Annotated in this window: 786 protein-coding genes, 90 pseudogenes and 3 other annotated features (2 of these 879 cut by a window edge); of the genes and pseudogenes, 604 read left to right on the top strand and 272 right to left on the bottom strand. The window is 47.2% G+C overall.

Features of this window, described 5'->3' with window-relative positions:
• The 4 genes from panD to L0M14_RS14455 all read left to right on the top strand — a co-directional run.
• Nucleotides 1-129, top strand: the final stretch of a protein-coding gene (gene panD / locus L0M14_RS14470; protein ID WP_235122711.1) for an aspartate 1-decarboxylase. The gene continues 255 nt to the left of window position 1, outside the view; the window shows 129 of its 384 coding nt (coding positions 256-384); the start codon falls outside the window, past its left edge; its stop codon occupies nucleotides 127-129.
• A 92-nt stretch (nucleotides 130-221) separates the two neighbouring features.
• The gene (locus L0M14_RS14465) at nucleotides 222-830 is read left to right on the top strand and encodes a tetratricopeptide repeat protein (protein ID WP_235122710.1); all 609 of its coding nucleotides are present in this window, start codon (nucleotides 222-224) and stop codon (nucleotides 828-830) included.
• An 81-nt stretch (nucleotides 831-911) separates the two neighbouring features.
• Complete coding sequence (dinG, locus tag L0M14_RS14460; RefSeq protein WP_235122709.1) at nucleotides 912-3,776, top strand: ATP-dependent DNA helicase DinG; 2,865 nt, start codon at nucleotides 912-914, stop codon at nucleotides 3,774-3,776.
• Nucleotides 3,773-4,393 carry a redox-sensing transcriptional repressor Rex gene (locus L0M14_RS14455; RefSeq protein WP_235122708.1) on the top strand — a complete coding sequence of 207 codons (621 nt, stop codon included), beginning with the start codon at nucleotides 3,773-3,775 and terminating at the stop codon, nucleotides 4,391-4,393. The genes dinG and L0M14_RS14455 overlap by 4 nt, the downstream gene beginning before the upstream one ends.
• A gap of 110 nt (nucleotides 4,394-4,503) precedes the next feature.
• On the opposite strand, the gene L0M14_RS14450 is transcribed toward L0M14_RS14455, so the two are convergent.
• Together L0M14_RS14450 and L0M14_RS14445 are read right to left on the bottom strand one after the other, a co-directional pair.
• Nucleotides 4,504-5,502 carry an inorganic phosphate transporter gene (locus L0M14_RS14450; RefSeq protein WP_235122707.1) on the bottom strand — a complete coding sequence of 333 codons (999 nt, stop codon included), beginning with the start codon at nucleotides 5,500-5,502 and terminating at the stop codon, nucleotides 4,504-4,506.
• A gap of 22 nt (nucleotides 5,503-5,524) precedes the next feature.
• Nucleotides 5,525-6,148, bottom strand: a complete 624-nt coding sequence (locus L0M14_RS14445; protein ID WP_235122706.1) for a DUF47 domain-containing protein — start codon at nucleotides 6,146-6,148, stop codon at nucleotides 5,525-5,527.
• A 231-nt stretch (nucleotides 6,149-6,379) separates the two neighbouring features.
• Between L0M14_RS14445 and L0M14_RS14440 the strand changes: the two genes are divergently transcribed.
• The 8 genes and pseudogenes from L0M14_RS14440 to L0M14_RS14400 all read left to right on the top strand — a co-directional run bounded on the left by L0M14_RS14440 (nucleotide 6,380) and on the right by L0M14_RS14400 (nucleotide 14,775).
• The gene (locus tag L0M14_RS14440; RefSeq protein ID WP_235122705.1) at nucleotides 6,380-7,678 is read left to right on the top strand and encodes an amidohydrolase; all 1,299 of its coding nucleotides are present in this window, start codon (nucleotides 6,380-6,382) and stop codon (nucleotides 7,676-7,678) included.
• 47 nt (nucleotides 7,679-7,725) lie between these two features.
• A complete protein-coding gene (locus L0M14_RS14435) occupies nucleotides 7,726-8,214 on the top strand; it encodes a cell wall elongation regulator TseB-like domain-containing protein (protein ID WP_235122704.1) in 489 nt (162 codons plus the stop codon).
• Nucleotides 8,215-8,335: 121 nt separating this feature from the next.
• Nucleotides 8,336-8,869: a hypothetical protein gene (locus L0M14_RS14430; RefSeq protein ID WP_235122703.1), complete on the top strand. Its 534-nt coding sequence runs from the start codon at nucleotides 8,336-8,338 to the stop codon at nucleotides 8,867-8,869.
• Entirely contained in the window at nucleotides 8,862-10,361 is a 1,500-nt protein-coding gene (locus L0M14_RS14425; protein ID WP_235122702.1) for an AAA family ATPase, read from the top strand. The genes L0M14_RS14430 and L0M14_RS14425 overlap by 8 nt, the downstream gene beginning before the upstream one ends.
• Nucleotides 10,362-10,594: 233 nt before the next feature.
• Nucleotides 10,595-11,467 carry a 3-hydroxyacyl-CoA dehydrogenase family protein gene (locus tag L0M14_RS14420; RefSeq protein WP_235122701.1) on the top strand — a complete coding sequence of 291 codons (873 nt, stop codon included), beginning with the start codon at nucleotides 10,595-10,597 and terminating at the stop codon, nucleotides 11,465-11,467.
• Nucleotides 11,464-12,666: an acetate kinase gene (locus L0M14_RS14415; protein WP_235122700.1), complete on the top strand. Its 1,203-nt coding sequence runs from the start codon at nucleotides 11,464-11,466 to the stop codon at nucleotides 12,664-12,666. Before L0M14_RS14420 ends, L0M14_RS14415 begins: the two co-directional genes overlap by 4 nt.
• Nucleotides 12,667-12,763: 97 nt before the next feature.
• Nucleotides 12,764-14,054 (top strand): annotated as a pseudogene (gene asnS, locus L0M14_RS14410) (asparagine--tRNA ligase).
• Between the two features lie 40 nt (nucleotides 14,055-14,094).
• The gene (locus L0M14_RS14400; RefSeq protein ID WP_235122697.1) at nucleotides 14,095-14,775 is read left to right on the top strand and encodes a DnaD domain protein; all 681 of its coding nucleotides are present in this window, start codon (nucleotides 14,095-14,097) and stop codon (nucleotides 14,773-14,775) included.
• A gap of 64 nt (nucleotides 14,776-14,839) precedes the next feature.
• On the opposite strand, the gene mtnB is transcribed toward L0M14_RS14400, so the two are convergent.
• The 7 genes and pseudogenes from mtnB to L0M14_RS14365 form a co-directional block, all read right to left on the bottom strand.
• A complete protein-coding gene (gene mtnB, locus L0M14_RS14395; protein ID WP_235122696.1) occupies nucleotides 14,840-15,475 on the bottom strand; it encodes a methylthioribulose 1-phosphate dehydratase in 636 nt (211 codons plus the stop codon).
• The gene (locus L0M14_RS14390; protein WP_235122695.1) at nucleotides 15,472-16,140 is read right to left on the bottom strand and encodes a 2-hydroxy-3-keto-5-methylthiopentenyl-1-phosphate phosphatase; all 669 of its coding nucleotides are present in this window, start codon (nucleotides 16,138-16,140) and stop codon (nucleotides 15,472-15,474) included. The genes mtnB and L0M14_RS14390 overlap by 4 nt, the downstream gene beginning before the upstream one ends.
• Nucleotides 16,137-17,402 carry a 2,3-diketo-5-methylthiopentyl-1-phosphate enolase gene (locus L0M14_RS14385; RefSeq protein WP_235122694.1) on the bottom strand — a complete coding sequence of 422 codons (1,266 nt, stop codon included), beginning with the start codon at nucleotides 17,400-17,402 and terminating at the stop codon, nucleotides 16,137-16,139. Before L0M14_RS14385 ends, L0M14_RS14390 begins: the two co-directional genes overlap by 4 nt.
• Before the next feature lie 39 nt (nucleotides 17,403-17,441).
• Nucleotides 17,442-18,305, bottom strand: a complete 864-nt coding sequence (gene proC, locus L0M14_RS14380) for a pyrroline-5-carboxylate reductase (protein ID WP_235122693.1) — start codon at nucleotides 18,303-18,305, stop codon at nucleotides 17,442-17,444.
• Nucleotides 18,306-18,439: 134 nt separating this feature from the next.
• A complete protein-coding gene (locus L0M14_RS14375; RefSeq protein ID WP_235122692.1) occupies nucleotides 18,440-19,687 on the bottom strand; it encodes a glutamate-5-semialdehyde dehydrogenase in 1,248 nt (415 codons plus the stop codon).
• 29 nt (nucleotides 19,688-19,716) lie between these two features.
• Nucleotides 19,717-20,817: a glutamate 5-kinase gene (gene proB, locus L0M14_RS14370; protein ID WP_235122691.1), complete on the bottom strand. Its 1,101-nt coding sequence runs from the start codon at nucleotides 20,815-20,817 to the stop codon at nucleotides 19,717-19,719.
• A 438-nt stretch (nucleotides 20,818-21,255) separates the two neighbouring features.
• Nucleotides 21,256-22,439 (bottom strand): annotated as a pseudogene (locus tag L0M14_RS14365) (aminotransferase class I/II-fold pyridoxal phosphate-dependent enzyme).
• Between the two features lie 188 nt (nucleotides 22,440-22,627).
• Here L0M14_RS14365 and L0M14_RS14360 point away from each other — a divergent pair.
• The 3 genes and pseudogenes from L0M14_RS14360 to L0M14_RS14350 all read left to right on the top strand — a co-directional run bounded on the left by L0M14_RS14360 (nucleotide 22,628) and on the right by L0M14_RS14350 (nucleotide 25,782).
• Nucleotides 22,628-23,155 carry a DUF1572 family protein gene (locus tag L0M14_RS14360; RefSeq protein WP_235122690.1) on the top strand — a complete coding sequence of 176 codons (528 nt, stop codon included), beginning with the start codon at nucleotides 22,628-22,630 and terminating at the stop codon, nucleotides 23,153-23,155.
• Between the two features lie 56 nt (nucleotides 23,156-23,211).
• Nucleotides 23,212-24,015: a carbon-nitrogen family hydrolase gene (locus L0M14_RS14355; RefSeq protein ID WP_235122689.1), complete on the top strand. Its 804-nt coding sequence runs from the start codon at nucleotides 23,212-23,214 to the stop codon at nucleotides 24,013-24,015.
• Nucleotides 24,016-24,400: 385 nt separating this feature from the next.
• Nucleotides 24,401-25,782, top strand: a pseudogene (locus tag L0M14_RS14350) (glycine--tRNA ligase).
• 108 nt (nucleotides 25,783-25,890) lie between these two features.
• Here L0M14_RS14350 and L0M14_RS14345 read toward each other — a convergent pair.
• Both L0M14_RS14345 and L0M14_RS31540 read right to left on the bottom strand, forming a co-directional pair.
• Nucleotides 25,891-26,382, bottom strand: a complete 492-nt coding sequence (locus tag L0M14_RS14345) for a cysteine dioxygenase (protein WP_235122688.1) — start codon at nucleotides 26,380-26,382, stop codon at nucleotides 25,891-25,893.
• A gap of 116 nt (nucleotides 26,383-26,498) precedes the next feature.
• Nucleotides 26,499-26,720, bottom strand: a complete 222-nt coding sequence (locus L0M14_RS31540; RefSeq protein ID WP_311198881.1) for a putative sulfate exporter family transporter — start codon at nucleotides 26,718-26,720, stop codon at nucleotides 26,499-26,501.
• A gap of 302 nt (nucleotides 26,721-27,022) precedes the next feature.
• On the opposite strand from L0M14_RS31540, the gene L0M14_RS14335 reads away from it, so the two are divergent.
• Both L0M14_RS14335 and L0M14_RS14330 read left to right on the top strand, forming a co-directional pair.
• Nucleotides 27,023-27,553 (top strand): MobA/MobL family protein, encoded by a 531-nt coding sequence (locus L0M14_RS14335; protein ID WP_235122687.1) that lies wholly within the window; start codon nucleotides 27,023-27,025, stop codon nucleotides 27,551-27,553.
• 6 nt (nucleotides 27,554-27,559) lie between these two features.
• Nucleotides 27,560-27,841: a hypothetical protein gene (locus tag L0M14_RS14330; protein WP_235122686.1), complete on the top strand. Its 282-nt coding sequence runs from the start codon at nucleotides 27,560-27,562 to the stop codon at nucleotides 27,839-27,841.
• A 220-nt stretch (nucleotides 27,842-28,061) separates the two neighbouring features.
• On the opposite strand, the gene L0M14_RS14325 is transcribed toward L0M14_RS14330, so the two are convergent.
• Both L0M14_RS14325 and L0M14_RS14320 read right to left on the bottom strand, forming a co-directional pair.
• The gene (locus L0M14_RS14325) at nucleotides 28,062-28,529 is read right to left on the bottom strand and encodes a hypothetical protein (protein ID WP_235122685.1); all 468 of its coding nucleotides are present in this window, start codon (nucleotides 28,527-28,529) and stop codon (nucleotides 28,062-28,064) included.
• Nucleotides 28,530-28,832: 303 nt separating this feature from the next.
• A complete protein-coding gene (locus L0M14_RS14320; RefSeq protein ID WP_235122684.1) occupies nucleotides 28,833-29,300 on the bottom strand; it encodes an amidase domain-containing protein in 468 nt (155 codons plus the stop codon).
• 747 nt (nucleotides 29,301-30,047) lie between these two features.
• Between L0M14_RS14320 and L0M14_RS14315 the strand changes: the two are divergent.
• Nucleotides 30,048-31,200 (top strand): annotated as a pseudogene (locus L0M14_RS14315) (IS110 family transposase).
• A 143-nt stretch (nucleotides 31,201-31,343) separates the two neighbouring features.
• Here the strand turns inward: L0M14_RS14315 and L0M14_RS14310 are convergent.
• Nucleotides 31,344-32,540, bottom strand: coding sequence for a C39 family peptidase (locus L0M14_RS14310; protein ID WP_235122683.1), 1,197 nt, complete (start codon nucleotides 32,538-32,540; stop codon nucleotides 31,344-31,346).
• Nucleotides 32,541-32,718: 178 nt separating this feature from the next.
• On the opposite strand from L0M14_RS14310, the gene L0M14_RS14305 reads away from it, so the two are divergent.
• On the top strand, nucleotides 32,719-33,204 hold the full coding sequence (locus tag L0M14_RS14305) for a hypothetical protein (RefSeq protein WP_235122682.1): 486 nt from the start codon (nucleotides 32,719-32,721) through the stop codon (nucleotides 33,202-33,204).
• Nucleotides 33,205-33,448: 244 nt separating this feature from the next.
• Here L0M14_RS14305 and L0M14_RS14300 read toward each other — a convergent pair.
• A pseudogene (locus tag L0M14_RS14300) lies at nucleotides 33,449-33,939 on the bottom strand (YeiH family protein); the annotation flags it as partial.
• A 223-nt stretch (nucleotides 33,940-34,162) separates the two neighbouring features.
• Between L0M14_RS14300 and L0M14_RS31900 the strand changes: the two are divergent.
• Nucleotides 34,163-35,025: pseudogene (locus L0M14_RS31900) on the top strand (LysR family transcriptional regulator).
• 185 nt (nucleotides 35,026-35,210) lie between these two features.
• Here L0M14_RS31900 and L0M14_RS14280 read toward each other — a convergent pair.
• The 4 genes from L0M14_RS14280 to L0M14_RS14265 form a co-directional block, all read right to left on the bottom strand.
• A complete protein-coding gene (locus tag L0M14_RS14280; RefSeq protein ID WP_235122680.1) occupies nucleotides 35,211-35,600 on the bottom strand; it encodes a carboxymuconolactone decarboxylase family protein in 390 nt (129 codons plus the stop codon).
• A gap of 132 nt (nucleotides 35,601-35,732) precedes the next feature.
• Nucleotides 35,733-36,611, bottom strand: coding sequence for an SDR family NAD(P)-dependent oxidoreductase (locus L0M14_RS14275; protein WP_235122679.1), 879 nt, complete (start codon nucleotides 36,609-36,611; stop codon nucleotides 35,733-35,735).
• Between the two features lie 84 nt (nucleotides 36,612-36,695).
• A complete protein-coding gene (locus L0M14_RS14270) occupies nucleotides 36,696-37,676 on the bottom strand; it encodes a helix-turn-helix transcriptional regulator (protein WP_235122678.1) in 981 nt (326 codons plus the stop codon).
• 16 nt (nucleotides 37,677-37,692) lie between these two features.
• On the bottom strand, nucleotides 37,693-38,592 hold the full coding sequence (locus L0M14_RS14265; RefSeq protein WP_235122677.1) for a LysR family transcriptional regulator: 900 nt from the start codon (nucleotides 38,590-38,592) through the stop codon (nucleotides 37,693-37,695).
• Between the two features lie 154 nt (nucleotides 38,593-38,746).
• Here L0M14_RS14265 and leuC point away from each other — a divergent pair, with 154 nt between their 5' ends.
• The 31 genes and pseudogenes from leuC to gyrA all read left to right on the top strand — a co-directional run bounded on the left by leuC (nucleotide 38,747) and on the right by gyrA (nucleotide 73,187).
• Entirely contained in the window at nucleotides 38,747-40,168 is a 1,422-nt protein-coding gene (gene leuC, locus L0M14_RS14260; protein ID WP_235122676.1) for a 3-isopropylmalate dehydratase large subunit, read from the top strand.
• Nucleotides 40,169-40,197: 29 nt separating this feature from the next.
• Entirely contained in the window at nucleotides 40,198-40,803 is a 606-nt protein-coding gene (gene leuD / locus L0M14_RS14255) for a 3-isopropylmalate dehydratase small subunit (protein WP_235122675.1), read from the top strand.
• A gap of 214 nt (nucleotides 40,804-41,017) precedes the next feature.
• A complete protein-coding gene (locus L0M14_RS14250) occupies nucleotides 41,018-42,712 on the top strand; it encodes an N-acetylmuramoyl-L-alanine amidase family protein (RefSeq protein ID WP_235122674.1) in 1,695 nt (564 codons plus the stop codon).
• 12 nt (nucleotides 42,713-42,724) lie between these two features.
• Nucleotides 42,725-42,817: a lipoprotein gene (locus L0M14_RS14245; RefSeq protein ID WP_235122673.1), complete on the top strand. Its 93-nt coding sequence runs from the start codon at nucleotides 42,725-42,727 to the stop codon at nucleotides 42,815-42,817.
• A complete protein-coding gene (locus tag L0M14_RS14240; protein ID WP_235122672.1) occupies nucleotides 42,811-43,308 on the top strand; it encodes a GerMN domain-containing protein in 498 nt (165 codons plus the stop codon). The genes L0M14_RS14245 and L0M14_RS14240 overlap by 7 nt, the downstream gene beginning before the upstream one ends.
• Nucleotides 43,309-43,328: 20 nt before the next feature.
• The gene (locus L0M14_RS14235; RefSeq protein ID WP_235122671.1) at nucleotides 43,329-46,064 is read left to right on the top strand and encodes an S-layer homology domain-containing protein; all 2,736 of its coding nucleotides are present in this window, start codon (nucleotides 43,329-43,331) and stop codon (nucleotides 46,062-46,064) included.
• Between the two features lie 192 nt (nucleotides 46,065-46,256).
• Nucleotides 46,257-46,930, top strand: a pseudogene (nth, locus tag L0M14_RS14230) (endonuclease III).
• Between the two features lie 21 nt (nucleotides 46,931-46,951).
• Nucleotides 46,952-47,227, top strand: coding sequence for an NAD/NADP transhydrogenase alpha subunit (locus L0M14_RS14225; protein ID WP_235122670.1), 276 nt, complete (start codon nucleotides 46,952-46,954; stop codon nucleotides 47,225-47,227).
• A gap of 140 nt (nucleotides 47,228-47,367) precedes the next feature.
• Nucleotides 47,368-48,645 (top strand): dynamin family protein, encoded by a 1,278-nt coding sequence (locus L0M14_RS14220; protein WP_235122669.1) that lies wholly within the window; start codon nucleotides 47,368-47,370, stop codon nucleotides 48,643-48,645.
• Nucleotides 48,646-48,746: 101 nt separating this feature from the next.
• Nucleotides 48,747-51,059, top strand: a complete 2,313-nt coding sequence (locus L0M14_RS14215) for a dynamin family protein (RefSeq protein ID WP_311198904.1) — start codon at nucleotides 48,747-48,749, stop codon at nucleotides 51,057-51,059.
• 190 nt (nucleotides 51,060-51,249) lie between these two features.
• A complete protein-coding gene (locus L0M14_RS14210; RefSeq protein ID WP_235122668.1) occupies nucleotides 51,250-51,807 on the top strand; it encodes an ABC transporter substrate-binding protein in 558 nt (185 codons plus the stop codon).
• Nucleotides 51,767-52,600, top strand: a complete 834-nt coding sequence (locus L0M14_RS14205) for an extracellular solute-binding protein (protein WP_235122667.1) — start codon at nucleotides 51,767-51,769, stop codon at nucleotides 52,598-52,600. Before L0M14_RS14210 ends, L0M14_RS14205 begins: the two co-directional genes overlap by 41 nt.
• A gap of 232 nt (nucleotides 52,601-52,832) precedes the next feature.
• Nucleotides 52,833-54,614, top strand: coding sequence for a cache domain-containing sensor histidine kinase (locus L0M14_RS14200; RefSeq protein ID WP_235122666.1), 1,782 nt, complete (start codon nucleotides 52,833-52,835; stop codon nucleotides 54,612-54,614).
• A gap of 6 nt (nucleotides 54,615-54,620) precedes the next feature.
• Nucleotides 54,621-56,237, top strand: a complete 1,617-nt coding sequence (locus L0M14_RS14195) for a response regulator transcription factor (RefSeq protein WP_235122665.1) — start codon at nucleotides 54,621-54,623, stop codon at nucleotides 56,235-56,237.
• A gap of 222 nt (nucleotides 56,238-56,459) precedes the next feature.
• Nucleotides 56,460-57,788: pseudogene (locus tag L0M14_RS14190) on the top strand (glycoside hydrolase family 32 protein); the annotation flags it as partial.
• Nucleotides 57,787-57,978: pseudogene (locus L0M14_RS31535) on the top strand (GH32 C-terminal domain-containing protein); the annotation flags it as partial. The pseudogenes L0M14_RS14190 and L0M14_RS31535, both read left to right, overlap by 2 nt.
• Before the next feature lie 135 nt (nucleotides 57,979-58,113).
• Entirely contained in the window at nucleotides 58,114-58,350 is a 237-nt protein-coding gene (locus L0M14_RS14185) for an Ig-like domain-containing protein (RefSeq protein WP_235123082.1), read from the top strand.
• Between the two features lie 2 nt (nucleotides 58,351-58,352).
• Entirely contained in the window at nucleotides 58,353-58,622 is a 270-nt protein-coding gene (locus L0M14_RS14180) for a hypothetical protein (RefSeq protein WP_235122664.1), read from the top strand.
• On the top strand, nucleotides 58,619-58,939 hold the full coding sequence (locus L0M14_RS14175; RefSeq protein ID WP_235122663.1) for a carbohydrate ABC transporter permease: 321 nt from the start codon (nucleotides 58,619-58,621) through the stop codon (nucleotides 58,937-58,939). The genes L0M14_RS14180 and L0M14_RS14175 overlap by 4 nt, the downstream gene beginning before the upstream one ends.
• Nucleotides 58,920-59,264, top strand: a complete 345-nt coding sequence (locus tag L0M14_RS14170; RefSeq protein ID WP_311198903.1) for a carbohydrate ABC transporter permease — start codon at nucleotides 58,920-58,922, stop codon at nucleotides 59,262-59,264. Before L0M14_RS14175 ends, L0M14_RS14170 begins: the two co-directional genes overlap by 20 nt.
• A gap of 13 nt (nucleotides 59,265-59,277) precedes the next feature.
• Nucleotides 59,278-60,114, top strand: a complete 837-nt coding sequence (locus L0M14_RS14165) for a carbohydrate ABC transporter permease (RefSeq protein WP_235122662.1) — start codon at nucleotides 59,278-59,280, stop codon at nucleotides 60,112-60,114.
• Nucleotides 60,115-60,205: 91 nt separating this feature from the next.
• A pseudogene (locus L0M14_RS32240) lies at nucleotides 60,206-61,140 on the top strand (glycoside hydrolase family 32 protein); the annotation flags it as partial.
• Nucleotides 61,120-61,698, top strand: coding sequence for a GH32 C-terminal domain-containing protein (locus L0M14_RS32235; RefSeq protein WP_405031078.1), 579 nt, complete (start codon nucleotides 61,120-61,122; stop codon nucleotides 61,696-61,698). The pseudogene L0M14_RS32240 and the gene L0M14_RS32235, both read left to right, overlap by 21 nt.
• Nucleotides 61,699-62,044: 346 nt before the next feature.
• A pseudogene (locus L0M14_RS14150) lies at nucleotides 62,045-63,845 on the top strand (ABC transporter ATP-binding protein).
• Nucleotides 63,842-65,686 carry an ABC transporter ATP-binding protein gene (locus L0M14_RS14145; RefSeq protein WP_235122661.1) on the top strand — a complete coding sequence of 615 codons (1,845 nt, stop codon included), beginning with the start codon at nucleotides 63,842-63,844 and terminating at the stop codon, nucleotides 65,684-65,686. Before L0M14_RS14150 ends, L0M14_RS14145 begins: the two are co-directional and overlap by 4 nt.
• A gap of 275 nt (nucleotides 65,687-65,961) precedes the next feature.
• Nucleotides 65,962-66,561, top strand: a complete 600-nt coding sequence (locus L0M14_RS14140) for a GDSL-type esterase/lipase family protein (RefSeq protein ID WP_235122660.1) — start codon at nucleotides 65,962-65,964, stop codon at nucleotides 66,559-66,561.
• 32 nt (nucleotides 66,562-66,593) lie between these two features.
• Nucleotides 66,594-66,776 carry an SGNH/GDSL hydrolase family protein gene (locus L0M14_RS14135; protein WP_235122659.1) on the top strand — a complete coding sequence of 61 codons (183 nt, stop codon included), beginning with the start codon at nucleotides 66,594-66,596 and terminating at the stop codon, nucleotides 66,774-66,776.
• A 15-nt stretch (nucleotides 66,777-66,791) separates the two neighbouring features.
• Entirely contained in the window at nucleotides 66,792-67,748 is a 957-nt protein-coding gene (locus L0M14_RS14130) for an ABC transporter ATP-binding protein (protein ID WP_235122658.1), read from the top strand.
• Nucleotides 67,741-68,732: pseudogene (locus tag L0M14_RS14125) on the top strand (ABC transporter permease subunit). Before L0M14_RS14130 ends, L0M14_RS14125 begins: the two are co-directional and overlap by 8 nt.
• 18 nt (nucleotides 68,733-68,750) lie before the next feature.
• Nucleotides 68,751-70,724: pseudogene (parE, locus tag L0M14_RS14120) on the top strand (DNA topoisomerase IV subunit B).
• A 24-nt stretch (nucleotides 70,725-70,748) separates the two neighbouring features.
• Complete coding sequence (gene gyrA, locus L0M14_RS14115; protein WP_235122657.1) at nucleotides 70,749-73,187, top strand: DNA gyrase subunit A; 2,439 nt, start codon at nucleotides 70,749-70,751, stop codon at nucleotides 73,185-73,187.
• Between the two features lie 27 nt (nucleotides 73,188-73,214).
• On the opposite strand, the gene L0M14_RS14110 is transcribed toward gyrA, so the two are convergent.
• On the bottom strand, nucleotides 73,215-73,382 hold the full coding sequence (locus tag L0M14_RS14110) for a hypothetical protein (RefSeq protein WP_235122656.1): 168 nt from the start codon (nucleotides 73,380-73,382) through the stop codon (nucleotides 73,215-73,217).
• Nucleotides 73,383-73,682: 300 nt separating this feature from the next.
• Here L0M14_RS14110 and L0M14_RS14105 point away from each other — a divergent pair, with 300 nt between their 5' ends.
• Nucleotides 73,683-74,087: a MarR family winged helix-turn-helix transcriptional regulator gene (locus L0M14_RS14105; protein WP_235122655.1), complete on the top strand. Its 405-nt coding sequence runs from the start codon at nucleotides 73,683-73,685 to the stop codon at nucleotides 74,085-74,087.
• Here L0M14_RS14105 and L0M14_RS14100 read toward each other — a convergent pair.
• Genes L0M14_RS14100 through L0M14_RS14090 form a run of 3 tightly spaced genes read right to left on the bottom strand, consistent with a single transcriptional unit; the run spans nucleotide 74,067 to nucleotide 76,832 of the window.
• Nucleotides 74,067-74,789 (bottom strand): RluA family pseudouridine synthase, encoded by a 723-nt coding sequence (locus L0M14_RS14100; RefSeq protein WP_235122654.1) that lies wholly within the window; start codon nucleotides 74,787-74,789, stop codon nucleotides 74,067-74,069. The two genes, L0M14_RS14105 and L0M14_RS14100, sit on opposite strands and share 21 nt — an antisense overlap.
• Before the next feature lie 4 nt (nucleotides 74,790-74,793).
• Nucleotides 74,794-75,660, bottom strand: coding sequence for a class I SAM-dependent methyltransferase (locus L0M14_RS14095; protein ID WP_235122653.1), 867 nt, complete (start codon nucleotides 75,658-75,660; stop codon nucleotides 74,794-74,796).
• A 53-nt stretch (nucleotides 75,661-75,713) separates the two neighbouring features.
• Nucleotides 75,714-76,832, bottom strand: a complete 1,119-nt coding sequence (locus tag L0M14_RS14090; RefSeq protein WP_235122652.1) for a peptidylprolyl isomerase — start codon at nucleotides 76,830-76,832, stop codon at nucleotides 75,714-75,716.
• 155 nt (nucleotides 76,833-76,987) lie between these two features.
• On the opposite strand from L0M14_RS14090, the gene glgB reads away from it, so the two are divergent.
• The 35 genes and pseudogenes from glgB to L0M14_RS13925 all read left to right on the top strand — a co-directional run bounded on the left by glgB (nucleotide 76,988) and on the right by L0M14_RS13925 (nucleotide 118,671).
• Nucleotides 76,988-78,985 carry a 1,4-alpha-glucan branching protein GlgB gene (glgB, locus tag L0M14_RS14085; protein WP_235122651.1) on the top strand — a complete coding sequence of 666 codons (1,998 nt, stop codon included), beginning with the start codon at nucleotides 76,988-76,990 and terminating at the stop codon, nucleotides 78,983-78,985.
• Nucleotides 78,928-80,057: pseudogene (locus tag L0M14_RS14080) on the top strand (glucose-1-phosphate adenylyltransferase). The gene glgB and the pseudogene L0M14_RS14080 overlap by 58 nt, the downstream one beginning before the upstream one ends.
• A 26-nt stretch (nucleotides 80,058-80,083) precedes the next feature.
• Nucleotides 80,084-81,193 (top strand): glucose-1-phosphate adenylyltransferase subunit GlgD, encoded by a 1,110-nt coding sequence (gene glgD / locus L0M14_RS14075; RefSeq protein WP_235122650.1) that lies wholly within the window; start codon nucleotides 80,084-80,086, stop codon nucleotides 81,191-81,193.
• A 39-nt stretch (nucleotides 81,194-81,232) separates the two neighbouring features.
• Nucleotides 81,233-82,666 (top strand): glycogen synthase GlgA, encoded by a 1,434-nt coding sequence (glgA, locus tag L0M14_RS14070; RefSeq protein WP_235122649.1) that lies wholly within the window; start codon nucleotides 81,233-81,235, stop codon nucleotides 82,664-82,666.
• A gap of 127 nt (nucleotides 82,667-82,793) precedes the next feature.
• The gene (locus L0M14_RS14065; RefSeq protein WP_235122648.1) at nucleotides 82,794-82,982 is read left to right on the top strand and encodes a hypothetical protein; all 189 of its coding nucleotides are present in this window, start codon (nucleotides 82,794-82,796) and stop codon (nucleotides 82,980-82,982) included.
• A 364-nt stretch (nucleotides 82,983-83,346) separates the two neighbouring features.
• A complete protein-coding gene (locus tag L0M14_RS14060; protein WP_235122647.1) occupies nucleotides 83,347-84,435 on the top strand; it encodes a hydroxysqualene dehydroxylase in 1,089 nt (362 codons plus the stop codon).
• Nucleotides 84,432-84,983 carry an FAD-dependent oxidoreductase gene (locus tag L0M14_RS14055; RefSeq protein ID WP_235122646.1) on the top strand — a complete coding sequence of 184 codons (552 nt, stop codon included), beginning with the start codon at nucleotides 84,432-84,434 and terminating at the stop codon, nucleotides 84,981-84,983. Before L0M14_RS14060 ends, L0M14_RS14055 begins: the two co-directional genes overlap by 4 nt.
• Nucleotides 84,984-85,197: 214 nt before the next feature.
• Nucleotides 85,198-86,651, top strand: a pseudogene (gene cls, locus L0M14_RS14050) (cardiolipin synthase).
• Nucleotides 86,652-86,882: 231 nt separating this feature from the next.
• Nucleotides 86,883-87,674, top strand: coding sequence for a hypothetical protein (locus L0M14_RS14045; protein WP_235122645.1), 792 nt, complete (start codon nucleotides 86,883-86,885; stop codon nucleotides 87,672-87,674).
• A complete protein-coding gene (locus L0M14_RS14040; RefSeq protein WP_235122644.1) occupies nucleotides 87,659-87,976 on the top strand; it encodes a hypothetical protein in 318 nt (105 codons plus the stop codon). Before L0M14_RS14045 ends, L0M14_RS14040 begins: the two co-directional genes overlap by 16 nt.
• A gap of 48 nt (nucleotides 87,977-88,024) precedes the next feature.
• Entirely contained in the window at nucleotides 88,025-89,551 is a 1,527-nt protein-coding gene (gene wsfD, locus L0M14_RS14035) for a glycan biosynthesis hexose transferase WsfD (RefSeq protein ID WP_235122643.1), read from the top strand.
• Nucleotides 89,529-91,115: a hypothetical protein gene (locus L0M14_RS14030; RefSeq protein ID WP_235122642.1), complete on the top strand. Its 1,587-nt coding sequence runs from the start codon at nucleotides 89,529-89,531 to the stop codon at nucleotides 91,113-91,115. The genes wsfD and L0M14_RS14030 overlap by 23 nt, the downstream gene beginning before the upstream one ends.
• Nucleotides 91,112-92,362 carry a glycosyltransferase family 2 protein gene (locus tag L0M14_RS14025; protein ID WP_235122641.1) on the top strand — a complete coding sequence of 417 codons (1,251 nt, stop codon included), beginning with the start codon at nucleotides 91,112-91,114 and terminating at the stop codon, nucleotides 92,360-92,362. The genes L0M14_RS14030 and L0M14_RS14025 overlap by 4 nt, the downstream gene beginning before the upstream one ends.
• A 39-nt stretch (nucleotides 92,363-92,401) precedes the next feature.
• Nucleotides 92,402-94,489 carry a cellulose biosynthesis cyclic di-GMP-binding regulatory protein BcsB gene (locus L0M14_RS14020; RefSeq protein ID WP_235122640.1) on the top strand — a complete coding sequence of 696 codons (2,088 nt, stop codon included), beginning with the start codon at nucleotides 92,402-92,404 and terminating at the stop codon, nucleotides 94,487-94,489.
• A complete protein-coding gene (locus L0M14_RS14015; protein WP_235122639.1) occupies nucleotides 94,486-95,340 on the top strand; it encodes a diguanylate cyclase domain-containing protein in 855 nt (284 codons plus the stop codon). The genes L0M14_RS14020 and L0M14_RS14015 overlap by 4 nt, the downstream gene beginning before the upstream one ends.
• 162 nt (nucleotides 95,341-95,502) lie before the next feature.
• Nucleotides 95,503-97,287, top strand: coding sequence for an AraC family transcriptional regulator (locus L0M14_RS14010; RefSeq protein ID WP_235122638.1), 1,785 nt, complete (start codon nucleotides 95,503-95,505; stop codon nucleotides 97,285-97,287).
• Between the two features lie 57 nt (nucleotides 97,288-97,344).
• Complete coding sequence (locus L0M14_RS14005) at nucleotides 97,345-97,770, top strand: response regulator transcription factor (protein ID WP_235122637.1); 426 nt, start codon at nucleotides 97,345-97,347, stop codon at nucleotides 97,768-97,770.
• Nucleotides 97,771-97,927: 157 nt separating this feature from the next.
• A complete protein-coding gene (locus L0M14_RS14000; RefSeq protein WP_235122636.1) occupies nucleotides 97,928-99,313 on the top strand; it encodes an aspartate aminotransferase family protein in 1,386 nt (461 codons plus the stop codon).
• 70 nt (nucleotides 99,314-99,383) lie between these two features.
• The gene (locus tag L0M14_RS13995) at nucleotides 99,384-101,252 is read left to right on the top strand and encodes an IucA/IucC family protein (protein WP_235122635.1); all 1,869 of its coding nucleotides are present in this window, start codon (nucleotides 99,384-99,386) and stop codon (nucleotides 101,250-101,252) included.
• Nucleotides 101,249-102,034 carry an IucA/IucC family C-terminal-domain containing protein gene (locus tag L0M14_RS13990; RefSeq protein WP_235122634.1) on the top strand — a complete coding sequence of 262 codons (786 nt, stop codon included), beginning with the start codon at nucleotides 101,249-101,251 and terminating at the stop codon, nucleotides 102,032-102,034. The genes L0M14_RS13995 and L0M14_RS13990 overlap by 4 nt, the downstream gene beginning before the upstream one ends.
• Nucleotides 102,031-102,639 (top strand): MFS transporter, encoded by a 609-nt coding sequence (locus L0M14_RS31040; RefSeq protein WP_260115472.1) that lies wholly within the window; start codon nucleotides 102,031-102,033, stop codon nucleotides 102,637-102,639. Before L0M14_RS13990 ends, L0M14_RS31040 begins: the two co-directional genes overlap by 4 nt.
• Nucleotides 102,640-102,665: 26 nt before the next feature.
• A complete protein-coding gene (locus L0M14_RS31035) occupies nucleotides 102,666-103,268 on the top strand; it encodes an MFS transporter (RefSeq protein ID WP_350340502.1) in 603 nt (200 codons plus the stop codon).
• Nucleotides 103,269-103,292: 24 nt separating this feature from the next.
• Complete coding sequence (locus tag L0M14_RS13980) at nucleotides 103,293-105,107, top strand: IucA/IucC family protein (protein ID WP_235122904.1); 1,815 nt, start codon at nucleotides 103,293-103,295, stop codon at nucleotides 105,105-105,107.
• A complete protein-coding gene (locus tag L0M14_RS13975) occupies nucleotides 105,104-107,077 on the top strand; it encodes an IucA/IucC family protein (protein ID WP_235122633.1) in 1,974 nt (657 codons plus the stop codon). Before L0M14_RS13980 ends, L0M14_RS13975 begins: the two co-directional genes overlap by 4 nt.
• A 3-nt stretch (nucleotides 107,078-107,080) precedes the next feature.
• Complete coding sequence (locus L0M14_RS13970; protein ID WP_260115470.1) at nucleotides 107,081-107,527, top strand: RraA family protein; 447 nt, start codon at nucleotides 107,081-107,083, stop codon at nucleotides 107,525-107,527.
• Complete coding sequence (locus L0M14_RS31030; protein ID WP_260115469.1) at nucleotides 107,518-107,694, top strand: RraA family protein; 177 nt, start codon at nucleotides 107,518-107,520, stop codon at nucleotides 107,692-107,694. Before L0M14_RS13970 ends, L0M14_RS31030 begins: the two co-directional genes overlap by 10 nt.
• A gap of 68 nt (nucleotides 107,695-107,762) precedes the next feature.
• Nucleotides 107,763-109,088 carry an LLM class flavin-dependent oxidoreductase gene (locus L0M14_RS13965; protein ID WP_235122632.1) on the top strand — a complete coding sequence of 442 codons (1,326 nt, stop codon included), beginning with the start codon at nucleotides 107,763-107,765 and terminating at the stop codon, nucleotides 109,086-109,088.
• Between the two features lie 129 nt (nucleotides 109,089-109,217).
• The gene (locus L0M14_RS13960) at nucleotides 109,218-110,240 is read left to right on the top strand and encodes an ABC transporter substrate-binding protein (protein ID WP_235122631.1); all 1,023 of its coding nucleotides are present in this window, start codon (nucleotides 109,218-109,220) and stop codon (nucleotides 110,238-110,240) included.
• Between the two features lie 79 nt (nucleotides 110,241-110,319).
• Nucleotides 110,320-111,348 (top strand): FecCD family ABC transporter permease, encoded by a 1,029-nt coding sequence (locus L0M14_RS13955; RefSeq protein WP_235122630.1) that lies wholly within the window; start codon nucleotides 110,320-110,322, stop codon nucleotides 111,346-111,348.
• Nucleotides 111,345-112,326: pseudogene (locus L0M14_RS13950) on the top strand (FecCD family ABC transporter permease). Before L0M14_RS13955 ends, L0M14_RS13950 begins: the two are co-directional and overlap by 4 nt.
• 341 nt (nucleotides 112,327-112,667) lie before the next feature.
• Nucleotides 112,668-114,488, top strand: coding sequence for an assimilatory sulfite reductase (NADPH) flavoprotein subunit (locus L0M14_RS13945; protein ID WP_235122629.1), 1,821 nt, complete (start codon nucleotides 112,668-112,670; stop codon nucleotides 114,486-114,488).
• Between the two features lie 39 nt (nucleotides 114,489-114,527).
• The gene (gene cysI / locus L0M14_RS13940) at nucleotides 114,528-116,246 is read left to right on the top strand and encodes an assimilatory sulfite reductase (NADPH) hemoprotein subunit (protein WP_235122628.1); all 1,719 of its coding nucleotides are present in this window, start codon (nucleotides 114,528-114,530) and stop codon (nucleotides 116,244-116,246) included.
• Between the two features lie 273 nt (nucleotides 116,247-116,519).
• Nucleotides 116,520-117,326, top strand: coding sequence for a cupin domain-containing protein (locus L0M14_RS13935; RefSeq protein WP_235122627.1), 807 nt, complete (start codon nucleotides 116,520-116,522; stop codon nucleotides 117,324-117,326).
• Nucleotides 117,327-117,467: 141 nt separating this feature from the next.
• Nucleotides 117,468-118,484 carry a hypothetical protein gene (locus L0M14_RS13930; protein WP_235122626.1) on the top strand — a complete coding sequence of 339 codons (1,017 nt, stop codon included), beginning with the start codon at nucleotides 117,468-117,470 and terminating at the stop codon, nucleotides 118,482-118,484.
• A gap of 34 nt (nucleotides 118,485-118,518) precedes the next feature.
• Nucleotides 118,519-118,671, top strand: coding sequence for a hypothetical protein (locus L0M14_RS13925; protein WP_235122625.1), 153 nt, complete (start codon nucleotides 118,519-118,521; stop codon nucleotides 118,669-118,671).
• Nucleotides 118,672-118,772: 101 nt separating this feature from the next.
• On the opposite strand, the gene L0M14_RS13920 is transcribed toward L0M14_RS13925, so the two are convergent.
• The gene (locus L0M14_RS13920) at nucleotides 118,773-119,822 is read right to left on the bottom strand and encodes an NAD(P)/FAD-dependent oxidoreductase (protein WP_235122903.1); all 1,050 of its coding nucleotides are present in this window, start codon (nucleotides 119,820-119,822) and stop codon (nucleotides 118,773-118,775) included.
• 186 nt (nucleotides 119,823-120,008) lie between these two features.
• Between L0M14_RS13920 and L0M14_RS13915 the strand changes: the two genes are divergently transcribed.
• The 3 genes from L0M14_RS13915 to L0M14_RS13905 are packed head-to-tail and all read left to right on the top strand — an operon-like array spanning nucleotide 120,009 to nucleotide 122,293.
• On the top strand, nucleotides 120,009-121,016 hold the full coding sequence (locus tag L0M14_RS13915) for a FecCD family ABC transporter permease (RefSeq protein ID WP_235122624.1): 1,008 nt from the start codon (nucleotides 120,009-120,011) through the stop codon (nucleotides 121,014-121,016).
• Entirely contained in the window at nucleotides 121,013-122,020 is a 1,008-nt protein-coding gene (locus L0M14_RS13910; RefSeq protein ID WP_235122623.1) for a FecCD family ABC transporter permease, read from the top strand. Before L0M14_RS13915 ends, L0M14_RS13910 begins: the two co-directional genes overlap by 4 nt.
• Before the next feature lie 60 nt (nucleotides 122,021-122,080).
• Nucleotides 122,081-122,293, top strand: coding sequence for a YgjV family protein (locus tag L0M14_RS13905; RefSeq protein WP_235122622.1), 213 nt, complete (start codon nucleotides 122,081-122,083; stop codon nucleotides 122,291-122,293).
• 26 nt (nucleotides 122,294-122,319) lie between these two features.
• Here the strand turns inward: L0M14_RS13905 and L0M14_RS13900 are convergent, their stop codons facing one another.
• Nucleotides 122,320-122,784 carry an AraC family transcriptional regulator gene (locus L0M14_RS13900; RefSeq protein WP_235122621.1) on the bottom strand — a complete coding sequence of 155 codons (465 nt, stop codon included), beginning with the start codon at nucleotides 122,782-122,784 and terminating at the stop codon, nucleotides 122,320-122,322.
• Between the two features lie 228 nt (nucleotides 122,785-123,012).
• Between L0M14_RS13900 and L0M14_RS13895 the strand changes: the two genes are divergently transcribed.
• The 14 genes from L0M14_RS13895 (at nucleotide 123,013) to L0M14_RS13835 (ending at nucleotide 141,231) form a co-directional block, all read left to right on the top strand.
• Entirely contained in the window at nucleotides 123,013-123,738 is a 726-nt protein-coding gene (locus L0M14_RS13895; protein ID WP_235122620.1) for a hypothetical protein, read from the top strand.
• Complete coding sequence (locus L0M14_RS13890; RefSeq protein WP_235122619.1) at nucleotides 123,678-124,160, top strand: hypothetical protein; 483 nt, start codon at nucleotides 123,678-123,680, stop codon at nucleotides 124,158-124,160. The genes L0M14_RS13895 and L0M14_RS13890 overlap by 61 nt, the downstream gene beginning before the upstream one ends.
• A 177-nt stretch (nucleotides 124,161-124,337) precedes the next feature.
• Nucleotides 124,338-125,321: a substrate-binding domain-containing protein gene (locus L0M14_RS13885; protein ID WP_235122618.1), complete on the top strand. Its 984-nt coding sequence runs from the start codon at nucleotides 124,338-124,340 to the stop codon at nucleotides 125,319-125,321.
• Nucleotides 125,318-126,379, top strand: coding sequence for a sensor histidine kinase (locus L0M14_RS13880; RefSeq protein WP_235122617.1), 1,062 nt, complete (start codon nucleotides 125,318-125,320; stop codon nucleotides 126,377-126,379). The genes L0M14_RS13885 and L0M14_RS13880 overlap by 4 nt, the downstream gene beginning before the upstream one ends.
• The gene (locus L0M14_RS32230) at nucleotides 126,376-126,492 is read left to right on the top strand and encodes a sensor histidine kinase (protein ID WP_405030966.1); all 117 of its coding nucleotides are present in this window, start codon (nucleotides 126,376-126,378) and stop codon (nucleotides 126,490-126,492) included. The genes L0M14_RS13880 and L0M14_RS32230 overlap by 4 nt, the downstream gene beginning before the upstream one ends.
• A gap of 41 nt (nucleotides 126,493-126,533) precedes the next feature.
• The gene (locus L0M14_RS13875; protein WP_235122616.1) at nucleotides 126,534-126,764 is read left to right on the top strand and encodes a sensor histidine kinase; all 231 of its coding nucleotides are present in this window, start codon (nucleotides 126,534-126,536) and stop codon (nucleotides 126,762-126,764) included.
• On the top strand, nucleotides 126,761-128,347 hold the full coding sequence (locus L0M14_RS13870; protein WP_235122615.1) for a response regulator: 1,587 nt from the start codon (nucleotides 126,761-126,763) through the stop codon (nucleotides 128,345-128,347). The genes L0M14_RS13875 and L0M14_RS13870 overlap by 4 nt, the downstream gene beginning before the upstream one ends.
• A gap of 34 nt (nucleotides 128,348-128,381) precedes the next feature.
• A complete protein-coding gene (gene xylF, locus L0M14_RS13865) occupies nucleotides 128,382-129,509 on the top strand; it encodes a D-xylose ABC transporter substrate-binding protein (RefSeq protein ID WP_235122614.1) in 1,128 nt (375 codons plus the stop codon).
• A 112-nt stretch (nucleotides 129,510-129,621) separates the two neighbouring features.
• Nucleotides 129,622-130,719 (top strand): sugar ABC transporter substrate-binding protein, encoded by a 1,098-nt coding sequence (locus L0M14_RS13860; protein ID WP_235122613.1) that lies wholly within the window; start codon nucleotides 129,622-129,624, stop codon nucleotides 130,717-130,719.
• A gap of 95 nt (nucleotides 130,720-130,814) precedes the next feature.
• A complete protein-coding gene (locus L0M14_RS13855) occupies nucleotides 130,815-132,335 on the top strand; it encodes a sugar ABC transporter ATP-binding protein (protein WP_235122612.1) in 1,521 nt (506 codons plus the stop codon).
• An 11-nt stretch (nucleotides 132,336-132,346) separates the two neighbouring features.
• Complete coding sequence (locus L0M14_RS13850) at nucleotides 132,347-133,522, top strand: sugar ABC transporter permease (protein ID WP_235122611.1); 1,176 nt, start codon at nucleotides 132,347-132,349, stop codon at nucleotides 133,520-133,522.
• 200 nt (nucleotides 133,523-133,722) lie between these two features.
• On the top strand, nucleotides 133,723-134,259 hold the full coding sequence (locus L0M14_RS13845) for a DinB family protein (protein WP_235122610.1): 537 nt from the start codon (nucleotides 133,723-133,725) through the stop codon (nucleotides 134,257-134,259).
• A gap of 159 nt (nucleotides 134,260-134,418) precedes the next feature.
• Complete coding sequence (speD, locus tag L0M14_RS13840) at nucleotides 134,419-135,231, top strand: adenosylmethionine decarboxylase (protein ID WP_235122609.1); 813 nt, start codon at nucleotides 134,419-134,421, stop codon at nucleotides 135,229-135,231.
• Nucleotides 135,232-135,597: 366 nt separating this feature from the next.
• Nucleotides 135,598-141,231: a glycoside hydrolase family 2 TIM barrel-domain containing protein gene (locus L0M14_RS13835; protein ID WP_235122608.1), complete on the top strand. Its 5,634-nt coding sequence runs from the start codon at nucleotides 135,598-135,600 to the stop codon at nucleotides 141,229-141,231.
• 154 nt (nucleotides 141,232-141,385) lie between these two features.
• On the opposite strand, the gene L0M14_RS13830 is transcribed toward L0M14_RS13835, so the two are convergent.
• Nucleotides 141,386-142,063 carry a peroxiredoxin-like family protein gene (locus L0M14_RS13830; protein WP_235122607.1) on the bottom strand — a complete coding sequence of 226 codons (678 nt, stop codon included), beginning with the start codon at nucleotides 142,061-142,063 and terminating at the stop codon, nucleotides 141,386-141,388.
• The gene (locus L0M14_RS13825; RefSeq protein ID WP_235122606.1) at nucleotides 142,053-143,288 is read right to left on the bottom strand and encodes an MFS transporter; all 1,236 of its coding nucleotides are present in this window, start codon (nucleotides 143,286-143,288) and stop codon (nucleotides 142,053-142,055) included. The genes L0M14_RS13830 and L0M14_RS13825 overlap by 11 nt, the downstream gene beginning before the upstream one ends.
• Nucleotides 143,289-143,478: 190 nt before the next feature.
• Here L0M14_RS13825 and L0M14_RS13820 point away from each other — a divergent pair, with 190 nt between their 5' ends.
• The gene (locus tag L0M14_RS13820; RefSeq protein WP_235122902.1) at nucleotides 143,479-144,057 is read left to right on the top strand and encodes a TetR/AcrR family transcriptional regulator; all 579 of its coding nucleotides are present in this window, start codon (nucleotides 143,479-143,481) and stop codon (nucleotides 144,055-144,057) included.
• 90 nt (nucleotides 144,058-144,147) lie between these two features.
• Nucleotides 144,148-144,306: a hypothetical protein gene (locus tag L0M14_RS13815; RefSeq protein WP_235122605.1), complete on the top strand. Its 159-nt coding sequence runs from the start codon at nucleotides 144,148-144,150 to the stop codon at nucleotides 144,304-144,306.
• 76 nt (nucleotides 144,307-144,382) lie between these two features.
• Here the strand turns inward: L0M14_RS13815 and L0M14_RS13810 are convergent, their stop codons facing one another.
• The 3 genes from L0M14_RS13810 to L0M14_RS13800 are packed head-to-tail and all read right to left on the bottom strand — an operon-like array spanning nucleotide 144,383 to nucleotide 147,229.
• A complete protein-coding gene (locus L0M14_RS13810; RefSeq protein WP_235122604.1) occupies nucleotides 144,383-145,090 on the bottom strand; it encodes a response regulator transcription factor in 708 nt (235 codons plus the stop codon).
• A complete protein-coding gene (locus L0M14_RS13805) occupies nucleotides 145,080-146,390 on the bottom strand; it encodes a sensor histidine kinase (RefSeq protein WP_235122603.1) in 1,311 nt (436 codons plus the stop codon). The genes L0M14_RS13810 and L0M14_RS13805 overlap by 11 nt, the downstream gene beginning before the upstream one ends.
• Before the next feature lie 23 nt (nucleotides 146,391-146,413).
• Entirely contained in the window at nucleotides 146,414-147,229 is an 816-nt protein-coding gene (locus L0M14_RS13800) for a 7TM diverse intracellular signaling domain-containing protein (protein ID WP_235122901.1), read from the bottom strand.
• Nucleotides 147,230-147,425: 196 nt separating this feature from the next.
• Between L0M14_RS13800 and L0M14_RS13795 the strand changes: the two genes are divergently transcribed.
• The 4 genes from L0M14_RS13795 to L0M14_RS13780 all read left to right on the top strand — a co-directional run bounded on the left by L0M14_RS13795 (nucleotide 147,426) and on the right by L0M14_RS13780 (nucleotide 150,326).
• Complete coding sequence (locus tag L0M14_RS13795; RefSeq protein WP_235122602.1) at nucleotides 147,426-147,746, top strand: hypothetical protein; 321 nt, start codon at nucleotides 147,426-147,428, stop codon at nucleotides 147,744-147,746.
• A gap of 126 nt (nucleotides 147,747-147,872) precedes the next feature.
• Nucleotides 147,873-148,094 (top strand): helix-turn-helix transcriptional regulator, encoded by a 222-nt coding sequence (locus tag L0M14_RS13790; protein ID WP_235122601.1) that lies wholly within the window; start codon nucleotides 147,873-147,875, stop codon nucleotides 148,092-148,094.
• Nucleotides 148,095-148,119: 25 nt separating this feature from the next.
• Nucleotides 148,120-148,824, top strand: coding sequence for a DUF4386 domain-containing protein (locus tag L0M14_RS13785; protein WP_235122600.1), 705 nt, complete (start codon nucleotides 148,120-148,122; stop codon nucleotides 148,822-148,824).
• A 236-nt stretch (nucleotides 148,825-149,060) separates the two neighbouring features.
• The gene (locus L0M14_RS13780; protein ID WP_235122599.1) at nucleotides 149,061-150,326 is read left to right on the top strand and encodes a mechanosensitive ion channel family protein; all 1,266 of its coding nucleotides are present in this window, start codon (nucleotides 149,061-149,063) and stop codon (nucleotides 150,324-150,326) included.
• Between the two features lie 105 nt (nucleotides 150,327-150,431).
• Here L0M14_RS13780 and L0M14_RS13775 read toward each other — a convergent pair whose 3' ends face one another.
• Nucleotides 150,432-152,237, bottom strand: coding sequence for a carboxypeptidase-like regulatory domain-containing protein (locus tag L0M14_RS13775; protein WP_235122598.1), 1,806 nt, complete (start codon nucleotides 152,235-152,237; stop codon nucleotides 150,432-150,434).
• Between the two features lie 224 nt (nucleotides 152,238-152,461).
• Between L0M14_RS13775 and L0M14_RS13770 the strand changes: the two genes are divergently transcribed.
• Complete coding sequence (locus L0M14_RS13770; protein WP_235122597.1) at nucleotides 152,462-152,677, top strand: zinc ribbon domain-containing protein; 216 nt, start codon at nucleotides 152,462-152,464, stop codon at nucleotides 152,675-152,677.
• A 169-nt stretch (nucleotides 152,678-152,846) separates the two neighbouring features.
• Here L0M14_RS13770 and L0M14_RS13765 read toward each other — a convergent pair whose 3' ends face one another.
• Nucleotides 152,847-153,851 (bottom strand): glycosyl hydrolase family 18 protein, encoded by a 1,005-nt coding sequence (locus L0M14_RS13765; protein WP_235122596.1) that lies wholly within the window; start codon nucleotides 153,849-153,851, stop codon nucleotides 152,847-152,849.
• Between the two features lie 139 nt (nucleotides 153,852-153,990).
• Nucleotides 153,991-154,758, bottom strand: coding sequence for a hypothetical protein (locus tag L0M14_RS13760; protein ID WP_235122595.1), 768 nt, complete (start codon nucleotides 154,756-154,758; stop codon nucleotides 153,991-153,993).
• Nucleotides 154,759-154,912: 154 nt separating this feature from the next.
• Here L0M14_RS13760 and L0M14_RS13755 point away from each other — a divergent pair, with 154 nt between their 5' ends.
• The 7 genes from L0M14_RS13755 (at nucleotide 154,913) to L0M14_RS13725 (ending at nucleotide 164,380) form a co-directional block, all read left to right on the top strand.
• Nucleotides 154,913-156,181 (top strand): DUF309 domain-containing protein, encoded by a 1,269-nt coding sequence (locus L0M14_RS13755; RefSeq protein ID WP_235122594.1) that lies wholly within the window; start codon nucleotides 154,913-154,915, stop codon nucleotides 156,179-156,181.
• Complete coding sequence (locus L0M14_RS13750; RefSeq protein ID WP_235122593.1) at nucleotides 156,174-157,634, top strand: sensor histidine kinase; 1,461 nt, start codon at nucleotides 156,174-156,176, stop codon at nucleotides 157,632-157,634. Before L0M14_RS13755 ends, L0M14_RS13750 begins: the two co-directional genes overlap by 8 nt.
• A gap of 311 nt (nucleotides 157,635-157,945) precedes the next feature.
• Nucleotides 157,946-158,521 (top strand): hypothetical protein, encoded by a 576-nt coding sequence (locus L0M14_RS13745; RefSeq protein WP_235122592.1) that lies wholly within the window; start codon nucleotides 157,946-157,948, stop codon nucleotides 158,519-158,521.
• A gap of 16 nt (nucleotides 158,522-158,537) precedes the next feature.
• Nucleotides 158,538-160,205, top strand: coding sequence for an efflux RND transporter periplasmic adaptor subunit (locus L0M14_RS13740; RefSeq protein WP_235122591.1), 1,668 nt, complete (start codon nucleotides 158,538-158,540; stop codon nucleotides 160,203-160,205).
• A gap of 27 nt (nucleotides 160,206-160,232) precedes the next feature.
• Nucleotides 160,233-160,949 carry an ABC transporter ATP-binding protein gene (locus L0M14_RS13735; protein WP_311198879.1) on the top strand — a complete coding sequence of 239 codons (717 nt, stop codon included), beginning with the start codon at nucleotides 160,233-160,235 and terminating at the stop codon, nucleotides 160,947-160,949.
• Entirely contained in the window at nucleotides 160,946-162,124 is a 1,179-nt protein-coding gene (locus tag L0M14_RS13730; protein WP_235122590.1) for an ABC transporter permease, read from the top strand. Before L0M14_RS13735 ends, L0M14_RS13730 begins: the two co-directional genes overlap by 4 nt.
• 129 nt (nucleotides 162,125-162,253) lie before the next feature.
• Nucleotides 162,254-164,380 carry a hypothetical protein gene (locus L0M14_RS13725; RefSeq protein WP_235122589.1) on the top strand — a complete coding sequence of 709 codons (2,127 nt, stop codon included), beginning with the start codon at nucleotides 162,254-162,256 and terminating at the stop codon, nucleotides 164,378-164,380.
• Nucleotides 164,381-164,470: 90 nt separating this feature from the next.
• Here the strand turns inward: L0M14_RS13725 and L0M14_RS13720 are convergent, their stop codons facing one another.
• A complete protein-coding gene (locus tag L0M14_RS13720) occupies nucleotides 164,471-165,076 on the bottom strand; it encodes a copper amine oxidase N-terminal domain-containing protein (RefSeq protein WP_235122588.1) in 606 nt (201 codons plus the stop codon).
• A gap of 159 nt (nucleotides 165,077-165,235) precedes the next feature.
• Here L0M14_RS13720 and L0M14_RS13715 point away from each other — a divergent pair, with 159 nt between their 5' ends.
• The 3 genes from L0M14_RS13715 (at nucleotide 165,236) to L0M14_RS31895 (ending at nucleotide 166,800) form a co-directional block, all read left to right on the top strand.
• A complete protein-coding gene (locus L0M14_RS13715; protein ID WP_235122587.1) occupies nucleotides 165,236-165,754 on the top strand; it encodes a hypothetical protein in 519 nt (172 codons plus the stop codon).
• Nucleotides 165,755-165,975: 221 nt separating this feature from the next.
• Complete coding sequence (locus L0M14_RS13710; RefSeq protein ID WP_235122586.1) at nucleotides 165,976-166,491, top strand: helix-turn-helix domain-containing protein; 516 nt, start codon at nucleotides 165,976-165,978, stop codon at nucleotides 166,489-166,491.
• A gap of 99 nt (nucleotides 166,492-166,590) precedes the next feature.
• Nucleotides 166,591-166,800: an Imm53 family immunity protein gene (locus L0M14_RS31895; RefSeq protein ID WP_350340501.1), complete on the top strand. Its 210-nt coding sequence runs from the start codon at nucleotides 166,591-166,593 to the stop codon at nucleotides 166,798-166,800.
• Nucleotides 166,801-166,991: 191 nt separating this feature from the next.
• Here L0M14_RS31895 and L0M14_RS13705 read toward each other — a convergent pair whose 3' ends face one another.
• Both L0M14_RS13705 and L0M14_RS13700 read right to left on the bottom strand, forming a co-directional pair.
• The gene (locus L0M14_RS13705) at nucleotides 166,992-167,567 is read right to left on the bottom strand and encodes a beta-class carbonic anhydrase (protein WP_235122585.1); all 576 of its coding nucleotides are present in this window, start codon (nucleotides 167,565-167,567) and stop codon (nucleotides 166,992-166,994) included.
• Between the two features lie 115 nt (nucleotides 167,568-167,682).
• Nucleotides 167,683-167,949, bottom strand: a complete 267-nt coding sequence (locus L0M14_RS13700) for an iron-sulfur cluster biosynthesis family protein (RefSeq protein ID WP_235122584.1) — start codon at nucleotides 167,947-167,949, stop codon at nucleotides 167,683-167,685.
• A 108-nt stretch (nucleotides 167,950-168,057) separates the two neighbouring features.
• Between L0M14_RS13700 and L0M14_RS13695 the strand changes: the two genes are divergently transcribed.
• The 18 genes and pseudogenes from L0M14_RS13695 to L0M14_RS13605 all read left to right on the top strand — a co-directional run bounded on the left by L0M14_RS13695 (nucleotide 168,058) and on the right by L0M14_RS13605 (nucleotide 189,539).
• Nucleotides 168,058-169,578: a carboxypeptidase M32 gene (locus L0M14_RS13695; RefSeq protein ID WP_311198878.1), complete on the top strand. Its 1,521-nt coding sequence runs from the start codon at nucleotides 168,058-168,060 to the stop codon at nucleotides 169,576-169,578.
• Nucleotides 169,579-169,725: 147 nt separating this feature from the next.
• Nucleotides 169,726-170,735: pseudogene (locus tag L0M14_RS13690) on the top strand (ABC transporter substrate-binding protein).
• A gap of 72 nt (nucleotides 170,736-170,807) precedes the next feature.
• Entirely contained in the window at nucleotides 170,808-171,599 is a 792-nt protein-coding gene (locus L0M14_RS13685) for an ABC transporter ATP-binding protein (RefSeq protein WP_235122583.1), read from the top strand.
• A complete protein-coding gene (locus tag L0M14_RS13680) occupies nucleotides 171,589-172,434 on the top strand; it encodes an ABC transporter permease (protein WP_405030954.1) in 846 nt (281 codons plus the stop codon). The genes L0M14_RS13685 and L0M14_RS13680 overlap by 11 nt, the downstream gene beginning before the upstream one ends.
• Before the next feature lie 67 nt (nucleotides 172,435-172,501).
• Nucleotides 172,502-173,464, top strand: a complete 963-nt coding sequence (locus L0M14_RS13675) for an aromatic acid exporter family protein (RefSeq protein ID WP_235122582.1) — start codon at nucleotides 172,502-172,504, stop codon at nucleotides 173,462-173,464.
• A 284-nt stretch (nucleotides 173,465-173,748) separates the two neighbouring features.
• Entirely contained in the window at nucleotides 173,749-174,315 is a 567-nt protein-coding gene (locus L0M14_RS13670; RefSeq protein WP_235122581.1) for an outer spore coat protein CotE, read from the top strand.
• A gap of 225 nt (nucleotides 174,316-174,540) precedes the next feature.
• Nucleotides 174,541-175,997 (top strand): annotated as a pseudogene (locus L0M14_RS13665) (putative amidoligase domain-containing protein).
• Nucleotides 175,998-176,130: 133 nt separating this feature from the next.
• A complete protein-coding gene (gene mutS, locus L0M14_RS13655) occupies nucleotides 176,131-178,941 on the top strand; it encodes a DNA mismatch repair protein MutS (protein ID WP_235122578.1) in 2,811 nt (936 codons plus the stop codon).
• 146 nt (nucleotides 178,942-179,087) lie between these two features.
• On the top strand, nucleotides 179,088-180,521 hold the full coding sequence (locus L0M14_RS13650) for a S41 family peptidase (RefSeq protein ID WP_235122577.1): 1,434 nt from the start codon (nucleotides 179,088-179,090) through the stop codon (nucleotides 180,519-180,521).
• Nucleotides 180,522-180,526: 5 nt separating this feature from the next.
• Nucleotides 180,527-182,600: pseudogene (gene mutL, locus L0M14_RS13645) on the top strand (DNA mismatch repair endonuclease MutL).
• Between the two features lie 144 nt (nucleotides 182,601-182,744).
• The gene (locus L0M14_RS13640; RefSeq protein ID WP_235122576.1) at nucleotides 182,745-183,365 is read left to right on the top strand and encodes a class I SAM-dependent methyltransferase; all 621 of its coding nucleotides are present in this window, start codon (nucleotides 182,745-182,747) and stop codon (nucleotides 183,363-183,365) included.
• Nucleotides 183,366-183,381: 16 nt separating this feature from the next.
• Nucleotides 183,382-184,362 carry a tRNA (adenosine(37)-N6)-dimethylallyltransferase MiaA gene (gene miaA, locus L0M14_RS13635; RefSeq protein WP_405031075.1) on the top strand — a complete coding sequence of 327 codons (981 nt, stop codon included), beginning with the start codon at nucleotides 183,382-183,384 and terminating at the stop codon, nucleotides 184,360-184,362.
• A gap of 44 nt (nucleotides 184,363-184,406) precedes the next feature.
• Entirely contained in the window at nucleotides 184,407-184,646 is a 240-nt protein-coding gene (gene hfq, locus L0M14_RS13630; protein ID WP_147946297.1) for an RNA chaperone Hfq, read from the top strand.
• 139 nt (nucleotides 184,647-184,785) lie between these two features.
• Nucleotides 184,786-185,049 carry a hypothetical protein gene (locus L0M14_RS13625; protein ID WP_235122574.1) on the top strand — a complete coding sequence of 88 codons (264 nt, stop codon included), beginning with the start codon at nucleotides 184,786-184,788 and terminating at the stop codon, nucleotides 185,047-185,049.
• Nucleotides 185,024-187,360, top strand: a complete 2,337-nt coding sequence (locus L0M14_RS13620) for a transglycosylase domain-containing protein (RefSeq protein ID WP_235122573.1) — start codon at nucleotides 185,024-185,026, stop codon at nucleotides 187,358-187,360. Before L0M14_RS13625 ends, L0M14_RS13620 begins: the two co-directional genes overlap by 26 nt.
• 72 nt (nucleotides 187,361-187,432) lie before the next feature.
• Nucleotides 187,433-188,155, top strand: coding sequence for a peptidylprolyl isomerase (locus L0M14_RS13615; RefSeq protein WP_235122572.1), 723 nt, complete (start codon nucleotides 187,433-187,435; stop codon nucleotides 188,153-188,155).
• A 26-nt stretch (nucleotides 188,156-188,181) separates the two neighbouring features.
• Entirely contained in the window at nucleotides 188,182-188,841 is a 660-nt protein-coding gene (locus L0M14_RS13610) for an alpha/beta hydrolase (protein ID WP_235122571.1), read from the top strand.
• 11 nt (nucleotides 188,842-188,852) lie between these two features.
• A complete protein-coding gene (locus L0M14_RS13605; protein ID WP_235122570.1) occupies nucleotides 188,853-189,539 on the top strand; it encodes a YdcF family protein in 687 nt (228 codons plus the stop codon).
• Nucleotides 189,540-189,627: 88 nt separating this feature from the next.
• On the opposite strand, the gene L0M14_RS13600 is transcribed toward L0M14_RS13605, so the two are convergent.
• Both L0M14_RS13600 and L0M14_RS13595 read right to left on the bottom strand, forming a co-directional pair.
• A complete protein-coding gene (locus tag L0M14_RS13600; RefSeq protein ID WP_235122569.1) occupies nucleotides 189,628-190,515 on the bottom strand; it encodes an SDR family oxidoreductase in 888 nt (295 codons plus the stop codon).
• A 33-nt stretch (nucleotides 190,516-190,548) separates the two neighbouring features.
• Nucleotides 190,549-191,331, bottom strand: coding sequence for a GNAT family N-acetyltransferase (locus L0M14_RS13595; protein ID WP_235122568.1), 783 nt, complete (start codon nucleotides 191,329-191,331; stop codon nucleotides 190,549-190,551).
• A gap of 135 nt (nucleotides 191,332-191,466) precedes the next feature.
• Here L0M14_RS13595 and L0M14_RS13590 point away from each other — a divergent pair, with 135 nt between their 5' ends.
• Both L0M14_RS13590 and L0M14_RS13585 read left to right on the top strand, forming a co-directional pair.
• Nucleotides 191,467-191,961: a GNAT family N-acetyltransferase gene (locus L0M14_RS13590; protein WP_235122567.1), complete on the top strand. Its 495-nt coding sequence runs from the start codon at nucleotides 191,467-191,469 to the stop codon at nucleotides 191,959-191,961.
• A 7-nt stretch (nucleotides 191,962-191,968) separates the two neighbouring features.
• Nucleotides 191,969-192,976: a lipoate--protein ligase gene (locus L0M14_RS13585; protein WP_235122566.1), complete on the top strand. Its 1,008-nt coding sequence runs from the start codon at nucleotides 191,969-191,971 to the stop codon at nucleotides 192,974-192,976.
• Nucleotides 192,977-193,128: 152 nt separating this feature from the next.
• Here L0M14_RS13585 and L0M14_RS13580 read toward each other — a convergent pair whose 3' ends face one another.
• The gene (locus L0M14_RS13580) at nucleotides 193,129-193,377 is read right to left on the bottom strand and encodes a hypothetical protein (RefSeq protein WP_235122565.1); all 249 of its coding nucleotides are present in this window, start codon (nucleotides 193,375-193,377) and stop codon (nucleotides 193,129-193,131) included.
• Nucleotides 193,378-193,630: 253 nt separating this feature from the next.
• On the opposite strand from L0M14_RS13580, the gene L0M14_RS13575 reads away from it, so the two are divergent.
• The 20 genes and pseudogenes from L0M14_RS13575 to glnA all read left to right on the top strand — a co-directional run bounded on the left by L0M14_RS13575 (nucleotide 193,631) and on the right by glnA (nucleotide 215,851).
• Nucleotides 193,631-194,587 (top strand): AAA family ATPase, encoded by a 957-nt coding sequence (locus L0M14_RS13575; RefSeq protein WP_235122564.1) that lies wholly within the window; start codon nucleotides 193,631-193,633, stop codon nucleotides 194,585-194,587.
• Between the two features lie 129 nt (nucleotides 194,588-194,716).
• On the top strand, nucleotides 194,717-195,484 hold the full coding sequence (locus tag L0M14_RS13570; protein WP_235122563.1) for a transglutaminase domain-containing protein: 768 nt from the start codon (nucleotides 194,717-194,719) through the stop codon (nucleotides 195,482-195,484).
• Entirely contained in the window at nucleotides 195,460-195,873 is a 414-nt protein-coding gene (locus L0M14_RS13565; RefSeq protein WP_235122562.1) for a hypothetical protein, read from the top strand. Before L0M14_RS13570 ends, L0M14_RS13565 begins: the two co-directional genes overlap by 25 nt.
• A 150-nt stretch (nucleotides 195,874-196,023) precedes the next feature.
• On the top strand, nucleotides 196,024-198,093 hold the full coding sequence (locus L0M14_RS13560) for a bifunctional aldolase/short-chain dehydrogenase (protein WP_235122561.1): 2,070 nt from the start codon (nucleotides 196,024-196,026) through the stop codon (nucleotides 198,091-198,093).
• A 19-nt stretch (nucleotides 198,094-198,112) separates the two neighbouring features.
• Entirely contained in the window at nucleotides 198,113-198,484 is a 372-nt protein-coding gene (locus tag L0M14_RS13555) for a sensory rhodopsin transducer (RefSeq protein WP_235122560.1), read from the top strand.
• A 30-nt stretch (nucleotides 198,485-198,514) separates the two neighbouring features.
• Nucleotides 198,515-199,734, top strand: a pseudogene (gene rhaI / locus L0M14_RS13550) (L-rhamnose isomerase).
• Nucleotides 199,731-201,209 carry a rhamnulokinase gene (locus L0M14_RS13545; RefSeq protein WP_235122559.1) on the top strand — a complete coding sequence of 493 codons (1,479 nt, stop codon included), beginning with the start codon at nucleotides 199,731-199,733 and terminating at the stop codon, nucleotides 201,207-201,209. The pseudogene rhaI and the gene L0M14_RS13545 overlap by 4 nt, the downstream one beginning before the upstream one ends.
• A 15-nt stretch (nucleotides 201,210-201,224) precedes the next feature.
• Nucleotides 201,225-201,991 (top strand): annotated as a pseudogene (locus L0M14_RS13540) (DeoR/GlpR family DNA-binding transcription regulator).
• A gap of 320 nt (nucleotides 201,992-202,311) precedes the next feature.
• Nucleotides 202,312-203,040: a (Fe-S)-binding protein gene (locus L0M14_RS13535; protein WP_235122558.1), complete on the top strand. Its 729-nt coding sequence runs from the start codon at nucleotides 202,312-202,314 to the stop codon at nucleotides 203,038-203,040.
• Nucleotides 203,037-204,547 (top strand): annotated as a pseudogene (locus L0M14_RS13530) (LutB/LldF family L-lactate oxidation iron-sulfur protein); the annotation flags it as partial. The gene L0M14_RS13535 and the pseudogene L0M14_RS13530, both read left to right, overlap by 4 nt.
• Nucleotides 204,542-205,267, top strand: coding sequence for a LutC/YkgG family protein (locus tag L0M14_RS13525; RefSeq protein WP_235122897.1), 726 nt, complete (start codon nucleotides 204,542-204,544; stop codon nucleotides 205,265-205,267). The pseudogene L0M14_RS13530 and the gene L0M14_RS13525, both read left to right, overlap by 6 nt.
• 17 nt (nucleotides 205,268-205,284) lie before the next feature.
• On the top strand, nucleotides 205,285-205,992 hold the full coding sequence (locus L0M14_RS13520; protein WP_235122557.1) for a FadR/GntR family transcriptional regulator: 708 nt from the start codon (nucleotides 205,285-205,287) through the stop codon (nucleotides 205,990-205,992).
• Between the two features lie 32 nt (nucleotides 205,993-206,024).
• Nucleotides 206,025-206,991, top strand: a pseudogene (gene glpX, locus L0M14_RS13515) (class II fructose-bisphosphatase).
• Between the two features lie 178 nt (nucleotides 206,992-207,169).
• Nucleotides 207,170-208,642, top strand: a complete 1,473-nt coding sequence (locus L0M14_RS13510; protein ID WP_235122556.1) for an FTR1 family iron permease — start codon at nucleotides 207,170-207,172, stop codon at nucleotides 208,640-208,642.
• Between the two features lie 54 nt (nucleotides 208,643-208,696).
• Entirely contained in the window at nucleotides 208,697-209,905 is a 1,209-nt protein-coding gene (locus tag L0M14_RS13505; protein ID WP_235122555.1) for an EfeM/EfeO family lipoprotein, read from the top strand.
• Nucleotides 209,906-210,018: 113 nt separating this feature from the next.
• Nucleotides 210,019-211,242: an iron uptake transporter deferrochelatase/peroxidase subunit gene (gene efeB, locus L0M14_RS13500; protein ID WP_311198902.1), complete on the top strand. Its 1,224-nt coding sequence runs from the start codon at nucleotides 210,019-210,021 to the stop codon at nucleotides 211,240-211,242.
• Between the two features lie 162 nt (nucleotides 211,243-211,404).
• Nucleotides 211,405-212,724 (top strand): annotated as a pseudogene (gene hflX, locus L0M14_RS13495) (GTPase HflX).
• Between the two features lie 31 nt (nucleotides 212,725-212,755).
• On the top strand, nucleotides 212,756-213,976 hold the full coding sequence (locus L0M14_RS13490; RefSeq protein WP_235122895.1) for a methionine gamma-lyase family protein: 1,221 nt from the start codon (nucleotides 212,756-212,758) through the stop codon (nucleotides 213,974-213,976).
• Nucleotides 213,977-214,071: 95 nt separating this feature from the next.
• Nucleotides 214,072-214,483: pseudogene (locus L0M14_RS13485) on the top strand (MerR family transcriptional regulator).
• A gap of 30 nt (nucleotides 214,484-214,513) precedes the next feature.
• On the top strand, nucleotides 214,514-215,851 hold the full coding sequence (glnA, locus tag L0M14_RS13480) for a type I glutamate--ammonia ligase (RefSeq protein WP_405030944.1): 1,338 nt from the start codon (nucleotides 214,514-214,516) through the stop codon (nucleotides 215,849-215,851).
• Between the two features lie 143 nt (nucleotides 215,852-215,994).
• Here glnA and L0M14_RS13475 read toward each other — a convergent pair whose 3' ends face one another.
• Nucleotides 215,995-216,555 carry a 2'-5' RNA ligase family protein gene (locus tag L0M14_RS13475; protein ID WP_235122553.1) on the bottom strand — a complete coding sequence of 187 codons (561 nt, stop codon included), beginning with the start codon at nucleotides 216,553-216,555 and terminating at the stop codon, nucleotides 215,995-215,997.
• Nucleotides 216,556-216,877: 322 nt separating this feature from the next.
• Nucleotides 216,878-217,495 (bottom strand): transcriptional repressor LexA, encoded by a 618-nt coding sequence (gene lexA / locus L0M14_RS13470; protein WP_235122552.1) that lies wholly within the window; start codon nucleotides 217,493-217,495, stop codon nucleotides 216,878-216,880.
• Between the two features lie 910 nt (nucleotides 217,496-218,405).
• On the opposite strand from lexA, the gene L0M14_RS13465 reads away from it, so the two are divergent.
• Together L0M14_RS13465 and L0M14_RS13460 are read left to right on the top strand one after the other, a co-directional pair.
• The gene (locus tag L0M14_RS13465; protein WP_235122551.1) at nucleotides 218,406-218,597 is read left to right on the top strand and encodes a DUF896 domain-containing protein; all 192 of its coding nucleotides are present in this window, start codon (nucleotides 218,406-218,408) and stop codon (nucleotides 218,595-218,597) included.
• Nucleotides 218,598-218,636: 39 nt separating this feature from the next.
• Nucleotides 218,637-219,429 (top strand): annotated as a pseudogene (locus tag L0M14_RS13460) (HAD family hydrolase).
• Nucleotides 219,430-219,607: 178 nt separating this feature from the next.
• On the opposite strand, the gene L0M14_RS13455 reads toward L0M14_RS13460, so the two are convergent.
• The gene (locus L0M14_RS13455) at nucleotides 219,608-220,150 is read right to left on the bottom strand and encodes a 1,2-dihydroxy-3-keto-5-methylthiopentene dioxygenase (protein ID WP_235122550.1); all 543 of its coding nucleotides are present in this window, start codon (nucleotides 220,148-220,150) and stop codon (nucleotides 219,608-219,610) included.
• Between the two features lie 221 nt (nucleotides 220,151-220,371).
• Here L0M14_RS13455 and metH point away from each other — a divergent pair.
• A pseudogene (gene metH / locus L0M14_RS13450) lies at nucleotides 220,372-223,814 on the top strand (methionine synthase).
• Nucleotides 223,815-223,909: 95 nt separating this feature from the next.
• Here the strand turns inward: metH and L0M14_RS13445 are convergent.
• A complete protein-coding gene (locus tag L0M14_RS13445; RefSeq protein ID WP_235122549.1) occupies nucleotides 223,910-225,046 on the bottom strand; it encodes a zinc-dependent alcohol dehydrogenase in 1,137 nt (378 codons plus the stop codon).
• 156 nt (nucleotides 225,047-225,202) lie between these two features.
• Here L0M14_RS13445 and rnz point away from each other — a divergent pair, with 156 nt between their 5' ends.
• Complete coding sequence (gene rnz, locus L0M14_RS13440; RefSeq protein WP_235122548.1) at nucleotides 225,203-226,150, top strand: ribonuclease Z; 948 nt, start codon at nucleotides 225,203-225,205, stop codon at nucleotides 226,148-226,150.
• Between the two features lie 96 nt (nucleotides 226,151-226,246).
• Here the strand turns inward: rnz and tlp are convergent, their stop codons facing one another.
• On the bottom strand, nucleotides 226,247-226,462 hold the full coding sequence (gene tlp, locus L0M14_RS13435) for a small acid-soluble spore protein Tlp (RefSeq protein WP_235122547.1): 216 nt from the start codon (nucleotides 226,460-226,462) through the stop codon (nucleotides 226,247-226,249).
• Between the two features lie 283 nt (nucleotides 226,463-226,745).
• Here tlp and L0M14_RS13430 point away from each other — a divergent pair, with 283 nt between their 5' ends.
• The 11 genes from L0M14_RS13430 to L0M14_RS13380 all read left to right on the top strand — a co-directional run bounded on the left by L0M14_RS13430 (nucleotide 226,746) and on the right by L0M14_RS13380 (nucleotide 235,991).
• Nucleotides 226,746-227,102: a CidA/LrgA family protein gene (locus L0M14_RS13430; protein WP_235122546.1), complete on the top strand. Its 357-nt coding sequence runs from the start codon at nucleotides 226,746-226,748 to the stop codon at nucleotides 227,100-227,102.
• Nucleotides 227,092-227,781 carry an LrgB family protein gene (locus L0M14_RS13425; protein ID WP_235122545.1) on the top strand — a complete coding sequence of 230 codons (690 nt, stop codon included), beginning with the start codon at nucleotides 227,092-227,094 and terminating at the stop codon, nucleotides 227,779-227,781. Before L0M14_RS13430 ends, L0M14_RS13425 begins: the two co-directional genes overlap by 11 nt.
• Before the next feature lie 888 nt (nucleotides 227,782-228,669).
• Complete coding sequence (locus L0M14_RS13420; RefSeq protein ID WP_235122544.1) at nucleotides 228,670-228,912, top strand: hypothetical protein; 243 nt, start codon at nucleotides 228,670-228,672, stop codon at nucleotides 228,910-228,912.
• A gap of 11 nt (nucleotides 228,913-228,923) precedes the next feature.
• Nucleotides 228,924-229,835 (top strand): group II intron reverse transcriptase/maturase, encoded by a 912-nt coding sequence (gene ltrA / locus L0M14_RS13415; RefSeq protein WP_311198901.1) that lies wholly within the window; start codon nucleotides 228,924-228,926, stop codon nucleotides 229,833-229,835.
• Nucleotides 229,836-230,092: 257 nt separating this feature from the next.
• Nucleotides 230,093-230,863, top strand: coding sequence for a GNAT family N-acetyltransferase (locus tag L0M14_RS13410; RefSeq protein ID WP_235122543.1), 771 nt, complete (start codon nucleotides 230,093-230,095; stop codon nucleotides 230,861-230,863).
• Nucleotides 230,864-230,899: 36 nt separating this feature from the next.
• Nucleotides 230,900-231,892 carry a lysophospholipid acyltransferase family protein gene (locus tag L0M14_RS13405; RefSeq protein WP_235122542.1) on the top strand — a complete coding sequence of 331 codons (993 nt, stop codon included), beginning with the start codon at nucleotides 230,900-230,902 and terminating at the stop codon, nucleotides 231,890-231,892.
• A 31-nt stretch (nucleotides 231,893-231,923) separates the two neighbouring features.
• Complete coding sequence (locus tag L0M14_RS13400; RefSeq protein ID WP_235122541.1) at nucleotides 231,924-232,103, top strand: metal-dependent hydrolase; 180 nt, start codon at nucleotides 231,924-231,926, stop codon at nucleotides 232,101-232,103.
• Nucleotides 232,104-232,117: 14 nt separating this feature from the next.
• Nucleotides 232,118-232,912 (top strand): metal-dependent hydrolase, encoded by a 795-nt coding sequence (locus tag L0M14_RS13395; RefSeq protein WP_235122540.1) that lies wholly within the window; start codon nucleotides 232,118-232,120, stop codon nucleotides 232,910-232,912.
• A gap of 219 nt (nucleotides 232,913-233,131) precedes the next feature.
• Complete coding sequence (locus L0M14_RS13390; protein WP_235122539.1) at nucleotides 233,132-233,680, top strand: type IV pilus modification PilV family protein; 549 nt, start codon at nucleotides 233,132-233,134, stop codon at nucleotides 233,678-233,680.
• Nucleotides 233,664-234,200 (top strand): PilW family protein, encoded by a 537-nt coding sequence (locus L0M14_RS13385; RefSeq protein WP_235122538.1) that lies wholly within the window; start codon nucleotides 233,664-233,666, stop codon nucleotides 234,198-234,200. Before L0M14_RS13390 ends, L0M14_RS13385 begins: the two co-directional genes overlap by 17 nt.
• Before the next feature lie 12 nt (nucleotides 234,201-234,212).
• Nucleotides 234,213-235,991, top strand: a complete 1,779-nt coding sequence (locus L0M14_RS13380) for a hypothetical protein (RefSeq protein ID WP_235122537.1) — start codon at nucleotides 234,213-234,215, stop codon at nucleotides 235,989-235,991.
• Nucleotides 235,992-236,089: 98 nt separating this feature from the next.
• Here L0M14_RS13380 and L0M14_RS13375 read toward each other — a convergent pair whose 3' ends face one another.
• From L0M14_RS13375 to L0M14_RS13365, 3 genes are read right to left on the bottom strand one after another with little or no spacing between them, the layout of a single operon-like run.
• Nucleotides 236,090-239,386, bottom strand: a complete 3,297-nt coding sequence (locus L0M14_RS13375) for an Ig-like domain-containing protein (RefSeq protein WP_235122536.1) — start codon at nucleotides 239,384-239,386, stop codon at nucleotides 236,090-236,092.
• Nucleotides 239,383-242,799, bottom strand: a complete 3,417-nt coding sequence (locus L0M14_RS13370) for an Ig-like domain-containing protein (RefSeq protein ID WP_235122535.1) — start codon at nucleotides 242,797-242,799, stop codon at nucleotides 239,383-239,385. The genes L0M14_RS13375 and L0M14_RS13370 overlap by 4 nt, the downstream gene beginning before the upstream one ends.
• A complete protein-coding gene (locus L0M14_RS13365; protein ID WP_235122534.1) occupies nucleotides 242,777-243,037 on the bottom strand; it encodes a fascin domain-containing protein in 261 nt (86 codons plus the stop codon). Before L0M14_RS13365 ends, L0M14_RS13370 begins: the two co-directional genes overlap by 23 nt.
• A 664-nt stretch (nucleotides 243,038-243,701) precedes the next feature.
• Here L0M14_RS13365 and L0M14_RS13360 point away from each other — a divergent pair.
• From L0M14_RS13360 to pilO, 7 genes and pseudogenes are all read left to right on the top strand, one after another.
• A complete protein-coding gene (locus tag L0M14_RS13360; protein ID WP_235122533.1) occupies nucleotides 243,702-245,366 on the top strand; it encodes a GspE/PulE family protein in 1,665 nt (554 codons plus the stop codon).
• 18 nt (nucleotides 245,367-245,384) lie between these two features.
• Nucleotides 245,385-246,438, top strand: a pseudogene (locus L0M14_RS13355) (type IV pilus twitching motility protein PilT).
• Entirely contained in the window at nucleotides 246,438-247,646 is a 1,209-nt protein-coding gene (locus L0M14_RS13350; protein WP_235122532.1) for a type II secretion system F family protein, read from the top strand. The pseudogene L0M14_RS13355 and the gene L0M14_RS13350 overlap by 1 nt, the downstream one beginning before the upstream one ends.
• A 43-nt stretch (nucleotides 247,647-247,689) precedes the next feature.
• Nucleotides 247,690-248,223 (top strand): prepilin-type N-terminal cleavage/methylation domain-containing protein, encoded by a 534-nt coding sequence (locus L0M14_RS13345; protein ID WP_235122531.1) that lies wholly within the window; start codon nucleotides 247,690-247,692, stop codon nucleotides 248,221-248,223.
• Nucleotides 248,224-248,295: 72 nt separating this feature from the next.
• Nucleotides 248,296-249,048: a prepilin peptidase gene (locus L0M14_RS13340; RefSeq protein WP_235122530.1), complete on the top strand. Its 753-nt coding sequence runs from the start codon at nucleotides 248,296-248,298 to the stop codon at nucleotides 249,046-249,048.
• A gap of 21 nt (nucleotides 249,049-249,069) precedes the next feature.
• Nucleotides 249,070-250,395 carry a pilus assembly protein PilM gene (pilM, locus tag L0M14_RS13335; RefSeq protein WP_235122529.1) on the top strand — a complete coding sequence of 442 codons (1,326 nt, stop codon included), beginning with the start codon at nucleotides 249,070-249,072 and terminating at the stop codon, nucleotides 250,393-250,395.
• Nucleotides 250,396-250,447: 52 nt separating this feature from the next.
• Entirely contained in the window at nucleotides 250,448-251,233 is a 786-nt protein-coding gene (gene pilO, locus L0M14_RS13330; RefSeq protein WP_235122528.1) for a type 4a pilus biogenesis protein PilO, read from the top strand.
• A 146-nt stretch (nucleotides 251,234-251,379) separates the two neighbouring features.
• On the opposite strand, the gene L0M14_RS13325 is transcribed toward pilO, so the two are convergent.
• Nucleotides 251,380-251,979 (bottom strand): nitroreductase family protein, encoded by a 600-nt coding sequence (locus L0M14_RS13325; protein WP_235122527.1) that lies wholly within the window; start codon nucleotides 251,977-251,979, stop codon nucleotides 251,380-251,382.
• Between the two features lie 135 nt (nucleotides 251,980-252,114).
• Here L0M14_RS13325 and L0M14_RS13320 point away from each other — a divergent pair, with 135 nt between their 5' ends.
• The 11 genes from L0M14_RS13320 to L0M14_RS13270 all read left to right on the top strand — a co-directional run bounded on the left by L0M14_RS13320 (nucleotide 252,115) and on the right by L0M14_RS13270 (nucleotide 262,990).
• Nucleotides 252,115-252,372 carry a hypothetical protein gene (locus L0M14_RS13320; RefSeq protein ID WP_235122526.1) on the top strand — a complete coding sequence of 86 codons (258 nt, stop codon included), beginning with the start codon at nucleotides 252,115-252,117 and terminating at the stop codon, nucleotides 252,370-252,372.
• A gap of 147 nt (nucleotides 252,373-252,519) precedes the next feature.
• On the top strand, nucleotides 252,520-254,769 hold the full coding sequence (locus tag L0M14_RS13315) for a DEAD/DEAH box helicase (protein ID WP_235122525.1): 2,250 nt from the start codon (nucleotides 252,520-252,522) through the stop codon (nucleotides 254,767-254,769).
• Between the two features lie 371 nt (nucleotides 254,770-255,140).
• Nucleotides 255,141-255,803: a ribonuclease H-like domain-containing protein gene (locus L0M14_RS13310; RefSeq protein WP_235122524.1), complete on the top strand. Its 663-nt coding sequence runs from the start codon at nucleotides 255,141-255,143 to the stop codon at nucleotides 255,801-255,803.
• A 57-nt stretch (nucleotides 255,804-255,860) separates the two neighbouring features.
• Complete coding sequence (locus tag L0M14_RS13305; RefSeq protein WP_235122523.1) at nucleotides 255,861-256,460, top strand: hypothetical protein; 600 nt, start codon at nucleotides 255,861-255,863, stop codon at nucleotides 256,458-256,460.
• Between the two features lie 36 nt (nucleotides 256,461-256,496).
• A complete protein-coding gene (locus tag L0M14_RS13300; protein WP_235122522.1) occupies nucleotides 256,497-256,955 on the top strand; it encodes an SRPBCC family protein in 459 nt (152 codons plus the stop codon).
• 373 nt (nucleotides 256,956-257,328) lie between these two features.
• Nucleotides 257,329-258,144, top strand: coding sequence for a DNA-formamidopyrimidine glycosylase (mutM, locus tag L0M14_RS13295; RefSeq protein ID WP_235122521.1), 816 nt, complete (start codon nucleotides 257,329-257,331; stop codon nucleotides 258,142-258,144).
• A gap of 12 nt (nucleotides 258,145-258,156) precedes the next feature.
• A complete protein-coding gene (locus L0M14_RS13290; protein WP_235122520.1) occupies nucleotides 258,157-258,999 on the top strand; it encodes a deoxyribonuclease IV in 843 nt (280 codons plus the stop codon).
• A gap of 59 nt (nucleotides 259,000-259,058) precedes the next feature.
• Nucleotides 259,059-259,412: a cyclic-phosphate processing receiver domain-containing protein gene (locus L0M14_RS13285; RefSeq protein ID WP_235122519.1), complete on the top strand. Its 354-nt coding sequence runs from the start codon at nucleotides 259,059-259,061 to the stop codon at nucleotides 259,410-259,412.
• Nucleotides 259,413-259,460: 48 nt separating this feature from the next.
• Complete coding sequence (locus L0M14_RS13280; RefSeq protein WP_235122518.1) at nucleotides 259,461-260,228, top strand: ABC transporter ATP-binding protein; 768 nt, start codon at nucleotides 259,461-259,463, stop codon at nucleotides 260,226-260,228.
• A 15-nt stretch (nucleotides 260,229-260,243) separates the two neighbouring features.
• Entirely contained in the window at nucleotides 260,244-261,281 is a 1,038-nt protein-coding gene (locus L0M14_RS13275) for an SAM-dependent methyltransferase (RefSeq protein WP_235122517.1), read from the top strand.
• A 53-nt stretch (nucleotides 261,282-261,334) separates the two neighbouring features.
• On the top strand, nucleotides 261,335-262,990 hold the full coding sequence (locus tag L0M14_RS13270; protein WP_235122516.1) for a protein kinase domain-containing protein: 1,656 nt from the start codon (nucleotides 261,335-261,337) through the stop codon (nucleotides 262,988-262,990).
• Here L0M14_RS13270 and L0M14_RS13265 read toward each other — a convergent pair.
• Complete coding sequence (locus tag L0M14_RS13265; protein ID WP_235122515.1) at nucleotides 262,974-263,456, bottom strand: TspO/MBR family protein; 483 nt, start codon at nucleotides 263,454-263,456, stop codon at nucleotides 262,974-262,976. The two genes, L0M14_RS13270 and L0M14_RS13265, sit on opposite strands and share 17 nt — an antisense overlap.
• 125 nt (nucleotides 263,457-263,581) lie before the next feature.
• Between L0M14_RS13265 and L0M14_RS13260 the strand changes: the two genes are divergently transcribed.
• The 16 genes and pseudogenes from L0M14_RS13260 (at nucleotide 263,582) to L0M14_RS13185 (ending at nucleotide 280,718) form a co-directional block, all read left to right on the top strand.
• Complete coding sequence (locus L0M14_RS13260; protein ID WP_235122514.1) at nucleotides 263,582-264,094, top strand: acyl-CoA thioesterase; 513 nt, start codon at nucleotides 263,582-263,584, stop codon at nucleotides 264,092-264,094.
• A gap of 256 nt (nucleotides 264,095-264,350) precedes the next feature.
• Nucleotides 264,351-264,491: a hypothetical protein gene (locus L0M14_RS13255; protein WP_235122513.1), complete on the top strand. Its 141-nt coding sequence runs from the start codon at nucleotides 264,351-264,353 to the stop codon at nucleotides 264,489-264,491.
• 26 nt (nucleotides 264,492-264,517) lie between these two features.
• Nucleotides 264,518-265,456 (top strand): nucleotide-binding protein, encoded by a 939-nt coding sequence (locus tag L0M14_RS13250; RefSeq protein WP_235122512.1) that lies wholly within the window; start codon nucleotides 264,518-264,520, stop codon nucleotides 265,454-265,456.
• Nucleotides 265,453-266,705, top strand: a pseudogene (locus L0M14_RS13245) (CpaF family protein). Before L0M14_RS13250 ends, L0M14_RS13245 begins: the two are co-directional and overlap by 4 nt.
• The gene (locus tag L0M14_RS13240; RefSeq protein ID WP_235122511.1) at nucleotides 266,705-267,643 is read left to right on the top strand and encodes a type II secretion system F family protein; all 939 of its coding nucleotides are present in this window, start codon (nucleotides 266,705-266,707) and stop codon (nucleotides 267,641-267,643) included. Before L0M14_RS13245 ends, L0M14_RS13240 begins: the two are co-directional and overlap by 1 nt.
• A 13-nt stretch (nucleotides 267,644-267,656) precedes the next feature.
• The gene (locus L0M14_RS13235; RefSeq protein ID WP_235122510.1) at nucleotides 267,657-268,526 is read left to right on the top strand and encodes a type II secretion system F family protein; all 870 of its coding nucleotides are present in this window, start codon (nucleotides 267,657-267,659) and stop codon (nucleotides 268,524-268,526) included.
• 45 nt (nucleotides 268,527-268,571) lie between these two features.
• A complete protein-coding gene (locus tag L0M14_RS13230) occupies nucleotides 268,572-268,799 on the top strand; it encodes a Flp1 family type IVb pilin (RefSeq protein WP_235122509.1) in 228 nt (75 codons plus the stop codon).
• A gap of 64 nt (nucleotides 268,800-268,863) precedes the next feature.
• Nucleotides 268,864-269,802, top strand: a complete 939-nt coding sequence (locus L0M14_RS13225) for a hypothetical protein (RefSeq protein WP_235122893.1) — start codon at nucleotides 268,864-268,866, stop codon at nucleotides 269,800-269,802.
• Nucleotides 269,803-269,880: 78 nt separating this feature from the next.
• Nucleotides 269,881-272,115: a hypothetical protein gene (locus L0M14_RS13220; RefSeq protein WP_235122508.1), complete on the top strand. Its 2,235-nt coding sequence runs from the start codon at nucleotides 269,881-269,883 to the stop codon at nucleotides 272,113-272,115.
• A gap of 37 nt (nucleotides 272,116-272,152) precedes the next feature.
• Nucleotides 272,153-272,818 carry a TadE/TadG family type IV pilus assembly protein gene (locus L0M14_RS13215; protein ID WP_235122507.1) on the top strand — a complete coding sequence of 222 codons (666 nt, stop codon included), beginning with the start codon at nucleotides 272,153-272,155 and terminating at the stop codon, nucleotides 272,816-272,818.
• A 16-nt stretch (nucleotides 272,819-272,834) separates the two neighbouring features.
• Nucleotides 272,835-273,347 (top strand): prepilin peptidase, encoded by a 513-nt coding sequence (locus L0M14_RS13210; RefSeq protein WP_235122506.1) that lies wholly within the window; start codon nucleotides 272,835-272,837, stop codon nucleotides 273,345-273,347.
• An 18-nt stretch (nucleotides 273,348-273,365) separates the two neighbouring features.
• Complete coding sequence (locus tag L0M14_RS13205; RefSeq protein WP_235122505.1) at nucleotides 273,366-275,381, top strand: DUF6382 and FHA domain-containing protein; 2,016 nt, start codon at nucleotides 273,366-273,368, stop codon at nucleotides 275,379-275,381.
• Between the two features lie 92 nt (nucleotides 275,382-275,473).
• Nucleotides 275,474-275,764, top strand: coding sequence for a Dabb family protein (locus L0M14_RS13200; protein ID WP_235122504.1), 291 nt, complete (start codon nucleotides 275,474-275,476; stop codon nucleotides 275,762-275,764).
• Nucleotides 275,765-275,891: 127 nt separating this feature from the next.
• The gene (locus L0M14_RS13195; protein WP_235122503.1) at nucleotides 275,892-276,938 is read left to right on the top strand and encodes a M42 family metallopeptidase; all 1,047 of its coding nucleotides are present in this window, start codon (nucleotides 275,892-275,894) and stop codon (nucleotides 276,936-276,938) included.
• 147 nt (nucleotides 276,939-277,085) lie between these two features.
• Nucleotides 277,086-279,056 (top strand): ABC-F family ATP-binding cassette domain-containing protein, encoded by a 1,971-nt coding sequence (locus L0M14_RS13190; RefSeq protein ID WP_235122502.1) that lies wholly within the window; start codon nucleotides 277,086-277,088, stop codon nucleotides 279,054-279,056.
• 48 nt (nucleotides 279,057-279,104) lie between these two features.
• Nucleotides 279,105-280,718 (top strand): ABC-F family ATP-binding cassette domain-containing protein, encoded by a 1,614-nt coding sequence (locus tag L0M14_RS13185; RefSeq protein WP_235122501.1) that lies wholly within the window; start codon nucleotides 279,105-279,107, stop codon nucleotides 280,716-280,718.
• Nucleotides 280,719-280,867: 149 nt separating this feature from the next.
• On the opposite strand, the gene L0M14_RS13180 is transcribed toward L0M14_RS13185, so the two are convergent.
• On the bottom strand, nucleotides 280,868-281,080 hold the full coding sequence (locus L0M14_RS13180; protein WP_235122500.1) for a hypothetical protein: 213 nt from the start codon (nucleotides 281,078-281,080) through the stop codon (nucleotides 280,868-280,870).
• 76 nt (nucleotides 281,081-281,156) lie between these two features.
• Between L0M14_RS13180 and L0M14_RS13175 the strand changes: the two genes are divergently transcribed.
• From L0M14_RS13175 to kapB, 3 genes are all read left to right on the top strand, one after another.
• Entirely contained in the window at nucleotides 281,157-281,675 is a 519-nt protein-coding gene (locus tag L0M14_RS13175; protein WP_235122499.1) for a hypothetical protein, read from the top strand.
• Between the two features lies 1 nt (nucleotide 281,676).
• Nucleotides 281,677-281,991, top strand: coding sequence for a thioredoxin family protein (locus L0M14_RS13170; RefSeq protein WP_235122498.1), 315 nt, complete (start codon nucleotides 281,677-281,679; stop codon nucleotides 281,989-281,991).
• 340 nt (nucleotides 281,992-282,331) lie between these two features.
• On the top strand, nucleotides 282,332-282,721 hold the full coding sequence (kapB, locus tag L0M14_RS13165) for a kinase-associated lipoprotein KapB (protein ID WP_235122497.1): 390 nt from the start codon (nucleotides 282,332-282,334) through the stop codon (nucleotides 282,719-282,721).
• Between the two features lie 2 nt (nucleotides 282,722-282,723).
• Here kapB and L0M14_RS13160 read toward each other — a convergent pair whose 3' ends face one another.
• Nucleotides 282,724-282,945 (bottom strand): hypothetical protein, encoded by a 222-nt coding sequence (locus L0M14_RS13160; RefSeq protein WP_235122496.1) that lies wholly within the window; start codon nucleotides 282,943-282,945, stop codon nucleotides 282,724-282,726.
• Between the two features lie 278 nt (nucleotides 282,946-283,223).
• Here L0M14_RS13160 and L0M14_RS13155 point away from each other — a divergent pair, with 278 nt between their 5' ends.
• The 16 genes from L0M14_RS13155 (at nucleotide 283,224) to L0M14_RS13080 (ending at nucleotide 295,296) form a co-directional block, all read left to right on the top strand.
• Nucleotides 283,224-284,297, top strand: a complete 1,074-nt coding sequence (locus L0M14_RS13155) for a Gfo/Idh/MocA family protein (protein WP_235122495.1) — start codon at nucleotides 283,224-283,226, stop codon at nucleotides 284,295-284,297.
• 102 nt (nucleotides 284,298-284,399) lie between these two features.
• Nucleotides 284,400-284,960, top strand: coding sequence for a trimeric intracellular cation channel family protein (locus L0M14_RS13150; protein ID WP_405031071.1), 561 nt, complete (start codon nucleotides 284,400-284,402; stop codon nucleotides 284,958-284,960).
• 23 nt (nucleotides 284,961-284,983) lie between these two features.
• Nucleotides 284,984-285,448: a hypothetical protein gene (locus tag L0M14_RS13145; RefSeq protein ID WP_235122493.1), complete on the top strand. Its 465-nt coding sequence runs from the start codon at nucleotides 284,984-284,986 to the stop codon at nucleotides 285,446-285,448.
• Nucleotides 285,449-285,619: 171 nt separating this feature from the next.
• A complete protein-coding gene (locus L0M14_RS13140) occupies nucleotides 285,620-285,802 on the top strand; it encodes a hypothetical protein (protein WP_235122492.1) in 183 nt (60 codons plus the stop codon).
• On the top strand, nucleotides 285,799-286,527 hold the full coding sequence (locus tag L0M14_RS13135) for a YhcN/YlaJ family sporulation lipoprotein (RefSeq protein WP_235122491.1): 729 nt from the start codon (nucleotides 285,799-285,801) through the stop codon (nucleotides 286,525-286,527). Before L0M14_RS13140 ends, L0M14_RS13135 begins: the two co-directional genes overlap by 4 nt.
• A gap of 82 nt (nucleotides 286,528-286,609) precedes the next feature.
• On the top strand, nucleotides 286,610-286,939 hold the full coding sequence (locus tag L0M14_RS13130; RefSeq protein ID WP_235122490.1) for a hypothetical protein: 330 nt from the start codon (nucleotides 286,610-286,612) through the stop codon (nucleotides 286,937-286,939).
• Nucleotides 286,940-287,004: 65 nt separating this feature from the next.
• Nucleotides 287,005-287,202 (top strand): hypothetical protein, encoded by a 198-nt coding sequence (locus L0M14_RS13125; RefSeq protein ID WP_235122489.1) that lies wholly within the window; start codon nucleotides 287,005-287,007, stop codon nucleotides 287,200-287,202.
• Nucleotides 287,199-287,411 (top strand): hypothetical protein, encoded by a 213-nt coding sequence (locus L0M14_RS13120; protein ID WP_235122488.1) that lies wholly within the window; start codon nucleotides 287,199-287,201, stop codon nucleotides 287,409-287,411. Before L0M14_RS13125 ends, L0M14_RS13120 begins: the two co-directional genes overlap by 4 nt.
• An 89-nt stretch (nucleotides 287,412-287,500) precedes the next feature.
• The gene (locus L0M14_RS13115) at nucleotides 287,501-288,385 is read left to right on the top strand and encodes an ATP-binding protein (protein WP_235122487.1); all 885 of its coding nucleotides are present in this window, start codon (nucleotides 287,501-287,503) and stop codon (nucleotides 288,383-288,385) included.
• 3 nt (nucleotides 288,386-288,388) lie between these two features.
• Nucleotides 288,389-289,561, top strand: coding sequence for a hypothetical protein (locus L0M14_RS13110; protein WP_235122486.1), 1,173 nt, complete (start codon nucleotides 288,389-288,391; stop codon nucleotides 289,559-289,561).
• Complete coding sequence (locus tag L0M14_RS13105; RefSeq protein WP_235122485.1) at nucleotides 289,519-290,337, top strand: vWA domain-containing protein; 819 nt, start codon at nucleotides 289,519-289,521, stop codon at nucleotides 290,335-290,337. Before L0M14_RS13110 ends, L0M14_RS13105 begins: the two co-directional genes overlap by 43 nt.
• Before the next feature lie 79 nt (nucleotides 290,338-290,416).
• Entirely contained in the window at nucleotides 290,417-291,595 is a 1,179-nt protein-coding gene (purT, locus tag L0M14_RS13100; protein WP_235122484.1) for a formate-dependent phosphoribosylglycinamide formyltransferase, read from the top strand.
• Between the two features lie 43 nt (nucleotides 291,596-291,638).
• The gene (locus L0M14_RS13095) at nucleotides 291,639-292,118 is read left to right on the top strand and encodes an acyl-CoA thioesterase (protein WP_235122483.1); all 480 of its coding nucleotides are present in this window, start codon (nucleotides 291,639-291,641) and stop codon (nucleotides 292,116-292,118) included.
• Nucleotides 292,119-292,223: 105 nt separating this feature from the next.
• Nucleotides 292,224-293,018 (top strand): TIGR00266 family protein, encoded by a 795-nt coding sequence (locus tag L0M14_RS13090; protein ID WP_235122482.1) that lies wholly within the window; start codon nucleotides 292,224-292,226, stop codon nucleotides 293,016-293,018.
• A 389-nt stretch (nucleotides 293,019-293,407) separates the two neighbouring features.
• Nucleotides 293,408-294,238, top strand: a complete 831-nt coding sequence (locus L0M14_RS13085) for an alpha/beta hydrolase family protein (protein WP_235122481.1) — start codon at nucleotides 293,408-293,410, stop codon at nucleotides 294,236-294,238.
• 113 nt (nucleotides 294,239-294,351) lie between these two features.
• Nucleotides 294,352-295,296, top strand: a complete 945-nt coding sequence (locus tag L0M14_RS13080) for an alpha/beta fold hydrolase (protein WP_235122480.1) — start codon at nucleotides 294,352-294,354, stop codon at nucleotides 295,294-295,296.
• Nucleotides 295,297-295,707: 411 nt separating this feature from the next.
• Here L0M14_RS13080 and L0M14_RS13075 read toward each other — a convergent pair whose 3' ends face one another.
• The 3 genes and pseudogenes from L0M14_RS13075 to L0M14_RS13065 form a co-directional block, all read right to left on the bottom strand.
• A complete protein-coding gene (locus tag L0M14_RS13075) occupies nucleotides 295,708-296,691 on the bottom strand; it encodes an electron transfer flavoprotein subunit alpha/FixB family protein (protein ID WP_235122479.1) in 984 nt (327 codons plus the stop codon).
• A 14-nt stretch (nucleotides 296,692-296,705) separates the two neighbouring features.
• Nucleotides 296,706-297,466, bottom strand: a pseudogene (locus L0M14_RS13070) (electron transfer flavoprotein subunit beta/FixA family protein).
• A gap of 36 nt (nucleotides 297,467-297,502) precedes the next feature.
• Complete coding sequence (locus L0M14_RS13065; RefSeq protein ID WP_235122478.1) at nucleotides 297,503-298,090, bottom strand: fatty acid metabolism transcriptional regulator FadR; 588 nt, start codon at nucleotides 298,088-298,090, stop codon at nucleotides 297,503-297,505.
• 306 nt (nucleotides 298,091-298,396) lie between these two features.
• Here L0M14_RS13065 and L0M14_RS13060 point away from each other — a divergent pair.
• The 8 genes and pseudogenes from L0M14_RS13060 to L0M14_RS13025 all read left to right on the top strand — a co-directional run bounded on the left by L0M14_RS13060 (nucleotide 298,397) and on the right by L0M14_RS13025 (nucleotide 311,550).
• A pseudogene (locus tag L0M14_RS13060) lies at nucleotides 298,397-300,426 on the top strand ((Fe-S)-binding protein).
• Between the two features lie 978 nt (nucleotides 300,427-301,404).
• Nucleotides 301,405-303,800: pseudogene (locus L0M14_RS13055) on the top strand (3-hydroxyacyl-CoA dehydrogenase NAD-binding domain-containing protein).
• A 24-nt stretch (nucleotides 303,801-303,824) separates the two neighbouring features.
• A pseudogene (locus L0M14_RS13050) lies at nucleotides 303,825-305,023 on the top strand (acetyl-CoA C-acyltransferase).
• 84 nt (nucleotides 305,024-305,107) lie between these two features.
• Complete coding sequence (locus L0M14_RS13045; RefSeq protein WP_235122477.1) at nucleotides 305,108-306,880, top strand: acyl-CoA dehydrogenase family protein; 1,773 nt, start codon at nucleotides 305,108-305,110, stop codon at nucleotides 306,878-306,880.
• A gap of 36 nt (nucleotides 306,881-306,916) precedes the next feature.
• Entirely contained in the window at nucleotides 306,917-308,602 is a 1,686-nt protein-coding gene (locus L0M14_RS13040) for a long-chain-fatty-acid--CoA ligase (protein ID WP_235122476.1), read from the top strand.
• A gap of 41 nt (nucleotides 308,603-308,643) precedes the next feature.
• Nucleotides 308,644-309,057, top strand: a complete 414-nt coding sequence (locus tag L0M14_RS13035) for a PaaI family thioesterase (RefSeq protein ID WP_235122475.1) — start codon at nucleotides 308,644-308,646, stop codon at nucleotides 309,055-309,057.
• 271 nt (nucleotides 309,058-309,328) lie between these two features.
• A complete protein-coding gene (locus L0M14_RS13030) occupies nucleotides 309,329-310,939 on the top strand; it encodes a PucR family transcriptional regulator (protein WP_235122474.1) in 1,611 nt (536 codons plus the stop codon).
• A gap of 65 nt (nucleotides 310,940-311,004) precedes the next feature.
• On the top strand, nucleotides 311,005-311,550 hold the full coding sequence (locus tag L0M14_RS13025) for a chromate transporter (protein ID WP_235122473.1): 546 nt from the start codon (nucleotides 311,005-311,007) through the stop codon (nucleotides 311,548-311,550).
• A 50-nt stretch (nucleotides 311,551-311,600) separates the two neighbouring features.
• Here the strand turns inward: L0M14_RS13025 and L0M14_RS13020 are convergent, their stop codons facing one another.
• The 3 genes and pseudogenes from L0M14_RS13020 to L0M14_RS13015 form a co-directional block, all read right to left on the bottom strand.
• Nucleotides 311,601-312,074: a metallophosphoesterase gene (locus tag L0M14_RS13020; protein ID WP_235122472.1), complete on the bottom strand. Its 474-nt coding sequence runs from the start codon at nucleotides 312,072-312,074 to the stop codon at nucleotides 311,601-311,603.
• Between the two features lie 19 nt (nucleotides 312,075-312,093).
• A pseudogene (locus L0M14_RS31885) lies at nucleotides 312,094-312,156 on the bottom strand (hypothetical protein); the annotation flags it as partial.
• Between the two features lie 32 nt (nucleotides 312,157-312,188).
• Complete coding sequence (locus tag L0M14_RS13015) at nucleotides 312,189-312,467, bottom strand: twin-arginine translocation signal domain-containing protein (RefSeq protein ID WP_235122471.1); 279 nt, start codon at nucleotides 312,465-312,467, stop codon at nucleotides 312,189-312,191.
• A 114-nt stretch (nucleotides 312,468-312,581) separates the two neighbouring features.
• Here L0M14_RS13015 and L0M14_RS13010 point away from each other — a divergent pair, with 114 nt between their 5' ends.
• The gene (locus tag L0M14_RS13010; protein ID WP_235122470.1) at nucleotides 312,582-313,919 is read left to right on the top strand and encodes a 5'-deoxyadenosine deaminase; all 1,338 of its coding nucleotides are present in this window, start codon (nucleotides 312,582-312,584) and stop codon (nucleotides 313,917-313,919) included.
• Between the two features lie 103 nt (nucleotides 313,920-314,022).
• Nucleotides 314,023-314,364: a bacillithiol system redox-active protein YtxJ gene (gene ytxJ / locus L0M14_RS13005; protein WP_235122469.1), complete on the top strand. Its 342-nt coding sequence runs from the start codon at nucleotides 314,023-314,025 to the stop codon at nucleotides 314,362-314,364.
• A 74-nt stretch (nucleotides 314,365-314,438) separates the two neighbouring features.
• Here the strand turns inward: ytxJ and L0M14_RS13000 are convergent, their stop codons facing one another.
• Nucleotides 314,439-316,523: a sensor domain-containing protein gene (locus L0M14_RS13000; RefSeq protein WP_235122468.1), complete on the bottom strand. Its 2,085-nt coding sequence runs from the start codon at nucleotides 316,521-316,523 to the stop codon at nucleotides 314,439-314,441.
• Nucleotides 316,524-316,721: 198 nt separating this feature from the next.
• On the opposite strand from L0M14_RS13000, the gene L0M14_RS12995 reads away from it, so the two are divergent.
• Nucleotides 316,722-317,609 (top strand): DMT family transporter, encoded by an 888-nt coding sequence (locus L0M14_RS12995; protein WP_235122467.1) that lies wholly within the window; start codon nucleotides 316,722-316,724, stop codon nucleotides 317,607-317,609.
• An 86-nt stretch (nucleotides 317,610-317,695) separates the two neighbouring features.
• Nucleotides 317,696-319,006 (top strand): MDR family MFS transporter, encoded by a 1,311-nt coding sequence (locus L0M14_RS12990; RefSeq protein WP_235122466.1) that lies wholly within the window; start codon nucleotides 317,696-317,698, stop codon nucleotides 319,004-319,006.
• 69 nt (nucleotides 319,007-319,075) lie between these two features.
• Here the strand turns inward: L0M14_RS12990 and L0M14_RS12985 are convergent, their stop codons facing one another.
• Nucleotides 319,076-320,245, bottom strand: a complete 1,170-nt coding sequence (locus tag L0M14_RS12985) for a M20 family metallopeptidase (RefSeq protein WP_235122465.1) — start codon at nucleotides 320,243-320,245, stop codon at nucleotides 319,076-319,078.
• A gap of 122 nt (nucleotides 320,246-320,367) precedes the next feature.
• Between L0M14_RS12985 and L0M14_RS12980 the strand changes: the two genes are divergently transcribed.
• Nucleotides 320,368-320,673: a hypothetical protein gene (locus tag L0M14_RS12980; protein WP_235122464.1), complete on the top strand. Its 306-nt coding sequence runs from the start codon at nucleotides 320,368-320,370 to the stop codon at nucleotides 320,671-320,673.
• Nucleotides 320,674-320,760: 87 nt separating this feature from the next.
• On the top strand, nucleotides 320,761-321,414 hold the full coding sequence (locus L0M14_RS12975; RefSeq protein ID WP_235122463.1) for a GDSL-type esterase/lipase family protein: 654 nt from the start codon (nucleotides 320,761-320,763) through the stop codon (nucleotides 321,412-321,414).
• A 5-nt stretch (nucleotides 321,415-321,419) separates the two neighbouring features.
• Here L0M14_RS12975 and trhA read toward each other — a convergent pair.
• Nucleotides 321,420-322,042, bottom strand: a pseudogene (gene trhA, locus L0M14_RS12970) (PAQR family membrane homeostasis protein TrhA).
• A 54-nt stretch (nucleotides 322,043-322,096) separates the two neighbouring features.
• Here trhA and L0M14_RS12965 point away from each other — a divergent pair.
• From L0M14_RS12965 to L0M14_RS12940, 6 genes are all read left to right on the top strand, one after another.
• A complete protein-coding gene (locus tag L0M14_RS12965) occupies nucleotides 322,097-322,867 on the top strand; it encodes an SDR family NAD(P)-dependent oxidoreductase (RefSeq protein WP_235122892.1) in 771 nt (256 codons plus the stop codon).
• Nucleotides 322,868-323,137: 270 nt separating this feature from the next.
• Nucleotides 323,138-323,986 (top strand): DegV family protein, encoded by an 849-nt coding sequence (locus L0M14_RS12960; RefSeq protein WP_235122462.1) that lies wholly within the window; start codon nucleotides 323,138-323,140, stop codon nucleotides 323,984-323,986.
• Nucleotides 323,987-324,047: 61 nt separating this feature from the next.
• On the top strand, nucleotides 324,048-324,692 hold the full coding sequence (locus L0M14_RS12955) for a pyridoxamine 5'-phosphate oxidase family protein (RefSeq protein WP_235122461.1): 645 nt from the start codon (nucleotides 324,048-324,050) through the stop codon (nucleotides 324,690-324,692).
• 187 nt (nucleotides 324,693-324,879) lie between these two features.
• Entirely contained in the window at nucleotides 324,880-325,209 is a 330-nt protein-coding gene (locus L0M14_RS12950; protein WP_235122460.1) for a DUF4259 domain-containing protein, read from the top strand.
• Nucleotides 325,210-325,243: 34 nt separating this feature from the next.
• Nucleotides 325,244-326,014 (top strand): DUF817 domain-containing protein, encoded by a 771-nt coding sequence (locus L0M14_RS12945; protein WP_405031069.1) that lies wholly within the window; start codon nucleotides 325,244-325,246, stop codon nucleotides 326,012-326,014.
• 48 nt (nucleotides 326,015-326,062) lie between these two features.
• Nucleotides 326,063-327,106, top strand: coding sequence for a leucine-rich repeat domain-containing protein (locus L0M14_RS12940; RefSeq protein ID WP_235122458.1), 1,044 nt, complete (start codon nucleotides 326,063-326,065; stop codon nucleotides 327,104-327,106).
• A 457-nt stretch (nucleotides 327,107-327,563) separates the two neighbouring features.
• Here L0M14_RS12940 and L0M14_RS12935 read toward each other — a convergent pair whose 3' ends face one another.
• Nucleotides 327,564-328,970, bottom strand: a complete 1,407-nt coding sequence (locus L0M14_RS12935; RefSeq protein WP_235122457.1) for a DUF5050 domain-containing protein — start codon at nucleotides 328,968-328,970, stop codon at nucleotides 327,564-327,566.
• Between the two features lie 186 nt (nucleotides 328,971-329,156).
• On the opposite strand from L0M14_RS12935, the gene L0M14_RS12930 reads away from it, so the two are divergent.
• The 5 genes from L0M14_RS12930 (at nucleotide 329,157) to L0M14_RS12910 (ending at nucleotide 333,742) form a co-directional block, all read left to right on the top strand.
• Nucleotides 329,157-330,200, top strand: a complete 1,044-nt coding sequence (locus L0M14_RS12930; RefSeq protein WP_235122456.1) for an IS4 family transposase — start codon at nucleotides 329,157-329,159, stop codon at nucleotides 330,198-330,200.
• A 505-nt stretch (nucleotides 330,201-330,705) separates the two neighbouring features.
• Nucleotides 330,706-332,013 (top strand): group II intron reverse transcriptase/maturase, encoded by a 1,308-nt coding sequence (gene ltrA / locus L0M14_RS12925; RefSeq protein WP_235117585.1) that lies wholly within the window; start codon nucleotides 330,706-330,708, stop codon nucleotides 332,011-332,013.
• Nucleotides 332,014-332,171: 158 nt separating this feature from the next.
• Nucleotides 332,172-332,510 (top strand): hypothetical protein, encoded by a 339-nt coding sequence (locus L0M14_RS12920; protein WP_235122455.1) that lies wholly within the window; start codon nucleotides 332,172-332,174, stop codon nucleotides 332,508-332,510.
• Nucleotides 332,511-332,739: 229 nt separating this feature from the next.
• Nucleotides 332,740-333,249, top strand: a complete 510-nt coding sequence (locus L0M14_RS12915) for a hypothetical protein (RefSeq protein WP_235122454.1) — start codon at nucleotides 332,740-332,742, stop codon at nucleotides 333,247-333,249.
• A gap of 40 nt (nucleotides 333,250-333,289) precedes the next feature.
• Entirely contained in the window at nucleotides 333,290-333,742 is a 453-nt protein-coding gene (locus tag L0M14_RS12910) for a VOC family protein (RefSeq protein WP_235122453.1), read from the top strand.
• A gap of 254 nt (nucleotides 333,743-333,996) precedes the next feature.
• On the opposite strand, the gene L0M14_RS12905 is transcribed toward L0M14_RS12910, so the two are convergent.
• A complete protein-coding gene (locus tag L0M14_RS12905) occupies nucleotides 333,997-336,159 on the bottom strand; it encodes a HelD family protein (protein ID WP_235122452.1) in 2,163 nt (720 codons plus the stop codon).
• A 148-nt stretch (nucleotides 336,160-336,307) separates the two neighbouring features.
• Here L0M14_RS12905 and L0M14_RS12900 point away from each other — a divergent pair, with 148 nt between their 5' ends.
• The 5 genes from L0M14_RS12900 to L0M14_RS12880 all read left to right on the top strand — a co-directional run bounded on the left by L0M14_RS12900 (nucleotide 336,308) and on the right by L0M14_RS12880 (nucleotide 340,511).
• On the top strand, nucleotides 336,308-336,787 hold the full coding sequence (locus L0M14_RS12900; protein WP_235122451.1) for a glutathione peroxidase: 480 nt from the start codon (nucleotides 336,308-336,310) through the stop codon (nucleotides 336,785-336,787).
• Nucleotides 336,788-337,183: 396 nt separating this feature from the next.
• On the top strand, nucleotides 337,184-337,978 hold the full coding sequence (locus L0M14_RS12895) for a prohibitin family protein (protein ID WP_235122450.1): 795 nt from the start codon (nucleotides 337,184-337,186) through the stop codon (nucleotides 337,976-337,978).
• Between the two features lie 75 nt (nucleotides 337,979-338,053).
• A complete protein-coding gene (locus L0M14_RS12890; protein ID WP_235122449.1) occupies nucleotides 338,054-338,587 on the top strand; it encodes an MOSC domain-containing protein in 534 nt (177 codons plus the stop codon).
• Nucleotides 338,588-339,019: 432 nt separating this feature from the next.
• Nucleotides 339,020-339,394, top strand: coding sequence for a hypothetical protein (locus tag L0M14_RS12885; RefSeq protein WP_235122448.1), 375 nt, complete (start codon nucleotides 339,020-339,022; stop codon nucleotides 339,392-339,394).
• Nucleotides 339,395-339,500: 106 nt separating this feature from the next.
• The gene (locus L0M14_RS12880) at nucleotides 339,501-340,511 is read left to right on the top strand and encodes a methyl-accepting chemotaxis protein (RefSeq protein WP_235122447.1); all 1,011 of its coding nucleotides are present in this window, start codon (nucleotides 339,501-339,503) and stop codon (nucleotides 340,509-340,511) included.
• Between the two features lie 78 nt (nucleotides 340,512-340,589).
• Here the strand turns inward: L0M14_RS12880 and L0M14_RS12875 are convergent, their stop codons facing one another.
• Both L0M14_RS12875 and L0M14_RS12870 read right to left on the bottom strand, forming a co-directional pair.
• On the bottom strand, nucleotides 340,590-342,332 hold the full coding sequence (locus tag L0M14_RS12875) for a hypothetical protein (protein ID WP_235122446.1): 1,743 nt from the start codon (nucleotides 342,330-342,332) through the stop codon (nucleotides 340,590-340,592).
• A gap of 15 nt (nucleotides 342,333-342,347) precedes the next feature.
• Entirely contained in the window at nucleotides 342,348-343,649 is a 1,302-nt protein-coding gene (locus L0M14_RS12870; RefSeq protein ID WP_235122445.1) for an AAA family ATPase, read from the bottom strand.
• Between the two features lie 235 nt (nucleotides 343,650-343,884).
• Between L0M14_RS12870 and L0M14_RS12865 the strand changes: the two genes are divergently transcribed.
• The 3 genes from L0M14_RS12865 (at nucleotide 343,885) to L0M14_RS12855 (ending at nucleotide 347,464) form a co-directional block, all read left to right on the top strand.
• A complete protein-coding gene (locus L0M14_RS12865) occupies nucleotides 343,885-344,382 on the top strand; it encodes a metallophosphoesterase family protein (RefSeq protein WP_235122444.1) in 498 nt (165 codons plus the stop codon).
• Nucleotides 344,383-344,462: 80 nt separating this feature from the next.
• Nucleotides 344,463-346,751 carry a type IA DNA topoisomerase gene (locus L0M14_RS12860; RefSeq protein WP_235122443.1) on the top strand — a complete coding sequence of 763 codons (2,289 nt, stop codon included), beginning with the start codon at nucleotides 344,463-344,465 and terminating at the stop codon, nucleotides 346,749-346,751.
• 29 nt (nucleotides 346,752-346,780) lie between these two features.
• Entirely contained in the window at nucleotides 346,781-347,464 is a 684-nt protein-coding gene (locus L0M14_RS12855; RefSeq protein ID WP_235122442.1) for a uracil-DNA glycosylase, read from the top strand.
• 139 nt (nucleotides 347,465-347,603) lie between these two features.
• On the opposite strand, the gene L0M14_RS12850 is transcribed toward L0M14_RS12855, so the two are convergent.
• Complete coding sequence (locus L0M14_RS12850) at nucleotides 347,604-348,536, bottom strand: zinc dependent phospholipase C family protein (RefSeq protein WP_235122441.1); 933 nt, start codon at nucleotides 348,534-348,536, stop codon at nucleotides 347,604-347,606.
• 197 nt (nucleotides 348,537-348,733) lie between these two features.
• Here L0M14_RS12850 and L0M14_RS12845 point away from each other — a divergent pair, with 197 nt between their 5' ends.
• Nucleotides 348,734-350,971, top strand: a complete 2,238-nt coding sequence (locus L0M14_RS12845) for a PAS domain S-box protein (protein WP_235122440.1) — start codon at nucleotides 348,734-348,736, stop codon at nucleotides 350,969-350,971.
• Between the two features lie 69 nt (nucleotides 350,972-351,040).
• Here L0M14_RS12845 and L0M14_RS12840 read toward each other — a convergent pair whose 3' ends face one another.
• The gene (locus L0M14_RS12840; RefSeq protein WP_235122439.1) at nucleotides 351,041-351,271 is read right to left on the bottom strand and encodes a hypothetical protein; all 231 of its coding nucleotides are present in this window, start codon (nucleotides 351,269-351,271) and stop codon (nucleotides 351,041-351,043) included.
• A 293-nt stretch (nucleotides 351,272-351,564) separates the two neighbouring features.
• Between L0M14_RS12840 and L0M14_RS12835 the strand changes: the two genes are divergently transcribed.
• The 11 genes and pseudogenes from L0M14_RS12835 (at nucleotide 351,565) to L0M14_RS12785 (ending at nucleotide 359,083) form a co-directional block, all read left to right on the top strand.
• Nucleotides 351,565-352,221, top strand: a complete 657-nt coding sequence (locus L0M14_RS12835) for a deoxynucleoside kinase (protein WP_235122438.1) — start codon at nucleotides 351,565-351,567, stop codon at nucleotides 352,219-352,221.
• Between the two features lie 442 nt (nucleotides 352,222-352,663).
• The gene (locus tag L0M14_RS12830; RefSeq protein WP_235122437.1) at nucleotides 352,664-352,819 is read left to right on the top strand and encodes a hypothetical protein; all 156 of its coding nucleotides are present in this window, start codon (nucleotides 352,664-352,666) and stop codon (nucleotides 352,817-352,819) included.
• A gap of 149 nt (nucleotides 352,820-352,968) precedes the next feature.
• The gene (locus L0M14_RS12825) at nucleotides 352,969-353,205 is read left to right on the top strand and encodes a helix-turn-helix domain-containing protein (protein ID WP_235122436.1); all 237 of its coding nucleotides are present in this window, start codon (nucleotides 352,969-352,971) and stop codon (nucleotides 353,203-353,205) included.
• A gap of 197 nt (nucleotides 353,206-353,402) precedes the next feature.
• Nucleotides 353,403-353,693, top strand: a complete 291-nt coding sequence (locus tag L0M14_RS12820; protein WP_235122435.1) for a hypothetical protein — start codon at nucleotides 353,403-353,405, stop codon at nucleotides 353,691-353,693.
• A 99-nt stretch (nucleotides 353,694-353,792) separates the two neighbouring features.
• Nucleotides 353,793-354,101 (top strand): DUF4870 domain-containing protein, encoded by a 309-nt coding sequence (locus tag L0M14_RS12815; protein ID WP_235122434.1) that lies wholly within the window; start codon nucleotides 353,793-353,795, stop codon nucleotides 354,099-354,101.
• A gap of 203 nt (nucleotides 354,102-354,304) precedes the next feature.
• On the top strand, nucleotides 354,305-354,568 hold the full coding sequence (locus tag L0M14_RS12810) for a hypothetical protein (RefSeq protein WP_235122433.1): 264 nt from the start codon (nucleotides 354,305-354,307) through the stop codon (nucleotides 354,566-354,568).
• A 209-nt stretch (nucleotides 354,569-354,777) separates the two neighbouring features.
• Nucleotides 354,778-355,788, top strand: a complete 1,011-nt coding sequence (cyoA, locus tag L0M14_RS12805) for a ubiquinol oxidase subunit II (RefSeq protein WP_235122432.1) — start codon at nucleotides 354,778-354,780, stop codon at nucleotides 355,786-355,788.
• A gap of 24 nt (nucleotides 355,789-355,812) precedes the next feature.
• Nucleotides 355,813-357,785, top strand: a pseudogene (locus L0M14_RS12800) (cbb3-type cytochrome c oxidase subunit I).
• Nucleotides 357,785-358,402, top strand: coding sequence for a cytochrome o ubiquinol oxidase subunit III (gene cyoC, locus L0M14_RS12795; RefSeq protein WP_235122431.1), 618 nt, complete (start codon nucleotides 357,785-357,787; stop codon nucleotides 358,400-358,402). The pseudogene L0M14_RS12800 and the gene cyoC overlap by 1 nt, the downstream one beginning before the upstream one ends.
• 1 nt (nucleotide 358,403) lies before the next feature.
• Nucleotides 358,404-358,730, top strand: a complete 327-nt coding sequence (cyoD, locus tag L0M14_RS12790) for a cytochrome o ubiquinol oxidase subunit IV (protein WP_235122430.1) — start codon at nucleotides 358,404-358,406, stop codon at nucleotides 358,728-358,730.
• A gap of 134 nt (nucleotides 358,731-358,864) precedes the next feature.
• Entirely contained in the window at nucleotides 358,865-359,083 is a 219-nt protein-coding gene (locus L0M14_RS12785; RefSeq protein WP_235122429.1) for an alpha/beta-type small acid-soluble spore protein, read from the top strand.
• Nucleotides 359,084-359,120: 37 nt separating this feature from the next.
• On the opposite strand, the gene L0M14_RS12780 is transcribed toward L0M14_RS12785, so the two are convergent.
• Nucleotides 359,121-360,020 (bottom strand): ATP-dependent DNA ligase, encoded by a 900-nt coding sequence (locus tag L0M14_RS12780; protein WP_235122428.1) that lies wholly within the window; start codon nucleotides 360,018-360,020, stop codon nucleotides 359,121-359,123.
• 138 nt (nucleotides 360,021-360,158) lie between these two features.
• Between L0M14_RS12780 and L0M14_RS12775 the strand changes: the two genes are divergently transcribed.
• The 8 genes from L0M14_RS12775 to L0M14_RS12745 all read left to right on the top strand — a co-directional run bounded on the left by L0M14_RS12775 (nucleotide 360,159) and on the right by L0M14_RS12745 (nucleotide 367,255).
• The gene (locus L0M14_RS12775) at nucleotides 360,159-361,388 is read left to right on the top strand and encodes an ornithine--oxo-acid transaminase (protein WP_235122427.1); all 1,230 of its coding nucleotides are present in this window, start codon (nucleotides 360,159-360,161) and stop codon (nucleotides 361,386-361,388) included.
• Nucleotides 361,385-362,935: an L-glutamate gamma-semialdehyde dehydrogenase gene (gene pruA, locus L0M14_RS12770; protein WP_235122426.1), complete on the top strand. Its 1,551-nt coding sequence runs from the start codon at nucleotides 361,385-361,387 to the stop codon at nucleotides 362,933-362,935. The genes L0M14_RS12775 and pruA overlap by 4 nt, the downstream gene beginning before the upstream one ends.
• A gap of 25 nt (nucleotides 362,936-362,960) precedes the next feature.
• Nucleotides 362,961-363,086, top strand: a complete 126-nt coding sequence (locus tag L0M14_RS31020) for a hypothetical protein (RefSeq protein WP_260115466.1) — start codon at nucleotides 362,961-362,963, stop codon at nucleotides 363,084-363,086.
• 47 nt (nucleotides 363,087-363,133) lie between these two features.
• On the top strand, nucleotides 363,134-363,889 hold the full coding sequence (locus tag L0M14_RS12765) for a proline dehydrogenase family protein (protein ID WP_235122425.1): 756 nt from the start codon (nucleotides 363,134-363,136) through the stop codon (nucleotides 363,887-363,889).
• 16 nt (nucleotides 363,890-363,905) lie between these two features.
• Nucleotides 363,906-364,832, top strand: coding sequence for an arginase (gene rocF, locus L0M14_RS12760; RefSeq protein ID WP_235122424.1), 927 nt, complete (start codon nucleotides 363,906-363,908; stop codon nucleotides 364,830-364,832).
• A gap of 407 nt (nucleotides 364,833-365,239) precedes the next feature.
• Complete coding sequence (locus tag L0M14_RS12755; RefSeq protein ID WP_235122423.1) at nucleotides 365,240-366,223, top strand: tetratricopeptide repeat protein; 984 nt, start codon at nucleotides 365,240-365,242, stop codon at nucleotides 366,221-366,223.
• Complete coding sequence (locus L0M14_RS12750; protein ID WP_235122422.1) at nucleotides 366,217-366,723, top strand: L,D-transpeptidase; 507 nt, start codon at nucleotides 366,217-366,219, stop codon at nucleotides 366,721-366,723. The genes L0M14_RS12755 and L0M14_RS12750 overlap by 7 nt, the downstream gene beginning before the upstream one ends.
• A 94-nt stretch (nucleotides 366,724-366,817) precedes the next feature.
• Complete coding sequence (locus L0M14_RS12745; protein ID WP_235122421.1) at nucleotides 366,818-367,255, top strand: carboxymuconolactone decarboxylase family protein; 438 nt, start codon at nucleotides 366,818-366,820, stop codon at nucleotides 367,253-367,255.
• Between the two features lie 161 nt (nucleotides 367,256-367,416).
• On the opposite strand, the gene L0M14_RS12740 is transcribed toward L0M14_RS12745, so the two are convergent.
• Entirely contained in the window at nucleotides 367,417-368,535 is a 1,119-nt protein-coding gene (locus tag L0M14_RS12740; RefSeq protein ID WP_235122420.1) for an aminopeptidase, read from the bottom strand.
• Nucleotides 368,536-368,658: 123 nt separating this feature from the next.
• Here L0M14_RS12740 and L0M14_RS12735 point away from each other — a divergent pair, with 123 nt between their 5' ends.
• Nucleotides 368,659-369,240: a hypothetical protein gene (locus L0M14_RS12735; RefSeq protein ID WP_235122419.1), complete on the top strand. Its 582-nt coding sequence runs from the start codon at nucleotides 368,659-368,661 to the stop codon at nucleotides 369,238-369,240.
• 147 nt (nucleotides 369,241-369,387) lie between these two features.
• Here L0M14_RS12735 and udk read toward each other — a convergent pair.
• Nucleotides 369,388-370,013, bottom strand: a pseudogene (gene udk / locus L0M14_RS12730) (uridine kinase).
• A 161-nt stretch (nucleotides 370,014-370,174) separates the two neighbouring features.
• Complete coding sequence (locus tag L0M14_RS12725; protein WP_235122418.1) at nucleotides 370,175-370,492, bottom strand: hypothetical protein; 318 nt, start codon at nucleotides 370,490-370,492, stop codon at nucleotides 370,175-370,177.
• A gap of 340 nt (nucleotides 370,493-370,832) precedes the next feature.
• Between L0M14_RS12725 and L0M14_RS12720 the strand changes: the two genes are divergently transcribed.
• The 5 genes from L0M14_RS12720 to L0M14_RS12700 all read left to right on the top strand — a co-directional run bounded on the left by L0M14_RS12720 (nucleotide 370,833) and on the right by L0M14_RS12700 (nucleotide 376,151).
• Nucleotides 370,833-371,213, top strand: a complete 381-nt coding sequence (locus L0M14_RS12720; RefSeq protein ID WP_235122417.1) for a hypothetical protein — start codon at nucleotides 370,833-370,835, stop codon at nucleotides 371,211-371,213.
• A gap of 12 nt (nucleotides 371,214-371,225) precedes the next feature.
• Nucleotides 371,226-372,758, top strand: a complete 1,533-nt coding sequence (locus tag L0M14_RS12715; RefSeq protein WP_235122416.1) for a sensor histidine kinase — start codon at nucleotides 371,226-371,228, stop codon at nucleotides 372,756-372,758.
• Nucleotides 372,755-374,359, top strand: coding sequence for a DUF3369 domain-containing protein (locus L0M14_RS12710; protein WP_235122415.1), 1,605 nt, complete (start codon nucleotides 372,755-372,757; stop codon nucleotides 374,357-374,359). The genes L0M14_RS12715 and L0M14_RS12710 overlap by 4 nt, the downstream gene beginning before the upstream one ends.
• 182 nt (nucleotides 374,360-374,541) lie before the next feature.
• Nucleotides 374,542-375,387: a patatin-like phospholipase family protein gene (locus L0M14_RS12705; protein ID WP_235122414.1), complete on the top strand. Its 846-nt coding sequence runs from the start codon at nucleotides 374,542-374,544 to the stop codon at nucleotides 375,385-375,387.
• A gap of 209 nt (nucleotides 375,388-375,596) precedes the next feature.
• Nucleotides 375,597-376,151, top strand: a complete 555-nt coding sequence (locus L0M14_RS12700; protein ID WP_235122413.1) for a DNA-3-methyladenine glycosylase I — start codon at nucleotides 375,597-375,599, stop codon at nucleotides 376,149-376,151.
• Between the two features lie 71 nt (nucleotides 376,152-376,222).
• Here L0M14_RS12700 and L0M14_RS12695 read toward each other — a convergent pair whose 3' ends face one another.
• From L0M14_RS12695 to L0M14_RS12685, 3 genes are all read right to left on the bottom strand, one after another.
• Nucleotides 376,223-376,525: a hypothetical protein gene (locus tag L0M14_RS12695; RefSeq protein WP_235122412.1), complete on the bottom strand. Its 303-nt coding sequence runs from the start codon at nucleotides 376,523-376,525 to the stop codon at nucleotides 376,223-376,225.
• Between the two features lie 326 nt (nucleotides 376,526-376,851).
• Complete coding sequence (locus L0M14_RS12690; protein ID WP_235122411.1) at nucleotides 376,852-377,826, bottom strand: YpdA family putative bacillithiol disulfide reductase; 975 nt, start codon at nucleotides 377,824-377,826, stop codon at nucleotides 376,852-376,854.
• Between the two features lie 174 nt (nucleotides 377,827-378,000).
• A complete protein-coding gene (locus tag L0M14_RS12685; RefSeq protein WP_235122410.1) occupies nucleotides 378,001-378,177 on the bottom strand; it encodes a hypothetical protein in 177 nt (58 codons plus the stop codon).
• Nucleotides 378,178-378,317: 140 nt separating this feature from the next.
• On the opposite strand from L0M14_RS12685, the gene L0M14_RS12680 reads away from it, so the two are divergent.
• The 3 genes from L0M14_RS12680 (at nucleotide 378,318) to L0M14_RS12670 (ending at nucleotide 380,491) form a co-directional block, all read left to right on the top strand.
• Entirely contained in the window at nucleotides 378,318-379,262 is a 945-nt protein-coding gene (locus tag L0M14_RS12680; RefSeq protein WP_235122409.1) for an AAA family ATPase, read from the top strand.
• Between the two features lie 153 nt (nucleotides 379,263-379,415).
• A complete protein-coding gene (locus L0M14_RS12675; protein ID WP_235122408.1) occupies nucleotides 379,416-379,736 on the top strand; it encodes a Dabb family protein in 321 nt (106 codons plus the stop codon).
• A gap of 122 nt (nucleotides 379,737-379,858) precedes the next feature.
• A complete protein-coding gene (locus L0M14_RS12670) occupies nucleotides 379,859-380,491 on the top strand; it encodes an NUDIX hydrolase (RefSeq protein ID WP_235122407.1) in 633 nt (210 codons plus the stop codon).
• Between the two features lie 87 nt (nucleotides 380,492-380,578).
• Here the strand turns inward: L0M14_RS12670 and L0M14_RS12665 are convergent, their stop codons facing one another.
• The gene (locus tag L0M14_RS12665; protein ID WP_235122406.1) at nucleotides 380,579-380,743 is read right to left on the bottom strand and encodes a hypothetical protein; all 165 of its coding nucleotides are present in this window, start codon (nucleotides 380,741-380,743) and stop codon (nucleotides 380,579-380,581) included.
• A gap of 14 nt (nucleotides 380,744-380,757) precedes the next feature.
• On the bottom strand, nucleotides 380,758-381,012 hold the full coding sequence (locus tag L0M14_RS12660; protein WP_235122405.1) for a YpbS family protein: 255 nt from the start codon (nucleotides 381,010-381,012) through the stop codon (nucleotides 380,758-380,760).
• 372 nt (nucleotides 381,013-381,384) lie between these two features.
• On the opposite strand from L0M14_RS12660, the pseudogene hrpB reads away from it, so the two are divergent.
• The 10 genes and pseudogenes from hrpB to L0M14_RS12610 all read left to right on the top strand — a co-directional run bounded on the left by hrpB (nucleotide 381,385) and on the right by L0M14_RS12610 (nucleotide 391,418).
• A pseudogene (gene hrpB, locus L0M14_RS12655) lies at nucleotides 381,385-383,915 on the top strand (ATP-dependent helicase HrpB).
• Nucleotides 383,916-383,931: 16 nt separating this feature from the next.
• Nucleotides 383,932-384,654 (top strand): thioesterase domain-containing protein, encoded by a 723-nt coding sequence (locus L0M14_RS12650; RefSeq protein ID WP_235122404.1) that lies wholly within the window; start codon nucleotides 383,932-383,934, stop codon nucleotides 384,652-384,654.
• A gap of 24 nt (nucleotides 384,655-384,678) precedes the next feature.
• Nucleotides 384,679-384,939 (top strand): hypothetical protein, encoded by a 261-nt coding sequence (locus tag L0M14_RS12645; RefSeq protein ID WP_235122403.1) that lies wholly within the window; start codon nucleotides 384,679-384,681, stop codon nucleotides 384,937-384,939.
• 95 nt (nucleotides 384,940-385,034) lie between these two features.
• A complete protein-coding gene (locus L0M14_RS12640; RefSeq protein WP_235122402.1) occupies nucleotides 385,035-385,667 on the top strand; it encodes a class I SAM-dependent methyltransferase in 633 nt (210 codons plus the stop codon).
• Between the two features lie 188 nt (nucleotides 385,668-385,855).
• Nucleotides 385,856-386,950, top strand: coding sequence for a GntR family transcriptional regulator (locus L0M14_RS12635; RefSeq protein WP_235122401.1), 1,095 nt, complete (start codon nucleotides 385,856-385,858; stop codon nucleotides 386,948-386,950).
• 464 nt (nucleotides 386,951-387,414) lie between these two features.
• The gene (araA, locus tag L0M14_RS12630; RefSeq protein ID WP_235122400.1) at nucleotides 387,415-388,905 is read left to right on the top strand and encodes an L-arabinose isomerase; all 1,491 of its coding nucleotides are present in this window, start codon (nucleotides 387,415-387,417) and stop codon (nucleotides 388,903-388,905) included.
• Between the two features lie 161 nt (nucleotides 388,906-389,066).
• Complete coding sequence (locus L0M14_RS12625; RefSeq protein ID WP_235122399.1) at nucleotides 389,067-390,068, top strand: aldose 1-epimerase; 1,002 nt, start codon at nucleotides 389,067-389,069, stop codon at nucleotides 390,066-390,068.
• Nucleotides 390,069-390,192: 124 nt separating this feature from the next.
• Nucleotides 390,193-390,441 (top strand): hypothetical protein, encoded by a 249-nt coding sequence (locus L0M14_RS12620; RefSeq protein ID WP_235122398.1) that lies wholly within the window; start codon nucleotides 390,193-390,195, stop codon nucleotides 390,439-390,441.
• A gap of 63 nt (nucleotides 390,442-390,504) precedes the next feature.
• Entirely contained in the window at nucleotides 390,505-390,837 is a 333-nt protein-coding gene (locus L0M14_RS12615) for an ASCH domain-containing protein (protein ID WP_235122397.1), read from the top strand.
• A gap of 143 nt (nucleotides 390,838-390,980) precedes the next feature.
• The gene (locus L0M14_RS12610) at nucleotides 390,981-391,418 is read left to right on the top strand and encodes a hypothetical protein (RefSeq protein WP_235122396.1); all 438 of its coding nucleotides are present in this window, start codon (nucleotides 390,981-390,983) and stop codon (nucleotides 391,416-391,418) included.
• Nucleotides 391,419-391,561: 143 nt separating this feature from the next.
• Here L0M14_RS12610 and L0M14_RS12605 read toward each other — a convergent pair whose 3' ends face one another.
• Nucleotides 391,562-392,065: an HPP family protein gene (locus L0M14_RS12605; RefSeq protein ID WP_235122395.1), complete on the bottom strand. Its 504-nt coding sequence runs from the start codon at nucleotides 392,063-392,065 to the stop codon at nucleotides 391,562-391,564.
• A gap of 158 nt (nucleotides 392,066-392,223) precedes the next feature.
• On the opposite strand from L0M14_RS12605, the gene L0M14_RS12600 reads away from it, so the two are divergent.
• From L0M14_RS12600 to L0M14_RS12560, 9 genes and pseudogenes are all read left to right on the top strand, one after another.
• Nucleotides 392,224-393,048: a metallophosphoesterase family protein gene (locus tag L0M14_RS12600; protein ID WP_235122394.1), complete on the top strand. Its 825-nt coding sequence runs from the start codon at nucleotides 392,224-392,226 to the stop codon at nucleotides 393,046-393,048.
• A gap of 20 nt (nucleotides 393,049-393,068) precedes the next feature.
• Nucleotides 393,069-393,524: a GNAT family N-acetyltransferase gene (locus L0M14_RS12595; protein ID WP_235122393.1), complete on the top strand. Its 456-nt coding sequence runs from the start codon at nucleotides 393,069-393,071 to the stop codon at nucleotides 393,522-393,524.
• 137 nt (nucleotides 393,525-393,661) lie between these two features.
• Nucleotides 393,662-393,856: a hypothetical protein gene (locus tag L0M14_RS12590; RefSeq protein WP_235122392.1), complete on the top strand. Its 195-nt coding sequence runs from the start codon at nucleotides 393,662-393,664 to the stop codon at nucleotides 393,854-393,856.
• 91 nt (nucleotides 393,857-393,947) lie between these two features.
• Complete coding sequence (locus L0M14_RS12585) at nucleotides 393,948-394,787, top strand: sugar phosphate isomerase/epimerase family protein (RefSeq protein ID WP_235122391.1); 840 nt, start codon at nucleotides 393,948-393,950, stop codon at nucleotides 394,785-394,787.
• Nucleotides 394,788-395,226: 439 nt separating this feature from the next.
• On the top strand, nucleotides 395,227-395,652 hold the full coding sequence (locus tag L0M14_RS12580; protein WP_235122390.1) for a DUF6157 family protein: 426 nt from the start codon (nucleotides 395,227-395,229) through the stop codon (nucleotides 395,650-395,652).
• A 104-nt stretch (nucleotides 395,653-395,756) separates the two neighbouring features.
• Complete coding sequence (locus L0M14_RS12575; RefSeq protein ID WP_235122389.1) at nucleotides 395,757-396,512, top strand: DUF2087 domain-containing protein; 756 nt, start codon at nucleotides 395,757-395,759, stop codon at nucleotides 396,510-396,512.
• 19 nt (nucleotides 396,513-396,531) lie between these two features.
• Nucleotides 396,532-396,879 (top strand): GIY-YIG nuclease family protein, encoded by a 348-nt coding sequence (locus tag L0M14_RS12570; protein ID WP_235122388.1) that lies wholly within the window; start codon nucleotides 396,532-396,534, stop codon nucleotides 396,877-396,879.
• 157 nt (nucleotides 396,880-397,036) lie between these two features.
• Nucleotides 397,037-397,968: pseudogene (locus L0M14_RS12565) on the top strand (manganese-dependent inorganic pyrophosphatase).
• Nucleotides 397,969-398,130: 162 nt separating this feature from the next.
• Entirely contained in the window at nucleotides 398,131-398,619 is a 489-nt protein-coding gene (locus L0M14_RS12560; RefSeq protein WP_235122387.1) for a L,D-transpeptidase, read from the top strand.
• A gap of 36 nt (nucleotides 398,620-398,655) precedes the next feature.
• Here the strand turns inward: L0M14_RS12560 and L0M14_RS12555 are convergent, their stop codons facing one another.
• The 4 genes from L0M14_RS12555 to L0M14_RS12545 all read right to left on the bottom strand — a co-directional run bounded on the left by L0M14_RS12555 (nucleotide 398,656) and on the right by L0M14_RS12545 (nucleotide 401,664).
• Nucleotides 398,656-399,618 carry a TIGR03943 family putative permease subunit gene (locus tag L0M14_RS12555; protein WP_235122386.1) on the bottom strand — a complete coding sequence of 321 codons (963 nt, stop codon included), beginning with the start codon at nucleotides 399,616-399,618 and terminating at the stop codon, nucleotides 398,656-398,658.
• Between the two features lie 71 nt (nucleotides 399,619-399,689).
• The gene (locus L0M14_RS32340) at nucleotides 399,690-399,935 is read right to left on the bottom strand and encodes a permease (protein WP_260115479.1); all 246 of its coding nucleotides are present in this window, start codon (nucleotides 399,933-399,935) and stop codon (nucleotides 399,690-399,692) included.
• A complete protein-coding gene (locus L0M14_RS12550; RefSeq protein WP_260115465.1) occupies nucleotides 399,856-400,623 on the bottom strand; it encodes a permease in 768 nt (255 codons plus the stop codon). Before L0M14_RS12550 ends, L0M14_RS32340 begins: the two co-directional genes overlap by 80 nt.
• Nucleotides 400,624-400,665: 42 nt before the next feature.
• Complete coding sequence (locus L0M14_RS12545; RefSeq protein WP_235122385.1) at nucleotides 400,666-401,664, bottom strand: CobW family GTP-binding protein; 999 nt, start codon at nucleotides 401,662-401,664, stop codon at nucleotides 400,666-400,668.
• Nucleotides 401,665-401,951: 287 nt separating this feature from the next.
• Here L0M14_RS12545 and L0M14_RS12540 point away from each other — a divergent pair.
• The 3 genes and pseudogenes from L0M14_RS12540 to L0M14_RS12530 all read left to right on the top strand — a co-directional run bounded on the left by L0M14_RS12540 (nucleotide 401,952) and on the right by L0M14_RS12530 (nucleotide 404,146).
• Nucleotides 401,952-402,600, top strand: a pseudogene (locus L0M14_RS12540) (serine/threonine protein kinase).
• Nucleotides 402,601-402,625: 25 nt separating this feature from the next.
• On the top strand, nucleotides 402,626-403,285 hold the full coding sequence (locus tag L0M14_RS12535) for a futalosine hydrolase (RefSeq protein ID WP_235122384.1): 660 nt from the start codon (nucleotides 402,626-402,628) through the stop codon (nucleotides 403,283-403,285).
• Nucleotides 403,285-404,146 (top strand): annotated as a pseudogene (locus L0M14_RS12530) (1,4-dihydroxy-6-naphthoate synthase). The gene L0M14_RS12535 and the pseudogene L0M14_RS12530 overlap by 1 nt, the downstream one beginning before the upstream one ends.
• A gap of 230 nt (nucleotides 404,147-404,376) precedes the next feature.
• On the opposite strand, the gene L0M14_RS12525 reads toward L0M14_RS12530, so the two are convergent.
• Complete coding sequence (locus L0M14_RS12525) at nucleotides 404,377-405,432, bottom strand: hypothetical protein (RefSeq protein WP_235122383.1); 1,056 nt, start codon at nucleotides 405,430-405,432, stop codon at nucleotides 404,377-404,379.
• Nucleotides 405,433-405,626: 194 nt separating this feature from the next.
• Here L0M14_RS12525 and L0M14_RS12520 point away from each other — a divergent pair.
• Together L0M14_RS12520 and L0M14_RS12515 are read left to right on the top strand one after the other, a co-directional pair.
• Nucleotides 405,627-407,107, top strand: a pseudogene (locus L0M14_RS12520) (alpha-N-arabinofuranosidase).
• Nucleotides 407,108-407,110: 3 nt separating this feature from the next.
• Nucleotides 407,111-407,389: a DUF6171 family protein gene (locus tag L0M14_RS12515; RefSeq protein ID WP_235122382.1), complete on the top strand. Its 279-nt coding sequence runs from the start codon at nucleotides 407,111-407,113 to the stop codon at nucleotides 407,387-407,389.
• 145 nt (nucleotides 407,390-407,534) lie between these two features.
• Here L0M14_RS12515 and pdaA read toward each other — a convergent pair.
• Nucleotides 407,535-408,289 (bottom strand): annotated as a pseudogene (gene pdaA, locus L0M14_RS12510) (delta-lactam-biosynthetic de-N-acetylase).
• Between the two features lie 159 nt (nucleotides 408,290-408,448).
• Between pdaA and L0M14_RS12505 the strand changes: the two are divergent.
• A complete protein-coding gene (locus tag L0M14_RS12505) occupies nucleotides 408,449-408,709 on the top strand; it encodes an HPr family phosphocarrier protein (RefSeq protein ID WP_235122381.1) in 261 nt (86 codons plus the stop codon).
• A 7-nt stretch (nucleotides 408,710-408,716) separates the two neighbouring features.
• Here L0M14_RS12505 and L0M14_RS12500 read toward each other — a convergent pair whose 3' ends face one another.
• The gene (locus L0M14_RS12500) at nucleotides 408,717-408,971 is read right to left on the bottom strand and encodes a cold-inducible protein YdjO-related protein (RefSeq protein ID WP_235122380.1); all 255 of its coding nucleotides are present in this window, start codon (nucleotides 408,969-408,971) and stop codon (nucleotides 408,717-408,719) included.
• A gap of 121 nt (nucleotides 408,972-409,092) precedes the next feature.
• On the opposite strand from L0M14_RS12500, the pseudogene L0M14_RS31880 reads away from it, so the two are divergent.
• From L0M14_RS31880 to L0M14_RS12480, 3 genes and pseudogenes are all read left to right on the top strand, one after another.
• Nucleotides 409,093-410,102: pseudogene (locus tag L0M14_RS31880) on the top strand (YheC/YheD family protein).
• Nucleotides 410,103-410,250: 148 nt separating this feature from the next.
• Nucleotides 410,251-410,727, top strand: coding sequence for a signal peptidase II (gene lspA / locus L0M14_RS12485; RefSeq protein WP_235122377.1), 477 nt, complete (start codon nucleotides 410,251-410,253; stop codon nucleotides 410,725-410,727).
• Nucleotides 410,728-410,792: 65 nt separating this feature from the next.
• A complete protein-coding gene (locus L0M14_RS12480; protein ID WP_235122376.1) occupies nucleotides 410,793-411,668 on the top strand; it encodes a YitT family protein in 876 nt (291 codons plus the stop codon).
• Nucleotides 411,669-411,792: 124 nt separating this feature from the next.
• On the opposite strand, the gene L0M14_RS12475 is transcribed toward L0M14_RS12480, so the two are convergent.
• A complete protein-coding gene (locus L0M14_RS12475) occupies nucleotides 411,793-412,518 on the bottom strand; it encodes a polysaccharide deacetylase family protein (RefSeq protein WP_235122375.1) in 726 nt (241 codons plus the stop codon).
• A 211-nt stretch (nucleotides 412,519-412,729) separates the two neighbouring features.
• Between L0M14_RS12475 and L0M14_RS12470 the strand changes: the two are divergent.
• The 6 genes and pseudogenes from L0M14_RS12470 to L0M14_RS12445 all read left to right on the top strand — a co-directional run bounded on the left by L0M14_RS12470 (nucleotide 412,730) and on the right by L0M14_RS12445 (nucleotide 418,226).
• A pseudogene (locus tag L0M14_RS12470) lies at nucleotides 412,730-414,162 on the top strand (DHA2 family efflux MFS transporter permease subunit).
• A gap of 118 nt (nucleotides 414,163-414,280) precedes the next feature.
• Complete coding sequence (locus L0M14_RS12465) at nucleotides 414,281-414,721, top strand: Rrf2 family transcriptional regulator (RefSeq protein ID WP_405030893.1); 441 nt, start codon at nucleotides 414,281-414,283, stop codon at nucleotides 414,719-414,721.
• 100 nt (nucleotides 414,722-414,821) lie between these two features.
• Entirely contained in the window at nucleotides 414,822-415,691 is an 870-nt protein-coding gene (locus tag L0M14_RS12460) for an SDR family oxidoreductase (RefSeq protein WP_235122374.1), read from the top strand.
• A 228-nt stretch (nucleotides 415,692-415,919) separates the two neighbouring features.
• The gene (locus L0M14_RS12455) at nucleotides 415,920-416,189 is read left to right on the top strand and encodes a hypothetical protein (RefSeq protein ID WP_235122373.1); all 270 of its coding nucleotides are present in this window, start codon (nucleotides 415,920-415,922) and stop codon (nucleotides 416,187-416,189) included.
• Nucleotides 416,190-416,303: 114 nt separating this feature from the next.
• Complete coding sequence (locus L0M14_RS12450) at nucleotides 416,304-417,191, top strand: PhzF family phenazine biosynthesis protein (protein ID WP_235122372.1); 888 nt, start codon at nucleotides 416,304-416,306, stop codon at nucleotides 417,189-417,191.
• Nucleotides 417,192-417,263: 72 nt separating this feature from the next.
• Entirely contained in the window at nucleotides 417,264-418,226 is a 963-nt protein-coding gene (locus tag L0M14_RS12445; RefSeq protein WP_235122371.1) for a D-2-hydroxyacid dehydrogenase family protein, read from the top strand.
• Between the two features lie 79 nt (nucleotides 418,227-418,305).
• Here the strand turns inward: L0M14_RS12445 and L0M14_RS12440 are convergent, their stop codons facing one another.
• Nucleotides 418,306-418,461 carry a hypothetical protein gene (locus L0M14_RS12440; protein WP_235122370.1) on the bottom strand — a complete coding sequence of 52 codons (156 nt, stop codon included), beginning with the start codon at nucleotides 418,459-418,461 and terminating at the stop codon, nucleotides 418,306-418,308.
• A gap of 187 nt (nucleotides 418,462-418,648) precedes the next feature.
• On the opposite strand from L0M14_RS12440, the gene L0M14_RS12435 reads away from it, so the two are divergent.
• The 3 genes from L0M14_RS12435 to L0M14_RS12425 all read left to right on the top strand — a co-directional run bounded on the left by L0M14_RS12435 (nucleotide 418,649) and on the right by L0M14_RS12425 (nucleotide 425,052).
• Nucleotides 418,649-419,872, top strand: coding sequence for a helix-turn-helix domain-containing protein (locus tag L0M14_RS12435; protein ID WP_235122369.1), 1,224 nt, complete (start codon nucleotides 418,649-418,651; stop codon nucleotides 419,870-419,872).
• A gap of 132 nt (nucleotides 419,873-420,004) precedes the next feature.
• Nucleotides 420,005-420,601, top strand: coding sequence for a TlpA family protein disulfide reductase (locus tag L0M14_RS12430; protein ID WP_235122368.1), 597 nt, complete (start codon nucleotides 420,005-420,007; stop codon nucleotides 420,599-420,601).
• A 209-nt stretch (nucleotides 420,602-420,810) separates the two neighbouring features.
• Nucleotides 420,811-425,052, top strand: a complete 4,242-nt coding sequence (locus L0M14_RS12425) for a 3-keto-alpha-glucoside-1,2-lyase-like domain-containing protein (protein WP_235122367.1) — start codon at nucleotides 420,811-420,813, stop codon at nucleotides 425,050-425,052.
• Nucleotides 425,053-425,246: 194 nt separating this feature from the next.
• Here L0M14_RS12425 and L0M14_RS12420 read toward each other — a convergent pair whose 3' ends face one another.
• A complete protein-coding gene (locus L0M14_RS12420) occupies nucleotides 425,247-426,128 on the bottom strand; it encodes a LysR family transcriptional regulator (protein ID WP_235122366.1) in 882 nt (293 codons plus the stop codon).
• A 126-nt stretch (nucleotides 426,129-426,254) separates the two neighbouring features.
• Here L0M14_RS12420 and L0M14_RS12415 point away from each other — a divergent pair, with 126 nt between their 5' ends.
• The 7 genes and pseudogenes from L0M14_RS12415 to L0M14_RS12385 all read left to right on the top strand — a co-directional run bounded on the left by L0M14_RS12415 (nucleotide 426,255) and on the right by L0M14_RS12385 (nucleotide 433,593).
• On the top strand, nucleotides 426,255-427,148 hold the full coding sequence (locus tag L0M14_RS12415) for a DMT family transporter (RefSeq protein ID WP_235122365.1): 894 nt from the start codon (nucleotides 426,255-426,257) through the stop codon (nucleotides 427,146-427,148).
• Between the two features lie 90 nt (nucleotides 427,149-427,238).
• The gene (locus tag L0M14_RS12410) at nucleotides 427,239-430,556 is read left to right on the top strand and encodes a DEAD/DEAH box helicase (protein ID WP_311198877.1); all 3,318 of its coding nucleotides are present in this window, start codon (nucleotides 427,239-427,241) and stop codon (nucleotides 430,554-430,556) included.
• Between the two features lie 240 nt (nucleotides 430,557-430,796).
• A complete protein-coding gene (locus L0M14_RS12405; protein ID WP_235122890.1) occupies nucleotides 430,797-431,252 on the top strand; it encodes a GNAT family N-acetyltransferase in 456 nt (151 codons plus the stop codon).
• Between the two features lie 13 nt (nucleotides 431,253-431,265).
• Nucleotides 431,266-432,003: a tRNA(His) guanylyltransferase Thg1 family protein gene (locus L0M14_RS12400; protein ID WP_235122363.1), complete on the top strand. Its 738-nt coding sequence runs from the start codon at nucleotides 431,266-431,268 to the stop codon at nucleotides 432,001-432,003.
• Nucleotides 432,004-432,006: 3 nt separating this feature from the next.
• Nucleotides 432,007-432,411: pseudogene (locus tag L0M14_RS12395) on the top strand (AAA family ATPase); the annotation flags it as partial.
• Nucleotides 432,412-432,489: 78 nt separating this feature from the next.
• Nucleotides 432,490-432,762: a DUF1811 family protein gene (locus tag L0M14_RS12390; RefSeq protein ID WP_235122889.1), complete on the top strand. Its 273-nt coding sequence runs from the start codon at nucleotides 432,490-432,492 to the stop codon at nucleotides 432,760-432,762.
• A gap of 27 nt (nucleotides 432,763-432,789) precedes the next feature.
• The gene (locus tag L0M14_RS12385; protein WP_235122362.1) at nucleotides 432,790-433,593 is read left to right on the top strand and encodes an aminoglycoside phosphotransferase family protein; all 804 of its coding nucleotides are present in this window, start codon (nucleotides 432,790-432,792) and stop codon (nucleotides 433,591-433,593) included.
• 170 nt (nucleotides 433,594-433,763) lie between these two features.
• Here L0M14_RS12385 and L0M14_RS12380 read toward each other — a convergent pair whose 3' ends face one another.
• On the bottom strand, nucleotides 433,764-434,534 hold the full coding sequence (locus tag L0M14_RS12380) for an SDR family NAD(P)-dependent oxidoreductase (protein WP_235122361.1): 771 nt from the start codon (nucleotides 434,532-434,534) through the stop codon (nucleotides 433,764-433,766).
• Nucleotides 434,535-434,679: 145 nt separating this feature from the next.
• Between L0M14_RS12380 and L0M14_RS12375 the strand changes: the two genes are divergently transcribed.
• On the top strand, nucleotides 434,680-435,027 hold the full coding sequence (locus L0M14_RS12375) for a winged helix-turn-helix transcriptional regulator (RefSeq protein ID WP_235122360.1): 348 nt from the start codon (nucleotides 434,680-434,682) through the stop codon (nucleotides 435,025-435,027).
• A 178-nt stretch (nucleotides 435,028-435,205) separates the two neighbouring features.
• Here L0M14_RS12375 and L0M14_RS12370 read toward each other — a convergent pair whose 3' ends face one another.
• Together L0M14_RS12370 and L0M14_RS12365 are read right to left on the bottom strand one after the other, a co-directional pair.
• Entirely contained in the window at nucleotides 435,206-435,931 is a 726-nt protein-coding gene (locus L0M14_RS12370) for a YebC/PmpR family DNA-binding transcriptional regulator (RefSeq protein WP_235122359.1), read from the bottom strand.
• A 198-nt stretch (nucleotides 435,932-436,129) separates the two neighbouring features.
• Nucleotides 436,130-436,894, bottom strand: coding sequence for an AAA family ATPase (locus L0M14_RS12365; RefSeq protein ID WP_235122358.1), 765 nt, complete (start codon nucleotides 436,892-436,894; stop codon nucleotides 436,130-436,132).
• Nucleotides 436,895-437,271: 377 nt separating this feature from the next.
• On the opposite strand from L0M14_RS12365, the gene L0M14_RS31010 reads away from it, so the two are divergent.
• From L0M14_RS31010 to L0M14_RS12355, 3 genes and pseudogenes are all read left to right on the top strand, one after another.
• Nucleotides 437,272-437,964, top strand: coding sequence for an AAA family ATPase (locus L0M14_RS31010; RefSeq protein WP_260115464.1), 693 nt, complete (start codon nucleotides 437,272-437,274; stop codon nucleotides 437,962-437,964).
• Nucleotides 437,952-438,038: pseudogene (locus tag L0M14_RS31530) on the top strand (hypothetical protein); the annotation flags it as partial. The gene L0M14_RS31010 and the pseudogene L0M14_RS31530, both read left to right, overlap by 13 nt.
• A 6-nt stretch (nucleotides 438,039-438,044) precedes the next feature.
• Nucleotides 438,045-438,998: an ATP-dependent metallopeptidase FtsH/Yme1/Tma family protein gene (locus L0M14_RS12355; protein ID WP_235122888.1), complete on the top strand. Its 954-nt coding sequence runs from the start codon at nucleotides 438,045-438,047 to the stop codon at nucleotides 438,996-438,998.
• A 135-nt stretch (nucleotides 438,999-439,133) separates the two neighbouring features.
• Here L0M14_RS12355 and L0M14_RS12350 read toward each other — a convergent pair whose 3' ends face one another.
• The 13 genes from L0M14_RS12350 to L0M14_RS12290 form a co-directional block, all read right to left on the bottom strand.
• Nucleotides 439,134-440,840 carry a COG1361 family protein gene (locus tag L0M14_RS12350; RefSeq protein WP_235122357.1) on the bottom strand — a complete coding sequence of 569 codons (1,707 nt, stop codon included), beginning with the start codon at nucleotides 440,838-440,840 and terminating at the stop codon, nucleotides 439,134-439,136.
• Entirely contained in the window at nucleotides 440,837-443,068 is a 2,232-nt protein-coding gene (locus L0M14_RS12345; RefSeq protein ID WP_235122356.1) for a DUF7507 domain-containing protein, read from the bottom strand. Before L0M14_RS12345 ends, L0M14_RS12350 begins: the two co-directional genes overlap by 4 nt.
• 14 nt (nucleotides 443,069-443,082) lie before the next feature.
• On the bottom strand, nucleotides 443,083-445,821 hold the full coding sequence (locus tag L0M14_RS12340) for a beta strand repeat-containing protein (RefSeq protein ID WP_235122355.1): 2,739 nt from the start codon (nucleotides 445,819-445,821) through the stop codon (nucleotides 443,083-443,085).
• Nucleotides 445,781-446,233, bottom strand: a complete 453-nt coding sequence (locus L0M14_RS12335; RefSeq protein ID WP_235122354.1) for a DUF11 domain-containing protein — start codon at nucleotides 446,231-446,233, stop codon at nucleotides 445,781-445,783. The genes L0M14_RS12340 and L0M14_RS12335 overlap by 41 nt, the downstream gene beginning before the upstream one ends.
• A gap of 74 nt (nucleotides 446,234-446,307) precedes the next feature.
• Nucleotides 446,308-447,549 (bottom strand): DUF11 domain-containing protein, encoded by a 1,242-nt coding sequence (locus tag L0M14_RS12330; RefSeq protein WP_235122353.1) that lies wholly within the window; start codon nucleotides 447,547-447,549, stop codon nucleotides 446,308-446,310.
• Between the two features lie 74 nt (nucleotides 447,550-447,623).
• Complete coding sequence (locus tag L0M14_RS12325) at nucleotides 447,624-447,947, bottom strand: hypothetical protein (RefSeq protein WP_235122352.1); 324 nt, start codon at nucleotides 447,945-447,947, stop codon at nucleotides 447,624-447,626.
• A 119-nt stretch (nucleotides 447,948-448,066) separates the two neighbouring features.
• Nucleotides 448,067-448,417 (bottom strand): methyltransferase domain-containing protein, encoded by a 351-nt coding sequence (locus tag L0M14_RS12320; protein ID WP_235122351.1) that lies wholly within the window; start codon nucleotides 448,415-448,417, stop codon nucleotides 448,067-448,069.
• 185 nt (nucleotides 448,418-448,602) lie between these two features.
• Nucleotides 448,603-449,451, bottom strand: coding sequence for a dTDP-4-dehydrorhamnose reductase family protein (locus tag L0M14_RS12315; RefSeq protein WP_235122350.1), 849 nt, complete (start codon nucleotides 449,449-449,451; stop codon nucleotides 448,603-448,605).
• Entirely contained in the window at nucleotides 449,448-450,437 is a 990-nt protein-coding gene (locus L0M14_RS12310; protein ID WP_235122349.1) for a polysaccharide biosynthesis protein, read from the bottom strand. Before L0M14_RS12310 ends, L0M14_RS12315 begins: the two co-directional genes overlap by 4 nt.
• Entirely contained in the window at nucleotides 450,427-451,521 is a 1,095-nt protein-coding gene (gene wecB / locus L0M14_RS12305) for a non-hydrolyzing UDP-N-acetylglucosamine 2-epimerase (RefSeq protein ID WP_235122348.1), read from the bottom strand. The genes L0M14_RS12310 and wecB overlap by 11 nt, the downstream gene beginning before the upstream one ends.
• A gap of 18 nt (nucleotides 451,522-451,539) precedes the next feature.
• Complete coding sequence (locus L0M14_RS12300; RefSeq protein WP_235122347.1) at nucleotides 451,540-452,493, bottom strand: GDP-mannose 4,6-dehydratase; 954 nt, start codon at nucleotides 452,491-452,493, stop codon at nucleotides 451,540-451,542.
• Nucleotides 452,490-453,203 carry a sugar phosphate nucleotidyltransferase gene (locus L0M14_RS12295; protein WP_235122346.1) on the bottom strand — a complete coding sequence of 238 codons (714 nt, stop codon included), beginning with the start codon at nucleotides 453,201-453,203 and terminating at the stop codon, nucleotides 452,490-452,492. Before L0M14_RS12295 ends, L0M14_RS12300 begins: the two co-directional genes overlap by 4 nt.
• Before the next feature lie 12 nt (nucleotides 453,204-453,215).
• Complete coding sequence (locus L0M14_RS12290) at nucleotides 453,216-454,202, bottom strand: SDR family NAD(P)-dependent oxidoreductase (protein ID WP_235122345.1); 987 nt, start codon at nucleotides 454,200-454,202, stop codon at nucleotides 453,216-453,218.
• Nucleotides 454,203-454,410: 208 nt separating this feature from the next.
• Between L0M14_RS12290 and L0M14_RS12285 the strand changes: the two genes are divergently transcribed.
• The 6 genes from L0M14_RS12285 to L0M14_RS12260 all read left to right on the top strand — a co-directional run bounded on the left by L0M14_RS12285 (nucleotide 454,411) and on the right by L0M14_RS12260 (nucleotide 459,456).
• A complete protein-coding gene (locus L0M14_RS12285; RefSeq protein ID WP_235122344.1) occupies nucleotides 454,411-455,160 on the top strand; it encodes a sulfotransferase domain-containing protein in 750 nt (249 codons plus the stop codon).
• A gap of 32 nt (nucleotides 455,161-455,192) precedes the next feature.
• Nucleotides 455,193-456,218, top strand: a complete 1,026-nt coding sequence (locus tag L0M14_RS12280; RefSeq protein WP_235122343.1) for a glycosyltransferase family 4 protein — start codon at nucleotides 455,193-455,195, stop codon at nucleotides 456,216-456,218.
• 27 nt (nucleotides 456,219-456,245) lie between these two features.
• The gene (locus L0M14_RS12275; RefSeq protein ID WP_235122342.1) at nucleotides 456,246-458,000 is read left to right on the top strand and encodes a glycosyltransferase; all 1,755 of its coding nucleotides are present in this window, start codon (nucleotides 456,246-456,248) and stop codon (nucleotides 457,998-458,000) included.
• A gap of 131 nt (nucleotides 458,001-458,131) precedes the next feature.
• Nucleotides 458,132-458,788 carry a hypothetical protein gene (locus L0M14_RS12270; RefSeq protein WP_235122341.1) on the top strand — a complete coding sequence of 219 codons (657 nt, stop codon included), beginning with the start codon at nucleotides 458,132-458,134 and terminating at the stop codon, nucleotides 458,786-458,788.
• 41 nt (nucleotides 458,789-458,829) lie between these two features.
• Nucleotides 458,830-459,228 (top strand): hypothetical protein, encoded by a 399-nt coding sequence (locus L0M14_RS12265; protein WP_235122340.1) that lies wholly within the window; start codon nucleotides 458,830-458,832, stop codon nucleotides 459,226-459,228.
• A 15-nt stretch (nucleotides 459,229-459,243) separates the two neighbouring features.
• Nucleotides 459,244-459,456, top strand: a complete 213-nt coding sequence (locus L0M14_RS12260) for a hypothetical protein (RefSeq protein ID WP_235122339.1) — start codon at nucleotides 459,244-459,246, stop codon at nucleotides 459,454-459,456.
• Nucleotides 459,457-459,495: 39 nt separating this feature from the next.
• On the opposite strand, the gene L0M14_RS12255 is transcribed toward L0M14_RS12260, so the two are convergent.
• The 4 genes from L0M14_RS12255 to L0M14_RS12240 all read right to left on the bottom strand — a co-directional run bounded on the left by L0M14_RS12255 (nucleotide 459,496) and on the right by L0M14_RS12240 (nucleotide 463,161).
• Nucleotides 459,496-460,452 carry a glycosyltransferase family 2 protein gene (locus L0M14_RS12255; protein ID WP_235122887.1) on the bottom strand — a complete coding sequence of 319 codons (957 nt, stop codon included), beginning with the start codon at nucleotides 460,450-460,452 and terminating at the stop codon, nucleotides 459,496-459,498.
• Nucleotides 460,453-460,520: 68 nt separating this feature from the next.
• Nucleotides 460,521-460,772 carry a hypothetical protein gene (locus tag L0M14_RS12250; protein WP_235122338.1) on the bottom strand — a complete coding sequence of 84 codons (252 nt, stop codon included), beginning with the start codon at nucleotides 460,770-460,772 and terminating at the stop codon, nucleotides 460,521-460,523.
• 66 nt (nucleotides 460,773-460,838) lie between these two features.
• Complete coding sequence (gene cysC, locus L0M14_RS12245; protein ID WP_235122337.1) at nucleotides 460,839-461,441, bottom strand: adenylyl-sulfate kinase; 603 nt, start codon at nucleotides 461,439-461,441, stop codon at nucleotides 460,839-460,841.
• 295 nt (nucleotides 461,442-461,736) lie between these two features.
• A complete protein-coding gene (locus tag L0M14_RS12240; RefSeq protein ID WP_235122336.1) occupies nucleotides 461,737-463,161 on the bottom strand; it encodes a carotenoid oxygenase family protein in 1,425 nt (474 codons plus the stop codon).
• A 380-nt stretch (nucleotides 463,162-463,541) separates the two neighbouring features.
• Between L0M14_RS12240 and comI (L0M14_RS31525) the strand changes: the two genes are divergently transcribed.
• Entirely contained in the window at nucleotides 463,542-463,637 is a 96-nt protein-coding gene (comI, locus tag L0M14_RS31525; protein WP_311198876.1) for a competence inhibitor ComI, read from the top strand.
• Nucleotides 463,638-463,866: 229 nt separating this feature from the next.
• Here the strand turns inward: comI (L0M14_RS31525) and L0M14_RS12230 are convergent, their stop codons facing one another.
• From L0M14_RS12230 to L0M14_RS12220, 3 genes are all read right to left on the bottom strand, one after another.
• Nucleotides 463,867-464,805: an L-lactate dehydrogenase gene (locus tag L0M14_RS12230; protein ID WP_235122335.1), complete on the bottom strand. Its 939-nt coding sequence runs from the start codon at nucleotides 464,803-464,805 to the stop codon at nucleotides 463,867-463,869.
• Nucleotides 464,806-465,065: 260 nt separating this feature from the next.
• A complete protein-coding gene (locus L0M14_RS12225; protein WP_235122334.1) occupies nucleotides 465,066-465,431 on the bottom strand; it encodes a hypothetical protein in 366 nt (121 codons plus the stop codon).
• The gene (locus tag L0M14_RS12220) at nucleotides 465,380-467,815 is read right to left on the bottom strand and encodes a glycoside hydrolase family 2 protein (protein ID WP_235122333.1); all 2,436 of its coding nucleotides are present in this window, start codon (nucleotides 467,813-467,815) and stop codon (nucleotides 465,380-465,382) included. Before L0M14_RS12220 ends, L0M14_RS12225 begins: the two co-directional genes overlap by 52 nt.
• A gap of 145 nt (nucleotides 467,816-467,960) precedes the next feature.
• Between L0M14_RS12220 and L0M14_RS12215 the strand changes: the two genes are divergently transcribed.
• The 6 genes and pseudogenes from L0M14_RS12215 (at nucleotide 467,961) to L0M14_RS12190 (ending at nucleotide 472,967) form a co-directional block, all read left to right on the top strand.
• Nucleotides 467,961-468,638, top strand: a complete 678-nt coding sequence (locus L0M14_RS12215; RefSeq protein WP_235122332.1) for an ArsR/SmtB family transcription factor — start codon at nucleotides 467,961-467,963, stop codon at nucleotides 468,636-468,638.
• A complete protein-coding gene (locus L0M14_RS12210; RefSeq protein WP_235123081.1) occupies nucleotides 468,601-468,900 on the top strand; it encodes a hypothetical protein in 300 nt (99 codons plus the stop codon). Before L0M14_RS12215 ends, L0M14_RS12210 begins: the two co-directional genes overlap by 38 nt.
• A gap of 55 nt (nucleotides 468,901-468,955) precedes the next feature.
• Complete coding sequence (locus L0M14_RS12205; protein WP_235122331.1) at nucleotides 468,956-469,258, top strand: hypothetical protein; 303 nt, start codon at nucleotides 468,956-468,958, stop codon at nucleotides 469,256-469,258.
• 26 nt (nucleotides 469,259-469,284) lie between these two features.
• Nucleotides 469,285-469,749, top strand: coding sequence for an HAD family hydrolase (locus L0M14_RS12200; protein WP_235122330.1), 465 nt, complete (start codon nucleotides 469,285-469,287; stop codon nucleotides 469,747-469,749).
• A gap of 94 nt (nucleotides 469,750-469,843) precedes the next feature.
• Nucleotides 469,844-470,108, top strand: a binding site (T-box leader).
• A 154-nt stretch (nucleotides 470,109-470,262) separates the two neighbouring features.
• Nucleotides 470,263-471,347: pseudogene (gene asd, locus L0M14_RS12195) on the top strand (aspartate-semialdehyde dehydrogenase).
• A 150-nt stretch (nucleotides 471,348-471,497) separates the two neighbouring features.
• Nucleotides 471,498-472,967, top strand: a pseudogene (locus tag L0M14_RS12190) (protein adenylyltransferase SelO).
• A 108-nt stretch (nucleotides 472,968-473,075) separates the two neighbouring features.
• On the opposite strand, the pseudogene L0M14_RS12185 reads toward L0M14_RS12190, so the two are convergent.
• A pseudogene (locus L0M14_RS12185) lies at nucleotides 473,076-473,494 on the bottom strand (C40 family peptidase).
• A gap of 332 nt (nucleotides 473,495-473,826) precedes the next feature.
• On the opposite strand from L0M14_RS12185, the gene L0M14_RS12180 reads away from it, so the two are divergent.
• The 8 genes from L0M14_RS12180 to L0M14_RS12150 all read left to right on the top strand — a co-directional run bounded on the left by L0M14_RS12180 (nucleotide 473,827) and on the right by L0M14_RS12150 (nucleotide 481,956).
• Nucleotides 473,827-474,228 (top strand): hypothetical protein, encoded by a 402-nt coding sequence (locus L0M14_RS12180; protein WP_235122329.1) that lies wholly within the window; start codon nucleotides 473,827-473,829, stop codon nucleotides 474,226-474,228.
• Nucleotides 474,229-474,346: 118 nt separating this feature from the next.
• Entirely contained in the window at nucleotides 474,347-474,805 is a 459-nt protein-coding gene (locus tag L0M14_RS12175; RefSeq protein ID WP_235122328.1) for a DUF1992 domain-containing protein, read from the top strand.
• Nucleotides 474,806-474,925: 120 nt separating this feature from the next.
• Nucleotides 474,926-475,315, top strand: a complete 390-nt coding sequence (locus tag L0M14_RS12170) for a hypothetical protein (RefSeq protein ID WP_235122327.1) — start codon at nucleotides 474,926-474,928, stop codon at nucleotides 475,313-475,315.
• Between the two features lie 231 nt (nucleotides 475,316-475,546).
• The gene (locus tag L0M14_RS12165; protein ID WP_235122326.1) at nucleotides 475,547-476,692 is read left to right on the top strand and encodes a methyl-accepting chemotaxis protein; all 1,146 of its coding nucleotides are present in this window, start codon (nucleotides 475,547-475,549) and stop codon (nucleotides 476,690-476,692) included.
• A gap of 1,013 nt (nucleotides 476,693-477,705) precedes the next feature.
• A complete protein-coding gene (locus tag L0M14_RS12160) occupies nucleotides 477,706-478,419 on the top strand; it encodes a reverse transcriptase domain-containing protein (RefSeq protein WP_235122325.1) in 714 nt (237 codons plus the stop codon).
• Nucleotides 478,301-478,720: a reverse transcriptase domain-containing protein gene (locus L0M14_RS31875; protein WP_350340499.1), complete on the top strand. Its 420-nt coding sequence runs from the start codon at nucleotides 478,301-478,303 to the stop codon at nucleotides 478,718-478,720. Before L0M14_RS12160 ends, L0M14_RS31875 begins: the two co-directional genes overlap by 119 nt.
• Nucleotides 478,721-479,155: 435 nt before the next feature.
• Entirely contained in the window at nucleotides 479,156-479,728 is a 573-nt protein-coding gene (locus L0M14_RS12155) for a PA14 domain-containing protein (protein WP_235122324.1), read from the top strand.
• Nucleotides 479,641-481,956 (top strand): family 43 glycosylhydrolase, encoded by a 2,316-nt coding sequence (locus L0M14_RS12150; RefSeq protein ID WP_235122323.1) that lies wholly within the window; start codon nucleotides 479,641-479,643, stop codon nucleotides 481,954-481,956. Before L0M14_RS12155 ends, L0M14_RS12150 begins: the two co-directional genes overlap by 88 nt.
• Nucleotides 481,957-482,267: 311 nt before the next feature.
• On the opposite strand, the gene L0M14_RS12145 is transcribed toward L0M14_RS12150, so the two are convergent.
• A complete protein-coding gene (locus L0M14_RS12145) occupies nucleotides 482,268-483,047 on the bottom strand; it encodes a hypothetical protein (protein ID WP_235122322.1) in 780 nt (259 codons plus the stop codon).
• Nucleotides 483,048-483,571: 524 nt separating this feature from the next.
• Nucleotides 483,572-483,817, bottom strand: a complete 246-nt coding sequence (locus L0M14_RS12140) for a hypothetical protein (protein WP_235122321.1) — start codon at nucleotides 483,815-483,817, stop codon at nucleotides 483,572-483,574.
• 537 nt (nucleotides 483,818-484,354) lie between these two features.
• Here L0M14_RS12140 and L0M14_RS12135 point away from each other — a divergent pair.
• From L0M14_RS12135 to L0M14_RS12125, 3 genes and pseudogenes are all read left to right on the top strand, one after another.
• Nucleotides 484,355-485,209 (top strand): tyrosine-type recombinase/integrase, encoded by an 855-nt coding sequence (locus L0M14_RS12135; protein ID WP_235122320.1) that lies wholly within the window; start codon nucleotides 484,355-484,357, stop codon nucleotides 485,207-485,209.
• A gap of 16 nt (nucleotides 485,210-485,225) precedes the next feature.
• Nucleotides 485,226-488,187 (top strand): annotated as a pseudogene (locus L0M14_RS12130) (Tn3 family transposase).
• Between the two features lie 34 nt (nucleotides 488,188-488,221).
• Nucleotides 488,222-488,635, top strand: a complete 414-nt coding sequence (locus tag L0M14_RS12125) for a hypothetical protein (RefSeq protein WP_235122319.1) — start codon at nucleotides 488,222-488,224, stop codon at nucleotides 488,633-488,635.
• A 339-nt stretch (nucleotides 488,636-488,974) separates the two neighbouring features.
• On the opposite strand, the gene L0M14_RS12120 is transcribed toward L0M14_RS12125, so the two are convergent.
• Together L0M14_RS12120 and L0M14_RS12115 are read right to left on the bottom strand one after the other, a co-directional pair.
• Entirely contained in the window at nucleotides 488,975-489,793 is an 819-nt protein-coding gene (locus L0M14_RS12120; RefSeq protein WP_235122318.1) for a transposase, read from the bottom strand.
• A complete protein-coding gene (locus L0M14_RS12115; protein WP_235122317.1) occupies nucleotides 489,760-490,479 on the bottom strand; it encodes a hypothetical protein in 720 nt (239 codons plus the stop codon). The genes L0M14_RS12120 and L0M14_RS12115 overlap by 34 nt, the downstream gene beginning before the upstream one ends.
• A gap of 152 nt (nucleotides 490,480-490,631) precedes the next feature.
• On the opposite strand from L0M14_RS12115, the gene L0M14_RS12110 reads away from it, so the two are divergent.
• The 5 genes from L0M14_RS12110 to L0M14_RS12090 all read left to right on the top strand — a co-directional run bounded on the left by L0M14_RS12110 (nucleotide 490,632) and on the right by L0M14_RS12090 (nucleotide 494,785).
• Complete coding sequence (locus L0M14_RS12110; RefSeq protein WP_235122316.1) at nucleotides 490,632-491,381, top strand: WD40/YVTN/BNR-like repeat-containing protein; 750 nt, start codon at nucleotides 490,632-490,634, stop codon at nucleotides 491,379-491,381.
• Between the two features lie 169 nt (nucleotides 491,382-491,550).
• Nucleotides 491,551-492,033 (top strand): MarR family winged helix-turn-helix transcriptional regulator, encoded by a 483-nt coding sequence (locus L0M14_RS12105; protein WP_235122315.1) that lies wholly within the window; start codon nucleotides 491,551-491,553, stop codon nucleotides 492,031-492,033.
• Nucleotides 492,034-492,132: 99 nt separating this feature from the next.
• Nucleotides 492,133-493,569, top strand: coding sequence for an MDR family MFS transporter (locus L0M14_RS12100; RefSeq protein WP_235122314.1), 1,437 nt, complete (start codon nucleotides 492,133-492,135; stop codon nucleotides 493,567-493,569).
• Nucleotides 493,570-493,756: 187 nt separating this feature from the next.
• The gene (locus L0M14_RS12095; RefSeq protein ID WP_235122313.1) at nucleotides 493,757-493,960 is read left to right on the top strand and encodes a hypothetical protein; all 204 of its coding nucleotides are present in this window, start codon (nucleotides 493,757-493,759) and stop codon (nucleotides 493,958-493,960) included.
• Nucleotides 493,961-494,101: 141 nt separating this feature from the next.
• On the top strand, nucleotides 494,102-494,785 hold the full coding sequence (locus tag L0M14_RS12090) for an HD-GYP domain-containing protein (protein WP_235122312.1): 684 nt from the start codon (nucleotides 494,102-494,104) through the stop codon (nucleotides 494,783-494,785).
• A gap of 53 nt (nucleotides 494,786-494,838) precedes the next feature.
• Here the strand turns inward: L0M14_RS12090 and L0M14_RS12085 are convergent, their stop codons facing one another.
• Nucleotides 494,839-495,786 carry an iron-hydroxamate ABC transporter substrate-binding protein gene (locus L0M14_RS12085; protein WP_235122311.1) on the bottom strand — a complete coding sequence of 316 codons (948 nt, stop codon included), beginning with the start codon at nucleotides 495,784-495,786 and terminating at the stop codon, nucleotides 494,839-494,841.
• 198 nt (nucleotides 495,787-495,984) lie between these two features.
• Between L0M14_RS12085 and L0M14_RS12080 the strand changes: the two genes are divergently transcribed.
• Together L0M14_RS12080 and metE are read left to right on the top strand one after the other, a co-directional pair.
• A complete protein-coding gene (locus tag L0M14_RS12080) occupies nucleotides 495,985-496,950 on the top strand; it encodes a LysR family transcriptional regulator (protein WP_235122310.1) in 966 nt (321 codons plus the stop codon).
• Between the two features lie 200 nt (nucleotides 496,951-497,150).
• Nucleotides 497,151-499,487 (top strand): 5-methyltetrahydropteroyltriglutamate--homocysteine S-methyltransferase, encoded by a 2,337-nt coding sequence (gene metE, locus L0M14_RS12075; protein WP_235122309.1) that lies wholly within the window; start codon nucleotides 497,151-497,153, stop codon nucleotides 499,485-499,487.
• Between the two features lie 185 nt (nucleotides 499,488-499,672).
• On the opposite strand, the gene L0M14_RS12070 is transcribed toward metE, so the two are convergent.
• Complete coding sequence (locus L0M14_RS12070; protein WP_235122885.1) at nucleotides 499,673-499,729, bottom strand: putative holin-like toxin; 57 nt, start codon at nucleotides 499,727-499,729, stop codon at nucleotides 499,673-499,675.
• 286 nt (nucleotides 499,730-500,015) lie between these two features.
• Between L0M14_RS12070 and L0M14_RS12065 the strand changes: the two genes are divergently transcribed.
• On the top strand, nucleotides 500,016-501,143 hold the full coding sequence (locus L0M14_RS12065; protein WP_235122308.1) for an SGNH/GDSL hydrolase family protein: 1,128 nt from the start codon (nucleotides 500,016-500,018) through the stop codon (nucleotides 501,141-501,143).
• Nucleotides 501,144-501,352: 209 nt separating this feature from the next.
• On the top strand, nucleotides 501,353-503,191 hold the full coding sequence (locus L0M14_RS12060; protein WP_405030871.1) for a family 43 glycosylhydrolase: 1,839 nt from the start codon (nucleotides 501,353-501,355) through the stop codon (nucleotides 503,189-503,191).
• 85 nt (nucleotides 503,192-503,276) lie between these two features.
• On the opposite strand, the gene L0M14_RS12050 is transcribed toward L0M14_RS12060, so the two are convergent.
• Nucleotides 503,277-504,449, bottom strand: a complete 1,173-nt coding sequence (locus tag L0M14_RS12050) for a murein hydrolase activator EnvC family protein (RefSeq protein WP_235122307.1) — start codon at nucleotides 504,447-504,449, stop codon at nucleotides 503,277-503,279.
• Between the two features lie 192 nt (nucleotides 504,450-504,641).
• Here L0M14_RS12050 and L0M14_RS12045 point away from each other — a divergent pair.
• The 4 genes and pseudogenes from L0M14_RS12045 to L0M14_RS12030 all read left to right on the top strand — a co-directional run bounded on the left by L0M14_RS12045 (nucleotide 504,642) and on the right by L0M14_RS12030 (nucleotide 510,388).
• Nucleotides 504,642-507,840: pseudogene (locus tag L0M14_RS12045) on the top strand (bifunctional cytochrome P450/NADPH--P450 reductase).
• A 115-nt stretch (nucleotides 507,841-507,955) separates the two neighbouring features.
• Nucleotides 507,956-508,183, top strand: a complete 228-nt coding sequence (locus tag L0M14_RS12040; RefSeq protein WP_235122306.1) for a FeoA family protein — start codon at nucleotides 507,956-507,958, stop codon at nucleotides 508,181-508,183.
• A pseudogene (gene feoB / locus L0M14_RS12035) lies at nucleotides 508,180-510,182 on the top strand (ferrous iron transport protein B). The gene L0M14_RS12040 and the pseudogene feoB overlap by 4 nt, the downstream one beginning before the upstream one ends.
• Nucleotides 510,183-510,208: 26 nt before the next feature.
• The gene (locus L0M14_RS12030; protein WP_235122305.1) at nucleotides 510,209-510,388 is read left to right on the top strand and encodes a FeoB-associated Cys-rich membrane protein; all 180 of its coding nucleotides are present in this window, start codon (nucleotides 510,209-510,211) and stop codon (nucleotides 510,386-510,388) included.
• Nucleotides 510,389-510,442: 54 nt separating this feature from the next.
• Here L0M14_RS12030 and L0M14_RS12025 read toward each other — a convergent pair whose 3' ends face one another.
• The 5 genes from L0M14_RS12025 to tnpA (L0M14_RS12005) all read right to left on the bottom strand — a co-directional run bounded on the left by L0M14_RS12025 (nucleotide 510,443) and on the right by tnpA (L0M14_RS12005) (nucleotide 513,908).
• Entirely contained in the window at nucleotides 510,443-510,868 is a 426-nt protein-coding gene (locus L0M14_RS12025) for a VOC family protein (RefSeq protein ID WP_235122304.1), read from the bottom strand.
• Nucleotides 510,869-511,033: 165 nt separating this feature from the next.
• Nucleotides 511,034-511,222: a hypothetical protein gene (locus tag L0M14_RS12020; protein ID WP_235122303.1), complete on the bottom strand. Its 189-nt coding sequence runs from the start codon at nucleotides 511,220-511,222 to the stop codon at nucleotides 511,034-511,036.
• A 336-nt stretch (nucleotides 511,223-511,558) separates the two neighbouring features.
• Nucleotides 511,559-513,094: an IS66 family transposase gene (gene tnpC / locus L0M14_RS12015; RefSeq protein WP_235119386.1), complete on the bottom strand. Its 1,536-nt coding sequence runs from the start codon at nucleotides 513,092-513,094 to the stop codon at nucleotides 511,559-511,561.
• 96 nt (nucleotides 513,095-513,190) lie between these two features.
• On the bottom strand, nucleotides 513,191-513,490 hold the full coding sequence (tnpB, locus tag L0M14_RS12010) for an IS66 family insertion sequence element accessory protein TnpB (protein WP_235119387.1): 300 nt from the start codon (nucleotides 513,488-513,490) through the stop codon (nucleotides 513,191-513,193).
• A 46-nt stretch (nucleotides 513,491-513,536) separates the two neighbouring features.
• Nucleotides 513,537-513,908 carry an IS66 family insertion sequence element accessory protein TnpA gene (tnpA, locus tag L0M14_RS12005; protein ID WP_235119388.1) on the bottom strand — a complete coding sequence of 124 codons (372 nt, stop codon included), beginning with the start codon at nucleotides 513,906-513,908 and terminating at the stop codon, nucleotides 513,537-513,539.
• Between the two features lie 354 nt (nucleotides 513,909-514,262).
• Between tnpA (L0M14_RS12005) and L0M14_RS12000 the strand changes: the two genes are divergently transcribed.
• On the top strand, nucleotides 514,263-514,778 hold the full coding sequence (locus tag L0M14_RS12000; RefSeq protein WP_235122302.1) for a hypothetical protein: 516 nt from the start codon (nucleotides 514,263-514,265) through the stop codon (nucleotides 514,776-514,778).
• A gap of 700 nt (nucleotides 514,779-515,478) precedes the next feature.
• Nucleotides 515,479-516,629 (top strand): annotated as a pseudogene (locus tag L0M14_RS11995) (IS3 family transposase).
• On the opposite strand, the gene L0M14_RS31005 reads toward L0M14_RS11995, so the two are convergent.
• Nucleotides 516,566-516,697, bottom strand: a complete 132-nt coding sequence (locus L0M14_RS31005) for a hypothetical protein (protein WP_260115484.1) — start codon at nucleotides 516,695-516,697, stop codon at nucleotides 516,566-516,568. The pseudogene L0M14_RS11995 and the gene L0M14_RS31005 sit on opposite strands and share 64 nt — an antisense overlap.
• A 158-nt stretch (nucleotides 516,698-516,855) precedes the next feature.
• Here L0M14_RS31005 and L0M14_RS11990 point away from each other — a divergent pair, with 158 nt between their 5' ends.
• The 6 genes from L0M14_RS11990 (at nucleotide 516,856) to L0M14_RS11965 (ending at nucleotide 523,372) form a co-directional block, all read left to right on the top strand.
• Nucleotides 516,856-517,221, top strand: coding sequence for a hypothetical protein (locus L0M14_RS11990; RefSeq protein ID WP_235122301.1), 366 nt, complete (start codon nucleotides 516,856-516,858; stop codon nucleotides 517,219-517,221).
• A gap of 906 nt (nucleotides 517,222-518,127) precedes the next feature.
• Nucleotides 518,128-519,294: a group II intron reverse transcriptase/maturase gene (gene ltrA / locus L0M14_RS11985; RefSeq protein WP_235118299.1), complete on the top strand. Its 1,167-nt coding sequence runs from the start codon at nucleotides 518,128-518,130 to the stop codon at nucleotides 519,292-519,294.
• A gap of 394 nt (nucleotides 519,295-519,688) precedes the next feature.
• On the top strand, nucleotides 519,689-521,203 hold the full coding sequence (locus L0M14_RS11980; RefSeq protein WP_235122300.1) for a leucine-rich repeat domain-containing protein: 1,515 nt from the start codon (nucleotides 519,689-519,691) through the stop codon (nucleotides 521,201-521,203).
• A gap of 279 nt (nucleotides 521,204-521,482) precedes the next feature.
• The gene (locus L0M14_RS11975; RefSeq protein ID WP_235122299.1) at nucleotides 521,483-522,409 is read left to right on the top strand and encodes a polysaccharide deacetylase family protein; all 927 of its coding nucleotides are present in this window, start codon (nucleotides 521,483-521,485) and stop codon (nucleotides 522,407-522,409) included.
• A gap of 151 nt (nucleotides 522,410-522,560) precedes the next feature.
• Nucleotides 522,561-522,848 carry an immunity 8 family protein gene (locus L0M14_RS11970; RefSeq protein ID WP_235122298.1) on the top strand — a complete coding sequence of 96 codons (288 nt, stop codon included), beginning with the start codon at nucleotides 522,561-522,563 and terminating at the stop codon, nucleotides 522,846-522,848.
• Between the two features lie 125 nt (nucleotides 522,849-522,973).
• Nucleotides 522,974-523,372: an SMI1/KNR4 family protein gene (locus L0M14_RS11965; protein WP_235122297.1), complete on the top strand. Its 399-nt coding sequence runs from the start codon at nucleotides 522,974-522,976 to the stop codon at nucleotides 523,370-523,372.
• Nucleotides 523,373-523,542: 170 nt separating this feature from the next.
• Here the strand turns inward: L0M14_RS11965 and L0M14_RS11960 are convergent, their stop codons facing one another.
• Entirely contained in the window at nucleotides 523,543-524,562 is a 1,020-nt protein-coding gene (locus L0M14_RS11960; RefSeq protein WP_235122296.1) for an alpha/beta fold hydrolase, read from the bottom strand.
• Nucleotides 524,563-524,704: 142 nt separating this feature from the next.
• Here L0M14_RS11960 and L0M14_RS11955 point away from each other — a divergent pair.
• From L0M14_RS11955 to L0M14_RS11940, 4 genes and pseudogenes are all read left to right on the top strand, one after another.
• Nucleotides 524,705-525,618: pseudogene (locus tag L0M14_RS11955) on the top strand (LysR family transcriptional regulator).
• A gap of 136 nt (nucleotides 525,619-525,754) precedes the next feature.
• Nucleotides 525,755-526,063, top strand: a complete 309-nt coding sequence (locus L0M14_RS11950) for a VOC family protein (protein ID WP_235122295.1) — start codon at nucleotides 525,755-525,757, stop codon at nucleotides 526,061-526,063.
• 64 nt (nucleotides 526,064-526,127) lie between these two features.
• Nucleotides 526,128-526,382, top strand: coding sequence for a DUF3977 family protein (locus L0M14_RS11945; RefSeq protein WP_235122294.1), 255 nt, complete (start codon nucleotides 526,128-526,130; stop codon nucleotides 526,380-526,382).
• Between the two features lie 41 nt (nucleotides 526,383-526,423).
• Nucleotides 526,424-526,708 carry a hypothetical protein gene (locus L0M14_RS11940; RefSeq protein ID WP_235122293.1) on the top strand — a complete coding sequence of 95 codons (285 nt, stop codon included), beginning with the start codon at nucleotides 526,424-526,426 and terminating at the stop codon, nucleotides 526,706-526,708.
• A 137-nt stretch (nucleotides 526,709-526,845) separates the two neighbouring features.
• Here the strand turns inward: L0M14_RS11940 and L0M14_RS11935 are convergent, their stop codons facing one another.
• Genes L0M14_RS11935 through L0M14_RS30995 form a run of 5 tightly spaced genes read right to left on the bottom strand, consistent with a single transcriptional unit; the run spans nucleotide 526,846 to nucleotide 530,024 of the window.
• Entirely contained in the window at nucleotides 526,846-527,691 is an 846-nt protein-coding gene (locus L0M14_RS11935; RefSeq protein WP_235122292.1) for a carbohydrate ABC transporter permease, read from the bottom strand.
• A complete protein-coding gene (locus tag L0M14_RS11930; protein WP_235122291.1) occupies nucleotides 527,688-528,305 on the bottom strand; it encodes a carbohydrate ABC transporter permease in 618 nt (205 codons plus the stop codon). Before L0M14_RS11930 ends, L0M14_RS11935 begins: the two co-directional genes overlap by 4 nt.
• The gene (locus L0M14_RS11925) at nucleotides 528,298-528,654 is read right to left on the bottom strand and encodes a hypothetical protein (RefSeq protein WP_235122290.1); all 357 of its coding nucleotides are present in this window, start codon (nucleotides 528,652-528,654) and stop codon (nucleotides 528,298-528,300) included. The genes L0M14_RS11930 and L0M14_RS11925 overlap by 8 nt, the downstream gene beginning before the upstream one ends.
• Nucleotides 528,655-528,691: 37 nt before the next feature.
• Nucleotides 528,692-529,240 (bottom strand): extracellular solute-binding protein, encoded by a 549-nt coding sequence (locus L0M14_RS31000; RefSeq protein WP_260115463.1) that lies wholly within the window; start codon nucleotides 529,238-529,240, stop codon nucleotides 528,692-528,694.
• On the bottom strand, nucleotides 529,212-530,024 hold the full coding sequence (locus L0M14_RS30995) for an ABC transporter substrate-binding protein (protein WP_260115462.1): 813 nt from the start codon (nucleotides 530,022-530,024) through the stop codon (nucleotides 529,212-529,214). The genes L0M14_RS31000 and L0M14_RS30995 overlap by 29 nt, the downstream gene beginning before the upstream one ends.
• Nucleotides 530,025-530,347: 323 nt before the next feature.
• On the opposite strand from L0M14_RS30995, the gene L0M14_RS11915 reads away from it, so the two are divergent.
• From L0M14_RS11915 to L0M14_RS11905, 3 genes are all read left to right on the top strand, one after another.
• The gene (locus tag L0M14_RS11915) at nucleotides 530,348-530,887 is read left to right on the top strand and encodes a hypothetical protein (protein ID WP_235122289.1); all 540 of its coding nucleotides are present in this window, start codon (nucleotides 530,348-530,350) and stop codon (nucleotides 530,885-530,887) included.
• A gap of 46 nt (nucleotides 530,888-530,933) precedes the next feature.
• On the top strand, nucleotides 530,934-532,547 hold the full coding sequence (locus tag L0M14_RS11910; protein ID WP_235122288.1) for a helix-turn-helix transcriptional regulator: 1,614 nt from the start codon (nucleotides 530,934-530,936) through the stop codon (nucleotides 532,545-532,547).
• Between the two features lie 243 nt (nucleotides 532,548-532,790).
• On the top strand, nucleotides 532,791-533,960 hold the full coding sequence (locus L0M14_RS11905; RefSeq protein WP_235122287.1) for a serine hydrolase domain-containing protein: 1,170 nt from the start codon (nucleotides 532,791-532,793) through the stop codon (nucleotides 533,958-533,960).
• A 149-nt stretch (nucleotides 533,961-534,109) separates the two neighbouring features.
• On the opposite strand, the gene L0M14_RS11900 is transcribed toward L0M14_RS11905, so the two are convergent.
• The gene (locus L0M14_RS11900; protein WP_235122286.1) at nucleotides 534,110-534,682 is read right to left on the bottom strand and encodes a hypothetical protein; all 573 of its coding nucleotides are present in this window, start codon (nucleotides 534,680-534,682) and stop codon (nucleotides 534,110-534,112) included.
• 231 nt (nucleotides 534,683-534,913) lie between these two features.
• On the opposite strand from L0M14_RS11900, the gene L0M14_RS11895 reads away from it, so the two are divergent.
• The 4 genes from L0M14_RS11895 (at nucleotide 534,914) to L0M14_RS11880 (ending at nucleotide 540,504) form a co-directional block, all read left to right on the top strand.
• On the top strand, nucleotides 534,914-537,085 hold the full coding sequence (locus L0M14_RS11895; RefSeq protein ID WP_235122285.1) for a histidine kinase: 2,172 nt from the start codon (nucleotides 534,914-534,916) through the stop codon (nucleotides 537,083-537,085).
• An 18-nt stretch (nucleotides 537,086-537,103) separates the two neighbouring features.
• Nucleotides 537,104-537,745, top strand: a complete 642-nt coding sequence (locus tag L0M14_RS11890) for a response regulator transcription factor (protein ID WP_235122284.1) — start codon at nucleotides 537,104-537,106, stop codon at nucleotides 537,743-537,745.
• A 217-nt stretch (nucleotides 537,746-537,962) separates the two neighbouring features.
• Nucleotides 537,963-539,915, top strand: a complete 1,953-nt coding sequence (locus L0M14_RS11885) for a copper amine oxidase N-terminal domain-containing protein (RefSeq protein WP_235122283.1) — start codon at nucleotides 537,963-537,965, stop codon at nucleotides 539,913-539,915.
• Between the two features lie 145 nt (nucleotides 539,916-540,060).
• Nucleotides 540,061-540,504, top strand: a complete 444-nt coding sequence (locus L0M14_RS11880) for a cell wall hydrolase (RefSeq protein ID WP_235122282.1) — start codon at nucleotides 540,061-540,063, stop codon at nucleotides 540,502-540,504.
• 144 nt (nucleotides 540,505-540,648) lie between these two features.
• Here L0M14_RS11880 and L0M14_RS11875 read toward each other — a convergent pair whose 3' ends face one another.
• Entirely contained in the window at nucleotides 540,649-541,530 is an 882-nt protein-coding gene (locus L0M14_RS11875) for an NmrA family NAD(P)-binding protein (RefSeq protein WP_235122281.1), read from the bottom strand.
• 178 nt (nucleotides 541,531-541,708) lie between these two features.
• On the opposite strand from L0M14_RS11875, the gene L0M14_RS11870 reads away from it, so the two are divergent.
• The 6 genes from L0M14_RS11870 to L0M14_RS11845 all read left to right on the top strand — a co-directional run bounded on the left by L0M14_RS11870 (nucleotide 541,709) and on the right by L0M14_RS11845 (nucleotide 546,257).
• Entirely contained in the window at nucleotides 541,709-542,290 is a 582-nt protein-coding gene (locus tag L0M14_RS11870; protein WP_235122280.1) for a TetR/AcrR family transcriptional regulator, read from the top strand.
• 455 nt (nucleotides 542,291-542,745) lie between these two features.
• Nucleotides 542,746-543,723, top strand: coding sequence for a quinone oxidoreductase family protein (locus L0M14_RS11865; RefSeq protein ID WP_235122279.1), 978 nt, complete (start codon nucleotides 542,746-542,748; stop codon nucleotides 543,721-543,723).
• Nucleotides 543,713-544,147, top strand: a complete 435-nt coding sequence (locus L0M14_RS11860; RefSeq protein ID WP_235122278.1) for a MarR family winged helix-turn-helix transcriptional regulator — start codon at nucleotides 543,713-543,715, stop codon at nucleotides 544,145-544,147. Before L0M14_RS11865 ends, L0M14_RS11860 begins: the two co-directional genes overlap by 11 nt.
• 158 nt (nucleotides 544,148-544,305) lie before the next feature.
• Nucleotides 544,306-544,581: an AbrB/MazE/SpoVT family DNA-binding domain-containing protein gene (locus L0M14_RS11855; protein ID WP_235122277.1), complete on the top strand. Its 276-nt coding sequence runs from the start codon at nucleotides 544,306-544,308 to the stop codon at nucleotides 544,579-544,581.
• Nucleotides 544,582-544,905 carry a type II toxin-antitoxin system PemK/MazF family toxin gene (locus L0M14_RS11850; protein WP_235122276.1) on the top strand — a complete coding sequence of 108 codons (324 nt, stop codon included), beginning with the start codon at nucleotides 544,582-544,584 and terminating at the stop codon, nucleotides 544,903-544,905. It begins immediately after the preceding gene.
• A gap of 248 nt (nucleotides 544,906-545,153) precedes the next feature.
• Nucleotides 545,154-546,257 carry a hypothetical protein gene (locus L0M14_RS11845; protein WP_235122275.1) on the top strand — a complete coding sequence of 368 codons (1,104 nt, stop codon included), beginning with the start codon at nucleotides 545,154-545,156 and terminating at the stop codon, nucleotides 546,255-546,257.
• A gap of 98 nt (nucleotides 546,258-546,355) precedes the next feature.
• Here the strand turns inward: L0M14_RS11845 and L0M14_RS11840 are convergent, their stop codons facing one another.
• Entirely contained in the window at nucleotides 546,356-546,523 is a 168-nt protein-coding gene (locus tag L0M14_RS11840) for a hypothetical protein (RefSeq protein ID WP_235122274.1), read from the bottom strand.
• Between the two features lie 246 nt (nucleotides 546,524-546,769).
• On the opposite strand from L0M14_RS11840, the gene L0M14_RS11835 reads away from it, so the two are divergent.
• The gene (locus L0M14_RS11835; protein ID WP_235122273.1) at nucleotides 546,770-548,113 is read left to right on the top strand and encodes an MDR family MFS transporter; all 1,344 of its coding nucleotides are present in this window, start codon (nucleotides 546,770-546,772) and stop codon (nucleotides 548,111-548,113) included.
• An 85-nt stretch (nucleotides 548,114-548,198) separates the two neighbouring features.
• Here the strand turns inward: L0M14_RS11835 and L0M14_RS11830 are convergent, their stop codons facing one another.
• The gene (locus L0M14_RS11830; RefSeq protein ID WP_235122272.1) at nucleotides 548,199-549,371 is read right to left on the bottom strand and encodes a MalY/PatB family protein; all 1,173 of its coding nucleotides are present in this window, start codon (nucleotides 549,369-549,371) and stop codon (nucleotides 548,199-548,201) included.
• Between the two features lie 213 nt (nucleotides 549,372-549,584).
• Here L0M14_RS11830 and L0M14_RS11825 point away from each other — a divergent pair, with 213 nt between their 5' ends.
• The 5 genes from L0M14_RS11825 to L0M14_RS11805 all read left to right on the top strand — a co-directional run bounded on the left by L0M14_RS11825 (nucleotide 549,585) and on the right by L0M14_RS11805 (nucleotide 556,475).
• Nucleotides 549,585-550,604 carry a homoserine dehydrogenase gene (locus tag L0M14_RS11825; RefSeq protein WP_235122271.1) on the top strand — a complete coding sequence of 340 codons (1,020 nt, stop codon included), beginning with the start codon at nucleotides 549,585-549,587 and terminating at the stop codon, nucleotides 550,602-550,604.
• Between the two features lie 48 nt (nucleotides 550,605-550,652).
• Nucleotides 550,653-551,402 carry a spermidine synthase gene (locus tag L0M14_RS11820; RefSeq protein ID WP_235122270.1) on the top strand — a complete coding sequence of 250 codons (750 nt, stop codon included), beginning with the start codon at nucleotides 550,653-550,655 and terminating at the stop codon, nucleotides 551,400-551,402.
• Nucleotides 551,403-551,665: 263 nt separating this feature from the next.
• The gene (locus L0M14_RS11815; RefSeq protein WP_235122269.1) at nucleotides 551,666-555,079 is read left to right on the top strand and encodes a family 43 glycosylhydrolase; all 3,414 of its coding nucleotides are present in this window, start codon (nucleotides 551,666-551,668) and stop codon (nucleotides 555,077-555,079) included.
• Nucleotides 555,076-555,618, top strand: coding sequence for a dockerin type I domain-containing protein (locus tag L0M14_RS11810; protein WP_235122268.1), 543 nt, complete (start codon nucleotides 555,076-555,078; stop codon nucleotides 555,616-555,618). Before L0M14_RS11815 ends, L0M14_RS11810 begins: the two co-directional genes overlap by 4 nt.
• 257 nt (nucleotides 555,619-555,875) lie before the next feature.
• Nucleotides 555,876-556,475, top strand: a complete 600-nt coding sequence (locus L0M14_RS11805) for a glycosyltransferase (RefSeq protein ID WP_405031066.1) — start codon at nucleotides 555,876-555,878, stop codon at nucleotides 556,473-556,475.
• A gap of 73 nt (nucleotides 556,476-556,548) precedes the next feature.
• On the opposite strand, the gene L0M14_RS11800 is transcribed toward L0M14_RS11805, so the two are convergent.
• Nucleotides 556,549-557,124 carry a TMEM175 family protein gene (locus L0M14_RS11800; RefSeq protein ID WP_235122266.1) on the bottom strand — a complete coding sequence of 192 codons (576 nt, stop codon included), beginning with the start codon at nucleotides 557,122-557,124 and terminating at the stop codon, nucleotides 556,549-556,551.
• A 256-nt stretch (nucleotides 557,125-557,380) separates the two neighbouring features.
• Here L0M14_RS11800 and L0M14_RS11795 point away from each other — a divergent pair, with 256 nt between their 5' ends.
• The 5 genes from L0M14_RS11795 to L0M14_RS11775 all read left to right on the top strand — a co-directional run bounded on the left by L0M14_RS11795 (nucleotide 557,381) and on the right by L0M14_RS11775 (nucleotide 563,655).
• On the top strand, nucleotides 557,381-558,511 hold the full coding sequence (locus tag L0M14_RS11795; protein ID WP_235122265.1) for a glycoside hydrolase family 88/105 protein: 1,131 nt from the start codon (nucleotides 557,381-557,383) through the stop codon (nucleotides 558,509-558,511).
• Nucleotides 558,489-559,988 carry a response regulator transcription factor gene (locus tag L0M14_RS11790; RefSeq protein WP_235122264.1) on the top strand — a complete coding sequence of 500 codons (1,500 nt, stop codon included), beginning with the start codon at nucleotides 558,489-558,491 and terminating at the stop codon, nucleotides 559,986-559,988. Before L0M14_RS11795 ends, L0M14_RS11790 begins: the two co-directional genes overlap by 23 nt.
• Nucleotide 559,989: 1 nt before the next feature.
• Nucleotides 559,990-561,726, top strand: coding sequence for a sensor histidine kinase (locus tag L0M14_RS11785; protein ID WP_235122263.1), 1,737 nt, complete (start codon nucleotides 559,990-559,992; stop codon nucleotides 561,724-561,726).
• A 71-nt stretch (nucleotides 561,727-561,797) separates the two neighbouring features.
• Complete coding sequence (locus L0M14_RS11780; RefSeq protein WP_235122262.1) at nucleotides 561,798-562,271, top strand: MarR family transcriptional regulator; 474 nt, start codon at nucleotides 561,798-561,800, stop codon at nucleotides 562,269-562,271.
• Between the two features lie 157 nt (nucleotides 562,272-562,428).
• Nucleotides 562,429-563,655 carry an MFS transporter gene (locus L0M14_RS11775; protein ID WP_235122261.1) on the top strand — a complete coding sequence of 409 codons (1,227 nt, stop codon included), beginning with the start codon at nucleotides 562,429-562,431 and terminating at the stop codon, nucleotides 563,653-563,655.
• Between the two features lie 22 nt (nucleotides 563,656-563,677).
• Here the strand turns inward: L0M14_RS11775 and L0M14_RS11770 are convergent, their stop codons facing one another.
• The 3 genes from L0M14_RS11770 to L0M14_RS11765 all read right to left on the bottom strand — a co-directional run bounded on the left by L0M14_RS11770 (nucleotide 563,678) and on the right by L0M14_RS11765 (nucleotide 565,047).
• Entirely contained in the window at nucleotides 563,678-563,905 is a 228-nt protein-coding gene (locus L0M14_RS11770; RefSeq protein WP_235122260.1) for a hypothetical protein, read from the bottom strand.
• Nucleotides 563,906-563,989: 84 nt separating this feature from the next.
• Nucleotides 563,990-564,454, bottom strand: coding sequence for a CBO0543 family protein (locus L0M14_RS31870; protein ID WP_350340511.1), 465 nt, complete (start codon nucleotides 564,452-564,454; stop codon nucleotides 563,990-563,992).
• A gap of 14 nt (nucleotides 564,455-564,468) precedes the next feature.
• Complete coding sequence (locus L0M14_RS11765; RefSeq protein WP_235122259.1) at nucleotides 564,469-565,047, bottom strand: CBO0543 family protein; 579 nt, start codon at nucleotides 565,045-565,047, stop codon at nucleotides 564,469-564,471.
• A gap of 242 nt (nucleotides 565,048-565,289) precedes the next feature.
• Between L0M14_RS11765 and L0M14_RS11760 the strand changes: the two genes are divergently transcribed.
• The 5 genes from L0M14_RS11760 to L0M14_RS11740 all read left to right on the top strand — a co-directional run bounded on the left by L0M14_RS11760 (nucleotide 565,290) and on the right by L0M14_RS11740 (nucleotide 571,430).
• Nucleotides 565,290-566,207 (top strand): ABC transporter permease, encoded by a 918-nt coding sequence (locus L0M14_RS11760; protein WP_235122258.1) that lies wholly within the window; start codon nucleotides 565,290-565,292, stop codon nucleotides 566,205-566,207.
• A gap of 25 nt (nucleotides 566,208-566,232) precedes the next feature.
• Nucleotides 566,233-567,114, top strand: a complete 882-nt coding sequence (locus L0M14_RS11755) for a carbohydrate ABC transporter permease (RefSeq protein WP_235122257.1) — start codon at nucleotides 566,233-566,235, stop codon at nucleotides 567,112-567,114.
• 56 nt (nucleotides 567,115-567,170) lie between these two features.
• Nucleotides 567,171-568,802, top strand: coding sequence for an extracellular solute-binding protein (locus tag L0M14_RS11750; protein ID WP_235122256.1), 1,632 nt, complete (start codon nucleotides 567,171-567,173; stop codon nucleotides 568,800-568,802).
• Nucleotides 568,803-568,908: 106 nt separating this feature from the next.
• Nucleotides 568,909-570,456: an ABC transporter substrate-binding protein gene (locus tag L0M14_RS11745; protein WP_235122255.1), complete on the top strand. Its 1,548-nt coding sequence runs from the start codon at nucleotides 568,909-568,911 to the stop codon at nucleotides 570,454-570,456.
• A complete protein-coding gene (locus tag L0M14_RS11740; protein WP_235122254.1) occupies nucleotides 570,453-571,430 on the top strand; it encodes a pectinesterase family protein in 978 nt (325 codons plus the stop codon). Before L0M14_RS11745 ends, L0M14_RS11740 begins: the two co-directional genes overlap by 4 nt.
• A 27-nt stretch (nucleotides 571,431-571,457) precedes the next feature.
• Here L0M14_RS11740 and L0M14_RS11735 read toward each other — a convergent pair whose 3' ends face one another.
• The 3 genes from L0M14_RS11735 to L0M14_RS11725 are packed head-to-tail and all read right to left on the bottom strand — an operon-like array spanning nucleotide 571,458 to nucleotide 573,432.
• On the bottom strand, nucleotides 571,458-572,360 hold the full coding sequence (locus L0M14_RS11735) for a DMT family transporter (protein ID WP_235122253.1): 903 nt from the start codon (nucleotides 572,358-572,360) through the stop codon (nucleotides 571,458-571,460).
• A 23-nt stretch (nucleotides 572,361-572,383) separates the two neighbouring features.
• On the bottom strand, nucleotides 572,384-573,064 hold the full coding sequence (locus L0M14_RS11730) for an LrgB family protein (protein ID WP_235122252.1): 681 nt from the start codon (nucleotides 573,062-573,064) through the stop codon (nucleotides 572,384-572,386).
• A complete protein-coding gene (locus tag L0M14_RS11725) occupies nucleotides 573,061-573,432 on the bottom strand; it encodes a CidA/LrgA family protein (RefSeq protein ID WP_235122251.1) in 372 nt (123 codons plus the stop codon). Before L0M14_RS11725 ends, L0M14_RS11730 begins: the two co-directional genes overlap by 4 nt.
• A gap of 119 nt (nucleotides 573,433-573,551) precedes the next feature.
• On the opposite strand from L0M14_RS11725, the pseudogene cidR reads away from it, so the two are divergent.
• A pseudogene (gene cidR, locus L0M14_RS11720) lies at nucleotides 573,552-574,437 on the top strand (cidABC operon transcriptional activator CidR).
• 411 nt (nucleotides 574,438-574,848) lie between these two features.
• Here the strand turns inward: cidR and L0M14_RS11715 are convergent.
• Together L0M14_RS11715 and L0M14_RS11710 are read right to left on the bottom strand one after the other, a co-directional pair.
• Nucleotides 574,849-575,619, bottom strand: a complete 771-nt coding sequence (locus L0M14_RS11715) for a hypothetical protein (protein WP_235122250.1) — start codon at nucleotides 575,617-575,619, stop codon at nucleotides 574,849-574,851.
• Nucleotides 575,616-575,993: a hypothetical protein gene (locus L0M14_RS11710; protein WP_235122249.1), complete on the bottom strand. Its 378-nt coding sequence runs from the start codon at nucleotides 575,991-575,993 to the stop codon at nucleotides 575,616-575,618. Before L0M14_RS11710 ends, L0M14_RS11715 begins: the two co-directional genes overlap by 4 nt.
• A gap of 200 nt (nucleotides 575,994-576,193) precedes the next feature.
• Between L0M14_RS11710 and L0M14_RS11705 the strand changes: the two genes are divergently transcribed.
• On the top strand, nucleotides 576,194-577,444 hold the full coding sequence (locus L0M14_RS11705; protein ID WP_235122248.1) for a hypothetical protein: 1,251 nt from the start codon (nucleotides 576,194-576,196) through the stop codon (nucleotides 577,442-577,444).
• A gap of 124 nt (nucleotides 577,445-577,568) precedes the next feature.
• Here L0M14_RS11705 and L0M14_RS31520 read toward each other — a convergent pair whose 3' ends face one another.
• Nucleotides 577,569-577,997, bottom strand: coding sequence for a CBO0543 family protein (locus tag L0M14_RS31520; RefSeq protein WP_311198900.1), 429 nt, complete (start codon nucleotides 577,995-577,997; stop codon nucleotides 577,569-577,571).
• Between the two features lie 177 nt (nucleotides 577,998-578,174).
• Between L0M14_RS31520 and L0M14_RS11700 the strand changes: the two genes are divergently transcribed.
• The 4 genes from L0M14_RS11700 (at nucleotide 578,175) to L0M14_RS11685 (ending at nucleotide 580,117) form a co-directional block, all read left to right on the top strand.
• Complete coding sequence (locus L0M14_RS11700; RefSeq protein ID WP_235122247.1) at nucleotides 578,175-578,378, top strand: hypothetical protein; 204 nt, start codon at nucleotides 578,175-578,177, stop codon at nucleotides 578,376-578,378.
• 324 nt (nucleotides 578,379-578,702) lie between these two features.
• Entirely contained in the window at nucleotides 578,703-579,236 is a 534-nt protein-coding gene (locus tag L0M14_RS11695; RefSeq protein ID WP_235122246.1) for a hypothetical protein, read from the top strand.
• Between the two features lie 106 nt (nucleotides 579,237-579,342).
• Nucleotides 579,343-579,819 carry a GNAT family N-acetyltransferase gene (locus L0M14_RS11690; RefSeq protein ID WP_235122245.1) on the top strand — a complete coding sequence of 159 codons (477 nt, stop codon included), beginning with the start codon at nucleotides 579,343-579,345 and terminating at the stop codon, nucleotides 579,817-579,819.
• A gap of 133 nt (nucleotides 579,820-579,952) precedes the next feature.
• Nucleotides 579,953-580,117, top strand: a complete 165-nt coding sequence (locus L0M14_RS11685; RefSeq protein ID WP_235122244.1) for a hypothetical protein — start codon at nucleotides 579,953-579,955, stop codon at nucleotides 580,115-580,117.
• A gap of 136 nt (nucleotides 580,118-580,253) precedes the next feature.
• On the opposite strand, the pseudogene L0M14_RS11680 reads toward L0M14_RS11685, so the two are convergent.
• Nucleotides 580,254-581,686: pseudogene (locus L0M14_RS11680) on the bottom strand (SulP family inorganic anion transporter).
• Nucleotides 581,687-581,911: 225 nt separating this feature from the next.
• Here L0M14_RS11680 and L0M14_RS11675 point away from each other — a divergent pair.
• Nucleotides 581,912-582,283, top strand: a complete 372-nt coding sequence (locus L0M14_RS11675) for a YidH family protein (RefSeq protein ID WP_235122243.1) — start codon at nucleotides 581,912-581,914, stop codon at nucleotides 582,281-582,283.
• A gap of 128 nt (nucleotides 582,284-582,411) precedes the next feature.
• Here the strand turns inward: L0M14_RS11675 and L0M14_RS11670 are convergent, their stop codons facing one another.
• Nucleotides 582,412-583,065 (bottom strand): phosphatase PAP2 family protein, encoded by a 654-nt coding sequence (locus L0M14_RS11670; RefSeq protein WP_235122242.1) that lies wholly within the window; start codon nucleotides 583,063-583,065, stop codon nucleotides 582,412-582,414.
• Between the two features lie 301 nt (nucleotides 583,066-583,366).
• Here L0M14_RS11670 and ppsA point away from each other — a divergent pair.
• The 3 genes and pseudogenes from ppsA (at nucleotide 583,367) to L0M14_RS31510 (ending at nucleotide 586,917) form a co-directional block, all read left to right on the top strand.
• Nucleotides 583,367-585,960: pseudogene (gene ppsA / locus L0M14_RS11665) on the top strand (phosphoenolpyruvate synthase).
• 172 nt (nucleotides 585,961-586,132) lie between these two features.
• The gene (locus tag L0M14_RS31515) at nucleotides 586,133-586,627 is read left to right on the top strand and encodes a hypothetical protein (protein WP_311198875.1); all 495 of its coding nucleotides are present in this window, start codon (nucleotides 586,133-586,135) and stop codon (nucleotides 586,625-586,627) included.
• Between the two features lie 14 nt (nucleotides 586,628-586,641).
• Entirely contained in the window at nucleotides 586,642-586,917 is a 276-nt protein-coding gene (locus tag L0M14_RS31510) for a hypothetical protein (protein ID WP_311198874.1), read from the top strand.
• A 2-nt stretch (nucleotides 586,918-586,919) separates the two neighbouring features.
• On the opposite strand, the gene L0M14_RS11655 is transcribed toward L0M14_RS31510, so the two are convergent.
• Together L0M14_RS11655 and L0M14_RS11650 are read right to left on the bottom strand one after the other, a co-directional pair.
• Nucleotides 586,920-587,126 (bottom strand): YwbE family protein, encoded by a 207-nt coding sequence (locus L0M14_RS11655; RefSeq protein ID WP_235122241.1) that lies wholly within the window; start codon nucleotides 587,124-587,126, stop codon nucleotides 586,920-586,922.
• A 17-nt stretch (nucleotides 587,127-587,143) separates the two neighbouring features.
• A pseudogene (locus L0M14_RS11650) lies at nucleotides 587,144-588,483 on the bottom strand (aminotransferase-like domain-containing protein).
• Between the two features lie 179 nt (nucleotides 588,484-588,662).
• On the opposite strand from L0M14_RS11650, the gene L0M14_RS11645 reads away from it, so the two are divergent.
• The 18 genes and pseudogenes from L0M14_RS11645 to L0M14_RS11565 all read left to right on the top strand — a co-directional run bounded on the left by L0M14_RS11645 (nucleotide 588,663) and on the right by L0M14_RS11565 (nucleotide 602,626).
• On the top strand, nucleotides 588,663-589,604 hold the full coding sequence (locus tag L0M14_RS11645; protein WP_235122239.1) for a DMT family transporter: 942 nt from the start codon (nucleotides 588,663-588,665) through the stop codon (nucleotides 589,602-589,604).
• Between the two features lie 95 nt (nucleotides 589,605-589,699).
• Complete coding sequence (locus tag L0M14_RS11640; RefSeq protein WP_235122238.1) at nucleotides 589,700-590,152, top strand: GNAT family N-acetyltransferase; 453 nt, start codon at nucleotides 589,700-589,702, stop codon at nucleotides 590,150-590,152.
• A gap of 76 nt (nucleotides 590,153-590,228) precedes the next feature.
• Nucleotides 590,229-590,480: a binding site (T-box leader), on the top strand.
• A 77-nt stretch (nucleotides 590,481-590,557) separates the two neighbouring features.
• Nucleotides 590,558-592,228, top strand: coding sequence for a 2-isopropylmalate synthase (leuA, locus tag L0M14_RS11635; RefSeq protein ID WP_235122237.1), 1,671 nt, complete (start codon nucleotides 590,558-590,560; stop codon nucleotides 592,226-592,228).
• A 181-nt stretch (nucleotides 592,229-592,409) separates the two neighbouring features.
• Complete coding sequence (locus L0M14_RS11630; RefSeq protein WP_235122236.1) at nucleotides 592,410-594,170, top strand: ABC transporter ATP-binding protein; 1,761 nt, start codon at nucleotides 592,410-592,412, stop codon at nucleotides 594,168-594,170.
• A gap of 52 nt (nucleotides 594,171-594,222) precedes the next feature.
• Entirely contained in the window at nucleotides 594,223-594,513 is a 291-nt protein-coding gene (locus L0M14_RS11625) for a manganese efflux pump (RefSeq protein WP_235122235.1), read from the top strand.
• A gap of 47 nt (nucleotides 594,514-594,560) precedes the next feature.
• Nucleotides 594,561-594,779, top strand: coding sequence for a manganese efflux pump (locus L0M14_RS31865; protein ID WP_350340498.1), 219 nt, complete (start codon nucleotides 594,561-594,563; stop codon nucleotides 594,777-594,779).
• 568 nt (nucleotides 594,780-595,347) lie between these two features.
• Nucleotides 595,348-596,106: a DUF421 domain-containing protein gene (locus L0M14_RS11620; RefSeq protein ID WP_235122234.1), complete on the top strand. Its 759-nt coding sequence runs from the start codon at nucleotides 595,348-595,350 to the stop codon at nucleotides 596,104-596,106.
• A gap of 98 nt (nucleotides 596,107-596,204) precedes the next feature.
• The gene (locus tag L0M14_RS11615; RefSeq protein WP_235122233.1) at nucleotides 596,205-596,633 is read left to right on the top strand and encodes a rhodanese-like domain-containing protein; all 429 of its coding nucleotides are present in this window, start codon (nucleotides 596,205-596,207) and stop codon (nucleotides 596,631-596,633) included.
• A gap of 127 nt (nucleotides 596,634-596,760) precedes the next feature.
• Nucleotides 596,761-597,159, top strand: coding sequence for a DUF302 domain-containing protein (locus L0M14_RS11610; protein ID WP_235122232.1), 399 nt, complete (start codon nucleotides 596,761-596,763; stop codon nucleotides 597,157-597,159).
• Between the two features lie 327 nt (nucleotides 597,160-597,486).
• Nucleotides 597,487-598,266, top strand: a complete 780-nt coding sequence (locus L0M14_RS11605; RefSeq protein WP_235122231.1) for a sulfite exporter TauE/SafE family protein — start codon at nucleotides 597,487-597,489, stop codon at nucleotides 598,264-598,266.
• A gap of 13 nt (nucleotides 598,267-598,279) precedes the next feature.
• Nucleotides 598,280-599,425: pseudogene (locus L0M14_RS11600) on the top strand (MBL fold metallo-hydrolase).
• A gap of 33 nt (nucleotides 599,426-599,458) precedes the next feature.
• Nucleotides 599,459-599,767: a rhodanese-like domain-containing protein gene (locus L0M14_RS11595; RefSeq protein ID WP_235122230.1), complete on the top strand. Its 309-nt coding sequence runs from the start codon at nucleotides 599,459-599,461 to the stop codon at nucleotides 599,765-599,767.
• 29 nt (nucleotides 599,768-599,796) lie between these two features.
• Nucleotides 599,797-600,369 carry a sulfurtransferase TusA family protein gene (locus L0M14_RS11590; RefSeq protein ID WP_235122229.1) on the top strand — a complete coding sequence of 191 codons (573 nt, stop codon included), beginning with the start codon at nucleotides 599,797-599,799 and terminating at the stop codon, nucleotides 600,367-600,369.
• A 42-nt stretch (nucleotides 600,370-600,411) separates the two neighbouring features.
• Complete coding sequence (locus tag L0M14_RS11585) at nucleotides 600,412-600,810, top strand: DsrE/DsrF/DrsH-like family protein (RefSeq protein WP_235122228.1); 399 nt, start codon at nucleotides 600,412-600,414, stop codon at nucleotides 600,808-600,810.
• Between the two features lie 141 nt (nucleotides 600,811-600,951).
• Nucleotides 600,952-601,179 carry a sulfurtransferase TusA family protein gene (locus L0M14_RS11580; protein WP_235122227.1) on the top strand — a complete coding sequence of 76 codons (228 nt, stop codon included), beginning with the start codon at nucleotides 600,952-600,954 and terminating at the stop codon, nucleotides 601,177-601,179.
• A 241-nt stretch (nucleotides 601,180-601,420) separates the two neighbouring features.
• A complete protein-coding gene (locus tag L0M14_RS11575; RefSeq protein ID WP_235122226.1) occupies nucleotides 601,421-601,903 on the top strand; it encodes a DsrE/DsrF/DrsH-like family protein in 483 nt (160 codons plus the stop codon).
• A gap of 50 nt (nucleotides 601,904-601,953) precedes the next feature.
• Nucleotides 601,954-602,214: a metal-sensitive transcriptional regulator gene (locus L0M14_RS11570; protein WP_235122225.1), complete on the top strand. Its 261-nt coding sequence runs from the start codon at nucleotides 601,954-601,956 to the stop codon at nucleotides 602,212-602,214.
• 22 nt (nucleotides 602,215-602,236) lie between these two features.
• A complete protein-coding gene (locus L0M14_RS11565; RefSeq protein ID WP_311198873.1) occupies nucleotides 602,237-602,626 on the top strand; it encodes a rhodanese-like domain-containing protein in 390 nt (129 codons plus the stop codon).
• Nucleotides 602,627-603,103: 477 nt separating this feature from the next.
• Here the strand turns inward: L0M14_RS11565 and L0M14_RS11560 are convergent, their stop codons facing one another.
• The 3 genes from L0M14_RS11560 to L0M14_RS11550 all read right to left on the bottom strand — a co-directional run bounded on the left by L0M14_RS11560 (nucleotide 603,104) and on the right by L0M14_RS11550 (nucleotide 604,999).
• Nucleotides 603,104-603,550, bottom strand: a complete 447-nt coding sequence (locus L0M14_RS11560; RefSeq protein ID WP_235122224.1) for a peptidase inhibitor family I36 protein — start codon at nucleotides 603,548-603,550, stop codon at nucleotides 603,104-603,106.
• Between the two features lie 138 nt (nucleotides 603,551-603,688).
• Nucleotides 603,689-604,516: an alpha/beta fold hydrolase gene (locus L0M14_RS11555; protein ID WP_235122223.1), complete on the bottom strand. Its 828-nt coding sequence runs from the start codon at nucleotides 604,514-604,516 to the stop codon at nucleotides 603,689-603,691.
• Nucleotides 604,517-604,534: 18 nt separating this feature from the next.
• Nucleotides 604,535-604,999 (bottom strand): DinB family protein, encoded by a 465-nt coding sequence (locus L0M14_RS11550; RefSeq protein ID WP_235122222.1) that lies wholly within the window; start codon nucleotides 604,997-604,999, stop codon nucleotides 604,535-604,537.
• 207 nt (nucleotides 605,000-605,206) lie between these two features.
• On the opposite strand from L0M14_RS11550, the gene L0M14_RS11545 reads away from it, so the two are divergent.
• From L0M14_RS11545 to L0M14_RS11460, 18 genes and pseudogenes are all read left to right on the top strand, one after another.
• A complete protein-coding gene (locus L0M14_RS11545; protein ID WP_235122221.1) occupies nucleotides 605,207-606,115 on the top strand; it encodes a LysR family transcriptional regulator in 909 nt (302 codons plus the stop codon).
• A 218-nt stretch (nucleotides 606,116-606,333) separates the two neighbouring features.
• A complete protein-coding gene (locus tag L0M14_RS11540) occupies nucleotides 606,334-607,464 on the top strand; it encodes an NADH:flavin oxidoreductase (protein WP_235122220.1) in 1,131 nt (376 codons plus the stop codon).
• A gap of 262 nt (nucleotides 607,465-607,726) precedes the next feature.
• Nucleotides 607,727-608,296: a YdhK family protein gene (locus tag L0M14_RS11535; protein WP_235122219.1), complete on the top strand. Its 570-nt coding sequence runs from the start codon at nucleotides 607,727-607,729 to the stop codon at nucleotides 608,294-608,296.
• A gap of 205 nt (nucleotides 608,297-608,501) precedes the next feature.
• The gene (locus L0M14_RS11530) at nucleotides 608,502-609,107 is read left to right on the top strand and encodes an undecaprenyl-diphosphatase (RefSeq protein ID WP_235122218.1); all 606 of its coding nucleotides are present in this window, start codon (nucleotides 608,502-608,504) and stop codon (nucleotides 609,105-609,107) included.
• A gap of 176 nt (nucleotides 609,108-609,283) precedes the next feature.
• Complete coding sequence (locus L0M14_RS11525) at nucleotides 609,284-609,706, top strand: phosphatase PAP2 family protein (protein WP_235122217.1); 423 nt, start codon at nucleotides 609,284-609,286, stop codon at nucleotides 609,704-609,706.
• Nucleotides 609,707-609,744: 38 nt separating this feature from the next.
• Entirely contained in the window at nucleotides 609,745-610,275 is a 531-nt protein-coding gene (locus tag L0M14_RS11520) for an RNA polymerase sigma factor (protein WP_235122216.1), read from the top strand.
• Nucleotides 610,276-610,277: 2 nt separating this feature from the next.
• Complete coding sequence (locus L0M14_RS11515) at nucleotides 610,278-610,784, top strand: anti-sigma factor family protein (protein ID WP_235122215.1); 507 nt, start codon at nucleotides 610,278-610,280, stop codon at nucleotides 610,782-610,784.
• The gene (locus tag L0M14_RS11510; RefSeq protein WP_235122214.1) at nucleotides 610,781-611,614 is read left to right on the top strand and encodes a hypothetical protein; all 834 of its coding nucleotides are present in this window, start codon (nucleotides 610,781-610,783) and stop codon (nucleotides 611,612-611,614) included. Before L0M14_RS11515 ends, L0M14_RS11510 begins: the two co-directional genes overlap by 4 nt.
• A 70-nt stretch (nucleotides 611,615-611,684) precedes the next feature.
• Complete coding sequence (locus tag L0M14_RS11505) at nucleotides 611,685-612,692, top strand: alkaline phosphatase family protein (RefSeq protein ID WP_235122213.1); 1,008 nt, start codon at nucleotides 611,685-611,687, stop codon at nucleotides 612,690-612,692.
• A 95-nt stretch (nucleotides 612,693-612,787) separates the two neighbouring features.
• Nucleotides 612,788-613,963: a stalk domain-containing protein gene (locus tag L0M14_RS11500; RefSeq protein ID WP_235122212.1), complete on the top strand. Its 1,176-nt coding sequence runs from the start codon at nucleotides 612,788-612,790 to the stop codon at nucleotides 613,961-613,963.
• Between the two features lie 35 nt (nucleotides 613,964-613,998).
• The gene (locus L0M14_RS11495) at nucleotides 613,999-614,736 is read left to right on the top strand and encodes a response regulator transcription factor (protein WP_235122211.1); all 738 of its coding nucleotides are present in this window, start codon (nucleotides 613,999-614,001) and stop codon (nucleotides 614,734-614,736) included.
• Nucleotides 614,684-615,977, top strand: a pseudogene (locus L0M14_RS11490) (sensor histidine kinase). The gene L0M14_RS11495 and the pseudogene L0M14_RS11490 overlap by 53 nt, the downstream one beginning before the upstream one ends.
• 95 nt (nucleotides 615,978-616,072) lie before the next feature.
• Nucleotides 616,073-616,498, top strand: a complete 426-nt coding sequence (locus tag L0M14_RS11485) for an FMN-binding protein (protein WP_235122209.1) — start codon at nucleotides 616,073-616,075, stop codon at nucleotides 616,496-616,498.
• On the top strand, nucleotides 616,498-617,391 hold the full coding sequence (locus tag L0M14_RS11480; RefSeq protein ID WP_235122208.1) for an FAD:protein FMN transferase: 894 nt from the start codon (nucleotides 616,498-616,500) through the stop codon (nucleotides 617,389-617,391). The genes L0M14_RS11485 and L0M14_RS11480 overlap by 1 nt, the downstream gene beginning before the upstream one ends.
• Entirely contained in the window at nucleotides 617,392-618,210 is an 819-nt protein-coding gene (locus tag L0M14_RS11475) for an RnfABCDGE type electron transport complex subunit D (RefSeq protein WP_235122207.1), read from the top strand.
• A 720-nt stretch (nucleotides 618,211-618,930) separates the two neighbouring features.
• Nucleotides 618,931-619,197: a hypothetical protein gene (locus L0M14_RS11470; protein WP_235122206.1), complete on the top strand. Its 267-nt coding sequence runs from the start codon at nucleotides 618,931-618,933 to the stop codon at nucleotides 619,195-619,197.
• A 40-nt stretch (nucleotides 619,198-619,237) separates the two neighbouring features.
• The gene (locus L0M14_RS11465) at nucleotides 619,238-619,951 is read left to right on the top strand and encodes a response regulator transcription factor (protein ID WP_235122205.1); all 714 of its coding nucleotides are present in this window, start codon (nucleotides 619,238-619,240) and stop codon (nucleotides 619,949-619,951) included.
• On the top strand, nucleotides 619,948-620,991 hold the full coding sequence (locus tag L0M14_RS11460; protein ID WP_235122204.1) for a sensor histidine kinase: 1,044 nt from the start codon (nucleotides 619,948-619,950) through the stop codon (nucleotides 620,989-620,991). The genes L0M14_RS11465 and L0M14_RS11460 overlap by 4 nt, the downstream gene beginning before the upstream one ends.
• Before the next feature lie 300 nt (nucleotides 620,992-621,291).
• On the opposite strand, the gene L0M14_RS11455 is transcribed toward L0M14_RS11460, so the two are convergent.
• From L0M14_RS11455 to L0M14_RS11430, 6 genes are all read right to left on the bottom strand, one after another.
• Complete coding sequence (locus L0M14_RS11455; RefSeq protein WP_235122203.1) at nucleotides 621,292-621,735, bottom strand: winged helix-turn-helix domain-containing protein; 444 nt, start codon at nucleotides 621,733-621,735, stop codon at nucleotides 621,292-621,294.
• A gap of 228 nt (nucleotides 621,736-621,963) precedes the next feature.
• A complete protein-coding gene (locus L0M14_RS11450; RefSeq protein ID WP_235122202.1) occupies nucleotides 621,964-622,728 on the bottom strand; it encodes a YheC/YheD family protein in 765 nt (254 codons plus the stop codon).
• A 13-nt stretch (nucleotides 622,729-622,741) separates the two neighbouring features.
• On the bottom strand, nucleotides 622,742-623,845 hold the full coding sequence (locus L0M14_RS11445; RefSeq protein WP_235122201.1) for a glycosyltransferase family 4 protein: 1,104 nt from the start codon (nucleotides 623,843-623,845) through the stop codon (nucleotides 622,742-622,744).
• Between the two features lie 155 nt (nucleotides 623,846-624,000).
• A complete protein-coding gene (locus tag L0M14_RS11440; RefSeq protein WP_235122200.1) occupies nucleotides 624,001-624,444 on the bottom strand; it encodes a peptidase inhibitor family I36 protein in 444 nt (147 codons plus the stop codon).
• Between the two features lie 205 nt (nucleotides 624,445-624,649).
• Nucleotides 624,650-625,237 carry a TetR/AcrR family transcriptional regulator gene (locus tag L0M14_RS11435; RefSeq protein ID WP_235122199.1) on the bottom strand — a complete coding sequence of 196 codons (588 nt, stop codon included), beginning with the start codon at nucleotides 625,235-625,237 and terminating at the stop codon, nucleotides 624,650-624,652.
• Between the two features lie 23 nt (nucleotides 625,238-625,260).
• Nucleotides 625,261-625,944 (bottom strand): alpha/beta fold hydrolase, encoded by a 684-nt coding sequence (locus tag L0M14_RS11430; protein ID WP_235122198.1) that lies wholly within the window; start codon nucleotides 625,942-625,944, stop codon nucleotides 625,261-625,263.
• A gap of 275 nt (nucleotides 625,945-626,219) precedes the next feature.
• Between L0M14_RS11430 and L0M14_RS11425 the strand changes: the two genes are divergently transcribed.
• The 3 genes from L0M14_RS11425 to L0M14_RS11415 are packed head-to-tail and all read left to right on the top strand — an operon-like array spanning nucleotide 626,220 to nucleotide 628,860.
• On the top strand, nucleotides 626,220-627,737 hold the full coding sequence (locus tag L0M14_RS11425; RefSeq protein ID WP_235122197.1) for a DUF6891 domain-containing protein: 1,518 nt from the start codon (nucleotides 626,220-626,222) through the stop codon (nucleotides 627,735-627,737).
• Complete coding sequence (locus tag L0M14_RS11420) at nucleotides 627,688-628,395, top strand: hypothetical protein (RefSeq protein ID WP_235122196.1); 708 nt, start codon at nucleotides 627,688-627,690, stop codon at nucleotides 628,393-628,395. Before L0M14_RS11425 ends, L0M14_RS11420 begins: the two co-directional genes overlap by 50 nt.
• Nucleotides 628,396-628,443: 48 nt before the next feature.
• On the top strand, nucleotides 628,444-628,860 hold the full coding sequence (locus L0M14_RS11415; RefSeq protein WP_311198872.1) for a tetratricopeptide repeat protein: 417 nt from the start codon (nucleotides 628,444-628,446) through the stop codon (nucleotides 628,858-628,860).
• Nucleotides 628,861-629,082: 222 nt separating this feature from the next.
• On the opposite strand, the pseudogene L0M14_RS11410 reads toward L0M14_RS11415, so the two are convergent.
• Nucleotides 629,083-630,116: pseudogene (locus L0M14_RS11410) on the bottom strand (LacI family DNA-binding transcriptional regulator).
• A 270-nt stretch (nucleotides 630,117-630,386) separates the two neighbouring features.
• Between L0M14_RS11410 and L0M14_RS11405 the strand changes: the two are divergent.
• The 4 genes and pseudogenes from L0M14_RS11405 (at nucleotide 630,387) to glpK (ending at nucleotide 635,167) form a co-directional block, all read left to right on the top strand.
• On the top strand, nucleotides 630,387-631,820 hold the full coding sequence (locus L0M14_RS11405; RefSeq protein WP_235122194.1) for an L-fucose/L-arabinose isomerase family protein: 1,434 nt from the start codon (nucleotides 630,387-630,389) through the stop codon (nucleotides 631,818-631,820).
• Between the two features lie 12 nt (nucleotides 631,821-631,832).
• Entirely contained in the window at nucleotides 631,833-632,678 is an 846-nt protein-coding gene (locus L0M14_RS11400; protein WP_235122193.1) for a transketolase, read from the top strand.
• Nucleotide 632,679: 1 nt separating this feature from the next.
• Nucleotides 632,680-633,627: a transketolase family protein gene (locus L0M14_RS11395; RefSeq protein ID WP_235122192.1), complete on the top strand. Its 948-nt coding sequence runs from the start codon at nucleotides 632,680-632,682 to the stop codon at nucleotides 633,625-633,627.
• A pseudogene (gene glpK / locus L0M14_RS11390) lies at nucleotides 633,627-635,167 on the top strand (glycerol kinase GlpK). The gene L0M14_RS11395 and the pseudogene glpK overlap by 1 nt, the downstream one beginning before the upstream one ends.
• A gap of 213 nt (nucleotides 635,168-635,380) precedes the next feature.
• On the opposite strand, the gene L0M14_RS11385 reads toward glpK, so the two are convergent.
• Genes L0M14_RS11385 through L0M14_RS11375 form a run of 3 tightly spaced genes read right to left on the bottom strand, consistent with a single transcriptional unit; the run spans nucleotide 635,381 to nucleotide 641,185 of the window.
• On the bottom strand, nucleotides 635,381-637,450 hold the full coding sequence (locus L0M14_RS11385; protein ID WP_235122191.1) for a glycoside hydrolase family 65: 2,070 nt from the start codon (nucleotides 637,448-637,450) through the stop codon (nucleotides 635,381-635,383).
• A gap of 21 nt (nucleotides 637,451-637,471) precedes the next feature.
• The gene (locus tag L0M14_RS11380) at nucleotides 637,472-640,150 is read right to left on the bottom strand and encodes a family 78 glycoside hydrolase catalytic domain (protein WP_235122190.1); all 2,679 of its coding nucleotides are present in this window, start codon (nucleotides 640,148-640,150) and stop codon (nucleotides 637,472-637,474) included.
• A gap of 18 nt (nucleotides 640,151-640,168) precedes the next feature.
• Nucleotides 640,169-641,185 (bottom strand): glycoside hydrolase family protein, encoded by a 1,017-nt coding sequence (locus tag L0M14_RS11375; protein WP_235122189.1) that lies wholly within the window; start codon nucleotides 641,183-641,185, stop codon nucleotides 640,169-640,171.
• Between the two features lie 203 nt (nucleotides 641,186-641,388).
• On the opposite strand from L0M14_RS11375, the gene L0M14_RS11370 reads away from it, so the two are divergent.
• The 96 genes and pseudogenes from L0M14_RS11370 to ileS all read left to right on the top strand — a co-directional run bounded on the left by L0M14_RS11370 (nucleotide 641,389) and on the right by ileS (nucleotide 763,464).
• Nucleotides 641,389-642,567, top strand: coding sequence for an iron-containing alcohol dehydrogenase (locus L0M14_RS11370; RefSeq protein WP_405030834.1), 1,179 nt, complete (start codon nucleotides 641,389-641,391; stop codon nucleotides 642,565-642,567).
• Nucleotides 642,568-642,592: 25 nt separating this feature from the next.
• Nucleotides 642,593-643,921: a four-carbon acid sugar kinase family protein gene (locus L0M14_RS11365; RefSeq protein ID WP_235122188.1), complete on the top strand. Its 1,329-nt coding sequence runs from the start codon at nucleotides 642,593-642,595 to the stop codon at nucleotides 643,919-643,921.
• Nucleotides 643,918-644,930: pseudogene (gene pdxA, locus L0M14_RS11360) on the top strand (4-hydroxythreonine-4-phosphate dehydrogenase PdxA). The gene L0M14_RS11365 and the pseudogene pdxA overlap by 4 nt, the downstream one beginning before the upstream one ends.
• 88 nt (nucleotides 644,931-645,018) lie before the next feature.
• Nucleotides 645,019-645,939: pseudogene (gene dapA, locus L0M14_RS11350) on the top strand (4-hydroxy-tetrahydrodipicolinate synthase).
• 386 nt (nucleotides 645,940-646,325) lie between these two features.
• Nucleotides 646,326-646,562: pseudogene (locus L0M14_RS30990) on the top strand (dihydrodipicolinate synthase family protein); the annotation flags it as partial.
• A 121-nt stretch (nucleotides 646,563-646,683) separates the two neighbouring features.
• The gene (locus tag L0M14_RS30985; protein WP_311198899.1) at nucleotides 646,684-647,211 is read left to right on the top strand and encodes a dihydrodipicolinate synthase family protein; all 528 of its coding nucleotides are present in this window, start codon (nucleotides 646,684-646,686) and stop codon (nucleotides 647,209-647,211) included.
• Between the two features lie 29 nt (nucleotides 647,212-647,240).
• Nucleotides 647,241-647,884: pseudogene (locus tag L0M14_RS11340) on the top strand (SGNH/GDSL hydrolase family protein).
• Nucleotides 647,885-648,996: 1,112 nt separating this feature from the next.
• Complete coding sequence (locus L0M14_RS11335; RefSeq protein WP_235122185.1) at nucleotides 648,997-649,767, top strand: SDR family NAD(P)-dependent oxidoreductase; 771 nt, start codon at nucleotides 648,997-648,999, stop codon at nucleotides 649,765-649,767.
• A gap of 32 nt (nucleotides 649,768-649,799) precedes the next feature.
• The gene (locus L0M14_RS11330; protein ID WP_235122184.1) at nucleotides 649,800-651,122 is read left to right on the top strand and encodes an alpha-L-fucosidase; all 1,323 of its coding nucleotides are present in this window, start codon (nucleotides 649,800-649,802) and stop codon (nucleotides 651,120-651,122) included.
• Nucleotides 651,119-653,836 (top strand): hypothetical protein, encoded by a 2,718-nt coding sequence (locus L0M14_RS11325; protein ID WP_235122183.1) that lies wholly within the window; start codon nucleotides 651,119-651,121, stop codon nucleotides 653,834-653,836. The genes L0M14_RS11330 and L0M14_RS11325 overlap by 4 nt, the downstream gene beginning before the upstream one ends.
• Nucleotides 653,784-654,548, top strand: a pseudogene (locus L0M14_RS31860) (glycoside hydrolase family 95 protein); the annotation flags it as partial. The gene L0M14_RS11325 and the pseudogene L0M14_RS31860, both read left to right, overlap by 53 nt.
• Before the next feature lie 117 nt (nucleotides 654,549-654,665).
• Nucleotides 654,666-656,027 (top strand): glycosyl hydrolase family 95 catalytic domain-containing protein, encoded by a 1,362-nt coding sequence (locus L0M14_RS31855; RefSeq protein WP_350340510.1) that lies wholly within the window; start codon nucleotides 654,666-654,668, stop codon nucleotides 656,025-656,027.
• A 52-nt stretch (nucleotides 656,028-656,079) separates the two neighbouring features.
• Nucleotides 656,080-656,232: a hypothetical protein gene (locus L0M14_RS31850; protein ID WP_350340497.1), complete on the top strand. Its 153-nt coding sequence runs from the start codon at nucleotides 656,080-656,082 to the stop codon at nucleotides 656,230-656,232.
• 2 nt (nucleotides 656,233-656,234) lie between these two features.
• A pseudogene (locus L0M14_RS11315) lies at nucleotides 656,235-657,211 on the top strand (sialidase family protein).
• Nucleotides 657,212-657,291: 80 nt separating this feature from the next.
• The gene (locus L0M14_RS11305) at nucleotides 657,292-659,475 is read left to right on the top strand and encodes an MGH1-like glycoside hydrolase domain-containing protein (protein ID WP_235122181.1); all 2,184 of its coding nucleotides are present in this window, start codon (nucleotides 657,292-657,294) and stop codon (nucleotides 659,473-659,475) included.
• Nucleotides 659,476-659,512: 37 nt separating this feature from the next.
• Nucleotides 659,513-660,580: a sialidase family protein gene (locus L0M14_RS11300; RefSeq protein WP_235122180.1), complete on the top strand. Its 1,068-nt coding sequence runs from the start codon at nucleotides 659,513-659,515 to the stop codon at nucleotides 660,578-660,580.
• Between the two features lie 123 nt (nucleotides 660,581-660,703).
• The gene (locus tag L0M14_RS11295; RefSeq protein WP_235122179.1) at nucleotides 660,704-661,177 is read left to right on the top strand and encodes a cupin domain-containing protein; all 474 of its coding nucleotides are present in this window, start codon (nucleotides 660,704-660,706) and stop codon (nucleotides 661,175-661,177) included.
• Between the two features lie 202 nt (nucleotides 661,178-661,379).
• The gene (locus tag L0M14_RS11290) at nucleotides 661,380-661,592 is read left to right on the top strand and encodes a helix-turn-helix domain-containing protein (protein WP_235122178.1); all 213 of its coding nucleotides are present in this window, start codon (nucleotides 661,380-661,382) and stop codon (nucleotides 661,590-661,592) included.
• 84 nt (nucleotides 661,593-661,676) lie between these two features.
• Nucleotides 661,677-662,717, top strand: coding sequence for a dienelactone hydrolase family protein (locus L0M14_RS11285; RefSeq protein ID WP_235122177.1), 1,041 nt, complete (start codon nucleotides 661,677-661,679; stop codon nucleotides 662,715-662,717).
• A 111-nt stretch (nucleotides 662,718-662,828) separates the two neighbouring features.
• A pseudogene (locus L0M14_RS11280) lies at nucleotides 662,829-663,949 on the top strand (ABC transporter ATP-binding protein).
• A 23-nt stretch (nucleotides 663,950-663,972) separates the two neighbouring features.
• Nucleotides 663,973-664,704: a carbohydrate-binding protein gene (locus L0M14_RS11275; protein ID WP_235122176.1), complete on the top strand. Its 732-nt coding sequence runs from the start codon at nucleotides 663,973-663,975 to the stop codon at nucleotides 664,702-664,704.
• The gene (locus L0M14_RS11270; protein ID WP_235122175.1) at nucleotides 664,662-665,201 is read left to right on the top strand and encodes a carbohydrate-binding protein; all 540 of its coding nucleotides are present in this window, start codon (nucleotides 664,662-664,664) and stop codon (nucleotides 665,199-665,201) included. The genes L0M14_RS11275 and L0M14_RS11270 overlap by 43 nt, the downstream gene beginning before the upstream one ends.
• Complete coding sequence (locus tag L0M14_RS11265) at nucleotides 665,156-666,940, top strand: ABC transporter substrate-binding protein (protein ID WP_235122174.1); 1,785 nt, start codon at nucleotides 665,156-665,158, stop codon at nucleotides 666,938-666,940. Before L0M14_RS11270 ends, L0M14_RS11265 begins: the two co-directional genes overlap by 46 nt.
• Nucleotides 666,941-666,959: 19 nt before the next feature.
• Nucleotides 666,960-667,901, top strand: a complete 942-nt coding sequence (locus L0M14_RS11260) for a carbohydrate ABC transporter permease (RefSeq protein WP_235122880.1) — start codon at nucleotides 666,960-666,962, stop codon at nucleotides 667,899-667,901.
• The gene (locus tag L0M14_RS11255; RefSeq protein ID WP_405030833.1) at nucleotides 667,902-668,801 is read left to right on the top strand and encodes a carbohydrate ABC transporter permease; all 900 of its coding nucleotides are present in this window, start codon (nucleotides 667,902-667,904) and stop codon (nucleotides 668,799-668,801) included.
• Nucleotides 668,802-668,841: 40 nt separating this feature from the next.
• Nucleotides 668,842-670,287 (top strand): DUF5605 domain-containing protein, encoded by a 1,446-nt coding sequence (locus tag L0M14_RS11250; RefSeq protein ID WP_235122173.1) that lies wholly within the window; start codon nucleotides 668,842-668,844, stop codon nucleotides 670,285-670,287.
• Nucleotides 670,288-670,296: 9 nt separating this feature from the next.
• The gene (locus L0M14_RS11245; protein ID WP_235122172.1) at nucleotides 670,297-671,745 is read left to right on the top strand and encodes a DUF5605 domain-containing protein; all 1,449 of its coding nucleotides are present in this window, start codon (nucleotides 670,297-670,299) and stop codon (nucleotides 671,743-671,745) included.
• Nucleotides 671,746-671,750: 5 nt separating this feature from the next.
• Nucleotides 671,751-674,108, top strand: coding sequence for a glycoside hydrolase family 95 protein (locus tag L0M14_RS11240; RefSeq protein WP_235122171.1), 2,358 nt, complete (start codon nucleotides 671,751-671,753; stop codon nucleotides 674,106-674,108).
• Nucleotides 674,105-674,401 (top strand): hypothetical protein, encoded by a 297-nt coding sequence (locus L0M14_RS11235; RefSeq protein WP_235122170.1) that lies wholly within the window; start codon nucleotides 674,105-674,107, stop codon nucleotides 674,399-674,401. The genes L0M14_RS11240 and L0M14_RS11235 overlap by 4 nt, the downstream gene beginning before the upstream one ends.
• Before the next feature lie 3,320 nt (nucleotides 674,402-677,721).
• Nucleotides 677,722-678,411 (top strand): Gfo/Idh/MocA family protein, encoded by a 690-nt coding sequence (locus tag L0M14_RS11230; protein ID WP_235122169.1) that lies wholly within the window; start codon nucleotides 677,722-677,724, stop codon nucleotides 678,409-678,411.
• Between the two features lie 50 nt (nucleotides 678,412-678,461).
• A complete protein-coding gene (locus L0M14_RS11225; protein WP_235122168.1) occupies nucleotides 678,462-678,815 on the top strand; it encodes a hypothetical protein in 354 nt (117 codons plus the stop codon).
• Nucleotides 678,812-679,687 carry a sugar phosphate isomerase/epimerase family protein gene (locus L0M14_RS11220; protein ID WP_235122167.1) on the top strand — a complete coding sequence of 292 codons (876 nt, stop codon included), beginning with the start codon at nucleotides 678,812-678,814 and terminating at the stop codon, nucleotides 679,685-679,687. Before L0M14_RS11225 ends, L0M14_RS11220 begins: the two co-directional genes overlap by 4 nt.
• 146 nt (nucleotides 679,688-679,833) lie before the next feature.
• Nucleotides 679,834-680,871 (top strand): hypothetical protein, encoded by a 1,038-nt coding sequence (locus L0M14_RS11215; protein WP_235122166.1) that lies wholly within the window; start codon nucleotides 679,834-679,836, stop codon nucleotides 680,869-680,871.
• Between the two features lie 8 nt (nucleotides 680,872-680,879).
• Nucleotides 680,880-681,338: a hypothetical protein gene (locus L0M14_RS11210; protein ID WP_235122165.1), complete on the top strand. Its 459-nt coding sequence runs from the start codon at nucleotides 680,880-680,882 to the stop codon at nucleotides 681,336-681,338.
• Between the two features lie 23 nt (nucleotides 681,339-681,361).
• Nucleotides 681,362-684,439: a glycoside hydrolase family 2 protein gene (locus tag L0M14_RS11205; protein WP_235122164.1), complete on the top strand. Its 3,078-nt coding sequence runs from the start codon at nucleotides 681,362-681,364 to the stop codon at nucleotides 684,437-684,439.
• 79 nt (nucleotides 684,440-684,518) lie between these two features.
• Complete coding sequence (locus L0M14_RS11200) at nucleotides 684,519-684,845, top strand: hypothetical protein (protein ID WP_235122163.1); 327 nt, start codon at nucleotides 684,519-684,521, stop codon at nucleotides 684,843-684,845.
• 35 nt (nucleotides 684,846-684,880) lie between these two features.
• Nucleotides 684,881-685,486 (top strand): hypothetical protein, encoded by a 606-nt coding sequence (locus L0M14_RS11195; RefSeq protein WP_235122162.1) that lies wholly within the window; start codon nucleotides 684,881-684,883, stop codon nucleotides 685,484-685,486.
• Entirely contained in the window at nucleotides 685,386-686,507 is a 1,122-nt protein-coding gene (locus L0M14_RS11190) for a hypothetical protein (RefSeq protein ID WP_235122161.1), read from the top strand. The genes L0M14_RS11195 and L0M14_RS11190 overlap by 101 nt, the downstream gene beginning before the upstream one ends.
• A pseudogene (locus L0M14_RS11185) lies at nucleotides 686,482-687,987 on the top strand (glycoside hydrolase family 2 TIM barrel-domain containing protein); the annotation flags it as partial. The gene L0M14_RS11190 and the pseudogene L0M14_RS11185, both read left to right, overlap by 26 nt.
• A gap of 88 nt (nucleotides 687,988-688,075) precedes the next feature.
• Entirely contained in the window at nucleotides 688,076-689,695 is a 1,620-nt protein-coding gene (locus L0M14_RS30980) for a beta-galactosidase small subunit-related protein (RefSeq protein ID WP_311198871.1), read from the top strand.
• Nucleotides 689,692-691,466 (top strand): annotated as a pseudogene (locus L0M14_RS11175) (beta-galactosidase); the annotation flags it as partial. The gene L0M14_RS30980 and the pseudogene L0M14_RS11175, both read left to right, overlap by 4 nt.
• Nucleotides 691,467-691,484: 18 nt before the next feature.
• Entirely contained in the window at nucleotides 691,485-691,796 is a 312-nt protein-coding gene (locus tag L0M14_RS32225) for a Beta-galactosidase C-terminal domain (protein WP_405031062.1), read from the top strand.
• A gap of 74 nt (nucleotides 691,797-691,870) precedes the next feature.
• A complete protein-coding gene (locus L0M14_RS31505; RefSeq protein WP_311198870.1) occupies nucleotides 691,871-692,908 on the top strand; it encodes a hypothetical protein in 1,038 nt (345 codons plus the stop codon).
• Nucleotides 692,909-692,939: 31 nt separating this feature from the next.
• The gene (locus L0M14_RS11165; RefSeq protein ID WP_235122160.1) at nucleotides 692,940-694,883 is read left to right on the top strand and encodes a hypothetical protein; all 1,944 of its coding nucleotides are present in this window, start codon (nucleotides 692,940-692,942) and stop codon (nucleotides 694,881-694,883) included.
• Between the two features lie 3 nt (nucleotides 694,884-694,886).
• On the top strand, nucleotides 694,887-697,001 hold the full coding sequence (locus tag L0M14_RS11160; RefSeq protein WP_235122159.1) for a YIP1 family protein: 2,115 nt from the start codon (nucleotides 694,887-694,889) through the stop codon (nucleotides 696,999-697,001).
• Nucleotides 696,998-698,464, top strand: a complete 1,467-nt coding sequence (locus L0M14_RS30975; RefSeq protein WP_260115460.1) for a DUF5696 domain-containing protein — start codon at nucleotides 696,998-697,000, stop codon at nucleotides 698,462-698,464. The genes L0M14_RS11160 and L0M14_RS30975 overlap by 4 nt, the downstream gene beginning before the upstream one ends.
• 16 nt (nucleotides 698,465-698,480) lie before the next feature.
• Nucleotides 698,481-699,269, top strand: coding sequence for a DUF5696 domain-containing protein (locus L0M14_RS30970; RefSeq protein WP_260115459.1), 789 nt, complete (start codon nucleotides 698,481-698,483; stop codon nucleotides 699,267-699,269).
• A complete protein-coding gene (locus tag L0M14_RS11150) occupies nucleotides 699,266-700,126 on the top strand; it encodes a carbohydrate ABC transporter permease (protein WP_235122158.1) in 861 nt (286 codons plus the stop codon). Before L0M14_RS30970 ends, L0M14_RS11150 begins: the two co-directional genes overlap by 4 nt.
• Nucleotides 700,127-700,153: 27 nt before the next feature.
• Nucleotides 700,154-700,576, top strand: coding sequence for an ABC transporter permease family protein (locus L0M14_RS11145; protein ID WP_235122157.1), 423 nt, complete (start codon nucleotides 700,154-700,156; stop codon nucleotides 700,574-700,576).
• 14 nt (nucleotides 700,577-700,590) lie between these two features.
• Nucleotides 700,591-701,109, top strand: a complete 519-nt coding sequence (locus L0M14_RS11140; RefSeq protein ID WP_235122877.1) for a carbohydrate ABC transporter permease — start codon at nucleotides 700,591-700,593, stop codon at nucleotides 701,107-701,109.
• A gap of 38 nt (nucleotides 701,110-701,147) precedes the next feature.
• Nucleotides 701,148-701,861, top strand: a complete 714-nt coding sequence (locus tag L0M14_RS11135) for a hypothetical protein (protein WP_235122156.1) — start codon at nucleotides 701,148-701,150, stop codon at nucleotides 701,859-701,861.
• 40 nt (nucleotides 701,862-701,901) lie between these two features.
• Nucleotides 701,902-702,645 carry a hypothetical protein gene (locus L0M14_RS11130; RefSeq protein ID WP_235122155.1) on the top strand — a complete coding sequence of 248 codons (744 nt, stop codon included), beginning with the start codon at nucleotides 701,902-701,904 and terminating at the stop codon, nucleotides 702,643-702,645.
• Nucleotides 702,646-702,677: 32 nt separating this feature from the next.
• Nucleotides 702,678-703,400 carry a hypothetical protein gene (locus tag L0M14_RS11125; RefSeq protein ID WP_235122154.1) on the top strand — a complete coding sequence of 241 codons (723 nt, stop codon included), beginning with the start codon at nucleotides 702,678-702,680 and terminating at the stop codon, nucleotides 703,398-703,400.
• 134 nt (nucleotides 703,401-703,534) lie between these two features.
• Complete coding sequence (locus tag L0M14_RS11120) at nucleotides 703,535-704,845, top strand: ABC transporter substrate-binding protein (RefSeq protein WP_235122153.1); 1,311 nt, start codon at nucleotides 703,535-703,537, stop codon at nucleotides 704,843-704,845.
• Nucleotides 704,846-705,017: 172 nt separating this feature from the next.
• Nucleotides 705,018-706,082: a hypothetical protein gene (locus L0M14_RS11115; RefSeq protein ID WP_235122152.1), complete on the top strand. Its 1,065-nt coding sequence runs from the start codon at nucleotides 705,018-705,020 to the stop codon at nucleotides 706,080-706,082.
• A gap of 42 nt (nucleotides 706,083-706,124) precedes the next feature.
• Nucleotides 706,125-707,489: an ABC transporter substrate-binding protein gene (locus L0M14_RS11110; protein ID WP_235122151.1), complete on the top strand. Its 1,365-nt coding sequence runs from the start codon at nucleotides 706,125-706,127 to the stop codon at nucleotides 707,487-707,489.
• Nucleotides 707,490-707,710: 221 nt separating this feature from the next.
• Entirely contained in the window at nucleotides 707,711-709,114 is a 1,404-nt protein-coding gene (locus L0M14_RS11105; protein WP_235122150.1) for an S-layer homology domain-containing protein, read from the top strand.
• A 91-nt stretch (nucleotides 709,115-709,205) separates the two neighbouring features.
• Nucleotides 709,206-709,908 (top strand): annotated as a pseudogene (locus L0M14_RS11100) (ABC transporter ATP-binding protein).
• Between the two features lie 64 nt (nucleotides 709,909-709,972).
• The gene (locus tag L0M14_RS11095) at nucleotides 709,973-710,485 is read left to right on the top strand and encodes a biotin/lipoyl-containing protein (RefSeq protein WP_235122149.1); all 513 of its coding nucleotides are present in this window, start codon (nucleotides 709,973-709,975) and stop codon (nucleotides 710,483-710,485) included.
• A complete protein-coding gene (locus tag L0M14_RS11090) occupies nucleotides 710,469-710,927 on the top strand; it encodes a permuted SH3 domain-containing protein (protein WP_235122148.1) in 459 nt (152 codons plus the stop codon). Before L0M14_RS11095 ends, L0M14_RS11090 begins: the two co-directional genes overlap by 17 nt.
• A 32-nt stretch (nucleotides 710,928-710,959) precedes the next feature.
• Nucleotides 710,960-713,869, top strand: a complete 2,910-nt coding sequence (locus L0M14_RS11085) for an ABC transporter permease (RefSeq protein ID WP_235122147.1) — start codon at nucleotides 710,960-710,962, stop codon at nucleotides 713,867-713,869.
• A gap of 1 nt (nucleotide 713,870) precedes the next feature.
• Complete coding sequence (locus tag L0M14_RS11080; protein WP_235122146.1) at nucleotides 713,871-714,791, top strand: ABC transporter ATP-binding protein; 921 nt, start codon at nucleotides 713,871-713,873, stop codon at nucleotides 714,789-714,791.
• A gap of 15 nt (nucleotides 714,792-714,806) precedes the next feature.
• A complete protein-coding gene (locus L0M14_RS11075; protein WP_235122145.1) occupies nucleotides 714,807-716,543 on the top strand; it encodes a glycoside hydrolase family 127 protein in 1,737 nt (578 codons plus the stop codon).
• A gap of 263 nt (nucleotides 716,544-716,806) precedes the next feature.
• Nucleotides 716,807-719,830, top strand: coding sequence for an S-layer homology domain-containing protein (locus L0M14_RS11070; RefSeq protein WP_235122144.1), 3,024 nt, complete (start codon nucleotides 716,807-716,809; stop codon nucleotides 719,828-719,830).
• Nucleotides 719,831-719,859: 29 nt separating this feature from the next.
• The gene (locus L0M14_RS11065) at nucleotides 719,860-720,180 is read left to right on the top strand and encodes a hypothetical protein (RefSeq protein ID WP_235122143.1); all 321 of its coding nucleotides are present in this window, start codon (nucleotides 719,860-719,862) and stop codon (nucleotides 720,178-720,180) included.
• Between the two features lie 109 nt (nucleotides 720,181-720,289).
• Entirely contained in the window at nucleotides 720,290-720,490 is a 201-nt protein-coding gene (locus L0M14_RS11060) for a hypothetical protein (protein WP_235122142.1), read from the top strand.
• A 1,299-nt stretch (nucleotides 720,491-721,789) separates the two neighbouring features.
• The gene (locus L0M14_RS11055) at nucleotides 721,790-723,115 is read left to right on the top strand and encodes a Gfo/Idh/MocA family protein (protein WP_235122141.1); all 1,326 of its coding nucleotides are present in this window, start codon (nucleotides 721,790-721,792) and stop codon (nucleotides 723,113-723,115) included.
• On the top strand, nucleotides 723,108-725,099 hold the full coding sequence (locus tag L0M14_RS11050; RefSeq protein ID WP_235122140.1) for an alpha/beta hydrolase family protein: 1,992 nt from the start codon (nucleotides 723,108-723,110) through the stop codon (nucleotides 725,097-725,099). The genes L0M14_RS11055 and L0M14_RS11050 overlap by 8 nt, the downstream gene beginning before the upstream one ends.
• 13 nt (nucleotides 725,100-725,112) lie before the next feature.
• A complete protein-coding gene (locus L0M14_RS11045) occupies nucleotides 725,113-725,790 on the top strand; it encodes an aspartate/glutamate racemase family protein (RefSeq protein WP_235122139.1) in 678 nt (225 codons plus the stop codon).
• The gene (locus L0M14_RS11040) at nucleotides 725,781-727,046 is read left to right on the top strand and encodes a ribulose-bisphosphate carboxylase large subunit family protein (protein WP_235122138.1); all 1,266 of its coding nucleotides are present in this window, start codon (nucleotides 725,781-725,783) and stop codon (nucleotides 727,044-727,046) included. Before L0M14_RS11045 ends, L0M14_RS11040 begins: the two co-directional genes overlap by 10 nt.
• Nucleotides 727,047-727,077: 31 nt before the next feature.
• Nucleotides 727,078-727,545: a four-carbon acid sugar kinase family protein gene (locus tag L0M14_RS11035; protein WP_260115458.1), complete on the top strand. Its 468-nt coding sequence runs from the start codon at nucleotides 727,078-727,080 to the stop codon at nucleotides 727,543-727,545.
• Complete coding sequence (locus L0M14_RS11030) at nucleotides 727,527-728,483, top strand: four-carbon acid sugar kinase family protein (RefSeq protein ID WP_260115457.1); 957 nt, start codon at nucleotides 727,527-727,529, stop codon at nucleotides 728,481-728,483. Before L0M14_RS11035 ends, L0M14_RS11030 begins: the two co-directional genes overlap by 19 nt.
• Before the next feature lie 162 nt (nucleotides 728,484-728,645).
• Complete coding sequence (locus L0M14_RS11025; protein ID WP_235122137.1) at nucleotides 728,646-730,214, top strand: hypothetical protein; 1,569 nt, start codon at nucleotides 728,646-728,648, stop codon at nucleotides 730,212-730,214.
• Between the two features lie 11 nt (nucleotides 730,215-730,225).
• The gene (locus tag L0M14_RS11020; protein WP_235122136.1) at nucleotides 730,226-730,798 is read left to right on the top strand and encodes a hypothetical protein; all 573 of its coding nucleotides are present in this window, start codon (nucleotides 730,226-730,228) and stop codon (nucleotides 730,796-730,798) included.
• A 335-nt stretch (nucleotides 730,799-731,133) separates the two neighbouring features.
• The gene (locus L0M14_RS11015; RefSeq protein ID WP_235122135.1) at nucleotides 731,134-733,635 is read left to right on the top strand and encodes a hypothetical protein; all 2,502 of its coding nucleotides are present in this window, start codon (nucleotides 731,134-731,136) and stop codon (nucleotides 733,633-733,635) included.
• Between the two features lie 22 nt (nucleotides 733,636-733,657).
• Nucleotides 733,658-738,439, top strand: a complete 4,782-nt coding sequence (locus L0M14_RS11010) for a pectinesterase family protein (RefSeq protein WP_235122134.1) — start codon at nucleotides 733,658-733,660, stop codon at nucleotides 738,437-738,439.
• 87 nt (nucleotides 738,440-738,526) lie between these two features.
• Nucleotides 738,527-740,149: an S-layer homology domain-containing protein gene (locus tag L0M14_RS11005; RefSeq protein ID WP_235122133.1), complete on the top strand. Its 1,623-nt coding sequence runs from the start codon at nucleotides 738,527-738,529 to the stop codon at nucleotides 740,147-740,149.
• A gap of 166 nt (nucleotides 740,150-740,315) precedes the next feature.
• Nucleotides 740,316-743,024 carry a glycoside hydrolase family 78 protein gene (locus L0M14_RS11000; protein WP_235122132.1) on the top strand — a complete coding sequence of 903 codons (2,709 nt, stop codon included), beginning with the start codon at nucleotides 740,316-740,318 and terminating at the stop codon, nucleotides 743,022-743,024.
• Nucleotides 743,025-743,079: 55 nt separating this feature from the next.
• A complete protein-coding gene (locus L0M14_RS10995; RefSeq protein WP_235122875.1) occupies nucleotides 743,080-744,357 on the top strand; it encodes a Gfo/Idh/MocA family protein in 1,278 nt (425 codons plus the stop codon).
• 177 nt (nucleotides 744,358-744,534) lie between these two features.
• A complete protein-coding gene (locus L0M14_RS10990) occupies nucleotides 744,535-745,011 on the top strand; it encodes a MarR family winged helix-turn-helix transcriptional regulator (protein WP_235122874.1) in 477 nt (158 codons plus the stop codon).
• A gap of 66 nt (nucleotides 745,012-745,077) precedes the next feature.
• Nucleotides 745,078-746,268, top strand: a complete 1,191-nt coding sequence (locus L0M14_RS10985) for an ArsA family ATPase (protein WP_235122131.1) — start codon at nucleotides 745,078-745,080, stop codon at nucleotides 746,266-746,268.
• A gap of 6 nt (nucleotides 746,269-746,274) precedes the next feature.
• Nucleotides 746,275-746,517, top strand: a complete 243-nt coding sequence (locus tag L0M14_RS10980) for a hypothetical protein (protein WP_235122130.1) — start codon at nucleotides 746,275-746,277, stop codon at nucleotides 746,515-746,517.
• Between the two features lie 6 nt (nucleotides 746,518-746,523).
• Nucleotides 746,524-746,883, top strand: a complete 360-nt coding sequence (locus L0M14_RS10975) for a DUF6463 family protein (protein WP_235122129.1) — start codon at nucleotides 746,524-746,526, stop codon at nucleotides 746,881-746,883.
• Between the two features lie 292 nt (nucleotides 746,884-747,175).
• The gene (locus tag L0M14_RS10970) at nucleotides 747,176-748,168 is read left to right on the top strand and encodes an aldose 1-epimerase (protein WP_235122128.1); all 993 of its coding nucleotides are present in this window, start codon (nucleotides 747,176-747,178) and stop codon (nucleotides 748,166-748,168) included.
• 77 nt (nucleotides 748,169-748,245) lie between these two features.
• Entirely contained in the window at nucleotides 748,246-749,388 is a 1,143-nt protein-coding gene (locus L0M14_RS10965) for a Gfo/Idh/MocA family protein (RefSeq protein WP_235122127.1), read from the top strand.
• Nucleotides 749,385-750,152 (top strand): sugar phosphate isomerase/epimerase family protein, encoded by a 768-nt coding sequence (locus L0M14_RS10960; protein ID WP_235122126.1) that lies wholly within the window; start codon nucleotides 749,385-749,387, stop codon nucleotides 750,150-750,152. The genes L0M14_RS10965 and L0M14_RS10960 overlap by 4 nt, the downstream gene beginning before the upstream one ends.
• A complete protein-coding gene (locus L0M14_RS10955; RefSeq protein ID WP_235122125.1) occupies nucleotides 750,119-750,286 on the top strand; it encodes a hypothetical protein in 168 nt (55 codons plus the stop codon). Before L0M14_RS10960 ends, L0M14_RS10955 begins: the two co-directional genes overlap by 34 nt.
• Nucleotides 750,287-750,324: 38 nt before the next feature.
• Complete coding sequence (locus L0M14_RS10950) at nucleotides 750,325-751,440, top strand: fatty acid desaturase family protein (protein ID WP_235122124.1); 1,116 nt, start codon at nucleotides 750,325-750,327, stop codon at nucleotides 751,438-751,440.
• Between the two features lie 37 nt (nucleotides 751,441-751,477).
• The gene (locus L0M14_RS10945) at nucleotides 751,478-751,813 is read left to right on the top strand and encodes a MocE family 2Fe-2S type ferredoxin (RefSeq protein WP_235122123.1); all 336 of its coding nucleotides are present in this window, start codon (nucleotides 751,478-751,480) and stop codon (nucleotides 751,811-751,813) included.
• Nucleotides 751,813-752,799, top strand: a complete 987-nt coding sequence (locus tag L0M14_RS10940; protein WP_235122122.1) for an aldo/keto reductase — start codon at nucleotides 751,813-751,815, stop codon at nucleotides 752,797-752,799. The genes L0M14_RS10945 and L0M14_RS10940 overlap by 1 nt, the downstream gene beginning before the upstream one ends.
• Entirely contained in the window at nucleotides 752,777-753,676 is a 900-nt protein-coding gene (locus L0M14_RS10935) for a creatininase family protein (RefSeq protein ID WP_235122121.1), read from the top strand. Before L0M14_RS10940 ends, L0M14_RS10935 begins: the two co-directional genes overlap by 23 nt.
• Before the next feature lie 112 nt (nucleotides 753,677-753,788).
• Nucleotides 753,789-755,204, top strand: coding sequence for an FAD-linked oxidase C-terminal domain-containing protein (locus L0M14_RS10930; protein ID WP_235122120.1), 1,416 nt, complete (start codon nucleotides 753,789-753,791; stop codon nucleotides 755,202-755,204).
• Between the two features lie 55 nt (nucleotides 755,205-755,259).
• Nucleotides 755,260-756,594, top strand: coding sequence for a (Fe-S)-binding protein (locus tag L0M14_RS10925; RefSeq protein ID WP_235122873.1), 1,335 nt, complete (start codon nucleotides 755,260-755,262; stop codon nucleotides 756,592-756,594).
• Nucleotides 756,595-756,720: 126 nt separating this feature from the next.
• Nucleotides 756,721-758,457 carry a pectate lyase family protein gene (locus L0M14_RS10920; protein WP_235122119.1) on the top strand — a complete coding sequence of 579 codons (1,737 nt, stop codon included), beginning with the start codon at nucleotides 756,721-756,723 and terminating at the stop codon, nucleotides 758,455-758,457.
• A gap of 315 nt (nucleotides 758,458-758,772) precedes the next feature.
• Complete coding sequence (locus tag L0M14_RS10915; RefSeq protein WP_235122118.1) at nucleotides 758,773-759,987, top strand: hypothetical protein; 1,215 nt, start codon at nucleotides 758,773-758,775, stop codon at nucleotides 759,985-759,987.
• An 88-nt stretch (nucleotides 759,988-760,075) separates the two neighbouring features.
• Nucleotides 760,076-760,334: a binding site (T-box leader), on the top strand.
• A gap of 50 nt (nucleotides 760,335-760,384) precedes the next feature.
• Nucleotides 760,385-763,464 (top strand): annotated as a pseudogene (gene ileS / locus L0M14_RS10910) (isoleucine--tRNA ligase).
• A gap of 96 nt (nucleotides 763,465-763,560) precedes the next feature.
• On the opposite strand, the gene L0M14_RS10905 reads toward ileS, so the two are convergent.
• The gene (locus L0M14_RS10905) at nucleotides 763,561-766,590 is read right to left on the bottom strand and encodes an efflux RND transporter permease subunit (protein WP_235122117.1); all 3,030 of its coding nucleotides are present in this window, start codon (nucleotides 766,588-766,590) and stop codon (nucleotides 763,561-763,563) included.
• A gap of 470 nt (nucleotides 766,591-767,060) precedes the next feature.
• On the opposite strand from L0M14_RS10905, the gene L0M14_RS10900 reads away from it, so the two are divergent.
• The 7 genes and pseudogenes from L0M14_RS10900 to L0M14_RS10870 all read left to right on the top strand — a co-directional run bounded on the left by L0M14_RS10900 (nucleotide 767,061) and on the right by L0M14_RS10870 (nucleotide 772,049).
• The gene (locus tag L0M14_RS10900) at nucleotides 767,061-767,429 is read left to right on the top strand and encodes an NAD(P)-binding domain-containing protein (protein ID WP_235122116.1); all 369 of its coding nucleotides are present in this window, start codon (nucleotides 767,061-767,063) and stop codon (nucleotides 767,427-767,429) included.
• Complete coding sequence (locus L0M14_RS10895) at nucleotides 767,426-767,713, top strand: hypothetical protein (RefSeq protein WP_235122115.1); 288 nt, start codon at nucleotides 767,426-767,428, stop codon at nucleotides 767,711-767,713. The genes L0M14_RS10900 and L0M14_RS10895 overlap by 4 nt, the downstream gene beginning before the upstream one ends.
• A 65-nt stretch (nucleotides 767,714-767,778) precedes the next feature.
• Nucleotides 767,779-768,582, top strand: a complete 804-nt coding sequence (locus L0M14_RS10890; protein ID WP_235122114.1) for an alpha/beta fold hydrolase — start codon at nucleotides 767,779-767,781, stop codon at nucleotides 768,580-768,582.
• Between the two features lie 339 nt (nucleotides 768,583-768,921).
• Nucleotides 768,922-769,305, top strand: a pseudogene (locus L0M14_RS10885) (Mu transposase C-terminal domain-containing protein); the annotation flags it as partial.
• On the top strand, nucleotides 769,298-769,612 hold the full coding sequence (locus L0M14_RS10880; protein ID WP_235122112.1) for an AAA family ATPase: 315 nt from the start codon (nucleotides 769,298-769,300) through the stop codon (nucleotides 769,610-769,612). The pseudogene L0M14_RS10885 and the gene L0M14_RS10880, both read left to right, overlap by 8 nt.
• A gap of 248 nt (nucleotides 769,613-769,860) precedes the next feature.
• The gene (locus L0M14_RS10875; RefSeq protein ID WP_235122111.1) at nucleotides 769,861-771,348 is read left to right on the top strand and encodes an NAD(P)/FAD-dependent oxidoreductase; all 1,488 of its coding nucleotides are present in this window, start codon (nucleotides 769,861-769,863) and stop codon (nucleotides 771,346-771,348) included.
• Nucleotides 771,349-771,545: 197 nt separating this feature from the next.
• Nucleotides 771,546-772,049, top strand: a complete 504-nt coding sequence (locus L0M14_RS10870; RefSeq protein ID WP_235122110.1) for a TetR/AcrR family transcriptional regulator — start codon at nucleotides 771,546-771,548, stop codon at nucleotides 772,047-772,049.
• A 421-nt stretch (nucleotides 772,050-772,470) separates the two neighbouring features.
• On the opposite strand, the gene L0M14_RS10865 is transcribed toward L0M14_RS10870, so the two are convergent.
• The 5 genes from L0M14_RS10865 to L0M14_RS10845 all read right to left on the bottom strand — a co-directional run bounded on the left by L0M14_RS10865 (nucleotide 772,471) and on the right by L0M14_RS10845 (nucleotide 782,567).
• Entirely contained in the window at nucleotides 772,471-777,885 is a 5,415-nt protein-coding gene (locus L0M14_RS10865) for a PA14 domain-containing protein (RefSeq protein ID WP_235122109.1), read from the bottom strand.
• 242 nt (nucleotides 777,886-778,127) lie between these two features.
• The gene (locus L0M14_RS10860) at nucleotides 778,128-778,574 is read right to left on the bottom strand and encodes a hypothetical protein (protein ID WP_235122108.1); all 447 of its coding nucleotides are present in this window, start codon (nucleotides 778,572-778,574) and stop codon (nucleotides 778,128-778,130) included.
• A gap of 13 nt (nucleotides 778,575-778,587) precedes the next feature.
• Nucleotides 778,588-778,863, bottom strand: a complete 276-nt coding sequence (locus L0M14_RS10855; protein WP_235122107.1) for a hypothetical protein — start codon at nucleotides 778,861-778,863, stop codon at nucleotides 778,588-778,590.
• A gap of 15 nt (nucleotides 778,864-778,878) precedes the next feature.
• Nucleotides 778,879-779,586: a tyrosine-type recombinase/integrase gene (locus L0M14_RS10850; RefSeq protein ID WP_235122106.1), complete on the bottom strand. Its 708-nt coding sequence runs from the start codon at nucleotides 779,584-779,586 to the stop codon at nucleotides 778,879-778,881.
• Complete coding sequence (locus tag L0M14_RS10845) at nucleotides 779,583-782,567, bottom strand: Tn3 family transposase (protein ID WP_235122105.1); 2,985 nt, start codon at nucleotides 782,565-782,567, stop codon at nucleotides 779,583-779,585. The genes L0M14_RS10850 and L0M14_RS10845 overlap by 4 nt, the downstream gene beginning before the upstream one ends.
• 298 nt (nucleotides 782,568-782,865) lie before the next feature.
• On the opposite strand from L0M14_RS10845, the gene L0M14_RS10840 reads away from it, so the two are divergent.
• From L0M14_RS10840 to L0M14_RS10830, 3 genes are all read left to right on the top strand, one after another.
• A complete protein-coding gene (locus L0M14_RS10840) occupies nucleotides 782,866-783,399 on the top strand; it encodes a hypothetical protein (protein ID WP_235122104.1) in 534 nt (177 codons plus the stop codon).
• An 80-nt stretch (nucleotides 783,400-783,479) separates the two neighbouring features.
• The gene (locus tag L0M14_RS10835; RefSeq protein WP_235122103.1) at nucleotides 783,480-784,100 is read left to right on the top strand and encodes a hypothetical protein; all 621 of its coding nucleotides are present in this window, start codon (nucleotides 783,480-783,482) and stop codon (nucleotides 784,098-784,100) included.
• A 386-nt stretch (nucleotides 784,101-784,486) separates the two neighbouring features.
• Nucleotides 784,487-784,798, top strand: a complete 312-nt coding sequence (locus L0M14_RS10830; protein ID WP_235122102.1) for a type II toxin-antitoxin system HicB family antitoxin — start codon at nucleotides 784,487-784,489, stop codon at nucleotides 784,796-784,798.
• A 518-nt stretch (nucleotides 784,799-785,316) separates the two neighbouring features.
• Here the strand turns inward: L0M14_RS10830 and L0M14_RS10825 are convergent.
• The gene (locus tag L0M14_RS10825) at nucleotides 785,317-785,367 is read right to left on the bottom strand and encodes a hypothetical protein (RefSeq protein WP_235122872.1); all 51 of its coding nucleotides are present in this window, start codon (nucleotides 785,365-785,367) and stop codon (nucleotides 785,317-785,319) included.
• 165 nt (nucleotides 785,368-785,532) lie between these two features.
• Between L0M14_RS10825 and istA the strand changes: the two genes are divergently transcribed.
• Nucleotides 785,533-787,020 carry an IS21 family transposase gene (gene istA, locus L0M14_RS10820; protein ID WP_235122101.1) on the top strand — a complete coding sequence of 496 codons (1,488 nt, stop codon included), beginning with the start codon at nucleotides 785,533-785,535 and terminating at the stop codon, nucleotides 787,018-787,020.
• A gap of 1 nt (nucleotide 787,021) precedes the next feature.
• Nucleotides 787,022-787,738 (top strand): annotated as a pseudogene (istB, locus tag L0M14_RS10815) (IS21-like element helper ATPase IstB); the annotation flags it as partial.
• 78 nt (nucleotides 787,739-787,816) lie between these two features.
• Here the strand turns inward: istB (L0M14_RS10815) and L0M14_RS10810 are convergent.
• The 20 genes and pseudogenes from L0M14_RS10810 to L0M14_RS10720 all read right to left on the bottom strand — a co-directional run.
• Nucleotides 787,817-788,078 (bottom strand): annotated as a pseudogene (locus L0M14_RS10810) (transposase); the annotation flags it as partial.
• A 139-nt stretch (nucleotides 788,079-788,217) separates the two neighbouring features.
• A pseudogene (locus tag L0M14_RS32335) lies at nucleotides 788,218-788,760 on the bottom strand (IS110 family transposase); the annotation flags it as partial.
• 110 nt (nucleotides 788,761-788,870) lie between these two features.
• Nucleotides 788,871-790,147, bottom strand: a pseudogene (locus L0M14_RS10795) (nucleotide sugar dehydrogenase).
• Between the two features lie 3 nt (nucleotides 790,148-790,150).
• Nucleotides 790,151-791,134 carry an NAD-dependent epimerase gene (locus tag L0M14_RS10790; protein WP_235122097.1) on the bottom strand — a complete coding sequence of 328 codons (984 nt, stop codon included), beginning with the start codon at nucleotides 791,132-791,134 and terminating at the stop codon, nucleotides 790,151-790,153.
• 2 nt (nucleotides 791,135-791,136) lie between these two features.
• Nucleotides 791,137-792,312 carry a Gfo/Idh/MocA family protein gene (locus tag L0M14_RS10785; protein ID WP_235122096.1) on the bottom strand — a complete coding sequence of 392 codons (1,176 nt, stop codon included), beginning with the start codon at nucleotides 792,310-792,312 and terminating at the stop codon, nucleotides 791,137-791,139.
• Between the two features lie 79 nt (nucleotides 792,313-792,391).
• Nucleotides 792,392-793,510, bottom strand: a complete 1,119-nt coding sequence (locus L0M14_RS10780; protein WP_235122095.1) for a M20 family metallopeptidase — start codon at nucleotides 793,508-793,510, stop codon at nucleotides 792,392-792,394.
• Nucleotides 793,511-793,635: 125 nt separating this feature from the next.
• Nucleotides 793,636-794,379, bottom strand: coding sequence for an ATP-grasp domain-containing protein (locus L0M14_RS10775; protein ID WP_235122094.1), 744 nt, complete (start codon nucleotides 794,377-794,379; stop codon nucleotides 793,636-793,638).
• Nucleotides 794,376-794,873, bottom strand: coding sequence for an ATP-grasp domain-containing protein (locus tag L0M14_RS10770; RefSeq protein WP_235122093.1), 498 nt, complete (start codon nucleotides 794,871-794,873; stop codon nucleotides 794,376-794,378). Before L0M14_RS10770 ends, L0M14_RS10775 begins: the two co-directional genes overlap by 4 nt.
• Before the next feature lie 23 nt (nucleotides 794,874-794,896).
• Nucleotides 794,897-796,359 (bottom strand): annotated as a pseudogene (locus L0M14_RS10765) (phenylalanine aminomutase (D-beta-phenylalanine forming)).
• Between the two features lie 157 nt (nucleotides 796,360-796,516).
• The gene (locus L0M14_RS10760; protein WP_235122092.1) at nucleotides 796,517-796,678 is read right to left on the bottom strand and encodes a hypothetical protein; all 162 of its coding nucleotides are present in this window, start codon (nucleotides 796,676-796,678) and stop codon (nucleotides 796,517-796,519) included.
• Nucleotides 796,675-797,211, bottom strand: coding sequence for an NAD(P)-dependent oxidoreductase (locus L0M14_RS10755; protein ID WP_235122091.1), 537 nt, complete (start codon nucleotides 797,209-797,211; stop codon nucleotides 796,675-796,677). Before L0M14_RS10755 ends, L0M14_RS10760 begins: the two co-directional genes overlap by 4 nt.
• A gap of 222 nt (nucleotides 797,212-797,433) precedes the next feature.
• Nucleotides 797,434-798,915 carry an amino acid adenylation domain-containing protein gene (locus tag L0M14_RS10750; RefSeq protein ID WP_235122090.1) on the bottom strand — a complete coding sequence of 494 codons (1,482 nt, stop codon included), beginning with the start codon at nucleotides 798,913-798,915 and terminating at the stop codon, nucleotides 797,434-797,436.
• 49 nt (nucleotides 798,916-798,964) lie between these two features.
• Nucleotides 798,965-799,192 carry an acyl carrier protein gene (locus L0M14_RS10745; protein ID WP_235122089.1) on the bottom strand — a complete coding sequence of 76 codons (228 nt, stop codon included), beginning with the start codon at nucleotides 799,190-799,192 and terminating at the stop codon, nucleotides 798,965-798,967.
• A 160-nt stretch (nucleotides 799,193-799,352) separates the two neighbouring features.
• Nucleotides 799,353-799,532, bottom strand: a complete 180-nt coding sequence (locus L0M14_RS31845; protein WP_350340496.1) for a hypothetical protein — start codon at nucleotides 799,530-799,532, stop codon at nucleotides 799,353-799,355.
• A gap of 441 nt (nucleotides 799,533-799,973) precedes the next feature.
• The gene (locus L0M14_RS10740) at nucleotides 799,974-800,786 is read right to left on the bottom strand and encodes an ABC transporter permease (RefSeq protein ID WP_405030832.1); all 813 of its coding nucleotides are present in this window, start codon (nucleotides 800,784-800,786) and stop codon (nucleotides 799,974-799,976) included.
• Nucleotides 800,787-801,593, bottom strand: a complete 807-nt coding sequence (locus L0M14_RS10735) for an ABC transporter permease (protein ID WP_235122087.1) — start codon at nucleotides 801,591-801,593, stop codon at nucleotides 800,787-800,789.
• Nucleotides 801,594-801,596: 3 nt separating this feature from the next.
• On the bottom strand, nucleotides 801,597-802,574 hold the full coding sequence (locus tag L0M14_RS10730; protein ID WP_235122086.1) for an ABC transporter ATP-binding protein: 978 nt from the start codon (nucleotides 802,572-802,574) through the stop codon (nucleotides 801,597-801,599).
• Nucleotides 802,575-802,651: 77 nt separating this feature from the next.
• Nucleotides 802,652-802,756, bottom strand: a complete 105-nt coding sequence (locus tag L0M14_RS31840; protein WP_350340495.1) for a DUF6431 domain-containing protein — start codon at nucleotides 802,754-802,756, stop codon at nucleotides 802,652-802,654.
• A 295-nt stretch (nucleotides 802,757-803,051) separates the two neighbouring features.
• Nucleotides 803,052-803,354 (bottom strand): hypothetical protein, encoded by a 303-nt coding sequence (locus tag L0M14_RS10725; protein WP_235122085.1) that lies wholly within the window; start codon nucleotides 803,352-803,354, stop codon nucleotides 803,052-803,054.
• 92 nt (nucleotides 803,355-803,446) lie between these two features.
• Nucleotides 803,447-804,076 carry a hypothetical protein gene (locus tag L0M14_RS10720; protein WP_235122084.1) on the bottom strand — a complete coding sequence of 210 codons (630 nt, stop codon included), beginning with the start codon at nucleotides 804,074-804,076 and terminating at the stop codon, nucleotides 803,447-803,449.
• Nucleotides 804,077-804,268: 192 nt separating this feature from the next.
• Here L0M14_RS10720 and L0M14_RS31500 point away from each other — a divergent pair.
• Nucleotides 804,269-804,724: pseudogene (locus tag L0M14_RS31500) on the top strand (transposase); the annotation flags it as partial.
• 581 nt (nucleotides 804,725-805,305) lie between these two features.
• Here the strand turns inward: L0M14_RS31500 and L0M14_RS10715 are convergent.
• Nucleotides 805,306-805,449: pseudogene (locus L0M14_RS10715) on the bottom strand (transposase); the annotation flags it as partial.
• A 331-nt stretch (nucleotides 805,450-805,780) separates the two neighbouring features.
• On the opposite strand from L0M14_RS10715, the pseudogene L0M14_RS10710 reads away from it, so the two are divergent.
• The 3 genes and pseudogenes from L0M14_RS10710 (at nucleotide 805,781) to L0M14_RS10705 (ending at nucleotide 807,877) form a co-directional block, all read left to right on the top strand.
• Nucleotides 805,781-806,755: pseudogene (locus L0M14_RS10710) on the top strand (transposase).
• A 307-nt stretch (nucleotides 806,756-807,062) separates the two neighbouring features.
• Entirely contained in the window at nucleotides 807,063-807,317 is a 255-nt protein-coding gene (locus L0M14_RS31835) for a DUF4372 domain-containing protein (RefSeq protein WP_350340494.1), read from the top strand.
• A gap of 29 nt (nucleotides 807,318-807,346) precedes the next feature.
• On the top strand, nucleotides 807,347-807,877 hold the full coding sequence (locus tag L0M14_RS10705) for a hypothetical protein (protein WP_235122083.1): 531 nt from the start codon (nucleotides 807,347-807,349) through the stop codon (nucleotides 807,875-807,877).
• 203 nt (nucleotides 807,878-808,080) lie between these two features.
• Here the strand turns inward: L0M14_RS10705 and L0M14_RS31830 are convergent, their stop codons facing one another.
• Both L0M14_RS31830 and L0M14_RS10700 read right to left on the bottom strand, forming a co-directional pair.
• Nucleotides 808,081-808,320: a hypothetical protein gene (locus tag L0M14_RS31830; protein ID WP_350340493.1), complete on the bottom strand. Its 240-nt coding sequence runs from the start codon at nucleotides 808,318-808,320 to the stop codon at nucleotides 808,081-808,083.
• A gap of 711 nt (nucleotides 808,321-809,031) precedes the next feature.
• Nucleotides 809,032-809,565 (bottom strand): DUF2716 domain-containing protein, encoded by a 534-nt coding sequence (locus L0M14_RS10700; RefSeq protein ID WP_235122082.1) that lies wholly within the window; start codon nucleotides 809,563-809,565, stop codon nucleotides 809,032-809,034.
• A 487-nt stretch (nucleotides 809,566-810,052) separates the two neighbouring features.
• Here L0M14_RS10700 and L0M14_RS10695 point away from each other — a divergent pair, with 487 nt between their 5' ends.
• The 3 genes from L0M14_RS10695 to istB (L0M14_RS10685) are packed head-to-tail and all read left to right on the top strand — an operon-like array spanning nucleotide 810,053 to nucleotide 812,336.
• Nucleotides 810,053-810,781 carry a helix-turn-helix domain-containing protein gene (locus L0M14_RS10695; RefSeq protein ID WP_235122081.1) on the top strand — a complete coding sequence of 243 codons (729 nt, stop codon included), beginning with the start codon at nucleotides 810,053-810,055 and terminating at the stop codon, nucleotides 810,779-810,781.
• A complete protein-coding gene (locus L0M14_RS32220) occupies nucleotides 810,733-811,590 on the top strand; it encodes a Mu transposase domain-containing protein (protein ID WP_405030831.1) in 858 nt (285 codons plus the stop codon). Before L0M14_RS10695 ends, L0M14_RS32220 begins: the two co-directional genes overlap by 49 nt.
• The gene (istB, locus tag L0M14_RS10685; protein WP_235117588.1) at nucleotides 811,587-812,336 is read left to right on the top strand and encodes an IS21-like element helper ATPase IstB; all 750 of its coding nucleotides are present in this window, start codon (nucleotides 811,587-811,589) and stop codon (nucleotides 812,334-812,336) included. Before L0M14_RS32220 ends, istB (L0M14_RS10685) begins: the two co-directional genes overlap by 4 nt.
• A 30-nt stretch (nucleotides 812,337-812,366) precedes the next feature.
• Here istB (L0M14_RS10685) and L0M14_RS10680 read toward each other — a convergent pair whose 3' ends face one another.
• From L0M14_RS10680 to L0M14_RS10645, 8 genes are all read right to left on the bottom strand, one after another.
• On the bottom strand, nucleotides 812,367-812,750 hold the full coding sequence (locus tag L0M14_RS10680) for a GNAT family N-acetyltransferase (protein ID WP_235122080.1): 384 nt from the start codon (nucleotides 812,748-812,750) through the stop codon (nucleotides 812,367-812,369).
• Nucleotides 812,751-812,842: 92 nt separating this feature from the next.
• Entirely contained in the window at nucleotides 812,843-813,331 is a 489-nt protein-coding gene (locus tag L0M14_RS10675; RefSeq protein ID WP_235122079.1) for a hypothetical protein, read from the bottom strand.
• Between the two features lie 439 nt (nucleotides 813,332-813,770).
• On the bottom strand, nucleotides 813,771-813,866 hold the full coding sequence (comI, locus tag L0M14_RS31495; protein ID WP_311198869.1) for a competence inhibitor ComI: 96 nt from the start codon (nucleotides 813,864-813,866) through the stop codon (nucleotides 813,771-813,773).
• A 699-nt stretch (nucleotides 813,867-814,565) separates the two neighbouring features.
• A complete protein-coding gene (gene ltrA, locus L0M14_RS10665; RefSeq protein ID WP_235122078.1) occupies nucleotides 814,566-815,333 on the bottom strand; it encodes a group II intron reverse transcriptase/maturase in 768 nt (255 codons plus the stop codon).
• Between the two features lie 975 nt (nucleotides 815,334-816,308).
• Entirely contained in the window at nucleotides 816,309-816,362 is a 54-nt protein-coding gene (locus L0M14_RS10660; protein WP_235122871.1) for a hypothetical protein, read from the bottom strand.
• A gap of 493 nt (nucleotides 816,363-816,855) precedes the next feature.
• Complete coding sequence (locus L0M14_RS10655) at nucleotides 816,856-817,368, bottom strand: hypothetical protein (protein ID WP_235122077.1); 513 nt, start codon at nucleotides 817,366-817,368, stop codon at nucleotides 816,856-816,858.
• A 266-nt stretch (nucleotides 817,369-817,634) separates the two neighbouring features.
• Nucleotides 817,635-818,042, bottom strand: coding sequence for an NUDIX hydrolase (locus tag L0M14_RS10650; RefSeq protein ID WP_235122076.1), 408 nt, complete (start codon nucleotides 818,040-818,042; stop codon nucleotides 817,635-817,637).
• Nucleotides 818,043-818,308: 266 nt separating this feature from the next.
• Nucleotides 818,309-818,758, bottom strand: coding sequence for a hypothetical protein (locus tag L0M14_RS10645; RefSeq protein WP_235122075.1), 450 nt, complete (start codon nucleotides 818,756-818,758; stop codon nucleotides 818,309-818,311).
• A 324-nt stretch (nucleotides 818,759-819,082) separates the two neighbouring features.
• On the opposite strand from L0M14_RS10645, the gene tnpA (L0M14_RS10640) reads away from it, so the two are divergent.
• From tnpA (L0M14_RS10640) to tnpC (L0M14_RS10630), 3 genes and pseudogenes are all read left to right on the top strand, one after another.
• Nucleotides 819,083-819,454 carry an IS66 family insertion sequence element accessory protein TnpA gene (gene tnpA / locus L0M14_RS10640; protein ID WP_235118522.1) on the top strand — a complete coding sequence of 124 codons (372 nt, stop codon included), beginning with the start codon at nucleotides 819,083-819,085 and terminating at the stop codon, nucleotides 819,452-819,454.
• 46 nt (nucleotides 819,455-819,500) lie between these two features.
• Nucleotides 819,501-819,800, top strand: coding sequence for an IS66 family insertion sequence element accessory protein TnpB (gene tnpB, locus L0M14_RS10635; protein ID WP_235118521.1), 300 nt, complete (start codon nucleotides 819,501-819,503; stop codon nucleotides 819,798-819,800).
• A gap of 96 nt (nucleotides 819,801-819,896) precedes the next feature.
• Nucleotides 819,897-821,431: pseudogene (gene tnpC, locus L0M14_RS10630) on the top strand (IS66 family transposase).
• 169 nt (nucleotides 821,432-821,600) lie between these two features.
• Here tnpC (L0M14_RS10630) and L0M14_RS10625 read toward each other — a convergent pair.
• The 5 genes from L0M14_RS10625 to L0M14_RS10605 all read right to left on the bottom strand — a co-directional run bounded on the left by L0M14_RS10625 (nucleotide 821,601) and on the right by L0M14_RS10605 (nucleotide 826,534).
• The gene (locus L0M14_RS10625; protein WP_235122074.1) at nucleotides 821,601-822,533 is read right to left on the bottom strand and encodes a hypothetical protein; all 933 of its coding nucleotides are present in this window, start codon (nucleotides 822,531-822,533) and stop codon (nucleotides 821,601-821,603) included.
• A 509-nt stretch (nucleotides 822,534-823,042) separates the two neighbouring features.
• Nucleotides 823,043-823,138: a competence inhibitor ComI gene (gene comI, locus L0M14_RS31490; RefSeq protein WP_311198868.1), complete on the bottom strand. Its 96-nt coding sequence runs from the start codon at nucleotides 823,136-823,138 to the stop codon at nucleotides 823,043-823,045.
• 308 nt (nucleotides 823,139-823,446) lie between these two features.
• On the bottom strand, nucleotides 823,447-823,962 hold the full coding sequence (locus tag L0M14_RS10615; protein WP_235122073.1) for a GNAT family N-acetyltransferase: 516 nt from the start codon (nucleotides 823,960-823,962) through the stop codon (nucleotides 823,447-823,449).
• A gap of 291 nt (nucleotides 823,963-824,253) precedes the next feature.
• Complete coding sequence (locus tag L0M14_RS10610; protein WP_235122072.1) at nucleotides 824,254-825,408, bottom strand: DUF4062 domain-containing protein; 1,155 nt, start codon at nucleotides 825,406-825,408, stop codon at nucleotides 824,254-824,256.
• Nucleotides 825,409-825,604: 196 nt separating this feature from the next.
• Entirely contained in the window at nucleotides 825,605-826,534 is a 930-nt protein-coding gene (locus tag L0M14_RS10605; protein WP_235122071.1) for a tyrosine-type recombinase/integrase, read from the bottom strand.
• A 298-nt stretch (nucleotides 826,535-826,832) separates the two neighbouring features.
• Here L0M14_RS10605 and L0M14_RS10600 point away from each other — a divergent pair, with 298 nt between their 5' ends.
• The gene (locus tag L0M14_RS10600) at nucleotides 826,833-828,341 is read left to right on the top strand and encodes a transposase (RefSeq protein ID WP_235117998.1); all 1,509 of its coding nucleotides are present in this window, start codon (nucleotides 826,833-826,835) and stop codon (nucleotides 828,339-828,341) included.
• 270 nt (nucleotides 828,342-828,611) lie between these two features.
• Here the strand turns inward: L0M14_RS10600 and L0M14_RS10595 are convergent, their stop codons facing one another.
• On the bottom strand, nucleotides 828,612-829,067 hold the full coding sequence (locus L0M14_RS10595) for a DinB family protein (RefSeq protein WP_235122070.1): 456 nt from the start codon (nucleotides 829,065-829,067) through the stop codon (nucleotides 828,612-828,614).
• 530 nt (nucleotides 829,068-829,597) lie between these two features.
• On the opposite strand from L0M14_RS10595, the gene rfbF reads away from it, so the two are divergent.
• Together rfbF and L0M14_RS10585 are read left to right on the top strand one after the other, a co-directional pair.
• Entirely contained in the window at nucleotides 829,598-830,368 is a 771-nt protein-coding gene (rfbF, locus tag L0M14_RS10590; RefSeq protein ID WP_235122069.1) for a glucose-1-phosphate cytidylyltransferase, read from the top strand.
• Between the two features lie 40 nt (nucleotides 830,369-830,408).
• Nucleotides 830,409-831,407 (top strand): glycosyltransferase family 2 protein, encoded by a 999-nt coding sequence (locus L0M14_RS10585; RefSeq protein ID WP_235122068.1) that lies wholly within the window; start codon nucleotides 830,409-830,411, stop codon nucleotides 831,405-831,407.
• 64 nt (nucleotides 831,408-831,471) lie between these two features.
• Here L0M14_RS10585 and L0M14_RS10580 read toward each other — a convergent pair whose 3' ends face one another.
• The 5 genes from L0M14_RS10580 to rfbG all read right to left on the bottom strand — a co-directional run bounded on the left by L0M14_RS10580 (nucleotide 831,472) and on the right by rfbG (nucleotide 835,751).
• The gene (locus L0M14_RS10580; RefSeq protein ID WP_235122067.1) at nucleotides 831,472-832,602 is read right to left on the bottom strand and encodes a DegT/DnrJ/EryC1/StrS family aminotransferase; all 1,131 of its coding nucleotides are present in this window, start codon (nucleotides 832,600-832,602) and stop codon (nucleotides 831,472-831,474) included.
• 64 nt (nucleotides 832,603-832,666) lie between these two features.
• A complete protein-coding gene (locus tag L0M14_RS10575) occupies nucleotides 832,667-833,278 on the bottom strand; it encodes a GNAT family N-acetyltransferase (protein WP_235122066.1) in 612 nt (203 codons plus the stop codon).
• Between the two features lie 19 nt (nucleotides 833,279-833,297).
• Nucleotides 833,298-834,074 carry a glycosyltransferase family 2 protein gene (locus L0M14_RS10570; protein ID WP_235122065.1) on the bottom strand — a complete coding sequence of 259 codons (777 nt, stop codon included), beginning with the start codon at nucleotides 834,072-834,074 and terminating at the stop codon, nucleotides 833,298-833,300.
• Nucleotides 834,071-834,646 (bottom strand): dTDP-4-dehydrorhamnose 3,5-epimerase, encoded by a 576-nt coding sequence (gene rfbC, locus L0M14_RS10565; protein WP_235122064.1) that lies wholly within the window; start codon nucleotides 834,644-834,646, stop codon nucleotides 834,071-834,073. Before rfbC ends, L0M14_RS10570 begins: the two co-directional genes overlap by 4 nt.
• A 4-nt stretch (nucleotides 834,647-834,650) precedes the next feature.
• Nucleotides 834,651-835,751: a CDP-glucose 4,6-dehydratase gene (gene rfbG / locus L0M14_RS10560; RefSeq protein WP_235122063.1), complete on the bottom strand. Its 1,101-nt coding sequence runs from the start codon at nucleotides 835,749-835,751 to the stop codon at nucleotides 834,651-834,653.
• Between the two features lie 169 nt (nucleotides 835,752-835,920).
• On the opposite strand from rfbG, the gene L0M14_RS10555 reads away from it, so the two are divergent.
• Complete coding sequence (locus tag L0M14_RS10555; protein WP_235122062.1) at nucleotides 835,921-836,397, top strand: hypothetical protein; 477 nt, start codon at nucleotides 835,921-835,923, stop codon at nucleotides 836,395-836,397.
• Between the two features lie 86 nt (nucleotides 836,398-836,483).
• Here L0M14_RS10555 and L0M14_RS10550 read toward each other — a convergent pair whose 3' ends face one another.
• Nucleotides 836,484-837,734 (bottom strand): extracellular solute-binding protein, encoded by a 1,251-nt coding sequence (locus L0M14_RS10550; protein ID WP_235122061.1) that lies wholly within the window; start codon nucleotides 837,732-837,734, stop codon nucleotides 836,484-836,486.
• Nucleotide 837,735: 1 nt separating this feature from the next.
• Nucleotides 837,736-839,082 (bottom strand): diguanylate cyclase domain-containing protein, encoded by a 1,347-nt coding sequence (locus tag L0M14_RS10545; protein ID WP_235122060.1) that lies wholly within the window; start codon nucleotides 839,080-839,082, stop codon nucleotides 837,736-837,738.
• 194 nt (nucleotides 839,083-839,276) lie between these two features.
• Between L0M14_RS10545 and L0M14_RS10540 the strand changes: the two genes are divergently transcribed.
• On the top strand, nucleotides 839,277-839,747 hold the full coding sequence (locus tag L0M14_RS10540; protein ID WP_235122059.1) for a hypothetical protein: 471 nt from the start codon (nucleotides 839,277-839,279) through the stop codon (nucleotides 839,745-839,747).
• On the opposite strand, the gene L0M14_RS10535 is transcribed toward L0M14_RS10540, so the two are convergent.
• The 3 genes from L0M14_RS10535 to L0M14_RS10525 form a co-directional block, all read right to left on the bottom strand.
• On the bottom strand, nucleotides 839,738-840,583 hold the full coding sequence (locus L0M14_RS10535; protein ID WP_235122058.1) for an RMD1 family protein: 846 nt from the start codon (nucleotides 840,581-840,583) through the stop codon (nucleotides 839,738-839,740). The genes L0M14_RS10540 and L0M14_RS10535 overlap by 10 nt on opposite strands.
• A gap of 100 nt (nucleotides 840,584-840,683) precedes the next feature.
• Nucleotides 840,684-841,094: a hypothetical protein gene (locus L0M14_RS10530; RefSeq protein ID WP_235122057.1), complete on the bottom strand. Its 411-nt coding sequence runs from the start codon at nucleotides 841,092-841,094 to the stop codon at nucleotides 840,684-840,686.
• 159 nt (nucleotides 841,095-841,253) lie between these two features.
• Nucleotides 841,254-841,889, bottom strand: a complete 636-nt coding sequence (locus tag L0M14_RS10525) for a pentapeptide repeat-containing protein (protein ID WP_235122056.1) — start codon at nucleotides 841,887-841,889, stop codon at nucleotides 841,254-841,256.
• Nucleotides 841,890-842,044: 155 nt separating this feature from the next.
• On the opposite strand from L0M14_RS10525, the gene L0M14_RS10520 reads away from it, so the two are divergent.
• On the top strand, nucleotides 842,045-842,272 hold the full coding sequence (locus tag L0M14_RS10520) for a hypothetical protein (RefSeq protein WP_235122055.1): 228 nt from the start codon (nucleotides 842,045-842,047) through the stop codon (nucleotides 842,270-842,272).
• 113 nt (nucleotides 842,273-842,385) lie between these two features.
• Here the strand turns inward: L0M14_RS10520 and L0M14_RS10515 are convergent, their stop codons facing one another.
• From L0M14_RS10515 to L0M14_RS10490, 5 genes are all read right to left on the bottom strand, one after another.
• Nucleotides 842,386-842,781 (bottom strand): cupin domain-containing protein, encoded by a 396-nt coding sequence (locus tag L0M14_RS10515; RefSeq protein WP_235122054.1) that lies wholly within the window; start codon nucleotides 842,779-842,781, stop codon nucleotides 842,386-842,388.
• Nucleotides 842,782-842,861: 80 nt separating this feature from the next.
• Complete coding sequence (locus L0M14_RS10510; RefSeq protein WP_235122053.1) at nucleotides 842,862-843,911, bottom strand: NAD(P)-dependent alcohol dehydrogenase; 1,050 nt, start codon at nucleotides 843,909-843,911, stop codon at nucleotides 842,862-842,864.
• Nucleotides 843,912-844,271: 360 nt separating this feature from the next.
• Entirely contained in the window at nucleotides 844,272-845,813 is a 1,542-nt protein-coding gene (locus tag L0M14_RS10500; RefSeq protein ID WP_235122052.1) for a helix-turn-helix domain-containing protein, read from the bottom strand.
• Between the two features lie 285 nt (nucleotides 845,814-846,098).
• Nucleotides 846,099-847,304, bottom strand: a complete 1,206-nt coding sequence (locus L0M14_RS10495; RefSeq protein WP_235122051.1) for a cohesin domain-containing protein — start codon at nucleotides 847,302-847,304, stop codon at nucleotides 846,099-846,101.
• 16 nt (nucleotides 847,305-847,320) lie between these two features.
• On the bottom strand, nucleotides 847,321-851,169 hold the full coding sequence (locus L0M14_RS10490) for a beta-L-arabinofuranosidase domain-containing protein (protein ID WP_235122050.1): 3,849 nt from the start codon (nucleotides 851,167-851,169) through the stop codon (nucleotides 847,321-847,323).
• 308 nt (nucleotides 851,170-851,477) lie between these two features.
• Here L0M14_RS10490 and L0M14_RS10485 point away from each other — a divergent pair, with 308 nt between their 5' ends.
• Nucleotides 851,478-852,410: a peptidylprolyl isomerase gene (locus tag L0M14_RS10485; RefSeq protein WP_235122049.1), complete on the top strand. Its 933-nt coding sequence runs from the start codon at nucleotides 851,478-851,480 to the stop codon at nucleotides 852,408-852,410.
• Nucleotides 852,411-852,438: 28 nt separating this feature from the next.
• The gene (locus L0M14_RS10480) at nucleotides 852,439-852,867 is read left to right on the top strand and encodes an LptM family lipoprotein (protein ID WP_235122048.1); all 429 of its coding nucleotides are present in this window, start codon (nucleotides 852,439-852,441) and stop codon (nucleotides 852,865-852,867) included.
• Between the two features lie 160 nt (nucleotides 852,868-853,027).
• On the opposite strand, the pseudogene L0M14_RS10475 reads toward L0M14_RS10480, so the two are convergent.
• The 23 genes and pseudogenes from L0M14_RS10475 to L0M14_RS10365 all read right to left on the bottom strand — a co-directional run bounded on the left by L0M14_RS10475 (nucleotide 853,028) and on the right by L0M14_RS10365 (nucleotide 880,810).
• Nucleotides 853,028-853,380: pseudogene (locus L0M14_RS10475) on the bottom strand (globin domain-containing protein).
• Nucleotides 853,381-853,559: 179 nt separating this feature from the next.
• Complete coding sequence (locus L0M14_RS10470) at nucleotides 853,560-854,177, bottom strand: sensor histidine kinase (RefSeq protein WP_235122047.1); 618 nt, start codon at nucleotides 854,175-854,177, stop codon at nucleotides 853,560-853,562.
• 46 nt (nucleotides 854,178-854,223) lie between these two features.
• Nucleotides 854,224-855,414, bottom strand: coding sequence for a PDC sensor domain-containing protein (locus tag L0M14_RS10465; RefSeq protein ID WP_235122046.1), 1,191 nt, complete (start codon nucleotides 855,412-855,414; stop codon nucleotides 854,224-854,226).
• Nucleotides 855,415-855,423: 9 nt separating this feature from the next.
• Nucleotides 855,424-857,034, bottom strand: coding sequence for a response regulator (locus L0M14_RS10460; protein WP_235122045.1), 1,611 nt, complete (start codon nucleotides 857,032-857,034; stop codon nucleotides 855,424-855,426).
• Nucleotides 857,035-857,294: 260 nt separating this feature from the next.
• Nucleotides 857,295-859,544 (bottom strand): Ig-like domain-containing protein, encoded by a 2,250-nt coding sequence (locus L0M14_RS10455; RefSeq protein WP_235122044.1) that lies wholly within the window; start codon nucleotides 859,542-859,544, stop codon nucleotides 857,295-857,297.
• Between the two features lie 80 nt (nucleotides 859,545-859,624).
• Complete coding sequence (locus L0M14_RS10450) at nucleotides 859,625-860,980, bottom strand: family 43 glycosylhydrolase (RefSeq protein ID WP_235122043.1); 1,356 nt, start codon at nucleotides 860,978-860,980, stop codon at nucleotides 859,625-859,627.
• Entirely contained in the window at nucleotides 860,970-862,826 is a 1,857-nt protein-coding gene (locus L0M14_RS10445; protein WP_235122042.1) for an Ig-like domain-containing protein, read from the bottom strand. Before L0M14_RS10445 ends, L0M14_RS10450 begins: the two co-directional genes overlap by 11 nt.
• A gap of 78 nt (nucleotides 862,827-862,904) precedes the next feature.
• Complete coding sequence (locus L0M14_RS10440) at nucleotides 862,905-867,944, bottom strand: Ig-like domain-containing protein (RefSeq protein WP_235122041.1); 5,040 nt, start codon at nucleotides 867,942-867,944, stop codon at nucleotides 862,905-862,907.
• A 13-nt stretch (nucleotides 867,945-867,957) separates the two neighbouring features.
• Entirely contained in the window at nucleotides 867,958-868,194 is a 237-nt protein-coding gene (locus tag L0M14_RS10435; RefSeq protein WP_235122040.1) for a hypothetical protein, read from the bottom strand.
• Nucleotides 868,195-868,375: 181 nt separating this feature from the next.
• A complete protein-coding gene (locus tag L0M14_RS10430) occupies nucleotides 868,376-869,209 on the bottom strand; it encodes a carbohydrate ABC transporter permease (RefSeq protein ID WP_235122039.1) in 834 nt (277 codons plus the stop codon).
• Nucleotides 869,206-870,159 (bottom strand): carbohydrate ABC transporter permease, encoded by a 954-nt coding sequence (locus tag L0M14_RS10425; RefSeq protein WP_235122038.1) that lies wholly within the window; start codon nucleotides 870,157-870,159, stop codon nucleotides 869,206-869,208. Before L0M14_RS10425 ends, L0M14_RS10430 begins: the two co-directional genes overlap by 4 nt.
• An 88-nt stretch (nucleotides 870,160-870,247) precedes the next feature.
• On the bottom strand, nucleotides 870,248-870,526 hold the full coding sequence (locus L0M14_RS10420; RefSeq protein WP_235122037.1) for a hypothetical protein: 279 nt from the start codon (nucleotides 870,524-870,526) through the stop codon (nucleotides 870,248-870,250).
• A complete protein-coding gene (locus L0M14_RS10415; RefSeq protein ID WP_235122036.1) occupies nucleotides 870,523-871,695 on the bottom strand; it encodes an ABC transporter substrate-binding protein in 1,173 nt (390 codons plus the stop codon). Before L0M14_RS10415 ends, L0M14_RS10420 begins: the two co-directional genes overlap by 4 nt.
• A 361-nt stretch (nucleotides 871,696-872,056) precedes the next feature.
• Nucleotides 872,057-873,997 (bottom strand): glycoside hydrolase family 127 protein, encoded by a 1,941-nt coding sequence (locus L0M14_RS10410; RefSeq protein ID WP_235122035.1) that lies wholly within the window; start codon nucleotides 873,995-873,997, stop codon nucleotides 872,057-872,059.
• A 155-nt stretch (nucleotides 873,998-874,152) separates the two neighbouring features.
• The gene (gene rpiA, locus L0M14_RS10405) at nucleotides 874,153-874,815 is read right to left on the bottom strand and encodes a ribose-5-phosphate isomerase RpiA (RefSeq protein WP_235122034.1); all 663 of its coding nucleotides are present in this window, start codon (nucleotides 874,813-874,815) and stop codon (nucleotides 874,153-874,155) included.
• A gap of 66 nt (nucleotides 874,816-874,881) precedes the next feature.
• The gene (locus tag L0M14_RS10400) at nucleotides 874,882-875,811 is read right to left on the bottom strand and encodes a tyrosine-type recombinase/integrase (RefSeq protein WP_235122033.1); all 930 of its coding nucleotides are present in this window, start codon (nucleotides 875,809-875,811) and stop codon (nucleotides 874,882-874,884) included.
• Between the two features lie 209 nt (nucleotides 875,812-876,020).
• Entirely contained in the window at nucleotides 876,021-876,518 is a 498-nt protein-coding gene (locus tag L0M14_RS10395) for a hypothetical protein (RefSeq protein ID WP_235122032.1), read from the bottom strand.
• A 113-nt stretch (nucleotides 876,519-876,631) separates the two neighbouring features.
• Complete coding sequence (locus L0M14_RS10390; protein ID WP_235122031.1) at nucleotides 876,632-877,198, bottom strand: O-methyltransferase; 567 nt, start codon at nucleotides 877,196-877,198, stop codon at nucleotides 876,632-876,634.
• A gap of 99 nt (nucleotides 877,199-877,297) precedes the next feature.
• Entirely contained in the window at nucleotides 877,298-877,519 is a 222-nt protein-coding gene (locus L0M14_RS10385) for a hypothetical protein (RefSeq protein ID WP_235122030.1), read from the bottom strand.
• Between the two features lie 295 nt (nucleotides 877,520-877,814).
• Nucleotides 877,815-877,910, bottom strand: coding sequence for a competence inhibitor ComI (gene comI / locus L0M14_RS10380; RefSeq protein ID WP_235122029.1), 96 nt, complete (start codon nucleotides 877,908-877,910; stop codon nucleotides 877,815-877,817).
• Nucleotides 877,911-878,203: 293 nt separating this feature from the next.
• Entirely contained in the window at nucleotides 878,204-879,202 is a 999-nt protein-coding gene (locus tag L0M14_RS10375; protein ID WP_235122028.1) for a metal ABC transporter substrate-binding protein, read from the bottom strand.
• Between the two features lie 69 nt (nucleotides 879,203-879,271).
• Nucleotides 879,272-880,157 (bottom strand): annotated as a pseudogene (locus L0M14_RS10370) (metal ABC transporter permease).
• Nucleotides 880,103-880,810 (bottom strand): metal ABC transporter ATP-binding protein, encoded by a 708-nt coding sequence (locus L0M14_RS10365; RefSeq protein ID WP_235122870.1) that lies wholly within the window; start codon nucleotides 880,808-880,810, stop codon nucleotides 880,103-880,105. The pseudogene L0M14_RS10370 and the gene L0M14_RS10365 overlap by 55 nt, the downstream one beginning before the upstream one ends.
• Before the next feature lie 312 nt (nucleotides 880,811-881,122).
• On the opposite strand from L0M14_RS10365, the gene L0M14_RS10360 reads away from it, so the two are divergent.
• Nucleotides 881,123-881,293 (top strand): hypothetical protein, encoded by a 171-nt coding sequence (locus L0M14_RS10360; protein WP_235122027.1) that lies wholly within the window; start codon nucleotides 881,123-881,125, stop codon nucleotides 881,291-881,293.
• A gap of 87 nt (nucleotides 881,294-881,380) precedes the next feature.
• Here the strand turns inward: L0M14_RS10360 and L0M14_RS10355 are convergent, their stop codons facing one another.
• Together L0M14_RS10355 and L0M14_RS10350 are read right to left on the bottom strand one after the other, a co-directional pair.
• On the bottom strand, nucleotides 881,381-882,142 hold the full coding sequence (locus tag L0M14_RS10355) for an S-layer homology domain-containing protein (RefSeq protein ID WP_235122026.1): 762 nt from the start codon (nucleotides 882,140-882,142) through the stop codon (nucleotides 881,381-881,383).
• Nucleotides 882,139-882,771 carry a hypothetical protein gene (locus tag L0M14_RS10350; RefSeq protein WP_235122025.1) on the bottom strand — a complete coding sequence of 211 codons (633 nt, stop codon included), beginning with the start codon at nucleotides 882,769-882,771 and terminating at the stop codon, nucleotides 882,139-882,141. Before L0M14_RS10350 ends, L0M14_RS10355 begins: the two co-directional genes overlap by 4 nt.
• Nucleotides 882,772-882,924: 153 nt before the next feature.
• Here L0M14_RS10350 and L0M14_RS10345 point away from each other — a divergent pair, with 153 nt between their 5' ends.
• Nucleotides 882,925-883,593, top strand: a complete 669-nt coding sequence (locus L0M14_RS10345) for an MBL fold metallo-hydrolase (RefSeq protein WP_235122024.1) — start codon at nucleotides 882,925-882,927, stop codon at nucleotides 883,591-883,593.
• Nucleotides 883,594-883,715: 122 nt separating this feature from the next.
• On the opposite strand, the gene L0M14_RS10340 is transcribed toward L0M14_RS10345, so the two are convergent.
• On the bottom strand, nucleotides 883,716-884,327 hold the full coding sequence (locus tag L0M14_RS10340; RefSeq protein WP_235122023.1) for a hypothetical protein: 612 nt from the start codon (nucleotides 884,325-884,327) through the stop codon (nucleotides 883,716-883,718).
• Between the two features lie 138 nt (nucleotides 884,328-884,465).
• Here L0M14_RS10340 and L0M14_RS10335 point away from each other — a divergent pair, with 138 nt between their 5' ends.
• On the top strand, nucleotides 884,466-885,368 hold the full coding sequence (locus L0M14_RS10335; RefSeq protein ID WP_235122022.1) for an AraC family transcriptional regulator: 903 nt from the start codon (nucleotides 884,466-884,468) through the stop codon (nucleotides 885,366-885,368).
• A gap of 142 nt (nucleotides 885,369-885,510) precedes the next feature.
• On the opposite strand, the gene L0M14_RS10330 is transcribed toward L0M14_RS10335, so the two are convergent.
• A complete protein-coding gene (locus tag L0M14_RS10330) occupies nucleotides 885,511-886,584 on the bottom strand; it encodes a lactonase family protein (RefSeq protein ID WP_235122021.1) in 1,074 nt (357 codons plus the stop codon).
• A gap of 191 nt (nucleotides 886,585-886,775) precedes the next feature.
• Entirely contained in the window at nucleotides 886,776-887,693 is a 918-nt protein-coding gene (locus tag L0M14_RS10325; RefSeq protein ID WP_235122020.1) for a methyl-accepting chemotaxis protein, read from the bottom strand.
• Nucleotides 887,694-887,880: 187 nt separating this feature from the next.
• Here L0M14_RS10325 and L0M14_RS10320 point away from each other — a divergent pair, with 187 nt between their 5' ends.
• Nucleotides 887,881-888,573 carry a metal-dependent hydrolase gene (locus L0M14_RS10320; RefSeq protein ID WP_235122019.1) on the top strand — a complete coding sequence of 231 codons (693 nt, stop codon included), beginning with the start codon at nucleotides 887,881-887,883 and terminating at the stop codon, nucleotides 888,571-888,573.
• 77 nt (nucleotides 888,574-888,650) lie between these two features.
• Here L0M14_RS10320 and L0M14_RS10315 read toward each other — a convergent pair whose 3' ends face one another.
• Nucleotides 888,651-888,938 carry a YciI family protein gene (locus L0M14_RS10315; protein WP_235122018.1) on the bottom strand — a complete coding sequence of 96 codons (288 nt, stop codon included), beginning with the start codon at nucleotides 888,936-888,938 and terminating at the stop codon, nucleotides 888,651-888,653.
• 192 nt (nucleotides 888,939-889,130) lie between these two features.
• Between L0M14_RS10315 and uraA the strand changes: the two are divergent.
• Nucleotides 889,131-890,389, top strand: a pseudogene (uraA, locus tag L0M14_RS10310) (uracil permease).
• An 81-nt stretch (nucleotides 890,390-890,470) separates the two neighbouring features.
• On the top strand, nucleotides 890,471-891,370 hold the full coding sequence (locus L0M14_RS10305) for a hypothetical protein (RefSeq protein WP_235122017.1): 900 nt from the start codon (nucleotides 890,471-890,473) through the stop codon (nucleotides 891,368-891,370).
• Nucleotides 891,371-891,565: 195 nt separating this feature from the next.
• Here the strand turns inward: L0M14_RS10305 and L0M14_RS10300 are convergent, their stop codons facing one another.
• The 3 genes and pseudogenes from L0M14_RS10300 to msrA all read right to left on the bottom strand — a co-directional run bounded on the left by L0M14_RS10300 (nucleotide 891,566) and on the right by msrA (nucleotide 895,596).
• Complete coding sequence (locus L0M14_RS10300) at nucleotides 891,566-893,605, bottom strand: transglycosylase domain-containing protein (RefSeq protein ID WP_235122016.1); 2,040 nt, start codon at nucleotides 893,603-893,605, stop codon at nucleotides 891,566-891,568.
• A gap of 79 nt (nucleotides 893,606-893,684) precedes the next feature.
• On the bottom strand, nucleotides 893,685-894,500 hold the full coding sequence (locus L0M14_RS10295) for an SDR family oxidoreductase (protein WP_235122015.1): 816 nt from the start codon (nucleotides 894,498-894,500) through the stop codon (nucleotides 893,685-893,687).
• 117 nt (nucleotides 894,501-894,617) lie between these two features.
• Nucleotides 894,618-895,596: pseudogene (msrA, locus tag L0M14_RS10290) on the bottom strand (peptide-methionine (S)-S-oxide reductase MsrA).
• A gap of 225 nt (nucleotides 895,597-895,821) precedes the next feature.
• On the opposite strand from msrA, the gene L0M14_RS10285 reads away from it, so the two are divergent.
• Nucleotides 895,822-896,301 carry a GAF domain-containing protein gene (locus L0M14_RS10285; protein ID WP_235122014.1) on the top strand — a complete coding sequence of 160 codons (480 nt, stop codon included), beginning with the start codon at nucleotides 895,822-895,824 and terminating at the stop codon, nucleotides 896,299-896,301.
• Nucleotides 896,302-896,497: 196 nt separating this feature from the next.
• Here the strand turns inward: L0M14_RS10285 and L0M14_RS10280 are convergent, their stop codons facing one another.
• The 21 genes and pseudogenes from L0M14_RS10280 to L0M14_RS10180 all read right to left on the bottom strand — a co-directional run bounded on the left by L0M14_RS10280 (nucleotide 896,498) and on the right by L0M14_RS10180 (nucleotide 921,743).
• The gene (locus L0M14_RS10280; protein ID WP_405030830.1) at nucleotides 896,498-896,866 is read right to left on the bottom strand and encodes a hypothetical protein; all 369 of its coding nucleotides are present in this window, start codon (nucleotides 896,864-896,866) and stop codon (nucleotides 896,498-896,500) included.
• 83 nt (nucleotides 896,867-896,949) lie between these two features.
• A complete protein-coding gene (locus tag L0M14_RS10275) occupies nucleotides 896,950-897,858 on the bottom strand; it encodes an RNA polymerase sigma-70 factor (protein WP_235122012.1) in 909 nt (302 codons plus the stop codon).
• Nucleotides 897,859-897,886: 28 nt separating this feature from the next.
• Complete coding sequence (locus L0M14_RS10270) at nucleotides 897,887-899,167, bottom strand: phytoene desaturase family protein (RefSeq protein ID WP_235122011.1); 1,281 nt, start codon at nucleotides 899,165-899,167, stop codon at nucleotides 897,887-897,889.
• Nucleotides 899,168-899,258: 91 nt separating this feature from the next.
• Nucleotides 899,259-900,443 (bottom strand): MFS transporter, encoded by a 1,185-nt coding sequence (locus L0M14_RS10265; RefSeq protein WP_235122010.1) that lies wholly within the window; start codon nucleotides 900,441-900,443, stop codon nucleotides 899,259-899,261.
• A 60-nt stretch (nucleotides 900,444-900,503) separates the two neighbouring features.
• On the bottom strand, nucleotides 900,504-901,079 hold the full coding sequence (locus L0M14_RS10260) for a TetR/AcrR family transcriptional regulator (protein ID WP_235122009.1): 576 nt from the start codon (nucleotides 901,077-901,079) through the stop codon (nucleotides 900,504-900,506).
• Nucleotides 901,080-901,391: 312 nt separating this feature from the next.
• Nucleotides 901,392-901,820: an SRPBCC family protein gene (locus tag L0M14_RS10255; RefSeq protein WP_235122008.1), complete on the bottom strand. Its 429-nt coding sequence runs from the start codon at nucleotides 901,818-901,820 to the stop codon at nucleotides 901,392-901,394.
• Nucleotides 901,821-901,837: 17 nt separating this feature from the next.
• Nucleotides 901,838-903,508: an ATP-binding cassette domain-containing protein gene (locus L0M14_RS10250; protein WP_235122007.1), complete on the bottom strand. Its 1,671-nt coding sequence runs from the start codon at nucleotides 903,506-903,508 to the stop codon at nucleotides 901,838-901,840.
• A gap of 2 nt (nucleotides 903,509-903,510) precedes the next feature.
• Nucleotides 903,511-905,280 (bottom strand): ABC transporter ATP-binding protein, encoded by a 1,770-nt coding sequence (locus L0M14_RS10245; RefSeq protein WP_235122006.1) that lies wholly within the window; start codon nucleotides 905,278-905,280, stop codon nucleotides 903,511-903,513.
• Between the two features lie 38 nt (nucleotides 905,281-905,318).
• On the bottom strand, nucleotides 905,319-906,323 hold the full coding sequence (locus L0M14_RS10240) for an SDR family oxidoreductase (RefSeq protein WP_235122005.1): 1,005 nt from the start codon (nucleotides 906,321-906,323) through the stop codon (nucleotides 905,319-905,321).
• A gap of 299 nt (nucleotides 906,324-906,622) precedes the next feature.
• Nucleotides 906,623-907,648 carry a Gfo/Idh/MocA family protein gene (locus tag L0M14_RS10235; RefSeq protein WP_235122004.1) on the bottom strand — a complete coding sequence of 342 codons (1,026 nt, stop codon included), beginning with the start codon at nucleotides 907,646-907,648 and terminating at the stop codon, nucleotides 906,623-906,625.
• Nucleotides 907,638-908,493, bottom strand: a pseudogene (locus tag L0M14_RS10230) (sugar phosphate isomerase/epimerase family protein). The gene L0M14_RS10235 and the pseudogene L0M14_RS10230 overlap by 11 nt, the downstream one beginning before the upstream one ends.
• Before the next feature lie 57 nt (nucleotides 908,494-908,550).
• A complete protein-coding gene (locus L0M14_RS10225; protein ID WP_235122003.1) occupies nucleotides 908,551-911,448 on the bottom strand; it encodes an endo alpha-1,4 polygalactosaminidase in 2,898 nt (965 codons plus the stop codon).
• 16 nt (nucleotides 911,449-911,464) lie between these two features.
• The gene (locus L0M14_RS10220) at nucleotides 911,465-912,868 is read right to left on the bottom strand and encodes an ABC transporter substrate-binding protein (RefSeq protein WP_235122002.1); all 1,404 of its coding nucleotides are present in this window, start codon (nucleotides 912,866-912,868) and stop codon (nucleotides 911,465-911,467) included.
• A 158-nt stretch (nucleotides 912,869-913,026) separates the two neighbouring features.
• Nucleotides 913,027-913,857 carry a carbohydrate ABC transporter permease gene (locus tag L0M14_RS10215; RefSeq protein ID WP_235122001.1) on the bottom strand — a complete coding sequence of 277 codons (831 nt, stop codon included), beginning with the start codon at nucleotides 913,855-913,857 and terminating at the stop codon, nucleotides 913,027-913,029.
• Nucleotides 913,858-913,859: 2 nt separating this feature from the next.
• Nucleotides 913,860-914,537 (bottom strand): carbohydrate ABC transporter permease, encoded by a 678-nt coding sequence (locus L0M14_RS10210; protein WP_235122000.1) that lies wholly within the window; start codon nucleotides 914,535-914,537, stop codon nucleotides 913,860-913,862.
• 17 nt (nucleotides 914,538-914,554) lie between these two features.
• Nucleotides 914,555-914,749: a hypothetical protein gene (locus L0M14_RS10205; protein WP_235121999.1), complete on the bottom strand. Its 195-nt coding sequence runs from the start codon at nucleotides 914,747-914,749 to the stop codon at nucleotides 914,555-914,557.
• Nucleotides 914,733-915,869: a Gfo/Idh/MocA family protein gene (locus tag L0M14_RS10200; protein ID WP_235121998.1), complete on the bottom strand. Its 1,137-nt coding sequence runs from the start codon at nucleotides 915,867-915,869 to the stop codon at nucleotides 914,733-914,735. The genes L0M14_RS10205 and L0M14_RS10200 overlap by 17 nt, the downstream gene beginning before the upstream one ends.
• Before the next feature lie 272 nt (nucleotides 915,870-916,141).
• Nucleotides 916,142-917,170 carry a LacI family DNA-binding transcriptional regulator gene (locus L0M14_RS10195; RefSeq protein ID WP_235121997.1) on the bottom strand — a complete coding sequence of 343 codons (1,029 nt, stop codon included), beginning with the start codon at nucleotides 917,168-917,170 and terminating at the stop codon, nucleotides 916,142-916,144.
• 524 nt (nucleotides 917,171-917,694) lie between these two features.
• Nucleotides 917,695-919,611, bottom strand: a complete 1,917-nt coding sequence (gene thrS / locus L0M14_RS10190; protein WP_235121996.1) for a threonine--tRNA ligase — start codon at nucleotides 919,609-919,611, stop codon at nucleotides 917,695-917,697.
• Nucleotides 919,612-920,196: 585 nt separating this feature from the next.
• The gene (locus tag L0M14_RS10185) at nucleotides 920,197-920,865 is read right to left on the bottom strand and encodes a hypothetical protein (RefSeq protein ID WP_235121995.1); all 669 of its coding nucleotides are present in this window, start codon (nucleotides 920,863-920,865) and stop codon (nucleotides 920,197-920,199) included.
• A gap of 71 nt (nucleotides 920,866-920,936) precedes the next feature.
• On the bottom strand, nucleotides 920,937-921,743 hold the full coding sequence (locus tag L0M14_RS10180) for an ABC transporter ATP-binding protein (protein ID WP_235121994.1): 807 nt from the start codon (nucleotides 921,741-921,743) through the stop codon (nucleotides 920,937-920,939).
• A gap of 294 nt (nucleotides 921,744-922,037) precedes the next feature.
• On the opposite strand from L0M14_RS10180, the pseudogene xerS reads away from it, so the two are divergent.
• A pseudogene (gene xerS, locus L0M14_RS10175) lies at nucleotides 922,038-922,746 on the top strand (tyrosine recombinase XerS) (it continues 382 nt past the right edge of the window).

Here is a 922,746-nt window from a genome sequence, read left to right as displayed (position 1 = left end):
ATTATCGTTTCCTATGCCATGATGACAGATGAAGAAGCAAAGAAACACCACCCTAAGATTGCCATTATGGGAGAGAACAATAAAATCGTTCAACTGCTCAAAGAAGAAGAGCATGCTACCATCCTCTAAGCCTAGAGGATTTTTCCCTTTTTCCTCATGCATGAAATCGCTGCTACTGACAAAGAATGAGGTTAAGCTTTGAGGCAAAGGTGGGATGGCAAATGTTTAAGCATTTATTTTCCACGATGAATGAGGTACTGGAAGAAATCGAAAAAGAATATCCGGAAGCTGCAGAAGGTAAGAGAGCAGAGCTGGACGAGCAGCTACAGGTTTTAAAGACGATGAGCGATGAGTTTATTGAGTCATGGCTGCTTTTCGAGGAAAAGCTGGGAAAGTTTTATGGAGGCGCGCCGATCAGTACGCAGACCCTGCACCAGGAACTCATGGACTTGGAGGCCTCCGATGTATCGGGAAAGAAGACAGAAGAATTTTTGCGGGGACAAGGGTATTATAAGCTGGCCATGTATGACCAGGCGATCCAGGAGTTTGAGGTTCTAATGGCTCGCAAGCCTGATTTTCTGCTCGCCCGAGTTTATTTGGCTATGGGATACTTGCGCAAAGGTGATTTCAAAGAAGCACATCGGCACTTTCAATTCCTTCTTCCGCTTACATCCGATACCAAGGTGAAGGCGATTTCGTATAACGCAATGGGCTGCATTCAAGCGCAGAATCAAAATATGGAAAAGGCTTTCGAATATTTTGAAAAGGCGCTGCACACGGACCCTTCTCTCATTGAGCCCCTCCATCATCCTGATGAATTTCATGGATAGGAAGCAAGTGGGTATTCCCTTTTCCTGAATAGATTTGGTATGCTAGAGAGAGTGCAGGACGAAGGGATTGAAGGTTACGCCATGAAATTTGCAGTATTGGATTTTGAAACGACTGGTAGCCAATCGACGGATGAGATTATTCAGGTTGGGCTCGTCATTATAGATCAATTTCAAATCGTTGACAGGTATACTTCCTTGGTAAATCCAGGGATCGGTATACCTTCTTCGATTACAACGTTAACGGGAATCACCGATGATATGGTGAAGGATGCTCCGGCTCTTGAGCAGGTCATGACCGATATGTTTCCTTTGCTGTTTGACTGTGTGCTAGTCGGTCATCATGTGCAGTTTGATTTATCCTTCTTGCAGAGAGGTTTGACAACAACCGGTTTTCCTCCCTTTTCGGGGCGTGTCCTGGATACGATGGATTTTCTTCGCATGCTTTTTCCCTCGATATCCAGTCTACAGCTCAGTATGGTGGCCGGTTTATTCGGGTTGGACCATGAGAGACCGCATCAAGCGGACAGCGACGCTGAGGTTACTGCGCTTATTTGGATCATTTGTCTAGAGAGGCTGCTAGGTTTGCCGCTGCTTACCGTGCAGCGTTTAAGTCAAATTTTTGAGAGCGGAGCCAGCGATTCAGGTTGGTTCCTAGATGAAATCTGCGCTTTTAAAGAATCTGAGACCAGTGTCGATATGAACACCCATCGCTATTTCCGTCAGTTCACGATGAATGTGAATGACTGGGGAGAGGACGACGACGAAGAGGAAGATCGAAGTGTAGCAAAGCTGGGTGCGACGTTTACTGACTTTCAACTGCAAATCAAGAACGCCTTGCGGCAAAAGTTTGAAAGGTTTGAGGATCGTAAATCGCAGGACATCATGATTGAGGAAGTGGAGCATTCTTTTGAAGCGGACCAGCATCTGATGATCGAAGCGGGGACGGGGACCGGGAAGTCGCTCGGATATTTGATCCCTGCCCTTTACTATGGCCTGAAGCATGATAAAAAGGTGATTGTCAGCACCCACACCATCAATTTGCAGGAACAGCTCAGAGAACGGGATCTGCCGCTTCTGAATGATATTGTCCCTGTTCCGTTTCGAGCAGCCGTGTTGAAAGGGCGTAGTCATTATCTTTGTTTGAGAAAATTTGAGAATAAGCTCATAGCTCGTGATTATGAATATGCCAAGGACGATTCCATCACAGCTGCGCAAATGCTCGTATGGTTGAGTGAGACTAAATATGGCGACGAGGAAGAGCTTCATTTTGGCAATAAAGGTGCACAGTTCTGGTATAGTGTTGCCAGTGACACGGATTCTTGTCTGAACCGAATGTGTCCTTGGTTTAAGAAATGCTTTTATCATAGAGCCAGACATGAAGCCAATCAAGCCGATGTCGTGATTACGAATCATTCCATGCTATTCACGGATATGAAAGCGGAGAATCGTCTGCTTCCAAGCTATAAGCATCTCGTTATTGATGAGGCCCATCACTTTGAGGAAGTGGCGAGTAAGCATCTTGGCATCGAGCTGCACTCTTCGGCTTTGTATCATTCCCTGCAGTGGTTGTACAAAGATAATCGCAGCGGCCAGCTGCCGATGCTTCGATTCCGCCTGCAGAAAGCTTCCGACGAGCATGAGAAGGCGTCTGCTTGGTGCGATACGATTGATACCTTGTATCCCAAGCTTGTGCAAATCAAGGAGGATTGGGATCGGCTGAGTGAACAACTGTACGAGCACTTGGTCAGGAGGAGTGATCCCTCTCAGTCGGAGAACTCGCAGTACGTGCTGCGAATGAAGCCGGACTCGCTTCCTAGTCACTGGAACGAGCTTCAAATGCTTGAAGACAACATTCATCTGAGTATGAACGATATACTTCGGACTTTAGATCGAACCCTTGCAGATATGAAAGAGATGCAGGAAGTGCTTGAAGTTCAGAGTTTAGTAACGGATCTCGGCGGTACCTTGAAGGAACTTTATGAGCATAGGGACGCTCTGCGTTTTTTCATGAAGATGGAGGACGAGAGCTACGTGTATTGGATGGAAGCGGGGACATATGCCAAGAGCAAATCGCTGCAGCTGATTAGTGTCCCGACCGATGTTAGCCATTTGCTGCAGGAGCATTTCTTTGAGAATAAAGACAGTATCATTCTTACATCTGCCACCTTGTCAGTAAATAAATCGTTTCAATATGCCGCAGACCAGCTAGGTCTCCAGATCCCCGAGGGCGGGAACGAGGGCAAACTGAAAACGGTCCAGCTGCCTTCTCCGTTTAATTATAGAGAGCAAGCGTTGGTTTGTATTCCCAGAGACTTTCCGACGATTAAGGGACCATCAGGCGACGCTGTATTCACGCAAGCGTTGATTGATTCCCTGTGCCAGGTTGCCCTGGTCACCAAGGGCCGTATGCTGGTGCTTTTTACTTCAAATAGGATGCTTAAACAGATTCACGCAGGCATGAAGGAACGCTTGAAGCCGCATGGCATTACCGTACTTGGTCAAGGAGTTGACAGCGGCAACCGCAGTAAGCTGACCCGAATGTTTCAAGAAGACCCTTCTTGCGTGCTGCTGGGCACTAGCTCATTCTGGGAAGGCGTCGATATACCGGGAGATGCGTTAAGCTGCTTAGCAATCATTCGTCTGCCGTTTCAGCCGCCCAATCATCCGCTGGTTGAAGCGAAAAGTGAGAATTTGAAAAAACGGAATGAAAATCCTTTTATGAAATTATCCGTCCCGCAAGCCGTGATTCGCTTCAAGCAAGGTTTTGGCAGGTTGGTTAGACGTGCAACGGACAAGGGAATTGTTATTATTTATGATACCCGCGTTATCGATACTTATTATGGGAAGTATTTCCTATATTCACTGCCGGGGCCTAAGATCGAACATATGACAACGGAACAGATGCTTCCAAGAATTAAGGAATGGATGGGGGAGGAGCAGCGATGAAGTCGCAAAAAATTTCCGAGGCTGTCGTTCGTCGTCTGCCGATTTATTTACGATTTCTTAATGAACTCGCGATGAAAAATATTATGACCGTTTCCTCGCAGGATTTGGGACACAAATTGGATCTCAATCCAGCTCAAATTCGTAAGGATTTGGCGTATTTCGGGGAATTCGGCAAAAAGGGCATCGGCTATGATGTTGCTTATTTGATCGAAAAAATCCGCCAGATTCTAAAGTTGGATCGCCAGCTTCAGGTTGCTCTTGTCGGAGCTGGCAATTTAGGTCGAGCCCTTTGCAATTATAATACGTATCTCAGAAACGATATGAAGATTGTAGCTGTTTTTGACGCGATGCCGCAGAAGACCGGTGAAACCATTAATAATCTTACGGTGCAGCCCATGAGTGAAATGAAAGAAACGTTGGCCCGATTAGGGGTTAGAATTGGCATTATCACGGTACCGGCTGCAGAAGCGCAAAATGTAGCGAATCAATTCGTAGAGGCTGGCATTGAAGCGATCTTAAATTTTGCCCCTGTTATTATTAAAGTTCCTGGTGAGGTTCGCGTGCACCATGCGGATTTTACAACAGAGCTGCAGAGCTTGGCCTACTACCTGGATTAATTACCGAGCAATCGGAATCTTAGGCTCATAAAACATGAAGACCTCCATCGATGCCTTTTCAGGCGACGAAGGAGGTCTTTTTTCAGATGTTAGGAAAGTTATTCCTTATGTTAAAACAATTTGAAGAGTAAAAAGTAGATGATGTACGATAACGCGATACTAATCGGAATCGTAATAACCCAAGTAATTACCATACGACCGACAGTTGCCCACTGGACTTCATGGAACCTCATCACACTTCCTGTTCCGATAATTGCGGAAGAAATGACGTGGGTTGTGGACAAAGGCATACCTAAGTGCGTGGATACCTGAATGACAATCGACGAAGTCAGGTCGGAAGCGAAGCCGTTGATTGGCTCGATTTTAATGATTTTACGACTGATTGTTTTAATGATTCGCCATCCACCGATGGAAGTTCCAAGACCCATGGCGATTGCAGCAGCAAGTTTTACCCACAGGGGTACATCCAATGTGCTTTGGAAATTTCCAGCTACGAGAGCGAAAACGATAATACCCATTGCTTTTTGCGCATCGTTACCACCATGGGAGTAAGAAAGAAGTGCAGCCGTGATAACTTGTAATGTACGAAAAGTCCTGTTGTATTTTGATCTCGATTTATTGCCTGTCCATAAAACCAGATATTTCAAGAAAAACATGACTAGCAAGCCGACGCCGAATGCTACGATAGGTGACAGCACCAAAATGATGATAATTTCGGTGAAACCGCTCCAATTCACGGAATGATAGCCGGCACCAGCGATGACCGCACCTGCTAGTGCGCCAATTAAAGTATGGGACGAAGAAGATGGAATGCCGAAGTACCAGGTTAATAGGTTCCAAATAATCGCAGCCAACAGGGCGGCGATGACAATCTCGATGCCATGATCAATCGTGGCGGGGTTGGCAATTTTACCCCCTACCGTCTTGGCAACCTCCGAGGAGACAACCGCACCTAGAAAGTTCAGAGAGGCTGCCATGATGACAGCGACTCTGGGGCTGAGAGCCCGAGTCGAGATAGATGTAGCGATCGCGTTTGCCGTATCATGAAAGCCATTGATAAAATCAAATAGCAGTGCGAGCGCCACAATGATGATGAGATAGGTTATCATGTTATCCTCCTAGCGCCGATCCTCAAGAATAACGAAGAACGACACTTTCCAGAATGTTGGCGACATCTTCACAGGCATCTGTAGTTTCTTCCAAACGTTCATAAACTTCCTTCAGCTTGAAGTCTTCATAGATATCTTTTTTAGCTAAGAAAATTTGACGGATGCCTTCTCTCATGAGACGATCCCCGTCATTTTCCAAGCTGTTGATGGCAACCGTATGCTCCGAAATCTGCATATATTTTTTCCTTGCCAAAAGCTTAAATGCATCCAGCATATGCTGACATGAGTCAACAATGACAGCTGAAAAGTCGCGCATGAACTGATCTGTATAAGTCAAATTTAAATAGTCAAACCGAGCGATCGTAGCTTCGATACCGTCCGTGACATCGTCTACTTTGGAGGCTAACTCCATAATGTCTTCCCGATCTAGAGGTGTAATGAAAACTTTGTTTAAGCCTTTGAAGATCTCATGCGTAATGGAATCACCTTGATGCTCCAAGTCATGGATCGCTTTCACGAAATCTGTCGGGGGCTTGTCCCCCATCATGGCCGTGCGGAACATTTGAGCCGTTTGAAGCGCGTTCTCCGCTGATTGAATTAACAGCTGAAGAAAGTCCACATCGCTCTTTTTCGAGAATAATGTCATAAGATCCTCCTATATTTTTCTATATGTACATCATATTGATCGATTTTTCTAGTAAAATAGACCAATTTGTTGAAAACTCACGAGATTAAAAATATCATAAATTTTGTGCGGAAAGCAATGGTAAATCCAATATGTTGCACATTTATTCCTTTCTTGATTTTCAGGGAATGAAGATGTACAGTGGAAAAAGCGTTGTTTGCTTTAGAATGCGCGAAGAAAGGATATTTTACTATGAAAAAAACGTGTATAAAGAATGGGATTTTTATCACATCCGATACTAGCAATCCAGTCATTCGAGGATATATGGTTATAGAAGGTAACCGCATCACTTCCATTCATGAAGGTAGTCCTGCTGAAAGCGAAATCTTCGATGAATACATAGACGGTACGAATAAACTGTATATGCCGGGTCTTGTTAACACACACGGTCATGCAGCGATGTCTTTGCTCAGAGGCTATGGGGACGATATGGCGCTTCAAATCTGGTTAGAACAGAAGATGTGGCCAATGGAAGCCAAGTTTACTACACAAGATGTTAAGTGGGGCACCCTTCTCTCGATATTGGAAATGCTGAAGGGCGGCACGACGACTTTTGTCGACATGTACGACCATATGAATGAAGTAGCCCAGGCTGTTGAACAATCGGGTATGAGAGCATGTTTGACCCGCGGAGTAATCGGGCTGTGTCCTCCTGATGTACAAGTTGCAAAGCTAAATGAAGCTACTGAATTCGCAAAGAACTGGCATGGCAAAGCGGACGGAAGAATTACAACAATGATGTCGCCGCATGCTCCTTATACTTGTCCGCCTGATTATATTGAAAAGATTGTACAGGTTGCTCATGATTTGAACCTTCCGATACATACACACATGTCCGAAACGAGCAGGGAAGTGCAGGCCAACGTTGATCAGTATGGCTTACGACCTGTTGCACATTTAGAGAAGATCGGTGTCTTCAGCCGCCCTACGCTTGTCGCACACGGTGTACATCTTACTGATGAAGAGATTGAAGTGTTGAAACGTTATGATGTACGTATTTCGCACAATCCGGGAAGCAATCTGAAGCTTGCTAGCGGCGTTGCGCGGGTACCAGAATTACTTCGTGCCGGAGTCAAGGTTTCGTTAGGAACCGATGGAGCTGCTTCGAATAATAATCTTGATATGTTCGAGGAAATGCGTTTGGCTGCTTTGATTCATAAAGGAGTATCAGGTGACCCTGTCGCAGTTCCAGCAACCGAGGCCCTGCTTATGGGAACAAAGTGGGGAGCTGAATCCATTTGGCTGGACAATGTGGGACAGCTTGCACCTGGCATGAAGGCGGACTTTATCGCGCTGGATATCGACCAGCCTCATTTTCTGCCGAAAACCGATTTTATCTCTCATGCGATCTATTCAGCATCGGCTAAAGATGTCGTGGATGTATGTGTGGATGGCAAATGGGTTGTGCGCGGCGGTCAATGCCTAACTTTAGATGAAGAGAAAATCAAGTTTGAGTTCGAGCAATGCTTCGATCGATTGACTCAATCCTAATCGTTTTCCCCCAATTGGATCGAAATAGACCGAAGGAGGCAGGGTAAGTGCTCTGGAGAAGAGTCATCATGCTGGGGATATTCGTTCTGTTGACACTTATCGTTGTCATCACCCGTTTCTACCTGAGTGTACAGAACGAACACTGGGATGCTAACAGTAAGGCTGTTGAAACAGCTTATGAGAAAACGATATTAACGAAAGCGACCAAGGTCGATTCCTTTTATGGCGATGAGCCTTTTCAAATCATAAGAGGCGAGGACAAGATCGGTCAGCAGGTTGTTGTATGGATCTCTGATAAAGAAGTTCACACAGAAGTAGCCGCGGAAGCTTTTACCGAGGACCAGGTTCGGGAAACCATGCTGAAGAAAGATCCAGCAATTGAGACTTTGCGGATTCTGCCTGGCAAGCTCGGCAGCCAATATGTGTGGGAAGTATTTTATAAGAAGCAGGAAGCAAAAGGTTTAAGATATTACTACGACTATTATACATTTAAAGAAGGTACCTATATCGATACCTATCGGCTCAGCCTGCAATAAGGGCTGGGCTTTTTGTTTTCCAACTTTTGATGAAGGCATTCGTATATATCACGTGATATACTCTTCGTATAGCGAATGGCTAAGGAAACAAAATAGACTAAAGAAAGGGGGACGTTGTCTGATGAAGCTGCGTCTCTTACCTCTTGTTGCAAGTGTGATTGTGTCTGCCACAGTTTTGTTCGGTGGTTGGTTTGCATATAACAGCTTAGCTATGGAAAATCCATTGTCCCAAATTGTGAGCGAGTCCTCCGGTATAGAAAGCTCCTCCATTAAGCTGGACAGTGAGGCAGCTACGATTGACTTGGAATTGAAGCCGGATGCGGATTTGCGTGCTATTGTAAGTCATATTGCCGATCAAGGTTCCTCGATTCTTGGGAAGAGAACCGTTCAATATAATGTAAAATCCAACTCGTCACCTGAACTTGAGAGCTGGTGGTCGAAAGCTTTGTTCGATGTAGCCCAAGCTATGGAGACGAAGCAGTATACCGATATTCCGAAAGCCTTGGAGTCTTATGCTTCAGAACTTCCGAACCTGAAAGTGTCGACGGAGATGGATGATCAATATGTATACGTGCGTTTGACGGACGGTGAGTTCAGTAAATTCGTTATGCTGCCTAGAACTTCTTCGAAGATAGGAGTGTGGCCGAATGAATAGATGGAAAGAGCTATGTATTGGATTTGTACCTGTTTTACTCATTTTCCTTGCCTTTATCGGCGTGAATGTAATGCCCTTGCTATTTGTAGGTGTGCTTAGTGTATCGTTGTTCTTTATGATTCGCAGCCGCGGCGGCGTGGGAGTAACTGCAGGGGGCGAGCGTAAGAGTAAGAACCGGACGCCATCTTATCTGACGTTTGATCAAATTGGCGGCCAAGACCGTGCTAAGCGTGAGCTAACGGAAGCACTGGATTTTTTGATTAAGCACGATCAGATTCAGAAGCTGGGCATTCGCCCGCTCAAAGGTATTTTGCTTACAGGCCCTCCGGGAACAGGTAAAACGCTGATGGCTAAGGCAGCTGCTCATTACACGAATTCTGTGTACCTTGCAGCCTCCGGCAGTGAGTTTGTTGAAATGTATGTCGGTGTCGGCGCAAGTCGTGTCCGTGACCTCTTTAAAGAGGCCAGAACGCGTGCCGCTAAGGAAGGGAAAGATAGTGCCATTATCTTTATTGATGAGATTGATGTTATCGGCGGTAAGCGTGACGGCGGTCAGCATCGAGAGTATGATCAGACACTTAATCAGCTTCTAACTGAGATGGACGGAATTCATACGGGTGATGGTCCCCGTATTCTTATTATGGCCGCGACAAACCGCAAGGAAATGCTGGATAGCGCTTTGCTGCGTCCTGGACGCTTTGACCGTCATATTGAAGTCGATCTTCCCGATAAAAAAGGCCGACTGTCCATTCTTGATATTCATATGAAAAATAAACCTTTAGCTGCGGGTGTATCTTTGGATAAAATCGCGGAGCAAACCTTCGGATTCTCCGGCGCTCAGCTTGAAAGTGTTCTGAATGAAGCAGCTATTTATGCGCTGCGTGAAGAAAAAGAAGCGATCGAGCAGCAGCATCTGGCTTCCGCGATTGACAAAGTCATGATGGGCGAGCGTACGGACAAAGAAACTGCGCAAGAAGAAAAGGAACGGGTTGCTTACCATGAGCTTGGGCATGCGATTGTTGCCGAGATTGTGCGTCCCGGATCTGTTTCACAGGTTACAGTCAGTCCGCGAGGAAAGGCGCTAGGTTATGTGCGTCATAACCCGCCGAAGGATCATTACCTGTATACGAAGGATTATATTGAGCAGCAAATTATGATCGCCCTTGGCGGCGCAGCGGCAGAAGAAATCTTCTATGGCGGACGTAGTACAGGTTCTCGCAACGATTTTGAGCAGGCGCTGTCCATGGTTCGCAACATGATGGATTCAGGTCTAACCTCTCTTGGCATTATTGACCGTGATATGGTAACGAAGGAAGAGTTGATGAGAGAAAACAGTGCCATCTTAGAGGCATTAATGCTTAGAACGAAGCAAGTACTGGGGCAATATAGAAATGTGTTCGATCAGTCCTTTGATGTGCTGATGAAAGAAGAGGTACTCTCCGGCGATACCTTCAGAGATTTACTTGGACACACTGCCGAACAAAGTGCGTAAGAAAATCTAATCATGTAGCTCGGAGTGACCCCGACTCTAACGACACACTGAACCGCCGACTAGCAGTCGGCGGTTTTTGCGCAATTATGATAGGATTGTACCAATGTCATGAATCTTTTGTGTACATACTGAAATCACGATTCAAACGATGTATGATTAATATAAGCAGTATATAGAAAACATAACTAGAGACGATCTGATGGATTGGCACTCAAGTCAAGGTGGGGAGAACTATGACATTGAAAACTATTGGTGTTGTCGGTGGCGGAACCATGGGTCAGGGTATAGCGGAGATGCTCGCTGCACGCGGCCTTGATGTTTTGATAGCGGAGAAGACGCCGGAGAAACTGGATCATGCACTCGAGATGATTACCATTAGCCTTGATAAACAAATAGAACGGTGGGCGATTACAGCCGCCGAGAAAAAGCTCATCGTAGCAAAAATAAAAAAAGCGGATTCTTTGCAAGACTTAGCCGTATGCGATATGGTCATTGAAACCATTACCGAAGAGCTGAATGCTAAAAAACACGTGTTCTTTCAATTAAATCAAATTTGTCCACCTTCGGTTATCTTGGCAAGCAATACCTCAACGCTAAGTGTGACTGAAATTGCAGCAGTAACAACCAATCCTGAGCGAGTAATCGGGATGCATTTCCTTCATCCAGTTGCTAAAATTCATTTGGTTGAAATTATTAGAGCCATGAAAACATCGGATGAGACGTATGAGAGAACACGGGATTTTGTAGATCAGCTCATTCAGAAAAAAAGCATTAAAGTTTTTGAATCGCCTGGGTATATCACTACTCGGCTTATTTGTACGTTAATTAATGAGGCTCTGCATACACTGTCCGAGGGAGTAGCATCGGCTGAGGATATCGATTCAGCTATGCGGATCGGTTATGACTTTCGATATGGTCCGCTTGAAATGTGCGACAGATTTGGTTTGGATTCTGTGCAGGCTGCTCTCGAAGTCATGTTTCGGGATTACGGGGATATTAAATACCGTCCTTCCTTTCTGCTCAAGCAGATGGTCCGCGCAGGCAATCTAGGTGTGAAAACCGGAGAAGGCTTCTTCCGGTACGATAAGGATGGTGACCGGCTATGAACATTCTCGTTATTAATGCAGGAAGCTCCTCCGTCAAATATCAACTGTTTAACATGAAGCAGGAGACCGTACTTGCCAAAGGAAGAGTGGAGCGTATCGGGATGGAGACCGCTATCCTCGTGCACGAGCCTGCAGGCAAGTCGGATGTCAGCGAGGTTAGTGAAATTCTGGAGCATACATCAGCCATCCGCCGAGTCCTGGATATACTTGTGAGTAAGGACCACGGTGTGCTGGATTCTATCGATCAGATTGATGCTGTAGGCCATCGTGTAGTGCACGGAGGCGAGAGCTTTAAGAATTCCGTCTTAGTCGATGAGGACGTAAAGAAGGAAATTCGCCGTTTGTTCGATTTGGCGCCGCTGCATAACCCAGCACACATGCTTGGCATTACGGCGGTTGAGGTCAATATGCCCGGTGTACCTCAGGCAGTCGTCTTCGACACGGCTTTCCATCAGACAATGCCTTCGCATGCCTACTTATACCCAGTGCCTATGGCGCTCTATCGCAAGCACAAGGTGCGCCGCTACGGCTTTCACGGCACCAGCCATAAGTATGTCAGCGAACGTGCTGCGAAGTTCTTGGGCCGTCCCTTGGAGCAGCTCAAGCTGATTACGTGCCATATCGGCAACGGCTGCAGCTGCGCTGCGGTATTGGGCGGCGTATCCGTAGATACGAGCATGGGGCTGACTCCTCTCGAAGGCTTAATGATGGGCACGCGCAGCGGTGATCTGGACCCCGCCATCGTGCCGTACGCAATGGCCAAGGAGGATCTGACACTCAGCGAGATCAGCTCCATGCTGAACAAGCATAGCGGTCTGCAAGCCATCTCAGGCCTCAGCAGCGATATGAGAGAAATCGTTGAAGCAATGGAAGCCGGAGATAAGAACGCTGCTCTTGCTTTTGACATGTATGAATACCGCATTCGTAAATACATAGGAGCATATGCTGCGGCGATGAACGGAGTGGATGCCATCGTTTTCACGGCGGGGGTAGGAGAGAACTCGGAAGTGCTGCGGAAGAAAGTATGCCAACAGCTGACCTATCTGGGCATCGAACTGGATGAAGAGCGTAACCGGAGCGGACGTGGAACGGAAAAAGCGATTACTACGGAGGCGTCCAGCGTTCAGGTGCTTGTCATCCCGACCAACGAAGAGTGGATGATTGCCATGGACACCTACTCGCTTGTTCAAGCCGACTGATGTTTTTGTGAAAATCGTGTACAATAGTAGCAGAATCAGGTAATCTGAGAGAACTTCTGTTTTTCATAGGAAAATTTCAGGAGGTAATGAGATCGGTATGAAATGTATGATTCGTGAAGTGAAAGACCATGTCGGAGAGTATGTAACGATCGGTTGTTGGCTGAATAAGAAGCGTTCCAGCGGCAAGATTCAGTTCCTGCAGCTGCGGGACGGCTCCGGCTATATTCAGGGTGTTGTAGTAAAAAGTGATGTGAATGAGGAAGTGTGGGACGCAGCAACAAAGCTGACTCAGGAAAGCTCTTTGTTCGTAACAGGGGTTGTCAAAGAGGATACTCGCAGCAAAGGCGGTTTTGAGCTGGAGGTGCAGCAGGTCGAAATTATTCAAGTAACCGAGGAGTACCCGATTACACCGAAGGAGCACGGCGTGGATTTTCTGATGGATCACCGCCATCTTTGGATCCGCAGCCCGCGCCAAAGGGCGATTCTAGTTATTCGTGCCCAGATCATACAAGCTGTGCAGCAGTTTTTTAATGAGAGAGGATTTCATCTTGTCGATCCTCCTATTCTAACGCCTTCCTCTTGTGAAGGTACGACGAATTTATTTCATACGAAGTATTTTGATGAGGATGCTTTTCTGACACAGAGCGGACAGCTTTATATGGAAGCTGCAGCAATGGCTTTAGGTCGGGTCTATTCGTTTGGACCGACGTTCCGTGCCGAGAAATCCAAAACACGCCGTCATTTGATCGAATTCTGGATGATTGAACCGGAGATGGCATTCGTCGATCACGAAGAAAATCTTCAGGTGCAGGAGCAGTTCGTTACACACATCGTACAAACAGTCCTGGCAAATTGCCGCGCCGAGCTGGAGACACTGGAACGAGATACCTCGAAGCTAGAAAAAATTCAAGGAAGCTTCCCGCGAATTACGTACGATCAAGCAGTGGAATTCCTTAAGAAGAATGGTCACGAATTTGAGTGGGGGAGAGGACTTTGGGGCACCTCATGAAACGGCAATTGCCGAACAATATGAGACGCCCGTTTTCATCACTCACTACCCTACGGAGATCAAAGCTTTTTATATGAAGCCTGATCCGAATCGTCCCGAAGTCGTGCTATGTGCAGATATGATTGCGCCCGAAGGGTACGGAGAAATTATTGGAGGCAGCCAGCGTATTGACGATCCGGAGCTGATGGAAGAACGATTTCAGGAGCATGAGCTGTCCAAGGAAGCGTACCAATGGTATCTGGACCTGCGTAAATACGGTACGGTACCTCATTCTGGATTCGGATTGGGTCTGGAACGGACAGTAGCATGGATATGCGGCCTGGACCATGTTAGAGAAACCATTCCATTCCCGAGATTGCTGTATCGTCTATACCCGTAACTTCGCGGCTTGCAGCAAGACATGGAGAGGGGAATACGGATTGAAACCAAAGGATTCACACCGCAAGCAGTTGGAGGCTGTGTTCCAAATTGGATTGCAGCAAGGTAACATAGCTGTGCCCTCCTTGCTCCTCAAGCATTATCGCAGCTTGGGGCTGACGGAAATCGATATGATGACCCTGATTCATCTATTGACCTACCTGGAAAAAGAACGTAACGATTTTCCGACCATTGAAGAAATTCAGGCAAGAATGACCGCTTCGCCGGATCAAGTGATTGCTAGCCTTCAAAAGCTGCTTGCCGAGGAGTTTATTGCCATCGATGAAGACATGGATCCAGGTACGGGAGTTCGATATGAAAGATACAACATAACGCCGTTGTATCAGAAACTCGCGTCCTTCTTCATTGAGCAGCAGACTGCAGCGTTCGCCGCTGTGCGCAGCTCGATCCCGGACGATGCGAAGTCTAAGGATATCTACACCACGTTCGAGAAGGAATTCGCGCGTCCCTTGACGCCGATGGAGCTTGAAACGATTAGCGGCTGGCTCGACAAAGACAATTATCCGACCGAGCTCATCCTTACCGCGCTTAAAGAGGCTGTGTTTGCGGGAAAAGTTTATTTCCGATACATTGACCGCATTCTGCTCGAATGGAGCCGTAATCGGGTAGCAACGGTCGATCAAGCCAAGGAATACTCGCAGCGCTATAGACAGTCCAGATAAACGTATTGAAACTAAAAAACGGTCCGCCTCTCCAACTTGGAGGGACGGGCCGTTTTGCCGTTGTTTATTTATGAAGCAGATGCGAGCGATACACATATTCGAAGAGAAATTCAAAGGCTTCCAGATGGCGCTTAGCCTCAAACGCGTTGGCTCCCCAAGCGTAGATGCCGTGATTGCGAAGCACAATGCCAGGAATGCGAGGAACTATGGCTCCTTCAACCAGCTCGGCAATACGTGGGATTTCTGCATAGTTGGGCAGTACGGGAATTTGAATCTCCGCGTCTTCCTCCCAAATATTAAAACCTTTGATCAGCTCCACACCTTTGACCGGAATGGTTCCTTGCTCTCCATATAGCTCTGAAATTAAGTTATTGAACACCGTATGTACATGGAAAATGGCTCCAGCTCCAGTAAGTCGGTAGATTTCACAGTGAATCAACGTTTCCGCTGAAGGCTTAAGGCCGGTTGCGTCGGTTGGTTGACCTTTCTCATTCACGATTAAAAAGTCTTCCGGCGTGGATACGGATTTGTCTTTTCCGCTTGCGGTTACAGCGAACGTGAAAGCTTCCGGCTGAAACTCCCCGATACGGATTGAAAGATTTCCACTGGTAGCCGGGAACCAGCCTCTGGCGGCCAAATTGGACTTGATGCTGCTCAGCTCCGCAAACGCGCGCTGCTTGTCTTCTAAGCGAATGCTCATGACTGGGTTTCAACCTCCAACTGCGTGATAATATCGAAAAAGGTTTCGAACGGATAATAAGGATATCCGCGTTCTTTGCAAAGCTCAATCAAATGGGAGCGGGCATAGATGGTTTCAACCAGCTGGGCTCCGGCGAAGTCCGTGATGCTGTCTCCAATCAGAATGCGGTGGTAGCGCTTAGGATCGTAAGAGCGTATGATGCTAGTCTTACACATGCCGCAATCATTCGAGCAATGCTCATCGCAAGCATGAGGCCAAAGAATTTCAATATGGCTTCCTTCGAAGGAGCTTGCATTGCAATAAATACTTTCGTTTGGAATCGGAAATGGCTGCAGCAGCGGATAAATAAAGAAATCAATGCCTCCGCTCGTGATAAGCAGGGTGATCCCGTTTTCCTTACAGTAGTCCACGAATTCGCGAAAGCCATTCCGTATGGTTGCGTTGCGAATCGCGTAATCCACAACCTCTTCCTTGCGGCTAGAAGGGAATAGGGCAAACATAGCGCCTACCCCTTCTTTGACGGAGAGCGAACGGTCAATAACCTTCTGGACCAATTCCTCCCAGCCTTCCGGCTTAAAGTGCTTCATAATTGCCACGATGTTATCATTTACGGTAATCGTTCCATCGAAATCGCAAAAAATAATGCGTTCTTTCCGCTCACTCATTCCTTAATCCCCCAGGTGTCTATCGCTTTTTGCAATTCAGGATGAGTAGACGCATAGTCGCGCAGCGACTGGTCCTTCAACGTAGCATCGATAGCTTGACGGAAGGCTTGTCCGCCCGCAATGGTGCCCATAGGATGGCCGTGGATGCCGCCGCCTGCGTTTACGATAACATCACCGCCAAAGTCTCTCAAAATCAAGGGCACTAGTCCCGGATGAATGCCTGCGGACGGCACAGGGAAGCTCGCCGCGAGCCTAGGCTCTATGGACGACTCACCATATAGGTAATCTTTACGCAAATCTTCAGTGAGCAGCGCATGCTTGATCGCCAGGTTCTCTTCTCTGGGCATCACGACTGAACCATATGGGGAAGGGAAAAGGACGATATCAGCCCCTGCCAATCGCATGAGCTTGCCTAGCAGCACGGAAGCAGACATCCCGTAATGCGGAGACGGATAAACAGCGCCTGCCATAGCGGGATGAGCCATGATTGGAATTGTAATCTCCGGGTCTGAGCTTAAGGCGTGTAAGACGTCAAAGCCGTAAGCAAGCACGTTAAATAATAAGGCGTTTGCACCTGCTCGGATCGCTTTCTTGGCTTGCTCAGCCAGCTGAAAAGTAGGTCCGGTCAAATTTACAGCATACAGAAGCTTTTGCCCTGTTTCTTTCGAGGCTTGGGCTGCCGCTTCCATGCAGACTTCAATTCGCTTCTCCAACGGAGTGAGCGGGTTCTCGAACAGAATCTCGTCATCCTTAATCAAATCTACGCCGCCTGCAGCCTGTAAGTAAAACTGCTCACGAAGCGCAGGAAGCTCGTAACCGACAACAGACTTGAAAATGCTCATCAAGAGAGGGCGGTCATGAACGCCTAACAGGTCACGCACACCTTTCATGCCGAACTTCGGACCTGGAAAGCCGGAGAGGAAGTCGGAGGAAAAGCTAAGATCGATCAGCTTGATTTTGCCATCCATAGAAAGCTTGCCAAATACAGTCACGAGCAGAGCTGGAATATCACGGCTGTAGTTGACGTCTGGATAAGCAATCTGAATATCAGCATATCGTTCCAAAGCGGAGTCGCTGCTTGCGGGCTCGTGAACTTCAACGGAGATTACTTTACCCAGATGTTTTTCCATCTGCGCTTTCTGCGCCTCAGGCAGCTCGGTCCAGCTGCCGACGGTCAAGCCTACTGCAATGCCAAGCGCTTTTTTATGGAAATCGGCCTTTTCGTCATAGCATCGATATGTTGCTAAACAATAAGAGTTCATTGAAGTCTTTCACCTGTCTTTAGCTTGGATTGGAGAAGCTTATTTGGATGCGGAAGGAGCGGCGATTTGTTCGCCAATCTCTTTGGCGCGTTCCGCTGAACGGAAAACGGCACGAACGATGCCTTCGCAGAATTGATGACGGTCGAGCGTTTCAATAGCGGCTTGCGTGGTGCCGTTTGGTGAAGTGACCTTGCGGCGAAGTTCGGCAGGGTCTTCACCCGTATGCTGGACCATGTGAGCAGCACCCATTACGGTTTGAAGGGTCAGCCTGCGAGCGTCCTCTTCGGAAAGTCCGCCTTCTACCGCAGCTTTCGTCATGGCTTCCATAAAATAATACACGTAAGCCGGTCCGCTTCCGGAAACACCAGTAACGACATCAAGCTTCGATTCTTCGACGACACTGACAATGCCGACCGCTTCGAACATCTCGATGGCCAGCTGTTTCCCAGCTTCAGTCACACTGCTAGAAAAGCTAATGCCTGTTGCACCTAATCCGATGGTGCTGGACGTATTGGGCATCGTGCGTACAATTGGCATGCTGGTTTGCAGCAGGGCTTCTATCTTTGGAATCGCAAGGCCTGCGATGACAGAAACAAGCATCTGCCGCTCGTTCAGAAGAGGCTGCAAATCCCGAAAGGCCGTTTCGACGTCTTTAGGCTTCATGCAAAGTACGACGATATCAGCTTCACGAATGAACGATTCACGTGTTACCGGATCAGAAGAAACCTGTACACCATAGGTTTCGCGTATTGCTTCCAGCTTAGCCTGGTCGGAACGATTTGTAACATATATATGCTGCGGATTCGCCACTTCTTGCTCGACAAGGCCGCGAAAGATCGCTTCAGCCATGGAGCCTGCGCCGACAAATGCGATGCGGTTTTGAAGCAGGGACGATGTTGACATTGTTAATGCCTCCTTGTGATTATTTTAATCAGTGCAGAACTTTCTCACGAAATCTAACGGTTCGAAGAAATTCAGATCCACTTGAGTAATTGTGGTTTAGGTGCTAAAACGATCCGTTCCCATACATGCTGCACTTACTCGCGAATTTGACCGCTGCCATAAATGCGGTATTTAGTGGATGTTAAAGCCGGCAGTCCCATAGGTCCGCGGGCATGCAGCTTTTGGGTGCTGATACCGATTTCAGCGCCAAAGCCGAATTCAAAGCCATCGGTAAAGCGTGTCGAAGCATTGTGGTAAACTGCTGCTGCATCAATCTCCTGAAGGAAGCGTTCCGCATGGCTCGCATCTTCAGTAACGATGCATTCGGAGTGCATGGTGCCATATTGTCTTATATGAGCAATCGCTTCATCCAAGTTGTCTACGACTTTGACATTAAGTATATAGTCACCATATTCCGTGGCCCAGTCCTGCGCGCTTGCCTCTTTCATAGAAGACACGGCATGTCTTGCCCGATCGTCGCCGCGAAGCTCTACGTTAGCGCTTTGAAAAGCATCAGCAATGGCTGCAAGATGACGACTGGCGAATGCTTCATGCACCAGGAGCGTTTCCATGGAATTACAAACGGATGGGCGCTGCGCTTTCGCATTGACAGCAATACGGATCGCCATCTCCAGATCGGCGCTTTCGTCAACAAAAGTATGACAGATGCCTGCTCCCGTTTCAATGACAGGTACGGATGCGTTGTGAACGACAATTTGAATTAGGGAATGGCCGCCTCTTGGGATGAGAACATCGATTAAGCCGTTTAATTTTAGCATTTCGTCGACGGAAGAACGATCTGGGCTCAGGATTAACTGAAGTGCGTCAACAGGAATGTCAGAACGCTTCAACGCTCCGTGGAGGACCTCTACGATTTTTTCGTTGGAGGATAGAGCAGAGGAACCGCCGCGCAGAACAACCGCATTTCCAGTTTTCAGGCATAGTCCTGCCGCATCTACCGTTACGTTTGGTCTTGCTTCATAAATAATACCGATCACGCCAAGCGGAACACGGATTTTCTGGATACGCAGTCCATTTGGACGGTCAAACTGCTCCAGTGTGTCTCCGATTGGGTCAGGCAGTTCCACGATCTGGCGAAGCCCTTCCGCCATGGCTGCGATCCGCTTCTCGTTAAGCGCCAGACGATCGAGCAGGGAAGTGCTGATGCCATTATCTTTGCCCCGCTGCAGATCGATCACATTCGCTTCGATAATCGCTTGCTGCTCGGTGACGAGCGCGTCTGCCATCAACAGCAGAGCGGCGTTTTTTTGTTCGGTGGTCAGGTTGGCTATGGTTTGAGCCGCCTGCTTGGCGAGCTTGGATTTCGTTACAACTTCACTCATTCTGAAAACCTCCTGTAAGAAAAGTAAATTTATTTAAATGCCACCCATTCGTCCCGGTGGATGACCTCAATGCGCGCGACCTCGACGCGCTTCTGCACTTCGTCGGTGGACAGGCCGGCGGTGGCCTGCACCTGCCACGCCGCGTAGTTTACGACGCCGCGGCCGAGTGGAGCGCCATCGGCGCTGACCACCTCGACGACGTCGCCGGGGTGGAATTCGCCGCTGACGGAGGTGATGCCGGCCGGCAGCAGGCTCTTCCCGCCGGAGAGCAGCGCGCTCATCGCGCCGTCATCGACGGTGATGGTTCCTTGGGGCAGCGAGTGGAAGCCGACCCACTGCTTCTTCGTCGACAGGTTGTTCAGCGACGTGTCGAAGTACGTTCCCTTGCCGCGGCCCTCCACGGCAAGGGGCAGGTCGTAGGGCTCGAGCACGCGCCCTACGAACACGGGCACGCCCCCGCGCATCGCGATGCGGGCGGCCTCGACCTTGGAGCGCATGCCGCCGGTGCCGACCGCGCTCCCGGAACCCCCAGCGATGCGGTACAGCTCATCGCTGATTTGATCAACGCGGTCGATGCGCTGCGCGTTGGAGTTCTTGCGCGGATCCTCCGTGTACAGACCGTCCGTATCCGTAATAATAATCAATCTGGATGCTTTCACCAGATTGGCGACGAGCGCCGACAGCGTGTCGTTGTCGCCGAACTTGAGCTCATTCACCGAGACGGTGTCGTTCTCGTTGACAATCGGTACGACGCCGCGCTGAAGCAGCTCGTCGATGGTCATCAGCGCGTTCTGCACGCGCTTGCGGTTGGAGAAATCGTACCGGGTCAGCAGAATTTGCGCCACGTTGATCCCGTGGGACCCGAAGGCCTCGTGGTACGACTGCATCAGCAGCGCTTGGCCGACGGAAGCTGCAGCCTGCTTCTCATGCAGCACCTTCGGCCTTGTGCGGTAACCGAGAGCCGTGAAGCCTGCGGCGACTGCGCCTGAAGTGACGAGCAGCATCTGGCTGCCATCCTGCTGCAAGCGCGCGATCTCTGACGCGAAGAATTTGATTTTATCTGGATTCAAGCCGCCCGTATCGGAGGTTAATGAGCTGCTTCCGATTTTGACGACGATGCGCTGTGTCATGCTAATCCCATCCTTTGAATTCTTAAATATGTCATAGTTCAAGCAAAAAAAGACTTCCGCCCCTATTCAAATAAGGACGAAAGTCTTCTGCTTCCGCGGTACCACCTTAGATTGGTGCTCAGAGGCACCCTGCTCTAATTCCCTTTGTAACAGAAGGGAGCTGTTCAACTCATCGTTGACCGTTCAGGGGCGGGTTCGGAAGTCGTTCGCGGCAAGCTCTCTCAGCCGGTGGAGCTTACTCTCTGCAGCGCGGATTGCGCTTCCTACTATTCCCATCACAACGTTCATATATGGAAGAATATACGTTCTTCATTTCATGTTCTATATAGGATAGCACGCTGTACAAGTGTTTGTAAAGGAGCCGTGTATCTCGTCATGACACGGAATTCACGATGTCCTTGCATATAGCTGCTCAGGCACCGAAAGGTACCATTACTGCTAACCGAACAGACCCAGCTTTCCAATTCGGCTAACAGCCTCTTCCAGTCGTGCTTCCGATGACAGCAGGCCGAGCCTTACATAACCCTCTCCATGCGTACCGAAGCCGATTCCAGGAGCGACCACAACTTTAGCTTCCTGCAGCAGCAGGTCTGCGAGGCTCGCTGACGTATGCCCCTTTGGCACTGGCAGCCAGGAGAAGAAGGAGCCCTGTGACGGACGGGCATTCCAACCGATTTGACCAAGTGCACGAAACAGGGCGTTGCGCCGATTCTCGTATGTATCTCTAAGTGCTGTTACACAATCCTGAGAAGCTGTTAAGGCTGTTGCTGCAGCAGCTTGTATGCCGCCGAAGAGGGAGCAGTAGTAGTGATCCTGCATCAGATTGATCAATCGAATAATCTCGCGGTTACCTAGCGCGAAGCCTACGCGCCAGCCGGCCATGTTATACGTTTTGGACAAGGTGTAGAATTCAACGCCTACTTCTTTAGCGCCTTGAGTCGACAGGAAGCTGACAGGCTTCTGACCGTCAAAGCCGATCGCTCCGTAAGCGAAGTCACTGGCCACAACGATACCGTTTTTATAAGCAAAGTCTACCGTTTCTTGATAAAAAGAAGCAGGAGCCGTCGCACCTGTAGGATTGTTCGGATAATTGATGAACATTAGCTTCGCTCGGCGGAGTTCTTCGGCTTTCAGAGCACTGTAATCCGGTAAGAAGTTGTTTTCTTCAAGGAGCGGCATAAAGGCCATTTCAGCGCCTGCAAGCGCAACGCCCGACCAATAGTCAGGATAACCCGGATCCGGCACTAAGCACACATCACCGGGATTCAGCAAGCATTGGGCGATTTCAATTAAGCCGGTCTTACCGCCAAATAAAATGGCCACTTCCGTTTCCGGGTCCAAATCTACACCGTGATCTTCCTTATATCGAAGGGCTACCGCTTCTTTGAGGAAAGGAAACCGCTGAAGGGCGGATATTTATGGTAGAGCGGATTCGCCGCCGCTTCTTGCATCGATGCAACGATATGAGGAGGGGTCGGCTGATCGGGATTGCCTTGCCCGAGGTTAATCACGTCATGTCCTTGGGCAATTTGTTCGTTCGCCTTACGAACCAATGTAGCAAAAAATTGAGTAGGCAGTCCCAACATGCGGTCTGCGGCTTGTATAGAAAAAGCTTCTCTCATTTGCGGGGGATTGGTCATCTGTTAATTCACACTCCGAAGGTCGGGATTTATACAATATTTATAATGTATCATGATTGTTCCCTCGAAGAAAGAATTTGTTATCAGGGTGATCAAACAATTGGAATTTACTTACAATCATCTTTCTATTAAAGTGAAAAATAATCAAAGTAGAAAGGAGATGGTTGCGCATGGAGGCATCACAAAGGGCGGAGGAAGTATTTTTACAGGAGTCGATTCAGGCATTCGAAAGCATGAAGAAGCTGGCGGACAAAACAATGGCGCAGCTCGAAGATGGACACTTTCAATATCAACTGGACGCTGAATCGAACTCGCTGGAGACGATGATCACGCACATGCATGGGAATATGCTGTCGCGCTGGACGGATTTCTTAACGACGGATGGAGAAAAAGAATCGAGGGACCGTGACGGTGAATTTGAACCGAAGGGGCTAAGCCGTGCGGAGCTGCTGGAGCTTTGGGAAGCAGGCTGGGGGGTGCTGTTTACAACACTTCGTTCCTTACAGCCGGATGATGTGCTCAAAACCGTTCATATCCGTCAGCAGCCGCACACCGTTATTCAAGCCATTCAGCGGCAGGTATCCCACTACGGATACCACGTTGGACAGATCGTGTTTCTGGGCAAGCATTTGGCAGGCAATCATTGGAACACATTAAGCATTGCAAGAGGACAGTCCAAATCATTTCGCCCTCATTGAACTGTGAGTCAACATCGACTAATATAGAAGCAAAATGAGTGTGAGGAGACTTCAGGATGGCGCAGGACAAACAAACGCTGCTAGTGGCGCTGCTTCAAATGGATATTACAATCGGAGAGCCGGAAGTAAACTTTCTTCGCTTGGAGAAAATGCTCCATGAGGCAGTCATTGAAGAAGTGCGGCCGGATGTTATCGTAATTCCGGAAATGTGGAACACAGGCTATGCGCTGGATCGCATCCATGAGCTTGCTGATGATGATGGGGTGCGTACCAAACAATTTCTAAGTGATTTTGCCAAGGAACATAAAGTGAATATCATTGGCGGCTCCATCGCCGACAAACGGGAGGAGCGCATCTACAATACGATTTACGCTTTTGATCGTCAAGGACAATGTATGGCTGAATATTCTAAGATTCACTTATTCAGGCTGATGGACGAAGAGAAGTACCTGCACAGCGGAGATGCCTTGGGGCGCTTTGAACTGGAAGGTGTTCCGGCAGGAGCTATGATTTGCTACGATATCCGTTTCCCGGAGCTGTCGCGCAAGCTTGCGCTTGAGGGAGCTCAAATCTTGTTCGTACCGGCGGAATGGCCTCACCCGAGACTCCACCATTGGCGTACGCTGCTTATGGCAAGAGCCATTGAAAATCAAATGTACGTGGTTTCCTGCAACCGAGTAGGTACAAGCGGGACAACCAGCTTTTTCGGTCACTCGATGATCATTAACCCATGGGGTGAAGTGATTGTGGAGGGGGATGAAACAGAATCGATTTTGTTTGGTGAGATCGAGCTAACCGAGGTGGAAAAAGTTCGGAAAACCATACCGATCTTTGAGGACCGCCGCCCACATTTGTATTAATTCAGTTAATACGCGAATTGCGATTTGATTTTTTTCGCCATTTTTTGTACACTGATAGCAATTGAATGCAAGTATTGGCTGTGATGGATCAATAGTACTTGAGGAGCCTTCATGTTCAGCGAGCCGGGGGTGGTGAGAGCCCGGACGGAAGCTCAAGGAAAAGGCAATCCGGAGCCATTTGGATAAAGGGGATACGCTTTGTAAAGTGGCGTGTCAACTAGGGTGGAACCGCGGGTGCACACAAGCTCTCGTCCCTAGGCATTGCAGGATGCCTTGGGATGAAGGGCTTTTTCTTTTGCCTGCCATTCCTGCAGGGTCCGCAATCAGCCGTTAGGCTTTTAAACCTATATTAATGAATGTATCTGAAGAAGGAGCGAACAGAGCAATGAGCGTAACCATGGAACAAATCGTAGCATTAGCCAAACACAGAGGTTTCGTATTTCCCGGATCGGAAATTTACGGCGGACTAGCTAACACTTGGGACTACGGTCCGTTAGGCGTTGAACTGAAAAACAACATCAAGCGCGCTTGGTGGAAAAAATTTATTCAAGAATCTCCATACAACGTAGGTCTTGACGCTGCTATCCTTATGAATCCGCAGGCTTGGGTAGCATCCGGACACGTGGGTAACTTTAACGATCCGATGATCGACTGTAAGCAATGTAAAGCTCGTCATCGTGCCGATAAGCTGATTGAAGGCAAATTAGCGGAAAAGGATATCGAGATCATCGTCGATGGTATGACATTTGACCAAATGGCCGCTCTGATCAAAGAGCATGACATTGCTTGTCCGGATTGCGGCAGCAAGGATTTTACCGACATTCGCCAGTTCAACCTGATGTTCAAGACGTTCCAGGGCGTAACTGAATCCAGCGCCAACACCGTGTATCTGCGTCCAGAAACGGCTCAAGGTATTTTCGTTAACTTTAAAAATGCGCAGCGCACCATGCGGAAAAAGCTGCCATTCGGTATCGGCCAAATCGGTAAAAGCTTTCGAAACGAAATCACACCTGGTAACTTTACGTTCCGTACACGTGAGTTTGAGCAAATGGAGCTTGAATTCTTCTGCAAGCCGGGCGAAGACATGAAGTGGTTTGAGTACTGGAGAAGTTTCTGCCATAATTGGCTGCTGTCCTTGGGTGCCAAAGAAGACAATCTGCGCCTGCGTGACCATTCCGAAGATGAGTTGTCCCACTACAGTAACGCAACGACGGACATCGAGTATAAGTTCCCGTTCGGCTGGGGCGAGCTATGGGGAATTGCTGACCGTACGGATTTTGACCTGAAGCAGCATATGGAACATTCCGGTGAGGATTTCAACTATATAGAACAAGAGTCGGGCGAGCGTTACATTCCGTATTGCATCGAACCGTCCCTTGGTGCGGACCGCGTAACGTTGGCTTTCCTTATCGACGCTTACGAAGAGCAGCAGCTGGAGGGTGATGACAGCCGTACCGTCCTTCATTTCCACCCTGCACTTGCTCCGATCAAAGCAGCGATCTTCCCGCTGTCCAAAAGCTGGCGGAAGGCGCGCAGGCGATCTTCGCAGATCTGGCTAAGCACTTCATGGTTGATTATGATGATGCAGGCTCGATTGGTAAAAGATACCGCCGCCACGATGAGATCGGTACGCCGTTCTGTATCACTTATGACTTCGAATCCGCAACAGACGGCCAAGTTACCGTCCGTGATCGAGATACGATGGAGCAGACAAGAATGCCGATCAGCGAGCTGAAAGCATTTATCGAAAATAAGCTTCAATTCTAAAAACAAATACCCCGAATTCATGTGTGATTCTGATTCATCGCATGGATTGGGGGTGTTTTTCATTTTGGAGTGCCGATTAGAACTCTAGATCACTAGGCTTCATGTTACTTATATGACATAATCCAGGATCTCACTATAGGGCGCGTACCGCTTGGCATTACTCATGCTTGGGGTATACACGTGCAACGAGATGGCTGGTTCGCGCCGAGGATTAGAAAGCTGATGAATTTGTCCGGCAGGAGCTTCAAAATATGTGCGTTCACGGATCGAAGAAGCTGATGCTTCAATTGGATAGCCTTCTTGATCAAGTTCATACACGGTATTAATTAACTGACCTGCTGCCAGGTAAGCAAGCCCGATTGAGCATCCATGATCGTGGATTGTCGTTGATTGTTTGCCGGGAATGTAAATAACGATAGCCTCGACATTACTTGAGGTGTACAGGACATTTCGACCGTAAGCAAGCTGCTCGGGCTCAGATTTATATGAGGGTACCTGATGCAGCCAAGGCTCCAGTTCCTTGAATACTTGTTTCAATTCATCATGATTAGGCTGATGCAATTTGGCGAATGAACGCTCGATTGCCCGAAGTAACTCCATAATATTTGCCTCCCATCCCATACGCTTCGATTCGCAATGAATATCAGAAAAAGTATGGTTTTCCATAAATAACTTTGATATATATTATGCGGGATGGTTGATTTTGGTTTGTGTTTTTACAGGGTACAGTATGTGATTATGGATAGCAGGGTCGAGGTCAGCAGCATGGCGATTAGTGGTCGCAGTGCTTTTGAACGCAAATCTTTGAGGTTTACATGGAGTCCTAGTCCTACCATGGACATGGTTAGTAGGAATGTCGTTATATTTGACATAGGGTCTATCACCGCAGCAGGTACTATAATCCATTTCCCAAAAACATAACTGCCTACTATGCTCATGAACACAAATCCAACTAAGAAAAAAGGGAATTCCATTCGATCTCTTCAGCTGCCGTTCTATTTCTCCATTTCATCCATGCCATAAGAATGAAGCAGAGTGGAATCAAGAGAAACACTCTTCCCAGCTTTGCCAGCAAGGCAACGGCGACAGCAATCCTTTCCGGCAGGTGCTGCTGCTAAAGCTACTTGTGCTACTTCATGAAGACTAACTCCTGACCAGATGCCATAATTCATATTGCTGATTGGTAACAAGGGACTCAGAGATCAAAGATTTCTGCCAGCGCGAGTTCGTTGAACGCGGCATGGTCGCTGATATTGCTGTTCATCGCGATGATCCGAACAACCCACATGCGCACATCATTCTAACCACACGCGAGATTGGCCCGGAAGGTTTCGGCGGAAAGGCACGTGATTGGAATAACCGGGAACTACTTGTCCACTGGCGCGAAGCGTGGGCCGAACACGTGAATCGTGTGTTCGAACGTAATGATCACCCCGAGCGGATTGATCACCGCAGCTTTGAGCAGCAAGGCATCACCGATCGATTGCCGACGATCCACGAGGGTCCGACTGTTCGAGAGATGGAGCAGCGCGGTGTGTTGACCGATCGGGGAAGCATCAATAGATTGGTACGTGAACACAACAGCATGGTGGTAGACCTAGCGTCCTATGCGAAGGAGCGCGAGAAGATTGCGGCTGAAAAGGCACATATTCAAGCCGACATTAACAAACTGCAAGCCCAACTGGAGCGGATCGAGAGGGTTCAGCAACTTGAGAAAGAGCGTGACGCACTCCGAAAGCAGCAAGATGAGCTGCAGCCTAAAAATGTCTGACAGCGTATGACAAAGCCAAATCAGCAGCAGATAGATGATATCGAACGGGACATCCAGCGCGTAGAAACGCTGATCAAAGGGGAGAAACGGGATACACCGGCCGTCAGTGAGGTACCGAAGATTGAGAAAGAAATATTCAGTCTTCAAGGCACACTAAAGGCTATTGACCGTGCATTTAAAACCATTGACCAGGAACGTCGTCAGATGCACCAGGAAGAATTTAAGCAGCGTATGAGGAATCAGGCGAAGTATCAGCAGAAGGATCGGGACCAGGGGTGGGAGAGATAGGTTACATGCTTTCTACGCGCGGTGCTTGTTTCCAAACGCAAACACTCGGAACCTACGGAACCTCGGTTTGCCTCGGGGCTAAATTATTATGAAGATGGATTGTTTCTTTATCAATAAGTTTTATTAACAAAATACCTCGATTAAGGAGATGCGTCTAGTTATGAAAAATCCCACACCTAGAACAGGACGTGGGACTTTTTGGTACTTTTCTCCAATGATTTTAATCCACTGGAATATCTAATTCTTTACGTAATTGTTTTACGGTTTTTTCCTTATTTTGATAAGCCTTTTGTCCTTCTTCAAACTTAGCAAGTTGCCTTTCAGCTGCTTCAGCCTTCTTCAGTTCTCCTCGGCTTTTCAGTTCAACTATTGAATCCGTTAAAGCAAATATTGAGGTTCTTAGTTGGTTTGCGAATTTTTCTTCACCATCTGGGTCTGCTTTTCGTGCTTCTTTTGCTATTTCTTTACCAAATTTCTTGAGTTCTTTACCTGCAGTAACTGTTGCTTCAATTTCTTCTGGTGTCTGATTAGGCATCTCGCTTAACTTCTGTTTTCTGGATTCGAATTCTGTCCGTAAATCTTTAACCTTTTTTACGTAGTCTTCGTCCCCCAGAGCTACCCCAGCTGTTAAAACACTACTTCCGATAATACCTATAGCAACTGCGATTGCAGTCAATTTTTTTTTCATTATCGTTCGCCTCCAATATTATTTAAATTTAAGATGTGGCTTTTTTAATGATCAGTAGATATACATAGGCCGAAGTGTTTGAATCTTTTCTGTTTTTAATAATAGTTTTGAGATCAAGCCCCGACCCCCACGTTCCAGATGTGTCCGAATGTTGAGATACAGTAGTATCAGTTGAGTTGTAACCATCAACTGTAACAGTGTGAGTAGTATGAGCGGTGCTATCTGCAAATTGAACTTGATCTCCTAGCCACAACAAGTCATTTATCTCACCAAAATTATTGTATGCATCCGCAATTGTATATTTTACCATGTGATATGTATGTCTACCATTACCACTATCGGTATCACCCCAGAAAGTACGGCACTGATGTGCACCAGTCCAAGTTGATGTTCTTCCATTGAGATTACTTGAAGAGGCGACATTGGGACCATAATAGTACCAATCTTTGGTAAAGACGTTACTGCCTTTAGTTCCAAAAAGGAAAGTCCACCACCGTCATGAAGAATCTGGGAGGCAAAATTTGTACAATCTCCACCATCAGCAGCTGAACCATAACTAGCATAATTCTGATTCCTAGTATCATTAGTTGCATGTGCTTTTGCGTAATTTGCTGCATTAGTTCGATTATAACCGCTATTAACACTGGAATTCGAATTTGTAAACATAATTGTTCCACCAGCTGCATAGACATTTGAGTCAAAAGCAAGTGAACCAATTGTTAAACTCGATAGTAAAGCGCATGTTACCAAAGCTTTTTCTGTTTTCTTCATATTTTCCCTTAAATTCCAAATATTGGGAAATAAGTCAAATGAATTATAATTGATAGAGTTGTAGTTGTTTGTAGAAATTAATTGTCGAATTTAATTTTTTTTTAGAAAAAAATGGGGTATTATGAAAAATGGATAATATAGTTTCAAATTCGGGTGAAATGAAAATCATCAAAACTATTGAGGAAATGACAAGGAGTATTTCAGTAGATGCGCATATTTTCAATGTCCATATTCCCTTATATTCCACTCTGACCGTTGATTTTCTTTACGTGGAACAATAGCATAAAAACGGCTCTGTTCGCATTTTTGGCGAAAGAGCCGTTCTTCGTTTTTCTTTGATTTTCTCGAATTAGATAGGTAAGTTACTGAAAACCAGGTCTAGACATCTTCACAAAATGCCGAATTTTATACAGATGTCGCGTATACCTACAGCAAAGGAGTAGCTACGGCTACTCCTTTGACTAACTAAACAGCCATGGTCTTTAAACCGCAACCCCGACATGAAAAGTGTTACGTGCCGGGTTTAGCGGTTTTTCTGTTTCTCCATACTGGTAAGGAACGCAAATTGGAATAAACACGCAGTTTTTTATGGTGGTTCGACCCTGCAAACTAAACAGTGAGGATTCGAAGCGTGTACAACCCCTTGTTGGCTCTCTTCCGCTGAAGAGATGACCACGTACAGAAAAATGGTTACTTTTCCTTCGAATCCACCAATTGCGTACCTTCATCAATACAAGGAGCAGCTTTATGGAAACCTTAATTACGCATTGTGCTGGTATGGACGTCCATCAAGAAAGTATTGTCGTCTGCACCATGACTGGGGCCGCTGGCGAAGTGCCCTGCGTGGAGACACGCACCTTTTCTACTATGACGAGAAATTTGTTTGAGCTCTTGCAATGGCTCGAGTCCAAGGAAATCACACATATCGCAATGGAAAGCACTGGCATTTACTGGCGGCCTGTTTACAATGTGCTCGAGGGCTACTTCGACATCACATTAGCCAATGCCCAGCGCATTAAAAACGTTCCCGGACGCAAGACCGATGTATCGGATGCAGAGTGGATCGCAAAACTTCTCAGACACGGCTTGATCGAACCAAGTTTTGTCCCTCAGGCAGACCTTCGTGAACTCCGCGAGCTTACACGGCTTCGTAAAAAGCAGGTCGGGGGACTAACGGCCAAGAAAAATCGACTTCAAAAAGTACTTGAATGCGCCAACATTAAACTAGGAACGGTTATTAGCGATGTGTTTGGCGTTTCAGGTCGCAACTTGCTCAGAAGACTCATGGAGCAAGGGTTTATCGACCCTAGCGATATTGAGGATCGAGTTAAAGGCAACGTAAAGAAAAAGGTCCCTGCACTCGCAGATTCCCTGTTTGGTACGTTGGATGAGCACCAAATGTTTATGATTCGGTTTCTTTGGAATGAAATTGCTTTTTATGAGGAATCGATTCATCAATTAGATGAGCGGATCGAGGAGTACCTCATTAGCTACAAGGAAGAAATGGAACTCATGCAGACCATGCCTGGCGTGAAACGAACAACTGCCGCCAGCATACTCGCCGAAATGGGTAACAACATGAATCAATTTCCTACGGCAGCTCACCTTACTTCTTGGGCGGGTGTAGCACCAGGTAATCACGAAAGCGCAGGTCAAAAAAAGTACCCGCACGGTAAAGGGGAATCCCCATATTAAAACAGCTTTGTGCGAAGCCGCATGGGCTGCTTCAAAAACCCGAAACACACGTTTATCAGCAAAATTCTGGTCTCTAGCTTCACGTCGAGGGAAGAAAAAAGCCCTGGTTGCTCTTGCAAAGAAAATGCTCGTAATCCTCTACCAAATGCTAAAAACTAAGCAAACTTATGTCGAGCAAATACCAGTAAAAACGTCAAACCAATAAGTATTGACCATTTTCATATTTGTTAAACAAAGGGATCGAATATTTCATCTCTCGGGCATCCTATTGTCATTTTTCTGCTGTCCTTCAACTTTAAAGACGGAACCCAACATGAGTGCATCTTTCTTTTCACAGAAAAAAACTCCTTACATACTAAATGATACTGACCACAAATTGGTGTAGTTTCTACCATAAGCTACATACACATTGGTAGGTGTGGTGCCCCAGTTATCATGGATTTCCATGTATTGGTGACCACTAGAACTACCGCTGTAGAAGTACTCAATATAACCGACACCTGCAACAGTATGGGCTCCACTTAGATCCGAAGCATCATAGTATGTTTGTCCTTGAAAGCTGATTACAGAAGGGTTTGAAGCCAAGTCACTTTTTACTTGAGACCATGAAGGGGCATAATGATTGCTAGCAGTTGATAGAAGATAGCCATGGTTTTGGGCATACGTGTTCATCCCCGATCCAATGTTACTGGTGCTAGTACCCCCATTATTATTTGTTCCCATGGCTTTACGCAAAGCAAGAATTGCACTGTCCTGATTTGCTGTTCCTAGATTTGATTTTCCTTTCGTATTCTGCCAATAATACATTACATTATAAGCACTTGTTGGAGAACATCCCGAAGGACCTGACCACAATGAATTGGTATATTGATTAACATCGCCAACGCCCGAGTAGTACACACTTGATGAGGTTCCAGTTTCAAATGACAGACTATCGGTTACTCCATCAGAAGTTGTACCGATCTCGCCTGCTGTTATTTTTTTAATTTTTCCCCATGCAATTTTGCTATCTGTATTTACAGATTTTTTAATTTTTGCAATAGGTTTATTGTGTTTATTGTCTAAAGAAAGGGTTTCATCTTTTGAAGTAATCTCTGCGGATCCGTCAACGTAGTCACTTTTTAAAGCAAACTTACCTGGTGCAAGTACTACGACTTTTTCGGATTTTTTTTCTTTTTTATTTGCCTTGGTACGCAAACTATCGACTTCAAGAGAATTCATTTGTTGATTTTGATATCCAAAACTAAGTATAGGAAAATCATCCTCGTTATTCGCTACTTCAACATAACCAGCTGGTTTGTTGTCTACGTCTAAGTTTACGATATAGCTATTCAAGTCATCACTGGCATCGTAGACCGCTATTGGAGGTTCTACGGTAACATTTTTCCCTTTCCAAGAGGATGCTTCATTTAATTTTTGATCCAGAACTACTTGATAAAGGGCAGCCGCGGTTGCTTCTGTTGGAGATACTGAAACATTTGAAATATCAGACTTGTCTTGAGCATGCGCGAGAAAGGGAACACTTAGAACCATCACTGAAGACATTAAAAATGCTGCTAAATTCTTTTTTGAAAAACCATTTTGAAATTCTCCTTTTTTTGGATAAAATTAGTAAACTGCCAATATTAATTCCACATGAATTTTAAAATTCCTCCCCAAATTTTATGAAATTGAAACAAAAAAGGAAATAACTCGTCTAAGTAAAAAGGAGGGGATAATAACGATGAAAAAAAACTTTAAAGGTGGGGTACTCATGTTACTCGTGGTCTTGGCTTTAATCAACTTAACCCTGAATGGTTGCAGTAATCAAAAAGTCCAGAGTAATAAAAGTGGAGATGTGGCTGGAGATTCGTTGTATGTGCCCGAAGGATATCAAAAAAAATTAGAGTCACTAAAATTAACAGAAGTAGTTGCAATGCCGTATTTTAAAAGCCCTTTTATTTCCGTAGCTCAAGATAGCAATGGAACCCAGTTTGCTGTGATATTTCGTGAATCTGGAGAAATTGATCGTGTACAACTACCAGTAAGATATGTTGAAATTATGAATTTAATTGAGAGCAAAGGGTATAAAATTAAGCTTTCTGAAAATAACAAAAACCTCCACCTATTTGAGATTAAAGGAAATATTGTTTGGAACTATGCGGAAGGAGACAAAAAACTTTATTTAGACAAAGAAGGTAAGGAAATCGATCCATTTATCAATAAATAGTTGAAGATTAAGAGACAACCATAGCTCGTTTTATGGTCTCTTTCTTGATCAGACATAATCAAACAATAAGATATTTGATATATATGTCCACGATCACTATAAACTGTAGTGTTGTTTAAAAGCTTTATGGTAAAATATTACTGGTCGGAAGTGCCGACAAAAGCCCGAGGGAAAGAATCCCCGGGCCTACTTATTTTGAAGGGGGCGTTGTTAGATGAAATGCCTGAGATGTGAGGGTACCGGTAAGGGTATAACCGATAGCAAAGACGGTGCCCGTCAGTGCGATCATCCCTGCTCCGATTGCAGTATCCTCTTCTTTAGCCTTGATAATAGGTGACACTGCGGCAATCGCGGCTGCGCCGCATACCCCGGTTCCAATACCGAGAAGTAAAGAAAGGGGACGGTCTGCTTTTAGCCATTTGGCAAGCAGCAGCATTGCTCCGATGGAAATAAGAATACTCCCTGTATCGTGAAGGATGAGCCATAATCCTTGATGCAGGATTACATTCATATTCAGTCTCAAGCCATATAGGATGATGGCAAAGCGCAGCAGCTTTTTGGAAGAAAACTGGATCCCAGCCCGGAGTGTCTCGGGATAACCCCTGAATTGCCGGTAGATGACGGCGGTAAGAATCGCGCATGCCATTTGGCCAATGCGGTCAAAAAGGGCAGCTTCGCTAATGTTAAACCAAGTAAGGCAATGAGACATGTGAATAGTATTCTTCCTAGCCACATCCAACGTGCCGTATTCTTATGGTCTATGGATTGCTGGTCTTTATGTCCCGTAATTTTTACAAGTTCGATTTTCGATATTACTGTTTTGTTATTGTCCATACAACCACCTCCGAAGTAGGTAACATAGATTTAGTATAGAGGGGGTTGTTGTATAAGTTAAATACATTACAATTATTGTGATGATAAGTTGACGCTTATTTAAGTGGGGTTAAGGGAGGGGCAAATGGACCACCAATTACTGGCATTGGTTTCGGTGGCGGAGGAGCGTAGTTTTACTCGTGCCGCAGAAAAAATGTATATAAGTCAACCGGCCATCAGTCAACACATTCAGCTTTTGGAATCCAGGTATGATGTGAAATTGTTGGATCGAACGAATAAGCATGTCATGCTGACAAAAGCGGGAGAGGTTGTTTACCAACATGCAAAGGAGATTCTGAATACATATAGTTTGATGGAACAGTTAGTAAAGGATCTAAAGGAAGATCCAAGCGGACCTCTATATATTGGCGCCAGCTTTACATTCGGTGAGTATGTGCTACCGCACCTGATTGCCGGATTTCGCAAGCAATATCCAAGAATTGAACCCCATATATCCATTGATAATACGCTTACCGTTGTGAAGCAGGTTGTTCAAGGGGAACTGGATGTAGGGATTATCGAAGGCTAACCTTTTCATGACAATAGAGTGGAGGTACGTCCGATTGCCGATGATACGCTAGTTATTGTGGGGGCTCATGGTCATCCGTTTGTTGAATCCAGTCAACCAACTGTTAAGCAGATAGAGGAGCAGTACTGGGTGATTCGAGAGCCGGGTTCCGGCACCAGGTCACGGAGCTTGTCTTCGCTACACTTGGAATCCAGCCCAAACAGCAGGTTGAATACAGAAGCTCCCAAATGATCAAGGAATCTGTCGAAGCGGGTTTAGGGATTGCGGTTTTATCGAAATGGATTGTTCATAAAGAGCTTAGATGGAATACGCTTTGTGAGCTCCCGCTGCTGGATTCCCCATCAGAAGGAAATTTTCAGTGGTGGCGAGAAAAAGCAATTTTAAGACAAAGGCCTCAGCTGTGTTCGAGGAATTTCTAGGGCGGCAATCTGATTGGATCAATAAGTCCATGAATGAAGAATGAATATATGCATGCATGTTAGGAAAGGGGGACCTTACATGCTTTCAAAGTCCCCCGTTTGCACTTTCCCATAGCAAAGTGAATGTTGTACTGTAAGAATCCTAGCACCTAGGAAACCATCGTGCTCTTCACAGACCGCCCTTTTTAACAGAAGCAATCGGGTTTTGTGACAGGTGTGACAGGTGAGCTTTCATCAGTAGTAAGTCCTTGATCAAAGGCTGCTAAGGCTTGTGTGGCGTGACTAAGGACCGCACCTGCTCTGGTTGAGGCTGCGACCAGCACGGCTTCGATGATCTCCTCGGAAGTACCTCCCAGCTTCTTATATCTCTGAGTGTGGGTATCAATACAATATGGACAGCCCGTAATGTGCGCGACAGCAATGGCAATGAGTTCCTTTGTCTTTACGGGAACCGATCCGCTATCGGTATAAATCTCTTTCTCGAAAGCGATGAAAGAAGCTGCGGCTTTTGGAGCCAGATTCATGATTTCAGGGATCCTTTTCAAATCTTCGCGGCTGTAATAAGAATTCATCATTCAACACCTCGGCTATCTATGTTATTGAGATTACAGTCTCATTCTAAAGGGAGCCTTAGGTGTTTTCTGTGATAAAGTCACCAACATCCGTCCAATTATAACTCGAATACCATCTTAGATCGTTCATAGATGCTAGACTCTGAATGGGGGGATCCTTCTTCCGTCGATGTCCGTAAAGTCATATTCACTGGCTACTTGTCCCACTTCCACAAGTTTTCCTGATTTCTTCGAAACATGAGGGTCAGCGGTTAGCGCTGCTACCGCCCTACCGATGTAAAAGACGGATTCCGTGGGGAGAAGTTCCTCTATCTGCAAATAGGAGTTATCTTCTTGTGTGATTCCGAAATGTCGGCATACGTCTTCGGTTCTCATCCAACCAGGCGCCAGAGCGATGACGGAAATACCTGTATGCTGTGCAGACAGATTCAGTGCCATGCCTTGCGTCATATTGACTACCGCCCGTTTGACGGTATCGTAAAAAACATTAACGGGATTATTGCTACCATAATCTACATTTACCCCCGTGTTAATGATCAATCCTTTACGACGGGGAAGCAGGATCTTCATGGCATACCGGCTCGACACCATTTGGGCCCTTAACCCTGCATGAAACATCTTTTCCCATCTGATCATGGGTTGCTCCCAGAATGGTGCCAGAAAGTCCGCATCATCATAATTTTCGTAGCCTCCCCAAGCATTGTTTACAACCAAATCCAATCTGCCGTTCTGCTCATCATGAATTCGCTCGTATAATAAAGCGACTTCCTCGTCGATAGTATGATCACAGCGAACGGGAATTCCTACACCGCCTCTGCGGGTAACTTCATTCGCTGTTTCTTCGATGGTTCCCGGCAAATCCGTTCTGGATGGATGAGTTCTTGTGCTGCGGCCGGTCACATAGACGGTAGCTCCTGCTTCTCCTAAGACCAATGCGATTCCTTTGCCGGCCCCGCGGCTTGCTCCCGTAACGAGAGCGACTGTGCCTTCTAACATGTTCCTGAAAGTTGCCATAAAAATACCTCCCTTATTCAAAGACAATTTCAGTTTGCAGTTTAATCTTGTCAGCTCTTGTCATAGATTCAGAATTATTTTTATTCATGTAAATTCTTTATCTTGGAGATAGACACCGGTGAGTCTGTTGACTTGCTCTTGAAGCCATACCACCAGCTCCGGCGGCTCTTGCACATGTGCATCGCTGCCGAAGCTCAACATAAATGTTCCGTAGTGGGGAATATTGCAGGTATGCATAGCAGCAGTTAATACACCGCTGCCATCCTCATTGATGTCTAATTTACCTGGGAATACGGTAGACCGCTCATATAAGCGTACTCCATAGGGTGTGAAAAGGATGCGCAGTTGCAAATCAGGTTCAGGATGAATACGGCTGTCGGAGTGCTCAAACCAATCCTTAAGAGTAAGTTCCTTAATATGATCGGGTGTTGAATCTGGAGCTGTGATAGTTTCGTCGATAGATTGAATACGGTCTACCCGAAACAGAAGCACTTCGGATCTTCGATAGCAATAGGAAGGTGCATACCAGAATCCGTTGTGAGCATAGATGCCGATCGGAAGAATGAGTCGGGAGCTAGTCTCATTTTTAGATTCGTAGTGAATCTGAATGGGGCGCCTCTGTGAGGCCGCCAATAAAATAGGCTCTAAGCAATAAGGACTCTGTGTACGCAAAGGGGACCAGAACACCACTCGGTTTTTCATTTCCTGGATCTTTATTTTCGAGTCTTCAGGAAGGTAATGATAAAATTTATCAAGTGCAGCCGTTGATTCGGCTTCAAAGGGAAGTGAGCCGTAGTATTGCAACGACTGTACGGCAAAAAACATAGCTGCCGCTTCTTGCTCCGTAAATAGAATAGGGGGAAGTATTCGTTTTTTTAGCAGCCGATATCCGCCGTGTGGTCCAAATTCGGTATAGAGCGGCATACCAAGCTCGCACAGTTCCTGCAAGTCACGGTGCATGGTTCGTTCCGAGACACCGAACTGTTCAGCCATTTCCTTTACAGTAAAACGCATGCGCTCATTTACGGCCATCATTAAGGCAACGAGACGCTGAATTTTTTTCACATATGTCCCCTCCACGCTATCTGGACATGATGCTGCCCATAACCTCTTTCATTGTCTTGACAAAAGCCTCTGCCGCTTTAGAAATATATCGGCCCTTTCGATACGCAATGACAAGCGTGCGCGCGGGTCTTCCTTGCAGCGGAAGATGAACAGGAGCCAATTCGCTGAAGTTACGCCTTGAAATCAAATACGGGACGAAGGCGATGCCCATTCCCGCTGCGACAAGAGATTGTACCGTTTCTATATTGCTGGATTCGAAGACAATATTCGGAGTGAAGCCAGCTTGCTGGCACAGGTTCAGGGTAAGCTGGCGGAAGCCTTGGCCTTTTTTTAACGCAATAAAGGACTCCTTCATTAAATCCTCGATTTGAATAGGGGAAGCGGCTTCGGCTAGTGGATGATGCGGAGGCACGGCCAACACAATTTCTTCCTCCAATAGCGTCTCATACACAAGAGCTTCCTCACGAAGAGGCAGAGAAAGCAGGCTGATATCTGTTTGTCCGTTCATCGTCAGTGTCTCCAGGTTACTGGAGGTCTCTTCGACCAGGGATATTTCGATTTCCGGATAGGCAGCTTGAAAGACAGGGACGACAAACGGCAGGGTCGTCGATCCGGTAATCGGCATGCTGCCAATGACGAGGCGGCCTTTTTTCATCTGGGAGATGTCTTCCATTTCTTTTTTGAGCTGCTCGACCATATCGAGAATCTTTTGGCTTTTTTCGACAAAAAGCGCTCCTGCATGCGTAAGCTCAACCGAGTTTGTGCTGCGCTGAAACAAGAGGACGCCGATTTCTTTTTCCAGCTTGGATAATTGCTGGCTGAGGGATGGCTGTGCGATATGCAGCTTTTCCGCTGCTCTGGAGAAGTTACGCTCCGTGGCAATCTGTATGGCATATTGAAGCTGTCGCAGTTCCATGCGGACAAATCTCCTTCTTATGAAAGATTATAGGATAATCCTATGAAGCTTATAGTTATTATATCTTGGAGCTATGAATAAATACATGATACTATACGACATGAGGGTAATAAACAAATATTAGAGCGGATTTTATGACAAGAGGTGACTGGGTATGAGTAAAAAAACGATGTTCGAAAAGATTTGGGACAATCACGTTATTCATTCGGAAGAAGGAAAACCTAGCATTTTGTATATCGATTTGCAGCTGGTTCATGAAGTAACTTCTCCACAAGCATTTGAAGGACTTAGATTGTCCGGACGCAAAGTGCGCAGACCTGATCTGACTTTTGCAACGATGGATCACAACGTGCCTACGAAGGACCGTTTCAATATTACGGATCCGATTTCCAAGCAGCAGATCGACACGCTTTCCCAAAACTGCCGTGATTTCGGCGTGACATTGTTCGACCTCGACAGCATCGATCAAGGTGTCGTTCACGTCATGGGTCCTGAGCTTGGCCTTACGCACCCGGGCAAAACTATCGTTTGCGGCGATAGCCATACGTCCACACACGGCGCATTCGGCGCGCTGGCATTCGGTATTGGTACAAGTGAAGTTGAACACGTGCTTGCGACGCAAACTCTGCAGCAATCCAAAGCGAAAACGCTGGAAGTTCGCATTAACGGCAACCTGAAGCCGGGCGTAACGGCAAAAGACTTGATTCTTGGTGTTATTGCTAAATACGGTACCGATTTTGCAACTGGTTATGTAATCGAGTACACAGGCGAAGCAATTCGCAGCCTTTCGATGGAAGAGCGCATGACTGTGTGCAACATGTCGATTGAAGCGGGTGCAAGAGCAGGTTTGATCGCACCGGACGAAACGACTTTCAACTACCTGCGTGGACGTGAATATGTTCCACAAGGCGAAGCTTTCGATGCAGCTGTTGAGCAGTGGAAGCATTATGTAACAGACGAAGGTGCAGTATACGACCGTGTTGTTGATTTCGATGCTGACACTTTGATTCCGCAAGTGACTTGGGGAACAAGCCCAGGCATGGGTACAAGCGTTACTTCCCTTGTTCCGGATCCTCAAAGCTTCACAACTGAAAATGAAAGAAAAGCGGCTGAAAAAGCCCTTGAATATATGGATTTGAAACCGGGAACTCCAATGACCGAGCTGAAAGTTGATTATGTGTTCATCGGTTCCTGTACGAATGGACGTATTGAAGACCTTCGCGCAGCAGCAAAAATCGCTGAAGGCTACAAAGTGGATCCTAGCGTAACGGCAATCGTCGTTCCAGGTTCCGGCCGCGTGAAAATTCAAGCGGAAAAAGAAGGCTTGGACAAAATCTTCTCCGAAGCTGGTTTCGAATGGCGCGATGCGGGCTGCAGTATGTGTCTGGCGATGAATCCGGACGTTCTGCAACCGGGTCAACGCTGCGCATCCACGTCCAACCGTAACTTCGAAGGACGTCAAGGACGCGGCGGACGTACGCACCTTGTTTCCCCTGCAATGGCTGCTGCTGCGGCGATTAGAGGACATTTCGTAGATGTACGCGATTGGGAAATCAAATCGTACCAGCAAGCCTAATTTCGGTAAAGTAAAGGAGATTAACGACCATGGAAGCTTTTAAACAACATACTGGACTTGTAGGTCCTGTTGACCGTGTGAACGTAGATACAGATGCAATTATTCCTAAACAATTTTTGAAGCGCATTGAGCGTTCCGGCTTCGGCCAATTCCTGTTCTTCGAGTGGAGATGGGATGAACAAGGAAATGTAATCGACAGCTTCCCGCTAAACCAAGATCGTTACCAAGGTGCTTCCGTTCTGATTTCCAGAGCCAACTTTGGCTGCGGTTCATCCCGTGAACATGCGCCTTGGGCGATCCAGGATTTCGGTTTCCGCGTCATCATCGCGCCTTCCTATGCGGACATTTTCTATAACAACTGCTTTAAAAACGGCATCCTGCCTATCAAATTGTCTGAGGAGCAAGTAGAAGATTTGTTCCAGCGCACTGCGCAGCACGAAGGCTACAAGCTTCATGTAGACCTGGAAAACAACAAGCTGACAGACGATTACGGCCTAAGCATCAGCTTTGAGCTTGACGAGCACCGCCGTCAATTCCTGCTGCAAGGACTTGACGATATCGGTTTGACTCTTCAGCACGAAGACAAAATTACCGCTTACGAAGAAGCGCAAAAAGCACGTTTGGCTTACAAATAAGCAAAATCAACGCTCGTGAAGAGGCTCCTGCTGCCAGGAGCTTCTTTTTTGTCTTCCTTGCAACTTTTGGCAGTTTTTCGCGTCTAATAGTTTACTAGATTGTCGTAAGGTGGTGAAAATGCTGTCAAGAGTAATCGTAATTTGTACGAATGGTCGCGAAGGTGTTAGTTTTGGGCGTTTGCAGATGTAGAATTCCGACATTACATAGAGGTGAATGATGAGATATACGGTGTTTTTCCTTAGTTTGCTGATTGGCATGATGCTAACGCCGGCGTATGCGTGGGGAGCGGAAAAGGACAAGTCTATCAAGCTCTATATGAATCAGAAGCTGCTCGTGTCCGACGAGGTTTCTCCGAGGATTGTGGAAGGCAATACAATTGTGCCTGTTCGCATTATCGCGGAGGAGTTGGGAGCCAAGGTTTCTTGGAACGAGGAAGCTAAGCGAGTGACGATCGTGAAGGACAGCATGAACATTCAACTGACGATCAATAGCAAAGTCGCCCTGATTCAAGGGGCCAAGCAAAACATGGAGGTTCCGCCTGTTATTGAAAACGGCAACACGATGCTGCCGCTTCGTTTTATCGGTGAACAAATGGGAGTCAAATTTAATTGGGATTATATGACTTCATCCGTCTATATGGTCAAAGACGATGAACCTGTCTCAGTTCCTGTCATGGCACCTATTGAAGAAGATGAGGAGGAAGAAGCGGACCCGTCTTCCGCTGTGGTTTCGGTGAATACACAGCCTTCATCCGATAAAGGCAACACAGATAAGACGAATTCAGGTTCGAATTCCTCGGACAAGCAGGGAGCTGCGACAAGCACGACAAACAAACCGTCAACAACAACAAACACGACGTCAACGACATCGAACAGTCCGTCTACAAGTTCGGCGGATAAATCAAATTCTTCAACAACCAAACCTACGACGACAGCAACGCCGACGAGTTCGAATTCCGGGAATACGGGTAAAACAACAAACGCTAGTTCAGTTAGTACCGATAAAGACACAGACAAAACGCTGCAGGATTCAAAAACTCACGTACTAACTTCGATTGAATTGACAGACAAAAATTTGACTGTTAAAGCCAAAGATGGGGAATTGAAGCCAACGGTAATTAAACTATCCGACCCGGGACGTATTGTTTTTGATTTCCCAGGTACGGTGTTAGATGATGCTTTGGCTAAAAAAATGGTGAACAACATCGGAGAGATCGCGTCGAAGCATCCGAAAGTAGCAAAAATCCGCTATTCTAAATTTTCCGATGACCCTCAGACCGTGAGAGTCATCCTGGATCTTAAAGGGATTGCAGATTATCGGGAGCTGCCTTCTAAACAATCCAACATCTGGACTGCTGCCATTGAAGAAAAGCATTTGCGCGTTGTTATCGATGCCGGTCACGGAGGCAAAGATCCTGGAGCCCAATCCGTGACGAACAAGAATGAGAAGGATTTTACGCTCACGATGGCGAATAAGGTAACTGCGCTGCTTGCCAAAGACGAGCAAATTGAAGTTATCGAAACACGCAGCACGGATGTTTTTGTAGAGTTGGATGATAGAGTGGCAATTGCAAATAACATACAAGCGGATCTGTTCTTATCCATACATGGAAACAAGCATACCAAGCCTACCATTAGCGGTACGGAAACCTATTATTACAATCCGCAAAGCCTTGACTTTGCCAATACCGTTCACAAGCATATCATTCCAGCTGCAGGATTGCCTGATCGCGATGTGCGGATCGGGGATTTCAGGGTAATCCACAAAACGACCATGCCTGCTGTACTAGTTGAGGTTGGTTATTTATCCAACAAAACAGATGAAGCAGCGATGTATACGGAAGCTTTTCAAAATCAAGTAGCCGCCTCCTTAGTGTCTGCCATCGAAGAATACTTGAACATCAAATAAGGAGAGGATCTTATGACGAAAGTCAATCGTCTCATTCAGGGAGCTGTTCTGCTGAGCGCGATCACTTTGACTGTGTCTGCCTGCGGGCAGAAGGAGTCATGCTAGGTCAGTCAGCCGCTTCGTCGCAGCCTCCCACCCAAGCGCAATCAACTCCGCTGCCTTCTGCTGCGGTTACACCTAAGCCTTTGCAGCAAAAGCAAGTTAAAGCATATTTCACAGATGAAAATGAAATGAAATTGATTGAAAAAGAAGTGACGGTTTCTTACGAGAAGGAAGACGGGGTGTATGCAGCCCTATTACAAGCGCAAGCCAAGGGCGATGATCCGAAGGCAGCAACTCTTTTTGAGGATATGAAGTTTCAGAAGGTTGTATTTGATCAAGCAAAGGGCGAACTGACCATCGACATCCAATTTGGACCGAACTCTCAGTTAGGCGCGCCTGGCGAGGAGTTATTCCTTCAAGCTTTAAAAAAATCCATGTTCCAATTTCCTGAAGTAAAGGCACTGTTTGTTTTGAAAGATGGAAAGCAAGTAGATAGCTTGATGGGGCATATGGAGCTTCCATATCCTATCAAACGATCGAATGAAATGAACTAGATGAGGAGTTAGTACAGACGATGAAAAAACAGAAACTAGCCAACGCACTGCTCAGCTCGTTAATTGTTACCAGTTTGGCGGCAACGCCTGCATTTGCAGAGTCGACTACGACGACAAGTTTAACTACATCTGCTTCCAACAGTAATGTGAAGCTCTCTTTTCCAGATGTGGCATCCGATTATTGGGGTATCCGGCATATCACTAAACTGGCTTTAGAAGGCATCATTCAGGGCTATGAGGACGGTTCATACGGTGCAGAGAAATCTGTGACCCAACAAGATGTTCTGATCATGGCTACACGGATGATGGGACTTGAAGCACAGGCCAAAGCGATGACAGCAACCACTGTATTTCCTGATTTTATGCTGGTTGACGACTATGCTCGTAACTACGTTGCTTTAGCCCTTCAGAAGGGCTTGATTTCGAACGAGGAAGAAAAAGCTAGATCACAGATGGACGCAGACTCCAAGGAGAAATGGGGACAGCGCAAAGCTTCCAGGGAATGGGTAGCGGAAGTCGTGATCCGTGCGATCGGCAAACAGTCCTTGGCACAAGGTATGGGGTCTTTGCCTACTTCTTTTACAGATAATAATGAGATTAGTTATTCAGCTCTCGGTTATGTCAATGCAGCCGTTTCTCTGAACGTCGTCAATGGTTTCGAAGACGGTTCGTTCCAACCGAAAGGCTCCGTGACGCGTGCTCAGATGGCCGCGTTCCTCAGCCGTTCCCAAAGTGATTTGACCGAGCTCCCTCAGCATGCCGTTCGAGGTTACTTAACAAGCTTGAGCTCAAGCACGATCTCAATTAGTGATTCTGACGGAAATACAAGTACGTATAAGATTGATCCGCAAACCGTGTTTTATGGAAATAAAGATGATAATGCGATTGATCCTTCGCTGCTTGAAGAAACTTATGAAGTCTCCCTTGTGCAAAATAACGGAACCGCCTACTATGTTGAAATCGTCAAAGATGAGCTTCAGATGGACATTTATGACGGGAAGCTGCTCAAGCTGAACATGAACAATTTGACCGCTATTTTGGACGATTACGTTTCATATAACCTTGCGCCGGATGTTACAGTAACGGATGCAGATGGAAGAGGACTCAGCCTGGCGTCTGTCGTGGAAGGAAGTATCATTGAGTTAAGAAGAAATAAGCTCATGAAAGGTGACAAAATCACTTCCATTATCGTCAAGCAGGTTCCTGTCAACAAGACAGCTGTAGGCGTCATTCAAACGATCAACAAAGATACTCATCAGTTGGGATTCTTAGAATCAACAACAGGTCAAACAGAAGCATTCGGATACTCCAGTAATTTGATCGTGACGCTGCCGGATAACAGCTTGATCGATATTAACTCGCTACACGTTGGAGATTCTATTGAGTACACCGTGAACAACAGTGAGGTTGTAAAGATTGGCGTAAAGAAACAAGCGGATGTTGGTGTTACCGTTGAAGGCACCTTGAAGGATGTCAGTGATGACAAGTCGTATTTAACTATTACGAAGGCTAGCGGCAACGCTCTAGCTGCTTACGAACTTAGTGACAATGTGCAGGTGCAGATTGATGGACTTGCTACGGCAAGCATTTATGATGTAGCTCCAGGGGATTCGGTAAAGCTGGATGTGCTTAACAACAAGGTTACATTAATTACAGTAACGAACCGATCGATTGAGAACTTATACTTTGCAAAAATTATCAGTTATGACACAACGAACAAAATTTTAACTGTACAAGACAATGCAGGAGTACCACACGCTTATCAAATAACAGAAAGTATTAGCATCAAATATGCCGGCACTACGCTTCCATTTGCCAGCTTCAGCAACACATTCACGGCTGGTAAATATGTAGACCTGCTTGTTTCCAAGAACAACGTTACTTCCATTCAAATGTCTACTCAACTGAATGGAACATTAACACAATTGAATCTGCAAACCAATGATGTGACCATCAAAACGGATAGCGGTCAAAACCTGACTTTCAAGTTGACCTATGCGCCAACTGTTGAAATTCCTAACAGATCCAGCAGTACGTTGTCTGATCTGAAGGTTGGAGATAATGTTGGTATCATTTTGAGCTATGACCAATCGATCGTGACGAATATCGTGATCAGCAATACATCGCTGTATAAGGTTGTAACTACAAATGTCAACAGTAAGCAGATGACGGTACAGGACAGCTCCAACACGCTGTACTCCGTAGCTTTGGACAGTGTACCTATTGTGAAAGCTGATCAAACTTCTGGAACTATTTCGGATATCTTAGCTGATGAATATGTGAAGGTTTCTTATAAAGGTAAATCCGCTGTGAAAGTAGAATTGGTCAACACGATTCGAGGCAAGGTTATCGCATTGGATGCAGCTAGCTCTAGCCTAACTGTTCAAGATTTTACGGGTACCAATCAGGTTGTTGGACTCGGGGGTAACTACGCGGTGAAGCTGAACGGAGGTTCTACATTGAGTTTTGCTTCAATCAAAGTAGGAGACCGTGTTCAGGTAACCAAGGATGCGACGGATAAAATCATCGTGCAGGTTGCTGCAGCGGCAAAGCGGGAATTTTCCATGTATAACAACATTGTGAATCAGATGGTCTTTAAATCGACAAGCTCCGGCGATAAAACTTCATACAACATTTATCCTAGAGCTTACTTCCACAAAGGCAGTGATATTTTAACGGCTGCTTCCTTTAAAGAAGGAGATCAGATTCTGTTCTATGTGTTAGATGATAAAATTGTTGAAATGGAAGTCCAATAAATTGAACGAATGCTAGCGATTAACCGTCTGTATGGCAGGGGCTTACCTTGCGGCAGACGGTTATTTGTTTCCAAGTAGGACAAATAAGTGTAAAGATTTATAAAATGTTCTCAATTTCAGTCCTACAAGCATTGATTCTGCCTTCACAATTCGATACACTTGAACATATTACGCCTCAAGGAAAATTAGAAGATGACACAAAAATCGGTAAGACATATTTTGGACACGATTGGCGACATGTTCCCGAATGCGCATTGTGAGCTGAACCACAGCAATCCGTTCGAGCTTACGATTGCAGTGCTGCTCTCCGCGCAGTGTACGGATGAAACCGTGAATAAGGTGACGGTATCCTTGTTTCAAAAGTATCAACAACCGCAAGATTACTTAGCCGTTCCTCTAGAGGAGCTTGAACAGGATATTCGCAGAATCGGCTTGTTTCGGAATAAAGCGAAGAACATCCAGAAATTATGTCAGCTGCTGATGGACAAGTATGACGGTCAGATTCCGGAACAACATGAACAATTGGTCGAATTGCCCGGTGTAGGTCGAAAGACAGCTAATGTCGTTGTCTCGAATGCCTTCGGAGTTCCTGCCATTGCCGTAGATACACATGTAGAACGTGTCTCGAAACGACTGGGCTTGGCCGGCTGGGATGATTCAGTGCTTGAAGTTGAAAAAAGCTCATGAAGAAAATACCGCGAGATGAATGGACTCAGACCCATCACCGACTTATTTTTTTCGGACGCTATCACTGTAAGGCGCAAAACCCTCAATGCGAGGTCTGTCCTCTCCTGGACGTTTGCAGAGAAGGAAAAAAACGTATGAAACCAAGTGTAACAAGGAAAGCTACTAAAAAGAATGATTAGCAAACAAAGGATGGGATGGAAATGAAGTGCATCGCCGTATACACCAATAGCTTTGAATTATTTTCCGATATTTACGAGCAAGTGATTAACACTCCGCTAGGCGAAAATGAAGAGAAAGTCATCGAAGGTGTGACCGTAAGCGAATCCGGTGAAGTTCCTCAAAACTACATAGACAAAATGAAAACAAAGCCTGAAGTTGTTGTTATGAAAGTGAAGGACTCCGATATCACAATACTTCAACACCGCGACGTATTTGAAATCTTCCTGCCTGAAAAGGAAACAGCGGCAATTTCTTAAATCTCCCTAGAGGAGATTTTTTTATGCCCTTGCGCCTTCTTTTTGATAGTCGTATTCATTGACGAAAAGGGGAGCGGGGGCTTACACTGGAATTCGTAGTAAATCGACAGTGTTTTCAAGTTAGGCAGGGAGAAACGAACATGCAGACAAAGATAGAGAAGAACCATAGTGAAACGATGCTGGAGGATATTCGCCGCATGGAAGAGTCCATAAGCCATGCAGGTGATGCTCAGAATGCTTCAAAGCTAGAACAATTGTTGTATAAAATCCATTCTAAGCGCATGAATATTGCGTTTTGCGGACATTTTTCTGCGGGTAAATCAACTTTGATCAATCAATTGTGCGGTCACGCGCTGCTGCCATCGAGCCCAATTCCAACCAGCGCCAACATCGTAAGTATTCGAAATGGTGAAGCCGGAGCGCACGTGCAGCATAAAACGAACGGTGAGAGTCAAGAAGCAGCAGTCATTCCGTTAGAAGATTTGGAAGCCTATTGTGTCAATGGTACGGATATCGAATCCGTGGAGATTAGTTACCCGATTGCCTGGTTGGGCGACCGTGCAGCGCTGCTTGATACACCGGGTATTGATTCTACGGATGATGCCCATCATCAGTCTACGGAATCGGCGCTGCATCTAGCTGATGTTGTGTTCTATGTGATGGACTACAACCATGTTCAATCCGAGGTGAATCTGGCGTTCACCAAAAAAATGAAAGAGTGGGGAAAACCGCTCTATCTGGTTGTGAACATGATTGATAAGCACAAGGAGCGGGAGCTCCCGTTCAAGCAGTATCAGGAAGGGACGAAGATGGCCTTCCAAAGCTGGGGAATTGAGCCTGACGGCATCTTGTATGTAACCATGAAGGAGCCTGCGCACCCCCATAATGAATATGCCAAATTGAACTGGCTCCTCAAGCAGTTAATCGGGCGCGGGGAAGAGCTTCGCAGCTTCAGCTTGGATGCATCCGCGCGTTATCTGGCGGAGGAGCACGGCAACTGGGTGGCTGAGCAGAATGAGTCCCGCAAAGAGGAACTCATGGATGAGCTGGGCCAGGAAGGCGACGTGCAGGAGCTTGTACAGCTTGCGGAGGAGAAAGTGCGCGAGCAGAAGCAGTTGAAGGAGCTGCCGGAAGTTTTGACAGCAGCTCTGAGAAAAGAGCTTGGCGTGATTATCGAGAACGCCAACATCACACCGGCCTTGACGCGGGATAAGGCTCACCAGTATTTGGAGAGCCGCAAGCCCGGGTTCAAGGTGGGCTTTTCTCGCGTGCCGCGCAGACGGCAGCGGAGATGGAGAAACGCCTGCAAGCGTTTCAGGCTGATTTTGCTGAGCAGGTGGAAGCCCAGCTCGATTGGCATTTGCGCGATGCGCTCAAGAAAGCCGCCGAGCAGCAAGGTCTTCACAGCGAAGAGCTGACCCGCGAGATTGAAGCGCTGAAGGCTGACGTCTCCGCGCATTGGCTTGCTGCGCAGGTGCATGCCGGAGCTGTCTTTGGGGGCGAGTACACGCTGAACTACATGAAGCAGGTAGCTTCTGATGTGAAGCAGCAGTACCGCAAGCAGGCGTTCGCATTGATTGACCGGCTCGCCGCCGCGGTCGGCGAGCGCTCCTCGCAAGCCGCTGCTGCGCTTGCGGAAGAGCTCAAGGCGCTGGACGAACGTCTCAGCGCCTATAAAGAGCTGCAGCGGCTCGAGGAAGCCGAGGCCGCTGCGCGGCGTGAACTGCTGCAAATGGCCAGCTGGCGGAAGCCGCTTCCGCCGGCGCTGCCTGATATGCAGCAGTTCACGGCCTCCATGAAGGAGCCGGCTGCCGCCCCGCAAGGCGGGGGGCTGCATGTGACCTCCATGGGCACGATCCTGCAGGCTGCCCACACCGCGCAGGCAGCCTCGAATGCCGCCGCAGCGCCTGCGGAGGCTGCGGCAGCGCCTTCCGTGTTCGCCTCGGGCGAACACGTGGGGCGCATGGAGCGCAAAGCCGCCTCGCTGCGCTCAGCGGCGGAGCTCATCGACGGGCTGCCGTCGATGAGCTCTCTGGCGCGCTCCATGCGCGACAAGGCTGAACGTCTGCGCAAGCGGACGTTCACGATTGCGCTGTTCGGCGCCTTCAGCGCCGGCAAGTCCTCGTTCGCCAATGCGTTGATCGGCGAACGCGTCCTGCCGGTGTCGCCGAACCCGACGACGGCGGCGATCAACCGGATTATGCCGCCGCAGGACGGATGGCCGCACGGTACGGCCAAGGTCAAAATGAAGACCGCCGACGCCATTTTGCAGGATGTGCTCTATTCACTTGAGCTGCTTGGCGTCCAGGCCCACGACATGGATTCGGCATTGCTGCGAATCGGCAAGCTTACACCTGCTGATGTAACGCCGAAAGGAAAGCCGCATTACTCCTTCTTAAAGGCAGTCGAGAAGGGATGGTCCGAGGCAAGAAGCAAGCTGGGTTCTGAGCTTAAAATTACAAAGGATGAATTCTCAGGCTATGTAGCAGAAGAGTCAAAATCCTGCTTTGTTGAGTTTATTGAACTTTATTATTCGAATCCTCTGACTGATCAAGGTATTATTTTTGTGGATACACCGGGAGCGGACTCCATTAATGCACGTCACACGGGAGTCGCGTTTAATTATATTAAGAATGCGGATGCCATTCTTTTTGTCACCTACTATAATCATGCCTTTTCTCAAGCGGATCGTGAGTTCCTTCTGCAGCTCGGTCGCGTCAAGGATAGCTTTGAAATGGATAAAATGTTTTTCATTGTAAATGCAGCTGACCTGGCCTCCAGTCAGGAAGAGCTCGAAGGCGTTGTGAAGCACGTGGAGACCAACCTGCTGCAGCACGGCATTCGTCATCCTCGTATATATCCGATTTCCAGTTATTTGGCGGCGGAAGGGAAGGTTACCGGAGATCACAGACTCGTGCAGCAATCACAAATTACACCGTTTGAGCAGGATTTCGTGAAGTTTACGTTAGGAGAGCTAAGCGAGGTTGCCATTCACTCCGCCAATTTGGAAATGTCTCGTGCGGTTCAGACTATGCAGCATTGGCTGGAGTCGGCTAAGCATGGGGAAGAACAGCGAAAGCAGCAGATAGCTTCATTGGAGCAGGCTGAATCCGGCTGTCTTAAGCTTCTAAGCGATGCGGATGGTACAGCTGATCTGCGAGAGCTACGGAAAGAAATCCAAGAGCTCCTATACTATGTGAAGCAGAGAACGATGTATCGTTTCGGTGAGCTTTACAACTACGCCTTCAATTCGTCGACCTTCCGTGAAGAAGCGCGTGATCCGAAGCAAGCGCTGAAGCTGGCTTGGAATGAATTGCAGCGAATGATTGCTTACGATTTATCGCAAGAGGTGCTTGCCACTACACTGCGGATCGAGAATAAAATGAATCAATTGTCTCAAGCTCGATTGAATCGTTGGTCGGAACAAGCTGCGGAGCTATTAGAAGGCTTTGCCTGTGAAGAGTATACGGCTAATCGTTTTACAACACCTACTGTTGAAGGTAAGCTTGAAGCCGCCGAAGTGACGGACCGTCTGCTTCAGAGCTATTTTAAAAATACGAAACAGTTCTTTGAAGGTGACGGGAAGAGCAAGCTTAGGGCTGAACTGGAACAGCGCGTGAATGAGCCGGTATCCAGATTGATGGATGAGTATTCACACATACTGGACCAAACCTACTCCGGGCAGTTGGAAGATTGGATTGGCCAATTGAAGGAGAAGCTAATAAGTGAGGTTACCGAGCATAGCAAGGGTATGCTTGGCGCCCTCGAGATGAAAATTGATTTGGATGAATTAACTGGACTTAAGCAGCAGTTGGTTGATTTAATGGAGTAATTCAACATCGTGCAAAAGGGATGTTCTCGCTAAACCGGCGGGAGCATCTCTTGCACTTTAGGAGCATTTTCTGAATGATGATGATGATTTTAGAAGTGCTTTGCAGAGCATTTTGAATTTTTTCTCCTCTTTCCTTTGATAAGATGATGACAAGAAACAACAACAGACAATCGAGAGAGGGGCATTAGCAATGAAGAGATTCAGTCAAGCCGTATGCAGTGCAGTAGTGATCGGCGGATTACTCGCCGGATGTTCAAGCCAAGGAGATGTCACATCCTCCACACCAGGGACGAAGCCGACAGAATCAGCCGGTAAAAAAGATGAAAACGTACACCTGACCTTCTGGAGAAATTCAGGAAATGACACGGAAAACGCCGCTTATGATAAGCTGGTTGCCGCCTTTATGGAAAAGAACCCGAATATCTCGGTAGAAATGACACCGATTCCCTACTCGGATTATGATACCAAGCTGAGGGTATCTATTGCTTCCGGCAGCCCGCCGGATATCATGGCGCTTGATGCGCCGACACTGGGATCCTATGCCAACGCGGGGGCGCTGAAGCCGCTGACTTCGTATTTCAAAGCAGACGGTAATATGGATGACATTCCTAAATCTACACTTGCGACGTACACATACCAGAATGAAATTTATATGGCTCCACTGACGGAATCCTCTATTGCCATGTTTTATAATAAGAAATTATTTGATGCCAAGGGGATTCCACTCCCATCGAAAAAATCCGGATGAGCCTTGGACTTGGGAGCAGGTCCTGGATGCAGCTAAGAAAATCAATGATCCGGCGAATGGTGTGTTTGGAATTGATCCGGCTCAAGGCTTTGGCAGTGCAGGCGGCACCGCGTATTTTAAGTATCCGATCGTTTGGCAATTCGGCGGGGAGATCATGAGCCCTGACGGTAAAACATCCAAAGGGTATCTCGATTCGGCGCAAACGAAGAAAGCGATTCAATTCTTCTCCGATTTGTATAATAAGGATCAAGTATCCGCCATGGAGTATCCGCCGGATCCATTCCCGAACGGTAAGCTGGGGATTACGATCGACGGCTCCTGGTCACTGGCGAATCTGAAGGAGAAGTTCCCGGACTTTAAGCTTGGTGTTGATTATGATATCGCCCCACTTCCCAAAGAATCCGCACAGGCAGTTGCCAATGGAAGCTGGGCCCTAGGAATTTCTTCGAAAAGCCAACACTCGGATGAAGCTTGGAAGTTTATCAATTTCGTAACCGGCCATGACGGTCAAAAGATGTATTGTGAAATGACCAAAGATATACCATCCCGTTATTCGGCGGCAAAGGATTTCCCGGAACTGAATGAATATCCGAAGAACGTCTTCGTCGTGCAAAACCAGAAATTCGGCAGACCGCGCCCGATTACGCCGATTTTTCCGCAAATGTCCGATGCTGTTAACAAAATGTTTGAGGATGTTACCATCAGCAAACGAAATATCGATGCAGCTGTCTCCGATGCGATAACAACGATTGATCAAGCCTATGCAGACTTAGAAAAGCAGCAGAAAAAATAAATACAAAGTCAAGGGGACGAATCATGTTGATCGTCTCCTTGTCGCGTTCCTGCTAAACAACCGTGTTCGTATTTTAATACCGATCGAGTTTACGTAATTGGCGATAATATGAAGAGACGAGATCTGTAGTTTCGGAGGTGTCCAGCTGGTTCCTAGCACAGTTTGTTGCCACCTTAGAGGATTCTTCGATCAAATGGAAAGCTCTGTCATCATGAAGAAGGAGAGGAGAGTCATGTTTTTTTCATTGAGGAGCCGTTTGCTGGCTGTATTTGCAGTCTTGCTCATTTTCCCATTTGCACTGCTGGCCTTCATTCTGAGTGAAGCATCGACCACAATCATTAAAACTTCCATAGAATCCTCCACGACACAAACGATGGAGCAGTTCGCTTCTCACGTGACAACACTCTTAAAGCAGGTGGAAGACACGGGGAACCAGGTCATGGGCAGCAGAATGACACAGGACTGGCTCGCTGTACAAGGGAGCTCGGAACTTTCGAGCCGAGACAAAGTCGCCGCTAAGCAGCGAGTGCGCGAGTTTTTTTCCTCGTATGCGGTTAATAATTCCAACGGAATTTCCATAAGCGCATTTACCGAGGAGACAGGAGGATTATGGACGCAGGATCGCTCTTACAAGACCGCGGCATGGTACGAGGAGTTCACGACTGTGAATAAACGATGGACTATTGCCCATAAGGATGTCGATCAACCGGATGAATACATGAGGAGCCGTTCGGTGAACAGTTTTATCTTCCCGCTCGTTCAGCTTCAATCTTTTCGAAGTGCAGGCATCATTAAGGTCAACTATCCTACTTCTCTGCTGCGCGATACGATTGGCAAGATCACGATCGGCCGGACAGGCAGAGTTATCTTATTGACGCATGATGGACAGAGTGTGCTGAATCAGGACATTGATGCGGAGCAGAGTGATCTCAGTGCAGCGCTCTCAGAGATAGAGATACGTTATCGAGACTCGAATTATGGTGTGTTTCCACTCAAGCAAAGCGGTGAAAGCCGTCTGTTCTTCTATCGTAAACTGCCTGGGCAGGATTGGATCATAGCAGGTATCGTACCCGAACGGGAATTATATGAACAGATCTCATACATACGCCAGACCATTCTCATTGTGAGCGTAGTGCTGTTAATTCTTGCGATGCTGGCCGCTTTCTGGCTGTCGGCAGGTATTACTAAGCCGCTTAGCCGCATGGCCAGAGCTATGAAATATGTGCAGCGCGGCGAATTTGGACAAGCAGAGCAGCTCATGCCGAAGGTCCGCGACGGCCATAGCGAAGTGGACTACGTGACAGCAGTTTTTGAACAAATGACGGTCAGACTGCGCCACTTGATCGAAACGGAATTTGAAACAAACCTGAGCAAGCGAAACGCCGAGTACAAAGCGCTGCTGCTCCAGATCAATCCGCATTTTTACAATAACACGCTTGAAATTATTAGCGGTCTAGCCGCTATGAAGCGGGAAGACTTAGTGATGGACGCAACGGAAGCGTTAGGTAAAATGATGCGCTATTCCTTGAACCTGAATACGGATTTGGTCAAAGTGTCGGAAGAGATGGCTTACATTCGAGATTACTTATTCATTCTTCATCTTCGGCATGAAGTAAGGTTGCAGGTCACGATCAAAGAAGATCCACAAGCCGCACAGCTAGTGATTGCTAAATTCATTTTGCAGCCTATTGTTGAAAATGCGGTGAAATACAGTTTGGAAAAGGAAGGAACGGCTCAAATTCATATCGAAACGGCAATCAGGAATGAATGTCTGCTGCTTACGGTAACTGACAATGGCATCGGTATGCAGCCGGATCTGGCAGATGATCTGAGAAACGGGCACCGTAAAGGGGATTTGGCATCCGTTCTTAACAGTGAGGGGCACAGTATTGGGCTTCGAAATGTATTGTCGCGGTGCCGCTTGATGTATGGAGAAGCGTTTGATTGCATCTTGCATTCTGAACCTGGAGAAGGTACGGAAATATCACTATGTTTACCGATCGTGAGGAGTTGATTGCTTATGTATTCTTTGATGCTGGTAGACGATGAAGCTGGTGTTCGCAACAGCATTAAGGCGAAAATAGATTGGCGGGCAGCCGGTTATACGATCGATGCGGAAGCATCCAGCGGATTGGAGGCGATGCAGCTGTTGAGTGAAGGACGTCAGCCGGACGTCATGATGACGGATATCCGGATGCCTCAGATGAATGGCATCGAGCTCATCAAGGCGTGCAAAGAGAAGTACCCTCACATGCGGATCATTGTGCTATCCGGTTATTCCGATTATGAATATATGAAGGCTGCAATTCAATACGGTGTGAAGGACTATCTGCTGAAGCCGGTCATCCGCAGTGAATTAACAGCACTTCTGCAGAAATTGGCTGACGAATTGGAAGCGGACCGCGCCCGGGAACGACAGCAGGATCAGGAAGAATTGAAGAATCATCAGCTTTTTCAAATGATGCAGGAGCAGGTGATTTGGCAGCTGGTTAAAGATGAATGGTTTAGCCTGCCGGTTGTCCAAGAAAGGCTGCAGCAAGTGCAGCTTGATTTTTTGTCCGAGGAGCAGGTTAAGGCGCAATTTGTCACCGTAGAGATGAGAATACCGCAAGGCAGACTCGATGATGGGAGCCAGCGTAAGGATTTGCTTTACTTAGCGCTCCTGCTCCTATGCCGGGAAACAGCGGAAAAGAAGGGACACGTATACCCCTTTTATGATGTTAGCCATCCTGCGATGGTGCACTTTCTGATTCCTATTGAAGAGGAGAGCAATCGAAATCAAGGCTTCGTAGATTCGTTCGTTCATGACATAAAGAGGAACATACGGAGTTATTTGAGAGTGGACAGTGTCTCAGGGATTGGAGAGCCAATCAAAGGACTGAAGCAGTTCAAGCACGGGTACGCTTCAAGCATGCTGGCATGGAGTCTGAGTACCGTGAAGTCAGGCAAAACGGATGAGAGGCACCACATGTCTCAACTGGCGAATGCGTTCTCCCCTGAAGCGGAGCGCAAGTTGATGCAATCCATTGAAAACCTCGATATGCATTCCTTTACCAAACAAGTGCATGAACTATTTTCGGATCATCATGATACACCTATGTTTGTATTTACGTTTGTCATGCTTAGGCTGATCCTGATGTTTAGCGCGATTGCCAAAAAGTTTGAATTAGGTGATCCCTCGCTCCAGACGTATTTGTGGAATTGTCAAATGTCCGTACGTGATTATCAATCGAGAGAGCAGGTTATGGAACAACTGCATGACATGGCTCGGCTTGTTATGGAGCAGGTTAAAAAGACACGGTTTTCCAGTGGTCAGCAGATGACGGAAGCGATTCGTAAATATGTAGACGAGAACTTTTGCTATGAGCTGACCTTGTCCTCTCTTGCCGATATGTTTCATTTGAATGAAACCTATTTGTCTGGACTGTTCAAGCAGCAGGCAGGAGCAACCTTCAGTGACTATGTAACGCGGCTCCGCCTTCAAAAAGCGGTGGAACTGCTTAAAGAAAATGAACTGAAATTGACGGACATCGCCACATTGGTCGGCTATTCCAGCTCCAGCTATTTCAGCACTGCTTTCAAAAAATGGTACGGCAAAGGTCCAAAGGAATATAGGGATGAACTGCTCGGCAGTTAGTATCCATGAATGTCTTTAAGCCCCTGCAACTGCAGCGGGCTTTTTCCGATTCTATGCTTTTTATTACGAAAAGCAAGGCAAGTAGAAGGAACGCGAAACGGTAGCCATACTTCTTGAACGAGTTGCAAATGAAATTAAAAGGGATGTGCAGATGAAATTGAAATCTTTCTCGGGGCGTCTTTTATACAATTACCGTACAGTCTATGACGACAAAAGCGAAGTATGGAGGGAAGCATGAGCAAGAGAACATGGTTATGGACAACTGGAGCGCTTGCGGCAGTATGTATAGGAATCGGAGGGACTGTACTAATGGTCAATAGAAGCCATCAAGAGACCTCAAAGCTCGCAGCATCTTTCAATTATTCGAGTGATCCTGCTTATTATACGGAGCCTTACCGTCCTCAATATCATCTGTCGCCCCCGTCGGGCAATATGAGCGATCCGAATGGGATGGTTTATTTCGAGGGTGAATTTCATCAATTTTATCAAAATAGCGGGCAGTGGGGACATGCAGTTAGCAAGGATTTGATCCATTGGGAGCATCTGCCCGTGGCCCTGGCTAGAGATTCGCTGGGGGAGATCTGGTCGGGCAGCGCAGTGGTGGACCGCGATGATACGAGCGGCTTTTTCGGAGGTAAAGCGGGACTTGTGGCGATATTTACTCATTTTAAAGGCGGGCTTCAATCCCAAAGCATCGCATACAGCAGCGATAAAGGAAGAACTTGGACAAAGTATGCGGGCAATCCGGTCATTCCGAATCCAGGCCTTAAAGACTTTAGGGATCCAAAAGTGATCTGGCACGAGCCCAGCCATTCCTGGGTGATGGTAGTATCTGTGGATAACCGTGTCCGATTCTACAAATCGCCAAATTTGAAGGATTGGACGATGACGAGCGAGTTTGGAAGTGACCAAGGGTCACATGCCGCTGTCTGGGAGTGCCCGGATCTATTCGAGCTTCCTGTAGAAGGGAGTAAAGAAACGAAATGGGTGCTGACGGTAAGCGTAGGGAGCAATAAAACGACAAAAGGTTCGACAGCGCAGTACTTCATCGGATCATTTGACGGAGCATCGTTCAAGAACGATAATCATCCGTCGGATGTGCTTTGGACCGATTACGGCAAAGACTATTATGCGGCTGTCTCGTATTCCGATATCCCGGTGAAAGACGGCAGGCGCATCTGGCTGGGGTGGATGTCCAATTGGCGGTATCCGTTCTCCATGCCAACCAGCGGTTGGAAAGGCAATATGTCGATACCGCGTGAGCTGAAATTGCGGATGATTGAAGGTCAAGGCCTGCGCATGGTTCAGGAACCGATCCAAGAGCTTGAGTCCTTAAGAGGCAAGGAAGTTACGCTGCCGAAGCAGCTTGTAACTGCTGATCATAATCCGTTCATGGATTTGAAAGGAGTCTCATATGAGCTTACTACAGAGCTGACTGTAGAACCGAAAGCACGATTTACCTTCGAGCTGCGCAAGGGAAGCAGTCAAGCAACGACTGTTAGTTATGATGAGGGAAGCGGACTATTGACGGTGGACAGGACCCATTCCGGTGTCACCTCGTTTGAGAAAGATTTTGCAGAAACGATGTCTGCGCCTGTGGGACTCAAGGATAAGACCCCCCCCCCCCCCCCCCCCCCCCCCGCTCAAGCTGCGCTTTTTCGTGGATTCGTCAAGTCTGGAAGTGTTTGCAAACGACGGACAGGCCGTCATTTCATCTATTATCTTTCCGAATCCGACAAGCAGCGCACTGTCGTTATCATCTGCAACCGGCGGCATCACTCTGGATCAGGCCACCTTCTATCCGCTGAGGACGGTATGGCGTAATGAAGACCCGGATAGCACTGAACCGCTTCGGATTGCTTTGGGCAGAGACTCGATGGATGTCGGAGCAGGGGAAACAGGCTTGATGGAAGCTTCTGTTGTACCGTTCAGCGCCAATCCCTCCATTCGGGAGTCCAGCGATCCATCGGTTGCCATGGTAGAAGGGGTGAAGGAAGGCGCTAAAGTGAAGGGAATCAAACCGGGTCAAGCCGTCATACAGGCAGTTAGCATAGATGGCCGTATACATGCCTCATTTCACGTATTTGTATTTGACAACAAGAAGGAGGAATAACCGTGGAATCAGCCGTTACCAGAAAAACAAGATCATCGAGCTTCCGCAGGCATGAACAGTTTACAGCTCTGTGGTTCATCCTGCCGGCGTTGGCCTTGCTGCTGGTGTTTGTGTTCTACCCGATGCTACAGGCTTTTATCATCAGCTTCAAAAATTACTCGCTGGTTGGAGCGGGAGATGTCTTTGTCGGTTTAGATAATTACGCTAATCTGATGAAGGATCTGGCTTTTTCAAAAGTCTCGTGCATTCCTTTCACTTCGCAATTATCGTGATTCCGATTCAAACCAGTATTGCTTTAGCATTAGCTATGCTCATTCAAAAGAAGTCGGCGGCATCCGGGCTGTTCCGAACGTTGTATTTCATTCCGGTCATCGTATCAACGGCGGTTGCCGCTACGGTGTTCAAGCTCATTTACAACAAAGAATTCGGCTTGCTCAACAGTGTACTGAAAGCTTTCCATTTACCGGTAACGAATTTCTTATCCAACCCGGAGACGGCCATGAACGGCATCATTATGCTTGGCATCTGGAAGGGTGCGGGATTTTTCATGATTATCTTTTTTAGCCGGTCTGAACAATATATCTCCTGATTTATATGAAGCTGCTAGAGTAGACGGGGCTACGAAGCTGCAACAGTTTGTGAAAATTACACTGCCGCTGCTGAATCGAACCATGGCATTTGTCGTCATTATGACGACGATTGATGCAATCAAGCTGTCGGGTCTTGTCTTCGTACTCACAAACGGAGGACCGAACAGCTCTACGGAAACCGTCGTCTATTACATCTACAAGCAAGCATTTACCCAGATGAGAATGGGATATGCCACAGCGGCGGCGTTCGTATTGTTTGCTATTGTTTTGACCATCTCGTTGATTCAAATGAAATTATTCAACAAGGATGCAGATGCATCATGAAGGAGGAACGGCCGTGAATCGAATTTATACCTGCGGCAGATGGATGGTCATGATACTAATTGCCTTGGTTTCGGTTGCACCGATTCTTTGGATGGTAGCAGGTTCATTTCGCCCTTATCAGGAGCTGTTTAAATATACGTCGCTGGACATTCATCTTATTGTTCCTGTGGAGTGGACTGCAAAGAATTTCCATCAAGTTATCTTTAACGCACGGGATCCGTTCCTTCGCTATATCTGGAATACGCTATTCGTTGCCACGGTGGTAACGTTCCTAGTGTTGGTCATCAATTCCATGGCGGCATTTGCTTTTGCAAAGCTGCGCTTCCGATTAAAGTCCGTCGTATTTGCCTTATTTATGTCGGCGATGATTATTCCGGGCGAAGTTACGCTGGTGCCTAACTATTTGCTCATGCATGACTTGGGATGGCTCAATTCGTACAAAGCACTCATCGTGCCCTCGATGCTCTCCGTATTTGGCATCTTCATGCTTCGGCAGTTTTTTGCAGAGGTCCCGAATGAAATGATGGAAGCGGCCCGGATCGACGGTGCAAGCTTGCCGCGAACCTTCCTTTCGATCGTACTGCCTGCCGCTGTTCCTGCATTAATTACCCTTGGTTTGATGACTTTTCTGGGCAATTGGGATTCATATCTATGGCCGCTTATTGTGATTAACGACCAAAAGATGCAGATGATCCAAGTCGGGATCTCTACGTTTTCCTCTAATGAAGGAACGGATTGGTCCAAAGTGCTGGCTGCTAATACGATTTCGACAGCACCGATTCTGCTGCTGTTCCTGTTCCTTCAGCGCTACTATATTCAAGGAATCACAATGTCCGGGATTAAAGGTTAAACTTCGCCCGGTACGATGGCATCGAAGAAGAATGTGCAGCTTTTATTTCATATTTATAAAAAGAGACGAATTGGCCAGGTGATGAAACATAATGGATCATAATGATGAAAACCGCGATGTGGAACGAGGCGAAAGCCATAACCGGCAAGAAGCAGGTAAGGAACAACTCAGAGAGGACCATTACAGGTTGCGTTATCATTTCATGCCGCCTGCGGGTTGGATGAACGATCCGAATGGACTGATCTTTTTTAAAGGGGAGTATCATATTTTCTACCAGTATCATCCGCACGAAGCGAAATGGGGCCCGATGCACTGGGGGCATGCCAAGAGTAAAGATTTAATCACGTGGGAGCATCTGCCTATCGCATTAGCGCCATCTGAGTATTATGATCTGGGCGAAAGCGGAGGGTACGGCTGTTGGTCCGGCAGCGCGGTGGATGATAACGGTGTGTTAACACTGGTTTACAGGCAGGGCATGTTGACGGGAGATCGCCTATCGAGGTTCAATGTGTGGCAACAAGCACGGATGGTATCATTTTTGAAAAAGCGCCGCATAACCCCGTTATCGCCGGACCTCCAGAGGAGGGAGGCTTCGGATTTCGAGATCCTAAAGTGTGGCAATATGGCGGCATGTGGTATATGGTCTTAGGCTATGGGAAGGACGGCTTGGGCAAAGCGCTGCTTTACCGGTCTCAGGATTTGAAGACTTGGTCTTTTCTAGGAATTGCAGCTGAAAGTGACGGTACGATGGGGGATATGTGGGAGTGCCCGGATTTGTTCTCGCTCGGGAGCGAGGGCCGTCACGCTCTTATTATTTCGCCGATGAATATGGGAGCAACGAAGACCATGTATCTCACGGGGGAATTTGACTATGAGACTGGAGAATTTCGTTACGACATTGCGGATCGTTTAGATCATGGATCTGACTTTTATGCGCCGCAAACATTCTTAGACGGTCAGGGACGTCGTCTTCTGATTGGCTGGATGAATATGTGGGGATCCGCGATGCCTGAGCAGGCGAACGGTTGGGCTGGGGCATTTTCGGTTCCGCGCGAGCTGAAGCTAGCGGATGACGGGACACTTCGAATGTTGCCTGTAGAGGAGCTACAGCAGCTTCGGGCAAACCACCGGCATGTGGACCGGATGTTGCTAGCAGCAGATACGGAGCTGATCATTTCCAATTTGCGGGGGGATGTCTTGGAGCTGATAGCCGTCTTCAAGACGAATCCGTCAATTCCTGCTGGAGAGTTTGGTTTGAAGCTTCGTTGTTCGGATGATGGCAAAGAATATACAGAAGTTGCTTTTGAGCCGAGGGAACGTAAGCTGAAGGTTGATAGGACTTTCAGTGGAGAAGGGAATGGAGGAACTTGCGAGGCATATTTGGCGAATGCGGCCGATGGATTGGTTCGCTTGCACCTTTTCCTGGACCGGTCATCAGTTGAATTATTTGCAAATGGCGGAGAAAAGACGATGACCAATCGGATTTATCCGAAAGCGGACAGTTTGGGAATCAAGGTGTTTACCAGAGTGTGTGAAGCAGAGCTGGAATCGCTCGAAGTATGGGATTTGAATCTAAAAAGATAAAAAAAACGGCAGAATGGAGTACAGCTGATAGACGTTCTTACGGGAAAAAGGTTGTTCGAATACAGCCCGATTCTGTGAGAAGGTCAATCCACATATCCTGACTGCCGTTGTGTTTTTCAACAATGAACGCGCGTTCTTATGAAAGGGCTTACAAACGATAGGATTCAGATTATATTCAAGAAAGATATGGATTGATGCCAGTTTTTGTGAAGTTATGCGGATTTAAGCGTTTAAATCGGGTTTTCCTCTCGTTGCTGCTAGATAGCGATGGTGTTAAGATTCATTAAGTATTAAAACGCTTTCTTGGCTATTCCCAATTTTTCCTTCTTGAGGAGGGTGCTCGCAGGTGGATGTTTTCAGGCAGTTGAAGCAATTTTATTGGCCCCAGAAAAAAGCTGTTGTTCGCATCGATTCTTTGCTTGATGACGGCAACGGGGCTGGGGCTTGTGTATCCGAATTTGCTCCGGTATTTGATCGATGAGGTGATTGCCAAGCAGCAATTCGGGTTGGTTCCGAAGCTTTCGCTTTTCGTTGTCGGGGTCGTCTCCCTGAAAGGGATGTTTCAGTTTCTGCATGGCTTATGCGGAGGGAGACTCGGCAACCGGGTTGCCTATCGATTGCGCAACGCCCTGTATAACAAGCTTCAATATTTGTCGTTTCAATACTATGATCAGGCGCGTACGGGCGATCTGATGTCCCGTTTGACAGCGGACCTGGAAGCAATCCGGAAACTTTGTCGGCTTCGGCTTTGCCCAAATTTTGAACGTCTTCCTTATGCTGATCTTCGGTATGAGCATGATGTTCTCAATCAACTGGAAGCTGACGCTGCTGACGATGATTTCAATGCCGTTTTTGGCTTTCACCGCCATCCGGTTTGAGGGAAAGATCCACCCTGCTTTTCGTATGGTCCGCAAATCGCTGGGAACGATGACGACTGCTGTGCAGGAGAACATTACAGGCGTACGGACTGTGAAATCCTTTGCCCGCGAGCCTTATGAAGTTAAGAAATTCGCCTCGCATAACGAAGAGTACCGGGCTATGAACGTGGAGACGTCCTTTATTTGGGCCAAATCTTCCCCATTATGGAGATTCTCGCGAATCTAAGCGTCGTGCTTCTGCTTGGTGTAGGCGGTTACATGGTGGTTCAGGATACGATTACATTAGGTGAGCTTGTCGCCTGCTTCAGTATCATTTGGTATATTATCGGGCCTATGTGGGGGCTAGGGTTCCATATTAATAACTTTACACAAACGAAGGCTTCCGGGGAGAAGATTCTAGAAATCCTCCATCAATACTTGCATGTCAAGGATCAAGCAGGTGCTGTGTCACTGGCAGATCAGGAGGTACAAGGACATGTTCGCTTTGACAATGTTACCTTTGCCTATCCGGAAAAACAGCCTGCTTTATACAATTTCTCTGTAGATGCTCCTGCCGGCTCTGTGATTGGGTTGCTTGGAAGCACGGGCTCTGGCAAGACAACGGTTGTAAGTCTTCTCATGAGAGCCTACAACGTCAAGGAAGGCACCATCGCGTTGGACGGAAAGGATCTGCGCAGCATCCAGGTGGAGAGTGTCCGCAAACAAGTGGCTGCGGTGTTTCAGGAGACGTTCCTGTTCTCATCTACGATCCGCAATAATATTGCCTATGGCCGCAAGCAGGTGAGTATGGAAGAGATTATCCGTGCAGCCAAGCTGGCGAAGGCTCATGATTTCATTATGGAGCTGCCGCTCGGGTACGATACGGTTGTCGGTGAGCGTGGACTCGGATTATCAGGCGGTCAGAAGCAGCGGATTGCCATTGCTAGGGCACTGCTCAAGGACCCCAAGATCTTGATCCTTGATGATGCAACGAGCGCGGTAGATATGGAGACGGAGCATGAGATTCAAGCCGGCTTCAAAGAAGTGATGCAAGGCCGTACGACATTCATCATTGCGCATCGCATATCGTCTCTGAAGCATGCGGATGAAATTATTGTGCTTGATGAAGGCAGAATCGTCCAGCGAGGCACTCATGAAGAGCTGCTTCAGCAGGAAGGGCTGTATCGTCAAACCTATCAAATTCAGTACGCGGATCAGCCTGATGCGGATTGGATGAAGCCTTCGGATACCTATTCTACATCTCCCTTGGAAAGAAGGTTAGCGCATTGAGTACCCAATCGAAGCAATCGAAGCCTGGTATCGAGCAAGACAGCCAGTCCGGACAACGGTTTGTGTATCAGGATGATGAACTGATCGACAAGCCGTTTGATTGGAATCAGCTTCGACGATTATTCGGCTACATGAAGCCTTATGCCCGGCAGTTTTTACCGGTGATTATTATTATGATGTTTGTGGGGGCTCTAACGAAGCTTACTGTACCCCTGCTTATCAAATATGCGATTGACCGTGCGATTACTCCCAAAGATGGAAACTTGTTATTGACGATCATGGGCATCATGCTAGGTGTATACCTGATTCAATGGACTGCTAACACCTTCCGTATTCGATATACGAATCTGATCGGGCAGCGTGTCATCTACGATCTCAGGCACGACTTGTTTAGCCATATCCAGAAGCTTTCTTTCCGTTTCTTTGATACACGACCGGCTGGGTCAGTCCTTGTGAGGGTTACGAATTATGTCAATTCCCTGCAAGACTTATTTACGAACGGTGTTGTCAACCTGCTTGTGGATTGTGTGCAGCTGTGCGGCATCATGGTGATTCTGCTTACATACAACTTTAAGCTTGGCGCCGCGATCATTATAACAGTTCCTTTGATGTTCATCATTTCAACCAAGCTTCGTTTGAAGATTAGAAGAGCCTGGCAGGATGTAACGATTAAGCAATCCCGCTTGAACTCGCATCTGAACGAATGTATTCAAGGTATTCGGGTGACACAGGCTTACACGCAAGAGAAAGAGAACATCCAATATTTCGAAAATATGAACATGGTGAACCGGTTGGCTTGGAACCGTGCTTCCATGCTGAACCAGAGCTTCGGGCCGATTATCGAAATCACTGGCGCGGTTGGTTACTGTATCTTGTTCTGGCTTGGCGCGCACATGATTGAAACGAAAGAAATTTCGGTGGGCCTCTTGGTTGCCTTTGCGACCTATATCGGGTACTTCTGGGAGCCGATTACGCGGCTAGGGCAAATGTACTCGCAGCTGCTTGTAGCTATGGCTTCGTCGGAACGAATCTTCGAATATATCGACGAGAAGCCTTCTGTAGCCGAGAATGAAGATGCGGGGGAGCTTCCGAATATCGTCGGTCACGTGAAGTTCGAGAATCTCGTCTTTGAGTATGAAAAAGGCAGACCTGCTCTGAAGGGGATCCATCTGGATGTGAAAGCAGGCCAATCCATTGCTCTTGTAGGACATACGGGCTCCGGTAAAAGTACGATCATGAATCTCCTGTGCCGGTTCTATGATCCGGTGGAAGGGCGTGTGCTGATCGATGGTCACGATATCCGCGAGGTTACGATCCAGAGCCTTCGCTCTCAGGTTGGTATCGTGCTGCAGGACACGTTTATTTTCTCGGGTACGATCCGTGACAATATTCGATTCGGCAGACTGGATGCCACGGATGCGGAAGTCGAGATGGCGGCTAGAGCGGTGTATGCCCACGACTTTATTGCAGAACTGCCGCAAGGCTATGATACAGAAGTACAGGAGCGGGGTAATGTCCTCTCCATGGGTCAGCGTCAGCTGATCTCATTCGCGAGAGCGCTGCTCGCAGATCCTCGCATTCTAATCTTGGACGAAGCAACGGCCAGTATCGACACCGAGACCGAGCTCAAAATCCAGGAAGCGCTGAAGACGCTACTCGCTGGGCGGACATCGTTTATCGTGGCACATCGTCTTTCCACCATCCGTAATGCGGATAAAATCATAGTTCTGGACCATGGACAAATGATGGAGAGCGGCAGCCATGAAGAATTGATGAGAGAACGAAAAATCTATTACGGCCTCATTCATGCTCAATATAAATTTTTGCAAGATGCTGTGTAGACGCGGAGATTTCGCTGAATTACCTTACATGTATAGAGCCTTGGAACATACGGGTTTCCAGAAGTTTAAATAAACAATGTCAGCCTGATTGCAACCTGCGATCAGGCTGTTTGAATGCCAACTTTTTATCATAAATCGGGCATCTTAGCTAACACAACTGGTCTTTGAACACAACTGAAGTCAGAGGATACCGAAGAAGGAAGTTTGCAAATTAATCTTAGAACTATTACTCTAAAAGGAATTAATGGATTTTCGTATTCACAGGAGGGACTTGCTTGAAATCAACCAAGTGGATTTGGGGAATGGTTGGCATTACAGGGACTTTAGCGACAATTGTTTTTATTATCGGTTTTCTCTATGCAGTCAATCAAATCTTATATCCGAAGCCCGGAAACAGCGAGTTGGCCGTATCTTCTCCACAGCCGAGTCAAGCACCGTTAGGGGAAGGAAAGGACAAGATCCAAATTGTAGCGTTAGGGGATTCGTTAACGGCAGGAACGGGAGACAACACAGGAAAAGGCTATGTCGACAGAGTTCGGGAGAAGCTCGAACAGCAAACCGGTAAAGCTGTGTTTGTTTTGAATAATCTCGCCATCCCCGGATACAAAAGTGATCAATTACTGAAAGATATAGAGCTCAAGAAGACGCAGGATGCGCTCTCGGATGCGGATGTTATTCTTCTTACGATTGGCGGCAACGATCTATTCGCGGGTGGCGAAGGGATTTTCTCCGAGGATCAACAGGAGTTTAATCCGGAAGCTGCGCAGCAGAGAATGGAACCGGCTCTAGGGCGTCTGGAAACGATCCTTGCTGATATCAGGAAGGCGAATTCGCATGCGGTTGTGCTGTACGTCGGTTTATATCATCCTTTTTAGATTTAGACTCTGACCGCAAGGGCTCGTTGATCGTGCAAGATTGGAATGATCGCGTGTTTACGTACACGAATCGATACTCCAATATGGTACTGGTGCCTACCTATGATTTATTTGAACAAAATTTACTCAAATACATTTCCTCGGCGGATCATTTCCATCCGAATGGAGACGGGTACGAGCGAATTGCCGATCGGATTGTACAAATTTTGAAGTAGGAGCAGTGATCCAAGATGACCGCTAATCCCAAAACGGTTTTGTCTGTCCATCAAGTCAAAAAGAGAATTAAAAATAAAGAAATCATTAAAGGGATATCCTTCGAAGTATACGCAGGAGAAATTTTCGGGTTCCTTGGACCCAACGGCTCCGGCAAGACGACGACGATCCGAATGCTGGTGGACTTGATACGTCCGACGGAAGGCTCAATCCGTATTTGCGGATTTGACGTACAGAAGGAGCATGACCAAGCGCTGCGCCATGTCGGCTGCATTGTGGAAAATCCCGAGCTCTACGCGTATCTTAGCGGTTGGGAGAACCTGGAGCATTTTGCAGGCATGCTGCCAGATGTCGATCAGAATCGGATTGCCGAAGTCGTGGAGATCGTAGGCATGGACCAGCGGATTCACGATAAGGTTCGGACTTATTCGTTGGGTATGCGTCAGCGTCTAGGTATTGCCCAGGCGCTATTAGGGCGTCCAAGCCTTCTCATCCTGGACGAGCCTACCAACGGACTCGATCCACAAGGGATCAAGGAGATGAGAGAGTTCATACAAAGATTAGCGAAGAACGGACTGAGCCTGTTTGTCTCCAGCCATCTGCTTAGCGAAATCCAGCAAATGTGCGATCGTGTGGCAATTATTAGTCATGGGGAAGTCATTCAAGTCGGAGCGGTCGATGAGCTTATAGCTCAAGGCGGGAAAGTCGCTTGGACCTTGAATCCAGGGAGCAAAGCGGAGCAATTGCTTGCGAAGAGCACATGGGTGCAGAGCATAGAGGAAGTAACTTTCCCCGTAGGCTATCACACCGAATCAACTGTGAGAACCATCACAACCTTGATGAATAAAGAGGATGTACCCCAGGTGAATCGTGAACTTTTGGAAGCAGGGATCAGTTTGTATGCCGTTGAAATAAAAAATCCTACGCTCGAAGATTTGTTCCTGAGCTTGACAGAGGGTGAAAGAATTGGGTAATATGACAGCCTTAGTTCGCAACGAATGCATCAAAATGATCAAAAAAAGCGATTTTATGTAATTCTTTTGATTCTGCTTGCTTTGATTCCGATGTTCACTTATGCTCAAATGCGCGTGGCGCAGCATACGCAAAAACAATTCGGCACTACGGATTGGAAAGCGGATCAGCGTCAAAAGATTACAGACTGGCAAAAACGCCTGAGCAGTGCGCGGACCCCTGATGAGTTCAAAAAACGCCTTGAGGTGCAAATTCAAATTGCGACTTATTATCTGGACAAGAACGTTGATCCAAGCTCTCCCAATGCGGTTACGTTCACCCGGGAGTTTCTCAAAAATGCCGTCGGATTATTCATTCCGCTTATCATCATGGTCATTTCGGCTGACGTCGTATCATCCGAGCATTCTACGGGGACTATTAAATTATTGTTGACAAGACCGGTCAGGCGTTGGAAAATCCTTATGAGCAAGTTAATCACAATTGTTTTCTTTACTTCGCTGACTGTATTGTCCACCGGAGTGCTCTGTTATCTCATTTCCGGGGTTGTTTTTGGATACAACGGTTGGACAATGCCGGTCTTCATCGGGATCCAATTAAACGGCGGTGATGCTGATTTCAGCACGGTTCGTGCCGTAGATCAATGGATATACATGCTAATGGAGCTTGGCTTGGTATGGTTCTCTTCCCTAGTTGTCGCACTGATGTCGCTTATGCTCTCCGTCTTGATCCGTTCCACGGCAGCCGGGATGGGCGTTATGCTGGCAGTGCTCATTTCGGGGACCATCCTATCCAACATGGTATCCTCCTGGGAGACAGCCAAATATTTATTCATGGTTAACCTGGAGTTAACCGATTATCTGAACGGCTCCTTGCCTCCCATCCAGGGCATGACCTTAACCTTTTCACTCTGTGTATTAAGTATATGGGCAGCAGCGTCTTTACTCGTTTCTTTTACGGCATTTACCCGTAAGGATGTACTGAATTAATCAAGAAGGAGGACTTCGATGACCGAGCAGCTAGATACATTTACCCATCAAGGCACCGCGTCAAACGAATACAGCGCAGAAGATATACAAGTACTGGAAGGCCTTGTTGCCGTACGGAAAAGACCCGGTATGTATATCGGAAGCACCAGCACGTCAGGCCTGCATCACTTGGTTTGGGAGATCGTGGACAACGCTGTGGACGAGCACCTGGCGAAATTTTGCTCCAAGATTACGGTAACCATTCATAAAGATCAATCGATTACCGTTCAAGATAACGGCCGGGGAATTCCAACAGGCATACATAAAACGGGGATCCCTACCCCTCAAGTCGTATTCACGATTTTGCATGCCGGCGGTAAGTTTGGCGGTGGGGGTTATAAAAAGTCCGGCGGACTTCACGGCGTAGGCGCATCTGTAACGAATGCGTTGTCGGAATGGCTGGAAGTGGAGATTTACAGAGAAGGTAAAATCCATAAGATGCGTTTCGAATATTGGGTCGATGATGCCGGTGTTGAACACGTTGGGGAACCGGTTACAGGACTTGAAGTAGTGGGCAACACCAATCGAACCGGCACCAAAGTCACGTTTAAACCGGATAAAAGGGTGTTCCAAGGCGGCACAACGATCAACTATGACACTTTGGCGGAACGCCTGCAGGAGATCGCATTCTTGAACTCTGGCCTGCAGGTTGTGTTGAAGGACGAACGCACGGATAAGACCGAAACCTTCCATTACGATGGCGGAGCCAAGCAATTCGTTCAATTTTTGAACGAGGAGAAATCGGTACTACACGATGTCATTCATTTTATGGCCGAGAAGGATGAAATCGAAGTGGAAGTCGCGCTCCAATACAACGATGGCTACACGGAAACGATTGCATCGTTCGTAAACTCGATTCCAACCCGCGGCGGCGGTACGCATGAGACAGGCTTTAAGACCGCTTATACGCGAGTGATGAATGAATATGCGCGCAAAGCGGGATTATTAAAAAGAAAAAGAGAAAAATCTCGACGGCACCGACCTTCGGGAAGGCATGATGGCTGTCATTAACATCAAGATGGGTGACGTTGAATTCGTCGGACAGACGAAAGACCAGCTGGGAAGCGCAATCGCCCGCAGCGTGGTTGATGCCATAGTCACCGACAAGATGGCAATCTTTCTGGAGGAAAATCCTCAAGTCGCGCAAATGATGCTGAAGAAAGCGGTCCAGGCGGCCAAAGCTAGGGAAGCGGCTCGTAAAGCCCGTGAAGAAATTCGAAGCGGGAAAAAAGGCAAGAGTGAAAGCTCCAACCTGAACGGTAAGCTGACTCCGGCCCAGTCCAAAGATTTGCAGCGCAACGAGCTGTTTATCGTGGAAGGTGACTCTGCGGGCGGTTCAGCCAAGCAGGGACGGGATTCCAAGCATCAGGCGATTTTGCCGCTCAAAGGTAAGCCGATGAACCCGGAGAAGGCCAAGATCCTTGACATCATGAAAAACGACGAGTACAAAGCGATTATATCTGCAATCGGCGCCGGGATCGGCTCGGAATTCGATTTGGATGAATCCAATTACGGCAAAATCATTATCATGACAGACGCTGATACTGACGGCGCTCATATCCAGGTTCTGCTGTTGACGTTCTTTTACCGATACATGAAGCCGTTGATCGATGCCGGAAAAGTGTATATTGCACAGCCTCCGTTGTACAAGGTATCGAAGAAGGCAGGCAAAAATTCCGCTCAAAAATACGCTTGGACAGACGAACAGCTGCAAGCGGTGATGAAGGAATTCGGTAAAAACGTGGAGCTTCAGCGGTACAAGGGACTTGGCGAGATGAACCCCGAGCAGCTTTGGGAAACAACGATGAATCCGGAATCACGGACTCTGCTGCAGGTGCAGATTGAGGATGCGGCCAAAGCGGAACGCCGGGTCACTACGTTGATGGGGGATAAAGTAGACCCCGCAAGCGCTGGATCATTGAGAATGTTGATTTTACGGAGTACGTAGAGTAGATCATATAGATTGGTGATGGTAGCTTGGATATTTTAGAACAATTTCTGCCTGCATATCTGGAAGAGGTCGTAGGCGACCGATTCGGAAGATATTCCAAATATATTATTCAAGACCGTGCGATTCCAGATGTACGCGACGGCTTAAAGCCTGTTCAAAGGCGTATCCTGTACGCGATGTACGATGCCGGCAATACGCCGGACAAGCCATATCGGAAATCGGCGAAGACCGTCGGCGATGTGATGGGTAACTATCACCCGCACGGGGATTCCTCGATTTACGAAGGCATGGTTAGAATGGCGCAGCCATGGAAAATGGGCCATACCTTGGTGGACGGCCATGGGAACTGGGGCTCGCTCGACGACGATCCGGCTGCAGCGATGCGGTATACGGAAGCGCGGCTTTCCGAAATTGCCATGGAGCTGCTGCGTGACATTGAGAAGCGCACGGTTCTTTTTAAAGATAATTTTGATAACACGACTAAAGAACCGGTAGTCCTTCCGGCTCGTTATCCGAATCTTTTGGTGAATGGGGTCAGCGGGATTTCTTCAGGCTTTGCTACGGAAATTCCAACGCATAACCTGCGAGAAGTGATTGATGCGGTCGTTGCGATGATCGACAAACCCGATATCACCATTGAAGAGCTGATGGGGATTGTCAAAGGGCCAGATTTCCCTACTGGCGGGATCATTATGGGTGAAGAAGGCATACGCGAAGCGTATCGTACGGGCAAAGGCCGTATTTATATTCGCTCCAAAACAGCGATTGAGGACATGCGCGGCGGGAAGCAGCAAATTATCATTACGGAAATTCCGTATCAGGTGGTCAAATCACGCCTTGTAACGGCAATGGAAAACATTCGGCTGGAGAAAAAGGTTGAAGGTATTGCCGAGGTTCGCGACGAGAGCGGGCGTAACGGTCTGAGGATCGTGATCGAGCTGAAGAAGGATGCGGACGCACAAGGAATTCTCGCCTATCTTTTCAAAAAAACCGATTTACAGGTCACCTATAACTTCAACATGGTAGCCATTGTGAATAAGGCCCCGCGCCAGTTGGGCATCAAAGAAATGCTGCATGCTTATATCGAGCATCAGAAGGAAGTTGTCACTCATCGTTCGAAATATGAGTTAGAGAAAGCGGAGGACCGCGCTCACGTCCTGGAAGGCCTCGTGAAGGCGCTGAATATCCTGGACGATGTGATCGCTACGATTAAGGCCTCTAAGAACCGTCAGGACGCCCAGAACAACCTGGTCGCGCAATATGGCTTTACTGAGCGCCAAGCAGACGCAATTCTAGTGCTGCAATTGTACCGATTGACGAATCTGGAGATTACTTCGCTGGAAAAAGAGCTGCACGATGTTCAAAAGACAATCGACTACTTACGCGGCATACTTGGCAGCTTGAAGAAGCTGATGGGCGTCATCAAAGCGGAAATCGGCGACATTCGTAAAAAATACGGAATCGACCGTCGTTCGAGCATTCAGGGCGAAGTCGAGGAGTTGAAGGTAAACCTTGAGGTGCTTGTCACGCCTGAGGATGTTCTGGTCACGCTTTCAAATGACGGTTACTTGAAGCGCACCTCGAAGCTGTCCTTCACCCGATCCGGAGGAGAGCTCGAGAGTACAGGACTCAAAGAAGGCGACTACGTTCGTTTCCTTCTGGATGTCAACACCATCGAAAGCCTCCTCATCTTCACGAAGAAGGGTCAGTATTATCTACTGCCTGTCCATCAGGTGCCGGAGTACAAATGGAAAGAAAATGGCACGGCCATCGTGAACGTCATTCCGATATCCAAGGAAGACCGGATCGTGAGCGTGATTCCTGTCAAGGACTTCGAAGAACCAGGCAAGTCCCTTGTATTCGTTACCCGTAAGGGGCAGGTCAAACGGACCGAGCTGAAGGAATACATGACCAACCGCTCTAGCGGTATTGTCGCTTGTAAGGTCGGCGATCAGGATGAGGTGCTGCAGGTTCATGTAAGTGACAACACGAAGGAAATATTACTTGTATCAAAGCAAGGTATGAGTATCCGCTTCCGCGAAGAGGAAGTGAACCCAATGGGCCGGGCGGCCGCAGGCGTTCGCGGCATCCAGCTCAAGGAGGACGATGAGGTCGTCTCGGCGGAATGGATCTATGGTGATGAGGGAGAAGTGCTTGTCATCTCCGATCTAGGCTATGCCAAGCGCTCGCTGGTCGTTGATTATCCGCTTCAAGGACGCGGAGGCAAAGGAATTCTTACCTTCGAATTCAAGGAAGGCAAGCGTGTCAGACCGAACGGCTCGGCTTTGATCGGCACCTTTATTGTGAAGATGGATTACATCGTGACAGCACTCCTTAGCAGCGGAGAAAAGGTTCGCTTTTCAACGGAAACAGCACCGCTTGAAGATCGCAAATCGTCCGGCAAACAGCTGGTTCCGGTAGCGAAAACGGATTCCATTATTGATCTATTTAAAGCTCCGCTCTAATAATCATCACACTTGGCAGGATGAGATTCAGTCATAGCTGACGGTGGGCGGATCCAGCTTCTCAATTAATTGAAACGCCATTTCTAACATGACCCACAGAGGCATCGGTTCATCCAATCGATCCAGCCACTGTGGGTCTTTGATGATTCCGGCTTCCAATGCTTTACGGCCAAGCTCCTGTTTCCAAGCTTCCACCTTGAATCACTCCTTTTTGGACAAAATCTATCAAACAGCAGCTAGGTAGAGGCTGCGCCTTGGCGGCATTCGCCTATTCTCGCTCCTGTCTGTAGTATATGTCGGAAGGAGACAATATGTGAATCTTCGCAGGATTCCTTCTGATTCTGTATGGTTCAGCTTCGTTCCTGACATTTCGACAGCTTGTCCTACAAAACATGGCGCACCTTGTCTGAAAATATTAATGCCATTAACCTTTAAACGGGATTCCTATCATGCTATACTGGTGATAGGAGTAATCTGGAAGCGAGTTGATGTAGAGTGTATACGGAGGAATTCGGAAAATTATGGGTTAAGCTGTCAAAAGAGCTGAAGACACAGATGGAAACCGGACTAGCGCCGACATTGACGGAAGGTCAACTGAATGTGTTGGAGCTGCTTACAACAAGCGATCGCATGAAGCCGTCCGACCTGATTGAACACTTGTCGACAACACCTGCCGCGGTAACCACTTTGTTAGACAGAATGGAGAAGAATGAATTGATCATGAGGGAGCGGGATGAGAAGGACCGCCGAATCGTATGGGTCAATGTGACGGATAAAGGAAAAGCGGAATGCGAGAGAGGAATGAGAATCCGTGAAAGCATGCTGGATTCATACCTGAATCGCGTTTCCGCTCATAATCAGAAGCTGCTTATTTATTTACTAGGTAAGGTCGCGAATTAATTCCGACCATAGGAACCAAGGATGCTGCTCTGGCGGGAGCGAGCGGAAGCGAAGCGTTTCTTTGAGCGTCGGATGCTCAAAGGCAAGCCCCGTCGACCAGAGCGCAAGCTGCTGGCCGGGCTTGTTCACGGCCGCGCCATAGCGCTGGTCGCCGTAGAGCGGACAGCCCGTCGCCGCGAGCTGGACGCGGATCTGGTGCGGCCGCCCGGTGTGCAGCTTGATGCGAATCAAGCTGAAGCCGTCTTGGCTGCCGAGCACCTGATAGTCCAGCACGGCCTCCTTGGCGTCCGGCTGGCCTTGCTTCACCACGCTGACGGTATTCGTCCGCGTGTCCTTGCGAAGCCAATGCCGCAGCGTAGCCTGCGGCTGCGGCGGCTTGCCGTGCACGACGGCGACATACGTCTTGTCGAGCTGCCTTGTTCTGACCGCGTCCGATAATCGGGACGCGGCTTTTGACGTTTTGGCGAATACCATCACGCCGCCAACGGGACGGTCTAGCCTGTGCACAAGCCCGAGGTACACGTTCCCGGGCTTGTGATGGCGGTGCTTCAGGTCCGCCTTCAGCACGCTGAGCAGATCAGGATCGCGCGAGTCGTCCTCCTGCGTCGGCATGTTGACGGGCTTTACCACGACGAGCACGTGGTTGTCTTCGAATAATACCGGAATCTGCGAGGCTTCCGAAACATCTTTCGGTCCGGCCATGCGTTTACGCCTCCCAGCGGCCCAGAATGCCGCATGGCAGCATGAGATCGGAGTGGGTGATCGGCAGACCGATTTCGCCGCTGGAGATCGTTCCGCCGTGCTTTTTCTTCATCGCCATGGTCAGAATGTTCTGCAGCACTGTGGCAGATATACCGGTCGTATACGAGTTGACGAGCATGAACAGCGGCTTGTCCGTCAAGATGGACATGCAGGTCTGAATGAACGGGAAGAGATCGTCCTCAAGATTCCAAGTCTCGCCGTTCGGGCCCCGTCCATAGGAAGGAGGGTCCATGATAATGGCGTCGTATTTGCTGCCGCGGCGCTGCTCACGCTGCACGAACTTGAATACATCGTCCGTGATAAAGCGCACAGGGCGGTTGCCCAAGCCGGATAGATGCAGGTTTTCCTTCGCCCACTGGACAACTCCCTTGGAGGCGTCCACATGACACACCTCAGCGCCGGCATAAGCACAAGCGAGAGAAGCTCCCCCCGTGTAAGCAAAGAGATTCAACACTTTGATCGGCCGGCCGGCACCCTGGATTTTTTCAATCATCCATTTCCAGTTCACAGCCTGCTCAGGGAACAGCCCCGTATGCTTGAAGCCAGTTGGCTTGATGTAGAAGGTAAGCTTCTCATCGTACGTAATCGTCCAGCGTTCGGGAAGCTCCGTGCGGTACTGCCACTGTCCGCCGCCGCTGCTGCTGCGGTGATAATGCGCGTCCGCTTGCAGCCAGGATTTGGTCTCATTTTCCAGAGGCCAGATGATTTGCGGGTCGGGTCTTCTCAGTACATAGGTGCCCCAACGCTCCAGCTTTTCGCCGCCGCCGGTGTCCAGAAGCTCATAATCGACCCAATTCTTTGCGTAAAACATGTGCGAATCCATCCTTCTACTTATAAACTTGTCAAACACCCATTGTACACCATTTATTGGCTTAAATCGATCTTTTCAATCAGTCCGGGTAGCTCATTTGTTCGGAAATTTTGCAGCTTCTCCTGAACCAGTTCCGATTTCAATCCCGCTTTTTCATCATCGAACGATTTAGCAGTGCGGGCTTCCACTTTCATGACATGATAGCCGTATTCCGATTCCACTGGATCGCTGATGACACCTATTTCAAGCTCCAAGGCCGCTTTCTTGAATGATTCCACCCAGCTGTTTACGTCGGCATCCTCATAGAGCCCGCCAGTATCTTTGGAGCCCGGATCATCGGAGTATTCCTTGGCCAGAGCTTCAAAGTCTCCGCCGCTATTGAGCTTCTGCTGCAATTCCTTGGCGCGCGCCAGTGCTTCATCCTTGCTGCGTATCACGGAACCGGATTGAGGATCCTTGAGTCCAATCAAAATATGACGAACGGAGACGTGTGTATAGGCGTCTTTATTCGCTTTGAGGGCGTCGTCGTATTTAGCCTGCACTTCACTGTCTGAAGTGTTGGAGATCATCATATTTTGCCCGCTGATATGGGTGGTGAGGAAGTTGACTAGATCGCTTTCTGTAATTTTCGCTTCAGCAAGCATCTCCTGGAAGGTTGGAACCTCATTGTGCCAATCATCAAGCTTCTTCTCTGCACTTGCCTTAGCAGTAGAAACATCCGCTTCACTGGCTCTACTTGCTAATATTTTAAGGCCTATTAATTGCTGAGCCATAAATTGTTGATACTTGGAATCGCTGGAAGAGCCAGCCGATTGCGGAGATAAGAAAGCTTGAATCGCCATGAATGTATCTAGCTCTCCTCGAGTCAGCTGCCCTCCGTTATAAGTGGCGACGATATGGTTCGGATTGGTGCCTACCCAAATCGTTTCATTCTCCTCGTCCCATTCCACTGGCTTGCCTAGCGCTTCACTGACAAAGCGGAGCGGAACATACGTAGAACCTTCATAAATAAATCCTTTTCCTTCAGCTGGTACTTTTTCTACGCCATCGAACATATATTTCAAATTTCGGAAGGCTACTTCAATTTGCGTGCCTGCCGCAAACGCAGCAGTTCCACTCAACAGGGAACCGATCGTCAATCCGACGATGAGTCCTTTAATTTTGTCGTTCATTGTCACAAATCCACCTTTCAACTCGAATTACATATACATTCACCAGGCGTTGCGGATATTCCTTTTTCTTGCTTCCGGATTAAAGGAATTCTTTACCTCTTTGTAGTATTTGTATGCTATGGAAGGAAGCTGAATCAGGAAGGGATGTTGTGAAGATGAGCGTGATACCTAGCTCAGAGGATTTATATTTGCTTCACGAAGGGTCCCTTCATCACAGCTATAAGCTATTGGGGGCACATGTAAGCAGTAAGCCGGGACAAGAAGGAGTCCGCTTTGCCGTATGGGCTCCGCACGCCAGCAAGGTGTGTATCCTGGGGGATTTTAACGGATGGAACTCAGGCGCGCATGTCATGGAAAGGCACAGTACACTTGGTGTATGGATGCTGTTTGTTCCGGAAGCGCGCGAGGGGGATCATTACAAGTACGAGATCCACAGCCATTCAGGCCGTCTTGTCATCAAAGCCGATCCCTATGCCTTCTATTCGGAGCTGCGTCCGGGAACGGCATCCCGGGTTTACCAACTCGAGGGCTATGATTGGCAGGATCAGCAGTGGCAGCTTGACAAACAGAAAGGATCCGTATACAGCAAGCCGTTATCAATCTACGAGGTTCACATGGGAACCTGGCGAAAGAAAGACCGACACAGCGAAGAATTATATACGTATCGACAGCTGGCGGACGAATTGATCGATTATGTGGTCGAAATGGGGTACACCCATATTGAACTGATGCCCCTGGCGGAGCATCCTTTTGACAGGTCGTGGGGCTATCAAGCGACAGGGTACTTCTCCGTTACTAGCAGACACGGAACACCGAAGGATTTCATGTATTTTGTGGATCAATGCCACCAACGAGGAATCGGCGTGATCATGGACTGGGTTCCCGGCCATTTCTGCAAAGACGACCATGGACTACGACTGTTTGACGGAACGCCTTTGTATGAATATGAGGATCCCTCCAAGGCTGAAAAATTGGAGTGGGGTACGCTAACGTTCGATTTCGGAAGACCGGAGGTTATCAGCTTTTTAATTTCCAACGCGGTTTTCTGGATGGACATGTACCATATTGACGGGATTCGGGTGGATGCTGTTGCGAGTATGCTGCACCTCAACTTCGGACGTTGGAACGAACCGCCGATCTATAACCAGTTTGGCGGAACGGAGAATCCGGAGGCTATTGCTTTCCTGCGGAAGCTCAATCAGGTTGTATTTGACTTGTATCCCAATGCGCTCATGATGGCGGAGGATTCCACCGATTGGCCGTTGGTAACCGCACCTGTGCACGATGGGGGGCTCGGTTTTAATTACAAATGGAATATGGGCTGGATGAACGATATGCTTCGCTATATGAAGCTGGATCCCATCCATCGCCGTTATCATCACAATCTCATTACATTTTCCTTTATGTACACTTTTTCCGAAAATTATATATTACCGCTATCTCATGATGAGGTCGTTCATGGCAAACGATCGCTTTTACATAAAATGCCGGGAGACTACTGGCAAAAATTTGCGAACCTTCGCGCTTTTTACGGCTATATGCTCGGTCACCCTGGTAAAAAGCTGCTCTTTATGGGAGGAGAATTTGCCCAGTTTGACGAATGGAAAGACATGGAAGAACTGGATTGGTTTCTGCTGGAGCACTACGAGAAACATACCAGTATGCATTTGTATGTCAAAGAGCTGAACCAGTTCTACAAGGATCAGCCGGCGCTATGGGAGCTGGACCATAGTCCGCAAGGCTTTGAGTGGATTAATCCGCACGATCAGAGCCAGAGCGTGGTCGCTTTCATTCGCAAAGGCAGTCATCCTGAGGACGATTTGATTCTGGTGTGTAATTTTACACCTGTCGTTCACCCGGATTACCGTATAGGTGTGCCGCGGCCAGGCGTGTACAAGGAGATATTTAATAGCGATGCTGAACGCTACGGGGGCTCCGGTCAATCCAATCCGGAACCGCTGGTAAGCGATGAAAAGTCTTGGCACGGTTTTTCTAACAGCTTAGCAATTCGTGTTCCGCCGTTGGCTGCTATCTATATCAAGTGCATGCAAGTCATCCAAATCGACAAAGCAGAAGGAATAGGGGGAAATCAACCATGCGCAGCAAAGAATGTGTTGCCATGCTCCTCGCAGGAGGAGAAGGACGAAGACTAGGCGTATTGACCAACAACTTGGCCAAGCCGGCCGTTCATTTTGGAGGGAAATACCGGATCATTGATTTCACCTTAAGCAACTGTACGAACTCCGGCATTGATACGGTAGGCGTGCTTACCCAATATCAACCGTTAGTTCTGAATTCCTATATCGGGATCGGCAGTTCGTGGGATTTGGACCGCAAATATGGCGGAGTTACCGTACTGCCACCTTTCATGGAGCAGAAGGGCGGAGACTGGTATAAAGGAACTGCGAATGCGATTTACCGCAATATCGGCTTTATTGAGCAGTACGATCCCGAGTATGTGCTGGTTATCTCCGGTGATCATATTTACAAGATGGACTATGACTTGATGCTCAGGTATCACAAGCAAAAGAATGCTGACGCGACAATCGCGGTCATTGAAGTGAAGTGGGAAGAAACAAGCCGCTTCGGGATCATGAGCGTAGACGGCGAACAGGTCATCACCGAATTTGCTGAAAAGCCGAAGGAGGCCAAAAGTAACTTGGCGTCCATGGGCATTTATATTTTCAACTGGAAGGTGCTCAAGGAATGCTTGATCCGTGATGAGCAGAATCCGGATTCCAGTAAAGACTTTGGTAAAGATATTATTCCTATGATGCTGAATGAGCAAAAGAGAATGTTTGCTTACCCGTTCCAGGCTATTGGAAGGACGTCGGTACCATCGACAGCCTATGGGAAGCGAATATGGATTTGCTCGATGATCATAACGATTTGAACTTGAACGATAAGGATTGGCGTGTGTATTCCTTAAGTCCGTATCAACCAGCGCAATATGTGGCTCCTACAGCCAGCGTGCGCAGGTCGCTCGTCAATGAGGGCTGTGCTGTCTTCGGCGAGGTGGACCACTCCGTTCTGTTCTACGGCGTACAGGTAGGCGAAGGAAGTACAATTAAAGATTCCGTCATTATGCCAAATGCAAGAATCGGCAACAATGTGACGATCCATAAAGCCATTATCGGCGAGAATACGGTCGTGGAAGACGGAGCGGTTATTGATGGCAGCGGTGAGATCGTGTTGATCGGCGGGAACGAACGGGTTACAGCATAAGCCAATCTGAAAGGATGAATGTGAGTATGAAGCATGTGATGGGCGTCATTAATTTAGTTAACGAGCCGGATGATTTGGAGGAACTGACGTATTTTCGCTGTGCGGCATCCGTCCCTTTCGGCGGCAGATACCGTCTGATTGATTTCACTTTATCCAACATGGTGAACTCCGGCATCGACAATGTGGCCGTGTTCACACAGCATAAATACAGATCGCTTATGGATCATCTGGGCTCGGGCAAAGAGTGGGATCTGGACCGCAAGAGAGGCGGACTGTTCGTGCTTCCTTCCATCTTGGATGAGCCGACAGGCTTATCGCGTGGAGACCTGTATCAGCTGTACAGTCACAGGGATTATTTTTACCGAGGGAAAGAAGAACTCGTCATTATTTCCAGAAGCCATATGATTTGCAACATCAATTACGTGGACGCAGTTCGCTTTCACGAAGAATCCCAGGCGGATATTACTGTCGTTTATTACCAAACGGATGAAGAGGTACAAGGGAAATTCCGCCGGTTAGCCGTTAGGGAAAGCGGACAGGTGACGCTGATGGAGGATCATACCGGCCGTTTGCGCACGAATAATATCTCCATGGAAATGTATATCATGAGCAAAGCTCTGCTGCTTGATATGGTGGAATCCTGCTTGGCTCAAGGCTATGACCATCTGGTTCGGGACGGCATTATGAAAAACATCGATAAACTAAGCGTATATGGATATAAGTTCCAAGGCCATGTAGGCGTTGTGAATTCGATTCAAGGCTATTACAAGCACAGCATGCAGCTTCTGAACCCGGCTGTGTGGCGGGAGCTCTTCTTCCAGAAAAATTTGATCTACACCAAGGTCAAGGATGAACCGCCGGCCAAATATTTGGAGAGCGCTGCTGTGAAAAATGCTTTGATCGCGAACGGCTGCACGATCGAAGGCAAGGTGGAAAACAGCATTCTTTTCCGCGGTGTCAAGATCCGCAAAGGCGCTTACGTGAAGAACAGTATTATTCTGCAGAACTGTGAAATCGAGGAAAATGTCATTATCGAGAATGCTATTTTGGATAAAGATGTGTTTATCAGCCGCGGTCGTGTGCTCACAGGCGACAACATTGCACCGTTTATTGCTGCCAAAACTAAAGTGATTTAATTGCTTTATATAGACAAATAACCATTTAGGAGTGGGACGATGAAGATACTGTTTGCTGCGTCGGAAGCAGTGCCTTTTGCCAAGACAGGCGGTTTGGCCGATGTCATCGGCTCGCTGCCCAAGGAACTGATCCGCCAAGGATTAGATGTTCGCGTCATCATGCCGAAATACGGGAGTATACCGGCTAAGTACAAAGAACAAATGGAAGCAGCCGTCGTATTCGACGTGTATGTTGGCTGGAGAAAGCAGTATATCGGGGTTGAAATGCTGGAGTTGGACGGGGTAACGTTCTATTTCGTGGATAACGAATATTACTTTAATCGTCCGGGGCTCTATGGATATGAAGATGAGGCGGAGCGATTCGCCTTCTTCTGCCGGGGCGTCATTGAGGCTCTGCCTAAGCTGGATTTTCAGCCGGATGTCATCCACTGCCATGACTGGCAGGCGGGGATGATTCCTGTCCTGCTGAAAGCCCATTACCAGCACCTGGACTTTTTCAGTCAAATCAAGACGATGACCACGGTGCATAATTTAAAGTATCAAGGTGTGTTTGGACAAGACCTCATGCGAGACTTATTTGGTTTGAGCGGCGATCATTTCACCGGGACTGCGCTGGAGCTTCATGGGGGGGCCAGCTTCCTCAAGGGAGGGCTCCTATATGCGGACCGGATTACGACAGTCAGCCAAACTTATGCAGAGGAAATTCAAACTCCTTATTACGGCGAATTTATGGACAGCCTTCTCAGGCACCGGAAAGATCAGCTGACGGGAATCGTTAACGGCATTGATTATGAGATATTTAATCCCATGAACGATCCGCATCTGGTAGTACAGTACCGCGATTCGCTATCCAAAAAGCAGCAAAACAAACTGGCTTTGCAAGAGCGCTTAGGACTTCCAGTCAATGGAGACGTGCCTATGATCGCTCTTGTCACAAGACTTGTACAGCAAAAGGGATTGGATTTGATCCAGCATGTGCTGAGCGAAATTCTGTCCTTAAACATACAGCTGGTCGTACTTGGAACGGGCGATGATCATTATGAGCAAATGTTCCGGCATGCGGCGCAGATGGTTCCGGATAAGGTTTCCGCACAGATCTATTTTGACGAGGCGCTAGCCCATCAAATCTACGCGGCTAGCGACATGTTCCTCATGCCTTCACAATTCGAGCCCTGCGGAATCGGACAGCTCATCGCGCTGCGATACCGGACGGTGCCGATTGTGAGGGAGACAGGCGGACTCAAGGATACGGTTCAGCCATATAACGAATTCATTGGAGAAGGAACCGGCTTCACCTTCAGCAATTATAACGCTCATGATATGTTACATACGATCCGCAGAGCCGTTTTCTTCTATGCCAATGATCGGGATGCCTGGCAGAAATTGATCCAAAACATGAAAAAGTGCGATTTCAGCTGGAAGAAATCAGCACAGCAGTACGTTCAGCTTTACAAGGATATGAAACGTAAATAAGTATTTGGAGACTGGGAGTCCATGGGGCTTCCAGTCTTTGCTTGTGACCTCCTCTTTAGGATTGTTCCTTCTGTGTCGATAAATACAATACCGGATGGAATTTAAGACGAGAGGCAGTTGTTTACGAATGCGCCGGACGGAAGTATGTTTAACTGATGCGGACTTGTACCATTGCATGTTATTTCAAACACCCGTAGAGGTATGGTTTGACGGAGAGCTCGAAGATTCGGGAGTGCTGATTGAAGCTTACTCCGATGATGTCATTAAAGTAGGCGGCGTCTATTACTTAAGAAAGCTTTGCCTAGTCAAAAAATAGGATTTTGGAAAAAGAGACCTCATTCCAAGCAAATGAGGTCTCCATTTGTTGATAAAGTAGGTTCCATTACGAGCTTCAGTAGCTTTTCTCCGATCGCTGTTGACATTTTGTTATTTCATTAAATGAAAAGCCTTATACGGTGATAACAAACTGTCAAAGGCGACCGCTACGCTTCTCCGAAAACTTCTGATCTCTTCATTCCAGTTTATCAACAGTCTGAGACCTCATTCCAAGAGAATGAGGTCTTTTTCATATGGGACGAGAGTCGAAATAACAAGAATTTTGTAAAAATATGTTGTTATTTGCCAATCCCTCTTCTAATATATGGAATAGAAACATTGTAGCTTGGACAGGGGGAGAGCAGATGAGCAGCAAAGTAGTGATTCTTGGCGGTGGAGTCGCCGGTATGAGCGCAGCGCATGAATTGGTGGAAAGAGGCTTTCAAGTAGCCGTTTATGAATTGAAATCGATTCCCGGCGGTAAGGCAAGGAGCATGCCGGTACCGAACTCGGGAACGGAAGGCAGGCGTGATTTGCCGGGCGAGCATGGGTTTCGATTTTTTCCTAAGTTTTATAGGCACATTACCGACACCATGAAACGAATTCCCTATGGTGATAACCGGCATGGGGTATTTGATAATCTGGTGGAAGGCTCCGAGCTGGGGCTTGCTTTTTTTGATCGGGAGATGCTGCCTTTTATGGCGGAATTTCCGAGGACCTTTCAGGATTGGAAGACAGTAATCAAATCCATATTTGACAATAATCTTGGGCTTAGCGAGCATGATGTGGAGCAGTACGTATCCCGTCTCTGGCAGGTGATGACCAGTTGTGATGAGCGGAGGCTGCTTGAATATCAGCGCATCGCCTGGTGGGATTTCATTGAGGCGGACAAGCAGTCGGATGCGTTCCGTAAGGTATTCACAGGGCTCACGCGCATTTTGGTTGCAGCTAAAGCAAGGGAAGCAAATACAGGAACCATCGGTACGGTTGGGGCAACACTCATGATGGACATGGTCACTCCCGGTTCAAGTGCAGACAGACTTCTGTGCGGGCCAACCAATGAGGTGTGGATTCAGCCATGGCTTGATTATCTAACCGGTAGCGGGGTAGACTATCACCTTCAAGCGAAGGTGACGGCGATTCACTGCTCGAATGGACGAGTTACCGGTATTGATATTGAAGAGAATGGAATCACCATGACAGTAGAGGGAGATTATTATGTATCTGCGCTCCCTGTGGAGGTTATGGCACCGCTGATAAGCCGTGATATGCTTCAAGCGGATGCAACGCTATCAGGAATTCAAACGCTGGCTTCGTCTGTCGATTGGATGAACGGTATTCAATTTTATTTGAACGAGGATGTAAAGGTGATTCACGGCCATGTCATTTATATGGACAGTCCGTGGGCGTTGACATCCGTTTCACAGGCCCAGTTCTGGGCGGAATTAATTTGAGCCGGTATGGCGACGGGTCAGTTCAGGGGATTCTTTCCGTAGATATTTCGGATTGGCAGTCCCCTGGCATTTTGTATGGCAAGCCTGCCATAGCCTGCAGCAAGGAAGAAATCAAGAATGAAGTGTGGGAGCAGGTCAAGCGAAGCTTGAACGCCGGAGGCGCGGATGTATTGAATGATGACCAGTTAGTTGACTGGTTCCTCGATTCGGACATCCAGTTCCCGAACCCGCATGAAGCGATTAACTTGGAGCCGCTGCTAGTGAACAAAGTGAACACATGGTATTTGCGTCCGAATGCGTATACAGCCATTCCTAATTTTTATTTAGCTTCCGATTATGTGAGGACCAATACGGATTTAGCGACGATGGAGAGCGCGAATGAAGCCGCGAGAAGAGCAGTCAATGCAATTCTAGAAGCAAGCGGCTCTCACGAGGATCGCTGCGAGATATGGGATATGTATGATCCATTGGCGCTGGCTCCTTGGCGCAATAACGATAAAAACCGGTACCAACAGGGTCTTCCGTGGGACGGCAAAATCGTTGGATAAGCTCCAATAGGGTAAGCTCATGCTCCCGTTTGCCTGGGGAAATGTCTGCACCTCATTTCCCGGGCAAGCGCATGAAATGATACATTCCGACAAGACGAGTCGAGGCAGCGACGGGAGCGAAATTCGCTCCTTTTTTGCGGATGTGGCGGAAGGTTCTGAAATTGGAGAAACGAGGCATACTAATCATAAATGATTCAGAAGATGGAGTGCGACTATGGAATGGGTATCCCATATATTCAGCATGTTGTTCCCAATCAATATTTTGTTGGCGCTGGCCGTGGTGTTTTTGGAGCGGCGCAATGTCGCGGCGACTTGGTCATGGCTCATGGTGCTGCTTTTTATCCCGATACTAGGCTTCATTCTGTATGTAATTTTAGGACAAAATTTAAGCCGTAGAAAGCTCTATAAATGGAATAAGAAGATGCAAGATCGGGTCGATATGATGATCTCGGAGCAAGCCAGGCAGTTATCCGAAGGTAGATTGCTCGATTCTCATCCGGAGATGGCGCCGTACCGGGATTTGATCTATTTGAACGTATCAACCAACGATTCCTTTTTGACGCAGGACAATCTTGTGCACATTTTCACAGATGGTATTAGCAAATTTAACGATTTATTGAGCAAAATCGAAGAAGCCCGGTCGCATATTCACATGCAGTATTACATCGTCAAGAACGACTCGTTGGGTCATAGGGTGATGGATGCATTAACCAAGAAAGCGAAAGAGGGCGTGCAGGTTAGATTCCTGTACGATGATATCGGTTCAAGATCATTGAAGGATTCTTTTTTCGGGAGTTTGTACGGGCAGGCGGAGAAGTAGCCGCATTCTTTCCGTCCAGAATCCCCTATTTAAATTATCGGGTCAATTACCGCAATCACCGTAAGCTGGTCATCATTGATGGGGTTACCGGATACATGGGCGGCTTCAATATCGGCAATGAATATCTGGGTAAGGATCCGCGGTTCGGCTTTTGGCGTGATACTCATTTGAGGCTGACAGGCAGTGTAGTTAGGGCGCTTCAAGCACGCTTTATTTTAGACTGGAATTTGGCATCCTCTTCTCCCATCGAGATGGATGGATTGGTTTTCCCTAATCGAACAGAGTTACCTGCGAACGGCCATGTGCCGATTCAAATTATCGCAAGCGGTCCCAACGAGAAGTGGCCGCACTTCGTCTATACGTTCCTGAAGATGATTCATGCCGCTAAGCACCGGATCTTGCTGCAGACTCCTTATTTCATTCCGGAGGAGAGCATGTTGAACGCCTTGCGGATCGCAGCGCTGTCAGGCATAGATGTGAGAATCATGATCCCGCAGAAATCCGATCATTTGTTCGTGCACTGGGCATCATTGTATTATGTGGGGGAGCTGCTTCAAGCGGGAGTAAAATGCTACTTGTACGATCAGGGCTTTTTGCATGCCAAAACCATTGTCGTTGACGGCAGGATCGCATCAGTGGGAACGGCCAACTTTGATATACGCAGTCTGCGGTTAAATTTTGAAACGAATGCCTTGATGTATGACGCAGATACTGCTGGCGCGTTGGAACGCATTTTTTGGAACGACATGAATGGATGTCTAGAGTTAACTCTGGAAGAATATGAGAAACGATCACTGCGGATACGATTCCTCGAATCCATTTCCAAACTGATTTCGCCTATCTTATAAGTATGATAAGGAAGATATACCCGCGGGGAGCTCGGTATTCAACACGGATATGGAAAAAAGCATGTACACCTCGCGAACCAGGAGGCTGTCCATGCTTTTTGTCCTGCACCACAAATTCTACCTGAATTAGATTTGAGGCTTGAAGTCATGTATAATAAGAATACAGTCACATTTCGACATACTTCGACTTATTTTGCTAGAGATAGAAATGAGAGTCAGGGGTGAAGTGCGATGTTGGTGCACAAAAGCTTGATGCTCGGCGGACTTGTTGTCATGCTATCGTTGTCGGGCTGCCAGGCTGATGGTTTATTTGAGAAAGATTCTCAGTGGATTTCGTCGGCATCATACGGAAGTTCCACACATGTCGCTGATCATAAAGATAAGCTGTATCGCTTCATTACAGGCAGGCTATCCGGAAGTTACGGGATCTATACCAATTTGCAAGAGACCGGTCAAAGCGGTGAAGCCGCATCCGGACACGAAGTGCTTAGTGAGTCTGCTGGAGTTATGATGCGGTACTACGCGCTTAACGGCGAACAAACGAAGTTCGATTCGGAGTGGGCTTTGGCCAAAAGTACCTTTAACATGAATACCGGATTCAGCTATCGCTATAGTCCACTGCTTCATAAGCATTACACTTTAAACGCGGCAGTTGACGATCTGAGAATAATTCGGGCGCTGTATGAAGCGGATAAGGCTTTTCAAACCGACAAATACAAGGCTGAATTCGAATCCTTCGCTGCTCGTTTGTATACGTATAACGTCAAAGACGGCTATCTCTATGATTTCTACGATGAGACCTATCATACGCTTAATTCATTTATTACCTTATGCTATGTCGACTTGAAGACCCTCGAAACGCTTCCTATCCCAACCAATAAAAAAGACGAGCTGGTAAACAAGATGACGGGTATTGTAACGTCTGGATATCTCTCGGATGAGTTCCTTTTTATCAAACACGGTATGATTATCATTCTAAATCCTATCAATCCCAAGACATCAATACCGTGGAATCCTTGTTAACGATTCTATCGTTGGCGGAAGTACATCAGCAGCGTCCTGAAAGCATGGCCTATTTGAAGCAGCATGTGAAGGAAGGTACTTTATATGGTAAATATTCTGCAGAAGGGGTGCCCCTTACAGATATAAGATCCACGGCCATTTATGCGATTACGGCGATGATTGGATCGGTGACCGGCGATCAGGAGCTCTATGAATCAAGCATCGAACAAATGAACAAATTTCAAATCAATGACACAAACAGTGAACTGGAGGGGGGTTCGGCGACACCCGCAGCAAGCAGGCCTATTCATTCGATAATGTGATGGCGCTGCTCGCTTATACGTATTAGTTATCCATAAGGGGGCTCGATTATGCTCAATATCCGTGCGGTACGGAGGGTCATGGGAACGATGACGCCTGCTGCCGCAGCTGCTATCGGAGTGCTGCTCATTACGATCATCGCTTTGTTTACATCTCCGTTTATCGGAATGGCGGATAACGGTGACTATTTCCGAATTCTGTACAGCAACGGAATTTATTTTAACGATCCGGATTATACCAGCAAGTACCTCGGGTACTTTGTTAAAGATTATGGCATTTATCAGTATTATAACGAGAACGGGGCGACGTTATTCTCCTCGCAATCGATGTTCATTAAAGCGGCATTATTCTTAAATCACTTATTTCATGACTCGCAAACCTTCGATATCCGTTATCAGGCTGCGATTTATATGGTCTTATATACGGCAGCCGTCTATCTGATTGTTGAAGCTGTCACATGGAAGACTTCCAGAAAAAGAGGGTATGTGCTTGCAGGAATTGCGGTTTTTATATTTGGCGACACAGGGTACACCGCTTATTTTAATTCCTTTTACAGCGAGAGTGTCGTGTTGATCATGAGCATGTTCATGTTCTCGGCGGGGCTGCTGCTATACCGTAAACGTTACAACGATTATGTCATGCTAGCACTATTTGTAACGAGCAGTGTGATCTTAACAACGAGTAAACAGCAAAACGCACCGGTAGGCATCATCGCGGCTGTGTTTGGAATTGGCTTCTGGTTCATTCGCAATACCAAGTGGTATCAAACGATAACCGTGATCGCCCTAACCACCATGCTGGCGGCCGGAATCGGCACGTATGTGCTCATTCCCAAAGAATTCGTCAATATTAATAAGTATCATGCGATGACCCGAGGTGTGCTGATGAATTCTCCGGACCCGGAGAAGGCCCTGGAATCATTCGGAATCGACAAACAGTACGCAATCCTGAACGACAGCCTCTACTACGATCCTTACTCTACTGTAGATGTGAACTCGAAGCAGCTGCAGGACAATTTTTACGATAAATACGGCTTCGGTTCTATACTCGTTTATTATGCGGCACACCCTGATCAAGCCGCGAAGATGCTGAATATCGCCGCGCAGGACGGTTTTACGATCAGGCCCAAAGCAATGGGGAATTATGAACAGCAGACGGGAAAGCCTTTTGGAGCGCAAACTTATTTCTTCTCGGGTTACAGTCTATTGAAGGATAAGCTAGCACCTAAGACATTTGGTTTTGTCATACTTTGGGTGCTGGTAACGGTCGGGTTATATTCGCCATCCTTCGTCACCGCATTCAGGACGAGACTCTACCGGAAGACCACGAGATTACCATTATTGCTCATGATGATGGGCATGGGGGTTTCCGGAATCATCGTTTCCATCATTGGAGCAGGGGACGCTGACATCGCCAAGCATGAGTTTTTATTTAATATCACGTTCGATATGGTTTCATTCGCAATCGTTGGCGACCTGCTTGGACGCAGATTGTGGAGTAATGAAAAGGATGAAGAAACGGAAACAAAGGCGAAACGGTTAGGAGGTGGAGGCTTTGCGCCAACACTGGACACGTAAATGCTGGATCGTAGGTATGGTTCTGTGTCTATGCTTATGCCTTGGCACCCCGCTTTCCAAGGTCTGGGCCGCGGATGAGGATCCTGTAAGCACCCAAGACTCAGCCATTTTGCTGATGTATGACAGCATGGGGGTCGGAACACCGGAAGAAGGAAATATAGAGGCGCTGGAGCGGGTACTTGCAGCATTTGGAGCTCAAGTTACGGTTACATCGTTTGACAGTTATGAAGCGGGAACCCTTGCTAAGTACAAGAAAGTGATAGCTGTACGTAACGCGGCGGATTTGACCATGCTGCCTGAGCAGTATGAGGAAGACTTCGCTGCGTATCATGGAGCCTATATGCATATCGGCGCTCATCTACCCGAAGCCTCCAGGCAGCAATTGCAGCTAGAGGAAGATCAAACAGTAAATGATACGATCAATCTGACAATCGGGCAGCTTTCGCAAAGCTCGGTTCCTGTTCAGAATATGTCTTACATTACCAATTACTCCGGCACATCGTACGGCAGCGTTACTTCTGAAGCGCTAGGAAGGTCTGTGCCGTTTGGCATCATGAACGGAAATGTCGCTTATATTCCCTACATGGTCAAAGGTAACGTAAGCGAGCTGGGAATCTCCTATGTGCTGAAGGATTGGCTGGGGATAACATCGGCCACGCACCAGTATGTCGTGTTTCATGATATTTATCCATTCTCTGATTTGGATATGCTGAGTGATATGGCGGACAAGCTCTATGATGCCGGCATTCCTTTTATTGTGAGTGTGCAGCCTGTGCTAAGTCATCTCGATTATCCGTCCATGACCCGCTACCTGGAGACTCTGAAGCATGTGCAATCCCGCAACGGAAGCATCGTCGTGAATGCTCCGGTCGTAGCTTCAACAATTACTCAGGACATGACGGTGCTGAAATCGGAGATGAGTGCTTTCCTGGACGCTCTGGCTGGTTATGGAGTCGTGCCATTGGGGATTGGTACAGAGCTATATTGGACTTTCGATCAGCATTATGCTGCGGATGGCTTGACTTTTTTTGATTCCGGTATCGTGTTCCCGAATGAGCGGGTTTTAGCTCGAAATCCATCAAATACCTCAAGAGCTTTTGCAACATCGATCTACACGATCGGGGAAGCGGATTTGGAGCTATACACCAAGGATCAGCAGATTAGAAATCCGCTGCCGATGAATACAGCTGTAGTGTATGCTTTCCCAACGGATAAGAAGGGCTTGCAAGTACTCATGGACAAGCTGCAATCGGACTGGACTGCTTATTCGGACTACAAGAATGAGACACACCGCGTACAGACTGATACGAACAAGATGGAATCGAAAAGCGGACATTTGAGTGTGAACGGCCAGTCTATCCAAATGAATGATGCGATGCAGGACGTGAGTGCGGAGCATGTATACGTGGATGAAGGAAAGAAAAGTTTAACAACGCTGTTTTCTGTGCAAAATAACATTTTCATCGTGTTAATCTTGTCAACGCTTCTTATTTTTGTCGCATTTCTAATCATCGGTTACCGCCTGTATAAACGAAAATATACGAATTATAGGAGAGAGTTATGACCGTCGCAGATATTCTTATGCTTGTTTCTGTCATTTGCATCTGGACTCTCCTGCTGGTCAATGTCGTATTAATTGTCGCGGGTTACCTGTACTATATGCAAATCGAGAATAAGCCGGTGCCTCCTTTGCAAGGCGAGCCGCCATTTGTGACCATCATGGTGCCGGCCCATAACGAGGGCAAGGTCATTACCCAGACGGTTGAAGCCTTGCTCGCGCTGGAATACCCGCATGAGAGCTATGAAATTATCGTCATAAATGACAATTCTTCTGATAACAGCCGTGTGCTGCTAGCAGGATTGCAGAACAAATACCCAGGGAGACAGCTCACGATCATCAATACGGATGCTGTAACCGGGGGGAAAGGCAAGTCGAATGCGCTAAATCTGGGTTTTCAGCAAGCCAAAGGCGAGCTCATAGCCATCTACGATGCAGACAACACACCTGAGAAAAAAGCGCTGCTTTACTTAGTTTCGGAAATTACAAATGATCCAACACTCGGTGCTGTTATCGGAAAATTCCGGACACGGAACAGGGACGCCAATCTATTAACTCGATTCATTAATGTAGAAACCTTGTCCTTTCAATGGATGGCGCAAGCAGGACGATGGAAGCTGTTTAAGCTTTGCACGATCCCAGGCACCAACTTTATTATGAGGCGCGAGATTGTTGAACGGATCGGTGGCTGGGATGTGAAAGCGATAGCCGAAGATACAGAGATCAGCTTCCGCATTTATATGATGGGCTACCGGATCAAGTTTCAGCCTAAAGCCGTTACCTGGGAGCAAGAGCCCCAGACCGTCAAGGTATGGTTCAAGCAGCGAACGCGGTGGGCGAAGGGAAATATCTACGTCATTGTCAAAAATATCCCGCTCCTCTTCGAGCGATCGGCCCGCAATATACGCTTCGATATCTTGTATTTTTTGTCGATTTACTTTCTGCTGCTGACATCTCTGGTCATGTCGGATTTGCTCCTGATTTTGCATGCACTGGGCTATGTCACAACTACGATTGCGGGTTTTAGCTCCTTCTTATGGGTGCTGGCTATTACGTTATTTGTAGTAGGAACCTTCATTACACTTGTTACGGAAAAAGGGGAAATGCGGCTGTCTAATCTTTGGATCATTCTGCTTATGTATGTGTCTTACTGCCAAATGTGGATGGTTGTCGCCGCGTACGGCATGTATGCCTATATCAAGGATCTCATCTATAAGAGAGAAGCGAAATGGTACAAAACGGAGAGATTCTAACGCAAATAATATCCGCCCGAGTAAGTTGTAGGAGTGATTATGATGAGAATACGAACGATTTGGATCGCAGCGCTCAGCTTGCTCCTGCTGTTCCTGCAGCTGAGTCCGGTGTTCGCAGAAGACGGCCTGACAGCAAGCCAGCGTCAATATCAAACGAACTTCAGCGATACCTCCTTATCCGGAGGCATGACGTATACACAGCAATATTTTCAAGTGGAATCGTATTGGGATGTAGCCAGTGTGGATGTTCATCTGGACTATACAATATCCCAATTAACACAAAATGACCGTTCTAGTATCACACTGCAAATGAACGGAACACCGTTTTATTCGTTCCGTCCGACCAGTGAAGCTGCGGGTCAGCAGCAGATCACCGTGAATGTGCCTGTGGAGCTTCTCATCCAAGGTGTCAACACGTTGACCATACAAGGGCATCTGGAAACGACCAGCCCTGCAGCCATCATGGCCTGCGTACCCATCGATACACGGGATAATTGGCTGCAAATTGCGAAAAGCTCCCGCGTAAACGTCAATTATACCCAACATCCGATTCAGCTTCGTATTCGGGATTTCAACACGCGGTTTATCGGTCTTGATACCGTCAAGGAAGGTCTGAGTGTGATTGCCGTGCCTGAGGGAAGCAGTCCTGAAGAGTTAGAAGCGGCTACATATGTATTGGCTGGATTCGCTAGAGCCAATCCGGTTTCGGATAAACCGATTCCCCTGATTGCTTACGATACCGGTAAGCTACAGGGCAAACAGGCTGTTGTAATGGTATCACTGTACGAGAATCTGCCGGCTGAACTGAAATCGCAGGTCGCGAGCGCTGATGTGAATAATCAAGCGATCATTCAGCTAGTCACTGAATCGGATCAGCCTATCTTGCTGATCACATCAGTCGATCCGGGAATGCTCATAAAAGCCGCTCGTCTGGCAGCGAATCAGTCTTTGCTGAGCCAGATCGATTCTGCCTCCAAGCAGGTAGACAGCTCAACAGAGGTGGACACGCCTCCGGCTGAAGTAAGCCGCAATGTGAGTTTGACCGAAACGGGTGACAAACTCGTCGGCGATCGTCACCGGGAAAAATCTTATTTTATCGCGCTTCCGGGCAATCGTTCTATCGCGGATGCAACCAAGCTGAGTGTTAAGTTCCGATATGCAAGAAATCTCGATTTTGACCGATCCTTAGTCACCGTTTTGGTCAATGATACGCCTATTGGCAGCAAGAAGCTTTCCACCGAGCTGGCAGATGGCGATCATATGGATCTTATCATCCCCAAGACACTGAATATCAGCGGCAACTTTACGGTGAAGCTGGCGTTTGACCTCGAACTGAAGAACGGGGGATGTATCGAGAACCAGGAACAGATGCCTTGGGCCTTTGTGGAGAAGGATTCCATGCTGCAGCTCAATACCAAAGACCGTGCGGACCTGCTGTTTAACAATTATCCGTATCCGTTTTTGCGGGACGGCAGCTTTAATCAGGTCGCTGTCATACTGCCGAAGGAGCATGATGCGTATCTGTTCCAGACCCTGACCAATGTGTTTAACCTGCTGGGCCGCTACGCGCAAACGAACACAGGGGAGGTCCTTTATTATACGGACAGCGTAGACGCCAAGCTGCTGAAGGGACGGCAGATCATCGCCATAGGCAGCTACCAGAGCAACCAGGCCATACGTGACAATAACGACAAGCTGTACTTCCAATATGATGAGAATGGCCGAGGCTTTGTATCGAATGAAAAAATGAGCATTGAATCGGGCTACGGGACCAGAATCGGTACTCTTCAGCTCATCAATTCTCCTTATGAGAATGGCTACGGCATGCTGGCTGTGACGGGCAGCGCTTCGGAATATACATATTTGGCTTCAAAGCTGATTGGATCAGAGGGCACACTATGGCAGGTGTTCGGAGATGGCGCGGTCACGGATAAGGACGGCCATGTCCAAGCATTTCGCTTTAAGCAAATTGCGACAGCTGAGCCGTCTACCGTGCTTAGCGATATTGTGCAGCGCGTGGATGTCCTTGGATTCATGGCAGCCGCGGTGCTTGTGGCAGTGCTTATTCTGTTCTCGCTGCTGCTCATGGTTCGCAAATATAGAAGGATGCGGGGGAATCGCCGATGAATCGCTTTCGAAACAGTATGATTTCGGATGGCGCCTTCCTGCTGCTCATCCTGTGTTGTTTTATTAGCATTGTGTTCACCGCAGGAAACCCCGATTTGTATATTCAAAATATTATTTTCCTTAACGCGGCGTTTCTGATTGCGGTCGTCACTTATTTTACAACCGTTACGACAGGTTTGATTTTGAACATCTTGTTTATCTTCGGTTACGGCACCTACACACTTTACCATACGGTTGTGGTGGGGGGCGTAATCAACACGCAGAATTATTTTTGGCTGATCATGACACCGATGTTTACAGTTTCAACCTGGATGCTTACTCTAGGTAACCGCCAATTGCAGCAGGAGAATGAGCAGCTGAAGAAAGCCAATGAGTCTCTGGCGACCGTTGATGCCAAGACGAGTTTAAAGAATACATTGTCCTTTCAAAATGATGCGACCGTCTTTATGGCGTTATCGGTTCGATATCACATCCCATTAACGCTGATGGTGCTTAGTGTCAAATATTGGGACGAGATCAAGCGGATGATCGGGGAAGAGCAGCTCATGGAGGCCGTACAGGATTTGTCCAAGATGGGCCAGACCAGTATCCGGACGAACGATTCCTTGTACCTCTTGAACAAAGATAACCCAATGTGGGGGATGCTGTTATTTACGGACCGGCCCGGAGCCAACATTGTGATCGAACGCCTGCGTTCCAGAATTGATGAGAGGAACCGAACGGAGTTTGCGGAGAAATATCGCGTTGAGCTCATTCTCAAGATCGGTGCAGTAGAATATCATCACGAGGAAATATCCTCACCGTTAGAGTTTATTGCTTCGGCAAAAAAACAGCTCGAATTTGACGTTTAAACGGACAGCCGCAGAGACTGCTTGTGAATGGTGTAAGGTTCACGTGCGGTCTTTTTGTTGTGTTCAAATTTCAAAATTGATATTGATAATCATTATCACTATAATAGGTGTATATCCTGAAGTTGGAAAATCTGCGAACAGCAAGTAAAGGAGGGATTTAAGTTGTTGCTTCATACCTATGCCCTATTGTGGCAGCATGCTGCCGTTCACGTTGCTCATGTTAGCCGCGTTATCGTACAGGCAGGCGAGCATCTGAGGGAGCAGAGGCTGTCTGACAGCACATTTCTCATTATCCTGCGGGGAAGCGGAAAGCTGTATCTGGACCGAAAGGAACATAGAATCGATAAAGCCAGCGTGTGCCATGCCGGAAAAAATACTCTATTGTCCATTTCGGAAGTCGATCAAGCACTCGAATACATGATGCTTTCCTATCATGCTGATTTGAAGCAAGCGTATTCGACAGATCTGGGTCCAACGGAAGCATCCGGCGATCCTTTTCACCTTCAATTTACCGTTTGTCCGCCAGCCACATTGCCGCTGTACAGGAAAGTGGATCAGATGCACCGCATTTGGATGTCCAAGGATGCATTGGCCGGATTTCATATCAAAACGTTGTTCCACCAATTCTTGTATGAACTGCTGCTTCAGCTGCAGGAAATGGGCGGTGAAGCGGCTGCCCCAAGCCTTGAAGATCAGGCTGTTCGGTATCTAGAGCAGAATTACTCCGAATCGATCACGATAGATGATCTTGCGGAGAATTTGGATTGCAATGTTAGACAATTACAGCGGATATTCAAAGCCCAGCTCAGCATGAGCCCCATGGAATATTTGATTCAGGTGAGGCTTGATAGAGCCAAGGAGTTCTTGCAGCATACCAATATTCCTTTGGGGCAAATTGCTGACGCGGTAGGTTATTCGGATAGCTACTATTTCAGCCGTTTGTTCAAAAAGTACATTGGACTTTCACCGAGTAGGTTCAGAGAACGGGCCCGACAATTGGAAGCATGTCGTCAAAATCCATCATGGTTGACCCATTCGCCCATTGATGCTGAATTCTTCCATTTGTATAGTGAACATGTTGTTGATTCAAATGCCTCTAATCGGAATGTTCAGCTAGATTCGATCCATCTCGATCCTCTTCAAGGTCAGGTGTGCCTAACTTGTGTGCCAAACAAAATAGCTCTATTGGATATCCAGTACACGGACCATCTGCTTTCACTGGGGCTGAAACCAGCAGGCAGCGTTAGCGCCACTAGTGATGTTGTCCGATTCCCTGATTACCTGGAGCAGCGGTTACGCGGTGTCATGAACTTGGGGACGAAAGAAAGTCCCGATATACAGGCCATTGCCGAGCTGGCCCCTGACCTGATCGTATGCACACAATTTCAGGAGCGATATTATGAACAATTGTCCGTTATCGCGCCTACGGTGATGCTGGATAGAAATGAGGATTGGCGGTCTACTCTGCTCACATTAGCTAACCTAGTTGGCAGGCAGCATAAGGTCACGTCGATTATCCAGCACTACCAGCATAAGATTCACAAATTGAGGGATGCGCTCTCCACCAGCATGCAAGGAAAGTCCGTTGCGCTCATTCGTCCGCGGGGCTATTCGATTCGATTGCATACTACGGTACACCGCACGGCAGAAATCTTGTATCGGGATCTCGGCATTGCCGCGCCCACACCTGCTCATGAAACATCGAGAACCAGCACGTTCATTACACTCGAGAATATGTCAAAAGTAAATCCGGATTACCTCTTTGTATTGAAGGATGATTCCAACCGGGTCTATGCTGGAGAACTTCAACAATCTGTAATCTGGCAGAGCTTGCGGGCTGTAAAAACCAATCAGGTGTATACGGTAAGTACGACCAAGTGGATTGGATATTACGGGCCTATTGCGATGAATCAGTTGGTAGATGAAGTGGCAGAGGCGTTGTTGTAGACCAACCTGCTTTTAACATGAACCTGTCGGAGATGAAGAACCGGATGGTGAGAAAAGATGTCGATGACGAAAGTGAGACTGACGATCGATTCCCAAGCAGAGGGTGAAAGAGACAAAGCGATGATTGCAGACTTGCATGAGATTGTCGTTGCGCACGTGCTGCGGATGAACATTCAGGATGCTGTCAAGGTAACCATCGAATACGAGGGACCCAGCCGTAGGAGGTCTATGATTGGAGCTGAGAATCTAGAAGCAGCGGCAGGGAACCAAGAGGAAAAACCGCTCGGATTAAGCGAACGACAGCTGCAAATTGCTGAAATGCTCTGCAATCATTATTCGATGAAACGAATAGCGGAAGAACTTTATGTCAGTGTCAATACGGTCAAAAAACACATTCAGAATATGAAAAAGACGCTGCAAATCGAGCGGTCCGGCGCAGATTTTATCTTTTTGCTAAAGGAGCTGCTCTACCAGGTGGTGTGATGTGAGGCACGCTTGCTCCGATCGGATCATGCAAATCATTCGATCGGAGAATGTACGCCGCTCCTAATCGTTGTTATTCTAGATGCAGATCCGATGATAATGAGAATCTTTATCAACTCGACTGAAGCGAAGGAATGAAAAGGAGCGTGATATCAGAATGAATGCTGCCATAACTGAGCAATCCCAAAATGCAAAGTATCTAGCAAGTCAGGCAAAACGGGAATCCAATGCTAGATCCTATCCAAGGCGTCTTACGATTGCCATTCAAGAAGCGGAGGGAATTTATGTAAAAGATATGGACGGCAAGGTCTATTATGACTGCCTTGCAGGTGCGGGAACGTTGGCGCTCGGGCATAATCATCAGGTTGTTATTGGTGCCATCAAAAAGATGCTGGATAGCAAACATCCGCTGCATACACTGGATCTGATGACACCTGTCAAAGAGCAATTCATAGATGAATTATTTGATAGTCTGCCTGCGGATTTTGCCCGTCACGCTCGTATCCAATTCTGCGGCCCCACGGGAGGTGATGCTGTTGAGGCTGCCGTCAAGCTTGTAAAAACAGCGACAGGCAACCGCAGTATGCTGTCATTCCAGGGCGGATATCATGGCTCCACACATGCGACTATGAGCCTTAGCGGGACGCTAGGATATAAGGAGAAAGTGCACGGGCTAATACCTGACGTCCACTTTCTGCCTTACCCCTATGCTTACCGCTGCCCATTCGGTGTTGGTGGAGAGAGCACGCATCGATTAAGCAGCATCTACATCGATACTTTGCTGAGCGATCCTGAGAGCGGCATCGTGGCACCCTGCGGGATGATATTCGAAGTCGTCCAAGGGGAAGGGGGCTCCATTCCGGCGCCTGTGGAATGGATTCGTGAGATGCGGCGCATTACGCAGGAACGGGATATCCCGCTGATTATTGATGAAGTGCAGACGGGGATTGGCCGTACCGGCAAGATGTTCGCTTTTGAACATGCAGGTATTATCCCTGATGTGCTTGTTTTGTCCAAAGCAATCGGAGGAAGCCTTCCGCTGTCGGTTATTATTTATCACGAGAAGTATGACGTTTGGAAGCCGGGCGCTCACATCGGCACCTTCAGAGGCAACCAGATGGCCATGGCGGCGGGACAAGCTACGCTTACCTATATCAAAGAGCAGGACATCCCGTCCGCAGCCGAGCAGCTTGGCCAGCGTCTACAAGATCGTTTGCAGATGCTGAAGAACGAGGTTACCTGCATAGGTGATGTTAGGGGGCGCGGTCTGATGGTTGGAGTTGAAGTGGTGAATCCCGAAGGCGGCAAGGATGTGCTCGGGCACTATCCTGCATATCCGCTTATGGCCAGCCGCATCCAGCAGGAATGTCTGCAGCGAGGACTGATCCTGGAGATTGGCGGCAGGCACTCCTCCGTCATGAGGTTTCTGCCACCTCTCATTGTCACGGAACAACAGCTGGACGATATCGCAACAATTTTCGGAGAAGCTGTGCGCGCGGCATGCGCGGCGCAGCAAAGCGGAGTTTTGGGAGACTGTCGTTAAGACAATAGCTTGACTTGATCGATAAACGGGCCAAAGTGAGGCTTTGGCATAGGAAGGGGAGGAGAGAGAGATGCTTCTGCTGCGAACGAGCACCGATGCTTCTGCACAGAGTATGGAGCTTGCTGAAAGCGCGTCAATTCGGGCTTTGCTCAATTGCTATTGCAGGGAAATGGGAGTAGTCGATCCTCGAGAATCGAACGCTGCTTACCACGAAGAGGGGCGTACAGGAGATGTAAGGAAGAACGTATTTCATTTGAAGCTGCCCACAGCTGGGGTTATCATCTTGGGCGAAATCGTTTACTTCTCAGCAATGGGCCAACATCGGTACGGACCTGAGCTGTATATACTGCGAGAAGGTGGAGAACATCGGCAACTGAAGCTGCACGAGCTGATGGCACTATTGATCCAAGAAGTAAGCTCTCAAGATGCTCCGGATTTACGGGAAGAACACGCAGAGCTGATTCAATCCCGAATCAGCAACAGCTTTCGCAAGATGAGCCTGCATATGGAGCACTATTTATGCCTGGAGGAATCAAGCCGAAAGTGTTCGCTGGACTTTATAAGCTCTGAACAAAGCTTGTTCTTCGGACATCCGTTCCATCCTTATCCCAAAAGCACGGAGGGATTCGATGATGCAGAGCTTGCTGCTTACATTCCGGAGAGGGGAGCGACCTTTCAGCTGTATTATGTTGCAGTCAGTAAACGGGAGCTGCACGAGGAGTGGCTTGAAGGTGAAGCGCCTCCTAGAGTACCGGATGCGGAAGAAGCTCTTCGGCAAAAGCTAGGTGACCGATGTACGGATTATGCGCTTGTGCCGCTGCACCCATGGCAAGCTCAATATGTGTTGAATCAGCTCCCTGTCCGTCAGTGGATCAGCAAGTCAATCATCATCGAGCTGGGTTCTTATGGCCCTGTTGTATATCCCACTTCTTCGATAAGAACAGTGTGGGATCCAGATTCACAATATGGCTATAAGCTGCCTTTGCACGTTCGAATCACCAATCTGCTTCGGGAAAACACTCACGAGCAGGCCAGTCGAACGATGGATGCAGCGAGATTGCTCCAACGGCTGAACCCATTGCTCACATCCGATCATTTTCGGATTTTATCGGAAACGGGCTTCACTGGGCCGCGTCAAGAATCCGAGCTTGCTCTGATGGCTTCCAGTTTTACCGTTAATTATCGCCCGATGGCTCTGGACGCTGAGCGTACATTTGTTTTGGCATCCCTGTTGGAGACTTTACCAGATAAGTGCGAGCCTAAGCTGATTCAAGTGATCCGTGAGCAAGCTAGTGCGGAGATTCCTGATCTGAGCTGTTGGCTCGAACGTTATCTACGGATTTCAATGCTCCCTCTGCTGCGCTTTTGGGCCGAATATGGAATTAGCTTTGAAGCTCACTTGCAAAACTCCCTTGTCACTCTGAAGGAGGGGTGGCCGGCATGCTGTTACGTGCGCGATCTGGAGGGAGTGAGCATAGACCGCAGCAAAGCCGCTGAGTTTGGTTGGATTGGCAGCATATTAGAGGACAATAGCCCGGTGCTGTATGAAGCATCCGAGGCTTGGATGAGAACGAAATACTACTACTTCGTCAATCACCTGGGTTCGTTGATTCACACGATCGCTTCTTACAGTAGCGACCGGGAAGAGAAGTACTGGGGCATTGTACAGCAACTGCTGCAGGAGCAAATGCAGGAGCAGGAGCAAATGCAGGAGCAGGAGCAGGAGCAAGAGCAAGAGCAAGAGCAAGAGCAAGAGCAAGAGCAAGAGCAAGAGCAAGAGCAAGAGCAAGATGCTGCTGCTAGAATGCGGCATGCTGTGGAGGATTTGCTCTTTAGCGAATATTTGCCGGCAAAAGCGAACCTTACAAGCTGTTTGATGTCGAGAGGAGAGACCCCTTTGTTCGTACAAATACCAAATCCGATGAAGGTCAGATCATGAGCGTGCCTTCCAAGTTTGATCATCAGGAATGGGACAATTTGACCGAACAATTTGGTGTGACGGAAGGATCCCTTCCGACCAAAGCACAATGGCTGCCGGTATCCCATTTGCTTACAGCTTCAAGCTGTTCCGAGTATGTAGCGTCACTGACCCGAGAGCTGTCATACCCTTCAAGCATCCATACAGCTTCGATGTTTGCCAAACGGTATGCATTTTTGTCGGTAGTTCCAAGTCTTTATTCCATGTCGGTGTACAACAAGGAGTGGCATACAGCCTTGGAGGATACCTTCCTGGTACCGTCCAAAGACGGCAAGGGGCACTGGCTAGCGGGTTTGCATGTGACTAAGTCTCAGGTAAGCAGCTTACCTGAAGATCAGAGAGAAAGGAATAGGGATCAAGTGCTGAAACGGCTCTTTGCAGACCAAATTTCCGTTCTATGGCGCACGCTAGCCGAGGCTTCTCAAACACCGATCTCTATCTTATGGGAAAATGCGGCAGTCCGCCTGTATTCTCTGTATGAGCACAAAATTCATGCGGCATTGGATTGCGAGGGAAGGAAGAGGGCCGCGGATGACTTTCAATATATAGTCACTCATGCGCCTGCAGAGCTGTTTGGCGAATCGTACAATCCGTTTGCCAGATTCTATAGATTCACGGGAGAAGGTGACCATTCATCTAAGTACCGCACCCGAACAACGTGCTGCTTTTATTTCCAAGTATCGGCTGTGAACGAATACTGCCAAGCATGTCCCAAGTTGAAACGGCAGAGGAGGGGGACGTGACTTTGGAACCGTGGAAGCGGAACCTGCACATCTTGTATGCCGGCCAATTCTTGGCCATGGCCTCCACAAGCTGTATCACGCCTTTTTTGCCGCTGTATCTGCAGCAACTGGGGCTTGAGGACCCTTCGCAGGTGCTCCTTTGGTCGGGAATGATCTATGGAGCCAATCTGCTCTCGGCGTTTCTGCTCTCACCTGTGTGGGGAAGGCTCGCCGACAGTCACGGCCGCAAGCTGATGCTGGTGCGTTCCGGACTGGGCATGGCGGTCACCATTACGCTCATGGGCATCGTGGGGAGCCCGCTTCAACTGCTGCTTCTGCGATTCATCAATGGAATGATGTCCGGTTTCGGCCCTGCCGCCGTAGCGTTAACCGCTACGAATACCCCAAAGGAAAGAACGGGGTACGCACTGGGTTTGCTCCATTCCGGAGCGGTCGCCGGCACCATCTGCGGCCCATTGTTAGGCGGTCTGCTAGCGGACCGTTTTGGCCTCCGCACGGTGTTCTTTTGTACCGGCATTTGTATAGGGCTTGCATCCTTCATCGTGATCTTCGGCGTCAAAGAACGATTCGAAAAAAGGAGAGCTCGAACGCTCGAACAGATTTGATTCAAGATGTTAAAACAATTCTCAGCATGAAGCCCATACCGTCTTTATTTGTATCGGCAGCTTTGTTAAGAGCCGCCATGATCGGCACTCTGCCTTTAATTCCGCTTTATGTGCAGCAGCTATCAGTAAGCCAGGCTAACCTTGCCGTATTAGCGGGCGTTACTACCGCGTCAATGGGAGTTGCAAATATGATGACGGCCCCATATCTAGGCAGGTTGGGGGATAAGCTGGGCTCTCACCGGGTATTTGTATATGCCGTGATAGGTGCTGTAGTCTCGATGATTCCGCAGGCGTTCGTCCAGCACCTCTGGCAGCTGATCGTGCTTCGCTGCTGCACGGGAGCTTGTATTGGCGGGATGATGCCGTCCATGAACGTACTGATAAGGAAATACGCTCCTGCAGGGATGGAGAGCCGTACATTCAGTTATATGAATTCCGCTGTGCTGTTGGGAGGTCTGGCCGGGTCCCTCGGCATGGGAGCCATCGCAACCGGATTCGGGCTGCCGATGATATTTATCGTCTCGGCGATATTACTTCTGATGTGCAGCTTGTGGATGCGATGGCACGTATTCCCTGTCATCGAGCGCGACCGGGAGCCTGTGGCTATGGCCGGAGAACGTGAGGGATAAAGGAGATGAAAGAAGGTGCAGGTAATGAAGAGTGAGATCGTATCATATGCCGCATTCGAGTACATGGGCAAGGTGGAGCGGCGTGTTCTCGGCCAATTGGTGGAAGCCGTGCTCTACGAAGGGATTGCGGTTCCAGTTGGCGGACTACCCAAGGAGGCAGGTACATCAAGAAATCTTGCTTTGCAGGGGATTTCTGCAGCAGGTGAGCCTGTGGAGTACCGGCTTACATGTACGCGCAAATGGACATTCGATCGGTTCCGCATAGTTCGGGAGTCGATCATTCGCAGATCGGGAGAGGAAGAATCTTCAGCCAGGCTTGATCTGTTCGTAGAAGAGGTACTTGGTCAGGTTCAGCAGGGGGAGAAGCTTTCTATGCTGCTCGAAGAGCTCGAACACACCTTACTCCATGATGTTCAAGCCCAAATGAGCAAAGCCGCTTCGCCCTGTGTAGATGTTCAGAGTTCATATCAGGAGATAGAAAGCCGTTTGGACGGGCATCCGTATCATCCTTGTTATAAATCACGCATTGGCTTCTCGTTGCAGGAAAATGCGCTGTACGGACCGGAGTTCCGGCAAGGACTGAAACCCGTCTGGCTGGCAATCGCTTCGTCCCACAGCGAGATCGCGCTGCTGAGTAGCGTTACCTACAGGGAACTTCTGGAGGAAGAGCTGGGGAGCGAAACCGAAGAGCATTTCAAGAACGTTCTCCAGCAGCGGGGACTGCAAGCAGATGATTATCTGTTTATGCCTGTTCATCCATGGCAGTGGGAGCACATGATCATGCCGGTCTGTTATCGGCAAATTGCCGATTGCGTTATCGTGCTGCTTGGAAGCGGCCCGGACGTTTACCGCGCACAACAATCAATCCGAAGCTGGAGCAACGATTCTGTGACGAAGAAAGCTACGATCAAAATGGCACTCCACATCACGAATACATCCACGAAGCGGGTATTGGCCAGGCACACCGTGCTGAACGCGCCTCTTGTATCCGACTGGCTGCTGGCAGTTACCCGCAATGATGAGACCGCTCGGCGGCTTGGAGTTGTATTCCTGACGGAATTTGCGGGGATCACCTTCGATTACGAGAAGCTGCCCCTGCTTACGCGCAGTAAAGCCTACAGTAGTATCGGCGTGATTTGGCGTCAAAGCGTGGATAAGCATCTGCAGCCGGGAGAGAGTGCGATACCGCTGAATGCGCTGACTTATATTGAAGCGGATCAGCCGCTAATTGATCCCTGGCTGCAGAAGTATGGTGTAGAGGCTTGGACCCGCGAGCTTCTGAACGTGACGGTAACACCGATCATTCATATGCTCTATGCGCATGGGCTCGCCATGGAATCGCACGCCCAGAATATGGTGTTGATTCATCGCGAGGGAAAGCCAATGCGTCTTGCATTAAAGGATTTTCACGACGGTTTGCGGTTTTCCAAAAGCCATTTAACTGAGCCTGACGCATGTCCTGCGCTACATGCGGAGCCAGCACATCATCGCGCTATGAACCGCCATTCTTATATGCAGACGGAGGATCTGTCCTCGGTCAGAGATTTTGTTCATAGCGCGTTTTTCTTTGTTTGTCTCGGCGACTTGGCATTGTTCTTCAACGAACGATACGGAGTGGAGGAACGAGTCTTTTGGCAAATGACGTCTGAGGTGATCGAGCGTTATCAGGGTGAGCATCCCCAACATGCCATCAACTTCGAACGGTACGATTTGTTCTCGGAAACGATTCGGATCGAACAGCTGACTCGCAGAAGATTATGGAAGGACGCTGACGTTGAACCGAAAGCGGTACCGAATCCGCTGTATCATTACCGCAGAGTGCGAGGAGGGAAAGCATGACATACGAAGAAGAGTCAATCAGCGTCTCACAACAAATGGTGCTGGAGGATCTAATCAACGCCATGCTGGCGGAGAAGCTGCTTGAAGACCACCCGTCTGTAAAGCTGCTGTCTTCCGAGGAATGGCGCAGAAGGTCACATGACGATATGCGATTGGCTGCGATTGCAGATGAGCTTGGCGAGTTGGATGATCACGTTAGCGTCGTTATCTTTGTGGAATCAACCAGCGAAATCGCAGCAGGCTTTCTCGTCAAGCCCGCCCTGAATCATCCCTACCGGCTGACAGGAGATAATGGTGCCGTTAAAGCTTGGATCGGCGAAGGCAGCCAAGTGATGCATACACAGCTCGGACCGCTAGAGTTTATGAAGCTCATAGCGGCTTTATATGCCCATGATCCTATCACAATAGATCAGGAGAGCCTGACACGGTTCATGGATATGCTTGATCAGACCGTACAGCATACGGCTTGGTCGTTGGAGAACGCTCGACCTGAAACACCGGTTCTGTCACTCTTAGGCAGCATGTCTTCCCTGCTTGCTGCAGAACGGAAGGCTGCGTTCCGAGATCGTCCGTTTCATCCTGTATCCAAAGTGAAGCAGGGCTGGGGGTATGAGGAGTGCAGACAGTATACGGCTGAATTCGCCAATCCCATCAAGCTGAGCTGGATGGCTGTTAAGCGCGAGTATTTGGCCAGTGGACAAGAACAATCGGACGACTGTCTATACGTTACACCAGAGAAGCTATTGCTAAGTGAGGAGCAGAGATGCCGGTTGGCGGAAGTAATGGTTCGTAGAGGATTAGATGCGGAAGCTTATGTGCCCATCCCCGTACATCCTTGGCAGATGCAGGAAGTACTGCCGGAAAAGCTGCAGCAAGAAATGGAGTCCGGCATTTGTGTGCCCTTACAGGTTGAACTCGGCGAATACTACGCGACATCTTCAGTGAGATCCTTAATGCCGGAAAGCGGAGGTACCTGTCACGTGAAGCTGCCGTTGGGTATGTATTCATTAGGCGGCCTTCGGTATTTGTCGGCGATCAAGCTTATGAACGGTCAGTGCGCGGAACGGCTTCTGCGAAATGCGACGGCACTTGACGAGAGGCTGAGGGAACAGCTCTTCTTGTGCGATGAGACGTTCTGGTGGGCGTATCTGCCGGAAGACCGGGATTTATTTGCTGATTATCCGCGTCATGTATCGGTAATGGTTCGTCAATATCCGGCAGCACTCATCGAGGATGAGGATGTGCGGCTGTTTCCTATGTCTACTCTAGCTGTCGCCAGTGCCGACAGGCAGGGGCATGTGTTTGACGAATGGCTGGCTTTCCTTGGCGCTGAATACAGCGAAGCGAATATCCGGCTGCTGTTTCGAGAAGTATTTATTCCTTATTTTGAGCTGATCTTCCGGTTATTCAAGCTTGGGATCATGCCTGAAATTCATGGGCAGAATTGCGTCTTGGTGTGGAGGAGAGGAAAAATCGAAGGGCTGCTGCTTCGCGATCACGATGCCGTCCGGCTGTATGTGCCGTGGTTGAACGCGAACGGTTTGGAAGATCCGGCGTACCGACTGCGTCCCGGTTATCCCAATTCGCTATATCATGACCATCCGGAGAAACTGCTCGCTTTTTTCCAAATGCTTGGCATTCAAGTGAACGGATGTGCGGTGTTGACCTGTGTAGCCAAGCATTACGGTATTCCGGAAGAGGTGCTGTGGACGGAATTGGAGTCATGTCTTGAGCAGGCAATCGTACAAGCAGAGCTTCCTCAAGAGGTGGAGCGGGTATTGAGATCGTCTTTATTCGAACAAGCGATGTGGCCGTGGAAGCAGGTCGTCCGACCGCTGATCAAGCAGCATCTTCGGGTGCCTGGCAGCATGCCGTTCGGGCAAGGTGAGGTGCCGAATCCGCTGCATGTGCTGAAGACGATGAAAGAGAAGCAGAAGGTCGAACAAACGCATGCTTCGATAGGAGGGTAACCGATGTTTCGCATGGATCCGCGTGTTCAGGGCGTCACGCCCGAGCTGCTTGAATTGTATCAAGAGATTAGTCCCTCGACGATTGGACATGTCACGGATTTTGGATTTTTAAACGGCCTGCAGCCGCTCTTTCGCCCCATTCGATTGCTAGGCAACGCGCTTACTGTGCGCATTCCGCACCTGGATTCGACCGCCATTCGGCATGCTCTGGAGATGGCGGAGCCAGGCGATGTACTCGTGATCGATATGTCCGGCGACGACCAGCGGGCCTGCTGGGGAGAATTCAGGACTTACGCCGCTCTTGCCAAGGGAGTAGCAGGTGTGATTGTGTCCGGCTGTGCGGCTGACGTACGCGTCATTACCGGGCTTGGGTTTCCCGTTTACTCTAAAGGAATCAGCGCTTTGACAACCCGCTCCTTGAATTTGGAGGGGAAGTTAACATGGCAGTAAGTGTATGTGGCGTTAGCGTTCATCCTGGTGATCTGATCTTAGGAGACGATGACGGCGTATTCGTAGTGAATCCAAAGCAAGCCGAGGCTATCGGCCTCAAGGCTCTGGAGAAGCAGCACAGAGAAGCTGCAAAAAGAAAAGAACTGGGCTACACGCACTTCGGTTAAGGATAAGAAGGCTGCTTTACACGATAAACAATCGGCTCGACAGAACGGAGAGGAGGCAGGAAAGAGGAATGGATCCCACGCATCGGCAATTGCATCTTAATTTATTTATTTTAAGCACGGGACATCATGAAGCGTCTTGGCGGCATCCTCAGGCGCAGCCCCATAAGGCCACAAGTCTTGACTACTATCAAAAGCTGGCGCAGACAGCAGAGAGAGGGAAGATGGATTCCATCTTCCTCGCTGAGAAGTACCGTTTAACCAAAATGATTCAGTACCGTGTCATTCCCCAGCTTGAAGCTTTCACACTGCTTTCCGCGATCGCGGCAGTAACAGACCGGATCGGTCTGACGGCAACGGCTTCGACGACCTACAACGAGCCCTATCATATCGCCCGGAAGTTTGCTTCGCTGGATCACATCAGCGGCGGCCGTGCAGGCTGGAATATCGTGACTTCTACCGGAGACGCTACGGCGCGAAATTTCAGTAGGGAGCACCATTTGGAGCACGAAGACCGGTATGCAAAAGGTAAAGAATTCGTGGAAGTTGTTAAGCGTCTCTGGAATAGCTGGGGGGAACAATCGCTTGTGATTGACAAACAATCGGGTATGTATGCGGACTCGCGGTACATTCACGCCGCAGAGTTTGAAGGAGCTTATTTTTCAGTAAAAGGCGCCCTCAATATCCCTCGTTCACCTCAAACCTATCCGGTGTTGGTTCAAGCGGGCTCCTCGGATAGCGGCAAGGAGTTTGCCTCCCAGTATGCGGAAGTTATCTTCACTGCGCAGTATACTGCAGAGGATGCCATGGCGTTTTATTCCGATGTGAAGCGGCGCATGGGCAAGTATGGACGAGCAGAAGATGATTTGAAAATTATGCCCGGATTTATTCCTTATGTCGGCGATACGGCGGCGGAAGCCAAGGACAAGGAGCAGGAACTGAATGAACTAGCCGTTTCGGATTACGGGCTGCAGTGCTTGTCGGATACGCTGCAAACGAATATGTTTGCTTACCCGCTCGATGGCCCCGTGCCGCTCGCCGATCTTCCTAGTCTCGAAGAGATTCAAGGTCAGAAGGCGCGTTTTCAGCTATATGCGGATTTGGCGCAGCGGGAGAAGCTGTCGATCCGCGAGTTGATTATCCGCACTGCTGGAGGCCGGGGGCACTTCACCTATGCCGGAACAGCCGTCCAGATCGCTGATGAGATGGAGCGGTGGATGAAGCTTCGCGCGGCGGACGGCTTTAATCTGATGCCCCCTCTGCTGCCGTGCGGTTTGGATGATTTTGTGGGCAAAGTCGTTCCGGAGCTGCAGAATCGCGGCATCTATCGAACGGAATATAGCGGCAGCACGCTTAGGGATCATTTGGGATTGAACCGCCAGTTATTGCGAGTATAGGGGGTTACTTGTCGGGAATGTACAAGTCAATCGGTCGCAATTATCCATGGTCATGAAGCTCACCTTCTATATAATAAGAATGAGAATCAATATCAATCATTTTTGTGTGGACAGAGGAGGTTACAACAAATGGTAAGGCCCAATCGATTATCCTTGATGCTTGGGGCTGTGATACTCGCCGTACTCACGCTTGCAGGCTGTCAGCCGCAGCAGCAGGCTGGAGCGTCACCGGAACCGGCAACGGCTGGTGCGAAGGAGGCGTCTGCAACAGCACCAGTTTCATCAGCACCTGTATCTGCGGATAATCAACTTGTTAGAAGCGTGAAGCATGCAATGGGTACGACAGAAATCAAAGGAACGCCTAAGCGAGTCGTCACCTTGTTTCAAGGAGCGACAGACGCTTCACTGGCACTTCATGTTAAACCGGTAGGTGCGGTGGAAGCCTGGATTGAGCAGCCCTGGTACAACTACATTCGGGCGCAAATGGACGGCGTTACCAATCTCGGATCAGAAAATCAGCCGGACTTGGAGAAGCTGGTAGCCCTCCAGCCTGATTTAATTATCGGTTCGAAGACCCGTGATGAAAAAATTTACGATCAACTCAGCGCCATCGCGCCGACCGTCATGCTGGAAGAAGTGCATATTTGGAAGGATACGCTTCACGTTTCGGCGGAGGCAATGAACAAGCAGGAAGAAGAAAAGCAGTTCTTAAGCGAATGGGATCGCAAAGCAGCCGACTTCAAGGCCAAGATGGGTGACAAATTGAAGCAGGAAGCGGGGATCGTCGATTTCCGCGTTGATCACGCAAGAATCGTGTATACCGGATTTTCAGCTCTTGTCCTGCAGGAATTGGGCGTTGCTCGTCCGGCCAGCCAGAGAGGCACCGAATGGGGTGTGCAGCTCACCTCCAAAGAAAACATTCCGCAAATGGATGCAGATATCATATTTGACCAAACCAGCACAACGAGAAATGACGGCCGGCTTGATTTGAGAAAAGCATGGACCGAGCATCCGCTTTGGAAACAATTAAAAGCCGTCAAGAACAAACAAGTATTTGAAGTGGATACGGCTGTTTGGAATAACGGCTCGGGCCCGCTCGCGGCCATGGAGATGGTCGATGATCTCTACGGCTTTTACGGTTTGACCAAATAAGTTCGATTCGCGAGGCTGTTGACTCATGGGAGTTAGCAGCCTCAAGAAGTTTACAGCAATAAGCAAAGAGGTGGGCTTCGTGAGACCGTTATTGCATCAAACACCTTGGAAAGCGGCAGGATTGATGCTTGGCATCGTGATTCTGCTCGTCTTTGTCTGTTTAAGCATTGTGCTTGGCGCTACCAAAATCAGCTGGATAACAGCCTGGGATTCGTTTATACATTATCAGCCTTCTTCAACCGAGCATGTCATTATCCGTACTACACGCCTGCCGAGAGCTCTGTTTGCGGCTATGATAGGTGTGAATTTGGCCGTTGCAGGAGCGCTTATGCAGGCCTTGACCCGAAATGCCCTGGCTTCGCCGGGGATTTTCGGGATTAATGCAGGCGCTGTATTTTTTGTCGTACTTGCTCTTGCATGTCTCCCGATTACCGCAGTGGATCAGCTAATATGGGTCGCTTTTGCAGGAGCCGCACTTGCTTCGACAGCTGTCTACCTGCTTGGATCCCTGGGCAAGGAAGGCATGTCACCCATGAAGGTGGTGATAGCCGGAGCCGCCATGTCTGCGCTATTCGGCTCATTGACGCAAGGTATGCTCGTTATGGATGAAGCGGGGCTTCAAAACGTGATGTTCTGGCTAGCCGGATCCGTTGCTGGCAAAGCTGCCGAATCATTGCTGCCGGTTCTGCCTTATATGCTGGCAGCTGGAGCTGCCGCTTGTCTGTTAGCGCATCCCTTGAATATTCTCTCAGCGGGCGAGGACATTTCGCGCGGTCTTGGGCAACGGGGAGCGCTGGTTCGAGCTGCTGTTGCAGGAACAATCGTCGTACTCGCGGGAAGCTCCGTAGCGGTGGCGGGATCTATCGGCTTTGTAGGGCTTGTTACTCCGCATATTGCGCGCTTTCTGGTTGGAGTCGATTATCGGTGGGTGATACCCTACAGCGCTGTGTTAGGAGCCGTTCTTCTGCTGGCCGCGGATATTGCGGCTCGATATGTCATTATGCCGGGGGAAGCGCCAATCGGTGTGATGACAGCGGTGATCGGCGTACCGTTCTTTTTGTATATGGCGCGTAAGAGTGTCCGGGCGAAAGGAGGGGCGGGCGGATGAGAACGGCAGGGGTTATCTTGGTGCTTCTTGTACTTACAATGGCTCTGTTTCTGCTCAGTATCGGACTCGGCAATCAATTCACGAGCCCGGCGGAGGTATGGAGAACCTTCTTGGGCAATGGTACGCCGCAAAACGAGCTGATCCTTGGCACGCTGCGACTCCCGCGGATCATCATTGCAGTATGCGTTGGAGCGGCTATGGGCGTGTCAGGCTCCATTCTGCAAGGGGTCATTCGCAATCCGCTTGCCTCGCCGGATGTCATCGGCATCTCTGGGGGCGCAGCTCTCGCCGCGGTTGCGTTTATTACTTACCTCACCGGCATCCTTAGCATTCAATGGCTGCCGCTGGCTGCTTTTGCCGGTGCGGCTCTCGTCTCTTTGGTGATTTACGTACTCGCGTGGAACAAGGGAGTAACTCCTGTCAGACTAGTGCTGATCGGCATCGGCATTTCTGCCGCCACAAGCTCCTTGACGATGTTGATGCTCATATTGAGTCCTATTAAAGCAGCCGGACAAGCCTATGTATGGCTGACGGGAAGCATTTACGGAACGAACTGGGGGCAAGTCTATACGCTGCTTCCTTGGGTAGGGATTCTGATTCCGCTTGCTTTGCTGTATGCATACCTGATCAATATTCAAGAGCTGGGAGATGAGCTTGCGACTGCTCTTGGAGCCGGTGCAGCTGCACCGCGTGCTGCTGCTTGGAATTAGCGTGGCGCTGGCCGGTGCAGCTGTGGCTGTGGCAGGAACCATCGGATTTATCGGATTGATAGCTCCGCATCTGGCGAAGAAGCTGACGGGGACATCTTATCGGAGCATCTTACCGGTTGCGGCTCTTACCGGCAGCTTGATTTTACTGACAGCCGACACCGTTGCCAGAACCGTGTTCTTGCCTCATGATATCCCGGCGGGCGTTTTTACGGCGGGGGTGGGCGCGCCTTTTTTTATCTATCTGCTATTCAAGAATCGAAACAAATAAATAGGGAAGCGATCCGCTGGTGTGCGAATTTGTCCTCACGCAGCGGATTTTTTCTTTTTCAGCTGCCGCTCCTCTTGAAATTGTTGTAGAATTGTGACAAAACCGGACTATGCGTATGTGGTCGAAATGAAGCGAAAAAAACCTCGGAATTAGACAAAATATGAGTAGAAAGGCTAGAAATGCAAAGGATTTGTTCCTTTATCAGCTTTCCTGATTAATGATATAAAATCATTCTAATTGACCCATACCCGTATGCTATGATAGGTTCAGTAGAGTGAAATAAATGGAGAAATGCAAAGCAATACACTACTATCATCGCATGCTATGAGAGGTGGATTTTTTTGGAACTTCAAGTTATGAATAGTCCTTTTAATCAAGATCAAGTCGAATTGCTGAATCGACTGCTCCCGACACTGACCGACACGCAGCGTATTTGGCTGAGCGGATATTTGACAGCTACACAAGGTTCGGCTTCAGCTGCTGCCCCTGGTACAGCTCCTTTAGCAGCTCCCGCAGCGGCGCCTGCTATTTCCAAAGAGGTTACCGTTCTCTTCGGGTCTCAATCAGGCAAGGCTCAAGGCCTAGCTAAGAAAGTAAGCAAGAAGCTCGAAGATAACGGGTTCCAAGTAGCCCTTTCCTCCATGAGCGATTTCAAACCGAACGGACTTAAAAAGGTACAAAACCTGCTCGTCGTTGTCAGTACTCACGGCGAAGGAGAACCGCCTGATAATGCGATTTCCTTCCATGAATTCCTGAATAGCAAAAGAGCGCCTAAGCTAGAAGATACGCGCTTCTCCGTCCTTGCGCTTGGAGACACCTCTTATGAGCTGTTCTGCCAAACGGGCAAAGATTTTGACATTCGTCTTGAAGAGCTTGGCGGCAAACGTATCGTGCCTCGCATGGATTGCGACGTAGATTTTGACGATGCAGCTGCAGAGTGGATGAATCAGGTTCTGGCTTCCTTAAGCGCGGCATCATCCGCAGCTGCTCCTGCTGGCGGTGCTACAGCAGCAGCTCCAAGCGGTGAGGAGTCGGAATTCTCCCGCACGAATCCATTCCAAGCCGAAGTGCTTGAAAATCTGAATTTAAACGGCCGCGGCTCCGACCGCGAAACCCGTCACGTGGAAATTTCCTTGGAAGGTTCCAACTTGCAATATGAACCAGGCGATTGCCTCGGGATCTATCCGGAGAACCATCCGCGTCTTGTGGAAGAGATCATTGAAGCCATGGGCTGGAATGCAGAAGAGAGCGTTACAATCAACAAAAATGGAGAAAAGAGCTCCCTGCGCGATGCGCTGCTCCGTAATTTTGAAATTACACTGCTGACAAAACCTTTGATGGAGCAAGTTGCAAAGCTCTCTTCCAATGAAAGATTACAAGAACTGGTAGGTCCGGGACGCGAGCAGGATCTGAAGTCCTACATTCACGGACGTGACTTGCTGGATCTCGTGCAGGATTTCTCGCTGAAGGGCATCCCTGCAGGCGATTTCGTCGCTGTACTTCGCAAGCTGCCTGCAAGATTATATTCCATCGCAAGCAGCAACAAGGCATTCCCTGATGAAGTTCATGTAACGGTTCGCGCCGTTCGTTATGAAAACCTAGGCAGAGAGCGTTACGGAGTATGCTCTGTACAGCTGGCGGAAAGAATCAAAGCAGGCGACACACTTCCTGTCTACATTCAGAACAATCCGAACTTCAAGCTGCCGGAGAATCCGGACACTCCGATTATTATGATCGGACCAGGTACCGGTGTAGCGCCTTTCCGTGCTTTCTTGGGTGAGCGTGAAGAGTTGGGAGCAGAAGGAAAAACATGGTTGTTCTATGGAGATCAACACTTCTCTACAGACTTCCTTTACCAAATTGAATGGCAAAAATGGCTGAAAGACGGCGTTCTGACACGCATGGATGTCGCTTTCTCCCGTGATACCGATCAAAAAGTATATGTACAACACCGGATGCTTGAGAAGAGCGCCGAGCTTTATAAATGGCTGCAAGAAGGAGCCAGTGTATATGTGTGCGGCGATGAGAAGAAGATGGCTCATGACGTTCATCACACCCTGGCTAAGATTATTGAGCAAGAGGGCGGATTCAGTCCGGAAGAGGCGGCTGAATACTTATCCCGCATGCAGCACCAAAAACGTTATCAGCGTGATGTTTACTAGGAAGCATGTTTCAAGGATCACGAGAGGAGTAAGGCCTACATGTCAGAAAACAATTTACTTTCAAAAAATAGCGCACCGCACAGCGATGTAGAAGCGATTAAAATCCGCAGTAATTACTTGCGGGGAAGTCTCGAAGAGACGCTGAAAGACCCGATTACGGGTTCTATTCCGGAAGATGATAACCGTCTGATGAAATTCCATGGAAGCTACATGCAGGATGACCGTGACCTGCGTAATGAACGCCAGAAGCAAAAGCTGGAGCCGGCGTACCAATTCATGCTCCGTGTCCGTGCAGCGGGTGGGGTTGTGACTTCTGATCAGTGGCTGATGATGGATCGGGTTGCGCAACAATATGCGAGCGGAACGATTCGCTTGACAACTCGTCAATCGTTCCAATTGCACGGCGTTTTGAAATGGAACATGAAGAAAACGATTCAAGAAGTTAACGAGTCGCTCCTGAGCACGCTTGCTGCTTGCGGAGACGTAAACCGTAACGTGATGTGTAACCCGAATCCGTACCAATCGGACGTTCATTCCGAAGTATACGAGTGGGCATCCCGCATTTCCACTCATTTGGATCCGCAGACGAAGGCTTACCATGAAATTTGGTTGGACGGGGAAAAAATTGTAGATACGAACGACACGATTCAAGAGCCTATCTATGGTCCCGTTTACCTGCCGCGTAAGTTCAAGATCGGTGTGGCAGTTCCGCCATCCAACGATGTTGACGTGTACTCACAAGATCTTGGCTTTATCGCCATCGTTGAAGATGGACGTCTGGTTGGCTTTAACGTATCCGTAGGTGGAGGCATGGGGATGTCGCACGGCGACCCTCTGACGTATCCTCAAGTTGCTCAAGTCATCGGATTTATCAAGCCTGAGCAAGCAATTGAGCTTGCGGAAAAAACCGTAACGATCCAACGCGACTATGGTGATCGTTCTGTACGTAAGCATGCTCGTTTCAAATATACGATCGATGATCGCGGTATCGACTGGTTCATCGGCGAACTTACCGAGCGTTTGGGTTGGAAGCTGGAAGCGGCGCGTCCATTCTCCTTCGAGCACAACGGCGACCGTTACGGCTGGGTGAAGGGAAGCAACAACAAGTGGCACTTGACGCTGTTTATTCAAAACGGCCGTGTGAAGGACGAGGACGGCTATGAGCTGATGACCGCTCTGCGCGAAATCGCTAAGATTCATACCGGAGACTTCAGACTGACAGCTAACCAAAACCTGATCATCGGGAACATCAGCAGTCAGAAGAAAAAAGCGATTGAAGAGCTTGTGAAGCAGTACGGACTGCTTGACGGTTCCCAGCAATCTGCGCTGCGCAGAAGCTCCATGGCATGCGTTGCTTTGCCGACATGTGGTCTGGCTATGGCGGAGTCCGAGCGTTACCTGCCATCCTTGATGGACAAAATTGAACCCATGCTCGAAGAAGCAGGTTTGATTGATAAGGAAATTGTCATTCGTATGACAGGATGCCCGAATGGATGCGCAAGACCGATGCTGGCGGAGATCGCCTTTATTGGTAAGGCTCCAGGCAAATACAACATGTATCTGGGCGGCGCGCATACAGGTGAGCGTCTGAACAAGCTGTACAAAGAGAACATCGGAGAAAAAGAGATTCTCGAATCTCTGCAGCCGATCATTACGAAGTACGCGAAGGAAAGAAACGAAGGCGAGCATTTCGGTGATTTCGTTATTCGTGCCGGCTATGTGAAAGAAGTTCGTTCTGGACAAGAATTCCACGCTTAATAAGGGAATGGAGCGCAGTCTTCGGATCAGCGAATTGGAAAAGGAGAGCCTTCGAAGTTGATAACAATACTGTCAAAGGCGCCGCTAAGCTTCTCCGAATACTACTGAGCCCTCCAATTATTATAAACAACAGTCTAGGTGTGCATCTCTGCGATGCACACTTTTTTTATACTTACCTGTTACTCGAACTCTCGCGGTTGATGGTGTCCATTCGCAGGTGCCCTGCATATAGTGCATAGTCATACACCCAGAAGCAAAGGAGCCCTACCTGATATGAACGATCATGTTTTAGAGCACCCCGATTTAGAGTTGGCGGCCGATTCCAATCAGACGCTTAATTATAAGTGCGATCCAAATAATTTCCTCACACAATTGTTCGGAGAGCAAATGCCTGCGATCAAGACGGGCTTTTTTAACATTTACTTAAGCAAAGGGAAAATTGTTGAGCCGCATTGGCACACCAATGTGACCGAGATGATTGTTGTGATCAGCGGTGAGGTGACTGCTAGTGTATTCAACCCCTTCACACATAGATTAATGACGTACCGTTTAAAGCCCGGACAGGTTGCGGTATTTCCGAAGGGCTGGTTCCACTGGTTCGTGGCGGAAGCCGATCATACGTATACCATGGCGATCTTTGACCAACCTACGCCGGATATCGTCTACGGGGCGGATTTCCTGCGATCACTTCCCAAGGATATTGTGGAGCTTGCTTATTGTGTCGATGGGGAGGAATTCGCCAAAGCTGTCGCCCCAATCCGGGAATCGGTCATCCTCGGTCCGCCGATTGGCTGTCGGGAGAGCATGCCTGTCATGCGTATGACAGGGGATGTATCTACCTCGTACATGCCGCCTGAATATAGCAGGTATTGTGTGGAATCATCTTATACAACCTCAAACGAACAACTAAAAATGGAAACTTTGCAGCACGTAGAGATCTGCGTGACACAAGGGCTAGATGAAGCGCGTCAATACTCCGCCGAGCATACACTTCGAAAGACGTCTGCCCGATCCTACCTGATCGGCAAGGGGTATCATCCTTCCACGGCGGCTCAATTGGTAGAATCTTGGCAGCTCTAAGATTAGAAAGGCAGCTCCAAGTCTAAAATAAACGAATTTCTTTCATCCTTCGTCTATTAGTTATACATACGGCTGGCGAAGGAATGTGAACACATGAACAAGACAAGGCTATTTACCCTGATAGGTGGAGTATCTTTTATCATGATCAGCATCATTGTGTTCATATCGGTATACGGGAAGCAGGGAGCATCTGGTGTTGCCTCAACTGCATCGACCGATATACAGTCGAACCATCCATTGCTGATGGAGACTAGCGCTTCAAGTGAAGCTTCAAGCTCCTCCGGTCATCAGACTAAGCCATTTCAGCTTTCCCTTAAGGATCACATCACACAAGAACTCGAAAAGCTTCAGCAAAAGCCTGAAGATATGTCCGAATGGCTGAAGGCCATAGCCGCCCCTTACGATTCGACAGGGGAGCCGATCAAGCTCATACATGCTGATTTAGATGGTGATCAGGCAAGCGATGAGTGGGCTTGTGTACTGTATGAAAGTTCGGGAGACCCGCAGGCGGGTGAATTCATGCAGCGCAAAGCTTACGGAGCTGTAATCTCGTATAAGCATTCACGATTTAGGCTGCAAACCTTCGACTTTCCTAATGTCAACTTCTCAAGAGCCAATGTGGAGGCTGCTGAGGATTTAACTGGCGATGGTAAGCCGGAGATCATTTGGGTATCCGTAAACAGCGGAGCCCATACTTCTTTTTCCACCTATACGATATCAACATGGACGGCTAACGATCAGCTTGACATGCTGCAAGGATCAGCGGAAATGGCCAGTGTGGTCAAGGTTGAGGTGAAAAACGGTGAGCTGCGGCTTACCGGAGGGCTCATCGACTCCGTTGGTGCAGGCATGTGGCAAAGAGATTTTACGGATACTTACAGGGTCGAACAGCTTGCTCTTGTCATGAAGGATCGGGTATTTGCCGATTCGCCGACACCCTATCATCTGCTTATGGATGGGCTATGGTCGGAAGAACTAGGGCATACGGAAAGAGCTTTAAAGGAATTTAAGGCAGCAAGCGAAAAGAAGAAGGCTTCTTATCAGCCGTATGCTTTTCTCTTTGGTGGCAAGCTAGTTGAAGGCGGCATCGACCACGATGAGGAAGTGGAGTTTGAACGTGTTATCCAGAACTTCGCTCTGCTGCGAAGGAGTTACTAACCAGAACTTCTACAGGGGAAAATGTTGTAGAAGCGTGCAGCGCGGCCAAAGCAAAATCGGGCTTTCAAGAGGCATGGCTGCCATATTTGAATGCGCCAGCGGGGTATGCCAATCCACAGTGGACCTTAGCTACCGTATGTTCAGCGATCAAGGACTTGGAGCAGTAGCGGAGTCAGGGGAGATGTGAATTTTCCAAATAGAACGGCGAAAAGATAAGGGATGGAATAGGGGGCAGCTCCTGGTCCATCCCTACTTTATTATGTAAAGACAGGTAAACACATAGGCAGCTTACTTGTACATTTGCTTCACAAGCTCCCGATTTCGTTGTTTAAACACTTCGTTATGCGAAGAGACCATTCCATATTTTTCCGCTGTCGGTTGAATATATAGCTTCGCTTTGTTCACTGCGTTCGCAGCATCCTGGAATGCTCCCGCTATTAAATTTACCTTGCCGGGGTGGTAGAGGATATCTCCAACAGCATAAAGCCCTTCAACAGAGGATTCACTAGTGGAGCTGCCTGAAATATAGTAGTTCTGCGCCATTTCAATGTGTATGGTACTGTTTTGCAGAAGGGTAGTGTCGCGTTCGTATCCATGATTAATAATGACTTCATCAATGGACAGATATTCAACTTCACCTGTGTCGTGCTTGGTGAGCTCGACATGGGCAATTCTATCATGCTCCTCGGAAGCGATTAGTTTGGTTATAGAGGTATTCAAAAGGCAGACAACAGAGCTGTTCCTAAGCTGAGTGGCTTGCGCTTCGTGCCCGTTCAGCTGGTCTTTCCGGTAGGTAAGATAGACACGCCCGGCAATAGGCTCCAGTTCATTCGCCCAATCGATAGCGGAATTGCCTCCACCGGAAATAATGACGGTTTTGCCTTTAAATCTCTGCATCGACTTCACGGTGTAATTGAGGTTGGAAACCTCGTAACGCTCTGCACCTTCGATCTCCAGCTTTTTGGGGTTTAAGATTCCGGAGCCGACGGCTACAATAACTGTTTTGGAATAATGGATCTGTCCGGATAAAGTCTGAAGTTCAAAAAAACCGTCATCGCTGCGCTGTATGGATTCCACTTTTTCATTCAGAACCACTTCGGGTTGAAAGGTTAAACCTTGTTCGACCAGCTGTTGTATGAGTTTTTCTCCTGAGATAGGTGTCAAGCCGCCAACATCCCAAATCATTTTCTCCGGGTACACGTGAATCTTACCGCCAAGACGCGGCTGAAATTCTATGATTTTTGTCTTCATTTCTCGAAGTCCGCTATAAAATGCCGAGTAAAGTCCGGCTGGTCCGCCTCCAATAATGGTGACATCGAATACTTGCTCCTGCTGCACCATAAGTTCACTCACTCCTAGCCTTTTAAATGATATTGAGAATCATTATTAATGAATATACCTTGTTTTGTCCGTGAATACAATGAAAAATTATTGACAAAGGTTGAGCCTGTACAGTATCGTATTCATTATTGTTAATGATAATCATTATCAACACCGAATATAATCGAAGATGAGAGGATTCCAATGAGAGTAGTTCAATCAAGGATGTCATTTCGTATTGCCTTGGCAGTGAATCTGCTATTGTTTGCCGTTATTTTTGTTATTTCGATGGTTCAGGGTGCTGCTGACACAACGCTAAACGAAGTATGGACGGCGCTGACTTCGAGCACTTCAGGCGATCATTTGACCATGATTCGGGAAATTCGGTTTCCGCGTGAAATGGCAGGGATCCTTGTGGGCGCTGCTCTGGCGGTTTCAGGTGCCATCATGCAGGGGATGACGAGAAATCCGCTTGCCGATCCCGGCTTGCTTGGACTAACGGCTGGTTCCAGCGCAGCGCTGGCATGTACGATTGCGTTTCTGCCTGCTCTGACGTACTTTGGCATGATGACAGCATGCTTTCTTGGAGCTGCGGTCGGCGCAGCCATGGTATTCGGGATAGGCGCGATGAAAAGAGGAGGATTCTCACCGCTCCGAATTGTGCTAGCAGGCGCGGCGGTCACTGCATTCCTCATTGCCGTTTCGGAAGGTGTAGGCATTTACTTCAAAATTTCCAAGGACGTCTCCATGTGGACATCGGGAGGTATGATCGGCACGTCGTGGTCGCAAATTGTAGCAATCGGGCCTGTCATTCTGGCAGGAACTTTGGTCGCATTGCTGCTATCGAATCAGTTGACGATCCTAAGTCTAAGTGAGGAAGTTGCTGCTGGGCTTGGGCAAAAGCTTTTTCAGATAAAAGCTGTGCTGTTTATCGTTGTGGTCTTGCTGGCAGGCGCATCCGTTGCATTAGTCGGCAATATCGCCTTCGTTGGTCTGATGATCCCGCACGTCGTCCGGACTGTTGTCGGGCAGAACTACCGGCATATTCTCCCTTTGTCGGCTATTTTCGGGGCTACGTTCATGATGTTTGCCGATATGCTGGCACGCACGGTCCATTCTCCTTTTGAGACGCCTGTAGTGGCCGTTGTCGCGGTGCTGGGGCTGCCGTTTTTTCTGCTGGTCGAGTGTAAAGGGAGGGGGATCACATCGTGATTCAGCAGGCACTTGTAAGAAAGCAGAGACTCTTGGTTCTTTGCGGCATGCTGCTTATCTTGGTTACCATCATGATCGGTCTAGGTCTAGGTTCTTCGTCAGTATCTTACGATCGAATCATTCCGACTTTGCTCGGACAGGGTACATTTAAAGAAAATTTCGTGCTTTTCACACTCAGAATGCCGCGTATCGTCATTACGATGCTGGGGGGAATGGCTCTCGCATTGTCCGGTTCCATTCTGCAGGGCATTACCCGCAATGATTTGGCCGACCCTGGGATCCTTGGGATCAATTCTGGCGCGGGAGTAGCTGTCGCGATTTTCTTCGTGTTTGTTCCGATCGAGCCAGGTTCTTTTGTGTATGTCATTCCTCTGGTTGCTTTCTTAGGCGCGTTCGTGACTTCATTGCTGATCTACTTGTGTTCCTACCAAAGAGGTACAGGACTGCAGCCCGTACGGCTCGTACTGATCGGTTTCGGATTTTCCATTGCGCTCTCGGGTATCATGATTATGGTGATCTCATCGGCGGAAAAGGCGAAGGTAGACTTTATTGCGAAGTGGATAGCCGGGTCGATTTGGGGGACGGATTGGCCGTTCATTTGGGCACTGCTACCGTGGTTGATTGTACTGATTCCGTTCACTCTCTATAAAGCGCAGAGGTTGAATCTTCTAGCACTAGGGCAGCCTGTAGCGACAGGGGTAGGAGTTTCAGTTGAGAAAGAAAGAATCATTCTTCTGCTCACAGCCGTTGCACTGGCTGCTTCGGCGGTCTCCGTAACGGGAGGTATTGCATTCGTAGGCTTGCTGGCGCCGCATATTGCTAAAGCGCTGGTGGGGCCGAGGAATCAGCTGTTTATTCCTATCGCGATTCTGCTCGGCGGCTGGCTGTTGCTGATTGCGGATACGATCGGACGTAATCTGGTGGAACCGGAGGGGATTGCAGCGGGTATCATGGTCGCCTTGATCGGCGCTCCTTATTTTATGTATTTGCTTTTGAAAAAATAAAAATGATCCTTGGCATCATGTGAATGTTTGGTATAATCCCATTGAAGGGGGGAATACCTGTTGCACTGGAAAAAATATGCGATTTTGTTACCTCCATTTGCTTGCATCGCAATTTTATTAGCGCTCTATTTGCCTAATGAACAAAAATTTTTTGCCGTGTTGATTGCTCCAGTATTTTGGACTTTCTATCACTTATGGATCCATGTTGACAATAGGAGAAAACTAGAAGGTGAGGATTCAAAGAAGGATAAAACAAGTAAGCCCGAGCGATAGAAACATCGCCCGGGCTTTTCTTCATGCTAAGTATGTGAGACAGGTCTAACGGGTACACATAGTTCACATTTTTCAGTAGAGAGCATTTCGCCTGAATATCGTTCAAACAGAGGTTTGTTTTCTATTTCATATCCTTGCTGATGAACTGCTGAGATGATTTCAGACCAAGCGATTTGAATTGCATCTGCTGTATGTGGAATCGTCCGAATCATATAGTCCCCTCCCGGTAATTCACCGAAATGAATGGAACCATCTGCCGGAACATCGTTTGTAAGTACAATACATGCGTCGTATCGGCATTTTTCAGGAAGCGTAATTTGAGGGTTATCTTGCGGTATGCCAAGCAATATGGCTGACTCATTCAGTAAATGGTTGCTGCTAGCCCATTTTTTGAGCTGATCCATGGCTCTTGCATGTTCGGGTCCGTACGGCCCACATTGTCTAACATAAGCGATGCGATAATTTGGCATTGTTTCGAAGCGGATGTTCATCTTTTGTGCTCCTCTCCATTTCTAGAATCTTACATTTCGAATGCTAACATGATATAAAATGAAATTCATCACAATTTTTCTATAGATATTGGGGGTTAGGGTGGAATCCATTTTTCATGCAATTTCAAGAAACAATTCTGTTTTTGCGGCGTACAACTAACAGAATGGAAAGGAGTGGAAATTATAAGAATATCAGGGTGTATTCGAAGGAGAGTTGCTTTAACCGTCATGCTCGTGTTTTCAACGGTATCGTCCAGTACCGCATTAGCTTCCGAACCTACTTTGGGGTTCGATCATCTATTTGTTAAGCAGGACACGCCCATCTATAACGATCATGTGGGTACGGAGAAGCCTGTTGGGTCCATATCTGCTTATCAATCGGTAGCAGTTCTAGATTCGGCTAGCTTAGGTGGAGATCAGGTGTGGTACCTGGTGGAAACATGGCTCGGTCCCAAATGGATCAAAGAGGACCCCGAGATGATTGTGGGTGAAGTAGAGGCTTTGGATCAAGCTATTACGATAGCGGTTGAAACGCCGCTTTATGATGATCCAGACATGGAGCTTGGTGCAAGCTTTCGGCTGTCTCCACAGAAGCTTCATGCAACGGCTAGTTTTTCCTATCGACCGTTGAAATTTCATAGTGTGAACAGCTTTAGTGCAGGGAGTGGGATTTGGTATCAGGTCGACACCTGGATGGGGAAAAAATGGATAGCAAACCCGGACCTATTGGAAGATGTCCATGAAACAGCGGTTTCCTATGATGTTAAACTGTCCGGTACGGAGGTCGCCTATTTGCATCCCTATGTAGATAAACTTTCCGGAGAATCCATTGAAGATCAGGTCGTCCATGTGGCCGCAGAGTGGGATAATCGGAAAGGACCATGGGATCACATGTGGTTGAAAGTTCAGCTGCCGCAGGAGAGCGGTGGATCCAGCCTGCTAGTCCCATCCTAACGGATTATCGCGAAGTGAAGGAGCCTGTTCAATTACAGACGGAGACTAGATATTTTCAAGTGCCCCAGCTGAGCTTTGATGAAAATAACTGGCTGAAACCCGGTTCCTACGATGCTTTTGAAGCGTCCGGTGATTGGGTGCACATCAATACTGAGCACGGTCAAGTGTGGGTGAATGCAGCACGCGCATTATTGGAGAGACCGCTAGGTATTGTAGCTGTGGATGAAACGATTACTCTCACGGAGGATACAGAGACTTTCCGATATCCGCTTACGGGCGAACTGTCTCATATCAAAGGCTTTTACTCGCCTCAGTCCGTTCAGGCATATGAAAAATGGATCTCAGACACGGGTGACATATGGTATCATTTTCATGGCTTTGGCGGAGACGAATGGATGAAGAAAGCAGACGATTCCTCCTAATCAAGTAACCCCACAAAGAGGAGTATGACTTTGAAGTTGATTCAAGTACTTTGCAGGGAATCCCGAAATTATAAAATTCTATCATAGTAAAGAAGGCCATGGCGCTCATCCCCCATGGTCTTCTTCGCGTAATCATGATAGAATATCTGCAAATTGGAATATCTTGTAGGTGGGAGTATGAAACGATTTATTATTATGGCCATTATGGCTTGCAGTGCGGTGGCTCTAGCTTTTTCGATCTTCTACATGGTCCGAATCTTTCAAAGCGACATCGGAGTAACTGTAGCAGGACTGTCGGCTGAACAAGAGCATTCGGAACGGGTCGTGATTATTTCTCAGGAGCAGGGCAGCTACATGATGGACGAAATTCAGAAAGGCGCGCATGAGTCAGCAGAGGCACATCGGTTAATGGTGGATTTTTCAGGCGTATATCGATCCAATCTGGAGGAGTTTATGAAGCAGATTGATATTGCGATTGCTTCCAAAGTCGATGGAATTATCGTAGAAGGTGTGGATGATCCCGAATTCGAACGGCTGGTGACGAAAGCGACTGCTAAGGGTATTCCTGTCATAACCATCAATTCGGACGCGCCGGGCAGTCTTCGCAAGACGTATGTTGGTTCCGATCATTATCAAGAGGGGATCGTCATGGGGGAGCACATTGCAAGCAGATTGAACGGAACCGGTGTAGTGGGAGTCATTCAGAACACAGCGATTTCGGACGCAGACGAATTACGGTTAAAAGCACTGAAAGAAATATTCAGACGGTATGCGGGTTTGCAGCTGGTATTTGCTTCGGAAGTTGGTGATTCTGCCCAGCCTACGATGCAGGTATATGACATTCTTAATCATTATCCTGATGTAAGCGCATTCATAGGATTGCCGACGGCATCCGGGGAAAGTATCGTACAAGCGGTATATTCGCGCTCGCGCATCAATGAGTATCAAATCTACATGTTCGACGATTCTCCGCAAACGCTGGCACTGATCGGCAAAGGAATGATTCAAGCGGGATTGTCCAGATACTACGAGCAAATGGGCAGGATGAGTGTCGATTTATTGTCACGCTGGATGGAGGGCTCGCAGCTCCCTCTTAACAATAGCTATTTCACGCCGATCCGGGTCGTTACATCGACAAGCGGCGAAGGAGGCGTGCCATGAAGACAATACGGAGTAAAATGATGCTGCTGTCTATGTTGATTTGCACCATTATGGGAATCATTTGGTTGTCGATGAGCATTTTTAATCAGATTACGGTAGAAAAATACAACGAAATTCTCCAAAGATATTTATTGATGAATCAAGCCTCTGAATTCAGCCAATCCTCCTTGACCTCCTTGAATAAGTACCGCATGTCGCCGACTTTGGATGCCCTACATGTATATGAAAGTGAGAACAACAAGCTGCTGCTGACGAAGTCCGAAATGAATTGGCTTCGAAATCGCAACAACAGCATGCTGCTGGAAAATCTGCAAAACATGCTGGACAGCCAATCGCAGGCCATGGAGCTTGCCGTCCGGTTTCAGCAGGATAGCGACGAGGAGAACGCGGCCAAGCAGTTTGATGAAGCTACTAACATCTCTAAGTACGTCTCTGAAGCGACTTTGAAATTAATTAGCGGGGAACAGATGACATACGATGAGTTCTACCGGATCATGATCAAGCGAAGCAGCGATATTAACAAAATGGGCTTCTGGACGCTTGCTTTGGTATCTTTGCTGCTGCTGCTTTTCTCTTACCGCTTTGTGAACAGCGTTACTGAGCCGATTCTGACATTGACGCAGTCGGCAAGAGAGCTGTCGCGCGGCAAATTCGAGAAGCCGATTGAAATCAAGAGCAATGACGAGATGTCATTTTTAGCGAAAACGCTCGATAATATGAGATTGAACGTAGGTAATTTAATTGACGAAATCCAGAGCAAAGCTCAGGTAGAGTACGATTTGCATCAGCATAAGCTCATGCTCAAAGAAAGCGAGCTCAAGAGTCTCCAGAGCCAAATCAATCCACACTTTCTTTTTAATACGTTAAATATGCTTTCTAAAGAAGCTTACCTAGCCGGCGCGGGGAAAACGAGCGATTTGATCAGCTCCGTAGCAGGGATGCTGAGGTATAACCTACGGCGAATGGACAGCAAGGTGACTCTCAGAGATGAGCTGGAGGTGCTGGAGGAATACTTGCTCATCCAAAAGCCCGATTTGGGGAACGAGTTCAGGTCGTGAAAGAAATTGACGAGGCAGCTCTGCAGCTGGAGGTGCCGATCTTTATTTTGCAACCGCTTGCAGAAAATGCATTTATTTATGCCATAGAGCCCTCTGAGGAGGGGGAACCTTAATCCTTCGTGTTATGAACGAGGAAGAACGAGTTCTTGTCCAAGTGCAGGACACCGGCCAGGGCATGTCTGAGGAGCAGCTATCCCGCTTGCTGTCGGAGAGTGGCAGCACTGCATATCGGGGTCACTCCACAGGTATCGGGTTAAGCAATGTCATTCATCGGCTGCAGCTGTTCTTCGGGTTAAAGGATATTATTGATATCGATTCAAATGCAGGTGAAGGAACGTGCATTACATTAAAGCTTCCCAAGCTTTCAAGGAGGTTCGAAGCATGATTCGTGTGCTAATTGTCGATGACGAAGCTACGGAACGTATGGCTTTGCAGCGAATAATGGAAGAAGGGATTCCCGATGTTGAGATTGTCGGACATGCTTGCAATGGAAGAGAAGCGATCGAAGCAGCAGGACGGCTGCGGCCGGATCTGATCACAATGGATATTAAGATGCCGGGGATCGACGGTCTCCAGGCTACAGAGGCTATTAGGGAAAGCAATGAGAACGTGAAATTCATTATCGTAACCGCTTTTGATACGTTTGAATTTGCGAGACAGGCGATCAGACTGGGCGTGAGCGACTATTTGCTGAAGCCAAGCCGAATGTCGGTCGTACTGCAGACTATTGCCAAAGTTGTGAGTGAGATTAAGCAGATTCAGGAAGAGCGGATGCTGAGAGACAGGGAGAAGGCACGGCTGCAGAAGATGGCGCCTATCGTGGAGGCGGATATCGTTTCGCAATTGCTGCTGGACTATGTGCCTTCTATGGAGCTGCGGGAAATGGAAGAGCTCTGGGGACTGCCATCCGAGCAGGGCAGCTTCGTTATGAATGTGTGTGTATCTGTCCTACAAGAGGTTGAAGAACGCAGCGGCGTTGTTGAAGAGCTTTATGTCAAGTTGATCCAATGTGTGGAAAGTTCGAGCGTGCGTGCCTGGATCGGCAAGATGACCGGCAAGCAGGTGCCGATTGTTGTGTTTGTAGAGAGTGGTTTTACATATAGAAATCATGCCATTGGTCTTGTGAGGCAGCTGCAGCAGGTATGGTCTAAAATGCTCGGCTGCGTAGGCTTCGTCGGTATTGGCGGATCTTGCAGCGAGTCGGGCGACTTGCGCAGATCGTATCATGAAGCACTGCTCGCCTCTGCGGATACCTCTTTGCCGTCCGGTTATTGCTTCTACGAGGATCTGGCTGGTTCGGGCAAGCAAGCACCGCTGCAAGTAACCTTTCAGATGGAACGGGATCTCCTCGAAGAGATCCGGCGTAGAAACTGGTTGGCGGCAGCGGATCAAGTGGCGGTAATGATCGACATCTATGAAGGAGCAGGTCAGAGCATCGGAATGGCCCAACAGCGCATATTTGAAGTGTTGATCATGACCAATCGTGCGCTGCAGGAGATGGGAATTGACGTCATCAAGCCTTACTTCGCCAGCCAAGCGGCAAGCTATGTGCAATTGAAAGCGGAGGCCCGCAGACTAATCGGTCAAATGTCAGAAACGGCGGCAGCGACCGCGGCCGAGATGGATACGGACCAGCTGTTGACGCTGAAGCAATACATTAAGCAACATGCGAATGAGGATTTATCCCTGGAAAAGATCGCAGCCACCGTAGACCGGAATCCGTATTATGTGAGTAAGGTGTTCAAGGAATATTTCGGCATGAATTACATTGATTATTTAACCGATTGCAGGATGGAAACAGCCAAGCAGCTGATGCAGGAAACCGATAAGAGCTTAAAGGAGATTACCTATGAGGTAGGCTATCACGACCCGAACTACTTCAGCAGAGTGTTCAGGAAGATCGTGGGGCATTCGCCGACGGATTATCGGAAGATGCTTATCAAGAAGGTGAATAAAGGACAGTCGTGAAGGGCTCAGCGGAGATGGGAAGGAGCGGTTGGCAGTGAAGGTACGTTACGTAGTCAAGGGAGTTATTGGATGGATGGCTGTCTTGGCATTGTGTGGGTCCTCAGCTTCGCTGGATGAGCAAGTGTGGTTGGCATCCTCGGGCAAGCCTATGAAGCAAGTCGGCAGCTCCGGGAGTGAACAAAGAGCGTCTCTTCAGCCTGATAAAAAATGGGTCATCGGATTATCCATTGACACCCTTCTCGAAGAACGCTGGCAAAGAGATCGTGATTTGTTTAAAGCGGCGGTGGAAAAGTTGGGGGCGCAAGTCGAAGTGCAGGCGGCTAATGGAGACGACGCCAAACAGCTCTCCCAAGCAGAATACCTGATTTCCCATAAGGTTGATGTGCTGGTCGTGGTCCCTCATAACGCGGAAATATCCGCGGCTATTGTGGAGATGGCTCATAAAGCAGGAATCAAGGTGATTTCCTACGACCGTTTAATTACAAATTCGGATGTGGATTTGTATGTGTCTTTTGATAATGAAAAAGCAGGTGAGCTTCAGGCCAAAGCCATGGTAGCCCTTGCTCCTAAAGGAAACTACGTCCTGATTGAAGGAGCGGATACCGATAACAATGCACATATGTTCAAGCAGGGGCAAATGAATATTCTAAAGCCGCTAGTCAATAAGGGCGATATCAAAATCGTCTTCGACCAGTTCACCAAGGAGTGGAAGCCTGTCAATGCGTTAGCAAACATGGAATTGGCGCTCAAAGCGAACCATAATCAGATTGACGCTGTCGTGGCTGCGAACGATGCTACAGCCGGCGGAGTCATACAAGCATTGGCCGAGCAGAATATGGATGGCAAAATTCCTGTGTCCGGTCAGGACGCCGAGCTTGCAGGAGCACAGCGCATCGTCGAAGGCACACAAACGATGACGGTATACAAGCCCATCGAGAAGCTTGCCGAAACAGCGGCCAGTCTAGCTGTCAGGATGGCGCAGGGAGAAGTGATTTATGCGGACCGCAAAGTGAATAACAAGAAGATTGATGTGCCGTCCATTTTGCTGGAGCCGATTGCGGTAGATCAAACCAATATCGATGCCACGATTATTGCAGACGGTTTTCATCAAAGAGCAGACGTGTATAGGAACGCAGCCGAATCGAAGAACAAGACAAAATAGTGCAGATCAACTAAAAAAAATGCTAGGATGCAGCGCTTTCACTGTGAATGTCGGGTGCTATACTCATTTTTGTAAACGGCTACAGCCAATTAAAAATGAGAGGGGCAAGAAAATGAAAAGCGCTTTGAAAACGATTTCAGTCATGTTGATTGTCATGATGCTGGCTGTGTTTGCAGCAGCATGCGGTCAAAGCAGTAAGGTTAGTGTAGGGATCGTCCTTCCTACAAAAGATGAACCGAGATGGGTGCAGGATGAGCAAAGATTCAAGGATGCGCTGAACGGTACGAAATACTCGACGGAAATCTTATTCAGCCAAGGCTCTTCCGCGAAGGAAAAAGAGAATGTCGAAGCCTTGATCGCCAAAGGCATTCAAGTATTGATTATTTGTCCTCAAGACGGCGATGCTGCGGCGGCTTCTGTGGAAGCTGCTAAAAAAGCAGGTATTCAAGTCATCTCCTATGACCGTTTGATTACAAATACAGATGCAGTGAACTACTATGTAACTTTCGACAGCGTTGCGGTAGGTAAAGCGCAAGCGCAATACCTGGTTGATCATGCCAAAGGCAAAGGCCAGCCGCTGTACTTATACGCCGGAGCCGCTTCCGATAACAATGCGTTCCTGTTCTTCCAAGGCGCTTGGTCGGTTCTTCAGCCTAAGATCGCTGACGGCACCTTTAAGATCGCGAACTCCAGCGAAGCTGTAGCGCTGCAAGGTAACGCAGAGTTGTCCCGCGATCAGATGAGCAAAATCGTCGGTCAGGTAACAACGAACTGGGACGCGAATGAAGCGAAAAACAAAGCTCAAACCCACTTGACTGCGGCTGCAGCGGATGCCAAGGGTGATGTTGCCATCCTGGCGCCGAATGATGGTACAGCGCGTTCAATCGCCGATGTGTTCGCATCGGATAAAGCCATCACCAGCTTTGTCGTAACAGGTCAAGACGCCGAAAAAGCGTCCATCCAGTATGTAATCGACGGCAAACAGTCGATGACCGTTTTCAAAGATGTTCGTACACTTGTCAAAGACGCAATGGGTATGGCTGTAGCGATTCTGGACGGCAAAACGCCTGAAACGACCGGATCTTACAACAACGGTAAAATTGATGTGAAAGCGAAGCAAACCAATGTCATCGTAGTTGACAAAGCGAATGTGAAATCCGCTCTTGTTGATTCCGGCTATTATCAAGCGAGTGATTTTAAAGGTTTGTAATTGTAAGTAAACATAGGCTGGACGGGATAGTGATAGATGCGTCTATCACTATTCCTCTATTCCATGAGTTGACTGGCTAAGGAGCGCTAGAACTGATGAACCCATACTTGTTAGAGATGAAACATATTTCCAAGGAGTTCACAGGAGTGAAAGCCTTGTCGAACGTGAATTTCAAAGTGAGCAAGGGCGAGATTCACTGCTTGATCGGTGAGAACGGGGCAGGCAAATCCACGCTCATGAAGGTGCTCAGCGGCGTGTATCCGCATGGAACCTACGCGGGAGATATCGTGTTTGAGGGGAGTGTCCAAAACTTCGCCAAGATCAGCGACAGCGTGAAAGCGGGGATCGCCATCATTTATCAGGAATTGGCTTTGTTTCCCGATCTGACGGTGTATGAGAATATTTTTGCCGGTAATGAGGTGAAGAAGGGCTTTCTCGTAGATTGGAACCAGACCATCGCCCGGGCCAAAGAGATGCTGAACAAAGTGAAGCTGAATGTCAATCCGGAGGCGCTTATCAAAGATTTGGGCGTAGGCAAGCAGCAGCTGGTGGAGATTGCTAAAGCACTCAGCAAGGATGTCAAGCTGCTGATTCTGGATGAACCGACGGCTGCGCTTAACGAAACGGAGAGCGAGAACCTGCTCCAGCTGCTGAGAGAGTTGAAAACGCAAGGAATTACCAGCATTATGATTTCCCACAAGCTGAAGGAAGTCACTGCGATTGCAGATAAGGTGACGGTGCTGCGGGATGGCCAGACCATCTGTACGCTGGACGCATCGGAAGGCGAAATTTCCGAGCCTGTCATTATCAAGCACATGGTGGGACGCGAGATTGAGGATATTTATCCCAAAAGGCAGCACCAGCAGCCCGGTGAAACGGTCTTGGAAGTCAAGAACTGGACGGCTTATGATGCCAATTTAGGTCGAAATGTCGTGAGAGATGTAAATTTTTATGTGAAAAAAGGCGAAATCGTGGGCATTGCCGGACTCATGGGCTCCGGTCGGACCGAGCTGGCGCAGAGTGTATTCGGCAACCCAAAGTCATATAAATTGCAGGGCGAGCTACTGATAAAAGGTGAAAAGAAATCGTTCAAGCATCCCAAAGATGCCATTAAAGCGGGAATTGCTTATGTGACGGAGGATCGTAAGGGTGACGGGCTGTTTTTGATCCAGGACATCAAGCAGAATATATCCGCTGCCAATTTATACGGCGTTGCCTCGCAAGGTGTCATCAACGAGAACGAAGAAGTCAAGGTATCCAATCATTACAAAGAGTCCTTAAATATTAAAGCTCCGTCCGTGGAGCAATTGGTCGGGAATTTAAGCGGAGGCAACCAGCAAAAGGTATCGCTCGGCAAATGGTTGTTTGTAAATCCCAGTCTTTTGATTTTGGATGAACCGACACGGGGTATCGATGTTGGAGCAAAGTTCGAAATCTACACCATTATGAACAAGCTGATTCGTGAAGGCCTGAGCATCATCATGATCTCATCGGAGCTTAGCGAGGTTCTCGGTATGAGTGACCGCGTGTATGTGATGGCGGAAGGGAAGATCACGGGTGAGCTGCCGATCGAGAAGGCGGATCAAGAAACGATTATGAAGCTTGCAACGCAATAGGAGGAAGACAGGTGCAATTTATACAAGAAGCGAGATCTCTCATCAAACATAATATTCGGGAATACGGGATGTATATTGCCTTACTTATCATCATGCTGACATTCTCGATCATGACGGGCGGCCTGTTCATGTCGTCGCGTAACATCAGCAATCTGATAGATGCGACGGGGTATATCGCGGTTCTGGCAGTCGGCATGACCCTAGTCATCGTCATTCGGCACATCGATTTATCCGTTGGCTTCGCTGCCGGCTTTCTCGGGGCGATTGCGGCCGTACTCCTTACACAAGCGGGCGTTCCCTTCTACTTAACCATACCGATTATCCTCATTCTTGGAATCCTCGTCGGATTATTCAACGGCTTGTTGGTGGCTCAGTTCGGTATACCTTCATTCGTAGCCTCTCTGGCGGGTATGCTGGTTTTCCGGGGAGCGCTTCTGCGTGTTACGGAAAAGACGGGGACGATCATTATTAAAGATGATCATTTTAACGCAATCGGGAACGGGTTTATTCCTGCGATTGCCAAAGTAAACGGACTCAATCTGCTTTCTTTGATTCTGGGCGCGGTTATCATCATCTTGTATATCTACAGCGAATTGGCCAAGCGAAGAAATAAGCTGAAGTACAATTTTGAAGTTGTATCCAAGGGCATATTTACATTAAGAATCATGTTAGTCTCGGCAATTATCGCCTATATTACGTGGATTCTTGCCGGGTACAACGGCTTTTCCTGGACAGTCATCATCGTGCTGATTGTCGTAGCGGTCTATCATTTTCTGACGACCTCCACGGTGTTAGGCAGGCATATTTATTCCGTGGGAAGCAATCCCGAAGCGGCGAACCTGAGCGGGATCAGCGTAAAGAAAATTACTTACATTGTTTTCGGATCAATGGGTCTTCTCTCGGCACTGTCGGGTATTCTGTTCACGGCCCGGCTGCAATCCGCTACCACGACGGCGGGCACGCTGTTTGAGCTGGATGCGATTGCCGCCGCTTACGTGGGAGGTGTATCGGCTGCCGGTGGAGTCGGGAAAGTAACGGGCTCCATCATCGGCGCGATTGTCATGGCTTCCCTTTCCAGCGGCATGAACCTGCTAGGCATAGGAATATCCTACCAATATATGATTCGCGGTGCGGTGCTGGCGATCGCCGTTATTTTCGACGTTGTGACCCGTAAGAAACGTGCATAATGCTTGTAAGCTGGACCTGGAGTTTGCCATTCGTAAGGATGATGCAGACTTCAGGTCTTTTTTTCCTTGCAGGATGTTGGCACGAATCATTGATTTCTTAAGAAGGTGAGGGTCAAGCCTATTGAACCTTTTTTATGCTACGATAAGGATGTCAAATATCCAGTAGAACCGGGAATCTACTAAAAGAAGGGAGCATACTTATGAACTTTAAGTTGGATGAAGCAATTGAAATATTGGAGCGAGTACCGCAATCATTGGCATTGTTACTGTCCGGGTTGTCAGTCGGCTGGCTGCAATCCAATGAAGGGAAAGGCACATGGAATGCGGAGGAAGTGATTGATCATCTCATCGAAGCGGACAAGACCAATTGGATTCCCCGATTGCAATTTATACTGGAGGAGGGCGAGAGCAAGCCGTTCCCGCCATTTGACAGGTTCGCACATTTGGATGTAAGCTCCAACGTTACGCAGGATCAGAAGCTGCTGGAATTTCAAAAAATCAGGCAAGGGAATATTACGAAGCTGAGGCAGTTGGTTGCTAGCGAGTTGGATCTTGAACAGACAGGGAACCATCCTGCTTTCGGGACGGTTCGCGTTCGAGAGCTGATAGCTACATGGGCTGTTCACGATTTAACGCACACGGCTCAAATTGTTCGAGTGATAGCGGAACGTTACAGAAGTGACGTAGGGCCTTGGATTGAATTCCTTGGTATTCTGAAAAGGCCGGAACTGGCTTGACAATGGATAGACATTTGACAAGTATTCTTCGTCTTACCCATTGCTAAAATACGAAATGTATCAAACATTGTGGAAATATGGATATTTTTCTCTTTGTGGGTGCATGCTATAGGAAATAGCAAATCGACGCATGAGCGTTATAGCAAAGGGGGAGCATCGTTGATCTTAACGTCAGAGCAGCGCATCACGCTGCATGGATTTAACAATTTGACCAAATCGTTAAGCTTTAACATGTACGATATTTGCTTTACCAAGACCAAAACTGAGCGGGAAGCGTACATTGCCTATATAGACCAACAGTACAATGCGGACAGGCTGACAGCTATTCTGAAAAGCGTAGCCGACATCATCGGTGCGCATGTGCTGAATATATCCAAACAGGATTATGACCCGCAAGGCTCCAGTGTGACCATGTTGGTGTCGGAAGGACCGATCGAGAAGGCGCCCAACGAATCGTTTGAAGAGTCGCCGGGGCCGCTGCCTCATGCCGTTGTCGGTCATTTGAATACGAGTCATATTACTGTGCATACCTACCCGGAATACCATCCCGACGAAGGTATCAGCACGTTTCGGGCGGATATCGACGTATCCACCTGCGGGGAAATTTCGCCGCTTAAAGCGCTGAACTACCTCATCCGATCCTTTGATACCGACATCATGACCATGGATTACAGAGTTCGGGGCTTTACTCGGGATATTAGCGGTCACAAACTGTTCATTGATCATGAAATCAGCTCGATTCAGAACTATATACCTAGCGAAATCAAAGATATGTACCATATGATCGATGTGAATGTGTACCAAGAGAATATTTTTCATACGAAGTGTAAGCTGCGTGAATTCGATCTGAATAACTACTTGTTCGGTTACACGAAGGACACGCTCAGCAAGGAAGAACAGCTGGAGATCGAGAAGAGCGTCAAGTGGGAAATGGACGAAATATTTTATGGAAAAAATATGGTTTTCGTTTGAAGATACAGATGACAAGGTCCCCGATCTTGTCTCTTTTTCGTATTTGGGCACTCGATGCTCATAATTTCATAAGAATTTCAAAGAAATATGAAAATTTTTATAGTTCTTTTCTAAAAAACCTATGTTAACATGATTGTACATCTACTTCTATGTCTTGTTTGATACAAAATGTATCTAATCGAAGTCAAACAGCTTTAGCGGCTATTTTGAATTCATTCAGTCAAACTCGCTATTTAAACGTTTAAATTATGGTAAGAACTTTCATTCCATCTATTTTATTACGGTTAGGGGTGATGCGATGAGGTAGAAGCGGTCAGAAAAGACTTATAGGTGATTTCATCGATCATGCTGTACAGGAGGAGCCTCATGAGAAGATTAAAAGTTGTATCCAATGTATTGATGACTTTAGTACTTGCAAATACGTTAAGCGGCGGCATGACGGCCTACGCAGAAACGACGAACGGTTACCCGGAATGGAACAATAATCCTGACATTTTTCAGGTAAACCGCGAGCCGGCGCATAATTCATTTATTCCGTATGGAGATGTAACCTCAGCGCTTCATGGTGCGGATATGATTTCCGCCATGACGGAGAATCCGTCACCCTATTATCAATCGTTAGACGGACAGTGGAAATTCAACCTTGCGAGTAATCCCGATTCGCGACCTGCTGATTTTTACAAGGATTCTTACGACATAAGCTCTTGGAATAATATTAAAGTTCCTGGAGAATGGCAGCTTCAAGGGTACGATTTCCCGATTTACACCAATATTACTTATCCATTCTGGGGCAATGGCAATTCAAAGAACGTACAGCCTCCGGTGGCTCCAACCGAATATAATCCCGTAGGTTCTTACAAGCGCACGTTTACTGTTCCTGCGGACTGGAAAACTCGTCAGACCTTTATCTCCTTTCAAGGAGTTGAAAGCGCATTCTATGTGTGGGTGAACGGGCAGAAGGTCGGCTACAGCGAGGACAGCTTTACAGCTAAGGACTTTAATATCACGCCATACTTAAAGGATGGAGAAAACACGCTTTCTGTAGAGGTATATCGTTGGTCGGACGGCAGCTGGCTTGAGGATCAGGATATGCTGCGGGTCAGCGGTATTGTCCGTGATGTATTTTTGTACAGTACGCCATCGGTTCACATGAGGGATTTCGGCGTTGTAACGGATTTGGACTCTGATTATAAAGATGCATCTTTAAATTTGAAGGTGAACGTTAAAAACTATGTGGACGGAACACCCGGCAGCCATACAGTCGAAGGGATGCTGTACGACGCGAACGAACAGCCAGTGTTCACACAGCCGGTCAAGATGAACGTTGATTTTCAAGGTAACGCTGAAGTTCAAGTGAACAGCTCAACGCTGGTTTCGAATCCTTTAAAATGGTCGGCTGAAACGCCAAACCTGTACACACTTGTACTCAGCTTAAAGGATGCCGACGGGAAATTGATTGAAACAGCAGGTACGCGAGTCGGCTTCAGGGAGTTTGAAATCAAAACCGATGCAAGCGGCAGCGGCAAGCAGCAGATGCTGCTGAATGGCAAGCCGATCATGATCAAGGGCGTTGACAGCGGGGATGCCAGTCCTGACAACGGTCATGGAGTCACCCTCGATGAAATGAAGAAAGATGTTACGCTCATGAAGCAATTTAATATCAATGCTGTGCGTACTTCTCATTATCCGAAAAATCCGTTCTTCTACGACCTTGCAAACGAATACGGTCTTTATTTACTCGATGAAGTTAACTTGGAAACACATGGCGTCAGGGATACGGTCCCCGGTAATCTGGCAGCCTGGACGGAGAACGTGAAGGATCGTGCGAATAGCATGGTACAGCGGGATAAGAATCATCCGTCGGTCCTCATTTGGTCCTTAGGAAACGAAGCGGGATCAGGCAGCAACTTCAAGGCCGAATCCGATTTGATTCACAGTCTGGACCCGACGCGCCCAATTCATTATGAGGGCTATAACGATGCTTCCGTCACAGATATGGTCAGCAACATGTACCCAAGCGTATCGACGCTCGAAACATACGCAAAGAGCAGTGACCCGAGACCTTATATCATGTGCGAATATGCGCATGCGATGGGCAACAGTGAGGGTAATCTGCAGGAATATTGGGATATGATCAAAAAATATCCGAATCTCCAGGGCGGATTTATTTGGGATTGGGCGGATCAAGCGGTTCGCATGAAGTCGCCTGGCGAGAAAACGTATCTACAGGATACGAATGCTACTTACACAGCGGACTATACCGGTCAAATTACTGGCCAGGATGGAAACGCTTCCGGGGTTCTGCAGCCGAAAAACATTACGGCACCAACGGTAACTCTGCCAAACGATGCGAAGTATAACATCACGGGTCCATTTACGCTAGAAGCTTGGGTGAAACCGCAATCTGCGATTTCTGACAGCCCTATTATTGCTAAAGGGGATACGCAGTTTGCATTGAAAATGAGCGGCTCCACGAAGCTGGAAATTTTCGCATACCGTAGCGGCACATGGACATCCGCGAGCGCAGCGCTGCCGGCAAACTGGGTGAATAATTGGCATCATGTGGCGGGAACGTATGACGGTTCAAACCTGCAGCTCTACATCGACGGTCAAATCGTCGCGACTAAGGCCTACACAGGAACCTTCTCCTCCAATTCTTATGCGATGACAATCGGCAAGGATCTGGAGAAAGGCCGTTCCTCGAAAATGAGCTTTGACAAGGTTCGCGTTTATAACCGCGGTCTGACCTTAGCGGAATTAAACGATACATCCCGCACAGCGGATGCCAATTCTGTGCTGTGGATGGATTTTAATCAGGAAGATGCCAAGTCAACGCCGATTGAGCAGCATGAGTACTTTGCATATGGCGGAGATTTTGGAGACAGTCCGAACGACGGGAATTTCATGTCTAACGGGCTTGTATCAGCGGATCGTACGGTTCAGCCAGAGCTGTGGGAAGTGAAGCAAGTCTACCAAAACATTCAAGTGAAGCCAGTGGACTTAGCAACGGGTAAGGTTGATATTTCCAATGAATTCCTGTTTACGAATGTGAATCAATATGAAGCGGACTGGGAGCTGAAAGCAGATAATCTGACGATTCAGCAAGGCACGCTGGATAATCTGGATATTCCGGCTCTAAGTTCAAAGCAAATTGCGATTCCTTACACATTGCCTGCTGCCCAGCCTGGGGTCGAGTATTGGCTCAATGTCAGCTTTAAGCTGAAGGCAGACACCTTATGGGCGAAGCAGGGACACGAAATCGCCAAGCAGCAATTCAGTCTTCCGGTAGCGGATCCTGGACGTCCTGTTACCGATCTTTCTTCGGTTTCGAGTGTGGATGTACAGGAGCAGGATTCCAAAGTAACGATTAACAACTCCGATATGGAGCTGACTTTTGACAAGAGCAAAGGAACGATCGATTCATTCACGTATCAAGGTAAACAATTAATGAAAGACGGTCCGGTTCCTAACTTCTGGAGAGCTCCGATTGATAATGACAAGGGCAACGGGGAGCCGTCCCGAACAGCAACTTGGAAAAACGCCGGTGACAATCGAACCGTTACGAAAACAACGGTAACGAAGATCGGCGACAAAATTGTTCGCATCGATGTGGAGGGGACACTTCCAACGACAACCGCTTCAGCGTATAAAACCTCGTATACCGTCTTTGGCAACGGTGACATTGTCGTATCCAACTACATGAAGCCGGGTGCAAGCTCTTTGCCGGAAATTCCAGTAGTTGGCACCATGGTGACCGTTCCTCAGGAATTTGAGAACATCACTTGGTACGGCCGAGGACCTTATGAGAACTATCAGGATAGAAATTCGGGTTCGGATGTCAGTATGTACAGCAGTACAGTGGAAGATCAATTCTTCCCTTACATTGAACCATCGGAAACAGGCAACAAGACGGATGTGCGATGGGTGGCTCTGACCAATGAGAGCGGTGACGGCCTCATGGCTATCGGCGCTCCGACGATCGAAGCTAGCGCCCTGCACTACACACCTAACGACCTCGACGGTCCGCAGCATCCTTATCAAGTCACACACCGTGACGATATCACGCTTCGTCTCAACTATAAGCAAATGGGTGTCGGCGGAGACGACAGCTGGGGAGCGAAGCCGCATGCGCCATACATGCTGCTGGCAAATAGGGACTACAGCTATAGCTACACGCTCCGGCCTATTACTGCAAGCAGCTCTAACTTGATGAGCGCCAGCAAGCCTATCACTACAGTGAACTTGATTAAATCGATTACCGTAAACGGCAAGGCTCTCGATGGATTTGATCCAGAGAAGCTGAGCTATACGTACAACATCCTGCGCGGACAAGAACAAGTACCGACTGTGGATGTGAAGACGGTAGACGATCAAGTAATCTATCACATTACTCCAGCTGCCGATGTGTCGGGGAAAACGGTAATCACGGTATCATCTGCGGATGGCTTGATTACCCAGACTTATGACATTCAATTCCAAGTCGTTGATCACTATTTGAGCGATATGGATTGGGTTAGCGCGACAACAGGATGGTCAACTGTCAAGAAAGACACGAGTATTGACGGCAATCCGATTCGTTTACGCGGAGATAGTGGTACAGTTACTTACGCCAAAGGGATCGGTACTCATGCCGATTCGGAAATCATTTACGACCTCACCGGTAAAAATTATGAGAGATTCAAAGCCATGGTTGGTGTGGATCAAGAGGTCTCCAATACAGGCTCGGACCGCAATACGGTCGTGTTCCAAGTGTTCCTTGACGGAGAAAAGGCATTTGACAGCGGACTCATGAGAGCAACAACGGTTGCGAAGCCGGTGGATCTCGATGTAACCGGCAAGAATGAACTCAAGTTGGTCGTTTCGCAGTATGATAACGTCAACTATGAAGATCACGGCGACTGGGCGGATGCAATGCTGGTTCCTGGCGCTAGAAACAACGACGCTACCTTGCATTCGATTTCGCTGGGTGATCAACCGCTAAGCGGATTCGATCCTGAGGTCTTGTCCTATGAGGTCGAATTGCCGTTAGGCACAACTACCGTACCTTCCGTTACGAAAGCTGTGTACAACGAGAAAGCTAGCATTGCCGTCCAGAATGCGGAAGCAATTCCTGGTACAACGATGATCGTTGTCACAGCTGAGAGTGGAAGCAAGCGGACCTATGAAATTCACTTTACTGCGGCTCAACCGGCAGCCGCTACTTTGGAAGCACCTGCTGAAGTTAAGGCTGAGCAGCAATTCGATGCAGCGTACAGCCTGAGTGGTGTAACACAAAGCGTATATGCTGAAGATGTGACATTCACCTATGATCCTGATCGTCTCGAACTGATTTCGGCTGAAGCCGCAGATGATCATACGACGATTGTGGATAAAACGGAAGGTTCCGGTCAAGTTCGTCTCTTGCTTGCCCATATAGGAGGCAGCTTCTCGAATGGTGAAGTGCTGAAGCTCCACTTTAAAGCACTTGCAGTTGATGAAACTTCCAGCACAGAAGTTCAGCTCAGTAAAGTTGTTCTTGCTGATGGCAGTGGGGTTGAGCACGAGCTTGAGGGCACATCTCACAGCATTCTTATTGATGTTGTAGATAAGGCATCCTTGACTAGTCTGATTGAAGAAGCACAAAGCAAGCATGATGCAGCGGTGGAAGGAACAGCTTCCGGTCAATACCCTGCTGGCTCTAAGGCTGAGCTTCAGGCAGCGATTGATCAAGCTCAAGCCATTGCTGGTAGCACCGATGCGACGCAAGAGCAAGTAGACCAAGCGGAAGCCGCGCTGTCTGCTTCGCTGCAAGCATTCATCGATTCCATCATTCACAACAGCCCTGGGGATATGAACAATGACGGTAAATATTCCATTGGTGACCTTGCGATGCTGGCGGCAGCTTATGGAAAAACGTCCGCAGATGCGGGCTGGGATTCCATCAAGCATGCGGACTTCAACAATGACGGCAAGATCGGCATTGAAGATTTGGCTGCCATGGCACTCAAGCTGTTTGAGTAACATGAAGCTCTAATTAGAGAGCGATTATAGGAGAAGCCCGTATCTTGACGGAAGTGGTCAAGATACGGGCTTCTTCTTATTTGTGAATCCATCTTCCTCTAAACGCGATCGACCAGCTACGGAACCATGGCTCCGCTTTATGGTGCTACTGTAGCTATTCGACCGAGGATTGTTCTGTGCTGCTAGGAAGTAGCTCTCTTAATTCAGTTAAAATCTCCAAAGGATCTACTCGCTGCATGAAGTCAGGATTTACATGAGCGCTGCGGATCTTTCCGCCTTGATCGATGATCAACGTTGCAGGAACAGGCAGGAGCCAGCGGTCGCTGTTGTTGAAGGCGGCAAGGTCTCTTTTCAAAATATCGGTGAAGGTACTCTGCAGGTAGCCAGGCAATTCAAATAACAGTTTGTAGCTATCCGCAACAAGGCCGTTTGGATCGCTAAGCACTTGGAAGCTAAGCTGCTCTTTCTCCTGCTGCGACAGCGAATGATCCGGGTGCTGCGGAGTGACGGCGATAAGCGTGGCACCCAGCTTCTGAATGTCGGGCAGCGTCTGTTGAAAGGCCCTGAGTTGAATATTACAGAAGGGGCACCAGCTGCCGCGGTAAAACGTCAAGACAACAGGTCCTTTGGCAAGCTCGTCATACAGAGTGACCGGCTGGCCCATCGCATTCGAGAGGGTAAAAGGGGGCGCATGCATGCCCTGCTTCAGTCCGAATTCAATGCCGGATTGCTGCTGCTCTTTAATATGAAGAAAAATATTACTTTGTGCGGCATCAGGCACTTTGGCCATAAAACCCGCTTTAGCTTGTTCCAATTGTTCTTTAACCTGCATGAGAGAACACTCCTTTTAGCATCCGATTTTTACCTGCCAGAATGGAGTAACCCGCTGTCGCCATGACGCAGAGCAGGGCATCCAATCCAATTAACCATTGATAATGGTGGAACAAGTCGTAGGAGACTCCTCCAACTAAGGCGCCTGCTATACCGCCGGTTTGATGAAAGAGGAGTAAGCTGCCGATGAGCCGGCCCTTTTTACTTGATAGTTCGTTTGCGATCAGCATGCCGCCGGGGACGGCTCCCAAATACGTTAGGCCGAACGTTACGGCAAATACAATGGGGGACCAGGGGGTGTGAAGCAGCAGTATGGCAAAGCTAACTACACGAATTCCATACAGTATGGTCATGGCAAGGCGCTTATTCATCACATCCATGACGGTCCCGAACACAATCGAGCCTGCAATCTCCATCGTACCTAGAATCATCATCGAGATGGAAATCATACCAGGTGAAACGGCAGCCTGCTGATGAATAGCCACAAGGTTCATTTCGACGGTGCCCATGTTGATCCCACAAGTAAACAGGGCAAAAGCAACGATGAAGTAGGGAAGATAGAAGGTAAAATTCCGGGATTCGGATGGAGCCGAAGGTTCGGCAGTTGAGAAGCTTTTGTCAGGCTTAAGAGATTGAATCTCCTCGGAATTGGCTTCATCAGAACGAATGAAGAATAGAATGATCGGTACCGTAACTAGTAGACCAAGCAGTGCTGATAGGAGAAACGCAGATTCCCACGTTAAGCGGCTGCTCGCTAGGAAGATCGGGGTGCAAACGGCAAGACCGACAGACGAAGCACTGCTCAAGATACCCGCAGCCTTCGCTTTGTGATTGCCGAACCACCTGAACAGAAGCACATAAGCGGTGGAGGCCCCGATTCCTGATAAGCCGGAGACAACACCATAGCCCAAAAAGAAAAGAGGCGCATTATGTCCAAGAAAAACAAGTGCTGCTCCGCAAGTGCCGAGTAAGCTTCCTGCTAGCATGATTGTCTTAGGTCCGAAACGGTCGACCAGTCTTCCTCCAATGGGCGCACATAGCGCGGCAATCAACAGGTTCACTGACCATGCCAACGAAATAAACCCTCGACCGACATGCAAATCTTCAGCAAGTTGGACTTGATAAGTGGCCATGATGAATCGTGTGATAGCTCCTATAAATCCGATGATCCATAATGCTGTTAAACCCGTCCAAGCATGATGATGATACCACTTCTCCTGCCGCATCCCGAATCCCGCCCCACTTTTCAAATAAACTGCAATTTCATAAAATAAAGATACCGATCGGTCTCATTTATTGTAGCACAAATCCATAAAATGACAAGAGAACAACTGCAACTTGTTTTTGTTATAATAGTTGGAAATATAATCTCACTTGGAGGGCTCATGAAAAAAAGGCGATAAAACGCGGGAGCACATCATTATCAAATCTGCCGAACTCTTTAACCGCCAAGGGTACGCGGGATCGTCGCTTAGTGACATTATTGCCGCAACCGGCATTCAAAAAGGCGGTATTTACCGACATTTCAGCAGTAAAGATGAAATTGCTTTAGAAGCTTACCATTACGCCGCAAGCATTGTCGGCAGTCGGTTCTCTGAAGCCATTGCCAAAGCGGAGACAGCATCGGAGCGGCTGCTTGCTTATTTTCGCGTCTATGAAAATGTTGTAGATGAACCGCCGTTCGTTGGCGGCTGCCCTCTGCAGAATACAGCGGTGGAGAGTGATGATACCCATCCGCTGCTGCGTGAGCGAGCGGCTCAAGGACTGGAGAATACCCTGAGTGCGATGAAAAGCATGATTCAAGAAGGGATCCGGACAGGTGAATTTAAAGAAAGCTTGGACGCGGAGGCTTTGGCGACTTTTTGCCTATCACTCTTGGAAGGTGGAATTATGCTGAGCAAGCTGGAAGGGAACAACCGGCATATGCAGATGAATATGTCTAGCTTATCGGCATATTTGACGAAATGCTGCTTGAAGGAAGAACGGCTAAGTTAAGTTTTACATGTGAAGCTTTTTCCGTGACTTAAACAAAACTTAAACTTCATGATTTATACTAGTCGTAGAACTTAAAGGGAGGCACTAATCATGACGGAAAAAAACGAAAACCAACAAAACGAACTGCAATCCATCGAACTGACTGACCTGCCAGAGGAAGTGTCCAAGGAGCAATTGGAAGAAGTTAAGGGCGGGGACTGGATGATAGGTAGAAAACCCCCTATCGGCAAGAAGCCGATCAATCCATAATGCTGAAGTAACAAAGAAAAGCCTCAAGCTTAACGCTCGGGGCTTTTCCTTTTGTCGTTCGGCTACCAGGCTGCCATCATTTTTCGATGCCGAATTTGTAGCCAAACCCGCGAATTGTCAAGATATAGGCGGGGGCAGCGGGATCTTTCTCGATCTTTTTACGAAGATTGTGAATATGGACCATGACTGTCCGCTCGTCGCTCATGCCGTTGAGTCCCCAGATTCGTTCATAGAGCTGGCTCACCTTGAATACTTGCTTGGGATGCTCAAGCAGATGCAGCAAGAGCTGCAGTTCTTTGGCTGCCAAGGTGACCGGTAGGTTATCCACAAATACCTCCAAACGATTCTTGTGGATGGTAAGCCTGCCGTCCGTCCAAGTGTCTGTACCTGTACCGCAGTCGATTGTTGCCCCGCGCAATGAACGAAAACGACGAAGGCCGGACTTTATTCGTGCAACAAGCACTTCCGGCTCGAATGGTTTCGTCACATAATCGTCTGCGCCAATGTGAAGGCCGGCTATGACGTCTTCCGGTGTTTTTTTACTGGTTAAGAAAATGATAGGGATGTCCGATTGGCTGCGGATCAACTCAACCAGTTGAATACCGTCCATACCTGGAAGCATGATGTCGGAAATTAGCAAATCATAAGCGGACTGTCGGAACAGACTCAGCCCCTGCTCGGCACTTATAGCTATGTCCAAGCAAAAGCCTTCCATCCGTAAATAGATGGCGATAAGTTCGCAGATATCAGAGTCGTCTTCAATGAGCAGAATCTTAGTTTCCATGTTCCTCTCCTTTGGCATCACGATCAATCACGGCGGCTGCATCCCTAATTGTCACGGGGAGCGTCATATAGAAATCGCTTCCTTGGCCTAATTCGCTGCTTACGCTAATTTCACCTTGATGATGTGTCATGATTTCTTGACAAATGGCTAGTCCGAGGCCGCTTCCCTTCTTGGATGCCTGCACACCTGGAATTCGGTACTGTCTTTTGAAAATATGCGGAAGCTCGGACTCGGGAATACCGGTCCCTGTGTCTGTCACATGAATGATCAAGTGTCCTTCATCAGATCGATTGGAGAGGCGCATCTCGCTCCATATCCGTATAAAGCCCTCGCCTTCGCCTTCTGAGTATTTCACGGCATTAGAAATTAAATTGGCAACTACGCGCTCGAATTTGAAACGATCAATAGCAGCGAACAGCTGTTTCTCGGCAGGCCATGCACAATCTGGTTCTTCCCATATCAGTGTCATGTTGTGAGTGCTTGTCTCCGCTGCATAACGCTGGCTTAATTGGCGCAGATAGGGCACAATCGGTACTTGCTCTAGCTGAAATCGGACTTCACCGGTCTTCAACTGGCTCAATTCAATAACGTTGTCAATCAACTTCTCCAGCATCAGACTGCGTTCATAGATCCGGTTTGCGTACATAGGCGCTTCCTCCTTGGAAATGACATGCGTCATGATGGCCTTGGAGAAGCCCTTAATTGCCGTAATCGGTGTTGATAAATCATGGTAAACTTCTGCAAGCAGATTGCTGCGAACATGCTCGATGCGGAGCAGCTCCTGGTTCCCTTGTTCCAGCTGCACATTGAGCATTTGAAGTGAGGAAGTCCGCTGCCTAATAGTCTCCTCCTGGGATTCAATAACCTTTGTTAATTCAACAGATAGCAGCTCCGACTGGGTGACCGCACGAGTAAACATGAGGGATAAGTTAAGGAGCTGGGTTAGCAGAAAAAACAGAAGACCGTAAGAAACAAGTCCGCCAAAAGAGACAAACCCGGTATAATAAAGGATTTCATGAATGACAGTGGCAAAAAAACCGAAAAACCCGATCATATTGGCTGGCGACCCGACCCTGCGCCGAATCGCAGCTCGCAGGTAGATATATAGGACATAAAGAAACACAGGAAGCAGCAGGCCTATGACGTACGGAACCATGTACTGCGTATAGATTTTAGCAGGAGTTGCTAATACAAATGCTGCAAATGCCCCCAATGACGCTGCAAACCAAGGGAATATGCGTACAATTCCGTCCTGCGGATATTGCTTATTCACAAAAGCCGCCAGGCTAATAATTGTCACGATTTCAGAGAGGTACTCCAGCTTCACCCCCATTCCCAGGTAAGACCCGGAAAGAGTACGTATACGAATGATTCACCCAAAAGAGAAGTTCTTATGCAAATGGCCAAGCAGATCAGACCAAACCATAATGCGGCTCGCTCCTGTTTGCGAAATAAGTAGAGAAAGAAAGAAAAAATCGTCATAAGCAGCAGACAGCCTGTGATAAACGTCCAGACCATAACACGGTTTCTGTGCAGGGAAGCGATCTTCTCCGCATCTCCGATCTCGATACTTTCCCAAATTCCACCTGTTCGCTGAGAAAAATTAGAAGCCTGAATCACAATTTCATTAACGCCTGCCCTTGGCTGGAAGAAAAATACCCTGGGGTAGCTCCTTGGAACCATAGCGTAAGCATTCATACCAACCGTGCCGTTTCCATGCATCAGCTCACCGTTCACCCAGAACCGGTAAGCAGACGCAACATTATTAAAGTAGAGTCCCAAAGGTCTTTCGGCCGCATCATCAGATAAAAGGAAGGTCATCCGATAGGTTCCGTATCCCTCATTCAGTAAGGCATGTCCGTCTATGATGTAATCTTTCCACTGGGCTGGAATCGTGACGATTGCAGGGGGGTTAGGTGGTATATCTAGAAAATCTTGCGGCTGCAGGAGCTGATTCCAGTAGAACCTCCATGGCCCGTCCAAGGAAACAACGGCACCTTCCTGTGGCTGCCATTTCTGCAGGTTCAGTGTATCTGTCTCTGAATTTTTCTCTAGTACGGTTGCTTCGACTGAATATGGTGCGCTGCATCCGAACAGTAGAAGTATAAAAAGCATCATGAACCAAGCTGCGAATTTCATCAAGTACACTCTCCAACTAACAAACTGAACTGTTCTATGATAGGTGTATTATCGGAAAATAGGTACAGGATTTCAAGCTGAATTTATAAAATTAACATGTAAAAAATATTTGACATCATGTTTACTTACATATATATTGTGTATAGAATACTTTACATTATGGAAAAACTAAACAAATATTATGGAGGTGATGTTCGTGTCTTATCAAGAGAAGAAGAATGTGATGCAGCTAATCAGCTCCTTTGTCGTGTTTGCAGGCTATAGCTGGATCCTTTTTGTCCGGTTTCAAGCATTGAATCCGGTAGGGGAGGAGTTATACCGATTCTGGGGTGCTGCATTTCTAATTCTTGTTCCGGTAACCATGATAGTAAGAATGATCATAGAAATCCTCTTTATGATCATCAATCGGATTGCAACTCAAGAAACCGCGCCGTCCTTTTCCGATGAGCTCGATAAGATCATTGATTTAAAGGCCATGCGCATGACCTTTTTACGTTCATTGTTGGATTTTTTGTAGCAATGGGCACCTTGTATGTACAAATGGCGCCTTCATCAATGTTTATCATCTTGTTTCTTACTGGCTTTATCTCTGAAGCAGCTGGAATCGCATGGAAGCTCTATCTATACCGGAAAGGAGTATGAGATGGCCAAAAGTCACATCCAAAATAACATACGAACTCTACGGTTTCATCATCAGGAGATGACGCAGCAACAGCTTGCAGACCTGGTAGGTGTGACAAGACAAACGATCGTCGCTATAGAAAAAGGGAACTATTCGCCTTCGTTGGAGCTGGCTTTTCGCATTGCACGTATCTTCAAGCTCCCTTTGGAGGAAGTTTTTACTTTTGTGGATGAACAAGAATAGGTACATGGAATGAGGAGGCGGCTTTATGAAAGCAGATAAAATGAGCGCACGGGTTGTCGGAGTCCTATTTATCCTTGCAGCTGTAACTTCCGTGATCGGTTTACTCTTATACGACCCCATCCTGAACGGTCCTGATTATTTGGTGCGTGGCTATCAATATGCGGGCCAGATCAAGTTAGGGGCACTTATGGAATTATTACTTGTTGTATCAGCTGTGGGTACCTCGATTACGATGTTTCCTTATTTGCGGAAATATAATGAGAGCATGGCTTTGGGACATGTTTGCTTCCGGTTCTTAGAGGCTGTTTTCATAAGTATTGGGATCATCAGCGTACTTGCACTATTAAATCTAAGCAGGGACTATTCAACGGCAGCAGCAGGCGCACCGGACATCTCCGCATTTCAAGCTTCGGGTACAGTTTTACATGCGATTCATGATTGGACTTTTCTTCTTGGCCCCAATTTCATGTTAGGCATCAATACACTGCTGTACAGTTATATTTTTTATAAAACCAAGCTGGTTCCTAGGTTCATATCCATCTTAGGACTTACAGGCGCGACTTTAGTATTGTTGGCAGCTATACTCGAGATATTTGGGGTATTTCCTCAGCTTTCGGTATGGGGAGCGGTTCTTTCCCTGCCGGTAGCGGCTAACGAAATGACATTAGCAGTCTGGCTTATTGCGAAGGGGTTCCATGTTTCCAAACTCCAGGTTGTAAAGGATGCTTGATTACTCAGCATCCTTTTTTGATTTTCTTTTAGATGGATAAAACACACATAGCTTGGAATATAGATGGTAGAACAGGGTTATGAAACTTCAGGTTTCATGATGGAATCGGAGGTGATGCTTGAATGGCAACAACCGGCAGGTCCAGATGATAAGCTAAGGAAGAGTTGTATGTATAGGTTGGGTTGATAGCATCATTTGTGTAAGAGGTAAACCAATTTGGAGCGTTGGAGGAAGCTATGGAATTCGTGAATAACCTGCTGCTGGATTGGGGAATGGGTACTGTTTTATCGGTCATTCTTTCCTATCTGATCATGGTTCTCGTGATGTGCGTCATCTGTATACTAGCCAATTACGTTACCAAAAAAGTGGTTCTGAATGTCATCTCTCATTTTATTACCAAGAATAAGTTTAAGTGGGACAAAGTCATCTTGGAGAAGAAGGTTTTTCATAAACTGTCTCATGTAGTACCTTCTGTTATTATTTATTACTTTTCTTCTGCATTTCCCGATTATCAGCATCTACTGCAAAAAGGCGCAGTGACCTATATGCTCGTCGTAGGGATCTCCGTGATCGATTCACTATTAGATGCAGTTAATGAAATTTATAAGTCCTATGAAATCTCAAAGGTTAAGCCCATCAGAGGCTATATTCAGGTAGTGAAAATTTTGCTTTTTGTCGTCGGAGGCATTCTTGTTATTGCTAATCTTATCGGTGAGAGTCCAATTATCCTTCTGAGCGGCATCGGCGCCATCTCGGCCGTCATGATGTTGGTCTTTAAGGATTCCTTATTGGGACTTGCGGCGGGAGTCCAGCTGGCTTCCAATGACATGGTGCGTGTTGGAGATTGGATCGAAATGCCAAAACATGGGGCAGATGGAGACGTCATCGACATCTCTTTACATACAGTCATGATTCAAAATTGGGATAAAACGATTACCACGATTCCAAGCTACACCTTGATCTCCGATTCCTTCAAGAATTGGAGAGGCATGCAACGGTCCGGCGGTCGGCGGATTAAGCGTTCAATTGTCATGGATATGAGCAGCATCTGCTTCTGCACCGATGAAATGATCATGAAATTCAAAAGCATCCATTACCTGACAACCTACATTCAAAATAAAGAACAGGAAATAGAAGCTCACAATACGTCCAATCGAATCAATACCTCGAACAAAGTAAATGGCAGAGCGCTGACGAACCTCGGTGTCTTTCGCATCTATATCGAACAGTACCTCAGGAATCATCCCAAAATCCATACGAATATGACCTGTATGGTTAGACAATTGGATCCGGGCGATAACGGTGTTCCTTTGGAGGTCTATGCTTTTACCAATGTGACCGATTGGGAAACCTACGAGACGGTGCAGTCTGATATTTTTGACCATATCTTTGCGGTTGCGCCGGAGTTCGGACTGCGGGTCTTCCAAAATCCCTCCGGACATGATGTGAAAAGCTTATCGGGAGAGCACCAAGGGGATTACCGATTGGTCGGCTCGGGATGAAGGTGAAGGGTCATACAGCGCTGGGCGGCAGCTAAACCTGTCTTCTCAATCATTAAAAAACCAAGCTCATCTCTAAGCGAGTGAGCTTGGTTGCACTCATTGCATTCATTGCGTTACAGAATGTACAGCAATCGGCTGGATTAGGGATAAGAATAATTGCAAATCCCTTTGGTCAGATAGATCTGGGGATTGCTGCAAGAAAGTCACGATGTTTCCTACATCTATACGCTCAGAACCGGGAAAGTAAGCGGCTTTCACGGCAGCAGTTATTTCTTCGTGGCTGACATGATCTGTGATCGGAAAACTTGAGAATGTTGATGAGAGATTATTTGCTGCGTCATTGATGCCAATCCCAATACGAGTTGCGGTGTTAGGGATGGCCAAGTCCCAAGGAAGGGTAATGATAGGTGTATTGCCTTTAGAAACCTCTCCTATCAAACTTACCGTTTGTTTGCTGTCATCCAGGAAGTAGATGGAGTAGCTGGATAGGTTGGACTCATCCTGAGCTGTGCTCCAAGTCAAGAAGCCATGCAGCTGATTGGGCCGCTCATCCAGATCTATAAATTTTATATTTGACGGCATCTGCGGTTGTTTCAATGGTGCATAAACCGCGGAGCTTTCGCTGCCATCCTTCCCATAGGAAGTTAAAGCAAACTGTGTCGCTCCTGAAGGTACCGGCTGCATAGCATCCAAGTCATAGAATAGTTGGGGAAGCTCCCGTGGCGTATAGATAGTACCAATCGCTTGAATTTTATCTCCGTTATCATCAGCGAAATATAGGGTGTAACCCTGAATTGCACTCTGATCCGATGGCAGTGTAAAGCCGATTTGACCGGAAAGTTTATTGATTTCCGGCGAATACGTATAATCCTGAATATTCGAAGGCGCTGGGAGAACCGATGAAGTTGGAGCTGTCAAAACGGAATCGCTTAGTCGATTGTCAATAACATAAGCGGTTGGATGGGAGGGTAGCTCTTCTCCACCCGCGTTTAAACTGCCGATTAACAGGGCTGATGTGCCTGGTGGAAGCGCGCCGAATGTATATTGGTAGGTCTTATCTGCGCGTTTTGACACACTGTCCCAATAATTCCAAGTGTTCTGTTCCGTTACCCAGTAATATACATTATATCCAGCCAGGGCGTCTTCGTCGGTAGCTCCAGTCCATGTAATGGAAGCGTCAATTAGCCCCCCATTGGCATTGGAGTCATGGAATCTGACCGCCTGTGCTGCATGTGAAGAATCAATCCACAACGGAATGGATCTTCTAGCTATAACGGCTGAACCACTATCAAGGATCGTAACACCTATTCGTGATGCACCAGAGGGTACAGATACCTGCGTCAAAGTAGACGAGTAGTAGTTTGTATCTGCTTCCGTGTACTTGGTCTCGATAATCGAGCCGATCGGGTTGTCCGCAGCGTCCAAAAATTGAAGCTGCATGTCCAATTGATCGGGTATGTCTCCGTAGGTGGACCAAGTGACAGTACCGTCAAATTTGGCAGGATCCATGAGATTGTTGTATGCGTTGAGGGAATCAATCCCAATTAAAGCATTGTTAGGCGTCATATGGACGGTTTGAGTAAATGTCTGTCCAGCTGAGAGAGTTCCGGTCACGATCGGAGAACTTTCGCCAAAGCCAGTAGCAGTAATGGAAATGCTATAAGTGCCTTCAGGCAAATTCGGATAAACAGCTTCACCGGAGGAATCTGTTTTAACGTTTACCGGGAATGGAAGAACATTCGAGGTGAGAACGACATTGGCGTAGGAAATCGGATATTCGTTAGTAGACAGGACTGTAAGTTCGACGGATGCCTTCGTCGCTGTCGCATAGGCTGTGGGTAATCTTCCAACAGACGTGAAGAAGAGCAGAGATACTAATAATGTACAAGCTAGACTTCGAAAAACTTTCATAATATAACATATACCCCCGAGATTTCATAATATCCTCATCATATCATAGGCATTTAGACATAAACAGCGGTATTTCGACATGACTCCCTGTGCAGTACATGTTGTCAGCTTGCTTCCTGGGTTTCTCTTCTTACGGTTCTTAAGAATGATGAAATCCGGGTCATCCCACAATCTAACGGCATATACATAGATCAATAACTCCATCGATAAAGCGGGTGACAGTCATGGCGAATGATGAGCTTCAGACATGCGTGAGATGCGGGTATGTGGCGGATAAGGATGACCGGTACTGTATTCAATGCGGGGCACCGCTCAAGAATACGTGTACGAAGAAGAAAACGGTGCTGCACAAAGGCTGTTCCAAGGTGAATAAACCCGATGCGAAGTACTGCTCGGCTTGTGGAACCGAGACGTTATTTTCAGAATGGGGGCTGCTTTGACTCAAGCTCTAGAAGGAAGCGGCGTGGAGCGGCGAGTCGGAGAAAGTAAACAGACCACCTGCACAGCTCCTGATGATCGGCTTAACAGGGATTACTCCTGCTAGAGGAACCTGCTGCATCCAATCAGGACGTGTACAAGTGGTCTTTGTCTTTTAACAATAAATTCACATTATTTATTCTGCAAAATCATCTTCCACAGCTCCGGCTGGTCGTAGCCAAGTCTCCAAGCGGCGACACCGGCAAGATCGTATTTTTTTGCCAGATCCAGTCTAGCCTTAATGGTAGCTTCATCCTCAAGCCAGAATACATAAGTGGAACCATTTTCTTTGTATTCCATTTTATACTGCTCGAAGTCTTTGTCCCAGGTAGAGGTCGGCTTCTTATCCGCGATCAATTGCGGAATATCCTTTAACAGCACGGTTCGGTTGCCGATCAGCTGGCCGCTGGCATCAAGCTGCCATTCCCTGACGTAGTAGGGCATACCAAGAATGATTTTATCCCGCGGGATGCCATAGGACAAGAACTCCTGGATGCCGCCATCCGACCAAGGAAGCCCGGATACAGAGCCTGGCGATGTACTGCCTTTGTAATATTGATCGTAAGCCATGATACATATATAGTCGACGATACTGCCCAGCTTCTCATGATCGAAGGCGGAGAGATGGTTCCATTTCACGCTTCCTCTAGGAAGGTCAATGGAAATCTTTAAGCTTTGTGCGTGGGCGGCAGTAGTCAGCTTTTGGATAAAGGCTGTGAATTTGTCCCGGTCTGATCCGGCCAAGCTCTCAAAGTCGACGTTAATTCCGGGAACGCCCAGCTCGGCGGCTCGCTTTACCAAAGATTGAACGAAGGTATCCTGCGCCGCTGCGCTGCTCAAGAACTGCGTAGTTAACGTTGGGCTGAACTGATTGCTGACTAGCGGATAGACGGTGTGGCCTTGTTTTTGCAGCCATTTCACCGTATCTGCGTTGGAGCTGTCCTTCAGCTTGCCTGTGCTGTCTTCCAGCAAGAAATAGCTTGGGGAATCCACATCGAGTCCAAGTGTCCCACTCACCTGATTTTTGATAGCGTCCGCTTCGGAAACACCGTTCCATCCCCAAATTTGAAGCTTCTTGAAGTTATCCCAGATCATCGTATGATCTAACGTCTGGATCGATGAATTGCTATACTGCATGCTGTAGGTAAGCGCAGAAGGTATGCTTTGGAATTCTCCAATTCGATTCGAGCCCTGGTAGACTTGATAATAGGAAGAATTATTCCATATGCTGTGACCTTCGAATACGATCGAGCTGTGGCCCCACTGCCTCGCATAATCAGCGGCATCGTCCAGCCCCCGTGAAATCTTGCAGGAATGTATCGTTCTGATACACCTTGTATGGCTTGCTGTTCGTAAAGACGGTTTCCTTCGTCTGGAGATTGATAATGGAGGAACCACCCCATTTTAACGCTTCGTTCACAGCGTCTTCCAAATAAGCAAACTGCCAATTATCCGCCGAGAAGGTACCCTGATACACCTTGTATACGGCTTCCCCTGCGCGCAGGGCTTCCTTGTCTTGATTGGACAGATTGTCCCACACCCACTGATTGTTGCTCAGATCGATGATATGGGCGCCGCCCCAACGCTTAGCCTCGGCTTGTGCTTGCTGTAAGGTCGTAAATGTCCACGAATCCAGCGTATTATCACCTTGGTAGAGCCGGTAGCGCGGGTAATTATTCCATTCCCAGCCTGTAGACTGGACATCGCGGATGCTCGCATAGCTCCATTTTTTAGCTTCGTTCACCGCATCCTGCAACGTATCGAACTGCCATTCGCTCTTCGTATAATCCAGCTGGTAGACCTGATAGCGGTGGTAGTTGTTCCAAAGCCATTTACGCGTTCCGATTTCTTCTACGTGGCTGCTTGTATAACCTTGGGCATATTGAAGAGCTTCCTTATAATTGGAAAATTCCATGAGAACCTGGTTATCCTGATAAACCCGGTATTTCGTCGTCTTGTCCATCGTACCGGCTGCCTGGGCTGGTGTTGGCAGTGTTACACATAGAATCAGTGCTCCGGTCAACATCCATGCTCTGCTTTTCATCGATCACGCCTCTTTCTATTAATCTATGTAATAAGACGCGGCAAATGATAGAATGGTTGCGATGGAAATACTTTGAAGCCGCTTCGGTTGGACGAACCGGGGCGATTTGGAGTAACATGAGGAAAGATGACTTCAGAAGGTGGAGGACTGGGCGATGAAGCCGTATCCTGAGGCGTATTTGGACTATTTGATCTTTTTTCATGCGGAACGTGATTATTTCGAATGCCATGAAGTGATGGAGGAATATTGGAAGCAGCACCCTACAGATGAGCGCAGTAAGACCTATGTAGGTTTGATTCAAATCGCTGTAGGCATTTACCATGAGCGCAGAGGCAATACAGCTGGAGCTGTTAAAATGCTTCAAAGCGCCATACGCAACCTGAATGCCGAGCATACGGCTTCATTAGGGCTGAGTGCCAGCGAGCTTGAACATGTAGTAATGGAGCGGATTGCTCTGATCCAAGAGGGAGACCGGAATCGCAGCTTCACCGATATCAATTTGCCGATAGCGGACCCGGAACTTGTTCAGTATTGTGAGGCAAAATGTCAAGAGCAAGGCCTGACCTGGCAGAGTGCCAGCGACCTCCAGAATCCAGCACTTATTCATAAACATACAGTTAGAGATCGTACTCCGGTCATTCGGGAGAGGGAAGCGCAGATACTGCTGCGCAGGCAAAAAAGGAGACCGAACATGAGCTCAGAGGGGAAAATTCTCGTGGTCGACGATGAGCCGCATATTGCTGAGGTGGTCCGGCTCTATTTGGAGCATTCCAACTTTGAAGCGATTCTGTTAACCCGAGGAGCGGAGGTACATCGGACCATTCGTGCGGAGAAGCCGGTGTTGGTTATTCTCGATATTATGCTGCCGGATATTTCGGGCTATGAGCTTTGTGAGGGCATACGCCGGATGGAGGCGCCGCTGGATCAGATTCCGATCATCTTTTTGACAGCAAAGGGAGAATCGATCGATAAGCTGCGGGGTTTCAACCTGGGCGTGGATGACTATCTGGTCAAGCCGTTTGATCCCAATGAACTGATCGCCAGGATCAAAGCTGTGCTGAGGAGATCGATGGCGTCCAGTGCGGATCCTAATAAAATGGGCTCGGATTCATCAGGCAGAGTGCTGCAGATCGGTAACATTGTCGTGGATCTGGAGCAGTTCCGCGTTCTCGTGGACAACAAGCGGATTGATCTGACGCCGAAGGAGATGGAGCTGCTTTATTTTCTGGCGAGCCATCCGGGACGCGTATTTACAAGAGAGGATTTACTGGGCTATATCTGGAATTTCGACTTTGCCGGAGGCACCCGCACGGTAGATGCGCACGTCAAGAACCTGCGTAAGAAGCTGGGTCAGCACAAAGAATGGAATATCCAGACGCTCTGGGGCATCGGATACTCCTTTGAGGTGAAGCCGCATGCTTAAAGAATGGATCACTGTCCGGCTGCGAAGCTTGTATCTCAAAATCTTTCTATCCTTTTTAGCTACCTGTGTGCTTTTTTTCGTAGGCTTGTTCGTTTTCTGGAATTATTATTTTACGGATTTGTTTTATAAGGATAAGAAAGATCTCTTGCAGGAGAGATTTGTGGAAATCACCCGGCTGATCGGGTCCTATCAGGACGGATCGATATCTACCCGAGAGCTGAAATATACGGTACGGATTGTAGCTCGGAGCATCAACGGCCAAGTTTGGATTGTGGACAATCAAGGGACGATCCTTAACGGTTCTTCCGATAATGAGGGCGTCGGCCTGCCAAGATCACTGGACAATCTGTTTATCGAAGGGCTTCACGGGCGCAGCGGCGACCAAATGGTGACCTTTAAAGCCCCTAGCGGCAGGAGCATCAATATGTTCACGTATTATGCGCCTTATCAGCTGAATGGACAAGCGCTTGTTGTCTTCCTGCAAATCCCGTCGGAGGATATTAGTGAAGCGGTGTCTGCCGTGAGGGTCAACATTCTGGTGCCGCTAATCTTCTCGCTGCTGGCCGTAGGCATCATTCTGTATGTGATCTCCCGGAAATTGGCTGGCCCCTTGCAGCAGATGAATCGGGCGGCTTTGGAGCTGGCCGGCGGGGATTTTACGACGCGTGTGCCGATCAAATCCCACGACGAAGTCGGGCAGCTGGCGGCAAGCTTCAACTTCATGGTCGAGCAGCTGGAGGAATGGGAAGGAACCAGACAAGAATTTTTAACTAACGTTTCTCATGAGCTCAGATCGCCTTTGACGACACTTCGGGGATTTATCGTTGCTATGAATGACGGGGTGATCCCGCAGGAGAAATTTTCCCATTACCTGCATATTTGCGATCAAGAGGTCCAGCGGCTGCAGCGTCTCGTACATGATTTACTGGATTTGGCCCGCATTCAGAACGGTGTCGATGTATTCCGTATGAGGCCTGTTGAAGTTAAGCAGAAAGTGGAGAATGTCCTTGAGCTATTGAAGAAGCCCATTACCGAGAAACAAATGCAGCTTCAGGTGTTTTGGCCGGAAGAGTCCTCTGAGACCTTACCTGCGATGGCCTATCTGGATCCCGACCGCTTTGCACAGATTATTCAGAATCTGATGTATAATGCGTTAAAGTTTACTCCGGCTGGGGGAACTTTAACTGTTGCGCTGGAGGTTAAGGACAAGGAGATAGCGCTTTATGTGCGGGATACGGGGCAGGGGATGTCCGAGGAAGAGTTAGAGAGAATTTGGGACCGGTTCTACAAGGCGGATGAAGCGAGAAGCCACAGAGCAGATGGAGAGAACGGTACGGGTCTTGGGCTCACGATTGTGAAGCATCTAGTGAGTGGAATGAAGGGGACGATCCAGGTTCACAGCCGAATAGGCGAGGGGACGGAATTTAAAGTGATGTTTCCGCGGATTGTTTAGCCGTTCACAATTTTTTTACAACTTAAACAAACATTTTTCATGTTTAACCGGTATCCTGTCCTTGTGGACAGGATTTTTTTGAAATATAAGAATTTATAAGCTTCACTCCATAATTCGGCTTATTTTTTTTATAAACGTACTCGTCATTAAAGGACGGAGTAAGCCGTTTATCTCAGTTAGTGCGAAGCGTTAGTTATATACGTTTACTTCGCATCAACTTTGACAAACGCATTCGTCCTGTATGGACGACGAAGTCGTTTATCCTTGTAGGGTTGACTTCCTTGGCAGGTGCTTTTTAAGGGGGCAGATTTGTGAAACGATGGGTGATTTTAGCTCTGGGGGCGGCGCTTGTAGCCGGGGTTCTAGAGGGCTGCGCGAATAATCCTGCTTCGAAGTCGGAGCCTTCGCCGTCCGTTCAGCAGCATGCAGGCGAAGATGTGCAGAGTGAAGACGAGCGTCAGATGGTGATGCTCTTTCAGGGACTTATCCGAATGGATCGGCAGGCGGATTTGGCAATTAGCAAGCAGCAGGCTGAGGCCCTGCTTCCTTATGTACAAAAAGGCAAAGACGCTGGCGGCATTTCGAAGGGAGAACGTGAGCAGGTCATAGAGCTGCTTCATGATTCCCAACAAACATATTTGGAAAACGAGGCAAAGCAAACGGCGCAGCGCATTCGTCAGCATAATAGCGCAGTCAGCCGTGACAATCTGTCACCCGAGGAACGTCAACAAATGATCGAGCAATTCGAGCAGCACCGCAAAGAGAATCAAGATGACAGCTCAGCGGCACGTCCACAAGGCAGTGACAGGTATGCTGCATCAAGCCGCAGCGGAATGGGCAAGAGCGTCGAACAGCAGCTGCTTGAATTGCTGCAATCCAAGCAGTAGGGAGGAAAGAATCGGAATGAAATGGATTCGGAGCAAGTGGTTTGTGATCATCGTTGCAGCAGCTGTATGTGCCGGGGGTACATATGTGTATGTGGCCAAGGGGAAGAAATCGGCGGCTACAACGAGTAATGAAACGGTGATTGACGTGAAGAAAGGCAATATACGGTCCTCGGTTTCAGGAACGGCCCAATTTGAACCAAAGGATACGCAGATTATTTCGGCTCCAGTAGACGCAGAGATCAAATCCATTCACTTAACGCGCAATCAGCCGGTAAAAGAGGGCGATGTGCTGATCGAGCTGACCAGCTCCACCTTGGAGAGCGATCTGCAGGACGCAGAGCTGAGTTATGAAGAACTCCAAAAGGAGCTTAGCGATCTGGAGCAGCAGCAGAGCAGCATGAAGGCAAGCGCTCCGATCAGCGGAAAAATTACATATGCAACGAACGTCGAATCGGGCTCCAGCGTAAATAAATCGACCAAGCTGGCGACGATCTCCGATATTGCCACATTAACTGTTACGCTGCCGTTTTATATGGAGGATGCTGTCCAACTGCATAAGGGAGATTCGGTGGAGCTTACGATTGACGGCTTCATGATTACGAAGGCCGGCTCGATTCAATCGATCGGCAAGGACCCGAAGTCGGACGGAAAAGGCGGCAAGCTGGTTGATATTGAAGTAGTTATTCCCAATGACGGTTCGATGGACGCGGGAGCTAACGCGCTTGGCACTGTTACCATCGGCGGCAGGTCCGTGGATTCGCAGAGCAAAGCGGTTCTGCAATATTCCAAAATTGCGAATGTACTTGCTGGAGCTCCCGGCAATATCGCGTTACTTCCCTTCAAGGACGGTAATATGGTGAAAGCAGGGGATATCATTGCAGCGATTGAGAACGACACGCTCGGCGACGATATTGTCAGCAAGCAATCAGCGCTTGAGCGACAGAGGCTGAAAGTGGAGTCGGCCCAGGAGAAAGTGAAAGCGTTAACGATCACGGCGCCATTCGACGGGGTGTTCTCCACTGACTTCGTCAATAAAAAGAATGACATTCTCAGCGCTTATCGGGTGGGCAGCAAGGTGGACAGTGGAACACAATTCGGAGCCGTAGCCAGCCTTGCCAACATGCAGCTTCCTGTGCAAGTCGATGAGCTTGATCTGCCGAATATTCAAAAAGGTATGAAAGCGGAAATCAAGGTTGATTCACTGCCTGGACGTATTTTCCCTGCTGAGGTAACGCAAGTGTCTACGGTAGGTACGACGACGAACGGGGTTACCTTCTACGATGTTGTGCTTGCAACGGAAAATAAGGACAACGCGCTGAAATATGGGATGACGGCAACCGGTGAAATTCTGGTGCAGGATAAAAAAGGTGTTCTCTATATTCCCCCTGAGGCGCTGCAATCTCGACAAGGGAAGCGATTCGTATCTCTGAAGAAACCGGACGGAACTGTAGATGCGCAGCATGAAATCAAGATTGGAATTCGTTCCCAAACGCAAATCGAGGTGACGGAAGGACTTCAAGAAGGCGATAAAGTCGTACTGCCTGTAGCCAGAAAGCAGCAAACGATGAGTCAGGATGAGATTAACCGTTTCAGACAGCAATTCCAGCAAAACGGCGGCTTTGGCGGCGGAGGTGGCGGCGGTACCAGAGGAGGCGGAGCTGGTGGCGGAGGCGGCAATCGATAAGGCTGTCCGGAAGGGAGTGCGCACGGTTTGAATATTATAGAACTTACAGATATAAAAAAGGTATATAAACGCGGAGAAGAAGAGCTTCACATTCTAAAAGGGATTTCGCTGTCCGTGCAGGTCGGCGACTTTGTGGCCATTATCGGGCCGAGCGGATCCGGTAAATCGACTTTGATGAATACGATTGGACTGCTCGATATTCCTACTTCCGGCAGCTACCTCCTGGATGGTGTAGCAACCCAGAATTTGACCGATAATCAATTGGCTGAGCTTCGAAATCAGAAGATCGGATTTATTTTTCAGCAGTTTAACTTGCTGCCACGGCTTACGGCAATGGAGAATGTAGAGCTGCCGATGATCTATGCAGGGATAGGCAAAAAGGAGCGGCGCGAGAGAGGTCACGAGATGCTCCAGCTGCTCGGTATGGGCGAACGTGGTCATCATAAGCCAAGCGAGCTGTCCGGCGGACAGCAGCAGCGGGTGGCCATCGCAAGAGCGCTTGCGATTTCGCCCTCGCTCATTTTGGCCGACGAGCCTACAGGAGCGCTTGATTCCCGAACGGGCGAAGAAGTGCTGGAGCTCATTCTTAAGCTGAACCAGCAGGGGAACACAATCGTGCTCATTACCCATGATCATCATATTGCGGACAATGCCAAGAGAGTCGTTGCGCTGAAGGACGGAATGATCATCGACGATTATCGGAATGACACGCCGAAGAGCCCGGTTCAAGAGGTGAGTGTATGAAGTGGTCCGAACTGATCTTTATGTCCCTGCGAACCGTCACGTCGAGCCCGCTGCGTACATTTCTTACGATGCTAGGTGTGATTATCGGTGTTAGCTCGGTTGTTACTCTTGTCTCAATCGGGCAAGGGACATCCGAACAGATTGCCAAGCAGTACGAGAATATGGGAACGAATCTGCTCGTCGTCAACGCTCTGGGAAGCGGTCGTGCCACACAGCTCGACTATGATGAACTTATGAAATTTGAAAATTTTCCTGAGTTTCAATCTATCGCTCCGACCATGACCAAGAACGGCTCGAATATCAAGTACGACCGTACCCAGGAAAAATACAATGTCATCGGCACGAATGACCGGTATTTGAACATCGTTAAGGCAAAGATCGATAAGGGGCGTAACCTTTCGCCTGCAGATTTGGAGTTTAGATCCAATGTAGCGTTGCTCGGGAGTGAGGTTGCTAAAACCTTCTTTGGCGTGCTAGATCCCGTCGGGGAGGACATTAATATCGATGGTATCGTCTTCACGGTCATAGGTACTTTGCAGGAGAAAGGTTCGAATATTGGCGGATCGTCCGCCGACAACTCTGTGATTGTGCCGCTTGAGACCGCGCGCAGGCAGTTCAAGCTCGGCCAGATCCGCACGACCTATGTGGAAGCTCCTACCAAAGACGATATTTATAAGGCTCAGGAGACGATGAAGCAATACCTGACTTACAAATTTAAAAGCGATACAGGGTTCCAGCTCACGAACCAGGATGAGCTGCTCAAGCAGCGTACGGAAGCGACGAATACGCTCACGAACCAATTGGTTGCCGTGGCCTTAATCTCCCTGTTGGTTGGCGGAATCGGGATCATGAATATCATGCTGGTCACGGTAAGCGAGCGGACGAGAGAGATCGGTATCCGAAAGTCGATCGGCGCCAAACGGCGTAATATTTTGCTTCAATTCCTGGTAGAAGCGGTCGTCATCAGCGGCCTTGGGGGACTGATCGGATTGTGTCTAGGCATCGGTATTTCGTATGCGCTGCCTTACATCAGTCCGAAGCAGACGACGAAGCTCTCGCTGGATATCAGCTTGTATGCCTTCTTATTCTCCGTTATTGTCGGCGTCGTGTTTGGTCTATACCCGGCAAACAAGGCATCCAAGCTGCGTCCTATTGACGCGCTGCGATCCGATTGATGGGCCTGCAGCCAAGGTCAAACCGAATACTCAGTTGGGGATAAAAAACTTACCGGGGGCTCGGTACAAACGCTAAACGAACAACAAACTGAGCCGCCCTTCGCGGGAAGCTCTTAGGAGGAATACAGAATGAAGAAACAGCGGCCGATGAAGAGACTGCTTGCCCGCTCTGCCGTGATGTTGACGGCTGCAAGCTTGCTGACGATTCCGTTCTCGCTGCCGGCTTTCGCGGGTAAAGAGGGTGTGTTCATCAACAGCTCCGTCTATTTTACACTCGATAAAGTAACCTTATCAGCGGGGGCAGAGGATGGCTCCTTGCGATTCACATTAGGTCTGAACAATGACGGTGAAAACACGGTTGATTTTAACCGCTATGGGGTAAAAGTCGTGGATGAAAACGGCGTATCCTACACAGCCAAGCTTAGTGAGAAGGTATCAGGACAGGTCAAGGCACATGAAACGGGCTCATTTTCATTCCTATCCTCGGTGCCTTCAGATCTGACGCCTGGGCAGCTAAAGGTGGATATTTTCCGCTGGGATTACAATGCCATGACCGACGTAGGGGCGCTTTCCGTGGAGGCAGCGATGGAAGAGGGGCAAACGGTATCCCAGCAAGCGGTGATCAATTTGCAGGAACTGGATTCGACACTGCCTGACGATGCTCAGATCACCGCTTCGCTTGGCGGAAGCTACAGAGTGTTCAAGGATGGAGCTTGGAACGTGTTCACAGACTTAATTCTGGAGAATTTGGGGAATACGACGCTGAAGCTGCCAGATGCATTGGAGTATAATTTTAAAGACAACAAAGGACTCACCTATGGAGCGCAGCTGACGAACGGTTCCGGCGCGTCTTTACTGCCGCAGCAGCACGTGAAGGTGACCTTGCAGGGAGTCGTTCCGAGTTCTTTGGAAACGAAAGATCTAAGCTTACTATTCTCTCCCAAAGGTGGGGTGCAGACAACGGTGCTGGGTTCATTGAATCTGACCTCTTCCTTTGACAGCGGCAAAATCGGGGATAGCAAGACCTATCCGAATACAGATACAAACGGCTTAACGATCAACACAGCGTGGGCTGCGGCCAGCAAGCAATCCGATGGACTGCATCTTCAAGCAAATGTAACTCTTACGAATAACAGCAGCGAGATCGTTGCCATACCGGACTTATCCGCTGAATTTCAAGCGGTCAAAGGAGGCGTATCCGTAGCTTCTGCGGACAGCTCCGTGCGTACGGATTATTTGTCCCCGAACGAATCGACGACGTTCCGATTCTCCGGTACGCTGCCTGTCGGGCTGAACACAGACTCGCTCCAGCTCGTTGTGATGGAGAAGAAGGCTTCTTCTTCCACATCCTCCTCCAGCAGCAGCCAGCAATCAAGCGGCCAGACGGAGCAGAGCAGCGCAAGTACGGCCAAACAAGCGGCTTGGCCGGTTATGATCACGGCTCTTGCCGGTGTTGGAAGCGGAGGAGAAGTGACCCCATATTCCGCGGCTGAGTCTTACGTAATAGGAAGCCCGCTGCCGCTGCTTTCGAATAATTTGATCGATGACAACATGGATGTCTCCTTGGTCGAAATGAACCTGCATGAGAATACTGATTTCGGCTACAAAACCGTAATCGCGAAATACAAACTAAGAAACAAAGGGACGACCACACTCACCATACCTGAGTTCCAAACCGACCTCGTTAGTGGTATGGGATACACCTATTCTGGGGCCAGACAAACATCTGTCGCCAAAGAGCTGGCTCCGAATACAAGCTATATTGTCAGCTACTCGTACATGCTTCCAGGCGACGAGAGCGGCGATCAGCTGGCTATGAACATTTACGATGCTAACCGCATGACGATCGGCTCCTACAAAACGAAGCTGCAGCAGGTGCCGGAAGAAGGTCCTGTCTCCCTATATCCATTCTCCATCGATGTGAAGGACTACTCGGTCAGCGCTACGTATAATAAAGATTCCTCTTATGCGTACCGACTGCGTCTGGACATGGATGTCACAAGATTGGATCAATCGATCGTAGACGCCAATTTCTCGAAGCTAGGCTTTGAAGTTGTCGATGTCACGGGACGAGTCCTCAGCTCCCAGACGATGAACTTCACAGGAGAAGGGAAAGTCATGTCCGGCATTCAATTTATTGATTTTGGAAACATCAAATCGCAGCAGTTGAACGACGATGTCACGATCAACATGTTTGAGCTCATAGATACGCCGAACGGGCAGGTCAAGCGATTGGTGAAAGAATTGAAGATGTAGGAAGCCCATAAGCACATATATCGTAAGAATAAAGACGCTTCTAGTTCACGTTACTTGTGAATTAGGGCGTCTTTCATAGTTTCAACAGCGTTATTCATAAAGTGCGCTGGCCGTGGAACCATCCTGGTACAGGTAATAAGTCATGAGATGTCCTTCTTGATCTGTGTACCACATTTCGACGTCTTGAATCAATTGCTGTGGCGTCCAGTGAATGATAATCTGTGCCTGAAGATCACCATTTTCCAGACCGTGTACATCGATATGGTCGATTTCTCTCCATGTATACTTGTCTACTGGAGATAAATCGTATCTCCACACCTCTTCTTGTTCGATACTTGGCATTCCAAGCAGTTCTTTGACATAGCTTTGATCTTGTGAATTCGTTAAGCGATACTGAACGGACCATACCTTTTTCGCATTCTCATCCAGGCTTGACGGTTCCTTCATAATTTCAATGATGTTGTTTCTGTCGGCATATCGAATACCAAGGCCCAGACTTTCTGCAACAAAACGGATAGGCACATAAGCGTGCCCTTCATAGTTAATCGTTGTGTATCCACTGGGGGTGTCCTTGCTTTGATGATTAATTTGATAGGTGACCGGGAACAGATAGGCCTGGATGGTGCTGGACGCATACACGGCAGTCGTTGATGTTAGTACTGCGCCGCATACAAAGCCTAGGACAAATTTTTTCATAGCTTCACTCCTATCGAAGTTTGGTTAGTCATATAGGTGCCAAAATTTTGAAGAAGTTACGATCTTTTACTTGGTAAATGTGATAAAATAAGGGAATCAAGCAGCCTTCTTAAATGGTTCACTAGGACAGGCGTTCAAGTAAGTGGAGGGGAACGGCATATGAGTCAGTTTAGCGAAAGTTACCATTTTAGGGGAGAAGATCGGCAAGAGGTAGTGAAGCTGCTTCAGGAGTCGCAGCTGGAAGGGTATATTTTGCCTGATAAGCAAGGGTGGGTTACGTTTGTAGTTAAAGAGAGTAACTTTGAGCCTTTACCTGCTATTATCCGTAATAATAGAGGAGTTTTGCTGCATTACGTATATGCGGAAGATCACGGTTGGAGCCTGTTTCTCTTTCAAGATGAGCGAGAGGTTAGCCGTTATATTTGCAACTGGGATGATGAAATTCGGATTGATAACTTGGGGATGGATATCCAAGCGTTTTTCAATCTTGGTCTGATTCATGAATCAAATTTCCAAGCTGAGTGGCTTCAACCGCAATCATTTGAAGAATTGTTTGACACGGAACCATGCTACAAGATGGCGCAAGCACTCGGAATTGCATACTACGATTGGATCTCTTATCACAGTGTCCTGCACAATGCGAATGAATTTGAAAACCTAATTCATGTTACCCCCTGAGTTGTGAATAGGTAAGGGGACACTATGATTGTGAGATTTTCTATTAGGAGATCCCTGCTTTATTACTAATAAGAAATATTATGTTAACTAATATTGAGTAGAATATACAGTCTTTTATGCTTTAAACTGTCAGTTTACATTGAAGTTTACTGAAAACAACCATTACTATGGTGTTTTTCCTTCTAATTCTGTTTATATTCTAAGTAAAGGAGGAGATGTAAGTGGAGATAGGAGATAAGTTGAAAAAGCTCCGTAAAGAACATAATTATTCTCAAAATGACTTAGCAGAAAAATTACATGTAACTGCTCAAGCTATTTCTAAATGGGAGAATAATAAGTCCGTTCCAGATATCATTAATCTTGTTCAATTAAGTGAGTTATACAATGTTAGTTTGGATTATTTGATTAAGTCTGATAAAGAATTACAAAGTAAGCTATCTTTAGGCAATTTCCGTTTGGAAATATTTAGGTACCTTGTGTTATCTATTGTTTTAGTTTTGATTCTTCCAGTGATTATTCTAACAAAAGCTCAATTTTTTACATCTTCTCATGGATTAGGAACATGGCTTTTCATTGGATGTGGTTTGTTATTTATAATTTTTGTCTTCTTGAGTTTGTATTCTTACATAACTAAGAAAAAACACTTTATATTTTCATGGATATCTCTTTTAATGCTGAGCTTTATAGTTTTTTTAGGCTTTTTTTATAATTATATCATGGCTGTATTACAATTATGAGATTATGGCTCCAATTGTTTATTTGTGTATGTTTTTTAAGTTATTGCCCGTTACTAGATTAAACTATCGGGAGATGTTAGTTCTATCAAAATTGGCACAGTGGATAATCCAGGTTGGTACATTAGAATTGATTTACTTGAAACCAGTCTTGAGAAAATGTTCAATGGTATTCAAATAGAGCGTACAGAAACTGATTGGTTAATATGTAGAGTTGAAGACCAAATTTTTATGGGAAGTGGAGGAGTATTAAATTTAGATGAAATAATCGAAATTTTTAAAAAATGGACAGTTTCAGTTAACAAGTTGTAATTCACCAAGCTTGCACCTAACAGCTTAGTGATTAAGCTAAGTAGGAACAATAGTTCAATAAACCAGCGGCATTCTATTACTTTATTTTCATTATTTTCTTCGAACACCAGGATCGATTGGCGCGGTCTGAAGCCTCGAACGCAAAAAAAGGTGCGCTCCTAAAGGAGTCAGCACCTTTTTTCGTTACAGGCTTATTCGGCAAGAACGGCTGCGTAGCCGTCTTCCACAAGGTCAAGTTTACCGGTTTCGGGATTGATAATCATACCGTGAACAGGAAGATTTTTAGGAAGAAGCGGATGATTGCGGATAATGTTTACGCTTTTGACTACGCCGTCCTGGACATGGTCGAATCCAGTTAACCAGCCTGCCAAATCAATGCCGGAATGCTGCAACGTATCGATAACATCGGTCGAGATCCCGCGCTCTTTCGCTAAGTTCAGGACTTGGTCCGAGTTGAGGCCGGTCATGCCGCAATCGTAGTGTCCGACGACAACTACTTCGTCAGCTTTTAATGCATAGACGGCTACAATAATGCTGCGCATGATACTGCCGAATGGATGCGAAAGGATCGCACCTGCATTTTTAATGATTTTAGCATCGCCGTTGCTGAGATTCATTGCTTTAGGAAGCAGCTCGACAAGTCTAGTGTCCATGCAGGTAAGGACGACCATTTTTTTATCAGGAAATTTGGTCGTAAGGTATTGCTTGTACTCCTGATTTTCTACGAATTCGTTATTGTGGTTCAGAATGTCATTAACTAAAGACATGGTTTCCCCTCCATATTAGCGAAATTTGCGAAATTAGCTGCCGCGGAGATTTCCTTGCAGCTTTATCTTTTATCGACCAAGCTCATACCCGCATTGTAAATCTGACCATTACTCTTCAGTATATAGGATTTTTTTCAGGTTGGTAGTCAATTTTCATAAGTTCCTCGAAATAAATCTCGTCCTTAGTATGAATACTCATCTGAAATGGCTCAGCTTCAATAGCTGTATCACCAGACGACGGCTCTGCAACGATCCATAGAGTAGGAACGCCGTTTACGGAGCATCCGCAGCCCTCGGTATCAAATACAAGTCTCAGCATGCTGCCATGCTGGAGAACGGGGGTTAGCTTGTCTATGGCAGCTTCTGTAAAAATCACTTTCATGGGTAATCAGCTCCTTTCCCCTCATTGTATCACAAACGGCAAGCATTTGATTTCAGGGTCTTCGAGACAGTATGATTACGGTAGGTACAAATGGAAGGAGAAGGGAGCATGAGCGCTATGGAAGCTGAAACGAAGCTGGAATCATTCAAAGCATATGTTCGTAAAATGAAGCAGTATGAGGAGGCCATTGCCTTAATCTACTGGGATATGCGTACAGGAGCCCCTAAGAAAGGCATAGGCACACGTTCTGAGGTTGTTGGAGAGCTGTCTGCGGAAGTATTTCGCATGTCGACATCCGAGGAGATGGGCGGCTATGTCGATTTCTTTATGCAGCCTGAACAATTGGAGAAGCTGGATACGATCAGCCGAAAAATGGTGCTGGAATGCAAGAAGGACTATGACCGCAGTAAAAAAATACCTGCTGACAAGTATCAGGAATATGTCGTTCTAACCTCCCAAGCGGAGTCAGTCTGGGAAGATGCCAAGCATAAATCGGATTTTGCCATGTTCCAACCTTACTTGGAGAAAATCGTGGCCACGACGAGAGAGTTCATTGAGCTATGGGGCTATGAGGGCAATAAGTATAACACCCTGCTGGACATGTATGAACCGGGCATGACGGTAGATAAGCTGGATGAAGTGTTCGGGGCATTACGGAGCAAGGTTGTACCGCTGCTGCAACGGATTCAAGCATCGCCGAACCAGCCGGACCGATCCTTTTTGGATCAGCAGTATGACATCGCCAAGCAGAAACAGTTCAGCCTGATGATCCTGAATCAGATGCAGTATGACTTTGAAGCAGGACGCTTGGACGAGACGGTGCATCCGTTCGCCACGGCGCTGAACCCGGGTGACGTTAGGATTACAACGAGATATTTGCCAAACGATATTACGTCTGCCTTGTTTGGTACCATTCATGAAGGCGGTCATGCCCTGTATGAGCAAAATATCTCGAGTGACCTGGTCGGCACGAATCTGTGCACAGGCACATCGATGGGCATTCATGAGTCGCAGTCCCGCTTCTGGGAAAACGTAGTAGGCCGCAGCCGCGAGTTCTGGAATCGATATTACGGTGAACTGCAGAGCACATTTGCAGGTCAAATCGATGACATTGACGTAGACACGTTCTACAAGGCCAACAATCATATTCATCCTTCATTGATCCGAATTGAAGCGGATGAATTGACCTACAATTTACATATAATGATTCGCTACGAGCTTGAAAAAGAGCTGATTAACGGCAGCATTCAAGTGGCGGATCTCCCTGAGGCGTGGAACGCTAAATATAAAGAATATTTGGGCGTCGTACCTGCCAACAACGGCGAAGGTGTGCTGCAGGACGTTCACTGGGCGGGAGGGGCGTTCGGGTATTTCCCATCCTACTCGCTTGGCAATATGTACGCGGCACAATTCACGAACACACTTCGCAAAGAGCTGCCGAACTTTGATCAACTGATTGAAGCAGGCAATCTCGCGCCGATTAAAGAATGGCTGACCGATAAAATCTACCAATACGGCAAGCTGCTGACACCTAGCGAGATCGTCATGCAAGTGACCGGAGAAGAACTGAATCCGGACTATTTGGTTCAATACTTGGAAGATAAATATAAAGAAATATATGGAATATAATGTAAGGTAATCTAACAACAAACAGCATTTTGACAGGTTTTCTCCTGCAGGATGCTGTTTTTCTTTGTCCTCTTTCATCTTGTTATTAACAGACTTCTGGGCTCCTGCATAGGATACTGTAACATAAATGACTAGGAGGGACCGACCATGAAACGGAAAGGCTGGATAGTAGGTCTATCGGTTATCCTGCTGCTAAGCTGTGTGCTATCGGCATGCGGCAGTAAGTCGGAGGGAACGACAAAGGTTAAGATTGGGGAAGTGACCCGGTCGCTGTTTTATGCGCCGCAGTATGTGGCGTTGTCGCAAGGATTTTTAAAGATGAAGGCTTGGACGTAGAGTTAACGACAACGCCGGGCGGTGACAAGACGATGACGGCGCTGCTGTCAGGCGGTATCGATGTTGCGCTGGTAGGCTCGGAGACTTCCATCTACGTGTCCCAGCAGGGCTCGGATGATCCCGTGATCAATTTTGCCCAATTGACACAAACGGACGGAACATTCTTGGTAGCACGTAAGAAAGTGGATAACTTTGATTGGAATTCGCTGAAAGGTTCTGTTTTCCTCGGACAAAGAAAAGGCGGCATGCCGCAAATGGCCGGCGAGTTTACACTTAAAAAACACGGCATTGACCCGCATAAGGACCTAGAGCTGATCCAGAATATTGACTTTGCCAACATTACTTCCGCATATTCTTCGGGCACTGGTGAATATGTGCAGCTGTTCGAGCCGCAGGCATCTATTGTTGAGAAGGAAGGGAAGGGCTACGTGCTGGCTTCTTTCGGGGTAGAGAGCGGGCATCTGCCATATACCGTGTTTATGAGCAAGAAGAGCTTCATGGATAAAAACCCGGATACGATTCAGAAATTTACGAATGCCGTTCAGAGAGCCCAGAACTGGGTGCAGGCCAAGAGCGTAGACGAGATTGCCGAAGCGGTGCTGCCTTATTTTAAAGATACGGACCTGGATATTGTCAAAAGTGTGATCAAACGTTACAAGGATCAAGGCTCTTATGCAACTGATCCGATTGTAGACGAGGCGGAATGGAACAACCTGCTTGACGTGATGACAACAGCAGGGGAATTGAAGGAAAAAGTGGCTTGGAGCAAGTTGGTTGATAATTCTTTTGCCGAAAAAGCGAAAAGCTCCGTGAAGGAGTAATGCTGTTTGACTTGAGAGATGCGCTTTAGGGGGCTCTAGTTTCTTTTATCCTAGCTACGAGGAGGAATGCATATGGACGCAGCCGTATCCATCAATGAAGTCACGCAAATTTATGTCACGAAGCAGCGGGCTACCTTGGCCCTACAGCATATCCATTTTGCTGTTCAGCAAGGCGAATTTGTCAGTCTAATCGGTCCGAGCGGCTGTGGCAAAACAACTCTGTTATCGATTATAGCCGGACTTATTGCTCCGACTGCAGGTTCCGTGAAGATGGCGGGCGAAGCCGTGAACGGTCCATCCAAGCGCATGGGGTATATGCTTCAGCAGGATTATCTGTTTCCTTGGCGTACCATCTTTGACAATGCGGCGATCGGTTTGGAACTTTCGGGTACTCTGACTGCTGAGAAACGAGAATATGTGCTTCATTTATTAGAAGAAATGGGGCTCCTAGGATTTAAGGATTATTATCCAACTCAATTATCCGGAGGTATGCGGCAGCGTGTGGCGTTGGTGAGAACCCTTGCGACGGAGCCGGAGATTATGCTGCTGGATGAACCTTTCTCCGCGCTGGATTACCAGACGAAGCTTCAGCTCGAGGATCTGGTGGTCGAGACGCTTCGGGCCAAGAACAAGACGGCCATTCTGGTGACTCACGACATTTCGGAGGCCATCGCCATGAGTGACCGAATTATTGTCCTCGAGCCGAACCCGGGGCGGATCCGCCGTGAATTTGCGATTCCGCAGGACATTCGAGATGCGCTTCCTTTTACGGCACGTGAGCTTCCGGGCTTTAATGCCTTGTTCAAGTCGGTCTGGCAGGAATTCGATGCTCTGGACAAAGGAGGTGCGGGTGATGGAGAATGAATGGAAGCATCGGACACCGGTCTCAGAAGTGGAGATGAAGGAGCTGTCAAGAGCGGTACATCAGGGCTTTTTATCCGCCCAAAAAAAGAAAACGAAGCAGGTAAGGCTGACTCAGCTGGCCATACTTGTCATTTTCTTTGCCTTGTGGGAAGCCGCAGGCCGCTTGAAGTGGATCGATGTTCTACTCTTCAGCTACCCGTCCAAGGTATTCACGCTGCTCTGGGATAAACTGCTCGATGGAAGCCTCCTGCCTCACGTAGGAGCTACCGTTTTTGAAACGATTGTAGGTTTCGCTTTGGGCACCTTATTTGGCACAGCGCTCGCGGTCGTCATTTGGTGGTCACCGTTTTTATCCAGAGTGCTCGACCCTTACATTGTTGTCCTCAACAGCATGCCGAAGGTGGCGCTAGGGCCCCTGTTTATCGTGGGACTGGGTCCTGGACTTCTCTCCATTATTGCCACGACACTTTCCATAACTGTAATCATTACAACTCTGGTTGTATATGGAAGTTTTAAAGAAGTGGATGCCAACTACGTAAAAGTCGTAGAAATTTTCGGCGGAAATAAGCGCAAAGTGCTGCAAAAGGTTATCCTTCCCGCTTCGTTTCCCACCATCATTTCTACCTTGAAAGCCAATGTCGGCTTGGCCTGGGTAGGTGTGATCGTCGGTGAATTTCTCGTATCTCAGATCGGCTTGGGGTACTTGATTATATACGGCTTCCAGGTGTTTAACTTTACACTGGTGATGAGTACGCTGATCGTAATCGCGATTGTCGCGGCCTTGATGTATCAAGCGGTAGCCTATTTGGAAGATCGAATTACGAAACAGCGGTAGACTTGCCTCTAAGGAATGAACGTGAAATAATGTAGCCCATAGACCACCCCTCAAGGAGGTGAGCCCTATGGGCTTTCGTGTTATTAAAACCGCTCTTTCCGTCGTGATCGCGATGTATGCGGCCCATGTATGGGGGCTTGCTTCACCAGCGTCTGCTGGGCTCCTCGCTATTCTGGGCATCGAAGTGACTAAGAAAAAAGGGCTTCAAAGCGCCGTTCAGCGAATAGGAGCCTCTGTGATGGGGCTGTTGTTCGGATCCCTCTTGTTTCATGTATTCGGTTTTCATGCTTGGGTAGTTGGATTGTTTGTTCTGATTGTATTTCCTATACTTCATCGCCTGAAGCTGAGTGACGGAATGGTAACCGGAGCCGTGGTGATGTTTCATCTTTACGCCTATCAGAATGCGGGGGCTGAGGCGATTCTGAACGAAATCAAGCTGCTCGTAGTCGGCCTCGGCACGGCAACACTTATCAACATCGCTTACATGCCGAAAGCGGACCGGAATCTCGTGAGGGAGAAGGAACGTGTGGAGCGCCTGTTCTCCGATATATTCAGGCACATTGCGTCTCATTTGAGAGACAACACACTCGTCTGGGATGGAAAAGAACTGCTGGAAGCTGCTGAGGCGATAGAAAAGGGTGCAGCGCTGGCGAAGCGTTCCTTGGATAATTCCCTGATTTTTGGCGGGGATCCTTATTGGAGGGTGTACTTTTACATGCGCGGCGAGCAATTGGATCTGATCCATCGGATGACGGATCTAGTGGCCCGCGTTTATCAGACTTTGCCTCAGGGCGAGCTTGTAGCCGCAATATTCGATGACCTGAGTGAACATGTGAAAGAAGATTACTACATTGGACATACGGAAAAAGAGCTGGAGGTTTTGAATGAGCGCTACAAGGAAATGCCGCTGCCCGGTTCGCGGGAGGAGTTCGAGGTTCGCTCTGCAATTTTGCAGCTAAACACGGAACTGCTTCAATACTTGTATGTGGCGAAGAAGCAGAAGAAGCAGAGACCGGCAGGCGGGTCGTGAGGGAAGTGCGGTGGGTTGGGAGCTGTTTCTGACTGAGGGATCAAGCGCTATTGGTAGGTAGAAATGAAGAGAAAAGCAATATCGCAATTCGCACACATACATTTATACGTATATAAGATCTTACTTATCTGTAAGCTGGTGTCTGGAATCGCTGTAATTTTGCCGCATAATGGTCTGCTAAGCCGTTTGGAAAAGTAAAAATAGATACTCGAAAAAAGTTGTCACTCTAGACGGATGTCCTGCATACAATTGTAATGAATGATTGTATGGAGGAGGTTGAAAGGATGTCAATAGATAAAGATTTGCAGTGCAGAGAGATTATTACCAAAGCTGTCTGCGGCAAAGGTCGCAAATTCTCGCACGTAAGTCATACCGTGACTCCGCCCTTTTCTCCGACCAGTATACTGGGCGCTTGGATCATCAATAACCAATATGAAGCGATCCAATCCGGAGATGGAGTAGAGGTAGTTGGTACTTATGATATCAACATTTGGTATTCTTACGATCGCAACACCAAAACCGATGTGGCAAAAGAAACGGTTTCTTATGTAGAAATTGTCCCGCTAAGCTATCTGGACAAAAAACATAAGTCGGCTACGGCCGAAGTTTCCGCTGTCGCAACGCAAGAGCCTAACTGTGTGGAAGCCAGCATCTCCACGAGCGGCGACAGCGTTATTATTCGGGTGGAACGGGAGTTCCAGGTGGAAATGGTTGCCGAAACGAAGGTCTGTGTAGTCGTTTGTGCGAACGGCTGCAATGACTTCGACGACAAGCATGTGGATTTCGACGACAGCGTGGATGGCGAGTTCGAGGACCTAGACGCTGCGCTGCTTGAGGATGAATTGGATTAGTTGGAACCTTATACTCCACCATATGCGGGAGCATACGGTTCGGCAGAGGGCACTTGCCCTCTTTTTTGTTGTCTATGTGAAAATGGGCGGGAACAGCATGCTCAGACTGTTGATCTGGAGCAGTGAAGGACTCCGTTGCAATTGGAGAAAGCTGCTGAAGGGATGAATACTGCTGTATCAAGAAGCTGTAACTGAAGCTGCTTGGAAAGGTCGGGAATCGTAGCGATGGATACTTATTTTCTCCATTTTCATGAACAAGATGCATGGAAGCTGGCTAGCCGCATGCGCATGCCTAATGGTACCGCACTGCCGGAGGATTGGAACGGTCATTTCGTGATTCATTGGGGCTCAGCTCATGGTGAGATCAGCGGAGTGCCTGTGCTGCAGCCTATCAAAGCAATACTCCGAGCCAAGCAGCAGACTAAGCGCAATGAACTGCTCGCTTTGCACGGGATCAAGACTCCGGCTGCCTACAAAGAACAAATCAGTCAAAGTGCATACCCTTATATGTATAAAGTCATGGTGTTTCATTTGCAGGCATTGTCTGTCTATGAGAAAAAAGAGAGCCTTCTGCAAACCAAGCAGGCAATCTATAACGCTATTCGCAAGCATCAGCCTTCCTCTTATGAAGAAGTACCTGCAGATAAAGCAACCTTTCATGTACGCAGAGCAAGCCGTGAAGCGGTTAAGGCAGTCTACGCTCTGGGGCTTGACTATGGCCTTGTGTCGATTGGCATCATGCCGAGCGGACATACCTTGGTGCTGGACGTGGAGCCTGCACCGAAGCTCAACGAGCGTGAGGCGGATCTGCTTGCGGAAGCGATGGACCGGTACGCAGCCGCTCTGGATATCGAGCAGCGGCGCACGGAACGGGTGATGCTGGGAAGCGACCCCGAGTTCCTGCTGCTCAGCAAGCAGGGCAAGGTCGTGTCCGCCGACCGCTTTCTGACGCGGGATGGCGCCGTGGGCTGCGATGCCATCGTGCTCAGCGGGCATCGCGTCATTCTGCCGCTGGCGGAGCTGCGCCCGCAGCCGAGCACGGACCCGCGCGAGCTCGCGAAGAATCTGCATCGATCGATGCAGCTCGCCGCGCGGGCGATCCCCGACGAGAGCCTCGCATGGCTCTCGGGCGGCATGCCGGTGGAAGGCTTTCCACTCGGCGGGCACATCCACTTCAGCCGGTGCTGGCTGAACAGTCACCTCCTGCGCGCGCTCGATAACTACCTCGCGCTGCCGCTCATGCAGATCGAAGGCGCGACGACCCGCAGCCGCCGGCCGCGCTACGGCTTCCTCGGCGACTTCCGACGTAAGCCGCATGGCGGCTTCGAGTACCGGACATTGCCAAGCTGGATGATGTCGCCTTCGTTGGCTCACGGCATTTTCGCGCTGGCTTCGCTGATCGCGGACAATTACTGGCTGCTGCCGAAGCAGCCGCTCCAAAGCCTCGATATCCAGAGAGCGTACTATCTCGGGGATAAAAAGCCCTGCACGCAACTGTCGCAGAGCTGTGGAGAGATCTAGAGAAGCTGCCAGCTTACAGCTTGCATGCCAAAACACTCGATAAGCTCAAAGCTCGAATAGAGCGGATGGAAGCGTGGAACGAGCGGGAGGACATCCGCAAAGCTTGGAAAATTGCACCCTTTCATCGGAAAGAGGCAATTGCACAAAGTTTCATGATATAATAAGAAACGACTTCTTTACATGTACATACAGGACGGCCTACCGGCTTTACAGACGGGCAGGCTCTCCTGTTATCGTTTTTTAGAGAAACCCCTAGGGGGATTCGTTTTCATAGATTCATAGATGGAGGCACACATGGCTCAGTACACGCCGATGATTCAACAGTACCTGGCCGTCAAGGCGCAGGTTCCCGATGCTTTTTTATTTTTTCGATTAGGCGATTTTTATGAAATGTTTTTTGAAGACGCCGTAAACGCGGCCAGAGAGCTGGAGATCACCTTAACAAGCCGTGTTGGCGGGGGCGAGGACCGGATACCGATGTGCGGCGTGCCCTATCATTCAGCGGAGAATTATGTCGCGCGTTTGATAGAAAAAGGGTACAAGGTTGCCATCTGCGAGCAGGTGGAAGACCCTGCGGAAGCCAAAGGCGTCGTCCGCCGCGAAATCGTAAGAATCGTTACGCCGGGCACCGTGATGGATAGCAAACTGCTGGGCGAAACCAGCAATAACTACATGGTGTCGCTGGTAAGCGGCAGTGAAGGGTATGCCTTTACCGCTTGCGACATTTCAACTGGGGAGCTGTACACGACACTGCTGCCTGCATCTTGGGAGCTAGTCTTGGATGAATTGAATGTGTATAGTCCCTCTGAGCTGATTGCCGGTAAGCTTCTCCTTGAGCAGGTGCGCGAAGCTACAGCCAATTGGAACCGCGGCGCTGTTGTGACGGAGTGGTCCGAAGCGGACCAAAGCTTGCTTGCACAGCAATTTGCAACTGATACCATGCTTTCGAGCTTACCGGAGCTAAATAAACAAGGTGTCGCTTTGCTGCTCAGCTATTTGAAGGAAACGCAAAAGCGGGCACTCACGCATATCAAGCATATTCGCGTTTACGAACCGGATCAGTTCATGACCATGGATCCATTCACGAGAAGAAATTTGGAACTCGTTGAAACTGTAAGAGAGCGGAGTAAGAAAGGTTCACTGCTCTGGCTGCTGGATCGGACTGTCACGGCAATGGGCGCGCGTCTGCTGCGCAGATGGATAGAGAAGCCGCTTATGAGTGTGAGCCGTATCGAAGAACGCTTGGAAGCGGTAAATGTTCTGTACAATCAGCTGATTGTCCGTGAAGATGTGAAGCAGGCGCTCAAGGAAGTCTACGATTTGGAGCGGCTTGTCGCGAGAATCTCATACGGTAACGCGAATGCAAGAGATATGCAGTCGCTCAAGCATTCGCTTCAGCAGGTTCCTCTTTTGCAAGAGGTTTGCGCGGCATCCGGATCGGAAACACTGCGCAAGCTTGTCCATAATATGGACGATTGCGCGGATGTGATGTCTTGGATCGCCGATGCCATCACGGACGAGCCGCCAGTGTCCATTCGAGACGGGGGCATGATTCGGGAAGGGTACCATGCTTATCTGGATCAGCTTCGTGAAGCGAACAAGAACGGCAAGCAGTGGATTGCCGAGCTGGAGCGTAAGGAGCGGGAAGCGACCGGCATCAAATCGCTGAAGATCGGCTATAACAAAGTGTTCGGCTACTTTATTGAAGTCACGAAGGCCAACATGGCGACATTGCCCGAAGGTCGCTACGAGCGAAAGCAAACACTTGCTAACGCAGAACGGTATGTGACGCCGGAGCTTAAAGAAAAAGAATCACTGATTTTGGAAGCACAAGATAAAATGGTTGATCTGGAGTATGAATTGTTCACAGAACTGAGGGACCGGATCTCCGGACATATCTCCAGATTGCAGCAATTGGCCGAAGTGATCGCTGCTGCGGATGTATACCAGTCTCTAGCTGCTGTGAGCGCGGCGAACCACTACCGCAAGCCGGAGATCGGCGAAGGCTTTGATCTCCAGATTGAAGACGGCCGGCATCCGGTTGTCGAGGCGGTCATTCAAGACGGTTCGTTCATTGCTAACGCAACGAACCTCGAGCAGGAGAAGGGCCGCATCCTGCTTATCACCGGACCGAACATGGCCGGGAAGAGCACCTACATGAGGCAGGTTGCCGTGATCTGCCTGATGGCGCAGATTGGCTGCTTCGTACCGGCAAGCGCTGCCCGGATTCCGGTCATCGACCGCATCTTTACGCGTATCGGTGCAGCCGATGATTTGATCGGCGGGCAGAGTACGTTCATGGTCGAGATGATGGACATTCAGGTTATGACGGAGAAGGCGACGAGCAAGAGTCTTGTCATCATTGACGAGCTGGGCCGCGGGACCTCGACAGGGGAAGGCATGGCCATTGCGCAGTCGGTGATCGAGTTTTTGCATGACAGAATTGGCTGCAAAACGCTGGTCTCCACGCATTTCCATGAGCTTGCGCACTTGGAAGAAAGCTTGAAGCACCTGCGCAATCACTGCATGGCGGTGAAAGAAAGCGGCAGGCAGGTGACCTTCCTGCGCAAGCTGATCCCCGGGGCCGCGAGCACGAGCTACGGCATCTACTGCGCCGAGATAGCAGGGCTGCCGGAAGCGATCATTCAACGCTCGTACGAGCTGTTGAATGGCTTCGAGGACCGCGCCGCCGCAGCATCACAAGTGGTAGCATCTCAGCAGGTCGCAGCCAGTGAGGGCCGAGCGTCCCAGATGCAAGGCAAGAATGGTTACGCTGCTCAAAGATCGGCTGCATCCGAAGTCGAATTATCTTCAAATCAGCGGACTGCTGCCATAGCAGAATCACCTGAGCAGCTGTCTAGCGCTTCAGCGGAACTACCGGAGTTCGAGCAGTCAGCATCATCTGCGGAACTATCCGCGTCTGGACAGTCAGCATCATCTGTGGAACTATCCGCGTCTGAGCAGTTAGCTACATCGTCGGAGCTTACTGCGATTGGCCAGTCGAGCTCGGCTGCAGCTATTCAACAGCTTTCCTTTTTGAAGAGGATACCGCTCAAACATCGGCTGCGAAGAAAAAGCTCGATCCGAAGACCCAGCACGTCTTAGATCAGCTCAAAAGTATCGATTTAATTAATATGACGCCGCTTCAGGCGCTTAATCTTGTTTATGAATGGAAGCAAAAGCTTCAGAACTAGCGTAGTTCGCAACCGTTCGAAGACGTGATACCAAATTACGGCATGGGAGAGGTTAACATGAAACATACCGGCATGAAGACAATGAAGGTAACTTTAGCTGCGGCAGCAACATTCCTGGCGGTTATTCCCGCTCAAGCTATGGCGCAGGAAGATATACAAACCCAGCAGGTCAGACAAATTCTCGGAACCATGCATGTCAGCGGTGTGACGGAGAATGATCTGCAGGGTGAATCCATACAGCAAATGGTGGAAGGTCTTAAGGACCCGTACACGGTATATTTTACAAAGGATGAGTTGAATCAGTTTTCCAGTTCCTTGGAAAATAACTATGTAGGTATGGGCGCACGAATTGGCATGGACGAGAGTGGTGTCTATATCTCCGAGGTATTCCCGGACTCTGCTGCCGAGGCAGCAGGCCTTAAGGTGGATGATTACATCGTAGCTGTAGATGGAGTAGCGATTGATAAGAATTCGATTGATTCCGCTCGTGACAAGATTATTGGTGTGGAAGGGACGAAGACGAAGATTACGGTCCAACGTGGCGATCAGCAGGTTACCGTAGATCTTACCCGCAAGTCGGTCAACGTTCCTGAAGTATACAGCAAGAGCTTTTCAAACGGTGTGGGTTACATCCAGATCACTGATTTTTCCAGCGATGCGGATGAGGATTTTGACAAACAGCTTGCCGATCTGAAAGCCAAAGGATTAAAAGCGCTCATCCTTGATGTTCGCAACAATCCTGGCGGTCTGGTGGATACGGCTGAAAATATCGCGAAGCATTTTGTGAAAGAGGGCGCGTTGATTCATACGAAGGACCGCAATGGCGTAGACGATCCGGTTACGTTTAACGGCGGCTCCACCATCGATGTTCCTGTCTATATTCTTGCTAACGAAAACAGCGCCAGCGCATCTGAAGTGCTGTCCGGCGCTCTGCAGGACTATAACGTAGCCAAAGTTGTCGGCGTTCAAACCTTCGGTAAGGGAAGTGTTCAGCAAATCCTTCAATTGGACGACGGCAGTGCGCTGAAAGTAACCATTGAAGAGTACCTGACTCCGAAAATGCGCAAAGTGAACAAAGTAGGCATTACGCCGGATGTTGAAGTCGACGGCAGTGCAGCTCAGTTGATTACGGCGCTTCATCTTGCAGGCATTTCAGACGTACAAGTTGAAGTCAGCAAACATAAAGTAACCTACAACGGTGTTGAAATGACTGCCGGTTTCCCAATTGTTCGCGAGAACGGGCACATGTACATGCCGACTCGGGCACTAGCTGCTTTAGTCGATGCGAAAATCACCTGGAATGATGCAAACCGAACTGTCGATGTAACGGCAGCTGACGGTGTTCACGCCATCCCGGTCGAAGCGGACAAGCTTCTAATTGATAATGGCACCAGCTATGTCAATGTTGACGTGTTTGATGATTACTTCCCGGAACTCACGGTTAAAGAACAGGGAGAGAATGTAACGATCAGCGCTGTAAAGGGGAACTGATTCTTATGGGCAAAATCCAGCTGCTTAGCGAGCACATCGCAAACCAGATCGCAGCGGGTGAGGTTGTCGAGCGTCCCTCTTCCGTTGTGAAGGAGCTTGTTGAGAATTCCGTTGACGCTGGAAGCACCAGAATTGATGTAACCATTGAAGAAGGAGGCTTGCAATTCATCCGAGTATCCGACAACGGTATGGGGATGGAGCCCGGAGATTGCGAGCTGGCCTTTCAGCGTCATGCAACAAGTAAAATATCCACAAGCAAGGATTTATTTTCGATCCGTACATTAGGGTTTCGGGGGAGGCACTTCCTAGTATCGCTTCTGTATCCCGCTTGGAGTGTGTCACCAGCTCGACCAATGATGGTTTAGGCAGGAAAGTCAGCATCGAGGGCGGAACGATTCGCTCGTTGGAAGAAATCGCTGCTTCCCGCGGTACTGAAGTCACCGTCAGAGAGCTGTTCTTTAACACACCGGCCCGCCTCAAATATATGAAAACGATCCAAACGGAGCTGGGCCACGTGTCGGATTATATGTACCGATTGGCGCTTGCTCATCCGCAGATTGCTTTTTCGCTCAAGCATAACGGCAACCTGCTGCTGCAAACACTAGGAAACGGCGATTTGGTTCAGGTCATTGCAGGTATTTACGGCACAGCGATCGGGAAGCAAATGCTGCCGATCAAGCGGAAACGCTGGATTATACCATGAAAGGCTATATCGCCAAGCCGGAGGTAACCCGCGCGAATCGCGGAGGGATCTCTACGATCGTGAACGGACGATATGTTCGGAATTTCGCTTTGAACCAAGCTCTCATGCAGGGCTATCATACTTTGCTTCCCATAAACCGGTTTCCGGTAGCCGTCCTTCAGATTCAAATGGACCCCGCGCTGGTTGATGTGAATGTGCATCCTTCCAAGCTGGAGGTGCGCTTCAGCAAAGAGGCGGAGTTAACCGCTATGATTGAAGCGGAGGCCAAAAGGGTGCTTGGCAAGCAGGTTTTGATTCCGCGAGGCAGTAAGCCAAGCTCGCCGCAAGGCGCTTACGTGCAGGAACAGCTCGATCTATCGCGAGTTTCCGATTCAACGGCAGATTCTACAGCAGCTGTCAGTCAGCCGCAGCTGCCTTTGCAAGATCCCGCTTCTGAGTCTGTTCAAGCCGCTCCCGCAAGCGGTGCTCAAATTAAGGAAGCCGTGCTGCCTTATCAACCGGTGTCTGACCAGGTGAATGTGCAGTCTGCGGAAACAGACTTGCTGGATCGGTCCAAATTGGCCCGTGCAAGAGAGAAATTTACAAATGCAGATCGCACTGTTACTGAGGCATCTGCACATGCAAATCGCACGGCTGCCTCGGAATCTTCTGCAAACTCGAATCGATCCGTTGCCGGCTCATTTTCAAAACCGCAGCCCAAGATGCCTGCGGAGCAGCTTCGCAAAGCTGCAGAAGCTTTTATGGAGTCTTTGCCAAGCGGTGAAGCGGCATCCGGTGCGCCGCAGCTCCCTTCATTTCCGAAGCTGGAGCCGATCGGTCAGATGCATGGGACCTATCTCGTTGCTCAAAACGAGAGCGGGCTATACTTGATTGATCAGCACGCGGCGCACGAACGCATCAATTATGAGTACTATTATGAAAAATTCGGCAATCCTGCTGACGCCAGTCAGGAGCTGCTTGTTCCGATTACACTTGAATTTACCCCTTCAGAAGCGGGTGTGATTTCGGACAGGCTGTTACTGTTTGAGCAGGCGGGCGTGTTTATGGAAGCCTTTGGCGGGAATACTTTTCTGGTCAGAGCGCATCCTCACTGGTTCCCTGGCGGCGAAGAAAAGCTGATCATTGAGGAGATGTGCGAGTGGGTGCTTAGCGAGCGTAAGGCGGTTGATATTGCCAAGCTTCGTGAGAAGGCGGCTATTATGTGCTCCTGCAAAGCATCGATCAAAGCCAATCAAGGACTTAGCGTGTTGGAAATGGAAGCGCTCATTGACCGTCTGGCAGCATGCCGCAATCCGTATACATGTCCTCATGGTCGACCTATTGTCGTCAGCTTTTCAACCTATGAGCTTGAAAAAATGTTTAAGCGGGTGATGTAAGCTCGTGCTGATCACAACATCTTACGAACCATCCCAGGCTGTGCTTGCGAGGACGGAGCAATTAGCTTCCGCTTATGGCGGGCGCTTAGTGCCAAGGCGCAGGGATTCCTTACAGCAATTGCAAAAAAATACAGCGATCCTTCTGTGCTGCTTGTGACTAGAGAAGAGATCAGGTACTATGAAGAGGAGCAGCCTGCGCTGTTCTTTCATCCAAGCATGGCGCAGGTTCGAATCAAACGGCTTCTTCGGGGAGAGCCCGATCTACTGCTGGAAGCGGCTGGTGTTACGGCTGGCGATTCAGTTGTTGACTGCACAGCGGGACTAGCTTCGGATTCGATCGTGTTCTCCTATGCCGCAGGCCACACGGGTACAGTCACCGCGGTGGAGAGCGAAGCAGTTCCTGCGATGCTTATCAGTGAAGGCTTAAGGACCTACGAATCCGAAATTCCGGAGCTGAATGAAGCGATGCGGCGCATTCATGTAATACGTATGAATCATCGTATTTATCTGGAGCAATTGGACTCCAAAAGCGTCGATATCATCTATTTTGATCCGATGTTTCGAAATCCGATTGATGAATCCAGCTCGATATCGCCGTTAAGGGCACGTGCTAATTATGATGCACTGGATGTAGCTGCGATCGAGCAGGCAAGACGCGTTGCCCGCAAGAGCATTGTGCTCAAGGAGCACAGGGACAGCAGGAATTCGCCCGTTTGGGCTTTGATTCCGTCATGCGTTCTAATACGAAAACAACCTATGGAGTGATACGACTGTGCTAGATTTGTCGGCCAAGCCGAAATTACTCGTGCTGATCGGTCCTACAGCGGTCGGTAAAACCAAATTGAGCTTGGATCTTGCACAGCAATTCGGCTGTGAAATTATTTCCGGTGACTCCATGCAGGTCTACCGCGGTATGGATATCGGCACGGCCAAAGCCACAGAGGCAGAAAGAGCTGTGGTTCCGCACCATTTGATTGACATTCATGACCCATCTTATCCGTTCTCCGCTGCTGAGTTTCAGGAGAGGGTCAAGCAATTGATCCCGGACATCCATGCCAGGGGCAAGCTGCCTTTCATCGTGGGGGGCACGGGATTGTACATAGAATCGGTTTGCTACAATTACCAGTTCACCGAAGTTGCGATGGATGAAGCATTCAGGCAGGAGCAGGAGCTGTATGCGGTTCGCAACGGGGATGAAGCTCTGCATCGGAGGCTTCAAGAAGTCGATCCGGTAACCGCTGAACGGCTGCATGCTAACGATCGCAGGAGAATCATTCGCGCTTTAGAGATTGCCCACGTATCGGGGAAACCGATGTCCGAGCATTTGGCCGGTCAGAAAAAGGAATCTCCTTACGAACTGTGTATCATCGGACTTACGATGGATCGTGCGAAGCTATATGCCCGCATTGAGGAGCGCATCGATCTTATGATGCAGGAAGGTCTAGTCGACGAAGTGCGCAGCCTTCTCGAGGCTGGGTGCCCTAGGGATGCCATCTCCCTGCAAGGGTTAGGCTACAAGGAAATGGTTACCTACCTGGACGGATTCCGGACACTGGATGAGGCCGCTATACTGCTCAAGCGCGATACGCGCAGGTTTGCCAAACGACAGCTGTCTTGGTTCCGCCATATGAAAGACATTCATTGGGTGGATGTTACGGATACAGCAAATTTTTCTGCGCATTTCCAAAAGATTAGTGATATAATAGCAGGAAAGTTTGTACAAAAGCTTGAATATAATCAACAACAATTACCATTGAAATAGCGCCGATCGAGCGGATGTTTCATTCCATTAAGGGGGACCTACTGATGAATAAATCCATTAATATTCAGGACAATTTTTTGAACCAGCTTCGTAAAGAAAGCATTCCCGTTACCGTTTATTTGACTAATGGGTTTCAAATCAGAGGACTCATTCGTGCTTTTGACAATTTCACCATCATCATCGACAGCGAAGGGCGTCAGCAAATGGTATACAAACATGCGATCTCGACGTTCACCCCGCAAAGAGCTGTTTCCCTTATGGCAGCAGCTGAAGCATCGGAGTAATAGGCGCTACGGCCGTTTTTGCAACTTTTCAATTTGCTGAAACGTCTAACTGAATAGAAACATATGGGAGCAACCTTGCTTATGAGGTTGTTCTTTTGTTGAGTGGAAATAGAGAATAAAGACGAGGGAGTCGGTGGACTTGGCGAATTCGACCAAAAAGAAACCGGAAGGAAAGAAACGATCTGGGAAGAAACAATCATTTAGTGCGAGAAAACTAATATTTGGTGTAATCATCGCTTCCATATTGGCTGTGATTTGCGCGATGGGCATTTATATCGTCGTCATCATGAGCGGCTTCAAAATCCTGGATCAAAATCTGGATAAAATTGAAACCACATCCGAAGCTACACTGATCTTGGCGCAAGGTGAAGACAAAGATGCACAGCCCCTCAGAGATCGGTAAGCTGTACCAATCGGGTGAAAACCGCGAAAGCGTGAGCAGCAAGGACATTCCAGATCTCTTAAAGCAGGCGTTCATCGCCACAGAGGATCGACGTTTCTTGGAGCACTCAGGGGTCGACTTTTGGGCAATCGGTCGGGCGCTTGTGAAGGACATTATGCATATGAGCGCTGTTGAAGGCGGAAGCACCATTACACAGCAGCTGGCCAAAAACGTGTTCTTGAGCTCGGAGAAGACTGCCTTCCGTAAAGGAACAGAGATGGCGATTGCCTTCGCGCTCGATGAGAAGTATGACAAAGATACGATTCTGGAGAAGTATTTGAACCGTATCTATTTTGGAAGTCGGGCATACGGCATTAAGGCTGCTTCGAAGACGTATTTCGGTAAATCGGATCTGAATAAATTAGATCTTTGGGAAATTGCTACTTTGGCCGCATTGCCAAAGGCGCCGTCCAAATATTCTCCTTTGGCCAATCCGGAACAATCCAAGGAGCGGCGCGCCGTCGTACTCAAGCTGATGGCTGATCAAGGCTACATCACAGAAGATCAGAGAGCCAAAGCAGCGGCTGTGGATTATGTGGCACCTCCGAGTACTGGCAGCGAGGATTATGCGACATTTGTTGATTATGTAATCAACGAAGCGGAAGATAAGTACGATATTTCCGAGGATGAACTGAACACAAAGGGCTACCGGATTTACACGACGATGGATCCGAAAGCGCAGCAAGTGATGGAGAAGGCGTATACCAATGCGAGCTTGTTCCAGAAGGATGCTTCAGATGGACAAAAAATTCAGAGCTCGATGGTCATTATTGATAACAAGACAGGCAGCTTGGTTGCCATGATTGGCGGAAGAGATTACCAACAACGGGGGTTCAATCGCGTATTCTCGCAGAGACAGCCGGGTTCCTCGTTTAAACCCATTGCTGCATACGGTCCCGCGCTCGAATCAGGTGATTGGAATCCGTATTCGATAATGGATGATACACAGACTAACTTCAATGGCTATACACCGCACAACTATGACCGTACCACCCATGGTCAGGTGTCGATGTTCGAAGCGGTGAAGAAATCGTATAACTTGGCGCCTGTATGGCTGCTCAGCCAGATTAGCGAGTCCAAGGGTATGAATTTTGTGATGGATTTTGCTAATAAATTAGGCATACCGCTGAATAAGGACAAAGACCGCAATCTGGCGATCGCACTAGGCGGTCTGACCGATGGAGTTTCGCCGCTGCAAATGGCGACGGCTTACACCGCGTTTGCCAATCAAGGCGTTATGAACACAACACACGCGATTTTGAAGATTACCGATAAAGACGGCAAGGAACTCAAATCGTATAAAGCGGAACCGAAGCAGGTCATCAAGCCGCAAACCGCCTACTATATGACGCTGCTCTTGCAAGGCGTTGTAGAGACCGGAGGAACGGGAACGAGAGCGAAGTTTAATCGTCCGGTCGCCGGGAAAACAGGTACAACGGGGCTGGATATCAAGGGACTGGAAAAGTATGACCGTGACGTATGGTTCGTGGGCTACACGCCGGAATGGACAGCGGCAGTATGGGAAGGCTTTGACAAGGTTGATTCGAAGCATTATGTAACGATCGGCAGCGGCAGTCCTTCCTCGATCTTTAAGGAAGTTATGTCCAAAGCCTTGGAAGGCAAGCCTGTTACTCAGTTCACCAAGCCGGAGAGCGTGCCGGACTTAACGGAACCTCCAAGCGGAGTGGCTGATTTGTCGGCGCTGTATTTACCGGAAACCAAATCGGTAAAATTGACTTGGACTTCATTGGGAGATAAAATTGCCTATCAGGTATTCCGGAAAGGCTCGCAAGATGCGGAGCCCAAGCAGCTGATTCAATCGCCGACGACGGAAGTGAATGATACAACGGTCAGCAGCGGGGAATCCTACCAATATTATGTGGTTCCTGTGAACCTGAGCACGAACACACCTGGTAACAAGTCAAACGAAGCGGTAGTAGAGATTCCAAAGGATGATGCGCTTGCCAGTCCGCTGCCATCGCCAGGTGCTTCGCCTTCGCCAAGCCCAGGCACTGGTGTAGGAAACGGGAAGGTACCACCATCGCCAACACCGTCACCATCGCCAGGCGCAAAACCGACTCACAGCCCTTCCACAGGAGGAAATACGGACAGCGGTCAAGCGGGCAAGGATGATAAAGGAGCCGTACCAAGTCCTTCACCGAAAGTATCTGTGTCTCCGAAATCGACTCCGACACCATCTCCAACCAATAAACAGTCGGGGAATGCGGTCGATCAACTAGGTGACATGTTGCCTTTGCAGGGCCAAGAGTAGGATTGAACCACATATCTACAACATCTACAACAATAAAAGCACCTTATCACTAGCAATGGAGGTTACGAATCAATGAAATTTCCTAAAAAAACTTTGTATGTTCTTTCTATGGCGGCGCTTGCCGTCTCTCTGACAGCTTGCGGCAACAAGCCTACCGAAACTCCTTCAGCTACGGCTAACACCAAATCAGGAGCTGCTGCGACAGCGGCTCCTGCCGCTACGTCGGCTGCAACACCAGCAGCAACGGCCACTGCTGCAGCCAATGCTCCTAAACAGTGGAGCAAGGCGCCGGACATGACGATCGATCAGAACAAGACCTACACCGCTGAGGTCACAACCTCCAAAGGCAAATTTACGATCGAGTTGTTTGCCAAAGAAGCACCGAAAACGGTCAATAACTTCGTATTTTTGTCCAAGCAAGGCTTCTATGAGAATGTCACGTTCCACCGCATTATCAAATCATTCATGGTGCAAACCGGTGACCCGACTGGTACGGGAAGAGGAGGCCCGGGCTACCGATTTGAGGATGAGCTGAAAACAACACATCAATATGAGCCCGGTATCGTCGCAATGGCCAATGCTGGACCAAACACGAACGGCAGCCAGTTCTTTATTTGCACGGGAGATGATTCGAAGGGGCTGAACAGCCAACCGAATTATACGATTTTCGGCCGAGTGACAGAAGGTATGGATGTAGTACAACAAATCGCAGATACGCCGGTCTTGGCATCCGGTGAAGGAAGTACGCCGAAGGAAAAAGTGACGATTACTTCCGTTGCGATCACGGAAAAGTAATGCAAGCTTCAGGAGGCGCAGATACGATGCCCCGACCTTGTTTGTTGTTTCACGGTTTTACAGGCGGGCCGTTCGAAGTGGAGCCATTAGCGGATTACTTAGCTGCCCGTGGACAGCATTGTGAAGTACCGAATTTACCTTGGAACGGGACGGATCTTGCCGGTTTAAAGGCTTCCAAATGGCAGGATTGGGTCGAATCGGCCGAGATGCATGCGCAGCGGATGACTAAGCAGCACGGTTCATTTGATTTGGTAGGTTTCTCTATGGGCGGTTTATTGGCTGCTTATCTGGCAGTCCGCTACCCGGTGCGAAGGCTTGTGCTCCTGAACACGGCAGTCATCTACGTAAGTCCTTCTCGGCTGCTTGAGGTGATTAGGGAAGGCTGGAGGCAGCAGGATCAGGATTATCTGAAAAAAGCAAGAACGACACCGCTTCGGGCAACTTGGCAGTTCACATGTCTGGTACGGCAGCTTAAGCCGGAGCTTGCCAAGGTGGCTGTTCCGACCTTTATCGGTCAAGGGGAGCGCGATCAGGTCATTCACCCTCTAAGTGCTAAGTATATTTACAGCAAGGTTAGCGGAGAAAGGGAGCTGTACTGGTATCCGAAGTCCAAGCATTTGATTTGTCACAGTGAGGATGCGCCCGATCTTTTCCGTCAGATTGAAGTTTTTCTAGAGAAGGAGTAGGGCTGTTGGTTATGAAAACTACGGTAAACCGGAGTAAAAAAGGTAACACTCGCCAATCCCGAAAATCAGCCGCAGGGGCATTTGGACTGGTTGTCGGAAGACTTCGACTGCTTCTCAGATGGACGTTAGTCGTAGCGGTGATTCTGGCAGCTTGGTTTGTGTATATGGAGTGGAAGGTGCAGTCAAGCCCGCATCAGACCTTGCCGGAGCAAGCGGATGTGGGGATTGTGCTGGGAGCATCTCTTCGTAAGGATTTGCCAAGTCCTGGACTGAAGGAACGGCTGGATCTGGCGTACAGCTTGTATCAGCAAGGCAAATTTCAAAAGATTATTGTCTCAGGCGGTCTTGACCATAACGGCTCGAAGCTTACGGAAGCCGAGGGTATGCGCAATTATTTGGCTGAGAAGGGGATCCCGCAGGACCAGATTTTGCTGGAGCCGAAAGCGACCAGCACCTATGAGAATCTGCTCTACAGCAAAGAGATTATGGATAAGCTAGGACTGGTAAGTTCGATCGTAATCACCCATACCTATCATGGCTCGAGGTCTCTCGATATTGCCCAAACGGTGGGCTTAAAGAAGCCGGTTGTGGCAACGACCGATTCCGAGGTGCTGTTCATGCCTTATCATGAGGCTCGGGAGACACTTGCTTATACCAAGTGGATTTGGACCAAGATCATGCTGAAAGTCGGTATATAGAATCGAAAAAAGGGTTGCAGCTTATACGGCACATGAATGCCGATATAAGAGCAACCCTTTTGGTATTAAAGTCTTGTGCTTTGTCAGCTTAACCGTTGACAATCGTTCCGCCGTTCACATGGAGAATTTGCCCGGACATATAGGAGGAATCGTCACAAGCAAGGAATACATAGCTCGGCGCCAATTCCTTGGTTTGGCCGGCGCGTTTCATCGGTGTATCAGAGCCGAACTTGGCGACTTCCTCAGCGGTAAAGGTTGATGGAATGAGCGGGGTCCAGATCGGACCGGGAGCTACGCCGTTGACTCGGATGCCGCGGCCGTTCAATTGCAGCGCAAGCGAACGGGTAAAGCTGACAATCGCTCCCTTCGTTGCCGAATAATCTACAAGCTGCTCATGCCCGTGATAGGCGGTGATCGAAGCGGTGTTAACGATCGCACTTCCAGGCTTGAGATGCGGTAGCGCTGCCTGAGTGAGATAGAACATAGAGAAGATATTGGTTCGAAATGTTCGTTCCAGCTGCTGAGAAGTAATATCCTCGATTTTCTTCTGAGGATGCTGCTCGGCTGCGTTGTTAACGAGGATATCAAGCTTGCCGAATTGCTGAACGACCTGCCCGATGAGCTGCTTGCAGAAGTTCTCGTCGCCGATGTCTCCGGATACGTGCAAGCACTTGCGTCCTTCCTGCTCGACCTGCCGATGTGTTTCTTCTGCATCTCCATGCTCGCTCAAGTACACAAGGACGACGTCAGCACCTTCCTTGGCGAACGTGACCGCAACGGCGCGGCCGATGCCGCTGTCTCCGCCGGTAATGATCGCGACCTTGTCCTTTAATTTGCCGGCTGCTTTATAAGCGGAATCTTTAAATTGAGGCAGCGGATTCATGAGTGATTCAATACCCGGCTGCTGATCCTGATGCTGCGCGGGAATGCAGGCTTGGTTTCGGTAGCTGTCGCCATGTAGATTGCTCCTTTTCATCCTAAGTATACCTACGTAGGATGATGCAACCTGCTATAAATCATACTTGCATCTGTAGTGATATTCGAATAACGGCTTGTAGCCAAGCTTTTCATACAGCTTTCTGGCCGTTTCATTTTCCGCCATCACCTGGAGATATTGGCAGGAAGCGCCTTGTTCGAGGCTCCACTTGGTCAAATGATGCATAAGCAGGTAGCTGATGCCGCGTCCGCGGAAGTCCTCTCTGACCACGATGCTTACAAAACCGGCCCACTTGCCTTCTACGATGGAGACTCCGGCAGCGATCGTTTCGCCGCCGAAACGGATGGATAGAAATGCACGGGGTTCAGGCATTCTTTCAAATAATCCGTCATAAAACGGCTTCCGTGAAAGTGGAAATTGCTCCATGCTGATAAAGTCATGGACCCAATCTTCCTTTGCTGTGTCGTGTAAGATGACCTCGCAGCCCTTCCATGTTTTGAGCAAAAGGAGATTGAGCGTTGTGTCCTCTACCTCTTGACTGCACGCGGTCATGACTAGACATGGAGCTTCAATGGAGTATCCGTTCTGAGCCAACGCTTCATCCAAGCCTTCCGGTGCACCCGCTGCGACATGAAAGACCGCCGGCAGAGACCGATCACGATAAAACTGTTCGATGTTACTCAGCCAGTTCGAATCCGGGGGATACTCCCCAGCAGCATACACGCTGTTGCCGCGTTTGGTAACGCCTCGTGATGCTCTTAAGCACCAACTCCCCATATAAGCGGTTTCCTCGGCAGGCCATGTTCTAGCCGCAATTTGGTCCAGCTCCTTGCTGGGTACATTCTGATTATGCATGTTGTTCGTTTCACGTCCTTTGTTTACCTTTATCTATTAAAATACATCGAAATGCATAAAAATACAATCCTGCCCGGTGGAAAATCAACGTTAATTAAGGTAAGCTAGTTGAAAAAGAAAGGATGGACTGAGCTGATGTTGCAAATTCGTATGGCTGCGGCGGAAGATTATGATGCGGTCAATGCGATCATCCGTGAAGGGCAGGAGGAGCATGCCGAGGCGCTTCCGAACCTATTTGCCAGACTCGACAGAGTTGTGGCGATGGGATGGTACCGCAGCTTTTCCGATAAGGAGAACAAAGTCATTCTGATCGCGGAGGTCAGCGGCATCGTTGCGGGGGTTGCCATGCTCGAAATGAAGCAAAGCCCGCCATACGCTGCGCTGGTTCCACGAACGTATGCCTACATGAATGAACTTGCAGTTGCGCGGAATTATCAGCGACGAGGGATCGGAACGGCGCTCTATCAAGCATCACTGAAATGGGCAAGGGAGAAGGGCGCGTCGAGTCTCGAACTGAACGTATGGGAGTTTAACGAGAAAGCCCTCCAATTTTACCGATCATTAGGGCTTGTTACCCTGCAACGGACTTTAACGACCGAGATTGGCGCACCTGACAATAAAGGAGAGTAACTTACGTATGTTGTTTATTGATAACGAAGGCATCACAGACCCAAGAATCAATCTGGCTATCGAAGAATACGCGCTTCGCAATTTGCCGGCAGATGAAAGCTATCTATTATTTTATATCAACGAGCCGTCCATCATTATCGGCAAAAATCAAAATACGATCGAAGAGATCAACCCCGAGTACGTCAAGCAGCAGGGACTACACGTGGTGAGAAGGCTGTCAGGCGGCGGGGCGGTTTATCACGATTTGGGCAACCTCAATTTCAGTTTTATCACGAAAGATGACGGCAACTCTTTTCACAATTTTCAAAAGTTCACCGAGCCGGTTGTCGAGGCCCTGAGAAAGATGGGTGTTGAAGCCGCATTGACTGGGCGCAATGACATTCAGGTAGGAGAACGGAAAATATCAGGCAACGCCCAATTTGCTACGAAAGGCCGTATGTTCAGTCATGGAACGCTGCTGTTTGATTCCGAGATCGAGAGTGTAGTTTCTGCGCTCAAGGTGAAAGCGGACAAGATTCAATCCAAAGGCATCAAATCCATTCGAAGCCGTGTAGCCAATATTTCGGAGTTCCTAGACACACCTATTTCAATTGCAGAATTTCGCTCCAAGCTGCTGGAATCCATTTTCGGGGTCAATGAATCGGAGGTACCTCGATACAACCTTACCGATGAAGATTGGGAGAACATTAACGAGCTGTCAATGGAACGTTATCAGAACTGGGACTGGAATTACGGGAAATCCCCGAAGAGCTCGATACAGCATTCTAAACGATTTGAAGGCGTGGGATCGATCGATGTACGAATTGAATTGGTCGAAGGAACCATTGCCCATTTGAAGATTTACGGGGACTTCTTCGGTACGAAGGATGTACATGAGCTGGAGCAAAAGCTGGTTGGCTGCCGTTATGAGGAGCAGGCTCTTCAGGAGAGACTCAAGGATGTTGAATTGAAAGAATACTTTGGAGCGCTGGATAAGAGTGATTTCCTCACTCTGCTGCTGCTCCACGATGCATGATGAATAAGGGAATTGTCAAATGAAAAAAAGCCTTCACGTCCACTGGACGTTGAAGGCTTTTGTCATAGACACGAATACGAGAGGCTCCCCGCAGTACCTGTAGCAGCTCAGAAGCTTAGGTTCCATTTTGTGGGGATTGTTAGTATAGCTAGTTATTTCAGGCCCGGATATTGACTGTGAGTATGGTTGTGCCAATGTTGATGGTCGTGCTGTCCATTCCAATTGCTTTGACCGTGTCCGCTATGCCACTGTCCGGTATGCCAGTGATGTGGTGCATGGTGGGGATAATGATGCGGATGAGGAACAACATAAATAGGATGATGGTGCATGTAAGGATGATGTGGTGGATGGTAAGGCTGCGGATGGGGATAATGAGCAATCGGATAATGTTGGTAACCCATGAATAAATCTCCTCCTAAGCGATAGATACAACAACCTATGAGCGCAGAAGAAATTTGGATGCTTGACTATAAAGATTGGGCAGAAAAGCTACATAAATAGCATCAGCCCCTCATATGATGAAGGTAGGTTATAGGTGTGACTAAACAAGTATCGACAAGGATTACCGCAACCATTCGCTGCTGTAAGGGATCATGTAACTTTCTTCTGGGCAGATGCGTATACTGATAACACCTAGAAAACGAGGTGATACTCATGAGTGGTCGAGTCATTACAAAGGATCAGCGAAGCAGCACGGTGCCATCACGCCAAATCAACATTGTGCTGCGTAACAGTGAGCCGCAGCCTATCTCGGATGCGGAACCTCAATTGATGCCTAAGAGAAGCCCGCAAGAAGGTCCCTTATCGGACATTTTCAAAGAGCTGAATCAATTGATTGGCCTTCAGAATGTGAAGGATCTTGTACATGAGATTTATGCGCTCTTGCAGATTTCGCAGTATCGCGCGGAAGCTGGGCTCCTAAGTAATGCGCACGTGTATCACATGATTTTTAAAGGAAGTCCGGGTACCGGTAAAACAACCGTCGCACGATTGATGGGCCGCATGTTTCATGCGATGGGGGTGCTGAGCAAAGGGCATTTTACCGAAGTGGAACGAGCGGACCTGGTTGGGGAATACATCGGACATACGGCGCTCAAGACTCGGGAATTGATGAAGAAAGCAATGGGCGGTGTCCTGTTTATTGATGAAGCCTATAGCTTGGCCCGTGGCGGCGACAAGGATTTTGGCAAAGAAGCGATCGATTGCCTGGTGAAAGGGATGGAAGATAAGAAGAACGATTTTATCCTGATTCTGGCAGGTTATTCGGACGAGATGGATCAATTTCTTGCTACCAATCCGGGATTACCGTCCAGGTTTCCGATTCAGGTAGATTTTGAGGATTACAGCGTCGAACAGCTTATACTTATTATGGAACAAATGGCTAAAGAGAGAGAATATGTGCTGCTTCCACAAGCAATCATGAAACTAAAACAGCATTTGGCGGATGAGAAGGCCATGAGCTGGAAAGCTTTTAGCAACGCACGTTATGTGCGGAATATTTTGGAGAAAGCCATGCGGCATCAAGCTGTCAGATTGTTAAGCCAGTATGTGCAGACGCCTTCGAAGCATGAACTGATGTCGATAAGGCCTGAAGATTTGAAAATAAAATGATCCAGGAGCATATGCTCGAAAGACTAGAGCGTATGCTCTTTTTTGCGTCTGATTCACAAGTGTCGAAAATGATCGATAGCTGTGATATAGTAGCGTTATATTACGATTGATAGGCTGATAGATGATAGCATGACGGCACAAAGAAAGGGCGTTCAAGGTATGAAAAAGCTGCTGAACAGAATGATTGGTACAACAACGATTGCGAGTTTTTTAACCTTAGGCAGCCTGGTGAGTGCTCCAGGGTTTGCGATGGCTGCTTCAACTGCGCAAACAACCTCTGCCGCAACTGACTTGCAAAACCAAATCGGACAAGCGCTAGGGAATCGGCTCGCCGATCTCGAAGTGTCCTATTCGGGCAATGCGGCAACCTTGAAAAGAGATGTGAACCGCATCCTTCAAGCCGCTATCGATGAAGACGACTACACGCATTATATTGTAAAATCTTACAGCTATAAGGCGATTACTTCATCAGGTCATTCCGTCATTACCTTTCATTTTACATACTGGGAAACCGCTGAGCAGACCAGCGCCGTAAAGGTAAAGGTTTCAGAAATCCTATCCGGTATCATAGACGAAGGAATGAACGATTACCAAAAGGAAAAAGCCATTCACGACTGGATTGTCAGCCATATCGCGTACGATACCTCGCTGAAGTCTCATTCGGCCTATGATGGTTTGATGCTTGGATCAACCGTCTGTCAGGGTTACGCCCTGCTCGCCTATGAAATGCTTAGCCAAGCAGGGATTCCCGTCAAAATTGAAGAAGGCAGAGCACGGGGGCAAGCGCATGCCTGGAATCTTGTCCAATTGGATGGCGCCTGGTACCAGCTGGACTGTACGTGGGATGACCCTGTACCGGATATTCCCGGAGAGTGCAGTATGATTACTTCAATTTGACAGATGCCCAGCTGCGTGCCGATCATGTGTGGACGATCAAATATCCGGCAGCCAAGGTCTCTTTTGATCAAACCCTGCTCACACTTGCTGATCAAGATACGGACAATGCGGACTTTTATCATGACATGTATACGCTGCTTGGCTACAAGTATGTACAGGGCGATTATACCGCCAAGGACAGAAAAGAACTAACTTCCAAGCTCCAAGCGGCAGTTGATGCGGGAGACAATGAAGTGACCCTGCGCTATGCGCGCGGAGCTTCACTGAAGTCGGATTTGAAAAAAGCGATGTCTGAGCTTAGCGGCGTGAAGGGGATCAGCTATTCATCCGCAGCTTACACGAGGACAGTGAACAACGATCAACTAATCACCGTTACTTTTACCTATTAAATGATGCAAAGACCTTGGATTCTAGGAGTCCGGGTCTTTTTGTTTTTGTACATTTTGTTTTAAATATTTTTATATACAAACAAACAAAGGCGTGATAGACTAAAAACAAAGAAAAACAAAGATAAACAAACAAATCTGGAGGTTGTAAATATGGTACAAAGTTTGTGGGACAACACGAAAGCTTCTGAATTGCAAAGCGGACTGGATCAGCTGGTCTATCGTTCGAATATTATCGGTTCAGACCGTCGGGTGTGTAACTGGGGCGGAGGAAACACATCCAGCAAAACGACCGTGAAAGATTTCCGCGGCCGTGATGTAGAAGTCATGTACGTTAAAGGAAGCGGCTCCGATTTGGCTACGATGAAAGCGGGCAATTTCACAGGCCTTCGCATGGAAGATATTCGTCCTCTGTTTGAGAAGCCGGAGATGACCGATGAGGAAATGGTCGGATACCTGACACACTGCATGATCGATTCCAAGCACCCTCGCGCTTCCATCGAAACACTGCTGCATGCATTTTTACCGTTCAAACACGTTGACCATACACATCCGGATGCCATCATCAGCCTTTGCTGTGCGGATAACGGAAAAGAGATTGCAAAAGAAATTTTCGGAGACCGTTTCGTATGGGTTCCCTATGTACGCCCTGGCTTTACGCTATCGAAAATGATTGCAGAAGGTGTGCTGGCTAATCCGAATGCTGAGCTTGTGCTGATGGAGAAGCACGGTCTGGTTACTTGGGGAGAAACATCAGACGCTTGCTACGCGCAAACGATTAAAATCATCTCCGAGGCAGAAAGCTACATCGAAGCTCGCGTTCAAGAAGACAAATTGTTCGGCGGAGCGAAGTATGAGGTCCTGCCTGCTGATGTGCGCCGTGCGATTGCAGCGGAAGTCATGCCGACGATTCGCGGCGCGGTTAGCGACGTGAAGAAAATGATTCTGACCTTCGACGACGAAGCGGATGTGCTGGCTTTTGTAAGCGGCCAAAACTCCCCGGCTTTATCCCAAGTCGGTGCTGCGTGCCCGGATCACCTGGTACATACCAAGGTAGTTCCTCTCTTCATCAACTGGGAGCCGAATGCAGATGATATTGAAGGACTGAAAGCAAAGCTGAAAGAAGGCGTTGCTGCTTATAAAGAACAGTACAAGGCTTATTTCGACCGCAACAAAAATGAAGGCGACGTGATGTTCGAAGCAGCTCCACGCGTCATTCTGATCCCTGGCGTAGGGATGATCAACACAGGTAAAAGCTGGGCTATGTCCAAAGTGAGCGGAGCTTTATACCACCGAGCTATCGCCGTAATGAGAGGCGCTACAGCTCTGGGAGAGTTCGTCTCGCTGAGTGAGAACGAGTCCTATAATGTAGAGTATTGGCCTCTGGAGCTTTATAAATTGACGCTTGCCCCTGCAGAAGCTGAGTTCTCCCGTAAGGTAGCCTTCATCACAGGCGGAGCGGGCGGCATCGGCAGCGAAACGGCAAGACGTCTCGTATCCGAAGGCGCACACGTTGTGCTTGCCGACTTGAATTTAGAGGGCGCACAGAAGGTAGCGGACGAAATCAACGCGAAGTATGGTGAAAATCGCGCAATTGCAGTGAAAATGGATGTAACCAGCGAAGAAATGGTCAAAGCGGCATATGCGGAAACGGCTCTTGCTTATGGCGGTGTTGATATTATCGTCAATAACGCAGGTCTAGCGACCTCCAGTCCGTTTGATGAGACATCGCTGAAAGAATGGAACCTGAATATGAACGTCCTGGGAACAGGTTATTTCCTGGTTGCCCGCGAAGCGTTTAAATTGATGAAGGTTCAATCCATTGGCGGTAACATGGTATTTATCGGCTCCAAGAACTCCGTATATGCTGGTAAAAATGCCACTGCTTACAGCGCAGCAAAAGCACTTGAAGCGCACCTTGCGCGCTGCATCGCAGCAGAAGGCGGCGAGTTCGGCATCCGTGTCAATACGATTCTGCCTGATGCCATTCTTCAAGGTTCCGCGATTTGGAACGGCAGCTGGAGAAATGAACGTGCGGCTGCTTACGGAATTGAACCGGACCAATTGGAAGAATACTACCGTAAGCGCACAACGCTGCTTGTCAATATTTATCCTAAAGATATCGCGGAAGGAATTGCGTTCTTCGCATCCTCCAAGTCCGACAAAACGACCGGCTGCATGTTGACGATTGACGGCGGCGTACCGGCTGCCTTTACTCGATAATAGAGGGGAGTAGTGTCCTATGTATAAAGCAAGAGGTGAAAAATACTGGTTTATTCCTGACGGCTACATTCCGGAGAAGAGCTCCGGAGAGCTGACCAGCCATGAGTCTGTGTGCGTGCTGAACACCTCTTCCGATGAAGCGCTGCTGCGTTTCACGATCTTTTTCGAGGACCGGGAACCGATGGAGGACATCCTGCATGTGGTACCTGCCAGACGCACCAGACATATTCGTACCAGCAGTCTCATGAAAGACGGAGCGCCGATTCCCATCGGCGTTCCTTACGCTATCGAAGTGCAAAGCGATATTCCGATTATTGTGCAGTATAGCCGTTTGGATTCGACACAAGCGGAGAATACCTTAATGTCTACGATGGCTTTTGCCGTTAAATAAACGAATTGATCTTAGAAAGGGTGCATAGTTGTGACGGATCGTGCCTACGCGTTATTTGAAGAACAACAGCAGGCTAGAGGAATAAACTTGGAGCAAGTCAAGGCGGCTTTGAAAGCGCTCAAAATTGAAACCCCTTCTTGGGGCTACGGGGATTCAGGTACGAGATTCAAAACATTTCAGAAGGTCGGCGTTCCGCGCAATCCTTTCGAGAAATTTGACGATGCTGCGCAGGTGCATGCCGTAACTGGATTGTGTCCATCCGTTGCCATCCATATCCCTTGGGATAAAGTAGATAATTATGGAGGCTTCGCAGCCATGCCGAGAATCTAGGCTTGAAAATCGGCGCTGTCAACCCGAACTTGTTCCAAGATGAAGACTATATGCTGGGCAGTGTGACCAATACCGATGAAGCCATTCGCCGCAAAGCTACTAACCATTTGCTGGAGTGTGTAGATATCGCGAAGGAAACAGGCTCCCGTGATGTAAGCCTCTGGTTTGCAGACGGTACGAACTATCCGGGTCAAGGAGATATTCGGAAGCGCAAAGCTTGGATGCTGGAAGCGCTCAGCACGATGTATAATGCCATGACTCCTGAGATGCGCATGCTGATCGAGTACAAATGCTTCGAGCCTGCTTTCTATCATACCGATTTGGCTGATTGGGGCATGGCTTACAACTACGCATTGAAATTGGGTCCTCAAGCAGAGGTGCTGGTGGATACAGGACATCATCTTCCTGGAGCTAACATCGAGCATATTGTAGCTTACTTGCTGGATGAAAAGCGTCTGGGCGGATTCCACTTTAACAGCCGCAAGTACGCTGACGACGATTTGATTGTCGGTTCGGTGAATCCATATGAACTGTTCTTGATTTTCTATCAAATTTTGAATGCGGCTAACGATGCTGATGTGGCTGTACGTGAAAACGTAGCTAATATCGCATATATGATCGATCAATCGCACAATATTGAGCAGAAGATTCCTGCGATGATCCGTTCTGTATTGAATGTACAAACGCAATTTGCGAAAGCGCTGCTGATTAACCATGCTGAAGTAGAAGAAGCGCAGGAGCGCGGGGACGTGCTTGGTGCAGAAAATGCGGTTCGAAGAGCCTTTGAATTCGACGTGACTCCTCTGCTGCATGCGCTTCGCGAAGAGCAAGGCTTGCCGGTTGATCCGATGAAAGCCTATCTGGACAGCAGCTATGGGAAAGATATCTTGGCGAGAGGCAAGGGCGGTGCGAGCTGGTGAGCATTCTCGCATATGACTTAGGGGCGAGCAGCGGAAGGGCGCTGCTCGGCCGGCTTACCGATAACAAGATCGAGACGCAGGAAATCCACCGCTTCTCGAACGACCCTGTGCAGGTCGGAAGCCGGCTGCAATGGGATATTCTCAGACTGTACCATGAAATCAAACAAGGCTTATTAAAAGCGAAGCACCAAGGCGTTCAAGTGCAAAGCATGGCGATCGACTCTTGGGCTGTAGATTTCGGTTTGGTCGCGGGGAACGGCGAATTGCTGGGCAACCCTTATCATTACCGGGATCTTCACACAGAAGGCATCATGGAGAACATGATGAAGGAGCTGTCCCCGTCTTATATTTTTGAGAGAACGGGCATTCAGTTTCTTCCATTTAATACGATTTATCAATTGAAGGCTTTGAAAGAAGCGGGTTCTCCGCTGCTTCAGCAGGCGGAACGATTTTTAATGATTCCCGATCTGCTGAGGTATTTCTTGACAGGCGAAATGTTGAACGAGTTTTCCAACGTAACGACAACGCAGCTCTATAATCCGCTCAGAGGTCAGTGGGACCAGGACCTGCTAAGAGCTGTCGGAATCTCCGAGGGGCTGTTTGGCCAAATCGTACATCCAGGAGCATGTGCCGGACAGCTGCTGAATTCGGTGAGCTCGGAGCTCGGCGTTCCGTCTATTCCTGTTATTGCTGTTGCAGAACATGATACCGGATCGGCTGTTGCCGCTGTACCGGCACTGCAAAAGTCGTTCGCCTACCTAAGCTGCGGCACCTGGTCATTAATGGGTACGGAAGTAGACGAACCTGTCATCAATGAATTGGCGCTTAAGCTCAATTTCACCAATGAGGGCGGTGTTGGTCATACGTTCAGGCTGCTCAAAAATATTATGGGGCTTTGGATTCTGCAAGAGCTAAGGCGCGAATGGGAACGAGCAGGGGTCACCTACTCATTCCCTGAATTGGTGAAGCTTGCTGAGGAAGCTCCGGCTTTTGGCAGCTGCATCGATCCTGATGATCCTTTATTCTTGCATGCAGGAGATATGCTGCCACGAATTCAGCAGTATTGCCGGCAAACGGGGCAAAAGGCTCCTGAGCAGCCAGGTGAGGTTGTTCGTTGTATTTTAGAAAGCTTGGCTTTAAAATATCGATATGTGCTCAAGTTAACGGAACAAGTTTCCAGTCAACAATTTAACGGGCTTCATATGGTGGGCGGAGGCATTCAGAATCTACTGCTTTGCCAGTGGACGGCAAATGCAATCGGCAAGCCGGTCTGGGCCGGTCCTGCGGAAGGAAGCGCAATCGGCAATTTGATCGTTCAGTGGATGGCGCAAGACGTGTTCTCGAGCATATGGGAAGCGCGAAAAGTCATTGCAGATTCGTTCCCTGTCACTGTGTATGAGCCTGAGCAGCAAGAGATTTGGAACGAGGCTTACGGTCGTTTTCTTCACGTGACCGGACTTACTGAATATCGATAGAGGAGAGGTTAGCGGATGTTGGTCGCGGAACGCTACGAGAAAATTGTGCAGGTAGTCAACGAAAGAGGAAGCATCCGGGTATCCGAGCTGAGTGACCTATGCCAGGTGACGGAGGAGACCATTCGCCGGGATCTGGATCGGCTGGAGCAAGCGGGCAGGCTACGCCGTTCTCATGGCGGAGCGGTCAGCATCAAGGATGTGAAGGAACAGCAGACAGAGACTCCTTTTTCGAGCGTGAAGTGACGGATGCCGAGGAGAAGCGGAGGATCGCGCAAGCCGCAGTGAGTCTGATTCAGCCACATGACCGGATTATCCTGGATGCCAGCACGACCGCTTGGTACATGGCTTCTTTTCTACCGGACATTCCGCTTACTGTTTTGACGAATTCGATTAAAGTTGCCACCGAGCTCAGCGGCAAGGAAAAGATTGAAGTGATTTCGACCGGCGGTCAGCTGGCCAAAAGGTCTTTATCTTATGTAGGACCGTTAGCGGAACGTTCTCTAGACAGCTATCACGTGGATAGAGCCTTTCTTTCGAGTAAAGGCGTACACTTCGATAAAGGAATCAGCGAATCCAACGAGCTGCAGGGCAGGGTGAAGCAGAAGATGATCCAAATTGCGGAAGAGGTCATTTTATTGGCGGACTCCAGTAAGTTTGGCGTCAGAGCTTTTACGCATGTTGCCGATTTTCAGGAGGTGGATGTCTTGTTCACCGACAGCCGAATTTCGCCTGAAATGAAGGAAGCGCTCGATGAGAGGGGCATTCCGTACCATATAGTTTAAAAACATAAATGAAACCTAGTGTAGCAGCTAGGTTCAGACTATTGATAAAGAGGAAGTGAAGAGCTCAGTAGTTTTCGGAGAAGCGCAGCGGTTGCCTTTGACAGTTTTGTTATCACCTTAAGAGCTTTTATTTTAATCGAATAACAAAATGTCAACAGCAATCGGAGAAAAGCTACTGAAGCTCGTATTGGCCTCAGCTTTATCAACAAACTTAAACCTAGTGTAGCAGCTAGGTTTTTCCTATACGGTTAACATGTCTGACAACCTGACAAATTGATTTGAAATAAATTTTAATGACTCTATTCTTTAAGAGGTGACTTATGAAGGTCTCTTTATTTATTACATGTTTAAGCGATGCCATATACCCTCGTGTGGGGCAATCTATGGTTCGTTTGCTGGCCCAATACGGCGTAGAGCTTGAGTTTCCAAAGGTTCAAACCTGCTGCGGTCAGCCAGCCTACAACAGCGGTTATTGGGATGATGCCAGAGCATCGGCGAAGACCATTCTCGAAGCCTTTGATGACAGCGACTTTGTTGTATCGCCCTCGGGCTCATGCACCTATATGATTCATCACTATCCGGAATTATTTAAAGATGATCCTGTTCTGCTTAGCAAGGCAGAGGCACTCCAAAGCAAAACCTACGAATTTACCCAATTTCTGGTGCAAGTGCTTGGCGTTACGGATGTTGGAGCTGAGTTCCCTCACAGAGTGACCTATCATCCGTCCTGCCACGGCAGCAGGCTGCTCGGAGTAAAGGAAGAGCCGATGAAGCTGCTGGAGAACGTCAAGGGTCTGGAATTCGTTCCGTTGCCATTTGCGGAAGATTGCTGCGGCTTCGGCGGAACGTTTGCTGTAAAGATGGCGCATATTTCGGGGGCGATGGTAACGGAGAAGGTCGATCACATTAAAGAGACGGAAGCGGAAGTGCTTGTAGGCTTGGATATGGCTTGTATGATGAATATCGCGGGTAATTTACGCTATCGCGGAGAGAAAGTAAGAGTGATGCATTTAGCTGAGCTGCTGTGTGAAGGGGTGAATTTGAAATGAGTGGAGAGCATACGGCTGATACGGTAAAGGAACGGGCAGAGCTGGCGCTGAATGATGAGTTTTTACGCAAGGCGGTCCGTTTTACGACAGAGCGGCTTCGGGGCGGAAAGAAGAACGCTGCCGAAGAACATGGCAACTGGGACGAGTGGCGCGAGCGCGGACGTCAGATCCGGCTGCATACGATCGCTCATTTGGATTACTACTTGAACGAATTTGTTAACAACGCGAGAGCGAATGGGGTACATGTTCATTTTGCAGATACCGCTGCAGATGCTGTCAAAGTCGCTCTATCCATCGCTGAACGAAAGTCGGCGAAATCCGTGGTGAAATCCAAATCCATGGTTACGGAGGAGCTGCATCTGAATCATGCTCTGGAATCAATCGGGGTGGAAGCGGTTGAAACGGACTTGGGTGAATATATCATTCAATTAGCCGGCGAGACGCCTTCCCATATTATTATTCCGGCTATTCATAAGAACCGTTATCAGATCGCCGAGCTACTGTCGAAGGAAGCAGGAGAAACCTTGCCGCCAGATACCTCTGTCCTGGCAGGCTTCGTGCGCAAGAAGTTGCGCGAAAAGTTCCTTGAAGCCGATATCGGCATGACCGGCTGCAACTTTGCGATCGCCGAGACAGGCTCGATGGTGCTTTTCGAGAATGAGGGCAACGCACGCATGGTCACGACGGTGCCCAAAACACAGATCACGCTGATGGGAATGGAAAGGATTATTCCTTCGTGGAGTGATTTGGAGGTCATGGCGACGCTGCTGCCTAGGTCTGCTACAGGTCAGAAGCTGACTGTCTACATGTCAGGCATTACAGGCCCCCGCCGAACCGAGGATGCAGATGGCCCGGACGAAATGCATATCATCATCGTAGATAACGGCCGTTCTCTGCAGCTTGGCGATCCGGAGTTCCAAGAGCTGCTCAACTGCATTCGCTGCGGGGCGTGCCTGAACGCTTGCCCGGTTTACCGTCACATCGGGGGCCATGCTTACGGCGGTACCTACAGCGGTCCGATTGAGCGGTGCTCACGCCTGCGCTGAACAAAAATGTCGCCGAATGGGACGATATCGCCAATGCGTCCAGCCTATGCGGAGCCTGCTATGAGGCGTGTCCGGTGAAGATTCCTCTGCATGACATGCTGGTTTCTTTGCGGCGCCGCAAGGTAGAGAGAGGGTACGGCAACAAGCTCGAATCGTTCGGCATGAAGGGCTTCTCTACGTTAACGGGCAGCTCCGGGCGGTTTGGCGGTGTGCTTAAGCTTGGCAAATTAGGTCAGAAGCTGGTTGCCCGCAATGGGGAGATCAGATTGAAATTAGGACCATTAAAAGGTTGGAACAGCTATCGGGTTACGCCTGCCTTGCCTAAGGAATCATTCCGGGAGCAGTGGGGGACCTTTGCCGAGGAGATTCAGAGGGATCTGAAGGAAATGGATCCTGCGATGAAGCAGCGTATGGAAGAGATTGCGAACAAACGGAAGCAGGAGGAGGGCACTCACATGGGTGACACGCATCAAGAGTGGCTGGCGCAGCTGGAAGCGGAGTCCAAAGCCAAGCAAGAAGCTTTCATGAACGGTATTGCGAAGAAGCTGAAGCGTCCGAGGGTGCTCGAAAAGCCGGAACGGCCTTTTCGGGGGGCGCCTGATTTTTGGAATGAGTTTGAGTGGGGGCTTGAAGAACGGATTCAGAAGTTCACGACGAATTTTCAAAGTGCCGGCGGTCATGTCAGCCGTCTTTCCAGCTTAGAGGTTGTTAAGCAGTTCATTACGGCGAAAGCGGAGGAAATGAGTGCGAAGTATGTAATCCGCCAGGACCAGCCAGAGCTTGAGCAGCTTGGCCTGGAAGCTGCGCTCCCTCATTCCACGGTTTCCGTATGGAACAGTGATCATGATGAGCATTGGAAGGCGCGCGCCGCTGAAGCGGACTTTGGCGTTGTGATGGCCGATTATGCGGCAGCGTATACGGGCTCGATTACGGTCTTGTCAGCGGAAAATAAAGGGCGTTCGGTCAGCCTCCTGCCGACGGTGCTGTTCGCCATTATCCCGCTAGAGAAGCTGCATACGCGCTTAGGGGAAATTCTCGTGAATTTTGACCAGGCAGGAAGAGCGCATTTGCCGGCAGGGATCCACTTTATCTCGGGCCCAAGCCGTTCTGCGGATATCGAAAATGATCTCACCATAGGTGTACACGGCCCGGGAATCGTTTACGCGCTTCTGGTAGGTTAGAGGAGCTGACGGAGCTGATGGAAGTTACAAAGCTGACGAAGCGGAATCATTACGAGGAAATCACACAGCAATTGAAGCAATTGATCGTTCAGGGGAGGCTTCAGGCTGGGGATAAGCTGCCTTCTACGAAGGAGCTCTCCGAACGCTTCGGTGTAGGCAGATCAACGATGAGAGAAGCGTTAAGCGCGCTTCGCGCGATGGGACTCATCGATATTCGTCAGGGCGGCGGCTGTACGGTCGTGAGCAGTGCGCCAACTGAGATTGAAGTGCCTAAGCTCCAAGTCCTGCGCTTGAATAGGACGATTCTTCTGGAGCTGATGGAAGCGAGAAAAGCTTTGGAGATTTCCAACGCAGCTTTAGCCGCAGAGAAAAGAACGGATGAAGATCTCGAAACGCTCAGCCGATTGGTCCGGGAGATGGAGCTGGCCATTGGCAATGAAGAAGAAGGGGAAAGGACGGACCTGCTGTTTCATCTCACCTTAGTAAAGTCCACCCATAATTCCTTAATGGTCAACATGCTGGATTCGATCATGAGTCCGATGGAAATGGCGATCAAGGAAACCAGGCGGGTAGAGCTGTATGCTAACTCATCGGTTGCAAGGCGTCTGTACCAGGAGCATCTGGCTATTTATGATGCGGTTAGACGCAGTCATCGAGCAGAAGCTTCACACCATATGAAAGCACATCTAGAGCATGTGGAACAGATATTATTCAAATATTTGTAGGACGAAGCTGTGGATTCTAAGGGGAGATTTACATGGAAAGAGAATTGTCATTGGAAGTCGTTCGCGTCACTGAATTGGCGGCATTGGCATCCGCGCCTTGGCTTGGCAGAGGAGATAAAAACAGCGCAGACGGTGCGGCAACTTCGGCGATGAGAGCTATGTTTGATTCGGTATCGATTCGCGGTACAGTGGTGATCGGAGAAGGGGAAATGGATGAAGCTCCGATGCTTTATATTGGAGAAGAAGTGGGGAGTATGAACGGTCCTGAGGTCGATGTGGCTGTGGATCCTCTAGAGGGCACGGATATCGTTGCAAAAGGCTTAAATAACGCGATGTCTGTGATCGCCATTGCGGACAAGGGGAATTTGCTGCACGCTCCGGATATGTACATGGAGAAGCTGGCAGTAGGGCCGGCGCTCGCAGGCAAGCTGGATATCACCGATCCGATGGAAGTTACGCTGCGCAAAGCCGCTGAAGCGCTTAATAAGAAAGTTTCTGATCTGACCGTAATGATTCTGGATCGGGCCCGCCATGAAACGATCATCAAGACACTCAGAAAAGTGGGTGTACGGATCAAATTCCTGTCCGACGGAGATGTCGCGGGCGCGATGGCGCCAGCATTCCCGGAAGCGGGGATTGATCTGTACGTCGGCTCCGGCGGCGCCCCTGAAGGCGTTCTGGCAGCGGCTGCACTGCGCTGTTTGGGCGGTGAATTAATCCGGCAGACTCATGCCTGCGGACGGTAACGAATATCAGCGCTGCGTCCATATGGGAATCAGCGATCCTTATCAAATTCTGAGAATGGATGATATGATCGGCAAGGACGATGTGATTTTTGCAGCTACAGGTGTGACTCCCGGAGAGTTTCTTGGCGGCGTGAGGTATTTGCCCGGGGAAAGAGCGGAGACGCATTCGATTGTCATGCGGGCAAAGACCCGGACAATTCGGCACATTAGAACGCTGCATTATTTGCCTAACAAGCCGTTCTTGAACAAGTAACAGGCGGCTGACAATCGAAGAATCATGGAGAATCTCTTCCGAAAGGAAAGGGGTTCTTTTTTCTGATACATTATTTTTGCATTGACAAGATGGAGGAATCGAGTAGAATAAAAAAAGTGTGATGATAATGATTATGATTATCAATGATAATAATTCTCGCTAAAGGGGGCGGTTGATTGTGCGAAAATTAATCCTATCTACCATGATATTATTGCTGCTTCTCACATTTCCGGCAGTTTTGTTCGCTAAGGCCGAGGATGACCTGAAGCAAGCGGATGAAGGTATACAAAGAGCAATCCAAGCTGCTAAGGATAACAAGCTGGATGACGTAACGAAGGAGTTTGATACGTTCCAAACCAATTGGCTCAGCTATGAGGATGGCGTGAAGGAACGTTCAGCGGCAGCTTATCAGAAGATTGAGGGTGCGATGGGGGAGGTCTCCTTTGAGACTGTGAGAGAGCCTGTTGATGCTGCTAAGCTTATCGAAACCTTACAAAACTTACATAACTTGAATACAGCTTTTGTTGAAGGCAAAATGGACGTTTTCGGAACCGTTACAGAGTCAACTGAAAAAGTAACGATTGGTTCGTTAGTTACCTTGCTTGAGACGGCTTCGGATCAATTGTCTAGCAGCGATATCGATGGCGCCAAGGCGAATGTAGAAAAGCTTCGCAGCTCTTGGCTGGACATTGAAGGAATTGTGCTCACACAATCCACGGAAGTCTACCAATCGATGGAAAGAGACATGGTTACAGCTTATGCTCAGCTTTCCTCTAATCCGCCTAAGGTGTCGGATGCAGCAGCTACAATTGCAAGAATGCATGCATCACTTGAACCTTTGGCAGGGAAAACGAGCTACACGATGCTAGATGCCACTACGATTTTGTTAAGAGAAGGTTTGGAGGCTCTGCTAGTAGTCATAGCACTGCTAGGCTTCTTAAACAAATCAGGACACGCTGAGAAGCGTAAGTGGATCTGGTACGGGGTTGGAGCGGGGCTGCTGGTCAGCATCATCCTAGGTATTATCGTTCAACAGCTGTTTTCTTCAAGTGCATTCGGTAACAACAATTTCCTGATCGCAGGATGCACAGGTGTATTTGCAGCAGTCATGCTGCTCTATATGAGCTATTGGCTTCATAGTAAATCCAGTATTTCCAATTGGCAGCAGTATATTCGCAACCAAAGTGTAAAAGCACTAGCAACCGGCAGTCTGGTTTCACTCAGTGTGCTTGCGTTTCTAGCCGTATTCCGCGAAGGTACGGAGACAGTCCTTTTTATGATCGGAATGGCTTCTTCCATCTCGCTCAGTTCGCTGCTTAGCGGCATTGTCATTGGTGTTGTGCTGCTGGTTATCATCGCTTATTTAATACTGAAAATCGGTTTACGCATACCAATGCGTCCGTTCTTCCTGATTTCCAGCATATTCGTTTTCTATCTTTGCTTTAAATTTACTGGGATGGGCATTCATGGACTTCAGCTGGCAGGTATTCTTCCGGCGACTACAGCCTCCTGGCTGCCAACCTGGGACGCTATTGCGCTCTATCCATCCTTAGAAAGTGCCTTGCCACAGCTTGTATTGCTGATTGTCGCTCTATTTGCGGCATTGAAAGACATGACACAAAGCTTCAAACTTCGCAATCAAGCAGCTTAGAGATATAGCTTTGATATAAACATAAATAAATATGGATAACGGGGGAAATCATTCATGAAAACGCAATTCAAAGTAATCGTATTCGCAGCAGCAGCTGCATTAACAATGGCCGGATGCGCCAAATCTGAAACGGCTCCGGCAGCAACAACAGCCGCAACAGCGGCCAGCCCTACACCGGATGTAGCGAAAGTACCTGCCAAAGAAGGCTCCGCAGCTCTGCTGAAATCTGTAGAAGATCTGAAACAACAGCTAGATCAAAAGAAAGTTGACGATGGCAAGAAGATTTCCGGTAAGCTGGACGAAGTATGGGCGAGCTTTGAAGATGAAGTCAAACCTAAATATCCAGAGCTATACGTAAAAGTAGAGAAATACCTTACACCTGTAGAAGCGGGTCTGAAGCAAAGCACGTTGGATTTCACAGCTCTTGGCAAGCTGAACGATGAACTGGTTAACGTTGTGAAGGAACTGAGCACCTCTCTGGAAGACAACAAAGGCGCAGTGAATAGCGATGCGATTACTTCTTCCAAAGAACTCCAAGCAGCTACGAAAGCCTATAACGAATATGTTCAAGATCAAGGCAAGCAGCTGGTCACTCTGTTGGAGCAATTGGATGCAGCGGTGAAGAGCGGTGACTTGAAAAAAGCCCAAGAAGCTTATGTGCAAGCGCGCATGCCGTATGAGCGCATTGAGCCTGTCATCGAAAGATTTGCCGAGCTGGACGGTGTGATGGATGCGCGTGTGGATGACTTCAAGAACGAAGACGATCCGGAGTTCACAGGCTACCACCGCATTGAGCACATCTTATTTGTGAAGAAAACAGTCAAAGATGCTGAGCCTTTCGCAGCAAGACTGCTGGAAGACGGCAAAAAAATGCAGCAAAGCATCGCAGCAACCAATATCGAAGCCACAGATTTCGTCACTGGTGTCGGCGAACTGATGGAAGAAGCTCAATCCTCCAAAATTACAGGTGAAGAAGAGCGCTGGAGTGGTGCGACGGTTCCCGTTATTCGGGCGAACGTGGAAGGTGCGCAAGAAATATACACACTGGTTAAGGACGAATTGAAAAAGAAAGACGCAGCGTTGGATGAGAAAATCAATAAAAGCTTAACTGCGGTTATTGATCAAATGAATGTTCTGTCTCCGGTTGGAACTACTTGGAATGATTTTGGCAAATTGGAGCAATCCAAGCAAGTGGATCTGAAGAATAAGCTGGAAGCGTTGGCGGAGCCTCTGGTAAAAATGCCTGGTACCCTAGGACAGTAATTTCCGTTTATAATAGTTTCATAGAACATAGGAATCGGAAAGGGTGTGAAGAGATTGACGGATAAGCTAAGCCGTCGTTCTTTTCTCGGCATGACAGCCGCGGAGCGGCTGGGCTGGTACTAGGCGACTTTATCGGCAAGGCTCAAGAAAAATCGCATTCTCAGCTGCCTGCATCGGGTGCGGCCTCACAAGAACAGGCTCAAGCTGCTGAGCATGTCTCTTTTTATGGAGCTCATCAATCGGGGATCTTGACTCCCCAGCAAAATTTTTCCAATGTTGCGGCATTTGATGTCACGACGGACGATGTGAAGGAATTGAAGGAGCTTTTACAAAAATGGACCGAGATGGCCGCACTTTTAATGGAAGGAAAGCCTCTTGCGGAAGAACCGCAGCAGGCCAAGTTTCCACCAACGGATACGGGCGAGCAACTCGGAATCGCGAGCAGCAAGCTGACGCTTACCTTTGCAGTAGGCGCCTCGCTGTTTGAGAAGGATGGTACGGACCGATTCGGCCTTCGGGCGCGAAAACCAGCCGGTCTCACTCAGATGCCTATTTTCCACGCGGATTCACTGCAGGATCAGCTTACGCATGGAGATTTGATCATTCAAGCATGCGCGGATGACCCCACCATTTGTTTTCATGCGATTCGGAATTTAGCCAAAGCGGCGCGCGGGGTTGCTCATTTACGATGGCAGCAGACCGGCCAGATGAGCATTAAAGCTGACGGCACGAAGCGCAATTTATTCGGCTTCAAGGATGGAACTAACAATCCGGCGCTCAACGACGAAATGTTTATGAAGAATAACATTTGGATTGACGCAGCGGATGGCTCGCCTTGGCTCGCCGGAGGCAGCTACATGGTTGTGAGGCGCATCAATATGCGGATTGAAACTTGGGACCAACAACCCTATGGAGACCAAGAGGGTATCATTGGGCGTCAAAAAGTATCGGGCGCACCAATGGATGGTCAAGGCGAGTTCGAACAGCCTAATTTTGCCGCAGATCCGGAAGGGAAGAAGACAGCTCTGGACTCGCACATCCGTCTATCCAACCCGCGAACAGGCGAAGCCTCTGAAAGAGAGCGAATTTTACGGCGAGGTTATAACTTCATGGAGAACCTGGATCAGGTTGGACGGATGAATGCAGGATTACTGTTTATTTGCTTTAACCGCAATATTCAAACCCAGTTTGAATCCATACAAAAGAGGCTGACCAATCCGAAAATGCCGGATCAGATGTTGGCATACACGGAAACAACAGGTGGAGGCTATTTTGCTGTATTGCCTGGTGTTGCTGACAAAAATTCGTACCTGGGACAGAGCCTTTTTGGTGCATAAATATGGGGTATATAGCCCGCTGAGCAGCCGCTTGGCGGGTTATTTCGTTATAACCGATCTCTCCGCGGCGGGTAAATTGACTTTCCCTCCTTTTTCATCCACAATGATGGTGGGCTGTATGTGGCCATTCATTATTTGGTTGGATTAGAGGGGGAGTATGGGATGAAACCAACTTCACATGAAGTACAAGGTGATGTACAAGACAGAGCTGTATTGGTCAGCTTAGTGACAGGCATGCAGAGAAAGAATGAAGAGCTTGCTGAATATTCCTTGCAGGAGCTGGTCAAGCTGGCTGAAACTGCAGGTGTGCTTGTCTTAGATACGATGACGCAAAATAAGGAATCGGCAGATACGAAGTGGTTTATTGGGAAAGGCAAGGTTGAGGAGCTGAAAGCGCTCATTGAGCAGCACGGCGGAAACACCGCGATATTCGATCAGGAGCTGTCCGGAGCACAGGTTCGCAACCTAGAAGCCGCGTTGGATGTGAAAATCATCGACCGTACACAGCTCATTCTCGATATTTTTGCTCAAAGGGCGAAGACCCGTGAGGGGGATTATCCAGGTCGAGCTGGCACAGCTGAGCTATCTGCTCCCTAGACTATCCGGGCAAGGAAGAACTTATCACGTCTTGGCGGCGGGATCGGTACGAGAGGTCCAGGGGAAACCAAGCTGGAGACGGACCGCAGGCATATCCGCGACCGTATCGGCGAGCTAAAAGCGCAGCTGGAAGAAGTGGTGAGGCATCGTACGCTTCATCGGGAGCGCAGGAAGAAAACAGGCGTGTTCCAAGTGGCGCTGGTGGGCTATACGAATGCGGGCAAGTCGACCTTGCTGAAGCAGTTGACGGATGCGGATGTCTACGTCGAGAATCAGCTCTTTGCGACATTAGATCCGACTTCACGAACCATGGAGCTGCCAAGCGGCAAAGAGATTGTCCTGACGGACACGGTCGGTTTCATCCAGAACCTGCCACATGATCTGATTGCTGCCTTTAGAGCGACGCTGGAGGAAGCGAATGAGGCTGATCTGATTCTTCATGTCGTGGACAGCGCAACAGACATGAGGAGCGAGCAGATGCGTGTCGTGGCTGAAGTCCTGGAGGAGCTTGGCGCTCATCAGAAAGAACAGCTGACGGTGTTCAATAAAGTTGATCTGTGCTCCATTCATGAGCAAGAGATGCTCTCTACGGAGGGGGATTTCTTGAAAATTTCCGCTTACAATGATCAAGATCTTGAGCGACTGAAGATCGTCATTCAAGAGAAGCTGATGGGGGAAAGCAAGGAATTCCGCATTCCAGCAGATAAGGGAGATATGATTTCTCTCATTTACCGAATTGGCGATGTCCTCCAGAATGAAGTTGATGGGGAAGACATGGTGTTTCAGGTTCGCGTCAACAAAGACGATTATCAGAAAATGGGTTACCTGCTAGCCGCCTACGATCAACAACGTGCAGCAGGGGAAGAACAGGGAGAGAACTTCTAGAGATGCAATTCGGGGAAAAGTCATGGCGCTGATGGACCGGGCCGAGCTAAAGGCCGCTCCGGCTTTTCGTGCAATTGAAACAACAATTGATCAGAATCAATGGAAGGTGATTCAAGCCTTTCAAAAGCATCAGGTCAGTGATTTTCACTTCGCGAGCTCAACCGGTTACGGGTATAACGACCGCGGCCGCGAAGTGCTGGACCTGGTCTACGCGGACGCATTGGGCGCTGAGTCGGCGCTCGTGCGGCCTCACTTTGTTTCTGGGACACATACCATTGGGACCGCACTATTCGGTGTCCTTCGTCCTGGCGAACATCTTCTTTACATAACGGGTAAGCCTTATGATACGTTGCACAAGGTGATTGGCAAGCCGGGAGACGGTACAGGGTCTCTTCAGGACTTCGGCATCGGGTATGGGGAGGTTGCCTTAACGTCAGACGGTGCGCCTGACTGGGAAGGCATTGCTGCAGCAATTCAACCGAACACGAAGGTGATCGGGATCCAGCGATCCCGAGGCTATGACTGGCGGCCTTCCTTTACGGTCGAGCAAATCGGAGAGATGGTCCGATTTGTCAAAGAAGTCAAGCCGGACGTTATCGTCTTCGTCGATAACTGCTACGGCGAATTTACCGAGCTGCAGGAGCCGACGCAGGTAGGCGTCGATTTGATGGCGGGCTCGCTGATCAAGAACCCCGGCGGCGGCATCGCCCCGTCCGGGGGCTATATTGCCGGGCGGCGCGACCTTGTCGAGCTCGCCGCCTACCGGCTGACCGCCCCCGGTATCGGGGGCGAGGTGGGTGCCATGCTCGGCGCTACGCGAGCCATGTTTCAAGGGCTGTTCCTTGCCCCTCACCTGGTGGGGCAAGCGGTCAAGGGCTCGGTCTTCGCAGCGGCGCTGTTCGAAGACCTCGGCTTTGAAAGCAGTCCGCTCTGGCAGCAGCCGCGCACGGACCTGATCCAGGCGATCCGCTTCACGTCCGCGGATCATCTGATCACGTTCGTACAGGGCATCCAGAAGGCTGCCGCTGTGGACTCACATGTCGTGCCAGAGCCATGGGATATGCCGGGCTACGAGCATCCCGTCATCATGGCCGCAGGCACGTTCATTCAAGGCGGCAGCCTGGAATTGTCTGCCGACGCGCCGATCCGCGAACCGTATATTGCCTACATGCAAGGCGGTTTAACGTACTCGCACTGCAAGTTAGGGGTGCTAACCGCCATCCAACATATGGTGGACAAGGGTTTGATTTGAAAAAATGGAACTGTGAACAAACCTAACACTCCTTGACACATTTTACTGGCAAAGGTACAATAAGCTTAGGTACTTACTGACCAGGAGTGATTAGCATGAGTGATGACATACGCCGCAACATGGCGCTCTTCCCTATCGGCATCGTGATGAAGCTTACCGATTTGACGGCAAGACAAATTCGATATTACGAACAGCATGAGTTAGTGATACCGGCCAGAACCTCAGGCAACCAGCGTTTGTATTCTTTTAACGATGTAGAGCGTTTGCTCGAGATTAAGGGATTTGATTGAGAAAGGCGTCAATATCGCCGGCATTAAGCAAGTACTATTGCCAGTCTCTAAAGATTCCGAAGATGCAACCGTTATCAATGAAGCCACTGAGGTCAAGCGTAAGGAGCTTACGGACTCTCAACTGCACAAAATGCTGAAGCAGCAACTGATCGGCGGCGGCAAACGTCCAGGTCAAGTTTCACTGATTCAAGGCGAGCTGTCCCGATTTTTTCACTAAAACGTTTCGTAAATAGAGAGGAGAATGGTCGTGAGTTATACGAATTACACGAAAGAAGACATTCTGCGTATTGCCAATGAAGAGAATGTCCGTTTTATCCGTTTGCAATTTACTGATTTGATGGGCAGTGTCAAAAACGTTGAAATTCCTCTAAGTCAATTGGAGAAAGCACTTGATAATAAGATGATGTTTGACGGTTCTTCCATCGAAGGCTACGTTCGAATTGAAGAATCCGACATGTATTTATACCCGGACCTCAGCACTTGGGTTATTTTTCCTTGGGTGACAGAGGGTAAGGTAGCTCGTTTGATTTGCGATATCTACCTCCCGGACGGCCGTCCATTCCCAGGCGACCCGCGCGGCATTCTGAAGAGAGCGCTGCAGCAAGCTGAGGAGATGGGCTTTACAGCGATGAACGTAGGACCTGAACCGGAGTTTTTCTTATTCAAAACGGATGAGAAGGGCAACCCGACCATGGAACTGAACGATCAAGGCGGATATTTTGACTTGGCTCCTATGGACTTGGGTGAAAACTGCCGTCGTGACATCGTATTGACTTTGGAAGAGATGGGTTTTGAAATCGAAGCATCCCATCACGAGGTTGCTCCTGGACAGCATGAGATCGACTTTAAATACGCGGATGCTATGAAAGCAGCCGATCAAATTCAGACGTTTAAGCTTGTGGTGAAAACCATTGCCAGACAGCACGGTCTGCATGCAACATTCATGCCGAAGCCTCTGTTCGGTATGAACGGTTCAGGTATGCACTGCCATCAATCCTTGTTCAAAGGCGATGTCAATGCATTTTACGAAGAGAGTGATAAGTTAGGTCTGAGTAATGTGGCCAGACACTACATGGCCGGCGTGCTTCGCCACGCTCGCGCTTTTGCGGCTATTACGAATCCTACAGTAAACTCCTATAAACGCCTGGTTCCAGGCTACGAGGCACCATGCTATGTGGCGTGGTCGGCAAGCAACCGCAGTCCGATGATTCGGATCCCGGCTTCCCGCGGTCTCAGCACACGTATTGAAGTTCGTAACCCGGATCCTGCGGCCAATCCTTACCTGGCGCTTGCTGTTATGCTGGCAGCAGGTCTTGACGGTATTAAGAACAAAATGCAGCTGCCTCCTCCGACAGACCGTAACATCTACGTGATGACGGAAGAAGAGAGAGAAGAGCAGGGCATTCCAAGCTTACCTGTCAACTTGAAGACGGCGCTCGATGAAATGATCCGCAACGATGTCATCTGCGATATTCTTGGGGAGCATGCTCTGGCACACTTTTATGAATTGAAAGAAATCGAGTGGGATATGTACCGTACTCAAGTTCACCCTTGGGAACGCGATCAGTATCTGTCCCTATATTAATAGCTCAACCCCCTGGCGCTCTAAGTGTTGGGGGGTTCTGTTTTTTTATGAAAGGGGCTTCTCGTACAGCAACAAGTCGGCTTGGAATCAAAGCCCCACTTTGTGGCGTTGGTTACGTAATTAAGCTTCCCGCTGAATGAATCTTAGATCGTTCCACTTAATTTCACTTTATGAAGCACAGGAACAGATATTTCACCAGTAGATGAATCTTGGTATAAAGAAAGAACCGACATCGTATCTAAAACGAATTCGTCAGGAATTTGAAGGCCGAATAACTCATTAGCTTCAATTTCTGTTACTAAAGAACGACTTCTCAGTGTGCAATGAGGAGTATAAGGATAGGGGCTTCTTAAAAAGAATATACCTGAATCAGCAATCTGTTCGTGCAACCGATGAAATGGACCTTCATCTTTTATAGTAAAAGCAAAAATATCCGTATTTGGAAACCTCAATACTTTGCCGAAAGCAGCTTTAATTGGCGCGGTTCTTAATGCAATGGAATGCAGCTTTGAGAATACTTTATCTGAATCCTGTTTGGGTTCCAAAACACCGACTCCACTTGAACCTGCCAAAGTTATCTCGACAGGTAAGGATGCTCTGAAATCGTCTTTTTGTTGTTTCCTGATTGATATAATTTGTTTTGTAATATGTGAAGGCATTTCAAGGACTATGTGAGTATTATGAAATTCTACTTTGTCTCTCATAAATAACATTCCTTCCATCGACGTACCTATAGCTCGAGAATAAACAGCTCTTCGAAGCTTGGCGTATGGATCTTTCGTAAACAGGTAAGAAAATACGAACAATTTTCTATACGATACCCATGTTCAAGTATGCAGGAGAGGTCATCTTTCTATTGGATAGTCTCAGGTGGCCAGTATACAGATAGGGAAGTTGCTCGTTCTACGCAGCGAAGATGTCCATGAAAACAAAAAACCACCCATGAACGCACGGCTCTCTCGACTATTAGACGTCATCTAAAGTTGGAGTTGCCACATTCAGAAAGGGTGGTTTTTACCTTGGAATCTAGATATCCCGAAACAAGCCAATAACTCGTCCGAGAATCGTAACGTGCTTTAGGAGAATTGGCTTTAAAGCTGAGTTTTCCGGTTGAAGACGAATATGGTCGCGTTCCTTGTAGAATCGCTTAACCGTTGCTTCATCATCCTCTGTCATCGCCACTACGATATCTCCATTGTTCGCAGTTTGCTGCTGCTTTACGATCACATAGTCACCGTTATGAATACCGGCTTCAATCATACTGTCACCAGAAACGCTTAGCATGAAAACGTTATTATCGCCGACTTTGTGCGAAGGAAGCGGGAAATAATCTTCGATATTCTCCGTAGCTGTGATCGGAACTCCTGCAGTAACTTTACCGACTAGCGGTACCCGTGCAACAGAAACGGCGAAATTGCTTTCTGCACCGTCTAAGCCTAAAATCTCAATGGCTCTAGGCTTGGTCGGGTCTCTGCGGATTAAGCCTTTCTTCTCCAGACGTTCCAAGTGTCCATGTACGGTGGAGCTTGATGCTAGTCCAACTGCCTCGCCAATTTCTCGTACGGAAGGCGGATATCCCTTATCTTTCACTTCATTCTTAATAAATTCCAATATCGCTTGCTGCCGTTGGGAAATCTTACTCAATAGTATCACTCCAATGAAAGGAATCAGTAACCAAATTATAACACAGAACCGGAGTTCGTACAAACATAAGTTCGAAAATACATTGACACAAACATTTGTTCGTGTTAAATTAATAACAGAACAAATGTTTGGGGGATGAATCTTATGTACATAGCATATTCAGGAGATCACAATTCCAGCGGCTACTTAAGAAATAAACAACTAACATCACAGTCTGCACATACAGAGATTCCAACTAAAGGGCTCGCGAAGATCTCTTTAAAATTTATATTGTCAGCAATTGTCCTTGTGTTGGTTTTTTCTTTTGGCGCTATCGTACACGCATACGCAGGTGAAGGCAGTTCTTCTTCACTTCTAAAGACTTCTGACTTAACTATTGAATCTGTAAACTCGAACAGTACTGTTATAGCCAGCTTAAAGCCAATCTCTGGGAAGGTCGTTGTATCTCGAGGAGATACTCTCTGGTCGATAGCTTCATCCCATATGGAGCGAGAGGAGGATATTCGTTTTTATATTAAAGAGTTGAAGGTGTTGAACCGACTTGATTCAGCGATCCTTCACGAAGGGCAAGTGTTAATCCTTCCTTAGAATCCATTAGTCGAACATATGCCATATAAGAATATGAGAAAAAATATAGAACACACGTTCTAATTTCGTTTGGAATATGGGTATTGAGATTTACACTCATATGGTATTACACGTCACCGGTATATCTGATAAGTAGATGCATATATTCTAATCTCAGATGCTTCCGTACTTGTTTGACAATTTGTTACGATCTTAAAGACTCGGCGTTATGCTGGAGTCTTATTTGGTTTATATTTTTATGATCGAAATGCATCTTCTTGCCTTGACTTTCTTAATAGGGGATGGCAAAGTAGTCAGTATGACGAACGCAGGGAGGATTTTCATGAGCGATAATATGGAACAAAACATAGAACGAATCAACGAGCTTGCCCGTAAAGCAAAAACGATTGGTTTGACCGATGAAGAGATTGACGAACGAAATGAACTGCGAAAGAAGTACATCCAGGCATTCCGCAGCTCGCTTAAGGTCCAGTTGGATTCCATTAAGTTTGCGGACGAAGAAGAAGAGAAGTAATCCACAATTACATAGATTTAAGTTAAAGGGGAAACGAACATGTCATTGAAAGCTGTTTTATTTGATTTGGATGATACTTTGTTATGGGATGACCGCAGTGTCAAGGAAGCTTTTGAAGCGACTTGTGGAAGCATCCAAGCATTATCCGCAGCTGGACCCAGCAGCAGTAGAAGAGGCGGTTCGAAAGGAAGCGAGAGAGCTCTATGAGTCCTATGAAACATTTCCTTTCACAAAAATGATTGGAATTAATCCGTTTGAAGGGCTATGGGGGAACTTTACGCAAGGAGAGCAAGAGCATTTCCGCAAGCTGGAACAATTAGTCCCAGACTATCGCACTCAATCTTGGACAAGAGGTCTAAAAGCGCTTGGTGTAGAGGACAAGGAATTAGGTTACAAACTCGGTGAGATGTTTCCAGCTGAACGCCGCCGCCGTCCACATGTGTATGAGGAGACGTTCCGTGTCCTGGACACATTGAAAGGTTCTTACAAACTGTTACTGCTTACAAATGGATCTCCAGATTTGCAAATGGAAAAATTAGCCGGTGTACCTGAGATTGCTCCTTATTTCGATCATATTATTATTTCTGGACAATTTGGGGAAGGGAAGCCAGCAGCTTCTATCTTCAAACATGCTCTGAGCTTATTAGAAATCGAGGTTAACGAGGGTATTATGATCGGGGACAAGCTTACGACCGATATTCTTGGTTCCGGCAGTGTGGGAATGCGCAATATCTGGATCAATCATCACGGTGTCAAGCGCAGTGACGAAATCGTACCTACCTATGAAGTTTCGAGGCTGCAAGAAATCCTGCCGATTATTGAAGGTTGCTAGATATTAATAGGGAAAAGCCCCTCGGATCTCAGGCTGCTACAATCGCTTGAGATCTTTGAGGGAGCTTTTCGAAATGAAAATCTGAGTTTGTTGCTAAATTAGGGTCCACCCTGATCTTCAGTAGATTTTCATAGGAATACAGATCTATTGAGTTTTTTCGAAAGGATGGTACTGAACACTAGGCCTTAATAAATTCAGGGTCTTCTACATTGAAGGCGATCCAGCCGTCTTTTTCGATAAAGAGTCGAACAGCTACGATTTGCTTGTTATCCATCAGTGTGAAGAAGTGGTTCGTGTTCTCCGGTACCGAAATCACATCACCGGCTTCTAGCTCAACGTCAAAATATCCGACTTCGCCTTCACCTTTGATAATGAAGATTCCTTTGCCTGCAACAATGGCGCGAATCTCATCTTCCGTATGTGTATGTACCTGCTCGAACTTTTTCAGCAGCTCTTCAATGTTTGGTGTAGCATCCGATAAAGAGATAACATCCCAAATCTCATAGCCGCGTCTTGCAGCCAGGTCGCGAATCTCTTCGTCATATACGCTTAAAATTTGTGCTTTTTCTTCATCGTTGAGTGCAAATTTTTCCCGCAGCTCTACAGGCAGTTTTGCTGGTTCCCAGTGTTCGAAAAGCACGTGCTGAGCATCAAGAAATGCTTTAACCTGCTCCTGATCTTCTATGCGTTCATTGGTGTTACGGATTCGAATTTGTGCCACCGCTAATCCCTCTTTCTCAGTAAACTACATATATTATAGAGGAAATAACAGAGGATGTCGATGAGATCTAATAATTAAATCCTACATAAACCATAGGAATTATTGATAAATTGAAATCTTTTCATACTAACGCTATTCTGGTACACTAAAACATAACTGATTTTGTCGATAAAACTTGTTTTTTTCATTGTTTAGCCAAGTTGAAAGGGAGTCTCACTTACATGATCAAACCACCGATTCAAGAACAACTTAAGAAAAAAATTATGATCCTCGACGGTGCTATGGGTACTATGCTTCAACAGGAGAACTTAACACCGGAGGACTTTGGTGGCGAGGAACTGGACGGATGTAACGAAATTCTCGCCTTGACTCGTCCTGATGTGCTTCAGAAAATTCATGAAGCTTACTTCGCAGCAGGCGCCGATATGATAGAAACGAATACATTTGGATCAACTAGTGTCGTGTTAGCGGAGTATGATCTGCAGGACCGTCACCGTGAGATCAATCTGGCAGCGGCCAAGCTGGCGATTGCTGCAGCGGAGAAGTATTCGACGCCCGAGTGGCCTCGCTACGTTGTAGGCGCAATGGGGCCAACAACCAAGACACTGTCCGTTACCGGTGGTGTAACATTTGAACAATTGGAAGAAAGCTATTATGAGCAAGCCCTGGCATTGGTAGAAGCAGGCGTGGATGCATTGCTCCTGGAAACCTCTCAGGATACCCTGAATGTGAAAGCGGGCAGCATTGGTATTCGCCGGGCGTATGAAACTCTTGGGGTGCAGCTCCCAATTATGATTTCCGGTACCATTGAGCCAATGGGGACAACCCTAGCTGGACAAAACATCGAGTCCTTCTATATTTCGCTTGAGCATCTAAAGCCCATCTCTATCGGACTTAACTGTGCGACCGGTCCGGAGTTCATGCGTGATCATATTCGAACGCTTTCGGTCATTGCTGAGACGGCCATCAGCTGTTATCCAAATGCCGGTCTACCTGATGAGAATGGTAACTATCATGAATCGCCGGAATCTTTGGCGAAGAAAATGGCAGGTTTTGCTGAACAGGGCTGGCTTAATATTGCCGGTGGTTGCTGCGGAACAACTCCTGACCACATTCGTGCTTTAGTGGAAACTTTAAGTCAATATGCGCCTCGCAGCGCTTATGGAACTCATCCGCCTGCAGTATCGGGTATTGAGACTGTTTATATCGAGCCTGAAAACCGCCCAATCATGGTTGGTGAACGTACGAATATCTCCGGTTCCCGTAAGTTTAAGCGTTTGATTAAGGAAGGCAAGTTTGAGGAAGGCTCAGAGATTGCCAGAAATCAAGTGAAAAACGGTGCTCATATCATCGATATCAACTTACAGGATACAGATATTGACGAAGCCTATGCGACCGAGCAATTTATGCAGCAAGTGGTTAAGAAGGTCAAAGTTCCTCTCATGATTGATTCTACCTATGATCATATTATTGAACTTGGTTTAAAATATTCGCAGGGCAAAGCAATTATTAACTCGATCAATCTTGAAGATGGTGAAACCAAATTCCAAAATATTCTTCCGCTTATTCATAAATACGGTGCGGCTGTCGTGTGTATTTTGATTGACGAGCGGGGCAGGCCGTTTCCAGAGAAGCCAAGATGGAAGTAGCTACACGTTCGTACGAACTCCTCACAGGTAAATACGGAATGAATCCTGAGGATATTATTTTCGACCCTAACATGTTCCCGATTGGTTCCGGTGACCCGCAGTACATCGGTTCCGCCGTCGAAACGATCGAAGGAATACGGATGATTAAGGAGAAATATCCGAAAGCAAAGACGATCCTCGGTTTGAGTAATATTTCATTTGGTTTGCCGGATGCGGGCCGTGAAGTGTTAAACTCTGTGTATCTCTACCACTGTACGAAAGCGGGCCTGGATTACGCGATTGTGAACACGGAGAAGCTGGAACGCTATGCATCCATTTCTGAGGCGGAGCGCCAGCTTGCTGAGGATCTGATTTACAACACGAATGATGAGACACTTGCTAAATTTGTGGCGCATTTCCGTGAGAAAAAGGTTGAGAAGAAAGAAAAAATTTCCAACCTGACGTTGGAAGAGCGGCTTGCTTCGTATGTTGTGGAAGGAACAAAGGAAGGGCTGCTGCCAGATCTTGAAGAAGCTCTGAAGGTATATGCGCCGCTAGAAGTCATCAACGGGCCTCTCATGAAAGGTATGGAGGAAGTCGGACGTCTCTTTAATAATAATGAACTGATCGTGGCGGAGGTACTGCAAAGTGCGGAGGTCATGAAGGCTTCTGTTACATTCCTTGAACAATTCATGGAAAAGTCGGAGTCAGCTATTAAAGGGAAAATCATCCTGGCTACGGTAAAAGGCGACGTGCACGATATTGGTAAAAATCTGGTCGAAATCATCCTTTCCAATAACGGCTACCAAATCGTGAACCTAGGTATTAAAGTACCGCCGGAGCAATTAATCGAGGCTTACCGCAAGGAAAAGCCGGATGCGATCGGTTTGTCAGGGCTTCTTGTGAAATCTGCTCAGCAAATGGTTGTTACCGCACAAGACTTGCGCAATGCAGGCGTTGATGTGCCGATTCTAGTCGGTGGCGCCGCGCTGACAAGAAAGTTCACGAAGACTCGTATCTCACCGGAGTACGATGGGTTGGTTCTGTATGCGAAGGATGCGATGGATGGTCTGGACATCGCGAACCGTCTCAGCGATCCGGAGCAGCGTCAGCGGCTTGTCGAAGAGCTGAGAGAAAGCAAAGAATCTGATGTCATGGAAGCCGGAAAGAAGGAGGAACAGCTGCCAAAGCTGACCCGTGTAAAATCCTCCAGCGTTTCCAAGGATGTTGCTGTGCAGGTGCCGCCGGATCTTGAGCGGCATGTGCTGCGTGACTACCCGATCAGCCATGTGATGCCTTATGTCAACATGCAGATGCTGCTGGGTCATCATCTAGGACTTAAGGGGAAGGTTGAGCAACTGCTTGGCAATAAAGATGCTAAAGCTATGCAGCTGAAGGATACTGTTGATTCAATCCTGTACTCGGCCCAAAAAGACGGCATTATCAAAGCTCATGCCATGTACAGATTCTTCCCGGCACAATCCAGTGGCGACGATGTGATTGTGTACGATCCGCAGGATCATAGCAAAGTGCTTCAGATATTCACATTCCCTCGTCAGGAAGTAGAGCCATACTTGTGCTTGGCCGATTATCTGAAGTCAGTGGACAGTGGACAAATGGATTATATTGGCTTCTTGCTGGTAACGGCTGGTCATGGCATCAACGAGCTGGCAAAAGAATGGCGCGATAACGGGGATTACTTGAAATCCCACGCGCTACAAGCGACAGCGCTCGAAGTCGCGGAGGGGATGGCGGAGCGGATTCACCATATTATGCGTGATGTGTGGGGAATTCCGGATGCTCCCCAAATGTCTATGCAAGAGCGTTTTGGGGCTAAGTATATTGGACAGCGGTTCTCTTTCGGTTACCCGGCATGTCCGAACCTCGAGGATCAAGAGAAGCTGTTCGCATTGCTGAAACCGGAAGACATCGGGGTAGAGCTGACGGAATCCTTTATGATGGAGCCGGAGGCTTCGGTATCGGCCGTCGTATTTGCTCATCCTGAAGCGCGTTATTTTAACGTGGATAGAAGCTAATCGTACTTATAGAAGGTATATCCAAAGCTTTGAACGAGAATGGAAAAAGCGAGACAGGTGTCCGGGAGCGGATCTTGTCTCGCTTTTCTTTGGGTTTAAGGCTTCAATATGACTTTGATGCAGCCATCCTTCTTCTCATCAAACACTTCGTAACCATGTGAAGCCTGACTTAGCGGTAGGCGGTGGGTGATGATGTCGGTGGGATCAAATTTTTGTTCACTGATCATACGGAACAGATCCGGCATATAGTGTATGACAGGGGCTTGTCCCATTTTTAGCGTAATATTACGAGCGAAGAAATCTCCAAGCGGGAAGGCGTTATACCGCAATCCATAGACACCGATCATCATGACCGTACCGCATTTGCGTACACACTGTGAAGCTATGTTAATCGCGCCCATCGCCCCGCCTTGCAGCATGAGTGCTGTTTCAACCTTTTCTATGAAGGTTTTCTTTCCATCTAGGCCGACGCAGTCTATAACTACATCTGCTCCCCCGTGCGTAATTTCTTTTAAGTAGCTACCCAGGTTGTCGGTGTCCTCAAAGTTAAAAGTTTCAACCCGATTGACTTGCTTAGCGTGCTCCAGACGATATCCGATATAATCAACGGCAATGACCCTTTTAGCCCCTTTAAGCCACGCGAACTTCTGAGCGAGTAGTCCGACCGGACCGCAACCAAGAACAATGACGGTATCACCTGGTTTAACGCCGCCGTAATCAACGCCCCAGTAAGCTGTCGGGATAATATCGGAGAGAAATAAAAGCTTCTCATCTTCTAATTCGCACGACTCAGGAACAACAAATGGGACAAAGTTTCCGTAGGGCACTCGAAGAAGTTCGGCCTGTCCCCCGGCGTAGCCTCCGAAGGTTTCCGAATAGCCAAGATAGCCGCCGGCTTCTCCATGCGGATTTGAGTTGTCACACTGGCTTTCCAATTGATTCTGACAGAAGAAGCATTGGCCGCAGGACACATTAAATGGGATCACGACACGGTCGCCTTTTTTAACGCGAGTAACCTCGGGTCCTACATCCTCTACAATCCCCATTGGCTCATGTCCAATGATATAGTCGGTAGGCATATTAGGAATGAGTCCATGTACTAGATGAAGATCGGATCCGCAAATGGCTGTACTCGTAATTCTGACGATGATATCGTCTTTCTTTTCAATAGATGGGTCTTTGACTTCCTTGACTTCAACGTTCTTCGGTCCTTGATAAGTAGCAGCTTTCATCGTCTGAGGATATCCTCCTGATGGTCGGAATGTAAGTACTTCTATAGAATTTACTGAACCGGCTTTTGCATACATCAAGCTTGAAAGAAGTTTGACTTCTGTTTGCAATTGCTATAGGATTTTGTGAAAAGGTACTTCGTTGGAATAATTTATTGAATGAATGGAGCTTGTGCTTGTGGAGTTATATTTTTAGGGACTGGTGCGGGAATGCCGTCCAAGCAGCGTAATGTTACCTCAATTGCCCTGAATCTGCTTGATGAGAGAGGCTTCTATTGGCTGTTCGATTGCGGGGAAGGAACCCAACAGCAAATTCTGCATTCTCCTGTTAAGCTGGGCCGTACCGAAAAATTGTTTATTACTCACCTGCATGGTGATCATATTTATGGCATACCGGGCATGTTAACGAGCCGTTCTTATCTGGGAGGAGATACGCCGCTTACGGTGTATGGGCCACCGGGGATTAAGAGTTTTATTGAAACTGCATTATCGGTAAGTGATGCACATTTGACATATCAGCTTCACATTGTGGAGATTGCGGATGAAGGCGTTATATGTGAGGACGAGACGTTTCGGGTTGAAACAGCACGTCTTGAGCATCGAGTGGAATGCTTTGGTTACCGAATCATTGAAAAGGATCAGCCGGGTAAACTCCAGCTTGATAAGCTTGCGGAGCTTAAAGTGCCAGCAGGGCCTATCTACGGAAAGCTAAAGCAGGGGCAAGACGTGGTGCTGGAGGATGGAAGAACACTTCATGGGGCTGATTTCGTCGGTTCTCCGATTCCTGGTCGTATTGTAACTATCCTTGGAGATACCAAATACTGCAAAGGGTCACTCCAGCTTGCTCAGCATGCAGATGTCTTAGTTCACGAAGCGACATTTGCAATGAGCAAACAAGAGCTCGCTTACGCCTTTGATCATGCCACATCTGTGGATGCAGCGCGTACTGCCCAAGAGATGGGTGCTAAGACACTTATCATGACGCATATTAGTTCACGGTATCAAGGAGATGACACGGATTTACTGCTACAGGAGGCCATGGCCATCCATGCGGATAGTCATATTGCCAAAGATTTCTGGAGCTTTGATATTCCAAAAAAATCATAAATATGGGAAAGCCCCTTCCATTCGGATTCGGAAGAGGCTTTTTTTGTGCCTGTATACGCGGCCGATCGTTATCGAAGACCTCGATACAGGTTCATCTTACTGATTAGCTTCGTCTTTCTTTTCTTCAATAAAACCTTGAATGCTTTGTCTGCGACGTTGGTTTTTAGCTTCGATCGCTTGTTTGTCCGTTGCAGAAATTTCATCCGCGTGTTCGTCTAGATAGTCCTCAGCCTCGTTAATATTAGCCATGGTGTTGTCAATAGCATTTTGCAAGTGAACTTCGTTGTCTGCGCGATTGTCCGGTTTAGCCATGAAATTTCGCCTCCAAATCGATTTGTAATGTGAAGCCTCTAATACAATTCCACTGCTGCTGCTGGAATATGCGGCACACATTCGTGAAAGTTTCTTTCTTAGGAGACATATACTAGTAGAAACTCCTTCTAGGTGAGGTGCGGTCATGGATGTTATGTTAGCTGAGGTGCTCATTTCTATCTTTATGTCGGCCATTTTTTATGTTATGTTGAGGGAAATTATGCATGCTCGATCAGATTCTCGTAACGAAGATGGGAATCCTCGCAGCTAGAATGGAGATCAGATGATTGGATTTGCAATTTTGCTTTTATTTAATTTTATCGGCTACGCACTGCAAATGAGTCTACACATACCGCTTCCGGGCAATGTGATAGGACTCATTTTGTTTGTCGCTGCACTATTTGCGAAAATTGTCAAGTTAGAATGGGTGGAACAAGCTGCGAGTCTGATGACCCGGCACATGATGCTGTTTTTCACACCATTTGTCGTAGGCGTTGTCGTATTCTTTCCGCTTATAGGAGCGAATGTATTATCCATTCTTGGAGGGATTGTGGGAGGGACTACTGCGGTTATTATCGTGACAGGATGGGTGTCCTCCCAATTTCAAGCGGAAGAGGGGGATATGAGCCGTGGAGCTTAGTCTATTGCAGCAGCCTTTGTGTGGCTTAACCTTAAGTGTGGTTGCTTATGGCGCAGGACTGCTTTTGCAGCGCAGGTGGCGTTTCATGCATCCGCTATTCGTGTGTTCCGCCTTGATTATTTTTGTTCTCATCACTTTGCATATCCCATTTGAGGATTATAAAAAGGGTGCGGATTTCCTGACCATTCTGTTGGGTCCGGCTACAGTAGCGCTAGGTGTTCCTCTATATAAGTACGCACATTTAATTCGAAGCAACCTGCGCCGAATCGGTGTCAGCGTTCTAGCCGGTTCCATTGCGGGCATTACTTGTAGTGCTGCCATAGTAGGCTTACTCGGCGGGAGCAAATCCATCGTGCTTAGCATGATGCCAAAATCCGTAAGCTCGCCAATCGCAATCGAGATATCCCAACATCTCGGCGGCGTACCTGAATTAACAGCTGTGCTGACGACCATGACGGGCTTATTTGGAAGTATGTTTGGCACTCAAATCCTTCGCAGGCTGCGGATCAAGGATGATATCTCCATCGGCATTGCGATGGGAGCCGCGGCGCACGGAATCGGAACAGCTAAGGTACTAAAGGATTCGGAGGTACAAGGCAGCTTTAGCGGGCTATCGATGGCCCTTTGCGGCATTCTGACATCGTTGTTATTCATTCCGGTTTACATATGGGTTGGGTAAAACAGAGCCTAGACGGGTTCTGTTTTTTTGTGCGCCTCACAGTCGCACAATCTAAGTGGTTCAAATCCACTCGGTAACTTTACCCTTTAAAGTGCCGTAGCCGAAGCAGAAGTCCTAACTCCAGTAGGAGAAGGATTGGCAGGGTGTCTCTCGCGAGGGGGAATCCGAAGGGCCTGCAGGCAAAGTCCAGCCCGGAATGCGGTGAACCAGAGGTGGCGGAGATGTTGGATGACCCGCCGGAAAAACGGGGAAATCTATGCCATAGGCATATCTTGCAGGAAAGCGCGAAAGGGATATGACCTGCAAGGCTCATCTACGTGATTAGGGTCAGGATGGATGGAACAGAATGTGCAGATAACTGAGGGAAGTCTCGTAGTTTCCTCTGCGCAAACGCGTGTGAGGTAGGCAAGGTATAACCCTAAGGGGAAAGCCAAATCGATGAACTGCGAGATGGCGGATCGTTCCGTAGTAGCGAATAAGTCTGAGCCGATGAAAGCTGGTAACAGTCTAGAGGGGAAAACTCGGATGAGTATGCGCGTGGGGAAAAAAAATATTCTTAGTCGCATAACCTGCTTCCACTTCAAAAGAGGGAAGACAGAGGCAAAGGGAACGTGCTTCGTCAAAGACTGTGAGTTCAAGTGAGTGGAGATCGTAAGCGCCTTAAACCAGAGAGGGTATGACCAAGAGGGTGCGTCCCGCCGAGAGCGAGATAGCGCTTGGGGATAGAGGCAAACTGGCGACCTGAGTACACCTCAGGCAACAGGAGCGATTGAAAAAAAATTTTTTTCTAACACGCGGTTGCATGAGGTAGAACGAGTAAGGAATCGATCATCTGTAGCGCGAACAAGATCAGCTTGGTGAGTAGCAGGTAAAGGTGGTGAAACACCAATGAAACCGAAACGACGATACTACTCCCTGATCGACAAAATATATCAAATGGACAATCTGAATGAAGCCTGGCTGGCAGTAAAGAAGAATCAAGGAAGTGGCGGAATTGATGGGGTAAGCATTGGTATGTTCGAGAAGAACATAGGCATCAACCTAAAGGAAATCCAAAGGCTACTGCAACAAGATCGGTACAAACCCGACCCTGTCAGGCGACATTTCATCGAGAAGGAAAACGGAAGTTAAGACCGTTAGGCATTCCCACAATCCGAGATCGCGTATGCCAGCAGGCTGTACGTCAAATCATCGAGCCGATCTTTGAGCAAGACTTCTACTACTACAGCTTTGGCTTCCGACCTGGATACTCTGCGCATCAAGCAATAAACACGATTCGACGAGCAAAGCGCGGCGGATACGACTATGTGGTAGACCTCGACATTATATCCTTTTTCGATGAAATTCCGCATGAACTGCTGATGGAAAAGGTTCGTGAACGAATAACCGACGGTAAAGTGCTGACGCTCATTCGCGGATGGCTCACCGCAGGAGTCATGGAAGATGATCAGTTCCATGAAACGTTAGTCGGGTCCCCACAAGGCGGGGTCATCAGTCCATTACTTGCGAATCTATATCTGAATCATTTCGACTGGAGTATGAAGGAGAAGGGGTTTGCTGTGGTCAGATATGCAGATGATGCAGTTATTCTTTGCAAAACAAAGGAGCGAGCAGAAGAAGCATACCAAACGGCAAAAACCATCTTAGAAGGGGAACTTCAGCTGAGAATGCATCCAGAGAAAACGAAAGTGGTGCAATTCGATGAAGGATTCCGTTTTCTAGGATTTGACTTCTGGAAAGAATATCTCATCTTGCCGGACGCAAAAGTGAAGAAGTACAAAGAGAAAGTCCACAAGATCACCCGAAGGCAGCAAGGTAACAACCTTAACGAAATGATGAAGAAGCTAAATGAAGTGTCACGCGGGTTTGGTAACTATTTTGGGATTGGGAACGTAAAGAAAAAGTTTCAACGCCTAGACGAATGGACACGCATGAGAGTGCGAGCTTTTATGCGGAAAAAGAAGTCTACGGTTTCAAACCGGCTTATTCCAAACAAAGTATTGGAAGAAGCAGGGATGGTATTTCTAACAAACTTACTCACCACACGTTTCTAATTCAGCAGTGAAATTTGCAATCCGGTGACGGGTGAAGACGACTCACTCCTGAAGATGGGGAACTGACGAAGGAAAGCCGTGTGCGGGAAATCCGCATGCACGGTTTGATGAGGAGTCCGGGGGAGTAATCCCCCGTCTTACTCTACTGTGTTTACAGAGAAGCTTACAAAACCTTAAAACCACGAAAACGATGCCCGAATAGAGCTCTGTTACCGTTGTAGCTAGCATAACATTCCTGTTGAGAGGGTGTGTCTAGCATGATTCACGGTCAGGCTCAATCGGCACAGCAGCATTCCAATTTGCAAGTACGTTTAGCAATCGGATCCAACGAACTGGAGCAAGCACTGCGGCTGAGGTATCAAATTTTTGTGGAAGAAGAACAAAATTCTCTTTTGAAAAATGATGAAGGCTTGGAAACGGATTCGTACGATGCATACTGTGATCACTTGATTGTCAAGGATTTGGACACCGATCAGGTTGTTGGTACTTATAGACTGCTGCCGGGCGACAGAGTACTTGGGTCCATTGGATTTTACTCGGAGACGGAATTTGATTTACGTACATATGAAGCCTACAAAGCAAAAACCTTAGAGCTCGGACGAAGCTGCGTACATCCCGCATACCGGGGAGGCAGAGCCATTCAGCTGTTGTGGGAAGGGATTGCTACATATATCGCAGAGCGAGATTATACCAACCTGATTGGCTGCGCCAGTGTCCATGTTAGCAGTTTGCAGGAGCTGAACTTAATGTACACGCTGCTTCGACACAAACAAATGATCACGGATCAATACGGAATTCAACCCCTGCCTACGCACAGGATTCATGGGTTACGGATGTTGGATACGGCTATTGATGAAAAGATGCTGTTTCGATCCCTTCCGCCGCTCATGAAAGGGTATGGATGGCTTGGCGCTGAGATCGGTGGAGAACCGGCCTATGATGAGCTTTTTGATACGGTTGATTATTTGATTATTTTGCAAAAAGACCGTGTAACCAAACGCTACAGAAAACACTTTTTAAAACAATAAAGGCTTGAAGGCTTCGTTGGGAAAGGAGGCAGGAGTGTGTATGAATTCATAGGCAGACTGACTGCCGATTCACATGCAAAGCGATTGGTTTCATTGCTTTGCAAATGGATACCAAGGTGGCTGCAAGCCGGGTTCTGCCAAACAATGGGCAGGTTGCTATGGTGGATGGCAAGTGACGCCACGCGAGCTCGGATTCAGCGAAATATGACGGATTTGTTAGCCTATTCAGATGCGGGAATCATTCAAAGCGTGAGCAGGCAGTATTTCGCAAATCTGGCATTAACCATGTATGAGATCTTGATCGGTTCGGATCGTTTGGGAAAAGAAGGAACGGGTTGGTTCGATGTCCAGGGCGAAGAGAATCTGGAGCAAGCATTGTTTGTCCCAAATCGCAATACCGGATGCATCGTGTATACACCTCATGTAGGGAATTTTTTCTATTACTATTGGTACTTGTCCAGACGGTATGATTGCTTGACTGTTGCCTCCGCAGGGAGTCAGGAGTTGTATCCGTTATACCGTAAATTTCAGCAGATGGGCTGCAATGGATTGGACTACGATAGTACCCCTCCGCTTGAGATGTACCGAACTTTAAAACGTCATCTAGCTGGGGGAGGTATCGTCTTTATCCTCGGAGACTTTTGGCGTCCGAACTTCCCGTTATCGAAGTTGTTTGGCAGAACGACTCGAACGCCAGAAGGCGCCGCGATGCTGGGGCTAACGGATCAAGTGCCGATCGTCCCTTTTTATGGATACCGCACCGGCTTATTTCGTCATCAAATGATCTTTGAAAAACCAGTACATCTTTATGAGATGTTTCATCGCAATCAGAAAAGTGAAGCAAATCTGCTGCTTAACGGCTTTATGGAGAAGGTTATTAAGGAACATCCTTCCGAGTGGTTCTATTGGTTTAACGCAGATGAGCGCTGGGAATCGGAGACGAAAGAGCAACAAGAGCAACAAGAGCAACAAGAGCAACAAGAGCAACAAGAGCAACAAGAGCAACAAGTCCCTGAACTCGCAGTTTAATGGGTCAGAGGAACGAAAGGGGAGAAGCAACATGGATACAGGCAGCCACTTATTGTTTGGAGTGACTCTTGCCGGTTTAGCTTGCTTAGAGCCTGCGATTGTGCATGAGCCTGCACTAGCCCATGCCATACTGGCCGGTACACTGATCGGCTCCCATGCTCCGGACTTCGATACCGTAACAAGATTGAAGGGGGTACTTCTACGTACGTAAGGGTTCACAGAGGTGTGACGCATTCACTGCCTGCACTCGTGGTCTGGCCGGTGATACTAAGTGTCCCCCTTGCGGCCATCTTTGGTGTATGGGATCATGTTGTGAGCTTGTTTCTTTGGACCATGGCGGCGGTTGTTTTTCATGTATTTTTGGATCTCTTCAACGTATATGGTGTTCAGTGCTTCCGCCCATTTTCAAAAAAATGGAACCATCTAGATACGCTTTGTCTTTACGAGCCGTTTTTGTTTGGCGTTCACGCAATAGGGGCTATTGCTTGGATAAGCGGCCTTGTTACAGGACATATGACCGGATGGATGTTTGCTTGGATGTATGCGTTAACTTTTATATATATAGGGATCCGCTATCTTCAACGCAAAGCGCTGATCCGAATGATCAAGTGGCAGCTCCAGAGAGAAGGGCAGTGTCATGTGATTCCAGGCTTGCACTGGTTTCGCTGGCATTTTGTACTGGAGCAAGACGAGCGTTTCTACATCGGCATGATTCATCGAAGCAAGGTAGAGGTACAAGAGGAGTATGAGAAAGCAGACGGTAATCAGGTGAATATGCATCCGATCGTGAAAGCGACCATGAGCACAGACGGTGTGCGATCCTTTCTGCATTTTGCCCAACGAGTCCATGTGTGCTGGAAGGAGAAGCAAGATGGCTACGAAGTGCAGTGGAGGGACGTTCGCTTCTGGCACAACCATAAGCTGCCCTTCGGCGTTGATGTGAGGCTTGACCGTGATATGAACGTAGTGAGTGACACGCTAGGTTGGAATAAAAAGGCGTGGGACCCGCCTTATGTGTAGGTAGGTTGTGTAATACTGCAGATCCGCTCTGACTGGAGCGGTTTTTTTATGTTTACATTTGTAGTGGATGCTCGTATTGTCCTTGAACATTGGCACACTTTGGGAGGGGGATTGTCATTTTTGTGAAAGGGAATAACCCTCTGAATGTCGAAAATATGGTACAATTGAACTATATGCTTTCGAGGATTATATAAAATTATGGATATAGGGGTTTGGCTAATGAGAAGGAAATTGGATGGTGAAGAAGGGTTTACGCTGATTGAGGTTTTGGCCGCTACGGTGATTTTGTCGGTGGTGAGCTTGGCCATGATGGCGTTCTTCTTGCAGGCAATGTCTTATAATAAAAGCAATCAAAATAAAACGGTAATGGTTAACCTAGCCAGAAATGCTTTGTTCTATATGGAAAAGCAGCGGTTCAGCGATGTAGCGGATTATTTTGCAAGTAACGAAGTTGAACATCGTGGAGAAAATGCTTACATCACAGTAAACGATTGTAACCTGGTTGCAGAATCTTTGAGCTGTACCAATGGTAACAAGGTGCCACTATTGAATCGATTTCAAGGAATCTATAACGTTCTTCACCCACAAGTAAATGGAAGAACCTATGATATTACCGTGACTTATCAGAGTAATTTAGAAAAAAATAATGCGAATGTCAGCCAATATTTAATTCCTATTCAAGTTTCCGTTCAAACCTTAAATGCTGATAATAGCTTGCGAAATCAAACCGTAGTAGAAGGGTATGTTTTGGATGAAAAGATTCGCTAATGTTCTTAAACAAGAACAGGGTTTTTCTCTAATTGAATTAATAGCTACTTTGTCGATTCTTTCACTTGTTATTGGAGGAATCTATGGTGTAATTTCATTCGGATTTAAAGCTTACAACAAAGTAACCGTGGAGAATTCATTGAGGGATGAAGCAGATATATTAATGTCTTCCATCATGACTCAGTTATATACGTATGGACCTGATCTTGTAACATCGATTGCTAATGAGAATGGAATTGAAATGGAGCGTACAGATCCTTTAGACGGTAACACACTTCCTGCCAAGCAGATCAAAATACAGAATCATGCGCTTTACATTATGGATTCTTCAGAAGTTGAGTCTTCAGGAAAAATAGGGGACTTAAAGTCGGAATTAGCTGATGGCTCTTCCATTGAACTAGATTGCGGGAATGCAACAAGCTGCAGAGACGGGCTCATTGCTGTTACGTTGGTTCTTGAACAAATTGACCAGCAGGGCCAAAAGCATCAGTTACAAATGGAAAGTAGATTTGGTTTCTAGGAGGAGCTTCGCTTGAACAAAATGAAAGAAGAGAAAGGCTATGCGCTGCTGCTTGTTTTATTTATGATAGTTATTTTTACATTATTAGGAATGGCTGTATTAAGTGCAAGCTTAGGTGGAGCAATCAGAAGTCAAACAAAACAAAAGGATGTTCAGACCTTGCACTTGGCTGAAAAAGCTCTGAATGAATCAGTGGCTATTATTAAAGCGGAGCTGGACGGGGAAGATGATATCAATGTTGACCTTTTAGAGGAAAAGTTAAATACAGAAATTCTACCTATAGTTCGAAACAATAACGTCAGCCAATCAATTGGAAATGCTAATCCAGTTACGACAGCTACCGTTAATCCAGGTAATCCTCCAGTAATTGTTGTAAAGGTAACTGCTAATATTGACGGTGTCATTCGAACTTTAGAGCAAGAAATAAGTGTGAACACATTTCCTGACGTACTTAATTATGCCGCGGGTTCGGAAGGGAATTTAATTATTAACGGCGCGCCTTACTTTATGAATGGGGATTTGTATGCAGGGAATAAATTATTAATCAAAAATCAAGCAGAGTATATCTACAATAGTGCAGATGGTAAAAACAGCACAGTTAACGTAGGGTATCCCTATCTCGATGGTAAAGCATATGTTCAATCTTTAGATAACTTTAAGTACTGTGACAGCAGAGAGGAATCAGTTTGTACAGAAAATGCGTATAAGGACATTAATTCCACTAGTGACATCGGTGTTACAACGATTCCAACGGTACTTGGAACGGAAAAAGAGAATGTTCAATTTAAACCTGAAGAAGATTTTGTGCAATTAAATATAGATGAGTCCTTTATAGATAAAGTGACGGAGGCGATTGAAGGGACTGCGAACATTCGTACTGAAGTCAAGAATAAGTTCAATCAAGGTATACCTGAGTTGATTGCATATTTGAGTGGAGATCAGAACGAGAGATACTTCGATGTCCAATTTCCGGATAAGGAAGATGATGATATTCCACCATTTAGTGATGTAGTCAATACAAGTGACCTGCAAAAATCATACATTTATAACGGAAACTTTAATATTGGTGCTAGCGGTGAGTATAAACAGCTCATCTATGACGAAACAGTCAAAAATACCCGTACGGAAATTCTTGACACTCACTACTATCGAAGTACATGGTTTATTGTCAATGGTGATTTAAATATAGAAAACATCGCTTCGGATCCTATTGAAATAAGAGGAAACATTTTAGTGACTGGTAATTTGAATATTACAGGAAATGTCTCGATGGATTCAACGATTTTTGTATTAGGCAGTACAAGTATCACAGATGGCAGTATTGTGGGCTTACCATCAAGTTTCGATAGCAATCAAATTAAAGAGCTGGTCCTTTTGTCAAAAGGTGAGATATTAATTACTCGAGTAAATTCATTTAAAGATATTCCAGACACAGGATATAATGGGGATAGAGTAAATGGTGATATAACTCGACTAGATGCTTTCTTTTATACGGATTCAAATGCAGAATTATATGGTGTAGGGTCTGTGTTCTGGATCAGAGGCGGCTTTTTCGCAAAAGGAGATCTAATGATTAATGCAGTTAGGGGAAATACGCAAGAAGAGATCGTAAATAGTGAGACTGGCGAAAAAGAAATTACCTTTGAGGATGGCTCCGCTTCCACCATATCTAATGTTCGTTCACGATTTGTTATTGACTATAATAAAGATATATTTACGAATCAAAATGCCGGGCTGCCTAGGGTGAAAGGAGTCAATCTTAAAAGAGGGAAGAAGGTACTGGTGAAATAGAATACTATGTAGAATGAAAAGCGAGGACTCCTTATAAAGGCGCCTTGCTTTTTTTGTGCAGAAAAAGTCACCCGTTGTAAGAAACGGGTGACCATAGATTAATATCTGTTTTCAAATTGCTGTGAAACAATAACTCTGACAGTGTCTTCTAATACAGCATCTCCATCTGTGTATTTGACTCGAATTGTTGTAGCTCCTTTTGCATGAGCCTTAACATTTCCTTGGTGATCTACAGTGGCAATTGTTTGATCATCAGATGACCAAACAAAATCAGACATGAACTCATCTTTCCAACTGTTTTCAGGGGAGACCTGCAATTCATTACCTAGATCATAGGTGTCATTGTTGGTTCCGACAGTTAGGCGAATAGGCCCTTCAGGTAAATTGATGTCTGTCAAATTCTGAGTAACTTCAATTTTTCTAGTATCAGATTTACCACCTACCAACACTTGAACGACGATGGTTCCTTTCTTTGAGGTGGTTAGGGTTACATCTTGTTGGTACGTAGTATTGAATGACGCTTCACCTGTTGTTCCTTCCTGAATAATAAACCAGTGGAAGCCATCATGGGTCGCATCCGATCGTGTGATTTTTGCAGTCAGATCTACGGAGCTGCCCTTCAGAATGGAAATCGTTTGATTGGTGTCTTCTTCATCGATACCACTTCTAACTATATCTACTGATTGGACGGGATTAATTACGTTAATTGTGAATTGTTTGGTGTAGTCATGCTCATCCGTAGAAATGGTTACCGATCCCATGACTTGCCCTACAGACTTACCTTCAATTTCAACTTGGTTGTCCGAATTCTCATTAGCAGAGAGATAATCATTTGCTGGAATCATCCATGTAGCGGCTTCAGCGTGCTCATTTGCAGTATCAAGGTTCGCTTGTAATGTGATTTTCTCACCTACGTTTACCGTATAACTGCCATCAATATTTAGTCCATTTGTTTGATCCTCGGGATCAGTTGGATCTACTGGATTAATGATAATACCTGGTTGAATGACAGTAACATTGGCCGATGCAGTCCAAGCTGGATCCTGCAAAGATGTAATCTTGACTGTAGCTGTTCCAACCGCATTTCCTTTAACTTTTCCGTCACTCACTAGGCTAGCTATCGAATTATCGGAAGGGGTGATTTCCCACTTAAAGCTGTCGCCGATAGCGCCGTTTGGTTGAATGTCAGGTACAATCGTTTGAGTTTTGTTAAGATCAACTCTCGTATCCGGCAAAGTCAAGGAGAACACAGTTAGATCAAATGATGCTTTGTATTCATTTTTATCCGTTTTAAGAGTCACTGTTCCTTGGACTTCACCTGGCTTATTCCCCGTCAAGATTCGTTTAGAATCACCATCAGTTCTAAATAACGCCTCGGTTTTATCTTCATCGGATACGTCCCATGTCACTGTTGTAATCACTTCATTCACTGAATCAAGCTTTGCTTCTAGAGTGATATCTGGTCCGCCGATTTGAAGCGGTTTTGCTCCCTCAATAGTAAAGCTAGGTTGAATGACTACTACTTTAGCTGTATCTGTTTTGTTGCTTCCATCTGTTGACCTAGCAGTAATGATAGCTTCACCAGCAGCATTGCCGACAATATTTCCATTCGAGTCCACACTCACGATTTCTGGATGATTCGATTCCCACTCCAGTTGAGGGATGCTTGCATCATTAGGCAAGACCACAGTTGGCAGTGAGACTGTTTCACCAGTTCTAATCGTTGCATCATCGATAGATACAGAGCTTACAGGAATGATTGTGAGCGCTACGGTAATAGGAGTGGTGTATGAATGATCCTTATCTGTTGTGATCGTTACGCTACCAGTGACCGTTCCTTTCTGTTTACCAGTAACAATTAACTTATTATCACCGTCCGGAGTCGTTGTAACTTTAGAGTCGCTAAGATTCCAAGTTACCGATTTTTGATTTTCGTTTACTGTATCTAATATAGCTTCTAGAGTAAATGGAGTGTTGATGTTAACTGATGTAGATCCATTTACTGTGACACTCGGATGAATAACCGTGTAATTCGCTGTGCTTGATAAATTTGTACCATCTGTTGAAGATACAGTAACGGAAGAAGTACCTGGACTAAGCTTAATGATTTTTCCATTCGAATCCATGTCCACTACATTGCGATTCGTAGAGCTCCAATTAAACTGTGTGTTGCTTGCAAAGGTTGGAGCGAAATCAGGAATGATCGTACCCAATTCATCATCTCGAATTTTCTTGTCTGTGATACCTAATGATGTTAATGGAGCATACACCTCTACAGTGAATGAACTGGAATAATCATTGCCCTTGTCTGTTGTTACTTTTACAGTTCCTCTTACCGTACCTGGAAGTAATCCTGCAAGTATTCTCTTGGAATCACCGTCGGTGATAAAGCTTGCTTTTCTTTGTTCTTCGAGTGGTACATCCCATTCATAGGTAACAGGAGTTTCATTCGTAGTCCGAAGGTCCGCGGATAGTGTAATAGTTGCCCCACCAACGTCTAATCGAGTCGGACCGTTTATTGATAGGGTAGGTTGTACTACTGTCACAACTGCCGTATCAACTGTGTTTGTACCATCTGTTGACCTAGTAGTAATGATAGCTTCACCAGCAGCATTGCCGACAATATTTCCATTCGAGTCCACACTCACGATTTCTGGATGATTCGATTCCCACTCCAGTTGAGGGATGCTCGCATCATTAGGCAAGACCACAGTTGGCAGTGAGACTGTTTCACCAGTTCTAATCGTTGCATCATCGATAGATACAGAGCTTACAGGAATGATTGTGAACGCTACGGTAATAGGAGTGGTGTATGAATGATCCTTATCTGTTGTGATCGTTACGCTACCAGTGACCGTTCCTTTCTGTTTACCAGTAACAATTAACTTATTATCACCGTCCGGTGTCGTTGTAATTTTAGAGTCACTAAGATTCCAAGTTACCGATTTTTGATTTTCGTTTACCGTATTTAATAAAGCTTCAAGAGTAAATGGCATGTTTATGTTAGCTGATGTAGAACCATTTACTGTGACATTCGGATGAATAACCGTGTAATTTGCAGTACTTGTTAAATTTGTACCATCTGTTGAAACAATAGTAATGGAAGAAGTACCTGGACTAAGCTTAATGATTTTTCCGTTTGAATCAATATCCACTACATTGCGATTCGTAGAGCTCCAATTGAACTGTGTATTGCTTGCAAAGGTTGGAGCGAATGCAGGGATGATAGTACCCAATTCGTCATCTCGAATCTTCTTGTCTGTGATACCCAATGATGTTAAAGGAGCATACACGTTAACAGTGAACGAGCTGGAATATTCGTTGCCCTTGTCTGTTGTTACTTTCACTGTGCCAGTTACAGTTCCTGGATACAATCCTGTCAGAGTTCTTTTCATATCACCGTTATAAGCAAATCCGGCTTTTTCTGATCATCATCTGAAACGTTCCAATCTACGATTGTAGCCGTTTCATTAGCGGTGTCCAATAAGCCTTCTAGGGTGATGTTCGATCCTCCGACTGCTAGTAAAGAGGGTCCTGTTACTATGAAAGTAGGCTGTTTCACTGTTACAACAGCTTTTCCAACCAATCCGCTGCTATCAGTGGCACTTACTGTAATGGTTGCTTGGCCTGTTTTCAAACCTTTGATGTTACCATTACTATCAACTGTAACAGTACTCGCATCACTTGAATTCCAAGTAAACCTAGTATTCGTCGCATCTAGTGGAGCAAACGTAGGGCTCAATACCGATGTTTCGTTAACTCGTATTACCTTGTCTTGTAAGCTCAAAGTCGTTAATGGTTTGACGACATTTACTGTGTAAGTTGCTGAATAAGTATGACCCTGATCAGTTTGGATGCTTAAAGAGATTGTCACTTCTCCAGGGTTCAAACCAGCAAGAACGCCTGTAATTTTGTTGCCGTCTGTAAATGATGCAATTGTTGGATCCGAAGAAGTCCATTGAATTGAAGTGACTTTTTCATTGGCTGTTACCAGGGCAGCTTGCAACTGAATGCTTGCATTAACTGCTACTTCGGTAGGTCCAGTTATGTTAAGTCCAGGTTGAATAACAGATACAGTAGCTGTAGCTCGAAGTCCACTTCCGTCATTCGCTGTCGCTGTCACTTTGGCAGTTCCCGCAGACACACCTGTAATTTCTCCATTACTATTTACTGTCACAATGCTAGGAGCATCTGAGGACCAAGTGAAATGCTCGTTATTGTGATAAGTTGCATCGTCTGGTGCGTAGGTTGGCAGCAGCTTAGTTTTGTCGCCCTTTGCGATGGTTACATTAGACAAAGCAAGGGACGTGAGCTTCGTATAGGCTGTTATTACTTTGTTGCTAAATAATACATTTTGCTGGCCGCTAGTATAGTCGTTGTATGATAAATTCGAGTTAGAGAGCGAGTAGTCGCCATTCTTTGTCGGTCTCACCGTGATTGTAAACGTTGAACTATCTGCAACAAACTTATTTCCGACTTTTTTATAAGGAATGTCTTGCAAGTTTCCTTCTAAAGTAAAACCTGATGATAAAGAACCTGATCTAGTAAACCCAGATGGAATAGAAATGATATCTAGATTTGCAGGAAACTTCTCTTTAAAGTGAAGACCTGTAATCGTAAGATCATTTGCATCTACGGCGGCGCTATAATTTCTAGCAGTTGGGTCAATCGAATAGCTCAAGGTGACGATACCATTTTTCTCAACTTTTTCGGAAGATATGTTGCGATTCGGTGTTAATTGGGTTGAGGATAAGACCTTCACAGCCACTTCTTTTACTTCCATCGCACCACTTGCATCTTTCGTAGAAACCACGATAGTAAGATCACCACCGCTGGCAGCTAATGGGTTGCTGAATGTTTTATTAATTGTTTCACCTTTAGGTGAGTTGAAATTATCCAATACAGTTTGAGTAATATCTGAGCCATTGCTGTTTTTATATTTAAATGCGATAGATGTTGTGACATCCTTATCAGTTAAGTCTAGATCATCTGCCTTGTAGCTAACGGATATGTCGCTGCTTGAAGCGATGTAGTTTCTAGCTGAACTTGAAAATGGCTCAGGAGAAAGAATTTCTAAAGTTGGCTTATGATTAGAACCAATAAATGCCCGATACATTGTGTTGACTAATAATTTTTGTTCCCAATCAGGAAAGCTTCCGCCGCTGCGAAGGCTTGTGTCAATAAATAAATGACCTGTACCAGAGTACGTTACGTTGCCTTTGGAATACGTGTAATAATGGTACCAGCTGTCATCAGTGTCTCGAAGGCTGTTATCAATTGTATACCATGGAACTACTTTAGGGTCTTCTAGGTCTAGTCCGAAGTTTTGGCTGTGGGTCTCTGCAACCGTTGGTGTAAGGTCACTAATGTAGAACGGGAACTGTGTCAGCAAGCCTTCATTGACTTTTTTGGTTTTGGTAGATGTCGATTTTGCATTTCTACCAAACTCTGTGTTAACTCCTGTTTGTCCGGTATCATCTTTGAAATAAGTGAGCCACATTGGTCCACTGTTATGTATCGTGTCATGCGTAAACATTACACCCTGACCGGTTTGTATAAATTGCTCAATCGCTTGGGCGGCTTCTACACCGAAGTCCCGAGAAGTTTTGTTATAGTCATCATTAAATCCGAAGATCAACATGTCATAGATACTATTCAAAGTTTGATAGCCAGTCTGATTGAAAGTCTCAAAATCCGTTACAGTAATTTGGATGTCATAGTCCTTCGTTTTTAAATAGCTTTGATTAAGGTTAGAAGACTTCAATAAGCTACTTGTTTGTTGGCTCTTTTGACTCTTCGGGATGACCTGAAGGACCTTAATTACAGGAGCTTGATCCTGAAGTCGAAATACGCCGGTATAAATATCCTTTAATTTTCCTACACTCGTTTGGTCAACTAACTCGATTTTATAATAATAAAGACCAGAGTATCCATGTGGCAGCGTGAACTTAAGTCTGTTATTTGTTAATGATTTCACTGGTACGGAATCTACGAGTTGAGTTGCATCATAGGCAAGCACGCTATCTTTACCAATGTATAGATTTGCTACTAGGTTGCGTTGGTCAATATTCTTTACATTGGTAACTTTAAAATCAAAATTAAGCGTATCTCCAGAATGATAAATTTGTTGATTGTACGCAGTAGAACTTTCGTTAAAAGGATCATTTCTTAAACTACTTGTGGAATAATTATAAGGTGTATTCGTCATTGTAAGCTGTGGGCGAACATTACCTCGGACATACAAATTTGTCTTTGACAAAAATGAATCTAACGAACTTATATCGGATGTATTTACAAAGATAACATTGTCTTTGACAGATGGGTAATACGGTTTGAATAGATTATACAGTTTACCTCTGTTTTGCACCCAATTTCCATTAGAAATCTTGCCTTGATATATAGCCCCGCGCTTATTATTACTTATGTTATCTGTATTGCTGTCACTGAACACAATAACAGGAAGTCCTTTGTTGATATAAGCGCTTGTAATTTCATTAGCTTTTAGATTGGTTATATCATTCTCGAGATATCTGGTATTCAGTGGAGCTTGGTCTGAAGTATTACTTGGCTTATCTACAGGATGTTCCGGGTTAAATAAGCTCTTTCCAAAATAGATAGCGTCATATTTCCCGTCAAGTTCCTCACGAAGCGAAACAAACTTTTTCATGCTCATGGTTTCAATCTGAATGAAATTGTTGTTCAGAAATAAACTCTTCAAATCTGACGTTACATCAGTTGGATCAGATCCGCTCGAAGGCTTTTCGATATCTTTGATTTCTAATACTTTAATCGGTTTCGTAAAAATCAAAGAAATTCAGATAGAATTTTTCTTCATCTCCATAAGTCCTTGCGCTATTCGCTTTAATCGGTTTGTTAAGTTGATTTGATTCAACATGAACATAAAATGACTCATTCGTTCTTGAAGATGTGGTTTTCAATGAAATAGTTCCGTCACCGTTATATATGATTTCAAACAATTCAGCGTCATTAAGATCATCTTTATTAGGAACCAACGCGCTATTCTGGCTGTTGCCTGCAGTCAGCAAAGTTGCCGCTGGCTTTTGATTTCATTGCATATCTTCCATCGCTTTGTAGATACATATCAAAGAACTCGTTAGTACCAGCGGAAGTAACATTTGCCTTCAATGAATTGGTTCCATTAGATGTTGTAACATACATATCAGTGGCCTTTGATTTTAATGCGATGGTCATCGTGGCGGCGGCATCGGCTAGCGCTGTGCTAGGGGAATCCCGGCAAAACCAAACAGAGAGGCAGTAAGGATACGATCAGCATGAGACTGATCTTTTTTTGTTTTGAATTGTGCATGTTTTCTCCTCCTATTAATCAATACCTTGTCTTATTGGTATAAGACTATTTTACTACTTTTTGCATGGTGAAATATACACTTTGTGTACATTATATCGAAAAAAAATTAGAACAATGTTAGGAAATTGACGAAATTTACATAAAATCAAGTTATGTTTTTAAAAGGAATTTGACTATTCGACATAGAATTGCTTGTTGAGAAAGTCGAATTAGGAAAGTGACTAGCTCGAAGATGATCAAATCTGTGAAATTATATACAAAATGGAGCCGGAACTGTATAATATATCTTAATTGTAACGGAAACCGGGTATATAGTCTCATGAATAGTAGGTACATTTACCTATTGTATTGTTGCTAGATTCAAACGATGGAGTTGACACGTGATGGCTCTTGTAAGGAAGAGATTAGGCGATTTATTGGTCGAGAGCGGAATTATTTCTGAAGATCAGTTACAAGAAGCACTGAAGGAGCAAAGCAAGACCAAGCAAAAGCTAGGGGATCTATTAATCACCCAAGGATATATTACAGAGCAGCAATTAATCGAAGTGCTGGAATTTCAATTAGGCATTCCGCATGTTAGCTTGTTTAAGTATCAGATAGATCCTGAAATCACAAAAATCATCCCTGAAAGCATGGCAAGACGCTATCAAGCCATCCCTCTTCATAAAGAAGGCGGCAAGCTGATGGTAGCCATGGCGGATCCCCTGGATTATTTCGCTATCGAAGAAATGCGAATGAGTACGGGCTTTCGGATCGAACCGGCTATATCTAGCCGAGATGAGCTTCAAAGAGCTATCGCACGCCACTATGGACTACAAGATTCCATGAGTCAGATGATGACGGATATGCCCACCACGGATGACATTAAAGAAACCGAAATTACGGATGAAGATTCACCGATTGTTCGTCTGGTCAACCAAATGATCCAGCAAGCAGTGCAATTGCGTGTGTCGGATATTCATGTGGATCCTGGTGAGGCGAATCTCGTAATACGGTATCGGATCGATGGTCATTTGCGGAATGAAAGGGTCATACCTAAGCAAATGCAAGGCTTTATTACAGCGAGGTTAAAAATTATGGCCAAGCTTAATATCGCAGAACGCAGGCTGCCTCAAGATGGTCGGATTAAGATGATGGTTGATCACAAGCATGTTGATATTCGGGTTTCTTCGCTTCCTACTATACATGGTGAGAAAATCGTTCTGCGAATTCTCGATTTATCAACAGGAGTCAAACCAATCGATCAATTGGGGTTTAATCGTCATAACATTGATGAGTTTAAAGGAATGATTGAGCAGCCATACGGAATTATCCTTATTACGGGACCAACAGGAAGCGGAAAAACAACCACACTGTACTCCGCACTCAATCATTTAAATCAAGAAAATGCCAATATCATCACCATTGAAGATCCCGTTGAGTACCAGCTTGAGGGCATTAACCAAGTGCATGTTAACTCAACGATAGGGCTTACCTTTGCGGCGGGACTTCGTTCCATTTTACGGCAGGATCCTAATATTGTGATGGTCGGAGAGATCAGGGATGCGGAAACAGCCGAAATCGCTATTCGTGCTTCACTAACTGGGCACATGGTATTATCAACGCTCCATACCAACGATTCTGTGAGTACGATTACTCGTTTTCGGGATATGGGAGTTGAGCCGTATCTAATAGCTTCATCACTGATTGGAGTCGTCGCGCAGCGTCTGGTTCGAAGAATTTGTAACGAATGTAAGACGGCATATTCGCCAACCGAGCAGGAAATTATTTTCATGCAAAATCGCGGAATTGAAGCCGATAAACTCCATAAAGGGGCGGGCTGTGGAGCATGTAACCGAACAGGTTACCGCGGCAGGGTAGCCATTCATGAAGTGCTTGTTGTCAATGACCGGATGCGTCAATTGATTAGTGACACAGCCTCCGTACATGATTTGCGTCAAGCTGCCATGGAGCAAGGCATGATCCAGCTTTTGGATGATGGCATTGATAAAGTGACCAAAGGGATTACGACCCTGCAGGAAGTAATTCGAGAGACAGTCGCTCACTAAGAGGAGAGGAGGTAAACGATGACTGAAGCGTTGTTGAGGATTGAAGGGTTGCTTCGAAAAGCACATGAAATCAAAGCATCTGACTTGCATCTCTCTGTTGGCTCTACACCAGTTTTACGTGTACATGGAAGCTTACAACAAGTTGGGACAGAGCTTTTGAGTGCAAATGACACTCGATCTATGGCTGAGGCAATGTTAACTGCAGATCAGATTGAGAGATTTAATCAAGCTGGTGAATTAGATTTTTCCTATGAACTGGAAGGCATTTCGCGATATCGTGTTAATGCATATAGACAGCGAAATCGTGTGAGGGTGTGCGATTCGAACCATTCCTTCGAAAATTCCGTCACTGGAGCAGCTACAGCTTCCGTCAATCATCAGTTCGCTTGCATTAAAACCACAGGGGCTTGTACTTGTGACAGGACCGACTGGCAGCGGTAAATCTTCAACCCTGGCTGCGTTGATTGATTTCATTAATCGCAAAGAAAAGAAGCATATTGTCACCCTCGAAGATCCTATCGAATTCTTACATAGTCATGCTTCCTCGATTATTGATCAACGTGAAGTGGGGAGTGACACGAAGAGCTTTTCCAATGGATTAAGAGCGGCACTGCGTCAAGACCCTGACGTGATTCTCGTTGGCGAAATGCGTGATTTGGAAACTATTTCTGCAGCAGTTACTGCAGCTGAGACCGGACACCTTGTGTTTGCGACACTTCATACAACAGATGCACCTCAGACAATTGACAGGATTATTGATGCATTTCCTGCTCATCAGCAGGGACAGATTCGAGTGCAACTGGCAGCTGTGCTTGTAAGTGTCATTTCACAACGATTGTTTCCGAAGCCCGGAGGGCAGGGGAGAACATGCGCCACGGAAATCATGATCAATACTCCTGCCGTCGCCAATTTGATCCGTTCAGAGAAAATACATCAGATCAAAAGCATCATGCAAACAGGACGAAATCTCGGTATGCATTCGCTAGAGATGTCAATTAAGGAGCAAATGCAGCAGGGACTCATTGATCCCCTTGCAGCAAGAGCTTACTTGGCTGAGGGCGGTGGCATCTAATGCCTGATTTTGTATATGATGTTCGAAGCAGCTCAGGTAAGACGCTAAAGGGAAGATTAGCTGCATCGGACAAGTCTTCAGCGGTTGAAGAGCTTCGTAGGAAGGGCTACGTTGTACTATCTGTTAAAGAAGAGCAGTTCAAGGCTTTGAAGACGGATATTTACATCGGAAATCCTGTGAAGACGATCCACTTCATTGTGTATTGCAGACAATTCGCAACACTTATACGAGCTGGCGTAAATATCGTCGAAGCTACTAACATTCTAGCGGCGCAAACCGAAAGTAAGCCTTTAAAGAAAGCTTTAACGCAGGTTGCCTCCAATTTGTCAAAAGGGGTCCCATTTTCCCAATCTGTCCTTGAACATAAGAAGATTTTCCCGCCCATGTTTACGAACATGATTCGTGCCGGTGAAGAAACAGGAGATTTGGAAGGGACGCTGGAGCGGCTAGCGAAGTTTTTTGAGAAGGAGCATGTGACGACGGAGAAGATTAAGTCAGCGATGACTTATCCGATTGTCGTTGGGGTGCTGGCTATAGGTGCGAGTGTATATCTATTAAAATCAGTTGTCCCTCAGTTTGTTAATATTTTTGCTTCAATGAATGCTGAGCTACCTATGGTAACAAGAATAGTATTGAAGTTAAGTAATAGTATTCAATCACAATGGTTACTATGGGTAATTGGATGTATTTCACTAGTTGTATTCTATCTGAGCGCCAAAAGAACAAATCGTGGAGCTTATTGGATAGACTACATTAAATTGAAAATTCCTATATTTGGGAAACTGAAGCAAAAAGGTGCTTTGGCACAGATGACAAGAACGCTTGCTTCTTTATACTCTAGTTCTGTACCTATATTACAATCGTTAAATATTGTTGAAGAAATAGTAGGAAATAAAGTAATTGGTGATTTTATAAAAAATTCTGCAGATTCTCTTCGTCAAGGAAATCCACTATCAGAGCCATTGCGTCAAGCATGGGTGTTTCCGCCGCTAGTTACTCAAATGATTGCAATCGGAGAGGAAACAGGATCACTTGACCAAATGTTAGAAAAAGTTGCAGACTTTTATGAAATGGATGTTGAAAATACTGTAGATCGCTTGAAATCATTATTAGAACCATTACTGCTTGTTTTTTTAGCAACTGTTATAGGTACGATAGTTGCTGCAATTATGGTTCCTATGTTTAAAATGTACGCAAATTTTGGGTAGTTACTACTAATACATTATTTAGAAATAACTAGGAGGATTCAATATGAAACAGATTTTGAAAAAAATAAATAAAGATGAAAAAGGATTTACACTAATTGAGTTACTTGCTGTTATTGTAATTTTAGCAATTATTGCAGCAATTGCTGTTCCTCTAATTAATGGAATTATTCAAAGATCTAGAAATAATGCAGATATAGCTACTGCTCGTCAAATTTCTGAAGCTGCAAGGTTATTTTTAACATCTGAAAATCATGCGGATTTTGTTTTCGAGACTGTTCCAATTCATGGAACAGCAGGTGTGGCATACGCACCAGGAACTAATACTGCAGCTTTGTCTGCTGATGATGCAGAAGATGGTTTAGGCCTCATGACCGGAGGATATTTGCAAAATAATATTACTATGCCTAGTGTTAATAATGTAATTACTGGTGGACAGGTGAATTTTGATGCTAATGGTACATTAACCAGTGTTGTAATTCAAACTGGTACAGGTGGAGCGGGCTCTGGACAAACCTGGACATTTAGTGCTGATGTAATCTCGGCAGGTACAGGGGCGGTAACACCAGTAAACAGATAAAATACTATGGTGGAGAAAGGAATCGGTTCATTCCGATTCCTTTTTTAAAATCCAACGAAAGAGACCAAACACATGACGATCTTAATCTCTGTTTATATTTTTCTGCTTGGTCTTGTTCTAGGCTCATTTTTCAACGTGGTGGCACTAAGAGTGCCTGAGAAAAAATCGATCGTACATCCACCTTCAGCGTGTCCGAAATGTGGTACAAGACTTAAGACTAGGGATTTGTTTCCAGTCGTTAGTTATTTATTTTCGCTTGGTCGCTGTCGATATTGTAAGACAAAGGTGTCACCGATTTATCCGTTAGGAGAGCTAACCTCAGCTTTACTTTTTCTTTGGATTTACCTACATTTCGGTAATCATTGGGAGACCGTTATTGGGTTAGCGTTAGTAAGCTTGCTTGTGATTATTACGATATCTGATTTATTTTACATGTTAATTCCGGATAAAGTTTTGTTGGCTTTTTTACCTTTTGTTCTAGTTTTTCGAATGATCATTCATGAACAAGCTTGGTGGAGTTACCTGCTTGGAGCTATTGCCGGTTATGTAATTGTTGTGCTTATTGTTTTAATATCAAAAGGTGGTATGGGGATGGGAGATGCCAAGCTTCTGTTTGTCTGCGGTTTTGTTGTAGGCTTGCCTCATATTGTTCTAGCATTTGTCATAGCATGCTTCATCGGAACCGTCGTAGGCGGAGGATTATTACTGCTAAAAATAACGAAGAAAAAAACAACCGATACCATTTGGCCCATATTTGGCTGCGGGCATCTTGCTTTCCTATGGTTATGGTTCGATCATGATAGATTCGTATTTATCACTATTTAGATAGCAAGGTGTGGTGTACTTATGTTCGATTTAGGCTCAAAACGAATCGGGATCACGATTGATCAAACGGGTGTGCGTTATGTTACCATAAAGAAGAAAAAATCGTGGGAAATCGGAAAGTATGGTCATCTTCCAATACCTGAAGGGATGATTGAAGAAGATCAAATTATTAATGCCGAGTCGCTGAGCCTTCAACTAAAAGCGTGGGTCAAACAAGAGAAGTTGAAAGGAGCAACGGCAACACTATCTATCCCTACTTCTCAAATCATTATCCGTAAAATGAGAATTCCAAGTATCAAAGCACACGAACTTCGTCAGCTGGTGGAATTGGAAGTTGAGACAGCGCTTCGACTACCATTTGAAGATCCTGTTTACGATTTTATTAAAATCAGTCATGACGACGAAAGTACACAGGTTCTAGTCTTTGCTGCTCCCAAGAAACTCATCCTTAGCTATGTGAAAGTGCTTGAAGATGCAGGGCTCCACGTACGGGCAGCTGAGATTTCTGCCACTTCACTGGCTAGATCCATTGCGGCCTTTCAAGAAGAGCATTTCGCCGAGACGATGCTGATTAGTTTGGATCATTCGATAATTGAAGTCTACATGTTTCAAAATGGGAATCCCATTTTTATGCGAACTATAACGTTATTTGATCAAGGTGCAACGCAAGATAATGAGCTTACAGGCGATCAGATCGGCGAAATTATCGCTGAGTTATCGAGGATGCTTAGCTTTTATCAATACAGTATTCAAGAAGGCAATAGTCGAATTGCTAATATCCTGGTAACCGGAACGGGCGAAGGTAGGAATCAATTAGCTAAAGAGCTCCAGCTTACCTTAACGGAGTTGGATGTAAAATCTGTTGATTTTAGTGTGTTCTCAAAGGAAGATTCAGCAGCTCTTAATGCAAATGATTTTAGGGTAGCGACAGGACTATCCATGTTAAATAAGCAAACCCAACGTATTAATTTGCTGCCTACTGTGAAAACAGAGACTAAGATTAAATTTATCGTGCTGGGTGGTCTGCTAATTATATGGGTTGCGGGGATTGGAATAACATCATACACCTATATGAATAACCGCTCTGAGATTTCACTAAACACTCAAAGGCTGACACAATTGAATCAAGCGAAGACAGTTGCAGAAGGGAAGCTTACCAAGAATCCTACCAAGCAGGCTTCGGATCCTGGGACGTTTATTCAAGCAATGCGAGCCAGTCAAAAAGATGTGGTGCAAATCATTAATGACTTGAAAAAACCACTCCCGGTCGATGCTCAGTTAAATACATTAGCTTATTCTGCTGATAGTCAAATTTCACTAACGGTCATATTCCTCAGAATTGAATGATGCAGCTAGGTACCTATATGATTCTGCGAAGGCTCCCTTTGGAGAGAATGCGATGATGCAATCTATCACAGAAACGGGCACGAATAATACAAGCTCAGATTCTACAGCATCAATTTCCATGGACAAGAGATATCTGGCTACTTACTCCATTCTATTCAAAAAAGAGGAAGCCGCGAATGATACAAATAGCAAGAAGCAAGCAGAGGTAAAGGAAGGGGGAGGAATTGGATGTCAAAAAATAATAATTCACAGACGCTCATCCTCCCTTAGTGTAGTAATCCTATTTCTTGTTTTGTTTGCATTTTACTATCTTTTACTTGCGCCTTCGAATGATAAGATAAGTTCACAAAAGGCTGAAATGGATACAGTAAATAAGCAATTGCAGCTTTTAAATAAGAAAATTAGTGAAAATACACAGCAAGGAAGTTCGTCAATGAAAGAAGTTCAGGATGCTCTTCCGCTGTGGGATAATGTAGAGCAATTGACTCTGGATCTAGAATCTATTAAGAAGAATACCAAAGTAGCATTTACTTCAATTTCCTACTCCGTCAGTGACAACAATAACATGCAGCAAGGCGCTAAGACTACCGCTAAAGCTGCCGTAAATTCATCTGTAAAGGAAGTTAAAGTCACAACGTCTGTTGGGGGATCTTATGATGAGATTATTGAAGCCATCACCCAGTTGCAAAAGCTTCCAAGATTAATCACTGTGAATACTGTTAATTTTGGAAATCTGCCTAAAGATTCAAGCAGAAAGCTAACGGTAAGTTTAACATTTACAGCATATTTTGATCCTTCGTATAAGGACAAAGTAGATCAAGTTGTTTTGCCATTTTAGTTACGATTTAAAGTCCCCGAATGCTTTCTTGCAGTGGGGACTTTTTGTTAAGGACAAACTCCTTGCTTCGCCATACTTTTCTACTTATATTCGTGATTTTACCATTATGTATGACAAAGCGTGCAGCTGGAGCATGAATATGTAATTTACATCGTTTTACCAAATGCACCTTCAAAGAGCAACTGATGTAAAGGAACTCGAGCCGAAGGCACTTCTCTCTCATGGAACTTAGGATCCAGAGCATCGACAGCCCCACGGTAGCCAATCGCGATGACGGCGTGCAAATCGTATTCTTCCGGCACTTGCAGTGTTTCTCTTGCTTTTTGCTTATCGAATCCGCCCATAGCGTGCGTAATAAGTCCTTGATTATCAGCTTCCAAAGCTAGATAGCCCCAAGCTGTACCCGCGTCAAACGTATGCGAAGTGTTAGGGTTTCCGTTAGCAGTCAGTTTATGGGAAAGCACCAGGGCCAGTACGGGGGCTTTCTCGCACCATTCGCGATTGCCGGGAACGATGAAAGAATGAAAGGAGGCGCGATCTTCTGGATTTCGGGCGATAATAAAGCGCCACGGCTGCATGTTGCCCCCAGACGGCGCCCAACGGGCTGCTTCAAACAGGCTGAATAACACATCATCGGTCACCTCTTGATCCGTAAAGGATCGTGGAGACCAGCGGGTAAGAAATTGCGGATTAATTTCATGGTCGGGTTGGCGGTGGGTTTCGATTTCTGGTGGCAAGCTACTCATGTCAGGTTCCTCCTAAAATTCATCTCTCTTGTATTTTATCCCAGTTGAAAGAAATATACGAATAGTATGATTCTGCTTGGAATGGGTTAAGATAGAAGTTATGAAATCATGCTTTAAAAAGAGGTGTCGACAACAATGGAGTTCACAAGCCACGATATCGCGATCATCGAGAGCGCTCTTCGTTCGGCCATCAAGCACGACAGTGGAAACCCCGCCAGGCTAGAGATTATAAAGAAGTGCTGTTCAAGCTTCAAGAGAGCGCGAAGCAAGCGTTGGTTCAGCATACGCAGACAGCCACGGCAGGTCATGACGGAATCCGATATGACTATGATGATTCATCTGACCTCATGTAGAAACATCCCCTTTACCAATGATTCCCGCCAAACGGGATAGGAGCAAGGACGGCCAACTGGAAGGCACGACAAGTAATCGTGCTTTTCCAAGAAAAGCCGTCTTTTTTTATGTGAAACTTGTATGGAATGTCTAGTCATAAGAACAAATATTCGCTAAACTAGAGATAGGAACTAGCGAGGTGGAACCATGTTCAAAAAGAAGCAATTAGCAGATTTGATCCATGAGCTGCGAGGGAATGAGAATATCATCCATTGGCATGAGCTTGAGCCGCAGGATGCAAGGACGAAGCCGATTCCGGATTCGGTAGACGAGAGAATTAAGGCGGCCCTGCAGAAACGCGGCATCTCGGAGTTGTATTCCCATCAGCATACAGCGTACGAAACGTTGCAAAAAGGTGAAAGCATGGTAGCCGTTACCCCTACGGCATCAGGTAAGACGCTATGCTACAATTTGCCTGTTTTGCAGGCGGTTGCTCAGGATGCAACAAGCCGTGCACTGTATTTGTTTCCAACTAAGGCTTTGGCGCAGGATCAAAAGAGTGAACTCAATGAAATCATTCAGGAAATGGGTATTGATATAAAAAGCTTCACCTACGACGGAGACACGTCTCCCGCGATTCGCCAAATCGTGCGAACGGCAGGACACATTGTCATCACCAATCCGGACATGCTGCATTCCGCAATTTTGCCTCATCATACCAAGTGGGTCAGCTTGTTTGAGAATTTAAAATATATCGTTATTGATGAGCTTCATACCTATCGGGGTGTTTTTGGAAGCCATGTTGCCAATGTGATCCGTCGGTTGAAACGTATATGCAAGTTTTACGGAAGTAATCCCGTCTTTATTTGTACTTCTGCCACGATAGCGAATCCCAAGGAATTGGCCGAACAGCTGACAGGAAGTCCGATGAGGTTGATTAACGATAACGGTGCTCCGCGCGGCCGGAAGCATTTTGTTTTTTACAACCCCCCGATCGTAAACAAGCCGTTGAACATTCGAAAAAGTGCGACGGTGGAAGTGAACAGTCTAGCCAAAGAATTTCTGAAAAATAAGATTCAGACGATTGTTTTTGCCAGAAGCAGAGTAAGAGTGGAAATTATTCTAAGCCATATCCAGGAGCTAGTGAAACATGATATCGGAGCCAAGTCGATTCGTGGATACCGTGGCGGGTATTTGCCCAAACAGCGGAGAGAAATTGAGCGTGGTCTCAGGGAAGGTGAAATCCTAGGTGTAGTCAGCACAAACGCCTTGGAGCTCGGAGTCGACATCGGGCAGCTGCAGGTTTGTATTATGACCGGTTATCCGGGAAGCGTTGCAAGCACCTGGCAGCAGGCAGGACGTGCAGGACGAAGGCATGGAGAAGCACTTATTCTCATGGTGGCCAGCTCCACACCGATCGATCAGTATGTTGTTCAGAATCCTGACTATTTCTTTGAACGTTCACCGGAATCCGCAAGAATCAATCCTGAGAATTTGATCATTCTGGTCGATCATTTGAAATGCGCCGCGTATGAGCTGCCTTTTCAAGAGAGGGAAGAATTTGGCCCGTTAGATGTGCTGGACATTATGGAGTATCTGGTGGAAGAGAAGGTGCTGCATCATAACGGGGATAAGTTTTTCTGGGCGAACCAGTCCTTCCCCGCAAGCAATATTAGCCTTCGATCCGCATCGCAGGAAAATGTCGTCATTGTCGATCAATCCGATATCGCCAATGTCAGGATTATCGGTGAAATGGACCGATTCAGTGCGATGACGCTCCTGCATGATGAGGCGATCTATTTGCACGAAGGTGTGCAATATCAGGTCGAGAAGCTCGATTGGGAGCATAAGAAGGCGTATGTCCGCGAGGTTGATGTTGAGTACTATACGGATGCAAATTTGGCTGTTCAATTGAAGGTATTGGAAATTGATAAGACGCTTAGCAGACGGACTACAGCCATCCATTATGGGGATGTCGCTGTGAATATGATGCCGACGATTTTCAAGAAAATCAAGCTGACGACATTTGAAAATGTGGGATATGGACAGATTCATCTACCGGAGGAAGAACTTCATACGAGTGCTGCGTGGCTGGAACTTAAAATAGTAGATCCCGCCGTGGGCACCAAGCTGCTTGAGCAGCTTTTGTTAGGGATCGCAAATGTACTGCGGCACATTGTACCCATTCATGTGATGTGTGACCGCAATGATATTCACGTGGTCTCGCAGATCAAAGCGGCGCATACGCAGCTGCCTACTATTTTTTTATATGACCATTATCCCGGTGGGATCGGACTTGCCGAGGATGTGTTTCGACGCTTCGATGACATCAAAGCTGCAGCTAAGAGTTTAATTCGCCGGTGTCCATGTGACGACGGCTGTCCATCCTGCATCGGATCAGAAATTGAAGGAATCAACGCGAAGCTCAAGAGTTTGGAACTGCTGGATGAGCTGTAAAGGAGGTGCCCTATGAGCGGGCTCCGCGACAAACTAAAACGCCTCCGCAAGTCGGAGGCGACAGAAGCCCCGCTGCCTGCGCCAGGGGCAGCAGCAGAGGCCCCGCTGCCCACGCCAGGGGCAGCTGTAGAAGCCATGCTGCCCACGCCAGGGGCAGCAGCAGAACCCCCGCTGCCCACGCCAGGGGCAGCAGAACCCCAGCTGCCCGCGTCCGGGGTAGCGGCAGAGCCCTCGCCGCCGGAGGCGGGCGGCGAGTGGGCGCCGCTCGGCGCGCACATCTACACGAGCCCGGAGGGCTCGTTCGTGATGCGGCGCCGCGTCTATGACGCTGACAGCTCCCATGGCAAGTATCGGCTGCGTGAGCTTGCCGATTGGGCGGGGAGCTGGGCTGCTTTCACCCCGACGCCGAGGGCGGCATCCGTATCGAAGAACTGCTGTTCTTCGATACGGAGACGACCGGGCTGGGCGTCGGAGCGGGCAACGTGCCGTTTCTCATCGGCATCGGCTATTATAGTGCGGAGCAGTTCGTCGTCGAACAGCTCCTGATCCGTAATCATGCCGAAGAATACGCCATGCTCACATACGTCCAGGCACTTATGAGCCGCTTTTCGCGCCTGGTCTCGTACAACGGCCGCACATTCGATTGGCCGCTGCTGAAGAACCGATTTATCATGAATCGGATCAAGATTGACGATTCGCATATCCTGCAGTTGGACTTGTTGTATCCGTCCCGCAGCTTATGGCGAAATACACTCCCTTCCTGCCGGTTAAGTAAGGTGGAGGAAAGCAGGCTCGATTTCGAGCGCAGCGATGACGTGCCAGGTTCCATGGCTCCCACTTTGTATTTTCAATACCTTGCGGAACAGGATCCGAACATTTTGCAAGGCGTCTTGACGCATAATGAACACGACATATTGACCTTAGCCGCCTTATCCATCCATTTTGGCAAGCTGCTTGAGGTGCCCTGCCGCATACGGCAGAGGGCAGCTGGGGCGGCCAACTGTCGACCGAACAGCTTTTTCACAAAGAATTGACTGCCGCTGAATTAGCCGCTCTTGACTCTGCTCATGCGATGATGAGGATTGGGTTGGATGAGCTTTATCGAACGGGCATATGGCTTGAAAAAAATGGAGCGCTACAAGCTGTCCGAGCATGTATTTCAATCTTTGTATGCAAGATTGCTTCGGCCGGATGAAGCATTCGAGCAATCTGAAACTACCGCATCCGGTGCTCGAGCAGAATATGAGGGAGAAAGGGAGACCATCCTCATTCTGCAAGCCGCCTATTATAAGAAACAGGGGAACTACGATCGAGCCCTTACTTTATGGAGGGAATCCCTCCTAATAAAAAATAACGTATTTACCGTACAGCTGGAGCCTTACTTGGAGCTTGCCATGTATTACGAGCATCGGGAGAAAAACTTTGAGCAGGCGCTTTTTTATGCGGAAGAGGCTCGAAACAAGCTGATGAATCGGCGATCCTTAGAGCGTGCCGGCAGCAGAACTAGCAGTAAACGTGCCGAGGAGGAAAAGGCTTTGGATCGGCGTATACAACGCCTGAGAGAGAAGCAGCACAAAGCACGCAGCAAAATAGTGAACATGACAAGTGAAGGGCGTACAGGGTCTCAGGAGAAGAAGGCAAGAAATCCAAGACGCACCAAGCCTACATACGTCTGTGAGGGCTTGATCTAAGCCGTTTATGTCTGTTCAATTGGGAGCGTATTTGATATGCCAACGATAAAAACGACAATCATCATAGATGCTCCTGCACAAATTTGCTTCGATCTGGCCCGTAGTATCGACATCCATATGCAGTCTACTTCTCAAACCCATGAGCGAGCGGTAGCCGGCAGGAGAAGCGGACTCATTGAGCGGGATGAAACCGTCACCTGGGAAGCGACGCATTTTGGCATCAGGCAGCGACTATCGGTAAGAATTACGGAGTTTGAGGCGCCGCGCTATTTTGTGGATGAACAGATGAAGGGAGCTTTCAAATGGTTTAAGCATTCCATGAGTTTATTCCCTGCAGGAGGAACTCAAATGATCGATATTTTTGTCTATGAATCACCTCTTGGAATCTTGGGTAAACTGGCAGATGTTTTATTTCTAAAAAGATATATGACGCAGTTTTTGGAAAAGCGTAATGAATTTATCAAACATGCCGCGGAAGAACGCGTTTTTGAGTAATTTCTTTGGTCTAGCATTCATGCATTCGTTGCAAGCAATTCGGCAATCATGAGCAGAACAATTGGTTTCCAATCATTCTAAGTAGGCTTCATTCCGTGCTTCAGGGGGATTTTCTCCGTGCACTATTGACTGAGCTCTCCATTTACCTTTATTTGGCTGCCACTCGGCAGCTTTTTCGATTGAAGATATAAGATTGATAACACGTTCAACCTTATAGCACGTTGAAGCCGTTTATCTATGCGTAAGACATCCTGTTTTACATTTTGAGAAAGCGCAATTGTTCCCTGTTTTCAATGAACTTTTTCCACTCTTTCGTTTGTGGGGCCGCGTTCATGGGCATACAAGTAGCATTATGCTTATGGAGGATATCCAGATGCCTGAACTGCCGGAAATGGAGAATTATAGACGGCTATTATCTCAGTTGATTGTAGGTAAGCCCATTACTCATGTTACAGTGAATCGAAGCAAGTCGATCAATATGCCGGATTCCGAGTTTATTTATCGGATTGTCAATCATCGTCTGACACAGATTGCACGCAGAGCCAAGCATTTGCTGTTTCAATTGGACACAGGCGAAACGCTAGTGCTTCATCTGATGCTGGGGGGATGGATGCACCTAGGCTCAGATGCGGACAAGCCGGATCGAAATACGCAGGTAGAGTTCGAGTTTAATCGCTCGGAGAAGCTTTATTTTATCGGGCTGCGGCTTGGTTATTTGCATGTATACACGCCAAGCGAGCTGCAGGAAGCCTTGGGTGATTTGGGGCCGGAGCCCTTATCGCCAGAATTTACTCTGCAGCGATTTCAAGAGATGGTCGCTCAAAAGAAAGGTGTGCTGAAGTCACAGCTCGTTAATCAACAATGGATTGCGGGGATAGGCAATTGCTATTCCGATGAAATCTGCTATGATGCCGGTGTGAAGCCGATCCGAAAGATTAGTGAGCTGACTGAGCAGGAGATCAGGCAGCTGTATGCTTCCATTCATCACGTGCTAACGAACGCCATTCGAATTGGGGGCTATATGGAAGATCCGCTCTATGTGGGAGATACGTTAACCGGTACCTATAACCACCATTGTCTCGTATATGACAGAGGTGGCGAAAGCTGTTTTCGATGCGGCGGAACCATTGTACTGGACCGGTCGGTTGCATCACGAAAAACGTTCTATTGTCCAGACTGTCAACGGTAAGGAGGCTGACCCATGTACATAGGCTCGCATATCAGCACAAGAAACGGGTATTTGGGTGCAGCCAAGACAGCCGCGCAGCTGAAGGCAGGGGCTTTTCAATATTTTCCTATGAATCCCCGCAGCTTGTCGCTGAAGAATGTGAACGAAAAGGATGCCGCCGCTTGCGCGAAATTCTGTAAGGACAACGGTATATTGTCGATCGGCCATGCGCCGTATCCGCTAAATCCGGCTGTAGATGAGACGGAACGAGAATTGATGGTCAAGCTGCTCGTGAATGGTCTTGAAATCACGGAAGCCTGCGGTTCCGTCGGCCTTGTGGTTCATTTTGGTAAATATGTAGGGAAAGACCCGTTACAAGGCTATAAAAATATTATACAATGTTTGAATAGCACCGCCCGGCAGTTTCAAGGATCCTCGCTTATTCTGTTGGAGAACCAGGCGGGCGAGGGCTCACAGCTCGGTTTAACGATGGAAGAAATGGTTCAAGTGCGTAAGCTGTGCGAGCAACCGGAGACAATCGGCTTTTGTCTGGATACGTGTCATGCGTTTGCCAGCGGGATGTGGAAAGGCAGCGATTGGAGTGAGATGGAGAACAGAGGCGCGGCCATAGATTATTTTCCTCATCTAAAAGCGGTTCATCTTAACGACTCTGTTCACCCATTGGGATCGCGTAGGGACCGTCACGCCAATATAGGAAGCGGATATATTGGGAATGAGTGGATGAAGTCTGTCCTAGCATCACCTTATGTCAAGCATATTCCGATTGTCCTGGAAACAGGAACGGGGACAGACGGCACGCATCGTCAGGAAATCGCACATGTGAAAGCTCTGGCGGGCGTTTCTGACTCGTTATAGCAGGATTATTTTTGACTACATAGGTATGTGCAAGTTTGTTTCGAGAGAGGAGGTGCGGTATGATTCATGTTTATTTGGATGATTGGCGTTCGAGTCCCTTGGGCTTTGCATTAGCGAAAAATGCTTCGGAATGCATTCTGATGCTGGAGGAGTGTGAGGTGGATATTTTATCGCTGGATCATGATCTGGGTTATAGAGTCCAAGAGACCGGCATGGATGTGGTTCATTGGATCATTCGCACAGGGAGATTTCCAAGAAGAATCTACATCCATACCTCGAGTCCATCCGCCGGTTCCAACATGTATCAAATGCTCTATTCCTCCAAGCCGGAGCACGTGGAAGTGCATCCGACCAAGATACCGGAGGACCTGCTTGAACAAATCGCTATCCAGCACAGGCTTGGGGCATCATAATGCGGCCTTACCAGATATGAAAAGGCGGAGAGAGGAACGAATAAAGGCATGATCCAATTATCTAACATACATTTTATACGTGAAGAAAGACATATCCTGGAAGATGTTCATATCGACATGCAAAAAGGAGAGAACTGGGTCCTCCTTGGACGGAACGGGTCTGGAAAAACTACACTTCTTGAGTTAATGAATGGCTACGAATTCCCAAGCAAGGGGAAGGTAGAGGTGCTGGGCAACCGGTACGGCCAGTGTGACGTCAGAGAGGTTCGCAAACAGATTGGTTATATCAGTCAATCCCTTTTTGAGAAATTAAATCTAAGCGATCCCGTATGGGAAGTTGTGGCTACAGGGGAGTACGCGTTTTTACGGTTTTACCAGGAGATTCCTGAGGAAGTAAAAGGCAAGGCATTAGATATGCTGAAGCGCGTAAGAATTCCTCACTTGGCCGATCAACCGCTTGGAACCTTATCGCAAGGCGAACGCAAAAAGGTCATGCTGGCCAGATCACTTATGATGAATCCTTCGATTCTGATCATGGACGAGCCGGCGGCAGGACTTGATTTGTTCGAAAGAGAGCGTCTGCTGCAGGATATTAATGACCTAAGCAAGCAGGACATCATGGTTGTCTACGTGACTCACCATATTGAAGAAATTATTCCTCTGTTCACACATGTTGCGCTCATAGAAGCGGGTAAGCTGATTGCTTCGGGCACCAAGAAGGATGTTCTTACTCCGGAGAATTTGTATCGGGCCTTCGGTGTGAAGGTAGAACTGGAATGGTTTCGGGATCGGCCTTGGATTAAGGTACTAGAATAGTTAAAGGATGCGGCTATGACAACAACAGTAACTTGTATTGGAACATCGAATCACGGTTTTGCCCAATATGCCCAGGAAGAAATTCGCAGGCTGTTTCCTGCTGTAGCTTTTAAGCTGATCGTTCCAACGGAAATTTTCAGCTTTGAGGTTCCGGGCAGTTGGAGTGAGGTTTCCGCAGCACTGAAAGAGCAAGAACCTATATTTTTGCGGCACGTCCAGCCTGTGCAGGTCCAATGGGACTTGACCCGTTCTGACGAAGATATTGCGAATCTGAAAACGTGGCTTGCTACAACAGGAGAGTCCGGGTTTACGAATCCGGGACAGTTCATTGCGGTTCAAGTTCGCAAAGAAGAAAAGGCGGATGTCCCATACGCCCCTTTTACGATAAAAGCCGAGCTCGACACTGTCATTACGAGTACTTTGCAGGCTGAACCTGTTGTAAAAGGTGCGGATCGCATTGTATCGGTCTATATCAGTGCAAATAAGCTCTTTGCGGGGATATCTAGTCCCTCGGAAAATTTATCTGACTGGTCGGGCGGGGCTATCCGTTTTCAGAAAGAAGAGGATCAAATATCTCGTGCGAAATTTAAGCTTCTGGAGGCGGAACAGCGCTTCGGTATTGATTTCAGCTATGCGCGTGCAGCGCTTGATATTGGAGCGGCGCCCGGGGGATGGACATCCCTTCTACTCGAGCGAGGTTTAAGGGTGACGGCTATCGACCCAGCAAGTATGCATCCTAGCTTAACAAGCAATCCGATGCTTAAGATTTATAAAAAGAATGCCGGAGATGTAAAGCTGCGCGACAACGAGTTTGATCTGCTGGTTTGCGATATGAGCTGGAGCCCTCGCCAAATGGGCAGGCTGGTAGCTGATCTGCTCTATGCGCTGCAAAGCGGAGGAACCGCGATCATCACGGTCAAGCTGATGCATAAGAAGCCGTTTCAAACAATCCGTGAGTTAATACAGCTGTTCGAACCGTCTCTACATCTACTCAAAGCAAAGCAATTGTTCCATAATCGTGAAGAACTGACCCTTTATTTACAAAAATTGTAGATTTCTGGCGCTGGCCCTCTTATAATCAAGGTAAATATTACCTGATAAGGGGGTTGTTTCATATCGCACGCTATGTCGGCCGAACGATAGGGGATTGCATAGGAGGAAGGTACCGGATTACATCCTTGCTGGGTCAAGGTGGTATGGGGCACGTCTATTTAGCGGAGGATGTGAAACTGGTCGGGAAGAAGTGGGCGGTAAAGGAATGTCTGCCTCAGGGCGGCAGCAGTGCCCCTATGATGGAAGAGGCGAGCATGCTTGCTCAGCTCCAGCATCCTCAGCTTCCGCAGCTAGTCGATTACTTTTCCACAGATGAGGGCTATGTATATATGGTTATGGATTATATTCCCGGTCCTAACCTACAGATGCTCTTTGAGGAAGGCGGGAACTCACTTTCCGCTGAGCGGGTCGTTCATATTTGTCTCCAGCTATGCGACTTGTTTCATTATTTGCACACGTTTCAGCCACATCCCATCATTTACAGAGATCTTAAGCCTGCCAATATCATGATAGGCGTTCAAGATCAGATCAGGCTGATCGATTTTGGAATTGCCAGGCATTATACACAAGGGCAGCAGGGAGACACGATGCAGATCGGGACGATTGGATTTGCTGCACCTGAACAGTTTCTTGGACATCAAACCGATGTTCGCTCGGATCTGTATACCATAGGAGCGATGATGTATTACTTGCTTTCAGGCGGGCAGTATGCATATGCTTCTAAGCTCCCTTTTCACAAAGTAAGAGCTGATTTGCCGTCTTTGTTAGCTGAAACGGTAGAGCAGTTATTGAAGGAGCAGCCAGAACAGCGCCTTCAAACCGCGTTGGAGTTGAAGAAGCGTCTGCAGCTTGTTTATGAACAAATGACAGGTTCCCGGCAGAAGCTAGGGGAAGCAGTAGTAAAGCCATCTCCAACCGTGTCAGATAAGCTTATCGTTGTCGGCGGCTTGTACGCTGGGGTCGGTGCCACGTTTACAGCTATATCCATAGCGCGCGTTCTTAACGCTGCCCGTGTCCCGCATACGGTTATCGAACATCCTGCGAACGAACCCGACCTCTATATGCTGTTGTATGGTGATCATCGAGCACCGAAGGAATATGTATTTGCCGTGGACGCACTGGTAAGAGAACGGCAGCAGACCGCGTATAAAGCTTGGACGGATGGTTACACGGTTTGGGCACCCCATCATCCGGACAATGTTCAGACCAGCTGGAGTGCGGCTGATACGTTCAAGCTTCTGCACACTATCAAAACGCCTGTTGTCATTTGGGATATAGGGACGGCTTGGACTGACCCGGCTGTAAGGGAACTATGCCACAGTGCCGATGAGATTGTTGTGGTCGTAGATGCTTCCCCTGGAAAGCTGAATCGAATTTCAGCAAAAACAAATCTTGAGCTGATCGAAACCTATCGGGAACGCGGCAAACAAGTTCGTTTTGCAGCCAATCGGCAGACGATTGGGCGTAAACGTCCGGAGTGGATGAAATCTTTGCAAATGGAACCGGACTGCAGCATTCCCGATATTCCCTATGAACTGATTATGAAAGCCGTAGATAAAGGAAATTGCGTGCAGGATCAGCCTGATATTCTCGCGGCATTACAGCAATCGCTGGATCCGCTTGTTACAGTAATTACTTCTGAGAAAGCATGGAAGCAGCAGCGAGTGAGTCCAAGGTCATTGCTTCAGCTTTTTAAACGGAATGGTTAGGTTCTTTGTTCAGCTGATAGATCGTCCAGGCAAGGAAGGTTGCAAAGCAGCTCCAAAGTAAATAGGGAACCAATAACCAAGCGGCCAACTTGGAATAGGGAAGAGTTGCGTAGATGAGGAGACAGGTCGTTAGGGCAACCAAGAAACTGTCGAGGTACGCAAGCCGCAGATTTTTTAATTTGAATTGGAAAAAGGAAAAGGCCTGATTGGCTAAATAATTAATAAATAATATCACCGTATAGCTGTAAGCTGCTTCTTGGAAGCCGTCAGTCTTGGTATACACGATGGCTACCGATAAAGAAATCAAAGCGTACAAGACCGACCATACGATCCCGAAAAGCTTGGCGGGTGGATTCCAGCTTGGCTTGCGAAGCTCCGTGTAATAGGCAGGGTCGACGGGAAACAGTACACCGGAAATCGAGAATAAGGCATAGGTGATCAGGAATGTGACGATAAACGTGAACATGCTAACACCTCCATTGGTTGATACGGTTTAGGTTTGTACTATCACTATATTACGGATGAGCATAAAGATATAACAGTTAAAACAAGTTACGCTGCTCTTTGATGATGACACAGGAGATGAGAACCATGGAACCCAGATATTCAAGAGAATCCAAATGCTATAAAACTTCAAGGGTATTCCCTACGGACGTGAACAATCATAATACGCTTTTCGGCGGAAAGCTGATGTCCTATATCGACGATATCGCTTCTATTGCCGCCCACAAGCACTGCAGACGATCCGTCGTAACCGCATCTACCGACTCCGTGGATTTTCTGCATCCGATTAAGCCTTCGGACTCCGTTTGTCTGGAAGCATTTGTGACCTGGACAGGCAAAAGCTCCATGGAAGTGTTCGTGAAGGTCGTGACTGAAGATCTAAAAACAGGTAATCGTACCATTGCCGCTACTTCGTTCCTGACATTCGTTGCGCTGGACGATAACAAGAAGCCTGTGCCTGTGCCGCAGGTTGTACCAGAGACAGAAGAAGAGACGAAGCTGCACGAATCAGCTCCACAAAGGGCGGAGCTCCGCCGAATCCGAAGAGAAGAGAGCAAGAAGTTGGCTGAATTTTTGACAATGAAAAATCCATGGGAATAAACAATGGCAAAAAAGAATTGATTTTTTTGGGTAAATATGGTATGATTTGATTACTTATACATAACAAGCGGAAGCACCGCTATTTGGGAAGATTCGTTTTCTCAATTGGCGAGTGCTTTTTTTGTTTGTCCTGGAGGTTGATACATGAAGCGAAGCATGAAGATTCAAATGGCTATCTTACTGGCGGTAGCTGGACTTCTATTGATCGGAAGTGGTCTGTATTCGTTAACCAATTAACGTGGATAAGGAGGACATCATGGAAAGAATTCAGCTGTATTACCTCGACGATGACAACTCATATTGTCAGCGATTAACCGAGTTTATACGTACTTCGGAATTTGCCGAGAAGCTGCAAATCAAGCTTTTTCCAAGCCGGAGCTGCTGCAAGCGGCCATAACAGAGAGCGGTAGACGGAGGTTGATTTTGATATCAGAGGCGTATTATTCGCTTGTGAAGCATGTCGATGACGAGTGGTGCTGGGTGGTGCTTAGCGAGACCATCTCAACGACCTGTGAAGCGGGTACTGCCATCCCCTTTTTATACCGGTACCAGGGACTTCAACAGCTGCTTACCCGCTTGCTGGCCTTCTATGGGGAAAAACAGCGGACACACACTTCTATGCGCATGAACAAACGAACGGAGGTATATAGCGTTTATTCAAGCGTAGGAGGAAGCGGGAAAACCGTTACAGCTATTCATCTCGCCAGGCAGCTGGCTTATCGGGGGCATCGTGTTTTCTACGTCAGCTTGGAGTCGGTCAGCTCTGCCTCAGCTATGCTGCAAGGAGCGGCTTCGAAGTTCTCCCAGCTTCTCTATTATGCAAAAAGCACCCCCGAGCTGCTCATTCCCCGCATTGAACTGCTCAAGTCCAGAGATCCTCGTCTCGGTTTCGATTACCTAACTCCTCATGATCAAATTAGAGAGATGCAGGAGATGAAAGGAGAGGATGTCCGTATTCTGGTTGAGGCCTTGTTGACGTCCGAGCAATACGATTATCTCATTCTTGATCTTGAATCATCGCTGCATCCTCGAATCGTCAAGGCACTCGAATTGAGTGATGAGGTGTTCTGGATTGTCTTGGACGATCTGCCTCATTTATTTAAAACCAGAGCGTTCCAACAACAGATTGGAGCCTTGCGTCAGGTTCATTTTGTACTCAATAAATTTACGGGAAAGTACATGAATGATCTAGCATCGCTGGAAGACGAGGTGGCGGGCAAGCTGCCTTACATACCAGACTGGAAGGCTGTTTATGAGTCCGAGCAGGTATGGCAGTCAGCCTTGTTCTCAGAGCAGGTGTATGAAGTGTTCACGTCCGTACGAAATCAATCGTTTCCCTCAGAGGAAGTGGAGGCATCGTGAACCCAGCCTTATATTTGACTATCAAACAGCAGGTGAAAGACAGGCTTGATTTAACCGCAAGCATCTCCGATCAGCAGCTAAAGGAGCTAATTGAAGAGTCCGTGTTCGCCATTTCGATTCAAGAACAGTGGACATCAACGGACATGCATGAAGCTGTTAATCGGATTTTTTATTCATTTCGCGGGTTGGACATACTGCAGCCGCTCATTGATGATCCTGCAGTCACGGAGATTATGGTAAATGGGCATACACATATTTTTATCGAACGGGAGGGGGGGTAGAGCGTTATCCGCATTCATTTGAAAGTGAGGAAAAGCTGGAGGATCTTATTCAGATGATTGTTGCCAAGGTCAATCGTATTGTCAATCAGGGTTCCCCGATTGTAGACGCCAGATTGCAGGATGGCTCTCGTGTGAATGTGGTGCTTCCTCCGGCTTCATTATGCGGTCCGGTACTGACGATTCGAAAATTTCCTGAGCGTGCACTCACGATGGCCGATTTGGTTGAAAAGCAAAGTCTCACGGAAGAAGCCGCCGAATTTCTGAAAACGCTCGTGGAATGCGGTTTTAACCTATTCATAGGGGGAGGGACCGGCTCAGGCAAGACCACGTTTCTCAATGCGCTTAGTGCCTGGATTCCTGCAGATGAACGCATCATTACGATTGAGGATTCAGCAGAGCTGCAGATCCGAACTGTACCCAATCTGGTCAGCTTAGAAACAAGAAATGCCAATTCTGAAGGGAAAGGAGAAATTACAATCCGTGATCTCATACGTTCATCCCTGCGGATGCGCCCGAATCGCATCATTGTCGGAGAGGTGCGCGGAGCTGAAGCTTTAGATATGTTAGCTGCCATGAATACCGGGCATGATGGGTCTATTTCAACAGGGCATTCAAACTCATCTGCAGACATGCTAAGCAGGCTCGAAACGATGGTTTTAAGCGGGACAGTGCTCCCCGTAGAAGTCATACGTAAACAAATCGCATCGGCACTGGATGTCATGGTTCATGTGAGTAGAATGAGAGATCGCACTCGGAAGGTGACGGAGATCCGTGAAGTACTGGGTGTAATAGGTGGCGAGGTACAGCTTAACCCGCTGTTTATGTTTGAAGAAACCGGGGAACAGGTTACCGGTGAGGTGTCAGGAAGGCTCGTGTATACGGGCAACCCCGTTCAGAATATGCACAAAATTCACATGGCCGGTAAGAAGCTTCCGGAGTGGATGAAGCAGGTAAAGGAGGTCGGCTGATGAAGCTGATTGGGCTGGTGCTGCTAGTTGTCTTTGCGGTATTTTCACTGCTGTATTGGAGAGATAAGAGGAAGAGTAGGTCAGATGACCTGTCCGTAAATTCCTCGCATCATAACCCATCTGCACGATGGACTCAACCCAAATCATCCGCTCGAATGGTTAATTCTACCGATGTTAAGCGAACTTTAATGGACGGCTTGACGGACTACAATGAATACGAACTTACGAAGAAACAGAAGCTGCTGGCCATTTGTATGCTGGGCCTCCCTGCCATGTGTGTAGGCTTCATCTTTTACAAAAGTCTGATGATGTCCTTGCTTATTAGCGCAATCGGATTCCTATTTCCTCGTATTCGTAGAAAGCAATTGATACGTGGGCGGAAAAACAAGCTGAATGTCCAGTTTAAACAGGCATTAAGCTGTTTATCTTCGGCCATGACTGCCGGCAAGTCCATTGAATCTGCGTTCAAAGAAGCGTTAGAGGATCTTCGCGTGCTGTATCCGGATCCTTCGTGTTTGATTGTTGTGGAATTCAGTATCCTTTGCAGAAGAGTTGAGAATGGAGAACCGATTGAAACGGCGCTGTACAGCTTTGCTGAGCGCAGTCATATCGAGGATATCCAGAACTTCGCGGATGTGCTGCTGACCTGCAAGCGAACCGGCGGCAATTTAATTGAAGTCATGAAGCGAACGGCGTCGGTTATCGGAGAAAAGCTGGACATTACTCAAGACATCGCCGTGATGGTAGCGCAGAAAAAATTTGAATCCAAAGTACTGCTTTTCGCACCGGTCATGATTGTTGCCGTACTGGCATTCAGCTCGCCGGACTACATGGAGCCTCTTTATCAAGGCGCTGGGAAGCTGATCATGAGCGCGAGTATCGCGGTGCTGGCCGTTTGCTATTGGTTGACTCAAAAAATTATGGATATCAAGGTGTAGGGGCGAAAGCTGCATGTGGATCACGATATTAGCAGGAATAGAAGCAAGTATAGGTATTGCCTTGTTCTTAGTAGGAAGAAGGAGGTACGCCGTATTTTTGAAGGAACAGACTTATCCGTTTCAGCTTAGATGGATGCTGCCTTGCAGTTTACTGCTCGTAGATGTTTTTAATATCCTGGAGCGGATGCCGGACTTTACATCCAAGGTGCACCATAAGTTGCTGACACTTTATGGAAGAGGCTATTCGCTTCACGGGTCCAAGATATTTACTGCTGAGCTGGTCTCGGCAGCATTCCTGAGCTTAATGTTCTTCACCATACTTGCGGCAGCTGCCGGCCAGGAAGCCAGCCTGTTTGCCATGGGGCTCCTAACGACTGGGATCGTACCTATGCTGATGGTGAGGGACCTAGATGTGAAAATTCGCAAAAAACAGCAATTGATGATCATGGAGCTTCCGGAGGTACTAAATACCATCGTTCTGCTCGTCAATGCCGGAGAAACGGTTGGAAAAGCGTGGATTCGCTGTGTGGAAGCACGAAAGAATAGGCCAGAAACGCCCCTTTTCAAAGAGTTGAGTACCGCCGTTCGCGGGCTGGAAATGAACCTTTCATTCCCAAAGGTCATGGAGGATTTTAGCAAAAGGTGTGCGCTTCATGAAATCTCGTTGTTCACCTCTGCGCTCTTACTGAACTACAAACGGGGCGGTAATGACTTCGCTATGGCACTTCAAGCTCTCTCACTAGAGCTGTGGCAGCGGCGTAAAGCCGTGTCCCGGACATTAGGAGAAGAGGCATCATCCAAGCTGGTGTTTCCGATGGTGCTCATTTTCGTCGTGGTGATGGTCATTGTTGCGTCTCCCGCCCTTATGATCATGAAGCAATGATGTAAGATCAACAATAAATATATGGATGAACTGGAGGAAGCGTTTATGAAACAAGTAACAACGTGGCTGCAAGCATTTTGGAAGGATGAAGAAGGACTAGGCACATTGGAAATTTTGTTGATTGTTGCCGTTCTAGTTGCGGTAGCCATCATATTCAGAAAGTGGATCGTTTCTTGGTTTCAAAAGTTAATCGGCGACGCAAATACGAATCTAACGAATGACAGTACCGTAACTCCGTGTGCGCCAAGCCCGACCACGTCCTGCTCCCCATAAGCGAATGAGAGTCAAGCTATGCCGAGGGAACCAAGGCAGCTTTACCCTGGAAGCATCTCTCGTGATGCCTGTCGTAATGATATGTACCTTAGCGTTGATCTTACTAGGTGTGTTCGTGTACCAGAGGGTAGTGATTCAGCAGATTGCCCGCTCAGCGGCCGAACGCCTGTCATTCACTTGGGATAACAGCCGAAAGGATTTAATAACAGGTGCATTTGATCCCGCAGAATCCGACGGACTCTATTGGCGCTTAACACAAGACAGTATCACGGACTTATTTGGCATGCTGTTCTCGGCTTCCCCTGCTGAGGTCAAGCTTCCTGCAAATACCGGTGAAACAAGCGGACTTGTGGAAAGCAAGCTCGCTAAAGCATCGGATTTACTACCAATAGGAGTAACAGGCTCTGCCCGGTATACGAACTATATAGCCGATCATCAGGTTGAAGTTGAACTCGTGCGCCCCATGTCCATGCCGCCGTATGTGTCCCGATTGTTTCAAACCGATCAGGTTACTGGCAGAGCGATGTCGCATGTTATTGACCCGGTTGAGCTCATTCGTCTAACGGATATTACACGGACGTATCTGAAATTTGTGAAAGGTCGAATCTCGCCGGAAGAGGCGAAAGCTGCGCTTCAAGAACCATCGACTGCAAACGGTTCAGCTGCGAGTGTTACCATACGCTCGGAACGCGAAGCTTCGATTTATTTACAATCGTTGGTCGGCGGTGCTTCCCAAGTGCTGACCACTCCTTCAGGTAAAAGCAGAACCATTGATGCTTTAGATTCACGAGGTATTGCACATCAAGCTTTTTATACGTTCACGGAAGCCCAGCTATTAGCTGAACAAATGCCCAAGGACGCTGAGCTTTTGCAAGAAGGAACACGAGTTAAGGGAGTGGTCTGGCATTTCTTTAAAAAGAGTGCGGGAGGCAGAGGCGTTCCCTCCGAATCGCTTCGAAACAAACTGGAGCAGCAGGGCATCGTTGTGGTCGTACACAACTAGAAAGGAGGGAGCTTCCTGAGAAGGCGGAGCCAATTACGAAATCTGTGGAGATCCAAACAAGGTGCTGTTTCCGTCTATTTGATCTTGATTATAGTGCCGATTTTCTTTTTTCAGGCAGTGCTCATTGATTTTGCCAGAATTAAGCTGGCGGAAAGAGAAAATGATGCTGCCGTACAAGCGGCTGTACGCTCCGTCATGTCGGCTTTCGACCCTGATCTGCAGGTTTGGGGGTTGTATGGGTTGGGAGTTGAGCAGCCGCAGGCTGAGCAGATTTTCAGCGAGGTCTTCCAGGGGAATCTGTCAGGTAGCGTCACTCCTGGAGGATTTCATTATCTGGACCAGCTTCCTGCAGAAGATAGCCAGCGTATGACACCTGTGTACTCGTTAGCCAGTCACGTCATTTTTGAGAAGCAGATTCTGGAGGACATGAAAATCAAAGCGCCTATAGAGTTTGCTTTGGAAATCACTGACAAATTTAAAAAGACGGGGACAGCACCGGCTTTTCAGCAAGGCACGCAATTTTCTAAAGAAGCTGAAGAACTTGAACAACTACTAGAGGACAGAGATGAAGCGTTGGATCAAGCCTGGAGCCTCATGGAAGAGATGCATGCCAACGCGACAACTTATCATACCTACTATCAAGGACGGATCACCGAGCTGAACAGCTTAGCTGACCAAATTGGTATCCATACGGCTGATGAAGTGAGAAGCGAGCTTACTAATGTACAAAATCAACTCAAGTCAATATCGGATTCAATCCGGAATTTGGATATGAGTCTTGCGGCAATGGCTGCAGCTGGGGCCGCGGATTGGCGCAGTGTACAATCGATCATGGAATCCAGAAGCAATCTCCAAGGACAGATGAGAGCCTTATCGGAGCAGCAGGCTGCATGGAAGCAGCTTCTGGATAACATTGTCAAGTATGCGGCATTGGTTGCAGCAACGAAGCTGGAGGTTCCTGCTAACGGTAATGTTTTGAGGCAGTTGCAGCAGCAGATGGAGCCCGAAATTAAGAGAGCCAAGGAGATTAATGCTAGGATCCGCGACAAGCTGGGGACGATGACCGGTCAAGCGGGGGATAAAGCAGAATCATATAAGTCTTTTCAAAGTGTGGCTGTGCTAGGGGACGATTATTTCTACAACTATCAGACGGCTGCAGCCAGTATAACGGCTTTATTCTCGGCATTCGAAGGCATTGTAGATTCGGTCTATTTGTATACGCAGGAGCATACCGATCGTGCTAATCAGGCGAACGAAGCTTACTGGAGAGCCGCAGATGAATTTTATGCCAAACAGCATGCCGTCGAGACGGCGCGTATGCAGAAGAGGGATGAGATTACAGCAAGCAAACGCGAGCAAAAGAATAAAATCCAGCAGGTCCTGGATCAAGCCAAGCAGTCAATAGGAGCTTGCACGATACTAAGCCAATCATCTGCTGATGCGGAGCTGTATCGGAAGCTGCAAGGGGACTCCGGGGATCCTTCGGCTGCCAGTACCGGATACTTTCAAAAATATCGGCAAGCCAATGCCCAAGATCCGGGTACGGGCAATGAGGTTGCCTACGATATGGAGAAGTCCGATAAAGTCAGCCTGAAGGCGATGGATATGCTGGATGCGTTCAATCATGCCGCCGCAGAGCTGCGCGATGAATTGTATGTGAATGAATTTGCTTTGAGCAAGTTTAATTACCGAACCTACGGCTTGGAAAAGGATGAGTCAGGTCAGCCCAAGGCTTCCCATGAACTCACGAACCCGTCCACTCACTCCTTGCAAGGACAGGAAGCCGAGTATTTGATCTATGGATTTTCTTCATGCGGGGCTAACATCTCTTCCGCCTATGCGGAAATGTTTTCGTTCCGACTGGCCATTCGTACTTTGGAGGCGCTGCTCGACCCGAAGAAGGAGCTGCTGAATGTCGGCTCTCCGCTGCTAGTCCTGCTTGCCGCTGCGGCAGAAGGGGCTGCTAAAGCATTCATCGACATGAATCAATTGGTGAAAGGAGAAGCCGTAGAGCTTTCTTCCAAAATTGCTTCTTCGGCGATTAAGCTCACCTATAAGGATTATCTACGGATATTTCTTTTGCTGCACAGCAATGATACGAAGCTCATGGCTCGTATGCAGGCTTTGATCGAGCTGAATACAGGTAAAGATCTCGTTCAAGAGACCACATACATGCAAGGAAACGCTGCAAGCAGCATTAGGCTTTGGTTTGTGCCGCAGCTAATGAAGGTGATGGAAGGAACGGGATTGCTTGGCTGTACTGTTGAACATAACAGGTGCCGTATGGCGAGTACGGCCGTTTGGGCTTATTGAAGCTGCGAGGTTGTGAGGGAAGCCGGGAGGATTACGAATGCTGATAAGATGGTTCAAGCAACAGCAAGGCGGAATTGTATTGGAAGCGGCGCTGCTGCTTCCCGTATTTCTCACTTTTGTTGTAGGGTTAATTGTTTGTATTCAAATTGCTGTGATGGAGATGGCGCTGCAAGCGGGGGTTTCGGAAGCAACCAAGACAATTGCCGGCCAGCTATATCCGGTCAGACTGCTCATGCAGGAAGCGAAGTCGCATTATGATCAAAGTGCAGCTTCGAATGTGATCGGCTCTGCGATCGAACAAGCCCAGAATGCCCGTGATAAGGTGATCGGCGCTGAAGATCTGGCTGACGAATATGCCGCCTATATTCCCGATTCGCTGCTGGATCTCATGAGTTGGGAAAAAGAATTACGACAAGACGGCGAGGAGAGCATCCAAGGAAATATCGACCATTTCCTAGATGAGACTGTGAAGCCGCGCGTCTATGCTGCATTGACTCCAATTGTGTATGCCTTCTGTGATAGCAGGACCATTGAGCGGGGCCAGTTCAAGGTGATTTCTGTGACTTTACCAAGCTTGCAGCCGGGTGGAAACGCTTATTTTAGTCTGGAAGCAGAGGTTGATTACAAGCTGCGTCTCCCATTTATCAGTCATACTATCAAGCTTCGGAAAAAAGCGCTTGAGCGTGCTTGGGTAGGCGCTTAGGAAAAGGAGATTTGATTTGATCCAATATGTATTGCTGATATTCATTGCGATTGCATTTTTCACGGATGCTTGGAGATCCATACTGCCGAATTGGCTGACCCTGGGAGGTACGCTCGCAGGCGTACTCCTTCAATCGCTCGAAAGTGGAATGGAAGGATTATTTCAAGCGGTAATTGGAGCTGTTGTTGGCTTCGGAATGCTTCTGCTGCTGCATCTCATAGGAGCTTTAGGAGCGGGAGATGTTAAGCTGTTTGCTGCGATAGGCGCTCTGACGGGGGCTTTATTTGTCATCCAGTGCTTGCTGTATTCCATCCTTTTTGCAGGCATCATCGGCCTCTTGCTGCTGTTGATCCGCAAAAAGCTTTTGACGACGGGAAGTCGAATCGCGAATTGGTTGTTTACCATTACTATGAACAGAGATCTGCAAACATTGCTGCGATTAAAACAACAGCCTAATCTAAAATTTCCGTTTATGTACGCAGTCGTTCCCGGTGTTTGTACGGCATGGTACTATGCATTAATTCCTTAATTGGGAAGGAGGACCATTGTGCAGGTTATTTTCGGCTTGCGTTATGATTTTGTTTACCGTCATGGACATTATATGGAGCTTCACCGTGATGGAGGAATCGCTCAGGAGGAATTATCCGCTCTGCAGCTCCGAATGCTGGAATCCAACTGTATACCGCGTCTGCTGCCGCTGGATGTTCATGAGATGGATTTTAAGATCAGTCTGCTGTATCAGGTTTCCGGCAAAAGAATGCTGTCCCATGTCTTGAAAACAGAGGACACGGGCCCAAGAGAGTTGTTGAAGCTCGCGTATTCCATCATTTGTGCGATAGATGACAGCAAGAATTATATGTTGAACGAAGATCATTTTATTCTGAAAGATAACTTTATTTTTATTGGAAACGATTGGTCCGATGTGTATCTGACCTATGTGCCACTGCATGAGCTCAGTGAGCCGAATGATATTCGGGCCCAAGTACACAAGCTTTTTCAGGAGCTGTTAGCTAAATGGGGATTTGTGGATAATCCCGAAATGGAAGCATTGCATACATGTTTATCAGACCAGAGGGAGATACCTGTTTATAAAGCCGCTCTTCTTCAAATCATGGATGAAGCGGGTCCTGTTGATCGAAATTATCAACCTATCCGTCAGAATAGCGGTGTTGTGGAGGATTTTGCAAAAACCAAATCTTCAATGTCCCAGAAACAACTGCAAACGAAATCACGGAAATCCCCATCTCAGGAACAGCCGCATCCCAATCTACCGAATTCCACATTGCAGGGTAAACTGAGTTCGAGGTCAAAATCGCATTCGGACATACAGCCGGAGTCGGAGCACTCCCACACTGAAATTCAGTCAAAAACAGACATACAAGTACACTTTCATGATCAATCACATGTACAAATTAGATCGCTAACCCCTTCATACCTACAGTCTCAATCCGGATCGCAAAACCTGTTACAAACACAAACACAATCACAATCACAAAAACAACCCCAAGCACGGTCACAGCCGCACCTTCAGGACTTTAAAGTCCAGGATTCTGCTCATCCATCTGACAAACCGCTTCGACATCGAACATCCGAGCCACTTGATCCCGCCCATGGAGCTCCGTCACATCTTAGATCGAACAGCTTACCTGGCCCGATTCGCTCGACTCCCCATTCTATGCATAATAAGGTACCTCAGCATCAGATCTTACCGGAACAGGAAAGCAAAACCCGGGGGCATAGTGCGGATGAATTCTCACAACATTCAACTACACATGTGCGGAAAGAGCAGCTTTCATCAGACGACCTGCAATCTCACAAGGCAGAGCTCTTGCATAAAGATGAGCAATTATCACTATTTCAAGAATTAACCCCGGTAATATCTAAGCGGGCTAAAATGATTGTACTCGCAGTTCTCGTACTTGCGTCAGCCTTTATGTGGCAGGATTATGCCTCGGCTCCGGAAGAAGCTAAGCTACGAATATATGCCGGCATTACTTTGCTAATGGGAGATATATGGTTGGTTTTGGTGCATATCGGCTTGCAACTGCCTGGAAGATTCCATAAAGCGTTGAACTCAACATTTACAAAGCATAGTTCGAGTCAAGAAACCGCAGTTCGAGCTCCGCTACCAATAATAGAACCAGAGACTTCCTCTGCTGACATGGAGCACTATTATCAAAATCTGCACCTGCACACGACACTTTTACATGCTTCGCAGCCGAATAAAACGGTCTTTCTCGGCAGTGTTCTTCCCAAGAGCCAAGGGCCTAGACTAGAGACTGTCCTGGAAGGCATTGAAACGGCGGTTCCGATTGAAGGGAGCGGCTTCACCATCGGTAGAAGCGGACCCGACGCCCAGGCGGATCATGTTATTGAAGAGGCAGGGGTTTCTAGATTACATGCGGAGATTTCTTCAGAAGCCGAGGAGTTCACTGTTCAAGATCTCGGCTCAACGAATGGTACCTTTCTTAACGGTCAAGCCATGGTTCCATATCAGCTTTATCCGCTTAAGCCCGGTGACATTATTCGAATTGTTAGGAGGGAGCTCACATTCCAAAAATAGCATGAAGCTATTCCGGTTGTTTACCCGCAATGCTATAATAAGATATTCGCAGATAGGCGAATGTCTTTTTATTCATAAGGGGATGATGGACGATGTTAACTCATGTAGTGCTTTTTAAATTAAAAGACCGTTCACCGGAAGCCATTGAGGCGACCAAACAAGTGCTAGTCAACATGGAAGGGAAAATTCCGGTTCTCAAAGCGATAGAAGTAGGGACAGATGTGCTTCACTTGAATCGTTCCTTCGATATTGCACTCATCACAAGATTTGATTCTACGGAGGATTTGAAAATATACGATACGCACCCTGTACATGAAGAAGTGAAGGCACATATGAAGCAGGTGTTAGACGGAACGTCGGTCTGCGTGGATTTCGAAAGCTAAACTGGTTTGTAAAGCAAAAGGAAACAGTGTAGTATCCTTATAGGATGCACTGTTTTTTTCTTGTTAGGCACTCAACATGTTCTTAAGTGTCCATCCATAAACTCTATGGAAGGAGAGGTCACGAACGATGAAAGAAAAACTGAATCGAAGCTATATTGCCCAAATCTTGGACAAGCTGCTCCGCACGCCCAGTCCAACAGGCTATACACATCGTATCATGCGATTGGTGGAGGATGAACTGAACGCGCTCGGGTACGAGATGACATATACGAATAAAGGCTGTGGCCTTGTGACTGTGCCGGGTCAACAAGGCGAACGTGTGATAGGCATATCTGCCCATGTAGACACGCTCGGCGCTATGGTTCGATCCATCAAAGAGAATGGAACTCTGAAGATTACTTCGCTCGGAGGATTCATGATGAGCTCCATCGAGAATGAATATTGTACCATCCATACGAGGGATGAGCGGGTCTATGATGGCACGATCATGACAGCTAGACCATCCGTCCACGTATACGAGGATGCAAGAGAATACAAACGCGATGAAGCCAATATGGAAGTTAGAATTGACGAGCTGGTTAGCTCTAAAAAGGATGTAGAGGCGCTGGGTATCAGACCGGGGGATTTTATTGCATTTGATCCTCGAGTCCAAATGAAAGAAAACGGGTATGTCAAATCCCGTCATCTGGATGATAAAGCGAGCGTAGCCGCGCTATTCGGGCTTCTCGACCTGCTGAAGCGGGAGAGCATTACGCCTGTGTACACGATAAAGCTGTTTTTCTCGACGTATGAAGAGGTTGGACACGGCTCGTCCTATATTCCGGAGGATATTACCGATTTGATTGCTGTGGACATGGGAGCGCTTGGTGATGATCTAAGCGGAAGTGATCGTGACGTATCGATTTGCGCCAAGGACTCCAGCGGACCCTATGATTATCAGATGACTTCCAAAATGATAGAGCATGCGGAAAAGCTCGGTATCGGCTATGCGGTAGATATTTACCCGCGCTATGGATCGGACGCTTCGGCTGCGCTGCGCGGTGGAAGGGATATACGGGCGGCTCTCGTCGGTCCCGGTGTTCACGCCTCCCACGCCATGGAGCGAACTCACATGGATGCGATTGCTCATACGTCTGCACTGCTTGCTGCTTACATCTTAGAGCCGGCCGAATAGCTCTCGTGCCACTAAAGATAGGAAGAAGTGGAATAATATTACATATCGGATTAGGCAGTTGATGTCACGAATGTAAAGTTAATGGTTCGACTTCATCAATAATTAAGACCGGATTCACTTGGCCTGACAGGAAGGAAAGAAGGAATCATGAACATATTAAGCGTTCTGAACATAAGTAAAAGCTACGGGGAAAAAGTGCTGTTTGACGACATTTCGTTCACGGTGAACGAGCGGCAGCGCATCGGACTTATTGGCGTGAACGGGACGGGCAAATCGACCCTGCTGCAGTTAATGGCAGGGATCGAAACGCCGGATCGCGGCAAGCTCGTGCACGCGAACCATTTTCGGGTGGAATACCTGCCTCAGAACCCGGAGTTCGATCCGAACTCCACGGTGCTTGAGCAGGTATTCCACGGAGAAACCCCGCTCATGCAGACGCTGCGCGCCTATGAGCGGGCACTTGCCGAGCTGGAGGCGGACCCCTCCAGCGAAGCAAAGCAGACGCGGCTGTTCAGCGTCCAGCAGCGCATGGATGAGCACGGTGCCTGGGAAGCCGGCACCGTGGCCAAGACCGTGCTGACGCGCCTGGGCATCAGCGAGTTCGATAAGCCCGTCGGCCAGCTGTCGGGCGGTCAGCGCAAGCGCGTGGCGATGGCACGCGTGCTGATTCAACCGGCCGACCTGCTCATTCTCGATGAGCCGACGAACCATATCGATAACGAGACGGCCATGTGGCTCGAGGAGTTTCTCAGCAAGTGGAAGGGTGCCTTGCTGCTCGTCACGCATGACCGGTACTTCCTAGAGCGGGTAACCAACCGCATCCTAGAGCTGGACCGGGGTAAGATCTACAGCTACGAAGGCAACTACGAAGCCTTCCTGGAGAAGAAGGCCGAGCGGATGGAATCCGAGGCCGCCAGCGAAGACAAGCGGCAGAATTTGCTTCGCCGCGAGCTCGCTTGGCTGCGCCGCGGCGCGAAGGCGCGGACGACGAAGCAGAAGGCTCGCGTTCAGCGCGCCGAGGAGCTGCGGGACCGCAAGGTGGACGGTCCCGGCGAGAAGCTCGACATGGCGCTCGCGGGGAGCCGCCTGGGCAAGAAGGTGATGGAGCTCGAGTCCATCACCAAGGCTTTCGACGGCGGGAAGACGCTGATTCGCGACTTCAGCTATATCGTTATGCCGGGCGACCGCCTCGGCATTATCGGTCCGAACGGCAGCGGCAAATCGACGCTGCTGAATATGCTCGCAGGCCGCATCCAGCCGGACAGCGGCACGATCGAAGTAGGCCAGACGGTGAAGCTGGCCTACTACACGCAGGAAAACGTCGAGATGAATGAGAAGCAGCGTGTCATCGAGTATGTCAAGGAGGCGGCGGAAGTCATCCGCACCTCTGACGGCGAGTCCATCCCGGCGTCGCAGATGCTCGAGCGCTTTTTGTTCCCGTCCGCGCTGCAGTGGACGCCGATCGGCAAGCTTTCCGGCGGAGAGAAACGCAGATTGTATCTGCTGCGCACCTTGATGGGTGAACCGAACGTACTGCTGCTCGATGAGCCGACGAACGATCTGGACATCCAGACGCTGACGATATTGGAAGACTATCTGGAGCAATTTCCAGGAGCCGTCATTACGGTATCCCATGACCGTTACTTTTTGGACCGGACCTGCAGCCATCTGTTTGCATTTGAAGGCGAAGGCCGCATAGAGCCTTTCATCGGCAACTATTCCGAGTATTTGGAACAGAAGAAGCAGGAGGAAGAAGCGGAGCAGGCAAGAAAAGAACTGCTGCGCAGTGCAGCCGCTCCCAAACAGGCTGGTCAAGGCCACAACCAAAGCGGAGCAACTAGCTCTGACTCTTCCGCGGACGCTACGACAAAAACCATTCCGAAGAAGCTGACATTCAAAGAGCAGAAGGAATGGGACGAGATTGAGGACCGAATTGCCGCTCTGGAAGATAAAATCTCAACACTTAAGCAGCAGATCGAATCTGCGGGGAGCGATTTTGATAAAGTGAGAGATTTGTACGAAGATGAGCAGCAAACGGCTGCTGAGCTGGAGCAAGCCATGGAAAGATGGACTTATTTATCCGAATTGGTAGAACTCATTGAGCAAAATAAGGTATGATAGACCTATTAACGAGCAAATTTATATAAAGGCAGGGTAAACAACCGCATGATAACTGTATCCAACGTAACCCTTCGTTACGGCAAAAGAGCTTTATTTGAAGACGTGAACATTAAATTTACGCCGGGCAACTGCTACGGCTTGATCGGCGCTAACGGCGCTGGTAAATCTACCTTCTTGAAAATTTTGTCCGGTGAGATTGAGCCGAATACTGGAGATGTCAGCATTGCTCCAGGCGAGCGCATGGCCGTTCTAAAGCAAAACCATTATGAATTCGACGAGATTGAAGTATTGAAAACCGTCGTCATGGGTCATGCCCGTTTGTTTAAAATTATGGAAGAGAAGGACGCGATTTATGCGAAGCCGGACTTTTCCGAAGAGGATGGCATGAGAGCCGCTGAGCTGGAGGGTGAATTTCAGGACCTGGACGGCTGGCAGGCGGAATCCGACGCAGCGGAGCTGCTCATAGGTCTTGGTATCCCTACATCTCTGCACGATGTGAAGATGAAGGATCTTGACGGCAACGAGAAAGTCCGCGTTCTCCTGGCGCAAGCATTGTTCGGCAACCCGAACATTCTGCTTCTCGACGAGCCTACCAACCATTTGAACTTGGAATCGATCCGCTGGCTCGAGAACTTCCTTGCGAGATTTGAAGGCACTGTTATCGTCGTATCTCACGATCGTTACTTCTTGAACCAGGTTTGTACGCATATCGCGGATATCGACTTTGGCAAAATCCAGATGTATGTCGGTAACTACGACTTCTGGTATGAATCCAGCCAATTGGCGCTCAAGCTTCAGCGTGATGCGAACAAGAAGACCGAAGAGAAGCGTAAGGAGCTTGAGGCGTTTATCGCTCGCTTTAGTGCGAATGCTTCCAAATCCAAGCAAGCGACTTCCCGGAAAAAGCAGCTCGAAAAGCTTACACTGGAGGATATCAGACCTTCCAGTCGTAAATATCCGTTCATCAATTTCAAAGCAGAGCGTGAAGCCGGCAAACAGCTTCTTGCTATCGAGAACCTGAGTAAAACCGTTGAAGGCGTACAAGTTCTGAACAACCTGACCCTGACGATCAACAAAAACGATAAAATCGCTTTCGTAGGTCCGGATGGTATCGCTAAAACGACACTGTTTAAAATCATTATGGGAGAGCTGGAAGCAGACGCAGGCACCTATACTTGGGGTGTCACCACTTCCCAAGCTTATTTCCCGAAAGACAGCCAAGACTACTTTAACGTTGATATGAATCTGGTTGACTGGCTGCGCCAATATTCCAAAGATCAGGATGAGTCCTTCCTGCGCGGCTTCCTGGGCCGTATGCTTTTCTCTGGTGAAGAAGCGTTGAAGAAAGCAAACGTGCTTTCAGGAGGAGAAAAGGTTCGCTGCATGTTCTCCAAGATGATGCTGAGCGGCTCCAACGTTCTCATACTTGATGAGCCAACGAACCACCTTGATTTGGAATCCATTACAGCGCTCAATAACGGATTGGTTGATTTCGACGGGACGATTCTATTCGTATCTCACGACCATCAGTTCATTCAAACCATTGCAAATCGCATCATTGAGATTACGCCGAACGGTGTCATCGACAAGATGATGACTTACGATGAATATCTGGACAACGAAGACGTGAAAAAACTGCGCGAGACTTTGTACGCGTAGGCTAAGCCTGCGAGTCTGTAAAAAAGTTCAGCAGCATCAGCGGTATCAATTGCAACTGTAGTAGCAACTGCAGGCTCAGCAGGACCCAAGCAGCATGAGCAAAGGCGCCCCGTGAAATCCTTCATCAGGGCGCCTTTATGTTTGGGTTTCTAACTGCCACCTGTGCGGCGGCGTTGATTGTTTACTTTTTTGGTCATTTGGCTTTTTACAGCCTGTCCATTTGCTGCAGTATGCTTTTGATTACCTTTTTGCGCGGCTTGCTCCGCTTTCTTTTGCGCCAGCTTTTGTTTCATAGCTTCAGCTAGGCTGACTTTCTTTGGCCCTGCTTGATCAGGCTGCTGATCCAGAGGCTTGTCCGACATCCAAGAACACCTTCTTTACGTAAATATGCTATTAGTATAATCGAATCGGGACAAAGAAGAAAGGAGAGGTTTACAAGTGTTTGATCCTACCATTTATGAGAATGTGAAAGTGGTGCTGGAAGGCGCTGTATACGATCTGGATTTGAATGGAGCCGCCCTTGTTACCCAGAGATCGGATCAGCTCGACATGTCTTCCATGTCCCGGACATACAAAATTGAATTTGCCAGAATGCTGGACCAGGCAAGCCGGGCGGAGCTGACCTTATATGCTCATCTCAAGGATTTAGCTGCTGAAATTTTAGAGCAGACTTCTGCTTCTCCGGGGTGTATCTTAGAAGTTAGACTTCGTACTACGGTAAGTGATCCCGAGAAAGAATGTCCAGAGATCGCTAAGGCATTGACCCGAATCTGGGGCAGCAGGCCCCATATCAAGCAGCAGCTGTCTTATGAATTTGGTTCCGAGCCGATTGTATACAGGGATGAAGTGCTTCTAACCTTTGGCAGGAAAATAGACGAAGGCCAGATTGATGATTTTCCCGTTCTAATCGGGCACGCTTTGGACAGCTTGAAATGGCTCGATGGAAGAAGGGGTTAAGGTGCAGGAAAAAACGGAGCAGGAAATCACTCAGCTTGTGATGGAGGGTGAAGCACAGAGCTTCGCTGTTTTTTTGTACACGCCGTTTTGTGGAACTTGCAAATTGACGGAGCGGATGCTGGATATTGTAGTGACGATGCTTCCTGATCTTCCTTTATACAAAGGCAATGTCAATTATTTGCCTCGTGTGGTGCGGGACTGGCAGATCAGTAGTGTCCCCTGCATCCTATTTAAGCAGCGGGAGCAAGACATGGAATTTCTTTATCGAATGAACTCGGTAGACGAGCTGTATCAAAAGCTTAAGCTGCTGATCTGAGTGCCGTGGCTGGTGGCTTTGAAGCGGTTGCTAAAGTGGACGCATTCGGCTTTGCTTTACACGATTTAGCATCGTAGTAAACTAGTTTGACTGTACATGTCTGCACGGTCCTTGAGAGAGCTTCCATGAGCTGCAAACAGGCTGACGACTGTCATATGTGAGCTGCAAGCAGGTCGACTATCGTCATGCGGTGCAGTAAGCCAGTCTACAATCGTCATGCGACACCACAAAGCACGTTTGGATCTTCATGCGCAATAAGTTAAGCTATATGATGCGAGATACCAAAGCTTAGTTGGACCAGACGGTTAGACCCTATCCAAAAAATCCAGGAGGAGCTTATATGAACGCAGTATCGTTACAAGTCGGAGATCAAGTCATAGCAGAATATAAGACAGGTGTGTATTACGGAGAAATTGCGGAGCAGCCGGGTGCCATGAAGGCAGCGGTTCGTATTCTAGCCGTGAGGGAACATCCTACGCAAGGTGATCTGCATAATCCCATGGAAGCGGATGTAGCCTATTTTCATCAGCGCAGAGCATTGGCACATCTTGAGATTGCGCTCATGCCGCTTGCAACGATCAAGCCTTATGGGGGCGTAGTGCCTGAATATCAAGAGTCACTGAAGAGAGCGCTCATGACGCAAATGAGCAAGCTGTCGAATCTAGAGGCATGGGCCAAACGCTCTCTGCAGGAGCTTGAACAACTCCAAGCGGATTATTTTTCGAAATAATCCTAAGAAACTTCCAGATAAAGCTTCGTGCCGTCGTTGTATTTGAAAATAGCGACATCTCCAATGATCTCAATCAATGAGATCATTTTTAATTTTTTGCGAAATTCAAAGTTAAGCTCAAGCTCGACTAATTTATTGGATAGAAGCTCCATTTGTGAACGCTTTTGTGTATAGTTGAGAACGGGAATGGTTTTGTTTTTGAATTTGATGGCGATGGTTTGCATAGCATGTTCCTCCTTCGTTACGATCGGTTCTCTGAATACGTTTAGGATACAAAACAAATGTTAGATATGTTTCATTGAACTATTAGGAAAGTTTTAGGTGTGCTACGTTCAATATATTCGTAGGCTTTTGTCCACATGCTTGGGGTTTTGTTTGGCGTAACACGTCTCCATGCGAGTCACTTTATGTTGGGAAAGGTAAAGGTTGCTGTTGCGGCAATGGGGAGGCGGAATTATAATAGTAGGGATATAAACTAACAGTAGCGGGGGTTATAGGTGATATGAGTCATAGCAATCCAATTCGCATTGGGATCATCGGAGCAGGCAATATTGGAAACGTACATATGGAAGTTTTGAGCGGCATACCGGAAGCACAGCTTGCGGCTGTAACGGACGTGTATCTGCCTTTAGCCGAATCCAGAGCGAAGCAATATAACATTGAGAAGGTGTATGCGAATACGGAGCAGCTGCTGGCTGACGCATCGATTGATGCGGTGATTATTGCTGTATCTAATGAGTGGCATGCTCCAATTGCTGTTCAGGCTCTGCAGGCAGGCAAACACGTTATGCTCGAAAAGCCGATGGCCATTAACCTAGAATCAGCCAAAACGATTGTGGAAGCGGAACGGCAAGCAGGCAAAATCCTCATGATCCCACATCAGCTACGCTGGGAATCTCTCTCTATGCAGGTAAAAGATCAGGCAGAAAAGGGAGCGCTTGGACATATTTATCATGCTAAAGCCGGCTGGGTTCGCCGCAAAGGGATCCCAGGCTGGGGAACCTGGTTTACCCAAATGGAAAAATCCGGCGGTGGTCCGCTGATCGATTTAGGTGTTCATATGCTTGATCTTTCCCTTTATTTGATGGGGAATCCGAAGCCTGTATCGGTATATGGAGCAACGTATTCAGAGTTTGGGCCTCGTAAGCGCGGTATCGGCACATGGGGAACTCCAAATTGGAACGGTAACTATGATGTCGAAGATTTGGCAACGGCACTCATCAAGCTGGATAACGGAGCCACGCTGTCTCTTGATGTAAGCTGGGCGGCTCTCGTGGAGACGGACAACCAGCCTTATGTTCAGCTGCTGGGTTCTGAAGGCGGCGCTTCGATCCGCGGTACCAAAGGAAAGCTGCTTGCAGAGATGTTTGACCGCGAAGCGGATGTTGATCTTCAGATTCCTGACAAGGATGAAGGTCCTCGCGCACGTATGGCCAAGCACTTCCTTGCCTGCATTCGGGAAGGTAAGCAGCCGATCACTTCCGTGATGACTGGATATACGAATAACTTGATTCTTGATGCTATTTATCGCTCGTCCGAGACAGGCAAAGAAATTGAGCTTAACTGGGAAGTTTAAGTTTAAGAGACATCGAAGGGAACAGGAGCTGCAGGTGTGAACTGGGAGTTGTTCAGTATCATAGGTACGATCGCTTTCGCGGTGAGCGGAGCGATCGTTGCGATGGAAGAAGAGTATGATATTTTGGGCGTATATGTACTGGGGCTTGTAACAGCATTCGGCGGAGGCGTGGTACGTAATCTGCTGATCGGCAAGCCGGTCACTTCCCTTTGGGAGCAAGGGATGTATTTTCAGATCGCCCTGTTTGCGATGACGCTGGTGTTTCTCATGCCGGCTAAGTATATTCGGTTATGGAAGACTTGGGAAGCTTTTTTCGACGCGATTGGACTGGCGGCTTTTTCGATTCAAGGCGCGATATATGCAACCAATATGGGCCATCCGCTGAGTGCGGTCATTGTTGCCGCGGTATTAACGGGAATCGGCGGGGGGATGATCCGTGATGTGCTGGCGGGACGCAAGCCCTTAGTGCTGAAGGATGAAATTTACGCCGTGTGGGGCATGCTGGCTGGAGCGATCGTTGGACTTGGATGGGCCCACAATACATGGCAATTAGCGATCGTGTTCGTCATCGTCGTCGTACTGCGTATGCTGTCCGTGCTCAACAAGTGGAAGCTGCCTAAGCGGTCGCTGCGTCAAAATCTCACGGGAACAACAGAGATGTAGGGAGCAAGGAGGGGCATCAAAGCATGGAGAATTCGCTGACTCAAATGCAAACAATCGGATCCGAACAGTTGGAAGCGCGCATTGTGACGGTCAAAGTGCTGCTTGACAGCGAGCTGGAATATTATGAGGTCGCCAAGGATAACGAAACCGGTGAGCACTATTTGCACTTCGTCTATATGCATAAACATATAGCGGGCGGCGGGGAAGAGGAGACCTTTCACCAGCTGATGCCGATCGACAGTGATGACGTATTAGGCTTTATATTTGGAGAGCAGGCCTACACCTACCCCGATAACTGGAAACGATCCTTTCTCCGAAATGGACCGGATGGTTTCTACATCTGGTTTGACCCCTCCCATGAAGAGGAGCATCAAGAGGATGAAGCGATAGCCAGGGAGCTTATGCTTAAGCTGCAGCAGTTTCGGCAAGGCGGCAAGATCGATTCGGATTCGGTTAGAAAGCTGCTTGAAGATCTAGATCAGACCTAAATCAAGCTGCATGAATGATTGATGGAATAAGAAGCCTTAGCTATTGCAGAAAGAGATGAATTGTAGGATGAAAACGTCCTGCTGATTCATCTCTTTTTTTGTCGTAAGAAACGCGGTTTTAGCTCATATTAAGAATGCTCAATATTTCCGGTAAAGGGGTTCATCACATTAATGGAGAGCTGGAATCAGAGAAATCAGAACATCGCGAATCTGACATGCAGAGAAGACTTGCTTATGGACATCAAATTATTGGAAGCACGAATGAAGCAGGAGCTTCATCAAGACATTGCTTTGATTGCGTATTCGCTGCCGAATCCGAACAATCAGTTAGATGGACAGGAGGCACAGGGATGACAGTGAGAAAGAGCACGAAGAAACCAATCGGCATGAAAGTAGTCCTAGCTGCACTGCTTTTATGGACAATGACAGGCTGTGCAAGCTCATCCTCACAACATGAAGCAGGCTCCAATTCGGAGAATCCCGGCACTTGGGATGTGGATTCCAGAAATAATGAGAATCCTTCGCTTGGCGCAAAAAGTATCGACCGGCTTCCAAAGCCATCCTCGAAAATTAGCACATTTGACACGTCTGCTGCTCATGAAAATAGTCATCTCGTAATGAATAGGGATCTTGCCACTCAGCTGAAAAAGGACGCCCAATTGCAAGAAGCAGCTGTTGCCATGACCAATAACAACATCTATGTAGCAGCGGCTCCAAGCGGGATGAAGGCGGCATCTAAAGGAGAGGATGCGCAGCAGCAGGCGCTCCGTCAAGGACATGATCCTGCGTCAGGGGCTGGAATTTTCGGGAATGGGTTTGGCAATCAGGTGGATTGGATCACCAATGTACCGCTTCCTACAGATTCAGCGAGAAAAATGAAGGAAACGATTCAGAGGATTTATCCGGATGCCAATGTGTTTATCTCTACGAATCCTCATTTCGTTAGCCGAATGATGTTCTACAACCAACAGCAGGGCAGCAAGTCCATGGATTTGTATCTCAATGAGTTTAACACCATGGTTCAATATGCTTTCCCGGACTATGCAACAGGTCAGAAAAGTGCAACTCCAGTAAAATAATGTGAGTAAACTTGATCGGAATAGGCATAATAATGTCGGCGATACAAAGCCTACTATGAATCTTCAGGAGGAATTACTCTCAATGCATCAGTTAATTCAACAAATCGCGCAAAGCCAGCAAATTATTTCCCAATTGATTTCCCAAACGCAGCTAGCAAGTCAAACGTATCAACAAATGCTTCAACAAGAGCAGCAAAATGCGGTTCAATTGGAACAACTGGCGCAGCGTGAACACAAAGCAGTTCAAATCATTCAGCATGCTCTTGGGGGTCATGCCCAAGCTATTCAGCAAATGCAGCACTGCATGCAAATTTGTGCGCAGTTGGAACAAGCGGTTCAACAGCATCTGCAAATGGACATGTATCAACAGCAGCAGCTGCAAACGAATATACAGCAATATCAAAGACACTAGGAATATCAGCTTAGCCCTCAGCATGGAAGCTGGGGGCTTTTTTACAAGGATGGTGAGACAATCCGATGATCAAACAATATTTTGCAGAGGTCAAGCTGCAGGAAAACGACTCGTTAAGCGAAGTGCTCGAGGAATTGGTGAACACGGCCGAGAACCGGTACAGTACGCCCTATGTAGAGGTTTATCAGGTGATTCCAAGAAATGAAGATTCTTATACCGTGATCCTCAACATGGACTTTCCTAGTGCTGGTGACAAATCATGAGCAGCCGGTTCAAGGTGAGAGCGTATTGCAGCTCCAGGAGCTGCGAATATATCCATAAGGAGGACATTGTTCAAGCCCTGAACTACGAAACCTCGTATGGGATTGCCGAGATGCTGAATGAGGCTGATTCCAAACCAAGCTGCCCTGCATGCGGCGAAGAGATATCCTACTACGCGCATACCGTCATCGATGAGCCTTGGCTGCCTTAGCCTGGGCTTCTTCCCGTATCCGTCTTGACATTAAGTCTGCCCCTGATTAATGATAGTAGGTATCTGATTCAGGAAAGGAACTCGTACCTATGTTATCCAAGCTTCCGCAGGAGATGGCGGACCAAATATCCGTTCAAAAGCAACGCCAGGCACAAGGGTTAACTCCTCTTGAACAAAATCTGATCGGCAGCGCAGAGTTCGAAGCGCCTCAGGAGGACGTGCTTCTGGATGCTGCAATTGCTTTATGTTTAGAAAAGAATGTGCTGCTGAAAGGACCGACGGGTTCCGGTAAAACGAAGCTGGCCGAGCATTTGTCCAGTTTGTTTGGTCAGCCGCTTCATGCCGTTAACTGCTCGACGGATCTTGATGCCGAGGCTTTATTAGGGTTTAAGACACTAACACATGACAAGAATGGTGCGCCGATGATTGAATTTGTTCCAGGACCGATCATGAAGGCAATGACCAGAGGGCATTTTCTATACATAGATGAAATTAATATGGCCAAGCCGGAGACACTTCCGCTGATTAATGGCGTTCTGGACCATCGTAGAGCAATTACAAATCCCTTCACGGGTGAAGTTGTGACTGCAGCCGAAGGTTTCAGGGTCATTGCTGCACTCAATGAAGGCTATATCGGAACAGTGCCGTTAAATGAAGCCTTAAAAAACCGGTTTGTCAGCATTGAAGTACCCTATCTGCAGGGTGATGCGCTATACCGGTTGCTAATAGAGAAGTCCAAGCTGAAGCAGGAGAAAATGCTGCGATCCTTTGTGCAGCTATCTGCCGATTTATTGGCCCTTATCCAAATGGGACAGCTGCCGGATGAAGCAGGTTCGATCCGAGCGCTTTTGGATGCTTGCGATCTAGCTGCTTACATCCCGCCGGTACGAGCCGTTACACGTGCTATTGCGGACAAGCTAACGGATGAGAGGGAACGCGCCGCTGTTATCAATACAGCGGAGACGTTATTTTAAACCATGTTCGTAGGAAAATTAACACTGCTGGATGACAAAATTGACGCCAAGCTGCATATGCAATTGGTGGATCTGGCCCGTATGTTTACCCGCTTGCCCTCACTAGAAGTGGAAGCAGCCTATCATTCGCATTATGACACGGAAAAGGAAATCATGACGGTCAGCCAGTTTTGGCGTGACCTCACGCCAAGCGATAAAGCAGCGGGTATGAAAAGCGATGTGTATTTGCGCGGAATCGGCAGCGCGTGGTTTACAGGCGCTAGAGCTGTCGCTGACTATCTGGCCTTTTGCGGAGCTTCAAGCTATCCCAGGCTGGCCAACCAGCTGCTTGCGCTAGGCGAGGATATTCGGTTAGAACGAATTTGCAGGCGAATACGGCCAGGGACGGCAAAAGTTTTCGAACAGAGACATCGCATCTATGCGTCGTACTTTCATCATAAATTAAAAGTCCATGCGGAAAAGGGAGAAGAGGCGGAAGCTTTACTTCTTCTGATGTATGGATGGTTCACTGGGGCTAGCTGGGTATCCCCAGATCGAATTGATATAGCGGTGGGAGCAACGATGCCGATAGAGCATTTCCAAGCTCGTCTCCGTCCGCTATACCCGCTGCTTGAGCAGCTGGAGGAGGCCGAGCATACGGCGGAGGCGGCGGACATTAGCCGAGCCATCCTGGAGGCGCTGGGCGATGGACTTAGCAAAGACGCCCAGTCGCTTTACTTTTGGCTGCAGCAGGGAGTGGGTGTCCAGGAGCCGCTGCCTGCCCATTATCGAGGCGAGCTGAAGCGCGCGAAGCGGCTCGCTAATGATGATGCGCTGCCGGGCGAGCCCGGCGAGCGGCAGCTTCCCGGCCAGGAGCGGCTGCCGACCTGGCACCGCGAGAGCAGCGACCGCAGCCCAGGCCTGCTGCGGTTCGAGCTGGAGCGCGGCACCCGCACCGCCGCGCAAGGCGACGCGCCGCGCGAGGGCGACGCCGCGGATCAGGCGCTTGCGATCGCGCAGGCTCGCTCGCAGCGCGCGAACACCACCGGCGCCGCGGGCGGAGCGCGGCGCGAAGGCATTGCCGTGCCCCTGCGGCGGGGCACAGCGAGGCAGGCGCCGTCAACGCGCGAGCGACGGCGACGTGGCTGGCGCCTGTGCGGCCCACTGCGGAGCAGGAGGCCGCCTACAGGCGCCTGAGCGAGCGCGCTGCGCCGCTCGCGAAGAAGCTCGAGCGCGTCATCCGGCGCACGCTCGAGCAGAAGCGGATCGCCCCGCGCGGCGATCGGCTGTTCGGACGGCTCGACAAGCGCTTGACGCGAGCCGTGATCGAAGAAGCGCCGCGTCTCTTCTATAAGAAGCGCGCGCCGGTGCCCCAGATCGACGCGGCGTTCGCGCTGCTCGTCGACTGCTCGGCGTCCATGTATGACAAAATGGACGAAACAAAACAGGGTCTCGTGCTGTTCCACGAGACCCTCCGGTCCTTGCGAATCCCCCACGAAATCGTGGGATTCTGGGAGGACGCGGACCGCGTCACGGAGCAGGAAGCGCCGAACCTGTTCCAGGTTGCGGTCGACTTCGGCTCCTCCTGCGCGTCCGGCAGCGGCACGGCTCTGCTGGCACTCGAGCCGCAGCAGGACAATCGAGACGGCTATGCTATCCGTCTCATGACGGAGCGCCTCCTCCGGCGCGCCGAGCGGCAGCGTGTGCTGCTCGTCTTCTCGGACGGCGAGCCGTCGGCGGCGGACTACAATGACGCAGGTATTCTCGACACCTGCGAGGCTGTGCTGCAAGCCCGGCGTCTTGGCCTTGAAGTCATAAGCGTATTTTTAGCCGCTGGCCAGGTCCATGAGACCCAGCAGTTGACTATGCGCAACATTTATGGTCGCAGCAGTGTAGTGGTTCCAGACGTCAGTGAGCTTCCCGAACACCTGACACCGATTCTGCGCAAGCTGCTGCTGAAATCTATCTTTTAGTAAATAAATCCTTTACAATAGACCAGGTAGAAAATAGAGATTGAGAGAATTTGCTTACGATCAGGGAGGAAAATGATTCATGTACGGAGCACCTTTATCAGCCAAAGCGAAAAAAATGATGCTGCTTGGTTCCGGCGAGCTTGGCAAGGAAGTCATCATCGAAGCGCAGCGGCTGGGTATCGAAACGATTGCGGTTGACCGCTATGCGAATGCGCCTGCCATGCAGGTCGCGCACCGCAGCCATGTCATTAATATGCTGGACGGCGAGCAGCTGAAGCAAGTGATTTTACAAGAACGGCCTGATCTGATTGTTCCAGAAATTGAAGCGATCGCAACTCCCGTCTTGGTGGAGCTGGAGCAGGAAGGCTTTCGGGTGATCCCGACGGCGACAGCTTCGCGCCTTACGATGGACCGGGAAGGGATTCGCCGATTGGCAGCGGAGACGCTTCAGCTTCGCACCGCGAAGTACGCTTTTGCCGATACGTTGGACGAACTGAAAGCTGCCGTTGCCCAGATTGGTACTCCATGTGTGATTAAGCCGATCATGAGCTCTTCAGGAAAAGGTCAGAGTGTTTGTCGTACACCGGAGGATGCGGAGCATTCTTGGAACTACGCCATGGAAGGCGGAAGAGCGAAGGCAGGTCGAGTGATTGTCGAAGAATTCATTCATTTTGACTCAGAAATTACACTGCTAACGGTACGGTCCGTGTCAGGAACCACCTATTGCGAGCCGATCGGGCATATTCAAAAGGACGGAGACTACATCGAATCCTGGCAGCCTCATGCTATGAGCGAATATCACATTGAAGAAGCAAAACACATGGCGAAGACCATCACGGACGCACTGGGCGGCTACGGGATTTATGGCGTTGAACTGTTTTTGTCCCAAGAAGGTGTCTATTTCAGCGAAGTGTCTCCGCGACCTCACGATACCGGAATGGTGACGATGGCTACACAGGACTTGTCCGAATTCGCGCTGCATGCCAGAGCGATTCTGGGTCTGCCAATCACATGCATTCGTTTGTTGACACCGGGAGCCAGCTATACACTAAAAGCGGATCGCGAGGCAGCCGACTATAGCATCAGCGGTTTGGAAGAAGCTTTGTCTGTACCTCATACACAAGTTCGTGTGTTCGGGAAGCCGGAAACGAAGGTAGGCCGTCGAATGGCCGTTGCGCTTAGCAGCGCTGATACTACGGAAGAAGCAAGAAGCCGGGCGAAGCAGGCGGCAGCCGCTTTAAAGCTTAACTACGAATAAGCCACTTTACAGCCAGGTATGTTCACATCAGGAGGAATGGGTATTGGAAGCGAAACCGGCCAGACTGTCCCGGACAGTTTTAACGGAAATTATTTTTCCCGCTGATATTAATTACCACAACACGGTGTTTGGCGGACGTGTCATGCACTATATTGATAAAGTTGCAACCATCGCAAGTATGCGTCATGCAAGGCGGGCGGTCGTAACGGCATCCAGCGACAGTCTGGATTTCTTGGCGCCGGTCAAGCTAGGCGAGGCGATCCAGCTGGAGGCATTCGTCACTTGGACCCATCGCAGCTCCATGGAGGTATATGTAAAGGTGGAGTCCGAGAATTTGTTGACAGGTGAGAAGAAGCCAACGGCAACCTCGTATTTGACGTTCGTGGCGCTTGATAGTCAGGGTCAACCGTGTCCTGTACCTGCGGTGATCCCCGAGACAGAGGAAGAGAAGAAGCTGTTTGAAACAGCGGAGGCAAGGTTCGAGGCGCGCAAGCAGCGGAAGGCGCAGAGAAATCCTTTTTAGCGATAGCAAATTGATTTATTTTCGGAGTCATCTGTTTGAAACCGTCCCAGCATTAGAGCGTATAGGATAATAAATTCGGGAACATTCTAGGAGGAATCTGGATTTATGAACGCGCACGAGATTGATTATCGTATTCTAGGCAATGAAATGCAGTATGTTGAGATTGAACTGGACCCGGGTGAAAGCGTCGTTGCCGAGGCGGGCAGCATGATGATGATGGATCAACATATTCAAATGGAAACGATCTTTGGGGACGGCAGCGGTGAGAACAAAGGCTTTATGGGCAAACTGCTTGGAGCTGGCAAGCGATTATTGACAGGCGAAAGCTTGTTTATGACCGTGTTTACGAACCGAAGCCATCAAGGCAAAGAACAGGTTACCTTCGCGGCTCCTTATCCAGGTAAGATTATGGCCATGGATCTGCAAGAGCTAAGCGGGAAAATCATTTGCCAAAAGGATTCATTTCTTTGCGCAGCGAAAGGCGTTTCTGTCGGAATCGAATTTCAGCGCAAGCTGGGAGCCGGCTTCTTTGGCGGTGAGGGCTTCATTATGCAGAAAATCGAGGGTGACGGTTTGGCGTTTGTTCATGCCGGTGGCTCGATCTGTGAAAGAGTGCTCCGCCCCGGCGAAATGATTCGCGTCGATACCGGATGCCTGGTCGCGATGACGCAGGACGTTGACTACGACATTGAGTTTGTGAAGGGTGTGAAGACGGCGCTCTTCGGCGGCGAAGGATTATTCTTCGCTACGCTCAGAGGACCGGGACGCGTATGGATTCAATCCCTGCCGTTCAGCCGTTTGGCCGACCGGATTGCAGCAGCGGCAGGTCCCGGAGGACGCAAAGAAGAAGGCAGCATCCTTGGCGGGCTTGGAAATTTGCTGGATGGAGACGGCAGGTAGGTTTGGAAGCATAAGCTGTAGCAGCGAAAGAGTGGTTGGAAGAAGAGCAGGATTGCTCGCTTCCAGCCTTTTTTGCATTTGTTGGCTGCATGCCGAATGTCGCGTCCGATTCTAGTACAGCGGTTAGATGTAAAATTTTGTGGGCTATCAATGAGATCGAAGCCCGAGAGGAATTGCCGATCATGGTTGACGATCATCCTACGACGACACCACGCCCTGTGTGGATTTTGAACATTTTTGGAGAGAATATATGTATAAGCAGAGTGAAATTCGGATAATGAAGAAAATCTTCATTGACACGATCAGCAGTTGGTGCTAGCATTAAAACATAGTAAAACAATCGGAATTATACACATTAACTTATTGGCAGATGAAAGGAAGTCATCCCTATGGAGCACACCATTACCATTCAAAGTGAACACGCCGAACTGGCAGCTACCCTGCATTATCCTGCACACTCCAAGCTATCCTCATCCGGTCAATGCGACCGATGGCCCTTAATCATCATTTGTCATGGTTTTATTGGCAGCAGAATCGGCGTAGACCGGTTATTTGTAAAGGCTGCACGGGAATTCAGTAAGATGGGGTATTTGGTGCTCAGATTTGATTATGGGGGCTGCGGAGAAAGCACTGGTGATTACGGTGCAGGGGGGCTGGATGTTCTGATCGAACAGACACGCAGCGTGATTGACTATGCCTTAACCATCGAATGCGTCGACTTGAGCCGGGTCATTCTCGTCGGCCATAGCTTAGGAGGGGCAACTGCCCTTCTTACGGCAGCTAAGGACCACCGCGTGAAAACATTAGTGTTGTGGTCGGCTGTAGCGCATCCTCACAGTGATATCGTGCGCATTGTTGGTAAAAATGAGTATGAGAAACTTCCTCGTGGAGGAGCTATCGATCATCACGGTTACTTGCTAACAAGTCGATTCTTCGATTCCTTGGCACAGCATCAGCCATTCGAGCAGCTGCGTAGATTTAACGGCGATGTGCTGGTGATTCACGGTACATCAGATGATATCATACCCGTAGATTATGCCCCGTTATATCAGAAGATGTTCTGGCTGCGCAAAGAAGGGCAGTGCGATGTTGAACTTATCTATCAAGCCGATCACACTTTCTCAGGTTCAGCTTTTTCCCAGGATGTCATTGACAAGACGATTGGCTGGCTTGGGCTGCAGCAGAATAGGAAAAAAGATTGGAACGACTGGACCATTTAATCTTAGGATACGCCTTTTAACTTCGCCTCTTTTCTTCGGAAAAGGGGCTGTTATTCTATAGCGGAACAGATATACTAAAGTAAGCGTTTTATTATTGTCAAAGGGGCGCTAAGATGGAACGACGACATGGTTATTGGAAGGATTCAAAGAACACAGATGTTTACTTATATGCCTGGCTGCCAGATGAAGGGGCAGAGTGGAAAGGGATCCTTCAGATCGCTCATGGGATGTCGGAGTCAGCCTTGCGGTACGAACGATTGGCAGCATTTTTAACCTCTCATGGATATGCGGTGTACGCCAACGATCATATTGGTCACGGCCTTACAGCAGGCTCGCCGGAGCAGATAGGTATTTTTGTAAAAGATAGTTTTCATCATATGGCGCGGCATCTCGGTGAGATTGCCCATTATATAAGAGAGCAGCATGATCATAAGCTTCCCTTATACCTGATGGGTCACAGTATGGGCTCCTTTCTTGTTCAGTATATGCTGGGCACTTATCTCGCGGAGCATCCTCGGAATGTACAGGGCGTTGTGCTGTCCGGAAGTAATGGGAGTCAAGGGCCGGCTCTTCTAGGTGGCATAGTCATTGCAGCCCTAGAAGCTCGAATCAAGGGCGAAAATCACCGAAGCAAGCTTTTGCATGGGCTTACGTTTGGAGCCTATAACAAGGGAGTTTCGAATGCCCGGACTTCTTCGGACTGGCTGAGCAGAGATGCCGCTGAGGTTGCAGCATATGAGGCCGACCCGTATTGTGGTGCGATATGCTCGTCAGGCTTTTATCGGGATTTTTTTAGAGGCTTGAGAGAGACTCATTCTCCGGCACTTCTTCGGAATATTCGAAAAGACTTGCCTATCTATATCTTTGCCGGTGACGGGGATCCTGTCGGGGCGTATGGTAAAGGCATACAACGTCTGTACACGATGTACCAGAACCTAGGTGTGAAACATGTCAGCTGCAAGTTATACCCGGAAGGCCGTCATGAGATGCTGAATGAAATCAACCGTGATGAAGTGATGCAGGATTTGCTGGAATGGCTCGACAGCCAGAGGGGATAATTCAGACTATGACCAGTTAAGATGGCATAATGTGAAGCTTGTAAGATAGTTCAAAATCAAGTAAAACTATATAGGACTGACATGGACGGCTAAAGGAGATTACTTGGTTAGTTCAAAATGTAACTAAAAAAAGGCTGTAGCGGCGCTTGCTACAGCCTTTTTTATGATAAGAACTCCCGTGATCTTCCGTGAATGTTCATTTACAACCATAGCATTCGTGAACAATCGTGAAAATTTGAATCCGTATACATCCTCATGCATCCGTGTACAACCGTGAAGATCGAATCGCTACGCATACATCATCCGTGTACAACCGTGAAATTCGATCATCTTCATGGGCATCCATGCAGTACATCTCGCATTTCTTACATTTCCACCCTAGACTTCCTTGTAGTCCCTGCTAGCAGGCCCTTACAGCATTCGGCGGAATTCCTCTGTAAGAAGGGGCAAAACTTCAAACAGGTCGCCGACGATCCCGTAGTCGGCGACTTTAAAGATCGGCGCCTCCGGGTCCTTATTGATCGCGATGATGACCCGCGATCCGCTCATCCCCGCCAGATGCTGGATGGCGCCGCTGATCCCGCACGCGATGTAGATTTCCGGCGTCACGACCTTGCCGGTCTGGCCGATTTGCATCGCGTAATCGCAGTAGCCCGCGTCGCACGCTCCGCGGGAAGCGCCCACAGCGCCGCCCAACACGGCGGCCAGCTCTTCGAGCGGCCGGAAGCCCTCGGCGCTGCGCACGCCCCGTCCGCCGGAGACAACGATTTTGGCTTCAGCCAAATCGACGGCGCCGGACGCCTTTGCCACGACCTTCCTGACGACGGCGCGCAGGGAGGGGGCAGGGCAGGCAACATCGATTATCTGTGCCTGACGGGATAGGTCAGGCTCAGGGGCAGCGATGTTGTTCGGCCTCACTGTCACGATCCAGGGTCCGCCCGGATCGGTAAACGCTTTCTTCTCGACGGCTTTGCCGGCGTAGAGCGGACGGGTAAAGACGACTTCATTCCCACGGCGTTCAATTGCCGTCACGTCGGAGATCTGTCCGGCTTGCAGCTTCGCCGCAAGCTGTGGAGCGAGATCGCGCCCTAAAGCCGTATGTCCCATGAATATGGCTTGCGGAGCCACATTTTTGACAACCTCAAGTAAGGAGGCTGCATAGGCCTCAGGCTGATAGACGCCAAGGGACGAATTCTCAACCACATAAACAGTATCGGCACCGCACGAGGCCAACTCATCTGCAAAAGCCTTGGCTCCAGCAGCTCCTAAGCATACGGCTGCAATCGGACTGCCGGGCTCTGCAGCAAGCTGCGCAGCTTGAATAGCTTCGAATGTCACCTGGCGGAGCTTACCACCGCGAGTTTCCGCTACGACAAGAATTGGACGAGCAGTCATGGGATCGGCCTCCTTTAGATCACTTTAGAATCATTGCGCAGTGCTTGCACCAATTCCGCCACCTGCTGAGTCAGCTCACCTCGTAGGATGCGACCGGCTTGCCGCTCAGGAGGCAGGTCTAGTGCTAACCGTTCCGTTTTGGCGGTGATGCCGTCCGTATTCAGATCATCTAACGATAACCGGGCCAGCGGCTTTTTCTTTGCTTTCATAATGCCCGGCAGGGAGGGATAACGCGGTTCATTCAAGCCTTGCTGCGCAGTGAACAAAGCGGGAAGACTCACTTCAACGATTTCTGTATCCCCTTCAGCATCACGCTCAGCAACAGCACTCTGACCGGAAAGCTCAAGCTTGGTAACTGACGCAACATGCGGAATATCGAGCAGAGAGGCTAGCCGCACCGCTACCTGACCTGATCCGTTATCTACGGAGAAGTTCCTCCAAGTATCAAGTCAATAGACTTGCCCCGCAAATAAGCCGCCAAAATCTCTGCAACCTCACATTCATCCCCGTCAATTCGGTCATCCGAAATCAGGACTGCTTCGTCAGCGCCCATGGCAAGAGCCGTGCGAAGAGCCTCGGCGGTTCTTTCAGGACCTACTGAAAGTACAATGACTTTGCCGCCAAGCTCATCCCTGATTTGAATAGCCTGCTCGACAGCGTATTCATCATAAGGGTTGATGACAAACTTCACGCCATCCTCTGCGACTTTCCCATTTTGGACATGAATTTTTTCTTCCGTATCAAAGGTTTGCTTAAGTAAAACAAAAATGTCCATATGCCAAGCTCCTTTCTGAATATACTTTCATAAAGGCTAGCCTGTGAGACCGTTCATGAAAAACTCAATAGCTGCGGGGGCTTGTGCCGACAGGGAATACTTTTGACCTGAAATCAGCCAGGAAGTGACGACTTCATCCATGGCGCCAAACAAGAGCAATCTGACGAGCTTTACATCCAAATTAGACCGAAAGCTGCCGTCATGCACGCCCTTCTTCAGTATATTTTCAATGAGCACAATATATGGCTTCACAGCCAGACCAATCTCTTTGCGCAGCTCGAGGTCGCTCTGCCTAAGCTCGATTTGAGTGACGTAAGCGAGGGGGAGATTGTTTTCAAGCTCTGAAAAATGAATGCAGCAAACCTTCTGCAAGGCTTCACGAGCCGTCATCTTCTCATCCAGGCCAGCGTTGAATTTGTCAACAAGCTCGCCAAGCTTTTCACGGAACAAACTGGTCAGGATATCCTCCTTTCGCTTGAAATACAAATAAATCGTACCGTCGGCAACACCGGCTTCCTTAGCGATTTTAGATACCTGGGAGCGATGATATCCGTGCTCGGCAAATACGCGGAGCGCGCCTTCGAGGATAGCGTAATATTTATCTGGTTTTTTGCTACTTGTCATGGCAATCACCCCGGTGTAAGATATTGGTAAAGGTGAATGAATAGTCATTCATTTTCTGTGACCATCATAAAATACGTTATATCTCTTGTCAACGAAAGGCTTTCAGACTGAATCCGAGCCTTTTAGCATAGGCATAGTAATCCATAAGAGAAATTGTCGACCATCACCTCATCGTAACATCCATGATATACATCGCAGCCGTCTATCAAGCAACGTTCATGCTACCTTTTACGCCCATGAATGCTGCTTTTTTGTGCTGTCAATGTGTAAGCGTTTTATTAAACCGCTGAAATGGAGGGGCTGCTGATGACCATTGCCATGATCCAATTTGTATTCTTTCTGGCTGTATTGGGAATTGCGCTGTATATGTTCGTAAAAGTTGTCTGCCACCGTTATCTATATATCCGTCTAGGCAAACCTGTGGCTTTGGAAAAAGAAATCAAACAGCGGCTTCGTGTATTTGCAGTTCAAGTATTTGGGCAGAGCAAGCTGCTGAAGGACAAAAAAAGCGGCATCATGCATGTCATCATCTTTTATGGGTTTATCATCCTGCAGCTAGGCGCGCTTGATTTGATTTTGAAAGGTCTTATTGGACGCGGACTGCCGATACCGGGTTATACTTGGTTTGGTTTTTTCAAGAAGTGACAGTCGGTTTGATTCTTCTCGCAACGGGATACGCCGCATATAGACGGTACATGGAGAAGCTTAAGAGACTGAAGCGAGGCTGGAAGCCGAGTATTGTCCTGTTTTTCATATTGTTTCTGATGCTGTCCGTTGTCGTGACTTTAGCCTTTGAACGCGTAAAAGGGGGGCTCGCCGGTTCTGTACTTGCTCCGATTTCATCGGCACTGGCTCCCATGCTTAGCGGGTTGTCTGAATCTGCTGTAACCGTTGGTTTTTATACGGGCTGGTGGCTGCATCTTCTTATTTTGCTGTCTTTCTTGGTTTACGTGCCGCAGTCCAAACATTTTCACTTGATGACAGCTCCCATTAACATTTTTCTTCGCAGAACGGAACCGGTCGGCAAATTAAGTTCGCTCGATTTGGAAGACGAGAATGCGGAGTCCTTTGGGGTTGGGAAAATTGAGGAATTTACCCGGAAGCAATTATTGGATCTTTACTCCTGCGTGGAATGCGGGCGCTGCACGAATGTATGTCCGGCTAATACGACCGGCAAGCTGCTATCACCTATGCTTCTGATCAGTAAGCTGCGAGATCATTTGACGGATAAAGGAGCCGTACTGACATCCAAATCGCCTTGGGTTCCTGCCTTAGTCTTTGGAGGTGGTACTGATTTGGATCCGCTCCAAACTGAAATGATTGGCGGAGTCATTACGGAGGAAGAGCTCTGGGCCTGTACGACCTGCCGCAATTGTGAAGATCAGTGCCCGGTCGGCAACGAGCATGTTGATAAGATTATCGATATGCGAAGGCATCTCGTGCTCACCCAAGGAATTATGCCGCATGACGGACAGCGCGCGCTGCAAAATATCGAAAGGCAAGGAAACCCATGGGGAATAAGTCGGAACGACCGGAGTAAATGGGTGAAGGACATGGATCCTGATGGAGAGCTATATGTTCGGACGGTCAAAGAAAATCCTGATTTCGACTATCTGTTCTTCGTAGGATCTATGGGCTCTTATGATAACCGCAGCAGGAAAATCACGCGAGCTCTGGTGAGGCTGATGAACGAAGCGGGCATATCCTTTGCCATCCTGGGGAATGAGGAAAAAAATTCAGGCGATACACCGCGCCGCATGGGCAATGAATTTCTGTTCCAGCAATTATGTGCGGACAACATAGCAACCTTTGATAAGTACAACGTTAAAAAAATCATAACTGCCTGTCCGCATACGTACCATACACTCAAAAATGAATATCCGGATTTCGGGCTGCAGGCCGAGGTATTCCATCATACAGAGCTGCTTGATCAGTGGGTCAAGGAAGGGCGTTTGCAGCCCCGTTATGAAGTGAAAGAGAGGATTACTTATCACGATTCCTGCTATCTGGGTCGTTATAACGAAATTTATGACCAGCCACGAAGCGTGCTTCGAGCCATCCCGGGCGTAGAGCTTGTGGAGCAGCCGAGGTCAAGGGAGAACAGCATGTGCTGCGGTGCCGGAGGGGGAATGATGTGGATGGAAGAAACGTCGGGCACACGCGTAAACCTCGCGCGTACGGAGCAGCTTTTGACCGTCGAACCAACTGTAATCAGCTCAGCGTGCCCGTATTGCTTGACGATGGTTGAGGACGGTACCAAGCTGAAGGAGGTTGAGGACCAGGTCAAAGCGAGAGATATTGCCGAATTGCTGGAATTGGCTGTGTTTGGGGGTTGAGTTTAAATGGGTGCCTTGTTATTGAAGGACCCTGATTAGGGGGATTTTTTAGGCTGATGTATGGGGGGGGCCTTTTTTATGACCACTATCCCTTTCGCTCAGAATAGACACGGGCTGCAGTGTTCAGTTCAATCGTGTTTACTTCTAATCCGTTGCATTTCGTTCGAGCAGTGGGCACAGGCTGCAAATTCAAAATCGACAAATGTGCTGTTTGGTTTGAAGACGATTCGATTGTCAAGAGGCAGTATAGGCATTTTAAATTTGACTTGGTTTATTTAGGGTGAAAGTAGGAATCGCTTCGGTGTTAAAGGTGTCGATGCTTAACGTACATTTAGCTGGTAAACTTGATGCCTGCTGAGTGAATGGGATAGTGGTTAGATGCTTGGGAGTCTGACAGTAGGAGGCAGAGCTCGGCAGAACGTGGTGTATGAATGATGAGAATCTTGGCTTGAACGAAACATACATGTCAGGACGATTCTGAGTGAATGGGATAGTGGTTAGATGCTTTGAAGTGTACCAAAAGGAGGAAACATTGCTGAATCAAGAACTACAGAATCCTTTGCAGACCCGTATGTTTCTGAGCGCATGGGATAGTGGATAGATGCGTGGCTATAAGCATGGAACGTTAACGGAAGGTGGTAGAACGAGGTAAAGCGTGGAGTAAGTGGAAAGACGAGGAAAAACGTGATGTTTCGTCGCAAGAATGTTTGCATGAACAACACGCGCAGGTCTGGACGTTTTCTGAGCAAATGGGATAGTGACTAGAACCATGAAAGCCTGAATGTAGGAGGCAGAGCTCGGCAAGATGCTTTGTAGTGTACCAAAAGGTGGAAACATTGCTGAATCAAGAACTACAGAATCCTTTGCAGACCCGTATGTTTCTGAGCGCATGGGATAGTGGATAGATGTGTGGCTGGAAGCATGGAAGGCTATCAGAAGGTGGCGAACCAATCTGAACAAAGAACGGGGGTACCTCACATGTTCCATATACAGAAGGCAGCCGTAATCGGGTCGGGGGTTATGGGCTCTGGTATTGCGGCTCATCTGGCGAATGCGGGCATATCTGTCATTCTGCTTGATATTGTGCCGACGAGCTTAACGTCTCAAGAGGAAGCTGCTGGCCTTACTTTAGAGCATTCAAAAGTGAGGAATAGGCTTGCGAGTAGTGCGATCGAACGGTTGAAGAAAATGAATCCGGCCCCGTTGTTTCGCCCTGATTTCGCGGAGAGGATCACTGCAGGCAATCTTGAAGATGATCTGCTTAGGCTCAGCGGGGTGGATTGGATCATTGAGGTGGTGGTCGAGCGGCTGGAGGTAAAGCGACAGCTCTTGAGTCGGATCGAATCGGTTTGGAAGCCTGGTACGATCGTAAGCTCGAATACATCCGGAATTTCCATTCAAGACATGGTGGAGCGTTGCAGCAATGCTTTTAAAGCGTATTTTCTGGGTACCCATTTCTTTAATCCACCGAGATATATGAAGCTTCTTGAAGTGATTCCAAATCGGTTCACGTCTCCGGAAGTCCTTTGCTATATGAAGGATTTTTGCGAAAAAAGATTGGGCAAAGGGGTTGTGCAGGCAAAGGATACGCCGAATTTCATTGCAAACCGAATTGGGACGTACGGGCTGTTGGTTACTCTGCGGGAGATGGCTGCCGGGGGATATTCGGTTGAAGACGTAGACGCCGTTACCGGTCCAGCAATGGGGCGGCCGAAGAGTGCTACCTTCCGTACGTTGGACTTGGTCGGGTTGGATACGTTTGTACATGTGGCTGATAATGTGTTTCACAATGTGACGGCACATGAAGAAAAGGAAGTATTCCGCACGCCTGAATTGCTGCAAGAGCTGGTGGCGAGAGGGTGGATCGGCGAAAAGCAAGGGCAAGGATTTTATAAGAAGGTGAAGACAGCCGCTGGAAAAGAAATTCATTCGCTTCAATTAGATAGTATGAGTTATGCGCTGTCACGTAAGATCAGCTCGGCTTCCATCGAAGCCGCTAAGCAGGCAAAAGGGGCCGCAGGAAAGCTGAAAGCGCTCTTGGGAACAAAAGACAGGTATTCCGAGCTAGCTTGGAGGATTTTGAAGCCGGTATTGATCTATGCAGCCGAGAAGTTGGGGGAAATCGCAGATTCCATTGTCGAAATGGATAACGCGATGAAATGGGGCTTTAATTGGGAAATGGGACCTTTTGAAACGTGGGACGCTATCGACTTGAAACGATCCGTTGAACGCATGGAGGCAGAGGGAAGCGCGGTTCCGAGCTGGGTGAAGGAATGGATTGCTCAAGGGAATGAGAGCTTTTACCGTATGGAGGGAGCCTGCCCGCAGGTGTATGGGCAAAAAGGAGTTTATCTAGATCTGAACACGAAGCCCGAAATAATTTCACTAGCTTTGTGCAAAAAACAGAACAAGGTGATCCGGTCGAATAGCGGAGCCAGTTTGATTGACATTGGCGATGGCGTTGCCTGCCTGGAATTTCATTCTCCCAACAATGCAATTGGAGCGGATATCCTGACCATGATTTCGCAGAGCGTCGATGAAGTGCGAAGTAATTATCGCGGGCTGGTTATTGCGAATGAAGGCAAAAACTTTTGTGTAGGCGCCAATATTATGCTTCTTCTCATGGAGGCGCAGGACGAAGAATGGGATGAAGTAGACGCTATAATCCGATTGTTTCAGAACACGATGATGAAGCTGAAATATTTGGAGAAGCCCGTCGTTGCGGCTCCCCATCGAATGACACTGGGAGGCGGCGTGGAGGTTTGTTTGCCTGCGGATCAGATTTTATTCAGCTCAGAGACGTATTTCGGTCTTGTTGAAACAGGTGTAGGACTTATTCCTGCAGGAGGCGGTTGTAAAGAGATGGCGCTGCGTCTGGGCAGGCAGCTGACGAATCCGAATGTAGACGCTCAGCCTTTATTAAATGAAGTTTTTGAAACGATTGCCATGGCGAGGGTGTCAACCAGCGGGCATGATACGAAAACGCTCGGGTATATGAGTCCTGCAGATGGTGTGGTCATGAATCTTGATCATCGAATTTATGAAGCGAAGCGTGCTGTCCAAAGACTGGAGGAAGCGGGCTACGAGCCGAAGAGACCGGAGTTAGTTCGAGTAGCCGGTGAAGAGGGGGAGCTGTTCTTCAGGTTGCTGCTTATAGTATGAAGCTTGGCGGATATATCAGTGAGCATGATCAGAAAATCGCGAATAAGCTCGCCTATGTGCTAAGCGGAGGCAGTGTTCCCTCAGGGACTCTGGTTTCAGAGCAATATTTGCTGGATTTGGAGCGTGAAGCTTTCCTTAGTCTATGCGGGGAACCGAAAACTCAGCAGCGGATGCAGTATATGCTGTCCAAAGGCAAACCGCTGCGAAACTAATTGAACCAAAGCGAGGTGAGTCATATGAAGGAAGCAGTCATTGTATCCATTACGCGCACGGCGGTTGGGCGCGCCAAGAAGGGAAGCTTCGCTCAGACCCGCGCGGAGGATTTGGGCAAAGCAGTGCTGGAGGAGGCGGTTCGACGTGCCCCGGGTCTAGAGAAGGGAGATGTAGAGGATATTATTATCGGCTGCGCGATGCCGGAGGGCGAGCAGGGGCTGAATTTTGCCCGCACGATGTCGCTGTATGCGGGCTTTCCCGTGACCGTGCCGGCCATCACGGTCAATCGATTCTGCTCCTCCGGGCTGCAGGCCATCGCATATGCGGCGGAGCGCATTATGCTGGGCCACGCGGAGGTTATTATCGCCGGGGGCGTAGAGAGCATGAGCCACGTCCCGATGACGGGCTTCAAGCTCTCGCCGCATCCGCAGCTCGTTCGTGCCATGCCCGAGGTCTACATGGGCATGGGGCATACGGCCGAAGCGGTCGCCAGCCGCTTCGGGATCACCCGCGAAGCGCAGGACCGCTTCGCCGTGCGCAGCCACGAGCGAGCCGCCGCCGCCATCCGGGCGGGCCGGTTTGCCGCCGAGATCGTGCCTGTGGCTACGAGCGTGAAGGGCATCGACGAACGCGGCAAGGCGTTCGAGCGCAGGTTCGTGTTCGACACGGACGAAGGCGTCCGGCCGGACACGTCGATGGAAGGCCTCGCGAAGCTGAGGCCTGCGTTTGCTCTGGCCGGCACGGTGACGGCCGGCAATGCGTCGCAGACGTCGGACGGGGCCGCCGCCGCCGTGGTCATGAGCCGGGAGCGGGCGGAGGCGCTCGGTTTGCGGCCGCTGGCGACCTTCCGCTCCTTCGCCCTCTCCGGCGTCGAGCCGGAAATTATGGGCGTCGGACCGGTGAAAGCCATTCCTAAGGCGCTGCAGATGGCGGGAATCTCAAAAGATCAGGTTGATCTTTATGAGATTAATGAAGCTTTGCGTCTCAATGCGTGCACATTATTCGCGAGCTCGAGCTGGATGAAGACAAGGTGAATGTGAACGGCGGTGCTATTGCGTTGGGCCATCCGCTTGGTTGTACGGGAGCTAAGCTGACAACAAGCCTCATCTATGAGCTGCAAAGACGCGGAGGAGGCTGCGGTGTTGTATCTATGTGCATTGGCGGCGGCATGGGGGCCGCAGGCGTATTTGAAGTGCATGCGGCTGAGGCGGAGGACGTTTGATGCATTCTCGCTTCAAGCGACAGGAGCTCGGAGGAAACAGCTGAAGTACAGGTTCAATCTTTCATTGCGAAAGGAGCGATTCCTATGGAGGATAAGGTTGTTGGCGGCAGTTTTGTGATTTCAGATACGGATTATCGCAGTATCTTGACGCCGGAAGACTTTACGGAAGAGCATCGTATGATCGCCGATACAACAAGAGATTTTGTCGAGGGAGAGGTTGTTCCTCATGATGATCAGCTGGAGAAGCTCGATTACGAGCTGACTGTGAAGCTCATGCGGCAGGCCGGTGAGCTGGGGCTGCTAGGTGCGGATGTGCCGGAGATTTATGGCGGACTCGGACTGGATAAAGTCAGCTCCACCATTATTAGCGAGAATTTAGCCCGGGCCTCTTCCTTTGCGCTGTCGATCGGCGCTCACGTAGGGATTGGAACACTGCCGATCGTGTTCTTCGGTACTCCTGAGCAAAAGAAAACATATTTACCCGACCTAGCCACAGGAGCGAAAATTGCCGCCTACTGCTTGACGGAGCCGACCTCTGGTTCAGATGCTCTTGGAGCGAAGACGACAGCCAGGTTGTCGGAAGATGGCAAGCATTATGTGTTGAACGGCTCTAAGCTGTATATCACGAATGCCGGATTTGCCGATATTTTTATCGTGTACGCCAAGGTGGACGGCGCGCAATTCAGCGCTTTTATCGTTGAAAAAGGGCTGCCTGGCTTCACTTACGGACCCGAGGAAAAGAAAATGGGCATCAAAGGCTCATCTACCCGTCCTTTATTTTTTGAGGAAGTCCATGTGCCTGTCGAAAATTTGCTTGGAGAAGTGGGCAAAGGGCACTTGATTGCTTTTAATATCCTCAATATTGGGCGGTATAAGCTGGCTACCGGCTGTGTGGGCGCAGCCAAGGAGACGATCCAACTGACGAGCCGATACGCGAATACCAGAACGCAATTCGGAACGCCGATATCGCGCTTCCCTTTGATGGGCATGAAGCTTGCCGAAATGAATATCCAAACCTATGCGCTGGAAAGCATGGTGTACCGGACAACAGGATTATTTGACCATATGCTAAAGGATATTGACCACACGAGTGCAGATGCAGGCAAACAATCCGCCAAAAGCATCGCCGAATACGCGTTGGAGTGCTCGATCAACAAGGTGTTTGCTTCCGAGGTATTGGACCGTGTGGCCGATGAAGGGCTGCAAATTCACGGCGGCTATGGCTACATTCAGGAATATAAAATCGAACGGATCTACCGCGATTCGCGGATCAATCGAATTTTTGAAGGGACAAATGAAATTAACCGATTGCTGATTCCAGGCACACTTGTCAAGAAAGCAATGAAAGGCGAGCTGCCTTTGCTGCAAAAAGCGCAAGCCTTGCAAGAGGAGCTGCTGTCGATCGTGCCCGGTCAGATCTTTGAAGATACGTTGGCAGAGCAGGCTCATTTGGTTACGATGGGGAAAAAGATTTTCCTGATGGTAGGCGGTCTAGCCGTACAAAAATATGGCATGGCGCTGGATAAGGAACAAGAGGTGCTTAGTCATCTTGCGGATATGATGATCCAATTGTTTGCAGCCGAAAGTGCGCTGCTCCGAACGCTAAAGCTGATAGACCGTGTAGGGGAGGATAAAGCGAAGAATGCCATTCAGATGACCATCGTGTTTGTGCACGAGGCCTTCGGTAAGCTGGAAGAGTGCGCCAAGGAATCCCTCAGTACAATGGAAGCAGGGGATATGCTTCGAACGCAGCTGTCTATTCTGAAGAAGCTATCCCGGCGTACTTCCGTCAATACAGTCGGTCTCAAAAGAGAGATTGCTGCACGGATCGTGCAAGGAGAGAAATACATCGTGTAGTCGCCAGCCCAAGTAGCTTGAAAGGGATGATGAAAGATGGATTCCGTAAAGCCTTGGCTCCGTCATTATCCAGTTGAAGTGGCTTCGACCTACGAATATCCCAAGCACAATGTAGCCCGATTATTGATTGATTCTGCTCACACCTATCCTGAAAAGCCTGCACTGCATTTTATGGGAAAAACGCTGTCTTACAAAGAGGTTCTAGATGCCGCGTATCGGTTTGCCGGTGGGTTGCGGGAACTTGGTATAAACCGCGGTGATCGAGTGGCGATCATGCTTCCGAATTGCCCGACTGCGGTGATTGCTTACTTCGGAACGTTGATGCTGGGCGCCGTTGTTGTTCAAACCAATCCGCTCTATAAGGAGCGGGAGCTGGCTTACCAGCTCGCGGACTCTGGCTCAACAGTGATCATCACGCTGGATCTGCTTTATGGGCGCGTAGCGAATGTTCAAGACAAAACCAATCTCAAGCATGTAATCGTTACCTCGATCAAGGATTATTTGCCGTTTCCTAAAAATATTCTCTATCCGCTTAAGCTTCGTAAGGATGGAATTAAAATAACTATTCCCTACAGTGAAACTGTACGGAGCTATAAAGAGCTTCTGCAAAAGTCTGTGCCGGTATCCCTATGTGCGGATGTAGAGCCGGAGCAGGACATCGCCCTCTTGCAGTATACCGGCGGAACGACAGGAATATCGAAGGGGGTCATGCTGACTCACTATAATCTGGTCGCCAACGCCTATCAGTGTAAGTATTGGTTTTATCAAACCCGAACCGGTGAAGAGCGCTTTTTAGGCGCACTGCCTTGCTTTCACGTGTTTGGTCTTACTGTTTTATTGAACCAGTCCATGCTCACTGCAGGCATGCTGATTTTGATTCCCAAGTTCGAAGTCGATGAGATTTTGGCGACCATAGCCAGACTAAAGCCGACCGTCTTTCCGGGAGCACCGACGATGTATATTGGGCTGATTCATCATCCGCGTGCGGAGGCTTACGAGCTGTCCTCGATCAACGTGTGTATTAGTGGCTCAGCCCCTTTACCCCTTGAAGTGCAGGAGCGATTCGAGCTGCTGACAGGCGGTCGTTTGATTGAGGGCTACGGGCTGACGGAGGCATCGCCGGTAACACATGCAAATCCGATTTGGGGGTACCGCAAAATTGGCACAATCGGTACTCCTTTACCGGACACGGAGGCTCGCGTTGTTGATCCGGATTCCGGTGAAGAGATGCCTCTTGGTCAAATCGGCGAGCTGACGATCCGGGGCCCGCAAGTGATGAAAGGGTACTGGAACAGACCCGAGGATACGGCATCGACACTCAGGGAAGGATGGTTATACACGGGTGATATGGCAACCATGGACGAGGATGGGTATTTTACGATCGTCGACCGGAAGAAAGACATGATAATTGCAGGCGGTTACAACATCTATCCGCGTGAAATTGAGGAGGTATTGTTTGAGCATCCCGCCATACAAGAAGCGGTGGCAGTTGGTGTTCCGGACTCCTACCGCGGAGAGACGGTGAAGGCTTTCATTGTGTTGAAGCCTGGAGCAGATCTGGTAGAACGGGACCTTGAAGAGTGGTGCCGGAAGCGTCTGGCTGCCTACAAAATACCTCGTCAAGTGGAGTTCCGTGATTCACTGCCCAAGACGATCGTAGGCAAAGTGCTGCGCAGACAGTTATTGGAAGAAGAAGCGGAGCGAAATGATAAAGGGACGTAACAGGGTGCGTATATGGAATGGAGCGGGAAGGAGGTGATTCTATGGATTCCTTATCGGATCAAAGTGCACGTCTGCAGCGAATGGCTGAGCTCGCTGAGCCGACCTTCTGGGGTTACTTGGGGTGTGAATTTGTACGCCTGGAAGAGGAGGTGGTGGAAATAGCTCTTGAAGCCAAATCCCATCATTTGAACATGATCGGCATTGTTCATGGAGGCGTGCTCTCCTCGCTGTTGGATAATGCCATGGGGGTTGTTGTGATGGCTGCCAGACCGCAGGATAAAGTGGTGACAACCAATCTGAATGTAACGTTTGTGTCACCTCTGAAGGAGGGGAGGCTACTAGTCACAGCAGAGATTATTCATCAATCCCGAAAGATGATTACCGCGCAGGGACGAATCGTCGATCAAGAAGGGAACCTGGGCACGGTGGGGACCGGATCTTTTCGAGTGATCTAATATGATTCGAGATAAACGTCGTGCAAAAACACAGGGTTAGTTGATAAGCCATGTTCGATGTGACGTGCCTATAATGCACGTCTTTTTGTATTTTTTTGTGAATTATCTTCGATTTACCAACGTATATGTTAAGTTAAATAACATTAAGTGGACATGTATTCATAAAAATGTCATGATAATTTGATTTTATGTTATAAAACGTGACATTAATCATTGACTGAATCCCTTTCGCCGCCATATAATCGATAAAAAGAAGTGAGGGGGAGCGGTTATGCATCTTACGATCCGAGAAGCGTTAACGATCTATCCTTTATCAGAAGCAAAGCTCGTTGCCGGCAAGCAGGGCGACTCCAGGATTGTAAAGTCAGTGAATGTCATGGATGCCCCTGACATTGCTGATTGGACCAAATCCGGCGAAATGCTGTTTACGACAGCCTTTGCGATGAAGGATAGCCCTCAAGAGACGGTCAATTTGCTGCGCAAATTAAATGACCGAGGGGCTGCTGGGCTAGGGATTAAATTAGGTCGGTTCTGGTCGGAGCTGCCAAAAATCGTGGTCGAGGAAGCGGACCGTCTTCATTTTCCGATTATCGAAATGCCGTTTCAATTTACTTTCTCCGATCAGATGAATGCATTATTTAATGCGGAATACCGACGTAATACTCAAGTGCTGCAAACCGTGCTGGATAAGCAAAAGAAATTGATGCAGTTCGGTTTGAAGCAGGACGATATGAATGCCATGTTTCAATTAATCAGTGACATTGTCGGTTATCCGATGGCCATCGTGAATTCAAAGAATCAAGTTATGTACAATACAAGCTCGTGGAACCAGGAGCAGCTGCAAGTAAATTGGCCTTGGAAGCGCAAAGCAGGGTGGGTGCACGCAGGCAAAGACCGCGCATACCGAGTGGCCTTGGCGCAAAGAGAAGATGAGCGGCCGGGCAGTCTGCTTGTCATGCCGGAAACACTCATTCTAGCGAATGTGGAGGAAGGACTTGTCCAACAGGCAGCGGACATCTTATCCTTCCACATGGGCTATACGTTCAGATCGCATGTGGAAGCGTCGATGCAGCGGGATATTCAAAATTCGCTGATCCGATACTTGGAGAAAGGCGCTTCGCTTGAAGAGTTTCTGGAGCAGGCGAAAGCGAAGGGAGTGTCCCCGTTTATCGGTACGTATCAATGCGTAATCGGATCCATTCATCATAACCGTCTAACGCCCGATGATGAGTCCGCCTCACGCAAGCTAAAGGAACTAAAGCAGTATTTGGAATCACAGGCGCAGTCGACCAGCATTCGCGGGCACCATTTTATGATGAAAGATAAGCTGTTCTCCATTTACGCGACCTTGCTGTCCGAAGGATTTCCTGAGGAGGAATTGACGCAGCAGTTGTCCAAAAATGCGGCGAATGCCCTGAGCTTAGCTGCTGATGAGGAAATCGGCTTCTATGTCAGCCCTGTGAAGCAGAAGCCTCCGGCACTTCGGGAAGCGTACATGGAATGTATGCAAACCCAAGCGATGGCGGAGCGGCTCAAGCTGCATGACCGCGTACTGCATTTTGAAACGATCGAATTTGCTCATCTATTTCAGAATGTGGCTTCGGAAGTGATGGAGGATTACTGCACCAAGACGCTGCGGCCTCTTCTGGAGAAGGATGCGGAATATTCGCAGGAAATGATTCGTACGTTAGAAGTGTTTATTCGCAATGACGGTCAGGTGAGTGAAGCGGCGAAGCAGCTCTTCATACACCGCAATACGGTTACGTATCGTTTGGAGAAGATTAGCGATCTGCTGCAGGTTGATTTTAAAAAGGTGAATGATTTGCTAAAGCTGAAGGCGGTGTTCTTGTTCCGACAATTCCTTCATGTCCGTCAAGATTAGTTGAGAATGTGAACTCATTCATGTATCCTTGAATCAAAATGCTGCAGGAGAGAAGTGAGTATCAGATGTTGTCGAAATTATGGGAATTATGTATCGGGTTTGGCCGTTCTACCTTAATGGGTTACGGGGGAGGTCCCTCGATTATCCCGCTCTATGAGCATGAAGCTGTCGGCAGATTCGCATGGATGAATAAGGAAGAATTCGGGCAGGCGCTAGCCTTTGGCAACGCTCTTCCCGGTCCGATCGCAACCAAGCTAGCGGCTTATATCGGATTTAAAGTTGCAGGCTGGCTTGGCGCAGTAGTGGCGGTAGCGGCTGTAGTCATGCCGACGGCTCTTTTGATGGTCCTGCTGGTCGGTGTCATGAGTAAGCTGTCTAATAACTCCATCATCCGGGGAATGATTAAAGGGATTCAGCCTGTGATCTTTGTCATGCTGGCTATGCTGGCCTACGATTTTATCAAATATGCGTTTCAGCCGATTGATGGGCCCGTTAAGTTTTTGCCGTTTATGATAGCGGCAGTCTACTTCATCATGGTTCAATATTTGGGGATGAATTCGGTATGGGGAATATTGGGAGGTCTTCTTATCGGGGCCTTATTTATGCGATAATGCGATAGCTGGTCAATAAGGATAAACCCCTGGGCAGCGCCAGTTGCTGCTCAGGGGTTTTGAACTTGAAGCGTGATTACTGTGATTTCCGGTCTGCATAAGAATCGAATGGGAAGGAAGGTCGTTCCGATTCCACGTGTCGTGTATACGTGAAGATTTGAATTCGGGACTTCATATAAGCCCATTACATATTTCTTGGCGCCTAAGGGTTTGGATAAAGCACCGACGATTGGAAGTCTTACTTGACCTCCGTGGCTGTGGCCGGACAGCTGTAAATGTACCGGCTTCTTGCGTGCTTGCTCTGCGAAGTCGGGGCAGTGCGCCAGAAGAAGCGTAAAGCCGTTGGAATCCGAGCCTTCTAGTGCTAGATCAAGATTCGGCTTTCCAGTCAAAAGATCGGCGACTCCGGCGATTTGAATGGTTTCTCCCGTTTTTTTGAATGACACGGTGTTCATTGACCAGCACTTGGAAATCGCCTTCTTGCAGGATATCCGATGCGTAATAAGGACCTTTGCTCTTATCATGATTCCCAAGTACCGCCCACTTGCCCAGCGGAGCTTGCAGCTGGCCTAACAGACGGCTGGTTGGTGTGGGGTCTTCGGTTATAATGGAATCGTAGAGGTCGCCTGTGAAGCAGATTAAGTCCGGCTTTTCGCTCGGACTTTCGTTATTAGATCCTTCAGATGGCTCAGCTCAAAGTGATGTCCAATATGAAGGTCGCTTAAGAGCAAAATCTTTGTGCCGTGAAAAGCGGAGGGAAGGTTCGGGAAGCTTAGTTGTAACCTCGTAGTCTCATACCATCTAGGCTCTACGAAGGAGGCATAGCTGGCTGTCAGACTGCCTGCCGCCACTGTAGCAGCAAGGACAGTAAGTCTTCTTAGAAAAGAACGTCTAGTCCATGTCTGTGGTTCCGGCATATCGATCTTCCTTTACTGGGAATTTATGCATGTAATTATATCAGCTATGATGAGCAAGAGGCTAATTTTGCGGAAGCATCTCAGATTTTGAGTCAAAAGTTGGAGGGATATCAGATGGCGGGAATTGTAGTGAAAGGCGCGAAAATTGTAACAATGAATGGAAGCGAAGAAGTATTTATCGGAGATGTCCGCGTGGAAAAAGACCGCATTACGGAAGTAAGCCGTTCTATCGTCCCGCAAGAGGGAGATGAGGTCATCGATGCAGCCGGCAAAGTATTGATTCCTGGACTGATTCAAACTCATATCCACCTATGCCAAACGTTGTTCCGCGGTCAAGCGGACGATCTGGAGCTGCTGGATTGGCTCCGTAAGCGGATTTGGCCTCTTGAAGCGGCTCATGATGAAGAATCCGTTTATTATTCCGCCATGCTGGGCCTTGGTGAGTTGATTCGTAGCGGCACGACTTCCATCGTGGATATGGAAACAGTCAATCATACGGACGCGGCGTTCCGTGCCATGTCAGAGAGCGGCATTCGAGCGTTGTCCGGCAAGGTGATGATGGACTATGGCTCGGAGGTACCGAGTATTCTGCGGGAGGATACGAACAAGTCCGTAGAAGAGAGCGTCAAGCTTTTGGAAAAATGGCATAACCACGATAACGGAAGGCTGCAGTATGCATTTTGCCCGCGGTTTGTCATTTCCTGCACGGAAGAATTATTGGTTCAGGTGCGTGACCTGTCCGCTCAGTATCAAGTGAAGGTTCATACCCATGCTTCTGAGAATGAGAAGGAAATCGAATTGGTTGAAGCGCAGCGGGGAATGCGAAATATTGTTTATCTGGAGCATATTGGTTTGACCAATCCGAACTTGATTCTGGCGCACTGCATTTGGTTGAACGAGCAAGAGAAAGAAATTCTCCGCAAGCACCAAGTAAAAGTTAGTCATTGTCCGGGCTCCAACCTCAAGCTGGCGTCGGGGGTAGCGGAAATTCCGGATTTGCTATCCAGGGATGTGATCCTGAGTCTGGGAGCAGATGGAGCACCGTGTAACAACAATCTGGATATGTTCCATGAGATGAGATTGTCCTCGCACATTCAGAAGGTACAGCATGGACCGACGGCAATGGATGCGAAAACGGTATTTCGCATGGCCACCATGGGCGGAGCGCGTGTAATGGGCATGGAGGATGAGATTGGCAGCATTGAGCAAGGGAAGAAAGCGGACCTCGTGCTTGTAGACCTTAACGACTTTCATACATATCCTTCCTCGGAAGTGGATGTATATGGCAGATTAGTATATTCTGCAACGCGAGCAGATGTGGAGATGACGATGATCGATGGCAGAATCGTCATGAAGGACGGGGTTGTTCGTACGATCGATAAACCGGTTGTGCTGCGGGAAGCGAATCGTTCCATTGAACGGCTACTAGGGCGGTTGCCTAGTATCTATTAATTATTGGAAATCTGAATGCCCCTCTGACTGAAGGCTCATTTGCATCTGCTACATGCTTAAATTATAATCATTCTTATGTATGAATTGGAGGGAGATGTTGGAGATGGCGGTTTGGAAAGAGCTTACGACACTAGAAGAATGGCAGGAAGTATTAGATCGGTCTTCGGAGAAGCCTACCGTTGTTTTGAAGCACAGTACAGCGTGCCCGGTGAGTGCAAGTGCTCTTGAGGAATACGACGAGTACTTGGCTGAGGGTCCGAATAGTGAAGTGGATTATTATTTGGTCAAAGTGATTGAGTCTCGTCCTGTGTCCAATCAAATCGCGGAAGATTTGCAGATTAAGCATGCATCTCCGCAAATTCTGTATTTCAAGAATAAGGAATCGATCTGGAACACCTCGCACTGGTCAGTTACAACGAAGCATATCAAAGCCGTTCTTGATTAATAACAAAAGGCCTTTGGGACATCATCCCGAAGGCCTTTTTCAATGGGCAACACCTATTCGAATCAAAACATTTATTAACCAATTCTGCTTTCCAATATCGATCCGAATTGAATGGCAGGCATAGGTCTGCTGAACAAGTACCCCTGCATCTCATGACAGCCTAAAGCAGGGAGTGTGATTCTTTGTAATTCGGTTTCGACGCCTTCAACAATCACGCCGAGATTAAGGTTTTGTGCAAGTCCGACGATGGAGGATACTATTGCAGATTCCGATTTATTGGTGATATTCGTGATGAAGGAGCGATCAATTTTCAAACGATGAATGGGAAATTTGCTTAAATAGCTGAGTGAAGAAAAGCCGGTTCCGAAATCATCAATAGATATTTGCACGCCTAAGGCGACTAAGCCGTTCAGTTGTTCGATAACAAGGTCCGTGTTATGCATAGCGATGCTCTCGGTGATTTCCAGCTCCAAGAAAGAAGGCTCCAGCCCGGTCATCTCCAAGACTCGTCTGACGGACTCGACCAAATCCGGCTGTCTAAGTTGAATTTGTGATAAATTCACACCTATGCGCAGATCGGTATGTCCCATTTCCTGCCAATCCTTGCACTGCTTACAAGCGAGCTCAAGAACCTTTTGCCCGATAGGCACAATCAGACCTGATTCTTCGGCCAATGCAATGAAATCGTTGGGATACAACAGGTTACGGGTCGGATGTTCCCAACGAATGAGGGCCTCCATCCCGATAATGGAATTCGTCTTAACGTCGATCTGTGGCTGATAGTGAAGGATAAATTCGTCAAGCTGCAGCGCCTTGTGCAGTTCATTCTCAAGCCTGCGCCGCTGTACTGCTTCTTCATTCATAGATTTGGAATACATTTTGACGTTGTTCTTGCCATGTTCTTTGACTTTATACAATGCCGTATCCGCATTATGAATCAGATCCTCGGCGTGGGTTCCGTGCTCAGGATAAAAGGCAATTCCGATACTGGCTGATAAGTAGTAATCCTGCCCTTGTAATTGAAAGGGTTTTCTAATTTCGTTGAGAATTCGGTTGGAGACAGGATCGGCGTCTTCATACTGATTCATATAGGGCAGACAAATGGTAAATTCATCTCCGCCCATCCGTCCGACGGTATCATGCTCCCGGAGGCACCGTTTGAGGCGCTCAGCAACCTCCTTCAACACCTGGTCGCCGTATCCATGACCAAGTGAATCGTTAATAAATTTAAAACCGTCCAGGTCCAGGTATAGGATCGCGATTTTACTTCTATGGACGTCGGCTTCATTCAGAAACGCCGTCACCTTGCGCTCAAACATTCTACGGTTAGGCAGGTCGGTAAGTGCGTCGTAGTAAGCCATATATTGAATCAAGTCCTCGGCTTCTTTACGCTGTGTAATATTCTTAGCGATAAAATAGACTCCGCTGATTTCGCCGTCAATGGAGATGGGGACGAGAATCAGGTTCAATTCAATGCGGGTACCGTTCTTATGAAAGATAGCCGCTTCAAAATTCTGCGGCCTTCCTAACATGGTTCGCTCCAGACGTTGGATAATTCTGTCCAGGTGCTCCGGCACGCACAGGCTGGTTAACGTTAATTTTGAGAATTCTTCTTTCGTATAGCCAGTCAGTTTTTGTGTGGCAGGATTGACGTTGATCAAGTTACCCTTCAGATCCAAAGCAATGACAGCGTCGGGGTTGTTATCGAACAAAGATTGGAACTGTTGTCTGCTTTCTTTCAAGCTTCGCTCACTTTTGATCTGATCCTCAATATTCCAGAGGATACTGGCGTAAGCGACGATACTGCCTTGTTGGTCCTGAATTGGCGTTATTGTTTCACGCACCTGGATGATCAGGCCGTTCTTGTGTCTCCTTTGAAAATCCATACGGTCATATTCCCAATTGTTAGCTGCCATAAGCTTGCTGTAGGTAGTGAGTTCAGAGGGGGTCATGTTAGGCAATGGTTGACCCATCAATTCTTCCTTGCTCCACCCAAACATTTGCTCAAAAATTTGATTCATATATTGGACGCGATGTTGTAGATCGCATACGACAAAGGCAACCGCGGCATGATCCAGTAATGCGTCGACTACTTCTTGAATGTAGTGCAAGTCCTTCTCCAGCTTATTGATTTGTTCTATGGTGTAGGAAGTCTTCAAGTCTCGCTACCTCCGATGGAATCTATTAGAAAGCGTCTAAATTCAAGTATATAGAAAATGGGAAGGATGGGCACTGTTTTCTGTGAAAAACTGACAAAAAAATCGGTATTTGAACAAAATTAGAGATTGGCATTTTCTCATTCCTCCTATATACTAGTACGGCAACTAGCGCCAGTTATAGACAGCAGGGAGTTAATTATGCAAACACCGAATCAAACAACTAGAATTCCTCTTCGTTTTTTTGTGATAATTGGTATAATCGCGATATCTTTTTCATCAATTTTCGTCAAATGGTCTACTGCATCGGCCTCGGTAACGGCTATGTATCGATTGTTATTGACCAATGTTCTAATGCTGCCCTTCCTATGGAAATATGGGGCGGAGATTGTGAGAGTATCCTGGAAGAGCTGGCTGCGCATCTTGGCATCCGGTGCGGGACTGGGACTGCACTTCTTGTTTTGGATGGATTCCTTGCGATTTACCACTGTTGCCAGCTCACCAGCCATTCTGACGTTGGAGCCGATTTTCGTAATGGCGGGTTCGTTCCTTATTTTTGGACATCGGACAAGCAGGCCTGCCTTGATCAGTATGGTAATTGCTATTGTAGGTGCGATTAGCATTGGCTGGGGAGATTTTCGTTTCTCCGGAACAGGGCTCAAGGGAGATTTCTTGTCATTGCTTGGAACAGCAGCGGTGGCCGTACACATGCTTCTCGGGAAAAGCTTAAGAGAGCATATTTCCGCTTTCGTCTACAGCTTCTTCGTATTTCTTAGTGCTGGTGCGGTGCTAGCCTTATACAATGTCGTGGTAGATGAATCGTTCACGGCTTATCCTCTTCAGGATTGGGGCGTGTTCTTGCTTCTAGCCATCGTTCCTACGGTATTCGGGCATTATGTGTTCAATTGGCTTCTTAAGTACATGAAGGCCGCATCCGTTTCCATGACAGTCCTTGGAGAGCCGTTAGGCGCGTCATTGTTGGCTTACTTTTTGCTCAATGAGGCCATTACAGGATTGCAGCTATTGGCGGGGTGTCTGTTGCTAATCGGTGTAGCGATGTTTTTGCGTAACAATGAAGTAAAAGGGTAAATTTTTTTGGGGTTTAATTGAACGTTGGTTGAAAAAGAACGGGTTCAATAGGTTCAACAACTTATATGGAGGAAGCGAGGTGACGCATGAGATTTAGGGATTTTCACCGCAATGTCAAATTGCGAATTTATATGAATTTTTTATCCGGCACGGCGAACAATATGGTTTTGCCATTTATGTCGATTTACTTTTCGGGTAAGCTGGGGGATACCAGTGCGGGGCTTGCCGTTATTCTCGGTATTGTTGCCGGTGTTGCCGCGGGCATATGCGGAGGTTATTATTCAGACCGGATTGGGCGGAAGAAATTGATGCTGCTGGCGGAGGCAGGATATACGGCAGCGTTTGCTGTGATGGCTGTTGCGAATTCCCCATGGCTGGAGTCTCCTGCTGCTACATTGATCATGATGATCATCGTCAGTATGTTCTGGGGATTACACGGTCCTGCCCAGGATGCGATGCTGCTGGACGTAACGCCTCCCGAGGCGAGGAAATTCATGTATGCGGTGAAGTATTGGCTGAACAACCTTTCGTTTGCTGTATCAGGGATTGCAGGAGCTTTTTTGTTCAAATCGTATTTGTTTGAATTGTTCCTCGGACTAACCATCATCGGGGTTGTTACATTTGCGGTAACGCACTTCTTTATTGAGGAGGTTTACAAACCGGGAACTGAGGGCACTATTGCAAGGGGAACAGGGGAAGCCTTACGTCAGAGGTCACAGCTATCCATGTGGACGAATTACAGAGAAGTGCTGAAGGATTCGACCTTTATCATCTACTCGTTGGCCTGCATGCTGTTAGTGTCTGTCGAGTTCCATCTGGGCAGCTACGTCGGTGTTCGTATGGAAAAGGAGATGCTGAATGTTCCGTTTCTTTCTTGGAAGGAATGGTCGATGCAGGTTGACGGACTTCAAATGCTAGGTTTTCTTAGAACGGAAAACACTGTGCTGATCGTCCTGCTTTCTATGACGATTCGGTATGTCATCGGGCGGTTCTCCGATAAAAAAGTACTGCTTCTAGGCTATACCCTGTATGTAGCAGGCTATACTTATATCGCATACAGCAGTCACCCTTGGATGCTTCTGCTGTCTATGCTTATTGCAACTTGGGGAGAGCTGATGTATGTGCCGGTGAATCAAGCTTATCTCGGGGACATTGCGCCTGAGCATGCCCGAAGCTCGTATATGGCGATTAGCGGGTTAGTTTATAAAGGCGCGATGCTGCTGGCAGGCGGCGCCGTAGTCCTCGGAGGCTTTCTGCCTTCCTGGCTAATGGCCGCGCTGATTGGACTGTGCGGTGTCAGTGGCATTCTCCTGTTTTACTCGATTCTTGCAAAGCTGGACAGCCGCAAGGAGTTGGCGATGAAGCCCGCGTCTCAATCCGTTGTGGCTTCTGCATAAACAAGAAGAGAACCTCCTACTGCGGCTACAAGCGCATGAGGAGGTTCTCTTTGAACATCGAAGCAATAGTCAGCTCTGAGTGGTGGCGGCGAATTCTTGCTTGATGGCAGCGAGCTGTGCAGGATTGGAGATTACATCATAGGCTGTGAAAGCAAGCGCTTTTGCCGTAAATATCATGCCGTCCAGCGCGCGGTCCTGCATAGCGAGGTCTCGGAATTCCTTCGTGTGCAGCAGGTGCTTTTCATCTACAACTTTCACAAATGGATGGATTGTCGGACAATGTGTGGATACATTTCCCAAATCGAGCGAACCATGATCCTTACCGACTTCAATTTCATCCTCGCGGATGCCCATTTCAAGCAGATTTTGCGTGAAAACCTTCGATAAGGCTTCATTGGTACGAAGCTCATCGTAAGAAAACTCGTAATTGGACGTTTGCAGCCTGCATCCGGTTTGAAGCGCGGCGCCTTCAGCGCAGCGAAGCACCTTTTGCACAAGCTCATTGGTATAGGTCCGGGATGCGGACCGAACATAGAACTGAGCGGACGCGTAGTCCGGGATAATATTCGGAGCTTTACCGCCGTCATTAATGATGCCGTGAATGCGAGCATCAGTCTTAAGCTGCTGGCGCAGCGCGTTAATAGAATTGAACAGCTGCAGGACAGCGTCGAGGGCGTTGACGCCTTCATAGGGATGAGCTGCCGCATGTGCGGAACGGCCAAAATATTCGAATTGTATCGCATCCATGGCCAGGGATTCGCCGGATTTTTCGTAAGTGTAGTAAGGGTGTGCCATGAGCGCTAGATCGACGTCGTCGAACAGACCCGCTTCGGCCATCGGCACTTTGGCTCCTTTGGTTTCTTCGGCCGGTGTTCCATAGACACGAATGATTCCGCCTGTTTCCTGAATGACAGCCTGCAAGCCAACAGCTGCGCCAATGCTCATCATACAGATGAGATGATGCCCACATGCATGACCCAGCTCCGGAAGGGCGTCATATTCAGCCAGAAATGCCACAATCGGTCCTGGCTTGGCGGAGTCGTAAGTAGCAATGAATGCAGTAGGAATATCCAAGACGCCGCGTTCCACCTGAAAGCCGTGATGTTCAAGCTGTTCGATAAGCTTGGCGGCGGCTTGAAATTCTTCATGTCCAAGCTCGGGATTAGCGCCGATAAAGCTGGATATTTCTTTAAATTTGCCGGCGTGGCGGTCAATGGTTTGAGCGATCACTGTTTTCATAGATAAATCTCCTTCATACGAACAGATATTATGTATTGTAGTATATTTACAGGGGAACTACCACTTGCAGAAGAGACAGGTTACAATATGAAAATAATCAATTCGAGAGGTGGAGAGGCTATATGATGAAATATGGAGACGAGCCGTGCGAGCATCGTTTTTTGCTAACCTTTAAGGAGCTTGAACCGCGTGGACAATGGTTGGATCTATACTTGGATCTACAAGCAGAACCAGGAAGCGAGCTGCCGGAGGATCTGGCGGATCCGAGCATCCTTGTGATTTGTAATCGAGCGGGACACATTGTACAGGTGATTATGCAGGATGAGGGCTGTGATTGTGAATATCAGTTGACCTTGTATGAGAAGTCCCGTATCGAGGCCTTTGTGCAGGAGCAATGTCAAGACCGCTTAGCCCAGCTAAGTAAATAAAACTTCCCAAGCAGGACGAAATTTGCAGCCAAAATAGGCACAGCCGCATACACTGGTAATATGTCGGGACTTGGGGAGATGATTGTGATGGATAAGACAATCCGTTATCTGGCATTCGGTGATTCTCTAACTGTTGGAGTAGGAGCTCCGGAAGGACATGGCTTTGTGCCTTTGTTTCGGGCAGCTGCCGAGAATCTCTCGGGAGTCACAGTGCATCTGAGCCACTCAGGCACAAGCGGTGCTACTACGGCACAATTGCTTGCCACCTTGGAAACAGAGTTTGAGCTGCAGCAGCATGTCCAGCATGCGAATCTGATCACCATTACAGCTGGAGGCAACGACCTGATCCAGGCCGCCATTCCTTATTTTGAGCAAGGCGATTCTAATTTGTTAAAATCAGCTCTGCAGCGGTATGAGGCCAATTACAGGAGAATTATTGCTGATATTGAGCAGCTTAAGCAAGGTGTGGTTCAGCCCTATCTCATTGCACTTGTTGGATTATATAATCCACTGCCGCTGGTTCCCGATTCCGCTTATTGGATAAAGCGCTTCAATCTATTTTTGCGTAAGCTTGTGAAGCCGCATATTTGTTTGGTACATGTGTATGACGCCTTTGAGGGCAAAGTCTCCAGCCATTTATCCGATGATCATGTGCATCCGAATGCGCTGGGCTATGAGCTAATTGCGGCTGCTCTTGAGCGTACGATCACGACCAAGCAGCTTCGACACTTAATCGATTGATGCATTTACACATAACCGAAGATCGATACAAAATGGCACACGCTGCCACCCAGTACAAAAACGTGCCAAATCGCGTGGTGGTAACGTACTCCACGCCATACATAAAAGATGCTGCCGAACGTATACAGCAGTCCTCCGGCAATGAGCCAGACCATGCCTTCTAGCGGCAATTGAGTATATAGAGGCTTGAATGCAAGCACGATTAACCAGCCCATGATGATATAGCAGATGGTGGACAACAGGATAAATCGTTTCACAAAGAAAATTTTTAATACGATCCCGATGAGGGCAAGACTCCATATGACGCTGAAATAGGTCCAACCGAGAGGCCGCGCAGCGTCACCAGCAGGAAAGGTGTATAGGTACCGGCTATCAGCACATAGATTGCAGCATGATCCAGGATTTCGAAGAGATCCTTTAGCTTGGGCTTCTGTATACTGTGAAGTAAAGTGGAGCATGTATACAGGATGACAAGGCTGATGCCAAACACGGTAAAGCTGACGAGCTGCCAAATGTCTCCGTGCTTCAAGGCTTGCAAGGTCAGCAGGAGCAGTGCGGCAAGACTTAGGAGGATGCCGATGCCATGAGTGATGGCATTGGCGATTTCTTCTCGAATGGAATCGTTCATTCTGGAGATCCCTACTTTCTAAATGACACTACACATAGATTGGACGATGAAAACATGTATCTACCTTCATTTCAGCTTGGACAAAAAGTTGCCTTAGTAACCGGAGCGGGGAGAGGAATTGGCAAAGCCCCAGCGATTGGCTTAGCCGAAGCAGGGGCAGACGTTGCGCTGATTGCAAGAACGCAGAATGATCTTGAGCAGGTCGCAAAGGAAATTCGTGCTTTAGGCCGGCAAGCCTACCCGATTGTGGCTGACGTAACCGTACGGGAACAAGTAGAGGGAGCTGTGCGTCAAGTGGTGGAGTCAGCGGGGCGGGTCGATATTCTGATTAATAACGCTGGCATGAATATCCGCAGCCAGGCGCTGGCTGTGACGGACGAAGAATGGGATCAAATTATGCAAACGAACCTGAAGTCTGCATTTCTTTTCGCGCAAGTTGCGGGCAGACAGATGAAAGAGCAAGGCTACGGCAGAATCGTCAATATCGCTTCGGTTGCCGGACAAGTTGCCCTGCGTACCGGGGTTGTCTACGCGGCTACGAAAGCAGCTATGATTCAGATGACCAAGGTACTGGCTCTTGAATGGGGAAAGTACGGGATCAATGTGAATGGAATCGGTCCATGGTACTTTAAGACTCCTCTAACTGAAAAGCTGTTGGCCGACCCGGTATATCTGGGTGAGATTGTGGCAAGAACGCCGCTCGGTAGAGTGGGGGAGCTGGAAGAACTGGTTGGACCCGCGGTGTTCTTGGTATCGGATGCGGCCAACTATGTAACGGGACAGACGCTATTCGTCGATGGAGGCATGACCATTTACGGGTTCTGACAAGGACTACAGCTAACCCTTAGATGTTGACAAGCGGAAATGTAGAGCTCAGTAGTTTTCGGAGAATCGTAGCGGGTGCCTATGAGAGACTCGGAGCAAAGCTTCTGAAGCTCACGATGACCTGGCTTTATCGATAACCTCAGGCTACTAGCTCTTGTTCCGTGGATTGAGCATTATTTATGGATGCTTTATACTAAATTCAATTCTATGAAATCGTGCTAGATTTCATCATTATTAGCTATATCTGTTCATAAGGTGGTCATGATTCCTATGTCACGCATACAAATTTTTACGGACAGCACGTGCGATCTGTCCCTTGAGCTTACTCAGCGCTATCAAATCGGAATGGTTCCGCTGTATGTCAATTTTGGTGAGGATACCTACAAAGACGGCGTAACAATGAAGCCCGCCCGTCTCTTCGATATCGTTGCAAGCTCCGGTAAATTGCCTAAGACGGCCGCTCCTTCTCCGAACGATTTTTACGAAGCGTTTGCTCCGCACGTTGCAAGAGGAGAGCAAGTCGTATATATCGGTCTGTCAGCGGAGCTGTCGTCAACGATACAAAATGCGTCCTTAGCTGCCTCGCAATTTGAGGAAGGTCAGGTCACGGTGATTGACTCGCGCAATTTATCGACGGGGATCGGGCTGCTCGTTTTGAAAGCAGCCCATGCGGCGGAAGCGGGCAGTAGTGTGCAAGAGATTAAAGAATTAATAGAAGGAATGACTTCGAAGATTGAGGTCGAGTTTATCATTGATACGCTCGATTATTTGCACAAAGGCGGCCGCTGCACCAGTCTACAGGCTTTCATTGGCAGTCTGCTGAAAATCCGCCCGATTGTCAAAGTGGTGAACGGGGCTATGATCTTAACTGATAAGGTCAGAGGCAAACGAGAAAAAGCGCTTGAGCAGCTTCTTGCCAATGCCTTGGCACAGAAGGAACAGATGGACGAGCAAGTCCTTTTTGTTACCCATGCGATGGCAGAGGAAGAAGCGAATTACGTTAAGCGCCAGATCGAGCAGCACACTACTGTTAAGGAAGTCATGGTAACGGATACGGGCTGCGTCGTTTCCAGCCATTGCGGACCGCATACGGTCGGCATTGTATTTGCTAAGAAGTAACTTTCGCTAGATAGATGTGGCAGAGTACAGATAGCAGATTGAATGAGGGGAGAGATATGAATTGAAGGAATCCTTACCTTTTGGGCATCTGGTACAGTCTGAACAAGAGTTAAGGGAATTACTAGGCTACCCAGGCAAGCTTGCCGGAAACAAAATCATTCGGCATCTCGATCAACATTGCAGAGACTTTATTGCGCAATCTCCCTTTGTTGTCGTTTCAACAGCGGATTCCGATGGGAATTGCGATGCGTCACCTCGAGGGGATGCGCCTGGTTTTGTAAGTGTACTTGATGATCAGCACTTAGTCATACCTGAGCGACCAGGTAATCGCAAGATGGATTCTATGCTCAATCTGTTATCCAGCCCCAAGATCGGACTCATTTTTCTTATTCCTGGGCTCGGGGAAACACTCAGGGTGAACGGAAGAGGATTCATTATTCGCGACGCTTCCATTCTAGAATCGATGTCCGCTCACGGTAAAGTACCGCTGCTTGGAATCGGGGTTCAAGTAGAAGAGTGCTACATTCATTGTGCGAAAGCGCTCTTGCGTTCCAAACTTTGGGATCCAGCATCATGGCTTGAGAAGAGTGAATTGCCTACCGTATCCAAAATCCTCGCTGATCATGTAAAGCTGGAGAACGAGGTTGTCACAGCGGAAGATATTGACCGTTCCCTTGAAGAAAGCTATACACAGAGATTGTATTGAAGAGAAAAGACACACGATTTTCCGCTAATAAGCGGAGGATAGTGTGTCTTTGTTTGTTGTAGGCCCTACAGCGATAACAAATAAATCGTTCTATACCGCCTTGATCAGCTAATTTCTCCAGAAAACGATCCGCTTCAGCGCCAGTAAAAGCCCTGAACTTGAAGAACCCGAAGCTGCAGCAGTGTTTGTGGCAGGAGAAATTATTTCCTTACTCCTTGGAGAGCCTGCTAAGGATTTACCTGATGAATTGAAGGATTGGGCATCTAAGAATCATATTAATTTATCTAAAAGTATAGTGAACGATGCACTGCGTGCCACTCTTTCAGTAAGAAAGAACTCCGAGTTAAAAGTTCTGTGGAAGGAAAGTAATGAATATCAATCTTGGATTGAAGAAGTGAAGAATTTGGAACGCCTTTTTCAAAGGGTGGTTTTATTTTGGTTATCAACTACACACCCATGCCAAATATATACAATCATGATAAATGGGTGTTACAATGTTGAATTGTTCGATACATAGAGCGATATTGGGGGGATCAATCATATTGAAACCAATGATCCAATTGCTTCATTTTGGCTATCATCAGGCGATGAGCTGCATCTTTCCAGTTGCAATCTTTGGAACCTTAGCGCTATCCGGCTTCATTCATATTCCTATTCTACATCGATATGATACGGTCCTGTTGATATTGATTGTGGTGCAATACCTGATGTACCGCAGCGGATTAGAGACACTTGATGAGATCAAAGTGATCTGTGTGTTCCACTTCATTGGTTTACTGCTGGAATTATATAAGGTAAAGATGGGATCATGGGCGTATCCCGAGCCCGGTTATACGAAGTTTTTCGGAGTCCCGCTCTACAGCGGATTTATGTATGCAAGTGTCGCAAGCTTCATGTGTCAAATATGGCGAAGATTACGCATGGATATGACTGGTTGGCCCGGGCTACTTTCATCAGGATTACTCGGAGGGTCTATTTATCTCAACTTCTTCACCCATCATTACATTCCTGATTTTCGGTGGTGGCTGACGGTGCTAGTCTTTATTGTGTTCTGGAAAACATGGATTATATATCGGGTACGGACGACAACGTATCGAATGCCCTTAACACTTGCGTTCATTATTGTAGGCTTTTTTATCTGGCTAGCTGAAAATATAGCAACGTTCTTTAATGCATGGAAATACCCGAATCAGAGCCAAAGCTGGCATCTCGTAAGTTTAGGAAAGATTAGTTCCTGGTTCCTATTAGTGATCATTAGTGTCATCATAGTTGCCCAGCTCAAACATGTGAAAGCGAATAGGGCTACGAATGCGTTGCAATAATAGGAAGTCGAAAATTCGTGCTTGAAATCGACAGGGAGGATCGTAGGGATGAGACTGCATACAGACCCTAGGGGTGAAGCTTACCAGCAGATTATCGATATTGCTATACGGAAATCGGAATATTTTGTGCTGAGTGAAAAATTAGCAAATGCAGCTGAGCCGAAACGAAGATCTCATCTAGAAGCTTTAGAAGCCTTGGAGCCGTATCTTGAGAAAACGGTCGTGATCCATGGGGAGAGCATTGATGAGATTATGCACGTGAAGAAGGCCTATCGCAGCCGAGCCTTTTATACCGCGGGAACGCATTATTTGTACAGATGCAGCGCAGAGAGTGGACGTATACTCCAACAGCTGGCAAACCGCTTGTCCGATTGGGCCTTTCCCCATCTTCCGGAAGATTTGTGCTTCTTAAAACAAGGCGGGGGAGATTTTCTATATTCGGTTGTGCATGAACACATGTATGGAATGGAAATCACCGAAGAGGAAGCGACTGAACTGTCGAGCGCCATTAGTGGTCTATTTTTAGACTTAAAAGTCCATCAAGACTTTGATCGTCTGTTGGATGATGCCATTAGGCATCGAACTGATTGGTTGTATATTAGCCGTCATGGGCTAACGGAACTCCCTGAACGAATACGGGAACTAACGGAACTGCGTGAATTGGAGATTTTCGAGCAGGATCTGTATCGTTTACCAGAGGTCCTATTTGAATTAAGCAAACTCGAATGCTTGAAAATCTTGACAGCTGATTTGGAGAGTATTCCAGCTTCCATATCTAGATTGAGTAACTTAAGGGAACTTAGCGTCCATTGCGGCAGCTCGGATCGACCGACCCCCGGGTGGCGAGTTAAACCAAAAGAAGAGATTAGCCTAAACTACATCCCGCCGGAAATTGGCGAACTGCAGAATCTGCAGCTGCTCACCATTCAATACAACTCCATTCATGAACTGCCGCTTGAGCTTTTAAAGTTGAAGAATTTGCGAATTTTGAATATAAGCATGTGTATGATTAAGCAGAAGCCTGGTTTTCTGAAACAGATGAAGCAGCTTGGCTATGTGAATGTATCACAGGGGGAATATGAAACGGAGTAAAACGAATGCCTGGAATGGTGATGTATATGTGGAAAGTAATATCCTTCATGATGGAATTCATTCGATTCATCTTGCTTCTATTAATCTTTGTTTACATAATTGGAACCATTGAAACTTACATGTTTGGTCATCTCTTAGGTGAGCAATTTCATGGAACGTGGTACATGAATGTTTCAAATTTTATATTAGGATTTATTTTGTATCGAAATCATCTGCAATTCAAGGGATGGTATGCATCTCCGAAGAATAAAAAGCTGCAACCTACAACAACGTATATACTCCTTATGATTTCGTTGATGCTCATGGTAGTAACTTTCGTACTTTATAAATAATGACTAAACACTGGCTTGAACATGCACTAAGGCTGATTGATAAGGGGAATTGCTGGCTAAGTGAGATCTGACGGAGATTTGGGTTAAAATTAACTAGGGGCTGCCATTAGGCAGCCCTTAACTGTTCAGCGTATGAGCTTCATCGAGGAGTCTTTGGAGGACGTGAGTAGAATCCCATCATCCGAAGTAAGGAGCTGCGATACAGGATCCGCTACTTTTAAAAGAAGTTTGCCAGAATCGTCTAAGAATACGGCACCGTAATCATCATTTTCGCTGAGTCGACAGACAAGTTTATCTTGTAGCACTTTCACTTCTCTGACTGGTGTCTTCCATACAAGTGAATCCTTTCCTGTGGTATCGGCTTGATACAGCTCGAATTGATTGGCTTCTTTCTTCGTTGTGTAAAAAATTTGGCCGCCTAAGCCGCCAAACCATGACACGGCAAAGTCGGACACTTTTACTTCTCCAGATCCGTCCAAAGCGGATTCATATAACAAGTCATCATCGTATTTGACGAAGTATAATTTCTGACCTATGATCTGAAACTGGGTGACACTCGAGTTGACGATCTTCTCGGTTTTATTTGTTTTCAGATTTATTCTATAGATCTCACTTGCCGCAGAACCTGAACTGTTCATGCCAGTTGCAATAACATAGACATCGTCACCGACTACCGCAAGGGAAGAAGCTGCATCTCGTGCGGCTCCGCCATTTACAACTCCATACATCAGTTTTTGTTCACCTATTGTTTTGCGGTTCGTTCCATCAGAATCATTTGACAAATACAGGTTGCCGCCTTCAAATGCGGAAGCTCCTAAATTTATGTACAAAGTTCCATACGGAGTATCCCGGAAATCCAGATATCCTTGATGCAGGAGCTCAGCCTTGCCGTCATCGCTGATTTTTACATACTCATCGTGTCCCATAATATTTCCGCCAAGGTGATAGGTGAACCATAACGCGTTATCACGGATTTGGAAGGTTATCTGCTTCTGAAGCCCTTCATAGGTATGAGCGTTATAGGAATAAATCTCTTCCTTATCGGAAGGATGCTGTACAGGTGCTCGATATACGTGGTTCGTTGTGTCTATGGTTTCCACGAAATAGTAGTAGCCCTTATAAAGTGCCACATCATTCTCTGAGGCATAAGAAGGGAGATCAACGGATTGAACCTGCGTATTGTTGGATGAAATACTTAAACCGTTTGTGTGGTCCCACTCATAGTCCCATCCGAATTCATCATGCGCAAAGCGCCATGTGAGAGGGAAGTAGGTGACATCACGGAAGCTTAACAACGGGTATTCTTCTTTCGTGTTATCTATCACTTTGCCGTTAATGGTCACTTCTGAAGCAGGAACCTCGGCTGTATATGTGTTGCCGTTATGATGTTCAAATTGATAGTGCATATACGAGGAGGCCACTTGGTTTTGTTTAATGTCTAAGCCATGTTCAGCCGACCAAGTCGCTTCCAAACCGAGTAATCTGGAGTCGTACCATGTCATCGGAACATAGGTAATATCATGATAAACCAACAGTGGGTACTCTCGATTTTGATTCTCAACCTTGTGGCCGTTTAAACTAACTCAACTTTCTCACCTTAAAGACTGCAATAAACCCTTGATCTGACGAGGTATTGCCACGAAAAAGAACAGAAAAACACCCTATCCTTTGGTAAAATTAAGCTACCACACAAAATCCACCAAGGAAGGATGTTTCTCATGTCTATCGTATCAAATCCCTCGGCTTCTGAACAGCAGTTAACTTCAAAAGTAGATCATTTTCTTTCGCAGCATCGAATCAGCAAATTGCTCAAGCAATCCAATTTCATAAAGGAATGCGGATTTACTTGCTTTGAGCTTTTCAAATTCATTTTCTTGTTGGTCTTTAGCAGCAAAAATCTGTATCAAACTCTACAAAAAGAAGATGATGCAGATCGCCCTGGAAAAGATACTGTTTATCGTTTTCTGAATTCGAGTCGCTTTAACTGGCGTAAATTTCTGCTCCTCTTAAGCTGCGGACTTATCCAATCCAAGCTTGAGCCCTTGTCATCCAAGGAATGTGTGAAGGTGCTCATTCTCGATGACTCACTCTTCTCACGTGCCCGTAGTAAAGCTGTTGAACTCCTGGCTAATGTTCATGACCACACGAGCGGCAAGTTTGTCCGTGGTTTTCGCATGCTGACATTAGGCTGGTCGGACGGTAATACCTTTGTTCCACTTTGCTTTTCACTGCTCAGCTCTCCTAATTCAAAGAACCGATTTGTTGAAATGAATGGTAACATCGACAAGCGAACGGTCGGCTACAAACGTCGTCAGGAGAGTATGCTGAAATCTTCAAAAGCCTTGTTGGAACTGCTCCAGCAGGCTCTTTCTGCTGGAGTTCAAGCTTCCTATCTTCTTTTTGACAGTTGGTTCAGCTTTCCATCTACGATCATGAGCATCGTTAAGGAAGGCATCCACGTCATTTGCATGCTTAAAGCAATGCCCAAAGTGTTCTACACCTACAACGGAAGTAAGTTGAATTTATCTCAATTGTACGCTGCAGTCCGCAAAAAGCGAGGAAAGGCGAAAATGCTAGCTTCCGTTATCGTGACACTTGGAGCCGCCGAGCAAGAGATGGAGATACAGGCAAGAATCGTATTTGTTCGAGATCGAAATCGTTCCAGGCGTTGGCTAGCTCTGCTCACTACCGACCTCGAACTGACTGAAGAAGAGATCGTTCGAATTTACGGCAAACGCTGGGACATTGGCGTGTCCAGTTAAGGACACAACATCTAGTCGGTGAAAGTCCGACCGGGAGAAAAGACTAGACTCCCGTAGCCTGAGAGGCGCCGTGGAGCGAAAGCGAGACGGTGAAGCCCTCTGACATCACGCTCAAAAGGAGCATGGGCAAAATTCCAGGTTGTAACGTACAGTGAACGCAGACGTAGCCTCGTTACACGCAATTCCGGTGGCTGAGACGGTCGATAACGCGCGAAAGCAGCAAGAACTGACCGAAAGAGTCTGAAACGGCAGTTCTCACCGGCGGGGTATCAGCGGCGACATGGAGTGAAAGATGTTATGGAAACTGGAGAAGCCCTCGGCATCCGGTGAAGAAAGCTCACCGAGGAGGCATTCCCTATAACCGTGATCGGGAAATGGGACATGCAGATGTCAGGGTGGCGGATCGGACCGTAGTACTTTAGATCCGCGTGCAGCAAAACGCGCGGGGAGGGAAGGGTCCGGACCGGTAAACAAATCCGTATAACCAAAGGAGGCAAGGGTGAAAATGACAAAAACACCCATCAGTCTGCAGGAACTGAGGCAACGGATATATCAAAAGGCGAAGTCTGAACCTACGCATCGGTTCTGGGGTCTATTTACCCACATAACCAGCATAACGACTCTCCATGAAGCGTACCGACATGCGAAGAAAAACGGCGGTGCCGCAGGCATAGACGGACAAAGCTTCGCAGACGTGGAAAAAGAGGGTGTTATCCCGTTTCTCGAAGGCATCCAAGAAGAACTCCAAACGGGAACGTACCAACCTCAAGCCAACCGGAAGGTAGATATACCGAAGGCGAACGGCAAAATGCGAACTTTACAAATTCCCGTAATCCGGGATCGCGTTGTACAAGGTGCTCTAAAATTGATTCTCGAAGCGATCTTTGAAGCTGACTTCTGCCCAAATTCGTATGGATTTCGACCGAAGCGCTCACCTCACCAAGCATTAGCCGAAGTGAGACGAAGTGTACTGCGACGCATGACCAATGTAATCGATGTCGATTTATCCCGATACTTTGATACAATCCGGCACTCGATTCTACTGGAGAAGATGTCGAAGCGCATCCAAGACCCACAAGTGATGCACCTGATCAAACAGGTGATAAAAGCGGCGGGAAAGATCGGCGTACCCCAAGGTGGGCCGTTTTCTCCATTAGCTTCGAATATCTACCTGAATGAGGTAGACTGGGCATTTGATGCCATTCGGCGTAAAACGGCAGAAGGCAGTTACGAAGCGGTCAATTACCATCGATTTGCCGATGATATGGTGATCACCGTAAGCGGACACTCCAGCAAACAAGGGTGGGCTGAACTAGCTCTTAAAAGACTTCAGGAACAGCTGAAACCGTTGGGTGTAGAACTAAATCTGGAGAAAACTCGGATGGTTAACGTCCTGAAAGGCGAGGCATTTGCTTTCCTTGGATTTGACTTAAGGCGAGTACCAAACCGTAGTGGAACTGGATACTTCATCCTCATGACACCGAAGAAGAAAGCACGCATTGCAGTCAAGGCGCGAATCCGCGAGCTAATCCAAAATGGCGGGGCAACCCCGGCAAAAGACATGGTGAAACGGATCAATGCCGTATTAGCTGGATGGGTGAATTATTTTCGGGTTGGCAATTCGAGTGATGCATTTAGCGAGGTGCGTGACTACACGGAGATGAAAATACGAACCTTGCTGACGAGAAGAAAACGGAGAAGAAAGCGTAGTGTCGGATGGCGAAGATGGAGTAATGAGTACCTCTACGGTGTATTGGGACTATATTGGGATTGGAAAGTCCATCCCCTCAAGAACGTAGAAGGATACCGATGAAAGTGATCGCCATTTGATAGGTCTCATAACCCTTTTGAAGAAGTTTACTGGGTGAGCTGCTTGAGGGAAAACCTCACGAGCAGTTCTTATGGGGAGGGGCTGGAAACGGGTCGCAAACGACACCGCGCCAATTCTTTACCCGACAAGTGTTTTTCAAAATGAGTAAATCTTATTTGCGTCTAGCCAAGGAATTCCAAGGACGTTCTTACGATATGATGTTTGCTCATACGAGCCTTGTATTTACTCGGTATCTCTTTCTCGCAATGGAGTCCAGAGAAAACAAAGATCCGCGAACGTTAGGGAATTTGTTTTACTTTTGTTGTGATGAACTTGAAGATATTAAGCTTGCAACTGCTATGCTGTTGTTGATTGATTTGTTAAAACAAGCAATTCAAGAGGTCCTTCTCCTTACTGAACAGCAGTTCCAGGAGATCTTTGATAAATTCACTGCCAGTTTACCCAGGTTTTATAAGGGCCTATTGGGTATTTCAGGGTGAGAAAGTTGAGTAACTTGAAAATCCGGTAACGTAACTCGCACATTTACCTCAGCAGCTTGGCTGTGGGCTCCAGGCGCAATTAGGCTCAGGCTTAATGTGATAATAGCTGTATAACCTACCCATTTACTTTGCATGGTTCCGTCAGCTCCTTTACATGTTTTGGACGTGGTACAATGGGGGAAAGTTACAGAAAGCTGTTCAATTCATAATAAATTGGTGGAAAATTGAGGTGATAACTGTGGCCTGGAGTGTTGGTTTGCTTTGTGTGAAAGCCGAGCTTGCTGAAGTTGAAAAGCATTCTTTTTTAGACGTATTCTATAAATCAAAAGAAGGACTGCATTTTGAAGACGTTACTTCCATTACCATGGACAATGCACTAGGTGTCGGATATTTAGAGCCGTGGACTTTGATTTTTGATGTACATGCACGGTTCATAAGCAACCAGCAGATCGCATTGGAATTATCCAAGAAATTTAAAGTGAAAGCGTTTTATATTTCGGAATCATTGGTCTTCAGAGATTATCATTTCGGTTTTATAAAAAAGGGCGGGTTAAAAAGGGAAGTTTTAGGTATTGCAGCAGGACACAACTATCTACTATCAAAAGGCATAAAAGCAATAGATGAGTGGGGAGAAACCATTATCATGCAAATTATTGAGAGTGAAATCTTAAGTAATATAGAGGAGGACTTTATTGATACCGTATGGAAATTGTCTTTTGCAAAGTATGAACTTGACTAGTGTTAAATGGAATGGAACGAACATATAAGGAGATAAAACTATGGCCAATAACAAATTACTGAGAATGGACAATGTTGGGATCGTTGTAGAATCCCTTGATGACGCAATATCTTTCTTCGAAGAGATTGGCTTGAAGCTCGAAGGACGAGCTACTGTTGAAGGCGAATGGGCTGGTCGAGTAACCGGGCTGGGTTCACAGAGTGTAGAAATTGCTATGATGGTTACCCCAGATGGCCACAGCCGACTTGAACTTTCGCGATTTCTCAACCCACCTACTATATCCGATCACCGAATGGCTCCTGTAAATGCCCTCGGATATCTACGCGTCATGTTCACGGTTGAAAACATTGACGAATTGGTAGCCAGACTTACTAAGTTTGGCGCTCAGCTCGTTGGAGAAGTAGTTCAGTACGGGGACTCGTATCGACTCTGCTACATTCGTGGAAATGAAGGACTTTTAATCGGTTTGGCGGAACAACTCGGCAGTAAATAAGCACGTTTCGGGTCTGTGCGACCCTCGGTCCCGGAAACAAGGAACAAGCAAGTAATTGCCATGACACATCCGCACTGACTAACCATATCCGATCGACAGCAAGCTGCATTAACTCTGTGGGACTTCGTGGATGTAATATAGCAAATTTATTAAAAAAAGGTTCTAGTAACATTACAAAAGTGAACAGCGACGAACCTAATCTTTTACCAAGATAAGTTCCGCCGCTGTTTATTTTTGTATGCATTCTATACTCGCTAAAACGGTGATTCCGTAGAAACAATCTCGCTGTCATCGGTGAGCACAAGCGGAGACAGATCTCCCGCAGCCAGCAGCCAAAGCTCATGAAGTGCGCGTGTACACCCGACATAGAGCAGCTTGGCGTCCGTCAGATTTACCTCGTAATGGGAGGCTGTGACGTCCATCAACAGTACCGCATCAAACTCTAGCCCTTTGGTCAGATAGATCGGTACTACAGAGATGCCACCACGGTACTCCCGCTGCTTGGCAGTAATGAGGTTGGCTTCAACTCCGGCTTCTGTAAGTGCTTCATGCAGTTGTAACGCCTGTTTCTCGGTCCGTGCCACAACTGCAATGGTTGCCGCGGAGCCTTGCTGAAGGTGGCGAACCGACTGGACCATAAGCGGCAGACGTTCCGATGCTTTCGTCTGTAGAACCCGAACTTTATCTCCGCTGCGGAATACGGGTACGGCCAGTAAGGGATTCTCGACACCGCGTGTGAGCACCTGGTTGGCAAAATGGATGATTTCCATCGTAGAACGGTAGCTTCGCTCCAGTTCGAAATAGCCCGTTTCGTTATCCTCAAATAAATCCGAGAATTCCTTCCAATCCATGATTCCCTGATACGCATGAATTCCTTGTGACAGGTCTCCCAGGATCGTGAACGACCGGTTACGTGTATAGGAGTTCAGGACCGCCACTTGAAACGGCGAGAAATCCTGCGCCTCATCAATGACGACATGATCGAACATGCGGTCCGAAGGGATACCGTGCAGACGGGAGTGGATGTACAAGAGCGGAGCCAAATCTTCGTGCTGCACTTCTTTCTTTTTGAACTGCTTGGCTGCCTGCGCAACCAAAGTCTCGGGAAGCTGATGTAAAAGTTCGATCGGCAAGCTCTCCGGTCTACCTGTCTCAGAGTAGAGAAGTTTATAGAGCGAAAAGGCAGTATGCTCGGGCCATGCGGTCAAGTAGCTGCGGAGCTTCTGAGCTCCCTTTTTCTTTAATTCTTTCTTGCGGCTTGTTTCCCAAATTCTCTCCAGCTGCATGTCCATCCATCGTTTGATTCTGGCGACAACACGTTCGCGGCGCTTGACAAGAGGATAATGTTTATTCTCTACAAAGAACCATTCGCGGATTTTGGCGATTGGCAGCTTGGCGCCTTCCCAAGGGATGAAATCCGAAGCGGGAACGTATGTCGTCTCAAAGCGGGTGAGACAATCATCCAAATACTGCTGAAAGCGGATCGACCCTTTGTATCGTCCAGGGGTGTGTTCATCGATCACAGGCCGCTTGCCGCTGGTAGCAAACCAGGTTTGCAAAGCGAGGGACGGATCGACTACTTTGACTTCCTGATCCAAAATGTCGAGTACCCAATCCGTAAACGTGCTTTGTTGGATGCTGCCGACTCCAAGTTCCGGCAATACGCCCGAGATGTAATCGAGAAACATACTGTTGGGTGCAAAAATAATCATTCGTTCCGCGCGAATCTGTTCGCGGTATTGATACAACAGGAAGGCGAGGCGATGGAGCGCTACCGTTGTTTTCCCGCTGCCTGCAACTCCTTGAATGATGAGCGCTGTATTCTTAGCCGCACGAATAATCCGGTCTTGCTCCGCTTGAATTGTAGATACAATATCTCGAAGCTTACTGTCTTTGTTTTCACCAAGACGGTATAGCAAAAATTCGTCTCCTACAGCAAGTGAATCTTGGCTGCGGTCATAAGTATCTACAACCCGCTGCAGAATTTGCTTGCGAATCACAAGGTTTCTTTTTAAATAAACAAGCCCTTCGATGATTCCGTCGGGAGATTCGTAGGAAGCCGGATCCAGACCGCCGGTAAACGAATAAAACAAGCTCGCAACGGGAGCGCGCCAATCAATGACGAGCAGCTTGCCTGTTTGCGGGTCTTCTACACCGGCTTTGCCGATGTAGAGGGGAGCGGCCTGCTCAGTGCCGTTTTCCTGAAAATCCATTCGTCCAAAATAAGGCTCTTCCACGGCTTTGGACAAGTTATGCCTCGCCTGCTCGCGAATGCCTTCCAGGGCTTGCTCGGTTACATCGGGTCCGTAATAAACCGGAGTAGCGTGTAATAGGGCAAGCTGCCGGTCGATTTCTTGGCTGGTAGCTTCAAGCTGCTGCAATTCGTCTTGATAGGCACTTTGAGTCTTTGTGTCCAAGATCAGTTACCTCCTAAGCGTATATGGAAAATAAAAACAGAGATCAACTATAGCATATGAGCGGGAAGCAGGCAACTTTGGAAATGAACGGGAATGCAATGCTATAATGAGGGAAGTTCAAATACGTTCTATAAAGGAGAGTTTACTCATGTCGATCTATGATATCCAGGTCCAAACCATTCAGGGAGAAGAGCAATCCTTAGCGGCTTACAAAGGAAAAGTGCTGCTGATCGTGAATACAGCCAGCGCATGCGGGTTGACTCCACACTATAAAGGGTTGCAAGCGCTATATGAGCAGTTCAAGGACCGTAATTTTACAGTGTTAGGCTTCCCTTGTAATCAATTCGCTAGCCAAGAGCCGGGAACAAATGAAGAGATCGCACAGTTCTGCGAGCTAAATTACCAGGTCTCTTTTCCCATGTTTGCAAAGGTAGATGTGAAAGGTGAACATGCCCATCCGTTATTCACTTATTTAGTATCGAATGCGACTGAACCTTATCACACAGGGGACATTGAGTGGAACTTTGTTAAGTTTTTGGTAGATGCCGACGGCCAAGTGGTAAAACAATACAGTGCACGGACAGAGCCGGCTGACATTGCTTCCGATATTGAGAAGCTGCTCGCTTGATGCGTAGCATGCAAACATTGCAGGGAACCAGCTGTTATCATTTATGATTTTTCATCATGATAACTATCGATAGCACACACTTGTAGCTGATCAGGGAGAGCTAACGCTGTTCGATTGATCCGGCATACTGAACACGACTCGCGCGGGACCAGAGGTCCGGCGCGTTTTTTATATTCTCCGACAAGCATTTGACAGACAGCCTTTAATTTGAATCAAACCCACCTTGCAGCAGTACAGAATTATGCATTCCGGGTTATGGAGTCATAGATTCGAAGCTGAAAAGTTCGGGAAAGTGAAACTGCTGCATCCCTTGATCGTACATATAGAAAGATGTTACCGAAATAGGGAGGCGAAACACATGGAAGCGAATTTGAATCCAAAAAACGTAATGTGAATATGAAATGGATCATCAGCACGTCGTTGATATTGCTTGCTGCACTTATTGTTCTGCTGAACAGCTTTTCGACTGTTCAATACGGGAATGTGGGGTTATACAAAACTTTCGGTAAGTTAAGTGACAAAGTTCTTGAGCCAGGTGTACATTTGCGTGTACCATTCATCCAAACCATTATCCAAGTGAACACGCAGGTTGCCAAAGCTGAATCGGATACATCAGCATCCTCCAAGGACCTGCAGCCCGTTTCTACGCATGTGGCCGTCAACTATTCGATCGATAAAGCATCAGCATACAATCTGATGAACAATATCGGAGGAGCCTATGACAATATCATCATCGCACCTGCGATTCAGGAAATCGTGAAGGAAGTAACCGCCAAATATGCGGCGGAGGATCTAATTGCAAAGCGAGATTTAGTAGCTATGGAGATTCAGGACTTGTTGACCAAAAGATTAGCACGCTATAACTTGAATGTGAATGACATCAACATTGTGAACTTCAAGTTCTCCGACGCGTTTAACCAATCGATTGAGGCAAAGCAGGTCGCACAGCAGCAGGCGCTCAAGGCAGAGAATGATCTGAAGAGAGTGCAGATCGAAGCGCAGCAGAAGGTAGCGCAGGCTCAAGCGGAAGCGGAGTCGCTTAAATTGAAGAAGCAGGAGGTTACACCTGAGCTCGTACAGCTGAAACAAATTGAAGTACAGGAGAAGGCTTTGGAAAAATGGGACGGTCGTCTGCCAACAGTTACCGGCGGAGCGACACCTTTCATTGATGTAGATTCGTTGACAAAATAACGAAACACAGGCATATGAAACTGGCTGACGAGGGACAATCCGCTGTATAATGTCCTTTGAAGGCAGGTGAGTACAATGACACAATATCCAAAAATAGAAGCAGTACTGATTGCAGATACACCGGGCACTTTTGTAACCAGGTTGATGGACCGGGCTGAGCTGATTTTCGGGGGCATCCACGGGGATCGTCACTTCGGAATCACTGCTAAAGCAGATGTTAGACAGCCGATGTATCCTAGAGGCACAGAGATCATGAACCGAAGACAGCTGAGCTTGGTTTCTGTAGAAGAGCTCCGCGAGGTAGCCAACCGACTGGGTGTGGAGGAGATCAAACCAGAGTGGCTGGGAGCCAATTTGGTCGTGAGCGGGTTGCCTGAATTGTCGAAGCTTCCCATAGGGCTCCGAATGCTGCTGCCCAGCGGTGCCGGTCTAGTTTGTGAAGGGGAGAATGAGCCTTGCACGGGGCCGGGTAAACAAATTGCCAATTATTATGGCGATAACAGCCTAACGCACCGTTTTGTTAAGGAAGCCCAGCAGCTGCGAGGGATTGTCGCATATGTGGAACGCCCTGGAGACGTGAAGGCCGGGGATGAAATAAAGCTGGTTTAATAACGTTCTGCCGTTTGAAGCTTAATTGCTCCATGCGGCAGTTTTTTCATATTTATGAGAAGTGACACCCAGAAATTTAAAAAAGTTTGTCGAATACTGTGTACAAACGAATGTCTGGGGAGTGAATGAAATGACGATGTGCAATTGCATCGCATGCGGGAGATTGATGGTCGCAGGGTTCGAGAATCGATGCCACTCATGCAAACAGCTTTTATTAGCCGATTCGAGAAAAGTAAAGGACTTCATGCGTACAAACCCCAGAGCGACCATTATGGAAGTAGTTCAAAGAACCGGAGTTTCCCTGCGGACAATTAAGGAGCTTATTTGAAGGAAGTGGAAGAGAACGTTTTCGAAAGGGAAATAGATGCTACGAGACGAATCCTCCAATACCAGAACTATTCATCTCAGCATGTCTACAGGAGGTATTGAAGGATGTCCTTGTTTGAAAAATCAACACAGCTTAGTGAAATTGAACACATTTACTTGTCACGCAGCAAACTCATCGCGGTCTTGATCGGAGCTGTCTCTTTACTTGATTTTATTATGCTTGCCGTGATGAGAGATCTTAAGATTTTACCTTTCGCATCCATATTTTTAATTGCCAGCCTGTCCTTATTGTTCATTGTAAGAAGAAGAAAAGGACTGCGGGCAGCGCCATATATCTTGGTGGTCTGTCTGGGCTTTTTGAATTTTGTCATTAACTCCAAGGGTCTGAGCTTGGATCTTACGATTGTTCTGGGTATATTTGTTTCTATTTTTCCGTCCTATCGGGCAATTTTGGCTTATGCAGTTATTGCTATAAGCTGAAACAAATCTTCTATTGATCCAAGGAGTACCTGCGGGAAATGCGGAAGGAACGTCTGCTTTTCTTCCTGCTAATATAGGACTTGTTGTAGGAATGACTGTCCTTTGCATGTCTAGTGTTATGGGGTACAAGCTGCTCAATCGTATTCAAGAGCGGCAAAGAGAAGCGTTAATCGCTAAGCAGCAGACTGAAGAAATGTTTAACAAGGTCAAGCATGCCATTGCAGCTTTAAGTGAGAGCCACGAGCTTCTTCAGCGCAAGGTTAGTAAAACCGGATTAATCACGAATGAGGTGGCTGTCGGTTTTTCCGAGGTTAGCAAAGGGGTAGAGACGCAGGCAGTTAGTGTTGGCGATATCACGGAGCTGTTGCAGCAATCCCACGAAGATATTTCAGTTGTGAATCACCACTCTCAAGTCATGAAGGAGCTTAGCCACGAAACAGCTGCCATCTCGCAAAAAGGTAATAACCAAATCGTGGATGTCAAGCAAAGAATTGAAGTCGTAGAAGGCATTGTAGAGAGCATAGTAGCAAGTATGCAGCAGCTCAATGACCAAAATCAGGAAATCAGCGCTATCTTAACGACGATTACGGATATTTCCAATCAGACCAACCTGCTGGCGCTGAATGCAGCCATTGAAGCAGCTCGCGCGGGAGAGCATGGTAAAGGCTTTGCTGTAGTTTCCAGTGAGGTCAGAAAGCTGGCGGAGCACTCAGGCCGCTCTGTAGAAGAGATCTCGGAGATTCTTCATCTGATTCAGCAGTCTACGGATGGCTTGACGGAACAGGTCAAACGAGGTAAAGCGGCAATTCAGGATAGCAAGCATGCGGTTCAAGAGTCGGAGCAAGTGCTTGGACAGATCACTTCAATCACGCAGCAAGTGGTACAGCAAGCCTCAGAGGTGGAAGAAAAGACGAACACGATTAAAAAATCGTCGGACAGCATTGTATTTGAAGTCACCTCCATTTCAAGTGTTACCGAACAATCAGGTGCAGCGGCGCAGGAAATTACAGCCCATGTGGAAGAACAGAAAGCTACCGTTGAGCAAATGCTAAAGAGCTTCCAGGAACTCGAGCAGTTAATCCAGGAGCTTAAGAATTTGGCCGAATCGAGTAATTAAGAACATCGTGACAAGCAAAGGACCTGCAGCCGGAATTGGCGCAGGTCCTTTATTCAATTTGTACATCCTATCCATGTCTCACGGTGTTCGTCGTTTCCTTCCAGTATCAGCAGGCTGTTTAGCGAAAACATCCAAAAGCAGCTCATCCTTGACAGCGTCCTGCATGTCCCAAGTGGTGGCAAAACGGATCTGGTGAGAAACGCCAAGTATCTCATACGATTGATGAAGATGCTGCCTGGCCGAACCAATGATCAGAGAGTGGAGGCGCAGCTGTTTCTTCTGTCCCAGAGCGCCAAGCTTCTGCAGCGTTGGTTTAGAGAGCTGTCCCACGCCATCCGTGACCATAACGAAATCCGCGGAATGGAAGTAGGGATTGCTGGATACGACATCCATTCCTCTTTGAAGCGGAGCGTCGAAGTTGGTCCCTCCGCCGAAGGCAAGCTGCGAGAGTCCATAGAAGCGGTCCCAGTCCGGGCGCTTGTGATACAGCGTATGCTCGATAAGCTCTCCTTTGGAGCCGAACAGCAGCAGCATGAAATCTCTGCGCTCCAGCAGGGCGAAGGAGGCGAAGGTAGCTGTAAACAGCTGGGCCAACTTCAGCTTCGCTCCCCGCATGGAGTGTGAGGTGTCGAGCATGCAGATGACGGGACCTTTTTGCGGTACTTCAAGCGAGCCGGAATAATGGTACGTCATTAGCTTCTGTTCCATCCATTTGACGAGAAAGTAAGGCTCGAATTCTTCATCAGCCAGCAGCGATGCTTCGCTGGGAAGGATGTGAGAGATGCTGCCTGAGAAGCGCAGATCATCATACGCCTCAGGGACGTAGGCAGCACGCTGTTTTTTGCGCTCTACCTTTAGATGATGGATGTTTCTTCCAACCTCCTGAAGGAACTGAATTAGATCCTTATTACGCTTTAACTTCTCGATCCACTGGTTGTACTGCTCGAAAGCTTGGCGGCGAAGCTTGCCCAGCTCACTGCCCCAGCGGCGATTGGCCAATCTCTGGCTCGCTTGCATCAGCTCGTGGATATTGAAGCTGTCATCATTCTCCAACGACAGGGTATCCTTGAGCGCCCGGTTCAGCCATTCTCCGAGCTCATCCTCGATCTCTTTCATCGCCGCGGCATCGCGTGCCGTCATGCGGCTCATTTGCTTCTCACGCTTATCGAGCTCTTCTTCGCTTTTGCGGAGCTTAGCCTTGAGCTTATCGCGCTTCATAAAGTCGGTTCGCATCGCTTCCTTCAGTTCCGCAATGCGCTGTCGCAGCGCCCTAATCTCTTCGGCCACAAGCGGCTTGGTATCGGCTGAGGCTTGCTTCTCCTCTACGGTACGCTTGCCCTGCTGCAGCGTATAGCCGACAAGCCGCAGCTTCTCAATCTGCTTCTCGCTCAGCCGTTCGCTGACCTTGGCTTCTTCCTGGCCGATCTGCTGCTGCTTCTTGTCGATACCGACGCCAAGCTGCTGCTGTTCCTTCTGTCGGCGCTTGACTTCCTTCTCGTAGGATTCGGTGAGCCACATCAGCGATTTGAGGGCTGTTTTGAAAGAAGCGGGTACATGTCCCGTCGTTCTGGGATGGATGGACATGTAGAAATACTGCTTCTGCAGTGTGAGCACCAACCACCTGTGAAAAGGAGAAGCTTCAACCGTGCCGTCCGGCTCCGGCTTCGCCAAGTAGAAGCACATGAAGAAATCCGCGAACAGCTCCACATCGAACCATGGTGCTTGCCGCATCGCTTCGCGCATCCACTCCCGGGCGGACCGGGAAGAGTGGACATATCCGTCAAAGACATATCGGTCAACTCTCGTACAACGTATGATCATAGGTAGGAACCTCGTTTACAGCGTATAGTCATACACAATTCCCGGAATTTCCTTGTCAAACAGCGTACGGTATAAGCCTTGTACGGATTGCAGGATGCGCTCGCCTTGAATACGAAGATGGGTAAATTTGACCGCATACTGATCAGGGTGAAGCAGGAAAATCGATTGAGAAGCGATCCATTCCGTCAGATTCTTCTCTTTCTCCTGCCAGCTCATGAGGCGGCCGCGCAGACTTCTTGCCGTTTCCTCCAGTTCGGAGCGGCACTCCTCCGTCGCGGCTTTCAGCCGTTCAGCGGCATCTTTGGATAAGGAACCGCCCACTTCCTTTTTAAATTGGAAGGAATGCAGCTCATCTTCCCGGTCGAGCCATTTTCGGACAGTTTGGTTATATTGCTGGAGAGGGAGCTCCTGTTCCATCTCTTTTTTCAGCATCTCCTGGAACACTTTATCGAAGATTTCTTTGAGTTCACTTAAGTCCTCGGGAAAATCCCACAGCATATGGGGAGTTAAGACCGTATCCCATACGTTCACCGAGCTCCGGCCATGAATCGCGGCAGAAATTTTCCAAACACGGCCGATCTTATGCCAGCGGCGGTCGGAGATGACGTATTCTTTTTCCTCCATAGCCGTCTTCAGCTGAAATAGCATATAGATGATCGGCTCGGGGAGTGAGATATCCTGGGCTGCAGCTTGAATCTGACGGACGAGATCCGTTGTAAGAATAGCTGGAACCGGTGTAGAAGGCGCTGTGAACATCAGCTCAAAGCTGGATATTTGCTTGACATATTCCACTTCGAAACGGAAGAGGAAGCGGTCATAAAGCGCAGCCAGCTGTTCGTTATCCTCCGGCAGCTCATTGGAGGCAGCCATTAGGAAGTGAAGAGGGACCTGCTGCTTGTCGCGTCCGTTAAAAAATATCCGTTCGTTTAATATAGATAAAAGTGAATTCAGAATCGCGCTATTCGCTTTGAAAATTTCATCGAGAAACGCAAACCTTGCGCCGGGTAAATAGCCCTCAGTAAGTCTCATGTACTCGTCCTGCTTCAGCTTTTGCAGTGAGACAGGTCCGAACAGCTCGTCAGGGGTCGTAAACTTGGTCAGGAGATAATCAAAGCCTTGGTCGCTGCCGAAGAGTCCTGCTATTGCTCGGGCCAGCTGGGATTTGGCTGATCCAGGAGGCCCGACAAGCAGCATGTGCTCACCGCTCATGACAGCCAGAAGCAGGAGTCGTATCAATTCTTCACGCTCCATGAATCTTTTTTCCAGATGACTCATGGCTTCCTTGCAAATATTTTGAATGGCAATTGGTTGCTTCATATGTATTGCGTCTCCCGGAGCTTGCACGTTTCCACCGAAAAGCGCATGACCCTCCTTTAGTTTCAAGTATGGTTATTATTGTAGCAAACTGCTGCACAAACTTCGAGTTTCCACAAGTGGACTTAAATCCAAATAAATGGGGCAACCTGTTCATGTGATTCGTGCATATACGTGCAAATGTAAGCGTTTCCTGATAGAATATCAGCAATAAGCATTGGGGAATGGAGAGATGATCATGAGAATTGGCGTTATTGCGGATACGCATTTGTCCGATCGGGTTGAGAAGCTGCCTGATAGGCTCATTCAAGGCCTGCAAGGTGTGGAGCTGATTCTTCATGCCGGAGATTGGGTGAGTCCGAGGACGATTGAGCTAGTCGAACAAATCGCTCCTTGTGAATCGGTTGCAGGTAATAATGACGGTATGGACATTATCGAACGTTTCGGACGTAAGAAACTGCTGACTATAGAGGGGTATACGATCGGACTTATTCATGGAGATGGATTTCGAAAAACGACGGAGGAACGGTCAAGAGAAGCTTTTCTGGAAGAAAAACCGGATATCGTCGTCTTCGGTCACTCACATATCCCTTTTTCACAGATCATGGATGGAGTTCTGATGTTTAATCCGGGATCGCCTACGGACAAACGCCGCCAGCCGCGGTATTCTTATGGCATTATTGAGCTGCTAGACGGCATAGATGCCAGGCTTTATTATTACGACGATAAATCGTAAGAAGGAATTTGCAGACTTGAGGACGAATATAGGTTAGCTGCTGAAAGATCGACAGCAATAATCGACAAGAGGTATGTGGTGTGAAAACTTTGATTATAGCCGAAAAGCCTGACATGGGTCGCAACATTGCGTCTGCCATCGAGCCGAAGGCGATGAACAAACGTTCTTACCTGGAAGGCGAATCGTACATTATTACTTGGGCGATCGGCCATTTGATTGAATTGGCGGAGCCTGACCAATATGATGACAAATACAAAAAGTGGAGTATTGACCATCTTCCGATCATTCCGGAGCAGTTCAAGCTGATTCCGAATCCGCGAACGTACGATCAATTAAAGGTCATTGCGGAGCTCGCGAAAAAATGCAACTTACTCGTGAACGCCTGCGACGCCGGGAGGGAAGGGCAGCATATTTTCTCCCTGATCCAACGTCACTTGGGTCTTCACCATCCTGTAAAAAGGCTGTGGATCTCAGACTTAACATCGGAGACAATCCGCAGGGGCTTTGAGACGTTAAAGGACGGAAGCGAATACGAGAACTTGACGAGAGCGGCAAGATCCCGCAGTGAGGCTGATTGGCTCATCGGCATGAACGGTTCCCGCGCATTTACGACTAAGCATAATGTGCTGTTGTCCGTTGGACGTGTTCAGACTCCGGTGCTTGCTCTTATTTATGATCGGCAGAAGCAGATCGAAGCGTTCTCTTCGTTAAAATTTTATGAGCTAGAGGGACAATTCACGCAAGGAGATACCCAGTTCAAAGGAATGTGGCAGGGCGATCGCATGACCGATAAGGACAAAGCCGATGCACTAGCTGCAAAGGTGAAAGGGAAGCCTGCGAGGATTGCCTCCTATGAAGTGAAGGAAACGAAGGAGTATCCGTTTAAGCTGTATGATTTGACGCTCCTGCAGCGGGAGGCGAACGGGAAGTTCGGATTTTCCGCTAAGAAAACGCTCGACACCGCGCAAGCTTTGTACGAGAAGCATAAAGTGATCTCTTACCCTAGGACGAACTCGAACTATGTGACCGAGCAGAATATTCCCGAAATGCACAAAGCGTTAACCGCGCTTCAGGGCACAGCCTATCAGGAGCTAGTACAAGGGGCAAATCGCAATCTGGTGCACAAGAATAATAAATTCATCTGCAACCCTGCCAAGGTAGAGGATCATCATGCGATTCTTCCGACGAATAAGCGGGCAAGCGGATTGAATCCGGATGAACAGAAGCTGTACGACTTGATTGTAAGGCGATTCCTTTCTCATTTCTATCCAGCGGCCGAGTATAAGGTCCATACGGTTCTGACGGAAGTGGAGCAAGAGATGTTCAAGACGACTGTGAAGGAGCTTCTTCATTTAGGTTGGAAGGTCATATATGCCGACCAGAAGAAAGAGAAGTCGAAATCCAGTAAAGGAAAGGACAAGGAAGAGGAGGAAGACGAGGAAGTTGAAGTGAACGAGCCTTTCTCCATCCAGCCGCAAGAAGGCGTGACGTGCAGTGATGCGATTGTGAAGGAAAAAGATACGCAGCCTCCTAAGGCTTTCACGGAAGGGACCCTGCTGAAAGCGATGGAAAGCGCCGGGAAGCAGATCGAGGACGAGGAGCTTCGCGATGCGATGAAGGACTCTGGACTTGGAACCCCTGCCACAAGGGCCGCGACGATCGAACGTCTGAAGAAAGTCGGCTATGTGGACATGCAGGGCAAGAAGATTGTCATTACGCAAAAAGGCCGCATGGCTGTCGAGCTTATTCGCGGCGCGGGGATCGAACTGCTGACTTCGCCGGAGATGACCGGTCAGTGGGAGCGAAGACTGAATGAAATCTCCCGCGGTACGGCCTCTGACGAGCAGTTCATGCACAACGTGAAAAAATTCGCAACGCTGATCGTCGATAAGGTTCGCAGGCAGGCTAGAGCATCCAGATCTGCCTTCGAAGGGGAGGCTCCGGCAGCTGCGTCCAAGAGCAAGCGAAGCGCAGCTGGTTCCGGTACTTCTTCAGGCTCGCGTACGAAGAAAGAAGCCGGCAGCACAGAGGGCGCCGCGGCTAAAAAACCTGCTGCCCGAAGTAAGGCAGCGGTTGACGCACAGCCTGGCGGTCCGCCGGCTATGATCGCCGCTTGCCCTAGAGAGGGCTGCGGCGGCTCGCTGTTCATGGGCCGCAAAGGATACGGCTGCTCGCACTATAAGGAAGGGTGCAAATTTGTCATTTGGAAAGACAGCTTCGGCCGAAGTCTGACGGAAGGGCAAATTCAAGCACTGGTTCAGAAAGGCAAGACGACGAAGCTGAAGCTGACACTTCCGGACGGCCAAGCAGCTGAAGGGCGGATTATACTAAAGGATCCGAGCACTGGGGAGCTTGGAGTTGATCTATAATGGAGAGATTGTAGGAGGAAGCGGAAGGAATGGTTGTGTTAACAAACGATTGGTCGGAGCAGCTTGCAGAAGAGTTTGAAAAGCCCTACTTTCAAGAACTGCGCCAATTTTTAGTTCAGGAGTATCATTCCCAGATCATTTATCCGGACAAGCACGATGTGTTTAATGCCCTGCAACTAACGGGGTATTCGGCGGTGAAGGTCGTCATTCTGGGACAGGACCCCTATCATGGCGCAGGACAAGCGCATGGGCTGAGCTTTTCCGTAAAGCCAGGTGTTGCAACTCCGCCGTCTCTTCTAAATATGTATAAGGAGCTGCAATCCGATCTGGGCTGCAATATTCCTGATAACGGCTATCTGGTCAAGTGGGCGGAGCAAGGCGTGCTGCTGCTCAACACCGTGCTGACTGTTCGAGCAGACGCAGCTAACTCGCATAAGGGTCAGGGCTGGGAAACCTTCACCGATCAAGTGATTCGCTGCTTGAATGATAGGGAGGAGCCTGTCGTATTCGTGCTCTGGGGCAGCCATGCTCAAGCCAAGCAGAAATGGATCGATGCTTCTAAGCATCGCATTATGAAATCGGTACATCCAAGTCCCTTGTCCGCATACCGAGGTTTCTTTGGCAGCAAGCCGTTTTCCAAAGCAAATGCACATTTGCGGGAACTTGGACGAGAAGAGATTGATTGGCAGATCCCGAATCTTGGAGCTATATAAGCAAAGCTGCACTAATAAGAAAGACCCGTTAAGCGCACACAAGAATTGCTAGCGCGAATAACGGGTCTTTATGTTTTCGAACAATGACATATGAGGAGCCTCAAGCTGCAATGAAGCCCGATCCATCTTAGGGTAACTCCTAGATGATCGGATTGACATGAACGATCTTTAATCCGCTGTCACAAGATTTGCCGGTTTCGTAGGAACGGTTACCAAGCACTGCTGTAAGTGCCAACCATGCTTCCTCTGAATGACTGTTCAGCACTTGAAAAGCCGCTGGCAGTACGGTTAACCCGTCCTCCATCGCTTGCTCCCAAAGATCCCAGGCACTTAACGTATAAGTGTCCTGCAGAGAGGTAGGGCAATTCCAGACGGCGTGCTCGTCGTTCATATAGTCCAACGGACGCGGATTCTTGCCGTATACAAGCGGGCTGATTTGACCGAATGTTGCCACACGTTTGAAGCCGGTCGGATCGTGAAACAGCTTCTGCGCTCGAATCATATCCCGGTAGGCATCATTCCAATCCTGCTCCGTTAATTTCCCGGCAAGCTCGGGGTAATGCTGTACCGCGGCTGCAGACAAAGCCGACACGACACCTAGCGGAAATGCTTTGCCTACATCAATTTCTTTCCAGACCGGCGTTTTCCAGGTTTCAATCCCCAGCATCCGCTTGGCCACAATCGTATCCATAATAATTTCAAATCTTTGATGGTGCCATTTCTTGAAACCCGATTTATAAAAAACATAAGGGTGCATGTTCCGGTCCAATACATGATGGGTAATAAAGCCAAGCACATATAAAACAGCGGGATTGTAAATGCCTCTTCCTTGCACCTGCCTCAGCAGGTCAATGATGAATGGACCGCAGGACGATTGATGCATTTCACTCCCAAGCCGATTCATCGTTTTCTCTTTTTTCCAGGGCAGGAAGTTATGATAGAACAAGAAATCGGGACCTTGGCAGCCAAGTGAAAAGATATGCCTTAACTGTTTATCGTTCATCGGGGAACTGTGACCGAGCTGCTTCATCAGCTCTTGACCGAAGATAAGATGCGTCCATATGTTAGGCACGGGGCGACCGCCTCCTTCATCAATAATGAGATGCCCATATCATTCATATTCTAGCATAACGGTGAACGGAAGGGCACATTTCGAGCATAATTTGCACTGAGAAAGCTTCCTAAGCAGGAATAATTTTCAAATTGTCGAATTAAACAAGATAGAGCGAAAAATTGCGTGGGATGTCAAAGATAGGAGATAGAGTGCAAATGATGAATAAGCCGCTGGAAATGAGTAAAGGCGTAGATCCAGACAATGTTCAAGAGATACTAGGCGGACATGAACCTGTATTTGGCACCATATTCGAAAATGCGGCCATCGGACTGGCACTTATTTCGATGAATGGACACTGGGTTAAAATCAATCGATGCTTTAGTGGGATTATCGGGTATTCACTTGAAGATTTACACGGGTTAAAGTGGGATGCAGTGCTGCTTCCCCAGGATGTACAACACCAGCATACGGTTATGAGCAATCTGCTGCAAGGACACTTATCTTCCTTTCAGATCGACCGGAAGCTGAAGCATAAATACGGTGGACTCGTTTCCGTAGAGTACACCTTGTCGATTGTGCGTACTTCGAAGGGAGAGCCGATGTATTATGTTGCTCAAATTCGCGATATTACGAGCAGATCGGAAATAGAGCACAAGCTTGCGCAAAGTGAGCAACGATATCGATCCTTAATCGAGCACAATGTAGCCGGCATTTTGACCTGTGATCTATCAGGTGCGATTAGAAGCGTGAATCCGGCTATGGAACGAATCATGGGGTATCTGGAGCTCGAAATGATCGGTCAACCGATCTCGCGTTTCTTCGGGGGCAGGGAAAAAAAACATATATTTTCACCCGGCTTGATATTTCAAGAGTCTGATAATTATACGTTGTCCGTCAAGCATAAAAACGGTGAAACCATTGAATTAGGGGTCAAAAACGTTCCCATTATCGTGAATGAAGCGATGGAAGGGATGTATCTGATTGCCAGGGACATTACCCAGCACAACAAAGACCGCGAATCGCTGCGGCTGGCTCAGCAGGATTTACACGAAACCGTGCGGAGACAGCAGGGAATGACGATGAAATTCCGTTATATGAGAGATCGGTTCATCCATACGCTTTGTGATGGCGAGCTTTTGTACCGGCTTGGCTATAAACCATCGCATATTATTGGGAATGGACTTTATGAAATCTGGCCGGCTTATGTGGCTAAAAATTTGGAAGCGTACTATAAGCGGGCTTGGGAAGGCGAAGAAAATGTTATCTATGAAGCGACATTTCGTGGAATCACGTATCTCACCTCTCTAAGACCGATAGTTGAAAGCGGTAAAGTAGTGGAAGTGATTGGTTCTTCCGTGGATATTACCGAGCGTAAAGTGATGGAAACCAAATTAAGAGAAACGAAAGAGCTGTTGGAGTCGTTCATTAATAATACAACGGATGCCATATGCGTCTTGGACCCGCGAGCTAGAGTTCTTTCTGTCAATAAGGCCTATGAGCACATTTTTGGCTGGGAGCAAGATGAGCTTAAGGGCAAGGTTCTTCCTATTTACCCGGATGATCTGGAAGAACAGCGGCAGGAAATTTATGAAATGTTAAAGGCTGGCAAGCAAATATCCGGTTTGGAAACGGTGCGAAAACGAAAAGACGGTCAATTGGTGCACGTCAGTGTGACCAAGACGCCGATCAAGAACGAGCATGGGCATATTATCGGATTTGCAGGGATTACAAGAGATATCTCGGAACGCAAACGAACGGAGGAGTTGCTGCGTAAGTCGGATAAGCTTTCGGTAGCCGGACAGCTGGCTGCAGGGTTAGCTCATGAGATTCGTAATCCTCTTACTTCTTTACGCGGATTCTTGCAGCTGCTGCAGAGTGACATGAAAAGCAAACAGCATTACTTTGACATTATGCTGTCAGAGCTAGACCGAATCAATTTTATTGTGAGCGAATTCCTGGTCATCGCCAAGCCGGAAGCGATCCAATATAAACGGGGGGATTTGAAGGAGATATTGCTTCGGGTACAGGCGCTGCTCGACACTCAGGCATTGCTAAATAATGTCGAGCTGGAGCTGGAGCTGGAATCGGAGCTGCCTGAAATTATATGTTCAGAGATGCATTTGAAGCAATTATTTATTAATCTCGTTAAAAATGCGATTGAAGCGATTCCTAAAGAAGGGCGTATTCGAATTACCGCTTCACTTCTGGGTACTGACCGTATTTGTATTCGAACGGAGGATAATGGCTGCGGTATACCTGAAGCTAGATTGAAAAAGCTAGGTGAGCCATTTTATACGACTAAGGAGAAGGGAACGGGGCTGGGACTCATGATGTGCTTTAAAATCGTGGAAGCGCATAAAGGGACGATGCATGTGAAAAGCACGATTGGCGAAGGGACGACCATCGATGTCATTCTGCCGATCCACTCAGAGAGAATGCTTCAGCATGAATGAAGTAAGAAATAAGAAGAAAACCGTCGATCCTGTTTCGGTAAGAAGCGGGATTCGACGGTTTTCTATGTTTTATGGGCGAAGGCTGACTTCGCTTGTTTCTCTGGAGTAACATTTCATTTGATGCGGCAGGGCTTCGCTGCGAATGACGATTTGCTCGGAAGTGTATTTCACGATGGTGCCAGAATCGACCTGGAAGTAGACACCCATATGATCGAAAGACCATACAAGTACAGGCGATTGAGCCAATGCTGCCGCAAAAAGTTCGCTATCCGTTTCAATAAGCTTCGTTCCGTAAATCATCTAACGCACCTCTGTCGTTTATTTTATGAAGGATGGATACAACATAGGAGACAGCATGAAACTGACAGTTATCACGCCTCGACAAAAAAATCTTTTTTTAAGCCCCCATACTTTGAGGATTTCCTAAAATTTCTAGAATATGACCAATCGATGCTAAAAAAATTTATAGAGCAAGCTGAGCTTTACGCCAGATATTCACTGTTCACAGCATTCGTCCTGCCTGCTATAATGGAAAAGCTCTAATTAATTGACTATCGGTAAAATAATGGATTAGCAGAAGGAGAAAGGGGACAATGTCAGTGATTGTGGTTGGGGGAATGATCGGTCTCGGTAAGACATCGGTAGCCACGCTTCTGGGCCAGGAATTGCAATCGGACGTTTTTTTTGAGAGTGTGGATGATAACCCGATATTGCCGTTATTTTATACGGCTTCGCCGGAGGAGATTGAGAAGAAACGATATCCGTTTCTCCTGCAGCTCCATTTTCTGAATACTCGTTTTCGAGCTATTAAAGCTGCCCTGGTACATAACCAAAATGTGCTGGATCGAAGTATATATGAGGACTGGTATTTCGCTAAGGTAAACCGTCAGTTGAACAGGATCAGTCAGCTTGAATTCGAGATTTATGAGGGACTCGCCGACAATATGATGATGGAACTGGCCGAACTGCCTAAGAAAGCGCCGGACCTCATGGTGTATCTCAAGGCATCCTTTGAAACCGTCATTCATCGAATTGGGCTGCGTGGCAGGAGCTTCGAGCAGGACCAGTCGTTAGTCGACTATTATCGGCACTTGTGGTCTGGCTATGATGAGTGGGTGATGAATCACTATCATGCTTCCGATGTGCTGATTGTGGATATGGATCGTATGGATATCGTGCAGCGTCCAGAAGATGCGATGACATTGGTAAACGATGTCAAGAATAAGCTTCAGGAGCTTGGAGTCCTATAAGCAGAAAGAAGGACTGCCGTCGCGGCAGTCCTTTTGTATATGGTTGCATATCTATAAGCAGTAGAAAAACCAACTGAGAGTAAACATGGCTAGCCATAAAAATGAACTGATCATAAAACCGTTAATCAAACCCCATGCTGTATTCGGATAATCGTTCATTTTATCATCACCCTTCAAAAAGCTCTTTCCTATATAGTATGTAAGCCCTTACAAATTGTCTATGGTTAAATATATTCAGAATAATGAATAAAATGAAACCTAATTCATAGGAAGAAACTACCATTTATTTATAGGCGAATGGTCCTGCAACTTTTTCGGATTATGTATCGTTTTGTGACTGTACGTATCTTTTTTTGTTGCAAATTTTTTAAAAATCATTTATGATACATAATGTATCAATAAACGGCATCGGTTTTTGTAGAAAAATATAAGAAAAGGGTGAATGAATTTGTTGTACATTGTGTGCTACAAAGGTAAACCGCTGAGTGCTCCGATATCTAAGCTGGAAGCATCTGATATGTTACTGAAGTGGAGCCGTTCTTTTTCCAATCTGGAAATTGTGGAAGTGAAGGAGGAAGCGGCCGCTGCAAACCAATAATACGCACGATCAGCCTCTTAACGGATTGAAAAGGATCAATTCCAGTTGAAGCTCCCTCACACGATTAGGTGATGGGAGTTTTTATTTTTTGGTCATGCTATTGGGGAGAGAAGATATTTGGTACAGCGTATAGGGGGAGGGAGAATGCTATGAAAATGAATTTGGGGCCTTGTCGGCTCCAGGATCTGCTCGATAAGAACAACGTTAGTCTTGAGTACCTTGCTTCTCAATTGGCATATAAACGGGAACGAATTCAGGATTTCATTGACAATACACGAGTGATGCCATTAAAAACTGCGATCAGCATTGCCGATACGTTGGGATGCTCTGTGAATGATCTGTACGAATTAATTCCTGTTCCTGTTCCCGTTCCTGAGCTTACGTAGTTCCAATGCAGTGGATTTGTTATCCGACTTAAAGACAAAAGTCACAAGAAATTGTGACTTTTGTGCTATTCTCCACAGTATTTTGCTGAGCCATTTTGTATAATCAGTAACGATCATAATGGATGGAGAGATGAAATCAGATGTCACAACTGCGTTTGAACTGCCGTACCTGTGAGTTTTTTTATAGCGGCAAGTGCATGAATCACAAATCAAATGTGTACTACAATCAGGTTATTCGGGAATACGCGGAGGAAGGAAAGTCTTGTTGGTCTATCTCACTGCAATATTTTACGGCTTTGCTGCACACACTGCCGCTCAAAGATCAACGCTTCATTCAAGACAATGAGGTCAGCATGATCGAATTTATGGAGAGAATTGAAACGGGAGCTTGGGGGAGAAGTGTGAGGCTCCGACAGCAGGATACCGCCATTGACTGCAGAAATTTTGACGGGCTTACCTCGGGAGCTGTCTATGCGGCATTTGTGTAGCGCAGATTTGATAAAATTGTATGAAAACAAACAGAATGTATGGCGTTCTTTGAATATAATGGAATCATACCCAATCCTATGAAAGAGGTGAGGCTCCGAATGCACGAGACTTCAGATATTCAAAATAATAAAGTAATGGCAATTGTAGCTTACATTCTGTTTTTTGTGCCTTTGTTGGCAGCGAGAGAATCCAAATTTGCCATGTATCATGCTAATCAAGGACTTACCTTGTTTATCGTATGCGTTGCTGCTAATTTCATACTAGGCATAATCCCGATTATTGGGTGGATCTTACTACCAATCGCGAATCTCATTATTTTTGTACTAGCGATACTCGGTATCGTAGCTGCCGCTCAAGGTCAAGCGAAGCCGCTGCCAATCATTGGTTCCTTTACTTTATTAAAATAGTTAAAATCGTATCCCAAAAGCTGTCCCGGTACTGCATGCTGCAGTCCGGGATTTTTTTTGAGAACGGGTCCCTTTCTAACTATTTGTCCAAAAAGAGAAAAAACTTGTCTTTTTTTTGATCAATATGTGAATAAATAATGAACAAAAAAAGAAAGTGTGGTATACTACATGTATAAAACAACCTTGTTTGGAGTGATAATATAATGACAACAAGAACTTTAACGGGTATTGAACAGAACGGTAGAGATGTAGCGCGTCTTGTAAAGATGATGACTGTAGCGGCATGGTTGTTGCTGGGTATTGGAATAACGTTAAGTCTGCTTACGATTAACCATTTTAGCGACCGCAATACGGTACTTATGGTAGGCATTGGTTTTATGGTGGGTAGCGTATTCGTATATGTCATTCGCACTGCCATTCATCTGGTGCATTCCCGTATGAGCACACAGACGCCTTCCAATTCCTAACACCTAGCCTTCAACAGCCAGCTCTCTAAGCCGGAAGCTTAGAGAGCTTTTTTGCGTTTTCATCATTGTTTTCACAAGTCAACAAACGTTCTGTGACATTTGTTTTACAGTAAAACGGCGATCATTTGACGTATTTGTTAAGTAGGATGTACTTTTATTCACAATCTGTTAAGGTGAGATTATGAAAAGCGCTTAGGGAGGATTAAGGTATGAACAAATCAAAGAAATGGATAACAAGAGCATTGCCTCTGCTTACGATACTTATGCTTGTTATTCTGACGGGCTGCAGTCATCAAGCAATGGTCCTGGATCCGAAGGGGCCGATCGGAGAGAGTCAGAAGGACTTGATTTATATCTCTTCTATATTCTGTGCAGTCATTCTCGTCCCCGTATTGGCGCTGACCGCATGGATCGTATGGCGTTACCGCGATTCTTCAAACAACAAGGCTCCCTATCAGCCAAATTGGTCTCACAACACATTGCTTGAGACCATATGGTGGGCGATACCGATTATTATAATCGTAGCTCTCGGTGTTGTTACAGTGAAATACACCTACGCACTAGAACCTTCTAAGCCGATTGCATCGAGCAAGAAGCCAATAACTGTGCAAGTGACTTCACTGGATTGGAAGTGGTTGTTCCTATATCCTGAGCAAGGAATTGCTACAGTGAACTATTTACAAATTCCCGAAGATACACCGGTTAAATTCGAATTAACGTCTGATGCGCCGATGAACTCATTTTGGGTGCCGCAATTGGGTGGTCAAATCTATACGATGTCAGGTATGGCCATGACGCTTTATTTGCAAGCGGACGAACCGGGGCATTACTTTGGAACGGGAGCGAATTTCAGCGGAGAGCATTTTGCCGATATGACTTTCGACGTGAATGCTACTTCTGAGCAGGAGTTCGATACTTGGGTTGCTGAAGTGAAGAAGACCAATCCGGCTCTTTCCATGGAGCAGTATGAGACTTTAGCGAAGCCGGCAAGCTCGAAGGAGCAGTTCTATTCTTCCTTCCCAAGCGGATTGTTTCAATATATTGTGACCAAATACTCACCAAACGGTCAAAGCGCACACAGTGGACATATGAACATGAATTCTGAGCAAATGGACATGTCCAAGCAGGAAAAGGCTGTTGAAGATGTGACAAAGCCGCAGGAAGCGGATTATGAGATTCATAACGACCAGTCTGAGCATAAGGGTCATACGGGTCATTAATTAGGGGAGAAAGGAAGTCTGCACATGCTGGATACTATCAAACAGTTTGCATCCGAGTTTTTCGTGACCGGCGATCCATTAATTTTAGGCGCCCAGGTGAGTATCGCACTCGCCATGGTTGCGATCGTCTTCGTGCTCACTTACTTTAGAAAATGGGGATGGCTGTGGACGGAGTGGCTGACAAGCGTCGATCATAAGCGAATCGGCATCATGTACATCATCTGCTCCATCATTATGTTGTTCCGCGGCGGTGTCGACGCACTGCTGATGAGACTTCAGCTCGCGATGCCGAATAATGAATTCTTGCATCCTGAGCATTATAATCAAATCTTTACCACGCACGGCGTCATCATGATTTTGTTTATGGCGATGCCGCTGATGTTCGGGTTATTCAATATCGTGGTTCCTTTGCAAATCGGAGCCCGAGACGTTGCGTATCCATTCCTGAACTCACTCAGCTTCTGGTTATTCTTCTGGGGAGCGATGCTGTTCAACGTATCGTTCGTGATCGGGGGTTCTCCGGATGCCGGTTGGCTGTCATATCCTCCGCTTTCGGAAATGTCCCACAGTCCTGGCGTTGGCGAGAACTTCTATATCTGGGGTATTCAAATCTCCGGTATCGGAAGCTTGGCGACAGGTATTAACTTTATTGTAACGATCATTAAAATGCGTGCACCAGGTATGAAACTTATGAAAATGCCGATGTTCACCTGGTCCGTATTCTCAAGCTGTATCATCATTATTTTCGCGTTTCCGATTTTGACGGTTACCTTGGCGCTATTGTTCTTAGACCGCTTCCTAGGCGCTCATTTCTTCACGATTGACGGCGGCGGTAATCCAATGATGTACTTGAACCTCATCTGGATGTGGGGTCATCCTGAAGTATACATTGTCGTGCTACCTGCGTTCGGTATTTTCTCCGAAGTGGTTGCAACGTTCTCGAAGAAAAAATTGTTTGGGTACACCTCCATGGTTCTGGCGATGATCGGCATTAGCTTGATGTCCTTCTTTACTTGGGCGCATCACTTCTTCACCATGGGTTCCGGCGCGGATGTCAATGCTTTCTTCGCAGTTACGACGATGGCCATTGCCATTCCAACGGGTGTGAAAATTTTAACTGGCTGTTTACGATGTTCCGCGGCAGGATTCGCTTTACGACACCAATGATGTGGACGATCGCGTTCATCCCATGCTTCGTTGTCGGCGGTATGACAGGGGTCTTGCTATCCGTAGCACCTGCAGACTTCCAGTTCCATAACAGTTACTTCTTGATCGCTCACTTCCACCAAGTCTTGATCGGCGGGGTTGCTTTCGGATACTTCGCAGGATTGTACTACTGGTGGCCGAAGATGTTCGGCTTCAAGCTGAACGAGCATCTGGGCAAATGGGCATTCTGGTTATGGAACATCGGTTTCTATGTGTGCTTTATGCCGCAGTACTTCCTAGGTCTTGACGGTATGACACGACGCACGTATACGTACGATTTCGATATGGGCTGGGGACCGCTTAACATGATTTCAACGATTGGCGGCTTCTTAATGGGAGTAGGCTTCCTATTCCAGGTTTGGCAAATCGCTCACAGTATCAAGTTCCAAGAGCGCGATACGACAGGAGACCCATGGGGAGGACGTACATTGGAATGGTCGATTCCATCTCCAGCTCCGATCTACAACTTTGCTGTAGTTCCTGAGGTTCAATCTGTTGATGGGTGGGCAGTGCGCAAGGAGCAAATGGCAAGCAGCAAGAAGACGCAAGCCGCTGTGCATTACGAACCGATTCATATGCCGAAAAATTCCGCCATCCCTTTCATCAAATCTGCGCTGTGGTTCTTCGCAGGCTTCGGATTTGTCTGGGATTGGATGTGGCTCACGATTCCGGCAATGGCTGGAATAGCAATATGCATGCTCGCACGTTCCTTCTCTTACGATACGGATTACTACATTCCGGTTGATGAAATTAAACGGACGGAAGCGGCGTTGAAGGGAGTGAAGGGATAATGGCTCAATCAACAGCTCATGTCGGACATCATCACGATCACGCTCATGATCATGAACATGATCATGAGTCTCTGAAGACGTTCGGATTTTGGATCTTTCTAATTACGGACTGTCTCTTGTTCGGCACCTTGTTTGCGACATATGTCGTGCTGCATGCGAACACCAATGGAGGTCCTACGGCGAAAGAGCTTTTTGAAATGCCGGGGATTATCGCGGAGACGTTCATTCTCCTTACGAGCAGCTTTACAAGCGGGATCGCTGTATTAGCTATGAATAAAGGGAATAAGAAGCAGCTTATAACTTGGCTTGGGATTACAGCGCTGCTGGGAGCGGCGTTCGTAGGGCTTGAATTAAACGAGTTTGTTAAGATGGTTCATGAGGGTGCAACGATTCACACGAGTGCGTTCCTGTCTGGATTCTTTGTATTAGTTTCTACACACGGCTTGCACGTTTCAGTAGGTCTGGTATGGATGATCGGATTGATGTTCCAACTGAACAAACGGGGCATTACAACAGTAACGAAACGAAAAGTGAATGTCATCAGCTTATACTGGCATTTTCTTGACGTAGTATGGATTTTCGTATTCACAGTTGTTTATTTGATGGGGGTGATGTAGGATGGCTCAATCGCAATCAGGTTCACATCATCACGAATCTCACGGTTCGATGAAATCCTATGTGATAGGCTTCGTCCTATCGATTGTTCTGACGATCATCCCGCTTGTTGTGGTTATGAATCACATGCTGACCAAGACGGGAACCGTGTTCCTTATCCTTGTCATGGCTGTTCTGCAGTTTGTTGTTCAGCTTTTCTTCTTCATGCATATTCGTGAAGGCGAGAATGCGCGGTGGAATGTGATGGCCTTGATCTTCGGGCTGGTCATTCTCCTTACGATCGTCGCGGGTTCGATCTGGATCATGACCTACAACCAAGTTGTCCATTAAGAAACAAACATGCTGCCGGCACATAAGTGTCGGCAGCATGTTTTTGTACAATTCAATTTATTTAACGCTTCCATGTATAAAGATCCCACTTCCACGGAACATTAAAGATATTCACCGAGAAGGAGTGATTCTATATGGCAAACAGAAACAACAGCAACACACTAGTCGTCCAACAAGCAAAAGCAGCACTTGAGCAAATGAAGTATGAAGTCGCGCAGGAGCTTGGTATTCAAATCCCGCAAGACGGGTATTACGGATACATGGCAACTCGTGATACAGGCGCAATCGGCGGTCATATCACTCGCAAACTGGTGCAAATCGCCGAACAGCAGTTGACTGGTTTTAAACGATAAGCATCACAACGCTTCCTAGCATAGCAAAAAGACTGGATCACCTTTCTTCCTCCTTAAGGTGATCGCAGTCTTTTTTATTTTGCATAGACAAATTCCAAGAGCTCAGGGAGCGCAGCTTCCCGTTTCTTGTCCAGCCGCGGCTTCTAATGCTTGCGTGTAAACTGGGGCTTAGATACGTAAAATGTCGGTCTTCCTTGCGGATGAACCTCTTGGGGATCCGTTTAAGCCAATTTTTGTGCGCTTCCGTTACTCCTTGGTCAATCAAACCGACAGGAACAGAATAACCATCCGTGTGATCGATCGAAGCAAGCAAACCATAATCCTGGTTTCGATAGCCCGTAATATACACCTCGGTATAAGTCCAATTTATCTTTTTGATCCAAGTCCTCGTCTTTTTTCCCGCTAAATATTTAGCACGCTTTGATTTTATGATGATTCCTTCCAAATTTTCAGCGCGAGCCTGTTCAAACAGCTCCTCAGCTTTACCGACTTTATAGGGTACTTTTTGAAAGGATTCGGTATCCTCGAAGGCTTCTTTCAGCATCTCTTTGCGCTTGGCAAGCGAGAGTGCAGACACGTCAATCCCTTTGTAATGAATCAAATCAAATGCGCAAAAGGTTGCTGGAAGCAATGATTTATTCGATTGAATCCGAGCGGCGACAGCTTCGTAGTCGGCTCTGCCTTGCGAATCTTTCACAATCAACTCGCCGTCTACGATTGTTCCCTCAGGAAACGGACAATTATGTAATTCAGGGAACCTGTGCGTAATATTCCGCCCATCCTTCGTGTAGATGTGCAGCTTGTGGTCTGTGAATGAAACAATACAGCGTATTCCGTCAAGCAGTAGCTCTGCTACATGCTGTTTACTTGTAAACGTTTCTTGACTTAATTCAAGTCCGGTAGAATCGGACTGCACGAGCATCGGAGATATAAACATATGCCTCACCCTTATCCATCGTACACCCGAACGGGCTGTTTGTGTAATGGAAGTTGGAGGGAAGCGGGGAAAATTGAAGGAACGTACATAGATGATAGAACCCGGTCGTAGATATATATCAGCGGAGGTGATTCTGTCATGAAGCATTTCGAAGAGATGATCCGGCAGTCGGAACGTTACGGTGCTCGTAATTACGGGCCGCTTCCTGTAGTGATTACAGCTGCGGAAGGTGTCTGGGTAGAAGATGCTTCTGGAAACAAATATATGGATATGCTCAGCGCGTATTCCGCTCACAATCAAGGTCACCGCCATCCGGCCGTCATTCAAGCGCTGAAGGAACAGGCTGACAAGGTCACGCTGACGTCCAGAGCCTTCCATAGCGAAGTGCTGGGAGACTGGATGGAGCGTCTGTCTGCTCTGTCAGGCAAGGAACGGGTGCTGCCGATGAACACAGGCGCTGAAGCGGTAGAGACGGCTTTGAAAATTGCCCGAAGATGGGCATACGATGTCAAGGGAGTCCCTGATGACCATGCGGAAATCATTGTTTGCGAAGGGAATTTTCATGGCAGGACGCTGTCGGTCACTTCCTTCTCGACGAACGCGGAATATACCCGAGGGTTTGGGCCTTTTACACCCGGTTTTCGCGTGGTTCCTTACGGTGATCTCGATGCACTGTCTGAAGCTATCACAGCAAACACAGCTGCTTTTCTCGTGGAGCCTATTCAAGGGGAGGCTGGCATACGTATTCCGCCTGACGGCTATCTGAGCAATGCCGCGGAGCTGTGTAAGCAGCAGCGGGTTCTGCTTATCGCCGATGAAATACAGACCGGATTCGGCCGCACCGGCAAGCTGTTTGCCTGTCAGTGGGAACAAGTAAATCCGGATATATATACGTTCGGAAAAGCACTAGGTGGAGGTATTCTGCCCATTTCCGCCGTGTGCGCTGACAGCGAGGTCATGGATGTTCTGGAACCCGGCTCTCATGGTTCCACATTTGGAGGCAACCCGCTTGCCTGTGCAGTATCGATCGCAGCGATGAATGTCATCGTAGAGGAACAACTGCCTGACCGCTCTTTGGAGCTAGGTGACTATCTGATTGAACAGCTTCGGCAGCGGCTGACACATCCGCGTGTTAAGGACATACGCGGCAGAGGTCTATTTGTTGGCATTGAGCTCACTGAGGCTGCCAGACTTTACTGCGAAAGGCTTCTGAAAGCCGGTATCTTAGCAAAGGATACCCATATTCACACGGTTCGATTAGCGCCGCCGTTAATTATTGATCAGAGTGAGCTTGATTGGGCGATAGAGAGGGTTGTGAAGGTTTTGAATCAAACTGATGATGCCCAACAGGAGGTGGTTGAACCATGATTCCCTATGCTCCGGAGCCATTGTCGAACTTTGGGGATGAAGCTGTTGCCAAAGCGTTTCAGTCGGCGTTAGACGAGGTTTCACGCCAAGCTGGTCTGGAGGTTCCTCTCGTGATCGGAGGGAAACGAGTGAATACCACCCGCCATATTCGCTCTCTTAACCCTTCCAACCGTAACGAAACGGTAGGCTTGGCCTCGCAAGCTGATGAGCTGTTAGCGGGTGCTGCTGTAGATGCCGCTGAGAAGGCTTATGTGCACTGGTCGCGGGAAACGCCGGAAAGCCGCGCTGATCTGCTGTTAAAAGCGGCTGCTTTACTTAAGCGCCGTAAGCATGAATTCTCGGCATGGCTGGTGCTGGAGGCCGGCAAAAGCAGGGTAGAAGCCGATGCGGATACAGCGGAGGCCATCGATTTTATGGAGTATTACGCCAGACAGGTCGGCAAATTGTCGGCACGGGCTTCTTCAGAGTTATTTGGTGCTAGCGGAGAAATTAACCGTTTGACGTATCTTCCCTTGGGCGTAGGAGTGATAGTATCCCCTTGGAACTTCCCACTGGCTATACTCGCAGGGATGACAACGGCTGCCATTGCCGTAGGCAATACCGTAGTGGTGAAGCCCTCCAGCCAGACCCCGATCATCGCTTATAAGTTCGTTGAGCTGCTTGAAGATGCAGGGATACCTGCAGGTGTTGTCAATTATATGCCGGGAAGTGGAGAAGAAATCGGCGATTACTTGGTACAGCACCCCCGTGTTCGGTTTATTTCCTTTACAGGCTCAAAGGATGTCGGTCTACATATATCCGAGCTCGCGGCTAAAGTATCCCCTGGTCAGAAATGGATCAAAAGATACGTGGCTGAGATGGGCGGCAAAGATGGCATTATCGTTAATCATGATGCGGACCTCGATCTTGCTGCGGCTGGAATCGTGAGTTCTGCATTCGGTTATTCGGGTCAAAAGTGCTCCGCATGCTCGCGGGCGATTGTCCATAAAGATGTATATGACCAAGTGTTGGACAAATGCGTCAAGCTTACTCAAAAGCTGAAAATCGGTGATGTACGTGATGCCGCGAACTTCACAGGACCTGTGATCGATGAAAGAAGCCAGCGCAAAATCATCCAGTACCTGGAGATTGCTAAGCAGGAAGGCAACGTGCTAACCGGAGGCTCGGCGATATCGGCAGACGGATTCTTTATTGAGCCTACGATCGTTGCCGACGTGCAGCCGGATGCCCGTCTCATGCAGGAGGAAATATTCGGTCCCGTGCTTGCATTTGCCAAAGCGGAGAACTGGGACGAAGCGCTGCGCATCGCCAACCAAACAGAATTTGGTCTTACCGGCAGCATCTATGCCAAGAGCAGAGCTGCTATTGAACAAGCGAAAGCACAATTCCATGTCGGTAATCTATATATCAATCGCAAGTGTACGGGGGCTACAGTAGGGGTGCATCCCTTCGGGGGCTTCAATATGTCTGGAACGGATTCCAAGGCGGGCGGTCCGGATTATCTGATGTTATTCACACAGCTGAAACTCGTGTCTGAGCTGCTCTAACAGAAGGGGAAAGGAGCGGGAGCGCATGGGTATGAATGCATTCCTTCGCCAAAGTATCCTGGGCATTGCCAATAACCGGGTGATCCATTCTTGGTTTCGTAAATATGGGTTAGCCTCCGGTGTCAGCCGGTTTGTAGCAGGGAATCATTAGACGCCGCGATTGAAGCCGTGAGGGCTCTGAACAAGGAAGGTCTCCATGTGACACTCGATCTGCTCGGGGAAAGCGTCTCGGACAGAGAGATGGCGGAGAAGGCTGCAAGCGGTATTCTAATGACGCTTGAAGCTATTGCGGGGCACAAGCTGAATTCTCATGTTTCCGTGAAATTGTCCCAATTGGGCGTATGCTTCGACCCAGCCTTTTGTCTGGAGCAGATGAGGCGTATCTGTGCATGCGCCGCTCAATTGGGCATTTTCATCCGGATCGACATGGAAGATTCCAGCTTAACTCAGACGACGCTAGAGCTGTATCGCCAGCTCGCTGCTGAATTTGGCCATGAAACGATCGGAATCGTGATTCAAGCATACTTGTACCGTTCGGAAGAGGATATCGCTGAACTTGTCAAAATGGGGGCTAATGTTCGGATTGTGAAGGGAGCGTACCACGAGCCTCCTGAACTGGCTTTTCCCCGTAAGAAGGACGTGGATTACAATTACTTGCATTTGGCGCAAAGCTTGCTTGCTTCAGGATGTTATACCGCAATTGCTACACATGACGAGCAGATGATTGCCCTGCTGAACATGTTCGCTGAAGCTGAGGACATTGACAGAGAACAGTTTGAATTTCAGATGTTGTATGGGATCCGTCCTGCTCTGCAGCGTCAGCTTGCTAGTGAGGGATATAAAGTGCGAGTCTACACCCCGTTCGGAGATCAGTGGTACCCGTACTTTACTAGACGCATCGCCGAAAGACCGGCGAACCTGTGGTTCGTTGCCAAAGGACTGTTCGCCAAATAGGGGAGGTGCTGCAAACATGAATCCCGGACTCTATCCGAATGTGGCTATCATTGGCGTCCCTATGGATTTGGGGGCGGATCGCAGAGGGGTCGATATGGGGCCGAGCGCCATCCGTTGCGCAGGACTTGAGAAAAGCCTGCTGAATCTTGGCTATCAGCTCTTTGACCAAGGAGATCTAGTTGTACGAAGGCATGCAGCGACTGCTAGCTGTCCTTCTCCGCAAGGAGTCGGCAGTCTGAAGTATTTAGATGAAATCGCACGCGTGAACGGTGAGCTTAGCGTCGCGGTCGATCATGCGATGCAGCAAGGTATGTTCCCGTTAGTACTTGGTGGCGATCACAGTATCGCTATCGGTTCCCTGTCGGGCGTTAGACAGCATCACGAGGAAGTCGGAGTCATCTGGTTTGATTCACATGGAGATGTGAATACGGCATCTACTTCACCGTCAGGCAATATTCATGGTATGTCTCTTGCGGTTGCCTTAGGTCATGGGGATCCCAAGCTGACGGCCATCGGAGGGGATTTTCCCAAGGTGAAGCCCGAGCATGTGGCGATTGTGGGGGCAAGGTCGCTGGATCCTGGAGAGAAGGCATATTTAAAACAGAGGGGCATACTTGTATTTACGATGCACGAAATTGACCGTCTAGGCATGTCCAGAGTGATGGAGCAGGCCATCGAGCAGGTATCTCGCGGAACGTCAGGCGTTCATCTAAGCCTGGATCTGGACGGACTGGATCCTGGATATGCACCGGGTGTTGGAACTCCCGTTCCTGGGGGCCTGACGGCTCGCGAGAGCTTCCTCGCCATGGAGATGCTCTCCGATGCGGGTGTGCTGGTCAGTGCGGAATTCGTCGAGATCAATCCGATCCTGGACCATCGGAATCAAACCGCGAAGCTGGCTGTATCGTTAATTGCTTCGTTGTTTGGGGAAAGAATTCTGTAGGGGTGGACCTGATTAGTCATCAGCAATTGGAGAAAAGCTGCGAAAACTTGTAATGGACCCTACTTGATCGACAAATGGAGTCTAGACAGGATAGTATTCCTATCTAGACTCTTTGTTTGCCAATTTTCTAAAACGATTATGGCTATTGGCGCTGCTTGGATTCCTGTTTTTCTTGTTGGACTGCACGGTCTCCATATTGATCCAGACGGGAAGGACTGCTAGCCGGACCATTGTTCTTTGGTTTATTGTTTCTGCCACTCATGTTTATCACCTCCAGAGATACAGGATTTGCAATTGCGGATAGAAACATGCGCAGGACTCGATAAAAACTATTGTCAATTTCCTACGGAACATGATACATTATGTATCAGATACGTATTGTATCATCTTGATTGGGGAGGAGAGGAATGATTCGCCCAGGACAACGATTTCGCAACCATCTCGATGACCATCTGGTTCATCTGCACAAGAATTTGTATATCAGTCCGTCTGATCCCATGTACTATGACAAGGTGATCCGTTATGTCGACCCGAATTCCCCCGAAGCGCATTACAAGCTTGGGCAGCGGTATCAGGCTAGCGGAAACCGCAAGAGAGCGATTTTCCATTATAAGCAGGTATTGAAGACCTACCCGTCTCCGTTTTATTCTGCTGCGAATCGAGCCATTTATGAGCTGGAGAATTCCCATACAGCTTTGATGGAAACAGCTGCAGCAGCTGAAGCGGGACATGCTAGGAAACCAATCCTGCCTCCTTTTATGAAAACGCTTCTGATCGTACTGTTCATTGTCAACTTGATGCTGCTGACTTTGTTTTTTGGAGATAAAGCCATTGGTACCACCGTATCGAGATTGATGAAGTGGGGCACAGGGAGTTCTGTCACGTATGAGACGGTAGATGTGCCATACATCATGTACATATCCCCGGATACAGCGAAATCCGATTTGGAGTCAACCCTTCATAAAAAGGCGCTGGAGCTGTCAGATGATCTGCCGGATCAGAATATCATGATTTATGGACTTGCAGCCACAAGCCGCGGCGATATCGGGAAAACGGTGCTACTCACAAATGATGAAATGATGAAAAGCGCTTTTGTTATTGCTGAGTATCATCCTGCTACGGACAGCACGGTCAAAATCCGCTTTTTAAACCCGCAATACAGCCAGCACCAGCCGCAAAGCGCGCTTGGTGCTAATTTTGTTCGCACGGCATTAGAGAGCTACCGCTCCGACCATGGCTATTTGCCCAGTAGCTTGGAAGAGCTCTTTCAGAGCTATCCCGATAATTACATCAGCTTCATCCCGTTAGAAGCCGTATCCGGCAGTGCCGACATATCTCCTATTTATGATGGTACAGGGGGTGGGTTTACAATTCTGCCGCAGAGATGCTGAACGCTGCTTTTTATGCCAATGTGCCTGGAGGTCAGAACGAGCCCTTCGAGCCGCTATATGTGGAAATCAGCAAATCCACTCACCGGCTCATGCTGATGAACGGCTCTGAAATAATGTGGGACAAAGCTGTAGGATTAGGGAAGGAAGGCAGTACGCCCGAAGGCGACTTTATAGTCAAAGAGCGCGTACTCGATCCGTTAGGCAGTAAACCTGGAGTGTACGGCTCTGCAGGGCTTGGATTAGGCAGCTTTGCCATTCATGGAACGAATGACCCTTCTTCGATAGGAGTAGATCTCTCCAAGGGATGTATTCGCATGTCCAATGAGGATGTGAGACAGCTCTATAATTTTGTACCGAAAGGAACCAAGGTTCATATTGCAGCGAATTCTTCACAGGGAAGCCCAGAAAGTCAAACAGTGAATCTTCAGCAGTTGCTGCCGAACACGCTGCCGCAGCTTGACGAAACACCGGTGCATACCGTTTTTCACTGGCTAGGCTAAATTCTTTGCAGAATTGGGCGCTGCTTTGTCACAACATCGTTTCGTGTTTCGTCCTGTAGGTGTGCAACTAACAAACCTATGGGAGGAAATGAATATGAAACAAAGAATGAATTATGCGCAGGAATATCCAGAAGCTTATCAAGCCATGTTGGGTCTGGAGCAGTTCGTCAAACAAAGCGGGCTAAGCACGACGCTACTTGAACTTGTCAAGCTGAGAGCTTCCCAAATCAACGGCTGTGCGTTTTGCTTGAACATGCATGCGAGGGATGCCAGGAAATACGGGGAGACCGAACAGCGGATCTATCTGCTTAACGCCTGGAGAGAGGCTCCGATCTATTCGCCTTCCGAAAGAGCAGCGCTTGCTTTGACAGAGGCGGTTACGCGTATTGCTGAGGGAGGAGTGCCTCAGGAGATCTATGACGAAGCCGCTTATCACTTTAACGGCAAGGAGTTAACAGCTTTACTGATGGCGATTAATGCCATTAATTGCTGGAACCGTCTCGCTGTTGCTACCGGAATGATTCCTGATTAATTCTGTTAAATAAAATCGAAAGCCGCAGGCTCCGTGTACAAACGGGTGCTTGCGGCTATTTGCTTTCTTTTCAGAATTAATAACAAACGGGGAAGGCTCCCGTAAAGTTCCTGTACTAGCTTCGAAGTAGAGGCTCCAGTATGTTGGGTACTCTTAACGTGTTAAGCTTTTAAGTGCTCCGGATTCAACTGTTCCAGCTCGGCTACTACGAATCTGCCGTCTTTGCGAATCAGCACATCGTCAAAGTAGATTTCACCGCCGCCGTATTCAGGGCGCTGAATAAGCACCAAATCCCAGTGGACAGAGGAGCGGTTCGTATTATCGGCTTGTTCATAGGCTTGACCGGGCGTGAAGTGAATACTGCCGTCGATTTTCTCGTCAAACAAAATATCTTTCATCGGATGCTGGATATACGGATTTACGCCTATAGCGAATTCACCGATATACCGCGCACCTTCATCCGTGTCCAAAATATCATTCAGTTTTTTCGTGTTGTTGCTGTTCGCTTCCACGATTTTACCTTTTTCAAAGCGGAGTACGATGTTTTCGAAGGATGAACCTGAATAGATCGTCGGGGTATTGTAGCTGATTACACCGTTCACGGAATCTTTGACAGGAGCGGTATAGACCTCGCCATCCGGTATATTTCTTCGTCCAGAGCAAGGGACGGCGCCAATGCCTTTAATGGAAAAGCTGAGATCCGTTCCAGGCGAAACGATGCGGACACGGTCCGTCCTGTTCATGAGATTGACTAAGGACTCCATGGCCTTCGCCATTTTGCTGTAATCCAAATTGCATACATTGAAATAGAAATCTTCAAATGCTTCCGTGCTCATACTGGCAAGCTGGGCCATGGAAGGGTTCGGATAGCGCATGACACACCATTTCGTATGATTAATTCTTTCATTAAAGATAGGCCTTTGAAAATAGGTCAAATACAGCTTCATTTGATCGTCCGGCACATCGGAGGATTCCGTAATGTTATCCCCGCTGCGAACAGCAACGTAAGCATCCATCTTTTTCATTCGCACGAGCTCGAACTCAGACCACATCGTCATTTGTTCTTGTGTGGCGTGCAGCTGCATACTGCGAGTAATTGCCGGGTCCCTGAGCTCGATGAACGGGTTGCCTCCCGCTGCGCGGGCTTCCTCAATCAGACACTTGGCCAGCTCGGGGTCCTTGACTCCGATCATTTCAATAAGTAGGTTCTCGCCGGGTTGAAGATTTACCGAATATCGAATAATATTGCGTGCGAAGATTAGAAGTCTTGGATCTCTCATAATAAAAGGTGCTCCCTTTTGCAAGTATTGGTACTATCAAAGTATAGCTTATTCCTAATGGGGATGCGAATATACGTGGAGTCAAGCATTCGTGAGCCGTAATACGGATATGCTACAAGAGAAATGGCGAAAGAGGGAGGAGGATTTCAGTATGGCAAAAGTCAAATCAAGGTTCCTTACGGCTATGAGCCTCCAGCTCAGTCACGAAGAGGCACACTGTTTATCATGGAAACCTTTGAGGACTGGAATGAGGAGGATATGGCTGCTCTGATGAATTGGGCGAATCAGCGTAATTTTGCCCGTGTGGTTCTTTACCCTCAGCACGAAGAGACACTGCGCAGAATGAGTATTAGCAGTGAAGCTCCCTATCACGCAAGAATGAAGCACCTGGAAGAGCTTGCAAAGCAATCGGCTTGGGAGGTACCGCTTCATATTGACAGCTGGGAAGGGAAGAGGAAGAAGTATACCCCCATGGATACATCGCTAAACTTTCTTACCGATAAATACCACGGCCCTTACTTCTTGTGCATCAGTGATCGGTATGCTAATTTGTTTGTGACCTACTCCTCCTTCGACCAGTGGATCAAGAAACTTAGACTTGTGATTATGAGCAGATACCACGTCCCATTGAATGACAAAATCGCTGCGTATCAGGACCGTTTGGAAGTAGTGGATTTTCAGCATGCTTCTATTCTAGAAGATTAGCTTCTAGGGTGCATCGCAAGCGTCACGAATGCATCGTAAACTTTTCGAATGTATCGCAAACTTTTTGAATGCATCGTAAAAAGACACTCCGCCTGTTCCTCGGAACGGCATGAGTGTCTTTTTCATTAACGTCTAGTAAAGAAGCTCTTACACGTTTGCTGCATGATCGGTCATGTAACGTTCTGTAAGAATGGTCAACATGTGAATGCCAATCTCGTTTTCTCCGCCTTCAGGAATAATGATATCCGCATATTTCTTGGCAGGCTCGATAAAGGCGTCGTGCATGGGTTTAACGGTTGTCAAATATTGATCAAAGACGGATTCGAGCGTTCGTCCTCTTTCATTAATATCGCGCGACAGTCTCCTTAGGATACGTACATCCGGATCCGTGTCTACAAATACCTTGATATCAAGTGCAGCTCTTAGATCGGCATCGGTTAAGACATGAATGCCTTCCAGCAGAACGATGGGCTTGACCTCAATGCGAAGGGTTTGCGTGCTTCTAGAGTGGGTAGCAAAGTCATATATCGGTATATCTACGGCTTGGCCGTTTCTTAGTTCATCCAGTTGCTGAAGCAGCAGCCGGTTATCAAAGGCATTCGGATGATCGTAATTGATTCGTTCCCGCTCGGCAAATGATAGTCCGCTATGATGAAGATAATAATTGTCCTGCGAGATGAGTGTGACGTTCGCACCGCCTAATTTATTCATAATGGAACGGGCGACTGTCGTTTTTCCGGATCCCTGCCTCCGGCAATACCAATAACAAGCATGAAATGTAGTGCCTCCCCAAGTGACGTAAGCTTATTCATCCCATAGTGTAACACAATGAATGCCGTTTGAAAAAGAAGTTCCAAAGAAGTCGAATAGCTAGGAAATAATAGGAAGAAAGCGACCGCTATAACGATCGCTTTGCCCGGACTATTTCAAGGAATTATCGGATTTGCTTTGGCGTGTGAAACTTGTTTTGATTGGCTTCTACATCCTGGGATGCTTGGTGCAGTTGCTCCAGGGTTTGGCGGATTTGCGGACCATACTGTTCATTATTGAAAGTCTCCAATTGCTCACAGGCCTCAGCAACCTGATGCTTTGCTTGCTCAAGTGCAGCTTGAGCGGACTGAATAGCCTGCGGATCAGCTTTGGTCATGGCAGTTTGCAGATTATGCTCTGCTTTCTGCGCAACCATGATGGCTTGTTCAGCCGCTTCTTTCGCATGTCGGATCGGCTCTTGATGCTGTCTTGTATCAACCATAAGAATGAACCTCCTAATAGAGTTGTTAGCGACACTGGGTTCGGCTTCTTGCCCATTACTACATTGCTCCAAAGCAGGGGAAATCATTCCTGTGCCGGGGGAAATGTTTTTATTTCCTGGGCAAGCGCAAAAAACGATAGGACATCAGCTTTTTCGACAACATTTGTCTGAAAATTCCGAATTGGCAGTGTCTAAGAAAACACACAGGATTCGAAGTCTATGAAAAACACGTGTTAAAATAAAAGTAGACAAGTACCCAGCTAGTTTTATAAGCTTGAGATATCCGTGTCTATCTAGCTGCGGAAACCAATTTTACGCATACATAGGGGCTGAAAATCATATGAAGTTTCTCAAGCAGATCAGCATCGCAATCATCCTGGCGACAGCTTTGACCGGCTGTGCTGCAAAGAGCGTCGAATCCACGCCAAAGGCTGCATTCACACCTACTTTGGACGTTGATGTCGCCGTAGCGGGTGATGCTGCGACGCTGCAGTTCAAAACAAACATGATCATTTCTAAAGAGCATTACAACAAGGAGCGCAAAGAAGGGGAAGGGCATATCCATCTTTCTTTGGATAATGGAGAAAATCAAATCATTACAGACAGCTCTACGGTTCTGCAGCCTCTTAGCAAGGGCCCCCATAATATCAAAGTCTCCCTGCACAATAATGACCATACTCCATACAATGTGAGCAAATCGCTCGACATTGAAGTGAAATAGGAGACTAGATACATGTCCAAGATTCAGAATCGAGTCAGCTTGCAGAAACGAATTGTTATCATGATTACCGGGGTTACGGTGCTGATGCTTTCCGTCATGATGGCCGTGGATTCGGTGAGCTTGAATAAATCGATTCGTCAGGCGTATGTGAGCCAAATCAGCGGTATGACGATTGCCATCAACGGGAGATACGAGGAGTCGCGTTCCATAAGCGATGTCCAGCAAATATTTGACTATATTAAATATAAAAATGATAAAGTTCTTGAATTGAAGATGTACAATGAACAAGGTGAAATCCTGGCTTCATCAAGGCGTGATGAAATCGGCACGAAGCTCCCGGGTCTTAAGATGAAGCTTCCCCAGGATAAGCCGGTCGTGGACCGCTTGCCGATGGAAGAGAATGATAAGCCGGTTGTTCGGCTTACCGCTCCGATGCAAGTGGACGGTCAAGTCGTTGGAGCGGTAGAGGTCATCCTCGATTCTACGGAAGAGACGGCCCTGCTGAACAATCGCACAAAAATAATTTTTGCAGTGGGAATTACGGTTGCTGTGCTGCTTTCCGCTCTATTATGGCTGATTCTTCGCAGAATCGTAATCATCCCGCTGACGAAGCTTCGTGAAGCAGCACTGCATGTGATGCGCGGCGGCAAGCTGGAGAAACTGGAGTTCTATGCTTCACCGGAAATTGAGGTTGTGTCGGAGGCTTTTAACGACATGGTGACGAATTTGGAGGAACGCTACGAGGAGCTGCAGCAAGCACTCAATACGCTCAAGAAAACACAGGATCAATTAATCCAATCGGAAAAAATGAGTGCGCTTGGGAGTCTGGTCGCAGGAGTTTCTCACGAGATCAATACACCGATCGGTGTCGGCGTAACCGCGGTTTCTTATTTGGATCAGAAGGCGAGATTCTTCCAGGATCTCTACCAATCAGGCAAAATGAAAAAATCCGATCTGGAGCAATTTCTCTCCGTCGTGCTGGAAACCAATACGATGGTTCAAAGCAACCTAGAGAGAGCTTCATCGCTGATCCGGAGCTTCAAGCAAATATCCTCGGATCAAAGTGTGGAAGAGAAGCGTTCATTTCATTTACTGGAGTATCTCGAGGGCATTGTGGTGAGCTTGAAGCCTACGCTGAAAAAAACACGGCTTCGCGTACATATTGAATGCAGCGACAAACTGGAACTGTATAGTTTTCCAGGCGCCATTTCACAGATTATTACCAATCTGGTTATGAATTCCTTGAACCATGCGTTCGAACCGGAGGAAGAAGGCAATCTTACCATTCGTGTTGAAAGCGAAGACCGAAGAGTGAAGCTGTTTTATTCCGATGACGGCAGAGGGATGCGGCCGGATGTCTTGGAGAAAATATTCGATCCGTTCTTCACCACAAGCCGCGGTAAAGGCGGGACGGGTCTTGGCATGAATATTGTCTACAATCTCGTGACCCAAACTTTGGGCGGGACGATTGAATGCTGCAGCGTGGTTGGACGAGGCAGTTTGTTTCATATAGAAATTCCGGTAGAAGAGGAGTCCCTACGATGAGTATGAACGATGATGTAATTGGAAAAAACGACTTGCTCTTCGCGGGCGATCAAGACGACGATTTACTCTTGTTTGCTGATGAAGATACAGATGCAATCGACCTGCCGCACAGTGGACGTGAGCCTTGGATTGTCCTCATCGCCGATGATGAAAAGCAAATTCATCAAGTGACCAAAATGGTCCTTCAGGACTTCGAGCTCGACGGCAGGAAGCTGGAATTTCATAGCGCATATTCGGGAATAGAAGCCCGCCAGCTGCTCCAGAGTAAGCCTGACGCCGCTTTGATCCTGCTCGATGTGGTCATGGAGCAAGAAGATGCGGGCTTACAGGTTGTCAAATATATCCGCGAGGAATTAAAGAATAGATCGATCCGGATCATTCTCCGTACAGGACAGCCGGGACAAGCTCCCGAGAAGACCGTCATTATGGATTATGATATTAATGATTACAAGGAGAAAACGGAGCTGACCACCCAAAAGCTGTTCACGACGGTTGTCTCATCGCTTCGTTCTTACAGGGACATCAAGACGATTGAAAAGAGCCGCTCCGGTTTGGAGGAAATCATCAAGTCGTCCGCAACGTTATTTGAGCTTCAATCGATGAAGAAGTTTGCTTCAGGTGTACTGACCCAGATGACCTCCATCGTCAATTTACATCCGAATGCGATCCATTGCAGCTTTGCTGTCACACGCGGTGTGGAGGATATTTATGTGCTAGCAGCTAGCGGCGATTACGCCTCAAGCAGCGACAAGAAAGCCAGAGATGTTGTGCCCACGGACGTGATGGACCAGATTGAGCAAGCTTTTCACACCAAGAAAAGCAGCTTTGGCTTGGACCATTTTGCCGTCTATTTTCAAAGCAAGATGGGCATGGAAAATGTCATCTATATGAACGGTTTTAATGAACTAAGTGAATGGGAGCATTACTTAATTGATATCTATTGTGCTAACGTTTCGGTGGCTTTTGAGAATCTGTATCTGAGCGATGAGCTCGAAAGCACGCAGAAGGAAATCATTTATACGATGGGTGAAATTACGGAAACCCGCTCGAAGGAAACAGGTCACCATGTTAAAAGAGTCGCGGAATATTCCTATCTCCTCGCGCTGAAATACGGGCTGTCCGAGCAAGAGGCGGATGTCATTCGACTAGCCTCACCTATGCATGATGTGGGCAAGGTGGGAATCCCCGACGCCATCTTGAATAAGCCTGGTAAGCTAACACAGGAAGAGTTTGACGTAATGAAAACACACTCGATACTCGGCTATGAAATGCTGAAGCATTCAAATAAGCAGGTACTGACTGCTGCTGCCATCATTGCCAGACAGCATCATGAGCGATATGACGGCTCGGGCTACCCTCAAGGATTAAAGGGGAATGAGATTCATATCTATGGCCGCATTACGGCGTTGGCGGATGTTTTTGATGCGCTGTGCAGCGATCGCGTGTATAAGAAGGCTTGGGAGCTGGACCGGGTACTGGAGCTGCTGCAAAGCGAAAGAGGGCGGCATTTTGACCCTCAAATTGTAGATCTGTTCCTGGGCAGTCTGGATGAATTTCTGGCGATCAAAGACCAATATCAGGAAGCTCGGCAAGGAGATTAGCTCCTGCTGCAAGGAAATTCGGCAAAAACGAAGCGTATCGGGCTTTCAATCCGATTTGTAGGAAGATACAGTATGCATACTGCCTCTTGGTCTTGTTTGCGAAGACCGGGAGGCGTTTCTTTTGGTTTACATTTCCTGTATGCTAGAATGGGCTATAGAGGTAATAGAAAGAAGGTGTCACCTTGGAAGGAATCGGACTCGTGTTAGAAGGCGGAGGTATGAGGGGCGTATACACCGCAGGGGTCTTGGAATATTTCATGGAGCAGAAGTGGTATTTTCCTTATATTGTGGGGGTTTCTGCCGGCGCTTGTAATGCTGTTTCTTATATTTCCCGGCAACCCGGGCGCAACAAGCGTGTAACGATTGGGTATATCGGTGATTCCCGGTATCTCAGCTACCGGAATTTGTTCCGTCAAAAGAGTATTTTTGGTATGGATTTTATATTTAAAGAGCTGCCGGAACGATTGGAGCCCTTCGATTACGATACATTTTACACCTCCTCGCAGCAATTTGTCATCGGTACGACGGATGCCCATTCAGGAGAAGCCGTCTACTACACCAAAGATGAGCTTGGCAAACATACGCTGCCGATCGTTCAAGCTTCAAGCAGTCTTCCGTTCGTCTCGACGCCCATTCATTATGACGGCAGAATCTTGTTTGACGGAGGCTTGGTGGACCCCATTCCGATCGAGAAATCAATGGCAGACGGGAACCGGAAGCATATCATCGTCTTAACGAAAGAGCAGGGCTATCGGAAGCGTCCCTTCAAGCAAAGATGGCTGGCCAAAAGCTTTTATCCGCAGTATGGAGGGCTTGTTGACGTCCTCGTTCGAAGAAGCGAAATCTATAATCACACGTTGGAAACGATCGATCAGCTTGAGCAGGAGGGCAGTGCAATTGTGATACGTCCCTCCACAACAGTTCAGGTCGGGCGAATGGAGAAAAACCCTCAGAAGCTGGAGGATCTGTTTAATCTCGGATATGCAGATGCGAAGAGAGCGAATGAAAGCATCATGACGTGGGTCTAAGTAAGCCTGTAATCGTTCGAAATAAGGAAGTTCCCTACTCTGGTTTTCATGCTTGGTGTCCGTTCAAGCAGAAGCCGAGAGAGGGGCTTTTTTCATGTCCATGGTGCTGGATAGATTGAAGGAAGTAACTAGACTTCGGACAGCTTAACTATTATAATAGAACAGGAACGTATGTTCGATACCTTATTGGGAAGCAGGAGAGATGGACGATGGAAAGATGCGGTTGGGTGAATGAAGATCCCTTATATGTAGATTATCACGACCATGAATGGGGTGTGCCTGTCCATGACGATCGTAAGCTGTTCGAAATGCTGAATCTTGAAGGGGCTCAAGCAGGGTTGAGCTGGTACACGATTCTCAAGAAGCGAGAGAATTACTTGGCGGCATTCGATCAATTTGATGCCGAGCGGATAGCGGAGTACGATGAGCATAAGCTAGAACAGCTCTTGCAAGATCCTGGGATTGTGCGAAATCGTCTCAAGATTGCAGCTGTAGTCACTAATGCGAAGGCATTTCTGAAGGTACAGCAGGAGTTTGGCAGCTTTGACAAGTATATCTGGAACTTTGTTGGCGGAGCAACGATCCACAATCATTGGGAGAGCCTGAGCATGGTTCCTGCAAGCACACCGCAGTCGGATGCGATGAGTAAGGACCTGAAGAAGCGCGGCTTTAAATTTGTCGGATCCACCATTTGCTACGCGTTTATGCAGGCAACGGGAATGGTGAACGATCATATTAAGAGCTGCTTTAAATATTCATCGTGAGTGATGTAAAAAGGCACGCTTTTCACTGACTAGGTCGGTGGGGGCGTGCCTTTCATTATGAGAGGAGCGAATTACGCATACTGAAGCAGCTTCTCCTGCAGATTTGATTTTATAAGGTGTATTCGCTTGCGAATGTAGAAATCATATACGGCACCGGTTAGTTCCCGAGGCTTAATTCTTGTGTTCGTATCATTATCTATGATGGTTACAGAGCCATCGTCATAAAACTTGAATGTGTAATCGCAGTAATGATGGTCATCTTCATCTAACAGCTCGTCAATCTGAGAAGGCAGAAGACTGTCGGAGTTACACAATGCCTTATGGTACCAATAATCTCTCTCAATAAACCGGAAATTGTGACTGGAATTCATCATGTAAACTACCTCCTTCACTCAAATAGAACGTTTGTTTGTATATCCTGATTATACCAAACGTTTGTTCGTAATGGAAGGGGCTGTATGAATTTTGTTTCAACTATTCATACTATGATCGTTACAAGATCCTGAGTGAGAACAGGAGGGAAAGACGATGGCCAATAAAAAAGAAAACGGCTCACAAGAAGTCGAATCGCAAGCCGGTCATACAGAAAAGCTGGGGCATTCGGCTGCGAAAAAGAAATCCAAGTAGTAAGCAGAAAAGAACAGCCGGCGTAACCTGGTCGAGGTTCCGCGCTAGCTGTTCTTTTTTGCTGGCCTATATGTTACAAGACGGACCGGATATGCTCTGTAATCGCAAGCCCATGCATCCGTCCGGTTTCGATAAAAATCTCATTAGCATCATATTTGGAAGAAGCGACAACGCCGGCAACGTACAACCCTTTGATGTTCGTTTCCATAGATTCGGTCTGGACCAAGGGGGCTCCGGTCTCTTCATGGAAGGCGACGCTGATATCCGTTAATAACCGACGGTTCGGTCTAAACCCGGTTAAAGCGAGTACGAAATGATTGTGTAAGGTAACCAGTTCACCGCTGCGCCGGACGAAAATCTGTTCTTCCTCGATCCGTTCGACTTGTGAGTCGAACCACATCGAGATGCGGCCTTTATTGACCATGCTCTCAAACAGCGGGCGTACCCAAGGTTTAATGTTGGCGGAGAAGCTGCTGCCCCGATAAATGACCGTAACCTCTGCTCCAACTCGAAGTAAATCCATGGCAGCATCTACCGCGGAGTTGTTTCCTCCGATGATAGCCACTTTCGCTCCGGTGTATGGATGAGCCTCTTTATAGTAATGGGAAACTTTGGAGAGCTCTTCCCCAGGTATGCCGATCATGTTCGGATCATCGAAGTACCCCGTCGCCACAACAACAAATCGTGTGTGATAGCTCGCTTCCTTCCCAAAGCGGTTCTTGGTATGTACTAAGAATCCCTGGTCTGTCTTTTGCAAGGAAGTAGCTTCCTCATAGGACTGGATTCGCAGCTGTTCCCGGGCCGCAACTTCGCGGTAGTAGACCAACGCCTCTTGGCGATACGGCTTGTCGTTCGGAGTCACAAAAGGGTAGCCGCCAATTTCGAGCAGCTCAGGCGTGCTGAAAAATTGTAAATATGTCGGATATAAATAGATTGAGTGCGCGAGACAGCTTTTTTCTATAAGAAGCGGAGAAAGGCCGGCACGCTGCAAGGCTACAGCTGCTGATAACCCGCAAGGACCTGCTCCAATGACAATAACCTGTTCCATATTCGCATTCCTCCATCTGTAATAAAGGTAGACCTCTATTCATACTACCTCAATGAATAGGAGATTGCCAAGAAAGGACACAGGTTGCGAGGTCACATGGAAGCATGCAGCCTTGTGCGATCAATCAGACCGCCACGACTGCATGCTGGAAGAACGATAATAAAAAGCTGCTGTCTATCGTTGATTTAATTGTTTGCCTTCATTGCCTTCGCTGATATCATCTTCAGCAATGTTAACGGGAGTTGTATTGGGCGCATTCTCGAGCGTATCGTTCACAAACTCCATATCTTGATTTTCCGCTTTCATATTAGCGGATCCGGTGTAGTTGCCTGCATGTTTTCTATTTTCCATGAAATGTTGGCTCCTTTGCATGTCAAATATGGTTCAGCCTTAACCTGTACTGCAAGCAGCCATTTTATTCAAGGTTTTGAAACTTCATCATGTGCTGTAACGTCATAAGTTAGGAAACAATTGGAAACGGAGGACAGACCATGAACTTGTCACAATGGGCAATGCAACTGGCGGAAGCAAAAGAAAAGGGGCGGCTGCAGAGAATTTGGAAGGAACGCTTAGCCTCGTTGGAGCAGGATCTAGAGCGGCAAAAGCGGCTTGTAGGGGTATGGGAGGAGCAGCTGCGTAAAGAACAAAAGGATGTTGACAAATTAAAGCAAGGATCATTCAAAAGCATGCTGTATGACTTGGTGAACAAAAAAGAAGCGAAGCTGGCCGCAGAGGAGCAAGAGGCTTTGGAAGCCAAGCTGAAATATGATGAAGCTCTTAGGGAGCTGATCGAGATCGAAAGCCGAATTGAGCAAGTCAAAGAACGCTTGCATGCTGTACGATTTTGGGATTTGGAAGTGGAGGATATTTCCGGCAAGATAGAGGCCTGCATCCTGCAAACGGATCCTGTGAAAGCAAGGCAGCTGCAGGATCTTGCAAAGCAAAGAGCGGAACTCGAACGCAGAGGGAAGGAGCTAAACGAAGCAATTAAAGCTGCTAGCACTGTTGTACACTATGTAAGCCAAGCTCAGGAGAAGCTACGATCGGCCAAAAACTGGGGTACTTACGATATGCTGGGCGGAGGATTCATGTCCACCTACATCAAGAATGGCAAAATCGACGAAGCAATGGATGAGATCAAGTATGCACAGCAAAGCCTCAGTCACTTGGAGAAGGAGCTGAACGATGTGCAGTTGACGATGTCGATCGAACTCAATATCAGCAGCTTTCTTCGATTCGCCGATTACTTCTTCGATGGCATGATTAGCGACTGGATGGTACAAGGGAAAATTCATGAAACCTTGTCCCAGGTAGAGCTTAAGCTGGAGGAAGTAGAGGAGATTTTGGACACCTTGCGGTCTCTCTCAAGGAGTACAGAGCAGCTTCATACGGAAGCTGTTATGAAGTATGAAAGTATGATTGCGAACCCCATTTAGAAAGATACGAAAGATACCATTAAGTAAGATTACAAAGCTCAATTTATAGATAGTTACCTCGAAGTAAGTTGGTGAAAGCTAGTATAGCTCTTATCCCGCCTCTTAGGATCGGGTATAATGAAGTCAAGCTTGTCATAGAGGAGTAGATGGATAATGAGTCTTACGAAGATTAAACACATGGTTACGTTCAGTCTGCATGCAGGCAAGGATACACCGGAAGCAGAAGCTTTTCTAAAAACAAGCGCTGCGGAGCTAGCTCCGATTCCTGGTGTAGAGCATTTTGAAGTATTTCATCAGGTGAGCTCCAAGAACGAGTTTGATTATGGATTTTCCATGGTTTTTGCCGATCAGGCGGCGTATGAAGCTTATAATCAACATCCTGTGCATCAAAAATATGTGGCGGAACGATGGTTGAAGGAAGTTAGCCGTTTTCAGGAGATCGACTTCAAGCTTCATGAAGCGCTGCACTCCTAGTAATTTGTTGAAGGCATCCTGTCTGCAATCTGCAGAGCAGGGTGCCTTTTTACTTCATGGCTGGGGAAACATGGTATACTAAAAAAGCTATAGCATGAAGGAGTAAGGAGAGGCGAGCTGCTGTGAGTAAAGAGGAAGAATGGTTTGATATATTCGACGAGAACATGAACCGGATCGGGGCTGCTCCCCGCTCAGAAGTGCATGCTAAAGGCATGTGGCATCAAACCTTTCAATGCTGGATCGTAAGTTGTGAAAAGGAAGCACCGATGATTCTGCTGCAGCTTCGGCATCCCGACAAGGATTTGTTCCCTGATCTGCTGGACATTTCTTGTGCCGGACACCTGGCTGCAGGTGAAACCATATATGATGGAGTGAGAGAGCTTGCGGAGGAACTGGGGATTGAGGCTCAATTCGACGAGCTGCTTCCATGTGGGATCTATGCCGAAGAAGATGTCATCAGTGAGCAGTTGGCGGATCGGGAATTCTGTCATGTCTTTGTTTTTAAACACGACCGACCGCTGAAGGAGTACATGCTCCAGCCTGAAGAAGTAAGCGGACTATTTGCTGTGCCCTTGCAGCAGTTTCGTGAACTGATTACTCATCAATTGGATGCCATTTCGGCTGAAGGCGTACTGCTTACATTGAATGGATCATTACAAGCGGTGCAGAGAAGGATTGCGCTGAACGATATCGTACCGCATCCCCAAGATTATTACGAACTGGTGTTTCGAGGAATTGATAAGCTGGGCCTATAGGAAGCAGCACAAATTAAAAATCGCTTTGGCCTGTTCTTCTTCGAAGATTGGGCAAAAGCGATTGGTTAAGATAATCTTGTAAATCCCCTAAACGAAATAAGCGTGCGCGATATAGACATACGCGATATAGCAGACGATAGACAGTGCCATCAAGGCAACACCGGTTGCTTTCTTTTGTTTAAACATAAGTAATAAGCCTGCGCTGAAGATAGATCCGCTAATGATCATGGAAATAAAAGTTAGTATACCCATCTGGTTAACACTCCTTATAGCTTGGCCACGTAATCGCGGACCATGTCCTCCGTTACATACGAACGAAGTGGTGAAATTCCATGCTTAGCGTGTGCGATGATAGCTTCTGTAATGGCATTAATACGATTAACGGTAAACGGCAGGCCTCGTTTGCAAAGATCGACGGCTTCATCAATTGCTTGTTCCCGCTGTTGGTCCAGTTCCGTAAAACGTACCAGATGAAGGTGTTGTTGCGTAGAATGTTTGGATATGGCTTCATGTACACTCATGCTTGGGTCTCCTTTAACGAACATATGTCTTTCCTAGTATACACGAAGTAGAGTCTAAGGAACAATGACAAGGATCTCAGATCAGTGCTTGTAGAACATGTGGCTGAAGAGCGACAGCGACGCCACACCGCGCGCTGGGGGCTTCGTGCGATACGGAAAGGTCTCTTCCAGAAGTTGAAGAAGCTGAATACTGGTCTTTCATGGCGATTATCCAATAGACCAGTAACGAGAATGCGGGAAGGTACTCAATAGAGTGATATTTAATGATGCGTATTATTAATGGCACTAAATAAATTCCGGTCGCAAATTTTGTCCATCCTGAAATAACTGTTCTGATAAAAAATAAGATTTTTCAATAGCGGAGTGAAGATTATGCAGCAGCATCTACCCATTGAGTCCGTCCTGCCACAGCTAAAGGAAGAGCTGCGCAGACATACCAACGCAGTTCTGATTGCAGAACCTGGTGCCGGGAAGACAACGCAAGTACCCTTGTCACTGCTGGTTGAGCCATGGCTCGGGAAGCAAAAGATTCTCATGCTTGAGCCTCGCAGATTAGCCGCTCGCTCTGCAGCGCGATACATGGCAAGCAAGCTGGGTGAGGAGGTTGGTCAAACGGTCGGCTATCGGGTGAAAATGGAAACGAAGTCAGGCCCACATACACAAATTGAAGTTATTACCGAAGGGATCCTTACCAGGATGCTGCAAAGCGACCCGGCCCTTGAAGGTATTGGAGCCGTTATATTTGATGAATTCCACGAACGAAGCTTGCATGCCGATCTGGGACTTGCCTTATGCAGGCAATCGCAATTACTGCTGCGCGAAGATCTGCGGCTGTTAGTGATGTCTGCGACGCTAGAAGCAGAGCCTGTTGCTGTGTTATTAGATCAAGCACCCGTCATCCACAGCATGGGTCGATCCTATCCGGTCGTCACTCACTATGCGGTGAAGCAGGTGGAAGGACATGTTGAACCGCGTATCGCTGCTGCTGTTCAGGAAGCTTTGCAGCAGCATGAGGGAAGCATCCTTGTATTTTTACCGGGAGCGGCTGAAATCCGGCGCGTTGAATCGCTGCTATCCGCCGCACAGCTGGGCGATAAGCAGATTGATATCGCGCCTTTATACGGCGCGCTTTCGCTTGAGGCGCAGGACAGAGCGCTAACGCCAAGTCCTGCCGGAAGAAGGAAGGTGGTGCTGGCCTCGGCCATCGCCGAAACCAGCTTGACGGTCGAGGGCGTCACCGTCGTCATCGACTCGGGGCTTATGCGGGTGCCGCGATTTTCCCCGCGGACAGGAATGACCCGGCTCGAGACGGTGCCGGTGTCGCAAGCGTCCGCGGACCAGCGCCGCGGCCGTGCGGGAAGACTGGGTCCAGGCGTGTGCTACCGCCTCTGGACCGAAGCCATGCAGCGCCAGCTGCCGCCGAGCGGCACGCCCGAGATCCGCGAAGCGGACCTCGCGCCGCTGGCGCTCGAGCTGGCGGCCTGGGGCACGCCCGAGCCAGCCGAGCTCGACTGGCTCGACCCGCCGCCTGCCGCTGCCTATCGGCAGGCGCGCGAGCTGCTCGTGCAGCTGGGCGCGCTGCACGAGGGCGGCAGCCTAACTCCGCACGGCAAGCGCCTCGCGGAGTTAGGCATGCACCCCCGGCTTGCGCACATGGTGCTGCAAGCCGTGCCGCTCGAGCTCGGCGCGATGGCGTGCGAGCTCGCGGTACTGCTGGGCGAGCGCGACATTCTGCGCGCCGCCGCAGATCGCGATGCGGATGTGCGCACCCGCATCGAGGCGCTCTGGAGCGCTGCCCGTCGGGAGCAGCGCGATGGCCATGCCGGGCAGGCTGCGCTAGCTCCCGGCTCCGGCGTCGACGCCGGCCTGTGCCGCCGTATTGCGGCGGAGGCCGGCGCGCTCCAGCGCCAGCTCGGCGTGCGGCCGAGCGGCAAGGAGAGGGCGAATGCGAGCGGGCTGCTGCTCGCATTCGCCTACCCGACCGGATCGCGCAGCGCCGAGCGACCGGGCGGTACCTGCTCAGCAGCGGCCGTGGAGCCGTGCTGCCGGAGCTGCAGGCGCTCTCCGGCGAGCGCTACCTGGCCTGCGCCGAGCTGGACGATACAGGTGCGGAAAGCCGCATCCTACTTGCCGCACCGCTAACGGAGGCGGAGCTTCATGCAGCTTTCGGAGAGCTGATAGTGAAAGAGGAGGAAGTATACTGGGACTCGGAAGCCCAGTCAGTAAAAGCGCGGCAGCGGGAGCGGCTCGGGGCTTTGATTTTGAAGGAGGCACCTCTGCAGGCGCCTTCCTCCGCAGCTGTTGCGAGGGCGCTGATTAAAGGCTTGCAAAGCGAGAGTATAGGAGTACTGCCTTGGACGAAGGCGTCCAGGCAATTGCAGCAGCGCATCCTATTTCTGCGTCAGTTTGATGATTCCTGGCCGAACGTTCGTGATGAGGCATTAATGGAAACAATGGAGACATGGCTGGAGCCCCATTTGCACGGTTTGCGAAGCCGTAATGATCTGCAGCGGCTGAATCTTGTATCCATATGGGAAGGAATGCTAACCTGGGAACAGCGCAGACAATTGGAAGATTGGGCGCCTACACATCTAACGGTGCCCAGCGGTTCGCGAATTCCTATCGACTACAGCGACTTAGCCGCGCCGTCTTTGTCGGTCAGGCTGCAGGAGATGTTCGGACTGACGGGGACGCCGACGATTGCTCGCGGAAGAGCGCCGCTCACCCTGCATCTACTCTCTCCGGCACAGCGGCCGGTACAGGTAACCAAAGATTTAGCAAGCTTTTGGAGCCATGCGTACTTTGATGTGAAAAAAGACCTGAAAGGCAGATATCCAAAGCATTATTGGCCTGATGATCCGTTAGTGGCAGAGCCTACAAGCCGGGCCAAACCACGTTCATAACAGCACAGAGGTGAATATGGCACTTCAAAAAGAGGCAAGGAGCATTTCTGTATATGTGAGCGCGGGCTTTGCGACTGCGCCGGATTTTCTCGATGAATTTGCGTGGCAAGTGGAACAAGGCTTGAAGGCTTCCGGCTGGCTGGCAAAAGTCCGGATATATTTTCCATACGGGGACTGGAGACGAAAAGGCGGCTTTCAGCTTCGAGAGATTGCATCCGATATGTGGAGGGGCGCGTTTAAACGGAGAGCGGCTTACGGTGGTAAGCATTTGGCCGCTTATGTCCAGCGCCATGCTCCTGCTCACGAGCCGCTTTTGCTGATTGGACACAGCGGTGGCGGGGTGGCAGCCGTACACGCCGCAAACCAGCTGGAGCAGGCGGGATGGCCGATTCTCGGGGTGGTCCAAATCGGATCGCCAAAATGCGCCGTCGCCCCGCCCTTAAGAGAGCGGACGCTATATGTATTTACGACTGCAGAAAGCGGCAGAAAGCTGACCGCCATAGATCCTGTGACGAGACTTGGCACCTGGGGTGGTTGGACGTCAAGCTATTACACCGGAATCTGGTGGGATCCATTGAAATACGCACCTTTAACCCGCACTAAGCTTTCACTGATAGGCGGTCATCCGGATTATTTTAGAAATCATGCTCCTTACATCCAACAAGGGCAAACCAACCTGCAGCTGACCATGTCTTCCATTTGGACCTGGCTTCAGCGTCTTTATCCCAACCAATTTTGATCGTTCAGAGAGGAAGTATGAGGAATGTTAGAAATTTTGCATGCGAAGATGAGTCACAGTAAAGAGGAAGGCTATCTCGGCCATGTCGCTTTTCGGGTACAAGGCCATACCCTGCCCTATGAAATTACGTTAAGCAGCAAAACACAAAAGGACTGGGGCTATGCGTTGAACTTTTTGGAGGAATCCGGCACCGAAGAAGATATTCTGGCTGTTGAGGATCTTCTTGAAGAGGATGAATGGTTTGATCAGCTTGTAGAGGCGGCGAAAAAATCCTTGCAGTCGTAAGAGGGATTAGAGTACTTGTAGAATCACCATCGACTTGACTTGCATCTTGTTCTCGTGTCGGAAGGGAGGACTCTGAGCTGAATAGAGATTCCGAAGTGAAATTACAATTAAAAGAAACTTACGATCATAACGCTCGTTTTCGAGACACTACGAAGGTCCAATCCTGGAAGATAGCAGAGATGGACCGTTTTATAGCTAAGCTTCAAGAGGCTGGTCTCGGCAGAAGGGTGCTGGATTTAGGCAGCGGTCCCGGTCAGCAGGCGATGTATTTGCAGGACCACGGCTGTGAAGTGCACTGCGTGGACTTATCCGATGAAATGGTGCGGATTTGCAAGGAAAAAGGTCTTGAGGCAACCGTCATGGACTTTTACTCCTTGGATTTGGAGCAGCTGTCTTTTGATGCCGTATGGTGCATGAACGCGCTGCTTCATGTTCCGAAGGATAGCTTGGGCAAGGTGCTTGGACAAGTAGAAAAGGTAATAAAGCCGGATGGCTTTGTGTACATGGGCTTATATGGGGGCTACGAGAGTGAAGGAATTTGGGAGGATGATGACTATCTCCCGCAGCGTTTCTTTTCTTTCTACGAAGATGATCACATACAGCACAGAGTAAATGAAGTGTTTACGATTTCTGAATTCTACTCGATGCCGGTTGAAGGCTCTAGATTGCAATATCAAGCAATGGTTGCATGGAAAAAGCAGAATAATCCGCTAAAGAACCCAAATTAGTAGGGGTTCTTTTTTTGACCTGATAGATTGATAAGTTTGGAGCCGCGTTTCTCCGAAAATTACTGAGTCCTCCATACACCTTAATTAACCGTCTGGCTCCACGTTGTGGGGTTATTTTGTGTGTAATATGTACATACAAGTTGAGCGGATGCTATAATACGTTCAAACTTACACAGCCGAGGTGAAACATGAAAGAAAAACAAATGCCGAAGTATTTGCAGCTGAAACAGGAGATACTGTCATGGCTTCATGCCGGCAGACTTAAGCCGAATGACCAAATGCCGTCGGAGAATGAAATTGCCGAGCAATTTCAGATGAGCAGACAGACGGTACGACAAACGTTCGGAGCGTTAGAGCAGGAAGGATGGCTCTATCGCGTGCAAGGAAAAGGCACATTTGTTTCCACGCCCCAATCGCAAAAAGGCCGCGATGTCCAGACGATCGGCATCGTAACCACGTATATATCGGATTACATTTTCCCGCATATCGTACGAGGAGCAGAGGCGGCTCTGCGCAGCAGGGGCTACCGCTTGCTCTTGTCCAGTACGGACAACGACAAGGAAAAGGAAAGAGAAAGCCTGAATATGATGATCAGCCAACCGCTCAGCGGGTTAATCATAGAACCAACGAAAAGTGCCGAAGGTAATCCGAATTTGAGCTACTTCTTATCGCTCGATTATCATCATATTCCTTATCTTATGATGAATGCGAAGTATGCTGAGATGAACTGCCCGTGTTTGCTGGTCGATGACGAAGAAGGCGGTTATTTGGCTGCCAGACATCTCATTGAGCTGGGGCACAGGCATATTGCCGGTTTTTTCAAAACCGACGATCTTCAAGGAGTTAACCGCTTAAAGGGCTTTATTCGAGCTCATCGTGAGCATGATGTACCGTTGTCGCCGGATCTGGTGATCCATTATACGACGGAAGAGAAGAAGAGCAAACCCTATGAAAGTGCCGTAAGTATGCTATCGCGTACCGAAGACCGTCCTACTGCTTTCGTATGCTACAATGATGAACTGGCTGTCCACCTGCTGGAGGCTGTCCGGACAACTGGACTTCAAGTGCCGCAGGATGTATCCATGGTTGGTTTTGACGACTCTTCACTAGCTGTTGCAACGGAAGTGAAGCTAACCACGTTGACGCATCCAAAGACGGAGCTTGGCGCTGATGCGGCTGAAATGCTGATCAATATGATAGAAAACAAACACGATCGTGGAAAGATGCCCACGAAAACATACACCCCTGAACTGGTTGTCAGGGAGTCCACCTTACGATTGTAAGTTGTAAAATTGCTATAGCCAACTTGTACGTACAAGTGCTATAATACTTCGTATAAGAGGTTGGCTTGTGTGAACAAGTTCGAACCGATTCCTTTTGAAAGATCCGCCTTTGTCATACAAGAACGATGAGTTGATGATCTAGGAGTCTGTCCGATGAATGCAGTCGAAGGTATATGTATGCAGCAATGACAGTAAACTTGCGGCGTTAGCGGCATGGATGCGGTCATGATTTACCCGGTATGCACTTAAAAGTAACACCGTCGGACAGACTCCCGGGAGAGGAATCCGGTCGAGCTGTGCCAGTCATAAGCATTACGAACGGACTGTATGGTGTAACCTCCGCTTTTTCGAGCAGGAGTTCGTCCGCTGTCATCGTAATGAAAGCAAGCGCTTTCTGACCTCGTAATTAGGTAATGCTTATCAAGAATGGCAATACAACTTTATCATTTTGGGAGGAATTATCCATGCATCAATCAGCGGAAAAAGTGTTTTGGTTTGTTACCGGTAGCCAGCATCTGTATGGACCGGAAACGTTAAAGGAAGTGGAGGCTCACTCCCAGCAAATCGTGCAAGGCATTGACCGTGACCCTGCAATCCCGAATTCCCTTGTGTTCAAACCGGTGCTCACAACCCCGGATGCGATCCGTAGACTTTGTATCGATGCCAATTCCGATGAAACTTGTGCGGGAATCATCACATGGATGCATACGTTCTCGCCGGCGAAGATGTGGATTGCCGGATTGTCCGAGCTTCGCAAGCCTTTGCTCCACTTACATACACAATTTAATCGCGATATTCCTTGGGAAACCATTGATATGGACTTTATGAACCTAAACCAAGCGGCTCACGGTGACCGTGAATACGGATTCATCGGAGCACGCATGGGAATCGCCCGTAAAGTGGTTGTAGGCTATTGGGAAGACCCTGCTGTAATTGGTCGCATTGCAGGCTGGATGCGTACATCTTCTGCTTTTGTAGAAGGACAGCAATTGAAAGTAGCACGTTTTGGCGACAACATGCGTCAAGTAGCCGTTACCGAAGGGGATAAAGTTGAAGCGCAAATTAAATTCGGTTGGTCCATTAACGGTTATGGTGTTGGCGACCTTGTACAGCGAGTCAATGATATTTCCGAAGCTGAAGTTAATCAACTGATGGAAGAATATGAAGTTCAGTACGACATTACGCCGGAAGGCCGCTCCGCTGGACCGATTCGTGATGCCATTCGTGAGCAGGCTCGCATTGAACTAGGAATGAAGGCTTTCTTACAAGAAGGCGGTTTCAGCGCATTTACGACCAGCTTCGAAGATTTGCACGGTCTGAAGCAGCTTCCTGGTCTAGCTGTTCAACGCTTAATGGAGCAAGGCTACGGCTTCGGCGGTGAAGGAGACTGGAAAACAGCTGCTCTGACACGTGTGATGAAGATTATTGCCGACAACAAAGGTACTTCATTCATGGAAGACTACACTTATCATATGGAGCCAGGCAATGAACTCGTACTCGGCGCCCACATGCTGGAAATTTGCCCGACAATCGCAGCGACTCGTCCGTCCATCCAGGTTCATCCACTTGGTATTGGCGGCAAAGCCGACCCAGCTCGCCTCGTATTTGACGGCGAAAGCGGATCCGCTATTAACGCTTCCATCATTGATATGGGCAACCGCTTCCGCCTGCTTATTAATGAAGTGGATGCCGTCCGTCCAATGAAGGAGATGCCGAAGCTTCCTGTTGCCCGCGTACTCTGGAAGCCGCAGCCTTCGCTCAGCGAATCCGCAGAAGCGTGGATCTACGCCGGCGGCGCACACCATACCGTATTCTCTTACCGTGTAACGACTGAACAGATGCTTGACTGGGCGGAGATGGCCGGCATCGAAGTTGTCGTCATCAACAAGCACACTTCACCTGTCGCATTCCGTAACGAGCTTCGACTGAACGACATTGCCTGGAAATTGAGATAATCGCAAGGACCCGCCCGGAGCGCTTCATGTCCTCCGGCGCGGGTCCTTGAAGTCATTTTTATCCATATTATTTGTACAATCGTCCATTGACTTGGGCTCGTATTCCAGTAAAATTTAAACTAGTTTGTCCATGTTGCATGAAACAAGTCAGGAGGAAGCACATGAGTATTCCAACAAAAGCATTTGAAGGTACCTATCAGGGCGAACAAGCCGTTTGGCTGCAAGCCGGCCCTTACGAAGCAGCAGTGCTGCCGAATACAGGCGCGAATCTGATTGCGTTTCGAGACACTGTAAAGAACTATCGATTTTTACATGAACCGACTCTGGAAGAAATGGAATCTTTCAAAGCCAGACCGTTCATCCACGGGATTCCGGTTCTATTTCCTCCTAACCGTTATGAGGACGGTAAATTTCCATGGAACGGCAAAGTCTATGAGTTCCCAGTGAATGAACCTTCGACCGGCAATCATTTACATGGCTTTGTTCACGACATTCCTTGGAAGGTCGTTTCTTTTACAGCTGACGAACGTGAGAGCAGAGTGACGCTAGAGCTGGAAGTTAGAGAAGGACATTTTGTTTATCAATACTTTCCGCATGATTTTACGATAACGCTTACCTACACGCTAAGCCTGAGTGGCCTTCATCAGCATGTTATGGTGCGCAACGACGGTAAGGATACGATGCCGTGCTTACTTGCCTTCCATACTTCCATTAATGCGCCGTTTGCGCCGGAAAGTCAGGCATCGGACTATACGTTCAAGCTAACGATCGGTAACCGCTGGGAGCTGAATGACAGAATGCTGCCGACTGGTAATTATCAACCGCTTACGGCCGACGAAGAGAAGATGAAGCTTGGAGAGCTGTCGCCGTTCTTCGCATCCATGGACAACCATTACACGACAGAGCCGCAAAACGGAAGCAACCGGATGGAGCTTACGGATAATCGTACACAAGTGAAGCTTGTTTACGATGTTGGGACGTCATACAAGCAGTGGATGATATGGAACAATGGCGCGCAGCCGGGCTTCTTCTGTCCTGAGCCTCAGATGAATCTGGTGAATGCGCCGCATTCCCACCTGCCTGCTGAAAGGATCGGTCTTATGTCGCTCGCGCCCGGGGAAATCTGGGAGGAATCAGGCCGTCTTTACTGCATGACCAAATAAGGTTATCATAAGCTGATAAGCTCGCGCCCCCTTATGGCGGACTTTGAGAAACTCACCGGACGTTCTCAGGTTGCTATAGAGGGGGTATTTTGCTAGGGATGGACGTTGGTTAGGGGATGAATACATGAAGGAACAAACGAAGCCTGCTGTGACTGGCTTAATCGAACGCTTGCGAGGAGCGTTAGACATCATAAAAAGCGGAGGAAAGCTGGATGAAACGGCTAACACAGCATTCATCGAAGATATCGAATCGTTATTGGCCGATCATGCAAGACTCAAGCAGGATGCCGTCAAACTAAGGAGCACTAAGCGTTCGCCTAGCAGAGATATGGAAAGTATGTCAACAAGATTGAAGGAAGCGCTGCGCGAATAGCCGAAAAATCGACAAAGCTTGGTTGATTCGTTATAATAGGAGCTGGCAAAAGGAGGGAATAACATGAACGAAACATTACCGCCAAAAACGTGTTCCATTGATCGGTTAGTGACCAAAGAAGATGAAGTAGCCAAGGTGCTTGCGGGCACTAAGACGGCTTGCAGACGCAATGGCCGCTATGCGGATATCGGTGAAACGATGGAGCTTCAGGGTAAATCTTTTGTTGTGACGAAAGTATATGCGCAATCTCTTGGTGAATTGACAGAGCAGGATGCCCTGACTGAAGGCTATCCGAATGTTGATGCGTATAAAGAGAGCATTCTGTCGCTTCATCCAGGTATGCCTTGGCTGCCTCAAATGAAGGTTTGGGTGCATGAGTTTCAAGCTGCTGAATAAGAGTGGCCGATGAAGAAAAGCGCAGGTCTTGGACCTGCGCTTTTCTCACATCATAGAATTATTAAATTCGGGGCCTCCCGCAAAGCAACTAATCATGCAGGGGATTTCTCGTTTGTCATCTTATGAAAAAGGGGAATTGAGTAGTGTCTTGGTATGCGGTACTCTTATATATTCATATTTGCAGCGTGATCATCAGCATAGGACCTTATTTCATCCTGTTTCCGCTATTAGCCAAAATCCGAAGTGCTCCTTTTGAACGAATTGCGGACTATTTGGAGCCTTTTCGCATAACGGTTCGCTTAACGAAGCATGCCGGCCATGTACTCGTGGCTACGGGGATTCTGCTGACGTGGCTTACAGCCTGGACGTGGAAGACATCATGGATCGTGATGACCGTGCTGATCATGGTGTTGTCGCTCTATTTTATCGCACGCGCCTTTTCTCCTATCATGAGGCAGCTAAAGGCCCCCCATGATAATCGGGAGGTTCTGGTGGCTAAGCTTCGCAAATCGTTGTTAGGGTATGTTGTCATCACACTCGCGATGATGTGGTTTATGGTGGCCAAACCTGGTCTCTGGTAGAATAGCCACACAAAGTGAAGCCATTGGCTTCTGATCGGATTAAAGAGCTTTGCAGGTAGTCCTGTAGTTATAAATATCATCATGCTAAATAAAGAAACCTCACCGGGCCGCATGGACAAGCAGCTGACAGGGAGGTTTACTTTTTACGAAGAAACGGTTTTGTTATGGCCTTCTTGCAGCAGTCTATTTCTAACCCATAAGCGGGATAGCAGAGGATGGGCTTGCATGCGTTGAACAATCCGGTCAGACAGCCACAACGTGAGAAATAAGCACCCAAGTGATATCAGCGTGAAAATAGGTGCCAGCCAAGGCGTTACCGGGTGGCTAAAGTACGGGATGAGGCATATCGCCATGATCGGCGGTGAATTAAGCTTGAAGGTCACTATCATCTTCATCACAAGCAGGGCTGCAATAAAGATGGTAACAGGACCTGAATACATCATGTAGAGACCAGCTCCGATGATGGAGCCCGCCGTGGCTCCTAGAAGCATCTTACCCATTTCGAATAGGGAACTTTGGCGTGAAGAGAATAAGAAACCGAACGCGCCAAGTGTCGGATAAAACAGCATATGCATGGAGTTGATTTGTAGCGAGATCATATAGATCAGCATGAGGAAAAGGCTGCAAACAATAATCTTCACGTTCATGGAATCAGGTTCACTTACTTTCTACATGATGTTGAAATCCACATATGATCATACACCCAATTTCCTAGCGGAGCAATAGGGGATTGAGAGAAATATTTGAGGTATAATGGTATCGTCATGGTCCAATTGGAATGGAAGGCTGGGAGGGCGGAGATACGGTGCGCAGGTTTGATCTGATTTCTGACATACATTTGGACTTCTGGGTCAAGGATGCCCATAGCCTATGGTCATTAAATAAGAAGATCCGTCGTTTTGCGGCGCAGCTCTTGCCGGAGAATGGCTCAAGGACGCTGCTCATAGCAGGGGATTTGGGTCATAGCAATCAGCAGAATTATATGCTTCTCAAATTTCTTAAAGAACATTATCAGCACATCGTGCTGGTGTGGGGGAATCACGATTATTACTTGTCCAGACGAAGAATAGAAGATCCTGGAGGTTTCGACTCCATCGATCGAATTCATGAGATGCGCCAATTGGCAAGCCAGCTTCCCGGCGTTTATTGCTTGGAAGGTACGGCTGTAACACTGGATGGGATTACGTACGGCGGCTGCGGTATGTGGTATGATCTGCAGTACGGCGTGCAGGTGCTCAAATCCGATATGAATCATATTTTTACCACCTGGAGAACCGTCTCTAATGATTATGCGTTAATCCGCGGTAAGCCACGTTATACCATGGACATGTTCAAATCGGAGCAAGCCAAGCTGGAGAGGATCCTAACCGAGTCGGACGTGCTGCTCACACATGTATCCCCGGACTGGAGCAGGGTTCCTGAGGGCAAGCAGCTGCAGGTATCCACCAGCTTTTATTATTTTGACGGAGCTCCTTACTTCCAGCGGATTGCCGGCAAGGTCTGGTGCTTCGGTCACATCCACCATCGAATGGATTACACGATGCACCAGTGCAGGTTTATTAATGGATCGCTCGGGTATCCCAAGGATAACCCTGCAGGTCCGAAACGGATCGTTTCGATTGACATTTAGACAGCAGGAGGAAGTTAAATATGGAAGTCGTCTACAAGGTGGTCCCGCCTGACAGTGCGGATTTACACAGTTTAATTGAACAATTGGATATGGACTTAGCGGCAAGGTACCCGTCGGAAGAGATTCATGTCGTTGATTTTCATGATCCATCCGTCCGAGATATTACTTTCGTTGTAGCCTATCTCGGAGAAAAAGCCGTTGCCTGCGGCGCACCCCGTCCACTCGATAAGGAATCGACAGAGCTTAAACGGTTTTTCGTGGATAGCGGATATCGAAAGCGCGGAATTGCATCCGGTCTGCTTACTCACCTGGAAGCTAAAGCCGTGGAACTCGGTTATAAGATTGTTAAATTGGAAGCAGGTGCAGAGCAGCCGGAAGCGTTAGCCTTGTACACAAAGTTCGGTTACGATCCGATTGAGCCCTTTGGAGAGTATGTCGGCTGCAAGTCAAGTCTCTGTTTTGAGAAGCGGCTTTAACAATTCGACAACAAATTTTTTAAAAATTTACATAGCGTTAACCATTCTAGGCCGTTAAAGCCGTATAATAACAATGTCATATTAAGGAAATGTAAACGGTTGTTTTCCTTTTCATATAGTCATTGGGGGCGATGGGATTGAAAAAATCCAAACGAGTTCTAGAGCATCATGAGTTTGAAACATGCCGTAAGCAGCGCAAGCTAATCACTGTCTATTTTCAAGGGGAACCTCTGCAAACGAATGGAATTATTCAAGAGCATACAGAATATTTTGTCATCATTAACGGAGATAAATTTTTAAAGACAGCTTGTGAGTTTCGCATTACATCATGAGAAATGGCTTTGCAGGCAGGAATCGTATGGATAAATGTGGAATGAGTAGTCTGTAGAAAAGTGATCTTTAGATATTTGGGGAGAGTGTACCATGTTCAGAGACAAGCTTTCCATTAGCACATGGAGCCTCCATCGCTGCCTTGGCCCGCTGCGCTGGACGGTCTGGGACGAAGTAAGCAAGCAACCTGTCGTATCGGAGGAAAGTCAGCCGCTGGAGCTAGCGCTCACGGATCTTCCAAAGGAGTTAGCAAGCAGGGGCTTCCGTTTTGCCGAGGTGTGTCATTTTCATCTCCCGTCAACGGATGACGCTTATTTGGCGGAGCTTAAGGATGCGTTTAACCGTGCAGATGTAAGGTTTCATACTCTTTTGGTTGATTACGGAGATATATCCTCTCCGGATCCGGTGCGTAGAGAGGCAGATATCCGGTACTTGCAGGAATGGATTGGGGTCGCGTCCAAGGCTGGTGCTGACGCTGTGCGCATCGTTGCGGGCGAACAAGCACCAACGGATCAAGAGGCGATTGCCCGGTGTCAAGCGGCGCTCAAGCAGCTGCAGGAGTATGCATCGAAGCTCGGCGTGAGGATCGTCAGCGAGAATTTCAGAGCGTTAACGTCGACGGTTTCCAGCTGGTCCCGTGTCGTAGAAGGAATGGGTGCAGGATTTCAGACGATCGTTGATTTTGGTAATTTTGCATTGGATGAGAAAGAAGAAGGGATCGCATACGGCTCGCCGCTAGCCTACACGATTCATGCCAAGCCGCGATATCTAGAGGATGGCTCGGTTGATCGCGAGGAGTTTGGTAGAATGGTCTCGATCTTGAAGGAGCATGGCTGCGAAGCACCTGTATCACTTATTTTTGATCGACCCGGCAATATGTGGGATGGAATTGAACGAATCAAGACTGAGCTGCTGCTTGCGGCAGGCGAGTAATGGATGAAGAGACATGCTGCTTCAGGCAGAGGTCTCTTCTTTTTCCGTTTAGGTTTTATAGGGGGAGGTTAAGAGATGGGCAAAACGTATGTGATCAGCGATATTCATGGTTGCTATGATTCATTCAACGAGCTTTTGGAGAGAATTGGATATACGCATGGAGATCAGCTTCTAACAGCCCAAGCATGATTTTATGTATACCAAAGAACCGTTTTATAATCATCCCAACCTTGTAAGTAAGACAATTGTCTTTGGGCACACAAGGACAGTAGACCTGCACGGGAGTGCGGATGTGTGGTTTGCTCCTGGGAAGATCGGGATTGATGGCGGTTGTGCCTAGGGATATCAATTGAATGCTTTGGAAATCCTGGGGAACGGGGAGTACAGTACTTATTGCGTAAAAGCGTAATTAACGAAAAATGTAAGTGAGGTCATTCTAATGGGAAGTTATACAAATACGTTTATATTGATCGCTCCGGATTGTCCGGCCGAATACGGTCAAGTTCCGGTAGCTAAAAAGGATGCAAAACCTATTCATGTCATTCAATATGAGCTTCTCTCACAGCATCCATACGAATTCACACAAGATGAATTGATTTTTCAAACACATATTCGTCATAAATTGATTCCAGAAGCCGAGATTGACTCGCGTAAGGAGGAAATTTGGTCAGAACTGTTCAGCAAACCGCACCCTTGTCTACGAGCTTCTACACTTGCGAAGCGGTATGGATGGGGCTTCCATTATAACCAAGAAGGGAAAATTGCTGTATACCCGATGGAATCGGAACCCTACATAAACTATGCTGGCAACACGGATGGAACTACGAGTGTTATTCATGCGATGCGTAATGCGAAGGCCAAATGAGGTCTGCCTAAGCTCCTATTAAGGGGCTTTTTTTATTGACAATTTTATAGATGTTATTATATTATGTCTATAAAATGATAAACAAATTAAGGGTGTGTTTGGAGATGTCTAGTTCCGAATTGTTCTGGAACGCTTCGCTCGAGGAGTTGAAGCAAGGGTATATGTTCGATCAGCATGTATATACTTGCTTGCTGTGCGGGAAGCAAACAGAAAAGGGAATTGTTTATTCGGAAAAAGAGGTGTTCTATGAAGCTGAGCGCTTTATGCGCCGACATATTGAAGCGGCACACGAGTCCGTATTTTCCTATTTGATCCAGCTGAACAAGAAACTAACTGGACTTACCGAGCATCAGAACAGTCTGCTGCAGCTATTTTACGAAGGACGAAGCGATAGCGAGGTTCAAAAAGAACTGGGGATAGGCAGCGCCTCGACAATTCGCAATCATCGGTTTGCACTCAAGGAGAAGGAGCGGCAGGCGAAGATTTTTCTGGCGATGATGGAGCTGCTGAAAGAAAAGGATCGCCACGCTCCGTCATTCGTCGAGCTTCATCAGACCGCGACGATGGTGGATGACAGATACAATATTACTCATGATGAAAGCGAGAAAGTGATAGGCAAATATTTTCCCGAGGGACCGCAAGGTGCCTTAAAGTCATTCCCGCTAAAAGAGAAGAATAAGCTGGTCATCTTACGTGAGCTGGTCAAACGCTTCTCAAGCGAGCGGAAATATACGGAGAAAGAAGTCAATGAAGTGCTGAAGCAAATCTTCCACGATCATGTGACACTGCGAAGATATTTAATTGAATATGGTTTCCTGGACCGGTTGCCGGACGGAAGCGAATACTGGGTGAAAGCTTAAAAGAAGGAGTCGAACTTACATGGACCGAAGAAAAGAATTGCAGCAGCAATATAAAGAAATGAAAACAGAGGCGGGCGTATACCAGATCAGAAATACGAAAAACGGTAAAGTTTGGTTGAGTGGTACGCCCAATCTCAAATCCATAAATGGAAAGAGAATTTCCCTCAATCTGGGATCGTTTATCAACAAAGAGCTCCAGGCTGACTGGAATGCTTATGGCGAAATAGCGTTTGAGTTTGAGGTGCTGGAAATACTGAAACAGAAAGAAACAGGCTACTTTGATCTTAAGGATGAGCTGAAGAAGCTGGAAGAGAAATGGATGAACGATCTGCAGCCGTATGAGGATCGAGGGTATCATCGTAAATAGCCGAGTACGAACTCTGCTTCCTTCTTGGGAGCAGGGTTTCTTTTGTTGATCAACACGTAAACCCGCGAGAACTGTTCTTGTACGGTTGGAAGGATCAGGCTATAATTGTATAGAAAAATGGATTCACCAATAAAATTGAGTTAGGAGCAGGGAGATAATGGGAAAAACTCTTATTTTCGGGCACAAAAATCCGGACACGGATACAATTTGCTCTGCGATTGCTTACGCGGATCTGAAAACGAAATTGGGCCAAGAGGTTGAAGCGGTTCGACTCGGCGCAGTAAACGGCGAAACGCAGTTTGCTCTGGACAAATTCGGCGCACAGGCGCCTCGCCTGGTTGAAACGGTTGCAAACGAAACCGACACGGTAATTTTGGTTGACCACAATGAGCGCCAACAAAGCGCGTCTGATATTGATAAAGTACGGGTTGCCGAGGTTATTGACCACCACCGTATTGCAAACTTTGAAACAAGCGGCCCCTTGTACTACCGTGCTGAGCCAGTAGGCTGTACCGCGACGATTCTCAATAAAATGTACAAAGAAAACGGCATTGCCATCGATCCGCATATCGCAGGCCTGATGCTGTCCGCTATCATCTCGGATTCTCTGCTTTTAAATCCCCGACTTGCACGCCTCAAGACGTCGCCGCAGCCAAAGAATTGGCTGAAATCGCAGGTGTAGATGCCGATGTGTACGGTCTTGACATGCTGAAAGCCGGAGCGGACTTGAGCGATAAAACAGTTGCACAGCTGATTTCTTTGGACGCCAAAGAATTCACAATGGGCAGCTACAAAGTGGAGATCGCGCAAGTGAACGCAGTGGACACGAACGACGTTCTTTCCAAGCAAGCGGAGATTGAAGCAGCGCTAAACACGATCATTGCAGAAAAAGGTTTGGACTTATTCCTTTTCGTCGTAACCGATATCTTAAATAACGATTCCGTTGGTCTTGCCCTTGGACGCTCCACTCAAGCCGTTGAGCAAGCCTACAATGTATCCTTGGTTGATAATAAAGCGAATCTGAAGGGAGTCGTATCCCGTAAATCTCAAATCGTTCCGCAGCTGACAGACGCATTCAATAAGCTGTAAGAATGACACATAACAGAAGCCTGCCTCTCTTTATATAAGAGATGGCAGGTTTTTTTGTCGACGCGGCGGCGTCTCGAATGTTTTAGCGGCTGGTTATCCATACTATTCAAAGCACAAGATCAGTGAATATTTAATGAGCAAGGTGAGGAAAGCAGGTAGAACATGAAAAATGACTTGAAACGGTTGTTAATGATCTTCATATACAGCCTTGTCGCCGCAATCGGCATGACGGCAGCAGTTCCACATGCCCTGGCTGCTCCTATTGAGGAGGAAACTAGTATTCTCATCGACAAGTCCTCACATATTTTGGTCGTGTATGTGAATGAGACTCCTGTATATACATTTATGGTTGCTACAGGTAAGGGTAATCTGACACCAGTCGGCGAGTTTCGAATCGCTAATAAAATTAAACATCCTTGGTACAACAGAAAAAGTATTCCTGGCGGTGACAAGCGCAATCCTTTAGGTACGCGCTGGCTTGGTATAAGTATTCCGAATACAGGCGGTTACCGCTACGGTATTCACGGCACGAACAGGCCCTATTCCATCGGACAAAGTGTCTCATCAGGCTGCATTCGAATGCTGAACCGGGATGTCGAATTTATATTTAAGCACATACCTGTGGGCACAAGGGTTGTTATACAAGATTAGCGCAACAGCACAATGAGCTTCTCATCGGCTTTGACGTTACTTCTTTAACTCGGGAATCGGATCGAAGTTAGGATACACGTAGGGGGTGCCGGGGTCTGGGATGCTTTCAATTTGGGAGGCATGGATTTTAAAGATATCATTGTCTTGATAGCTGGCCGGCTCAATGGTCCCTATTACTTTGACCCAGGCATCTTTCGTGAAATGGTTAGCTGTCGGAAAGTCGACGAGAACCCCATAAGGGAGAGCATCCGCGGAACAGCAGGACACGGCAAACCGACCTACGATAAACTGGTCATCCTTAAGGCCATCTTCACGATAGACGAACCCCGTAAGCTCCATCTCCTTGCCATAAAAATTTTCCTTAAATAAATCCACAGTGGATAAAATCTCCATATAAATGTCCGGCTTTACAACAATCCGGTCCCGCTTGTACAGAATGATTCCCATCTTGGCGAAGTCTTCCGTGTACGCATCAGGAGCAGTAAACAGCTTCTTGATTTGTTCGTCTGTCAGACTGGCGCTGGATGTCGATGAAGAGCTATGTGTTTGAACCTTGGCTGGCAGAGGAGACGATTGAGTCTGATTGACTAAATCAGACTTTGTGTTACTTGCTGAGGAAGACAATTGCTTAGTAATCGCCGGTGCAGCCGAGCTAGCAGAGAGGTTCATTCCCTTCTGATCAGCAACCGCACTGCTCATGGCATTGTTCGGCAGCAAGAAGCCCAGCAGTAAGGGGAGGATGAACAGCGAGTATGTGACAGTGCTCTTCAGCCTGCTATTGGTATCAGAATGGTTGCAGTCGCAATCGAAAGTGAATGGTTTGCGCCATAGTGATTGGATGCCCAGGTAAACCTGGTAGATGGCAATTATATACAAACCTACACTGGAATACTTCACATAGCTCTGCATGCGAGGCGCGATATAATAGACCAGATCTTCACTCTTGGCAAGGTGAACGATAAGCATGGCAAAGCTTAGCAGGATAGCTGCGCGGAGCAAGTAATGAATCGCTGATGGTTGTGAATGTGCGTGTGGGGTTGAGAAGAAGAATTTGCCATGACTGCTCACTCCTAGCTAAAAAATAAATAGTCGATACAGATCGAACCGGTTAATACAACAACTGCTATGAGGAAGCTGAAGAGAAGTACGAATTTTGACTTAAAAGCGGAGAACAACATTAGTGTGCTTTTGAAATCCAGCATGGGTCCGATGACAAGAAAGGTGAGCAGAGAACCTTTAGAAAAAATACCGATAAAAGAGGATGCGACAAAAGCGTCCGATGTCGAGCAGAGTGACAGCAGGTAAGCGAATCCCATCATGTAGAAGTGGGGAAAGTACCGGTGCATGTCCGATGGAAACGAGGCTGCTGCGATTCACGAGCGTTTGGATGACGGCCGTCAAAAATGCTCCGAATAGGAGATATTTCCCCATTTCAAAAAATTCATCCGCCGCATGAGCTAACATGGCCGATAATTGGTTACTTCTATGGGATGAAGCTGCAGTTGCAGTTTCCCTATGAATAGAAGCCAATGTGGTTCTGAGCGGATTATAGTTCACAATAGCATATAAGAGAAGGCTTACTAGAGTTGAAGCCACAAAGGCTAAACCCATTCGGGCGTACACCATATCGGGTTGTGTCCGGAACGCCATATACGTTGCCGCATACACAATAGGATTCAGGATTGGGCCTGCGCAGATGAACACAGCTGCTATATGAACAGGCATACCCTTTTGTATAAGGCGGCGAACGACGGGGATCATTCCGCATTCACAGAAAGGGAAGATCACACCTAGAAGTGTGGCAAACAGGATTCCCGCCAGCGGATGCTTCGGAATAAGTCTTTGAATCCGTTTTTCAGAGACAAACACTTGTAGAAAAGAAGATAGGACAACCCCTGCCAGAACGAAAGGGATTGCCTCCAAGATTAAACTGATGAACATCGTTTTAAAGGTTTGCAAGGTCGTTATGGAGAGAATATTTGTAAAGCCAAGAGCTTGCTGCATATTTGTGGCACTCCCAAATGATAATCATTACGAATATAAGACTCAAGTAAATAGATGCTTCCACTCTGCTTCTAACCGCTGCTGATCCAGATCAATCCCAATACAGACTACATAGGGTGCGCCTTGAAATTCCGAAGGTTCCCAATAAGTTCGCTTTCCAGCAAACTGCATGAGCATGGCGAAGGGTTGATCCACAAGGCTTACGTAGCCTTTCGCTCTAAGTAGATGTTTGCTCCATTCGGACATAAAGCGTTCCAATTGAGCTTTCGATAATCTTTTTGAAGAAGGAAATGGCAGTGTAACAGTGCGAATGCGGGAGAATGATCGCGAAGAAGGCGATGGTTGCTGATGTGCGGGAGAATGGCTGACTGTCCCGATCGATTTGAGTATTCGAAAGGAGCTTGCTGCAGCGCCTGTACGTGCATAAGCCTTGATAGGCTCAAGAAGCTTGGAGAGGTCGAATCGACTATGTACCGTACGCGTAATCACCGCTTTATCGTTATACTTTCTGACATGCTTCTCAATCTTGTCGAGTGTGGAAGAGGAGACCAAGTCCGCTTTGTTGATAAGCACATAATCCGCAGCTTCCATCTGTTTGCGCAGTGTAATGACAAGCTCCTTGTCGGAAGAGAAGATGCTGTTGTACTCCAACGTATGCTCGCTGTCAAGCACTGTGATGATTTGCTGCAGAGACATCGACTCCAGGAGTCCCGGCTCTGTCAGAGCATCAGCGATTTCTTCCGGGTTCGCAACACCGGTTAGCTCAATATAGATGAGGTCCGGCTGCTGCTTGATCAAAAGCTTTAAGCTGTCGGCCAGTTCTTCTTTTTTGCTGCAGCAGACACATCCGTCAAGTAATCGTTCAATCGCAGCCCCGTTATGTTCATCCAGAATCCGTCCGTCAACATCCTGCCTCCCGAGCTCATTCATGAGTACACCGGGGCGTAAACCCCTGGCTTTCGATTCGTTTAACATTTGCATTAAAAGAGTTGTTTTACCGCTTCCCAAAAAACCGCTTAGCACGATAACGGGTACTTTCATAGGACTCCTCCTACCAAGAAATAATGATTCATACCAAGCATATTCGAATCATGAGTCAAACATGCCGTTAAAACGTAAATATTACTAATAACAAAAGTATCATATAACAGTTTTCTATATTTGACAATATGCTCGAAGAGTAAGGGCACATCAATGTGGACCTGGAATGCAGCAATCTTGACCATAAGGGATTTCATGTGTCATGATGAGTATAATGCTTACTTTTTGAACCCTAGCGATAGATGAGAGGACCTACAAACATGCGGATGGAACATGGCGAAAGGTTCATGCAGCATGGTGGTGCACCTGGCTATTGTAGTCCACCAAAAGCATGGATTGAGGCACAGCTGCTTCCTGGACTCCATATTGAAAGTGAACATCCGTTTGAACCTGTTGTCGTTCACAGAGTGCCGAAGCCTTGGGAAGTACTGGGAGCCGGTAATTATGCCGCCGTATTGCTGCATCCTGAATACCCTGAGTTTGTTGTGAAGGTTTTACGCTCCCGGCAGGCCGGTCTTGAAGATGAAATTGAAGTTTACCGCCGACTTGGCACACATCCGGCATACTCCGAGTGTGTGTTAGCGGGGGAGAAATTATCTCGTCCTGAAGAGACTATCCGGGATTACTTTATATGACTGTATTCGAAAAGGGGTCCCCATTCCTAAGCAAGTCATCCTCGACGTGGATGAGGCGCTTGCCTTCGCGAGAGGGAAGGGACTTACGCCTCATGATGTTCATGGAAAAAATGTCATGATGAAGGATGGCCGAGGTTTCGTCGTCGACGTTTCGGATTTCTTAAAGGAAGAATCCTGTACGATGTGGGAAGACTTAAAACAAGCATATGAGCGTTTTTATCACCCATGGATTCAGCGAATTGCTTTCCCGGAATTCGTACTGAATTGGGTCCGCAGAGGATATAGAAGATGGAGAACTTAAGCTATCTATTGAAGGAGATTTAGGTATGGAAAGTATAACACCAACACAACGAGTCCTTGTAGTAACAGCAGTTGAGGCTGAAAAGGAAGCCGTCCTTCGGGGCACCGGACCATTGACGAACGTCGACGTAGTCGTCGTCGGGGTAGGTGCGGCAGCCGCGGCAGCCAATACGGCAGCGGCACTGAGCAAAGCCGATTACGGTATGGTCGTGATGACCGGCATCGCGGGCGGCTTTGCCGGCAAGGCGGAGATCGGCTCAATCGTGATGGCGAGCGAGGTGATTGCCGCCGATCTCGGCGCAGAGACGCCGGAAGGCTTCGTCAGTCTGGACGAGCTGGGCTTTGGCTCGGCACGCGTTCCCGTTGAGGTCGGACTTGCTTCAAGCATCGCTCAGCAGCTGCAGGAGGTGGGGTTGCCGGTCGTAACAGGGCCTGTTCTCACGGTCACGACGGTTACAGGCTCTGCAGCAAAAGCTGAGGAGCTGCTTCGTCGCGTGCCTGGAGCCGTGGCGGAGGCGATGGAGGGCTATGGAGCAGGTGTTGCGGCCCAAATGCGGGGTATTCCATTCATGGAGTTTCGCGCAATTTCCAATACCATTGGTCCGCGAGACCGTTCCGCATGGCGAATCGGCAGTGCATTAACAGCACTTGAAGCGGCAAGTTCAGTTTTTCGGGAGGTACGATAATGAGAATTGCTTATTCACCTTGTCCCAACGATACATTTGTCTTTCATGCTTGGGCGCACGGCTTGATAGAGGGGGCGCCCTGAGCTTGAGGTTACCTATGCAGATATTGATATTACGAACGGATGGGCTGCCCGTGGGGAAGGTCCGGAGATTATGAAGATCTCTTACGCCGCGCTGCCGTGGGTGCTAGACGATTATGCACTGCTGCCATGCGGAGGCGCGCTCGGCAGAGGCTGCGGCCCGCTCGTGCTGTCGGCACCGGGAGCGGAAGGCGCCGCAGACCAGACGTCCTGGCTGAGCGGCAAGCGTGTAGCTGTTCCAAGCGAACGCTCAACTGCTTACTTGCTATTCCGGTTGTGGGCTGCGAAGCATGTCCCCGGCGGCGTGGGCGAGATTGTTGTCATGCCGTTTCATGAAATCATGCCAGCGGTGAGAGATGGACAGATCGACGCAGGTCTTGTCATTCACGAAGCTCGATTCACCTATCCTACTTATGGATTGCAATTAGTCAGAGATCTGGGCAGCTGGTGGGAGGAGGATACGAGACTCCCTATTCCACTCGGAGCGATTATTGCACGTAAATCCCTGGATTTGACAACGATTTCGCAATGGATTCGCCAATCGGTCGAATATGCATGGGCTCATCCCGAGAAGTCCGGCGAATATGTCATGAGTCACGCGCAGGAGCTTTCGAAGGAAGTGGCTCAGGCTCACATTAATCTGTATGTGAATGAGTTTACAGCAGATTTAGGCGAGAGCGGTTATGCCGCCATCCAAGCTCTGCTCGGAAGAGCGGCGGAGGAAGGCCTTGTGCCCCAATTTGATCTGGAGGCCTTAAAGCTACAGCAGGTGCATCGATAAACGCAATACCCGGTAAGCCGTCAATAGGCTGCCGGGTATTTTTTTGAAATATAAGAATTTATAAGTTTCACTCCATAATTCGGCTTATATGTATTATAAACGTACTCGTCTTTAAAGGACGGAGTAAGCCGTTTATCTCACATTATTGAATTGGGGGACTTCCTGCCCGCCAAATACCTGAATCGGCCTCGAAGCTAATCAGCTAATCGTTAGAAGTAAACAGAGCTTATTTAAGGGGCTGCAATTGTCATCCACATCGCCGATCGCATGTGGGTTTCCGTGACTTGCTGCAGCTGCTCGGATGTGCGGTTATTCGTATAGTCGATGTCGAATGGAGTCTTGAGTTCTACACGGTACTTGCCGAAAGGAACCTGCTTGCCGTTACTATCCTTTTGATCCCAGTGGAACGTTAACTCCCGGCTTGTAATATGTGAATCCCTCTTTGGGAATGCCGCTTGCAAAGAAGGGAGCACACCGGACCATACTGGAGTCCATTTCCCCGGGTCTCCATCATCGACCCGTTTAATGTCAACTTGGATCTTAGTGGAATCAGATAAAGTCAAAGCATCTTCGCTTGCATTGGCAATTTTGAATTCGACCTTGACATCACTGCCGAATGAAATCATATCTGAAGGCGTAGACTCTTCGTTGCTACCAGCTGCATAGATTTCCGTTGCGAACGGAAAGCCCCGCCATCCTGCTCCGAATTCATATTGATGTTCACTCCAACTCGCGTCGGTAACCGGCGTAGCTTCCACACTAACTGGTGGCGTATATGTAGCGGGGTCTGCGGCAGGATCAGGGGCGTACACCCAGGAATCACCAAGCCAATCGCTATGTATATGGTACCAACCGCTGCCGCGTTCAAATACGGATACGTTCTGCGGTGCTAATGTTCCTAATTTACGAGCTCCCTGGTTGGGATGCTCATAGACGATAGCAGGCTTCGTTAACTTCAGCTCCAATTCTTCTTGTCTGACATCAATTGGGTAGCTTACCTTCGGATTGACCCATAACGGCCCCAACCATGTATGTACCTGATACCATTCATGATCCATCGTTGCGAGTCCTTGAACGACTTGTGGTGCTAGTAGAGCAACAACATGCTGACCAGCATCGGGTGAGCTAAACAAAGGTGTTGTTGTCTGTAAGGTGACAAATTCATCAGTTGTACTTACACTCACTTGTGGTTGCGACACTGCTGCTTCCTTAGCATTGACAAGTGAGGATTGCAGACAGGATATCAAAAGCAGCGATACCGTCATAGATAGTACATGTTTTTTCATTCCATTCGTCCTCCTCCTGAACATTCTCCAGTATAGTAGACGTGAATTCCAAATATAAAGTTGCTTCCCGAAACTATGCACGAGCGTTATATGATGGTTGCCAAATGACTCACATACCTATAAGATAATAATTAAGTTAATGTTTAATGTTATTATTAACAAATTTGTTAATCAGATTAGCGGAGGTTATGGCGATGGTTACAATGACAATTCGAGTCGATGAGAGAAAGGGAAAGATTAACAAAAACATTTACGGTCATTTTTCCGAGCACTTGGGCAGATGTATTTATGAGGGCTTATGGGTGGGAAAGGATTCTCCGATTCCTAACACCGATGGTATTCGTAACGATGTGGTGGAAGCGCTTAAACGGATTTCCATTCCAGTCTTGCGCTGGCCGGGGGGCTGCTTTGCTGACGAATATCATTGGAAGGATGGAGTGGGTCCGGCAGACAACCGTCCTCGGATGATTAATACACATTGGGGCGGAGTAGAAGAAAACAACCACTTCGGCACTCATGAATTTATGAGGCTGTGCGAGTTGCTTGGAGCTGAGCCGTACATCTGTGGCAATGTGGGCAGCGGTACCGTGTACGAGATGCAGCAATGGGTCGAGTATATGACGTTTGACGGAGAATCGCCGATGGCAGGCTGGAGGAAGGAGAACGGAAGGGAGGAGCCTTGGGCTTTGACCTATTTTGGCGTAGGTAATGAGAGCTGGGGCTGCGGGGGAAATATGCGTCCTGAGTATTATGCCGATGAATACCGCCGCTATGCCACCTATGTACGTAACTACGGGGCCAACCGTATCTACAAAATTGCCTGCGGACCCAATCAGGACGACTATCATTGGACCGAAGTGCTGATGCGCGAAGCCGGACGATTCATGGACGGTCTCAGCCTTCACTACTATACACTACCTACAGGAAATTGAGTCAAAAAGGCTCCTCTACCGATTTTGGCGCGGCGGAGTGGTTTACTACCCTGAAACGGACGCTGCACATGGAAGAGTTAATCGTCAAGCATTCGGAGATCATGGATAAGTACGATCCGGATAAAAAAGTGGGACTGATTATCGATGAATGGGGAACTTGGTACGATGTGGAGCCGGGTACGAATCCCGGATTTTTGTATCAGCAAAACACATTGCGAGATGCGCTTGTGGCCGGAATTAACCTGAATCTCTTTCATCAGCATTGCGATCGAGTCCAGATGACGAATATTGCTCAAATCGTGAACGTGCTGCAAGCGCTTATTTTGACAGAAGGTGAGAAAATGCTGCTTACACCAACGTATCACGTGTTCGATATGTTTAAAGTTCATCAAGATGCGGAACTTGTCCCAGTCGAATTCGTCAGTCCCGACTATGTGATGGGTGAGGAAAGCATTTCGCAAATAAGCGTGTCTTCGTCCATGAATGCAGAAGGTAAACTTCATATATCGATCTGTAATTTAAGCCATGATCAATCAGCGGAAATCTCAAGTACGCTAGTCGGGTTTAATTGGAATATCGTAAGAGGAACGATCCTTCAAGGAGATCAATTACATGCACATAATACGTTTGCAGATCAGGATGCTGTCAAGCCGATCTCCTTTGATGCCTGGACGATTCAAGATCAACAACTTACCGTGCATATTCCTCCAGCGTCCGTGGTTGTGCTTGCCTTGGAGGCGTAGTTTATGAGCGAATTCACTCCTGAGCGAGAAGAGACATGTAAAGGATGTTCGGCAAGTGTCGTGCTGTCCGAAGAGGAAATTGCACTGCTACAGAAGCTTCACTTCGAGCAGGACCAAATGGCTGTGGTTACTGAGGAAGAGTTTGAAAGACGTATGGGGCAATGTCACGGCTGTCAAGGTTTGCAGTATGGTACAACCTGCCGTTATTGTGGGTGTTTGGTAGCGATTAAGGCCAAGCTTCTGTCGGCAGCTTGTCCGTTTCCGTATCAACCCAAATGGTAGCTTCTCCGAAAACTACTGAGCCCTACATGTACTTGTATCAATAGTCTATAAGATCAACCGGATATAGCCCGGTTGATCTTTATTTTGTTATGGTAAAGATCTGTTAAAGATGGTATATATTTATATACCGGAAGGCGATCTTGTATTAAGGTGTGTGGACCGTCATCTGATCCAAACTTTTGAAAACGTATCCTTTTTGGCGGGCATCGTCGATGATCTTGGCCAGAGCGTCTGAATTATCCTTGGAAACGGAGTGCAGAAGTATGACTGAACCGGATGCAGCTGTGCCATGACATTGTCATAGGCATATTTCCAGCCTTTTTGATTTTTTGGCTCCCAATCCCTATAAGCGCTGGACCAGAAGACGTTCGTATACCCCATCTCTTTGCTTACGGATAAGCTTCGGTCATTAAAAATTCCGCGCGGGGTCCGGAGATATTTCATCTCTTTCTGACTGGTTTTTGCGAGAACTGCGGCTTTCACTTTATCTAGTTCTTTGCGGATTTGATCAGCGGATATTTGGCTCATATCTGGATGGCTCCAGGAATGATTTCCAATGATATGCCCTTCGTCCGCCATTCTTTTCAGTAAATCGGTTTGCGTCTCCACATAGTGACCAGTCACGAAGAAGATAGCCGGAACCTGTTTTTCCTTTAACACGTCCAGAATATGCGAGGTATAGCCGTTTTCGTATCCGTTGTCAAATGTAAGATAAAGTTCCTTTTGCGAAGTGTCTCCGGTGAAGATAGCTCCGTATTTTTGAAGAAGCGGTTTAAAGCCCTCCTCGTCGATCGATGGCAATGATCCGTTCTTGCTTTTCTTGAAACCGAAATGAAAGGCGCTGTCGGCGTGTAGAGTTGCTGCAGGACCAAAGATCAAAATCGATGCCAGCAGCAGCATACAGATCCGTTGTAACAAAGTAGCTTCACTCCTCTGGTTGAGATTGTCTATGCAGGGTATGGAGATGTATTTATCTCTTGTATTATTTCTCTGTTAAGTCTATTTTTATGTATGTAATCATCTTGAAATTAACTGGGGAAAGGCGCAGGTTGATAGGAAATGAGAGTTCATGAGTTTACGATTCGTTCCCATATGGAGCGCAAAGATCTGACGGAGATTTCCGCAAAGTCATCCCATTTTATGTCAGAAATCACACTCGTCTATACGGAGGGTCACACCGAGCATATTGTCGACATGAAAAGCGTGCTGGGGATGCTGCTTGTTCCCATCAAGGAGGGGACGACGATACGTTTAATCACGAAGGGCAAGGATGAAGAGGAAGCGCTTCATTATATATATGATTGGTTTGAAAGCAGATAATCGGGGATTACTCCCCGGTTTTTTTTCTGTTGGTCTTGTGCTTTTTAACCAATTTGGGCAAATGTTTGATGCTTCGGATCATCGGCCCTTTGCACATGGGACACTCCGGTGTAGACGAGGATGCCAGCTCTTCTCGAACCCAAGCCTTGCACTCGGTATTTTTACATTTCCAGATTGGAACCGGGGTCACTTCTTGCGACTGACTGTTTTCCAAGGGACAACCACCTCCTGCATTACTTTTGCCCAAATAACTCAGAAACATTCTTCGAACCTGTGAGGATGAGATGTTCTAATTTTCACTATGTATCGGGTGAGTGCCGTGTTGTAAATTCCTACAATTGAATACGATGTGGTACTGATAACTGGTGAAGGGTGATCTGTGCATGGGACATCGGATAGGCATTCTGTTCGACCGCGATACATTCCGCGGCATACCGCAGGGGAAGACGGGCAATGAACGATTATCACTGTACAATAAAGCTGCAAAAAAGCTTGGTTTACAATCCTTTTATCTGACATTGGATCAAATTAGAGGCAATCAAGCAAAAGGTTATAAACGGATCGGCGGAAAATATCGATTGGTGCACGGCAAAGTGCCCCGAGTCATTCATAATCGAGCTTTAGCGCTATCCCCAGCCAGCAAACGGAAGATGAGGCTCCTTGCCAAATCCCACACGATCTTTAACCGTGTGAATCGATTCGATAAGCATGACATTCACCGGATGTTAATTCGGAAATCACAACTGCGTGATTATTTACCGGTATCACTGAGTTATAGCCCGAGAAATCTGGCTAGAGCTATGCGGGCTTACACGTCTCTATATATCAAGCCGACGAACAGTAGCGTGGGAGAGGGAATCATCCAAATCAAGCAATGCCTAGACGGCCGTTGGCACATACACGGCAAAAAGGAAAACCGCTCAAAAGAACCTTACGTCAAACGCTCGCCTATGTGCATCAGAAGGTCGGACGGCAATCCTATTACATTCAGCAGACGATTCCGCTTGCTACTTATAAAGGAAGGCCCTTTGATTTAAGAGTATCCGTACAGAGAGACGATTCCGGCGACTGGCAAGTAACAGGGATCGTAGGGAAGGTTGCTGCATCGGGGAGTCATGTTACCAATGTGGCGAAAGGCGGAAGAGTGAGAACCTGTGAAGTGTTGTTCAAAGAAAATGGGTTCGATGTGGAACGAACCGTGTCTGCTGTGGAGCGGGCTTCATTAGAGATAGTTCGGTATATTAGCCGAAGAGTTCCACACCTTGCCGATGTAGGCTTGGATATGGGAGTAGATCAGAGCGGGATGGTCAAATTTATTGAGATGAATGGGAGAGACCAACGGTACTCTTTTAGAAAAGGAGGTCTGTCGGAGACCTTTTTATCGAACCTATGAGAATCCTCTCAAATATGCCGCTTACTTGTTGAAGCACAAGCCATCGAATTCATAAATATTAGCTAACATATGATTATAAGCTTATTTTATGATAGTATGTTAGTGGATAGCTATGAATCTATGATGGAATAAGGAAGAGTGACGGCTTGTGAGTGTAAAGGATGCTTCAGTGCAAAAGTTTTATATATGGATGGCTGCAGCAATATTGACAGATCAGTGTTCAAAAATTTGGATTCGGCTGCATCTGAAAGAAGGGGACTCCTTGGTCGTTTGGAAAGGGGTTCTGGAGTTCGTGCGCTATGAGAACAGTGGTATGGCTTTTAGCTTATTCCAAGGCTACGGGCGGTGGTTCATCCCAGCAGCCATAATCTTTGTGGGGATAGTCTTATACCTGTTATACAGAGGCTTACTAAATAGTCCGCTTGAACGAGTGGGAGCGGCATGTTTGGCCGGCGGTGCGATTGGAAATGCCATAGACCGTACTTTATTTAATCAGGTAACGGATTTTATTCATTTTTATGCCAAACAGGGCATTCTGAATATGGCTGATTATGCCATCAATATCGGAATTCTTCTTTTTGTTTTGCAAATGGTCCTTTCATTTCGGAGATCACGAGATCGGTAATTCCCCATGACTAGAACCCCTGGTTCAAGGCAATAATAGGCAAAACCATGATTCGGAGGTCAGGCATGGATTCCGCTGTCTTGCAACATTCCAAGCTGTCGAAGAGCAAGCTTATCAAGCGATTGTTTTTGCTTGTGCTCGGTTCAGCGCTATTTTCTGTAGGACTAGAAATTTTTCTAGTGCCCAACGATATTATCGACGGCGGTATCACGGGCGTCTCGATTATGCTGGCTCATCTGTTTCATATACCGTTAGGTGTGCTGCTGACTGTACTGAATCTGCCGTTTCTCTATATCGGTTATAAACAGATCGGCAAGACATTTGCTTGGTCTACCTTATTGGCCGTGCTGCTGATGTCTATCGGTACAGCGCTTTTAATTCCGGTGCAGCCCATCACGGTGGATCCTCTGCTGGCTGCTGTATTCGGAGGGGTCATCCTGGGAATTGGTGTAGGCATGGTGATCCGGTCGGGAGGTTCCTTGGACGGAACGGAAATCGTAGCGATACTCCTAAGCAAAAAGTCGCCCTTCTCGGTCGGGGAAATCGTCATGTTTGTCAATCTGTTCATATTAGGCAGTGCAGGCTTTGTCTTTGGCTTCGACCATGCCATGTATTCGTTGATTGCCTACTATATCGCTTTCAAAATGATCGACATTACGATCGAGGGTCTTGATCAATCAAAATCCGTATGGATCATTAGTGATTTGTCTGAAAAGATCGGCTCCGCATTGAACGACCGGCTGGGAAGAGGAGTGACCTATTTACACGGCGAAGGCGTGTTTACCGGTGAAGATAAGAAAGTGATTTTTACCGTGATCTCGCGATTGGAAGAAGCTAAGCTCAAATCTATCGTGGACGAGGTTGATCCATCAGCTTTTTTGGCGGTTGGCAATATACATGACGTGAAAGGCGGAAACTTCCGCAAGAAGGATATCCACTAATAATTAAGGTGACACAGTAAAGAGAATGGCCCTGTCCACGAGGGTCATTCTCTTTGTTCTAGAAGGTGTTAACCAGGGTTTAATTGCGGTTGGTTCTGTCATGCAGGGTCATTTCTCTCCCTTGTTACTGCTGTTTAGCCGGGATCGCTTTGCTGTAATTGAGCAGCTCGGACACGGTAACGAAACGATACCCTCTGTTTTTTAATTCAGGCAGGATGACTTTCAACGCATCAATTGTCTGAGTAGGTCCTTCAATATAATCATGAAAAAGAACGATATTACCGTTATCTGCGTGCTTGAGCACCCGATTCACAATCCTCGAAACACCGGGAGTGCGCCAATCCTTGGTATCCAACTCCCAGGACCACAGAATCATTTTGTAGCCCTCTGACTTAACCAGAGCGACGAGCTGCTCATTAAAAACACCGCCAGGCGGTCGAAACAGGCGGGAGCGCTGACCGGACACGGTATAAATTTGTTCTTCCGCATCATGGATTTCTTTCTTCATATTCGTTCTTCTGCTGAGGTAAGCATGGGTGTAGGTATGATTGGCGATTTCATGACCTTCTTGAACCTCACGGAGCAGAAGCTCGGGGTTCATCTTTACTTTGTTTCCAACAACAAAAAACGTTGCTTTGGCATCGTACTGCTTTAGTAAGTCCAGAATTTGAGCAGTATGCTCGGGATGAGGTCCATCGTCAAAGGTGAGGGCAATCACCTTCTCGTCGGTGGATATTTCCCATACGACTTCACCGCGGGCTTCAAAATAGAAGCGATCCTTCTTAGGCGCTGCATAAACGGCGTTTTGACACAGTAAAAAGCCAATAAGCAAAGTAATCGCGATCCGCATATTGCCTCCAATGTCTGCTATAGGATGTAACAAATAGGATGCGCTGTATGAAGGAAATTAACCTATTAATCAAAGCTAATGTCTTCCATTTGCAAATAAATTACGTAACCGGTATTGACTTCGTTATCGATGAACTCTATTTTACTTATAGAGGCTTAAATCAAAGACCTCTTAGATAAACCTTTAGGTGGGAGAGGAAGTGGAAGAAACAATGAAGCAATACAATACGCGGGCCATTATGGCGTCGCTGCTTATTTGCGGCTTCGTCGGCATGTTCAGCGAAACAGCGCTTAACATCGCAATCAGCAATTTAATGGACGTGTTCCAGATTTCTGCAGCGACCGCGCAATGGTTGACAACGGGATTCCTGTTGACTCTTGGCATTCTCATGCCAATGACGGGACTCTTGCTGCAGTGGTTTACGACAAGACAGCTGTTTGTTTTTTCGTTGGCCAGTTCAATTGCAGGTACATTGATTGCTGCGCTTGCAGTTAATTTCGAGATGCTGATGGTTGCACGCGTTCTGCAGGCGGCAGGCATGGGGTTATTAATCCCGCTAATGTTTAATACCATTCTCGTGGTATATCCTCCGGAAAAGCGCGGAGCGGCGATGGGCTTTGTCGGGTTGGTCATTATGTTTGCACCGGCGACGGGACCAACTGTGGCAGGCCTTTTGATTGAATATTTGACGTGGCATTATATTTTCTGGCTCTCTTTGCCGTTCTTGGTTATTGGACTTTTGGTCGGGTTAAAATATTTAGAGAATGTGACAGAAGTCACCAAGCCACGCATCGATCTCTTGTCCGTGATCTTCTCTACAATCGGCTTCGGCGGTGTTGTATTCGGCTTTAGTAAAGCCGGCGAAGGGGAACAAGGATGGACCAGCATGGTTGTGATCTTGTCCATTACTATCGGTTTGTTGGCGTTATTGGTATTTGTACTGCGTCAAATCTTTATGAACGAACCGATGATGAATTTACGTGTGTTCAAATATCCGATGTTTATCGTAGGACTGGTGCTTGTGCTGTCCTGCATGATGATCATCCTATCGAGCATGATTATACTTCCTATGTATTTGCAAAAAGGAATGAAGCTGACATCATTTGCTGCCGGGCTTATGATGCTCCTGGAAGCGCGCTGAACGGGTTGCTGTCTCCTCGTATGGGTCGTTTGTTCGACAAATATGGGCCGAAATGGCTTGTTATCCCAGGGCTTGTTATCGTAGCTGCTACACTGTGGTTCTTTTCCGGCATTACGACAGCTTCCTCAATTGCCTTCATTGTTGCTTTGCATATCGGTCTTATGATCGGGATCTCGATGGTATGGATGCCAGCTCAAACCAACGGCCTTAACCAATTGCCGCCTGAGCTTTACCCGCACGGAACAGCGGTCATGAACACGCTGCAGCAGGTTGCCGGGGCGATCGGCACAGCCGTAGCCATCAGCATCCTGACGAGTGGGATGTCGAACTATTTACAAAGCTCTAAAGCGCCAAGCGAATTAACCGAAGTCGCGAACGCAATGACGTTAGGATCACAGAATGTGTTCTTGTTCGCCATGTCGGTTACTTTGATTGGACTCGTAATGGCATTCTTTATCCGCCGCGTTGCCGTCAACCATGCGATGATGAATCAAGCGCACTAACTTAGAGAGCCGAGAGGCTCTCTTTTCGTTTCCAGATAAAGTCGGGTCCATTAGGAGATTCAATAGCTTTTCTCCGAAGCAGCTTCACCTATTGACGGATGGAGTGGTAGTAACTATAATGGTTACAACGGTGGTGATGCAGTTGAAGCAAATTAGTACGCGATTTTCGATCGCTGTTCACATTCTTTCCCTCATCGCGGTCAGCCCTAACGAATGTACGGGGGATTTTATCGCCGGCAGCGTCAATACGAATCCTGTGATTATACGAAGAATCATGGGAATGCTCAAGAAGGCAGGATTAGTCGAGGTGCGCCCCGGGGTGGGAGGAGCCTCGCTGCTTCAATCGCCGGAGGAGATTACACTGCTTGATGTATACCATGCCGTCAATGTGATTGAGGACAATCAGCTATTCCGACTGCATGAGGATCCGAACATCCGATGCCCGGTTGGACGAAACATTGAAGCAGCGCTGCAAACAGAGCTAAGCGAGGCGCAAGCGGCCATGGAAAACAGGCTCGCCCAAACCAAGCTGGCTGATCTTATCGTACGGTTTAGATAAATGAGAGCTCCATATCGTGAGCTTTTATTTTATAAATTTGTTGTAACTATTATAGTTATAACCATAGTGATTACATTGAAGCCATGGGGAGGAAATGAACATGAAGCTTTTAGTAACAGGAGCAACTGGCAAGTTAGGCAACAAAATTGTAGAGACATTGCTGAAAACAGTTCCCGCTAACGAACTGGCGGTTAGTGTCCGCAGCGTAGAGAAAGCAGAGAAGTGGAAGGAGCTCGGCGTGGAAGTCCGTCATGGAGATTTTGACCAACCTGCGACGTTGGACGCCGCATTTGCAGGCATCGATCGATTGCTGATCATCTCTGCGGATGGGGATAACGAAACGAGAATCAGACAGCACACGGATGCAGTTGAAGCAGCAAAGCGCGCCGGAGTTGGCTTTATTGCCTATACGAGCTTGGCAGATGCTAGTGACAGCACGATTTTCCTGGCGCCAGTTCACCGGATTACAGAGGAGGCTATTCGCCAAGCGGGGATTCCCTATTCTTTTTTAAGAAACAACTGGTACTTGGAAAATGAAATCTCCAGCATCGGGGCCGTATTAGCAGGTGCACCATGGTTAACTTCTGCCGGTTCCGGGAAAGTGGGCTGGGCCACTCAGCAAGATTATGCGGAAGCAGCCGCGGCTGTCCTGGCGGGGAAGGGGCATGAGAATACAATCTATGAGCTTTCAGGACCTTTGCTGTCACAAGAGGAATTGGCTGCAGCTCTCGGAACCGTGTTAGGTAAGGATGTTCCCGTACAGCAGGTGGACGACAATACCTACGCTGATATCATGAAAGGAGCAGGGGTTCCTGATTTCGTCATTCCTATACTTGTAGGAATCCAGCAAGGTATTCGTGAGGGAGCTTTAGAGATTCGAAGCAATGATTTTGAAAAACTGCTCGGTCGACCTGTTACTCCGATCAGCGAAGGGCTTGCTGGCTTGGTTGAAGGATTAAAAGTCAACTAAATGAGAATGCTCGGAGAAAATCTACTGAAGCTCGGAGTGAACCCAACTTAATCAATAAACTCGGACCTTGCTATTGCAAGGTTCGTTTATTTATCGGGTCAAGCAGAGATGGGAATTCCAGGTAATGGTGTGATATGATCAATTTACATGATCTCTTCATCCAAGCATACAGCTTCATGAAGGAGACTGTGAAAGAACAGTTCACTATGTAAATAAAAAGGAGCACGTATGAAAGCGGCAGCAACGATCTATGCAAGTATTATAGCGACATTGATATTGACGTTCATCACGATCTTTATGTTTAGTGTCATCGCTGCTGCCAAGCTGTTTCTATTCTTACTTTTCTGCACAACAATCCAGATCTTATGGTGGCAAGTGTGCAGACTCTATGAAAAGAGCAGGCGTATATGGCTAACAGGAGGCATAGCTTCAGTAGGTGCTGCTTTTTTGCTAATGCGGCTTGTCATTTGGTTTTTTGTTCATTCTTTTACCGCCTAAAAAGTGGAAATTGTCTGTTGGTCGCTCATTTCATCGATTTTTGCGGTTGCCCGGGAAATGATCAGGAAATATCGTAGGAAATCAATCTTTAAAGACACAAGGAGTGTGGGATGCTTGCCGCCCGTGACTATCTATCACTATGATGCATTTTCAAGAATTCCCAACCAGGGAAATCCAGCCGGCGTCGTATTCGATGCGCAAGCGTTAACCGCCGAGGACATGCAGAGAATTGCTGCTGAGGTGGGTTTTAACGAAACGGTCTTCGTACTTCCCTCGAACCAAGCGACAGTTCAGCTTACATATTATACGCCGGGACACGAGATTAATCTGTGCGGACATGCTACCATGGCAGCCGTGTATGGGCTAAAGACAAGAGGCATGCTAGGCGGGGAGAATCACATTACGATTGAAACCAATGTGGGAATTCTGCCGATCAGCATGGAGGAAGATCATCAAGGAGACATACTGATTACGATGAAGCAGGATACGCCTAAGTTTATTCCGTTTCAAGGAGACAGGACTGCGCTTGCAGTTTCAATCGGAATTGATGTGGATGAGCTGGATGGGGAGCTTCCCATCCTGTATGGGAGCACGGGCACATGGACGTTATTAGTGCCTGTAAGGCGGCTCTCCGCTTTTCAGAAGATGAAGCCGTATAATGACCGTTTTCCCGGTATTCTGCTGGAAAATCCCAAAGCATCTTTGCATCCATTCTGCATGGAAACGTTGGATCAAGAAGCGTTCATGCATGCGAGGCATTTCTCGTCGCCCTATTCAGGTACGATCGAGGATCCGGTGACAGGGACTGCCTCTGGAGTGATGGGGGCCTATTACTTAGCTTACATGAGACCGGACCTGAAGAACGCCGAGTTTGTGATTGAGCAGGGGCAAGAAATGGGAAGGGATGGCAGAGTTAAGGTCCAGGTTGAACGATCCGATCAAGGGCAGTGGGATGTCCGTATCAGCGGTACGGCGGTTTATGTGAAAAAGTGGAGCATCTAGGGAAGAGTGGTTAATAAACAGAGTGAATGAGGAACACCTTGAGGAGTCCTCTCGAAAGGAGAAGGAGTTACGATGAAGCTTCGCTGTGCAGTTTTAGACGATTATCAAAATATTGCACGACATATGGCGGACTGGTCGGCCATTGAAGAGCAGGTGGATGTGGAGTTCTTGCAACATCATATCGATGATGAAGAAGAGTTGATCCGGCAGCTTGAGGATTATGAGATACTTGTTATTATGCGAGAACGCACACGTTTTGGCGCATCCATCCTTTCCCGCTTGCCTAAGCTGAAGCTGCTGGTGACGACCGGGATGCGTAATGCGTCTATCGATCTGTCTGCGGCAACGGAGTATGGCATTAAGGTATGCGGTACTGGCGCAGGCGGCGACCCGACAACGGAGCTGACCTGGGCGTTAATTCTAGGCTTGGCTCGGAATGTGGTCCAGGAGCATCAGGCACTGCGCAGTAACGGTCCGTGGCAAAGCACAATCGGCACCGATCTTCAAGGCAAGCGGCTTGGCTTGCTTGGATTAGGCAAACTCGGCAGCCGGGTAGCGCGAATTGGACAAGCGTTTGGCATGGAAGTGTGCGCATGGAGTCAGAACCTGATGCAGGAGCGAGCGGAAGAAGCAGGCGTGAAGCTAGCTCCTAGCAAAGAGGAGCTGCTGGCAAGCAGCGACTTTGTATCCATTCATCTGGTATTGGGTGAGCGGACTAGGGGGCTGATCGGACGCAAAGAGCTGCAGGTGATGCGGCCTACTGCCTATTTAATTAATACCTCGCGCGCGCCGATTATTGATCAGGATGCGCTTGTTGAGGCGCTGCAGAAAGGCTGGATCGCAGGAGCAGGACTGGATGTGTATATGACGGAGCCGCTTCCGAAGAATGACCCGTTTCGATCGCTGCCTAACGTTCTCTCGACGCCGCATCTCGGCTACGTATCTGAAGCGAACTACAAAGCCTACTTTCAAGGAGCGATTGAGGATATCCAGGCATTCTTGCAGGGTGAAATGGTTCGTCAACTAAATACTTAATGCCGCTAAATATGGAAAGGCCCTGAGTCATGATCTTGGTGACATTCAGGGCTTTTTTCATGCTAACGCAGATGAGTGATTAATCCTCCGGTGTCCGGTCCAGATACAACCGAGTCACCGTTGTGGAATCTCCGCTTTGAATTTCTTTCTCCGAAGCTTTCTCTTCCAGCTCATCATGGGTATTCATACCGGGAGCAACGGTTGGCTCCTGATGTTCCTGCTCTTCATGATTCATTCGTATCACCTCATCTATAAGGATGAACCGAAAGAAAGGGTTTTATGAATGGTTAGGCGGAAAACTGTAGTGTAGGAAAAGCCTCGAAAAATACCGATAGAAATTCGAAACAAATTCTATTTTTTACCGCTAGAATGTTTGCTACGATGATAAGTGAAAAGGTTATCTTCTGCAGAGGGGGAGTAGGATGAAAGCCGTCATTTACCGGCAAACACACAGCTTGGAGAACTCACTGTCAGAAAGACTACTCCAGGTGAAGGATATGGATGTAGTCGTGAAGGAAGCGGACGATGAGCGGGTCGCTATGAAAGAAATACTATCGGTTCATCCGGATCTGCTTTTTTATGTATGCTCGAGTGTGAAGCAGCAAGATCTTAGAAACATTCAAGACGTTAAGCAAAGACTGCCATACTGTGCGGTTATCGTGGTAGGCGACCAGGCTTCGTTTCCTGAGCTTGTTCAATTGTTGCGCCTGCATATATTTGATTATTTATTGGCTCCTTTCTATACGAGGGAAGTGGATGCTCTCCTGCAGAGGGCTAGGCATTGGGTCGAAGACAGCAAGAGGCAGCAGCATTACCATGCGTGGCTTTATCAAAAATTTGCGGAGAATCATGACAGCATCCAATTGAGTTCTTTACAGTCGTGGCTGTCGGGGAAAATGGAGCACGAGCAGATGGCGAAAGAGGCGCATTATTTTAATCTGGATTTACAGACGCCATATTTGTTCATGATCATTAAGCCCATGAAGTGGACATCGTGGCAGGCGGATGGCTGGGAATTTGAGCTTGCCTATTTTGCGGTGAAAAATGTAGCCCATGAGCTGCTTAGCCCTTGTGGCGGCCATTTGATATTTAAAGATGGGGGAGAGCATTTCATCGTTATGGCATCACTCACAGAAGTTCCAAACGCGCACGAGACCGTATCGATGATCAAAAATCATCTGAAGAGTTGCATTTCTCCGCATCTAGCCATCAGTTACGCGATCACGGAAGATACATTATCGGAAGTGCCGATCCTATATCCCAAAATGACGGAAGAGTTGAAGCAGGCAGAAAGCATCACACCGGTTGTTCAAAACGTCAAAGGATACATCGACGAGCATTATAATGAAACGCTAAGGCTGAACACGATTGCAGGACGGATGCGAATGAGCTCCGCATACTTAAGCGGCCTGATCAAGAGAGAGCTGGGAATGTCTTTTATCGAGTATGTGACCAAGGTCCGCATCGAAATGGCCATTCACTACATGAGCGATCCGACATGCAAAATTTATGAGGTTGCCGGTCGGGTAGGCTTTCAGAGTCAGCATTATTTCAGTACTTCGTTTAAAAAGTTCACCGGCGTTTCACCCAGTCAGTATTTAGGTAAAAGAGCGGCTAGTACCGCGCGATCCACGGCCCTTTCTTAGGAAAGGGTCTTTTTTACATTTATTTTAGTGTGAATCATGTAAACTTTGTCTTGATCTTGTAAAGACGATTGTGATGCTTACTCGTATAATGGGAATAACATCTTTTGAAAACGATTACAAACGGAGGTCATCATGAAATCGAACATTGCATTGATCGCAGCTATTCTGATGGTCAGTTTATTGGCTTGCTGGAAGACATTTTCTCATGCCTATGATGATACGAATCGTATCGATGGTAAGGGGCTGGATATCCATGCTTTAGAACAAATTGTGAGCTCGGCTGACAATGGCGGTAAACCTGGAGCCGCCGGGGTAAAAGCGCCTGGCTTCACATTGAAAACAACCAATGGCACCTATTATACCGTCGGAGGAAAGCGGGATAAGCCGATGGTTCTCCATTTCTGGGCGAGTTGGTGTGACGCTTGCTCCGTGGCTGAGTCAACTTTGACCAAGCTGTATGAACAATACAATAAGCAGATTGACTTTGTCGGGGTGAATGTGACGACGGAAGAGAAGCCGGGGAATATGGAGTCCTTCGTCATGCAAAATCACATCCAGTACCCCATCCTGCTCGATGAGCATAAGCATGCGGCCGATCTTTATGAGCTTCATGCACTACCGACGTTCTTTTTGATTGACCGAGGTGGAGATATCATCGACACGTTCCATATGGAGGATCCGATGGAGCTGATGCAAAAGGTAGAAAAACTGGCTGAGCAAGCTTTATGAAATCCGATCTAACACCAGGTGAGGCTGAAGCTACCAACTTGCAGCGGATCCCGGATTAGATAGATAGCTGGGGAAGTCATAACCGGCACAACTACAAGCATGGGAAAGGGAGATGCCATGGGGAATAGCGAGGGAGGACGCAGGTGCTTGGCTATCCAAAGCTTACTATGATATAGAGGTGAAGAGCTATGCTAGGGAAGACATCTTTAGTGAGACTATTGATTTTGGCGATTTATGTATCTATCGTATTTCCTTTCTCGGCGCAAGCAGCTGAAACGGAAGAAATGCCGGAATATTTTGCCGATCACTTTGATCAGCTCAAAATTAACGATAACTGGAATGTCATCGAAGGTCCATGGTCGATTGACGCAGGGCAGCTGACCGTATCCAAGGGACAAGGGTACAAGGCTGTTTGGAGCGGTGATCAGGAGCTGGGCGATGTCACTGTGGAAACAGATCTCAGCTTGAGCGATCGGTCGGGGGATGCAGGCTTGCTGTTCCGTACGGTTAGCGCCACACCAGGTGCCGATAATGTGCAGGGGTACTATGCCGGAATTACTGCCAGCGGGACTGGTGCTGTTATGCTCGGAAGGATGAACAACAGTTGGAACGAGCTGAAGCGCGCTTCCGTCACCATGAATCCGAACACGAAGTACCATCTGAAAGTACATGCAGTAGGAAGTGAAATTCAAGTCTATCTGAACGACAACTTGGTTCTGGAGCAAACCGATACGGCTTATGCCAGAGGGAATGTCGGTATCCGGATGTACAATTCCTTACCGTCTTACGATAACTTTACTGTCAAGTCTGTGGAAGGTGAAACCATATTGAGCGACACCTTCGATCAAGCACAAGATCAAGCTATCGAGCATTGGCAAGCCGTTGACGGCAGCTGGAAGCTTCAAGCTGGCACAATAACGGTGAACAAAGGCGACGGCTACAAAATCATGGCGGAGGATGCGGAGTTCGGGGATATGACACTCGAAACCGATGTCAAGCTCCCTTCAGATACAGGAACCGGTGATGCGGGAATGGTATTTAGAACGCAGAGTGCAGCACCGGGGGCTGACAATGTGAAAGGTTACTATGCCGGATTAAGCGGGGACGGCAACGTGATTCTGGGCAGAATGAACAACAACTGGACGCCGCTCAAAATTGTCAAAAAGTTTGATTCGGTCGATCCGAACCGCTTTTACCACTTGAAAGTCGTTACATACGGTAATGATATTAAGGTTTATGTGAATGATACACGCACTCCTGTGCTGGAATTCAAAGGTGAAAGCACTGACAAGTATCTGAAAGGCGGCGTCGGCTTACGAAGCTATCGTGCTCAGCCGATGTTCGATCATTTTATCGCAAGCGAATATGTCGTACCGCCGCAAACGGTGGAGGCCCCGACTCCGAATCAGAGTCCGCTTGTGCAAACGCCATTTATCCCGCTGCCACTGGGCTCGATTGAAGCCAAGGGCTGGCTGCTAAAGCAGCTGGAGCTGCAGCGTGACGGAGCAACCGGTTATGCGGAGGACCTCTACAGCGAGTTAAGCACGAATGCCGGCTGGCTTGGCGGGAATGCTCCTGATTCTGATTGGGAGCGCCCTGTTTACTATCTGAAAGGGCTTGTCCCGCTTGCTTATACGCTTCGCGATCAGGATCTGATAGCGACATCGCAAAAGTGGATATCGGCCATCCTGCAAAGTCAGCACGAAGACGGATCTTTCGGCCCGTCAACGAATGACGACTGGTGGCCGCGCATGGTCGCCTTGTATGCCATGAAGGATTACTACGAAGCGACGAAGGACGCCCGTGTTCTAACTTTTATGACGAATTACTTTCATTATCAAGCGTCGCAGCTGCCAACCCGGCCACTTCGCGATTGGGGCAAAATGCGCGTAGGTGACAACATCGACACCGTGCTGTGGCTGTACAATCGGACGGAAGATTCGTTCCTTTTGAACCTTGCCGATACGCTTGCCGAACAAGGTTATCCGCTTACTGACATATTCACGAACGACGGCTTTCAAAATTACGGTGACGATTTCCAACCGATGCATGCGGTGAATGTGAATGAAGCGATTAAGATGCCTACGGTCTATTACCAACGTTCGAACGATGCGGTTGACCGGGATGCCTTCCAAGCAGGTGTTGAGAATTTAAAAAAGCATGAGCAAATTACTGGTATGCCGTCAGGCACGGAGATGCTCGCAGGTATCGGTTCCACGCAAGGGGTGGAGCTATGCGCCATTACCGAACGGATGCAAAGCAATGAAGAAGCGGCGATGATTCTCGGTGACGCTCATATCGGCGATGCTCTGGAGAAGATCGCATTCAACTCCTTACCGGGAGCTATGGATAAAGAACTCAAGAATCATCAGTATTATTCGCTTCCGAATCAAGTAGAAAGTAATCTGGCCGATCACGGCTTTAAGCAGGAATACGATAACGGCACGATGCCATCGCCGACCTCGGGTTATCCGTGCTGCCGTTTCAACTTGCATATGGGCTGGCCTTATTTTGTTAAGAACATGTGGGCCGGAGTTCCTGAAGGCGGTTTGGGTGTCATTGCCTACGGACCAAGCCGTGTGAAAACTAGAATCAAGCAAGCAGACGTTACCATAGATGAAACGACCAATTATCCGTTTGAGGATCAAATCGGATTTGATGTTACAGCGTCAAGGAGCGTACAATTCCCGCTGAAGCTTAGGATACCGGCATGGGCCGATGGTCCGACAGTGACGGTAAACGGGGTTAGCCAGCAAGGTGTCATCTCGGGGGAATACATGACTATTGACCGTACATGGAATTCGGGAGATCGGGTCGTATTGACAGTTCCGATGAAGCTGAAAACATCGACCTGGGTAAACAATTCGGTCGGAATCGAACGCGGACCGTTGGTTTTCTCCCTGCAAATGGATGAGAACTGGCAGGTAGAGTCCAGTCCGATTGCAGCGAAGCCTGGATTCGATGCGGCGGCACTCGGGTTCAATCAATATCAGATATCCGCGCAAAATCCTTGGAATTACGGCTTGCTGATCGATCGCGAGCATCCGGAAGCAACCATTGAAGTTGTCACCGGTCCAATGCCGGAGAATCCGTTCCTTCAGGCTTCAAGCCCGGTGAAGCTGATCGCGAAGGCGAAGCGGATTTCTGCTTGGGGCAAAGCAGCAAACAATGTAGAAGCTGCTGAACCGCCTGCAGGTCCTGTACAGTCAGATGAAGCAATAGAAAATATTACGCTAGTGCCGTATGGATCGGAGAATTTGAGAGTTACTTATTTCCCGCAAGCTACCGATAAGGCAGAAGAGGCAGTGCCTGTGCAATATGAAGCAGAGCAGGCGAATACGTTCCATGTCCAGCTGAATACAAACAATAGTGCATCGGGTGGGAAGTATATCGGCGGCATGGATTACGAAGACAGCTACGTATCCTTTACGAATGTCGAGGTGCCGGAAGACGGCGCTTACGACATGGACATCTGGTACGCCAACGGCAGCGGTTTCCAAGCAGCGACCGGTAAAGTGTTGGTGAATGGCGAAGAGAAGTCCATCAAGCTGCAAGGTACTAGGGGATGGGGCCGTTTTATGGCGTTTCCGCTCAGCGTGCAGCTGCACAAAGGCAGCAACACGATTACTTTCATGAAAGGCACCGGATTCTATGAGTTGGATGATATAGTCGTTCGTCCGCATCAGGCAGGGGTGACAGAACCGGATAGTCCGCCGGCTGCGGCATTGACGGGACCTGACACGGTTACTGAAGGCCAGCCGTTTCAGACGCTGATAGGCATAAGCGGAGTAACTCAAAATGTGTACGCACAGGACATTACCGTCACCTATGATCCTTCCAAAATCGAATATGCAGGCTCTGAAGCGTTGAAGGATACCTTTGTCATCGTGGATGAGCGGAAGTCGGAAGGTCAAATCCGTTTCATTATGGCTAACTTGGGACTGCCCGCTGATCAAATGGAGGATCCACTGCTTCAGCTGAATTGGACGGCTGCAGCTGGTTCGGCGGATGGGAACACGTCGATTTCCGTGAGCAAAGCGATCGTTGCAGATGCGAGCGGGGAAGAGCAGGAGCTCGAAAGTGCTTCTCATAGTTTAAGCATCCAGGCAGCTGTTCAAGTGGATAAATCGGTTCTCATTCAACGCTTGGCAGAAGCGCAAGCTGCTTATGACTCTGCTATAGAGGGCAATTCGCCGGGGCAATATCCGGCAGGCTCAAAAGCGGCACTGCAATCGGCTATTGATCGAGCCGGAGCAGTTGCAAACCATTCCTCCGCTACGCAGGCAGAGGTGAACCAGGCTGCAGGTGTGCTGCAAGCAGCGCTGCAAACCTTCTTAAGCAGTGTGGTACATGCGGAGTCAGGCGACACCAATCAAGACGGCAAATACTCCATTGCGGATCTAGCGATCGTAGCGTCCGCATACGGCAAATCGTCGTCAGACGCCGATTGAGTGACTTCCAGCATGCGGATATCAATCATGATCTGGTTGTCGATATTGAAGATCTTGCACTTGTAGCTAGCTTCATTCTTCAATAAGGATAGCTTGAACTAGGAAAGAAGGAATGATAGCCCTATGGGATACCAGTTGTATCTCATAGGGCTGATTTGGAATGGATGATATAATCGCAATGCTGCGTTTTGCTGTCAAATCAGTGAAGTAACGCTCGATTGCGGTGTGGTCGGAATCATCTCTATAAATGCTCTTAACGCACTGCTGACAAATGAATCTTTCCGCGTAATGAAATGAGTTGTCATGTGGCTGTAGGAGATGGGTAATTCATGGATGCGAACTGCTCCGTCAGCTTCATGTTTGTGAATGACTGCTCTGGGCATAACAGAGATACCAAGTCCTGCGGAAACTCCCCCGATAATTGCCTCCAAGGTGCCGAATTCCATAATAACAGGCTGCGTGATTCCGGCAGATTCTTGCCATTGATGCAGCACATCTCGATAGGAACATCCTTTGCTGAATACAAGGATAGGCTTGGCAGCCGCTTCTTTCAGGCTTGTAACAGATGGTGCCGATACGACAACAAGCTCTTCGTCAAAAGCAGGGATGGCCTGCATGTCGGGATGATCACATGGACAACCGATGAAGGCGCCATCCAATTCATACTGCAGTACTTTATCCATGAGTGACTGCGAATGATTGGTCGATAACGACAAGTGCACATCCGGATAAAGCGCATAATAAGAGGCCAGCAGCTTAGGCAATCGAACAGCGGCTGCAGTTTGTGTAGATCCGATTTGAAGCGGGCCTTTGGGCTCCTCCGTCGCCGAGAGAGCTCTGGAGGCTTCATCTAACATTCTAATGATTTTATCGGCGTAACCGAGCAGCGTCTTGCCGCTGGAAGAGAGTGTCATGCCGCGATTATGGCGAACGAACAGGGAGGTATTCAGTTCTGTCTCCAGCTGTTGGATGCGGTTCGTTACATTCGACTGCACATAGCCGAGCCGGGAGGCTGCTTTCGTAATAGAACCCTCCTGAGCAACCGATTGAAACACACGTAAATCAGTACTTTCCATACAAATCCCTCCGATCGTGATCTTTGCTATCAATCCAAATGATATCCAACATCGATAACAATCATTATACATAAAGTCAAACCTCCACTACAATAAAAAGTATCAGTTTGGATGGAGGTATGAAGAATGAAGACTTCAACTTATGTTACGTTAATCTTGCTTACTACGCTCCTTATGGGAGTTGCTTTTCCAGTTGGTAAAATCGGGTTAGCCTATGCGCCGCCATTCCTTCTTATGGGATGCCGCTTCGTATTGGCAGGTGCCGTCTTTGCGATCATTACCGCCCGGAAGCCTCAGCCTAAAGGCCTGAAGATGTGGCTGCAGGCTGCCGTCATCGGCTTGTTTCAGTCAGCTGGGGTTATGGGCTGCGCTTATTTCAGTATGCGGTGGATCACTTCGGCGGAGTCGTCGATTATCACCTGCACGAATCCACTGATTGTGATCGTACTAAGTACGATCTTCGCCGGTGCGGTTTACAATAAACGCCAGTGGATCGGGGTCGTCATCGGATTTATCGGTGTTGCCTGTGCGTTCGGCTTACAGATGAGTTTCCAGCCGGGAACGTTGATTAGCTTGGCCGGAGCTTGCTGCTTCGCTGTGGCTACACTGCTGGTTAAGCGATGGGGCGCCGCTTTCGATATGAATGTGCTAGCCGCTTATCAAATGCTGGCCGGCGGAATCGCGCTGCTCATTTTAAGCGCAGTAACGGAGCAGCCTCATTTTACATTCTCCCTGATGTCAGTTACGGTTCTGCTCTGGCTTGCCATTATGGGTTCGATTGTGCAGTTTTCGTTATGGTACTTCTTACTGCGCAGCGGGGACCCGGGCAAAACAAGCGCATTTTTGTTTTTGGTGCCGTTGTTCGGCGTGCTGTCCAGCTGGATTTTGCTGCAAGAGAAGGTTCAGTGGTATGCCGGTGTGGGTGGGGCTTTGATCTGTGTCGGTATTTTCCTGGTAAATTGGCAGCAGAAGCCCAAAGCCAAGCCCCATGCAGCGGTTAGCCTCATGAAAGAAACTTGATCAGCAGATGAACTCGTCAACCTCAGCGAAAATCTGTTATGATGATTCTTACAGCAAATATCGGAATACCAGTTCGATAAAGGAAGGATCATGAGGGTGAGTTTTCAATTAACAGATCGGATCATCAAGCTGTTATGCGGTGCTAGATCATTCGAGCAAGGCCTACTCTACCAGCAGGAAGGGAAGGTTGCCGTTACGGAGCACCGCTCGGAGCCGGCATCCTGGGAAGCATGGGTGTATGGCAAAAGCCGTTATCAGGTGGCCGCCGCGATCGACCGGAATGGAGATGTGGATGCCTCCTGCAGCTGTACTACCTTTTATCAGGATGACGACTACTGCGAGCATATCGCCGCGCTGCTGCTTACCATCCAGGAAGCATTTCATGACGGAAGGAAGCAAGGGAGAGTGTATCCTTCTTTGCTTCACAACAACAGCGGTCATTCCAACCATTCATTAAGAGGAGGCGGTAAATCGGCTCCTCTTTCTGAGGAGTATGAGCTGACGAACCGCGTGATGTCCATATTCAGCAGCAAGAAGGCAGCGCCCAGCAGGTCGCGGACGTATTTTGACAATAGATCGGTGCTTCAGGCTGAGTTTACCTGCAAAGCTTTTTCCTATAGAACGGATACATGCTTATTTGGTATTGAGCTTAAGATTGGGGCCCAGAGGCTGTATAAGGTTCAGAAAATGAAGACTTTCCTGGAGCACGTGGCTGCAGGGAGGCCGTATGTTTTTACAAACAGCTTTATGTATGAACCGGAGCTGCACAGCTTCAAGCCAGAAGATGATCGGTTAATCCGATCGTTAGTGGATATTTTTGACAATGAGTCCCTATATCGGGAAACGCTGCAGGCTCAGACTGCATACGCACCCAGCTCGATCCGGGACCGGATTCTGCTGATACCGCCTAGCAGTTGGGATGCGCTGCTGCCGCTGCTTGCCCAAGCTTCCATGGTACACATGGAGCATGAGGGGAGAAGCTATCCGGGCTTTCAACTATCGAAAGAATCGCTGCCGCTTCAATTTGAACTCACGGATTCGGACGAGGATGGATATGCGCTCGTGATCGACGGGCTGGATGATATTACAGTTATGGAGCCGTATAGGTACGTGTTGTATCAGGGAAGATTGCTTAAAGTGACGGATGAATCAGGCAAAAGGCTGTCCGAACTCAAGCAGATGATGGCGAGTCTCCGCAAACCGGAGTTGAAAATAATCTCTGATCAAATGGCCAGCTTTGTGCAGAAGGTTATTCCCGGACTTATGGACCTTGGTCATGTGCGCATTAAGGAGTCTATCGCGGATTTATTCGTGCAAGCGCCGCTTACCGCAAAGCTGTATTTGGATCGGGTGAGGGATCGGCTGCTAGCTGGACTTGAATTTCAATATGGAGACGTTGCAATCAACCCACTTGAGGATCGACTAGATCAGCGGGGAGAAGACCGAATTCTCATTCGTGATGAGAACCGCGAGCAGAAGATTCTGGAGCTCATGGAAATGAGTGCTTTTGCCCAAACGGAGAGCGGTTATTTCATGGATGACGAAGAAGGGGAGTATGAATTCCTCAGTCATATCGTTCCACAGCTGGAGGAGCTGGTGCATGTGTATGCGACCTCGGCAGTGAAAGCGCGAATCTTTGTTCCGCCATCCGCTCCGAAGGTGAGAGTGAATGTGGGGGAGCGAACCGATTGGTTGGAGTTCAAATTTGATATCGGCGGCATTCCGGAGACAGAAATCCGCAAGGTGCTGCAGTCGATCGTGGAAAAACGCAGGTACTACCGGATGCCGGGCGGGTCACTCATGCCGCTGGAGAGCGAAGAGTTTCAGGAGATCGTGCGCTTCTTGAATGAAGTCGGCTTCCGCAGGGAGGATTTGGCTCGCTCTACCTTTCAGATCCCGATGTATCGGGGTCTTCATCTGATGGAAAAGGAAGGCGCAGGTTCATCCATTAAGATAAGCAAGCCGCTTCGGCAGCTTTTGGATAATGTCAAAAATCCAGATCATCTCGATTTTCCTGTACCCGTGGAGCTGGACCCTGTGCTGCGCGATTACCAAAAGTACGGCTTCCAATGGATGAAGATGCTTGCTTATTACGGCTTCGGCGGCATTCTCGCTGACGATATGGGACTCGGAAAAACGATACAAAGCATTACGTTTCTCGTTTCTGAGCTGCCTGCTATTCGCGAGCGGAAGGAGCCAGCACTCATCGTATCCCCGGCATCGCTTGTCTACAATTGGCAGGGGGAATTCGAGAAGTTTGCTCCGTTCGTTCGAACCGCCATTGCTGACGGCAGCAGGGAGGAGCGAGCCAAGCTTATCAAACATGCTTCTGAATATGATGTGATCCTAACTTCGTATCCGCTTCTTCGCCGCGATATGGATTTGTTTGCAAGTGCTGTTTTTCATACGGTGATTATGGATGAAGCACAGGCATTCAAGAATCATGCTACACTTACCGCGCAGACAGTAAAAACCATCCAGGCCCGCCATCGGTTCGCCCTTTCCGGTACGCCGATTGAGAATTCTCTGGAGGAGCTGTGGTCGATTTTTGATGCTGTTTTTCCAGATCTATTTCCGGGACGAAAATCATTCAACGAACTGTCGCGCGAGACGATCGCCAAGAGGGCAAGGCCCTTCATGCTGCGCAGGGTGAAATCCGATGTACTTCGTGAGCTTCCGGACAAAATTGAGACGGTTCATTCCTCGGAGCTCGAGCCTGCCCAGAAAAAGCTGTATGCCGCATATTTGGCCCAATTGCAGCAGGAAACACTCAAACATTTGAGTGTCAATGGATTTGAGAAGAGCAGGATCAAGATTCTGGCTGGTATCACCCGATTGAGGCAAATTTGCTGTCATCCTTCCTTATTCATAGAGAATTACGAAGGAAGCTCGGCCAAATATGAACAGCTTCTGGAGATCATTGAAGATTGCCGCAGCGCAGGAAGAAGAATGCTTGTTTTTTCACAATTTACGGAAATGCTTGGTTTGATCGGCCGGGAGCTGGGCTACCGCGGTGTACCTTATTTTTATCTGGATGGAAGTACGCCGACAAGGCAGCGCGTGGAGTTATGCAGCCGTTTTAACAATGGAGAAAAGGATTTGTTCCTCATTTCGCTCAAAGCGGGTGGAACGGGGCTGAATTTAACAGGGGCAGATACGGTGCTCTTGTATGATCTGTGGTGGAACCCGGCAGTAGAGCAGCAGGCAGCAGACCGAGCTCATCGGATCGGCCAGAAGAAGGTTGTCCAAATCATCCGCCTGGTCGCGCAAGGCACCGTTGAGGAGAAGATGCTCCAGCTGCAAATGAGGAAAAAGCATCTGATTGAAGAAGTGGTTGAGCCTGAGTCCGGTCAAGAGCAAATACCAGGCCTGTCGGAGCAGGATATTAAGGATATTCTGATGATTTAATTACGGTATCCTTCGTTCATGGATGCAGGACCCTTCAAGTTGATGGTTTCAAAGGATTAGGTCGACCAGTGTAAAACTGGTCGGCCTATTTATCTTTAATGGGCAACGAAGTCGTGTATCCTTGGTAATCTATTGGTGGGTCAATAATCCTTTATACGAAAATTGTATCTTGTTTTCCATGATCATCGTGGGTAGTGTAGGGATAATGATCATTTGGAGAGAATAAAGGGGTGATTCATGGTGTTCATAAGAGAACTAGCGTTAGAGGAAGAATGGCCCATCGATGTATTGCTGTTGGCTGATCCGGATGAAGCGATGATTCGTAGCTACCGTTACAGAGGGAGCTGTTATGTCGCGGAAGTGGATAAGCAAATTGTAGGGGCGTATGTCCTGCTGCCTACCAGACCCAAGACAGCTGAGATTATCTGCATCGCAGTGGAAGAATCGCATCAAGGCCGAGGCATCGGGAGAGCTCTGATCTGCCATGCTGTCCAAACAGCGAAGGATTCAGGCTATGTCCATTTGGATGTGGGTACAGGCAATTCTAGTATTAGCCAACTGGCTCTGTATCAAAAGTGTGGATTTCGCATCGTCGGAGTTGAGCGGGATCATTTTGTTAAGCACTATATGGAGCCTATTATGGAGGATGGATTACCTTGTTTGGATATGATCCGGCTGCAGCTGGAGCTTGGATAGGAGTTGTTGGTTTATGGCAAAAGATGATTTCGGCAACCGCATGAAGCAATATGAATTTGCTTCGCGGCAGCTGCTGCCGAGAAGGCTTCCAGTACTGCTGCGGATAGACGGCTGTCACTTTCATACTTTTACCCGCGGGTTAAAGAAGCCTTTTGATGAACAATTGACCGCAGCCATGTGGGAAACCTGTAAATTTCTAGGTGCTCAAATCATGGGCTGCAGGCTGGTTTACCACCAAAGTGATGAAATATCTATGTTGTTAACGAATGATGATAAATGGACCACAGAAGCATGGTTTGATAATAATGTTCAAAAAGTCGTATCTGTGTCCGCATCCCTGGCGACCGCTAAATTTAATGAAGAAATCAAGAAGGTGCTTCCCGATAAAGAGCTCGCAGTCTTTGACAGCAGGGCATGGGTGCTTCCACATGATGAAGTTGCTAACTACTTTATATGGCGGCAGCAGGATGCAACGAAGAACAGTATCTCTATGGTTGCTCAGGCGAATTTTTCGCATGCAGAATTACAGGGGCTAAATGGGAAGCAGCTTCAGGATAAGCTGTTTGTGGAGAGAGGGATCAATTGGAATGATCTTCCGGTGTGGCAAAAGCGTGGGATCTGCATCACCAAACAGACCTTTATGAAGGGAACTGCCGTACGTCATAAATGGGAAACGGATCATGAGACTCCTGTATTTACACAGCATAGAGACTACATTGAACAATACGTGTACGGGAACAAGGAAGTGTAGAGGATGGAATGTGTGTTATTCGTGGGCATTCAGGCCTCCGGTAAATCGACGTTTTGCAAAGAAAGGTTCTACCAGACACATATAAGGCTGAATCTGGATATGCTCAGGACTAGGCATCGGGAGCAAATCTTTTTACAGGCTTGTCTGGAAGGGAAAATGCCGTTTGTAGTCGATAACACGAATCCGACAAAGGAAGACAGGCAGCGTTATATCGAAGCGGCTAAAGCGCACAAATTTAAGATCGTGGGTTATTATTTTGCACCCGATTATGAAGTTTCGATACGCCGAAATGAAACGCGGACCGGTAAGGCTAGGGTTTCGGAGGTCGGAATCCGCAGCGTGCTCAAAAAACTGGAAATACCCATGTATGAAGAGGGCTTTGACGAGCTGTATCAGGTGACCTCAGCAAGTGCTGATGGATTTATTGTTGAACGCATTTTGAATGCAGGTACGGAGGAGGAACAAGCATTGAAGAAATATTCGCAAATGACGAAAGACGAATTGCATCAGGAGATTGAGAGCTTAAAGACACAGATGGAGGCCGTGCAGTTCCCAAGTCAGCTGGAGATTCTGAGCAGCAAATTCAATTTTGCCCGTGCTTATTTGCTATCGCCGGAGGATTATCCACCTGGTCTCTATGAAGTCACGGATCAGGAGCTGCCGATGAAAGTGGATTACTTGAACGGTGTCATGGCGTGGGGAACGATGAATGGGGAAGAGGTTAGTTTTCCAATCTCACTGCTTCGAAAAATTGGATGACGGCTTTTTCAAATGAGGGGGATGACTTTGGCACATCAGGAAGAAGTGTTAAAAGGCGGTAATGTAAATCACATTGTCCGAGTAGGGAACACTGTTCGCCGCCCTATAGGTTATTGGAGCACTAATGTTCACAAATTACTCCAATATTTAGAAGAGATGGGCTTTGAAGGAGCACCTAGATTTCTTGGAATAGATGATGCTGGTCGTGAAATGCTGACGTTTATGCCTGGAAAAGTACCGGGAAACGATTATCCAGAGCTTGAGCCTTACATGTGGTCGGATGAAACGCTAGTAAGCTCGGCCCGATTATTACGTCGTTTTCATGATGTAACTACAGAGTTTGCTTTGAATTTGGAAAATAAATGGCAGCTTAGCTATGGTGAGGAAGCAGAGCATGAAGTCATCTGCCATAATGACGCAGCGCTGTACAATGTTGTTTTTCAGCAGGAGGTTCCTGTTGCCTTGATTGATTTTGACATGTCAGGCCCAGGTCCCCGTATATGGGACATCGCGTATTTCCTTTATACATCGGTTCCGCTTGCAGGCTTTGCTCCTGAACCTTCTTCTGGGAAAACGATGGTCTATCAGTATGAATTACATGCTGAAGAGCGGCGACGGAGAATTCGTTTGGTTTTTGAAGCATATGGAATGCCTATGCCTGAGAACCTACAACCATGGATTATTGAACGTTTGACCGTACTATGCAATACGCTTAGAGATGGTGCTGCTAACGGAAATCCTGCCTTTCAAAAGATGGTTGATGAGGGGCATCTGGCGCATTATGAGAGGGAGATTCGCTTTGTAACAGAGCATTTTGATGAATGGGTGTAATCAATATTATCATTCAGATTCAGTAAGTGAAGGATGCATTATGCTGATATTCATGCACCCTGACAATTGCGGTAAGGAACTCTATGCAGATGATCGTTTCATTGAGACAACACGGCAGCCGGTGATGGATCTTTAGGCTGCCGTTTGACTTGTAAATATTCATCGTTCAGTCACGGGCGTAATCCGCCGATCGTATACCCGCCATCTACGAGTATGCTCTGACCAGTAACAAATCGAGCGTCGTCGGAAAGCAGCCAGAGCACAGCATCAGCCACATCTTCGGATTGGCCTACCCGCTGTAAGGGAGTTTGTTTGACGAAGGGTCTCGCCATAGTCTCGTCACTTAGAACCTCCTGTGACATCGGAGTTGCAATCATTCCAGGACTGACATTGTTAATTCGAATGTTGCTGGGACCTACCTCTAACGCCACGGTTCTCATCATCGCATCAAGAGCTCCTTTTGAGGCTGCATAGCCTGAAGTGCCGGGCATTGCCCCATGGGCCGTCCACGAAGATGTGTTAACGATTGAGCCCTGGATTCCAAGGTCGAGCATGGCTGCGATCTCGTATTTTAAACAGGCGAAAACACCACGCAAATTGACCGACATCAGTGTATCGAAATCTTCAAAAGATAGTTGATGTACAGGTGAGAAAGCACCAAGCATGCCGGCATTGTTCCATGCCATATCTAGACGTTCAAACACCTCCAGCGTTTTGTTTACAAGCGCTTCGACCTGCTGAGGGTCGGCAACATCAGTCTGAACGGCAAGGGCCCTACCTCCTTGAGAGACAATTTCTTCATAAACGACTTGAAGCTCTTTCGTTCGTCGACCTGCAATAACGACATTGGCGCCTTCCTCTGCGAGCCTTAGTGCTGCAGCGCGGCCCATCCCGGTGCCGCCCCCAGTGATAAGCGCTGTCTGGCCCTCAAATCTCTTCATGTTTTTCGTATTTCCCATTACAATCATTCCTTTCACATAGTAGTGCTATTGGCTCTTTCATTGTATAAAAGTTAGTAATATACTTAAAGTACGCAAATAAATAATACCAAGTAACAAAAATAATACTATGCAGAGGGATAATAGGATGGCAAATGCTCCAGAAAAGAAGTGTCCAGTCGAAACGACGTTGGATGTTATTGGCGGAAAGTGGAAAGGGGTCATTCTTTATTACTTGATAAGCGGAACGAAGCGGTTCGGAGAGCTTCGCAAAATCTACCCTCAAGTCACGCATCATAGTCTTACCTTGCAGCTGCGGGATCTCGAACGAGAAGGAATCATTGACCGCAAAACGTATGATCAAGTACCGCCTAAGGTCGAATATTCGCTAACCGAATTTGGTAAAACCTTGATCCCCATCATTTCACTGATGAAAGAATGGGGAGAGCTTTACATGGAACGTGAACGAGCAAGCGAGCATGCCTCGAACGATTGACCTCGAATTTCCTGGTAAAAGGAAAGCCCCTCCAGCTGAGATTAGCGAAGGGGCGAGAGGATGACCTCAATAAAGTCACGAACCGAGGCTTTGTCTATTCGATTTGAAGGTCTCCGTAAAGGCAGATAAAAAAGCCGCGCGAACGCGGCTTTTTGTCATGCAGTTATTGGCTTCGGAACTATTCTTCGTCTGCAAACTCAACGTTATGGTAAACCTGCTGAACGTCTTCCAGGTCCTCCAGCATATCGATCAGCTTGTCGAATTGAACTTGAGCATCTTCAGTCAGAGTTACATAGTTTTGTGCAAGCATCGTCTGCTCTGCAACCTTAAACTCGGTAATACCTGCGTGCTTGAATGCTTCTTGAACCGCATGGAATTGATGCGGCTCCGCATAAACGATAACAGCTTCGTCCTCTTCCAAAATGTCGCGAACGTCGACATCCGCTTCCATCAGCAGTTCGAGCACTTCATCTACGGATTTGCCTTCCACACCGATTACGGCAGTAGCCGTAAACATATAAGATACGGAGCCGCTTACGCCCATGCTGCCGCCGCACTTCGTGAAAGCGGAACGGACTGCCGGCGCCGTACGGTTCACGTTATTGGTCAGCGCATCTACAATGACCATTGATCCGTTAGGACCGAAGCCTTCGTAACGCAGTTCTTCGTAGTTATCATCACCGCCGCCTTTTGCTTTCTCAATGGCGCGGTCGATAATCGCGCGGGGAACATTGTAGGTCTTTGCGCGCTCTAGTACGAATTTCAGCGCTTGATTCGACTCTGGATCAGGCTCGCCTTTTTTGGCGGCTACGTATATCTCAAGACCGAATTTGGCATAAATCCTACTCGTGTTAGCGTCTTTGGATGCTTTCTTTTCTTTAATATTATTCCATTTGCGTCCCATCTTGTTTCCTACCTGCTTTCATATGTATTCGATTTGGTGCATTCCTGCCTTTGTATATTATGGCATGTTCGACAGTCTTGGACAACTTCTATCCCCGAAAAATGTTGATTTTGCGCTGATGAGCATCCATTTGCTCATTCCGCTACCGCGCGATGCTCCCAACCTAGCGCACGGTGTAGCATCGTATGATGACAGTTGTCATTCCTCTTCCCGAAACAGCTCGTTCAGCATTCGCTGCTTATTGTTCAAGAATTCCCTCGTGATCATGTAATGATCCGTCTCTTCCAAGGTGACGGTCTGAATCCCATCTTCCGTAAGCTGATAAATGATAGAGTCCGGATAAGCCATAAGAATAGGCGAGTGTGTAGAAATGATAAATTGGGAATTATGCAGGACAAGCTCATGAATTCTTGCCAGCATCGATAGTTGACGGAATGGCGACAAAGCCGCTTCCGGCTCGTCCATCACATAAAATCCGTAGCCCCGAAGCCGGTTCATGAAGGCGGAAAAGAATGATTCCCCGTGTGACTGCTCATGCAACGATTTGCCGCCATAGCTTTCAATGATTTTGCGCCCGCCAGTCGGATCACGATCCAGTTCCTCGATGTTACTGGCCAAGTTATAGTAGCTTTCAGCACGGAAAAAGAACCCGTCACGCGGCTTTCTAAGACCCCGAACTAGGCGGAGATACCGGTGCAGCTCGGAATGCGAAGCAAAGGTTGAGAATGAGTAGTTCAAGCCGCCGCCTTCCGCGTTAAATCCCCATGCTACCGCAAGTGCTTCAAGAAGCGTGGATTTTCCCATGCCGTTTTCGCCTACGATGTAGGTAACCTTGGGATGAAGCGGCAGCGTAGCAAGCTCTCTGATGGAACGAAGGTAGAAGGGATACCGATCGAAAGAGGGAACCTCGTCCCGTAATAGTTGTACGGATCTTAAATAAGGGGCTGGATGATACAGGTCCATCGTGGAATCGACTCCTGTCTGTCGTGATAGCTGAAGTATATACCATCTATGCAGTTTATGGAAAATATCAGCAGTGGGTAAATTTTTCTCAGCCTATAGAGGAAATTCTTCACAGGTTCTCGAAAGAATGTGAATGTCTCTCAAGGTACTGAAGAACAGAGCTATATGTATAGGAAGCCATTGGCATAAAGGAGGCAGAGATACGAAGATTACCTCATGGCAAATGCATAGTTGGCATTTCACCTGCTTGGCAGGGTATGTATTGTAGAATCGCCGAATATATTTGCAATACAACATTGGAAAATATGTTTCACAAATGGATAATACGAAATTGATCATAAGGATGTGTGAGCATGAGGAGATATAGGTGGATTAAGTTGCGGAAATTTCTTCTATGGCTCGCAGCTATTGTCATCGTCGGCGTTGGCGTGTATGTGGGAGGACCGATAGCTTGGAGCGCCGCCATCGGTGTGTTTAGTTTACTTTTTCAGCTGCTTTACGCCGTCGTTTTTATTATTATTCAATTTGTCGCCTTGTTCTGGTTTCTTGCCAGGGGGCGTACGTACTGGATTCTACCAGGAGAGACAGGAGCAACCTGGGAGGATTATCGCGGAAACCCGGAGATCGTCGAGAATGCGAAACGGATTGTAACCCTGTTAAAAGGTGTCAAAGAGTTCAAGGAAATGGGAGGGGAAGCGATTCGGGGCTTCCTGCTCTGTGGACCACCGGGGACGGGGAAATCTTATTTGGCTCAAGTTATCGCGAATGAAGCTAAGGTTCCTTTTGCCTATGCGTCAGCGCCAAGCTTTCAGAACATGTTCTTCGGCGTAGGCAACTTGAAGGTCATGCGTCTATATAAGAAGGCACGCAAGCTCGCTAAAGTGTACGGCGCCTGCATCATTTTCATCGATGAAATCGACGCGATCGGCATGAGCCGGCAGGGCGGCGGAGGCGGCGGCGGTATGCTGATGGGAATGGGCGGGGGAACCGGTTTACTTAATGAGCTGCTGCTGCAGATGGACCCCCTAACCTTGACAGCTCCTGGTTCGCCAAGTTCCTGCGTACGTTAGGGCTGCGCCGCAAAAAAGCGGAGAGACCTGCGGTACTGACGATAGCTGCGACGAATCTGCCCGATGTATTAGACTCCGCCTTGCTGCGTCCGGGACGGTTTGACCGCCAGCTCTGGGTAGATGCGCCTGATTATAACGGTAGAGTAGATGTGTTCACGTATTATTTGCAAAAAGTCAAGAAAGACGATACACTGACACCGGAAAAAGCTGCACTGGATACTGTCGGCTACAGCCCCGCGCAAATCAAGCATATCGTGAATGAGACGGTTGTCATTGCGCATCAACGCGGCGCACAGGAAGCCGGCTATGAAGACTTCCGGTATGCCATGGAAACGTACGAGTGGGGGCTGAAACAGCCGCTTCGCTCCATGAGCGAGGATGAGAAACGAAATGTTGCCTACCATGAAGCGGGTCATGCTGTGGCGCAATATTTGTTGAAGCCGCATGCGAGAGTTTGGAAGGTGACCATTGTCCGCCGCGGGAGTGCTCTAGGCTTAGCCGCGACGAAACCGACGGAAGAACGATATAACCGCAGCGATAGCGAGATTTTGTATGAAATTCAGGTTTGTCTGGCGGCTAGAGCTGTAGAAGAAGAATTCCTCGGTAAAAAGCTTAACGGCGTTACTTCCGACTTGAAGCAGGCTACTCAGCTTGCCGGTGTATATCTCGGCATGGTCGGCATGGGTGATGAGCTGTTCAGCTGGCTGGCAGCCGGTACCCGGGAGAGCGCGCTCAAAGCGCTTCGACCTAAGATCAACGAGCTGCTTAAGGAGCAGATGGAGCTTGCCAAGGAACTGGTGCGGAAGCATGCGGAATTCGTTCATGCCATTGCCGAAGCCTTATTAAGGCAGGAGGATTTGACGGGAGAAGAAATTGATCAGATCTACCTGCAGCTGTACGGTGAGAACAGGCCGAAGCCTACGTTTCCCGCAACACGAATTCAGCAAGCACTCCCTTCTGAATCTGCTGATGCTCAGGAACCAGCTGACGTTCAGGAACCTGCTGATCCGGAAGACGATCCCTTAGATATGTAGCGATTGGAGAAAAACGGCTCAAGCACGTAATGGACGTAACTTTATTGACGAACTGTAAGCAGGCTGCTCAGGCAGCCTGCTTTGTTTTGCTGCATATACGGGATGAAGGGCTCCTTCTTTCTTGGCAAAGGGGAATTACTCATGCCAGTGCTCGATCCATACCCGGTATTCATTGGCGTATGACATGCCAGAATGTTTATGGTGATTCAGCTCAAACCAATATGCCGCATACAAGTGACTTGTCAGGAAGCGCGTGTTCGGATGCTTGTTTACGTGAAGGATATAGGTGATCTCTATCGACTTGCCGGGTTCCAATGCTCCGATTTGCAGTCCATGATTATCATTTTTGGAGGGATAAGGAACGCCATTCTTTCGTATGCTGCCAGCCTCTAATGCGGCTCCCTCCGGAATCCAATCGTGAAGAGTAATATCGGCTCCCAGATTTCCCGAATTGATGATTCTGCACGTCATGGTAACTATCCCCCCGGGGTCCGTGATCGTAGGCGTAGGAGTAACCCCGATGTTGATGAACGGGAAGAACAATTGCGTAGTGACTGTGTTGGAACAAAGGGTGGATCGAATCGTCCGACCGTCTGGAAGCATGTAGTGGTAGTGAAGCTGAGCTTGATTGACAAGCGCATGCATCTTCGGGTCTGAAATGATCGTCGGTACCTTCACCCGGAAGGATACATCGATACGATGACAAGGCTGGATTAGCCCCAGCCGAATTCCTTGGGATGGCTGGATGTCTGGCTGATAGACGCCTTGTATGCTGACGCTTCCCCATTCAAACAGGCTGCCGATCGGGAGTATATCGGTTAGTACCGCATCGACCGGTACATGTCCTTCGTTGACGATCTCAAGGGTGTAACAAAGTGTATCACCCAGAGTGGCTTTAGCAAGATTGACAGACTTGACGATACAGAGCTTCGCTTGTAACAAACTAGTCTCAACGGTATTTGATTGAAGAGAATGCTCGATGCCGAAGAGGGAGTAGATGAGCTCGGCATGGTTAGCAATAGTAGTTTCATCCGAACCTATGTGGACGGAATCCCCCACCATGACTTCAAAGGCAACCTCGATGGAGGTTTTCGCTGGAAGGTGAGAAAGCCTGATCCCCGTTAGCGGGGATGCGTCCCTTTCCGTTTGATGGTTCACACTTACACTGCCTTCAATAAAAGTAACGCCGGCTGGAAGTGAGTCCCGAATCATGGCGCTTTCTAATAGCTGATCACTCTCATTAATAACTCTCACGTAGTAGGTTAGTTTATCTCCGGATATGACCGTATCGGCGCTTGCTGTTTTGAGCACGCCGATCTTTAGTTCTTGTACCGGAATGGTTGAAGTGTTGGATCTGACCGTTCCACAGATTGTTCTGCCATCTGTAGCCGTAAAGGAGTAGGGGACTGTCACTTGATTGCGTAAGTTACCGGAAGCTGGAGCTGCTATCAAGACAACTTGAAAGGTGACGTCCACTGCACCGGATTCGCCGACACAAACTTCGCCAAGCGGGATCCCCTGAAGGGGGTCCACGCCGGGCAAAGGTACACCTTGGAGCGTTGCGCTATTGATGACAAATCGAGTATCAACGGGTATGAAATGCAGTAAAGTCGCTTTCGCGCACACATTGCCTAGATTCACAATATGAATGCGATAATTGATCGTTTGACCGACAGTCGCCAGGCATTCGCTAGCGGAAATGTGTACAACGAGCCGGGGCCCATTGACTGGGGTCAGCACCACGTTGGAGTAGGCGTGCCCCGTATATCCGCCTGTACTGAAACGGACTACGGATTGATTGCGCAGAATCTGGTCGTTATTGCAGTTGGAGTCGCAGGTCATACGACAGTTACCTCAAAGGTGACGATCGAGGAGCCTCCAGCTGGGATCGCACCAATGTTAATGCCTGTATTCGGGTCATCGCTTGGCCGCTGAACACCGTCAACAATAACGGTGCCGGAGATAAAGCGGGCTCCTAGAGGAACGGGGTCAATCAATACCACATTGTTAACCGTATCGATTCCCGCATTCGTCACTATGACGGTGTAAGTCAAGGTGTCACCAACGACCGCGTCGATCGCGCTCGTGCTCTTGGCTACCGTTACATTCGGAGAAGAGACGGCAATGGTCAGGGTGTTGGATGTGACAGAACCTGTGAGCAAACGTCCATCTGGAGGTGTAAAGGTGAAATCAGCACTTGCCTGATTGACGAGCTGCTGCGGATTCGGAAGCGTTTCTACGGTGACCTGGAAGGTCGTACGCACCACGACGGTATCGCCAGGCTGAACAACACCGATGCTGATTCCTTGCGCCGGATTCGCTCCCGGCTGAGGAACACCGTCTACGACAACGCTGTTATCCACGAATTCGGTCCCTGAAGGAATGGGGTCGGTCAACGTGACCGAGGCGGCCAAATTTCCGGAATTTGTTACGGCTAGCGTATAGGTAACCGTATTGCCGACCGTGACATTGGAACGGTCAGCGCTTTTGACGACGGCTACAATCGGTTGATATACCGGAGTAGTTACCGTGTTGGAGACGCTCGTTCCGTTAAAAGTACCGGACGAAAAGCCGACAACGGAACGATTCTCAATAACGGCTGGATTCGGCAGACTGATGACGGTAACCCTGAACGTGACAATGACGAACGACCCAGCAGCAATCGTTCCAAGTTGAATGCCTGCGTTCGGGCTTGCCGAGGGCCTCGATTCTCCGCCGACCGTAACACTGCCTGTTACGAACTGCGTTCCCGCCGGAAGCGGGTCGGTCAAGACAGCGTTCGTAATAGCTTCAAAGCCGCTGTTGGTTACAGTTATGGAATAAGGAATAACATCTCCTACGACAGCATCCGTCGCAGTCGTGCTTTTCACAACAGTAACATCAGGGGAAGATACCGGGATCGTGACGATATTGGACGATGAAGTTCCGGTTAAGGTGCGCCCATCAGGCGGAGTAAATGAATAGTTGGCCGATGCCTGATTGGTAAGCTGCTGACTGGCCGGAAGCGTTTCAACGGATGCCTGCAGTGTCAAGGTAACTGTTGCAGCTTCGCCAGGCGATACCGTACCGATGCTGATTCCACTGTCCGGTGTCGCTCCCGGCTGCGCCACGCCGTTCACAATGATACTGTTTGGGACGAAATCCGCTCCTGTAGGGATCGCATCAAATACGGTTACCTGAGCAGGAAGATTGCCTGAGTTGCTTACAACTAAGGTATACACGATCGTATCGCCAACCGTTGCCCGAGCTTCGCTGGTGCTTTTAACAAGATTGATAATCGGTTCGTAGAGGGGAATCGCGTTGTCGTTGGAGAAGGCGACGCCGCTGAACGATCCTGATGTGAAGCTGACGGAAGAGCGGTTCGTAATAGTTGCAGGATCCAAAACGGACGTTACGGTAACACGGAATGTAACGGTCACGGAGCCGCCTGGAGCAATCGTTCCGATGGTTACACCCGTGGCGGGGCTAGCGCCTGCAACAGGAGATCCCGCAACAGTCACGCTATTCGGAACCAATTGCGTGCCCGCAGGGATAGGATCGACAAATCGGACGTCGTTTACCGGTTCTATGCCGCTATTGGTGACTACAATACTATAGGTGATAACGTCTCCAGTGACAGCATCCGTCGCATTCGAGCTTTTTACAAGGGTGACATTCGGAGCAGAAACCGGGAACGTTACCGTATTGGTGACGATAGACCCGCTTCGCGTCACGCCGTCAGGCGGTATAAACGTGTAACTCACCGTACCTTGATTGGAAATTTGCTGCTGTGTGGGCAAGGAGTCAATCACCACAGAAAATAAAATGCGTGTTGTCGCGCCTGGAGCAACCGTACCCGCAGAGAATCCCGCTGCCGGTTCAGCTCCTGTTAAGGGTACTCCGTTGATGATCACACTGTTGGGTACAAAGGTGGTACCATTTGGAATGGTATCCGTGAATGTCAAGGCTGCGGGTATATTCCCGGTATTACTGACGTTCACGGTGTATACGACCGTATCTCCGACGGTCGCGTTGGAAGTGTTCGCACTTTTAACGGCGTTAAGAATCGGTTGATACACATTGGTTGACACAAAATTGGATAAGCTTACGCCGGAGAAAGTCCCGGAGGTGAAGGTTGTGTTCGACTGGTTCGTAATGATACCAGAGCTAGGGAGGAAGGGATTCGAACATTAAATGCAATGCTGCCGCTGCTGCCTGCCGCAATGGTACCTAGCGGAATTCCGTTACTTGGGTTGGCATCCGGCTGTAACACGCCGTTGACCGTCACAGTTCCCGGAACGAAGGTCGTACCAGCTGGGGGAGCATCTAAGACAACTACATTTTGAATGGGATCGATTCCTGCATTCGTGACCGTAGTCGAGTAGGTTAAGGTATCGCCGACAACGGCAACGTCCGTATTGACATTCTTTACAACGCCGACATTTGGTGTAGACACATTGACCGTCACCGTATTGGACACAGCCGTTCCATTTAACAGGCGGCCGTCAGGTGGGGTAAATGTATAGGTAGCGGAAGCCTGATTCATAATCGTCTGCGGTGTTGGCAAGGTGTTAATCACGAGTGCAAAGGATACGGTAACCGAGCTGCCCGGATTTACGGTTCCTACAGGAATGCCAGTTGCTGGACTGGCATCGGGTTGGGGCATGCCTCCGACAACAACACTGTTAGGCACAAAGGCGGTTGCCCCAGGAATAGTATCCGTTAGTGTTACGTTGGCAGGTAAATTGCCTGTATTACTTACAACGACGGAATACACAACGTTATTTCCGACTGTTGCAATTTGCGTGCTAGCGCTTTTCACCAAGGATATTTCGGGCTGTGTGACCGGAGTTACGACCGTATTGGAAGTAGACGATCCCGAGAAAGTCCCCGATGTGAAACTCACCGTCGATTGGTTCGTGATTTGATTCGTTGTCGGCATTTCGATTCTCACCTCATAAGTCACAGTAGCTGTTGCGCCGGGCGCAAGGCTACCGATTGGAATACCCGATACAGGATCGGTTGTCGGCGCAGGAGATCCATTGACAGTGACGCTGCCCGGCACAAAAGCAGTGCCTGCATCCAGCATCGTTGATAAGACAACATTGTTCACGCTGCTTGCACCTGTGTTCGTTATCGCTGCGGTGTACGTAATGGTATCTCCCGTGATTACCGCTGTAACCTGATCTGATAAATCAAGACTGACCATCGGGACGGATATGGGTATTTCTAATGTATTGGAAGTGCTCGAACGAGTAACGCTTCGTCCGTCGGATAGTGTGAACGTGTAAGCTGCCGTCGCTTGATTCGTAAGCCACTGAGGGGTAGGAAGGGAGGATACGGTTACACCAAAGCTAACGGTTGCTGTACTTCCCGGTGCCAGGGTGCCAATTGGTATACCTGTATCAGGCGCAACCTGAGGAACAGGGCTGCCGTTCACGATCACACTGTTCGTGATGAAGGTTGCTCCTGCTGGAATTGGATCGCTAAGTGTGATATTTGCGGGCGCATTGCCGACGTTTTTGACTTGAACGGTATACGCAAGAGCGCTGCCAAGTGTTGTTGCTGTCGTATTTGCAGTTTTTACAATCTGAAAGACGGGCTGCAGGATAGTCGTTGCCGTTGGATTCGAATATACGGTACCCAGGAACGCTCCTGATCTGAAAGTGACGACCGCTTGATTGTCAAGCTCGGATGACGAAGGTACTTGTGCTATACGTACTTGAAAGGTAACAGGTACGGTTTCCGAACCATGGATAATACCGATGGGCAGTGACGCCGGATTTGCCGATGGCTGCGTGACACCGCGGAGAGTTAGTGAACCCTCGATAAAAACAGCCCCGCTCGGAACAGAGTCCGACAGTACGACATGAGTGACCGTGGCTACACCATTGTTAGTCATATTTATTGAATAAGTAAGTACATCACCGACCGTCGCATCGGCACTGCTTGCAGACTTGCTGACACTAACATTGGGTGCTGAAGCTGGAATATTGAGCGAATTCGATGAAACCGATCCCGATTTCGTTCTGCCTGAAGGGAGCTGATAGGTATATGTCCCTTGAGCCTTGTTGGTCAGAACCGGGGGTGAAGGCAAACCGTTTAATGTGACGGAGAATGTAACTGTCGCGGTTGCACCGGCGGCAATGGAGCCTGCCGAGATTCCAGCTATCGGAGAAGCCCCGGGGACTGCAGTGCCATTGACCGTAACACTGCCTTCCACAAAGGAGGTTCCGCTTGGCGGGCTGTCTGTGATCGTGACAGTAGAAGCGATATTCCCACTATTTGTAACGCTGAATTGATATTGATAGGTATCGCCGACGACAGCAGTAGTGGTATTGGCGCTCTTGGAAATGCCAATAACAGGTTGGTAGATGGGAGTCGTAACATTGTTAGACAGCGCAACGCCATTGAATGTACCGGAGCTGTAAGTAAGGCTGGCTTGATTCGAAAGCTGGGCGGGACTTGGGACACTTGTTATTTGAACTTGAAAGGATACATTCACGGTCGTTCCAGATGAAATCGTACCGACAGAAATACCGCTTGAAGGAGCATCAGAGCTCCTCGCTGCGCCATTGACCGTGACGCTGCCTGAGACGAAGCTGCTCCCCGTGGGTAAAGCATCAATCAGTCGTACTTGATTGACTTCACTGAGACCTGTGTTGGTAACAGCGAATGAGTAGGTCAGCACATCTCCTACGGATGCGTCCGGCAGAGAGCTGCTTTTGCTCAAAGTTACACTTGGAAGTGTGACAGGAATCGTAACGGAATTGGACGTTGCGGAAGCGGATATAGTACGCCCGTCAGGCGGCCGATACGTGTAGGCTGCTGTTGCCTGATCCACCAGCTGGGGGGCGAGGGCAAAGAGTTGACAAGCACCTGGAACGTAACAATAGAGGTTGTGCCCGCCGGGACAGTCCCGATTGCAACGCCGGCTGCCGGATTCGCTCCGGAAACGGCCGAACCGTTGACTTGAAGCTGCCTGCCACATACGTGCTGCCGCTGGGAATATTGTCCTGCACGGTGACGGTTGCCGCAATGTTGCCCGCATTGTTTACGGCTATGGTATAAGTGACGGTACTTCCTACGGTCGCGTTATTCGTGCTCGCGTTTTTGGTCAGAGTTAGCTTAGGGTTATAGACTGGTGTCGTTACCGTATTAGAAGGAATGACCCCCGAAATGACGGAGCCTCCCGCTACGCTTTGGAAGGTGAAAGCGGCGTTCGCTTGATTGGGCAGCTGCAAGGTTGTGGGCAAGGAACTAACGACTGCTTTATATGTAAGGGTTACGGATGATCCGAAGGCTAATGAGCCGATGGGCACTCCTGCTGTTATATCGTAGGTGGGCCTGATCCCCCTCCAACTGTAATGCTGCCCGTTACGAACGTGGCATTTTCTGCTATAGCATCGGACACCACGACACTAGCGGCATTGGCATTACCCGAATTGCTGACCGTTACCGTGTAGGTAATCGTATCTCCGAGTACACTGCCGGTCACATTGGCTGATTTCGTAACGCTAATGTTGGGGGAATTAATGTCGATTTGAATGGCGTTGGCGTTTACTACATATGCATCGCCCGACGTTGTAAGCTGTAGAACTGCGCTTGATTGATTATTGATTAAGGTGGATGAAATATCGACATTGGTGATATCCCATCCTTGACGTCCGCCGGAGATATTCGTCCCGGGAGTGCCGTTGGTCTGATTACGGGTCCCGAACGTACCGGTCGTATTCAGTTGGCCTGCATCATTGTTAATCTGTGAAGCAAAGAAGTTGGCGGCAAAGTTGTTCGGTCCCGACAACGCAGTCAGTGAAGAGGTAGTCGGTCCGAACAACGCCTTGTCGCCTGTGCGGTTTGCATCGCCTTCCTGAGCACTGAATAGTGCTCTTCCGCCTACGGCACCTGAAATGGGCGTTGCGAATCCGGTTATGGTTGTATTAACGGCCGAGGAAGTTGCCTGTACCAGAATGGCTCCTGCACGAAGGGACATATTCCGAAAGGGGAGTGCAGGATTCTGGTAAATGACACCAAGTGTCCAGCCGGCATGGTTGGCGGTCGGATCGTCATTGATGACAATTGTACCGACCACTCCGGCTGTCGTATAGGTACCTGCACCACCCTGCTGGATCAGAGAGGTTACGTTGGCGCTTCGGACATACGCGAAGGCGCCGCTGCCTAAATTCACCTCATTCTTCGTACTATTATCCGGCGTCACACTAAAAGACCCCGCAGGAGTCACAAGGGTTACAGCATTATTGATAGCGGAGCTTAAATCGACATTGCCTACAATGTAGGAGCCGCCCCAAATTAGCTCTGCATATAACACAGTGCTTCCTGAGGGTATTGTGAGAACAGCCGACGAGCTGTTGCTGGTATACACATTAGTCGTTCCACTTGGATAAGAGCCATATTTGGAAGTCGTATTCGTTGTCGTGAAGGCACCGATACTATCCTCGGTTCCAGGTACACCGGCTGTGCCGGAACGGCTTAATCCCAGCGTATTCCCGGTGAAAGTAATAGCGCCTGTAGCATTGATCGTGGATCGAACGACGAGAGGAATCGTTGTCACCTCCTTGATGAAACATGTAAATGATTGGCGATGTTTTCATCATATGTGCAAAATGGGGTGAATATGAGAATTGGTTATGGGAAGTTACGCCTTCGCTTGGCGGAGCTGATAACTCGGCGTTTGGCTTGGCGCGGACGTTTTCTTTTACTTGTAGGGGAGCCAGAAGACTTCTTGATTCCGTTACTGGCAAGCGGCTGCTCTGCTGTCGAATCGGTGGAGAGAAGCTCGGTTTCCGCCGCATTAGGTTCTATTGAAAGGCGCATGGTAGCTGCATGCAGCGGTTCCTGATGTTCCTGTCGGCTGAACCAAATGAGCTCATCCTCACAGATCGGCTTTTTGACGACGAGAAAATGATACATAATTTCGTCGATCACGTTCGGTTGAAGGGTCTTCAGCATCTCCAGCTCCTCAGCTTCATAAAGGGGCGGGAGGAATGGCGAGCGATAGAAGAGTTCCATTCGCAGGAGTCGAAAATCGTAGGGCAGGGGAGCTGCCGAATAGTTCAAGATTTCCGGACTTACAGCGCCATGAGGGGCTGAAAAAAGTGTTCCGTTAAAAAACGGGGCGAATGCTCATCAAATTTTTGCTTGAAATAAGGATTCGTGACGTGATGGAAGCTGTGAGCATAAGGAGCCAGAATACAAACAACCGCTCTATCCGCGCAAACCCTGTATATCTCGGACATTACTTTCACGAAATCGTTCACGTAGGGGAGGATACGGCTGGCCATCACGAATTCAACAGATTGATCCGCAAAGGGAAGACCTTTGTCGATATCACAAACAACATCCACCTCAGGATGGGATTGGATATCGATGCCGCAGCAGCCCGGGTGCTTGACGGAGCCGCAACCGATGTCAATTCTCATGCAAGTGCCACCTCCTTACAAATTGGACATCAGATTAAAATAACCTTACAAAGTGGAGCCAGACTGCCAATAAAGGTAATTGGAGGGCTCAGAAGTTTTTGGAGAAGCGTAGCGGGCGCATGTGAACAAAAATTCCCCAAGACATAGCTGTGCCTTTGGGGAATACAAGATCATGGATTGTAGGCTTAGTATGCATAAAGAGTAGGATGGTTGCTCATCCATGCATGCAGTTCTTCCATCATTTGAGGATAAGCCGCTGTTTGATAGGCAAAGTCCTCTCGCGTAGCATTCAGACTCTTGTCTGAATGAATTCCGTCGTAGGGCTCAATGGTTACCCGATCCTGGTGAAAGTGCTCCTGCATCAATAGAAGGAGCTCATATTTGGATACCTTCTCTGGAACAGAAAGGTGCAGGAGGCCTTCTATGGGATGAAGCAGGCACCAATGGATGGCTTTGGCCAGCTCGAGCGTTGTTACTCCATTCCAGTATACTCGCGTATAGCCCTGAATAATCCCGGTTTGCCGCATAAACCAATGAAACAAGCCGATGCCGTCCTCTTTCAGCTCGGGACCGATAATGGAGGTGCGCACTGTAAGGTGCGGCCCGGTTATGACTTCGCCCAAACTCTTGGTTTTCGCATAGTCCGTAAGACCATCTGCTGTATCCGTTTCGGAGTAGTCTCCTTTTTTTCCGGAAAATACGCAGTCTGTGCTGATATGAAGGAGCCGGAAGCCATAGATGGAGGCCATGTCAGTAAGAAGGTGAGGAAGAAGGCTGTTCACATAAATCGATTCTGTGCGTTTACGGCTTGCTTGCTCGTTCAAGATGCCAGCAGCGTTGATGACAACATGGGGACGAATGCGATCGAGCGCGCTTTTCAGAGCTTCCGTGTTCGTAAAGTCCATGGTTACGAATCGGCCGTGAGCCGGGATGCCCCTTGCTGAATCCCAAATCTCCCAATCTGTATTCGCTGATAAATAAGCGGATATCATGTGACCGGCCATTCCGCGACTGCCGAGTATGAGTATTTTCACGGAAGGAAGCCTCCTTCCTCCAGCATGGCTTCGATTTGCTCCGGCACGAGAAGCTCATCGTTAGAAGCGTATTCCTTCAAATTTGCTTTACTTAAGTGTGCATACTGCTTTTTTGTCGATTCAGGTGCGTGTGAGGGAAGTATGACGTAATATTGGTCACTGTATCGATACGTGCTGGGAGCTTCATGCTGAGAGATAAGCACTTCGTGCAGCTTCTCTCCGGGCCGGATACCGATCAGCATGGTGGTGACAGGGGTTCTGGCCAAACGATCAATCAGAACCTGAGCCAGGTCGGTGATCCGGCATGCTTTCATCTTCATCACATAGGTTTCACCGCCAACCGAAGTTTGAGCTGCTTGCAGCAGCAGATTGATGGCATCCGGCAAAGTCAGGAAGAATCGGGTCATATCCTGTGAAGTCAGCGGCAGGTCGCTGCCTTGTTCAATCAAGTGCTTGAAGAAAGGCACGACACTGCCGTTCGTACCGAGCACGTTGCCTCCGCGAATGCAGACGAATCGAGTTGTGTCGCTCAGATCGTTTGCTTTGATCATCATTTTTTCACCGAGGGCTTTTGTCATGCCGTAGAAGTTCGTAGGGTCGACGGCTTTGTCGGTGGAGACGTCGATGACTTTCTTCACTTGTTGGCGTATGCTTGCCCGTATCACGTTATCCGTGCCGTTTACATTGGTCTTCAATGCCTCGTCGGGTTGATCTTCACAAACGGGCACATGCTTCAGTGCAGCCAGGTGGAATACGTAATCAACACCTCGGCACGCATCTTCCATGGCTGTCAAGTCCCGTACGTCACCGATCATAAATCGAAGTGCAGGATGAAAGCCAAATTTGCGGTGCATATTCACTTGAGCGTATTCATTTCGGGAAAAAATGCGGATTTGTTTGGGCTGCTCTACTAATAATCGCTTGGTCAATTCCTGTCCCCATGATCCCGTACCGCCGGTGATGAGTATGGTTTGGTCACGAAACATAGCTTTGTCCTCCTAACACAAGATTGACAACTTTGGTAGATACATGCGGATCCAAATATCCTTCGGGCTGCGGCCAAGCATGGCGGTTATGCATCATGAGCCGAACGCTCGAAGCGATTCGCTCCGGTTCCAAGCCGGACAGCAGATTGCTTCCGCACAGCAGTGTTTCAGGCCGTTCCGTGCTTTGTCGAATGGTGACGGCAGGTATGCCGAGCAGACAGCTTTCCTCCTGTACGGTACCGCTATCGGTAATCACGCAGGCTGCATGTCTTTGCAGCTTGACGAAATCGAAGAAGCCGAACGGAGGCATAAATCGGATAAGCGGGGAGGGGGGCGTAATGCCGAGCCGGTTCAATCTCTCTTTAGTTCGCGGGTGGATACTGCAGACTACGGGCATCCGCTCACCTTCAGCGACCAGATGGAGACCTTGGACGATATCGCGAAGCCGACGCTCGTTATCCACATTTTCAGCCCGGTGGGCGGTTACCAGAATATAACCGTCTGCTTCAAGTCCCAGTTGATCAAGAATGGCGCTTTGACCAATGGGTTCTGCGTAATGCTGGATGACTTCATAGATCGGATTACCTGTCATCCATACACGCTGGGGAGACATGCCTTCGCGAATTAGGTTTTCTCTGGAGCCTGGCGTGTAAGGCATATTAATAGAAGAGATCGCATCAATCGCTCTCCGGTTGATCTCTTCGGGCACACGTGTATCGTAGCAGCGGTTGCCCGCCTCCATATGGTAGACCGGAACACCCATTCGTTCCCCGATGAATGCTGTCAGAGCGGAATTCGTATCGCCAAGCACCAGCATCCGGTCGGGCTTTTCTTTGGTGATGACTTGTTCAATTTCCGTAAACATTGCGCCGATCTGTCCGCCTAGCGAATGAGTGGGAAGCTGAATATGAACGTCCGGATGACGGATGCCCATTTGTTCGAAAAATACATCGCTCAGCGACCGGTCATAATTCTGCCCGGAATGAACCAGAATGTGTGAATCCGCATGTTGATCCAATTTCGGAATGACCAGGCTAAGCCGGATGATCTCCGGTCTTGTGCCTAGCACCGTCATAATCTTCATAGTGGAATGCTTCCTCCTCTACGGGGCTGTTGCCCTATATTCGTTTAACGTATCCAACACAGACTGCTCTAATGGAATACTAGGCTCCCAGCCGGTGTGGAGCTTCAGCTTTTCACAGCTGCCTGCAAGATGAGGGACGTCGCTAACGCGAAACCGACTTGCGTCGATTTGAATGTCAAAAGGAATGCGGGCATGCTTTTTCAACAGTTGAACGATTTCTCTGAGTGAGTAAGCATGGCCGCTGCAAACGTTATATACGGAGCCGGGAAGCGGCGACTTGGCTAATAACAGCCTGCAGTATGCGGAGGCCGCATCACGGACATCAAGAAAATCGCGCTTCGTTTCCAAGTTACCTGTCTGTAGAATGGCAGGATAGGTTCCTTTTTCCATGGCAGCGACTTCGCGTGCAAATTGAGAGCATGCACCGGCTCCGCCGCCAGGTCCTATCAGATTGAAGGTTCTCGCAATCCGGGTTGGCAGCTGATAGATTCGACCGTACATTCGAAGCACTGAGGTCATCATATGCTTGCTCCAGGCATAGGGGCTTACCGGTAGTACAGGACAGTCCTCTTTCAAGAGGGAGCCCTTAAGGTCATATTCGTAGGCTGTTCCGGCCGCAACGAACGCTTGCAGCTGGGCGGGATTGATTTGCCGCAAAGCCTCCAGCAGATACAAGGCTCCTCCTACATTGACTCCCAGAGTGTGCATTGGATCTTCGTAAGATTTCCTGACATCATTCGCTCCCGCCAAATGGACAATATGTGTAAACTCATAGCTGCGAAGCAGTGATTGGATCCCGGCTTCGTCCATCATATCTAGACGGACGTACTGAAGCCGCTCGTGCTGAAGCCGGCACGAAGAACTTCTGCCAGTACCTACGACTGCAAAGCCATCGGATAATAAAGTTTCAGCGACATGCTTTCCAAGAAAACCATTGACTCCTGTTATCAAAACCAGACCGAGAGCGGTCATGTAGCTTCACCTGGAAGTAAAGCTGTTTTCCACTGCTCAAATTGGTCATTGGCAGCCGTATAGTCTGAGATTCGTCCGATATCGAGCCAGAAGGCGTCGTTCTCAAAATGTCGGACTGAGCTGTCCGCAGCAAGCAAAGCATGAATAAGATCGGGAATGTCAAAGAATTGTTCGGTCGGAATGAAATCGACAACATCGGGGTTCATCATATAAATGCCCATGCTGACATGCGCGCTCCGCATCGGTTTCTCGATGAAATTCGTTACATATTCATTCTCTGTTTCCAGAACACCCAGTTCGATAGGGACACCTTTTTGCTGGGAAGCAATGGTAAGCAAGCTGCCGCCGGACGTATGAAATTGCATAAATTGTCTGAAATCCAGCGTAGTCAGTACATCACAGTTCATCACCAAAAAGGGTCCTGACGGACGCTGTAAACTAGCTAACGGTCCTACTGTGCCTAGGGGCTGCTTCTCGACATGGTAGCGTATGGAGACTCCCCAAGCGCTTCCGTCGCCAAAGTAGGTTTGGATCAAATCGGATAAATACCCGCATGCCATTGTGATCGATGTAAAACCGTAATGACGCAATTGTTTGACAATGATGCTCAAGATGGGTTGTTCGCCAACGGGCAGAAGCCCTTTGGGAAGCACCTTGGTATAGGGCGCCATCCGCATCCCTTTGCCGCCAGTCATAATTACTGCCTCCACAAGTAACCCTCCTTACACGACGTACTCATTCGGACGGTACAGCTCCGGATGGCGTCTCATCCATTCAATCGTCCTCGTTAAGCCTTCTTCGAGAGATATTTCAGGCTTCCAGCCTAGTACGGCAGCTGCCTTCCCGCTATCGGAGAATAATCGGTCGACTTCACTTTTCTCGGGGCGCAGTCGCTCGGTGGCCACTCGCACCGGCAGAGCTGTGCCGATGATGCGTTGGACTTTGTCCGCCAAGGCACCAATCGATATTTCCGCGCTCGAACCCGCGTTTACAACCTGACCTATAGCAGCGTCCGATTCTGCAGCGCAGCGGAAGGCACGTGCCGTGTCTTCAACAAATGTGAAATCGCGAGTTGTTGCCAGAGAGCCCAGAACAATTTCATCCCGGTGCAGCGCTTGGTTGATAATGGTCGGAATCACGGCGCGCATGGATTGCCTTGGACCATAAGCATTAAACGGACGGACAGTGACGACGGGAAGATTGTAGGAGCAATAAAAGCTTTCCATAATTTTATCCGCGCCAATCTTGCTGGCTGAGTAGGGCGATTGTCCCTGCAGGGGGTGCTTCTCGTCCATGGGTACATAACGGGCGGTTCCGTAGACTTCGCTCGTCGAGGTATGAACTAGCCGGGGAACGCCCAATTCCAAGACTGCTTGTGCGACATTTAGCGAACCGACGACATTGGTTTGCACGACATCCGCAGGATGTTGGTAGGAATAGGGGATCGCGATCAGTGCGCCCAGATGATAGACGGCATCCATTCCTTTGACTGCCCGATAGACGGCGTAGGGGTCACGCAAGTCTCCTTTGATGATCTCTATTTCTTTTTGAATATAAGTAGGGAGTGTATCCAGAAATCCATGTGAATTGGCGGAATTATAGCGGATAAATACGCGAACATTGGCTCCTTCAGCAAGTAAATGCTGCGTAAGATGGCTGCCTATGAAGCCTCCGGCTCCAGTTACTAGAACTCTTGTGCCACGAACCATGTACAGGTCACTCCTTTGCGATAGATGGTTCAGCGTATTCCTATGTTTCCGCAATGTATTGGACTAATTACCCTCTGAACTGGAAATGGGTGTCAATTTTTCATACAAGCATGCAGCTTTTTTTGAATAAAGATAGACATTTTCACAGGTTCATTATGTTCATTCATACATACCCTAAGTGTGACTGGACAAAGAGAGGAGAGGAAACATGGAGCAAGGTGAACAAACGCCTGTTATTTTATTGAACACTGTTCCCAAAAGCGGCACGAATCTGCTGAATCAAATTGTCCTGGGAGTACCGGGGACTGTCTTGCAATCTACGGTGCTTTATGAAGGTGAGCCGGAGCACATGAAGCTGCAGTTCCCGATCCTGGAGAACGCAAAGCCTAATGAAGTCTATATGGGACACTTGTATTATTCGAAGATGTGGTCGAATTTCTTGCGTGAGAAGCCGATTCGAACCGTGTTTATGATTCGTGATCTAAGGGACGTGCTCGTATCGTTGGCATATTATATCGTCAAATCGGTTCCTCATTACCCCATCTATCAGGACCTGATCTCCCTGCAAAGTCAAAAAGAACGCTACCTGCTACTTATTGATGGCATTCGGGATTATCCGAATATACGTCAGTGGTTTGCACTATTCACCGGGTGGCTGCATGAAGATGACGTACTGACCATCACTTATGAACAGCTCATGACCTCAGCTGAATCAAGGAAACGGACGATCCTGCGGATTGCTGAGCACATTTGGAAGGACCGTACTCCGACGATGCCGCTGGAAAAACTGGCCAATGAGATGGAGAAGAACATTGACAGCAAAGTTTCCTCTACATTTCGAAAAGGTGTAGTAGGCGGTTGGAAAGAGGAATTTGATGAGGAAGTGAAGATGAGGTTTACGCAAGTTGCCGGTGAACTACTGATTCAAACCGGATACGAAAAGGATCTTAACTGGTAACGAATTGTATCTGAATGGTGAGGGGAGATTCCATGAAAATCGTCATGCCTGTAGCTGATTTGCATATTGGCGGCGGATGTAAAGTGCTGGTCGATATCGCTGGCGCATTAACGAAGAGAGGTCATGATGTGGAAATCGTCATTCCTAAGTCCGGAACAGTTAAATATCCGATTCCATGTCAGCTTACGGTTGTTCCCGCTTTAACGCACGAAACGATTCCGTATGGAGATCTTGTACTGCCTAACTTTTATACGACTTTTTTTCCCGCCTATCAGGCGTGGCCGGAGCAGTGCGTGCGGTTAAGTCTTGGATTTGAACCGCTTTGGGTCCCTGCCAAGGAACAGGCACTTTGGACCTATATGCAAGGTGTTCCTGTTATTAGCATTTCAAGATGGCTGGATGATCAGATCTATCGGCATACCCGGAAGCGCAGCACGGTTGTGTCGTTAGGTGTGGACCCTGCCGTATTTTTCGCTGACCCTGCTCGGGCAGCTGCACGTGCTGCTGATCCAGATCGGCACAAGATTATTCTCTACATCGCTAGAGCTGCGGAAGATGGGTATGCGCTGAAGGGCTTCAATGACTTCAAAGAAGCGATGCAGATTGTGCATCGAGAATGGAACGGATCGTTCATGATTCATCTGATTTGTCCGGATCGTGCGTTATCCGTTCCCGGCTTACATCAACAGGCCTTTTTTCCGGCGAATGAATATGAGATGGCCGAATTGTACCGATCATCCGATGTATTTGTCTCTTCCTCATGGTTTGAAGCCTTCTCACTTCCTCCCTTGGAGGCAATGGCTTGCGGGACCCCGGTTGTCACCACCAACTCAGGAGGCATTATGGATTTTTGTACCCATATGGAGAGTGCGTACGTCACGGCACCTCAACATCCAAGGCGGCTTGCCCAGGGAATCTGCGCGGTGCTTAGCGACAAACAACTTGCCTCGAAGCTGGCTCACGGAGGTAAGCTTAGCGCTGAGCGCTTAACGCATAGTCGCTTTGAAACGCATATCGTGGACGTATTGGAAGAAATCTCTTCCCGCAGAAAGTGGTAATTACAGTTAGGTTAGGGGAGATTGGTTTTGCAAACTTATCCGAAGGTATCGATCATTATTCCTTTTTACAACTGTCAATATGTCGATCAAGCGATTGAGAGCGCGCTAAACCAAACGTATCCGAACATTGAAGTGGTCGTTGTGAACGACGGTTCGATCCGGTATACGGACAAAATTAGACCTTACAAAAACAGAATTCGCTATGTAGAAAAAAGCAATGGAGGTACGGGGAGCGCTCTGAACGCCGGTATTCGGCAGGCTAGCGGTGAATACTTCTCGTGGCTTAGCTCGGACGACTTGTATGAGAAGGACAAAGTAGCCAAACAAATCGCTTATATGCAGCAGACTGGAGCTTCTGCCTGCTACAGCTCCTATGTGCACATTGATGCCCAAAATCAAGTGATCAGCGGCCCTGCCGGAATTTATTATCCGAACAAAATGGAATTTTACCGTACGATGCAGCGAGGTTGTTTCATTAACGGATGTACCGTCATGCTTCGAATGGATGTGTTCCGCCAAGTCGGTTTGTTTAATGAATCACTGAAATACACGCAGGATTACGATTTATGGATGAGGGTTTTGTTTCATTTTGATTTTGAGTACCTAAACGAACCGATTGTGAAATACAGGGTACATGAAGCAATGGGGACGAAAAATTTCGAGCCTGCTATTCAAAAAGAAATTCTCAAGGTTCAAGCTACGTATTACCAAGCATTGGAGCAGCGCATTGCGAAAGAGCGTCTCACCGTCATCATTCCGATTCTGACCTTAAGCATGGGAGGAGCCCAACGAATGCTGGCCGAACTTGCCAATGGGCTAACCAGGCTCGGGCATCAGGTCATGATCCTTATGCCGCAGAACGGTGCGATCGAATACTCCATTCAAGCCAAAATTGTGCGAACCCGGCAGCCATACACGATTGAAGAGCATGACTACCCTTATGGAGATGTAATTATCTCCAATTTCTATTCCTTAGTACCTGCGGCCGAATCAGCTAGCCGAAACGGGAAAGGCGTACATGTACGTCTTAGTCTGTGCTACGAGCCCACTTTTCTGCCCGATAATCATATCACATTCCCCACCTACCACGTTACGAAGCATCTCATCGTGTTATCCAGCTGGCAGCAGCAGCTGATCAAGCTGAATCATGGCATCGAAGGTCATATCGTCCCTGTAGGCGTCAGCTCGAGCTTTACCAACTACCGAATTCGTAAACCGCACGAGCAAATTCAAATTTCGGCTATTCTTCGCATCCCCGAGGGCGGTTATTCCTGGCACAGAGAGCAGAGCTACTTGGTTGAACAATTGGAAAAGGTGCACAAAGCTTATCCGCAGGTGCGAATTAATTTATTCTCGCCCCCTAATGAATTTGCAGCATCCGTTATCCTAAAGCAAATCAAGGCAAGCCATCCGGCGTTTCGATATTTAACTCCTGCCAACGATACAGAGCTCTGCTATCACTATAACGAAACGGATATCTTCGTTAATTCTTCTACCTACGATACGGCTTCGCTGCCTGGACTCGAAGCGATGAAGTGCGGAGCCGCCCTAGTGTCAACTTATGGTGGAGGTAATCTCGATTACATCCGTCATGAGAAGAATGGTCTGATGTCTTACCGATTCGAGCAGCGGCTGGCTAGTGATGTTATCCGCTTGATTGAGAACCCCACACTGCGTAATCAACTTGCTGAGGCAGGCGAGCAGGAGGCGAAGCAGTGGACATGGGAACGCAGTGTCCATGCCTTTGAGAAGGCGCTCAGACAAATTGCAGAGAAGAACTGACGGCTTGCCCATAGATTTAGGTGACGGTCTAGGACGAGATCCGCCGTTTCTGAGTATGATGTAAGGGTGTTGAAAGGGAATGAAATCCAAATGCATCCAATGAAATCCAACACAATTTCGGAGGTGTCCTCATGATCAAAGCTTCAAAGAAAGCATGTTCAGTTAACAAACACAGAAAGCATACCAAACACAGTGAATGCTCGCCGAAGAGACGCGGCACTGGGAAAGTCAAGCACGCTTGCCATCAAGGTAAGACTCGCCGGAGACGTCCAGTCCATAAAGTAACGAAAGTGGTAAAAGTAACTCCCTATGTCAATGTGAATTCCCCGGAGGTCAATCTCACGACACCGCCACCTACGGTCAACGTATCCACGCCAACGCCGGAAGTGAATGTAACGACGCCTCCGCCGACGGTTAACGTTGAGGCTCCAAATCCAGAAATTCATGTATCCACATCGCCGCCGATCGTGAATGTAACGACGCCTGCGCCTGAAGTTACCGTAAGGACCCCTGCTCCGATCGTCAATGTGACGGTACCGGAGGATGCATCCATACGAGGCCTAAGATCTCAGCTTAGAAGATTTGTCGGTGAGGAGATCGAGGTGTTCAATGCAGGCGGAGCCGGAGCTGGAGGAGAACCTCCAAGCAGAATTGGAATTCTGGAAACCGTCAGAAAAGGGACCATTACGATTCGTCCAACAACCGATAATTCCCCTGAGCAAATCATTGTCTTCTCCATCGCACAATTGATCGGATTCCGTCCTATCGTTACCGTACCGACTGCGTAAACATCTGGAAGACGGTTTTACAGACAAAAGGAGGCCTAGGAATGAACGATGTTATCATGATCGTGGCAGGTGTCTCGTATTCGTCCAAAAGCTGCGTGATCAGCTGCTTTGACAGCACTGTCGACCTGCCGATTTTGCAAATAGGAGCTCACGCATCTCAGGTAATTAAGGAACTGCTGAACGAAGGCTTTGAAGTGTATTCCACATTCGGTAATGGAAACTCGATTACGTATCTCTTGATCAGGGAAGAAGAGGATCCGCCGTCAGACGGCATATTAGCCGGTCTCGTCAACCGGATTAACACCTTGATCACCGTGTTCACAGCAGCCGGTGCGGAGAGTGGAACCCTTACGATGATCGGTACGGATTTCATTGAGCTGCAAGGACTGAATGGTGACCTGATTCTCATACCTGCCGTAAGTATTCTAGCGTATATCTAAAAGGGAGGCGAACTCATGTCATTTGTTGAAATGTTAACGGCATCCATCGGAAAAACCGTTGAAGTGATCCTGGTCGATCAGATGTTTATTGGCGTACTGACTACGGTTAACAGCTCAAGCTTGACGTTGGAAGGCAGCGGTGGCCAGTATTATTATTATGATTATGGACCGTCCAATACGGTAACGATATCGTTGCCCCAAATCCAATCGGTTCATATTATTTCCTAAGTGCTTGGGCCGGGATCCGACTGATGCTGGATTTCCCGGTCATTTCTTCTCTATGTTCGGCTCGGCCCATTGAGCCCACTGCGCATATTTGGCTGCATTCAGCTTCGTTATGCTTGAAGGGCGGTTTCTTCGATGATACAAGGCAGAAGGGATATAAACCTCTTCGTTGTCCTTGGTCAATCGAAGAATAATTTCCAAATCCTCGTAAAGTCTCCCATCGAATAAACTCTCCGTATTCCAGCCTCCAATTTGTCGCAGCGCCGATATCCGATAGCATCTGGGAATGACCGGAGCTGCTTGCTGTATCAAGGTTTTCCTCTGGATGTGCGGAGTTCCTTTGCGCAGTCCTCGGAACAGCAGCTGCTTGCGGGGTCTTTCCAGCCAATCGTAATGATCTCCGTGAAGCAAGGCTGTTTCTGCCGAGGCTGCCCTAATGACATGGATCAGCTTTCGAATGCAATCAGGAGGCAGCCAGTCGTCCGCGTCCAGCTCAAGGAGCCAGTCGTTCGAAGCGATTTGTATGGCCTTGTTCAAGCAGTTAGACTTCCCTTGGTTGCTCTCATTGGAAATGATCGTAATGCTGGGGTGATTCCTATAGGAATCGAGCACTCGGCTCGTTGAATCGGTAGAAGCGTCATCAACAATCAGGAGCTTCCAATGGAAGCAATCTTGAATAAGGACGCTGCGGATGGCCCAGGGCAAGTATTCAGCGTTGTTGTAGGTGCAGATGACAATGCTAATGCTTATACACGGTTGTTCTGGATTATTCGCTAAGGCTTCCATGTTACTGTGTGCGGCTAGTATCGGATGGATAAGGGACCACTGCTCCTGAGCGCGCTCCCAAGACGGCGTTCTAATCACAGGAGAGTGCCACTTGACACTGGATACATGCTGCCATGTCCACTTCGATTCTAATTGATATTTCATATCCATGCATACATAATCCATAAATGGAAGCCGGTCGGCTTCTGAAAAAGCGGGCTGCCCGTTCTTCATCACAGCGCTCGTTCTCCAAACGAGAGGACGAAGTGCTCCTGAAAGCTCTTCATGCTCCCGCTCATAGATCAATCCGCAGATATGATCGGGCAGCTCCTGCAGTTTAGCTTGCAGTTCGGAAAAAAAGAGGCGTGAAACCAGTCACCGGCTTGAAGGGTAAGAAAAAAGGGCTGATCATATCCGCATAAAGCTTGATTCATTCGCTCACCAGGACGATCTACAATCGGAACAATGGACCAACCAGGGACTATCCGCGCAAGGTTGGCTGCGGTTGATGCTGCTGCCGCAGCATGCAGCGCGCCTAATATAAAGATAAGCATATGCTCGACTCCTGCATGACAGATAATGTGCTATTGTAACGTATGCGGATTCCCTGAACATGGTGCTCAAAGAGTCATATAACCATGGTCAATGAGATAGCGGATGATCTGGTCGACCGATTCCTCCAGTGTTTGCAGATGAGAGGAAACCGTAATCTCAGGCGTGAGCGGTGTCTCATAAGAGGCGGAAACCCCCGTGAACATGCGGATTTCTCCGGCTCTAGCTTTCTTATATAAACCTTTCGGATCTCTGCTTTCGCATACCTCGATGGGGCAATCTACATAAATCTCTACAAATTCCCCTTCTTGAAATTTCGAACGCGCCAGCGCGCGGTCTTCACGGTTTGGAGAAATAAGTGTAAGGAGGGTAATGAAACCGGCATCCATCATGAGCTTGGCGACCTCCGACGCCCTACGGATATTTTCACTTCGATCCTCGGGTGAAAAGCCGAGATCCTGATTAATTCCGTGGCGAAGATTGTCCCCGTCCAAGACATAGGCATGAATGTGCCGTGCATACAACTGCCGTTCCAGCTCGAAGGCCAGCGTTGACTTTCCTGATGCTGATAGGCCAGTAAACCACAGAACACAGCTTCTATGCCCGTTTAACACATTGCGAGTTTCTCTGCTAATGGAAGCTTCGTGCCATCTAATGTGTGCAGGTTTCAAGAGAAGTCCCCCCAGCAAGTTATAGTCTTCTATTTAGTATATGCTAGAGTGGATCAAGCTGTTCTGGACCGATCTCCTTCCTTTATGCGGAAAAAATGCTGTGCAGCAAGTTGATCTCACGAGACCTGCAGAAGCCTCATTCGATTTATTCATTCATGGAATCTTTATAAGAAATAAGAGAGTAGCTGTGTGTTTTGTAGAGTAAGAAGCGTACGAGAGGATGGATGGGATGGAAAATCGCTGCCTAAGGAAGCATGCATCGGCAGCGATTGAGGATGGTAGGGAGGTGTGTTTCTCAGTTGGCAGCCAGCTCTTGCTTTTGCTCAAATAATTCGTCAGTAAACATTCCATGGAAGCCGAAAGGTACATGATGGGGAACGGCTGCTCTGCCGATTTCCGTGAAGGTCTGTGCATCCAGGATGAGCAGGAAGGAGGAACCTTTAGCCCCGTCAAGCACAACGGACAAAATAACACCTTCATCTTCCTTGGAAGCAAGCGGCTTCTCCGAGAAAATAGGCTCTCCAGGGTAACAGCCCGGTTCGCGCCAAATTTTCGATTCACCTGAGACGGTATCGACTTTCACTAATTGATTGGCATATTTCTCGGGATGTTCATTGCTAGTACTGATCCCATACGCATAACGGTACGCCGTTCCGCTAAATTTGGCATAGTTCACTGTCGGCAGGTCGACCGACTCGGGAGTCAAGATTTCATAACGGGCTGTTGTCGATGTGAAGGGAAGCGTATATCTGCGGAATTGAACCGGATTACGGTCTCCTGCGCTCGAATCCGTTAATTTGCTGACCTGCAAGCTGCCCACGATGTTGGCATTGCGGCTCGCACATACATCAAGAACGAGGCCTCCATCGTACTCGAAAGCATTCACATGATGGAAGGAGAAGAAAGCTTCACCTTCGAAGGTTTTCACAAGCGCTCCATCGGACTTGCGAACGACGAAGAATTTGGTTCCTTGTTCAGGCTTCCAACGGAAATTCTCGATGAACGACTTCCCACTGGTCATCATCTCCTGCGGATTTACGACAAATGGGAATTCGGCCAAAATCACATAATGTTCCGTATTCCCGAAACTGTGAATGTAGGAAGGCTCAGCGGTCTCCACTGTGCACATCAATTCGCGCTTTCTGGAATGGGGGGCGATCGAATACAGGTGATACGTACTCGCTTTGCCGAATTGAACAGTAAAATTGATATATCTGCCAGTTGTCAGGTCGTAATGCGGATGCGCCGTTGTGAAATGTCCACCAAAGCCGTCACCAAATTCGAAGACACCGTTCGTTTCCAAGGTATGGGGGTCAAACTCAATAACACCGGGAGATTCCGTCAAGGCAACGAAGCGGTCATCGATTTTTCCGATGCTGACATTGGTGTTATTACCTCCTTGCACCTGTTTGCCCGCTGAGCTGCCGAAGCCCGAACCGAGTTCTCCCGTTGTCATAGCCAATTCGTAAGCTTTCGTTCGCAGAAAGCGATTCGAATATCGAACTTGGCCACCCGCGATAACAAATTTATGAATCATGGCGAGACCGTCGAACCAATGCGTATGCCAGCCTGAATCTGTTGTAAATTTAGCCGGACCGTTGCGGAACAGCGTGCCGCTCAGCCAACCGGGAATCGAACCTGATACTTGTAAGGGAACATTGTCCGTCTCTTTATCCAAATTGGTAAAACCGACTTTAAATAATTGTTCGTTTATCATCATTCAAACCTCCATAGGTATAGGATAGGGGGAGCAGTTCAGCTGGATAATTCACACGGCATTACAAACCGACCTGCGGTATGTTTTTATTATTACAGACCAACGGTCGGTATGTCAACCCTCAAAGTTTAAGGATTTGTAAATGCAGAACTGCATTTTGAGGAACACCATAAGGTCTTAAATGGATTCTCTGAGCTTATGTTAGATGTTTTCGGCGATAAAGGGGTGCATGTAAAAGGTCCTTTGCTCCTATTTTTCATCGTATAGAACGCAAGAAAAATGGCGAACGAATGTTCTGTTCATTCATAGGTTGATATGGTAGAATGTGAGAGTACAATTGAATCTTGGGTGGGCATGGTTTCCCTTTGAAAGGAGGTGAGGCCATGGAGGTTAAAGATGCAATCCAGATTATGTTCTTATTTGGAATGTTTATTCTTGCTCTTTTAACTTATATCAATGCGAGCAACAAGAGAAAGTAAAAACCCACCCCAAGGTTGCGAGCCGAAGGTGGGTTTTTATTGCCTGGAACTTAGAAGGAATAAACCATCCAAGCCAATTGTATAGCCGAGTGTTTGCCGCACTCGGTTTTCTTATATAAATCATAACATAACTTCAAGACGCTGAAAACCGAAAAAACTTAACTTGTTTCCGCTGAGAGGGTTATTTGACCAAGCAAGGCTGATAAATCACTCTTCCAACATATGCGCCTTAACCAGATGCGCTCGAGATCACGCTGCAACAATTCCTGAATTTTTCTTTCTCCGATTCATCAAGCTGCAATTCCACAACTTCCTTAACGCCATCTCTACAGATGATAGCCGGGACACCGACAGCAACATCGGTTTCACCGTACTCGCCATCTAAAACAGCAGACACGGCTAAGATTCGATGGGTATCATTCAAAACGGAACGCGCAATGAAGGCCAGAGCATTGCCAATCCCGAAGTAGGTCGAGCCCTTGAGATTAAAAATCTCCCAGCCTGCAAGCTTAGTTTGTTCCGCTAACTGGTCTAGATTGACTTGACCAAATCGCTGCTGATGCTGATGGATGATCTGCTGCAGCGGTTTTCCTCCAATTGTCACGTGTGACCAGGCTACGAATTGGGATTCGCCATGTTCGCCAAGCACATAGCCTTGGACGCCTTTCGGTTCAACAGGGAAGATTCCGGATAAAATCTGTTTCAGTCTTGCGCTGTCAATTGAGGTGCCGGTTCCAAGCACCCGATTCCGCGGCAGTCCGGACAATTTCCAAACGGCATATGTAACGATATCTACAGGGTTGGTCGCGACGAGGAAGATGCCGGTAAAGCCGCTGTTCATAATTGGCCCAATGATTTCCTTCATGATCTGAATGGACGAGTCCATCAGTTCAAGCCGGTTTTGCCCCTTGAGGACGCTTGCTCCCGGAGTCAAGATGACAACGTCCACATCCCCGCATTGCTCGTAGCCGCCTGCATATACTTTGGTCCATGATTGCGTGAAGTCCATGCAGTGAGAGAGGTCCAGCGCTTGGGCCTTGGCGAGTTCCGGTGATCGGTTAATCAGCAGCAATTCCTCGCAAAAGGATTGATTGATAATCGCGTACGCACAGCTTGAGCCAACTAAACCCATCCCCACAATCGCTACCTTCCTGGGCTTCCAAGCCATAAGTACCAGCCTCCTCCAAACTTACCTTAAGTACTACATCATATTGGTTAGGGCTTGTCTTTGTGACTATACCTGACATGAAGCTGTGGAAGGGTGAAGATGTGATAAATTTGATGACATGTACTTGCTGTCGATACGGTCTATGGCTCCTGAACCTCCGAGGACGATGGCTCTTATTCCTTGGATGTGCTGCAAACTGTCAACTATAAAAAAAGACCGGCAGAATGTCTCTGTCCGACCTTTTATCTGAAAGGATAAGATCAATGATAGCGAATGCAAAGATCAATCGGGTAACGTCCGGCATTGCGGCCATAAAGTGCAATTCCGCCTTCATCGGCCTTCAATTCAAGTGTGAAGCGGCGGTTTCGATCCAATCTAGCTGCCAATCGGCTTGGTACTCTTACCTTGCATAAATATCCGTATGAGCCCGCTTCATCAAGCAAGTCTACAGCAGGCTGGTAGTGCCGAGAAAGCACACCCCGGCAATCCGCAGGATCATCCGGAAGAACGAATGAGCCGATGCATTCGCCGTCGATCAAGACGTTAACGCGAGATTCATGCCGCTCGTCATCGGTCATATAGTACGTGTTCGGGTTATACTCAACATTCGCCGAAGCACCATGCATAAAGCTGATGTCATGCTGACGAAGAACCGCGCCTTCCACGTTGCGTGCCTGCAACCGCTTCGCGCTGGCCTCGAAGATGACTTCAACTTCACCAATGACATTCTGATCATCTTGACTAGGCAGTTGAATGTCATAAAGGAGAGAGCCTTCTTTACCGCCGTTAACTTTGGCTCCTTGAATCGCGTTCCATTCATAGGCAAATGAATGCTCTTTGAAGTCTGCGACAGGCACAGCTGCAAGCTGCCATCAACATCATACCTGCAGGCGGAACCACTGCGTACATCGAAGGTTATAAAGTTTCTCATCAAGCTGTGACCTGCGGCATCCAGCAGCCGGATGGCGAGGACAGCAACGGCGTCCTGTGCCGGCATTTTCACATGCAAGGGGTTAAGCTCACTTACGCCGTATGAATTCCAAGTGATATGTTCGACCCCACGGTTCATGACGGTTCGCGTTCCTAAGTTGTCGTACCATAATTCCCAAGCAAGCTGCAGCTCTTGTCCGTGATGCTGATCCGAGAAGCTGGAGCGGAGGAGAGGTATGGTGACCATTGCAGAGGCATCGACAGTCTGGCAAGGAGGTGCATCAATCACGATAAAATCCGGTGCGTGCAGGTCTGCGATCGTCATTCCGGGCACAAATGCGTCAAAGCCAAAATCTTTATCCGAGCCGTCCAAGCGGTAATAGCCGTTAAACTCATTGGTCACATCCCGAAATTCGGTAAATACGAAACCGCAAAGCTTATCATACTTACGGAATTCATTCATCATATAGCGGTAATGCCATGCCAAATCGCTGTCGCCAGCACCGCCTTTAATGCCCCATACATTCCCGCACTCGCTGTTCATAAGTGGCGCGTTAGCCTGTACGTTCCCGCCGATATAGTTTTTGGCGGAGCCGGGGAAGGTGTTGTCCGTCACGTCCTTCAGATGGTCCCGCAGCTGTTCATAGCCATTGATATAAAAATGCCATGTATTGAGATCCGTCTCGACATGATCTTGATTGCAAGGGGAATTGTCCTCTACGATTCGGGTGGGGTCCAGTTGCTTCGCCCATTTGTAGATTCCGCGAACCCATTCCTGTGTAGCCGGCAAATAGTTATGAGGATGCTGCTGATCCCCCGTAAGTCCAGCTGCTGCACTGTCTGTCTTAAGGCCCCAAGTTTCATTAAACATCACCCAAGAGAAGATAGAGGGGTGGTTACAATCCCGTTCGATGACTTCCTGGGCTTCAGCTTCATACGAAAGCCGCGCTTGTTCATCCGGATTGCCCCAGAAGCAAGGCATATCCTCCATGACGAGAATACCCAGTTTATCCGCCCAGTACAATTTGCGCGGCTCCTCCGGCTTGATATGGATGCGGACAAAGTTTAATCCAAGCCGCTTCATTAAATAGATTTCATCACGCATCTCATCGTCTGTCGGGTAAGTGAAAAATCCACTAGGGTGATATGACTGATCCAAGGTACCGTTCAGGTAGACGGGCTTGCCGTTCAGGGTGATCCAACGATAGGTTCGACCTTCATGGAGGACGGTACCAATCTCGCGTATGCCAAAATAAGTGCGGACCTCATCCCTGCCGAAAGAGCCCTCCAACAGTAGCTGTCCTTCATACAAATAAGGAAATTCAGGACTCCAAAGCTTCGGCTCCTTGACCAAAAATTCCGTAGTGATTTCGTTCTCGCCGACGCTCAATTCAAGCTCTTCACGATGCAGTACCGCACCTTCATCGAACGAAAAGCTGATCGTCGCTTTACATGCGCTGTTTGAATGCACCTTAGCTTTCACTTGTATCCGGCCGCTTATTGAAGTGGTGAACTCAGCATGCCGCACATACGTTTGAGGCCTTGCTTCTAGCCAGACCGTTTGCCAAATGCCGCGGATTTCTCCATAGCCCTGCTTACCGCGTGCTTGAAAGTCATGGTCGAAGTCTTCGGTCCGGACGACGATCGTGTTCTCGCCGGATACCTGCCACACATCCGTGACATCGAATTCGAAGGTCCCGTAGCCTCCTTGATGGGAACCGACAGGCATACCATTGATCCAAACCTCGCATGAATAGTCAACAGCACCAAAACGAAGGAAAATGCGGGATTCAGCCTCGCTTGGCTGCCACTTCACCCTGCGGCGGTACCACCCGATGCCCTTGTCACTACGGCCGATACCCGACAGAGGGCTGGCCCATGAGAAGGGAACAATAATGGTTGAATCGAAAGCGATTTCATTGCTGCTATACCATGAGTTCTGTAAGCCGACTTGCTCATGGTCGAACTGGAAGGACCAGCTGCCGTTCAGATTGAACCAATCCGACCTTTCCCAATCGGGACGCGGATATTCAGGTCTTGGAATGTCGGTAGTTAGGGATGCTGCTTCTGCCAAATGCATAGCGTGTGCACAACCTTTCATTTTGTGGAATTGGCACCATTCTAACATTAGTATTTAAAATACGCAATACACATTATAGTTTTACAATACATAGGTTTCGATGTACACTAAAGGATAAGAACTCTAATCAAAAAGGAACGAATCTATGAGTGAAATCAAGCAAGAAACCATCCGTTATCCTGCTTCTCGAATCGTAGATGTCGCCAAAGCACTGTCTGGTGATATTCGGGTACGAATCCTTGAAGCACTGGGCGAAAAGCCCATGAGTGTCAGTCAATTGGCTGAAGCCCTTGGCGCTGCGCAGCCCACCATCTCTATCAATGTGCAAATTCTTGAGCAGGCTGAGCTAGTCGTGTCTGCCCAAGGCGCCAACCGCGAAAAGATTTGCTCGGTGACTTGCCGTTCCATCCAACTGGATCTTCCCTCTAAACTAGGTGAGGGTCTTCATCGCACTGAAGACATTCACATGCCGATCGGGATGTATTCGCGATGCTCGATTCAGCCGACCTGCGGCATGGCCGGGAAGGACGGCAGCATCATTGGGTCTACGGACGACCCGCGCGCATTTTATATGCCGGAACGCACGGAAGCTGCGCTTTTGTGGTTCTCAGGCGCAGGGTATGTAGAATACTATTTTGCTAACCCGATGCCGCCGGGCGTCACTCTGGATGAGCTGATTGTGCGTGCAGAGGTGTGCGCAGAAGCTCCTGCCTTTCAGATGGAGTGGCCTTCGGACATTACACTATTCATAAATGATTTGCCTATCGGCACATGGACCAGCCCGGGTGATTTCGGGGACCGTAAAGGGAAAGCTGACTCCTGAACGTTGGCGCAGCGGCACGGAATACGGCCAGTTGACGGAGTGGAGAGTTTGCAAAGAGGGCAGTCTCGTGAATGGTACCCTGTCAGCGGAGACAAACATTGATCTACTTGGACTTGCTTTTCAAGAGCCAATCCGTGTACGTTTTGAGGTGCAGGAGGAGGCGCTAAATGTTCGAGGCCTCAATCTGTTCGGGTCCGGATTTGGTGACCATGCGCAGGATATCGTCATGTCGTTTGTGCGCTATGCAGACCCTCAGGAATGATGTGCTGTCGATCGCAGTTTTTCAGCATCTATGACAATTCTTAGGAGAATGTTTCATGGCTTTCGGGATATCCAGAAGTGAACTGAATGAATGGAAGCGGAAGTGTAAGCAGGGGGAAATCGCTTATTTGACGCATTATTGGTTGGATCCTCGATTTGAAGGGCTGAAGACCGTGACGAAGGTTGGCTGCTGCGATCTGGATCGACTTCAGGATTGGTGCAAGGAGTATAGTTTGAACCCTGCTTACATCCATCATCGGGATCAATACCCGCATTACGATTTGCTGGGAAAGAAGCAGCTAGAAGTTTTGAACAATGAAAATTTGACCGATCATCTAGTGAGATTTAAGCTGATTTGAGCGGCATGCAGCGAGGAGAAATCAATATGTTACTCAGGATTCCAGGCCAAGAAGACATGGTCATAACGGATCTTGTCCTAGATTTTAATGGAACGATTGCATGGGATGGGAAGATCCTGCCGCAAGTGAAAGAACGATTGGAGGAGCTGTCAGCATCCATTACGATTCATGTCTTGACAGCGGACAGTAACGGCAGTGCGTCGATAGAGTGCGAATCTCTGCCCGTCAAGCTGCAAATCATCGGCAAGTCCAATCAACGGGAAGCTAAAGCTGATTTTGTGTCAAGTCTAGGATCAGGTGTAGTCGCCATGGGCAACGGTGTCAATGATGAACTGATGTTCCGCCGTACTGATCTCTCCATGGCAGTCATTGGTAAAGAAGGCTGTGCGACTGTGACTTTACTTACTAGTCATATTGTTGTTCAAGATATTGCAGATGGGCTGGATCTCTTGCTGAAGCATCATCGGTTAATTCCGACACTTCGAAAATAACTTGAATCGTGTGTTGGAATTCTTTTTAGTATATGGAATTTTTGAAAATCATATTTACGTGATGTGAGATATCTGTTAAAATGATCAAAATGTTTAAAATGCGATGAAGAGACGAGTAAATAAATGTATGCTTTCACAGAGAGCTCCGGCAGCTGCAAAGGAGCAAAGCGATGTTTATTGAAAAAAGACTCTGAGCAGCCCATCGGAACCGCGCAAGCTGGGGATGGTGAGCCAGGAGCTCCTGTTATAGAGCTAAAGTATACGCATTGCATCCGTAATGCCGTACTTGAAGAGGCTGATATGGCGACAGTTCAGCGAAATTAGGGTGGTACCACGAGCATAACAATCTCGTCCCTGAGACTTACCGAAGTCTTGGGGGTGGGATTTTTTGTTGCCTGATAAAACGGCTTGGTGCGGCATACGGACAGAAGTCGAAAGATTTGAATAGACCTAATGTAGATAAGGTTATGAGTTCACACACTTGAATACTTCATTGAAAGGATTGAATCGACTATGACAGCAAAATTAAAAGCAGGTATTGTCGGAGGCACAGGAATGGTAGGCCAGCGCTTTGTTCAGCTGCTGGATCAGCATCCATGGTTTGAAGTAACAGCAATCGCAGCAAGCAGCAGCTCTGCTGGTAAAACCTATGAGGAATCCGTAAAGGGCAGATGGAAGTTGGATACGCCGATCCCGGATCCCGTTAAGCAAATCGTCGTACAGGATGCTTCCAAGGTGGAAGAGGTCGCTTCTCAGGTTGACTTTATTTTCTGTGCGGTAGATATGAAGAAGGATGAAATTAAAGCGCTGGAAGAGGCTTATGCGAAAACAGGCACTCCGGTTATTTCGAATAACTCTGCACACCGCTGGACGCCTGATGTACCGATGGTCATCCCGGAAGTGAATCCAGGGCACATTGAAGTGATTGCTGCTCAAAGAAAGCGCCTGGGCACATCGACCGGATTTATCGCGGTTAAACCGAACTGCTCGATTCAAAGCTATGTACCGGCTCTTCACGCATTGAAGGATTTGAATCCTACAACAGTGGTAGCATCTACGTACCAAGCGATCTCCGGCGCGGGTAAAAACTTTACTGACTGGCCGGAAATGCTTGACAACGTGATTCCGTACATCGGCGGCGAAGAAGAAAAAGCGAGCAGGAGCCGCTGCGTATTTGGGGAACTCTGACGGACGAAGGTATCGTCAAAGCTAACGCTCCGCTGATTACAACGCAATGTATCCGCGTACCGGTTACTGACGGTCACCTGGCAACGGTTTTTGCTTCATTTGAAAAGAAAACCTCCAAGGAAGAAATTTTGGAGAGATGGAAGCAATTCAAAGGCCGTCCGCAAGAGCTGGCTTTGCCAAGCGCGCCTAAGCAATTTATTACGTATTTTGAAGAAGAGAACCGTCCGCAAACGAAGCTGGACCGTGACATTGAGCGCGGAATGGGTGTTTCGGTAGGCCGTCTTCGCGAAGATTCCTTGTACGATTTCAAATTTGTGGGATTGTCCCACAACACGCTTCGCAGCGCTGCAGGCGGTGCTGTGTTAATTGCAGAGCTTCTTAAAGCGGAAGGCTACATTCAAGCTAAATAACGTCAGGGAATTTGACCCGATAAAAAACAGCAAGCATCCCGATTTCTCAGGGGTTTGCTGTTTTTTGCTATAGTCAGCAGCGGTCGGTTAAAATCTTAGATTGGCCTGATTGGATATACTATGACAAAACGAGAAAGCAGAGGAGTCCCAATGACAGAACATCAAGCTTCATTGAACCCAGGCTGGAATTTTAATAACAGCTATGCAGCATTGCCGAATCCTTATTTACACAGCAAAATCCGGTTCCAGTCCGCGCGCCGAAACTGGTCATTCTCAATGAAAAGCTAGCTGAATGGCTTGGCTTGGATGTTGAAACACTACAATCTAAAGCATGTGTAAATGAGCTTGCAGGAAACCTTGTACCCGAAGGTGCTGCGCCGCTGGCACAAGCATATGGCGGACATCAATTCGGGTATTTTAACAAGCTGGGTGACGGCAGGGCCATACTGCTTGGTGAGCACATGACACCACAAGGAACGCGTGTAGACCTGCAGCTAAAGGGATCAGGAAGGACGCCATATTCACGCGGCGGTGACGGAAGAGCGGCCCTGGGTCCGATGCTCCGAGAATATATCATCAGCGAAGCTATGCATGCTCTTGGAATTCCCACAACACGAAGCCTGGCGGTCGTGACCACCGGTCAGTCCATCATCCGGGAGACGGAGTTACCAGGATCAATTCTTACGCGAGTAGCGGCTAGTCATATTCGTGTCGGAACTTTTCAATATGCAGCAAACTGGGCGAAAGAAGATTTGCAAACGTTGGCGGATTATACGATAGAGGCATTACCCGGAGATTAGCCAGGAGGAGAACCGGTACCTTGCTCTGCTGCAAGGAGTGATCAAGCGTCAGGCGGAACTCATTGCCAAATGGCAGCTCGTCGGATTTATTCATGGCGTTATGAATACCGACAATATGGTGCTTAGCGGAGAGACCATCGATTATGGTCCTTGTGCGTTCATGGATGCTTACGATCCGGCTACGGTATTCAGCTCCATTGATTCTCAGGGGCGTTATGCGTACGGGAATCAGCCGCGAATCGCTGCGTGGAATTTGGCACGACTGGCAGAATCGCTGTTGCCTCTAATTGATAGCAATGAAGAAAAGGCTGTGAAACTGGCTGAGGATGAGATATCCCGATTTTTTGATATGTATATGAAGCATTGGCTTGCGGGAATGAGGGGGAAGCTCGGAATTCGCACGGAAGAGGCGGAAGATGAGGCTTTAATTAATGAGTTGCTTGGGTTGATGCAGACGTATCGTGCTGATTTCACGAATACATTTCGTATGTTGACGTTGAATCAGCCTGCTGCTTTGCCTTTCTTTGCAACCGAGGAGTTTAAAGCCTGGTATGGACGTTGGCAGGCTAGATTGGGGAGGGAGGCAGGCCCGATCGAATCGGCTTATGAACTTATGCGCAGCAGCAACCCTGTAGTCATTCCTCGGAACCACCGAGTAGAAGAAGCCTTAGAGGCTGCGGAAAACGATAGGGACTTTACGAAGCTTTATAAGCTGCTAGACGTTCTTGCTAAACCGTTTGATTATTCCATAGATGTGGAGCTGGATTATATCCTGCCTGTACAATCAACACGGCCTTATCGTACTTATTGCGGCACCTAGTTGTCACCATATCAACAGAGATCGGAGAAAAGCTGCTGAAGCTCGGAATGGACACTCCTATATCGACAAACAAGCTCTCATCCGAAGATGAGAGCTGATTCAACTCATTTATCTAATCACGCGGCGGGCAGTCACATAGTGTGACTTCCAGTAGCTGTTAATGGTAGAGATTTTAACACCACCAGCGCCATACGTATGCAGCATTTTGTTGTTACCCAAGTAAATAGCCACGTGTCCTACTTTTACTGATCTTCCCGGAACGCTGAAGAAGATCAAATCTCCTTTTTCAAATTGCTTCTGGAGACATACAAGCCGACTCTGGATTGATCCGAGGCCGAACGAGGCAGAGTAATTCCATATTTGGCAAATACGGTTTTCGTGAAGGAAGAACAGTCAAACGTCCTGGTTTGACCATATTTAGCTCCAAATTGATAAGGTGTTCCCAAATATCTTTTACCCAACGCAATAATACTGTTGGCTTTGGAAGTTGCGGACGTCGCTGATGCAGAAATGGTGGCTGCATGCATAGGCGCAGGGTTGCTCAGGACCCCACCAGTGATAGTGATAGCGGCGGCGATCGACAGGACCGTCAGACGTTTTTTCCATCCTTGTTGAAAGTTCATGTTGTTTCCCTCCTATGTGATGGTTAGCAAGGCTTGTCCGTAATGAGTGAAGCGGACTTCCTTGTGCTTGCTATCACTATACCAGATAAAATTCCTCCTAATTATTGCTAGGAGCTGCGCAATCTGTTGGAAGGCGGGAGGGAGACGGCTTTTCTGAGAAATCGATGAGAATCTTCTGATAAAATTTTTATTGACTTTTGAGCGGCTTCCTGCGTCTATTTTTAAAAAAGATAGTTTTGATCACCGTTGGTTTTGGATTAGGTGCAAATGCGATAGAGAGCCATGGTCTCCTTTGGTATGAAGATGGGGAATGGCAGGCAGAGCCTTATCCCCAAGCGCCGATGGCTATCTCGGAACAGCGTGGCAAGCAACTTCAGGATAGCCCCTACTGTTCAGGCAATGTAACAGCCATCCACCAAAAAGACGAGTACGCGGCAGTTGTTTATGCACTTGGCTTAGGTACGCATCCCGGCCAGGAGGTTCATCTGCTGAAAAGAACCAGTAACGGGTGGACTGTGGCGTGGGCGCCAACATATCCGGATTGGTCGGAGCTCTGGGATGCTAGAGTGGACATGACCGATGATATTAGTGCTTTTACAGTCCACAGAAGTGATATGAAAAAAATAAGGAACGCGTAGAGGCTTGGAGCCTATTGGATGAAGGTTACTTGCTACTTGAAGATCAAGATAAGAAGCAATGATCAGGTGAGTAAACTTTTAATATGAACGAAGTAGAGAGGGGGGGGGGGGGCGTGGAATGAGCGAAAACCAAGAGCAAGAACAGGAACATGATAGGAATAAGAAACATCAAAGGGTTGCCCATTCAATGGATGAACTGGATTTGATCGAGCTTCAAAAGGAGAGTTGGGCGGACGACGCCTATCAGGAGTTTGTCCGAAACGGCGGACTTAACCGGTTGCCGGGAATGGGTAAACCATTATCGGTGCCGACGGGTGATCCTTTAGAGACCGTGCTTCGTCAGGCTAACGTACAGCCTCCTTGGGTCATGCTGAGAAGCGAGATCGGAACCTCCATGAAGAAAGCGATGACGCTGCTTCGAAAATCGCCGAACGACTCCGAACTCGTTTTGATCCTATCCGACATTAATAAGTTAATTATTGAACTCAATGGACTTGCTCCGAGTCATACACTGCATCGTGTTTTGGTCAGTAAGGATAATCTCGCGGAGCAGTATGAGCGTTGGTATAGGAGATAGGAGTATCCCTCTCCCACGATTTTTTTGTACATACACCTACCTACCAGGAAGGATTTAGCGGAATCTCGTCGAATCTTGTCGGATAGATGCTATGTAAGTATTTACGCAGGGGGAATGTACTTGAAGAAGTTGTGGGAGTATTTCAGTAAACGACTGGTATCCAAGCTTGTCATCGCTGTCGCGGTGGTCCTGCTGCTGTTGACTGCCGGTCATGTGCTGCTGCAGGTCAATAATGCGAAGGCGGCAAGTGAAAGCGCTATCGCGTCGTACGGCATGAATTTGGCCCAGAGCTATGCGAAGCAAATGGATTTGAAAGAGTATGAACAATTTTTGAAGGATCCAAAAGAGGATGACAGCTATTGGTCGATACGCAGTGAATTAGACCGATATCGTACACAAATTGGCGCTCTATATGTATATTTGGTCAAAATTAACGATCAGAAGGAACCGCTCATTATGATCGACGGTCAGCCGAAGGATTCTGACAGCGCTTCCCCATCAATGAGGTGACGGATATTCCCCCTGATGCGATCGAAGCGCTATTGAAAGGGGAGACAGCGCATTCCTCAATCATTGAGAATCCCCAATATGGATCTTATCTTTCCTCGTACTCTCCGGTAAAAAATTCGGAGGGTAAGATTGTCGGTGTTCTGGGGATTGATGTTGAAGCCAGTGCTGTTGAGCAGATAGCAGGGAAAATTTTACGAGGAAGTTCCATGTATGACGTGGGCTTGAGGGATTTTGACGATAGTTGCGCTACTGGTGATCGCCCTATTTATAGCACGTGCACTTCGTCCGCTTCGTTACCTGGGGGAGGCTACGGAACGGATCGCCGAAGGTGATCTTCTGCAGGCAAAAGCGATATTATTGAAGCACCCGGTTCACTCTATGGATGAAATCGGATCCGCTTACGCGAGTACGAAGCGAATGTCTGAAAAGCTGACCGAGCTAGTGGGAGCGATCTCATCGAATGTGAAAGGAACGGCCGATCAATTGGCAGCTTCGCTTGAAGTGATGTCCGTGGAATCTCAGCAGCTTGTGAATATGAATCAAGTCGTTAACGATACGGCGCAAAAAGTGGACGAGGGTGCTCAAACCCAGCAATACAGTGCTTCGGAGAGTGCGCGTTCCATGCTTGAAATTACGCAGTCTATCGGGCGCGTGTCGGAGGCTGCACTCCATGTCTCGGACGCTTCTCAGACAGCGCTTCAATCCGCAGAATCCGGAAAGAATACCATTCAACTCATGAAGCAGCAGATCGGTACAATCGCGGCAGCAGCGCAGGATACGCAAAGCCTAGTTCAAGCATTAGGCGGTTATTCACAGCAAATTGGTGAAGTGCTAAGGGTTGTTGTTGATATAGCGAATCAGACCAAGCTGCTTGCTCTTAACGCATCGATCGAAGCAGCTCGCGCCGGTGAGCATGGCAGCGGATTTGCTGTCGTCGCAAGTGAAGTGCGCAAGCTTGCGGAGCATTCTTCCTCTTCCACCTCACAAATCTCCGCGTTGCTGACCAATATTCAGCACATATCGGTGCAAATCAATGAAACGATGTCTACGGGAGCCTCAGAGGTTCAAGCGGGCATTGAGTTATCCAAGGAAGTGGATGAGTCCTTCCATCGGGTTGTGGACCTATTTCGATTTGTCACCACCCAGATACAGGAAATCTCTGCTTCCGCCGAGCAGATTTCAGCTGGGTCGCAGGAGGTGGCAGCATCAGTAGGGGAAATATCAGATATCGCCTCTGTCTCATCGGCAGGTACCCATGAAATTAACCAGCTGGCACACAAGCAGCTTCATGCTGCTCAGCAAATTTCTGCATCGGTGCAGCAGCTGAGCGGAATGACGCGGGAAATGAAAGCAGCAATTGAAAAGATTACCGTATAAGCGCTCGCAGCAAATCTACTGAAGCTCGTCGTGGCTCCAGCTTTATCACCAAACTCAGCCTGAATCCTCAGGCTGTTTTTTTGGTGCGCCTCACAGTCGCACAATCTAAGTGGTTCAAATCCACTCGGTAGCTTTACCCTTTAAAGTGCCGTAGCCGAAGTAGAGGTCCTACTCCAACAAGAATAGGATTGGCAGGGTGTCTCTCGTGAGAGGGAATCCGAAGGGCCTGCAGGCAAAGTCCAGCCCGGAATGCGGTGAACCAGAGGTGGCGGCGATGCTGGGTGACCCGCCCAAAGAACGGGGAAACCTATACTTTTATGTGTATCTTGCAGGAAAACAAACAAAGGGATATGACCTGTAAGGCTCATCGACGTGATTAGGGTCAGGATGGATGGAAAAGAATGTGCAGATAACTGAGGGAAGTCTCGTAGTTTCCTTGACGCAAACGCGGACGAGGTAGGGGAGGTATAACCTTAAAGGGAAAGCCGAATCGATAAGCTGCGAGATGGCGGATCGTTTCGTAGTAGCGAGTAAGTCCGAGCCAATGAAAGCTGGTAACAGTCTGGAGGAGAAAACTCGGATGAGTATGCGCACGAGGGAAAAAAAAACTCAGTCGCATAACCTGCTTCCACTTCAAAAGAGGGAAGACAGAGGCAAAGGGAACGTGCTTCGTCAAAGTCTGTGAGTTTGTGTGAGTGGAGATCGTAAGCGCCTTGAACCAACGAGGGTAGTTCCAAATGGGTGCGTCCCGCCAATGGCGAAAGAACTCCAACGGATAGAGGGCTACTGGCGGCCTGAGTACACGACGGACAAACAGGAGCGATTGACAATGAGTCTAAGACGCATTTGTTGCGCCGTGGAATAAGCAAGGAATCGATTATCTGTAGCGGAAACAATACCAGCTTGGTGAGTAGCGGTAAAGGTGGTGAAACACCAATGAAACCGAAACGGCAATATTACTCCTGATCGATAAAGTGTACCAAATAGAAAACCTGTACAAAGCGTGGCTGTCTGTGAAGAAGAATCAAGGAAGCGGCGGAATCGATGGCATAAGCATTGCCATGTTCGAGAAGAACGTGAACATGAACCTAAAAGAACTTCAAAGGTTATTGCAACAAGGGCGGTACAAGCCCGATCCGGTGCGACGACACTTCATTGAGAAAGAGAATGGGAAATTAAGACCGTTAGGTATTCCCACAATCCGAGATCGAGTATGTCAGCAAGCGGTTCGCCAAATCATCGAGCCGATTTTTGAGCAAGACTTCTACTATTACAGCTTTGGTTTCCGTGCAGGGTACTCGGCGCACCAAGCAATAAATACGATTCGACGTGCGAAACGCGGCGGATACGAATATGTGGTTGACCTTGACATTATGTCTTTCTTCGATGAAATTCCACACGAATTACTGATGGAGAAAGTACATGAGAGAATCACCGACGGAAAAGTACTGACGCTCATTCGCGGATGGCTAACGGCGGGATTCATGGAAGATGATCAGTTCCATGAAACGGAAATCGGGTCCCCGCAGGGCGGAAATTTCGTCGCCATTGCTTGCGAATTTGTACTTGAATCATTTCGACTGGGGAATGAAGGAGAAAGGTTTTGCTGTGGTAAGATACGCAGACGATGCAGTTATCCTTTGCAAGACAAAGGAACTGGCAGAAGAAGCATACCTAGTAGCAAAGACTATTCTGGAAGAAGAACTGCGGCTGAGAATGCATCCTGAGAAAACGAAGGTTGTGCATTTCGATGAAGGATTTCGTTTTCTAGGATTCGATTTTTGGAAGGATTATCTCATTGTACCTGACACGAAAGTGGAGAAATACAAAGATAAAGTCCGTAATATCACCCACAGACAACAAGGAAATAACCTACAAGAAATGATTAAGAAACTAAATGAGGTCGCACGAGGTTTTGTGAAACTATTTCGGCATAGGGAATGTAAACAAGAAGTTTCAATGTTTGGACAAATGGACGCGTATGAGGGTGCGAGCTTTCATACGCAAAAAGAAATCTACGGTTTCTAACTCGCTGATTCCTAACAAAGTGTTGGAATCGGCAGGAATGGTATTTCTAACAAGCTTACTCACCACACGTTCCTAATTCAGGAGTGAAATAGGCAATTCGGCGACGGATGAAGAGAACTCACTCCTGAAGATGGGGAACTGACGAAGGAAAGCCGTGTGCGGGAAATCCGCATGCACGGTTTGACGGGGAGTCCGAGGAGTAATCCCTCGTCTTACCCTACTGCCATTTGAGGGTGAAGCTTTTCAGATAATTATAAAAAACAACCGGATATTACAAATCTATCTTCGTGAAAATATGTTACTTTATAAGCACGCTGTTGTTTTGGCTGCCAAAAAGGAGGTATTGCATGAAGTGAAACTTTGTAAGTACAGACAGCTTGGTTAACCGCTTCCTAGTTACGAATGACCATGAATCAGTGAACAGGAGGAACTGCTTTGAGGAGATTATTTGGAATCGTGATCGCCTTGATTCTCATATCAGGGATGCTGATGACACCAACCGGCGCAAGTGCTGCAGACCCGACCATAGAAGGACACGGATTGTGGGGAGAGTTCTATAAGTGTGAAAAAAATCCCGACAACCGCGAGGATATCAACGTGTTTAAGTTTGATGACTTCCGGGGAGAGCGCACCATTGCTAATCTCAATGGCGATTCATTTGCCGGTATTTTTACACAATTTTCAGGCACAGCCGATTACAATACAGCCAGATTTACAGGAACGATTGTACCCAAATATACTGAAGATTATACGTTTCATATGGTGGGAGACGATGGTTTTCGATTATGGATTAACGGCGCTTTGGTTATCGATTTCTGGCAGCAGAAATGGGAAGTTCCTCAGGTTAGCGCACCGATCTCGCTGGAAGCAGGAAAGCATTACGATATCAAAGTTGAATACCTGCAAGGTTGGGGCGGCACATGGCTGAAGATGGAGTGGGAAAGCGCCAGCCAACCAAGAGAGATTGTTTTCCTGAGTCTGCGCTTTATTTGCCGGATGACCATGTAGCTGCGAACAAAAAAATCGATCTGGCTGCAGAAATTCAAAAGGCCGATTATGCAATTCAGCAGTTTGCAGGCAATGCATCTGAAAGCGCTTTACAGCAGTTGAACGACGCAAACAGTCAGGCAAAGCAAGTTATGGATACCATTGATTCCAGTGAAGCAGACGGCAAAGACAAAATCGAGTTATTAATCGAAACGACGAACAACTTGTCTGTTGCGCGAGCTGCTTTTATGAAGGACATGGGAGTAACCAGCTCATCGGCATTCCATACATTCAGCAACCCGCTATATCAAGGCCAAGATCCTTTCGTTACATACAAAGACGGCTTCTATTATTTCGTGTCCTCCAGCAATTTGGATTCAAATAATAAGGTGTATGTGTCCAAATCACGCACATTGACTGACCAGGGCGAGAAGATTATGGTATTTGACTCTCAAGGGACGCAAACTCGTATTTTTGCGCCGGAGATCTTCTTCTTTGACGGGAAATGGTACATCTATTACTGCGCGGATCTGCAGGAATTCGGCTATAAACATATGGCAAATGTGCTGGAGTCCGTGACAGACGATCCTCAAGGCGCTTATGTTAACAAAGGTGCATTATTCACTGGGGAGAACGGCGTGTATAAACAGGCTAACGATTTTACCGTTTTTGATTATCAAGGTCAGTTGTATGCGGTATGGGGGACGCTGGGCTCCGGCGAACCGGCAGGGCCGGCTATTGCGCCAATGGATAACCCTTATACGATTACAGCAAATCGCTCCTTCTTACCAGGCGGCGGCGGGGAAGGTCCTCGCGTTCTGCAAAAAGACGGCAAAGTGTTTATTACCGTGTCAGAAGGCGATTATCAGTCCAACGGCTACCGTTTGTCGTATTTCATGAATACGGACGGCAATATCTTGAATCCTTCTTCCTGGACTCGTAAAAATGATGTTTTCGTAGCAACTGGTGATGTGTCCGGTCCTGCACGAGCCGGTTTTGTCAAATCAGTTGATGGTACAGAAGATTGGATGATTTATCATTCACGTGTGTATAAAGATGTGGGACGTAACTGGTGGCGGCAAGTAAATATTAAGAAATTCGGTTGGAACGAAGATGGTACGCCTAATTTTGGTCAGCCGGTTTCTCCTTCTGAGTGGCAGCCACTACCTTCAGGTGACTTAGGTCAAGGTGATATGTACCAAGCGGAGAATGCCATTTTATACGGCGGCATTACCAAAGATAACAGCCATACCAACTATCAAGGCACTGGATATGTGAACTTGCCGAATCAGCCGGGCGCTGAAGCGAGCTTTGTCGTGAATGCCAATGAAGCCGGCGATTATATTGTTGGCGCTAGATATGCATATGGCGTTCAAGTCGATGGAGAATCTACGAATAATCCGTCAAACCAACTGCCGGCAAGAGCAAAGCTCCATGTGTTTGTCAACGGTAATCAGGTGACGACAATTGCGCCGGACAAAACGGCTATCAGCTGGAATGAATGGTTTACAGCTTCTGTAAGACTGCCTTTACAAGCAGGTAAGAATGTGATCAGCTACCGAGTCGATAAGGGCGACATTGGCAATGTGAATCTCGATTATATGACGATGTATAAAGCGGATGTGCCTAACGGTGCGCCTCTCACGGAGCTGACCGGGTCTCTAACCGGTGAAACGCAGGTTCCTGTGGGAAGCAATTATGAAGTAATCTATGGTCTGAAGCATGTTTCCCAAGATGTTAGTGACGCCATTTATGCACAAGATCTGGTGTTTACTTTTGACTCTAATAAGATACAATTTGTATCAGTAGAATCCCTGATAGACGGCCTTCAAATTGTTGATACAAAAACGGATGTGCCGGGGCAGGTTCGTGTGCTAGTAGCAAGTCTAGGCGGCGAGCATGCTGTTTCGACGGATGGAGAGCAGCTTAAGCTGCATTGGAAAACGTTGCAAGAGACCAACCAAGCGGCTGTTACACTTGCAAATGCGCAATTTGCTAATGCTGCGGGTGAAGAGAGCACGACTCAGCCCGTGACCTTGAGCTTTGCGATTACAGGCATACCAAGTACACCGGGAGATCTGAATTCAGACGGCAAAGTCTCCATTGGAGATTTGGCGATTGCTGCAGCCAACTACGGTAAGACGACAGCAAGTCCGGATTGGGATACAGCTCAACAATACGATCTGAACGATGACGGCAAGATCGACATCGCAGATCTAGCTGTGATTGCAAGAACTATCATTCAATAATTGCTATTCGAACAAAAATAGGGCGGAAACGCTCTATTTTTGTTTCTTAGATGTTGAGCCGGAAACCGGCAATTCTCTAGATTGTACATAATCCATTTAAAGAAGAGGCTATCTAGAGTCAATAGCCTTTTCTCGTCGCAAATAAATTAATCGGTTAATAAAACTGACAAAGAGCTTCATGGGGTACCGCCTACAAAACGCGGAAAACGTACGCTAAGTAAAAATAAAGTCAGCATTATATGAAAATGCATTATAGAACCTGCATAAGCTCAAGAAAAAAGCAGTGCCTCCGCTGGGGGACTGCTTTTTTCTTACTTATTGACTGTCTTTTTAATCTGAACATCCTTCCAGTTCGTACGGCCATCCTTGTCATAACCAGTCATTTCGGAAGCGTTCAATATATCACCGGTTTTGACATCGAAGAATACAGTCATTCTCAAGCTGTCATTCTCACTGTTAGGAGAATTGGGCGAGATCCCCATGACTCTAAGAAGATACCGACTTTCGGAAGAGTTTGGATCAGTAATAAATCCCATGATACTAAAATGATACCCCTTGATCCAGTCATCCTTAATTTCGGGATTCCCTGGCCGCATACCCAGTACTTCAATCGCCTTTTTAACTGCTTCAGGGGAATCAATTTTAATATCAGAAATTGCATACTGCCCTTTCTGAAGTAAATTGTTGTCGTCTCTTTTCACCTGAGAATCAACTTTCCCATCTTTGAACGAAATGGTAACGTTAATATTGCCCTTCTTGTTACCAAACTGAAGATTCCAAGCATTCCTTTTTCCATCCGCACCATCCGATTTTCCTTGCGGCACAGTAGTATCATCAGTACTTGTCAAGCTAATAAGTAGAGGTTCTTCTTCTGTGTGCTTCTTTGCCTCTTCATATCCAAGGCGCAAAGCTTCCATCATGGTTAATTTTTTCTTCTCGTCAGCCTTCATGTTGCTTATTGACGTAGTAGCCTGTTCCACAGGTTTGTATGCAGAACCGCCGAATGGGCCGATTTTTAGCGCGTACAATAGAAAGACCGCACTCGCAATCAATATGATAAAGCCGATGCCGAGGTACTTCTTTTTTAACAAGTGTATTCTCCTAAAGTTGTTGGGTTATTTTAAGACGTATAAGTATAATCAAGCTTGATTACGCCATATTTAATTGCAGACTGAGTATCCTTGTTATAGAAGATATCAATCCAATAATCTGTTCTATTCGGACCAGAGCCTGTATCGTCTACTGTAAAATCGCTCTTGTAGCCGACGCCATCAGGTAGCCAAATATCTTTGTTTGTACTTAAAAGTTTTCCAAAAGGAATGACAGGAGCGTACGTGCTGCCGCCGATATCTTTTTGTCTATGGACAGCGCAAATCCCCAGCGCTGGCCAGTTGCCATTCGCTGTTTTGTTCCCTGTCCAGTTATATGCGGTAGAGTCTTGGTTTGTTTTGCTGATAGTACTCAGAGCGCTAAAAGAGGAAGACTTTGAGGTAGCTTTAGACCTAACGAGAGGCTCTCCTGTAGAGGAGAGTCTTTGCTCATTGGCCTGATCTAACTGCTGTTGCGTCGTAATTCCTTTATTTTTGAGTTGAGGGGGCTTCGAAAACGGAGAAAATCATCCCTCTTCATCCGGGCCGCTTTCAATTGCTTTCCGCAGTGCATTGGCATCGACATTGTTTTGTGCCGCCAGTTTATCAATCTCCGTGCTGGAGAATGTAGTTGTCTTTCCGTCCAATGTCACAGAAACATCGGAAGCTTCCTTCGTTGCTGGGCTCGATGCTTGAGCAAATGCACCGGAAGCGATAGTCAACAACATTGCAGAGGATAATGCGGCACTAGTTACGACTTTGAGCAGTTTCATTTGTTCAAAAACCTCTTTTCTATTATGTTGGTTTGATGTTTCCATCCCAAATTTGATTGGAAATGGAAATACATGTATTAGATTAATAGATTTTCATTTAAAATGGTATAGTTCCTAATTCCCATATTTTGTATATATTCCAAGGTAATGGACTACTGTATAAAAATTTTAGGACAAGCCTCCTCCAGATCAGCCCCTTAAAAGGTCAGGCATATTCCCTCCATTCTCTCCTCGATCCATTCCACATCTAGTAATGATCGATACGGGATCGATTGATTGGCTCCAAAACTATAATTTTTACAGTGTCAGGCTTAGTACAACACAATATAAATTGTGTTGTACTAGACTCTATCGAGGGATACAATCAGGATATTTAATGCAACACAATTTATTGTTATTACTGCAAATTCTAATGCAACACAATTAATTTGAATTTTACGATGCATCAAGTCAAGGGGGTTGTTAGAAAGTGGAAAGGGCCGGGGAACGTCAACACGTTAACGCAATCACGCATGAAGAACTTGGCGGGGGCGAACCATGAGCAGGGTCGATGCGTTTTTTACCTACCTCAAAGCGAACGGTAAAAGCCAAAACACGATCAAAGGATATGTCCTGGATATAAATCAATATTTCAAATGGTTTGAAGAATCATTCGGTCAAGAATGTGCGGTGCTGTATCGACAAAACGTGCTTGATTACGTGAGCTACTTAAAGAACATCAAGCTGAATAACGCCAAGACTATCAATCACAAGCTCAGCAGCTTGCGAAGCTATAATGACTTTCTGATCTCCTCGGGCATCCAGAACGACGCGGTGATCCAGAAAACGGACATGATCAAAGTACAGACAGAATATGCTTCCCCCACGCAAGTTACGGAGTTGGAAGTAAAACAGTTTATACAAAAAGTGCTTGAGAGCAAAAACAAGCGAAATTATGCGATTGTCACGCTCCTCGCCTATACGGGAATGCGTATTTCCGAAGCCCTATCTATCTGGCTAAGTGACTTTAATTTGCAAACCGGCGAGTGCATCATCCGGAACGGAAAGGGCGAAAAGCAAAGAACCGTTCTTATGAACACCAAAATTATCAATGCCCTACGCGACTACTTAAAGGATCGCAACCGGTACAGCGTGGCGGAAAATTCTAAGTTCTTATTCGTCAGCAAGAAAAACGATAATCTGAACCGAACGGTAGTCAATCGCATCTTTCAGCAGTACAGCCCTAAGATTACGCCGCATCAGCTCCGACATTTCTTTTGTACCAATGCAATTGAAAAAGGGTTAAGCATTCATGAGGTCGCAAATCAAGCTGGTCACTCCAATATCAACACGACTCTGCTCTACACGAATCCGGATAAAGCCAAGCTGAAACGCAAAATGGAACTTTTATAACGGAAGGTGTTTTTCGATGAGGGGTAAAGAGTTATTGACGGAAGAGCAGCGAGAGGAGTTCATGCAGATCCCGTCCGACAGCGATTGGGATTTGGGAACGTACTACACATTTTCTCAACATGACCTCGACATCATTAACAACCACAGGCGCGATCACAACCGTCTGGGATTTGCAGTCCAATTGGCCGTTCTACGCTTCCCTGGATGGTCTTTATCGGATCTCAAGATGATTCCAGATTCGGTGCTAAGCTATATTGCTAAACAGGTCGGCGTAGATCCGGATGTTTTCGCGCTGTACGCCCAGCGCGAGCCGACTCGCCGGGAACATATGGAGGAAATACGCCAGGCATACGGCTATCGGAATTTTACACTTCGAGAATACCGGTCAATCTCCCAAATCATGTTGAACTATGCGTTAGAGAATGGGAATGCTGATTATCTGCTCCGGACGGCAGTTGATGAGCTGCGCAAACAGAAAATCATTTTTCCCGGCATGACAACGATTGAGCGTGTGGTATGGGAAGCCCGCCAGCGTGCAGAGGAGAAAATATCCAAGCTGCTTATTTCGTCTCTTACTCCGGAGCAGATTGAGAAATTGGATCGCATTCTTTCTCCTATGCCGGAAAGCAGCAAGACTTATCTCGCTTGGCTACGTGAAATACTCGGAAGCTGCTCCCCTGACGCTTTCCTCAAAGTGATTGAAAAGCTTGAATTTGTAAGGGACTTACGGTTACAAATCGATACAAAGGGCATTCATCCGAATCGACTACGCCAGCTATCCAAAGTTGGGTCGCGATATGAGCCACATTCCTTTCGACGATTCGATGATTCAAAGAAATACGCTATTTTGGTCGCCTATTTCATTGAGCTTGTCCAAGACTTGACCGACCAGGCATTTGATATCCACGACCGGCAGATCATGCAACTGCTGTCTAAAGGACGAAAAGCCCAAGAGGAACTTCAAAAACAAAACGGAAAATCGATAAACGAAAAAGTGGTTCACTTTGCTGATCTTGGGGCGGCTCTGATCAAAGCCCGAAGCGAAGGTACTGATCCGTTTGTTGCGCTTGATGCTGTCATGCCATGGGGTCAGATCGTCGCATCTGTGGAGGAAGCCAAGCGACTGGCGCGGCCCGTCGATTACGACTATTTGGACTTGCTGGAAAAGAAATTCTATGCGCTCCGGAAATATACGCCAACGCTGTTAAAATCGTTGGAATTTCGGTCAACCAAGTCAGCAGAGCCGCTAATGAAGGCGGTTGATATCATCCGGGATATGAATGAAACCGGAAAGCGAAAGGTTCCGGAAGGCGCACCGCTGAACTTCGTTTCGAACCGCTGGCAGAAGCACGTTTACGATGATGACGGAACAATCAACCGACATTATTATGAAATGGCTGTTCTCACGGAGCTTCGGAATTATGTCCGTTCCGGTGACGTATCCATTGTCGGGCCGTCAGCATAAAGACTTCGATGAATACTTGGTTCCAAAAGAGAATTGGGCACGGATCGAACCAGGCACTACAACACTCGCAGTGAGTATGTCGGCCAGCGATTACTTGGCTGAACGTACGGAATCGCTGCTCAAAAGGCTGGAATGGGTTTCAAATAATGTGGAAGACCTCGAAGGTATCAACGTAGAGAACGGAAAACTGCATATCGAACGCTTGGAGAAGGATACTCCGGAAGAAGCCCGAGATTTCAGCGTATCCTTGTATGAGCTGCTTCCTCGCATTAAGCTGACCGATCTGCTGATCGAGGTAGGGAACTGGACAAAATTTCACGATCAATTCATTCACGCTTCAACAAACCGACCGCCGAACGATGAGGAAACAAAGGTACTCATGGCTACAATTATGGCAATGGGTACGAATATCGGATTGACCAAAATGGCCGAAGCTACTCCGGACATTTCTTACCGGCAGATGGCCAACGCGGCCCAATGGCGACTTTACGAGGATGCCATGAACAAAGCGCAAGCTGTTCTTGTCAATTACCACCATAAGTTGTCACTGCCTTCTTATTGGGGCGATGGCACAACGTCCTCATCAGACGGGATGCGCGTTCAGATCGGAGTAGCCGCACTTCATGCCGATGCGAATCCGCATTACGGTACAGGGAAAGGTGCAACGATTTATCGATTCGTCAGCGATCAATTCTCCAGTTTCTATACCAAAGTTATCAACACAAACGCCAGGGATGCGGTGCACGTCATAGACGGGTTACTCCACCATGAAACTGACTTGGCCATCGAAGAGCATTATACGGATACAGCCGGATATACAGATCAAGTCTTCGGTTTGACACATCTTCTTGGCTTCCGCTTTGCGCCGCGGCTACGCGACCTTTCTGATTCCAAGCTGTATACCATCGGGAAGCCTAGCGATTTTCCAAAGCTGGAGAAGCTGCTGCGTGGCCAAATCAATACAAAGATCATTCAGGAGAATTACGATGATGTATTACGGCTCGCGCACTCCATCCGGGAAGGAACGGTTTCGGCTTCGCTGATTATGGGGAAACTCGGATCTTATGCTCGTCAAAACCGTTTAGCAACCTCTCTCCGGGAAATGGGACGTATCGAAAAATCCATCTTCATCCTGGACTACATTTCAAGCGAAGCGCTGCGGCGGAAGATCAACCGAGGGTTGAACAAAGGAGAGGCAATGAACGGATTGGCCAGATCGATCTTTTTTGGCAAACACGGCGAGCTGCGTGAACGCGCTCTGCAAGATCAGCTCCAACGGGCCAGCGCATTAAATATCCTCATCAATGCAATCAGTGTATGGAATACGGTTTATTTGACGCAGGCAACGGAATATAGAAAGAGCCATAAGCAATTGAATGAAGAATTGTTGAAGCATATTTCCCCTCTTGGCTGGGAACACATTAATTTCTTAGGCGAATACAAATTTGATCTAAAACAAATTGCAGCTCTAAGGGGATTACGGCCTCTTAAACAGGTATCGACCGAAAAATAGGTGCTTTACAGATAAAAAGTGAGGTGATTGGATCATGCTCGACTACGAAAAAGTAAAATGGATGATTCAACGTAAAAAGCGTCTGCACTACACCGATCCACGTTTTCAGGATGATTCGAATGATATTTGCAACGCATTAACGAGGGATATGAATGAGACGATGGCCTTTCTGGAGTCATGTGCCGACGAAGAGATAAATCTATTGTCCGATGAATTATTCGACGTTATTGATGCTTTTTATGAGGCGGATCAAGGAGGTGGCGGTCAATTTGTCAGCTTTCTCAAAATACTTGCGGATAGCCGCCCAAACGTGGAAGTTCAGGATGAAATTCAAGGAATTGTTGAAACCTTGGACGAGCTGGCGAATAACCTTCCCGTCAATAAAGAAGATTTCATTACTGGTGCGGAAGCAAAGAAGCAATTCAATTTAAAAGTCGATCTCCCTTAGAGCTTGCACAAAACAAGCCGGATTTCCTTAGCGTACGGTATTTCCGGCTTGTTTGAATAAATTTTCGCTTAGCGTACGTTTTCCGCGTTTTGTTGGCGATACCCCTTCATGATAATTTTAAACGTAATCATGGTTCCATCAAAGTATGTATAGACAATTGTAAGCCCATTACATTTGTGGAAACTTTCCTCGGAAATGAACCGTCTAAAATATTGTAGATTAAGTAAATATCAAAGGAAGTGATTTTCTTGAAATTCAGTAAAATGATCATCGTAAGTAGCGTATCAATCATCGTTACAATTCTTCCAGTAACTGGATGTGATAACAAAAAAACATGAGTTATGCACCTCGTGGTAACACTTGGTAATTTTGTGGTTTAGGTGTAACCCAAAGAAGCATTAAATAATGCTGTGGCCAAAATAATCGAATAAGTCTTGCAAAACGTTTCACTTCTATGTCAAAATCAACGTAGATTCGCTCATGACCTTTGTAGGTTCTTTTGCGAGTTTGGCAACGAGTGTGGAAAAGGCTGCGGACCATTTCGCCGTGGGTGCAGCCTTCATCTCCACTCGTTTTTTCTTTGTTCATTTCAAATAAGGCAACGCCCAGCAAGGTCTCCGCTGTAAATAATAGCTCGAAGTGGGCATGGTGATGCGCTTCGGATTCGGAGTGGCACTTTTCAAAAGCCAGTTCCTGCTTAGCAGTTCGAAAAAACACCTCAATACGCCAGCGTTTCACATACGTCTGTGTAGCTTCCTTCGGTGCATCGTAGCGGTTACTAATGAGAAGATAAGCCCCTCTGTATGTAGCTGGGGATTCGTCATCTTCCGTAGATTCTACATGTATCGAGAGTTCGTCTTCCTTTAAACGCATGGCGGCAACAGCGGCAATCTGAACATATCTTTGTTTGGTGACTTGTTTTCCTTTACGATTGGTTACGGTATAGGGCTGTTTCATATAGATATCTGGAATTGCGATGGATACCAGACCTGATGTTCTGTGACTTGTTAGCTTCTTAAACACTTCTCGAATAAGCATATTGGGAGTCAACGGTACGTAACGCTCTCTTCGAGTAAGAGGCTCGATTTCCCTTCGAAATAAAGCCGTATTTCGCTTGGCTTTGGTTACCCAATCAAACTGATTTGACTCCAGGAACACGAAAAATCCTTACACAAATACCAACGGTCCATGGCTACCCATAATCGGCATTTCACGGATTCACGCAGCATCAAGAGCATTTGCTTGGCGAGATCCAACTTCGTAAGACCCTCACCTTTGGTTTCAGGTTTATGCCAAATCGAATAGAACAAGGGATACTCTAGCCCACTTTGTAAGACAGCTTGAATGACAACCAAATTCATCGCCCATGAATATGTTTTCGTAGAATGATCAAAAAGCCATGATAAAAAAGGGAGTTGTTTAGCATACGGATGCGCACAATGCGTGTCATCTAGATTTATGACATCCCCTTCTTTCAGCCTTGTTTGCCCATCCTGCTGAAGGCGCTCAATTCGCTTTTTACCAAATGTTTTCCATGGAAACGAAGTCGTAAAAAAACGGCTCATGGTATACTGCGCAAGTTTCCATGGCTTAAACATAACTTTTAATAAAGAGTCCTTTTGAGCCAAATCGGCCATTTGAACAACGGAAGAGCAATTAGAAATGAGACCCACCACATAGAGAAAACATAGCAACCAGGACGGCGTTCCGCTACGCTTCATCATGCCAGACTGAGTTAAGAGGAGCGAAATATCAAACCTCTCCCAAAGGGTACGCAAGATAGGGGCGCCCGCACATTCACTCAATTGTAAATCCCGATATTTCGGTTTTTTTAACGCTTTCATTGGAAAATCACCTGTAATTTTGAAGTAACACCTTGGTTAAGGTATCCTTCGCAATTATTGTGGTGATTTTCAAAAGTCAAGTGTTTTTTTAGTTGGACGTAAGATTTTTGACATAGATTAACTACCAATAAATTACTTCAACTGCATAACTCATGAAAAAAATAAGTTCAACCTTGACTTCTCCTACGCCCACTATATCCCAGGTACCCTCTCCAACTGCAAGCCCTGTAGCACCTCCTTCCTCCACACCAAAACAAATCGCATTTGCTCCTCATGTAGAAAAGAACGCAACCCTACTTACATCAGCGATGACAGGGGAAACAGAAGGATGGTTTGCATACCTAAACAACGATAAAATTGTGATTTACCATAGCGAAAATAACGGCAATACTTGGACGCACAGTTCTTTGCCGATTAATAATGACTGGGAAAAAGCCGTTCATGGCCAAAACGTTTTCGCTTCTTGGCATCCTAGCCAAGAAGGCCCTAGTTGGATTCTGTTGACATCCGACCCAGCCGCGGGTCAAATGTTGAAAACACTATATAAAACATCGGACAACGGAAAAACATGGACATTGCAGTCTGATATGAGCAAAACCATTGACGGCTACGTCACAGGGATGACGTTTCACAACAAGTCGGATGGATGGATTGCCGCAAGCTATCATAGCAGTGTACTGATCCCCCTTTATCGTACGAAAGATGGGGGAAAGTCTTGGCAAATCCAGACCTATTCCATTCCTAAAGGTTATAAATATGGCAATCCTCAAGCTCCAGTTTTCGAATCAATTTACTCAGATCGAGGAACTCTGAAGATTGAATTTTTTCAGACGACAAGAGAAAAGAATTCACCTACACTACTTCGGATGGTGGAGAAGTCTGGACAGAGAAAAAATAAGTGAACAAGATTACTTTTGATAACTGCACAATGTATCTTACAACCATTTATTGTTGAAGGAATGAGAGCCTTCTTGACAAATCATCATCTGTTCAGTAGCATAAACAAATAGTTGGAATTCTAATTAAATGGGGTGCCATGCGAGCATCTACGCTAAGAGAAAGGAAGATCAAATGGGCGATTGGCAAGAAGCACCTAAGGGAAGCTTACCGTGGGAATTGAACGACCATATTGGAAACCTGCTGAAACGGGCTTCGAATCTGGTTCGCAGAGAAATCGAAAACACGCTTAGACCGCTAGGGATGACGACTCAGCAGTACTTAACGATGAGGTACAGTAAAGATGTTCCAGGTATTACGCATTCGGATTTGGAGAAGTTCCTGCACATTGAAAAATCCAGCGTGACAAGTCTTGTCACCGGCATGGAGAAGAAGGGCTGGGTGACGCGCCGCCATCACGGGGAGGACGCTCGAGTGAAGCAAATTTATTTGTCTGAGTCTGGCCTACAGCTTTGTAACCATGCTTATGAAGAGGTGGAACGTGTAAAGAACCAGGTCGAAACGTTCCTCACACCTCAAGAGGCGGATATTTTGAAAATTCTTTTGAAGAAGGTCATACATACGTATGAGCATCATTCACCACGGCCTACGACTTGAGAAGTCATCAGGTTTGAAGTTTAGACAAACGCCGCTGCAATGATAGTTGGAGTTCTAAGTATTTAAGAGAAAGATTTATAGAGAGACGGAGAGATCATAGTGGAGAATAAAGAATCCATCCCAAGTTATAACCGTGTTACGTTAGTGGCTATCCTCCTGGCGGGTACTTTTGTGGCTTTATTAAACCAAACCTTGATGAATACCGCCATTCCTCAGGTTATGAAGGATTTGAACATTACACCGGGCACGGCGCAATGGTTAACAACCGTATTTATGCTGATTAACGGAATTATGATTCCGGTGTCAGCCTTTCTGATCGAACGATTTTCTACCCGAAGATTGTTTCTGACTGCCATTACGATCTTCGCCTTTGGAACGATTGTAGGCGGTTTTGCGCACAGCTTTCCAATGCTTATGGCTGGACGGGTGATCCAGGCTTCTGGTGCAGGCGTCATGATGCCGCTTATGCAGACGGTTTTCTTAATTATTTTCCCCAAGGAAAAACGCGGTCAAGTGATGGGGATGGTCGGGCTTGCCATTGCATTCGCTCCCGCAATTGGTCCAACTCTTTCTGGCTGGCTGCTGGAGCATTACTCCTGGCGCGTGCTGTTTTACGTCCTATTTCCAATTGCTGTCATCGACTTGATTGCAGCGGCCTTGTTATTGAAGAATGTTACACGGCTAACAAATCCTAAGGTGGATATTCCGTCTATTATCTTGTCTTCCTTTGGCTTCGGCGGATTGTTGTTTGGCTTTAGCAATGCCGGAGATATGGGGTGGGGGAGCGCTCAAGTGCTCATCTCACTGCTGGTTGGTGCTGTCGCTCTATTCTTCTTCATTGCCCGTCAGCTGAAAATGGAAAGACCAATGCTCGAATTCCGCATCTTCGGCAATTTTATATTTACCCTGACCACAATATTGACGATGATCGTCTTTATGGCTATGATCGCCGCGGAGCTGCTGCTCCCTATGTATATGCAGGAGATGCGCGGCTACTCCTCGCTGCAATCCGGCTTGATGCTCTTGCCGGGTGCTATCGTCATGGGGATTATGAATCCGATTGGCGGTAAAATCTTTGACCGCTATGGGGCAAGGGGACTTGCGATAATCGGGTTCTCTATCGTGACCGTGACTACGTTCATGATGTACGGACTCTCGATATCGACGCCATATGCCGCAGTGATGCTGATCTATGCGGTGCGAATGCTCGGTATATCCATGGTCATGATGCCCGTTACGACAGCCGGTCTGAACCAAATTCCACAGCATCTCATCCCGCATGCTTCAGCAATGGGCAATACGATGCGGATGATGGCAGGATCGATCGGCACTGCGATTCTGGTGACGGTCATGACCGCGACTTCAAAACAATCGGCAGTTGGGCATGCGGAAGCAATGATACATGGGGTCAACAACGCTTTTATGGTGTCCGGCTTCCTCGCATTAGCAGGCTTGATCGGTGCCTTCTTCATTAAAAAGCGAAGTATCGAAAAGTCAGGTAAAACGGCGGCTCCCGTTCCGGCGACAGAAACCTGATTCCAATACAGCATTTACTAAGCAAATGTACAAAGTCCATGGTACGAGTTCAAAAGTACCTTGGACTTTGTTTCATTCTGAATCCTTCCAGTATTTGTAGGATATATCAAACAGCACCCCTTTTCATATGTCGAATTTTTGGTTATGATAGATCTCAGGACCTATTATCAAGAACAGGATGAGCGAAATGATTGCAATGGTAACTGATGATATCAAAGGTGGACGTCTAGTAAGAGACGTGTTTAATTCATACGGTCTTCAGGTGCTCACGGCTGGCTCCGTTATTGACATGTCCGCTCTTACTCTGTTGCTCAAGCACCATATTGAGTATGTGCATGTGGAGTTTGATACGGCACCGTCGCTTAATAGCGAGGATATGCTCAACAAATAACGTGCTTTCGAGAAGTCGATCGCATCCGTCAAACATCTGTTTGAGCAGGCGGGTAAAGGCAATAGGATATCCAAAGAAGAAATAGACGAAGGCTTTGTCCCTTTTATCACCAGCTTTGAAAGGGAAAAAGACGTCGTATCCATGCTCTTAATGCTCAATAACAAAGACGATTACACCTATCATCATTGTGTGCATGTCGGTATGATCTCTTACTTTATCGCCAAATGGCTGGGCCATTCGGAGTCGGAAGCGCTGGATATCGGGAAGGCCGGATACCTGCATGATATAGGCAAAAGTAAAATCGATACAGCTATACTAAACAAGCCGTCCAAACTGACCGATGAAGAATTTGAAGAAATGAAGCGGCACACGGTCTACGGCTACGACATTATTCGTACCTCGATACATAACGATGATTATGCGTTAACGGCTCTTCAGCATCATGAACGATTGAATGGCCACGGCTACCCGCTTAAAAAGGTGAGTCAGCAGATCCATCCTATTGCCAAGATCGTAGCTGTGGCTGATGTATACAGCGCCATGATCACTACAAGAGTGTATCAGAAGAAGAGAGACCTGCTTGTTGTATTAAAAGAAATCCACAGGATTAGCTTCGGGGAGCTCGATGCGAAGATCGCGCATACCTTTATCCTCCATATGATTCCGAATTTCATCGGTAAGAAGGTCATCTTAAACGACCAGCGGACGGGTAGTATTATTATGACGAATCCAGTGGATTATTTTCGTCCCTTGGTGCAGATTGGAGAAGAGTTCATCGATCTCTCCAAGCACACCTCTATTGAAATCGCAGACATCTTGTTGTAAAAATAACGCCCTCTCATAACGAGAAGGCGTTTATTTGTGCGAGCGCGAATTTTTTATTCGCCAAGAAATCCTTTTTTGAATATATTCAGCAAGTAATCTAGTGTAATAGGATCACTGTATGTAGATGCTTCCGTATCAATTTCAATGACGTGCTGGTTCTTGACGGCTGGGATATTGCTCCAAGTCTCGGTTTTCATGAATGAATTATCGCCGGAGATGCTTTTGCTGAGCACAATATAATCTCCTGCATAGCTGGACAGTATTTCCTGAGAGAGGGTGTAGTACCCGGGTCCCAGCGCATCTGCTTTGACTTTGTCCGGCATATTCAGGCCCATAGCCTGATAAAGAATTTCTGTACCGCGTGCCCAGTTGTTACCGAAGACGTAGAAGGTTTTCGAATCAGTCTCAAATACGGAAACCGTTGCGTTCTCGCCGATTTTTTGCTTCACTTGTTTGCCTAATGCTTCTGCGCGTTGTTTGAAATCATCGATCCACATTTTCGCTTCTTGTTCTTTATTCAGCAGCTTGCCGATTTCCAGTTGTTGGTTCAAATAGTCCAGCTTTCCCCACGTATACACGACAGTCGGCGCGATTTGACCCAGCTTGTCGATGTTTTTCGTTTGGGTTCCGGCAATGATCAGATCCGGCTTCTGTTCAATGATTTTTTCCAAATCATTTTCAGATACAACAGGGATGCCTGTTAGCTTATCTTTGAAGAGCGGATTCTTGTTCGTCCATTCGTCGACGCCGACCAGCGTTCCTCCGAGGGAGAGAACATTAGGGGCATTCGTTAGCGCAACAATACGCTTGGGACTGGCCGGTACTTGAATGGGGCCGTTCTCGGCTTGATAGGTAATGGTTGACGGTTTGTCATCTGCTGCCGCGGCAGTGCTTGGAAGAGGGGAGGAGGGCGCCTCGCTGTTTGAAGCGGTTTGACTGCCGCAAGCCGATGTAAGGACCGTGAATAATAGGATCAAAGGGATAAAAAGTTTTTTCGTCATTCTTGCATTCTCCTTTTGTTATCAAATATTGGACAAGCTCACTTGATAATGATTATCAATATCGCTTAGAATAATATAAAAGCTCTAAAATCGTTTGTCAATTTTAATTTTTTCACAATCGGATAGATTAACAATTCATGCTGAATTCATTTCCGATTTATAATGGAGTCAAAGCAATGTGGAAGAGGAGACAAGTGTATGACGTTACAGCAATTAAAATATGTGATAGAGGTGGCCAAACGAGGGTCGATTAACGAAGCTGCAAAACGGTTATTCATCACTCAACCCAGTCTATCAAGTGCGATTCGAGATTTGGAGGAGGAGCTTCAGCTTACCATTTTCGAGAGGTCGAATAAGGGTATTACGCTTTCGAAGGAGGGCATTGAATTTCTGAGCTACGCCAGGCAAGTCATCGAGCAGGCCGATTTGCTGGAAAGCCGTTACTTGAATGCGAAGCCGTCGCCGCAGCATTTTTCCGTGTCTACTCAGCACTATGCGTTTGCGGTGAATGCCTTTGTCAGTCTGGTTCAAGAATACGGGCAGGATGAGTATGAATTTGCGCTAAGGGAAACCAAAACTTATGAAATTATTGAAGATGTACGAAGCATGCGTAGTGAAATTGGCATCCTGTATGTGAATGATTTGAATGAGAAAGTTATGAATAAGATGCTGAGAGAGGCTAATTTGCAGTTCACCAGTCTGTTTATCGCCAAACCGCATATCTTTATCAGCGTTAACAATCCCTTGGCCAGGCAGAAGACGGTGAGTATTGAGGAGCTGGAGTTTTACCCGTATTTGTCCTTTGACCAAGGAGAATATAACTCGTTTCATTTTTCAGAAGAGATTCTCAGTACGATTACCCACCATAAAAGCATTCGGGTGAATGACCGGGCAACGTTATTTAATTTGTTGATCGGCCTGAATGGGTATACGATTTCAACCGGTGTGCTGAGCGCAGATTTGAACGGCAATGAGATTATTCCGGTACCGCTAGACTGTGAAGAAATCATTCATGTAGGCTGGATTTCCCATAAAAGCACGGTCCTAAGCAAGCTTGGAACTGCTTATGTAGAAGCTTTGCGTAAAGCGATTGCGCCAGGGGCTAATACAAGCAAGAGGTCTTCAATCCGTACATATCGCCGGACAGTCTTTCGATCAAATTAAACAAAAGATTACGGTTGTAACCAATGAGATCCGGTGTTTCAGAGGCTTCTCAAGAGATTTCTTCAGGGACCGAGCAAATGAAGATTTTTAAGTATGGTTATAGATTTTGGCTATAACTGGATATAAATTGTTCGAATTACATGCATGCACTCGTTCTATGATAACTTTTTTAGTAACAAATCGTAGAGGAGTTTTGCAGGATGAGTAAGAGCAGTGTGCTGGGGTATCCGCGTATTGGCGCAGATCGAGAATGGAAGAAGGCGTTGGAGGGATTTTGGTCGGGCAAGTGGGAGGAGGCGGAACTGCACAGCCGTTTCACTCAGATTCGTCTAGATCATTTACGAAAATTAAAGGAAACGGGCATTGATCTCATTCCGGTTAATGATTTCAGCTATTACGATCATATTTTGGATACAGCCGTGATGTTTGGTCTTGTTCCTAGCAGGTTTACTTATCACAGCGGGACCGTACCACTGTCTGTGTACTACGGGATCGCTCGAGGAACGAAGGAAGCAGCTGCAAGTGAAATGACGAAATGGTTCAACACGAACTATCACTATATCGTACCTGAACTGAACGGCACCACGCCGCAGCTTACGGAGAACAAGCCGCTGATTGCCTACCGGGAAGCGAAGGAGAAGCTGGGCATTGACGGCAAGCCTGTTATCGTTGGGCCGCTGACTTTCCTGAAGTTGTCCAAAGGATACGCTCAATCGGAATTCGATGCTTGGCTGGAGAAGCTTCTGCCGCTATATGCTCAAATTCTTAGAGAGTTGGAGGCTGAAGGTGCTGTTTGGGTGCAGATCGATGAACCGGTGCTTGTAACAGGGGTAAGTGATGAAGATTTACGTCGATTACAAACCATTTACCACACGTTAACCTCAGCAGCTCCCAAACTCAAGCTCATGCTGCAAACCTATTTCGAAGCAGTGGAGCAATTTGCGGAGGTAGTCAAGCTGCCGGTTCAAGGGATCGGGCTTGATTTCGTACATGGTCGTCAAGGCAATCTTCATTCTATTCGGAAGTATGGATTTCCCGAGGACAAAGTGCTAGGAATAGGAGTTATTGACGGTCGAGGCATCTGGAAGTCTTCACAGCGAGAGCAGTTGAAGCTTCTGCAAGACCTAGCCTCCCATGTTCCTTCCGATCGCATCATTGTCCAGTCCTCCTGCAGTTTGTTGCATGTTCCCGTTACGGTAGAACGCGAGACTCGCCTTCCTAGTGTCTTGAAGATGGCCTTATCCTTTGCGGATGAGAAGCTGGCCGAAATCGTGCTGCTGTCAAAAGGATTAGTGAAGGGTGCAGATGCAGTAGCAGAGGAACTTGATCAAAATGAAAGTGATCTTCAGGCACTGCAGCAATCGGAGGATCGCAACCGGATTAAAATTCAGCAGGCGGTAGCTGAATGGAGTGCACATGAGCCGGTTCGTAACCGGCCTTTCGCCGAGCGCTATGCCGCACAGCAAGCCCACTGGCAGCTGCCGCTTCTTCCGACTACGACCATCGGGAGCTTTCCTCAATCTCCGGAGGTGCGCAAAGCCCGCCAGTTATGGCGTAAAGGCGAATGGAGCAGCGAGAAATATGAGGCATTTATTCATGAGCAAATTGAGTTTTGGATGAAGCTGCAGGAAGAAGTTGGGCTGGATGTTCTCGTTCACGGTGAGTTTGAACGTACGGATATGGTGGAGTTTTTCGGCGAGAAGCTAGGGGGCTTCGCTTTTACTGAAAACGGTTGGGTGCAGTCCTACGGTTCCCGCTGTGTCAAACCGCCAGTTATCTATGGAGATATTTTCTTTACGGGAGAAATGACGGTAAAAGAAACCCAATATGCGCAGTCACGTACGAATCGACCTGTGAAAGGGATGCTGACCGGACCGATTACGATTATGAACTGGTCGTTTGTCCGTGACGATGTGTCCCGCGAACAAATCGCGTACCAGCTGGCTTATGCGCTCAGACAGGAAGTAGAAGCGCTGGAGCGCGCAGGGATCGGTATGATCCAGGTGGACGAGCCTGCGGTACGCGAAGGTCTTCCGCTAAAAGCTTCTGAGCAATCGGAATATCTGAACTGGGCCGTACGAGCATTCCGATTAACCACTTGCTCTGTGAAGGACACGACGCAAATTCATACGCATATGTGCTATTGCGAATTTCACGACATGATTGACTCCATTAAAGACATGGACGCGGACGTCATCTCCATCGAAACTTCCCGCAGTCACGGTGAATTGATTCATAGCTTTGAGCAAAACACATACAACCTAGGTATCGGGCTTGGTGTATATGATATTCACAGCCCCCGAGTTCCTAGCGTTGATGAAATGACTGCGATGATTGAACGCGCACTGCGTGTCCTGGACCCCAAGCTGTTCTGGATCAATCCGGATTGCGGACTCAAGACGCGCGGTCTTGAGGAAACGGCGGCATCCTTGCGCAACATGGTGGAAGCGACACGATTGGCACGCGTCAGAGTTGCAACGAACGAGGTGGAAGCGACCCGGCCTGCAACTGCCAGACTTGCTCAGCAAGTTAAATAAATGAGCCTGATCATAAATATATTTTGAAGTGTTGAAGGTATAAACGGGGAAGGTTATAATAAAAATAATAAAGGCCGCAGATGCTGGTAACATCTACGGCTTGAACAATAGCCGCTTTTAAGGGCGGTAGGCATCACATAGGCTAGACCGCATCTAATAGACCGCGAACCTTTCCTGAGGGCGGTCTATTTCTTGTTCATGTAGGTTAACAAAGCGAGAATAAACATTCCGAAAAGGAACATTAACTGTATCGCTTGGAATACCTCCACGGGCATCACCTCCCTTCCGGGAGACTAGCCGACCGCCCATTAAGCCATCTCTATTGTACAAGCCGGATTATACCATACAAAATACTTTGTTGAAATCATGTTTTTCCATTTAAAGTAGATAAAGTGATTTAATGAGTATATCTCCATTTATTCATTCAACATTTATTATGCTCGTTTGGTTAACTATCTCGGCGAACAAGATGTATTTAATCAAACCTACTGATATAATTCTGTATGTAAAGTTGGGAGGGGGATATGGATGAAAACAAACGATCAATTAAGAACGACCGCTTTAGCAGATATTGAACATATAAGCGTACACGGCAGAACAACCGGTAGTCTTTCGCCCTTAACCTTGTTTTGGACGGGGAGCGCGCTTGAGCTTGAAGTGACCGGAAGCGAGCTGTGGGTAGAGGTTGAAGCTGACTATGACACCTATGAGCCTTGGATCAGCATCATCCTGAACGCAGAGCCTGTGAGCAGACAGATGGTGACGGCAGGTAGAAGATGGATTTGTGTTTTTCGCGGCATGAATGAACGCGTGTGCAAAAATATTCGGATTGTTAAAGATACACAAGCCATGAGTGAGGACACCGCCTGTTTCCTTCAAATTCACGCGATTAAGACGGACGGAGAGTTCATGCCTGTCAAGAAAAAACCGCATAAAATCGAATTTATTGGCGACAGCATCACTTCCGGCGAAGGAGCAATTGGCGCGAAGGAAGAAGCAGACTGGATTCCAATGTGGTTCAGCGCGATCCAGAATTACACCTATATGACCGCTGCTGCCTTAGATGCGGATTACCGAGTCATCTCTCAAAGCGGCTGGGGAGTACTTACCAGCTGGGATAACAACCCGAATTGCAGCATTCCGGCTCAATATGAGAAAGTGTGCGGACTGCTGAAAGGTGCAACCAATGAAAAGCTTGGAGCTAATCGAGACTATGCTTTCGATTCCTGGCAGCCTGACATTGTGGTGGTGAATCTAGGCACAAATGATGGCTCAGCTTTCCAGACACCGGCATGGGTGGATCCGGCTACTGGCGTATCTTACAAGCAGCGTCTTCACGATGATGGGAGCTATCATGAAGATGACATCGCTAAATTTGAACGCGCTGCTGCTGATTTTTTGACGAAGCTAAGACTACATAATAAGAAGGCTCATCTAGTATGGGCCTATCGAATGCTGGGGATTCCTCTGATGCCGGCTATTTACCGCGCTGTGGATACTTACAAAAGGGAATCCGGCGATCACCACGTTTCAATCTTTCAGCTTCCTGGTATGACGGATGAAACCGTTGGCGCAAGAAGTCATCCTGGCGTTCTCGCTCATGAGAAAGCCGCGGCTGAGCTTGCAGGGTATCTAAAAGGGATCCTCCAATCATAAAATATGGGATACAAATGCTTATCAGAGCTGTTGGCGTAAAAGCCGGCAGCTCTTTTTCATTTGTTGAACTTAGATGGATCACACTCCAAAAGATATGTCCTTTAGAACCAATGATATGTCCTGTTCATGGCCAGGGATAATATGATTCACTATATGTAAGCGCTTTATAGAGCGCGCGAATTTATTTGATCCAAGGAGGGAATGGATGAATGAGGTTTAAAGGCTGGAGTTTGAAGGTATTGCTGTTCTTGGTGGTACTATCTGCTGTGCTGCCGATTGGGACGGCAAACGCTGCAACGAGTCAAAGCACATTTTACAATGTGATCATGCAGGACGGAGCAGATCCCTGGGTTTACAAGCATACGGATGGCTTCTATTACTTCACGAAGACAACCGGCGGCGATGTAACCATTTGGAAGTCTTCACAGCTAACAACCGTTGATACAGGCTCAAAGAAGGTTATCAACACGGGCTGCTGCAACGTATGGGCTCCAGAGCTCCATTATTTGAACGGGGCTTGGTACATCTACTATGCCAAGGACAACGGGGATAACGTGAATCATCGTATGTATGTTATGGAAAACACTTCAGCGGATCCGACTCAAGGAACCTGGGTGAACAAAGGTCAAATTACGGATTCGACGAATAAGTGGGCCATTGACGGCACCGTACTGACGGTCGGCAACCAGCTTTATTTCATTTGGTCCGGGTGGGAAGGGGACACGAACGTACGGCAGAATCTGTACATTGCACATATGAGCAATCCCTGGACCATTGATTCCGCACGTGCGGAAATCGCGAGACCTACTTTTGCATGGGAAACGAATTATTCCCCGAATGTGAACGAAGGACCTGAGGTGATCATCCACAATGGTCTGATCAGCTTAGTTTATTCAGCAAGCGGAAGCTGGACGAATGATTATTGTCTCGGTCTCGTTACCGCTAATTCATCCAGCAATTTACTAGACCCGGCTTCTTGGACCAAGCGTTCCCAGCCTATTTTCAAATCTGCCAATGGATTAAACGGTCCAGGTCATCACTCCTTCACGAAGTCCCCGGATGGCAAAGAGGATTGGATCGTGTATCACGTAGCCAAATATAACAATGCAGGCTGGAATCGTGAGGTCCGGGCGCAAAAGTTCACCTGGTCCGCAGATAATACACCAAATCTAGGCTCACCAGTGAATCCGAACATCCCAATCGCGGTTCCTTCCGGCGAATCCAATCGAATTCGCTTTGAGGGCGAGGAGGGAACTTTCGGAGGAGGTGCCTACGCATCAAGCAGTCCTAATGGCTCCGGCGGCAGTAAAGCCGGTCATATCGATACGGATGCCAGTTATGTCGAGTATCATGTGTTTGCTGCTTCGGCAGGTTTATACGATCTTTCAGCGCGTACAGCGAACGGAACTTCCGGTATGGACTGGTCCACGCTTAACTTAAGTGTGAATGGCGGCGCGGCGACACCGTTTTATATGACGAATAAGGGTTGGGAGAACTGGGGATTATCGACAGCGCGTCTCACTTTGAACGCAGGTTGGAACACGGTTCGCTTTACGAAAGGGCAGGGATATGGAGAAATCGATTGCTTCGATATTACGCCTGCCGCCCCGGCAATCTTAACGGGATCTGTCTACAAGCTGATTCATGTTGGAAGCGGCAAAGCATTGGATGTTTCGGGCGGAGGTACTGCGGATGGCACGAATGTGCAGATCTGGGATGATAATAACTTGGCTCCACAAGAATGGCGCATTACGAGTATGGGAGACGGCACCTATAAGCTGGTGAATACCAACAGCGGTAAGGCGCTAGATGTAGAAAACGCCAACACAGCTAATGGCACCAACGTGCGCATCTGGCAGGACTATAATGCAAATGCAGCTCAACAATGGGCGATTATCGGTACCGGAGGAGGGAAATACAAGCTGATTCATCCGGCTAGCGGCAAAGCGCTAGATGTTGCAGGGGGAAGCTCCGTGAGCGGAACGAACGTGCAAATCTGGGAAGATTACAATAATAACGCGCAAGCTTGGAATCTCAATTTAAAATAAAGGTTGGTATCATGAAAACCGCCTCTCACTCCAAATGAACGGAAGCGGGAGGCGGTCTTTGTATGACAGCTTTAGAAGAAGATGCTTACAAATGCTCATTATTTAAATAAGGCCGAGGGTCGATATAATCCATTTTATTGCCGGTAATGCCGGTTGCCACAGCAAAATGCAGATGAGGTCCTGTTGACTGGCCATCGCTGCCAACAACAGCAATAAGCTGTCCGCGCTGCACTTCCTGTCCTACTTTTACAAAAATCCCGTCTCCGTACATATGTCCGTATACACTCATGAGGCCATTGGCATGTTTAATGACGATCCAATTGCCAAATCCGGTCGCTTTACCCGCATAGAGAACAATACCGCTATCAACAGCTACAATCGATGTGCCCAGCGGCGCGCCAATATCAATACCGGCATGAAATTCCTGGCCCCGCGCACCAAAATCTGATGTTATGGTGTGGGAATCGGGAACAGGCCAATCCCAATTACCTTCGCTTACGATGTTTTTTTGTAAAGCCTCCTTTAACGCGGCTTGAACATCCGGTGTCAGCTCTTCATCAATCGCTGCTAAATTCTCTGCTTCCTGCTGAGTCGCATCCACTTCACTGCGCTTTTCTTGCTGAAGCTGGCTTAATAGATTCATTCTTTCCTGAACTTTGTCCTCTTGATCTGCTTTGGCTTGGTTCAGCATGCTCATCTTATCTAAGAGAGCCTTCTGTTGGCTATCAAGCTCCTCTTTCATGGTAGTGAGGCTTTGCTTATCCTCTGCCAGTGTATCAATCATTTGCTTATCTTGTCTAAAAATCATGGTCAGCATACCAAGTCGATTGATAAAATCACCGAAGTTTGCAGATCCTAATAATACTTCGAGGAAGGAAACGGACGCGGCTTCCTCCGTGTACATACTTACGAGCCGATTTTTGACAAGCAGATTTCGTTCATCCATGCTGTTTTTTTTATTGTCGATTTCGGTTTGGGTCGATTGAATTTGCTGAGTTACTGCATCAATATCCGGTTGCAATTCCTTTTCCAGCTGATCATATTCAAAAATTTGACGGTTAATGGTGGAAAGCTGGCCTTGCAGTTGATCTTCTTGATCAGAAAGCTGCTGAATCGCAGCTAAACGTTGATTATAGTCATCAATCATTTGCTTAACCGCAGCAGGTTCAGGTTCTGCGAACGTACTTGGAACTGGAACACTAGTTAGAGCGATTGTAGAAGCAATGAGGAGAGAACATAAGGTTTTTTTAGCGTTCATCCAATTCATCCCTTATCAAGTCATAGTGTGGAAGCGGGTAGATGAGACTTGGTCAGCTAGAAAACAAATAACAAACTAAGTATACTAACGAAAACGTTTTCATGTCATTGGAATGTAGTGGTCATGGCTGATAATGGGAATAGTACAACGAAGATATTAACTTTTTAAAGCCTAGTGAAGAGGAGTTTGTTCATGAATACGCTGCTACCGATACCACAGCCCAAGACCTATGGTGTTCTGGGGAATCTGCCCTTCATTGATAAGGATTCTCCAACACTCTCTTTTTGTAAGCTTGCTGATGAGTATGGCCCGATTTTTCGCTTTGAGGTTTTCGGAAGATCTGTGATTATCCTTTCAAGTCCTGATCTTGTAGCTGAAGCTTGTGATGAAGCTCGGTTCGATAAAGCCATCGGACATCTGTTAAAAGTAAGGGATTTTGCCGGTGATGGTTTATTCACGAGTCTGACGGCGGAGCCTAATTGGAAAAAAGCACACCACATTCTGATGCCTGCATTTAGTCAACAGGTTATGAAAGGGTATCACGACCGGATGGTGGATATCGCCCTGCAGCTCGTCCAAAAATGGGCGAGATTGAATCCAGATGAAAGCATCGATGTGCCAGACGACATGACACGGCTCACACTCGATACGATTGGTTTATGCGGATTTGACTACCGATTCAACAGCTATTACCGGGAAACACCGAATCCTTTTATCCTCAGTATGGTACGTTCGCTGGATGAAGCGATGCATTATAACAACCGATTGCCTATTCAGAACAAGCTGATGGTGAAAACAAAGCGTCAATACGAACGAGACATTAAGTCGATGTTCTCTTTAGTTGATAAAATCATAGCTGACCGCAAGTCACATGGCGATCAAGGGGAAACGGACCTGCTGGCCCGGATGCTGCATGTATCGGACCCTGATACCGGAGAAAGGCTTGATGATGAAAACATACGCTTCCAGATCATCACCTTCCTGATTGCCGGGCATGAAACGACGAGTGGACTGTTGTCCTTTACCATTTACTTTCTTTTGAAGCATCCTGAGGTTTTAAAAAAGCTTACGCCGAAGTGGATGAAGTATTAATCGATGCTGTCCCAACCTATGAACAGGTATTGAAGCTTACCTATATCCGCATGATTCTCAATGAATCGCTGCGATTATGGCCAACTGCACCTCAATTTAATGTGTTTGCTAAAGAAGATACTACTATCGGCGGCACCTATGCGATTAAGAAAGGGGAAGGCCTATCGGTGCTATTGCCTCAGCTTCACCGTGACCGTGGCGTGTGGGGAGAGGATGCGGAGCTGTTCCGTCCCGAGCGTTTTGAGAACCCGGCGGCAGTTCCCGCTCATGCGTATAAACCTTTCGGTAACGGTCAGCGAGCTTGCATCGGTATGCAGTTTGCACTTCATGAAGCTGCGCTGGTTCTGGGCATGATTCTACAGCAATTTGAGCTGATTGATCATACGAATTATCAGTTGAAGGTGAAGCAGACGCTAACGCTGAAGCCGGACGATTTGCACATCCGCGTTCAGCTCCGAGGAGACAAGAACGTAACAGCTGCCTCTGATGCTACGGTTGTCAAACACGAGGCGAATACAACAGTCGTGCATCCGCAAGAGCAGAAGCCAAAAGCTACCGTGCGCGGCTTGAATAACAGACCGCTGCTCATTCTATATGGCTCCAATATGGGGACGGCAGAACGAATCGCTAAGGAGTTGGCGGATCTCGCAAGACTCCATGGCATTCGGACCGAAGCAGCTCCGCTAAACGACCGTTTAGGCCAGCTACCTAAAGAAGGCGCCTTGCTAATCATTGCTTCATCTTATAACGGGAAGCCGCCAGGCAACGCACGGCAATTCATCCAGTGGCTGGAGAATGCTGAAGCCGAAGAGCTTAGCGGTGTTCATTACTCCGTATTCGGCTGCGGAGACCGTAACTGGGCGGCTACTTATCAGGCCGTCCCGAGATTCATTGACGAGAAGCTTGCCCAAAAAGGGGCGACAAGATTTTCTGTTCGGGGAGAAGGCGACGCGAGCGGAGATTTCGAGAAGCAGTTTGAAGAGTGGAAGCAGCAGATGTGGGCGGATGCCATAAAGACCTTCGATCTTAAGCTGAACGAAAATGCGGAAAAGGAACGCAGCACTCTGCACATTCAGTTCATGAACGGATCATCTGAGACACCGCTGGCGGAATCCTATGAAGCAGTCCATGCTGCAGTTGTAGTTAACCGTGAGCTTCAACAGCCGTTAAGCGGGCGGAGCACACGGCATATAGAGATCGGTTTGCCGGAGGGCTTATCCTACCAGGAAGGGGATCATCTTGGCGTATTTCCAAAGAATAGCCGTGAAGTTATCGAACGCGTTACTAAAAGGTTCCATCTACATAGGAAGGACCAGCTGATGCTTACAGCTAGCGGGGACAGCGCTTCACATTTGCCATTGGACCGGCTTGTCACTCTGGAAGATCTGCTCAGCCACAGTGTAGAACTACAGGAAGCCGCTACCCGTGCCCAGATTCGTGAAGCTGCCGCCTTCACAGTTTGTCCCCCGCATAAACGGGAATTAGAACAACTGCTTGTAGATGAAAATTACAAGAACCTCATTTTTAAGAAACGAATATCGCTGTTGGAGCTTTTGGAACAGTACGAGGCTTGTGATATGCCCTTTGAAAAATTTCTGGAGCTTCTTCCGCCGCTGAAACCGAGGTACTACTCCATTTCAAGCTCGCCACGGGTTGACAAGTCACGTGCAAGCATTACGGTGGGGGTCGTGAAAGATCAAGCATGGAGCGGCAAAGGGGATTATCGCGGTGTGGCTTCGGGCTACTTGGCTGACCTGCAGGCGGGAGATGACATCGTCATGTTCGTACGTTCTCCGGAAACCGGATTTCATCTCCCTGATGAAACACAACGTCCGATCATTATGATCGGCTCTGGAACGGGTTTGGCGCCATTCCGCGGTTTTTTGCAGGCTCGCGCAAGCTTGAGCGAGGAGGGGGACGTTTGGGTGAAGCTCGTCTTTATTACGGCTGCCGTGATGAAAGCGATTATTTGTACCGGGATGAACTGGAACAATTTGAAGCAGAAGGACTTGTTCAACTTCATATCGCCTACTCTCGTAGAGAAGGTAGTCAGACAAGATATGTGCAGCATTTGGTTGCCGAGCAAGCAAATGAAGTGATTCGTATGCTTGACGATGGCGCGTATTTGTACATATGCAGTCATGGCAGCGCCATAGCCGAGGAAGTGGAAAGTGAGCTTCATCGCGCATACCAAAGCATACACGGAGCTGGCCAACCGGAAGCAGACCAATGGCTCGAGCAGTTGAAAATCAGCGGACAGTATGCGAAAGATGTATGGTCAACAAACAACTCGGAGTAATTTCGAAAATTTGGCATAATTATTTGCGAATTTGTCATTGCGTTGTTTGGGCATATCACCTAAAATGAGATGAGATATTGATAATCATTATCAAAAATTAGGTGAACTCATTCTTATGAAATTAACAGATACATTAAAAGGCTCGAAAGTTAAAGTTATCGATCTCAGCACCATGAGTGATTTGGTGCGCCGCAGACTCAGCGATCTGGGGATTGTGGAAGGGACGACCGTTTGTTTATGCAAAGCTTTGCCTTTTGGAGGACCTTGTACGATTGAATCCAAAGGTCAATGTATTGCGATTCGTCGTAAAGAGGCTTTATGTATTCAGGTTGAAGCATTATGAAATCTATTGCGCTGATCGGAAATCCCAACACGGGAAAAACTTCTTTATTTAATGCTTTAACAAGCTCTTATGAATATGTTGGCAATTGGGCGGGTGTCACGGTTGAAAAGAAGGTAGGCACACTCTCTAATAAGAGAGGCGAGCTCGTTGATTTGCCAGGACTTTATTCCTTGAGTCCTTTATCGAAAGATGAAGGAGTAACAAGTCAATATTTACTTGATGAATCTCCCGATCTGCTGTTAAATGTTCTCGATGCTTCTCAATTGGAACGAAATCTTCATCTGACTTTACAGCTTATGGAGTATGGAAGTCCTGTTATTATTGCTCTCAATATGATGGACGTTGCAAAAGCTCGAGGATATGAGATTGATGTCAATAAGCTGGCCGGACAGCTGGGGGCAGTGATTGTTCCTGTCATTGCTAGGGCTGAGAAGGGCTGCGACGTTCTAATGCAATCCTTAGAGCAGTCTTCCGAAAACGCCGTGCCGGCAACCTTTGACTATGGTCCCATACTTGAACCGGCGATTGAACAATTCATAGAGAAGCTTCCTGCTGATATGCAGCATAAAAGGTGGCTTGCTCTGCAGTATATGGAGGGCAACCAGCCGGTTAGGGAATACCTATCGAGGTATTTGGACGCCAGATGGTGGGAGCAATTCTCTCAACAAATTGAATCTAGCATGAAACAAAGCAGCGGCTTGATGGAGATACGTTCGTATATTCGGCAGCAGCGTTCTGTGATGATTGAAACGATGCTAAAGCTATCTGTACAAGAGAAAAAAGCCAACCATGATTCCTTCTCAGAACGACTAGACCGTATAGTTACAAATAAGTTTTTGGGCATTCCTATCTTTCTATTGTTCATGTATGTTACGTTCAAGCTAACGTTTGATTGGGTGGGCACTCCGTTATCGGATCAATTGGATCTGCTGCTGAACGGCTATATGACGGATAAGGTCACTTGGCTGCTTGATCAGGCCGGTGCCGCTGATTTTATTAAAGCGGTCATTGTTAACGGTATTATTGCCGGCGTCGGCGGCGTACTCGTGTTTGTCCCACAGATTTTCATGCTCTTCCTCATTATCTCGTTTATTGAAGATTCCGGTTATATGGCCCGGATTGCCACGGTTATGGATAGGCTGATGGAGGGTGTCGGGCTGAACGGTAAAACGTTTATCCCGATGATTATTGGCTTTGGCTGTAACGTACCCGGCATTATGGCGGCTCGAACGATTGAACAGCCCAAGGAGAGGCTTCTTACCATTCTACTCACTCCCTTGATGTCCTGCTCGGCGCGGCTCTCGGTCTACAGCTTGTTTGTCGGCACTTTTTTTAAATCGAATCAAGCCATTATCGTGCTATCTTTATATGTTCTAGGTGTTGTAGTTGCTTTGATACTTGCAAAAATATTCTCAACTACACTGGCTAAAGGTGAAGAGTCTCTGTTCGTCGTCGAGCTCCCGCCTTATCGCGTACCCCAGTGGAAAACACTCATGCGCAGTACTTGGGAAAAAGGAAAAGGATTCGTGCGAAAAGCAGGTACGTTCATCTTCGGAGGATCGGTACTCATCTGGCTTCTCAGCTATTCGGGACCAAGTGGTTGGAATGTACCTATTGACCAAAGCTTTTTGCAGATGATCGGCAGCGCCATCTCTAGCTTGCTCATTCCGTTAGGTTTCGGCAACTGGCAGGCAGGCGCTTCGCTTCTGACCGGTTTCCTGGCGAAGGAAGTCGTCGTCACGACGATGAACATCATCTACGCAGCTCCGACTGAGGAAGGGCTTCAAGGATGATTGTTCAGTTCTTCACTCCTCTTCAAGCGTACAGCTTCATGGTATTCATTCTTCTGTACGTGCCGTGTCTGGCCACAGTTGGTGTCATTCGAAAAGAAACAAATTCGGCCAAATGGACCTGGTTCTCGGTCGTTTATGCGCTTGTCGTGGCCTATATCATTTCATTCATGATCTATCGGATTGGTTTACTACTGGGCATGCAATAACGTGTAAGAGGAGAGGAGGAACTGCTGTGATTTTTAATATTGTGATCGGATTCCTCATATTTGGTTACGCAGGATGGTCGTTAGTTCGATATGTTCGAAAGACCAAGCAAGGCAAATGTGCCGCTTGCTCCTTGAATCAATCCTGTTCATCTATATGTTCGGAATTCACGGCTTCCGATGCCAACAACCATAAAACGATTGCCTAACCCAAAAAAATCTCCAGCTCCGCAACATGTGCGAGAGGGAGATTTTTTTCTGTCCTATTGTCTTCCTTCTGTGAAGATTTGGAAGGTGATGCCGAACTTGTCCTTTACGATGCCGTAAGCTGGACTAAAAAACGTTTCCTGCAGCGGCATGTTGACTTCACCGTCTTGCTTCAAGGCTTCAAAGATATTCGTTGCTTGCTCTTTGTCGTTCGTGGATACACAGAGCGTAACTTGGTTTCCGATTGTGTGGGGTTGTCCCGGGAATGTATCGGAGAACATAACGTCTGTTTCGCCGATTCGAATCGTAGCGTGCGAGATGAGTTCTTTAGCTTCTTCAGGCAAAGGGAATTCCGGATTTGCCGGCATTTCGCCAAAAGCTTGGCTAAAAAGAAGCTGAGCGTCTAATGCCTTTTGATAAAATGCGATGGCCTCCCGTGCATTGCCGTTCATAACTAGGTAGGGGATGAGTTTTAGTGTCATGTGCCACGTCTCCTTCAATCGGTTAATTACCTACAATGTAATATGTCGATACGAATACGATTATATACATTATTTGGATGAATATAAAGTGTAGTCTTTGTTAATTGTAGAGGATGACAAAATGAAGGAGGCCTACTGATGGCCTCCTTTCTTCGTCTTGCTACATTAAATAGCAGCTACTCTGAGAATCCGAATCAAGAATAGCTTACGAAGTACAACAATCCCTCTGTGATTCATAAAACGGAGTACGATGAAGCTGCGGTGCCGAGAGACGACACGACCGTTGTATACAACGATCCTCCCATTGAATTGACGATACACAATTCCATAAACATGATTCAGCAGCAAAGTCATATAATCATCCCTTTCTTGAGGTGATGCCATAAGATATGCTGAGATATTCTATGAGTGAGGGCTGATCTCATAGATTTGTATAAAAGGGCGATCGAAGATTCGTTTAAATCGGTGAGCCGTAAATCTCGTAGGTGTGCCCACAACTATTCCTATCTGACTCATAAACTATCAAAAGAGCTTTCTCTCCCTAGAAACGAGGCGGACCGTATTATCCCGAAGTGGTTATGTCATTTAAGTTGCGAAAGCGAATCATGCCAAAATCGAAGGTAAGCGTCTAATAACCAGGTGTATTGCAAAAGAAAAACCCATGGTTCATGAAGATCCACAGGCTCTGCGTTATGTACAATGTTTTTGAACCTCCGTACTCCATGGAAGGCACGCATCAAGTAGCTCTGGTTGCTGGCGAAATGCAGCCGATGGTAATTGTTGCAACAGATAAACTAGATATTTGTACGGGTTCAATCCATTTGCCTTTGCGGTCTCTACGATGCTGTAGATCGCTGCACTTGCGGTTGCACCCCGTGGGCTGCCGCTGAACAACCAGTTTTTACGACCCACGGTAAAGGGACGAATGCTGTTTTCAGCTAAATTGTTCGAGATCACACAGTTCCCATCTTGTAAGTAATTCATCAACTCTTGCTTATGGTTATGCGCATACTTCAGTGCTTCGCCTAGCTTGGATTTAGGAAGAACTTTACCTTTGGCCGTTTCTACCCATGACCAAAAAGCATCGAGTACAGGTTTTTCCTGCACCAGACGTTGCTCCTTTCGATCTTCAGCAGTATGTGACTTAAACTGTGACTCCAGCTCGAAAAGCTTGTTGCAATAAGCGACTCCTCTACTTGCAAGCGACTCTGCAGACTGCTTCGCCTCTGGTGGCAACGCCTCAACAAACTTACGTCTAAGATGCGCCCAGCACAGGCAGGATGTTGTCCCTGTTAGATTCGCATAGCCCGAGTAGGCGTCGCTATGTAGATATCCCTTGAATCCTTTCAGGAACGCTTGCGGGTACTTCGCCCCTCGCCCTGGTTGGTATTCAAAGATTCGTATGGGATGCTCACTATGCTGCCCACTGCTGTAGATCCACATGTAAGAGTCAGTCGTGTTCTTCCGTCCCTTCTCATTCATCACCTGCAAGGGCGTTTCATCTGCATGAAGATATCGCTCTTTTACAAGCAGCCCATGCAGTCGATTCACGAGTGGTTTCAGCCAGTCTCTTGAGGCCGCAATCATCCAATTCGCCATAGTGGCTCTACTCAGATCAAGACCGATGCTCTTCCATTCCTTCTCCTGACGGTACAGGGGCATGCTGTTCACAAATTTCTGGTGCATGACCCATGCCACAGAGGAAGCGGAGGCCATCGAATGCTGGATGACCGGCGTAGGCGTCGCTGCCTTTTTCATTTGAGGTTTGTCCTCTTTACGGCATGTCCGGCACTCCAGGGTTTCTCTGTAGATAGCAATGGCTTGAACACGGGCAGGGATAAACTCCACCTCCGTGCGCACAAACTCTTCGCCCACCAAGACAAGCTCGCTATGACATACGTCACAACAACGGTCCTGAACCTGAAATAGTCGCTTTTCATGCGGAAGATCCTGAAGCAGCTCCGCTCGTTCACCTACCTGCTTCTTCCGCTGGTAGCTTTGGATCTGCTGGGTGGTCGGCTCTTGTGCAGTTCGTGAAGCTGCTGTCTCTGCCTCATCAAATAAAGACAGTTGCTCCACTCCTACGGGGAGGAGAGCTGTTTTCTCGGAGCTTTTGCCGTAAAGCTTCTGCGTTAGAAATTGCACGGTTTCTTGTAGCCGCTTATTCTCTTTTTCCAGGTCGCCGATGCGATGTTCCATTTTTTGTAGCTGTTCCGAGGGGCTCATGAGATACCGTTCCTTCACTGTCTTCTATGTCTACCATTATAACATAGAAGCAGGTATAAACCCAGATTTCGCAAAGGTTTTTGGCTCTGTTACGACTTAGATGGAAGGGGTAAAATCAAGCTTTTTGACCGCTTTCGGCTGATGGATGGATAGCCCCTCCAGCAACCACCGAAACTCCTGTGGCGTGATCGAGCGTACGGCCTCCGCATCCATGGGCCACTGGTATTGACCTGATTCCAGTCGCTTGTATAACAGGACGAAGCCATCACCTTCCCAGTACAAGGCTTTCATTCGATCGCGCTTGCGACCGCAGAACAAAAACAAATGATTCTGAAACGGGTTCAATTGTAGCTGATGCTGCACCACGAGAATAAGACCGTCAATAGATTTTCGCATATCCGTATAACCACAGGCAATATACAGTTGATCAGCCTTAGAAATGTCACCGAACATAATGCAGGATGCGAAGCGTCTGTTCGAGAAGTACGGTAGACGCATGCTGATGAATTTCGATCGTAACGGCATCCGTACGAAGGATGATCGCCGCTTGTTCATGACTTGCTTCGGAACGTGAGGCGTTCGTCCGCAAAGATGGAGGGACCGGCACTAGAGTTGGTTCATTCGGAGAGGAGAAAGCAGGAAGGGATTCACAAGCAGCTTCACGGATTTTCCGAAGCCAGTAATAATAGCTTTTCACACTGACCTCGTGCTCGGCACACCATCGAACCACAGTCTGACCACTGGAGCGGCAGTCACGAACAATCTCGGTCCACTGCTGAAGCCGATAGCGATTCCTCATTTCTAGAGTTTGCAATTGAACACACTCCCATTAGAGTTTTTCGAGTAGAGTCGAAAAACTCCAACGACTTACTCTAAGGGAATTGTCTCAAAATCTAGACTGACTTGGAATACACCTTCTTGTTAGACGCTTACAATCGAAGTACTGCTTGCGGACAATTCACGGAAGTTTCTTGTTTATCAAAAAGGCGGAAGAGTCAGCTGGAAAATAATGTTTTTAGACTGGAAAATTAAGTTGTAGACTATAAAAATAAAGATGTTGATTGAGAAAAAAAGCATTAGACTCACGCGGCAGCGTTAAGCTAACGGGCAGGATAGTTCCATGGTAGAATAAAATATGACTAATGGAAAACATTTCTTGGGGGACACAATGGATCGATGCTCAATAAATCAATTGTTTTTACAATTGCCAACATTAAGTGAGTGGAACCTATTGCTTTTAGGTCAAATAAAACAAATAGATGGTTATCAGGTTCTTCAAAAGCAATATCTTGAAATGGCATTAGGATACGCATTTCATCAAGGTAAAGCTTTCAGCGACAAAGTAATTCCTGTTTTAGAACTTCGAAAATGGGCTAGAAATTCACTACTGTGGACTCCATCATTAATTTATTGGCCTAGCGGTAAACCAATATTTGAACCAAATAGCAAAAGAGTAGACGATACTTATATACAAGTATATTTTCGCAAATTTCATTGCTTTGACTGTGAGTTAGACATTGATGCTTATGCAATCGAAAATGATGCTTATTTTGGAAAAAGTTATCTAGAGTTGAACACTGTTCTCAAATTAAATAATTTACCTAATGACAGCTGCCCTCGATGCAATGGGAATTTGCGTAGACCTGGTATAGTGGAAGTTGTTCAAGTATATGATACAGCGTAGTTTGAATGAATTCATCTGTGAAGCTATCGGTAGAACAATAGTTAAATTAAGTAGCGACCCAAATTAGGGGGACTTTTATGTACAGTGAAGAAGATTTGAAAAGAATTAAAAAGGTTAATAGTCGTCTATTTACCATTGTACTATTTGTTACCATTGTAACAATAATTGTTTTGATTGGAATAGCACTATATTATCTTAAAGCGTATCTAGATAGCTTTTGCAGTATTACAAATTGCTAGTTTCAACAGTTAAAAGCATGATATATTACGATCCTATCGTTGCGCTAACTGGGAACTTTAGTTCAATGTTAAGGGAGCAGTTTGCAACCGGCAGCAGCTCCCTTTTCGCGTTAAAGTAACGAACGGGGTAGGAAGTTGAAAGAGAAGCATAAAATGGATATTGGTATGTGTAACGAAGGGGGGGATTGACATAGAAGAAAGGAATTCAAAAGCAGATATCTCGGAGGATGTTCGCAGAAATTCCAATAACCACTTTCATTACCGGATAGGAAGGGCAATCGTTGGATACCCCAGTTTATGGGGAACATGTATATTGGTTATCGGTATAATTATGTACTTCCTATTCAGATAACGGCTTAAGCTATCGGGAGACAGCTGGCTAGGGAGGTTACTCCCAATATGTGGTACGATATATAATGCTACATAGAAACTAGACAGCGAAAAAGGAGTATCTTAGTTGTATGAGACCTACTAGAAGGAAGTTCACTCCCGAAGAAAAAGCGCGTCTAGTGCTGGAAATTTTGAAAGAAGAAAAGTCCGTATCGCAGCTCGCAGCTGAGCATGGCATCCATGCCAATGTTCTCACCAGGTGGAAGACGGAAGCGATCCAGAACCTCTCACAGTTGTTTGTAGACGACCGAAAAGGCATCACGAAAATGAAACAGGATTACGAACAGCAGATCAGCGAACTCTACGCCGAGGTTGGAAAGCTTTCCACACAATTGTCGTGGATCAAAAAAAAATCTGGCCTCTAATTGGCCGCGAGAAGAGCGGATCGCACTACTGGATTGGCATACCCCTGAACTAGCAATTTCTGTTCAAGCCGAGCTTCTCGGCCTTAACCGCAGTACTCTTTACTACAAGCCGGTGCCTCCATCCTTGGAGGAAATTCGCCTCAAACACCGGATCGACGAACTGTACACGGAGCATTCGTTTCTAGGCTACAGAAAAATTGCAGCCATTATGAATCGAGAAGGAGATTGCATTCACGAAAACACTGTCAGACGCTACATGCGAGAAATGGGGATCATGGCGATCTATCCTGGCCCTAATCTGAGCAAGCGCGATCTGCAGCATCGTATTTATCCGTACTTATTGCGTAAGCTGAACATTACTCGACCCGACCAGGTCTGGTCTGTTGACATCACCTACATCCGAATGAAACACGCTTGGATGTATCTGTACGCTATCATAGACTGGTGTTCCCGGTATATCATCGACTGGCAACTCGATCAATCCCTAGAGATCGAATTTGTACTGGAGACAACGAGACGAGCGCTAGCACGCCGTAAGCCGGAGATTATCAACAGCGATCAAGGCAGTCATTTTACGAGTCCCAAATACATCGACTTTATTGAAAGAGAACAACGTCAGGATCAGCATGGACGGTAAGGGTCGAGCAACTGACAACATTGTTATCGAGCGCTTCTGGCGAAGCCTGAAGTACAACGAGATCTACATCCACGATTACAATAGTCCGCGAGAAACACGACAGGGTGTTGAACGATATATTCACTTGCACAACTACTATCTACCGCATCAATCACTTCAAAACCACACGCCAGACTCTGTGTATACCCAAGCGGTTGTGCTCGAATCCACAAGTAAATAAACAAGGTCTCCCGCGCCTTCGCTTGGGCTGTGTCCTCCACCCATGGACATCTCTATGCGGGATTTCATATCATCCCTTTTTCCAGTTTTGATTTAAATTCAACCAGCCTTAGCTGCGCACTAGAATATGCCTTGTGCAATATTTCACACCTTAAAAATCTAAAAAAACTGTTTTGACATCTTGTAGCACCATAATATGATATATAAAATACTGTTTCTAAGGAGGGATGGATAAGGTGAAATATTGGGGATATTTTAGCATCTTTTCATCTTTAGGAACGATAGTGCTATGGCTAATCCTAAACTTCAATAACCCATATAATTCTGAATCACTAAGTAATGATGTTCTGTTAAGAACGGGAGCATTTCTTTTAGTCCCTGCTTTTGTTGTAGTAATAGGCACGATTATTAAAAAACGTTTCATCCTGTTCATCGCATTTTTTTGGTCATTACCTTTAAGTCTCTACTTAGCTATGACGCCTAGTATTTTTAAGTTGTTTTTAGCTACTTCATTTTGTTATCTTTTGGCGGGAATTCTAATGGGAAAGAGCAACGCGACGCTGACTAAATCCGGCAACAGTCGATTACGCTAACTGGGAACGATAGTTCAATGAACCGCTCAAATAAGAGCGGTTTTTCTGTGCGCCTCACAGTCGCACAATCTAAGTGGTTCAAATCCACTCGGTAACTTTACCCTTTAAAGTGCCGTAGCCGAAGCAGAAGTCCTAACTCCAGTAGGAGAAGGATTGGCAGGGTGTCTCTCGCGAGGGGGAATCCGAAGGGCCTGCAGGCAAAGTCCAGCCCGGAATGCGGTGAACCAGAGGTGGCGGAGATGTTGGATGACCCGCCGGAAAAACGGGGAAATCTATGCCATAGGCATATCTTGCAGGAAAGCGCGAAAGGGATATGACCTGCAAGGCTCATCTACGTGATTAGGGTCAGGATGGATGGAACAGAATGTGCAGATAACTGAGGGAAGTCTCGTAGTTTCCTCTGCGCAAACGCGTGTGAGGTAGGCAAGGTATAACCCTAAGGGGAAAGCCAAATCGATGAACTGCGAGATGGCGGATCGTTCCGTAGTAGCGAATAAGTCTGAGCCGATGAAAGCTGGTAACAGTCTAGAGGGGAAAACTCGGATGAGTATGCGCGTGGGGAAAAAAATATTCTTAGTCGCATAACCTGCTTCCACTTCAAAAGAGGGAAGACAGAGGCAAAGGGAACGTGCTTCGTCAAAGACTGTGAGTTCAAGTGAGTGGAGATCGTAAGCGCCTTAAACCAGAGAGGGTATGACCAAGAGGGTGCGTCCCGCCGAGAGCGAGATAGCGCTTGGGGATAGAGGCAAACTGGCGACCTGAGTACACCTCAGGCAACAGGAGCGATTGAAAAAAAAATTTTTTTCTAACACGCGGTTGCATGAGGTAGAACGAGTAAGGAATCGATCATCTGTAGCGCGAACAAGATCAGCTTGGTGAGTAGCAGGTAAAGGTGGTGAAACACCAATGAAACCGAAACGACGATACTACTCCCTGATCGACAAAATATATCAAATGGACAATCTGAATGAAGCCTGGCTGGCAGTAAAGAAGAATCAAGGAAGTGGCGGAATTGATGGGGTAAGCATTGGTATGTTCGAGAAGAACATAGGCATCAACCTAAAGGAAATCCAAAGGCTACTGCAACAAGATCGGTACAAACCCGACCCTGTCAGGCGACATTTCATCGAGAAGGAAAACGGGAAGTTAAGACCGTTAGGCATTCCCACAATCCGAGATCGCGTATGCCAGCAGGCTGTACGTCAAATCATCGAGCCGATCTTTGAGCAAGACTTCTACTACTACAGCTTTGGCTTCCGACCTGGATACTCTGCGCATCAAGCAATAAACACGATTCGACGAGCAAAGCGCGGCGGATACGACTATGTGGTAGACCTCGACATTATATCCTTTTTCGATGAAATTCCGCATGAACTGCTGATGGAAAAGGTTCGTGAACGAATAACCGACGGTAAAGTGCTGACGCTCATTCGCGGATGGCTCACCGCAGGAGTCATGGAAGATGATCAGTTCCATGAAACGTTAGTCGGGTCCCCACAAGGCGGGGTCATCAGTCCATTACTTGCGAATCTATATCTGAATCATTTCGACTGGAGTATGAAGGAGAAGGGGTTTGCTGTGGTCAGATATGCAGATGATGCAGTTATTCTTTGCAAAACAAAGGAGCGAGCAGAAGAAGCATACCAAACGGCAAAAACCATCTTAGAAGGGGAACTTCAGCTGAGAATGCATCCAGAGAAAACGAAAGTGGTGCAATTCGATGAAGGATTCCGTTTTCTAGGATTTGACTTCTGGAAAGAATATCTCATCTTGCCGGACGCAAAAGTGAAGAAGTACAAAGAGAAAGTCCACAAGATCACCCGAAGGCAGCAAGGTAACAACCTTAACGAAATGATGAAGAAGCTAAATGAAGTGTCACGCGGGTTTGGTAACTATTTTGGGATTGGGAACGTAAAGAAAAAGTTTCAACGCCTAGACGAATGGACACGCATGAGAGTGCGAGCTTTTATGCGGAAGAAGAAGTCTACGGTTTCAAACCGGCTTATTCCAAACAAAGTATTGGAAGAAGCAGGGATGGTATTTCTAACAAACTTACTCACCACACGTTTCTAATTCAGCAGTGAAATTTGCAATCCGGTGACGGGTGAAGACGACTCACTCCTGAAGATGGGGAACTGACGAAGGAAAGCCGTGTGCGGGAAATCCGCATGCACGGTTTGATGAGGAGTCCGGGGGAGTAATCCCCCGTCTTACTCTACTTTGGTTAAAAATCAACAACAAACGAAAACAGAGCCTTTCTTTTAAGTAAAGGTACACGCTATTGTAAAAAGACAGCAGGATAAGGCTCCGCGGCTGCGACCTCAACATGGTGTTTTTTTCATAGAGTTGTGATAAAGTAAGAGGTTAAACTAAGATTACAAAGAAATTATATTGCTTGAGAGTCTAACCTTATTTAATAGGAGTTTTAATAAGTATTTAAAATCTATATGTCCAGGAGTGATTACTTTTGAAACTTAGGATAAAGTCATTTGGAGTTTTTAGCATTTTAATACTGACTATATTGTTATTATCTACTACACATGCTTATGCCGAGGAGACCAAACTGCTTGAGGATCCCAATTTAGAGACAGCAGTGCGTGATGTATTACAGAAATATGATGGCGAGATAACAAAAGAGGATTTAGGTAAGCTTGAGACACTTTACCAAACGAGAAAAGGCCTGACTGTCTCTAGTTTGAAAGGTCTTGAATACGCTACAAATTTGTATAGCTTATATTTTGATCACAATAATATCAGTGATGTGTCTCCTATTGCCAATCTACCTAAGTTAACCAAAGTCGGACTTGGCTCAAACAAGTTAACGGATATTCGTTCGTTAGGAGCTCTCCCAAGTTTACTTTCGATTGGCTTAAACCACAACGAAATCGAAGATGTGACCGTCCTTGCAAATTCTCCAAATATTCAGCAGCTGAGCATCAATCATAATCAGATTAAGGATATTAGTAAGCTGAGTGGACTTACCAACCTGACTTTTCTCAATATTGAAGAGAACAAGATTACAGATATATCTGCTGTCGCCTCATTTCATAAATTAGAGACGCTGATGGCTGACGATAATCAAATTAAAGACCTTACACCACTTTCTGGTCTTTCTTTGTATTCCATCCAGCTTAATAACAATAAAGTCACAGATGTCACTCCTCTTTCGACGCTGAAGGAACTAGGAAATCTAAGAATTGCAGGTAACCAACTTCAAAATATCAGTCCGTTGGCAAAGTTGACTCAACTCACTTTACTTGAGATTGCACATAATCAAATTGAGGACATCTCGCCACTTAAAGGACTTAATAAAATCGCAGGCTTGTACATGGCGAAAAATCGAATTCATGATTTATCCCCTTTATCGGGGACAACTTTTAGTACCGTTGACTTAAGAGAGAATAATGTTAGTGACATCTCACCTCTTGTAGATATGAAGAAAATGCACAGCATTTTGTTGTCCAAAAATTCAATTACTGACATATCACCTTTATCGAAAATATCAAATCTTAAAATGGCAGATGTTTCTGCAAACCCATTAAATGATCATTCCCTAGATGTTATCGCACAAATGCATCTAAGTGGCATCGTAATCAAAAGTGGCTACATCTATTATGAAAACTGCAACTACGACTGTATACCTTTGTGGATTAACGGAAAGGAGCAAATAACAAATAACAGGATGTTTACCCAAGATGGAAGAATGATGATTGCATTGAGGGAAATCTTTGAATTGTTAGGTGCTACAGTTTCTTGGGATCCTGAAACCTATCAAATTACCGCAAGTAGAAGAGAAAGGAAGGTGTCCGTCCAAATTGACTCCAAATCTGCTGATGTAAACGGTACTTCTGTAACTCTAGATGTGGCACCTATGTTGGTTGACAATAGCACCTATGTTCCCTTAAGATTTGTCAGCGAAGCACTTGGAGCAAAGGTAGAATGGAACCAGATGGGCCAAAGCGTTTCAATTACAACAGATTAATTGTGGAGACTTTAATAAACAGTTGGTTATCGGTCATACCCTTCGTCATAGCTGTTATTTGGTGTATCAATCTATATTTGAATAACCAAATAAAACAGAAAAAAAGAGAGTGAACATTCGATTAGATCATTCAACTAACTAGGAACGTTAGCGTAGCGAGGAAACTAAACTCATCGCTTGTTTTAGTTTGTATAGTACTTTCGCTCAACTTCAAGGTTGATTACGTCGAAAGAAATGAGGGGGATTCCAATAAAGCATGCCATTTTGATAGGAGTGTTATTGGTTATCACTTTCTGCGGGCTCGCAGCGTGCTCCGGTAAGACAGAGAAATCAAAGGCGCCGAGTACGCAGCACATCGGTTCGATAACTGCGGGCGGTGCGGCGGTCGTACCAGGGTTTGCCCCGGCTACGCTTGCGCCGACTCCGGGTGGGCCCGAACAAGCATATGATAGGGCGTCTCGTGCTACACTACCGAATGCCGCAACGTCGGCGGATACCGACGTAAAAACAGCGCTCATGCACAAATATGAGCTAGCCGTGCCGCGTTCTTGGGGAGAAACAGTGCCAGGCGTCAAGTGGCGGCTCGCCACGGTTGATCGAGTAGTTGCACTGACCTTCGACGCTTGTGGCGGTCTCGGAGGCAGCGGATACGATAAGGTGCTGATCGATTACTTGACGGAGGAGAAGATCCCTGCCACTCTATTCATCAACAGCCGCTGGATCGACGCTAACCCGGATATTTTTCAGTCGTTGGCGGCAAATCCGCTGTTTGAAATCGAGAATCATGGCAAACAACACAAGCCGCTGTCAGTAAACGGCAGGTCGGCCTACGGAGTTAAGGGTACGGGATCCGTGGGCGAGGTCGTGGACGAAGCGCTGTACTACAAACGAACGATCGAGGATCTGACCGGCCGAAAAACGAAGCTATTTCGCAGCGGTACTGCTTTCTATGATGACGTGGCCGTTCGGGTGTTGGGCGACTTAGAGCTGCAACCCGTCGGTTTCGATGTGCTCGGTGATGCCGGAGCAACTTTCTCGGCCAAGCAGATCGAGCAGGAGCTCGGCCGGGTGAAGCCCGGCTCCATTGTGATCTTCCACATGAACCAACCGACCAAGGAAACCGCCGCTGGCATCAAGCTTGCCGTCCCAGAGCTCCGGCAAAAGGGATTCTCGTTCGTGAAATTGGAGGACTACTCCTTGGAATAGTCCTCAGTGCGCGGTCGGACACACTTCCAGCAAATCAGCATCGCTCCTCTGGTATTCATGTTTAAAAACTTTTGCGGGATGACATAATTCAATAAATTACTACGCAGGGTTGCGCTAACTGAGAACGATAGTCTAGCGTTTGGAGGATTGCATGAAATTATTGAACTGGCGTTTCGACGATGACCCACAGGGTCCTTCAGATGAATGGAATTGGGTCGAGGTTACCATGACTTTTGAAGATGGAAGCAAGCGGTGGAGCATCTTGTACACACCTGACAGACTAAAAAATAATTTTTCCCGTAAGAATATCAATCCCCCAGGTTTGTTCATCAAACACATGATAATTGTACGGAGTTATGAAGTAGACGACATTGAGAGAACATTAAGGTATTTAGAGAGTGAAAATGATTTGTTCGAAGCATCAAAACCGCTGAACTAACGAGGAACGATAGCGCAATATCCAGGAGCAGATTGCTGTAGCTGCTGCTTCCTGTTGTCGTTGAAGTAACCGGCAGCATTATTGGGGAATGTCAGAATGAAAACGGTGTTCGAAGGGACAGAACGATGAATAATCTTATTAATGGTCTGGAATTGAACTCACCAACAAACATGAATCTAGTTCTCGAAACGGAAAGCAAGCTAGGGGCAAAATTTCCGAACGATTACAAGGAATTTATTGTTCAATCGAATGGTGCTGAAGGAACTGTAGGGAACGCGTATTTACAACTATGGGCAATTGATGAGTTAGTAGAATTAAACGAAGGTTATGCCGTGAAGGAATTTGCAGACGGACTAATTATTTTCGGTTCCGATGGTGGGGGTACAGCATATTCGTTCGATACTAGATATGAAAAAACAACAATTGTTGAAGTTCCATTTATAGGTATGGACATAGACGAAATAACAATACGCTCTGACACATTTACAGGGTTTCTAAAATACTTAGCTTCTTTGTCCGATTAAGATGACTGAGAACAATAGTTCAACCAGAACAGAGAGCAGGCGGCCGTGGCGATGCTCCCTAATTCATTGAAGTAAAGAATGGGACTAGTAAGTTCTAATGGACCCCAAATACGATCGCTTAGGTTATGACTGCATGAAAGGAATAACTGGGCTGCAATGCAAGTAACGATCTACCCGTTTGTATTAAATGCTAACAGATGCTTTAGATTATCATCGATAAACTGATTATCGGCACTGTTGATTCCGCGACCGGCAAAGTGGCCCCAAATCGACGGGATTGGTCGAAAGACAGCATTAGGAATAAGTTTAGCTTCATATTCATTATCATCCGCTGTGCAGAATAGGTCTGTGCTTCCTGGCATGATGCAGGAACGAGCTTTAATACTCTTAAGTGCCTTATCGAAATCTCCGTTATAGGTGGGGTTTGCACTAATATCTGCATGTTGGCCTGTCCATAACATGGTTAGGACATTATGTGGGTCCATCTTCATAAAGCTATCTTCCCAGATGCCAGTTACAAAATCCTCCAAAGAGTCGAATCCCATCTCACGATAAAGCTCCTCTCTATAAAACGCATGTGATAATCCCCATCCCGCATAGACCCGGCCAACGGCGCGCATATCTGCATAAGTCAGCTGGTTCAGTTTACTTGAATCGAAATCAACTGCAGATAGCAGAGCAGCTTTCATACTGTCTAAGACAACAAATGTATGTGGCCATGGCTTGGCAATTCCCGCGAAAGGTGCAATTCGTTCCACCATATCTGGATAACTTGCCCCCCATTGATATGCCTGAATCCCTCCCATGGACCAACCAACTACGAGTGCAATCTTTTGAATGCCGAACTTTTCGATAATCAGCCGATGCTGAAACTTCACATTATCATAGATGGTCACCTTCGGAAAGTTAGCACGGTCGAATGGCGGTGGCGTGTTACTAGGGGACGAAGATAATCCGTTTCCAAGCAGATTGGGAACGATAATGAAATATTTCGCAGGATCAAGTGCCATTTCACTCCCAATTAACCATTCATTTTGAACATGTTGGTCGCCAAAAGCAGTTGGATAAACGATAACATTATCTTTCGTTTCATTTAATACTCCATAAGTCTTATAAGCAAGAAAAGCGTTCGGTAACGTTACTCCTGATTGCAAAGATACGTCACCCAAATCAAAAATTTCATACTTCATCGTGTTGTTTGCTCCTTTCAAAATGAAAACGTAGATTAAATTTGTATTTCTTGTTGTTAGTATAAATCCGTGATATCCTCAATAAAAGTGAATGGAATTCACAGTAGCATTCAATAATACTGAAAGTTAAGGGGGCCGTATATTGGAGTTTCGTCAACTAAATACATTCCGCACGGTTGCATCAACATTAAATTTCACTCGGGCTGCTGAAGTGCTGAACTACGTCCCTTCCAACGTCACGATGCAAATTAAAGCATTGGAGGAGGAGCTTGGTGTCCGTCTCTTTGATCGCTTGGGCAAGCAGCTCGTTCTCACTACTGCGGGCAAGCGCTTTTTAACTCATATTCAAGGCGTTCTTGATAAATTGGACGAGGCTCACAGCGTCGTTCATGACAATGAAACTCTAGGCGGCACCTTAACGATAAGTGCCAATGAGGTTATTTGCGCTTATCGGCTACCAGCTGTCTTTCAACATTTTCGTTCGCAGTATCCGGAAGTACGTCTGATTTTCCGCTCCGTTCCGAATCAAGAGCTCAAGCAAACGCTCTTTGAGGGAGCCGCGGATATCGTCTATATGTTGGACGAACCCATTCGCTCGACCGGACTCACCGTGGAACCGTTGCTTGAAGAAACTTTCCGCTTGTTCGCTGCGCCAGATCACCCGCTCGCCATACGAACTGTGCTAAAGCTGGAAGATTTTCATGGGCAAGTGTTCCTGACAAATGAGAAAGGTTGTCCCTATCGAACCATGTTTGACCGGTCATTTGAGAAAGAGGGCATCGATAGCATTACGTATTTAGAATTTCAAAGTGCTGAGGCCATTAAACAATGCGCAATTTCAGGAATCGGTATTGCCTTTCTTCCAGAGATCGTGACGTCAGCCGAAGTTGAACGAGGGGAACTGGTACCCTTTCATGGCAAATTCCTGATTTGCACGTGTATACACAGATGTTGTGGCATAAAGACAAGTGGCTTTCACCCATCGTATTATCTTTTATAACAGCTGCAAGGGAAGTATTTACCTTACAAAATGAAAATAAAACCATGTCACGGTAGAGCTAATCAATGATTTCCGTCGTATTGTTCAGATAACGGGGAACGTTAGTGGTAAGCTTGGGGGTGGAGTTCGCCGAGACCGGAAGTTGCTTTATGTTATTATTCTGAATGTCATTTTGTTAAAAGGAGGACCTCAATGAATATAAATGAAACCGGAATTATTTTGTTTTGTGAAAATCATAATGTGGTGCTAAAATTTTATTCTGAAAAGTTAGGGCTACATGTTCGTAAAACAGGAGAGAACTTATCCGTATTAGACTTCGGAAGTAGTTATCTCATGTTGGAGGATTATCCTACAGTTATTCGTTTTAACGTAAATAATTTTGAAGAGGCCGTCTCAGAGTTGAAGCAGCGTGGTGTTTTCGTAGATGTAAAGAAACATGATTGGGGAACGATTGGAGTAATTATTGACCCAGAAGGAAATCGGATTGAATTGAAGGATTAGATTTAACAAGGTAGCAAGTCAGAGGTAGGCCACCTTTTTCAATCCTAGAGGGGGAGGCACCTGATTGAAATATATCGAGATCGGCATTGGGAATACCTGGATGGTTCGTACGGAAATAGAACTTTCTGACGGGTCTGAATTTGAGCAAAAAGGTATTATTATGCCAATTATTTTTCGATCCTTCTATTTGAGAATATGGTTAGGCAAAACAGTTATTATTGTGGACTCCAGAGAAGGTTTGAAAAGAATGAAAAAGACACGACATGCTTTTAAACTTATCTTTGGATTAGCATGTTATGATGAAAAATCCCGGGGTTGAACTAACGTGAGTTCCATGGAGCAGCGACAGTCTACTTCTTCATGTATATGATTGCTGGCACGATCTTTCCAGTTATGATGTCGCTGCTGCAGACTCTGTCTGCAACGGCGCGCGGTACGATTGCGTCCTTATCTAATGCGGTCATGTACACGGCGACAACCATTGGCGCTTATGCAGCCGGTCTGTTGTATGCAGCCTTCCACGGCTTCACGGCTGTCATCGCCTTTACATCAGTGTGCTATCTTCTGTCGATTGTGTTTTGGGTGAACAGCAGGGTGGCACTTATTGACAAGCAAGCCAGAGAAGCGGCGCCGGGAGTAAGTTAACGGCACTGGAGGAGCACTTGGGGAGTACTGAAAAAGAATGAGCAAATGAAGGACCCAAGCAGCTATCAAGGAGCTGCCCAATGATAGAAAAGAGCAGCTGCCAATTCTGGCAGCTGCTCTTCGTCTGTATACCAAGTCTATTCTTTTACAGAGCCTGCCGTCAGCCCGGACACCATATATTTCTGGAAGAAGAGGAACAGCAGGACAATCGGCACTGTCGAAGTCAAGCAAATCGTCATAATATTCGCCCAATCATAGGAGACTTCACCCATATAACGGATAGCGATACCCGGGTTTAGTGTGCGAAGCTCATCCTTGTTAATCAAGGTCAGGGAATATAAGAAATCGTCCCAGGAGAGGATGAATGTATAAATCCCTACGGCAAACACTCCGGGCTTGGACAAAGGCAGCACAATGCGAAACAGAATGCCGAACCGGCTCACGCCGTCGATCTTAGCGGCTTCCTCCAATGACAACGGAATACCATCAAAGAACACCTTGATCATCCAAATAGAGAAGGGAAGAGAAGCCGTAGTGAGTGCGACGGTCAAGCCAAGCCGTGTATTTAACAATCCGTAAGAGTTATAGATCGAATACAAGGCGATAAGCAGTGATATGACCGGCAGCATCTGCGTGGATAGGATCGAGAACATAGCGAATTCTTTGAATTTGAAATGAAACCGTGAGAATCCATATCCAGCCAGCGTAGCCACTAACAAAGTTAGAAGCGTAGTCCCAATACTGACTAACAAGCTATTTTTGTAAAAGATAACAAACGCGCCGTCACTCAGCAGTTTGGTAAAATGTGTAATGACGGGATGAACCGGAATCCATTCAGGCGGCATTTTGAACAGGACGCTGTTATCTTTGAAAGCCGTAACCGCCATCCAATATAAAGGAAACATCAGGAACAGCAAGTACGCAATTAGCGCGATCCAGCGGGCGATGCTGGAAGACAAGCCTTGCAGGGTCGAATTTCTCATCTAGACTTCCCTCCCGAATCCTCGCCGATCGCGAAGAGCTTGTTATATCCCCAGGAAATCAAGACCAGAATGATGAGCCAGATGGCGCCGATCGCGGCCCCTTTTCCTAGATCCAGCTGGATGAACGCTGTTTTATAGCTTAGAATGGCTATTGTCGTTGTGGCGTTCAAAGGACCTCCGCCTGTCATAACCCAGAACAAAGGGAACATCTTGAAGTTCTCGATGATGGAAATCAGAGTAACTGTTTTGATTGTGTTCTTCAGCATGGGCAGGGTAATATAGAGGAATGTTTGCCTCCGGTTGGCACCATCAATCTTGGCGGCTTCATACATATCTTCGGAAATGCCCTGCATACCGGCAAGCAGCATTGTGGTCATAAAAGGGAGCTGTCTCCACAAAGCTGCCGTCATAACAGCAGGGAGCGCCAGCTTAAGATCCGCCAGCCATTGATAAGGCGTGTCTATGAAGCCAAGCTTCTGCAGCATGTAGTTGATGACGCCGTACTGTGGTTGAAACAACCACATCCACAGCAAGGAAGCTACAATGGTAGGAACGGTCCATGGAATCAAGATCAATGTGCGGGTCAATTTGCGAAAACGAATCGGGCTATTCAAGATAACGGCGAGCAGCAAGCCCAGAGGTAAACTGAATCAAGACAATGCCGATCACATAGACAAACGTCGTACGCAGGGAAGTAAAGAACTCCCCGTCTGTTAAAATTTGCTGATAATTGTGGAATTGATTCCACGAATAAGACTTCATTTTTAAAAGTGTAACGTCAAAGAAGCTCATGTAGATCGATTTGACGATCGGAATGCCGATGGTAAAAATCAGGATCAGCATGGCAGGCGCTAAGATGACCAGTAGAAACAAGCGGTCCTTCCAAAGCTCCGATAGACGAAAGCCGGAGGAGGCCGGCGCGCTTTCAGGCACGCCAGGTCCGGGATTTACAGCAGGATTCATCTCTATCACATCCTTGGGTCTTTTATCTGTCGAGGTGTTATTTGATCGACTGCTTCAGCTTGGCATCCAGGTCAGCCGCAACTTTGGCAGGGTCTTGCTTTGCAACGGTCACCTTTTGAAGTGCCTCAGCGATGTCGAGATAAGCTTGTTCCAGACCAGGAGTGTTTTGCGGCAGCGGCTTCACGTACTTGAACTGTTCCATCAGGACTTTATCAAAGTCAGAAGTATTGAATTCAGGAAGTGTGCTGAGCGATTTGCGTGCAGTCAAGACATCGCTTTGCTTGTGGTAGAGCGTAATCATGTCCTTATCTGTTAGGAATTTGATAAAGTCGGCAGCCATTTGCTTGTTCTTGGAAGCTGAAGAAATGACGAGTCCATGCGCTTCACCAATGGAGATGCTTTGACCTGATTTCCCTGCAGGAATGAGCGCGGCGCCCCATTCTTTATCGAACGCTTCGCCTTTACCGCTTAAGTTGCGGAATACGGCTTTTCCATAATAACCGTCTACGTACATGCCGAGCTGTCCGAGAGAGAAGAGGTTACGCAGATCCTTCAGCTTAGCTCCCCTGCGGGGTAATATCTTCATTCGCCAGAGTCTGGTAGTGCTTCAGCGCTTCGATCACCTCAGGCGTATTGACGTTGACCTTGCCGTCTTTATCAAGCACGGTTCCACCAAAGCTGTAAATGTTCTTGAGGGCGATCATGCCGTTAATCGCAAGCTTATCGGTGGCTTCGCCATAGCCGTACACCTTCTCGCCGGCGTCTGTTTTCAGTTTGGAAATTTTGCGTGCTGCATCCATCATTTCATCGTACGTTTTTGGCGGAGCATCCGGCAGACCGGCTTTCTTAAACAGTTCTTTATTATAATAGAGAATGTAAGGTGTAGGGGCCCAAGGCACGCCCATTAGCTTTCCTTGATAAGAAAAGTCTTCTTTAAAGGAAGGCAGGATATCGTTTACATAATCCTTGCCGACAAGATCATCGACCGGAGTAATGATATCGGAAGCTGCGTAGGTGGAGAACCAGGATGGGAAGGTCTGCATAATATCCGGTGCATTACCCGAAGAGGCCATGACGAACGTCTGCTGTTTAATGTCTCCGAACGGAATGCCGACGAACTCAATTTTTACATTAGGGTGCTGCTGTTCAAAAGCTTTGGCCATCTCTTCGAGTGCGCCTTTCGTTGCCGCTTCGCTAATACTCCATGACGCAAATTTCAATGTGATCGGTTGATTGCTAGCTGGAGTTGATGTACTACCATTGGAAGTGTTGGACGCATTGGATGCTGGCGCTTCGCTTGTACTGCATCCTGCCAAAGCTCCTGCTAATAAGGTACTTGCCAGTAAGCTACTCGTTAGTTTCTTTTTCATCTTATAGACCTCCTATAAATTGACGGTGTTGTTGTGCCATTTCATCATAGCAAGCAGGGAAGAGGCTGCCTATTTTCGATTCCTGACTTTTATTCATGAAGGCTGACATTTTGCATGGCAAATTTACGACTTGGATCTCAAAATCTTGATATAGTGCGATTTTTAAGGCTTTTCCCAGTATCATCTTTTCATGACATTCGTATCGAATTTATGATAAAACGTATCATTTATCAGAATTTCGTTCAAATTCCTACTTATTTATGAAATAATAAAGACCGTGACAGCGTTCAACTAGATGCATACATGAAACGACGGTGATTGAGTTGAAAACCAACCGAACTTTTTTCTTTTATTTCCTATCTTACTTACTGGTCATTATCGTTCCTGTCATCAGTATCGGAGTCTTCTCCTATCAATTGGCCATTCATACGGTGGAGGACGAACTGAGTCAAGCCAATGTCCTTCTGGTGAATCAGGAAAGCGCCTCCATGAACCAAGTGTTCCGGGATATCCATTCCTTGTCCGTCGCAATCGGTTTGGACGGCAAAGTGTATGCCTACGCTAAGCATGCTGAGGATCCCTATTTACTTAATGACGTTAAGGATTTAGTGAAGACTTGGGCTTCGTCCAGTAATCTGGTTCATTCGATTCAGCTGTATGTGAAGAAGTCAGACGGCATGATCTCCTCAAATGGTTTAGGCGGACTCACTCCGGCTGAAGAAGGTGCTATGACCATGCAGCTCCTGCACCAAAGCGGTAAAAAGGAGCTCTGGCTGCCCACCCAGACTCGTACGGATAAGGATGGGAATCCCGTCCAAATCGTAACCTGTCCTTACGAAGCTGCCTTATGCCTATCCGGATGAGCTTGGATTCGCAGCTATTCATCTTTATGCGGATAAACTATCGCAATTGCTGCTGGATATGGGTGGCAATTCGCATACTAACACTTATTTAACCACGTTAAATGGTGAGTTAATTTCTTCCAGAATGGTCGCAGCTTCTCAGTATGAACCGCTTATTGCTTCTGCAGCTAAGATGGCTAATCAAGACGGCGATCACTACTATGTAGATTCAACGCGAAAAGTACCTTCATTAATTACTTATTCCAAACCGATGGATAACGGCTGGCTGCTTATATCGGAGACCCCGATGAATTATTTGATTCATAAGCTTTCTTTTATTCGGAATGTGACAGTTACAGTATGTTTGCTCCTTATCGTTATCGGTGCTGTGATTTCGTATTTTTTGTCCAGGTCCATCTATTTGCCATTCAAACGGCTGCTGCATCTCAATACATCACTCGAATCTTCCTTCCGGGCAAGTCTTCCGGCTATGCAGGAACGCTTCGTCGACCATCTTCTGAATAACAAAATCGGAAGCAGTTCGGAAATTCAAAGCCAGATCGACTTCTTCCAGAGCAGGCTGACTCCTCTTGGATACGTTGTGATGCTGATTGAAATCGATAATTATCCGCTGCTTGTGAACAGTTACTCATCAATGGATTTGAATCTGTATAAATTTGCAATCGGCAATATCGCGGAAGAAATCGTAGGAGAACCATTCAACTGCTTATCTACAGAAGGAAAGGCGAATCAGCGGGCCTTGCTCATCAATGTTAGAGAGACTACGCAAAGTGAGCTTACGATCATTCTAAAGGAGATAGCCACACGTGTCTCGGCCACAATTTATTCGATGCTCAAATTCACGGTTACGATAGGAATCGGTAATCGGTACGAGCACATTGAAGATGCGTACATGTCATATAATGAAGCGTTGGATTCGATCCAGCACAAGCTGGTCTTAGGTGCGAATCAAATCCTATTTTATCAGGACATTGCCCAAGATAGGAGCGGTATCGATTATTATTATCCGTTCCAGCTTGAGAAACACATGATGAATTTACTCAAAAAGGGTGATACGGAGGGAGCTCTTGCTTGCCTGGACAGTTTGACCCAAGAGGTGAAGGAGAAGAGGGACTTGTCCCACGCCAATATTTTCCGTATTTATACTCGATTGTTGGATGCTGCGCTCGAAGCTCTGACCGAGCTAAATGGAACCATCGGCAAAGCGTTCGGTGAGGATGTGCTGTTATATCGAGAGCTGGCTGGCAGAGAGACTGTCGATGCGATCCATGAATGGTTTGGAAGTACGATCATCACTCGAATCGCCGCCTATGCAGCCGTCAAAGAGCAGTCCAATCCATTGGTGGACAAAGCAGTCCAACACCTGCAGCAGCATTTCCGTACCGATTTATCCGTTGAGGAAGTCGCGGAAGCTGTTGGCATCAATCCAGCATATTTAAGCCGCCTATTCAAACAGCAGGTGGGGAAGACCATCGTTGAATATTTGACGAACCTGCGTCTGGAGGAGAGCAAGCAATTGCTGTCTGAGAGCTCATTAAACATTCATGAGATCGCCCGCAGTATTGGCTATAACAATACGAATAGCTATATACGCTTTTTTAAAAAGTATGAAGGCATTACACCTGGGGATTATCGTAAACAAAATTCAACTGGCGGGTAAACGGAAAAGAAATCATTCGCACTTGAAGTGTGGATGGTTTCTTTGTGTATGAACGAAACCTTTTACAGGAACCAACAATCTTTTTCGCTCGGAGGCGCTTCTAATAATTCATATATGGTAAGAGTTGACTTGAAAATCGGGAGGTAAACGAAGGGGACTTTCTACTTTGGCGACGCCGATTTGGATTATCACACCTTTCCTTTATAATAGAATATGAAAACGTTTACGAAAGGGGCTTTTACTGTGAGGAAACACAATCGACTGAACGAGCGTCTAACACCGCTATTCAAGAGTTTTATGGAAAAGGGACCGGCCGGATGCGCCTGTACGGTAGTGCGCAAAGGAGAAGTCCTCTATCAGGAAACAATGGGTTACGCCGATTTGGATACAAAGAAAGAGATTGATTTACATACCATCTATCGGATCTATTCGATGACGAAAGTCGTCACTTGTGTAGCAGCACTGCAGCTTTATGAGAAGGGGCTATTCCTCTTGAATGATCCTTTAGATGAGTACTTGCCGGAGTTCCGCGATCCTCAAGTGTACCGATACAATGACTTTGGTGAGATGAGTGTGGGACCAGCTGCAGGACCTATCAGAGTAAAGGATCTCTTTATGATGACATCAGGGCTAACCTATGGTGGTGAAGGAAATGAAACGGAGCGGCAAACCCGTAAGATCATGGAACACGCAGCGGAAACCATGGATACTCGAACGGCACTGAAGGCATTAGCCTCCGTACCTCTTGCCTTTGATCCCGGTACACGCTGGAAATATGGACTCAGTCACGATGTACTAGCTGCATTAGTTGAAGCCTTATCCGGCAAGACCTTTGGTGAATACCTTCGTCAAGAAATCTTTGAGCCGTTAGGTATGAACGACACCTTCTTCCGAATCCGGGAAGACATGCGGGAACGACTTATCACGATGTATGATATCGATGAAAACGGCCGGCTAACGCCTAATCTTAAATTCGACGCTTGTTACCAGCCGGATTGCAAGTTGGAGAGCGGGGGAGCCGGGCTGCTTTCCACGTTGGGGGATTACAGCAGGTTTGCGCAAGCTCTCGCGCGGAGAGGTGAATTGGATGGAGCTCGTATTCTTAGCCCAAAGACGGTGCAGCTGATGGCGACGAACCACTTAAATGCCCAGCAATTGCAGGATTTTAGCTGGTCGCCAATGAGCGGATATGGCTATGGACTAGGTGTCCGGACCTTGATCGACCCTGCTGCTGGCGGAGTGAATGGTACACTTGGTGAATTTGGTTGGGCAGGCTTGGCGGGTTCCTATGTATTGATCGACCCGAAGGAAGAGCTTTCCATTGTATACATGCAGCAAATGCTGCCGAGCCATGAACCTTTCATTCATCCGCGACTGCGGAATGTCGTTTATGGTGCAATGGAGTTAGAATAAAAAGATACGGAAGTTCGGAATGAATTCTACTTGATCAATAAGAGAAAGGAGCTTGCTAGATGCAGCTCCTCTCTTGTTTAGTTGATATGAGTATAGATTATATACCAGCTCGGATGACGAAGTTGTTTATCCATGTAAGATGGTTCCATTTACAGCTTGATGTTTTGCGAACGGTAGGATGCGGGCAACGAAGTTGTCGGTTTTAGCTTTGACGCCACGATCACATAACCCATCCCAACATAAGCCAGTCCCCAGAAGAACGCGAAATATTTGTTATCTTCAACCGGTAAAACCATAGAAACCAGCATCAAAATGAGTAGAGCCGGAATCCATTTCGGAAATCTCTTTGCCCGGAACGTGATGAAAGTAAAGGCTAAGGTTCCTCCTGTCAAACCGACAAGAGCAAACAATCGCATGACCATGAAAACAACACCTTCTGCTTGCATGGATCCCAGCATCGCTCCAATCATAACAACTGTCGCCACATTGCCGAGGATCATGGCAATCACCGTGACAAGTCCGACCTTTCTCGTTTCTTTTGACTGAACGAGATAGAAGACAATCGTGCCGATCGACATGAGTATGCTAGCGATAAGCCCGCATATCAGCTCCGGCCTACTATCTGTCCCCCAAATAAGGGAACTTGGGGTCATTCCCATTCGCGAAATCCCTGCCACGAAACAAATTACGCCTAACCATCGGATTACTCGTTCTTCTTTCATCGTAAACACAGCCTCCTGTTATATATAGATTCACCTTCATGAGCTTGATTATAGAGAATAAGATATCCTGTGAAACAGAGCAGGGGTGTCACAATATGTAAGGAAACAGGATTGGGATATCCTTGGGAAAGCCGGGAATCGGGTGGGAAAATTCACCTAGCTCCATTTCCAAGCTTACGATGCCTCATTATAATAATAGGTAACCTATGAATACGAAGCGGAGGAAGACCTATGGAGCAATCGCAAGCTCTACTCGCAGAACGTGAAACCGAACCGGCATTTCAGCTACCCAAAAGGGGTTTCCTTCTTGGCCTTCAACTTCTTGTGACAGTGTCATCTCTGATTACGATCGTCCTGTATATGATGGGAATACCCAAATATTACGACAGGCTGCTCTCTGAATGTATGGTGAATGGCTGCGGCAAGTGGGTGCCGGTCATGAATTTTGTGTACACCGGATCGATCCATCTAACCCTGGATACGTATGCCTTTCTTTTTGTGAGTATCGATGTGATTTTTACATTTGTTTATATGGCAGCTGCGTTTCTCATTTTTTGGAAGGGTTTCCGCGAACCGATGGCTTTGCTAGCCGTGCTGGCGATGGTTTCGTTTGGCGTTACGTTTCCTTCTCTTACGTCTGTTGCTTTTGAGGGATATATGTTTCACAACTGGTGGTTTCAATGGGTTGCGATGAACGGGTGGATTGGATTATCGCTGCTCTTTTTACTTTTTCCCAATGGCTCGTTTGCTCCTAAATGGACCAGGATGGTTTTCACTGTAATCCTACTTGTAGATGTTAGCAGCTTCATCAATGGAGAAATCATCTGGAATCAGTTCCACTTATCCATGTATCTACAGATGGTGTGGTATACGTCATCGACACTGATCCTTATTTATGCGCAAATCTACAGGTATTTGAAGGTATCCACACCCGCGCAGCGCCTGCAAACGAAATGGGTCGTCTATGGACTGGCGATTGGCATGATCAGTTTCGTTGTTATGAGTATTTTATTTGATCCTCGGATCAATGACGGTAGCGCCATAACCTATGTCTATCTGAATGCGCTCATTAATTTCGGCTTACTTGCGATCCCGGTCACACTCACCATAGCAGTACTGAGGCACCGGCTGTGGGACATCAATCCGCTTGTTAACAGAACACTGGTATATGGCGCACTGACTCTTTGCGTGGCTGCCATCTATATTTTCTCCGTGCTCTATTTAAGCCATGTATTTGAAACCAAAGATAACTTGTTTATCTCTTTGGTAGCTACAGTCGTGGTGGCTGTTGTATTCGCTCCACTGAAGGAGAAGCTGCAGCGCCTTGTAAACCGGATGATGAAAGGCCGGCACGATGACCCTTATGCGGTCTTACTGGAGCTCGGCAATCAACTGTCTCAGCCTCTTGAGCCGGATGCCATGCTGAATGCTCTTGCTTCCACAATTAAAGATTCGCTGCGATTGCCCTACGCTGGCATTTCGATCGGAGTAGGGGGACAAAGTACCTTTACCGTAGCGGCTGGAGAGGCGGCCCACGAAGTGATGTCCTACTCCATTATTCATCGGGGCGAGCAATTGGGCACGCTGTTTCTGTCAAGCCGTTCTCCTGGTGAAGCTTTTTCCACGGAGGACCATAAATTCCTCGATGTCCTGCTCCATCAAGCTGGTCCCATCGTCGAGAATGTGAACATGACCTACGGCTTGCAGCTGCTCGCAAAGGATTTACAGGAATCCAGGGAAAAGCTCGTCCTGGCGCGTGAGGAGGAACGACGGCAAATCCGTAAAAATTTACATGATGATTTGGCACCTAGGCTGGCTGCATTAGCGCTGAATGCGGCTACAGCGGAAAAATTCATTGTAAAGGATCCAGATATCGCGATCGAGATGCTGGGAGACCTGAGAAGAGTCATACGTGCGACTGTGGATGAAATTCGTACACTGGTTCATGATTTGCGGCCACCGTGTCTGGACGAACTGGGACTCATCAGTGCGATTGAAGAAAGGATCACTGAGCTGAACAAGCCGGCCAAGCTGCTAGCGGATGAGCAAGGAGCCGAACCGATTCGTATCCGCTTTGTGGAGCCTCCCGCACTTCCGGAGCTTCCCGCAGCGGTAGAAGTGGCGGCGTATCGAATTGTTACTGAATCACTGGTCAACGTGATGAAGCACAGTCGAGCAACCGAGTGCAGCGTTAAGCTTCAAGTGACGACCTCCAATTGTCTGAAGATTGAAGTGACAGATAACGGAAGAGGGGTTGCCGCTTCCTATGCACATCTTATACCGGGTAAGGGAGGCATTGGTTTGAATTCAATTCGGGAGCGTGCAGAGGAATTAGGAGGACAATGCTCGATAGAACGTGCGGAGCATGGCGGTACACGGGTATTGGCCTTACTGCCGATATGATAAAGGAGGAGAGCGGTATTGAGAATTGTTATTGCGGAGGATCACCCGCTATTTCGAAGCGGAGTGAGAAATCTATTAAAAACCACGGATGATCTTGAAGTCATAGGGGAGGCAGCTACAGGTGAAGAGGCAATGGAGCTTGTAGATCAGCTTCAGCCCGATCTCGTTCTGATGGATATCCGAATGCCCGGCATCAACGGGATTGAAGCGACTCGTCTCATTATGGAGAAGCATTCATCCGTTAAAATTTTAATCCTAACCATGTTTAGAGATGACCAGTCGGTTTTTACGGCTATGCGGGCAGGAGCCAAGGGGTATGTCCTCAAGGATGCGGATGAGGATGAGCTCTTGCAGTCTATTCGGATGGTCGGCAGCGGCGGAGCGGTATTCAGCTCGGATATTGCGGGTCGGATGATGCATTATTTTTCACAGTCCCAGCCTGTTTCTTCTGAAGACCCAGCGCTGTCGGAGCTAACCAAACGCGAGTTGGAAATATTGGCGTGCATCGCAGAGGGTGACAGCAATGCGCAGATTGCAGAGCGGCTGCATATTAGTAGTAAAACGGTGGCGAACTACGTATCGAACATTTTAAACAAGCTGCAGGTAACAGACCGTCATGCCGCGAAGAAGTTCGTACAGCGAACGCGTGAGCTGGATTAACGACAAGCTATTATTCTGTAATTGGAGGACATCGCCTTTCTGGGCGGTGTTTTTTTGTTGCGATAGCTCCATTAGGAGATTCGGTGTACCCTGACGATTCCCAATCCGATCCTGATTTTATCCCAAAGATCTCCCATGCCATGTCTCAAGAAAAATGAATGGTGCGCGGTGTATGATAGTGGCAGAAATCAAATTTCATAGTGGTGGAGGGAATACCGTGATCAAAAAGTTCAAAACTGTACAAAAGATTGTAAACAAGCCAACATCAGTCCTTACACTTTTATTAACCGGATGCTTAGCGTTCGGTAGTATGGCCAGCGCTTTTGGCGAGACAGCGCCACAAGGTGTGCAAATGAAGGAATTCAGCTTGCTCGATACGGCAACGGATGTTGTCGGTTCTGCTGATTTTACCCCTGAGGGGAATAAGGACGGACACTTTAAGCTGCAGCTGAAGCTTGCGCAGAAGACTGTAATAAATTCGGTCGTTTTACGCTCAACAGATGCATACGGGAAGGATAATTATCAAGGAGTGTGGCGTACGAATCATGTGACAACCGGCTGGCTGCTCGGGATCGTACAGGATAAAATCGTAACAACGGGTAGCGGAACCAAGCACGAAAGTGTCATCATCAATCCGGGCTTCCGCAAGGACGTTAAAGACCCGGTAGGGGAATTCGAGGGCGATCTTACCTTCGACTTGTACGCCAGTGACAATGGAACGATCAAGGAAACACAGTACTATGTGTTGGAAATCGAGACACCACAAGGTACGATTACTTCCAAACCGATAACATACAAAAGTCCGATGATCTCGGAAGATACGTCTACCTCAACCACGGCCCCATCTACGACTCCTGCGCCAAGCTCAACTCCAAAACCTGCCGAGAGCCCGCTTCCGAGTCCTGGTACGACACCATCTCCTGCCGAGAGCCCGGTTCCGAGCCCAAGCACGACACCATCTCCTGCTGGAAATCCTGCTCCGAGCCCCGCGTCCTCCTATGATGATGAGTCCAAGGATATTGCCATTCATGTTTCTTTTAAAGGGAACGACATACATTTTGATGATGCACAGCCTGTCGTAAAAGACGGACGTACACTTGTCCCGTTCCGCCAGTTGTTTGAAACACTAGGCTTTACTGTGGATTGGGTAGAAGAAGGCTCCGTACAAAAAGCAATCGGAACGAAGGACGGTCTTACCATTGAACTTACGATCAATAGTACGAACGCCCATGTCAATGGAAGCGATACGGCTCTGGATGTTCCAGCTCAAATCATCGACGGTCGTACGATGGTGCCATTGCGCTTCGTTTCGGAGAGCAGTGGCTATCACGTAGCGTTCTCCAGCAGCGGTAATGTATGGTCGATTTCAATTGAGGACGCTGTCCCGGGAGGAAGCACAGACACCGATTCAGATCCTGCACCGACGCCATCTACGGAACCAACACCAACACCGCAGGATGATCCAACACCGACACCAACACCTGAACCAACTGTAGAAGAAGTGGAGCCTTTTGTTGTCAAAGGCTATTTACGTAATCTGAACGGCGATCCGATTCCTGGAGTGATCATCAATGCGGACAACCAATTGTTCTCGGACAGCAACCTTCAAGACGTGACAGACGAGAATGGACATTACCGAATCGAACTGGCGAACCTTCCCACTACCTGGGTGATGTCTACCAATTTCACACGTGATTATAATGGCAACGAGCAGAGATTTTATCTAAAATCCGATGTCGACCAGCCGTTTGCAGGAAGCTCTGGAGCGGTTCGCAATTTTACATTGAAAGATGTAGTAGGGCATATTGAAATACATCCAGATTTCTGGTCATTTAGTGATGATTTACCACAATTCGAAATGAGCGATTTAGAAGTGACGCTTACGCCAGTTGGGCCGTTGTTTGACGGAAGTGCTGGAAAAACGATCACGACACATGCAGATGTCCTCTCTACCGGCGGACACGGAGTGGACAACATTCCGCTCGGCAATTACAAAATTTCAGCGACTTGGAAGCTGGAAGGTCACGCTCCACTGCCCATGCTGGTCCGTGTTACCGGCACGAGCAAATATGCATTATCCACGGAATTTGATTTCCACAATCCGCTGGGGGCACCTTCGATATTTGTGAATCAGATTGATACGAAACTTGACAAACAAAGTGAAGAGTAAATAGACGCAAAATAACCAAGGAGCTAAGCGGTCTTTTCAGCTAAGCTCCTTGGTTTGTGCTTTCTAATAAATTTTGACAGAGCCAGAGTAACACATCCACTTCGCCTAAAATAAGATAAGTCTAGGAATCTAAAGAGGTGAGAAGATGGCAGTCGTTAAATCCAGGAAACAGGATATTGATATGTTAGCAAGGTTGATTCGAGCTGAGGCTGAGGCCGAAGGCGAAATGGGCATGCTCCTTGTTGGAAATGTTGGTATTAACCGAATAAGAGCGAATTGTTCCGATTTTAAAGGACTTCGAACCATTCCCCAAATGATCAACCAACCGCATGCGTTCGAAGCGTTACAGCATGGTTTGTACTATCAAAAATCAAGAGAGAGGGAACGCCGTCTGGCGCAAAGGGCAGTGAATGGAGAGCGAAATTGGCCAGCTAAATTCTCGCTATGGTATTTCCGTCCAGGATCGTACGAAAACCCGGGACCATGTCCGCCTACTTGGTATAATCAACCGCTCGTAGGACGATGGAAGAAACATTGCTTTTATGAACCGACCGCGAAAGAATGTGCAAGTGTATATTCCATGTTCTAAATATACCTGCTTTTTTGATTGTTTACGCCGAACTTCCGAAATTTCTTGGTTGCAGCATAGTTACTGATTCATATGGATTTGAGAATTTGTAGCAGTCGTGGGTATTCTCATCACCTCCCGACTGCTACTGTTTAGATCCAAGAGTCACATTGCGTCAAAGACTGGCTTCAGAACAGTTGCCGCCCAATGGCGAAATTGAGTAGGCGTGGTATTTTCCGGTGTACGCTGGAGAGAGATGTTGATCCCGTCCGCTCCGGCAATGTCCATATCCACCATACTCTGGGCCATGGCCTCCGTGTAACCAAGACCTAGAAATAATTGCTTGTAGCTGTCAAGCGTCATCTGCTCAAAGCGGATCGGCGTGCCTAGCACATCGCTCAGAATCTCTGCCATTTCCTCGTAAGAAAGGTCTTCCTGTCCAAGCAATGCCAGACTCTCTTGTCCGCTCCACTTCCGCTCTAGGAGAAGCTGGGAGGCTGTATCGGCAATATCACAGGTAGCTACCGTGGGGTTCTTCATGTTGCCTGGTATCGTGAAGCGAATCAAGCCCTCGTGCTTCATAAAGTGCAGCTGCCTTAGCATGTTATCCATAAAGGCAGGCATCGTTAATGCACGGAATTTTACGCCAGTGCTTCTGAACAGATCCTCCATGGCCAGCGATGCCGAGATGTTACCTGCATAGCGCTGCTGACCGCGCCCAAGAGCGGAAATCGCCACGACTCGATCGATACGGTAACGGACGACAGCGTCGACAGCCGGGATACTGAATCGAACGTAGGCGTCATAAACGCTCTCCGCTTGTTTGTCAGCCGGCACGAGCCAGAAAACGGCATCGGCTCCCTCGAAAGCCCGGTTGACAACTTCACGGTCAGCATGCGAGCCCTGAATGACTTCCACTCGCCCCCGAATCGCCTCAGGAATCCGCTGCGGATCGCGTGCAATCACGCGAATGTCCTCACCGCTCTCAAGCACGCGTTCAAGCACTTGACGCCCGATCTTACTCGTCGGGGCAGTAATTACAATCATCTTTAATCATCCTTCCGTGCTATTGTTCGTCAGTGCTGCTTACGCATCGGTATTTGCGTATGCTACACTATACGAGGAAGTTTATTTTAAACCTACGGTCTCAGCAACCAATAAATAGCCTTTCATGTTGCATAGGCAACATTCCAGCTTATTTGTTGTCTTAGGAGGGAGTTCGGTCATGCCGGTTAATCCAAATGATCCGCGCGTTAGCCGGACGCGTCAGTTCATCATGCAGGCTTTCACGGAATTGGTGGAAGAGCAGAAGAATGTGTACTCAATTTCGGTGCAGGATATAACGACTCGAGCTAATATTAATCGTGCCACCTTTTATGCTCACTTTGATGATAAATACGTTTTTCTGGAGTGCTGGATTAGTCGGAAGTTCCAGATTCTCTTGATGGAAGCCTTACCCCAGGGGAGAATTACAGGGATTGGGAGCTTACGCGCCGTAGTCCAGACCGTATTTGATGTGCTGGCGCGATTCCGCCAATACATGGTGCATCCCGGCAACAGTCGGTTCGAGCCGTTGTTCGAAGTCGCGATGCAGAAGGAGCTCTATCACCTCCTGCGCGAATGGTTAAACGAGGAGTCGACGGGGGCGCCGGACAAGGTAGAAACCACAGCGCTCGTTGCCAGCTGGGGCATCTTCGGTGCCGCCTTGCAGTGGAGCAGAGATCAGCAAAACCGCACATCAGAGACGATGGTACCTCATGTACTGGAGGTTGCGGCAGCAGCCTTGGCAACGGTTTTGGAGGAATGAACAAGGAAGGGACTTGTGTGCCAGTCATTCAAAATTTAGGGACCTGACTTTGCTTGATCCCAAAATGCGGACAAGTTTCACGTTACAGCCTCAATAACGTTTTCTGCCATCAACTCAAACGAGCTGAATTTGGTGTCTATACCTCATTGTATGGCCGACCCAATCACCCCCCAGCTGATAACAAGAGCCGTAGCTTCCATTCTTTTATAAGGGAAGCTACGGCTCTTGTCGTTCCACGAATGAATCCATTGGAGCCAAAGGCGATAAAATTCACCAAGGATAAACGACATAGTCATCCTTAAAGGACGGGCGCGTTTGTCAAGGAAGATGCGAATCAAAAGTAGTAAACTTAATCTTTCTTATCTACTGAAATAATATGTGCAAATTGCACGTAATTTATGGTATGATGATATATGTGCAATATGCACATATTATCGTATGAAAGAAGGGCATATATGATTATGAGAGCAGCTATCGTAAAGGAAATGGGGACAACGCCCGTCATGGGCCATTTTGATTCCCCTGTTGTAAAAGACGGACATGTGTTAATTAACGTTGCGGCAGCAGCTTTAAGTCGTGTTAGCAAGTTCCGTTCCATGGGTATGCATTACTCATCTGAAGTGCAATTTCCAATTGTAGCGGGTATAGACGGTGTTGGAACTTTGGAAGATGGGACCCGTGTTTATTTTGCACTTCCTACTGCGCCGTATGGAAGTTTGGCTGAACAAGCCCTTGTTGACGAGAAGCAGATTGTACGTTTACCAAATAGCGTAGATGATCTCACTGCTGCTGCTATCGCCAATCCAGCTATGTCGTCATGGGCTGCATTGGTATTTCGAGCTGGCTTCAAACCCGGTCAAACGGTATTAATAAATGGCGCTACTGGTGCATCTGGTAGTTTAGCGGTTGAGATTGCTAAGGGCCTCGGGGCCAAGAAGGTCATAGTAACGGGACGCAACAAATCAAAGCTGCAAGAACTTAAAGCCGATGAGGTGATTGCGTTTGACATGACAGTGGACAAAGGGCAAAATAGATTTGAAAATGCCTTAATGCCGGTTTTTGCTGAAGGTGTAGATGTGATATTGGATTACCTCTGGGGCGATAGCGCACTCGCCATCATGACAGCACTTGCAAAGACAAAGACGGGTCGTGTAACTCGCTTTGTAAGCATTGGCACTTCATCAGGTCAAGAAGACATTCCATTGCCTTCATCTGTTTTACGTTCATCAACAATTGAATTAGTAGGCAGTGGAGATAAGAGTGTATCTAGAGCTGATTTGCTAGCCGCGGTAAAAGGTGTTTTTGAAATGGCTGCCGAGGGGAAGATAACAATCGCCATTCAAGAGTATGCTCTAGAAGAGATTAAGGAGGCCTGGAATGCCCCGCTGATGCCCCGGCCAGTGGTAGTGGTCAATAACATACATGGAAAATGAGATTTTTAAAGCGTTAATTGATTTATTTGCCTTGATCAATCGGTCGGACCGGGATAAGAAAATGATCGCTAATGCCGGCGTAAATTTGGAGGAAGCAGCCTTTCGGGTCCTCGTGGGTATCGCGCATCTCCAACCGACTAGTGTGGGCGAGTTGGCCGACAAGATGGGGAAAAACTATTCGAGCGTTAGCCGGCAAATCGATAAGCTAGAGGCCGCCGGATTGGTTCATACATATCCATCAAGTTCGGATTCCCGGATTCGTGTGTCTGAATTGACGAAACGCGGTGAGGAGATCAATGGCATGATTAGCCTCACTCGTGAGCGCATGATGCGTGAAGCTTTAGCCGATTGGACGCTGGAGGAAAAAAACGACTTAAAGAATAACTTAAAGCGGTTGTTCGAAGCTATGCAAAGGTTCGACTAGTAGGAAATCAAGGGAAAGGGACATCCGTAGGTGGATGTCCTTTTGACATTACGCCATCTGTTCGAATAGTCTGTTGGGGTTTCGCATCCTTGCCTAAGGTATCATTTCTGACTCTATTGTATATACTGGTATATACGTGTTGTTGGAGGTGTGATAAAATGAGAGAAAGAAAACGGAAAGAGGGGGTGCTCTCCATGTCGACCACCGTACAGAAATGGGGAAACAGTCTAGGAATTCGTATTCCTAGCCAGATAGCCGAAAAGATTGCAATCAGCCAAGGTTCGGAAGTTGACTTGATTGTGGGTGATGATCATTCGCTCATTGTAATTCCCAAAAAGAAAAAGCCGACATTGGAAGAATTGTTGGCCCAATGCAAAATGGAAAATAGACACGAAGAAGTGACTTTCGGTGTAGAAGGGAAGGAATTACTTTAGATGAGTGCAGATCGAGGAGATCTAGTATGGATAAACTTTAACCCCCAAGCAGGTCACGAACAATCCGGTAGAAGATCTGCAATCGTGCTCTCACCAAAAGCGTTTAATGAAACGACGGGATTTGTATCTGTTTGCCCAATCACTCATACAGTCCGAGGTTGGGGGTATGAAGTATTGCTCCCCAATGGGTTGGTGTTTAACGGGGTCATTTTAACGGATCAGATCAAAAATCTTGATTGGCGAGCTAGGCGAGTGGATATTGTCGGACAAGCTCCGGATGAAGTTGTCAATGAGTGTTTAGACAAAATACACACATTTTTGTAGCGGGTCTCATGTAGGGGCTGGCTTTTTTATTTCAAATAAAATGGCTTGGTGAATCATTCCGCCTTTATCTTCGAATATTGCCAAGCAGAAAATACTCCCTATTAGGTATAGAAAAAAGGAAGAATTTACTTTATTCTAACTAATAGTGACTGTTATGAACTGCATGACACGCAGCTGGTGCACAATCATCTAATTCCTATTATGTCCAAGTCATGCCAATTATTTTGATTTGAAGCAGGTGAGAAGGAATGCAGAGAAAATCCTTGCTCGTTAATCAATCCGAAGAATCGAAGACCCAAGGTTCCGCGCAGAGCACGTATGCCAAAACATCCGCAGATTCCCCAGCGGCCCCAGCGGTTTCGCCTAGACCGCACGCACAATGGATGGGTTTACAGCGAACGATCGGCAACAAGGCAGTTGAACAGTATGTGCGGAGGCAAGTTTCGGCGGATACTGCTGCAAGCGGTGTTCATATTACGACGGGGCAGCCAGGTAACAGCATTCAACGGCATATTAAGTCCGAAGTATTGAATTACAACGCTACAACTTGGGACGGTATGGAGGATATGGATGCGGTGATCGGTTCGTCTTCCCATTGGGCAAGGGGCACGCCTCCACAGCCTGGCGTTCCGCAGCGGATTCAACATGTCGGCGCAATTAAAGGCCGATATGTCGGCGGACATATGATGAATCAGGAATGGGGCGGGGATGGCGACTATACGAATATGATTATTTTATCTTCTAGCGCCAACGGCAAGCATCGCAGAATCGACGGGATGATCCGGACAATGGGGCAAATCGCCGCTAGGCTTGAAGATTATAGGATTAACGATTCGACTCATGGAGACGGTACGAGGTATGAGTTCGGTGTGAAGGAGAATATCGTGGTGGATGACCCGGCTCCGAATAATACCGAAAATTTCCCAGCGGAAAAAGAAATACCAAAGGGCTTTACCGTTACGCTTGAACCGGTCAAAAGGCCGAAAAACACCAACAATCCATTTACCGACTGGACGGAACAATCTGCCTATAAAAACAGTTATTATATTGATAATGTACCGCCCTATCCGGATGCGCCTACCACAGGCAGGAAGAGGATCAAAAAAATCAAGAAGAAAACATTCTCGACAAAGCATCTTAAGCTTTCTGTGATGAAGGCGAAGGATTTCGCCAATATCAAAGGGATTGGTAAGAAGAAAGCGGGCAACCTGAAGTCTGCTTTCAGACAATATCCGAATAAAAGTGCGGAAGCACTTATAAGAGCGATTGAAAACAAGACCGCCATAGGCCAACAGCTCATCGCCTTGGGTGTATCCCGAGCAGATTTGGTGAAGGTTCATTTTCGAAAATAACCGCTTTGACGAATGGAAAAGAGGGTGTTTCCCGGTCATCTACGATGACTGATGGAACACCCTCTTAATCGTCTGTTATTCAATAACAATAAAGTCGTTTACGTTACGCAGCAATTTTTTCCTTCAATCGCCACAAAAATGTCCGAGTAGGCTGTGATCTTCCCGGCAGGATAAATTCGAACGCCTCTTTGTCTCGGTTCAACGATCGTACCTTTCGTCTTTGCATACTCCAATTCAAAATCCTCTTTTAACATAATCTCTTCCATTTCATATCAACCCTTCATCATCAATATCGCAGTATATTGTAACATAAATTTACGTAAATGGTTAATGTTCGATTTGGACAGCTTTTGGTGATTGCTTCTTGCGAAATGCTTTGAGAAATTGATATGATTGACGCCTAGGATTTTGCTATCTATAGGAAGGGAAAGAGGAACTGGTATGACCGAAGAAATCGATCTATTTTCTCGTAAGCAGCAAGTTTATAAAGAGCAGACCGGAGGGTGGAGGATATGAAGAGCCGGACTTTCGTTTTAATTAGTATTGTTCTGGCCATGCTGGTGGCATCTATGGATTCTACCATCATGAATACGACGATGCCGATCGTTGCGCAGGAATTAGGGCGATTCGATCTATACGCCTGGTCGTTTGCAGCATATATGATTTTCAACACCGTGCTCGCGCCTGTAGCAGGGCGGGTTTCTGATTTGTTTGGCCGCAAAAAGGTATTCGCATGTGGCATTCTGCTTTTTCTTATCGGTTCGCTCCTCTGCGGATTATCTCAATCCATGGTGCAGCTGGTTATCTTCCGGGCTGTTCAAGGGATCGGCGCCGGTGTTATGATGCCTTTTCCGATGATCATTGCAGGAGATTTGTTCTCGGTAGAAAACAGGGGGAAAATCCAGGCGTTGTTCACCTCAATGTGGGGGATCTCAGCGGTGTTGGCTCCCATGCTTGGCGCTTTTTTTGTTGAGTATTTGAGCTGGCGCTGGATCTTTTATGTGAATCTCCCGATTTGTTTGCTAGCATTCCTGATGCTGCTTCCTTATAAAGAAGTATACCAGGCGAAGCCAGCGAAGGTGGATTATATCGGAGCCGTTTTATTTACGATAGGGGTTAGCTTACTTCTGCTTGTGACCGTCATTGAGAAGAATCAAGTGGTATGCGGAGCTCTAGGAATCGTGTTTCTGATTCTTTTCTATCTCTTTGAGAAGAAGCAGGACTCTCCACTCGTGCCACTACAAATGCTAGGAGACCAGACGATCCGTTGGGTGAACATTAACGGCTTCGTCGCATGTCTCGCGCTATTTGGGATCGGAAGTTTTATCCCGTTATTTCTTCAAAATTTTGCCGGAGCTAGCTTATTCATGAGCGGCTTGCCGCTGCTCGGTCTGGCAGCCGGTTGGATGGTCGTTGCGGTACCGGCAGGGAAGTGGGTAATACGTTATGGCTTTCGTCCGCTGCTCCTGGCAGGGAACATTCTACTTGTTCTAGCTGGTGTATTGCTGACATTGATCCATGCAGGATCAGGTGTCGGCTACGCGACGATATGCATCACCGTAGTCGGCCTTGCCTTTGGCCTGACATCGACTGTGGCGATTATCGCTGTCCAACAGCTCGCAGAGCCGCATCAACGGGGGATTTCTACCTCATTCTTGATGTTCTGCCGCAACATCGGAACAGCGGTAGGCGTTACAATTATGGGAGCCATCCTTACCCGTACGCCGGGAATGGCAGGATTCCATGGGCTGTTCCTTTTCGGCTGTATCAGTACAATCGTTGCTTTGATCACCTCGCTGTTTATCCGGAACCGTAAGCTGGAGCCAAGCCCCGTAATGGTGCAGCAGCCGGAGTAACAGGCGAAATTGAGGAGTGGCATGTGAAAAAGCGGCAGTCCAGAACTGATGAACTGGACTGCCGCTTTGTATATAAGTTAGAAAATTACCGGTTTCGTACGGCTTGAGCAAATCGCTCCAATGCCTCTTCCACAATCGATCGCGGACAAGCCAGGTTAATGCGCAGCCAGCCTTCTCCTTCGGAGCCGAATACGGAGCCTTCGCTGAACGCAACCTTCGCTTGCTTGAACATGAGATCCTTTAATCCTGCAACATCCAAGTTCAGGTCACGGCAGTCAAGCCAGAGAAGGTAGGTGCCTTCAGGCTGCAGTGGTTTAATTTCAGGCAGATGCTGCGTGAGATAATCGAGCGTATATTGCAAGTTTCCCTCGATATAAGCGAGCATTTCGTCCAACCAGGCTTCACCTTCGTTGTAAGCCGCTTCGACTGCGTCCTGGGCGAAGTGCTGGGCCATATGCAGACTAAGTGTTTTAATGCGATGATCCAGTTTTCTCTTTATGGACGGGTTGGAGGCCACTGCGAATGATGTATGTAATCCCGGCAAATTGAATGTTTTAGTTGCAGCTAAGCACGTTAATGTAATATCGGCCAGCTCTGGCGATAAAGTAGCGAACGGTATATGCTTGTGACCGGACAAGGTGAGGTCGCAGTGAATTTCGTCGGAAACGACGGTCACTCCGTATTGCAGGCACAGCTCACCAAGTCTTACAAGCTCTTCCCGTTCCCAAACCCGGCCTCCTGGGTTGTGCGGGCTGCAAAGCAGCAGCAGCTTGGCGCCGCTTTTGAACAGCTCTTCCAGATGCTCGTAATCCATTTCGAAGCGGCCATTGCGGATGACGAGCGGGTTCTTGGCCACCTTACGCCCGTTACTTTGAATAACGTCATAGAATGGATAGTACACCGGCGATTGCAAGACAACCTGGCTGCCAGGCTCGCTGAACAGCTCAACTGCTAGGCTAAGCGTTGTGACAATACTAGGGGAATCGGTGATCCATTTCGGATCGATTATCCAGTCATGACGGCGCTTGAACCAGTCCGTGATCGCTTGAAAATAGCTGTCCGTGCGGATCGCATAACCGTAAATACCAAGTGATGCACGCTTCTCCAGAACGGCTTGTACAGCCGGAGGACAAAGAAAATCCATATCCGCAACCCACAACGAGAGTACGTCAGGATCTCCGAAGAGTTGCTCATTCTGGTCCCATTTATAGGATCGGGTATGACGCCGATCGATGCGTTGGTCGAAATTGTAAGTCAACAGGTATCACCTCTAATTCTTGTAGTGACTAAAGTATACCATCATTTTCGACCAGTCGTATACCGCACGAAGGTTTAGCTAACGTCTGGCGGGTAGAGTTATGCGGCAGCGTCATTTCTTATGTCACCTCTTTAACAAGAATATTGAAGCTCTACTATCATGTGCTTGTCGATGGTAAATTAAGTATCATCATGAATTTGCAGGAGGCAAACTATGCGCGTAAACCTCGTACTGACTGGATTCGGTGTTGTAGGCCGAGAATTTGTAAGACTACTTCAAGAAAAGCATCGGTTCCTTCGGCGTGCGTATGAGCTTGATTTCAGGCTTGTTGCGGTAGGGGGAAGGGGAGGCTTTATAACAAGCGAAGACGGCTTGGACCTGAAAATCTTAGGTGATGCCGAGCCCGGCTCCGATTCTCTGGAGACCTTCTCCAAGAATTCGGGTCTACCTCTCATGTCCACCTTTGATCAGGCAGATGCGCTGATTGAAGCGACGCCAACAGACACGGATAGCGGCGAACCCGGATTTGGCTATATCATGAAAGCCATCCATCATCAGATGGACATTGTAGCCATATCAAAAGGAGCCCTGGTGCGGCATTACGACACCATCTTCACTGCTGCGGACGCTAACCAGGTAAAACTAAAATTCAGCGGGGCAACGGCTGCGGCACTGCCAACGCTTGACATCGGCCAAATCAGTCTGGCTGGCTCTGAAATCGTATCGATTGAAGGGATCTTGAATGGTACGAGCAACTACATTTTAAGCAGCATGCAGCGAGAGCAAGTCTCATTTGAGGAAGCATTAAAGGCTGCACAGCACCAGGGCATCGCGGAGGCCAATCCACGCTTGGATGTGGAAGGTATAGACAGCGCCTGCAAAATCCTCCTGCTAGCAAATAGTCTTCTAGGTTCAAGACTTTCATTGTCTGATGTGACCGTGACGGGGATTGTAGGCGTATCTTCAGAAGACATCATAGAAGCAAGTGCCCAAGGTAAGAAAATGAAACTGCTAGCCCGCGCGTACAAGCAAGATGGAACGGTTCGAGTGGAGGTTGGGCCTAGCATGATCGGCAGCGACCACCTGCTATCCAGTGTTGACGGAACCAACAAGGGAATTGTGTTTAGGACTGATACGATGGGGGACGTGGGAGCCGTAGGAGGATCTTCAAGTCCAAGGGGAGCTGCGGCAGCGGCGTTAAAGGATTTAATTCATCTCTATCATACTACTTGAGTTCAGCTTGCCCTACCCGGGCTTTTCGTTTGGAAAGGAATCGATCACATGGAGCTGCTTTACCAATCATCCAGCCCTCATCACGAACTATTCGTTTATGAAACTACGCAGTTCTACGGCGAAAAGGGGCGTTTCCGGTTGCTGGAGTTCTCAGATAACGCCATGCAAGGTGCCCTGGATATGAATGATCCGGAGCGTATCCTTTTTGAATATCCTCGGGCTATGATTCATCTGCTTGAGTATAATCAGCCTCGCTTTGAACAAGTATTCATAATCGGGCACGGCATTGGCACACTTACCAGTTATTTTTCAGACAAGCGCTGTAAAGTAGCCGAGCTGGATCACGAAGTGGTGGAGCTAAGCAAGAAATTTTTTGGATACCGCGGCGATCCTGTTTGCATAGGTGATGGTCGAATTCTTCTTGGCAGTGAACCGCAGCAGGCTTATGATTGCTTGATTCTGGATGCTTTTAGTGAGAAGGGCACACCTGTTCATTTGATTTCTCACGAATTTTTTATGATGTGCAGAGAAAAACTCGATGCTTCCGGCATGCTCATGATGAACCTCTTCGGAAAAGGGGAGCATGATCCGCTCATCAATGCGATTCACACGACGTTAAACGGGATATTTACTTATGTGAAAGCATTCCTGCTTCCTTCAGGACACAGAGGTCATATACAAAATATTATTCTTATCGGCCGCCAAACACCATTCGGATTTCAGGCAAGACAAATGGCAGGCTTCACGGAAATTGAGCTTGGAGAAGGCTACACCATTAGGGATAGAGACCCCCTATAAAAAAGGTCTCTTTTCTTCATATGTTGAAACGTTTTAATGCCTGATTTGTAAGGAATTGTACAAAATAGAAATGTAGGAAAACCGAAGGCTCAAACCGTATGGATCGTCCAAAATAATTCTAGTTTTACAAAAAATAATTCTATTGAGATAGAGACTGATCATGGATAGAATTTCTTTAGCTGCCATAATGAAACCGGTTGCAAATGAATCTAAAGGGGTGGAAAGCGAATTACGTCATTCATTCATAAATGGAGGGTATGTCTATGAGCAGGAAAAAGGGAGTAGCCATTTTCGCCGTTTGCACGATTCTGGTTAGCTTATTTAGCGGGACGGGCGCAGCGCCAGTATCAGCATCAGCGGAAGAACAAACGGCTTACGTGATGTCTTATCATACGAAAGGGACATCCGGAACGAGCATGTCGTACATGGATGACAGTCTGCATCTTGCCTACAGCTATGATCAAACCCACTGGACTGCTTTGAATGACAATAACGGCATACTTTTCAAAAAAAATCCGGGATATAAGGCCAACCCCGCAAACGGCCTGCAAATGGAGGATCCGTATTTATTCCGCAAGCAAGACGGAACCTTTGTGCTTTTGGCTACTAGTACCAATAGCGCTGGTTCAGCTACTAGCTCCAGCATTTTCGCATGGGATACTACGGATTTCATCCACTACACAAATGAGCGCAGTATCCAGATGAACAGTACAGGGGCAGTTGCCAAAACCCCTCAGGTTAAGTATGATTCCACCTCCAAAAACTACATCATATATTGGACCAACGGCACACAAAATTACGCTAACACGACAACGGATTTCGTTACGGTCTCTGCGCCTTCAGCATACTCGGGCATGGATTATCCGGCTGCTAAGCCTGATTTGACCTATGCGCCTGAGAAGTCGATCTTTGGAAGCATGGTGAGCGTAACTCCCGAGGAGTTGGCCAAGGTTACAGCGAGATTAGGAACTCCCAAAATGCCAGTAGGCTCCAAGTCTATCAAGCTCCAAACTCAGATGGGTGAGGCTCCCGAACTGCCTGAGACGGGGGAAGTCATCTATAGCGATGGGTCCTCTGCTTCTAAATCGGTAAGTTGGGAATCGGTTGATCCCAGCCAATATGTCAAGGAAGGAAGCTTTAAGGTTCAGGGTACACTGAGCGGCATGCCGGATTACATGAATCCGTTAATTAAGAACGGCGCCGATCCTAATATTTATAAAGGAGCAGATGGGTATTACTACTACACCAGCTCCTATATGGATGCTTCGCATAATTTAACAGCTTCCTATCAATACGATAAGATCGCTCTGCGCAGAGCCGCAACTATTCAAGGACTTGCGACTGCAGAAGAAAAAATCATTTGGACCAAGCATTCCTCCGGTGCGATGTCTTACCATATTTGGGCGCCTGAGCTGCATTACTATCAAGGCAAGTGGTACATTTATTTCGCAGCGGGAACTACGACGTCCAACTTCGATCTTCGTGTATACGTGCTCGAGTGCTCGGCGCAAGATCCGATGACAGGAGCATGGAATGAGCTCGGCAAAGTTAGCATGAATGACGAAGCCTTCGACCTTGACGCCACAACGTTTGAGCACAACGGTGAGCTGTACATGATTTATGCGTTTGCTAACGGTTCACAATCTGTAAATTCGAGCCTGCGCATTGCCAAAATGACAAGTCCGACGACACTCGGAAGTGAACAAGTCAACATCGCCACTCCGGAGTACACGTGGGAGCAGCGCAGGGATAATGTCAATGAAGGCCCTGCCGTCATTAAGAAGAACGGGAAAATTTTTGTAGCCTACTCCGCGGGTTCTACGGATTCCACCTACGCGGTCGGTTTGTTGACAGCCGTTGATTCTCCGGATACGAATCTGCTGGATCCTGCTTCATGGATCAAGACACCGTACCCGATTATGGCGACAGCGCCGCAAAACGGTCAATTCGGGCCAGGTCACGGCACCTTTACCGTAAGTGAAGACGGTACACAAGATGTATTTGTCTATCATGCTCGTGAGAATGAAAGATATTCCGGTGTAAGCGGTTATAACCCACTGTATGATGCTTCCAGATGGGCTCGTGTCCAGAATGTGTATTGGCACGATGATGGCACTCCGTACTTAGGTGTTCCAGTGCCGGACGGACATTTGCCTGGATCTGCAGTTGAAGCCACGGTGCAGGTTGCCGGCCCAGCGGGAGCCGTATACTTGGCGGAAGAGGAAATGACGATTGAGGCGAATGCCTCCAAGGTGATCGTTTTGAAGAAATCCAACGGTGACGGCACAAGCTCCAATGTAACGGCTTCTGCGACATTCACTTCTTCAGCGCCGCAGGTGGCCGATGTTACGCAAACCGGCTTGATTAAAGCCAAGTCACAGGGCAGTGCGGATATAACCGTAGCTTATGGAGGCAAGACGTATACGGTTCATGTCACGGTGCCGGCTTCCGTCTCCGGTGACAATCTGCTGCTCTGGTACAAATTTGACGAAACCAGCGGTACGACAGCAGCGGATGCTTCCGGTCATGGCAATGACGGCACCTATATCAGAACACCTGCTTTTGGAAGCGGTGTTCATGGAGGGTCGTTCAAGATGGCCGGCGGAGCCGCTGGCTCGACGACATCGCCTTATGTCAAGATACCGAATGGCCTCCTCAAAGACATGAATAACATCACGATTTCCACTTATGTGAAATGGAATGGCGGCACGACGAATAATCAATGGATTTATGCGCTTGGTGTAGATTCCAATAAGTATATTTTTGCGACTCCAAGAAACAGCTCGAGCAGACTGTATTCAGCGATTACCGTATCAAGCTACCCGGCTGAGCAAGGACTGCTAACCGGCGCACAAATGGATGCCAATGTATGGAAGCTGCTTACGGTTGTATATGATTCGGAGCACCACACGGCAACCATGTACGTGGATGGCGTGGAAGTACTCAAGAATACGAATCTGACGCTGAAGCCATCCGATCTCTATGATGCAACCAAGGATTACTCCGGTTATGTGGGCAAATCCTTCTATAATGACCCTTACTTCCCTGGGGAAGTGGATGACTTCCGCATTTACAACAAAGCCTTAACAGCATGGGAAGTACTTCAACTGAAGGAAGAGGATCATGCGGATGCCGTAGCTCGGGATACTGCTGCGCTGACACTTGGAGATACAAGCGCAATTACAGCTAATCTGGAGCTTCCCACTTCAGGAAACAATGGCAGCACGATTACCTGGGCGTCCAATGATCCTGCTGTCATCGAAGATAGCGGCGCCGTTCATCGCCCGCTGTTTGAGGCAGGCAATAAAACGGTGATTCTGACAGCAACGATATCCCAAGGAAGCATTCAAGATACGAAGGAGTTCACTGTAACAGTTCTCAAAGAAGAAGCACCGTTACCTAGCGGTATGTTATCGGCACCGGCATCGGTATCGAGCGGTCAATCCTTTGATGTCACGTATACGGTAAACAACGCTGCAGAACGACTGTATGCGCAGGATATTACGATGGCTTACGACCCTGAGCAAGTCGAATTTGTCGCTGCAGAATCATTACAAGAGGGTTGGAAAATTGCAGCGGTATCCGATCCGTCTCTGACGCCGGGAAGCATCAGAATCATAGCGGCCAGCGTAGGAGATGACGTGCAGACTAATGGAGATTTGTTCAAGATTACTTGAGAGCCAAAGCACCATCGTCAGCTGTAGTGCGACTCTCAGGCATCGTGGCTGCGAATGGAGATGGTGTGGAATCGACCCTGCAAGGCGGATCTTGCAGCGTAATCGTTACTCAAGTAGATAAAACGGCGCTAAACGCCTTGATTATCGAAGCTCAAGATAAACATGACGCAGCTGTCGAAGGGAATCAAGCAGGTCAGTACCCTGCGGGAGCGAAGGCTAATTTGCAATCAGCGATTGATCAAGCGCGGGTTGTGGCGAATGATGCGCGTGCTGATGATTCACAAGTAGCTGCTGCGGTAACCAACTTAAACGCTGCTTTGCAAGCATTTGTAGCTTCCGTCATTCAGCAAGCCCCTGGCGACGTGAATGGAGACCATACTTATTCTATCGGTGACCTGGCGCTAGTTGCTTCCTACTACGGCAAAACATCAACCGATCCAGATTGGTCGACAGTCAAGAAAGCAGATATCGTTGAAGACGGCAAGATCGATATTGCCGACTTGGCGGCAGTTGCCCGCAAAATTCTTGAGTCCGAATAAATGAAACGAAACACCTGAATGATTTCAGTGCTTTTGAAATCATTTGGGTGTTTTTCTATGTAGCGATAATAACTGCGAATTTCGGAACATACATAACCCGGTTGGAAATGCCATCGAACTCCTTGGATTTTCGTATAAAATTGGTGCACCTTACCATAATAAGACAGGCTGATCAATATCAAATACAGAGGAGCAGATGGAAGTTGAAAAGTTCAAGGTTGGTGGCGCTGTTAATAACCCTGGTTCTTGCTTGCAGTATGAGTCCGTCCGTAACATCCGTGCAAGCCAAGGCGGTCGATAAGCAGGATTCGGATTGCCTAAGTCCCCAAATGGTGAAGTTGAAAAGCGATATGCAAAAGGTTTGGATCGATCATACGATATGGACGAGAAGCTATATTGTGAGCGCAATATCCAACCGGCCCGATCAGAAGGACGTATTAGATCGGTTAATGCAGAATCAGCAGGACATTGGCAATGTCATCAAGCCTTATTACGGGGAAGCTGCCGGTAACAAGCTGGCTGATCTTCTGAGGGAGCATATTCAGATTGCTGCAAAAATTGTTGCAGCCGCTAAGGCGGGCAAACAGGCGGATGTGAAGAAGCTGGAGGCCGACTGGCATCGAAATGCCGACGATATTGCGAAATTTTTAAGCCTAGCTAATCCGAATTGGCAGTTTAAGGAGCTGCAGGATATGCTGTATACGCACCTTCAGCTGATTACGGAAATCGTCCTTGATTGTCTGAAAGGGGATTGGAAAGCAGATATAGCAGCTACTGACAAAAATGAGATCCATATGATTCATTTAGCGGACATCTTGACCGAAGGCATTGTCAAGCAATTTCCAGACAAATTTTAACAAAAAGGATAGACGAAGTAAAAAATAAGCTTCCTATAATCGCCCAAGTGGGTGGCTATAGAAAGCTTTTTCACTAATTTCTTACAAGATCCTCAATCCTTTTCTCAGGCATGACCCAAATGGCTGCAACGAGTACGAAAAAGAATCCAGATAGCCAAGGACTTACATAAGCGCTACCTATGGCGATCAAGTAGAGTATAGGAGACATCTTCGCTTTTAAGTCTTTACTCATCAGCCTATAGAAGGTGGAATCATCAGGGTGCTGTCTCAAAATCGAAAGCTGGAGCAGCCAGTAGGAGGTAGCGGCTAGAAGAAGAATGATACCGTATAGTGCTGTAGGTGCGGGTGCGAAGTTGCTTTCTCCCATCCAAGCTGTCGTGAATGGTACGAGAGAAAGCCAAAAGAGTAAAATTAAATTCAGCCACATCAGCCGGCCGTTCATCGATCGAATCATATGCAGCAGATGGTGATGATTGTTCCAATAGATGCCGACGTATACGAAGCTGAAGATATAGCTTAGTATTTTGGGGCCTAGTTCGATTAACGCATGCCAGTTGTGTTCTTCCGGTACTTTGAATTCCAGCACCATGATTGTAATAATGATGGCAAGCACGCCATCACTGAATGCTTCCATTCGGTTTGCTTTCACTCGGGAATCACCTATTCTCGCTTCACGCGAATATTTGTCCTGCTTGGATATATCTGTATTTCTATATGAAACCTCTTCAAGATGTCAAGTTAAACTTTCTAAGCTGCCTACGATCAGACCGAGATAAACCTAAAGATGAAGCCTGCATACCATAAAAAAATCGCATGAAACGAAAAATTGTTAAATTTCCATCCAGCCCGTTATTTGATAAGATGGAGAGAAAACTAGCTATTGCAAGTACAAGGAGGCGTGCAGGATGTCTGAGAATTGGTCGAGCATCATGAGCGAGTCATTTATGCAGCAGTATCCTATTGTATCCGATATGCCATTTCAGCGCAGAAGAAGCTGGAACTATGAAAACGGTTGTATTCTTACCGCATTTGAACGAATGTGGCGGAAGACCGGAGATCAGCGCTATTTCGATTACATCAAGATGAACATGGATCTATTTATCCGTCCTGACGGCAATATTGAAACGTATCAACTGGAAGAATATAACGTAGATCAAATCAATCAAGGGAAAACTCTGTTCCTGCTCCTGGCTCAGACGAATGATCAGCGGTATCGACAGGCGCTGGAGCTGCTTATTACTCAGATGAAGAGTCATCCTCGAACATCGGGAGGCGGGCTGTGGCACAAGAAAATATATCCGTATCAGATGTGGCTGGATGGCGTCTATATGACCTCGCCGCTGCTCGCGCAGTATGCGTATACATTCGGTGCCCCAGAGTGGTTTGACGACGTGGCTCACGAGATTTTGCTTATGGAGAAGCATGCGAGAGATCCGAAAACAGGGCTGCTTTATCATGGCTGGGATGAGAGCAAGGAGCAGCGCTGGGCGGATATGGATACAGGCTGTTCACCGCATTTCTGGGGACGCGCCGTTGGCTGGTATATGATGGCTGTCGTCGATGTACTGGATTTCCTGCCCGTCGATCATCCGAAGCGCGGATTGATCATCGGACTCTTTTACAGGCTCTCAGAAGCGCTTGTTCGCTACCAAGACCCGACATCCGGTTTATGGTATCAGGTATTGGATCAAGGAGCGCGGGAAGGCAATTATCTGGAAGCGTCCGGTTCTTCCATGATTGTGTATGCGTTAGCCAAAGGCGCTAGGAAAGGATATTTGAACGGTTCCTTTTTGCAAGCGGCCAATAAGGGCTTCCAAGGGCTGCTGGAGCATGGTGTGGAACAAGATTCGGATGGGACACTTCATCTGAATCACATCTGCAGTGTGGCTGGACTTGGCGGTTCACCCTACCGGGATGGCTCCTACGCTTACTACATCAGCGAGCCGGTCCGCAGGGACGATCCTAAAGGATTTGCTCCCTTCGTGATGGCCTGCTTGGAAATGGAGGAAGCTCTTGTTTCAAATTCTGATTGTTGATGATGAGCACATCGAACGGGAAGGGATCAAGCGATTAATTCATAAATTCAAGCTGCCTTTGAACGTGTTGGAAGCAGAGAACGGCGAAGAAGCGCTGGACATCTTGCAGGCTCATCCCGTCGATATTTTATTTACCGATATCAGAATGCCCTTTATGGATGGGCTTGAATTGTGTAAAAGAGCGAGAGCGCAGTTTCCTGACCTGAAAATGATGATTTTCAGCGCTTATGGGGAATTCGAATATGCACAGCGGGCCATTCACTATCATATTTTTTCGTATTTGCTGAAGCCGATCGATGTCGACGATTTTACCCGCGAATTCTCACGCGTCATTGAGCTGTGCGAGAAAGACCAGGAGCAAGAGAAGGGGCAGCAGCTGCTGGAGCTGATTCACAGTCCGAGCCGGAGGGAGGCGTGGCTGCCCGAGAAGCTTGGATGGTCCGGGATTGATTTCGACTGCCAAACGGTTCAAATGGTGCTGATTGACTATGACCGGCCTGTATTTGATGCCGAATATGACGAGCTGCCTGCCCGGGTCAAAGCGATTGTCCATACACCATTCGAGTATGTCAATTTGAACGAGCATCAGAGTCTGTTCTTTTTCCTGCATGACCGCGGGCTAGGCGTGGACAAACTGGAGTCGATCGGAGCTAAGCTCAAGGAGCGAATAAGTGACATGTTTGAAGGCACAGTCACTGTGGTTGTGGGGCAGCTGGTCCATGATGGAAATGAAACAGCCCGTGAATACAGAGTGATGGAACAAGTGCTGGAGTACAAATTTTTCTATCAAGAGAGCACCGTGATATATACAGATGAAAGTCAGGGGAAAGAGGAACTGTCGGACACGATCCCCAAGCTGATGGAAACGATCTATTGGCATCTGGACATGAAAGACAGCTTTGGCTTCCAGAGAGGTGTAGAGCTGTTCTTTAAGACGATAGACGGCAGCGGTCAGCATTCCGCGATTTATATCAAATACATGTGCATCGAGCTCGCCAAGAAAATATGGGAAAAGGCGGAGAAGCACGATAACCAAGCGTTCAAATCTGTCGTTGAGGATATTTTTGCATGTAAATCATTAATGGCATTAAAGAATGAAATTCACAAGATCATGAGCTTGCTTGGCAGCGAGCCGGAGAGCGTGAATCCAGAGCAGGGGAAGAAAGTCATCAAGGATATACTCAAGCTGATCGAGGATCATTACATGACGGATATCAGCTTAAAATGGATTGCTGACCGCGTATTCCTGACTCAAACGTATCTGAGCTACTTGTTCCATAAGGAAGTCGGTCAAACCATTGTGAAATACATTACGCTGGTACGGATGCAGAAGGCGCAGGAGCTGCTGCGTACTACGAACCTTACCGTCGCGGATATCAGTCAGCAGGTCGGTTTTATCAATAACTCCTATTTCTGCAAAACGTTTAAAAACTATCACGGCTGCAGCCCCGCGAAATATCGGGAGACGACAGGCTAATATGAAACGATACCTGGCCTACTTTCAAAACCTTCGGTTTAAGCAGAAGCTGTTCATTTCGTATACGGTCGTTTCCATCATCCCCGTCCTCGTACTGGGAATATTCTCTTACCATCAAGCGAGTAATTTTTTACTGCAGCAGGCCAAACAAAATCTCGATGTGACGATCGGACAAATTGCCGATACGATCAATTACCGGGCGAAGCAGCATGAAGCCATCATTAATTCAATAACACAAAATGTGGTGTTTAAGCGGATATTTATTAGCAATACCGGCAATTTCCCCGAGCTTTATCGGGATTATGTAGATCCGTTTTTCAGTAATATTCTCGATTTGAATCAAGATATTTTGCAAATATCAGTGTTTACCGATAACCAGTCGATCTTGAGGGGCGAGTACATCCTGCCATTATCGCTAGCAAGTGATTTGCAGTGGGCTAGCCGGCAAGCAGATACCGAGCAGGGACAGACGCTGTGGCATATGAAAAACGGGAAGCTGTTCGCTACACGTCCCTTTACCAGCGACGAGGGAGCGATCTTGTCCGAGCAGCCGGCAGTGCTCTTTCTCAGCATAGACGCGGACAGCGTGTTCCAGGATCTAAGTGAGATTACGAAGGACGCGTACAGTGTATATTTGTTGGACCGCGAAGGGAACAAACTGATGTCCAAGCAGATCGGCATGGCGAATGAACTGTCCTCTGATTTCTTCCGGTCCATGAACGACAGTCCTAGAATCGGTACTCTGACAAGCAACCGTACGGATTATCTGTACATCACAGAAGACATTCAGGAGCCCGGTTGGAAGCTCGTGTTTGTGACCCCGAAGAATGGAATATCGGTAAACGCCAAGAGTATCGTCAGCGCGACGATGCTGATCACAGTGATTTGCTTAGCGGTCCTGCTGCTTATTATTTGGATGTTTTCCAATACGTTCGTGAAGCGGATTATTAGATTGAACAAGAAGATGATGATTGTAGAGAATGGGAATTTGAAAATCGATGTGTCGAGCAGCTCCAAGGATGAGATTGGACAGCTGACAAACCGCTTTGGCCAAATGCTCACGAATATTAATACATTGATCGAAGAGGTGTACCAGAGCAAGATTACACAGAGGGAAGCGGAGTTAAAGGCGCTGCAGACCCAGATCAACCCGCACTTCCTGTATAACACCCTGTCGATCATTAATTGGAAGGCGCTCGAGATCGATGCGATGGAGATTAGCCGGATCACGAATACGGTATCCCGGTTTTACCGAACCGTCTTGAATAAAGGGAGGAGCTTCATTCCGGTCAGAAATGAACTGGAGAACGCCAAGGATTACATGCAAATCCAGAGCATCATGCATAACTATAGCTTCGACTTCATCTGTGAAGTTGAGGAGGAGCTCCTCCGATTCGATATTATTAATCTGGTCTTTCAACCGATTCTTGAGAATGCCTTGGAGCATGGCATTGACCAGCTGCGCAAGGGAGAGCGCAGAGGACGGATCTTGCTGCGCGGGTACCTGAGCGGCGATGATTTGGAATTCTTTGTAGAAGACAATGGTCCGGGAATGAGCCCGGAGTTAGTCGATCAAGTACTGCTTCTGCAGACCGCCGGTTATGGGCTGAAAAATGTGCATGACCGTATCCAGATTCGCTTCGGTGCCGGCTATGGACTGCGCATTCAGAGCGAGTTGGGGCACGGGACCAAGGTCAGTCTGATTTTTCCAGCGTACGTGGATCATCCTCCTGTTTAAGACGTATCGCCTATTCCTAGAATAATTATGTTACTATTATGGAAATAGCAAGCTCGACTGGAGGACAGGCCATGAACAAGGAAGACCAGGTCATCATGCAATTTAGGGACTTATTTAACAAAATGGTTTACTTGAATAAGTATAAAATGGAAGAGAGTCTTAAGGGACATAAGCCTTCTGAAGTGCATTGCATCGAATACATTGGAAGACACGCCGATTCCAACGTAACCAAGCTTGCCGACTCTTTTTATATGACAAGAAGCGCTATAAGTAAAATAACGAAAAAGCTTATCGAGAAAGGCTTGATCGAAAGCTACCAGAAGCCGGAAAACAAGAAAGAAATCTATTTTAGGCTAACCGAGCAAGGAAAAGCAGTGGACCAAGTCCATGCGAAACTGCATAAAGAGTTTCGGGAGCGGGATCAAGCTATATTCGAACAAGTGACCGAAGCGCAATTTGACAGTATGCTTAGCTTCCTGGACAAGTATAGCAGGCATTTGGATGCAGAAATTAAGAAGCTGGATATCGATATGAGGTCGGAATAAATTTGGATAGTTATATTGAAACCACACGCAGCCGCGTTCTAGGTAGAACAGGCTGCATTTTTATTGCCTGAATTTTGTTGACGAGGAAACAAAATGGTGATACGATTATTTTGTTTCCATGGAATCAATATTACGAGTTTTTGAGGGGAGAATGTAAGTGTTTCAATTTTCATTACGCAACAAACAGAGCGCAGATCATACCGTAGAACCAAAGGCGTTACTGTTCGGTCTTATGTCTGTATTTCTTTGCGGAATAGGCTTCAGCATCTTAGGACCTGTCGTCCCATTCCTCGTGCAGCCTTATCTAAGCAATCCAGGAGACCAAGCTATTGTCGTCACGCTGCTAGCCTCTGTTTATGCAGTCTGTGTATTTTTTGCGGCCCCAGTGCTTGGGGCTTTGAGTGACAAATATGGCCGTCGTCCTCTGCTCCTAATATGCCTTTTGGGCTCCGCAATCGGATACTTCGTTATGGGTATAGGAGGAGCACTCTGGGTACTATTTGCCGGGCGAATCATAGAAGGGATTACTGGCGGCAGTATAAGCACGATCTTCGCCTATTTCGCAGATATTATTCCCCCTGAGCAGAGAACCAAATACTTTGGCTGGATGAGTGCGGTTGTAGGTGCAGGCACCATTTTGGGCCCATCTCTAGGCGGGTTGCTGGCTAAGTTTGGATATTCCGTACCCTTGTATTTTGGAGCTATTATCACTCTATTGAATGTTGGTTTTGGCTTCTTTTTTATGCCCGAAAGCCTCGGCAAGCATCATAGACGGAAAGAGATTACTTTGGGAAGACTGAATCCATTTACTCAGCTCGCTCGTATTCTCTCCATCAAAAACTTAAAATGGCTGCTTGTTTCCGCATTCCTGCTTTGGATACCCAATGGAGCTCTACAGGCTGTGTTTTCTCAATTCACCATGGATACTTTCAATTGGATGCCTGCACGCATCGGACTTATGTTTTCGATCATGGGCGTCCAAGACATCCTTTCGCAAGGTTTCATCATGCCTAAGCTTTTGAAAAAGCGTAATGATGCACAGATTGCCATGATTGGCATGGTTTCGGAGATGATAGGCTACGGCTTTTTTGCGCTATCTGCCATGTACACCTTTTATCCATTATTTATCGCTGGAATGTTCATATTTGGTTTTGGCGATTCGATCTTCGGGCCTTCCATGGGGGGGATGATCTCGAAATCCGTGGATGCCAGTGAGCAAGGGAGAATTCAAGGAGGCAGTCAATCTATCCAAGCTTTAGCAAGAATCATTGGGCCTGTCATAGGAGGTCAAATCTATGTCTCGATGGGGCATGCCGCACCTGCCTTTATGGGTATGATTCTTATAGCAGCGGCAATATGGGTGATGTCGTATACGTATAAATGACAGACTGAACCACTAGCCAAGGCTAGTGGTGGTTGTTGATTTGATCGCTCTGTGATCGGACAATGGAATCAATAGCGGCATCATGTAAGCAGCCAAGAACAGTTTCGTGAATTTTGTTATACGATTGACTAATGGCTGCGGCGATACTCTGATCATTCTTACAAGCTTCCTCACTGATCTCTGAGTGAAAAGAGGCGATAATGTCCCTTGTAATCTCAGCAGCATATTGTTTTTGATTTCCTGTTGCCATGGTTCACCTCCTCCATATGTGCATATATTACCTTTTTCGTTAGGATAATATCCAACCGTATCTTAATCTTCCCAAAACGGAATTCTAAAAAGAATAATCAATATGACAACTGCGATCAGAGAAAAAATTAATGCTCTTGGAGCATTTTTGTGATGAAGTTCGAGCATATAAAACATCACAAAATAAAAGCAGATCGAACACAATATATTCCATCCACGATCGTAGGTTATCCGATGAAAAGACCACCAAATGAAATTCTAAACAAGAAAATCCAATCACCCAAATAAAATAATAGGTTATTTTTTTCTTTGTTTCTTTAGGTATAAAGTGCAAATATAGTACTGCCGTACAGGGAAGCATGATCAACGTATTCAGTAATTCTACGTTTTTTCTGGTGTGCAAGAATGTAGCTTTATAGGACCAAGTGGGGTATTTATCGCAAAGGAAGAAGTAAAGCAGATTACAAAATGATAGGTAAAGAACAGTTGGGTAATAGAGTCTCCATTTTTTTAATACTCCTGTTAGGATACTTATCACCAAGAATGTCATATTACTTAGGAATATCATAAGTGTGGCCGTTCCTTTTCAATCATAATTTTCTCGAACTTATTCCTTGTACTAAGCCAGTGAGCGAACAAATAGATCATACATTGTATCGGAACGGAGTACAAATACCTCCACTTTAAGAGTTCATAAATCTTTAACCAATGTATAAATGGTTCTGCGACATAGGAACTAACCAGTGCAAAAAATATAGCTTTTATGAAAGGATGTACCTTCGGTTTCACTTGGATGAGCACCATCACAGTTACTGGCATCAATGTCATATCCCAAGGAAAATAGGTAGGCAAAACGGGGATGACATTATACCTATAGTGCCAGAAGCCCATTTGATCACCTAGTATATCCAGCATCAGTGCAATGATCATGACAAAAAATCCGACATATAAGATTCGATCGGTGCTCTGTTTTTTTCTTATCCAAAACCAGATTATCCAAGGAGCTATCGACAAAAAGAAACCGAACCACCACAAATCTGAAAAAAGTACATATTCTTTCCAAATTTTAACTTTCACTTGGATTAACGAATGAATTTGGTTGACGTTTGCATCTATGAGTTCAGCAATCTCAAGTTTGTCCATACAGAGTTTCCTCCTTAATGGGGATATTTTTACCAATATTTCATGTAATATGCGAAATTTGACGAACAGATCTGAAGGCTCAGGAAGCGTACATCTTCTCTGGGCCTTTTGAGTTTGTTGCAAGTGGTTACAGAAACGTTCGTAAAAAAGTGATACATATCGAAAGAATGTTGGATTTAGCTGTGATACGGGGTTTGCTAAAATTTGAGATGAGGGAGCGCTAACCGAAAGGAGATGGAAAGATGGGGGATAAACCAACACCGCTGATCAAGCTGATCCGCAGAGATAAATGGCTGCTGCTGATGTTCCTTCCGGTGTTTCTGTACTACTTGATTTTTTGCTACTTACCGATGCCGGGTATTCTCATCGCGTTTAAAAATTTTACGCCGGGACATGGCATTTTTGGAGGGGATTGGGTAGGCCTGAAGTGGTTAAGCCAGTTCGTGCACTCCCGCTACTTCTGGAGACTGCTGCGTAACACCTTCCTGCTGGCCTTTTACCCGCTGGTCATTGGCTTCTGGATCCCGATTGTGTTTGCGATTTGTGTGGTGGAGCTCCGCAACCGGGTATTCAAGGGCTTCGCCCAAACGGTAACGTATCTGCCGCACTTTATTTCAACTGTCGTTATTGCCGGCATGATTATTAATTTCCTTTCGCCGACAGACGGCATCGTCAATACAATGCTTACGTCGCTCGGGATGGAGAAAATTAACTTCATGATGGCTCCCGAATGGTTTCGCACCATTTTTACTTCTTCTGGAATCTGGCAAAGCTTTGGCTTTAGCTCGATCATTTACATCGCTGCGATCATGGGAATTGATCAGGAGATGTACGATTCGGGCAAAATCGACGGGGTGAACAAGTTTCAAGAAGTGTGGCACCTGACGCTGCCGAGCTTGAAGCCGACAATCGTGATTCTTCTGCTGCTGTCCATTGGGGGCATCATGAGCGTCAACTTTGAAAAGGTGTATCTGCTTTACAACGGGGCAACCTACGAAACCGCCGATGTCATATCCACCTACGTATATCGTCAGGGGATTGAATCGCAAAACTTCGGGTTCGCTACAGCCGTGGGATTATTCAATTCGGTGATCAGCTTCATCCTCGTGTATGTGGCCAACCAAGCGAGCCGGCGGGTCAACGATATGTCGCTCTGGTAGCGGCATCAGAGAGAGGAGGGCATATATGTCGAAACCATGGACAGATCGAAGCTTCTATGTACTTGTGTACAGCGTGGTCATTATTGCGATACTTGTGACTCTATATCCGTTTGTGTATGTCGTCAGCATTTCGATGAGCTCCGTGGCGGCGATCGACAGCAAGCAGGTCACCTTGCTTCCCGTAGATCTAAGCTTTAGCGGTTACAAAATGGTGCTAGGTTACTCCGAGCTATGGAGGTCCTACTATAACACGATCTGGTATACGGTAGTGGGTACCATATGCAATCTAGTAGCCACCTGTTTGGCGGCATACCCGCTGTCGAGAAAGCGATTCTTCTTACGAAGAAAGCTGAACTTTTATATTGCTTTTACGATGTATTTCTCCGGAGGGCTCATTCCTCTCTATATGATTATTACTGAGCTTGGTCTGTATAACACGAGATGGGCCATGATTTTGCCGGTGCTGGTGAGCACCTTTAACGTTATGATATTGCGCTCCGCGTTTGAGAACATCCCGAATGAGATTTTTGAAAGCGCTACAATGGACGGAGCGAGGGACTTTACCATGCTGTTCCGAATTGCCGTGCCGCTGACCAAGCCTACACTGGCTGTTCTGACTCTGTATTATGCAGTGGCGCACTGGAACGATTTCTTTAATGCCTTGCTGTATCTAGGAAATGCGGAACTTCAGCCTTTGCAGATTTTCTTGCGAAGGGTGCTCATCATGGCTTCTCCGGAAATTATGCAGAAGATGGGCGGAGAGACGGCAGCCAAAGCACTTGCCGTATCGACGCTGCAGGTCCGCTATGTCTCCATCGTTGTTAGCATTTTGCCGATTATTACGATCTATCCGTTCATCCAAAAGTACTTCGTACGCGGAATTACATTAGGGGCAGTGAAAGGGTAGCAATACTCTTTACGCATAGAGAACCAAGCTTCATACAAACAAGGAGGGTTATTCAAATGAGAAAAACATTACAAACAACCGCGAGTGTTACCTTGATTACCGCTCTATTCACATTAGTGGCGGCTGCCTGCTCAAGCGGAGGCGGTTCCAATGCGCCGACCAGCACATCTGCTGCGGGAGAGCAGAATTCGGCTGCTCCTGCCACAGCTGCAGCTTCCAGCTTTACCTATACAGGAGCGGGTCCCATCACCGATAAAAAGGACGCTGCGCTCAAAATTTTGGCAACGAATGCCTGGACGAACAACGTAGATTTGAGCCAAGCTCCGATCGTGCAAGAGATTAGCAAACGTGCTGGCATCAACGTCAACTGGGAGCTGCTGCCCCCGTCTACGTATCAAGATGCGATAAGCCCTCGACTTGCGGCGGGAGCAGACTTGCCTGATGTTATCTATCAGCTGGATCAGGACCAGACCATGAAAAATATCCAGGGCGGCTTGTTTAAGCCTCTGAACGACTACATTGATAAATACGGCGTGAATATTAAGAAGCTTTTCGAGAAATATCCTGCGCTGAAAGCAAGTTTAACGACCCCGGACGGGAAAATTTACTACCTGCCGCAGCTGGCCGTAACCAAAAACTACATGCCAACCTTCATGGTGAATGTAAGATGGCTGGAGAAACTGGGGCTGAGTGAACCCACTACCCTTGATGAGTTTACGGAGATGCTGCGCAAGTTCAAGAGCGGCGACCCTAACGGCAACGGCAAAGCAGATGAAATTCCTTTCACTGTAGCGTCCAACCAGCTGGCGAATGCTTTCGGTCCTGTGTTCGGACTGGATCTGGCCAACAACTTCTACGCCGATAAGGACGGGAAAGTCCACTATTCGTATTATGAGCCTGCCTATAAGGAATACCTGACTTATTTGAACGGACTGTACAAGGAGGGCCTGCTCGAGTCCGATTTTGCAAGTGTAACCGCGGATCAGATCACGTCGAAATTCTCCCAAGACATCACAGGGTCTACCTTTAACTTCAGTTGGTATACATCCATGGTGTACAGTAAGTTGTATAAGGATTACGATCCGTCGAAGCCGCTCATTAAAGGCATAGCGCCTTTCAAGGGACCTCATGGAGATCAATTCTATATCGGCCGTAACCCGATCACAGGAATCTTCGGCGTAACGAAAAATGCTAAGGACCCAGAGCTCGCGTTCAAATTCCTGGATTATGCAAGCAGCGATGAAGCGAAGGAAATCTATGCATGGGGGCTGGAAGATCAAACCTATGAGGTGAAGGACGGCAAAAAGCAATTCACAGAGAAGGGCAAGGACAACGACTTTATTCAAAAATTCGGCATTAATCCGGTGAATCTGCCTATTGAACAGTCTGTCGAGGCAACGGATGTATTGGTAGCTCCATGGCACGCGAAGATCGATAAAGAGATGGAGAAATACATCAAAGCTCCGTTCCCGTTCGTATACGCTCTGCCTGAGGAAGCAAGCACAGAAAATACTGTCATGCCCGACATAACCACTTATGTGAATGAGATGAATATCAAATTCATAACCGGTAAAGAAAGCCTGGATTCCTTCGACGCGTATTTGAAGACGCTGAAAAGCATGGGCGTTGAAGACGTGGTCAAAGGCCGCCAAGCACAATATGACCGCTATCTGGCGGCAAGTAAGTAATAATCCGGGTAGAGCGAACGAATGTTCCATCTATGGCGGGTTCAGTTTTAGCGTAGAATAGGGGGAAAGAGCTGCAGCTTACAGAGCACTGAGGAGAGACTACACAATGAGAAGGAAGATCTATGCAGGGCTGATCGTGCTGATCACCGCCGGAATCGTGATAACCGTTCGCGCTTGCTCAGGTGGCGGTGCGAATGCGCCGGACAAATCAGGCGGTACGCCTACAGCGAAGGTGAAGCAAGCTCTTCAGCCCGCGACGCTCAAGCTGCTGTTCCCCTTGTCTGAGCCTGCCGATCAAGAGGAAGTGATACAATCTGTAGAGGCAAAGCTGTCCAAGGACGGCTTGCCTCTTAAGCTTGATTTTACATTTATTCCCTATGATCAATATTGGAATAAAGTCTGGCTGAGTGCGGCTAGCGGCGAGTCCTATGATATCGTGCTGACAGCGTATTCTAACTTATCGGACTTCGTCTCCAAGAAGGTGCTGGCACCGCTGGATACGGCCCTGCAGGACTATGGGCAGGAGATTCTAAGCAACACGCCGGATTACGCTCTTCAAGGGGTGACAGTTGGCGGGCACATGTATGGAATTCCCCGAGTGATGCCGATATCGGAGTTTCAAAGCTTTGTTCAAATCCGAGGAGATTTGCGGAAAAAATATGGTCTTCCTGAGATCAAGACGGTCGCGAATATGGACTTGTATTTGGATACTATACATAAAAATGAACCTGCGATGACGCCTTATTTTTATGATACAGGGCGGTTTCTTCTTAGGGAATACGGCGATGTGGCTTTCTTTGCCGGGGGTTATCTCAATGCTCCGGTGTACATCGATCCGGCCGACCCTCAGCTTAAAGTGCGAAATACGTATGAGTCGGACTTTTTTCGCGATATTATGCAAAAGATGCACGAATGGCAGCAGAAGGGCTACGTGCCCTACGGCCCCTCAGATACTTCACGGTATCCGAACCCGGAGCTTGCCTTTAATACGGGGAAAGTCGCTGCTACCTGGAGTGTGGTTCTGAAGCAGACAGAACGGATCGATGCTTTTAAGGCGATGAACCCGGACGGGGAGCTGGAGAACGTCTATCTGCATCCGGAAAAACCGAAATATTTATTCACCGGTGCGGACAACATTTTGTCCGTCTTGTCGACAAGCCAACATGTGAATGAATCGATCGCTTTCCTGAATTGGCTGAGAACCAGCCAGGACAATTATGATCTTTTTACCTACGGTTTGAAAGATGTGAATTACCATGTAACGACAGACGGCGCCATTGATTATGACGGGATACCGACTGAGAAGAGGTATACACCTATCAGTTGGACCTGGAACGATATTCGCTTCGAGCGCTTCAGCAAATATATTTCACCTGCTTACAGCAAGCAGCTGCGTAATTGGGACAAGGAAGCGGTGTTGTCGCCGACCTTGGGGTTTGTACCCGATCTGTCGCCGATCAAATCGGAGATCGCCCAACTCAATGTCATTATTAACGAATATCTGCCGATTCTCTATGATGCCAACGTGGATTGGGCGCCGACGATGGACAGCTTCAGAAGCAAATTAAAGGATGCAGGCATCAACCATGTCATTACAGAAATTCAAAAACAATTCGATCGCTACCAGGCGTCGAGAAAGGACATGAAACCATGATCATTGTAGCTGCAGACGGAAGCGGGGATTATGTCCGTATTCAGGATGCTCTCGACCAGCTTGAAGCGGACAGAACGGAACGCACGGTGATACATATCAAGAGCGGTGTCTACAAGGAAAAGCTGCATCTAGAGAAGCCGGGCATCAGCCTGATCGGTGAGTCTGCTGAAACGACGATTCTCACATATGATGATTATGCGCTGAAACGATTTCCGGACGGGGAACCGTACCATACCTTCCATTCGTACACACTCTTAATCGGCGCAGACGATATTACGGTCGAAGGACTGAGCATCGAGAATACGGCGGGCAAAGGGGAAGAGGTTGGGCAGGCCTTGGCTGCCTATGTGGATGGGGACCGCGTCTCCTTCCGGGATTGCCGGTTCCTCGGCCATCAGGATACGCTGTTCACGGGGCCGCTGCCGCCCAAGCCGAGAGACCGCGCCACCTTCGGCGGACCGCGGGAAGGGCTGCCGCGGCGTCTTGTACGGCAATTCTATGAGCGATGTTATATCGAGGGCGATATTGATTTTATATTCGGTTCCGCGACAGCGGTGTTTCTGAATTGTGAGATTGTGTCCACAGGCATGGGGTGGGTGACGGCAGCATCAACGCCGCAAGAGGCGGCGTATGGCTATGTATTTGTCGGCTGCAGATTGACAGGGGAAGCTCCTGCGGAGTCAGTCGGACTGGGACGCCCTTGGCGGAACTATGCGAAGGTTGCTTTCCTGCACTGCTGGCTCGGCGAGCATATCAAGCGGGAGGGTTGGGACCCGTGGAACGATCAAGAGAGCGTCACCGAGCTGGTGTTCGCCGAGTATAGGAACGAAGGTCCAGGCGCGGTAAGCGGCAAGCGGATTGCTTGGTCCGAGCAGCTGACAGAGCAGGTGGCGGAGGCCTATGACACCCATCGGGTATTGGCGGGGGAAGATGGATGGAATCCGATGAATGCCGCCGATACGTTTCGTTCATGAGCGGCATCTCGGATCCAAGCCGGCTGGTCATTTCCTAACACTTCTTACACCGCGGGCAGACTTTCGGTTCACAAAAACGATGCTAAGCAGAATCAACACGAGACCCGCGAAAAGCGAAACGGAAAACGGTTCGTGATAAAAAAGCGTTCCCGTGAAAATTGCGATTAACGGAATCAGAAACGTATAAGAAGCAACTTTACTTGCTTCACCGGCATCGATAAGCCTGTAAAAGACAATCCAGCCGATGGCAATGACAAATATGGAAATAAACAATAAGCTCCAGATAAAAGCAGGCTTCCACAAGACCTCAGACCAGCTTTCTACTTGAGACCCGAGAACAGTCATCAGCAATCCGCCAACTAATAATTGGAGCGTTACCAGCCAGATAGGGTCTACACGAGGCCCTATTTTTTTTACGTAAATGGTGCCTAACGCCCAGCTCAGCGCCGATCCCAGGGCAAGGGCTATCCCCGCAACAGAAATATGGCCGGAAAGGCCTCCTGAGCCTAAGCAAATAATGCCGACTCCAGCGAACCCCAGAATAAGTCCGATAATTTTCAACCCGTTCATCGATTCTCCAAGCCACATCCACGAAAAAATGCCGACTAGCACAGGCTGAAGGAAGACTATAGCCGAGAATAAGCCTGAAGGCAAATAGTTAAGTCCGATCGTTTGTAAGCCGTAATAGAACATGACATTGACGACCGCGGATATCAGATAAATGCTCCATGTTTGTTTGAATCGAAGTTTTCTAATTCTTGGAATGGCGATGAACAGCAGCAGGAAGCCTCCTAACAAGGTTCTGGTTCCTGAGAATAGTATAGGGGGCATATAAGCTAACGCATATTTGGATAAGGGCCAGTTAACCCCCCAGACAAGGACCAAAAAGGTGATGAGCAGGACGGTTGTCACCCTCGAATGTTTGAGCACATGTAAGACCCCTTCTTGTTCAATTAAAAGCATACGGCTAGAATCCAAGGTGTAATAAACAACGTCAAGACAGCTGCAAGGATCATTGAAATGCTTGATACGGTTCCCGTTATACTGCTAAATTCGAATGCCTTGGAAGTCCCGGCTCCGTGCGCGCTCGTGCCAAGCAGCACCCCTCGGGCCACATCGTTTCGGATGTTGCACATTCTAATTATGGAAGGTCCAATCAAGGAACCGAAGATGCCTGTAATCATCACAGCAACCGCTGTAATGGTGGGTACGCCGCCAATGGACTGCGAAACGGCCATAGCAATGGGCGTTGTCGCTGAATGCGGAATCAGACTATAGATGAGGTTCGGATCCAATCGCAGTTCTTTGGCAAGCCAAAGCGACGAAGCGACGGCAACGGCGGATCCCGTCAGCACACTGATCAAGATTTCGGCAGCATGCTTTTTGACAAGCTCAAAGTGCTTTGATAAGGGGATGGCTAGTGCGATTGTAGCCGGCTGCAGCATATCGGAGAGCCAGTGAGCACCTGAATTATAGGTGTTATATTGGGTATGAGTAGCAAGTAATAGGATAACCAAAACTGTTGGTGTAAGAAGTAATGGAGACAGAATCAGAATCGGTTTATACCGATAAAGCCAATTTGCTCCCATATAGATGAACACCGTCACAACAAGGCTTGCTGCTGCCATGATCATGGTTGAGAAGTCTCCTTCCATTTTGCAATGCCTTGGGCGATAAGTCCACTGCTTATCATAACGATCATGGTTCCAAGCATAATGACAAGAACAATCTGGAGACCCTTACTAATCAGCAGCTGTCCATAAGAAACGATACCGACAGCCGGTGGTATAAAGAACAACAGCATCGTCGAAATAAGCCGATTGGAGCCTGCCTCCAGAAAGCTGCGAGGGACCACCCTCATTTGAAGCAGCAAAAACACAAGAATCATACCGAGAATACTGCCGGGCACTGGGATATGAAGCCAGAGAACAAGCTTGTTCATGATCCAAGACATTACAATGAATACGAAGATTTGAGCAAACATTCTGAAACAAGTATGCACGGTCACGATCCCCTTTCCCTTCAAAAGAAAGTGTACTGCAGCTTCTTTCATAGGTAAAATACATATACAGAATGATTTTCATTCCATTTCTCTATGGAAAGAAAAAAGGAGGATGACGAGTGGATATACGTCATTTACAGTACTTTTTGGAAGTGGTCCGTACCCAAAGCTTTACCAAAAGCTGCGCAGGCACTCTTCATTACGCAACCAACCATAAGTAAAACCATCAAATCGATCGAAGACGAGCTGGGAGTTGTTCTATTCGAACGCACCGGTAGTAAAAAAATCGTTCTAACGGATGCAGGCTCCATTTTGTTTGCGGAAGCTCAACAGATGGTGCAATCCTTTGAAAATATGACATCGCGTCTTGATGAATTAATGCAGGCCAAGATCGGCCGTGTCCGCATTGGACTGCCTCCAATGGTGGGGGTGAGCTTCTTTCCTCAAATTATCGGGAAGTTTCACGAACAGTATCCAAAGATCTCGTTGCAGCTTGTCGAGCACGGAGCCAAAAGAGTGGAGGCCGAAGTCGGCTCCGGTGAGCTTGATATCGGCGTCATCCTGCTGCCTACCAATGAGGAACTGTTCGAGTCTTTTTGTATTGTCAGGCAGCGCTTGATGTTAGTCGTCTCTTCCTCACATTGGATGGCTGCGCGAGAAGAGGCCGCGCTCACTGAGCTGAAAGATGAGCCGTTTCTTCTGTTCCATGAAGAATTTGCCTTGCATGACCGAATACTTGCAGCTTGTGAGGAGCAAGGGTTTTATCCGAATGTGGTATATAAGAGCACACAGTGGGATTTTATTTGTGAAATGGTGGGGGCTAACATGGGGATCGCGCTGCTGCCGGAAGCGGTTTGCAAGGAATTGGACCCCAAGCGTCTGCGTGTCATTCCGTTGACCCAGCCGGTGATACCATGGCATCTGGCTATGATTTGGCGGCGGAATGGTTATTTATCTTTCGCGGCGCGGGAATGGATTACTTTTATGAAGCAGATGTTTGCTTGAGATTATGTGTTCGCTTGTATTGTCCAAAGGTTTGTAAATCGTACTCCCAAGCATGAAACTAGTTTCCGATGATTAAATCGAACTGTTTTTTTAAGATTGTGACCTGGTGTTCTCCAAACCATTGAGCTATAAATCCAAATACGATAAAGCTGTTATTCAACAGGTATTCAGGCAGGCTACTACATTTCTCAGCAAAGTCCTCGTAGTTTACTACGCAATATAACAAATGAAATCTATTGATGACAAATGTGTGATTCTCAAGCAAGCATCTAGACCGTGATTATCAGATAACAGATGCCGGGATTAATGTGATAGTTGTCTTTGAGTTATTAATTAACAAAACAGCGGTATTCTTAGACTTTATCTCCAAGTCAAAGGCTACCGCTGTAAGAGGCTGAAGCATCATTATATTTAATCGGGTCTGTAATCAATATCCTCTTGATCATTATAAAATGCTGCGTAATTGTACTTTTTAGCATAATCTGCAGCAGCAGCTTCTGTGACCGCTGTATTACCTAATTTCCAAGTTTGAGTTAATGTTAACGTAGGTGTCCATAAAGAATAACCGGAGTTGTTGTACAAGTAGATTTCTTCCCAGGTAGTGCCTAACATATACGAATCTGACTCACCACCGCAATGTTGTGCAAAGCTTGTTTCTCTTGTTAGTCGTGTATTACCCCCACTTGCTGTAAAACGGTAAGTAGTCGGGATAGTCCAATTTTCGTGAGCGACTTGCTTGAACTCAGTAGTTGTTCTTTGAAACACGGTGATGTCAACTGCATTATTTTGTTCAATCACAACTAGGGAGAGTGGATACCCTGTAGGAACACGAACACTGCCAGCCAAAAAACCGACATCCGGACCTCCTTGAAGGAAAATATAATACCCAGCAGTACCAGTTGATTCTCTAGAAGGACCAGAATCATAGAATACCCCAGCATCAACTCCATGCGTTGTTGTGTATATACCAAACATGATATAAGGTACTTCATTCTGTACGCGCTTTCCTTCTAAGTTTATCGCCGTGTGTGTAAAAGCCACTCCCCACGGGAGAATTATTTTTCCACTTGCTTTATTATAGCCGTATTTTGATTCAACAATATAATGATACCCTTCGTTCCAGCTCTGTGGTTTTGAGCAGGTAAATCCGGCCCTCATATCAGGTGCCAGTCCTCGTGTCATCTTTTTATCCTTATAATATTTTTCTTCTGCTCCACTTCCTGGGAAAGCTCCGTTTCCGTAATAACCATACCACTTTGAACGTTATATCGTCTGGTTTTACTGGTAATTGGTTTTAAATAATCTTCTTTTATTTGGACTGCATTTTCTTTTGAAATATGCTCATTTTGAATGAAATTCTGAAGTATCTCTGCAAAACTACCAAGTTTTATAATGTCAGAATCACTAATTCCGTAATCATTAAACAGTTTTTTATCTGCTTGAAATTCTATGGATACTTCATTATTTGGAGTAACATGTGCTGATGTCTTATCCGGAGCAATTTCAAACAAGGTTGTAATTATCATAAACGACAATAAGATTGGTTTCCACTTCAATTTCTGATCCTCCTTGGGGGTTTTAGAATAATTTGATTCGTTAATCGTTTTCAGTTTCCCACCAAGTTTACTTGTTATGCGCAATTCGAAGAAATAATTGTTGGATTTAACTTGATCGATTAAGGGAAGTAGAATAATGTCCACCGTTTTGGAAGATACTGAGAATAACTAAAACTGATTTTCAGTAGGGAGAGGATCTAATGAATCGATCTTCACAAGTATTGTTAATAAAATGTGTTACATTTATCTTAATTGTAGGAATTGGAGTATGGTTACGTTTTTATTTTATTGACTGGAATAAGGAGGATTTTTTTCAACAAATGCAGGTTCGCTTAGCTGGTGATGAAGTAGGCTACGATTTGGCAGCAAGACAGTTGATCGAGAAAGGAATTTACGGATATGCACCTTATGCATACTCAACTGAACCTAATGCTTTTACTACTCCTGGTTATCCTTTATTTTTGGCAGCTTGCTACCTTATATTTGGATATGGAGTAGAGCCACCAATAAAAGAGATTCAGTTAACCCAGCTTGTGATGGATGCTGTTACCGGAATATTTCTTTACTTGATTTCTTTGAAACTACTCCGAAGCTTTCCAATATCCTGTATCTTGTTAATACTTTACTATTTGCATCCTTCATTTATTTTGGCTCCAAGTTATTTGTTGACTGAGACCCTCTATGGTGCTTTTTTTCTATTATTTGTTTTACTATTGGTTCGGTACTTAGATAATGACTTACCAACTAAGTTACAATCACTGACTCTTGGTCTGATTTTCGGAGTCGTTGTATTGATTCGACCTGCTATCGTGCCATTCCTTGGCTTATTTTTAACATGCTTAATAGTATTTTTTGTAAAAAAACGTGTTGTTTTACAAAGTGGTCTTCTTATACTCACTGGTTTCATAACTATAATGCTTCCTTGGTGGATACGGAATTTATTTATTTTGCATAAATGGGTTTGGTTGGCAGAACAAGCTGGGAACCCATTACTTTGGGGGACGTTTCCTTATAACGAAAATCCACCTATAGATGTAAGTAATGACCCTGCAGTTATGAAAAGAATGGCCATGGAAAGAATAAAAGAAGGCTTTCAAAACGAGCCGTTACTTTATATGAAATGGTATACAGTAGGCAAGATATGGATACTTTTGAAAGATATCTATTCTGGTTTTTTAGGTATCCACAATCTTATATTGATTCGTCTGCATAGAATTATTGTTATTATGGGACTGCTTAGTTGGTTGCTTTCCTTATTTGTTGAATGGAAAAATGACAGGAGGATCGTATGGGTTGGTATTCTTATAGGAATTAGTATTCTTGTATATCTGCCTTTCGCCCCAACATCTCGATATTTTTATCCTGTAGTTCCTTTATCATTGCTGGGAGTAGGTTGGTTAATAAGGAGATGTAGTTTTTCAATTATTCGTTTGAAGAAACACAACACATGAGAGTAGCATGCATAGGTCTGTTACATCAACCAGGGTGCCCAGCTGACCTCCTAACCACATGGCTCCTTAGCACCGACGAAAAAGGGCTCACCTATTAGAATTTTCTAATAAGTGAACCCTTTTTTCATTTCATTTTATCAAAGGAAACATCAAAAAGGATCAACAATAGTCCTGTATAAATCACAGAGAACACAAGGCCGACTAATGGATGCCGATGATGAACCCTCAACATAATAAACATAATAAGATCGAAAACGAAAGACCAACATAGATTCCATCCGTTATGATAGGTGATCGAGCCCAATTGGACCGAAATCAATTCCAAAAGCACAAATATAAGTGTGAAAAAAGCAATGTAGCTTCCTTGCTTAAAGAAACCTGTTTGGGTGGGATAGTTAGATAGGTACACCCAGGTAGATAACGGCATGCCAATCAATATAAGGAGAAGCATGGGAATCATTGCAACGGGTAAACCGTTGGGTTCCATTTGCCATAGCTGGTATCGATAACAAATGATTTCATAAAGAGCATTAGATAGCGCTGCAAAAAGCATGGTTGGATAATAAGGCCTCCAATTGCGATCTGCGAATCGAATGGCTGTTAGGATCCAAAGGATCGAGTACGTACACGCAACCATGATATATCAAACTCCCTTAGCGGATAAGATCTAGTATGACCAATAGGTGTTATGGTGATGCAACGGTAAGCACTTGAAGGAGAATAAAACCAAATGGATTGGCAAAAGATACGTTTGACCATTTCGTTGACAGGTGGTGAGGATCATCATGATGTTTCCAATATTGATATTAGCCTGCCTTTCCGCCATTACAACCGTATCTTTAATCTTTCTAGTGAAATATTTCTCGGCTTTAGAAATCATCATGTTCTTTATGTTCGCATCGATCTTTATGATCATTTATTTCCGGGTAACTGAATCCGTTTATCTATTCTTCCAGATTGCAAGAGGAGTTGAGGGGCTTCTCATTTTACAAATGGAGTACAGTTTTATCATCCCAGCTTTATTAGTATGGGTCATTAGCTTCTTATTTCTGCATAAGTTCTTACAATTTGTAATAGGTAGTTGTCTTTGGATTTGTATCAATATGGGGTTAGAGTATGTCAATAAGTGGATCGGTGCAATCATTCAACAAACCAGTTATAGGATTTACACCATCATTTTTGATGTCTTGATAATCATGTTGATGATACTAAGTGTGCGCATTTATAGAAAAATCCGATACCGAGAAGGAATTCACGCATGAATTGGATCAAGCCGTTGCTGCCTGTTCGATTTGATACGAATGAAATCTACACGATTGTCATTTTTCTTTTGATGGCTAGTTTATTAAAGCTGATTCCCAGGAGAATGGAACCTTCTATGTTTTATTTTCTATATACCTTCAACATTTATTTAACTGTAATGGGAGATTACTTTCTTGCAGGAAACCCGCTTAATTTGTACGATACATTAGATCGAAATAGTGGGGAGCTCTTCGATTTTATTCTTCATTTATTTGTATACCCAATGACCATGCTCATCGTATTAAGTATATACTCTAATGGGTATCCATCTTATTTTAAAAAGTGGGGAACCGCCGTATTTATCGTGCTATCCTCTTTGTTCCTTGTGGGCCTAGAATGGATTTCAGCAGAGTATTTCGATTTATATACCTACTATAACTGGAAATTTTGGTATTCTTACATGGTTTATTTGATTACTGTCAGTCTAAATATTTCTGTTTTTATTTTGTTGCGAAATTATTACTTGGAGAAGCGCACGAGGGTAGGGTAGCGGAATAATTGTGTATAACGAAGATACCTCTGTGGATCGCAGTTGTGATTTGATAACATGAAATCAAACGATGTTTCATTTCACAAAACGATATTGGAGGACTAAAATGAATATTATTCTAGCCGAGGTTACAGAAGATAATTTTTGGGATCTCATTCAGTTAAAGTCAGACGAAGTTCAAGAGACGAGAATCCAAATTTTCGAAAGATGGGTGGGCTCTAATGTTTTCTTTCTTGGAGTTTGTCATGTGTATGGTTTTACTGCAAGAGCAATTTATGATGGTGGCACCTTAATCGGATTTGCAAGCTTCGGGTATAGAAAAGAACATGAACGCTATGAATTGATCAGCGTGATGCTGGGGCATCCGTATCAAGGAAAAGGGTATGGAAAGGCGATTCTCCAAGCCATTATTGATACAATGGTTGACTTGTACGAATGCAAAGAAATTTATTTATCGGTCATCCATAACAACGAAAGGGCCATTCGTACCTATGAGAAGATGGGATTCAAACCGACTGGAGAAATTGAAAAAGGATTTCACGATGAACCCGTCTACTGTTTGAAGCTAAACTCGAATGAGTGAGCGATTTGACCTAACTTTGATACCCGTTCGATGAAAAAGATGGTATGTTTGGTTGCCGAATGGTCAGAATAATCATATAATTAAAATAACTCGGTAAGCGTTTTCATCTGAAAATGTCAGGAGGGACTTTCCTATGAATGATACAAAGTACCGCAAGCATGCGCTTGAGATTTGGGATGCATCAAGGAAAGAAACGAAACAAGAACTCCTCTTAGAGTTAAGAGCCAAACAATCAAAGCTGATCTCTCTCTTTACCAACCTTAAGTCCATGATCATTCACAAAAAGTCTGCTCACTGAGTCGAGAAATCGACTCTTTTTCTTGGTTTAAAAAAGAAGCGCGTCGGCCGCAGCCAACATGCTTCTTTTTGTTAGGAGCTCCCGCAGAGAGTACCTGATCAGCTATGCAGCCTTGACTCCACTTAGTGGGATTATTTTAATGTCCGGAAGGAGCAGCGAGTCCAACTTGGTCCACCAGTCTTTTACTTTCTTCATTTAACCCGACAATGGTTACCTTTTTATCGAGTTGTTGATACTTTAACACTGCCTTCGCAATGGCTGTTACAGCTGAATGATCCCAAACGTGAGAGGAACTAAAATCAATCATGACAGTTTCCGGGTCATTCTTATAATCAAACAGATCGATAAAGTGGGCCATGGTGCCAAAAAAGAGCTGTCCGGAAATGCGATAAACTTTTGTTCCGTTCTTTTCGACATCATGATGCGCCTTTATTCTTGCTGATCTCCAGCCATAGATAAGAGCACTTAGAATTACACCTGATACTACTCCAATCGCAAGGTCAGAAGTTGTAACAACAATCGCAACCGTCACGACCATGACAAGTGCATCGCTGCGCGGATTTTAGCAAGTGTTCGTAAGGAATCCCAATCAAATGTACCGATGGAAACCATGAACATCACTCCAACGAGTGCAGCCATAGGTATTTGTTTCACGACATTTCCTAATACTAAGATTAAGAAAAGAAGAAACACCCCTGCTACAAAGGTAGATAGGCGAGATCTGCCGCCCGATTTCACATTAATAACGGTTTGACCGATCATGGCACAGCCAGCCATGCCACCAAAGAATCCGGATACAACATTGGCAATCCCTTGGCCTCTGACTTCTTTATTTTTATCGCTTTTGGTTTCGGTCATTTCATCAACAATCGTCGCTGTCATTAGAGTCTCAGTCATCCCTACTACTGCCAGAGCAAGAGAGAAGGGCAGGATGCTCCAGATGGCTTGTAACGATAATTGAATATCTGGAATATGGAAGAAGGGTAAGGCTTGTGTAATCTGTCCCATGTCACCAACAGTACGAAGATCCAAATGCATGGTTATAGAGATAATCGTCATAACGATAATGGCAACAAGGGCTGATGGAACGGCTTTTGTAAGGAGTGGAAGTAGGTATACAATTGCTAGTGTGCCCGCAACCATCGCATACATTTGCCAATTTGCACTATGAAAGTTGGGCAGTTGAGCCATGAAAATAATAATGGCGAGCGCGTTTACGAATCCAGTAACCACCGAATGCGGGATAAAGGTGATAAACTTCCCGAACTTCAATACCCCCATCAAATATTGAATGACTCCCGTTAGGATGGAAGCAGCGAATAAATACTCGATCCCGTACTTGGCTATAATCGGTCCCATGAGGGATGACATTGCCCCAGTCGCAGCAGAAATCATACCCATTCGCCCGCCAACGATCGAGATCGTCACTGCAATACAAAAGGAGGCGTATAAGCCAACCATTGGATCTACGCCAGCTAGGATAGAGAAGGCAATCGCTTCAGGAATGAGGGCAAAAGCGACCGTTAATCCAGCCAATACGTCCTTTCGGATATTGAACAACCAGCCCATTTTCAGTTTTTGGTAAAGCAAAAACTCAGCTCCTTTTTTATATTATTGACTTCTCAGTCTCAGAAAAGTCACGAGTCCGCTCAACTCTAGTAGGTACATGTTAGAAAAGACTTTCCTCTTTCAGAAAAGCCGGGGTCCGTTAATCAACGCTCTTTATTATACATAGATTGATTTCATATCTCTACCCCTTTTTGATACTTATCTCGAAACAGCAGGAGGTTCCTTATGCAAAAGGAGAGCCATGAATCAACCTTTATGCAACAGCATCTTGCTAATGAACGAACTTTTCTAGCATGGGTTCGAACAGGAATTGCAACCGTTGGGCTTGGCTTCCTAGCCTCAGGAATTATATTTCAATCAGACCAGTATGCGTATTATATTCATAAGATCGCTTCCATAGTGGGAATATGCTCTGTTTCTCTAGGGGTTATCGTGATCATCCTTGCTACGCTTGACTATTTCTCAAAACGAAAAGGCATTAATAATGGAAGCTTTCGTTCTTCCAAAATCATTGTCATTTTTATATTTTTGTCGCTTGTATGTACAGGATTCTTGTTAATTTTACTTATTGGATTGATATTGAATCCGTTTGGTTAAGAATGAACTACTGCGACCTCATTTAGACCTGACAGCAAGAGAGCTGGAGGCCTACAATCCTACAACTAATCGCAGAAGGACGGACCAATACGGAAATCAATGGGCATACGCAATGATCTCGTTTAAGCTTATGCCGTTTGCTTGAAATATCGATACTCCATGTACCACTGATAGAACCAGATTGTAAAACCGTACCAGAAACCGCTTGCCAGGTAAGCACCCATGACATCGCTTGGATAGTGGACGCCTAAATAGATACGGCTAATACCGATCATCAGGACCATACCTATGCACGCAACAATAACAACTGTTCGCCCTGTACGGGTGGGAATGTGTCTCCACAGCAAAAATGCGATCGCTGCGTAGAGAGTAAATGCTTCCATAGAATGACCACTTGGAAAGCTAAAACCCGTTTCGCTAATAAGTCGATGCAGTGAAGGCCGCTCACGATGGAAAATCATTTTTAGAATTTGATTGAGACAAACTGTACCAATTAACAAAACGCCAAACAGTATAAGCTCAGCTCGGTGATGGAGGTACTTATATAGGATGAAGATGGTGGAGAATGAGATCAGTATAACAGCCGGAGAAGATCCAATTTGAGTGAAAAATTTCATGATGCAGGTGAGAGGAGCAGATTCCCAACCTTGAACCCAACGAATAACAACCTTATCGAAATTTGTTATCCATTGAGTTTGTAAAGTGGACGCGATGGCAATAAAACAAATCAGGGTTATTAAACTTAAAAGCATTGTGGATGTTACTTGTCGTTTAGAACGCATAAAAAACTCCCATAAATGTGTTGTTATCCTAATATTGTTGTTATTCATGCCCTGGATTATTCTTTGTGCCAAAACAGAGCAAGTCCAGCTTGAAACCACGTTTCCGCATATAAAAAAGAACCTAGGCCATTTGCCTGGTTCTTTTCCTATTGCATATATAAGTACATGGTGTTATGATAGAGAACAACTGTCTTTATAATCGACGTAAAGACATGGATAATGTATCTTACAATTTAATTGTACCACCCCGGTGAGCTCTTGTCAAATGTTTTCTCATTTTAATGGTTAGGGGAGATATGGAATGAGTTCTTATGTTCTCGGTTTTCATGAAATGGAACAATCGCAGCTTTGGCTCGTAGGCGGAAAAGGGTTACATCTAGGGGAATTAGCCAAAATGGAAGGGATACAAGTTCCGGAAGGCTTTTGTATTACAACAATAGGCTTTCAAAAAGCTATCGAGCAAAACGAGGCGTATCATACGTGGATCGATCGTTTAACCAATTTAAAGGCAGAAGATCGAGCCCAAATAGCCGAAATCAGCAGAAAGCTACGAGAAATCCTTATAAATCTGAAAATTCCGTCCGAGGTTGAGAAAGGCGTAACTCACTATCTCTCCCAATTAGGCGAAGAACATGCTTATGCCGTGCGTTCCAGTGCGACAGCTGAAGACCTACCGTATGCCTCTTTTGCCGGTCAACAAGACACCTTCTTAAATATCATCGGTCAAGCTGCAATCCTGCAGCATATCAGTAAATGCTGGGCTTCCTTATTTACGGAGCGCGCGGTCATCTACCGTATACAAAATGGCTTCGACCACAGGCAGATTCACTTATCCGTGATCATTCAGAGAATGGTGTTTCCGCAGGCTTCGGGGATATTATTCACCGCAGATCCCGTTACCGCGAACCGGAAAGTACTCTCCATCGATGCCGGCTTTGGACTTGGAGAAGCTCTAGTCTCCGGCATGGTATCAGCCGATTGCTACAAGGTGCAGGATGGAGAAATCGTTGAAAAGAGGATAGCAGTCAAACAATTAGCCATCTATGGACGAAAAAACGGAGGAACAGAGACGCGGCAGATTCCTCTTGAACACCAAAAGACTCAAACGCTAACGGAGGAACAAATTTTACAGTTGGCACGTATCGGTAGACGGATCGAGGCTCATTTCGGGCAACCACAAGATATCGAATGGTGTTTGGCTGATGATACCTTTTATATCGTCCAGAGCCGGCCGATTACGACTTTATTCCCGATTCCTGAAACGAATGATCAAGAAAATCACGTGTATCTATCTGTGGGACATCAACAAATGATGACGGATCCTATAAAACCATTGGGATTATCTTTTTATCTGCTAGTTACTCCAGCACGTATGCGTAAAGCCGCAGGGAGGCTGTTTGTTGATGTGGCACCTATGCTGGCAACACCTGTCGGCCGCGAAACTTTATTAAATAATCTGGGATCCGATCCGCTTATTAAAGGTGCGCTTATGACCGTCATAGAGCGAGATTTTATCAAAATGCTGCCCAATGATCAATCTGCTCCGGTTCCGGTCAGAAATCACTCCGACATGCTCGCGCAATTCGAGAACGATCCGACCATCGTATCTGATCTGATGAAGCGTACTCAAGCATCCATAGATGAATTAAAACAAAGCATCCAAGGGAAAACAGGATCGGAACTGTTTGACTTTATTTTGGAAGATATCCAACAATTAAAAAGATCTTATTTAACCCACAAAGCACGGCTGTGTTTATGGCTGCTATGCAGGCTACCACATGGATCAATGAAAACATGAACGAATGGTTGGGAGAAAAAAACGCAGCAGATACCTTATCTCAATCGGTACCGAACAATATTACTTCGCAAATGGGTCTGGCGCTAATGGACGTCGCGGATGTGATTCGTCCTTTTCCTGAAATCATTGATTATTTACAGCATGCTAAAGAGGATAGCTTTTTAGACGAACTGGTTAAGTTGAGTGGTGGCCGGGAAGCTAGGGACACGATCTATGCTTATCTCCATAAATTCGGAATGCGATGCCCTGGTGAAATCGATATAACGAGGACTCGTTGGAGTGAAAAACCAAGTACACTGATCCCTCTCATCTTGAGTAACGTCAAGAACTTTGAGCCTCATGCAGGTAATCGAAAATTTGAGCAAGGACGCCAGGAAGCTTTGGACAAAGAGCGAGAGCTGTTAGAACGATTGAAGACATTACCGGATGGTGAACAAAAAGCCAAAGAAACAAAACGAATGATCGACATCATCCGAAATTTCATCGGTTATCGGGAATATCCCAAGTATGGCATGATTAATCGTTACTACGTCTATAAACAGGCACTGCTAAAAGAGGCTGAACAACTCGTTCAAGTTGGTGTCATACATGAAATAGAAGATATCTACTATCTTACTTTTGAAGAGCTGCATGAAGTCGCACGCACCCATAAACTCGATACCCAGATCATCAGCAATCGCAAGGACGATTACAAATTCTACGAGAAATTAACTCCGCCGCGTGTTCTCACGTCTGATGGCGAAGTGATTACAGGCACGTACAACCGTGAGAATTTGCCGGCTAATGCAATTGTAGGACTGCCGGTTTCTTCAGGGGTCATTGAAGGGCGCGCACGTGTCATCTTAGATGTGGCAGATGCGAATCTAGAAGAGGGAGATATATTAGTTACCTCCTTTACCGACCCCGGCTGGACACCTTTGTTTGTTTCCATTAAAGGACTTGTCACCGAGGTTGGCGGACTAATGACTCATGGTGCTGTTATTGCCCGCGAATATGGATTGCCTGCAGTAGTTGGAGTGGAGCATGCTACTACATTGATCAAAGACGGACAGCGAATACGCGTGCATGGAACAGATGGGTATATTGAAATATTGTAAGGAATGAGCTGTAGATTTCAGTAACGCTTGGATCTTCTTGACAGCCATTCCTAACCATGATATGTTGCAGATAAATCTTAAAGGCTATGTAACCGAAGGGTTCAACCTCGCGAAGTATGTGAGGTTGGGCCCTTTTTTTCATGCCTATTTGAATGCTGAGGAGGAGTAGTATATGTCAAAAGCAGAGAAACTGCTGAAACGTTTAGATGAAATCGGCGAGGTGCTGGAACGGAAGGGGGGAGCGGAGGTGCTGCTGGGGCTGGGCTCTGTTGGGATCGAGACTGATCGGCTGGATGAGTACTCGGATCTAGATTTTTTCGTGATTGTCAAGCCAGGGTATAAGGAGAGATATATCCAACAACTCGACTGGCTGGAGGAGGCTCATCCGTTAGCGTATTCTTTTCAAAATTGCGATGTGGGCTGCAAGATATTATTTGAGGACGGCATTTATGGCGAGTATGCCATATTCGAAGAGCGGGAGCTGGAAAGCTGTATGTATTCCGAAGGACGGGTCGTTTGGATGCATCCTTTGTATACCGGGGTGGACTTCGCAAAACCTGCTCAGCCCGCGCCCAGTTTGAAAGATAGCAGCTTAGAGCACCCACTGAACGAGGCCTTAACGAATTTATATGTCGGATTAGGCCGCTATGCAAGGGGGAGAAGCTGACGGCAATCCGATTTGTGGAGAGCTATGCGGTAGGCAGTATCCTAAAGGTCCTGCATTTGCTCGAGCCCGAAAAAGCTTACTTCCCGGATGCATTCGGGCTGGAGCGAAGGTTGGAGAAGCGGCATCCTCAATTTGCTCAAATCATAGGCGAGATGATGCAGGGATACGATCGGGTTCCAGAATCGGCACTTCGTATTTTACAATACATTGAGAAGGTGTACCCTGTGAACCAGAGGCTTGCTGAGGAAATCAGAAGGTTAGCCGGCAGCTGCCGACAGCAGTACAAATGAGTTTATTCCCCCGATACAATATGCTTAACCCGGCCGACTGCACCGCTTTGCAGCCTGACTTTAATGCCATGCGGATGGTTGGGTGAATTCGTTAAAATTTGCTGCACGACGCCCCGGGTCAGCGCACCTGATCGTTGATCCTGCTTCAGCACAATGTCGACCATCAATCCGGGACGGATGTTCGATCGAGTTTGTCCGCTGTTGTTCATGTGAAAAATCACTCCTTTCAGTGAAGCAGTCGCTTACTTTCATGAAGAATGGCGATCACGCTTGGTTCAATATCCTGCTCATCTACGGCAGATACGCTTAATTTAAGCAGAGTTTGCCGTTCAAATCCAGTCAAATAGCAAGGCTCCTGGGTTTCCAGCCAGATTCGCTTCTTCTTCATACGGTCATGCAGCGTACTAAGAGGGAAGCCATCTGGAAATTCCAGATGTGTATGGACACCAGCATGGACATGAGCGTGCTGAACGCTGTCCATGTCGTTCCACTTGGCAAGGAGCGGTTCAATACCTGCAGCCTGCGGTGGTAGGTGTCGTGAATCCGCTGTTTGCGTCGTTCAAACATGCCGCTTTGAATGTAAATTTCCAGAGCGGCTTGAGACAGCATGGAGCTGTCGATATCCGTCAACCTTTTGTGCCAGCCGAAAGTGCTTCTGAGATCGGGCGGAAGCACGGCAGCGCCGACGCGGAGACCGGGGAAGATGATCTTTGAAAAGCTTTTGAGATAGATGACCCGGGAGCTGCCATAGGCATACAAGGGATCGGACTTTGTATCATTTTCCAGATCGGCTAGGTAATCATCTTCTGCGACATACACGTCATAGCGTTCGGCGAGCCTGACAATGGCCTTTTTGTCGTCTTCCTGGTAGGAGGTACCGAGCGGATTATGAAACCGCGGTGTCGTATAGAACATTTTGATATCCTTGGTTCGAAACAGGGTTTCAAGTTCATCCAGATCGATACCCGATGCCGTGCGTTTGATACCGATGACAGGGATGTCCCTCATTTCAAGGAGCTTGATGAATAAATAATAACCAGGCTGTTCGATGAGAACAGTCTTCTTGCCGTTGGGAAAAGGCATGCCGGCCAAAATCGACAGCGCCTGCTGGACGCCGGAAGTAACAAAGATGCTGTCTGGCTGCGCAAAGACCTGATAATTGGCCAAAAGTTTGCTCAGCACCTTGACCAGTGAGGGCAGGCCCTGCGGAGTGCCATAGGAAAACAGCTCGTACTTGTACATATCGATCGCCTTATTGATGCAGTGTTGAAAATCAAGGTAAGGGAAGACATTTGGATCCGGGGCAGCCGAAGCAAAATTGATGAAAGACGAGTCCGGACGCATAGCGTCGCCTGATTTTTTCACGACGGCATAGTAACCGCTCTGTGGAATGGAGTAGATCAAATGCCGTTTTTCTAAGTCGGTATAAGCTCGGATCACCGTACTTTTACTGCACCCGTAACGGTCCGCCATTTCCCGGATCGATGGCAATTTTTGCCCGGCGCGAAATTCCCCGCCCTCCAGCTTTTGCTCGATATCATTCATTAGTTCCGCATACTTATGCATGTCGGGTTCCTCCTGTGTGATTGACGACCGTCATGCGTCGCCACACCGCACGTCAGTCTCAAACTGTACTGGTACAGTTTGCTTGTTTTTGTGTTGAGAGCTCACCTTCATTAGATTATGCTTGTCGTACAGGAAGCCGGCCGGCTCACGCTATACTCACAGGAAGGGGTGTTCCGAAGTTGTCTACAAGCAAAACGTATTCATTAGCGTTATTATACGCGTTCATCATCGGATTTTCCTTTTTATTTACCAAGCTTGCGTTAGAAGTGGCGGATCCGATTGATATGCTCGCCTATCGATTCATCATTTCGTTCGGACTTATCGCTGGGGTGACAGGGAGCGGGTGGCTTCGGTTGAATCTGCCGTGGAGGCAAGTGTGGAGGCTGCTTCCAATTGGGCTTATGTACCCGGCTATGTTTTTCAGCTTGCAGGCCTTTGGACTGGTGCATGCCACTTCGTCGGAGGGAGGGATTTTTCAAGCGTCTAATCCGATATTTACGCTGGTCCTGGCCTCTGTTTTTCTCAAAGAGCGAACGAGCTGGCTTCAAAAAGGGGCCGTCGTCTGTTCCGTAGCCGGAGTCCTCTATATTCTTTTGATGGAGGGCGCATCACTCCAGGGATCGAGTTTGAGCGGCATGGTTCTGCTGCTCTTATCATCCCTGTCTTTATCCGCTTATGGCGTTATGGCGCGTTCGTTAACCCGCTCATTCACGCCGATTCAGCTTACTTATGTTATGATGCTAATCGGAATGGTCGCTTTCACCTTGCTATCATTAGCCCGGCATACGGCATCCGGAGAGTGGAAGTCGTTGGTAGAGCCTCTCCGTCATGGCGGCTTTATCAGCTCGATTTTGTACATTGGAGTCCTGTCCTCACTGGTATCGTCGCTGCTCTCCAACATGGTGCTTTCGAAGCTGCAGGCCTCTCAAATGAGCGTGTTTATCAACCTGGGGACGCTGGTCTCGATTTTAGCTGGGGTTGTCTTTTTGAACGAGCAGCTGACATATTACCATATCATAGGAGCTGCGGTGATTATTTTCGGAGTGATCGGAAGCAATATCGGCGGCACAGCTTGGGTACAACGTATCTCCGCTTCACGGCGTCATAAGTTGGAAGGGTAATGTGAATGAAGGTTAAGGGATCTACAACTTGGAAAGGTGTGCACACTATGGAGCCAATGATTTCACTTGTAAGTTCATCTAAGGAGATTACAGAAATGGCTCGATTAGCCGCTGAAATCTGGCGTGAATATTACGTATCCGTGATTACCATTGAGCAAATTGATTACATGATCAGCAAATTCCAATCGGATTTAGCGATAACGGATCAGATCCGCAATCAGGGCTATGACTACTTCTTGTTCCATCATGATGGTGCCGCGGTGGGGTATATGGCGGTCAAACAAGAGCTAGGAAAGCTATTTTTGAGTAAATTTTATATCGCGAAGGAGCACCGAGGACATGGCTTTGCCACCCATGCCTTGGCGTATATTGAGCAGCTGTGCAAAGAGCGAAATCTTACTCATATTTGGCTGACTGTCAATCGACATAATGAATCCAGTATCGCGATTTACGAGAAAAAAGGTTTTCGAAAAGTAAGAGAACAAATGGCAGATATCGGAAATGGATTCGTCATGGATGATTTTATTATGGAAAAAGAAATCATGTAGAGAGAGACCTTTTATGATCCGTTCAAATTAGACTTGACACCGAATTCTAAGTGATTTAACATTAACCCTAATAATTTAAATTACGTTGAAAAGGATTAGTACGATTTTCTAAGCGAACAGAGAGCTGTTGGTCGGTGTGAAACAGCCGTGGAGAAAATGGGAACTCACCTTGGAGTTGCTCGCTGAACCAATCAAGTAGGTGGAGCCGGAGCCTAGCCGTTATCATCAGGAGGATATAAGGGGAAACCCGTATCCGTTGAGTGCATGCCGTCTATGGCGTGAATTCGGAGTGGTACCGCGTAAGATGTCAAAGTCTTTCGTCTCTGTTTAGTGGAGATGAAGGGCTTTTTTTGTTCCGTCCGATTGTGGTCAATCAGCAGACATAATAATGAAAGGAAGATCATCATGAAACATGTTGAAAAGTACGCTAGAGGATATTTTATGCCGCCAGAGACAAGCTTGAAATGGACGAAGAAGGAATATATCACAGAGGCGCCGACTTGGTGCAGTGTTGACCTTCGCGACGGTAATCAAGCTTTAATCGTTCCGATGAATCTGGAAGAGAAACTGGAATACTTCAAAATGCTCGTAGAGATCGGATTTAAGGAAATCGAGGTCGGTTTTCCCGCGGCGTCGGAAACGGAATTCACCTTTTTGCGCACATTGATAGAACAGAACTTGATCCCTGATGATGTCACGATCCAAGTGCTCACTCAATCGAGGGAGCATATTATCCGCAAAACCTTTGCCTCATTGGAAGGTGCGAAAAAAGCCGTCGTTCATCTGTACAACTCGACCTCTGTGGCACAGCGGGAACAGGTTTTCCGCAAATCCAGAGAAGAGATTATCTACATCGCTGTCAGCGGCGCCAAGCTATTGAAGCAGTGTGCGGAAGAAACCGAAGGGAACTTTCAGTTCCAATATTCACCGGAAAGCTTTACCGGTACAGAAATCGATTTTGCTCTGGATATCTGCAATAGTGTCCTTGATGTATGGCAGCCGACGGCAGAGAACCCGGTCATTATCAATCTTCCTGCTACCGTATCCATGTCGATGCCTCATGTGTACGCAAGCCAAATCGAGTATATGAGCGATCATATGAATTTCCGCGAGCATGTGATCCTGTCGCTCCATCCGCATAACGACAGAGGGACAGGCGTGGCGGATGCGGAGCTGGGAATGCTGGCTGGCGCCCAACGCGTGGAAGGCACATTGTTCGGAAACGGAGAAAGAACGGGGAATGTAGACATTGTGACGCTTGCGCTCAACATGTATTCACATGGCGTAGATCCGAAGCTGAATTTTGATAACATTCCTGCGATCATCTCTGTATATGAGCGACTGACCAAAATGAGAGTTGGAGAAAGACACCCTTACGGCGGCGAGCTTGTATTCACAGCTTTCTCAGGTTCCCATCAGGATGCAATTGCAAAAGGAATGAATTGGCGCGAGGAAAAGCAGCCTGAACATTGGTCGGTTCCTTATCTGCCCATTGATCCTAAGGACATCGGCAGGGAGTATGAAGGCGATATTATCCGTATTAACAGCCAATCCGGCAAAGGTGGGATCGGGTATATTCTGCAGATGAAGTACGGCCTTGATCTTCCTGCAAAAATGCGTGAAAACTTCGGGTACTGCGTGAAGAACGTTTCCGATCAGCAGCAAAAAGAACTGATGCCGGAAGAAATCCACGATATTTTCATGAAAGAATATGTAAATATTAATCAGCCTGTTGAGCTTGTTAAATACCGCTTTACGGACAATGAGGATTATCAAACTATCGTCACGATTCGTTCCGGCAATGAACTTAAAGAAATTGAAGGTGCCGGTAACGGAAGACTCGATGCCATCAGCAACGCTCTTCAATCGAATCTCGGGTTGAACTATTCCGATTTGGTCTATAAGGAGCACGCCTTGGAAACAGGCTCGAAGTCACAGGCCGTCTCTTATATCGGTATCACCGCTGCGAATGGTCGTGTATATTGGGGATGCGGTATTGACGTTGACATCATGAACTCCTCTGTTAAAGCTTTGTTTAGTGCTGTGAATCAAATGAGCCGTCAATCCGCTAACTGATTCTAACCTGACGTTCAGGATAAAATGTACTCGTATTACTTGATCTGCCACTTGTCGAAAGTGGCTTTTTTTATTCAAATGTTCATTACACGCAATATAACCGCACAACTAGATGTTCTATCCCCGAAAGGGAATAGTAAAATGAACGGAACTATCTGTACGAGAGGAGGGAAGTGCGTCGATGAATCATTTCAAATCGTACTATTCTTTTGTCAAACCTTACTGGAAGCTCATACTCATTACCCTGCTAATTGGCATGATTAAATTTAGCATTCCGCTCACTTTTCCGATGATTGTCAAGTATGTCGTTGACGACCTGCTGTTAAGTTCGCTGTCCGCCTCGGTTAAGACAGAGAGAATGGTGGATGTCATGTTACTTGCATTTGCATTATTCGTTGTTTTACGAGCGCCTGTTGAATACATTAGGCAGTATTTCGCGCAGTTAACGACGAGTAGGATTTTATATGATTTACGCAATCACCTGTATGGACATATTCAAAAATTGTCTCTAAGTTACTACCAAAACAGGAAAACAGGTGAAATCATATCCCGAATGATCAATGATGCGGATCAGACGAAAAGTATCGTCGAGACGGGACTCATGAATGTGTGGTTAGATGTATTCACTCTTTCGATCGCCATCGGTTTCATGTTTTTTATGGATGTGAAGCTGACCTTGGTATCCATTGCGATTCTCCCGTTCTATGCGCTTGCAGTAAAAAAGCTCTATAGGAAGCTTAGGGCATTCTCAAAGTCGCGTTCGCAAGCCTTAGCGGATATGCAGGGGTATCTAGTAGAGAGGGTGAATGGGATTTCCGTCATCAAGAGCTTCACCCTGGAGGATGTAGAGAAGCGAAGCTTTGAAAAGAAAAATTATCATTTCTTGCAAAGAGCGCTAGATGTAACGAAGTGGAATGCACTGACTACTTCCATCATTAATACGTTGACCGACATCGCTCCATTATTGGTGTTATTTTATGGCGGATTTCAGGTTATTCAAGAACATATTTCACTTGGCGCTCTAGTTGCTTTTTTCGGATATTTGGAACGCTTGTACAGTCCGCTTCGGCGCTTGGTCAATTCCTCAACTGAGCTCACACAAGCAAGCGCATCTCTGGAAAGAGTTGTTGAATTATTACATGAACCTTACGACATCCAAGATACTCCTCATGCGAAATCAATGGAAAACGTGAAAGGGAAAATCGAATTTGAGAACGTGTGTTTTCGCTACCCTAGCTCTGAGAATTGGGTTTTACATCAGATACAATTGAGCATCAATCCCGGGGAGACGGTTGCATTCGTTGGAATGAGCGGCGGCGGTAAATCATCTCTCATTAGTCTCCTTCCACGTTTTTATGATATCCAGCAAGGCACCATACGGCTAGATGGCACCGATATCAAGGATGTTACCATCCAAAGCTTGCGAAATCAGATTGGTATGGTTTTGCAGGACAACATTTTGTTTAGTGGCAGTGTGCGCGAAAACATTTTGTTCGGGCGGCCTGACGCTTCCAATGAGGAGCTTATGCAAGCGGCTCAAGCTGCTAATGCGCATGATTTTATCATGAACCTGCCTAAAGGCTATGAGACGGAGATCGGAGAGCGTGGGGTTAAGCTTTCGGGAGGACAGAAGCAGCGTATTGCGATTGCCCGAGTATTTCTAAAGAATCCCCGTATTCTGGTGCTGGACGAAGCGACCTCGGCACTCGATTTGGAATCGGAGCATTTCATTCAAGAATCTCTTGAAGCATTAGCGAAGGATCGGACAACATTAATCGTCGCTCATCGCCTTTCGACCATCACACATGCTGATCAAATTGTACTTATTGAGAATGGGGAAATCAAAGAACAAGGGACGCATTCGGAATTAATGAAACGAAACGGCGCTTATTCTCGTTTATTCAATGTGCAAAATTTGAGCGAAGTCGGGACGGATGAATGATAATTCCGCTTAGCAAGATTCTCGAAAATTAGCTGTTAGATGGGGGAATGCTATGGATGCTCTGAAGATGATTGTTTTCATTTTATCACTAGGAATGGATACACTCTTGATGTCAATTTCCTTAGGATTTGTTCAGACCAAAGGCAAAACAAAAATTGCGTTCACGTTTGCGTGCGCGGAAGCTTTGATGCCGTTAGTTGGATTGTTCATCGGTAAAAGCGCCGGTCATATTATCGGAGATTGGGCTTCACTAATCGGCGGGATCGCATTATTAGCTGTTGCAATATGGCTGCTTTTTTTTGAAGACGAGGATGAAGAAGAGGGAAGCTTGCAAGAAATTTAGTCGGCTGGACTCTAATTCTGACTGCTCTGAGTATTAGCTTAGATGAATTGGCAATTGGATTCTCTATAGGTCTGTTAGGGGTTCCTATTCTATTAACACTACTATTTGTGGCTCTTCAAGCGTTTATCTTTACGTGGTTGGGACTTACTTTCGGCTCCAAATTGAAACGATATTTAGGTGAATGGTCGGAGAAATTGACCGGCGCTGTCCTAGGCTTATTAGGTATTTGGATACTCATTGATGGCTTCATGAGTTGGAGTGAATGACAAGGCTATCATTTTTTATGATGTGCAACTCTCTTTACTTACATCTAATTATTCGCTGTTACGAAAAAACGTTTCTCTAGACCCACATAAGTGGGTGCTGCTATCATAGACGAGGCAACGACAGCGAAATGGAGAGTAAAGAACTGTTATGGATCAACAGGAGAGATTAGGCAATCTAAAATTGGGTGAAGTCCGAAACAAATGCTTCATTAGTAGCATCTTTTATTACGATTTCAGTAGGTATAGATGTGCTAATAAAGGCTGTTACATCCATATTTCAAGGGGAGACTCACAAACCGGATCTGTTCTCAGTATGGACAGGATATCAAGGAACTTCGGGCAAGAAATTACGGCAGTAATGCGATTGTAGATGTAGTCTTGTTACTTCATGCAGACCTGGCTTTTGAATAGCCCATCAAATCGCCACTAGAGTGGAATATGAACGGAAGAGAACGTCTGAAGTTTTTGAGGTACATGTTCATTACGAACCATCTTATACATAGGAATCAAGGATAAATGAGTTCATCGACGGGCAAAATATTTCTAACATTTTTGCCGGAGGAAATTCATGTCTGAGCATCTCCTAATCCTGGTTCGCAGCATTGCTGCATTTGTTCTTCTATTGGTTATTACAAGGCTAATCGGAAAACAGACGTTGTCCAATATGAATATTCATGAATTTGTTACCGCTATCATATTAGGTGCCATTTCTGCGAACTTTGCCTTCAATGATAAGATAGATACGTCCCATCTGCTGATCTCTTTATCCGTGTTTACGATTACTTCATGGATTATTTCCATTGCAACCTTAAAAAGCCGCAAGACCGAGAAATGGCTGTTCGGAAAACCTGCTGTGCTCATCGAGAACGGGAAGCTGCTAGAGCATAATATGAAGAAAAATAAGTACACGCTGGATTCGTTAAACGAAATGCTTCGTGAAAAAGATATTTTCGATATTGCTGAAGTAGATTATGCGCTGCTTGAAGTGAACGGAAAGCTTTCGGTGTTAAAGAAGAAAGAATACCGGAATCTTACTTTTCAGGATTTACAACTGCAGTCACAAATCAAGCCGCAAACCCAACCCCACAATCAAATCGAATTATCATCATCTGCGACGAGCTCTAAATTTCCGATCGAACTCATTATGGAGGGAGAGCTCATTCATGAACATCTCCAAGAAGCCAATATAGAGCAGCAAGTGATTGAGAAAGCAGTCCGGAACAAAGGGTATATACTTAGTGATGTTTTTTATGCTGTCAGGGGTACGGATGGTAACCTTTATTTTGATTTCTATGCAGACCGGTTAAGCAAACCTATGGATCTATAGATGACGAAATAAATGTTACCAGTGATCTGTTGTTGTTTTGATACCCTTATAGGTATATAATCGATTTGTAAACAACGGAAACGAGGGGGGTCACATTTATGGTTAGTTCGATTATTATTTTCGTATTTGCTCTATATTTTATTCAACGAATGAAGCCTGTTAAAGATCTCAAACACATAGATATCGAGTCATTAAGCATGCTATTAAAGGAAAAATCGGTAAGTTTCAGGGTACTGGATGTAAGAGATCAGGTTGACTATCATGATAATCATATTGAAGGGGCCATTAACATTTCCTTAGGCCGATTGCCTTACGTTAACAAAAAGGAATTCGATACAGAAGATGAAATATTCCTTATATCCGACTCCAAATATCATAGTAAGAGAGCTGCACGGATCCTGAAACGAAGCGGCTTTCAAAATCTGACTCATGTGAATGAAGGTATGCAAGGCTACATGCAGGTAATGAATGGCCAACGTTATCGTACGTCTAACAGGCTGCGTATATGTAATGGAAAATGTTGTTAATTGTTCCATCCTAGTCAAATACATGTAAAAATCATTAGCATGCTCCAAGTGCTAATGATTTTTTATTTTGCACATAAGTTGCACCAAAATGCGAACACTATAAAAACAAGAAAGGACGTGATCATTCTTGTTTCACTATACTGTGGAAACCAGCCAATCGATAGAGCAAGCTATTGCCGCTCTTGAACATAACTTGAAGGAAGAAGAGTTTGGCGTGCTCTGGCATCTGGATATGCAGGAGAAGCTTAAAGAGAAGGGAATCGATTTTGACCAAAAGTATCATATTCTCGAAGTGTGTAATCCAGTTGAAGCCAAGCGTGTGCTAAGCGAAAATGCGATTGTCGGGTATTTCTTGCCTTGCAAAATCACGGTTTATGAGGATCAGGGAACAACGAAAATAGGTCTGCCGAAACCAACATCTCTAATAGGTATGCTTGATAGCAGCAGTCTCCAAGGCATTGCAGAGGATGTTGAAAAGCGATTGGTTTCTTGTATCGACAAAACTATATACTCATTAAGTAAATAGATCAGTAATTAAGACTAATGGCTTCAAGAATTGTTGGTTGAGTGATTGATGTAGAGCAAAATGAACGGTTTGACACAAAAGACTTGACGAACAGAGTAAATAAGTTTATATTATTCACATACCCCAACGGGTATAAGTATTGACGGAAAGGAAGGGGAGATAACAAGATTACACTTATCAATCTTGGGAGCTTGTTGTCGGAAAATCCCAACAATGATTTTTTCTAACAAGAAATTTTTTTGCCTCAAATAATACCCCGTGGGGTATATAGAGGATTGAGAGTAGAGCATGATAATAAATACGGAATGTAGAAAGGCAGGGGCCTAAATGGATTTGGCATGGATTTTGACCATCTTCGCGATTGGCTTCCTGGGTTCGTTTATTTCGGGGATGGTGGGAATCGGCGGATCGATCATTAACTATCCGATGCTATTGTTTATCCCGCCGCTTCTCGGTTTTGCAGCCTTTTCAGCTCAGGAAGTCTCAGCGATAAGTGCGGTTCAGGTATTTTTTGCGAGTATGATGGGGATGTTCGTTTTTCGCAAGGGAGGACTCCTTCACAAGCAGCTTGTTCTCTACATGGGCGTCTCTATCATTGTCGGCAGTTTCTTGGGCAGCTTCGTCTCCAATTCTCTGCCGAGCTCAGCGATCAATATGGTGTACGCGGTGCTCGCACTAATTGCGGCTATCCTCATGTTTCTGCCCAAGAAAGGACTGGAAGGTCAAGATGTCAGTCAAGTTATGTTTAACAAACCCTTGGCTGTTATTCTCGCCCTGATCATCGGAACGGTTTCGGGAATTGTCGGAGCTGCCGGGGCGTTTATCACCGTACCGGTCATGCTCGTGGTTTTGAAGATACCGACTAGAATTGCGATTGCATCTTCGCTTGCAATTACGTTTATTTCCTCAATCGGCTCGACGGCAGGTAAGCTGATGGGCGGGCATATGCTGCTGATTCCGTCCATTGCCCTTGTGGCAGCCAGCTTGATTGCATCTCCGTTGGGAGCCAAACTAAGCAAAAAAATCAACACCAAAATTCTTCAATGGATACTGGCTGTTCTAATCACCGCAACGGTGATCAAAATATGGATGTCGATTTTATTCTAAGGGGGAAATCAACATGACAAATCAAGTTCAACTTCAAGGAAGAACCGCAGCTCAGCTGGCAAAAAAGGTACTGAATCACGAATCGCTTTTTATTTTGGATGTGCGCAACGAAAGTGACTTTAACGATTGGAAAATCGAAGGCAATCAGGTAAAGGTCATCAACAAGCCTTACTTTGATTTGATTGACGGTGTCGAAGTGATTCTAGACCAGATTCCGGACAATGAAGAAGTGCTGGTTGTCTGTGCCAAAGAAGGTTCTTCGAAATTCGTCGCTGAGCAGCTGATTGAAGCAGGGAAGCAGCAGGTTTCCTATTTGGTAGGCGGCATGAAATCGTGGAGTGAGCATCTGGAGCCCGTTAAGATAGGTGATTTGAAGGGCGGCGGTGAAATCATCCAATTTGTCCGCATCGGCAAAGGCTGCCTCTCTTAGGTGATCTCTAACGGAGAAGCCGCGGTTATTGATGCCGTACGTATGACGGATGTTTTCTTGGATTACGCCCAAAAGAATCATGTGAACATCAAGCACACCATTGACACGCATCTTCACGCTGATCACATTTCTGGTGGACGGCAGCTAGCCGAACAAACAGGTGGAACATACTGGCTGCCGCCAAAAGATGCGGACGAAGTGGTATTCGCCTATGAGAAGCTGGAAGATGGCAAATCCATGGAAGTAGGGCATACACAAATTAAGATCCAACCGGTCTATTCCCCGGGTCATACGATTGGCAGTACATCCTTAATTGTGGATGATCAGTATTTACTTTCCGGCGATATTTTATTCGTGAAATCCATCGGGCGTCCTGATTTGGCCGGTAAAGCGGAAGATTGGGTATCAGACTTGAGAACAACACTCTATGAGCGCTATAAGCAGCTATCGGATAACCTTATCGTGCTTCCTGCTCACTTCGGTAAGTTCACAGAATTAGGTGAAGGGGGCAAGGTATCTGCACGACTTGGCGATCTGTACAAAGAGAATCCGGGACTGAATATTCAAGACGTTACCGCATTCCGCAAAACGGTTACCGAGAATTTGCCTCCGCAGCCGAACGCTTATCAAGAAATTCGGCAAACCAACATGGGGAGGATCACACCATCGGAAGAGGAACAACGAGACATGGAGATCGGTCCAAATCGCTACGCAGTTCATGACGAATAAATCCTAGTAGATAACATCAAGGAGGAGAAACCTATGTACACAGAGCAATTACCGGAAGAAGTTTTGGAGAGAATGAAGAGGAAAGAGGACATCGTGATTCTCGATGTGCGAGAACCTGAAGAGTGGGAATCCGGACATATCCCTGGTGCAAAGCATATACCGCTTGGACAAATCGCAAAAGCGTTGAATGAATTGGATCCTAAGCAGGAAACGATCGTCGTCTGCCGCAGCGGGAATCGAAGCGGCCAAGCCTGCGATTTCCTTTCTTCGATGGGCTTTCACGTCATCAACATGCCGGGCGGCATGTCGAAGTGGTCCGGAGATGTCGTTTACGGAGTCTAAGTCATTTTAACTATAATGGGAGGTTTATCATGGCAACATTGCAGGTAGATCGCACTTTGGAATGCGAAGGGCTCGCTTGTCCGCTGCCCGTTGTTCGAACCAAGAAAGCCGTCGATGAAATGAAACCCGGCGAAGTATTGGAAGTCCGCGCGACAGATAAAGGCTCAGTTGCAGACCTCAAGGGATGGGCAAGCCGTACAGGGCATCAATATGTAGGATTAAAAGAAGAAGACGGCGTATTTCGCCATTTTATTCGTAAAGCCGAACCGGCTGATACAAAAGTGGAGAAAAAGCATCCGCACACAACAACGAATGAAGAGATCCACTCCAACATTTCATCAGGGGTTCAGTTAGCTATCATCGATGTTCGGGAACCCGCCGAGTATGCATTCGGGCGCATCCCGGGTGCAATATCGATCCCTATGGGCCAACTTGAAGAGCGAATGTCGACGCTAGACCCGAATAAAGAATACCACGTCGTGTGCCGTACAGGAAACCGAAGCGATATGGCTTGCCAGATTCTTTCGGAAAAAGGGTTTACCCACATCAAGAATGTCATTCCTGGCATGTCCGAGTGGACACACGAATTAGAGCAAGATTAATTCAAAAATTATAATGGGATTACGAAAAGGAGACTGACTATCATGGCCAACAAAAAAGTAGCTCTTATTGCATCTTCCGGCGGTCTTGAAACAGCTTATAAGGTTCTGAACATAGCCACAGCCGCGGCGGCGCTTGATGCTGAGGTCGCCATCTTTTTCACCTTTGAGGGGCTTTCCATCATTCACAAACAGTCCGAGCAGCTGCTTCGGCTGAAGCCCGGCAATGAAGGTTTAGCGGAAGGGTTCAAGAAAAACAATGTTCCTTCCATCGGAGAGCTCATGGAAATCGCAAAAGAATCCGGAGTGCGCCTCATTGGCTGCCAAATGACGATCGACGTGATGGGACTGCAGCCGGAACATTTCATTGAAGGGATCGAACTGGGCGGCGCTGCGACTTTCTTGGATTTTGCCTTTGATGCGCAAGTAAGCTTGAACTTCTAAACAAGTCGCAAAGCAAGAGATTACTGCGATCCAGTGCAACCAAGTTGCATGTAGATTTATATCGTACATCTGAACTCAAGATGGAACCCGGATCGCAGCGCAGTGTATATTACGAAACTATGTAAAGGGAGAGAAACGCAGATGGCAAACTTGGTTGTAGATGCAAAAGGACTGGCATGTCCGATGCCGATTGTAAAGGCGAAGAAGGGAATCGACACATTGGAACCGGGGCAAACCATGGAGCTGCAAACGACGGACAAGGGCTCCATGAAGGATTTCCAGGCATGGGTGAACCAAACCAATCACGAACTGGTAGAGGCACGAGAAGACAGTGGTGTATTTACCTTTGTTGTGAAGAAAGGCTCCTGAAAAATATAACATGGCTGCCACGAGAGTGGCAGCTTTTTTAAAAAGAACACACCATGGCTTCTAAAACAGCACATCTGTCCATACTGGCATTAATCTCCGATTGAAACCATACCCCAATGGGTATACAATGAATTCATAACACGAATCGCAATCGTGCCAGTATCGAATATCGTCAAGACCGATATTTTTTTTAACAGAAATCATACCCATACTCGTATGTGTAAAGATAGAAAGGATTGATATGGACGTGAACAAAGAAAAATCGACGATTGTATTATTTAGCGGGGAATTGGACAAAGCGATAGCCGCCTTCATCATTGCCAATGGAGCAGCTGCTTACGATCATGAGGTGACCATTTTCTTCACATTCTGGGGCCTGAACGCACTGCGCAAGGATGAGTCTGCATTCGTGAAGAAAGGTTGGCTCGAGAGAATGTTTGCAAAAATGATGCCCCGCGGAGCAGACAAGCTTGGTTTGTCCAGAATGAACTTTGGCGGTATTGGGCCCAAAATGATCAAGCATGTTATGAAAAAGCATAACGCTTTGACGCTGCCGCAGCTCATCGAACTGGCTCAGGAGCAAGGAGTGAAATTGGTTGCTTGTACCATGACAATGGACCTGCTTGGCTTGCAGCAGGAAGAGTTACTGGACGGTATTGAATACGCGGGCGTTGCTGCTTACTTAGGAGACGCTGCAGACGCTAAAGTCAACTTGTTTATTTAAAGGAGGGCAGACAGTTATTATGATGTGTAAAGGAAAGGTGGTCGTATCACATGCACTATGATGAAGACGTGAAAAAGAGATTAAAGCGGGTAGAGGGACAAATTCGCGGTGTGCTGAAAATGATGGAAGAAGAGCAGCCCTGCAAAGATGTTGTGGCCCAGTTATCTGCCGTAAGAAGTGCTGCGGATAAGGCCATCGCTTACATCGTTGCGGTTAATCTAGAGCAATGCATTTTGGAAGAAAAAGAAGCCGGAAGAGATACGAGCAAAGTTGTTCAGCAGGCGATGGAATTACTTGTGAAAAGCCGATAAGCCTTAAGGAAAAGAGGTTGTAATGATGGATATACATGTAACCATACGAATTGTGGTCATCGCACTCTTTGCCATGTTTATATATTCACGATTCGCTGGAGTCAAAGGACTTAAAAACTTAAGGACGGAGCAGTTCAAAGATGAACTGAAAACAAACCCAAATAAAATGCTCGTGGATGTTCGGGAACCGAATGAAGTCAAGCGAGGGTATATTGCCGGGGCAGTCAATATTCCCTTATCCCAAATGAAACAGCGGATTGGTGAAATTCCAGCGGGAAAAAGCATTTATCTATATTGCCAAAGCGGGATGAGAAGCAAACAGGCGGCGCGAGTCCTGCAGAAGAACGGTTACCGTGAACTTGCTCATCTGCAAGGCGGCATCATGGCATGGGACGGAAAACTATCGAAATGAAACAAAAATCATTAGCTCCCGCGTCAGGGCTAATGATTTTTCTATACTTACCTAAGAATAGAACATGTGCAAATACTTATTTTGTCGCAGTACTGTAATGCTCCACATAGCCTTCTAGGGACGGGATGAATTCTTTCTCGTAATGGTTCTGTGGACAAGCTTTAATAATATGCGACAAAACCACATTAGATTTATGAGTAAGAAGCATTTCGTTGCAAACGGGGCATTTTTCTTGTGTGAGTCGATTAATGAAGCCCATCACGATACCTCCTAATTCCGATTAGTATACTATGAATTATAAAGCGAGAAAGGCTAGGTTGTAAATAAGATATTGCTCACTCACTTATATCGAGGGGGCGTAAACGAATGAGTTCACAAGGTGCTGGAAAAACAACTCTGCGACTAGTTGTCTGTTGCCCTTCCCTGAAAACAAAGAAGGACGATCTGGGCCTAAGCCTGGATCGTCCTTCCTTCTTGCTAATTATGTTTTACAACTTTTCTGTTCATGGCAACGGTCCCGTTTCCGAGAACCTCTGCAAAATTTTCCGGTGCAACACGACGCGCTTGGATGTCGTCGATTTCAGCATTGGTGAGACGTCTGCGCGACATGATGAAGGATGATGTCTGATCATTGAAGTCAGGCAGGCTGTCTACTTCGATGGAGCCGCGAAACACCTTGCGGGGTCCTTGGTAATTGATATCCCGGAAAAGTACGAGGGTGCTGTTGCGATTTCCTGCGAACACAAAGCTCGACAGCAGATCATTGAAGTTAAAAATCACTAGGGTGCGAACCCCCAAGTTGCCACGAAAACGAAGACGGCGTCCCTTTTGATCGTTATTCTCCCAAAGCACCAGTGTAGGAAGAGTTTGAGTAATAACAGCTTTTCTAACTCCTGGTTTTTTTACGATAGTCTTATTCTTCATGTGCTCACCTCCTCGATAATATACGCTCTCGAATCGAAGAAGCTTGTATGATTGACTATAGAATGGCTAAAAGGCGAATGTCATAATAAACGTGAGCAGTGTTCCGTATGGTCAGAAATACATGACGGGGCTCTTGTTCTACTGCTCATGCAATGCGAAGGCCATCAGATCGTTATTGATGCGCTCCATATGCGTAATGTAAAGTCCATGCGGAGCGTTTTCGTACAAGTGGAAGCGGGCATTCGGCACAAGCTTGACAGCGATCTTCCCTGACATTTCGACGGGCATTGAACGATCGCTATCCCCGTGAATGAACAGAGTGGGTACCGAGATGTCATGCATCTCCGCGCGAAAATCGGTCTCGATGAGTGTGAGATTGCAATCGAGGATGGCCTTGAGCGATGTCTGCAGCATATCGGATTTTGTCCACTCCGTCATTTCCGGCGTGACCTCACATCCAGGCAGCCCGGCGCCAAAATACGGAGCAGCATTCACTTGCAGCCAGCGGGGAAAATCCTTTTTCCACATCGATCGATTGATGTCGATGAGACTTCGATCAAATCCACTGGGATTATCATCCGACTTCAACGGGAAGGGCAGCGTTGTGCCGATGAAGACACACTGCTTCACCTTTTCACTGCCATATCGCGTTAAATAGCGGACAATCTCCCCGCTGCCCATAGAGTGCGCGACCAGCATCACATCTTGAAGGTGCAAATGATCGATGAGTGCAGCGAGATCATCAGCAAGCGTATCGTAGTGGTAGCCGTGACCAGGATCATCCGATCGCCGGTGTCCCCGCCGGTCATAGGCAATGCAGCGAAGCCCCCGGGCAGTTAAATCAATCATTTGATAGTTCCACATTTCAGCACTCAATCCCCATCCGCTCACAAAAACGACAGGCTTCCCCAAACCCCAATCTTTATAATAAAGGCACGTTGCATCTTTCGTTGTCAGGAAAGGCATATTGCCAACCTCCTCTTGTTAACAAATGAATTTGATTTGACTTGAAATCATCCCAAGGTGAATGGCTTCATGAAGGAGCGCGAAGTTCAATAATTCACCAGCTGTGTTGAACTCGAACGGACCGAGCTGATAAGGTGATGTAAGAATCGTGTCAAGCTTATCTGGACTGAGCTCGGATAATTGGGACAGCTGCGCTGCCAGCGTTTGCAGCAGTTCATCCTTGGCAGGCGGGGCGATTACCCAATCGGATGGCTTCGTTCCGCTTCCAAACAAGGTTTCATAATGAGCCGGGATTGCCGAAGGTATTCCGAAGGAAACTGCCGAGCATTTATCGAACCAGTAAATCATGTGACCGATATTCCATCGAATCGTATTGCTCAAGCCTGGTGATTGAAAGTCTATTTGAGTTTCTGTCATTGCTTGCAGCTGTCCGATTACCATCTGACGCAGCATAATTCCTGTTCGAAGAATGGATTGTGTCATCTTTAAAACGCCTCCTAAGTGTAGTTGATTCATTCGATTTCTTAATCAAAGTGTACCTTCACCTTGATGGGAGTAACAATCACGAGATTCCGATGCAAACGATCGGTTTGAGTAATGAATCGGGGAGTGGAAACCATTGGTAATCAATGGTGACTATTATATAATCAATGACAGGAGAGATCGTTAAGAGGCAGGAGGAGATGCGGCATGGAAATTAGGCAGCTTGAATACTTTGTAGCTGTATGTAAGGAGATGCATTTTTCAAGGGCAGCCGAGAAGCTGTGCACGACGCAGTCGAACTTGAGTCAACAAATCAAGTTTTTGGAAAATGAGCTTGGGCTGCCGTTATTCGATCGACTTGGCAGGCGCATTGCGTTAACTGATGCTGGAAGGATTTTGTTAGAACAAGCTCATCAGATTTTTGAACGCATTGATTATATTAAAGGAGCGATCACAGATCTGAAACAAATGGAAGGAGGCAAGCTCGACATCGGGATTTTACCTGGGGATGGGGACCTGTTGTTTGATGCACTATTGATTGACTTTCACCGCAGATACCCCAAACTTACCATTAGCGTTACGGAGACGATGGACGTCTATGAACAAGTTGTCGACGGTAAAAGGGATCTGGGCGTCACGACGCTGCCGCAGAATCCGGATGAACGGATCATAACGATTCCGTTATTTCATGAGGAGTTTGCTTTGGCCGTACCGTACGATCACCCCGTTGCAAAGTCAAAGGCGATTCCATTTGAACAGCTGCAGCAGCTCAAGATGGTTATGTTCGGTCCTGAGCATCAAATAACGAAAATTATTCGCACCTGCTGTCAAGAGCACGGCATTGAGATCAACACCCCGATTGTGACTTCGACGTTATCGACGCTGCTTTCCTTAGTTGCACAAGGGATTGGTGTGGCTGTGCTTCCTAGAATGCTGCTCGATTATTTACACCATGATAGAATCTCAACGGTCACCCTGTTAAATCCGACACCTAGTCAAGAGATTTGCATCCTCTATCGGACCGATCGATTTCTCGGCCAAGCGGCCAAAGTATTTATCGAAGAATTGCAATCTTTCATTCGTAGTGTAGCGGCAAGTACTAAGTCTTTGGGATGAGTCAAACGTTTCAAGAACTGGGATCAGGACGGCCTGACCAAGCCAACAACGAGTTGGATCAGATTTCGTTGTAGAGATACCTCCGAGGTTACAAGTAGTACTTTTGGGAAAAGTATGGTATAGTGAATGTAATAACTGTTATATTACATGTTACAGTTTAGCTGACAAGAATAATGATGAAACCAGAATGTACTTTAGTAATGGAGGTAAAGCCAAAAATGAATACTCAAAAGAGCCAAGTGGACTCCAAGCGTCTAGGACCTTTATTTGACTCCTTTAAGCTAGGAAACTTGAATCTAAAGAACCGGGTCGTCATGGCTCCAATGACGAGAGCGTTCTCTCCCGGAGGAGTGCCGGGTCCTGATGTGGCGGCATATTACCGCCGCCGTGCTGAGAACGGTGTAGGGCTTATTATTACAGAGGGCACGCTGATCAACGATCCGGCTGCCACCAATAATCCGAATATTCCTAATTTCCATGGAGAGGAAGCTCTTAAGGGTTGGGCTCGCGTTGTTGCAGAAGTACATGAAGCCGGCGGGTTGATTATGCCCCAATTGTGGCATATCGGCACGGATCGGAAGGTCGGAGCCGTTCCAAACCCAGAGGAGCTTCCGATCGGACCCTCGGGCATAGATCTAGTAACCGGGGAACAAGTCAACGAGCCAATGAGTCAGGAAAGGATCGATTCCGTTATTGACGCATACGCACAAGCAGCGGCGGACGCCAAGCGGATCGGCTTTGACGGAATTGAGCTACATGGTGCCCACGGTTATTTAATCGATCAGTTTTTTTGGGAACGAACTAACCAGCGCACCGATAAATATGGTGGAGACCTTGTGAAAAGAACCCGCTTTGCGGCTGAAATTATCGCGGCTTGCCGTCGCGCCGTTGGTCCCGATTTCCCTATCATACTGCGAATATCGCAATGGAAATCAAGTGATTACGCGGCCAAATTGGCAGTTTCTCCCGATGAATTGGCTCAATTCCTTGCGCCGCTTGTAGAGGCTGGTGTTGATGTATTTCACTGTTCAACCCGCCGCTTCTGGGAACCAGAGTTTGCCGGCTCCGATCTTAATTTGGCGGGCTGGGTGAAACAATTAACCGGTAAACCTACCATCACTGTTGGCTCCGTAGGTCTCGATAATGAGTTTATCTCGTCGTTTAGAGGAGAAACTGCAGGTACGGCGAACGTGGATTCCTTGATCGACAAGCTCGACAACGGGGAGTTCGATTTGGTTGCAGTCGGCCGTGCGTTACTGGTTGACCCGGCGTGGGCCGCTAAGGTACGAGATGGCCGGCTTGATGAGCTGAAGCCTTTTACTCCTGAAGCGCTCGGTTCGCTATCTTGATTTTGCTTTACATTCATTAGGGCCTCCTAATTAGTGGGAGAGCCCTTTTCTTTTTTGGGGAAGCCGAACAAGACAGAGTCTGGTTTGAATACCATAGAGGGGTATGGTATTATATTTGAGTGGAACGGTGGCTTTTATGGGAGGTCGTGATCTCATATTTGCAAAGGGATGGGTTTAAAACCTTAGAAGCAGACACCGGCATCAGAGCTCTTGATCTAATACGCGGGGGAAATATCGAAAGAACAGTGGAGGGAATATTTCTATGAATAAGAAGATTGCTTTACTTAGTGCGGCTGTGATACTAGCTGTTACTTTAAGTGCATGTGGCAAAACTTCAAATCAAGAGACAAACAAGAGTCAGCAAGAGACGAATCATTCAGGCATGAAGATGGACAGCATGAACCATACATCTTCGGACAAGCTCCCTGATGGTATGAGAGAGGCTGATAATCCTAAATTTAAAGCTGGTAGCCACGCAGTTATACACACTGATCATATGCCGGGCATGGACGGCGCTGCAGCAACGATCGTCAAGGTTTATCAAACCACTGTATACGCTGTTTCGTACGTCCCAACAACAGGCGGTGAAAAGGTTACGAACCACAAATGGGTTGTACAAGAGGAAATAAAGGATGCGGGAAATAAACCACTGAATAAAGGAACTGAAGTTACTCTAATGGCCGATCACATGCCCGGTATGAATGGAGTGAAGGCAACCATAGATTCAGCCGAGCAAACAAACGTATATATCGTAGACTATACACCGACAACCGGCGGTGCACCTGTTACAAACCATAAATGGGTCACCGAAAGCGAGCTATCGGCAAAATAACACACCATAAATAGCACGAACAATTGATTGGCTAGTCAGACGCCCCCAAGCCCGTTATGTAGAAATAGAGAATGGTCCATTTTCGGACTATTATCTATTTTTTCTCCGAATTTGCTTTGGCTGAACTTTTATGAAAAAAAGCCAGTCCTTTTATTCTGTATGTAACCAACACGAAAGAAGGTCATGGCAATTGAATACGTTTAACATGGATTATCAGGTTTTTCAGTTCATTAATCATTTAGCGGCAAGCATTCCATCAATGAATCCATTGATGCGCTTTTTAGCACAAGATGCAGAGTATTTGTTTTACTTAGGCGTCGTTATTTATTGGTTAACTAGGCTTCCCATGAACCGAAGAATGGTGGCCTCAGCCCTCTTGTCGGCTTGCGCAGCCCTTGGCATCGGGGGAATCATTTCACATTTCTTTTATCGCGACAGACCTTTTGTTCATCATGCTGTTATTCAATTAATTCAACATCCGGCTAATGCATCTTTTCCTAGCGATCATGCAACAGGAGCATTTGTAATCGCAGCTGCTATCTGGATGTACCGAAAAAAGGACGGCACAGTGTGGTTAACAATAGCATCGCTGATTGCTTTATCACGCATCTGGACAGGTGTTCATTATCCACTTGATGTAACAGCCGGAGCCTTCTTGGGGATAGTGAGTGCCATTTCCGTGCATCAGCTGTTCGAACGGTCTGCAATTGCTAAACGTTATTTACAGCTATCCATAGACACCTATGAAATTATCGAGCAAAAGATATGGACGAAGCGATCAAAAATCAATAAAACGAGGAGTGAGATGTAACATGAAGAGGGTTGTCGAAGGCTCGATGATCCTTGTATTACCAGCCTGTTACGAATGACTTGTTAAGAAAAGTAAGTAAATCATGATCCCCTTAGGCAAATCTTGCTTAAGGGGTATTATTACTGAATGAAAGTAAAAAATAATGAAAAATTTAACTGAACCTTTGGAATACTTGGATGAATCGCTTGCTTATCTGGCACCCTCTGCTTGAAATGGGGTTCATGTTGTTCGTTTTAATCGGAGGTGAACTGTGGGACGAGGGACTACGGAGACTTTTTCATTGCACGGGACCGAAGAATATTGTAGGAACCTTTCCCAGCGAACAAACGTTAATAACGATCACATTCTTAGGTTTCGCGTTATTTTTATTTGTACGGCATCTGCATGTGACATGGGTTCGAACAGTGGCATCTGCACTCTTGGTGCTTGCTGTTTCCTTACTTGTGGGGCTTAGCAGAGTTTATTTCAACATCCAATATCCGAGTGATGTGATGGCAGGCTATGTGTTCGGAGGAGTTTGGTTGAGCTTAAATATCATGATGTTAGAAATTTTCCGGCTCACTAAATGGAATAAGATGAGCTTGTCGACTTCATCGTAGATCGTTTTTATGTAGGTGCTCTGGGGGGAAGATTATGCGTGGATCAAGAATTATATGAAGTAATCCGCACAGCTAAAGCTGGCGATAAAGAAGCATTCGCCTTGCTTATCAAGAGATATAAAGCCAGCGTGTATCGCTATGCATTCGGCATGCTGTCAGATCGGATGGAAGCAGAAGATGTGGCTCAAGAAGCTTTTATTAAAGCATTCTATGCACTTCCCAAGCTTGAAAATAGCTTTGCTTTTACATCGTGGTTAACTCGCATTGTCTCTAATTTGTGCTACGATAGGCTGCAAAAGCGTAAAAAGGAGAATACGTCGCCACAGGAGTGGGTTGAAACGACAACACAAATCGATTTAAAGCAAACCGATCTGCAGATGTCCATACAAGAAGCTATGAATACATTAAGCCCGGAACACAAAGAAGTTATTATCCTACGAGATGTGGAAGGTTATACTTATGACGAAATTGCCGGGATGATCCACATTCCTGTTGGAACCGTTAAATCACGCATAAACGCCGCGCGGCTTTTGCTGCGCAAGGAAATGAAAAGGGGAATGGAGGAATAGACTTGACTGACCATATCGAGGATCTCATATCCGCTTATATAGATTATGAATTGACAGAAGAAGAACGCAAGCTTGTCGAAGAGCATTTGGAGCAGTGTCTGGAGTGCTCCGCGTTACGCAATGATTTGCTGGCTATCCAGAATCAGATATTTACTTCATTACGCCCTATTGAAGCACCCGTTAGCCTGGAAGATAAAGTTATTACAGAATTAAAGATGAAGGTGTCAACTTCACGTACACGATTGCGTAAATGGTTCTTGGTTCCAATTCTAACTGTACTAGTTCTATTTGTAATAGTTGCTATATTCTCTAATTCCATTCTATTTAATCTGAGTTCAATCTTAGTTAAGTTCGGATTTAATATGATTTATGCAATTGGCAACGTGTTGGGGGCCGAACCGTTAATGGTTTTGAGTATGGCTGTAATTGCTCTTGTGATCATTATCACATCCGGCTTATCGATCAAGCACTTGCTGAAATCTAAAGTAATTCAGGGGGATTCGATTTGAAAAATAAACATTCGATGCTCACGATAAGCATATTGCTCGTTTGTTTCCTATTGCTGCTGCCGACTCATGCGATGGCTAAGGGAATCTTTGATCATCAAAATACGATTGTTCCAGAAAATCAAAGTGTAGATGATGTCATCGTCATAGGTGGGGATGCTACCATTCTAGGAACAGTAACCGATGGTGTTATAGTATTCAACGGGGATGTAAATTTAAAATCATCAGCCAAAGTCAATGGTTTTGTTTTCGTCATTGGCGGTAATGTGCGGGCCGAGCAGGGTGCAGTTGTAACAGATGAAATCATCGACTTTTCTTTCGATACTGCGACCAAAAATAGCCTGCTCATAGGTGGAGGGATCGTCGTCGGAACTTGGCTTTCACAGCTGGCAGTTAGTATTCTACTTGTCATGTTGTCTGTCCTCATCGTATTTGTAAGCAAAAGTAGAATGAACTCGTTTGTTGATCGTGCTCGCCGCGCCCCAGGATCTCTTTTATCCATTGGATTTTTCAGCAGTTTAATTCTTATCGCGCTATCCGTATTGCTCTTTATTATGATTATTGGGATTCCTCTTGCGGTAATGATCTTAATTTTCATTGTGTTTGCATTCATTTATGGATTCGCAGTCTTAAGTATGGTAGTTGGGTCTTATATTCGATTGAGCCATGCTAGTCCCGACTGGCTAGTTGCATTAACAGGCTCCGCCGTATTGGTTTCTTTTATGAATATACCGCTGATTGGAGCCCTGCTATTCTTCCTGATTATGGTGTACTCCATTGGCATCATAACGCTGTGGGTGCTGGAAAAATGGAAAAAGAGGCCGCTTAGCTAGGCCAGATGTCAAGTCACACGCTGCTCATTCATCGAAATCATTCACTATTAGCATCGAGAGGCGGAATACCGTGTTGAAATTTCTACTTTGTCTAAGTTCATTTCTGCTGTTTCTGACAGCCTGTTCACAAACAGATGCTCCCAATCAAGCGCAGCCAACGCCTGCGAAACAGACGCAATCAGCTCCCGCATCCAGTCCAACAAGCACCAAGCAACCCTCGGGCGAGGCTGCACCAGCTGCGCCTATCTCATCATCTAAACCGGCCGTGCCCAGTCACACGCCAGCATCTACGACCCCAGCAACTACCCAAACGAAAAGTTCAGGTCTTCCTAAGCCTGAACATGTAGTGATCGTTGTTGAGGAGAACCATTCCTTCGATAAGGTGATCGGGAACAAATCAGCTCCTTACATGAACGCTTTGACCCAGCAAGGAGCCTTTTTTACGCAATCCTTTGCCATGACGCACCCTAGTCAACCTAATTATTTAATTCTATATTCCGGCTCTGACCAGGGAGTGAAGGATGATTCCTGCGGGCATACCTTTGGAACAGATAACTTGGGCAGCGAGCTCCTGAATGCCAAGCTTTCGTTCGGAGGTTATTCCGAGGATTTACCATCTGTGGGGTCAACTGTTTGTACGAATCACCAATATGGCCGCAAGCATAGTCCTTGGGTTGACTTCAGCAATGTTCCTAAGGAATGGAACATGCCGCTGCAGAGCTTTCCTACCGAAGATTTCAGTAAATTGCCCACCATATCTTATGTGATTCCGAACTTGGATCATGACATGCACGATGGTACCATCAACGCCGCAGACAATTGGTTAAAGCTCCATTTGGACCCTTATATACAATGGGCTAAAAACCATAATAGCTTAGTCATTCTAACTTGGGATGAAGATGATTCATCGAAAAAGAACCACATCCCTACACTTTTTGTTGGACCGATGGTTGTAAGCACAAAGTCTGATCAACCCATCACACATTTAAATGTTCTTCGCACATTGGAAGATATGTACAACCTGCCTTATGCAGGTAAATCCGGTGACGTTGAGCCAATTACAGGCGTTTGGAAATAAAAATAGACCATGTAAGGCCCAATAGATATCGCTGTTTTCATCGTGCTTTCATTTTCCTCTTTTATAATACGGATATTACATCCTGGAGGAATGAAATGAGACTTAAGCAGCGAAATATGGGTCTGTTTATGATGGTTATGTTAGGATCAACCGTTACTTTTGCAGGTGGGAAGGCCCATGCCGCCGATTCGATCCAAGTCCGTGTCGAGAATCACATGGTTCGAACAGACACTCCCCCTGTCAATGATGACGGTACAACTATGATCGAGCTGCGCCCGATCTTTGAAGCTCTTGGTATGAAAGTTACATGGAATGATCAAACCCAAGAAGCAACTGGGGAAGGAAAAGGAGTCAAGATTACGTTCCGTATTGGGGATAACGCAACTGTTATCAACGGAAAAAGAAGAGATATGCCAGTGTCACCTTTTATCAGTGAGGGACATGTTATGGTTCCCCTTCGCATATTAGGAGAAGCTTGCGGTCAGCATGTTGCATGGAATGGAGATACCAAGCTTATTACGCTGACGAAGAAAATCAAGACCTACAAGATCTTCTACGGCAATCCAACCCCCGCCATTATTGAGCAAATGAAAGCTTACGATCTGGTCGTCATTGAGCCTTCAGTCTATAGACAGGATCAGATCGCAGCTATAAAAAGTAAGGGTACAATCGTGATCGGATATCAGAGTATCATGGAAATCGATTTACACCAGCAGCAATATGTGGACCGTTTGCAAGATTCCGATTATTTCCACGACAAAAACGGAGATACGGTATATTTCGAAGAATGGAGATCGTACCTGGCAGACTTGAGCAAATCTCATTTGAGACAAGTTCTTTATGACCAAATCGAGTTGGGAATTGTGAAGAAGGGTATGGATGGGGTGTTTTTGGATACCGTTGATCATATCGATTCGTATTTTGCTCACCAAACGGATTACCAAGAAAGATTGAGATCCTCGTACGTAGAACTTTTAAAAAGGTTAAAGGCTACATCACCGAACTTATATTTGATCCAAAATAATGGATTTGAAACCTTGGAATCGGCATCGCTACCGTATGTGAGCGGCGTTCTCTGGGAAAATCTCTTCAAGTATTCCACAACCCCTGATGAGTGGACCGCGGAGTGGCTTCAGCAGCTTACTGCAATCAAGGAACAGAACGGTACGACCATCTTTACAACAGTGCCTAACAAAGAAGCTCAATATATAAGCGAAAATATTGGATTTCCTACGATAATAAACAAGGATTCGATTTATAATACATGGTAACAATGGGGGGAAACTAAGAAGGGTGGTGGTGACACTTGCATATCTTACTGGTCGAGGATGATAGAAAGCTGGGCGAGTTGATTCAATACAAACTTAACAAGCAGCTGAACCAGGTGGAATGGGCATTAGATGCAGAAAATGCGATGGAATTCATGGAACGATCCACCTTTGATATGTATATTTTAGACTGGATGATGCCCCATAAAACCGGAATTGAGCTTTGCAAAGAAATCCGAATGAAAAAGGATCGCACGCCGATCCTTATGTTAACCGCTCGTGATTCCATTACGGACCGCGTGCAGGGTTTAAATGCAGGAGCAGATGATTACTTGGTGAAGCCCTTTGCTTTCGAGGAATTAATTGCACGCCTTCATGCCTTATACCGTAGAAAGGAAACGAACTGGGAAGCGGATACTAAAATATTTGGTGATATTCTTGTCGTTGACTATGGTACATATGAAGTGAAAAGAAACGGAGTAGCCGTTCCTCTTTCGCGCCGCGAATTTCAATTGCTTTCCTTTATGTCGCAGCATCCTAAACAAATATTAAGCAGAGAGCAGCTGATTGACCACGTATGGGGCTTAGATGCGGAAATTACTCTCAATACAGTTGATGCGACCATTAAATTATTGCGCAAGAAACTGGACGACCCCTTCTCCGATAAAATCATACATAATGTTCGTGGACTTGGTTACCGTCTGGTGGTAGAGGGGGAGATTAATGTTCAATCGGACAAGAAAGCAGCTGACGATATTTTTCGGCAGTATTCTTAGTGTTGTGATCATTCTCATCACAGCCTTTTTTTATTTGATTCTACAGGAAACCCTTCATCACAACGAATTTCAAAAACTAGAAGATCTGCAGAAAAAAATGTCCCAGCAATGGGAACATCGATTGCAGGAGCAACAAGAGAAAAAGCGTCCTATGGAGCACGAAACCAAGAACATCGAATGGATCTTTCTGCTTTCGGACGAATTAGTCGTATGGAGGAATCCAGATGGTAGAACTCAAGCCTCTCCAAGCCGCTATACAGAGATGTCCGATCAGCTCTTACATTGGGCGCAACAAAACGAAATGAAAAGTGAGCAGGGTGAACGATTCTACGTGGAAGCAGGGGGTGAAAGGCAGACCTTTCTGGTTAGTTCCCACATTTTACATGACGCCGGCGGCGTATGTTGGATGGCTATAGACATCACCTCAAATGCAAAGCTTCTGGATACAATTAGGCTGATTCTACTGGTTTCTACCTTTGTTTTATTAACCATAGCCATCTGGTTGGCTTATGTGTTTGCCGGTAAAGCCATGGTTCCTATCAAAAAATCCTATTATCGTCAGATTGAATTCACAACGAATGCATCTCATGAACTAAGGACACCACTGAGTGTTATTCATTCTTCCGTAGAATTATTAGAGGAATCCAAGGATACATTGCCCGAATTTGAACAGCACATCCTCCATAATTTAAAAGATGAAGTACAAAGGATGATTCGCCTTGTAGAGTCCTTGTTAACCCTAGCCCGCAGTGATTCTAAATCTTTACAAGTGAAGTCAGAGCATGTTGATATCGTTCAAATTACTCATCAAGTGTTCCTATCCATGCAGCCTTTGGCCCTAAAAAAAGGAGTACACTTACAGCTGGAAACACCTAAGAATGATCTAGGAAGCAGCTTCATTGTTGGACATGCAGATCAAGTCAAGCAGCTTCTATACATCTTACTTGATAATGCCATTAAGTATACGCCGCCTGGCGGAAAGGTCACGATTGCATGTGAACCTTCTCATAACGCTGGGATGAAACTGCAGATTGCTGATACAGGGATCGGCATACCAAAAGAAGAACTCGAACGTATATTCGAGCGTTTCTACAGGGTGGACAAAGCACGTTCCGGAATTGGGCGGGGCAGGATTAGGGCTTTCTATTGCAGCCGACATCTTAAGCAATCACGGTGCTCACATTCACGTTACGAGTGAAGAAGGGAAAGGGAGCATATTCGAAATTAAATTCAGTGATTGACTATTTTCAGATTACTTTCATTTACTTGGTGTAACATGAATCCAGCAGGGGATAGTTGTCGCAGCATGTAATTTTAGTAGGTTGGAGGAATGCATATGGCCAAAATGGATAAAAAGTGGGTCATCTTATGTACGACTGCCATAGGCGTAATCTATAGTGCTGGATATTTGTCAACAGAAGAGCAAGCTGCTCTACAGGAGCCACAGCACCACATAAATTCCAATATTCAATCCGTCAGCAGTCAGGTCAAAAGCCAGTATAAGAATGGAACTTTTGATGGGGCTGGAAGTAATCGTCGTGGTTCCATTGAAGTTAAAGTTACGATAAACCATGATAAAATCACCGACGTGGAGATTAGTCGCTTTGCCATGCATTATTCTAAGAACGATGTTGTGGGGTTACCACAAGAAGTTATACAAAAGCAAAGCGCCAAAGTGCAAAATGTTTCAGGAGCAACGTATAGCACGCAAGCATTCCAAGATGCCATTGAAGCTGCGCTAACACAAGCGAGGAATGTGTAATGGTGCAAATTGTGAAAAAGTCAAAGCTTATGATGGATACCGTTATTGAGATTAAAGTGGTTACCTCCCGGTCGCCGCTAGATATTGAGCCTGTGATAGAGCAAGCATTTAATGCGTTTCGAAAGGTAGAACAAGCTTGCAGCCGGTTCACTCCCGAAAGCGAATTGATGAAAGCATGCCAGCAGATTAGAACGCCTGTTCCAATCAGTTCATGGTTATTTCAACCCTTGAAGTTTGCTTTGGAAATGGCGGAATGGACACAGGGGATATTTGACCCCACAATCGGAAAAACACTGGAAATGTACGGCTTCAATCAACATTATTTAACCAAAGAAATCGCTTCAAGCCTAGCTGTAGATGACACTTCTTATCGGGATGTGATCTTAAACGATCATGATCGAACGATGACCTTGAATCGGCCGCTTGTGATTGATTTAGGTGCGGTTGCCAAAGGATTTGCTATTGACTTAGCCGCTCAAGTATTAACTAGCTTTCAAGGTTTTGTCATTAATGCGGGTGGAGACCTATATGCTGGTGGGTTGGATGAAACAGGACATGCTTGGCAAATCGGAATTCAGCATCCGGAGCAAGCGAATCACATCATAGACTCCATTCATGTAACCAACGAAGCGGTATGTACATCTGGCAGCTACGTGCGAAGAAGCAAAGTCAGAGAAGATATCCATCATATTATTAACCCGATCAGCAAACAATCTCCACATGAGTTGACTAGCTGCAGCATTGTGGCCCCCTACGCCATGATGGCGGATGTATGCTCAACAGTCGTCTGCTTATATGGCTTGGAACAAGGCAAGAGAATGATCAACGACATGGAACTGAAGGGGATTTTGATAACATCGAATTTGCATGTGGAAAGAGTAGGAGGGATCTAAATGTCAGCTCAACCATGGCATAAAAAACCGAAGAGCTATGTCATCATTTCCTTGGCGGTCATTCTACTTATAGCCGCGTTACTCTCATCGGACAGTAAAGGAATCTTTAATGCCATTGTTGCTGGGATTACTGCTGTAGGGATGGATTGGATTTGCTTTCGTCTGAGAAAAAGAAAAAAATGGATTCCGGATGGTGCTGTGATCACAGGCCTTATTATCGCCTTAATTTTAAGTACCGCAACTACATGGTATATCGTGGCAATCACTGCGACCATGGCTATCTTATCTAAGCATTTACTCGTATATAAAAATAAACCGGTGTTCAATCCGGCTGTCTTTGGTCTGCTGTTATCCATTCTCTGTTTTCAAACCGGACAGAGCTGGTGGGGTGCATTTGGAGATCTTCCAGCGTGGACAATCGGATTCCTGCTCGTAGCCGGTTACGCGGTAACCAGTCGAGTTAACAAATTTCCACAAGTATTTGCATTTCTTAGCTTGTATTTTTTGTCATTATTCTTGCTGGGGCTCATACATGTGGGAGGAGCTGCCGATGCATTTCGACCTCCTTTTATAAACGCGTCATTGTTCTTTGCACTATTTATGCTGACAGACCCGCCAACCTCACCCGTCTCCAATAAAGATCAAGTGGTGTTTGGTTTGCTGAGCGCAATCGTAGGAGTGATTATTTATAGTTATTTTGGCGGACTTATGTACTTATTTATCGGATTGCTTATTAGCAATGCTTATCACGTGATTAGATCAAGAACCGTGTCAAATATTGTTTACAACAGCAAGCGAAACCCTCCAATTTCTAAGTAGGGATATCGCCAACAAAACGCGGAAAACGTAAGCTAAGCGAAAATATCTTCAAACAAGCCGGAGATCCCGTACGCTAAGGAAATCCGGCTTTTTTTGTGCAAGTGCTACGGAAGATCAACTTTTAAACCATATTGCTTCTTTGCTTCCTCGGATCTCGAATGCTTGGTCGGTCAAGTCTTGGATAAGCTCAATTTGCCGTATGCATGGCGTATTGTGTTGTACTCATGGAAATAGGTTCTGATGGGGAAAAATTACAAAAAAATGTTGTCCAACGACACAAAAAACCAGTTTATTCATTCATTTACTTCAGAAAAGGCAACGAATGCTTGCGATCTGCCTCCTCGCTCTGTATCATTTCAATTTCCACCGCCGTCACAGCATGGACTTAACGAAGATTTAACATCTCCTATCGTACAATGAAACTATCCGGATCGAAGAAGGAGGCGACAACATGAACCCCATTATTTATTGCGTAGGTGCTGTAATTGTGCTGGTTGCAGGAATTATTTATTTCGTTCGCAAGAAAAGGTCATAAAGGACATGCTCTAGACTAGTGAATTCAATCAAAGATCTATCGGACATGTTGCCAGAGAGCTTGGGCAATTCTATTCAACCTATAGAACAAGAAGCTCGTTGTGAATGTAAGAAGGCAATTAACATCAATATAACAACGGAGTTGTTATAATTGCCTTATCGTACACATGAAGGGAGTTATTTACAATGGAGCGTCAAGTAGTGCAGCAGAAGCGCAAAGGTATTTTCTGGATTGCAGTTTCTTTTCTCATATGTCCGTGCCACTTGCCATTTACCCTAACTTTGGGACTCAGCTTGCTTGGAGGTTCGGCAATGGGCGTAATGCTACGGGAGCATCTTATCCTCGCTGGCGTGGTGGTGACGCTTGTCTGGGGGGAGGAACCTGGTACGGATTCCGCAAGCTTCGTACAGCTACCTGTAGCATCCCTGTTAAGAAGTCATCCAGCATGCTAAAATAGAAATAATATGCAAATTGCTCGACAAGGGGGTGGGGATGATACGGATTTTACTGGTAGAGGATGAAGTAGATATGGCGCAGGCGTTGGCCAAGGGCTTGCGCCGGGAAGGGTATGCGGTGGATATTGCAGAGGATGGTGCGGCAGGGTGGGAGATGGCAGAAGTGAATCGCTACAATCTTGTGTTACTGGATCTTAATCTTCCTGTAATGGATGGCTTCGAGGTCTGCAAGAGACTCCGACAATCACAACCCCGTCTTTCTATCATCATGTTAACTGCTCGTCACGATTCTCATAACATTATCAATGGGCTTGACGTAGGGGCAGATGATTATATCGGAAAGCCCTTTCATTACCACGAGTTGTTGGCCCGGATTCGCGTGCAACTACGGCGGGAAACTCCACTTAAGGTTTCTCGCCTTGCTTATCGGGATCTGTTACTGGACTCGGCTGCTCGAACTGTCATGCAAGCGGGGAGGTACTTGCCGCTGACCCGCAAGGAATTTGCGATCTTGGAGTATATGTTATTGAACGCAGAGGCAACGATATCAGCGGAAACTTTACTTGAGCACATCTGGGATGCCCATGCCGACCCGTTTAGTACGACCGTACGTGTTCATATAAATTCTTTACGCCGGAAGCTTGCCGCCGGAAGACTTGCCGATCATACGGAACCCTATATCATAACGGTGCAAGGTGAGGGATATCGTCTGCATTCGGGGGCTCATGTTGAGGCGGTGTGCTTCGAATGAAGAGATACCGCCTCTCTTTGCGTACTCGATTAGCGCTCTACACCACCTCCGTTCTTATGATGCTGTGTTTGATTTTTGCCGGCTTGCTTGCTATCTTTTCTCACTCCACCCCGATCTTGCCGAACATGCTGTTCAGCTTTGCTTTCACTGTAATTGCGGGGATGGTTAGCTCGTATTGGGTCTCAGGGCTTGCTTTAAGACCTGTTCGCGAAATGAGCGAAGCAGTTGCCGGAATCGATAGCCGCACCCTTCATACCCGGTTACGTTTGGAAGAATGGGAAGAAGAACTGCGCGACCTCGGCCTGTCATTCAACTCCATGCTGGATCGGTTAGAGGCTGCATTCCGTCAACAGAGCCGATTCATTAGCGATGCGTCGCACGAGTTGCGCACTCCGTTGGCCATACTGAGAACGCAGCTGGATGTGCTTGTTCTATCTCCGGATGATCCTGCAGACAGGGAAGACTTCCGACTTGCTGCGGATCGCATGTTAAGCCGTCTGGAATCACTTGTTGAAGACTTGCTTCTTTTGTCCGACGGCAGATATGCCCCGGGAGATGACGAGACTTTCGATTTGCGGCAGTTGCTGCATGATATCATAGTGGAAATTAAACCGATCTCACGAACGCTTGGGGTTTCTATACGGCTGGAAGTCCTTTTGCAGCAACCTATGGATAACGTGGTCGGCAGTCGACATCTATGGTTCCATGTTTTTCATAATGTGATCGAGAATGCAGTTCGCTACAACCGACAGGGCGGTGAAGTCAACATTCTTATAACTTCGGAAGCCGAGAACTTGGTAGTACTTGTGAATGACACGGGCATTGGCATTCGTGCTCACCAGAGAGATCTCATTTTTGAACGGTTTTATCGAGTAGAATCGTCGCGTAACCGCAACCAAGGCGGCTCGGGGCTCGGACTCTCCATCGCGAGGCATCTGACCGAGATGATGGGTGGGCAACTGGAGTTAGAACACACCGACGAAAACGGGAGCAGATTCAAAATAACACTTACATCATTTGCTAGGCCAGAACGAATATGACAATGGAGAAATCAGCACGGTTACGAGGATATTTCACATTTGAAGCCCGCAGGCCATTTCATTTTGAAGAGATGATCGTGACAAGCGGACTCCGTTGTAAATCGCTTTTGAAACTCGATCAAATTTATGTGCTCTTGCTTTGCCCTCTGACACCACATCCCCGAACGTTAGTTTGTTTTCGTTATACCAAACACTCATTCGCACGGGAAGCTCGTTCTGAGCTGAGGGGATGGTCAGAACATAATTTCAAAGTGTCTTAGCGTATGCATGTTCATGTAATGCTGAGGTTACTATTTATTTTCATTCCTGTTGGTCCTCTAGGATATACCCAACACCACGTATGGTTCGAATATGCGGATAGGGCGCGATTAGCTTTTTTCGAATAAAGCGGATATATACATCCACCAGATTAGAACTTCCCCGAAAATCGTATCCCCACACGTCGTTTAGGATTCGTTCCCGACTAAGAACTTCATTTCGATGTTCGATCAAATAAACAAGAAGCTCAAATTCTTTTGATGTAAAATTGATGTTGATCCCATTCTGAAACACTTCTCTTGATCGAAGATTCACGATTGTTTCATGAAGCCTATAGATCATGGAGTTATGCCTAATAAGTTCGCCATCGGTCTCTTCTGAACCCTCACAAGCTAACTCTACACGATTTCCGACATGTGCGAATTCTAACTGCAGCTGCCTTGCTATGTGTTCCTCAACTTCAATTACAAGTACTCTACTTGCCATTAACACCACTCTTTTCAAGGCGTTTGAATTCACCTTACATCTTATGTACTCGGAAAACGGGATGTTCGGCTTCACTTGTGACTGCTGCGGTGGTGAGAGGGGGAGGTACAATGATAAGGATGTAGTGGCCTATTATCACGGTTTGTAGGAAAGGAGTATGCAAAAACACCCACAATCCCCTGATGAAGTGGATGAAGGTGTAATACTTGGCTAAAGTAATAATGAGGTTTACTTGCGTTTTACACGTAGAAACCGGCCGTTTGCTCTTGCGTGTCTAAGTACTTTAACAAACATTTTTTTATCTTTTAACTGGTTGAATATGAAGGGATCTGGGGCTGTGTTGACTTCTATCACCCAAGGCTTCAGATTCTTATCGATTCCGATGTCAATACCAATTTCTCTAAATCCGGGATAGCTCTTCTGGTAGTGCGTTGCAATTCGATACCCTAAGTATCGTAAGCTTCTGATATAATCATGTTTCTTCTGATTTTTTAAATAGGAGCCGAGCAATACCTCTAAAGACAGCGGTTTGCCGCTATTGTGGAAGTTCGTCACTATTTTGCGGGGGTGAGCTACTCGGCCGATATACCCCGTTGTTTCCCAATTTTTGTGCGTGACTTTTTGAACCATAAGACGCGCGTCGAAGATTCGCTTCTGGTGTGTTAAGAGATGAATACCTTGCTGGATAAGATAGGATCTGTTTAACTTGGCTTTGCTAAGAGCGGCGAATAGGCCTTGAAACGTTCCAAATGACTTCGCTGTTTGACCTGCCTGATAACGGTATTTATCATTTTTCTCGACACGAATAACACCTTGTCCGGAAGTGCCATTGATTGGTTTTACATAAACCATTTTATGCTTTTTTAACATATAAAGAAGGTTCGCTTGATTATAGACTCTTGTTTCTGGAACAAATTTGCGAAGTTCTTTATTTAATAAGAGGACCTTTGTTTTAACCCATTTGCTTCCAATTGTTCTTGCTCTACCCACCATTCCTGCACACCTCTTATTCGGAAATTTTGGAAGAATAAATGTTTTCAAGCTTTCTAGCCGTAGCTCGCCAACTGAATTTTTTCGTTGCATCCAGCCGGGCATGCTTGGCGATTCTGTATGCCTTCGAAGGATTCTTGGCTAAATGAACAATTTCTTTGGCAAATGCCTCAGGTCTTTTGTAGTTAGAAACCAAAATTCCGTTATGTTGATGCTTAATAATCTCTGGAATACCTCCGATTCTAGAAGCAACTACTGGAATGCCGGAAGCCATAGCTTCTACATTCACTAATCCAAACGCTTCATGGCGCTGCGACGGACAAACGAAACAATCCCCAGATCGGTAAAAGCTAGGCATTTGACTCCGTGGAACATACCCTTTAAATGTAACTGGAATTCGAAGTGTTGAAGCGAGCTGCTTCAAGTATTTCTTGTAGCTTGGCTTGCCAGTTCCGCCCGCAATTTGAAGTTTAGCAGTAGGAATGGACTTTCTAACAATCTGAGTTGCTTTCATCAGAACGGGGATCCCTTTGAGAGGAATAAGTCTCCCAGCAAAAAGAATGACAAAAGGACGATGTAAGCCCGCCGATTTCTTCTTACGAGGTCGGTACTGATTAACATCTACGCCAAGATGAACAAAACGAACCTTACGACTTATGATTGGGAAGTTTCTTTTCAAATGCTTTTGAAGTGACAGGCTGTTGCCAATAACGAGATTAGCTTGCCTAAGATCGCTCGTGGCTTGTTTTTTGGTTGTTATTGGAGAGGATATGAAAGTTGTTGAATGTAAAAATATAGAAATTGGAGTAAGAGGGAAGGTTTTTCTAATCGTTTGCACGAATTTAGGGCGATTATCGATTTGAATCAGATCGTAGCGCTGACGTTTGATCGTATGAACTACATTAGATAGGTAAGCTTGTTTATTACTGCCAGCTACTCGAATAATAGTAATATGGCCTAGGATCGTTTTCCTCGGGTAGTTGGGACGTAATCGACTAATAATGGTTACTTGGTGCTTGGAAGAAATCTTTTTGGCAATTTGATAGATGTTGTGTTCCACCGAGCCTCCGACAGGGGGAGGTACGGGTATTTGTTCAGGGGCAATAATCAGAATACGCATATGGAAGAGAGTCACCTCGAGTCTTCTTATTGTTCGAGTTATCATATTCAAATGAAGGCGAGGAACTTGGAGTAGAGTTTATTTTGAAAATTAAATTTCTTTCATGTTAAAAGAAGAACGATCGGGGCTGCTCCCAAGATCGCTCTTCTTACAAATTATCGCTTTACATTCTTTCTGTTCATGGCAACGGTCCCGTTTCCGAGAACCTCGGCGAAGTTTTCAGGTGCAACTCGACGCGCTTGAATGTCGTCGATCTCAGCATTGGTCAATCGTCTGCGCGACATGATGAAGGATGATGTCTGATCATTGAAGTCAGGCAAGCTGTCTACTTCGATGGAGCCGCGAAACACCCTGCGGGGGCCTTGGTAATTGATATCCCGGAAAAGCACAAGGGTGCTGTTGCGATTGCCTGTGAACACAAAACTCGACAAGAGATCATTAAAATTAAAGATCACTAGGGTGCGCACTCCTAGGTTACCGCGAAAACGCAGACGGCGACCAGTTTGATTGTTATTTTCCCAGAGAACTAGTGTAGGCAGGGTTTGCGTAATAACTGCTTTTCTAACTCCTGGTTTTTTTGAAATAGTCTTATTCTGCATGTTCTCACCTCCCCGATAATATACGTTCTTGAATCGAGGAAGCTTGTATGATTGACCATATAAGGACTAAAAGGCGAATGCCATCATAAACCTGCCTGCCATTATCAGATTCAGTGGCGAGATCATCATTGTCACTAACCAGTCATAGTTTCAGATAACCATAGGACAAGGCTCTCCAATATCAGGAGCAACTACGATAGCATATCTATTCGCCCGTGCAATATTCTCTAATCATCTGTTCTTTCATCAGGTCTACCGGTAAATCAGGATAACTTGAAATCATCAGCATCGCTCCGTTTAAGGCGGAAGAAAAATAGAGCGCACGAAGCTTAGGCTCCTTAACCCCCATCTGTTGAAACATACGACATTGGACTTCGAACTGCGTACGGGACGCTTCGCTTAGCTTACGCCCATATGCTCCAAGAATTTGGTCATCTTGTGGCTGAGTCTGTAAATTCAAGTAAAATCTGTATATGTCGGGACGCTGGTAAACATTCTCTAATGCTCCCACAACGATATGTCGGAGCTGATCAGCCGGCTTTGGAAGTGCTGCGGCATTTTCCATGACCTCAGCTACTTCTCCAATTCGAACTTGAACCATTGCGGCCAATAAGTCTTCTTTTCCTTTGTAGTAATTGTAAAGAAGACCCTTGGATATCTGCGCTTGTCTAGAGACATCTTCTATTGACGTGGCATGATACCCTTTCTTTATAAAAAGCAGCATCGCCGCTGCATGAATTTTTTCTTTTGCAGCTTGTCGAATTCGTTCAAACTCTTCGGGATTACGGGGCAATTTGTGTCAATCCTCCATAACATTTAAAAAGGTTTTACAGCATTCAAAAAGGCATCCAATTTAGCAAGATGAACGAAATGTCCCGCACCGTCAACCGTAATTAATTGACAATTAGGAATAAGCTTAGAAACCTCCAATAGCTTTTCTTGCGGAACATGGCTGGCATCCCCGCCTCCAATGAGAAGAGTTGGTGTAAGAATTTCAGATAGACGGTCCCACCATTCGGGATTGGGTTCGTTAAGTTGCTGGATAATCGAAGGCACCACTTTCCAATCGAAGGGAAGCGGCTCGGATGGTTCTGGCGGGAATTCAAAAAATTTGCCGGTAAATGGGGGAGGCGTATCTTCCACAACAAGGCGCTCAACTCTACGTGGATAGGCTTCCGAGAAAAGGTACGAAACAGTCCCCCCCATAGAATGACCCATCAATGTAAATTTTTCCAGATCCATGGCGTTCGCAAAATGAAACAGATCATCACGCATAAGCTCAAAAGAATACTCATCCGTCCTAACGCTGCCTCCGTGTCCGCGCTGATCTAGAGCCAAGACGCGGTATTTTCCCCCTAAAATAGAGGCAACTTCATCCCAAGACTCAGCGTTTAAGCCTAAAGCATGAAGTGCAACCAGAGGCGGCGCAGATGGTCGACCAGTTTCCCGATACTGAAACAGGAGTCCATTCAATTCAATCTTCTTCATATGTGTTTCCATCAACATTCAACTCCTTTGTTGATTTACGCAGAATAAAGCGAAGCCCACTAGCAGGCTTAGATCGTCTGCATTTTTCAATTCAAAATCCTATGGAATACATTTCCATTTTATTATTGAATGAACGTTTGGTCAATCAAAAAGATTATCCACGTTCAGGACCTCTTGTTAAGCAATAGGGGAGGGTATTTCCAAAATGTGCTACTATGAATATATTAGATTTCTTTGTTGAAAGAGGAATCCTGATTCAAATATATCGAGGTAGGTGTAGGAAATACATGATCGAACAAATTGAACTGCTCGTCAGATCAGGTTTCTATAGCATAGAGGAAATCTTCGAAATAGTAACGGAAGAATATGACATTCCAATTGATAACAAACAGCTTCAGATAGAAATTAACAGCTTGTTCCATAGTCATATGGAAGCTTCTAATCAATGGGCTCGCCCAACTCATTTTGAACAACTTGTGGCGGTCTTTGATATGCTTTGCGATGGAGGTATCATTGCTCTGCATAACGCCGGCATTACAATAAGCGACGGGATTGACGATGCGTATGAATGTTATGAAGAATTGATTGAACGAGGAAAATTGCCTGCAGGCTACTGTTTTTATCACGAGCAGGATCTGAGGAGAGCTATTGAAAGTAATGTGCTGCCTATTGCTTTTGGCACGTTCAGAGAAAATCCGGAACACGCTTTAAAAGTTGCGGAGGTCATCATATCGTTTCTTGAAAGCTTTGGATTTCATGTGCACTGGAATGGCGACATCGATAGCCGTATTGAATTGCGGGACTTTGAATGGAGAAAGATGTACACCGAGCATGATTCTTATGGGTTGAAACGTGCTGTAGAAATTATTGAGGAATCCAATTATGACCTTGCCTTCAATGCTCCGCGACCTGTCGAGATTGATGACCATATTACGGCTACAGACATACCTGCTTATACCAGACATACGTTCTCTGAAATCAAGCACTTGCTCCCCGCAGACTGCTGGGCTTATTCCCGTGATGAGAAGAATAACGGCGAATTTGAAAATGAAACGGTGCTAGTCTATGAAGGAAACCTGACCGTTGAACAAATTCATCTTGATTATCCATTGGGTATTGATGCGGTAAGAGAAGAACACGAGCAGCAATCGGTGTTTTTAATCCTGGTAACAGGAGATTTGATTGTCAACAACTACATATATAATGAATATACGGATGGTTCAACAGGCTTGATTGTACTAGGCAATGTACAAGCCTCCAATATGATTGTAGGCGGTCAAGAAATTTATATCGGGGGCAATCTGGCAGTCAAGGAATTATTTTGGGGCGACTATAACCATGGAATGCTTAGCGTATGCGGAAACGTCGAGACTTCTTTTTTTGTAGAAACAGACGAATACGATGTCCGAATAAAGGGTGAACGCCATTTTAAGAAGCATTGGGTTGATGCTGATGAATGTAATGTAAATGACGTTCAAACAATGCTGGCGGAAGGATGCTACTGGTTGGAAGATCATGACAATTATGACGTGGGTCAAATACCGCTATGTAAAGAAGGCATGTTTGAAAGACTAAAGGCAAACCAGCCCCTGCTCATGGAAGGATGGCCGAAAGTACCGCCTCAGATTTTTGAGAATGAAGAATTGAGCGTGAACAATGTACAACGAATCCTAGCCTCTTCCTTATTCGGGGAGGACGTTATGTACAGTTTTTATTTAGATGATGTCAGCATAAGGGTGAGTCGGCCTTATCTTAATGAAGACGGCAAAAAAAATCGGAGGCAATATATATCTGCTGCAGGATGAAACTTACGCTGTATTCATTTACTTAAAAGAGAGCAAAAAGCTTCTTCTTACTAAGAAAATTTCACTTGATGTGATTTATCAAAACAATGCGGAGGAGGATTGGCATCAGTTGGAAGGCCATTCTCCTGCGCCGTATATGCAGATCCTGAATCATTACTGGCCTCGAATGCTGAAGGAAATCACCTACAGGGAAAGCCTCGACGCGGAGACAATTGCCTATTGGCAAGAGCGGCTCAGTGAAACAGTAACGGTGGAAAAGATCAATCGAATACTCGAATTGCCGATCGTAACGGAAAAGTTCAATGATTACTATGCTGAAGATAAAAGCGGCTACTGGAGCGGAAGCCTGTGTTATTTCTTCCGAATGCCAAAGGGACGAGACAAACCTCGCATCAGCATAGGTAAAGAAAGACATGACTTGCCGTTCATTTCTACGATTGAAGGCGATTCAGATATATTCTGCTATCACTTCGATATCGAAACCAGTGATGACGGTTTAGAAAAGGTCGTTTTAAAGTTTCAGCCGCATTACGAGGGGAATACCCTTCAGGTTGAAGCCGTTGAAATCCATCACATTCAAACAGCTATTCGGTTCTGGGGTAGACTGGAGAACACTATTGACATGCATAATAGTTATTTTTTAGAGGAGTGGTCGTAGACAAGCTACTTTCTAAATAAAATCGAATAGAACAGGGGGAGGATCGCATTGCAGCTCTCAGATTCCACTTATTCCGCAATTAGGGATTTATGTAAACAAGGCGATGATTTAGTGAAGACAGGTGATCTTGATGCCGCCAAGCAAAATTATATGGCCGCACTCCGTTTATTGCCTGAAAATCATCAAAAATGGGAGGCCGCAACCTGGATATATGTAGCTGTTGGGGATGTCCACTTTCGTATGGAGAAATACGATAAGGCTTTCAAGTGCTTTTTTAATGCCGTACAGTGTCCGAAGGGGTTGGGTAATCCGTATATTCATCTTCGGCTGGGACAGTTATATTACGAACAGGAAAACTTTGAAAAGGCAGCTGACGAGTTAACCCGGGCTTACATGGGCGCCGGTATTGAAATTTTTATGGAAGACGACCCCAAATATCTTGAATTCTTGGAGACAAACATCTAAGGATGTGTATGTGGCTAGTCTGCAAAGAAAGACTGTTGATAGACTGGAATGGAGAGCTCAGTAGTTTTCGGAGAAGCGTAGCGAAATAACAAAATGTCGACAGCGATCGGAGAAAAGCTGCTGAAGCTTGTAATGGATCCTACTTGATCAACAAACAGAGGGAATCTGTTATACAACTTACTGTATAACGGATTCCCTCTGATTTGCGTTGCAGTAACACCGTTAAGGCGCTGCCGATGAATATCGCTCGATAAATCTGGTGTCGACCCGGATCTTAGAATTAATTACTGTGCCCAGCTCAATTGATTCGATGACTAGGTCAACGGCTAATTGAGCCATTCTTTTTTCTCGACATGGACGGTAGTCAGCTCCGGTGAAACGATTTGTGATTCGGTGATATTATCAAACCCTACGACAGAAACCTGTTCAGGGACGCGCACGCCCAACTCCGTCAGAGTTTTTAGAGCGCTTATCGCAATATAATCACATTCGCAAAAAAGCGCGGTCGGCAGGCGGCGTCCTTGTTCTAATAATGGCTTTAGCTGTGTCTTCAACTCCTCCTGCGAAGAAAGCATGGTAGGAGCGACAGAAAAGATATAGTCAGGTGAGATGGATAAACTGTGCTCCCGGAGCGCCTCCTCAAATCCTTCCCTTCTTTCTTCAAAATTGTGAATACGCACATTGGAGGCGATATAGCCGATTTCCCGGTGGCCGATCTGGCAGAGATGGGACCCCGCCTGATAAGCTCCGATATAATTATTAATCCCCACAAAATGTAAGGGCAGTTTGTCGAAGCAATTATCCAATACCACTAGACGCGGACCCAGTAGGTTGGCGATCTCGGTGATCTCCTGTGGATTTAGATTGGTGCCGAGGAGGATAACCCCGTCGCTTTGCTGGTCATCTGCGACCGAACGTATGTCACGTTCGAAATGTTCCATGTTTACAGTAGCAAATAGCAAGGAGTAGCCTTTGCTTCGACATCTGTCCTCAATGAAATGGATTAATTCTCGAAAGAATGGCTGTTCGTAATATTGTTCCAGCACAATTCCCGAGTTGGTAAACACTAAAAAGGATAATGAACGCGCCGAATGCTCCGATGCCGTTGTCCGCGGCTTAAGCGCATACCCGTTTTCTCTCGCAATTTCCAGTACCCGTTCACGCGTATCGGCGCTAATTCCCGGCTTTCCGCTGAGTGCAAGAGATACAGCCGATTTGGATACACCTGCAAGCTTTGCGATATCTTCCATCTTCATCTTGTACAATCCCCATTTACTAAAGTTGTTGAGTAAGTTTAGTTTAAATTTCTGCGGAGATAAAAGCAAGGAAAAGGTTGATTTATTGAATTAGTTTATATAAATATCAACTAAATATGAACTAAATATTGATTGACGTACTAATATTTCCGATATATCATAAAAATACACCTATACATAACTAAAATGTTTTTATAAACATTAAGTTAATTTACATTATACACGAACATATTTACTAAACTATCAACTAAACAATTAGGAGGTATTCTTTTGAAAAAATTGAAGTTAGGCTACGCCCCCACTCGCCGTTTCGTTTTTAGCGCAGAGGACGCATTCAAGTACAAAGTGACGATCAAAGAAAAAATTCAAAGTTTCGGACTCGATATGGACATTGTCGATCTGGAAGGAATCAATTCGGAAGGCCTATTGTATGACGATAACGTGAACGCCGACTTGATTATAGAACGGTTCAAGCAGGAACAAGTAGATGCGGTCTTTTTCCCGCACTGTAACTTCGGTACGGAGGATACGGTAGCTCGCGTGGGCAAGGCGCTAGGTAAACCGGTGCTGCTGTGGGGACCTCGGGACGAAGCTCCTCTTGAAGACGGCATGCGGCTGCGTGATACACAGTGCGGATTGTTCGCCACGGGTAAGGTGCTGCGCCGTTTTAATGTTCCCTTCACCTACGTAACGAACACAAGAGTGAATGACCCTGTGTTTGAAAGGGGATTCACTAATTTTATTTCGACGGCTAACGTGGTGCGCCAATTCCGCTCGCTGCGCATTTTACAAATCGGACCCAGGCCTTCTTCATTCTGGACGATGATGTGCAACGAGGGTGAATTGTTGGAGCGCTTTGGCATAGAACTATTTCCGATTACACTTGTAGACATTCAGCGGGCATCCAAAAGAATCGAAAACGGGAATTCCTCCGAGTTAGCGGAAGCAGTAGATTACATAAAAGAAAAGCTGGACTGGTCGGAAGTGACAGAAAATGATGTCATACGGATCGCAGCGCTCAAAGTGGCTATGAAACAATACGCCCGGCAAACGGGCAGCACAGCAATCGCTATTCAATGCTGGTCATCTCTGCAGGAAGCGATGGGCATTATGCCGTGTCTTGCTAATGCGATTTTGACAGATGAGCAAATTCCGGTGACGTGTGAAACAGATATACATGGCGCGATTACGTCCGTTATGGTTCAGGCTGCGGCGATGAATCAAGCACCCACGTTTTTCGCAGATCTTACAGTACGCCATCCCGATAACGCAAACGGTGAATTATTGTTCCATTGCGGCAATTTTCCAGTATCTCTTTCAGTGGAAGAACGACCGAAGCTGCGCAAGCACTTCCTGTTCGATGACCACTCGCCGGGCACGCATGAGGGTGAAATTAAAGGAGGCTCGATGACCTTAGCGCGATTCGACGGTGATCATGGAGAGTACCAATTGTTCCTGGGACGAGCGAAAGGTATTCCTGGTCCTTATACACGCGGTTCCTATGTATGGGTGGAAGTGAACGATTGGCCGCTTTGGGAAGAAAAGTTGGTAAAAGGACCATACGTGCATCACTCCGTCGGCATTCACGCCAATGTCATTCCTGCGCTATATGAAGCTTGCAGTTATATTCCAGGTCTAACTCCGGATCCTGTTGATCCGACGGAAAGTGAAATTCAGGCATGGCTTAGAGGTAACGGCCTGTAAGAAGGAGGATTTATGGAGATCAGAGAACTGCAAGCGAAGGCGGCGCAAATTCGGATGGACCTGCTCCAAATGATTTTTCGGGCAAAAACCGGGCACACGGGAGGTTCTCTCAGCAACACCGATATTATAACGGCACTGTATTACCGAATCATGAATATCGATCCTGCCCAACCGAAGGCGGCTGACCGGGACCGATTCATTTTAAGTAAAGGTCATTCCGTAGAGTCCTTATGGGCTGTTCTGGCAGATAAAGGTTTTTTCGAAAAAGAACAACTGGCTACATTCAGCCAATTCGGTACGAAGCTGATCGGGCATCCGAATAATAAGGTACCGGGTATTGAAATGAATACAGGCGCCCTCGGCCACGGTCTAGCAGTGGCTGTCGGCATGGCTTTAGCAGCAAAGCGCGATGGAGTCAGATACCGCACTTTCTGTCTGATGGGCGACGGGGAGCAGGCGGAAGGTTCGGTATGGGAAGCTGCGATGGCAGGAGCGCATTATAAACTGGATAATTTGATTGCTATTATTGATCGCAACCGTCTTCAGATCAGCGGTTCGACTGAAGAAGTCATGGGCTTGGATCCGCTGGAGGACAAGTGGCGAGCTTTTGGCTGGAACGTCATGGTCATTGACGGCAATGATATGCAAGCATTAATTGAGTCTCTCGAGGCGGTTCCGTCCGTGCCGGGCAAGCCCACGCTTGTGATGGCGAATACGGTTAAGGGCAAGGGGGTTTCATTTGCCGAGAATGTTCCGCATTGGCACCATCATGTGCCAAACGAAACGGAGCTTGAGCAGGCTCTGACCGAATTATCCGCTGTTTTCGAATTTTATCAAACGGAAGGGCAGGGACGATAAAATGAACACGATTCCGAATCGTCAAGTGATTTGCGACACACTGCTCGAGTTAGCCCAACATGACCGAGATATTATGGTGCTGGCGAGTGACTCGCGGGGATCGGCGGCGATGGCTCCTTTTGCCAAAGCATACCCTGATCAATTTGTTGAAGTCGGCATCGCTGAGCAGAATATCGTCGGGATCTCGGCAGGCCTGGCTCACAGCGGTAAAAAGCCATTCGTCACTTCTCCTGCTTGTTTTCTTAGTATGCGGAGCATTGAGCAGATCAAGGTAGATGTCGCTTACTCGGGAACCAACGTGAAGCTGGTAGGCATCAGCGGAGGGATCAGCTATGGCGCCCTAGGGATGTCCCACCATTCCGTGCAGGATCTCGCAGTGGCCCGCGCCATTCCGGGACTATCGGTCATGCTGCCTGCCGACCGTCACGAAACAAAACAAATGATTGAAGCGCTCGTGCAGTACGAAGGCGGAGTATATGTTCGTATCGGCCGAAATGCAGTGGAGGATGTGTACGAATCTGACGCCTACGAATTTACGATCGGCAAAGCGGTCACGATGCGAGAAGGAACGGATGTGACGATCATCGCTGCCGGGGAAACGGTACGTGTCGCACTGGACGCGTATGAAGAACTCAAGGAGGCGGGCGTTTCCTGCCGCATTATCAATATGCATACCATCAAGCCGCTGGATGAAGATGCTGTCATTCATGCGGCGAAGGAAACCGGTCATATCATCACGGTTGAAGAGCACAGCGTACTTGGCGGACTTGGCGCCGCCGTGGCCGAAGTCGTGGTTCAGTATGCTCCTGTGCCGATGCGTATTATCGGCATCCCGGATGAGCCGGCAATCGCCGGTAAAACAGCGGAAGTATTCAAGCATTACGGCATCAGCAGCGATAATCTCAAAATGGTTGCACTCCACATGCTGGGCAAGCAGGAGAAGAACTGATGGCTCCTCAAGACTATTTGCTGGCTATCGATCAAAGCACATCCGGGACGAAGGCGCTTCTGATTGAACGGTCTGGGAAGATCCTGGAGCGCAGCTCAAGGAACACGTACAACTTTATCCGCGTCCCGGTTGGGTGGAGCATGACCCGCTTGAAATATACGAGAACGTGAAGCTAACTGCACGTCACGTATTGAAATCAGCCGGAATCGGACCGGAATCTCTTGCGGCTATTACGATTACGAACCAAAGGGAGACTGCGATTCTTTGGGACCGGACAACCGGTCTCCCGATTTATTCCGCTATTGTCTGGCAGTGCCAACGGACCGCAGAGCGATGCACAGCCCTTCGGGCATCCGGTCACGAGGATACCGTCATGTCCAAAACGGGCCTAATGCTTGATCCGTATTTCTCCGCAGCAAAGTGGGCGTGGATTCTCGAACATGTGGAAGGCGCAGCGGAAAAGGCGGCTCAAGGTAAGGTGATGGCGGGAACCATCGATAGTTGGCTGATCTGGAGGATGACTTGCGGCAGCGTTCATGCGACGGACTACACGAATGCCAGTCGTACATCACTTTTTGATATTCATACCTTGGAATGGGATGATCAGCTATGCGGTTTATTCGGAGTTCCGGCGAATCTGCTGCCGGAGGTGCGTTCATCCAATGAACTGTTCGGCTGCACAGAAGATCCTGAACTCTTTGGTACGATACGTGTCCCCATTACGGGAGTAATCGGTGATTCGCAAGCAGCTCTATACGGCAACCACTGCTTCCGTAAGGGGATGGCCAAAGCGACCTATGGGACAGGAACATCCGTGTTGATGAATATCGGAGAAACGGCTGCGCCGTCCAAAGATGGATTGGTCAGCGCTATTGCATGGGGAATCGACGGTAAGATTACTTATGCGGTTGAGGCTGTCATCCGAACATCGGGTGACAGTTTAAAATGGGCGCGCGATAATTTAGGATTGTTTTGCACGTATGAGGAGATGGAGCGTTTGCTTAAAGGGATAACCGATAGCCAGGGCGTCTATCTCGTGCCCGCTTTTGTCGGCCTTGGAGCGCCGTATTGGGATCCTTATGCGAGAGCCTCGATTACGGGGATGAACAGAGGGACCCAAAAGGCCCATATCATACGCGCTGCATTGGACAGCATTGCTTATCAGGTGCGCGATGCGGTTGCCCTAATGGAACACAGCACAGGTATTCGCCTGGATGAGCTTCGCGCGGACGGCGGTGCCTCGGGCAATGCAACGCTCATGCAGTTTCAGGCTGATCTATTGGATTCCACCGTGATAAGATCTGAAATTGCCGAGCTTTCCGCCATGGGGTCCGCTTATATGGGGGGACTTGGAATTGGTTTCTGGCCATATATCGACGAAATAGCTTCGGCCAATCAAAGAACGGTCACCTATAAGCCGAGGATGCAGAAACAGGCGCGAGATTCTTATTGTGCTGGTTGGGATCGTGCAGTTGCATCCGTACTAAACAGCAGTGATCATGGAGCCGGGCTGCCGAGCAGCATTCGGCGGACCCGCTAATACCAGCCACAGACAGGAGAGAAGAATACAGCTGTTAGTAATCATCGATACTGTCGATAAAGGAAAAATGAAAGGGCACCGGGACTGCGATTAAGGCAGCTCCGGTGTTTCTTTGCTTTCTGCAGAGCAGGTTGCAAACCTCAGAAAAATAAGAGTGTTGAAGTGGCTGCGAATTCATTCATCAATGAAGCAGTCTCTTCAACACTCTTATGATCAAAGCATTTTCGCTAATCCCTCGTAGGTAACGCTCCATGAACCATCCTGCGGAAATCCAGGGGCGTGTATGTCCGGACCGCCCTCCCAACCGGCTGCCATCATGGCAGCAGCGCTTAGCAGACCACCGTTGCCTGGGAGGTATACCGTTAGTGGCTTGCGTTGATAGTTGTGTCCGTTAGGAAGATAGGTATTGGTGACTTTATCGATTAAGAGGATGTCTAATGCCAAACGACTCTCACCAAGTCTTGCCGCCGTCATCGCGGCCATGGGATAGTCCCATCCCCAAGTAGCATCCCAGTTCCAAACCTTCATGACTTCGTGCAGCGTGCGTAACATCGTTTCGCGATCGACATTGTCACCTGGCAGGATTCCGAGCGGGGCGAGCATCGTCGGATGATCCCTGGTGCCGGTTTCTTCGGAGAATGTACCGGGTGCTGTTTCGGCTGCGACATATAGTCCATCAACAGCAGGAAGCTTGGACAGATGTTTCAGAACATGCTCCCATTTCTCCATTTTCGGGAGACCGAGTCTTTCTCTCCACAAGATGGCGATCCTTAATCCGAACGCCCAATAGGACAATTCGAAAGTAGGGTTCATAGTCGTTGCGTGATCGAATATTTCCTGAGCAGGCGCGACCGGCGGTCCTAGTACATATCTTTCTTGTCCAGGATCCCATTCGGCAAAAGATGCCATGAAAGACGCGCTTTCAAACACGATTTCGGCATACTTCGCCAAGGTATCGCGGTCACCCTTGATGTTATAAATCAACTCGGCATAATAAATCGGATGCGGCTGCTGCCAGATGAGAAACGGTTCAATATAACAAGGTCCGTTAACACCGTCCGGCGCAGTGCATTTCGGCCATCGAGCGCCTTCATAGCCTTGTGAATCAGCTAACTTCCGGGCTTTATCCACGATGGTGCCGTACCATGTTAGACTGTTTTCCAGCAAATCTACCCGCTTCCAAAGCGCAAAATGAACAGCGTGCCACCAGTGCATTTCCAAGTGGAATTTACCGCCCCAGCTGTTGTGGGTCAAACCGGATTCAGCGGGAGGCAGTGTACCGGATGATTGGATAGCAGTCACATACTGGGAGAGTACGATTCTTCGCTCCAGTTCGTGTGCTCTAATATCTTTACTGCCGTTAAGCTCGATGGCGCCGCCCGAAGTCCAAAAGCTTTCCCAGTGGCTCTCGGCTGCGGCACGCGTCTCTTCGAACGTTGGTAAATCGGTCGGTATATCATGTTTCGTAAAACGGAAACGAAGCTCGAATTCGTCGCTGTCCGGGGAAGGCGAATATAGGCATACATGCTGGTCGCGCTCATCGCGTTCAAATGTACCGTTGGTCCAAGCGGCATGCATCGCATACGAGTCTTGATCTAGCTTTCGGCTGATGTAGACAGAGTCGCTATCGAGGTGAACAACTTCTGTGGTATGCCGGTCTGGCTTACTCCAATCGACAGCTGCGAATTTCCAAGTGCCATAGGGGAAATGAAAGGCAACCTGTAAGCGCCCTAGGCGGATTAATTCGGACTTTACCCGAACCGCGATCAGGTCCTCACTGGGATGGCAGCATGTGCTTACTTTCGTTTTGGCAGTGAGCAAGGAAAACTCGCTCTCGATCACTCCTGACCACATATCGAGAACTTGTTCGATCTTATTCAAGTCGTCATGGGTAGCCTCATCCCCAGAAGGCAGAGACAGCCGAAAACCTACCACCCCCAAATGCAGTTTATGCGGATTAAATTTCAACCATTTATACTCGTCAGTGGTCTGACCCGGGGGCATGTAAGGGAAGCCTACTTGTCTTCCGTTGAAGGTCGGGTAGTACGTAAGCGGAAACTTTTCGGGTTGATATTCATTTGGATTTGGAGAAGTATGCCAAGCCCAATTGGACAGGTTTCCCAGTGGTACTCCTCCGTCAGCATACAGATTCGGAAAAGTTTGCAGACCGGTTGCATCCACGGTAAAGGCATAGTTTCCGTTGCCGACTGTCAGGGAAGAAAACTTGTCAAAGCAGGTGATGAGCGGATTGTGGCGTTTGACTAACGCTTTTCGATCAATCATGTGAACCCCTCGTTTCCATATTCATACGATGCTTTCAAAATGATAGGTGCCCGAACCCGCATGCACAGCCACATAACCGGATTGAGTACGCAAGACTTCAAGGTTCCGGGCGGTCTCAATTGGCTCTCCGCTTTCCAATACCGAATTCACAGATGCAGTGGGAACATAAATATCCGCAACACAGTTAGCCGGGATGGTCACACGAAGATTCAATCGATTAGGCCCACTTCGTTTCCACGACACATGAATACGCCCGGCGAGAAGCAGATATTCGGCTGTCACTTCGTCCAAGCCTGCAGGCAGCGCAGGTTGAATGGAGATTTGATAACTTTCGAAATCGGTGTCATATCGGAACTGGATTCCGGCTAGCCCGCTATAGAGCCATTCTTCCAAATGTCCGAGCATGAAATGGTTCTGTGATTTGCCGACAGTCGGACCGTCCCATGCTTCAGTCAATGTGGTTGCCCCATGTGCGAGTTGATATCCATAGCTGGGATGACCGGTTTGACGGGTCATTTCAAAAATGATGTCAGAACGGCCATTTTGCGCAAGTGCTAGCAGAACATAGCGATGGCCGATATCGCCGGCGGTTGTATGATACCCGCGAAGATGAATGTCTTTTATAAGATGAGAGAGAACTTTTTCTCGAAAGGGTTCTTGAACAAGCCCCAATACAAGCGGCATAGCGTTAGATGTCTGACTGCCGGTGGCATATTGATGTGTCTCAAGGTCGAAGAACGTTTCATTAAATGATGACTTGATATCTTCACGCAGCAGCCCATATTTGACAGCGTCCTCACTGTAATTCAAGAGACTCGCGATCTGCGCAAACACGTCGACGATATGATAAAACATAGCGGTTTCTGTATGAGAAACCGGCGTATTTTGTACAAAGCCCGGAGTGCTGTCGCCAACATCGTACCAATCTCCAAGACCGGTTTGAATAATCAAACGATCGGAACTGTTGGTCAAATAGTCAATATAAGCTTTCATCCCCTCATAATGCTCGGTCAAAATTCGGCTGTTGCCGTACGTGTGCAATAGATTCCAGCCGACAAGCACGTATGCAGCGCCCCAAGATACGGAGTCGCGAAAACAGCGCCATTGATCGGAAAACACGACATATTCCGGAGCCGTCGTCGGAACCATCCCGTCAGGAAGTTGTGCGTCCCTAATATCTTCCATCGTTTTGATGAACAGGGACTCGGCATCATAATTAAAGGCAACGGAAGGACCCATCAAATGGACCTGTTCCAGCCATCCCAGTTTTTCCCGATGCGGGCAATCCGTGAATATGCTTTTCATGTTGCTGAGGATGGCCCGGTTAATGAGGTCGTGCGTACGATTCAGCATCAGATCTGAACTGAGGAAATTTCCGCGAACTTTCGTGTCCGGGTAAATCATTTGGCCTTCGACGCGGAGAAGAACGGGAATATCCGTATCGCTGCTTGCAGAGTCAGGGAAAATGGCTCCTTCGATCTGTAAGTAACGAAACCCGTAATAGCTGAAGCGTGGTGCCCATGTTTCTTCTTCGTCGTCTCCGTTCAAGATAAAGGTAAACTTGTAAGGGGAGCCGGTCCACTTTTGATTGACCGTTCCTGTATCTTTTACTACTTCAGCAGGGGATAGAGTAATTTGCGAGCCGCTTCGACCTTTTGCGCAAATCTCAACCCAGCCTGAAAAGTTTTGCCCGAAATCAACGACATACACTCCGGGAACAGGCTGAGTAATGTGAGCAGGCTGGAATGTTTCCATTACTTTTAAAGGAGTAATCGCCTGTGCCTTCAGTTTTCCAGCAGGGCGCTTTACTTCGACAGCTTGCTTCCATTGTTCATTAGGAGCAAATCTCGGCTGGTCCCAATCCGCTTGCAGTCGGCGTGAGTCGTAATCTTCCCCGCCGTATATACTTGAAAAGGTAATAGGTCCAGGTGCGGTATGCCAGTTTCTACCGCTTCCGATTTGAATGTAATCTCCGTCGGTAAATGTGACTTCCAATTGAATCAAACATCGGGGTGTTCCGAAGGAATGCTTGAATTTCGTATAACGGCCGCCTGCAACATGGAAAAAACCGTTCCCCAGCATGACGCCGATGGCGTTGGGACCTTCGTTCAGAACTTCTGTCACATCGTGAACGCAGTAGAGGCACGTTTTGTCATAGTGTGTCCAACCGGGCTCAAGAACGCTGTCACCGACTTTCTTGCCGTTTATACGGAGCTCGTAATGTCCGAGTCCGCTTACATATGCTCTTGCACTGGCAATTGGCTTGTTAAGATTGAATGCATGCCTGAAAAGAGGCATAGCCGTTCGCTCACCGGAGATGCTTTCGGATTCCCCGATCCACATAGCAGACCAATCGCTTTCATGAACAAGGCCCATTTCCCACCAGGAAACCGGGCTTTCGGTCATGCGTTTCTTTTGATCCCAAATCTGAACCTTCCAATAATACCGAGCACGTGATTGAAGTGAGGAGCCTTTATATAAAATATGTACGTTTTTCTTACTGAAGATCTTTCCGCTGTCCCATATTTCGCCGAAGTTGCGTTTTAAGTTCGACTCGTCACGGGATACGATGATCCGATAGGCCGTCTGCATCTGCATGCGCTCCGATGAGTCTGTAAAACTCCAAGCAAATGCCGGCCAAAGGGCATCGACCCCGAGCGGGCAAATTTTGCTTTCCACAAACATTTCATCCACTTGCATCGGTTTCGGTCTCCTTTATCAACAGGTTGAAGCAAAAATAGGCTGCGAGGCGGCCACGCTGATCGTTCTGAACTCTTTGCCGTAGTTTTTGGTCGGATCGCCTTCCCGGTACGGTCTGCAAGAGCAGTAGAAGTGGTAAAGCACGCCCTGATGCATAATAACAGAGGGCTTGTGGGCAAAAATGGAGTCAATACTGCCTTCCTCGCCAACATTGATGATCGGGTTCGGATACTTTTCCCAATTCAAAAGATCACTGGAGAGCGCGATGCCTTCTTGCGCTTTTTTGTAATCGTAGCCGAAGTAATACATGACCCACTGGTTGCGGTCTCGGTCATGCAGCACGCAGGGATCGCTGACAAAGCCGGAGTCCCATCCTTCCGGTGTAACGAAAAGCACAGGGTTATGCTCATATCTGTTCCACTGCTTCAAATCTGTAGAGAAAGCGACACCTGTTTGTTCGACCCATCTTCCTTTATTTTTGTTTTTAGCATTGTAGAACAAATAAAACTTGCCTTCATGCTCAACAAGACATTCCTTGTACAGGCCGCCTTTTTCCCAATCTGCGCCTTCTTCGGGGACTAGAATCGGATCGGGGCAGCGGTGCCATTCCAGCAGTTGTTCGTCTTTCGTCCAAGCAATTCCGATTTTTGCGGAGCCTTCTTCATAACCGGTTTCGGGATAGGCGTGATACACCAGCCAATATTTATCGTCCCATTTTTTCAGGACCGGCGGGGCGTCCAATTGATTTTCTTTCAAAATCCATGTGCCGGCGATATTGACGGAATCCCAGCCTGTGGTTTCATTTCGTTTTAGAATGACTCCTTTATGCACCCAGTTTATTAAGTCATGGCTTACCGCCAAAGCCGTTTGATAACCGATACCGTCAAATCCCACATACATCATGTAAAACTGATCGTTATGCTGAAAAACATATGGACAATCTACGGCGCGTTCATCAAAATGACCGGGGACCCCGGAGCCTGTGAGTACCGGACTTCCTAGTTTATATGGAGTGAGATAAGGCTGAATATTCAAAAGGGCACGCTCCTTGTCTTTTTGAGCTTTTTATACCGGATACATTATTCAGGGTACAATTAACCGATTCATGGCTGTGTGGGGGATTGTATCCGAAATATAGGTCGATACGATCTTCGCAACCCGGTTGCATTGACATCAAGGATAGGCGGGCGTAGGATGAGGGGGAATTGAGGCCAAATTGCACGGAAGGGGGAGCTGAAGTGAAGGCTAATCATGGATTTGTGCCCTATAAGTTTCAGACAGCCGGCAACATAATTGCCGGACCTAACGCGATTACAGAGCTGATCCCCCAGATTAACTTGCAAGGAAACTTCCGGCATGCTGTGATTGTTACGCAACCATCGTTGAAGGCGATGGGGGTCATTGATCGTATTGCGGATGAATTGAAGCAAGCGGGAATTGCCAGCAGATGTTTCACAGATGTGAAGCCGGAACCGACCATTACTAATATTCGCGAAGTGTTCGGTTTAATCGCAGCTGATCCTGTTGATTTGTTGATCGGAATCGGAGGGGGCAGTGTTCTTGACGCTACGAAACTATTTTCCGTCTTGTTGACCAACCCAGTGGATGTAAGGAGTCTTGTTGGTGCCGATCTCGTGTCCAGGCCCGGGATTCCGACTGTATTGATTCCAACGACCTCAGGCACCGGTTCCGAAGTGACGCCCAACTCCATAGTTACCATTCCCGAGCAGGAACTGAAAGTCGGGATCATTAGCAGGCATCTGCTGCCCATGTTGGTCATCATTGATCCTGTGCTTACAGTAAGCTTGCCGCAAAGCATAACAGCCGCAACGGGCATGGATGCGTTTACCCATGCGCTGGAATCGTATATATCCAATAAGGCCAATCCAATCAGCGACATGTTCGCTCTCGAATCGATCCGATTAATTGCAGGCAACTTGCTTGATGCGTATCATGAAGGATCACATTTGGAGGCGAGAGAGAATATGCTGCTCGGTTCCATGTATGGCGGCATGGCCCTGAGCTCAGCCGGTACAGCAGCCGTGCATGCGCTGGCCTATCCACTAGGAGGAAAATTCAACATATCCCACGGCGTTGCCAATTCGATGCTGCTGCCGCACGTGATGGCTTATAATATGGATGCTATTCACGGGCGCCTCGGTCATGTTGCCCGAGTGATGGGGGTGCATGAAGGGAGCGGGGAGAGTACAGCTGCATCCGAATCGGTTATTCGCCGGATTTATGAGTGGACGGATGAGATGCGCATCCCGCAGGATTTGCGTGTGTTCGGTGTTCATGAAGCGGATGTTGACGATATAGCGGTTGCGGCCTCTAAGGTGACGAGGCTTTTACATAACAATCCGAAGCCAATGGATTTGAATGCGATGAAGTCGATATACCGTAAACTGCTTCCCTGAATGAGTGGAAAAGGAGGGCGTCTTGATGAAAGTTGCTGTCATTGCCGATGATTTTACGGGAGCGGGAGATGCTGGGGTGCAGTTTGCCAAACATGGGATGCATGTATCCGTGCTTTTTCAACTTACAGCAGGCTTGGATAAGCTAACCGGTAGAGATGTGCTTGTCCTTGATACCGACAGCCGTTCGCTAGACGCCAAATCCGCTTACATCCGAACTGCAATGGCGTCACTGAAAGCTCAAGCTTTTGGAGCAGATGTTGTGCTAAAAAAAATAGACTCCACTCTGCGCGGAAATATAGGGGCGGAGCTCGACGCTCTATATGATACAATTCGTCCCGATTTTATTATCATTGCACCTGCCTACCCTGAAATGGGCAGGCTTGTTCGTCAAGGAATGCTCTACGTGAATGGTATACCGCTGCAAGATACGGAGTTCGCCCGCGACCCGAAAACACCGGTAATCGAACCGTACATTCCCGATTTGCTGCGCAAGCAGACGAAGCGCTCAGTCGAAATCATTCCTTCTGCCATTATGGAGGAAGGGAAAGGTGCATTGGTTTCGTTCTTGCAAAACGGCGAATCACGAGGGGTCCGCTACTTGGTTGCAGATTCGGCTGAAGATAGCGATCTGAAGCGTCTAGTCGCTTTCATGGTAGAGACGGATTATACAGTCGTATGGGCGGGTTCAGCCGGTTTAGCCGATCATTTGTCTAGTCATTTGTGCGGCCATTTCTCCGTGGATCTTCCTATCTCACGGCCAAGTGAAACGCTTGTACCTGAAAAAATCGCTGAACCGATTCTTACCGTCGTCGGCAGCGTTAGCTCTCGTTCACGCTGTCAATTGGACATTCTGTTGCAGCTTCCGCATATTCAGGGTGTAAAAGCAGAATCTTACCGGCTCCTAACCGGACACCCCGATCGGGAAAGAGAAATCATGAATGCGGTAGAGCAAGCAGATCTGGCTTTACGCCAAAATGTTCATACGGTGCTCTATTCATCTGGAGAAGATGAAGATATTCGGATTGCTCAAGAGGTCGGCAGCGAATATGAGTTGAATGATCAGCAAGTCAGTGACGAGATTGCGTGCGCATTGGGAGAAGTCGTCTCTCGATTGATCAAACGAGTCCGAATTGGAGGGATTGTTTTGACCGGAGGCGATACCGCCAGGCATATAGGAAACTCTCTGCGAATCCATGAATTCCGATTGTACGACGAGGTGGAAAGAGGCATTCCGGCCGGTCTGATCGTGATGGATCAGCCGCTGCCCGCGGTTACGAAGGCGGGAGGCTTTGGTTCCGATCATGCACTGGTGAAAGCTCTGGAATTATTACATAGAGGGATGGGTATGAGATGAAGCCTATCATTGGAATCACGATGGGAGATGCCTGCGGCATCGGACCGGAAGTCATAGTGAAAGCGCTGCAAAACGAACAAGTTTATGAAATATGCCGTCCATTGGTCATTGGCGATCCGGTTCAGTTAGAACGCGCGCTCCGCATCGTCGGCGGTTCGGCATCTGTATGCGGCGTGACGGAGCCCTCAGACGGGCTATACAAGTATGGCCGTATCGATTGCTTGAACATGCATTTGCTACCGGCGGACCTTTCACATGGACAGGTTAGCGGTAAAGCTGGACACGCCGCCTATAAATTCGTTGAGAAGGCGGTGGATTTAGCGCTTCGTAGAGAAATCGATGCGATCTGCACCGCACCGCTAAATAAAGAAGCTTTGCACAAAGGCGGACATCTGTACCCGGGCCATACCGAAATATTGGCTAGTTTAACCGGCACTGAGGATTATTCTATGATGCTTTCAGCTCCGAAGCTGAAGGTGATTCATTTGACTACGCATCTAGGACTTGTTCAGGCGATCGCAGCAATTAATCCCGAACGGACATACAAGGTGATAAAACTGGCGCATGAAACACTGCGGAGAGCTGGGAATAAACGACCGCGAATCGCGGTTTGCGGCATCAATCCGCACGCGGGCGAGAACGGACTATTCGGCAACGGCGAGGAAGAAGAGAAGTTGATTCCCAGTATCATGCGTGCTGCGGAGGAAGGCGTTGACGTCACCGGACCTTATCCGGCGGATACGCTGTTTTATCGCGCGGTGCGCGGGGATTTTGATATCGTCGTGGCGTGCTACCATGATCAAGGACACGTGCCAGTCAAAGTGATGGGAATTGGGAATCCGGCGTCAATATCACGGTCGGATTGAATGGAGGGATCGTTCGCACCTCAGTTGATCATGGGACAGCATTCGACATCGCCGGTACTGGTTTGGCGGATGAACGAAGTATGCTGGAAGCCATTCGCTCTGCCGTTGAGCTTGCGCCTAGACGGTTCGGAGAGCTGAGGTAAGTTTTTGACTCTTATGGAGAGCCCTTCGTTGTACGGTTATAGTTGTCAATCAAATGTACTTCGTAAGAAGGAGAGAAGGAGTGATCACATGCTCAAGCCATCAGGTATTATTCCTGCTATGGTTACGCCTTTCGACATGAACCAACAGCTTGATGAAATGGCATTGCGTATGTTGACCCGCAGACTAATCAACGCGGGCGTGCACGGTTTATTTTGTTTGGGCACAAACGGGGAGTTTTTTCGCTAACCTTTGAGGAAAAGCTGCAGGCAGCACGGATAGTCATAGAGGAAGCGCAGGGACGAGTTCCAGTTTATGTTGGAGCCGGTTGCGAAGGAACATGGGAAACTGTTCGATTGGCTGTGGAATTGGAACGGCTAGGGGCCGATGCTTTATCGGTCATTACGCCATATTTTTTAACGTTTACACAGCAGGAGCTGCTGGGACATTTTCGAGCGGTGGCTGATGCGACAGGGCTTCCCATCCTTTTGTATAACATTCCTGCAAGGACAGGTAACTCCCTGCATCCCAAAACCGTGAAGGAACTGAGCGAGGTTTCGGGCATAGTAGGCATCAAAGACAGCAGCGGCAGCTTCGATACAATTTTGCAATATTTAGAAGTGTCAGGACCGGATTTTTCCGTGCTGGCGGGTACGGATTCATTAATATTGCCGACTTTAATGGCCGGCGGCTGTGGTGCGATTGCGGCAATGGCAAACGTTTTTCCAGAGACGGTTAAGTCCATTTATGATTTGTGGATGCAAGGGAAGCCAATGGAAGCGGAGCAATCGCAACAGAAACTCCGAGCTTTGCGCAGCGCGTTTTCACGGAACACTGCCGTCCGTATTAAAGGAAGCTATGTGCATGATTGGGCTGCCTGCGGGACAGCCTCGTCTTCCAGTGCAACAGCTGCATCCGGCTGCTAAAGAAGAATTGAAAAAGGTATTGGATCAATATTTGGAAGAGGGCGTAACGGGGGTGAGCCGAACGGGGATGAAGCAATCGATGTGAACATTTCGAATGGGGATGAAGAATAATAGTAGTGAGCAACCCGAGAGGAGATGGAGCCGTGGTTGCGAACAGTCCGAGAGTGATGGAGCAATTGATGTGATTAATACGAGAAGATATGGAGCAATAGATGAATAATCCGAGAGGAAGTGGAGCCATGGGTGCGAACATTTCGCGCGAGGATGAGGCAATCGATGTGAATAATACGAGAAGATATGGTGCAATAAATGAATAATTCGAGAGGAAGTGGAGCCATGGATGCGAACATTTCGCGCGAGGATGAGGCAATCGATGTGAATAATACGAGAAGATATGGTGCAATAGATGAATAATTCGAGAGGAAGTGGAGCCATGGATGCGAACATTCCGAATGGGGTTTGGCCCACGCCATGGTGACCCCTTTCACCGATGCTGGCGAAGTGGATTACGGGGCGTTGGAGCAGTTGGTTGATTGGTACATCGACCAAGGTGTACATGGGCTGTTTGCCGTTTGTCAATCAAGTGAAATGTTTTATTTGAGCTTGGAGGAAAGAGTGCGTATCGCTCAGTTTGTCACGGAAAAAGCCGCCGGGCGGGTTCCGGTGATTGCTTCAGGACATATATCGGTTTCTTTTGATGAACAGGTGGAAGAAGTGCAGCGAATGGCAGAGACGGGGGTTAAAGCGGTTGTGTTAGTCAGCAATCGATTGGCCGGTGAAGTAGAGTCGGATGAAATTTGGTTCGACCGGGTCACGCAGTTGATTGACCGTGTTCCAGGTGTGCCGTTCGGTATTTACGAAGTGTCCTTATCCGTACAAAAGGCTCTTAACCCCGCAATTGTTGAAAAAGTGCGCGGATACGGGCAGGTTTTCTTTTTTAAAGGATACAAGCTGCGATTTGCAGCAAATCGCAGCAAAAATAGAGGCAGTAAAAGGAAGTCCACTCCAAATATTCAATGCCAATTCAGCTACCCTGCTAGCCTCGCTGCGCTTGGGAGCGGCTGGATTCAGCGGTGTGATGGCAAATTTCCATCCCGATCTGTATGTTCGTTTGACTGAGCTTTGGAGCACTGAACAGATTCATGCGGAAACGATACAGTCTTTCCTTGGAGCTGCGTCTTTGGTGGAGCTTCAAATGTATCCCGTCAACGCGAAATACCATCTGCGCACCAGAGGACTTCCGATTTTGCTGTACTGCCGTTCGAGGGATGCCGGTGGTTTTAAAAATAATCATAAGCATGAGGTGGAGCAGCTTGATGCGATGTACCGGTTGGTTAAGCAGCATCTGGCTGTATAAGCAATGTGATTCAATAAGGAGGGGTTATCGTGACGTTTAGAGCGAAGGAGAAAATTGTTTTTATCGGCGACAGCATTACCGATAAAGGTAGAAAAAAGATCCGCTGAAGCTGGGATCAGGATACGTTCGTCTGATTCATGATTATCTGACGGCGATGTACCCGCAGCTGGGATTGAAAATCATCAATGAAGGCGTGTCCGGTAACCGTGTAACCGATTTAGAAAAGAGATGGACGCTCGACGTGTTGGATCATCAGCCGCAATGGGTTTCGATCTCCATTGGGATTAATGACGTTTGGCGTCAATTAGATTCTGCAGATGCGGAACAAGTATATCCCGACAGATATGAATCGATATACCGTAACTTGCTCGAAAAGTTGAAGCAAGTACCCGGTTGTCGAGCAATCCTTATGCAGCCGACAATCATTAAGGAGTACCCAAATGCTACGGGAAATCAGTTGCTGCTACCTTACGTAGACATCGTCAACAGACTGGCAAAAGAATACGATGCGATTCTTGTGCCCACGCATTTAGCGTTTCTTGAATTCATTCAGCATGAAAGCGGCAAAGATGTAACGACAGATGGCGTACATATGAATCCGTTAGGAGATATGCTGATGGCTGTGACATGGTTGAAGGCAGTGGTAGGATCGGATATTGGCGTCAAAATTTGATGCTGCTTTACAAGACGCGAGCAAGAGTCTGCAGAGCTGCTAAACATCGTTAGAGAAGCGAGCCCGGGGAGCGGACACGTGTCTAACGATGTTTGGCATTGTTGCAGCCGAGGAAAAGGCGTGTGCTCACGCGAGGAAGAGTCTGCAAAGCTGCTAAACATCGTTAGAGTAGCGAGCCCGAGGAGTCGGGCCGCATCTAACGATGTTTGGCATTGTTGCAGACAAGGAAAAGGCGTGTGCTCACGCGAGGAAGAGTCTGCAAGGCTGCTAAACATCGTTAGAGAAGCGAGCCCGGGGAGCGGGCCCTAGTCTAACGATGTTTAGCATTGCTGCAGCCGAGGAAGAGGCGCGAGCTCACGCGAGCAATAGTCTGCAAAGCTGCTAAACATCGTTAGAGTAGCGAGCCCGAGGAGTCGGGCCGCATCTAACGATGTTTGGCATTGTTGCAGACAAGGAAAAAGCGTGGGCACACGCGAGCAAGAGTCTGCAAAGCTGCTAAACATCGTTAGAGAAGCGAGCCCGGGGAGCGGGCTCAAGTCTAACGATGTTTGGCATTGTTGCAGCCGAGGAAGAGGCGTGGGCTCACGCGAGCAAGAGTCTGCAAAGCTGCTAAACATCGTTAGAGAAGCGGGCCCCGGAAGCGGGCCCTAGTCTAACGATGTTTGGCATTGTTGCAGCCGAGGAAGAGGCGTGTGCTTACGCGAGCAAGAGTCTGCAAAGCTGCTAAACATCGTTAGAGTAGCGAGCCCGAGGAGTCGGGCCGCATCTAACGATGTTTGGCATTGCTGCAGCCGAGGAAAAGGCGTGGGCTCACGCGAGCAAGAGTCTGCAAAGCTGCTAGACATCGTTAGAGAAGCGAGCCCGAGGAGTCGGGCCGCATCTAACGATGTTTGGCATTGCTGCAGACAAGGAAGAGGCGTGGGCTCACGCGAGCAAGAGGCGTACTCCTCGAGCTCCCCCTCGTCTAACGCTCTCGTTGGCAAGTGAAGCGCGTCACCTATATAAATGATGAATTCAGCCTATAATGGGGCGCCGGCTTTCTTGTAAACTGATCATGAACTGAATTCTGCCGCAAGCTCGCAGCAGTATACATCTTTAAAGGAGATCACTCTATGAGGCTGGACCGAAAAACAGCAGTGGTTACCGGGGCGGCATCCGGAATCGGGGAGGCAATCGCCAAACGCTTCGCCGAGGAGGGTGCCGGAGTCATTGTCAATGACATTTCCGACGAAGGAAATAGGGTTGTCGAAGAGATCGTCAAGCAAGGTGGAAGAGCCATATTTATTCGCGCAGATATACGCGTTGAGGCTGAAGTGTTGAAATTGATGAAATCCGCCAAACAGCATTTTGGAGGTCTGCATGTTCTCGTCAATAACGCCGGGGTCAGCTGCCAGACCAACGTTGTGACGGCTGACGATGCCCAGTGGGAACAAGTCATGAATTTGAATTTGAAAAGCGCTTGGTACTGCTGCAAACATGCGATTCCGTTTATGTTGGATGAAGGTGAAGGCAGTATCGTCAACATTGGTTCAACCCACGTTTTCCGAACACAGAAGGACCATTTTCCGTACCACTCTTCAAAAGCGGGCATGCTGGCCATGTCTCAAGGTATATGTGTCGATTTTGCCGGAAGGGGTATACGAGCAAATACGATCAGTCCGGGGTATATTGAAACACCACTAGCCGAAACATACATGCAGACTTTTCCAGATCGGGAGAAAAAGTTTAACGCCATGCTCGCGGTACATCCGATCGGGCGTCTGGGAAAGCCGTCTGACGTAGCGAATGCTGCATTATTTCTTGCTTCCGACGAAGCGGCATTTATTACCGGCGCAAATCTCGTCGTAGACGGAGGCAGGTCGGTTTTACAGGTTTTTGATTAACGAAAAAAACTTCAAAAAGAGGGGGAAAGCTTGTGACCTTTGAAGTAGAACAAACAACTGGTGACAGCGGATGGTTTACACACGACCGGTTCGGACTGTTTATCCATTGGGGGCTGTATTCGCTGGCGGCGAGACATGAATGGCTGCAGTCAAGGGAGAGATTGAGCGGAGAAGCATACCGAAACAAATATTTTAATAAGTTCGACCCTGATTTGTACGATCCGGAGTTGTGGGCGCAACTCGCTTTCGATGCCGGGATGAAATATGTAGTTGCGACGACTAAGCACCATGAAGGATTTTGCCTTTGGGACACCAAGCTGACCGATTACAAAGCGCCGAACACACCGGCCGGTCGGGATTTGATCAGACCGATGGCAGATGCGTTTCGTAAGCGGGGGATGAAAGTCGGTTTTTATCACTCACTGATTGACTGGCACCATCCGGATTACACCGTAGATACGAAGCATCCATTGCGTTTTGATCCAGAAGCAGTCTCCAATAACGCTAACAAGGACTTTTCCCGTTATCGCGATTATTTATTTGGGCAAACGAAGGAATTGATGACCGAATACGGCAACGTAGATTTGCTGTTTTACGATTTTTCATTTCCTGCGGAAAACGGCTTATCCGGCAAAGGGAAGGAAGACTGGGGCAGTGAGGAGTTGATTAAGCTGATCCGTAAGCTGAAGCCGAATATTTTGCTGAATGATCGTCTGCAAATCGGCGGAGATATTACGACGCCTGAGCAATATTTGCCGACCAAATGGGTTCAAGTTGACGGTAAACGTGTTGTTTGGGAGACGCCTCATACGTTCAGCGGGTCCTGGGGATATTACCGCGATGAGGAGTCATGGAAAAGTGTGGATATGCTGGTTAAAATGCTGATTGATGTCGTCAGCAAGGGGGGCAATCTGCTTTTGAACGTCGGGCCTACCGGTCGCGGCGAATTTGACGAACGTACCATGGATCGTTTGAAGGGAATCGGCGAATGGATGAGGCGGCACAGCCGGTCAATCTATGGTTGTACACAAGCGCCGGAATCAATCCGATGTCCGCAAGATTGTCGTCTAACCTATAATCCTTCACTAAACCGATTGTATGTGCACGTGTACAGCTGGCCGTTTAAAAGCATTCATCTGCAAGGTATGGCGGGACAAGTGGAATATGCGCAGCTGCTAAACGATGCCTCTGAAATTCGATTTAAGCAAGGTTTTGTGGAGAGCGGCATCGAGAATGGAGCGTACAAAGAAGGCAGGGATGAAAGCACACTGGTCCTATCGCTCCCGGTGAAAAAACCGGATGTTACGGTTCCGGTCATTGAATTGTTTTTGAAAGGAGGGCCCGCGCAGAGATGACAACCAAAACTGTTACGATAGGCTTCGAACGCCATTGCGCACCGCGGGTGGAGTTCGGACTTAGCCAACTCGCTCAAGCCCTAGAAGATTGCGGGTATACCGTACATCAAGCAGAAGCGTCTTGGACCTGGGATAACTATAGATTGGCGCCGGGACTAAAAATTTTTGCGGGAAACCGCGTAGAATCGGAATTGCTGCAGCGTTTGGAAGAGCGTGATGTATTGTTGTATCACACGGAGGCTCCTGAGGGAGAAGGGTATTATATCGCTTCTTGTCCGGGGAAGTTAACGACAGTTTCAGGAGGGAGTGATTCTGGCGTCTTGTACGGCTGCTTAGAGCTGGCACGAAGAATTCGATCTAACGGGGAGCTGCCTGACGATATTGCTTACGGCGATGCACCGCAATTTGCTCTTCGAGGACCGGCAATCGGTCTCCAGAAAACAACGGTTGAACCGCCGCGTCAGACGTATGAATATCCAATCACGCCGGAACGCTTTCCTTGGTTCTACGATCGCGCTTTGTGGACGGATTTTCTCGACATGATGGTAGAGCAGCGGTGTAACGTGGTTTACCTATGGTCCGGGCATCCGTTCTCATCCCTGGTCAAGCTGGCTGACTATCCGGAAGCTCTTGAGGTCTCGGAAGAAGAATTTGAACTTAATGTAAAGACATTCAGATACCTCACGGAAGAAGCCGACAAACGGGGAATATGGGTCGTCGTAAAATTTTACAACATTCACATTCCGCTGCCGTTTGCCGAAAAGCACGGCTTGAAGTTGCATCAACCGAAGCCGCTGCCAATCACGAGGGATTACTACAAGAAATCGATCTCCGCATTTGTCCAATCGTTTCCTAATGTCGGAATGATGATTTGCCTGGGCGAAGTTTTACAAGGACAAATTTACGGGGTGGAATGGTTTAATGAAACGATACTTGCCGGGCTATTGGAAGGACTGCAGGAGTCAAAAGTGAAGGAAAAGCCGCCGATTATTCTTCGTTCGCATGCCATCGAACCGCAAAAAGTCATCGAAGCGGCACTGCCATTGTATCCGAATTTGTATACGGAGGCCAAGTACAACGGCGAATCATTGACGACTTACACACCGCGCGGCAAGTGGCAGGAGACCCATAACCGTCTTGGTTCCCTTGAAACGGTTCATATTGTGAACGTGCACATATTGGCTAATCTGGAGCCATTCCGTTACGGAGCTCCTTCATTTATTCAAAAATGCATGCAGGCGGCCAAATACCGTTTGAAAGTAAGCGGTCTGCACCTGTATCCCTTGTTTTTCTGGGATTGGCCCTACGCGCCGGATAAAACAGTACCGCGTCTGCGGCAGCTGGACCGCGACTGGATTTGGTTTGCGGCATGGTTTCGCTATGCCTGGAACCCGGATCGGGATCCGGAAGCTGAACGCCATTACTGGATCGAGACACTTGCCAAGCGTTACGGCAGCCGGGAAGCCGGTGAAGCCGTATTGGACGCATACGAGGCATCAGGCGAGTGTGCTCCTAAGCTATTGCGCCGATTCGGCATCACCGAAGGCAACCGCCAAACGATGAGTCTCGGTATGACGATGAGTCAGCTCACCAACCCCGAACGTCATATGCCATGGCCGGATCTGTGGGAATCCCAATCACCCCAAGGCGAACGGTTGGAGGCGTATATTCTTAAAGAAATGGGCGGAGAGCCGCACGTCGGTGAGACGCCGACTGATATCATTGACGATGTCCTCAGGCATGCGCGTCAAGCGGTGCAAGCGATTGGACGCGCACGCAGTCACGTATCTCGCAATCAAGAAGAATTTGAGCGTTTGGCTGACGATATGAAAGCCATTAGCCTTATGGTAGACGCGTATGTTCATAAAATACGGGCGGCGATCTTCATTTTAACGTATAAGCATACAGTCAAAGGGGAGTATTTTAACCGTCTCGATCTGCTGGAAGAAGCGGCTGAACAGTTGGAGCAAAGTTTAAACGCTTACAGGGAGCTGACGGTTCTTACAGAAACGAGGTACTTATACGCGAACAGTATGCAGACGCCGCAGCGGAAAGTACCGATACGGGGCGGACTCGATTTCAGGCATTGGACCGCATGCTTGCCGGTGTATACTGCGGAGCTGCACTCCTTCCGCACTCATTTGCAGGAACTTAAGTCTGGCTTGTTGCCCGAAGCTCTGAAAAATCGTCAGGCTCCGATCGTTCGATGGGAAGAGGCTCCTTTTAAAATACTGTCTGATTATGCTGAAAAATACCGAGTGGAAAAAGAGGCGGAAGTGTTCACCGACGGTGACATTCACATTGTCGGCTGCGCGGAGGAGCTACAAGGATTAACCGGAATCCGGTTCAGTCAAAGGCAAGCGGGATTGTCAGGTTTGACGGTCGATATTGAGCTGGAGCGCCCGTCGAAAGTGCTGATCGGCTATTTCAACTCAAAGGATGAGCAATGGCTGCAAGTCCCAAGCTTGGAAGAAAACACGCATGCCGACGACCGCGGCGGGTATGCACCAGTATTGCGTAAAGGGCTTCGTCTGTATGCCTACCCATCCGTGAACGTCCATACGTTTCTATATGAAGCTGGAAGGCATACGCTCGATTTCGGTAAGGGAGCATACCTGATCTTAGGTGTGATTCCGGCTGAACTGGACATCCGTACGCGCGATGTCGAGCACAAGAACGACGGCATCGCTACCTTGGATTGGCTGTACGAGTAGACTTGGAGGGAAGAAGATGTCAGATAGGGGATTGGCGTTATGGTTTACCCAGCCGGCTGCATCCTGGTTTGAAGCGATTCCCGTCGGCAATGGCCAGTTCGGCGGAATGATGTACGGCGGCACTGACAGAGAGCGTATTCAGCTGAACGAGGATACAATTTGGTCCGGGGAACCAAGAGATACGGTCAATTATGATGCCGTAAATCATTTGGATCATGTACGCGATCTTATTTTTTCGAACCAATACGCTGAGGCTGAGAACATGATAGAACGGCACATGGAAGGTCCGGAGATCGAATCGTATTTGCCGCTTGGCGATTTGGAGCTTGTTTTCGATGAACAGGAGGTATCTCGGACTACCGAAGGGAACTGGACCTGGAAAAAGGGATCGCAAGCGTGAAGTATCTTCCAAAACGATGCTATCTTCACGAGAGAAGTGTTCGTTTCAGCTGTCGATCAAGTCATGGTTATACGGCTGCAAAGTGAACGCAAAATCGGGATGACCGTCCTGCTTCACAGCCCGCTGCAATTCCAAGTCGAGAAATCGTCAAGGAATCGGATGACGCTGTCCGGGCGCTGTCCGGTCCATGTTTTGCCCAATACCGTCAAATCGTCGGATCCCGTTCAATATGCAGAGGGTAGAGGGATCGGTTATGCTCTGCAGCTGCTTGCTCTCACAGATAAGGGGAGAGTTGAAGTCAACGGCGGAAGGATTCGCATCATCGGGACGGGAAGCGTGACTTTACTGCTGACGGCTGCAACGAGTTATAACGGTTTCGACCAGGATCCGGCCACATCAGGGAAAAGTCCGACTGAGCTTAGTGAAGCCATGCTAATGAAGGCTGAATCGATGGGATATGAACAGTTGAAAGAACGGCATATACGCGAGTATTCGGCATTGTTCGGCCGCACTTCCATCCATCTTGACGGTCCGGATTTCAGCGAAACACCAACGGATGCTCGGATAAAAGCGGTGAAGAACGGTGCCGTTGACCCCGATCTTGCTGCCCTGTTTTTCCAATACGGCCGGTATTTGCTGCTATCCAGTTCGCGCCCCGGTTCACAGCCGGCCAATTTGCAAGGCATTTGGAGCGATAGCATGAGACCACCGTGGTGCAGTAGCTGGACGTCAAACATTAATGTCCAAATGAATTATTGGATGGCGGAGCCCGGTAATCTATCTGAATGCCATTCGCCGTTGTTTGATTTGATTGAAGATCTGCGGGTTACAGGACGTAAGACAGCCAGCACTCACTATCGGTGCCGAGGATGGACGGCCCATCACAATATTGATTTGTGGCGAACTGCAACGCCGGTAAGCGGATCGCCGAGTTGGGCGTTTTGGCCGATAGCAGGAGCATGGTTATGCGAGCATTTATGGGAGCATTATGCCTTCAGCCAAAGCGAGTCATTTCTCAAACATGCATTCCCTGCAATGAAGGAAGCCGCTTTGTTTGCGATGGATTGGCTGGTCGAGGCTAAGGATGGAACTCTGGTCACATGTCCTTCCACATCGCCGGAAAATTACTTTCTAGCGCCGGATGGGCAAAAAAGCAGTGTAACGCAAGGTGCGACTATGGATCTGGTACTGTTCAAGAGCCTGTTCATTCATTGCTTGGAAGCGCTCCGCATCCTGCGCGAAGAGGACGGCGAGCTCGGCTTTATCAAGGAATTAGAGAATGCGCTTCGACGAATGTCACCGTTTCGCATTGGTAAATACGGGCAGCTTCAGGAATGGAAGGATGACTTCGAAGAGTTCGAGCCGGGGCATCGCCACATCGCGCATTTGGTCGCGCTTCATCCGCTAGATCTAATTACGCAGCATGACCATCCGGAACTCGCAGACGCCTGCCGCAGAACGCTTGAACGCCGCATCGAACACGGTGGCGCGCATACGGGCTGGAGCTGTGCCTGGATGATTAGCTTTTGGGCTCGACTAGGAGAGCCTGAGGAAGCGAGCCGCTTCCTGAATGAATTGCTCGGTGGTTTGCATCCGAACTTGATGAACGCTCACCGGCATCCGAAGGTGAAGCTAAATATTTTCCAAATTGACGGCAATTTGGGAGGTGCCTCAGGAATAATTGAATTGCTGCTGCAAAGCCATGGCGGGTCCGTTCAGCTTCTCCCTGCTTTGCCGGCTTCATGGGAATCAGGCGGCGTAAAGGGGCTTCGGGCACGGGGCGCTTTTTGAGATCGATATCCAGTGGGAGCACGGCAAGCTGCGGCGCGCCAGTATCCGATCATTGGCCGGCAAGGAGCTCCGTCTGCGAATATCGGAACCTGTGGAAGTGCTGCAGGATGGCAGCCGTATCACGGCCAAGGAGCTCGGACCGAATCTCGTTGCATTTGGAACGAACAAGGGCTGCTGCTACGAAATTGTTCCAAGGAGTGATTGATCATGAGGTATGCCGATCGAATCAAAGAATTTATTTTTGCGGAAGATAGACCTTTTTTGAGCTGTCATGCTTCTACTTTGGAGCTGCTGTCCGGGGGAAATATCATCGCTGCTTGGTTCGGAGGAACGAAGGAAAAAGCCGGAGATGTCGCGATCTGGACCTCGCGCAGAGTAGACGGCAAATGGAGCCCTCCTGTAAAAACAGCCGATATGGACCACATTCCTCATTGGAATCCCGTACTTTTTCGCAAGGCGGACGGTGTGTTATGTCTATATTATAAAGTAGGCGCTGACATCGCCGAGTGGAGCACGATGGTCATGCGTTCGTCGGACGAAGGTATCACATGGACGACGCCTATTCCATTGGTTGAAGGCGATCAAGGAGGAAGAGGGCCGGTAAAAAATAAGCCGATTACACTGCAAGACGGCACTATAGCTGCTCCTGCGTCGATAGAACCAGCTTGGGACGCTTTCGTGGACCTTTCGTTCGACGGAGGTGAGACGTGGACCCGCAGCGAAACCGTTCCGCTGAATCGCGACAAGTTTACAGGGAAAGGTATCATTCAACCCACCCTATGGGAATCGGCACCGGGGATTGTTCATATGCTCACCCGCAGCACAGAAGGTGCGATTTACCGTAGTGACTCGTCGGACGGGGGAGAACGTGGTGTGAGGCCTATCCTACAGATCTGCCCAACAATAACAGCGGAATCGACCTGGTGAAGCTTGAAAATGGGATGTTGGCATTAGTTTTTAATCCGACGCGTCCGGAGCCCGGCAAAAAGAAAGGTCCGAGAACACCGCTCGTGATACGGATTTCCAAGGATAATGGCCTAACTTGGGGGAGCGAGCTGCTGTTGGATGAAGGAGAGAAGCAATATTCCTATCCGGCCATTATTGCCAACGGACTTGAACTTTATATCACCTACACATGGAAAAGGGAACGTATCGCATTTCAAAAAGTTATTATAAAAGATTAAGCAGGAATGACCTATAATTTAGGAAAAATATACCACGAAACTCTCATGATAGTATTATATAATGATGTAAAGATGGTAGTTTGATCAACGATATACACGAAATGGAGAGGGTGGGATTATGCGGGCTGTCAACCCATTGGTCGATCAACTGCAAGCGGGCAGGAAAACGCTTCGCACATCCCGGCTCCATGCTGCTCGGTTCGACGGGAGCAAGGTTGTGGGCAGACTATTTGGATCCTTTACCCGGGTTTTCAGGCAGATTCGATTTTATTCATAAAGTCAATATTCCTTTACTCTTTCAGATACATAACAATTTGACGGAAAGCTTGGAACCTTGTCGGTCCGATTGGTTTCCGAGTCACCTGCATATGGAGTTTATGGACCATCGGCTCACTTTTTCGGAACGTAAATTTATTAGCTGGAACGACTGCGCCGTTTCCGTTCAAACTTGGACCAACCACAGCGGTAAGGATCTCGTGCTGCAATTGAAGGCTCCATTTCACGATAGATGCGATCGTCATTTGCAGGGCCATTTTAAGATCGATCATTACAGTTTTGATATAGCAGGAGCCATCGCAGTGAGCGAGCCGTTACTTTATACGGGACTGCTTGTGAAATCTGGAGAATCGGTTTCGTTCATTGCAGCAGCGGCATTCGGTATTTCCGGTCTGGACGATTTGGACTTGTTAAAAACGCGAGCTTCCGCATACGCAGAGGGCGGTTTGACGGCGGATCAGCTCATTCATAAGCAAAAGGAAGAATATCAGCAATGGTTCGACCTTACCCCCGTGTTTGGAAGCAGCGATCCGCTGCTCGATAAGACCTGGCTCTACCGCTGGTTTCTGCTACGGCACAATTTGGCGGATCCTCAGTACGGGAATTTGACCCATCCGTTGTTCTACGAAGGTAGGTCGCATAAGAAAAGCAAGCAACCGTTCAGCAAGGGAGGCTGGGAGTTTAGCAAACTTATTAATTTATCGGTACCGCTGCATATCATGGATGCGAGATGGTACCAGGATCCGGTATACAGTGAGGGACCTTTGCGCAATATGGCGGCATCTCCCGGAGAAGACGGGCAATTCAGCTGTATGACGGTCGATACGGTCATGCATGCATTCGCTAGCTTCTCTTGCTGGGCTGCGTATCAACTTTTCCTGGTGCATCGCAATTTCGATACAATCGCCGAGCTGCTGCCTTCCATGAAGCGTCAAATATTGGAGTGTAACCGCATTCATGGGAACGAGAGCGACTATTTGATGATCGAATACAAGCATACGCGAACTGGTAAAGAGTACCAGCCTAGTTATTGGTTTTTTCACGACTTTCCCAAAAATCCGAAAGATAAAACAACCTACACACATCTGAAAAGAGTGGATCGAAGCGTTTATCATTATTTGAACACTTGCGCAATCGCACACGTGTGCAAAGTTACCGGGGACCCGGAAGCGGAACTTTATGATCAGATGGCCGAGAACATCAAACATGACGTTCTGGAAAAAATGTGGGATGAGAAGACTCAGTTTTTTTACGACCTTCACTATCAGACCGATGAGAAAGCGTTCGTGAAAAATATTGTTGGCTTTTATCCCGGATGGGCGCAAATGATTGATGATCGTTATAACGGGTTGATGGAGCATTTACTGGATGTACGCGAGTTCAATACAAAATGTCCGTTCCCAACCGTTTCCGCCGATTGCCCTGCTTATTCCAAAGAAGGAGGCTGGATGGGGCATTTTGTCAAAGGCCGCAACGGCTGCGTATGGAACGGTCCTGCTTGGCCTTACACGAATTCGATTACGTTAGATGCTCTCGCTAAGGAGAGCAAGCGCACAAATCACCAATATGATCAGCAATTTGCCTACTTTTTACGTGAGTATTCATTTCTTCACTTTATGAAACGAGATCTCAGCCAGCCTGGTATTGTCGAGCATTACAACAGTGCCACGGGCGAACCGCTCAGCGATGAACAGGAATACAATCATTCGTTCTATATTGATCTAATCATTTCACATGTGGCTGGCTTAAGCATTGAGCCGGATCGGATCGTGTTGGATCCTATCGATAACGGATTGGATTACTTTTATCTGGACCGTGTAAAAGCAGCCGGTCTGGACATTCGGATCACATACAGAAACCCGAATGTACACTGTGAACACCCTGAACTTGAAGAAGGTTACCGGTTGTACGTGAACAACAAGCTCGTTTTCTCAAACGACACGCTATGCCGCATAGAACTTCCGATTCAAGAACTGTCTCGAACTTGAAAATACGTGCATGATGAAAGGAAGGTACGATCCCATAATGAACCGATTTAACGGCGTCGTTTCCCCGTCCGAAAAGGATGCTCTGCTGCAGGAAGCCTATCTTCCCGCTTTTCATCCAAACGACAACCATGCGGCTAATTTACTCGAGTTGGATAATGGGGACCTGCTTTGTGTTTGGTTTTCGGGCAGCGGGGAGGGCAATCCTGATACGAATGTCGTAATGTCCAGATTACCGGCCGGGTCCAGTCAATGGTCTGAACCGATTCAGCTATCCGGCGACCCGGAACGATCCGAGCAAAATCCAGTTTTGTTCCAAGCCGATAACGGAAGTCTTTGGCTGTTTCATACATCGAACGAACCGCATAACCAGAGAACTTCCAAGATCGTCTATCGGGTATCGGAAGATCAAGGGATTACTTGGGGTGCTGCCGAGGTTTTGTCGGGCGGACCTGGAATCTTTTTACGTCATCCTCCCCTTGTGCTGCAGAACGGTGACTGGCTGCTGCCGGCTTATTATTGCAAGCTCGAAGGACACTATAGTGTCGTATTGATCAGCTCCAATCAAGGAGCAACTTGGCACGAATACGAAGTTCCCGGCAGCACACACCGCGTACAGATGAACGTAGTGGAACTCCAGGACGGAACACTCTATGCGATGTTTCGCAGCCGGCAGGCGGACCGGATCTACACCAGCATTTCACATGATAACGGAAAGAGCTGGTCGGTCCCGGCCAAAAGCGATCTGCCGAATAACAATTCATCTATGCAATTGATTACATTGCAGAATGGCCACTTGGCATTGATTTATAACAATTCAACAATGGAACGCGATCAATTCCGATGGGTTCAAAGAAAAGGGGAATTCCGCAAAAAACCGCTGCGCACGCCCCTCACTGTTTCTATATCGGAAGATCAAGGGAAGACCTGGCCCCACTTCAGAAACGTACAGATGGCGGATCTGGAATATAAAGACAGCGAAATTGGATATTCCTATCCTTCCATTATTGCAGCTCGAGACGGAAGCATACATCTTGCTTTTTCTTATCTTCGTAAAGGTATCAAATATGTTCGTTTGCCGGAACAATGGATAAAAGAGTGGCAATAGACACTTATTCAGGATCAAGCAGGGGATACGCATCGGCGTATTCCCCGCTATCCCCGACTTCTTGGAGACTCGCATACATGGATAAGCCAGATCACAAATAACTTGCAAAAGAAGGTGACGGTTATGGATGGGAGAATCGGCCATTTAAGCGGCGAATTATTTTTTGAGAATAAATTGGATATTTTCTTGAATCGAGAGTTGGAATCGTTTACAACTCAGCAGCACACTCACGATTTCGTAGAAATCAGCTTTGTAGGAGAAGGCTGCGGTTATCATTACATCGAGGATCAAGTTATATCCGTAAAGCAGGGAGATTTGTTCGTCATACCGATTGGTACGTCACACGTGTTTCGTCCCTCCTCTCCAAAGCAAGATAAAATGCTCGTCATCTATAATTGTATCTTCCGCGAAGATTTGCTTGAGAAGTGGAAGCCCTTGATGCAGCAAGACTCCGTGACGTATCACGCCATCCATGATCCGGCCAATTGTTCCGAGCGTTGGCTGCACTTTCAGGACAAGCACGATACTTTTTCATCGATTATGCATAATATGTACAGGGAATATTTGAAAAAAGCGCTGGCTTCGAGACTGTTATAACGGCGTTGCTTATTCAGATGCTGGTGCTGTTGCAGCGTTTCGAGTTGATTAATGAAACGGAAGCCGTTTCATTCAGGATGTTTGACGAAGTCGTGCATTTTATTAAAACCCGGTATACCAATAACCTCACGGTTCAGGATGTGGCGGATTACTTTTTTTAAGCGCCAGCCATTTCCAACGACTGTTTAAAAAATCGACCGGCTTGTCCTTTACGCAATATTTACAAAACGTACGCATACAGAAATGCTGCGAACTATTGAAGTCTACAGACATTCCCATTTATCAGATTGCGAACCAGGTCGGTTATCAGGATATGAAGTTCTTTCATGCTCTTTTCCGAAAAAAAACAGGGGTAACGCCACGACAGTATCGACAAAACTTCCAGGAATTGGATGAGACAGAAATTTCATGCTAACTATAAGAGCTGGCCATTGATATGGAGCAGCTTTTTTTGTTATACGCAAGTTTATGAACTAGTTAATGTCGGAGGATGAGGCCTATGTGGTGTCCGGATCTCTATATGGATCATTTATATATGAACGCAAGCGATAAGATGAGACGCATCGAACCAACATGGAACGAGCGAAAGGAGAAGGTGAGGGCCAAGCTGATTGAAGTATTGGGGAGTTTTGACCCGCCGCCGGATGAATTGAACGCAGTTGTACTGGAGAAGCAAGACATGGGCGATTATTCGATGGAAAGGGTCGTTTACCAATCTGACGCCTATCTCCAGATACCCGCGTATGTTCTTATTCCGCATAGGCTTGAGGAAGCAGCCCCCGCAGTACTCGCGTGGCATGGCCATGGATATGGCAGCAGAGAGATTGTCGGATTGCGGCCGGACGGAAGCGTAGACGAGGAAAAGCAGGGTATGCCTCAGCATTACGCGGTACAGTTAGTGAAAAAAGGTATGGTTGTGATCGCTCCGGAAATTATCGGCTTCGGTGATCGCAGATTATCGTCCGATATGAAAAAAGATCCGAAGAAGAGCAGCTCCTGCGCACCGCTAGCATCGCGTCTTCTTATGTATGGCAAAACGCTGACCGGATTGCGAATTTATGAAGCCATGCGCTCGCTTGATTATTTACGAACCAGAGAAGAAGCAGATGCTGAGCGGATCGGCACGATCGGATTTTCCGGGGGCGGTTTGATTGCTTCGCTTTCAGCTGCGTTGGATGACCGTATCAAGGCTGCTGTTGTCTGCGCGTTTACAAGTACGTTTAGAGGAAGCTTGTTGTCAGTCAACCACTGTATAGACAATTATTTACCCGCGATTCTTCCTTACGCAGATCTGCCTGAACTCATCGGATTGATAGCGCCGAGAGCGCTGTTCGTCGAATCAGGCTTGGATGACCCGCTTTTTCCGGCAGAATCGGTAAGAGAAGCTGCTGTTGTTCTCCGGGAAATTTATGAAAGTACAGGTCATAAGGAGAGGCTCGAAGTGGATTTGTTTCCAGGGAAGCACGAGGTGTCAGGACGTCAATCATTCGATTGGCTGGAGAAGCAATTAAAGGGACTGAAAGCAGGATTCCCCCTATAACTAAGTAATCATCACCTATAATGCGTTCAAATGCGAGATGTATAATAAAAGAATCAGAGAATTGAAACCGTTATCAATCAAGTATTGATATGACCTATAGGAGGTACTTCAATGGGGCGAATTCTATTGAACCACGTAGAAAAGCGTTTTGGTAAAGAAAGAGCTTATGCTGTAAGGGATTTCCACTTAGAGATACAAGACGGGGAGTTTATCGTCATGGTCGGTCCTTCCGGCTGCGGGAAATCTACTACGCTGAGGATGATCGCCGGATTGGAGGATATCACATCAGGAGAACTTTATATCGGGGATAAGCTCGTCAACCATCTGCCGCCGAAAGACAGGGACATTGCCATGGTTTTCCAAAATTATGCCTTGTATCCGAACATGAGCGTATATGAAAATATTGCCTTTGGTCTGCGACTAAGGAAAATGGCAAAAAACGAAATCGATCAGGCCGTCAAAAGCACATCCAGAATCCTGGAAATTGAGCCTTTTCTGGATCGGAAACCGAGGCAGCTTTCCGGCGGGCAGCGCCAGCGTGTAGCGCTTGGCAGAGCGATCGTCCGTAATCCCCAGGTCTTCTTGATGGATGAGCCGCTTTCTAATCTGGATGCGAAGCTGAGAGTTCAGATGCGAACAGAAATCATCGGCCTTCAGAAGCAGCTTGGCGTAACGATGGTGTATGTGACGCATGACCAAGTGGAAGCGATGACGATGGGCCATCGGATCGTAGTTATGAAAGACGGAGTCATCCAACAGGTAGATACACCGAAGCTGATCTACAACAATCCTAGAAATATGTTCGTCGCCGGATTTATTGGTACGCCTCCGATTAATTTTATAGAAGGAAAGATACTTGAAAGCGAAGGCGGATTACTGGAGTTTCATACCAACCGATATTTTTTGAAAATCCCAGCCTCGCAGTCAGATATGTTAAGGAAAAAAAGAAAATCGATAGAAACGTCATACTCGGTATTCGCTGTGAAAATATTCATTTGGAACCCATTATTCGAGACGCGAATCCCCATTCGCAAATCGTGGGTGTTCAAAAGTTGAACGAATTGATGGGGGCGGACATGTATCTATACTTGGATATCGGTGTGTCGCAATTGCTCATTGCCAGAGCTCCAGCCGACCACCATTTTGAGGACAATGAGAAGCTTGTCGTAACATTAGATATGCAGAAAGCACTGTTTTTTGATAAAGATTCTACAGAGAATCTGGCGTACTAAGCGGTGCATCGGGAGGGATGGAGTTGAAAGCATTATTTCGAACACGGGCGTGGATGTCCTTCATATTGGCCATATTATGTGCGTTGGGCCCGGCTTTATCCGTACTGGCTGACAATCATAACGTCCTGTCTAAAGAAACATCCAAGGCCGCCGGTACCGGTGATTTATCACAATTATCCAAAGAGCTAGTACCCAACTACGCTAAAGTGCTTGAAGAGTGGAAAAAGAAAGGCGTTGATGCTAATCATAGCGAAAGCTTCACGATATCCGGATCAACCATTGCCGCTAAATCGGACAACGCCCACACGGCTATAGATTCCTATCAGGGCAAAGACGGCGTATTGGTCTGGAGCGCCAAAGGCGACGAATGGATCGAGTACGATTTGAATGTAACAAGCGGCGGGCTCTATGCCATAGAAATGTCCTATCATCCATTCGTGGACTCGAGAGACCGTAAGCCGATTGCACTGAGCCTGACTGTGGATGGATCAACTCCATTCATGGAGTCCAAGTCGATCGAACTTTATCGTCATTGGAAGGATAAGCTTCCGATCCGAAAAGACGACAACGGCGACGAAATACGCCCGGCAGCTGACGACATATCCGGTTGGCTTACGTGGGAATTGCGCGATATGTCCGGGGCGTACACGGATCCGCTGTTATGGAATTTGAGTCCAGGAAGCACAAAATCCGGCTGTCCGGCAGTGATCCGATGGCGCTTGAATCGATCACCTTCAAGGCGCCTGACCCTATAGCGGATTACAAAACCGTAAGAGAAGGACTGCCGAAGGATGCAGCGTCCGCACAAAGCGATCCGATTGTGATTGAAGCGGAACAAGTGCAATGGAAGAACGATTCTTCAATCACGCTTGCTTTCGATAATGATATTGCCAACTCCCCATATGTACGGGGGAAAATCAGCTACAACACGATCGATGGCAACCACTGGTCGACGAATAACCAGGAAATCAGTTGGGGGTTTGATGTTCCGGAAACCGGATTTTACAAAATAGCAATGCGCGAGCAGCAGTCTTTTGTGTCTAACCGGTCATCGTTTCGTTCGATTTTGATTAATGGCAAAGTGCCTTTTTCCGAGCTGACTGCTTACCGATTCCCTTATGATTCGGGATGGAAAGGAACGGCGCTTGCCGACGAGCAAGGTACACCTTATGAGTTTTATTTGCAAAAAGGAGTAACACGATTTCGATGCGTGTTACACAGGCTCCGATCGTTCCAATCGTCGATGAAATGAATAATGCGATGGAAACATTGATTAAGCTGTCGGCTGATTTACGCACATTAACTGGCGGTGTCGACGATATAAACAGGACCTGGGATCTTAAAAAAGATTTGCCCGGCTTTGTTGAACAATTGGAGGAATTGAATAACAAGCTTACAGCAACAAGAGAGCTATTGATTAAGGTCAATGGAAGACCTGATGCGATATCCCAGGGGCTGGTCACTGTAAGCAAAGATATCGAAACGCTTTTAAAATATCCGGATGAAATTCCGTATGATGCAGGCCGTTTGAATAAGTTGCAAGGCAAATTGGCGGATCTGGCCAAGCAACTCAGTTCCCAGCCTCTTCAGTTGGACCGGTTCTTTATTGTTCCGGCTAACCAATCGTTTCCTAAGATGGAAGCGACGATTAGCGAAAAGATTGAAGGGTCGATCATCAATTTTTTCAATTCTTTTGTATCAAGCAAGAAATCCGATCAAGAAGACGGACAAGTGCTTAATGTGTGGATGAACCGCGGGCGGGACTACGTGAACTTGCTTCAAAATATGGCGGATGAATCATTTACCCCGCAAACGGGAATCAAAGTGAAAGTGAATCTTCTCAAGGACGATAAACTTCTCTTATTAATGAATGCTGCTGGTATTGCTCCCGACGTCGGGATCGGGCTGCCTCATGATACGCCGTTCGATTATGCGATTCGCAACGGGGTTTACAATCTCAAACAATTTCCGGATTTTGAGGAAATGTACGACCAGTTTGCTCCGGGTTCATGGATGCCTTACTACTATGATGGAGGATATTACGCCGTACCCGAAACTCAGGCGTTCTCGGTCATGTTTTACCGTAAGGATATTCTAAAAAATCTTGGATTAAGCGTTCCGGATACCTGGGATGACGTATATCGGATGCTGCCTATTCTTCAACAGAATGAAATGAACTTTACACCGGTTGAGCACAGCATATTTTTGCAGATGCACGGACTCGAATATTATAAGCAGGATGGATCCAGAACGGGCTTAAGTTCGGAGAAAAGCTTTGAAGCGTTCAAAGCATGGACTGAACTGCAAAACAAATACGGCATTGATCAAAGAAGCGATAATTTTGTCCAGCATTTCCGGGACGGATCGTATCCGATTGGTATAGCCGATTTGAATGCCTATCTTCAATTGAGCGTTGCGGCGCCGGAGCTGAACGGTGTGTGGGGAGTTGCGCCTATTCCCGGAGTGAAGCAGGAAGATGGGACTGTCGTACGGTGGACCGGCGGTAATGGCGGGGATCAGTTCGCATCAGCGATTTTTAAGCATACGAAGAAGCCTCAGGAAAGCTGGGAATTCCTTAAATGGTGGATGTCCGCAGACGTGCAAGAAAAGTATGGGACTGATTTGGAAACCCTTAACGGTGTGACGTTCCGTTGGTATACAGCTAATGTCGATGCGTTTGTGAAGCTGCCATGGAAGGAAGAGGACTTACAGTCCATATTGGAACAGTGGAGATGGTTCCGGGAAGTTGCGAAAGTACCCGGCAGCTATTATATGGAACGGGAGATCAAGAATGCATGGACCCGAACTGTGATCGGCGGGGAAAACTATCGGACATCGCTTGAGACTGCCATTAAAGAAGTTGATCGGGAAGTGCAAAGGAAAATGCAAGAGTTTCATTTTATCGATGCGAATGGAAAGCTTGTGCGATCATTGAATTTACCTGTCATTACAAAACCGTGGGGAGGGGTGGATAAATATGTTGAAAAGTAATACATCGGTACTTCCCGGAATGGTAGCTCATGCCAAAATTCGTAAAAACAAACTCATGGCAGCTCTGCGAACGTTATGGGAATACCGCGTCTCGTATTTATTCATAGCTCCGTTCCTGATCTGTTTCATCATATTCATTTTACTTCCGGTATTGTCCGCTTTAGCGCTCAGCTTTACCTATTATAATGCCATCGAAGCGCCCCATTTTATTGGTTGGGACAATTTCCGTAACATGCTTTCTCAGGACTTAATCCTTATCAAATATGCGCTGCCGAATACACTTTCGTTTTCTCTGATTGTCGGGTCAGGCGGATATATGTGCGCCTTTATGCTCGCTTGGCTCATCTCCATCTTGCCGGGCGTGTACCGCAAATGGTTTACGCTAGCGATGTATACACCATCGTTAGCGAGTCTGGTCGCAATGAGCATTATTTGGACGCCGATGCTCTCCAGCGACAGAATCGGTTATCTGAACAGTTTTTTGCTGAAGATGAACTTGATCAGCGAACCGGTGGCATGGGTAACAAGTGAAGAGCATTTGATGACTTCCATGGTCGTAGTCTCTCTGTGGAAAAGCATGGGGATCGGTTTCCTCGGCATGTTGGCCGGAATCTTGAATGTGAATCCAGAGTTGTATGAGGCGGGGAGATTGGATGGCATACGAAGCCGGTTGGAGGAAGTATGGTACATCACGATCCCATCCACAAAACCGCAAATGCTGTTTGGCGCAGTCATGGCTATCGTCGGAGCGGTCCAAATGTCTACGATCGGAACAGCGTTATCCGGTATGAATCCGACGCCTGAATACGCAGGGCATATGATTACGACTCATATTGACGATTATGCCTTCAAACGGTTTGAGCTGGGATATGCAACTGCGTTGACCGTTTGTCTGCTGACAATCGTATACCTTGCCCAAAAACTGAGCTGGAAGCTCTTCGGTACGAAGGAGGACGAATAAATGAATGCTGCAGGAATGTTACGCAAAATGTTTACGTGGCGAACACAAATAAGATTTCATCGGATGAGCCCGTTTGAAATATTTGCAGCCGTACTGCTCGTCGTATTAAGCATCTTTATGCTTCTTCCTATCGTGTACATTATTAATCATGCTTTCAAGCCATATCAAGAGCTGTTTATTTACCCGCCTAACATCTTTGTGAGAGAGCCGTCTTTGCAAAACTTCGCAGAGCTTTTGGCTACTACGAAAACCACTGCCGTCCCGGTTTCCCGTTATTTATTTAACAGTGTGGTCGTCACGGCCTTGGCCGTTTTTCTAATCACGATGACGAGCGCTATGTGCGCTTATGCAATTTCCAAGCATAAATTTCCCGGACATAAGCTAGTGTTCTCCACGATTTTATTAACGCTTGTGTTTGTGCCGGAAACCGTAGAAATCCCTAAATATTTAATTGTCAGCAAACTGCATATTTTCGATACCTACTGGGGACACGTTTTGCCGCTTGTCGCTGTGCCGACAGGGGTATTCCTGATGAAGCAGTTCATCGACCAGCTGCCGGATGAGCTTCTGGATTCCGCACGAATGGACGGTGCCAGGGAGCTTACGCTCTTCCTTCGAATCGTGATCCCCATGCTCATGCCGGCGGTAGCGACGATAGGGATAATCGCCTTCGATTCAGCCTGGAAGGATGCTACAACCTCAACGTTTTACATGCAGGACGAAACGATGAAAACATTCCCATTTTATGTGGAGACACTAACGAGCGGAATGGCGAACAGTGTGGCGAGGCAAGGCGCTGCGGCTGCGGCTGCGCTTCTGCTGTTTTTGCCGAATCTGATTATGTTTCTTGTGTTCCAGAGCAAAGTGATCGCAACAATGGCGCATTCTGGAATCAAATGATGCCGATCTGTTTTCATACATAAGAAAGGGGCATGTAGGGATGGTGAAGCGATTTAACGGGCAGGAAGTAGAACAATGGGGACAGTTCGAGCTGACGCTCGACGGTCCCTCTGCGGGGAATCCGTTTCAAGAGGTTCGGTTGTCCGCACAGTTCCAATACAAAAATTTGATCGTCGAGCCGGATGGATTTTATGACGGCAACGGCATATATCGAATCAGGTTCATGCCTGACAGGCCTGGCGTTTGGCGATATGTGACTCGCAGCAATATCAGTGAACTTGATGGGCATGATGGAGAATTCGTTTGTATTCAGGCCGCAGAGGGGAACCATGGTCCCGTTCGGGTAAAGCATTCCTATTTATTCGCCTACGAGGATGGAACCCCCTATATGCCGTTCGGTACGACTTGCTACCATTGGACACATCACGGCAATGAAGAACTAGAGGAGCTTACGCTGCAAACGCTTAAGGACTCTCCGTTTAATAAAGTGAGAATGTGTCTGCTCCCCACAAGGGATATGCGGCCTCCGCTAAATTTGGTCTTCGCAGGGACTTGTCCGGAGGATATAGACAAAACAAAGTTTAATCCAGCTTTTTTCACTCATTTGGAATCACGCATAAAAGATCTGATGCAGCTTGGTATAGAAGCCGATCTTGTACTGTTTCATCCCTATGACAAGGGATATTGGGGCGTTGATAACATGGATGCGGAAAGCGATGCTTTTTATTTACGCTATGTGATCGCACGTCTTGCCTCATTTCGAAACGTATGGTGGTCGCTTTGCAATGAATATGATTTTAACTCGTATAAGACTGTCGCGGATTGGGACCGGCTGCTTCAATTGACCCAAGGTCAAGATCCCTACCAGCATCTGCGCTCCATTCACAACGGCACTAAAATGTACAAATCGTCCAACTTGTATGATTTTAGTAAGCCGTGGATTACCCACCAAAGCATTCAGCACTGGGAAGCGGAGCTGACGACGGAGTGGCGCGAAGCGGTTGCGAAACCGATCGTCATCGATGAGATTTCATACGAAGGTAACAGCTCCAGGCGATGGGGGAATATTTCCGGAGAGGAATTGACTCATCGGTTTTGGGAAGGGCTGTCGAGAGGCGGCTTCGTAGGGCATGGGGAGTCGTTTATCAATAAGGAGACGAGGGCCTGGATCTCTTCGGGAGGGAAATTGTACGGAGAAAGTACGGAGAGAATCGCTTTCCTGCGAAAAGTGATGGAAGAAGGTCCTGAGGACTGGATGGCGGCACGGCAGGAAGGATCCTATATGCTGCTATACTTTGGACGACATCAGCATGCCTACAAGCATGTGGAGCTGAGGAAGGACGCACTCTACCGTATAGAGATCATCGATACATGGGAAATGACGATTAAGCAAATCGAAGGTACATTTAGCGGGACAATCAAAGTTGATCTTCCAGGAAAACCCTACATAGCTTTGCGCATCTCTATGATTGGCAACGTGAATTGAAAGGAGGAGATGAAGCTGAACTTTGCAAACGTCGTTGAACGATGGGGCATTTTTGAATTAACACTGGATGGTCCCTCTAGCGGAAATCCATACATGGACATTCAGCTCAGCGCACGGTTCAAAAATGGTTTGAACGAAGCTGAAGCCGACGGTTTTTATGCTGGAGAAGGCAAGTATTGCATCCGATTCATGCCGTTTGAAGAAGGGATATGGACCTTCGAGACGACAAGTAACTGTGCGGAAATGGATCGGTTGTCAAGGGAGTTTGCGTGCACCTCGCCTTCTGTCGGAAATCACGGTCCTGTAAGGGTTAAGGATGCCTCCCATTTTCAATATGCAGATGGAACGCGTTACACGCCGATCGGCACAACCTGTTACGTCTGGCATTTGCAAAACGAAGAGCTGCAAAAACAGACGCTGCGGACACTCAGCCAGTCGCCATTCAATAAAATTCGCATGTGTGTGTTTCCTAAGTCTTACCTGTTTAATGAGGCTGAACCTGAGAGGTATCCTTATGAAGGCTCACCGTCAACGGGATTTGATTTAACGCGGTTTCATACTGGATATTTTGATCATTTGGAGAAATGTGTCAAGGATTTGGCTGATTTAGGTCTGGAAGCAGACCTCATCCTGTTTCATCCGTATGACGAAGGCCGATGGGGTTTTGACCGAATGTCTCCGGAAGAGGATGAACGATATATCCGTTATGTCGTTGCCCGGCTTGCCGCTTACCGAAATGTATGGTGGTCGCTCGCCAATGAATACGATTTGATGAAACATAAGCAACAAGACGATTGGAACCGCCTTTTTCGGATTGTGCAGGAATGTGACTATGGCAGGCATCTGCGCTCTATCCATAACTGCAAAGCATGGTATGATTTCGGCTTGCCCTGGATCACGCATGCAAGCATCCAGCAATCCGATGTGAAAGTGGTTTCCGAGTGCACGAAACAATACGGAAAGCCGGCAATTATTGACGAGTGCGGTTATGAGGGCAATTTGGATACGAGATGGGGTAGCTTGACCCCTGAAGAGTTGCTTTGTCGTATCTGGGAGGGCACATGCCGGGGCGGTTATGTTACTCATGGGGAAACGTATTGGAACCCTGAACAGACGCTTTGGTGGTCGCATGGCGGAGATCTTTATGGAAAAAGTGTTCAGAGAATCGAATTTCTGAAGGCGATTCTGGAAGATGCCCCCGATGATCTGCTCTATACGAGCGACAGCTACGATGCTGCGACTTTGTCTGTGCGCGGCCGGTATTATTTGCAGTATTTCGGTCCACACCGATTCGCATATCGAGATTTTGTACTCCCGGAAGGGCGCTACAGCGTGGATATCATCGATACTTGGAATATGGAGATCACCTCGCTTCAACAAACATTTGAAGGACGTTTTCGAATCGATTTGCCTGGTAAGCTTTATTTTGCATTACGAATCCAACAAATCAAGGAGTGATGCTGATGAAACACCAACGGAACTCGGCCCAAACTAATAAATTATGGTATGAAAAACCGGCAAGATCCTGGACGGAGGCTCTGCCGATCGGCAACGGGCGGCTAGGCGCTATGATATTCGGCAAGGTGAATAATGAAAGGCTCCAATTGAATGAGGACTCGGTTTGGTACGGAGGACCGGTTCGAGGGGATAATCCGGAGGGACAGCAATATTTCCCTATGGTTCGGCAGCTTTTGATGAAGGGCAAACAAATTGAAGCTGAAGAACTTGCTCAAATGGGGATGATGTCGGTACCTAAATCACTCCATCCTTATCAACCGCTCGGAGATTTTCAAATTTATCATGATGGCGAAAAGAAAATGATTTCGAATTACTACAGGGAGCTGGACATTGAGCAAGGGATAGCAAAGGTCGGCTACTGTCTCAACGATATTCCGCATTCGAGGGAACTGTTCAGCAGTGCGGTCGATCAAGTCATAGCGGTCCGGATCCGATGCGATCGTCCGGGAAAATTGAATCTTCGCATGCATTTGAGCCGCAGACCGTTTGACGAGGGAACTCAAAGAATTGCCGATGATACATTGGTAATGAGCGGTGAAAACGGAAGAGGCGGAGTCACCTATTGTGCTGCAGTGAAAGCGGTTCCTGATGGTGGATCGGTCGATGCAGTCGGAGACTTCCTCATTGTGCAGGCAGAAGCGGTGACGATTTATATCGCAGCTGCTACATCTTTCCGCCACTCAGACCCGAAAGTTGCATGTATAAAGCAGCTGGAGCAAGCGGCGAGCAAAGGGTATGAAAAGGTGAAACAAGACCATATAGCGGACCATACGGCCAAAATGGGGCGTGTGAAGCTGGAGCTTGGGCAGCCTGATGATGCGAGGGAGGCTGATACACTTCCAACCGATGCACGTTTACTTCGATTCAAAGAAGGAGGAACCGACCCCGGCCTCATCGCATTGTATTTCCAATATGGCAGATACCTGCTGATGGCCTCTTCCCGTCCAGGTTCAAACCCTGCAAATTTGCAAGGGATCTGGAATGAAAGCTTTACTCCGCCCTGGGAGTGTAAATATACGATTAATATCAACACGGAGATGAACTATTGGCACGCGGAAGTATGTAATTTGTCCGAATGCCATGAGCCATTGTTCGATTTAATAGACCGCATGCGCGTGAATGGCAGAAAAACGGCACAAACGGTATATGGCTGCAGGGGCTTTGTCGCTCATCATAATACCGATATGTGGGGGGCTACCCAGATTGAAGGCAATTTTATGCCGGGTTCGATTTGGCCGATGGGCGCAGCCTGGTTAACTTTGCATCTATGGGAGCATTACCGGTATGGGTTAGACGAAAGCTTTCTTCGCGAAAGAGCGTATCCGATCATGAAGGAAGCGGCCGAGTTTTTCCTGGATTATTTGTTTGAAGACGAAAATGGACGCCTTATTACCGGACCTTCCACCTCTCCTGAGAACAAATTTATCGGATTTGATGGCAGCGTAGGATGCTTAACGATCGGTCCATCCATGGACACACAGATCATCTATACCTTGTTCCGCGCTTGCATCGAGGCATCCGGCATCCTGCAAACAGATGAAGCGACGCGCAGCGAATGGGAACGGGTATTGCGCAAGCTGCCGCAGCCGCAAATCGGGAAGCATGGGCAGCTGCAAGAATGGGTTCGAGACTGGGAAGAAGTGCATCCGGGCCATCGTCATATTTCTCACTTGTTCGCCCTGCATCCTGGTGAAATCATTCATGTGCGTCACACACCTGAATGGGCGCAAGCGGCCAAACGTACGTTGAAGCGCAGACTCGAGGCCGGAAGCGGCCATACGGGCTGGAGCCGGGCGTGGATCATTAATTTCTTTGCACGTTTAGAGGATGGAGACAATTCGTATGAACATCTGCGGATGCTGCTGTCTCATTCCACATTACCGAATATGTTCGACAATCATCCGCCGTTTCAGATTGACGGCAATTTTGGCGGAACCGCAGGGATTGCCGAAATGCTCCTGCAATCTCAGCGCGGGGAAATCAACCTGCTACCTGCGCTTCCGAGCGTATGGGCGAAAGGATCAGTCAGCGGGTTACGAGCTAGAGGCGGCTACGAGCTTGATCTGGCCTGGGACGAAGGCAAACTGACCCGATGCTTCATTCGAGCCAAACAGAATCAAGCGTGTACGGTTGTCTATCGGCGCGATGGGATGCCGCTGATTGTTGAATCGGACGGCGTGCCCGTGAAGGTCGAAGCGCTGACCGACTCGATCCGATTCAACGCAGAAGCAGGCAAAACTTACGTGCTCACGGCTAGTAAGATGCCGGAGAGCAAACAGGTGAAACTGGCAACGAACATTTGAGCAGTATGCTTGGGCGAGAGCAAGCGGGTGAAACAGGCAGCGAACATTTGAGGAGTTTGCTTGGGCGAGAGCAAGCAGGTGAAACTGGCAGCGAACATTTGAGCAGTGTGCTTGGGCGAGAGCAAGCAGGTGAAACTGGCAACGAACATTTGAGCAGTGTGCTTGAGCGAGAGCAAGCGGGTGAAACTGGCAACGAAGATTTGAGGAGTATGCTTGGGACAAAGCACAGACGTGTCGTGCAGAAACGCGCGCCGCGAGCTGGGATACATTCACACAGTCCTTCCATTGTGTGAATGATAGACATAAAGGCTGCACGAAGGCGGTTGGAAGTTTGCCTCGTGTGGCCTTTTCGTTGTGCAGTTTTCCAGCGGCTAGTGCATTCCGCTGCATGCGCAGTTTGCTGCAACGATGATCAGCATCGTTGCGTGAGAGGCCCGCGCCTGAGAGAGCTCAACAACGCTGTAAAACATCGTTGTAGATGGGAACTTCCGCTTCTTAGCGCGTAGTGGGCAGCTGCAACGATGATCAGCATCGTTGCGTGAGAGCCCCGCGCCTGAGAGAGCTCAACAACGCTGTAAAACATCGTTGTAGAGTGGAACTTCCGCGACTCGGCGCGTAGTGGGCACTTGCAACGATGATCTGCATCGTTGCGTGAGAGGCCCAGCGCCCGAGAGAGCTCTACAACGTTGAAAAACATCGTTGTAGAGTGGAACTTCCGCGACTCGGCGCGTAGTGGGCACTTGCAACGATGATCAGCATCGTTGCGTGAGAGACCCGCGCCTGAGAGAGCTCAACAACGCTGTAAAACATCGTTGTAGGGTGGAGCTTCCGCGACTCGGCGCGTAGTGGGCAGCTGCAACGATGATATGCATCGTTGCGTGAGAGCCCCGCGCCAGTGAGAGCTCAACAACGCTGTAAAACATCGTTGTAGGGTGGAGCTTCCGCGACTCGGCGCGTAGTGGGCAGCTGCAACGATGATCAGCATCGTTACGTGAGAGGCCCGCTCCTGGGGAGTGCTCAACAACGCTGTAAAACATCGTTGTAGATGGGAGCTTCCGCTTCTCAGCGCGTAGTGGGCAGCTGCAACGATGATCAGCATCGTTGCGTGAGAGCCCCGTGCCTGAGAGAGCTCAACAACGCTGTAAAACATCGTTGTAGAGTGGAACTTCCGCGACTCGGCGCGTAGTGGGCACTTGCAACGATGATCTGCATCGTTGCGTGAGAGGCCCCGCGCCCGAGAGAGCTCTACAACGTTGAAAAACATCGTTGTAGAGTGGAACTTCCGCGACTCGGCGCGTAGTGGGCAACTGCAACGATGCTGAGCATCGTTGCGTGAGAGCCCCGCGCCAGATGTTCCTCTACAACGCCGTAAAACATCGTTGTTGAGTGGAGCTTCCGCTTCTCAGCGAGAAGTGGGCACTTGCAACGATGATCTGCATCGTTGCGTGAGAGCCCGCGCCAGATGTTCATCTACAACGCTGTAAAACATCGTTGTAGGGTGGAGCTTCCGCGACTCGGCGCGTAGTGGGCAGCTGCAACGATGATCAGCATCGTTGCGTGAGAGCCCGCGCCTGAGAGAGCTCAACAACGCTGTAAAACATCGTTGTAGAGTGGAACTTCCGCGACTCGGCGCGTAGTGGGCAGCTGCAACGATGATCAGCATCGTTGCGTGAGAGGCCCGCGCCCGAGAGAGCTCTACAACGTTGAAAAACATCGTTGTAGAGTGGAACTTCCGCGACTCGGCGCGTAGTGGGCACTGCAACGATGATCAGCATCGTTGCGTGAGAGCCCGCGCCTGAGAGAGCTCTACAACGTTGAAAAACATCGTTGTAGATGGCAATCAAGTGGTCGCACTATATGTCAACTAGCTCCTTAGATAACGAAGGAGATAACTGATAAACATATATTCTTCGTGTTCCTCGTCCACTAGGTACGAAGATGCCCTTTGAGAGCAAGCCATGTAGTAGACGGCGTGCCTTTTGTTGTTCTATCTGTAACACTTCGCAAACGTCAGCAGGTTTAATAGATCTGTTGCAGCGGAACGCCAAACGGATAATCTCTTTTTCTTCAAATGTACAGCTGTCAAACCATTGGCACTGACGGTTTCCGAACCATTTTCCCATGAATTGATGAATCATCTGTTGGCACATTCGTGGTTTGTCCTTTACATCATCGAAGGAGAAGCGCAGTAATTTCCAACCATCAAGGAGCAAATGATTTTGCCGAAGCCATTGATCCGAAAATTGCGAGCGTGTAATGTTCTGCAAATGCGGACCATAACCGTCGATTTCGATGGCTAAACGGACATGTCCATGGATAAAGGCAAAATCAATAAAGCGTGTGCCGTCACGAAAATCCTGGATTTCATATTCTGGAATTAGATTTTCAAAATTTGAAAAGGCGGGCCACCATACTCTCGATAAAAATATTTTTTCTGCATGACCGTGTCCCTCCGTTAAGCGCCTCCGTGCCTCCCTCGTCGCAATTTGGTGTGTTGATCGATATAAGCATCATAGACATTTTCAAAATTCATGTTAATCCCCCTTAAAAAATAAAACCGCCCCCAGTCAGGATCACCCTGAAACTGTGGAGCGGCGTGTGCTTCACAACCGTCTAAAGTATTTTTTAACAAACTACCCAGCTACTTATCGCAGCATCAAATGGCATTGAAAAGCAACCGTGCTTTAGCAGCATCAAATGGCAATGAAAAACAACCATGCCCTATACCGCAACATCATATCACAAGTCAATCAACCATCTTCTCACTCGAAACATCAAATTGGATTGAAGAGCAACCATGTTCTGTTAAGAAACATTAAACTGCATCGGCAAACAGCCATACACTCATACGCTTCATCTAGTTACATGGTCAAACAACCATGCTCTCATGCAATCATCAAATGGCAATGAATAACAATGATGCCCTATTACACAACATCATATCACAAGTCAACCAACCATGCTCTTACTCGCAACATCAAAATGGATTGAAAAGCAACCATGCTCTGTTAAGAAACTTCAAATTGCATCGACAAACAGCCATACACTCATACGCTTCATCTAGTTACATGCTCAAGCAACCATGCCCTTATGCTAACATCGAATTGCATTGAATAACAACCTTGCTCTATTCCGCAACATCATTTCATAAAACAAGCATGCTCTATTACGCAACATCATATCGCAAACCAACCAACCAACCAACCAACCAACCATACTCCCATTAACAACATCAATTTGCAATGAAAAGCAACCATGTTCTCATTCACAACATCAAATGGCATTGAAAATCAACCTTACTCTGATAAGCAACATCATATCACAAGCCAAGCAACCATGCTCCCAATCGCTACATCAAATTTCATTGGCGAGCCAATGAGTTGCCCGCTCGAATCCACTTCTAACAGTGATAAGCCATTTCTTTAGTCGCAGGCAACATGCATGGGTTTAGCAAGATATTGCGGCTACAGGTTATCTGCTGGGACTCATGCTGACTTTTGACAGGCTTTTTCGTTAATCGTCAACGTGGTTGAATCATCCCTACAAAAAAGCACAAACACCCTATAAATGTTTTTTCATCCTCGTGTAATGTAAGAAATAAAGAGGTGGGACTATGGAATTCATTAGACCTGAACATTATTTGCCCAATAAGAAGGGTATAGCGGATGTGAAACAATACGGAATCGGCCTCATCGGGTGTGGCAGTATAGCGAATTCGGCGCATTTGCCTGCCTATCGCAAGTATGGTCTGCATATCGCGGCTTGCTGTGATGTTAACGCAGAAGCGGCACGAGCGACGGCGGAGAAGTTCGACATTCCTTTCTGGACGACTGATATAAATGAACTGCTCGCAAGGGAGGATGTAGGGGTTATCGATTTGGCCATTCATCCCGAACCGCGACTGGAAGTCCTGAAGTTAATCGGAAAGGCACCACGGCCGGTACTATGTCAAAAACCGTTGGCTCTGGACCTGGCTCACGCCGAAAGGCTGAGTCAAGAGGCAGCACGGCTCGGCATCATCCTCGGCGTCAACCAGCAGGCTCGCTGGGCTCCGGCACATAAAGCACTGAAGACGGTGCTGGAGCAGGATCTCATCGGCGAGATTTACAGCATTCATCATTACATGCGATCGTTCCAGGATCAGGCGGGCTGGTGGTGGACGAATATGGCAAACTTCAATATCGTCGACCATGGCGTACATTATGTGGATTTGTGCCGTTATTTTAATCCTTATCCGGAAGAATGGTCACGGGTACATTGCACAACAGCGCAGTTAAAGGGGCAAATGCAATCGATCCGCTGATCTATTCCGCCAACGTGGAGTTCGGTCCAAAGGGTGGCCGAAATCCGCTGATGGCAACGCTTCATTTTAACAATATTGTCAAAGCAAGCCATTCTCACAGCAACACATGGTGGGTTGACGGCACGGAAGGAAGCATCTGGTGTACCCAAGACACCCTTTACATGGCACTGAACAAACATAAAAATGTCGTACATGAGATCAAGCTGAAAGGAACCTGGTTCCCGGACGCTTTTGCAGGGTCCATGATTGCTTTCATGACCGCATTGGAAGAAGGGAAGCTGCCGCCAGTCACTCCAGACGATAACTTGCAAACAGTAGCGATGACAACGGCCATGGTCGCTTCCAGCCAGCAAGGTTGTGTCATGGAAAGAACGGATGTTCTAAAAGGGAGCGCTGTATCATGAACAAACTCGGATTTATGAGTTATATCTACATGGGCTGGAGCGCGGAGGCAATGGCTGAAGATGCCCGCAATCACGGCATGGTGTATGTGCAGCTTGACCCCAAGCAGTCGATGCAGGTCATGGATGATGAGCTCTTTTCATTAGTCAGAGCTGAGAAAATCCGCTCCATTTTCGAAAGGAATGGCATTTCGGTAGTCGGGTTATCGGGATATACGAATCTCATGAATCCGAATTTGCAAAAAGGGGAATCCAAGCTGGAGCAGTTGGAAAAGATGATCGACCTATGTTCGGCATATGGTACTAGGTATATGGCGACAGAGACAGGCAGCCTTCATCCGACGAATGCGTGGCGCGATTATGAAGGTAACCGGACTGCACAAGCATGGGAACAGCTTTTGCAAATTGTGGACCGTTTGCGAAACCGGGCTGCGAAGAATGGATCTATTTTGTTGGTTGAAGGATTTGTGAACAACGTTATGGCCAGTGCGGAGCAAGCGGCAGGGATGCTGAAGCGGCTTGGAACCGATGGACTGGCGTTCATTATGGATCCCTTTAACTACTTGACGCAAGAAGATTTAAAGCGGCAGCCGGAGGCGATGACAAAAATCTTTGATTGTATCGGCGAAATCTCTCCGATTGCACATGCCAAAGATACGCTATATGGAGAAGGTGGATTGACTACACCGAGAGTCGGGGCGGGGCAAGCGGACTGGAATGTGTATGCAGAGCTGCTCGCTCAGCGGTTGCCGGACGTTCCCTTAATACTCGAGCATGCGAAGCCGGAAGACGTGGCTGGTTGTCTGGCCATTATCCGACATGCTTTTGATAACACGGAGGCAAGCAGAGGAGTGAAGAACGCAGGTGGGGCTTAACTCGCATAGACCTAAACTGGGCATTCAGGGCCCGGTGGTTGCTTGGCAGGATCCGTGGGCGGGTAAAGCTTCAGATCTGATGATGCGGACCGGAACGAGGGAGCGTTTGTCCGTCGCAGGATCCGAAACCGGAGCCTGAAGCCTTTGTGCAGATTCTGCGTGAGCTAGAAACGGACTTTTATGTGCATCATGTCCTTCCGGGAACGGATCATAAGGACGTTGCAGCGGATATAGCCGCAGCGGGCATAGATATTTGCCTTGGCAACGAATACGGCAACATCAACGGCCCTTGGGTTGAAGGTACGAACCGGTATGATGTGCCGGATGACGAAATCATTGAAACTGCGAGACTAGGTCGGTGCATAGGCCTGCTGTACGACGAGCCGGAACATTTGCAAATCAATGCCGGCCAGTACCGTAAAGACGGATGGTTTCCCCATTGGGGTGATACGGATGGCTTGAACATCGAGCAGTCGCGAAGCAAGGTGGAACAATCGGTTTTGGCGCGTACGAATCATGTCAAAAGCCTGGTGGATCGCTTGGCATCACCCGGTGTGTCCATTCCCTTGATATCGGAGCACGTGTTTCCTACGATGTTCCATACATTCGCCAGTGCGGGTATGGACATTTGCCCCAAAATCATGAAGGAATCGTTCCAATCGCTGCAACTGTCCACGGCTCTAGGAGCGGCCAAACAATACGGAAGAGCGCTTTGGATTTGTGCCGATTTGTGGGGACCGGATACAGGGACCTGGTTTACGAGGTTTCCCGGATTTCCCGGTCACTCCCCTGAGGAGTTCGAATCTGCCTTAAAGCTCGGCTATTTCATGGGTCCATCGCATTTGTTCGTGGAAAATATCGATGTCCTGCTTACACATACGCCGACTGGTTTTCAGACAACAGAGTTCGGTGAAGTTTGGCAGCACTTCGTTCAATCATTTATTCCTGCAAATCCGCTATCTTGGCATCATTCTCAAGCGGACCCGGATATTGTTGTTATTCATTCCGATGACAGCAATTATGGTCTAAATGAACGGTTATTCGGAAACCGGACACTGCATGAACAAGACATATCGTTCAGTCAAAGTGTGTTTCACATCTGGCATTTGCTTAGCAGGGGGCTATACCTGCCCACGGCAGCTGTATGCATATTCCGGGCTTCGACTTTCCGAGACATCAATTAAAGCGGCAAGTGCCACTTGACCGTTTTCCGCTCGAACAAGGATTTGCAACCGATGAAGGCAAGCGGGTGCATCCGTTATTTTATCCGGTCCATAACGTTCTGGTCTTTGACGAAAAGGTCAGCGCAGAAATGATCGGAAAACCGAAGTTGATCATGGTCGGCGGCTCATCACTCTCCAGTGAGACATTATTGGCTGTCATCCGAAAAGCGGAAGAAGGAGCTATTGTAGTGATCGCTGAGTGGCTTCTTCCAACTGAATGTCCGGGTAAGCTTAGAAGTAACGGGAAAATGGGTCTAGGTCGGTGGATGGTTATCCATGATTTTCTCGATAACACCGTGAAAGAGGTTATAGAACCGTTTTTGGGAAAGGAGCGCTGTTGGACGCAGCGTTTCGGTACATCGGAAGTGAGGATTCATCCGAAGGACAACGAAGGATTTACGTTAGATTTTGAAATCGTGACGGTATGACGAGGAGTAAGGTGGAGATGTGATTGGAGCCAACAAAACGTTTGGATCAGTTTGCGGAAATAGCGTTTCGCGAACATCCCGGCAATAAAGATGAACTGCGGGATATTCCGCCTGTAACATACGAAAAACAATATTTTGCACCGGGAACGGAAATGGCCCAACGCGTGCCAGCGCTTTCGTTCGATGCGCAGCTGGCGCTGTTCCAAGAGGAGCTGAAGCAGCTTCGCGAAAAGTACCGCCCCTATTTGAAAAATAGGGTATCGGCTCCATCCATGAATCGGCACTGCCAACCGTTCAGCCATTTTCAATTTCGGTATCAAACGGCTGATGACGCTGATTTTGCGCAAGTTTTGGAAGGGGCGGGGGATTGGGAAACGGTGACGGTTCCCGATTTTCGCGGTCCTACCGGGGAACAAGGCAAGTGGACGGGGTTTTATCGAAGCGAATTTACCTATCCCTCGATTCCACATGGCAAACGGATATTTCTGGTATTTAAAGGTGTCGACTATAAAACGACGGTTTATCTTAATCGCAAATGCATCGGCAGTCATGAAGGTTTTTTTGCCCCTTTTGAATTCGACGTAACGGAATTTTTGCAGGAACGCAATACGTTGGTTGTGGAGGTGCAGACCGACTATCCGATGATGGGGGTTGGCGGCTCGAAGCTGGATGGAGATAAAATCTATGCAGCGACCGGTCCTGGTTGGGACGACCCGAACAGCGGCTGGAATCATTGTCCGCCGGGTGCCGGAATTTATAACAAGGTTTATTTGGAACAACGTTCGCAGCTGTTTATTCAAGATGTATTCGTTCGGCCGAATATAGACGACAGCTTGGTCGAAGTATGGATCGATGCGATGAACACGACGAACCGGATCATTGAAAACTTCCAATTAAAGCTGGAACTTATTCCTAAAAATTTTTCCGGCCAAGGTGTCGGCCCTATAACATTTACTGTGGCTTACGCCGGTCCGGGCCTCAATTATTTTCGCTACAAAGTAGATTTTCCTGCATGCGAGCTTTGGGAGCCGGACTCGCCTTTGCTGTATGTCGCGCGGATCGAAATGATGAATGGGGAAGAATGCGTGGATAGCCGGGATCGAACTTTCGGTATGAGAAAGTTTCATATGGATGAGCAAGATCAGCCGAAAGGTACGTTGTATCTGAATAATCGTCCGGTCATCCTTAGAGGCGCCAATGAAATGGGGCATTTGCAGCAATGCGTGATGAATAACGATTTCGACCAATTAATCGATGATATTTTGATCGCTAAGGTTGCCAATATGAATTTCTATCGGATCACGCAGCGTCCGGTTCAAGAAGAGATTTACGATTATTTCGATATGCTCGGCATGATGCATCAGTGCGATTTGCCAACGTTCGGATTTATCCGGCGAAATCAATTTGCCGAAGGGGTCAGGCAGGCGGCGGAGATGGAGCGGCTCATCCGCAGTCACCCGTCATCAGTCATGGTGTCGCTCATTAACGAGCCTTCCCGGACCGAGAAGAGGCGAAAAGGGCACCGCCATTTGCACCGAAACGAGCTGGAAGCTTTCTTTGTAGCATCCCGGCAGGCCATTTTTATTGAAAATCCAGATCGCGTAGTCAAAAACGCGGAAGGGGACTACAATCCCCCTACTCGGGAAGGGCTGCCCGATTTTCATTGCTATAACATGTGGTATACGAATAATGTCATTGCTCTTGGAAGAATGTATAAAGGGTTTCTTCCGCCCGTCAGAGAGGGATGGAAGGCAGGATGCGGTGAATACGGGACGGAAGGATTGGACCGTGCCGAGCTGATGCTAAGCCGCTATCCAAAAGAGTGGCTGCCCGCATCCGAACAGGAGCGCTGGCTGCCAAGCGCGATCCATGGCGCGCAAACGTACAATATCCACGGAGACTGGTTCGCTGAGCAGCAAACGATGCCGGAATGGATCGAGGCAAGTCAGAAACATCAAAGCTTGGCAACGAAGTTAATGACGGATGCCTGGCGCAGAAGAGCGGATCGAGTAGTGTCTACAGCCATTCATTTGCTAATCGACGCATGGCCTGCCGGATGGATGAAAGCACTTGTCGGTGTAGACCGCATACCCAAACCGGCTTACTTCACGTACAAGGAATGCTTGGAACCGATGCGAGTCAACCTGCGGTGCGACCGTTGGAAGGTGTACGAAGGCGAATCGATGGAAATCGAAGCATGGCTCTTGAACGATACGGCGGAGGAAGTAAAACAATGCCGGATTGTCGCAACACTTCGGGATGATGCTTGTGATTACGGCCATTATGAGATATCCGGTACATTTCCGGCAGCCTCTTCTGGGTATGCGGGTTCCATTCGCTTCTCAGTTCCTGCGGTGCTAGACAGGCAGATGCTGTATGTGGACGCTTGTCTGCTGGATGAAAACGGGAACATGTTGAATGCAGAACGCTTCACCTTCGAGGCGTTTGCGAGAGCGTTTAACCGGAAGCCGCAGTTGATATCCTATCTCGATAAGGAATCCGAATTGATCGGCAAGCTTTTGAATATGCCCGGAGAGGTGAATCATGATGCGGCAAAGGCGGAACCGCCTTGCGTCGTCTCATCTCCAGAAGTATTCGCCCGACACCGGACGGACATTCTCCATAAAGTGCGAAATGGCGGAACGGTAATATGTATATTGAAACATGCAGACAACGGAGTGTGGGAGCTCGAGGATTCACAGATCCGGACGGTCAAGTTACGGAATGTGTATACGCTGTCCATTCAAGCAGGCGAACCTTGTCTGTCAGAAGTAAAGTCCGATGATTTCTCGTACTTTTATAATTTGACTACCGATAGAATTGACGGAATTTCCAACTGTCATTTGGATGGCGAGGGTATCGAACCCATTGTGTTCGCCTATCACGCGCAGGGAGAGAAGGACGGTAAGCGAAAACTGCCCTTGGTAGGGAAGAAAAAGCTGGGGCGCGGTCAAATATTCTTCGTATGTATGCCGCTTTCGGGAAGAGTAGGCTTCAATCCAACGTTGGACCGTCTTTTACTATCCATGCTTAGTGAGAAAGGAGGGAGCGACGCGTGTACGCCATTGTTAGCCGTGATCAGCAACGACGAGCCGAAGTAGCGGTCACCTCGCAAGGGACGCAGCTCCTATTGCGAAGCGAGGGGGTTAGCTCCCCTTTTTCAAGGCGGATTTGAATGACATGTTTTGTTATTCTTTGGGCAGACCTTGGCGAATCGAGACGGACCCCTTACAAGAGCTGCGAATCAGCGTAATATCCGGATCGATTCAGCTCAGCTGCATGATGCAGGGGCTGCATATCTCGCTGAATCTGGCTTTTGACGAGCATCATCTCCTGCGCATGAATGTGAGTTGGGAAAATCGGACAGACCGGGTATTGACAGATGCAGCTGTTGGACTTCTTTTCCCGTTGCCGAGGCGAAACATGGAAAAGGTGACAATTCCCCACATGATTTATAACAATAATCCTTCTTCCGATCCGAATCGGATCGTGCCCCGGCTTGAGTAGGTCCCGGCCAAGGATTCATTTGTGAGGAGCATCGTTTGCCCATACCTTGTGTGAATGTGGAGTGGGTGGAAACGAAGGAGATCTCAGGGCAAGATGCACAAGAGCTGCACGCGGAAACCGGAGCGCGTTACTTCTCGTTGTATTCCATTCCTGACTACTTGGAAGCGTCGGATGGCACGGTACATTACGGTTCGCTCGGAGCCATACAGGAGGAAGGCGTCCTCATTGCGGCGGCGATGAGCGGGGTACTGATGTTCAACGGCGAGAAGGATACGTATTACATTGCCAAAAATAGAACGGAAACGTACCAAGGCGGGTACTTGGATTTTGCAGAAGGATTCACGTTAAGCAAATCTTACGCTTTGGATTGGGGGACGTTATCCCATTCCGGTCATGCGTACCGCGAATTGGTAGGTAAAGCAGTGGAACTGTTCGCTCCTGAAGGGAAGAAGCCGCTTTTGCTGGAAGAGATGATCCGGCTGAAGACGTACGCGCTGGACGACCGCTGGAGAACCGGCGGGAAGGGGTGCGGCCGGCTATGTGAAATTTACCGATTCGAACACGTTCGGCAATGTGTCCAAGCATCCGCTGCATTACATGTACGGTTGGACGGGACAATGCCTGAAGCTGGCCTGGTGTGATGGCAAATTAGGTTTCGAAAACGGAATGGAAGAACGCATTTCCCGATGCAAAAGAGCCGTCGATTTTTATTTACGGGAAAGCCGTACCGATGTACCTGGTATCAGACACAGTACGTTTCAGCTGGAGGAAGGAACGTGGGACGATTTCCGCATGAACAAGCAGCCCGTCGTGTCCAGCCGTGCGTACGGTGAAACGATGTCCGATTTAGCCGATATCGTGCTCCTGCACAGGAAGCACGAAAGGGAAGTGCCTATTGCCTGGATCGAGGCACTGCGCGAATCGGCCGAATTTTACATGGAAGGCACGCTGCCTTCAGGCATTTATCCTTCCGCGTGGCTGATGGACGGCCAGCCTGCCGATGAAATGATCACCGCAGCCGGTCTGCCGTGTGTGATCGCTCTAATAAAAACGTTCGCCGTTACTTTGGAGCGAAGGTACCGGGATCATGCTGAAACGATGATGCAGAGGTATTATGAGCTTCATGCTGAGACGTTCGATCGGCCGTTTGCCCGATCTACACTCGATGCGAAATGTGAAGATAAAGAAGCAGGCATGTATTTTTTTCTTGCCGCTTATGAGTTGTTTGTTTCGAATGGGAAAGAACGCTACAAGGAATGGGCGGAAATTTCCGCGGATTGGCTTCTTACCTTCGTTTATATGTGGAATCCGGCCTATGACCGGGGATCGGTGTTCTTTACTAAAGAATTTAACGCCGTCGGCTGGCCCGGGGTTAGTGTGCAGAATCATCACCTGGATGTTTTTTTTCCAGCCTATGAGTTGTGGCGGTTCGGAAAAATGACAGGACAGCATCAGTATGTACGATGGGGACGCACGGTGTTCGATGCTATGGGACAAGGGATTTGCACGGAGCCTGGAGACTGGGGATTTAACGTAATAGGGGAACAAGCGGAAGGTTTTTTTCAAACGCATTGGAATCATAGGGGGCACAGCAATAAGTGGAACCCAGCTTGGGTCATCGCGCTTGTTCTGCAAAATGCTTTGCGATTCCAAGATACATAAGCTTGATGGAGCTCGATGGGAGGGCGACCGTATGAGAGAGAAAAAAATAACGGATTGGGAGAACTTGGATGTGCTGGAGCGTAATGCGGAACCCCCGAATGTCGGTCTGATTCCTTACGCAGATGCGGAAACGGCTGTGATCGGCGAACGTGCGCTTTCACCTTATTTTCAATCGCTTAACGGCAATTGGAGCTTCTGGTACGCTTCCAATCCGTTGCAAGTGCCGGATCGGTTTCACGATCCTTCTTTTAAGCCCGCTAGTTGGGCCGAAATCGCCGTTCCCGGTAACTGGCAAATGCTCGGATACGGCCGCCCGCATTATTCCAGCAGTTATTATCCGTTTCCGATTGATCCGCCGCATGTGCCTACCGATAATCCTGTCGGTTGCTACCGCAGAACGTTCCGGATGCCAGAAACATGGGACGACCGGCAAGTGTTTCTGGTATTTGAAGGCGTAGATTCGGCTTTTCATTTATGGGTCAACGGACAACTGGCAGGTTATGGTCAGGGCAGCCATATGCATACTGAATTCCGGATTTCTTCGCTGCTTCAGGCAGGTGAAAACACGATAGCCGTTCAGGTATATGAGTGGTGCGACGGCAGTTACTTGGAGGATCAGGACAAATGGCGGTTAAGCGGCATTTTCAGAGACGTGTATCTTAAGGCCGTTCCACAAGTGCATATTCGTAATGTTACGGTGCAGACACGTTTCAGTGAAAACTTGGAAGATGCTGTTTTGGGTCTTCATATTGCAGTTCAATCTTACTTCGATCGGCCGGTCGACAAGCATCTCTTGAAGATGCTTCTATTGGATGAAGCAAGGCAATCTGTATACGAAGGAACCGCAGAAGTTTCCTTATTGAATGAAGAAAAAGAGCTCAACATCGACATCCCGGTTACGGCCCCATGCAAATGGTCGGCTGAAGCCCCGTATTTATATCACTTGGTGTTGGAGCTGGAGGATGAGTCAGGAGATGCAATGGAATCTGTAAGCGTTTCCGTCGGTTTTCGCAGCATTGCGATCAAGGACGGACGGCTCCTTATTAACGGCACGCCCGTTACACTCAAGGGTGTGAACCGTAATGAGTTTCATCCGGACCTTGGTTTTGCCATACCGCTAGCGTCAATGATCGAAGACATCCGTCTGATGAAGCAGCACAATATGAACGCTGTACGCACCTCGCATTATCCGAATGATACGCGCTGGCTTGACCTGTGCGACCGCTATGGAATATATGTCATCGACGAAGCGGACTTGAAAACTCACGGTTGTCATTTTATCGGTAACGAAAGCCATTTGGCTCAAGATCCAAGCTGGAAAGATGCGTTTATCGACCGTGCCCGCCGAATGGTGGAAAGGGATAGAAATCATCCTTCCATCATTATTTGGTCTCTCGGGAACGAGTCAGGCTACGGAGCCAACCATGATGCGATGGCCGAATGGGTGCGCCGAGCTGATCCCTCACGCCCGATCCATTACGAACGCGCCAAAGATGCACAAGTCGTAGATATTGTCAGCTGCATGTATCCATCTTTAGATATGCTGATTGAAGAAGGAGAGAAAGCGGATGACCCCCGGACCTTTCTTGATGTGCGAATTCGCTCATGCGATGGGGAATGCCTCTGGCAATTTACAGGAGTATTGGGATGCGGTTTACAAATATCCGCGTCTGCTGGGCGGCATGATCTGGGAATGGGCGGATTTGGCCATTCGGCAAAAGTCGGAAGACGGCGAAATTTGGTACGCCTACGGCGGCGATTTTGGCGATCATCCGAACAGCGGTCATTTCTGTGTGGATGGTTTGCTGTTTCCTGACCGAACGATCAAGTCTTCCTTGATCGAGTTCAAAAAAGCCATCGAACCGGTAAAAGTACATCCGGTCGATATGCGGCTAGGTATTGTAAGCATCCAGAATCGCTACGATTTCTTGTCCCTGGATCATCTTGCCTGCTCGTGGTCGCTCCTATGCGACGGACATATCGCCGAGCAGGGCGAACTTACTGATATCGCAGTACCTGCCGGGGGAGAAGCAGAGTTAACAGTACCTTACGGCAAGGCATATGAAAAGCAGGATGGCGAATGCTGGCTGCACCTTCGCTTCACTTTACGCCATGAGACGCGTTGGGCGCCGCAGGGCCATGAAATCGCCTGGGCCGACCTGCCGCTTCCCGCCAAGCCGAGAGCCGTACCAGGCATCCGTTTGAATTCGATGCCCAAGATGAGGGTTCAGGAGAAGCTTGACAGCGTGAAGCTTATTGGAAACACGTATTCTATATCCGTGAATAAAGGAAGCGGCCTTCTGACCGCATATGAATATAACGGAATTTCGCTGCTCCAGTCCGGTCCTATGGTTAACATATGGCGGGCGACGATCGACAACGATTCCCGCCAGTCGAAGGAGTGGAAGAAAGCCGGGTTTGATGCCATACAGCATCGCATGGACGACTTTTCGATCCGTTTCATCGAAGAACAGGCTGCGGTGATTTCGGTGAAATCGACGCTTGGAGCAGCGGGGCTGGGCACTTGTTTTAACGTATGGATGACTTATAGCGTTTACGGCTCTGAAGATGTGATCATCACGACTCGCGTTTTGCCCAAAGAAGGGCTTCCTCCTCTGCCGCGCCTGGGTTTGCAAATGATCATGCCCGGCACCTTCGACCGGTTGTCGTGGTTTGGTCTCGGGCCTCACGAATGCTATATCGATCGAAAGGTTAGCGGTAGGCTTGGCGTATACGGAGGAACGGTTCAGGAACAATTTGTTCCGTATATCAAACCGCAGGAGAACGGGAATAAAGCGGATGCAAGGTGGGCCGCTGTAACGAATGCGATGGGAACCGGGCTGTATATCGGCGGCATGCCGACATTCGATATAAGTGCTAGTCATTATGACGTTAATCAAGTAGCGAAAGCAAAACATACCACCGATTTGGTCCGATTGAACGAAACGTTTGTGAACATGGACTACCGGCAGGCTCCGATTGGCAATCACAGCTGCGGGGAAGCTCCACCGCTGGACTGTTATATGCTGCATCCAGAAGAAACTACATTCACTCTGCGGTTTAAGCCATTTTCAAACAGAGACATATCGCCGGTGCAGCTGAATCGTCGTTGGCCGGAACCGATAGCCCAGGAAATCTCAGCAAGCTCAACACCCATCCCAACTTTGAAGCAGGAGGCCATCCTATGATCAGCCGAAAATTCCCGAAAATTATGTATGGCGGCGATTACAACCCGGAGCAGTTTCCGAAACAAATTTGGGATGAGGATATGCGGTTGTTCCAGCTTGCCGGCATTGATATTGCAACCGTGAATGTGTTTTCATGGGCGTTGAATCAACCGGACGAGGAGACATACAGGTTTGAATGGTTAGACGAGGTGCTCGACAAGCTGCATAAGAACGGCATTTCTGTATGCCTTGGGACGGGGACGGCTGCTCATCCGGCATGGATGGCGCGGAAATACCCGGATATCTTGACCGTTACTTCTGACGGCAAAAAACGAAAATTCGGAAGAAGGCATAATTCCTGTCCGAATAGCCCCACCTTTCGCCATTATGCCTCGAACTTGGTCAGCAGACTGGCGGAACGATATAAGGACCATCCGGCTTTGCTTGTATGGCATGTTAACAATGAGATCGGCAACCGCTGTTATTGTGAAAATTGCGAGCAGGCATTTCGAATTTGGTTGAAACGGCGTTACGGTACGTTGGAAAGGCTTAATGAGGCATGGTATACCAAGTTTTGGGGACACACCTATTATCATTGGGGAGGACATCGTTCTTCCCAGTGCACTAAGCGAGGGGCTGTCGGGGGGAATTCCGATCAAACTGCTTTTCAAGGCATGACATTGGACTTTTACCGTTTTAATTCAGACAGCTGGCTGGAATGTTATCTCATCGAATATAACGCGATTAAAACGTTGATCCCTGATGCGGTCGTGACGACCAATTTTCAGGGGAACGGGACTTATAAGCCGCTCGATTACTTCAAATGGGCGCATTATCTGGACATTGTCGCTCTCGATATATATCCCGAAAATCATACGCCCGAAAGCTATATGGCTCTCCGCTATGATCTGATGCGCGGATTGAAGGACGGCTTGCCCTTTATGCTGATGGAGCAGACGCCAAGCGTGCTCAAGTGGAAACCGGTGAATCCGTCTAAAAGGCCCGGCGTCATGCGGCTGCGCAGCTACCAGGCAGTTGCCAGGGGGCGGAATCACTGATGTTTTTCCAGCTGCGCCGCTCGCTTGGCGCTTACGAAAAATTCCATGGAGCCGTTATCGACCATGCAGGCCATGAAAACACCCGCGTATTCCGGGAATGCGCGGAACTCAGGCAAGAATTGCGCGGGTTAGGCAATCTTACGCTGAATGCCCGGATAAAGAGCAGAGTCGGCATTTTGTTCGACTGGGAAAACTGGTGGGCAGTCGAATTGGGCGGAGGCCCTAGCGCTCATTTGAAATATTTAGATCAAATTCAGAAATATTACGATGCCTTATATGACAATCAGATCCAGGTCGATTTTATCCATATAGATTCGGACCTCGACTCCTATGAACTGGTCCTGGCACCGCTCTTGTATATGGTCAAACCTGGTCTTACGGATAAGTTGGAGCGCTATGTCGGGAACGGAGGAACGTTCGTCACTACATGTTACAGCGGAATCGTGAACGAGAGCGATTTGGTGACGACGGGCGGTTATCCGGGTGAGCTTCGCAATTTGCTGGGCATCTGGGTGGAAGAGATCGACGCTTTGTATCCGGAGCAAAGAAACGCGCTGATTATGAAGCAGAAGGTAGGAGAGCTGCAAGGTTCCTACGATTGCGCCCTAGTATGCGAGGTCGTTCATCTGGAGGGTGCGGAATCGCTCGCGGGCTTTGGCGGCGATTACTACAAAGGTTCACCGGCTCTCACCCGCAACCGCTTCGGCTGGGGAGAGGCATGGTACGCCGCAACGGATCCGAGCCGTGAATTCATGCGGCAGTGGATGAAGGCGCTGTGCGACTGCAAAGGGATTTCTCCGCTTTATGCAGCACCGCAGGGCGTGGAAGTTACCACGCGTGTAAAAGAGGAGAAGGAGTTCACTTTTGTTTTAAATCATACCGATCAGATGCAGAAGATGAATATCGGGAAGCATGAGCAGAAAGAGCTTCTAAGCGGTTTAAGCGCCTGCGGAGACATCGAGCTTCCTCCGAAAAGCGTTATGATCTTCGAGATGGTGAAGGAGGCGGAGACCGATGGAGGCAGTTCAACGATTGCGCCAACAATTTGCGAATCCGCCGGTTGAATATAGATCGCTGCCTTTTTTGGGCCTGGAACGATCAACTGGAAGAGGAAGAGCTGAAGCGGCAGGTCGGGCAGATGAAGGAACAAGGCATGGGCGGATTTTTCATTCATTCCAGGGATGGACTGGAAACCGTATACATGGGGCAAGAATGGATGAATCTGGTCCGGTCAACAGTGGAAACCGCAGAACAGCTGGGGATGCAGACGTGGCTGTATGACGAAGACCGCTGGCCTTCTGGTTTTGCCGGAGGGTTGGTGCAGGAGAGAGGCGGAGATGCCTTTCGGGCAAAAGGCCTTACGCTTGAAGTGCTGCATCCATCCCGTTCGAACGATGTAAGCGATGCCAAAGGAATTCAAGATGCAGTAGCGTTGTTTAAGGCTGTTGTTGCTGAGCGAGAATTGATTCAGTGCGAGAGACTTGATGCGTTCGCCGCTGGAGTCACATGGAAGGATGGCGAAGTGCTGCTTGTTTTTCGCGTTGAAGTATCCGAAAGCAGCGCCTGGTTTAACTATGAAGCGCCACCGGATCATTTGAATCCGGATACGGTGCAGGCGTTTATCGATATCACTTATGAAGCTTACAAGCGTGAAGTAGGACAGCATTTCGGCAAGACGATTCGCGGCGTGTTTACCGACGAACCGAGTATCCATGACCGTCACTGCAAATTTACCGAGGGACGGGGATGGATCCCCTGGAGCTGGTCGTTCCCGGCGTATTTTCAGGAAAGACGCGGTTACGATCTGCTGGACATCGTTCCCTATATGTTTTTCAATGGAGAGCTTTCCTCAGCAGCACGTCATGATTATTGGAGAACGGTAACGGAAAGATTCAGCGAATCGTACTCAAAGCAGATCGGCGAGTGGTGCGGCAATAACAGCCTTGCTTTTACCGGGCATTACCTGTGGGAAAATAATTTGGGCACGGCGACGCGAGTTTGCGGAGCGGTCATGCCTAATTACCGGTATCAGCATGTTCCGGGTATCGATATGTTAAACGAACAGACGAACGAGTACATCACGGTTAAACAGTGTACCAGCGTAGCGGAATCAATACGGCAGAAAGTTCGTCCTCACCGAAACTTACGGCTGCACGGGCTGGGGCTTCACGTTTGAAGGGCAAAGATGGGTCGGAGATTTCCAATTCGTGCTTGGCGTTAATTTGCGGTCTCAGCATCTGGCGCTCTATTCTATCAAAGGCTGCCGGAAAAGAGATTATCCGCCTGTATTTAATTACAACACGAGCTGGTGGAAATACAACTTCATCGTGGAGGATTATTTCGCCAGACTTTCGTCGGTTTTGACAGAAGGACGCCCGGTACGGGACGTGCTCGTGCTGCATCCATCCTCCACCGCATGGAGTATGGTCGGTACGGGGCCTTACGGGTTCCCCGCTCGCGGCAAAGACCGGGATGTCTCACACACCAACAGCTTTGGCCATGCATTCAACACATTCCTTGGCAAGCTGCTAAGAGCACATTACGATTTCGATCTTGGTGATGAGACGATCATGGCGGAAACCGGTGACGTTCAGGATGGGCTGATCGCTGTAAATCTGGCGAAGTATAAGGTCGTCGTCATACCTAGAATCAGGACCATGCTGGAAAGCACGTATTGGCTGCTGCTACGGTTTTTGAATTCAGGAGGATGTGCGGTAGCTGTCGGTCATCGAGCGTCTATGATCGAAGGCAGGCCGTCGAATCTTGTGGCTGGTCTGTACGATCACTCTAATATGACAGTTGTAGAGAACGATGATGAAGTGGCAGCTGCACTGGAACGCATTTTGCCCCGGTGTGTCAGCTTGACCGATATGGATGCAAGAGAATGTCCTGAGATGCTCTATATGCTTAGAGATATGGGGGAAAAGCAGGCGCTTTTCATCGTAAACAACGACCGTGAAGATGAACATCGTGTCCATATCGCATTAGCTTTACCAAATGACGGACACATGGAAGAATGGTCGGCTCTAACAGGTGAAGTGAAGGAAGTCTCTACGAGTTTCACTGACGGTCTTGTTCAATTCGAGGATGTGTTCGGCCCGGCGGATTCGAAGCTGTATATCTGGCATAAAGACAGACCTGCCCAAAGCCGAATTGCGGATGCAGAACACCGTCCAGCGAAAGATCAGGTAACGAAAAAAATGCTGGAACTCGGCCCCATTCGCAAGTTTACGCGTACAAAGCCCAATGTGCTTACTCTGGATACCTGCTCATTCGCCATGGAGGATAGCGCTTGGTCGGATGAAATGGAGGTATGGCAGGCCGTGCGCGCAATCCGGGAAATGCTGAACATGAGACAAATTTACGCCAACGGGATCGAGCAAAGATACAAGTGGATTCACGAGCCTCATCCGCAGGACGGCAGACAGATTGTCTTTCGATTTTCATTTCAAGTTTCGGATGAACCGAAAGAACCTATGTATCTGATCATGGAATCCGCAAAAGATTTTGAGATCCATCTCAACGGTGAACCCGTGCCGAACAGATCGGAAGGTTGGTTTCTGGACCGATCATTTGATCAAGTGCAGCTGCGCGGAATAAAGAAAGGAATAAATATACTTACGTTGACCTGCCAGTATAGAAACTGCATGGAAGTGGAGGATATATACCTCACGGGCAATTTCGGGGTCGATGCAGGCAGAATGATTACGGCAGAACCGCAAACATTGGGGTTTGGAGATTGGTGCTTGCAAGGATATCCGCATTACTGCGGCAGCATGATCTACCATTTTGACGTCCAAGTAGAACCCGAAGCAGACAGCCGCATCGTGCTGGAGCTTGGCGATTATTCCGCGGTTACGGTTGAGGTGCGGGTGAACGATCGAACAGCAGGGCACGTGCCTTGGCGGGCTGCGAACCGACTTGATGTGACGCCATTTATGTGTGACGGAAGAAATCGCATTGACATTGAAGTGATGGGGAGCCCCCGCAATATGCTGGGACCTTTCCACCAGAAAGCCGGCGATACATCGACGACAAGCTGGGCATCGTTTCGCAAGGAAGGCATGGACCATACCCCGGCTTACCAGCTGCGTCCATATGGCTTGTTCGGTCCAATTCAACTTTACACAGAAAAGGGAAAAGGAGGTTAGAATATGAAAATCCGTAAGTGGGGGCTATTTCTCTCCTTCATCCTACTGTGTGCTGCACTGATGCCTGCGACAGCACAAGCCTCGGTGAAATACTCCACGTATACGAAGGATAGCCGGGGCAATCTGATATGGCTTCAGCCGGCGTATTTTCCGCTTGGCGTGATCGGGCAAAATCTCTCGGCTCCGGATCCGGGCAATCATGCCGTTATGATCAGTTCGCCGATGAAAAATCCGAAGGATATTTTTGTAGATTCGAAAAATGAAGTCTATATTGCCGATACGGGTAACAACCGGATTGTGCATATGACGGAAACCGGAGTTCTTTTACGTTATATTACGTTGCCGGAAAGTCCGCTCAACAAACCGGAAGGCATATTTGTCACTGGTGACGGAACGATGTACGTTGCGGATACAGGTAACAAAAGGGTACTTAAGTTGGACAGCAGCGGCAAGCTGCTGCAGGAGTACACACGGCCTGACTCCCGATACATACCTGATACCTTTGTTTTTGATCCGGCCAAAGTGATGGTGGATGAAAGAGGGTTTCTATACGTAGCGGTTCACGGCAGTTATGAGGGTCTCGTGATGCTTGATCCAAACGGCAAGTTTCAAGGCTTCTTCGGCGCGAATCGAACGGCCCTCTCTCCGCTGGATGCTTTAAAGCGCAAGCTGTACACCAAGCAAATGTATGCCAATGAGGTCGCCAAAAGGCCGGAACCGATTAATAGTGTCGCGACCGACAAAAACGGATACATTTACACCGTCACCGGGGGTACGGCAACAACGAATCAATTGAAGAAATTAAATGTAAAAGGGAACAATTTGCTCCGCAGCTCCTCCAAATCGTTTGGGGAAACTGCGCCGTGGGATGCTCCTGCGGGGTCTGTAACGACAGGACCTCAGTTAATCGATGTGGCCGTCGATCAGAGCGGCAATATGATTGTGGTGGATCAGCAAAATAAGTACATCAGCCATTATGACGCATCAGGCAACTTACTCTACTTCTGGGGCGGAGCATCGGCTGTCGGCTCGTCACAAGTCGGTCTGTTAAAAAGTCCGGTAGCGCTTGACGTGAATAGCAGAAACGAACTGTTCGTGCTGGATGATCAGGAGAATATCGTACAGGTCTTCCGTTTATCGGAATTTGGGCAAAAGGTGGATCAAGCGAACCAGCTTACCTTGGCCGGCCGTTATGAGGACAGTGAACAGCCGTGGCATGACGTTCTGCGTTTAAACGATCAATTCACCCCCGCTTATCTGGGTCTTGCAAAGTCGGCGTTCAAAAAAGAGCATTATGAGGAAGCGAGGACGCTATTTAAAGAGGCGGGAGATCAACAAGGATACTCCGAATCGTTCTGGCAAATTAGGATGTTATGGCTGCAAAGAAACTTTTCCTGGATTGCGAGTGTGATTCTGTTCGGTACGATCCTCTACATGCTTGCCGACAAATTCACGGCAAAATGGGAATTTCGGACCAGATGGCGCAATCGGCCGCGGTCTCGGATTCGATTTCTTGCGAATATGCGGCTTGCCCTGGATGTGTTAAAGCACCCTATCGACAGCTTTTCGGCCATTCATTATGAGAACAAAGGAAGCTATATGAGCGCAAGCATCATCTTGCTTGCCGTTTACGCATCGCTCTTGATCAGCCAATTCACGACCAGCTTTGCTTTTAATCCGAAGACGTTTGTAGACATCTATTCTACGTTTACGCAATTTTTTATTGTTTGGATCGCCTGGATCTTGGCCAACTATCTTGTTAGCTCCATTTATCGGGGCGAAGGGAAGTTCAAACATATCTTTATCGGCAGCGCCTACGCGCTCATTCCTTATATAGCCATAGGCATTCCGCTTGCATTAGTCTCCAACCTGATGACGATGTCCGAGTCGTCCATCTATCATTTTGCCGGAAATGCCATGACAGTCTGGATTGGACTTCTTATCTTCTGGAAAATCCAGAATGTCCATAATTACACCTTTGGGGAAACAGTTATGAATATTGTCCTCACACTGTGTACGATGCTGGTCATCGGAGTGCTTGTCTTCATCATCATCGGACTCACCAGCGATTTTGCTTCGCTCCTTTATCAGATGTACCAGGAGGTGACCTTGAGATGATCGGGTTCGTAAAAACCAATAAAACAGCAATCATCGTGACCGTCCTGATCTTGGCCGCAGTCGTCCTGTTCCTGACACGTGTTCCCATTGAGTTCAAAGCGCCTGAAAATCGTGTAGCGGCTGTTGCGCAGCAAAATACCTCCGTTGAAGCTGCTAGCGCTCTCGCACAGCTTCCTGTGGACAGTGATTTTAAGAATATCGCGGAATCCGACGCGTTACGACTGAAAATGGATGAGAAAACCGGCCATTTTATCGTCGAAGACAAACGGAATGGCAACGTATACCGATCCTACCCGGATCCGAAATATTGGCCGCAGGAGAAAATTTCCGAGACCTGGAAGAAACATTTGGCCTCGCCTTTGATGGTGCAATACGTCGACTTTTCGAAGAACATTCTGCAGGCTAAGGAAACGAATCTGGCTGCGGAAGGCGGGAAGGTTAAGGATGTTCAAGCCGTGCCTGGCGGATTCAAGCTTGTCTACGAGTTTCCTGTTACCGGTTTTACCATTCCGGTTCAGGTGACCGTCGGGGAAGATTATGTGGAGACGAAAATCATACGCGAAGGCGTCAAAGAAACGAAGATGGGCCTTGTATGGGTCAGACCGTTTCCGTTTTTCGGAGCCGAATATACGGACGGACAGGACGGATATCTTTTCATACCGGATGGCTCCGGGTCGCTGGTCCGATTTAAAAATAACCAATTGAACGTCAATAAAATCTACGACGAATTGATATACGGGAAAGACTTGGCGTTCCCGGGCATCGACAATAACCGAAACAGCGTCATGATGCCGGTCTTTGGCATGAAGACGGGTTCCAAAGCCTTTCTGGCCGTTGTTCACAAGGGCGACGAGTATTCCGACATTGTCGCCGCTCCTGCAGGCGTTTTGAGCAACTACAACTGGATCGGAGCGCAAATGAATTTCCGTTCTAGCTTCTTGCAGTTTACAACACGAAATACGAATGTGCCGGATTCTTGGGGATACGTCGACTATAACCGTGATCAGGTGTTCGGCAGCGACCGCGTCGTTCGATACTATATGCTCGATAGCCAAAAAGCGAATTACGTCGGTATGGCTGAGGCGTACCGTCAATACTTAATGAAGGAAAAAGGTGCAACCCCCGTCCAAGTGAAAGATCAGAGCATTCCAATGTATGTCAATATCGTCGGCGCGGATAAGGAAAAAGGCGTGGTCAGCGACCGTTATCTCCAATTGACGACCACGGATGAAGCCGTTCAAATCGTCGATGCGTTGCATAACAAAGGGATCAAAAATATGTCGCTTACCTTTACAGGATGGCAAAAGGGCGGATACAGCTCGTTAGGCGCTACGTTCCCGGTTGATTCCAGGATCGGCGGAGATAACGGCATGAAGACCTTTATTGATCACGCGCACGCTCTCGGATATCCGGTGTATTTGGAGGCTCCTTACACCTTGAACAATACGAATGGGGGGCTTTGACGAGAAATTCAATGCCATGGTCAATTTGGCTGGGCGAACGTTAACGCAGAGCCTGTTGTTCAATCGAGAGCGGACGCCCGTTGTCAGCTACAAATTCATTGAAGAAATGATCCATAATGATTTGCCGCGATATAAAGCGATAGGCGTGGACGGATTGGCCGTCGGCATGCTCGGACAGCGACTGTACAACGATTACAATACGGAGTATGGGGCTCCTAGAGATGAAGCCAGGAATGTTCAGGAGAAGATTTTATCCAGCATTAAAGACACGCTGGGTGGCGTGCAAGGCGAAAAGACAAATATTTACGGGTTACCTCATGTCAATTACATCCGAGGGATGGTCTATGACAATTCCTACGACTTATTTTCAGATGAATCCGTACCTTTTGTTCAGATCGCCACACACGGTTTGGTTTCGTATTCTTCGGAATATGTAAATAACCGTCAGGAAGACGTCAACGATTTTTTACGCGATATTGAATACGGAGCTGTACCTGCATTCGTATTTACGAAGGCTGAAACGAAGACGTATGTAAACTCTTATGGCTTACGCTTCTATAACACCTATTATCCGGATTGGGAGAATTTTGCATCCGAGCAGTATCAGCGATATAACGAAGCTCTCGGCGACGTGCAGGATCAATTTATTACAGGCCACAAGACGCTGGCCCCGGGTGTGAAAGAAACTACGTATGCGAACGGGAAAAGGATTATCGTCAACTACAATTTAACGCCATACCGGAGCGGGGATTTAGTCGTACCGGAGCATAACTTTACGGTTGTTCGGGGAGGGGGAGGCCAATGAATCAAAAATGGAGACTCAGGTCATCCCTGATCGAATATTTGGAAGGAACGCTGTTCATCGCTCCCTGGTTTATCGGGTTTATCGTGTTTATGGCGTTCCCGATTGGCTATTCGTTATTTATGAGCTTTCAGGATGTAACGATCACGGCGACGAAGACGACGACACGTTTTATCGGATGGACGCACTATAAATATATTCTTTTTGAAAATGGGAGTATTCTGTACAACCAACTGCTGCCGTTCCTGCGGCAAGCGCTGTTTATGATCCCGATCATCGTCATTTTTGCTTTGCTAATCGCCATTATATTGAATCAGAAATTCCCGGGCCGTACGTTTTTTCGCGCCATTTTCTTTCTTCCTGTTATCTTGGCGACAGGCGAAGTGGTCAAGGAATTTTTGACGCAGGGTGAGGGCGATCTCGGTTTCATGTCTAAATTTAATGTTTCAGGGATCATCCAGGGCAATTTGTCGGCCACTTGGTCGGATCCTTTGATCTCGATTCTCAATTCTTTTGTACTGATCTTGTGGTATTCGGGCGTTCAGATCCTGATTTTTCTCGGTGGACGGCAAACGATATCCAATTCGGCCTATGAAGCGGCACGGATTGACGGAGCGGGACCTTGGGAAACGTTTTGGAAAATTACACTCCCAGCGATGACTCCGTTCATCTTCCTGAACCTGATCTACACAGTTGTCGACCTGTTCACGTTCCCGACGAATCCGATTTTGTCAAAAGTGAGGGAAAGCGAATACGGACAATACAGCGCATTGTTCTGGATTTATTTTCTGATCATCGCTTTTTTCTTGGTGATTTTGTTTGTGGTTTTCAATCGGGTAACGAAGTCGCATCGTGTGTAACAATCCTACCAAAGAAGGGGTGAAGCTATGTTTCGAGTCAAATTGAAGGAACAGCACACGTCCGGGCTGCTGCAGCTGCTCAGTAACATCCGCTATGCGGTTGTCGGAAGAGAAGCGGATAAAGGCCTGCTGTTTAAACTGTTTATCTACTTGATTTTGCTGGATACGGCCTATATTTATTTGAAACCGATTTTGCATATGGTGGCTACAATGGTTAAAAATGCGGACGATTTGCTCGATCCGGCGGTGAATTGGTTTCCAAGAACGATCTATCTCGGAAATCTGCAGGAAGCTTGGGATTGGATGAAATATCCGAAAGCGTTGGCAATCAGCCTTGGGTTATCGCTATCCGTCGCTATTTTGCAGACGATTTCGTGCGCTGTAACCGGATATGCTTTTGCAAGATTGAAAATTCCCTTTAAGAGAGTGTTGTTTTTTTCCTGCTGTTGACTTTTATCGTGCCGATGCAGGTGACGATCCTGCCGAACATTATTTTCGCCAGACAACTCGGTCTCTTGAATACGATTTATCCGATTATCGTGCCGGCCTTTTTCGGCTTAGGGTTAAAAGGAGCCCTCTTCGTCATTATTTATCGCCAATTTTTCTCCACGCAGCCCAAAGAACTGGAGGAAGCGGCTCGCATTGACGGAGCAGGTGTATTCAAGATCTTTTACAGGGTAATGATGCCGCTAGCCAAACCTGCAATTCTCGTCGTATTTCTGTTCTCATTCATTTGGACCTGGAACGATTTTTACTTACCGAGCATGTATTTATCTGACATTGAGACAGCGCCTCTGTCGCTTGGTATTGAGAAAATAGCGTCGGCGCTGAGACAGCAGGCAGAAGCCTATGGACCGTCTGTCACCGATGAGGCCATTCGAATGTCGACGACTTTTTTGATGATTATTCCTCCTTTGCTGCTATACACGTTCACACAGCGGTGGTTTGTAGAAGGCGTGGAACGAACAGGTTTGGTGGAATAGAAGTTCAAGGTAAGATCTAAGATTGGAGGCAAAAGGGAATGAAACGTCTACTTGCTTTATTATCCATTGTTATATTGAGCGGTACCGTCGCTGCATGCTCCAAATCGGCGCAGGGCGAATCGCAGGATCCGGGAGGAACACCTTCTAACGCTAAAAAAATGCTTTACGTTAAAAGAGGCGAAGGGACGAACGATCCCATCGTGATGAAGCATTTTGAGAAAATTGGTTATACGGTCATTGATATGGCAGATAACGTGTTTAAAGCTGATCGGGTAAACGGATTTGGTGTGGTCTTTGTTAGCCCGACCGTCAATTCCTCGAGAATCGATGCCGAGCTTAAGCATTCAACAGTCCCCATTGTTTATGCCAAGCCTCAGGTAGCAAGCATAACCGGATTGACGGGAATGCTGGATTACGGACAGCTAGATGCGGCCAAAACCTTGCAAATTAAAGACAACAAGCATCCGCTGGCTGCAGGTCTGAAGGATCAGGTTACCGTGTATAAAAATGATGGAAAAATCGGATACGCAATTCCTGGGAAAGAAGCCGTCACGATCGTTACAGCTCCCGGTGATGACAAGAAAGCCGCTGTTTTCGCCTATGAGAAAGGCGCCAAAAACATCAACAACGAGCCGGTTCCCGCACGGCAGGTATTCTTTTATTTGTCCGCAGGAGAAGAAATGAACCAGACCGATGACGGCTTGAAGCTTTTGGATGCGGCGATTCAATGGGCTGCCCAGAACGGGAAGTAGTCACGAAACCAATTACCATTTCAAGGGAGGAATCCGTTCCATGAAAAAGTTAATCGGCAGCGCCGCAGCTGCATTGCTGGTGTTCACGCTTACCGCTTGCAGCGATGTTGTCAGTCATCAGCTACCTGTTTCCAATCAACCGTCATCCACGACAGCAGCCAAATCGCAAAATAATGGCAAAAGCGTGCTCTTTATCGGGCAAGAAGGCGGAGGAGACGGCATCGTGATCAAGCGCTTCAAAGAGAAGCACGGCTTGAATGTCACCGTTGTATCCGATAAGGAGGTAACCACAGAGAAAGCGAACGGGTTCTCCTTGATTTATGTCAGCGAATCTGTTAATTCAGGAAAAATCAAGGATAAATTCGTTGCTACGCCCGTTCCGGTCATTTACGATGAGCCTCAAATATCTGGCGATACAGGTATGACCGATCCAGACATGAATGGGAAGCTAGAAGGCGAGAATGCAACCAAAACGATTCAAATCCGCAACGCCCAACATCCGTTGGCAGCGGGTTTGAATAACACTGTTGACGTATATAAGGATAACGGAAAGATGAGCTGGGCAACTCCCGGCAAGGATGCGATCGTCGTAGCTACTCTTCCGGATGACGAGCAAAAAGCGACTATATTCGCTTACGATAAAGGCTCGCAGAATGTGAAGGGGCAGATGGTGCCAGCGCGTGAAGTGTTCTTCTACATGATGTTTGGGGAAGAAATCAATCAAACCGATGACGGTTGGAAACTGTTTGACGCGGCTGTTCGCTGGGCAACGGAGAAGAAGTAGCTTCAACACCGATTAAGGAGGTGTCGGCGCTTATGAAAAAGTTGTGCTCTCTTTTGATCTTAATTCTGCTCAGTATGACTGCGGCCGCTTGTACAGATCCAACATATGGAAATCCCGGGTCCGATCAGAACGGGCAGCAGCCGGGATCTGCGGGGGCGGAGAAAAAAGCGCTTTTCGTCGGAACGGACAGCGCGAACGACAGGATTGTTATGAAGCATTTGAAAGAGCTTGGTTTTGAAGTCACGCTGGAATCGGATAAAGAGCTTACTGAGGATCATGCGCAGAAATACGGATTGGTCTATGTCAGTTCATTTGCCGGTTCCCACCGTGTTGCGGGCAAATTGCTTGCATCTTCTGCACCAGTCATTTACGCCAATGGCAAAATATTGGGTGAAGTCGGTTTAGCCAGTAAAGATGATTCGGATTACGGAGACTACACAGGACGAACGATCACGGTTCATGAAAGCAAGCATCCGTTGGCGGTCGGGCTTGAAGGTGAAGTGGACATTTACAAGGCGGATGGGAAAATCGGTTTTGTCGTGCCGCAAGGAGGCGATATTATCGCATCCGCACCTGATGACGACAAACGGGCGGTTATTTGCGCGTTCGAAAAAGGCACGAAAAACATGATCGGCCAGCCCGTGCCAGCTCGCCGGTTGTATTTCAATTTGACCGGAGGGGAAGAAATTAACCGGACGGATGACGGTTGGAAACTGTTTGACGCGGCTGTTCGCTGGGCAACGGATAAAGGATGACGAATCACAGCGAGAGGAAAGATGCAACAAACAACCTATATTCTCGGAGAACCCCCCAATGTAAACGTAAACATTTCGTACTAAAGTAAAGATATACAAAAATTGATATTTCATTAGGGAGGTTCATAGAGAAGATGAAAAAATTTCTCAAGGTATCTTTAGTGATCACCTCAGCATTTACGATCTTGTCAGGCTGCACAGATACGCCAACGGCTACCGAAAAACAGCCTGTTGTCACCGAGAGCAAAACACCGGATAACGAAATTTTTATCTATACTGTTTATCCTTCCTTCTATGCGAAAGAAGAGATTTGGGAGAAGCAAGTAGGGCAATACTTGAAGAAAAAGTTTCCAGATCTTACTTTTAAGCATGTGCAGTGGGATAACCCAGGGCGGCAATATAAGGATTTGATTGCGGCTGGTACGATTCCCGACATTATTATCGATAATGCCCGGATGAATTTGCAGCGGTATATATTAAAAAATGATTTGCAGTACGATATGACGGATTTGATCAAAAAGTACAATTTTGACACCAGCGCCTTGAATCCGGCGGCCATGGCGCAAATGAAAAATGTGACCCCCGAAGGAAAGATTTACGGGCTGCCCTTCCAGATGAGTGATTTCGTGCTTTTCTACAACAAGGACATTTTTGATAAATTCGGCGTCGATTATCCGAAAGATGGCATGACGTACGACGAGATCTATGAATTGGCCAAAAAGCTGACCCGAGTAGAAGGAGAAAATACGTACAAAGGCTATCAGCAGCATCCCGGCTTATATATGACCTATAATCAGCTGTCCCAGTCGCCGCTTAGCTTAACGGAAGATAAAGCTGAACTCAATACGCCGGGCTGGAAGAAGGAAGTCGATAATTTAAGACGGTTTTATGAAATACCGGCAAACCAGTTCACTTCGGTTGACGACTTCCCGAAAGGGAAAATGGCGATGAGCGTCCATGTCACGGAAAAAATCGTGCAGTGGTACGAACAAAATAAAAACTTGAATTTCGATATCGCTGCTATGCCTTCTTTTGCCGATGCTCCAGGAATCAAGGCTCAGCCTAACTTATACGCTGCATATATTACAAAGCAATCGACCAAGAAGGATCAAGCATTCCAAGTTCTTCAGTACCTGCTTTCCGAAGAGATGCAAATCAATTTTGCCAAGGAAGGCATCATCGGTCCGCTGCAAACGCCTAGTGTTCAAGCGGCTTTCGGTAAGAATCTGCCGCAAATGCAGGGCAAGCATACGGAAGCGATCTTTTATGGTAAAAACGCGATGCCTCCGGCAGCCCGCGCTCCGGGCTTAACGTATATCGACGTACCGCTGCACGGCGTGTTCCAGCCTTTGATTTTTGGAGAATCCAAAGATTCCGTTACCGCCTTGCGTATGGTTGAGGAATCGTCGACGAAAGCGATACAAACTGAAAAAGCCGCTCAATAATGGCTTTATAAGGCTCCTCCAGCAGGAAATAGGAGGGGCCTTTTGTATAAATATAAGAATTTATAAGTTTCACTCCATAATTCGGCTTATATTTTGTATAAACGTACTCGTCATTATAGGACGGAGTAAGCCGTTTATCTCAAAGCATTATCACTAAGGGGGAATCCATTGTATGAGACGTTTTCTCATGATGGTCATGTTCATGATCATGACATTGAGCATGATCGCATGCTCTTCAACGAATCAAGCGGAGACACCGAACGTTTCGACTTCACCTGCGGCTACCGCCATCCAAACCGCGACAGCAGCGCCGTCGCCGACACCGGACGCGGCGAAAGTATCGGAGATGCCGACATCTACAGCAGCAGCGACTGCGGCTGTGTCCAGTGCTTCAGCAGAACCGACCCCTTCAGCCGTTGCAACAGCAGATACAACGAAGACAACGGCTACGCCGGCTCCTTCAGCAGCTTCTGTGGCGGCTACGCCTAAAGCGGAGACTCCGAAGCCCGCCGCATCTCCCGAGGCATCAAAGTCCAGCAATACGCCAAATCCGACAGCTGCTCCTCCTGCAGCCACTCAGCCTGCAGCTGAACACCAAGCGGAAATTTCGCCGCAAGGCAAGAAAGTGCTTCTGGTCGGACGGGATTCCGATCCGCTGCCGGCTGAAGATGTGGCAATCGCCGACCGTTTGAAGGGCATGGGATTCAGTGTTACGCATTTTAACGATCGTGAGCTCACGGCAGACGCAACAAACGGATACGACTTGATTTATATCAGCCAGACAACGAACTCCAAATTCTTGAAAACCGGATTCATGAAGGATGTCGCAATTCCGACCGTTTATGTAAAAAGCCATGGCATGTTTTATCTCGGTCTCTCATCTCAAGAGGAGGGCTCAACAGTAAAAAAAATAAAATCGGTGGATATCGTCGACAGCCAGCATCAAATTGCCGGCGGGTTAAAGGGGACCGTAGATGTGTACTTGGAAGCCAGTGACCGCTTCGGCGTTAGCTACGGCGTTCCAGGTAAGGAAGCCAAAGTGATCGCGACCGTGCCCGGTGATAAATCGAAGGCAGCCGTGTATTACTATGACAAAGGTACGAAGGCCGATAACGGATATGAAGTGAAAGCACGCGTATCCTTCTATTATTGGAGCAATGGCATGCAGGATAATTCCACGGATGCAGGATGGAAACTTTGGGATAACCTCGTGCTGTGGACGCTGCAAAACGGATAAAGTGAATGCTAACCTGTATTGACGAAGGAGGTTGTTAGACCGATGAAAAAGCTGCACGCAAGCTTAGCTATTGCCGTAACGCTCGCACTGGCGGCAGGTTGCACGAATGAAGCGGCCCCGGTATCCAAACCGGGCGGTTCCGACGTGCAGAATTCGCCGCAAACACAGTCTCCGGATAATGAGCTGTTTATTTACACGGTTTGGCCGGCCTATTATGTCAAGGAAGACATTTTTCAGAAGCAAATCGGCGAATATATCAAAAAGAAATTCCCTAACGTTACGGTGAAGCATGTAGCCTGGGATAATCCGGGCAGACAGTATAAGGATTTAATTGCAGCAGGCACGATCCCCGATATCATCATGGACGACACCCGAATGAACGTACAAAGGTATATTATCGACAACGACTTGCAGTACGACATGAGCGATTTGATCAAAAAGTATAACTTCGATACAGGTAAGTTAAATCCCGCCTTTATGGCGCAGATAAGGAATTTGACGCCGGATGGCAAAATATATGGGCTGCCTTTTTACAACAACGATTATGCCTTATTTTACAACAAAGATATTTTTGATAAATTTGGCGTTGAATATCCGAAAGACGGAATGACCTACGACGAGATCTATGAGCTCGCCAAAAAATTGACCCGTGTAGAAGGAGACATTACCTACAAAGGATTTTCACAAAATCCTGGCCATTATTTGAACTATAACCAGCTATCGCTATCACCGTTAAGCCGGACGGAAGATAAGGGGGACATGAGCGACCCCGGCTGGAAAACACTTGTTGACAATATGCGAAGGTTTTATGATATTCCTGCGAATCAATTCGATACCGTGGAAACGTTCGCTTCAAAGCCGAGTATCGCTATGGCTGTCGCGACAGTGAGCGATCACTTGGTCAAATTTTACGAGCAAAACAAAAACTTGAATTTTGACATTGCCTCCGTACCTTCTTTAAGTAATGCGCCGAACACGAAGTATCAGCCTAACGTATATTCGATGTACATTACGAAGCAGTCGAAGAAAAAGGATCTTGCTTTCCAAGTAATCGCCGCCCTGCTGTCCGAGGAGCATCAAATCGAGATGGCGAAGGAAGGTGTCATCGGTCCGCTTGACACAGATGCGGTCAAAGCCGCTTTCGGTAAAAATTTGCCGCAAATGCAGGGCAAGCATGTGGAGTCGATTTTTTACGGCAAGAACGCCATGCCTCCTGCTGCAAGAGCACAAGGTCTAGTTTGGTATGATGTCCCCGTACAGGGTGTCTTCCAACCGCTTATTTTCAAAGAATCTAAAGATTCCGTGACGGCGCTGCGCATGGTTCAGGAACAAGCCACGAAGGCGATTGAGACGGTGAAGGCAGCCAAAACCGAGGTTAAGCAAGCTGGAGAATCTAGCAATAAATAGGCGGTTTGTCGGCTCATTTTTCATGAGAGGATTATTAACCTATAAACATGCCATAAAGCGCCTATAATGGCTGTACCAATTTGTAATACGTTTAAGAGGGAGTTGCAATGAACAACGGGAAAGGGCTGATGAAACGTCTACCGATCGGAAATCTTGAACGCATGTCGCCAGGATTGAGGCACAAAAATTCATCGTAAATTCAATTAAGGAAGGTGAACCGCTTGAAGAAATTTGTATTATCGCTATTAACCATATTTGTTCTATCCTTTACTGTTCTGCCAATTGCTTTCGGTGCTGATAACGGATCGGATACGGCTGCAAGTGTGAAAAAGGCGGATGATTTCAAAGATTTAAAAGAATTGTCGCAGGACGAGAAGGATAAATTCGATGCATTAATCCAAGATGGTGTTTTCAGCGGATTGTCAGATGATACTTTCGGTCTGGACGTCAAGATGAACAGAGCGCAATTCGCAAAGGTTGCCGCTATTATTTTCAATTTAAAATCGGATGAAGCGCTTACAACTTCTTCGTTTACTGATGTCAGATCCGATGATCCTGCTAACTCGTACGCACTCCCCTATATCGAAGCTTTGAAAGAGGCGGGGCTGACGAACGGATATGATGCTGAAGGGAAAACCTACAAGCCGGAAGGCGATGTTTCCCGTCAAGAACTGGCTGCATTCCTTATTCGTGGACTCGGATTGGACGATGATGCGAAATCGGCTACACCTGTTGAGGACAATTCTGTTGACGATTGGGCCAAAGGATACGTTGCGCTTGCGCTCGAGAAAAACTTGATGACGAATCAGGCTGACGGCACGTTCGGAGGAAAAGTCTCGGCTACACGCAAAACGTTGGCGCTTGCCAGCTATGAGGCGAAGCAACTTTTGGCCGGAGCTACTCCTGATGATCCGACAACACCGGCAACCCCTGTACCAACAACGGAGCCAGACGATGAGCCTGCGGCTCCATCTGGAGAAATTTCTCCCGAAGGCAAAAAGATGCTCTATATCGCACGTCAAAGCAATCAAATGCAACAGCTAAAGAGCAGCCCTGATGATGAGAAAATCATCGCAGATATGAAGGATCTCGGATTTAAAGTAACTTGGATCAACTGTGATAAATTCACGGCTGAGAAAGCGGAAGGTTACGATATTATTTTTGTCAGCAACACAGTTAACGCTAAATATCTTCGTTCCGGGATTATGAAGGATATCGCGATTCCGACCATTTATCTGAAAAATCATGGGTTGTACTATCTCGGCCTTTCTTCACAAGAGGAAAACACGGAAGAAAACAATATCCAAACGATCTCGATTACGCAACCTAAGGAAAAGGCTGCTGCTGGACTTACCGGCGATGTGGAGTACCTGAGAAAGACGGACAATAAAACAGCTATCGCTTATGGCCTTCCTGGCAAGGAAGCGAAAGTGATTGCGACGATCCCAGGCAAACCGAAAGAAGCAACCATTTTCTACTACAACAAAGGTTCTCATGCCAACAACGGATATGAAGTGAAGGCACGTCTTTCCTTCTTCTCCTTCGTCGGTGATTACGATAATTCAACGGATGATATGTGGAAACTTCTGGATGCACTTGTTTTGTGGACGCTGCAAAACGGTTAATAACGATGAACCAGCATGTCGAAGAACTCCAGTTTTCGGACTGGAGTTTTTTCCTAATCGCAATTCGCAAAGTTTAGGAGCGTGAGTAACCATGAATGCAGAGCAACCATACCGCCATGCGCCTCTTGTTCAAGCGATCGGCCTTACCCGAGTGTTTGGACGCGGCTCCGCTGCGGTTCACGCTTTAAGGGAGCGAGCTTAAGCATCCCTCCCGAACGGCTAATCGCGCTTAGGGGGCGGTCAGGTTCCGGCAAAACGACTCTCATCAACATTCTAGGTGCGCTTGATAGGCCGACGGAAGGACAGGTCTTCTTTGGCGGGAACGAAATCAGCGGTTATTCAGAAAAAAGCGTAATGCGCTTAGGCGCAAGGAAATGGGGCTCATCTTTCAATCATTTGGTCTTGTCCCGCTGATGACGGCCTACGAAAACGTGGAGTTGGGCTTGCGGATCGCGGGCGTAAAATCGGCGTTCTACAAGGACTATGCGGAAAGCGCCCTGGAGTATGTAGGACTTAAGGGAAGAATGAAGCACAGACCCTTTGAAATGTCAGGGGGCGAGCAGCAGCGGGTCGCCATCGCAAGAGCTATAGCTCACAAGCCGACTCTGATCTTGGCGGATGAACCTACGGCTGAACTTGACAGTAAAATGGGTGCGCAGGTGATGAGTGTATTCAGGGACCTAGTACGGAATGAGGGAATGACGATTATTCTCACAACGCATGACCCTGCGATTATGAGTTTTGCCGATCATGTTTACGCATTGGAGGATGGCCAAATTGTCGATGGGATATAGAGGGCTTATACGGACGGTGTTAGGCATATGCAGCGTGACCTTGTTGTTAACGGGATGCTCCCTGATGCCCGTGGAAGAAGAAGAACTGAAGCCGCCACTTGTAGAGCCGGCAAAGGAAACTTTAAGCCTTTATGTCGTCAAACGGGCCAATATTGCGCAGCAAATTTCGGGCGTCGCTACATTTGCTTCAGATAAGATGGACTACTTGTTTTATTCAGAATCCGGCGGTCGGTTAAAGAAAGTTAACGTTAAATTAGGCGATTCTGTAAAAGCGGGAGATATTCTCGCCACTACGGAAACATCGGATTTGGAAACGAAAATTAAGCTGCAGGAAATTTCCATTGAAAAACTGCAAATTTCCTTACAGCAAGCCATGGCGGACAAGGATGCCGACGATCCTGATGTTCGCTTGAAGCTGCTTGATATGGAGAGTGCCCGCCTTCAGCTCAAATCACTGCAGACTCAGCTTCAAAACACAAGGTTGACAGCAAGCATAGACGGAATCGTAACGTTCATCGATACACTCCCTGCCCGGCGATCAAGTGACCGCTTACAAGCAGATGATCACGCTATCTGATCCAAATCAGATGAAGCTTGTGTACACAGCTTCTAGTCAGAATGATCTGGCAGGCGTTGAAGTTGGCATGGAGGCGGCGATCAAAGTAAAAGACAAGACTTACACCGGGAAGGTCGTCCAAACACCGCTTACCGCACCGCCAAACAGCAATAAAGCGATTCAAGATAAGAACGCCAAAGCCATCTATATTCAAATGCCGGAGCTCCCTGAAGGTGTATCGATCGGTACCCAGGCCGATCTCACCATTGTGACCCAAAAGCGGGATCAAGTGCTGATCATTCCCAGAGCCGGGCTTCGCAACTATATGGGACGCGATTTTGTACAGGTGCTGGACGGCGAAAGCCGTAAAGAGGTCGATGTGGAGAAGGGAATCGTGTCGGCAACCGAGGTGGAAATCCGCAAAGGGTTAAGCGAAGGGCAGCAGATTATCCTGAACAATTAGCAGTTGGCTTACACGACGAGGAGGCTGAGATATTGGCATTATTTATCATGATCCTGCGCAAAATGATCAATAATAAATGGCTTGAGCTTAGCCTGTTGTTCGGACTGGTGCTATCCGTCGCTTTGGCAAGCAGCATGCCGATCTATACGAGCGCCATTCTGCAGAGACTGTTGATTCAAGAGATGCAGCAGCTGCAGCTGGCAAGCAATCAATATCCCGGTATTTACTGGTTATCGGCTTCTTTGTCACCAGATGTGCAGCAAAAGCAGAGTCTCCTATCGGATACGGAACATTTTTTAAAAGAAAGAGAGAATCATTTCGACATCCCCGTGCAAACTTACGTGCGAGAACGTGCGACACAACGCTATAATTTACTCCCTGCTGAACCGGATAAAGTCGATATTAATGTCCAGCGGTCGGCTGATATTTCGGCGATAGACGGGATGGAGGGCCACATCAAGCTGGTGGATGGACGCCTCCCAGAAAAGGAGCCTGTAGGCGGCGTGTATGAAGCGCTCGTCGCACCGGAGGCTTTGACCGAGCTCGGGATGGTGCTGAACACAGTTTTTGTCATCAACGATACTACTTTAAAAGAACCTATATCCGTTAAACCTGTCGGTGTGTTCGACCGCAAAGATTACACGGATATTTTTTGGTATAACAATACGGGAAGCTATAAAAACAGTTTTTTAATCGATTTCGATTTGTTCGAAAAGCAATTTACAGCGGGCGGCAAGCTGAATGTTCAATCCAGCTACTGGTATTATGCGCTTGATTATAAAGCAATGACACTAGCATCCTCCGACCAGTTTCTTTATAACGATTATGACATCCAGACTTTTATGGATGAACATTATGAAAACCATAATAAAAATGTCCCGGTGCTGCAAACGCTGACCAATTACTATGTGAAAGAGAGAAATCTACGGCAGATGCTGTGGTCGCTCAATGTTCCTGTGATGTTGATGCTCGCTTTTTACTTATACATGGTAGCCAATCTAATTACTGAGCGTCAGAAAACGGAAATCGCTGTACTGCGCAGCCGTGGGGCAAGTCGATGGCAAATCATTGCAAGCTATGCGGTGGAAGGTCTGGTACTTGGGACTATTGCTTTCGCAGTGGGTCCATATTTAGGCGCTCTGTTAACCAAACTGTTGGGTGCTTCCAGTGGATTTCTTGAATTCGTGCAGCGCGCCAAGCTGGAAACCGAATTGAACCGGGATGCCTTCGTATATGCATGGACCGCAGTTTCCGCTTCCATCATCATGACGTTGATTCCTGTCGTCCTGGCCACGAAAGTAACGATTGTCGGACACAAGCAGCAAACGGCGAGATTTTTGAAAAAGTCATTCTGGCACAAGTTTTTTCTCGATATTGCCTTGATCGGAATATCATTGTACGGACTTCATAATTACAAAGCGCGAGTTCAAGATATTCTCTCGCTAGGCCTCAAATCCGCCGATTTGAGAGTTGATCCGCTTTTGTTTCTCATACCTGCGCTGTTTATTCTGGGTTTTGGCTTACTCGTTCTTCGTTTATATCCCTGGTTGATGACGTTTATGTACAAAATAGGGAAACGATGGTGGCCGCCCACTTTATATACCACATTAATCCAGGTGAGCCGATCGATTATTCAGTATCAATTCATCATGGTCTTTCTAATTATTACGATTGCAACCGGCTTATTCAGCGCGAGCGCTACGCGAACTATCAATCAGAACACGCTTGATAAGATCCGATATGCGGCAGGAGCTGATATCTCCATGTCGATTCATTGGGAGAATGATGCGCCGCCGGCCATCTTATTCGGCGCAGAGGAATCGGATGAGGACAGTTCCTCTGCCGATCTTGACTCTGATACAGCGGAGACCCCTGCTCCTAGAGTTCAATATAGCGAGCCGTCTTTTTTGCCCTTTACGCAGATCCCGGAAGTGGAACATGCGGCGAAAGTGTTTGTCCGTAAAGATGCGTCAATTACTAAAGGCAAGACGAATGCGGCGGTCGAGTTAATGGGTATCGACACGAAAGCGTTCGGTGAAACCGCCTGGATGCGGGATAAGCTGCTTGACCATCATATAAACGAATATTTGAATCTTCTTGCCAAAAATCCGTCCGCCGTGCTGATATCCAAATCCATTGCGGAGGATTACAACGTGAAAGTCGGCGACACAATGAACGTTGGTTGGCCGAATGTAGAGCCGGCGACTTTTACCGTTTTCGGTGTGATCGATTATTGGCCTTCTTGGAATCCGAACCCGGGAGCCGGGGATACGGTATCGGTTACGACGAAGGAAGGTACCGTCACGAAGGTAAAAAAACCGATGCTTGTTGTCGGTCACTTGAGTTACATCCAGAACAATATAGCGCTTGAGCCCTATGAAGTATGGCTGAAGCTTAAAAACCAAGCAAGCAGTAAAGCGGTATATCAGGCGGTCGCCGATCACGGCTATGAAATCGAGTCAATCACCGACGCGAAGCAGGAACAGATTAAAGCGGTCAAGGATCCTTTCCAAATGGCGATTAATGGCGTTATGACGCTTGGCTTTTTAATATCGGTCGTTGTTTGCTTTTTTGGATTTTTACTGTACTGGGTGCTTTCTCTATCGGCGAGAACGCTGCAATATGGCATTTTTAGGGCGATGGGGGTTTCAGTTATCCAACTGATATTCATGCTGATCGGTGAACAGGTGATGGTATCCGGCGCGGCAATTGGAATCGGAATCATGGCGGGAAATATGGCGAGTTATTTGTTCGTGCCCTTATTTGAACTGTCCTTCGATCCGTCCACGCAGGTGCCGCCGTTTCAAGTTACGTTCGACCCTCGAGACCATGAACGTCTGTACGGCATTATTGCTGTTATGATCACATTCGGGCTTGTGCTGCTGGGGCAAATCGTTTCGCGAATTCGGATTCATCAAGCCGTCAAGCTTGGGGAGGATTAAGATGATCCATTGCGACAATTTGGTGAAAATATACAAAGTTGCTGATCTGGAAGTCGTTGCGCTGCAGGGGTTGGATCTTCATGTCGAGGCAGGCGAGCTGATGGCTATCATCGGTAACAGCGGAAGTGGAAAATCTACGCTGCTGAACATGCTGGGAGGTCTCGACCGGCCATCTGCGGGGAGATTAACTGTAGACGGCAAGGATTTGCTTAACCTGGCGGAAAAAGACCTCGTTATTTACAAACGGGAGTCCGTCGGTTTTGTCTGGCAGAACAACGCACGGAATTTAATCCCTTATCTAACGGCTCAAGAAAATGTGGAGTTGCCTATTTTGCTTCGTGGCAAACGCAAACGGGAACGGGCGTTGGAACTTTTGGAAGCAGTCGGACTCAGCCACAGAAGGAATAACAGACTGAACCAATTATCTGGAGGCGAACAACAGCGTGTCGCCATCGCCATTGCGCTGGCGAATCATCCGAAAGTGCTGCTCGCGGATGAACCGACCGGTTCGGTGGATACGCGCATGGCGAATCAAATCCTGGATTTGTTTCGGAAGCTGTCCCGCGAGCTGGGTCTCACGATCGTTATCGTGACACACGATCCGATGCTGGCCAAGAAGGTGGATCGTGTTGTCGCCATACGGGACGGGAGAACGGCTTCGGAAATCTTGCGGCGCAAAACCTACGAACAAGAACAGCAGGATCTGCTAGATGGGCAAAATCTTCTTGCGCAGCAGGATCAAGCACATGATATGACTTCGACTGAAGAGGAGACTCACGTCGAGTATGCAGTACTGGATCATGCGGGACGCCTGCAAATCCCGGCGAATTATTTGGAAGCCATCGGTGCCAAGCAAGCGAATAAAGTACAGGTTACCATGGAGGACGGTAAAATCATACTTTTGCCTCCCCATCAAACCTAACCAAAGGAGACGCTAATGATGAATATGCAAGAGAGTAAACTAATTCCTGATACCCTTCTGCTAGAGGAACGGGCCGGCCATGTTCTTCAAGCCATTATCGGCATGGCTGACGAGGATTTTGGCTACATTCCTTTTTTCGCTGCGAATTTGATGGAGCAGCCGGCATTTTTGACACATGGTGATTGGGATTATGGCTCGAGCCACGGGAGGCTGATTGATGCCCTGATTTTAGCCCGGCATATGACGGGCGACGAACGAGGGCGAGACATAGAAGAACGCTACCGGGCAAACTTTCTCAGTTTTTTTAAGGATGACGGACTTAGCTATCGGCAAATCAATCCGAAAGCGCCTTGGGAGACCAATGCCAATTTGATTGACCAAAGGGCAGTAATCCTTGCGCTTACTTCCTGGTATATGTCGACCGGTGATCGCAAAGTCAAGCAAATTGCCGATAAGCATGTGGCCGCTCTTAAAAGAATTGCCATAAAGGAAAGGGATGTTTGGTACTATCCGGCATCCGAATACACGGCGAAAGGATGGCCCTCAGCAAATGCCGTGCAGCTGCGGCTTGCGCCGGATCCTGCGGCTTTTTGCGGCCGCTTGGTCATGCCTTTGCTTAAATATTATGAGCTGACGGGGAACTCGGATGCGATTGAGCTGTGCCAGTTCTTTTCGGCGCTCATCGTTCACCGCAGCGGTGTATTTCATCCGGACGGCAGCTTTAACGATGCTCTGGCCTACCGCAGCGGTCACTTCCACACCCGGATTGGTACGCTGGATGCGCTCGCGCGTTTTGCCTGGCATACACAGGACGCCTCACTCGTTCATTTTGTCAAAAAGAGCTATGATTGGGCACTTTCTCGGTGCACAACTTTTGGCTGGACACCGGGAGATATGCATGAACAAGCATTTGAGCATGAGACCTGTTCCCTCGTAGATTTGATTTCTACCGGCATTTCACTGGCGCACAGCGGGTATGTTGAATATTGGAGCATCGTGGAACGGTTCTTACGCAATCATTTGACGGAGTCGCAGCTATTGAATTTGGATTGGGTGGTGGATGCTCAAGACAAATCTAACGATGAAACCGGCATGAAATCTTACTTCAAAGTGGCTGAACGTGCGCGGGGAGCCTTCGCCGGTTATTCAGCACCGAACGACTTTTGCTGCAATGTAAGCGGAGGAAGAGGACATACTAGCGATTTGCAGACCTGCTGTATTGGCTCAGGAACGAGGGGCTTGTTCATGGGGTGGAGCCATACGATCACGGAGAGCAACGGAACAGTCAGTGTTAACTTCCTGCTGAACCGCGGATCGCGTTGGCTCGATGTTAGCAGCCATCTGCCTCACGAAGGCCGTATAGAGCTTGAGATTCACCGGAACATACCGAGGCTGCTGGTTCGCATTCCGGAGTGGGCTGGTTATGCGAAAATAGCGGTTATCCGAGATCAGGGAGATTCGGTGCTCACCCAGACGGGAAGTGATCCCAGTATGTGGGTGAACCAGCGCTTTCTGGCGCTTGGTGAGGCTAAGGAAGGAGAGAAAATAACGGTCACCTTCCCGCTTAGCGAACGTCAAACCGTAGAACGGGCAGTTGGACAGGAATTTGTTGCCCGTTGGCGCGGTGACGATGTCATCCATTTAAGTCCGGAAGGAACGCATCATCCGTTTTATAACAACCGGAAGGTCAGCGATCAAGCGCCTATGAAGACAGGGAAATACCGCAGGCTTGAGGAAGAGTTTTCTTGGTAAGCTAGATGAATAGAATCTGGTTAGGGGCTGTGTACCGCATCGCGGGCAGCCTCCAAACTGGGCTCCGAGCCGGTTGCAAGGATGAATAAAACAACCTATAAATATGCACAAACCGACCTATGATGCGTTCACCGTTTTGTAATAAAGTAAGTCCAAGGAAGTAAATGTGAGTAAAAGACGGAGGTTGATTGAATTGAACGAATAGCTGAAATGAAATGTAAGCGTTTTATTATGTTGTCATCTTTTATCGGGAGGTGCAGGTCATGAGGAAAGAACTTGCTTTATTATTATCTTTATTGCTTTTGTGCTATTGCTTGGCCCCGGCAGTATATGCGGAAGAAGCTGTTTCACAAGCCACCCAGACGACAACGAAAGCTGACTCAGAAACAACTCAAACTCCAGCCAGTGCTGATTCAGAAACCGATCAGACTACATCAAAAGCTGGTTCAGAAACCGCTCAGACGACAACCAATGCTGACTCAGAAACCGCTCAGACGACAACCAATGATGGTTCAGCGGACTCAGAGGTGTCGAATGGGGAAGACTCTTCGGAGCGTGCAGCAACAGAAGCCAGCTTGGCTGATCAACTCCATGATTTGAAGGGGCTATCGAAGGATGAACTTAAAAAGATCGACGATTTATTGCAAATCGACGCGATCGAGAAGACGTCTGACGATACTTTCGGCTTGGAAGAGAACATCACTCGCGCCCAGGTGGCGAGAACAGCTGCACTCGTTCTGGGGCTCACCATTGATCACAGGTTAACTCAATCAAGCTTTAAAGACATTTCGAGCAATGATTCCGCTATCCCGTATATTGAGGCTCTCAAGAAAGCGGATCTTTTCCAAGATGCCACGGATAACAAGTACAATCCTAGTGGTATAGTGTCACGTCAGGAACTTGCCATGCTTCTGATCAAAGGACTAGGTCTGGATGAGAAGGCCAAAGAGGCAACGTCCTCGAAAGATGAGACTGTAGGCGATACATACAAAAGTTATGTGGCATATGCGCTGCAACAAAAACTGATGACGAATCAGACAGGCGGAAAGTTTGGCGGCAGCGAACCTGTAACTAAAAAGACTTTGGCTTTTACTGCTTATGCAGCCATGCAATTACATACGACTTCGGCAAAACCAGAAAAAGCTTCCATCGCCGAAGTGAAGGTGATCGGCAGGAACAAATTGTCGGTTAGGTTGAATCGCGACGTGGATGTAGATGCGGCCGTTTTTGTTGTAACGAAAGCCGGTATCCTGGATTCTGACAACAATCCTGTGAAATTCGAACCGATCATCACATGGTCAGATGACAGCACTAGCGCAACACTTGAAATGAGCGATGATTTTGAATTTGCCCAATATGAGGTCGTGCTCAGCGGTGTAGATGTTGAGACCGGAACGATGGGTTTTATGCCCGAAAATGAGCGTGCAGCTAAAGTGGAAATCGTGACGGAGACTGAGAAAATCTCTTGGTCCAAAGCGCTTATCGAGTATAAAGCCATAAACCAGTATGGTGAAGAAATGAAATTATCGCCAAGCAACGTGAATGTATACGTCAGTGCTCCCAAAAAGGTCACCTCAACCGTTTTAGCGGATCATAACGGAATTGTGCTCGATTTGAGCGAATTGACTCCGGGCAATACCGTTACAGTGAATTTGTTGGAAAAGAGCGGGTACTTATCTATCAGCAAAACATTTACTGTCGGGGATACACCGCAAGTGTCGAGAATTGATTTGGGTGACACGGAAAGCAACTTAAAGCTTCCCGCTGGACAATTGATCTTTCAAGCCGGAGGGAGAGCCTACCTCACTTTCGCAGCGTATGACCAGTACGGTAATCGCATGACTGATACGAAATATTTGAACATGGGCATTAGTAAAACGTTTGACGGCGCGTTGGGAAATGTATTTCGGACAGATTCGCCAAATGATTTCATCGATTTCGATAACGACGGCTATCCAGAGTTGCAATTAGCAGCGAATTCGGATTTGGACAGCAACAAGGAAGTCACGGTCAACTTACTTTTTAGCGGAGGCCAGGTATCTGAGACCGTCACCGTGGCTGCGCCCAAGACACCTTATACGGTTGTCATAGGACCAGCAAGTACGACTTTGACTGAAGGTGACGTCAATAAAGAAGTTAGCTTGAAGGTAATCGATTCGACGAATCAAGAATTGGAAGGAACAGAAATCGCCAATCTGGAAACGACAGGTAAAATAACCGTTTATGCTACAGGCGGAATTATTCTAGAGGCCGATCCTGCCATACGAGTTGACCCAAATACAGGCCAATTACGAAATGTCAACATCAATCTAAACGGGAACATTCGTATCAAACAGGTGACATCTGCAGGGCCTGCGGCCATCCATATCCGAATAAATGGTCTCAATCAGACGGTCACTTACCCCCTTATGATTGAACAGGCTCGTAAACCGAACACGATTATGCTTGATGAGAACAATTCTGCAAGAAACATTTTGCTGATTAATACCTTAGAAAAGTCGAAGACGAATGCCGTTTTCAAAATCTATGATCAATTCGACGAGGCATATTATTCCACGAGGACCGATTACAAGGTTGAAATGAAATTAGAAAGAATCAGCGGTGTTACTGATGCCGTTTATACGACAGGTGTCGTAGAGCTTTCGGAAGCAAATCCGGTCGTGTTAAAAGACATTAAGGATATCATCAAATCTAACGGTGATGGGCAAAGTATTTCCTTTAAACCTGTTGCACCCCGAAAAGGAAGCTACAAACTGACCGCCACGCTCGTACATCTTGATAACTCAGGACAAATCCAAGAAAGGCTGAGTTCTGATTCACTTACAGTGGATGTAGACGATCAGAATAACCCGACACTGACCTATTCGTTAGACATGAAATCAGGGGATCTGATCGCAGCCGGGCGTATCCTGTATGACGCAGGAAAAATCAACAGTGTTACGAATGCAACGTACTTGTTCAATAACTATCCCGCGCTAGCCAAAGATGTCGGCATTCTTACGAAAGATTCGTTAGGACTGGATACGGGTCTTACCGTCAAAGTAAGAGCTGTAACTTCCGATAATCCAAAGGCAGTGGCCTATGGCAATATTAAAGGCGTAGGAAAAATCATGGGGCTGGATAGCGGAAAATTCAACTTCACCGTGTTTTTCGATACGCCGAGCGGTGTACAATCACTTACCCAAAGTTGGGGTTCCGGCGTCGATTCCTTGGTACCGAATAGTTTAAAGGTTAAAAACAGCTCAAAAACGCTCTCGGGGGTACCGGAACTGATACGAACCCGTTGACTGGGCTGCTTTTGTGGGACAATAACCTGATGGGACAAATACAAGTCGGTACGAATGGATACGGTACTTTCGTTAACCAGTGTACGGTTTCCACATCTCCTTGCCCTTCAGATAAAAATCAAGACCAGTTTACTTCAATTAATGAGCTTCTCAGTCTTCAGGCATTCATAGGCGATGTCGTGTACACAGAAACCGATCCATCCAAACAGGATACGGTAACGGTTAACCCCGATTTCACTTTATCGTATACGAGAAACGGCTCCGATAAAACGAAAAATAACATTCAGCAGTTTACGATTTATCTCGTTGGGGGTACCCAGCAGAAGAAGACGCAGATTATTTTGAAGTAGTGAGAGTGCAACCCTTGTCGGCTTAACCGGCAGGGGTTGTTTGATTTTGACTGGGATGTTTGTTCCAGTATAATTGCCGGAGGATGGTGGCGGACAGGAAGCTGCAAGGTTGAAGAACATCGTTAGAGAGGTGAATCTGGGTCGTGATGCGACAGTAACGATGTTTTTCATTGTTGCAGAGGAGACGATCGGGAGGCACGAGGAGGAAGAGTCTTGCGCGCGGGACGAAGCTGGGAAGGTGGGGCGGATGTGGAGCGAGGAAGCTATAAAGGTGAAAAACATCGTTAGAGAGGTGAGTTCGTGTCGGTGACGCGAAAGTAACGATGTTTTTCAACGTTGCGCAGGAGACGATGGGGGAGCACGAGGAGATACAGGCACGCGGGCGTGCGTCGAGGAAGCAGCAAAGGTGAAAAACATCGTTAGAGGGGCGATTCCGGGTCGGTGACGCGAAAGTAACGATGTTTTTCATTGTTGCAGAGGAGACGACGAGGGAGCACGTGGGGGGTTACAGGCACACGGGCGCGCGAGACGAAGCTGCAATGGAGGGGCGGACGTGAAGGTGTTCAGCGAGTACGCTGCAAAGGTGAAAACCATCGTTAGAGAGGTGAGTCCGGGTCGGTGGCGCGAAAGTAACGATGTTTTTCATTGTTGCAGAGGAGAAGAAGGCACGCAAGAGTGCGTCGAGGATGCTGTAAAGGTGAAAAACATCGTTAGAGGAACGAGTCCGAGTCGGTGGCGCGAAAGTAACGATGTTTTTCATTGTTGCAGAGGAGAAGAAGGCACGCAAGAGTGCGTCGAGGATGCTGTAAAGGTGAAAAAAATCGTTAGAGAGGCGAGTTCGTGTCGGTGACGCGAAAGTAACGATGTTTTTCATTGTTACGGAGGAGACGACGGGGGAGCGCGTGGAGATACAGGCACGTGTGCGTCCGTCGAGGAAGCTACAAAGGTGAAAAACATCGTTAGAGGGGCGATTCCGAGTCGGTGACGCGAAAGTAACGATGTTTTTCATTGTTGCAGAAGAGAAGAAGGCACGCAAGAGTGCGTCGAAGACGCTGCAAAGGTGAAAAACATCGTTAAAGAGTCGAGTCCGAGTCGGTCATGCTAGTGAAACGATGTTTTTCATCGTTGCGCAGGAGACGATGGGGGAGCACGTGGGGGGTTACAGGCACACGGGCGCGCGGGACGAAGCTGCAATGGAGGGGCGGACGTGAAAGTGTTCAGCGATGAAGCTGCAAAGGTGAAAAACAACGTTAGAGAGGCGAGTTCGTGTCGGTGACGCGAAAGTAACGATGTTTTTCTTTGTTGCAGAAGAGAAGAAGGCACGCAAGAGGAACCGACGGGAGAGAACGTGGTGGTTACAGGCACGCGGGCGAGCGTCGAGGAAGCTGCAATGGAGGGGCAGACGCATAGGAGACGGCAAGGGAGCGCGAAGCAGGATAGGCCCACACGTGCGGGAATGCCGGTTGCGAGATCGCATCAAAGGTAGTAAAGGGTGCTCCTCCTGCAGGGCACCGACAGGATTGACCTATAATCACAGTCGTTTTCACTAATGGTTTGCAAACCTTAGCTTTGTATACTTAATAGTAGAAGCGAGAGGGGGAGAACCACCATGGCGAGGAAAAAATACGTCATTTGCGGCGTGAGCACAAGAGCGAACGGCATGTTTATACGTCCTATGCTGGATACGTTCCAACAGCATTGTGAGATTGTCGGATTGCTCGATGCGGATCCGGGCCGCTTTACGAATTGTTTTAAGAAATTTCCGGCGCTCGCGGGGACACCTGTTTATGCTCCGGATCAGTTCCAGCAGATGATAGAGGAAACGAAACCTGACGCAGTGATCGTCGCAGGTGTGGATTATACCCACGCCGATTATATAGTGCAAGGATTGGAGCATCATCTCGACGTCATATCGGAGAAGCCGATGGTGACCACCGGGGCGGACTGCAAACGTGTTCTGGATACACAGAACAACAGCAGGGGTAAATTGTACGTAACCTTCAACTACCGATATTCTCCGATCCATATGAGGATCAAGGAATTGATACTGGAAGGCAGAATCGGCAGGGTAACTTCGATAGACTTGAATTGGTATCTCGATACGTATCATGGCGCAAGCTACTTTAAAAGATGGAACCGCAAACGCAGTAACTCGGGCGGGTTGTCGGTTCACAAGAGCACTCACCATTTCGATCTCATTCAGTGGTGGGCGGGCCAAAGACCTGTGGAAGCGTTTGCGTATGGAGCGCTTAACTACTTCGGCCCCGAAGGCGAGCTCAATCCGGTCAAGGAGGATGGCAGGTACTGCGGGACTTGCCGGGTTAAACATAATTGCAAATACTTCATGCGCTGGTCATCACGAAGCAAAGAAATTGCACCGCCGGACGACCATCTGACTACGATGGACAGCAAAACGGGAAGCTCAACAGGGTATCGTCCAGACGGATGTATTTTTGATTCAGAAATCGATATTGAAGATACGTATACGGCGGTAGTCAAGTATGACAAGGGTGCAATGTTAAGCTATTCCGTCAATTTTTCGCTGCCATACGAAGGGTACAGGCTCGCCATTAACGGGACGAAAGGCAGAATTGAGACGATGGAAGTGATGTCCGGACGGGCTGCGTTCCATGTTCCTGAGCAAACCATCGATTATTTCCCGCTTTTCGGTGCTAAAGAAACCATTCATGTTGTACCGCGTGCCGGAGGGCATGGAGGGGGAGATCCTCTTATTTTGGAGGACTTGTTCCTTGGCCCGGACCCGCTTCGTCCCTATGAGATTATGGCAGGAGCTGAGGCAGGTGCACTTGCAGTTCTAACCGGGGAAGCCGTATGGAAATCCGCGCAGGCCAACCGGCCAGTACGCTTAACTGACCTGCTTGTTGAGTCGAATGTGTCCGAATTGTCCAAAGGGAGGGTGTCGAATCGTGTTTGAAAATTTTGAAAATGTTCAAATCGCCCATTTTGATGTCAAAAGCCAACTGCCGAGATGGATCTATGAATCGGCAATAAGAGCAGCCGAGTTGGGAGAACAGGCACGCGAAGCGATCAACGACATCGCCGGACTAGAGAGGCGGCAGCTTGATATTCGCGAGGGCTTAGCCAAATGTATTGGCGGGATTCCGACTTCTGACACTCCATTAAATCCGCAAATTACAGGCACCGTACAAGGAAATGGATTTCGCGTCGAGAAAATCATTTTCGAATCGCGACCGCATGTGTATGTGACAGCCAACTTATACCTACCTGATGGGATAAAAGAGCCACGCGGGGCAGTACTGCTGCTGTGCGGACATCGCGAGCAAGCCAAACACTGCGACGAATATCAAACCGTCTGTCATTATCTAGTCCATGCAGGACTTATCGTCATGTCCGTGGATCCGTTAGGACAAGGGGAAAGATTTGGCTTTTATGATCCAGAGTTGAAGCAGGCCCCTATGACTAGCGTAACGGAGCATGAAAATGTGGGCAGGCAATGCATCCCATTAGGCGACAGTCTGGCACGGTATATGCTTCATGATGCCATGCGAGCTATCGATTATTTGAGTACACGTCCTGAAGTTGATCCGCAAAAGATCGGAGTAACCGGCCATTCCGGCGGCGGCACGCAAACTGCCCTGCTGATGATGTATGACAAACGAATTGCAGCGGCAGCACCAGGCGGATTTATTATGAATCGGCCTTACTTCCTGCTAACGGGGAAAGCTCAGGATGCGGAACAGAAATGGCCGGGATTCTCCGCTTTCGGCTTCGATCATGAAGATATCGTGCTTGCCATGGCGCCTCGTCCTGTGCTTGTGTTAGCGACAACCTACGATTCCGTGCCGATTGAGGGACCTCGCCATACGATTGCCGTAAACCGGAGATTTTGGGACATGCATGGGAAGAGTGAGTGCCTGGGTATTTTTGAGGATGAGCATGTGCACCGTTTCACGGTCCCGCTCGCCCGTGCAGCGGCTGGATTTTTTTCCAAGCATTTGCTTGGAAGCGCCGTCACAGCAAAGGAAGAAGCGATCCAGCTGCTGCCTGCCGAACAGTTGATCTGCACGCAGAGCGGGCAGGTGATTGGCGAATATGCACAAGCAAAGAACGTACACACGGAAACAGTAGGGCGGCTAACAGATTGGGAAAGAGTGCGCCGGTCAATGTCCGAAGAAAAGCGAAAAAGCGTGGCACTGCAATGGCTGCGCAATGCCGTCTACTTCAACCGCAGACCGTGCGACTTAAACCCGAGGCTTTCCGGAGGGGGAGAGGCAGAACATTTATGGGCGGTACGCACGGTTTGGTGGAGCCAACGCGGGCTGTTGAATAACGCGTTACAGTTTTTTGATTCGAAGCTTGCAGGCCGCAGATTGCCTGTCACGATTGCCGTGTGGGACGGCGGAACCAAGCAGATCAGCGCTCATGCCGAGTGGATAAAGAAAACTTGTTCCGCCGGCCGCATTGCTATGGTGCTTAATCCGACGGGAATAGGCTCACTACTGCCTCACTTGAATGCCCCTGAGGAACGGCCTTTCAAGCGCTTCGGTATGATGGATCGCTACACCGATGAATTGATGTGGCTCGGCGACAGTATGGCTGCCGTTCGAACTTTTGATGTCCTGCGTTGCGTAGAAATGGTTTCCTCCCTGAAAAACATCGATGCCGAGGACATCCGGCTTTATGGAAGCGGAAGGTACGCAATCTATGCTGAACTCGCTGCACTGCTCGATCCCCGGATCCGAAGTGTTCGTCCGGAGCATTGGATGAGCAGCATCGCCGAATGGATTAAAGAGCCGTTTTATGATGAACATGATTCTCTTAGTTTTATTATCCCGGGAATGCTTCAATATATGGATCTTCCGGATGCGGACCATTGGCTTTCTCAAGAAGGCCGGTTAGACGATGCAGTTTCGATGATCAGCGATTCAGTTAGCTAAGGAGGGGACTAGAATGACTACAGTTGTTGCGGTTTATACCGGACAAGGGCTCTCGGAACGAATTGGACCGTTGTTTCGTGAAGAATTGCCGGGCTGCCGTCTCGTCAACATGATCGATGACAGTTTGATTGCCGACGTCATCCAAGCCGGGAAAGTGACTTCTTCGGTAACTCGCCGATTAATTCAGTATTACCGTCACGCAGAAGAGATCGGAGCCGATATTATTTTTAATACCTGTTCGTCAGTAGGAGAAGTGGCGGATCAAGCCCGGTTTATGTTTGATACACCGATTATCAAAATTGACGATGCCATGGCTCGGCAAGCTGTCAGGAAATTCGATAAAATCGGCGTATTGGCCACGCTGCCGACCACTTTGGAACCGACCCGGATGCTGCTGCAAAGAGAAGCCGAACATCAAAACCGGAACGTCCATGTGTTAGATGCCTTGGCGCACGGTGCTTATCAGGCGCTCATCTCAGGGAGGCCGGAGGAACACGACCGGCTCATTCTGGAAGCGGCTGCGGCTGTGGCGGAGTCAGCAGATGTGCTCGTGTTGGCTCAGGGCTCCATGGCGAGGATGGAAGAAGCATTAAGCTTGAAAACCGGGCTTCCGGTATATTCCAGCCCTCGTCTAGGCATTTTGGCTGTACGAGACGAATTAGAAAGACAGGGGAAATTTCCATGTCCATGAATGATCAAATTATAGCCACATACTGGCTCGAAACGGCTTTATCTTTGGAGCAAGCGAGCGAAATCATCGTGAGTGAGCAATCTACGGGAACATTCCTTCCATTGCCGAATGAAACGGACAGCTTGAAAATGAGCCACAGGGCAAGGATTATATCTATTGAACAGCTGGACATTTCCAGTTTCCCCTCCTTGCCCGGAGCCAAGGTCCCCCCCGGAAGCAAAAGCGAATATCGCCGGGGCATCGTCAAGATTGCATTTCCCTACGCCAATATAGGTCCTTCCATTCCGAACCTGCTGGCGACAGTTGCCGGCAACCTTTTTGAGCTGGAGGAATTGTCGGGGCTGCGGCTGCTTGATCTTGAACTCCCGCGACAGTTTTTGCAGCGGTATGAAGGGCCCCGCTTCGGCATTACCGGAACGAGGGAATTAACCGGTGTCCATGGACGGCCCATCATTGGAACCATCATCAAACCGAACATCGGTTTGACGACCGATCAGCTTCGGCAGATTGTCAGGGAATTGGCTTCATCCGGCATCGACTTTATTAAGGACGACGAGGTCCACGGCAACCCGCCGTATGCGCCTCTGCCCGAACGCGTGAAGGCCGTCATGGAAGAAATCGAACGGGCTGCGGATCGGACCGGCAAAAAAACGATGTACGCGTTTAATATTACCGATGACGTGGATCCGATGCTGCGGCACCTCGACACAGTCGTAAATTCCGGCGGCAACTGTGTCATGGTCAGCATCAACAGTATTGGTTTTGCGGGTCTGGCGCACTTAAGAAAACATGCGCCAGTCTGTATTCACGGTCATCGCAATCAATGGGGTATGCTTTCGCGATACCCTTATCTAGGCATGTCTTTTACCGTATACCAGAAGTTGTGCCGTTTGGCCGGTGTGGATCATTTGCATGTTAACGGCCTCAATAACAAGTTCTATGAAAGCAACGCATCTGTGATCGACAGTGTGCAGGCTTGCTTAACGCCGATCTTCAATCCGACTGATACTGCGCTACCCGTTCTGTCCTCGAAACAGTGGGCGGGAGCAGCTCCCGAAACGTACGGTACGCTTCGTACCATAGATCTCATGAATATTGCCGGCGGCGGTATTCATGCGCACCCGGGCGGCCCCGGGGCAGGCTATCGCAGTCTCGTACAGGGCTGGGAGGCGGCTCTGGAGGGAATTCCGTTGGAGGTGCATGCTGCGAGCCGTCTGGAATTAAAGCAAGCGCTGGAAACATTCGGAGAAAAATGATAGAAAATACGCGAAAGCGGCGGTGAAGCGAATGCGGATCTGTTTTTACGGAGATGATTTTACAGGTTCCACAGACGCGCTGGAAGCACTGACGACTGGCGGCCTTCAGGTTATCCTATTTATGGATATGCCAGACCAGACGCTGTGGAACGAAAGGTTTTCCGGTTACGACGGCTTTGGCGTAGCCGGGGTCGGCCGGACGATGAGTCCCGAGCAAATGGAGCGGAGCCTGACACCCGTTTTAAAAGCTTTGTCCTCATTTAAGGCACCGATAACGCATTATAAAATCTGCTCCACCTTCGACTCATCCCCAGTAACGGGCAGTATCGGAAAAGTGATCGATATCGGAAGAAAAGTTTTCCCGAAGCAGCGGTTTACTCCGTTGTTGGCAGGCTCGCCTATTTTGAAGCGTTACACGGTGTTCGGCAACCACTTTATGGGTGAAGGAAGAGATATCGTTCGTCAGATCGGCACCCGAATATGCAGAAGCATCCGGTGACGCCGATGAATGAAGCGGATCTTCGGGTTCATTTGGCTGAACAGACTTCTTGTTCAATAGGTCTTATGAATGTCTTAGACTTGGAGCAAAAACATGCACAATTGACTCAGCGCTTGAATGAAAGGCTTGCTGATGAGCCGGATATCATGCTGTTTGATGTAGTAACGGAAGAGCACCTTACCGCAATTGGAAGGCTGCTTGCCGAAGAAAGCAGGGAGGCTCCGTTGTTCGCTGTAGGCTCATCAGGTGTGGAGTACGCTCTCGTTTCCCATTGGAGGCAGAACGGAATGCTGCCCACTGAGTCCTTGCAACGGCAAGCAGAGCCGACAGACCGGTTGCTCGTTGTGTCCGGCAGTTGTTCACCTGTGACAGGGGTCCAAATTGAATGGGCCCTAAAGCATGGGTATGCAGGTATCCGCGTGCCTTCATCACTGTTACTGGGAAACGAAACGGAAGCATCCCAAACAAAGCTTCTGGAAGAGGCCGAGCGATTCCTGCGCGAGGGGAAGAGCGTCATCCTCTATACGGCTCTGGGTCCGGCTGACGAGTCCATTGCACAGACACGGGACTACCTGCGTTCAAAAGGATTAGACTCGGTTGCAAGCGGAGAACTGCTCGGAGCTAGGTTGGGTCAAATGGCACGCGAGTTGGTGCTTTCTACAGGTCTACAAAGAATTGTATGTGCCGGAGGAGATACGTCGGGTTTTGCTGTGAAACAGATGGATCTGTTCGCCCTGGAAATAATGGCTGGTATTGTTCCAGGTGGGCCGTTATGCCGCGCTTATTCCAACGATGCAAAACTGGACGGACTTGAAATTGTACTAAAAGGCGGTCAAGTTGGCCCGCCGGATTTTTTTGAACGCGTACGAAAGGGCCGATCGGAAGGGCAGCTGGATACGCCCTCTATGGACGGAAAGCAGGGGTTCTATGAACAATGAGTTGAATTCCCGTCTTATCCGACGCTATTTTCAGTTTGTAAAGCCTTAACGATCCATGATCATGGCGATTGTACGGTCTATACCGAGAATTATACGAATAGCAGCTGAAAGCCATGAGACCGGAGGAGCTGCTCAGCTTAGAAAGATAGAAAGGAGCTAACTATGATCAGATTCGCAAAACGTTTTTCTTACATCCTAACGCTAATCCTGGCTCTTATTCTCATCCTCTCGGCATTGCCGTTTTCTGCTTATGCGGACGAATACGTTAAGGATGAATCAGCAGCCTCGCTCGGTCGGATCAATCTCGATGTTAACGGTTACATGGTGGTAAAGCAGGTCAACCTGCTTTCCGATCAAACCGGCAATACGGTTACTTTCACAGTGAGTGTCACGAACAGCGGCACAAACAGCTTTTCATTTGCGGATTATTGGATCCGCTTGCAGGGGGAGATCGGCAACTCTTTTGTTGCGAAAATGATGCCGCAAGACAAGGCGAAGAGCCGAATTGCTGCACATTCTACGCAAGAGTTTTCTTACTATGCGTCCATTAATGAAGCAGCATCCTTGGATGATTTGAAGTTTAGTCTGATGAAGTGGGACTTTACCCAAGAATCTTTCGAGCATAAACTCGGTGATGTTCAGGTGCCTTCGGATTATTCGAATGTGACACCGGCAGGCCGTTCGTTAACGGTTAAGCTATCAGGTACGACAACGAAGCTAGCCGTTTCGATGGATTCGATCTCCGAGAATGGAAAGTACAGATTACCTAGAGTGAAATTGAGTCTGGAAAATGTTGACGCCCACAGCTTGACGTTACCTGATTATCAGTTTGCCATACGTACGTCGGAAGGGTATTCGTACCCGCTTACATCTAAAGATGTAACAGAACTTGTCATCAACCCGCAAGAAGTAAAGGAGGCCACGTTTACCGGCAGTATTCCGGTACAGTTATCGGCCGAAGACTGGCAGTTCGTCATTACGCAGTATGTGTCTGATTTGAAAATAAATGTGCCGATCGCTTCCATGGCGCTGCCGCCTGCTAGAAATCAAGACATAACCGACGCCAACAAGGAAGCGGCATTCTCAGACGAGAACGGTGTTTATACGGCAAGGTTGAACGGTATGTATCGGCTTCCATGGGAAGACCAAGATATTTTGACCGCAGATTTATCGTTGACCAATCAAGATGTGGATTCGCTGCCGGTACCGGATATGACCGGGTACTACCTGCTCGATGAAACCGTGAAAGCAGACGCCAAGATTGTCATTCCTGCCAAAGTCATGGGAATCGCCAAAGGCAGCACGGTCAGTCTGCAGATGGCAGCCAAAATTCCTTATACGTATGAGTTCTCGAGGGTGAAGCTCGTGCTTCAAAATCATACATCGGACCAAAAGACGGTGGATGTTCTTCAATTCGAGACTTCAGCGGAAATGCTGAACGTACCGGTCGAAGATGCTTCGGCATCTTTCATGCTAACGGATTCTGGCTACAAGTCCCAATATAGCATCCACAGCGTCAAGACCTATGAAGGGCAATCAAGCAATTTATTCACGGCGCAGGTAAGCTTCGAGAATGAGGAGAAGCGCTTTACGCATGCTGCGAAGCTGGCTGCCAGCTTTCGTGCCGCGGACGGAACCGTTTATCCGGCAGAAGTGCTGGATGTCAAAGGGAAGGTCGGACCGGGGGGAAGGCCCACCTCATTGTCTCTAGCGTCATGCCGAAAGATGTGAATCGAAGCGGAATGAATCTGCTGCTTGGTGAAGCGGTATTGTCCGATGGCAGCCTGGCTTCCGTCGAAAGGAAGGATACCGACAGCGACGCTCCTGAGATCGATATGTATGTAAAGCCGTTCTCATTCCGGCTGCCGCAAGAGCAAAGCGAGGTGAAGACCCCGCTGAAGCAAATCCCGCTCGGACCTTACACGATGTCGCTGGATCATATCGGCACGTCGCTCAATGAAGACGAGCTCTCGCTCAAATTCAACTACGAAATCTTAAAGGATACGGGCACGATAATGAATGCGGACGGACGAAAGATCGTCTTTGAAATTAACGATTCGAACGGAGTGAGGGCGATCGAATGGTCGGCCGATGTGAACAGTTTTGAGCTGCAATCGGGGGAGGATCCGGAGACACCGCAATCAGAGCTGAGAGTTGGCAAGTACAGCGGCTTCAAGATTAGTTTGGAGAACGGTGATTTGCTTTATAAGCTGTCATTCCTAAAGACCTATGATTTTAACATTTATGAAGAATTTCAAGGATTCCGCCGGTTAGTGGGCACAATGAAAAATGACTGGTTTGTCGTTTCGGACTAAACGTCGGACGAGAAGATCTGCGATAGGATCAGCCTACATTTTCGACTGAATGTACTGATGGTATGCCTACCACTAGTTTGTATACTTTGAGAGAAGATGAATGCGGAGGCGCCTGCAGTCTTCCATTTATTGCAAAAAAATAGCTCTGCCCTTGCACATAAGCCCACATCATACAAGGGCTATTTTATTGTAAAGAAATGTGAATACGCTTACAGAGGGGGGATGATATCGATTGTCAAACAGAAGAAGGGGCTGAAATTTCGTGCCATTCATGAAGCAAGAAATTCTTTTACCCGTTAGTCGGATACAAGTATTTAATGGAGGTGTTCAGTGACTTGCGTAAACCGATTTTGTTGATGCTGTTATGCATAACGCTGCTATGTAATGTGTTCTTTATTTATGAACCTGCTGCTCCAACGGCAATGGCTGCGGAAGATGCTTCAAGCTCTTCCGTTACAGATGACTCGTATGCCCCCGTCGCCATCTTCGACAAGGATTTCTCGACCTCGCCACTAGGGTTAATGGGGTCGGACCTCGGCTTTGATTATTCATCTTACACTTCAGGAACCGGATCGGCCGTAGTTGAGCAAGATCCTTTCACTGGTACGGCTGCTCTTCATATTAAAGCAAGCAATGTCGTCACATCGGATGCAACTTTGCGAAACGAATTTCAACTCAGCAAGACGTTCGGCGAGCCTTATACGGGAACGATTTCTACTGAAATTACATTCATGCAAACAGGTTCGAAAAAGGACGACCGTATTATCCAATTCTACCCTTCACAAGGAGCTACATTCATGGTTGGCGCAGGGGTGACCGCTTCGAAAGGTCTGGCGTACCTGTTGTCGACAGCTCCAGCCGGGGACCTGGGCGGGACGTATCAAGTAGGCGAATGGCATACCATTCGATTGGATTTTAATACAGTTACCCAAAGATACAGCTTGTTCTGGGACGGGAATCTAATTAATAGCCAATCCCGGACGCAAATGAACAAAACTCTCCCTGTCTATAATTTGAAAAGAATCGTTATTGCGCCGCCGGGCACCTCAGGGGATCTCTGGGTACGCGGCATTAAAGTGACACGTACGCCGTTTCAGCCGCAGCCTCCGGCTCCGAAACTCGTATTTTCAGGTTCACGTAACTCAAGGGTCATGTGGACAGCGCAGCATTACTCCTATGCGTCCAAGTACCGTATCCGAATTAAGCTTAAAGGTGAGACGCAGTGGAGGAATATCAACAATGCAAACACGTATTGGAAGGATTACACAGGTACCTCCAACAACCCGAGTTCCGATATCAACGCATTTTACGATTTGTCAAAACTGGCTAACACACCTTTAGTAAACGGACAAACGTATACGTTAGGTTTGAGTACCGTTACTCGTGATGAATACGGTTTGTATACTTCGGATGGAAAACCAGGCGATTTTGAAAGTAAGATCACTGAATTTGACGGTACGCCCTATGCTACGACACCTGTTCAGACTCCGGAAACCAGTGTTGTTGGAGGACTTACCGCCTATGCAAACTATTACGGATATTTATGGAGTCTTCAATCGGGCACTAAAGTGGGAGATCATGTTTTCAATGTGTCAGTAGCGAACGAGGTCCCGTTTCAGTTCACGCAAATTCCAGATAAATATGCGAATATGGAGCGGATCGCTACCACATACAAGGATGTCATGCGATATCCAAATGGCTTTGATGGAACCAAGCAGGATTCAATCATTGGCTTCAAAGTGAAGGATAAAGCAGCCGTTTATGTGGCCATCGATAAAAATGCAACGATTCCTTCATGGATGTCCGACTGGGGCTATACCGGCGATGAGATAAAGATTAACACCACGACATCCGGTTACACGTTCCATATTTATAAAAAGGAGTTTGCTGCAGGAACGGATGTTCTGCTGGGATATAACGACTATACAAATTTTGATGCCGGAACAAATGCCGGGTATTTTGCTATGGTGGATAGGGTGTCAACCGGTTTGACGCTAGACCCTGTTCAAGAGTGGGTCAATTCTTCGGCGTATAAGATGACAGGATCGGTTAGCGAAAGCGTATACATGTCGGTATATCAAAACGGAAATGCGCTTCCTCTTCCAACTGACGGATGGGTGCAGGCCGGTACATATGAACTGGATTTGAATTTACTACCTGGTGCAAACCTGTTTGACGTGTATACCAACCGCCTTAACTCAACATTCAAAGACCATGCATCAGCAACGGTCAATCAGGACAGTATCGTTCCGGAGATTCGAATCTCAGCTCCACCCGCTACAGTTAGGGATTCTGTATATATGCTCGAGGGATCATTAAGTAAAGCTGCCAGCTTGACCATTCACTTAAATGGCATAAGTGTAGTGGATTCTGTATATAAAGCTGCCGATGAACCGTTCTCATTCCCGCTGACGCTGCGAGAAGGGAATAACTCCATTGAAGTGTCGACATCTGACTTAGCCGGCAACAGCAGTACATCAAGTTATACGATCAACTACATGTTCTGGGCAGGTCAGGGCGCTTTACATGATTGGAACGGGAATCGCGTTGATTCGTTAACGGCTTCCAAAGATTTGTTAGCTATGAAGTCAGTCACGAATACTACAGCGGACAAGAAACAGCTTACGCTCTGGTTTGTTCTTTATGACAACGATCATACGATGGTTGACTTTTCATCTGCATCGGCCGAATTGAATCCTGGTGAAACGAAGACGTATAGCGCGGGTTTAACGCTTCCTGCTCAAGTGACCGGTTATCAGGTAAAAGTTTTTATATGGGACAGTCTGAAAGACCCGAATGGATTAAGTCCGCTGTCCGAGGAACTAGTGGTGGAGTAAATACGGAAAAGGAGGTTCCACGATGAAGAAGGCCCTACATATTGGAGTATGCTTGTTGCTTATGCTACAAGTGATGCTGGTTTCTGGCACGGCAGCCGTTCATGCTGCGGAAAGCATGATCTCTAGTCAGAGGCAGGCCGTTTCCTATGCGCAGGCAGTCGGCGCTCCGGCAGTCCCGACGGATGTGTCCGGGATCGCCAACGATGGGAGTGTCGAGCTTACATGGTCTGCTGCCGCCGGTGCAATCCAATACTCGGTTATGAGAAGCACCGTAAGCGGAGGACCCTATACAACGATAGAAAGCGGTCTAACCACAACATCCTTTATAGACACTGCCATTGTAAATGGAACTACCTACTATTATGTTATTTCAGCAAGTAACACAAGCGGAGAAAGTACCGCAAGCGAGGAAGTTGCCCTTAATCCCGCTATGGTCATAACGGTCGCACAAAATGGTACCGGTGACTTCTCCAGTATTAAGTCCGCCCTTGAATCGATCCCCAGCAATAATACGTCCCGGAAGATTATTTACATCAAAGCGGGATCCTACAATGAAAAGCTTTCTGTAACCGTACCTTACGTGTCATTCATTGGCGAAGGCAGAGATAAAACGACCATTTTTTATAACGATAATGAAACTACACCTGCTAATAGCAGCGGGACTGCTACATTATCTGTGTTAGACACGGCAACGCTGACGGTCGGCGGCACCAAGGACCGTTCGGATGGCACAAGAGCATCAGCGGATCATTTCTACGCAGCAAACTTGTCCATTGAGAACAGGTCGGATGTTTCTAAGGGGCGTGCACTAGCTGCTCGTGTTATATCAGATCAGGTTGTCTTTGAAAATGTGCGTTTTGTCGGTTATCAGGATACACTGTATGCCGGTGTTAATTACTTTGATAAGACGGGAAGACAATATTATCGCAACTGCGAAATCAAAGGCTCGGTAGACTTTATCTACGGACCGTCACCTGCGGCCGTATTTGATCAATGTGATATCGTCAGTATCAATGGAGAATCACGATCTGGCGGATATATTACCGCAGGTGCGACACAAAACCCATCAGGGGATAAACCGGGATTTGTGTTTCTGAATTCGCGCTTGTTGAAGGACAGTACCACACGAGGAAAGCACTATTTAGGCCGCCCATGGCAGGACCAGCCGACTGTTCATTATATCAACACGTGGATGGATGACCACATTCATCAAGATGGCTGGAGTCCCATGACGGATAATCTTACCTACCATTACTCCGAGTACAACAGTACTGGGCCGGGAGCCAGTCCGTCTACCCGTAAACTGGGAACTGACACAGACCCGAGTCATTTTGCCATGGCCGCCGATCAGGCCAGCACCTTTACCATTCCTCATATTTTTGACGGCTGGGATCCCAGCATTAGAATCATATATCCGAAGGTGCTTCAATCGGTTGTACCCATCGTAGACCCGGCGCTTCCAGACGGGATTTCCGGCTCTTATACGAAGCCTGTGCTTGTCTATATGGAAGTGAATAACGACGTTCCGGCTTCTAAGCAAGTCCAGTACCGTGTAAATCATGGAGCTTGGACTGACTATACGGAGGCTTTCACGGTTGGCGATGAAGGAACGAATACGGTTGAGTACCGATATGTCGACCCATTAGGAACGCCAAGCACGAGCAAGAATTCGATAATTAAAATTAACTATACTGAAGCAAAGCGCACTCCGGCATTCCCAGGCGCCGAGGGCGGGGGCATGTATGCGTCAGGAGGTCGAGGCGGAGCCGTTTACGTGGTAAGCAATTTATTGGATTACGCTGATGGCGCTGCTCCAATCCCCGGATCGTTCCGTGATGCGGTCAGTCAGCCCAATCGGACCATCATCTTCAGTGTTTCCGGTACAATCAACCTGGTCCAACCCATAACCATTGGACAGCCCAATCTAACGATTGCAGGGCAAACTGCTCCAGGCGATGGCATCGCACTTAGTGGTTATGCTGTTAAAATCGGTAACGGTTCAAGCTCCAGTGGCGGAAACATGGTTGTCAGGTATATTCGGTTCCGAGGCGGCATTAACCAACTGGATGATACTTTCAATATTACGGGCGATAACGTGATCGTCGACCACATTTCTGGTAGTTGGAGTACAGATGAGCTGTTTTCCTCGGAAAACAATAAAAATTTCACTCTGCAATGGAGCTTCATTACGGACAGCTTGAATCACTCGATCCACACAAAGGGTCCGCATGGCTACGGCGGGATCTGGGGAGGATCCAATGCAACTTTTGCGCACAATCTAATTACGAATCATATCAACAGGAATCCGCGTTTTGCGAGGGCGACCGATATACCGAATTACCCTCAGAAGATTGACTTCCGCAACAACGTTATTTATAACTGGGCAGGCAATACGATATACGGCGGGGAAATGGCAACCGGGATTAATATCATCAATAATTACTTTAAACCGGGTCCCAACACGTATGCTGCTTTTACCAGAATTGTCTCACCTTCAGGCGGGGACGCAGGCGGCGGAGCCTTTTATGTGAATGGAAACTATGTAGCGGGTGATCCTGAAGTAACGGCCAACAATGTGAAAGGCATTATTACGGCAGACACGTATACGCTGAAATCGACGCCATTCGTCTATCCGGATGCGAATGATACCATAGGCGGACCGACAACAACCGATACTGCTGAAACGGCTTATGAGAAAGTGCTTCTTAATGGGGGGGCTTCGCTTCCCAAACGGGATTCTTTGGATGCTCGTATTGTTAACGAAGTGAAGAATGGAACTGGCAGAACGGTGAACACCATTGAAAATGACGGCGGTTTGCCAGAATTATATTCGCTCCCCGCACCTGCTGACAGTGATGGCGACGGAATGCCGGATTCCTGGGAGCTTGGTCATGGACTCAATCCTACCGATAGCGGTTTAGATGCTAGCGGCAACCCGATTCCAGGCAGCCAGAACGGAAGCTTTGGCGATATGGACGGAAACGGATACACCAACCTGGAGGATTACATTAACTCTTTAGCCGATACACCTGTATCGCTTAATCCTACAGTGGTCATCCATGCACCAACTATGCATCAAGCCTATACGATGAGCGAACCGATCCAAATCCGTGCGGATGCTGCGGCTGCCGCTAGCGGCGCGTCGATTGCCAAGGTGATTTTTTATGATCGGGATCAACAGCTTGCCGAGGTAATGAGTGCACCTTACGAGTATACTTGGACAGATGCTCCAGAAGGCCAGCACTATATCTACGCAAAAGCTGTTGACAGTAACGGTGTCATGACTTTGTCGGACGCGGTTGTTACCTATGTGAACGGACCCGAAAACGTTACGTCATGGACTTCGGAAGATATCGGATCAGTCCACATTCCAGGTACTGCCAACTTAACCGGCAACGTATACAAAGTGAAGGGCTCAGGTGAAATTACTACGAACGGCAAATCCGATTCTTTCCACTTTGTGTATAAACCTGTTAAAGGGAATTTTGAAATCTATGCCAATGTCGCATTTGAATCTGAATACGATGACGATGTGAAGGCTGGATTTATGATGCGTGAAAGCCTTGAGCCGGATTCAAAGGCAACGGGAGTGTTCCTGTCAACAGATCCTACGGATGATTTCAGTGTGGACACTAGCGGAAGGAAGATTTCAGTCATTAACCGGAGTGAAACAGGGGGTACGTACACAGAGCAATTACGTAGGAGCGCAAGCCTGAAAGCCCCGTTTTGGATAAAAATGGAACGTCTTGGAAATAAGGTTTCAGGTTATGTTTCCAAAGACGGCTTGGATTGGACGCTTGTTGCTTCGAACGATGTTGACTATGGTGAACCCGTATATGTCGGGATGGCCGTGGACGCTGCGAAATCAACATCCAATATTGATTATTTGATGGCCGCAAGCTTTACAGATCTTACATTCTTTGGCTCAGCGCAGTTTACGCTCGACAATCCTGTGAGTGAAACGGTCGAGACTCCTGCGTATACCCTTACGGGCTCAGTGACTGATCGGGTGAAGATCTCCATTGCTAATAACGGAGTCACGGTTGCAGACGCTGTATATACAGAAGCAGGCGAGAGCTATTCGAAACCAATAACACTAAGTGAAGGCGTCAATACGATCGTCGTGTCTGCAACGAACGAAGAACTATTCGGTCCTGTTGCAAGTACCAAAACGATAGTGGTCACCTACTCGAAAGCATCAGTTGTCTATACCCCTTCTGTTACGATTCCGGCTGTCGTTCATTCACCTGCTTATTCGATTATGGGCAGCATCAGCAGAGATGCAAATGTTACCGTTAAGGTCAATGGCACGGTAGTTCTCGATCACTCTAAAAAGGAGAAAAATGTTTCTTTCACAGTTCCGATATCTTTCAAGGAAGGGTTAAATGAAATTGAAATTTCGAGTATAGACGACTATCAGGTCAGCGGATCACAAACGTATCAGGTGAATTACGTTAAAAACTGGGGGGAGCAGCTGTTTACCATCACAAACTTGACACTGGCGGACCGCAGCGGGAATGCGGTTTCCGGTTTGATTAGTTCTACAGATGCGGCTGTGAACCTTTCAGTTCATAACAATTCGGAAGTACATCAGAATGGAGTGCTTGTCATCGGGTTGTTCGACCAAAGCAATCACATGGTGCGCTACTCTATGGTCTCCGGAACGTTCGCCGCCGGTGAAGATAAGCAAATGAAGGCCTTTATGAAGGCGCCAGATATTGTTTTGGGCTATAAATTAAAAGCCTTTGTTTGGAAGGATACATCAGGTCAAACTCGAATCTCTAACGAAGTTTCGATTCCTTAAGATCTATCAACTTAATGGGCTATAAGGGGGGGGGAGGCTGCACGTCTGCACCTTTCCTTTATATCCTTATTCCGAGGAGGAATATGCTTGATAAGCTTGCGAAGATGGACGACTCTGCTGCTAGCTGTTCTAATTTGTTTCGGCGTAATGATTTCATCGGCATTTGCTTCTCCGCTTACCGTCAGCGCCTCATTTGATGTGAATACCGGGAAAGTCACGATTCTGGGAACGTTAGGGACGGAGCAAGGCTCTCATGTAACCGTGCAAGTCATTGATCCGAACAATCAATTGAATTATTTGGATCAAACTTCGACTGGGGCTAACGGTTCCTACCAGTTCAGTTACCTGTTAAAGAAAAGAATCAATGGAACTTATTTTGTCAACGTCGACGGACAACTTGCAGATCAAGCGGCTGGAACAACTTTTGCTGTGAGAATAACGAGCAGTGACGGAAATGGTAATAATCATGGGGATGATGATGAATCTTCCCAACCTGACGATTCACATGCTGCCGGCCCCTCAACTCCTCCTGCTTCTACTTCAGCGCCAAGTTCAGACGCGTCTGAAGTAAAGCTGAATCCCGACGTTGTAGTGGATCAAAGCAACGGAAATGTTACAGCGAAGCTTGATGAAGATGACGTGGCCCAAGCCATTGCTGCCGGAGGGAACCATTTCATCGTTGACATTCAAGAAGTGGAGGGAGCCAAACAATACCATCTGGATTCACCGGCCAGCATATTCTCAGCCGCATCTAATCAGAAATTGACGATGGTTACAAAGTTTGGATCCATTTCGATTCCTAGCCAAATGCTAAGTGATGTCGACTTAAAGAGCGCTAAAGTTGTTGGTCTAACTATGGCTAAAGCTGTCACTGGGAAACTGTCTGACGATGTGAACCATAGGATAGCAAATAGGCCGGTTATGGAGCTCTCCGTCACGGTTGACGGGAAAACGGTCGCCGTCCATAGTCCGAATGCCATGGCTGAAATAACTGTTCCCTATCAACCCTCTGCAGAGGAATTGAAGGATCCTGAACATATTGTGGTATGGAACTTGGATGATTCTAGGGATGTTCAACCGGTCCCAAGCGGGAAATATGACGTTAAAACGGGAACAGTGACTTTTAAAACTACATCTTTCGGCATGTTTGCTGTTGCTTTTGTGAAGAAGAGTTTCTCAGATCTAGATTCCGCCCAGTGGGCTAAAGGGCCGATTGAAGTGATGGCGTCTAAGGGAGTTATTTCTGGCATTTCAGCTACTATATTTAATCCGAATGCCAATATCACTCGAGCTGACTTCATGATTTTATTGACAAGAGCTTTCCAATTTAATGCTAATGTTACAACCAGCTTCAAGGATGTCCGTCCTACAGATTACTACTATGAAGCCGTTGGAATCGCCAAACAGCTTGGATTAGCGGAAGGTCAAGGAGACGGCTTATTTAACCCTACCCAAGAAATTTCCAGACAGGACATGATGGTGCTGCTTTCAAGAGCAATGAGAAAAGCAGGCTTATGGGCCGGACAGGGAACGGCAAGCGATCTTGAAGTGTTTGCCGACAAGTCGAATGTTGCCGCCTATGCGGTGAACGATGTTGCTGCATTAATTAAAGGCGGTATCGTTGAGGGCAGCGCAGGTAAGCTGAATCCCACCGATCACGCAACAAGAGCTGAAGCGGCTGTGCTGCTTTATAGAATGTACAACAACTAGCTTGAATCAGATTGCCAACAAAGCCCTGCAAGTTTGGGGGCTTTGTTTTTTATGCCTAAAATTAATGATTTTGCCCTATAAACTGTTCCCGATTCCCCCATAACGGAAGGGAAATCTCCTTCTATAATACAAGTGAGTCAGACTATTAATAGCCGGAGGTATCGTTGTGAGCCTAATTGTTGCTGGTTGTTTAACGGAATATACGAATAACCCGTTGGGGATTGATGTTAGACGGCCGCGCTTGTTCTGGAGACTGCAATCGAATAGACGGTCGGTTGTCCAGTCCGCTTATCAAGTGTTGGTCGCAACGACATTGGAGCTTCTCGAACAGGGAAAAGCCAATCTATGGGACAGCGGGAAAGTAGCGTCCAATGAATCGGTCCATATTATCTATGCAGGCGCGCAGCTTCAATCGTGCCAATCTTGTTATTGGAAGGTTCGCGTCTGGGATGACGAAGGGCAGGTATCGGAATGGAGTGAGACCGCTTTCTGGACCATGGGCTTACTGTCCAGGGGAGATTGGAAGGCGCGCTGGATTGGGCGAAAAGCGGAAACTGATGTTGAGATGCAGCCTTCACCGTACTTTCGCAAAAGCTTTCAAATTACAAAAGCTGTGAGACGCGCATATGTTTATTCTACGGCACTCGGCTTGTACGATCTCCGTCTTAACGGACAAAGAGTCGGAGCCCTATTTGCTCCGGGATGGACCGATTACGATAGGCGCGTTCAGGTGCAGGCGTATGATATTTCTGACAAATTGAAATCCGGCGAAAACGTGATCGGTGTCATTCTGGGAGATGGCTGGTATTCGGGGACGGTAGGCTTTCTCGGCAGCCGTGTGTATGGGGAACGACCTTTTATGCTGCTGCAGGCTCATATCGAATATGAAGATGGCACGAATGAGCTTGTGATTACGGATTCGTCATGGAAGACATCGAAAGGACCGATTCTTTATTCCGATTTAATTAAGGGAGAAGCGTACGACGCCATGTTGGAGCGGGCCGGCTGGGATCAGCCTGGATACACGGAAGACGAAGCGTGGGAGACGCCGGATGTTCGAGCGGGATATAACGGTATGCTCGTTGCCACACTGGAGCCCCCTGTCCGCATCGTGCAAACGCGCAAGCCCGTATCGATTCGCCGCACGGAGTCGGGCAGTTTCATTTATGATATGGGACAGAACATGGTAGGGTGGACGGAATTGAAGGTCCAAGGACCCAGAGGCACCAAAGTGACGGTCAGCCATGCCGAAATGCTCAATCCTGACGGCAGCCTGTATCTGGACAATCTGCGGGAAGCCGTGCAGCAGAATCATTATACGCTGAAGGGCGCCGGGGAAGAGAGGTACGAGCCGCATTTCACTTTCCACGGCTTCCGTTATGTGGAACTGATCGGTTATCCGGGAGAAGCGGATTTGGAATCCATTTTGGGCAAAGTAATCCATTCCGACATGCGGGAGACAGGAAGGCTGGAAACGAACGATACGATGGTGAACCAGCTGTATGCTAACATAACGTGGGGGCAGCGAGGCAATTTCCTCTCCGTACCGACAGACTGCCCGCAGCGAGACGAGCGGCTTGGTTGGACCGGCGATGCGCAAATTTTTGCCCGGACGGCCGCTTATAATATGGACGTATCGCGATTTTTTACGAAATATATGCAGGATGTGGCGGACAGTCAGCTGCCGTCAGGGGCGTTCACAGACGTGGCCCCAGATGCGGGTTGGATCCGTCACAAAATGTGGAACACGGAGTTGAATTGGTTCGCTCCCGATAACGCCGGTTGGGGGGATGCGGGCGTCATCATTCCATGGACATTGTACTTGATGTACGGTGATACCCGTATCCTAGAAACCCATTATGATTCGATGGTGCGTTGGGTGGAGTACCTTCAGGACAACAGCGACGGTTATGTTCGTCCGGACTATGCTAACTATGGCGACTGGCTGTCAATCGATGCGGATACGCCGAAAGAAGTGCTGGCTACCGCATACTTTGCCTATAGCACGAAGTTGTTAGCCCAGATTGCCGGGATTCTAGGACGCGAAAAGGATCAAAACCGCTTTGAAATGCTGTTTACATCAATTGCTCAAGCGTTTCGAAATGCGTTTGTAGACGGGGACGGACACATCCATGGAGGCACACAGACGGTCTATGTGCTTGCCCTGCAGTTCGGTTTGCTGAGTGATGAGCAGAAGAAACAGGCTGTCCAACATGTAACGGCGGATATCCGCCTGAGGAGGACACGGTTATCGACAGGTTTTCTTGGTGTAGGGTATTTGCTGCCGGCTCTATCCGATCATGATCAATTGGAAGTCGCCTATTCCCTGCTTACACAAGAAGAATTTCCTTCCTGGATGTATTCGATCAAGCATGGGGCAACTACAATTTGGGAGCGTTGGGACGGATGGACCGAACATAAAGGGTTCCAAACGCCCTCTATGAATTCGTTTAACCACTACTCGTTAGGCTCCGTCGGTGAATGGATGTTCCGGTTTATGGCCGGTATTGAGGCGGATCCCGTTGCGCCTGGCTTCAAGAACACAATCATCCGGCCCCGAGCGGGCGGGCGTCTAAATAGCGTTCAAGCATCCTACGACTCCTTATACGGACGTGTAGAAGTGTCATGGTCATTATCCGGCCAGGCAACGTTTCGACTAGAGGTGACGATTCCGGCGAATACGTCGGCAATCGTCTATGTTCCGGGGCGTGTGCTCGCTATTGACGGCGTAAAATCCACAGATGTCTATGGTGACATCACCCTTGAAGGCTGTGTCCCTTTGCCGGATCAAAGAACAGGAGAGAGCAGCTACCAACTCGGCTCTGGCCGATACACGTTCGAAAGTACGCTTACTGCGTTGGGGGCTTCTGTATGAAGCAGTCCTTTCCCCCAGCAGCATTAACTTTCAAAGAAAGGAACAGCATCCATGAATCCTAAAAAAATATGTTCTTGTCGGAGCGGGCGGTCGAGCGCGATTCTTCTATTCCGCCATTGCAACCGATTTTCGGGACTCAGCGGAGTTGGCGGCTTTCTGCGACATCAACCAGACCCGGATGGATTACGCCAAACACCTGCTAGCCGATAAGTATGGATATTCGGAGGTTCGTACCTATAAAGCCAATGAATTCGACATCATGATCGAAAATGAGAAGCCCGACGCCGTTATCGTCACTAGTGTCGATCGTACGCATCACACTTACATCATCCGCGCCTTGGAGCTCGGATGTGATGTGATTACGGAGAAGCCGATGACGGTCGATGAGGAAAAATGCCGTCAAATCCTTGAAGCTGTAGAGAGAACGGGACGCAATGTGCGCGTTGCATTCAATTACCGCTATGCGCCTCATCATACAAAAGTCCGCGAGCTGATCGAAGACGGGGCTATAGGCGAAGTAAACTCCGTGCACTTCGAATGGCTCTTGAACACGAAGCACGGCGCCGATTATTTTCGGCGCTGGCACCGCGATAAACGGAACAGCGGAGGTCTGCTTGTCCACAAATCGACCCATCATTTCGATCTAGTCAGTTTCTGGATCGGTTCCGAACCGGACACCGTATTCGCCTTTGGCGATTTGCTCTTCTATGGCCGAGATAATGCGGAAAAGCGCGGAATCACCCGATTCTACGACCGTGCAACGGGCAATCCGCTGGCCGAGGACGATCCTTTTGCACTTCATTTGGACAGAAACGGGAGACTCAAAGCGATGTATCTCGACGCTGAGCACGAGGATGGCTATCATCGCGATCAAAATGTTTTCGGCGACGGGATTAGCATTGAAGATACGATGGGGGTACTCGTTCGCTATAAGAACAAAGCTATTTTGACCTATTCGTTGAATGCTTATAGTCCTTGGGAAGGATATCGTATTGCGTTTAACGGAAGCAAAGGCAGGCTGGAAATGACGATTATGGAACAATCGTATGTGAATTCCGGCGGTGACAAGTCGCAGGAAGGCGCGCTCAAGAACAAAGAGATTCGGATGTTTCCTATGTTCGGCAAGCCCTATGACATTGAGGTGGAAAATGGAATTGGCGGACATGGCGGAGGCGACAATCTGCTTCTGAACGATATTTTCGGTGAACCAAAGGAAGACAAGTACAAAAGGGCTGCTAATCATAGCGACGGCGCCCGTTCCATACTTGTCGGAATAGCGGCAAACCGAGCGATACGTACGGGACTTCCAGTTAAAATTGCAGAATTAATGTAAGACACTCTATAGTAAATCAGATAATTAATTCCAATCAAGATGTAATCCCCCTTTGGACAAATAACTTTCGTTGTCCAGGGGGGATTTTCCATCAGTGATTGACATTACTACGAATTCGTAATAAAATATTCTCACTGATACTACGAAGTCGTACTAAAAGGAGTTGCCGGTGTGCAGATGCAGCAGCTATATGAACTTTTCCTCAGGACCGGTCTACGTCCTTTCGCATTCATGAACGGTACTCTGCAGCTAGAACAAAAGGTTAACCGCTCCGAGCTGGCCACACTGCTGATCTTGCAATTCAAAGGTGATTTGCCAATGTCGGAGTTAGCCGCAGAGATGGGGGCTCCGCTAAGCTCCTTAACCAGCATTGCGAAACGCTTGGAGCGCAAGGGCTATATCGCGCGGGCAACATCGGCTCAGGACCAGCGAGTGAAGCTCGTTACGCTAACACGCGAGGGACTGCAGTTGGCAGTGGAATGGGAGAACGTGATGCTTGAACTTCTTGGCAAGCTGCAGACAGCATTGACTACAGATGAGATTGAGCAGCTGACGACCCTTCTTTTAAAAGCAGCGCGTGTTTTTCAGGATGAGGGCTCGAGCATGGCGCAGAACGTGAAATCACAGCCAGTGAAAATACCCATTGAGGAATAACCGGCATTTGCCGGATTCTTTTTTACTAATTACTACGAAATCGTACTAAATGGAGAGGGTGGGAGCATGAGGATTATTTTCTATACAGGCAAAGGCGGGGTAGGTAAGACCAGCATTGCCGCTGCGACAGCGGTGAATCTGGCCGGTCAAAATAAACGGACGCTCATTCTCAGTACTGACGCAGCGCACAGCCTAGCGGATTCTCTAAATGTGCCGATCGGTCCGGATCCGGTGTTAATCAGCCCAAATTTATGGGCGCAGGAAGTAAGCAGCCTCCGAGAAACGGAAAACAATTGGGGCGCCGTCCAAGGCTGGCTGACCAAACTTCTGGATAAAGCACAGCTGAAGGATGTAACGACTGAAGAAATGTTAGTTTTCCCCGGCATGGAGGAATTGTTCAACCTGCTGCAAATCCGGAAACACGCACTAAGCGGCCAGTACGACGTACTTGTCGTGGATTGCGCTCCAACCGGTGAGACGCTGCGTCTGCTCAGCTATCCCAATGTTCTGAATTGGTGGCTGGAGAAAATATTCCCGCACGAGCGCAGGTTAATCAAACTCGTACGTCCGGTAGCCAGAGTCGTCAATAAGCTTGAACTTCCGTCAGATGACGTATTGGACAGCATTGAGACTTTTGTACGCAGCCTGGAAGATCTGCAGCGAATTGTGCTTGATCCAGAGAAAGCTTCAGTGAGACTCGTATTGAACCCAGAGAAAATGGTGCTGTCCGAAGCAAAACGCGCTTTCACCTATTTAAATTTATTCGGCTTCAACACCGATGCCGTGATCGTCAACCGGGTGCTGCCCGACGAAGCGGGAGAAGGATTCTTCGCTCATTGGATGGAGCTACAGAGGAAATATGAGGACGAAATCAGAATGAACTTCCAACCGCTCCCCATCTTAAAAGCCCCAATGCTGCAAGAGGAGGTGATCGGGCCGTCTGTCCTCTCCAAACTCGCTCACCTTATCTTCGCGGACCGCGATCCTTCGGACATCTTCTATCGTGGAAGAACAGAACTGATTCGAGAGGAAAAAGGGGAAATGCTTCTCGAGTTGACGATCCCTTTTGTCGACAAGGCGGACCTGGATTTGACCCAAACCGGAGATGAATTGACGATTGCCGCAGGCGCGTATAAACGCAAAGTGATTTTGCCTAGGCCGCTGCTAGGCCGTCAAATCATTGGTGCTAAATTTGCAGATGAACGGCTGATCATCCGCTTCAGCACCAGGGATTCAGCCGCACAAGGAAAGGAGTGAGGTTCTATGGGAAGCGCAAGTAGAGGCAGGGAACGATTACTGGGTCATTTGGATCACGTAGAAAGACTGCTCGGGAGCCTAGAGCGGCACAAACCTGAGCAGCATCTCAGGAACGCTGTCAAGGAATGGCTGCTCGCCTCCCGTGCAGTAGTCGATAGTGTTATCGAATCGCTGGAAGGTGGGGAAACCGAGTCGGAGTCGGAATCGGCTTCATCTCCAGCTTCACGCAAAATCAACATTCAGGAGTGAACCTATATGGTGAATGGAATCAAACGGCAAATGGGTCTGACGCTGATGCTAACAGGGTTCCTTCATACAATCGTCGGGCTGATCTTATTTTTCAAGCAGCTTCTTCCGATGATCTCCGAAGGATTATGGAACACCGTGAGGCATGGGGAGTGGGAACGCGGAACCGCGTTTTGGTTCATCATGTTCGGCTTTGTGCTGATCGTCCTCGGCTATTTGGCGGACTGGATCATGAAAAAGGCTGGAATCCCGGCTCCTTCCATTTTCGGATGGATGCTGCTCGCGATATGCCTGATTGGGGTAATCGTGATGCCAGTATCCGGTTTCTGGCTGGGGTTACCGCAGGCTTTGATTCTTCTGCTGAAGTGATGTGGATCAACTTATAACCCGTTTGAGTTAATAAAGCCCCTTGAGTGGGCTTTTTCTTTTTGCCAAGCAGTCCCTATTCGTTTTGACGCATATTTCCTCGAATTTACTCGAAGGTAAAGCATCGATATCCCCTGCCAGATGGTAACTATCTTAGATCGAATACACCTATATAATTCCAAAAAATGCCATGCTATGATGGAACTAACCTCGGAGTGCATGGAGAGCCGAGCATCTTTACTCGGCAATTCTAATGGATCAGCTTCAAGTTGAGCATGGGAAAAGGGGATGCATCATGAGTCGATATACGGCCCAATCAATCATGAAAGAAGGATATTCCGTTATTGTTTTAAACGACGCACATCATGATGCTACTGCCGAAGTCATACCGGAAGCCGGGAACAATCTGTATCGCTTCGAAAGCGGCGGGCATGAAGTCATTTTGCAGCCGGTTAGTTTGAAAATGTTACGAAATGAACCATTTGCCAATTTTAAATACGGCACTCCCATCTTATTTCCACCCAATCGTGTGAAGAATGGGCGGTTTATATTTCGCGGACGAACCTATTGTTTTCCTCTAAACGAACCGCCCTCTAACCATTTGCATGGCGAAATTTGCTCCAGAGCATGGGAAGTTCTTGAATATGGGGCAACAGAAGAACTCGGAGCTTATGTGGTCAGCCGATTCCGTTATGAGCTGCATTCGGATATCATGGCTTATTTCCCTCATTCCATTACGTTTACCTTTACATACCGTCTCTTTGAGGGGCGTTTACATTTGAACGGAACCATTGTGAACGAAGGGGAGGACGAAGCGCCTTTCGCTTTTGGGCTGCATCCTTATTTTTCAATTCCTTTTGATGGCGGAGAGGAGCTTATGCTTACGGTTCCAGCGATGGAGGAATGGCCGGTGACGAACGAAGCTTTTGTGACAGGCAGGCCGAGTATTACACCGTTTAGCCGTTCCTTAAAAGAAGGGGTCGCAATTTCAAGCTATCCTCAGCTAGGTTGTTCTCTATTGTCCTTGGAAGAAGAGGATGGGAACCGGGTATGCCGTCTTGAGATGAAGGATCGCGGGTATTCGATTGCTTATCAAATCGACCGTCAATTTCCTTTTATGGTATTGTTCCGCCCGGATTGGGCCTCGGCGTTTTCGCTAGAGCCTTACACAGCGGTTACGGATGCGTTCAATCTGCCTTATGAACATGAGCTTACAGGTGTCAGGGGAATCCGCTCACGTGAAGAGGTCAGTTTTCGTACCTGCTTATGGGTGGATTCCTTCCTATGAGGAATGTTCTTTCCTAAAGAAAGAAAGCGCTTCAATGACGAAAACCAACTTTTTAAGACCAAAAGGAGGCAGATCAAATGGGAACAATGGATGTGGATGGAAATTTGCCTATCGAACCGGAAATGCCAAAGCGTAAGGATTATCGGATAGGGTGTATCGGCTCAGGATTCATCATGCGTGACTGCCATCTCGCAGCTTATCGGGACGCAGGATTCAACCCTTACGCCATTAGCTCAAGAACTTATGAAAATGCTAAAGCCGTTGCCGAACTGAGGCAAATCCCCCATGTATATGCAACCTGGGAAGAGTTGATCAAGGATCCGCAGATCGAGATTCTTGATATCGCTATCCCTCCGGACCGGCAGTTGGAGGTTGTTCGGCAAGCGGTGAAGCAGAAGCATATCAAAGGGATTCTATGCCAAAAACCACTGGCCATGAATGCTCAAGAAGCCCGGGAAATTGTTGAACTCTGTGAAAGAGCTGGTATCAAAATCGCCGTCAACTCGAATATGCGTTATGACCAGTCGATGCGAGCTTTGAAAATCATACTGGAGAGGGGATATCTCGGCGAACCCGTCCTCGCGACGATTGAAATGCGGGCCATACCTCACTGGCAAGAGTTTCTACATAAATATGAACACCTTGAAATCCTTAATATGGGTATTCATCATATCGACATATTCCGTTTTCTATTCGGAGATCCGGAGAAAGTCACCGCTGTTGCGCGCAGAGACCCCCGGACGGCATTTCCGCATGTGGATGGAATTTCTCAATATACGCTTCAATATGGCAATGAGCTGCTGGCGACCAGCTTGGATGATGTGTGGGCATGGCCGGGCGAAGGCACAGAGAAGGATCTGTACATCAAATGGAGGGTAGAGGGACTGGATGGCATCGCTCAAGGATCGATCGGGTGGCCATCGTATCCCGACCGATCGCCAAGCACACTTGAGTTCACCACCAAGCAATCGCCGAATCAATGGTACCGGCCCAAGTGGGACGGAGTCTGGTTTCCGGATGCTTTTCAAGGGACGATGGCGCAGCTGCTACGAGCAGTGGAAACGAACAGCGAACCCGAAATCAGCGGCCGGGATAACCTGAAATCAATTGCTCTGGTTGACGCATGTTATAAGTCCATTGCAGAGCAGCGTACAGTTACCGTTGCGGAGATCGAAAGCCAATATCAATCTTACACCTATGAAGGAGGCAATTCACTATGATTTCTGTAGGTATTTTCAATGGCTATTATCCGTATTCACTGGCAGAGACGATTTCGAGAATTCAAAAGGACGGCTTTACCTCCGTTCAGTTGGACTTGTCCTTCAAGGACATGGACCTATCGTTCGAGTCCCTCAACCGGGAGAAGTGTCACACGATCCGCAATGCCTTCAGGGATGCGAATTTGCCAATCGTTTGTATTTCCGGCTACACCAATATAATTCATCCAGACCTTAAGAAACGGGAGCAGAATCTTTTCGGGTTGAAAACGCTGCTCAAGTTCGCCCGCGATTTGGGCACTCCCTATGTCATCAGCGAAACAGGCACCTACAACACAGAAAGCGACTGGGTGTGGGATGAGAAAAATGGTACGGAGGAAGCGTATGAGGAGGTTTGCAAGCAGCTGGAGGATCTGGCCAAGTTCGCTTATGATCACGGTTCCGTCTTCCTGGTGGAGAACTATGTGAACAATGTCATCGGATCGGCACAACAGCTGTCCCGCTTGTTTGCCGATGTGAATCATCCGGGTCTCGGACTGCTGATGGATCCGACCAACTATTTTACAGAAAGCAATATTCATCATGTTGATGAAGAGCTCCACCTCATTTTCAATACCCTTGGCGACAAAATCAAGATTGCTCATGCCAAAGATTGCAAGCCCGCTGAAGATACTTCCGAAAAGCACGCCGCCATTGACGCAGTGGAATCACATACGTTCCGGGGGCCGGGGCGGTGGAGCTTCCAGCTCCAGGTCTGGGTATTCTGAATTATGACTTGTATCTGCAAAGGCTTTCCAAGCTTCATCCGAACATTCCGATTATTATAGAGCATTTGGATGAAACCGACATTCCACGTGCGAAAAAATTCCTGGATGACAAATTAAAGAACAACGGCTGTTAATTAGCCGAAACGTATAACCGGCAAAGGAGGAATCAAGCATGGCTTCAAGCAGACTCAAAAGAGACTACAGCATAACCGGACCCGAAAATAAGCGCGCGCAAGAAAGAGGACTTGCTGCCGCAGAATGGTATACGAGTCCAATTCCTCGTCAACGCATGAAAGAACTTATGAAGCGAAGAAACGGCCCCGCCATCAGGGACACCATGATTTGGTTCGGTTCGCTTATCATTCTGGGCATTATCGCTTATCAGACCTGGGGAACATGGTGGGCGCTGCCCGCTTTCCTGGCCTATGGCATTCTGTACGCGACACCGGGCGATTCCAGGTGGCATGAGTGCGGTCATGGAACGGCGTTTAAAACCCCTTGGATGAACGAAGTCGTCTATCAAATCGCATCCTTCATGGTTTTGCGGTCGGCTACGCCTTGGAGATGGAGTCACGCCCGCCACCATACGGATACGATCATTGTCGGCCGTGACCCGGAAATCATTACGGAGCGGCCTCCGGTGTGGAAAATTATCCTCATGCAAATTTTTCATTTATATGGCGGTCCTGTAGAAATCAAACGAATTATTTTGCATGTGTTAGGCAGGCTGGATCAACAGGAACAAGAATACATTCCCGCATCCGAACGGCAAAAAACGTTTTGGGAGGCTCGCATTTACGCATTGATTTTACTTGGCGTCCTTGCAGCTTGTATGTATTCACAAAGCATTCTGCCTGCTATGTACATCTTTTTACCTTCCTTCTATGGAGGTATCGTTGTTATTCTCTTTGGCATCACTCAGCATCTGGGGCTTCATGAGGATGTACTCGATCATCGGCTGAACACACGTACCGTCTATATGAATCCGATATTCAGATTCCTGTACTGGAACATGAACTATCATACCGAGCATCATATGTTTCCGATGGTTCCCTATCATGCACTGCCCCAGCTTCATCAGGAGATGAAGCACGACTGTCCGGCTGCAAGTCCCAGCCTTGCCGCTGCTCTGAAAGAAGTGATTACGGCGCTAATCAAGCAAAAGGAAAACCCTGCCTATGTGGTTGAACGTCCCTTGCCGGACACTGCGCGCCCTTACTTCTTCGGGATCAACCAGGAAGCTGAGGTCCATGCAGCAGCAAGCACGAGTGACACAGCAGTAAGTTAAACGGTAATCAAAATACGAGCTAATGGAGAGAAGAAGGATGACTGCGAAATCGTGGATCGAAGCATGCGCTGCTGAGGAAATTGATGTGGAAGATGTTATTCGGTTTGATTTTGAAGATCGGACATTTGCTATCTATCGGACCGAAGACAATATGTACTACGCTACAGACGGATTCTGTACACACGAACGAGTTCATTTGGCAACAGGCTTGGTCATGGGGAACATCATTGAGTGCCCGAAGCACAACGGCCGATTCAACATTCCTACCGGTGCAGCCAAACGTCGACCCGCATGTGAAGCTTTACAAACATACCCCGTCAAGGTAGAAGAAGGGAAAGTGTTTATCCAAATTGAAGAAGGGAGTCAAACGTAATGAAATATAACGAGTTTGGGCGATCCGGCAAGCAAGTGTCGCGATTAGGATTTGGAGCCATGGGATTGCAAGGGGTATTTGGGCAGTATGCTGAAAAGGAATTGGTTCATTCCGTCGTACATAGCCTGGAACAAGGCGTAAACTTTATTGATACTGCTCGAAATTATGGGGATTCCGAGCGGATTGTTGGTCTTGCCTTACGCGAATGGAAAGGAGAAGTACCGTTCATTGCTTCCAAAGTTCAATCCAAAGGTCCAGGTAATGTAGGTTGGGGCATGCCTATTCCTGTGGAAACAGCTTATCCCAAAGGCTGGTTGAGAGAGAGTACGGAAATTTCACTTCAACAATTAGGGGTAGAGACGATTGATTTGATGCAGCTCCATCAGTATTGGCCCCAGTGGGATCAAAGCGCTTATTGGATGGATGAGCTGCTAGAGTTAAAGCAGGAGGGTAAAATCCGCGCAATTGGCATTTCGCTGCCGGATCAACGTCACGATATCGCATTGCCTATCATTCAAAGCGGTCAAATTGACGCCATTCAGACCGTTTTTAATATATTTGATCCTTTGGCGTTGGATTGCCTCATACCTTTTTGCCAAGCGAACCATGTAGCGGTAATCGCGCGTTGTATTTTGGATGAAGGCGGGTTAACGGGCTTTCTGAAGGAAGATACATCGTTTGAAGAAGATGACTTTAGAAAATCATATTTTGATTATATGCCCCGTAAGGTGTATATGGACCGAGTTCAACGCCTGAGGGATGAATGTATACCGCAATACGCCGGCAGCCTAGCAGAGCTTGCTATTAAATTTGTCTTGCATCACCCGGGAGTCACCACTGCAATCTCTTCGATGCATATTCCTCATTATGCGAACGAGAATATTGCCGCTGTCGACAGTACGCCTTTGCCGGATGAAGTGTTCGAGCATATTCGGCGCCATCACAGGTGGGTGAGAAACTTTTATGAATCCAAATACTGGTGGTAACTCGGCGGATGCTTCTGAAAAAACACTCTGGTCGGAATTATTGCCCTACGAATTCAAAAAAAGACTAGCGAAATGTCCTGTTGTCTATGTACCTCTCGGTCTATGTGAACCGCATGGGCAAGTAAGCGCATTTGGATTAGATACCATTAAAGCGGAATGGCTCTGCCAGCAAACCGCCCGAATAGTTGGAGGCATCGTTGCTCCTTCCTTGGGGTACCACATCCATGAATCGGGATATCATGCCCGGTGGTTAGAAGAAACGGTTGGTGAAGAGAATCCTCATATGACCTCTGTTCCGCCCGCCGTTTTGCTATACTTTTTCCTATATCAACTAAGAGCATTTGTTAATGCAGGTTTCAAAATGGTTGTCGTGATTACAGGACATAGCGGAGGAAATCAGGAAGATTTACGAAGGCTTGCTAACTTGTTTATGACCTACATCCCGATCAGGGTATGGGTGAAAAGTGATCCAGAGTTAGTTGAAGGGATCTACATGGGGGACCATGCCGGAAAATACGAACTTTCTCAGCTTATGTATATTCGCCCCGATTTAGTGGATATGAACGCTAGAATACTTGAAGAGGTACCCTTATCTGGCGGACGTTTAGCTTTGGGGAGCGATGCGGATGAGGCGAGTCCCGAATGGGGCAAACAAATTATGGATGCTTGTTTATCTCAATTATGTACAGTAGTTAGTCAAATAGATGAAGAGACCGTTTCTAAAGCACTTCCTAAAATCTCATATTCCATGATCGAGACCATTTGGAGTGAATTTATACAAAGTTCTGCTACTTGGGTTACGGCTAATCCTTGGCAAAAGCAACAGGAAGTATCTCCGAATTCGCAGTGGAAGCCATATGAACATTATAAGGCGTGACCGTTTTCTATGATCCGCGACCCGTTCGCGGGTTTTTTGAGTCTTTATTTTCATGATTCGGACCTAAGACAGCGATTGACCTGATGAAAATATCAAGGGAGAGAACCTATTTATGTTGGATCAAGCACTAAGCCAAAAGCTTCGTCAAATTGTCGGTGAGAACTATTATCGCGATGATAGGGAGGCATTGGTCGCTCACTCTTATGACGGAACTCCCATGCTCCAAAGCTTGCCGGACGGAGTGATTTATCCGGATAACACGCAACAGGTCGCGGAAATTATCAAACATCTTGCGGAACACCGGGTACCGGTTGTTACCCGAGGTTCAGGCACCAATCTGAGCGGAGGCACGGTTCCTGTACACGGTGGGGTCGTGATGGTCATGCATCGAATGAACCGAATTCTAGACATCGATTTACAAAATTTAACAGCAACCGTACAACCGGGAATTCTTACAGGGGATTTTATTACCCACATTGAGTCGCTAGGATTGTTCTATCCGCCTGATCCAAGCAGTATGAGGATTTCGACGATTGGCGGCAACATCGCTGAGTGTTCAGGTGGACTGCGGGGCTTAAAATACGGAACGACCAAGGATTATGTCATAGGTCTAGAGGCGGTGTTAGCCAGTGGCGAGATCATCCGGACGGGCGGAAAGCTGATGAAAGATGTAGCCGGATACGATCTAACCAAGCTCTTGGTAGGCTCCGAAGGCACGCTTGCCGTCATCACGGAGGCCACATTAAAGCTGGTACCGCCGCCTAAGAGCAAAAAGACGATGATCGCCATGTATAAGGATCTGTACGGAGCAGCTAGAACCGTGTCCCGAATTATTGAAGCGAAAATGATTCCAGCGACTTTGGAATTCATGGATAATCCGACCATTCGGGTCGTGGACGATTACGCCAAGTTAGGCCTAAAGCGGGATATGGATGCCATCCTGTTGATCGAGCAAGACGGTGATCCCGAAGCTGTTGAACGTGACATTGAACGTATTCGGGAGATTTGTGAGTCGGAGAAGGCGGATCAGATTGAAGTGGCGAAAAATCAGGAGCATGCGGAGAAGCTGCTAACAGCACGGAGAAGCGCTTTCACAGCACTCGCGCGGCTTCGTCCGACCACTATACTGGAGGATGCCACCGTTCCGCGTTCCCAAATAGCTGAAATGGTGCTGCGAATCAACGAGATTGCTCAAAAATATAATGTCACCATCGCTACTTTTGGACACGCGGGCGATGGCAATCTTCACCCTACAGCAACAACAGATGCACGGGATGCGGATGAAATTCATCGCGTAGAGTTGGCGTTTGAAGAGATTTTCGAAGCGGCGATTGAACTAGGCGGGACCATCACTGGAGAGCATGGTGTTGGCATGGTCAAAGCACCGTATCTTGAATGGAAAATCGGTAAGACGGGGATCGAAATTATGCGCGGGATTAAACAAGCTTTCGATCCTCACAACCTGCTAAATCCGGGAAAGATGTTTGCTAATGAATCGAGGAAAAGAGTGGTGTTAAATCGTGCCTAACAGGGATGCCAACGTACAAATTCAGTTGAAGCCAGTCATAGAGCACAGTAATCCGATGGCTAAGTCGCTGCATCTCAAGCTTGATTATGACCAGCTAACGAACTGCATGCGGTGCGGATTTTGCCTGCCAGCTTGTCCCACGTACAGGGAAACCGGTGTGGAGCCGGAATCTCCGCGGGGTAGAATCGCGCTGATGAAAGCTGTTGCAGACGGGATCATGGATCCGGATCTGGCGTTCCAGAAGCAAATGAATCACTGTCTGGGCTGCAGAGCATGTGAGCCGGTCTGCCCAGCGGATGTGAAATACGGGCAATTGATTGAGCAAGCCCGAGACGCCATCGAGGACCACGCCAATCACAGCGTTTCCGTAAACGGTATTCGCAAGCTTGTCTTTCAAGGCATTTTCCCGCATCGCAAGCGATTGAAATGGCTTGGAAGATCGTTATTCTTTTATCAAAAATCCGGATTACGCAAGGTAGTTAGAGGGAGCGGCGTCATGCGGCTGTTTCCACAGCATCTCAGCGAGATGGAGCGGATTTTGCCGGAAGCGACGGCCCGAGGGGTGGTCGAGCGGCTCGGCACCTTTTATCCTGCCAAAGGAGAGACGATCGCCCGCGTGGCTTTTTTTCGAGGCTGCATCATGGATGTGTTGTTTTCAGAGACCAATGTCAATACGGTGAAGTTATTATCGGAAGCCGGTTTTGAGGTGGTAATCCCGAATGAGCAAGCCTGCTGCGGTGCCCTTCACGCTCACAGCGGGGAGATGGAGCTTGCAAAACAGTTAGCTCGCACGAATCTTAAAGTTTTTAAGGAGGCGGGAGTTGAATATATCGTCTCCAACGCAGGCGGATGCGGCGCACTGCTCGTTGAATACGATCATTTGCTGCGTGAAGATCCGGAATATCACGAGCTGGCTAAGTGGTTTGCCTCCAGGGTAATCGATGTCAGCCTATTAGTGCTTGAGCATGGAAGAATACCTGAGTTTGCACAAGCAAACACAGATTCATCCGAGCCTTTAACGATAACGTATCAAGATTCATGTCACCTGCGCAACGTTATGAAGAGTTCGAGCGCACCAAGGCAGTTGATGAGACAAGTAGCCAATGTAAGATTTATCGAGATGAAGGAATCCGACCGTTGCTGCGGATCGGCGGGCATTTACAACGTGACGCAGCCTCAAATGTCCGGGCAACTGTTGGAGCATAAGATGGAACATGCCAACCGGACTGGGGCTAAATATCTGCTTTCGAGTAATCCCGGTTGCTTGTTGCAGATGAAACTCGGGATTCATAGAAGCGGTGTGAGCGAGCAGATGGAAGCTAAGCATGTTGTGGATTTCTTATATGAACGAATTGTCGAAACTCCCCAACCATCAGATGGCACAACATGACCTGATCGACGCACGAAATGAGCGCTTCCCCCCATAGATTCACTTCATATGCCATGCTATACTCCCAATAATTATTAGCTTTTTCCCAAATGGGAGAAAGATTATTTGAAGGAGGGATATTCATATATGAAAAAACTAGTAAGCAGTTTGGTAATGGGAAGTCTATTGGTAACTTCGTCTTATATGGTTGCGAGCAGTAACGCGGAGGCAGCAGTGATAACTTCAATACCTCATACGACTAAGGTTGAAAAGCGCTTCGATTCTAGCTTTTTATCCGTTACTGGCTATGCCTCTTTAGGAGTAAATGATAGAAGCAGTTATATAGGAACCTCCTACTATCGTACAGTTAGTAATGGAAGAGAGTTTTTGCAGGCAATTTTGGATGCGAGTAATGGTACTGTAAAAGTGATTGAAGTAGCGGATGATATTAACTTAGGATGGACTGAATTGGCTTTAGATTCAACTGAAAGATCCAAGTATAGTTTTGTTGCGAATTATCCCAAACCACAGAAAGGATTCACGAATCCGCTCTTAATCGCTTCCGGAGTATCTAAATTAAGCATATCGAATGTTGATGGGTTAACTATTTTCTCTACATCAGGCAAGAGCATTAAACATGCGGAAATAAAACTGCAGGGTACTTCTAACGATATTGTGATAAGAAATCTCAATTTTGATGAAATGTGGCAGTGGGACGATTCCGGTAAGCACAAAGAGGTAGGTTGGTCATTTATCAAGGTGAATGGCGCTAATAATGTATGGATCGACCACTGTAAGTTTTCTATAGCGGCAGATGGCATGATTGACATGGAAAATGGTGCATCCAATGTAACGTTTTCTTGGAATGAGTTCGGATTAGAAGCATCGGAAGATCCGGATGAGAGCAGTTCTATTTATCAGTCAATCGAGTATATGGAGCAAAAATATTCAGCAGGCGATCTAGACCCAGCAACCAGTGTTTACTATAAAATGCGTAATGAAGGCGCTACCAAAAATCAGATTATGGCGTATGCAGCCTATCACTCTAAAGTGCATTTGGTAGGCTCCGGCGATAAGGATTACACGAACTATATTAGTCCTACTGGAGTCGAGATCAAAGATGGAAACCAGAGACTCAGACTGACCATGGCGTACAATCGATATACGAATGTTGGGCAACGTTTGCCAATGATTCGTCAAGGAACGGGCCATATTTTTAATAATTTCTTTGATAATTCAACGCATCAGAGCGTCATGGATCGTGTAAACGCCATCTCAAAATATGGCGGTGATACATTATCACGTGGAGTGAATGCAAGGAATGGTGCATCGATAGCAGCAGATACCAATGTCTATAATGCTTTTAATGAACCGTTGATAGGTGCAGAACGTCAAGGTGACGATATAGGCAATATGAGCGCACCTTTTAATGAATTATTTAAAGATGCGATCAACCATAGTTTAATTGTAAATTCAAAAGTAACGAATAGCAGCGGGTCATATATTGGAAGCAGCTGGGATCATAATGGAGATAACTTGTTTACTAAAGGAATCACGTGGTATGACAAATCAACAATCGGGAAATGGGCTTGGTCTTCGCATATCGTTGGAGTAGAAAATATGAGCAAGACGAACCCGCCAAGTTCACCTTTTACTTTCAGCTATGATTACAATGAGGAATTACCTTATGCGTATAAAACCGTTCCGCTAAACCAGGTTGTACCAACGGTAGCCAAGTACGCCGGTATATCAAAAAAAGTTCATTTTAGCACTGCTGATTGGTTAAAAACAAACTATATAGGTGCGTCTTCGACGATCGAAGCCGAACATGACGACCACATGTCAGGTGTCATAGATGAAGTGAGTTCGGAAGGCGACAAGTAGGGTGAAGTTGAAATGAAACTTGATAACCTGAGAAAAATGATATAGAAACTTGTCCGGCGATGAATTCGCAATAGGGGCTCTGAGAACAGCGCCCGACTTATACCAATCATCAAAGTTTATCTTTTTCTAAAGATAGACTTTTTTTGTTTGGAGAATTATGATATTTAAAGGAAATAAAGGAATAGATTCGCAATAATAGCTTCGGCAAGGAGGAGTATAACTTGAGTAACATGGATCCTCTCCTCGATAAGCGCTTTCACAAAGTTGTAATCTTGCAAATATGCAATCGCGCAGATTAAATAAGTAGAAGAAAGGATGATGGAAGTGCCCAATGATAGCCACGCTCGCCCACCTGCTTCTGTTAGAGAAGCCGGTCGTTATCCCATCGACCTTACGGGACCACACAGCCACACTCTTGTCATTGAGCCCGGTGTAGGCAGCCTATCTATCGGACCGCCAAACTTGGGAAAAAAAGTGGACCTTCACGTCGAGCCGTACGAAGGCATCGATTGGACCGTATTCGATGCCTTCGCTACGCCGTCGGGCTCGCCCTGGCCGCGATTTCTATACTATACAGGAAGTGATATGGGCTTCTTGGAGTGGTCGCGGAAACGGATTATTGAAGAGATGACGTGGACTCCGATATTGTCTGCGGATACGGTGGCGGACGCAAGCCAGTCCATTTTGCATGGCGTTCATATCGATATGAGCCAGTCCGGAGGACATCTGAGCTTGAAGCTTCCGAATAGACCTATTCGATTAAACGTGTCCGGCGATCTATCACGCTTCTCGGCTACTGGCTGTATGCCGTATTCATTGTCACTGGCGCCTCGCACCAGCCGGCGCAAGAGTGATCCTCCTTTCATACTGCCCGATCTAGGTGAATTGCACCAAGCGACGAGCTTGGCATTGCACAATACGCCGTTGGGACAGCCCATCTCTCTGAGCTGCTTAGAGTGCTTCCCAAACCTGAACTCACTGAGTTTAAGGGGGAACTTCTGTGATTTGGATTTGTTGGCTCATCAAGCCCGGTTAACGAACCTGGAGCTGCGCTTCATGCCAGATCTGGGGGATTTGCCTCCCTTGAACGCATGGCCGTTGCTTGACAGATTTATCGCCTACAATGTGGAGGAGATCTCGGGTAAGCGCCTTAAGCAGCAAATGAAAACACGCGCTACAACCCGCCCTTGGACAGACCATGCTTCAGTGAGCCAATTGCGAAAGCCCGAGTGGTGGACGACTGAATTTGGCCGCCCTTTCTCGGCATGGCCTAAACGTCTGGCCAAGCTGGCAAACGAAGCTTACAACGATGCTCAGGCGACCTTGGCCAAGGCCCGCAACTTATCGGATGCCGAGGCAGCTATTACCTCTTTCACCGTGCGCTTCAATAGCCTAAAAGGCATCGAAACCACCGAAAGGGAAGACCTAGCCGAAGCAGTCTGGCAACTCAGCCAGTCCGACCATAAGATCGGCCAGCCCATAACAGTGGAGATGGCTCAACGCTGGTTCGATCATGCACGAGATTATTGATGAAATAGAGACAATAAGCGATTTAGTATCGTTAGAATTGACATTTTGTTGAAACTGCTGTAAAACTTAATTAATTGAATACCCTTATTCAAATTCATTGACGAGAAAGAGTACGTTAAACCCCTTGTTCCCCAGAGAGTTGGCCTTGTGCTGAAAGCCAATGTTCAAGAGTTAGCGGAAAATCCTCTCCGAGAAGGAAAGCTGAAGAAGTTGAACTAAGCTAACCCGGGATCCTGCCGTTACAAAGGACGCGTATGATGGTGCGTAGTAGGAGGTGCCGTAAGATGATCTAATGATGATCTTTACGGAACAAGGGTGGTATCGCGAGATGAAATCTCGTCCCTTACGGGGCGGGATTTTTTTGTTTTCAGAACTATAGGGAGAAGGGATGATAGAAGTGAGAAGAGTTGATGTAAAAGAGAAGGCAAGGACTCGTGAATTACGAGTTCTTGAACAGTGGAAACAACAGGAGACTTTCCGAAAATCGATCGAAAACCGAAAAGGAAAACCGAATTTTGTTTTTTATGAGGGACCACCTACTGCAAACGGTAAACCGCATATTGGGCACGTGCTTGGCCGTGTTATGAAAGATTTTATCTGCCGCTACAAAACTATGTCCGGTTTCCGTGTCGTTCGCAAAGCCGGATGGGATACGCACGGCCTTCCTGTTGAGCTAGGCGTTGAGAAGCAACTGGGGATCTCAGGCAAACAAGAGATCGAAAAGTACGGCATTGCTGAATTTGTTACGAGATGTAAAGACAGTGTATTCGAGTATGAAAAGCAGTGGCGGGAGCTGACCGAAGCGATTGGCTATTGGACGGATATGGATCATCCATACATCACACTAACGAACGATTATATCGAGAGCGTATGGCATGTTTTATCCGTCATTCATAACAAAGGATTATTATACCGAGGGCATCGTGTCAGTCCTTATTGCCCGGATTGCCAAACGACTCTCAGCTCTCACGAGGTAGCACAGGGCTATGAGGATGTCAAGGATTTGAGCGCCACGGTCAAATTTAAGAGCAAGCAAAGCAGGGACATATTTCTAGCTTGGACGACAACCCCCTGGACGCTACCCGCAAATATTGCACTGGCGGTAAATAAGAATATGGATTACGTAAGAGTGAAGCATCATGGTGAAGTGTATATTGTCGCGGAGAAGCTGGTGGAGAAGGTTCTAAAGGCAGATTACGAGATCTTGTCTACGCATAAGGGCTCGGAATGGATAGGGATTCCCTATGAGCCGCCATTCGGTTATATGGAGGTCAACAAAGGACATATCGTTGTGGATGCCGATTATGTCAGTGATACAAGCGGCACCGGGATTGTTCATATTGCCCCTGCACATGGGGAGGACGACTACCGCACGGCCAAGCAGCACATGCTTGATTTCGTGAATGTCGTCAATTCTGCAGGCTGTTATACCGAACAGGTTACGGACTATACGGGTCGTTTCGTCAAGGATTGCGACATCGATATTGTGAAATATTTGTCCGAACGCGGCTTGTTGTTTTCCAAGGAACGTTACGAGCATAGCTATCCCTTCTGCTGGCGCTGCAAGTCTCCGCTGCTCTACTATGCAATGGAAAGCTGGTTTATCAAAACGACTGCTGTGAAAGAACAACTGCTCGAAAATAACAAAAATATTAGCTGGTATCCATCGCATCTCCAAGAAGGGCGTTTTGGAAAATTTCTGGAGGAGCTCATCGATTGGAACATCAGCCGAAACCGCTATTGGGGTACGCCGCTTAATGTATGGGTATGCGGGGGTGTGGCTCCGAGTATGCACCTGGCAGCGTGAAGGAGCTGATGGAGAAGTCGGTACATCCGATAGAAGGGAACTTGGAACTGCATAAACCGTATGTGGACGAAATTGTTCTGCACTGTTCCTGTGGCGGGAGGATGCACAGAACGCCTGAAGTTATCGATGTCTGGTTTGACAGTGGATCGATGCCGTTTGCGCAGTACCATCATCCGTTCGGGGATGAGAAGCAATTCCATGAACAGTACCCTGCGGATATCATTTGCGAGGGAATAGACCAGACAAGAGGTTGGTTCTTCAGCCTACTGGCCGTCTCTACCCTCTATAATGGTAAATCTCCTTATAAAGCCGTTCTTTCAACGGGTCATGTGCTGGATGAAAGCGGCCAAAAGATGTCCAAGAGCAAAGGGAACGTCATCGACCCTTGGGAAATCATCGAAGAGTTCGGCACCGATGCTTTCCGCTGGGCCTTGCTGTCCGACAGTGCTCCGTGGAACAGCAAGCGTTTCTCGAAACAAATCGTAGCTGAAGCGAAGTCGAAAGTAATCGACACCATGGTTAATGTTCATTCGTTTTATACGCTATACGCGTCGATTGATCAATATAAGAAGGAAGAGCATCCGAAGATGGCTTCAGGGAACGAATTGGACCGCTGGATATTGTCGAGGCTGAACAGCACGTTGAAGGAGGTTACGAAAGGTCTCGAAGTAAACGACTTTCTGAATCCGGCGAAGCACATCGAAGTGTTGATCGATGATCTCAGCAATTGGTTCATCCGCCGTTCGCGCGACCGTTTCTGGGGCAGCGAAATGACCGTGGATAAGCTATCGGCTTATCAGACCTTGGAGGAAGTATTGCTGACGATGGCCCGAATGATGGCTCCCTATACACCGTTTCTTGCAGAAGATATTTTCGGTAACCTTGGTGGAAAGGGAAGCGTTCATCTGATGGATTATCCGAAAGTGGATGAATCCACCATAAATCAAGGGCTGGAAGCTGAGATGGAAACCGTGAGACAGATCGTCGAGCTGGCAAGAAGCATTCGGAATGAAACGGGAATGAAGACGCGGCAGCCGTTATCGGAGCTCATTGTTATGCATAACCGCGAAATGAACTTGGCGACGTTCGACGATATCATTAAGGACGAAATGAATGTGAAGGAAATTCGAATCGAACAAAACGATAGCGAATTTGTTGATTTTAATCTGAAATTGAACTTGAGAGTAGCCGGCAAAAAGTACGGTAAATTCGTCGCCACTCTTCAAAACCACTTAAAGGAACTGACCGCTCGGGAAACCAAACAAATCGTCGATCATGGTTTTTACAACATCACGATTGACGATGAACATTTTCAAATCTCAATTGACGAGCTGCTTGTAGAGAAACATGCGAAAGAGGGCTTCGCTTCGACAGCCGGCTACCAAATGAATGTTGCTCTAAATACGGTAATCACAGAGGAGCTTTATCAAGAAGGCGTTGTACGTGAGGTCATTCGCGCTATTCAGGACTACCGTAAAAAACTGGATCTGCCGATTGAGAAACGTATAAACCTCGTGCTTGATGCGGACAAGCAGGTGAAGGAAGCCACGGAGCGGTTCGAACACGTACTGAGAGAAAACGTGCTTCTATCAAGCATCCGCTTCGGATCTGTGACAGGAATGGAGATGGTTTCGATCGAGGGGAAACATTTAGGGATTTTTATTGAGTAGTTTACTGAAGGAATAAATGTAAACTCATGCTTTAATCTATCAAAAACAGAGGAACGTTAGCTTTAACAAACGTTCCTCTATTTATATTTTTATTGATTAGACACTCATGGTTGGAGGGACTGGTGCAGAGTGTCTGGCCTCCGTATTAGCGGCCTTTCGTTGTCTGCGAGATTTCAAAAAGAAGAACAATTCATAGATAACAGGCACGATAACCAAAGTCAGCACTGTCGCTGCGCTTAGACCTCCGATAACGACGACAGCAAGACTTTTTGATACGATGCTGCCTTCTTCCGATTTGCCGAATAGCAGCGGCAGCATAGCGCAGATGGTCGCAACTGCTGTCATCAAGATAGGACGCATCCGGATCGAGGCTGCTTCAATGAGCGCATCTCGAATAGTCATATGCTCCTCGTTTTGCTTTACGCGATCGATCAACACGATGGCATTCGTGACGACGATTCCGATGAGCATGAGTGCGCCGAACATGGCGGTGAAATCGGGTGTAACTCGAGAGATGACCAATCCTAGTACAGAACCAATGGCAGCAAGCGGAAGCGAACACATGATAGCAAGCGGCGCGCGGAATGTTTTGAACGTTATGATCATGATCAAGTACACAATTCCGATGGAGATAAGGCCCGTCATGCCGATCTCGGCGAAATCATCGGCCTGCTGTGCAGAAGCGCCCCCAAAGGTGAAGCTGACGCCGTCATATTTAGTAAGTGAAGGGAGTAGCGACTCCACGTTTTTACCGACGATAGATAGCTTCGCAGGGTCTGCTTCAGCTGTTACACGAATGTAGGGCTTGCCGTCCTTATGGAACAGGGAACTGGCTTCATCCGTCTTTTCCACACGTGCAAGCGATGAGACTTGTTCGAGCCCTTTATTCGTACGGATCATGATGTGTGATAAATCCGGCATATTCTCTGGATCAAGCATTGCGGCTAATTTGACGGTAGTTTCTTGGTCATCCAGCTTGATCTGCCCAATAGGAATATCATTCAGCATGGTTTGCAGCTTCAGGGCTACTTCTTGGGTATTGGCCAGAGTGGGGTCCACCTTAAAGGTGAATACAGGCTTCGTTTCTTTCTGGTTGCTTGTCACTTTCACAACGCCTTCGACAGCTTTTGCCTTTTCCATAAGCTCGTTAGCTGAAATCTCCAGTATTTTAGGGTCCATTTTTACGTCGTCTGCGGAAATATCCACGAATACAGTCGCAGCGCTTTTGCCGCTTGTTTCCAGCTTAGCCTCAGGATAATGGTTCTTTTGTTCCTCGACATGATTGAGAAAAGTAGTCGCGTTGACATCTTTCTTCATAATGATGGTGAAATCCACTTTGGTAGGTGCTACGACATTCCCCCACTTAGCGGCATCATCGCTGTTGCCATTTTGCATAAGCACATACTTGGGTTCAGGCTGCTCTAGCAAGAAAGCTTCCATTCGCTTGCCTTCTTCAAGTACTTTACTGTTTGGTGTGTCGCTTGGATAGGAGAGTGAGACTGTAGCATAAGATGCATCGGATGAATCCAGTGCGCCCTTAGGCAGGGCAAAGTAAGTAGCGATCGAGCCGACAAAAAGTACAATGGCGATAAGCAGCGGCACCCATTTATGATTCAGGTTCCATTTCAAAAAGCTGCTAAAACGCTTGGAGGGCTCGTGTTCCTTCATTTTGTTATTTTTCAACAAGACGGAGCTAAGTATGGGAACTACAGTTAAAGCGACAATCAGTGAAGCGAGCAAAGAGTACGTCACGGTCAGAGCGAATGGCAGCAGGAACGCCTGCAAGGAGCCCTTTAACAGCCCCATGGGCAAAAACACAGCCACGGTTGTAATTGTAGAGGAGGTGATAGCCGTAGATACCTCTTTGGTTGCTTCGATAATCATTTGAATCGAAAAGGCTTGCTTTTCCAGCTTGCGGTAAATATTCTCAATAACGACGATACTATCATCGACGAGACGACCTACGGCCACCGCCACTCCGCCTAACGTAATAATGTTTAACGTTACGCCGGAGAGTTGGAGTAAATAGAGAGTAATTCCCAGGGAAAGGGGGATTGAGACGATTGTAATAAGCGTAGCTCGGAAGTTTCTCAGGAATAGCAGAATAACGACTGTGGCGAATAACGCACCCATCAATACTTCCCGCAGCATACTGTTCACCGAAGTTACAACCATGTCAGAGGTGCTGTAGAATACATCCATTTGTACTTTGGAAACTTCTTTATTGAGCCGATCAACGGTTTTTTGGACATCATTACCGACAGTGACGGCGTTGGCGCTGCTATCTTTCGTCACAACTGCATAAAGGACTTCGTTACCATTCAAACGGCTTACACTATCATGAGAGGTTTTAAGTGTTATAGTGGATACATTCTTCAATGTGAGATCTGGCGTAACTTTGAGGCTTTGCAGTGTCTTTATATTATCGATTGATGTACTTACCTTGATATTGCCGGTCTGACCGGCGATGGTTTTCTCACCAATCGATGCAGAGATGTGATGGCCCTGCAGCACGTTAATGATGTCTTGAGCGGTCAAATTGTGCAGTGTTAAATTATCGGGATCCACATGGATCATTACGATGGGCTCTGTTTTGCCGTAGAGCGCTACGCTTCCTACACCATTGATTTTTTGGAGTTCTGTAACGATTCTTTTTTCAGTGGTGTCTACATTTTCTTTGGTTAAACCGTCTTGAAAAGCGATGGCGATTTGCGAGATCGGGATCATCGAGGTATTAAGTTGAACGACGAAAGGCTTGGAAACACGTTCAGGAAGTTGGACTTGGGCAATCGCTTCTTGCACCTCGGTCTTGGCATCTTTCATATTCGTCTTGGATTCAAAGTTAATATCGATCTTGGTGAATCCGTCTCCAGAAGTGGAGAACATATCCTTCTTCCCTTTGACCAGGGCTACAGCATCTTCAATAGGCGTTGTGACCAGACTTTCCATGGATTTGGCGTCATAGCCTTGACCGATAACCGTAATCGTAACTTGAGGATTGTCCGCCTCGGGCAAAAACTCCATGGGTAAGGAGCGATAGCTCATGACGCCCATAGCCAAAGCCATGACAACTAAGAAGATAATGGCTGCTCTATTGCCAAATGACCATTTCGTAAGTAAAGTCATCGATAGAACTCCTTCCTTATTTAATTTATACGCGCCTTTTACCATTATATAGGTGTTTTCCTAGTTGATGTAGATGAAGAAAGGCATTTTCTCACATGACTCTAGTCATATTGATTGGTAATAGATCCACGATTTGGCGATGACTGCAATTACATGTCTCGAAATTGGCCACTAATCGCAATACGATATTCGGGATATCCATACAATATGCCCCAGCCTTATTGCGATTTACCCTGAAGACACAAAAGCTAGGGCTTGTGAAGATTACAAATCGTTTCATGTTCACGTCAATATGTGCGTCTTTTGAAGGAGGGGAAAGCCGTTTATGTTGGTATTTAGCGATGCTGTTCTTTGCTGCCGTAACCACAAGAACGCCGAAACCAAAAGTTGGATGGCTACGAGATTCTAGAACTTCTGGAGAATCCCCTTCTTTGATATGCTGAAATCAATTCAAAGAAGGAGTGATGATTATGAAAATTAGCGTACTAGGAACTGGTAACATGGGTAAGGCATTGGTCAAGCAAATCGCGGCAAATATAGAGGGGCAAGTGTTGTGGAGTTCACGTAATTCAGAAGAATTGGAAGAAATAGCAAAAAATTTTCAGCTGAATCAGATCATGCCCGTCTCAAATGAGGAGGCACTTCATGCTGATATTATCATTCCTGCATTCCCGGCAGCAGCATTATTGGACTGGGCACTAGCCAACAGGGAACTGCTCAAGAATAAAATCGTTGTTGATATCTCAAACCCCTTTAATGACGATTTCAGTGGCTTCACGACAGCTTGGGGGAATCTTCTTCCGAACATCTTCAGTCTGTACTGCCAGAATCCAAAGTGATAGGCGCCTTTAAAAATACATTCTTTAAAGTGTTTGAGAACCCCGTTTTACATGATCAAAAGAGCGATGTACTCGTCACCGGGGATGATGAAGAGGCAGTACTCCGTTTCATTCAAATCTTCCAAACATTGCCATTTCGTTTTATTCATGCTGGTAAGCTTGCCAACAATCGAACGATTGAAAGGTTTACGCTGCTGGAATTAGAATTGGCTAGCCGGTATGGTACCTATCCTTATATTTCGCTTCAAATATTTGGTATCAAAGAAGCCGTACTGGCGAATTAAAGCTGTAATCGTTAATACTTTATTTTCTTTGAACATCAAGCTATCGAAGAATAGGAGGGAGCTCCATGACGAACAAACTTCAAGTCGGATCGGCTCAAGTCGCCTACCAAACGAGCGGACTCGGTCCCGGCGTCCTTCTTATCCATGGAACCGGGGGAAACGCCCGGGCCACCTGGAGTGAACTGACCACCAAGCTGTCGGATCATTATAAGGTTGTCTCCGCCGATTACAGCGGATCCGGTGAAACGCAGGACACTGGGGAAGACCTCACGCTGGATGATCTCGTGATGCAGAATGTGGAGGTTGCCTTGCATGAGGGCTTGGAAGAGTTCCATGTCGTCGGTTATTCGTTGGGTGCAGTTGTCGCTACAGCAATTGCAGCACTTTATCCGGATAGGGTGAAAAGCGTTACGATGGTGGGGGGCTGGGTGGAAAGCGATTCGGCGATGGCGCTACAATTCCATCTATGGCGGGACCTGTTCCGGACCGACCGTCGGCTCTTCGCGGAGCTGGTCGCTCATACCGGTTTCAGCCCCGGGTTCTACCAACAGTACCAATCCATCGGGGAATTGAAAGAGTTATGCGCCGTCATGGCCGACAATTTCGCACCGGGTACGGATCGGCAGTCCGATCTGGATGCCCAAATTAATATCCGCCCGCTTCTGAACCAGATTGCAGCACCTGCTCTCGTGCTTGGCATGGCGCACGATCGCATCGTTCCCGTACACCATGCCAAAGAACTGGCGTCGCTCATCCCAGGAGCCGCATATCGCGAGATCGACTCCGGACACCTGATACGCCTGGAGAATATGTCGACATTGGTTGAAGAAGTCAGTGCTTTTATAATTCAGCATGAAACCGGTCTGTAAAAGGCCGGCTTTGTTCCATTGCAGGGCAAGTGGTTCTACGAATTGGTGAAAGAGTTTGGTTCAGACGATTATTCCGGCGTAATGAGAAAAAACTCATGGAAATAGATTATGACAAGAACTTGATGTCATTCCAGTTCGATTACTCGGTCATTGGGCAACAGACTATATCCCCCTAATCATTTTTTGAAGCGTCTGGAATATGGGGAAATACAACTAGGAATTAGCTGCAATTGTTACAGAGCAACCTAAATTCTCTAGTCTACGAACTGCATACTTTACAATAGATTGTTGCTTCTGCTTGTCAAAGTAATCCTCGCCTAGATCCACGTACGTTTCTGGTTCGTAGACCCAGACGAACTGGCGAATGCCTTCATGCACTGTGAGACGCGCAAGGTCGACAAATCCGGTTGCATTAGCTTCATGGATCGCAAATACGAGGTGGGGCTACCGTTCATTGGCTGCACGGTAGATGTGGTGTTCGACCCTGCGGACATCACGGAACTCACCATTGAGTACGAGGGTCATACGCCTTGGCGCGTACGAGAGCTTGTCATTGGAGAACGGGCAGGCAAAAGGCCGCCCTTGCTGGAGCATCTGAGTGCATTGCCGGCTGAGGCTTCGAGACTACTAGCCGCAGCAGAAACACGCTATGAAGATCGCAGGGCGCAACAAGCGCCAGCAGTGGCCTACCGCAAGGTAAGTAAGGAGGATGGCCATGTTTGAGTCCTTCTACGGTCTTGGCCGTTCGCCGTTTTCAAGGGATGTCCCGACGAGTGAACTGTACAAATCGATCATTCTTGAAGAAACGCTCGGTCGCTTGGAATATGCCGCTCAAAGACAGTGGTTCGCCGTCATCACCGGTGACTGCGGTACAGGGAAAACGACAACCATAAGGCGCTTTACGGAAGTGTTGGATTCCGCCAAATATAGCGTTCTTAATCTGTCGGACTCCAAACTGACGCCTCGGCATTTCTACAAGGGGCTACTAGAGCAACTTGGCTGTGAGTCGAAGTTTTATCAGGGTGATTGATTATATGTAAATAATGTGTGGAGCCTTATTTTTCGAAGGTTTTTCACGCGCTCGTTTAGATAAACGCGAAATGTTGGCGGGACCCCTTGACAAGACAAAGCTGAGAGGTTTATATTTTAGTTGACTGAACCAATCAATCAACGAAAAATTACTTGGCTGCGCTATCCCAAATCATCTCAATATCGGTTCTCTTTTTTTGATTTAAAATTGACTGATTTAATCAATCAAAAAAAATGGAGTGAAGGAACATGAATGAAGGGATCCACTTTGGAAGGCTGGAAGGGGAGCTGTCGGCGGCTAGCTCTCCGGTATTTTCAAGAGCGATAGTCATAGGTGGCAGTATGGCCGGTCTGCTCGCGGCAAAGGTACTTAGCGATCGCTATAATGAAGTTATCATCCTTGAGCGCGATGAACTGCCGGACCGGCCGGCGAATCGTCCGGGAACTCCTCAGGATCACCATCCCCACCGACTGCAGGATCTTGGGAAATCCATTCTAGAGAAATTATTTCCCGGCTGGACTCAGGATCTGCTTGCTGAAGGGGCTTATGACCGGGAAGGAAAGGAAATGCATCTGATCTCGCCGCTTGCGGCTTTACAGTTTCCCTACGAGAAGGATGAAGGCTGTTCTCGCCCGCTATTGGAATGGGTCATTCGGCGCAGGGTGATGGCTGAACCGCGCATTCGGGTCCTACAAGGGCATGAAGCCGTTTCTCTTAGGACAAAAACGGCGGAAGACAAGGTGACTGTAACAGGAGTCAGGGTAAAGAAACACCGCGGAAGTGATGTTGAGGAACTTCAAGCCGATCTGGTAGTGGATGCCTCTGGGCGCTACTCTCGTCTGCCGACTTGGCTGGAGGAGATGGGCTTCGGCAAGCCGGAGACGGAGATCCTGCATGCTCGCCTTGCCTACAGCAGCCGGTATTACCGGATTCCGGAACATTTGCAGAATAAGTACAGCACCGTGCTTATTGACGGGGATCCGTCGCTTGCGGAAGGATCGGGCGTATTTAGCCCGATCGAGGACGGTTTGGCAGAGACGACAATTTATAGGGCAGGCGGGCATTATCCGCCGGTGGATCCGGACAAATACGAGCAGGCAGCGGCTGAGCTAATTAACCCTTTGCTGGCGGAAATTCTCGCCCAGCTTGAGCCGGTAGGAAATCCGAGAGGCTTCCGGGTGCCTGAATGTCGGCTGAATCATTATGAGTCTATGCCAGCGTGGCCAATCGGGCTGCTCGTGATTGGGGATTCAATCTGCAACTTCGATCCCATTTACGGTCAGGGCATATCCGTTGCGGCAGCTGAAGCGGCTGAGCTTGGCAAAGCATTGGAAGAGGTCGGAAGCGCTACTGATGCCGGATGGGAGCTCAAGCTGCTTCAGCGATTCGGAACGATCATTCTTCCGGCATGGTGGACCATTGTCGTGGCGGACTTGAGATGGCCCGGAGTGAACTACGAAGGACCGCTATCCAGACGCGGCATCGAGTTTTGCCAAAAATACTTAGATATCGTGCGCAAGCAGGCGCTTCAAGGCGGTGATATGGAGCTGTTCGGCCTTCTAATGAGCGTGCAGGGCCTGGATAAGAGGCCTTCCGCTTTGTTCGGGGAGGAAGCGGTCCGATCGATTCTGATCCGATGCAAGCAAGCGGTATGGCTGGAGGACGAACTCGAGGCAGGGGAGACCCTTGGCGTTTTCCTGGAGCGGAATCTCCCCGCATTTGATCCTGCAAGCTAGCAGATGCAAAAGCCTGATTGCTTCTGAAGAAGGATTAAGGTAAGGTAAGGATAAACAGACATACTCCAGATTCGAGGTTGAAAGCGATGGCTCCTTACAACGAAGACCAACTCATCCAAATCCGAGACGAGCGACGAGAGCAGATTCTTCAGGCGGCCTTGGGCGTATTCGCCCGCCGCGGCCCGGTTCTGACAAAGATGAGCATGATCGCAGCGTCCGCAGGCATCAGCCACGGACTGCTGTACCACTATTTTAAATCCAAGGATGAACTGTTCACCGAGCTTGTGCGACTGGCGATGGAAGGGGCGAGCGGAGGAATCGACGAGATGTTTGACCATCCCGGGACCGTAATCGACAAGCTGAGGCATTTCCTTCAGGACGCGATGAACGAGGAGGCGCGGTTATTCTTCCTGTTGATCCATCAGGCACGGGCATCGGAAGGGGTACCCGAGGAGGTACGGATGATCATCGGGAATTATTCCATCGACTGGTTCGTTGAGCAGCTGAAGCCCCTGTTCCTCGAAGGGCAACGTACCGGAGAAATCGCGAGCGACGACGCCGGCCAGCTCATCGCCGGGCTGCTAACGGTCATGAGCGGCACAATGATTCTTCATGCAAGTGACGAGGAAAATATTCCGCTGCTGAATCCGGATCATCTGCTGAGGCTGGTACTGGCCCCCGCGCATATACAGCCCTTATGATATCAAGGCTAAATGTATGTTCTTGAGCTCCTACTATAAATAAACGCCTAAGGAGTTTATCTTCCTAAGTCGTTTTTTAATAGCGGTCCATTGGAGATCAGATCGGCGCATATCCGGTGGGGAGTTGTAGAAGAAATAAATATACTAGCTCTTGGAAATATAAAGTCGAAATATGCAGAACAAATTGCAATTAATTCAATACTGCATTGGATTGGTCAGAAGCGGATAAAGCATTTCCTGACTCATAAACATATGTATAAAATACGGGTTTTGTGAATATGTATATTCAAAATGCGCAGTGGCTTGTGCCGAACGCTTGCTTGATGTATTTATTATTTTGTAGCTTTCTTTCGCGTTCTCCTCAATGAATTCAACGAAAAACTGAAGTCCTGTTCCAAAGAACAGGACTTCAACTCTTCCACTATTCTACATTCAAAATTTTACTTGCTACAGCAGCAAGATCCAAGAGATTGATAACTCCATCTCCATTGATGTCCATAGCTTTAATTTGCTGCCAGCTGCTGTCTGTGGAGTCTTTACCGTAGTTGACGGCTACAAGGGCCAGGTCGCCTACGCTGTATCTGTCATCCCCGTTTACATCCCCAGGAGTGCTGGTGTTCACGGAGGAAACGAACGTCTGCAGCGCTGTGTTTAGTACCGTAACCGCTTGATCTACGTCATCTTGCGAAGCTGATTCATTGGCCGCTACTGCCGAAGCTTGATCAATGGCTGCTTGCAAGAGAGCTTTGGAGCCGACTGGGTATTGACCGTTTCTTGAACCTTCTACGGCCGCGTCGTGATTGCTCTGCGCGTGTAAAATGAGTGCTGCAAGCGCTGTTTTGTCAACAGATTTAATCAGTATCGTATGCGATCCGCCTTCAATCTCCGATTCCATTCCATTGCCGTCGGCGGCGATGACCTTGGATAGGGACACGGCAGCCGAAGCAGATTCCGTTAGGCCTTTCGCTTTAAAAGTAAGCTTCATCAGAGTAAGCTTCATCAGAGCTTCGTTCGCTGCAGCTCCGCCCGGATTTGCGGTGATGATCCGAACCTGCCCTGGCGTTTCCATTTGATCCAGGACAAAGCACTGCTCATTCAGGGAAGTTGCATTGATATACTCTAGCTTATCTGCATCGTAGCTTACCGTGATATCTTGCGCGAAATAAGTCGTGTTCGTTACACTACTGCTAAGTGCATAAGACAAATCGAACGTTTGGCCCGGTGTTGTTTGCGCGATACCATCCAGAGAAGCCGTTGTAGCACCAGGAGTTTGGGTTTGGATAACTGTAAATGCAATGGTATAAGTCTTAACTGTTCCATCTTCTGCAGTGACACTAACTACTGCTGATCCCGGTAATTCCAAAGGCTGTGTAACGACAATCGTTGCATGATCTATATCTGCAGCTTCTGCAGTTACTTCTGGTACAGCAGTTGTTCCTTCGGGCAATTCTACAGCGTAGCTAGTGGTACTTGCATGGAATGCCGGTATAGTTGTTCCGCCAACCTTTAAGTCACTTAAGTCAGCATTTGAGCTCTTCGTGGAATTCATGAGTCCGAACTTTGCAATACCAACATCTATACCTTGCCCTCCCGTTGTTTGATGAACATGTACAGCAATAACGTTGTCAGCATTTGGAATAATAGCTTTCTTACCATCATCATTCATTGTAAGTTTAACATAATTAGTAGTATATCCTGTTGCTGTTCCTGCAAGGACACCGTTGATATAAATCTCACAATCCTCATCATAGAAAATATTGAATGAAAGGCTATTTATATCATCAGAGGTCAAAGATCCTGGATTAAATGTAGTACGCATCCATATGTCATTTGTGTTCCACGCAGTTCCAATTGAAATATTCGGTGGGTTGCCCCCTCCAAATCCACCTGAGCCGGAACTCCATGAAGTATCATCAAAACTTGTTGAATTCCATTCTTGTGCTGGAGATGTTGTCGTATACTTCCAGGTTTTTGGCTGTGTCTTTGATGTTGGCAATATTTCTGTTACGCTGCTAAGCTTATTAATGATATTTTGGTTGATCTCCCTAATCCTGCTGGCATCTGCCTTCATGACCTTCCTGTCATATGTCATTAATCCGTTAAGCTCTATTTCAACGTCAGTTATCTCTGTATAAACGGCTGCGCTTAATCCATGATTTGTCTTAAAGTCCAGAAGCAAGTCTGCATACGATTCATATACATCAGCTAATTCTTCTCCGTTATTCACCATCGTGTAATAGAATAAAGAACTCGGATTCCACAGATGTCCGTCTACCTTCAATCCTATACCGCCGTATTCCCCGTTAACCCTTACCTGAGAGATGCTTTTCGGATATGCTGGAGGTGGATAGCTGTGTATGTCTTCCATATCACCTGCGCCTACACGAGGGTCACCACTACCCTGATTGATAAGGCGAGTTGAATCAAGACTTTTTACAAAGTTAACAAGTCTTTCAGGTTCATATTGACCCTGATTCTCATTAAATACACACCACAGAATAATGGAAGGGCTGTTATAATGGCTTTCAACCATACGCTTTAATTCTGCTTCGTACTGAGTCTTTTCGAGAGGAGGAACATATTGGCCTCCAGGCACGTAAGAGTTTTCAGAAGGCATATCCTGCCATACCATGATGCCTAGTTTGTCTGCCCAATAGTACCATCTCTGAGGCTCAACCTTAATATGCTTTCTAACCATGTTGAAGCCCAGCTCTTTTTCCTTCACGATATCATACTTAAGGGCTTCATCCGTAGGAGCTGTATAAAGTCCATCAGGCCAGAAACCTTGATCTAGAGGCCCCATTAGGAAAGTTTCCTTGTTGTTCAAGAAGATTTTCTTATATCCGTCTTTTGTTTCTACAGATATCTTACGCATTCCGAAATAACTTTCAACAGTGTCTAATGTTGTTGAACCCTTTTCCAATCGAACTTCAAGGTCGTAGAGGAATGGATTCTCTGGTGACCAGAGTTTTGGATTCTGTATGGGAATATACAATTCTGTATTGGCATCACCGCTTACAGTTCCAGCAATTGCTGTACCATCCTTTGCAACTGCTGTTACAGTTGTTCCTTCTGCTGCCCCTGCTGTTTTTACTGTGATCTTAAGACGCTGGCCGTCTAGATCCGGCACCAACTGCAGGCTGTCAATGCTGCTTTCATCAGAAACAGGCTCCATCCAGACTGTCTGCCATATTCCTGATGTAGAGGTGTACATGATACCGCCTGGATTTAATGTTTGCTTACCTCTCGGATTACCAACAGCATCTGTTGGGTCGTATACCCTGACTATCAGTTCCTGCTCTCCTGTATCCTTTAAGTAAGGTGTTATATCATAGTTGAAAGAATCATAACCACCTTTATGAACTCCCATACTATGTCCGTTTATATAGACTTCTGCTTCCCAATCAACAGCACCGAAATTCAATTGTATTTTCTTGCCCTGCCAGTTTTCTGGGACTGTGAAAGTTCTCTTATACCATGCACGGTCATAATGCATCATTACTCCTGAAAGAGCTGACTCCATAGGATAGGGAACCATGATTTCCCTGTTCAGGTTAGTCCCTACAGGAACTGCATCTGAAGCAGACCCTCCCTGGAACTGCCATAATCCGTTTAAGTTCAGCCAATCACTTCTTTTCATCTGCATTCTTGGGTAATCGTTTTCAAAAGGAATGGTGGAAGAAGTTATCTCATCAGACCATTGCGTCATGATGGAAGCCTGCTGCTTCTCCCAATGGGTATAGGCAACTACATTCACTTTGGCAACAGCAGGAACATTCGACCCTGTTATTTTACCAGTTACGGTAACTTCACCTAATTGGTTGAATATGGACATATCACTTAAATTCCATTTGACAAAAACCTCTTTTGCTGTACCGTCACTGTAATGAACGGTTACTTTAGCAGGAAGTGCAGGTCGTGAATACTGCTGAGAATTGTTGATGGTTACCGCATCAATTGAACTTACGATAGCCAGAGTACTGCCGTCAGGCTGATAAAAGCGGTCAGGCGGAATAATTTCCCGACTTTGGCTCGCACTTGACCATTCTAGTCTTAAGTCTGCTCCGCCTATGGCCTGGAAATATTCAAGCTTAATATTGTGTTTTGTTCCTGCAGTTAACTTAACTGGAATGCTTGTTTGAGGAACCTCATAGTCATTGACCCAGTGGTCAATCACCAGTTTATCATCGATCCATAATCTGAACCCATTGTCTCCTACTAAATAAAAAGTGTAATTTTCATTATACTTAGGCTCAATTTTACCTGTCCAGCGTACTGCAACTCCTTCGGACCTGCCCACACGTTCCGTGAAAATGCCCGTGAAATTATTGTAAAAATCAATATTTTCGTCTGCATATGTAGCTACAAGGGTTTTAAAGTCTGCACTTTCATTTGAAGTAGTTGTGTAATAATCACCTTTTAATCCATGATAAACAGGTGTGCTGTTGATCATCTCCTGTACAGCATCAATCCTTATGCCAAGGTTTGTTTTTTCTGGGTCATTCAATACAATTACTAAAGTTCTAGCGTAGTCCACATCTGTCTGGTTTTTTGATGCTTCAGCTTTTACTACTGCCGCTTCAGCCGCAGCTACCTTTGCCTGATAAGCAGCACCTTGATCTTTCGGTGCATTCACTGTTACATCAATTACTTTGGTAATAGCTGCAGGATCTTCTGCTGTTGCTGTTATAGCAGCGTGTATGGCTTCTGTACCGGTATTTAAAGCTTTAACTGTAACAGATGTTGTTTTGTTTGCTTCATTGTATACTTCGTTTGATAAAGTAACATTTGGGTTATTTGAAGTAAAGTGCACTTTCTTAAAGGTTGCACTTTCAGGAATTACAGAAGCTGTCAGAGTATCTTCTCCTATGGCATCCAAGGTCAGTGCATTCTTATCAGACTCAATGTTTGTAACCGGAATTATTCTTTGAACAGAAATGTTATCAAATTTAGCATTGACATTCCATGTTCGAGAGCCTATGGCTCCATGTGTCCACATGTCATCATTTGCACTGGCTATAAGTTTATTATCCACATATACATCGATGCGGCTGCCATTTACGATGACCTTCAAGCGATATGTGGTATTCGGGTTGATAGGACAATATACGGAGGCCAATTCTTTCCAATTATTATTGAAACGACCTATCTGGACCGTATTCCCATTCCGGATCCCTGCATAGTACCCTTTAAGATTGTCAGCTCCTGCTGTAGGATTACTGACTCTGAAAATAAGACCCGCGTTATCATTATTGGCCCCACCGCTTATAGAGATATCTGATTCATAAATAAAATTATCAAAATCAGTTCCCAAATTAACAGCTTTGTACCCGCCTCCGGCATTTACAGCTAAAGCTCCTGTTGAAGCGCTCCAAACCATATTGCTGTCACCATAGGTATTCCAATCAGATAACTTGCCATCATTAAAATCCTCGGAAAAATTATTTGGGTCAACTGTAATCGTGCAGGTTTTTACTTTTGTATCATCAGCCTTTGATAAAACAGTGATAGTAGCCGTACCTGCTTTTAAAGCTTTCACAATAATACTGGTTTTACCTTCCGTAGCATTATAATCATTATTAGTTACGGTAGCTATAGTACTATCTGAAGATGTAGCCTCAACACCTTTTTCTGAAAATTGCTCTGTTATCACAGTTGCTGTTATTGTACCGTCCTGTCCTGGCGAAAGATTTATGCAGCTCTTGTCAAGAATCACTGAAACATCAGATGGCGATGAACCTCCACCTTCTTCTAGTGCAAAGCTTGGAATACCTGAAAACATGGATATCAGCAAGGTAATTAATAATATCAAACCGATGCTTTTCCTCTGAACCATCAAAAATTGTCCCCCTTTAACTAATTAATAGAAAAAAATTGTTACTCAAAGCAGATTATAGTATTTTGAGTTTCAAAAGTATTTACAATAATAAATAAAATTTTCCACTTTTCGGGACTTCTCTGTAGAGTCCCTTGTTTTGAAGAGTATGTAAGCCGGCTTCTTTCTTGTTGTCAGCACTTTTTTTACCAGATCCGTATTTTATACATATGTCCATAATCCGTCGAAACCCATATATATGGTTACACATTATTATTATCGAGTCCATATGTATCAATCAATTTCTTGTTTTCAGGAGTTTCTTCTATCACTTTATTATTAAAATCTTTTGTTTGTCCTCTAACTGTAAATAATCCACCTCCAGACCTATACCAAGCAATGAATTTATGACCATCTTTTTTGTAAATAATTTTATAGAAAGTATTTGAATACTGTTTTCTCATTCCCTTTCTACTCTCCATTGTATTCAGAAATGGACTATCTTCTAGATCAACTTTATTAATATGTACTACCGTTCCACCGTGTTCTTTAAGTACCTTATTTATTTCAGATTTTTCAAGGTGGTTATTTACCGAAACTAATATTAGAAAAAAGATAAGCCCCATTCCCAAAGTAATTGCTGCAATAATTAAGCCGATTTTACTTCCATATTTCCTCACTACCAGGGGTAGTACCAGCGAAGCTGTCACCAAGTGCCAACTGTTAGCGGGCGTTGAAGTTTTCCTGGTACTCTTCAATTTCAGCAAATATCTTTCCCCGAACCTCCTTAATTTTCGGTACATCGAATTTGTTTCCATTTGGAGTAGAATGTATAAAATAAGTTCTCGAATGTCCTGTAAACATTGAAAGTTCTTTGATTAGCGGATTATCGACCATCTCCCCAAAGCTACGCCAACCATTCTTTGCTTTTATCCTATTTAAAAATTCGTCAACAGTTTTGATTAAGCATTTATAGTCATCTATGGTTTCTTGATTCAAAAGAGATTCACTCCTTTAGACTGGAAACTTATTAATCACTTCATTATATTCAAATTGTGCATCGGTAATCGCGAGTTTAGAGTACACCTCTAATGATTTACGGCTTTCATGACCAGAATAAGGCTGAATCAATGCATCATCGATCCCCTGCTTTTTCAACCACGTCAACAGAAAATGACGAAGTTTGTGAGGGGACAGGTTTTGTCCTAACCCGGCTTCTTCTGAGTACTTGGCCAAGATTTTGCGAATCCCTCGGTCTGTGTACTTTTTCTTCCATGAGGATTCAAACAAGTATACTGCATGTTTCTTTTTCATCGAATCCGCGTGCATGGCCAGCAGCTCTTTAAAGGTCTGTGGAAATGGAACAATCCGATCCTTATTACCTTTTCCTTTGTTGATCCGAATTTGGCAATAATGAAAGTCGATGTCAGATAGCTTGATATTGATTAACTCGCTAACGCGAACGCCGGTATACATTAATGTCTTCACGATCATCATGTCCTGAAAATTCTTTGACTTCCAGACAACTTCATAATACTTTTTCAAATCATCTTCGGTTGGCACATAGGGCAATTTTTTAGATGCCTTGGGCACTTCGACTTCAAGTTCCGCTCTTAGATGCTGAAATAGACTTTTTAAGTAAGCATAATCCGGTCTTTCGGTTCGAAGATATTTAGCCAGTTCCCGTGCCTTCTTTTTTGCCGATATTCTCTTTTCGGTCATGCCAACAATTCACCTTCCAGTTGCAAGCGTTCATTCATGTTCAAATTAAAGTTGCCGTATGGATTCACATGTGTATATATCAAAGGTGTTATTGCCCGAAAATCTTCAGGAGCCATTAAATTGAACCATTTTTTATCGGACAAAACGTTTTGAAGCATGAGAGTATTGATATAGACCAAGCAATTTTGCAACAAATGAAGGGATAATACGGCCATTTCTTGATCCTCCAAGCGGTTCGTAGCAATTTCTCCACCTTTACCGCAAAAAATGAAGCTATTTGCGGAATTCCAGTTTTCTACCACATTTAAACCTTCGTGAATCTCTCTTCTTATTTCCTCAGAGTTTAAGTATTCGCATAAAAATATGGTCTTTATGGCCTTCCCCAGCTCTTGTAGCGCTAAATAAGTAGGGTGCTTTACTTGATTGTTACGACTAAATCTCTTCATAATCGCTTCTGTTTCTGCTATTCCTAATCGTAATGCCGTAGCGTATTTCACCATTTGATCATATTGCTGTCGTATGAGTTCCCAGTTAATTGGGCGAGTTAGTACCGGCTGTAAGTTGGGATATGCATCTGTCATTCCAGGTTCTGGTCGATATAGCTTCTGTGAGCCGATTGATTTTAGTCGTGGCATCAACTGAAATCCAAGAAGATGACAAAAGGCAAATGCCACTTCACTTTGACCGTGCGTATCCACATAATTTTTTTCTAGTTTCATATCAGTGCAATGCCGGAGCAGTCCTTCCATCATGGCCGAAACCTCGGATGATGAACACGATTTAAGCTGCGAGTAAATACATGTGGAATTCTTCTCCACATGCCAGTAAATCATGACTCCGCGGCCACGATACCGAATGTGCCATTCTGTCATCAGGTTTTGATCCCAAGCCCCAAACTTTTTGGAGTCTGAAGCACAAGAAGTCGTGCCTTCCCCCCAAATGTTATGCATCTTTGAACGGAAGATCGCATTGACAACCTCAGACGTTGCATTACGCAAATTGTCTTTGTTGATGAATTTACGGCGCACATAGAGCAAATCTTTGTACGTTTCCCCATGATCGCCGGAAGAAATGCGTTTCAGCCCCATATTAGTTCCCAATCCGTACAGGCATAGGATTAACCTTTTTTGGAGCGTATATCGATCGATTGTTTCTCTCACGCCTGCTGTTTTAAATTGACCAGAAAATTGAATTCGTAAATCGGCTTCCTTTAAGATGTCCATTAAATTCGTCATAGGCCAGCGACGAGTGAGTTCACTTTTAATTTTAGTTAGGTTCAAGGGTTCAGGCTGTGGCTCAAGAGGAGACAGACCGATCCACCCATTTTTCTTTGTCGTAATGTTTACCTTTTCATTTCTAGGCATCCCTGAATTCAATTTTTCTAAGCCTTGAATCAGCTCCTGCTTGATATTGTTAATAAATGATCCCGCATCTAACGGCTGATTCAAGGCTTTATAGTTTTCTTCGCGTCGCTCTTCAAAATCTTGAGGTAAATCTTCGTCTGGGTTCCGATAACGATAAGATCCTTCTACCCATATTTCTTTGCAGCGAAGCTTATCCCTTAGTGCCTGCAACGCACTGATTTCGTAGTTGATACGGTTAATCCGATCTTGTCCTTTGTCGTCCTTTTCAACAATAATTTCTTTATAACCAGAACGAATGACACCATCTATCGGAATATCATCCGTTAACGAAAAATAATGCAGTCCTGTGTTGGCGTACTTTTTAATGAGTTCAAGCGCACGGATCACGGGACGGTGAACCTCATTGTTGGAACGGAAATTCAGTATGTTAAGAAGCTCTGGAACCATACGCCGGTAGTGGGTGCTGTACGAGTTCCTTATGACGGTATGTATTTTTTCGCGGTATGCCGGACCCGTGTGCTTAAATTCCTTCACTAAATCTTTTAGCGTTTGTTCGCTAACTACAGGATAAAGCACATCTTTAATCACCCCATCCGGATTGTCGATAGCTGTCCGCGCCAGATTGAACAAAATCCCATACTTGTTACCAACACGCCTTAAGTCATTCAGTATTTCTTTATCTACTTTATTTTCAGCCCTTACCCAAATTTGATGAATGATCTGTATAAGCAGTTCGACCAAACTATCGGTAATTTCCTCGCTTCTCAGCCAGAAAAATGCAGATAGAAGTGTATAGCGAATAGGAGCAGGATGACGTCTTAGTTCACGTAAATCCTCAGTAGCTGTTCGTTGCCTGTATTTTTTGATTACCTTTAGAGGAATGTCTCGAAATAAATGATCCGGCAATTCGATATTACGAATGGTGCGTAGTTTATTAAACTCACGAAAAATGGTTTTCACGCTGGCACGACCAGAATCCGATTTCAAGTCGTTAAATGTTATTTGCCCATTGATAGGAGGAGCATCTAAGGAAAATTCTGCATCATCCTCTTTAATATCTTCTAAGCTATCGATCAGATCGTCCAATTGTTTCAACGTGACAGAAGATAACTTTTGATAGATCGATTCGAAAAAGCGCTCCTCATAAGAACGAATGGCAGAACGAATGAGTCTTTCTATTCGATCTATTGTGGGAGGCTCAATTTGTAGTTCTCTAAATCTGTTATAGACGTAGGCTTCAATGTGTTTAGCGTCATGATCATGATAGAGTACGTGTTCACAAAGCCACTCTGCCATATCATCAGCATCTTTTACAGTTGCTTCTCTGAAACCGAAGAAATCCCGAATTTGTACCCGATGACGTTTAATAGTCCGGCCTTCCCAATCATACTTCGAATATAATTGAGGTTCTAGTTGGAGTTGTTTGGCAATGTAAGCCAAAACGGTTTTTGGGATATCGTATTTCTGTGCGGGAAATCGGGCTTCGTACTGAAAAAACTTTAACAAAGCGGCAAATCCAAGTCTTGTTTCACCGAATTTGTTCTCGATCAAATATAGTTCATTTGGCAGCAAAGTAAAATGCTCTATGAGTTCGTCCAGTTCCCAGTTGCGCTTCACGATATCACCCCAAAATTAAAGTTCCTAAAAACACCAGTATCGGAATATATCTTATGAATTCAGTATATCTGAGCATAGTTTAATAGGCAATAAACGAATGAATTATAGCCAAGTTCTATTTACAAAAATGCATTCGGAACTTACAGTATTAAACAAAACTCATGCATAGAACAGGAATATTCATGGGATTTAATATCAATAATTGATTAAATTGTACTATATTGATATAAACCCAGTATATGGTATAATGTTAATGGATATTTTTTCTAATTACTAATGTGAAGGAGTGGGCAACAAAATGTGGAGTTTGAAAAGAGTAATGTATGTTCTTATGATCGCAGTTTTAGTTCTTGCATTACCAACTGGTGCTTTTGCTAAAGATTCGGGAAATTCAATTAAAGAAGGGACATACCCTAAACATGTTAGAATACCAATTACATTGGTACCTACAGAAGATGGCAAATCGTCAAACAATTCGATCTCGCCCCTTGCAGCAAAGCCTATTGATGGTTATCTGGATTTTTGGTCAGTAGTGCATGGTAGTACAGTTGATGCGAATTGGACTGTTACTATAACAACTCCAAATACATATATAACTAGAGTTAATTTAACCTTAAAATGGGGACTTGGTTTATTAGGTACAACTGTTCCTTTTAACTACCAAACTTTCGGGACACCTAAGTCCGTTTCAAATCAATCTTCATATACTTATAGTTCTACAGGTACAAAGTGGGCAACAATAAGCGGTAGTGTGTCTACACTATCAACAACTGGATCGTCAGGGACAGCTTTTACTGTCTCACCAGCAACTATTGAATTTTATGTTAAGTAATTCGTAAAATAAAGAGAGAAATTTGATGGTAGCAGCCATCATTCTTTCTCTCTTTATTTTTTTGAAGGGAGAATTGAATTTTGAAGCTGTTTGAAGAAATAGATCCTACCCAGAGTGATGATGAAGATTCAAATTCTAAGAAGACAATTCATATTAACCAAGCTAGACCACAATTTGAAAACGTTGTTGTCAATAAGTCTGCTAATCAGCAGTTGTCATCCCTTGCACAATTTTTTATAGCTCCTAATATATTGGTTGATTCAAATGCAATTTGGCACATACCTGTTAGTGAAGAGGTAATTTATAATCAAGTTACAAAGGAAATCGCTCCTCATTTTGAAAAAACAAGTAAAGTTACGAATGGTAACCAGGTTCAAATTATGTTGCAAAATATATCGGAAAGCTCAAGAATTATGTTTATGGATTTATTTTCAAGTAATAAAATAAATCCCATTGTTCTTGATTTATACTCACAGGCTACAACTAGTAAGCAAATAATGAATAATAGGGTAAAATCGTATAAGGTAAACCTCCAGGAAGTTCCAAGATTGATAGAACATGATATTGTTCATATGTGGAATTTTTTCGAGAGTACTTTTATTAAAAACGGTGAATACTTAATAATGATGCCGAATAACTGGAAGTTTGATGATGCTTTTAGAGAACGGATTTCTGTCCAGGCTTTTTGCGAGCGTCTGTAAAACAATGATGATTCATGTTAACGAGGAAAGTGCCATGATAACCGCCATTTTTATCCAATGACAGTTCACGAGAATATAGTAAAATGATGGTAAGTATTCAGTGAACCCGCTCTGTAATTTAAGGGGTTCAATGAAACACATCCCGAATTGCCTTTATAATCAATTTTCGGTAGAAAAACATTCAGATTTATCTAAATTATTGATCTGAGAGGCTCTCAAGATACTGTTTATATGTCACAAAAATTTCAAATGCGGGTTTACTGAATACTTACAAATGATGTATTGTATAGAGCATGATAGACAGCCCTAAAATTCCATTTCTTAAACTCAATTAAGAAGGGAATTTTAGGGCTGTCTGGGCATAATCTGTATTGGAGGTTTTTCGATTGAATAACGATACAATTACTTATTTCATGGGACTCTCTTATCAAATTAACATGGAATATATACAAAATAACCTACAACCCTATTATTTTGGGACCATCGAGGAATTACCAGGGTGCGTTGCTCATGGGAAAACAGAAGAAGAACTTATGTTAAGACTAACAAAAGCGAAAAAGAAATATTTTGAGGATTTATTTAATAAAGATATCAAAATTCCAGAACCCGGAGATATGGAACTTCGAGATTGGGATCGCAGCTTGCCTCGATCTTCGAGAGTACGGGTGAAAATTAAGGGCTGGACACACCACGATTAAATATTCATTTCAATTGGCACTTGGTGACAGCTTCGCTGGTACTACCCCTACCACAATGGAACCCCCACAATTAATTATAAATTTTTGCGATAATTTCCGATAACGTTGTTGTATATTCACGAACATTCACTGGCTTAAGGCAGCGATAGCTGCCGGGTCCGACGGGCTTAGCCAGTGAAGGGTTGTCTGCTGATTCCGCTTCTCCGAAAAGCACCTGCAGACCAAGGGCCGAAAGGCCCGCAGCGTGAATACGGTGTTATCAGATGTCATATGCCATCTCAAGACCACTTTCAACCTACTTATTCTCCTTTTTATAAACATTCAATACATTTTAGTTGATATCCTATTTATTAAGTTAATTCAAATTATTGTAGCAAGTATTTAAGTGTGTTATCATATTATAAAGAAAGACCAAGTGCGCTAACACTTGGTCCGCACAATTGGCTTGGATGGTAAATTCCCTTCAAGTTTTAAGGAAACGAAAACCCACCTTCGGCTGCTAATCTTCGGGTGGGTTTTTACTTTTTCTTGTTGTTATTAATGTATGTTAAAAGAGCAAGGTTAAACATTCCAAAAAGGAACATAATTGTCAGTGCTGTATATTGCATACTAAAAGTGCCGAATATTGCAGCGTAAACGTGCCTAGCTAAAATGCAAAAAAAGAGACACTTGCCAGCATCCTATTATCCTCCTATCGTTAGGTTTGCGAGAACTGACGAAGGAGACTGGAAGGAATGCTGAAAATGCCTCAACAAGAGTATATCAAATTTTTACGTGAAGCAGAAGGCTGCTCGGTGAATGAGATTGCAAGACAAGTAGGGATTCATTGGAGAACAGCCAAACGGTATGCAGATAAAGATAATTGGAATGAAAACATCAATAAACGAAGAAGCAATAGCCCGGTGATGGGGCCTTTTATGGAAATTGTGGATACGTGGCTGGAGGAGGATCAGTTACTCCCTCGCAAGCAGAGACACACTGGGGTGAGAATCTTTCATCGATTGCAAGCCGAATATGCATTCACGGGTGGACAACGTACGGTATTAGCCTACGTTAAGAGACGAAAGAATGAAATGGTCTTGGAGCGTGCGAAATCTTATGAACGACTAGAACATCCACCAGGAGAAGCACAAGTCGACTTCACCACGATTCAGGTTAGTCGTGATCAGCAATTGCTTACCTACAAACTGCTGGTGGTTTCATTTCCTTCAAGCAATGCAGCATTCCTCTACCCTACACCAGCAGAAAACCAGGAATGCTTCCTAGAAGGTATGAAGCAGTGTTTTACACAAATGGGTGGTGTTCCTCGTCGGGTCTGGTTCGACAACCTATCCGCTGCAGTAGTTCACATCGAAAAACATGGAGAACGACAGTTGACGGAAGGCTTTCAAAGATTCTGTGCTCACTACCGGATGGAAGCAGTATTCTGTAATCCATACAGCGGCCACGAAAAAGGGCATGTCGAAAGCAAATGTGGCTATGCCAAGCGAAATTGGGCTGTACCTATTCCCATCTATGAAAGCCATGAGCAGTTGGCCGCCTACTTTGCCGAGCAGGCGCAGCAGGACCGTGAGCGTCCACACTACGCCAAGAAAGAGCGTATCGCTAGTCTATGGGAAGAGGACCGTCGTCATCTGCTAACGCTGCCTGAAGTGACTTTTGAGTCCTACCGAATGAGTGCAGCTGTGGTCAACAAGTACGGGGAAATCCGAATTGAGAACACCTCCTTCCCGTTAGTCGGTTTGGTTTCACCTGGCAGTGAAGTACTCATTCAGACCTTCTGGGATCGGCATGTTATCCTGACACAAGGGCAGCAGACGGTACGAGAAGTACCACGACCGTACACCGGCAGAACAGCGGATGTTCCATGGGTACAGGTATTCACCAACCTGCTACGCAAGCCCCGAAGCGTCAACCATTCGCAATTCGTCCGGATGCTGCCAGAAGCGGTTCAACAGTATGTTCGCATAACAGATTTGATGTTGCGCAAAGAGCGATTGCAGGCGCTAGCCCATTGGTCAGGTGTTTACCCGATCACACAGATTGGACAAACGCTGCAGGAGACACATAACGAGGCCACGATTGCTCAGGTAACAGCTGCGCTTGGATTAAAGCAAATGAACCGGGATATTCCAGCAGCATGGGTTGAAACGCTATCTCCGCCTGGTACGCAGGGAAGCGATTCTCTAGGGCGTTATGATCGCCTAATGGGGGTGAGCTGAGGTGAGAAATGATCTGACAGAACTATGCCGGCAGCTCCGCCTGGCTCATGTGGTAGAATATGTCGTTCAACAGCAAGACGAACGCACACAGGAATTAGTGGAACAGCTGTTATTGGCCGAGAGAGAAGGCAGACGACGGGCAAAACTAGGGAAACTTGTCCAACAGGCAGGCTTCCCCCATTTGAAGACCTTTGAGGGGTATGTGAAAGACCATATTACGTTTCCTGCGGGTTGTACGCTCGACATATTGTTGGATATGACATGGTTAGAAAGGCGAGAGAACTTGCTGTTGATGGGTACGGTCGGAACAGGTAAAACCCATATGGCTACTGCTCTGGGGGTGGAGGCTTGCAGGCGAGGGCATGCGGTACAATTCTCTCGAGCTTCAGACCTTGTGGCGATCCTGCAAGAGAAGTTCGCAGCAGGCACGCTGAGTCGCTTTCGAGAGAAGCTAAGGAAAATGGATCTAATTATCTTGGACGAGGTAGGTTATGTCCCTTTTAGCCAAACGGGGTCGGAGCTACTGTTTAACGTCATTGCCGATTGTTATGAACAGCAGAGCGTGATCGTGACCTCCAATTTAGAATTCGGTCAATGGACCTCGATATTTGGGGACACGAAGCTCACCTCTGCGCTTGTTGATCGCCTGGTACACCACGCGCATATCCTGTCTTTTGGTGGTGAGAGTTTCCGATTCAAACAAGCTATGGAGCGAATTGTCAGGTGCAAAAAATCTCTGGAACCAATTTTGTTGATTTTATTGGGATTACCGCAGAATGTGATAAACATGAAAAATCTAATGTCTGGAACCACCAAAAGTTACCATGGGAAGAATTATTGAAACCGTTTTTGTTATGTGTCTTCTTACAACCGACCCAGCAAAGCGGCAAAAAAGAACCCGTAGCTTGCGCTCAAGGTTCATCACCAGCAGTTGCAGCCAATAACCGTCTCGCTTGTAGCCGCAATGTGTGCTCGAGCACGCCCAAGTCCATATTGTGGTTGCCTTCGCCAAATTTGCCTTCTATGGCGTTCCGTCCACCCGTATCCTGCTTGGCCAGGCGCTTTTTTGGAGCCCCAGTTGAATTGGGAATATATAGAAATCTTGGAATCCCCACAGGGAACCGTGAACGTGTGGTAAGCCGCTTCATGCTCCTGTTGCCACTGAGCCATAGCTTGCTTGGCATCCGCTTCACAGTGAAATACGATAAAGTACTCCGGAAAGAAGAGGTCGAATCAATTGCCAATTTTGCCCTTTTACTGGAGAAAAGTTTGCCGCCACCTTCTCCCGCAGGTTCGTTAAAATCCGAAGTTCCGCGTATTCCTTCGTTGGCAGCTTGGGTTCGGAATATCTCCTGTTTCGGATGAGATCGGCGATGACCTTCGCATCATTGTAGTCACTCTTGATCTGCGAATTTTCCTCCATTTCTTTCGTCTTATTGACATGATGCGGGTTCACAACAACCACTTGAATACCTTGAGCCTGAAGAAAGGCCGCTAACCGAAACCAATAGTGTCCAGTTGGCTGCCATGTGCTTGCTCAAGCTCTTTCATCCACTCTGCTAGCTTCATTAGCCCTTGTTGATCGTTGTGGAACACGCAATCCTACCCCAGTTCGATTCCTCGAAAATCTACAGCCTGTGCAACATGCGTCTTCTTCGCAATGTCTGTGCCTACGACAAGTGTCATGTTGGTAATTCTTGTGATCCGTTGATTTTGTTTCTGTTTTAGCTTACTCTTCATGATGGGTGCCACTTTTCGTATTTGGTCCTGTTCTTGGTAGGAACGTTTCCCAGTATACCTGAGGCGCTTTTTCATTAAAAGCTCAAATTACTTCATTACTGGCTCCTCTACTAAAGCCTCCATAAAGAAATAGCCAGAGGGCACAATGTCCTATCCAAGACGCTTTTAACGTCGACAACAATTCCACTGTTATTCTTTAAGAGGAGCCCATAAGCCCCCACCCTTTATCACAGTAGGTTCCATGGGGAACACATAGTATGACTGCGTCTGCAGGTATCAGCTCTTTTTCATCGATCAGATCGATACCATATTCGTGGTAGACTGAAACAGGATCGGCTATCGCATCGCTCACCTGTATCCGAATCCCATATTGTTTAAGCTCGCTGATGATATCGATCACCTTGGAATTTCTAATGTCGGCTACGTTTTCCTTGAAGGTAACGCCGAGTATGGTGACCACCGAATCCTTGATCGGAATATTCCGGAGGATCATTTGTTTAATGACCGATGATGCGATATAACTACCCATTGTATCGTTGATGCGTCTGCCGGCCAGAATCACCTGAGGCTGATAGCCGATAGACTCGGCTTTGTAAGTCAGATAATAAGGGTCAACGCCAATACAATGACCTCCTACCAGCCCCGGTTGAAAGCGTTGAAAATTCCACTTGGTACCGGCCGCTTCAAGAACCTCGGCTGTATCGATATCAAGCTTATCGAAGATGATCGCTAATTCGTTCATCAGCGCGATATTCAGATCTCTCTGCGTGTTCTCGATCACTTTAGCTGCCTCTGCAACCTTGATGGAGGGGGCGTAATGAACCCCAGCTTCTACTACACTCTCATACAGAGTTGCGATTGTTTCCAGAGCCTCTACCGGACCTGAGACGACCTTTCGTATCTTATTGAATCGATGCTCTCGATCTCCCGGATTAATCCGTTCAGGCGAATACCCTACATAGAAGTCAACGCCGTTCCTCATACCGGAAAACTGTTCAAGTACGGGTATGCATACTTCCTCTGTCGTTCCGGGGAAAACTGTCGACTCGTACACGACGATAGTGCCTGGACATAAATGTTCACCTATTACTTGTGAGGCTTGTATCAGGGGAATTAAGTTAGGCTGCTTGTTATCATGGATCGGGGTCGGCACAGTCACGATGATGAAATTACAATCTTTGAGCTTGCACGGATTCGTCGTATAGTCGATTTGCAATAACCTCAATTCTGCTTCCGACACTTCATACGTGTAGTCGAATCCCTGCTTTAACGTCTCAATCCTTCTCTCATTTATATCAAATCCAACGATGGGGTTGTTCTTACCGAACGCTACCGCCACCTGAAGGCCGACATAGCCAAGACCCACGACCGCTATTTTTCTATCCATATGTCACACCCCATAATAGCGTTTGTACCATTTGATGAAATGTCCAACACCTTCTTCGATGGATGTCTGAGGCTTATAATCGATGTCCGCAATCAGCTCGTTAACGTCAGCATATGTACTGGGAACATCCCCGGCTTGCAGCGGCAAATATTGTTTCTCGGCCTGCCTATTCAGTTTTTTCTCAATTGCACAAACAAAGTCAAGTAGTTTAACAGGAGCATTATTGCCTATGTTGTATACTTTGTAGGTGCTCTTGCCATCACGTATCAGTATTCTGTAAATACTTTCGATGATGTCATCCACATAGGTAAAATCTCTGGACATGTCACCGTGATTGAAGACCTGTATCGGATCGCCGTTGAGAATTGCTTTCGTGAACATGAACAGCGCCATATCGGGTCTTCCCCATGGCCCATATACTGTAAAGAAGCGTAGGCCCGTAGTTCGAATGCCGAACAAATGGCTGTAGGAATGCGCCATCAGCTCATTAGCCTTCTTGGTTGCCGCATAGATACTGATCGGGTGGTCGACATTATCGTCCGTTGAGAAGGGCAGCTTCGTGTTGGAGCCATATACGGAACTCGACGAGGCATATAGCAGGTGCTCCACCTTGTGATGCCTACAAGCCTCCAATATGTTCATAAAGCCAACTATATTGGAGTCGATGTAGGAATGCGGATTTTTCAAGCTATACCTAACTCCCGCTTGAGCCGCTAAATGAATTACTATAGACGGCGAGTACTCCAGAAAGATGTTCGCCATACGCGTCCTGTTCTCCAGGCTCTCTTGGATAAACGTAAAGTTATCATGATGCAGCTGACGCAAACGGGAATGCTTTAGCGTTACATCATAATAGTCATTTATGTTGTCGATCCCGATTACTGCGTATCCTTCATCCAATAACCGCCTAGTCATATGATAGCCGATAAAGCCTGCCGCTCCCGTAACCAATACTCTCTTCATCATCTCATCCCTTAATCGTCTCATTGTCAGGACTGCAAGTCCTTACTTGCAAAAAGGTTCCCTGTATGATTGCCCTTCAGAAATTCGAGTAATAACGGATCGTTCTCGCTGTACTGCCTTGAATCTTGTCTCTTGTCTCCGAAAATCTGCGTCGTCGTCTTATTCTGGTTAGCGTGACCGGCAATCGCCTCGATTATTTCTTGGATATAAACACTTTGCGAAAGTCTTGCCAGCTCCTCACAATAGCCCAGGCCGCTTACTTCTTCAATATTTGCGTTTACGAAGAGATTTGTCTTATTGACGCATGAGATGGCCTCGATTAAATCTTCCTCCGTTACCTCCCACTGTTGCACAAGGTGACTCTTTCCGTCTGGGAGATTCACTTTGTAGATGGAACAACTATCCACATCCCATCGGGGATTATCAAAGGAGAGGGTCACCAGATGAGTCACACATCGGGATTCATTCGACAGATAGAGTTGAATCTCCCGACGACGGCTGCTCCACAGGAAGGAACTATTGCCGCTGACGACAATGTCGTTCGCAAACTTAATACTAACATTAATGGTGTCTAATACTTGATCACCCGAAACCGAGAAATCACTAAATATATAGCTTCCTCCCATTATCTCAAAAGGCATTCCTGCAGGTATGTCCCCCAACATCGTAATGAGGTCGATCGGATGCGAGATTTCCGAAATGACCCCAATCGTAGGACGGTGATCATACAATCGGAACTTTCCCCAAAAGAAGGAGGCCCGGGAAACGCGAACCTGCTGTTCATTCATCCATGTCTTAAGCAGCCTCAAGACCGGACTATGCCTTTCTACGAAATGCACAGCAATATCCGTTTCACGGAACATACTCCTAATTTTCTCCGCTAAGCTTAGATTCTCTACCAGAAGTTTCTCGACCAAGATTCTCTTACATGTTCGGTGGTTCCGATGAATATCGCATAACACATTGTAATGACTGCTTTCATTCGTAGCAACGATAAGGAGATCGAATTGATTTTCCGCAAGCATCGCTGTGACATCTGTATATGTCTTGATTGGGAATGACTCAAACAATGCAAGGCGCTCCGCATTCGTATCGCATACGGCATCCAGTCTGACATCTCCTACAGTACGTTGTCTGTGGACAATTGATCTCATGAATCGACTGCCTGCACTTCCAAATCCGATTAAACCAACAGAATACATCTCGTGTTTCCTCCAATGTATTATCCATCCGGATGAAGTTCATTTAATGTGGGTATTTATTTACACTCTCCCGTACGATTCAAGGCGTCGACAAGTACTCGGCTAGGATTAGCATGCCTCTCTCCAGTTCAGAAAGGTTTACCTTCTCATGCGCGGAATGGGCATCAGATAAATCGCCGCAACCGAATATAAGAGTGGGTAGATTGCAATAACTATGATATAAGTGAGCGTCGCAGCTTACTCTCCACCCGTAAGAATGCTCCTGCACAACCCCATAACGATTGATGGATTGCATTAATTGTCGTAGACTATCATCCATCTCATCCGTCAAGTAAGCACTGTTCTTTAACCCCTCAAATTTGACCGTGATATGATCATTGGTCCATCCATCTGCTGTGGACCGACAAATCTCCGTGATTCTCTGCTTTATATCCGAGATCGTGTAATTCGTCAAAAATCCTGTATTAAACACAAGACGGCAATGCTCCGGTACAGAACCTGGCCACTCACCACCTTCAATAATACCGATATTTACCTGAAGTGGTTTGTGCCATATAGAAAAGGCTTTATTCGACCTTGCCTCCTCTAATAGCTCTGCCTCAAAGCGCTTTAGCCGATAAATAAGATGATAGGCGCATTCGATGGCATTCACGCCGGAATCTATACCGCCCATGTGAACCGATTTCCCCTGGATTTCGACTGTGGTTGTAATAACCCCACGGTGCCCCCTGAAAGCCAACAAGTTCGTTGGTTCCATCACAATAACAGCATCCGCCTCGATTCCGTGCAGGATGGAGGATAGCGTCCCGCTCCCGCTAATTTCCTCCTCAATAACCAGGTCCATTTCGACTTCTTTTTGCAGTGCAATGTTGTGCTCTTGCAAGAAGCGGATGGCCTCAACAAGCATGATGAGATTGTTTTTGGTATCACAAGCTCCTCTTCCGTATAGGTAGTTGTCCCGGATAAACGGGGAGAAGGCATGTTCAAATTCCACTCCGGCAGGAACTACATCCATGTGTACATTAAAGAGCACTTTCCGTCGAGCATCAATTTTCACCTTATTGATTGCCTTTACATTAAAGCGTTCCTGACTAATGTGCGACAAATGGTGGGGGATAAATTGCTCATGCTCCCTTAAATCGGGGTGAAGAAACTGTTTTTCCGCACGAAATCCAATCCCATCCAGGTACTGGCTCAAAAATGGGTAAGCGTGCTCCTCATGCGGCGTTACAGTATTAATTGCAAGATAGCTTGAGAAGTCGTTGTATATCCTCGCTCGATTCCTCTCAACCCATATGTTGAACAGATTCTCCATTGTCTCATCTAGACCTCTTCTTCCGTTTCAAATATGATCATGGCTTCGATTCGGTCTGCGTTAGCAATCGCTTCATCTCTATCGCTTCCGGTCACGATTACATAACCGGGCCCGTCGCTCATGCTTTGCGGGGCTGATATGACATCGCCGATCTTAGGAGACTTGGCTTTCCACCACTTGAAGTCGTAATAGCCAGGCAGTTCCTTTATAGCCTCCAAACCGGAAATAAATTTTAGCCTCCCAGGTTTGGCGAAGATGGTTCGGTTGACCATTCCGAGGTGATATTTCGGCCGCAGCAGCTCCATATCAATCTTCTCGCCGAGAGCCTGCTGAATAGCGGCTTTCAGAATATTAGTACCGTTGCTGAGAGGAATCATCTCCGTACCAAAACGAGGGCCCCCGAGACGGGGTGTTAACTCTAATACCCTGAACTCCCCATCATCCTCGCCCCGGATAAGATCTCCTTTCACAATACCGTTAGTAATGCCAAGCTCTATCGCAGCCTTATGGGTTAAATCGGCACAGGCTTGAACTTCAGAAGCCTCCAATAAGGTCGGCATAACATCTCCGATTTCAACAAACAGCGGCTTATACTTCTCGTAATGGAATGCCCGTTCTGATATCCCCGTCATATAGAAACGACCGTCCACCATCAAACCTTCCGTGCTGAATTCCTGGCCTTTAATATATTCATTCAGAATGACCTGCGGGTCATTGGCAAAGCTAATACAGTACTCGTAGGCTGGTTTCACTTGCTCCGGCGATTCAACCAGGCTGACGCCCTTGAGGCAAACAAATTTAACGGCTTTATGACATATGGGAAGCCGATTTCCTGCACCTTTTTTACATAATCAGCATAATCGCAGCAGCTTCTGTATTTTGGCGCGGAGACGTCATGTGTCTCGAATATCCGGGAGCGAATAGATTTGATGGTCGCATTCTGAGCTATCTGGTAAGGAACGCCGAACAATTGGTAGTGCTCCGCAATCGCGGACACGGACAATGCGGTATCCATGCACAGACTCAGAACCGCATCGAATGTGCAGCCTTGCTCCTTCAGGCTCTTAGCCGCTTGTAGCGCAGATTGCGGGTCCAAGGGATTGGCCAGTATGATCTTCTTCACATGTTCCATTCCACGGTCGTTACGGAAAGAGGAGATTAAATACAGATCGTATTCCTTCGCTAGTGTTTCTAATATCTCCCCGCTATAACCATTACCACAAAAGAGAATACTTCTTTTAGACACAGCTTCGACTCCCAATCTATAAATTAATAATGTGGTTGCGCACCACTTGTTTTCATTAAATCTGCTATCAGGTCCTGCTTGATAAGCAGTTCTTTAAGCTCTTCTATGTAAGGCGTAATAGGTGTATCGAAAAATAGGTATGGAATGATCCCCCTTACTTCATCGTAAAGCAGCTTTGTCGATACAGACATTCCGCCTGCATCCCTTATGTCAATCGCTTGGCAAGCACATAATAGCTCAAAACTAATAATATACCTTGCATTGTCCATAATTTCCTTGACTCTTCTTGCCGCAACTAATCCAAATGAAACAATATCCTGGAAATCACCGGTGGAGGTCAATGACTGAATGGATAACGGTACACAAAGCGATCGATTCTCAGCTGTCAATGAAGTACTCATGAACTGCCCGCCCATGAGTCCGAGACGAAGCCCAGGGTTCTCCCTGCACAAAAATCCCGGAAGGCCGTTGCTATTGCTCTTATCCATGAAACGGTCAATTCTTCGATCCGATAAGTTCGATAACGTAGTCATGCAGATCGATAAATAGTCCATCGCCATTGCAATATATTGTCCGTGGAAATGACCATTGTGGAATACCTCCCTTCCTCCGGCAATACGAGCGGGTTATCACTGCTCGAGTTAATCTCGTTCTCAATAATAGAGGACACAAACTGCAAAGTATCATAAAGTGGGCCCATGATTTGCGGCGAGCATCTCAAAGAATAAGCATCCTCAATTTGATCCTGCATGTTTTGCACCACATTTTGATTCTCACGCTGAATCGCTGCTTCCGTCTCCGCTTCATTCATGACTAGCTTACTTGAGCTAAGAATGGTAGTGATATTGCTGGCATATATATATTGGCCCTTATGCAGCTTTCTTTTATGCACTCTTGGATCAAAAGGCTTCAATATTGCCGCCAAGCCTTCTAAGGTTAATGAAGAAACAAATTGATACATGTCGAGCAGCTTCTTTGCCTTATCCCACACCACGGCGGCAAACCCGGTCATTGCAGAGGTGCCATTAATTAAAGCCAGGCCTTCTTTGTAGCTTAATCGCATGGGTGTGATGTTTGCCATTCGTAATGCTTCTTCCCCAGTCATTTCTTGACCGTTATACTTTGCTTTCCACTTCCCTCCAGCCACTAGAGCGATGAATGCGAGCGGTCCAAGATCGCCACTGGCACCTAAAGACCCCTTTCTTGGAATGCAAGGCAGAACATTTTTGTTGAACATGTCTAAATAGATCATGAAATTCTCTATGCTGATCGCCGACGCTCCCTTGGACAACGAGATCAGTCTCGCTAGCATAGCGGCACGCACTTCGTGATCTTCCAAATATTCGCCGACGTTTGAGGCAACTGACGCGATCAGGTTGTTTTGCAGTTCTTCCGCGAACTCTACTGGCACGAGATAGTTTACGAATCCCCCCATGCTCGTATTGACCCCGTATATGATCCGCCCTTCATCGACATACTTCTCCAAGAGCTTCCGAGAGGCGCCTGATTCCTTCTTCTACTTGCTTATCGATTCTCAAGTTACATGACGGATTGTTAACGATCTCCATAAATTGATTAAGGTTGATGAAGTCCGTGGAAAGCACATAAGTATAGGTAGACATGAAAGGTTACCTCGCTTTAATTTATTTTTCTATTGTCGAAGGTACTTTGAACAACTGATACAGCTCCGGCAACATCTTAGAGCCCAAGCCCATTTGAACGGCTTGATCATAGGTGTTCGCCACGGCATCTACCAATTCTGTATTGACCCCTCGATCCACGAGCAGCTGTTTGAAATAATTCACATCTTTACTAGCGTTCTCGATAGAAAATTGAAGGATGTCCCCCCTTTTTCTAGCCAGCTAATCATTAGGGGCATTGCGGGAATATAGTTCGATCCCTTTGACATCACCTTGTCCAAAATGGCAAGATCAAGTCCATTCATTTGTGCGTAAGACAGACTCGATATCACGATGCTCGTAAAGGCCATCGAAATATAGTTATTTAGTAGCTTAAGACGATGGCCCGCCCCTGCCTGCCCCACATAGTAAATATTTTCCGAAAAGCTGGCAAATAACGGATACACCGCCTCATAGGCTTCCGGGTCTCCGCCAACCATGATGTTTAACTTGCCTTCCCGCGCATCCTTTGGCCCCCTGTTCATCGGGGCATCCAACAATGAAATCTTTCTATCCTTCAATAGTCGGCTTAGATTGCACGTTGATGCAGGATCGGATGTCGAACAGTCAATCACGATTGTATGAGGCGCCAAATCATTGATCATGCCCGCCTCTCCAATGAGCGTTTCCTCAACCACACCGGAATGTGGTAGGCACATGATAATCACGTTGCACTTATGAGCTAGCGTTCGCAGATCGGATTCCACAATCCCCCGTGCGCTTCAAGCTCTTTCATATTCTCTTCACGCCGATGCTTTGTCACGTGAAGGGGAATCCTGCCCGGAGCAGGCTTAATCCGATTCCTACCCCCATCATCCCCATTCCGATCAATCCAACGCGATAGACATTTTCATCTTTATTCATCCGATTATCCCCTCCAGCTACCGGAGGAGCTCCTTCCCTTGTTTCAGTTGCTTTCTATCAATCTTCCCATTCTGGTTGGTAGGAAGTGTTTCGCTCCTCTCGTACACCGTAGGGACCATATAATCCGGCAACACTTGACGCAGGTAATTCCTTAAATCGGCCTCATTGATGGGTTGAGTTAAGCTATAGAAGAGGAACAACTCCTCGACTCCAACAGCATCCTCTCTAATATCTGCAACCACCTGCATTATACCTGGATAGGATAGTGCTACGGCTTCTATTTCCTCCAGCTCGATTCGATATCCCTTGAATTTAACCTGATTATCTAATCGTCCTAAGTATTGAATACAACCGTCATCAAGCATTCTTCCATAATCGCCAGTTCTGTAGAGTGACCCGTATTTTACGTTTTCGTGGAAAATAAACTTTTTGTCTGTCAGTTCAAGATCATTAACATATCCCGGAGAGAGTGCTATGCCTGAAACACATATTTCGCCCTTAACCCCTATCCTTACCGGTTCTAGATATTCATTCATAATATAAACTTCCATGTTCTCTATCGGCCTTCCTACATCGATCAAAACTTTATCCGTGATGTCGCTGTACGTCACGAATGCGGTAACCTCCGTAGGGCCATAAAGATTATAAATACGTGCATCTGGACAGTTCGCTTTAATCATCTCAAGCAAATAGCCGGGGATCTTTTCCGCGCCAAACATAAAGGACTTAACATGGCTCATGAATGAGAGATTTCGATGATACATCGTTAATAGTTGGAGTCTCGTCGGCGCGATAAGGACGGTATCAATGCCATGTTTCTCGAAAAGTCTCCTGATTAAGACCGGGTTCTTCTGTTCCTTTTCATTAGCCAATACGACAGTTAATCCTTTGCATAGTGCCAGGATAGTTTCGGGCACAGACATGTCGAAGGAAAGGTTAGACAAGCACATCATTGTTCTGCCAGGGGAAATGCCCACAACATCTGTTCCATGCAGAATCAGGTTCACGATGCCCGCTTGCCGGATTTTCACGCCCTTTGGCTTCCCGGTAGAACCTGACGTATAGATGATGTAAGCCGTGTGGTCGGAGTAATCAATATGCTCATTGAATGCTTCGGTTGCTTGGACCATCGTTTGCTTCGATGTATCAATTATTCTGTAATCTGCATATTGATCCATGATTTCGGGGAGGTCTGTAAGGATCGCTGCTGCATGGTTTTCATCCAGCATATAGACCGTTCTAGCTTTCGGGGCTCCCGGTTCGATTGGCATATAGGCTGCACCTACTTTAACTCCCGCAAACATGGCAGCAAGCGCAATAGGGGTTCTGCTGTGTATCAGCCCAACAATGTCACCCTGCTTTATATGATTCATTTGGAGCATTGCAGCTAACCGATCGACAGTATGGATGAATGCCTCATACGTTGTGACTGTATCCTCGAATACGACTGCAGCAACATTTGGCTGCTGCGACGCGGTTTTTGCAATAATTTCGTACATATTATTCATACTCGTGTCCCTTTTTCTAAGAAGTTTGGCATTCTATACTTTAGCGGTTTTCAAAATAATTAATGAGATCCTGAACAGTAGGATACAAATTCAGAACGATATCATCATCGCCGAATTGGGTTTCTAACGATTTTTCCACCTCAACTACGATTCGAATGAATCCCATCGAATCCACACCCAAATCGTCGATCAATACGGAATCAGATGAGACGTTCTCTTTTCCAATTGCACGCTTAATGGCTTCAATAATAACGATCTGCTTTTCCATGATTATAAGTCCCCTTGACATTGATTTCTAAAAAGTCAAATTTCCGGTATTTCCAGTCGAAGCAATATTTTAGACAAGTGCTCGAACTGATGTTCATGATAGAGTTTTCCCAGCAGAATCGTGTTCACGCCGCATTCTAGATATCGCTACGGACCCCTATTTAGTCGGAAGTTACGCGCAGGTTGCAGACTATATTAGCATGCGTAACCTCCATGCAGTCTTTCGAAGACCCCACCACGAATAGTTCCGGTATATACTCATGCCGCATTGGGGGAACCAGCTCAAGGCCCTGAAAGTGATAGTGCTCTCCCATATAACTAACCGCCCCAAATTTGGTCAATAAGGTTCGGAGGACATTCGTATATTCCTCCAGCCTCGCATACTTCTACTTGGAATCCACCGGGTTGATTAACGCTGCGAAGCTCCATTTCACTTACGCCTGTAATCATATTTAGGCATACTTTGCGCTGAAATAGATTAGCGACGGTCGCCACCATCTTAGCCGTCGTAAGAGGCGGCATAGAGTATGGCTAAGTTGCAATGAGAGGAATCAGGTTTTTGATTCGACTCAATACTCTCATGGCCAGAATCCATGGATCTAATGCAGCGTGTGAGTAATAGATATGCGAGCCGGTAAGTGATACTCATTTGATAATGCTGCGATCTCATCAATTTTCTCCAATTGGTTAGGAAACTCAAGGAAACCGGGTATTTCACTAAAAAAGCGTACTTCGGACATTTTTCCACTCCTACTATGGGCTGTTTTCGATATAGGGATCTCTTAACTGCTTGCGCTGGTGTAGCTCCTTATGGCTATATTCCACAGCTTCGAGACCAGGTATAAGAACAAGAAGGGGGATGCGACAGCCCATATGATCAAATATATTTTCATATGACCTGCTAGCAGCATCGGAGGAAAATTGGAAATCGCGAAGATAGGCAGAATGAATGTGCCTATTCGTTGAAACCATTTCGGAAAAATAACCATTGGCATAGTGTTAAAGTCCCATGCCCGGTCCGCAAGCCCAATAAGCGCTTTCGTCTCTACAACCCAGAACGACAATAATTGCGGCAACAGAAACAACGCATAAGACATTACAATTCCACAAATGATTAATGCCAGATAACCGATCAAATTATAAGCGTCTATCTCACCTCCTATCCGGCTACAAGCAATGATGACCATAACAATTCCGCCTATCAAGTTAGACATCGCCAGCGCGAAATTAGACTTCCTTAATGTCACTAGAAACTGCGTGGAGATAGGCTTTGTTATAAACATATCGAGGGTCCCGTTCTTGACATGCCCTGGAATCTCATAGAAGTTAATCATGATGAACCCCGTATAGAATGCCGTTACGATAGAGAACGTCCCCACATATAGCATCATGTGATCCGGCGAATACCCGTTGATCGTAACGTCAACATTGTATAAGACGACAAGGTACATGATCTTCGTAAAGAGAAATCCACTTTCGACAATAAACCCGACAAAGAAGTTGGATCGATACTCCAGCTGCGAGATCAGATTGATTTTCAACAAATGGTAGTATACCCGAATATACTTTCGCAAGCTTTTAGCCAACGAACTCATTTAACCACCTACTGCTACATATTTTTTCATTCCCATCCTCCACAAGCCAGCCGATAACACGCCGAATATGCAGATCCAGATGAGCTGAACCACGATTCCTTCCACGATGGTATTACCGATTACCTTGCCTGTAAGCACGTTTAACGAAAAGTAAGCGGTATATGTAAAGGGGAGATATTCCATCACGCGCAGCCAGCGTTCACCGAAGATATCCAGCGGAAAAATGGCACCACTTAGAATAAGCGTCAAAAGGTTAATCCCCCAGAATAACATCGACACGTCTAGCATCCAAAAGGCGATCGTGCTAACGCAGTAAAAGATTAGAAAATTCAACACGGCTGATAGGAATAAAGGAAGCAGCGCTAGAAAGGGCAAACTCATTTCCATTTGGAAATTTAACGCATATTTGCTAGTCAATAGCATGGCCGCAACAATAAGAAGCAGAAATGCTATTTGGGAAATCTTCTGTCCGATAAAACAGAACACACGGTACTGGAAGTAACCGATAGGCTGTACTAAAAACTTACTCAGTCCTCCATCCTTAATATCCGCTGCAATCACATTCTCGAATCCGGTCGATAACAGCTTCGCGACCACGCCGGCTAATATAGTGTACGTGATCAACTGTTCATACGTATAACCGTAAACGTTATCGCTACTCGAGCTATTAAAAATAACCGTCCATAGAAAACACTGTATTACCACAGCGAAGATTCCACTGAGCATATCAATGAAAAAATCCGTTCTGTACTCCATCGAGTTTTGTAATCCAAGGAGAGACTTCATGTATTTTTTGTACACGGCCATCACCTATGAGTCCCCTCTTTCATAGAGTAATCTTATGCCTTCCTCGATCGGGATATCGCCGATATTGAAGTCCGATATAGGGAGAACTTCAAGCATAGCCCTTAGGTGCGCTTTCTGTTTGTCCCTATCAATCTCGATCGTGGCGCTGTAGGAATCGAAATCGATAATCGTTCCATAGTTTGTTAGGGCGTCTCTCGTTATAGAATCCGAAAATTGTAAATTCAGCCGCTTTTTTTGATTGAAAAGCTCATTTACCTTGTCAAGTTCACCGTCGTACGCGATTACACCCTCGTTAATGACGATTAGCCTGCTGCATAGCTCCTCGATATCCTCCATATAGTGACTCGTTAAGATGATGGTCGTCTTTTCCTTCCTATTGTATTCTTTTATAGAGTCCCTGAGCTTCTTCTGTGAGATGATGTCGAGCCCAATCGTTGGTTCATCTAAGAAGAGGATTTTGGGCTTATGAATAAGAGCTGCTATTAGCTCCAGCTTCATTCGTTCACCCAAGGAAAGTCTCCTTACTTGAACATTCAGTAACTCCTTCACGTCCAGCAAATCCGTTAAATCACTAACTGATTGCCTAAAGGCGGCTTCCTCGATTTCGTATATGTATTTATTCAAATTCAGCGATTCAATCGCAGGGAGGTCCCACCACAGTTGGCTTTTTTGTCCCATAACGATCGAAAACTGCTGTTTTAATTTCTTCTTCCTCTCCCATGGCACATACCCCGCCACTTTTGCTTCACCGCTGGTGGGATACATTATGCCAGATAACATTTTTAGGGTTGTCGTCTTACCGGCACCATTGGGTCCCAGAAAACCGACGATCTCACCTTCATCTATCGAGAACGTAATATTTTTGACGGCATGCTTGACAAGCCTCTCACGGCGAAACAGGTTGGAAACAGAGGATTTTAACCCTGGCTCTTTTTTGTGGTACGTAAATTGCTTGGATAGATTGTTAACGTCTATTAACATTCACTTTCCCCTTTCTTAAGGCCGTCCAGCAGCCAGCGCAGTTTGCGCTGAGTCAGACATAGCGATACCGTGCCTCCTCAAGCCATTGAAACGAACCACGTTCCAGATGATTCGTAGCGCTTGTACGGCACAATACAATCCGGAAGCTCATGGTGGATCTTTCGGCACTGAGTACAGAGCATATGCCGGATGATAAAAAGACGATCTTCGTCGTTTTCGTCAACATGCTTCGCTTGCGGTTTGACCTTTATCTTCTTTAGCGATAAAGGTATATGGTTTGGTAGCGTTCAAACATGTGCCGATCCCGTTCTTGTTTCAGACGCTTATCTAATTCCTCTTGATCTGATTTCTGGATTTCCATGACCATCACTCGTCTCGTTTTTTCTTCTCTACTTCGACGTCTGTGATGAAGGATCCATTCCATGATTCAAAAAAACTTTAGTTGAACTTATATAGCTACTATCTGGCTTTGGAAAATTAGAATTTTGGAAACCGTTGTAATAATTTTTCCAAGGTTTCTCTTTCTTCCTGCTCTATAAATCGAAGTTTTTCCATAATCCTAATGATAGAATCGTTACGACCTTCAATAAAATACCTGAGAAATAAATTCCTAGAAACCAAGGACTGCTTTTCGATTTCGACATATTTATTTTTCAAATCATTGGATGGAGCAATATAATCATTTTCAGCTAAATAGGATAGCCGTAGAAGCATAATATTTTTATGATTCCATAATACGTGGAAAGCCCTAGGGTCCCATGGAGCTTCTTTAAGTTGCAATGCCTCCAAATAGGAGTTGAGAAAAGGGTATATCTCCATACCGAAAACCCATCCAAAATTCCCAAACCAATTTTCCCCCGGCAGCCTATACCTCAAATATGTTTTTTTGAATTAAGGTAATCAACCAGTTGCTCCACTAAAAAATCCACTTGAAAGGTATAATCTTTCTGAATCAAGTATTTATTGTCCTGTCGAAGATTAATGATTTCTATACCAGATAAGTAATCTTTCTTTCCAGTTTCTATAATCCGATTGTAGCCTTTTTCAATCTGCTCAAAAGAGATTTCCTTGTACTGATACTTTCCAAATTGGAAATTATCTGCTGCGTAAAATACTTTTCTATCAAGATCAAAGCCGAATATGAAAATATCGTGTTCACCTTTGATATCATATGAAGGAATTTGCGAGACATCCACCATAAAAAATGAGTAAAAACCCGACTCGATCATTTCTATGAGAAAATTAACGATAGAGTCCCATTTCAGGAGCACTATATCTCTCCCGATTCTTTGGTAATAGATCCACGGACATGTTTTCCATAAAGTATAGTTATAATAATCAAGTCTTAAATTATCAAAAAGCTTCATGGTATGTAACTGTACATAGTTATTAAGTATCCAGGGCATAGATTCGGGAATGTTAAGAATGACTGACTGAAGATTAGCGTGATACGGATAGGCATCAACAATAGGCTTGCTTAATGGCAGCACTTTATTACGCATGGCTTTCACTCCTTAAGGAACAATTGAATTTACATTCCACTTTAAAATGCCTCAAAGCATTCTCCTCCCCTTGATTGATAGTAAATAGGAGTTATTTAGAGGGGATAAAGAGTTTGAGAAAATCAAGCTCGCCAAAGCTTTACGGACATTGTCTTGCACGAAGTCAAGTAATTCGCTGTTCCCGGTTCATCGTATTCTGCTTTATCTTATCGCGGGCTGGATGCAAAGCCTCGGCATGTGGCGATCATTCGTAAGACACAAATCATTGATGACGGTCAAGCCCGAATGGTGTTCGATTAAGACTGGAAATACGAATCGATCGTCACTAATTTCAATTGGGAGCCGATTGATCTATGGCTCTTCTACTGCTGCATGGAAAACTACATCAAAGAAGCAAAGGACAGCTTCTCCATCGATCGAACTGCAACAAGCGACTTTGAGGCCAATGAACTCGACTTTAAACTGCTTGCGTTTAATCTGTTCGAGCACTTCAAGCGAGATTGCTGAGAAACGGTTCATAAAGGATACACGATCGCACGATTCAGGTTGGAGTTCTTCCATTGTGCCGCAACGATTATTCAGCACAAGCTGGCGAAAAACTTTGCTTACCGGTACGTTTGGAAACGTATTGCGACAATAGTCATAATGATAGTATGTAACCTTTCACAATCTAACATGGAAATCGCTAAGCCCCTTGGTTGGGGAGAGGGAACGACTAACCACATGTGGACAATATCTTCAATTCTTTCTGAAAAAGCCCCTGTTCATTAATATAGCAATTGCAATTCACTCTTCATATTCAGCCTTTGATATAGAGGTCTTTGGTAATTTTGGTTTAAACTATATTAACTCCAAAAAACTACAAAGGATTAATCTGAGTGGGAAATTACTATTTCACATAAAATTAAATTAGTTAAAACGTTTGTATAATAAAATACTAAATTACAATATTAACCATGTCAAGGAATACTTCGATTTTTTGATGAGGGTTTATGCAAAAAGACTTCATCCCACCATGTAGAAGTTTTAAAGTGATCAAACATGACACGCCTGTTGATTATCAAGAAATTGGGATTTCAACAATCACCAAATAAGTTCTGCCTGAGAAGCGTTAGCCCAACTATCCAGATGTCTGGCAACCGATCAAGTAACAACAGGCGAGAGAACTAAGCGAATGTGAGTTTGATATGTTTTGGAACAATTGAACATCCTCCATCAAACAAGGCTATTAAAGCCGCATAGAGTTTACAATAGACCGCATTTTCGGATGTTTCGAATAAGGTGGGAATATTTAAATGTTGTTTGATCCAACGAAAGAAAAATTCAACCTGCCAACGAGCTTTGTAAATGGCGGCGACTTCTTCAGCCGAAATGGTCCTGAATCGGTGGCAACTCGAATTTCATGGCCGTGACCATCCTGAAAGGTCACAACGCGATGTCTTTTCTGAGAACGGCATTATGGCGTACCCAACTGACAGGTTATATCACGGACTACAGAGGAATGTTCGATATTGTGCCGACGTAACTGTGAAGTGAAAATAAAGACTGGGATCATTATTCTTACGTGATTTATGAATTGAGCATTTTGCATAAACCCCAGCCCTTGCTGCACAAGGATTTTCAGACATAAAAAAGGGACTTCACCCCGACTTGGAGAAGTTTTCAAGCGACCAAACCCGAAAACAACCAAGGAAGTGAAGTCACTTGTATATTCTCCAAGAAAGTCTATTTTCCTTTGAAGAGCTGCAAAAACTTGAATCCAGAGATCGATTGCCGATCTTCTTCGGAACCTTGGATTTACGTCCCTATGCCAAGGAATTAAGTGTTCCGTCCCCCAGGAGCCGATGGACACTGCCGGCAAGGCATTCTTCGTGCCCTGCTCGCAGCACCGTTAGAAAACATCGACACGTTTACCGGCCTGCATCGTCGGTTAGACATGGATCTTCGTTTCCGCTAACAATGCGGGTTACGACTTGATCGAAAGGCACCATCTATTGCCACTTTAAGCCGTGTCTTTGCTCAGATAACGAACAAAGGATTGGCGAAACGGCTGTTTGAGGATTTGGTTGCACGTTGCAAGGAAGAAGGAATCGTCATAGGCGATCACGTCGCCATTGACAGTGCAGCATTTCATGCCTACGAAAAGAAAGTGCCGAAACGGAAAAGTGAGCTGACCGACAACGCAAACTGGGTGAGAAGTTTGATTCGTTTGGAAACAAGGTCAAGTGGTTTGGCTACAAGATTCATCTTGCCGTCGATACAGCAAGTGAATTGCCGATGGCGCTCTCCGTTACACTGGCTCATGTCAATGACGGCGATATGGCTCCAACACTCATCGAACAAGTGACTGCGGGCACAAAGGTGAAGTTCTTTATGCTAGATGCAGGTTATGATCAGCTTAAAAACTACGAAGCAGCACGAAACGTAAAGGCGCAGGCCATTATTCCGATGAATCTTCGCAACGAAAAGGAACCGCCTGCGGGTATGACATCTAGTAGCACATACAACAAAAGAACAAGCGTAGAACGATGCAACTCCAGGTTAAAAACCTATCTAACCGCAGATGCCATGCACGTCTGGGGTATTCAGAAGGTGACCACTCACCAGTACCTGAACGCCATTGTATTATTAGCATCTGCATTAGCGATGGCCCGAAAGTCTAGAGAAGCCGCAGCTTAAATTTTTGTTTAAGCGAAAATTCTGTAGGTCTGCCCATTTTTGAAAATGAAGTTGATCTAGTTAAATCTTTGGTTTAATACGTCCCAGAATTCTTCTGCCTAAATTTCATAAACAGAATTATGCAAAATGCTCAATTGTATAAACGTCAGCTTTTGAAAAATAAGTTATAGACTGAACCACTAGTGTTGCATTAATTTTCTCTGAATGTTCACAATATTCTGACTTTATTAAATCCAAGCACAAAAAAATCCTTTACAATGGAATGGCAGGTAGTTCCTGTCCATAATCCACTGAAAAGGATCAGCTCATGGACAAGGATACCCTATTTTCTTCATTTGGTAAATGGCTAGAGCCAATTTGTTCCAAAACGTTCAAAGAGCATATCGCTGAGACTCATCAAGATAAGTATGTGAAAAAACTAACGACACCGGCCTACCTAAAGTTATTCCTACACGCTCAGTTGCAGCAACGCGTGTTGGATCGCGAGAAATCGCTGATGATGTTCTTTCGGAAGAATTCCAAAAGGAACTCGGGCTTGAATCGATTTCAGCGGCGCAACTAAGTCGCAAACATAATCAGGTAGACTCCGCCTTGCTGGAGCAACTCTTTGCACAGCTCATCGTCCGAACTCTTAAACAAGCAAATCTCACGAAATATCGAAATGACTTTAAAATCATTGATTCAACCACAGTTGGACTTTGTTTGCAAAAGGACGATCTGTCTGGTCAGGGCGATGCGGCGATGGACTACTCAGTACTGCTTTGGCCACTAAGGCATGATTCGTCATGGCCGATATGGCGGGAGAAGGTGCTGGACGGAGCAGGGACTGCGGTCGTCGAGCGGTTGGAACTGTTTTTTCGGGCGAAGCTGCTCGACAACGTCATCGACGTGCTGGCCGATTTTGTCGAGGCGGAGCAGGTGCCGGAGCATCGGGAGGAAGCCCAGCGCAAGGCCAAGGCCGTTCATCTTCACTCATATCCGCAGTATCTCGCTAAATATGCGTCGGATAAAGCGCCCGCACCGCGCTGTCACCTGCTAGTTGGTGCCCAAAGAAAATACTTTATTTTTTTATCTAACAATTGGGGAAATCAATTTGACTTAAGCGATTGGTTTACGAATTAGCCTAATTCTATCGCCTAACGTAGATGCCATCCTCATCTCCCTTTCATAAAAAAAATATCCTGATGAAGTATTTATCATCGAGACTTTTCTGAGGGGTACTTTCCGAGTTTCTTAACTACTTTCCAATATTCTTTACTACTTTCCGAGCTTTTTACATCGGGACACCGATATCATTTATCAGAAAGTGAACTGAACCATTACCACTAGTCATAAGATAAGCTTATCTCTGACTTTAGTCTTCTTTTGAATAGCATAATTTCAATGATCTCTTTTTTATCATAATCGTTAAGGCCTCTAAAAACATCTATTAACTTTTTATCATAGTTGTCTTCATATGTCGTCCCATCTTCTGCAGTGACACCGATTAATAACCAGTTAAGGTTTACGTTATATTGTGTTCGGATTGAGATAAGCGTTTCTGCAGAGGGATTACTATTTCCCATTTCAATTTCGCTGAGGTTCCCTTGAGAAATCCCTATACTCTTTGCAAACTGAATTTGGTTAGATTATTCTCTTTTCGGATACATTTGATTCTATAGCCAATGCCACTCATCAGTTTCACCACCGATCATGAAGTCGCGTGAATATTAACTTCTACACAAATTAAAAGGGAGCGCCGAATTATTCCCCTCGGGCTCCCTTCTAGATGTCCAATCATCTTGCTTATCAGTTCTACACATCTTTTACTGGTTCCATAGATCTTTTACTAGTTCCAGACATCTTTTACTGGTTCCAGATATCTTTATCACCAGACACGAATTCCGCAGTAAGTTTTAACTGGCAGGTGTCCTAGGCATTTTTCGCAGCAAAACTAGGCACTTTTCACTTGCAAAAAACAAGTGCATCTTTTACTTCCATGGCTTCACCTCCTTTCGAAGGGAAACCGCGCCCACCCAAAATTCAATTGTACTTTCCTAGTTTACCACATATATCCACTAATTGATAGAATGTTTGTTCGGTTTCGATATTATATGGTTTGCCGGAATTTCCTATAACGTTATTGTATTCGTGAACTCTCACTGGCTTAAGGGGCGCTAGCCCCGGGTCGACGGACTTAGCCAGTGCAGGGTTGTCTGCTGATTCTGCTTCTCTGAAAAACCTCTGCAGACCATGGGCAGTAAGGCCCGCAGCGTGAATACGGTGTTAGATGAAGTTCATCCGCTTCTTCGAATTATCCCATTAAAAATCCTCGGTTTATGTATTAGTAATTTTTTTATAAGTTCTTCACCAAATATTGTAATGCTATGTTCCCATGGATGACCTAAAAAACCAAAACTAAAATCTTTCCTTAAGAACAAGTAATAATCTCCATCAGGGTAAAATGAAATACTTGGGATTGTGTCTTGTAAATATGGAGAATAAAGAAACGATTCATGCTGCCAATCAAGAGCATAAATGTATTCTTCTGGTTCTAAACAGGATCTTAAAGCAGCTTTATAGATCTCTTCTAATTCATCAATATCTTCGTTATTGTAGTTCTTCGTTAATTCAAAAGTTACATAAGGTAAATTAATAGTAAATGATGGCCAGTTCTGAGGATCTATACTTGGTTTGAACGAAAAGTCTTTATAGAATTTATCCCATACTCTTCTGTATTCATCATCACGTAATGAAATCCAATTATTCATTGGTATACCTCTTGTTTTAATATGTTTTGGATGAATCTCATCTAACGTTGTTGTATTCATGACGCCTCACCGACTTAAAGCCCGAAGGGCTGGCTGCGATGCGGTTAGTCGGTGCAGGTGTGTCTGCTGAGAATGGTTCCTCGAAACCCTTCTTGCAGACCAAGCTCCGTAGGAGCCGCCGCGGGAAAAACGGTGTTATCTGATGGGACGGCTTCTTCGAATAAACTTTTGCAATTTTTCTTAATTCTTCTCATCAAGTTGTTTTGAATATCTCAATTGGATTAATTCTTTTTCTCTTGTAATTGTTCTCTCTAATCCATCATTTATAAAATCCAAATGCTCGTAGAAACCCTTCGCATTTGTATTCTCTTTAAGGACCCATAAGGAAACATTAGAATATCCTGCTGTAACCGGTAAAATGGAGTCAACAGAAAACAACAAATAAGAATGAACACTCTTTCCATCTCATACCCCACCCTATTAAAATCATCTTAGATCATAAAGATTAGGGTGAGGAAGAGATATGAGGCGCTTAGAGAGGTGGCATATGTACTTCTCCATACTCGGAATGAAGGAGCAGGGCTTAAAGATCACACAAATTGCACGAAAGCTAGAGGTATCCAGAAATACGGTGTACAAGTTCTTGGAAATGAATCCAGATGAATTTAGTAAATATTTGGAACAACTGGAGACTAGACAAAAGAAGTTAGATGGATATGAATCGTCCATTCTACAATGGTTGCGGGAATATCCCGACCTGTCGGCTGCTCAAATTCACGACTGGCTCAAGGAACGGTTTCAGGTGCAGAACATTTCAGAGGGAACAGTGCGAAACTACGTAAGGGACCTTCGGAAAAAGTACAACATCCCCAAAGTCATGCAAGCCAGACAATACGAGGCTGTACAAGATCCTCCTCCGGGTTATCAGCTACAAGTAGACTTCGGGGAAACAAAGCTCCGGAATCTTCAGGGAAATTTGGTGCGGTTGTGGTTCATGGGATTCGTCTTGTCCCATTCCAGGCATAAATATGTACAGTGGTTGGACCGTCCCTTTACTACGAAGGATGTGGTGGATATGCATGAGGAAGCGTTCGCATTCTTCGGTGGGATCCGCAGGAGATTGTTTACGACCAGGACCATCTGCTTCTTACCAGCGAGAATCATGGAGATTTGTTATTCACGCATGAGTTTGCAAGTTATGTTAAGCAGCGGGATTTTCGAATCCGAATGTGCAGGAAACAAGATCCTGAAAGTAAAGGCCGCATCGAAAATGTAGTCAAGTATGTAAAGCGAAACTTCGCAAGGCATCGCCTCTTCGCTAACCTAGACAGGCTCAATGAAGACTGTGTAGCTTGGCTCCATCGCACGGGAAATGCCAAGATCCATCACACCACTAAAAAAATACCGGCCGAAGTCTATGCTCTTGAAAAAGAGCACCTCCGCCCGGTCCACACAAAAATAAACTCGCTACCACCAAGTATAACAAGGACCGTTCGGAAGGACAACACCATTTGGTATGAAGGAAACCGGTATTCAGTTCCGCTTGGAACCTATGACGGGACAGACAAGCAAGTGAGTATTCAGGTTACGGAAATGGGGCGCCTAGCGATTCGAGATCTGGACAGCGGGCAACTATTGGCCGAACATCCACTGGCCACAGGCAATGGACAACTCGTTCAGAACACCAATCACAAACGAGATCGAACGAAGGGCATTGCAGCCTACATCCAAACCGTAGCGGAAGCATTCCCAGACCCAACAGCGGCTAGCCCCTTCCTAAACGAGATTTACAACCGTAAGCCCCGGTACATTAGGGACCAATTACAGCTCATTCAGCGTGCTTTGGAGCCCGCAGAGCCGGATGCTGTAACGAAGGCTTTGGGTTACTGTATCAAACACCGTTTGTATCGGGCAACCGACTTTGCTGATGCAGTGGAGCATTACAAGAGGCCGAGACCACCGGAAATTCCCTCAGAAGCTCCTCTAAAACTGCTAAGCGATCAAGATCAGTCCAAGCGTAAAGTCAAGCCCCAAATTCGGGAGTTCGACGCCTACAAGGCCATTCTTACGGGGGGACAGCGATGAATGAAGTGACTGTAGAACTTAGACAAGCACTACGAAATCTCAATCTAACGGAAGCGGCTCAGGTCATCGAGCAAACATTAATGGAAGCGGACTCCAAGGAATGGACCTGCCGCCAATTCTTGCAATGGCTCCTGCAGTACGAAATGAACCGCCGCGAAGAAAAGCAACTCGCCAAACGGTTTCGCTGGGCTCTGTTTCCGGAGATTAAGAGGCTCGACGACTTCATGCTAGAGGAGCAGCAGTCGCTCAGCAGACGGCAGTTTAACCAACTAAGAGAGCTACTTTGGCTCGAGCAAAACTACAATCTAATTTTTCTGGGGCCGCCGGGCGTGGGAAAAACCCATTTGGCCATAGGTCTTGGCGTGGAAGCATTGAAAAAAGGGTACCGGGTCAGTTTTATTACGATGGACGGTCTCATTCAATTATTGAAAACGGAGACCATATCAAGGGTCTCTGGGTCCAAGCTCAAACGGCTATACCGATCCCAACTTGTGATCATGGATGACTTGATGTTTATGGCCATGGACCGTTATGAAGCCAACTTATTCTTTCAGTTTATAAACAAGTTATATGGGCAATCCTCGATCATCTTGACCTCCAATAAGGGTCCGGATGATTGGGGAGAGCTACTAGGCGATCCTGCCATCACCACAGCAATCCTGGACAGAATTCTGCATAAAAGTGAAATCATCCAGCTCCAAGGGGACAGCTATCGGTTGAAGCATCGACAGACCATTTTCAGCTAAAACTGTTCAAACTTATTTATCGAAAAATGCTCAAATGGACTTGACGGTTACACCTGCTTCTTGTAGCCTATTAATCCCCCAAGTAATTAGCTTCTTTCCGTACCCGTTCCCCCAGTAGCTCTTTAATGTATAAAAGTTATAAATCTCTCCATATGTATTATCTAAATCGGTATCTTTACTATTTCCAAATTCTATATAGCCAGCAACTTTATTATTTACTAAAAGAATTGCAGTAGTTTTGGCATCTTCTTGTAATGCTCTTTTATAGTGTGACTGTCGTTTTTCAATAGAAAAAGCATCTAAATAGGTATCTGGGATAATGCCCGAATAAGACTCACGATAAGATTCTGAACTAACCAAACCTAGTTGGTACCAATCTTGATAATCTGCCCATCTAATCATCAATTCGCTCATAGCGATCTCCTTTAACAAGCATATCAATACAGCCCGCAGCGTGAATACGGTGTTATCTGCTGTCTTTGCCTTCCTCGAGTTCCTTTCACACTCTATTTCACTGTAAAATCATACATTTTTGAAGTTAATTTCTGATTTTTGTTACCCTCTTCATCTTTAACACTAAATTCTGCAACTGCTTTTACTTTGTAATGGCCTGGCTTCTTTATAGTGAATTGATAAAACTCTTTACTTCGTTGTTTCTCACCATTGTTTCTATAAACTTCACCAGCACCAAGACTCGTATCATATCCAATGTCATTTACAACTAACATTTGATCACTTACCGGAACAACATTCCCATATTCATCAAATATCTTATAAGTAAATAATCCGGCTCCGAACGATATTTCAATAGATTGACTTGTATTGTTTCTAAGATATCCATGTATTTCAAAGGGCTGATTGATTTTTACGTCCTCTATCTGATCAATTCCAACATTAAACATGCCCTCATTTGACTTGATTGTCTTGTTGCAACCTGTTAATATGCTTAAAAAAAGTGTTGTTAATACTATTCTCTTAAAAATAAAAGCTCCCATGAATATACTCTCACTCCAATCTGCAAGGATTTCCAATTTCGTTCTTGTATTTACGAACCCGAGAGGCTTAAAGGAGCGGAGCGACTGGGTCCGTCAGGACTTAGCCTCGCAGGGTTGTCTGCTGAATCCACTTCTCCGAAAAACCTCTGCAGACCCAGGGCCGTAAGGCCCGCCGTGTGAATACGGTGTTATAGGATGTTCCGGTCTTCTTTGAGCTTCTACAAAATAATCTTTAATAAATGGTTTAAATAGTCTATTCAAGTTCTTCAAGTTTAGCATTTTAATTTATACGGGTTTTCAGCAATTTCAATTTATGTTATGATCGATATAAGAAAACCGAGTGCTGCGAACACTCGGCTATACAATCGGCTTGGATGGGTTCCCCTTCTAGGCTAAATGGATAAAACCCACCTTCGGCCGCTAACCTTGGGGTGGGTTTTTACTTTCTCTTGTTGTTCAAATTTATGTAAGTTAAAAGTGCTAGAATGAACATTCCAAATAGGAACATAATCTGCAATGCATCTTTAACCTCCAAGGCCTCACCTCCTTTCGAAGGGAAACCATGCCCACCCAAGATTCAATTGTACTTTCCTATTTTACCACATCTATCCACTAATTGATAGAATGTTTGTTCGGTTTCGATATTATATGGTTTGCTGGAATTTCCCATTACGTTTTGCATTCACGAACCCTCACCGACTTAAGGCCATCAGGCCGGGCGCGACCGCGCTTAGTCGGTGCAGGGTTGTCCGCTGAAATCTCTTCCCGAAATCCCCCTTGCGAACCGAGGAGCCGCTAGGCTCCGATGCGTGAATGCGGTGTTATACGCAATTACTGCCATCTTTGAATCACTTACAAAATATGCACTTTCCATCTTCAATTCTTATTAGATTACGATCTATCATTAATTCATAATCCTTTAATAAATCTTCTTTATTCTCATATCGATAGTCTATTCACGTTCTTATTCACGTTCTTATTCACGTTCTTATTCAAGTTCTTATTCAAGTTCTTATTCAAGTTTTTCAAGTTTAGCATTTTAATTTAAACGGGTTTTCAGCAATTTCAATTTATGTTATGATCGATATAGTAGAGTAAGACGGGGGATTACTCCCCGGACTCCTCATCAAACCGTGCATGCGGATTTCCCGCACACGGCTTTCCTTCGTCAGTTCCCCATCTTCAGGAGTGAGTCGTCTTCACCCGTCACCGGATTGCAAATTTCACTGCTGAATTAGAAACGTGTGGTGAGTAAGTTTGTTAGAAATACCATCCCTGCTTCTTCCAATACTTTGCAAAGAATAACTGCATCATCTGCATATCTGACCACAGCAAACCCCTTCTCCTTCATACTCCAGTCGAAATGATTCAGATATAGATTCGCAAGTAATGGACTGATGACCCCGCCTTGTGGGGACCCGACTAACGTTTCATGGAACTGATCATCTTCCATGACTCCTGCGGTGAGCCATCCGCGAATGAGCGTCAGCACTTTACCGTCGGTTATTCGTTCACGAACCTTTTCCATCAGCAGTTCATGCGGAATTTCATCGAAAAAGGATATAATGTCGAGGTCTACCACATAGTCGTATCCGCCGCGCTTTGCTCGTCGAATCGTGTTTATTGCTTGATGCGCAGAGTATCCAGGTCGGAAGCCAAAGCTGTAGTAGTAGAAGTCTTGCTCAAAGATCGGCTCGATGATTTGACGTACAGCCTGCTGGCATACGCGATCTCGGATTGTGGGAATGCCTAACGGTCTTAACTTCCCGTTTTCCTTCTCGATGAAATGTCGCCTGACAGGGTCGGGTTTGTACCGATCTTGTTGCAGTAGCCTTTGGATTTCCTTTAGGTTGATGCCTATGTTCTTCTCGAACATACCAATGCTTACCCCATCAATTCCGCCACTTCCTTGATTCTTCTTTACTGCCAGCCAGGCTTCATTCAGATTGTCCATTTGATATATTTTGTCGATCAGGGAGTAGTATCGTCGTTTCGGTTTCATTGGTGTTTCACCACCTTTACCTGCTACTCACCAAGCTGATCTTGTTCGCGCTACAGATGATCGATTCCTTACTCGTTCTACCTCATGCAACCGCGTGTTAGAAAAAAAATTTTTTTTTTCAATCGCTCCTGTTGCCTGAGGTGTACTCAGGTCGCCAGTTTGCCTCTATCCCCAAGCGCTATCTCGCTCTCGGCGGGACGCACCCTCTTGGTCATACCCTCTCTGGTTTAAGGCGCTTACGATCTCCACTCACTTGAACTCACAGTCTTTGACGAAGCACGTTCCCTTTGCCTCTGTCTTCCCTCTTTTGAAGTGGAAGCAGGTTATGCGACTAAGAATATTTTTTTTCCCCACGCGCATACTCATCCGAGTTTTCCCCTCTAGACTGTTACCAGCTTTCATCGGCTCAGACTTATTCGCTACTACGGAACGATCCGCCATCTCGCAGTTCATCGATTTGGCTTTCCCCTTAGGGTTATACCTTGCCTACCTCACACGCGTTTGCGCAGAGGAAACTACGAGACTTCCCTCAGTTATCTGCACATTCTGTTCCATCCATCCTGACCCTAATCACGTAGATGAGCCTTGCAGGTCATATCCCTTTCGCGCTTTCCTGCAAGATATGCCTATGGCATAGATTTCCCCGTTTTTCCGGCGGGTCATCCAACATCTCCGCCACCTCTGGTTCACCGCATTCCGGGCTGGACTTTGCCTGCAGGCCCTTCGGATTCCCCCTCGCGAGAGACACCCTGCCAATCCTTCTCCTACTGGAGTTAGGACTTCTGCTTCGGCTACGGCACTTTAAAGGGTAAAGTTACCGAGTGGATTTGAACCACTTAGATTGTGCGACTGTGAGGCGCACAGAAAAACCGAGTGCGGCTAACACTCGGCTATACATTTGGCTTGGATGGGGTTATCCCCTCTAGTCAAAAGGACAAAAACCCACCTTCGGCGCGGAAACCTTTGGGTGGGTTTTTACTTTCTCTTGTTGTTCAAGTTTATGTAAGTTAAAAGTGCAAGGATAAACATTCCAAATAGGAACATGATCTGAATTGCATCTCCAACCTCCATGGCCTCACCTCCTTTCGAAGGGAAACCATGCCCACCCAAGTTTCAACTTCACTTTCCAAGTTTACCACATATATCCAATAATTGATAGAATATTTGTTCTGTTTCGTCTTTATACTATCACTTGCCGGTATTTCATATAACGTTGTTGTATTCACGAACCCTCACCACCTTAAGGTCCGTTAGGACCGGCCGCGATGCGGTTAGGTGGTGCAGGGTTTTCTGCCTGATACTACTTCCCTGAATTGCCTCGGGCAGAACAAGGGAGCGGAGCGACCGCAAGTTACCGCCTTCTTCGAGTTATCTATCAAAAATGAGTTTAGGCTCCGCCACTTAGCCTCGCAGGGTTGTCTGCCTGAACCCACATCCCCGAATCGCCTCGGGCAGACCAAAGGGGGCTTGTCCCCCGCCGCGTGAATACGGTGTTATAAGATGTCGGCGTCTTCTTGAAATACTACTTGACCCAATATTCAATTGTTACTTTCGAATATTCATCTTCACTTATTACAAATCCAAACATAAAATCCTTTGAAATAACGATCAAATCATCATGCATTTCAAATAATAATTTCATAATGATTTCTTTGGCTTCATCTAATCTTAGCTCAATCGCGATTGGATGATTGAGATAAAATTGATTACTTCTCCTAAAATAAAAACCAAATACTGCTGGATAAAAGAAAACAATATCTTTATCGAAATTATTAAAATACTCAAAAATGAAATTGAGCTTCATAATAAGCATTTCTTCATTGAATGGGAAACTTATAATCTTAATATCGTTTGTTTTAATTAATTCATAAACTCTTTTATGCATTTCCTCTGATAAGGAAAAGTCAGTAAAGTTTCTATCTGTAATATCTATATTTTTATATTTCAATAGATCACTAACCAACTGATCCTTTGCTTGTTTTCTCTTATTGTCTTTTATTAACTTCTCTAGCCTAATTCGTCTATCTTCTGACATAAATACCGCCTTAAAGAATTAGTCGTATTTTTTAATGGTATTAATATTTTTTCGCCGATTTCTTATAACGTTGTTGTGTTCCCGACGCCTCACCGACTTAAAGCCCGAAGGGCTGTCCGCGATGCGGTTAGTCGGTGCAGGTGTGTCTGCTGAATCAGCTTCTTCGAAATCCCTCATGCAGACCAAGGGGCGTAAGCCCCGCAGCGGGAAAACGTTGTTATATGTTGCCTACGCCTTCCTTGAGACACCTTCAAAATTTCTTTATCTTAAAATTCGATATATTCAAGTGATTCATTAATCTTTAAACAGGTTTCTATTCTGTCTCTAAAATTCATAAATGTAACCATTTTTAAGGCATCTTCAATTGGAAAAAATCCACTTTGTAAACTTTCTTCTGTAGCAATTGGTTCCCCACCAATCTGTTTTGCCAAGAACAATGTATTACAAATAGATTGCTTTACATTCTGATAAATTCCACAGAACCTAATGATTTCAATGTCTACACCAGATTCTTCTTTAGTTTCACGAATTGCAGCTTGGGATAATGATTCACCTTCTTCGACTACACCTCCGGGCATTTCCCAACCTCTATCAGGACCTTTAATAAGTAATATTTCATTTTTATCATTTAAAACAACGGCTGCTGCAGAGACAAAATGTTTTGACCGGCTCATACGAATCTCCTTAAAGATGATTTTTATTCTTTGATTTTAATGGTTATATTGGGTTTGCGTAGGTTGCATATAACGTTGTTGTATTCACGAACCCGAGAGGCTTAAGGCAGCTTGCTGCCGGGTGGCTCCGCCACTTAGCCTCGCAGGAGTTGTCTGCCTGATACGACTTCCTCGAAATACCTCGGGCAGACCAAGGGCCATTAGGTCCGTAGCGTGAATACGGTGTTATCTGAAGGAGCTTCTTCTTCGAATTACCCAAAAAGCTATCATTTCTTCTTTGGCCAATTAACAAACCAGGCATCGGATACGTACTTATTCCATTTAATGTTTGTATATTCTGCTCTTATAAGTATTTCAGAATATTCATTATTAAAGTTTGATGCCATTCCAAATATTTTGTAAAACCTCATTTCATTTTCATTAAGGATGTCAAATTTAAGTATTTCAAAATCATTATTATGAACTAATTCAATATCTATCCTATCTTCCTTCTCCCTTACAAAATACCCAGATTCGTAACTCTGAACATTAATAAATTCTAAAATACATTGGTCAGTGTTCCTAGCGAATTCAAACGGATTTAGCGTATGAGCAGCTAAGACATTCACTGATTCTAGTATAAAAGTAATCATATTGTCTTCTATATTAATAGCTTCGATTATACAATCATGAAAATCAATTTGTTCAAGTTCGTTCTTTGTATTGAATAACATCATCGAATTCACCTTATCAATTTATAGTGTTTCAAGCTCTTTCAGATAACGTTACTGTATCCACGACGTCCCACCGACTTAAGCGACCAACGGGAGCGGCCGCGATGCGGTTAGTCGGTGCGGATGTGTCCGCTGAATCCACTTCCCTGTCGACCGCTTCTCGCGGACGGAGGAGCCGCTAGGCTCCGAAGCGTGGATATGATGTTATGTAAGCGTCTAACAAGAAGGTGTATTCCAAGGCAGTCTAGATTTTGAGACAATTCCTTTAGAGTAAGTCGTTGGAGTTTTTCGACTCTACTCGAAAAACTCTAATGGGAGTGTGTCCAATTGCAAACTCTAGAAATGAGGAATCGCTATCGGCTTCAGCAGTGGACCGAGATTGTTCGTGACTGCCGTTCCAGTGGTCAGACCGTGGTTCGATGGTGTGCCGAGCACGATGTCAGCGTGAAAAGCTACTATTACTGGCTTCGAAAGATCCGTGAAGCTGCTTGTGAATCCCTTCCTGCCTCCTCATCTCCGAATGAACCAACACTGGTTTCAGTCCCTCCATCTTTGCGGGCGAACCCTCCGCGTTCCGAAGCAAGTCATGAACAAGCGGCGATCATCCTTCGTACGGATGCCGTTACGATCGAAATTCATCAGCATGCGTCTACCTTACTTCTCGAACAGACGCTTCGCATCCTGCAGTATGTTCGGTGACATCTCGAAGGCCGATCAACTGTATATTGCTTGTGGTTATACGGATATGCGAAAATCCATTGATGGTCTTATTCTCGTGGTGCAACATCAGCTACAATTAAACCCGTTTCAGAATCATTTGTTTTTGTTCTGCGGTCGCAAGCGCGATCGAATGAAAGCCTTGTACTGGGAAGGTGATGGCTTCGTCCTGTTATACAAGCGACTGGAATCAGGTCAATACCAGTGGCCCATGGATGCGGAAGCCGTACGCTCGATTACGCCACAGGAGTTTCGGTGGTTGCTGGAGGGGCTATCTATCCATCAGCCGAAAGCTGTCAGAAAGCTGGATTTCACTCCTTCCATCTAAGTCAAAAAAGTGCCGAAAACCCTTGTGAAATCTGGGTTTATACCTGCTTCTATGGTATAATGGTAGACATAGAAAACAGTGAAGGAACGGTAGCTCATGAGCCCCTCGGAACAGCTCCAAAAATGGAACATCGCATCGGCGACCTGGAAAAAGAGAATAAGCGGCTACAAGAAACCGTGCAATTTCTAACGCAGAAGCTGTACGGCAAAAGCTCCGAGAAAACAGCTTCCCTCCCAATAGGAGTGGAGCAGCTGTCTTTATTTGATGAGGCAGAGACAGCAGCTTCACGCACTGCACAGGAGCCAAGCATCGAGCAGATCCAAAGCTACCAGCGGAAGAAGCATGTAGGTGAACGAGCGGAGCTGCTCCAGGATCTTCCGCATGAAAAGCAGCTATTTCAGGTACAGGACCGTTGTTGTGACGTATGCCAAAGCGAGCTTGTCTTGGTGGGCGAAGAGTTCGTGCGCACGGAAGTGGAGTTTATCCCTGCCCGCGTGCGAGCGATTGATATCTACAGAGAAACCTTGGAGTGCCGGACCTGTCGGAAAGAGGACATGCCTCAAATGAAAAAGGCAGTGACGCCTACGCCGGTCATCCAGCATTCAATGGCCTCCGCTTCCTCTGTGGCATGGGTCATGTACCAGAAGTTTGTGAACAGCATGCCCCTGTACCGTCAGGAGAAGGAATGGAAGAGCATCGGTCTTGATCTGAGTCGGGCAACTATGGCGAATTGGATGATCGCAGCCTCAAGAGACTGGCTAAAGCCATTGGTGAATCGACTGCATGAGTTGCTTGTAGGGGAGCGATATCTTCATGCGGATGAAACGCCCTTGCAGGTGATGAATGAGAAGGGACGGAAGAACACGACTGACTCTTACATGTGGATCTACAGCAGTGGGCAGCATAGTGAGCATCCCATACGAATCTTTGAGTACCAACCAGGGCGAGGGGCGAAGTACCCGCAAGCGTTCCTGAAAGGATTCAAGGGATATCTACATAGCGACGCCTACTCGGGCTATGCGAATCTAACAGGGACGACATCCTGCCTGTGCTGGGCGCATCTTAGAAGTAAGTTTGTTGAGGCGTTGCCACCAGAGGCGAAGCAGTCGGAAGAGTCGCTTGCTAGTGAAGGAGTAGCTTATTGCAACAAGCTTTTCGAGCTGGAGTCACAGTTTAAGTCACATACTACTGAAGATCGAAAGGAGCAACGTCTGGTGCAGGAAAAACCTGTACTCGATGCTTTTTGGTCATGGGTAGAAACGGCCAAAAGCAAGGTGCTTCCTAAATCCAAGCTAGGCGAAGCGCTGAAGTATGCGCGTAACCATAAGCAAGAGTTGATGAATTACTTACAAGATGGGAACTGTGTGATCTCGAACAATTTAGCAGAAAACAGCATTCGTCCCTTTACGGTCGGCCGAAAAAATTGGTTATTCAGCGGCAGTCCACGGGGGGCAACCGCAAGTGCAGCGATCTACAGCATCGTAGAGACCGCAAAGGCAAATGGATTGAACCCGTACAAATATCTAGTATATTTGTTGCAGCAGCTGCCAGGGAATGCATTTCGTCAACAGCCAGAGCTACTTGATGCGTGCCTTCCATGGAGTACGGAAGTTCAAAGACATTGTACATAAACGCAGAGCCTGTGGTTATTCATGAACCATGGGTTTTTCTTTTGCCATACACCTGGTTATTAGACGCTTACGATGTTATACGCCGTAACCCACATCATTGAAATACCTTCGAATATTGTAATTAATTAAAAAGACGAAGACTCCATAATACGAGCTTCGTCTTTCTTCTCTAATAAAAACTCTTAATGAACGAATGGAAATCCGTTTTTCTTTTACATTCATATAATTTTAAAAAATCCTCATCACTCATTTCGGTCAGTCCATAATTATCTGCGGTACTAGTAGATCCACCAATATAAATTTGCTTGTGAATAAAATTAGGAGGATCTCCTTTTGTATCATTTGATAGATGAATATATCTTAAATGTGGAAATACTAGTTTCGACGCTTTTATAACTTCAATTGCATCTTTAAGTGGCACATTATTACCTAACCAAATGGCTGAGTGCTCTTCCTTAGAATCAAAATAATTAACTCTTCTATTTTCTCGAAGAACAGAATAGTATATTTCACTTTCGTATCCCAATACATCAAGCGCATCGACAAGGACTTGAGATCCTTCTAAATTCGATATTTCTATTGTAAATCTTTGTTTCCTTTTGTTTATTATCTTTTCCATATCCATATTAATGTTTTTCTGTAATTCCTTTTCAATTTCGATTACATTTTCATCTCTGTTTACTTTATGTAATATTGCTTCTTGAATACTTACTATATTTTTTATTGTCTCTTTAATAACCAATAATTCCTCGGTTCTATTGCTTGTGGATTCTACTTGCTCCGTTTCCTTTTCACTTTGAACTACTTGATTCGTATTCGGATCAAATGTGCGTACAAAATTCCCTTCATCATTATAATCTTTTGGTGCATACAAGTTTTTATGATACTTTACAACTAAAATAAAAAACACTCTTAAAACAACCAATGGAAATCCAATAATAAATAAAACCAATAACAAATTTAGAATAACATTTAACTTTGATAATATTATTACCATCCCTGCAATACCATCAACTAACACTAAAAATAGTCCAATAATACCAAGTGGATTATTGATAAAGTTTTTAGCTTGACTTGCTAGTCCCTCTTTATTTTTAGACATAAATTCACATTCCTTTTACATTATTGGTTTAATTATAGATTCTCAAAGCATTTATTGGCAATTAACTTTTATGGGTTATGGCGTATAACGTTGTTGTATTCACGAACCCGAGAGGCTTAAGGCCCGTAAGGGCCGGGTGGCTCCGCCACTTAGCCTCGCAGGGTTGTCTGCTGAATCCACTTCCCGAAATACCTCTGCAGACCAAGGGCCGCAAGGCCCGCAGCGTGAATACGGTGTTATAGGATGTTCCGGCCTTCTGTGAGAATACTACAAAGATGTCTTTAGGGTTTATTCAAGTTCTTATTCAAGTTCTTATTCATGTCCTTATTCATGTTCTTATTCATTACTTTGCATTTTGGGTTTTCACCGACTTATAGATATGGTATCATTTGTATTAGAAAAGCCGAGTGCAGCGAACACTCGGCCATACAATTGGCTTGGATGGTTTAGTCCCTTCTAAGTCCAGGACAATAAAAACCCACCTTTGGCGCTAACCTTGGGGTGGGTTTTTACTTTCTCTTGTTGTTCAAGTTTATGTACGTTAAAAGTGCAAGGATAAACATTCCAAATAGGAACATGATCTGGATCGCATCTTTAACTTCCATGGCCTCACCTCCTTTCGAAGGGAAACCATGCCCACCCAAGATTCAATTGTACTACCTATTTTACCACAAGTATCCATTAATTGATAGAATGTTTGTTCGGTTCTTTCTTATATATGGTTTGCCGGAATTTCCTATAACGTTGGTGTATCCACGAACCCTCACCACCTTAAGGGACGTAGTCCCGGCCGCGATGCGGTTAGGTGGTGCAGGGTTGTCTGCCTGATTTCACTTCTCCGAAATGCCTCTGGCAGACCAAGGGAGCGGAGCGACCACAGCGTGGATACGGTGTTATCTGAAGTACATCTCTTCTATGAATATACCTTCTCAAAAAGACTTGCACTCCAATACTTTCTATTAATTCTTTTTATATAGTTATATCCCGCTTTCCTATAAAAGGTGTTTAAATGTTGATTATCCGCCATGCAATCAAGTCTCGATGCTTTCTTGCCAGTACTTTGAATATACCGCTCTGCCCAAGTCAGTAATTCAATTCCCAAATTCATCCCCTTAAAATTTCTTGCAACTACTAATCTATGAATGTATCCGGAACTATTATTGTTTAGCTCTTCCCAAATAAATTCATCAGACCATTGTATTGAAAAACTACCTACTATCGTTTCGTTAAGCTTGGCTATATATAATTCCGTTTTCTGGTAATGCTCTAAAACCGATTCTTGAGTAAATGAATTTGGTCTCCACTGTAATATTCCTTTTACCTCCAACCACTCAGCCGCTTCCAACCAAAGTCTTAATACATCCGACAAATCATCTTCAGCAGCCCTAAGTATTGTTATCTCTCCAATGTTTGTTATGATCTTATTCAATCTATCGCTCCTTCGAATTATCCTACTATGTTTTATTAGCTTTATTATGTTTAGATGTATTTCAGATAACGTTCTTGCATTCGCGACGTCCCACCGACTTAAGGCCCGACAGGGCCGGCCGCGATGCGGTTAGTCGGTGCGGATGTGTCCCGGCAATTGCTTCTTCGCTCCATGCTTCCGGGACCGAGGGCCGTCAGGCCCGATGCGTGAATGCGGTGTTAGACGGAGTTTCTGACTTCCAGGATTCACACACAAAATAATAACCCAACCAAATTGATTGGGCTTATATCTTTATGCTGATTCTGTAGAAGTTACCACAAAAATTTCATCAGATTGTTTCGCTTCAATGTTTCTCTCATTAAAATATTGATCGATAGTTTCATTTCTATATCGTAATAGTGGAGGTCCTATTCTTCTATCATCTGAAACCGTTTCAAATATTACTTGTCTTGATTCTGGTGACATAGTTATAAAGCTGTCCCATTCTAATCTAATATCAAGAATAAAATTACTACTAAAGCGACTTTCATAGAAGGTCCCATCTTCTTTTATTAGTGCAGCTCTACCATAAGGCCTACTAGTTTCAATATCTTTAATCTCAACTATATTTGCCATATGTAGGAGGTCATCAAAAGAACAGTTACCTTGTACAAAAATAGACTTGTCAGGAATATGCAACCCCAAAAGTAAATCAATTAATTTTCGATATTTAATTACACCACGTGCAATGTCTTTTGTTTGCGAGTTACCAATGGTGGAAAAAATTGCAGTCTTTAGATCCTCGAGTTGATCAGATAAACTAATCATTCTCCTTGTTTCAAAGTCTTTTTCTCTTTGTTCCCTTAGTAAGCGTTGAAATAGTGACGCCCATTGTTTGCGTAGATGATTTTCGATGTCTTCAATTTTTGAAAATGAAATAACACTGTTGCCTTTAATTCTATGCCTTAAAAAATTAATAAATTCAAAAATATACTTTGCTGTGTCAGCCTTTTCAATTGAAGGGAAATTTATCTTTCCTATAAGATCTTTATTCTTTTCATATACAAGATGATCATGTAGAACCTTTTCTTCAATAAAAGCAAATACCGGTACTGATGTTTCAATAGCTTTTAGAACCTCAATTTGTGTAATTGATAGATTTTCAATATTTTCTAGAGATTCAATATTAAAACTTGATTTCATTAATGTTTCAATATCTATTGATGTCAAAGCATCGGGAATTATTTTTCCACCAAACCTTGAACCAACAATCAAAATTATCATGTCAGTATTAGGTACTTCTTGTAAACAACTAGTATGTGTATGGGTACGAGGATCAAATAGAACATCAGAGTATTCACTAAGAACTGGCTCATATCCCAATTCTAGCAAGAATGATCTCAATTGATCTCGTGCCATACCTAAATCGTAACAAGTCGATGAAATAAATACTCTTGGACTAGGCATTTACATATTCCCCCATTATTTTTACTCATCATAACACAAAGCAATTGTTGTGTGAATATTCGCTATTTTTTCAGAAATTTCGTCTAACGTCCTTTTCACGAACTTCGCAGAATCAATAAAATTCGAGGTATTTGTGTATTTTGTGAATATCCAAGGGTTGCGGTGGATTTGTGTACTTCTCTGTGTTACGCACTGATCAAAGATCAATTTGATCAAGTGGGCTCTTAATACGTCTAATATCTTTTACACTTACATGTGTATATCGCTCGGTTGTACGAGTACTTTGATGGCCGAGTAATTCCTGGATATACCGAATATCGGTGCCTCCTTCCAATAAATGAGTGGCAAAGGAATGACGTAACGAGTGTACACTTACCTCTTTCCTTACACCAGACACTGCTAAAGCTTGTTCAAAAACTTTTTGTACAGATCGCTCTGTCAAATGGCGTCCACTCGTCTGTCCAGGGAACAGCCATACTTCCGGTTTTTGTTGTTGCGAGTAACGTTGAACGATTTCAAGGGCAGTATCGGAAAGTAAGGTCAATCGATCTTTTCTTCCTTTTCCTTGTCGGATTAGCAGCGTTTTACGTTCTATGTCAAAATCCTGCAATCGCAAACGTACTACCTCCCCAACTCGTAAGCCTGAAGAATATGTCAAATATAATATAGCTTGATGTTTTATATTTTGGATTGCTTTTAATATGGACGTTACTTCCTTTATTGACAAGACATTTGGGAGTTTATTTTCTTTCTTTGGCCTAACGTACGGTGTAGTGTCTTGTTGTTGCAGAACCTTTTGAAAATAAAATTTTATGGCAGAGATTGCTTGATTGACATAAGCGTGTGAGCAATTTTTATTTAGCAAATATAGTGAATAATTTTGAATCATTTGATCACTCCAAATGACATGCTGCTCTTTCACGTAGTGAAACAAACGTTCGACTTGCCCACAATAGGCCTTTAGTGTTTTTGGGCTATAACCTCTACGAAGTAATTCATTCTTCAATCTTTTTTCATGATCAGAATCCCATTGGGGTACTAGGAAAATGGATTCAGAAGCATTTTCTTTTTGAGAGATATAATAGGATTGAAGTAAATAACATTCTTCAAGTAATTGAGAATCCACATAAAATTTGCTGTTTTTAAAATCGTTCAGTAATTGTTCTATGATTTCTATTGTGTAAGGAACTGACCAAACAGATTCTTCAGGAACCCATTTTCTCCCCGAAATATTCCTAATTTTGGTAACGCCTTCTTTATAACATGACCTATGCAGTTCACCCCAATTGATGGGAAAAGCTTAGAATTCATTATAATTTTTACCTAAGTTCATAAAAACCACTTGACTTTTCAGAAACACCACAATAATCGCGAAGGATACCTTTTTGAACAGGTATATCTTACAGATTATAGGTGATATTCCAATGTCAGCGTTACAAAAGCCGAAGTTTAAAGATTTAAATCACAGCGAATGTGCTGGAGCTCCCATTCTGAAAAGTCTGTGGGAGCGTTTTGACTTCTCTTTGTTACTCGCACAATCTGGCATCATGAAACGTAACGGTACTCCGTCTTGGTTAATTTGCTTCCTCTACGTCGTCGGCCTCGTTGCCAATTGCTCTTCCGTTACCCAGATAGCGCAATTGGCCGACAAAGACGCTTTGCTGAAGCGAATGTTTCAGCCTTGGAAGCTTGCACAGTACACGTTAAGTCGCTTTTTAACGAAAGGCTTTGCTTGGACGACTTTTGGAAAAAAGCGTGTTGAGCGCTTGCAGCAGGATCCTGTAACTGCGCTTACTGATGGAGATGTCGTAAATCTCGATGATACCCACAGCGCGCATCCCTTTGCCAAGCTGCTTCCGTTTCTGTGCTGGCTCTATGACCACTCCGCCAAAGTCTATGTATGGGCAACCAATTTGGTTGTTCTACAAGCTGTTCGGAAGAGCGGATTGGAGTATCCGTTGTTTTTCCGGATTTGGCATAAGCCCGAAACAAAAGGAGAAGGCTTGACTAAAATCGATTTGGCCAAGCAAATGCTACTCATGTTGCGGGAATCTGTTTCATGCCGCTTGTGGGTAGCCATGGATCGGTGGTACCTTTGCAAGCATTTCTTCTCGTTCCTGGAGGAGAATAACTTTGATTGGGTCACCAAAGCCAAACGCAACACGGCTCTGTTTCGTAAAGTCATCGAACCCGGCACTCGTCGGGAACGCTATGTACCGCTGACTCCAGTCATGCTGATCCGGGAGGTCTTTAAGGAGCTGTTAGGTGGGGAGGCATCCGGTCTGACCTCCATTTCGATACCGGATATCTACATGAAGCGCCCTTACGCAACCGTGAATCGGAAAGGGAACCAAGTGACCAAGCAGCGGTATGTTCTTGTAGCTGCTGTTGTTGCGATACGTTTGAAAGAAGATGACCAACCGATAACGGATGCTGATCAAGAGGAAAAAGGAGAAGAGCCTGCTACTTACAAAGGCGCTTATTTGTTAATTAGCAATCGCCACGATGCTCCGAAAGACGTGGTTCAGACCTATGCCAAGCGCTGGCGCATTGAAGTATTCTTTCGCTCGGCCAAACAGGAATTAGCTTTTGAAAAATGCCATTCCGAATACGAGGCGCATCATCATGCCCATTTCGAGTTGTTGTTTGTCGCCGAAACTTTATTAGCGATTGCGCTCTTTGAACTGAACAAAGAAAAAACGAGTGATGATGAAGGCTACACCCACGGCGAAATGGTTCGTGGCCTCTTCCACACTCGTTGTCAGGTCCGCGTGAACAACCGCAAGGGCATTCAGCGAATCACTATTGATTGTGACACACAAGTGCAGCAGTTTGCAAGACTAATTGAGCTTTTTTGGCCAGAGCACTATTTGGTGCTTCTTTGGGTTATACCTAAACCTGGTAATTACCAACTACTACCACGAACTGCATAGGTCATGTTTATAATAACCTAAAAGCCTTACACCTAATGTGTTCTCATCTCGTTTTGATAACGATACTTCCATTTCAACACACCTCTTCATATTATCATTCATTCAAAATATTGGAAATCAAAAAAGGAAGGCATACAAAGTCCTTATAGACTTTGCAACCTTCCGATGCTTTCGGTACTTATACATTTTTTAGAATTCTATGCGGCTTTCCATGTTACTTTGTACTTAACCCCCGACAGTCCCCCACGGCAAACTGTTCCATGGTTAAAGTTAAAGTCTCGCGAAGGTGATGTAATCGACTTGGGCAGGCTCTGCCGATTCGCTACGAAGTATCCGGTTGATCTGTCCCCGGTGATATTGACCATGTAAGAGGACCTGCAACAGGATATCACGTACAGAAGTTCGGAACGGAACCCCGCTCTGGTTCATATAGTCGATGATTTCGTCTAACTCAGATTCCTCGAGGCCTTCGATATAGACGCGATATTCTTCGGCGTTTTCTTCGAACATTGTGCGGATCGCCGTCAGGTCATCTGTTTCCTCCCACAACGTATATTCCGCACTGCCCTTGCCCTGCAGTCGGGACAGCCAGACTCGTTCCGCGACCGCAACGTGTCGAACCAGTTTCAGAAGGTCCTTGTTCTTCGTCTCACAGTCCTCGAGTGATTCTAGGATGCGCTCGTCCGCCCAATACATGTGGTCCATCATGCGCTTGATCGTCTTCATTTTTTTCCTCTCTTCCGCTAATCGATTACTTGGACCTATCGAGAATATCAGTTAATTTATATAATTCGTACTGCGACCGCGATGTAAAGACATTGTACATCAACATATTAGCACATCTTGGAAGCAAAAAGATATGTGCATAGTTTATGGAAACTGCAGCTTGGGACTAGGCCAATACACAGAATGCAAATACGGTTCAAATTGCAAATACTCTCACAAATATTGCTACTCGTGGGTCACAGCATATTCATATCAGCCGCAACTGTTACACTTAGCTTATAGATGGGTTGGGTTACCCGCGACGTCTGTACTTCTGCATAAACGGCTGCACTACTCACAGCAGCCTCCCTTCGAAATCGTATCCGAAAACCAGCTATCTGAATCCAATTCGCTGTCTGATTGAAGGATTACTGTTTATCGAATGTATACTGTAGCATTTACTTTTCCCCTCTTTACTCTTGTCCCTGTCATTTCGGCATTTCTCGCATATCCTATAGTAATCTAGTTCAATAGCGTCAGGAGGAATGTGTATGAAAGTCGTGATCCTGGCTGGAGGCTTGGGCTCAAGAATACGGGAAGAATCTCATGCTGTGCCTAAGCCGATGATTGAAATCGGAGGTAAACCTATCCTGTGGCATATTATGAAACTCTACTCCCATTTTGGGTTCCATGAATTCATCGTTTGTTTGGGCTATAAAGGCTATGTCATCAAAGACTATTTTGCCAATTATGTAAGAAACGCCTCCGATGTCACCTTGGATTTCAACAAGAGGAGTCTGACCATTCATCCGACTGCGACGGAGCCTTGGATCGTTACCTTAGCGGAGACTGGTGAAACCACGATGACCGGCGGACGGATCAAACGAATCCGCAGTTATCTCGGCGACGAGCCGTTTCTGCTCACCTACGGTGACGGTCTGACCAATGTGAATATACAGGACGTCGTCCAGTTCCATGAATCACATGGTAAGCTGGCTACTGTAACAGCTGTACAGCCCACCGGCCGATTCGGCTCTTTAACCATTGCTAGCGATCAACAGGTCCAACGATTTAACGAAAAACCGCGCGGAGACGGTATCTGGGTGAATGGCGGTTTCTTTGTCCTGCAGCCGGAGGTGTTGGAATTGATTAAGGATGATAGCTCTGTCTTTGAAAAAGAGCCGCTCGAACAACTCGCAGCGTCCGGGCAGCTGCATGCATTTCAGCACGGCGGATTTTGGTATGCGATGGATACACTGCACGATAAACACCACCTGCAGAGGTTGTGGGAAGCTGGGAACGCTCCTTGGAAGCTTTGGTAGCAGACCCGGGTTACATTATTCTGTCCGGAGGTGAGTCGGAATGGATCCGCTTGTAAGCATTTTACTTCCAACCTATAATCGTCCCAAGTATGTGGAGCAAGCTTTGAAAAGCGCGCTTCAGCAAACTTACGCCAATGTGGAAATCATTATTTGTGATAACAGTAATAATGACGAGACTGAGAGAATAGTCTCCACTTATCTAGAACAGCCAGGCACAGCCAACTTAAAGTATGTGAAAAATAAATCGAACATCGGCCCGATTGCAAATATGCAGAAGTGTTTCGATCTTGCGTCCGGCGATTTTATCAATTATTTGATGGATGACGACCTGCTGCATCCGGAGAAAATCGCGATCATGGTAAAAGCGATTAATAAGGATAATCGCATTACGCTTGTCACGTCCCGCAGAGCCGTTATTGATATGTCAGGTCAAGCCATACACCTGTCGTCCCAGGCTCATCCATTCTATCTCCCCAATCAAAAAAAGAACGTTGTCGATGGAAATGCGGTTATCCAAAGAATGCTGTATGACCGAAAAAATTATATCGGTGAACCGACAAGTGTATTGTTTCGCAAAGCTGATTTAAAGCAGCCTTTCGGTGTGTTCTACGGCAAGCTGGCGAACAATAATGTGGACGTTGCTACCTGGCTGTCCTTGCTGGAGGGTAAAAAGGCGGTATTCCTGTCCACGCCGCTTAATTCTTTCCGCAAGCATGCCAACCAAATATCGCAAAGCACTCTTTCAAAAATGGCGCTTTGCTGCGATTGGATCGATCACATCCTCACGGCGAGAAAACACGGCTTGCTTACCGATCACACCGCTTACTTGCAAGCTATTACGAAGTTAAGCGGCAAGGTCTGCATGAGGTTCCCCGAATGGAACATGGAAACGAACCGTGCTTACCACTCAGATCTGGTGAAAAGAGCTCAGCTTCTCCTCGATGTATGTCATAAAAAGAAGCTTCTGAAGGAAGAGGCGCAATTAAAGCGGCTTCTTGATCAATTGGATGATCAGCGCAGGAAGAAAAAAAGAAGATGAAAAATCCCTTTTAGTCAACGACCTGTTACAGGTGCGGCTAAAGGGGATTTTAGTTTGAGAAGGATCAGGCGCGATAATCGTGAATGACCGAAAGGACATACTCGACTTGTTCATCCGTCAAATCCGGAAAAAGGGGAAGCGTCACAAGCTCTCTCCAAATGCTCAGAGCCGTTGGCGTTTCGGACACATACGGTCTGAAAAGAGGATGCATCGTCAAAGGCATATAATGCACGCCGGTCGCAACCTCTCTCTCCTTCATGTGTACAATAAAGCGGTCTCTATCACGAACTCGAACGACAAAAGCCCAATACGAGGAATCCTGCAGTACATATGGAACCGCTGACCTTACATCCGTATTTTGCTGAAGACCGGTTAGATATTGCTGTAAAATGGCCTCTCTTCGCCGGTTCATCCGGTCCAGCTTTTCCAATTGTGCTAATCCGATCGAAGCCATCAGATCGTTCATATTATATTTGTAGCCGATATCAGAAATTTCATAATACCAGCTGTTCGCCTCTTGGTTATTAGAAGCGTTTTCCTCATAACGTTCCCACGTATCCTTATTGATGCCAACCCATCTGGAATGACGGAGCGGCTTCAGCAGCTCAGGATCATGTGAGGAAATCATACCCCCGTCCCCGGTCGTCATGCACTTTTTCTCTTCGAAACTGAAGCAGCCCAGATCTCCCCAGGTGCCCAGCGCTTTGCCTTGATATTTGCCTCCGGCTGAATGTGCCGTATCTTCAACGACCTTCAAATTGCGGGATTTCGCCCATTTCATCAGCTGATCCATTGGCACCGGATGTCCGGCAAAATGAACCGGTATAACGGCGACGCAGTCCTTATCGTGCTTCCGCTCCAGATCCTCCAGACTAATGCCCAGTGTATGCTCATCCACATCTACGAACACCGGAATAAGCTGATTATACAGCACCGCTATAGCTGTTGCGGCAAAGGTCATCACTGGAACGAGTACCTTCTTCCCTTTAGGAAACCTGAATGCAGACAGCGCCAGATGCAGCGCAGCCGTGCAGGAGTTTACGCCAACAGAGTCGGCGCAGCCGATGTACTGGCTCCATTTTTGCTCAAATTCACCGACCCGCGCACCGAGACCAAGCCATGCGGCATCGAAGGCCTTTTGAATCGACTGGATTTCCTCCTCGCCGACCGAAGGTTTGAACAGCCTGACTTTCATCGACACTCCCCCTATCCCTGTTTCATAAATTTTTCAAGAAAAGCTTCTCTTGTAATGACCATCGTCACGAGCTCCCTTTCACCAGACTCGTCAGGCCCCCTGCTGTCCAGCGAAGCTGTTCGCCTTCTATCCTTTTCACAAGTGGGGTCCTTTTCACTTCCTGAGCTCCCAGCTCAAGATAAATGCGGATCGCGCGTGCATTATCCCCTAAGACGTTCAAATACCCTCTCTGAATGTGCAGCTCCCGGATGCTCCAAGCACCTATGGCAATCAACGCATGAATAATGATGTTGCCATAACGACCTTTTCGGCCTCGCAGCAAGTTATCAAATTCACACTCTTTTTGTTGCTCATCATAATGAATAAGCCCGATTTGTCCAATGGGCGTATATTCTTCATCTTCTACGAAAAATAGAATGCGATCCTCAGCCTCGATTACTTGACGTTGTAACCAACGCTTTGTCCCGGCTTGTGAGAACGGAAACTGTGTGGTAAACCAATTACTCGAAGCCGATCGCCATTCTGTGAGCATTTGAATCTCAGATTCATTGTCTATAGTCTCCAGGGTGATGGGACGCAAGCGACCTTTTCTTTCTCCGCTCACGATGATCGGGATACAGAAGTGTTCAATTTCTTCCTTGGTTGCATGTTTATAGCTGCGGAGAACTTCTTTCATCGGGCATTCTCCTTTATGATTATTTTTCTTTCATGTACCCTTGCTTTTTGGCAAAGCGCACAAAAGTCTCTTTGTCCATCTTCGCGATTTTTTTGGCCTCCTTATGTTGAGACAACTGCTTGGAATGATATCGTAAATAGCTAAGCGGCTGAATCATATAGACGCCTTTCCCTTCCGACAGCAGATTCAGCCAAGACGCCATGTCAACGGCAAAATAGACCTGCTTGCCCATTAGCATGCCAAAGGGTTCCTTGAGCGCCTTTCTCCGGAACAAGACGGTGGTCGGTTCTCCGAGATAGTTCGTTTTATCACGAAGCAGCTTCTTGCTCAGTACCCTGCCGTCCACAATCGTATCTTTATCGTACAATCGCTTAAATGTCCAAAGTGAAGGAACGTACAGCTGATTGCCGGCTTCATCAATAACCCTTCGCTGTGAAGTCACGAGCGTAACATCTTTATACTTGAGCATGTAGTCCATCATTTTCTCGATTTTTTCCGGGTGAAACAAGTCGTCATCCATCAAATAGTTGATGAACTCTCCCTTAGCTAGCTCCAGACATTGCTGTTGATTAGCAATCGGGCCGATATTTTTACTATTTTTGATATACCTGATTGTGGATCCGTTCGGTTTGGATTGATATTTTTCAACAATTTTTTGCGTCAAGTCATTGTCGCTGTTATCGCAAATGACGATCTCAATATGGCTATATGTCTGTTTGAGTGCGCTTTTCAGAGCTTGTTTGAAATAATCAGGACGATTGTAAGTGGGAATCAGAATGCTCACGAGCGGTTTCATGTGGATCTCCCCCTGTTTTGGTAATCTTCATGCTGGTTAAGAAATACTTCTAAGGAAGGAAGTCGCTGATCCTTGTTGGATATAACCGGCTTTAAAATGGGCCAATTTATACGCAGCGTCTCATCCTTCCAATAAACCCCTCCTTCATGCGCCGGCGAATACACGTGATCTACCTTATAGACAACTTCTGTGTCGTCAACGAGTGTACAAAATCCGTGCGCGAAGCCCTTCGGTATATACACCATTCGCTGATTGTCCTCGGTTAACAGCACGGCGTCCCACATGCAAAAAGTAGGCGAGTCTTTTCTGAGATCGACAAATACATCGTATATCGCCCCTTTGCTCACCCGAATTAACTTGGTCTCGGCATGAACACCAAACTGCATATGCAAGCCGCGAATGGTTCCCTTTTTTCTGGAAAATGAACGATTTTCTTGTACCCAGTTGCAATGGAGTCCAAACTCCTGAAACGTCTGTTCATCATAGAGTCGTTGGAAATATCCTCGAAGGTCCGGGTTGGAGGATAAAGTAATTTCATAAACGCCCGGGAGACTTCCCGGTATCATGATCATGCTCCTACTCCCCTTCCATATAATGATGAATCTGATGCCGACAAAGTTCTCTTACATCTTTTTGCAGTTGCAAGGACTGATACCAGTGCACCGTCTCAGCGAGGGCTTTGTCCAATTCCCAGCGGGGCTTCCAGCCTAGGAGCTGCATGGCTTTGCTGCTATCTAGCTGCAAATAGCGGGATTCCACATGTTGTTGGGTTTGCTCGACTGTGTATGCCGAAGGATTCCCCCACAAGTTGCACAGCTTGCCGACAAGCTGCTCCACGGTTGCGGTCTGACCCAGGTCAGGACCAAAATTCCAAGCCTGGGCATAGGAAAATCCGTCTTCTACCAATCTTTGTGCAACAAGCAAGTAGCCATAGAGAGGTTCCAGAACATGCTGCCACGGACGAATTGCCTGCGGATATCTAATTTTGATAGATTCTCCTCGACTCAGCTGCCGGATGCTGTCCGGGATCAATCGATCCTTCGCCCAATCTCCTCCGCCTATCGCATTGCCGGCTCTCACCGATGCAACGGGTATTTGCAGAAGCTTCGGTGAATGAGGCCCGAAAAATGCTTTTTCATAGCAGGCTGCTATCAACTCTGCACATGCCTTGCTGCTAGAATAGGGATCGGTCCCTCCCAAGCGGTCGGTTTCCCGGTACCCTCTGCTCCATTCCTGATTCTCATAGCACTTATCGGTTGTCACCACAACGACGGCTTTCGGGGGGATTCCACCGAGCGCCGCTTGCCTGACCGTCTCCAGCAAGTGCACAGTTCCCATCGCATTGATTTCATAAGTCTGAGCCGGGTTGTCGTAGGAATCTCTTACTAGAGGCTGAGCTGCCAGATGAAAGACAATATCCGGAGCCGCTTTCCTATAAGCCATGCTTAACGAAGCCGAATCGCGAATGTCCCCGATATGAGACGTTACCAGGTCACCCATGCGCATTAAATCGTAAAGGTTCGGATTTGTCGGAGGCCGCAGGGCATATCCCGTCACTTCAGCTCCCATTGATTGCAGCCAAAAACTCAGCCAGCTGCCCTTGAATCCGGTATGACCCGTGATGAAAACCTTCTTCCCCTCCCAGAAGTCAGGATCGACCCGTTGCAGGTTCCGCATGATCTTCTCACCTCTTCTCTTCAAACTCGCAGACTTGCCATATCATATGTTGCTTTGCGAGATATCGAAAGAGACAATAATCTAGCATACAAAAAAAGAATTTGTTTAATCGTCCAATCCATTCTATCGATCCCTACATATCGTAGATACTAGAAAGGAGGAATACGATATGAGCAAATTAGCAGACAGCCTGAAAAAAGTATTAGGTCAAATGGATATTCCCGCAGGAGTGAATAAAAAAACGGTGAGTAGCGTGTTGAAAAAAATCGGTGAGGTGCAAGCCGCCGTCGATTCATTCAATAGCAGCTCCATCGATGTCGCGCAATTCCGTCAATTCCAAGCTGAATTGGCTAAATGGAGATTGACCGATAGCAACACTTCGCAGATTATGGCGGGCGTACGTCAGGTTAACAAATTGACTGGAAGTAAACTTGTAAAAGAAGCAGATGTCTCCAAGCTATTAAGAAAAATCAGCACTACGCAGGACCAGCTTCTAGCTGCAGAACCCACATCCGAAGTGATTGCTGCGCAAGTTGCGAAACTTCGCGAATTGCTAAGTGGAGCGGAGTCCATGATTTCAGCACGTTTGGACGCTTTAAACTTGAATGAAAGAGCCATGATAGGCCTTCTTCAGAAACTCAAATAAGCTTAATAGGAAAAGGGTGTCCCTGGCCAAGTTCATGGCCTGAGGGACACCCTTTTTTTAGTATTTTCCGAATAGGTATGTTTAGATTATTTCGCAGGGTCGTCTTTTAGCCTCAGCAGTTCAAACCACGAACGCTCAATACTGAGCACACCCTCCTGAACGGTTTCTTTGCCTAGCAGCATGGCATGAACATGAGGAGTGAAGTCCCGGTACAGCTTGGAGTTTTCCGGAATTTTGGGCAGCGATTTAGCCGATTCCAGCTGCTGCTTGAAGCCTTGAAAGATGAAATCGGAGGCTAACGATGGATCCTCGTATGCTGCTTTTTGTGTCGGCAGCGTCTTGAATATCCGGCTTTGCTTGACTTGCGTTTCCGCGCTTGTTAAGTATCGAATTAATTCGTAGCTCTCCTTTGGATGCCTGCTGTACTTGTTAATGACGAAGCTATGCCCTCCAATCGGTGAGCCTTGACCTAAGGGGCCTTTGGGGATGGGAGCAATTCCTAGGTTCGCCGAATCTGTGAAAGATTTACCCTGCAGGACGTCATGAATCGCCCAAGGGCCGTTCATCATCATGGCAACCTTTCCGTCCTGGAAATCTTTCATCATTTTATTATACCAATCCACAAAATCCGGATATGGCTGCGTAACGCCGTCCTGCCTCAATTGCCTCATGAAAGCGAAGGCTTGCTGAGATTGTGCTGTTGCGATTTCGATCTTCCTGTCGTCTGTGACCATTCCCCCGCCAAATGCCCACAAATACGGGAGGGCAAAATATGAATCCTCGGTGACAAAAATCCCGTATTGGCTGCCCACGGTTAATGCTTTCGCCATAACGGACAGTTCGTCCATCGTTTCCGGCGGATGAGTGAACCCCGCTTGTTTTAACAGCTCTTTATTATAAAGTAAGGCCGGCACTTCCGTCACAGAAGGAAAGCCGAGTACGTGCCCTTGATAGCTTGCAGCATTCAAGGCTGAAGGCACAAAGCAGGACAGCTCCTCCTGAGAAGCAATCGAATCCAGCTGGTACAAGATGCCCAGAGCTGCGTACTCCGGAATCCAGGAATTATCCGCGCGAAAGACGTCAATTCCCTGGTCGCCGAGAATCGATGTCTTGAACTCATGCGTTGCGAACGGAAAAGGACGCTGCGACAAGGTGACTTGAATTTCCGGATGCTCGACTTGAAATGCATGGATTTGTTCTTGGAAAAATGCGGTTTCCTCCTTCGAAGTAGTCGTCCACATCGTAAGCTTGACTTTGGAGATTTCGGAGCCTCCGTTTGTACATGCTGATAACAGCAGCAGCATCGATATAAGCAAAGCACCAATAAGCTTCTTCATGTTATTGTTCACCTTCTATCTCTCGCGGACACGGAATATCTACCGGATCTGATTGATACAGATAGTACTGGTTTCTACCCGTTTCTTTCGCTTGGTACAACGCTTTATCTGCCTGTGCCAGCAACGTCGCCGGAAGGATTTGAGGAGCAGGCTTCATCGTAGAAATCCCGATACTTAAAGTCACGAATTCACTGATTTCCGAATTTTTATGGGGAATGCGCGTATCCATCAGCGCCTGCTGAATTCTCTTCGCTACCTGCACGGCTTGCTCTTCCGTTTGCTCTGGTAAAATAACGGCAAACTCCTCTCCGCCGTACCTGGCTACTACCTCATACGGACCCATGACCTGCTTACTAAGAACGGCCGCAACTTGGATTAAACACTTGTCCCCTGTTTGATGTCCATATAGATCATTGTATTTTTTGAAGTAGTCGATATCCATCAAGATGAGCGACAGCGGCTTATCCGTAAGCGTAAGCCGGCTCCACTCGCGCTCCAGCGCTTCGTCATAGCTTCTGCGGTTGGCAATTCCCGTTAGACCGTCTCGCATAGACAACTGCTGAAGCGTCTGATTGGAATTCATCAAATTTCGAAGCGAGTGGGTCATCGTATTAAACGCGTCGGCCAAATCTGAGAGCTCATCCTTACCTTTAAAATGCAGCGCATCCACCTGCCAGTCGCCTCTCGCTACAGTCTGTGTAGAGGTTCGCAGCTGATCGATGCGACGGATCAAATAATTGGACAGGATAAGCGCAATCATTAGGGAGGCCACGACAGCAGTCGCCGCCATGAACAGATTAACCGTTCCGATCAGATGGCTGCTCCGTTCGATCTCGTTCTGGTAAGCTTCAATACGGGACTGCTCATTCTCATAAAAACCATGCAGGGAAAAAGCAATCGGATCGAAGCTGTCCTTTGTAAAACTTTCCTGTGCAACCGTCACAAGTCCTGTTTTCTTTAAAGCAATGATCTTTTGGCTGGATTGCACATAAGCGCTCCATTTGACCTTAAATTCATCCAACTGCCCCAAACTTACCGGATCCGTAGTCAATGCGGACAGCCGTAAAATTTCCTCATCAACGAACTGCGCGGCAGCATCGAAGTCCGACTTGAACGTATCTTCGACATATAACGGGGCAAGCAAGTAATGGGCTCCGTTATCGTTTGCTGTGCGCGCGAACAAATTCAACCGCTGAATTACCTCCATACGGCTGCTGGATATCAAAATATCGTTTGACAATCGAACGATGCGCTGTGACAACAAGGTCGTTACCGCGGAGGTTGCAATAAACATCATAATAATGATGAGAAAGCTGATATATAATCGTTTTCGAAGTGTAAAAATCAAAGTACTCTCTCCCCAATCATTCGTTGAATCGTGATGCCGGGTCTGATAACCTGACTGACAGGAAAGCTTTCAACCTATTCATGCCAAATACCTGCAAAAAAAATGATTCGCGTACTTTAGATTTGGGGAGTATAATACTTGAGGCTAACTTCAATAAGCGTTGAAGATCAAATTACATCATAAAGGTGAACATAATGAGTGAAGAACACTATACGATATTTCACAATGATCCATACAACTATGTCGTTCTTAAGAGAAATAACTTTGTATCCAAAGAAGTCTTTCAAGCCAGTACGAATAAATCTCTTCAATTACTTAAACAGCATCACGCAGCAAAACTAATTATCGATGACTCCCTAATAAAGTTCGTTACTCCGGTTAATCAGGAATGGATCCTGGACGAATTCAGTAATACCGCTTTCACGAGTGGTGTTCGTTTCCTGGCCATAGTAACTCCAGAGACACTAATTGGGAAATATACCGTGGACAAGATCTATGAGCAAGCACCGGTACGCACTACGACATCTATAGAAGTGAGATCTTTTAGTCACATAGATGAAGCGGAATCTTGGATCAGAGAAAAAAATAGACGTCGAGATTTACTCGACAGCCTAGGATCAGGGACACCCGCAAGGGTGTCTTTTCATATGATCGTTTACCCATGAGTCGGAATCCAACCGACAATTTGCAGAATCGTAATCAATACTTCAATCACAATCAGAATCACGACAATCCATTCGACAAACAGCCCCCGGATGGAATGGCTAATATTCGAAAATCCCTCTAAGATATGATAAAGCGTGTCCGTCTTACTCTTTATGATTTTATACCGGTCGTTGAGTTCAAAAAAGTTCATCATCGCATCATAAAATTCGTTGGCGGAGCTGTGAGTCCACGTCAATTCGGGCTTATCCAAAATCATAATATACGCGAGTGTGTTGTACTCGTGACGAATGACCCTTGCCGTTGTTTGGGCCAATTCCTTATTGCCGATACGCAGCTTCCCTCGCTCCAGCCTGTCAATCATATGCTCCAGATTATCCTGAATTTTGCCGAGCTGCTCTTCAATCCGTTCAAGGGCTACCGATTTTGCCAACACCGTAGAGATCAATTCGGGCAGGAAAAACTCGTATTCCCGGACCACCACATATTCATCCGTCAGTTCCATTTGCTGTGATTCATCGATATGAAGACTGTAGTCATCCGTATAGGAATAGCTGGTTCTCAGCTGGATAGCAGGTTCGAAGCTTTGGATAAAGGAAAGAAAAACTCGCATTTCATCCTCGTTGGCATGATTGACGAACACAATGCTGCCAAATGAAAAAACCATGACCTGCTGAAACTCTTGGATCTCTTTATTATAGATGGTCTTTAAAACCGACTGGCGAATGATAAGCGGCTGTTCCCAGGTATATTTCTTGGGAATTCCGCAATGAATAGCAATTTGGTTCAAATCAATTTCATTGGTCATCGCAATTGCCTTAAACTTGATCTCGTTCATAGGTTCAACCCTTCTGGTTGTCAAAAAGTGATGCCACTATTTTTCACCAATCTTGCCGGTTTCATCCAAAGTCAGTTGTGAAATTGACTGGTTGATGTCGTTATTCATCGTGCTCCCGTTCGCAACGGACCTCAGTGAAGAAATTTAAAGGAAATAGAGTGGGCACATCCTTTTTCCCAGGCACTTGAACGAATTCTACGAAATCCTTGCCGACACGGATTAATTTGCCGGTTAAAGATCCAATTTCTTCAGCAGTAGCTGTCAAATCAAATGGTTTAACATGCTTCACCGGATGTCTCAGCACAATAAAAAAGGAAGTTTGAAAAAAGATCTGGTTGGTGCCTACCGTAAAGGTTGTAGCCGTAACGTTAGACAGTTTTCCTGTTGTTTTGGTCAATTGCGGAAACCCCGGTGTAAACACTGTCACTGTTCTTCCCAAAAGTGGCTGCAATCGTTGAACTAAGGTTATGTTTTGCGGCGCTGGACAGCCCTGGATATTGTTATCGCTCATCGAGTGACCCTCCCTAATTGTGGAACTTCGTTATTGTATGCGTAATTTTCGCATGGGAGTGGGCATCGAGGGCGATTTTGTCCATAAATCATAAAAAGAAACCGCCGCAGCTTAGAACAGGAACATTCTAGACTACAGCGGTAATCACACTTCATAAGTTTACCGAATGATCATTCCCATAAGCCCCACAAAAGTTGAAGCTTGATGACTAGCAATCATACAACCATCTAAATCGTCTGCTTCCACAGTTAGAACATCGAAGCTACAATCGCTAAGATCTACTCCCTTTAACTTTGTTCCGACCATATACATTTGATCCATGTTACAACGGGTAAAGTTTAATTTTTGATGAGCAGCAGTGTAAAAGTCGGCACTAAGTAAGGAACAATCCTCAAAACTCACCTGTTTCATATTTATGAAACGAAAATTAGAAAAATCGCCCAAACAGTTTAGAAATCGGACATTTTGCAACCTGCTTTGTGAGAAATTCGTTCCAATGAGTTTACAATTTCTAAACTCGGTACGATGGATGAATGAAGTTGTAAAATTCACATTTGAAAAATCACAATTCTCGAACACCATATCTGTAAACTCGATTTGTTCGAGCGATGACTCCGTAATGGTTACATGTCTAAACATCATTTTCTCCATAGAAACCCTGACGGCCTCTTGATGCTCTATGGTTACATTTTCAATAACTCCGTTACTGATCTCCTCTTTTGATTCGAAAGACACGATTGACATTGTTTCGAGAGTCTCAGTAAGAATTTTGGGCGGTTCAATCTTAAAGTCCATTTCTCCCTCCATCATATGTTCCGACTATTCCCAGACCATTTTACCATACACAACCCATGTTTCGCCTTCCGCTGCTTCTCCTGCCGCAGACCGATTTGTCGACATACGTTAGATGTTATAATACTCATATCCTATTCAGGAAGGGATGGTTACTTATGCTGCATCTCATCATCGGCATCCTTGCCGCGATTTTGCTGTGGAAGGTACTAAAGGTCACCTTCAAGCTGCTTATATGGCTCATTCCGATTGGATTGATTTGCTTTTTCTTGTTTCCGCATTTGTTATTATTCGTTGGAGGATTCGGATTCCTAGCCCTTGGTTTATTGGGAACCTTGCTCTTGATCGGGATTGGCGGACTGTTGTTTTCGTTTGGAGACGACTAATCTTCATTATTTATAGATTAGCTACGGAAGCTCGAAATAGACCCTGCTTTATCGATAAACTGACAACGGCAGCCTCAATTGGCTGCCGTTTCTGTTTGTCATTTTGTGCCTTTTTACAGTTGGTTATATTCATCATCGGTTACGGGTTCCAGCCAATCTGTTTGCCCTGGTGTAAGCGCTAAATGGACAAACCAGCTATCCTTTGTAGCTCCGTGCCAGTGTTTCACATTCGGTGGAATGTTGACCACATCGCCTGTTTGGAGTGATTGAGCTGGTTTTCCTTCTTCTTGATACCAACCCTCACCGCCAGTAACTAATAATACTTGCCCGGCGTGGTGAGAGTGCCAATTATTGCGAGCGCCTGGAGCAAACGTGACATTTCCGATAGCTGTATTGAGTGGTGTTGGATCGGTAAACACCATTTGTAAGTATGCGTCACCGGCAAAGTATTGCTCTACTTTTTGTCCTAACGGAAAGATTGTGCTGTTGCTTAATTGTTCGTTTTTCATGGATTACTCCTACTTTCTTTCGTTGTCATTCAGATTTTCTCCAAATATTACTCATTTAGTCCCCGCGCTGAGGAACTTTGTTATTCATTGTCCATCGTGCTGATGTCGATCACAAATCGGTACCGGACATCGGAAGCCAATACGCGTTCCCAGGCTTCATCAATTTCCTTGGCGGATATGACCTCGATCTCAGGAGCTATACCATGTTCAGCGCAAAAATCAAGCATTTCCTGTGTTTCACGAATGCCGCCGATCATCGATCCGGCAAACGACCGGCGATGACCAATCAGTGAAAACACGTTCACAGATAACGGCTCTGCTGGCGCACCAACGTTAACCAAGGTGCCGTCCAGTGCCAAGAGCGAAAGGTAGGCGCTCATATCGATCTTCGCGCTCACCGTATTCACGATGAGGTCGAACGATCCAGCCAGTTGTGTGAACGTCTCGGGATCGCTAGTGGCATAATAATGATCTGCTCCAAGCCGCAAGCCGTCTTCTTTCTTTTTAAGTGACTGTGACAAGACGGTAACCTCTGCTCCCATAGCATGAGCAAGCTTCACGGCCATATGGCCAAGACCCCCAAGACCTACAACAGCTACCCTTTTGCCGAGAGCAGCTCCCCAATGGCGCAGCGGCGAATACGTTGTGATACCGGCACAGAGAAGCGGTGCAGCAGCGTCAAGCTTCATTCCATCAGGAATTCTTACCACGAAATCTTCCGTAACGACAATGTGAGTGGAATAACCGCCTTGCGTATATTGCCCATACCTATCGATCGCTCCATAGGTGCCCGTCATTCCATTTAAGCAGTATTGTTCTTCCCCCTTATGGCAGTTTGCACACTCTCTGCAAGAGTCAACCATGCAGCCTACCCCTACCCGGTCGCCAACGGTATATTTGGTGACTTCCAAACCAACCTGAGTAACAATTCCGGCGATCTCATGCCCGGGAACGAGAGGATAGTTCACAGGTCCCCATTCGCCGCGAGCCGTATGAATATCAGAGTGACAGATTCCAGCATATTTAATATCAATTAGGACATCGTGAGGCTGAAGATCTCTCCGCTCAATCGTAGTTAGTTGAAAAGGACCATCTGGACTGAATGTAGCACGTGCATTAGCAATTATCATAAATAACCTCCCGCGATCCGATTAAACAACAACTGTTTATTATTATAGATAGAACCAAGCTGCTTTCAATGGTTAAAAGAACGTGTTTTGTTGATATCTCAACACTTGAATCAAAAATGTTGATTATCTTAGGAAAGTTTGGTGAGATGTATAATGGCAAAGGTGGACCGGAGAATTCTTAAATCACAAGAATCGATAAAAAAGGCTAAGTAGGGTCATAGAATGATGGATCAAAAATGGTATGCCTCATCCGCCACAAATCATGGCAGAACAAGTCGGAGCCTTATTGGGAAGAGGTTTATAGTGAGAAGATGTCCTTCAGTAAAGTGAGCAATCTGATCGATTAAAGCTTCCCCTCTCCTATCCTTCTTGCTGCATAAACTTTCGAAACTCTCTTGCTGTAATTCCTGTCGATTTTTTAAATATCGTACTGAAATAATGAGGGTCTTGGTAACCTACCATATGCGCGATTTCATAAGTTTTGGCATCGGATGTTTCCAGAAGCTCCTTCGCGCGCTTTAAACGAATGGAGGTTACGTATTCCGTAAAGGATTTTCCAGTGAATTGGCTAAAAAGAACACTGAAATAGCTGGGACTTACATTCACATAATCTGCAACAAGATGAAGGGACAATTCCTGACCATGATAATTCAGCTTGATATAGTTCTGCGCTTTTGCTATGAGATCATGGTTGTTCTTATGTTTTTTTCGATCCCGACGAGTGATTACAAATCCCAATAATTCAGAAATGAATGTGAAAGCGGCCCCATAATCTGTTATTTCTGTAACACTTGTCTCAAGCTGCAAAATCAATTCATCCTGTAATTGTGAATTCGTATTCGTTTCCCGAATGAATGGAAGCGCTGTCAGAAGTACATCCAAACATAGATGATAGCCAGTGAAGGACTGGGCCCAATCTGTGTCTTTAAACGGCGCGATGAACTGCTTCACGAATGCATCCACGTCCACGGCTTTTCCCGATTTGATAAATGCGATGAGTTTATTCCTGTCGATCTGAGTAAACTCTTTTAGTGCAATGGTGAAACGATTCTTACCATTTTTCTCTGCTTTTCTGGCAAAATGAGTCGATAGATCCGATACGGCTTCTTGGTAAGAGCTCGGAATCTTGTCTAACCTGCTCTTCCTTCCGCCTACACCTACATATAACTTACAGCTCAACATGATCTCCACATGAGGCACGTCTCTATGTATAAATTGCTCGGCCCGCTTCGTCAGCTCCTGCTCACAATTTCCCTTAACCAGCCAAACGACCGTATCGGCGTTCATTTGAAAATAAAAAGATTCGGTGAGTCGACACTGCACGAGACTGCATATCTCCTTAAGTATACCGGACCTATTGCCACGGTGATATTCATCATCTAAATGGGATTCGATAATCATAATCATATAGCGATCAGCCGCTAAATCCAGATTTAATTCTGCTGCTGACTTTCCTATGTCAATGGCATGAGTTGTACCGAAACAAAGTTCTCGGAGCAGTTTTTCGCGGGCAACCTGGATAAAGCTTTCCGCTCTTTGCTTCATGATCTCAAGCTCCATCATGCGCTGCCTTTCGGCATCAATTTGAGACGCTACCTTTCGCAAGATCCCGAGAAGCTCTGCCTGGGATATCGGTTTTAAACAATATTCAAACACACCGTAGCGAAGCGCTTCTCTCACATATCGGAACTCGTCATGACCACTCATCACAACAACTTTGACCGAAGGCATATTTTTTTTGAGAATTCGACTAACTTCCAGTCCATTCATAAAAGGCATTTCGATATCCGTGATTACAATATCCGGACTTACTCGTTCAATGACAGAGAGCGCAACCTCCCCGTCAGGAGCGTCACCGCAGTATATAAATCCTTCCCGCTTCCAGTCGATTCTCTCCCGCATAGCTTCTCTTACAAGAATTTCGTCGTCAATTACAAACACTTTTTTGATATCGAATCACCTCCATTAAGGAGCTAAATCAAGCTTTGATTCCATGAATGCGATTACACGCTCATCTTACCAAATTCCCCCTCCCCTGCTATACTTGGCGGTGAATCCGTTATGAAAATGCGATTTTCTAAAAAAAGAGAATCAATCTTCCGATACAAATACGACTCCATTGACAATAAGAAAAGACTGGTGAATGTTCACCAGCCTCTTTTCCACCTACCAGACTCAACTACATGCTCACCAGCTCAAAATCAATCTTGCCAAAGCTGCAAGATCCTCAATATCGATTTTGCCGTCGTGATTGATATCGCTGCTTTGCGCAGCTTCCCATCCTTCGTCTCCTTCTTGCAGTCCGTAGACGTTCGCCACGATTGCCAAATCACCGATACTGAGCTTATCGTCATGGTTGTGATCTCCCGGTATGGAAGTGATAACGGAGTTACGGAATGCTGTCAATGCTGCACTCAAATCCGTTGTCGCCTGCTCAATCTGCTCTTGTGTTGCTGTTCCATTGTCGGCCACTTTGACGGCTAGATCGATTGCAGTCTGCAGAGCCGCTTTGGCTCCGGTTGGATATTGTCCGGCATGATTGCCTTCTACAGCCGTATCATGTGCTTGTCGGGCTTCATCAATGAGGTCGTTCAAGGTGGTTTTATCTATAGTATTGATTTGTACCTGATAGGAAGCTCCGCTTAACTCTGTCTCAACACCTGCTTGATTGGCAGTCATTACTTGAGCAACTGCGATAGCCGCAATTCCTGAAGATACATCTGTTTTAGCTGTGAAGGTGAGTGTCATCAAGGATTTATTCGGATTCGTGCCGGACTCCGCCAAGTGGACGCCTAGTAATCGAACCTGTCCGGGAGATTCCTTCTGACCGACGATGGCGAACGTGTCTTCATCCAGGGACGTCGCAGAGGCGAAGTTCAGCTTATACGTGTCATAAGTCACAGTAATATCTTCCGCCGCTACCTCTTGACCGACATGCTGCAGTCCATATGTCAGATCAAACGATTGTCCGGAGGAGACAGAGTCGGGACCGGATAAGGTTGCACCGGCTATTGTACCGGCTTCTCCGATTTCGAACTGACTGCCAACCGGCGAATTCACTCCTTCGCCTCCAACACTCAACTGATAATCCCCGCTGACCGCCTCATTGGGCACGTAAGTAAAAGCAAAAGCACCATTCGGTCCGCTCGTTGTCTGATTCATGTAATCTACTTTTCCGTTTGGATCAATCACTCTGGCAGTTACTTCTGATCCTTCGCCTGCGGTGATATCGCCCTTAATGGTCACAAAGCGGGAGGCTTGATCAACGACGATGGAATCGAGATGTATCTCCTGATTGCCGGACAACGCATTCGCTCCAGCTGCCGAGGCAGAGACAGTCAGAGAAGCCGCGATCATAATCGACATACACAAGATTGTGATTCGTTTGTACATCGGGATGTTCCCTCCTTTACTGATTGATTTTGAAGTAAGCATGATAACGGAAATTATAAGCCTGGTACATGGGAACCAATGGAATACCATTGGTCGAAAAGCTTAACGTGCCTGTCGGTGTGATGGACTGGGACAAGTTTTCCGTGTTCAGCTTCAGATTCGTCCAGGATGTACTGTTGCTTTTGCCGACCATGAGGAGTGGTCCATACATGATGCTGCCGGTGCTAGGATCATCTGGCGTCTTCTCTAGACGCAGACTGAACGGCATGGAGATATCGATTTTGTCTCCAGGCGACCAGACCCTGCTGATGGTGACATAGGTACCGGGAACAGCCGCGATATTTTGTTCAACGCCGTTAACTTTAACCGTATACCCTTCCTCTACCCAGTATGGAACGCGCAGCTTGATATCCAGCTGGCCGCTGCCGTCAACAGTGAGTGAAGTTGCGCCTTCATTCGGATAAGACGTCGTTTGTTTAATCGTGAAGCCTTTAGCTTCCCAGTGCAAAGTCGAAGGAATATACAGATTGACATACAATGTCGATAAATCCGTTGAGTAGAAATAGATGGACTCCTGGTATTTCACATGATTCTCAAGACCGGTTCCCATGCAGCAGGTGAATGAATTATAGTCATTGGAATAGCTCTTTTGATTGCCCGGACCCAGCGGAACGAAGTAGGTCGTACCGCCATGCGGATCAGCTTGGTTCTGAGAAGCAAGAATGTGGTTGTATAGCGCTCTTTCATAGTAATCCATGTACTGCGGGTCCGGATTATGGAAGAACAGATTGCGCGTCAGTTTGAGCATGTTGTAGGTTGCACAGGTTTCGGCATCTTTATCGTCAATGATGGATGCGATAGCGTCAGCGCCCTTGAAAAACTCGCCTTCGCCGGTTCCACCGATGCTAAAAGTGCGTTTATCAACGACCATGTGCCAGAAGTTTTCGGCAACCTTGTAATAGCTCGCATCATTGGTTTGATCATAAACGCGCAGTGCGCCTGTAATTTGTGGAATATGCTGATTCGCATGTTTCCCCGTCAGTGTATCGATGTTGTCAGCTGTCGGAGCAAATAACGTCTCATTATCGAAAAATTGAGCAGTCTTCAAGTGCTGTTCCTTACCGGTAATCGCATACAGCTCAGCCATGACGTCATTCATTCCGCCGTACTCGCCGGCGATGTATAGACTCCACATCTTCTTCAGTTGCTCTTTGGGTAGTACGCTAAGCCTTCCGTAGACCCAATCGCCCATCTTATCGGCGATATCAAGCGCCTGTTCATTCCCCGTATAGCGGTACGCATCTACCAAACCGGCCATAATTTTATGTAGTGTGTAGTAAGGGGCCCAAATCGTTGGATAAGACGCGTAAGACTCCAGTTTTATGAATTGATCCTCGGAATATCCGCTCAAAAATCCCTCACTATAGCCCTGGGATGGCATTGCATCCTGAACCTTGCCTAATTCGGTGATCATATCATCAAGCTTATCCTTGAATCTCGTATCACCGCTGCTTGCATACGCCATGGACAATGCTGACAAATAATGCCCGGTGGAATGTCCGCGAAGATTGGAGTTCGGAGCATCCCAACCGCCCAGCGGCTGCGCTCCTTCTGTTGAGAGTCCGGCAGCGGCCCGGAAGTTGTACAGCATGCGGTCATTGTCCAGGAATAACAGCATGGAGTAGGTGCGATCTCTGTTTTCGGTGAAAGGGCTGGATTCCAGTGAAACCTGTTTCAAGCTAAACGGCTGTACGACCCAACTGGCATTGCCGGGCACTGCTTGAATGGTTGCGCTCTGGGAGAGGCTCCATGCACTTGCGCCATCCTTACTTACAGCTCTAACTGCAAAAGAGTGTGTAGAGTTATAGGTGCCGCTGTAGTGATAAGGACTTGTCACATGGTTCATAACAACTCCATCCACTTCCAAGTCGTAGCTTTCTGCTCCTTCCGTCTCCTCCCAGGACACGATCACTTGGGAAGTCCCTTCCTCCGTTACAGCGGCTAAGCCAGCGGGAATCGCAGGAGGTCCCGCAATGTGACCAAGCTGGACGACACCGGCAAGAGGCTGTAAGCTCGAGGCTTTGATATCATCGCCTTCCCACACAAACACCTTAGCGGTATAACCCGTAACGTCGGCAGGAAGCTCCAACTCCGCAGTCAGGCTGGCAGAAGATTGTGCCCCAACTTCTTTGGAGTCATGCACGGCTTGCCGCATTTTACCTTCCTGATCATAAAGTGCTAAGGTCACCAAAGCCGGAACGGCATTGTCGCTTGTGTTCTTTCCTTCTACCACAGTCTGCAGTTTCTCTCCCGGCATCAAACGGTTCGTATTCCAGGTAGCCTGGAACATTATGCTTTTTACTGAGACATGAGCAACTGCTTGAATCTCCGTTCCCTGAACATTTCCTTCAACTTGGAAATCTCCTGTCTGCGTGTACTGAGCAGAATCTATAGGATCCCATACGACCTTCATCTGTCTCGATGATTTCCCGTCGTTATATTCCCCAATCACGGAATCCGGAAGTGTCGGGGCTGTACCTGCTACAGTCTGAACATGGATGGCCTCGATACTCTTAATCGCAAGTACAAAGGACTTCTCAATGACCTTAGTATGGAAAATTTTCGTATCCATCGCCTGACCATGTGTCAATGTAGCTGTGAGGGTCACTTCTGCATCACCTTGGCCGTTGTCGGGTCGGGTGACTTTGCCGCTGGCATCCATGACACTTGCGTTACTCGTCTGCCAGGAGATCACAGACCCGAGTTGGCCAGTGCTAGGCAGATTCACATCTGAAGTAACACCTTCATCCAAATCCCCCAAACTAAGATTTTCCTTATCCGTACTCACAATCTCGGTATCGGATAGTAAAGCGAGCACCGTCACGTTGAACTCCCTGGTTACGCTGGATCCGTTCATCGAAATCGTAGCCGTCAAATCAACGTTGGCATTGCCTTGACCCGGCTCCGGTCGGGTGACTTTGCCATTAGTGTCAATAACGCTTTCATTACTGGACCGCCAAGTGATTGAAGAGCCAAGCGGTCCCTGCGTAGGCAATGTGATATCAGAATCAACGGTGAACAGATTGCCAAGATTAATCGAATCCCGATCCGATTTGACAATCTCATCGGCTGTCAGCCCCATCGCATCCATAATTTCGGAGCCGCTTAACGCTCTGTTATAAATACGGAAATCATCAAACTTCCCTCTAAATGTCGGATCTCCGCTGAACTGCGATTTTCCTATAAAATTTGCTGTTGTGTTTCCGAGACTGGACGGATTTAGGGTAAGCTCCTTATTTTCCGCTACTTTCACCCCATCTTCGTACAAAGTCCCTGTGCTACCGGAAATGACCAAAGCAACGTGCTTCCATACACCCGTGGCCAAGTCAGTTCCTTTGGTGACGTGCTCTTCACTTCCCCATCCATTTGTCGTAATCGCTGCAGCCAGACCTTCCGCTCCGTCATTTCTGCCGGTCGAGGTCAAGAATAGATAGCGAGTTGTGCCGCTGCCGAAATCAAATATCCGCGAATAGCTTTGCACACTATCCATTTGTACCCATGTCGATATCGTGATGGCTGTAGCGTTGTTTAACAAGTTATTGGGCAGCTGGACGTATCCGCCTGTCAAACTGATGGACTTGCCATCCCGTCCGTCAACCAGGGCCGTGCTGCCGACAACCGTAGCATCATTGCCTTTGCCGGACAAATCTTTAACCTTGCCTCCATCCGCTTGATCAAATTGATACCAAGCGAGCATGTCGTCAGCCGCGAATGCGACCGCCATAAACGATTGGAACAAGCTGGTGATCATTAGCGCTACTAAAAAAATCGCCATCCGTCGTTTCATTCTGGATCGTTGGATCATCAGTCTTTGTACCTCCTCCGTGTGAATTGTCATCGTTCCAGGCTTGCAGCAGCTGATCGGCAGATTCTTCCCGGGATCGAATAGCCTATCAGATACAAGCTTAAATATAGTTGCAGCTCGCTGTGTTTACAATTCAATTTCATTAGAGAAAAAGTAGAAATTCTTACTATGCCAGATGTCCTTATCAGCGTTACCGTGCATAAAAGTTCGTTATTTTTTGACATTCCGATCCTATGAAGTGAATAAATTTCACCTTTGTTTTGCTGATTTCGTTTGTTATATTTTGTACAGGAAAGGAGTTGATTGCCTTGAAATTATTAGCCATTCGAACATATAGCAGGGCCAGTCTGTTGTGGATGAGTGTTGCTTTAATCCTGTTCATACTGCTTGTCCTACTATCCTCCTTGGGAGATGCCCGCAGAACCATTCCCGAAACCCCAGCCGCGAGCAATACGGTTGCCATCGTGAATGGCTCCTCCCTCAGTAGAGATCAGCTGTACCAAACGCTTGTCAGTCTGGCCGGGAAGCAGGCCCTTGAACAGCTCATTACCGAGACGCTTCTGCAGCAGCAAGCGGATCAGCTAGGCATTGTCGTAACCGAAGAGGATATCGATAAGGATCTTAGTAAGATTAGGCGGGAATACAATTCCCCTGAGGAATATCGAACAAAGCTGTCCCAGGACGGATTTACGGAATCAACCCTGCGGGAGCAAATCCATACGCAGCTGCTGCTTCGCAAGATTCTTGGTCCGCAGACAGCTGTTAGTGATGATCAGGTCAAGGTCTATTACGATCAAAATAAAGCGCTTATCGCTTCACCGGAGATGATAAGGGCTTCTCATATACTCGTGAAAACAAGGCAGGATGCCGAAGCCATCCTCTCTCAGCTGCAAGCTGGAGCTGACTTTGCTGTACTGGCAAAGGAGAAATCAATTGATACCGGCACCAAGAATTCCGGCGGTGATCTTGACTACTTCCCGCGCGGTTATTTGGATACCAAGTTTGAAGAGGCCGCATTCGCTCTTGAACCAGGTCAGATTAGTGGAATTGTCGAAACAACGCAGGGGTTTCATATTATCAAAGTGACGGATCGGAGATTGGGTTCAACACCGACTTTTGACGAACGCAAAGAAGAGCTGCGCAACGAATTAATCGATGCACAAGTGCATAATCTGGCTGGGCCTTATTTGGAAAAGCTTCGTTCCGAAGCAACGATCCAGCTGATGCAGCTTCAACCCTAAATCATAGGTAGGATTAGGAGGAGACACAGTGAGGAGAATTCGAAGCATAGCACTCAGCATGCTGCTCGCAGTTTCTTTGCTAGGCTGTGGAAAAGAGGGTCCTCAGACCCCCTTAACAAGCCAGCAATTTGACGATATGCTCCATGATGTGAAGAAATACAAAGGAAGCCCGGTAGAGATATACGGAGCAGTGTTTGCCACACCTCAAAGGTTGGAGAAAATGGTCTATCTCCAAGTCTACGCGGACCCCGTTAATTATGGAAAAAGCGTGATCATCGCTTTCGAAAATCCGAGCCTGGATGTGGGGAATGGCGACTATATCCATGTGGTAGGAAAAGTGAAGGATGAATTCACAGGAGAAAATACGTTCGGCATCAAACTATCCGTACCGCGCATTATAGCCGACACCGTAGAAAAAACGGGTCCGCATAATGTTATGTCTCCTCCTTCCAACTGATGGTAACTGATACAATTCCCGCATTTTGCAACACTATGTCTGAGACTGGTAGCTACGACTCAATCTGAGTGATCAGCACTAATCCCCATGCATGAATAAGCAGGCCCTCGCATCTCCACTTAGTAAGATGCGAAGGCCTGCTCTCTTCATGAAACATTGGTTAAGCTTCTGCTGTATTTACGAAAAAGTTGGCCGGGCCCTTCAACCGATCAAGAACAATTGCACGGGTTTCTGTCGAAGGGATGACCTCCTCCAGCGTGCTCTTCATACACGCCAGCCAAGCGTCCGCTCGCTCTTGCGTAATCGGAAAAGGCGCATGCCGCGCTCGCATCATAGGATTGCCGTGTTCTTCCGAGTACAAAGGCGGTCCTCCAAAAACTGCGTTAAAAATTGATACTGCTTCCTCATTAGCGGAGCCATATCGTCAGGAAAGATAGGGGCAAGCACAGGATCCGCTAATACCTTTGGATAAAAGATCTCCACAATTTTTCTTATCGTGGCTTCTCCTCCCATATATTCATACATTTCCATATCATAGACCTCCCTAACCCATTCAATTCTACTTCAGTTTACACGAAATCCGGTCATAGGAGTGTGATGTGCATCACATTAATATTTGTATAAATCGTCCAATCACGACGTCTTGTCGTCCCATAAACCGCACCTCCTGTGCAACAATGGCAGCGGGATTGTTAATACTGAAGCGGGATTCTTACGGTTACCTCGGTTCCAATACCTTCTCTGGACTGAATATGCAATCGATAATTGCTGCCATATAGAATTATGATCCTCTGTTCCACGTTCTTAATCCCGATTCCCTTGGAGTGCGGACTTAGCAGCCCGGCTACCTTGTCGCTGCGCATACCCTTGCCATTGTCAATGACCTTGAACACGAGATCATTTCCGTCGATCTCTCCGCGAATAATGATAATCCCTTCCTTCTGCTCGTGATCAAAGCCGTGAATGATGGCATTCTCTATGATCGGCTGAAGAAATAGCTTCGGCACCTTGCAATCTCCCGGGAGATCGTCCACTTCGAAACGAAACCGAAAGATGCCCTCAAATCGAATCTCCATAATATGCGTGTAGCCTTTCAACCATTCCAGATCGTCCTTGAGCCGGACAATCTCCTGCTTGTTATTGACTGTATATTGCAGCATCGTGGAGAGACTAACAATCATGCGGCTGATCGCTTTTTGATCCTTCTCGATCGCCATCCAATTGATGATGTTGAGCGTATTGTACAAAAAATGCGGGTTCAGCTGAAGATTGAGCGCCATAATCTCGGCTTCCTTTTCCCGAAGTGTCACTTCATAATTCTCCCTGATCAGGTCTTGAATCTTCTCGTTCATTTGATTAAATTTTTTTGATCAAAATGCCGAATTCAAAGTCGGCCTGCTCGGGAATCTTAGTCGTAAAGTCGCCATTGCCCGTGATATGGGTCGCAACAATTAGCTTTTTAATCGGTTTCGTCATCCACCCTGAGAAAATGTAAGCTGCCAGCATAGCCAATATGGTTAATCCTGCAGCCACGAAAAGTTCCATGGACCGAAACATGGGTAATTCTCCAACCAATTGCTTATAAGGAACCACCGAAACGGTTTTCCACCCCGTCACCTTTGACGTTTCAAAGCAAATTAGCATCTTCTCCCCGTTGATTTCCTTGATCATCGTACCGCTTTTATTTTGAAAACTATCCTCCAGGTATCCGTTGGTGTCGATTGTTGCTAATTTGGACGTATCCGGATGATAAACGATATCCCCTTTGTCTGACACGACGTACAAGTAGGAGCCTTGAAGAGGCGTGCTGAATTTCAGAATTTCGCGGTAAAACGACTCCGTAAAATTGATGAGCAGCACGGGACGCTCTATGGATGGATCAAGCGGATGAATGACTCCGTCTACGATCGGAGCACTGTTGATGACCCTAGCTCCGGAAAACATAAATTTGATCTTGGGATCCAGGCCTTGAAGCTGGTACTGGTTAAAAGTTTTTGTATAGTCATAAGTCGGGATCCAAATGAATTTCCCTCTATTTTCAGCAACTCTTGAGTAAATGTCGGACGAACGGAAGCCCTCTGGAGAAACAGAGAAAAAAGGAGAATTCGTGGTATAAGGTGTGCCGCTGCCGCCAAAGCTGTAATAGCTGGTGACCAGCTGTGCCGAATAGTGATCCGAATTTTGACTAAAATATTTGTTAAGGATCATGGTGACTCTCTTATCCATCTTGACCAGGTTGTAGTCGCTTCTGTCCGTTAAATGTTCAAACACATCATAGAGATCAGGATCGGAATTCAGTGAAAGGGTCCTCTCTTCAATCCCCTGTAAAATCATGTCGATCATTTCGTTATTTTTCTTCACGATTTCCTTCATGCTTTCCCGTGAATTGTTCAAAATGATATCCAAGCTGGTATTGTAGTGCAAAAATCCCGTAAGAATGGATGGAATGGAAATCAGCATGACATAAAATATAATCATTTTTGTACGGAAGCGCAGACGCATGAATCTATGAACAATTTGACGAATGAAGGAAGGAACGAATCTCATCAGGGCAGCCTACACCTCCCGGGCGTGAGACATGCTTCTTGCAATCGTACGATATTCCTCCGGTGTGAGCCCGAATTCTTTTTTGAAAACGCGATTAAAATATTTAGCGTCATGGTACCCCAATTTGGCCGCAATATGGTACACTTTATCGTTGCTATCCATAAGAAATTCCTTAGCTTTGGTCAATCTGACTTGGGTTAAATATTGACTGAAGTTGATGGTCAGTTTGTTTTTGAAATAATTGCTGAAATATCCCGGGCTGAAATGCATGATCGCAGCAACCGATTCGAGTGACAAATCCTCCATATAATGTTCATCGATGTAAGCAAGGCATTGATAAATAAGCGCATCCTTGCGCTTTTGCTTCATTTCATGCAATTTCTTGGAAATGAGGAGAAGAACCGCTGAGACATTGGATTTCAGACACTCCAAATCCGGGACATCCTTTACTTCACGTTGCATGACATCAAGAAGCCAGCTGCGTACCTCTTCTTGACCCAGATATTCAATGGAATTGATCACTTCTGTCAACAACTGAGTGCTATACGAGATAATTACAGCCCGTATTGGCCGCCCCGTCGCGAGTAAACGATCGTACAGCTGCTCGACGGGCAGTTGAAACTCCGGATCTTCACATTTTTGCAGCCGTTCGATGAATGCCTCCGCATCTTTGCTCTCAAATACCAGCGCATGATCGGACAACATCATCGATTGTTTAAATGCATACACTCGCCGGCCAGGCAAGTAAAATCGGCTTTCGCATGCAAGCTTCGCCTCGATTAGCAGGCGGGATCCTTCTGATAGGATATCAATCGCTTTATCGCTAATTCCGACCGTGATTCTCAGTTCTGAGTCAACGAAATCCTTCTCTATGTCGATCATGGCAGCAGTCAGTCTTTGTCCATCACTTTCAGAAAGCTCTGCATTCGTAACCATAATGAGTTGGTTCGCATGATTGTCAATCATACAGCAGCAGCACGAATGCTCTCCGCCAGTCAGCTTCTCTAATGCTTTCTGAATTTGTAAAACAATCGGCTCTACTTTCAGCTTATACCTTCCTGTGCTTTGCATATCGATCAGCATGACCCTGCCTGCCCCGCGAAAACCGACGATTTCTTCCACCTCTTGAAGAGTGGCCGTAAGTTGTTCCCCCTTTAGCCATCTGTTCATAACGCTCTGCTGATATACGGGGACGACGCGTTTCAACTGCCGTTCCATATTCGCCATTTCCTCTTGCACAAGCAGCTCTTCTTGGATACTTCTCTCTGCTCGTTCAAGCACCTGGGTGAATTTATCGATATCGACCGGCTTGAGCAAATATTCAAAGGAGCCCAACCCAATCGCTTTTTGCGCATAATCAAAATATCCATAACCGCTTAAGAAAATCACTTTCCTTGGACCTGATTCGTACGGTAGATTGCCGATAAAGTCCAATCCGTCCTTCAGAGGCATTTGAATATCAGTAATTATGATCTGGAACGTCGTTTGCTCACATATCGCGAGTGCTTCCACTCCATTTTTAGCTGTCCGAATGACATATTCGGGTCTGAGAGATTGAAGCATTCTGGAAAGCCCCGCCAGATGTCTCGGCTCATCGTCAACTAGAAGAACATGATACATGACCTTACGCCCCCTGATCCATCAAAAAATGGTGAATCCGTTTCATATTGGTGTATTTTCCAATCCAACATCTTGCCGGGTCCCTGATGTATATCTCATCATAATGATTGCGCTTTCACATTGCAACTGTACGATCTTTAGAAAGGTGCATTATTTCAACACAAAGAGGGCGGACCGAGGTCCACCTTCTTTGATGATCAAGCAGAGCTAACTTGATTCACCTGTGCGAGAGCGGATCAAAGTTCATCCTCCGCTTCCCGCTACTCCTTAAACAGGAATCTGGCGAGTGCAGCCAAATCTTCGATATCGATCTTGCCATCGCTGTTCAGATCTGATTTGGCATAAATCGCCCAATCCGAATCTGCAGCGGTTTTGCCGTAAGCGGCTGCGACGATAGCCAAATCGCCGATGCTCACTCGGCTGTCGCCGTTCATATCACCTTGGCGTGTGTGATTGACGGAGTCTTTGAAGGTTTGGAGCGCTGCTTGCAAATCGGTGATGGCCTGAGTGATTTGCTCTTGAGTAGAGTCGGATGCTACTGCAATCGCCGCTGCACGGTCAATAGCCGATTGCAGGTCTGCTTTGGTGCCTGCAGGGTACTGCCCTGCCTCACTACCTTCTACCGATGCATCGTATACGCTTTGTGCTTCTGCAATCAATGCTCGCAGAGCTGATGTATCGATCGCATTCACCATGATGCTGACGCCCGAGCCCGCAAGAGCCGTCTCTTCACCGCTAGCGTTCGCAATGCTTAGCTGCGATATTGCGAAGTTCGCACTACCGGAGGCGGCAGTGTCTTTGGCACGGAAGCGCAGCTTCAATAGATCTCCGTTCACAGTTGCGCTTCGGTCTCCCGTGTTGGCAAGGATAAGTCTGACGGTGCCTGGGGCTGCTTTTTCACCTACAAGTTCAAAATTCCCATTCAGTAGACTCTGATCCACACCTTCGTATTCGAAACGATACGTATCGAAGGTTACGGTTGCATCCTGTGCCAGCACTTCCCCTGTCACATCTTGTAGAGCTAGGGTCAGAACAAATTCCTTCCCGCTCCGAACGCTGGTCGGTCCGGTTAAAAGACCGGAAGCGGCTGCATCTCTAGTTACCGTGATAACGGCTTGCGCCGGTAGATCCGTACCTTGCACCGTGCCGAACACGGTAAAAGTGCCTGCCGCAGCATATTGAATCGGCTGCAACTCATCCCACGTAACAGCCAGCTCCTGCGTGGTGCCGTCCATATAATGAGCAGTGACGGTCGCAGGAAGAATCGGTGCCGCTTTGGCTGCTGTTTCGACGTTTATCGTTGGAACGCTTTCTACCGGATTGGCCTCATAAACCTTCCACTCTTCCATACCGGTTGCTTCCTTGCCTGTTCCAGAGAAGGTAAGACGAAGTTTAGTCGTTGTCACCGCATCAAAGGTCGTTGTATTGTATTGATTCAGCGCGAGTCCGTTGCCAACCGCATTAGGTACATCTACGTAGGCACTGCCGTTCCAATATTCAACCTTGCTGGATACCGGCGCTTTGACGCCTCCTGTATTACCGTCGGCGAACCAGTACACATCCATCTTGTTCACTGTTACCGGTATACTCCACGTCAATTCTGCCGTTTCGGTACCAAAATTCGGCCAGTTATTATAATTCGGCGTCGCTCTGGAGCTGGTGGGTTCTACACCGTCATTGATATATTTGTACATGTTCGCACCGCCCTGTGCATGAGTTGCAGAAGCGGCTGCCTTAAGTGCAAGATTCGGTTTAGCCGGATCTAAGGTAACAATGACCGTTACGGAGGCTGTCAAGTCGGTTTGCTCTGCCGTACCTTTGACCGTAAACTGTCCAGGCAATTTATATTGGTCCGCATCCACTGTCTCCCACGTAACATGAACATCCTTGTAAGAGCCGTCCGTGTAGGAAGCTTTCACCGTTGACGGCAGATCAGGCGCATGCCCGGCTGTTGTTACCGCTTTGGTGGCGGTAAGACCGTTCACATACACTTGGCCTTCTACCGGATCTACCATAATCGTCGCCTGAACTCTAGCGTCCGATTCTGCGGTTGTCCCTTCCACGGTGAATTGTCTGGGTGACACATACTGGGAATCCGGAATATATGCCCAGGTAATCGGCACTTCTTTCGTTCCACCGTCAACGGTATTCGCTGTGAGCACGTTCGGCAGCTGTGCCCGTGTCCCTACCGGTGTATGAACACTTACAGGACCTTGGATGCCCGAAACCGTCCTAGGATCATACACTTTCCACTCTTCAATCCCAGTGGCTGACGAACCGTCGGCGACGACCTCCAAACGCAGCTTCTTCGTTGAGACCATATCGAATTTCGTTGTATTAAATTGATTAGTCGCCAGTCCATAGCCGCTCGGGTTTGGTACTTCAACAAAGTTACTGCCGTTCCAATAGGACAGTTTATAGGAAACAGGTGGTTTCACGTTCACGCCGTCCTCATACCAATACACATCCATGGAATCTACCGTGCGCTCATCGGCAAAATCGTACTCCACCCATTGGGTTCCCCTCTTTGTTACGTACACGTCTTTGCTGCGGTCCTTGGAAGTATCAGGCTCATATCCGTCATTTAGCGCTAGAATGGTCTCATTCGGATCGATGTAAGACGTGGATGCGGAGGCGAAATAGGCGATATTATTGTCAATGGCCGCAGGTCCGGCCCTGTTTTTGTCTGAACAACCTTGTTCAGAGTGCCATCCGGGTTCACGGTAATCAAATCAACCGCCACATTGCGCTGATAATCAAACCCGTCTGAAACATCGGAGGTATGATAGACAAAATAATAGTTGCCTCTAAAGTATTGAATAGCATCATGATTGGTCGGTGAACTTGTCACGTCATTAATGGTTCCCTTGTACGTCCAGGGTCCGGCTGGGCTGTCGCTCATCGCATAATCAATCGTAGCGGGATTTGCCCCGGCGGCGTAGGAGAAATAATATTTATCGCCAATTTTGTTCAAATAAGGCGCTTCCCAATATCGGGTCAAACCAACCGGAGTAATGACGGAACCGCTGTACGAGATCATATCTGCATTCAGCTTCACCATTCTTACTGAATTGTACGATCCCCAATACAAGTAGGACTGTCCATCGGTATCCGTGAAAATCGTCGGATCAATGTTGAGCGAGCTGCCATTAACCGTCGAGCTGTTGATGAGCGAAGTTCCGATTGCATCCTTCCACGGTCCCATAGGGCTGTCGGCTACTGCTACGCCAATTGCAAAGCCGCTTGCCGTACCAACCGGGCAGTACCAATACCATTTGCCATTCTTTTCAATGGTTTGACCTGCATAAGCCTGACCAGTTGCCCAGCTAAATACATCATACCGCATGGCTGGTCCGTTGTCGTTCCAGTGCTGCATATCCGTCGAGCTCAAGATGTGCCAATCGTTCATCAGAAAATCTGTTGCTGTTTTCGGAGCCTCATCGTGCCCGGCATAAATATAGAACGTATTTCGATAGGTCAAGGCGCCCGGGTCTGCTGTAAAAATATTCGCCAGTAAGGGGTTCCCGATTCGAGTTGAGACATTCGGTGCCGTTACGGAGATGTTCGCTGTTACCGGCAGACTTGAACCCGCAACGGCGCCCTTAACTGTAAAAGAGCCCGGCTGTGCATATTGAGAAGAAGCGATCGTCTCCCAAACCACAGGAATGGCTTCGCTGGTTCCATTTCCATAAATAGCGGTAACGGTTGCCGGCAAAATTGGCATCGTACGCGGTGTGGTAATCGTCGTCACAGGCTTGTAGCTCGAGATTTGCGGCGCAATGACGGTCACATTTGCGATTGCCTTATCAGCAAAGCCTGGAACCGTGCCTTCTACGGTAAAATTACCTGTATTTGTGTATTGCGAAGGATCCACTTGCTCCCACGTTACGCTCGCATATCCGTTCGTTCCGTCGCTGTAGCTGGCTGGGACGGCTTCAGGCAGCATAGGAGCGGCGCCCTTTTTGAGTCGAAAGCTCGGCGGGAGAAATGCCGGTTATCGCTGCACCCTCAGTAAGGACTGTTACATGCGCCTTAGCCGGGAGTGTGGTTCCCGCTACGGTTCCGTTAACAGTGAACACACCGGCTTGCGCATATTTTGAAGGCTCCATCGTTTCCCAAATTGCTCGCTGCAGGCCGGTTGACCCGTCACTCAGCACAGCATTAATTTGGTTAGGAAGCTGAGGAACATTCCCCTCTTCCGTCTTCACATAGGTATCGTACAGAGCGTTAATCGAACGGACGGCTACCGTTGCCGAAGGACGTGCCACTCCGGATGGTCTCCCCGGGATCGTAGGGTTATTGACTGTAAACCTGCCTTCTGCCGCATAATTGGATGCAGGTATGGACGGCCAGGTCACACCCGTAACTTGCGCCGTTGATCCATCATTATAAACAGCCGTGATGGATGTGGGCATTACAGGTGCAACACCTGTAACGGTGTACACCGTAGAGAACGGCTGGTAGCTGACAATGGTTTTCGGAGCAACAGTTACGATCGCGTTCGCTTCAACGGAAGTACCCGCAACGGTTCCTTTCATGGTGAAGGTACCCGCATTTGCGTATTGGGCAGGGTCCATCGCCTCCCATACCACATCTATGGATGCTGTTGTGCCGTTATCATAAATGGCTGTAACCTTTGATGGCAGTACAGGTGCATTCCCCGCAATAGTTGAAACGTCCGCAGCCGCGATCGAAATAATGGACGTCGGTTTGACCGTGATCGTCGCTTTGGCAGGAATTGAAGTCCCTTCGACCGTACCTGTGATTGTAAATTGCCTCGGCTGCTTTAGCAGCTCTGGGTCATAGGTTTCCCAGGTGACCTGATTGGTGATATTATCCACGGAACCGTCGCTGTATAAAGCTTCAATCGCTGCGGGCAGCTGAGGAGGTTTCCCGACATAAGTTTCGATTTGTTCTTCCGAAATACCGGTCAATGTTACCTCATCCGAAGCTCGAACATATACGTCTGCTTCGGCTTTCACATTCGTTCCTTCTACATCTCCGGTTACCGTGAAGCTTCCCGGATTCTCCAATTGGCTAGATGTAATGGAATCCCATTGTACATTCGACTCCATGAGGGTACCGTCGACGAGAACCCTTGTAACCTTGGCAGGCAGTTCAGGCTGTTTGCCGTGAAGCGTGCTGACTTTTGTCTTCTTCACATTAGCTGTAGGCGTTGCGTACACTTTCCATTCCAGAATGCCGGTCCACTGCGCCCCTCTGGTTATTGTCATTCGCAGCTTCGTTGTGGTAACAGGAAGAAACGTCGTCGTATTGTAGGTATCAAGAGCAACTCCGTTACCCACGGCCGCGGGAACGTCTACAAATGCTGCGCCGTCCCAATATTGAAGCTTACTGGCCGTCGGGGCCAAGATACCTCCATTGTCAGTCCACCAGTAGACGTCCGATCGGTTGATATTTACCGGAGTCGGCCAATCATACTCCACCCATTCAGTTGCTGAGCTGTGGTTCCAGTTGCCGTATGCGCCTCCGGCTTTATCTGTTGAGCTTGTCGGATCGTAGCCGTCCTGAATCGCGCTAAGCTTCTCCCAGGATGAGACATAGGAAGTGCTGGGGGTAGCTGAAGAAGCCAAATTCACTTCGTCGGTAGGAGCAGATACAGAGCTTGAAGATACTAAGGTTGATGCTTCCCCTGTATCCGTACTTGCATACCCGGGCAAGACGACAGGTTGAACCGAACATAATAAGGTTAGTGCCGCAGCAGTGACGGTAAGGGAGTTGTTAAACGATGATGGTTTCTTCTGCCGTACGCCTCTCGATTTAAACAGCATGATTCTTCCTCCTACTATCATTGTTCATCGACACAAGAAATCAGGGGGGTCAACATATGCCGCCCCCCTGATGATTTCTTATTCGAGTATAAGTCGAGCCAATGCCGAGAGATCTACAATATCAATTGTTCCGTTATGATCGAAGTCCATCGCTTGATATTGAGCCCAATCCGCATCTTCGCTTGACTTGCCATATGCGGCTACAACGAGCGCCAAATCACCGATGCTAACAGTGTTGTCATGGTTGACATCTCCTGGACGCTCCTTGACAACGGCTGCTTTGAATGCTTGCACAGCTGCATTCAGATCAGTTACCGCCTGCTCGACTTGCTCCTGCGTAGCGTCAATGTTATCTGCGACCGCGCTAGCGCTATGGATAGCAGCCAGCAAGATCGCTTTCGAACCGGCTGGGTACTGACCTACACCCGTACCTTCCTCTGCTGTGTCATAAAGGGCCTGCGCCTCGGTAATCAAAGCTCTCAATGCCGCTTTATCAATGACATTGATCACCCCGCTGTAAGCGGCTCCCGTAAGCTCGTTCTCTGCTCCATCTGCGTTGGCAACGATGATCGGTGTGACAGAAACGTTAGTAACACCGGAGCTTTCCGCACCCTTTACCTGAAAGCGCAGCTTCAAGATATCGCCGTCCACAACCTTCGAGCCTTGACCGACGTTGGCCATAATGAGGCGGACTTTGCCAGGCTGTGCGTCTTGGGCTACAACGACAAAGCTCGGATTCAGCATCGTATCGTCTACCCCGACCCACTCCAGCTTATTAGCATCATAAGCCACGGTTATATCTTGAGCTAATACTTCTTGGCTCACCTCGCTCAAGCCGTAGACCAAATCCAGCTCTTGGCCGCTTTGGATAGCTGCAGGTCCGCTTAAAGTGCCGGAAGGTCCGCCGGTCACCGTTACGTTCGCTACTGCTTTAACGTTCGTGCCTTCCACCTTACTGTTCACTGTAAATGTACCCGCCTGTGCATATTTCGACGGGTCAACCGCATCCCAGACCACATTGACCGATTGGGAAGAAGCATCGCTGTAGGTAGCTGTAACCGTATCAGGAAGTTCAGGAGAAGTTCCCGCCTGGGTCGATACACCAACTGCATGAATGCTTGTAATGAACGGTGCTCCCGCAGGATCAATGACGGTAATATTCGCTTTAGCTAAGATCGAAGTACCTGGAACGATTCCTGTAATCGTAAACTGTCCCGGTTGTTGTAACAGCTCAGGGTCGTAAGTGCTCCATGTGACGGTATTGTTGATATTATCCATCGAACCGTCATTATACGTTGCTTCCACGTAAGCCGGTAATAGCGGTGCTTTGCCTAAAGTTGTCGTTACGTTCACATCGGCAATGCTTGTAATGGAAACCGCATCCGTGACCCTGACATAAACGGTCGCATCCGCACGCACGTTCGTGCCGTCTACGGTGCCGGTCAGCGTAAAACTTCCAGGGTTCTCCAGTTGATCTTCCGTAATAGGATCCCAAATGACGCTTGCCTCCGTGGTTGAGCCGTCAACGAGCACTTTCGTTACATGCGATGGGAGTAATGGCTCTTTGCCTTGGACCGTGCTCACCTTAACAGGCAAGACGCTTGTTGTCGGCGTTGCAAACACCTTCCACTCCAAGATACCGGTCCACTGTGCTCCCCTTGTCATGGTCAAACGAAGCTTAGTTGTCGTTACCGGGGAGAACGTCGTCGTATTGTATTTGTTCAATTCAACCCCATTGCCGCTGCCATTGGGAACATCAACGAATGCACTTCCATCCCAATATTGCAGCTTACTTGCAGTTGGAGCCAGGATACCGCCGTTATCTGTCCACCAGTACACATCCGATTTGTTCACGTTTACCGGATTTGGCCAGTCATACTCCACCCACTCCGTTGGTGACCCGTGTGCCCAGTTACCGTATGCCGAGCCGTTTTTATCTGTCGAGTTTCTTGGGTCATAACCGTCATTGATGCCGCTTAGATTTTCCCATGATGAAACATAGGAAGTACTTGGCGTAGCCGTAAGAGCTAGGTTGACATTATTCGGAAGTGGATCAATCGTTACCGTGATATCTACGGAAGTGGTTAATTCTCCATCGGTAGCGGATATCGTTAGAACGTATGTTCCTGGTTTGCTAAAGCTTGCTAGTGTATTCGCTGCGTTCGCATTTACAAAGGACACTTGACCGCCTGCAGGCCCGCTTTTCATTGACCAAGTGGAAGTCAATGTACCCTCAGGAGCGCCATCGTCAGAGACAGATGCCAACAAATTGGCTTTCAAAGGAATTTTGACACTCGAATCCTGCTGTGCGGTCACGACCGGTGGTGTATTAACAGCAACAGGAGCCTGCACGCCTGTGCTGAAGACCTGAAGTTCTTTGATCCCCACGGCGAACCCGGCCTTCGGTGTCATCGATACTCTAAGCTTCTGCGCTGTGATGGCAGGGAATTGGATATGATTGTAGTTCGCAAGTGTCGGCGATTTGTATTGTCCGGGAACCGCCTTCCAACTTGATGCAGCTTCATCATAATATTGCAGTGTATATAAGGAAGGCTCTCTATACGAATTGGACGGTTTATCGTTATAGAAGTACAGCTTTACATCGTCAAAAGTCTGCGTGGTTCCGAAGTCAAGCTGGTACCAATCCTGCGCATTGACTGAACCTTTAGTTCCCCAAATAGGCGGATTTGCTCGGAAGCTTCCTGATACGTAAGCATTTCCGCTAATCGTAAACCCGTTAACCGCATGCTCTACAGCCGTATCCGCAGCTGTGTATGATGCAGATGCCGCTCCTTTGAGCGCCAGATTTTCTGCATTTCCTGTCTCTTGTGTTAGATCTACGCCTGCCTTTTGGAATAGATCGACAGCACGGCTGTTTGTCGACAAATCCACGTCAGTCGCAGCCTTCATTTGACTGCTGCTGTGCTTCGCTAGCACCGTCGCTCCGCTATTGTCTTTGACGGTCACTTCACCTGTTGCCGGATTCCATTCTACATGCGCGAGTTTATCGACAGTAAAGGCAAGCGAGCCATCGATATATAGCGAATAGCCCTCAGGCGAGTTCAGATAGTGGTTGGTGCCGTCACCTGGCTTATCCCATACAATCGTCATATCGCTGCCGTGATAGCTCAGGTTGTTCACCGTGAAGTGATCCCAGCCGATGTCGATCGGCGCTAGTTCAACCATAGAGTCCGTTCTCGGCATAAGTCCTGCCACATCTTCAATGATGGAGTAATTGTAGTTCCCTAGAATATTATGATGAATGCCGGATCTGCCTTTAATCTGCTGTGTATTAGGATCCCAGTTGTACCAATATTCATTGTTATCCAGATACTGAATGTTTCCATTAATCGCTGTTGCCCATCCCGTCCAGTACATCAGCTTTTTATACATATCTGCTGTGATATATGGCTGATCCGGATACTTCCTCAGAACTTCAGTGAAGAGTCTCATATTGCCTGTCGCATTAATATTGGAAAAGTTATTGCTTCCTCCTACGCCAGCAGCGACCGACTCGGCCTTATCCTTCTGATCTGCCGTGTAGAACGGAAAGATCGGGAACTCGCTCTTATCCGCCCAATATCGGAGAGATTCCAGATATTTCGGATCATCCTTAGGAACAAGATCATCCATCTGGAAGGCATAGTAATTGTTCGCATCCTTCCAAGGAATGAAGCTGCTGGAGAACAGGTCCTTTTGCAGGAACATATTCGTGGAGTTATCCCATAAGTTATTCAAAAACGATTGTTTGATATTGTCGGCAAGTGTCTTCATCTCGGCAGCTTTGGACGTGTCCCCAAGAAGCTCGTAGGCTTTGGACGAAGCCATGGCATTCCCATATACGAAAGCGCTTTCAGTTCGATCCTGATCGATATTTCCGCGTTTTTCAAAGTAGTGGAATGCATTGCTGTCCGCATCGTTCCCCGTTAAGGAGCCCCAATCATAATTAATTAAGTAATTGTTGTTCGTATCAAAACGGTCCAGTTGGCCCTTGGCGTCTTTCTCGGCGTATCGTGCGAGATTTTTCAAGATTTTGGACGGACCGCCGTGTACCTGATACGTTTGCCAAGCCGAATCCCCGATGTACTGGGTATAGCTGTTATTCCAGTTGGCCGGATCGCCGGGATTATCTGTGAACAAGCTGTCCCGAGACACTTCCCCCGCCGAAACCCAATCTCCGTAGGAATAGATCGGATTTCTTAAATATTTGAGATCCTGCATGTGCATGGGCTGAGTAAGCACGATGGCATTGTTATAGCCGAGCGCTCCTTCAACGGAAATCGGGAACTGATAATCATTACCCGGAATATTCGCATCAAGGAAATTAAACCGGCTGAGCCACCATCTGTAATAAATAATCTTCTTGATGTTGTCGTCTGCAACATCAATATAAGGAATATTGTCTGCCCACCATTTATTATTTTCTTTTAGCTGCGTCAGATACGCTGTATTCGCATCGTACGTCCTGAACCGGTTATAGTCCGTTAGGGATTCGGGAATTTCATTCGCAATGAAGCCCATTTGGAATTTAAGCGTAACGGATTCTCCTGCTCCTAAGGTTAAGGTTCTGGTCAAAATTCCGTTGCTCGCCGTCATTCCTTCCCCGCTAATTCTCGGATACAGCTTCGTCAATTTATTTTTGACGTCAATCACACCTGTTAATTCCGTTCCATCCTCAGAGGCGGTTGTTGCATAGGGTGAATCAGCCGTTAAGGTTAACGTTTTGCCTGCGGAACCGGTATTCGTAATCTTCACGTTCGTAACAGCAACGTTATTCTCCGTAATAAATTTGGTCTCTTCCAGTGTATAACCGGCTGAATTGGCATTAAACAAGCTGTACCAATAGCTAGGTGTCTGATACCTTTTGCTCGAGTCTTCGGTAAAGGTAACGCCATTAGCCTGAATGGAGTAAGCCTTCTGCTTGCTGATCTCATCCCAATACGCGACATCATTGCCGAAGCCGATGACCGATGCGCTGTTTCCATACATGTATAACGCTCTGCCTCGAGACATCATCTGTGTGCCTGCCGGATCACTTCCGGATCGGCCCAGCAATCTGTCCATCCAATAGGAGGTCCCGCCTGCTGCTAGATCGGCTGCGTACATATCCTGCATCATGCTCCTGCTTGCCTCATAGGCTGCTGGCTCTTGCGGGCACAACCGGATTCCCGCTTGGATTCGTAAATACGGGAAGTCCGGGATCGTTATTATTGACGACAGTATTGGATGCAACATTCGAATTACCGGTTGTATCCGCAGAACCTGCCGTTGTTGCTGCAAAAGCTGACGCGTTATAGCTCGATAGTACGGAGAGAGCCGTAACGGTTACGGCAACTGATTTGCGAATCGAACGCTTGAACCGTTTCATAGTCACTACCCCTTGTTTCATCAATTTGGTTTTCATATATGGGTTGACACTTCCAAGCATGACCTTGCTTACCGAAGCTGTTCATTTGGCCTAATGTATAACCAAACCCGCTCCTTCTATACAAAATTCCTGCATCACCCCTTCTTCAAAGTGTAGCTGGCGAAGAAATAGGTCCTCGCCACTATCCTTTAATACCCGTCATCGCAATCCCTTCAATAAAGTAACGCTGTGCTATGAGAAAAACAAGGAGTGAAGGAATCACGATCACGGAAGTCGCTGCCATCATTAAATTCCACTGAGCTGTATAAGAGCCTTGGAACAAGGTGAGCCCCTGCATCAGGGTGTAATTCTTTTCGGAGGTGATAAACGCAAGAGGTCCCAAGTAGTCATTCCAGTTCGTCAAAAATGTCAACAATCCTACAACGATCAGTGCCTGTTTGCCAATGGGCAAAATGATTTGCCAATAAATCCGGAAATGGCTGCAACCGTCCACCTTGGCTGCTTCATCCAGCTCTCGCGGGATGCTCATAAAGAATTGCCGAAGCAGGAAAATGTTGAACACTCCGCCCCCGAACCAGGCAGGCGCGATGAGCGGGACAAACGTATCCGTCAAATGCAGCGATTTCCAAAACACAAACTGCGGAATCATCACAACGAAAAACGGAATCATTAGTCCTGTTAAAATAAATCCGAACACTTTATCTCTTCCCGGCCACTCCATTCGTGAAAAGCTGTAGGCGCAGATCGAACTCGTCAGCAGCACGCCGGCGACGGCACCGCCCGTAATGATTGCACTGTTCATAAAGAATCGGCCGAACGGATAAGCGCTGAGCGCTTGCTTGAAATTATCCATATACCAATGGGAAGGCAGAAGCTTTGGCGGATTTTGAAACAGCTCTCCCATCTCGATGATGGACGTTCGGAGCATCCACAGGATCGGAAATAAGCAAAACACGCTTCCGGCAACCAGCAACGCATATAGGATCGTTTTGTTAAGGAACGATAATTTTCTCATTTTTTACTGCCCTGCCCTTCATAATAAACAAGCGATTTGGAGAAGGCGAATAACACAACCGTGAATACGATAACGACAAGGAACAAGAGAACGGAAATACTGCTGGCACTGCCCATTCTGGAAAATTTGAAGCCTTCGTTAAAGAGATACAGGACATACAGCAAACTTGCATTGCTCGGACCTCCTTGGGTCATTACTGCCGGTTGTACGAAGGTTTGAAAACCATTGATAAATGCGATTACCGTATTGAAGAAAATAATCGGCGAGCTCATCGGAATGGTTACATAGATCAACTTATGAAAGGAATTGCCACCGTCGATTTCTATAGCCTCATATAAATGACTAGGTATCCCCTGAAGCCCTGCCAGGAAGATCACAATGGTATTTCCGAGTGTCCAGAAGCTGAACAAAATGAGTGTTGGTATGACGGAAGCCGTCTCTCCAAGCCATTTGGAGGTCGGCAAATGAAGCGTTTGCAAAGCATAGTTAACAATACCGAAATCCGGCTGAAGCAGCCAGAGCCAGACCATGGATGAAGCTGCGAGCGGAATGATGACGGGAAGGTAGAAAATACTTCGAAAAATCGTTCTTCCCCTAATATTCTGATTGAGGAGTATCGCTGCAAAGAAGGATAGGATGATGCCCAGCGGGACACTAACACCTACATAATAGACCGTTGCTTTTACAGCCGGGTAAAAGAAAGGATCGGCACCGCTGAACAAGTTCTTATAATTGTCCAGTCCGATAAACTCAGGCGGCTTTCCCACGTTGTACTTCGTAAAGCTCAAGAAGATAGTGACGAAAATCGGAATGATAACAAAGATTAGATACCCCAACAGCACGGGTGAAGCGAACAACAATCCGTAAACCAAATCTTTAGGTCTCTTTTTTCTCACATTCGCTGATTTATGGCGGCTTAATGTTCTTGGAATCGTCCATTCAGTTTTCATGACGGTTTCTCTCCATTGTTTTATTTATTCCGGATGCCCTGCCCTTATTTTCCTGAACGGGCATCCGGAACTTCTATTTTTAGACTTGTTATGGATTCACATCATAACGACCTTGAATTTCCGGTTGTACCTTCGCTTCGACTTCCTTCATCGCTTCTGCAGCTGTTTTCTTGCCGAGCATGACGGCGTCGATCTCAGAGAATGTAATCGCATTAATCTTGGAGAAGTTCTTCATGTAATAAGGACCGGACGGCACGCCGTTTTTCAGCAAGTTGTTCATCATAGCATCTTTAAAACCCGCCGGATGCGCAGGGTTGTTCTCCGCCCATTTGGCTACGAGGGATGGATCCGTATACCATTTGGTCATGGTAGGCATCCATAAGCCATCTTTGTATAGATCCAGGAGCCTTCCGGATTTTCCAGGAACTTCGTCAACATCCAGGATTCTTCAATGTGCTTGGAAGATTTGTAGATCACCGACAAGCCGCTGATGCCCATGGGTACGCTGCGTTTGAGCTTCGGCAGGACACCGATATCGTAATTAACTTTGGCCGCACCTAAGTCCAGATTGATCCATTGACCGTGCATGGACATGGCGACTAGCTTGGATTGCAGCGCGATGGCTTGGGATGGAATCGATTTGGCCTGCACCGGTGACGGAGCCACGTGATACACATTGATCAGGTCGGACAGCTTCTGAATCGCTTCCGTTGCTTCAGGCTTGCTGAAGCTGAACGTTTTGCCGTCCTTGCCGATCCACTCGCCTTCATTATTGATGACGGTTGCTTGTACCGGACCGTACCAGGTTTCAAACGAAACACCGTACTGCTTGATATTGTTCGGGTCGAACGCAGGATCCGCTGCATTTTTACCGTTTTTATCAATTGTCAATTTCTTCGCTACTTCAACGAATTCATCCCAGCTCCATGCACTTTCAGGCTTAGAAGGCGGATAAGCAACCTTAGCGGCATCGAACAAATCTTTATTATAGAAAAGTCCGAACGTCTCGCCAGCAGTACTGATGCCGTACGCATTATCAGCCGAAGATTTGAACCAAATGTAATCTAGGAAATCTTCCCGTTTCAGCTCTTTATCTTTGTCCAGCAGCTCAAACAGATTGACGAATTTGTTCTCCTTCTGCCAAGGATCAGCAAGCTCGCCGTGCATATAACCAAGATCCGGCGCTTCATTGCCGGCAACCATTGCCGTGATTTTGGCATCATAATCGGCTTCGGGTATATGGATGGCGTCTACGGTGATCCAAGGATACTTTTCCGTAAACTTTTTCGTCGCTTGTTCAAGCGCCGTCTTCTCCTGCGGACTTCCCCAATACGTGAACTTAAGTGTGACAGGGTCATGTTTTTCCTCTGCTTGTGCGGTCGCCGTTGATTGCGCAGATGGAGCGCTCGTTGCTGCATTCTGATCGGTTGCACTTGGTTGGTTGCTGGTATTATTACTGGAGGAACATGCTGTAAGCATACTGCTGAATGCAAGTGTCAACACCGTAGCTGAAAGGATAAATTTCGATTTTCTCATTCTCTAACCTCCCGTTTTTTACATCAATGAGTTTGTTGCTCTTCTTGATTCCAATTATAGGGAATGCGCTTTCAATGATAAATTCGAAATTTTTCATGATGGTGGATAATATCACGATCTTTATGGATGCGATTACAAAATTCTAATCAGATAACGCTCTCTGCTGTGTGAACGCTTCGCTTCACCCGAATGACGGATCCGACCATCTTGCTTCATCGGCTGTCTCTATGATCTGTTGGTTGGTATTCAAAAAGAGCAGAATGCGATACATAACGTATCACGTTCCACTCTTTTTTGAAAGAATTTATTTAGCTGCGCCAACGATTCTTATTCACGCTCAAATGCTACCAAACAAAAAATCTCAATGAAATTCCCTTACCCATACAGTCATCTCACCTTTACTTCGATTAGCCCAAGTGAAATAAGGAATAAAGGTAATACTAACCTCTTCCAGCTGTTGTCTATCGGTTCTTGAATATCTATATAAAGGGACGTCGTTCCCATCCAGTTGTTCACGATACGCTTGGGCTTGAATAACTGGCACGTCTGCAGGCATATCAGGTGAACTTCTGACAGTCAACTCACTTTCCGCAGGTAATACAATTTGGTGCAGCCCCTCCCCATTGTCTGCTTCTTCCAAGCAGTAAACAAACGGGCCTCTTTGAATGGCCGTCTTACCGATCGTATGGCGAATTGACGAGTGACCTCTTATGCGAAGAATAGGCATGCCAAAATCAAGATCAACCGTATCACCATCTTTCCAGATACGATGAATCCTAAGATAGCCGTCTACAAATTGCTCCGAGTCTACAGTATATGCAGACTCATTAATCTGAACGCTCAGTGTGTCCGACCAATCTGGAATCCGTAAGGCAAACGTCATGCCATTTGGATGATCCGCTGCGATTTTCATATGAACTTGACCAATAGACGCATAATCCGATTGCTGGTTTATGGTAATTGCGGTTTCCCCTATCTGGAACCGAGCTTCGCCTCCGATGTAGAGATGGGTATAGATGGTTTCGCCTTTTTGAGTATAGATATACTCGCCAAGGGAAGCTATAAGCCTAGCGATATTTGGCGGGCAGCATGCGCATCCGAACCACCCCTGCCTCTCTGCTTTCACATGGGCATAATTCTTATTGTGCCGGCATCTGGCAGGGTCAACCTCCAACGGATTTACATAAAAGAACCGCTTTCCGTCCCTAGACATCCCGCTGACAACCGTGTTGTAGAGCGCTCTTTCCATGACATTGGCATATTCACTCTTTGGTTCGATTTGCAGCATTCGCTGTGCAAAGAAAATGAGACCGATGGATGCGCAAGTCTCGGCATATGCGGTGTCACTCGGCAGGTCGTAGTCATAAGTGAACGACTCCCCATACTCCTGGGAACCGATAGCGCCTGTAAGATACATTCGTTTGGAAACGATATTCCTCCATAGCTTACGGCATGCTTGCAGCAGATCTTCATCGCCTGTCTCCGCAGCGACATCAGCCATTCCCGTACACATATAGACGACGCGAACGGCATGACCTTCCGCTGTCTCTTGATTTCGTACGGGGAGATGAGCCTGACTGTAAGCAAAGTCATGTGCAATATCAAGCTGGGGAAAATGAACACTTCCTCCCCTCTTTTCGAATTCTTCCAAGTAAAAATGAGGCTGCTGACCTCTTTGCTCCAGGAAAAATCGGCTGAGCTCCAAATATTTTGCTTCGCCAGTTTCCCGATACAGCTTCACGAGGGCAAGCTCGATTTCTTGATGACCGTCGTAGCCTTGTATTTGACCATCTTCGGGGCCAAACACCGTGTTGATATGGTCAGCCAGCTTACAAGCTGCGTCAAGGATCATTCTTTTTCCCGTTGCCCGGTAATAAGCCACCGCACCTTCAATGAAATGACCTGCACAGTAAAGCTCATGACACTCAGCCAAGTTTGTCCAGCGTTTACCTTGCTCTTTAATCGTGAAATACGTATTCAAATATCCGTCTGCCTGCTGGGCTTTTACCATATAAGAGATTAATTCGTCCGCCATGGCTTCCAAGTCCGGATCTGTATGCGTTTGCAATAAATAACCGACGGCTTCCAGCCATTTGGCTGGGTCCGAATCCTGAAAAACCATTCCGCCGTGCTCCCCATGATCCAGGCCTGCCGCAATCTTGAAATTGCGAACGGCATAACTCGGCTCGGAGCCCGGGACCCTGTCATGTAACGCTTCCCACTGATAGGGAACGACAACTTCTTTCACTAGTCTTATATATTCCGACCAAAAAGAGTCATGAATACGAACCGATAGCTGCATGAAGAATCTACTCTCCTTTGAATGATTTACACTCATTATAGGGAAAGCTTCACCTACAAAACATTCTAAATATTTCAGAAAAGTAGAAAATTTCATTATTCATTCAACATAATACGAATCTGGTTGAGCTGAAGGTCACACCTTATTAACTTCCGTCACATCTCAATGACCGTTCCATCCTGGTAACCGACAATCACTTTAGCCGCCATTTTAATAAATAGACCATTGTCAACGACCCCAGGGATCATATTGATGATTTGATGAAGCTCTTCAGGGTGATCGATACTTCCAAAATCACAATCCACGATGTAATTCCCGTTATCTGTTAGATAAGGGTGCTGTTCTTTCATTCTTAATACTGGTATGCATCCTAGAGCACGAAGCTTATTCTGTGTAATTTCATGTGCGAATGTAACGATTTCAACAGGTAACGGGAAGGCACCTAGCTTCTTGACCAGCTTCCTTTCATCAACCACAATGAACAGATTCTTACTCGTGGAGGCCACAATTTTCTCACGCAAGAGCGCCCCTCCGCCACCTTTTATTAAATTCCATGCTTCATCAACCTCATCGGCCCCATCGATCGTCAAATCAATAGAGTCAACCATAGACATGGATAACATCGGAATCCCTAACGCCTTGGCCAAATTTTCCGATTGGATCGACGTGGCCACTGCTTGAATACGTAAGCCGCGCTTTACGTTCTCTCCGATTTTTTGAATCGCCCAGTAGGCGGTTGATCCTGTCCCTAAACCAACGACCATCTCATGATCGATATATGCTGTTGCTTTTTCTGCAGCTATTCGTTTTGCGTCCAATGCTACTACCTCCATGAATGGTTACTTAAATTCCACAGTTCTCAATATTTAACAAGCCTCACCTTGTTATCCCTTGACCTTAGCGAATATTTCGGGCACATATGGTACGACACGATTCATTGCTTCTTGCTTCTGTTTATCACCGACATGCGTGTAGATTTGGGTGGTTTGGATGCTCGAATGCCCCAGCAGCTCTTGAAGAGTCCTGATATCTGTACCGGCAAGGACCTGCATCGTCGCAAACGTATGTCGAAGCTTATGGCTGCTTAAAGATTTTCCTTGCAATTCGATGTATTTCTTTTGAAAAAGTTTAAATTGCTCTTCGGCAATTTTTTGTATCGTTCGGATATGAATTCTTCGCCCAAATTGAGAAATGAAAAACGCCAGTTCCGTTTCTTTGCGCGGCTGAACCCGCTCCGATAAGGCCACATTGAGGATCGAGACCAGTTCCTGCGGGAGTGGAATCGTCCTCATCTTCCGCCCTTTTCCTCTCACATGTAATACCCCAGTTGTTCTGTTGAAGTCAGAAATATTTAATTTACAAAGCTCACTTACCCGTAATCCGGCATAAGCCATCAGCAAAAACATAGCCACATTTCGCATCTGGTATTTCCCTTGCAAGGAATCGATAAATTCGCCTAACACATGTCCCTCTAGATATGAGGGTACTTGATCTTTATCTACCTTGGATTTCTTTACATGCAACGCAGGATTGTTTGCGGCTAGCTTTAGATCAATCATCGCATTGTAAAAGGTGCGAATCGACGACAAGTATCGGTTCCGAGTCGAATCCCCCGCTCCTCGCTGCCGGATCCTCGTAAGAAACCTCATAACATCAATAGATTCGATCTCTGAGAATAGTTTAGGAGCAACTGCAGCTAGAAATTGCCGCGTATCGCCAAGATATGCTTTTTGCGTTTGAAGGGTAAAGCCCTGATCCTTCATCCAAGTATCAAAAAAATCCAGGAGATCCTCGTCGTACTGAATGGTGTCCAAAATTCATCTCTCCCCTAGAAATATCCATTTTATGGTTAAAAATATTGTGGAATCTTGTACGTTCATCATAACAAAAGTCGATCCAAAACGAAATTACGCGAAACATATATTTAGCGTAATTTTTTTGGCTGGATTCTAGGTGAAATATACATCAGGGCCCGGTTTGTTGGCGAACGCTTCCGAGCCGCACCTCATCAACCTATAACCTTTTACTTATAGTGTTTAAAATCCCCGTCTGGTTTCGATCCCGAATAACCTGTTCTTGTTACCGTACCGTTCTTATCAACATGGTACAAATACGTAATATCCTTCTCGTTGTCAAATACGACATGATAGTTATTAGACGTTCGATGGTGATCTGTGTAATCAATGGTCCAATGTTCCCCAGGATAGGCTGCATTCAAGTACGAAGCCAAGAACGGCTCCCTTTTCTTCTCCTCATATGCAGCATAGTAGGGTTGAACGATGAAAAATAGAAATTCTATACAAATCAAACTCATCGTCACAATGTTTGACCATTTTTTTCTTGTCACGAAAAATAGGGTGAAGACGGAAATGATCAATACTGGAATGTACATAAATACAATACCGACGTTCGTTTTTGGAGAGAAATACTTCCCCCACCATGCAAAAAAACTAATGAAGCTTGCTAGAATGAGTAATGGTATAGCGTTTTTAGATAAGAATAAAGCTAGCTTCTTTTTCACAGTTCCTCACTTCATCTCCTATGTAATCAACAACCAACCTTACCATATGCGTACTATGTACTACGTACTACGTACTCCATACTCCATTAATCCATTCTATCAAGTCACATTCTTTACTTTCTAGTTGCTAAAATCAAACCGGTTGAACAATTAAGCTCAACAACATAAAAATCCTCTAAGTTCCTCATCGTACTAACGAGGCTTTGTACTTTTTCTCTATGATCATCTGGCCAAGTCTCGATCGGACGTAAGTCATCGATAATATAATATCCCCCTGGCTTCACCATGGCTAACGTCTCCTCTAATAAATAAAACTTCCCTGGCCACGTATCCGCGAAAATGAGGTCAAATTTCTTGCTTTTATTTTCTTCTATGAACATTCCGCCATCCATCGAAATAAATTCCACACGAGCATCGTGAATACAAGTTCTAGCAATATGTTGAATGGACTCATCCATTTCAATGGAAATCAGACGGCTAGCTGCATCCATCCCATCCAGCAACCATAATGTCGAAAGACCTGCACCTGTTCCTAGTTCAAGAAAATCCCCCTTTCGCTTCGATCCAGCTAATACGCGTAACAGCTGACCCGTTTCCGTATCACATGACATTGTAAATCCTAACTGCTTGGCTCGATCCAAGATTTCATTGATTTTTGGCAGTAATTCTTCGGAAGACATGTATCATCGCACCCTTCAGTTTTTTTATCCCAGGTTTATCCAAGCATGACGCTGGCTTTATTCATCAAATTCTTTGTAAACAAAGGAATATGATGAAAATTAGTAATTCCTATCTCTTAGATCTTTATCTATAAATGAAACCTGAATGCGTTCAACACGATTTGTGCCTTGCAATGAAATAAAATACTCTCCATTTTGATACACATGATCTGATTGGTCTACAGTTTTGAAATCGTGAGCGAGTAGCATTTCGTTCGCTTCATCCCATTGCGTTCCTACTGTTACTTCATATATAGAGTAATCTGGATTCGAAAATTCCAACGCTGTCACTCTTCCAGTTAAATCATGATCCGATGCCGATTACACTAGAGAAGATTACCTTTATTTGTAACATGCTCTCAATCCTTCTTGGAAGCAGAAATTAGGTGACATGATACAAATGTAATACTTCGTTTACGTATTTCAGGTTTTCATCGCTTTGAAGATGTGTTATCCTTTATATATAAGAAAACCGAGTGCGCTAACACTCGGCTATACAATCGGCTTGGATGGTCTATTCCCTTCTAAGTCTCAGGGCAAAGAAACCCACCTTCGGCTGCAACCTTGGGGTGGGTTTTTACTTTCTCTTGTTGTTCGAATTGATGTATGTTAAAAGTGCAAGGATAAACATTCCGAACAGGAACATGATCGACAGTGCATCTTTTACCTCCATGGCCTCACCTCCTTTCGAAGGGAAACCATGCCCACCCAAGATTCAATTGTATTTCTATATCTTACCACAATGTAATAGGGTTGGATAGAATATTTGTTCGCTTACTTTGTGGTGCTTAGCGAATGTAAATTCCAGATCAGTTCTACCATCTAGCAAAGCAAACATATGTAAATAATCCCAGTCACAGACACGGGAAACATTCCATCAAAATAAAAAAACGGGCTCAGCAGCCCGGCATGTAAAAGAAGAAATGATCATACAACCTTAGAATCAGGCAGTTTATAACACCATAACTATTCATTCAACGCTAATTTCAAAGCATTCAAGTTCATCTTCATGATACCTATGTAGTCCAGATTTTGTTTTTTATCCTCGTCCGTCAAGCCCTCGATTGGATTCAATACGGCGGATTTAGCACCAATCTCTGAGGCAACTGTTTCGGCTACCTTTGGATCGACGAGTGTTTCAAAAAAGATGGTTTGAACCTGATGGTCCTTGGCAAATTGAACGATATCCGCCATTTTTGAAGCGGCAGGCTCTTCTTCGGGAGACAGTCCGGCAATCGGTACTTGAGTCAATCCGTAACGCTTGGCCAAGTATGCAAAAGCTGCATGCTGGGTAACAAATTCCTTGCGTTTCACATCCGCGAGCGTATTTCGGAATAATTGGTCAAGCTCTTGGAGCTTGGATATGTACTCAGTCGCATTGTGCTTATAATCTTCTTTATGCGCTGGATCCGCCTTCTCGAATGCCGCTTGAATTGCTAGCACTTCCTGTTGTGCAAGCACCGGGTCAAGCCACACATGAGGGTCCATCACCATCCCGGGCTTGATCGAAGCTTTCTCATCCTCCCCATGTTCGTGCACATCCTCGTCTTCTTCCGCTGTGCCTTCCATAAGCTCAATCCCTTTACTTGCCTCGACCACGATACTTGAATCTTTATGCAAGCTGTTTAACGCCTTTTCTACCCAATGCTCAACGCCCGCTCCGTTATACACAAAAACATCAGAATCTTGAATCTGAGTCATGTCTTTCGCAGTTGGCTCCCAATCGTGAGGTTCAGCGCCAGCCGGCACAAGTGCGATCACATCTGCATGCCCGCCAGCTACCTGCTTACTGAATTCATACATGGGGTAAAAGGTGGTGACCACTTTTAACTTCTTTTTCGCATTAGTACCCGCGGGTGTGGATGAGGATTTTGAGGCAGAACCTGATGTGGAACTGCTGCAGCCTGCGAGAACAATAGTCGATACAGCAGAAAACAACAATATTTTCACAATAAACGGCTTCATGTTACCCTCCTGAAATGTAAGTATATCTTTTTGTAAATAGTGCTAATAGCTACATAGCGAATGAGAATTTTATTCATTACGCAGTCCTAGGGCTTCCATTTGAAATACTGGCTCTTTTGCCACGAGTTCCTGACTCTTATTCCTGCTTTTCATATATCGCATCCATAATCTCTTAACTCCTAAACCAGAAATAAGTATGACAAGCAAGAGCAGCGATATGGAGCCCCCGGGGAGTGCTAAGCTTGTAAGAAACAGCAATTCCTGCAAAGACACCTGTTACACTGACTGCCATTGCAATGAATATCGCAGCCGTAAAGCTTGGAGCAATACGAATAGCTAATGCAGCTGGCAAAATGATAAGCGCTGACACCAGCAAAACTCCGACAACCGGCATGGCAGCGGCAACAATCAAGCCCGTCAACACGCTGAAGGATAACGATATCCATGTGACTGGCAAGCCGTTTGTCCTTGCTGTATCTTCATCAAATGTGATTTGATACAACGGCCTGCGTAAGAAAAAGAAATAAATTGCCGCAAGGGCAGCTACCCCAAGCATCAACCACAGCTGATTTGCACTCACAGCAACAACGGAACCGAATAAATAGGCGCTGAAGCCTTTGTTGATACTTTGATTTAGACTCATCAGCACCACAGCCGTGGATAATCCGCCGATCATCATGATGGCAATCGACATTTCGCTGTATGTACGAAAAGATCGTCGGGTCGTTTCGATGGCAATACCGCCAACAACAGCAACGAGAAAGCCCGTTAGGGTCGGGTTCCATTTTAAAATGGCCCCAAGCGCTACACCAGCAAGTGAAATGTGAGATAGGGTATCTGCCATCAAGGCTTGACGCCGCAGCATTAAGTACACACCTAATACCGAACCGATCAAAGCAGCTATTCCACCGGCACAAAATGCCCGCTGCATGAAGTCGTAGTGCAGCATTTCCATCCACCATGCTCCTTTCTCTCCAATTGAATGATTCGGTCCAGCAAGGGACGTACTTCCTCCAAGCTGTGAGTAACCATCACAACCGTCATGCCTGAGCTTCGAACGAGATGTGTCATTAACCGATAAAAACTGCTGCGGCTCTCCATATCCATTCCTGTTGTCGGTTCATCCAACACAAGCAGATCCGGCTCCTGAGCGATTGCCCGTGCCAGACAGATCCGCTGCTTCTGCCCTCCGGACAATTCACCGATTCTGCGATGACGCAGCTCCCACATGCCGACTTGCCGCAGCGCAGTTTCCGTCCTCTGCTCATCATCCCGGTTCATTCTGCGAAACCACGAGCCGGAAGAATGGCGCCCTGAGCGAACAAATTCCAATACCTTACTTGGAAATCCGCTGTTAAAGGCGGCAATTTGCTGCGGCACATATCCAATTACCGGCCGCCCTCTTTGCATGCCCTTTCCAGTAAGCTGAACACTTCCCTTCCAAGGCTGCAAAAGTCGAAGCATCAGCTTCAAAAGTGTAGTCTTGGCTGCACCATTAGGCCCTGTAATCGCTACAAATTCCCCGGACATGATATCTACATTCACATCCTGCAAGCAGGGCACATCAGAATAACCAAACTGAACATCCTGCATGGATACGATCATCAGAGCATCACCCTTTCTTTCTTTCTCCTTTTCCTCACGGAGGTAACAATAAACAAACCATATCTTATAGTAATTATTACGATTTGTAAATAGTAATAATTACGTTTTAACCGGTTATTGAAATAGCAACTTATTTTCTCTCAGGAAAAAGTCAAGAGAACCTTCACACTTTGGCCCATTTATCCAGCCTTGTCGTTGCCACGCTTAGTGCCCGCTTCAAGTAGTCTTGTCGCTTCAAACTCAGCACATAAAGATTTTTCCATGGCATAAAAAGTAAATCACCTCCTCATACTATCGATGATGGAGGTGATTGTAATGCCAAAAAATAGTGCTGATCCTAAACATGATCGTTCGGACAACCGCGCGGATTCCAAAAATGAACAACAAAACAACGCTCATTTTACTGAAGAAGCTCAAACATTGACTAGCAAGCATGCCGCTGAATATGCTCCGAATGTAAACGGTATTTCCAAGAATATTACCTAACTTACAGGCGCATGATCTGAAGTGCTGCTTATCGGGAAAGAAGTCCCTTCCGTAATGGAAAGGACTCTCTCCCTCCCTCTCTTTCGTTTAGTTACCAAGCGCGTTCTCTAGAGCTTGCTCAATTTGATCCATCGGATCATCAGAGCTGGCAGCGCTTACTTGGTAAAGGCCACTCTCCTTCGCGTCTGCAACACTAATCACTTGATCGTCTTCGACCAGCTTTTGCAGCAATGTTTGTTGGCTATCCTTCAGCTTGGTTTGAATGGCTCTATAAGCAACTTCGACCATATCATCGCGAAGGAAAGTCGCTGTCGATGTCAATGGCTTCGCTTCCTCAGCAGTTAGCAGCCCGCTGGTGACCGCCAGTTCGCCTGCCTGACTGGGCTCCGCTTCCTTGTAGCCGAGGGCACGCAGCGTTAAGGCGATAAACTGCGAGCCGCTCATGTTGGATTCCGGAGCAAACGTAGAATCCGTAACACCATGCACATAGCCTTGATCATACGCATAAGTGACGTGTTTGTAAGCCCAGTGATCCGTTGGCATATCTGAAAAAACAGCAGGCTGCTCCGCTGAACTTACCGCCGCGGCTTCCAATCCGAACAGCCTCAAGAGCATAGTGGCTCCCTGAGCTCTAGTGAAGGTCATCTCTAATTCAAAGCCTTGATCCGTTCCTTGAAGGAGGTGCAAATTGTTCAGCATTTCTGCCTCATGAGTATGCACAGCGGGTTCTTCCGCTGACACAAGCCCTGCAGCAGAAAGCAGCAGCGCACAGCTAAGGAATCCGCATGCAGCCTGCTTCCCCATGCGTCGATTCCATGTTCCAATATATCTCCCTAATCCTGATATCATCGTCTGACCTCCTGATCTCCACCGTTATCATTTATCGTGGATAGATCAATCTGATAGCTCGTTTCCGTTAGCTTGCGGAAGAAAGGATCCTCTGCTCCCACACCATCCCAGTTAAATTCAATGGTAAAGTTGGTCGGATTGCCGTTGTCATCCCAGTTCCTTACGAATCGGATCGTCTTCCAGCCTTCTGAATAGTCTTTGACCACGCTGTTACCTTCCAGTTTTTTTCCCGTTACAAACTCCGTGCTTTCACCTCTGACTTGCTGACTCAAATCATAGATCGGACCGCCGCTGTTGGACAATCCGCGAGTCATCTGCGAGCCGTCCGTTACTCGAATAAACTCTTCGATCATCGGGTTATCAAGCTCGTTCGTTAGCTTCACAATGCCGTACAGCACATGAATAGGCTTCGCACCATTTGAATAAGCAGGGTCATAGACCGATGTGGTAACCGTGCTTTTATCCGAACCTTGCAGCGGGTACGCTGTGAATTCGGCCGCATACTGCACATCGATACGTTTCATTGGATACGTAATTTTCTCTTCAGCAGCCGCTTGCCCTGGCAGGATGCCAACCAAAGAACCTAACAGCACTAGATAAGCTATAATTCCCCTTGATTTCCTAATCATGTAAAACCTCCTTTTCCACTAGATTACTAGATCGATAGTCCTGTTGACAAGATTAACCGCTCACATCCCACGCTCAAAAATGCAAAATTTGTAGTAACACCTTATAAAGGATACAATAGACAAGTAACTTACTTTTCATCTGGAGGAATCGCTGTGTCTCAACCTGCTGGAATTAAACCTTTCGTATTGAATATGAACGTAGGTGGAAATCCTTTTGTCGTTCATGCTGCTTTGTTGTGGGATGATCAAGATCTCATCCTTGTCGACACCGGTATACCAGGCCAATTAGAGCTCATCCGGGAAACGCTTAAGAACGCGGACACCTCTATCGAAAACTTGACCAAGATCATCATCACCCATCAGGACATGGATCATGTAGGTTCGCTGCCTGAGCTGGTTCAAGCATTGGACGGCAAAGTCGAAGTGCTGGCTCATGAGCTTACCAAGCCCTATCTGCTCGGGGAAGTACCAACGATGAAACGTGGAGTCGTCCTGCCTCCTGCCAAAGTCGATACGATCCTTCATGACGGTGACATCCTGCCTTATTGCGGGGGCATCCAAGTGATTTACACTCCCGGACATACGCCGGACCATATCAGCTTGTACCATATTCCAAGCAAAACACTGATCAGCGGAGACGCGCTTACATCCCATGACGGCGTGCTTATGCCTCCGGATCCTAACTTTACCCCTAATATGCCGCAAGCGCTGGAATCACTAACGAAGCTGCAATCGCTGGAGATCGACCAAGTGATTACCTATCACGGCGGTGTCTGCACAGAGGGAATTCAAGCTCGAATCAGTGAAATAATCAAAGGGTAGTCGCCTAGCCATCTGCAAAAAGAGCTATCTCACGGTTTTCACAACCAAATGAGATAGCTCTTCTATTTATTCCTCGGTGCCTAGGATATAGTTGTAGGTGATACGTTATGTATCCATCAACATTACGATAGAAGCTTATATTTATGTTTAAGCCTTCCATTCAATTTCTTCACAGTATCAGGGTCTGAGTACAGGAAGCCTGCCTGATCCTCATACCTGCGATAATAAAATTGCTTGGCTGAGCTGCCTTTGTTGGCCAGTTTACCCAGCTTTCGAAACAAGCTAACATCCATCCAACCCTTCCGGATGGAAATATCACAATTCATGGTCAAACCGTGGTATTGATAGGAGACATGAGCCTCATTCGTTTCAGGATCAACATAAAGCTTACACGCTTCAATCAGAAAATCTCCTTTGGCCAGACGGTTCATGGCATCGATTGCGATCAAATAGGCTCGGGCATCCCCTGTGCTGTGTAAATCCAGTGTCCAAACATCGTGCGTAAATCTGATTTCATGGTAATTCTCATCCAGATGACTGTCTCCGCAAATGGACAACAAGAAGTCATAAGGCTCATCTTCGTAGTACATTCTGCTGTATTGATAGAGCAGACTTTGAACTAGCACCTCTGTCTCCATTTGAAAAGAAAATCCAAGAGACTCCAGTGTTTGAAGCTGCACTTCCAATACATGGGCAGGCGATAATTTGTGGCGGTTCCCGAATAAATGCAGCATCACAGATCTCCCCTTGCGACATGTTCTATATATAGGATTAAGATTTGATAACGATATTCAAATTGCATATTGTCATTATCCGTTATTTCCATATAATAGAATGAACAATTCTTGCTTTTTTGGCCAAGGAGATGCCTGATGACCACAGATCATTTCTATCAAATTATTCAAGATACCATCTGTTATATCGAAAAACATCTAAAAACGAACCTAACGCTTGATACGCTATCCGCATCGCTGCACGTATCTAAATTTCACCTGCATCGCTTAATTCGCCACTCCACAGGACATCCTCTCATGGAATACATACGGGCGAGAAAACTAAGCCAGAGCATCGACTATCTGCTGAATGCCAACTGGAAAATCATTGATATCGCGGCTGAATTCGGCTTTGAGCACGAGCAGTCCTATATTCGCTCCTTCAAAAAACAATTCGGCGTCACGCCGGCAAGCCTGCGTAAACAATTTCAACAAATCACGCTGACAGAAAAATATGACGTATCGAGGTTAGAACGAGTCGCAGACGGAATTGTTTTTGAACCTGCTTTTGTTGTAAAGCCTGGATGCTTATTAGTCGGTAAAAAGAACCAAATATATGTGCAGGAGAATTACGAACATCATACCGCGAACGCCGCAGGTCTCGAATTTTTTTCACAAATCATGCCCCATGTTCCCGATAAGGTCCATGAGCATCTCTATATCGGATTAACCCATATGGTCGAGGACCCCAGCTACACCTACTATTATCCTTCTACTGAAGTACATTCCTTTGAACAGCAGGACTTGAGCCTGTACCGGAATGTGCTTGCTCCGCACAAGTATATCGTCTTCACCTATGTCGGCGACTTTCATCCGGCTCATTTGACATTCCGCCAATTGGAGCAGATCTGGAATTATATCGATGCTTGGATGCCCCAAGCGGGGTACGACTTCTCCGATCCATATTATTTTGAATATATTGATGAATCCCTAGCGAGAGACGATTATTGCGAGGTCGGGCTCTACATTCCTATCTCAAGCAATGTGAGCATCCATTCATAGAAAAAAGCCGCAACAGCGGCTAATTTTGTGGATATTATAGGGTCCATTTCGAGCTTCAGTAGATTTCCTCCAAGAGGAATAAGAGCCTTCTAAGGTGATAATAGAACCGTCACAGACGTCTGCAACGCTTCTTCGAAAAAAGCTACTCTGCAAACCGGATACAAACAGGCTTGGACACGCTGAGTTCTCCACCTGTCGGCTGCAGCTTTCCGGTTGCACCATCTCTTGCCAAGGTGACAATGTTATTTCCATCGCGGTTAGCGACAAGCAGGAATTTGCCATCTGGGGAAATGCCGAAGTTCCGGGGATGTCCGCCAAGTGTCGATGAATGCTCGACGTAGGAGAGCTTGCCGCTAGAGGAATCGATCTCGAATACGACTATGCTATCATGTCCACGGTTCGATCCGTACAAGAACCGCCCGTCCGGGGAGATATGGATATCCGCTGTGGCATTGTCGCCTGTGTAATCCTCCGGCAGTGTGGCAACCGTCTGGAGTTCCGTCAATTGCCCCTTCTCCTCATCATAAGCAAACGCGATGATCGTGGAGTTGAGCTCATTGATGACGTATCCATACGGCAGCGTCCGATGCAGAGCAAAGTGCCTCGGGCCTGAGCCCGGCGTCACTTTCGTCACACCGTGCGAGATCAAGCGCTGACTCTCCAAGTCGAGCTTGTACATGACGATTTGATCGAGGCCAAGATCGCACACGCCTACATAGCGATTGGCACGATCGACGAATACGGAATGAGTTCGAGGCCTGTCTTGCACCGGAAGTAAGCTGCTCCCTTCATGCTGCTGAATATCCGAGGTTACTCCCAGGCTGCCATCGGGAAGAATAGGCGATACGCCAACCATTCCCCCATGATAGCTGGACACCATGGCAAGCTGGGACGTCTGATCCAGCGCGATATGGCAGGTTGTTGCAGGAACAGTCTTTTCCGTGTTCAAATGAGTGAGCTGCCCCGTCTCCGAATGAAACTCGTAGGTCGCCGCAGCGCCGCAGCGCTTACCTTCCTCGTCCGTCGCTTCAGACAGTACATAAAGCTTATGGCTGCGAGCATCTATAGTCAAAAAAGTCGGGTTCTGCAAGCCCGATGCCTGCTCTAGCAGCTCCAACTGTCCGGTTTCTGTATCATAGCTGCACGCATACAGACCGGGTGCAGCAGCATCAGCATAGGAACCGATAAAAGCGAGAATTCTTGAATTTGTTTCCATGAAAAATTCCTCCATTCCATATCAACTCTATGCGCATTATCGCAAATCTACCGGCAATTGGCAATGAAACGCAGCAAAACGAATCTGCTCGCTCATTTAAATAACAAGATGCCCTAAGTGCAAGACACGGGAAAGAACCCCGTTATTCATCAACAAAGGGGCTCCAATCTAAAGATATTTGTTACCTCTGTTTATAGCATCTCCACCAAAGCACTTGCTTTCGAATCAAGGAGTCTAGCTGCCTCACCGATTCCACTGAATTCATTCAACGCTTGTTCAATGAGGCGCTGACTGTCCACGATGGCAAGATTCGACCGACTTGTTCCCTGACCAATTTGCGTAATTTGCAAATGAATTCCCTCGATATTACTGCTAACCTCCCGGGTAGATCCCTCTACCTGACCCGCCAGCTTACGAACCTCTTTAGCAACAATATCGAATCCACGACCGAATTCACCGGCATGCGCGGCTTCAATCGCTGCGTTCAATGCGAGCAGATTGGTTTGAGCTGCAATATCGCGAATGGTGCGAATCAAACCCTTGATAGAATCCGCCTGCTTCTGCAAAGCATCGTACATCTGCTGATTGTCGTTAGATTCCTTCACAATTCTGCCAATGGCCGTTTCTACTTCCTTGCTGCGCTGAATCCCTTCGCCGGCGCGACCGAGCAAACTCCCGGCCATTTGCTTCAGCTCTTCCATCACCTTTGCTGAGCTGTTTTCAAGGCGGCTCGTAATGTCGGTAGCAACCTTCAGCACAGCATTGACGCTTCCGTCCAACATTACAGGCGTATAAGTGGCCTCCAGCCAGATCACCTTACCCACCTTCGTCACACGCTGAATCTTTTCCTGAAACTGAATACCATGACGTAAATTATCCCATAATTGCTTATATTCAGCACTTTCAGCGTATTCTTGTAAACAAAATTGCCTATGCAGCATCCCCTTGATTTCCGATGTCGTGTAGCCCATCGCTTTGGCGAAATTCTCATTTGCCCAAAGGACCTTTCCTTGTGGATCAAATTCAATCATGGCCAGACTGTGCTCCAGAGCACCGAGAACTGCATCGCTATTCAATACTTGAGTACTACTATGTGTTGTTATTGTCATCCTGTCAGCTCCTCACTTAAGTATGTAGATTTGCGCTCTTTGTCCTCATGAATTTACTTACCTTTATTATTAGAACGAAGCTTGCGGAACCCCTTCCAAGAACACGCTATACCGTACATTTTTCTTTTTCTTCGTTTTTCCCTTACAATAATTGTGCAGCATCCATTTCCTAACGGGAGGATTATTTATGTTACGAATTGAATATCACGGACACTCTTGCATTCAAGTATCCGATGGACAGCATTCCATCATTATTGATCCGTTTCTGTCGGACAACCCAGCCGCATCGGCGAAGCCGGAATCGATCAAGGCGGATTATGTACTGCTAACGCATGCCCATGCAGATCACATTCAAGACGCAGCTTCGATTACCAAGCAAAATGACGCCACCCTCATCGCCATTCATGAATTAGCGACCTACATGAGCTGGCAGGGAATCAAAACACAGGACATGAATATCGGCGGCAAGCTCTCCTTAGGCTTCGCAGAGATACATATGGTACCAGCCTTTCACAGCTCGGGCATCATTCTTCACGATCAAAAGAGTATTGTCTATGCCGGGATGCCCGCCGGACTTGTGATCAAGTGGAATGGGACGACGATACTTCACGCAGGTGACACGAACCTGTTCTCCGATATGAAGTTAATTGGCGACAAGCATAGCATCGATCTTGCATTCCTGCCTATTGGAGATTTGTACACCATGGGTCCTGAGGATGCCGTTACAGCAGCAGAGTGGCTGAAGGCCAAATTCGTGGTCCCCGTCCACTACAACACCTTCTCTCTGATTGAGCAGGACGGCAATGCCTTCATCGAACAGCTTGCCGGTAAAGGGATCAAAGGTAAAGCGCTCCGCCCAGGCGAATCTATCGAGCTGTAGATGCAAGAAGAGGATGCCCCGCCGTCTATATGACGCAGGCATCCTCTCTTTCATTTTTATCGTATCTTTTGACGTATTTATGGAATAAAGGCCTGGAATCTTTCGTCGTACTTGGTTGGCTGGAACTCAATGATTTCATATTCGGCGATGTCATGCTGATAAAAAGGATCCTGACTCAGAATCCGATCCAGTTCTTCTCTTGCAGGCACATTGGCTAGTATCACTCCACCAGTTCTTGGCACCTTCCTCCCCGAACAAATAAAGCGCTTTGCCGCATACTGCTGATCCAAATAGGTGCCGTGACTCTCCAAATGGCGCTCTACCTCTTCAATCGGCACCTTATAGGTTAACATGACAAGAAACATACGCATTCCTCTCCTTTTACATTCATGTTCCCTCATTATACTACCAAGTTCTTCCTGTATGGCAAGTGACCATCCCTACTCACATTTGTCGAAATTTGATGAAATTACAATAAAAAGCTCGTCTTCACTGCAAAATATGGTAAGATATCGTTCGGGAACTTAATACCTAAGGAGGTTTCACACGTGTCAAGAATGATTCAAGTGGACGAGCGTCCATCCATCGGCGAGAGCATTCCGCTCAGCCTTCAGCACCTGTTTGCCATGTTTGGCTCTACCGTGCTGGTCCCCATTCTATTCAAGGTCGACCCAGCCACGATCCTGCTGATGAACGGCATCGGCACTTTGCTTTACATTTTAATAACCAAAGGTAAAATACCAGCCTTCTTGGGCTCCAGTTTTGCCTTCTTGTCACCGGTTTTGTTGTGATCGGCTCACAAGGCTATAACTCCGCATTAGGCGGTTTCCTTGTCGTGGGGGCCATCTTCACCATTGTTGCTTTACTTATCCGTGCAGTAGGCACGTGGTGGATTGATGTCGTGTTTCCGCCTGCGGCGATGGGCGCAATCGTCTCCGTTATCGGATTGGAGCTTGTCCCTACTGCTGCGAACATGGCCGGCTTTATCGCCCCGGCGGGAGCACCGGCAGACTGGTCTCCGGATTCGACCGTAGTGCTGGTTTCCATTTTCACATTGCTAGTTGGCGTCATCGGCTCCGTCGTATTCCGCGGGCTGCTTAAGGTCATTCCCATTCTGGTAGCCATTATTACAGGCTATATACTTGCTGCACTTGTAGGACTTGTACATGTCAAAGAAACGTTGGCAGCGGCAGAATGGTTTCGATTACCGACCTTCTACACCCCTGCCTTCGATGCGGCAAGCATTCTCATTATCGCACCGGCCGCGCTTGTAGTCATCGCTGAACATATCGGCCATTTGATCGTAACGGGCAACATGGTCGGCAAAGATCTGTCCAAGGACCCTGGTTTAAGCAGATCGCTGATGGGCAATGGGATTTCGACCATGCTGTCATCCTTGGTAGGCTCTACGCCAAATACAACGTACGGCGAAAATATCGGCGTTATGGCCATCAGCCGGGTATACTCGGTATGGGTCATTGGAGGAGCTGCTGTCATGGCTATCGTCCTGTCCTTCGTAGGCAAAATATCCGCACTGATTCAAACGATTCCGACTCCGGTCATGGGCGGTGTATCCTTGCTGCTGTTTGGCGTCATCGCTGCTTCGGGGATCCGGATGCTTGTCGAAACCAAGGTCGATTACTCCAAGCCGATCAACCTCATTTTGACAACGGTCGTCCTGGTGATTGGACTGAGCGGAGCCACACTCAAGTGGGGACATTTCGAGCTGAAAGGTATGGGGCTGGCCACCATCGTGACCATTATCCTCAGCTTGTTCTTTAAACTGCTGGAGGTTCTGAAATTAAGTAACGAGTAATTCCTGCTCTCTTTCATCTGCTATGCCCCCCTGAAAACCCTCTTTGCTTCCGAACCATGTGGGAGGAGGTTGAGAGACTATATGAAGAAAAAAATTATGATTGGCGTTCTTGCGATAACTTGCTTGATATCGGCCGCCTATGGGTACAGTGCGTTTGCGGATACCATGTCTGAAGCCGCTTCAGCTAACATGAATGGTACGTTTAAAGCCATTTCGGACGATCAACAAAATGTGATGCTTACCACCGATCAGGGAGATCAGACCCTGACCATCGCCAAATCAGTATGGGTATATCGCAATAATCAAAAGGCGCAGCTGGCGGATTTGGCAGCCGGTGACAGCGTAGAGATTATTTTTAACAGCAAGCATCAAGCGGCCTATATCAAGGCACAGCAGCCTAACGAAACAGCCGTTGCGCTCGACAACGATGATTCACATGATGACAAGCCAGCAAGTGAGACTGCTGCTTTGGCGACGAGTCCAGCGCCAACTTCTGCTGCAGGATTAGGACCGCTGGATACCCACCTGACTCCCGCACCAGATAAGACCTCTTCACCTACTGCACAACCGATAACAAAGAAGGCTTCACCAGATACAACTATTCCTAAAACTGCTAACCTGTTAGAGCTGAAAGTCACGGGAAACCATTTTAAGCTTCAGTATAAGCAAACGAACCCGGATGACGCTGCATCAGGCGATTTAATCATTGAATCAGACCACGGAGCTCCTATTCATGTGAAAGGCAACACGGCGTCAGAGTGGATCGGGGAACTGCTGGGAGATCAATTAGCCAATGATGCCGAGATCAAGCAAACGCTTGTCAATGCTATAGCTGAGCATTATGAGTTGGACAAAGACCGGTTGGACGTGCAAGTGAAGAACATGCCCAAACAGGGTTCAGTTCAACAGGATCAGCACGGCAAACCGGACAAACGCAGCAAAGATCATGATCATGAAAGTAAGAAGCACGGAAAAGATTAGCAACATCTATAGGGAGATACACCCCGCAAGCAGACCCTTAGCTTCGAAGCTGATTCAGGTACTTTGCGAGGGGAGTCGAATTTATTCATGCTATCATGTTAATTAAAAAACCAACCCTGTCCGTTGGGCCTAAGTGCCGTCCGTGACAGGGTTGGTTTTGGTTTTACTTTCTTTCTTTTTTACTTATTCCCTTCTTCAGTGCCCTTGTTTCCCTTTTGCTTTCTTTTTTTCACGAGGATTCTGGCGGTCGTTTTTCTCTGGTTTGTCATGCTCAGGCTGAGAAACATCCGGGGTTTCAGGTTGATAAGCGCTTAAATCAAACGGAACTATGGGAACTTCTGCTAATGATCGGGTCATGATTTCCCGAAACAGGACAGCAGGAACGGCGCCTCCCGATGTGGTTAAATAATGCTGGCGATCCGTGCGGTCATAGCCTACCCAGATGGCAGCTGTCAGCTCCGGTGTATATCCCGCGAACCATGCATCCTTGGCCGCATTGCTGTCCAGCCCAGCAAATTCCTTCGTATCGGGGAGCTGAGTCGTACCGGATTTGCCGGCTACAGGACGGTTCATAGCGGCATTCTTCCCAGTTCCGCTAATAACGGCATGCTGCAGCATGGAAGTCATAGCCGCGGCTGTTGCGGACTGCATGACGGACTTGCATTGCGGCTTCGCCTCAATGAGCACTTGCCCGTTCGATGTTGCAATCTTCGCAATCGTATGTGCCCCGCACAGCGCGCCTTGGTTGGCGAATGCGCTGAACGCCTGCGCCATTTGCAGTGGTGAGACGCCTTGAGATAAGCCTCCTAGAGCTGCAGCCAACTGCCGATCTTCCTTCGGCAAGTCTATGCCCAGTTTGGACGAAAACTGCAGCCCGCTATCGATGCCGATCTGATCCAGCAGCCAAACCGGAGGCACATTCCATGAACGAATCACCGCTTCATCCATCGTCACTTGTCCACGGGATTGATGGTCCCAGTCTTCGGGCTGGTAACCGTTTATATTCAGCGGTCCATCGTAAAGCAGGCTTGAAGGTGTGTAACCCTTCTCTAATGCGGGTCCATACACCATAATCGGCTTCAGGCTTGAACCCGGCTGACGCTGAATCTGCGTCGCATGGCTGAATCCTCGAAAGACGCTGTTTCCCCGTCCTCCTGCAACCGCCCGAATTCCTCCGCTTCGCTGATCCAGCACGACAGCGCCGCTCTGTACCAGCTGCTTGGCATCCCCTTGCGGGAATAATTGGTCATCCTGATATACATCCAATACAGCTTGCTGAACCTTCGGATCAAGCTCCGTCGTAATCCTCAGCCCACCTGTAAGCAGCTGTTCCTCCGTAAACCCGTATTGATCCACTGCTTCTTGAATGACGGCATCCACATAAGCGGGATATTTGCCCTTTAAGTCATCGGCAGTTTGCTCCGCTACGATCGTGATTGGCTCGTTAGCAGCTCCTTGATAAGCTTCTTCGGTAATTTTACCTTGATCACGCATCAATGCAAGCACGGTATTCCGCCGCTCCATTGCTTCTTCTTGATTATTTTGCGGTGAATATCGGCTAGGTGCTTTCGGCAGCGCTGCCAGCAGGGCTGATTCTGCAAGGGTTAGATCCTTCACGTTTTTGCCGAAATATGTTGTTGACGCGCCTTGCACACCCCAGCTTCCTTCCCCGAAATAAATGCTGTTCAAATACGTTTCAAGAATTTCGTCCTTTCTGTAAGCCATATCGATTTTGATAGCGTAAGCAGCCTCACGTAGCTTGCGGCTTAGCGTTTTATCCGTACTTAGAAACATATTTTTGGCTAATTGCTGCGTAATCGTACTTGCTCCCTCGGTATATCCTCCTTGAAGAATATCCCGCACCACTGCACGGCCGATGGCTTGGAGATCCACGCCGGAATGCTCATAAAATCGCTTATCCTCTACAGCAAGCACTGCATCCGTCAAGCTTTTTGGCATTTGTGACAAAGGGACGGGATCGATCTTCGAAGCAGATAGCTGCGAGGCAGGATGGCCATTGCGGTCAAACAGCATAGTAGGCGCAGGCAGCGGTTGATTCAGCTTCGAAACGTCCAGGTTCTTGATATACCAGTACGCCGAACCGACGGCCATTACGCCGATGAGCAGCAATGCTCCCGAGATATAACCCCACAGCCGTTTACTCTTCAATATCGAACGCAGCAAAGAACCGCTCCTCTGTGGAAGCGGCCCTGTTGTTTCTCGTTGTTGTTCCATCAACATATCCCCCCGCTTTCCTGCTATAGCTATTCGAAGCGGGGTGCGAAAATATGTCGTAATCAGAGCTGCCTGTTCTTTACAGCAGCGATTCCGCACCGTCAATAAACAGCTCGGTCCCCGTAATATGACTGGATGCCTCGGAAGCCAAAAAGGCTACCAGATCGGCTACCTGCTCCGGCATCCCCGGCGCATGCTCCAAGGGCTGGCTGCCTTCTGGGTAGTTGACCGGAATTTTGATTTTCTGCAGCTCCGGCGTAGGCTGCGTATTCTCTCCGATATTGGTTTTGATTGACCCGGGACAGATGGCGTTTACCCGAATCTTATAGCGGGCCAGCTCCAATGCGGCCATTTTTGCAAACGCAACCTGACCAGCCTTAGAGGCGCTGTAAGCCGACATCCCAAAGCCCGAAAATTTGCGGCTCCCATTAATAGAACTTGTGATCACAATGCTGCCGCCTTGCTCCTTCATATGCGGCACTGCATGCTTCACACACAAGAACGTACCTTTCAAATTCACCGAGAGCGTGCGGTCCCAGTCCTCCGGCTTCATGTCTTCGATCGGCGCCAGTACACCGTTAATCCCTGCATTGGCGAAAACGAAGTCCAGCCTTCCCCATGCGTGTGCCACTTCTTCAAACGCTTCAGCCACCCGTATTGGGTCGGCAACGTCGACGTCCACACTGATGGCTTGTCCGCCGGTGCTCAAAATTTCCTGCACCGTCTGATCTCGCCGCTCATCCTTGAGGTCTGCAAGGCATACTTTCATGCCCTGCTGAGCCAGCATCAGCGCCGCAGCTCTTCCAATACCGGAGCCCGCTCCGGTCACGACTGCCACTTTATCCTTAAGATCCGGCAGCAGCATCTTTGGTTTTTGCATTGTCTGTACACCCATGTAATCAACCAGCCTTTCCATACTCGTAAAGGGATATAGAAATCTATGTTGGTTTACCCGAGTAAAGGAGAAACTATGTACGGACATGCGGCAATCTCAGATGCCTTTATTCAAGATTTAGTCGGCAAATAATTTTCGGTACGCTCCGTACCCTTCCTTCTCTAAATCCTGAACGGGAATGAATTTTAGAGCAGCCGAGTTGATGCAGTATCTCAATCCTGTTGGAGCAGGTCCATCCGTGAACACGTGTCCGAGATGTGAGTCAGCCTCCTGGCTCCTTACCTCTGTACGAACCATGAAATGGCTCACGTCCTGCTTTTCCTTCACCGTTCCGCTATACAAGGGCTTGGTGAAGCTCGGCCAACCGCAGCCGGAATCGAATTTATCCTTGGAGCTGAATAACGGTTCGCCGGAAACGATGTCCACATAAAGGCCTTCCTCGTGATGATCCCAGAACTCATTTTGGAAAAGGAGGCTCTGTCGCATTGTTTTGCGTCACCTCGTACTGGATTCTGGTTAGCTTCTCTCTGCGCGCCTCCCGATCCTGTTCCGTGTTCCAATGCTTCTCAATAAAAGCGTCACGACCGGAACCCTTCCGGTACATTTTGTAACGAAGCGGGTTTTTATGATGATAGTCCTGATGATAATCTTCCGCCGGATAAAATTCAGATGCGTCCACAATCTCCGTCGCGATGGGACGGGAGAATCTGCCGCTAGCCTCCAGCTCGCGCTTGGAAGCCTCCGCCTTGCTCCTTTGCTCCTCATTGTGTGTGAAAATAGCCGTACGGTACGAAGGTCCCCGGTCATGGAATTGGCCGCCTGGATCCGTAGGGTCCACACTTCTCCAAAAAATCTCCAACAGCTTCTCATAAGGGAAAAGCTCCGGGTCAAACGTAATTTGCACGGCTTCCGCATGTCCGGTTGTTTCCGAGCAAACCTCTTCATAAGTCGGGTTCTCCGTATGGCCTCCCGTATAACCAGATACTACCTTTATAATTCCCGGGAGCTCCTCGAATGGCGTTACCATACACCAAAAGCATCCGCCGGCGAAGGTCGCCAGCTCATAAGAACCTGCACGCTCCAAACTTTGTGTCATCTCACACACCGCTTTCCCTATAGTCTCAATTATCATGATAGCAAAATAGGATGCCGCTTGCCAAAGACTCTTCCCAAGATGTGGCTGATAAAAGTTATATGACGCCACACCGCGCGCTAGGAGCATCGCGTGTTGACTTGCCGCATGGATCGCGGTAATTTAATACTTGTTATACAGCAATCATCTTGAACGGATCACTGTGATCTCAACAACGGAGGCATTCGTATGTTTCAGACTACGGCCTATACAGGCTCAAAAGAAGACAATTATAAAACCGTGATCAGCCAGCTAAGAGCACTTCTAGAGGGTGAAAACGATCAAATCGCCAATTTGGCGAATGCGTCGGCGCTGCTCGGCTCGTTTCTAAGCGATATTAATTGGGTAGGCTTCTACCTATTCAAGCAAAATGAGCTTGTTTTAGGACCTTTTCAAGGATTGCCAGCATGTGTTCGCATTTCGCTTGGCAAAGGTGTTTGCGGCACATCCGCACAAAAGCGTGAAACGATTCGGGTAGCGGACGTGCACGAATTTCCCGGGCATATCGCCTGTGATGCGGCGTCCAATTCCGAGATTGTAATTCCAATCCTGCGCGATAACGACCTGATCGGTGTGTTGGACATTGACAGTCCCAGCAAAAGCAGATTCGACGAAACGGATCAGCTCTATCTGGAGCAGTTCGTCCAGACCTTGGCAGCGTACCTGTAAGATCTGACGTCGCCGTCCTCGAAGGACGAGTGCGCTTGTCAAGGTTGGTGCAAATTCGTCATGCTCCACTTATCGTGTCGTATCAACTGAAAAAATACCGGTACCTCCTAAGGAAACTAGGAAGATCCGGTATTTTTGTTTTGTACCTATTGCATACGAATCATGTAGCTTCCGCTTGTGCGCAAATAGGAGTACGCTATGGCTTCAATTTGGCGATAACTGCATATCGAACCGTACGCGCAGATGAGGTTGGGTTCCATGCTGTGAAGAACCAACTGTCTTCCGCCGCAGAGAAATTGTCAAGCATGTAGCCCTGCTGATTGCCCGAAAAAATCCAAGAGCCGCTAATCAAATTATAGCTGTTTCCATTGATGGCTGTACTGACAAAGCTATTTGCGGGCACGGTTACAGGAGCGAATTCGAAGCGTGCAAAGCCATTTCCCAATCGAGTTACTTTAACTGCTTTTTTGAGGCTCATGATAATGGTGCGCTTCGTTAACTTTCTCCCCAGCTTTGCTTCTGCCTTGCGAATGACTTGGTTTACCCGTTTGTTCAAATCTATCATCTCACCTTTCTAATGAAGATAAGATAGTAGATGCTAGATTGATAGATTTGGTATAGGTAAATCCGCATGACGATATGTGGATTTTACAAATTCAGATGCCGCAGCTTATCCGGATTGCGAATGACGTACATCTCTTGAATACGGTCATCTTTTACGGCGAAGCTGACAACCGTTGGAATAGGCTCGGAAGGTGTGCGTAAGATAACGCCAAGCTGTCCGTTGATTGTGACCAGACTTACGCTACCCATACCGCCGTCCTTGGATGCAAGCCCTTGAATAAAGGCAAGTACTCGATGGACCGAAATAATAGGTTTGATCGCAGCGTAGACTTTACCGCCTCCATCGCTGTAAAGCACAATGTCCTCCGAAAGCAAGCTCAAAAGCCTTCCCATATCACCCGTTGCCGTCGCTTGAAGGAAGCTCAGTACAAGCTGCTCAGACTGCTTGCTTGGAATAAGATCCACAGGTGATTCTTGTTGAATTTTTCGTTTAAGACGACTGTAAGTCTTCCGGCAGCTTTGCTCTGTTTTGTTCACAAAGTCCGCGATATCCGAATAGTCATATTCGAAAGCTTCCCGAAGCACGAATACGGCTCGTTCGATGGGCGTCAGCCGGTCCAGCAGCACCAAGAATGCGTACGAAATACTATCCTCCAGAACGATCGTTTGGAGCGGGTCCTCTGCTGTGGCAGCAGCTGCGCTTGAGGAATCTGAGTAAGCATGCAGGAGCGGTTCTGGCAGCCAAGGGCCGACGTAAACCTCTCTTTGATGTCGAGCGGACTTCAAATAATCCAGACAGCGGTTTGTGACGATTTTACATAAATAAGCTTTCAGGTTTTGAACAGCACTGCCTTCCTTATGGATGGATTGCTGCTGTATCGTAACAAATACATCTTGCACCAAATCCTCGGCATAGGTGACAGACCCCAGCATTCGATAGGCGATGGACAGAAGAAGCGGCCGGTACGAATGGTATACAGTGTCGAGTTCCATCTCGATCCCCCTTTCTTTCTAAATATTATCACCTTAACATGGTTTGCGCTGCTTCTTTCGCGCTGGCTAGCGACGCTTGTAGCAGCATTCCTGTAGACCCAACCCAATCACCGGCAACATACAGACCTGGCCGCCCCTCCACCGCAGGTCCCGGTCTGCCAGACAGACCGCCGCTCGCAGCAGTGACGATGCCATGCGAGACGAGCATTCGAGGCAGAAAGCGCTGCTGAATGACATGCTTCCGCCACCCCGGTTGAATGCGATCGAGGAAGCCTTCCAGCTCAAGCTCATCTTGCTTGGGTTCTGATGGGGTGCTAGAAGATAAATACTTCATTACATGCACGACAGAGTAGCCCGGATGATCGGATAGCGAAGATGCGGCGGAATGGTTGGAATAGTACCACGGCTCATCGACGCCTAGTACAAAATTCTTTTTGGGCAAAGGCATACCGGATACAACGAGATCAAGACAAGCGGCACGAACAGGAATAAGCTTGTTGTAAGCCTCGGCTTCCGCTGAGGTAAGGGCTGGTTGCAGCATCGCCATCGTATCCTTCGGTCCTGCGGTAGAAAGAACGTGACGTGTTGTAATCTGCATGCCGTCTTTTAGGCCAACGTTCATCTGAGGATAGCTTCCCGTAATTTCCCTCACGGGTGAGCTCTTCTGAATTACAACACCGGCACGATGCGCTTGCTCAATTAAGCTGTTCACCAGAGCCTGCCAACCACCGTGAATATACAGCACCTGCCCCAGCTTAAGCTGCTCAATGGCTGCTCCGGCACTAAGAAGCTCCGGATCGTGGGAATAAGTGGATAACCGCACAAGGGCATGAACGATACTCCGAACTCGCGGGCTATCTAGCTGATTATCTATATAGGTTTGGAAACTGAGCTCGTTCAAAGCCGAGGTGTCGATTTTCTTTAAGCTGCTGTAGAAGCGCATGAGCTGAAGCTTCTCCTGCCATTTCAAAAATGATCCTAAAAGGCACTGGCTAAGCGGCAGCTCCTTAAATCCGCCGTTAGCTTCTGTAAATGTGAGCGAGTTAAATGGCTTAGGAGACGCGCCGGCAGGTATGACGCCAACCTCTTGTAGAATGGGGAGGGCACTCTTATTAAGTGCATGAGCACCTAAATTGACGCGAGAGGCCGCTAATTCCGTCGAAACGGCCCGCCCACCCCACTGGTCTCCTTTCTCCAGTACGAGCACCCGACGGCCAGCCCTCGCTAAATAAATGGAGGCCGTTAATCCGGCAATCCCGGCTCCGATAATGACAACATCCCAGTTAGAATTTTGTGTATTCTGTATCATGCAGATCATTCCTTCCTTTTCGGTCTGATACATACATGACGATTAGCGAAGCCGAGTCGTGACCATAGAGTTGAAATTACTATAAAATGTTCTACTCCGTCACATAATACGCCATGGCGATGACCGGTAAGATGATTCCGACCAGCAGTGCCGCCTCCCAGCCCCCCGTTGCGTAAGCCCATCCGCCTGCCGCTGAGCCGATAGCACCCCCTAAAAAGAAAATGGCCATATACAAGCCGTTAAGCCTACTTCGAAATTCCGCTCCTAAAGAGAAAATCACCCGCTGCCCAAGAACCATGTTGGCGGAAACCCCCATGTCAAGTAAAATCGCCGAAACTACGAGGATAGGGACTGCGAGTGCAGAACTTGATGGAACCAGCAAGGGAAGCAACATGGAAAAGATGACGATGACCAATGCCCCTCCCGTAGCCGGACGAACCCATCCGCGGTCTGCCACGCGGCCCGCCGCTGGCGCCACAATTGCCCCCATGACCCCGACTAATGCGAACAGAGCAACCTCCTTTTGAGTGAAATGGAACGACGGACTTGTCAATACCAACGGAACTGTAGTCCAAAACAAACTGAACGTCCCGAATACACAAGCATGATAGATTGCCCTCCGGCGCAATGCCGGTGTCGCCTTCAGCAGATGCAGCATGGAGTGCAGCAGTACATGGTAAGCTGTAGCGGTCGAAGGTTTCCTTGAGGGTAGAGCCTTTGCCAATACAAGAACCAGCACGAAAATGAATACTGCGGATATAAAATATATGGCGCGCCAGCCCATATACTCCGCCACCAAGCTTGAGATGGGACGCGCAAGCATAATCCCGAGAAGTAGCCCGCTCATGACGTTCCCCACATTGCGACCGCGCACGGCTTCAGGTGAAAGATGAGCTGCATACGGTACAAGGATTTGTGCTGCTACGGAACCTACTCCGATCATGAGTGAAGCGATGAGGAACAGGATGGCGCTTTTGATGACAGCGGCAACTGTCAAAACGGCGGCTGTAAGGAGCAATGACGAAAGAACCAACTTACGATTTTCCAGGATATCTCCTAACGGTACAATAAATAGCAAGCCGATCCCGTAGCCGACTTGAGTCAACGTAACGATGAGTGCGGCAGCCCCGGAGGATAGCCCGATGGTCGAACCGATCGAGCCTATTAATGGTTGAGCATAGTAAAGGTTTGCCGCTATGATACCGCAAGCGGCTGCCAGGATAAAAATCAGCGATGGCGAAACCGATTTTTCCGTTGGAATGGAAGCTGACTGCATACAAAAATCCCCCTTTGAATTTTTCTGGAACAATCGTTCCGGAATGTGCAAAAAATTGTTTTATAGCATTTCGATCACCATGTTTATCATCTGCTTCATCTTGATGCGGTCACCCTGCACCTTCGCGACGATATTTAAACTATGATTCAGGTTTGTGAGCAGATAAGATAAAGTCTTGATATCTTTCTCAGGCATGATTTCTCCCGTCTCCTGACCTTTGCTCAGCAGTTCATAGAAGGCTTTCTCTAACTCGTCAAACCGCTCCCTGATCAACGCATTCAATTGCTCATCCGGCGCATCCATGCCGACTGCCGCGTTAGTAATGAGACAACCCTTCGGCGTCTCGCCGTCCAAGGCGGAATCGATATGTATCTCAAAGTACTGCCGGATTCCAAATTTTGCGGAAGTCGCATTGACGAGTAGGTCCCGTTTGGCTTGCTTCCACTTCTTGTACCAGTTAATCGCCTCTATATAAAGCGTTTGTTTGTCCCCGAACGTTTCGTACAGACTTGATCTGCTAAGATCCATAGCTTCCAGTAAATCGGGAATGCTTGCCGCTTCGTAGCCCTTCTTCCAAAAAACAAGCATCGCTTTATGAAGCACCGCTTCTTTATCAAACTCTTTGTAGCGTCCCATAGATCTCCCTCCATTTCCATATGTTCAGTATAAACTTTTCAGGAACGATTAGTCCAGTATTTTCTGCAGATATGAAACTTAAACAAAAAATAGAGGAGATTAGCTCATCATGAACTAACATCCTCTATTGACGTTACAACAATAAACCCAGGCTAATCCTGTATGTTTCAATCTAATGGATTCCCAATTAACGCTTCTCCGAAATATCATCAACATCAACAATCTAAGGATCCGAATTCAACAGCCCGAAAATATCTTGTACCCGTGCTTGTTTGAATTCCAGCCGCTTTACCGCCTTGTATCTGTGCTCCTCTAAAGCAATCGCTCAGAAGCTATTTCTGACAGTCGCAGGAGAACCTCCTCCCAGCGCAGCTTCATCGCTTCGCGAGTCACTGCACTGTCCAGCTTTTCCTGATGGAAGCTGACCGTTGTGCGTTCCGCTTTCCCTGCAAGTACACGGATCTGCAGCGTGGATGCTTTTTCCCAGCCTGAGGGCTGCCAGGTCAGCCGAAGCTGCTCCGGCTCCTTCGCAACCCGCATCTCGCCAGTCGTGCCTTCATTCGTCTCGAACCGATCTCCCGGGTGGAGACCGATTCTCTTCACATCTCCCAGCCACAGCTTCAGCCCTTGCGGCGATATCAGCAGTTCCCAGACTTGATGCTGAGGCATGGCGATCGTTCGCCTGACACCGATTTGATAGCCCGCTGAAGCGGTTAATCCCACTGGCTTGGTTTCCGCCATATTCCAGCCTCCCCTTCTTATGATTCTACGGTACGGAGTTCATCTCCATACCATAGCTCCTGAAAGGTTCGATTGCTCTGTAAGAGCTGCTCCGCCGAGCCCACGGCCTCGATTCGGCCGTCTTTCATGACAATGACGTGGTCAGCCCGATGGAGAGCGGCTTTGCGGTGCGAGACGACGAGGCACGTCGCATCGCCCCGCTGCTTGAACAGCCGCTCCCAGAGCTTCTGCTCTGTCTCGACGTCGAGCGCGCTCGACAGGTCGTCGAACACATACAGCTCGGCGCTGCGCACGAGCATGCGAGCTGCGGCTGTCCGCTGGGCTTGGCCGCCGGACAGCTTCACCCCGCGCGGGCCGATGACGGAATCGAGCCCGCGGGGCAGATAAGCGACGTCATCTTCCATGACGGCGGTGTGGATTGCCCGGCGCAAGCAGTCATCCGTCTCGGCTTGGCCGAGCAGGATGTTATTGCGCAGCGTATCGCTGTAAAGGCGCGGCACCTGCGCCGTATAAGCACTTCTCGGCGGAACGAAGAATTCGCCGAGATCCTCGACCGGGCGGCCGTTCCACAGCACGTCGCCGCTTGTCTTCGGCAGCAGCCCGAGCAGCGCACGGACGAGCGTCGTTTTGCCGGAGCCGATTGCTCCGGTCACGACAGTGAACGAGCCTCGCGCGAGGTTGAAGTTCACATTCTCGATACCTCGGCCGGTATCGGGGAACCGGTAGGACAACTGCTTGACCTCCAGCCGTTCGAGCGCGTCAATTCGTGCCGGCTGCGGAGCCGCCTCTTCCCAAGGCTCAGTCTGGTGATCAGCTGAGTCTACAGCCTGCTCTTCCGTGTTCGCTAGCGCAAGACCCGCTGCCCGCTTTTTCAGATAAAGCGGCTTTACAATGGTAAGCATTTTAGCCGGTGCGCCCTGAAGCAGGAACGTCAGCCTATCCAATGCGACGCTCATCTGCTTGAAGTAGGTCATGAACTTGCCTACATTCGAGTTGAACTGAGTGACGAACGTCAAATAATAGACGAATAAGGCAAAGTCACCTACCGTAAATGTCCCTGCACGCATCTTTTGACCTGCCAGCAGCAGAATCAGGCCGGTGCCAAGATTAACCGAGTTGGAGAAGACAGAATCCAGCAGTTCGCTCATCAACCGGGCCGTAGCCAGCTGAGCTGCGGTAACAACGAGAACAAGAGGCAGAAATACGAGCAGCGTCATCTGCGCATCGATGCGGATCAGAATGTAGCTGGACACAGCGGCAAAGCAGGTCATCCCGAAGACGTCAACCGACCAGCTGGCCGCTTCCTCGGACTGATCCACATCGTCACGGAAGTGACTGATCGCTTCGCCGGGCGATACCGGAATCGCTCTCGCTCCCGGCTGTTTGAGGACGTGCTCGAGCAGGTTGCGCCGCAGCATCATCCCCATACGGAAGCGGGTGTGCACATCCGTTATAAATCCAAACACAATCAGCATCATACGGGCAAGCGTAGCCCCCAAGAGGAGAGCAATGATGCCCCATACCCCATAACTTAGTCCGGACGCGCCGCTGAGTATATCGAAGAACTGCTTGGTGACGAGTCCAGGCGCGATCGGCGCCAGATAGATGGCCGTCCATGCGAGCGCGTTGACCATATACAGCACAGGCCGGTTCATGATCAGCCGCCATAAATATTGATACGTATTCATGGCTACGTGAGCACCTCCTCAAGACCTGTAGTAAGCAGTTTACTGAATCTGGATGAGGAATCAGCTGCAAGCTGTACCCGATCTCCGTACTCCAACAGCTGACCGTTGTCCAAGATGGCAATTTGATCCGCTCTCTGAACCGTGGTTAACCGGTGCGCAATGATGACACAGGTCCGTTCAGCTAACAGCTTGCTGATGGCCTTCTCAATTCTCAGCTCGGTCAGAGGATCCAGCCTCGACGACGCTTCATCCATGATGACAAGCCCAGGGTCGGTCAGAAACACACGGGCAAATGCCAATAGCTGTGCCTCCCCTGCCGACAAGCTTCCTCCACCGGAAGCCAGCATCGTATCCAAATCTTCCGGCATCGATTCCAGCCATGCACCAAGGCCGATCTCCTGTAAAACTTCCCTGATACGTTCGTCTGATATCGATTCATCGTAGAAGGTCAAATTGTCGCGGACCGTCCCCTGCATGATCTCAATATTTTGCGTCACCATGGCTACCCGTTTGCGCAGGTCAGCCAACTTACATTTACGGATGTCCACACCGCCAAGCATAACAGCTCCGCTTTGCGGGTCGTAAAAACGCAGCAGCAGTCTGGCTATGGTTGTTTTACCGCTGCCGGTACGGCCAAGCAGCCCAAGAACCTGACCGGGCTTTAGCTGGACATTCAGCCGATCGATGGTCGGCGGGTTCTCTGCTTCCTCCTCATACGAGAATCTGACCTCCCGCAGTTCTACATGAAGCGGACCGTCCGGCAATACTGCACCTTCCCCATCTTGAATAGCTGATCGCGTATCAAGTAGCTGCATGATACGGCTTATGCTCGCATCGGCCTTTTGCAGATCCTCCATCTGTGTACGAATCTTTTCAATAGGCTTCGCCAACAGCTCCGTATAAAAGAAAATCAGATACACCGTTCCAAGGGAAAGCGCCTGGGCTTTCCACAAGTATGCACTGATACCAAATGCCATGGCGTTCCCTAGTGCAAACACGAGAATGGAAGTATTCCACATAGCGCAAAAGCCCATGAACGCCTTAACGCGCAGCGGCAGCATGCTCCCGATCATTTTATAAAACCTGCCCATCACAAAACCGGACGCCCCATTGGCCCGTATATCCTCGGTTCCCTCCAGATGCTCCCCGATAAAACCATAGAACTCGGCATTCGCTTGTCTCCAACCGGACCACATCGGCGCGGCATACTTACGAATCCATTGAATCAACCACATAGCGCCGACCACGAACACGGTCATGCCTCCGCCAATTAGCCAATTTTCTCGAAAAAGCAATACGATGATCCCTGCCATCAGCAGCACATTGCCTATCAGATGAATCATCATGCTGGAGAAAAAGTTAGCCAGCGCATTCACATCACCGTCAACCCGTTCAATCAGTGACCCTGATGTATGGGATTTATGAAAGGACATATCCAGCGACAAGCAGTGGGTGGCGAGATCGACGCGCAGCGCATTGGTCGTTTTCCACCCAATATTCTCACTGAAATAGGTCGCCAGGACTGACAAGATTTGTTGTGCTATCGAGAATCCCAAGAATAATCCTGCTGCTATAAAAAGCGGCTTTAGATCGCCATGTGATTGCGCTGTATCTATAAAAAAACGGATAATCTGCGGGTTTGCCAGCTGCATGCCAATAGAAGCAAAGAGCAGCACTGCCAATACGATCAATGTCCCTCGCTGGGGAAGCAAATATTGCCGCAGCAATCTCGAATACGCCTTTATCGAGCTGCCGCTTGAATTCGACTGCATGTGTGACCTCCTGATGTCTGACTGAATGAACCGCTCCGTTAAGATCGGATACCCGCTTCAAAAGCTTCGATCATCGCATCCATAGCGGCATTCCATGCCTCGTCGGTTTGGCAGCGCTCCGGATGAGCCTCGAAATACTCCACGGTCCGCTTAATCCCTTCGGCAAAAGGCACGTTCGCTTTAAATTCCGGTACAAAACGTTTAATCTTGCTATTATCAAAAACAGCGCTTACCGCTTTGTCACCGAATAGACCGCCTACAAGCTCCGGATTGCGAGCGCATAAAAAGTCTGAAGACATATGAACGAGATTCGGCTCCACACCCGCCGCTGCCCCGATCGCCTTATAAATCTGATCCCAGGTCAGCACTTCATCGGAAGTAATATGAAACGCTTCGCCAATGGCATCCGGGTGTCCAAGCAGCCCCACGAATCCTTTGGCAAAATCACTGTTATGCGTCATGGTCCATAGGGAAGCCCCGTCCCCGTGTACAATAATTTTCTTTCCTTGTCGCATACGGTCAACCAACGACCATGGATATTGCCAACTGTTTAATGATGCGGGAATCATCGTGTCCCCATAGGTGTAGGAAGGTCTTACGATCGTGACCGGGAATCCGTTCGTTTGGTAAGCCTCCATCAGCAGCTGCTCGCAAGCGATTTTATCGCGCGAATACTGCCAGAACGGATTCTCTAGCGGCGTTTCCTCCGTTACCAAATAATGCTGGAGCGGCTTTTGATAAGCCGATGCGGAGCTAATATAGATGTATTGCTTTGTTTTCCCTGCAAACAGCTTCAAATCATTCTGAGCATGATCCGGGGTAAACGCAATCCAGTCAACGACAACATCGAATTCTTCATCCTTTAGGAGTTGTGAAACCGCGTTCACATCGCGAATGTCGCCAACAAGCACTCTTGCCCCTTCCGGCACAAAACTGCTTCTTGCTCCCCGATTCAGTAAAACCAATTCATGCCCTTTAGCAACAGTCAACTTGGATACGGCTTCACTGATCAGTCCGGTGCCGCCAATAAATAGTACTTTCATTCCAACTATCACTCCCATCTCTTCACAAAAGTTATGCCTGAAAAGTATTCGGGGTCGACGGCACTTCCTCCTTCTTTATGCATTTGAATTCCTATGTTCCTTCCTTTCATTTTCATCTAGTCAACGATAGACGACTTCGTCGAGCTTGTTAATAAAGCTGGGTCCATTCGAACCTCAGTGGCTTTTCTCCGATTGCGGTTGACAATAAGCAAAGGATCAAGCTCTTGTCCTCTGAACTTGACAAGAGCTTGATCCCATTAACGGTAAATGACTCTGACTACGTAGCTTTCCCGCATCCCTTATACCTGCAGGCTCACCCATTTGCCATGCTGATCAGCAGATTCGATTTCCGCCCGAATAATGCTGACGCTTTCCATGGTGCTTTGGGGCAGAGCTTCTGCAATCTTTTCTCCACTGATTAAACGTTCCGTAAAATACTTCAATTGATAGTAGTAGCCCAAGTCTGCAGGCAGCTCCGCTTGAAACCCACTGTTCTCGTTCGGGTTCACCTTGACCGTACTCCCGTCAAAGACGAGATTTCCTCGCTCAAAATTTACTCTGTAATGCATTTCAAACCCATAGTCGCCTTGAAGAGTCCAATCGGCTTGCGCATTCACGACCTTCCCACCCGCATACGCATAATGAGTGGACACGACATCGTACCCGCTTCCCGGAACGATGTTCAAGGCTTGCGTAGATACCGCTTCAGGCTTGCCGAACAGCCAGTTGATCACATCTGTGTCATGGATATGCATATCCATTAAGGCTCCGCCGCTTTTGTCGTTTTGCGTAAGCCAAGCTCCCCAAGTCGGTGTGCTGCCCCCTCTAAAAAAGAAGGCGCTCTTCACCTGACCGTACGTTTGCTCATCTACGGTTCTCTTTAAGTACTCATAAGCCGGCCAGAAGCGTAAGCATTGACCGATCATTAACTGCCTGTCATTCATTTCCGCTGCAGCGATCATGTCCAAGCATTCAGACACATCGAGCGCCATCGGCTTTTCACATAGCACGTGCAGTCCTCGGTTCAAACACATGACAGAATACTCCTTATGCAGGTAAGTCGGGAGCGTAATGTCAACACAGTCCAGCTCCTCATTCTCCAGCATGTCGATTACGGATGAATATCCGGAGATATTATCTAAAGAGATCTGTCCCGCAGCCCCCGAGATGTTGCCGACCGCTTCTTGCTCACGGAGCTTGTCGAGATTGATATCACAGACGGCTTTCACTTGAATAGGCAAGCCTTCTTCCTGAAGGCGCAAATAATTCGTCAAGTGGGTTCTTCCCATGAAGCCGAAGCCGATTAAACCGATTCTAAGCGTCATCCCTCTGCCTCCCCAGAATCGCATCCATAGATGCAGATGTGTTGGTAATGATTTGTTCCGTATGATGCTTATAATTCGGTATCATTTCCGCAATGACGTAATCCTCGTAGCTAATGGTGTGCAGTGCTTCCATAACGGATGGATAATCAACGTCTCCCGCCAGCAGATCCACGAATCCGTGTAATCCGCCTGCATCACGCCGGTAATCTTTAAAATGAACCTTCTTAATACGCGGGCCTAGAATCGAAATCCAGTGCTCGGGATACCCGCCGGCTAAGACATTACCTACATCAAAGTAAGATCCGACAAACGGAGAGGCGATTTTATCGATAAAGTCGCGCATTTCCAAGGGAGACAGCAAAAATTTGTTCCAGACATTTTCGATGCCGATGGATACTCCTAATGACGCTGCATCCGACGCTAAACGAGAGAGCCCTTCAAGCGCGAGATCATACGCTTCGTCATAAGGAACGACTTCCGTATCGGGGATAAAATCGACTCCAACCGCCCCCGGCACGACCAGGATCGTATCTACACCCAGTACAGCTGCTGCTTCTAGCTGTTTTTTTACAATCTGAAGCGCCTTCTCCCTAACCGCCTGATTTCTGCTGGTCAGCGAATAGGTCCAGTATAACCCGCTTGCCAGACTGGTCAGCTCAATTCCAATATCAGAGGCAAGCCGTTTGATATCGCGCAGCTCCTCTTCACTGCTTTCCAGGCTAACCTCTCCCGTTTCATTCAATCCGAGTTCAACGCCCTCAAAACCGGCAGCCTTCGCCAGTCTCATACACGATTCAACCTTCATCCCTTCGGGGAAAGGACCATATATTGATTCCTTTCTTCATGAAAAGCCTAACCTCCCTCATATGGAACCTGCCGTTCCGTTAATGTAAGCACAATCGTTATGGAGCAGAAATGTTGTCGATCCAGACCGAACCGGTAAACTCGCTTGCGGATGACAATGAATTGATCACCAGGAACCGAATGGAACTTACTTGATCCAGATCAAATGCACTTTGCCCTAAACTAAGAGCATCCGTTCCGCCTACGCTCGGACTCACGTTGATTTCGCCCATTTGGGTACTTAAAGAATTGGTGATATCCCACCCTCTTGTACTCCCATTGCGATCAACCAGCAGGACTTGGACAGACTTATTCGTTCCTGCGAAGACGGAGGATGCCCGCGCATCAAAATGAAGCGTTTTGCTGCTAAAATCAACCGGTGTAAACCAATCTCTGGACTGTAACATAGCCCCATTCGACCAGCCTGTCGTACCCTTAACATCCAAATCCCATTTAAGAGCTCCCCCATCTATATTCAGAGAGCAGCTGTCTTCCGCTGTTACTTTCGAGCATGCCCATTGCTCTGATCCAGCGCTAAAATCATCGATGAGAGGTGCAGGCTGCGGCAAGGATTGGTCGGCGAGGATATTATCGATCCACAATGTACCGCTGTAAGCAGGTGAATTTGTTACTGTGTTCATGATTCGAATTTGCATGTATTTCACGCGATCTGCCTGAAATCCGTCCTGCGCGCCGTCCCATCCAGGAATGTAAGAGCCTCCTTGAACAAGATCCAGGGAGATTGTCGTCCAGTCGGTTTTCAAATATGGAGTCAGGCTGAACGCTTTAGCATCATTGTTTTCATCCATAAAAATCACTTCAAATGCCTTATCTGCAGGCAGCAGACTGGAGCTTTTTGCTTGCAGGGAGACGAAACCATGCGTCAGATCGATGGGTTGAACCCACTCTCTGGACTGCAGCGTGGCGCCATTTTTCCATTCCGTTGTACCTTGGATCGTCAGTTCAGCTTTGGCCGCACCGTTCTCACCCGAAAGCACGACGGAATCCGCTCCTGGAGCAGGAAGTGCATCCGTTTGTCCGCGAATGGTCTGCCAATTGTCAACCGTGGAGAAGCTGTCGATCACATCAGGCGAAGGAACTGGCATGGCCGGAATATCCAATTGAGCCCCAAAGCTCTCCGGTGCTGGCAGCGAGACCTCATTCAACCAATCATAAGCAGGAGGAAGATCGAGATTTTTCACACCGATAGAAGGAACGAAATAATTGTCCCACGCATGCTGCACGGCAGTCTGCATAATCGCTTTTTGCTCCGGCGTCGTATCCTTCGCATAATCCAGCGGCATGGCATGGAAGAAATGTGAGGCTTTTAGCGGTTTACCGGCTGCATCCCTTTTCACCGTTCCGTCCAGATTATATTGGAAGCGAAGCTTATTGATTTTCGTCGTAATGCCATTTGTCCAAATACGTTCTTCACTGTCGGAAGGAAAGATATGATAATCTTCCACACTGCTGCCGTCGGGATTTTTTAATGTGGAGTTGGCCCACGTACTCGTGTAGCTTTCCAGCATAACGCCGTCGATCGAGCCGCTGACGTCATTATTTCCACCAAGGAGATGATAACCGCGATTCATCACGATTTTTTTATCGGGGAATTTGACCTTCATTTGCTGAATCAGTGCTGCCATCCCTTGAGCGGACGGTCTGAAGTCAACCGTGTTGTCTTTGCTGACATAGGCCGACGTATCGACTGTATCCAAAAACACGCCGTCAAACCCTTGGGCGAACAAATCCGGCAGCCAATGGTTGAGGACCAGGTCTTGAAATACCGGTTTTCTGGCGTCAATATAATAGCCGTGCCAGTCAGGATTTTGCATAGGATTGCCGTTTGCGTCCAGGAAATAAATATCCAAACGATTGCCGTTTGCATCGGTCAGCAAGGGCAGTGTTTCCCCTATGGACAAATAGCCTATCGTAAATAATTGGGGATTGATCGTTTTCAAGTCTGCAAGCAGCTGGGACGATACCCGTTTAGGTTCAAGAACGACAGCATCATACTTGGCAAACAAAGCATGATTGATCTGAGCTTCATCCGTATAGTTGACCAAATACGTATGGAGATCATTCCAATTTCCAGTGGATGCGGGAACCCCCGCTAACTGGATCATAGCTTGCGTACTAGCAGCCGAGCGATTGCCTGCTGGGTCAAATGCTTTGACACTATAGGCATGCGATCCTTGGAGCGCGTTTGCATCCGTGTAACTTGCAGCTGTGCTTTCACCGATTTTGACCCCGTCACGGAAAATGTCATACCCTGCTACCGTACTTTCATCCATGGAAGGCTGCCAGGTCAATTGCACGCTAGTCAAGGATGCAGGTGACGCTGTCAATTGCTTAGGTTTTGAAGGAGGTGTCAGATCCACATATTCCACGGCGAAATAATCATCACTGCTGGGCAGTCGGTCATACATACTATCGTTGCAAATGTATGCGACACCGACGTCTTGAGACTCGCTAATGCTTAAGCTGGTCAATGGCAGACTCCATTCGATGGCGGAATCCGTTTTAACCATCGAAGCCGTAATGACCGGCGTCCAAGACCAGGTATTCCGGCTCGTTCCTGTAGCGGGTCCTGTATAACGAAGAAGCGTGTCGTTTTCCACCAAAAATTCTGCGCCTGTTGATTCTCCTGTTGCCTGATTAAATCCTGATGCATGATAACCGGTTTGCGGATCATCATCCGCATCGATAAACAACTGTGATTTGGTGTTTAGCCCGCTTCCCGTCACGAGAACATACAGTTGGGTCGTATCATTGGTCACTTTTAGTTGAAAGACATTACTAGGATGCGTAGTCGTTGCTTCATACCGTTCTGGGATAGCTGACCATTCTATGGGATTGCCATCAACAGTTACTGTAGTGGCAGCGGCCGATTGAGAAAAAGCCACCATCATCACGCCAGACAGAATCAAGCCTGCATACAACCTCAAAGATTTCATATAGCCCTCCAGCATATTATTTGCCATACAACGATTTGACTTCTTTCACAACAGCGTCAATATCGCCTTTACCCGAAAGCGGCTGCGCCAGCTTCTGAGGGATAATTTCCCACAGCAGCTTTTCTTTCCCATCGAAAAACGGAGCTGTAATGGCATATTTCTGCGAGTCAATAAACGTTTGCTTATTATAGCCTTCGTCGATGCCTAAGTAGGTTTGAGCCGCTTGTTTATTGGCGGGAATGGACTGTCCTTGCTTCGCCAACGCGATCTGACCCTCCGGTCCCGAAAGCCAGCTCAGCAGCGCCCAAGCTGCTTTTTCATTTTTGGTATAGGGACTCATAGCATTACCGGCAACTTGCACGACGGTCTTGGTAGACTTGAATTTGGGAGGCAAAAATGTATCAAACGAGATGTTCGCTTTCTTAAATTCAGCAGCTGACCAGGATCCTGCAAAGCTCATCGCAACTTTCCCTGTGGTCATAGTCAAAAAGGGATCCTTCGATAGCGACTGGCTTTGGCTGGATGTCGGCGTTACATGGTATTTGGCAACCAAATCCCGGTAAAACTCCAGTACCTGCTTGGCTTCAGGCGTTTCAAGCGCCAGTGAGCCATCATCGTTAACTAACTTGCCGTTATTGGAAGCGATCTGCGGTTCCAGCACGGAATCGGCAGAGCCGGCGGCATCGACAGTCAATCCCCACTGAACGATATGCTGAGCGTCAAAATCCGGATCGGCCGCCGTTTTCCCCTTGCTGTCGAGCGTCATTTTTTTGGCTGTCTCAAGCACCTGATCCCAGGTTTGCTCACCTGTAGGCATCACAGCACCAGCCGGATTCGTTTTGGAATCCTGAAACAATCCTTTATTCGCATACATCACAATCGTATTGGCATCGCGAGGAAGCGAGACCTGCTTGCCTCCTACCTGATGCGCAGCTAGAACACCCGGCTCAAAATCCTCCGTATGAAACTGATTGTCGGCGATGAGTTGGGTCAGATCCTTTAAGGCTCCAAGCTTTGCATATTTATCCACGTAAGCGAAACTCATTTTGTACACGTCGGGCAAATCCTTGGACGCGGCCTGCGCTGTGAGCGAGGTCCAGTACGTTCCCCAATCTTTGCTCACGACCTCGACTTCCACTTTCGGGTACTTTTTGTTGAATTCCTTCAACAATTCCTTGGTTTGCTCGGTCTCTACGTTAGTCCCCCACTGGGAATACACGATCTTTCCGCTGATTTCATCCGCTGTGCCTGCTGCGTCACCAGCAGCTTCATTGGTCTTAGCTTCTGTACTTGACTTGCCTGATTCAGAGCCAGTTGCAGGCGACGGCCCGTTCGCAGCGGGATTGCTGCAGCCCGCAAGCAGCAGGACTCCGAGCATGGTCGTTGATGACAAGACCCCTAACCATCTTTCTCGTTTCATAGACATCCTCCTTGTGATTTCACTTCTTTTCTAGATACATTTTGTATCATTCCAATGGAGAGATAACCCTTGATCGGGGGTCACCTGATGATGGTCGACCACTCTTACAAAAGGCTATACTCCAAAAAGAATGCTTTTCTTCATGCATTTGCGCTCCATCATTTCATTCCGGACATCACCACCCCTTCGACAAAGTACCTTTGAGCAAAGAAGTACAAGCAGCCTATCGGAAGCAGTGCAATAAAAGAACCTGCCGCCAGCACCGGAAAATCATGTGAGGTTTGACCCATAATCATTTGCAAGCCCACACTCAGGGTCTGCAGCTTTTCAGACTGGATATAAATGAGCGGAGAGAAAAAATCGGTCCATGAAAACACGAAAGAGAAAATGAACCCGGTGATGACCGTTGGCTTTGTTAGCGGCATGATGACCTGGCTGTAGATCGTCCAGTATCCGCCGCCTTCCATTTGGACAGCTTCGTCCAGCTCGCGCGGCAGCGACATGAAAAATTGCCGATACATGAAGATAAAATAGGGATTTGCCAGTATTTGAGGAACGATGAGGGGAAGCCAGGTGTTATACCAGCCTATCTGTTTGTACATGAGGTACAGCGGGATTAAGGTGATCTGCGCAGGGATCATCAGGGTCGCTAAGACAATGGTGAATAATACGCCTCGCAGCCTTCCTTTGGTCCGGGCAAAGCCGAACGCAACAAGAGACGCAAATACAGTTGTACCGATGCCGACCATTCCAGAGATGGCAAACGAATTTAAGATCCATCGCCCCATCAGCGGCATAGATTCGAACAATCGAGGAAATGCATCCAGCGTCACTGGATTAGGAATGAAGCTGGGCGGATATTGAAACGTCTGCTCTTGAGTTTTCAGCATCGTGGAGATTAACCATACCAATGGACCGGCAAACATCATCAGACCTAGAAGAAGAAACGCATAATGAACGGCCGTTCTCGATATCGTTTGAATTCGCATCCTTATCCGCTTCCTTTCTCGGACTCATAATAGACCCACCGTTTGGAGGATTTCATGAGCAGCAATGTCAGGAGTAAGATGATGGCAAACAAGATCCATGACTGAGCCATGGCGTATCCGAACTTCATATCCCGAAAAGCCGTTTGAAACGTATTGAACATATAGGTGCGGGATGCGTAATTCGGGCCTCCGTTATTGAGCAGCATCGATTCGGTAAACATCTGGAAGTAGTAAATCATTTGCATGACCACGGCGAACAGGATTGTTGGGGAGAGCATGGGCAACGTAATGGTGAAGAACCTTCTGACAGCTCCGGCACCGTCAATTCGGGAGGCTTCGTACAAATAGCCTGGGATCCCTTTGAGCGCCGAAAGAAAGATAAGGACGGGACCGCCTGACATCCAAATTCCAATCGTAACAATAATCGGCTTGATCCACTGTTCGGAACCGAACCAATCGACTTTAGAGGCACCGAACCAGGCAAGCAGCTGATTGATAATGCCGCTATCCGTCCCAAACATGATGACCCACAGAATCACCGTTGCCACGGGAGGAACAAGATAAGGCAAGAAATACAGAGTTCGGAAGACGTGAGATCCTTTGACTTCAATATTGAGCACCACGGAAGTTAGAATTTGAAAGCTTACGGTGATGGGAACGGCAATGAATACGAAGAACAATGTATTGCCAAAGCTCTTTATATACACCGTGTCATGGAGTAATTCGGTATAATTGCGAAATCAATCCAAGTCGGAGCTGTAATGGAATTGTAATCAGCAAAGCTGTAAGTGAGACTCGTCATCGCCGGAACGATAAAGAAAGCAAGAAATCCGATCACCCAAGGAGAGATAAAAGCAAAGAATATGAATTCTTCCTTATACCTTGATCTCATGCTCCACTTCCCCTCCGGATGAAACCAGCTCCGAAATGTATACGTATCGTTCTTCTTTCACTGACTTCTCTGCTGCAAGCGCGATAAGAAGCGCGTCCCTGCCCACATCAACGCTGGCAAACGGCGGCTTTCCTGTGCGTATCGACTCCAGGAATTCTTTCCGCTGACGCTGACTTCCGGTATGCCCGCCGCTGAACGTATCCGACTCGACATCGATGTCGATATGCTCTTTGGTGCTGTCGGCTCCACCCGCGATATCGATGGTGCTGTCTTTCTTCGCGATCATTTGGGCGCCGTTGCTTCCGATGAGTCCGATTTCCAAGCCTTCATCCATCAAGTTCTTCGGCTGCAGGTACATGCAAAGTCCGAGATTCGCTTTCGCTCCGTTCTCATAATCAATGGTGACCCACGCATGATCGACAATTGAAGTATTCTCCATATATTTCGCTGGATAGTGGGTGTAAGAATTCGTAATCAAGTTCTTCTCCCCTTGACGAAGCACATGCTGACCGCCGGATGCAAACACGCGCAGCGGCTTAGCGCCGATCATCCAATTGAAAATGTCAAAATGATGGCAATCCTTTTCCACCAGGGTACCGCCAGACCTCGCTTGATCGTAGAACCAATCCACGGGCGGAAACGGGTCGCGGAATTCTTTACACCACATCATGCTAACCTGCCCCAGCTTTCCTCTGGAGAGCTCCTGCTTCATTCTGCGATACACGTTGGAATAGCGGTACACAAGACCGATTTGCAAAATCGCACTGCTTTGCTCCGCTTTGGCCCTTATTGCGTCGCAATCTTGCAAATTGTGCGCGACAGGCTTTTCGAGAAGCATGTGCTTATTTAATTCTAAAAAAGGGATGGCCGCCTCCTTGTGCAAATAATTAGGCACCGCGATCACTACAGCATCAAAAGTATCAGACTCCTGAAGCAATTCCCTGTAATCGGAAGCGATTCTTGGCTGATTCCTTCTGATGTATCGAAGCGCCCTATTTCTGTTGCTTTCTTGCGGGTCGGCGATCCACACAATTTCACAATCCTCAATTTGATCGAAACCGGCGGCGTGCCCCGTCCCCATATCGCCTAAGCCGATCATTGCTAATCTGATTTTCTTCAAAATAGCTTCACTCCTTTCATCTTGATTCGCATGATTATCCATCCAAAAAGATGCATCGTTTGCGCCAAACTTATACTTGAATCTTATCCCTATTTTCCAGACATGTCAATATAAAATTTGTATTTTTGGATTGTTTTTTGCGCCAAATTAATGCTAATTACTTGTTTTTGGATACAAAAAAACCAGAAACATTTTTCTGTTTCCGGTTACCTTTCGTCATTTGCAAATGTACTATCGCCAATATACAATCAAATGCTGGCAAACTCCCTCTGTTACGTAGAACTTCGCACGATCAATTCAAAAGGCACTGAGATTTTGACAGGAATCGGGTACATGCCGTTCATATAATCCACAAGCGTTTTCGCTGCCACCCATCCTATTTCGAATTTAGGCATATGAATCGTTGTGAGAGGCGGAGAGCAGTACTGGGAAAACTCGATGTTGTCAATGGAAGCAAAGGCCATCTCTTGCGGAATTTGATATCCTAGCTCATTTGCCGCCCGCATCGCTGATATGGCCATCATATCACTAGCAGCGAACATCGCTTGCGGCCGCGTTTCATGGAAGCTTTGCAGCGCTTCTTTCATCATCTCGTAGCTCTTATCAACATCCCAGCCTGTGTCGAAGACCCAAGCCTTGTCGACTTCCAGCCCCGCTTCTTCCATAGCTTCTTTAAATCCGCGGTATCTCTTCTCCTTCTCCATATTCATGGAGAGTCCCGGTCCGCCGATATAGCCGATACGGGTATGTCCTCGGGTGATCAAATGCTGAACAGCATGCTTGGCTGCGGCAAGACGGTCATACCCGACCCGTGGTACACTCGGATCCGAAATGTCGACACCGACCAGATGCGGCACATGCCGTTTGATGTAGGAATAAGTAGCTTCGTCAACGCCCTCTACGAGGATAAGCCCGCTGATTTCACTTTCTTGAATCACTTTATGCAGGATGTTCATTTTCTTCAGCTCTTCACCGGAATGAATATAAGCTAAATCATAGCCATGATCAGTCAGTCCCTGTTCGATACCGGCCAATATTGGGGAAAAATAAGGATGATTGTATTTGTTTTGCGGGACAGCAACGATACAACCTACTTTAGATTGAAGCTTTTTCTTAGGCTTTCCCCGCTTGACGAGCTCTCTTGCCCCGTCATTGGGCTGATAACCGAGAAGCGCTACGGCTTCCCATATCTTTTGACGAGTGTCCGGATGAACCGCTCTGCTGGTATCGTTATTTACAACACGTGATACCGTAGAAATGGACACTCCTACATGCTCGGCGACATCTTTTAAAGTAGGCAAACGAATCTCCCTTTCGCAGCAATTTGCGCCAAACGCTTTCATGTTGCTATTATAGCAAAAAGCCGCATTTGCAACAACCAAACTCTGCTCACTCCCTCTACTCGACAACAATCGGTTTGTCTATAAGACAACCTACGGGTCATTCAGCAGAGCCAGAGTAATACTCCCACCATCAAGTTATCGCAATGCCTCGATCTCACTATAGGTGTTGTCTAACCGACACCATTAGGACTAAAACAAGCCAAACCAAGCTCTTCCCATTTCGTACCTCAACATGTACACGGCTTACCGATACAAAGTTGCGTATACTTTGCCTTTGATACGAAAAGAATTATATTTGTTTACATAACATTTGTTATGTAATTTCATTCTTGCAGTCATGATTTATATCCCATCCTCGATCATGATAGAGTATCCCCGTAGTTGAGGCCGTCAACGGTGATCTCAAGAAAAAAGGCTAGCCCGCTCGGACGAATGATTCGTCGCTTTGTCGGACTAACCTTGTTTGCATAGGGAGTTCGTCCCTAAACCGTCTTAGCTTGAATATCCTGCAGCACGGACTGCTTCCACTCCTCTATACTCCTTGCTCCAAGATCGCCTTCTCCTCTTTTTCGGACGGCTACACTTCCTGTGGCCTGCTCTTCTTCACCGATAATGAGAATGTACGGCAATTTCTCCATCTGCGCTTCCCTGATCTTATAACCCAATTTTTCCATACGGATATCCAGACCTACACGAATGCCGCTAGCTTCAAGCTGTTCTTTCACCTCAAGCGCATACGGTATATATTTGTCAGAGACAGTCAGCAACTTGGCATGAACAGGAGCTAGCCATAGCGGGAAGGCTCCCGCAAAATGCTCTATTAAGATCCCCATGAACCGGTCGACTGAGCCATATACCGCGCGGTGAATGAGCACAGGACGATGCTTTCGCCCATCTTCCCCTATATAAGTAAGCTCAAACTTCTCCGGCATCTGAAAATCCAACTGTATCGTTCCACATTGCCAACTTCTCTTTAATGCATCCAGGATATGAAAGTCAATCTTAGGCCCGTAGAAAGCGCCGTCTCCTTCATTTAGCCGATATTCCACGCCGCGCTGCTCGAGCACCTGCCTAAGTGCCGCTTCTGCTTCATCCCACAGCTCCTCGGACCCCATCGAATCTTCCGGGCGTGTAGATAGCTCTACTTTGTACGCAAACCCAAACACTTGATACATCGCGTCGATCATACCCATAATCCGGCTGATTTCTTCCTCGATCTGATCTGGTCTGACGAACAAGTGAGCATCATCCTGGCAAAACGTACGAACCCTCATCATGCCGTTCAGAGCACCGGAGTATTCATGACGATGCACTTGCCCGAACTCCGCAAACCGTATCGGCAGGTCCCTGTAGGAATGCAGCTTATTCTTGTACATCAGCATGTGTCCGGGACAATTCATAGGCTTCAACGCATACTTGGTATCATCTACGTTCGTAAAATACATATTGTCCTTGTAATGATCCCAATGTCCGGATTGCTCCCAGACCCTATTGTTCATCATCGAAGGCGTACGAACTTCCTCATATTCCCGTTTTCTCTGCATTTCTCTGGCAAATTGCTCCAGCTCCGTACGGATGATCATCCCTTTAGGCAAATAAAACGGCATACCGGGCGCTTCCTCTGAGAACATGAACAATTCCAGCTCTTTACCCAGCTTTCGGTGGTCACGCTTCTTCGCTTCCTCAAGCATGTGCAGATGCTCCACCAGCTGAGCTTGCTTGGGAAATGCAGTCCCATATATGCGCTGCAGCATCTTGTTCGACGCATCGCCCCTCCAGTATGCTCCGGCTACGTTTAATAACTTAAAGGCTTTCATTCGGCCTGTAGACGGTAAGTGAGGTCCCCGACATAAATCAGTAAACTCTCCCTGCTCATAGAGACTGATTACTGCGTCTTCCGGTAAATCACGAATCAGCTCGAGCTTCAGGGTCTCCTCCTGTTTGGTAAACCACTCAACCGCTTCCGCTCTGCTCAGCTCTCTGCGCACAATGGCATGATTCTCTTGTACAATCTTCTCCATCATGCTTTCGATCATAATCAAATCATCACTAGATAGCGGCTTCTCGATATCAATGTCGTAGTAGAACCCGTCGTCAATAACCGGACCTATTCCCAGTTTAACGGACTGCTCTCCGTAGATCCTTTTGATGGCTTGAGCCATGACATGAGCTGAGGTATGACGATAAATGTCCAGACCTTCTTTGCTTTCAAGCGTGATAATGTCCAGGCGGCAGTCTTGGTCAATAGGTCTGTTCACATCGACAATGCTGCCATTCATCTTGCCTGCTATCGCCTGCTTTTTAAGTCCTGCACGGATAGACTCCGCTACCTGCTCGATCGTGGTGCCTTGCTGATACCTCCTGATTGATCCATCCGCCAAAGTAACTTGAACTTCCATGACTAACGCCCTCCATTTCTCCTTTGATTTGAACGCAAAAAAACGCATCTCTTCCCTCAAGGGACGAGTGCGTTCAGCTCGTGGTTCCACCCTAATTCGACCTGCATGACAATCCAATGAAGCCGTGGGCTAACGTTGGTTGCAGACAGATCCTTATTAGAATCCGGTATCGGGGATCAGTCGGTGACGTCTACTGCTCTCATTAGTTTGGGAGGTTCGAGGTCACGGCTGCAAAGGGGTAACTCCACATCCGATGACGGAAGAAGCTTGCACCAATCACTTCTCTCTCTGTACAGTCCGTTATGGGAATCATGTCTTTGGTCATCGCCAAATATGTTGCTTGGTATCATACTAATCAGTGTATTTTGAATTGTCAAGCGGAACATATATACAAATTTTCCCTTCAAATTAGTACTCAATTTGCATCCCTATCCCCCGCCTAAATCCGCCATCATTCAACATTCCTCGATTATTTATGACAATAATAATTAACGACATTAATTCATGACATTAATTATATAAAAATAGTAAATGTCATCTACTTACAAAGAGAAAGCCCCGCCAATTAGCAGGGCCGTTCTAGCGTTAATCATTATCTACTCGTTCAATGACATACGAAGCTCGAATCAATATGATAAAGGATATGAGCAATAACAGCAGGACGAATTCATTAACAAATTCGAAATTCGATAAAGTGAGAAACATGATAAGCAACAACATCCCACTCGCTGATGTCAGGGTCATCACAAGCTTCTTCTGGTTCGCAATCTTATATCGGTTCCAAGGGTGAAAGGAGATGAATGTGAATCCCATCTGCCTCCACTTCATCAAGCGAACGATAATCGTTACAACTATGATACTTGCTAGTTGGAGGATCATACCTGAGGTGCTAGTTGGAAGTAAAGAGTCTGTAGGTAAGATAACATGTACATATCTTAATAGCAACAGAACTACGAATTGCAGAATCGTATATAATATGTAGGTGGAAACCTCGACAATCCCGATACTGATCCATTTCATCTTATATGTGATTCGAATAAAAATGAACATGAATAGCATCTGTAGAATCGGATCATAGCTCGTTAAATCCCACACCTCTCTCATGAAATACGATACAATCGACATCAAAAATCCATAATAACTAACATGCAACGCTTGAACCGTGTTCCATTTGTGACGAAACAGAGCAAACATCAGCATAAACACCGCAAATGTTTCTCCCGTTGATATAATGACCGACCATACAAGACTCACTGATACACTCCTCCGAATATTCATGCTGGAAAACATCAGATACGTATTCCACCGTCGGTCAGTTAATCCCTTTATTTTTCATGCTGAAGGGTACTTTTCGTTAGTGGCAGCAGCCAAATTCGTTCATCTCTCCGCACAGCCTCTACCGGTGTCTCAAAAAAGCGGCTTAATCGCTCACTTGTCAGCAGCTGCTGGATATCCCCTTGCATAAACACCTCTCCTCTCCGGAGCAGCAGTGCATGTCGAAACATAGGAAGAATTTCCTCCGTGTGGTGCGTGACAAATAAAAGTGTAGGCGCTCCCTCGTCTTCTGCCAATTGCTGAATAGCCTCCAGCAGCCTCTCGCGGGAAAACAAGTCCAGTCCGTTGCAAGGCTCATCCAGAATGAGCAGCTTAGGTGAGGCCATTAAAGCCCGCGCAATAAGCAGCTTCTGTTTCTCTCCTTGAGAACAGGATTGATACACCCTCCCTTTCAGATGGGAGCATTGAAGCTGAACCATAAGCTGATCTGCTTGATTCCAATCTTCATCGGATGGTGTATCATAAAGTCCAATGGACGCATATTTTCCGCTAACAACGATGTTCTCCGCTTTGTCTTGAGCGTACAATTTGTCTTGCAAAGATGAGCTGACCCACCCAATGGAGGTGCGAAGCTCACGCAAATCGACAGATCCGAAGCTTTCTTCCAACACGGCCACCTTACCGGATGTGGGCCACATATAACCATTAATGATATTTAATAATGTTGTCTTCCCTGAACCATTTAGCCCCAGAATCGCCCAGTGCTCACCCTTCTTAACAGACCAGCTGATATTCTTTAGAATCCCTTGATCGCCTCTACGATAACTCACATCTTGAATTTGAATGACGTGCTCCATTACATTCGCCTCTTTCTTCTTCACATCTATTTGAAATTGTTACATAAAAGTCTCGTTACATCCAGTCATGGTCCAATATGTTTACATAACATTAGTTACGTAATGAATAAAACCAAACACACTTCATTCTTAACATAACAATGGATTCATAAAATAATGTCCCTGTTCATTATTAAGTAATACCTCCGCTCCTATTTCATTGTTTACATAACTATTATTATGTAAATATAATCGGCGAATCTACCATTTTATCCCGCTCACTGCTATACTAATTTCAAGAACTTACCTGAGGTGATGTCACCTATGAATCTAATTAAAGTTAGAGACCGTAACGAGCTTGATAAGAAGATCCCTTTGATGCCCTGGTATGTTGAAAAATTCATTAATTATAAGCTTCCTGACCTCTCCCCTTCTTCTCTCTTGGAATATGTAAGAGATTACGAGATCTTCTTCTCCTGGATGCTGGCTGAAGGCTTAAGCGCCGCGGATACGATGTCTCACATCCCTTTGACCGATTTGGAACGGCTGCATATGGACAGCGTAGATAACTTCCGTATGTTTCTCGCTACCCGCAAGGAACAAGCCAATGTGAAAACAACCATTAACCGCAAACTGTCAGCGCTTCGCTCCTTATTCCATTACTTAAGCCAAATCGCCGAGGATGATGATTTCTACCCGCTTCTGAAGCGCAATGTGATGGCCAAGATTGAAATTAAGCGCGCCCATAAGCCTAAGGATACGGCTGCCAAGCTGGAGGGCAAGCTGCTGCAGGAGCAGGAAATCATTGAATTTATTGATTATGTGCACAGCGGCTACGAACATGATGTTGCAACCAACAAGCAAGCGCTCTACTCCTACGAGCAAAACAGAGTCCGTGACGCCTGTATCATTACCTTGATTCTGAACTCTGGTCTGCGCGTATCCGAAGTATATAACTTGAATGCAGACGATATCGATCTCAAAAAAAGCTTACCTACGTGTACCGCAAGGGTAAAAACGACGA

It is taken from the genome of Paenibacillus hexagrammi (genome assembly GCF_021513275.1).
Lineage (GTDB): Bacteria > Bacillota > Bacilli > Paenibacillales > NBRC-103111 > Paenibacillus_E > Paenibacillus_E hexagrammi.
This window is presented reverse-complemented; position numbering and strand designations above follow the sequence as displayed.

What these genes read in the sequence shown, in the direction of transcription:
- L0M14_RS14465 (WP_235122710.1), top strand. Translation starts at nt 222, where the DNA reads ATGTTTAAGCATTTATTTTCCACGATGAATGAGGTACTGGAAGAAATC.
- dinG (WP_235122709.1), top strand. Translation starts at nt 912, where the DNA reads ATGAAATTTGCAGTATTGGATTTTGAAACGACTGGTAGCCAATCGACG.
- L0M14_RS14455 (WP_235122708.1), top strand. Translation starts at nt 3,773, where the DNA reads ATGAAGTCGCAAAAAATTTCCGAGGCTGTCGTTCGTCGTCTGCCGATT.
- L0M14_RS14450 (WP_235122707.1), bottom strand. Translation starts at nt 5,502, where the DNA reads ATGATAACCTATCTCATCATCATTGTGGCGCTCGCACTGCTATTTGAT.
- L0M14_RS14445 (WP_235122706.1), bottom strand. Translation starts at nt 6,148, where the DNA reads ATGACATTATTCTCGAAAAAGAGCGATGTGGACTTTCTTCAGCTGTTA.
- L0M14_RS14440 (WP_235122705.1), top strand. Translation starts at nt 6,380, where the DNA reads ATGAAAAAAACGTGTATAAAGAATGGGATTTTTATCACATCCGATACT.
- L0M14_RS14430 (WP_235122703.1), top strand. Translation starts at nt 8,336, where the DNA reads ATGAAGCTGCGTCTCTTACCTCTTGTTGCAAGTGTGATTGTGTCTGCC.
- L0M14_RS14425 (WP_235122702.1), top strand. Translation starts at nt 8,862, where the DNA reads ATGAATAGATGGAAAGAGCTATGTATTGGATTTGTACCTGTTTTACTC.
- L0M14_RS14420 (WP_235122701.1), top strand. Translation starts at nt 10,595, where the DNA reads ATGACATTGAAAACTATTGGTGTTGTCGGTGGCGGAACCATGGGTCAG.
- L0M14_RS14415 (WP_235122700.1), top strand. Translation starts at nt 11,464, where the DNA reads ATGAACATTCTCGTTATTAATGCAGGAAGCTCCTCCGTCAAATATCAA.
- mtnB (WP_235122696.1), bottom strand. Translation starts at nt 15,475, where the DNA reads ATGAGCATTCGCTTAGAAGACAAGCAGCGCGCGTTTGCGGAGCTGAGC.
- L0M14_RS14390 (WP_235122695.1), bottom strand. Translation starts at nt 16,140, where the DNA reads ATGAGTGAGCGGAAAGAACGCATTATTTTTTGCGATTTCGATGGAACG.
- L0M14_RS14385 (WP_235122694.1), bottom strand. Translation starts at nt 17,402, where the DNA reads ATGAACTCTTATTGTTTAGCAACATATCGATGCTATGACGAAAAGGCC.
- proC (WP_235122693.1), bottom strand. Translation starts at nt 18,305, where the DNA reads ATGTCAACATCGTCCCTGCTTCAAAACCGCATCGCATTTGTCGGCGCA.
- L0M14_RS14375 (WP_235122692.1), bottom strand. Translation starts at nt 19,687, where the DNA reads ATGAGTGAAGTTGTAACGAAATCCAAGCTCGCCAAGCAGGCGGCTCAA.
- proB (WP_235122691.1), bottom strand. Translation starts at nt 20,817, where the DNA reads ATGACACAGCGCATCGTCGTCAAAATCGGAAGCAGCTCATTAACCTCC.
- L0M14_RS14360 (WP_235122690.1), top strand. Translation starts at nt 22,628, where the DNA reads ATGGAGGCATCACAAAGGGCGGAGGAAGTATTTTTACAGGAGTCGATT.
- L0M14_RS14355 (WP_235122689.1), top strand. Translation starts at nt 23,212, where the DNA reads ATGGCGCAGGACAAACAAACGCTGCTAGTGGCGCTGCTTCAAATGGAT.
- L0M14_RS14345 (WP_235122688.1), bottom strand. Translation starts at nt 26,382, where the DNA reads ATGGAGTTACTTCGGGCAATCGAGCGTTCATTCGCCAAATTGCATCAG.
- L0M14_RS31540 (WP_311198881.1), bottom strand. Translation starts at nt 26,720, where the DNA reads ATGAGCATAGTAGGCAGTTATGTTTTTGGGAAATGGATTATAGTACCT.
- L0M14_RS14335 (WP_235122687.1), top strand. Translation starts at nt 27,023, where the DNA reads ATGGTCGCTGATATTGCTGTTCATCGCGATGATCCGAACAACCCACAT.
- L0M14_RS14330 (WP_235122686.1), top strand. Translation starts at nt 27,560, where the DNA reads ATGACAAAGCCAAATCAGCAGCAGATAGATGATATCGAACGGGACATC.
- L0M14_RS14325 (WP_235122685.1), bottom strand. Translation starts at nt 28,529, where the DNA reads ATGAAAAAAAAATTGACTGCAATCGCAGTTGCTATAGGTATTATCGGA.
- L0M14_RS14320 (WP_235122684.1), bottom strand. Translation starts at nt 29,300, where the DNA reads ATGAAGAAAACAGAAAAAGCTTTGGTAACATGCGCTTTACTATCGAGT.
- L0M14_RS14310 (WP_235122683.1), bottom strand. Translation starts at nt 32,540, where the DNA reads ATGTCTTCAGTGATGGTTCTAAGTGTTCCCTTTCTCGCGCATGCTCAA.
- L0M14_RS14305 (WP_235122682.1), top strand. Translation starts at nt 32,719, where the DNA reads ATGAAAAAAAACTTTAAAGGTGGGGTACTCATGTTACTCGTGGTCTTG.
- L0M14_RS14280 (WP_235122680.1), bottom strand. Translation starts at nt 35,600, where the DNA reads ATGATGAATTCTTATTACAGCCGCGAAGATTTGAAAAGGATCCCTGAA.
- L0M14_RS14275 (WP_235122679.1), bottom strand. Translation starts at nt 36,611, where the DNA reads ATGGCAACTTTCAGGAACATGTTAGAAGGCACAGTCGCTCTCGTTACG.
- L0M14_RS14265 (WP_235122677.1), bottom strand. Translation starts at nt 38,592, where the DNA reads ATGGAACTGCGACAGCTTCAATATGCCATACAGATTGCCACGGAGCGT.
- leuC (WP_235122676.1), top strand. Translation starts at nt 38,747, where the DNA reads ATGAGTAAAAAAACGATGTTCGAAAAGATTTGGGACAATCACGTTATT.
- leuD (WP_235122675.1), top strand. Translation starts at nt 40,198, where the DNA reads ATGGAAGCTTTTAAACAACATACTGGACTTGTAGGTCCTGTTGACCGT.
- L0M14_RS14250 (WP_235122674.1), top strand. Translation starts at nt 41,018, where the DNA reads ATGATGAGATATACGGTGTTTTTCCTTAGTTTGCTGATTGGCATGATG.
- L0M14_RS14245 (WP_235122673.1), top strand. Translation starts at nt 42,725, where the DNA reads ATGACGAAAGTCAATCGTCTCATTCAGGGAGCTGTTCTGCTGAGCGCG.
- L0M14_RS14240 (WP_235122672.1), top strand. Translation starts at nt 42,811, where the DNA reads ATGCTAGGTCAGTCAGCCGCTTCGTCGCAGCCTCCCACCCAAGCGCAA.
- L0M14_RS14235 (WP_235122671.1), top strand. Translation starts at nt 43,329, where the DNA reads ATGAAAAAACAGAAACTAGCCAACGCACTGCTCAGCTCGTTAATTGTT.
- L0M14_RS14225 (WP_235122670.1), top strand. Translation starts at nt 46,952, where the DNA reads ATGAAGTGCATCGCCGTATACACCAATAGCTTTGAATTATTTTCCGAT.
- L0M14_RS14220 (WP_235122669.1), top strand. Translation starts at nt 47,368, where the DNA reads ATGCAGACAAAGATAGAGAAGAACCATAGTGAAACGATGCTGGAGGAT.
- L0M14_RS14215 (WP_311198904.1), top strand. Translation starts at nt 48,747, where the DNA reads ATGAAGCAGGTAGCTTCTGATGTGAAGCAGCAGTACCGCAAGCAGGCG.
- L0M14_RS14210 (WP_235122668.1), top strand. Translation starts at nt 51,250, where the DNA reads ATGAAGAGATTCAGTCAAGCCGTATGCAGTGCAGTAGTGATCGGCGGA.
- L0M14_RS14205 (WP_235122667.1), top strand. Translation starts at nt 51,767, where the DNA reads ATGCCAAGGGGATTCCACTCCCATCGAAAAAATCCGGATGAGCCTTGG.
- L0M14_RS14200 (WP_235122666.1), top strand. Translation starts at nt 52,833, where the DNA reads ATGTTTTTTTCATTGAGGAGCCGTTTGCTGGCTGTATTTGCAGTCTTG.
- L0M14_RS14195 (WP_235122665.1), top strand. Translation starts at nt 54,621, where the DNA reads ATGTATTCTTTGATGCTGGTAGACGATGAAGCTGGTGTTCGCAACAGC.
- L0M14_RS14185 (WP_235123082.1), top strand. Translation starts at nt 58,114, where the DNA reads ATGGATGTCGGAGCAGGGGAAACAGGCTTGATGGAAGCTTCTGTTGTA.
- L0M14_RS32235 (WP_405031078.1), top strand. Translation starts at nt 61,120, where the DNA reads ATGCCTGAGCAGGCGAACGGTTGGGCTGGGGCATTTTCGGTTCCGCGC.
- L0M14_RS14130 (WP_235122658.1), top strand. Translation starts at nt 66,792, where the DNA reads ATGACCGCTAATCCCAAAACGGTTTTGTCTGTCCATCAAGTCAAAAAG.
- L0M14_RS14100 (WP_235122654.1), bottom strand. Translation starts at nt 74,789, where the DNA reads ATGGCCGGACCGAAAGATGTTTCGGAAGCCTCGCAGATTCCGGTATTA.
- L0M14_RS14095 (WP_235122653.1), bottom strand. Translation starts at nt 75,660, where the DNA reads ATGTTTTACGCAAAGAATTGGGTCGATTATGAGCTTCTGGACACCGGC.
- L0M14_RS14090 (WP_235122652.1), bottom strand. Translation starts at nt 76,832, where the DNA reads ATGAACGACAAAATTAAAGGACTCATCGTCGGATTGACGATCGGTTCC.
- glgB (WP_235122651.1), top strand. Translation starts at nt 76,988, where the DNA reads ATGAGCGTGATACCTAGCTCAGAGGATTTATATTTGCTTCACGAAGGG.
- glgD (WP_235122650.1), top strand. Translation starts at nt 80,084, where the DNA reads ATGAAGCATGTGATGGGCGTCATTAATTTAGTTAACGAGCCGGATGAT.
- glgA (WP_235122649.1), top strand. Translation starts at nt 81,233, where the DNA reads ATGAAGATACTGTTTGCTGCGTCGGAAGCAGTGCCTTTTGCCAAGACA.
- L0M14_RS14065 (WP_235122648.1), top strand. Translation starts at nt 82,794, where the DNA reads ATGCGCCGGACGGAAGTATGTTTAACTGATGCGGACTTGTACCATTGC.
- L0M14_RS14060 (WP_235122647.1), top strand. Translation starts at nt 83,347, where the DNA reads ATGAGCAGCAAAGTAGTGATTCTTGGCGGTGGAGTCGCCGGTATGAGC.
- L0M14_RS14045 (WP_235122645.1), top strand. Translation starts at nt 86,883, where the DNA reads ATGTTGGTGCACAAAAGCTTGATGCTCGGCGGACTTGTTGTCATGCTA.
- wsfD (WP_235122643.1), top strand. Translation starts at nt 88,025, where the DNA reads ATGCTCAATATCCGTGCGGTACGGAGGGTCATGGGAACGATGACGCCT.
- L0M14_RS14025 (WP_235122641.1), top strand. Translation starts at nt 91,112, where the DNA reads ATGACCGTCGCAGATATTCTTATGCTTGTTTCTGTCATTTGCATCTGG.
- L0M14_RS14020 (WP_235122640.1), top strand. Translation starts at nt 92,402, where the DNA reads ATGATGAGAATACGAACGATTTGGATCGCAGCGCTCAGCTTGCTCCTG.
- L0M14_RS14015 (WP_235122639.1), top strand. Translation starts at nt 94,486, where the DNA reads ATGAATCGCTTTCGAAACAGTATGATTTCGGATGGCGCCTTCCTGCTG.
- L0M14_RS14005 (WP_235122637.1), top strand. Translation starts at nt 97,345, where the DNA reads ATGTCGATGACGAAAGTGAGACTGACGATCGATTCCCAAGCAGAGGGT.
- L0M14_RS14000 (WP_235122636.1), top strand. Translation starts at nt 97,928, where the DNA reads ATGAATGCTGCCATAACTGAGCAATCCCAAAATGCAAAGTATCTAGCA.
- L0M14_RS13995 (WP_235122635.1), top strand. Translation starts at nt 99,384, where the DNA reads ATGCTTCTGCTGCGAACGAGCACCGATGCTTCTGCACAGAGTATGGAG.
- L0M14_RS13990 (WP_235122634.1), top strand. Translation starts at nt 101,249, where the DNA reads ATGAGCGTGCCTTCCAAGTTTGATCATCAGGAATGGGACAATTTGACC.
- L0M14_RS31035 (WP_350340502.1), top strand. Translation starts at nt 102,666, where the DNA reads ATGAAGCCCATACCGTCTTTATTTGTATCGGCAGCTTTGTTAAGAGCC.
- L0M14_RS13980 (WP_235122904.1), top strand. Translation starts at nt 103,293, where the DNA reads ATGAAGAGTGAGATCGTATCATATGCCGCATTCGAGTACATGGGCAAG.
- L0M14_RS13975 (WP_235122633.1), top strand. Translation starts at nt 105,104, where the DNA reads ATGACATACGAAGAAGAGTCAATCAGCGTCTCACAACAAATGGTGCTG.
- L0M14_RS13970 (WP_260115470.1), top strand. Translation starts at nt 107,081, where the DNA reads ATGTTTCGCATGGATCCGCGTGTTCAGGGCGTCACGCCCGAGCTGCTT.
- L0M14_RS31030 (WP_260115469.1), top strand. Translation starts at nt 107,518, where the DNA reads ATGGCAGTAAGTGTATGTGGCGTTAGCGTTCATCCTGGTGATCTGATC.
- L0M14_RS13965 (WP_235122632.1), top strand. Translation starts at nt 107,763, where the DNA reads ATGGATCCCACGCATCGGCAATTGCATCTTAATTTATTTATTTTAAGC.
- L0M14_RS13960 (WP_235122631.1), top strand. Translation starts at nt 109,218, where the DNA reads ATGGTAAGGCCCAATCGATTATCCTTGATGCTTGGGGCTGTGATACTC.
- cysI (WP_235122628.1), top strand. Translation starts at nt 114,528, where the DNA reads ATGTCAGAAAACAATTTACTTTCAAAAAATAGCGCACCGCACAGCGAT.
- L0M14_RS13935 (WP_235122627.1), top strand. Translation starts at nt 116,520, where the DNA reads ATGAACGATCATGTTTTAGAGCACCCCGATTTAGAGTTGGCGGCCGAT.
- L0M14_RS13930 (WP_235122626.1), top strand. Translation starts at nt 117,468, where the DNA reads ATGATCAGCATCATTGTGTTCATATCGGTATACGGGAAGCAGGGAGCA.
- L0M14_RS13915 (WP_235122624.1), top strand. Translation starts at nt 120,009, where the DNA reads ATGAGAGTAGTTCAATCAAGGATGTCATTTCGTATTGCCTTGGCAGTG.
- L0M14_RS13900 (WP_235122621.1), bottom strand. Translation starts at nt 122,784, where the DNA reads ATGAACATCCGCTTCGAAACAATGCCAAATTATCGCATCGCTTATGTT.
- L0M14_RS13895 (WP_235122620.1), top strand. Translation starts at nt 123,013, where the DNA reads ATGCTCGTGTTTTCAACGGTATCGTCCAGTACCGCATTAGCTTCCGAA.
- L0M14_RS13885 (WP_235122618.1), top strand. Translation starts at nt 124,338, where the DNA reads ATGAAACGATTTATTATTATGGCCATTATGGCTTGCAGTGCGGTGGCT.
- L0M14_RS13880 (WP_235122617.1), top strand. Translation starts at nt 125,318, where the DNA reads ATGAAGACAATACGGAGTAAAATGATGCTGCTGTCTATGTTGATTTGC.
- L0M14_RS13870 (WP_235122615.1), top strand. Translation starts at nt 126,761, where the DNA reads ATGATTCGTGTGCTAATTGTCGATGACGAAGCTACGGAACGTATGGCT.
- L0M14_RS13860 (WP_235122613.1), top strand. Translation starts at nt 129,622, where the DNA reads ATGAAAAGCGCTTTGAAAACGATTTCAGTCATGTTGATTGTCATGATG.
- L0M14_RS13855 (WP_235122612.1), top strand. Translation starts at nt 130,815, where the DNA reads ATGAACCCATACTTGTTAGAGATGAAACATATTTCCAAGGAGTTCACA.
- L0M14_RS13845 (WP_235122610.1), top strand. Translation starts at nt 133,723, where the DNA reads ATGAACTTTAAGTTGGATGAAGCAATTGAAATATTGGAGCGAGTACCG.
- L0M14_RS13835 (WP_235122608.1), top strand. Translation starts at nt 135,598, where the DNA reads ATGAGAAGATTAAAAGTTGTATCCAATGTATTGATGACTTTAGTACTT.
- L0M14_RS13830 (WP_235122607.1), bottom strand. Translation starts at nt 142,063, where the DNA reads ATGCAGGTTAAAGAACAATTGGAACAAGCTAAAGCGGGTTTTATGGCC.
- L0M14_RS13825 (WP_235122606.1), bottom strand. Translation starts at nt 143,288, where the DNA reads ATGCGGCAGGAGAAGTGGTATCATCATCATGCTTGGACGGGTTTAACA.
- L0M14_RS13815 (WP_235122605.1), top strand. Translation starts at nt 144,148, where the DNA reads ATGACGGAAAAAAACGAAAACCAACAAAACGAACTGCAATCCATCGAA.
- L0M14_RS13810 (WP_235122604.1), bottom strand. Translation starts at nt 145,090, where the DNA reads ATGGAAACTAAGATTCTGCTCATTGAAGACGACTCTGATATCTGCGAA.
- L0M14_RS13800 (WP_235122901.1), bottom strand. Translation starts at nt 147,229, where the DNA reads ATGAAATTCGCAGCTTGGTTCATGATGCTTTTTATACTTCTACTGTTC.
- L0M14_RS13790 (WP_235122601.1), top strand. Translation starts at nt 147,873, where the DNA reads ATGGCCAAAAGTCACATCCAAAATAACATACGAACTCTACGGTTTCAT.
- L0M14_RS13785 (WP_235122600.1), top strand. Translation starts at nt 148,120, where the DNA reads ATGAAAGCAGATAAAATGAGCGCACGGGTTGTCGGAGTCCTATTTATC.
- L0M14_RS13780 (WP_235122599.1), top strand. Translation starts at nt 149,061, where the DNA reads ATGGAATTCGTGAATAACCTGCTGCTGGATTGGGGAATGGGTACTGTT.
- L0M14_RS13775 (WP_235122598.1), bottom strand. Translation starts at nt 152,237, where the DNA reads ATGAAAGTTTTTCGAAGTCTAGCTTGTACATTATTAGTATCTCTGCTC.
- L0M14_RS13770 (WP_235122597.1), top strand. Translation starts at nt 152,462, where the DNA reads ATGGCGAATGATGAGCTTCAGACATGCGTGAGATGCGGGTATGTGGCG.
- L0M14_RS13765 (WP_235122596.1), bottom strand. Translation starts at nt 153,851, where the DNA reads ATGCAGTATAGCAATTCATCGATCCAGACGTTAGATCATACGATGATC.
- L0M14_RS13760 (WP_235122595.1), bottom strand. Translation starts at nt 154,758, where the DNA reads ATGAAAAGCAGAGCATGGATGTTGACCGGAGCACTGATTCTATGTGTA.
- L0M14_RS13755 (WP_235122594.1), top strand. Translation starts at nt 154,913, where the DNA reads ATGAAGCCGTATCCTGAGGCGTATTTGGACTATTTGATCTTTTTTCAT.
- L0M14_RS13750 (WP_235122593.1), top strand. Translation starts at nt 156,174, where the DNA reads ATGCTTAAAGAATGGATCACTGTCCGGCTGCGAAGCTTGTATCTCAAA.
- L0M14_RS13740 (WP_235122591.1), top strand. Translation starts at nt 158,538, where the DNA reads ATGAAATGGATTCGGAGCAAGTGGTTTGTGATCATCGTTGCAGCAGCT.
- L0M14_RS13730 (WP_235122590.1), top strand. Translation starts at nt 160,946, where the DNA reads ATGAAGTGGTCCGAACTGATCTTTATGTCCCTGCGAACCGTCACGTCG.
- L0M14_RS13725 (WP_235122589.1), top strand. Translation starts at nt 162,254, where the DNA reads ATGAAGAAACAGCGGCCGATGAAGAGACTGCTTGCCCGCTCTGCCGTG.
- L0M14_RS13720 (WP_235122588.1), bottom strand. Translation starts at nt 165,076, where the DNA reads ATGAAAAAATTTGTCCTAGGCTTTGTATGCGGCGCAGTACTAACATCA.
- L0M14_RS13715 (WP_235122587.1), top strand. Translation starts at nt 165,236, where the DNA reads ATGAGTCAGTTTAGCGAAAGTTACCATTTTAGGGGAGAAGATCGGCAA.
- L0M14_RS13705 (WP_235122585.1), bottom strand. Translation starts at nt 167,567, where the DNA reads ATGTCTTTAGTTAATGACATTCTGAACCACAATAACGAATTCGTAGAA.
- L0M14_RS13700 (WP_235122584.1), bottom strand. Translation starts at nt 167,949, where the DNA reads ATGAAAGTGATTTTTACAGAAGCTGCCATAGACAAGCTAACCCCCGTT.
- L0M14_RS13695 (WP_311198878.1), top strand. Translation starts at nt 168,058, where the DNA reads ATGAGCGCTATGGAAGCTGAAACGAAGCTGGAATCATTCAAAGCATAT.
- L0M14_RS13685 (WP_235122583.1), top strand. Translation starts at nt 170,808, where the DNA reads ATGGACGCAGCCGTATCCATCAATGAAGTCACGCAAATTTATGTCACG.
- L0M14_RS13680 (WP_405030954.1), top strand. Translation starts at nt 171,589, where the DNA reads ATGGAGAATGAATGGAAGCATCGGACACCGGTCTCAGAAGTGGAGATG.
- L0M14_RS13675 (WP_235122582.1), top strand. Translation starts at nt 172,502, where the DNA reads ATGGGCTTTCGTGTTATTAAAACCGCTCTTTCCGTCGTGATCGCGATG.
- L0M14_RS13670 (WP_235122581.1), top strand. Translation starts at nt 173,749, where the DNA reads ATGTCAATAGATAAAGATTTGCAGTGCAGAGAGATTATTACCAAAGCT.
- mutS (WP_235122578.1), top strand. Translation starts at nt 176,131, where the DNA reads ATGGCTCAGTACACGCCGATGATTCAACAGTACCTGGCCGTCAAGGCG.
- L0M14_RS13650 (WP_235122577.1), top strand. Translation starts at nt 179,088, where the DNA reads ATGAAACATACCGGCATGAAGACAATGAAGGTAACTTTAGCTGCGGCA.
- hfq (WP_147946297.1), top strand. Translation starts at nt 184,407, where the DNA reads ATGAATAAATCCATTAATATTCAGGACAATTTTTTGAACCAGCTTCGT.
- L0M14_RS13620 (WP_235122573.1), top strand. Translation starts at nt 185,024, where the DNA reads ATGCACAGCCCCTCAGAGATCGGTAAGCTGTACCAATCGGGTGAAAAC.
- L0M14_RS13615 (WP_235122572.1), top strand. Translation starts at nt 187,433, where the DNA reads ATGAAATTTCCTAAAAAAACTTTGTATGTTCTTTCTATGGCGGCGCTT.
- L0M14_RS13610 (WP_235122571.1), top strand. Translation starts at nt 188,182, where the DNA reads ATGCCCCGACCTTGTTTGTTGTTTCACGGTTTTACAGGCGGGCCGTTC.
- L0M14_RS13605 (WP_235122570.1), top strand. Translation starts at nt 188,853, where the DNA reads ATGAAAACTACGGTAAACCGGAGTAAAAAAGGTAACACTCGCCAATCC.
- L0M14_RS13600 (WP_235122569.1), bottom strand. Translation starts at nt 190,515, where the DNA reads ATGAAAAGGAGCAATCTACATGGCGACAGCTACCGAAACCAAGCCTGC.
- L0M14_RS13595 (WP_235122568.1), bottom strand. Translation starts at nt 191,331, where the DNA reads ATGCATAATCAGAATGTACCCAGCAAGGAGCTGGACCAAATTGCGGCT.
- L0M14_RS13590 (WP_235122567.1), top strand. Translation starts at nt 191,467, where the DNA reads ATGTTGCAAATTCGTATGGCTGCGGCGGAAGATTATGATGCGGTCAAT.
- L0M14_RS13585 (WP_235122566.1), top strand. Translation starts at nt 191,969, where the DNA reads ATGTTGTTTATTGATAACGAAGGCATCACAGACCCAAGAATCAATCTG.
- L0M14_RS13580 (WP_235122565.1), bottom strand. Translation starts at nt 193,377, where the DNA reads ATGGGTTACCAACATTATCCGATTGCTCATTATCCCCATCCGCAGCCT.
- L0M14_RS13575 (WP_235122564.1), top strand. Translation starts at nt 193,631, where the DNA reads ATGAGTGGTCGAGTCATTACAAAGGATCAGCGAAGCAGCACGGTGCCA.
- L0M14_RS13570 (WP_235122563.1), top strand. Translation starts at nt 194,717, where the DNA reads ATGACGGCACAAAGAAAGGGCGTTCAAGGTATGAAAAAGCTGCTGAAC.
- L0M14_RS13560 (WP_235122561.1), top strand. Translation starts at nt 196,024, where the DNA reads ATGGTACAAAGTTTGTGGGACAACACGAAAGCTTCTGAATTGCAAAGC.
- L0M14_RS13555 (WP_235122560.1), top strand. Translation starts at nt 198,113, where the DNA reads ATGTATAAAGCAAGAGGTGAAAAATACTGGTTTATTCCTGACGGCTAC.
- L0M14_RS13535 (WP_235122558.1), top strand. Translation starts at nt 202,312, where the DNA reads ATGAAGGTCTCTTTATTTATTACATGTTTAAGCGATGCCATATACCCT.
- L0M14_RS13525 (WP_235122897.1), top strand. Translation starts at nt 204,542, where the DNA reads ATGGGTGACACGCATCAAGAGTGGCTGGCGCAGCTGGAAGCGGAGTCC.
- L0M14_RS13520 (WP_235122557.1), top strand. Translation starts at nt 205,285, where the DNA reads ATGGAAGTTACAAAGCTGACGAAGCGGAATCATTACGAGGAAATCACA.
- L0M14_RS13505 (WP_235122555.1), top strand. Translation starts at nt 208,697, where the DNA reads ATGAAAACGCAATTCAAAGTAATCGTATTCGCAGCAGCAGCTGCATTA.
- L0M14_RS13490 (WP_235122895.1), top strand. Translation starts at nt 212,756, where the DNA reads ATGGACCGGGCCGAGCTAAAGGCCGCTCCGGCTTTTCGTGCAATTGAA.
- L0M14_RS13475 (WP_235122553.1), bottom strand. Translation starts at nt 216,555, where the DNA reads ATGAGAGACAAAGTAGAATTTCATAATACTCACATAGTCCTTGAAATG.
- L0M14_RS13465 (WP_235122551.1), top strand. Translation starts at nt 218,406, where the DNA reads ATGAGCGATAATATGGAACAAAACATAGAACGAATCAACGAGCTTGCC.
- L0M14_RS13445 (WP_235122549.1), bottom strand. Translation starts at nt 225,046, where the DNA reads ATGAAAGCTGCTACTTATCAAGGACCGAAGAACGTTGAAGTCAAGGAA.
- rnz (WP_235122548.1), top strand. Translation starts at nt 225,203, where the DNA reads ATGAATGGAGCTTGTGCTTGTGGAGTTATATTTTTAGGGACTGGTGCG.
- tlp (WP_235122547.1), bottom strand. Translation starts at nt 226,462, where the DNA reads ATGGCTAAACCGGACAATCGCGCAGACAACGAAGTTCACTTGCAAAAT.
- L0M14_RS13430 (WP_235122546.1), top strand. Translation starts at nt 226,746, where the DNA reads ATGATTGGATTTGCAATTTTGCTTTTATTTAATTTTATCGGCTACGCA.
- L0M14_RS13420 (WP_235122544.1), top strand. Translation starts at nt 228,670, where the DNA reads ATGAAACCGAAACGACGATACTACTCCCTGATCGACAAAATATATCAA.
- L0M14_RS13410 (WP_235122543.1), top strand. Translation starts at nt 230,093, where the DNA reads ATGATTCACGGTCAGGCTCAATCGGCACAGCAGCATTCCAATTTGCAA.
- L0M14_RS13400 (WP_235122541.1), top strand. Translation starts at nt 231,924, where the DNA reads ATGGATACAGGCAGCCACTTATTGTTTGGAGTGACTCTTGCCGGTTTA.
- L0M14_RS13390 (WP_235122539.1), top strand. Translation starts at nt 233,132, where the DNA reads ATGAGAAGGAAATTGGATGGTGAAGAAGGGTTTACGCTGATTGAGGTT.
- L0M14_RS13385 (WP_235122538.1), top strand. Translation starts at nt 233,664, where the DNA reads ATGAAAAGATTCGCTAATGTTCTTAAACAAGAACAGGGTTTTTCTCTA.
- L0M14_RS13375 (WP_235122536.1), bottom strand. Translation starts at nt 239,386, where the DNA reads ATGAAAAGAACTCTGACAGGATTGTATCCAGGAACTGTAACTGGCACA.
- L0M14_RS13360 (WP_235122533.1), top strand. Translation starts at nt 243,702, where the DNA reads ATGGCTCTTGTAAGGAAGAGATTAGGCGATTTATTGGTCGAGAGCGGA.
- L0M14_RS13350 (WP_235122532.1), top strand. Translation starts at nt 246,438, where the DNA reads ATGCCTGATTTTGTATATGATGTTCGAAGCAGCTCAGGTAAGACGCTA.
- L0M14_RS13345 (WP_235122531.1), top strand. Translation starts at nt 247,690, where the DNA reads ATGAAACAGATTTTGAAAAAAATAAATAAAGATGAAAAAGGATTTACA.
- L0M14_RS13340 (WP_235122530.1), top strand. Translation starts at nt 248,296, where the DNA reads ATGACGATCTTAATCTCTGTTTATATTTTTCTGCTTGGTCTTGTTCTA.
- pilM (WP_235122529.1), top strand. Translation starts at nt 249,070, where the DNA reads ATGTTCGATTTAGGCTCAAAACGAATCGGGATCACGATTGATCAAACG.
- pilO (WP_235122528.1), top strand. Translation starts at nt 250,448, where the DNA reads ATGATGCAATCTATCACAGAAACGGGCACGAATAATACAAGCTCAGAT.
- L0M14_RS13325 (WP_235122527.1), bottom strand. Translation starts at nt 251,979, where the DNA reads ATGAGTAGCTTGCCACCAGAAATCGAAACCCACCGCCAACCCGACCAT.
- L0M14_RS13320 (WP_235122526.1), top strand. Translation starts at nt 252,115, where the DNA reads ATGGAGTTCACAAGCCACGATATCGCGATCATCGAGAGCGCTCTTCGT.
- L0M14_RS13315 (WP_235122525.1), top strand. Translation starts at nt 252,520, where the DNA reads ATGTTCAAAAAGAAGCAATTAGCAGATTTGATCCATGAGCTGCGAGGG.
- L0M14_RS13305 (WP_235122523.1), top strand. Translation starts at nt 255,861, where the DNA reads ATGAGCTTTATCGAACGGGCATATGGCTTGAAAAAAATGGAGCGCTAC.
- L0M14_RS13300 (WP_235122522.1), top strand. Translation starts at nt 256,497, where the DNA reads ATGCCAACGATAAAAACGACAATCATCATAGATGCTCCTGCACAAATT.
- mutM (WP_235122521.1), top strand. Translation starts at nt 257,329, where the DNA reads ATGCCTGAACTGCCGGAAATGGAGAATTATAGACGGCTATTATCTCAG.
- L0M14_RS13290 (WP_235122520.1), top strand. Translation starts at nt 258,157, where the DNA reads ATGTACATAGGCTCGCATATCAGCACAAGAAACGGGTATTTGGGTGCA.
- L0M14_RS13285 (WP_235122519.1), top strand. Translation starts at nt 259,059, where the DNA reads ATGATTCATGTTTATTTGGATGATTGGCGTTCGAGTCCCTTGGGCTTT.
- L0M14_RS13280 (WP_235122518.1), top strand. Translation starts at nt 259,461, where the DNA reads ATGATCCAATTATCTAACATACATTTTATACGTGAAGAAAGACATATC.
- L0M14_RS13275 (WP_235122517.1), top strand. Translation starts at nt 260,244, where the DNA reads ATGACAACAACAGTAACTTGTATTGGAACATCGAATCACGGTTTTGCC.
- L0M14_RS13265 (WP_235122515.1), bottom strand. Translation starts at nt 263,456, where the DNA reads ATGTTCACGTTTATCGTCACATTCCTGATCACCTATGCCTTATTCTCG.
- L0M14_RS13260 (WP_235122514.1), top strand. Translation starts at nt 263,582, where the DNA reads ATGGAACCCAGATATTCAAGAGAATCCAAATGCTATAAAACTTCAAGG.
- L0M14_RS13255 (WP_235122513.1), top strand. Translation starts at nt 264,351, where the DNA reads ATGGAAAGAATTCAGCTGTATTACCTCGACGATGACAACTCATATTGT.
- L0M14_RS13240 (WP_235122511.1), top strand. Translation starts at nt 266,705, where the DNA reads ATGAAGCTGATTGGGCTGGTGCTGCTAGTTGTCTTTGCGGTATTTTCA.
- L0M14_RS13235 (WP_235122510.1), top strand. Translation starts at nt 267,657, where the DNA reads ATGTGGATCACGATATTAGCAGGAATAGAAGCAAGTATAGGTATTGCC.
- L0M14_RS13230 (WP_235122509.1), top strand. Translation starts at nt 268,572, where the DNA reads ATGAAACAAGTAACAACGTGGCTGCAAGCATTTTGGAAGGATGAAGAA.
- L0M14_RS13225 (WP_235122893.1), top strand. Translation starts at nt 268,864, where the DNA reads ATGCCTGTCGTAATGATATGTACCTTAGCGTTGATCTTACTAGGTGTG.
- L0M14_RS13215 (WP_235122507.1), top strand. Translation starts at nt 272,153, where the DNA reads ATGCTGATAAGATGGTTCAAGCAACAGCAAGGCGGAATTGTATTGGAA.
- L0M14_RS13200 (WP_235122504.1), top strand. Translation starts at nt 275,474, where the DNA reads ATGTTAACTCATGTAGTGCTTTTTAAATTAAAAGACCGTTCACCGGAA.
- L0M14_RS13195 (WP_235122503.1), top strand. Translation starts at nt 275,892, where the DNA reads ATGAAAGAAAAACTGAATCGAAGCTATATTGCCCAAATCTTGGACAAG.
- L0M14_RS13190 (WP_235122502.1), top strand. Translation starts at nt 277,086, where the DNA reads ATGAACATATTAAGCGTTCTGAACATAAGTAAAAGCTACGGGGAAAAA.
- L0M14_RS13185 (WP_235122501.1), top strand. Translation starts at nt 279,105, where the DNA reads ATGATAACTGTATCCAACGTAACCCTTCGTTACGGCAAAAGAGCTTTA.
- L0M14_RS13180 (WP_235122500.1), bottom strand. Translation starts at nt 281,080, where the DNA reads ATGTCGGACAAGCCTCTGGATCAGCAGCCTGATCAAGCAGGGCCAAAG.
- kapB (WP_235122497.1), top strand. Translation starts at nt 282,332, where the DNA reads ATGAACGCAGTATCGTTACAAGTCGGAGATCAAGTCATAGCAGAATAT.
- L0M14_RS13160 (WP_235122496.1), bottom strand. Translation starts at nt 282,945, where the DNA reads ATGCAAACCATCGCCATCAAATTCAAAAACAAAACCATTCCCGTTCTC.
- L0M14_RS13155 (WP_235122495.1), top strand. Translation starts at nt 283,224, where the DNA reads ATGAGTCATAGCAATCCAATTCGCATTGGGATCATCGGAGCAGGCAAT.
- L0M14_RS13150 (WP_405031071.1), top strand. Translation starts at nt 284,400, where the DNA reads ATGGAAGAAGAGTATGATATTTTGGGCGTATATGTACTGGGGCTTGTA.
- L0M14_RS13145 (WP_235122493.1), top strand. Translation starts at nt 284,984, where the DNA reads ATGGAGAATTCGCTGACTCAAATGCAAACAATCGGATCCGAACAGTTG.
- L0M14_RS13140 (WP_235122492.1), top strand. Translation starts at nt 285,620, where the DNA reads ATGGAGAGCTGGAATCAGAGAAATCAGAACATCGCGAATCTGACATGC.
- L0M14_RS13135 (WP_235122491.1), top strand. Translation starts at nt 285,799, where the DNA reads ATGACAGTGAGAAAGAGCACGAAGAAACCAATCGGCATGAAAGTAGTC.
- L0M14_RS13130 (WP_235122490.1), top strand. Translation starts at nt 286,610, where the DNA reads ATGCATCAGTTAATTCAACAAATCGCGCAAAGCCAGCAAATTATTTCC.
- L0M14_RS13125 (WP_235122489.1), top strand. Translation starts at nt 287,005, where the DNA reads ATGATCAAACAATATTTTGCAGAGGTCAAGCTGCAGGAAAACGACTCG.
- L0M14_RS13120 (WP_235122488.1), top strand. Translation starts at nt 287,199, where the DNA reads ATGAGCAGCCGGTTCAAGGTGAGAGCGTATTGCAGCTCCAGGAGCTGC.
- L0M14_RS13115 (WP_235122487.1), top strand. Translation starts at nt 287,501, where the DNA reads ATGTTATCCAAGCTTCCGCAGGAGATGGCGGACCAAATATCCGTTCAA.
- L0M14_RS13110 (WP_235122486.1), top strand. Translation starts at nt 288,389, where the DNA reads ATGTTCGTAGGAAAATTAACACTGCTGGATGACAAAATTGACGCCAAG.
- purT (WP_235122484.1), top strand. Translation starts at nt 290,417, where the DNA reads ATGTACGGAGCACCTTTATCAGCCAAAGCGAAAAAAATGATGCTGCTT.
- L0M14_RS13090 (WP_235122482.1), top strand. Translation starts at nt 292,224, where the DNA reads ATGAACGCGCACGAGATTGATTATCGTATTCTAGGCAATGAAATGCAG.
- L0M14_RS13085 (WP_235122481.1), top strand. Translation starts at nt 293,408, where the DNA reads ATGGAGCACACCATTACCATTCAAAGTGAACACGCCGAACTGGCAGCT.
- L0M14_RS13080 (WP_235122480.1), top strand. Translation starts at nt 294,352, where the DNA reads ATGGAACGACGACATGGTTATTGGAAGGATTCAAAGAACACAGATGTT.
- L0M14_RS13075 (WP_235122479.1), bottom strand. Translation starts at nt 296,691, where the DNA reads ATGACTGCTCGTCCAATTCTTGTCGTAGCGGAAACTCGCGGTGGTAAG.
- L0M14_RS13065 (WP_235122478.1), bottom strand. Translation starts at nt 298,090, where the DNA reads ATGACAAGTAGCAAAAAACCAGATAAATATTACGCTATCCTCGAAGGC.
- L0M14_RS13045 (WP_235122477.1), top strand. Translation starts at nt 305,108, where the DNA reads ATGGAGGATAAGGTTGTTGGCGGCAGTTTTGTGATTTCAGATACGGAT.
- L0M14_RS13040 (WP_235122476.1), top strand. Translation starts at nt 306,917, where the DNA reads ATGGATTCCGTAAAGCCTTGGCTCCGTCATTATCCAGTTGAAGTGGCT.
- L0M14_RS13035 (WP_235122475.1), top strand. Translation starts at nt 308,644, where the DNA reads ATGGATTCCTTATCGGATCAAAGTGCACGTCTGCAGCGAATGGCTGAG.
- L0M14_RS13030 (WP_235122474.1), top strand. Translation starts at nt 309,329, where the DNA reads ATGCATCTTACGATCCGAGAAGCGTTAACGATCTATCCTTTATCAGAA.
- L0M14_RS13025 (WP_235122473.1), top strand. Translation starts at nt 311,005, where the DNA reads ATGTTGTCGAAATTATGGGAATTATGTATCGGGTTTGGCCGTTCTACC.
- L0M14_RS13020 (WP_235122472.1), bottom strand. Translation starts at nt 312,074, where the DNA reads ATGATAAGAGCAAAGGTCCTTATTACGCATCGGATATCCTGCAAGAAG.
- L0M14_RS13015 (WP_235122471.1), bottom strand. Translation starts at nt 312,467, where the DNA reads ATGCCGGAACCACAGACATGGACTAGACGTTCTTTTCTAAGAAGACTT.
- L0M14_RS13010 (WP_235122470.1), top strand. Translation starts at nt 312,582, where the DNA reads ATGGCGGGAATTGTAGTGAAAGGCGCGAAAATTGTAACAATGAATGGA.
- ytxJ (WP_235122469.1), top strand. Translation starts at nt 314,023, where the DNA reads ATGGCGGTTTGGAAAGAGCTTACGACACTAGAAGAATGGCAGGAAGTA.
- L0M14_RS12995 (WP_235122467.1), top strand. Translation starts at nt 316,722, where the DNA reads ATGCAAACACCGAATCAAACAACTAGAATTCCTCTTCGTTTTTTTGTG.
- L0M14_RS12990 (WP_235122466.1), top strand. Translation starts at nt 317,696, where the DNA reads ATGAGATTTAGGGATTTTCACCGCAATGTCAAATTGCGAATTTATATG.
- L0M14_RS12985 (WP_235122465.1), bottom strand. Translation starts at nt 320,245, where the DNA reads ATGAAAACAGTGATCGCTCAAACCATTGACCGCCACGCCGGCAAATTT.
- L0M14_RS12980 (WP_235122464.1), top strand. Translation starts at nt 320,368, where the DNA reads ATGATGAAATATGGAGACGAGCCGTGCGAGCATCGTTTTTTGCTAACC.
- L0M14_RS12975 (WP_235122463.1), top strand. Translation starts at nt 320,761, where the DNA reads ATGGATAAGACAATCCGTTATCTGGCATTCGGTGATTCTCTAACTGTT.
- L0M14_RS12965 (WP_235122892.1), top strand. Translation starts at nt 322,097, where the DNA reads ATGTATCTACCTTCATTTCAGCTTGGACAAAAAGTTGCCTTAGTAACC.
- L0M14_RS12960 (WP_235122462.1), top strand. Translation starts at nt 323,138, where the DNA reads ATGTCACGCATACAAATTTTTACGGACAGCACGTGCGATCTGTCCCTT.
- L0M14_RS12945 (WP_405031069.1), top strand. Translation starts at nt 325,244, where the DNA reads ATGATCCAATTGCTTCATTTTGGCTATCATCAGGCGATGAGCTGCATC.
- L0M14_RS12940 (WP_235122458.1), top strand. Translation starts at nt 326,063, where the DNA reads ATGAGACTGCATACAGACCCTAGGGGTGAAGCTTACCAGCAGATTATC.
- L0M14_RS12930 (WP_235122456.1), top strand. Translation starts at nt 329,157, where the DNA reads ATGTCTATCGTATCAAATCCCTCGGCTTCTGAACAGCAGTTAACTTCA.
- ltrA (WP_235117585.1), top strand. Translation starts at nt 330,706, where the DNA reads ATGACAAAAACACCCATCAGTCTGCAGGAACTGAGGCAACGGATATAT.
- L0M14_RS12920 (WP_235122455.1), top strand. Translation starts at nt 332,172, where the DNA reads ATGAGTAAATCTTATTTGCGTCTAGCCAAGGAATTCCAAGGACGTTCT.
- L0M14_RS12910 (WP_235122453.1), top strand. Translation starts at nt 333,290, where the DNA reads ATGGCCAATAACAAATTACTGAGAATGGACAATGTTGGGATCGTTGTA.
- L0M14_RS12900 (WP_235122451.1), top strand. Translation starts at nt 336,308, where the DNA reads ATGTCGATCTATGATATCCAGGTCCAAACCATTCAGGGAGAAGAGCAA.
- L0M14_RS12895 (WP_235122450.1), top strand. Translation starts at nt 337,184, where the DNA reads ATGAAATGGATCATCAGCACGTCGTTGATATTGCTTGCTGCACTTATT.
- L0M14_RS12890 (WP_235122449.1), top strand. Translation starts at nt 338,054, where the DNA reads ATGACACAATATCCAAAAATAGAAGCAGTACTGATTGCAGATACACCG.
- L0M14_RS12885 (WP_235122448.1), top strand. Translation starts at nt 339,020, where the DNA reads ATGTCCTTGTTTGAAAAATCAACACAGCTTAGTGAAATTGAACACATT.
- L0M14_RS12880 (WP_235122447.1), top strand. Translation starts at nt 339,501, where the DNA reads ATGTCTAGTGTTATGGGGTACAAGCTGCTCAATCGTATTCAAGAGCGG.
- L0M14_RS12875 (WP_235122446.1), bottom strand. Translation starts at nt 342,332, where the DNA reads ATGATCATACGTTGTACGAGAGTTGACCGATATGTCTTTGACGGATAT.
- L0M14_RS12870 (WP_235122445.1), bottom strand. Translation starts at nt 343,649, where the DNA reads ATGAAGCAACCAATTGCCATTCAAAATATTTGCAAGGAAGCCATGAGT.
- L0M14_RS12865 (WP_235122444.1), top strand. Translation starts at nt 343,885, where the DNA reads ATGAGAATTGGCGTTATTGCGGATACGCATTTGTCCGATCGGGTTGAG.
- L0M14_RS12855 (WP_235122442.1), top strand. Translation starts at nt 346,781, where the DNA reads ATGGTTGTGTTAACAAACGATTGGTCGGAGCAGCTTGCAGAAGAGTTT.
- L0M14_RS12845 (WP_235122440.1), top strand. Translation starts at nt 348,734, where the DNA reads ATGATGAATAAGCCGCTGGAAATGAGTAAAGGCGTAGATCCAGACAAT.
- L0M14_RS12840 (WP_235122439.1), bottom strand. Translation starts at nt 351,271, where the DNA reads ATGATTTACGGAACGAAGCTTATTGAAACGGATAGCGAACTTTTTGCG.
- L0M14_RS12835 (WP_235122438.1), top strand. Translation starts at nt 351,565, where the DNA reads ATGTCAGTGATTGTGGTTGGGGGAATGATCGGTCTCGGTAAGACATCG.
- L0M14_RS12830 (WP_235122437.1), top strand. Translation starts at nt 352,664, where the DNA reads ATGAATTTGTTGTACATTGTGTGCTACAAAGGTAAACCGCTGAGTGCT.
- L0M14_RS12825 (WP_235122436.1), top strand. Translation starts at nt 352,969, where the DNA reads ATGAAAATGAATTTGGGGCCTTGTCGGCTCCAGGATCTGCTCGATAAG.
- L0M14_RS12820 (WP_235122435.1), top strand. Translation starts at nt 353,403, where the DNA reads ATGAATCACAAATCAAATGTGTACTACAATCAGGTTATTCGGGAATAC.
- L0M14_RS12815 (WP_235122434.1), top strand. Translation starts at nt 353,793, where the DNA reads ATGCACGAGACTTCAGATATTCAAAATAATAAAGTAATGGCAATTGTA.
- L0M14_RS12810 (WP_235122433.1), top strand. Translation starts at nt 354,305, where the DNA reads ATGACAACAAGAACTTTAACGGGTATTGAACAGAACGGTAGAGATGTA.
- cyoA (WP_235122432.1), top strand. Translation starts at nt 354,778, where the DNA reads ATGAACAAATCAAAGAAATGGATAACAAGAGCATTGCCTCTGCTTACG.
- cyoC (WP_235122431.1), top strand. Translation starts at nt 357,785, where the DNA reads ATGGCTCAATCAACAGCTCATGTCGGACATCATCACGATCACGCTCAT.
- cyoD (WP_235122430.1), top strand. Translation starts at nt 358,404, where the DNA reads ATGGCTCAATCGCAATCAGGTTCACATCATCACGAATCTCACGGTTCG.
- L0M14_RS12785 (WP_235122429.1), top strand. Translation starts at nt 358,865, where the DNA reads ATGGCAAACAGAAACAACAGCAACACACTAGTCGTCCAACAAGCAAAA.
- L0M14_RS12780 (WP_235122428.1), bottom strand. Translation starts at nt 360,020, where the DNA reads ATGTTTATATCTCCGATGCTCGTGCAGTCCGATTCTACCGGACTTGAA.
- L0M14_RS12775 (WP_235122427.1), top strand. Translation starts at nt 360,159, where the DNA reads ATGAAGCATTTCGAAGAGATGATCCGGCAGTCGGAACGTTACGGTGCT.
- pruA (WP_235122426.1), top strand. Translation starts at nt 361,385, where the DNA reads ATGATTCCCTATGCTCCGGAGCCATTGTCGAACTTTGGGGATGAAGCT.
- L0M14_RS31020 (WP_260115466.1), top strand. Translation starts at nt 362,961, where the DNA reads ATGGGTATGAATGCATTCCTTCGCCAAAGTATCCTGGGCATTGCCAAT.
- rocF (WP_235122424.1), top strand. Translation starts at nt 363,906, where the DNA reads ATGAATCCCGGACTCTATCCGAATGTGGCTATCATTGGCGTCCCTATG.
- L0M14_RS12755 (WP_235122423.1), top strand. Translation starts at nt 365,240, where the DNA reads ATGATTCGCCCAGGACAACGATTTCGCAACCATCTCGATGACCATCTG.
- L0M14_RS12750 (WP_235122422.1), top strand. Translation starts at nt 366,217, where the DNA reads ATGCTGAACGCTGCTTTTTATGCCAATGTGCCTGGAGGTCAGAACGAG.
- L0M14_RS12745 (WP_235122421.1), top strand. Translation starts at nt 366,818, where the DNA reads ATGAAACAAAGAATGAATTATGCGCAGGAATATCCAGAAGCTTATCAA.
- L0M14_RS12740 (WP_235122420.1), bottom strand. Translation starts at nt 368,535, where the DNA reads ATGAGAGATCCAAGACTTCTAATCTTCGCACGCAATATTATTCGATAT.
- L0M14_RS12735 (WP_235122419.1), top strand. Translation starts at nt 368,659, where the DNA reads ATGGCGAAAGAGGGAGGAGGATTTCAGTATGGCAAAAGTCAAATCAAG.
- L0M14_RS12725 (WP_235122418.1), bottom strand. Translation starts at nt 370,492, where the DNA reads ATGGTTGATACAAGACAGCATCAAGAGCCGATCCGACATGCGAAAGAA.
- L0M14_RS12720 (WP_235122417.1), top strand. Translation starts at nt 370,833, where the DNA reads ATGAAGTTTCTCAAGCAGATCAGCATCGCAATCATCCTGGCGACAGCT.
- L0M14_RS12715 (WP_235122416.1), top strand. Translation starts at nt 371,226, where the DNA reads ATGTCCAAGATTCAGAATCGAGTCAGCTTGCAGAAACGAATTGTTATC.
- L0M14_RS12710 (WP_235122415.1), top strand. Translation starts at nt 372,755, where the DNA reads ATGAGTATGAACGATGATGTAATTGGAAAAAACGACTTGCTCTTCGCG.
- L0M14_RS12700 (WP_235122413.1), top strand. Translation starts at nt 375,597, where the DNA reads ATGGAAAGATGCGGTTGGGTGAATGAAGATCCCTTATATGTAGATTAT.
- L0M14_RS12695 (WP_235122412.1), bottom strand. Translation starts at nt 376,525, where the DNA reads ATGATGAATTCCAGTCACAATTTCCGGTTTATTGAGAGAGATTATTGG.
- L0M14_RS12690 (WP_235122411.1), bottom strand. Translation starts at nt 377,826, where the DNA reads ATGGAACAGGTTATTGTCATTGGAGCAGGTCCTTGCGGGTTATCAGCA.
- L0M14_RS12685 (WP_235122410.1), bottom strand. Translation starts at nt 378,177, where the DNA reads ATGGAAAATAGAAAACATGCAGGCAACTACACCGGATCCGCTAATATG.
- L0M14_RS12680 (WP_235122409.1), top strand. Translation starts at nt 378,318, where the DNA reads ATGAACTTGTCACAATGGGCAATGCAACTGGCGGAAGCAAAAGAAAAG.
- L0M14_RS12675 (WP_235122408.1), top strand. Translation starts at nt 379,416, where the DNA reads ATGAGTCTTACGAAGATTAAACACATGGTTACGTTCAGTCTGCATGCA.
- L0M14_RS12665 (WP_235122406.1), bottom strand. Translation starts at nt 380,743, where the DNA reads ATGGGTATACTAACTTTTATTTCCATGATCATTAGCGGATCTATCTTC.
- L0M14_RS12660 (WP_235122405.1), bottom strand. Translation starts at nt 381,012, where the DNA reads ATGAGTGTACATGAAGCCATATCCAAACATTCTACGCAACAACACCTT.
- L0M14_RS12650 (WP_235122404.1), top strand. Translation starts at nt 383,932, where the DNA reads ATGGCACTTCAAAAAGAGGCAAGGAGCATTTCTGTATATGTGAGCGCG.
- L0M14_RS12645 (WP_235122403.1), top strand. Translation starts at nt 384,679, where the DNA reads ATGTTAGAAATTTTGCATGCGAAGATGAGTCACAGTAAAGAGGAAGGC.
- L0M14_RS12635 (WP_235122401.1), top strand. Translation starts at nt 385,856, where the DNA reads ATGAAAGAAAAACAAATGCCGAAGTATTTGCAGCTGAAACAGGAGATA.
- araA (WP_235122400.1), top strand. Translation starts at nt 387,415, where the DNA reads ATGCATCAATCAGCGGAAAAAGTGTTTTGGTTTGTTACCGGTAGCCAG.
- L0M14_RS12625 (WP_235122399.1), top strand. Translation starts at nt 389,067, where the DNA reads ATGAGTATTCCAACAAAAGCATTTGAAGGTACCTATCAGGGCGAACAA.
- L0M14_RS12620 (WP_235122398.1), top strand. Translation starts at nt 390,193, where the DNA reads ATGAAGGAACAAACGAAGCCTGCTGTGACTGGCTTAATCGAACGCTTG.
- L0M14_RS12615 (WP_235122397.1), top strand. Translation starts at nt 390,505, where the DNA reads ATGAACGAAACATTACCGCCAAAAACGTGTTCCATTGATCGGTTAGTG.
- L0M14_RS12605 (WP_235122395.1), bottom strand. Translation starts at nt 392,065, where the DNA reads ATGAACGTGAAGATTATTGTTTGCAGCCTTTTCCTCATGCTGATCTAT.
- L0M14_RS12595 (WP_235122393.1), top strand. Translation starts at nt 393,069, where the DNA reads ATGGAAGTCGTCTACAAGGTGGTCCCGCCTGACAGTGCGGATTTACAC.
- L0M14_RS12585 (WP_235122391.1), top strand. Translation starts at nt 393,948, where the DNA reads ATGTTCAGAGACAAGCTTTCCATTAGCACATGGAGCCTCCATCGCTGC.
- L0M14_RS12580 (WP_235122390.1), top strand. Translation starts at nt 395,227, where the DNA reads ATGGGAAGTTATACAAATACGTTTATATTGATCGCTCCGGATTGTCCG.
- L0M14_RS12575 (WP_235122389.1), top strand. Translation starts at nt 395,757, where the DNA reads ATGTCTAGTTCCGAATTGTTCTGGAACGCTTCGCTCGAGGAGTTGAAG.
- L0M14_RS12570 (WP_235122388.1), top strand. Translation starts at nt 396,532, where the DNA reads ATGGACCGAAGAAAAGAATTGCAGCAGCAATATAAAGAAATGAAAACA.
- L0M14_RS12560 (WP_235122387.1), top strand. Translation starts at nt 398,131, where the DNA reads ATGAAAAATGACTTGAAACGGTTGTTAATGATCTTCATATACAGCCTT.
- L0M14_RS32340 (WP_260115479.1), bottom strand. Translation starts at nt 399,935, where the DNA reads ATGGGATTCGCTTACCTGCTGTCACTCTGCTCGACATCGGACGCTTTT.
- L0M14_RS12550 (WP_260115465.1), bottom strand. Translation starts at nt 400,623, where the DNA reads ATGCAGCAAGCTCTTGGCTTTACAAATATTCTCTCCATAACGACCTTG.
- L0M14_RS12545 (WP_235122385.1), bottom strand. Translation starts at nt 401,664, where the DNA reads ATGAAAGTACCCGTTATCGTGCTAAGCGGTTTTTTGGGAAGCGGTAAA.
- L0M14_RS12535 (WP_235122384.1), top strand. Translation starts at nt 402,626, where the DNA reads ATGGAAAGTATAACACCAACACAACGAGTCCTTGTAGTAACAGCAGTT.
- L0M14_RS12525 (WP_235122383.1), bottom strand. Translation starts at nt 405,432, where the DNA reads ATGAAAAAACATGTACTATCTATGACGGTATCGCTGCTTTTGATATCC.
- L0M14_RS12515 (WP_235122382.1), top strand. Translation starts at nt 407,111, where the DNA reads ATGAGCGAATTCACTCCTGAGCGAGAAGAGACATGTAAAGGATGTTCG.
- L0M14_RS12505 (WP_235122381.1), top strand. Translation starts at nt 408,449, where the DNA reads ATGAGAGTTCATGAGTTTACGATTCGTTCCCATATGGAGCGCAAAGAT.
- L0M14_RS12500 (WP_235122380.1), bottom strand. Translation starts at nt 408,971, where the DNA reads ATGTTTCTGAGTTATTTGGGCAAAAGTAATGCAGGAGGTGGTTGTCCC.
- L0M14_RS12480 (WP_235122376.1), top strand. Translation starts at nt 410,793, where the DNA reads ATGGATTCCGCTGTCTTGCAACATTCCAAGCTGTCGAAGAGCAAGCTT.
- L0M14_RS12475 (WP_235122375.1), bottom strand. Translation starts at nt 412,518, where the DNA reads ATGCGGATCGCGATTACTTTGCTTATTGGCTTTTTACTGTGTCAAAAC.
- L0M14_RS12465 (WP_405030893.1), top strand. Translation starts at nt 414,281, where the DNA reads ATGGTTACAACGGTGGTGATGCAGTTGAAGCAAATTAGTACGCGATTT.
- L0M14_RS12460 (WP_235122374.1), top strand. Translation starts at nt 414,822, where the DNA reads ATGAAGCTTTTAGTAACAGGAGCAACTGGCAAGTTAGGCAACAAAATT.
- L0M14_RS12455 (WP_235122373.1), top strand. Translation starts at nt 415,920, where the DNA reads ATGAAAGCGGCAGCAACGATCTATGCAAGTATTATAGCGACATTGATA.
- L0M14_RS12445 (WP_235122371.1), top strand. Translation starts at nt 417,264, where the DNA reads ATGAAGCTTCGCTGTGCAGTTTTAGACGATTATCAAAATATTGCACGA.
- L0M14_RS12440 (WP_235122370.1), bottom strand. Translation starts at nt 418,461, where the DNA reads ATGAATCATGAAGAGCAGGAACATCAGGAGCCAACCGTTGCTCCCGGT.
- L0M14_RS12435 (WP_235122369.1), top strand. Translation starts at nt 418,649, where the DNA reads ATGAAAGCCGTCATTTACCGGCAAACACACAGCTTGGAGAACTCACTG.
- L0M14_RS12430 (WP_235122368.1), top strand. Translation starts at nt 420,005, where the DNA reads ATGAAATCGAACATTGCATTGATCGCAGCTATTCTGATGGTCAGTTTA.
- L0M14_RS12420 (WP_235122366.1), bottom strand. Translation starts at nt 426,128, where the DNA reads ATGGAAAGTACTGATTTACGTGTGTTTCAATCGGTTGCTCAGGAGGGT.
- L0M14_RS12415 (WP_235122365.1), top strand. Translation starts at nt 426,255, where the DNA reads ATGAAGACTTCAACTTATGTTACGTTAATCTTGCTTACTACGCTCCTT.
- L0M14_RS12410 (WP_311198877.1), top strand. Translation starts at nt 427,239, where the DNA reads ATGAGGGTGAGTTTTCAATTAACAGATCGGATCATCAAGCTGTTATGC.
- L0M14_RS12400 (WP_235122363.1), top strand. Translation starts at nt 431,266, where the DNA reads ATGGCAAAAGATGATTTCGGCAACCGCATGAAGCAATATGAATTTGCT.
- L0M14_RS12390 (WP_235122889.1), top strand. Translation starts at nt 432,490, where the DNA reads ATGACGAAAGACGAATTGCATCAGGAGATTGAGAGCTTAAAGACACAG.
- L0M14_RS12380 (WP_235122361.1), bottom strand. Translation starts at nt 434,534, where the DNA reads ATGAAGAGATTTGAGGGCCAGACAGCGCTTATCACTGGGGGCGGCACC.
- L0M14_RS12375 (WP_235122360.1), top strand. Translation starts at nt 434,680, where the DNA reads ATGGCAAATGCTCCAGAAAAGAAGTGTCCAGTCGAAACGACGTTGGAT.
- L0M14_RS12370 (WP_235122359.1), bottom strand. Translation starts at nt 435,931, where the DNA reads ATGGGACGCAAATGGAATAATATTAAAGAAAAGAAAGCATCCAAAGAC.
- L0M14_RS12365 (WP_235122358.1), bottom strand. Translation starts at nt 436,894, where the DNA reads ATGGACCTGTATCATCCAGCCCCTTATTTAAGATCCGTACAACTATTA.
- L0M14_RS12350 (WP_235122357.1), bottom strand. Translation starts at nt 440,840, where the DNA reads ATGACCTGCGACTCCAACTGCAATAACGACCAGATTCTGCGCAATCAA.
- L0M14_RS12325 (WP_235122352.1), bottom strand. Translation starts at nt 447,947, where the DNA reads ATGCTGAAGACCCTTCAACCGAACGTGATCGACGAAATTATGTATCAT.
- L0M14_RS12320 (WP_235122351.1), bottom strand. Translation starts at nt 448,417, where the DNA reads ATGAGAATTGACATCGGTTGCGGCTCCGTCAAGCACCCGGGCTGCTGC.
- L0M14_RS12310 (WP_235122349.1), bottom strand. Translation starts at nt 450,437, where the DNA reads ATGTTTCGTGACCAAACCATACTCATCACCGGCGGTACGGGATCATGG.
- wecB (WP_235122348.1), bottom strand. Translation starts at nt 451,521, where the DNA reads ATGAAGATTATGACGGTGCTAGGCACAAGACCGGAGATCATCCGGCTT.
- L0M14_RS12300 (WP_235122347.1), bottom strand. Translation starts at nt 452,493, where the DNA reads ATGACCGCTCTCGGTCTGGTTTTGATAACAGGAGTCAATGGTTTTCTT.
- L0M14_RS12290 (WP_235122345.1), bottom strand. Translation starts at nt 454,202, where the DNA reads ATGGTTCGTGGCACAAGAGTTCTAGTAACTGGAGCCGGAGGCTTCATA.
- L0M14_RS12285 (WP_235122344.1), top strand. Translation starts at nt 454,411, where the DNA reads ATGGAGCAAGGTGAACAAACGCCTGTTATTTTATTGAACACTGTTCCC.
- L0M14_RS12280 (WP_235122343.1), top strand. Translation starts at nt 455,193, where the DNA reads ATGAAAATCGTCATGCCTGTAGCTGATTTGCATATTGGCGGCGGATGT.
- L0M14_RS12270 (WP_235122341.1), top strand. Translation starts at nt 458,132, where the DNA reads ATGATCAAAGCTTCAAAGAAAGCATGTTCAGTTAACAAACACAGAAAG.
- L0M14_RS12265 (WP_235122340.1), top strand. Translation starts at nt 458,830, where the DNA reads ATGAACGATGTTATCATGATCGTGGCAGGTGTCTCGTATTCGTCCAAA.
- L0M14_RS12260 (WP_235122339.1), top strand. Translation starts at nt 459,244, where the DNA reads ATGTCATTTGTTGAAATGTTAACGGCATCCATCGGAAAAACCGTTGAA.
- L0M14_RS12255 (WP_235122887.1), bottom strand. Translation starts at nt 460,452, where the DNA reads ATGAAGAACGGGCAGCCCGCTTTTTCAGAAGCCGACCGGCTTCCATTT.
- L0M14_RS12250 (WP_235122338.1), bottom strand. Translation starts at nt 460,772, where the DNA reads ATGCTTATCTTTATATTAGGCGCGCTGCATGCTGCGGCAGCAGCATCA.
- L0M14_RS12240 (WP_235122336.1), bottom strand. Translation starts at nt 463,161, where the DNA reads ATGATGATAAACGAACAATTATTTAAAGTCGGTTTTACCAATTTGGAT.
- comI (WP_311198876.1), top strand. Translation starts at nt 463,542, where the DNA reads ATGGAGGTTAAAGATGCAATCCAGATTATGTTCTTATTTGGAATGTTT.
- L0M14_RS12230 (WP_235122335.1), bottom strand. Translation starts at nt 464,805, where the DNA reads ATGGCTTGGAAGCCCAGGAAGGTAGCGATTGTGGGGATGGGTTTAGTT.
- L0M14_RS12225 (WP_235122334.1), bottom strand. Translation starts at nt 465,431, where the DNA reads ATGCATGGTGCTTCGGCGAATGTTGAGTATAACCCGAACACGTACTAT.
- L0M14_RS12220 (WP_235122333.1), bottom strand. Translation starts at nt 467,815, where the DNA reads ATGCATTTGGCAGAAGCAGCATCCCTAACTACCGACATTCCAAGACCT.
- L0M14_RS12215 (WP_235122332.1), top strand. Translation starts at nt 467,961, where the DNA reads ATGAGTGAAATCAAGCAAGAAACCATCCGTTATCCTGCTTCTCGAATC.
- L0M14_RS12205 (WP_235122331.1), top strand. Translation starts at nt 468,956, where the DNA reads ATGGCTTTCGGGATATCCAGAAGTGAACTGAATGAATGGAAGCGGAAG.
- L0M14_RS12200 (WP_235122330.1), top strand. Translation starts at nt 469,285, where the DNA reads ATGTTACTCAGGATTCCAGGCCAAGAAGACATGGTCATAACGGATCTT.
- L0M14_RS12175 (WP_235122328.1), top strand. Translation starts at nt 474,347, where the DNA reads ATGAGCGAAAACCAAGAGCAAGAACAGGAACATGATAGGAATAAGAAA.
- L0M14_RS12150 (WP_235122323.1), top strand. Translation starts at nt 479,641, where the DNA reads ATGGCTGAAGATGGAGTGGGAAAGCGCCAGCCAACCAAGAGAGATTGT.
- L0M14_RS12140 (WP_235122321.1), bottom strand. Translation starts at nt 483,817, where the DNA reads ATGAAACTGCTCAAAGTCGTAACTAGTGCCGCATTATCCTCTGCAATG.
- L0M14_RS12135 (WP_235122320.1), top strand. Translation starts at nt 484,355, where the DNA reads ATGAGCAGGGTCGATGCGTTTTTTACCTACCTCAAAGCGAACGGTAAA.
- L0M14_RS12125 (WP_235122319.1), top strand. Translation starts at nt 488,222, where the DNA reads ATGCTCGACTACGAAAAAGTAAAATGGATGATTCAACGTAAAAAGCGT.
- L0M14_RS12115 (WP_235122317.1), bottom strand. Translation starts at nt 490,479, where the DNA reads ATGAAAGCGTTAAAAAAACCGAAATATCGGGATTTACAATTGAGTGAA.
- L0M14_RS12110 (WP_235122316.1), top strand. Translation starts at nt 490,632, where the DNA reads ATGAAAAAAATAAGTTCAACCTTGACTTCTCCTACGCCCACTATATCC.
- L0M14_RS12105 (WP_235122315.1), top strand. Translation starts at nt 491,551, where the DNA reads ATGGGCGATTGGCAAGAAGCACCTAAGGGAAGCTTACCGTGGGAATTG.
- L0M14_RS12095 (WP_235122313.1), top strand. Translation starts at nt 493,757, where the DNA reads ATGATTGCAATGGTAACTGATGATATCAAAGGTGGACGTCTAGTAAGA.
- L0M14_RS12090 (WP_235122312.1), top strand. Translation starts at nt 494,102, where the DNA reads ATGCTCTTAATGCTCAATAACAAAGACGATTACACCTATCATCATTGT.
- L0M14_RS12085 (WP_235122311.1), bottom strand. Translation starts at nt 495,786, where the DNA reads ATGACGAAAAAACTTTTTATCCCTTTGATCCTATTATTCACGGTCCTT.
- L0M14_RS12080 (WP_235122310.1), top strand. Translation starts at nt 495,985, where the DNA reads ATGACGTTACAGCAATTAAAATATGTGATAGAGGTGGCCAAACGAGGG.
- metE (WP_235122309.1), top strand. Translation starts at nt 497,151, where the DNA reads ATGAGTAAGAGCAGTGTGCTGGGGTATCCGCGTATTGGCGCAGATCGA.
- L0M14_RS12065 (WP_235122308.1), top strand. Translation starts at nt 500,016, where the DNA reads ATGAAAACAAACGATCAATTAAGAACGACCGCTTTAGCAGATATTGAA.
- L0M14_RS12060 (WP_405030871.1), top strand. Translation starts at nt 501,353, where the DNA reads ATGAGGTTTAAAGGCTGGAGTTTGAAGGTATTGCTGTTCTTGGTGGTA.
- L0M14_RS12050 (WP_235122307.1), bottom strand. Translation starts at nt 504,449, where the DNA reads ATGAACGCTAAAAAAACCTTATGTTCTCTCCTCATTGCTTCTACAATC.
- L0M14_RS12040 (WP_235122306.1), top strand. Translation starts at nt 507,956, where the DNA reads ATGAAATTAACAGATACATTAAAAGGCTCGAAAGTTAAAGTTATCGAT.
- L0M14_RS12025 (WP_235122304.1), bottom strand. Translation starts at nt 510,868, where the DNA reads ATGACACTAAAACTCATCCCCTACCTAGTTATGAACGGCAATGCACGG.
- L0M14_RS12020 (WP_235122303.1), bottom strand. Translation starts at nt 511,222, where the DNA reads ATGACTTTGCTGCTGAATCATGTTTATGGAATTGTGTATCGTCAATTC.
- tnpC (WP_235119386.1), bottom strand. Translation starts at nt 513,094, where the DNA reads ATGAGCCCCTCGGAACAGCTACAAAAAATGGAACATCGCATCGGCGAC.
- tnpB (WP_235119387.1), bottom strand. Translation starts at nt 513,490, where the DNA reads ATGCGAAAATCTATTGACGGTCTTATTCTCGTGGTGCAGCATCAGCTA.
- L0M14_RS12000 (WP_235122302.1), top strand. Translation starts at nt 514,263, where the DNA reads ATGGATCGATGCTCAATAAATCAATTGTTTTTACAATTGCCAACATTA.
- L0M14_RS31005 (WP_260115484.1), bottom strand. Translation starts at nt 516,697, where the DNA reads ATGAAATCCCGCATAGAGATGTCCATGGGTGGAGGACACAGCCCAAGC.
- L0M14_RS11990 (WP_235122301.1), top strand. Translation starts at nt 516,856, where the DNA reads ATGGATAAGGTGAAATATTGGGGATATTTTAGCATCTTTTCATCTTTA.
- ltrA (WP_235118299.1), top strand. Translation starts at nt 518,128, where the DNA reads ATGAAACCGAAACGACGATACTACTCCCTGATCGACAAAATATATCAA.
- L0M14_RS11970 (WP_235122298.1), top strand. Translation starts at nt 522,561, where the DNA reads ATGAAATTATTGAACTGGCGTTTCGACGATGACCCACAGGGTCCTTCA.
- L0M14_RS11965 (WP_235122297.1), top strand. Translation starts at nt 522,974, where the DNA reads ATGAATAATCTTATTAATGGTCTGGAATTGAACTCACCAACAAACATG.
- L0M14_RS11960 (WP_235122296.1), bottom strand. Translation starts at nt 524,562, where the DNA reads ATGAAGTATGAAATTTTTGATTTGGGTGACGTATCTTTGCAATCAGGA.
- L0M14_RS11950 (WP_235122295.1), top strand. Translation starts at nt 525,755, where the DNA reads ATGAATATAAATGAAACCGGAATTATTTTGTTTTGTGAAAATCATAAT.
- L0M14_RS11940 (WP_235122293.1), top strand. Translation starts at nt 526,424, where the DNA reads ATGTATATGATTGCTGGCACGATCTTTCCAGTTATGATGTCGCTGCTG.
- L0M14_RS11935 (WP_235122292.1), bottom strand. Translation starts at nt 527,691, where the DNA reads ATGAGAAATTCGACCCTGCAAGGCTTGTCTTCCAGCATCGCCCGCTGG.
- L0M14_RS11925 (WP_235122290.1), bottom strand. Translation starts at nt 528,654, where the DNA reads ATGAATCCTGCTGTAAATCCCGGACCTGGCGTGCCTGAAAGCGCGCCG.
- L0M14_RS31000 (WP_260115463.1), bottom strand. Translation starts at nt 529,240, where the DNA reads ATGAAGATATTACCCCGCAGGGGAGCTAAGCTGAAGGATCTGCGTAAC.
- L0M14_RS30995 (WP_260115462.1), bottom strand. Translation starts at nt 530,024, where the DNA reads ATGAAAAAGAAACTAACGAGTAGCTTACTGGCAAGTACCTTATTAGCA.
- L0M14_RS11900 (WP_235122286.1), bottom strand. Translation starts at nt 534,682, where the DNA reads ATGAAAGAAGAACGAGTAATCCGATGGTTAGGCGTAATTTGTTTCGTG.
- L0M14_RS11895 (WP_235122285.1), top strand. Translation starts at nt 534,914, where the DNA reads ATGGAGCAATCGCAAGCTCTACTCGCAGAACGTGAAACCGAACCGGCA.
- L0M14_RS11880 (WP_235122282.1), top strand. Translation starts at nt 540,061, where the DNA reads ATGGCAGTCGTTAAATCCAGGAAACAGGATATTGATATGTTAGCAAGG.
- L0M14_RS11875 (WP_235122281.1), bottom strand. Translation starts at nt 541,530, where the DNA reads ATGATTGTAATTACTGCCCCGACGAGTAAGATCGGGCGTCAAGTGCTT.
- L0M14_RS11870 (WP_235122280.1), top strand. Translation starts at nt 541,709, where the DNA reads ATGCCGGTTAATCCAAATGATCCGCGCGTTAGCCGGACGCGTCAGTTC.
- L0M14_RS11865 (WP_235122279.1), top strand. Translation starts at nt 542,746, where the DNA reads ATGATTATGAGAGCAGCTATCGTAAAGGAAATGGGGACAACGCCCGTC.
- L0M14_RS11860 (WP_235122278.1), top strand. Translation starts at nt 543,713, where the DNA reads ATGGAAAATGAGATTTTTAAAGCGTTAATTGATTTATTTGCCTTGATC.
- L0M14_RS11855 (WP_235122277.1), top strand. Translation starts at nt 544,306, where the DNA reads ATGAGAGAAAGAAAACGGAAAGAGGGGGTGCTCTCCATGTCGACCACC.
- L0M14_RS11850 (WP_235122276.1), top strand. Translation starts at nt 544,582, where the DNA reads ATGAGTGCAGATCGAGGAGATCTAGTATGGATAAACTTTAACCCCCAA.
- L0M14_RS11845 (WP_235122275.1), top strand. Translation starts at nt 545,154, where the DNA reads ATGCAGAGAAAATCCTTGCTCGTTAATCAATCCGAAGAATCGAAGACC.
- L0M14_RS11840 (WP_235122274.1), bottom strand. Translation starts at nt 546,523, where the DNA reads ATGGAAGAGATTATGTTAAAAGAGGATTTTGAATTGGAGTATGCAAAG.
- L0M14_RS11835 (WP_235122273.1), top strand. Translation starts at nt 546,770, where the DNA reads ATGAAGAGCCGGACTTTCGTTTTAATTAGTATTGTTCTGGCCATGCTG.
- L0M14_RS11825 (WP_235122271.1), top strand. Translation starts at nt 549,585, where the DNA reads ATGCGCGTAAACCTCGTACTGACTGGATTCGGTGTTGTAGGCCGAGAA.
- L0M14_RS11820 (WP_235122270.1), top strand. Translation starts at nt 550,653, where the DNA reads ATGGAGCTGCTTTACCAATCATCCAGCCCTCATCACGAACTATTCGTT.
- L0M14_RS11815 (WP_235122269.1), top strand. Translation starts at nt 551,666, where the DNA reads ATGAGCAGGAAAAAGGGAGTAGCCATTTTCGCCGTTTGCACGATTCTG.
- L0M14_RS11805 (WP_405031066.1), top strand. Translation starts at nt 555,876, where the DNA reads ATGAGTCCGTCCGTAACATCCGTGCAAGCCAAGGCGGTCGATAAGCAG.
- L0M14_RS11795 (WP_235122265.1), top strand. Translation starts at nt 557,381, where the DNA reads ATGTCTGAGAATTGGTCGAGCATCATGAGCGAGTCATTTATGCAGCAG.
- L0M14_RS11785 (WP_235122263.1), top strand. Translation starts at nt 559,990, where the DNA reads ATGAAACGATACCTGGCCTACTTTCAAAACCTTCGGTTTAAGCAGAAG.
- L0M14_RS11780 (WP_235122262.1), top strand. Translation starts at nt 561,798, where the DNA reads ATGAACAAGGAAGACCAGGTCATCATGCAATTTAGGGACTTATTTAAC.
- L0M14_RS11770 (WP_235122260.1), bottom strand. Translation starts at nt 563,905, where the DNA reads ATGGCAACAGGAAATCAAAAACAATATGCTGCTGAGATTACAAGGGAC.
- L0M14_RS31870 (WP_350340511.1), bottom strand. Translation starts at nt 564,454, where the DNA reads ATGACATTCTTGGTGATAAGTATCCTAACAGGAGTATTAAAAAAATGG.
- L0M14_RS11765 (WP_235122259.1), bottom strand. Translation starts at nt 565,047, where the DNA reads ATGGACAAACTTGAGATTGCTGAACTCATAGATGCAAACGTCAACCAA.
- L0M14_RS11760 (WP_235122258.1), top strand. Translation starts at nt 565,290, where the DNA reads ATGGGGGATAAACCAACACCGCTGATCAAGCTGATCCGCAGAGATAAA.
- L0M14_RS11755 (WP_235122257.1), top strand. Translation starts at nt 566,233, where the DNA reads ATGTCGAAACCATGGACAGATCGAAGCTTCTATGTACTTGTGTACAGC.
- L0M14_RS11750 (WP_235122256.1), top strand. Translation starts at nt 567,171, where the DNA reads ATGAGAAAAACATTACAAACAACCGCGAGTGTTACCTTGATTACCGCT.
- L0M14_RS11745 (WP_235122255.1), top strand. Translation starts at nt 568,909, where the DNA reads ATGAGAAGGAAGATCTATGCAGGGCTGATCGTGCTGATCACCGCCGGA.
- L0M14_RS11740 (WP_235122254.1), top strand. Translation starts at nt 570,453, where the DNA reads ATGATCATTGTAGCTGCAGACGGAAGCGGGGATTATGTCCGTATTCAG.
- L0M14_RS11730 (WP_235122252.1), bottom strand. Translation starts at nt 573,064, where the DNA reads ATGATCATGGCAGCAGCAAGCCTTGTTGTGACGGTGTTCATCTATATG.
- L0M14_RS11715 (WP_235122250.1), bottom strand. Translation starts at nt 575,619, where the DNA reads ATGACACGAGGACTGGCACCTGATATGAGGGCCGGATTTACCTGCTCA.
- L0M14_RS11705 (WP_235122248.1), top strand. Translation starts at nt 576,194, where the DNA reads ATGAATCGATCTTCACAAGTATTGTTAATAAAATGTGTTACATTTATC.
- L0M14_RS31520 (WP_311198900.1), bottom strand. Translation starts at nt 577,997, where the DNA reads ATGCTTTTTGCAGCGCTATCTAATGCTCTTTATGAAATCATTTGTTAT.
- L0M14_RS11700 (WP_235122247.1), top strand. Translation starts at nt 578,175, where the DNA reads ATGGATTGGCAAAAGATACGTTTGACCATTTCGTTGACAGGTGGTGAG.
- L0M14_RS11695 (WP_235122246.1), top strand. Translation starts at nt 578,703, where the DNA reads ATGAATTGGATCAAGCCGTTGCTGCCTGTTCGATTTGATACGAATGAA.
- L0M14_RS11690 (WP_235122245.1), top strand. Translation starts at nt 579,343, where the DNA reads ATGAATATTATTCTAGCCGAGGTTACAGAAGATAATTTTTGGGATCTC.
- L0M14_RS11685 (WP_235122244.1), top strand. Translation starts at nt 579,953, where the DNA reads ATGAATGATACAAAGTACCGCAAGCATGCGCTTGAGATTTGGGATGCA.
- L0M14_RS11675 (WP_235122243.1), top strand. Translation starts at nt 581,912, where the DNA reads ATGCAAAAGGAGAGCCATGAATCAACCTTTATGCAACAGCATCTTGCT.
- L0M14_RS11670 (WP_235122242.1), bottom strand. Translation starts at nt 583,065, where the DNA reads ATGCGTTCTAAACGACAAGTAACATCCACAATGCTTTTAAGTTTAATA.
- L0M14_RS31515 (WP_311198875.1), top strand. Translation starts at nt 586,133, where the DNA reads ATGTCAAAAGCAGAGAAACTGCTGAAACGTTTAGATGAAATCGGCGAG.
- L0M14_RS11655 (WP_235122241.1), bottom strand. Translation starts at nt 587,126, where the DNA reads ATGAACAACAGCGGACAAACTCGATCGAACATCCGTCCCGGATTGATG.
- L0M14_RS11640 (WP_235122238.1), top strand. Translation starts at nt 589,700, where the DNA reads ATGGCTCGATTAGCCGCTGAAATCTGGCGTGAATATTACGTATCCGTG.
- leuA (WP_235122237.1), top strand. Translation starts at nt 590,558, where the DNA reads ATGAAACATGTTGAAAAGTACGCTAGAGGATATTTTATGCCGCCAGAG.
- L0M14_RS11630 (WP_235122236.1), top strand. Translation starts at nt 592,410, where the DNA reads ATGAATCATTTCAAATCGTACTATTCTTTTGTCAAACCTTACTGGAAG.
- L0M14_RS11625 (WP_235122235.1), top strand. Translation starts at nt 594,223, where the DNA reads ATGGATGCTCTGAAGATGATTGTTTTCATTTTATCACTAGGAATGGAT.
- L0M14_RS11620 (WP_235122234.1), top strand. Translation starts at nt 595,348, where the DNA reads ATGTCTGAGCATCTCCTAATCCTGGTTCGCAGCATTGCTGCATTTGTT.
- L0M14_RS11615 (WP_235122233.1), top strand. Translation starts at nt 596,205, where the DNA reads ATGGTTAGTTCGATTATTATTTTCGTATTTGCTCTATATTTTATTCAA.
- L0M14_RS11605 (WP_235122231.1), top strand. Translation starts at nt 597,487, where the DNA reads ATGGATTTGGCATGGATTTTGACCATCTTCGCGATTGGCTTCCTGGGT.
- L0M14_RS11595 (WP_235122230.1), top strand. Translation starts at nt 599,459, where the DNA reads ATGTACACAGAGCAATTACCGGAAGAAGTTTTGGAGAGAATGAAGAGG.
- L0M14_RS11590 (WP_235122229.1), top strand. Translation starts at nt 599,797, where the DNA reads ATGGCAACATTGCAGGTAGATCGCACTTTGGAATGCGAAGGGCTCGCT.
- L0M14_RS11585 (WP_235122228.1), top strand. Translation starts at nt 600,412, where the DNA reads ATGGCCAACAAAAAAGTAGCTCTTATTGCATCTTCCGGCGGTCTTGAA.
- L0M14_RS11580 (WP_235122227.1), top strand. Translation starts at nt 600,952, where the DNA reads ATGGCAAACTTGGTTGTAGATGCAAAAGGACTGGCATGTCCGATGCCG.
- L0M14_RS11575 (WP_235122226.1), top strand. Translation starts at nt 601,421, where the DNA reads ATGGACGTGAACAAAGAAAAATCGACGATTGTATTATTTAGCGGGGAA.
- L0M14_RS11570 (WP_235122225.1), top strand. Translation starts at nt 601,954, where the DNA reads ATGCACTATGATGAAGACGTGAAAAAGAGATTAAAGCGGGTAGAGGGA.
- L0M14_RS11565 (WP_311198873.1), top strand. Translation starts at nt 602,237, where the DNA reads ATGATGGATATACATGTAACCATACGAATTGTGGTCATCGCACTCTTT.
- L0M14_RS11560 (WP_235122224.1), bottom strand. Translation starts at nt 603,550, where the DNA reads ATGAAGAATAAGACTATCGTAAAAAAACCAGGAGTTAGAAAAGCTGTT.
- L0M14_RS11555 (WP_235122223.1), bottom strand. Translation starts at nt 604,516, where the DNA reads ATGCCTTTCCTGACAACGAAAGATGCAACGTGCCTTTATTATAAAGAT.
- L0M14_RS11550 (WP_235122222.1), bottom strand. Translation starts at nt 604,999, where the DNA reads ATGACACAATCCATTCTTCGAACAGGAATTATGCTGCGTCAGATGGTA.
- L0M14_RS11545 (WP_235122221.1), top strand. Translation starts at nt 605,207, where the DNA reads ATGGAAATTAGGCAGCTTGAATACTTTGTAGCTGTATGTAAGGAGATG.
- L0M14_RS11540 (WP_235122220.1), top strand. Translation starts at nt 606,334, where the DNA reads ATGAATACTCAAAAGAGCCAAGTGGACTCCAAGCGTCTAGGACCTTTA.
- L0M14_RS11535 (WP_235122219.1), top strand. Translation starts at nt 607,727, where the DNA reads ATGAATAAGAAGATTGCTTTACTTAGTGCGGCTGTGATACTAGCTGTT.
- L0M14_RS11530 (WP_235122218.1), top strand. Translation starts at nt 608,502, where the DNA reads ATGGATTATCAGGTTTTTCAGTTCATTAATCATTTAGCGGCAAGCATT.
- L0M14_RS11525 (WP_235122217.1), top strand. Translation starts at nt 609,284, where the DNA reads ATGAATCGCTTGCTTATCTGGCACCCTCTGCTTGAAATGGGGTTCATG.
- L0M14_RS11500 (WP_235122212.1), top strand. Translation starts at nt 612,788, where the DNA reads ATGAGACTTAAGCAGCGAAATATGGGTCTGTTTATGATGGTTATGTTA.
- L0M14_RS11485 (WP_235122209.1), top strand. Translation starts at nt 616,073, where the DNA reads ATGGCCAAAATGGATAAAAAGTGGGTCATCTTATGTACGACTGCCATA.
- L0M14_RS11480 (WP_235122208.1), top strand. Translation starts at nt 616,498, where the DNA reads ATGGTGCAAATTGTGAAAAAGTCAAAGCTTATGATGGATACCGTTATT.
- L0M14_RS11475 (WP_235122207.1), top strand. Translation starts at nt 617,392, where the DNA reads ATGTCAGCTCAACCATGGCATAAAAAACCGAAGAGCTATGTCATCATT.
- L0M14_RS11470 (WP_235122206.1), top strand. Translation starts at nt 618,931, where the DNA reads ATGGAGCGTCAAGTAGTGCAGCAGAAGCGCAAAGGTATTTTCTGGATT.
- L0M14_RS11465 (WP_235122205.1), top strand. Translation starts at nt 619,238, where the DNA reads ATGATACGGATTTTACTGGTAGAGGATGAAGTAGATATGGCGCAGGCG.
- L0M14_RS11460 (WP_235122204.1), top strand. Translation starts at nt 619,948, where the DNA reads ATGAAGAGATACCGCCTCTCTTTGCGTACTCGATTAGCGCTCTACACC.
- L0M14_RS11455 (WP_235122203.1), bottom strand. Translation starts at nt 621,735, where the DNA reads ATGGCAAGTAGAGTACTTGTAATTGAAGTTGAGGAACACATAGCAAGG.
- L0M14_RS11450 (WP_235122202.1), bottom strand. Translation starts at nt 622,728, where the DNA reads ATGGTGGGTAGAGCAAGAACAATTGGAAGCAAATGGGTTAAAACAAAG.
- L0M14_RS11445 (WP_235122201.1), bottom strand. Translation starts at nt 623,845, where the DNA reads ATGCGTATTCTGATTATTGCCCCTGAACAAATACCCGTACCTCCCCCT.
- L0M14_RS11440 (WP_235122200.1), bottom strand. Translation starts at nt 624,444, where the DNA reads ATGCAGAATAAGACTATTTCAAAAAAACCAGGAGTTAGAAAAGCAGTT.
- L0M14_RS11430 (WP_235122198.1), bottom strand. Translation starts at nt 625,944, where the DNA reads ATGGAAACACATATGAAGAAGATTGAATTGAATGGACTCCTGTTTCAG.
- L0M14_RS11425 (WP_235122197.1), top strand. Translation starts at nt 626,220, where the DNA reads ATGATCGAACAAATTGAACTGCTCGTCAGATCAGGTTTCTATAGCATA.
- L0M14_RS11420 (WP_235122196.1), top strand. Translation starts at nt 627,688, where the DNA reads ATGAAGACGGCAAAAAAAATCGGAGGCAATATATATCTGCTGCAGGAT.
- L0M14_RS11400 (WP_235122193.1), top strand. Translation starts at nt 631,833, where the DNA reads ATGGAGATCAGAGAACTGCAAGCGAAGGCGGCGCAAATTCGGATGGAC.
- L0M14_RS11395 (WP_235122192.1), top strand. Translation starts at nt 632,680, where the DNA reads ATGAACACGATTCCGAATCGTCAAGTGATTTGCGACACACTGCTCGAG.
- L0M14_RS11385 (WP_235122191.1), bottom strand. Translation starts at nt 637,450, where the DNA reads ATGATTGATCGAAAAGCGTTAGTCAAACGCCACAATCCGCTCATCACC.
- L0M14_RS11380 (WP_235122190.1), bottom strand. Translation starts at nt 640,150, where the DNA reads ATGCAAGTGGATGAAATGTTTGTGGAAAGCAAAATTTGCCCGCTCGGG.
- L0M14_RS11365 (WP_235122188.1), top strand. Translation starts at nt 642,593, where the DNA reads ATGAAAGTTGCTGTCATTGCCGATGATTTTACGGGAGCGGGAGATGCT.
- L0M14_RS11335 (WP_235122185.1), top strand. Translation starts at nt 648,997, where the DNA reads ATGAGGCTGGACCGAAAAACAGCAGTGGTTACCGGGGCGGCATCCGGA.
- L0M14_RS11325 (WP_235122183.1), top strand. Translation starts at nt 651,119, where the DNA reads ATGACAACCAAAACTGTTACGATAGGCTTCGAACGCCATTGCGCACCG.
- L0M14_RS31855 (WP_350340510.1), top strand. Translation starts at nt 654,666, where the DNA reads ATGCTAATGAAGGCTGAATCGATGGGATATGAACAGTTGAAAGAACGG.
- L0M14_RS11300 (WP_235122180.1), top strand. Translation starts at nt 659,513, where the DNA reads ATGAACCGATTTAACGGCGTCGTTTCCCCGTCCGAAAAGGATGCTCTG.
- L0M14_RS11295 (WP_235122179.1), top strand. Translation starts at nt 660,704, where the DNA reads ATGGATGGGAGAATCGGCCATTTAAGCGGCGAATTATTTTTTGAGAAT.
- L0M14_RS11285 (WP_235122177.1), top strand. Translation starts at nt 661,677, where the DNA reads ATGTGGTGTCCGGATCTCTATATGGATCATTTATATATGAACGCAAGC.
- L0M14_RS11270 (WP_235122175.1), top strand. Translation starts at nt 664,662, where the DNA reads ATGGCGCTTGAATCGATCACCTTCAAGGCGCCTGACCCTATAGCGGAT.
- L0M14_RS11265 (WP_235122174.1), top strand. Translation starts at nt 665,156, where the DNA reads ATGCGTGTTACACAGGCTCCGATCGTTCCAATCGTCGATGAAATGAAT.
- L0M14_RS11260 (WP_235122880.1), top strand. Translation starts at nt 666,960, where the DNA reads ATGGTAGCTCATGCCAAAATTCGTAAAAACAAACTCATGGCAGCTCTG.
- L0M14_RS11255 (WP_405030833.1), top strand. Translation starts at nt 667,902, where the DNA reads ATGAATGCTGCAGGAATGTTACGCAAAATGTTTACGTGGCGAACACAA.
- L0M14_RS11250 (WP_235122173.1), top strand. Translation starts at nt 668,842, where the DNA reads ATGGTGAAGCGATTTAACGGGCAGGAAGTAGAACAATGGGGACAGTTC.
- L0M14_RS11245 (WP_235122172.1), top strand. Translation starts at nt 670,297, where the DNA reads ATGAAGCTGAACTTTGCAAACGTCGTTGAACGATGGGGCATTTTTGAA.
- L0M14_RS11240 (WP_235122171.1), top strand. Translation starts at nt 671,751, where the DNA reads ATGAAACACCAACGGAACTCGGCCCAAACTAATAAATTATGGTATGAA.
- L0M14_RS11230 (WP_235122169.1), top strand. Translation starts at nt 677,722, where the DNA reads ATGGAATTCATTAGACCTGAACATTATTTGCCCAATAAGAAGGGTATA.
- L0M14_RS11225 (WP_235122168.1), top strand. Translation starts at nt 678,462, where the DNA reads ATGGCAACGCTTCATTTTAACAATATTGTCAAAGCAAGCCATTCTCAC.
- L0M14_RS11220 (WP_235122167.1), top strand. Translation starts at nt 678,812, where the DNA reads ATGAACAAACTCGGATTTATGAGTTATATCTACATGGGCTGGAGCGCG.
- L0M14_RS11200 (WP_235122163.1), top strand. Translation starts at nt 684,519, where the DNA reads ATGTTTTGTTATTCTTTGGGCAGACCTTGGCGAATCGAGACGGACCCC.
- L0M14_RS30980 (WP_311198871.1), top strand. Translation starts at nt 688,076, where the DNA reads ATGACCCCCGGACCTTTCTTGATGTGCGAATTCGCTCATGCGATGGGG.
- L0M14_RS32225 (WP_405031062.1), top strand. Translation starts at nt 691,485, where the DNA reads ATGCGGCAGTGGATGAAGGCGCTGTGCGACTGCAAAGGGATTTCTCCG.
- L0M14_RS31505 (WP_311198870.1), top strand. Translation starts at nt 691,871, where the DNA reads ATGAAGGAACAAGGCATGGGCGGATTTTTCATTCATTCCAGGGATGGA.
- L0M14_RS11160 (WP_235122159.1), top strand. Translation starts at nt 694,887, where the DNA reads ATGAAAATCCGTAAGTGGGGGCTATTTCTCTCCTTCATCCTACTGTGT.
- L0M14_RS30975 (WP_260115460.1), top strand. Translation starts at nt 696,998, where the DNA reads ATGATCGGGTTCGTAAAAACCAATAAAACAGCAATCATCGTGACCGTC.
- L0M14_RS30970 (WP_260115459.1), top strand. Translation starts at nt 698,481, where the DNA reads ATGGTCAATTTGGCTGGGCGAACGTTAACGCAGAGCCTGTTGTTCAAT.
- L0M14_RS11150 (WP_235122158.1), top strand. Translation starts at nt 699,266, where the DNA reads ATGAATCAAAAATGGAGACTCAGGTCATCCCTGATCGAATATTTGGAA.
- L0M14_RS11145 (WP_235122157.1), top strand. Translation starts at nt 700,154, where the DNA reads ATGTTTCGAGTCAAATTGAAGGAACAGCACACGTCCGGGCTGCTGCAG.
- L0M14_RS11140 (WP_235122877.1), top strand. Translation starts at nt 700,591, where the DNA reads ATGCAGGTGACGATCCTGCCGAACATTATTTTCGCCAGACAACTCGGT.
- L0M14_RS11135 (WP_235122156.1), top strand. Translation starts at nt 701,148, where the DNA reads ATGAAACGTCTACTTGCTTTATTATCCATTGTTATATTGAGCGGTACC.
- L0M14_RS11130 (WP_235122155.1), top strand. Translation starts at nt 701,902, where the DNA reads ATGAAAAAGTTAATCGGCAGCGCCGCAGCTGCATTGCTGGTGTTCACG.
- L0M14_RS11125 (WP_235122154.1), top strand. Translation starts at nt 702,678, where the DNA reads ATGAAAAAGTTGTGCTCTCTTTTGATCTTAATTCTGCTCAGTATGACT.
- L0M14_RS11120 (WP_235122153.1), top strand. Translation starts at nt 703,535, where the DNA reads ATGAAAAAATTTCTCAAGGTATCTTTAGTGATCACCTCAGCATTTACG.
- L0M14_RS11115 (WP_235122152.1), top strand. Translation starts at nt 705,018, where the DNA reads ATGAGACGTTTTCTCATGATGGTCATGTTCATGATCATGACATTGAGC.
- L0M14_RS11110 (WP_235122151.1), top strand. Translation starts at nt 706,125, where the DNA reads ATGAAAAAGCTGCACGCAAGCTTAGCTATTGCCGTAACGCTCGCACTG.
- L0M14_RS11095 (WP_235122149.1), top strand. Translation starts at nt 709,973, where the DNA reads ATGCCCGTGGAAGAAGAAGAACTGAAGCCGCCACTTGTAGAGCCGGCA.
- L0M14_RS11090 (WP_235122148.1), top strand. Translation starts at nt 710,469, where the DNA reads ATGATCACGCTATCTGATCCAAATCAGATGAAGCTTGTGTACACAGCT.
- L0M14_RS11080 (WP_235122146.1), top strand. Translation starts at nt 713,871, where the DNA reads ATGATCCATTGCGACAATTTGGTGAAAATATACAAAGTTGCTGATCTG.
- L0M14_RS11075 (WP_235122145.1), top strand. Translation starts at nt 714,807, where the DNA reads ATGATGAATATGCAAGAGAGTAAACTAATTCCTGATACCCTTCTGCTA.
- L0M14_RS11070 (WP_235122144.1), top strand. Translation starts at nt 716,807, where the DNA reads ATGAGGAAAGAACTTGCTTTATTATTATCTTTATTGCTTTTGTGCTAT.
- L0M14_RS11065 (WP_235122143.1), top strand. Translation starts at nt 719,860, where the DNA reads ATGGGACAAATACAAGTCGGTACGAATGGATACGGTACTTTCGTTAAC.
- L0M14_RS11055 (WP_235122141.1), top strand. Translation starts at nt 721,790, where the DNA reads ATGGCGAGGAAAAAATACGTCATTTGCGGCGTGAGCACAAGAGCGAAC.
- L0M14_RS11045 (WP_235122139.1), top strand. Translation starts at nt 725,113, where the DNA reads ATGACTACAGTTGTTGCGGTTTATACCGGACAAGGGCTCTCGGAACGA.
- L0M14_RS11040 (WP_235122138.1), top strand. Translation starts at nt 725,781, where the DNA reads ATGTCCATGAATGATCAAATTATAGCCACATACTGGCTCGAAACGGCT.
- L0M14_RS11035 (WP_260115458.1), top strand. Translation starts at nt 727,078, where the DNA reads ATGCGGATCTGTTTTTACGGAGATGATTTTACAGGTTCCACAGACGCG.
- L0M14_RS11030 (WP_260115457.1), top strand. Translation starts at nt 727,527, where the DNA reads ATGCAGAAGCATCCGGTGACGCCGATGAATGAAGCGGATCTTCGGGTT.
- L0M14_RS11025 (WP_235122137.1), top strand. Translation starts at nt 728,646, where the DNA reads ATGATCAGATTCGCAAAACGTTTTTCTTACATCCTAACGCTAATCCTG.
- L0M14_RS11020 (WP_235122136.1), top strand. Translation starts at nt 730,226, where the DNA reads ATGAATCTGCTGCTTGGTGAAGCGGTATTGTCCGATGGCAGCCTGGCT.
- L0M14_RS11010 (WP_235122134.1), top strand. Translation starts at nt 733,658, where the DNA reads ATGAAGAAGGCCCTACATATTGGAGTATGCTTGTTGCTTATGCTACAA.
- L0M14_RS10990 (WP_235122874.1), top strand. Translation starts at nt 744,535, where the DNA reads ATGCAGCAGCTATATGAACTTTTCCTCAGGACCGGTCTACGTCCTTTC.
- L0M14_RS10985 (WP_235122131.1), top strand. Translation starts at nt 745,078, where the DNA reads ATGAGGATTATTTTCTATACAGGCAAAGGCGGGGTAGGTAAGACCAGC.
- L0M14_RS10980 (WP_235122130.1), top strand. Translation starts at nt 746,275, where the DNA reads ATGGGAAGCGCAAGTAGAGGCAGGGAACGATTACTGGGTCATTTGGAT.
- L0M14_RS10975 (WP_235122129.1), top strand. Translation starts at nt 746,524, where the DNA reads ATGGTGAATGGAATCAAACGGCAAATGGGTCTGACGCTGATGCTAACA.
- L0M14_RS10970 (WP_235122128.1), top strand. Translation starts at nt 747,176, where the DNA reads ATGAGTCGATATACGGCCCAATCAATCATGAAAGAAGGATATTCCGTT.
- L0M14_RS10965 (WP_235122127.1), top strand. Translation starts at nt 748,246, where the DNA reads ATGGGAACAATGGATGTGGATGGAAATTTGCCTATCGAACCGGAAATG.
- L0M14_RS10960 (WP_235122126.1), top strand. Translation starts at nt 749,385, where the DNA reads ATGATTTCTGTAGGTATTTTCAATGGCTATTATCCGTATTCACTGGCA.
- L0M14_RS10950 (WP_235122124.1), top strand. Translation starts at nt 750,325, where the DNA reads ATGGCTTCAAGCAGACTCAAAAGAGACTACAGCATAACCGGACCCGAA.
- L0M14_RS10945 (WP_235122123.1), top strand. Translation starts at nt 751,478, where the DNA reads ATGACTGCGAAATCGTGGATCGAAGCATGCGCTGCTGAGGAAATTGAT.
- L0M14_RS10940 (WP_235122122.1), top strand. Translation starts at nt 751,813, where the DNA reads ATGAAATATAACGAGTTTGGGCGATCCGGCAAGCAAGTGTCGCGATTA.
- L0M14_RS10935 (WP_235122121.1), top strand. Translation starts at nt 752,777, where the DNA reads ATGAATCCAAATACTGGTGGTAACTCGGCGGATGCTTCTGAAAAAACA.
- L0M14_RS10930 (WP_235122120.1), top strand. Translation starts at nt 753,789, where the DNA reads ATGTTGGATCAAGCACTAAGCCAAAAGCTTCGTCAAATTGTCGGTGAG.
- L0M14_RS10925 (WP_235122873.1), top strand. Translation starts at nt 755,260, where the DNA reads ATGGCTAAGTCGCTGCATCTCAAGCTTGATTATGACCAGCTAACGAAC.
- L0M14_RS10920 (WP_235122119.1), top strand. Translation starts at nt 756,721, where the DNA reads ATGAAAAAACTAGTAAGCAGTTTGGTAATGGGAAGTCTATTGGTAACT.
- L0M14_RS10915 (WP_235122118.1), top strand. Translation starts at nt 758,773, where the DNA reads ATGATGGAAGTGCCCAATGATAGCCACGCTCGCCCACCTGCTTCTGTT.
- L0M14_RS10905 (WP_235122117.1), bottom strand. Translation starts at nt 766,590, where the DNA reads ATGACTTTACTTACGAAATGGTCATTTGGCAATAGAGCAGCCATTATC.
- L0M14_RS10900 (WP_235122116.1), top strand. Translation starts at nt 767,061, where the DNA reads ATGAAAATTAGCGTACTAGGAACTGGTAACATGGGTAAGGCATTGGTC.
- L0M14_RS10890 (WP_235122114.1), top strand. Translation starts at nt 767,779, where the DNA reads ATGACGAACAAACTTCAAGTCGGATCGGCTCAAGTCGCCTACCAAACG.
- L0M14_RS10880 (WP_235122112.1), top strand. Translation starts at nt 769,298, where the DNA reads ATGTTTGAGTCCTTCTACGGTCTTGGCCGTTCGCCGTTTTCAAGGGAT.
- L0M14_RS10875 (WP_235122111.1), top strand. Translation starts at nt 769,861, where the DNA reads ATGAATGAAGGGATCCACTTTGGAAGGCTGGAAGGGGAGCTGTCGGCG.
- L0M14_RS10870 (WP_235122110.1), top strand. Translation starts at nt 771,546, where the DNA reads ATGAGCATGATCGCAGCGTCCGCAGGCATCAGCCACGGACTGCTGTAC.
- L0M14_RS10865 (WP_235122109.1), bottom strand. Translation starts at nt 777,885, where the DNA reads ATGGTTCAGAGGAAAAGCATCGGTTTGATATTATTAATTACCTTGCTG.
- L0M14_RS10850 (WP_235122106.1), bottom strand. Translation starts at nt 779,586, where the DNA reads ATGACCGAAAAGAGAATATCGGCAAAAAAGAAGGCACGGGAACTGGCT.
- L0M14_RS10840 (WP_235122104.1), top strand. Translation starts at nt 782,866, where the DNA reads ATGTGGAGTTTGAAAAGAGTAATGTATGTTCTTATGATCGCAGTTTTA.
- istA (WP_235122101.1), top strand. Translation starts at nt 785,533, where the DNA reads ATGCTGAAAATGCCTCAACAAGAGTATATCAAATTTTTACGTGAAGCA.
- L0M14_RS10790 (WP_235122097.1), bottom strand. Translation starts at nt 791,134, where the DNA reads ATGAGACGATTAAGGGATGAGATGATGAAGAGAGTATTGGTTACGGGA.
- L0M14_RS10785 (WP_235122096.1), bottom strand. Translation starts at nt 792,312, where the DNA reads ATGTATTCTGTTGGTTTAATCGGATTTGGAAGTGCAGGCAGTCGATTC.
- L0M14_RS10755 (WP_235122091.1), bottom strand. Translation starts at nt 797,211, where the DNA reads ATGTGCCTACCACATTCCGGTGTGGTTGAGGAAACGCTCATTGGAGAG.
- L0M14_RS10750 (WP_235122090.1), bottom strand. Translation starts at nt 798,915, where the DNA reads ATGTACGAAATTATTGCAAAAACCGCGTCGCAGCAGCCAAATGTTGCT.
- L0M14_RS10745 (WP_235122089.1), bottom strand. Translation starts at nt 799,192, where the DNA reads ATGGAAAAGCAGATCGTTATTATTGAAGCCATTAAGCGTGCAATTGGA.
- L0M14_RS10740 (WP_405030832.1), bottom strand. Translation starts at nt 800,786, where the DNA reads ATGAGTTCGTTGGCTAAAAGCTTGCGAAAGTATATTCGGGTATACTAC.
- L0M14_RS10735 (WP_235122087.1), bottom strand. Translation starts at nt 801,593, where the DNA reads ATGGCCGTGTACAAAAAATACATGAAGTCTCTCCTTGGATTACAAAAC.
- L0M14_RS10730 (WP_235122086.1), bottom strand. Translation starts at nt 802,574, where the DNA reads ATGTTAATAGACGTTAACAATCTATCCAAGCAATTTACGTACCACAAA.
- L0M14_RS31840 (WP_350340495.1), bottom strand. Translation starts at nt 802,756, where the DNA reads ATGCTCTGTACTCAGTGCCGAAAGATCCACCATGAGCTTCCGGATTGT.
- L0M14_RS10720 (WP_235122084.1), bottom strand. Translation starts at nt 804,076, where the DNA reads ATGCGTAATAAAGTGCTGCCATTAAGCAAGCCTATTGTTGATGCCTAT.
- L0M14_RS31835 (WP_350340494.1), top strand. Translation starts at nt 807,063, where the DNA reads ATGGACAAGGATACCCTATTTTCTTCATTTGGTAAATGGCTAGAGCCA.
- L0M14_RS31830 (WP_350340493.1), bottom strand. Translation starts at nt 808,320, where the DNA reads ATGGGAAATAGTAATCCCTCTGCAGAAACGCTTATCTCAATCCGAACA.
- L0M14_RS10700 (WP_235122082.1), bottom strand. Translation starts at nt 809,565, where the DNA reads ATGAATACAACAACGTTAGATGAGATTCATCCAAAACATATTAAAACA.
- L0M14_RS10695 (WP_235122081.1), top strand. Translation starts at nt 810,053, where the DNA reads ATGTACTTCTCCATACTCGGAATGAAGGAGCAGGGCTTAAAGATCACA.
- L0M14_RS32220 (WP_405030831.1), top strand. Translation starts at nt 810,733, where the DNA reads ATGTGCAGGAAACAAGATCCTGAAAGTAAAGGCCGCATCGAAAATGTA.
- istB (WP_235117588.1), top strand. Translation starts at nt 811,587, where the DNA reads ATGAATGAAGTGACTGTAGAACTTAGACAAGCACTACGAAATCTCAAT.
- L0M14_RS10680 (WP_235122080.1), bottom strand. Translation starts at nt 812,750, where the DNA reads ATGAGCGAATTGATGATTAGATGGGCAGATTATCAAGATTGGTACCAA.
- L0M14_RS10675 (WP_235122079.1), bottom strand. Translation starts at nt 813,331, where the DNA reads ATGGGAGCTTTTATTTTTAAGAGAATAGTATTAACAACACTTTTTTTA.
- ltrA (WP_235122078.1), bottom strand. Translation starts at nt 815,333, where the DNA reads ATGAAACCGAAACGACGATACTACTCCCTGATCGACAAAATATATCAA.
- L0M14_RS10655 (WP_235122077.1), bottom strand. Translation starts at nt 817,368, where the DNA reads ATGTCAGAAGATAGACGAATTAGGCTAGAGAAGTTAATAAAAGACAAT.
- L0M14_RS10650 (WP_235122076.1), bottom strand. Translation starts at nt 818,042, where the DNA reads ATGAGCCGGTCAAAACATTTTGTCTCTGCAGCAGCCGTTGTTTTAAAT.
- L0M14_RS10645 (WP_235122075.1), bottom strand. Translation starts at nt 818,758, where the DNA reads ATGATGTTATTCAATACAAAGAACGAACTTGAACAAATTGATTTTCAT.
- tnpB (WP_235118521.1), top strand. Translation starts at nt 819,501, where the DNA reads ATGCGAAAATCCATTGATGGTCTTATTCTCGTGGTGCAACATCAGCTA.
- L0M14_RS10625 (WP_235122074.1), bottom strand. Translation starts at nt 822,533, where the DNA reads ATGTCTAAAAATAAAGAGGGACTAGCAAGTCAAGCTAAAAACTTTATC.
- comI (WP_311198868.1), bottom strand. Translation starts at nt 823,138, where the DNA reads ATGGAAGTTAAAGATGCGATCCAGATCATGTTCCTATTTGGAATGTTT.
- L0M14_RS10610 (WP_235122072.1), bottom strand. Translation starts at nt 825,408, where the DNA reads ATGCCTAGTCCAAGAGTATTTATTTCATCGACTTGTTACGATTTAGGT.
- L0M14_RS10600 (WP_235117998.1), top strand. Translation starts at nt 826,833, where the DNA reads ATGTCAGCGTTACAAAAGCCGAAGTTTAAAGATTTAAATCACAGCGAA.
- L0M14_RS10595 (WP_235122070.1), bottom strand. Translation starts at nt 829,067, where the DNA reads ATGAAGACGATCAAGCGCATGATGGACCACATGTATTGGGCGGACGAG.
- rfbF (WP_235122069.1), top strand. Translation starts at nt 829,598, where the DNA reads ATGAAAGTCGTGATCCTGGCTGGAGGCTTGGGCTCAAGAATACGGGAA.
- L0M14_RS10585 (WP_235122068.1), top strand. Translation starts at nt 830,409, where the DNA reads ATGGATCCGCTTGTAAGCATTTTACTTCCAACCTATAATCGTCCCAAG.
- L0M14_RS10580 (WP_235122067.1), bottom strand. Translation starts at nt 832,602, where the DNA reads ATGAAAGTCAGGCTGTTCAAACCTTCGGTCGGCGAGGAGGAAATCCAG.
- L0M14_RS10575 (WP_235122066.1), bottom strand. Translation starts at nt 833,278, where the DNA reads ATGAAAGAAGTTCTCCGCAGCTATAAACATGCAACCAAGGAAGAAATT.
- L0M14_RS10570 (WP_235122065.1), bottom strand. Translation starts at nt 834,074, where the DNA reads ATGAAACCGCTCGTGAGCATTCTGATTCCCACTTACAATCGTCCTGAT.
- rfbC (WP_235122064.1), bottom strand. Translation starts at nt 834,646, where the DNA reads ATGATCATGATACCGGGAAGTCTCCCGGGCGTTTATGAAATTACTTTA.
- rfbG (WP_235122063.1), bottom strand. Translation starts at nt 835,751, where the DNA reads ATGCGGAACCTGCAACGGGTCGATCCTGACTTCTGGGAGGGGAAGAAG.
- L0M14_RS10555 (WP_235122062.1), top strand. Translation starts at nt 835,921, where the DNA reads ATGAGCAAATTAGCAGACAGCCTGAAAAAAGTATTAGGTCAAATGGAT.
- L0M14_RS10550 (WP_235122061.1), bottom strand. Translation starts at nt 837,734, where the DNA reads ATGAAGAAGCTTATTGGTGCTTTGCTTATATCGATGCTGCTGCTGTTA.
- L0M14_RS10540 (WP_235122059.1), top strand. Translation starts at nt 839,277, where the DNA reads ATGAGTGAAGAACACTATACGATATTTCACAATGATCCATACAACTAT.
- L0M14_RS10535 (WP_235122058.1), bottom strand. Translation starts at nt 840,583, where the DNA reads ATGAACGAGATCAAGTTTAAGGCAATTGCGATGACCAATGAAATTGAT.
- L0M14_RS10530 (WP_235122057.1), bottom strand. Translation starts at nt 841,094, where the DNA reads ATGAGCGATAACAATATCCAGGGCTGTCCAGCGCCGCAAAACATAACC.
- L0M14_RS10525 (WP_235122056.1), bottom strand. Translation starts at nt 841,889, where the DNA reads ATGGACTTTAAGATTGAACCGCCCAAAATTCTTACTGAGACTCTCGAA.
- L0M14_RS10520 (WP_235122055.1), top strand. Translation starts at nt 842,045, where the DNA reads ATGCTGCATCTCATCATCGGCATCCTTGCCGCGATTTTGCTGTGGAAG.
- L0M14_RS10515 (WP_235122054.1), bottom strand. Translation starts at nt 842,781, where the DNA reads ATGAAAAACGAACAATTAAGCAACAGCACAATCTTTCCGTTAGGACAA.
- L0M14_RS10510 (WP_235122053.1), bottom strand. Translation starts at nt 843,911, where the DNA reads ATGATAATTGCTAATGCACGTGCTACATTCAGTCCAGATGGTCCTTTT.
- L0M14_RS10500 (WP_235122052.1), bottom strand. Translation starts at nt 845,813, where the DNA reads ATGCGGGAGAGAATCGACTGGAAGCGGGAAGGATTTATATACTGCGGT.
- L0M14_RS10495 (WP_235122051.1), bottom strand. Translation starts at nt 847,304, where the DNA reads ATGTACAAACGAATCACAATCTTGTGTATGTCGATTATGATCGCGGCT.
- L0M14_RS10490 (WP_235122050.1), bottom strand. Translation starts at nt 851,169, where the DNA reads ATGATCCAACGATCCAGAATGAAACGACGGATGGCGATTTTTTTAGTA.
- L0M14_RS10465 (WP_235122046.1), bottom strand. Translation starts at nt 855,414, where the DNA reads ATGAGATTCGTTCCTTCCTTCATTCGTCAAATTGTTCATAGATTCATG.
- L0M14_RS10460 (WP_235122045.1), bottom strand. Translation starts at nt 857,034, where the DNA reads ATGTATCATGTTCTTCTAGTTGACGATGAGCCGAGACATCTGGCGGGG.
- L0M14_RS10450 (WP_235122043.1), bottom strand. Translation starts at nt 860,980, where the DNA reads ATGCTGCCTGAAGCCGTCCCAGCCAGCTACAGCGACGGAACGAACGGA.
- L0M14_RS10445 (WP_235122042.1), bottom strand. Translation starts at nt 862,826, where the DNA reads ATGCTGTTTAAATCGAGAGGCGTACGGCAGAAGAAACCATCATCGTTT.
- L0M14_RS10440 (WP_235122041.1), bottom strand. Translation starts at nt 867,944, where the DNA reads ATGATGCAGGATATGTACGCAGCCGATCTAGCAGCAGGCGGGACCTCC.
- L0M14_RS10435 (WP_235122040.1), bottom strand. Translation starts at nt 868,194, where the DNA reads ATGAAACGGTTCAAGCGTTCGATTCGCAAATCAGTTGCCGTAACCGTT.
- L0M14_RS10430 (WP_235122039.1), bottom strand. Translation starts at nt 869,209, where the DNA reads ATGAGAAAATTATCGTTCCTTAACAAAACGATCCTATATGCGTTGCTG.
- L0M14_RS10425 (WP_235122038.1), bottom strand. Translation starts at nt 870,159, where the DNA reads ATGAAAACTGAATGGACGATTCCAAGAACATTAAGCCGCCATAAATCA.
- L0M14_RS10420 (WP_235122037.1), bottom strand. Translation starts at nt 870,526, where the DNA reads ATGACCAAATGGTATACGGATCCATCCCTCGTAGCCAAATGGGCGGAG.
- L0M14_RS10415 (WP_235122036.1), bottom strand. Translation starts at nt 871,695, where the DNA reads ATGAGAAAATCGAAATTTATCCTTTCAGCTACGGTGTTGACACTTGCA.
- L0M14_RS10410 (WP_235122035.1), bottom strand. Translation starts at nt 873,997, where the DNA reads ATGCAGCTATCGGTTCGTATTCATGACTCTTTTTGGTCGGAATATATA.
- L0M14_RS10390 (WP_235122031.1), bottom strand. Translation starts at nt 877,198, where the DNA reads ATGTCTTCCGAAGAATTACTGCCAAAAATCAATGAAATCTTGGATCGA.
- comI (WP_235122029.1), bottom strand. Translation starts at nt 877,910, where the DNA reads ATGGAGGTAAAAGATGCACTGTCGATCATGTTCCTGTTCGGAATGTTT.
- L0M14_RS10375 (WP_235122028.1), bottom strand. Translation starts at nt 879,202, where the DNA reads ATGAAGCCGTTTATTGTGAAAATATTGTTGTTTTCTGCTGTATCGACT.
- L0M14_RS10360 (WP_235122027.1), top strand. Translation starts at nt 881,123, where the DNA reads ATGCCAAAAAATAGTGCTGATCCTAAACATGATCGTTCGGACAACCGC.
- L0M14_RS10355 (WP_235122026.1), bottom strand. Translation starts at nt 882,142, where the DNA reads ATGATATCAGGATTAGGGAGATATATTGGAACATGGAATCGACGCATG.
- L0M14_RS10350 (WP_235122025.1), bottom strand. Translation starts at nt 882,771, where the DNA reads ATGATTAGGAAATCAAGGGGAATTATAGCTTATCTAGTGCTGTTAGGT.
- L0M14_RS10340 (WP_235122023.1), bottom strand. Translation starts at nt 884,327, where the DNA reads ATGCTGCATTTATTCGGGAACCGCCACAAATTATCGCCTGCCCATGTA.
- L0M14_RS10335 (WP_235122022.1), top strand. Translation starts at nt 884,466, where the DNA reads ATGACCACAGATCATTTCTATCAAATTATTCAAGATACCATCTGTTAT.
- L0M14_RS10330 (WP_235122021.1), bottom strand. Translation starts at nt 886,584, where the DNA reads ATGGAAACAAATTCAAGAATTCTCGCTTTTATCGGTTCCTATGCTGAT.
- L0M14_RS10325 (WP_235122020.1), bottom strand. Translation starts at nt 887,693, where the DNA reads ATGACAATAACAACACATAGTAGTACTCAAGTATTGAATAGCGATGCA.
- L0M14_RS10320 (WP_235122019.1), top strand. Translation starts at nt 887,881, where the DNA reads ATGTTACGAATTGAATATCACGGACACTCTTGCATTCAAGTATCCGAT.
- L0M14_RS10315 (WP_235122018.1), bottom strand. Translation starts at nt 888,938, where the DNA reads ATGTTTCTTGTCATGTTAACCTATAAGGTGCCGATTGAAGAGGTAGAG.
- L0M14_RS10305 (WP_235122017.1), top strand. Translation starts at nt 890,471, where the DNA reads ATGAAGAAAAAAATTATGATTGGCGTTCTTGCGATAACTTGCTTGATA.
- L0M14_RS10300 (WP_235122016.1), bottom strand. Translation starts at nt 893,605, where the DNA reads ATGGAACAACAACGAGAAACAACAGGGCCGCTTCCACAGAGGAGCGGT.
- L0M14_RS10295 (WP_235122015.1), bottom strand. Translation starts at nt 894,500, where the DNA reads ATGGGTGTACAGACAATGCAAAAACCAAAGATGCTGCTGCCGGATCTT.
- L0M14_RS10285 (WP_235122014.1), top strand. Translation starts at nt 895,822, where the DNA reads ATGTTTCAGACTACGGCCTATACAGGCTCAAAAGAAGACAATTATAAA.
- L0M14_RS10280 (WP_405030830.1), bottom strand. Translation starts at nt 896,866, where the DNA reads ATGATAGATTTGAACAAACGGGTAAACCAAGTCATTCGCAAGGCAGAA.
- L0M14_RS10275 (WP_235122012.1), bottom strand. Translation starts at nt 897,858, where the DNA reads ATGGAACTCGACACTGTATACCATTCGTACCGGCCGCTTCTTCTGTCC.
- L0M14_RS10270 (WP_235122011.1), bottom strand. Translation starts at nt 899,167, where the DNA reads ATGATACAGAATACACAAAATTCTAACTGGGATGTTGTCATTATCGGA.
- L0M14_RS10265 (WP_235122010.1), bottom strand. Translation starts at nt 900,443, where the DNA reads ATGCAGTCAGCTTCCATTCCAACGGAAAAATCGGTTTCGCCATCGCTG.
- L0M14_RS10260 (WP_235122009.1), bottom strand. Translation starts at nt 901,079, where the DNA reads ATGGGACGCTACAAAGAGTTTGATAAAGAAGCGGTGCTTCATAAAGCG.
- L0M14_RS10255 (WP_235122008.1), bottom strand. Translation starts at nt 901,820, where the DNA reads ATGGCGGAAACCAAGCCAGTGGGATTAACCGCTTCAGCGGGCTATCAA.
- L0M14_RS10250 (WP_235122007.1), bottom strand. Translation starts at nt 903,508, where the DNA reads ATGAATACGTATCAATATTTATGGCGGCTGATCATGAACCGGCCTGTG.
- L0M14_RS10245 (WP_235122006.1), bottom strand. Translation starts at nt 905,280, where the DNA reads ATGCAGTCGAATTCAAGCGGCAGCTCGATAAAGGCGTATTCGAGATTG.
- L0M14_RS10240 (WP_235122005.1), bottom strand. Translation starts at nt 906,323, where the DNA reads ATGAAAGTACTATTTATTGGCGGCACCGGACTGATCAGTGAAGCCGTA.
- L0M14_RS10235 (WP_235122004.1), bottom strand. Translation starts at nt 907,648, where the DNA reads ATGACGCTTAGAATCGGTTTAATCGGCTTCGGCTTCATGGGAAGAACC.
- L0M14_RS10225 (WP_235122003.1), bottom strand. Translation starts at nt 911,448, where the DNA reads ATGAAATCTTTGAGGTTGTATGCAGGCTTGATTCTGTCTGGCGTGATG.
- L0M14_RS10220 (WP_235122002.1), bottom strand. Translation starts at nt 912,868, where the DNA reads ATGAAACGAGAAAGATGGTTAGGGGTCTTGTCATCAACGACCATGCTC.
- L0M14_RS10215 (WP_235122001.1), bottom strand. Translation starts at nt 913,857, where the DNA reads ATGCGAATTCAAACGATATCGAGAACGGCCGTTCATTATGCGTTTCTT.
- L0M14_RS10205 (WP_235121999.1), bottom strand. Translation starts at nt 914,749, where the DNA reads ATGAGATCAAGGTATAAGGAAGAATTCATATTCTTTGCTTTTATCTCT.
- thrS (WP_235121996.1), bottom strand. Translation starts at nt 919,611, where the DNA reads ATGGAAGTTCAAGTTACTTTGGCGGATGGATCAATCAGGAGGTATCAG.
- L0M14_RS10180 (WP_235121994.1), bottom strand. Translation starts at nt 921,743, where the DNA reads ATGGAGCACGTCATTCAAATTCAAGATGTGAGTTATCGTAGAGGCGAT.